An 861,643-nucleotide genomic window follows, 5' to 3' on the forward strand; every position below is an offset into this window, starting at 1 on the left:
GGACCTGTAGTAATTATACCGGGACTTTTCTTTAAAATTACAACAGTAATTACTTTAGTGGTAGGTACAATGCTGCTAATGTGGTTAGGCGAACAGATTACGCAGCGCGGTATAGGTAATGGTACTTCTTTAATTATATTTATAGGTATAATTTCCGGTGTGCCTAGTGCTATAATTAGTATGTTTGAACTATCAAGAAAAGGTGCACTATCGCCTTTAGTTGCAATTGCTGTTTGTGTGGGAGTAGTTGTATTAATATCTATAATAATTTTCTTTGAGAAAGCACAAAGAAAATTATTAGTTCAGTATCCTAAAAGGCAAGTAGGAAATAAAATTTACGGCGGTGATTCAACATATATGCCACTTAAGTTAAATACTTCTGGGGTAATTCCTCCAATATTTGCTAGTTCAATTTTGTTATTTCCGGCTACATTAGCTAATTTTTCAAGTAGTAATTCTGAAATAATGAATATGCTTACTTATTATTTGGGTCATGGAAAGCCTATATATATATTACTATATGTAGCATTGATAATGTTTTTTAGCTTTTTTTATACTGCAATAGTATTTAATTCTGAAGAAACTGCTAATAATTTAAGAAAATACGGTGCCTATATTCCTGGTAAGAGACCAGGAAAAAATACATCTGAATATTTTGATTATATACTTACTAGGCTTACTGTTGTAGGTGGTATATATTTAAGTGTTATATGTATAATACCTGAATTATTAATGAATAAATATGTTATTTCTCTTTCTCTAGGTGGTACAAGTTTTTTAATTGTAGTAAATGTAGTACTTGATACGTTGACTCAAATTCAAACTTACTTATTTAGTAGTAAATATGAAAGTTTAATGAAAAAAGTAAAATTAAAAAATTAAAAATGAGTTAGAAGTGATAATAATTTTTTTAGGTCCTCCCGGTGCTGGAAAAGGAACTCAAGGAAAAAAAATAGCTGAAAAAATTTATTTACCACATATAGCAATTGGCGATATATTTAGAGCAATTATCAAAAGTAAAGATGCTAAGGTAATTAATAGTTATGTTGAGCAAGGAAAGCTTATTCCTGATGAAATAGTTAATCATATAATTAAAAACTTTTTATCATCTTCTGATTATAAAAAAGGTTATATATTAGATGGATATCCGCGTAATTTAGAACAAGCTAAGTTTTTTGAATCATTTGTTACAGAAAAAATAAAAGTAATATATTTAAATGTTTCAGATGAATTACTAATTAAAAGAATTTTAGGCAGATATAGTTGTAAAAATTGCGGAAAAATATATAATGATTATTTTCTAAAGCCTAAAATTGATAAAATATGTGATGTTTGTAAATCAAGCGTATTTGAATATAGAAAAGATGATAATGAAGAAGTAATAAAAGAAAGAATTAATATATTTAAAACAGAAACTTATCCATTAATACAGCATTATAAAAACAATGATGATTTTTATATGATTGATGGAAATAAAAGTGAACAGCAAATAGAAGATCATATAGAGAAAGTACTAAAAATAAATTGACTTTAGTAAAGATTTTTATATTATTTTCTAGTTACCAGTAAAATTTTGGAGAATATTTGTGGCAAGAATTGCGAGTGTTAACATTCCCGATAATAAACGTTTAGTAGTAAGCTTGACTTATATTTATGGTCTTGGGACTACTATGGCAAAAACAATTTGTAAAAAAGCAAAAATATTAGAAGATAAGAAAGTTAAAGATCTTACTGATCAAGAACTAATAAGCTTACGTAATATTATCGAGAATGAATATAAAGTTGAAGGTGATTTAAGAAGAGAAGTAACGCTTAATATTAAAAAGAAGAAAGATATTAGAAGTTATCAAGGGCTTAGACATATACGTAAGCTACCTGTAAGAGGTCAGAATACTCATTCTAATGCTAGAACTAGAAAAGGTAAAGCTGTTGCAATAGCCGGAAAGAAAAAAGCTGTAAAATAATAGTTAAAGTAGAGTATAAACATAATGAATCAGACGGTTAAAGCTAAAAAAAAGAAAAAAACTATTACACTAGGTGTGGTACATATTAGAGCATCGTTTAATAATACTATTGTAACATTTACTGATGTTCAGGGTAATGCGATATCTTCTGCATCAGCTGGAGCTAATGGGTTTAAAGGAGCAAAAAAAGCTACCCCTTATGCAGCTCAGATAACAATTGATAAGGCAGCTGAAAAAGCAAAAGAATACGGTCTGAAAACTATTTCTATTAGAATTGGAGGACCTGGTGCTCAGCGTGAATCTGCAATGAGAGCTTTATTTGGGCAGAATTTTGTAGTTACATCAATTTTAGATGTATCTTCAATTGCTCATAATGGAGTAAAAGCACCGAAAAGAAGAAGAGTATAAGAAGCATAGGTATTAAATGTTATCGTTAAGTAAAAACTGGAACGCTTTAATAAAAACAGATAAAGTATCTTATGAAAGCTTCCCTGAGACTAATAATAAATCTAAGATTATAGTTGAGCCTTTAGAAAGAGGATTTGGTTTGACTTTAGGTAATGCTATGAGAAGAGTTTTACTTTCTTCTCTACAAGGAGCAGCAGTCACCTCTATAAAAATTCCTGGAATAGAGCATGAATTTTCTTCTATATCAGGTGTAAAAGAGGATATCTCAGAGATAATTCTGAATGTTAAAGGCATAGAAATCAAAATGCACGTTGCAGAAAAGCGTGTTATAAGATTAAAAGCAACAGGACCTGGAGTTGTGACAGCTGGTATGATTGAAGCTGGACATGATGTAGAAATATTAAATCCTGATCATGTAATTTGTAATTTAGCTAAGAATAAACAATTTGAAATGGAATTAACTTGCAAAATTGGCAAGGGATATACACTTAGTACAAATAATAATGAAGATAATAATTTACCAATTGGTGAAATAGCTATAGATGCTTTATTTAATCCTGTAAAAAGCGTTACTTACAAAGTAGAAAATACAAGAATAGGACAGGTCACTGACTATGATAAGTTAATTATGTTTGTTGAAACTAATGGTGACATATTGCCTGAAATGGCAGTAGGCTTAGCTGCCCGTATTTTGCAAGAACAGCTTCAATTATTTATTTCTTTCGAAGAACAAGAAGAAGATAAACAAGTTAAGACAGATGCATTACCATTTTCTCCTTATTTACTTAAACGAGTTGATGAATTGGAATTATCAGTTAGATCAGCAAACTGTTTAAAAAATGATAATATAATTTATATAGGTGATTTAGTAAAAAGAACTGAAGCTGATATGCTAAGAACTCCAAATTTTGGTAGGAAGTCACTAAATGAGATTAAGGAAATACTTGCAAAATTTGGTTTAAGGTTTGGTATGGATGTACCAGATTGGCCACCAGAAAATATACATGAATTATCTAAACGTTACGAAGATTCTTATAATTAAGGACAATAAAGATGCGACATAAAATTAAAGGTAGAAAATTAAATGTAACAAGTAGCCATAGGAAAGCAATGCTTGCTAATATGGCAGTATCACTTGTTACTCATGAACAAATAAAAACTACTTTGCCAAAAGCTAAAGAATTAAGACCTTATATTGAAGTTTTAGTTACTAAAGCTAAGGATAATAACTTAGCAGCAAGAAGAAATATTCTATCAAAAATAAAAGATAAAAAAGCAATTGAGAAGCTTATAAATGTTTTAGGCGCTAGATACAAAGATAGACCAGGTGGATATACTAGAATAGTAAAAGCTGGGTTTCGCTATGGTGATTTAGCTCCAATCGCATATATTGAATTTGTAGATAGAGATATTAATGCTAAAGGAAATATACCTCAAGATAATAGCAAAGAAGATATTAAAAGTAATAAAGGGACTAAATAATGGCTAATCATTCTTCAGCAAAGAAAGCTGCAAGACAAACAGTAAAAAAAACCTTAGTTAATAAAAAAAGAGCTAGTGCAATAAAAACTTTTGTGAAAAAAGTTTTACATGAAATTAATCAAGGTAATAAAGAAGAAGCTAATTCAGCTTTAGTAATTGCACAATCTAAGATAATGCAAGGTGTGAAAAAAAATATAATTAAGTTAAATACTGCATCAAGAAAAATCAGTAAATTATCGAAAAAAATAAAAACCATGAATTAAATTTAAATCATAAAAACAATTATATTATTTTTTAATTCTAGTTTTTAATAAATTTATTCTTCATTGTATTTTATCTAATTAACTTTAAGTTAATAATATAGGGCGATTAGCTCAGTTGGTAGAGCATCTCGCTTACACCGAGAGGGTCGGCAGTTCGAGTCTGTCATCGCCCACCATATTATAATCAGCTTTCTAACACCTCCTTACCTTATATATATTTTTTATATGCTGGGTATATGCTGGCTTCCCCTCAATAAAATGGAGGAACTATAATAAAATAGTTGCTCTTTTCTCTTTGTCAGCGTCTTCTAATGATACAATTTTTTACGATATAGTAGGGAATTTTATACCACCTGAATGGAAAATTTAACTGCAAATAACGGAAAAGTTTTAAGTAAACCCGCAAAACAAATTTTATCACTTGTGGTTTCACGAATACCTTATATAGAAGATAAAGCTGAAAAAATAAATATTAATGGCATAAGCTTATCAAATGAATTGCAAGAAACTTACTCTTACTTTGAGAAACTTCTTGGGCATCGTCAAGTTAAGTAACATAGTGTCAAAAAGAGTAATATTTTTAGATTTCAGGCAGCAAGAAGTCTTTGAGTAGCTTCATCCCAAATGGATTTAGCGGATGCAAATTCAATTCTTTGGTCAGGTGCTGTTTTAGTATATCTTCCAACATTTACGGCAAATATATTTCTAACTTTTCCCATCAGTGATAATGTACATTGTGCTGCATTAGGATGCTTAAATTTAATCAATATCTTCTCTTTTCGCCTAGTTGGTTGATGTGCATTCTCAACGCGATTATTTAATCTCTTATTAGTTCGATGTTTAGTCCTAGGACACATAAGCTTAATCGGTTTAATGTAACTCTTGAGCTTATCAGTAACAATTACTCTTGGAGCTGGGTAATTGCCCAATAATCTTAATAAAAAGCGAATAGCTGATTTCTTGTTGCGTCGCTTCTGTAGCAATACTTCTAATTCATGTCCCTCAGAGTCAACAGCCCTCCATAGTATGAATACTTCACCTTTAATCTTAATGTTCATTTTATCTAAATGCCATTTATCAGTTGGCTTCCGCTCTCTCCTTCTGATAACATCTTGAAAATAAACTGCAAATTTGTTGTACCAAAATCTTACTGTCTCATGACTCAAAATAATACCTCGATATGCCATCTGTTCTTGAACATCTCGGTAGCTACTATTAAAACGATGATATAACCATACAGCATGGCTAATGATGCTTGCTGGAAAACGATGTCTCTTCGGAGCTTGAGTAATACGCATAATGGTGAAATTTAGAGATAAATGGTTACTGCTATTCTATAAATTATTCCATGCATTTGCTCAATACTTAATTTACATCTCTCTTAACTTGATGGTATGGACGCCAATGATAAGAAAGAACTTATCAACGGTTTTAAGTGATATTAAGATATCAAAGAACCAAAACCTAAGATAGGTTTGTAATTTTTAATAATTTTATAAAGGAGTCCATACCATGAGTAATTATAAAGTAATAGGAATTGATTTAGCAAAAAGAAAGTTGCATTTTGCAGCAATAAATTTAGACAATAAAGTTGTATTAAAAAAAGCAATGGATCGAAGAAGCTTTTTTGAAAATTTATCAACAATGTTTCCAGAGTCAGAAACCTTTGTATTTGAAGCTTGTGGTGGAGCTCATTATATGGCTCAAAGGCTTGAATCAATAGGACATAAAGCCATCTTGCTTAAACCTAAAGATGTGAAAGCATATGCAAAAACTCGACAAAAAAATGACATTAATGATTCAATTGCAATTTGCAAAGCATCATGTGATCCCGATTTAATACACGTCAAAGCTAAAACAATAGAAGAGCAAGAAATATCTTACCTGCATAAAGCAAGACAAAATATAATACAACAAAGGATTCAGTACAGCAACTCTCTGATGACTTCATTATTTGAATTTGGCTATTTGGTAACATGCGGAAAATCTACATTTGCAAAATCTTGTCAAAATTTTGTAAATTTTGCCCTAGAAGAAGGATTTATTAACAACACTATTGCTGAACAAATGTTGCTGGATTGTAAAGAAATTGAACAATTGATGATTCGTGAACAAAGCTTAGATAAAGAATTAGCAGCAAAGAATCGGAGTTCCAAGAAGGCAAAAATTTTAGAAACTATTCCAGGAATTGGTACAATTAACGCAAGTATTTTAAGCATCAAACCGGTTGAAGCATACGATTCTGCTAAGGATTTTGCTGCTTCACTTGGAATTGTCCCGAAACAAAATAGCACTGGAGGTAAGATTATTCTAGGAAGAATAACCAAGCAAGGTGATAGATATGCAAGAACAATGCTAATACAGGCTGGTAGGTCTTTATTGATGAGAAGCTATAAAACTAATCAGACATCAGGAGCGTTATCAGAATTTATTGAAAGATTAAAAGAAAAAGGGAAATCGTTCAATGTAATTGCAGTAGCTACAGCTAATAAATTGGCTAGAATCGCTTATGCCTGTCTGGTAAAGAACAGAAATTACCAATTGGTATAATAGTACTTAAGATTTAGGATAAATTATAAACTATATAATTTTTAAACTAGATAGGGGTAAAGAAATAAAAACAAAGTAGAATAATAAAACGGCGGGTTAAAGAGATAATACATAATCATTCTGGATGAAATCCGAGCTAACGTCATGGTACCTAGATACCGCTAACTTGAGTGAATCTCTCTAGGATCTTAGGCAGAATGCAGAAACCATTATGGCACTTTGATGCCGAATATATGACTGCTTCATTTATCATTAACTGTTTTTTATTTTTAGTACTTGTTTTTAACCAGGCGTCCATATATGACGGTGCCGTCCCATCAAATATTATTGGGGCAATAATATCTTTGGCAGACACCCCAGCAATCATACTAATCAGTGATTTATGTTGATAGACCCTTTCACCATAACATCTTTGACCGATAATGCTCCACCCGTGTTCTCTACAGCTATTATCTTCTATCCCAGATTCATCGATAAATACTAAATCTTGTTTGTCTATAGTTTTTAGTTTCAATATAAACTCATTCCTTAGACCAACATCTCTTTTGGGATGAAGAAAAGTTTTTTTTATAACTATAACCTAATTTATTAAGCAATCTTGATATCGTACTTGCAGATACTTTTTGACTCCAGTTGTTAGCTAGTTCCATGGTGGTTTTATCAAAATTTAATTCTATAAATTTTTTAAATCCCTCTATGTCTCTTATTATTCTACGATGTCCTGTATGATAACCACTTTTTGCTTTGATATCGCCGGTTTGTTTCTTTAATTTTTTCCATTCTATTATAGTCTTCCTACTAATAGAGTATATCTCAGAAGTCTCTTTTATTGTTTTACCATCTGTTAAACTTTTTATTACTCGTATTCTTAAATCGTATGAATATGCCTTTGCCATAAGTTTTTCATTTAGTATAATCTAACTCATACTCTAAGTCACTATCTTATCGCATTAAGCTATACTATAAAAGAACTTAGAGACGAAGGTAGAAGATGAATAGAAAACCTACCTACTTAGGTAAAATATTGTTGCGTGGATCAGTTCTTGTCATCCCGCGACTTGATCGCGGGATCCAGTTCAACATACCAAATTTATTGATATGTTTAGTTTATTTTCTAGATTCCTGCTTTCGCAGGAATGACATAAAATGCCTTTCTTGATCCACGCAAGTAAGCCTCACTCAGGAATGACATACTGGGTATTTTTCAAGCCATACAGCAACACTAAATTGATGACGACTTTCGATCCACACAATAACATCATAATGCTGTTCCGCTATTAAACATTTCAAACAAAAGTTGCTAATCTAAATAAAACCTATTACATTAAAGATATAATGTTATATGGAGTTAATTTATGACAGATCCTTATGTTGAATATGCGATAGCTATCTTACCAAGCTCTGAAGTAGCACAACAATTTATAGATATAAATACAAAACTTGCTAAACAACTAGTACCGCAAGGTCTTGAGCATCAACATAATAAATGCCATGTTACATTGTACCATGGTGTATATAACTTTCTGGATTTACCAAAAATATCTGCTAAACTAGCAGATATAGCTTATAACACAAAAAATATCACAATGATACTCCTCGCAGCAGAGCTACGAGGTATCTATCCAAAAAGTTTTAACTGTTTTTGTTGAAATGCTTTATAAGAAGGTTTGCCTGAACCTTGATTTTTTACATAATTACGTAATTTCCGCTCATCACCATGTTTACATACTGTGCTCATAAAATATCCTTTACTCCAAAACTCACTTCCCCATAATTTTTCTTTAAGATTTGGATATTTCTTAAACATTTCCTTAGATGTAATACTTTTTATGATTTGAGTTATTTTTGTTGGGCTATACATTAGTATTGACTGTAGTAAAAAATGTACATGATCTTTATCTACTCCTATTTCCAAAAATCTAATTTCATAACGAGCCTCTATGTCCTCACAAATTTTACATAAATAATCGTCTAGTTCCTCATTGAATATTACTCTTCTATACTTTGCCGGTGTTACTAAATGATATATTAGTACTGTGACATTATCACTTTTATGTATATAACTGCTTTCTTCCATGCATCTAGTATATCACGAAGCAGACCTTCGGGGAATTAAACCCTAAGAGATTAAATTTTAAAAATGAAATAGTAGTTACCGGACCTGATAGATGGATTGATATAAATATTAAGCGTTTGATGAAAATGATAAGGTTAAGAAAGATTATGAAGCAATATGTGATTTGCATAATAAAGTAGTTGATACATTTAATGAATATCACAAGCGTCCCCTTGAAAGAGCAAGCAATACTCTCGAAACACTTAAGCCCAAAATTGAAGCACAAGACGAAAATGCTTTAAAAATAGCTCAGCAAATTGAAAAATATGGCGTTTCAGGTGTTAAAGAATTATATAACCCACATACTACAATATGGTATCAATGACCTACAGATTCTGCACTTAATGATGCTGCGAATAGCGTAAAAGGTGAGGCTAGTGATTTTTCTTGTGATGCATCAGCTTTAGTTTTAGGAGAACTAGGATTTAATGGAAATATAGAAAATCCTTATGCTGTTTTTCCTTTAGGTCAAGATTTTAATATAGAACAAGCGATAGAACTTGCTGCAAAAACTAATCTTGACTGGTAGCATTCATAAATTTTCTTAAAAGATTATGGAAATTTCTAAATCTTCTATTATACTTAAATCATAATAATATAAATAAACGATTATCATGGCTTTAATAAGCATAAAAGCACCAGAAAATATAATATTAAAACCGCGTATTACAGTTTTTGGTGTTGGGGGTGCAGGTAGTAATGCAGTAAATAATATGATTGGTGCTAACCTGCAAGGAGCTAATTTTGTAGTAGCTAACACTGATGCACAATCATTAGAATATTCTCGCTGTGAAAACAAAATACAGCTGGGCGTCTCCACAACTAGAGGTCTTGGTGCTGGAGCTGCCCCTGAAGTTGGAGCGGCAGCTGCCCAAGAATCAGAAAATGAAATTCGCAATTATCTAGAAAATAGTAATATGGTGTTTATTACGGCAGGCATGGGCGGCGGTACTGGTACTGGCTCTGCACCAGTTATTGCACGAATTACTAAGGAACTTGGAATTCTAACAGTTGGAGTAGTAACTAAGCCTTTTCATTTTGAGGGCGGACATCGTATGAAAACTGCCGATAAAGGAATTATAGATTTACAACAATTTGTTGACACTTTAATCGTGATACCAAATCAAAACTTATTTCGTATTGCTAACGAGCAAACTACTTTTGCTGATGCTTTTAAAATGGCAGATGATGTACTGCATGCAGGCGTTAGAGGCGTCACGGATTTAATGATTATGCCAGGTCTTATCAATCTTGACTTTGCTGATATCAAAGCTGTTATGAGCGAAATGGGCAAAGCTATGATGGGTACAGGCGAGGCTAGCGGTGAGGATAGAGCTACTAAAGCAGCAGAATCTGCAATCTCTAATCCGTTACTTGATCATAGCTCAATGTGTGGTGCTAGGGGTGTATTAATTAATATTACCGGCGGTCCAGATATGACTTTATTTGAAGTCGATAACGCTGCTAATAGAATTAGAGAAGAAGTAAATAATAAAGATGCTAATATTATTTTTGGTTCAACATTTAATCCTGAACTAAAAGGGATTATTAGAGTATCAGTTGTTGCAACAGGTATTGATGCAGATAAAATACCGCTTTATAAACCTGTTAATTCTAGTGCTATCGATTTATCTACCAAAGAAGATGAGGATACAAAACTTAGAGCTCAATCTATTCAAGGAGATCAACCTGTTCATATTGAAGAAATTCCTAATTTTAACAGCTATAGTAACGACGAAGCAGAAATTGCTGACTCTCTAGACCAAGCCCCTAATCCAATCAACGACGATATGGAACCAAAGGTAAGTCTTACTAATGATGCTGGAGAAACTCCCAAATCATCTTTCTTTGTAAGAATGTGGGGGTCTCTGCGAACACAAAATAATAATCAAATCCCAGAACGAAAAAATGTTGTAGTTAGTATGCCCGATGAAGATACTAAAGAATCTGACATTCACGATATACCAGCTTTTTTAAGAAAAAAACGGGATTAATATAAAACTTTTACTAAAATGAAAGACAAATCTAACCTTACATTAATTTCATTATTTGCGGGTGCAGGGGGAATGGATATTGGTTTTAAAAAAGCTGGTTTTAAAACTATTTGGGCAAATGAATATGATAAAACTATTACCCCATCTTATCGAAGCTATTTTCCTGATACTAAAATTGATGAGCGTTCTATTTTAAACGTACCAAACGAAGATATACCTCAAAAAATAACAGGTATTATTGGCGGACCTCCTTGTCAATCATGGTCAGAAGCAGGAGCAAAACGTGGATTAGAAGACCCAAGAGGTCTTATATTTCATGAACAAATTAGGATAATTCGTTATGTAAAACCAAAATTTTTTGTAGCAGAAAATGTTCATGGTATAATTCATTCCAGAAATATAAAATCTTTTATGAATATAATAGATATGTTCAAGCAAGAAGGATATGAAGTAAGCTGGAAGTTATTAAAAGCAAGCGATTATGGAGTCCCGCAAGATCGTGAACGGGTTTTTATTATTGGTTATCATCAATCGTTAAACAAAAAATTTCAATTTCCTGAACCTTTAAAAACTAAAGTTAATTTAAATCAAGCTATAGGTGATTTAGCTAATTTAGAAATCGGAACAACTAATTCAATAAATAACCATGAATTTTTAGATACAGGTTATTCTCCTATTTTTATGTCAAGAAACCGAGTTAGAAGCTGGGAAGAGCAATCTTTTACAATTCTAGCTACTTATAGACATATTCCTTTTCACCCGCAAGCTCCCAAAATGATTAAAATTGCTGGTCAGGAAAAACGGAAATTTGTTAAAGGACAAGAACATACATATAGACGATTAACCATACGTGAGTGTGCAAGAATTCAAACATTTCCTGATGGTTATAAAATGATAGGTAATGCTGTCCCTGTAGAGCTTGCCTACCATATAGCTAAAACAATTAAAAAAGACTTAGCTATTATTGAACTTTGAGTTGTATTTTTATATTATATCTATACAATATATTTATAAAAATAGCATGCACTCTAATGTCAAAACCAATAATGGACAAGCCTTTGAATGGGCAATAATATTAGAAATATCAAAATTAACAGGATTTACAATTAAAAATGATAATGCTGCAAACCTTGCTCAAAAAGCTTACAATTTAATTAGCACTAAAAAACAACTAGAATTTGCTAAAGCAGCCAAAATATCTATTGACCATATTATAAGAAAAGAAATCAAATCACTAAGAATTGAACAAGGCGGAACAGTTGAATTTAACAATAGTTCTGCAGGAAGAAAAGGTGATGTTAGAGATATCTTGATTAAAGGTCAAAATATTACCATAGGCATATCTTGTAAAACAAATCATCAAGCATTAAAACACTCTAGACTTTCAGATTCAATTGACTTTGTAAAAAAATGGGGACTTGATGATAATGGTTGTAGTAGTGAATATTGGAGTATTATAAAACCATTATTTCAAGAATTAAGACAAACTAGAACTCATTCTAAAAAAACTGCATTATGGGAAAATTTATCAAATAAAGCTAACAAACGCGAGTTTCGAATTAATATAGCATAGGATTTAGCATATCAAGAGAGATGTAATAGAAGGTTTATTATCAGACATTTGATAATTTATCAGTGCTGCAACCATATGCACAAAGGCATTTGTAACTGATCTATGCCTTGAATGCTCAAACTTCCCCAATAGTTTAATTTTACTAAACACAGATTCTATTAATGCTCTTTTAAGCAATAATATTTTATCCAACATAGACATAAGTTTATTTTTCATATTTTTCTTTACCCTAGTTACCATAAAAATTCCTTGCTCTAAAAGTTGTTGAAATAATTGTTGTGAAATATAACCACGATCTCCGAATACTTTACCAAAAAGATTTTTGATCATCAGTTCCAGCTGTTTTCTATCATCCTTATTGCCAGGGCTAAAAGATGCTTTAACTATACCACCGGCTCTATTAATTATTAGATGTAGTTTAAGTCCATAGAACCAACCTTTTGTTGTCTTACTGCGTGCTGCTATGCCGGCGAACACTTTATTCATTGAAATACGGTATCTCTTACATACCTCTATACTACTTGAATCTACAAAAGAAAGGCCATCACACTGATCCAAAATAGAATTGAATATCAGTACTAATAGTGGTAAATGTGGACCTATTATTTTTATAAATTGACTATAGCTTACTAATTGAAAATCTCTTTGATGATAAATCCATATTTGCTTCAGATAATAATTCTTAAAACAATCATAAGATGACTGCCAGTAGCCTATTATAATTGTTATTACCTCACTTCTGTTAAGTCGACTTTTAGGACCAGATTTGTTGTTATGGTTAGTAATTGAATTTGTATGCTTGTCTAATTCTTGAAAAAAATCATCGACGTAACAAAATATTTCTGTAAAATCCATTATCATAGGTTATTGCTCTTAAAGTTTTTTCAATAACCTATAAACTTTTTTCTTATACTATAAATACCATATTTTAATTAGCAATTTGTATTTTGTACTCACTTTATAACAAAAACAGTATTATCAATATCCCCGTAACCCACTGTTTATCAGCTATACAGCGACTTTTTGAATACGAAACTCGCGTTAACAAATACTACTGGCCTATACTTAATGCTTGGTCTGATGAAATTACTACAGGAGTTTCGCACTTAGAGCCTGTCTTGAAAGTGTATTGAGAACAAAAACAATACACTAATTCATAGCAAGCAGTTTACAATTTGTATAAAAAAGCAGTAATTTTGCTAAAAATTGTAAATTTTTTGATACATCAAACAGTGCTAAAGTAATATGTTGCAGTACTATTTAATGAGCATATTCGTCTTTCAAGATAGGCTCTTAGCAAAGAATATGGTAATCTAGAGAAAAATAGTTTTAGATAAAAATGACAAGATCAAAATGTAGCAAAGATTTATATCAATCGTTTTTACAAGCAAGTAGTGTAAGATATACTGGCAAAGCATTATCTGAAGTAAGCCCAGTAGATCTATCGCACGATAGTGCAAGTCGATGGTTAAAGAGTAAAGATTTTCGCCCTAGCGAAATCTATAGCAAAGTGTCAAAATATCTTGATCTAGAGGAGCCTTGTTTATTAGTAGGAGATGACACCTTATTGTCAAAGCAATACAGTAAGAGGATCGAGCTTGTAAAGTATCAATATTCTGGGGCTGTACATGATGTTATACCTGGTATAGGAATGGTAAACTTACTGCATTACAATACTCAAATTGATCAATCTACTCCTGTAGATTATAGAATATATGATAAAGAAACTGATGGCAAAACAAAGAACGAGCATTTTTGTGATATGCTTACTTTAGCTAAAGAAAGAGGTATCAATCCTGATGCCATAGTCATGGATGCTTGGTATAGTGGTTTGGATAATTTAAAACATATACGTAATTTAGGTTGGATATGGGTTACTAACCTAAGAAGAAATAGAAAAGTTAATCGTAATGTTAGCTTGGACACTTTGGAGATTCCCGATGAAGGGCTAAAAATTCATCTACGTGGATACGGTTGGGTAACGGTATTTAAGTTTGTGGCAAAAAATGGTCGCATTGATTACATAACAACTAATTTAGAAAACCCTACACGTGAGCAAATAGAGAAAATTGTTAAGGCACGTTGGTCTATAGAAGTTTATCATCGAGAATTAAAACAAACTTGTGGTATTGAAAGCTGTCAGGCACGCACGGGTCGAGCTCAAAGAAATCATATTTGCCTTGCTGTATTGGCATGGCTTGATATGAACAAAAGGAGGATAAATGAAAAAATTACTTTATATCAACAAACTTGGGAAGTTATAAAAACATCAATTCAGAATAACATTAGATGGCTTCTAACTGATATGCAATTTTCCTAAGTGCGAAACTCCTGTACTAAACTTTGCTCTATTAACGAGGAAAAAACTAATAATGTCTGCAAAGCCCTAGTTGTCATTGCTAAAGTAAAAGGGACCAGTAAATTGCACGAAAAAGGGACCAGAGAATTTGGTGTAACCTAATAAGGTTATAATGTGCAATATTCACTAGATAATTAATTAAAATAAATATCTAGTGATACAATGATAAGAATAAATATGTACACAACAATTATCACCCTTTATAAGCAAGGCAATAGTCAAAGAAATATTGCCAAACTAACGAGAATAGACCGTAAAACAGTAAGAAAAATAGTAAACCGTTATGTAGAGTCTGGTACAGAATCTCCTGCACCCTATGAACGATCTTCAGCACTGGATTCTTGGCACGAACAAATAATTGAGTTATTAGAAAAGAATCTAAGTTACATAAGAATTTTTGAAGAGTTAAAAATTCAAGGTTATACAAAAAGTTATGGTTCGCTAACCCGTTATATCAAAAAATATAAGATACAAAATAACAGTTGCATTCGTTTTCATACTTTAGCAGGAGAGGAAGCACAAGTAGATTTTGGTGACATAGGCTTACAGTATAATTCTAAGGGGCGTAGAGTTAAAGCATATGTATTTAATATGCGTTTAAGTTATAGTCGCCTTGATTATTATGAAGTAGTGTTTGATCAAAGTTGTCAAACATGGATACAATGTCATATCAATGCATTTAATTATTTTGCTGGCAGTCCAAAAGTAATAAAACTTGATAATCTTAAAGCTGGAGTGGTAGATAGCAATTTCTATGAGCCCGTATATCAGAAGGAATACAAACGTTTAGCTGATCATTATGGAATTTTACTTTCTCCTTGTCGTGTATATCAACCTCAAGAAAAAGGCAAAGTAGAATCAGGAATAAAGTATGTCAAAAATAATTTTTTTGCTGGACGTAAATTTCATAGATATGAAGAATTAACACATGATCTTGCTAACTGGTTAAATAAAGCAAATAACCGAATACATGGTACTACTAAAAAAATTCCTCAGGAACTATTTGAGCAAGAAGAAAGTAATAATTTAATGCCTTTACCATTAGAAACGTTTGATTTGTCATCGTGGCATAATCGAAAAGTAGCAAAAGATTGTCATATCACCATAGATAATAATTATTATTCCGTACCGGCAAAATATATATACAGTGAGGTACTGGTACAATTATCACCAAAACTTGTTCAAATATTTTCTATCCAAAATGATTTAATAGCAAGGCACGTTAGAACAGATGGCAAAGGAATATTTACCACTAATCCGTCTCATTATGCCAAATATAAACGTCTATGCCCAGGTTTTATAGAATATAGTGAACATTATCAACAACAAATGCAGCAGATAGGAAATAATTGCAGTTTATTATTAGAGTTATTACAACAAACACGAGTAAATGATTGGCAACGTTGTGCTAGAGGTATTATTTCTTTACGTAAGGTTTACAATGATGAGTTAATAGATAAAGCTTGTCATAGAGCATTACATTACGGTATAAGTTCTTACTCTAAAATTAAAAATATCTTAAATAGTAATGCAGTAAACTTACCATTGCCAGAGTTTGGAGGTCAGAATGCAGAACTTGCTTAATGACCTACGTAGTTTTAGATTATCAGGTATAGTCAATAGCTTAAATGAAAGGATTATTTATGCTCAAAATAATAAACTAGGATTTAAAGAATTTCTCTCACTATTATGTGAAGATGAAAAATCTCACCGTAAGGATAATAATTACCGTCGTCGTAAAAGTGCTGCTAAATTACCAGTCACTAAAAATTTAGAAGACTTTGATTTTCAGTTCCAACCAAGTATTGATGCCAAAGTAATAAGTGATTTATCTACTTGTGATTATATTAATACTAAGGGCAATGTCATATTCATAGGTAATTCTGGAACTGGCAAAACTCATCTTGCTATTGGATTAGCATTAAAAGCTTTAACACGAGAATACTCTGTATATTTTACTACGGTATCGGATATGCTTTATAATTTACATATTGCAAGAGCAGATAATAGCTATCACAAAAAAGTTAAATTACTCTTATCATTTGACTTATTAATTCTTGATGAGTTAGGTTTTAAGCAATTACCAAAACATTCAGTAGATGATTTTTTTAATATTATTGCTAAACGATATGAAAATAAATCTACCATTATTACCACAAACAAGGATTTTGAAAGATGGAATGAAATATTTGCTGATGAGTTATTAACTCATGCAATTATTGATCGAGTAGTACATCATGCACATATACTAAACATCACAGGTAAAAGTTATCGTATTAATAACTATAAATTTGGAGGTCATTTGACATAAAAATTTTTACATATAGTGGTCCCTTTTTCGTGCAATTTACTGGTCCCTTTTTATTTGACAATGACAATATAGTCATCTAAAAGCCCTAACTTTATTTGGTAGACCGTTTTACCTATTTTATTTGCAGTTCTTTTGAGAAAAGCCCAAACTAGAAATGCACAACTAATGTGATTATGTTGGATACGCTGTTTTCTGCATTGGTAACGTTCTATACCAGTCAGTTGCTTAATTTTTCTATGCATGCTCTCAATTACCCATCGCAAGCCAAACTCATCTTGTGCAGCTTTAGAAGATTTTTGAGTTTTGTTATTGGTAACAACATAATCAACTCTGTTGGTAGAAACAGTAAATTTAAACAAATTAACATGCTTATTTTTGGCAAATCCTTTTATATGAATCTCCATTCCATTCTTAATTTCTTCATCTGAAAACGTCAACTTGCTAACAGCTTTATAAGGCTCGTAATCACACGTTTTACTAACATTTCTATTGGCTTTAATAGGGGCATAATAATATTTGCCCAAGGAGTCAACATGTTGCATAATTTTGTGTGTAGCATACCATGTGTCAAAAAGTACAGTTTGAAAAGGAATCTTTTTACTATAAACAGCATTATTGAACATCTTTAGTAGGTGATCTAGTTTCGTCGCTCCATCATGATCAGGTGAAAAAATGCGATAATCTATTACCCAAAACTTATCAATATCGGGGTTATAATATACAAGACTCACTACTCCTATACCGGTAGTAACTCCACCTGTAGCTCCACTATACTGCGATCTAGCAACCTCTATTTTCTTTGTGTTCCTTTTGTTTAACACCGTATCATCAAATATTGTATATCCGTTAGATGAAAAGATAACATCATTCTTAATGTGTTCCCATAACAAAGAAGGAGTATATTTTTCATTTTCTAACGCGAGTTTCGAATTAATATAGCATAGGATTTAGCATATCAAGAGAGATGTAATAGAAGGTTTATTATCAGACATTTGATAATTTATCAGTGCTGCAACCATATGCACAAAGGCATTTGTAACTGATCTATGCCTTGAATGCTCAAACTTCCCCAATAGTTTAATTTTACTAAACACAGATTCTATTAATGCTCTTTTAAGCAATAATATTTTATCCAACATAGACATAAGTTTATTTTTCATATTTTTCTTTACCCTAGTTACCATAAAAATTCCTTGCTCTAAAAGTTGTTGAAATAATTGTTGTGAAATATAACCACGATCTCCGAATACTTTACCAAAAAGATTTTTGATCATCAGTTCCAGCTGTTTTCTATCATCCTTATTGCCAGGGCTAAAAGATGCTTTAACTATACCACCGGCTCTATTAATTATTAGATGTAGTTTAAGTCCATAGAACCAACCTTTTGTTGTCTTACTGCGTGCTGCTATGCCGGCGAACACTTTATTCATTGAAATACGGTATCTCTTACATACCTCTATACTACTTGAATCTACAAAAGAAAGGCCATCACACTGATCCAAAATAGAATTGAATATCAGTACTAATAGTGGTAAATGTGGACCTATTATTTTTATAAATTGACTATAGCTTACTAATTGAAAATCTCTTTGATGATAAATCCATATTTGCTTCAGATAATAATTCTTAAAACAATCATAAGATGACTGCCAGTAGCCTATTATAATTGTTATTACCTCACTTCTGTTAAGTCGACTTTTAGGACCAGATTTGTTGTTATGGTTAGTAATTGAATTTGTATGCTTGTCTAATTCTTGAAAAAAATCATCGACGTAACAAAATATTTCTGTAAAATCCATTATCATAGGTTATTGCTCTTAAAGTTTTTTCAATAACCTATAAACTTTTTTCTTATACTATAAATACCATATTTTAATTAGCAATTTGTATTTTGTACTCACTTTATAACAAAAACAGTATTATCAATATCCCCGTAACCCACTGTTTATCAGCTATACAGCGACTTTTTGAATACGAAACTCGCGTTAAATACATATGCTTTAACTCTACGCCCCTTAGAATTATACTGTAAGCCTATGTCACCAAAATCTACTTGTGCTTCCTCTCCTGCTAAAGTATGAAAACGAATGCAACTGTTATTTTGTATCTTATATTTTTTGATATAACGGGTTAGCGAACCATAACTTTTTGTATAACCTTGAATTTTTAACTCTTCAAAAATTCTTATGTAACTTAGATTCTTTTCTAATAACTCAATTATTTGTTCGTGCCAAGAATCCAGTGCTGAAGATCGTTCATAGGGTGCAGGAGATTCTGTACCAGACTCTACATAACGGTTTACTATTTTTCTTACTGTTTTACGGTCTATTCTCGTTAGTTTGGCAATATTTCTTTGACTATTGCCTTGCTTATAAAGGGTGATAATTGTTGTGTACATATTTATTCTTATCATTGTATCACTAGATATTTATTTTAATTAATTATCTAGTGAATATTGCACATTATAACCTTATTAGGTTACACCAAATTCTCTGGTCCCTTTTTCGTGCAATTTACTGGTCCCTTTTACTTTAGCAATGACATGATGAGTTAGGTTTTAAGCAATTACCAAAACATTCAGTAGATGATTTTTTTAATATTATTGCTAAACGATATGAAAATAAATCTACCATTATTACCACAAACAAGGATTTTGAAAGATGGAATGAAATATTTGCTGATGAGTTATTAACTCATGCAATTATTGATCGAGTAGTACATCATGCACATATACTAAACATCACAGGTAAAAGTTATCGTATTAATAACTATAAATTTGGAGGTCATTTGACATAAAAATTTTTACATATAGTGGTCCCTTTTTCGTGCAATTTACTGGTCCCTTTTTATTTGACAATGACATAGATAAAGAACATGTACATTTTTTACTACAGTCAATACTAATGTATAGCCCAACAAAAATAACTCAAATCATAAAAAGTATTACATCTAAGGAAATGTTTAAGAAATATCCAAATCTTAAAGAAAAATTATGGGGAAGTGAGTTTTGGAGTAAAGGATATTTTATGAGCACAGTAGGTAAACATGGTGATGAGCGGAAATTACGTAATTATGTAAAAAATCAAGGTTCAGGCAAACCTTCTTATAAAGCATTTCAACAAAAACAGTTAAAACTTTTTGGATAGATACCTCGTAGCTCTGCTGCGAGGAGTATCATTTTATATCTCTTATATTATGTTTACGTGACCGTCCTATCTTGCAAGGACCAACAAATGGAGCTAAATGTATCCTTTCTTCTTCCACTATATCACTGGGATACATATTCCTACTTTATTATTTTTTGACAATATAAATTATTTCTTATATCTTTTCAAGACAGGCTCTTAGAGCTTTAAAAGAGAAGCTTCTATACATAATTTACCTTAATTAATTTATAGCGGGCGTACTATAAAGTAATAAAGGTAAATTATCAATATAAAATATTAACTAAATATTAATGAATTAACTATCAGTTTACTTTCTTAATTTTTAGTTGTAGTTTGTGGTTTTCTAGCTCGATTTCACTAATATGATCAGGGGTGAAATCTTTAGCAAATTCACCTAAGGTTTGTTCCTTAATAAACTCACCATAAATATCAATTATTTTTGGTAAATCTATATCAATTAAAATCCTGTCTGTTATGGCAAAATCGGCATTTTTCCGAGCTTGTTGTATGAAGCGCACAATGTCACGAGCTATTCCTTCGTCTATTAACTCAGGGGTTAGCTCGAGATCAAGTATCAATAAACTGCTATTATGGGCAAAGCTGCTAGCACCTTTAATATGTGAATGAGACTCTAATATAAGCTTGTATTCATCGCTATTTAAGGTCTCATTACAAATCTTTAAACCGCTGTTTGTTGTTTCCCATTCGTTCTTTTTAGAAGCAGCTATTATATCTTTCATTTTAGTCGGAAGACGCTTGCCAAGTAACGGGAAATTAATCGATAGTTTTTTGCTTGCATAATTCTCTAAATCATCACGATAAATTACTGATTTAACATTGATCTCATCTTTAATCAAATCTTCAAAATCTTTTAGTTTATCATTATTTTTGCTGATAATAGTTATACTGCTAAGCGGTTGTCTTACACGTGCGTTTTCGCTACTTCTGATAAATAGGCTGTTACTACAAATATCTAGCACAGTATCCATAGTATCCACTAGCTCACTATTTATTTTAAACTCTGAAAGATCAGGATAGTTGCATAGATGGACAGAAATAGAGCCGTCATTGCGAGCCACTGAAAGTGGCGTGGCAATCTCGTGAGAATGTCCTGAGCTTGCTTCGTCAAAACTTAAGTCTTTCCTCGCAATGACGTCTGGTTGTTTATGACGCAATCCCAAATATATCGCTTCCGAAATAAGCGGCACTAGAGACGACATAGAGGTAGCCATAGTCTCTAAGCAGGTATATAGAGTATTGTAAGCATTTTGCTTATCTGTATCTTTTTCGCTTTTCCAAAATCTAGCTCTGCTTCGTCTAATATACCAGTTATTTAGTACTTCAAAAAAATCTGAAACTGCATGATAAGCTGATTGAGTATCAAAATTGTCTAAACTCTCTTTAATCTTCTCTACCGCTATTTTGAGCTTAGATAATATATAACTGTCTAAAACGTTTTCAGATGTAAAATTAAGTTCGCCTTTAATATGGTCGGCATTAGCATACATAGTAAAGAAATGGTAAGCGTTCCAGATAGGTTTGATAAATAAACGAAGCGTATCAAATACCATTTTGCCGTCTTTATCAATCAGTAACTCTTGCCCTTTAACTACATTTGAAGAAAGCATTGTTACCCTTAAAGCGTCAGAGCCGTATTTGTCGAATAGTTCTAACGGATCAGCATAATTATTTAGACGTTTTGATAATTTTTGACCGGTGGCATCCAAGATTACCCCGTGGCATATACAATTTAAAAACGGTGGACGATCGAATAGGGCAGTAGATAATACCATTAAAGTATAGAACCAACCACGTGTTTGTGCTGAATATTCAACTATGAAATCTGCCGGAAAATGATCCTCAAACCACTGCTTATTTTCAAAAGGGTAGTATGCTTGTCCGTACGGCATTGAGCCGCTTTCAAACCAACAGTCAAATACGTCTTCTATTCTACGCATTGTTGATTTACCAGTTGGATCGTCGGGATTTGGTCTTGTAAGTTCATCAATAAAAGGACGATGTAAATCAGTAATCTTAACACCGAAATCTTTTTCTAGCTCTTCTATAGAGCCGTAAACATCTATGCGTGGATATTTCGGATCGTCAGACTTCCATACCGGCAAAGGTGTTCCCCAGAATCTATTGCGGCTTATTGACCAATCCCTAGCATTCTCAAGCCATTTACCAAATAAATTGTCCTTAATGTGGAAAGGTATCCAATTAATTTGCTGATTCAGCTCTACCATTCTATCTTTAAACTCGGCAACTTTTACATACCATGACGGAACAGCTTTATATATAAGCGGGGTATCCGTACGCCAACAGTGCGGATAATTATGGATATACTGCTCAGTTTTTAGCCAATTGCCTTGCTCTTTCAGCTTGATTATTATTTTGTCGTTTGCATCAAATACTTGTAAACCTTCTAAATCAGGGATTTCTTTGGTAAACTTACCGCTATTATCCACAGGGCAAACAAGTTTTATGCCTTCCCGCTCACAAAGTATTTGGTCATCTTCACCAAAGCCAGGAGCCATATGTACCAACCCTGTGCCATCACCCTCAACAACAAAATCGCCGGCAAATATCTTAAAGCTATTCGGATGATCTTTGAAATAGTCAAATAACGGCTTATAGCTTAATCCTTGAAGTTCTGAGCCTTTGATTATCGTAAATTGCTCATCGCCTTTTAACTCTAATTCTTTTGCATATTTAGAAACTGAAGAGGCAGCTATGATATAGCAAATATCATCTTTAGGAACTAATGCATAATCAATATCGCTACCGACTGCTAAGGCTAGATTTGACGGCAATGTCCATGGCGTTGTCGTCCAAGCCAGGATTCGGTATTCTTCCCCTTTTATCATTCCTGCGAAAGCAGGAATCTCGTCCAGTACAAAACTAACTGTTACTGCTTTATCCGCTCGCTCTCTATATGAATTATCAAGTCTCGTTTCAAAATTAGAAAGTGGAGTTTCGCATGCCCAAGAATAAGGCATTACCCGCATAGATTCATACAATAATCCTTTATTATATAACTCTTTAAATGCCCAAAGCACTGATTCCATAAAATTCTTATCCATCGTTTTATAAGAATTCTTAAAGTCTACCCATCTTGCTTGGCATGTTACGTATTGCTCCCACTCGCCGGCATATTTCATTACCGAATCTCTGCAATGAGCGTTAAACTTCTCTATTCCGAAATTAGTAATAGCAAGACGCCCTGAAATACCGAGTTCTTTTTCAGATTGCATTTCAGCGGGTAGTCCGTGACAATCCCAGCCAAAACGGCGTTCTACTTTCTTGCCTCTAACTGTTTGATATCTGGCATATACGTCTTTAATAAAGCCAGTAAGTAAATGCCCATAATGAGGTAACCCATTGGCAAAAGGCGGACCATCATAAAAGATAAACTTAGCATCTCCAGTACGATTATCAATAGATTTCTGGAATATATTATTATCTTGCCAAAATTTTAATATTTCTTTCTCTATGACTGCAAAATCAGCATTTGAGCTAACTTCTGGGTAATATTTAGTGTTTGTCATTATTTTGTAAATTATTTATTATAATAGTTTGGTTTATAATAATAGATAATAGCGGAGAGATAAATAGCTAACTATGACAAATAGCGAAAAAATTTATGTAGGACTTTGTATATTATTTTCTACTCTTATAATACTTGGTAACTTAATGTATCAAAAATTTGTTATGTTACAAATACCATTTCATAAGTTTGAGTTATCTGCAGGAGCAATATTATACCCTTTAACATTTTTAATTACTGATATAATTACTGAGCTATACGGAAAAGAAAAAGCTAATTTTTGCATCAGATTAGCAATATATATGAATATTTTAGTTACTATAATTATTATATTTATAAGTTACTTGCCGGCTACTGAATGGTCAAAAATCAATGATGAGACATTTAATAAAGTATTTAGTTATTATAGTGTAGCATTCCTTGCCTCTATTATCGCATGCTATATTGCTCAGGCAATTGATGTTAATTTATATTTATGGATACGCAAATCAACCAACGGGAAATATTTGTGGTTAAGGAGCAATGTTAGTACTTGTATCTCATTATTTATTGATACTACTATTGTGATTAGTTTTATGGCAGCCTTTAGTATTTTTCCTGTTGAACAAATATGGAAATTGATAATTAATAGCTATAGTTGGAAGTTATTTTTTACCATTTGCTGCACACCATTGTTTTACTTGAGCCTTTTTTGTATAAGGTATTTTATTAAATTTGAAGAGGTTAAAGATTTGGGAAGTATTTTTAATACAAAAGCTTCTTTTGAGGAAATAAGAGATAAAGCATGGATGGAAAGTATTTGCACTAGCGAAAGAAATATTTGTCATTCTCGCGAAAGCGGGAATCCAGGAAAAAAAGCATAAATACAGCAAGTTTTTAAAATTAAAAGCTCGCTTTGTCTCGCTTTATGCTGGATCCCCGCTTTCGCGGGGATGACATTGTACTTGTTTTTCGAGCCATGCAACAAAGTCTTATGTAGGTAGACATAGAGTCGTATTAGTATAACACATTTTACCCCTCCAAACGATAAAATCTACTAGATTTATATAACTTAATCGCATTAAAAAGTAAAATCTTTGTGACGCCAGCTATTGGTATAGCAAAAAATATTCCAATAAAGCCAAATAGACTACCGCAAGCAAAAATTGAGAATATAATCCAAAGCGGGTGCAGCCCTATTTTATCACCAATAATTTTAGGTGTTAGAATATATGACTCACAAATATTTCCGATCAAATAGACCACTATTATATAAAACAGTTTTGTGGTTGCACCAAAAGTTAAATATCCGACAGTTAGAGTTAGAAGAAAAGAGATAAAAGTGCCGATAAAAGGAATGATAACTAAAAAACCTGTTAGGATTCCAAGTAAAAGAGCAAGATCAATACCTATTACAGTAAATGAGATACTATAATAGATAGATAACATTAAGCAGATATTTAGCTGACCTCTTATATAAGCAGCAAGCAGGCTATTAATAGAGGATAATATTCCAAGGATTTTGTGCCTGCTTTTTAGCGGTAGTAATGATTTCATATTTTCGATAATTTTCGTCCAATCACGTAAGAAATAGAATAATATTATAGGGATAAGTAAAAATAAGACAAATATATTAATTGTAATGAGAGTATAGTGCCAAAAATTATTCGCAAGACTACCAAGTATAGTGAATATGCTATTTATGAAATTACTTAAAGAATCCTTTATCTTATCAGCGATATTAGGCTCTACTGCATAAATTTTTGTCATTATAGGCGGTAATATCTCTGCTTGAAAATAATCCTTATATTTAGGGATATTATTCACTAAGGTAGAGACCTGCCCGTAAATTACTGGTACTAAAAGAGTAAGTGCAGTAAAAAATATACTTAAAAATATCAAATAAACTACAATAGATGAAATTTTATTTGATAATTTAAATTTTGATGCAACAAATTCTATAGCAGGTTGAAGTAAATAAGAAATTATAAAAGCAATAAAAAATGGTCTTATTGCCTCTGAAATTAGCATAAAACCACTTATAAAAATTCCTATAAAAAGAAGCCAAAATATAGCGGTTTTATTCATATATATTTACTTTTTTGTTACTTGAACAGTTGCAGGACGAAGTAATCTATCTTTAATTTTATAGCCAACTTGCATTATATTAATAACGCTATTAGGTTCATGATCGGGATGCTCTATTTGAGAAATTGCATTATGCAAATTATAATCAAATGCTGATCCTATTTCCGGCTTTATTTCTTCTATATGATGTTTATGAAATACTTTATCTAGCTCATCTTTAGTCATCTGAACACCAGCAATAATATTTGTTACTTCTACTGAAGCGTCTAGTGGTTTATGCTCTAACGCTCTAGATAGATTATCGCTAACGTTTAGAAGCTCTTTAGCAAATGTAGTAATTGCATAATCTCTTTCATCATCACGTGCTTTTTCTAACCGCTTTCTCGTATTATCTATTTCAGCACTTGCTCTAATTAGCTTATCTTTCAGCTCCTCTATTTGGGCTTTTAAGTCTGCTATTTCTAAATTAGTATCAGTATTTTGTGTTTCTTCGATAATATCATTTATTTCTTCTTCGTTATTTTCTATATTATTGTCCGTCATCGTATAACTATTATTGATTTACTTATAGTATAAGATATAATAAAAAATCTAAAATTTTCAATGGGGTATACTTGTTTTATTTAAAATCTTTTCCAAATAAAACTTCGTCTACCTATTCTTCATCTATTAGAGGTATAAATTTACATTATGAGGCAGTCAGGCAGAAAAAGCAATCAATTACGTCCTATTTCATTAGAATTATCTCCTCTTATTAACGCAGAAGGATCATGTCTTATTAAAATAGGCAACACTCATGTTATGTGTAGTGCAAGTTATGATACGACAGTGCCGCCATTTTTACGTAACCAGAACAGAGGATGGATTACCGCAGAGTATAGCATGCTCCCGGGTTCTACATCTCAGCGTAATAAAAGGGAAGCGGTGCAAGGTAAACAGTCAGGCAGAACGCAAGAGATACAGCGTTTAATAGGCAGAACGATGCGTTCGATAATTGACTTACAAAAACTTGGTGAGCGACAAATTACTATAGATTGTGATGTGATTAATGCCGATGGCGGTACTAGGACTGCCGCCATAACAGGGAGTTATGTAGCTTTGCATTTAGCTATTAGATCATTAATGAAGAAAAGAATTTTAAAAATAAACCCGTTAATTAACCAAGTTGCTGCCATTTCTTGCGGTATATATAAAGGTCAGCCTATATTAGATTTGGATTATTTAGAAGATAGTGACGCTGAAGTAGACAGTAATTTTGTATTTGCAGGTAATGGAAACCTAATTGAGATTCAAGGAACGGCAGAAAAAAAACCTTTTTCTGAAGAGCAATTTTTAGAAATGTTAAAACTTGCAAAAGCAGGTGCTTCAGAATTGTTTAAGCTACAAAATCAAGTATTACTTAATTTACAATGACTAAAATAAGACTTGATGAATTTTTACTGCAAAAAGGTTTTGCTCCAAGTATCCAAATAGCACAAAGTCTAATTATGCAGGGTAAAGTGCATAGTAAACATGAGCAATTAACCAAAGCCGGAACACAAGTTAATGTAAATGACACTGACATTAAGGTAAAACTGCCAAAACATAATTATGTTTCAAGAGGAGCATTGAAGCTAATTGGTGCTTTAGATCATTTTAAAATTAACCCGAGCGGTATGGTTTGCATTGATCTTGGAAGCAGTACTGGTGGTTTTACGGAAGTTTTATTAGAGCGGGAAGCAAAGTTAGTTTTTGCGGTAGATGTTGGTTATGGTGAGCTGCATCATAGATTGCGTGATAACCCACAAATTATAGTGCTTGAAAAGACTAATGCACGATATTTAACCGATAAACAAATAACTACTCAGCCTGATTTAATAGTTTGTGATGCAAGCTTTATTAGCTTAACTACTATTTTGCCAGCTTCATTTACCTTAGCTAAGAAAGATTGTTTGCTTATAGCTCTAATCAAGCCACAATTTGAAGTCGAAAAGCATGAGGTAGAGGAGGGGGGAATTATTAAAAATCCGTTACTCCATCAAAAAGTGTGCGATAAAATTAAAACTTGGCTTGAGGAAGAGCATCATTTTGAGATATTCGGTATTATAGAAAGCCCAATACTCGGAGCTAAAGGAAATAAAGAGTTTTTAATAGTAGGTCAGAGAAAAAAGACACTTTAAATGTAATAGTTGAGATTTTATCTTACATTTAGTAAAATAAATTAATTATTTAAAGAACTGTATGAAACTGGTGGTGAAGAAGCGTTGTATGAGATTAGCCGGAAGAAGCCAATAATAGCGAATAGAGTTGATCCAGCGATAGAGAAGGCAGTAATGGATATGGCAATAGAATATCCAGCATATGGACAGATTCGAGTATCAAATGAGCTTAAGAAGAGCGGTATACTTGTATCACCTGGAGGAGTGAGATCAATTTGGTTACGTAATGATTTAAACAATATCAATAAAAGGCTTAAAGCATTAGAAGCAAGGATGGCTCAGGATGGTATTGTACTTACTGAATCTCAGTTACAAGTACTAGAGAAACGACGTAGCGAAAAAGAAGCCCATGGCGAGATTGAGACACAGCATTCAGGTTATCTAGGATGCCAAGATACATATTATGTAGGAAATTTTAAGGGTATAGGTAAGGTTTATTCTCAGGTATTTATTGATAGCTATAGCAGAGTAGCTGATGCTAAACTATATACTGATAAAACAGCTTTAACTGCTGCTGATATGCTTAATGACCGCGTGTTACCATGGTATGAAACTCAAGGCATACCAATACTTCGTATTCTGACAGATTGTGGGTCAGAATATAAGGGAAATATAGAGCATCATGCTTTTGAATTATTTCTAAGTATCGAAGGTATAGAACATACTATTACTAAAGCATATTCTCCTCAAACAAATGGTATGTGTGAACGTTTTAATAAAACTATGAAACAAGAATTCTTTGATACAGCTATGCGGAAAAAGATCTACACTGATCTTGATGATTTACAATTAGATCTTGATATTTGGTTAGAGCATTTCAATAATGAGCGACCACATTCAGGAAAATATTGTTATGGTAAAACGCCTATGCAAACTTTTAAGGATAGTAAGAAATTAGCTATTGAAAAGAACAATGAAATCTTATATCTTGAATACTCATCTGACAGTCATAATTTATCAGATATTCAGATATAATTTTTATAGTGCCTGTAAGATCAAATCTTGACTTCTACAATTTTAAAGGTTTTATATTCATATAATGAAACAGATGAAATAAATATTTCAGAAATTATACAATCAGCTTTAGATAATGATCATAAATTCAATGAAGAGGTAGCAAAAATTGTTAGCTTACATGTAGGGCGTAATATTCCTGCACATCTATATCCCCCTGTTGCTGAAAAGCTTATATCAAATGTAGAAAATGGTAATGAGTTAGTAAAAGAAATATTAAATGAAGTAGGAGCGTATTTTGTAAAAACTGAAGAAAAGTAATATAAAGAGTTAAAAGAATATAAAATAGAAAGTTTTGAAGAGCATAAAATAAAGATAGAAATGAAAAATGCTGATGGAAATACAGCAAAAATAAAATTTTATAGACAGAATGAACAAGAAGTAACACCTCATAAACATGGACAAATTATTACTATTAAAGTAGGAAGCAAATATAGTGAATTTACAGTTATGAAAACTGGTCATGATGATGAGGGGCATTATTATGAATGTTTAATCTCTTAGGGTTTAATTCCCCGAAGGTCTGCTTCGTGATATACTAGATGCATGGAAGAAAGCAGTTATATACATAAAAGTGATAATGTCACAGTACTAATATATCATTTAGTAACACCGGCAAAGTATAGAAGAGTAATATTCAATGAGGAACTAGACGATTATTTATGTAAAATTTGTGAGGACATAGAAGCTCGTTATGAAATTAGATTTTTGGAAATAGGAGTAGATAAAGAACATGTACATTTTTTACTACAGTCAATACCAATGTATAGCCCAACAAAAATAACTCAAATCATAAAAAGTATTACATCTAAGGAAATGTTTAAGAAATATCCAAATCTTAAAGAAAAATTATGGGGAAGTGAGTTTTGGAGTAAAGGATATTTTATGAGCACAGTATGTAAACATGGTGATGAGCGGAAATTACGTAATTATGTAAAAAATCAAGGTTCAGGCAAACCTTCTTATAAAGCATTTCAACAAAAACAGTTAAAACTTTTTGGATAGATACCTCGTAGCTCTGCTGCGAGGAGTATCATTAAAGAAAAACCCTAATGGGACTGTAACAAATTATTTATTTAATAATGAAAATCAGCTAGTAAAAGTGCAGCCCTCATATATTGAGTCAGATATAGAAACCACAAAAGATCTTGTTCTTATTAGTGGTGGATCAGGAGAAAGCCATTCTATCTCTATAATAAATGAGATAATAAGTAAAAAGGATATTCCGTTCCAACAATACATCCATGTTATTCATTCTACTAAAAATGAAAATAGTGATACATTTCAATTAGATGAAGTAATCAATATTGCAAAGTCACATAATATTAACGTTTCTTATCATAAACATTATACTCATCATAGCGGTAGAATGACTAAAAAATCTTTAAGCGATATTTTAGAAAATCACGATAGCCATTATGAAGTTTGCACTTCTAGCTCTTTTAGTACTGCTATACAGCAGACATTAAAGGGATGGGGCGTTGAAGATTTTGATATTCATATAGAGGGGTTTGGTTCGATACCAGAAGCTTTTGATTCAGCATTAATAGGTGTTTGTCCGTTTCATTAGAACATATAGTTCTTTTTATTGTCAAATAAATATTGCCAATATATATTTACTAGTGTATCCTGCCCTTATAAGGGAAACAAATATAAAAATAAATGAAGGTGGGTTATCCCACCTTTTTTGTTACAAATTTACAAATGCAAATTATTGAACAACAAATAACAGATCTGATAGAAGAAACCTTAAGTGATATGGGGTTTGAGTTAGTGCTTGTGCGTGTTAAAGGTCTAAGCTCTAAAGTAGTTGAGATATTGATAGACAAGCTTGATGATCAAAAAGTAACAGTAGAAGATTGCACTAAAGCAAGCAATACTATTTCGGCTATTTTAGATGTTGAAGATTTGATAGAAGAAGCATATTATTTAGAAGTTTCGTCAAGTGGTGTTGAACGTCCATTGGTAAAATTTGAAAATTATAAAAGATTTGCAGGACGAGAAGTTAAAATTAAGCTTAAAGAATTATTAAATGGTAGAAGCCGTTATCAAGGTACGATAATTGAGGCTAAAGACGATAAAGTATATTTAAAATGGGAAAACCAAGAAGTAATAATTAATTACGATTTAATTAAAAGTGCTAACCTAGTTTTAACGGAAGAAATGTTTAAAAAATTATTAGGTTCTGAGAATAAAAGTAATACAAGGTAATATAATATATGTCTAATATAGGTAACATAGAAATTTTACAAATTATAGATTCTGTAGCTCGTGAGAAAGGGATATCAAAAGAAGTTTTGATATCAACTGTAGAACAAGCAGTGCAAGTAGTAGGGCGAAAAAAATACGGCAATGAATATAATATCAAAGCACAAACAAATAGAAAGACAGGTGAAATAAATCTTTTAAGAGTGTTTAAAGTAGTAGAAAATGTAGAAGATTATTTAACACAAATTTCAATTACCGAAGCTTTGCAAAAAGATCCTGAAGCTAAAATTGATGGTGAAATATATGAATATTTGCCTTCAATTGATCATGCAAGAGTAGCAGCTCAAGCCGCAAAGCAAGTCATAACACAACGCGTTATAGAAGCAGAGCGTGAAAAACAATATCATGATTTCAAAGATAGAAAAGGTGAAGTTATAAATGGTGTTGTCAAAAGAATAGAATATGGTGATATAATAGTTGATCTTAATCGTGCTGAGGCAATAATAAAGAGAGAACAACAGATTAAAGGTGAAAATTTTAAAGTTGGTGATCGTGTTAAAGCATATGTGCAAGATGTAAGGCACGAAACAAAAGGTCCGCAAATATTTTTGTCTAGGGCAGATGATAGGATGCTTGCTAAACTATTTGAGTTAGAAGTAACAGAAATTTATGAGGGAATGATCGAAATAAAAGCAGTAGCACGCGATGCTGGTTCAAAAGCTAAAATAGCTGTATTTGCTTCAGAAAATGGTATAGATCCGATAGGTTCATGTGTTGGTATTAGAGGCAATAGAGTAAAAGCTATAACAAATGAGCTAAATGGAGAAAAAATTGATATAATATTGTGGAATAGGGATGTTGCACAGTTTATAATTAATGCTCTTGCACCTGCTGAAATTTTAAAAATTCTTATTGATGAAGATAAAAGAAAAGTAGAGGTAGTAGTTTCGCAGGAGAATCAAAGCCTTGCAATAGGCAGAAGAGGACAAAATGTGAGACTTGCTGCTAAGCTCACAGGATGGAACATCGATATAATGACTGAAGAGCAAGAATCAAAACGAAGAAATGAAGAGTTTGTAACTTCTACAGAATTATTTATGGAAGCTTTAGACGTTGAAGAAGTAATCGGGCAGCTTTTATCAGTTAGTGGATTTAATACAGTAGAGCAAATTACAAATAGCGATATTAATGCTTTAATGAATATTGAAGGTTTTGAAGAAGAACTAGCTGTAGAGATTAGAAATAGAGCTATTAATTATGTTAATCTTAAAAATGAAAAGATTGTTAAAGAACTTGAAGAGCTTGGAGTTGAACAGGAATTAATAGATATATTAGAAATACATCCTGAATTAATATTAAAATTTGCTGAATATGGTATTAAGACTATAGAAGATTTAGGTGAAATGAGCGCAAATGAATTTAAAAATCTAGCTCCAAATTCTAATATAACAGATGAAAATATTAAATTATTAATTAAGACTGCTAAACAACATAGCGAGCTAAAAGAAGAATAGTGTCATCTCGTGGCGGCATTGCCTGTGTGGATCATTTTTCCCTGTCACCCCGCGTGGCTTGTACCTGCGGAGCCCAGCTAAAAAATACCAATATTATTAGTATTTTTTATTGTTTTTCTGGATGCCGTGGACAAGCCACGGCATGACATCGAGAGTGCTTTTCGATCCATACAACAAAGCCAGCGTGTCCACAGGGTGACACCGGTACTAAACACAAAGGTTTAAATATGACGGATAACCAGGAAAACAAACCCAAAAAGTTGACACTTACCAATACGAAATTGTCGCTTAACAAGTATTTTGACTCTCTTGCGAGTACTCAAAATTTTGTCAATGCTAAGTCGAAAACATTAGTAGAGGTTAGAAAAAGCTCTAGTGGTTCTACTACTACCCTTTCATTAAATAAAGAGAAAGGTAGTTTAGAAACTGGTTCAAGTAGTGGTAGTGAAGAATTTAACAGACGCTTATCTATTCTAAAAAAAGCTGCAGAACAATCAAAATTAAATGATAATTCACAAATAAGTACTTTAAGTAAACTTGCAAGTATTAATCAATCTATTGCTTCACAAGAAGATCCTGTAGAAGTTGAGCAAGAAGAAAGCAGCGATACTAACAAAGTTAAAGAAGAGCTAAAAATAGAAGAAGTAAAAGATACTGAAGAGTCTGCACTTCAAACTCCTAAAAAGAAAGAAGATATTTTTGTAAAATCTCCGTTAGTAGGAACTAGAACACGTTACGGTATAGAATCAGAAAAAACTGTAGATAAAGTAACCGAAAATAAGGTGATTGCACCAAAGCCTAAAGTTGAAGAATCAAGAAAGTTTAAAAAGACTGACCTCTTCAATATGGTTGGTGACGATGAAAACGACAATAGAAATAGAACTAGAACTAGAAGTCTTGCTTCTATAAAAAGAGCAAGAGAGAAAGAAAAGCGTAAATCATTAGTACAAGCCCCTGAAAAAGTATATAGAGAAATAACGCTACCTGAAGTTATTGGAGTTGGTGATTTTGCAAACGCAATGTCTGAGCGTGTAGCTGATGTTATTAAAGAGTTAATGAAACTTGGCATTCTTGCTAATGCTAGCCAAACAATTGATGCTGATACTGCAGAATTAGTAGCTACACATTTAGGACACACTGTCAAAAGAGTTCAAGAATCGGACGTTGAAAATATCTTAATTACCAATGATAAAGAAGAAGATTTAAGATCACGTGCACCAGTTGTTACAGTTATGGGACATGTTGATCACGGAAAAACTTCTCTACTTGATGCTTTGAAATCTACAGATGTAGCATCCGGTGAGACAGGAGGAATTACCCAGCATATTGGGGCTTATAGAGTAACGCTTGCTGATGGTAGAGCTATTACATTTATTGATACTCCTGGTCATGAAGCGTTCTCAGAAATGCGTTCAAGAGGGGCGGGTGTCACTGATATAGTTATCATAGTAGTTGCCGCAGATGATGGAATTAAGCCGCAAACTGTTGAAGCGATTAACCATGCAAAAGCAGCAAATGTTCCGATAATAGTTGCCATTAATAAGATTGATAAGCCTGATATTGATATTGAGCGTGTAAAAAACGAACTCTATATGTATGAAATTATCGGCGAGGAAGCTGGGGGTGATGTTATGGTTATTCCAATCTCGGCACTTAAAAAAATTAATCTAGACAAGCTTGAAGAAGCAATTTTATTGATTGCAGAAATGCAAAATTTAAAAGCTAGCCCGTTCGGATCAGCTAGTGGTGTCGTAATCGAATCAAAAATTGAAAAAGGAAGAGGTGCGTTAACAACCATACTAGTTCAGCGTGGTACTTTAAAAAGCGGTGATATTATAATAGCTGGAACTGCGTATGGTAAAGTCAAAAAAATGACTAACGATAAAGGAGTAGAGGTTTTAGAGGCTACCCCATCCGTTCCGATAGAAATTCAGGGCTTGAGTCATGTTCCTCATGCCGGTGATACGTTTAACGTAGTACAAACTGAAAAGCAAGCAAAAGACATAGCAGAATATAGAGAGCGAGTTGCTAAAGAAAAGAAAATATCTATAGCACCACGTTCAAGTTTAGAAGATTTATTCTTAAAAGCTTCTGGCAGTAGTAAAATTAAAGAGTTACCTTTAATTATTAAAGGTGATGTTCACGGGTCAGTTGAAGCTATTGCGGGTAGTTTATTAAAGTTACCAAATGATGAAGTTAAGCTACGCATTCTTCACAGTGGTGTAGGTCCTATAACAGAATCAGATGTATCACTTGCTCATGCCTCTTCAGCTATTATTGTTGGTTTTAATGTTAGAGCAGGTGCAAATGCAAAAACTGCTTCAGAGAAAGAAAAAGTTGAAATTAGATATTATAGCATAATATACGATCTATTAGATGACGTGAAAGCAATTATGAGCGGAATGCTTGATCCAATTATCAGAGAACAATATATTGGATCAGTAGAAATTAGACAGATATTTAACATTACTAAAATTGGTAAAATTGCTGGTTCTTATGTTACTAGAGGTATTATTAAGAAAGGAGCAGGGGTACGCTTATTACGTGATAATATAGTAATTCATGAGGGCAAGCTGAAAACTTTAAAACGCTTTAAAGAAGAAGTTAAAGAAGTTAGAGAAGGCTATGAGTGTGGTATCGCATTTGAGAATTACGAAGATATTAGAGAAAGTGATACAGTCGAGGTATTTGAGCTTATTCAAGAGAAAAAACAGTTATAGCTTAGTTCCTGTCACTGCAAGAAGAAACTGTAAGTTTCGATGAAGCAATCTAGTAAAATGCATAGCATTTTTTATTATTTTCTTAGGTTGCAGCTTTGCTTCATTCCTCGCAATGACGACTTTTGAGTCACTTAACAACAAGGTCATGTAAGATAACATATAATATATGACTATGGAACTTACCGGAAATGAGTTAATTAAGTCCAAGCTTATAGATACTCCTGAGCGTTCAGGAGTTTATCGTATGTTTGACGTTAATAAGCAGATTATCTATGTTGGTAAAGCCAAGAACCTTAAAAAACGTCTTACTAATTACATTAAAATAGATTTAGATACTAAAACGCTTCGGATGGTTGCAAATACTTGCTTTTTAGAGTATAGCATTACTAATTCTGAAGTCGAAGCACTGCTTTTAGAAGCTCAGCTAATCAAAAAATTTCAGCCAAAGTTTAATATTCTTCTTAAAGATGACAAATCTTTTCCTTTCATCAAATTACGTTTAGATCATGATTTCCCTCAACTACTAAAGTATCGTGGCAGAGCCTTAGATGATGGAAAGTTTTTTGGTCCGTTTGCTTCAGCAAGCCAAGTTAATACTACCTTGTCAGAACTACAGAAAATCTTTAAACTGCGTTCTTGTACAGATAATTACTTCAATTCACGTGCTCGTCCTTGCCTGCAATATGAAATCAAACGTTGTTATGCTCCATGCGTTGGTAAGATCAATAAAAAAGATTATGCGGAACTAGTAGGGCAGGTGAAAGATTTTTTACAAGGACGCAGTAAAGAACTTCAAGAAAATCTATCGAAGAAAATGGAAGAATTAAGCGAACAGATGCGTTTTGAAGAAGCGGCAGAAATCAGAGATCGTATTAAGGCATTAAGTTACGTGCAGCTTAAAGCCGGTATTACCGACATCATTAAAGATGCAGATATAATTGCTATTGTAGAAAAGAATGGACATTATTGTGTAGAAGTATTTTTATATCGAATAGGACAAGCTTGTGGTAATATTCCGTATTTTCCTACTTCTACAGAAAATAGTACTAAAGAAGAAGTATTAAAGCATTTTTTATCACAATTTTACCAAAAACAACAAGTACCTCCGGAAATTATTATCAATCATGAAATTGATGACAAAGAGAATATCATAGAAGCGATTAGGAACATTAATAACTTTGCTAAGCTTAGCATTACAATTCCTGCTAGCGGTGGTAAGCTTAAGCTAGTTCAAAATGCTGAAGAAAATGCCTTATTTTCGCTTGAGCAATATTTGAAAAAATTTGCAAAAAATCAAGAAATTATGTTTGAGGTTAAAGAGTTATTTAACCTTACTGAAATTCCTGAACGAATTGAAGTGTATGACAATAGTCATATTCAAGGCAAGTTTGCCGTCGGGGTTATGATAGTTGCTGGTAAATCTGGCTTTGATAAAAAAGAATATCGGGTTTTTAATGTAAGTGTAAGTCATTCCAGTTCTCTACAATGTCATTCCAGCAACGACATAAGAAATGATGCTGTAGGTGATGATTATGAAATGCTACGTCAAGTTCTTACCAGAAGGCTTACACGATTAAAACAAGAACCACATAGGTTGCCAAGTCTAATGATTATAGATGGCGGTAAGGGGCATTTAGGTATTGTTAAAGAAGTGATGAATAAGCTTCAAATAGATATTCCGTTTGTTTGTATGTCAAAAGGACCTGATAGAAACGCTGGTCTTGAGCAGTTTCATATGGTAGGTAGAGAAGTATTTACGTTAAACAAAAATTTACCGCTCATGAAATACTTACAAATTCTGCGTGATGAAGCTCATAATTTTGCAATAAAGAATCATAGACTTAGTAGATCACGAGCTATAAAAGTCTCAAGTCTTGATGAAATAGAGGGAATAGGGGATACACGTAAAAAAGCATTACTACATTATTTCGGTTCATATAAAGCGGTATCAGATGCGAGTGCAGATGAACTTTCTAAAGTAAAAGGCATTAGTAAATCACTTGCGAAAATGATCTTTAATGCCTTGCATAAAAGCTAAATTATTAAGCTTTGTCTGTAGGATTATTAGTAGTAGTGTTATTAGACTCACCTAACAATTTTTTTGCCCAAGCTTGTGCATCATCATTATTAGTATATTCAGCAATATCATGATAATTATCATATTCCTCAGCAAAAGCAAGTTCTTCAGGTGATAAAAATTCGTTATCTGTATCGTTTGGTTTCTTTGGCATATTATTTTACCTACCTAGTTGATTATGTTGTACCATTTTAACATTTTTATTACTATTTGTCAATCCACCAGAAGTTAATTTAGTTTCTAGTTTTTCTTTAATTATTTGAGCTAAATCAAGAACTTTTTTATAGCTTACTGTTAGATCTAAATTATTATCATTAAATTTATAAGTAGGAGTTTTTTGAGAATAACCTTCGTTATATAATTCCTGTGGGTTTTGTGCTTTAGGATTTAAGTTTTCTTTGCGTAAAAATTCATCTAACCTAGTTTTATCGTGTACCACTACTTTTTTTTCTTTAAGATTACCTTGTTCTATTAATATTGGTTTTTTACCTCTTTCCACATCATTGTCTACTATTTTATATTCAATATTTTTTCCAATATTCTAAGAGCCTGTCTTGAAATTAAGGTTTAGTCAATTTTTTAAGCATAAGTGTAATCATATTGATATAAATAATCAAAACTTACGCTATGAGTGGAAGAGTGATAAATTATTGTAAGAATAATTAAACATGTCAAAGAGGAACAGATTGCAAGCAATACCAATTAATAGAACAGATTACTGTCAATTTTTAACAATTAGCCAAAAGAATTATAGTTTAACCTACTACGCTGAACATGCCAAGAAATGTAGCCATGATGTTATTAATAGATTTTTAGAAAATGAAAAATATACTCCTTCTTTATTATGGGAACACATTAAGAATGATGTTATCTTTTCATCTAACGGATATACAATATTTGATGATACGGTGTTAAACAAAAGGAACACAAAGAAAATAGAGGTTGCTAGATCACAGTATAGTGGAGCTACAGGTGGAGTTACTACCGGTATAGGAGTAGTGAGTCTTGTATATTATAACCCCGATATTGATAAGTTTTGGGTAATAGATTATCGCATTTTTTCACCTGATCATGATGGAGCGACGAAACTAGATCACCTACTAAAGATGTTCAATAATGCTGTTTATAGTAAAAAGATTCCTTTTCAAACTGTACTTTTTGACACATGGTATGCTACACACAAAATTATGCAACATGTTGACTCCTTGGGCAAATATTATTATGCCCCTATTAAAGCCAATAGAAATGTTAGTAAAACGTGTGATTACGAGCCTTATAAAGCTGTTAGCAAGTTGACGTTTTCAGATGAAGAAATTAAGAATGGAATGGAGATTCATATAAAAGGATTTGCCAAAAATAAGCATGTTAATTTGTTTAACATTTACTGTTTCTACCAACAGAGTTGATTATGTTGTTACCAATAACAAAACTCAAAAATCTTCTAAAGCTGCACAAGATGAGTTTGGCTTGCGATGGGTAATTGAGAGCATGCATAGAGAAATTAAGCAACTGACTGGTATAGAACGTTGCCAATGCAGAAAACAGCGTATCCAACGTAATCACATTAGTTGTGCATTTCTAGTTTGGGCTTTTCTCAAAAGAACTGCAAATAAAATAGGTAAAACGGTCTACCAAATAAAGTTAGGGCTTTTAGATGACTATATGCAACAACAGCTTCGTTCTCCATCTTTACGATATTTAGAACCAAACATAGCATAAGTTTTGTATTTTTTCTAAATATTGTTCTGGTGTTTTTGAACTAGAACTTTCAGGTAATTTGGAATAATTTGTTTTTATAGTTTCATATAAATTTTTTGCGTCTAGTTCTTCTTTATTTAATATTGTTGTATCTGTATTACTAATAGCTTTAGATTCTAAAGTTTTAGTTTTAGCCTCTGAGCTTAGAGTTACCGCATTTACTTTTTCTTTAAATTCCTTGCTGCTACTGTAATCTAACACATAAGAATATAGTTTTTCAAAAGTAGGCTTTAGATCTGCTTCTTTTTCTATCTGCAAATTAGTATTTATAATAGCAAGAGAGGCATATTTAGCCATACGCGTTGCTGGTAAGCTAGCTACGATTGTTAAATCAGTTGTACCTGTTAGTATTATATGTTCAGCAGTTGTTCTAGGATGGTTTTCTGAATTTTTAATAATGGTGGGGATTTCTGTATCCGTTCTTGTATTATTTAAATCTCGAGCTTTACTGAGTGTATCAACTCCAGTAACTTCCCAGGCTTCATTTGGTTTATCTTTCATAATGGGGTCGTTGAAAGATAATTTTTGATAGTAAAATAAGAGGAAAGGAGGTAATAAATATTTTAAAAAAGAAATTCTGTTTAATATAGAGATAAATGTTATTCAATAGTGTAGTAATTTAATAGAGATTTGTTTACAGAGTTAGAATTTTTATTAATAAATTTCTTTAAGCCATTAAAGTTGTTAAAACCACTAATCGTTTTAAATTAAAACATATGGCATTCATAAATTCGGAGAATTGATTTTTGGCAATTCCTATATATCTAACCCGCTTATTATCTTTTGAAAATACCATCTCGAAAGGTGCTCTGATTTTCGTATAATATTTATCAAGGTCAAAATTCTTATCTTTCATATTATTTTTCTTTATTGCACAAAGATGGACTCCCTTTTTAGCTGCTGCATTCTTGGTAGAGATTGTACAATAACCTTTATCAACATATGTAGCACCAGAACTTGGCATAACATGCTTAAAACCTTTTCTATCGGTAACATTTGCAGGGGTAACTGCAACCTTATTGATCATGCCTGATTGAATATCAACACTCACATGTTTTTTATAACCATACCAAAATTTATTCCCTCCCTTACAGCCAATTTTGGCTTGTTTATCCTTTGCAACCTTAGGCAAAGTCTCATTATTCAATTTATCATATTTTTGTGCTCTTAGTTTATCACGTTCCTCCCAGAGATTAGCTTTTGAGATTAAATGAGAAGCATCTACAAAGGTAAATACTTCACCCATATAGCCTTGTACTCGTAGTTGATCGCGGAATTTTGTAAATATTTTTGATAGTAAATTAGTACCTATTTTTTTACGTATTTTACTAAATACACTATAATCAGGTGTCTTTTCTGTAAGAGCAAAATTACAAAACCATTTCGCCGCTGTGCTATCAGCTAAATAACGTTCTAATTCCCGATCAGATAAGTCTTCCATAAATTGTAGCAGCAAACATTTAAACAGCCTCTCTATACCATATCCTTTATAATTAGCTTCGCATTCTAATGCTAATAACTCAGCTTCAACTGCTTTGAATTTGAATAAACTTTTGAATTTACGATATTGATGATCCGCATTTACTAACTCATCTAAACTTACCATTAGCATTTGATACTCTGACATATAAACATATTTTTTATTTTTTTATTATACCTGCTACCCTCTCATCTCGCAACAGTCCCATAATATTAATCTCTTAGGGTTTAATTCCCCGAAGGTCTGCTTCGTGATATACTAGATGCATGGAAGAAAGCAGTTATATACATAAAAGTCATAATGTCATAGTACTAATATATCATTTAGTAACACCGGCAAAGTATAGAAGAGTAATATTCAATGAGGAACTAGACGATTATTTATGTAAAATTTGTGAGGACATAGAAGCTCGTTATGAAATTAGATTTTTGGAAATAGGAGTAGATAAAGAACATGTACATTTTTTACTACAGTCAATACCAATGTATAGCCCAACAAAAATAACTCAAATCATAAAAAGTATTACATCTAAGGAAATGTTTAAGAAATATCCAAATCTTAAAGAAAAATTATGGGGAAGTGAGTTTTGGAGTAAAGGATATTTTATGAGCACAGTATGTAAACATGGTGATGAGCGGAAATTACGTAATTATGTAAAAAATCAAGGTTCAGGCAAACCTTCTTATAAAGCATTTCAACAAAAACAGTTAAAACTTTTTGGATAGATACCTCGTAGCTCTGCTGCGAGGAGTATCATTTTTTTTTAAATGAAATTTTATATTAACGCGAATAGTGAATTAATAAGAATAAAATAGAGGAGAAGAAAAGGTAGACAGGATAAGTGTTCATAGGCTATTTTCTGGATTTGAAAAATAAAGAGAATAACCTATGAAAACTGATTTTACCGCATTATTTTGTTTTGTCGATGATTTGTTTAAAGACTTTGATAGAAATACTCTAGTAATTAATAGTAGTAAAACTAAACCTGGTCCAAAAAGTTCTTTAACTAAAAGTGAAGTTTTAACCATATTAATAGGCTATTATCAATCATCGTCAGACTGCTTTAAAAACTATTATAAACACATAATTTTACCTATGCATTCTAAAGATTTTAAATTAGTTTGTTATGAACATTTTAATAAATTGATAGGAGAATATCTACCTCATTTAACAATTTTACTAAATCATTTATTTGATAAATGTAATGGTACTTCATTTGTAGATTCAACATCAATTAGCGTTTGTAAAAATTATCGAATTTATTCACATAAGGTTTTTAATGGCTTAGCTGCTCGAGGAAAAACAACAAAAGGATGGTTTTATGGATTGAAATTACATTTAATCATAAACCCAAAAGGTGGTTTAGTAAAGGCATCTTTTAGCTCAGGCAATAAAGATGATCGTAAACATTTTTCTTCTATGGTTAAAGATATTTTTGGTAAGGTGGTTGGTGATCGTGGTTATATAAGTAAAGGGTCATTTAATGATTTATTTGATAAAAATATTCAGCTTATTACACGAATTAAGAAAGGCATGAAAAATATTTTAATGCCTCTGAGTGATAAAGTACTTCTGCTAAAACGAGCTTTGGTCGAAACTGTTATCAGCAAAATAAAATTGTTAAATAAATTTGAGCATTCAAGGCATAGATCAGTTAAAAATGCCTTCTCTCACATGATCGCTTCTCTTATCAATTACCAGTTGCTTCCTATCAAACCTTCTATAGACTCTTTCCTTAATTTTTGATTCATTTTAATTCGCTATTCGCGTTATATTAGAATTACTTATCACCTTATCAGAATGAATTAATAACTGAATTTAAATTTTAATAGAAAATACAGTATATTTTTGCAATTTATATAATTATTGTTAAGTTTTGAAATATTTTTGTGTATTTTACCAATATTTAAATAATATAGTTGATTATTAATTAAAAAATTGATATTATATTAAATAATTAACTTTTTATTAAATAGTAGAAAAGGGGATATGATTATATTTAATTTTAAGGATAAATTTAGTTATTCTTATTTGCTGGAAGTTTTAAAAGAAAATGATCCTAATATAGTTGGTTTAGATATTAGGGGTAATTTTACGTCTAAGCAATTTATAGAATTATTTGAAGCATTAAAGGAAAATAGCACAGTTAAAAAATTGATTCTTAGGGGGAAAGCTTATAAATGTGATTTACATGATAAAAATATATATTTAGGTTTAAGCAGTTTTTTATAAAATAATAAAACTATTGAAGAGCTTACCTTATATCATACTGATATTCAAGATAATGGTATTAAATCTATAGCTAATGCTTTAGAAGAAAATAATAGCTTAAAATATTTTAAAATATGTGGGCATAGTCTAAAAGCAACAGGTGAAATAGCTTTATTTAATGGGACATGAAAGTATAATTATGTATAGCTCCAACCAATAAGGTTGATACATGAAATTGTCATCCCGCGACTTAATCGCGGGATCCAGTTAAAAATACTAATAAAATTAGTATTTTTTATTATTTTCTGGATACCGTGGTCAAGCCACGGTATGTGTAGAAGTCAAGATTTGATCTTACAGGCACTATAAAAATTATATCTGAATATCTGATAAATTATGACTGTCAGATGAGTATTCAAGATATAAGATTTCATTGTTCTTTTCAATAGCTAATTTCTTACTATCCTTAAAAGTTTGCATAGGCGTTTTACCATAACAATATTTTCCTGAATGTGGTCGCTCATTATTGAAATGCTCTAACCAAATATCAAGATCTAATTGTAAATCATCAAGATCAGTGTAGATCTTTTTCCGCATAGCTGTATCAAAGAATTCTTGTTTCATAGTTTTATTAAAACGTTCACACATACCATTTGTTTGAGGAGAATATGCTTTAGTAATAGTATGTTCTATACCTTCGATACTTAGAAATAATTCAAAAGCATGATGCTCTATATTTCCCTTATATTCTGACCCACAATCTGTCAGAATACGAAGTATTGGTATGCCTTGAGTTTCATACCATGGTAACACGCGGTCATTAAGCATATCAGCAGCAGTTAAAGCTGTTTTATCAGTATATAGTTTAGCATCAGCTACTCTGCTATAGCTATCAATAAATACCTGAGAATAAACCTTACCTATACCCTTAAAATTTCCTACATAATATGTATCTTGGCATCCTAGATAACCTGAATGCTGTGTCTCAATCTCGCCATGGGCTTCTTTTTCGCTACGTCGTTTCTCTAGTACTTGTAACTGAGATTCAGTAAGTACAATACCATCCTGAGCCATCCTTGCTTCTAATGCTTTAAGCCTTTTATTGATATTGTTTAAATCATTACGTAACCAAATTGATCTCACTCCTCCAGGTGATACAAGTATACCGCTCTTCTTAAGCTCATTTGATACTCGAATCTGTCCATATGCTGGATATTCTATTGCCATATCCATTACTGCCTTCTCTATCTCTGGATCAACTCTATTCGCTATTATTGGCTTCTTCCGGCTAATCTCATACAACGCTTCTTCACCACCAGTTTCATACAGTTCTTTAAATAATTAATTTATTTTACTAAATGTAAGATAAAATCTCAACTATTACACGTATGACACCGAGGGCGTTTTTTGATCCACGCGGGCAATGTCTTCCCGCGTAGGCGGGAATCCAGTATAAAGCGAGATAACCTAAACTTTTAATCTCTTAGGGTTTAATTCCCCGAAGGTCTGCTTCGTGATATACTAGATGCATGGAAGAAAGCAGTTATATACATAAAAGTGATAATGTCACAGTACTAATATATCATTTAGTAACACCGGCAAAGTATAGAAGAGTAATATTCAAAGAGGAACTAGACGATTATTTATGTAAAATTTGTGAGGACATAGAAGCTCGTTATGAAATTAGATTTTTGGAAATAGGAGTAGATAAAGAACATGTACATTTTTTACTACAGTCAATACCAATGTATAGCCCAACAAAAATAACTCAAATCATAAAAAGTATTACATCTAAGGAAATGTTTAAGAAATATCCAAATCTTAAAGAAAAATTATGGGGAAGTGAGTTTTGGAGTAAAGGATATTTTATGAGCACAGTAGGTAAACATGGTGATGAGCGGAAATTACGTAATTATGTAAAAAATCAAGGTTCAGGCAAACCTTCTTATAAAGCATTTCAACAAAAACAGTTAAAACTTTTTGGATAGATACCTCGTAGCTCTGCTGCGAGGAGTATCATTTTTTAAAAATTTGCTACTTTTATGTTTATTTTTCTGGATTCCTGCTTTCGCAGGAATGACATCGGAACTACGCAACAATGCCTATGCAGGAATGACATCCAGGACGTTTTTCGATCCACACAGGCAATCCCATCATATTAGTTAAATCCTAACTAATATATGTCTTTTCTTACCAGCAGAGAGTTTAATAACATTATTCTCAAGTAAGAAAGTAGTATTAATTACCATATTTTCGTCTTCTACAAGCTCATCATTCACCTTAGCACCTTTTCCCCTAATAAGCTTGCGTGCTTCTGATTTAGAAGTAGCAAGACCTGTTTCATGAAATAGTTCGAATGCAGTAATACCCGCTTGTAATATTTCCGGCTCTAAAACTATAGTAGTCAAGTTCTCATCAATTTGTCCGTGCTCAAATATTTTTACCGCAGTTTCTAAAGAAATCTTAGCCTCTTGTTCTCCATGGCATAGTTTAGTCAATTCATAAGCAAGCTGCTTCTTAGCTGCATTAATATCTTCAGCTGCTAAATTTTCAAATGCTGTAAGCTCTTCACTTGCTAGCTCGCTATATAATTTAGCAAATCTAATCACGTCAGCATCTTCACAGTTACGCCAATATTGGTAATAATCATATGAGCTTAGCAGATCTTCGTTAAGCCATACAGCACCTGCAGCCGTCTTACCCATTTTAGCACCTGAAGCGGTTGTAAGTAAAGGCGTTGTCATGCCAAATACTTCGCTGCCACTTATTTTGCGAGTTAAATCAGCCCCCATTACGATATTACCCCATTGGTCACTACCACCAAGTTGCAAACTACAATTATAATGTTTGCTTAAATAGTAAAAATCATAGGCTTGCAGCAACATATAGTTAAACTCCAAAAAGCTTAAATGTTGCTCTCGCTCTAGCCTTAACTTTACTGAATCCATAGTTAGCATACGGTTGACAGAAAAATGACTACCGAAATCTCTTAGGAAATCTAGATAATGAAGGGAGTCCAACCACTCCGCATTATTAAGCATTATAGCATCACTTTCACCATCACCAAATCTAATAAATTTTGACAAGGATTTTTTGATCCCTTCAGCATTTTTTGTTATATCTTCTTTAGTTATAGTTTTACGTGCTTCATCTTTGCCTGAAGGATCACCGATTTTACTTGTACCGCCACCGATAATCACTATTGGCTTATGTCCATGCTTTTGCAATAATCGCAGTATCATTATTTGCATTAAACTACCGATATGCAAAGACGTTGCTGTACAGTCAAAACCGATATAAGCAGCGATCTTATTTTCTTTCGTTATACTAGTTAATCGCTCTAAATCGGTACATTGATGAAAATACCCTTTGTTTATAAATTCTTCTATAAAAGTCATATTATGTATTAGTTTTTTTAAATTATAGTTTGTTATGTAATGATGTCAATCCGAGTACTTTTTGTCATGTCCGCTTTTGTGGGAATGACATTGCATGTTTTTTTCAGGAGTTTCGCACTTAGAGCCTGTCTTGAAAGTGTATTGAGAACAAAAACAATACACTAATTCATAGCAAGCAGTTTACAATTTGTATAAAAAAGCAGTAATTTTGCTAAAAATTGTAAATTTTTTGATACATCAAACAGTGCTAAAGTAATATGTTGCAGTACTATTTAATGAGCATATTCGTCTTTCAAGATAGGCTCTTAGCAAAGAATATGGTAATCTAGAGAAAAATAGTTTTAGATAAAAATGACAAGATCAAAATGTAGCAAAGATTTATATCAATCGTTTTTACAAGCAAGTAGTGTAAGATATACTGGCAAAGCATTATCTGAAGTAAGCCCAGTAGATCTATCGCACGATAGTGCAAGTCGATGGTTAAAGAGTAAAGATTTTCGCCCTAGCGAAATCTATAGCAAAGTGTCAAAATATCTTGATCTAGAGGAGCCTTGTTTATTAGTAGGAGATGACACCTTATTGTCAAAGCAATACAGTAAGAGGATCGAGCTTGTAAAGTATCAATATTCTGGGGCTGTACATGATGTTATACCTGGTATAGGAATGGTAAACTTACTGCATTACAATACTCAAATTGATCAATCTACTCCTGTAGATTATAGAATATATGATAAAGAAACTGATGGCAAAACAAAGAACGAGCATTTTTGTGATATGCTTACTTTAGCTAAAGAAAGAGGTATCAATCCTGATGCCATAGTCATGGATGCTTGGTATAGTGGTTTGGATAATTTAAAACATATACGTAATTTAGGTTGGATATGGGTTACTAACCTAAGAAGAAATAGAAAAGTTAATCGTAATGTTAGCTTGGACACTTTGGAGATTCCCGATGAAGGGCTAAAAATTCATCTACGTGGATACGGTTGGGTAACGGTATTTAAGTTTGTGGCAAAAAATGGTCGCATTGATTACATAACAACTAATTTAGAAAACCCTACACGTGAGCAAATAGAGAAAATTGTTAAGGCACGTTGGTCTATAGAAGTTTATCATCGAGAATTAAAACAAACTTGTGGTATTGAAAGCTGTCAGGCACGCACGGGTCGAGCTCAAAGAAATCATATTTGCCTTGCTGTATTGGCATGGCTTGATATGAACAAAAGGAGGATAAATGAAAAAATTACTTTATATCAACAAACTTGGGAAGTTATAAAAACATCAATTCAGAATAACATTAGATGGCTTCTAACTGATATGCAATTTTCCTAAGTGCGAAACTCCTGTTTTTTACTCCACGCAACAAAGTCTATGTGGGAATAGCATAGAACTCATAAGACAGAACTTTCACAAAAATAACATCCTACAATATAAGCTATTTTTGCTATATTGTTAAGTAAATTGTCAATATTCAAGAGTGTCATTTAGGTAATAATTTTATATTTATAATATATTTTAACCTAAATTAATTTTAATTAACTTGTTAGTATTTTTAAACAATGATTTAATTAAATAAACTTAATAAGGAATTTTGATATGTCAAAAGATAATTATGGAAAAGGAAAGGCAAATACGCTTACTAAGGAGCAAAAAGAAAAAATTATTTTAGAAAGATTAGATTATGTTGAAAAAGATATAAAAAATTTAGAAAATTTTGCAGCAGGTCAATTTGTAAATAAAGTTAAAGCTAGTAAAAAACCAATTGATGTAAAGGATGCAGAATTTCAAAAGGAATTAAATGCGACAATAGAAACGGAAAAGAATCAAGAAAGTAAAACTGGAGGGGTAAATGCGGTAATAAGCCTTAAAGCAACCCTAACAGATTTGAGGGAGTATTTAGTAGAAAAAAAGGTTCTTCCAGAGGTTTCTGATGGAAAAGATTTTGAAGAATTTCCTGCAATAAAAGAAAGAATAAGTAATTATGGTAAAGAATTTCGAGAAAAGTTTTCAACTAATGAAAAAGTGAATACAGCAGTAAAAAATCGTGTTGAATATGAAATTACAAATTAATCTTTGGATTTTAAAGAATTAAAAAATGATCAATATATACCATTGGATAAAGAAGCCAATAAAATGCTTATTAATCAAATATTTAATCTCTTAGGGTTTAATTCCCCGAAGGTCTGCTTCGTGATATACTAGATGCATGGAAGAAAGCAGTTATATACATAAAAGTGATAATGTCACAGTACTAATATATCATTTAGTAACACCGGCAAAGTATAGAAGAGTAATATTCAATGAGGAACTAGACGATTATTTATGTAAAATTTGTGAGGACATAGAGGCTCGTTATGAAATTAGATTTTTGGAAATAGGAGTAGATAAAGAACATGTACATTTTTTACTACAGTCAATACCAATGTATAGCCCAACAAAAATAACTCAAATCATAAAAAGTATTACATCTAAGGAAATGTTTAAGAAATATCCAAATCTTAAAGAAAAATTATGGGGAAGTGAGTTTTGGAGTAAAGGATATTTTATGAGCACAGTAGGTAAACATGGTGATGAGCGGAAATTACGTAATTATGTAAAAAATCAAGGTTCAGGCAAACCTTCTTATAAAGCATTTCAACAAAAACAGTTAAAACTTTTTGGATAGATACCTCGTAGCTCTGCTGCGAGGAGTATCATTTAATGCTACAGAACATTTTGCAAAAGCTGGTCAAGCTGCAGCAAATTGTGGTATGTACACTGGTTTAACAGCTACTTATGGTGCTGGAGCAATATTTCAAGCTGTAACTGGTTTTGGTGCTTATGATCAATTTGCTGGTAAAGTAATGGGTGGTTACTCCGTTAATTTTGCTTTGCCAAAATTTGTAAGCGGTTTAGTAGCAAGTACTGCTAGTGCAATTTATTATCATCCTACTGCTGTTATGGCAGTTTTTGTTGGAGCAACACTTTTCGCTGCACCAGAAAATACAATAGAATGTGCAAAAAATGCATTCTGTACAGGAGTAGAGGGAGTTAAATTTGTAGGGCACAATTTAGCAGGTATAGGATACGGAGCAGCAGGACTATGTAATCTTGTTTATGAAAACTTACCAAGCCATAGCGAAGTATCTAATATAGCATCTGTATTAGAAGACAGTGCACTAGAATTAGTTGGTAATGGTATGCTTGCACTTGAGTATAACGTATAATACAATATAGTAATCTTATAATCGTTCATAAGCTAAGCGATTACAAGAATTCATTCTAGCATGAAGCTTGCTAGAATGGATTAACTCTATCATGTTATCAACTACCTTTCAATTTCTTGGTCACTTCAACTATTCTTTTTCCAAATAAATTAGCAGTAAGTAAATCACCTTTTGTAGGAGCAATATCGGGAGCGGATTTATGATTTGATTGGGTCATAAGACCGGACCAGCTACCTAAGCGGTTAGTTTTATCGTGGTCAGGCATTTCGTGATCGGCAAAATTTGGAGCTTTTTCAGCTTGTCCAACCCAAATCATACCATGTTGCATGCTTAAGTGAAATAGTTGTTGTATACTGCAAAGCTTATCGCCTGAATAAGAAGCAGAATTAGTAAATCCTGCAGCTATTTTATCTCTCCATTTTTTTGATCATTCCATTTTATTGAAGTAGAATCCATAAATGTTTTGAATGGTCCTGCTAAACTTCCCATATAAGTTGGAGCCCCCAAAATAATAGCATCTGCATTGTCCAATAAACTCCAATCTACATTATCCGGTTTATCTTTATTTATTTGAATTAAAAAGGTTTCTGCCCCTGCTTCCTTTGCACTTTTATTTATTTCTTCGGCTACTTTAACAGTATGACCATATCCACTATAATATACGATAGCTACTTTAACCATTATTTTATCCTTATAAATTTACCACAAATTCAGCTTCAGTTTTAGATTTTATTTCTTCAACAGTAACGTCGTCAGGTTTTTTAGAGAGCATCATTTTATCTTTATCGATATCAAAAATTCCAAGGTCGGTAATTACTCTATTAACTACTCTAGCACCTGTTAACGGAAAATTACATTCTTTTAATAATTTAGCACCGCCATCTTTGGCATTATGTTCCATTATAACAACTACTCGTTTGGTGTTAGCAACCAAATCCAAAGCCCCGCCCATACCTTTAACCATTTTACCCGGAATAGTCCAGTTAGCAAGGTCGCCTTTTTCTGAAACTTGCATAGCTCCTAAAATAGTCAGATCAACATGTCCTCCTCTAATCATCCCAAACGAAAAGCTACTGTCAAAATAACTACTTTCAGGCAAAACTGTTATAGTTTGCTTGCCGGCATTAATTAAGTCAGGATCTTCATCACCTACATAAGGAAAAGGTCCCATCCCAAGCATACCGTTTTCGCTGTGAAGCGTTATAGTTACGCCTTTAGGGATATAGTTTGCCACGTTAGTTGGCATACCTATACCAAGATTAACATATAATCCGTCTGTGAGTTCAAGCTCTGCTGTTATTTGATAAATTTGTTCTTTGCTCCAAGCCATTTATTTTGCTCTTGTTGTTAGTTGCTCAATGCGTTTTTCGTACTTTTTGCCGACGATCAGCCTCTGTACGAAGATATTAGGAGTGTGGATATGGTCGGGATTAAGCTCGCCAACTTCAACTATTTCTTCTACTTCGCAAACAGTGACTTTTGCCGCACCTGCCATTACTGCGTTAAAATTTCTTGCAGTTTTATTATAAATAACATTACCGCTTTTATCAGCTTTAAAACCTTTTATGATAGCAAGATCAGCGTGCAGAGCCGTCTCCATTATATATTTTTTGCCGTTAAATTCTTTAGTTTCTTTACTCTCTTCTACAATCGTTCCTATGCCGGTTTTAGTATAGAAAGCAGGAATCCCAGCACTAGCAGCTCTTATTCGTTCAGCAAGAGTTCCTTGTGGGTTTAATTCAAGCTCTAATACTTTGTAGAAGTCAAGATTTGATCTTACAGGCACTATAAAAATTATATCTGAATATCTGATAAATTATGACTGTCAGATGAGTATTCAAGATATAAGATTTCATTGTTCTTTTCAATAGCTAATTTCTTACTATCCTTAAAAGTTTGCATAGGCGTTTTACCATAACAATATTTTCCTGAATGTGGTCGCTCATTATTGAAATGCTCTAACCAAATATCAAGATCTAATTGTAAATCATCAAGATCAGTGTAGATCTTTTTCCGCATAGCTGTATCAAAGAATTCTTGTTTCATAGTTTTATTAAAACGTTCACACATACCATTTGTTTGAGGAGAATATGCTTTAGTAATAGTATGTTCTATACCTTCGATACTTAGAAATAATTCAAAAGCATGATGCTCTATATTTCCCTTATATTCTGACCCACAATCTGTCAGAATACGAAGTATTGGTATGCCTTGAGTTTCATACCATGGTAACACGCGGTCATTAAGCATATCAGCAGCAGTTAAAGCTGTTTTATCAGTATATAGTTTAGCATCAGCTACTCTGCTATAGCTATCAATAAATACCTGAGAATAAACCTTACCTATACCCTTAAAATTTCCTACATAATATGTATCTTGGCATCCTAGATAACCTGAATGCTGTGTCTCAATCTCGCCATGGGCTTCTTTTTCGCTACGTCGTTTCTCTAGTACTTGTAACTGAGATTCAGTAAGTACAATACCATCCTGAGCCATCCTTGCTTCTAATGCTTTAAGCCTTTTATTGATATTGTTTAAATCATTACGTAACCAAATTGATCTCACTCCTCCAGGTGATACAAGTATACCGCTCTTCTTAAGCTCATTTGATACTCGAATCTGTCCATATGCTGGATATTCTATTGCCATATCCATTACTGCCTTCTCTATCTCTGGATCAACTCTATTCGCTATTATTGGCTTCTTCCGGCTAATCTCATACAACGCTTCTTCACCACCAGTTTCATACAGTTCTTTAAATCTGTAATAACTATCTCTGCTATAGCCCATCGCTTTACATGCTGATGATATGCTACCAAGACTCTTAGCGAGTTCTAGTAATCCTAATTTTGGCTTTATTATTTTTTGATTTAAGTTCATTTCTTATCTCCATTTAATAATTAATTTATTTTACTAAATGTAAGATAAAATCTCAACTATTATATCTTATGCTTATTTAGCAGGAGTTTCGCACTTAGGAAAATTGCATATCAGTTAGAAGCCATCTAATGTTATTCTGAATTGATGTTTTTATAACTTCCCAAGTTTGTTGATATAAAGTAATTTTTTCATTTATCCTCCTTTTGTTCATATCAAGCCATGCCAATACAGCAAGGCAAATATGATTTCTTTGAGCTCGACCCGTGCGTGCCTGACAGCTTTCAATACCACAAGTTTGTTTTAATTCTCGATGATAAACTTCTATAGACCAACGTGCCTTAACAATTTTCTCTATTTGCTCACGTGTAGGGTTTTCTAAATTAGTTGTTATGTAATCAATGCGACCATTTTTTGCCACAAACTTAAATACCGTTACCCAACCGTATCCACGTAGATGAATTTTTAGCCCTTCATCGGGAATCTCCAAAGTGTCCAAGCTAACATTACGATTAACTTTTCTATTTCTTCTTAGGTTAGTAACCCATATCCAACCTAAATTACGTATATGTTTTAAATTATCCAAACCACTATACCAAGCATCCATGACTATGGCATCAGGATTGATACCTCTTTCTTTAGCTAAAGTAAGCATATCACAAAAATGCTCGTTCTTTGTTTTGCCATCAGTTTCTTTATCATATATTCTATAATCTACAGGAGTAGATTGATCAATTTGAGTATTGTAATGCAGTAAGTTTACCATTCCTATACCAGGTATAACATCATGTACAGCCCCAGAATATTGATACTTTACAAGCTCGATCCTCTTACTGTATTGCTTTGACAATAAGGTGTCATCTCCTACTAATAAACAAGGCTCCTCTAGATCAAGATATTTTGACACTTTGCTATAGATTTCGCTAGGGCGAAAATCTTTACTCTTTAACCATCGACTTGCACTATCGTGCGATAGATCTACTGGGCTTACTTCAGATAATGCTTTGCCAGTATATCTTACACTACTTGCTTGTAAAAACGATTGATATAAATCTTTGCTACATTTTGATCTTGTCATTTTTATCTAAAACTATTTTTCTCTAGATTACCATATTCTTTGCTAAGAGCCTATCTTGAAAGACGAATATGCTCATTAAATAGTACTGCAACATATTACTTTAGCACTGTTTGATGTATCAAAAAATTTACAATTTTTAGCAAAATTACTGCTTTTTTATACAAATTGTAAACTGCTTGCTATGAATTAGTGTATTGTTTTTGTTCTCAATACACTTTCAAGACAGGCTCTAAGTGCGAAACTCCTGTTTAGATTTAATAGATCCATTTTTATTCTATTCTGCTTATTCATTTGTAATGAATACTAACCTTGATAATATTCCGATGACTAATTTAGGAAGAGTGAAATATTTACCAGCTACCAGAGCTATACTTGCTCCATATGGTTTAGAGCGTGGTTTAGTTAATGGGGTCGTTGAAAGATAATTTTTGATAGTAAAATAAGAGGAAAGGAGGTAATAAATATTTTAAAAAAGAAATTCTGTTTAATATAGAGATAAATGTTATTCAATAGTGTAGTAATTTAATAGAGATTTGTTTACAGAGTTAGAATTTTTATTAATAAATTTCTTTAAGCCATTAAAGTTGTTAAAACCACTAATCGTTTTAAATTAAAACATATGGCATTCATAAATTCGGAGAATTGATTTTTGGCAATTCCTATATATCTAACCCGCTTATTATCTTTTGAAAATACCATCTCGAAAGGTGCTCTGATTTTCGTATAATATTTATCAAGGTCAAAATTCTTATCTTTCATATTATTTTTCTTTATTGCACAAAGATGGACTCCCTTTTTAGCTGCTGCATTCTTGGTAGAGATTGTACAATAACCTTTATCAACATATGTAGCACCAGAACTTGGCATAACATGCTTAAAACCTTTGCTATCGGTAACATTTGCAGGGGTAACTGCAACCTTATTGATCATGCCTGATTGAATATCAACACTCACATGTTTTTTATAACCATACCAAAATTTATTCCCTCCCTTACAGCCAATTTTGGCTTGTTTATCCTTTGCAACCTTAGGCAAAGTCTCATTATTCAATTTATCATATTTTTGTGCTCTTAGTTTATCACGTTCCTCCCAGAGATTAGCTTTTGAGATTAAATGAGAAGCATCTACAAAGGTAAATACTTCACCCATATAGCCTTGTACTCGTAGTTGATCGCGGAATTTTGTAAATATTTTTGATAGTAAATTAGTACCTATTTTTTTACGTATTTTACTAAATACACTATAATCAGGTGTCTTTTCTGTAAGAGCAAAATTACAAAACCATTTCGCCGCTGTGCTATCAGCTAAATAACGTTCTAATTCCCGATCAGATAAGTCTTCCATAAATTGTAGCAGCAAACATTTAAACAGCCTCTCTATACCATATCCTTTATAATTAGCTTCGCATTCTAATGCTAATAACTCAGCTTCAACTGCTTTGAATTTGAATAAACTTTTGAATTTACGATATTGATGATCCGCATTTACTAACTCATCTAAACTTACCATTAGCATTTGATACTCTGACATATAAACATATTTTTTATTTTTTTATTATACCTGCTACCCTCTCATCTCGCAACAGTCCCTTAATCATTTCGTCATTGATGATAAATATATCCAACTTAATATTAACTATGGGAAAAATCAAAAATTCAAGTCTTATGGCGTTGTAATTAAGGCAAATAACTTAGCAAAGTTTGATTTTATTTCTTTAGGTTTAGAAGCTGCTTATTGGAATCAGCCTAAAATGTTAACTGCTACTCCTTTAAAAGAAAAATGTAAAAAAGGTGGTTTTGGAGCTGTTAATTTTGAACTTAGCTTAAATGATACATTTAAAATAGTTGGTTCAGGCGGTTATAAAACAGCAGGATTTATAGAGGGTATGCCTTTAAAATCTTCAGCTATAGTTAGAGCAGGTCTAAAACTAGATTTATAAGCCTTAACATAACGAGTATACTCCTCCATCAACTCTTCATTTATACTAGGTATACCAGAGATAAAAAGTGATTTTCATCTCTGGTATAAATTAAATAATTATTTTTTATTATTCTCAAATGTATACTTGTTTTATTTGAAAAATTGGCTATGTTGTCTTTGTAACCCTCAGATGCTCACGTACTAAATGTACGCTCCGCTCCTCGTCTTACAGACTACATGCTCTTTTTCAAATAAAACTTCGTCTACCAACTTTTCATTTATTAGATGTATATGTATAATCATAATATTAAATAATGATATATAATTATATATGCTAACCGTTTTAGAGAAATTTCTATTTTCTCCTATCAAAGCTTTTATTAATATTCGTGAAGATACTACAGCTGCACTTAAAAGGCTTAGTATTAGTAATATTCGTGATTTGCTATTTTATTCCCCTGTTTCTTATCAAACAAAAACATTATCGCCTAATTTAACAGAGGTTAGAGAGGGTGATTTAATTCAATCAGAAGTAATAATTGAAAGTGTTAATATACCTAATAAAAGCCATCAACCTCTAAGAATTACAGCAAGTAATGATACAGGTTCATTGCTATTAGTATTTTTTCATAAACCACCGCCATTTATTTTTAATAAACTAAAAGTTGGAACTAAGCATATTATTAGCGGTAAAGTACAGTTTTTTGATCATCACATACAAATTTCTCATCCTGAGTTTATTGTTAATCCCAAACTTACAAACGAACTAGAGCCTATTTATTCTTTGACATATTTAATTAGTAACAAACAGTTATATTCATATATTATAAAAGCAATAGATATGTTTGAAGAGAAATGTAAGAGTGTGCAGGATAAAGAGGTAAGGGAATATTTAGAGGAGGTGCTAGAGAGTTTGAAAGTGTTGCATGTAAGCGATGGTGTCATACCGTTACTTGACCACGGTATCCAGAAAAGTATTAAAAATGACTGGATCCCGCGATCAAGTCGCGGGATGACAATTAAAGAACAAGATATTCCTTTAAAACATCTTGCAGCCAAAGAGCTCGTTGCTAATCAAATATCTCTTTTTAAGGCACGTACGCAAATAGCAGAAAAGCATGGTAATATTTACCCTAAAGCAGAGCAACTTCAGACTAATATACTAAATAGCCTTGGGTTTGAGTTAACTTCTTATCAGCAGCAAGTAATAGAAGAGATAGAAAGAGATCAGGCTAGCAGTATTGAGATGATGAGATTACTGCAAGGTGATGTTGGATCAGGTAAAACTTTAGTAGCACTGCTTACCATGGTAAATGTAGCAGCTTCAGAATTTCAGGCAACCTTAATGGCTCCGACTGATCTACTTGCCAATCAGCATTATGAGTTTTTTGTTAGAGCTTTGAAAAATACCGATATAAAAATTGGATTACTTACCGGTAAAATACTCGGCTCGGCTAGAAAAAATATTATGATGCAGCTTGGAAATGGTGAAATTGATATATTAATTGGCACTCACGCTTTATTTCAAGAAAAAGTAAATTTCAAGAAGCTCGGTTATATAGTGATAGATGAGCAACATAGATTTGGTGTACAACAAAGACTTGATCTAATAAGTAAAGGCATAAACCCCGATGTTTTAGTTATGACCGCAACACCAATTCCAAGAAGCCTTGCCCTCACTATTTTTGGGGATATGACTATATCTAAACTTCAAGGAAAGCCAAAAAATCGTTTGCCTATTGCTACAAACACTATATCTATTAATAAAATTGAACATATTATAGAAGCGATAAATAAGAAGCTTATTGCAGGCGAGCGAATATATTGGATATGTCCATTGATAGAGCAGTACGATAAAGAAAAAACAGAAGAAGATAGCCTATTAATGGATGTAATGAATCGTTTTAATTCGATTGAGAATATTTATAAGGGGTGTACTGGTATTATTCATGGTAAGATGAAAAATGAGCAAAAAGATGCTGTAATGAAGCAATTTAAGGGTGGAGAAATTAAGATATTAGTTGCAACAACTGTTATTGAGGTTGGGATAGACGTGCCAGAAGCAACTTTAATAATTATTGAAAATGCTGAAAGGTTTGGGCTTGCTCAGCTCCATCAGCTGAGAGGTAGAGTAGGGAGGGGCAGTTTACAATCATATTGTATATTGCTTTATAATCCTAAAAGACTTGGTAAAGTTGGGCGTGGTAGATTTGAGATAATGAAACAAACTAATGACGGATTTTATATTGCCGAGCAGGACTTAAAACTTCGTGGTAGTGGCGAAATTTTAGGCGTAAAGCAAAGCGGTGAGATGGATTTTTTCTTCGCTGATTTAGCAAGGGATTATGACCTGTTACTTAAAGCTAATAAGTTTGCTGAAATAGGAACAAAAGGTGATGCAGAGTTTATTAATTTCCAAATTAAACTATTTGCAAAATCGCAGATTAGTGAGCTGGTGTAAATATATTATTTGCTTTTTTTCTTTATTGTTGGTAATATGCGGTTTGTTGTCATCCTGTGATTTATTCACGGGATCTAGTTAAAAATATCAATATTATTGATATTTTTAGTTATTTTTCTGGATACCGTGGACAAGCAACTAGATGACACTGAATATCGGCTGGGTAGCAAAGTGGTAATGCCGTGGACTGCAAATCCTCTATTCGTCGGTTCGATTCCGACCCTAGCCTCCATCTAAAATTAAAAATTTTATGGAATTTATTTCACAATTCCTAGAAATGTTACTCGCTGAGCGAGCATTATCAAAAAATTCCATACTTAGTTATAAGCGTGATTTATTAGATTTTCGTAATTACCTTGCCAAGCAAAAGCTATCAGAATTAAATATTACTGCTGAAAATATTAGAAATTGGATTGAGTATCTAGCAGAAAATGGTTTGCAAGCTCGTTCTATTAACAGAAAAATATCAACTATAAAAAGTTATTATGAATTTTTAATTAGTGAAAACCATACTAACTTAAATCCTTTACTAAATATAGATTTACTAAAATATCAGAATAAACTTCCTGAAATATTATCCATAGATGATATTAAGTCATTGCTTGAATATTGCTCGCAAGATATTTCACCTGAAAGTATTCGGCTTAATGCAATGATTCATCTGCTTTATGCTAGCGGTCTTAGAGTGTCAGAGCTAGTTAGTCTCAAGCTTAGTGATATTCTAACTAATAAAATGTCAAGAGAAGTGAAAAAAATATTTTCTGTGCTTGGTAAAGGTAATAAAGAAAGAATTATAGTAATAAATGAGCAGGCTGTTAATAGTCTTGTTAAGTATTTAGCTGTTAGAGATAATTTTGTAAATAAAACAAAACCAAAAAATTTGATTTATTTATTTCCCTCTTCAGCTATTGCGGGTTATATGACTAGACAAAATTTTGCTATTCTCTTAAAATCAGCTGCTCTTTATGCAGGACTTAATCCTGAGAATATTTCCCCACATGTATTGCGTCATAGCTTTGCAAGTCATTTACTTGAGGGTGGAGCAGATTTAAGAGTGATCCAAGAGCTGTTAGGTCATGCTGATATCTCTACTACTCAAATATATACCCATCTTCAAACCAACCATCTTAAAAAAGCATTGTTACATCATCCCCTCAGTAAAAATTAAAATATTTTAACTTTTATACAAAATCATTATAATAAGAGTTTTGGGTCATGATGAGAATAATAATATGACTTATGAGCTACTATTATGAAGTTTCAATCACATAGTTGATAAAAATTTATAGTAATTAGTTTATTACATATTTAATATAATTGTGTCATTAAGTTATTACCATATATGCTAAAAGAATCAAAATTTTATTACAAATAAAAATCTAGCAGATTTAGTTATTGAAGAGTTAGAAAATAAGGATTTTGATTTAAAAGTTTTAGAAAAAATACAGCAAGCTTTAGTACTGCAAGTAAGCAAAAGCAAAGAGAAGCTTTTATATCTATTATAGATACAAATCTTAAAAATGAGCAGTTACATAAATTAAATAGGGCAGTAATGGAACATGCAGGCGAGCTAATGCCAACTAATGATCCAAATTTTGTTTGTCGTACTACTGATAATAAAATTTGGGGAGAATTATTATTGGAAGCAAAACGTCATGGTATGAAAGCCGAACTTAACTCTAAGTCAGAATTACAGTCTCTTAATGTCAAAAATATACCGCAAGAAATATTAAACCATTATTTCATTCTCAAACAAAAATTTTATCCTCAAAGAGATTCTAAAGATTCAATAGATAATAGAATTGCTCAAAGTATTAATTTTCTGCTATATGCTCCCCTTTTTCGAGGAACAAAAGAATACGAAAAGTTATCTGATATGGATAAACTGATTGCAGAAGGTGACATACGGAGCCCTAACGGTGGATATGTTCAAAATTTGGTAGAGAAAAAAATAGATCATATGTAGAAAAGCATGCTAATACGCAAGAAAGATATGAAAATAAAAAAAATGAAGAAAAAGAAGCTGAAATATCTTCAATAATTGAAACATCAATAAAAAAGTTAGAACAAAACAAAAAAATAGCTATTGAAGGTCAGCAACGAGAGAAAATTAAGAGACATATATCTAGATTTTTAGAAGAATTTTCAATTGAAGTACTAACTTCTAACAAAAAAAAGTTAGTAGATATAATCCATCAAGACCTTTATCAAAAACGATCTGTATGGTCAAAAATAGTTAATTATATCGGTATAAAATATTATAAAATTTCAAAAGAAAAGTAAGCGTCTTGTAAAGGCGGTCTAGTAAATAGTGAGCAATACATATTATTCTATAGTGGCATAAGCAAAGGATAATATAGTATGAAGAATATCAAAATCCCCACTATTACAGAAAAACAAAAGAACCAAATCATTAGTGAATCATATAAAACAGGATGTATTATATCCCAACTTGCAAAATCTTATGGAATATCTGTTAAAACATTATACAGTTGGCGTAGTAGACAGAAGAGTGACAAGATCCAAAAGGAAGTATCTAATAATTCAAATAATCAATTTGTTGAATTATCAGTACACCACAATGAGCATATAATATTAAATAAAGCAGAATTAGTATTTAATAATTTTTCTTTGTTACTTGAAGGCAACATTAAAAGTACAAAACTTCTGGAGATAATCAAAATACTGGAGCTACAATGTTAAATTTGTCTTCAGAAAGTAGGATATATCTTTGCACTGGTTGTACGGATATGCGTAAGGGTATTAACGGTTTATCAATATTGGCACAATCGATATTATTACATCAGTTTCATAAGAGTATTTTATTTGTTTTTAGGGGTAAACAAGCAGACAAGATAAAAATATTATGGTGGGATGGTCAAGGTTTTTGTTTGTATTATAAATGTCTTGATAGTGGTAAGTTTACATGGCCTAAGGTTGATGAGAAGCAATCTATTAGCATTACCAAGGCACAATTATCAATGTTAATAGAAGGTATAGATTGGCGTAATCCAAGATGGTCTAATAGACCTGAATATATTGGATAAATTCGCTTTAGTTTTAGCAATGTAGTTTTAATTTCAAATATATACTTGATAATTTAGTCTATAAAGTTTTACTATAACAATTAGTCATTTTTATAGTGTTTCAGTAAGAAGTAGCTGGAGTTGCTATTTATAAAAAATGGCTTCTGTAAAGGTTGGTACTTGATTTGAGATACTGGGATAGCATTTGTGATTAATAAAAATTTACTATCAGAAATAGAAGGGTTGCATCAAAGTGTTGCAACATTAAATCTTGATATAGAATCATTGGTCATTAAAAATAAATTTCTTAATGCAGAAAATAGGTCATTAACTGAAGAAAATAATAGTTTAAAGGAACAATTGGCGTTATTAAAATCTAAACGATATGGTAAATCATCAGAAAAGTTAGAGCGACAAATACAGAATATTGAGCTGAGAATAGAGGAAAATGAGCTTATTTCATGTTTTAAAAGTAAGATCGATCATATTGCATTAAATCATGATCAAGTTGCTGTAGATAATCATAATAGTCATCAACAACCAAAACGTCAAAAGTTACCAGAGCATTTACCAAGAGAAGATATATTATTAGAAGTTGATAATCAATGTACTTCTTGTGGTGGAACAAAATTTCGTAAAATAAGTGATGATATTTCAGAAACATTAGAATATGTTCCGTCATCATTTAAGGTTATGCGGCATATAAGACCACGCTGTGTTTGTACTAATTGTGAACTAATAGTACAAGCTTATCGTCCATCCAAAGCTATTGATAAAGGTAAGGCTGGTGCTGGATTACTAGCACATATATTAATTCAGAAATATTGCAATCATTTACCACTATATCGTCAGTCACAAATGTATCAAAGAGAAGGTATAAACCTATCTAGAACCACTATGGCAAGTTGGGCTGGTCAATGTGCTAAACTACTAGAGCCAGTAGCAGTAGCAATTCAACAATTTATATTTTCTGGTCAGCAAATACATGGTGATGATACGCCAGTAAAAGTATTAGCTCCTGGCGTTGGCAAAACAAAAATTGGTAGAATATGGACCTATGTATTAGATGGTAGAGGTTATGGTAGCGAAGCTCCTATTGCAGTGTGTTATTTTTATAGTCCTGATCGGAAAGGAGTAAGGCCCCTAGATCATCTTAAGAATTTTACAGGCACTTTGCATGCTGATGCTTACTCTGGTTACAACCAATTATATATTAATGATGAGCAATCAAGCAATAAAATAGAAGAGGCAGCATGTTGGGCTCATATGCGTCGTAAATTTTATGAAATAACAGTCGCAAATGATAAAGCAAATATAGCGATTGCCATATTGGAGAAGATTGCTGAAATTTATAAGATTGAAAATCGAATTAGAGGTCTAGATCCTGATGTAAGAGTTAAGGAGCGACAGCAAGAATCTAGGCCACTGACTGAGAAATTATTTATAGGCTTCAGGAAAGCATATGAGCAACTGCCCAAAAAAAGCAGTACAGCAAAAGCTATTTTTTATGCTTTGAACAATCAGAAAGCTTTAATGAAATTTTTAGATAATGGCCAGATTGAAATTGATAACAATGCTGCAGAACGTGCTATGCGTTCAATCGCGATAGGACGAAAAAACTGGTTGTTTGCTGGCTCAGATAATGGGGGACATACTGCCGCTATTATCTATTCGATTATTGAAACCGCTAAATTAAATAATATCAATCCTTGGAAATATTTACAAAAAGTACTTGAGATCATTCAGGATTATAATTCTAAGAAAATAGTAGATTTATTACCATGGAATCTTAAACTGGAATAGTCACATTTTGTCTAGACCGCCTTTACAAGACGCTTACAAAGAAAACCTTAAAAATATAAAAGAAATAATAGGTAGTAAATTTGTTATTTTACTACGAAGCCAGAAGTACGAAAACAGTTAGAACAGCTTTCAAAAGAGCTACATAAATCAGGTGCAGTAATATCTTCAGTGGATAAAGATAAGCAGAAAAATCTAGAAGAATTAAAGGAAAATTTTAAAGAATTGAAAAAATTAAAAAAACCAGTATTGCCGTCGAAAGTTAAACAAACTAAATCTAAACCAGATCCTAATCTGCCTAGAATTTAGAATTTTTAAAAGAGGATATGTTCTAAGCCATAAATAAAAAAATTTATGCTACACTAGAAAGACGTGAGCAAGACTTAAAAATGTGAGGAAACCTAAAGCATCGGTTAGGGTGGTTAGGAAGACGCCAGAGCCGGCAGCTGGGTCAATATCGAAATAGTGCAGTAATATAGGAATAGCAGAACCAAATAACCCTGCTACCAGAAAGTTTAAGATTACAGCAATAGCGAAAATTACGCTAAGATTAAGATCCATCAACATCACAAAACTAAGTCCTGCACCGATAATTGCTAACACAAAGCCGTTAAAACCCGATACGGCTATTTCTTTCAAGATTATTTTACTTACGTTACTATAATGAATATCTTTATTGGCAAGTGCTCTAACTGTAACTGTCATAACTTGTGTACCTGCGTTGCCGCCCATAGACGCTACTATAGGCATAGTAGCAGCAAGTGTTACAAGCTTTGCAATAGTATCGTTAAAATGATTAATAATAAGTGATGTCAAGCAGGCGGTAATTAGATTAACAAACAGCCAAGGAAAACGATGTTTTACAGTATAAAAGAAATTAAAAAAGGTATCTTGTGTATGCACACCGCTTAGCGATAATATATCCTTTTCGGCTTGTTCTTCAATAATATAAATTATATTATCAATAGATACGCTACCAATTAATTTACCATTTTTATTGACCACCGGTACTATAGTTAAAGCATATTGTTTAAAAATAAAACTGAGTTCATTTAAATCGGTGAAACTATCAGCCAGTTTAAAATCTTTACTCATTAAATTTTTTACTAACTCATTTTTTTCATGCTTAATTAAAGTACTAAGAGAGATGATACCGATAGGGCGTAGTTTATTGTCTGTAATAATAGCAGCGTGGAAGTCATTTTTGACAGTTTTTATAAAATTTAATGACTCTTTAACGGTCCAATTTTCTTGAAGATTAACAAAGTCTCGCTCTATTACCCTTCCTACTGTATTTTCTGGATATGTACACCCAATAGTAATTTGATGTTTTTTTTCTTTAGAAAGATTGCTTAATATTAAATCTTTAATATCATCATCTAAATCAATTACAACTTCAATAGCATCTTCTATATCTAACTTATCAATTAATTCTGCTGATTTTTTTATACCAAGAGTTTCTATTATTAAAGGTTTGCTGTAAGCATTTAATGAAACCAAAGTTTCAGGTTTAATTTTGTCTTGTAGTAGGGGAATAATTATTTTATAGGTTTTAGGACTTAAATTATCTAAGAAATCAGCTAAATCAGCATAATGAAGTTCTGCAAGCCTACTAGCTGCAGCACTATAATTATGATCTTCTAATAAATCATTAATTTGATCAAAAATTTCAGCAAATTGATCATGATGATCAGGTAATATGCTTTTGAACATACTGAAATTAGGCATAATCCCTTACCTATAGTCAATTGATTTGAAATTTGTGCTTCGTTGTTCGTCGTCTCGCCTATTATTATAGGCGTCGCTCCTTACGCCTGTCACAAAATTTAACTGAATTGACTATACATAGTCTGGCTTGCAGACCTATTTAGTTATAATTAATTTATTGGTTAACTAGGCTTGACGTAGAATGGTGTACGATTTGTTAATCAGCATAAATTACAGTACACAAATAAGCAATAGTTTTTTAACTATATTCAATAATATATAAAAATTATATCTGAATATCTGATAAATTATGACTGTCAGATAAGTATTCAAGATATAAGATTTCATTGTTCTTTTCAATAGCTAATTTCTTACTATCCTTAAAAGTTTGCATAGGCGTTTTACCATAACAATATTTTCCTGAATGTGGTCGCTCATTATTGAAATGCTCTAACCAAATATCAAGATCTAATTGTAAATCATCAAGATCAGTGTAGATCTTTTTCCACATAGCTGTATCAAAGAATTCTTGTTTCATGGTTTTATTAAAACGTTCACACATACCATTTGTTTGAGGAGAATATGCTTTAGTAATAGTATGTTCTATACCTTCGATACTTAGAAATAATTCAAAAGCATGATGCTCTATATTTCCCTTATATTCTGACCCGCGATCTGTCAGAATACGAAGTATTGGTATGCCTTGAGTTTCATACCATGGTAACACGCGGTCATTAAGCATATCAGCAGCAGTTAAAGCTGTTTTATCAATATATAGTTTAGCATCAGCTACTCTGCTATAGCTATCAATAAATACCTGAGAATAAACCTTACCTATACCCTTAAAATTTCCTACATAATATGTATCTTGGCATCCTAGATAACCTGGATGCTGTGTCTCAATCTCGCCATGGGCTTCTTTTTCGCTACGTCGTTTCTCTAGTACTTGTAACTGAGATTCAGTAAGTACAATATAGCTTAATGCGATAAGGTAGTGACTTTTTTAAGAGCATAGTAAACCGCATCAAAAAAGTGCTCAAAATTAGAAACAGTTTTTCTTATTTCGTTCTTGATTTTAAACCAGTAATGCTCAATAGGATTTAAATCTTACTATTACCCACAATTATAAAATGCTGCTAGAGTATTCACTGATCATTTTAAATAAGAAGGATAGGCGATATGCAAGATATAGTAACATACGGGATAAATATATCAAGCACTGGTTGGTTAGAGAATGAGCTCAGGCATGTTGACTTTAAAGATAAAAGACTTATAAATCGGCTTATTAAAACCAGTAACTTACTTGATAGCAAAGCATCCGGCACAATAAATCAAAGTTGCAGATCCTGGAAAGATGCGAAGGGAGCTTACAGACTATTTAGCAATGATAAGTTTGATATAGATGAAGTCTATTCTTCGCATCATGTGGAAACACAAAATAGAATCCAAGGCAAAAATTTAGTGTTTGCAATTCAGGATACAACTTACCTGGATTATGACACTCATATTAAGACAAAAGGGCTAGGCAGTATCTCCAAAGCTTATACAAAGCACAAACAGGGTCTTATTATGCATAGTACTATTATAGTGACGCCAGGAGGTCTGCCTTTAGGCCTTACCTCTCAGCAATGTTGGGCACGTATCGCAAGGGAAGAGGATCAGAAGGAAAAAGCAAGGCGTAAGTATATCACTCACATCAAAGATAAAGAAAGCTATAAATGGATTAACGCGTTTGAGGAAACAATTGCCAATATTCCTGAAAATACTAGAGTTATTACGGTTGGAGATAGAGAAGCAGATATCTTTGATTTGTTATGGAAAATTGAAGAATCAGCTGCAGAATTTGTAATTCGCAACAGACAGGATAGGAAATTTATTTGCCCGGAAAATGGTAAAACAAAAATACAAACGAAAATAAGTAAGCTACAGTCCAAGAAAGAGATTAGACTGAAAATCCCAGGCAATGGACTTCATAAAGCAAGAAAAGCAAATGTTGAAATTAAATACACATATGGGCACATACCAATTAGGTCTGTATCTTTATATGGCCCTGAAAATACTGCAGGAGTTTCGCACTTAGAGCCTGTCTTGAAAGTGTATTGAGAACAAAAACAATACACTAATTCATAGCAAGCAGTTTACAATTTGTATAAAAAAGCAGTAATTTTGCTAAAAATTGTAAATTTTTTGATACATCAAACAGTGCTAAAGTAATATGTTGCAGTACTATTTAATGAGCATATTCGTCTTTCAAGATAGGCTCTTAGCAAAGAATATGGTAATCTAGAGAAAAATAGTTTTAGATAAAAATGACAAGATCAAAATGTAGCAAAGATTTATATCAATCGTTTTTACAAGCAAGTAGTGTAAGATATACTGGCAAAGCATTATCTGAAGTAAGCCCAGTAGATCTATCGCACGATAGTGCAAGTCGATGGTTAAAGAGTAAAGATTTTCGCCCTAGCGAAATCTATAGCAAAGTGTCAAAATATCTTGATCTAGAGGAGCCTTGTTTATTAGTAGGAGATGACACCTTATTGTCAAAGCAATACAGTAAGAGGATCGAGCTTGTAAAGTATCAATATTCTGGGGCTGTACATGATGTTATACCTGGTATAGGAATGGTAAACTTACTGCATTACAATACTCAAATTGATCAATCTACTCCTGTAGATTATAGAATATATGATAAAGAAACTGATGGCAAAACAAAGAACGAGCATTTTTGTGATATGCTTACTTTAGCTAAAGAAAGAGGTATCAATCCTGATGCCATAGTCATGGATGCTTGGTATAGTGGTTTGGATAATTTAAAACATATACGTAATTTAGGTTGGATATGGGTTACTAACCTAAGAAGAAATAGAAAAGTTAATCGTAATGTTAGCTTGGACACTTTGGAGATTCCCGATGAAGGGCTAAAAATTCATCTACGTGGATACGGTTGGGTAACGGTATTTAAGTTTGTGGCAAAAAATGGTCGCATTGATTACATAACAACTAATTTAGAAAACCCTACACGTGAGCAAATAGAGAAAATTGTTAAGGCACGTTGGTCTATAGAAGTTTATCATCGAGAATTAAAACAAACTTGTGGTATTGAAAGCTGTCAGGCACGCACGGGTCGAGCTCAAAGAAATCATATTTGCCTTGCTGTATTGGCATGGCTTGATATGAACAAAAGGAGGATAAATGAAAAAATTACTTTATATCAACAAACTTGGGAAGTTATAAAAACATCAATTCAGAATAACATTAGATGGCTTCTAACTGATATGCAATTTTCCTAAGTGCGAAACTCCTGTACTGATCACAAAATCAGTGACAAATTAGCTGTTTATGTTGTAAGCGCTAAAGAAATTAATGCCCCTGTTGGAGTAGAGGCAATCGATTGGACTATACTGACCAACATCCCCGTGAGTAGCTTTGAAGATGCTGTTGAGCGTATAACTTGGTATAAGCTAAGATGGAAAATAGAAGAATATTTTAGAGTTCTGAAATCAGGATGCAAGATAGAAGCCTCTCGCTTATCTGCCGAAACAAAGCTACAAAAATTAATTGCCATAAAAAGCCTCATTGCTTTTAAAATTTTATATTTATCAAAAATAGCCTCAACTTGTCCTGAAGAGAGCTGCGATAGCATACTTACCACCCAAGAATGGAAAACGCTTTATATGCGCGTGCACAGAACAAATAATACTCCTGGCAAGCCTCCAAATATAAAAGAAGCTATTATTTTGCTTGGTAAATTAGGAGGCTTTATGGCAAGAAAGAGTGATGGGTTGCCCGGAGCAATGTCTTTATGGCGGGGATATGAAATCCTTCAAGAGAGCGTAATGATGCTATCAATTGTTAGTGGTAAAATTTGTGGGTAATAGTAAGGATTTAAATCAGGAGAGTAAGTTGGTAAAAATAAAATACTGCAACCAAAAGATTCAATTAACGTTTTCACTTTTGTACTTTTATGAAAATTAATATTATCCATTACTACTATCTGACCAGGCTTTAACTCTTTGATCAATATCTCTTGTACATAAGTTTCAAAAATGTCCTTATTACATGTCCCATCAAATATTATTGGGGCAATAATATCTTTGGCAGACACCCCAGCAATCATACTAATCAGTGATTTATGTTGATAGACCCTTTCACCATAACATCTTTGACCGATAATGCTCCACCCGTGTTCTCTACAGCTATTATCTTCTATCCCAGATTCATCGATAAATACTAAATCTTGTTTGTCTATAGTTTTTAGTTTCAATATAAACTCATTCCTTAGACCAACATCTCTTTTGGGATGAAGAAAAGTTTTTTTTATAACTATAACCTAATTTATTAAGCAATCTTGATATCGTACTTGCAGATACTTTTTGACTCCAGTTGTTAGCTAGTTCCATGGTGGTTTTATCAAAATTTAATTCTATAAATTTTTTAAATCCCTCTATGTCTCTTATTATTCTACGATGTCCTGTATGATAACCACTTTTTGCTTTGATATCGCCGGTTTGTTTCTTTAATTTTTTCCATTCTATTATAGTCTTCCTACTAATAGAGTATATCTCAGAAGTCTCTTTTATTGTTTTACCATCTGTTAAACTTTTTATTACTCATATTCTTAAATCGTATGAATATGCCTTTGCCATAAGTTTTTCATTTAGTATAATCTAACTCATACTCTAAGTCACTATCTTATCGCATTAAGCTATACCTTTTAAGACCTCTAGGAGCTTTAATATTTGGATATATAGGAGATCATCTGGGGCAAAAAATAGTAGTGATATTAACCACTATTTTAATGGCTGTAACTTGTGTAATTATAGGAAGTATTCCAACATATGCACAGATAGGAATAACAGCATCTTGGGTTCTTACTATTTGTCGTGTAGTTCAAGGAATGTCGGCTACTGCAGAATCTAGAGGGGCTGAATTATATTTGACTGAAAGCTCAGCTCCACCTATTCGGTATCCATTAGTAGCCTTAATAACTGTTTTTTCTGCAGTTGGTACTACAGTAGCACTCGGTATTGCAGCAATTTTTACCAATCAAAATATTTATTAAAATGAATCAAGTTGGCGTATAGCTTTTTTTGTAGGAGCAGGTATTGCATTTGTTGGTACTATAGCACGAACCAGCTTAAAAGGGACTGTTGCGAGATGAGAGGGTAGCAGGTATAATAAAAAAATAAAAAATATGTTTATATGTCAGAGTATCAAATGCTAATGGTAAGTTTAGATGAGTTAGTAAATGCGGATCATCAATATCGTAAATTCAAAAGTTTATTCAAATTCAAAGCAGTTGAAGCTGAGTTATTAGCATTAGAATGCGAAGCTAATTATAAAGGATATGGTATAGAGAGGCTGTTTAAATGTTTGCTGCTACAATTTATGGAAGACTTATCTGATCGGGAATTAGAACGTTATTTAGCTGATAGCACAGCGGCGAAATGGTTTTGTAATTTTGCTCTTACAGAAAAGACACCTGATTATAGTGTATTTAGTAAAATACGTAAAAAAATAGGTACTAATTTACTATCAAAAATATTTACAAAATTCCGCGATCAACTACGAGTACAAGGCTATATGGGTGAAGTATTTACCTTTGTAGATGCTTCTCATTTAATCTCAAAAGCTAATCTCTGGGAGGAACGTGATAAACTAAGAGCACAAAAATATGATAATTTGTAGATGCTTCACCCATATAGCCTTGTACTCGTAGTTGATCGCGGAATTTTGTAAATATTTTTGATAGTAAATTAGTACCTATTTTTTTACGTATTTTACTAAATACACTATAATCAGGTGTCTTTTCTGTAAGAGCAAAATTACAAAACCATTTCGCCGCTGTGCTATCAGCTAAATAACGTTCTAATTCCCGATCAGATAAGTCTTCCATAAATTGTAGCAGCAAACATTTAAACAGCCTCTCTATACCATATCCTTTATAATTAGCTTCGCATTCTAATGCTAATAACTCAGCTTCAACTGCTTTGAATTTGAATAAACTTTTGAATTTACGATATTGATGATCCGCATTTACTAACTCATCTAAACTTACCATTAGCATTTGATACTCTGACATATAAACATATTTTTTATTTTTTTATTATACCTGCTACCCTCTCATCTCGCAACAGTCCCATAATATTTGATGATACGGTGTTAAACAAAAGGAACACAAAGAAAATAGAGGTTGCTAGATCGCAGTATAGTGGAGCTACAGGTGGAGTTACTACCGGTATAGGAGTAGTGAGTCTTGTATATTATAACCCCGATATTGATAAGTTTTGGGTAATAGATTATCGCATTTTTTCACCTGATCATGATGGAGCGACGAAACTAGATCACCTACTAAAGATGTTCAATAATGCTGTTTATAGTAAAAAGATTCCTTTTCAAACTGTACTTTTTGACACATGGTATGCTACACACAAAATTATGCAACATGTTGACTCCTTGGGCAAATATTATTATGCCCCTATTAAAGCCAATAGAAATGTTAGTAAAACGTGTGATTACGAGCCTTATAAAGCTGTTAGCAAGTTGACGTTTTCAGATGAAGAAATTAAGAATGGAATGGAGATTCATATAAAAGGATTTGCCAAAAATAAGCATGTTAATTTGTTTAAATTTACTGTTTCTACCAACAGAGTTGATTATGTTGTTACCAATAACAAAACTCAAAAATCTTCTAAAGCTGCACAAGATGAGTTTGGCTTGCGATGGGTAATTGAGAGCATGCATAGAAAAATTAAGCAACTGACTGGTATAGAACGTTGCCAATGCAGAAAACAGCGTATCCAACGTAATCACATTAGTTGTGCATTTCTAGTTTGGGCTTTTCTCAAAAGAACTGCAAATAAAATAGGTAAAACGGTCTACCAAATAAAGTTAGGGCTTTTAGATGACTATATGCAACAACAGCTTCGTTCTCCATCTTTACGATATTTAGAACCAAACATAGCGTAAGTTTTGAGAGTATATCTCAGAAGTCTCTTTTATTGTTTTACCATCTGTTAAACTTTTTATTACTCGTATTCTTAAATCGTATGAATATGCCTTTGCCATAAGTTTTTCATTTAGTATAATCTAACTCATACTCTAAGTCACTATCTTATCGCATTAAGCTATACCATCCTGAGCCATCCTTGCTTCTAATGCTTTAAGCCTTTTATTGATATTGTTTAAATCATTACGTAACCAAATTGATCTCACTCCTCCAGGTGATACAAGTATACCGCTCTTCTTAAGCTCATTTGATACTCGAATCTGTCCATATGCTGGATATTCTATTGCCATATCCATTACTGCCTTCTCTATCTCTGGATCAACTCTATTCGCTATTATTGGCTTCTTCCGGCTAATCTCATACAACGCTTCTTCACCACCAGTTTCATACAGTTCTTTAAATCTGTAATAACTATCTCTACTATATCACATCGCTTTACATGCTGATGATATGCTACCAAGACTCTTAGCGAGTTCTAGTAATCCTAATTTTGGCTTTATTATTTTTTGATTTAAGTTCATTTCTTATCTCCATTTAATAATTAATTTATTTTACTAAATGTAAGATAAAATCTCAACTATTACACGTATGACACCGAGGGCGTTTTTTGATCCACGCGGGCAATGTCTTCCCGCGTAGGCGGGAATCCAGTATAAAGCGAGATAACCTAAACTTTTAATCTCTTAGGGTTTAATTCCCCGAAGGTCTGCTTCGTGATATACTAGATGCATGGAAGAAAGCAGTTATATACATAAAAGTGATAATGTCACAGTACTAATATATCATTTAGTAACACCGGCAAAGTATAGAAGAGTAATATTCAATGAGGAACTAGACGATTATTTATGTAAAATTTGTGAGGACATAGAAGCTCGTTATGAAATTAGATTTTTGGAAATAGGAGTAGATAAAGAACATGTACATTTTTTACTACAGTCAATACTAATGTATAGCCCAACAAAAATAACTCAAATCATAAAAAGTATTACATCTAAGGAAATGTTTAAGAAATATCCAAATCTTAAAGAAAAATTATGGGGAAGTGAGTTTTGGAGTAAAGGATATTTTATGAGCACAGTAGGTAAACATGGTGATGAGCGGAAATTACGTAATTATGTAAAAAATCAAGGTTCAGGCAAACCTTCTTATAAAGCATTTCAACAAAAACAGTTAAAACTTTTTGGATAGATACCTCGTAGCTCTGCTGCGAGGAGTATCATTTTTAAAAACAGAAGTAACCTTTGTGAATTTAATTGGTAACGAAGAAAGTCTGACTCCTCTTAATATAGAATAGAAAGTTTTTCTATATATTAAACATAGAAGTATAGAGTATAAAAGGATGGTGCGGTCGAGAAGACTTGAACTTCCAATCTTTTTACAGAACAGCACCCTCAATGCTGCGCGTCTACCAATTTCGCCACGACCGCTTAAGGCTTCTTGTATAGCAGATTATTAGTATAACATCAATAGAGTTCTTTTTTATCATTCTTAGCTAAAAATATAATAGTTGAGATTTTATCTTACATTTAGTAAAATAAATTAATCTCTTAGGGTTTAATTCCCCGAAGGTCTGCTTCGTGATATACTAGATGCATGGAAGAAAGCAGTTATATACATAAAAGTCATAATGTCACAGTACTAATATATCATTTAGTAACACCGGCAAAGTATAGAAGAGTAATATTCAATGAGGAACTAGACGATTATTTATGTAAAATTTGTGAGGACATAGAAGCTCGTTATGAAATTAGATTTTTGGAAATAGGAGTAGATAAAGAACATGTACATTTTTTACTACAGTCAATACCAATGTATAGCCCAACAAAAATAACTCAAATCATAAAAAGTATTACATCTAAGGAAATGTTTAAGAAATATCCAAATCTTAAAGAAAAATTATGGGGAAGTGAGTTTTGGAGTAAAGGATATTTTATGAGCACAGTAGGTAAACATGGTGATGAGCGGAAATTACGTAATTATGTAAAAAATCAAGGTTCAGGCAAACCTTCTTATAAAGCATTTCAACAAAAACAGTTAAAACTTTTTGGATAGATACCTCGTAGCTCTGCTGCGAGGAGTATCATTAACATCATGGCTACATTTCTTGGCATGTTCAGCGTAGTAGGTTAAACTATAATTCTTTTGGCTAATTGTTAAAAATTGACAGTAATCTGTTCTATTAATTGGTATTGCTTGCAATCTGTTCCTCTTTGACATGTTTAATTATTCTTACAATAATTTATCACTCTTCCACTCATAGCGTAAGTTTTGCTAGAACTCGCTAAGAGTCTTGGTAGCATATCATCAGCATGTAAAGCGATGGGCTATAGCAGAGATAGTTATTACAGATTTAAAGAACTGTATGAAACTGGTGGTGAAGAAGCGTTGTATGAGATTAGCCGGAAGAAGCCAATAATAGCGAATAGAGTTGATCCAGCGATAGAGAAGGCAGTAATGGATATGGCAATAGAATATCCAGCATATGGACAGATTCGAGTATCAAATGAGCTTAAGAAGAGCGGTATACTTGTATCACCTGGAGGAGTGAGATCAATTTGGTTACGTAATGATTTAAACAATATCAATAAAAGGCTTAAAGCATTAGAAGCAAGGATGGCTCAGGATGGTATTGTACTTACTGAATCTCAGTTACAAGTACTAGAGAAACGACGTAGCGAAAAAGAAGCCCATGGCGAGATTGAGACACAGCATTCAGGTTATCTAGGATGCCAAGATACATATTATGTAGGAAATTTTAAGGGTATAGGTAAGGTTTATTCTCAGGTATTTATTGATAGCTATAGCAGAGTAGCTGATGCTAAACTATATACTGATAAAACAGCTTTAACTGCTGCTGATATGCTTAATGACCGCGTGTTACCATGGTATGAAACTCAAGGCATACCAATACTTCGTATTCTGACAGATTGTGGGTCAGAATATAAGGGAAATATAGAGCATCATGCTTTTGAATTATTTCTAAGTATCGAAGGTATAGAACATACTATTACTAAAGCATATTCTCCTCAAACAAATGGTATGTGTGAACGTTTTAATAAAACTATGAAACAAGAATTCTTTGATACAGCTATGCGGAAAAAGATCTACACTGATCTTGATGATTTACAATTAGATCTTGATATTTGGTTAGAGCATTTCAATAATGAGCGACCACATTCAGGAAAATATTGTTATGGTAAAACGCCTATGCAAACTTTTAAGGATAGTAAGAAATTAGCTATTGAAAAGAACAATGAAATCTTATATCTTGAATACTCATCTGACAGTCATAATTTATCAGATATTCAGATATAATTTTTATAGTGCCTGTAAGATCAAATCTTGACTTCTACAAATAATAAGGCTTCATCCTACCGAACTAGAAGCAAATAGTATGTCATTCCCGCTTAAGGCTTGCCCTGCGTGGATCATTTTCCCCTGTCATCCCGTGATTTATTCACGGGATCCAGTTAAAAATACTAATAAAATTAGTATTTTTTATTATTTTCTGGATCTAGTTCCCAAGCCACGGTATGACATCAATCACGTTTTTTTATCCACACGGGGCAAGCCTCGTGCAGGAATGACATATGGTTATTAGGATGAAAAAGCAGATTTAAACTAACTATCAAAAAACTCAGATTCAACTATATCCGTTTCACCACCTAAAGAGGTTTGATTTTCTTCAAATGTATTAATTTCCTCAAGAGAAGAGAATTTTAATCTCTTAGGGTTTAATTCCCCGAAGGTCTGCTTCGTGATATACTAGATGCATGGAAGAAAGCAGTTATATACATAAAAGTGATAATGTCACAGTACTAATATATCATTTAGTAACACCGGCAAAGTATAGAAGAGTAATATTCAAAGAGGAACTAGACGATTATTTATGTAAAATTTGTGAGGACATAGAAGCTCGTTATGAAATTAGATTTTTGGAAATAGGAGTAGATAATGTCATTGCTAAAGTAAAAGGGACCAGTAAATTGCACGAAAAAGGGACCAGAGAATTTGGTGTAACCTAATAAGGTTATAATGTGCAATATTCACTAGATAATTAATTAAAATAAATATCTAGTGATACAATGATAAGAATAAATATGTACACAACAATTATCACCCTTTATAAGCAAGGCAATAGTCAAAGAAATATTGCCAAACTAACGAGAATAGACCGTAAAACAGTAAGAAAAATAGTAAACCGTTATGTAGAGTCTGGTACAGAATCTCCTGCACCCTATGAACGATCTTCAGCACTGGATTCTTGGCACGAACAAATAATTGAGTTATTAGAAAAGAATCTAAGTTACATAAGAATTTTTGAAGAGTTAAAAATTCAAGGTTATACAAAAAGTTATGGTTCGCTAACCCGTTATATCAAAAAATATAAGATACAAAATAACAGTTGCATTCGTTTTCATACTTTAGCAGGAGAGGAAGCACAAGTAGATTTTGGTGACATAGGCTTACAGTATAATTCTAAGGGGCGTAGAGTTAAAGCATATGTATTTAATATGCGTTTAAGTTATAGTCGCCTTGATTATTATGAAGTAGTGTTTGATCAAAGTTGTCAAACATGGATACAATGTCATATCAATGCATTTAATTATTTTGCTGGCAGTCCAAAAGTAATAAAACTTGATAATCTTAAAGCTGGAGTGGTAGATAGCAATTTCTATGAGCCCGTATATCAGAAGGAATACAAACGTTTAGCTGATCATTATGGAATTTTACTTTCTCCTTGTCGTGTATATCAACCTCAAGAAAAAGGCAAAGTAGAATCAGGAATAAAGTATGTCAAAAATAATTTTTTTGCTGGACGTAAATTTCATAGATATGAAGAATTAACACATGATCTTGCTAACTGGTTAAATAAAGCAAATAACCGAATACATGGTACTACTAAAAAAATTCCTCAGGAACTATTTGAGCAAGAAGAAAGTAATAATTTAATGCCTTTACCATTAGAAACGTTTGATTTGTCATCGTGGCATAATCGAAAAGTAGCAAAAGATTGTCATATCACCATAGATAATAATTATTATTCCGTACCGGCAAAATATATATACAGTGAGGTACTGGTACAATTATCACCAAAACTTGTTCAAATATTTTCTATCCAAAATGATTTAATAGCAAGGCACGTTAGAACAGATGGCAAAGGAATATTTACCACTAATCCGTCTCATTATGCCAAATATAAACGTCTATGCCCAGGTTTTATAGAATATAGTGAACATTATCAACAACAAATGCAGCAGATAGGAAATAATTGCAGTTTATTATTAGAGTTATTACAACAAACACGAGTAAATGATTGGCAACGTTGTGCTAGAGGTATTATTTCTTTACGTAAGGTTTACAATGATGAGTTAATAGATAAAGCTTGTCATAGAGCATTACATTACGGTATAAGTTCTTACTCTAAAATTAAAAATATCTTAAATAGTAATGCAGTAAACTTACCATTGCCAGAGTTTGGAGGTCAGAATGCAGAACTTGCTTAATGACCTACGTAGTTTTAGATTATCAGGTATAGTCAATAGCTTAAATGAAAGGATTATTTATGCTCAAAATAATAAACTAGGATTTAAAGAATTTCTCTCACTATTATGTGAAGATGAAAAATCTCACCGTAAGGATAATAATTACCGTCGTCGTAAAAGTGCTGCTAAATTACCAGTCACTAAAAATTTAGAAGACTTTGATTTTCAGTTCCAACCAAGTATTGATGCCAAAGTAATAAGTGATTTATCTACTTGTGATTATATTAATACTAAGGGCAATGTCATATTCATAGGTAATTCTGGAACTGGCAAAACTCATCTTGCTATTGGATTAGCATTAAAAGCTTTAACACGAGAATACTCTGTATATTTTACTACGGTATCGGATATGCTTTATAATTTACATATTGCAAGAGCAGATAATAGCTATCACAAAAAAGTTAAATTACTCTTATCATTTGACTTATTAATTCTTGATGAGTTAGGTTTTAAGCAATTACCAAAACATTCAGTAGATGATTTTTTTAATATTATTGCTAAACGATATGAAAATAAATCTACCATTATTACCACAAACAAGGATTTTGAAAGATGGAATGAAATATTTGCTGATGAGTTATTAACTCATGCAATTATTGATCGAGTAGTACATCATGCACATATACTAAACATCACAGGTAAAAGTTATCGTATTAATAACTATAAATTTGGAGGTCATTTGACATAAAAATTTTTACATATAGTGGTCCCTTTTTCGTGCAATTTACTGGTCCCTTTTTATTTGACAATGACACCAATAACAAAACTCAAAAATCTTCTAAAGCTGCACAAGATGAGTTTGGCTTGCGATGGGTAATTGAGAGCATGCATAGAAAAATTAAGCAACTGACTGGTATAGAACGTTGCCAATGCAGAAAACAGCGTATCCAACGTAATCACATTAGTTGTGCATTTCTAGTTTGGGCTTTTCTCAAAAGAACTGCAAATAAAATAGGTAAAACGGTCTACCAAATAAAGTTAGGGCTTTTAGATGACTATATGCAACAACAGCTTCGTTCTCCATCTTTACGATATTTAGAACCAAACATAGCGTAAGTTTTGAAAGTATATCACGAAGCAGAGCTTCGGGGAATTAAACCCTAAGAGATTAAATCATTAAATTGAACCGACTATAGTATACTCGTTTTATTTGAAAAATTGGCTATGTCGTCTTTGTAAATCCTTTCGATGCTCACGTACCTTTATACGCTCCGCTCCTCGGCTTACAGACTCCATGCTCTTTTCCAAATAAAACTTCGTCTACCAAACTTTTCATTTATTAGCAGTATATCCTGAATTGAGCAGATAGCTAGTTGTTCGTAAGCGTCTTGTAAAGGCGGTCTAGACAAAATGTGACTATTCCAGTTTAAGATTCCATGGTAATAAATCTACTATTTTCTTAGAATTATAATCCTGAATGATCTCAAGTACTTTTTGTAAATATTTCCAAGGATTGATATTATTTAATTTAGCGGTTTCAATAATCGAATAGATAATAGCGGCAGTATGTCCCCCATTATCTGAGCCAGCAAACAACCAGTTTTTTCGTCCTATCGCGATTGAACGCATAGCACGTTCTGCAGCATTGTTATCAATTTCAATCTGGCCATTATCTAAAAATTTCATTAAAGCTTTCTGATTGTTCAAAGCATAAAAAATAGCTTTTGCTGTACTGCTTTTTTTGGGCAGTTGCTCATATGCTTTCCTGAAGCCTATAAATAATTTCTCAGTCAGTGGCCTAGATTCTTGCTGTCGCTCCTTAACTCTTACATCAGGATCTAGACCTCTAATTCGATTTTCAATCTTATAAATTTCAGCAATCTTCTCCAATATGGCAATCGCTATATTTGCTTTATCATTTGCGACTGTTATTTCATAAAATTTACGACGCATATGAGCCCAACATGCTGCCTCTTCTATTTTATTGCTTGATTGCTCATCATTAATATATAATTGGTTGTAACCAGAGTAAGCATCAGCATGCAAAGTGCCTGTAAAATTCTTAAGATGATCTAGGGGCCTTACTCCTTTCCGATCAGGACTATAAAAATAACACACTGCAATAGGAGCTTCGCTACCATAACCTCTACCATCTAATACATAGGTCCATATTCTACCAATTTTTGTTTTGCCAACGCCAGGAGCTAATACTTTTACTGGCGTATCATCACCATGTATTTGCTGACCAGAAAATATAAATTGTTGAATTGCTACTGCTACTGGCTCTAGTAGTTTAGCACATTGACCAGCCCAACTTGCCATAGTGGTTCTAGATAGGTTTATACCTTCTCTTTGATACATTTGTGACTGACGATATAGTGGTAAATGATTGCAATATTTCTGAATTAATATATGTGCTAGTAATCCAGCACCAGCCTTACCTTTATCAATAGCTTTGGATGGACGATAAGCTTGTACTATTAGTTCACAATTAGTACAAACACAGCGTGGTCTTATATGCCGCATAACCTTAAATGATGACGGAACATATTCTAATGTTTCTGAAATATCATCACTTATTTTACGAAATTTTGTTCCACCACAAGAAGTACATTGATTATCAACTTCTAATAATATATCTTCTCTTGGTAAATGCTCTGGTAACTTTTGACGTTTTGGTTGTTGATGACTATTATGATTATCTACAGCAACTTGATCATGATTTAATGCAATATGATCGATCTTACTTTTAAAACATGAAATAAGCTCATTTTCCTCTATTCTCAGCTCAATATTCTGTATTTGTCGCTCTAACTTTTCTGATGATTTACCATATCGTTTAGATTTTAATAACGCCAATTGTTCCTTTAAACTATTATTTTCTTCAGTTAATGACCTATTTTCTGCATTAAGAAATTTATTTTTAATGACCAATGATTCTATATCAAGATTTAATGTTGCAACACTTTGATGCAACCCTTCTATTTCTGATAGTAAATTTTTATTAATCACAAATGCTATCCCAGTATCTCAAATCAAGTACCAACCTTTACAGAAGCCATTTTTTATAAATAGCAACTCCAGCTACTTCTTACTGAAACACTATAAAAATGACTAATTGTTATAGTAAAACTTTATAGACTAAATTATCAAGTATATATTTGAAATTAAAACTACATTGCTAAAACTAAAGCGAATTTATCCAATATATTCAGGTCTATTAGACCATCTTGGATTACGCCAATCTATACCTTCTATTAACATTGATAATTGTGCCTTGGTAATGCTAATAGATTGCTTCTCATCAACCTTAGGCCATGTAAACTTACCACTATCAAGACATTTATAATACAAACAAAAACCTTGACCATCCCACCATAATATTTTTATCTTGTCTGCTTGTTTACCCCTAAAAACAAATAAAATACTCTTATGAAACTGATGTAATAATATCGATTGTGCCAATATTGATAAACCGTTAATACCCTTACGCATATCCGTACAACCAGTGCAAAGATATATCCTACTTTCTGAAGACAAATTTAACATTGTAGCTCCAGTATTTTGATTATCTCCAGAAGTTTTGTACTTTTAATGTTGCCTTCAAGTAACAAAGAAAAATTATTAAATACTAATTCTGCTTTATTTAATATTATATGCTCATTGTGGTGTACTGATAATTCAACAAATTGATTATTTGAATTATTAGATACTTCCTTTTGGATCTTGTCACTCTTCTGTCTACTACGCCAACTGTATAATGTTTTAACAGATATTCCATAAGATTTTGCAAGTTGGGATATAATACATCCTGTTTTATATGATTCACTAATGATTTGGTTCTTTTGTTTTTCTGTAATAGTGGGGATTTTGATATTCTTCATACTATATTATCCTTTGCTTATGCCACTATAGAATAATATGTATTGCTCACTATTTACTAGACCGCCTTTACAAGACGCTTACAGTTGTTCGTCAGTTTGCCTATTAGTTATAAGCGTTTGTCTTGATGCCTGTTGCCAAATCCAATTGAGTTTAATTATGTAGGATTGTTAATAATTCGTCTTGTGTTTACGGTGCCAATGTGGGGATTTGAACCCCAGACCTACGCATTACGAATGCGCTGCTCTACCAGCTGAGCTACATCGGCAAAAATTTAAAATAAGAAAATTATTTTGAAAGTATCATTATGGAAGTACTAGGCTCTGTAAAGGAAAATTAATTTAATTTTTTGGTATTACTAACTAATTATAGATATCGTCATAAGCTATACGACTGCAAGAAGCACGGCAATCCAGGAAAAATAATAAAAATACTATGTATTTTACTAGATTGCTTCATCAAAACTTATAGTTTTTCCTTGCAATGACGATATCTATAATTAGTTAGTAATACCAATTTTTCTTCACGAAACTAACAATGCGTCCTTAATATAGTTTTAGCATGGCATTATTGTGGTTCGTTTTCATAGCTGTACTATACCGTGGCAGCATGTTGTATGGTTTCGATGTCATTCCCGCATAAGGTTTGTCTGCGTAGATCAAAAAACGTGGTCGTGTCATCTAGTTGCTTGGGAACTAAATCCAGAAAAACAACTAAAAATCTCAACCACTACCGGCTGAGAGCCGGTAGGTTGATGATAGGCACTAGAAGTGCCGTAGAGTTTAAGCTAAAGCTTATTCCAATCTAATGTTAGAAATAGAAGTTGGTTTATGAGCTTCTGTATGGTTATTTATATACTCATTAATTACTTCATCTGTGATATGACCACTTGTTGTACTAAAATAACCTCTTCCCCAAAAATGCTTCCCCCAATATCTCTTTTTTAATTCTGGGAATTCTTGTTGTATTCTACGTGAAGTTCTACCTTTTGCTCTTTGTACAAATTCACTTACTGCTATATTAGGAGGTATCGATACTAAAATATGTACATGATCAGATGATATCACCCCATTTACTATCCTAATATTCATTTCCTCTGAAACTTGAGCTATGATTTCCCTAATCCTTTCTTTGATAACTTGGGTTAATACTTTATAACGGTATTTTGTTATCCATACTATGTGATACCTGTGATAATATACCGTATGTTTCCCTTTTTCATATTCTGTCATAGTCATCCTATAAAATAAGTCCTACTTACTTATTTTATATAAGACGACTATGACTTATTCAAACTAAAGTTTCTCCACCTGAAGGTGGAGGTTTGAACCATCAGCTGGATAATCAATATTATTGATATTTTTCACTGAATTCCGTAAATAAATCACGGTAGGCATTGCCTGCGTGGATCGAAAAATGTCCTATATGTCATTCTTAGCTAAAAGCAGGAATCTAGCATAAAGCAAGATAACCTACGCTTTTAATTTTAAAAATTTGCTGCTTTTATGTTTTTTTTCCTGGATTCCTGCGATCAACGGAAGGCATTGTTGCGTGGATCGAAAAACACCCTCGGTGTCATACCGCGGCTTGTCCACGGTATCCAGAAAATAATAAAAAATACTAATTTTATTAGTATTTTTAACTGGATCCCGTGAATAAATCACGGGATGACAGGGGAGAATGATCCATGCGGGCAATGCTCCCGCGGGAATGACATATAAGGTCACCTACACCCGAAAAAAATATAACATTTTTTTAAAGCTCTCCGGTACTATTGGTCAAGCAACTAGATGACCAAAGGAAAAGCTGCTTCACGCAAACACAACGACCATTTTAGAATGACATTTCACACTTTTTTCAAGCTATGCAATAAAGCCTAAAGCAAATTAGATTATAATACCACTAAAGATGTGTAGAAAATCTTAAATGGAAATGCTGCGTATCGTCGTATTTCTTCTTCTTAACCGCAAAACCCCAGTCCATTCTAATTGGTACAAAGCGTGTTACCCAAATAAACCCGAAACCAACTGAAGCTCTAAGTGATTTATCATTATAGATACCATTTGGGCTTTGATATTTCGCTTTATTTAATCCTACTCCCCATAAGCTTCCTAAATCCATAAATACCGCACCAGTTAAATTAAATTCTTCAGGTACTGGAGTTGGAAAGTTAAGTTCAGTAGAAAATGTATAATATCTTTTACCGCCTAAACCTTCATTAGTAACTTTTTCACGTGGTCCAACACCACCACTAGCAAAACCTCTTAAGCTATAATCACCTAAATTAAAGCGATCTGAAATTCTAATAACTCGTCCGCCAAGTGCTGCAATATCACCTCCAGAAGCAGATAGTTTTAAAGTAAGCTTATTTTGTATGAAAGATTTATAATATTTACCATCAACTTCATGTTTCAGATATTTATTATCACCTCCAATACCCGCATATTCTTGACTAACGCTTACTAAATAACCATTCTTCGCAATAATTTTACTATCTCTTTGATCATAAGCAATGGTGTGACCAATAGCAGAAGTAATAAACTTACCCATTTGTTCCTGTAAAAATATCGAGCTTGATGGAGATGGAGCACTCAAGGTATCACGTTTAATTAAATAATCTATTTCGTGACTTAAATCTTCCTTGATTTCATAACCTAAGGAAGTTTTACCACCTACAGAATGTTGTCTATATTTTTGATCTGTGTTAGAAAGTACACTCTGACCACGACCACTTTTATTGATAAAACCACTTACTCCTAAAGATAAATCACGATCTAAGAAATGTGGATCTGTAATACCACCATAATAGCTGGCAGTATTTTTACTCACTTGCACACCAGCATTAAGTATTTTACCTGTACCTACTAAGTTACGCTCTAAGAAAGAGAAGCGACCAAATACACCGCCTGTGGTGTTATATCCTAAATCAAAACCAACAGAAGAAGTAGATTTTTCATCAACCTCAACATTTAAGTCATATTTATCTTTAGTTTTCGCTTGAGCAAAAGTAATTCCTATCTTCTCAAAATAATCTAAATTTCTAAGATTACGTTCTCCTTTTTCAATATAAGAGCGGTTAAGTATGTCATCTTCTTCAGACTTAAACTCTCTTCTTATGACATGATCTTCAGTTTTAAGATTATTAATAATATTAATTTTATTGATATAAATCTTATCGGCTTTCTCTATAATAAATTTAATATTAATAGTACGATCAGGATTTTTTACAATATCAGGATAAACATTTACCGCTGGATAGCCTGCTGCTGTAAAATATTCTCCAATTTTATCAGCAATATTTTTAACTGTTTTCATATTGAAAACACTGCCTTGCTTAATATTGACAATCTTATTAACAGGAGTTATATCGATATTGGTTAATTTGTTCTCTATAGTAACATAACCAAAATTATATTTTTCTCCCTCTTCAAGAGAATATGTAAGAACGAAATATTCTTTAGTATTATTTAATTCAGCCGATACTGAAATTACTCTAAAATCTGCAAAACCCACTGATTGATAGAATTCTTTTAATAATTCTTTATCATATTCAATACAATCAGGTTCATAAGTATCATTACTATCTAAGAAACGAAACCAACGAGATTCTTTAGTTAAAACAATCGATTTAAGCTCTGAATCGCTATAATTCTCATTACCACTAAAATAAATATATTTAATACCGGTTTTTGGTCCTTCTGCGATATCAAAAATAACCTTAACTCTATAATTTTCTAAATCTTCAATTTTAGGCGTTACTATAGTAGCAAAACGCCCGCTACGTTTATAAATTTCTGATATTTTTTTTACATCTAATTCAATTTTAGCTTGGCTTAAAGACTCACCTGCAATTGTATAAATCTCTTTAGATAGCATATTAGCTTTTATTTTAGAGTTACCTCTAAACACTACGCTACTTATAAATGGAGTTTCAGTAACGCTAACAATTAAATTACCATCACTTGACATATTCATTTTGATGTTTCTAAAAAGTGAAGTAGCATATAAACGCTTTATTGCTTCGTCTTCTTTTACACTATTATAACTTTCTCCCGCTTTTAGCTTTAAATAGCTCTCAATAGTAGAGCGTTCAATTCTATGATTACCTTCTATAGTTATTTTACGAATAACTGAGTCTGCTAGGGAAATGTTATAATAAAAAATTGTTACTGTTAAAATTGCTAATTTAATAATTGACCTGATTATCACCTAAAACCTTCTTATAAGATTATTTAAAATTTTTACGTTAAACGTACACTATAGTAAATTATATTATCTAGAGCAAGTAAATCTACCCACTTAAGAGAATAAATTTTTTATATCGTTAGAAAAAGAAATTACAGTTAGAAAAATTATTATCATTATTCCTATTTGTAATAAAATATTTCTAGCTTTGATATTCGGTAATTTACCCGTCACGGCTTCATATAATATGAATACTAAATGACCACCATCAAGTACTGGTATAGGTAGTAGGTTAAGTAGTCCTAAATTTACTGAAAGCATTGCTATAAATAGTAAATACATCTCTATACTATGTTCTAAAGTTCTCCCTGATTCTTTTGCAATAGCTACCGGACCTCCTATTTCGCTTACTGATCGCTTTCCTACAATCATTTGTGATGCTGCTTTTAAAGTTACAGCCGATATATCTATAGTATCAGACATAGCCTCTGATAAGCTCGATAATATACCTACTTTAGTATGAACTGGTTCATTTTTAGCCATAATACCAATACGCAGTATTTTTCTAGCTTTTTCTACCACTACTTCTTTAGGCATTATACTAACAGTAAATTCTTCACCTTTTCGCTCTATTAATAAAGTAGAAGAATTTAAACCGCCAATTAGTATTTCTTTTTGTACATCACTAAAATCTTTAACTAATTTATTATTAACTTTAATAATCCTATCACCCTCTCGTAAATTAGCTTTTTCTGCTGGTGATTCAGCTATTACCTCTCCTATTACAGGCTGAATTTCTACTTTACCAAGGCAAAAATAAAATCCGGCAAATATTATTATGGCAAGTAAATAATTAATTAAAGGTCCTGCTGCAACTATTAAAAAACGCTCAAAACAGGATTTAGCATAAAACGTTACTTTTTCATTTATTTCTTGCATTTTATCCATAATGTTTCGATCATAACCATAAATCTTAACATATCCCCCAAGGGGCAATAAACAAATTTTCCACCTAACCCCTTTTGAGTCTGTAATACCGATTAAATCTTTGCCGAAGCCTATCGAAAATTCTTCGATTTTTACATTAAAGAATCTTGCAACTGCATAATGCCCTAGCTCGTGGATAAGCACCAAGATACTAATTGTTATAATAAATCCGACTATAGATAACATAATTTTTTATTAATGATACTCCTCGCAGCAGAGCTACGAGGTATCTATCCAAAAAGGTTTAACTGTTTTTGTTGAAATGCTTTATAAGAAGGTTTGCCTGAACCTTGATTTTTTACATAATTACGTAATTTCCGCTCATCACCATGTTTACCTACTGTGCTCATAAAATATCCTTTACTCCAAAACTCACTTCCCCATAATTTTTCTTTAAGATTTGGATATTTCTTAAACATTTCCTTAGATGTAATACTTTTTATGATTTGAGTTATTTTTGTTGGGCTATACATTAGTATTGACTGTAGTAAAAAATGTACATGTTCTTTATCTACTCCTATTTCCAAAAATCTAATTTCATAACGAGCTTCTATGTCCTCACAAATTTTACATAAATAATCGTCTAGTTCCTCTTTGAATATTACTCTTCTATACTTTGCCGGTGTTACTAAATGATATATTAGTACTGTGACATTATCACTTTTATGTATATAACTGCTTTCTTCCATGCATCTAGTATATCACGAAGCAGACCTTCAGGGAATTAAACCCTAAGAGATTAAACGAGTATACAAATAAGTAGTTTTAAAGTATAGTATACTAAATTTAAAACTTTATTTCTTTTTATGAGTTCAAATAAAATCAATAAGAAGTCGATTGCACGTATTGCAGCAATACAAGCTATATATCAACATATGTTACGGAACAATGACAATATAGATGATATAATAGAAAATGTACTTTCTTTTTATCGCAACGATACTTCTATGACTGATTCACCAGTAAAAATATCACTAACTATAAGTCATTTTAAAATGTTGGTAAAGTTGGTATTTGAAAATATTGATAAAATAGATGAAATTATAAGTAATCATCTGGTAAATGATAAAAACCAAAATCATATACCTATTTTGCTACAAGCTTTATTACGCAGTGGTATATGTGAATTATTATTTTTTCCAGATATACCTGCTAAAGTAGTAATTAATGAATACACAGATATAGCAAATGATATGCTAAATGATCACGAAATAGGCTTTGTTAATTCTGTATTAGATAAAATAGCACACGAAAATAAAAGATTTTATGACAAATAATTTAAGCGGCTATAGGAATAAGTTTGTTAGAGTTAAAACTTCTAAAAAACGTACTGTTTCTTCTAGTAACTGGCTAAAGCGTCAGCTAAATGATCCTTATGTTGCAAAAGCACGTATTGAAGGCTTTAGATCAAGAGCTGCATATAAACTTCTTGAAATTCATGAAAAATTTAAAATTTTTACCCCAAATATGAAAGTAGTAGATTTAGGAGCAGCCCCAGGAGGATGGAGTCAAGTAGCTTCTAAACTTATTAAAGCCACTGATGGTAATTTAAAAAATAAAATAATTTCAGTTGATTTACTTAAAATTGAGCCAATTCCTGGAGTAGAGTCTTTTCAAAAAGATTTCTTTGAAAAAGATACTGAAGAATTGATTATACAAGCTTTAAAAGGCAAAGCTGATATAGTACTGAGTGACATGGCATCAAATACTATAGGTCATAAAGCTACCGATCATATAAGAACTTTACTTTTATGCGAGCAAGCTTTTGAGTTTGCTTTAAAAGTCTTAAACCCTTCCGGTCATTTTATTGCCAAAATCTTTCGTGGCGGAGCTGAAAATGAGCTTTTAAATAAAGTTAAACGTGAATTTTCTACCGTCAAACATTTCAAACCATCATCTAGTCGCAAAGAATCAACAGAAATTTACTTAGTTGCTTTAAATAAGAAATAAATTATTAACAATATTTAACTTAATAATTGACATTTATTTACTTATACTTTATGGTAGTTTTTACTCAAACTTTGAGAATCATGAAATATGGTAATTTAACTTAACAATGGAGAGAGTTAATGTTTTCTAAAATGTTTAATCTCTTAGGGTTTAATCTCTTAGGGTTTAATTCCCCGAAGGTCTGCTTCGTGATATACTAGATGCATGGAAGAAAGCAGTTATATACATAAAAGTCATAATGTCATAGTACTAATATATCATTTAGTAACACCGGCAAAGTATAGAAGAGTAATATTCAATGAGGAACTAGACGATTATTTATGTAAAATTTGTGAGGACATAGAAGCTCGTTATGAAATTAGATTTTTGGAAATAGGAGTAGATAAAGAACATGTACATTTTTTACTACAGTCAATACCAATGTATAGCCCAACAAAAATAACTCAAATCATAAAAAGTATTACATCTAAGGAAATGTTTAAGAAATATCCAAATCTTAAAGAAAAATTATGGGGAAGTGAGTTTTGGAGTAAAGGATATTTTATGAGCACAGTAGGTAAACATGGTGATGAGCGGAAATTACGTAATTATGTAAAAAATCAAGGTTCAGGCAAACCTTCTTATAAAGCATTTCAACAAAAACAGTTAAAACTTTTTGGATAGATACCTCGTAGCTCTGCTGCGAAGAGTATCATTTATTTTGCTAGTAGCAGTGAAACACACCTTTATAATACTCAAGAATCAGCTATAAATTGTGGTCAGCATTTTGCTGAAGCAGCAGGTTATGCCGTAAAAACTTTACCACAAATTCTTTTAGGCCTTATTACTTTTAAAGAAATATCTGGGTCAGTAATGACAGGATATGCTTTTGGGTTTGCTTTACCAGAATTTGCAAAGGTAATAACGCGAGTTTCGAATTAATATAGCATAGGATTTAGCATATCAAGAGAGATGTAATAGAAGGTTTATTATCAGACATTTGATAATTTATCAGTGCTGCAACCATATGCACAAAGGCATTTGTAACTGATCTATGCCTTGAATGCTCAAACTTCCCCAATAGTTTAATTTTACTAAACACAGATTCTATTAATGCTCTTTTAAGCAATAATATTTTATCCAACATAGACATAAGTTTATTTTTCATATTTTTCTTTACCCTAGTTACCATAAAAATTCCTTGCTCTAAAAGTTGTTGAAATAATTGTTGTGAAATATAACCACGATCTCCGAATACTTTACCAAAAAGATTTTTGATCATCAGTTCCAGCTGTTTTCTATCATCCTTATTGCCAGGGCTAAAAGATGCTTTAACTATACCACCGGCTCTATTAATTATTAGATGTAGTTTAAGTCCATAGAACCAACCTTTTGTTGTCTTACTGCGTGCTGCTATGCCGGCGAACACTTTATTCATTGAAATACGGTATCTCTTACATACCTCTATACTACTTGAATCTACAAAAGAAAGGCCATCACACTGATCCAAAATAGAATTGAATATCAGTACTAATAGTGGTAAATGTGGACCTATTATTTTTATAAATTGACTATAGCTTACTAATTGAAAATCTCTTTGATGATAAATCCATATTTACTTCAGATAATAATTCTTAAAACAATCATAAGATGACTGCCAGTAGCCTATTATAATTGTTATTACCTCACTTCTGTTAAGTCGACTTTTAGGACCAGATTTGTTGTTATGGTTAGTAATTGAATTTGTATGCTTGTCTAATTCTTGAAAAAAATCATCGACGTAACAAAATATTTCTGTAAAATCCATTATCATAGGTTATTGCTCTTAAAGTTTTTTCAATAACCTATAAACTTTTTTCTTATACTATAAATACCATATTTTAATTAGCAATTTGTATTTTGTACTCACTTTATAACAAAAACAGTATTATCAATATCCCCGTAACCCACTGTTTATCAGCTATACAGCGACTTTTTGAATACGAAACTCGCGTGTAATAGTAAAAAGCCTTGCTAGTACAATATTTTTCCATCCTACAGCTAGTATGGTGTGTACTGTAGCGGTTACAGTAGCTGCTAATTCGGAAAATGTAGTAGAGTGCATAAAAAATACTGCTCATGCATTATATGATGCAGGATCTACAGTTTATGAAGGTGCTTTATGTGCAGTAAACGGAGCAGCTGCAGCTGCAACTTTTGTTTATGTAGAAGTCAAGATTTGATCTTACAGGCACTATAAAAATTATATCTGAATATCTGATAAATTATGACTGTCAGATGAGTATTCAAGATATAAGATTTCATTGTTCTTTTCAATAGCTAATTTCTTACTATCCTTAAAAGTTTGCATAGGCGTTTTACCATAACAATATTTTCCTGAATGTGGTCGCTCATTATTGAAATGCTCTAACCAAATATCAAGATCTAATTGTAAATCATCAAGATCAGTGTAGATCTTTTTCCGCATAGCTGTATCAAAGAATTCTTGTTTCATAGTTTTATTAAAACGTTCACACATACCATTTGTTTGAGGAGAATATGCTTTAGTAATAGTATGTTCTATACCTTCGATACTTAGAAATAATTCAAAAGCATGATGCTCTATATTTCCCTTATATTCTGACCCACAATCTGTCAGAATACGAAGTATTGGTATGCCTTGAGTTTCATACCATGGTAACACGCGGTCATTAAGCATATCAGCAGCAGTTAAAGCTGTTTTATCAGTATATAGTTTAGCATCAGCTACTCTGCTATAGCTATCAATAAATACCTGAGAATAAACCTTACCTATACCCTTAAAATTTCCTACATAATATGTATCTTGGCATCCTAGATAACCTGAATGCTGTGTCTCAATCTCGCCATGGGCTTCTTTTTCGCTACGTCGTTTCTCTAGTACTTGTAACTGAGATTCAGTAAGTACAATACCATCCTGAGCCATCCTTGCTTCTAATGCTTTAAGCCTTTTATTGATATTGTTTAAATCATTACGTAACCAAATTGATCTCACTCCTCCAGGTGATACAAGTATACCGCTCTTCTTAAGCTCATTTGATACTCGAATCTGTCCATATGCTGGATATTCTATTGCCATATCCATTACTGCCTTCTCTATCGCTGGATCAACTCTATTCGCTATTATTGGCTTCTTCCGGCTAATCTCATACAACGCTTCTTCACCACCAGTTTCATACAGTTCTTTAAATCTGTAATAACTATCTCTGCTATAGCCCATCGCTTTACATGCTGATGATATGCTACCAAGACTCTTAGCGAGTTCTAGTAATCCCAATTTTGGCTTTATTATTTTTTGATTTAAGTTCATTTCTTATCTCCATTTAAATGATACTCCTCGCAGCAGAGCTACGAGGTATCTATCCAAAAAGTTTTAACTGTTTTTGTTGAAATGCTTTATAAGAAGGTTTGCCTGAACCTTGATTTTTTACATAATTACGTAATTTCCGCTCATCACCATGTTTACATACTGTGCTCATAAAATATCCTTTACTCCAAAACTCACTTCCCCATAATTTTTCTTTAAGATTTGGATATTTCTTAAACATTTCCTTAGATGTAATACTTTTTATGATTTGAGTTATTTTTGTTCGGCTATACATTAGTATTGACTGTAGTAAAAAATGTACATGTTCTTTATCTACTCCTATTTCCAAAAATCTAATTTCATAACGAGCTTCTATGTCCTCACAAATTTTACATAAATAATCGTCTAGTTCCTCATTGAATATTACTCTTCTATACTTTGCCGGTGTTACTAAATGATATATTAGTACTGTGACATTATCACTTTTATGTATATAACTGCTTTCTTCCATGCATCTAGTATATCACGAAGCAGACCTTCGGGGAATTAAACCCTAAGAGATTAATTTATTTTACTAAATGTAAGATAAAATCTCAACTATTACAGAGTTATCAGGAAATGCTATAGAAGCTGTATTATAAGTTTTCTATCAATTAAGTAAGGTAAAATTAAAGTTTCTTTACCTTACTTAATAATTCCTCTCACCCTTTCTTCAAAAGCTGTAATCATTTTTTCGGTTACTTTAATAAAATAGCTACCAACTAATTTCTCAAGCATTCTAGACTTCATTTCGAAATTAATAAAAAATTTTAGCTCAGTCCCTATAGGATGAGAAGTAAATTGCCAAGTACTTTTTAAATACTTAAAAGGACCCGAAATAGCCAACGTATTAATCAAATATTCTTTATCATCTATTATTTTATTAGTAACATGAGAACGATAACTTTCTGAAAAACCTTTCAGCTGAATCACAAGATCCGCAATGACTTCCTCGCTATTTTCTGAAATCACTCTGCTAGCTACACACCAAGGTAGAAATTTAGGATAAGATTTTATATCCCAAACTAAATTAAATAATTCTTGAGGTTTATAAGGTAAGATTTTTGTTTGTTCGAATGATGGCATTATAAAGTTCTTTTCTTTTAAAATAACAATTTTATACCACTTTTAAAAGAAAAGAGTAAAAGGAAATGATGACATAAATTTTAGAAAAAAATATTAATTGACTAATATTTTTTTCTTGGTGGGATATATACAGTTTCATCATCTTCTGCATGTGAAATTTTTTCCAAAAGACCAATAAAACGTCCCTTATTAGGCACTAGTTTTACTATTGCCCAACCTTCTTCTATTGCTTGTTTTATTCGCTCTATATCAGCTTTGTGTTCTGAAAAAGATATAAATTTTTGTGTCTGATTTTCCATCTTGATCAATTAATATGTTAATAAAAATTAATAGTATAATAAATTTTTCTTAATAAATCAAATTAATTTTATTATTAGTTTGATTATAAATGAAATAAGAGCATGTTATTATGATTTAGTCAAGATAATCTAGTTGAAAATTAAAAGTTGCAGCATTAATTTTGTATTGTAATCAAATTTTATTGACTTTTAATCGAAAAAATCCTAAATATTTACATCTAAAATTAGAATTAGCAAAGATTATAAAAAAATATATATTACTGACTATTATACTCTTAATTAGTAAGAATATATTCGCAAGGGAACAAATATCTAATCTTGTTACACCTGTTAGCTATTTTATAAATCATACATCACAAGTAAAAAAGATTAAAAGTAACTTAATCAAATAACCAAAGTTTTTCAAAAGAATTTTTAAATTGTATCACCTCGGATAAGGCTCATTTAGATGATGATATTTATAATATTTCCAAATTTGCTTTAATCACTAATATTGAACCAAATGAAGATAACCCCACATTTGAAATATATTATGTTATAGCTGAGAAATATTAAAAATTAATGGATATACTAATAATTAAAGAATCTATTGACCAAGTTGCTAATAACTATATAAGTTCTGTACTTTCAAGCGTGGTAAAGTCACGCATTTTTAGGAACACTAAAACAATATTAGGTAATATGGATATAATTACAAAAAACGCAGAAAAGTATATGACGAAATTTTATTTTTATTACATTAATATCATAATAGTAGTAAAATAAAGCATGTAATTAAACTTTTTATATAACTTTACATTTAAAAGTTGACTTTTAGTAGAAAAACTATAAAATTTTTCCCTAAAATAGATGCACTGTTGTATGATTTTGGTTTTTCCTTTATCATTAAAGGATTTGGACGGCTTTGTTAAAAAATATCTATATCATTTTTAACTAGATTTTATTGCATGAATCATTAGAGAAATGCGTCATACCATGACAATATTGCGTTATGATACCCAATCATCATGGGCTTGGCGAACAAAATGAGTCAATCCAGTCAAATATAATGTCATCTAATTGCTTGAGCAACCTTGTTGCATGATTCTAAAAAAGTTTTTATACATTCTTAGCAACGACGGAAAACAATTAAATAACATCTAGTATGCTTTTCTATCCACATAACAACAATGCACTAAAATAGATAAAGGTATTTAGTGAAACATACTATTATTAAGATAGTTTCTTGTATTATAGCATTTTGATTTTTCTTATTTTTAATATTTCAACCTATTATTGTTTAATATATTATCAGAAAAAAGAATATAAAGTGTTACTCAAAGCTTATGCAAGTAGTATATCAAGTTTACTTACACAAGACCTAGAAAATGCTCTTAATAGCTCTATACCAAATAAAGAATTCTTCCTATTTAAAGGTTTTGAAGTTATTCCCAAATCCAAGACTACTGTAAATTTAATCTCTTAGGGTTTAATTCCCCGAAGGTCTGCTTCGTGATATACTAGATGCATGGAAGAAAGCAGTTATATACATAAAAGTGATAATGTCACAGTACTAATATATCATTTAGTAACACCGGCAAAGTATAGAAGAGTAATATTCAATGAGGAACTAGACGATTATTTATGTAAAATTTGTGAGGACATAGAAGCTCGTTATGAAATTAGATTTTTGGAAATAGGAGTAGATAAAGAACATGTACATTTTTTACTACAGTCAATACTAATGTATAGCCCAACAAAAATAACTCAAATCATAAAAAGTATTACATCTAAGGAAATGTTTAAGAAATATCCAAATCTTAAAGAAAAATTATGGGGAAGTGAGTTTTGGAGTAAAGGATATTTTATGAGCACAGTAGGTAAACATGGTGATGAGCGGAAATTACGTAATTATGTAAAAAATCAAGGTTCAGGCAAACCTTCTTATAAAGCATTTCAACAAAAACAGTTAAACCTTTTTGGATAGATACCTCGTAGCTCTGCTGCGAGGAGTATCATTTTATTTTACTAAATGTAAGATAAAATCTCAACTATTACATCTAACTTCCATAAAACATTTCCAACCTTATCTACCGATTTTTGATCAAATCCAACGCCATTGCCTATAAATTCATCACCTAATGACGACTTAGTTATTTCGGCGTAGCTTGTATTAATTTTATCATTGAATGGGATAGTATCATTTTTGGTAGTAATCTTTAGCTATATCTAATCTTTTGTTATAAGAATTTTTTTTGATCATTTAATGCTAAAGATTTATCAAAAGTATTATGTAAAGTATAAATCACATCTTCTTCAGTGAAAGTAAAAGCTCTATTAGCAGGTATAATAGTATTTTTTGACATTTTTAGCTCCTTAACAATTCATTAATACTAACTTTAGCTCTCGTATTTTTATCAACCTGTTTTACGATTACAGCACAATAAAGCCCTGGTTTACCTGCTTCCTTATTAGGTAATACCCCTGGCACTACTACAGAGTAAGCTGGTACTCTGCCGTATATAATCTCACCGCTATCTCTGTAAACTATTTTTGTAGAAGCTCCAATAAAGACGCCCATGCTAATTACTGCTCCTTCTTCTACTATAATCCCTTCAGCGATTTCTGATCTTGCCCCAATAAAACAATTATCTTCGATAATAACAGGTTTTGCCTGCAAAGGTTCTAATACTCCGCCGATTCCAGTACCACCTGAAATATGGCAATTTTTACCGATTTGAGCACATGAACCAATAGTAGCCCATGTATCAATCATTGTTCCCTCATCTATATAAGCACCTATATTGATAAAAGACGGCATAATAACGACATTTTTAGCAATATATGTGCCGGTTCTAACAAATGATCCCGGGACTTTGCGTATGCCAGCCTCTTTAAATTGGTGAGGCTCGGCATCGAAAGCAAATTTAGGAGCAACTTTATCATACCAACTATTATAATTATTATTATAAAGCTGTGATTCGGTCGTCATAAAATATAAAAGGATTGCTTTTTTGACCCACTCATTGACTTGCCAGTCATTATCAGTTCTTTCACAAACACGAATAGTACCTTTATTTAGGCTTTCTATGACATCGTGCAATATTTTTTTTAATGCTGAAAGTTTTGCAGAATTTTGTAATAGCTTGTCCTTTATTTGCCAAGCTTCTTCAATTTCTTTGATGTGTGGGAACATAATTTTTAACTGTTATATTGCTAAAAATCATAAATAACTTTATCATGAAGTCAAATATAAAAAAACTTACTATGTATATTAGTTGTCCCAATTGTCAAACAAAATTTATTGTCTCAAATAATCAAATAGGTGTTAACGGACGACGAGTTAAATGCTCTAAATGTAGGCATATCTGGTATCAAAAATTAGATTATAATACCAGTAAATTAAGTGATTTTGATGAAGATAAATTTGAAGCCGTAAAAACACCTGTTAAAAATGGATATGGTAATCAATTTTCTGCAAACGTACCAGTGATTTTACCATATACTCCACCTAAGCAAAAATATAATGTCTTTCCATTATTATGGACTAGCTTTATAATTTTTTGTTTAGCTATATTACTGCTAGATAGTTTTAAATTCTTAAGCAAATATGATCAGCTAAAAATAGAGGAAATTAAATTAGGAAGTTCGCATCGTGAAGGGGTTGTTAAAATGTTTTACAAATTGTCTAATAACTCTGATTATTTAATCTCTAATCCTCTAATTAAGGTTAAGGCAATAGATGGTAATAATAGAGCTCTAGATGAATATGTATCTATTACAAAGCTCAAAGCAAAAATCCCTCCAAAACAAGATACCTATGTAGAAATGGAGATCAAAGGGCTTCCTGTTACTACAAAATATATTGATGTTACAATAGGAAATAGGATTGCTTTTTTATTGGAGTAGTATAGTTCCTATGTAATTTCTGCAATAACCACGGATGCTTATTTAAAGCTTAGTGTCATTCCCACCCAGATAGGAATGATATTTAACTAACCGTATTTGAGCAAGGGCTGCTACGGCGGCTGTTTCAGCCCGTAAAATATTTTTTCCTAAACTTATAGAATGTGTGTTGTTATATGAGGCAAGTAAAGCAATCTCGTCATTGGTAAATCCGCCTTCTGGTCCAATCACAATAGAAATATCAGTAATATCTTTGTTAAGTTTTAATATAGAATTTTCTTCTTTCTCATGTTCGTTTGCATATAGCACAAAATTATTAGTTTTTTTTAGATAATCCTGTATAGAAATAGCAGGCTCTATTACCGGAGAACTTAACCGCTCAGATTGTTCTGTTGCTTCAATAACGCATTTTGTCAAACGCTCAATATTTACTGATCTAAATTGGGATCTTTCAGTAATTAAAGGAACAATTTTAGTTACACCAAGCTGCGTAGCCATATTTACCGCAAGCATTAATTTATCTTGTTTTATTATAGCAATAGCAAGCGTTAATGAAGATTCAGCACAAGCTTTCCTTAAACATTCTTGAATGATGATAGTAAGGTTATTTCTATCTAACGCGAGTTTCGAATTAATATAGCATAGGATTTAGCATATCAAGAGAGATGTAATAGAAGGTTTATTATCAGACATTTGATAATTTATCAGTGCTGCAACCATATGCACAAAGGCATTTGTAACTGATCTATGCCTTGAATGCTCAAACTTCCCCAATAGTTTAATTTTACTAAACACAGATTCTATTAATGCTCTTTTAAGCAATAATATTTTATCCAACATAGACATAAGTTTATTTTTCATATTTTTCTTTACCCTAGTTACCATAAAAATTCCTTGCTCTAAAAGTTGTTGAAATAATTGTTGTGAAATATAACCACGATCTCCGAATACTTTACCAAAAAGATTTTTGATCATCAGTTCCAGCTGTTTTCTATCATCCTTATTGCCAGGGCTAAAAGATGCTTTAACTATACCACCGGCTCTATTAATTATTAGATGTAGTTTAAGTCCATAGAACCAACCTTTTGTTGTCTTACTGCGTGCTGCTATGCCGGCGAACACTTTATTCATTGAAATACGGTATCTCTTACATACCTCTATACTACTTGAATCTACAAAAGAAAGGCCATCACACTGATCCAAAATAGAATTAAATATCAGTACTAATAGTGGTAAATGTGGACCTATTATTTTTATAAATTGACTATAGCTTACTAATTGAAAATCTCTTTGATGATAAATCCATATTTGCTTCAGATAATAATTCTTAAAACAATCATAAGATGACTGCCAGTAGCCTATTATAATTGTTATTACCTCACTTCTGTTAAGTCGACTTTTAGGACCAGATTTGTTGTTATGGTTAGTAATTGAATTTGTATGCTTGTCTAATTCTTGAAAAAAATCATCGACGTAACAAAATATTTCTGTAAAATCCATTATCATAGGTTATTGCTCTTAAAGTTTTTTCAATAACCTATAAACTTTTTTCTTATACTATAAATACCATATTTTAATTAGCAATTTGTATTTTGTACTCACTTTATAACAAAAACAGTATTATCAATATCCCCGTAACCCACTGTTTATCAGCTATACAGCGACTTTTTGAATACGAAACTCGCGTGTTCTAGTTTCGTAATCTGTGCAAGGAATTCTCCATCCGTGCCGTTAAAAATTCGAAATTGATCATTTACCTTAAGACGTAATACAGTTTTAATATAATGGGTGTGATCACTTCCTAATTCTACCTTGATATTTTCAGCTAGATGGTTATTAATATAGATACGATTAAATTTCATAAATAATGTCATGGATAATAAAAAAGATAATATATTAGAAGAAGAAAATTTGCCAAAGGAAAAAGAAATGCCAAAAGAAATCGGTGGGGCTAAAGGTCTAGAGCCAACAAGATATGGTGACTGGCAACATAAAGAAAAAGTAACAGATTTTTAATTATATACTCGATGAACTTGAAAAATTGGCTACGTCGCCTTATAAGTTCTGCGGTGCTTACGTATTAAGTGCTCCGCTCCTCGACTTATAGACTCCTTGCTCTTTTTCAAGTTGATCTTCGTATATCAACTTTTGAAGTGTTTATTTATCCGTGGTATACTCTTCTGCTTTGAAGTATTGGCTATAATCATCATTATGTGGCGGCATTGTCCGCGTGGTAATCCAGAAAAATAATAAAAAATGCTATAAGTTAGCGTTTTTTATACTTCCTTGCTTTGTTAATTACTTCGTAATTTCCTCGCAATGATGACTCTTGATCCACGGAATAATGCCGCTATGGGGAAGATTATCAGCGAAAGAGTCAAATAAAACGAATGTATATTTTAGTCTCTTCTATTACCTAAAAATCTCATTAGATATAAGAAAAGATTTATGAAGTCTAGATATAATGTGAAAGCTGCCATAATAGAAAGCTTTTGTCCTGTTTCATCATTTCCTGCCATGTAATACATAGATTTAATTTTTTGAGTATCCCAAGCAATTAAACCCATAAATACAACTATTCCTATAAGAGAAGTAGCAAAAGAAAGACCAGAGCTTTTTAAGAACATATTAACTAGTGAGGCGATTATAATACCTATAAGACCCATTGCACAAAATGACCCCATAGAAGTTAAGTCTCTATTTGTGCTATAACCATATAGGCTCATTGCTCCAAAAACAGAAGCACAAATAAAGAAAGTACGAGCTATTGATTCGCCGGTATAGACAAGAGCTAAATATGCAAGAGACATACCTGTTAAAGCGGCATAAACCCAAAATAATATTTGTGCTGTTTGTAAATTCATACGCCCAAATCCCATAAAGAAATATAAAGCGATGCCAAGAGGTGCAAACATTATAAGCGTTCCAAAACCTGTTTGGAACATTAAATTATATAAGGGCTCAACTGATATAGTTGTTACTGCGGCTAAGCCGGTTAGTAGTAATGCTAAAGCCATATAATTATATACTTTAAGCATATATTTTCTAAGACCTTCATCAAAAGTTTTGTTTTTAGATGATGAAGCTGTCAAAGTTTTTGTATAATCGATCATAAGAAACCTTAAGATTATGTTTATATAATATAAATATAGTCCTTTAAACGGGCTTTTTCAAGTGATAATTAATTAAATTTTTGTAAAAATCGACCATAGAATATAACCCAGCTTGTTTATCTTGTAACCAGATTGCCGCTCTTATTGCCCCATCTGCAAAAGAATTTTTATTAAGAGCTTCATGCTTTAAAGTAATAGTTTCATCATCGCCTAGAAAAAATATTTCATGAGTGCCGTGTACATTACCACCACGAAGCGAAGAAATACCGATTTCATTATTTCTTCTTGTTTTATTACCTCGGTTAAATTTTACATCTAGTTCTTTTTCAGCTGTAATCATTTCAGCAAGCATAATAGCAGTACCTGAGGGGGAATCTTTTTTAGCACGATGATGAGCTTCTAAAATCTCAATATCGTAATCATCCAATATTTTTGTTGCTTCTTTTGCTAAATAACCAAGTAAATTAGCACCTATACTCATATTTGCAGAATATAAAATAGATAAGGTTTTTGCTGCTTTTTCTAAAAGTTTCAAGTGGGAGGAAGTAAGACCGGTAGTTCCAATTACTAATTTGGTATCATATTTTAAAGCACCATCAACCAATTTTTCTAATATTTCAGGAGTAGAAAAATCAATAACTATATCAGAATTTTTACACAAATCATTTAGCTCGTGTAAATCATGGGTGCTATTAAATTTTGCTGAGATTTTACAATCTTTAAAATTCGCCATTCTTTCTAAGATAGTTCTGCCCATTTTACCGGTAGCACCGCTAAGTCCTATATTTATCATGTTAATTTTATTCTAAATTTGTATAAGATTTATGATGATATATTAGAGGTTTTAAATCGTTTTTAATAGCAGTATTTATTACTTCCCCAACAAAAATTATATGATCACCACCATCATAGGTGGCATGTTTTAGGCATTCTATATGACAAACAGCTCCATTTATCAAAGGACAAGAAGTAGCAGAACCAAGCTCATAAGAAATATATGTAAATTTATCAGTATGCGACCTAGCAAAATGTTCTGAAATATCAACTTGATTGTCTGCTAAAATACTAATGGCAAATTTACTACTTTTTTCAAAACTTTTTATGCTGAAAGAATTTTTATTAAGACAAAATAATATTAATGGTGGTTTTAAAGATACGGAAGTAAAAGAACTAGCAGTAAAGCCAAAAAATTTATTGTTTAAATTAGTAGTTATGATTGTCACTCCGGCAGGAAAACAGCTCATAGCATCTTTAAATTGATTTTCTGTTACCGTCCCAGCCATTTTTTCATAATTTTATTGATAGTGCCATCTTTTTTTAATGAATCTATTGTTTCATTAATTTCTTTAATTAATCCTGAGTTTTTAGACAAACCTAGAGCAAATTCTGAAGAAAATTCTTCTAAAGTATAGCTTGCTAAATTTGGATTTGCTTCTTGCAACTTTTTATTTTGAAACTCTTCAGAAATAATAACATCTACGACTTTAGCTTTTAATTCTTCAACTAACATTAAACTATTTGCTAAGGAATGAACTTTAATATTCATTGTTTTAGAAAGCTCTTCAGCTTTTTTTTCTAATACACTACCTAATTGTACACCGATTATTTTATTATCTAGATCAGCAATACTTTGTACATTGTCCTCTAACCTGTATAATACAGCAAATTTTGCTGTAGCATAATTATCGGAAAAACTAATATATTCTGCACGTTCTGGTGTTACTGAAAGTTCTGCAACTGCAATATCGATATTTTCGCTTACCAAAGCTGCAAGTAAGCCATTAAAGTCAAAGTTCTTTATGATGACTTTTTTATTTAAACACTCGCCTATTGCGTTGATAATATCTATATCAATCCCAACAATTTCACCATTTTGAATAAATTCATAGGGTGGGTTATCTGCTGAAGTTCCAACAATCAAAGTTGCTTCTTGCTCTTTTTTTTCACAAGAAATTAATAATAAAGATAATAAAAGTACTTTAAGAAACTTCATAAAAAGTAATATTTTAAATTTGAATGGTTTTTATTGTATGTCATCCCAAGGGCAAGCCACGAGATGACATCTTTCGATCTGTACATATCCTTGCAATGATGCTAACCAAGCTTCTCTTTCAAAAGCTGATTTACAAGTCCAGGGTTTGCCTTGCCACCAGTTTTCTTCATCACCTGACCAACGAAAAAGCCAAATAATTTATCTTTACCATTTCTATATCCTTCAACCGAATCAGGATTTTCGCTTATTACTTCATCAATTACAGTATTTAGTACATTAGAGTCTGAAACTTGTACTAGCCCTTGCTCTTCTACAATTTTATCAGCTGCTTTACCGGTTTCAAACATAATTTCAAAAACAGTCTTAGCAATTTTACCGGATATGGTATTATCTTCTATCAACTTGATTAATTTCGCAAAATCGTTAGGCGTAATTTTACACTCGCTTATTTCGGCTGAGGCTTTATTAAGTTGTCCAAATAATTCATTAATTAACCAATTGGCAAGCAATTTAGGATCGCATTCATTTGCTGCTTCTTCAAAATATTTAGCAGCCGACTCATCAGCTACGATTACTTCAGCATCATATTTGCTTAAACCGAATTTGGTTATATATTTATCTATCTTCTCATCCGGTAGCTCAGGTAAACTTTCTTTTAATTCATTTATTAGCTCATCAGAAAGAATAACCGGTAATAAATCCGGATCAGGGAAATAGCGATAATCAGCTGCTTCTTCTTTCGAACGCATAGTTCTTGTTTCACCGCTATCAGCATTAAATAAACGTGTTTCCTGAATTACAGATTCACCATTTTCAATCAAATCTACTTGCCTTTTAGCTTCAAACTCTATAGCTCTGACAATATTACGAATTGAGTTAATATTCTTAATTTCGCATCTTGTCCCGAGTGGTTCACCTGCACGCCTTACTGACACATTAGCATCACAACGCATCGAACCTTTTTCCATATCCCCATCACAGCTACCAACATAACGAAGCAAGCTTCTTAGCTTCTTAACAAATTCTGCTGCTTCATCGGGTGAAGATATATCAGGTTCAGTTACGATTTCCATAAGCCCAATACCTGCACGGTTTAAATCTATAAAGCTATAATGCGGTGATTGATCATGCATAGACTTACCAGCATCTTGCTCTAGATGCAGGCGATTAATACGGATAGTTTTCAGCTCACCAGTACTTGTTTGTATTTCCATAGTACCATCCTGCACTATCGGATAGTAAAATTGAGAGATTTGGTAACCTTGCGGCAGATCGGCATAAAAATAATTCTTACGATCAAATACCGAATATTTATTTACCTTTGCTTTAAGCCCAAGACCTGTTTTAATTGCTTGATGAACACAATACTCATTAAGCACTGGTAGCATACCTGGCATTGACGCATCAACATAGGATACTTGTGAATTTGGGCTTGCTGCAAATGTTGTACTGCTGCCTGAAAAAAGCTTAGATTTTGAGGAAATTTGAGCATGAATTTCAAACCCAATTACATACTCCCATTTTCCACTATTACCTTCAATATATGCCATAACTAAAACCCTACCGGCTCAAATTTGATATGTTTAACACCTGTTTCTATGGCAGATGCTACTCTTAAAACATTATATTCATCTAATTGCTTACCTATAACTTGCATACCAAGTGGTAGTCCTATATTTGATAAGCCTGCTGGTACTGAAACACAAGGCAGCCCTGCTAAACTTGCAGGAATAGTAAATAAATCATTTAAATACATAATAGTTGGGTCATTTTGCTTTTCACCGATTCTAAATGCTTCTGTTGGAGCAGATGGTAATAAAATAGCATCTACTTTTGCAAAAGCATTATTAAAATCATCAGCAACAAGCCTACGCACTTTTTGTGCTTTTAAATAATATGCATCCATAAAGCTAGAAGAAAGTACATATGTCCCGATCATGATACGACGTTTTACTTCATCACCAAATCCGGAAGATCTTGTTATTTCATACATCTCATCTAGGCTCATATTTTCTTTCTCTACTCTAAGCCCATATCTTACGCCGTCATATCTAGATAAGTTTGAAGAAGCTTCAGCGGGTGCTATAACATAATAAACAGCCACACCATATTTAGCATGTGGTAGAGAAATATCAACTATCTCAGCACCAGCATTCTTAAGTAGCTCTATAGTAGAGTGCCACATTTTCATAATATCAGGTTCGATAATTCCGCCTTCTCCAAGGCTTAAAGGTACACCTATTTTCATGCCTTTTATAGAACTGCCGACAGCTGGTTGTAGCTGCGGTACTTCCGCCTTAATAGAAGTAGAATCTCTTTCATCAAAACCCATCATCGCTTCAAGCATAATAGTGCTATCTAAAACGCTTCGGGTAAATATACCAGCTTGATCAAGAGAACTTGCAAACGATACCATACCGTATCTTGAGCAGCATCCATATGTAGGCTTGAATCCAACCAAACCGGTAAAGCTTGCCGGTTGACGTACCGAACCACCTGTATCACTACCAAGAGCAGCAGTAGCCATAAAGCCGCTTACTGCGGCAGCTGATCCGCCCGAGGAACCGCCTGGAACTAAATCAGCATTATCGTCGCTTGCTTTCCATGGGCTAATTACATTACCAAAACAGCTAGTAATATTTGCTGATCCCATAGCAAACTCGTCCATATTGGTTTTACCGAGCATTACCCCGCCTTTATTAAAAATATTCTGCGTAACACCTGATTCGTAATTAGGAATGAACTCTCTTAATATATTAGAACAAGCGGTTGTTCTAATCCCTTTTGTGCAAAAAAGATCTTTAGCAGCAAAAGGTATCCCCTCAAGAGTTCTTGACTGATTTTTGGCATAATTTTGATCAGCTGCCTCTGCTTGCTTTAAAGCTAAATCAAAAGTCTCAGTAACATAAGCATTTAGGTTTTTATGTTTTTCTATTTGCTTAATATGAGCATTAACTAATTCTTTACTTGTAAATTCTTTATTCTTTAAGCCTTTTAGGCTATCTGCTACACTTAACTTATTTAATTCCGTCATATTATTCAACAACCTTTGGAGTAATAAAATATTTCACTTCTTTAGCAAGCTGCCAGCTAGCACCTTGAACATTATCAAATAATTCATTTGAATGGTCTTTGCTTGTAACTTCATCAGGTCGCATTCTTGCTTGCATGTCACAAACAGAAGTTAAAGGCTTAACATCGGTGCAATCTACTTCATTTAAAATATCAATCATATCCATTATAGAGCTAAGCCTGCTAGAGAATTCCTCTACCTTATCTTCTTCAAATTTAAGCCTTGTAAGCTTTGCTATTTTTTTTACTTCTTCTCTTATAATCATAATTTATTTTGTTTTCTTTATTCGGTTGTTTCATTGATACCAAATCGTCATTGCGAGGAGATTCGCAGAAGAAGGCGGAGGCAATCTCAGGAGTTTGCTTTATGAGATTGCCACGCTCCTTGCAGTCGCGTAGCTTATGACAATTGAATTATCACACAGTCATTATTTCTTGCTCTTTCTGCTTTATCGCCAAATCAACTTTGCTGCTATATTCGTCAGTTAGTTTTTGCACCTGTTCTGCTAAACTATGATGTTCATCTTTTGCTATGATATTATCCTTTTCCATTTTTTTGAGCTCTTCATTTCCATCTCTTCTAATATTACGTAATGAAATTTTAGTATCTTCACCATATTTATGAGCAAGTTTTGCAAGCGCTTTACGTCTTTCTTCTGTTAAAGCAGGTATAGGTAGCCTAATTAATTGCCCATCTGATGATGGAGTTAAACCAAGATTTGCTACTGTGATTGCTTTTTCTACTGATGATACCATAGATTTATCCCAAACCTGCACATTAATTGTTTGCGCATCTGGAGCTGTTAGAGAAGCAACTTGTGAAAGTGGCATTCTATCACCATAAGCTTCTACAGTTACGCTATCAAGTAAATTAACTGAGGCTCTGCCGGTACGAAGCCCTTTAAGCTCATGATCTAAAACCTTTAAAGCCTTATCCATCTTATCTTGTAAATTTTTTTTAAGAGTTACTTTATCCATAATTTTTCATCCATATGTTTTAATATAATGTGAAGTATTTTAAGAATTAGATTTTATTTTGAGGGGTGACTACTCGCAGCCTATACTAATAGGTGAGGATACGAATCCCCGATAAAATGAAAAAATAATTTTTAAAAGATAAACATTATCCCTCTATTAATGTATATTCACCTTGCCCTTGAACTACTTTGGCAATATTACCTTTTTCTTTTATTGAAAATACCTTTATCGGTAAGTTATTTTCTCTAGCAACTGCTATGGCTGCTATGTCCATAACTTGCAGGTTGTTAGTTATAACATCTTTATAGTTAATAGTGAAATATTTTTTAGCATTCGGATTTTTTTTCGGATCAGAATCATATACACCATCAACTTGCGTTGCTTTTAGCAAAACATCACAATTCATTTCTATTGCACGTAGTACTGCTGCACTATCGGTTGTACAAAATGGATTACCAGTACCACCAGCAAAAATTACTACTCGTTTTTTTTCCATATGTCTCTTAGCTCTGCGGCGAATATAAGGTTCACATATGCTCATCATAGGAATAGCCGATAAAACTCTTGTATAGATGTTTAGGCTTTCCATAACATTTTGCAGTGTTAAAGCATTAATAACAGTTGCAAGCATACCTATATAATCTGCTGATGCTCTATCCATACCAACCAATGCTGCATTAATTCCACGATAAATATTTCCGCCGCCAACTACGATGGCAACTTCTACACCTAAATCAATAAGCTCTTTAATATCTCCGGCAATCTTTTTTATTGTATCATAATCATGACCAAATTGCTTATCGCCCATTAAAGCTTCACCTGAAACTTTCAACAAAACCCGTTTATATTTTAAATTTGATGTCATATCCTCAAAATTCTTTTAATCATTTTACCATTATGTAAATCATCAATTGATGATTTATCGAGTGCATGAACTAATAACATATTATTATTTATATCTAACGTCACTGTACCAGGAGTTAAAATAATTGAGTTGCCATATATTATTTCACCTATATCTTCTAATCCTTCTGCGTCAACCCATTCAAAAACCGGTTCTATAACTATATTCCTTTGCCAAATTATTTTAATAACTGAAAAAGCTGACTTACATATTTCCCAAAATAACCAAGTAAAATATAATATAATTGAAATTTTAGTGGGCATTGGTGTTTCCTGATAGCTTGATATTTGAAGTAAAAGGAATTAGCAACATTATAAGTATAAATAATAACGCTATCATATTAAATATATTATTTATTGCAATTACAAATGCATCCGTATTTATTTTATTAGCCAATAATAAATATGAGGCTTTTTCTGGATTAAATACTTTTCCGCTTAATAATGCGTTGTATGAATCTAATTGCTCCATTGCAATTATAGAAGTGGAGGGGATGTTTTCCGATAGATATTGCATAAAAATTTTAGTATCATTAGTTAGTATAGTACTAATTACTGCTAGTCCTACTGCTCCTCCAAGGTTACGAGTGAGGTTATAAAGACCGCTTGCATTCCCTACTTTATCCCTTGGCATATTGCCAAGAGCTATGTTATTCGTTGGTATAAAACAAAACATCAAAGAAAGCCCTCTAACGAATTGTGGTAATATAAATTCGGCAAATTTAGAATCAGGTGTCAGAAAGCTATTTAGGTGACATCCAAGGGCAAAACCTCCAAGCCCTATAATCAGCATTAGCCGTAAATCTACGCCCGCTCCTAGCATTCTTCCAGCTAGTGGTGCTGATAAAAATTGTGCTATTCCCGTTACCATCATAGTAGCACCAATTTGCAGAGTATCATAACCTGCTATGGTAAATAAGAATAATGGTAATATATATACTGCTCCATATAATCCTATACCCATAACAAAAGAATAGAGACAGCCAAACGTAAAATCTTTATAGAGAAATGTTTTTAAATCTAAAATTGGGTTTATAAAAGTTAGTTCTCTGATTATTAATAAAATAAAGCCTAAGGCTACAGCAATACTTAAAAATAATATTAAATTATCCTCAAGCCAGCCTTTTTTATTACCTTCCTCTAAAACGTATTGTAGTAAACCAAGAGTCAAAGCCATAATAGCTATGCCAAGGAAATCAAAATTTTTCAGTAAATTGTAATTTGGTTTGTCAAAATGACCATATAAAAAAACTACGCTACATACAAAAATACCAGATATAACATTCAGCAAAAACATAAAATGCCATGATAAAATTTCTGTAATATACCCTCCAAGTGTTGGACCTAAAGTTGGTGCAACAGTTACAACAAGCCCAATTAATATAGTAATTTTAGGACGTTGTGATGGCGGAAAAATTATAAAAACAGTGCTAAAAACTGTTGGTATCATAGCACCGCCAAAAAATCCTTGTAACGCTCTAAAGATAATCATTGATTCAATATTCGTTGCAAGTGAGCATAATACGCTCATAATCGTAAACCCAAGAGCTGCAACAAAGTAAGAGATTCTAGTGGAAAGTAATCTTGCTAAGAATCCCGTAATCGGAATTATGATAACCTCAGCTATTAAATAAGAGGTTTGAACCCAAGAAAGTTCATCACTTGAAGCGGCAAGTCCTGCTGCTATTACGGATAATGAGCTTGCAACAATTTGGATATCAAGCACTGACATAAACATACCGACAACCATACCAAAAAAAGCAAATAATTGTTGCTTAGAAAGAGGAGGGGTAACCTGAGAATTATCGTTTGACATAATTAAATAATATAGTTTAACTAAATTATATTATTAATTATCATTAACGTATAGGGAATTTTCAAAAATTTACTTTAAAAAATGATACTCCTCGCAGCAGAGCTACGAGGTATCTATCCAAAAAGGTTTAACTGTTTTTGTTGAAATGCTTTATAAGAAGGTTTGCCTGAACCTTGATTTTTTACATAATTACGTAATTTCCGCTCATCACCATGTTTACCTACTGTGCTCATAAAATATCCTTTACTCCAAAACTCACTTCCCCATAATTTTTCTTTAAGATTTGGATATTTCTTAAACATTTCCTTAGATGTAATACTTTTTATGATTTGAGTTATTTTTGTTGGGCTATACATTAGTATTGACTGTAGTAAAAAATGTACATGTTCTTTATCTACTCCTATTTCCAAAAATCTAATTTCATAACGAGCTTCTATGTCCTCACAAATTTTACATAAATAATCGTCTAGTTCCTCTTTGAATATTACTCTTCTATACTTTGCCGGTGTTACTAAATGATATATTAGTACTGTGACATTATCACTTTTATGTATCAAAACTTACGCTATGAGTGGAAGAGTGATAAATTATTGTAAGAATAATTAAACATGTTAAAGAGGAACAGATTGCAAGCAATACCAATTAATAGAACAGATTACTGTCAATTTTTAACAATTAGCCAAAAGAATTATAGTTTAACCTACTACGCTGAACATGCCAAGAAATGTAGCCATGATGTTATTAATAGATTTTTAGAAAATGAAAAATATACTCCTTCTTTGTTATGGGAACACATTAAGAATGATGTTATCTTTTCATCTAACGGATATACAATATTTGATGATACGGTGTTAAACAAAAGGAACACAAAGAAAATAGAGGTTGCTAGATCGCAGTATAGTGGAGCTACAGGTGGAGTTACTACCGGTATAGGAGTAGTGAGTCTTGTATATTATAACCCCGATATTGATAAGTTTTGGGTAATAGATTATCGCATTTTTTCACCTGATCATGATGGAGCGACGAAACTAGATCACCTACTAAAGATGTTCAATAATGCTGTTTATAGTAAAAAGATTCCTTTTCAAACTGTACTTTTTGACACATGGTATGCTACACACAAAATTATGCAACATGTTGACTCCTTGGGCAAATATTATTATGCCCCTATTAAAGCCAATAGAAATGTTAGTAAAACGTGTGATTACGAGCCTTATAAAGCTGTTAGCAAGTTGATGTTTTTAGATGAAGAAATTAAGAATGGAATGGAGATTCATATAAAAGGATTTGCCAAAAATAAGCATGTTAATTTGTTTAAATTTACTGTTTCTACCAACAGAGTTGATTATGTTGTTACCAATAACAAAACTCAAAAATCTTCTAAAGCTGCACAAGATGAGTTTGGCTTGCGATGGGTAATTGAGAGCATGCATAGAAAAATTAAGCAACTGACTGGTATAGAACGTTACCAATGCAGAAAACAGCGTATCCAACGTAATCACATTAGTTGTGCATTTCTAGTTTGGGCTTTTCTCAAAAGAACTGCAAATAAAATAGGTAAAACGGTCTACCAAATAAAGTTAGGGCTTTTAGATGACTATATGCAACAACAGCTTCGTTCTCCATCTTTACGATATTTAGAACCAAACATAGCGTAAGTTTTGACATTTTAATCTTGATTTATTTCCATCTATATATAAAATTAATTCTCGAAGTAGTATTTGGTGCATTGTTTTCCAAAAAATCCACCTTATACTACTTTATTACCGTTTAAATCAACCTTTCTTCAACATCTCTACAAAATTGTAGGGTACTATGGTATCGAAGGTATAGAACATACTATTACTAAAGCATATTCTCCTCAAACAAATGGTATGTGTGAACGTTTTAATAAAACTATGAAACAAGAATTCTTTGATACAGCTATGCGGAAAAAGATCTACACTGATCTTGATGATTTACAATTAGATCTTGATATTTGGTTAGAGCATTTCAATAATGAGCGACCACATTCAGGAAAATATTATTATGGTAAAACGCCTATGCAAACTTTTAAGGATAGTAAGAAATTAGCTATTGAAAAGAACAATGAAATCTTATATCTTGAATACTCATCTGACAGTCATAATTTATCAGATATTCAGATATAATTTTTATAGTGTCTGTAAGATCAAATCTTGACTTCTATAGCAATATTAATCTAGGGACTATATAGCTATGCAACATTAGCCCTTTATTGGTCAGATAAATATTTTCCTTTAATCTAATTAAATCTAATTCTTGATAATGGTTAAGGCTGCTAATATCTAAAATATTTTCTAATTTTGCATCTATTTTCTGCTCCAATGCAGAAATATTTATGCCATCTTTAAGGCGTAAACCCATCATCAAAATTTCTTCAATAATTTCTTGCTTAGTTAGCTTAACATTGGTTTGAACACCATTATTCTTATTATTAACTGCTTCTAACCATTTTTCCGGCTTATGCCACATCATAATTGCGGATACTGAACTAGGATTTTCAATTATTCTACTGTGAGCACCAGGACCTATACCTAAATAATCATTATAGTTCCAATAGGTTAAATTATGTACGCATTCCTGTCCTTTTTTAGCATAATTAGATATCTCATATCTAAAATATTTTTGAGACTCTAGATAATCATTCGTCCACTCATACATTTCAGCAGCCATATCAGAATTTGGAAGAATTAAATTACCATCATGAAATAATTTATAAAACGGCGTACCTTTTTCAATAGTAAGCTGATAAAGAGAAATATGCCCTGTAACAAGCTCCATTGCTTGCTTTAGCTCTTGCTGCCAATCTTTTAGTTCCTGACCACTTCGAGCATATATTAGATCAAACGAAACTCTAGGAAAAATTTTATTAGCGGATTCAATCGTTTTAATAGCCTGCAAGGAATCATGAGTTCTGCCAAGCTTTTTTAAGTCATGCTCTCTTAAAGATTGCATACCAATCGAAACACGATTAATACCTGCCAACTTAAATGCCTTGAATTTCTCTGTCCCAAATGAAGTTGGGTTAGCCTCTAGTGTTATTTCTGTTCGCTTATCTATTCTTGCAAGCCCACTAATTTTATTTATTATCCCCTCAACAATTTTGGGGTTCATCAAAGAGGGAGTACCGCCACCAAAAAAAATAGATCTTACATATTTATTTTGAATAATATCTTTAAAATATTCTATTTCTTTCTCATAAGATTTAAGCCAATTATCATCATCTATACTATTCGCTATATGGGAATTAAAATCACAATAAGGACATTTAGACAAACAAAAAGGCCAATGAATATATATGCTTAAATCATTCGCCTTAACTTCTTTCATAAATATAACTTATTTTAACTACTTAATTTCTGCTTTTGATAATTTAGTAATTTTTATAACAGACTCTAAAGAAAACCCTTCTTTCATCATTTCCTTTGCCATAGTAATTTTTTCTTCTTGTATTTTAATATTAACTAGCTTTACTGCCATAGTACCCTACAATTTTTGTAATGGGGCGTTGAGAGTGTGAAAAAGCTCTTTTTTTGGAGGTAGTAATAAGGTATCTATGAGTTGAGTTATAGCTATTATAGATTGATAGAAGGCATTTTTAATATAATCAAAGCCATAAGTAAATAATGAAAATAGTTGTTTTTCAATGGTTTTATAGCTTTTTATACGAATTGGATTTAGTGCATTTTGTATTAATCCATTCTTGATTATTAAGGCTGAATTGATAGCAGCTACCACTAATAATTTCTCAAATCTGTCCAAATTTACTAAATGACTTTTTTCAATATCAAAACCACCACTTTTAAGATGCTTAAACAACCGTTCGATTGACCATCGATATCTATATAAAGCGAAAATATCAACTTCAATCTCAATGGATGATACCAACACCATTAGTTCACTTTTATCGTTTTTATATGCAGCAAAATTAACTTTTTTATCCCACAATACACCGCTACAAACCTTATATTCTAAAGCTTTAAGATCATTAAATATTTTTACAATGCTTAGAGTTTTTAAACTTTTTTCAAGGCGAATTTTGTTATCTCTTTTTAAGGGAATAGCAAATTTTATGTGATTATTTATCAGAAAATTTAACCATTCTTTATTCATAAATTCCCGATCAGCAAGCAAATACTTTATTTTTTCAACACCCAAATTTTTAATAAATTTCTGTAAAAATTCTTCCATCAATTCTCCAGAACATACCCCACCATGCGGTAAAGATTTCCAGTACACTGGCACTGATATTTTACCAATTATAATTACTAAAAATAAAATATTAATATCTGATTTCCCAAATTTCCAGTTTGTTCGATCTATTACTACAACATAATTTTCTATACAAAAAAAGCTTAATATCAATGATGCAACTTTCATATAATCAAAAGTAAATTCTTTCAAAAAACAATAAATCCTATGGGTTTTTGATGATATTTTAGCATCACCTACAATACCAAGGGCTAAACCTTTTTGATAAATAGAACTTCCAGTCATTAGACTGATTATCATTCCAGACAAACATTTTAATCTTGATTTATTTCCATCTATATATAAAATTAATTCTCGAAGTAGTATTCGGTGCATTGTTTTCCAAAAAATCCACCTTATACTACTTTATTACCCTTTAAATCAACCTTTCTTCAACATCTCTACAAAATTGTAGGGTACTATGGACGGTCACGTAAACATAATATAAGAGATATAATTAATGGCATTCGTTACGTAATTAGGAGTGGTTGTCAGTGGGGATTATTACCTAAAGATTTTCTCCCATGGCAAACAGTATATGACTATTATTTACGTTGGCGTAAGAATGGTAGATGGCAAGAAATACATGATAGATTAGTCCAAAAAGTAAGGGAGAAAGAAAGTAAGAAATCCACTCCTACTGTAGGGATTATAGATAGTCAGTCTGTTAAGACTACCCAAAAAGGGGAGCTAGAGGATATGATGCAGGCAAGAAGATTAAGGGTAGGAAACGCCATATAGTTACAGATACACTTGGTTTAGTATTATCATGTGAAGTACATTCAGCAGGTATACAAGACAGAGATGGTACTAAAAATGTAATAATCAAGGCAAAAGCAAAATATCCTAGTATTATCAAATTTTTTGCAGATAGTGGTTATGCTGGAGCATTACAAATTTGGTGTTTTTTAACTGTAAGAGCATTACTGACAATTTCTCGTAAAATTGTTGATCAAGTGGGGTTTAAAGTGATTCCCAAGCGTTGGATAGTTGAACGTACTTTTGGCTGGCTCAATAATTTTCGTCGTATGAGTAAAGACTATGAGCATAACTATAAAACTTCTGAACATATTATTTATATCAATATGATTACACTTATGCTTAAAAAATTGACTAAACCTTAATTTCAAGACAGACTCTAAAAACATCTCGTTTATTATGCGCTGCTTCTTCATACAAAACCCTTAATAATTAGTAACTAATTTAATTATATAATATATAGGCTAATTAATAAAGAGAAAATTGCAGAAGTTTTTTAATGGGGAGTTTGTAAGTAGTATTAGAGCAACAGTGGATATAGGTGATTGAGACGTGGCGGGGATGGAGCATGTGGCAACTTCCCGTTTGTGAGGATGAGCAAAGGCTACTGTGTCATCCTGTAATGGCATTGTTGCGTGGATCGAAAAACGCCCTAAGGTAGTCATACCGTGGCTTGGGAACTAGATCCAGAAAATAATTAAAAATACTAATTTTATTAGTATTTTTAACTGGATCCCGTGAATAAATCACGGGATGACAGGGGAGAATGATCCACGCAAGCAAGCCTCACGCAGGAATGACAGGGGTGGAAATGATTCATGCAATAATCCCAAAACGTCATTGCGAGGAAATTATGAAATAATTGTACGTACGCAATCTCAGAAATGTTGTATTACTTCCTGAGATTGCCACGCTGCACTCGCAATGACGTCTAAAAAGACACCGAGTATATAAAAAAAAGAGCCTTTAGAAAACTAAAGACTCTTTTCTTGGATTTAGGTAGTTTGAAGATGTAAAAAATTACATATCAAATCTTAGACCAGCCATTAAGTTACTACCTCTATAGCGTGTTCCACCAAATCTTGCTGAATCACTACCTTTAGTAATAGTTTTAGTTTTTGTCTTACCGTAATCTCTCCAGCTATAAACTAGTTCAGCTTTTACACCTTGAGCAACTTCAAATGAAGTACCTAAAGATAATTGATAAGCAAAATTTGTTTTATTTTTAACATTTACCTTACCACTGCCAATAGTAGCATCAGCATATGTATATGAAATTTTTTCTTTCACCATTGCAGCACCGATACCAGCACCAGCAAAAACTTTAAACATATTTAAATCAACTACGTCAACATAACCATTTAATAAGAAGCTTACAATATTAGGTCTATGTTTTACTGAAACTCTATTACCAGCTTTATCATTTGCTGATTTTTTTAAATGATTACTTGTTACTAAACCAACTGTAAAATCAGTCCTTAGATTATCCATAATATAGTAACCTGCTCCGATTTCGCCAGTAAAGCCTGTGTTAGACTTCATTTTTATTCCTGTAAACTTATCTTTTTGGCTATCAAAAATCACAGCACCAGCATCTACTTTTAAGTACCATAGATTTTCCATAGCTGATGCTGGCATTGATGAATTCATAGCTGATGCTGGCATTGATGAATTCATAGCTGAATCAGTCATAGGAGCATTCATTACAACTCCTTTGCAAGGATCAGTAGCAGCAAATATTGCAGCTGAAGATAAAATAGCTGCACTTGCAGCTGTTATTAAAAGTAATTTTTTCATATTATTAATATTCCTTAAATTATTTACTAGTTATTAAAATTAAGATTTAGATAAGATTATTACCTAATCTAATGAAAAATAGTTTCAAGTAATAGAAAATATATTTTTACCACTTGAAACTATTAAATATTGCTTATTATTTAATTATATATTAAATCTTAAACCTGAGGTTATGTTATGGCTTTGATAACGTGTTCCTTTAGCTTGCACATTTTGACCTGCTAAGTTTTTTACAGTTCCGCCTTTTGTCTTACCATCACTTATCCAGCTATAAGCTAACTCTGCTTTAACTCCATCAGAAATTTGTGAAGAAGCACCTAAAGTTAGTTTGTAAGCAAGGTTAGTTGTGTTTTTGCTTGAATAAGAAGTAGAAACACTATTAATTCCAGAATATGAAACTTTTTCTTTCAGCATTGAAGCACCGATACCGGCACCAGCAAAAACATCAAACATTTCAAAGTTAGATAAATCTACGTAACCATTAATAAGTAAACGTGTGATATTAGGCTTATGGCTTGCTGAAATATTAGCTCCATTAACATTGCCAGACTTCTTTAATTTACCACTAAATGTAGCACCTAAAGTTAAGTCAGCTCTGAAGTTTTCTGCAACATAGTTACCAACACCAATATCACCAGTAAAAGCAGTATTAGATTTTAATTTAAGACCAGTTCGGCTGTCCTTTTCTTTATTGAACATTGCCGCACCAGCATCTACTCTTAAATACCAGCTATCATTCCCACAATCAGCGAATGAAAGGGCTGAAGATAAAACTGTTGCACTTGTAGCAGCTATTAAAAGTAATTTTTTCATTTTTAGTACCTCAATAATTTGAATTAATTAATAAAAAGCTATCTTTAGGGCTAGTATAACATACTATTATTAATAGTGCTAGATTAATATATAAAATTAATAGATTAAAGCAATAAGTTTAGATAAGTTTGTGACAAAATAGACACAAATAGATAATTAGCTCTTTTATACAGCAATATATTTATTAAATTTATCTTTTTCATCTTTGAATTTATTGGCATCAGGCAAGGCGGGTTTTTTCTTAGTAATAACTGGCCATTTTTCATGTTCTATAAAATGTTTTGCTCGCTCTACCCACTCAATTAATTCTGGTGTTTCAGGCTTTATTGCATCTATTGGGCAGTCAGGCACGCATACCCCGCAATCTATACATTCATCTGGATTGATAACTAGCATGAACTCACCCTCATAAAAACAATCTACCGGACATACTTCAACACAATCAGTATATTTACATTTCACGCATTCATCAGTTACAACGTAGGTCATTTTTTTATTTACTTTTAATTTTGTTGATTAATATAGAGGTTCTTAAAAATAATATTAACAAAAAATATAATATAAAACTTACAAACATTATCATTAAAGGTTTTAGCATTGATGAGTGGATGGTTGGTGATCCTAATCTTAAAACGCTGGCTGGTTGGTGCAGGCTATACCAAAGATTTACCGAAAATTTTATTATTGGTATGTTAATAAGTCCAATAAGGGCAATAATAGAAGCAGGATTTTGAGCTTTTCTTATATCTTCTGCACTGTTAACTATTATAATGTAGCTTAAATATAGTAGAAATAATATTAACATTGAAGTAAGCCGAGCATCCCATACCCACCATACTCCCCATATAGGTTTGCCCCATATGCTGCCTGTTACTAAGCTAATTAAGGTGAAAGTAGCACCAATATAGCTAGCAGCTACCGCAAGCAAATATGACATAGTAGTTTTCCATACCAAATAGCTAAAGCTACACGCTGCCATAAAAACATAAATAGCGAGTGCCATCCAAGAAGCAGGTACATGAACATACATAATACGTACGAATTCGCCTTGTTGATAATCAGGTGGGGAGGTTAGTAGCCCTAAATAAAGCCCAATAGCCGACATTAGAAAAGTCAATATTGTCAATATAGGAATTGTTATTTTTGACAATTTATCAAAATAATGAGGATTTAATAATTTAAACATAATACATTTCTGCTAAAAAGTAATTATACAGAATATAGCAGAGATTAAAAAAAGGAGGAGTAAAATTCTTAAATTGAAATCAGCGTTTTAATTCATTATTATATTATCATTTATCTTTAATTCTCATACAAAATGACCAAGAAAAATACTTTACTGCTTATAGACGGATACGGATTTGTTTTTAGAGCTTATCATGCACAACAGCCTTTAACGTCTCCAAAAGGTGAGCCTGTAGGGGCTCTTTACGGCTTTACCTCAATGCTGCTAAAGCTGCTTAACGATTTTAAGCCGAAACATGCAGCAGTAGTATTTGACAGTGGTGGTAAAAATTTCCGTCATGAAATTTATCCTGAATATAAAGCTAATCGCCCACCACCGCCTGAGGATTTGATTGCACAATTACCATTAGTGCGTGATGTTGCAAGAAATTTAAACTTCCCAATTTTAGAAAAAAATGGCTTTGAAGCTGATGATATCATAGCAACTTTTGCAGCTAAAACAGCTTCATTTGGGGAAGAAGTAGTAGTTATATCTTCTGATAAAGACTTGTTGCAGCTAATGAATGACAGCGTAAAAATATATGACCCTTTAAAAGCTAAATATATTACTGAAGATAATGTTGTTGAAAAATTTGGTGTCACTTCTGATAAATTACGTGAGGTGATGGCTTTAATTGGTGATAAGTCCGATAACATTCCAGGTGTGCCGTCAATAGGACCGAAAACAGCGAGTAATCTTATCACGCAATTTGGTACAGTTGATAATATTTTTAATTCCCTAGAGCAAGTTTCAAGCATAAAACAACGTGACACATTACAAAACTCAAAGGAGGCTGCTCTGATTTCATGGCAACTAATCGGGCTTGATTATAATGTTGATCTAGATTTTAACTTAAATGCTCTAGAATGGTCGCCACCTGATCATCATAAATTAACAGAGTTTTTACACGAATATGGCTTTAAATCCTTATATAAAAGAGCAGAGAATTTATTTAATATTAAAATTAGTGAACATAAAGAAGTAATAGAAGAAAAAGATTTAGAGATAAAAGAGATTGGTAATAAAGCTGAGCTGGAAGCTTTCGCTGAAAAGGCTGAAAAAGCAGGAATATTCGGAATATATTTGTTGCAAAATAAAGGAGCTAATATTGCATTTATTTTATCCTTAAAAAATCAAGCTTATATTATTAAAGTCTCAAATGAAAGTAATGATCTTTTTTCTTATAATTCTAAGGCTGATAATGAATGGTTTATAGATATTATTTTTAGTTTGCTGACTGACCAGTCAATAAAAAAAATCACCTACTCACTAAAACCTCTGCTGAAATTTTATGCTAGTAGGGCACAGCAAATTACAGCAATCGAGGATTTAGAGCTAATGAATTATGCACTATCCGCAGGTCTTCCACAGAAAAATCTATTTGAAGCTGTAGAAAAAGAAGCCTCGATAGAAGAATCAGCAAAAATAGTAACGGATTTTGCTAATCTTTACGAGCAGAGTATCATAGAACTTAAGAATAACAAGGCTTTTAGAATTTATAAAGAAATCGATTTACCTGTGTGCTTTGTAATAGATAAAATGGAAAAAGCCGGCATAAAAGTAGATGCAAATTATTTAAATCAGTTATCTAGCGAATTTGGAGCTGAAATCTTAAAGCTTGAAGAAGAAATTTTTGCTTTAAGTGGTACGAAGTTCAATATTGGTTCACCAAAACAACTAGGAGAAATTTTATTTGAGAAAATGCGATTACCATTCGGTAAAACTTCTGCTAAAGCAAATTCCTATTCAACCGGTGCTGAGATACTTGAAAAGCTTAGCGAGCAAGGTTATCCCATTGCTGATTTATTGCTAAGATGGCGTCAACTTACTAAGCTAAAAAATACTTATACCGATAGTTTGCCAAAGCAAATAGATAATATAACCCGCAGAATTCATACGACTTTTTTGCAAACTTCCACTACCACAGGCAGGCTTAGCTCACAAGAGCCTAATGTGCAAAACGTGCCTATTAGATCAGGGGAAGGGAATAAAATTAGACAAGCTTTTGTTGCAGAGCAAGGCTATAAATTAATATCGGCGGATTACTCGCAAATAGAGCTTAGAATATTAAGCCATATCGCAGATATAAAGGCTTTAAAACAAGCATTTATTAATAAAGACGATATACATACCCAAACTGCTTGTCAAATCTTCAATTTACAAAAGGACGAATTAGCTAGCGAACATAGACGTAAAGCAAAAGCTATAAATTTTGGTATTATTTACGGAATAAGTGCTTTTGGGCTTGCAAAGCAGCTAAATGTTAGTAATACCGAAGCTGCCGAATATATCAAAAAATATTTTGCTGAATATAAGGGCGTGCAGGAATATATGGAAGCGACTAAAAGCTTTGCTCAAGCAAATGGATATGTTACTGATTTTTTTGGACGTAAATGTTTTGTGCCACTAATTAATGATAAAAGACTTAAGCAATTTGCCGAGCGTGCCGCTATTAATGCCCCGATTCAAGGAACTAATGCCGATATAATCAAAATAGCGATGACCCTACTTGATAGAGAAATAGAGAGGCATAAACTTAAAACTAGATTGGTTCTGCAAATTCATGATGAGCTATTATTTGAAGCACCAATAGATGAAGTAGAAACAATAATGCCGATCATCAAGCAAATTATGGAAAATTCTACCAATATGGATGTACCAATTATTACCGAGATTAGAGCTGGTAATAATTGGATGGAAATACATTAGGTATAATTTTTTTCTTTGAAAAATTGTATAAATACGCCCTATCTAAGTAATTGTGTGTGTGCCGTAGCAAAGCTATAGAAGAGATGGTGGTAGGTCCACCGAGATCGGTTATCGAGAGTTGGTCTCAAACTACCTTAAGCGGCTGTGGTTAAGAGCGATGGTCGTGAGCATTAAGGAAAATCAAAAAAAACTTTTTGGTGAAGTAAGGATTAGAGAGATGAATGAGAGTGAACTACTATAAGCGTCGTAAATGATAATAGTATCAAAACCTAGGGCTACACATTCTCTAGGGATAAGCTTATCGGCTACTCGGATGTTGGGTAAGCGGTACTCGGTGTATAGGTGGCATGAATCTAATCTAGGCTCTTTTATGGAACTGCGGGAACCAGTCGTACTGATGTAAAAGTAGAATATCAAGCAGGGTGACTGCAAGATAAAGAATACTAAAGCAGTGCACTGGGGCGGATCACTTTGTAGTAGTATTGAAGTTGTTGTAATGACGATGGAGCGAAGGAAGTGAATTAAACTGTCTAACTAATATTCAACTTTTTTTTAAAGGGATGAGATAGAGGTAATGACGAAACCATTTAAGATTTCGAAACTGTTAGTGTTGCAAGCATACAAGCTTATAAAAGCAAATGCTGGAGCTGCAGGAGTTGATCAACAAACGATAAAAGATTTTGAAGAAAACTTGAAAAAGAATTTATACAAGATCTGGAATCGTATGTCTTCAGGAAGTTATATGCCACAGCCTGTTAAAGCTGTAGCCATACCTAAGAGAAATAGAGATCAACGAATTTTAGGAGTGCCTACAGTAGAAGATAGAATAGCTCAGATGGTAGTAAAGTTAGAACTTGAACCAAAAATTGAACCTCACTTTTTAAAGGATTCATATGGATATCGTCCAAATAAATCAGCCTTAGAAGCTATAGAGGTAACAAGGCAGAGATGCTGGAAAAATAATTGGGTACTGGAGTTTGACATCAAGGGATTATTCGACAATATACAGCATGCACTTATCATGAGCGCATTGAAGAAACACAATAATAATAAATGGATAGAATTATACATAGGAAGATGGTTAAAAGCAGCAATGCAAAAATCAGATAGGAAAATAGTTACTAAGAGTTGTGGTGTACCTCAAGGAGGAGTAATTAGTCCAATGCTAAGTAATTTGTTCATGCATTATGCATTTGATAAATGGATGGAAAGAAATTATCCAAAAGTTGAATGGTGTCGATATGCAGATGATGGTCTTGTTCACTGTAAAACAGAAAATCAAGCGAAAGAAATATTATCTAAGCTAGTTGAAAGATTTATAGAGTGTGGCATTGAAATGAATTTAGAGAAGACAAAGATAATCTACTGTAAGGATAATAGACGGAAGGATAATTATCCAAGCATATCTTTTGACTTTCTTGGATACACTTTCAGACCTAGAACAGTAAAGAATAGTAAAGAGAATAGGATTTTTACTGGATTTAATCCAGCAATTAGCAAACAGTCTTGTAAAGAAATACGCCAAAAGATAAGAACCTACCAAATATATAAAAGAAGTGGATCAAGCTTAGAAGATATTGCTAGGGTATGTAACCCTAAACTAGTAGGTTGGATTAACTATTATGGTAAGTATGGTATATCAGAATTGGCATGGGTTTTACAACATTTTACTAAGATCTTAGTAAAATGGGCAATGAGAAAATATAAACGGTATACGAGGCATAAAATTAAAGCAATAAAGTATATCCAAAATATTGCGTTGCATAACCCAAATTTATTTGCACATTGGAAAATAGGGATAACAAGAGTGGTTGTTTAATGGAAGCCGTATAAGCTGAGAGGTTTACGTACGGTTTTGAGAGAGGCTAGGGGGAAGAAAATTCTACTGGCCTACTCACCAAATTCTAAAATAGGCATTAGAGTTCTTTCGAAACTAATTATTTAAAACTAAAATTATACTAGCAACTATAGCCCAAAAACAAATCTTTTTGTCTATGTTACTCAGATTTTTAGCTCATATTGTGATCTTAAATCTTAGTTTCGAAAGAGGTCTAATGTATGGTTTTGTTTAATTTTTAACTTTTGTTCCTCCTCATATTTTTGTTTATATTCTGGATTTAGCAACATATTTTTCTCATGATCAAACTCCTCGCGTGATTTCATATGCATTTGTTGCCGATCTAGACCATCTAGCTTAATTTCAGCAAGATTATTTTCATCAGTTTTTGGTTTGATCTCTATATCACGGCTTAAGTTCTTAATTTCCCAAATATTCCTCTTGGCATTTTTCCATGAAACAATCTCAGTTCCATCTTTAGAATATACAGATGCTTTAATATCTCTTGTGCCTATTTTCTTTAGTTTAATCTCTTAGGGTTTAATTCCCCGAAGGTCTGCTTCGTGATATACTAGATGCATGGAAGAAAGCAGTTATATACATAAAAGTGATAATGTCACAGTACTAATATATCATTTAGTAACACCGGCAAAGTATAGAAGAGTAATATTCAATGAGGAACTAGACGATTATTTATGTAAAATTTGTGAGGACATAGAAGCTCGTTATGAAATTAGATTTTTGGAAATAGGAGTAGATAAAGAACATGTACATTTTTTACTACAGTCAATACTAATGTATAGCCCAACAAAAATAACTCAAATCATAAAAAGTATTACATCTAAGGAAATGTTTAAGAAATATCCAAATCTTAAAGAAAAATTATGGGGAAGTGAGTTTTGGAGTAAAGGATATTTTATGAGCACAGTATGTAAACATGGTGATGAGCGGAAATTACGTAATTATGTAAAAAATCAAGGTTCAGGCAAACCTTCTTATTGTCATTGTCAAATAAAAAGGGACCAGTAAATTGCACGAAAAAGGGACCACTATATGTAAAAATTTTTATGTCAAATGACCTCCAAATTTATAGTTATTAATACGATAACTTTTACCTGTGATGTTTAGTATATGTGCATGATGTACTACTCGATCAATAATTGCATGAGTTAATAACTCATCAGCAAATATTTCATTCCATCTTTCAAAATCCTTGTTTGTGGTAATAATGGTAGATTTATTTTCATATCGTTTAGCAATAATATTAAAAAAATCATCTACTGAATGTTTTGGTAATTGCTTAAAACCTAACTCATCAAGAATTAATAAGTCAAATGATAAGAGTAATTTAACTTTTTTGTGATAGCTATTATCTGCTCTTGCAATATGTAAATTATAAAGCATATCCGATACCGTAGTAAAATATACAGAGTATTCTCGTGTTAAAGCTTTTAATGCTAATCCAATAGCAAGATGAGTTTTGCCAGTTCCAGAATTACCTATGAATATGACATTGCCCTTAGTATTAATATAATCACAAGTAGATAAATCACTTATTACTTTGGCATCAATACTTGGTTGGAACTGAAAATCAAAGTCTTCTAAATTTTTAGTGACTGGTAATTTAGCAGCACTTTTACGACGACGGTAATTATTATCCTTACGGTGAGATTTTTCATCTTCACATAATAGTGAGAGAAATTCTTTAAATCCTAGTTTATTATTTTGAGCATAAATAATCCTTTCATTTAAGCTATTGACTATACCTGATAATCTAAAACTACGTAGGTCATTAAGCAAGTTCTGCATTCTGACCTCCAAACTCTGGCAATGGTAAGTTTACTGCATTACTATTTAAGATATTTTTAATTTTAGAGTAAGAACTTATACCGTAATGTAATGCTCTATGACAAGCTTTATCTATTAACTCATCATTGTAAACCTTACGTAAAGAAATAATACCTCTAGCACAACGTTGCCAATCATTTACTCGTGTTTGTTGTAATAACTCTAATAATAAACTGCAATTATTTCCTATCTGCTGCATTTGTTGTTGATAATGTTCACTATATTCTATAAAACCTGGGCATAGACGTTTATATTTGGCATAATGAGACGGATTAGTGGTAAATATTCCTTTGCCATCTGTTCTAACGTGCCTTGCTATTAAATCATTTTGGATAGAAAATATTTGAACAAGTTTTGGTGATAATTGTACCAGTACCTCACTGTATATATATTTTGCCGGTACGGAATAATAATTATTATCTATGGTGATATGACAATCTTTTGCTACTTTTCGATTATGCCACGATGACAAATCAAACGTTTCTAATGGTAAAGGCATTAAATTATTACTTTCTTCTTGCTCAAATAGTTCCTGAGGAATTTTTTTAGTAGTACCATGTATTCGGTTATTTGCTTTATTTAACCAGTTAGCAAGATCATGTGTTAATTCTTCATATCTATGAAATTTACGTCCAGCAAAAAAATTATTTTTGACATACTTTATTCCTGATTCTACTTTGCCTTTTTCTTGAGGTTGATATACACGACAAGGAGAAAGTAAAATTCCATAATGATCAGCTAAACGTTTGTATTCCTTCTGATATACGGGCTCATAGAAATTGCTATCTACCACTCCAGCTTTAAGATTATCAAGTTTTATTACTTTTGGACTGCCAGCAAAATAATTAAATGCATTGATATGACATTGTATCCATGTTTGACAACTTTGATCAAACACTACTTCATAATAATCAAGGCGACTATAACTTAAACGCATATTAAATACATATGCTTTAACTCTACGCCCCTTAGAATTATACTGTAAGCCTATGTCACCAAAATCTACTTGTGCTTCCTCTCCTGCTAAAGTATGAAAACGAATGCAACTGTTATTTTGTATCTTATATTTTTTGATATAACGGGTTAGCGAACCATAACTTTTTGTATAACCTTGAATTTTTAACCGCATAGCGAAAATCTAGGGAGCTTGCTCCCTAGATGGATAGCGTTATAATATAAGCGTTGGCATATTATAATTTAGTAGAATGGAATTGAGGCGTAATAGTCATCATGTTTTTAGAATAATGTATCACTTTGTGTGGATACCAAAATATCGTCATAAAGTGTTTATTGAACCTTATAGAGAAAGCTTAAGGTTAATAATAAAGAAGATTGGTTACGATTATAATATAGAAATAGTGGAGTTAGAGATACCTACTGATCATATTCATATGGTAGTAAAATCTGAGCCAAAAGTTTCTCCGTCGTATATTATGCAAATAATAAAAAGCATATCTGCAAGAAATTTTTTCAAGCTTTATCCAAAAATAAAGCGTAAATATTTTTGGGGTGGTAAACTTTGGACGCAAAGTTTTTTTGTAGAAACTGTAGGTAACGTTAATGATGAGGTAATTCGTGAATATGTACGAAATCAAATAAACGCAATGGATAAAATTGAAAAAGAAACAAAGCAGTTTAACCTGTTTTGAAACTCGGTCGCTTGCGGCCGAGTTCTTCATCTCTTCAAAAATTCTTATGTAACTTAGATTCTTTTCTAATAACTCAATTATTTGTTCGTGCCAAGAATCCAGTGCTGAAGATCGTTCATAGGGTGCAGGAGATTCTGTACCAGACTCTACATAACGGTTTACTATTTTTCTTACTGTTTTACGGTCTATTCTCGTTAGTTTGGCAATATTTCTTTGACTATTGCCTTGCTTATAAAGGGTGATAATTGTTGTGTACATATTTATTCTTATCATTGTATCACTAGATATTTATTTTAATTAATTATCTAGTGAATATTGCACATTATAACCTTATTAGGTTACACCAAATTCTCTGGTCCCTTTTTCGTGCAATTTACTGGTCCCTTTTACTTTAGCAATGACACTTATAAAGCATTTCAACAAAAACAGTTAAAACTTTTTGGATAGATACCTCGTAGCTCTGCTGCGAGGAGTATCATTGCCTGCACCTATTTACTACTCTCATCTTCTCATGGAAAGACAAGCATATTTAGATACAAAATATTTGATTAATCCTACTGGTAGATTTGTGATAGGTGGTCCTGCGGCAGATTGCGGCTTAACAGGTAGAAAAATTATCGTTGATACTTATGGTGGCTTGGCAAGGCATGGAGGGGGTTGTTTTTCTGGTAAAGATCCAACTAAAATAGACAGATCAGCAGCATATATGGCTCGTTATATTGCTAAAATATAGTAGGGGCAGGTTTGGCTAAACGCTGTGAAATACAAATATCTTATGCAATAGGTGTTGCAGCACCCGTTTCAGTTTACGTTGAAACTTTCGGTACTAGTAAATTAAGCAATGAGGATGTTACTAAATTAGTAATAAAACATTTTGATATGCGTCCTGGTAAAATTATTAAACATCTTAAATTACGCACTCCATGTTATCAAAAAACAGCTGCTTATGGTCATTTCGGTCGTAAAGATAAAGATTTTACTTGGGAAGAGTTAAATAAAGTAGAAATATTGCGTGATTGAAGAATGACCTAAGGATATTTATCCCGTGGATTTATCCGGTGTTGTCGCATTGCTCATAGGTCATTCCTGCGAAAGCATGGGTATCTTTGAAAAGTAGTATTACATATTCCTTTCCAAAGAAATTTTAAAATTAAGTTTTTAACACTAAAAGCTCGCTTTATACTGGATCTATAGCCAAGTCAAGGCATGACACCGAACGCTTTTTTTGAGCTGTTCAATAATGCCAAAGGACACTACCCATGTTTAATTTTAGCTTGTGCGGCGGCGATTCGTGCGATTGGAATACGATAAGGGGAGCAGGAAACATAATCCAAATTCATTCTATGGAAAAATTCTATAGAGGTAGGATGTCCCGCATGCTCGCCGCAAGCACCTAACTTTAAGCTAGGGTTGCTGCTTTTTCCTCGCTTTATGGCAATCTCAATTAATTCTCCTACTCCCTCTTCGTCTAGTGTGGTAAACGGATCAGACTCAAAGATTCTTTCCTCTAAATAATAAGGTAAGAAAGAGGCTATATCATCCCTTGAAATTCCATATGTAGTTTGGGTTAAATCATTAGTACCGAAACTAAAATAATCAACTTCCTCAGCTATTTTTTTACTGTTAAGTGCCGCTCTTGGTAACTCAATCATGGTACCTAAACTAAAAGAGAATTTATGCTCATAACGCTCTTCTAATTCATGAATCATTTCATAAATATCACCTTTAAGCTTCTTGATTTCATTAACGTTACTAATTAAAGGAATCATTAATTCTAATTTACACTCAATATGTTCTTCTTTATGTAGCTCATAAATAGCTGTAAAGATTGCTTCAACTTGCATCTGATAAATTTCTGGTGAGCAAATACCAAGTCTACAACCGCGATGACCAAGCATAGGGTTTACTTCGTGCATAGCGTGCAAACGTTGATTAATCATCGATAGTGGTAGGTTTAAATTACTTGCTAGATTTTTCTTATCTTCCTCAGTTGTCGGCAAAAACTCATGCAATGGCGGATCAAGTAATCTAATATTTACCGGTTTATCGCCCATTACTCTAAATAAAGCCTTAAAATCTTGTGTTTGAAGAGGTAGTAATTTCTGCACTGCAAGCTTTCTTCTATCTATATCAGGGGCAATAATCATTTCCCGTACTTGAGGAATTTTGTTTTTATCAAAGAACATATGTTCACTACGACATAAACCTATGCCTGTAGCACCAAATTTTACTGATACTAAAGCATCACTTACGGTTTCGGCATTGGTACGAATTTTTAGTTTACTTGCCTCATCTGCCCATTCAAAAATTAATTTTGATTCTTCGCTAAAAGTAGGTTGAATTAGTGGCATTGTTCCTAAGAAAACTTTCCCTGTACCGCCATCAATTGTGATAATGTCGCCTTGTTTAAGTACCAGTTCCCCAGCTGTTAATGTTTGTTTTTTCTCATCTATTACTAAATTATTAGTTCCGCAAACGCAGGGCTTGCCCATACCTCTTGCTACGACCGCAGCATGTGAAGTCATACCACCTCGTATTGTTAAAATACCTGAGGAAACATGCATGCCGTTAATATCTTCAGGGCTAGTATCGTGCCTTACTAAAATCACCTTATGGTGATGTGATAATTTTTCAGCATCGTAAGGTGAAAATACGATAATACCAGTTGCCGCTCCTGGAGAGGCAGGTAATCCATCCGCAATAGATGTAAGACCTTTGCTATAATCTATACGAGTGTGCAATAATTGGTTTAACGACTCAGGATCGATTCGCATTAAAGCCTGTTCTTTAGAGATCAGCTTTTCTTCCACCATTTGTACAGCAATTTTTATAGCAGCAATAGCAGTTCTTTTAGCTGTACGAGTTTGTAAGATATAAAGTTTGCTATTTTCTATAGTAAACTCTATATCTTGCATATCTAGGTAATGCTTCTCTAACGTTTCAGAAATTTTTGACAATTCATCAAAGACTTTCGGCATTGTTGCTTTCATAGAATTTGAGTCATCAGAAATAATAGGCAAAGGTGTTCTAGTGCCTGATACTATATCTTCCCCTTGAGCATTTATCAAAAATTCGCCAAAAAGCTTTTTTTCACCTGTAGAGGGTGATCTAGTAAAAAAAACTCCTGTTGCTGAAGTTTTGCTTAAATTACCAAAAACCATAGATTGTATATTGATAGCAGTGCCAAAGCTATCGGAAATATTATTGATTTTTCTATATATAACTGCTCTGTTACTCATCCAAGAATTAAGTACCGCTTTAATTGCCGATTCTAACTGTTCGTAAGGATCGGTTATTAACTTTTCTGCATATTTTACATGTAATTTTTTAAAGTCTTCAATAATCTTTTCTAATAATTCCGGTGTAATATCACTATCTCTATAAATATCAGCTTGAATTTTATGTCTTTCATAAATTTGTTCAAATAAATCACTTGGTATGGATAAAACAGTTGCTCCATACATTTCTAAAAATCTTTTATAGCTATCAAGAGCAAATCTTTTGTTCTTACAAACTTCACCAAGAGCCGTACAAACTTCATCATTCATCCCAAGATTAAGTATAGTATCCATCATACCAGGCATTGAAACAATAGAACCCGATCTTACTGATAATAATAAAGGATTTTTGGTGTTTCCAAAAATTTTGCCAGTGGTGACTTCAAGTTTTTCTACAGCTGTTCTTAACTCATTTCTAAAATTTTTAGGAAAGCTATTATCATGAGTATAAAAATAGTTACAAAGTTCAGTAGTGATAGTAAAGCCGTCAGGTATAGGTAATTTTAAGTTAGACATTTCAGCAAGCCCAGCCCCTTTATTACCAAGGATATCTTTCATACTAGCGTTTCCATCGCTACCGTTACTACCAAAATAGTAAATTAATTTTTTCATGTGTATATAAAATTTGCTAATAATTATTGATGGTATTTGGCACTTAAACCCTATTTATACATTATGCTAATAATAGTGGCAACGTTAAATTATTGTTAATAGTAAATATTGACTAATTTGTAAAAATTTAGCATAATCTAAATAGGTTGTGTAGTTGCGTGATTTTTAAAAAATTACGAGGAAAGTCCGGACTCTATAGAGGTATGGTGCCGGGTAACGCCCGGCGGAGTAATATTACTTTAGGGAAGGTGCCGCAGAAAATAAACCGCCGTAATATATTCTATATTGCGGTAAGGGTGAAAAGGTGTGGTAAGAGCACACCGGTAAATTGGTAACAAGTTACGCATGGTAAACCCCACCAAGAGCAAAATCAAATAGGCGTTACAGAGCTTTTATAAGCTCCCGGGTATCTCTAACCGGTTTGTAATGCGGGTAGATTGCTTGAGGTAAACGATAACGTTTATCCTAGATAAATAACTACAACGAGCTATTTATAGTTCGTACAGAATCCGGCTTATAGACCTTTATTATAATTTTCTTTCAAAAGTAGTATGAAGTACTGCTTTTGAAAGAAAAGAAGTATATGTGTTAAACTTTTAATGAAGAAATTATATTATTATCCTATTTGTCCCATCTCAAGGCAAGCTCGTGTCTTTTTAAAAGAATTAGATATACAATTTACCACAATTAAAGAAGATTATTGGCAGTTTAATAAAGAATTCCTAAAAATAAACCCTGCCGGAACATTACCTGTTTTAGAAGAGCAATATGGCTTATCTGTAGTTGGTATTTATCCTATTGTAGAATATCTTCATAGCAAATATCCAAATTTTAGTTTTTTAGATGAGGATGTAGATGTTTGTTGTGAAATTAGAAGATTATTCTTTTGGTTTAATGATAAATTTTATCGTGAAGTTACTAAAATTATTATCGATGAAAAAGTTATAAGATCAATCGCTAAAATGAGCAGTCCAAGGACTGAATTTTTACGTGCTGCAAAAAATAACCTAAATTATCACCTAGAATATATGACTAGTTTACTTGAGAAAAGAAGTTATATAGTTTCAGACTCCCTAACTATTGCCGATATTGCAGCAGCTTGTCATTTATCCGTACTTGATTATTTCAGTGAAATTTATTGGGATAAATGGACTGTTATTAAGCATTGGTACTCACTGATTAAATCAAGACCCGCTTTTAGATTATTATTGCAAGATAGAATCCCAGGCTTTACTCCACCAAGCTATTATACAGATTTAGATTTTTAAAAGCTCATACCAGCTATAAAAATACAGTAAAGATATCAAAAAACTAATTAAAGTTATTAGAACTTTATAAATATTATAATCTAATTTATCTTTGATGAATACCAGGATCTGTTTCTCTTTTAATTTTTAAACTCTCAACAAAAGAAGTAGGTTTTTTATCTACAGTATTCTCGTTATTTTGCGTATTTTTTACTTTTTCTCCTGTATTTTGTGCTTGTTGAGTTACTTCATTACTATGTGATTTAGGAAATTTTTGTGCATAAGTTGTAGGGTTCTCTAGTGCTTCGGTCCAAGCTCCTGATTCTTTCCATTTAGGATTTGGATGTTCAATAGAGGAAATTAAAGCTAATTTTTCTTTTCTGACATCTAAATACTTACTAAAATCACCTAATTCTTGATCTTCAAAATTTAAATTTGTAAATTTAGGATCAACATTTTGCATTTCTAAATTACTAATTGCTTCATTAATAGCTTGTTTTTGAACTGGTATAGTATCAAATATTTCTTTAGTTGCTTTTTGTGCTCTTGTTAAATCAAAAGGTAAATATTGGGCATAATGGGGTCGTTGAAAGATAATTTTTGATAGTAAAATAACGCGAGTTTCGTATTCAAAAAGTCGCTGTATAGCTGATAAACAGTGGGTTACGGGGATATTGATAATACTGTTTTTGTTATAAAGTGAGTACAAAATACAAATTGCTAATTAAAATATGGTATTTATAGTATAAGAAAAAAGTTTATAGGTTATTGAAAAAACTTTAAGAGCAATAACCTATGATAATGGATTTTACAGAAATATTTTGTTACGTCGATGATTTTTTTCAAGAATTAGACAAGCATACAAATTCAATTACTAACCATAACAACAAATCTGGTCCTAAAAGTCGACTTAACAGAAGTGAGGTAATAACAATTATAATAGGCTACTGGCAGTCATCTTATGATTGTTTTAAGAATTATTATCTGAAGCAAATATGGATTTATCATCAAAGAGATTTTCAATTAGTAAGCTATAGTCAATTTATAAAAATAATAGGTCCACATTTACCACTATTAGTACTGATATTCAATTCTATTTTGGATCAGTGTGATGGCCTTTCTTTTGTAGATTCAAGTAGTATAGAGGTATGTAAGAGATACCGTATTTCAATGAATAAAGTGTTCGCCGGCATAGCAGCACGCAGTAAGACAACAAAAGGTTGGTTCTATGGACTTAAACTACATCTAATAATTAATAGAGCCGGTGGTATAGTTAAAGCATCTTTTAGCCCTGGCAATAAGGATGATAGAAAACAGCTGGAACTGATGATCAAAAATCTTTTTGGTAAAGTATTCGGAGATCGTGGTTATATTTCACAACAATTATTTCAACAACTTTTAGAGCAAGGAATTTTTATGGTAACTAGGGTAAAGAAAAATATGAAAAATAAACTTATGTCTATGTTGGATAAAATATTATTGCTTAAAAGAGCATTAATAGAATCTGTGTTTAGTAAAATTAAACTATTGGGGAAGTTTGAGCATTCAAGGCATAGATCAGTTACAAATGCCTTTGTGCATATGGTTGCAGCACTGATAAATTATCAAATGTCTGATAATAAACCTTCTATTACATCTCTCTTGATATGCTAAATCCTATGCTATATTAATTCGAAACTCGCGTTAATGTATAGCCCAACAAAAATAACTCAAATCATAAAAAGTATTACATCTAAGGAAATGTTTAAGAAATATCCAAATCTTAAAGAAAAATTATGGGGAAGTGAGTTTTGGAGTAAAGGATATTTTATGAGCACAGTTTCTTATAAAGCATTTCAACAAAAACAGTTAAAACTTTTTGGATAGATACCTCGTAGCTCTGCTGCGAGGAGTATCATTTTATACGAGATAACCTATTCAAGACTTTTTGAGTACGAAGTAATAAGGTAATTATGTGTTTTATAATGTCTGTAAATGTAATGCGTATAAATTGCTACACTCAATTATTAAGATGCTCGAACTTTTCTTCTTTCAGGATTTTATAAACAGCAGCACGGCTTATTTTCATTTCTTTAGCTAATGCTACACCTTTAATTCCATCTGCATTTAATTGTAACAATTTATCTCGATCTATACTACGATTGCGACCAAACTTAATACCTTTATTTTTTGCTTCTAACCGACCTTCATTAGTTCTTTCAAGTATCCTGACTCTCTCGGCTTCTGCTATTGCACTAAGGATTGTAATAACCATTTTGCCCGTGCTGCCTTCTGTACTAATTCCATCATCAAGAAAACGCATAGCTACACCTATTTTAGTAAACTGTTTAATTAAGCAAATCATGTCGGCAGTATCTCTTCCTAAACGATCTAACTTGGTAACCAATATTACATCTCCTTCTTCTACTTTATGTAATAAATTATTTAATCCCGCTCTATCTAAATTACTACCTGTAGCTTTGTCATAGAATATTCGTGATTCTTTTACTCCGGCATCTTTTAAACATTTTATCTGTGTGTTTAAAAGTTGCTGATTTGTTGATACCCTAGCATAACCAAATAATCTCATACTGCTTCTAATATATTGTACATTATATCGATTAGTAGACAATAATGTCTACTAATCGTGTTTTTACGATTTAGTATACAGTTCACTTAATTCCATTGATACTCCACAACCTCAATTCCCTACTCACTCAGTTTGTAAAATCTAATTAACGCTGTTCCAAAAACGAACGTTTTTGGAATATACTAACGTTTTTTACTTACCTAGTAAAGGTGTCGTATCATCATTACTCAAGTAACTTAGATCCAAAATAGACTCAGTCCAAATATCATCATTGCTATGAAATAACTGATTTTGAAATAAATCTATCTCTTTTGTTGGCATGTTATCCTTATAAGCTCCTATCTCCTTAAAATGATTATATATATCATCACTACTTAATGCTCGCACCTCTTTGCCAGCAATATAGGCTGTTTTAAAGATTTCCTTGGTTATCTTCTTAACTAAGTGCTGCTCTTCAAGTTGCGTCTTACTATAATGTATTCCCCCATTTACCCAAAAGTTTCTAATATATTCAATAAATGATACATTGTCGCATATATAATTCTTAACGCTGCTAAACCAACTCTCCTCTTCTTTTTGGATCAAAGCATTATCTTCTTTCCACTGCTCTAATATATTATTTGTTATATCACGTAGCTCTGCTTCATTGGTATTATCAAGTCCTTGTAATATCTTCTTTGAAATACCTTGATCCATCTTTTTTAAAAGAATAAGTGGTATATTGACCATTTCCTTAACTGCCACTACTTCAAAATTTGTGAATATTTTAATTACATTCAATACAGCAACTAATGGTATTGCCATGATCTTTAATACCGCACTTAAAGCACTATATCTATATTCATGCGAAGTTAAACTGTAGATATCGCTATATTTCTTATGCTCTCCTATACTAAAACTATTTAACGTCTTTAGATTTAAGCCGATTTTATTTTCTATGTACTTGTTTGTATTATTACTATAATCTGTCATTGTTTTTATTATTGGTATAATATAACAATAAAACTTATAATGCAAAGTGTAAGAAGCATTAAGCCTCTACACCTATATCGATATGATGTGATAATTCTGATCCTCTACCATCACATGCTACTTCAGCAGTATATTCTTGGGTAGCATTTAATGATACTTCAGATCCAAACTCATCTTGGTTAGTAAACATATTGCTAAAAACCTGCAAAAACTTATTCTGAAATATATTCATCTCTTCTATTTGAGTATCCTTAAATTCACCGTCAGCAATTACAGGCAGTAGCTTAGATAAAGCTATAACTTGATCATTATTAAGGTTGTGTAAAAATGCTTCTACCATTTCACTTTCTTTGGAACTTAAGCTTGCAAGTGCCCTTTCGATAGTAGCTACCTGCTGCTCATTTAAATTGGCTCCTAATTTTTGTACTAATTCTTCGGATATTATTACTTTGTCTATTGTTTTATCTGCAACGAACATATCATCTATAGTAGCTGCAGTATCAGCATCACCCTCCATATTTTGTTCGTGATTATAATGATAGAGTAAATTATCACATAACTTCTGTAATTGCTGATCATGCTCCTTTATATACTGACGACCTACTTCTTCTAAAGCAGCTATATTTTTTACTTTTGCATTATCTAAACTTGATGTTTCTTTAGTAATTGGAAGCTTTACCTCTATAAACTCATCTGTACCCGGTAAATCACTCCTGACCGCAGAGTTTACATTTTCTTCGCTTGCGTGCATTAATCTATCTATTAGCTTGCCCTTAGACATCCACCCTATTGCTCCATCATCATGCGTACTCTCAAATAACTTCGATAGCCCATCATATATTAGTAATGCTGGACTTGCATACTTTATATACTTCCAAATACCATTACTGGTTGGTTTATCACTTACAGGTATTGCTTCATGAAAATTCAGGGCATCATCAAAATCTAGTGAACACACCATCGTTTTATCTAATATTTCTTTTTTCTGCTCACGATTATTATTGCCTTTTAATATCTTTAATGCCTCATATGCTGGACGGTTAGCAGCTAACCCTCCATCTGCATAGGCATATAATGCTTCTTTTGATACAGATGTACCTGTAATAGCACTCGCATTTGTTACTGCCTTAAAATAAGTAGGGGCTGCTGTAGTTGCAAGCAGCACATCCTTAAGGCTTGGATCACTATGCCCGCTTGTCCCAAATAGATTATGGCTATCAAAGACTTCTACTTCCCGACCATCTGTATTTAAATTTGTCACCGGTATCATTAAGCGTGATGTTGCCTCACTTAAACGCATACCTCCTAAATGTTCATCTAATATTTTCTCTAATGGCTTTTGACTGTATTTATGTGTAAATACTTGCTTCACTCCGCTTAATAACTCATCTGGAAATATTTGCGGGGCTGCTTCCTTAAATATCTCTAAAGCCTCTTTGGCACTATATTTTGGTATACTACTTCCTGATTCTTTGGGAATGGTTAGCAATCCTGCAATAAGTCCGCCAACACTAGTGCCTGTTATTATTGGAAATAACTCCGTTATAGACTTACCCGTACGCTCCTCTATCTCAGCGAGCACCACTAGCTCTGCTATTCCTTTTACTCCGCCTCCTGATAAGGATAATACGCGATTACTCTTCACAATATCAGTTTCTATATTTGATGTTACATTTTGTTCTTTATGGCTCATTTTCTCGCTCCTATCTTTTTTGATAATTTTAATTGATATTTATATAATGTTTTTTAAAAATTACTAGCAAAACTTACGCTATGAGTGGAAGAGTGATAAATTATTGTAAGAATAATTAAACATGTCAAAGAGGAACAGATTGCAAGCAATACCAATTAATAGAACAGATTACTGTCAATTTTTAACAATTAGCCAAAAGAATTATAGTTTAACCTACTACGCTGAACATGCCAAGAAATGTAGCCATGATGTTATTAATAGATTTTTAGAAAATGAAAAATATACTCCTTCTTTGTTATGGGAACACATTAAGAATGATGTTATCTTTTCATCTAACGGATATACAATATTTGATGATACGGTGTTAAACAAAAGGAACACAAAGAAAATAGAGGTTGCTAGATCGCAGTATAGTGGAGCTACAGGTGGAGTTACTACCGGTATAGGAGTAGTGAGTCTTGTATATTATAACCCCGATATTGATAAGTTTTGGGTAATAGATTATCGCATTTTTTCACCTGATCATGATGGAGCGACGAAACTAGATCACCTACTAAAGATGTTCAATAATGCTGTTTATAGTAAAAAGATTCCTTTTCAAACTGTACTTTTTGACACATGGTATGCTACACACAAAATTATGCAACATGTTGACTCCTTGGGCAAATATTATTATGCCCCTATTAAAGCCAATAGAAATGTTAGTAAAACGTGTGATTACGAGCCTTATAAAGCTGTTAGCAAGTTGACGTTTTCAGATGAAGAAATTAAGAATGGAATGGAGATTCATATAAAAGGATTTGCCAAAAATAAGCATGTTAATTTGTTTAAATTTACTGTTTCTACCAACAGAGTTGATTATGTTGTTACCAATAACAAAACTCAAAAATCTTCTAAAGCTGCACAAGATGAGTTTGGCTTGCGATGGGTAATTGAGAGCATGCATAGAAAAATTAAGCAACTGACTGGTATAGAACGTTGCCAATGCAGAAAACAGCGTATCCAACGTAATCACATTAGTTGTGCATTTCTAGTTTGGGCTTTTCTCAAAAGAACTGCAAATAAAATAGGTAAAACGGTCTACCAAATAAAGTTAGGGCTTTTAGATGACTATATGCAACAACAGCTTCGTTCTCCATCTTTACGATATTTAGAACCAAACATAGCGTAAGTTTTGCTAGTAAGTCATTATTAATAGCTAAATTAATGATACTCCTCGCAGCAGAGCTACGAGGAGTATCATTAATGAGTTGTGCCACTCTTTAAATCTTGTTCAGATAGCTGAAAATTATTTTGATATCGTACAATCCTCTAGGTCTATCAGCAGTATAGGTGCTAAAATTCCTAATAGGTCCAATACTAAAGATCGTGCAAGGAGCGGCAAAGTTGAGAAGTTTAAACAGGAAAATTTTTTATATTTTCTTCATATATTTTTTGAGCTTCCGATAACGATAATTTTGAATAAATCTCTAGAGACTTGCGGGTTTCATTACCAGAGTATGGTTGAATAAGTGCGTCGTCTACTCCTCTTTTTTTAAGCCAAGTAAACAAAAAATGACGTAATTTGTGTGGAGAAATGTTTTGCTGCCTACTAATTATATTCTGATCAATGATTTATCAAAATATGATTTTATAACTTAATTCAATATAGATCAAAAGCTATACCATCTAAGGCATCGGTGGTAAATATGATTAGTATTTACCAAAAACTTTCTGAAAGCGGTATAACACTATTGTATTTTCCCGTTTTGGTGCAATAAAAAGTTCCTATAATTCCCAGTCTCGGTACATTTTTAACCAAAACTGCAAAAAATCTGAAAACTTTTATAACACAATTACCCTAACTATGAAAGCTATTTCTTAACTCGGTACTTTCTTTAACTTTGCCGCTCTTTGCACGATCTTTAGTATTGGGTCTATGTATCTATAATGTCATATTTGGAATTGCTGTCTTTTTGACGTAATTTACTGCTCCCTTTTAGTTTAGCAATGACACTAGTAAAGGCGGTCTAGTAAAAAGCTAGCAATATATATTACTTCTATAGTGACAATAATAAAAGAATAATATAGTATGAAAAATATCAAAGGCTCAACTATAACATCAATCAATAATTTAATAAGGATTATGGAAGAGATAAAAGACTGGGAGAAAGATTTTGAGATGTGTATTTATGCTAAGAAATTACTAGGTAAAGTAATATATTTAAATAGCATAGTAAAAGTATCACCGGTTGATGTGCTAGAAGTAAAGAAAGCGATATACTACGCCAGGAAATATCATGGAAGTCAAATGCGTCGATCAGGAGAGCCATATTACTCTCATCCGATAGAGGTAGCATATATGGTATCAGATTATTTATTTAGAACAGATATTTTAGTGACCGCAATACTACACGATACATTAGAAGATACAGAACTAACCAAGGATCAGATAACACAAAAATTTGGGTGGAAAGTAACCAATCAAGTAATGGATTTAACAAGGATTAAAGAGGACGGCATAAAGATTAGTGCTGCTGAAACAGTAGAGATCTTATATAAAGAAAAGAAACATGATGTACTGTTAATAAAACTCTTTGATAGGCTGCATAATATGCAGACAATAGGGGCTAAATCTCCTGAGAAAATTAGTAACACTGTAGAAGAAACTATGCATTATTTTTTAGTGTTATCTAAATACTTAGAATTATTAGATATAGAAATTAATCTTTTAGAATTATGTGCTACTACTCTTACAGTACCGAATTATTATTTAGATCATTATCACTTATTTTCTTTGGATAATTACCAACTTCCTTTTCAAGTTTTTCAAAATGATATAGACCAAAAGTATATCCTACAATTAAAGGAATTAGTATAATCAATAATCCGTAGTGTCCAAAAATATGTACAAAATATGTGATCCCAAAAGATGTTACAATGTACATGAGAGCATGTGCTATTGCATATGTTACATTTACATAAGTAAAACGTTTAAAAATGGGAAAATGTTTAAAAAATATTGGCATAGCTGGTGTTTGTGCGAGTCCGCATGTTATAGGTACTAATTGTATTAATAATAAATGTAAAGGTGATGTTATATTATCTAATAAGTAAGGACAAAATATCATTATAAATGTAAATATTAATAATTTAACTTTTAATATTATTAATGGATATATCTTATAACTAAGATATATCATTATACAGTAGATTACTAATCCGATTGTTGAAACTATAAAATTTTGATGTATTACTTGTGCTGCAGTATAATGGAAAGAGTTTTTTAGAATATTTCCACAATGGATATAAGTAAAATATAAAGAGACTGGTCCTCCACATAATGTGAAAAAATTTGCAATTATTGTTTTCTTACTTACATTTTCTTGCATAATAGGATTAATCTTTTGAGCTTTTAATTTAGTTGCATCTAAGATATTTGTGATTCGTCGTTTTGCATTAACAAATTCTGCTGTTTCGCGAAGAGATGTTCTTGCTAAAAAGCCGATAACTGCTACAACTGCACCAATCCAAAAAGCGATCCGCCAATTAAAACCTTGTGAAGTTACTAGAGAAGCTACAGCTAAAGCAAAAGTACCACCTAAAGCAGATAAACAACCTGTTAATGTAACAGCGGCATATTGTATTGGAGGTTTTGTGATTTCAGTAATATAAATTCCAGCTCCAATTCTTTCTCCCATTGATGAGATACCTTGTATCATGCGGCATACTGTCATAATGACAACAGCCTTCATTCCAATTTGGTCGTAAGTTGGTAAATTAGCCATAACAATACAAGAAATAGCCATCATAAATGTAGTAATAATAACAGTTACTTTTCTACCTATGGTATCACCTATATAGCCAAAAATTAATGCTCCAAAAGGTCTTAAGGCATAAGTGGAGCAAAAAGCAGCAGCAGACAAAAATGCTGCTACATTTGGATCAGATTTTGGAAAGAATAATTCATTAAGAAGTACTGCCATGTGCACATAGAGCATAAGGTCAAAGTACTCTAAGAAAGTACCAATTGAAAGTAATCCTACTGCCTCTTTTTGTTGTTTTGTTAGAGAAGCAAATGTCCCTTCACCATGTCTAATATATTCTGGCATATATGATTTTATTTGATTAATTATCTATCTAACTGTAATAGTAATAGTAGTTACTTAATTTGTCTATTTTTTTTTGCAAGAGGATTTATAGAGGGGCTCAGATAGCAATAGATTTATTCTTTTGTGTTGCTCAAGGGTATCAGAAAGTTTGTTTTATAGCGACTAGAAGTCGCATATCAAGCTAAAGCTTATTCAAGCCGTATGTGAGAGAGATCATGTCTGGTTCATGTACCTCAATATGTCTTTAATCTCTTAGGGTTTAATTCCCCGAAGGTCTGCTTCGTGATATACTAGATGCATGGAAGAAAGCAGTTATATACATAAAAGTCATAATGTCACAGTACTAATATATCATTTAGTAACACCGGCAAAGTATAGAAGAGTAATATTCAAAGAGGAACTAGACGATTATTTATGTAAAATTTGTGAGGACATAGAAGCTCGTTATGAAATTAGATTTTTGGAAATAGGAGTAGATAAAGAACATGTACATTTTTTACTACAGTCAATACTAATGTATAGCCCAACAAAAATAACTCAAATCATAAAAAGTATTACATCTAAGGAAATGTTTAAGAAATATCCAAATCTTAAAGAAAAATTATGGGGAAGTGAGTTTTGGAGTAAAAGGGTATTAGGAAGAATCGTGCGTAAATACACGCTAAGAAACGCGAGTGTCGTATTAAGATGCCTAATTATGGTTAATTAACTTGAAAAATCCTTGTTACTCCAATCTTTTAAGCACTTTGATAAGTTTCACACCTCAATACTTGAACATAAAAAATGCAATTTATGATTTTTAGCTAATTTTATAACAAAAATAGTATTATCAATATCCCTGTATCCTAGTATTTATCAGCTATTCCGCTCCTTTGTGAATACGAAATTCGCGTTAAGAAATTAGCTGCTATTTGATTAAACTTTTATCCAGTATATATTCTCCGTATAAAATAACGCGAGTTTCGTATTAAGATGCCTAAATTATAGTTAAGGAATTTGCCACAATCCTGATTTTTTAAGGCTTTTGGGAGATTGGATAAGTTTCATACTGTAATAATTGGAGTCAAAAAAGACAAATTGCTGAAAATTTATGCATTTTAAGCCCATTTTATAACAAAAACAGTATTATCAATATCCACCGTAACCCAGTATTTATCAGCTATACAGCGACTTTATGAATACGAAACTCGCGTAAAATAATATTATCCCAGCCAATTGGACTAATGTAAGGTAACATTGCTAAATGTCTATCATCCAATTCATTACTATATCTTTTGATAAGCTGCGTAATCTCTTTTGCTTGCCAGTAAATAATGCAAGTGATGATGAGGGTTAAGCAGCTACAAGTATTGCGTTGTGCATGTAAATCGTTAGCACTAATACGTCCCCGCTTACCATAGGCCACCTCTCGTGCAAGTTGATGTAACTGTTCTCCTTTTAAGAGACCTCGCCGTCTGTTTTGGCGTAGTAGTGGATCGGACATATAAGTTAAAATATTCTCTGTTTTAAAAATACGCCCTAATTCACGGTTTGCACGGTAAAAGTGGTTCTTAGGACTAAAGCCAGTTAAGCGTTTTAGTGCTGTAGAGGCAGTGGTGTGTCCACTTGCCAAGGATGCATAAAAATGTCCTATTTTGTCCCATTGATCTTCAATCCAATCCATATGAATTAATTGATCTTTACCTGCGATTAAAGAAACTAAGTTGCTGTAATTTTTGGTGTCATCTATTCGGTAAAGCCGTTGATGCTGTACACCACGTATACGTGGTGACAATTTTTTGCCTATCATAGCAAATGCAGCATAGTTAATTTCGGTATAGCCATGAGAATCCACATAATGCTCTTCAATGACTAAATCACTTTCATTATACAATATGCCATCCATCACATAAGGTGAATCTCTATCTGTACACTCAATCGGCAGACTAAAATATGGTGCATAATTATCAGCGACAAAAGTATAAAACTCTAGAGCAAAATCACAGAATTTTGTGCTATAAGTCTGTTGTAACGTACGTCGTGAATAAGAATAGCGTTGAGCATCACTGCTAGATGTTTTACCATCACCCCATTGCTTACTAATATCAAGGTTAGTAATCGCGTTTACAATCATGGCAAGCACAGAACGCTGGTTTTCTTCGCTAAGCTGCCAATCAGTAATATGTCTAATCTGATCGTATGTTATACCTTCCGTTAATCTTGCCATAGTGTATGGACCAATAAAACAGCCATGTGCCATAATGCTAACTAGAATCGTGCAAACATCATCAACCTGACGATGTACTTGCTGGTGCGGAAGCATGAATCCCTGTGTGAAACCTAAATCATTATCTACTTCAATTAGTAACTGTGGTAGCTTGATGGAACGCATATGTTTCTTAAGCCAAGTTTGTAAGGTATTCAGCGATTCTTTTTCCTCAGGTAAGTTTTCTTCAGCTTGATCAATGGATAATGCCCACTTACCATTTTTTACTTTAGCATAGGTGTTATACGGCTCAGTGGTTAAAAATGTATCAAAAGCCTTATTTAACCGCTCTGTTAAGTACACTTTAACATTCTGGGGATTTACTGGTAATCCTGCTCTCTTAAAAAAAGCTATCCGTTCTTTCTGCCACTCTGTATATGGCATAAAAAAATTATCAAAATTACCAAAGCGTTTACTATCTTTGACCGTCAGGTTACCTATTTTCATTTCATCACGGATACTGGTCAATAAAGCAGATTCCCATGCAGGTTTATCCAATATACCTTGCGACTTTACCAATGATCTTAATTTTTTAGGAATAAAATCAATTGGGGCATCGTCTGGCAATTTACGTTTTTGTTGTTGATTCAGCTCATGCAGCAGTTCAATAGCTTTAAGTAAATTTGTCGCTCGTTCTCCTTTAGCTTCAAATTTTAAATGCGCAATTAATGCAGGTGAGAATTGACGCAAATAACTAAATCGTTCCACTACCAAGTGAAAGAGATGACTGAATTTACCTTTGAGCCAATCTTGAGAGTATAAGAGGTGTTGTTCCAAGGTTTTACGATTTACCTTATTAAAGATAGCTGTTCGTAATTTAGTATCTTCAATATCGCTATCCAATACAAGCTCTGCAATAGTGTTAAGAAAAATCTGACCCTGCTTAAAATGCTTGCGCTGTTTTCTTAGTGCCTCATTCATTTGCATATCTGCACGATTATACACTTTGAGCATTAATTTATGGTGCATATCGATAATATAGTCAATCGTATCTAAATTCAGCTGTTTTAAAAAGCAAATCAGTGCAGTATAACGATGTGAGGCTTGCAAATCTCTTAAACGTTTAGCTGAACAACGTAGCACATATTTAGTGAGGCTACGTTGGTAGTTGTTATTCAGCCAGTCGGTATCTAGCTTAGCGATATCAATAGCATGTATTAATTCCAATTTTTGAGTTAATGCTATAAGTGCTTTTGGAGAAGGCTTTGCAGGTGGCTGCTTTAACTGCTGTAAAGGAGATATGCGGGATTCATCCGCTTTCAGTAACTCATCTAAGTTCTTAGATTGTGCTTCAGTGAGATTTATCAGTATTTTATCATAAATAAACTGTCGTGCTTTTTGCCTTTGTATGATAATTAACCGTTCTAACGTATCACGTGCAGGTTGTAAAATATATTGTTCTTTTAAAAACTGCTCCGTCTTGATCAATAAAATACTGACATGATCTGTACGCTGTGCTTCAATGAATAAAAATTTACTGACTTGATAAATAGCAGACTTATCAAAACTACTTAGCTTTAAATAATTACGAATTTGTTGTTGATGTTCTGAAACTGTTTGCTGTCGTTTTTGATAGGCATTGATTAGTTCTTTTTTGATACCAAGCTGTAAAATAGCAAATGTGATTATCTGTGACTGAATTTCTACTAAAGATTGATTAGGAAAATAATTAAAGACCTTAACAAACATGAGTTGATAAGCAAAACCTAGACGGTTATGCTGACCACGGCATTTTTGAATCAGACTTCTATCTTGCTCTGATAACGTGGCAAGCTGAATAATAACTGATTCTGGTAATGCTTTAACAATTTCTTGATTGTTCAATTTTTACTTCCTAAACAATTTTTTTTAAATCGCTCAAAAAACGAGCGTTTTTTAAGTAGTGGCAGAGAACTGGTTTTAAGCACCTCATACCCACTTAAAAACTCATTGAAAAAATAACGCTAAGTTTGATATTATGCCAGTAAGTTTTTAAGCAAACAAATAAAATAATATTTTACTATGCTAATTGGCTATATGCGTATCTCTAAAAATGATGGTTCACAAATTTTTGATTTACAACGAGATGCACTTATTGATGCAGGTGTCAGTAAGGAACGTCTCTATCAAGACATTGCTTCGGGTAAAAAAGAAGCAAGATTAGGTTTACAAGCTTGTCTCAAAGCTTTGCAACCAGGTAATATTCTAGTCGTATGGAAACTTGATCGTTTAGGTCGTGATTTAAAACATTTGATTACTATTATACGCGAGTTTCGTATTCAAAAAGTCGCTGTATAGCTGATAAACAGTGGGTTACGGGGATATTGATAATACTGTTTTTGTTATAAAGTGAGTACAAAATACAAATTGCTAATTAAAATATGGTATTTATAGTATAAGAAAAAAGTTTATAGGTTATTGAAAAAACTTTAAGAGCAATAACCTATGATAATGGATTTTACAGAAATATTTTGTTACGTCGATGATTTTTTTCAAGAATTAGACAAGCATACAAATTCAATTACTAACCATAACAACAAATCTGGTCCTAAAAGTCGACTTAACAGAAGTGAGGTAATAACAATTATAATAGGCTACTGGCAGTCATCTTATGATTGTTTTAAGAATTATTATCTGAAGCAAATATGGATTTATCATCAAAGAGATTTTCAATTAGTAAGCTATAGTCAATTTATAAAAATAATAGGTCCACATTTACCACTATTAGTACTGATATTCAATTCTATTTTGGATCAGTGTGATGGCCTTTCTTTTGTAGATTCAAGTAGTATAGAGGTATGTAAGAGATACCGTATTTCAATGAATAAAGTGTTCGCCGGCATAGCAGCACGCAGTAAGACAACAAAAGGTTGGTTCTATGGACTTAAACTACATCTAATAATTAATAGAGCCGGTGGTATAGTTAAAGCATCTTTTAGCCCTGGCAATAAGGATGATAGAAAACAGCTGGAACTGATGATCAAAAATCTTTTTGGTAAAGTATTCGGAGATCGTGGTTATATTTCACAACAATTATTTCAACAACTTTTAGAGCAAGGAATTTTTATGGTAACTAGGGTAAAGAAAAATATGAAAAATAAACTTATGTCTATGTTGGATAAAATATTATTGCTTAAAAGAGCATTAATAGAATCTGTGTTTAGTAAAATTAAACTATTGGGGAAGTTTGAGCATTCAAGGCATAGATCAGTTACAAATGCCTTTGTGCATATGGTTGCAGCACTGATAAATTATCAAATGTCTGATAATAAACCTTCTATTACATCTCTCTTGATATGCTAAATCCTATGCTATATTAATTCGAAACTCGCGTTATTATAGACGAATTACGTCAGCGTCATATTGGCTTTAAAGTTTTAGCAGGACATGGTACTCAAATTGATACTACCTCTGCTAATGGTAGATTAATATTTGGATTATTTGCAACACTTGCTGAATATGAACGAGAATTAATTATCGAGCGAACTCATGCTGGATTAAAAGCAGCACGTGCTAGAGGTCGTTTAGGAGGACGCCCTCGTAAAATGACTGCTTCTACTTTACGTATTGCATCAGCCGCCATGGCAGATCCAAGTACTATAGCCTGTGAAATAGCTAAGCAACTTAATATAACCACTGCAACACTCTATACTTATGTAAATAGTGATGGCTCATTAAAAGAGCCAGGAAAAAAGCTGTTACCTTTCACATCTTGATTTCTTAAACTTATCCCTTAGCGTGTATTTACGCACGATTCTTCCTAATACCCTTAAAGGATATTTTATGAGCACAGTATGTAAACATGGTGATGAGCAGAAATTACGTAATTATGTAAAAAATCAAGGTTCAGGCAAACCTTCTTATAAAGCATTTCAACAAAAACAGTTAAACCTTTTTGGATAGATACCTCGTAGCTCTGCTGCGAGGAGTATCATTTGAAAAAATTAATCTCCTAAACGAGGTTTCTTATGTATTATCAACACATAATTCTATCAATGATCTTACTAAAAAACTCCAAAACCATTCTATAACCTACGGGCTGATTTAGCAGCACCATGGAGAATTTCGGTTATAGCTTCTTTAACCAACTTGTCTAAACTTCTATAATACAATCTTGGCCTATCATATTGATCTCATTATGTGCTTCTTCATATATATTTTCTTCATTTTCTTCAATATGTGTTAATACGATTCCATTATCTCTAATCTTTGGAGCCAATATTTCACAAGTTCTAGCAATACACTTACCGCCCATAATTAGCCACTTAGTAATCGAGAAACAATATTTATTAATAAAATATAAAGCTACTACCCCGAGTCCTATGTTACCTACTGCAAGAGGGTAAGAACTAATTTCAAGACCGGCAATTAATTTATTTGTAGAAGGTATATCACCAATTGGTGCAGAAATTGGAAGTATTTCTTCAACTTTTTGTTCAGAATCTGCAATTCTTACCTCATAAAAATTGTCCATAATTTGCTTATATGTGTAATCATCTTTGGCTTCATTGTATTGCTTATTGATGTTACGTTTTGTCCTATCATGTTTTACAATATTTTCAGAGTAATTACTCTCGGCCTTTAAATTATCATAAATATGCTCTATATATGAGATAGTAATATTTAGCAGGGTATAGACATCATTCAACTCTATGTCCTTATTTTTTATTTGACTTTGGAGACTCTTTATCTTTTGTTCATATGCATCTATATTTTGATGTACATTTTCTAGTGACTCATTCATTAACGAAGTGTGGTTTTCATAGCGCTGTACATAATCGGTATAGTTTGCTCTTTGTGTATCAAAATACTTGTATGCATCTTTACTATTCGTAATAATACTACTATTATTTTTTAATTTTTCGAGCACATTGGTTAGGACATCTACAGAGTGATTAGCCTTTTGGAGATGATTAGTAGTCTCATTTAGCTTTACTTCTAATTCTTTTTCAGACTTTTTAATATTAGTAAGATATGAGATTAAGTAATTAAGCTGATTTTCCAATAAATTGATATTATTTTTTAAATTAACTACCTTCTTGCTAAGAGTATCTCTACTCTGTATTGCTTTATCTAGTTCCAACTTTAAATAATTATTTTCCTGCTTAAGAAATATATTTTGTTGTTCAAGAGCTCTATTCTGAATTTGAAGTAATGATGTTGTGTTTGATATGTTTATTTCGAGTGTTATACTGTTAAAGTTTGGTATACAGAAAGTTTTAGACATCATATTTAAAGTAACTTCCATATGATATGATGTAAGTGCATTATGAATACTAACACAATTATCTGGTGTTGAAAGAGATTCATGATGACAAATCATGTCGTATAGTATTTTGAGGCGACTACGTGACCAGTTACCTATATCCTTTATCTTAATCGTGCATAATATGTGTGTATTAAGATTAAATGTTTCATATTCAGTATATGTATTATTATAAAGCTTAAGCACATCGGTGGTATTTTTTTCACTTGATCGATATATGATAAATTGCGGCAATATACCTGAAGTAATATTTGAATAGGTTGCTACAGAACAATGTTTGTTTATGAGAGAATACAGATTAGTATTGTAATTAATTAGCGAGCCTGTATAATACTTCATTTGGAAATATATATCAGAATCACATGTATGTATCAAATCAGAAAGTTTAGGTGAGTAAATGGCTCTATTTAATAAAATAAGAAAGAAGTTAGACATATAAATTATCTAGAATTATTTTGAAATTTTGTGTTGGTTTTAATATAAAATTTAAGTTTTTATTCACATATTTCTTAACTTTGTAGTGCTAAAAATTTTACCTGATTGTCAGTTAAATTTTGACTGTCAGATATATAATCAAGATACAAAATTTCATTATTTTTTCAACAGCTAACTTTTTACTATCCATAAAAGTCTGGATAGGAGTTTTACCATAGCAATATTTACCGGAATGCGGTCTTTCATTATTGTAATGTTCTAACCAAATATCAAGATCTAGTTGTAGATCGTCAAGATCAGTATAAATCTTTTTACGCATAGCCGTATCAAAGAATTCTTGTTTCATAGTTTTATTAAAACGTTCACACATACCATTTGTTTGAGGAGAATATGCTTTAGTAGTGGTATGTTCTATACCTTCGATACTTAGAAATAATTCAAAAGCATGATGCTCTATATTTCCTTTATATTCTGACCCACGATCTGTAAGAACACGAAGTATTGGTATCCCTTGAGTTTCATACCATGGCAACACGCGGTCATTAAGCATGTCAGCAGCGGTAAGGGCTGTTTTATCAGTATATAATTTAGCATCTGCGACCCTAGTATAGCTATCAATAAATACCTGAGAATATACCTTTCCTATGCCTTTAAAATTACCAACATAATATGTATCTTGACATCCTAGATAACCTGGATGCTGTGTATCAATCTCACCATGGGCTTCTTGCTCGCTACGCCGTTTCTCTAGTACTTGTAACTGAGTTTCAGTAAGAACAATACCATCTTGAGCAATCTTTGCTTCTAATGCTTTAAGTGTAATAGTTGAGATTTAATTTTACATTTAGTAAAATAAGATAATATTAAATGGAGGATTAGGGATGAATCTAAATCAAAAAATAATAAAGCCAAAAATCGGTTTACTAGAACTAGCTAAGAGCCTTGGTAGCATATCATCAGCATGTAAAGCTATGGGGTTACAGTAGAGACAGTTATTATAGGTTTAAAGAGCTGAATGAAACTGGAGGAGAAGAAGCATTATATGAGATTAGCCGGAAGAAGCCAATTATAGCAAATAGAGTTGAACCGGCTGTAGAGAGAGCAGTACTAAGATATGGCAATAGAATACCCTGCTTATGGACAGATTCGAGTATCAAATGAGCTTAAAAAGACTGGTATCCTTGTATCTCCTGGAGGCGTTAGGTCTATTTGGCTACGTAATGATTTGAATAATATCAATAAAAGACTTAAAGCATTAGAAGCAAGGATGGCTCAAGATGGTATTGTCCTTACCGAATCTCAGTTACAAGTACTAGAGAAACGGCGTAGCGAGCAAGAAGCCCATGGTGAGATTGATACACAGCATCCAGGTTATCTAGGATGTCAAGATACATATTATGTTGGTAATTTTAAAGGCATAGGAAAGGTATATTCTCAGGTATTTATTGATAGCTATACTAGGGTCGCAGATGCTAAATTATATACTGATAAAACAGCCCTTACCGCTGCTGACATGCTTAATGACCGCGTGTTGCCATGGTATGAAACTCAAGGGATACCAATACTTCGTGTTCTTACAGATCGTGGGTCAGAATATAAAGGAAATATAGAGCATCATGCTTTTGAATTATTTCTAAGTATCGAAGGTATAGAACATACCACTACTAAAGCATATTCTCCTCAAACAAATGGTATGTGTGAACGTTTTAATAAAACTATGAAACAAGAATTCTTTGATACGGCTATGCGTAAAAAGATTTATACTGATCTTGACGATCTACAACTAGATCTTGATATTTGGTTAGAACATTACAATAATGAAAGACCGCATTCCGGTAAATATTGCTATGGTAAAACTCCTATCCAGACTTTTATGGATAGTAAAAAGTTAGCTGTTGAAAAAATAATGAAATTTTGTATCTTGATTATATATCTGACAGTCAAAATTTAACTGACAATCAGGTAAAATTTATAGTGTCTGTAAGATTAAATCTTGACTTCTACATAGATTTTATCAAAAATTTTCATCTAGTAACAGTCCCATTATAGTAGTGCTCCCATGTGTGAACATCCCTAATAATGCAAGAAAAATATTAGCCACAAACTTTAGTTTCATTATAGTCATTGCTAGATTGAACAACTAGATTATCCACCCTAAAAACATTGGTATTATTAACTCCTATTTCCTTAACTTATAGATTTTTATCATGCAATATCCAAGTAAAATGTAAAATACAACTTGAAATGTGAGATGTTATGCATATAATGCCCCTTTAATTAGTTTAATATATTAAAATCCATGCATAACTTTTTTCTTATTTTATTAAATAGCACATTTACTTCTTTTCAAGAAACTAAAGACAGAATATTTAAATGCAATTCTGGCATATACTCGGACATAAAAAATTATAAGGAGTTTATTGATGGTCCTACTACACGTCTGTATTCTTTTATAGAAAAATATTGTTCTATAACAAAATACTCAAGCATTAATTCAAATATACTGCCTAAATCTGTAATCATCTCATCAAATGAAAATGATATAATGAATGTGATTACACAGTACAATAATACATATCTTGAATATGAAGAAATAGCTTCTGATAATACAGAAGATCTACTATGCCCTATTAACAGTGAAAACTGGTCTGATTGGATATTAACATATTTTAACGAAATATATGCAAAGATTTGTACATATAATAATCATCAATGTATCGCACAACATAATACAGAGATGTTAAACCACACGAAATATACTTTGCACAAAATAAATAATGTTTGGTGTGCCCCTACTACTAACCCTAGTAGCAATGATTATTTTAACCATAATATCACAAATACTACTAATGATGATTCACATTTTAACACACATGACTCCTCAAGTTCTCTTATTTATTGGATACAAATAATTGTAATAGGAGCGGGAATATTTACACTCGGATGTTATACTAAGAAAATAATAGATTATATACAAAAGCAATATTGTACACCAAATACTCACGAGCCATGTGTACAGATAGTAAACACTCCTGAAGAAGCAATACAAATGTATCAAAGGGAACACAGTGTGGAACCATTATATCAGAATGTAAACACTATAGGAAATATAGAGGAAAATATTGCATTTTAATGTAAAGAAAAACATTTATGTACTCTTTGTAATAAGAGGAATTGGAATTTTTTGTAATGATTTTATAAATATTACAGAGCTGAAAGAAGGGAGCAATAATTAACACGAGTTTCATATTCACAAAGGTGCTGAATAGCTGATCAAGACTGAGTTACGGGGATATTGATAATACTGTTTTTGTTATAAAATGAGCTTTAAATGCATAAATTTTTAGCAATTTGTCTTTTTGGACTCCAATTATTACAGTATGAAACTTATCCAATCTCCCAAAAGCCTTAAATAATAAGGATTGTGGCAAATTCCTTAACTATAATTTAGGCATCTTAATACGAAACTTGCGTTAATTACATAATATACGTATGATCATCAAAGATTTCATTCAAGCATTGATTATCAAGGACCTATGAATATTAATACTATTAACTAAACAAAGAAAAATAATGAAATCCAAATTTTTTAAACATCTAAAATGTATATCACCAGAAGACGATTCAGAGTCACAAGAAACCATACAGCAAATAGAATCATCTCAAGACAAAATACAGCCACCAAATATAACATTTAGATTTTCAAAATTTGATCTTGTAAGTCTTGAATTAGCTCAAGAAAAAAAACATAAGTTGTCACAAGATACCTGTGTACTTCATAATCTTCACCTTACACCCGATATATTGCAAAAGCAACGGAGCAATTTAAAAAAGACAGATATTATTACAAAGAATAGTGTTGAGGGATATTTATTAAATAATAACAATATAGAATGTGATGAATTAATAAAGTCTCCTCAAGTGGTAGTCACAAAAGAGACTAATATATCCGAGATACCTATTTCTGAAGCGTTACCAAAATCTAATAGAGATACTGATAATGCTTTGTGGCAAGAGGTTGATTCCATCCTTGCACCTTGCTATCAATTCTTAAATAATGATGAGAACACAAATTTGATGGGCTTAGATAGCACTGAATGATACTCCTCGCAGCAGAGCTACGAGGTATCTATCCAAAAAGGTTTAACTGTTTTTGTTGAAATGCTTTATAAGAAGGTTTGCCTGAACCTTGATTTTTTACATAATTACGTAATTTCCGCTCATCACCATGTTTACCTACTGTGCTCATAAAATATCCTTTACTCCAAAACTCACTTCCCCATAATTTTTCTTTAAGATTTGGATATTTCTTAAACATTTCCTTAGATGTAATACTTTTTATGATTTGAGTTATTTTTGTTGGGCTATACATTAGTATTGACTGTAGTAAAAAATGTACATGTTCTTTATCTACTCCTATTTCCAAAAATCTAATTTCATAACGAGCTTCTATGTCCTCACAAATTTTACATAAATAATCGTCTAGTTCCTCTTTGAATATTACTCTTCTATACTTTGCCGGTGTTACTAAATGATATATTAGTACTGTGACATTATCACTTTTATGTATATAACTGCTTTCTTCCATGCATCTAGTATATCACGAAGCAGACCTTCGGGGAATTAAACCCTAAGAGATTAATAATATTTAAATTTTATGGTTGACCATACGCTTTATATAAATTACAATAGATAGGCAGTGAAGTAATTGTCATTGTCAAATAAAAAGGGACCAGTAAATTGCACGAAAAAGGGACCACTATATGTAAAAATTTTTATGTCAAATGACCTCCAAATTTATAGTTATTAATACGATAACTTTTACCTGTGATGTTTAGTATATGTGCATGATGTACTACTCGATCAATAATTGCATGAGTTAATAACTCATCAGCAAATATTTCATTCCATCTTTCAAAATCCTTGTTTGTGGTAATAATGGTAGATTTATTTTCATATCGTTTAGCAATAATATTAAAAAAATCATCTACTGAATGTTTTGGTAATTGCTTAAAACCTAACTCATCAAGAATTAATAAGTCAAATGATAAGAGTAATTTAACTTTTTTGTGATAGCTATTATCTGCTCTTGCAATATGTAAATTATAAAGCATATCCGATACCGTAGTAAAATATACAGAGTATTCTCGTGTTAAAGCTTTTAATGCTAATCCAATAGCAAGATGAGTTTTGCCAGTTCCAGAATTACCTATGAATATGACATTGCCCTTAGTATTAATATAATCACAAGTAGATAAATCACTTATTACTTTGGCATCAATACTTGGTTGGAACTGAAAATCAAAGTCTTCTAAATTTTTAGTGACTGGTAATTTAGCAGCACTTTTACGACGACGGTAATTATTATCCTTACGGTGAGATTTTTCATCTTCACATAATAGTGAGAGAAATTCTTTAAATCCTAGTTTATTATTTTGAGCATAAATAATCCTTTCATTTAAGCTATTGACTATACCTGATAATCTAAAACTACGTAGGTCATTAAGCAAGTTCTGCATTCTGACCTCCAAACTCTGGCAATGGTAAGTTTACTGCATTACTATTTAAGATATTTTTAATTTTAGAGTAAGAACTTATACCGTAATGTAATGCTCTATGACAAGCTTTATCTATTAACTCATCATTGTAAACCTTACGTAAAGAAATAATACCTCTAGCACAACGTTGCCAATCATTTACTCGTGTTTGTTGTAATAACTCTAATAATAAACTGCAATTATTTCCTATCTGCTGCATTTGTTGTTGATAATGTTCACTATATTCTATAAAACCTGGGCATAGACGTTTATATTTGGCATAATGAGACGGATTAGTGGTAAATATTCCTTTGCCATCTGTTCTAACGTGCCTTGCTATTAAATCATTTTGGATAGAAAATATTTGAACAAGTTTTGGTGATAATTGTACCAGTACCTCACTGTATATATATTTTGCCGGTACGGAATAATAATTATTATCTATGGTGATATGACAATCTTTTGCTACTTTTCGATTATGCCACGATGACAAATCAAACGTTTCTAATGGTAAAGGCATTAAATTATTACTTTCTTCTTGCTCAAATAGTTCCTGAGGAATTTTTTTAGTAGTACCATGTATTCGGTTATTTGCTTTATTTAACCAGTTAGCAAGATCATGTGTTAATTCTTCATATCTATGAAATTTACGTCCAGCAAAAAAATTATTTTTGACATACTTTATTCCTGATTCTACTTTGCCTTTTTCTTGAGGTTGATATACACGACAAGGAGAAAGTAAAATTCCATAATGATCAGCTAAACGTTTGTATTCCTTCTGATATACGGGCTCATAGAAATTGCTATCTACCACTCCAGCTTTAAGATTATCAAGTTTTATTACTTTTGGACTGCCAGCAAAATAATTAAATGCATTGATATGACATTGTATCCATGTTTGACAACTTTGATCAAACACTACTTCATAATAATCAAGGCGACTATAACTTAAACGCATATTAAATACATATGCTTTAACTCTACGCCCCTTAGAATTATACTGTAAGCCTATGTCACCAAAATCTACTTGTGCTTCCTCTCCTGCTAAAGTATGAAAACGAATGCAACTGTTATTTTGTATCTTATATTTTTTGATATAACGGGTTAGCGAACCATAACTTTTTGTATAACCTTGAATTTTTAACTCTTCAAAAATTCTTATGTAACTTAGATTCTTTTCTAATAACTCAATTATTTGTTCGTGCCAAGAATCCAGTGCTGAAGATCGTTCATAGGGTGCAGGAGATTCTGTACCAGACTCTACATAACGGTTTACTATTTTTCTTACTGTTTTACGGTCTATTCTCGTTAGTTTGGCAATATTTCTTTGACTATTGCCTTGCTTATAAAGGGTGATAATTGTTGTGTACATATTTATTCTTATCATTGTATCACTAGATATTTATTTTAATTAATTATCTAGTGAATATTGCACATTATAACCTTATTAGGTTACACCAAATTCTCTGGTCCCTTTTTCGTGCAATTTACTGGTCCCTTTTACTTTAGCAATGACAGTAATGCTCTAAAGACCCTTAAACAGTTTTGTAATTTTTTAACATTTTATTTAAATTTCTATATGAGTTTAAAGACACTGCTAATAATTATATTGTGACTAAAATTTGTTATGAATAATTTTTTCCTTGTCTCTTTGAATAGAACATTCTTGCCTTCTGCCCCTACTAAGGACAGAATATTTCGATGTACGCCTGACATATACTCAGACATACAATCTAATAAAAGAGATTTGGCTAGGGATCATAGCCCTATACATTACTTCATAGAAAAATCTTGTTCTTTAGTCACTTATTTCAACATTATTTCAGATAAATTGTTCTACGCTAGTATCTTTCGATCAAATACAAAGAACACAATTAATGTGATTTTGCATTACAATGGTACATATCCTGAATATCAAAAAATAAATCTTAATAATACAGAAGATGCATTATGTGCTATTAATGGTAGCTGGGCAACCTGGCTATCAAATAGCTTACAAAAAATATATACAATGATTTGTAATCCAGAAATTCCCAAAAATCCTTGTATAAATAATTATAATCCACTTGTATCAAACAAAACTATATTGATTTTCAAACCTCTTGAGTAAATATGTTCTTTAACTACCACCACGCTTTATGCTAACACTGATTAGAGGGAAGAGGTAACGAGTATGATCACTACTATATCACCAATATCATCAAGTGATAATACATACGCATATTATAAACAAAAAATTGATGACATTGGGAATAAAACTGTCGAGATCCACGTAATGATATCATCACTTCGTAATAACACGCTATTCCTGAGAAAAGAAAATATTAATTTAAAATCTGAACTACAGAAGGTAATGCAGCAAAGAGATGATCTTAACAAGAAGATAGTTCACTTAGAGGCTGATAAACAGATATTGGAATATGAGATTGGAAAATTAACGACCAATCTTACTAAAGTTCAAGATTCTGAAAAAGCATTGCAAGTCAAACTAGATAATACTACTAATGAACTCAATGCAGCTAATCATTCTCTAAATATTATGTTAGATGTGCTCGAAAAAATACAAAAGCGTATTACTATTATTAGTGATATTCCAAGTGCATCTAAATATTTTATGGAAAAAAAAGCAAACTATACAGATTATGTCAACAACTATGCCAATGACCAAAATGCATTAAATGTCTTCATTACAAATATAAATAATAATATAAAGAAATCTAAAGACAAAATAGATGTTCTAGAAAGTAAATTAAATAACAAAAACATAGAGTTAAATGAGACTCGTAAAGCTCTAAATAAGGTTCATCTACATAAAAGAACGTAAAGTACCATAGGAATTTTTTATAATCAGTATTCGAGTTAACCTTTCAGTTATTATACGCCCCGCGTTTTTATGATAGATTCAAGCGACCATTTTCGGGGATAAAATACCAATAGAATCTTTACGCTTTTCTTCGGAGAAATCATATTCACCAAGCATATTGATATGTGCCCATGTCATAATAGAATAGTTAGAGATAATGCTCAGTAACTGCTCTTTTTCATCATCATCGGTGATTTGTTTTAATTTGTGGGTAAGGTAAAGATAATTCCAACAAATAATACAATTTTTGATTAGTCGATTACAGCTTTCTGCAATTTCCTGCTCTTCTTTCTCAGCCTGCATAAGTTCACGTGGGCTACCAACGGCTACAGCACGGGTAAAACGATTAGCCAACTCTACTTTGTTTAACTGTTTTTCAATAGCCTGCCGTAATTTTACTTCATCTAGATAACGAAGAATAAACAGTGATTTCATAATTTGTCCAAAAGCTTTTATTGTTTGGTATAAAGTATGTTGCTTTGAATAGGAGTTAAGTCGCTGGAATATATCAGATGCGGTATTCTCCTTTAGCTTAATGGTCGTGACTAAACGCAAAAGATCATCCCAATTCTGGTAAAGCAGTTTTTCATTAACATAGTGGTTCGGTATAATTTTCCAATTTTTTCTCTTTTCTTTGCTGTGATGTTTAAATATGTAGAGCTGTTTATTCTGCAATCCTTTTAGCCGTGGGGCAAAGGAAAATCCCAACATATGGGTTAGACCAAAAATAGCCTCACTATAACCATGAGTATCTGTGGAATGCATATCACTTTTGACTACATCATTATGCATAAGACCATCAATAACGTAGGTACTCTCACGATCAGAGGCGCTAATTATATTGGAGTGCCAAAGGAAATGTCGTTCATCAATGAAAGTGTAAGCACTTATTCCTTGCCCTTGCCCAAAATATTTGAATGAGCGACTAGCTAATAAAGACTCAGTGCGTATTTCAAACTTCTGGCCATCACTGGCGGTATGCAGATTATTTGCACTGTTACGGTAAATATTTGGTAATTCCATTTTATCCATCACTATTAATACCCTGTCATTAGCTTCACGGATATTTTCTAATGAAAAACGCCAATTTACAGTATGATCCAGTTCATTCTCACTAACGTGTGAAGATATTCTAGCCATTTTTCGTACACCGATTCCGCAGCCAAGCCCGATGATACCAGCCAGTAAGGCAGGGCGTGAGGTAATCTTTGATGTGTTAGTTTGTTGCCAATGCTCGAAGGCTGATAGTGTATTGGAATGATGATGTACGGTTTCCAATATTTCAGCCAGTGAGATATAATACCGTTTAGGAAACCATGCTTGCAATGGATCAGTATCTTGTTTATCCAGTGGTGGAGTTTTTATACGGAACGACTTGTCTGCCTTAAAGCTGAGATATTCGTTTTCTAGGACTCTAGCGTTAGTTAACTTATATTGATCATATAATGTTTGGTCTAGTTGTTGTAATATGATTTTAGAATCAAGAAAATTTAACATTTCAGCACGCTCCAGAAGGTGATATTTTTCTTGTTCCCAGCGTTTTTTGCTGATCATATACTCGTCCAACGGTCGGTATTTATAGGAATACACTAGATTTAGCTTACCGGATTTGATAGCAGCTGCCACATGCTGAAATAGGAAGACCTTATATAATGAGATACGAAATGTTCCATTTTCTCTGTAGAGTGCTGCGTATTCTTGCTTGCCCAAAAATGCTGCAGGAGCTTGAGCAGTAATATGACCGTCCCTGTCACGAAAATGGTCAATTGCTTCTATTAAAGGCGATTTTTGTTGTTCAGCTTGAAGTTCCACAGCCTTTAACACTGGACTTAGGCGGTTTTGCAGATGCAATGATTTATTTTCCTGAAGATCATATAAAGCTAAGTCATCAGATAACTCTAAAAACCCTTCACGAATGTTTTTGATATTATGAGGTGTCTCGTGATTCAGTGCTTTTTTGATGCGATATACTTTTTCACAGTCTGGAAGAATATTATGGGACTGTTGCGAGATGAGAGGGTAGCAGGTATAATAAAAAAATAAAAAATATGTTTATATGTCAGAGTATCAAATGCTAATGGTAAGTTTAGATGAGTTAGTAAATGCGGATCATCAATATCGTAAATTCAAAAGTTTATTCAAATTCAAAGCAGTTGAAGCTGAGTTATTAGCATTAGAATGCGAAGCTAATTATAAAGGATATGGTATAGAGAGGCTGTTTAAATGTTTGCTGCTACAATTTATGGAAGACTTATCTGATCGGGAATTAGAACGTTATTTAGCTGATAGCACAGCGGCGAAATGGTTTTGTAATTTTGCTCTTACAGAAAAGACACCTGATTATAGTGTATTTAGTAAAATACGTAAAAAAATAGGTACTAATTTACTATCAAAAATATTTACAAAATTCCGCGATCAACTACGAGTACAAGGCTATATGGGTGAAGTATTTACCTTTGTAGATGCTTCTCATTTAATCTCAAAAGCTAATCTCTGGGAGGAACGTGATAAACTAAGAGCACAAAAATATGATAAATTGAATAATGAGACTTTGCCTAAGGTTGCAAAGGATAAACAAGCCAAAATTGGCTGTAAGGGAGGGAATAAATTTTGGTATGGTTATAAAAAACATGTGAGTGTTGATATTCAATCAGGCATGATCAATAAGGTTGCAGTTACCCCTGCAAATGTTACCGATAGAAAAGGTTTTAAGCATGTTATGCCAAGTTCTGGTGCTACATATGTTGATAAAGGTTATTGTACAATCTCTACCAAGAATGCAGCAGCTAAAAAGGGAGTCCATCTTTGTGCAATAAAGAAAAATAATATGAAAGATAAGAATTTTGACCTTGATAAATATTATACGAAAATCAGAGCACCTTTCGAGATGGTATTTTCAAAAGATAATAAGCGGGTTAGATATATAGGAATTGCCAAAAATCAATTCTCCGAATTTATGAATGCCATATGTTTTAATTTAAAACGATTAGTGGTTTTAACAACTTTAATGGCTTAAAGAAATTTATTAATAAAAATTCTAACTCTGTAAACAAATCTCTATTAAATTACTACACTATTGAATAACATTTATCTCTATATTAAACAGAATTTCTTTTTTAAAATATTTATTACCTCCTTTCCTCTTATTTTACTATCAAAAATTATCTTTCAACGACCCCATTATCATTTGCAATAGAACGAATTTCCTGCATTACGCTAAATACACCAGTCTCCAGCTCGTGTATTAGTACCTGCAATTGCTTCTGTTGTATCACCTGTTGCTCTAGTACATTTTCTTTATACTCATTGGCAATCGTAGTTTGGAACGCGGTCATAACATTCAGGAAAATATCAACCAAATTATCCTGCATACGGTAATACTGATGAGCGACAAACGCTGCAGCATGAATATAGCGATCTGTTTGAGAACGTTGCTGTATCTGGAATATCTGTGACCTCATTACACTGCCAGCATAATAGCGAATTCCCATTTGTCCTAATTTAAGCGTATCTAGGGTATCAGACAATTTTCCGTGCAACTCTGCAATAACGTGAAAATCTGCTACACATTCTCGAACTTTAGCAGGTTTTATAGATTGTGACAGTCTTTTCAGTAGTGTCAGTCGGTAGCTTTGTTTATCTTGATCACGCGTAAATAAAGAATCTAGAAGTATTGATGTCTCAGGAGTGAGCTGATTATTCATTCGTAATACTAGAGCTTGCTTATGGGATTGTAGCGATTGACGTATCAATGCACATACCGTTCCTGATTCTGGGAGTGTAATATGTTTTTGGATTAAGAGGTCGCTGCATCTATCAAAGATCAACCTTGGTTTCAAATAGTAAGATGACATCGACTCAATCTCATGCTTAATCATAGTTTTGGCAGTTTTATTAAATGTTTGAAATCCATAATGCTCAGCTACAATCTGCTGATGTCGCATTCTGCTTACCTTTTTGTAATCATATGCAATAAACTTCGAGGCAGGACAGCTTAGTATATTGGCTACGACCACAATATCCCTTTTATGAAAATCCTGCGGTAAAAAGAATCGTTTTGCTGCTCTAAAATATCCACATAACAATAAAAAACCTATCTGATTGGTTGGATTTCTTAAGCTACGCGCTATATCTAGTAGTTTTTTTGGGAAATCAAAAAACTGTTTGCGTTGTATGTGATCAAATAATGGGGGTTTATTAAATTTCTTTTGCTCTTGCGTGGTCAATATTTGCATTCTTGGCATAAGTTATACTCCTCTATAAAAATAATTATATCTGTCCAAAACCGTTCGTTTCCGGACATATCTTATTCTTATGTCCAAAAATTATATTGACACACTTTAGAACATATATAATATTTAGGACAGCCTTTTTAATACAATTGATATCTAATAATGCCTCGTATCTTCGTTTATGCTCGTGTCTCTAAAATTGGACAGACTCCAGAAAACCAAACAAAAGAAATTGAAGCAGCGGGTTTCAATATTGAACCTCACAGAGTGATTACTGAAAAAGTGTCTGGATCAGTGCCGATTAGCAGACGTAAAGGATTTGCCAGACTACTGGATAAAATGGAAAAAAACGATGTGCTAGTTGTTACCAAGTTAGATCGATTAGGACGTGATGCTATTGATGTAAGTACTACTGTTGTAAAATTAGAAGCAATGGGGATCAGAGTTCATTGTTTGGCACTTGGAGGTGTAGACCTTACTAGCTCAGCAGGAAAAATGACTATGGGCGTAATTAATATCATTGCTCAATTTGAGCGTGATTTATTAATTGAACGTACACAGTCTGGTCTTGCCAGAGCTAAATCAAACGGTAAAACTCTTGGACGCCCGAAAGTTTTATCAGAAGCACAAAGAAAAGAGGCTATAGAGCAATTACAGGATGGTAAAGCCGTTGCGGCTATTGCAAAGTATTTTAATACAAGCAGGCAAACTATCATGCGTGTTAGGGATATTACAAATTACTAATATTCCTATGGTACTTCTCGTACCTTTATGTAAATGAACCCTATTTTCTTTTATATAACCTTTGGGAAATTTGGTGAGTAGGCCAGTAGAATTTTCTTCCCCCTAGCCTCTCTCAAAACCGTACGTAAACCTCTCAGCTTATACGGCTTCCATTAAACAACCACTCTTGTTATCCCTATTTTCCAATGTGCAAATAAATTTGGGTTATGCAACGCAATATTTTGGATATACTTTATTGCTTTAATTTTATGCCTCGTATACCGTTTATATTTTCTCATTGCCCATTTTACTAAGATCTTAGTAAAATGTTGTAAAACCCATGCCAATTCTGATATACCATACTTACCATAATAGTTAATCCAACCTACTAGTTTAGGGTTACATACCCTAGCAATATCTTCTAAGCTTGATCCACTTCTTTTATATATTTGGTAGGTTCTTATCTTTTGGCGTATTTCTTTACAAGACTGTTTGCTAATTGCTGGATTAAATCCAGTAAAAATCCTATTCTCTTTACTATTCTTTACTGTTCTAGGTCTGAAAGTGTATCCAAGAAAGTCAAAAGATATGCTTGGATAATTATCCTTCCGTCTATTATCCTTACAGTAGATTATCTTTGTCTTCTCTAAATTCATTTCAATGCCACACTCTATAAATCTTTCAACTAGCTTAGATAATATTTCTTTCGCTTGATTTTCTGTTTTACAGTGAACAAGACCATCATCTGCATATCGACACCATTCAACTTTTGGATAATTTCTTTCCATCCATTTATCAAATGCATAATGCATGAACAAATTACTTAGCATTGGACTAATTACTCCTCCTTGAGGTACACCACAACTCTTAGTAACTATTTTCCTATCTGATTTTTGCATTGCTGCTTTTAACCATCTTCCTATGTATAATTCTATCCATTTATTATTATTGTGTTTCTTCAATGCGCTCATGATAAGTGCATGCTGTATATTGTCGAATAATCCCTTGATGTCAAACTCCAGTACCCAATTATTTTTCCAGCATCTCTGCCTTGTTACCTCTATAGCTTCTAAGGCTGATTTATTTGGACGATATCCATATGAATCCTTTAAAAAGTGAGGTTCAATTTTTGGTTCAAGTTCTAACTTTACTACCATCTGAGCTATTCTATCTTCTACTGTAGGCACTCCTAAAATTCGTTGATCTCTATTTCTCTTAGGTATGGCTACAGCTTTAACAGGCTGTGGCATATAACTTCCTGAAGACATACGATTCCAGATCTTGTATAAATTCTTTTTCAAGTTTTCTTCAAAATCTTTTATCGTTTGTTGATCAACTCCTGCAGCTCCAGCATTTGCTTTTATAAGCTTGTATGCTTGCAACACTAACAGTTTCGAAATCTTAAATGGTTTCGTCATTACCTCTATCTCATCCCTTTAAAAAAAAGTTGAATATTAGTTAGACAGTTTAATTCACTTCCTTCGCTCCATCGTCATTACAACAACTTCAATACTACTACAAAGTGATCCGCCCCAGTGCACTGCTTTAGTATTCTTTATCTTGCAGTCACCCTGCTTGATATTCTACTTTTACATCAGTACGACTGGTTCCCGCAGTTCCATAAAAGAGCCTAGATTAGATTCATGCCACCTATACACCGAGTACCGCTTACCCAACATCCGAGTAGCCGATAAGCTTATCCCTAGAGAATGTGTAGCCCTAGGTTTTGATACTATTATCATTTACGACGCTTATAGTAGTTCACTCTCATTCATCTCTCTAATCCTTACTTCACCAAAAAGTTTTTTTTGATTTTCCTTAATGCTCACGACCATCGCTCTTAACCACAGCCGCTTAAGGTAGTTTGAGACCAACTCTCGATAACCGATCTCGGTGGACCTACCACCATCTCTTCTATAGCTTTGCTACGGCACACACACACTTATTTGTACAGAGCCATATTTTACCTGTTCATACCCGTAGATTTTTGATTAGATGCTGATTTAATATTTTGTGCATGCGAAGTTGTACGAGCAATACGAATATTTGATGCAATTAATTTTATTATCGGTTTTTCCTTTTTTATATTTTGTCCTTCCTCAGTTTGAAAAAATTGTTTCTTATAATCTTTATTTGGATATTCAAAAAATTCTTTTGGTGTTAAATATTTTAATTTTTTCTCTTTCTCATCAAATTTAATAAGACCACGTCCATCTGCGTAATCTTCTATTTTTTTTGTTGATTCACCAGGATCCCAACGTAAAGAACAAAACTTACGCTATGTTTGGTTCTAAATATCGTAAAGATGGAGAACGAAGCTGTTGTTGCATATAGTCATCTAAAAGCCCTAACTTTATTTGGTAGACCGTTTTACCTATTTTATTTGCAGTTCTTTTGAGAAAAGCCCAAACTAGAAATGCACAACTAATGTGATTACGTTGGATACGCTGTTTTCTGCATTGGCAACGTTCTATACCAGTCAGTTGCTTAATTTTTCTATGCATGCTCTCAATTACCCATCGCAAGCCAAACTCATCTTGTGCAGCTTTAGAAGATTTTTGAGTTTTGTTATTGGTAACAACATAATCAACTCTGTTGGTAGAAACAGTAAATTTAAACAAATTAACATGCTTATTTTTGGCAAATCCTTTTATATGAATCTCCATTCCATTCTTAATTTCTTCATCTGAAAACGTCAACTTGCTAACAGCTTTATAAGGCTCGTAATCACACGTTTTACTAACATTTCTATTGGCTTTAATAGGGGCATAATAATATTTGCCCAAGGAGTCAACATGTTGCATAATTTTGTGTGTAGCATACCATGTGTCAAAAAGTACAGTTTGAAAAGGAATCTTTTTACTATAAACAGCATTATTGAACATCTTTAGTAGGTGATCTAGTTTCGTCGCTCCATCATGATCAGGTGAAAAAATGCGATAATCTATTACCCAAAACTTATCAATATCGGGGTTATAATATACAAGACTCACTACTCCTATACCGGTAGTAACTCCACCTGTAGCTCCACTATACTGCGATCTAGCAACCTCTATTTTCTTTGTGTTCCTTTTGTTTAACACCGTATCATCAAATATTGTATATCCGTTAGATGAAAAGATAACATCATTCTTAATGTGTTCCCATAACAAAGAAGGAGTATATTTTTCATTTTCTAAAAATCTATTAATAACATCATGGCTACATTTCTTGGCATGTTCAGCGTAGTAGGTTAAACTATAATTCTTTTGGCTAATTGTTAAAAATTGACAGTAATCTGTTCTATTAATTGGTATTGCTTGCAATCTGTTCCTCTTTGACATGTTTAATTATTCTTACAATAATTTATCACTCTTCCACTCATAGCGTAAGTTTTGAATAGGTAAAACGGTCTACCAAATAAAGTTAGGGCTTTTAGATGACTATATGCAACAACAGCTTCGTTCTCCATCTTTACGATATTTAGAACCAAACATAGCGTAAGTTTTGAGAATCATAAATCGCTCCATCCACTGTTGTTGCTCCACTGCCTAAAATACTTGCTGTTTCCCCAAGTTCTTTTATATTGTTTAACTTGCGTATTGATAATATCCTTGCCACAGTAGAATCAGTAAAAATTTTACCACGCATATTATCTGGTCCAGTTAAAAATCTTAACCTATGTATTTCACCAGAATTTAAATCATGTTCTAAATAGTAAGATGCATTACGCTTAAATTTATCAAGCTGATTTAGGTCAGCTCCTTTATCTTGCAATAATTTAATAGTCTCTACTATTTCCTGATTTTTAGGCGATGAAACTAATCCTAGCTGCATTGTTAATACAGTTAATGCTGTAAAACCATACTGATCCGTGCCATTAGGATCAGCCCCCTCATTTAATAACTTTTGTACTAATCCATATTGTTCATGTTTTGCTGCTAAAGTTAGTGAAGTATTTATATAACAATCTGTTCTAACTGAATTTTTAGTTGGATCATCATATCTATAATTAATAAAATCTAGAAATTCTTTATCATCAAGCTTTTTACGTGCATCATCAATTAGCAATTCAGCTATTTTATCTTTCTTTGCCGCTATAGCGATAAGTAAACAATTATTGTCAGGAGGATCTTGAAAATCAGAGCTTGTATTATTAAAGTCAGAGTAAATTTCTTTATAACATTCTCCGTGTTTATCTTCTGACAAAACTTTTTTTATTTCTTCAATTCCTGATGGATCATTAGATGAGAGGCTAACTTGTTCTCTAAGCTTAGACATATGGGTATTCCTTTTTATTAATCCTAACTGTCAAGTTAGCTAATAAATAAATTTTGTCAATTTAAATGAAAGAATATTAACTAAATAGTTATATTATATGGCTTATATTTTAATTACTGATTTAGCAATATATTTTATAATTCATATATTTTTTGAAATCTAATTTTTGAGCTAAGTTAGTTGACATAGGGGAAGTTTGGATAACTGCTTTATCAACATTCATATCTTTTAATATCTTGAACCTAGAGCTGTCTATTTGCTGAATAATAAAAATGCAATGCATTTTATTGGATTGCTTCGTTAATTATTTCATAATTTCCTCGCAATGACGGGTTAACCGTTTCTATTAGCATTATCTAACATAATCCTCTTAAATTTTCTTTGCTATAAATATACTAAACGGTGATATTATTTTCTCATTTATCCAATTATATCCATCTTGATCATTCCCTAAAGGCTTATTGATCTAACATAACGCGAATAGTGAATTAATAAGAATAAAATAGAGGAGAAGAAAAGGTAGACAGGATAAGTGTTCATAGGCTATTTTCTGGATTTGAAAAATAAAGAGAATAACCTATGAAAACTGATTTTACCGCATTATTTTGTTTTGTCGATGATTTGTTTAAAGACTTTGATAGAAATACTCTAGTAATTAATAGTAGTAAAACTAAACCTGGTCCAAAAAGTTCTTTAACTAAAAGTGAAGTTTTAACCATATTAATAGGCTATTATCAATCATCGTCAGACTGCTTTAAAAACTATTATAAACACATAATTTTACCTATGCATTCTAAAGATTTTAAATTAGTTTGTTATGAACATTTTAATAAATTGATAGGAGAATATCTACCTCATTTAACAATTTTACTAAATCATTTATTTGATAAATGTAATGGTACTTCATTTGTAGATTCAACATCAATTAGCGTTTGTAAAAATTATCGAATTTATTCACATAAGGTTTTTAATGGCTTAGCTGCTCGAGGAAAAACAACAAAAGGATGGTTTTATGGATTGAAATTACATTTAATCATAAACCCAAAAGGTGGTTTAGTAAAGGCATCTTTTAGCTCAGGCAATAAAGATGATCGTAAACATTTTTCTTCTATGGTTAAAGATATTTTTGGTAAGGTGGTTGGTGATCGTGGTTATATAAGTAAAGGGTCATTTAATGATTTATTTGATAAAAATATTCAGCTTATTACACGAATTAAGAAAGGCATGAAAAATATTTTAATGCCTCTGAGTGATAAAGTACTTCTGCTAAAACGAGCTTTGGTCGAAACTGTTATCAGCAAAATAAAATTGTTAAATAAATTTGAGCATTCAAGGCATAGATCAGTTAAAAATGCCTTCTCTCACATGATCGCTTCTCTTATCAATTACCAGTTGCTTCCTATCAAACCTTCTATAGACTCTTTCCTTAATTTTTGATTCATTTTAATTCGCTATTCGCGTTAACATAGATTTATAATCTTCCTCGCTCCAAAAATAATTGTAAATACTTAAATTTATATTTTTAAAAAGTATTTTAACTTTACAGCCTCTAGTAAGATTTTGATTTTCAGGAAATTCGGTATTTTCCGATAGCCAATCTCTATTATAAGTATTCTCATTACAGACTAACATAATAAAAATGCCATTACTTTTTAGAACTCTTGCAATTTCTTTAGCAATCTTTGCTAGCTCCTCTTTGCTTGCTACCTCCATCATAACCCAACTAGAAAACACTAAATCAAATGTATTATCTTCCGCCAGAATATTACCGCTTTTTATTAGATTATATGTTCCTGCAGGGTCATTAGAGCTTGCTATTTTTATCATCTCTTCATTAATATCGACTCCGTTAACGTTTAACCCCAGGGATTTCAAAAAGATGGTAGACTTACCAGCTCCGCAGCCGTAATCTAATACTTTATTACCTGTAATATGATTTTTGATTATGTTTGGAATATCACGAAATGCTAAATATCCTGTTCCAGTTAGGTCTAATTTAGAGTAAGCTTGAGCATATAAAGTGGCTTGATGCCGATAGTCTATAAGAGGCATATAATACATTATTAATAAGTTTAACGTATTATATATTGTAGTTCGGCATTATCAAGTATTTCTATTTTTGGTTATCGAGTTAATAGCTATAGTTATATGCAAGCCTACCGTATAACCTTTAAAGTTTAAGTATGTAGGTAATTGATATTTTTTTTCTTAGAGAAATCAAGGAGGGTGAACTAATTTTTAAAACGTAATATTGTTTATTTGCTGTTTGCGTTTTTGCTAATTCTTCTATTTTAAAGGAGTGTATTACATTAATGTCTTGGTCATTTATGACTATTTGTTCATTGGGATAAGTTATATAGTAATATGAGCTCCTATATTGCACTTTTCACTGAAATAATCAGGCTTTTGTAGATATACCTCGTATAAATGAAGAGTTGGTAGACGAAGTTTAATTTGGAAAAGAGCAAGACGACTGTAAGCCGAGGAGCGGAACGTACAAAAGTACATGAGCATCTGAAGTCTTACAAAGCCGACGTAGCCAATTTTTCAAATTAAACGAGTATACTCATCTTCGGCAATTAGAGGATATAATTTATGAATAAAATCATCGCTGATTTTTAAATAAGCATAACTTTCATTTTGTAAAACTATCCCTTCATTTTTTAAACTTTTCGCAGCTTTTATCAATTCTGGATTATCTATTTTTTGAAAATTCAGCTCATTTTTATGCATATATTATTCTAATCAATGAAGAGTTATATAGGAGTTATTGGCATGGCTCAGGAAACGTCCTCGATGTCACCCCATGGCTTGGAAACTAGATCCAGAAAAACAAAAAATACTAATTTTATTAGTATTTTTAACTGGACACCATGAACAAGTTACGGGGTGACAGGGGTAAAATAGAGCCATGCAACAATACCAATTTTTCCCCGCAATGACGTTTAAGCTATAAGGTTTAAGCGTACTTCCTCATTCAGCTCTTGAGCAAAAGGGAGCTCTAAACCAAGTTTTGCAAATATCTGCACTAAAGCGGTAGATAAAGCATTTATCATTTCATCTGTATGTGCAGGAGTTGGGATAATTCTTAGGCGTTCAGTTCCTCGAGGAACAGTAGGGAAATTGATATGTTGAACGTAAATACCATACTCATTAAGCAGCATGTTAGAAGCTTTGGCAGCCTTGATAGGATCACCGATAATTATTGGCACTATATGGCTTTCATTTTTTAAATAAGGAATGTTAAAGCGATCAAAAGAGCTTTTAAGTTTGCTAACCACTTGCTGGTGTGTTTTTCGTTCTTGATTAGATTCTTTTAAATGCCTAATACTATGCGTTGCAGCGGTAGAAATTACTGGCGGCAATGAGGTAGTAAAAATAAAGCCTGACGCCGTTAATCTAATGGCATCAATTAGGCTATGGTTTGCGGTTATATAACCACCAATAGTGCCGTATGCTTTGGCAAGTGTTCCTTGGATAATATCGATTTCATCGCTACAATCGAGAAGCTCAGCAATACCTGAACCAGTTTTGCCATATAAACCTACTGTATGAACTTCATCAATAAAGGTTAAAGCGTTATATTTTTTAGCTAAATTAATTATATCTTTAACAGGAGAAAAGAAGCCATCCATAGAATAAGCAGACTCAAAAACAATAATTTTCGGTCTATTAATGTCAACTGATTGTAGTAATTCTTCTAAATGCTTAACGTCTAAATGCCTATATATATGCTTCTCGGCTTTAGAGCCAGTAATGCCGGCAATGATCGAGGCATGATTTAGCTCATCGGAAAAAAAGACAAGATCAGGCATAATTTTAGCAAGTGTTGCAAGAGTTGTGTCATTAGCGACAAAGCCGGAAGTAAAAACTAAGGCGGCTTCTTTGTTATGTAAACTTGCTAGCTCCTGTTCGAGCTCAAGGATAGCGGTATTATTACCGCCGATATTCCTAGTACCGCCTGAGCCAACGCCGTATTTCAGCACGGCATCTAAAGCAGCCTGCACTACTTTTGGATGTTTACTCATACCCAAATAGTCGTTGATACACCACATAACTATTTGCTTATCTTCGCACATAGCAAAAGGAAAATTATTGGCTTGCCTTTTTAAGGCTTTAAACTCTCGATATCTTCCTTCGTTTTTAATTTTATCTATATGATTGCTAAATATAGTATCGTAATAAGACATTTTTTCTGTCATTCCCGTAAAGGCGGGAATCCATTTTATTAATTATAAACTCTACAATTGGACATTTTTAATGCTCTTCTGGATTCCCGCTTTCGTAGGAATGACAGAGAACAGCCTTATTCTATATTAAAACTAAATAATTTAAAAGCTATAATATAGCTTTTTGTACAATATCGTTGAGTCTTTTTGAAAAAGCACCTGTATCTGCTACCGGTTCACCCTCTAAAATACAAGCTTGATCGAATATTAACTTAACTAGCTCCTCGTTATTTTTATTATCCGCTTTTAAGTCATTAAAAATTTTTTCTATGATCTTATTTTTAGGGTTTAGCTCTAAATTTTTAGCGGAGGCACTCGCTATTTGCTTCTGCTCGATCAAAAATCGTTCCATACGAATATCCATAGCGGCTTCACTAACGGCAAGACAAGCAGGGCTAGAAGTCAACTTTTTAGATATCTTAACATCTTTAACTAAAATCCCTAAAACATCTTTAAAATAATCAGTCAATGATTTATATTCATCATCGGATTTTTTATCATCCTTATTTTTTTCTTCTGACGATGAAGTAGCTTGGTCTACATCAATATCGCTTCTTGTAGCTGATTTAATCGCATGTCCTTTATACTCGCTATTAACATTTACCCAAAAATCATCAACAGTATCAGTAAATAATAACACATCGATATTTTTACTTAATAACCCCTCTATTTGCGGGCTTGAAAGCAGCTTATCAGGATTATCACCGCTTAAATAATATATAGTATTCTGCCCATCTTTAAAGCCTTTTATATATTCATCAAGGCTAATCATTTTATTATGCAAAGCACTTCTAAATATACATACTTCTAACAATTTTTCATGATCGGTGGTAGCTTCACATAACCCTTCTTTTAAAGCACCGCCGAAATTAGCCCAAAAATTATTATATTCATCCATAGCCTCTTCTTTCTTTTTTTTAAGTTCGCCTAGGACTCTTTTAGTGATAGCATTCTTGATTTTCTCAAGTACATTATTATGTTGCAACGATTCACGGCTAATATTTAGCGGTAAATCCTCTGAATCAACCACGCCTCGTAAAAATCTTAGATATGACGGGATTAAATCAATATTCTCATCAGAAATAAATACTCTTTTGATGTATAATTTTACTCGTCTTTTACGATCAGGATGAAATAAATCATATGTTTTACTTGATGGAATGAATAATAGATTTGTAAATTCTATAGCTCCCTCATTTTTGTTATGCATCGTAATCCAAGGATCATCCACAGCATAAGATAAGCTTTTATAAAATTCTTTATATTGTTCTTCGGTGATTTCGGATTTTGATCTTGTCCATAAAGCTGATGCGGAATTTAACTGTATTTCGTTATTATCCCCTTCATCAAAGAAATATATTGGCACGGCTATATGATCGGAATAGCTTTTAACTATATGCTTTAATCTGAAATGATCCAGGAAACTATCCTCTTCCTTTTTAATGTGCAAAGCAATTTCTGTGCCTCTGCTAAATTCTCTGTCAGAGTCTGATACAATATATTCGCCTTCTCCTTGCGATTCCCAAACATATACTTTATCTTCACCGGCTTTCCTTGAAGTTACAGTAACTTTATCGGCTACCATAAAGCTTGAATAAAAACCAACTCCAAACTGACCGATTAGCATATTATCTTTTTTAGAATCACCTGAAAGATTTTTAAGGAAATTTGCTGTACCTGATCTTGCAATAGTGCCTAGATTCTCAATTAAATCCTCTTTATTCATACCAATGCCGTTATCATGGATGATAACCTGACCATTATTTTTATCGACTTTAATAGTAATTTTAAAGCTAGAATCACCGACTACTAATTCAGCTTCACTTTGAGATAGATGACGCAGCTTATCGCAAGCATCAGAAGCGTTAGAAATTAACTCCCGCATAAAAATCTCTTTATTACTATAAAGAGAGTGAATCATTAAGTTTAAAATCTTACCAACTTCGGCATCAAATTTCTTTTTTTCTTGTGTCATACTAAACCTTTAAAATTCATGTTTTTAGTTTTGTTACATGAACAACGTCATTGCGAATGAACGTAAGTGAACGTTGCAATCTCATAAAAATATCCTGAGATTGCCGCACCCTTAGCTATGCATCTCCTCACAATGACGGGAAAATTACAACAAAACTTTATTCACTTAATATAAGCATTTAAAATCAAATTTAAATACTTCTCATCAATATTTTTTATTAAAATTGCCTTTAAGTTGTTAGTATGTCCTTTGGTAATCTCTAAATTAACTCGTAATAACTGCCACTCTTTTGCTAAAAAATTTATAATCTCCTCATTAGCTTTGCCTTGTTCTGGTAATGCTTTAACAGATAATTTTAGGTGAGGTGTATCGTTAATTATAATGAATTCTTTAATGTCGTTACTTTTAGCAGCAGCCTTAACTTTTATATTTAAAAATGCTGTTTTTAATAAAGGATTATAGGTAAAAAAATACATGGTAAATAATGTAATAGTTGAAAATTATAAAATTTAATTTATAATTCCTTGTGAAAATTCAACTTAATCTATTTATGAGTTCTATAAATAAATATCAAGCACTTATCACTAAATTAGAAGAAAACGATCCTAATCTTATACATCTTAACTTTGAAGACATAGATTTAACAATATTGCAGCTAGAAGAAATAGCAAGCAAAATCCAAAATAATGACTTTATCGGTAATGTAAGCTGGGGGGAAGTGCCTAATTCTTCCGGTGATTTTATACAAAAAATTGAAAGTAAATCATTTTAAATAATCAAAATTACAAGCACCACCCTAACGATTTTATACATGGGTTACTTAGCTCTCATGCTTATATAGATTCTAAAATACACGAAAAAGTAGCTTTTGAAAAAGTAAAATATAACCAATCTTTAGAAGACTGGAAGACATTTAAAGTATTTAATGAGCCTGAAATAGGCAGATATTATTCAGTAGCATATATAAACGAAAAAACAAAACAGCTAGTACTTGCTTATCGAGGCATCACATTTGAGAAATTAGATTTACTAAAAACTAATTCATCGCTTAAGACTCATTTTAAAAGTGTTTTAGGCGGGCAGATAGTAACACAGCAAGCAGCTTCATATCAGGCTACATATGAAATCACCGAATATGCTAAAAATCACGGTTATAGTTTATCTTTTACCGGTTATTCATTAGGGGCATGGTTTGCAGAATTAAGTCAAAACTTACGCTATGTTTGGTTCTAAATATCGTAAAGATGGAGAACGAAGCTGTTGTTGCATATAGTCATCTAAAAGCCCTAACTTTATTTGGTAGACCGTTTTACCTATTTTATTTGCAGTTCTTTTGAGAAAAGCCCAAACTAGAAATGCACAACTAATGTGATTACGTTGGATACGCTGTTTTCTGCATTGGCAACGTTCTATACCAGTCAGTTGCTTAATTTCTCTATGCATGCTCTCAATTACCCATCGCAAGCCAAACTCATCTTGTGCAGCTTTAGAAGATTTTTGAGTTTTGTTATTGGTAACAACATAATCAACTCTGTTGGTAGAAACAGTAAATGTTAAACAAATTAACATGCTTATTTTTGGCAAATCCTTTTATATGAATCTCCATTCCATTCTTAATTTCTTCATCTGAAAACGTCAACTTGCTAACAGCTTTATAAGGCTCGTAATCACACGTTTTACTAACATTTCTATTGGCTTTAATAGGGGCATAATAATATTTGCCCAAGGAGTCAACATGTTGCATAATTTTGTGTGTAGCATACCATGTGTCAAAAAGTACAGTTTGAAAAGGAATCTTTTTACTATAAACAGCATTATTGAACATCTTTAGTAGGTGATCTAGTTTCGTCGCTCCATCATGATCAGGTGAAAAAATGCGATAATCTATTACCCAAAACTTATCAATATCGGGGTTATAATATACAAGACTCACTACTCCTATACCGGTAGTAACTCCACCTGTAGCTCCACTATACTGCGATCTAGCAACCTCTATTTTCTTTGTGTTCCTTTTGTTTAACACCGTATCATCAAATATTGTATATCCGTTAGATGAAAAGATAACATCATTCTTAATGTGTTCCCATAATAAAGAAGGAGTATATTTTTCATTTTCTAAAAATCTATTAATAACATCATGGCTACATTTCTTGGCATGTTCAGCGTAGTAGGTTAAACTATAATTCTTTTGGCTAATTGTTAAAAATTGACAGTAATCTGTTCTATTAATTGGTATTGCTTGCAATCTGTTCCTCTTTGACATGTTTAATTATTCTTACAATAATTTATCACTCTTCCACTCATAGCGTAAGTTTTGTAGGTAAACATGGTGATGAGCGGAAATTACGTAATTATGTAAAAAATCAAGGTTCAGGCAAACCTTCTTATAAAGCATTTCAACAAAAACAGTTAAAACTTTTTGGATAGATACCTCGTAGCTCTGCTGCGAGGAGTATCATTTAAGCATTTTTCTCTTTCTAGTCGTATTTGTTATTACTAAAATAATAAAATACGAAAAAAATTTAAATATAATTCAGCAGATATTTATGTCCATCTTGCTCAATTACTTAATACTAATGCAAGAGTAGAGTAGGGGGGTTACCTCACAGCTGTCGAAAGTAGAAGAGAAGAAATAAGTATGTAAAAAAGTATTAGGAAGAGGTAAACAGGTAACTAAAAAATTAAAAAGGTTACCCTGAATGGAAATAAAAGAAATAATGAACTTAATTAGTGATAAGAGGCTGATAGAAGTAGGGGAAAAATATACCGTAGATAAAGCCAATCATAAAATAACGGGAGCATTTATTTTAAAAAGTTTTGTTAGGTCATCACTACTTGGTAGACCGATTAGCTTAAGGACATTAGAGGAAATAGTACCGGCAACTTTAGAGTTAAGTAGTCTTCTTAAAACAAAAAAGGTTGGTAAAAATAAAATAGACCATAGTTCTATTGGTAAAAGATTAAAAACAATAAAGACAGAATATTTCAAAGCAATTTATGATGAACTAGTAGAAAAGTATAATAGCCATTTTAATAAGATAGAAAGAAAACAATTACACATATTTGATTCAACAACTATTAATCTTTCCGGCAGAGTAATTAAAGATGGATTAAAAATAGGAGGAAAAAAGAATGATAGTCAAGTAAAGCTTAGTGTAGGTTTAGAGGGACAAATACCATCTAATATAAGATTTTGCAATGATAAATCTGAAGCAAGTGATGATGTAGCATTAGTTAAAGCTATAAATGAATCTAAGCTAGATAAGGAAGATATATTAATATTTGATAGGGGAATTTGTAAAACAACTACCTATGAAGATTTCAGTAACAAAGAAATAAAATTTGTTACTAGAGTACAAACTAACAGACGCTATAGAGTTATTAAAAAGTTAGAGATCAAGCAGAATCAAAACAATCATAGTAACTTACAAATACAAAGTGATGAGATTATTAATTTATACAGTGCTAACAAAATAATCAAATGTAATTTAAGATTAATAAAAACCATTGATTATAAGAACAAAGAAATATGGTTTTTAGCAAATTTATCGGATAGTTCTGCTGAAGAGATAGCAGAGATATATAAGAAAAGATGGGATATAGAAGTATTTTTTAAATTCATAAAACAGCATTTACAGTTTAAACATTTTATCAGTCATTCTCAAAATGGCATGATAGTATATTTATATAGCATATTAATAGCTGCAATTCTATTTACCATATTTAAAAATATAAATAAATTAAAGGGTTTTAAGATTCCATTATTACGATTTTGCTTATTACTAGAGAAGGAAATAATTCGTGATATTGTAATATTGTCTGGGGGCAATATTGATCTTATAAAGTTTAGATTATAACTATATCTACTTTCGACAGCTGTGGGGGTTACCTACCATACAAACATTGATAGAATAGAAGAAAATAAGGATTTATTGATATCGGTTATCAATTCTTATGAAATTACCGAATTATCTATAGAGAAAATAAAAAAACTAAAAGTAGAAATAGAAGCTTAAGTCGCTCTAATCGTGTAACTACTTTTCATTAACTCTTTTTTTAACTATATTATAATTCTTCATTAGATAATTAAATTCTGCACCATAAATAAATATCATATTGATAATATAGAAAAATATCAATGTAACTATTATACTACCAAGAGATCCATACATTAAATTTAGCTGGTTATAGTAAACTATATAAGTTGAAAGTAAGTAACCGCTTATTACCCATAATATTACTGTTAATAAAGCTCCTGGAAATACATCTATGAAGTTTAGTTTTACATTAGGTAATATATAGTATAAAGAGGAGGCTCCTAAAAATAATAAAACTAAGATTAAAACATATCTTATAAAATTTAAAATATTTTTATATTGTTCTATAGCTTCTAATAATACTGGAATTTTTGTGAAAACTATTGGAATAAATACTAGAAGAAACATGGTGAAAGTAATTAAAATACTAATTACAAGGAATTGTAAAATACTAAGTAATCGTCTTCTTATATAAGGGGGAGGGGACTTAATCTCATATACACGATTTAGAATGGTTCTTAAGCATTCTACAAAGGAAGAGGCTGTCCAAACACTACCTACGACGGCAAGATTCATTAAACTTTGTGGCGGTACACTTAACAATTCTTTTATTCTTTTTTCAATTGATTCTGTTGCCCGCTCTGGCATACTTTCTAGAAAAATTTGTATAAAATTTTGTCCAAGTTCTGAAGCTCCTAAAAAGCTTGTTAAAGCTAGTAAAAATACTAAAAAAGGAAAAATAGATAAAAGTACCATAAATGACATATATCCGGAATGTTCGACTCCGTCATGCTCTATTGTTTTAAATAACGCAACATAAAGACAATTAAATATTTTTTTCATTAAATCAATTTCCAAAAATTAGTTAAAATATTACTTGTATAAAGAAATATTTGAAATATTGCAAAGGAAATTAAATTTATTATTGCATTTATTTTATATTTTTCTATAATACGCCATAACTTTATTTTTTTATTAAGTTACAATCTTATAAAGATTTAAATCTAAAAAAACACATTTTATTTTATATATAATACTTCTATTACAATATTTCAATAATATTAAAGTTTAGAATTAATTATTATTTACTAAATAATTACAAAAAACCTAAAAAATGTTATTTTTTAGTTGTATATGATATTGAAATGTGTTATTATTTCCACTAATAATTGTATAAGTTTAATATTATATAATTATTAATAACTATAGTATAGTAGTTATTGGAATAATTATAAATATATAAAACAACCAAGGAGAAGAAAATGGCTAGAAAAAATGACATAATACAAAAAATCGATAGTTTTATAGGAAAGAAAATCTATTCTTTAAGGCTAGCAAAAGGATTATCTCGTCAACAACTTGCAGAGGTAATTGACGTTACCCATCAGCAATTACAAAAATACGAAAGAGCAATTAATAGAATTTCTGTAGGAAGACTTGTATTAATTGCTGAAGCATTAGATAGAAATATTGATTATTTCTTCGAAGGATTAGAAGAGGCAAATAAGCCACAACCTGTGCATACTCAACATCAACGTATGTGTATTGAAGTTTCAAGAAATTTTATGAAAATTCAAAGTACAGATGAGCAACAGGCTGTTAATAATCTAGTAAAATGTTTAGCTGGAAAAGATAAATTAAAAACCACTACCGCTACTAATAATAATAACGCATAAAAAATAAAAAAAGGATAAGAGTTTTAAAACTTAATGCATTCGTAGCTCAGCTGGATAGAGTATTGCCCTCCGAAGGCAAAGGTCGTTGGTTCAAATCCAATCGAATGCACCAAATTAAAACAGCTAGAATTATACTTTAAATTCAGGAAAAAATTGAAGTAATAATAAAGAATTAGCTAAAGTTTCTATTTTCCATAATATAGATTATAGAACAATTAAATTTTATTCTCAAAGTGTTATTTTATTTAATTATCTTACTTCTATCTTTAACTTAGAAGTAGCTCGTTGGCTGGGACGGGAGGATTCGAACCTCCGGATGACGATACCAAAAACCGTTGCCTTACCACTTGGCGACGTCCCAATGTATGAATTTGCTGTATTGATGTCATTCTTGCGAAAGCGGGAATCCTGCTATTTTACTTGATCCCGCGGACAAGCCACGGGATGACACCAATGTTTAAGTTGACGCCCATGCATATTAAACAATTAAACAATATGTGACACATTTTATAGACTTTATACCAATAAATAGCAGAAACGTCAATTACAATAATGCCTATAAAAATAAATTTATTTCATTATTATTAAGTAGCTTAACATCAATTAGTTCTTTAGCGTAAGGCACTAAACTTAGAGTTTCAAATTCCAGCCAGCCATTATTTTCTTTTACATATATTAAATTTTCAATCCTAATACCATATTCCCCAGGAATATAAAACCCTGGTTCGTTATCGTTTTATTACGGAGATTTATACTTTGCGGTCCTTCATGAACGCTTAAGAAGCTTTCAACACCATGTGCCATGAGGATAATCTAGCGAATCTTGCCATAAACATAGCTAGAGCAATATGCCCTTTAAGCACCTGTGTATAACGCTTTTTCTGCTCATCAGTAGCCGATGCCTATCGTAATTGTTCTTGTTATATCAGAAGTAGCACCCTTATATTGACCGCCTGAATCGATAAGTAATATCCCCTGCCCCTCAATCTTCTTAGCGGTTTTAGCATCAGACCTATAATGAATGATTGCACTATTTTCCCTAAAGCCACAAATAGCCGGAAAGCTATCTGAAACATAACACTCCTGTTTAGCTCTATATTCGGTAAGTTTTAGACCAAGGTTATATTCATTTAATATTTTGTCATTGCGAGCAGTCGTAGACTGCGGGGCAATCTCCTCATATTTTCCTGAGATTGCTTCGTCAACGCTTTGCATCTTCTCGCAATGACGAGTACTTTCCTCCAAATCAGCAAAAAATTCACATAAAGCTACTGCATCTTTGATATGAAAATTTATTGCATGCTTAATTTCTATTTCGTTTTTACAAGCTTTAAGCATTAAACACGGATCTTTAGTTTTATGGACTTTTTTACCCTCTATCAAATCCATTATATGAATAGATGCTATGCTATCATCGATAAAAATATTATCCTGGTCCCTTAAGATGTTCTCAAATTCTTCTTCAGGTAAAATCATTATTTCAGGACGCTCTTTAATAATTTCAGCGTTAATTCTTGTAGGGTCAATAAACAAATATAACTTTTCAGGATTGATTATCACTTTAGCGAACATTAAAGGCGTATAAGCAACATCACTAGCCCGCATATTTAATAACCAACATATAGAAGAGCTATCTAAGATAATTAAAGAATATTTTTCGGTGTCCATTTTTCTGGATTTAGTTTCCACAAACTACGGAATGACATGTTACGGCATTTATCAATCTTCTCTATATGTGAGACACCTGCAAACTGGATATCATGTAAGTAAACTTGAGAATTTGGTTCAAATGGTTGATCTTGCCAAATTTTATCAATTAGATTACCATTAACTTTTTGTAATGTTAGGTTTAAATTTGCTATAGTGGGATAAGTAAATAATTCCGTATCATACCCTGCTCTACTTAAATAACTTTCCCAAGCAAATTTAGATACATCTTTTAAGTCAAAAATCTTAAAAAGCTGCGGGGCAAGTTCTTTACGTGCTTGTTCTAAATATCGACCATCAGTAAAGAATAGCACTATATCTTTGCATATGACAGCTATACCATTCGAGCCAGTAAAACCTGTAATATACTCAAGTCTCTTAGCATATTCAGGTACGTACTCGCTCATATATTTATCATTAGACGGAACTATATATCCATCTATGCCTTGCTCTTCAAATAAACATCTTAGCGAATTAATACGTTCTTTTACCATAAACTTTTTTTATTGCCCACCATCATTGCCAACTGTGTAAGCATACTGTATTTGATAGAATATTAAAACTAATAAATAAGAAAGTAATAAGATAAGTAGTAGAGAAATATGGAAGCGGGGCGTGGATCAGTTCCCCCTGTCATGCTGTGGCGGCATTGTTGTGTAGATCAAAAAATGCCCTAAGGTAGTCATACCGTGGCTTGCTAACTAACGCGAGTTTCGAATTAATATAGCATAGGATTTAGCATATCAAGAGAGATGTAATAGAAGGTTTATTATCAGACATTTGATAATTTATCAGTGCTGCAACCATATGCACAAAGGCATTTGTAACTGATCTATGCCTTGAATGCTCAAACTTCCCCAATAGTTTAATTTTACTAAACACAGATTCTATTAATGCTCTTTTAAGCAATAATATTTTATCCAACATAGACATAAGTTTATTTTTCATATTTTTCTTTACCCTAGTTACCATAAAAATTCCTTGCTCTAAAAGTTGTTGAAATAATTGTTGTGAAATATAACCACGATCTCCGAATACTTTACCAAAAAGATTTTTGATCATCAGTTCCAGCTGTTTTCTATCATCCTTATTGCCAGGGCTAAAAGATGCTTTAACTATACCACCGGCTCTATTAAGGGACTGTTGCGAGATGAGAGGGTAGCAGGTATAATAAAAAAATAAAAAATATGTTTATATGTCAGAGTATCAAATGCTAATGGTAAGTTTAGATGAGTTAGTAAATGCGGATCATCAATATCGTAAATTCAAAAGTTTATTCAAATTCAAAGCAGTTGAAGCTGAGTTATTAGCATTAGAATGCGAAGCTAATTATAAAGGATATGGTATAGAGAGGCTGTTTAAATGTTTGCTGCTACAATTTATGGAAGACTTATCTGATCGGGAATTAGAACGTTATTTAGCTGATAGCACAGCGGCGAAATGGTTTTGTAATTTTGCTCTTACAGAAAAGACACCTGATTATAGTGTATTTAGTAAAATACGTAAAAAAAATAGGTACTAATTTACTATCAAAAATATTTACAAAATTCCGCGATCAACTACGAGTACAAGGCTATATGGGTGAAGTATTTACCTTTGTAGATGCTTCTCATTTAATCTCAAAAGCTAATCTCTGGGAGGAACGTGATAAACTAAGAGCACAAAAATATGATAAATTGAATAATGAGACTTTGCCTAAGGTTGCAAAGGATAAACAAGCCAAAATTGGCTGTAAGGGAGGGAATAAATTTTGGTATGGTTATAAAAAACATGTGAGTGTTGATATTCAATCAGGCATGATCAATAAGGTTGCAGTTACCCCTGCAAATGTTACCGATAGCAAAGGTTTTAAGCATGTTATGCCAAGTTCTGGTGCTACATATGTTGATAAAGGTTATTGTACAATCTCTACCAAGAATGCAGCAGCTAAAAAGGGAGTCCATCTTTGTGCAATAAAGAAAAATAATATGAAAGATAAGAATTTTGACCTTGATAAATATTATACGAAAATCAGAGCACCTTTCGAGATGGTATTTTCAAAAGATAATAAGCGGGTTAGATATATAGGAATTGCCAAAAATCAATTCTCCGAATTTATGAATGCCATATGTTTTAATTTAAAACGATTAGTGGTTTTAACAACTTTAATGGCTTAAAGAAATTTATTAATAAAAATTCTAACTCTGTAAACAAATCTCTATTAAATTACTACACTATTGAATAACATTTATCTCTATATTAAACAGAATTTCTTTTTTAAAATATTTATTACCTCCTTTCCTCTTATTTTACTATCAAAAATTATCTTTCAACGACCCCATTAATTATTAGATGTAGTTTAAGTCCATAGAACCAACCTTTTGTTGTCTTACTGCGTGCTGCTATGCCGGCGAACACTTTATTCATTGAAATACGGTATCTCTTACATACCTCTATACTACTTGAATCTACAAAAGAAAGGCCATCACACTGATCCAAAATAGAATTGAATATCAGTACTAATAGTGGTAAATGTGGACCTATTATTTTTATAAATTGACTATAGCTTACTAATTGAAAATCTCTTTGATGATAAATCCATATTTGCTTCAGATAATAATTCTTAAAACAATCATAAGATGACTGCCAGTAGCCTATTATAATTGTTATTACCTCACTTCTGTTAAGTCGACTTTTAGGACCAGATTTGTTGTTATACGCGAGTTTCGTATTCAAAAAGTCGCTGTATAGCTGATAAACAGTGGGTTACGGGGATATTGATAATACTGTTTTTGTTATAAAGTGAGTACAAAATACAAATTGCTAATTAAAATATGGTATTTATAGTATAAGAAAAAAGTTTATAGGTTATTGAAAAAACTTTAAGAGCAATAACCTATGATAATGGATTTTACAGAAATATTTTGTTACGTCGATGATTTTTTTCAAGAATTAGACAAGCATACAAATTCAATTACTAACCATAACAACAAATCTGGTCCTAAAAGTCGACTTAACAGAAGTGAGGTAATAACAATTATAATAGGCTACTGGCAGTCATCTTATGATTGTTTTAAGAATTATTATCTGAAGCAAATATGGATTTATCATCAAAGAGATTTTCAATTAGTAAGCTATAGTCAATTTATAAAAATAATAGGTCCACATTTACCACTATTAGTACTGATATTCAATTCTATTTTGGATCAGTGTGATGGCCTTTCTTTTGTAGATTCAAGTAGTATAGAGGTATGTAAGAGATACCGTATTTCAATGAATAAAGTGTTCGCCGGCATAGCAGCACGCAGTAAGACAACAAAAGGTTGGTTCTATGGACTTAAACTACATCTAATAATTAATAGAGCCGGTGGTATAGTTAAAGCATCTTTTAGCCCTGGCAATAAGGATGATAGAAAACAGCTGGAACTGATGATCAAAAATCTTTTTGGTAAAGTATTCGGAGATCGTGGTTATATTTCACAACAATTATTTCAACAACTTTTAGAGCAAGGAATTTTTATGGTAACTAGGGTAAAGAAAAATATGAAAAATAAACTTATGTCTATGTTGGATAAAATATTATTGCTTAAAAGAGCATTAATAGAATCTGTGTTTAGTAAAATTAAACTATTGGGGAAGTTTGAGCATTCAAGGCATAGATCAGTTACAAATGCCTTTGTGCATATGGTTGCAGCACTGATAAATTATCAAATGTCTGATAATAAACCTTCTATTACATCTCTCTTGATATGCTAAATCCTATGCTATATTAATTCGAAACTCGCGTTTGTTATGGTTAGTAATTGAATTTGTATGCTTGTCTAATTCTTGAAAAAAATCATCGACGTAACAAAATATTTCTGTAAAATCCATTATCATAGGTTATTGCTCTTAAAGTTTTTTCAATAACCTATAAACTTTTTTCTTATACTATAAATACCATATTTTAATTAGCAATTTGTATTTTGTACTCACTTTATAACAAAAACAGTATTATCAATATCCCCGTAACCCACTGTTTATCAGCTATACAGCGACTTTTTGAATACGAAACTCGCGTTAACTAGATCCAGAAAATAATAAAAAATACTAATATTATTAGTATTTTTAACTGGATCCCGTGAATAAATCACGGGATGACAGAGACGAAACTGATTCACGTGGGCAATGCCATTACGGGGTGATAAAGGAAAAATTGAGAATTAAGCCGTAGCAGTCAAAGACCGCTTGGCAATAGATAGGATTGGATTAGAAATTTACTCGTACTTTTAAACTACCTGAATGTGCTTCATACTTCTTAGCAAAAGTAGCAGTATAATTAACGCCATATTCCATCATATTGTGTTTTAATGAAATACCAACACCTAAATTATAATCTACTTTATTACTTTTAAAGTTAATTGTTGGTAAAGTCTCATCTATACCTTGCAACTGAGCATTAACACTAGGAGTTTTATTTTTCAGAGAATAATTAACAAAGCTATATAATTCAGGTGTTATAGTTAACTTACCTTGATTTATATTCTTAAATGCTCTAACTCCTAATGTGCTGCTTAACTTATTGTAATGTTTCTTCGCAACATTTAAATTTTGAAAATTAGTCCCAGTTTCTTTATATCCAGAATCTTTAATTAAAGAACCTGTCATACCTAAACTTGGCGTAATATAGATGTCATTACTTGTATGATAATTATATCCTAAAGACACGCTACCGCTATATAAATGTGATTTATATTTGCTTGATGCTACTTCATTACCATTACGTACATTTTTACCTCTTATAACACTTTCTGCATAAGATATAGTACCATCTACAAACCAATTATAATTTGGTATATTATATGAACCATATAATGAGAACATATTAGTTCTAACTTTGTCTAAATTACCTGAATTTTGATTTTGCGGCTTTATGCTTGTGTAAGCGTTAGTATACGCTAAACCAAGAAGTAGATTATCGCTTACTAAGGTATCAACACCTATAGTATTACTATGTCCTTTTGTTTTATATCCACTAAAATATTCTGCTTCCTTATTATTTGCCTTATCTTTGCTGTGGCTAATTGATGCCCTAGCCCATACACCATGTTGCCATGTATCACCAGCAACATCATCATCACCTGCTGCTACTATTAAAGGTCCATTACTTAACCTGCTATGTATCGCACTCATTGCAGAATTATGAGTATCTGTTAATGCATGTCTTAATGCTGCACGTATAATTTCGCTATTTCGCTCTTTTGGGCGATCGATTAACTTAGAAAAAGCTTCTTTTAATTGTTGCTCCTCAAATTCATCAAGACTATCACCAAATTTTTCTGCTTCACTACCTGGTAATGCTTTTCTTAATTGCTCGGCAAATTTTTTATCTTTATCCGAATTAAAAACGTATTCTTCATTTTCATCTTCAAAATACTCTCTATTTTCTTGAGTAGCATGCTCTCTATTCTCTTGAGTAACGATACCTGCGTGTTTGTTACGAAGTGCTTGAGCATCTTTTATATTAGAAAGTAATGCTCTTGCTGATTCTAATGTCAACTCATCACCATTCATCTCTGCTAAAACTACAAGATCTTCAGCAGTAAATGCTCCACAAGAAGTACCATCACTTTGTTGACGTATTTGTAAGTCATGTATTGGTATATCACCCAATTCACCCCTTATTAGTTCTATTATTTTACTTAGTAAAGGTGTAGGATTATATGGATTACCTGTAGGATCGTTGTGATATAACTTAGCATTTCCTGATTTATCTCTACGTATTACTGCCGCAGTCCAATGTCCATCCTCACCCTTATTTCCATAAAAATTAGGTATTAGCAATTTTACATTCTGAATTGGAGTACCTAGATTTACTATCTCTTCAACATCATTAATAAAAAGCTGAGCCATAGTATTTATACCATCCTTATCAGTGTTTAATGGAATTGGTTGTACGAAATATATATTTGGATTATTGCCCATATGATTCTCTACCACATTACGAATATCATCACCAGTATATGATTGATTAGGATCAACTACATTGGTAGATAAAGGTCCAGAAAATGACATGCTACTAGTTAGTAACATTAAAGCAAGAGTACAGCGATTTAACTTATTAAACATATTAATTTCCCCAATAATTGATTTATTTTTAGTTTGATGCGTATCATATACATATTTCATTTTTTCGTCAATCAAAATTATTAATATGTTAATAATGTAAGATTTGACTATTGAAGAAAAAAGAAAGTTTTTAAATTTTGTATTTAAATACCTAAACTTGAGGGGATATAATCTTTATTATAACTTGACCTTTTCGTTTGATAAGCTACAAAAAATAGCCGATTGTACGGAATGGCTCCCCGGGCCGGACTCGAACCAGCGACCGAACGGTTAACAGCCGTTTGCTCTACCACTGAGCTACCGAGGAACATTAGAAGCATCTGAAAAATTCAGATAATTCCTTATAACAAATCTTTTTGTTAACGTCTAGCCTTTTCTTTCAATAAAATAAAAAAAGTTATAAAAATACGGCTAGACATATTTTAATTTAACCTAACTATGGTTTTGCTCATTTTTACTTTTGCATAATTTTTTTAGCTTTAGAAGCATCTTTCGGATGAGCAGTTTTCGATTTTGGAGCTTGCTTAGCTTTCTCTACCGCTTTTAACTTTGTTGGCTTTAAAACTTCTTTTTTTAAATGCTTAATTGCTTTTAAATCTTCTTCATTTAAATCTAATAAATTTGGTTTTTCTTTAGGTTTAGCTTTTTCTTTAGCTGGTGCTTTAACTTTTTTTGTCTCAACTTCTTTTGAAAAATCTATTAAATCTTTTTCACTATTAACTTCTTCATTTAAGCTTTTTATTGTTTTTATTAAGTGTTTTTTTGCACTAGGTCTAATCCCTAGAGTTTCTAGAATTTTGCTTAAAGTAGAACTAACTTTGTCTCGTAATTTAAATTTTTTTCCTCCTATTTTTCCTTCTTCACCTTTAAGAATTTTTTCAAAGTAATTAGGTTGTTCTTTCATTAATGATTTTAATTCTTGCTCTTTTATTTCAAAATAAGGATAAGTATATTTTTTAGAAATTACATTGGTTAATTTTATTTCAAGACCATACTCTTTTAAAGATTTTTGTCTTTTTAGCATCACATCTAATAAGCTATCTTTAACCTGCTGCGGGGTTATTTTTTCAGATTTTTTAAATAGTCCTGGCATAGCCTGCTTAGCAAAATCTGCTATTGCTTCATCGCTATAATATTTAGTTAGCTCATCAAAACTTTCATTAATAGTTTTGGCTAAATTGATTTTGGAAGCCGCAATTAAACTATCACCAAGTTCAGGACTTCTTCTTAATTTAGATGGAAATTCTCTAAAGTGATTAGTAGGACCAAAGCCAGGCAAATGCCTCATTCTTGAATGAGAATAAATTTGATTTGTTAATTTATCAAAACTACCAGCAAAATCAATTCTTACTAATTTAGGTAAAATTTTTGGATTTTTCTCATCTCTAATAACTCCTATATTTCCGACATGTATATCAAAATCACCAATTAACAAACTTGTCGGCATGATATTTTCAAAATTTTGATATTTAACTTCTTTAAAAGCATTTTCTAAAGTTCTAAATAGTTTATTTCGAGCTCCCATAAATAGTGGTCTGCCCCCATCTTTTCTAAACCAAGAACTTGGTTTAGTTTCAGCAGACATATGTTTATCCATATCCACATACATATCACTACTGTAATTCTTAAAGAATTCAGATCTAACATATATTTGCGAATCACTATTTTTAGATTTGCTAAAACCATCTGGAGCAATTAAACTAACTTCAGCACCATTACCAGGGCTTATTGCTGCAAAAAATTTAGACCCTAAAAATTCAGCTATATTTTTTGATGATGAAGCTTCTTGTTTTATCATTGCAGTAATGTTACCATCCGCACTTTGATATACTCCACCGTACTCTCCTGCTTCATTAGCCCCACCACTTTTAGGCTTTAAAAATTTCCAATCTTTAAAAGCTGATTTTTTATCTAAACTTAATTCAGGCTCTAAAGTTTCAACTCTATTTTTTAGTAATGGTTTATTGTTTGTAGCCATTTTTACCTCTCTAAAAATAATTTATTTTTTAAATATACCACAGATACTTCAAAAGTTGGTAAGTCAAATAAGCGGTGAGTCTGCGGAACGTAGATAAACTACGTGAGCAAAGACGAATCCCACAATTTGGCTAGCCAAATCTTGAAGTATCAAAGGTATAGTTCAGCCGCTTCAAGAGCTGCATAAGTAAATATACCGCTTGCCCCTGCTCTCTTAAAACTAATTAGTGATTCAAATAAACTTTTTTCCCACTCTAAAACTCCGGCATTTGCTGCAAGTTTTAGCATGGCATATTCTCCACTAACTTGATATGCAAAAATTTTAGTGTTAAAGTTATTAGCCGCTTCACGAATAACATCCAAAAACGGCATCCCAGGTTTAACCATAACCATATCTGCTCCCTCTGCTATATCATGTTCGATCTCAAGCATTGCCTCTTTGATATTACGCACATCCATTTGATAGCTTGACTTATCTAAATAAGTTTTTTTATTACTTTTAACTGCATCACGAAACGGACCGTAAAAACTAGAGGCATATTTAGCGGCATAAGCAAGTATTCCTACATTAGTAAAATGCTCTTTATCAAGGTATTCTCTTATAGCCATAATCCTGCCGTCCATCATGTCAGAAGGAGCGACAATATCAACACCAGCTTTTGCAAGAGTTAAAGCTTGGTTGCATAAGGCTTTTACTGATCTATCATTATCCACTTCACCGTTATGTATTACACCGTCATGTCCGTGCGTAGTATAAGGATCAAGTGCTATATCACATATTATACCTATATCAATATCGGCATTTTTAATATTTCTTATAGTACGACACATTAAATTATCTAAATTATAAGCTTCATCACCATTCTCGCTTTTTAAACTTTGATCAATACATGGAAATAAAGCAATAGCTTTAATACCGAGATCAACTGCTTTTCTTGCCGTTTCTATTGCCTGATCTATAGACAAGCGATATATATCTGGTAAAGTTTTAATTTCTTGCCTTTGATTATGTCCTTCCACAACAAATAGCGGTAATACCAAATCCTCTACTCTAAGGGTAGTTTCAGCAACTAAATCACGAAGCCAAGCAGCTTTTCTGTTTCTTCTAGGTCTAATAAGTGGGTACATATAAATTCTCTTGATTATTCAACATTCCTATTTTATCAACTTTACATATTGATTAATATCTAATATTATTTAATTTCATTAACCTATAAACATACTATAGCATGATAAAAAAATTATAATTTTCTTAGTGGTAGTAAATATTATATTACCTGCAAATGCAAATAATATAAATAAAAAAGAAGAAAACTTATATAACTTTAAAGATTTATCAATAATAATGCCTTCTTATGATAAATACTCAGAGTTATGGAATCCAGCTTTTGAAATCTTTTTTAAATATTGGTCTAGCTTAAATAATAAATATAGCAAAACTTACGCTATGTTTGGTTCTAAATATCGTAAAGATGGAGAACGAAGCTGTTGTTGCATATAGTCATCTAAAAGCCCTAACTTTATTTGGTAGACCGTTTTACCTATTTTATTTGCAGTTCTTTTGAGAAAAGTCCAAACTAGAAATGCACAACTAATGTGATTACGTTGGATACGCTGTTTTCTGCATTGGCAACGTTCTATACCAGTCAGTTGCTTAATTTTTCTATGCATGCTCTCAATTACCCATCGCAAGCCAAACTCATCTTGTGCAGCTTTAGAAGATTTTTGAGTTTTGTTATTGGTAACAACATAATCAACTCTGTTGGTAGAAACAGTAAATTTAAACAAATTAACATGCTTATTTTTGGCAAATCCTTTTATATGAATCTCCATTCCATTCTTAATTTCTTCATCTGAAAACGTCAACTTGCTAACAGCTTTATAAGGCTCGTAATCACACGTTTTACTAACATTTCTATTGGCTTTAATAGGGGCATAATAATATTTGCCCAAGGAGTCAACATGTTGCATAATTTTGTGTGTAGCATACCATGTGTCAAAAAGTACAGTTTGAAAAGGAATCTTTTTACTATAAACACGCGAGTTTCGTATTCAAAAAGTCGCTGTATAGCTGATAAACAGTGGGTTACGGGGATATTGATAATACTGTTTTTGTTATAAAGTGAGTACAAAATACAAATTGCTAATTAAAATATGGTATTTATAGTATAAGAAAAAAGTTTATAGGTTATTGAAAAAACTTTAAGAGCAATAACCTATGATAATGGATTTTACAGAAATATTTTGTTACGTCGATGATTTTTTTCAAGAATTAGACAAGCATACAAATTCAATTACTAACCATAACAACAAATCTGGTCCTAAAAGTCAACTTAACAGAAGTGAGGTAATAACAATTATAATAGGCTACTGGCAGTCATCTTATGATTGTTTTAAGAATTATTATCTGAAGCAAATATGGATTTATCATCAAAGAGATTTTCAATTAGTAAGCTATAGTCAATTTATAAAAATAATAGGTCCACATTTACCACTATTAGTACTGATATTTAATTCTATTTTGGATCAGTGTGATGGCCTTTCTTTTGTAGATTCAAGTAGTATAGAGGTATGTAAGAGATACCGTATTTCAATGAATAAAGTGTTCGCCGGCATAGCAGCACGCAGTAAGACAACAAAAGGTTGGTTCTATGGACTTAAACTACATCTAATAATTAATAGAGCCGGTGGTATAGTTAAAGCATCTTTTAGCCCTGGCAATAAGGATGATAGAAAACAGCTGGAACTGATGATCAAAAATCTTTTTGGTAAAGTATTCGGAGATCGTGGTTATATTTCACAACAATTATTTCAACAACTTTTAGAGCAAGGAATTTTTATGGTAACTAGGGTAAAGAAAAATATGAAAAATAAACTTATGTCTATGTTGGATAAAATATTATTGCTTAAAAGAGCATTAATAGAATCTGTGTTTAGTAAAATTAAACTATTGGGGAAGTTTGAGCATTCAAGGCATAGATCAGTTACAAATGCCTTTGTGCATATGGTTGCAGCACTGATAAATTATCAAATGTCTGATAATAAACCTTCTATTACATCTCTCTTGATATGCTAAATCCTATGCTATATTAATTCGAAACTCGCGTTAAAGAAGAAGAACGAGGTGCTACCAAACCTTTAACAGCTAAATCTACAACAAAAAAACTTCTAGAAAGTAAGCTCCAACCTAAAAAAACTAAGTCTAAAAGCAAAACTAAACAAAGAGGTTAGTAAAAACTTTTTGGGTCGATATCTATTTTTATATGACAAAAGGATGGAATTTTAATCAGTTCTAACCAAAATTTTAAATATTTTTGCAAATTAAATTTTTTATCAGCAATAATAAGTATTCGAAAACGATATTTACCAGCAAGTTTTGACATTAACGAGCTTGCTGGTCCCAAAATTTTCACCTGTGCTTCTGGAGCAATTCGTACCATATTCTTAGCAACTTCTAAAATTTTATGCTCATTTGTGCCGGATAAAATTACTGATGCCATTTTCGAGAATGGCGGCATATAGGCAGCTTTTCGTACTTCTAACTCATTGACAAAGAAGTTATCTTCCCGCTCATCTTTAATATAGCTAAAAATAATATTATCAGGATAATAGCTTTGTAAATATACCATACCTTTAGAGTTTCCACGCCCTGCTCTACCACCTACTTGATGAAGCAACTGAAAAGCCCTCTCACTTGATCTAAGATCAGCATGATTACTTCCAAGATCGGCATCGACTACCCCAACTAAAGTAAGATTTGGAAAATGATAACCTTTTGTTATCATTTGTGTTCCTATTAATATATCAATTTCTAGATTTTCCATTTGATGTAGAAGCTGAGCTATCTTTTCTGGATTTTTAACATGATCCTTACTTATCACAGCAATTTTACTATTTGGAAAAAGCGTTTTTGCCTCTTCTTCTATCCGTTCTATTCCAGGACCACAAATAGCTAGCGATTCATCTTCTAAGCATTCAGGACAAGAATCAAAAATCTTACTTTGATAACCACAATGATGACATTCAAGCTTTTTAGAAGCTTTATGCACTACCATCCAACTAGAACAATATTTACAAGTAAATCTATGACCGCAAGATTTACATAGCATTAGAGGGGCATAGCCTCTTCTATTAAGGAATAAAAGCGTTTGCTCTTTGTTTTCTAGATTCTTTTTGATGGCTTTTATTAAAATATTAGACAAGTAACAATTTTTAGGTAGCTCCTCTTTTGTCATGTCAATCATTTCAATATTCGGTAAAACAGCGTTTTTATATCTACTACTTAAATTAATTAAACTATATTTTCCTATATTTGCGTTATACATTGTCTCAATAGAGGGCGTTGCCGAGCATAAAACTATTTGTGCTTTATCAAACGTACTTCTAACTATAGCAGTATCTCTTGCATTATATAACACACCATCATCTTGTTTATAAGAATCGTCATGCTCTTCATCAATAACTATTAATCCAAGGTTTTTAAAAGGCAAAAATAAGCTGCTGCGAGCTCCAATGACTATTTTAACCTTATTATCTAATATACCTCTTAAAATCATTTTCTTTTGAGCTTTTGTAACACTAGAATTCCATATTATAGGATCAAACCCAAAACGCCCCTTAAAACGATTAATAATTTGCGTGCTTAGTGCTATTTCTGGAAGCATTACAAGTGCTTGCTTACCTTTCGCTAAATATTCTGCTATGAGATGAAAATAAACTTCTGTTTTACCTGAACCAGTAACACCTTTAATAAGGGTTGGTTTATTACTATTGTTTAACATTTGTAATGCCTGTTTCTGCTCTTCTGATAAATCAGGCAACGTAAAATTATTATTTATTTTCTGTTCTTTAACTTTAATTGGCTTTTCACCTATATCTACCGGTAGTACTAATTTAGCTATACTACCAAGCTCAGCCATGTAGTAATTACTCATCCATTTAATTAAGTCTAAAACTTCTGAAGTTATAGTTAAATTTAGCGGTATTTTTTCTTTTATAGTTTTTAGCTTCTTTACTTCAGGAACATTAGCAAATTCCCACACTATGCCGGTTAATTCCTTATTTCTAAAAGGCACTATAACAAGATCACCAATATTTAAAGATAAATCTTCAGGGATTAAGTAATCTAGAGGGAATAATTTTATCGCCGGTAATAATATCTTCGCTATTTGCATATATAATTTGTTTTATATAATTTTTTTTATTATATACTAAACTAATAAATTATAAAAACATCGATGAAAAAAATTATCATAGCAATTTCTGGAGCTTCAGGGGCAATATATGGTATTCGTTTACTTGAAGTATTAAAAGAACAGAATATAGAGACTCATCTAGTTATTTCAGATGGAGCTGCTCTTACTATAAAAGCTGAAACTGAATATTCTATAGAAAAAGTAAAAGCTCTTGCAAATCATCATTATAGTAATAAAGATATAGGAGCTGCTATTGCAAGCGGTTCGTTTAAAACTTTTGGCATGATAATAGCCCCTTGTAGTATGAGAACTTTAGCTAGCATCGCTCATGCGATGGAAGATAATTTAATTACCAGAGCAGCAGGAGTAGTATTAAAGGATAAAAGAAAACTTGTTTTAATGACTCGTGAAACTCCTTTACATACAGGACATATAGAAAATATGCTGAAAGTAACAAATTATGGCGGAATTATAGCACCACCAATGCCAGCTTTTTATAGCAAACCTAAACAAATAGATGATATAGTAAACCACTCTATTTCTAGAGTTTTAGACCTTTTTGATATCGAAACTAATCTGATTAAAAGATGGAGTGGTTTGTAAATAATAAAAAATCAACTTTTTGCAGGAATGACATAGAATTCCTAATACAGGATAACAATTTCTTATAACAATTCAAATACTAAAAAAATAACAATGGCACATAATAAAGCAAATAACGATAAAAATATAGCTAACGATGAAGCAAATACTGTATTAGCAAGAGTTTTACCTTCAAATACTCAAGCAGAACAGATGCTTATTGGGGCAATTTTAACTAATAATGAATTGTTAGATTATGTATCAGAATTTTTACGCAGTGAACATTTTTTTGAACCTATTCACCAAAAAATTTATAATGTAATTGAAGTAATTACCGAGAAAGGTTTAATAGCTACCCCTATAACATTACGTAGTATGCTAGCAAATGATGAACTTTTTGCTGAAATGGAAGGAGCTGAATATTTAGCAAAACTAGTCACTATGTCAATGATGGTAATTAATCCTATCGATTATGGTAAAATAATCTATGATTTAGCGATAAAACGTTATTTGATAAATATTGGTGAAGAAGTAGTAAATGATGCTTATAATTCTTCGTTAGAGTTTGAAGCAAAAGAACAAATTGAACGAGCCGAATCTAAGCTTTATGATTTAGCTAGCGAAGGGATAAACGAAAAAAGCTTTACCAAAATTGCTATACCTATTTCAGAGTCGATTGCTAGTATAAACAGAGCAATGAAAAATAATGATCACGTGATAGGTATATCTACCGGCTTAATCGATTTAGATAATAAACTATTTGGTTTTCATAATTCTGATCTTGTAATTCTTGCAGGACGTCCTGCTATGGGTAAAACAGCATTTGCTTTAAATTTAGCCTTAAATGCTTGCAATAATATGCTTATTAAAAATAAGCGTGATAATCAAGAAGTGCAATCTGTGGGATTTTTCTCTTTAGAGATGTCCTCCGAGCAGCTTACAACACGTTTGCTTTCAATGAGTGCAGGAATTGACTCTGCTACTCTTCGTACAGGAATGATTAATGAAGCAAACTATAATCGTCTTCGCAAAGAAGCCATAGCTTTATCAGAATTATCATTTTTTATTGACGATACTCCTGCTTTAACTATTTCAGCTATAAGAACACGTGCTAGAAGAATGAAACGCAAGCATAATCTAGGTATATTATTTGTCGATTATTTACAATTAATTAGAGGTATAAGTAAATCTGATAATAGGGTTAATGAAGTTTCAGAAATCACCCAAGGTTTAAAAGCCATAGCCAAAGAATTAAATATTCCTGTCATTGCATTATCTCAGCTATCAAGAGCCGTAGAGCTTCGTGAGGATAAAAGACCTATGCTATCCGATCTTAGAGAATCAGGAAGTATTGAACAAGACGCTGATATAGTTATGTTTATTTACCGAGAAGAATATTATCTAAGCAGAAAAGAGCCCGCAGCAAGCGACCCTAAACATGCCGAAAAATATGCTGAATGGCAAGATAATATGAGTAAAGCACATAATATTACCGATATTATAATTGCAAAACATCGTAGCGGTCCTGTTGGAAATGTTCAGCTATTCTACGATAGTCAATATTCTAAATTTATTAATCTAGAAACAAAATATCCAGTGCATCCGAGATAATAGCTGCTGCACAAAACCTAGGACCATCTAGTGCCTGACCGAGCTATATATTATATGTAGCAAAAAGCAATAAGGTTTAGGCATTAAATTTACGAGCGAGGTTGCGGAGCGTATATTAAATACTTGAGCACAATCGAGACTCGCAAAATTTTATGTATCAACATAGTAAATAAAGAGCAAGTATACTTTTATAAAATACCGATAATCGTATTAGTAAGTTCATATCCTATAATAAATATTCCGATAATTACTGATACAACAATTAAATATTTCTTTTTTAGTTCAGGATAATAAAAATTTTTTATTTTTGCTTTATATAATAAGTAAGCAGGCAATAAAATTGCTATTATTACCAGTATCATACCGGCAAATCCTAAAACTGTAATAAAAGCATTAGGAATTAGTATTGTTACAATATAAGCTGGTAATATAGTAGTAGTAGAAGCTATTATATCACGAATTATTGAATTACACTGTAGGTTTGAAAAACTTACTTTTAGAGAATCACATAGACCTACACCTACACCAATTACTGAGGTAGCTATAGCCAAAGTAGAAATTATCCACACTAGCAATTGTATGGACTGCCATTTTGCTATACTGCTTAATTCTTTAACTAACTCTCCTACTTCAACATTGCCTACAACCATCTGTTGATAAAATACCGGATTTTCATGATGTATTACAGTAAGAACGCTGGATGTCCAAATTATATATACTATTGCTGGAATTAAAGTACCAAATAAGAATGCTAATTTTAATGTTTTAGCATTTTTGTTACAGTAATTAGTTAAAGTATGAAAAATTACTTGGAAACCAAAAGAAGTAAAAACTACAGGTATTATTTCACTCCATACTAATATTTCTTTATATCTTGATGAAAATAATGGTAAATTGTGCCATTTAATCATAGCAATAAGTCCTATAATTAAAATTGCTATTACTATAAGTATCCCAATAAATAACAAACGATTTATATAATCTATTAACTTTAACGGTAGCAATAATACTAAAATAGATATAACGGCATACCATGCTCCTATATAAGTTATACTTATATCTAAGGATAATAAGTTTTGTATTATTGACGAACCTCCATATATAAAAACTGCCAGTAAAGCGTATGAAAGAATTTTAAGATTCACCATACCGATAATTTCAGCAATACGTCCTGAAAAATATCTTCCAAGTCTTCCTAGTGCTAAACCTTTACCGGCTTGAAGGTTAAGTTCTAAATTAATTAAAGAAGTATAATACATTAGAAACCAAATTATAAACATTAGTATTATACTAGGTATTAAACCTATTTTTGCTAATACCATAGGCAGGGCTATCATACCACTACCTATACAAGTACCAGCAATTAATAAAATTGAACCGATAAGTTTTTCCATATTTTTAATTTTTTAAAATTAACTTTAAAAGGTTTATAATTAAGAAGAATTCTATATAGACTAGTTAAAATTTAGAAGCAATAATATTTGCAAGGATAATAATGAGAAAAATAAAAAATTTTCATGAATGGCTTCCATAGTACTAAAACAGGCGAAAACTGCGTGACAACCTCATGATGTAATACAAAAATTCCTGAGATTGCCTCGTTAATTACTACGTAAATTTCTTACAATGACGATTTATGAAGACTAACTACGTATGACCCCTTTTTTTATCACTATTTTTGGTTTAGGTTTTGCTTTTACCTTATTGTTGGAAGCAAGGGTGACTTTAGGTTTGGTAGATACTACGCTAAAGTGCTGATCTAACAACCCGATCATTTTCTGATCACGAGATGCAGCACTTCTACCACCTGTTACAACTGCAATTAATGATTTACCATTTCTTGAAGCAGTAGTAACTAAATTATATCCTGCCGGAGTATGAAAACCTGTTTTCATACCTTCAGCTCCTGCATAATTTTTAGTAATCTTATTATGACCATTTATTATATTACCACGAAATACAAAACTAGTTTTAGAAAATAACGGATAATATTTAGGAAATTTCTGTTTAATCGCTAAAGTAAGCTTAGCCATGTCTCGTGCTGTAGTCTGCTGTAACGGATCATGCCAACCTGAAGCATTTTTAAAATAAGTATTTTTCATTCCAAGCTGCTTGGCTTTAATATTCATTAAGTGAGAAAAATCTTTTTCAGAAGGTCTAATATTTTCAGCAACCGTAACAGCAGCATCATTTGCTGATTTAACAATTAGCATATTGATTGCTTCTCTAGTTGTTATAGTATCCCCAGCCTTTAAACCAATTTTACAGGGAGGCATTTTTGCTGCTTTTGCCGATACAAGAAGCTTTTTATCTAAAGATAATTTACCTAATTCAATTAACTCAAACATTATATATAAAGTCATTAACTTAGTTAAAGAGGCGGGATAAATTTGGATTTGAGAATTATGAGCGTGCAAAACTTTACCGCTTTTAGCATCAATTACTAAACTAGTTTGAACGGGAATAGGAACTTTAGGAGAATTTTTTACAGCCTTTTTTGCTTCACTTACTTGGGTAAATAAAGAAATGATAACAAAAATGTAAGGCAATAAAATTTTTCTAAACATCTTATGTAGATAAAATATTATTCAAGTTTGGTCAAGATGAAACTATAGTGTATGACACTATAATTTCATCCATGCGGAAGCAGGGATCTAGCACTTCTCATTGTCATTCCGTGGGCTTGTCCACGGGATCTTGTATCATGTTCCGTGTCCTGAGATCCCGCGATCAAGTCGCGGGATAACAAATTTTTCTTACAATGACGCCAAAACTTACTATACATTAACCTTTTTATTAAGATACATTAATATAAATAAAGCAGGCAAGGCTAAAATGATAGTGAAGATGAAAAAGCCATTCCAGCCTAACATATTTACAAGTTTACCGGCATAAATAGTGACAGTATTGTTACATAAACTGCTCGCAGAGGTAAAAAGTGCATATTGCGTTGCTGAGTATTTTTTATTACATAAATAGCTTATATATCCAACTAAAGCAGTAGTACCCATAGCAGCAGCAAAATTTTCTATAGTAATGGTAATTAATAAAGCTTCAAAAGAAGGAGGCTGACTATTGAGCCAAATAAACGCAAAATGCGTTAAACTTTGGATGATACCAGTAATAATTAAACCTTTAAAATTATTAAACCTATACATTACTATACCACCAACAAAGCCACCAACTAAGGTTGCAATTAAGCCATATAGCTTAACAATTACTGCTATTTCTGATTTACTATAACCAAGTTCTATATAAAAAGGCGATGCAATAGATAAAAGCATCGAATCACCAAGTTTAAAAAATATTACAGCAAACAAAATAGTTATAGCAAATTCTCTTTTAAAAAAATCTTTAAAAGGGCTAATTACTGTATGAATCCAAGAAGCAATAGAAATAAAACTTATTTTCTCTCTTGCTAATTCTTTTTCCTTTACTGTTATTATAAAAATCGTAGAAACAGCAAATATTATACCTATGATAAAGAAAGTTAATTGCCAGTTATCATCAGTTATTTCAGCAAAATATAAAGCCCAGCCGCCAGTAATTAGCATACCAATCCTATAACCAAATACCGCTGTTGCACTGGCTATACTTTGCTTTTCTTCTTCAAACTTATCGATACGAAGAGCATCAACAGCAATATCAAATGTACTTGATAAAAATCCTAAAGCTATAGTTAGAAAATATAAAGCAGTTAAAGAAGTGGCAGGGTTTTCTCTTCCCATAACTATTAATACCAAAGCCATCAAACTACTACATAATATAAGCCAACCTTTTCTATGTCCCCATCTACTTAAAAAAGGCACTTTAAAACTATCAATCAGCGGAGACCAAAATACTTTTAGCGAATAAGATAGTTTTGCTATTCCAAAAGTAGTAATAACTGCAATATCTATACCCGACTCTTTTAGCCAAACAGAAATAGTAGAAAAAATTATAGCCAGCGGCATCCCGCTAACTATTCCTAAGATTAATATCTCAAATAAGCGATAGTCTTTAAATATTTTTGTGATAAGCATGTTAATTTTTCCGATTATCATCCCGTGGCTTGCTCACAACACGACATTTTCCTATCCATGCAACAAAGCTTACACGAGAACAAAACTAAAATGGTTAATAAAAATTAATATTTTTAGACTACTTATTCTTTTAGTCAAGCGTTTCCCTCAGCTCTTTATTATACAAGGCATAATATTCACCTTTATTGTCAAGCAACTTCTTATGGTTTCCTTGTTCACAGACCTCGCCATTTTTCATTACGATTATGTTATCAAGGTCGGTAATACTACTTAAGCGGTGGGTAATAATTAAAGTGGTTTTTCCTTTACGTAAGTTCTTTAGCGATTTTAAAATTTTCTGCTCAGAAGATTGATCTAAGCTGCTTGTTGCTTCATCCCAAATTAAAATAGGTGCACTTTTTAAAAAAGCTCTAGCAATCGATAAACGTTGGCGCTGACCTCCAGAAAGAGTCAAGCCTTGTGTGCCTATCTGCGTATCATAACCGTTCGGTAGATGCATAATAAACTCATGAGCATCGGCATATTTTGCTGCTTCGATTACCTCTTCTCTAGTAGCTTCAGGCTGACAATATGCAATATTTTCGGCGATAGTAGTATCAAATAAGTGAGTATCTTGAGTAACTAAGGATATTTGCTTGCGAAGCGAAGTGAGCTTAATATGCTTAATATCATGATCGTTAATTATAATTTTTCCCTCTGTTGGATCATAGAAACGCACTAATAAATTACTAAGCGAGGTCTTACCACTACCGGAGCGTCCGACAAATGCAATCATTTTATTAGGTTCTAGCTTTAAATCTATATTCCTTATGGCGGTTTTACTCTCAAAACTTAAAGCTAATTTCTCAAAAGAAACTTTAGCGACAGATAAATCTATTTCTTTAGCCCCAACATAATCTTTAATTAAAGGCTCGGTATCTAAAATACTAAATACCCTTTTAGCGGCAGCAATTCCTTCTTGGAGATTAATATTTAATGACACTAAACTTTTAAATGGTCTATAAGCCGCAGCAAAAGAAGCTAAAAAAGCAAATAATGCACCCGGGGTAGTCTTTCCGTCAAGTACCAAATTACCTCCATACCATACCATACCACCAACTGCAAGACCACTTAACCCCTCCATAATCGGCGAAACTAACGCATCTAGTTTAGATGTTTTTTTATAATATTCTAAGATATTGTTAATAATTAATGCTGCTCTATTACTTTCTATTTTTTCACCGACAAAAGATTTAATAATTTTAATTGACTGAAAGGCTTCATCAAGTTTAGAGGTATAGTGCCCAAGCTCTTCTTGTGATCGTGCAAATATTCTTCTTATTTTTCTACCCATCTTTTGTACCGGATAAACAGCAAGAGGAAAAACAAGAAAAACTACGCAAGATAATAGCGGTTCTAAATTAAACATCGTTATTATTAAACATACTACAGTTAGAAAATGTTTTGCACACCCAACAAGTAAATTAGAAACAGCACCACGCATTAAAGAAATATCGTTAGTAAAGCGGGATATAAGACGTCCTGAAGATTGCTTTTGAATAAAAGAAATATCAGCAAATAATAAATGCTCATACATTTTAATCTGCAAATCGTTTAATACTCTTTGCCCAACAAATTTTATTAGATAATTCTGATAATATTCCGAAATTCCTTTAACGAAAAAAGTCACAATAAGCACTATCGGCATTATAACAAGCATTCTTCTGTCATGTATTAAAAAAATCTTATCAATAATAGGTCTGACCGCATGCACTATAATAGCAGTGCAAATTGCTGCGACAGCCATACAAAATATTGCTATATATATCTTAGTTGCATAAGGTTTAACATGATTTTTTATCAGCCTTTTAATTATATAAAAAGCTTGGTAGTCATTATCTAAATTATTGTTCATTGTCGTTAAAAATATTAAATTGGTAAAGGGGACTAGTTGGTAGTGAAATTTTTAAATGCTCAAAAGCAGCAGCTGTTATCACCCTGCCCCGTGGTGTTCTTTGTAATAGACCTATCTGTATTAGATAAGGCTCTATGGTTTCCTCAAGTGCGTCACGCTGTTCGGAAAGAGCGGCTGCTATCGTCTCAATCCCAACAGGTCCGCCATTATAATTATCTGCTATAAATTTTAGATAACGATAATCATTGCTATCAAGCCCGATAATATCAACTTCTAAGCGGTTTAAACCAAAATTAGCTATTTCTTTATCTATTTCTAACTGATTATTAACCGCTGCAAAATCTCTTATACGACGTAGCAACCTTAAGGTAATTCTTGGCGTGCCTCTACTTCTTCTGGCTATTTCTTCTGAACCTGAATCAGTCAGATCAATATCAAGCAACTTGCTTGCTCTGTTTAAAACCTTTTTCAGTTCTTCAGTATTATAAAAATTCAAACGCATAGGAATACCAAACCTATCACGCAAGGGATTACTAAGCAAACCAAGACGGGTAGTAGCACCGATTAGCGTGAATTGTGGCAGGTTTATTTTCACCGATCTTGCAGCCGGACCTTCCCCGATAATTATATCAAGCTCAAAATCTTCCATAGCAGGATATAACACCTCTTCAACTGAAGTATTTAAACGATGAATTTCGTCAATAAATAACACATCATTTTTTTCAAGATTGGTGAGAATAGCAGCTAAGTCTGCTGCTTTAAGTATAGCAGGACCGGAAGTTGATTTAAAATTACCGCCTATCTCATTAGAAATAATCTTGGCAAGTGTAGTTTTACCAAGCCCAGGCGGACCATAAAATAAAGTATGATCAAGATGCTCCCCACGAGATTTAGCTGCCCTAATAAATACGGAAAGGTTTTCCTTAATCTGTTGCTGCCCGACAAATTCTTGCAAATATGACGGTCTTAGCGGTAACTCTTGATCATTCTGATTTTTTTCGGGCGATAATATATTAGTCATTAACTTTTTTAGACGGTTTTATGGATCGGAAAATGTCATTGCGAGGAGATGCGTAGCATCGACGCGGCAATCTCATGAAGTAGTATAATATTCCTGAGATTGCTTCGTCGAAACTTGCAGTTTCTTCTCGCAATGACGATTTACATATACTAACCAATAATAGCGAAAAAACTATTTTTTGCTATACGATTTATTTAAAAATTATTATTACGATTCTTTAGTGCGGTTCTGATTAGTTCATCAATAGAAATTTCGGGGTTTTTGGTGATAATTTCTTGTACGGCGTTTTGAGCTTCAAACCTTGAAAAGCCTATATTTACCAAAGCTTTTATCACGTCATTACTTGCTACCGGCGTAATACCTTTAATGTTTAAAATGTCTTTAATAGCAGCAGATGAGCTTGATATTTTTGCCACTTTATCGCTTAATTCTCGTACTATACGCTCGGCAAGTTTTGCCCCTACTCCTGAAATCGCTTTAAAAATATTCTTATCTTCATTACTTATAGCAATTTGTATATCAGTAGGCGTAAGAGCTGACAAAATGGACAAAGCCATCCTTGTTCCTATACCATTCACAGATTGCAGCAAGTTAAAAAAACTCTTTTCTTCTAAGCTCAAAAAGCCGTATAAATTAATATGATCTTCTCTAACATGTGTTTCAATAAATAGTTTATAGGATTCCCCCTCTGAAAGTTTACTTAAAGTTTTAGCGGAAGCAAAAACCCTATACCCTACTCCGTTCACATCGATTATAACGTAATCATCATAGCTTGAGTCGACTCTACCGCTTAATTTACCAATCATATTATTTTTTCTTTTTTTTCTTACTATATATTAAAACTAATGTTGGTAAAGCAGTAATAATAGCAGCTAAAATATAATGAATAATAAGCGGTCTATCTACCATATGACACTGCCCATCATTTGGAATCGTTTGTGCCAAAATCATATAGGCAACTATTATGGGGTCGTTGAAAGATAATTTTTGATAGTAAAATAAGAGGAAAGGAGGTAATAAATATTTTAAAAAAGAAATTCTGTTTAATATAGAGATAAATGTTATTCAATAGTGTAGTAATTTAATAGAGATTTGTTTACAGAGTTAGAATTTTTATTAATAAATTTCTTTAAGCCATTAAAGTTGTTAAAACCACTAATCGTTTTAAATTAAAACATATGGCATTCATAAATTCGGAGAATTGATTTTTGGCAATTCCTATATATCTAACCCGCTTATTATCTTTTGAAAATACCATCTCGAAAGGTGCTCTGATTTTCGTATAATATTTATCAAGGTCAAAATTCTTATCTTTCATATTATTTTTCTTTATTGCACAAAGATGGACTCCCTTTTTAGCTGCTGCATTCTTGGTAGAGATTGTACAATAACCTTTATCAACATATGTAGCACCAGAACTTGGCATAACATGCTTAAAACCTTTTCTATCGGTAACATTTGCAGGGGTAACTGCAACCTTATTGATCATGCCTGATTGAATATCAACACTCACATGTTTTTTATAACCATACCAAAATTTATTCCCTCCCTTACAGCCAATTTTGGCTTGTTTATCCTTTGCAACCTTAGGCAAAGTCTCATTATTCAATTTATCATATTTTTGTGCTCTTAGTTTATCACGTTCCTCCCAGAGATTAGCTTTTGAGATTAAATGAGAAGCATCTACAAAGGTAAATACTTCACCCATATAGCCTTGTACTCGTAGTTGATCGCGGAATTTTGTAAATATTTTTGATAGTAAATTAGTACCTATTTTTTTACGTATTTTACTAAATACACTATAATCAGGTGTCTTTTCTGTAAGAGCAAAATTACAAAACCATTTCGCCGCTGTGCTATCAGCTAAATAACGTTCTAATTCCCGATCAGATAAGTCTTCCATAAATTGTAGCAGCAAACATTTAAACAGCCTCTCTATACCATATCCTTTATAATTAGCTTCGCATTCTAATGCTAATAACTCAGCTTCAACTGCTTTGAATTTGAATAAACTTTTGAATTTACGATATTGATGATCCGCATTTACTAACTCATCTAAACTTACCATTAGCATTTGATACTCTGACATATAAACATATTTTTTATTTTTTTATTATACCTGCTACCCTCTCATCTCGCAACAGTCCCATTATCGTTATTGCTATATATAGAAAAGTAAAAATGAGTATTTCATAAATTTTTTCATATTAATCCTTTATAAACGCGAGTTTCGTATTCAAAAAGTCGCTGTATAGCTGATAAACAGTGGGTTACGGGGATATTGATAATACTGTTTTTGTTATAAAGTGAGTACAAAATACAAATTGCTAATTAAAATATGGTATTTATAGTATAAGAAAAAAGTTTATAGGTTATTGAAAAAACTTTAAGAGCAATAACCTATGATAATGGATTTTACAGAAATATTTTGTTACGTCGATGATTTTTTTCAAGAATTAGACAAGCATACAAATTCAATTACTAACCATAACAACAAATCTGGTCCTAAAAGTCGACTTAACAGAAGTGAGGTAATAACAATTATAATAGGCTACTGGCAGTCATCTTATGATTGTTTTAAGAATTATTATCTGAAGCAAATATGGATTTATCATCAAAGAGATTTTCAATTAGTAAGCTATAGTCAATTTATAAAAATAATAGGTCCACATTTACCACTATTAGTACTGATATTCAATTCTATTTTGGATCAGTGTGATGGCCTTTCTTTTGTAGATTCAAGTAGTATAGAGGTATGTAAGAGATACCGTATTTCAATGAATAAAGTGTTCGCCGGCATAGCAGCACGCAGTAAGACAACAAAAGGTTGGTTCTATGGACTTAAACTACATCTAATAATTAATAGAGCCGGTGGTATAGTTAAAGCATCTTTTAGCCCTGGCAATAAGGATGATAGAAAACAGCTGGAACTGATGATCAAAAATCTTTTTGGTAAAGTATTCGGAGATCGTGGTTATATTTCACAACAATTATTTCAACAACTTTTAGAGCAAGGAATTTTTATGGTAACTAGGGTAAAGAAAAATATGAAAAATAAACTTATGTCTATGTTGGATAAAATATTATTGCTTAAAAGAGCATTAATAGAATCTGTGTTTAGTAAAATTAAACTATTGGGGAAGTTTGAGCATTCAAGGCATAGATCAGTTACAAATGCCTTTGTGCATATGGTTGCAGCACTGATAAATTATCAAATGTCTGATAATAAACCTTCTATTACATCTCTCTTGATATGCTAAATCCTATGCTATATTAATTCGAAACTCGCGTTTATAAATAATATTACACCGAGTATACCATAGATATTTTATCTACAAATTACATTGTGATAGTATCATATGATACTATCACGGTATAGAAAGAAATATATTTTATGTCCAATTCAGCTTTTTTAATTGCGTTTTTTGTATCTATAATTCGTTACTACGATTATGCGTTATTTGGTTTATCAGCACACATTTTAGCACAAAATTTTTTACCGAGAAGTACGCATGAAACGCAGCTACTTGGTTTTTTTGCCTTACTTAGTACAGCTGTTATAATCCGTCCTTTAGGCTCTATAATTTTTGGCTATATAGGGGATAGATACGGACGCACTAAATCCATCAAAATATCCATGTTTATCAGTAGCATTTCTACCTTACTAATTGCTATTACCCCTTCCTTTGATAAAATAGGTATTTTTGCTACAATTATGCTTACATTTTGCCGGATGATTTTTCTTGCAAGTTTAGCTGGTGAAGTTGATGGCATAAAAGTTTATGTAGCAGAAAAGACAAAAAATAATCGAAAGAATTCAGGGCTAGGAGTAGTTGCCAGCTGCACCCAAATAGGAGCATTACTTGCTGCTATGGCTTATTATTGTGCGACCAACCTTAATATTTATTATTTGTGGCGGATTAACTTTTTTGTAGGTGCTATATTTGGATTATTTGCAATTTTGATGAGAAGTTATTTTGAGGAAAGTAGAGAGTTTTTACATCATAAAAATAAACAATCTGATAATATTCCTATTTTTCAAATCTTAAAAAATGCTAAATTAACTTTTACTATAGCATTAATAATTAATGGGGCAATCGGCGGTATATATCATTTCTTAGTGTATTTCTTAGGTGTGTTTTTAGCAAAAATAGCCTTTATAAACCCTATAGAAACTGAGTTTATGAATATAACTCTAATTATTACTTACGGGGTAGTAGCAGTTTTTGCAGGAATACTTGCGGATAAAATAAACCCTTTAAGACAGATTATATTTGCCTTACTACTTAGTCTTATAGCTGCTTTTGCTATGCAGATTTTACTATATCAGCAAATATTTACTGTTCTATTTCCTATTATGCTAATTGGACTTGCCGCATTTTACGCTGTTCCACTGCAAATTATTGTCCAATCTTTATTTAAAACAGCTGTTAGAATGCGACTTTACAGCTTATCTCACTCCCTTGGCGGTATTATATTATCCTCAAGCACCCCTTTCTTTAGTATGTTATTATGGCAAAAATTTAAGTCATTATGGGTAACATTTAGCTTTTTTACTTTTCTACTTATAATACTGACCGGTGTGGTGTTAAAACTACTACAGAGAATTTATCTCAAGAATAATAGCTGAGATACTATCAACTATAAATATTGAGCAATTAATTAAGTAGGATTTATTTACAATCTATGTTGTCATAAAATCTATCTCACCTAATACATTCATCAATTTGCCTAATATTCCTGGCTGATAATTAGTTAGAAAACAATTACCCTGCGGATCTTCATAAAATTCAACTGCGTTATCCTGAGACTTATGCAAAGACCCCGTTGTATTTGTATTAATGATACTCCTCGCAGCAGAGCTACGAGGTATCTATCCAAAAAGTTTTAACTGTTTTTGTTGAAATGCTTTATAAGAAGGTTTGCCTGAACCTTGATTTTTTACATAATTACGTAATTTCCGCTCATCACCATGTTTACCTACTGTGCTCATAAAATATCCTTTACTCCAAAACTCACTTCCCCATAATTTTTCTTTAAGATTTGAATATTTCTTAAACATTTCCTTAGATGTAATACTTTTTATGATTTGAGTTATTTTTGTTGGGCTATACATTGGTATTGACTGTAGTAAAAAATGTACATGTTCTTTATCTACTCCTATTTCCAAAAATCTAATTTCATAACGAGCTTCTATGTCCTCACAAATTTTACATAAATAATAGCAAAACTTACGCTATGTTATCTCAAATGTAACTAAACAGCTTGACTGGAAGCTGTTTATTCATATTAGAGGATTTTAATAAAACCCCAGTATTAAACCATTTATCATAAAACATAGCGTAAGTTTTGATAGTCTAGTTCCTCATTGAATATTACTCTTCTATACTTTGCCGGTGTTACTAAATGATATATTAGTACTGTGACATTATCACTTTTATGTATATAACTGCTTTCTTCCATGCATCTAGTATATCACGAAGCAGAGCTTCGGGGAATTAAACCCTAAGAGATTAACATATGCATAATTTCCACTGGTATCTTTTCCTCCTATAATATGGCTATTTTCCATATCATATATTTTTATAGAAAAACGAAAATATGAAAAACACCTTGCAAGCATTTCTTGAATAGTAGATGCTGCTCTTAGATCAAAGCCTATATTTTCTACATTCTCTGCAATAATAGAAAAAAAAGTTCCTTGATTAGTAAATTTGAGATTTCCGCCAACAATAGCAGTTTTATCATAATTTGGATTTTTAATATTACTAACATTTAAAATATATTCAGAAAATTCTAATCCATTAGCCTTAATATTATAAACTGAATATCCATATTCTTTTGTAACTTCTATGTTTTGTATATTATCAAGGTCGTGTATCTTACTACCTTGAATTATCTTTATCCCATACTCATTTTTATTAAATAATATAAATCTTTCTTGATGAAATTTGGATAATGTTAAAAACATCTACAGTGCCCAATCAGAAGAAAAGCTAGAAAAAATCATATTGCCTAAATGGACTTGTTTATAATGTCGGAAATCAAATATAATATAAGGATCATTTGATTTAATGTTTTGTAAAGGTTTTATTACTGCTTCTAGTATAGATTTTTATCATCTTCTATATCACTATCTCTCATCAATCTAATATCAACTCTTTCTTGCTTCTCTGCTTCGCTAAGCTCTGGAAATAGCTGAAGTATTTTTTCTAGCTCTTTTGCCATATTTTTAGTAATAGGTGAATTATTAAAAATCCAGTTAAACATATTTTAAAACTTTTATTAATTACTACACGCTAAATGATTTGCCACAGCCACAACCTGCTTTTTCATTAGGGTTGGTGAAAGTGAATTGGGATTTAAATTTAGTCTCTACATAGTCCATTTCAGAACCTAGTATATACATTAATGCTTTCGGATCAACTAAGATTCGCACACCTTTTTCTTCGACTACTTCATCAAACTGATTTTTATTATCGGCATACTCAACATAGTAAGTTTGACCGGCACAACCGCCTGACTTAACGCCTACCCTAATTCCATATGTGGGTTTATTACGTTTTTCTATCAGTAATTGTACTTGTTTTGCAGCCGAATCAGTTAATGAAATAACGTTTTTCTTCATGTTTTAAGTATCTTTTTTGTTTTCTTTTTTAAGCTTATAATCAGCTATAGCTGCTTTTATTGCATCTTCGGCAAGCAATGAGCAGTGAAGTTTTACTGGAGGCAATGATAATTCTTTTGCTATTTCGGTGTTTTTAATCTCTTCAGCAACGTCTATTGATCTACCTTTTACCCATTCTGTTACTAAAGAGCTTGAGGCAATAGCCGAACCGCAACCGAATGTTTTAAATTTTGCATCCGTTATAATTCCGTTATCATCAACTTCAATTTGTAACTTCATAACGTCACCACAAGCAGGTGCACCTACTAAACCTGTACCGACATTTTTTTTCTCTTTATCAAGCGACCCAATATTACGTGGGTTCTCATAATGATCTATTACTTTTTTGCTATAAGCCATTGTTATTCCTTAATTCATGATTCTATTTTTATATAAATGCTCGCATGATTTTCAGAATTGAATTTTATTTTGATGGGTGAGTGAGCGGAGCGTACAAATAGTACGTGAGCACACGAACCCCTGATAAAATGAAAGAGCAATTCTTAAAAGCAAAAGAGCATTAGTGTGTAGCCCATTTAATTTTCTTTAGATCAATCCCCTCTTGCATCATTTCCCAAAGCGGGCTTAAGTCTCGTAGCTTATTGATTTTTGAGCATATTAACTTTACTGCATAATCTATTTCCTGCTCGGTAGTAAATCTACCTATGCCGAATCTAATCGAAGTATGGGCAAGCTCTTCATCAACTCCCATAGAACGCAATACATATGATGGTTCAAGTGAAGCTGAAGTACAAGCTGAACCAGACGAAACCGCCAAATCTTTAATGGCAAGTATAATCGATTCTCCCTCAACACCCGCAAAGCTTAAATTCAAGTTACCTTTATATCTTTGATCTTTATCACCATTTAAGTAAACTTCAGAAATTTGACTATTTATAGCATCTAAAAACTTATCAAATAAGTGATTTACATGCTTGGTATCTTTTTCCATCTCATTATATGCTATCTTAGCAACCGTACCAAGCCCTACTATTAAAGGAGTTGGCAGCGTACCGGAACGCATCCCACGCTCTTGACCACCACCATTTATTAGCGGAGTGATACGCACACGAGGCTTTTTTCTAACATATAAAGCACCTATACCTTTTGGACCATAAATTTTATGTCCTGAGATACTTGCAAGGTCGATATTACACTCATTAACATCAATTGGGATTTTACCAAACCCTTGAGCGATATCAGAATGAAAGAAAACGCCTTTCTCACGGCAAATTTTTCCAATTTCCTTTAAAGGCTGAATCACACCTATTTCGTTATTTACTGCCATAACTGATACTAACATAGTCTGATCCGTTATAGCATTTTTTAAAACCTCTAAATCGATTATTCCGTTAGGTTTGATTGGTAAGTAGGTGACTTTTATCTCTTCTTGCTCTAAATGCCTGCAAGCATCAAGGACACATTTATGTTCGCTAACTACTGTAATGATGTGGTTCTTTTTATTACCATAGAATTTTGCTATGCCTTTTATAGCAAGGTTATTAGACTCAGTCGCACCGGATGTAAAGATTATTTCCTTAGCTTTAGCCCCTATTAGCTTTGCAATATCACCTCTTGCCTCTTCTACAGCGTTTTCAGCTTCCCAACCAAAAGAATGACTGCGTGAATGAGGATTACCAAACTTGGTAGTAAAATATGGCAGCATCGCTTCCATCACACGTGGATCTAGCGGCGTCGTTGCCTGATAATCCATATATATTGGTAGGATTAAATTATTTAATTGTGTGTTCATATTGTTAGTTAATTCTTGTTTTGTAAGTGAATTTTTATTGTCATTGCGAGGAAAAACTGCAAGTTTTAACGAAGCAATCTCAGGATTTTTGTATTGCTTTATGAGATTGCCGCGTCAATGCTATGCATCTCCTCGCAATGACGCTACATAACATCATAAATGTTCACAAAAGCCCTCATAAACGCCTCTATATCATCAACCGTATTATTACAGCCTAAAGACACTCTAATAGACGATTTTACCTCCTCTTCATCTAGCCCCATATTAGTTAGCACATGCGATTTAGATATCTTACCTGATGAGCAGGCTGAGCCAGAACTAACACAAATATAACGCAAATCAAAACCAATTAATTTGGTGTGAGCATCCGTACCTGGCACAGTAAACAATGTAGTATTAGGTAATCTCTTTGCGTTTTCGCTAATAATATTTACATTAGGATATTTTCTTAATTTTTTCTCTAAAACTTCTTGTAAGCTTTTGAGTTTTACATAGTTCTCTGCTATATTTTTTTTCATTAATTCAGCTGCTAAACCAAAGCCTGCAATTGCTAAAACATTTTCAGTGCCTGAACGTACTGACTTCTCTTGCCCACCTCCTATGATTATTGGAGTAAGCGGAAAGCGAGAAGTAGAGACCAAAGCAGCTCCTCCCTGCCCGCCTCCTATTTTATGCCCTGAAATTGTAGCAAAATCTATTCCTAACTCTTTGATATTTGTTGGTATTTTACCAAAACTTTGTACTAAATCGCTATGAAATTTTGCATCATATTTTTTAGCTATCTCACTTATTTTAGCTATATCTTGTAGTACTCCGCTTTCATTATTGACCATCATTACGGACACTAACTTTTTAGAAACCGTACTTTGGGCTAATAGCTCCTCCAAATGTTCTAGATCAACTATTCCCTGCTTATCAACTTTTATTACTTTAATATTTGGAGCATGCTTTATATGGTTATAGATTGATAAATGTTCAATAGCAGAAATGAAAATATCACCGTCATAAAAATTCTTCATTATTAAGTTATTACTTTCCGTTCCGGATGAAGTAAACGTAATATCATATTCCTTAAAAGATATACCAAGAACTTTAGCTATTTGTGTGCGTGATTCCTCAATGATTTTCTTAGCAAACCTACCTGCACTATGAATAGATGAAGCATTAAGCTCCTTATCCATCAAGCTTATTACATATTTCTTAATCTCTGGTGCAATAGGAGTAGTAGAGTTATGATCTAAATATATCATATATTTAAATTCAGATTTAGAGCGTCTTTAACTGAAATATTTTCAAAATAATCGCTAATATGCTTACCAAGCCCTTTCCATAATTTATGCGAATTACATTTCATTGTGCTCGAGGCACAATTTTTTATCGATTTTTTATAACAGCCGGTCATTATGAAATTTTCATTTACAGCATCCATAATATTAGAAATTTTTATTTCTTCTAATTTACCTATTAGGATATATCCTCCATTTGGACCTCTAATAGCCTTAACTAGACTAGCTTTTTTAAGCTTAGAAAATATTTGCTCTAGATAATTAAGTGATATATTTTGTTTTAAAGAAATTTCATTCAAACTTATAGGCTCATTGTCTACATTTGAAGCCATCTCTAATATAGCCATTACGGCATATCTACCTTTTGTCGTTAGCATCATACTATCATCCACTATAAATATCCGAACTTACAATAGAATGTCCTAGTAAATTAGTCAAGTAATATATAGATATTATTACCTTTGCGTTTCCTGCTTATGTTTATGCGTAGTAGGAGTATTAGATGGAGAGCTTAATGTGTGATCGGTATTTATAATGATTTTATTACTCTTACTCAATTTTAAAGCCATATTCTTTGCTTCAACTAAAGTATTTGAATGAAAATTATTTTTAAACTCAGCTTTTAAATTACCTTTTAATTCTTCGTTAAAAATCTCTTTTGGTAGATAAACGCCGCCAGTAGCAAGACCAGCCCAAGTATATTTAGATTTATCGTTTAAAGTATTGGCAATATTGTTTGTCAGCTTTTCTTGATTTTCAGGTGTTGAAAAATGATCTATACTATGTGGGTTTTCTTTAATATGCTCGGAAATTACTTGTTTTAAGGTCTGATTAATCATATGAAAATCTTCTCCCCTATTATCACCTCTATCAAATAGCTTTTGCGAAACTTGTTCACTTAGCATATTTGCTAAGAGTCCTGCCTTTACATCTTGTTTATTTACTAAATTTTCATATAAAGGATTCAGCACTTGCATAGGAGAATTTGTATGATCTGAAACATGTCTATATTGATTCGTTTTTTGGGTAGAAACGTCCCCTACACTACTAATAGGTTTTGAACTTAATTTTTCTACAATATAATTCTCAAGTTCTGGATTTTCTTGACATAATATTTTTACTTCATTAGCAAATTCTTTTTTATTAGGTAAATTTTGCTTACTTTCCGATTTAGCTTGTAAAAATATTTTATCAACCGCTTGATCAATAAGGATGTTTTTATCTGTAATTTTATCTTCTACCGGCTGCGGTGTCCCACTAAATATATTTGTTACTGCTTGAGTTACATAATCTAGCCCTAACTTAACTCCTACTTTTGCGAATATTCTTTTATTATCATTTAAATATTGCTGAATTTCAGGATTATCTTTCGTTAATGTAATTAGCTCTTTTGCAATTCCTGTATAATCACCTTTAACAAAACTGCTAAAAACTTTTTGTAATGATTCAGCCCTATCAAGCAATAAAGGCATCACTTTGCTAAGCTTTACAACATCTTCTGCTTGTAGACCGTAATTCTCAAGTTGCTGTTTAATGACACCGCTATCTTTTGCATCTACCTCAACTACACCTTTGAATAAATTATCAAATAAGCCATCTTTACTTTGCTGCAGCAATGTATCTTTTAATTTAAACGACGGATCATTGAGAGCTAAAATTAAACTATTTGTCACGCTCATATAATCGCCTTTATTTACATCTAACATAATATCATGTGCCATTTCAGGCTTTGACATCATTTCGCCGACCATATTAAGCATTTGCTTATCAAAATAATAGTCTTTAGTCATTTTTTGCAAATCAGGATTATTTTTAATAATGCCTAAAGCTGCATTTGGTAAAAATTCTTTATTATTAGCAAAAAAATCTCTTAATTCTTTATTGTCTTTAGTCATTTTTTGCAAATCAGGATTATTTTTAATAATGCCTAAAGCTGCATTTGGTAAAAATTCTTTATTATTAGCAAAAAAATCTCTTAATTCTTTATTGTCTTTAGTCATTTCTAAAGTTTTTTCAATAGCTATCATTAATCCTTGATTTGGATCATTAAGAGTATCAAAAACTTCTTTTATTTTAGGAATTTCATTTAATAAACTAGGAACAGTACTTAAAACTTTGGGATCAATTCTATAATTTTCAAAATACTCTTTCAAGGCAGGTTTAGCCTGCTGTTTAGCATCTGCTACAAAGCTATTTAGTACTTTCTGTTTTTCAGGACTTAGGTTATTAAATTCCTTTAAAGACCTCAAATTATCTATATTTTCAGCAACTTCTTGTTTTAAAGCAGGATTTTTATCAAAGATTTTTTGCACTTCTGCATAGCTTTGGTTACTTTCCGGTTTTTGTAATATGTCATCAAAACTTTTGATATAATCGCCTGGTAATATTTCAGTTGCTCCAATTTTTATATAGCTTGCAATATCCTTTTCTTTTTCATTAAAAAACTTTTCAAAGTTTTTATCTTTGGTAAGCATATCCAAAGTATTAGAAGTTACTTTGTTCCAATTAGGTTCATCTTTTTTTACCTCTACTGCAACTTCTTTAAGCTGATCAAGCACCTCGTCATTTTTGAAACTTTCTTTTAATATATCCAAGCCTTTCTGATCTAAGAAATTACCTTCTTGAAACTCTCTAAATCCAGCTTTAGCAAGTATTTGCCCTATTTTAGGTAAATTACTAGCATTCTTTTTTAAAAACTCCCATATTGGTTTTTCCTCAAGAAGTGATTTTTGAAATTCTGGATCAAGATATGTATCAGAGGAATTAGCAAGTTTAACAAGGTTATAAGTATTTACAGGATTAGTTAAAGTAAATTTTGCTCCAAGTAAGATTGTTTTAAAACTTAACCCATTTGAAGATGACAAATCTTTAATTGCACTATTAATTAATTTATTAGCTTTAGAAGAAGACAAAGTTTTTTCTAAGCTTTTCCGTAATTTATCACTACGTTTGGATGTATCTGCTGTTGCCATATTAAATAATTTATTCTTTATTTAAAAAAATTACTAATATCTATTAAATATAGTCAATTGCACTGTAATAACAATAGAAAAGTTTACATTTAAACTTTTAATCTTTATTATGTGACATCTAAATTATTATTAAAGTAAATGATTATCATACCGATATTAAGCTTTTTTGGCTTTTCATGCTTTTTCTCAAAATATTTCAAAATAAAATTAAATCATGCGATACCTATAACAATTAGCATATTAATTACGATTTTATATTGCTGTGCTATACTAAATCTGTTAATGGCTGCTACCTATTTACTTTACTTCATCGGTATATTATTAGCATTTATAAATCGACATAGATTTTCTTACGAATCTCTTATTTTCCCTCTATACCAGAGAAGCATCTCTGCATGCTTATGATGATTTTTCCCATTGGGGAATATTTACTAAAGAACTATTATATTCAGGATTTTTTGAAAACCAAACTTCACTTACCTCTATTATTTCTACGCATGCACATTATCCAAGAGGTGCCGCTGTTTACCACTACTTTATGCTAATGCTTTCAGGTTACTCGGACGGAAATGTGCTATTTGCTCATTTCTTACTAAATTTAATGTTCTTAGCTCCTTTAGCTTCCAATAAGAAAATTTGGCAGACCGGTTTACTATTTTCTGCTATACTTTGTGCAGTAGTATTATATACGACAGGACTTCGCTCTATATATAATGATAGTACTATAGGGCTAATGTTCGGATCTATTCTTGTTATTTATATTCTTGAAGAAGATAAGAAAAAAGCTTTAAAGCTGATTATACCTATCGCTATATTACTTCCTTTATTTAGAGAAATCGGAGCGTGGCTTGCAAGTTTTGCTTCGATAATTCTTATATTGCATTATACATTTTTTGATAAAAAACCTAAAACATCACATGATTATATTACCTATGTAATTTTATTAATTCTACCAATATTATGCAATTTTATCTTAATGGATTATTTTAGGAATACTCACGATTTCTTAGATAGAAAAGAGCATAGTTTTAGTAATTTAATATATATTGTAGAAAATTTTAATGAACAGCATAAATTATTATTACTAAATTATGGTAAGTTTCTTTTAAAATTTTTAGTAAAAGAAGGAAGTTTAGTTGTATATACTATTTGTTTTATTGCCTGGTATGGAATTCGTAAATATAAACCGAAACTGTTAGCAGAATATAAATTTTTTCTAATAGCCACATTTATTTGCGGCATAATTTTTGCTTTATGGCGACTATATCTATATTTCTTTACTTTTAGCTATGAAGAAGCAATTAAAGGAGCCTCGTTACTTCGATATCTTGGTTGTTACGTTCTGGGTATAGGTATGGTTGCTGTCGCGTATGTAAAAATTAGTATTTTCTTAAATGAAAAACAGAGTAGAAAAGAATTATTTATTCTTATGTTATTATTTGCTGTTGTTTCATTTTCAGTAGTGAAAAATATTCTAAGAATCAAACACTTAAGTTTAGAACAAAAGAATTTCATAGACCAAACAATAAATATTAAAAAATTGCTAGAGCAGGGAAATGAAGTCACATTTAATTTTAGTAATAAAAAAGATAATTTACAATGTCATATATTGAATTATAATTTAGCACCATATTTAAATAAAAAACATCTACAAGAATGCCTAAAAACTCCTAAAAAAGCAATTATAGATATGGAAAGAGCAAATACATACATACCTTTTTTATAAATATCCTCTGTGATATCAATGAAGACTTCAAACCACACAATAAAATTATCTTGACTCATGACTAACATAAAATACAACTTAGCAGCTGCCTATAAAATAATGGCATATTTGTCGATGGATGACCACACTTACACCCATTTATCAACAAGACCGAAAAATGCTGATTTTTATTATATTTATCCTTTTGGGCTTAGGTTTGAAGAAGTAACAGAGCATAATCTTTTAAAAGTTAGTTTAGATGGGAAAATTCTAGAGGGAGAGGAATATCAATATAATAAGACTGGCTACTTTATTCATGGAAGCATTTATCAAGCACGCCCTGATATTTCAGCTATTTTCCATTACCATACTCCAGCAAGTATTGCAGTCTCTGCTTTGAAATGCGGGTTATTGCCAATCAGCCAATGGGCATTACATTTTTACAACAGAATTTCTTACCATGAATATAATTCTTTAATATTAGACGCCGATAAACAAAGCGGCAGGCTAGTTAATGATCTCAAACAAAATTATGTGATGCTACTTCGCAACCATGGTGTTATTACTTGCGGGAAAACAATACATGAAGCTATGTTTTTTGCTTATCATTTAGAGCAAGCTTGCAAAACACAATGTTTACTAAATTTAGCTAACAAACAAGAACTTATAATACCCTCCGAAGAAACATGTGAACAAACTGTAAAAGATTTATTATCATTTGAAGAAGATTTAGGCAAACGTGACTGGGATGCTTGGTTAAGAGTTATAAAAAAATAAATGTTGGAAATAATAGCATTAGCATGTTATAATTTACAACATGATAAATAGACATATAACATCGTTTGTAAAGCAATCTTTAAAAGATTTTTCTGCCGTTCTTATCATTGGAGCTAGGCAAGTTGGTAAGTCTACATTAGTAAAGCAGTTGTGTGATGAGGGAATTTTTAAATCCTATATCACTTTAGATGATATTTCGCAATTAGAAGCAGCAACCGCAGACCCTCACGGATTTATAAAAAACGTAAGCTATCCTCTTGCTATTGATGAAATTCAAAGAGCTCCCGATCTTTTAAAAGCTATAAAAAAATCAATAGATGAAGATAAGAAACCAGGGCGTTTTCTTTTAACCGGATCAGCTAATATTTTTTCTTACCCCGGAATATCTGAAAGCCTAGCGGGACGCATTGATGTAATACATCTTGAGGGGTTAAGTTTAGGAGAAATTTTAAATCAAAATAACCCCTCTTCTTTTATATCAGATATTTTTTCCGGCAGAACTATCCCTGAATTAAAGGATAAATGGACTGAAGAGCTAAAACATAAACCGGAAATAAATACTCAATTTCTCAATGAATATATTTTTTATGGTGGATTTCCAGAAATCGCACTAAAAAAGCAAGAAAGATTTCGTGAACGTTGGTTCTCTTCTTATCAATCAGCTTATATTGAACGAGATGTACGAAATATAAATAAATTTTTGGATGTCGTTTCTTTTGCTAGGCTTTTTCGTCTGATTGGTTTACAAAGCAGTAATTTATTAAATCAAAAGAATTTAGGTAATGAAATAGGATTAGACCAGAGAACAATATCAAGATATTTAGAGATTTTAGAAACAACTTTTCAGATAAATCAGTTAACACCTTGGTTTAGTAATACCCGTAAAAGATTAATTAAAACTTCCAAATTTTATATGAATGATTCAGGTTATGCATCATATTTACAGGGTATAACAACTCCTGATCTATTACCAAAAAGTCCTTATTATGGAGGAATATTTGAAACATGGTTATGGGCAGAATTAAGGAAGTTATTAACTTTAACTACAGGAATAGAACAAACGTTTTATCGCACACATTTAGGAAAAGAAGTTGATTTTCTTTTACATAAAGGTGATATATTTTGTGGGTTAGAGTGTAAAAGTACGGAAACTATTCAAAGTCAAAATTTTGCGGGGCTAAAAGATTTGTCCGAAGCATTAGCATCACAAATTATACGTGGCATTATACTTTACAATGGTAACAAAATAATTAGTTTTTCTGACAAATTTCTTGCTGTACCTTTAAGATGTATAATTTAAATATGTAACATTTTGTAACATAATATACCTTGCACCATTCAGCATTAAATATTAATATTTTAAGTATATGTTATTAGTATTTTAAATGCAGCAAGTTACATTATCAAAGCCCGTAAGCTGTTACGGAATAGGTGTTCATTCTGGGAAACGTACTCAGTTAACTATTGAACCTACTGAAGAAAATACCGGTATTATTTTCGTAAGAACGGATATATCTTCAGAAAATAATTATATTGAAGCAAAATATTTTAACGTTTCTGATACTTTACTTTCTACTACTATAAGCAATAGCAACAAAATACAAGTCTCAACAATTGAACATATAATGGCTGCATTATGGGGATGCGGAATTGATAATGCTATTATCAAAATAGATGGTCCTGAAGTTCCTATAATGGATGGAAGTAGTAAGCCTTTCGTCTTTATGATTGAATGTGCTGGGAAAAAACTACAAAATGCTCCTAAAAAATATTTAAAAATTTTAAAAGAAGTAACAGCTGCTCATAAAGATTGCGAATTGATATGTAGACCTTCTGATCACATGAAAATAGATTTAACTATTGATTTTAATAGTAAAGCTATAGGAAGACAAAGCTTAGTCTTTTCAAAACAAGAATCTTTTAATGATAATATTGCCGATGCTCGTACTTTCGGCTTTACGAAAGATGTCGATTATTTACAAAGTAAAGGACTTGCTCTAGGTGCTTCATTTGAGAACGCAATAGGAATAGACGATCAAGATAAAGTCTTAAATCCTGATGGATTACGTTATCAAGATGAATTTGTGCGTCATAAATTATTAGACCTATTTGGCGATCTATATACTTCTGGTAATAACATTATAAGCTCAATCAATGGCTATAAAACTAGTCATGCTCTTAATAACGAGTTATTACAACGAATATTTAGCGATAGTACTTCTCATAAGTTTGTTAATGCCAGCGAGCTATAGTAGATCTTCTTCTTTTATTCATAACATTTGCTAAGTTGCTATATTCTTGAGCCTTATTAGGTTTTTCATAAAACGGATTCATTACTCTACCAATATCTTTGACATAACTTTCTTTTTCAATATTTAATGATATTTTATTTTTGTTACAAAAATCATTGAACCCATTATTTCTTATTTCATAAATAAAATTATTTCTTATCTCCTGAAATTTCTCTCTCTTATCATGATCTTTCATTTTCCAATAATTCTTATCGGTAATTAACTTTTTTAACGCTGCTGTTTGCAGAATTTGTTCTTTAGTATATTTTTCCAACTGATCTAAATTTTTATAATCTGGAGTGTCGTGCTTTTTACATTCTTCATTTATATTTAACTTAAATATTGTTCTTATTCTATTTTTTTCTTTTTCACTAAGCCCTCCAGTAATTAACGAAATAGAAGTTAATATGCCATAACCTGTAGCTCTTAAAACTCCAAGTACATTTCCGCTTGCTCCTTGAACAATAGCAGTAGATATAGCAGAAGTTATACCAGCTACATTATTCGTAAGTACTATACCAACACTTTTAAGATTTCTGCTAGTTACTTTGTACTTATCACTATTTAAATCTTTTTCTTTCTTAGGTGGTGTAAATAATTCACTTTTTAGAATATCGTTTAAACTAGGTTCTAATGATAATATATAATCTTGCTGGACTTTAGCATTTCTATTTTGTACTAATAAATTATTTTCTTTATGAAGTTTACGTAAATTGCGTATTTTAATAGTTTCATTTATAGCCTGAATTCCTACACTAACCGCAGTTATAGTAGCTACTACTATAACTATAGGCGATACAGGTGTAAAAAGCCCTGAAATCGCAATTGCTACCCCTGTTAATGAAATAGCATAATTTAAAGAATTACTAAGTAATATTTTACCGGTTTTGCTTTCTGTAAAACGATTCCAATTATTATTAATTTTATCTAATATTATTCGAAATCTTGATTTTTTTAAATCGACCATTTATTTTTTTATTTTATTTGTTTAATTAACTTTTCTTATAATCCAAATTATAGTATAAATTCTAATAAAAAACAAAAGTAAATGTCTGGAAAAGAATTAAATAAAATTGTTGCAGCTATATTGTTTGCAAGCTTAATTGCTATGATGGTTGGGTTTATTGCAAATATATTATATAAACCAGTTTTAGAACCAAAACATCGAGGTTATAGTATTGCAGTGCAGGAAGTTTCAGAAACCCCTACTACGCAAGCACAAACTCCAATCAATATACCGGAATTGATGAAAACTGCAAATGCTGATAATGGTCGTGAAATAGCTAAAAAATGTTTAATGTGCCATTCTCTTGATAAAGATGGTCCAAATAAGATAGGACCTCATCTATGGGATGTAGCAGGTCGTCCTAAAGCAAGTATATCCGATTATAAATATTCCCCTGCTCTATCAGATCTTGTAGGTAGTTGGGATGATGATAGTTTGTTTGCTTTCTTGCATAAACCAAGTAGCTATGCTCCTGGTACTAAAATGTCTTTTGCCGGTATATCAAAACCGCAAGACATCGCAGATGTTATATTATTTTTAAAAACTTATGTTCATGATAAATGAGTACTTAACTGAAATTTGGTTAATAATCGGAGTAATTTGTATAATTGCAGAATTTTTTGCAGTTCCAAATATTGGTTTCTTATTTTTTGGATTTGGAGCATTGTCAAATGCTCTTATAATATATCATTACCCTTTAATTAACTTAACAAATCAAATAACGCTTTTTGGTTTATTATCTCTCATATGGTTTTGTATATTATATTATCCTCTCAAAAAATACGTATATAGCAAAACTACTTCTAATGAAAACTATTCCGATATGATAGGTAAAGAAGCTGAAGTTTATAGCGAGTTAATTTCTGAAGAAAACCTTGGACAAGTAAAATGGTCAGGGGTCATTATGAATGCTTACCTTATACCAAACGAGAAAGCTAAAGCTGGTGATAAAGTCTTTATTACCAAGGTTAAAGGTAATATATTAATCTGCTCTAAGAGCCTGTCTTGAAAAGATATAAGAAATAATTTATATTGTCAAAAAATAATAAAGTAGGAATATGTATCCCAGTGATATAGTGGAAGAAGAAAGGATACATTTAGCTCCATTTGTTGGTCCTTGCAAGATAGGACGGTCACGTAAACATAATATAAGAGATATTAATGATACTCCTCGCAGCAGAGCTACGAGGTATCTATCCAAAAAGTTTTAACTGTTTTTGTTGAAATGCTTTATAAGAAGGTTTGCCTGAACCTTGATTTTTTACATAATTACGTAATTTCCGCTCATCACCATGTTTACATACTGTGCTCATAAAATATCCTTTACTCCAAAACTCACTTCCCCATAATTTTTCTTTAAGATTTGGATATTTCTTAAACATTTCCTTAGATGTAATACTTTTTATGATTTGAGTTATTTTTGTTGGGCTATACATTGGTATTGACTGTAGTAAAAAATGTACATGTTCTTTATCTACTCCTATTTCCAAAAATCTAATTTCATAACGAGCCTCTATGTCCTCACAAATTTTACATAAATAATCGTCTAGTTCCTCATTGAATATTACTCTTCTATACTTTGCCGGTGTTACTAAATGATATATTAGTACTGTGACATTATCACTTTTATGTATATAACTGCTTTCTTCCATGCATCTAGTATATCACGAAGCAGACCTTCGGGGAATTAAACCCTAAGAGATTAATATCTGATTTCCCAAATTTCCAGTTTGTTCGATCTATTGCTACAACATAATTTTCTATACAAAAAAAGCTTAATATCAATGATGCAACTTTCATATAATCAAAAGTAAATTCTTTCAAAAAACGATAAATCCTATGGGTTTTTGATGATATTTTAGCATCACCTACAATACCAAGGGCTAAACCTTTTTGATAAATAGAACTTCCAGTCATTAGACTGATTATCATTCCAGACAAACATTTTAATCTTGATTTATTTCCATCTATATATAAAATTAATTCTCGAAGTAGTATTTGGTGCATTGTTTTCCAAAAAATCCACCTTATACTACTTTATTACCCTTTAAATCAACCTTTCTTCAATATCTCTACAAAATTGTAGGGTACTATGGTCAAAATATTCAAGAAATGTGCCAATTGATAGTAAGCCTATGGCTTCTTTTTGATTACGTGTTAAGCTTTTTTGCTCTTTTACATAGCCCAGCGTAATTTCTTTACAAAAAATTAAATTGTAAAGAACTTATACCTTTCTATAAAAAAGTCAATAGGAAATTTTACCTTAGGTTAAAAAAATAGAGAAGTAAAGTGCAAGCTTAAGACACTTTGAATAGCTCATATTCGTTATACTATCTAACTTGATTAAAATATCTTAGGAACACAGTTTGTGATACAAGACCCCGTGGCAAGCTACGGAATGACACCGTCCAATACTATTAATGACAATAAAAAACTGGATTCTGTCGTTACTGGGAATGACATCGAAGCCATACGACAATTGACATGTTCCTCAAAAGCTATTTTCTACTTTTATACCATAAGAAATATAAAGGAATGCCGGCTATAGTAAAAGCACTTGCTATGATTAATGTTTTAATAGGCGTTTCATAAATAACCCAAGCACAAAAAATAATTGATATTATGGCAATCAGTAAATAATAATAAGAAAAATTTTTCTTTGAACTAAGAATTACTTTTAAAAAAGCCAAGCTACAAATCAAATAAACAAATAAAAATGCTATTGCCGAAAAATCTATTATTTTGGTGATCTGCTCAGCAAAGTTATCATTCGCCGTAAATACTAATAAAGGTACGATGCCAAGACAACTTACAATAATCCCCCATACCGGTGCATTATTACTATTTTTCTTAGCAAAAAATTTCGGCAATAAACCATCTTCAGCGAGTCCTAAAGCAATCTGTCCGCTAGTTAGTACCCAAGCGTTAAGCGTGCCGATGCAAATAATGGAAGCAATAACGGAAATCACACTAGACCATTTACCACCAAATAATAAAGCTGCGGCATCAGTATAAGGAGCTTTGGAAATAATAAGATCAGATGCAGGAATTAAGCCCATTATACCGATACTATTAATAAGATATAATACGGCAACGCAGAAAGTTCCAAGCATTATAGCCCTTGGGATAGTTTTAGAAGGATTTTTTACCGAGCCTGCCGTAGTTGTTGCACACTCTACTCCGATAAACCCCCAGAAAGTAAGCAGTGCTACCCTACCCATAATGGTTGGAACGCTTAAATTCTCTACTTCCTCAGCAATAGCTATATTATCTATATTAAAGTGCGATAATGCACATAATCCTACTATTAATAAAGGTACGAATTTTAATAATGTTAAATAAAACTCTGCTTTGCCTGCCACTTCAGGACCTTTTAAATTTAAGATCATAATGGCAGCTAGTAATATTATTTGTAATATTAAGTCTAATATTGCTTGTGATTTGAAGAAAGGAGTCAGGTAACCTATAGCAGAAATTACGACTATACTAGTGCTGATGAACGAGATAACCCAATAAGTCCAACCAACAAAAAAGGCGGCTTTTTTACCAAAGCTTTCACGAATATAAACATGCGGACCGCCTGTCTTAGGAAATTTTGCACATAGATATGAAAATACGAGTGCGATGCTCATAGCACCAAATAGCGACAACACCCAACCCCATATACTATATATACTGTAAGGTGCTAAACTCAAAGGAAGTATAAAAACACTAGTACCGATTTGGCTACCGGTAACTAATGCAAAAACTGCCCAAAAACCTAATTTTTGTGACATATTATGAAGATATTAAAAAAAGAAAATTATACCTATAAAAACGATTTTATGCAACTTATTTAAATAATTGGCATAATATATTCAATAACTGTAATTTAAAATTGAGTATATATATGCTGAGGGATGTTATACATATAGAAGGTCAAAATATGGTTATAACTAAAGATTACACCAACAAGAAGTTATTATTTTATCCTTATAGTGAGGCAAAGTGGTCTGAGCATAATATAAAATTGGCTAATAAAACCGATGAATTTATAACTATTTTATACAATGAAGCATGGTATATTTTTGAATCTGGTCCTCATCCTAATTTTTATGAGCTAGAATCTGAATTATTAGGAGATGAAATAATTGAGAGATGAAGCTACTACCAACTAAAAGACAGTAGCAGCTTGTATTTTTTATATTTGATCTGTAGGAAATTCAGAAGCTACGCCTATTACAGACATATCAGTTATCTCTTGATCTATTATAGGAACATCACATTTTTTGAAAGTGAATTCATTATTGGATTTCTCTATAGAATAATTCCCTTGCAAGAAATTATCTATATTATCAACAAAGAACTTTTGTTGATTGAGCCCCATGTTAAGAAACTCATTTAAAGAAACTAATTTTTTGATTAATATGCTTTCTATAAATGATACTCCTTCTTTGTTATGGGAACACATTAAGAATGATGTTATCTTTTCATCTAACGGATATACAATATTTGATGATACGGTGTTAAACAAAAGGAACACAAAGAAAATAGAGGTTGCTAGATCGCAGTATAGTGGAGCTACAGGTGGAGTTACTACCGGTATAGGAGTAGTGAGTCTTGTATATTATAACCCCGATATTGATAAGTTTTGGGTAATAGATTATCGCATTTTTTCACCTGATCATGATGGAGCGACGAAACTAGATCACCTACTAAAGATGTTCAATAATGCTGTTTATAGTAAAAAGATTCCTTTTCAAACTGTACTTTTTGACACATGGTATGCTACACACAAAATTATGCAACATGTTGACTCCTTGGGCAAATATTATTATGCCCCTATTAAAGCCAATAGAAATGTTAGTAAAACGTGTGATTACGAGCCTTATAAAGCTGTTAGCAAGTTGACGTTTTCAGATGAAGAAATTAAGAATGGAATGGAGATTCATATAAAAGGATTTGCCAAAAATAAGCATGTTAATTTGTTTAAATTTACTGTTTCTACCAACAGAGTTGATTATGTTGTTACCAATAACAAAACTCAAAAATCTTCTAAAGCTGCACAAGATGAGTTTGGCTTGCGATGGGTAATTGAGAGCATGCATAGAAAAATTAAGCAACTGACTGGTATAGAACGTTGCCAATGCAGAAAACAGCGTATCCAACGTAATCACATTAGTTGTGCATTTCTAGTTTGGGCTTTTCTCAAAAGAACTGCAAATAAAATAGGTAAAACGGTCTACCAAATAAAGTTAGGGCTTTTAGATGACTATATGCAACAACAGCTTCATTCTCCATCTTTACGATATTTAGAACCAAACATAGCGTAAGTTTTGCTATAATTCCAATAGCTTTAATCAAATATATTAATTACTTACTTGAACAATATTTTAGCTATAAGTTCTATTTAAGCTGGTTTTTTATAGTGTCATTGTCAAATAAAAAGGGACCAGTAAATTGCACGAAAAAGGGACCACTATATGTAAAAATTTTTATGTCAAATGACCTCCAAATTTATAGTTATTAATACGATAACTTTTACCTGTGATGTTTAGTATATGTGCATGATGTACTACTCGATCAATAATTGCATGAGTTAATAACTCATCAGCAAATATTTCATTCCATCTTTCAAAATCCTTGTTTGTGGTAATAATGGTAGATTTATTTTCATATCGTTTAGCAATAATATTAAAAAAATCATCTACTGAATGTTTTGGTAATTGCTTAAAACCTAACTCATCAAGAATTAATAAGTCAAATGATAAGAGTAATTTAACTTTTTTGTGATAGCTATTATCTGCTCTTGCAATATGTAAATTATAAAGCATATCCGATACCGTAGTAAAATATACAGAGTATTCTCGTGTTAAAGCTTTTAATGCTAATCCAATAGCAAGATGAGTTTTGCCAGTTCCAGAATTACCTATGAATATGACATTGCCCTTAGTATTAATATAATCACAAGTAGATAAATCACTTATTACTTTGGCATCAATACTTGGTTGGAACTGAAAATCAAAGTCTTCTAAATTTTTAGTGACTGGTAATTTAGCAGCACTTTTACGACGACGGTAATTATTATCCTTACGGTGAGATTTTTCATCTTCACATAATAGTGAGAGAAATTCTTTAAATCCTAGTTTATTATTTTGAGCATAAATAATCCTTTCATTTAAGCTATTGACTATACCTGATAATCTAAAACTACGTAGGTCATTAAGCAAGTTCTGCATTCTGACCTCCAAACTCTGGCAATGGTAAGTTTACTGCATTACTATTTAAGATATTTTTAATTTTAGAGTAAGAACTTATACCGTAATGTAATGCTCTATGACAAGCTTTATCTATTAACTCATCATTGTAAACCTTACGTAAAGAAATAATACCTCTAGCACAACGTTGCCAATCATTTACTCGTGTTTGTTGTAATAACTCTAATAATAAACTGCAATTATTTCCTATCTGCTGCATTTGTTGTTGATAATGTTCACTATATTCTATAAAACCTGGGCATAGACGTTTATATTTGGCATAATGAGACGGATTAGTGGTAAATATTCCTTTGCCATCTGTTCTAACGTGCCTTGCTATTAAATCATTTTGGATAGAAAATATTTGAACAAGTTTTGGTGATAATTGTACCAGTACCTCACTGTATATATATTTTGCCGGTACGGAATAATAATTATTATCTATGGTGATATGACAATCTTTTGCTACTTTTCGATTATGCCACGATGACAAATCAAACGTTTCTAATGGTAAAGGCATTAAATTATTACTTTCTTCTTGCTCAAATAGTTCCTGAGGAATTTTTTTAGTAGTACCATGTATTCGGTTATTTGCTTTATTTAACCAGTTAGCAAGATCATGTGTTAATTCTTCATATCTATGAAATTTACGTCCAGCAAAAAAATTATTTTTGACATACTTTATTCCTGATTCTACTTTGCCTTTTTCTTGAGGTTGATATACACGACAAGGAGAAAGTAAAATTCCATAATGATCAGCTAAACGTTTGTATTCCTTCTGATATACGGGCTCATAGAAATTGCTATCTACCACTCCAGCTTTAAGATTATCAAGTTTTATTACTTTTGGACTGCCAGCAAAATAATTAAATGCATTGATATGACATTGTATCCATGTTTGACAACTTTGATCAAACACTACTTCATAATAATCAAGGCGACTATAACTTAAACGCATATTAAATACATATGCTTTAACTCTACGCCCCTTAGAATTATACTGTAAGCCTATGTCACCAAAATCTACTTGTGCTTCCTCTCCTGCTAAAGTATGAAAACGAATGCAACTGTTATTTTGTATCTTATATTTTTTGATATAACGGGTTAGCGAACCATAACTTTTTGTATAACCTTGAATTTTTAACTCTTCAAAAATTCTTATGTAACTTAGATTCTTTTCTAATAACTCAATTATTTGTTCGTGCCAAGAATCCAGTGCTGAAGATCGTTCATAGGGTGCAGGAGATTCTGTACCAGACTCTACATAACGGTTTACTATTTTTCTTACTGTTTTACGGTCTATTCTCGTTAGTTTGGCAATATTTCTTTGACTATTGCCTTGCTTATAAAGGGTGATAATTGTTGTGTACATATTTATTCTTATCATTGTATCACTAGATATTTATTTTAATTAATTATCTAGTGAATATTGCACATTATAACCTTATTAGGTTACACCAAATTCTCTGGTCCCTTTTTCGTGCAATTTACTGGTCCCTTTTACTTTAGCAATGACATTGGTAACAACATAATCAACTCTGTTGGTAGAAACAGTAAATTTAAACAAATTAACATGCTTATTTTTGGCAAATCCTTTTATATGAATCTCCATTCCATTCTTAATTTCTTCATCTGAAAACGTCAACTTGCTAACAGCTTTATAAGGCTCGTAATCACACGTTTTACTAACATTTCTATTGGCTTTAATAGGGGCATAATAATATTTGCCCAAGGAGTCAACATGTTGCATAATTTTGTGTGTAGCATACCATGTGTCAAAAAGTACAGTTTGAAAAGGAATCTTTTTACTATAAACAGCATTATTGAACATCTTTAGTAGGTGATCTAGTTTCGTCGCTCCATCATGATCAGGTGAAAAAATGCGATAATCTATTACCCAAAACTTATCAATATCGGGGTTATAATATACAAGACTCACTACTCCTATACCGGTAGTAACTCCACCTGTAGCTCCACTATACTGCGATCTAGCAACCTCTATTTTCTTTGTGTTCCTTTTGTTTAACACCGTATCATCAAATATTGTATATCCGTTAGATGAAAAGATAACATCATTCTTAATGTGTTCCCATAACAAAGAAGGAGTATATTTTTCATTTTCTAAAAATCTATTAATAACATCATGGCTACATTTCTTGGCATGTTCAGCGTAGTAGGTTAAACTATAATTCTTTTGGCTAATTGTTAAAAATTGACAGTAATCTGTTCTATTAATTGGTATTGCTTGCAATCTGTTCCTCTTTGACATGTTTAATTATTCTTACAATAATTTATCACTCTTCCACTCATAGCGTAAGTTTTGATACATAAAAGTGATAATGTCACAGTACTAATATATCATTTAGTAACACCGGCAAAGTATAGAAGAGTAATATTCAATGAGGAACTAGACGATTATTTATGTAAAATTTGTGAGGACATAGAGGCTCGTTATGAAATTAGATTTTTGGAAATAGGAGTAGATAAAGATCATGTACATTTTTTACTACAGTCAATACCAATGTATAGCCCAACAAAAATAACTCAAATCATAAAAAGTATTACATCTAAGGAAATGTTTAAGAAATATCCAAATCTTAAAGAAAAATTATGGGGAAGTGAGTTTTGGAGTAAAGGATATTTTATGAGCACAGTAGGTAAACATGGTGATGAGCGGAAATTACGTAATTATGTAAAAAATCAAGGTTCAGGCAAACCTTCTTATAAAGCATTTCAACAAAAACAGTTAAAACTTTTTGGATAGATACCTCGTAGCTCTGCTGCGAAGAGTATCATTTTTATGACCATAAACTTTTCATTTTATCAAAAAAGCTGCCATCATTTTCTTTTTCATTTACAGATTCTTTTCTTAACTCTTCTAATAATTCTTTTTGTCTTTTTGATAAATTTTTAGGCACTTCAACATGCACATGTGCAAGCATATCGCCTCTAATAGTTGATCTTATTTTAGACATACCTTTGCCGCGTAATCTTAGCTGATCACCGTTTTGTGTGCCTGCCGGAATGGTTAAATTAACTTTGCCGCCTTCAATTACCGGTACCGCTACTTCGCCTCCAAGGGCTGCATTTACAAAACTAATAGGTAATTTGCAATGTAAATTTGCTCCATCTACCTTATAAATATCATGAGGTTTTATTGCAATATCAACATATAAATCGCCATTATTGCCGCCTCTAATACCTGCTTCACCTTCGCCTGGATGTCTTATTCGAGTGCCATTTTTAACACCTGCGGGAATATTCACCGATAAATTTCGCTGCTTATGGTAACGCCCTAAGCCATGACATTTTTTACAAGGGTTCTTGATGATTTGACCATTACCTTGGCACTTATGACAAGTTTGTTCAATCATAAAAAAGCCTTGCTGAACTCTAGTTGCACCTACGCCACCGCAAGCATCGCAAGTAGTTGCAGTTTCACCTTTTTCAGAACCACTACCATGACAAGTATCGCATTTTACTTCACTGGAAAAACTGATATTCTTCTCTATGCCGTGAAACGCTTCTTCTAAATTAATCGTAAGATTATATTTTAAATCAGAGCCTCTAACCTTGCTTGAGGTAGGTTTTCTTCTACCGCCTCCCATAAAGTCGCTAAAGAAATCACCGAATATATCGTTGATATCAGCACCGAAAGGATGACCGCCTTGACTGCTAGCTCCGCCTCTTGCTTGTTGATTTTGGAAAGCATCATGTCCAAATCGGTCATAAGCGGCTCTTTTCTGCTCGTCTTTTAAAACTTCATAAGCAGCATTTATTTCTTTGAATTTTTTCTCAGCGTTTGTATCTCCAGCTGCTGCATTGTCAGGGTGATATTGTTTAGCTAGCTTATGATAGGCTTTTTTAATATCAGCACTACTTGCTGTTTTGCTAACTCCAAGGATTTGATAATAATCTTGTGACATGAAATTATATTATATGGTTGTTTTGGGCTATATATAACTAATAAAACGTCATTGTGAGGAAATTACAAAGTAATTGTACGTACGCAATCTCAGGATGTTTAATGAGATTGCAACAAAGCTACGCTCCTCGCAATGACGTTTTACTTTACTTCTTCTCTACATCTTCAAAGTCTGCGTCTACTACTTTTTCGTTGCTAGTAGTATTTTCTTCAGAAGCACTATCTGCAGCACCAGCATCGCTTTGTGCTTTATACATTGCTTCGCCAATTTTCATACTAGCAGCGGTTAAGCTTTCTGTTTTTTCTTTAATTAATGCAGCATCTTCTGAATCTAAAACAGCTTTTAAAGCAGATAAGGCTTTTTCTACCCCTCCTTTATCTTCAGACGATAATTTATCACTATAATCTGTTAAGGTTTTTTCAGTAGAATAAACTAAGCTATTAGCAGCATTTTGGGCTTCAATAAGCTCTTTACGTTTTTTATCCTCATCAGCGTTTTTCTCAGCATCTTTAACCATTTGCTCTATTTCAGCATCGTTAAGACCGCCGGAAGCCTGTATTGTTACTCTCTGCTCTTTACCGCTAGCCTTATCTTTAGCCGAAACATGCACTATGCCGTTTGCATCAATGTCAAAAGTCACTTCTATTTGCGGCACGCCACGTGGAGCAGGAGGGATTCCTTCTAAATTAAACTGCCCAAGCATCTTATTATCTTTTGCCATTTCACGCTCACCTTGGAATACCCTAATAGTTACTGCGTGCTGATTATCATCGGCAGTAGAAAATACTTGGCTTTTCTTACTTGGAATTGTGGTATTACGATCAATTAATCTTGTAAATACGCCGCCTAGGGTTTCGATACCAAGAGATAGAGGTGTAACGTCTAGTAATAATATATCAGTTACTTCTTTATTTAATACACCGCCTTGAATAGCTGCACCAAGAGCTACAACCTCATCAGGATTCACGCCTTTATGTGGTGCACGCCCGAAGAATTTTTCCACCGCTTCTTGTACTTTTGGCATTCTTGTCATACCGCCAACTAGCACTACTTCCTGAATATCAGAAGCTTTTAAGCCTGCATCCTTTAAAGCTTTACGGCAAGGTTCTATGGTTTTCTCAATTAAATCATCTACTAATTTTTCAAGTTCTGCTCTAGTAAATTTAATATTTAAATGTTTTGGACCGCTATTATCAGCTGTTATATAAGGCAAATTAATATCAGTGGTTAATGCAGATGATAATTCTTTCTTAGCTTTCTCGGCTGCTTCTTTTAAACGCTGAAGTGCCAGCGGGTCGTTACGTAAATCAATGCCGCTTTCTTTTTTGAAAGTATTTATTAAATGCTCTAATATTCTTGTATCAAAATCTTCACCACCAAGGAATGTATCGCCGTTAGTTGATTTTACTTCAAAAACACCATCACCAATCTCAAGAATTGAAACGTCGAATGTTCCGCCGCCAAGGTCATAAACTGCAATAGTTTTGCTTGCTGATTTATCAAAACCATAAGCAAGAGCTGCTGCAGTTGGTTCGTTGATTATTCGAAGAACCTCAAGCCCTGCGATTTTACCAGCATCTTTTGTTGCTTGACGTTGTGCATCATTAAAATAAGCAGGCACAGTAATAACAGCTTGTGTTACTTTTTCACCTAAATAATTTTCAGCTGACTCTTTCATTTTTTGTAAGATAAAAGCACTAATTTGGCTAGGTGAATGTTTTTTTCCTTCAACTTCAACCCATGCATCACCGTTATCAGCTTTAACTATATTATACGGCACTATTTCTTGATCTTTTTTAACCATCGGATCGGTAAAATTTCTACCGATTAATCTCTTTACTGTATACACAGTATTACGTGGATTAGTTACAGCCTGTCTTTTAGCGGACTGACCAACTAATTTTTCACCATTTGCAAAAGCTATAATCGATGGCGTAGTTCGCTCACCTTCAGAGTTTTCTATTACTTTTGGCTCCTTACCTTCCATCACTGCAATGCAAGAGTTGGTGGTTCCAAGATCTATACCTATTACTTTTCCCATAAATCCTCTATTAATTTTTTATTTTGTTTATTGCTTTTTATTTGATATAGTGCTGATCTAATGATTTTACAAGAGGTGGGAATGAAAAAATTATTAATTTTACCAAAAATTTTATTTATCGTTAATCTATTTTTATTAAATAATATAGTTTTAGCATCGCCGGAAATAAGTAGTAGCATATTTGAAAAAGCTAAGAAAGCGATTGTAACGATTGATACTAGGATTGCCGTATCAGCTTATGAAGATACAAATAGCTGGACAGGAACCGGATTTATTAATGATAAGAAAAATGGTTATATAGTTACTAATACTCACGTTATTGGGCTTAGCTCAATCGGTACTTATTTTGTTACCTTTTATAATGGTGAGCAAGCTGAAGCAAAATTAATATATTATGATATTTGGCAAGATTATGCCGTTTTAAAGGTAGTAAGTAACGATATACCTGACTCCGCAATGGAAATACCATTTTCTAGCGAGTCCCCAAAATTAAACCAGAAAGTTTTTGTAGTCGGTAATACCGAGGCACAAGGCTTTTCTTTCCATACTGGATATTTGTCTGATCTATATAATATTGATGGTATGATGCCGCGAGGTACTTATATAATTAATTTAAATGTTACCGGTGGTGCTAGTGGTTCACCAGTGCTTAATGATAAGATTGAGGCTATAGGCGTATTATATGGCGGTGGTAAGACCCACTCTTTAGCGTTGCACGGCGATTATGTAATCCGCACTTTAGAAAGCTTGAAAAATAATAAAGAGCCAACAAGGCAACATATAGGAATAATAAGTGATTTATATTCTTTAAATAAAGCTGTTAGACATAATAATTTCCCCAAGGAGGAAATGGATAAATATATAAAGAAATTTCCTGATAGCAGAAATAGAGTTATAAGCATTAAGACAGTTTTAGCCGGTTCACCTGCCGAAAAAGTCTTAAAAGCCGGTGATATTATTTGGGCTATTAATGATAAAGAGCTAGGCGGTAATTTAGCAATGCTCGATAGAGAAATGGATAATTCTAAAAACGCTGTTACGAAACTTACTATATTCCGTGATGGAAAAAAGCTTGAGCAAACAGTAAATTTATATAACGTCAATAATAATAAAATCAGTAGAATGATAAATTTTGGCGGTGCTATATTTTTTGAAGTAGATGATTATTTTAGTAACAAATCAGGTATTCCGCTTAAATCTCTAGCCATAGCTTCCGTTCAGTCCGGTAGCAGCTTTAGTTCTATCCCAACATTTTTTACTAAAGATTATAAAAATGTTTATAGACTGCAAATTTTTGAGATAAAAGATTTAAAGCTAAATAATCTTGATGATTTAATAAAGCTGATGCCGAATATTACTAAAGATAAGTTCATAACCATCAGGTTTAAAAATTATCAACCATATTATGCTCATTTTGGCTATAATGAAATTATTTCGTCTCATGATGAAATGAGAGCGGATATAACGCTAGATTCCATAGATACTAAGCCTTATATACTTAAATATAATAATGTTTCTCACGAATGGGATGCAGAAAATATAAAGCTTCAGTAACTAATTCAGTTGTGATAAATTAACAATCGTTAATCAATTAAATAATATCAAATTCAACTCTGTTTATTGTGTTGTTTTTCCTAAGTTTATAAACTTTAAATTATCAAGAATTTAATTTTTATCAATTTAGGAGAAATAATGACCGAAGAAATACCCATCTTAAACTTACCCCCCAATAGTAATGTGAAGGATATCTATAATTTAATTACACCTGCAATGGAAGAAGCAATCATAGATTCTTTAATATCACAAAAAAATTTGAGCCATTAGATTTAACATTTTTTAAAACGATAAATTCTAAAAGCCCCAATATGTTGAAACATTATGTTAATGATTATAATGAAGAATTCGTTAAAAATATTTTTCGTCAGGCAAAAGAAAATAATGAAAAAGAATTAGTAGAAAATATGGTGAAAATAAACCCTGGATTGGCAAATGATACTCCTCGCAGCAGAGCTACGAGGTATCTATCCAAAAAGTTTTAACTGTTTTTGTTGAAATGCTTTATAAGAAGGTTTGCCTAAACCTTGATTTTTTACATAATTACGTAATTTCCGCTCATCACCATGTTTACCTACTGTGCTCATAAAATATCCTTTACTCCAAAACTCACTTCCCCATAATTTTTCTTTAAGATTTGGATATTTCTTAAACATTTCCTTAGATGTAATACTTTTTATGATTTGAGTTATTTTTGTTGGGCTATACATTAACGCGAGTTTCGAATTAATATAGCATAGGATTTAGCATATCAAGAGAGATGTAATAGAAGGTTTATTATCAGACATTTGATAATTTATCAGTGCTGCAACCATATGCACAAAGGCATTTGTAACTGATCTATGCCTTGAATGCTCAAACTTCCCCAATAGTTTAATTTTACTAAACACAGATTCTATTAATGCTCTTTTAAGCAATAATATTTTATCCAACATAGACATAAGTTTATTTTTCATATTTTTCTTTACCCTAGTTACCATAAAAATTCCTTGCTCTAAAAGTTGTTGAAATAATTGTTGTGAAATATAACCACGATCTCCGAATACTTTACCAAAAAGATTTTTGATCATCAGTTCCAGCTGTTTTCTATCATCCTTATTGCCAGGGCTAAAAGATGCTTTAACTATACCACCGGCTCTATTAATTATTAGATGTAGTTTAAGTCCATAGAACCAACCTTTTGTTGTCTTACTGCGTGCTGCTATGCCGGCGAACACTTTATTCATTGAAATACGGTATCTCTTACATACCTCTATACTACTTGAATCTACAAAAGAAAGGCCATCACACTGATCCAAAATAGAATTGAATATCAGTACTAATAGTGGTAAATGTGGACCTATTATTTTTATAAATTGACTATAGCTTACTAATTGAAAATCTCTTTGATGATAAATCCATATTTGCTTCAGATAATAATTCTTAAAACAATCATAAGATGACTGCCAGTAGCCTATTATAATTGTTATTACCTCACTTCTGTTAAGTCGACTTTTAGGACCAGATTTGTTGTTATGGTTAGTAATTGAATTTGTATGCTTGTCTAATTCTTGAAAAAAATCATCGACGTAACAAAATATTTCTGTAAAATCCATTATCATAGGTTATTGCTCTTAAAGTTTTTTCAATAACCTATAAACTTTTTTCTTATACTATAAATACCATATTTTAATTAGCAATTTGTATTTTGTACTCACTTTATAACAAAAACAGTATTATCAATATCCCCGTAACCCACTGTTTATCAGCTATACAGCGACTTTTTGAATACGAAACTCGCGTTATAAACAGCATTATTGAACATCTTTAGTAGGTGATCTAGTTTCGTCGCTCCATCATGATCAGGTGAAAAAATGCGATAATCTATTACCCAAAACTTATCAATATCGGGGTTATAATATACAAGACTCACTACTCCTATACCGGTAGTAACTCCACCTGTAGCTCCACTATACTGCGATCTAGCAACCTCTATTTTCTTTGTGTTCTTTTTGTTTAACACCGTATCATCAAATATTGTATATCCGTTAGATGAAAAGATAACATCATTCTTAATGTGTTCCCATAACAAAGAAGGAGTATATTTTTCATTTTCTAAAAATCTATTAATCTCTTAGGGTTTAATTCCCCGAAGGTCTGCTTCGTGATATACTAGATGCATGGAAGAAAGCAGTTATATACATAAAAGTGATAATGTCACAGTACTAATATATCATTTAGTAACACCGGCAAAGTATAGAAGAGTAATATTCAATGAGGAACTAGACGATTATTTATGTAAAATTTGTGAGGACATAGAAGCTCGTTATGAAATTAGATTTTTGGAAATAGGAGTAGATAAAGAACATGTACATTTTTTACTACAGTCAATACCAATGTATAGCCCAACAAAAATAACTCAAATCATAAAAAGTATTACATCTAAGGAAATGTTTAAGAAATATCCAAATCTTAAAGAAAAATTATGGGGAAGTGAGTTTTGGAGTAAAGGATATTTTATGAGCACAGTATGTAAACATGGTGATGAGCGGAAATTACGTAATTATGTAAAAAATCAAGGTTTAGGCAAACCTTCTTATAAAGCATTTCAACAAAAACAGTTAAAACTTTTTGGATAGATACCTCGTAGCTCTGCTGCGAGGAGTATCATTTATTTTTATATATTTCTTGCACTTTTGGATTTAGGTCATTTTCTAAAGCTTTAGATATTATATCTACTCCAACTGTAGATAACTCTCTCATAAATTTAGGACTTATGCCATCCAGTATAGCTTAATGCGATAAGATAGTGACTTAGAGTATGAGTTAGATTATACTAAATGAAAAACTTATGGCAAAGGCATATTCATACGATTTAAGAATATGAGTAATAAAAAGTTTAACAGATGGTAAAACAATAAAAGAGACTTCTGAGATATACTCTATTAGTAGGAAGACTATAATAGAATGGAAAAAATTAAAGAAACAAACCGGCGATATCAAAGCAAAAAGTGGTTATCATACAGGACATCGTAGAATAATAAGAGACATAGAGGGATTTAAAAAATTTATAGAATTAAATTTTGATAAAACCACCATGGAACTAGCTAACAACTGGAGTCAAAAAGTATCTGCAAGTACGATATCAAGATTGCTTAATAAATTAGGTTATAGTTATAAAAAAAACTTTTCTTCATCCCAAAAGAGATGTTGGTCTAAGGAATGAGTTTATATTGAAACTAAAAACTATAGACAAACAAGATTTAGTATTTATCGATGAATCTGGGATAGAAGATAATAGCTGTAGAGAACACGGGTGGAGCATTATCGGTCAAAGATGTTATGGTGAAAGGGTCTATCAACATAAATCACTGATTAGTATGATTGCTGGGGTGTCTGCCAAAGATATTATTGCCCCAATAATATTTGATGGGACATGTAATAAGGACATTTTTGAAACTTATGTACAAGAGATATTGATCAAAGAGTTAAAGCCTGGTCAGATAGTAGTAATGGATAATATTAATTTTCATAAAAGTACAAAAGTGAAAACGTTAATTGAATCTTTTGGTTGCAGTATTTTATTTTTACCAACTTACTCTCCTGATTTAAATCCTTACTATTACCCACAAATTTTACCACTAACAATTGATAGCATCATTACGCTCTCTTGAAGGATTTCATATCCCCGCCATAAAGACATTGCTCCGGGCAACCCATCACTCTTTCTTGCCATAAAGCCTCCTAATTTACCAAGCAAAATAATAGCTTCTTTTATATTTGGAGGCTTGCCAGGAGTATTATTTGTTCTGTGCACGCGCATATAAAGCGTTTTCCATTCTTGGGTGGTAAGTATGCTATCGCAGCTCTCTTCAGGACAAGTTGAGGCTATTTTTGATAAATATAAAATTTTAAAAGCAATGAGGCTTTTTATGGCAATTAATTTTTGTAGCTTTGTTTCGGCAGATAAGCGAGAGGCTTCTATCTTGCATCCTGATTTCAGAACTCTAAAATATTCTTCTATTTTCCATCTTAGCTTATACCAAGTTATACGCTCAACAGCATCTTCAAAGCTACTCACGGGGATGTTGGTCAGTATAGTCCAATCGATTGCCTCTACTCCAACAGGGGCATTAATTTCTTTAGCGCTTACAACATAAACAGCTAATTTGTCACTGATTTTGTGATCAGTATTTTCAGGGCCATATAAAGATACAGACCTAATTGGTATGTGCCCATATGTGTATTTAATTTCAACATTTGCTTTTCTTGCTTTATGAAGTCCATTGCCTGGGATTTTCAGTCTAATCTCTTTCTTGGACTGTAGCTTACTTATTTTCGTTTGTATTTTTGTTTTACCATTTTCCGGGCAAATAAATTTCCTATCCTGTCTGTTGCGAATTACAAATTCTGCAGCTGATTCTTCAATTTTCCATAACAAATCAAAGATATCTGCTTCTCTATCTCCAACCGTAATAACTCTAGTATTTTCAGGAATATTGGCAATTGTTTCCTCAAACGCGTTAATCCATTTATAGCTTTCTTTATCTTTGATGTGAGTGATATACTTACGCCTTGCTTTTTCCTTCTGATCCTCTTCCCTTGCGATACGTGCCCAACATTGCTGAGAGGTAAGGCCTAAAGGCAGACCTCCTGGCGTCACTATAATAGTACTATGCATAATAAGACCCTGTTTGTGCTTTGTATAAGCTTTGGAGATACTGCCTAGCCCTTTTGTCTTAATATGAGTGTCATAATCCAGGTAAGTTGTATCCTGAATTGCAAACACTAAATTTTTGCCTTGGATTCTATTTTGTGTTTCCACATGATGCGAAGAATAGACTTCATCTATATCAAACTTATCATTGCTAAATAGTCTGTAAGCTCCCTTCGCATCTTTCCAGGATCTGCAACTTTGATTTATTGTGCCGGATGCTTTGCTATCAAGTAAGTTACTGGTTTTAATAAGCCGATTTATAAGTCTTTTATCTTTAAAGTCAACATGCCTGAGCTCATTCTCTAACCAACCAGTGCTTGATATATTTATCCCGTATGTTACTATATCTTGCATATCGCCTATCCTTCTTATTTAAAATGATCAGTGAATACTCTAGCAGCATTTTATAATTGTGGGTAATAGTAAGATTTAAATCCTATTGAGCATTACTGGTTTAAAATCAAGAACGAAATAAGAAAAACTGTTTCTAATTTTGAGCACTTTTTTGATGCGGTTTACTATGCTCTTAAAAAAGTCACTACCTTATCGCATTAAGCTATACATTTATTTTTTCTGTTTCGGAAGTTTGAAAATTCTTAGTAATTTTACCAAGTCGTTTATTTAAAATAGGCGTAAGAACATAGGGAATAATAGTAGATTACAAAATAGCTTCTTTAGAATTATTTGATATTGTTTCTGAATGTAAAATATTAGCACATTTTTTTACAAGCGATTCTGCATCTTGTACCATTTTGCTACCCGCTTCAATAGAACTGGCACTATCAGCAGCATTCTTGGCAGCTTTTAAGTTGTTAAATTCTGTTATAAGATCAGGCAAAACTTGAGCAGCTTCCCACGTGAATTGTAAAGCACTAGCACCATCGCTAACCGCCTGAGTAACTGTTTGCATTATACCTAAATTACCTTTATTAAGGTCTAAATATTGTTTATTTAATTCATCATATGTTTTATTACCGGTTTCGATTCCAAGAGCTGCCCAACCTGCTTCTAAATAAGTAAGATTCTTATATTCTTCATCAAGCTGCTGTTTTATTTTATCAATGGATTCCTGATCCTGGCTCTTAGACATATTAAAACCTTTATATAATTTAGTTAATATTAGTTTACTATAATTATCTAAAGGTTTACAAAATTTTACTTTTTAATTTCTATTAATCTTTAAGGGTATGGTTATATTACAATAGTTTTTTATTATAATTTTTCCATTTTATCATATAATTCTTCTAGATAATGCTTTATTAATCTTAGCAGTTTTGCTTCAGGGCTTAAGTTTTTGACAGCCCATTTTTTAATCCAAGGTTCAGCAAGTTGCCACATATTAACATTCTCATCTAATTGTCTGCCTATACCTTCGACCATTATTAAAGTTTTTTGCAATAGTAATAAATTCGGCTGCACTTCCATACCAAAATCCTCAGTAATTTTAAATAGATGAGCAAGTAACTTACCAACGGAAATATTTTTAGTAGGTGCACCCACGACCGGTTCGGTAACAGCTCTACAACTTTGGGCAAATAAATCTAAATTGGTATCTGTGGGGACGTAATCGGCTCTTAAATGTACTTTAGCAACTAATTTATAATTGCGATTTAAAAAGCCGAATAAGCTTTCGGCAACAGCTAAGCGATCTTTTTCCTTAAGTCTGCCCATAATACCAAAATCAAGCAAAATTAGCTTACCTTGCTTATCTACCAGGATATTTCCTGGGTGTAAATCAGCATGGAAAAAGCCGTCTCTATAAGCTTGGTTAAAGAACATTACGGCAAAGTCTTGAGCTATTTTTGCTGGCTCTAAACCCATTTCTTTCAATATCGAAGTATCATATATAGAAGTGCCATCTAACCACTGTGTAGTTAGTATATTTTCTGATGTTAAATCCCAATATATTTTAGGAATTATTACGTTATGATCTTTACGCATATTATCAGCAAGCTCTGAAGCAGCAGCAGCCTCGAGGCGTAAATCAAGCTCAAATTTCATAGTTTCATGAAATTTATCAACTACTTTAATCGGTTTTAGCCTTTTGGCTTTAGAGAATTTTGAGGCAATCTTTGCAAGGAAATATAATAGCTTAATATCCCTGTTATATTTTTTATGAATATCAGGACGCAATATTTTAACTGCTACATACTCACCTGTTGCAAGTTGTGCCTTATGTACCTGCGAGATTGACGCAGCAGCTATGGGTGTGTCGTTGAAGTGTAAGAAAGGGATAGCGTCATTGCGAGCAGTCGTAGACTGCGTGGCAATCTTTTGTTTACTTGCTGAGATTGCTTCGTCGACATAAATGTCTTCTCGCAATGACGTTACTATCCCTCTTGCCACCTTACTATCAAATGGTGGTAATTTATCCTGCAACAATCTTAAGTAATATGCTATTTGCGTTCCTACTAAATCGGCTCTAGTGGAAAGCGTCTGCCCGAATTTTATATAAATCGGTCCAAGGCTATTTAAAGAGTCTATTAAACGTTTGCCGTAATCTTCTTTTGATTTTTTTAATAATGAGAATGGAGCAAAAAATAATGCTAATACATAACCAATAAATTTAAAATTGCTTGGAATTTTCACATCGTGTGTATTAGTCAAAATTTGCTTTTTGCTAATGATATAGAAAATACGTAGTAAATTAAAAAAATTACAAATCATAACTTATATGCACTGTGGATAGCAACAATGCCTCCACTTAAATTTTTGTAATTAACCTCTTCAAAGCCTGCTTCTTTAATCATTATTCTAAACTCATCTTGTGATGGGAATAAGTCTATACTCTCAACTAAATAATCATAAGCTTCTTTGTTACCAGTAATTACTTGACCGATTTTAGGAATAACATTAAATGAATAAAATTTGTAGAAATCGTGTAACAAACTTTCTTTTACTTTAGAAAATTCAAGGCAGACAAACTTACCCATCGGTTTTAAAACCCTATAAGCTTCTTTTAGAGCTTTATTAATATCAGGAACGTTTCGAATCCCAAATGCAATGGTATAATAGTCAAAGCTATTATCAGGAAATGGCAATTCTTCGGCACTTGCTACAGTAAATTTAAGGTTCTGAAATAGGTTTAGATCAATTGATTTTTTCTTAGCCTGCCTTAGCATCTCTTCATTAATATCACTTAAAGTTAAAGAGATATTATTACCTCGGTCTTTCGATTTTTTAGCAAGCTTTAAAGCAATATCGCCGCTACCGCTAGCGACATCTAACACATTAGAGTTAAGATTAGGAATTTGTCTAATAAACTGATCTTTCCATAAGCGATGCATTCCAAAGCTCATAAGGTCATTCATTAAGTCATATTTATCAGCAACGTTAGAAAAAACGCTATTTACAAGCGATTGTTTTTCGTTTGCTTCTATTTTCTTAAATCCAAAATTTGTTTGGTTCATGATTATACTCGTTTTATTTGAAAAATTGGCTCTAGTCAATTGATCCTCATCTTGTGCTTCATTGTTCGTCGACTCGCTTATTATTATAAGCTTCGCTCCTTACGCCTGTCACAAAATGAGGCTGAATTGACTAATATGCTGTCTTTTGCTGATAATACGCTGCGGTTATCAGCTTCAAGCCGCCTTGCTCTTTTCCAAATAAAACTTCGTCTATCCAACTCTTTATTTATTAGTAATATATATGTTATTTTCAAGTTCATCGAGTATCCATTCATCCCGTAATTTAGCTTGATATTCTAAACTATCTAATTTCATATCTTTCCATATACCAAAAGCAGATTCAAAACCTTTTCTGCTTTCGGTATCATCAGTAGAATAAGTAGTTTCCATATGTATAATTTATAATTATCTGATATAGTATAAACATAAAATTATTAAAATAATAGTAAAAATGCCGGAACTTCCAGAAGTAGAAACTTTAAAAAACTCCCTAGAAAGTAAATTAATAGGGCTTGTTATAAAGAAAGTGGAGTTTAAAAGAGATAACTTGCGTTATAAATTATCTGCTGATTTAGCTGACCAAATCACAAATACAAATATAGTAAATGTAAGGCGTCGTGCTAAATATTTAATAATCGACTTTGATAATAATCATTCTTTGATAATTCATTTAGGTATGAGCGGTAGGTTTACTTTGCAACAAAATAATTATGAAGTCAAAAAACATGATCATGTAGTTTTGAACTTAAGTAATAATGAAAAACTGATTTTTAACGATACTAGAAGATTTGGGATGATTTATAGCTTGCATACTGAGCTTTTGGAAAAAGATTTTTTTGTTAATCTAGCATTAGAGCCTTTATCTGATTCATTTGAGCTTCAATATTTAAAGAGTAAGCTGGTGAATAAAAAAGTACCAATAAAAAATTTACTCATGGATAATAGAATTGTCGTTGGGGTTGGCAATATTTATGCTTCTGAAAGTCTTCATTTAGCTAAAATTCATCCTGATAAATTAGGTAAAGATTTAAATGATAATGAGATAAAGAATTTAATCGCAGCAGTTAAGAATGTTCTATCTAAAGCTATAATTGCTGGCGGAACTACTCTTAAAGATTTTGTTAATGGTGATAATAAACCAGGTTATTTTACTCAACAACTTATGGTTTATGCAAGAGGGGGGCAAGAGTGCCTAGGCTGCTCTAGTAGCATAATTAAGACAAAACACTCAGGAAGAAGCACTTTTTATTGCAAAATCTGTCAAAAAACTTGACTTATTATTCAAAACTTACGCTATGTTTGGTTCTAAATAACGCGAGTTTCGAATTAATATAGCATAGGATTTAGCATATCAAGAGAGATGTAATAGAAGGTTTATTATCAGACATTTGATAATTTATCAGTGCTGCAACCATATGCACAAAGGCATTTGTAACTGATCTATGCCTTGAATGCTCAAACTTCCCCAATAGTTTAATTTTACTAAACACAGATTCTATTAATGCTCTTTTAAGCAATAATATTTTATCCAACATAGACATAAGTTTATTTTTCATATTTTTCTTTACCCTAGTTACCATAAAAATTCCTTGCTCTAAAAGTTGTTGAAATAATTGTTGTGAAATATAACCACGATCTCCGAATACTTTACCAAAAAGATTTTTGATCATCAGTTCCAGCTGTTTTCTATCATCCTTATTGCCAGGGCTAAAAGATGCTTTAACTATACCACCGGCTCTATTAATTATTAGATGTAGTTTAAGTCCATAGAACCAACCTTTTGTTGTCTTACTGCGTGCTGCTATGCCGGCGAACACTTTATTCATTGAAATACGGTATCTCTTACATACCTCTATACTACTTGAATCTACAAAAGAAAGGCCATCACACTGATCCAAAATAGAATTAAATATCAGTACTAATAGTGGTAAATGTGGACCTATTATTTTTATAAATTGACTATAGCTTACTAATTGAAAATCTCTTTGATGATAAATCCATATTTGCTTCAGATAATAATTCTTAAAACAATCATAAGATGACTGCCAGTAGCCTATTATAATTGTTATTACCTCACTTCTGTTAAGTCGACTTTTAGGACCAGATTTGTTGTTATGGTTAGTAATTGAATTTGTATGCTTGTCTAATTCTTGAAAAAAATCATCGACGTAACAAAATATTTCTGTAAAATCCATTATCATAGGTTATTGCTCTTAAAGTTTTTTCAATAACCTATAAACTTTTTTCTTATACTATAAATACCATATTTTAATTAGCAATTTGTATTTTGTACTCACTTTATAACAAAAACAGTATTATCAATATCCCCGTAACCCACTGTTTATCAGCTATACAGCGACTTTTTGAATACGAAACTCGCGTTAATTATGTAAAAAATCAAGGTTCAGGCAAACCTTCTTATAAAGCATTTCAACAAAAACAGTTAAAACTTTTTGGATAGATACCTCGTAGCTCTGCTGCAAGGAGTATCATTCACTAGAATTTAGGTAATTTGTAAATTTAGAAAATAATGTTTTGAAGTTATTAGTAGTAACATTTGCTACTTCTTTGGAGGTGATATTTTTAAGTTCGGCGACTTTCTCGGCAACATATCTAACAAAAGCCAGTTCGTTTTGTTTGCCACGCATAGGGGTAGGGGCTAGATAAGGTGCATCGGTTTCAATCAGTAACCTGTCAAGTGGCACATATTTGACTATTTCCTGTAAATCTGTTGCACTTTTAAAAGTTATAATACCTGACATTGAAATATATAAACCGATATCTAGCATTTTTTCCGCTAGCTTTTTTGAGGAAGTAAAGCAATGTATTAACCCAGGAAATTTATTATTACGCATTTCCGAGGTTAAAATATCTATAGTGTCATTGTCTGCTTCTCTTGTATGAACAATAAGCGGTAACTTTGTTGTAGCAGCGGCTTCTATATGATGTAATAAGGAATCTTTTTGTAGTTTTTTATCATAAGGCTCGTGATAGTAATCAAGTCCAGTTTCACCTATTCCAATGATTTTGGGGTGATTAGTAAGTTCTATAATTGTGGCAGCGTCATTGCGAGGAAAGGCGAAGCCTTGACGTGGCAATCTCATTACAAAACTTACGCTATGAGTGGAAGAGTGATAAATTATTGTAAGAATAATTAAACATGTCAAAGAGGAACAGATTGCAAGCAATACCAATTAATAGAACAGATTACTGTCAATTTTTAACAATTAGCCAAAAGAATTATAGTTTAACCTACTACGCTGAACATGCCAAGAAATGTAGCCATGATGTTATTAATAGATTTTTAGAAAATGAAAAATATACTCCTTCTTTGTTATGGGAACACATTAAGAATGATGTTATCTTTTCATCTAACGGATATACAATATTTGATGATACGGTGTTAAACAAAAGGAACACAAAGAAAATAGAGGTTGCTAGATCGCAGTATAGTGGAGCTACAGGTGGAGTTACTACCGGTATAGGAGTAGTGAGTCTTGTATATTATAACCCCGATATTGATAAGTTTTGGGTAATAGATTATCGCATTTTTTCACCTGATCATGATGGAGCGACGAAACTAGATCACCTACTAAAGATGTTCAATAATGCTGTTTATAGTAAAAAGATTCCTTTTCAAACTGTACTTTTTGACACATGGTATGCTACACACAAAATTATGCAACATGTTGACTCCTTGGGCAAATATTATTATGCCCCTATTAAAGCCAATAGAAATGTTAGTAAAACGTGTGATTACGAGCCTTATAAAGCTGTTAGCAAGTTGACGTTTTCAGATGAAGAAATTAAGAATGGAATGGAGATTCATATAAAAGGATTTGCCAAAAATAAGCATGTTAATTTGTTTAAATTTACTGTTTCTACCAACAGAGTTGATTATGTTGTTACCAATAACAAAACTCAAAAATCTTCTAAAGCTGCACAAGATGAGTTTGGCTTGCGATGGGTAATTGAGAGCATGCATAGAAAAATTAAGCAACTGACTGGTATAGAACGTTGCCAATGCAGAAAACAGCGTATCCAACGTAATCACATTAGTTGTGCATTTCTAGTTTGGGCTTTTCTCAAAAGAACTGCAAATAAAATAGGTAAAACGGTCTACCAAATAAAGTTAGGGCTTTTAGATGACTATATGCAACAACAGCTTCGTTCTCCATCTTTACGATATTTAGAACCAAACATAGCGTAAGTTTTGATTAAAATTTCCTGAGATTGCTTCAGCACTTGTAGTGCTTCGCAATGACTATTCACCTCACAAGGATGTACACCGACAGATGCAAAAACATTTTCATATTTTTCAGCTATTTCTAAAATAACCGGTAAGTCATCAAGTTTAGTGCAAATAGTTTGTAGGTACTGCACATTATTTTCTATAGCTTGTTTGATTATGTTGTCTATTTCTACATCTTTTAGTAAATTAAGGTGGCAATGTGAATCTATTAGCATATGTGTTTTTAATAAGTGAAAGATAGGTATATGTCATTCCCGCGTAGGTATTGTTGCGTGGATCACCTCCAAACTTGTCACCACGGGAGGCATTGTTGCGTGATTCCGATGTCATTCTTAGCTAAAAGCAGGAATCTAGTATAAAGCAAAATAACCTACGTTTTTAATTTTAAAAATTTGCTGTATTTATGCTTTTTTTCCTGGATTCCTGCTTTTAGCTAAGAATGACATATAGGACATTTTCCGATCCACGCAAGCAAGCCTTACGCGAGGATGACATCGATGATTTTTGGAAATACTATAACCGGTTCTAAAATATTGCTATCTGGTGTCAAAGCAAACTTAACTGATAAATGCTTAAATAAACGCTCTTCCTTGTTTACCCCTAGCTGATCAAGCATTTTACTGGCGGAGCTTGGCATAAAAGGTTGAAGCATTATAGCGATATAACGCAGAGTTTCTAGCAGAGCATATAATACCTCTAGCATTTTCTCGGGATCGGTTTTTTTCAAATTCCAAGGAGCTTCGCTATCAATATAAATATTTGCTTCTTCGGCTAAATTAATAATATTATCAAGAATCTTGTTAATTTCGGGTTTTTCCATCAATAAAATATTTTGCTCAGCAAATTTAATCGCTGTTTTTAAGAGTGGTAATTCGTACATTTTATTGATTGCATCTTGCATGATTGCCGGTACTTTGCCATCATTATTTTTATAAACAAAAGAAGTAGTACGTTGCAATAAATTACCAATCTTATTCGATAGTTCGCTATTAATACGGGTAATTAAATTACTGCGAGAAAAATTACCATCCGCTCCAAATGTTACCTCACGCATTAAAAAATATCTAACCTGATCAATGCCAAATTCTTCTATCAGCTTAATCGGATCAATAGTATTTCCAAGTGATTTAGAAATTTTTTGCCCCTCATTAGTCCACCAACCATGTGCCATAATCGTTTTAGGCAGCGAAATTTCAGCAGCCATTAAGAAAGCTGGCCAATAAACTGCATGGAAACGTAGAATATCTTTGCCGACTACCTGTAAATTTGCTGGCCAAAACTTGCCATAATTGCTATTTTGATCAGGATAGCCAAGGGCTGAGATATAATTAGCAAGTGCATCAAGCCAAACATAAATCACATGCTTATCGTCATTTGGGACTTTGATACCCCAGTTAAAAGTGGTGCGTGACACTGATAAATCTTTTAGACCTGACTTAACAAAGCTAATGACCTCGTTACGTCTTGATATAGGTCTGATAAAATCAGGGTTTGCTTCGTAAAACTCAAGCAATTTATCTTGCCATTTTGAGAGGTTAAAGAAATAGCTAGGCTCTTTAACCCATTCTACAGGTGCACCGGTTGGTGCTAATTTATCTGGTGTTAGCTCGGATTCATCATAAAAAGCTTCATCACGTACAGCATACCATCCCTCATAAAAACCCTCATAAATAGAGCCGTTATCTAGTAATTTTTGCCAAAATATAGCTACTGCTTCTTTATGTCTTTCTTCTGTTGTTCTGATAAAATCATCATTTGAAATATGCATAGCAGTCATAAGATGACGGAAGCTTTGGGACGTCTGATCAGTAAATTTTTGCGGATCGATATTTTTATTGATAGCCGCTTTTTCTACTTTCTGCCCATGTTCATCAGTACCTGTTAAAAACATGACTTCATGACCTCTAAGACGCATAAAGCGAGCGATTACGTCACTTGCAACGCTAGTATAAGCATGCCCAATATGCGGGACATCATTAACATAATATATGGGAGTGGTAATATAGTAGGTATTATTCATATTAAATTTAAGTGTTTTTTTATTAATTCGTGTACTTGTTCAGGATCAAGATCAGAAGCCTTAATTGTTACTATCCTCTCAGGAAATTTTTTACTTAACTCCTTGAAGCAATCATAAATTTTATTGTAAAAATCTAGCCCCCTTACGTCAAATTTATTGCTCATATTCCGTGAATTTAACCGCTCAATTGCAATAGAAGATTCTACATCAATAAAAAAGGTAATGTCTGGCATAAGAGGCGGCATTAAATCTTTGTGCAGATTATATACGAGTTCTATACCGTTTTCTAGCTCTAATCCTTGATAGCAGGCTGTTGAGTCAATAAACCGGTCGCATATTACTATATTTCCTGCCTGCAAAGCAGGTATAATTTTTTTTACCATATGGTCATAACGTGCTGCCATAGCTTGCAAAAGTTCAGACATCGGCAGTAAATCGGTATGTACTAGGATCTCACGCATCTTTTCTGCTACGTTAGTTCCACCAACTTCACGGGTCAGAATTACGGGAATATTTTGAGATTTTAGATATTCGTATAATATTTGGCATTGGGTGGATTTGCCAATTCCTTCCCCCCCTTCAAAAGTGATAAATGTTCCTTGTTTCAATTTGCTCATTAATTGCAATTATTTTTAACTATAACTTTCTAATAATATCTTTTAAAAAAATATTTACAAGGATTGTATATCGCTAATAAATGAAGAGTAGATAGAATAGATCTCTTCGGAAGCTTTGTTTCTAGAGGTAGTTTATATATCGAGTATCTGCTTTTTTCAAGGTAGAAAAATTACACTCCTAAAGTTTTTTTGTCTTTAGTTTGCTCTTGCTCTACAGATTGAGTATGGGATTTGGCACGAGGGATTGCCAGATCAACTATATGTTCATAACGTGCTCCATTTTCAAGTAAAACACGACCGCATTTATTCACTAAAGTTATATCGTCTTTAGTAAATTTATTGAGAATAGTCTCTGTAATATCATAAAGAAATTTCCAAGATAATTCTATTCGTTCTTGTAAGGTGAGTTTTTTATTATCCTGATTTTTGTTATTAAGAGCAAAAGTTTCCTCAGAATTATTTTCTCCAGAAGCCGTAATATTTTTTTTACGTGCTGCTGTTTTATATATTAAGTATAGTACTAATACTACTAAACATCCTATAGCAATTAAAATATGAGTATTAAGCACTTTTTGACCTGCCTTGTGTTTGATTTAAGTTTTGTGATTTGGAAAGCACTGTAACTATTGCCTTACCTACTTTAACTAACTCTGCTACCTCAGGAGCTAATTTAGCTATTGCTAAAATCGGCTTAGGTATTAGGTTAGTTGTTATTATCCCGCTTATAACGCTTTCTAATTTTTGTCCCCCTGGTATTAGTCCTGCTATTTTTTCACATCTCTTGCAATTTTGGTAGCTGCTTCTGCTGCTTTAAATAAAGAAGTTATTTTATCAGCAAAAGAAGTTTCAGGATTTGCTGCTTTTAGTAATTCTGTTTTTGTGCTATTCAATCTATCATTAATAGTATTTTTGATAGAATGTAGTTTGTCAGTTTTCATCTCTTCAGGAGGTGCTTTTTCAATTTTGGTATGGCTTTGTTAGCTTCTATCACATAATCTAACGAGGATTGATTATTAGGGTTTTTTGCTACCTCAGTAATTTTCTTAATAGGTTCGTTGGATATTTCTGAAATTTCGGCAACTTGTTCAGCTTTTTTATAAACATCCTTAAGGTTTTTATTATCCTTTATTTCTTGCCTCATATTTTTAATATCGTTATGCCATTTTGTTATTTTTGGCAATAGTTTTTCATGATCGATAAGATTATTGACTTTTTCAAGTATACCGCTTGCTTTTATAAATGTTGAAAGAATAGGTAGTTGAGTTGCAATTACAGCAACTAATATATTCTCCAACGATGTTATAATTTTCTTAGAAGCACCAGGATAAACTTCATCTAATTCTTTTTGAAATTCTAGAATCTGCTTTAAAACACTTAAGCATTTTTCTACGATAATTCCATCAAATAAAAATATATCTTTTGTCTTTAGCTGGTCTTGATAAGTTTTATCTAAAGCTTTTGATAATTCACTAAGAGATGTTTTTACTGTTTTGTCAAAAAGTTTTTCTATCTTCTCCAAATCTAAATTTTCAGTTTGTGCTAATTCTTTTAAGGAGCTTTTTAAAATAATAAGAATATTAGCTTCTAAGTCTTTTGTATTAGTTTTTAAAGAACCAGAAAAACTATTTAGTCTTTTTAAAAGGTTTAATAACTCTGTTTCTTGTTCTTTACTTAAACCAACAAACTGAGAAAAATCTATTAGAGTTTTAGGCATATATGTTATTTATTATCAATTGTTAATTAATTGTAACGCTTTGTGTAGAAAAATGAAATATAAAATAGTTATCATTGCCCTTAGGATTAATTTTTGTTATATTACGTGCTAACATTGTTACATAATGTTATATTATCTAACTCAAGAATAGCTATATTCTTGAAAGATTAAACTAATCTTACTACCATATTACCAACTCATTTAAAAAATTTATGCGTAAGTTAACTATATTTATTTTCTCATTATTACTAACTTCTCCTGCTATTGCAATAGATTTGCAAGAAGCTTTAACAGAAGGGTACAAAAATAACAATGATTTGAAGACTGCAAGAGTTAAATTTGTTAATGCTATTGAGCAATTTCCCCAAGCTTTTTCAGGATTTATGCCTAGTGCGAGTTTGCAAGTTAACAGGCAAAACAACAAGACTAAATATACTAATAAAAGATTTGCTCAATTAGCTGGTAACCCACCGGAAATAGACAATAATCAAGGAACATTAACAATTCAACAATCTTTATTTAATGGTGGTTCAGATGTTGCTGCTCTTAAATCTGCACAAGCAGCTTTTAGAGCATCACGTGGTCAATATTATTCTAGTGAGCAAAAAGTGTTATTAGACTTAATCACTGCTTATCTTGATTATTTTGAAAGTAAAGAGAAATATGATATTTCAGAAAGTAGAGTTCGTACTAATATTCAACAAGTAAATACTGTAGAAGAAAAATTAAGGCTTGGTGAAGCAACAGAAATAGATATAGCAACTGCAAGAGCAGGGCTTGCAGCAGCAGAGACGAATAAGCTAACCGCTTATGCTGATTTCCAAGCAAAAAAAGCAAATTTTATTAGAGTATTCGGTATAGAACCTACTGACATAGCTATGCCTATTTTACCTCAAGGATTACCAAATTCATTAGATGAACTAACAAAAAGAGCTGTTAATTTAAATCCTGATATTGATTCGGCAAGACATAGTGTAACTTCTGCAAAAGCACAAGAGTTAGTAGAAAAAGGAAAATTATTGCCGCAAGTAAATGTGCAGTTACAATCCGGTAGAACTAACTATAATCCACAAAATTTAGAAACTCCGCAGATAAATACCAAAAATGTTACTACTATCTTATCTGTTAATGTTCCTATTTATCCAAATGGAGGAGCTCAATATTCAAAAATTAGATCGGCTAAAAATCAAACAAGAAGTAGTGCAATACAGCTTGATGGTGCAATAAGACAAGTACAGGCTTATGTTATAAGTATATGGGAGGGTTTTGAAGCAGCAAAATCTCGTATTATTGCAGCAGATCAAGGAGTAGCGGCAGCTCAGATATCTTATGATGGTACAGTACAAGAGGAAATAGTAGGTTCTAAAACAATGTTAGACGTTTTAAGTGCTGAAGAAAAGCTCTATGATGCAAAAATAACACGTGTTGATGCTTATAAAGCTTCTATACTTAGTGCATATCAGATGAAATCATTAACTGGTGAGTTAACTGCTCAAAGTTTAAAACTTAAAGTAAAATATTTTAGTCCTGAAGAGGAATTTAAGACTATTAAAAAGAAAATGTTTATAGGTTTCTAAGTGGGTAAGGAAAGCAAGAAAAGCCAGGATATGTCGATAGAAGACATTCTAAAATCTGTTAAAGGAGTAATTAACGAGCGTAAAAATTTAAGCAATGAAGACGAAGATATACTTGAGTTAACAGAAATTATAGACCAAGATGAAGAAGAGCTAATATCGACTAAGTCTGCCGAAAAAGTAAATGATATTTTAAAAAATTTTACCTCAACTATTAAAGATAAAAATTTAGATAATAATGTTTCATCTAAAAATGCTCTTGAAGAATTAGTAATCGAAATGTTAAAGCCGGAGCTTAAAACATGGCTTGATAAAAACCTACCTTCGCTTGTAAAAGAATTAGTAGAGAGTGAAATAAAAAAATTAGTGCAGAATAGTAGGAAGTAGAGAGTGTTGGGTTAAGTGTCATTGCGAGGAGAAACATAGTTTCGACGCGGCAATCTTGTTAAACATCTTGAGATTGTTTCGTGTCAAAACTTACAGTTTTTCCTCGCAATGACGGGAAAATTGATCCACGCAAGGTCAAAGCTGCTACAAGATGATAAACTCAAATAACTATTTAATAGGGAAATATATGTTAAATAAATTATGCAGGATATTATTTTTTATAAGTCTATCCCTAGTCACGTTGCAAAGCTATGCTGCTGCACCACCGCCATTACCTATGCCATCACAAAATTCTGATATAAAAAGCAAAGATGAGCAGTCTACTTCTGACTCTGGATCATCTATGTCTTTTTTCGACAAGATTAAACAGTTTTTCCATAAATCACCAAAAAAAGCTCCATTGTCTAAACCGGAAGCACAACAAGATAAGTCACAAGAACCTAACAAAAATGACATCTCATTACCTAGTGCAAGCAATCAGAGCCATCAAGCTAATACGAATTTAGCTTCTCATGATGATACGAAAGATGTGGCATCTTCTAACGAGAAAGAAGCATCTGAGCCTTTTATAGACATGGGTAGTACAACATTATCTAGTGCAAGTAATCAGAGCCATCAAGCTAATACGAATTTAGCTTCTCATGATGATACGAAAGATGCAGTATCTTCTAGCGAGAAAGAAGCATCTGAACCTTTTATAGATATGGGTAGTGCAACATTACCTAGTGCAAGCAATCAGAACCATCAAACTAATACGAATTTAGCTTCACATAGTGATACGAATAGTGAAAAAGAAGCATCTGAGCCTTTTATAGATATGGGTAGTGCAACATTACCTAGTGCAAGCAATCAGAGCCATCAAGCTAATACGAATTTAGCTTCTCATGATGATACGAAAGATGTGGCATCTTCTAATAACAAAGAAGCAAATAGTACGCCTTTGCCTAATGCTGCAAATAATGAAGAAACACAGCCGGAGCTTAAAGTGGCTGGATCTCTTATATCTAATCCACCTCTTCGTCCAGGTAGTTATGTAGTACCACCTGCACCACGTACACAAGTATATCAACCTATTAGTCTACCGCCTACGCATCAATATATAAAGCTTACTCCTCCGCCAGAGGCGAATGAACAGCAGGATAATGTAACTGCACCGCCCCCTCCTCAAGTGGTAGCTCCTACACCAACAGTAATGCCAGCTACTCCTGTTCCTGTAGTTAATCAGCCTACGCCTACAGCAAATGATATAGTAACACCGCCAGTAACGACTCCTGCACCTGTACCGGCAACACCATCTACGCCTAATACGCCTGTACCTACAGTTAATCAACCGACAGCACCAACTGCACCTAGTAATACGCCTATACCGGCGGTACAGCCTGTAGTTCCGCCTGCAACAATACCAAATACAACCGATTCTTCACCCAAAACTGATAATTCGAAAGAAACATTTACTGCCGATGTAAATTCGCCAAAAAAGCAAGATTGGAATACTCCATTAAAGCCTGTTGAAGTGTTATCGGCAAATCAAAATCAAGGTCCTAATAATACTACTAACAATTCGCCTCCAGCTAATCAAAAGCAAATACAACAACAAAATACAAGTACTCCCGTAAGTTCTTCAAATGTAGTTGTTAAGAAGCAAGATAATATCGTTAATACAGAGCTAACGGAATCAGCAACGAAATTTGCTAAAGATGAAAGCCAAATGTTATTATTGCCTAATGATGATATTGTACTTGGTAAGTTAACCGAGCAGGCTACTTTAGATCAGATGGATATATATTCATATATTAAGCTATTCCAGAAAAAAGAAGAATGGATAGCAAATGCAGATAGAAGAAAGGCTGTAGAAAGTTTGGTTAAATATGACAACGACCTAAATAAGAAAAAAGATATTACCGCTACCTTATCTTATTGTAGTGCGATAGATAATTCTTTTAGAGCTATCGACAAAAATAACCTCTCAAAATTACGTGTTTTACTTGACGTTTACCCTATACTTCAAGAAAAAAATAATAAAGGTGATACATTACTTACCGCTGCCGTTTATAAGGATAACTACTATTTAGCAAAGTTTTTAGTAATACGCGGTATCGAAATTTCTACTTTAAACTCTGAATGTCAGTATCCTTTAGATATCGCCCTAGCACGTGGAAACACTAATATAGCTTGTATGCTGACTAAAGCTAAGGGTTACTAATTCTCGTCTTACATTATTATTAATTATATATTTTCTTCAAACCATAATTGCTTTTCTATACTAAATAGTTTAATTTAAAGAAGTATAAAAAATTCTTTTTTAATCGTAATTCTAACTTATGAGCGATCTATTTAGCTTCAACAAAGAAAAAAAATCTAAGATAGTTAACAATACATATAGTGCAAAAGATATTGAAGTATTAGAGGGGCTTGAACCTGTCCGTAAAAGACCTGGTATGTATATTGGTGGTACAGACTTAAATGCTATGCATCATTTAGTCTCTGAAGTACTTGATAATTCTATGGATGAGGCTGTCGCTGGTTTTGCAAGTATTATCACAATAAAAATGCATCAGGATCACAGTATAACCATATCGGATAATGGTCGTGGAATTCCTATTGATAATCATCCAAAATTCCCTAACAAATCAGCATTAGAAGTTATTTTAACTACGCTTCACTCTGGCGGTAAATTTTCAAGTAATGTTTATCAAACTGCTGGGGGATTGCATGGGGTTGGGGTATCAGTAGTTAACGCCTTAGCAGAGCATCTAGAAATTAAGGTATATAAGCAGGGGAAATTATATAAGCAAAGCTATGCAAAAGGTGAAAAATTAACTGAATTAATATGTGAAGAAGCACCTAAAAGGCTAAAAGGTACATCAATAAATTTCATCCCTGATCCAGAAATTTTTGGCGAAAAGCTACATTTTAATCCTAAAAAAGTTTATGAGCTGGCAAGATCGAAAGCTTATTTGTATCGAGGTGTTACTATAGAATGGGAGTGTGAAATTGAAGTATCTAGCGATGTACCTAAGAAAGCATTAATAAACTTCCCAAATGGTCTAAAAGATTATTTAAGCTCAAAGATAACCCCAGATGATTTAATTACACCGGAAATCTTTTCTGGGAATGTTGAATCGGAACAAGATGGCATAAAGCTTGAATGGGCAATTTGTTGGCAAAATAATGATAACTCAGCATTTATTCAATCTTATTGTAATACAGTCCCAACGCCTCTAGGTGGAACGCATGAACAAGGTCTTAAGTCTGCTTTACTACGTGGACTTAAAGCATATGGTGAAATGGTTGGGAATAAAAAAACTGCTAATTTAACTATTGAAGATATTTTAGAAACTGCAAGTGTTGTACTATCTATTTTTATAGCTGAGCCTACTTTTCAAGGACAAACTAAAGAAAAATTAGTATCTCAAGGTGTAAGCAAACCTACTGAAAATATTATAAAAGATCATTTTGACCATTTTCTTAGTAGTGACAAAACTATAGCTAATAACTTGCTTGAGCATTTCATAGCTATTGCTGAGTTTAGAGTAAATAGGAAAAATGAAAAAACTATTTCTCGTAAAAATGCTACGCAAAAATTACGTTTGCCTGGTAAGCTTGCTGACTGCACGAGAACTTCACCAGAAGGTACAGAATTGTTTATCGTAGAAGGTGATTCGGCAGGTGGTTCGGCTAAACAAGCACGTAATAGAGAAACGCAAGCAGTATTGCCGTTATGGGGAAAAGTTTTAAATGTCGCAAGCTCTACGCTTGAAAAGATAGTTAATAATCAAGTTATACAAGATTTAGAAATAGCTCTTGCTTGCGGTAGTTTGAAGAATTATAAAAAAGAAAACTTGCGTTATGAGAAAATAATTATTATGACTGACGCCGACGTTGATGGTGCTCACATAGCTTCATTATTAATGACTTTCTTCTTTTTAAGAATGCCAAAATTAGTAGAAGATGGACATTTATATTTAGCAAAACCACCACTTTATCGCTTAACGCAGTCTAATAAAACTTATTATGCAAATGATGAAGAGGAAAAAGCCAAGCTAACAGATAAATTATCCAAGAGTAGTAAAGCTAAGATTGAAGTTGGTAGATTTAAAGGACTCGGTGAAATGATGCCTATGCAGTTAAAAGAAACTACCATGCATCCAGAAAAAAGATCACTTCTAAAAGTTACTTTAGAAGATTTTCAGAATGTTGATAAAATAGTAGATGATTTAATGGGTAAAAAGCCGGAAAAAAGATTTCAATTTATTTATGAACAGGCTTTAGTTAAAATGGATAAGATTATTAACGAGCTGGATATTTAAAATAAGCATCATTGCGAGGAGCGAAACGACAAACCAATCTCACGAAGCAGCAGTAAAAGTTCCCTAAGATTGTTTTGTCGATGCGTCGCATCCCTTTGCAATGACGGGATGACACTAAAAACTAATAAACACATACGGAGTATTATGTATTTACGTTTAATTATAGCATTATTTTTTACTATAAATTTTGTTTCTGTATTTGCCGCTACTAAAGAAGAAACAAAAGAGCCTGAAAATAAAATAACAAACGAAGAAGCTTATAAGCAATTTCAAGAAGTATTTGAGCGTATTGAAAAGGATTATGTACAAATTCCTAACAAACAAAAAATGATAGATGAAGCAATTAACGGCATGTTAAATTCGCTTGATCCTCACTCAAGTTATTATACTGATGCAGATTTAGAAGATATCTTTACTTTTACTAAAGGTGAGTTTGGCGGAATCGGTGTTGAAATAATGTATGATAGCGGGGCCATAAAAATAATATCGCCTATTGATGATTTACCTGCTTTTAAAGCAGGTCTAAAAGGAGGGGATTACATAGTTGGAGTAAATGACGAGTTGGTATCTACACTTGGTCCTAACAAAGCTGTAAAGGAAATGCGGGGGACGCCTGGCACTAAAGTAAAATTATTAGTAATAAAAGAGGAAGAGTCAAAGCCGCAAGAAATAGAACTAGTTCGTGAGACAGTAAAAATAAAACCAATAAAAGCTCATTTAGAAAAAGGTAATATTGCGTATATACGTATAATTACTTTTAATGAATCAACAATTTCTGAATTAAAAACAGCAATAAAAAAATTAAAAACCGATAGTAAAGATGATATTAAAGGTATTATTCTTGATTTACGTAATAACGCAGGTGGTATTCTTGATCAAGCAATTGCTGTTAGTGATTATTTTATTGATTCTGGTATAATAGTAAGTACAAAAGGTAGAACTGCAACAAGTGAAAGTGAGACTAAAGCAAACAAGTTTTCACTAAAAGCTCCAAAAGTTCCTATGATAATTTTGATAAACGGTAATTCTGCTTCAGCATCGGAAATAGTAGCAGGAGCGTTGCAAGATCATAAAAGGGCGATAATACTTGGAACTAAATCTTTTGGTAAAGGTTCAGTGCAATCTTTAACTCAAATTAATCAAAGAGCCGCTGTAAAACTTACTATCGCTAGATATTATACACCAAGTGGTCGTTCTATCCAAGCGGAAGGTATAGAGCCTGATATTATAATTGAGCCGGCGAAAGTAGAATATCCAGAGGTTAAAAAAATAGATAAACGTTTTTCTGAAAGTTCTTTAAAAAATTATTTAAAGAATGATGTCGAAAAAGATAATTCATCTAAAAATAAAGATAGTAAAAAAGAAACAAAAGAGAAAAATAACAAACAAGAAGATAACGAATTATCTGAATTATACAAAAAAGATTACCAATTTGCTCGTGCTTATGATGTAATTACAGGGTTGATTATTAATAAGAATTTAGAGACAAAAGGTGAAGTTAAATAAGGGATACTTAAACCGCCATTGCAAGGAGCAAAGCGACGTGACAATCTTATGAAATAGTACAGGATTTTTGAGGTTGCTGCATCGATTCTATGAATATCCTCGCAATGAAGTGAGATATTACACTACTACAAAATGAAGAGTTGAGTAGATGAAGTTTTTTCGGAAAAGAGTAGGAGTTTTGAAGCTTTTAACCGCAGCGTATTTAACATAGGTGAGGATTAAAAGCAAAAAACAACGACGCCAATTTTTCAAATAAAACGAGTATACAGAAAAATAAGGTGATAATGAACCATAATAAATATATAGTCAGATTATCATTTGTTGTATTATTTCTTAATATTGTCATAAATATGATGTTCTATCGTTATTTTATGATAAAAGAGATGGTAGTAAAACAGGTAGCTTTACAAAATACTAAAATTGCTTGTCTTTATACTCATAATATTTGGAATCCTCATGAAAATGTAATCAATAAATTACATAAATTTGGCTATTTAAAATTATTACAAGATCAAGAATTTATTAATTTTGTTACTATTACTGCTGATTGGTTTACTAATCTTGATATTAACATATCTCTATATGATCTTAACGGTAATAAATTTATTACCAGTAATATGCTAAATATGTATAGTGTGGATAATTATCCAGATGACAGTTTAGTTAAAATATTCACCGCAAAAATTGATAAATATTTTTTTAGATCTTTTTCTGCAAAAGCACCTTTGTTAGGTGCTCTTGAAGGTATTACAAGTCATATATTATTTCCTAAAGTTATAATTCAGAATGAAAATGATTTAACAGAAAAAAAAGCCTCTTTTATTACTAGCTATATACCTATTATAGGTAGTGATTTAAATAATTTTCCAGTAGATGCAATACTTGAGATTAATACTGATATTACTAATCAATGGCAAAATATAATATCTCTTGAGCAAAAAGTTTTCATAACTTTTATTATTATTTTTATAATATTTTGTACTATAATTGTTAGTAATACTAATTATGCTAGGCATATTATCGAAGAGCAGTTAGTAACAAATAGAAATTTAAAAGCTGAAATAATAAAGGTAGAAAAGACTAGTTCCTCAAATACAAAATTCTTTGCCAATATTAGTCATGAGTTACGAACTCCTCTTAACGCTATAATAGGCTTTTCTGAAATTTTAATGTCAGAAAAAGATCCGGAAAAAAGTAGAAATTACATTAAAGATATTAATGATGCCGGTAAGCATCTACTTAGCATGATTAACGATATTTTGGATCTTTCTAAAGCTTCTGCCGATAAGCTAAAAGTAGATAGTATTGATCTCGATTTAAATAAATTAGTTAGCTCATCACTTATACTTGTTAAGCCTCGTGCTGATCAAGCTGGAGTAGAATTAGTTAATAAGTCACCGAAAGAGCATATTGTTATAAAGGCAGATCCAAAGAGACTTAAGCAAGTATTTTTAAATCTTTTATCAAATGCTGTAAAATTTATAAACGCCGGTGGGAGCGTTACTATTACAATAGAAAAAGATGAGCTAGCTAAATTAGTATATATAAAAGTTATAGATACTGGTATTGGTATTGAAGAAAAAGATATCCCAAAAACTTTGTCAACATTTGGGCAGATTGATAGTGAACTTAGCCGCAAATATGAAGGTACGGGGCTTGGGCTGCCGCTTACCAAAAAGTTAGTTGAGCTTATGAATGGTAAATTTGATCTGCAAAGTAAAATAAATGAAGGAACTACTATTACCCTGACTTTTGCTTATGACGGCAGCATCCAAATATAAAATATATCGCAGATATTTCAAGATTTGATAAGCCAAATTTCGGGATTCGCCTGTGCTCACGTACTATTGTATGCCTAGCTGCCTCACCACTTATTTGATTTTCAACTCTTGAAGTATCTGCGGTATATGATAGTTTATTATAAGATTTTTAAAAATATGTGGAATGTTGGAAAATTTTCAGTATTATAAGAAACATTATTGTAAAAATAAAAAAATAATATGAAGCTAGTTATTTTAATATTTACTCTTTTATTTTCATTATTAACGTTTGTAGAAAGTGGCACTATAAAGGGACAACCTTTAAAATATGCAGCAAGTAATGATTTTGAAAGTAGATTAGATGAGCAAGAGCAAGAAATTAGAAGATTAATTGGTAAAATTGAAGTTTTACAGCATAAAGTTGATATATTAAGTAAAAATTCTAATATTCCACAACTAAGCGAAAATGCTGAAGCCTCAGAAACAGAACATCAAAATATTCCTGATGTCTTTGACGTAAGCCTGCTTAAAGATATGCCTAATGATGTAGAGGAAGTAAAAATTGCTCCTGCACCTAATAAAGATGTTGCACCTGATAAACAAGCTTATGATTTAGCTCTTGCTTCTTACAAAGATAATAAGATTTATGATGCTAAAAATAAATTCAAAAACTTTATTCAAAAATATCCTAAAAGTGCAATGATTAGTAATGCTTATTTTTGGTATGGAGAATGCTTTTTTAAACAAAAAGATTATAACAATGCTGCTGTTAATTATTTAAAAGGTTATAAAGAGTCGCCAAAAGGAGCAAAATCCTCTGATGGTCTATTAAAGCTAGCACTTTCACTTGGTGAATTAAAGAAGACTACAGAAGCTTGCAATATGCTTGATAAGCTGAATAAGGAATTTCCAAGTAATAGAACAGCTGCATCTAAAAAAATGGCAGAAGATGCTAAGCTTAAATTTGGCTGTAAAAATAAATCAAATTAAATAATATGACCGATATTTTAGACGAAGTATTAAATGATCAAAACGAAGAAAAAAGGCTAATTTTTTTTAAAAGACTTTTACCTATAGTAATAATTATTGCCTTAATAGCTATTACTATAATGGTCATTAATAATAACAATAAAAATAAGCAAATTGAAAATAACCAAAAAAATGGTGATATTTTTGTTAAAGCAGTTAGTTTAGAAGCTGTGCAAGGTAATAAGGAGCTTGCTATTAGTACCTTAGAAAATTTAGTTAGCATTAGTGATACTAAGATAAAAGAGATTGCTTTACTGGAGCAAGTTGCTATAAAACTTTCAGGGCAACAAAATTCAGAGGTCAAAGATTTACTCAGTAAGATTATTGAAAATAAGGAATATTCAGAAATCGTTACTTCATATGCTCGTATTGCATGGTGTAGTCTTGTTATTGATGATGAAAAGCTAGATATTGCTGACAAAGAAAAATTAGTGAAATATTTAAATTATTTTGATAATGAAAATAAGTCTTTTTGGGCTACAGCAAATATTATGAAAGCTATTTGGGATATTAAGAGCAATATGTTGGCAGAAGCAGAAAAGAATTTAACAATTTTAGTAGCATCAAACAGCACTTCAGATTTAATAAAAGATCAGGCAAAAGCTTTGCTTGCAGGCTTAGATAGAGCTAAATAATAGAATTAAAGGAGAAATATGATCAAAAAAATAGTAAGTTTATTATTACCGCTCATTATTTTGAGTGCATGTAATGCACTTGGTCCAAAAAGAGTAAAAAATATAGTTGAATTAACTCCTAAATTATCTCTGCAATCTAATGAACCAATATATTTAGGAAACAGTGCAAACATATATGTATTTAATCCAAATATGTTAAAAAACAGACAATATAATTTTGTTAAAAATAAAACTATTACAGAGCCTGTTTTTGTAGGTGATATGATTTATGCATTAGATATTAGGTCAAATGTTTCAGCATTCTCTATAGAGAAAAATAAAATTATTTGGTCTTATAATTTAAGTCGAAATAAAAAAGATAATTATATTGGTGGTGGCATTCTACATTTTAACGATAAGTTATATGTAACATATGGCTCAAGAGTATTAGTAGTACTGGATGCAAAAACAGGTTATGAAATAATTAGAAAGCAGCTTCCTGATATTATCAGAACAAAACCGGTTATGCTAAATGATAGCACGGTTTTAGTCCAAACAATCAGCAATCAAACAACTGCTTTAAACGCTGAAACTTTAAAAAATATTTGGGAGCATGAAAGTTTAGCTGAAGTTCTATCAGCAAGCTATTTCATGACACCGATAGTACATAAAGATAGTGTAATAATAACTTATAATTCTGGACAAATACTTGCATTAAATACAAAAAATGGTGAAGTAAAATGGAATTTTGAATTTGCAAGTTTCGATCATGTAGCTATACCAAATTTTGAAGAAGCTAGTATTTTATGTGCTCCTATTTATGACAATAATAATTTATATATAGCAACAGGGCTTGGTAAGCTTATAAAATTAAATCTCGATACAGGAGCAGCTATTTGGCAAGTAAATGCTGAGGATATCCAATCAACATCCTTAATTGGTAATAGTTTATTTGTCACAAATAATGCAAGGCAGGTAGCTTCTTTTAATCCTGAAACAGGCTTAGTAAAATTTGTAGCTGATTTAAATGATGGAAAAGATTCCAAAAAACTAAAAGCTGCTACTTTCTTAGTACCTTTTATAGCAGAGAATAACGGCAGCCGCAGCTTAGATATTATTTCTATGAGTGGTGTTTTGTATAGCTTTGATTTAGATAATAATGATCACTTAAGTGCAGTGCCAAATATTACTAAAATCATTAATAATATCCATTATTATGGTTTAACTGTTAATAAAAAATTATATTTTTCTACTGATAGAAAAATAATATTCGGAAGTAAATAGTACTAAATATAACTTGACAAACTACTGGTATTAATGCTATTAAATATGGCTTTAGATCTTTATTCAAAAATTTTAATTAAAAAGATATTGTTGTGAAAACTTATTCTGCAAAACCATCGGAAATTGAAAAAAAATGGTGGGTTATAGACGCAAAAAATGTTGTACTTGGGAGACTCGCAAGTAGAGTTGCTAATATGCTTCGTGGTAAACATAAACCTAGTTTTACTCCTCATATGGATTGTGGTGATAATATAATCATAATCAATGCAGAGCATGTAACATTAACCGGTAAAAAAGCAAATCCTAAAGACGGAAAGATATATTATAGACATACCGGATTTCCAGGCGGTATTAAGGATACTACTGCAGGTAAAATCTTAAGTGGTAAACACCCAGAGCGAGTCATTAAAATGGCAGTTAAAAGAATGATTACAAGAAATGCTTTAGGTGCTAAGCAAATGAGCAATCTATATATTTATGCAAATAGTGAACATCCGCACGCAGGGCAGCAGCCTGTAGTTTATGATTTTGCAAGCCAAAATCCAAAAAATAAGAAGTAATCAACTATGACAACGTTAAAGATTAAAACAGACAAAGTAGAAAAGTCGCTAAATAAGGAAGCTTTAATTGCTGACAAACAAACAGTCAAAACTCCTAAAGAGAAAATGGATAATTCAGGTAGATTCTATGCTACTGGTAAAAGAAAAAACGCTATAGCACGAGTTTGGCTTAAACCAGGAAAAGGGCAAGTAATTGTTAATAAAAAAAGTTTAGATCAATATTTTGCTTCTGAAACGCAAGTCAAAACTATATTGCAACCTTTTACTTTAACGAAAACTAATAATCAGTATGATATAGTTTGTACAGTTAGAGGCGGTGGTATTTCAGGACAGAAAGGTGCTATATTGCATGGTATATCTAAAGCACTAGCACAGTCAGCTCCAGACTTTCATGCTGTTTTACGTAAAGGTGGCTTCTTAACACGTGATTCTAGAGTAGTAGAGCGTAAGAAATACGGGCAACATAAAGCACGTAAGAAAACACAGTTCTCTAAACGTTAATTTGTTATTTGATTGTCATTCCCGCGTAAGCGGGAATCCAGTATTTGTCATACTAGCTAACTTAATTGCGGTATCTTAGGACGCAGTTTATAATATAAGATCTCGCAAGTGCGAGCAACTAGGGGTAGTATATAGTTGACTAGATTCCTGCTTACGCAGGCATGACATGTAGGGCATTCTCTGGACCATACAATGTACAAGCTAACTAGACGATACCGAACAAGCTTTCCGATCAACTCAAAATAGTAAAACATTACGCTTACAACAAAATTCACAAAAAAACACATCCTTGGCGGGGTAGCTCAGTTGGTTAGAGCGACGGAATCATAATCCGTGTGTCGGGGGTTCAAATCCCTCCCTCGCTACCATTTATTCTTTTTCTAACAAAAATTCCATTATTCTTGTAGAACGGTTCTTATAAGCAGCAAGCAAAGGTATAATTCCGTTATGATCTACTACATTAGGATCAGCATTGTTTTTTAATAAATGCAACACTATTCTTTCAGAATTTTTAGAACAAGCTATAACTAATGGTGTCAGTTTATCTTTATTCACAGTATTAGGATTTGCTCCTTTGGTAAGTAATGCGTCTACTAAGTCTAAAGAGTTATTAAAGCATGCCTCCATTAAGGGCGTACGATTAGAGTTATCTGAGATGTTAGGATTAACTCCTTTCTCTAATAATAAATTGGCTATTTCTGGAAAATTTTTATCACATGCGATATATAAAAGAGAACAGCCATTCTTATCGTAAGCGTCTTGTAAAGGCGGTCTAGACAAAATGTGACTATTCCAGTTTAAGATTCCATGGTAATAAATCTACTATTTTCTTAGAATTATAATCCTGAATGATCTCAAGTACTTTTTGTAAATATTTCCAAGGATTGATATTATTTAATTTAGCGGTTTCAATAATCGAATAGATAATAGCGGCAGTATGTCCCCCATTATCTGAGCCAGCAAACAACCAGTTTTTTCGTCCTATCGCGATTGAACGCATAGCACGTTCTGCAGCATTGTTATCAATTTCAATCTGGCCATTATCTAAAAATTTCATTAAAGCTTTCTGATTGTTCAAAGCATAAAAAATAGCTTTTGCTGTACTGCTTTTTTTGGGCAGTTGCTCATATGCTTTCCTGAAGCCTATAAATAATTTCTCAGTCAGTGGCCTAGATTCTTGCTGTCGCTCCTTAACTCTTACATCAGGATCTAGACCTCTAATTCGATTTTCAATCTTATAAATTTCAGCAATCTTCTCCAATATGGCAATCGCTATATTTGCTTTATCATTTGCGACTGTTATTTCATAAAATTTACGACGCATATGAGCCCAACATGCTGCCTCTTCTATTTTATTGCTTGATTGCTCATCATTAATATATAATTGGTTGTAACCAGAGTAAGCATCAGCATGCAAAGTGCCTGTAAAATTCTTAAGATGATCTAGGGGCCTTACTCCTTTCCGATCAGGACTATAAAAATAACACACTGCAATAGGAGCTTCGCTACCATAACCTCTACCATCTAATACATAGGTCCATATTCTACCAATTTTTGTTTTGCCAACGCCAGGAGCTAATACTTTTACTGGCGTATCATCACCATGTATTTGCTGACCAGAAAATATAAATTGTTGAATTGCTACTGCTACTGGCTCTAGTAGTTTAGCACATTGACCAGCCCAACTTGCCATAGTGGTTCTAGATAGGTTTATACCTTCTCTTTGATACATTTGTGACTGACGATATAGTGGTAAATGATTGCAATATTTCTGAATTAATATATGTGCTAGTAATCCAGCACCAGCCTTACCTTTATCAATAGCTTTGGATGGACGATAAGCTTGTACTATTAGTTCACAATTAGTACAAACACAGCGTGGTCTTATATGCCGCATAACCTTAAATGATGACGGAACATATTCTAATGTTTCTGAAATATCATCACTTATTTTACGAAATTTTGTTCCACCACAAGAAGTACATTGATTATCAACTTCTAATAATATATCTTCTCTTGGTAAATGCTCTGGTAACTTTTGACGTTTTGGTTGTTGATGACTATTATGATTATCTACAGCAACTTGATCATGATTTAATGCAATATGATCGATCTTACTTTTAAAACATGAAATAAGCTCATTTTCCTCTATTCTCAGCTCAATATTCTGTATTTGTCGCTCTAACTTTTCTGATGATTTACCATATCGTTTAGATTTTAATAACGCCAATTGTTCCTTTAAACTATTATTTTCTTCAGTTAATGACCTATTTTCTGCATTAAGAAATTTATTTTTAATGACCAATGATTCTATATCAAGATTTAATGTTGCAACACTTTGATGCAACCCTTCTATTTCTGATAGTAAATTTTTATTAATCACAAATGCTATCCCAGTATCTCAAATCAAGTACCAACCTTTACAGAAGCCATTTTTTATAAATAGCAACTCCAGCTACTTCTTACTGAAACACTATAAAAATGACTAATTGTTATAGTAAAACTTTATAGACTAAATTATCAAGTATATATTTGAAATTAAAACTACATTGCTAAAACTAAAGCGAATTTATCCAATATATTCAGGTCTATTAGACCATCTTGGATTACGCCAATCTATACCTTCTATTAACATTGATAATTGTGCCTTGGTAATGCTAATAGATTGCTTCTCATCAACCTTAGGCCATGTAAACTTACCACTATCAAGACATTTATAATACAAACAAAAACCTTGACCATCCCACCATAATATTTTTATCTTGTCTGCTTGTTTACCCCTAAAAACAAATAAAATACTCTTATGAAACTGATGTAATAATATCGATTGTGCCAATATTGATAAACCGTTAATACCCTTACGCATATCCGTACAACCAGTGCAAAGATATATCCTACTTTCTGAAGACAAATTTAACATTGTAGCTCCAGTATTTTGATTATCTCCAGAAGTTTTGTACTTTTAATGTTGCCTTCAAGTAACAAAGAAAAATTATTAAATACTAATTCTGCTTTATTTAATATTATATGCTCATTGTGGTGTACTGATAATTCAACAAATTGATTATTTGAATTATTAGATACTTCCTTTTGGATCTTGTCACTCTTCTGTCTACTACGCCAACTGTATAATGTTTTAACAGATATTCCATAAGATTTTGCAAGTTGGGATATAATACATCCTGTTTTATATGATTCACTAATGATTTGGTTCTTTTGTTTTTCTGTAATAGTGGGGATTTTGATATTCTTCATACTATATTATCCTTTGCTTATGCCACTATAGAATAATATGTATTGCTCACTATTTACTAGACCGCCTTTACAAGACGCTTACTTCTTATCAACTTCATTAGGATTTGCTCCTTTTAGCAAGTAAAGCTTCAGTTATTTCTAATTTATTATTATGAACGGCAACATATAAAGGCGTAATATTTAAAATACGCGAGTTTCGAATTAATATAGCATAGGATTTAGCATATCAAGAGAGATGTAATAGAAGGTTTATTATCAGACATTTGATAATTTATCAGTGCTGCAACCATATGCACAAAGGCATTTGTAACTGATCTATGCCTTGAATGCTCAAACTTCCCCAATAGTTTAATTTTACTAAACACAGATTCTATTAATGCTCTTTTAAGCAATAATATTTTATCCAACATAGACATAAGTTTATTTTTCATATTTTTCTTTACCCTAGTTACCATAAAAATTCCTTGCTCTAAAAGTTGTTGAAATAATTGTTGTGAAATATAACCACGATCTCCGAATACTTTACCAAAAAGATTTTTGATCATCAGTTCCAGCTGTTTTCTATCATCCTTATTGCCAGGGCTAAAAGATGCTTTAACTATACCACCGGCTCTATTAATTATTAGATGTAGTTTAAGTCCATAGAACCAACCTTTTGTTGTCTTACTGCGTGCTGCTATGCCGGCGAACACTTTATTCATTGAAATACGGTATCTCTTACATACCTCTATACTACTTGAATCTACAAAAGAAAGGCCATCACACTGATCCAAAATAGAATTGAATATCAGTACTAATAGTGGTAAATGTGGACCTATTATTTTTATAAATTGACTATAGTGTCATTGCTAAAGTAAAAGGGACCAGTAAATTGCACGAAAAAGGGACCAGAGAATTTGGTGTAACCTAATAAGGTTATAATGTGCAATATTCACTAGATAATTAATTAAAATAAATATCTAGTGATACAATGATAAGAATAAATATGTACACAACAATTATCACCCTTTATAAGCAAGGCAATAGTCAAAGAAATATTGCCAAACTAACGAGAATAGACCGTAAAACAGTAAGAAAAATAGTAAACCGTTATGTAGAGTCTGGTACAGAATCTCCTGCACCCTATGAACGATCTTCAGCACTGGATTCTTGGCACGAACAAATAATTGAGTTATTAGAAAAGAATCTAAGTTACATAAGAATTTTTGAAGAGTTAAAAATTCAAGGTTATACAAAAAGTTATGGTTCGCTAACCCGTTATATCAAAAAATATAAGATACAAAATAACAGTTGCATTCGTTTTCATACTTTAGCAGGAGAGGAAGCACAAGTAGATTTTGGTGACATAGGCTTACAGTATAATTCTAAGGGGCGTAGAGTTAAAGCATATGTATTTAATATGCGTTTAAGTTATAGTCGCCTTGATTATTATGAAGTAGTGTTTGATCAAAGTTGTCAAACATGGATACAATGTCATATCAATGCATTTAATTATTTTGCTGGCAGTCCAAAAGTAATAAAACTTGATAATCTTAAAGCTGGAGTGGTAGATAGCAATTTCTATGAGCCCGTATATCAGAAGGAATACAAACGTTTAGCTGATCATTATGGAATTTTACTTTCTCCTTGTCGTGTATATCAACCTCAAGAAAAAGGCAAAGTAGAATCAGGAATAAAGTATGTCAAAAATAATTTTTTTGCTGGACGTAAATTTCATAGATATGAAGAATTAACACATGATCTTGCTAACTGGTTAAATAAAGCAAATAACCGAATACATGGTACTACTAAAAAAATTCCTCAGGAACTATTTGAGCAAGAAGAAAGTAATAATTTAATGCCTTTACCATTAGAAACGTTTGATTTGTCATCGTGGCATAATCGAAAAGTAGCAAAAGATTGTCATATCACCATAGATAATAATTATTATTCCGTACCGGCAAAATATATATACAGTGAGGTACTGGTACAATTATCACCAAAACTTGTTCAAATATTTTCTATCCAAAATGATTTAATAGCAAGGCACGTTAGAACAGATGGCAAAGGAATATTTACCACTAATCCGTCTCATTATGCCAAATATAAACGTCTATGCCCAGGTTTTATAGAATATAGTGAACATTATCAACAACAAATGCAGCAGATAGGAAATAATTGCAGTTTATTATTAGAGTTATTACAACAAACACGAGTAAATGATTGGCAACGTTGTGCTAGAGGTATTATTTCTTTACGTAAGGTTTACAATGATGAGTTAATAGATAAAGCTTGTCATAGAGCATTACATTACGGTATAAGTTCTTACTCTAAAATTAAAAATATCTTAAATAGTAATGCAGTAAACTTACCATTGCCAGAGTTTGGAGGTCAGAATGCAGAACTTGCTTAATGACCTACGTAGTTTTAGATTATCAGGTATAGTCAATAGCTTAAATGAAAGGATTATTTATGCTCAAAATAATAAACTAGGATTTAAAGAATTTCTCTCACTATTATGTGAAGATGAAAAATCTCACCGTAAGGATAATAATTACCGTCGTCGTAAAAGTGCTGCTAAATTACCAGTCACTAAAAATTTAGAAGACTTTGATTTTCAGTTCCAACCAAGTATTGATGCCAAAGTAATAAGTGATTTATCTACTTGTGATTATATTAATACTAAGGGCAATGTCATATTCATAGGTAATTCTGGAACTGGCAAAACTCATCTTGCTATTGGATTAGCATTAAAAGCTTTAACACGAGAATACTCTGTATATTTTACTACGGTATCGGATATGCTTTATAATTTACATATTGCAAGAGCAGATAATAGCTATCACAAAAAAGTTAAATTACTCTTATCATTTGACTTATTAATTCTTGATGAGTTAGGTTTTAAGCAATTACCAAAACATTCAGTAGATGATTTTTTTAATATTATTGCTAAACGATATGAAAATAAATCTACCATTATTACCACAAACAAGGATTTTGAAAGATGGAATGAAATATTTGCTGATGAGTTATTAACTCATGCAATTATTGATCGAGTAGTACATCATGCACATATACTAAACATCACAGGTAAAAGTTATCGTATTAATAACTATAAATTTGGAGGTCATTTGACATAAAAATTTTTACATATAGTGGTCCCTTTTTCGTGCAATTTACTGGTCCCTTTTTATTTGACAATGACACTTTAACCCGCCGTTTTATTATTCTACTTTGTTTTTATTTCTTTACCCCTATCTAGTTTAAAAATTATATAGTTTATAATTTATCCTAAATCTTAAGTACTATTATACCAATTGGTAATTTCTGTTCTTTACCAGACAGGCATAAGCGATTCTAGCCAATTTATTAGCTGTAGCTACTGCAATTACATTGAACGATTTCCCTTTTTCTTTTAATCTTTCAATAAATTCTGATAACGCTCCTGATGTCTGATTAGTTTTATAGCTTCTCATCAATAAAGACCTACCAGCCTGTATTAGCATTGTTCTTGCATATCTATCACCTTGCTTGGTTATTCTTCCTAGAATAATCTTACCTCCAGTGCTATTTTGTTTCGGGACAATTCCAAGTGAAGCAGCAAAATCCTTAGCAGAATCGTATGCTTCAACCGGTTTGATGCTTAAAATACTTGCGTTAATTGTACCAATTCCTGGAATAGTTTCTAAAATTTTTGCCTTCTTGGAACTCCGATTCTTTGCTGCTAATTCTTTATCTAAGCTTTGTTCACGAATCATCAATTGTTCAATTTCTTTACAATCCAGCAACATTTGTTCAGCAATAGTGTTGTTAATAAATCCTTCTTCTAGGGCAAAATTTACAAAATTTTGACAAGATTTTGCAAATGTAGATTTTCCGCATGTTACCAAATAGCCAAATTCAAATAATGAAGTCATCAGAGAGTTGCTGTACTGAATCCTTTGTTGTATTATATTTTGTCTTGCTTTATGCAGGTAAGATATTTCTTGCTCTTCTATTGTTTTAGCTTTGACGTGTATTAAATCGGGATCACATGATGCTTTGCAAATTGCAATTGAATCATTAATGTCATTTTTTTGTCGAGTTTTTGCATATGCTTTCACATCTTTAGGTTTAAGCAAGATGGCTTTATGTCCTATTGATTCAAGCCTTTGAGCCATATAATGAGCTCCACCACAAGCTTCAAATACAAAGGTTTCTGACTCTGGAAACATTGTTGATAAATTTTCAAAAAAGCTTCTTCGATCCATTGCTTTTTTTAATACAACTTTATTGTCTAAATTTATTGCTGCAAAATGCAACTTTCTTTTTGCTAAATCAATTCCTATTACTTTATAATTACTCATGGTATGGACTCCTTTATAAAATTATTAAAAATTACAAACCTATCTTAGGTTTTGGTTCTTTGATATCTTAATATCACTTAAAACCGTTGATAAGTTCTTTCTTATCATTGGCGTCCATACCATCAAGTTAAGTAACATAGTGTCAAAAAGAGTAATATTTTTAGATTTCAGGCAGCAAGAAGTCTTTGAGTAGCTTCATCCCAAATGGATTTAGCGGATGCAAATTCAATTCTTTGGTCAGGTGCTGTTTTAGTATATCTTCCAACATTTACGGCAAATATATTTCTAACTTTTCCCATCAGTGATAATGTACATTGTGCTGCATTAGGATGCTTAAATTTAATCAATATCTTCTCTTTTCGCCTAGTTGGTTGATGTGCATTCTCAACGCGATTATTTAATCTCTTATTAGTTCGATGTTTAGTCCTAGGACACATAAGCTTAATCGGTTTAATGTAACTCTTGAGCTTATCAGTAACAATTACTCTTGGAGCTGGGTAATTGCCCAATAATCTTAATAAAAAGCGAATAGCTGATTTCTTGTTGCGTCGCTTCTGTAGCAATACTTCTAATTCATGTCCCTCAGAGTCAACAGCCCTCCATAGTATGAATACTTCACCTTTAATCTTAATGTTCATTTTATCTAAATGCCATTTATCAGTTGGCTTCCGCTCTCTCCTTCTGATAACATCTTGAAAATAAACTGCAAATTTATTGCACCAAAATCTTACTGTCTCATGACTCAAAATAATACCTCGATATGCCATCTGTTCTTGAACATCTCGGTAGCTACTATTAAAACGATGATATAACCATACTGCATGGCTAATGATGCTTGCTGGAAAACGATGTCTCTTCGGAGCTTGAGTAATACGCATAATGGTGAAATTTAGAGATAAATGGTTACTGCTATTCTATAAATTATTCCATGCATTTGCTCTATACTTAATTTACATCTCTCTTAACTTGACGGTGCCGTTTAAAAATATAGCAAAATATATAAATGAGGATATAGAAAAATTAAACAAATTTAGAATTACTTTTAGTGAAGAAGATGCAAAAGCTTATTTACTTGGTATCGCACATTATATTATTTGCTCATTTAATGAATTAAATAAACAAATTAGCAAAGAAAAAATTCAAATAGAAGATTTATTTAAATATTTTGGTTTAATAACAGCAAAACTTACGCTATGTTTGGTTCTAAATATCGTAAAGATGGAGAACGAAGCTGTTGTTGCATATAGTCATCTAAAAGCCCTAACTTTATTTGGTAGACCGTTTTACCTATTTTATTTGCAGTTCTTTTGAGAAAAGCCCAAACTAGAAATGCACAACTAATGTGATTACGTTGGATACGCTGTTTTCTGCATTGGCAACGTTCTATACCAGTCAGTTGCTTAATTTTTCTATGCATGCTCTCAATTACCCATCGCAAGCCAAACTCATCTTGTGCAGCTTTAGAAGATTTTTGAGTTTTGTTATTGGTAACAACATAATCAACTCTGTTGGTAGAAACAGTAAATTTAAACAAATTAACATGCTTATTTTTGGCAAATCCTTTTATATGAATCTCCATTCCATTCTTAATTTCTTCATCTGAAAACGTCAACTTGCTAACAGCTTTATAAGGCTCGTAATCACACGTTTTACTAACATTTCTATTGGCTTTAATAGGGGCATAATAATATTTGCCCAAGGAGTCAACATGTTGCATAATTTTGTGTGTAGCATACCATGTGTCAAAAAGTACAGTTTGAAAAGGAATCTTTTTACTATAAACAGCATTATTGAACATCTTTAGTAGGTGATCTAGTTTCGTCGCTCCATCATGATCAGGTGAAAAAATGCGATAATCTATTACCCAAAACTTATCAATATCGGGGTTATAATATACAAGACTCACTACTCCTATACCGGTAGTAACTCCACCTGTAGCTCCACTATACTGCGATCTAGCAACCTCTATTTTCTTTGTGTTCCTTTTGTTTAACACCGTATCATCAAATATTGTATATCCGTTAGATGAAATGGTATTGCTTGCAATCTGTTCCTCTTTGACATGTTTAATTATTCTTACAATAATTTATCACTCTTCCACTCATAGCGTAAGTTTTGACAGATTACATTAATGATCCAATTCTTGACAAGTGGACCCTTGTACATACAGCTGCTTAAAATGGAAATACAATAATATTACCAGAATTAGTTAAACGTAAGGCAGATATAGATAAAGCCGAAAATAATGGTCTTAGTCCATTACACCTTGCTGCTCAAAATGGGCATATAGAAATAGTACAAAAATTGCCTGAATACGGAGCAGACGTAAATAAAATTACACACGGTGGATTTACATCTATATATCTTGCTACTCAAAATGGGCATACAGAAATAGTACAAAAATTGCTTGAACATGGAGCAAACGTAAATAAAGCTGCAAATAATGGAGCTAGTCCACTACACCTTGCTGCTCTAAATGAGCATATAGAAATAGTACAAATACTTTTCGATAGCATGAAAGATGGGAAGCTAAAAAAAGAGCAATTAGCCCAATCTTTAGTATTAGCTAAAAAAGAAAATCATACTAAAAACGTGAAGTTCTTAGAGGATTGTATCTCTGGTAAATATGAGGCAGAGAAAATAGGACAAAATTTAAAAAACACAATGATTTCTAATAATGATAACTTAACATTAATAAAACAAAAAGGGAGCGGAATCGGACGCTAAAATATACAACACTAATAAATGAAAACCAAAAACTTCTTGATTAGAATTTGGATGAAGTAAAAGAATATTATAGCAGCACAGCAAATCATGATACTTATTTGCATAGAATATGGAAGCTGCTTTGCTATATTTGAGGTTTCATTAGAAGAAGGTTTGTAAATAAATCCTAATATTTTGATAAGATATAAACTTGAGAATATACTACTAATTATTATAACAGCCATCACAACAAACTGATTCTGCTCGGCTGCTGCAAGTAAAATTGAGAATTTACTTATGAAGCCGCTTAAAATTGGAATACCAATCAACGATAATGATGATATTAGTATTATAAAAGAAATCAGCGGGAATTCTTTTGAAGTACCTGTTAAATCTTGCACTTGATTGGCTTTCTTTAGGCTATAAATACTTCCCATACTATAAAATAAACAGATCTTTGTAAAAGAATGCGATACTAAATGCAGAGTTGCAGCAGCTAAGGACTTAGGCGTTAGCATAAAAGCACTAAGCAATGCTATGCCTAATTGATTCATGGTGGAATAGGCAAGTATTTTCTTGATATTATCCGTTCCGAAAACTTTAAATGAGCTATAAAAAATGCTGACTATCGGAATAAAAATCAGCCAGTTAAAAGGTCCAAATATTTTTTGCAAATAAGACAAGCCAAATATATATACTAAAATTTTGTAAATACAAAATAAGCCGGTTTTTACTACTATCACTGCATGCAGTAAACTACTAACGGGATAATGTGCAACCATTGCTGCCGGAAGCCATGAATGTACTGGAAAAATCGCTGTCTTTGCAATACCAAAGATAAACATTAGCAATAAAAGAATAGACTGATTTTTAGAAAAATGCTCTAGCATTAGCCCTTTAGTTCCGAAATCCCCATTACCGATTTTAGCATAAATAATTATAATAGCCGGCAAAAATAACATGATTCCGGTAATCATCAAAATTTTTAAATATTTATATAATCCCGTAAGTACTATATTATTTTTAGTATGCCCTATTAAAAAAGCCGTAGAAATAGTTAAAAGCTCATAGCAAATAAACATGGTAAATAAATTGCTAGATAAAGCAATTAAAACACCAATAAGAATAGTTAAATTGAAGAAGAATAAAAACCTTGAAGAGTTTTCTATATTATTAATAGCAAGATATTTCGGAGTATAAAGCAGAGAACAAATCCATAAAAAGCTGATTAAACTTAAGAAAATAAGCCCTAAAGGTTCGAGATGAAAGCCTATAAAATAGTTACCGAAAATATGAAACTTAAACCCTGCCCTTACGCCTTTTAGAAACACCCAATCAATAATCAGAACATTACTAAAGAAAAAAACCCCGATAGCAATAAGTAAAAAGTTACGTGTAAAACTATCTTTTTTAGTCACAAACGGACTAGTTAAATTCAGCATACCAACTAGTAAAGTTGATAGAATCAAAAGATTCGGAGTGGTAAATTGTGCTAGCATATTATTATGCTTTTATTAGTTATCAAAGTCATTGTATTTGTTTTCTCTTTTTATTTCTATAACTTAACCATTTCTCTAATTCAGAAGCTGGTAGATTTAAGTCTTTAGCAAGTTTTCAAAGTCTGATAGCTGCTGCTTCACAGTACTTTAATATTTTTAGTTGGATTCTTGCTTTTGTAAGAATAAAATTTTTATCATTTTATAGTGATAGAATAATGATCCTACCGAACTTAGTAAAATTATTATAAAATCTAATAATAGATTTTGGTTTAAAAATAATTCTAGAATACTTACCTTAACAAAAAATAACGGGCTGATTGGCAAGCCGCTGCTACAAATTACAGCTATTATTACCAGAATTTGATTTGGTTTTTTCTGATATGCTTCTTTATAAGCAGCAATAAGAAAAAGAGCTATTTTATTTATACTATCTACAATCAATAAGCATGGTAAAATTTTCATACCGCTATCGGTAACATACAATAAAAATACATAACCTATTTGAGTAATACACGAATATACTATAATTTTTTTAAAACTCCCAGCTCTATAAGCAAAATACGGAGCTATGATAAGAGTAGCTAAAGCAATAGGTCTTATAAAACTGTTCATTGCTACTTTAATCGTTTCATAGCTTATAACAAGATAGGTAAATTTATATATTATATATATGCCTATTATGGTCGAAATTCCTGCCAAATATACTAAAATCACCGAAGCAGTGGTGCTATAAGCTCTCATCATCCAAAAATGCATAGGAAAAAAGGCAGTTTTTAAAATAATCCCTATTAAGAAAAACCCTATAGATAAAGTTACTATATTCGAATTAGAATATTTTTGTAAAAATCCGGCTACATCTAGCATATTTAAACTACCGGTAATACTTAGTAGAAACCCTATAGCTATAAGAATTAATGTTGCACCTATGCTACCCATTATTAAATAATCAAGAGCACCAACTAAAGCCTTTAGCTTACCACCGCTAGCTATCAAAACATAGCTGCTAAGTGCTGAAATCTCTATAAATACATATAAATTAAAAAAATCATTAGTACTAACCATTCCTAAATAACCCATATGAGCAAACAGCAATATAGCATAAAATAAAGCTCTTCTATTACTGTTAATATATTTTAGGACAGTTTGGTTAGTGATGTTGTAGCAAAAAATTAGAAAAAATAATAAAACCAAATTAAGGTAAATAATAATACCTTGATTTAAGGAGGTTAAATAATACTCAATTCCGATAGACGAAGCCCACCCTCCCATCACGTAAGAAATTTCGGTATTTTTTACAATAGAATACCCGTAAATGCTAATTACAAAACTTGCTAAAATAGAGCAGATAGTAATGATTCGAGTTAATAAAATAAAACGAAAAAATATAGTCGCAAGTAACGCACCTGCAAATGGGAATAAAATCTGTAAGATTGGGAAATGGTTTGCTAGGATCATAGTTATTTATTCAAATCGGTGTCATCCCGTGGCTTGTCCACGGGATGACAGAAGTAACAAGCCTTATACAAAAGAATAACATACTAGAAATATATCTATTTATCAAAACTAATTTCGTTTTCTGATATTGTACCAAAATGTTTATAAATTTGATGTATGAAACTTAAAGCTACGCTAAGTGTTGCAAAACCTACTACTATAGCTGTTAGCATCAATACGTGAGGCAATGGGCTGCTGTAGGTAGTTACGCCTTCTTGCATAATAGGTACAATACCTGTTTTAACTTTACCCAAAGCTAAATAAAAAACTAATACTGAACCTTGAAAAACCCCAAGACCTATAACCTTATGAATATAATTATGGCTTGTAAGCATTATAAATAAACCCGAAGTCAGCAATATCAAAGCAAAAAAATATATTAAGTGGGACATATGTATATAGTTAAGTGAAGAATAATACGAAGATCAACTTGGAAAAGAGCAAGGAGACTGTAAGCCGAGGTGCAGAGCGTATACTTAATACGTGAGCAGCCGAGGACTTACAAAGACGACGCAGCCAATTTTTCAAGTTCATCGAGTATCAGTATGCTCTAAAAGATTCATTGAATATACAAGTAATCTTTTTACCTTTACGTACAGCAAGCTTTGGGAATACTTGTTCAAGAATAACTAAATTAGGATTATCTGGAACGAGGCGATAATTTACTAGAGACTCACGCAATGAATCATCTACAGCAAAAATACCAGGAATTTCAGAATTTTTATCTCTAAATTGTAGATAAGTGAATTCGCCATCGTCAAAAATTTTGATAGGAGCTATTTCTTCACTACCACTAATATAATAGTTGAAGTTATATTTTTCTGGATGATTAAGATCAGGGCTTGCTGAAGAGGCAATATAAGTTTGCATGTGACCACCAGCATTATCATTATCATCATCAGGATAGAGGAATTTTACGTTAAAAACCATTTCTGGATCACGCATATCAAGAGTCTCAGCAGCGTATAGTTCAAAGAAATATGTTCGTTTATTAGTAATTAAGGTCATATTAGTAGTAGCATCCTGCTCCATAGGTTTAATAAAAATCCTATGACCCGCAGGTACTATTTGCCATGAGGTAGTATCGCCCATAGAAATACTTACTATTTCTTCGTCTCTTGCAAGCTCTATACTTGCTTGATAGCCGTAATATCCTATAAATTTGAAAACATCATCAGGGTTATAAACCATAACTCTTAAACGGGAATCTTGTCCTAAAGGTCTTGATTCTCTAATAGCAAATATATTTAATGTAAAAAATATTATTGTAAAAAATATTATTAATCGCTTCATATTATTTCTGGTTTTTATCTTTTAATAATTTTAGCTTATAACTGGTAACAGTAAAGTTAAATGGAGCATTAGGCGGAAGATTTGCACCGATAGAATCCATTATATAACCTATTTTTGCTTCCCATAACATATTTTCTAAAACTTCCCCTACACTATTTTTAGCTAATGACTCAAAAGTAACAACTACTTCATTATTATTTATATTTTGAATTGATGTTATATTAATTGAACGCCTATATAATTTTTGATATCGCATAACCGGTGATAGTGGGTTATCAATATTCATAAAATTAGCAAATTGCATATAAACAATACTTGTAGAACTATTTTTAATAAAGACAAATTGTTGTTTTAATAAATCATAATTATATTCTTCTCGCTGTAGCACATAATTTTTGAGCATAATATTAGCAACAGAACCATAAGGATCGCGTAATGCAGATTCTTTAGTGTTAGTAATAGTAGCTTGTTTCTCGGTACTAGATTTTATCAAGTAACTTATTTTTTCTTTTATAGGTAATAATACATCAATATTTATACAAATTATAGTAAGTAATAACGTAAATGTTGCACATGCTAAAAGTAGAATGGATCTACTACTTAACGGCACTACATATTTAAAGCTGTACCATTTTCTTGCATCATTAAAATATTCGCCGGATTTAACATATTCTTGTACGGCACTAAGTACTGGATCCATAATTATTTAGTAATTGATGAGTATTTTTATTTCCATAACCTTAGCATAATTATTTTAATATAATTATCATTTGTTAATTTAGTATTATTTAAGTTATAAAATAACTTTATATTGTTGCTACAATACCAAAATACTACTTGATTTTAAAGTTAAAATAAATAATTTATAAATTTAAATTATACAACAATAGTTATTAATGGTAATAATATTGTATCAATATTATTGTTATATAGCACTGTTTACAATCTTTTTAATATTTTTTTACACTTAAAATAAATTTTTGTAAAAAATACTTGTGAACAATTATATACTAAGCTAATTTAAACAAGTAATAAAATAAACCACTATTATATATTTAAGATGTTAAAATTATTCAAGTTTGGGGTATTATTAATTATGCTTTCACAATTATTATCATGTACACCCTCAGCACCTTACGAAATTAAAAGCCCGTGTGTTGCAGCTGAAATTAATGATGAAGCAGAGTTAAGTATGAATCCTTGTGTAAGAAGACCGGTTAATTCTATAATAGATATAGCATAAATATATCAATGACACTTATTTCGCTAGTAACCGTTTAATATAACAATAGAGGTATGTTAGATAATATATTCGGCTTCTTTAAATCAAGTGATAAAGCACAAAATGATGCAAAGAGCGAGCAAAACCAAGCAAATCCGCTAAAGATAACTCAAAATTGGTATGAAGAACGTGCTGATAAGCTAATTGTTCAACGTAACTTATTAATAATATTACTGATAATATTATCAATTTTTATGGTAATATCTACTTTAGTAATAGCTTTTGTAGTAAAATCTAAACAGTTTGATCCTTTTGTCATCCAACTTGATGATACTACTGGTCGTGTATCAGTAGTAGAGCCTATTTCATCACCAGTGCTTACTGCAGATGAGTCACTTACAAGATATTTTATAAAAAAATATATAAATGCAAGAGAAACATATAATTTTGTTGATTTTACTACCTTGGCACGTACTACTATAAGATTACTTTCAACGAGTAATGTTTTTTATGGTTATCTTGGATATATAAGAGATAAGAACAATGATCCAAGTTTAAAGTATCAGGAAAACAATACGACTTATTTAGTAGTAAAGTCGTGGTCAAAAATTGCCTCGGACAAATATATAGTTAGATTTTCCGTAAATGAAGCAACAGGAAATCAAACAGTTTATAATAAAATAGCAGTAGTAAGTTATGCTTACGTACCAATGCAATTAACAGATTCAGAACTTGATATAAATCCTGTAGGATTTCAAGTTAACGGATATAGGGTAGACGATGATAATAGTTAGATTTTGTTTTTTAATTTTTATATACTTAAGTGGCTTAGTAGCTAATGCTGACTGTCCACTTTTAGAAAATGATCCATGTAACAATATCAGCAATAATTATTTGGATGATTTATCTATAACTAGGGATAATAGGATACAAACATATATATATAACCCTAATGAAGTTTATTTATTAACGCTGCATTTTGGTTTTCAAGCACATATAGAATTTGCTAAAAATGAAGAAGTTCAAAATATCATTCTTGGAGATGCTTATGCGTGGAAACTAACTCCTATTGGTAATCGTTTATTTATAAAACCTCTTGAGAAATATATTCGTACCAACATGACTATCATAACTAACAAAAGAACATATGAATTTGATATTTCTTCTGTTGAGTTGATGGAAGGACATGAGAAAGAGTTAGTATATGTAATTAAATTTGACTATTCTAAGAATAGAACAAATAGTAATTACATGGCAAGGTACTAGTTTGTCATCCCGCAGCTTGACTGCGGGATCTCAGGACACAGCTTGTGATAAAAGATCCCGTGGTCAAGCCACGGGATGACAATAAATAACTATAATATAATTTAAATATGGTCGAAGAGCAAAACAATAATAGTTCTTTATCAGGAGCAGATACACCTGAAGTTCAAAAAGAATTATCAAAAGTTTCAGTGAGTTTTAATAAAAGTATCGCTATCGTAGTTGTAATTTGCGGTATTCTTATATATATTTTTTATTCTCTTTTCTTTGCTCCTAAAAAAGAAGAAATTCAAAATACTAATATACCTAGCAATATTGTTAAACCTGTTGAAGATAATTCAGATAACGTACCTGGAATACCTAAATTACCGGAGCCACCAAAGCTTGAAACACCAACTGCTCCACCTGCTCCTCCTGCTCCTCCTATAGTGGAAGTACCGCCAGTTTTACCCCCAACTACACCAGTAGAAGCGGATAAGTCAAAAACACTTCCAGCTCCTCCTATTTCATTACCTTCAACAAACGGACCTTTAGTTGAAAGTGACGAAGAAAAGAAACGTAAACAGGCAAAAAGGACGTCATCTATTGTACTAGTTAGCGGTGTAGAACCTAAGAAAACAGCAGAACAAGTTGCTGCGGATGCAGTATTTAAAGATCGTGGTGACATGTCTTTAATCTTAGGACGCGGTAAATTAATTGAGGCAGTACTTGAAACAGCCATAAATAGCGATCTTGGTGGCGAAATAAGAGCCATTATTAGCAGAGATGTATATTCTGAAAAAGATAAAATAATATTAATACCAAAAGGATCAAAAGTGTTTGGTAAATATGCAACTTCAACTTCAGCAGATAGCTACGGTAGAGTTTCTGTAATATGGGATAGAATAGACTTAACTAATGGCTATACTATAGCATTTGATTCCCCTGCAGTCGATAACTTAGGAAGACCTGGGGTACAAGGAAGGGTAGATAATAAATATAAGGAACAGTTTGCTAACTCAGTTTTACAGTCTGCTTTCAATATAGGAATTGCTAAAGTTCTTGATAAATTAGTATCTCCGCCTATAAACTCACAAGCTGCTGCTACTAATAGTGCTATTGCTACTCAGTTATTAAATACTGCTCAAACAATTTCCCAAAATACTAGTTTGGATCCAAATACAAGAATAGTTACAATTTGTACAAATGTTTTAGCTGCCATTACTGATAAAACATCTACTGCTTATACTACAATGACACAAGCCTGTACAACCACCCAAGATGCTTCTTCGGCAAATACCCCTGAACAAAGGCTAGCTACATTAGTACAAGCGGTTAATACAGCTGCTTCAAGCTTGCTTACTAGTACTTCTATAGCATCAAATCCAACTCAAGCACAGCAAGCTTCTACACAAGCGTTTACGGATATTACTAATACTGTACAAAATATGATAACTCAGCAGCAATTTAAACCTACTACAACGATTAATCAAGGTACTCCGATTAAAATATACGTTAATAAGGATTATAAATTCCCTGTTACTGTTTTAACAAAATCAAAGGTAGTAAAATGAGTGATGCATTTGCTGCCTTAGAGACTTTTTTATTACCGTTTAAAGAACTATTTGCTGAAGATGGTATTAACGAGATTATGGTTAATAAACCTGGGGAAGCATGGGTTGAGAAGAAAGGTGATATATATTCTAAACAATTACCAGAGCTTGACGCGGAACATTTACTTTCGCTTGGACGTTTAGTTGCTCAATCTACTGAACAAATGATCTCAGAAGAAAAGCCTTTACTTTCAGCAACACTTCCAAATGGTTATCGTATTCAAATAGTATTCCCTCCTGCTTGCGAAATAGGACAAATCATTTATTCTATAAGAAAGCCGAGCGGCATGAATCTGACTCTAGACGAATACGCTAAAATGGGAGCTTTTGATGAAACTGCAACAGAAAGTTTAATAGATCAAGATGAAATAATTCTAAACGGATATTTAGCTGAAAAAAAGATAAAAGAATTCATCAAACATGCAGTTATTTCAAAGAAAAATATTATAATTAGCGGCGGTACTTCAACAGGTAAAACTACTTTTACTAATGCAGCACTTACTGAAATACCTCAATTGGAAAGATTAATTACAGTAGAAGATGCCCGTGAGGTTGTATTATCTAGTCACCCTAATAGAGTTCATTTGCTTGCTTCTAAAGGCGGACAAGGACGAGCAAACGTTACTACTCAAGATTTAATAGAAGCGTGTTTGCGTTTAAGACCTGATAGAATTATAGTTGGTGAGCTTCGAGGTAAAGAAGCTTTTAGTTTCCTGCGAGCTATTAATACTGGTCACCCAGGTTCTATATCAACACTTCATGCTGATAGTCCTGCTATGGCAATTGAACAACTAAAATTGATGGTAATGCAAGCTGATCTTGGTATGCCACCTGAAGAAGTAAAAAAATATATTTTAACAGTTGTAGATATTGTAGTACAATTAAAACGTGGCAGTGGCGGTAAAAGATACGTATCGGAAGTATATTATAAAAAGAATAAAAACGCCACAGGAATGGTATAGACTATAGTGTCATTGCGAGGAGATATAACATCGATGCGGCAATCTCATAAAACAGTACAATACTCCTGAGATTGCCACGCTCCTTTTAGTCGCTCGCAATGACATAAAAATAAAATCAAGGATTACTAAATGGAATGGCATAACATACTCAAAGTCACTAGAAATATATTCGGTCATGCTATAATTCATCCGGTTGTTATTTTTAGTACCTTATGGATAAGTGGTGCATTTGTTGCAATCTTTACCAATGAAATCGGTGCTCTTGGAGTAGATGTAACTGCTATAAATATCGCTTATAAATGGGCTTATTGGCTTGTTAGCGTTTGGGGACAATTAAAAATCTCTGATTATAACTATTTAAAATTAAAGCTACTTGCTTCACTTCTTGGTCCTGCTTTCGTCGTTATAATATTTTACATTAAAAACTTTGAGAGAATCAAATCGCTACAATTTTTTGAGCAACCTGAAAAAGTATATGGTGATGCTAGATGGGCAAGCCCTGCAGATGTTGAATCGGCTGGTCTTAGAGCTAAAAAAGGTATGCTAATCGGGGTTGATAGTGGTGGTTATTTTGTTGCTGATGGATTCCAGCACGCCTTATTATTTGCTCCTACCGGTTCTGGTAAAGGTGTAGGTTTCGTTATACCTAACTTATTGTTTTGGAATGATTCAGTAGTTGTTCATGATATAAAACTTGAAAACCATGGCTTAACGAGCGGTTGGCGTGAGAAACAAGGTCAGAAAGTCTTTGTATGGGAACCATCTAACCCAGATGGTATTACTCACTGCTATAATCCGATTGACTGGGTTAGTACTAAGCCTGGACAAATGGTTGATGACGTACAAAAAATTTCAAACCTTATCATGGCTGAAAAGGATTTTTGGAATAACGAAGCACGAAGCTTGTTCTTGGGCGTAACCTTATATTTAATAGCTGATCCTGTTAAAACCAAATCCTTTGGTGAAGTAGTGCGTACCATGAGAAGTGACGATGTAGTCTATAATCTAGCGGTCGTGCTTGATACTTTAGGCGGGATAATCCACCCTGTAGCATATATGAATATTGCAGCTTTCCTACAAAAAGCTGATAAAGAACGCTCCGGCGTTATATCTACCATGAACTCTTCACTTGAGTTATGGGCAAACCCATTAATTGACTCTGCTACTGCTTCTTCTGACTTTAACGTGCAAGAATTCAAGAAAATAAAAACAACTGTATATGTGGGTCTTACTCCTGATAACATACAACGTTTGCAGAAATTAATGCAAGTATTTTATCAGCAAGCTACAGAATTTTTAAGCCGAAAAATGCCTGATTTAAAAGAAGAACCTTATGGCGTGATGTTCTTACTTGATGAGTTCCCAACACTTGGTAAGATGGATACATTCAAAGCAGGTATTGCTTATTTCAGGGGTTATAGAGTTCGTTTATTCTTAATTATTCAAGATACACAGCAGCTAAAAGGAACATATGAAGATGCTGGTATGAACTCTTTCTTGTCTAACTCAACATATCGTATTACCTTTGCTGCTAACAACTATGAAACTGCAAATTTAATATCACAATTAGTTGGTAATAAAACTGTAGAACAAAGATCATTCAGTAAGCCTATATTTTTTGATCTTAATATTTCTACTAGAACACAAAATGTTTCTCAAGTTCAAAGGGCTTTACTTTTACCTCAAGAAGTAATACAGTTACCAAGAGACGAGCAGATTGTTTTAATAGAGTCTTTTCCTCCGATAAAATCTCGTAAGATTAAATATTTTGAGGATAAGTTTTTTACTAGTAGATTATTACCGCCGACTTTTGTACCTACTCAAGTACCTTTTGATCCGCGAGCAAATAATAACGAAACTTCTAATGAGACAGAAGAGGTTGCTGTTGCTCCAGAAAACAGTGAGTAATATATACCCAAATGATTTGAGTATAATTTTCTACTCTTAAAAGAAAAGAAGTATATACTAAGATGCGTTCAGCTATTATTGATATCGGTTCAAATGCTTTAAGAGCTGTAGTTTATGAAACCGATGAGCTTGGAGCTCCTGAAATTTTTAATTATAAATTTAAAAATTATCTAACTAATCTACTTAATTTAGACAATTTAGACATAAAACATCAAACATATTTATCTCTACAATATCTTATTCATATCTTCAATAAGCTTTCCGTTACTAATATTAGATGTGTTGCAACTGCTATACTCAGAGGTCACCCTAAAGCAGAAGAATTTACAGCAATAATTAAAAAGAAGTTTAATATTGAAGTTGAAATTATCTCAGGTGAACGTGAAGCTTATTTAACTGCCGCTGGGTTAATTTCTGGAATTAGCGATGCTTCAGGTATTGTAGCTGATCTTGGGGGCGGCAGTTTAGAGATTGCACAAATTGCGGATAAAAAAGTTGGTAAGTTAAAATCGCTACCGCTTGGCACACGGATTATTGCTAATAATAATTTTGATAATCTTGGGCTTATTACTGAATTAATTGAAAAGGAATTTGGTCTTAAGCATTATCCTAATTTATATTTAATCGGTGGTGCATTACGTTTAATGAGCCGCATATATATGGAGTCTATTAATTACCCTCTTAAAAATTTACATAATTTTGAAATAAGCCGTGTAGAATTTGAGTTATATTTGGAAAAATTATCACAAATCGATAAGTTAAAGCTTAGCTATTATGAACAAAAAGCGATTAATTATAACGCTGTTTTAGTAATAAAAGCGATGATTAAAGTATTTTCTCCAGAAAAAATTATCATTTCAAATTATGGCTTAAAAGAAGGTGTAAGATTTGATTCACTACCAGATAATGAAAGAAACAAAGATATTATTTATGAGAGAGTCAAAAGATTAGTAAAATTTGATAGGAATATATGTAAAATCGATCAATATATTGAAGCTGTAAAATATCTTCTAATCAATCCAGATAATACAACTCTAATAACTGTGGAATTAGCTATAATGCTTGCCCAGTATAATAAAAATATCGATAAAACACTTAGAGCTAATTTCGTTTCAGAATTTATTCTATCTTCAGATATTCCCTTTAGTCATAGACAAAGGCTTATGCTAGGTATTGCACTGACTGTTACTTATACTGCTAAAACTGATATGAACATTAATAAGATAGCTAAAAAAATGATCAGTAAAAGCGATTATTATAACAGCCATATTATTGGTTATTATATAAAGATTGCTAGAGAAATCGATGGTCCAGAATTTCAAGAACCCTCTTTCTTCATTAAGCTAAAAGATGACGAATTTTTACAAATTAATACTTCTATCCTCCCTAAACAAGTCTTCGAAAAAGTCCATGAACGCTTAAAAGATATCAGAAGTGCTAGAAAGAATATCAATCACTTTCATCTGAGAGATGAAAGTTTGTTTTATAGCGACTAGAAGTCGCATATCAAGCTAAAGCTTATTCAAGCCGTATGTGAGAGAAATCATGTCTGGTTCATGTACCTCAATATGTCTTTAATCATATAATCGGTACATTACCACTATTAGATCTACAGTCACTGCGTGCACAAACAATTTCTACCACACTGTGTGATAAAGACGATAGTAAACTGTTAGGTGATTTCCTGAAGTGTTGAACTCATGGTGCTTATGATGCAATGCATCATGGCGCACATGGCAAGCTAAAGCTTTTCCATCTGGAAGATGGAGGTTTTAACCACCAAAGGGACTATAAATCAGAGCTTTAGTGATTAGTATACTCATACCGACACAGAATGATATAATATAATTTACATAAATTACATAAAATAGTATAATACATAAAGTATGATAATTTTATTAGGTTATAGATATGGCACAAATAGTTAAAGCAACAGAAGCCGTTCGTTCATTTTCCGATATTATTAACCGTGTTTATTATAAAGGCGAAAGCTTTGATATTCAAAAAGATAATAATATCGTTGCACAAATTACACCTGTCGAAAATAAATCTTCTGTGAAAGTAAAAAATTTAGATGAACTTTTTAAAAATGGTCCACATCTCGACCCTGAGGATGCTGAACAATTTATGAAAGATGTTGATGATGTAAGACGTAGTACTAGAATAAACATTGAGGAGTTGTATCGTAAATGGGTTAATTGTTGATGCCTCTATAATTATAGCTTTAGAAAGAGGAAAAATTAGTACTAAAGCATGGTCAAATTATGATCAAGCTTATATTAACCCTATTGTGTTAACTGAACTATTAATAGGAATAGATAGAGTTAAAGATGAAAATAAGCGTGGACAATGTTTAACTTTTATAGAATATGTAAAAAGCTTATTCACTCTACTACCTTTCGGTATTGAAGAAGCATATGTATATGCAAAAATTATAGATAATTTATATAAAGAACTCATAACTATTGGTGTTCACGATTTATTAATTGCAGCGACAGCAATAACTTATAATTATCCAATACTAACTTTAAATACAAAAGACTTTACTGGACTAGAAGTATTAACAGTTCCACTTAAAGATTAAAATGTTTCAAAACACTAAACTATCATTTTTTCTTGCTAATTTTGAGCTAGTATTCGACTTTAGCACACAAAACCAATTAATAGCGGTAGCATTTTTGCTAATTACCTCTATTGCAAATTTATATGCGATTTCTCAAAATAGAAAACTTGAAAGCTTAGTCGGTAGTTTATATTGCCTTTCATCTCTCATTTGTTTATTTTCAGGCGATTTTCTCTCTATGATAATTTCGTTGGAATTTATGACAATTTTTGCCTGCATAATTATCTTTATAGGAAGCCATAGCGTAAAACATACTCGGCAATATTTCCTAACCCACTTATTTAGCAGCGGATTAATTCTAGTCGGAATAAGCTTATTAATAGACAAAACAGCAAATACAGCTTTTATTCCACTAACAACAGCGATATATAATTTTGAATTACCGACAATATTAATACTTGCGGGCTGCTTAATTAATGCTTCAACTATTTTCTTCAACGGATGGGTAGTTAATTGTTATCCTAAAGCCTCAAGTAGTGGGATGATTTATTTACTTAGCTTCACTACTAAAATTGCATTAATCATCATATTTAAACTATTTAGCGGTCTTGAGGTGCTTAAATTTTTTGGCTTAGCTATGATAATCTATGGTTTAACATTTGCTTTAATAGAAAAAAATCTTAGAAAGATAATATGCTACCTTACTGTTTCACAGCTTGGTTTTATTTTAGCAACCATAGGAATAAACTCCTCTAGAATCTTATATCTTATTCCGATTTTCATATTTATGCATATATTATATAACGGAATATTCGCCTTATATTTTGCTATTATAGAAGATTCAAACGATATTAAAAATTACCAAGACCTAAAAACTGCCAGATATGATCCTATTTTATCAATCGGATTTATACTTACCATATTAGTATATAGCTCTATATTTCCAATTAATTCTTCTTATATTAAATTAGAACTAGTAAATGCTTTAAACGAAAATTACATTATGATTTTCTTTAAGGTAGCAACCTGTACTATATTATTTAGCTTGGTTTTTGAGATGTTGTTGACAGTGGCACGTCATTGCGAGCGACTAAAAGGAGTGCGGCAATCTCATTTCATTATCCCGAGATTGCTTCGTCAAAACTTGCAGTTTCTCCTCGCAATGACGCCGGTTCATTTATTATACCTCTCTTCTTGCCTTATAACTCTAGCAGTATGTGCATTTTATCCTGTTCAAATTTCTGATGTAAATAACAATCAATTAACCACCTTAATTGCATTGTTCTTAGCTTTACTATTTCGCTCATCACCACGTATTTTAACAAAAAATATTAACCTTGATCTATACCGCTATATACAAAAAATTATTTACTTCTGTATTACTAAATATAAAGAAATAAAACCTAATGAAATAGACGAAGATGAATATTTTAATTATAAAGCTTTTTGGCGAGATGCTTTAAGCAAAATATATGCTTGGCATAATGGGCAAACTGCTATATTTATTATAATACTGATGTTAATTAGCCTGATTTTAATAATATAGTATAGCGGCATTGTTGCGTGGATCGAAAAACGCCCTAAGGTAGTCATACCGTGGCTTGGGAACTAGATCCAGAAAATAATAAAAAATACTAATTTTATTAACGCGAGTTTCGTATTCAAAAAGTCGCTGTATAGCTGATAAACAGTGGGTTACGGGGATATTGATAATACTGTTTTTGTTATAAAGTGAGTACAAAATACAAATTGCTAATTAAAATATGGTATTTATAGTATAAGAAAAAAGTTTATAGGTTATTGAAAAAACTTTAAGAGCAATAACCTATGATAATGGATTTTACAGAAATATTTTGTTACGTCGATGATTTTTTTCAAGAATTAGACAAGCATACAAATTCAATTACTAACCATAACAACAAATCTGGTCCTAAAAGTCGACTTAACAGAAGTGAGGTAATAACAATTATAATAGGCTACTGGCAGTCATCTTATGATTGTTTTAAGAATTATTATCTGAAGCAAATATGGATTTATCATCAAAGAGATTTTCAATTAGTAAGCTATAGTCAATTTATAAAAATAATAGGTCCACATTTACCACTATTAGTACTGATATTCAATTCTATTTTGGATCAGTGTGATGGCCTTTCTTTTGTAGATTCAAGTAGTATAGAGGTATGTAAGAGATACCGTATTTCAATGAATAAAGTGTTCGCCGGCATAGCAGCACGCAGTAAGACAACAAAAGGTTGGTTCTATGGACTTAAACTACATCTAATAATTAATAGAGCCGGTGGTATAGTTAAAGCATCTTTTAGCCCTGGCAATAAGGATGATAGAAAACAGCTGGAACTGATGATCAAAAATCTTTTTGGTAAAGTATTCGGAGATCGTGGTTATATTTCACAACAATTATTTCAACAACTTTTAGAGCAAGGAATTTTTATGGTAACTAGGGTAAAGAAAAATATGAAAAATAAACTTATGTCTATGTTGGATAAAATATTATTGCTTAAAAGAGCATTAATAGAATCTGTGTTTAGTAAAATTAAACTATTGGGGAAGTTTGAGCATTCAAGGCATAGATCAGTTACAAATGCCTTTGTGCATATGGTTGCAGCACTGATAAATTATCAAATGTCTGATAATAAACCTTCTATTACATCTCTCTTGATATGCTAAATCCTATGCTATATTAATTCGAAACTCGCGTTTTATTAGTATTTTTAACTGGATCCCGTGAATAAATCACGGGATGACAGGGAAGAATGATCCTCGCAACAATGTCTCCCGTGGCTTGACTAAAAACCCTATAACACTTATAAAAATATGAAACCACCAATTGCCGACAAACAAAACTATAATAATGATTATTACCACTGGCTGCGTGATCCCAAATGGTCAGATGTACAAGATAATAAAATCCTAGATCATTTAAAAGCTGAAAATAAATATACTGAGCATTTTTTTGCCGATTTACAAAATGATAAGGAAAAGATTTTTGAAGAATTAAAAGGACGCATTAAGCTAGATGATACATCCACATACACTAAGAAAAAGGATTATTACTATTACCATAGAGTAGAAGCAGAAAAAAACTATCCGATATATTGCCGAAAATATCAAAATATTGATGCTCCTGAAGAGATAATACTAGATGTTAACTTTTTAAATACCGGCTTTACTGATGTTAGTGAAGTTGCTATGTCGCCGGATCAAAATTTAATGGCTTATAGTGTAGATTTCACCGGTAACGAAAAATATGACATTAAAATATATGATTTCAAAGAACAAAAATATTTAGCGGATACAGTAAAAGATGTTGCTCCTACTATAATCTGGCATGAGAAATTAAACGGTTTTTTCTATATTACTATCAATGAGAATCAACGCTGGGATAAAGTAATGTTTCATCGTTTAGGTGAGGATGCAACAAACGACAAGCTCATATTTGAAGTAAAGAATTCCGCTCATTTTGTTAGCGGTGAGAAATCGACAAGCCGAGAATATTTATTTATTAATTCAGGTGATTACAATGGAAATGAAATTTATGCAATTTCTATGCATGATGAGAGTTTTACGCCAAAACTGGTACGACCTCTTGAGAGTCGTATATTTTATGATGTAGCTCATCATGGGAATTATTTTTATATCAAAACTAATTATAAAGCTAAAAATTTCCGCATAGTCAAAGTTCCGGTCGATAACTTTCAAAATGATGATTGGCATAATGATTATATTAAAGAAGAACAAGATAAATATTTGAAAGATTTTGATATAACAGAGAATTATCTTATTTTAAATAATCGTAATAATGGCTTACCGCTTGTCAAAATAAAAAGATTTAGTGACTCTCTAGAAAAAATCGTTTCATTTCCTGATGAAAGCTTCCAAGCAAACGGCTATTCTACTAATTTCGATGAAGACGATCTACGCTTAAACTACTCTTCTCTTGCAAGACCGAGCACCACTTACAGCTATGATTTTGATAGCGATAAGCTAACAATATTAAAAGAGCAGGAAATACCATCCGGCTTTAATCCTGATGAGTATAAAGTAGAACGAATATTTGCAGATAATAATGGTATTAAGGTCCCCATCACCCTCTTTTATAAAAAATCTCTATTCAAAAAAGATGGCTCAAATCCTTTATTTTTAATGGGTTACGGGGCTTATGGTATCGCAATGCCGGTTAACTTTAGAAATATGGCAGTAACACTTAGTGATCGTGGTTTTGTTTACGCAGTTGCTCATATTAGAGGCGGTGATGACCTTGGGCATGATTGGTATAAGGCTGCTAAATTCTTAAATAAAAAAAGAACTTTCGAAGATTTTATAGCTTGTTCAGAAACTCTAATTCAAGAAAAATATACAAGTAACAATAATATAGTAATAATAGGCGGTAGTGCTGGCGGTATGTTAATTGGCTATGTTCTTAATGAAAGACCTGAACTATACAAAGTAGCCATCGCTCATGTACCATTTGTAGACGTTCTAAACACCATGCTTGATGAGACTCTGCCACTAACTCTTTTAGAATATAATGAATGGGGTAATCCAAAGGAAAAGGAATATTTTGACTATATCAAATCTTATTCACCTTATGATAATGTAAAACCGCAAAGCTACCCTGCTCTGTTCGTTACTTGTGGCATATCAGACCCACGTGTAGGATATTGGGAACCAGCAAAATGGGTAGCAAAATTACGTGAGTACAAAACTGATAATAACTTATTGTTGTTAAAAACAAATATGGATACGGGGCATAAAGGTTCTGCTGGTCGTTTCGACTATCTTAAAGAAATAGCTGAAGAGCTAGTATTTATTTTTAAGATGTTTGATGTAAGGGTTTAGTGAAAAAACGTCATTGCGAACGAATGAAATGAGCGTGGCAATCTTGTAAAGCATCCTGAGATTGCTTCGTCGAAACTTTCAGTTTCTTCTCGCAATGACAAGAAAGTTGATCCACACCACCACGGCAGGTCACTATTGAGATTAAATTAAAAATGATGCATGAAAATTATTTTGAACAAATAAAAAGGCTTCCCCTTACTTTAATTCTACTTATTAGCCTAATTTGCTCCATTGGGTTTATTGTTCTTTATTCTGCTGCAAATAGCAATCTGCAACCTTGGGCACTTAAACAAATTGTGAATTTTTGTATATTCATGCCTATAGCTATAATCATTGCTCTAATTGATTTACGGATTATCTTTAGATTATCTTATATTTTCTATTTTTGTGTACTTGCTTTATTGATTGCCGTAGAACTTTTTGGCTCAACTGCAATGGGTGGAAAAAGATGGATAGATATTGGGATAGTAAAATTGCAGCCTTCCGAACCGATAAAAATTGCTATAGTATTGATGTTAGCACGATATTTTCACTCACTAACAGTTGATGATCTTGGTAAACTTCATAAAGTAATTATACCAATTATAGGAGTTCTAGTTCCAGCCTTTTTAATAATTAGAGAACCGGATCTTGGTACAGGCATGATTACCTTAATCGTCTCTAGTATTATATTTTTTGCGGTAGGTTTTAGAATAAAATATTTTGTAATAATTGGAATTACAGCCCTTGTTAGTTTACCTATTGCTTGGAACATGTTGTATGATTACCAAAAAAAACGTGTGATGGTTTTTTTAGATCCTGAACGTGATCCGCTAGGTGCTAGTTACAACATCATACAATCTAAAATCGCTATAGGCTCAGGGGGGTTCTTTGGTCTTGGGTTAAATCAAGGCAGTCAAAGTCATTTAGATTTCTTGCCCGAACACCAAACCGATTTTATTTTTGCTACTTTCGCTGAAGAATTCGGCTTTTTAGGCGGTATGTTTTTGCTTGTGTTATATTTCACACTTATAACTCTTTCCTTATTAATTGGCGTTAACTGCCGTACTGTTTTTAGCAAATTAATGGTCATAGGTATAACCGCTACACTATTTAGTCACGTATTTATCAATATGGCTATGGTTATGGGGTTAGTACCTGTAGTAGGTGTGCCACTACCATTTATTTCTTATGGTGGTACGATGATGGCATCAATGTTAATGGGCTTTGGGCTGGTTATGAACGCTCAGGTAAATGGGCATACTAATTTAACAAATATATAATGGGGTCGTTGAAAGATAATTTTTGATAGTAAAATAAGAGGAAAGGAGGTAATAAATATTTTAAAAAAGAAATTCTGTTTAATATAGAGATAAATGTTATTCAATAGTGTAGTAATTTAATAGAGATTTGTTTACAGAGTTAGAATTTTTATTAATAAATTTCTTTAAGCCATTAAAGTTGTTAAAACCACTAATCGTTTTAAATTAAAACATATGGCATTCATAAATTCGGAGAATTGATTTTTGGCAATTCCTATATATCTAACCCGCTTATTATCTTTTGAAAATACCATCTCGAAAGGTGCTCTGATTTTCGTATAATATTTATCAAGGTCAAAATTCTTATCTTTCATATTATTTTTCTTTATTGCACAAAGATGGACTCCCTTTTTAGCTGCTGCATTCTTGGTAGAGATTGTACAATAACCTTTATCAACATATGTAGCACCAGAACTTGGCATAACATGCTTAAAACCTTTGCTATCGGTAACATTTGCAGGGGTAACTGCAACCTTATTGATCATGCCTGATTGAATATCAACACTCACATGTTTTTTATAACCATACCAAAATTTATTCCCTCCCTTACAGCCAATTTTGGCTTGTTTATCCTTTGCAACCTTAGGCAAAGTCTCATTATTCAATTTATCATATTTTTGTGCTCTTAGTTTATCACGTTCCTCCCAGAGATTAGCTTTTGAGATTAAATGAGAAGCATCTACAAAGGTAAATACTTCACCCATATAGCCTTGTACTCGTAGTTGATCGCGGAATTTTGTAAATATTTTTGATAGTAAATTAGTACCTATTTTTTTACGTATTTTACTAAATACACTATAATCAGGTGTCTTTTCTGTAAGAGCAAAATTACAAAACCATTTCGCCGCTGTGCTATCAGCTAAATAACGTTCTAATTCCCGATCAGATAAGTCTTCCATAAATTGTAGCAGCAAACATTTAAACAGCCTCTCTATACCATATCCTTTATAATTAGCTTCGCATTCTAATGCTAATAACTCAGCTTCAACTGCTTTGAATTTGAATAAACTTTTGAATTTACGATATTGATGATCCGCATTTACTAACTCATCTAAACTTACCATTAGCATTTGATACTCTGACATATAAACATATTTTTTATTTTTTTATTATACCTGCTACCCTCTCATCTCGCAACAGTCCCATAAATCACTTATTACTTTGGCATCAACACTTGGTTGGAAATTAAACTCAACCACTACCGGCTGAGAGCCGGTAGGTTGATGATAGGCACTAGAAGTGCCGTAGAGTTTAAGCTAAAGCTTATTCCAATCTAATGTTAGAAATAGAAGTTGGTTTATGAGCTTCTGTATGGTTATTTATATACTCATTAATTACTTCATCTGTGATATGACCACTTGTTGTACTAAAATAACCTCTTCCCCAAAAATGCTTCCCCCAATATCTCTTTTTTAATTCTGGGAATTCTTGTTGTATTCTACGTGAAGTTCTACCTTTTGCTCTTTGTACAAATTCACTTACTGCTATATTAGGAGGTATCGATACTAAAATATGTACATGATCAGATGATATCACCCCATTTACTATCCTAATATTCATTTCCTCTGAAACTTGAGCTATGATTTCCCTAATCCTTTCTTTGATAACTTGGGTTAATACTTTATAACGGTATTTTGTTATCCATACTATGTGATACCTGTGATAATATACCGTATGTTTCCCTTTTTCATATTCTGTCATAGTCATCCTATAAAATAAGTCCTACTTACTTATTTTATATAAGACGACTATGACTTATTCAAACTAAAGTTTCTCCACCTGAAGGTGGAGGTTTGAACCATCAGCTGGATAATCAAAGTCTTCTAAATTTTTAGTTACCGGTAATTTAGCAGCACTTTTACGGCGACGGTAATTATTATCCTTACGGTTAGATTTTTCATCTTCACATAATAGTGAGAGAAATTCTTTAAATCCTAGTTTATTATTTTGAGCATAAATAATCCTTTCATTTAAACTATTGACTATACCTGATAATCTAAAACTTCGTAGGTCATTAAATAAGTTCTGCATTATTACCTCCAAACTCTGGTAATGGTAAGTTTACTGCATTACTATTTAAAATATTCTTAATTTTAGAGTAAGAACTTATACCATAATGTAGTGCTCTATGACAGGCTTTATCTATTAAGTCATCATTGTAAACCTTACGTAAAGAAATGATGCCTCTGGCACAACGTTGCCAATCATTCACTCTTGTTTGTTGTAATGATTCTAATAATAAACTGCAATTATTCCCTATCTGCTGCATTTGTTGTTGATAATGTTCACTATATTCTATAAAACCTGGGCATAGACGTTTGTGTTTGGCATAATGAGACGGATTAGTGGTAAATATCCCCTTGCCCTCTGTTCTAACATGTCTTGCTATTAAATTATTTTGTATAGAAAATATTTGAACAAGTTTTGGGGACAATTGTACCATTACATCACTGTATATATATTTTGCTGGTACAGAGTAATAATTATTATCTATGGTAATATGACAATCTTTTGCTACTTTTCGATTATGCCAAGATGACAAATCAAAAGTTTCTAATGGTAAAGGAATTAAACTACTTCTTTCCTCTTGCTCAAACAGTTCTCTAGGTATTCTCTTAGTAGTACCATGTATTCGGCTATTGACCTTATTTAACCAATTTGCAAGACCATTTGTTAATTCTTCATATCTATCAAATTTACGACCAGCAAAAAAATTATTTTTAACGTATTTTATTCCCGACTCAACTTTGCCTTTTTCTTGCGGTTGATAAACTCGACAAGGAGAAAGTAAAATTCCATAATGATCGGCTAAGCACTTATATTCCTTCTGATATACTGGCTCATAAAAATTGGCATCTACCACTCCAGCTTTAAGATTATCAAGTTTTATTACTTTTGGACTACCAGCAAAATAATTAAATGCATTGATATGACATTGAATCCATGTTTGACAACTTTGATCAAACACTACTTCATAATAATCAAGGCGACTATAACTTAAACGCATATTAAATACATATGCTTTAACTCTACGCCCCTTAGAATTATACTGTAAGCCTATGTCACCAAAATCTACTTATGCTTCCTCTCCTGCTAAAGTATGAAAACGAATGCAACTGTTATCCTTAATTTTATATTTTTTGATATAACGGGTCAAAGAAGTATAACTGCTTGTATAACCTTGATTTTTTAACTCCTCAAAAATTCTTATGTAACTTAGATTTTTTTCTAATAACTCAATTATTTTTTCGTGCCAAAAATCCAAAACTGAAGATCGTTCATAGATTGCTGGGGATTCTGTACCAGCCTCTACATAGCGGTTTATTATTTTTCGTACTGTTTTGCGGTCTGTTCTTGTTAGTTTGGCAATATTCCTTTGACTATTGCCTTGTTTATAAAGGGTGATAATTGTTGTATACATATTTATTCTTATCATTGTATCACTAGATATTTACTTGCTTAATTATCTAGTGAATATTGCACATTAACCTTATTAGGTCACACCAACTTCTCTGGTCCCTTTTTCGTGCAATTTACTGGTCCCTTTTATTTTAGCAATGACAAACAAAGAGTCTACAGAAGAGGATTTTGTATTATTTTCACCTATATTCCTTAAGAAAGATGCATTATTTTTTGAACTGTTGCTATTATACAACGCAAAATTAAATAATTCATGCACTAAATCAGGATATAACAAGGTATAATAATTATTAGGGGTAGTTAAGGAATTAATACTGTCGTAACTAGTGGCAGTTTCGCCTTGTTGATAGGTTAATTGCTGTACGTATGAGAAATTATTTTGCAAATTAAAACATGACAAAAAAGAACGATCGTATTTACCGCTAGTATTCATAAAAAACATAACTATTTAATCCAAAAGTGCAATCATTTAGAATAAATAAGCTATAAAAAAAAACGTTATCAAATTTCATACCTAGAAATATTCTAACAAAACACCATGAGCAGATTTCTGCATTAATAACATTGATCTGTTTATATAATATTAAAAAACAAACGCAAATATCATAATTACATCATATTAGTATTATAATTATATCATATCAATATAAATATGACATTTTTTTAAAAAAATTGTTTTTTGTGAAATGATATTTAAATGTAGTAAAAATGATACAGTTATGGACTGTAATAGTTGAGATTTTATCTTACATTTAGTAAAATAAATTAATCTCTTAGGGTTTAATTCCCCGAAGGTCTGCTTCGTGATATACTAGATGCATGGAAGAAAGCAGTTATATACATAAAAGTCATAATGTCACAGTACTAATATATCATTTAGTAACACCGGCAAAGTATAGAAGAGTAATATTCAAAGAGGAACTAGACGATTATTTATGTAAAATTTGTGAGGACATAGAAGCTCGTTATGAAATTAGATTTTTGGAAATAGGAGTAGATAAAGAACATGTACATTTTTTACTACAGTCAATACTAATGTATAGCCCAACAAAAATAACTCAAATCATAAAAAGTATTACATCTAAGGAAATGTTTAAGAAATATCCAAATCTTAAAGAAAAATTATGGGGAAGTGAGTTTTGGAGTAAAGGATATTTTATGAGCACAGTAGGTAAACATGGTGATGAGCGGAAATTACGTAATTATGTAAAAAATCAAGGTTCAGGCAAACCTTCTTATAAAGCATTTCAACAAAAACAGTTAAAACTTTTTGGATAGATACCTCGTAGCTCTGCTGCGAGGAGTATCATTAGATTTTCCACCAGATGCAATATTTGATGTTATTGTTTTTTATGGTAGCATTTCTTGCTTCACCTCCTGCACATAATACCTATTAATGCCTTACACTGCCTGTAGTAACTCAATATTCTGCTTCGTATCATCTACTATTAAAATATTTGCTGTCATTTACTCTCGCTCCTAATTTAGGAATATTATATTTTTACACAAAAACGTAAATATTTTATATATTTTAAGTCAAGTGTTCTTGATGCTACAATCTCTTGACTTTAGAATTCCTCTACTATCCCTTCAAGTTCTCTTTCATCTTTCAAAGCTTCTTGCCTGCAACTAATGCACGGAACAAGAATATCTGCATCTTGATATCTTTGAGTCATCTCATATTGCATCTCCGTATCCTGATCTTGCATGTTACTTTGTAGTAACTGGTAATCTGATATGATTTTTTCACCTAATTCTTGATTGTTTAAACTTTGTAGTAACTCTAGGTACTGATCAACGCCATCCTCTAACTCCAATAGCGAATTAGTATGAATTATGCCTGCCAGATATTTTTTAACATTTAAGAGGACTTGCTCCCTGTTCTGATCTGTCATGAAATGAACATCACTAGATACGTCAACCTGATTACTGCTATCTGAGCGTACTTTACTTAATTCATCATTGTACAATACTAGTGCTTGATTCTGATCCGTATATTTCTGATCTGTATTTGTCGCTCCTATATCTGATATGTCTATATCTTTTTCAAAACTCTCACTCGCTGAAGCTAAAGCGTGATCTATAGGTTTTTTAGTTAATGCAGATTGTGGTTCTATAGATTCTGCATCCTCATATTCTTCACAATCTTCAAACGCGTCCTCAAAACCTTCATCAATCAAATCTATCATTTGATCAATTACTTGATCCTCTTGGCTTGATATATATGGATCTTGGAAATCATCATTGTGTTGATCTATTGGTAATTGCGTTTTTTGTGGTTGATCATCGTTTTCAAATGCACTTTGATCTATGAAATGATGTCTGATATCTTCAATACTTAAATAATTAGCTTTTTTACCTAAACTATATCCAAGCTTAAATATTTCATTAGTGATTATCTTGATTAATTGTTGCTCCTTGATTTGTTCCTCCGAATATTCTATACCTCCCTTAACCCAAAAATTCTTAAGCTGCCCTAGATACGGTATATTATTGTACATTGCATTTTTGATCTTGGTAAAATATGACTCTTCTTGCGTTGGTACTAAATTAGGATTTGCTTCCCATTGTTCTAATATATTGTGGCATAACGCTGTTAATTCTTGTTTATCGATTCCTTCAACCGCATATAATATCTTTTTAGATATTCCTTGATCCATCTTATCTTTTAGGATTTTTGGCACGTTAATTACATTATTAATAGATATCATGCCTCCAGAGAAAAGCTTAACTACTCCAGATATCACTACTAAAGGTAAGGATAGCACATTTAAACTATGCCCTAAAATGCTGTATCTGGTAGAATGTGTTGTTAAATTATAGATTTCATGTGGTCTGTGTAACTCTTTATGCGATATATTATTCAGAGTTTCAAATGTTGTGTTTATTCTGTTTTCTATAAATAATGTGCTGTATAAATTCATATTTTACCTATTAACTTCTTAATTTTTTCTGATATTTCAGATATTTTTTGTTGTTTAGCCAATAACCTTGCTTGTAGTTTGTAAAACTCCTCTAATGCTCCAGCACTTTTCAATATCATCATTATTGCCGCTCTTCTATCGTCTGCATTTCTAATTGTGGTATCTAGGTCTTCTATCCTGTTGCGGAGTGATACTGTCTCTGCTTTTAAGAAGCGTTCTCTGTCTTTTACTATTTTTTTGTGGAATGTTCTTACTTCTTGAAGGGTTTTCTTTACATTTGCACTAAAATTTACTCCTAATTGTTCGTATAGATGATCTAATTCAGTGTCAGCTGGAGGTTTTTTGTATTCTACTGACTGCATATTGCTGGAGCATTGCTTTTTTGTTTATTGCTCCATGCATGATACGTGTGCATTCGTCCGCTTCTTCTTGAAGTTCCTTGTACTGATTGTGCACTTTGAACTTAGATAGTTCATTTTGATCCCTTTCTATTTCAAGCTCTAATGCTTCTTTCCTTGCCTTTAGCACTTCTACATTAGAGCTAATATTAGAATGAGTATTAATTGTATCATTTGTTCCTAGCATAGCTTCTTCCTCATGAGTAAATTGTTTTCAATATCTATTAGTCCAAAACAAAACAGCAAATCTAAACCAAGAATAAATCTTTCATATGTTGCAATACTTGGTATATCTTTCGCTTCCTGCCAAAGTTTTGCTATATCCAACTGCTTACCTAAAATCTCAAGTAGGTCTATGCCTACTTGTAGTAAAGTATCTTCTTCCTCAATGAATTTTGTTGGTAATATCATTGCTCAGATACCTCACATGTTTGAATTGAATTTCTTAATATTTCGTTAATTGCACAAATAGCTCGTATGAAATTATCTTTTGCCTTAGTTAAATTTGCTAAATCTATCTTAACATATATTTCATCCTCATTTCTCCTTATGTCTAATTTTTGTAATATTTATGCTAATGATACTCCTCGCAGCAGAGCTACGAGGTATCTATCCAAAAAGTTTTAACTGTTTTTGTTGAAATGCTTTATAAGAAGGTTTGCCTGAACCTTGATTTTTTACATAATTACGTAATTTCCGCTCATCACCATGTTTACCTACTGTGCTCATAAAATATCCTTTACTCCAAAACTCACTTCCCCATAATTTTTCTTTAAGATTTGGATATTTCTTAAACATTTCCTTAGATGTAATACTTTTTATGATTTGAGTTATTTTTGTTGGGCTATACATTGGTATTGACTGTAGTAAAAAATGTACATGTTCTTTATCTACTCCTATTTCCAAAAATCTAATTTCATAACGAGCTTCTATGTCCTCACAAATTTTACATAAATAATCGTCTAGTTCCTCTTTGAATATTACTCTTCTATACTTTGCCGGTGTTACTAAATGATATATTAGTACTGTGACATTATCACTTTTATGTATATAACTGCTTTCTTCCATGCATCTAGTATATCACGAAGCAGACCTTCGGGGAATTAAACCCTAAGAGATTAAAAAATGAGCCGTAGCCGCATTCCAATTTGGCATAGGCATTGACCATTTTTTGGTCATGTAATCAATTGCTAAATATAAGCTTTTAAAAACAGCATTATCATTTGGAAAAACCCGTTTATTTTTTGTAACTTTTCGAAGTTGACTATTAACGGATTCCACAGCATTAGTTGTATAAATTATTTTCCTTATTTCTTCTGGATATCCTAAGAAAATCATTAAATTATTCCAGTGAACGTACCAAGATTTAGCAATTTGAGGATATTGTTTATTCCATTTAGATTCAAAAGCCTCTAAAGCGGAAAGTGCTTCTTTTTCTGTGCTAGCTGTATAAATAGGTTTTAAATCACCAGCAAGCTCTTTCCGGTCCTTGTATGATACATATCTTAAACTATTTCTAATTTGATGTACAATACATAATTGATGCTTCGTCTTTGGAAAAACAGCACCTATAGCTTCAGACATACCATTAAGGTTATTGCTACATGCTATCAGTATGTCTTGCATACCTCTATTTTTCATCTCAGTAAAATTACCAAGCCAAAATTTAGCTCCTTCATTCTCGCTGATCCACAATCCTAAAATATCTTTCCGTCCTTCTAAATCAACGCCTAAGGCAACATATACTGATTTATTGATAATACGTTTATCTTGACGCACTTTTACTATTAAACAATCAAAAAATACTATAGCATATACTGGATCTAATGGACGGCTCTGCCATAGCTTAACATCCTCTATTATATCATCTGTGATCCCGCTCAATAATACTCCTCGCAGCAGAGCTACGAGGTATCTATCCAAAAAGTTTTAACTGTTTTTGTTGAAATGCTTTATAAGAAGGTTTGCCTGAACCTTGATTTTTTACATAATTACGTAATTTCCGCTCATCACCATGTTTACCTACTGTGCTCATAAAATATCCTTTACTCCAAAACTCACTTCCCCATAATTTTTCTTTAAGATTTGGATATTTCTTAAACATTTCCTTAGATGTAATACTTTTTATGATTTGAGTTATTTTTGTTGGGCTATACATTAGTATTGACTGTAGTAAAAAATGTACATGATCTTTATCTACTCCTATTTCCAAAAATCTAATTTCATAACGAGCCTCTATGTCCTCACAAATTTTACATAAATAATCGTCTAGTTCCTCTTTGAATATTACTCTTCTATACTTTGCCGGTGTTACTAAATGATATATTAGTACTGTGACATTATGACTTTTATGTATATAACTGCTTTCTTCCATGCATCTAGTATATCACGAAGCAGACCTTCGGGGAATTAAACCCTAAGAGATTAAAAGATACTGTATAAATAGTATATAATTCAACTCTGTTTACTATAATATCAGAATGGTCAATATCATTCACTCTAATCCACCTTAAGTATTCATTTTTAAAACTTCTTTGGAGAGTAGTATATTTCTAATTTTATAAGAATGGCATATATTCTTACCGAAAGCAGGATAAGTCCTATAAAAAACCAGCTTAAATAGAACTTATAGCTAAAATATTGTTCAAGTAAGTAATTAATATATTTGATTAAAGCTATTGGAATTATAGACAAAACTTACGCTATGTTTGGTTCTAAATATCGTAAAGATGGAGAACGAAGCTGTTGTTGCATATAGTCATCTAAAAGCCCTAACTTTATTTGGTAGACCGTTTTACCTATTTTATTTGCAGTTCTTTTGAGAAAAGCCCAAACTAGAAATGCACAACTAATGTGATTACGTTGGATACGCTGTTTTCTGCATTGGCAACGTTCTATACCAGTCAGTTGCTTAATTTTTCTATGCATGCTCTCAATTACCCATCGCAAGCCAAACTCATCTTGTGCAGCTTTAGAAGATTTTTGAGTTTTGTTATTGGTAACAACATAATCAACTCTGTTGGTAGAAACAGTAAATGTTAAACAAATTAACATGCTTATTTTTGGCAAATCCTTTTATATGAATCTCCATTCCATTCTTAATTTCTTCATCTGAAAACGTCAACTTGCTAACAGCTTTATAAGGCTCGTAATCACACGTTTTACTAACATTTCTATTGGCTTTAATAGGGGCATAATAATATTTGCCCAAGGAGTCAACATGTTGCATAATTTTGTGTGTAGCATACCATGTGTCAAAAAGTACAGTTTGAAAAGGAATCTTTTTACTATAAACAGCATTATTGAACATCTTTAGTAGGTGATCTAGTTTCGTCGCTCCATCATGATCAGGTGAAAAAATGCGATAATCTATTACCCAAAACTTATCAATATCGGGGTTATAATATACAAGACTCACTACTCCTATACCGGTAGTAACTCCACCTGTAGCTCCACTATACTGCGATCTAGCAACCTCTATTTTCTTTGTGTTCCTTTTGTTTAACACCGTATCATCAAATATTGTATATCCGTTAGATGAAAAGATAACATCATTCTTAATGTGTTCCCATAACAAAGAAGGAGTATATTTTTCATTTTCTAAAAATCTATTAATCTCTTAGGGTTTAATTCCCCGAAGGTCTGCTTCGTGATATACTAGATGCATGGAAGAAAGCAGTTATATACATAAAAGTGATAATGTCACAGTACTAATATATCATTTAGTAACACCGGCAAAGTATAGAAGAGTAATATTCAAAGAGGAACTAGACGATTATTTATGTAAAATTTGTGAGGACATAGAAGCTCGTTATGAAATTAGATTTTTGGAAATAGGAGTAGATAAAGAACATGTACATTTTTTACTACAGTCAATACCAATGTATAGCCCAACAAAAATAACTCAAATCATAAAAAGTATTACATCTAAGGAAATGTTTAAGAAATATCCAAATCTTAAAGAAAAATTATGGGGAAGTGAGTTTTGGAGTAAAGGATATTTTATGAGCACAGTAGGTAAACATGGTGATGAGCGGAAATTACGTAATTATGTAAAAAATCAAGGTTCAGGCAAACCTTCTTATAAAGCATTTCAACAAAAACAGTTAAAACTTTTTGGATAGATACCTCGTAGCTCTGCTGCGAGGAGTATCATTCTTAATGTTCATTTTATCTAAATGCCATTTATCAGTTGGCTTCCGCTCCCTCTTTCTGATAACATCTTGAAAATAAACTGCAAATTTGTTGTACCAAAATCTTACTGTCTCATGACTCAAAATAATACCTCGATATGCCATCTGTTCTTGAACATCTCGGTAGCTACTATTAGAACGATGATATAACCATACTGCATGGCTAATGATGCTTGCTGGAAAACGATGTCTCTTCGGAGCTTGAGTAATACGCATAATGGTGAAATTTAGAGATAAATGGTTACTGCTATTCTATAAATTATTCCATGCATTTGCTCAATACTTAATTTACATCTCTCTTAACTTGATGGTATGGACGCCAATGATAAGAAAGAACTTATCAACGGTTTTAAGTGATATTAAGATATCAAAGAACCAAAACCTAAGATAGGTTTGTAATTTTTAATAATTTTATAAAGGAGTCCATACCATGAGTAATTATAAAGGGGTCGTTGAAAGATAATTTTTGATAGTAAAATAAGAGGAAAGGAGGTAATAAATATTTTAAAAAAGAAATTCTGTTTAATATAGAGATAAATGTTATTCAATAGTGTAGTAATTTAATAGAGATTTGTTTACAGAGTTAGAATTTTTATTAATAAATTTCTTTAAGCCATTAAAGTTGTTAAAACCACTAATCGTTTTAAATTAAAACATATGGCATTCATAAATTCGGAGAATTGATTTTTGGCAATTCCTATATATCTAACCCGCTTATTATCTTTTGAAAATACCATCTCGAAAGGTGCTCTGATTTTCGTATAATATTTATCAAGGTCAAAATTCTTATCTTTCATATTATTTTTCTTTATTGCACAAAGATGGACTCCCTTTTTAGCTGCTGCATTCTTGGTAGAGATTGTACAATAACCTTTATCAACATATGTAGCACCAGAACTTGGCATAACATGCTTAAAACCTTTGCTATCGGTAACATTTGCAGGGGTAACTGCAACCTTATTGATCATGCCTGATTGAATATCAACACTCACATGTTTTTTATAACCATACCAAAATTTATTCCCTCCCTTACAGCCAATTTTGGCTTGTTTATCCTTTGCAACCTTAGGCAAAGTCTCATTATTCAATTTATCATATTTTTGTGCTCTTAGTTTATCACGTTCCTCCCAGAGATTAGCTTTTGAGATTAAATGAGAAGCATCTACAAAGGTAAATACTTCACCCATATAGCCTTGTACTCGTAGTTGATCGCGGAATTTTGTAAATATTTTTGATAGTAAATTAGTACCTATTTTTTTACGTATTTTACTAAATACACTATAATCAGGTGTCTTTTCTGTAAGAGCAAAATTACAAAACCATTTCGCCGCTGTGCTATCAGCTAAATAACGTTCTAATTCCCGATCAGATAAGTCTTCCATAAATTGTAGCAGCAAACATTTAAACAGCCTCTCTATACCATATCCTTTATAATTAGCTTCGCATTCTAATGCTAATAACTCAGCTTCAACTGCTTTGAATTTGAATAAACTTTTGAATTTACGATATTGATGATCCGCATTTACTAACTCATCTAAACTTACCATTAGCATTTGATACTCTGACATATAAACATATTTTTTATTTTTTTATTATACCTGCTACCCTCTCATCTCGCAACAGTCCCATAAAGTAATAGGAATTGATTTAGCAAAAAGAAAGTTGCATTTTGCAGCAATAAATTTAGACAATAAAGTTGTATTAAAAAAAGCAATGGATCGAAGAAGCTTTTTTGAAAATTTATCAACAATGTTTCCAGAGTCAGAAACCTTTGTATTTGAAGCTTGTGGTGGAGCTCATTATATGGCTCAAAGGCTTGAATCAATAGGACATAAAGCCATCTTGCTTAAACCTAAAGATGTGAAAGCATATGCAAAAACTCGACAAAAAAATGACATTAATGATTCAATTGCAATTTGCAAAGCATCATGTGATCCCGATTTAATACACGTCAAAGCTAAAACAATAGAAGAGCAAGAAATATCTTACCTGCATAAAGCAAGACAAAATATAATACAACAAAGGATTCAGTACAGCAACTCTCTGATGACTTCATTATTTGAATTTGGCTATTTGGTAACATGCGGAAAATCTACATTTGCAAAATCTTGTCAAAATTTTGTAAATTTTGCCCTAGAAGAAGGATTTATTAACAACACTATTGCTGAACAAATGTTGCTGGATTGTAAAGAAATTGAACAATTGATGATTCGTGAACAAAGCTTAGATAAAGAATTAGCAGCAAAGAATCGGAGTTCCAAGAAGGCAAAAATTTTAGAAACTATTCCAGGAATTGGTACAATTAACGCAAGTATTTTAAGCATCAAACCGGTTGAAGCATACGATTCTGCTAAGGATTTTGCTGCTTCACTTGGAATTGTCCCGAAACAAAATAGCACTGGAGGTAAGATTATTCTAGGAAGAATAACCAAGCAAGGTGATAGATATGCAAGAACAATGCTAATACAGGCTGGTAGGTCTTTATTGATGAGAAGCTATAAAACTAATCAGACATCAGGAGCGTTATCAGAATTTATTGAAAGATTAAAAGAAAAAGGGAAATCGTTCAATGTAATTGCAGTAGCTACAGCTAATAAATTGGCTAGAATCGCTTATGCCTGTCTGGTAAAGAACAGAAATTACCAATTGGTATAATAGTACTTAAGATTTAGGATAAATTATAAACTATATAATTTTTAAACTAGATAGGGGTAAAGAACTCAACCACTACCGGCTGAGAGCCGGTAGGTTGATGATAGGCACTAGAAGTGCCGTAGAGTTTAAGCTAAAGCTTATTCCAATCTAATGTTAGAAATAGAAGTTGGTTTATGAGCTTCTGTATGGTTATTTATATACTCATTAATTACTTCATCTGTGATATGACCACTTGTTGTACTAAAATAACCTCTTCCCCAAAAATGCTTCCCCCAATATCTCTTTTTTAATTCTGGGAATTCTTGTTGTATTCTACGTGAAGTTCTACCTTTTGCTCTTTGTACAAATTCACTTACTGCTATATTAGGAGGTATCGATACTAAAATATGTACATGATCAGATGATATCACCCCATTTACTATCCTAATATTCATTTCCTCTGAAACTTGAGCTATGATTTCCCTAATCCTTTCTTTGATAACTTGGGTTAATACTTTATAACGGTATTTTGTTATCCATACTATGTGATACCTGTGATAATATACCGTATGTTTCCCTTTTTCATATTCTGTCATAGTCATCCTATAAAATAAGTCCTACTTACTTATTTTATATAAGACGACTATGACTTATTCAAACTAAAGTTTCTCCACCTGAAGGTGGAGGTTTGAACCATCAGCTGGATAATAAAAACAAAGTAGAATAATAAAACGGCGGGTTAAAGAGATAATACATAATCATTCTGGATGAAATCCGAGCTAACGTCATGGTACCTAGATACCGCTAACTTGAGTGAATCTCTCTAGGATCTTAGGCAGAATGCAGAAACCATTATGGCACTTTGATGCCGAATATATGACTGCTTCATTTATCATTAACTGTTTTTTATTTTTAGTACTTGTTTTTAACCAGGCGTCCATATATGACGATGCCCTCATAAATCTTAATTTTTAGTCTAGACAAATTGGGCCACCTCAGAAGGTCTCAGCGTTTTAACTTAGATGGTACGAAGACTAGCTTAGTTACTAAAGAAGAAGTGCCGCCAAAAACTAACAAATTCTCTAAACATCACAAATCTTAAAATATTTATTAATCTAGTTGATAAAATCAAAAAAAGTTATATAAAGAAGACTTAGCAAGAATTGCTAACCATGTTTTATGGTTAATGCGTTATATTGGAGAATATAAATTTATAAGCACCAATATATACAAATCACGAAAATAACTTTTTAATAAAACTCAAGAGATAAAAATGAACAATGAACTTTTTGCCCTATCTTTAAAAACCTTTGACACTATTTGGGGCGATACAAAAACATGTGATAATAGCGATAATACATTTGAGATTGTAAGACTTGGTAATACTATGCGTAATAGGATATATCGTCTTATGAATAAGAAACTGATTTCTCGTAATTGTTTCTCTGATAACGATTGCTCACTCAATGAAGAAGCAGGATGTAATATTTTTGACTTTGTAAACAAAAATAGTAACTCTTTAAACCTAAAAGCATATGTTGAATACGTAAATAATACCATATTTAGAGTCGTAAACTCATTCGATAATACAAGAATCTTTGGTCCAGAATATAAAATATTTAGTCCCGACAACACTCCATTATTGTATGAACATCAGTGTATTACAAATGAGTCAATACTGATTAAGAATGTGCATAAGATGGTGCTAGCAGGTCAAGATGTGTCTATGCAGACACCAAAAACGGGAAAATGTGGTATATTCCGTATAGAATATATGTCTGATAAATTAAAACAAATGGTACAAGAAGTAATACCAGATGTAGTTAACAACACCACTTCATCTATACTAGACTTTTTCTCTACAACTGAAACCACACAGACAAGTCTCAACCATACTACTAATTATGGAATGATAGATTATAATAGTACCAATAGTACTGATATTACTAGCTATGATGCACAGAATACACATGATAATACTATGTTAGTAAATGGGTTAATTTTAGCATCAGCAGTAACATTTACCGCATCAATGACATATTTAGTAACTCATATGTATAATAAATACTGTAAAGCACCCATAGCACAACCGGAAACTAATATTAGTGATCCTACTCTAATGGAGATTAATCGCAAAACAGTTAAAATATATCACAGTGATAGTTCTTCAGAGGGCAAAGATTATGCAATCATAGATATTTCTAGTAGGAAGGCTAAATATACAAAATCTACATATGATTCTTCAAATCCTTCTAGCTCACATTCTGACGATCATGAAAGAATGGAGTTAATGAGTTCAACTGATGACTCTATACACGATAACATTAATATAAATGCCTATAGCCTTGCTAGCTCCTCAGCAAATAAAACAGATTATGTGCAAATGTCTAGTAAGAAAGAAACAAATACGAAATCTACAAATGATACTTCACATCCTTCTACTTCTGACTCTTACATCTATGAAACAATTAATAACATCACCGACCAAGGATATATAACTGATAGCTATACACAAGATAAAGTTAATTTAAAAACCTATAGCCGTGTTGCATTAAATCAGGAAGGAAATCAACACATTAGAATACAATTGAATTCTCAACCTTACATCAACAAAGGGAATGAAAGCCCAATCTATGATAATTGTGGGTCAGAATATGATTATCCTCCTCTACACCCAAGACCTGTAACTGTCATTGAAAATAAAAACTTTCATGTTCCAATAGAACAATATCATGATGATCTTACCCTGTTAGGATTAAGTGAATTCCCATGCTAATTGTTCTTGCAGTAATAACGCATTTTATATAGAATCTGAAAACGCTATACAGTTATTGAGCCAAAATCAATTGAACAACTGCAATAAAATTTGGATATTCTGCTCAACTTATATTTGAAAAGGAGCTTTGCTCCTTTTTATCTTATTTTATATCAAAAATTCTCAGACTCTATAATATGCAACCAAAGCGCTCATACAATAATTCTGTCTTTATCGCTGAAAATACAGATTCAAAAACAGACAGCATAGCTCCATACAATTATAAAAAACGACGTGAGGAATTAAATGCAGTTGAGGTGGTCCAATTTGTCTAGACTAAAAATTAAGATTTATGAGATATAGCTTAATGCGATAAGATAGTGACTTAGAGTATGAGTTAGATTATACTAAATGAAAAACTTATGGCAAAGGCATATTCATACGATTTAAGAATACGAGTAATAAAAAGTTTAACAGATGGTAAAACAATAAAAGAGACTTCTGAGATATACTCTATTAGTAGGAAGACTATAATAGAATGGAAAAAATTAAAGAAACAAACCGGCGATAAATGATACTCCTCGCAGCAGAGCTACGAGGTATCTATCCAAAAAGTTTTAACTGTTTTTGTTGAAATGCTTTATAAGAAGGTTTGCCTGAACCTTGATTTTTTACATAATTACGTAATTTCCGCTCATCACCATGTTTACCTACTGTGCTCATAAAATATCCTTTACTCCAAAACTCACTTCCCCATAATTTTTCTTTAAGATTTGGATATTTCTTAAACATTTCCTTAGATGTAATACTTTTTATGATTTGAGTTATTTTTGTTGGGCTATACATTGGTATTGACTGTAGTAAAAAATGTACATGTTCTTTATCTACTCCTATTTCCAAAAATCTAATTTCATAACGAGCTTCTATGTCCTCACAAATTTTACATAAATAATCGTCTAGTTCCTCTTTGAATATTACTCTTCTATACTTTGCCGGTGTTACTAAATGATATATTAGTACTGTGACATTATCACTTTTATGTATATAACTGCTTTCTTCCATGCATCTAGTATATCACGAAGCAGACCTTCGGGGAATTAAACCCTAAGAGATTAATAGATTTTTAGAAAATGAAAAATATACTCCTTCTTTGTTATGGGAACACATTAAGAATGATGTTATCTTTTCATCTAACGGATATACAATATTTGATGATACGGTGTTAAACAAAAGGAACACAAAGAAAATAGAGGTTGCTAGATCGCAGTATAGTGGAGCTACAGGTGGAGTTACTACCGGTATAGGAGTAGTGAGTCTTGTATATTATAACCCCGATATTGATAAGTTTTGGGTAATAGATTATCGCATTTTTTCACCTGATCATGATGGAGCGACGAAACTAGATCACCTACTAAAGATGTTCAATAATGCTGTTTATAGTAAAAAGATTCCTTTTCAAACTGTACTTTTTGACACATGGTATGCTACACACAAAATTATGCAACATGTTGACTCCTTGGGCAAATATTATTATGCCCCTATTAAAGCCAATAGAAATGTTAGTAAAACGTGTGATTACGAGCCTTATAAAGCTGTTAGCAAGTTGACGTTTTCAGATGAAGAAATTAAGAATGGAATGGAGATTCATATAAAAGGATTTGCCAAAAATAAGCATGTTAATTTGTTTAAATTTACTGTTTCTACCAACAGAGTTGATTATGTTGTTACCAATAACAAAACTCAAAAATCTTCTAAAGCTGCACAAGATGAGTTTGGCTTGCGATGGGTAATTGAGAGCATGCATAGAAAAATTAAGCAACTGACTGGTATAGAACGTTGCCAATGCAGAAAACAGCGTATCCAACGTAATCACATTAGTTGTGCATTTCTAGTTTGGGCTTTTCTCAAAAGAACTGCAAATAAAATAGGTAAAACGGTCTACCAAATAAAGTTAGGGCTTTTAGATGACTATATGCAACAACAGCTTCGTTCTCCATCTTTACGATATTTAGAACCAAACATAGCGTAAGTTTTGCTAAAATCATAAGTGCCTAACATATTGACATGTTTTCATGTTAAAATTGGACCATTAATTATATTTTCCATAAGCTCAGATCTATTATTATCAGAACTCATGATCAATTTTGTTAATTTTACATAATTCCATAATACTATTATATTCTGTAATATTATTTGGCATATAGCAGCTTTCTCTTGTTCATCTCTATCTATTTGTACTAATTCTTGATTAGCAAATGATATTGCTCCTTGAAATTTATTAGACAATTCGCTTTTATTAAGTTGTTTTTCTATTTGCTGACGTAATTTAACATTATCAATGATGTCTAAAATAAAACATGTCTTAATAATCCTGCCAAATTCCTTTAAAGCAGAATATAACTTATGTTGCTTATCATATGAAGCTAGCCTTTTCATTATAGTTGAAGCTTTTTCTTCTCTAAGTAATATAGTTGCTATCAATCTAAGTATAGTATCCCAATATTGTTTTATATATTTTTCATTAACATAACGATCTGGTGATATTTTATATTCAGGATTTTGTTTATCAAAAGATGTTAATAGTTGCTTTCCTAAGTTCTTAATCCTAGGTCCATAGGATATTTTCATTAAATGCGATATACCAAATACTAGTTCTGTATATCCTTCAGTATCCGTAGAATGTATATCACTTTTTATATTACCATTATGTTGCAAACCATCTATGATATAGGCAGCATGTTTTTTTCATATTAGTTGCTAAATATTCTAAGATTTTAATTTGTCCGTAATGTGCTGCTATTGAAAACACAGTATCTAGATTCTCATCATGAAAGTTTAGAGCTATACCTTGTGATACGAGGTCTAGGACATTGTAAAAATCGCCTTGCTTAATTGATGCTATTAGTCTCTGTTCTTTTGTTAGATTTGTCATTTTAAACCTCATTGTAGATGATTTGCTATTTGACTTAATTGTTTTTCTAAATTAATGACTTGTGCATCATATTTTTCTACTCGTGTAGTCTGAATATCAATTGCATGATCATTTTCTTTTTGTATATCTTATATGTAGCTGGGGTTCTTTGTACTCTAATAAAGGCAATTATAAGGTGATTCATTCAACTACCCAGCATGAAATAGATATGCACATTAAACGTATAGCTAGAATAAGGAACTCAACCACTACCGGCTGAGAGCCGGTAGGTTGATGATAGGCACTAGAAGTGCCGTAGAGTTTAAGCTAAAGCTTATTCCAATCTAATGTTAGAAATAGAAGTTGGTTTATGAGCTTCTGTATGGTTATTTATATACTCATTAATTACTTCATCTGTGATATGACCACTTGTTGTACTAAAATAACCTCTTCCCCAAAAATGCTTCCCCCAATATCTCTTTTTTAATTCTGGGAATTCTTGTTGTATTCTACGTGAAGTTCTACCTTTTGCTCTTTGTACAAATTCACTTACTGCTATATTAGGAGGTATCGATACTAAAATATGTACATGATCAGATGATATCACCCCATTTACTATCCTAATATTCATTTCCTCTGAAACTTGAGCTATGATTTCCCTAATCCTTTCTTTGATAACTTGGGTTAATACTTTATAACGGTATTTTGTTATCCATACTATGTGATACCTGTGATAATATACCGTATGTTTCCCTTTTTCATATTCTGTCATAGTCATCCTATAAAATAAGTCCTACTTACTTATTTTATATAAGACGACTATGACTTATTCAAACTAAAGTTTCTCCACCTGAAGGTGGAGGTTTGAACCATCAGCTGGATAATCAAGCGGTTATATATTTTTTGCATAACTAACCAACAAGGATCAAACATGAACACAATAGAAAACTCTGAAAAACCAAAGCTAAAGCTTAATTTAGCAGCAAAACCACTAATACTAAATACTAATGCGAGTTTTCTCGCCACAGGTCCTACTCTTAAAAAAGTTGTAGTCTTTGAAAAACCTAAAAATGGCGTCAAAGATGCAAGTAATTCACCTGCAACATCTGACAAAGCAAATGTTTCTACAACTGCTACTAAAACTAATAGTCAGGCAGTCAAGAAGAGTAAAAAGCAAGAGGCTACTACAAATAACAAACAGGTAGAAAGTAACAAAAAAGCAGTAAATCAAAAGGTAGTAGTAAATCCTGAAGAAGTACTAAAAGCAAAAATCAAAAGACGTAAAAAGGAATATTTTAGCATTCTATCTAAATTAAAGGCTGATTTTCCAACCACGTTCTCAGAAGAAGTTAAGCCTCTTGCTATAGGTATTGATCTTGAACTAAAGAAAATATTAAATGGTGAGTTTGCAAATGCTCAATTAAGTAGATTTTTCCATAGATATTGTGGTAGTTTCAAGTATAAAGAAAAACTGGTAGAAGGAGCACAGAGATTTCATCTTGATGGCTCGCCAGCAACACTTGTGACTAAAAAAGAAGTGCCAGTGATGGTAAACAAACCAAGATTTAACAAGAAATCTCGTAATGTTTCTTATACTACTTCAAATGTTAGCAACGAAATAGAACCAACGCAATGAATGAAAAAGATATTAGTGGTAACAAGGAAGCAGATTTAAATACAAATAGCGACACTTCTGGGCGTCCAAGACATGATGAGCTATTTAAAAAGGTCATGAGTGAGCCTGTAGCTGCTCGTGAGTTTTTAGAGCATTATTTGCCTGTGTCATTTAAGAACAAGATTAATATAAATAGTGTAAAAATAGAGAAAGAAAGCTTTGTTACTGAGGATTTAAGAAAAAGACTCAGTGATGTTGTTTACTCTGTTTCTGTAAAAAAGAGTAATATTAAAGATAGTACTACTGATAATGTAGATAACGACAAAGCTTACGTATACGTTCTAATCGAGCACCAGTCTAGTAGTGATTACTGGATGGCTTTCAGACTTTGGCAGTATATGCTTTTATTATGTGAAAGACATAAAGATGCAAATAAGAGTAATAACAAACAGGACAAAGGTAAACTTCCCCTAATATGTCCTATAGTAGTATATGCAAATGATAAACCTTATAATGCTCCAAGGAGCTTCTGGGAGTTATTCGAAGATAGCAAGATTGCTAAAGAGATGATGGGTGATGAGTATTTACTTGTTGATTTACAAAAACAAAGTGATGATGAGATAGAGCAAAAGAAGCATCTTGGTATGATGGAGTATATGCTCAAACATATCAAAGCTCGTGACATCTTAAATCTATGGCAAAGTCTACTTGAGAAGTTTGAAAGTAGTATTGAAATAGATAAGGAAAATGGCTACATTTACATTAAGTGGTTATTGTGGTATAGTGATACTAAGGTATCTGAAGATAAACAAGTAGAGCTTGCGAGTATCATAGCAAAACATCTAAATAAAGCGGATCAAGAGGGACTTATGAGAACTATCGCTGATAAATATATTGATGAAGGCGTGCAAAAAGGAATGGTCCAAGGCATGCAGATCGGTAGAAATGAGGGCATGCAGATTGGTAGAAATGAGGGAAAATATGAAGTAGCTAAAAATATGTATAATGCTGGCTCTGATATCGCTTTTATCTCTAAAGTTACAGGGCTTTCTATCTCTGAGCTTAACAAACTTCTTAAACCTCAATCCTAACCATTCTTTTTGGAAAGTAGTAACATCTACTACTTTTATCTATATTTCTTCTAATATTCTGTACATTATATCGATTAGTAGACATTATTGTCTACTAATCGATATAATGTACAATTTTACGGCTCTATATATCTTCTGTGCTTTTAGAATAGATTTTGACCAAAAACAATATTTAAGATAGAGTTAAATCAAATCCACTAATTTTCTTCAGGTTCTCTTCAAATGAAATCACAGTATCAAAATTACCAAAAACATCTAAACGGAAACTACAGTAATCAAGACGCTACTATGATGCAAACGCAAGCAGTACCATTAACGGAAGAGGACTTAAATCAAGGAAGTAAGATTTGTTACAAAAAAAGAAGAGAAGAATTAAACCAAAGAGTTAAGAGCGTATTAGAGAAAAAGAAGCAAGTAGTAAGTACCAAAAACTAAAAAAAGAATTAATCAAAGATACAGATGAAAGTAGTTGACTATACTACTTTCCAAAAAGAATAAGTTAGGATTGGAGTCTTCCCAAATAACTGTGTAAATTTTTTCAAAGACCTAGATTCTTCCTTCAAATTTGATTAAAAAATGTGCCATAGCTGCGTTCCAATTTGGGACAGGCATGGACCATTTTTTGGTCATATAATCAATTGCTAAATATAAGCTTCTAAAAACAGCATTATCATTTGGAAAAACTCTCTTATTTTTAGTAACCTTACGTAATTGACTATTGACAGATTCCACAGCATTAGTTGTATAAATTATTTTCCTAATTTCTTCAGGATAGCCTAAAAAATCATTAAATTATCCAATGGGCATACCAGGATTTAGCAATTTGAGGGTATTGTTTATAGTCCCTTTGGTGGTTAAAACCTCCATCTTCCAGATGGAAAAGCTTTAGCTTGCCATGTGCGGCATGATGCGTTAGCATCATAAGCACCATGACTCAATACAGCAACAAATCACACACAGTTTACTATCATCGCTATCATATAGTGTGGATTACAAAATATCGATACAAGGTGTTAACCTATGATATCAAAAAGCGAGTGAGAGAAATTATTGCAGTAGTTGCAGAAGAGCTCAATATTAAAATAGAAAATGGAGTAATATCAAGCGATCATATACATATATTTACCAATATACCACCTCATATTAAAGTGAATGAATTTGTGCAAAAAGCTAAAGGAAGATCGTCAAAAAAGATATAGCTTAATGCGATAAGATAGTGACTTAGAGTATGAGTTAGATTATACTAAATGAAAAACTTATGGCAAAGGCATATTCATACGATTTAAGAATACGAGTAATAAAAAGTTTAACAGATGGTAAAACAATAAAAGAGACTTCTGAGATATACTCTATTAGTAGGAAGACTATAATAGAATGGAAAAAATTAAAGAAACAAACCGGCGATATCAAAGCAAAAAGTGGTTATCATACAGGACATCGTAGAATAATAAGAGACATAGAGGGATTTAAAAAATTTATAGAATTAAATTTTGATAAAACCACCATGGAACTAGCTAACAACTGGAGTCAAAAAGTATCTGCAAGTACGATATCAAGATTGCTTAATAAAGCACTTTCATCTGAGAGATGAAAGTTTGTTTTATAGCGACTAGAAGTCGCATATCAAGCTAAAGCTTATTCAAGCCGTATGTGAGAGAAATCATGTCTGGTTCATGTGCCTCAATATGTCTTTAATCATATAATCGGTACATTACCACTATTAGATCTACAGTCACTGCGTGCACAAACAATTTCTACCACACTGTGTGATAAAGACGATAGTAAACTGTTAGGTGATTTCCTGAAGTGTTGAACTCATGGTGCTTATGATGCAATGCATCATGGCGCACATGGCAAGCTAAAGCTTTTCCATCTGGAAGATGGAGGTTTTAACCACCAAAGGGACTATAAAGTTGATATATCTGTATCATTATTGATCAATAAATCTATGGCTTGATTCATTGCTTCATTTTGTTCTTGAGTCATATTAATTTCTCCTTAAGTTATAATTTTCTTTATATAACCTTTGAGAAATTTGGTGAGTAGGCCAGTAGAATTTTCTTCCCCCTAGCCTCTCTCAAAACCGTACGTAAACCTCTCAGCTTATACGGCTTCCATTAAACAACCACTCTTGTTATCCCTATTTTGGGTTCATTTACATAAAGGTACGAGAAGTACCATAGGAATATTAGTAATTTGTAATATCCCTAACACGCATGATAGTTTGCCTGCTTGTATTAAAATACTTTGCAATAGCCGCAACGGCTTTACCATCCTGTAATTGCTCTATAGCCTCTTTTCTTTGTGCTTCTGATAAAACTTTCGGGCGTCCAAGAGTTTTACCGTTTGATTTAGCTCTGGCAAGACCAGACTGTGTACGTTCAATTAATAAATCACGCTCAAATTGAGCAATGATATTAATTACGCCCATAGTCATTTTTCCTGCTGAGCTAGTAAGGTCTACACCTCCAAGTGCCAAACAATGAACTCTGATCCCCATTGCTTCTAATTTTACAACAGTAGTACTTACATCAATAGCATCACGTCCTAATCGATCTAACTTGGTAACAACTAGCACATCGTTTTTTTCCATTTTATCCAGTAGTCTGGCAAATCCTTTACGTCTGCTAATCGGCACTGATCCAGACACTTTTTCAGTAATCACTCTGTGAGGTTCAATATTGAAACCCGCTGCTTCAATTTCTTTTGTTTGGTTTTCTGGAGTCTGTCCAATTTTAGAGACACGAGCATAAACGAAGATACGAGGCATTATTAGATATCAATTGTATTAAAAAGGCTGTCCTAAATATTATATATGTTCTAAAGTGTGTCAATATAATTTTTGGACATAAGAATAAGATATGTCCGGAAACGAACGGTTTTGGACAGATATAATTATTTTTATAGAGGAGTATAACTTATGCCAAGAATGCAAATATTGACCACGCAAGAGCAAAAGAAATTTAATAAACCCCCATTATTTGATCACATACAACGCAAACAGTTTTTTGATTTCCCAAAAAAACTACTAGATATAGCGCGTAGCTTAAGAAATCCAACCAATCAGATAGGTTTTTTATTGTTATGTGGATATTTTAGAGCAGCAAAACGATTCTTTTTACCGCAGGATTTTCATAAAAGGGATATTGTGGTCGTAGCCAATATACTAAGCTGTCCTGCCTCGAAGTTTATTGCATATGATTACAAAAAGGTAAGCAGAATGCGACATCAGCAGATTGTAGCTGAGCATTATGGATTTCAAACATTTAATAAAACTGCCAAAACTATGATTAAGCATGAGATTGAGTCGATGTCATCTTACTATTTGAAACCAAGGTTGATCTTTGATAGATGCAGCGACCTCTTAATCCAAAAACATATTACACTCCCAGAATCAGGAACGGTATGTGCATTGATACGTCAATCGCTACAATCCCATAAGCAAGCTCTAGTATTACGAATGAATAATCAGCTCACTCCTGAGACATCAATACTTCTAGATTCTTTATTTACGCGTGATCAAGATAAACAAAGCTACCGACTGACACTACTGAAAAGACTGTCACAATCTATAAAACCTGCTAAAGTTCGAGAATGTGTAGCAGATTTTCACGTTATTGCAGAGTTGCACGGAAAATTGTCTGATACCCTAGATACGCTTAAATTAGGACAAATGGGAATTCGCTATTATGCTGGCAGTGTAATGAGGTCACAGATATTCCAGATACAGCAACGTTCTCAAACAGATCGCTATATTCATGCTGCAGCGTTTGTCGCTCATCAGTATTACCGTATGCAGGATAATTTGGTTGATATTTTCCTGAATGTTATGACCGCGTTCCAAACTACGATTGCCAATGAGTATAAAGAAAATGTACTAGAGCAACAGGTGATACAACAGAAGCAATTGCAGGTACTAATACACGAGCTGGAGACTGGTGTATTTAGCGTAATGCAGGAAATTCGTTCTATTGCAAATGATAATGGGGTCGTTGAAAGATAATTTTTGATAGTAAAATAAGAGGAAAGGAGGTAATAAATATTTTAAAAAAGAAATTCTGTTTAATATAGAGATAAATGTTATTCAATAGTGTAGTAATTTAATAGAGATTTGTTTACAGAGTTAGAATTTTTATTAATAAATTTCTTTAAGCCATTAAAGTTGTTAAAACCACTAATCGTTTTAAATTAAAACATATGGCATTCATAAATTCGGAGAATTGATTTTTGGCAATTCCTATATATCTAACCCGCTTATTATCTTTTGAAAATACCATCTCGAAAGGTGCTCTGATTTTCGTATAATATTTATCAAGGTCAAAATTCTTATCTTTCATATTATTTTTCTTTATTGCACAAAGATGGACTCCCTTTTTAGCTGCTGCATTCTTGGTAGAGATTGTACAATAACCTTTATCAACATATGTAGCACCAGAACTTGGCATAACATGCTTAAAACCTTTGCTATCGGTAACATTTGCAGGGGTAACTGCAACCTTATTGATCATGCCTGATTGAATATCAACACTCACATGTTTTTTATAACCATACCAAAATTTATTCCCTCCCTTACAGCCAATTTTGGCTTGTTTATCCTTTGCAACCTTAGGCAAAGTCTCATTATTCAATTTATCATATTTTTGTGCTCTTAGTTTATCACGTTCCTCCCAGAGATTAGCTTTTGAGATTAAATGAGAAGCATCTACAAAGGTAAATACTTCACCCATATAGCCTTGTACTCGTAGTTGATCGCGGAATTTTGTAAATATTTTTGATAGTAAATTAGTACCTATTTTTTTACGTATTTTACTAAATACACTATAATCAGGTGTCTTTTCTGTAAGAGCAAAATTACAAAACCATTTCGCCGCTGTGCTATCAGCTAAATAACGTTCTAATTCCCGATCAGATAAGTCTTCCATAAATTGTAGCAGCAAACATTTAAACAGCCTCTCTATACCATATCCTTTATAATTAGCTTCGCATTCTAATGCTAATAACTCAGCTTCAACTGCTTTGAATTTGAATAAACTTTTGAATTTACGATATTGATGATCCGCATTTACTAACTCATCTAAACTTACCATTAGCATTTGATACTCTGACATATAAACATATTTTTTATTTTTTTATTATACCTGCTACCCTCTCATCTCGCAACAGTCCCATAATATTCTTCCAGACTGTGAAAAAGTATATCGCATCAAAAAAGCACTGAATCACGAGACACCTCATAATATCAAAAACATTCGTGAAGGGTTTTTAGAGTTATCTGATGACTTAGCTTTATATGATCTTCAGGAAAATAAATCATTGCATCTGCAAAACCGCCTAAGTCCAGTGTTAAAGGCTGTGGAACTTCAAGCTGAACAACAAAAATCGCCTTTAATAGAAGCAATTGACCATTTTCGTGACAGGGACGGTCATATTACTGCTCAAGCTCCTGCAGCATTTTTGGGCAAGCAAGAATACGCAGCACTCTACAGAGAAAATGGAACATTTCGTATCTCATTATATAAGGTCTTCCTATTTCAGCATGTGGCAGCTGCTATCAAATCCGGTAAGCTAAATCTAGTGTATTCCTATAAATACCGACCGTTGGACGAGTATATGATCAGCAAAAAACGCTGGGAACAAGAAAAATATCACCTTCTGGAGCGTGCTGAAATGTTAAATTTTCTTGATTCTAAAATCATATTACAACAACTAGACCAAACATTATATGATCAATATAAGTTAACTAACGCTAGAGTCCTAGAAAACGAATATCTCAGCTTTAAGGCAGACAAGTCGTTCCGTATAAAAACTCCACCACTGGATAAACAAGATACTGATCCATTGCAAGCATGGTTTCCTAAACGGTATTATATCTCACTGGCTGAAATATTGGAAACCGTACATCATCATTCCAATACACTATCAGCCTTCGAGCATTGGCAACAAACTAACACATCAAAGATTACCTCACGCCCTGCCTTACTGGCTGGTATCATCGGGCTTGGCTGCGGAATCGGTGTACGAAAAATGGCTAGAATATCTTCACACGTTAGTGAGAATGAACTGGATCATACTGTAAATTGGCGTTTTTCATTAGAAAATATCCGTGAAGCTAATGACAGGGTATTAATAGTGATGGATAAAATGGAATTACCAAATATTTACCGTAACAGTGCAAATAATCTGCATACCGCCAGTGATGGCCAGAAGTTTGAAATACGCACTGAGTCTTTATTAGCTAGTCGCTCATTCAAATATTTTGGGCAAGGGCAAGGAATAAGTGCTTACACTTTCATTGATGAACGACATTTCCTTTGGCACTCCAATATAATTAGCGCCTCTGATCGTGAGAGTACCTACGTTATTGATGGTCTTATGCATAATGATGTAGTCAAAAGTGATATGCATTCCACAGATACTCATGGTTATAGTGAGGCTATTTTTGGTCTAACCCATATGTTGGGATTTTCCTTTGCCCCACGGCTAAAAGGATTGCAGAATAAACAGCTCTACATATTTAAACATCACAGCAAAGAAAAGAGAAAAAATTGGAAAATTATACCGAACCACTATGTTAATGAAAAACTGCTTTACCAGAATTGGGATGATCTTTTGCGTTTAGTCACGACCATTAAGCTAAAGGAGAATACCGCATCTGATATATTCCAGCGACTTAACTCCTATTCAAAGCAACATACTTTATACCAAACAATAAAAGCTTTTGGACAAATTATGAAATCACTGTTTATTCTTCGTTATCTAGATGAAGTAAAATTACGGCAGGCTATTGAAAAACAGTTAAACAAAGTAGAGTTGGCTAATCGTTTTACCCGTGCTGTAGCCGTTGGTAGCCCACGTGAACTTATGCAGGCTGAGAAAGAAGAGCAGGAAATTGCAGAAAGCTGTAATCGACTAATCAAAAATTGTATTATTTGTTGGAATTATCTTTACCTTACCCACAAATTAAAACAAATCACCGATGATGATGAAAAAGAGCAGTTACTGAGCATTATCTCTAACTATTCTATTATGACATGGGCACATATCAATATGCTTGGTGAATATGATTTCTCCGAAGAAAAGCGTAAAGATTCTATTGGTATTTTATCCCCGAAAATGGTCGCTTGAATCTATCATAAAAACGCGGGGCGTATAATAACTGAAAGGTTAACTCGAATACTGATTATAAAAAATTCCTATGGTACTTTACGTTCTTTTATGTAGATGAACCTAAAATATAACAAAAAGAGAAATTACAATGACAGAGAAACAAAATGCTGCAATGGATCAAGCGATAGATTTATTGATCAATAATGATACAGATGTATCAACTTTATTTGCGTAGGATGGTTTATTAAAAGAACTGACCAAGCGTCTTGTAGAGAGAGCTTTACAGTCTGAGATGAATAATCATTTAGGATATATAGCAAGTATAATCAAAGTGCTGCCCAGAATTCACGTAATGGTTATAATACAAAGAATCTAATTACTGTCATTGCTAAAGTAAAAGGGACCAGTAAATTGCACGAAAAAGGGACCAGAGAATTTGGTGTAACCTAATAAGGTTATAATGTGCAATATTCACTAGATAATTAATTAAAATAAATATCTAGTGATACAATGATAAGAATAAATATGTACACAACAATTATCACCCTTTATAAGCAAGGCAATAGTCAAAGAAATATTGCCAAACTAACGAGAATAGACCGTAAAACAGTAAGAAAAATAGTAAACCGTTATGTAGAGTCTGGTACAGAATCTCCGGCACCCTATGAACGATCTTCAGCACTGGATTCTTGGCACGAACAAATAATTGAGTTATTAGAAAAGAATTTAAGTTACATAAGAATTTTTGAAGAGTTAAAAATTCAAGGTTATACAAATAGTTATGGGGCACTAACCCGTTATATTAAAAAATATAAGATTCAGAATAACAGTTGCATTAGGTTCCATACTTTAGCAGGAGAGGAAGCACAAGTAGATTTTGGAGACATAGGCTTACAGTATAATTCTAAGGGGCGTAGAGTTAAAGCATATGTGTTTAATATGCGTTTAAGTTATAGTCGCCTTGATTATTATGAAGTAGTGTTTGATCAAAGTTGTCAAACATGGATACAATGTCATATCAATGCATTTAATTATTTTGCTGGCAGTCCAAAAGTAATAAAACTTGATAATCTTAAAGCTGGAGTGGTAGATAGCAATTTCTATGAGCCCGTATATCAGAAGGAATACAAACGTTTAGCTGATCATTATGGGATTTTACTTTCGCCTTGTCGTGTATATCAACCTCAAGAAAAAGGCAAAGTAGAATCAGGCATAAAGTATGTCAAAAATAATTTTTTTGCTGGACGTAAATTTCATAGATATGAAGAATTAACACATGATCTTGCTAACTGGTTAAATAAAGCAAATAACCGAATACACGGTACTACTAAAAAAATTCCTCAGGAACTATTTGAGCAAGAAGAAAGTAATAATTTAATGCCTTTACCATTAGAAACGTTTGATTTGTCATCGTGGCATAATCGAAAAGTAGCAAAAGATTGTCATATCACCATAGATAATAATTATTATTCCGTACCGGCAAAATATATATACAGTGAGGTACTGGTACAATTATCACCAAAACTTGTTCAAATATTTTCTATCCAAAATGATTTAATAGCAAGGCACGTTAGAACAGATGGCAAAGGAATATTTACCACTAATCCGTCTCATTATGCCAAATATAAACGTCTATGCCCAGGTTTTATAGAATATAGTGAACATTATCAACAACAAATGCAGCAGATAGGAAATAATTGCAGTTTATTATTAGAGTTATTACAACAAACACGAGTAAATGATTGGCAACGTTGTGCTAGAGGTATTATTTCTTTACGTAAGGTTTACAATGATGAGTTAATAGATAAAGCTTGTCATAGAGCATTACATTACGGTATAAGTTCTTACTCTAAAATTAAAAATATCTTAAATAGTAATGCAGTAAACTTACCATTGCCAGAGTTTGGAGGTCAGAATGCAGAACTTGCTTAATGACCTACGTAGTTTTAGATTATCAGGTATAGTCAATAGCTTAAATGAAAGGATTATTTATGCTCAAAATAATAAACTAGGATTTAAAGAATTTCTCTCACTATTATGTGAAGATGAAAAATCTCACCGTAAGGATAATAATTACCGTCGTCGTAAAAGTGCTGCTAAATTACCAGTCACTAAAAATTTAGAAGACTTTGATTTTCAGTTCCAACCAAGTATTGATGCCAAAGTAATAAGTGATTTATCTACTTGTGATTATATTAATACTAAGGGCAATGTCATATTCATAGGTAATTCTGGAACTGGCAAAACTCATCTTGCTATTGGATTAGCATTAAAAGCTTTAACACGAGAATACTCTGTATATTTTACTACGGTATCGGATATGCTTTATAATTTACATATTGCAAGAGCAGATAATAGCTATCACAAAAAAGTTAAATTACTCTTATCATTTGACTTATTAATTCTTGATGAGTTAGGTTTTAAGCAATTACCAAAACATTCAGTAGATGATTTTTTTAATATTATTGCTAAACGATATGAAAATAAATCTACCATTATTACCACAAACAAGGATTTTGAAAGATGGAATGAAATATTTGCTGATGAGTTATTAACTCATGCAATTATTGATCGAGTAGTACATCATGCACATATACTAAACATCACAGGTAAAAGTTATCGTATTAATAACTATAAATTTGGAGGTCATTTGACATAAAAATTTTTACATATAGTGGTCCCTTTTTCGTGCAATTTACTGGTCCCTTTTTATTTGACAATGACATTACAAAGAATGGTGCTGTTGAGATTGAGGTACCAAGAGATAGAAATAGTAGCTTTGAACCATCATTGGTAGCAAAGCGTCAAAGAAGACTTGATGGTTTTGATGATAAAGTACTATCTTTGTATGCTAAAGGTATGAGTTTATCAGATATAAAATTACAGCTTCAGGAGTTATATGGAGCTGATGTAAGCGAGAGTTTAATCTCTTAGGGTTTAATTCCCCGAAGGTCTGCTTCGTGATATACTAGATGCATGGAAGAAAGCAGTTATATACATAAAAGTGATAATGTCACAGTACTAATATATCATTTAGTAACACCGGCAAAGTATAGAAGAGTAATATTCAAAGAGGAACTAGACGATTATTTATGTAAAATTTGTGAGGACATAGAAGCTCGTTATGAAATTAGATTTTTGGAAATAGGAGTAGATAAAGAACATGTACATTTTTTACTACAGTCAATACTAATGTATAGCCCAACAAAAATAACTCAAATCATAAAAAGTATTACATCTAAGGAAATGTTTAAGAAATATCCAAATCTTAAAGAAAAATTATGGGGAAGTGAGTTTTGGAGTAAAGGATATTTTATGAGCACAGTAGGTAAACATGGTGATGAGCGGAAATTACGTAATTATGTAAAAAATCAAGGTTCAGGCAAACCTTCTTATAAAGCATTTCAACAAAAACAGTTAAAACTTTTTGGATAGATACCTCGTAGCTCTGCTGCGAGGAGTATCATTTAGCGGGATCACAGATGATATAATAGAGGATGTTAAGCTATGGCAGAGCCGTCCATTAGATCCAGTATATGCTATAGTATTTTTTGATTGTTTAATAGTAAAAGTGCGTCAAGAAAACGTATTATCAATAAATCAGTATATGTTGCCTTAGGCGTTGATTTAGAAGGACGGAAAGATATTTTAGGATTGTGGATCAGCGAGAATGAAGGAGCTAAATTTTGGCTTGGTAATTTTACTGAGATGAAAAATAGAGGTATGCAAGACATACTGATAGCATGTAGCGATAACCTTAATGGTATGTCTGAAGCTATAGGTGCTGTTTTTCCAAAGACGGAGCATCAATTTGATAATGCTGTTTTTAAAAGCTTATATTTTTAGCAATTGATTACATGACTAAAAAATGGTCAATGCCTATGCCAAATTGGAATGCGGCTATGGCTCATTTTTTAATAAAATTTGAAGATAGAATCTAGTCCTTTGAAAAAGTTTGCACACTTAATTGGGAAGACTCTAAAATATTTTGTAGTATCGGACTCGTCATTGCGAGAAAAAACCATAAGTTTCGATGAAGCAATCTTAGGAGTTTTATATTGCTTCATGAGATTGCCGCATCTGTTATTAAAATAACCTCCTCGCAATGACGAAATATCTCTAAATAATAGTTTTCAGCTTCTCTATTGTCTTAGGATCTTTAGCAAGTTCTAAGAATATTTCCCGTTCATATTCCATTAATTCTTCTTCATTTGTTTCGTTCTGCTTATCTAAAATATTCTGGAACTTAGTAAGTACTTTGTTTTGCAGATCATCATATCTTGAGGTATCTATTTCTTTCGCTAGGTCTATTTTTGGTAAAATAATCTTACTTGGAATTGGAACTATTTTGTTTGGTAATTTTAGTTCTAACGCCTCATCTAAAATATAATGCTTATTCATATTTATAGAAATATTTTCTATACTATAATCTGTTTTAAAATAATCTGCTGAACTTGATTTATTTTGCTCTAAAATATTCCTAATATTTCTAATTAATTTAGCTCTATCACCTTTACTTCTTACAAACATTTCAGTAATTCCGCCCCATCCTGGAACTAAACCAACGCCAAGCTCTACAAGTCCAGCATTTAAATCTACATTTGCAACAATATGGCTTGAATGCAGCAATATCTCACATCCACCGCCAAGTGCTACGCCTTTCGCAGCACTAATAATATGAGCCGCAGAATATTTTAAATGCAACATAGTTTGCTGCCCTACTTTTAGTAAATTCTCTAAATCATGGAAATTTTCATCTTCAATATACGAAAGTAGCAGCTTTAAATCTGCCCCAGCTGAGAAATTATTACTTTGCGGATAGATATATAGATGCTTCCCCTGCTCTTCTGCTTTTGTTGCTGATTCTTGGAGTAAATAAAACACGTCATGATTTAGACAATTCATTTTCGTAGTAATAACAAAAACTAGATTGTCTTGATAGTCTATTAACTTTGCTGAATCATTTTCTAAAACTATTTTACTTTCCTTTAATATATCTTTATAGGCATGAAATTTCTGTTTATCGATTTTTTTATATTCTTTATTTGCTAGATATGGTGGAATTGAATTTGCATTTTTAACTACTAAATCCCAACCATTTTTAGCTTGTGAAGTCAGCAATTCAAATGGTCCATATTTCCAGCTATAACCAAGTTTCATAGCAGCATCAATATCATAAATATTATCGGTAACAGACGGCACTAAGTTTGCTAAATAAGCATAAAATTCTGTAATGATTTCATTAAAGAACTTGCCATAAACCGAATTACTAGCAAGCAGCTCATCAAGATTATTAAATGAAATATCAGCTTTTCCAACAGGTTTATAAGATAAGTCATTAATATTTATAACTTCCTTAGTTTTCTTACAATTTGCTACTGATAAACGATAAAAACCACCACCCCCTTTACGCCCTATTAATTTCTGGTCAATCATTTTATCAAGTACAGGAGTATTTACATATATTTTGTGATAGGCATCATCGCTAGGCAGGCTAGCCAGTAACGAGCTAGAAATTAGCTTCATCACATCATGACCAATTAGGTCATATAACCCAAAAATCCCAGTACTTGGCAACCCTAAACATGAAGTAAAAATCTTATCTATAGTCACAAAATCAAGTTTCTCAACTATTGCTTTTCTAGCTACTAGCTCAAGTAAAAAACACCCTACTCTATTTGCAATAAAGCCTGGAGTATCATTACATTTTACTATAGTCTTACCAAGCGTTCTTATTAAAAACTCTGATACACGATCTATTATTTCAGGTTTTACTACTGGATCGATGATTAGCTCAAGCAACTCCATATATCTTGGCGGGTTAAAGAAATGCGTAATAACAAATCGAGACTTTATATTTTCGGGTAAATTTTCTTTAAGCCTTTTAAGCGGCAAGGTAGAAGTATTAGAGGCTATAATTGCATCTTCTTTAAGATAAGGAATAATTTTGTTATATAATTGGTGTTTGATTTCTAGCTTTTCAACGATAACTTCAATTACTAGATCACATTCTTTAATTAGAGCTAAATCATGCTCTAAATTACCGATACTAATTAAATTTGCTTTATCAGGAAAAGTTAGCGGAGGTGGTTTTTGTTTATGCAAATTCTCTACAGCATTTTTTATTATATTATTTGGGTCACTAGAATTTTTATCAACAATATCAAGCAAGACGACTTGATGAGATGAATTAGCAATCAAGGCAGCAATCCCTGACCCCATCACCCCTGAGCCAATAACACAAACCTTTTTTATTTCATTTTGCATAAACTACTCCTGTTATTTAATGAAGAATTTATTAATAGACGAAGTTCATCGAGTATATTATGTCATAGCCACAGACACTACTTTAACCTCTTTTGCTCCTGCTGCTCGCAATATTTTACTACATTCATTTATAGTAACACCGGTAGTGATTACATCATCAATTAATAAGATTTTTTTACCTAAAATATTATATTTTGTATTAAATTTGATACTACCGCTTATATTGTTTTTACGTTGTCTTTTTGATAAAAAAGTTTGTGCTTTTGTCCATTTTGACTTAATCTCTTAGGGTTTAATTCCCCGAAGCTCTGCTTTGTGATATACTAGATGCATGGAAGAAAGCAGTTATATACATAAAAGTCATAATGTCACAGTACTAATATATCATTTAGTAACACCGGCAAAGTATAGAAGAGTAATATTCAATGAGGAACTAGACGATTATTTATGTAAAATTTGTGAGGACATAGAGGCTCGTTATGAAATTAGATTTTTGGAAATAGGAGTAGATAAAGAACATGTACATTTTACTACAGTCAATACCAATGTATAGCCCAACAAAAATAACTCAAATCATAAAAAGTATTACATCTAAGGAAATGTTTAAGAAATATCCAAATCTTAAAGAAAAATTATGGGGAAGTGAGTTTTGGAGTAAAGGATATTTTATGAGCACAGTAGGTAAACATGGTGATGAGCGGAAATTACGTAATTATGTAAAAAATCAAGGTTCAGGCAAACCTTCTTATAAAGCATTTCAACAAAAACAGTTAAAACTTTTTGGATAGATACCTCGTAGCTCTGCTGCGAGGAGTATCATTTCAATATATCGGCTTTTACTGTAAGATTCATAATTTTTGCTATTTCTTCCGCAAGTATTTGAGGCGGGTTATACATCCGCAATAACCTTTTAAACCTATTCATCGGTACAGCTATGATTAAATCAACATCCTTTATATCTTCTAAATATCTATTACATAAAAGCTTTGCAAAAGTTTTAGCAAATATCGTTTTATCCTGATATTTAAATTGATGAACTACTTTTTTACTATATTCATTAAACTTAAATAGACTACGCGCGAGATTATAATTAGGTTTTTTGCTATAACAACTTCCGCAAATCACGTTATCTAAAATCTTTACGCTAAATCTCTGACCGCATATATTGCAATAAGGCTTTGCTATAAACTCCAATTTCTGCCAATAATCCCCACAAAATTCACCGCTACTATTTGATATTTCTAAGCAGCTTAAACACCTTTGTGGTAAAACATCGTCTATCAAATAATTATAAGCCTTTACTAACAATTAACACCCCACTGAAGATTCGTGATGTTTAGAAGTATTTTGCGTTGGTTGTGGCGATGTTATACTATAACCACTAATTTTCCCATGCGTCAGATTCTCTTGCATATTATGAACTTGCTGCTGTGCTTGCTCTTGTGCTTTACTTATTTCAGGTTTTTTATTAGCAACATTTGGAGTTACAGGAGTTTGTGTTTGTTTATTTTCTTTGCTAAATGCTTCTTTTACTTCCCCAAATTGTGCTTCAACAAAATAACTAGCTCCGGCTTTTACTGCTGACTTAACTTTTTGAAAGCCAGTTTTCTCAGGAGGTTCTTTAAATCCATCTCTTTCTCCTACTTCTTTTTGTTTTGTGGCAAATGCTGCTTCGAGCTGTATCTGGTTTAACTTATCTATATTAGGTGTATCTAAAAATTCTTTTAATGTTTGATTATTTATTCGCTCTTGTCTTTCTAATTCTTTTAATTCTTTTTCATTTTCATAATTTCCAGAAGATAGTTTTAAATTATTTATTTTATTTTTTTTATCGTTTCCCCTCTCCATAGAGTATGAGTTAGATTATACTAAATGAAAAACTTATGGCAAAGGCATATTCATACGATTTAAGAATATGAGTAATAAAAAGTTTAACAGATGGTAAAACAATAAAAGAGACTTCTGAGATATACTCTATTAGTAGGAAGACTATAATAGAATGGAAAAAATTAAAGAAACAAACCGGCGATATCAAAGCAAAAAGTGGTTATCATACAGGACATCGTAGAATAATAAGAGACATAGAGGGATTTAAAAAATTTATAGAATTAAATTTTGATAAAACCACCATGGAACTAGCTAACAACTGGAGTCAAAAAGTATCTGCAAGTACGATATCAAGATTGCTTAATAAATTAGGTTATAGTTATAAAAAAAACTTTTCTTCATCCCAAAAGAGATGTTGGTCTAAGGAATGAGTTTATATTGAAACTAAAAACTATAGACAAACAAGATTTAGTATTTATCGATGAATCTGGGATAGAAGATAATAGCTGTAGAGAACACGGGTGGAGCATTATCGGTCAAAGATGTTATGGTGAAAGGGTCTATCAACATAAATCACAGATTAGTATGATTGCTGGGGTGTCTGCCAAAGATATTATTGCCCCAATAATATTTGATGGGACATGTAATAAGGACATTTTTGAAACTTATGTACAAGAGATATTGATCAAAGAGTTAAAGCCTGGTCAGATAGTAGTAATGGATAATATTAATTTTCATAAAAGTACAAAAGTGAAAACGTTAATTGAATCTTTTGGTTGCAGTATTTTATTTTTACCAACTTACTCTCCTGATTTAAATCCTTACTATTACCCACAAATTTTACCACTAACAATTGATAGCATCATTACGCTCTCTTGAAGGATTTCATATCCCCGCCATAAAGACATTGCTCCGGGCAACCCATCACTCTTTCTTGCCATAAAGCCTCCTAATTTACCAAGCAAAATAATAGCTTCTTTTATATTTGGAGGCTTGCCAGGAGTATTATTTGTTCTGTGCACGCGCATATAAAGCGTTTTCCATTCTTGGGTGGTAAGTATGCTATCGCAGCTCTCTTCAGGACAAGTTGAGGCTATTTTTGATAAATATAAAATTTTAAAAGCAATGAGGCTTTTTATGGCAATTAATTTTTGTAGCTTTGTTTCGGCAGATAAGCGAGAGGCTTCTATCTTGCATCCTGATTTCAGAACTCTAAAATATTCTTCTATTTTCCATCTTAGCTTATACCAAGTTATACGCTCAACAGCATCTTCAAAGCTACTCACGGGGATGTTGGTCAGTATAGTCCAATCGATTGCCTCTACTCCAACAGGGGCATTAATTTCTTTAGCGCTTACAACATAAACAGCTAATTTGTCACTGATTTTGTGATCAGTATTTTCAGGGCCATATAAAGATACAGACCTAATTGGTATGTGCCCATATGTGTATTTAATTTCAACATTTGCTTTTCTTGCTTTATGAAGTCCATTGCCTGGGATTTTCAGTCTAATCTCTTTCTTGGACTGTAGCTTACTTATTTTCGTTTGTATTTTTGTTTTACCATTTTCCGGGCAAATAAATTTCCTATCCTGTCTGTTGCGAATTACAAATTCTGCAGCTGATTCTTCAATTTTCCATAACAAATCAAAGATATCTGCTTCTCTATCTCCAACCGTAATAACTCTAGTATTTTCAGGAATATTGGCAATTGTTTCCTCAAACGCGTTAATCCATTTATAGCTTTCTTTATCTTTGATGTGAGTGATATACTTACGCCTTGCTTTTTCCTTCTGATCCTCTTCCCTTGCGATACGTGCCCAACATTGCTGAGAGGTAAGGCCTAAAGGCAGACCTCCTGGCGTCACTATAATAGTACTATGCATAATAAGACCCTGTTTGTGCTTTGTATAAGCTTTGGAGATACTGCCTAGCCCTTTTGTCTTAATATGAGTGTCATAATCCAGGTAAGTTGTATCCTGAATTGCAAACACTAAATTTTTGCCTTGGATTCTATTTTGTGTTTCCACATGATGCGAAGAATAGACTTCATCTATATCAAACTTATCATTGCTAAATAGTCTGTAAGCTCCCTTCGCATCTTTCCAGGATCTGCAACTTTGATTTATTGTGCCGGATGCTTTGCTATCAAGTAAGTTACTGGTTTTAATAAGCCGATTTATAAGTCTTTTATCTTTAAAGTCAACATGCCTGAGCTCATTCTCTAACCAACCAGTGCTTGATATATTTATCCCGTATGTTACTATATCTTGCATATCGCCTATCCTTCTTATTTAAAATGATCAGTGAATACTCTAGCAGCATTTTATAATTGTGGGTAATAGTAAGATTTAAATCCTATTGAGCATTACTGGTTTAAAATCAAGAACGAAATAAGAAAAACTGTTTCTAATTTTGAGCACTTTTTTGATGCGGTTTACTATGCTCTTAAAAAAGTCACTACCTTATCGCATTAAGCTATACCACCAATACTTCCGGTAGCTATCCCATCAGCAAATAAAGATGCTGCTTCTAAAGTAGTATCCCGCACTGATTTTACAAATTGTTTAGCCCACCCACCTTCAAAAGTTTTATCAGGCGAAGGTTCAGGCGGATTTTTATAAATATCTGGTATTTTAGTATCTAAAAACTTTTGTAAATTCGGAGCATCTTTAGCTATATTTTCTTTAGCTTCTAATACCTTATTAAGTTGCTGTGCTTTAGCTCCTTTAATACTTTCTAAAGCCGCTTTCTCTCTATCTAATTTTTTGTCTTCTCTTACTTCCAATGTTTCTTTCGTAACGTTATATGCCACAGCAGTTAGAGAAAGTGCTGCAATACCGACACCTATAGGCGTTGGATTTAGTACTACCGAACTGATAGCACCACCCACTTTAAGCATTCTTTTAGTACCTTTGCCTGATATTACCTTATACGTCTTATCTAAACCATCCGGTATCGTATTACCGCCAGGCACACTAGTTCTAATTTTATTAAGAGCCTTATCATATAAGCCAGGACTATGCTGCCCCTCTTCCTTAATTTTTCCACCTTTCCGAGCTTTATCAAGTGGATCAGCTGCTTTTGAAACAGCTGTTGCTACTTTAGACCCGACTTTAGCTACTCCTTCTACTATATGCTCAACACCGCCGACAATATCATGTGCAGCAATCTTACCTACTCCTTTAACTACCCCTGCAGTTACATGATATCCTGCCTCAGCGGTAGCTCCGGCAAGTGCAGTAGCTGCAGCTCCGGCTCGTGCCATCCTGGTGCCTTTTAAGCTTAGGATCATCCTTTAATATTTTTCTTGTTTTTTTTCTTCTTGGGGAGTTGAGGGGACTGGTTGTTCTTGCTCCTGCATAGGTTCAGGATTTTTTATATTAACTCCTTCAGGCGTATTTATAGAGGGTTTAAGCTTATTACTTTCTTCGGCGTTTTTTACCCCCTCTTCAGGCGTATTAATTGACGACTTCAAACTTTCCTTACTCATAAATTTACATCCTTATCCTTAAGAATTAAAACAACAAAAAATGATACTCCTCGCAGCAGAGCTACGAGGTATCTATCCAAAAAGTTTTAACTGTTTTTGTTGAAATGCTTTATAAGAAGGTTTGCCTGAACCTTGATTTTTTACATAATTACGTAATTTCCGCTCATCATCATGTTTACCTACTGTGCTCATAAAATATCCTTTACTCCAAAACTCACTTCCCCATAATTTTTCTTTAAGATTTGGATATTTCTTAAACATTTCCTTAGATGTAATACTTTTTATGATTTGAGTTATTTTTGTTGGGCTATACATTGATACATTGGTATTGACTGTAGTAAAAAATGTACATGTTCTTTATCTACTCCTATTTCCAAAAATCTAATTTCATAACGAGCTTCTATGTCCTCACAAATTTTACATAAATAATCGTCTAGTTCCTCTTTGAATATTACTCTTCTATACTTTGCCGGTGTTACTAAATGATATATTAGTACTGTGACATTATCACTTTTATGTATATAACTGCTTTCTTCCATGCATCTAGTATATCACGAAGCAGACCTTCGGGGAATTAAACCCTAAGAGATTAAACCCTAAGAGATTAAAAAATATATATCTAATAAATAAAGAGTTGAGTATACGAAGATCAACTTCAAAAAGAGCAAGGAGTCTAAAGCCCTCGGAGCGGAGCGTACAAATAGTACGTGAGCACCATAGATCTTATAAGACGACGTAGCCAATTTTTCAAGTTCTATCTACGTATACTCTACCTTTTACCCATTGCGTAGCTAGTAATCAGATTTTTAATGGGCTTAAAATTATTTATTGCTTTAAACCCTATTTGTCTTAAATGCTTTAAACTTTTTGAATGATTTGAGAAAATATTATTAAGCTCATCAGTTAACTTATACATAATAAAATTATCTGTTTGTCGTGATTTTTGGTATTCTGATAGCGGTAAATTATTATTTATCACCCTAATTAGGGCTTCAATATCTTTTATACCTTGATTAAGTCCTTGACCGGCTAACGGATGTACCACATGAGCACTATCGGCAATAAGTACTATTTTATTATGAAAATATCTATTTGCTATACGAGCTTTAAGAGGAAAACCTTTTATTTCACTATCGATAGTAATTTTTACAAGTGAATTACCAGCATTTCTTTGCGTTAAGAATCTAACCTCTTCAATAGGCAACTGCATAATTAAAGCAGCCTGCTCAGAAGAAGTTGACCATATTACCGAAGAACTATGTTGATCTTTCATTGGCAATAATGCAAAAGGTCCTAAAGGCAGAAAATGCTCCATAGCACAATTCTCATGCGGTTTTTCATGCTTAATATTAAATACTAAAGCTGTTTGATATGGCTTTTCTATTTCATTCGCAAAATAATGTGACCTAACTTTTGAATTGCTACCGTCACATATAATTAGTAAATTACATTTAACGTGGGTTTCGTTATTAAACTTAATAATAGAATATTCGTCATGACTTATAACTTCTTGATATTCTTTATTATCAATTAATGTTATCAGCGGATTATCAATTACTTTTGATAGTAATATTTTTTTAAAATCATTATTTTGAACTACATATCCTAAGGAGCTATCATTCCGTAGCTCTAACATTTCAGGAGCTTTATTGTCAACTACATAAACATCTTTCATGCTGCTTGCAAATTCTTCCAGCTCCTGCCATATATCGATGGAAAATAAAAAATCTTTGGAAGCTGGAGTTAAGGCAGTTGTTCTAATATCATTAAAAAAGCTATGGCTTTTAACAGATTTACTTTCAAATATAGTAGTTTCTATACCATTTTTTGCAAAAGCAAGAGCAGTTAGCATACCACTCAAACCGCACCCCAAAATCACTTTATCAATCTGCCTTGTTTTTACTTGATTCATATACAAAATATTTTAAATAACCGTTTGTTGCTATAAAGCTTAATAAAAAATAAATAATCGCTATATCTAAATATGAGCTATTGCCTAGATACAACCCCAAGCAACAAATAAATAAACTCACTACACTAGTTAAACTGTTTAGAATTAATAGCTTAGTAAAAATATCCGTTTTTCTAATAAATAGATAGGTTATTAAAGAAATAAATAAAGAAATGATAATTAGAAAGATATTAATCATAATTAATTTACGTTGTATTTAAAGAATGCTTAATAAGATTGCCACGTCGATGCTTTGCATATCCTTGCAGTGACAAATCGAAACCTATATAAAAATGATACTCCTCGCAGCAGAGCTACGAGGTATCTATCCAAAAAGTTTTAACTGTTTTTGTTGAAATGCTTTATAAGAAGGTTTGCCTGAACCTTGATTTTTTACATAATTACGTAATTTCCGCTCATCACCATGTTTACCTACTGTGCTCATAAAATATCCTTTACTCCAAAACTCACTTCCCCATAATTTTTCTTTAAGATTTGGATATTTCTTAAACATTTCCTTAGATGTAATACTTTTTATGATTTGAGTTATTTTTGTTGGGCTATACATTAGTATTGACTGTAGTAAAAAATGTACATGTTCTTTATCTACTCCTATTTCCAAAAATCTAATTTCATAACGAGCTTCTATGTCCTCACAAATTTTACATAAATAATCGTCTAGTTCCTCTTTGAATATTACTCTTCTATACTTTGCCGGTGTTACTAAATGATATATTAGTACTGTGACATTATCACTTTTATGTATATAACTGCTTTCTTCCATGCATCTAGTATATCACGAAGCAGACCTTCGGGGAATTAAACCCTAAGAGATTAATAATCCACTATAATATTACAAACTGCAAATAAATTTAATTAAAAATACTTAAATAATTTTAATATATGTAACTGTTTAACTTAATATTAAGCTGTTTTAGATAAAGAATTTAGAAAAGTTTGAAGTCTTATAGGATGTTGGCGAGAGTGACGGGACTCGAACCCGCGACCTTCTGCGTGACAGGCAGACGCTCTAACCAACTGAGCTACACCCCCTTTTAAGGGATAACAAATTATATATAACAATTCTTTCAATCGTGCAAGGATAAAATAGCTTATTTTCATTTTTTTTCAGCATATATACAGTATATGAAATATTTGAATAGCTTATAAAAGAATAAAAAGCTTTAGAAATAGAGCAAAAGTAAGAAAACTCAAACCCTCGACTTTCTGTGTGACAGATAGATGTTCTAGCTAATTGAGCTATATAAGTCAGTATTTATAATAAAATCTAAAATAATCATCAGTAATCTTTTTTCTATCCTTAGTTGAATTCCTAAAAATCATTATACTTTTTTAAGATTTTCTTAATAAGGGCAGTATATAAGCTGGTTGCTCATATTAAGGAATCTTATTTTATTAATCAATAATTATGAGAATAATATGACAAAACCATCCGTTATTAAATTAGCTACCCCTTTTGAACGCTTAAAATTTCATAATCCCTTACCTGATATTGCCCTTAGGCTTGCTGTTATTATGCAAGCAATAATTGATTCAACTAATACTTCTCAAAAAAAAAGAGGCTAAAAAAGCAGAAGATGCACTAAAAAATGGATTTTTATGCAAAACTTACGCTATGAGTGGAAGAGTGATAAATTATTGTAAGAATAATTAAACATGTCAAAGAGGAACAGATTGCAAGCAATACCAATTAATAGAACAGATTACTGTCAATTTTTAACAATTAGCCAAAAGAATTATAGTTTAACCTACTACGCTGAACATGCCAAGAAATGTAGCCATGATGTTATTAATAGATTTTTAGAAAATGAAAAATATACTCCTTCTTTGTTATGGGAACACATTAAGAATGATGTTATCTTTTCATCTAACGGATATACAATATTTGATGATACGGTGTTAAACAAAAGGAACACAAAGAAAATAGAGGTTGCTAGATCGCAGTATAGTGGAGCTACAGGTGGAGTTACTACCGGTATAGGAGTAGTGAGTCTTGTATATTATAACCCCGATATTGATAAGTTTTGGGTAATAGATTATCGCATTTTTTCACCTGATCATGATGGAGCGACGAAACTAGATCACCTACTAAAGATGTTCAATAATGCTGTTTATAGTAAAAAACGCGAGTTTCGTATTCAAAAAGTCGCTGTATAGCTGATAAACAGTGGGTTACGGGGATATTGATAATACTGTTTTTGTTATAAAGTGAGTACAAAATACAAATTGCTAATTAAAATATGGTATTTATAGTATAAGAAAAAAGTTTATAGGTTATTGAAAAAACTTTAAGAGCAATAACCTATGATAATGGATTTTACAGAAATATTTTGTTACGTCGATGATTTTTTTCAAGAATTAGACAAGCATACAAATTCAATTACTAACCATAACAACAAATCTGGTCCTAAAAGTCGACTTAACAGAAGTGAGGTAATAACAATTATAATAGGCTACTGGCAGTCATCTTATGATTGTTTTAAGAATTATTATCTGAAGCAAATATGGATTTATCATCAAAGAGATTTTCAATTAGTAAGCTATAGTCAATTTATAAAAATAATAGGTCCACATTTACCACTATTAGTACTGATATTCAATTCTATTTTGGATCAGTGTGATGGCCTTTCTTTTGTAGATTCAAGTAGTATAGAGGTATGTAAGAGATACCGTATTTCAATGAATAAAGTGTTCGCCGGCATAGCAGCACGCAGTAAGACAACAAAAGGTTGGTTCTATGGACTTAAACTACATCTAATAATTAATAGAGCCGGTGGTATAGTTAAAGCATCTTTTAGCCCTGGCAATAAGGATGATAGAAAACAGCTGGAACTGATGATCAAAAATCTTTTTGGTAAAGTATTCGGAGATCGTGGTTATATTTCACAACAATTATTTCAACAACTTTTAGAGCAAGGAATTTTTATGGTAACTAGGGTAAAGAAAAATATGAAAAATAAACTTATGTCTATGTTGGATAAAATATTATTGCTTAAAAGAGCATTAATAGAATCTGTGTTTAGTAAAATTAAACTATTGGGGAAGTTTGAGCATTCAAGGCATAGATCAGTTACAAATGCCTTTGTGCATATGGTTGCAGCACTGATAAATTATCAAATGTCTGATAATAAACCTTCTATTACATCTCTCTTGATATGCTAAATCCTATGCTATATTAATTCGAAACTCGCGTTAAAAAGATTCCTTTTCAAACTGTACTTTTTGACACATGGTATGCTACACACAAAATTATGCAACATGTTGACTCCTTGGGCAAATATTATTATGCCCCTATTAAAGCCAATAGAAATGTTAGTAAAACGTGTGATTACGAGCCTTATAAAGCTGTTAGCAAGTTGACGTTTTCAGATGAAGAAATTAAGAATGGAATGGAGATTCATATAAAAGGATTTGCCAAAAATAAGCATGTTAATTTGTTTAAATTTACTGTTTCTACCAACAGAGTTGATTATGTTGTTACCAATAACAAAACTCAAAAATCTTCTAAAGCTGCACAAGATGAGTTTGGCTTGCGATGGGTAATTGAGAGCATGCATAGAAAAATTAAGCAACTGACTGGTATAGAACGTTGCCAATGCAGAAAACAGCGTATCCAACGTAATCACATTAGTTGTGCATTTCTAGTTTGGGCTTTTCTCAAAAGAACTGCAAATAAAATAGGTAAAACGGTCTACCAAATAAAGTTAGGGCTTTTAGATGACTATATGCAACAACAGCTTCGTTCTCCATCTTTACGATATTTAGAACCAAACATAGCATAAGTTTTGTATGGATAACGAAGATTTTATGACTATATGTTCTGAAGCAGGGATAGAGCCCTCTTTAGTAAAAAAATTACTAAGGACTTAATTAGACTACAACAAAATAAATCAGTTACCCATGAAAGAGATTTATTTTGTAATAAAAACTTGAAATTACGCTAAATATAAATTAATTGTATAGATGTTACCTAGTAACATCTATACACACTATAACTACTATTTACGTTATAGTTCCAATTTCAAGCTATAAGGTTATTTATGATTATTTCAGTTTCAGGACAACATATTTCTATTGGTAATAATTTACAAGAATATTCAAAAGAAAGAGTTAACCAAGTTCTAACAAAATATTTTTCCGATATAATAAGTGCAGATATACATTATTCAAAAGAAGGAATAAATTTTAAATGCGATATTATAGCAAAATATGGTTCAGGTAAGCATAATATCGTTAAGAGTAACGAAAGCTGTAATGATATATATGTAGCATTTGACAAAGCTATGGCAAAACTTGAAAAGCAGCTTAGAAAATATAAATCAAAACTAAAAAATCATCACGCAGGTAAAGTAAAAATATCTGAAATTGATTCTGAGGGCACTAAATATATTATTAGCTCTCAAAACCAAGAGAATACTAATGATGCAAATGATACTAACTATCCAATAATTATAGCTGAAAAGCCTGTAGAAATATTAAAGCTGTCTGTAAAAGACGCAGTAATGAAAATGGATTTAGAAAATTTACCAGCAGTAGTATTCAAGAACGTTAATAATAATCGTATAAATATAGTGTATTATCGTAAAGATGGTAATATTTCTTGGGTAGATTATAATTAATGATTATTATCCCCTATAAAGGAATTAAACCTAACAATGATACTCCTCGCAGCAGAGCTACGAGGTATCTATCCAAAAAGTTTTAACTGTTTTTGTTGAAATGCTTTATAAGAAGGTTTGCCTGAACCTTGATTTTTTACATAATTACGTAATTTCCGCTCATCACCATGTTTACCTACTGTGCTCATAAAATATCCTTTACTCCAAAACTCACTTCCCCATAATTTTTCTTTAAGATTTGGATATTTCTTAAACATTTCCTTAGATGTAATACTTTTTATGATTTGAGTTATTTTTGTTGGGCTATACATTGGTATTGACTGTAGTAAAAAATGTACATGTTCTTTATCTACTCCTATTTCCAAAAATCTAATTTCATAACGAGCTTCTATGTCCTCACAAATTTTACATAAATAATCGTCTAGTTCCTCTTTGAATATTACTCTTCTATACTTTGCCGGTGTTACTAAATGATATATTAGTACTGTGACATTATCACTTTTATGTATATAACTGCTTTCTTCCATGCATCTAGTATATCACGAAGCAGACCTTCGGGGAATTAAACCCTAAGAGATTAATCTATTAATGATGTACTACGCTTCCCATAATTTCCTCTTATATTTTAGGACTTAAACTTGCTTTAAGCATATTTTCTAACTTTATTTTATCAGTTTACTCTACTTTAGTCGTAGAGTAACTTAAAGTACTTTTTATATATTTAATACCATTATTAGAATCAGCAATTATCTAAAAAACTCTGGCTTAAATAGTTTAAAACTTTCTTGAGCTGACGTTGGTAATGGTGTTAAATTATATTGTGGATCAAAAGCATTTCCATAAATCTTTTCTGTTTTTTTAATTGAATTTGGAAATTTTAAAGATAATAATATAGACTTTAAAATAGTAAAAATTGCTATGTAAGGGTCGGTTTCAGGAGAAGATAAGCGATGCTCTAAACGTTTAGGGGCAACATTTGGAGTTCGAATAGCTACAGTTCTGTTATTTCCTCCATAAGATACATGAGTCGGTGCCATAAAATCTTTGTCAAGGCGTAAATAATCAATACTACTCGGCATAAAAGCAAGTAAAGTATCTAGCATATAATGGCATAGACCTTGTGCTGCTAAAACTATATATTCCCCAGATTCTATATCAAAACTTATATGGAAATGCATACTATTTCCATAATCATTTAAAAAAGGTTTAGGGGAAAAATCTATATAACCATTTAAATACTCTGCTATCTTTGTTAAAGTATTTTTAATCTTGATTATCTTCTTTGCATAATTTATTAAATCATGAGATGGAGGAAGAACTATTTCGAATTGATTATCACCCTTTTCTTTTTTTATTTTTGAAATTTTAATCTTTGTTAGATATTTTCTTGCAAGTATTTCAAATTTAGATATATCAATATTAGGGCTTAAGTAAAACTCTACCTCTACCCCAATAATAGGTATTAAATTATAATCTTTATGAAATTGGAAAATAATTTTTTCTAGCTGTTTCTTTTTTTGTAGGTTATTAGATAAGGTATTAATAAAATTATTATAGGATATTTGCATGGAAGCACTAATAAGCGGACTAGTATATTATAAAATTTTTGATGGAACATTCAAGGGTTCTAGTCATAGATATGTAAAAAAAAATAATTCTACAGATGAAATAGAAATAATAAGAAACAAAAAAGCTATAACTGATTATTTTAAAGCAGAAAATATCCTAATTTTAAATCAAGTTCATGGCACGGATATTATTGATGCAGATGATAATTCTATTATCACACCTGAAGCTGATGGCAGTATTACTACTAGAAAAAATTTGGTTCTAGCAGTGCAAACTGCAGATTGTGTACCAGTGTTACTTGCAAGCGGTGATGGTAAAATAATTGGAGCAGCACATACAGGATGGAAAGGTGCTATAAACGGTATTATCCATAACATAGTTAATAAGATGATAGAAAAAGGTACAGAAAATTTAACTGCAATGATAGGTCCTGCTATAGCTCAAGAATCATATGAAGTTGATGCAGAATATTATAAAGCTTTTTTAGATCAAGATCTTAATAATAAGCAATTCTTCATAAACTCAAAAAAAGAAAATCATTATATGTTTGATTTGCCAGGATTCGTAGAATTACAGCTTAAACAAGTAGGAGTTAAAGATATTAAAAAAATTGCAGAAGATACTTATGCAAACCCAGCAAAATATCCCAGCAAAAGACGTTCTTATCACTTGCAAGAACCCTATAATCAAAATATATTATCAACCATTATTATTAAATGATCGAATATTATGAACCACGAAAAATCTTACTATCAAATAGTTTACGCTCCAAACAATATCTTTAAGAAGCAAGGAGAATATATAGAAGTTGTTGATGATAATATTCGCACTATTGTAGACAAAATGCTTAATACTATGCAGATAGAAAGAGCTGTAGGGCTTGGTGCTAATATGGTAGGTATATTAAAACGTATAGCAGTAGTTGATTTGCATGAGAATAACAAATCAGCACCTATTATTTTTATTAATCCGGAAATAACTTATTTCTCAAATGACAAACAAACATTTGTGGAAAGATCTTTATCATTTCCAGGAATAAAAGCACCTGTTACCAGATCAAAAGCAATAAAAATAAATTACCTTGATTATCACGGTAATAAACAAGAGCTAGAAGCACAGGATTTTTTAGCAACAGTAATCCAGCATGAAGTAGATTATTTAAATGGCAAAGTTTTTTTAGATCACCTATCTAAGCTAAAACGTGACACTTTGCTTAAAAAAATGCTGAAGCATATAAAAATGCATCCTCCTCATGTTCATGGAAGTAGCTGTAGACATTAAGATTATTTAAACATTGATAATGTATTATAGCTTTATTACAATAAAGTTAATAAATCTTAATAGTTTAATATGTTAGTTAATAGTCAACCAGTAATAAGGATACACAAAAATATTATAGCATTAGATATTTATTCTAATTAGGTTTTAGATTTAGAATTTTAATGGAAGAATATGTATGAAAAAGAAGCTGAAAAATATATTTAAAATTAATAAAAAGGAAAAAATTAAAGATAATATTCATACTGAAACAATAATAAATCTTCCGGAAGATAATACGACTAAAGCTAAAAATAAGAAAGAAAAAACTTATGATTATGAAAAGTTAAAACAAAAGCTTTTTAAAATATCAGAGAAAGCTTTACAAAAAAATAATGACATAGATAAAATATTCAAAGCTTTAGTAGAAGATAAAAAACTAAAAGTTGGGTATAAAGGTATTAAATTTATATTTAAAAATCCAAAATTAGCTATTTCAACGTTGAAAACAATACCTAATTTAGAGCCTGTCTTGAAAAGATATAAGAAATAATTTATATTGTCAAAAAATAATAAAGTAGGAATATGTATCCCAGTGATATAGTGGAAGAAGAAAGGATACATTTAGCTCCATTTGTTGGTCCTTGCAAGATAGGACGGTCACGTAAACATAATATAAGAGATATAATTAATGGCATTCGTTACGTAATTAGGAGTGGTTGTCAGTGGGGATTATTACCTAAAGATTTTCTCCCATGGCAAACAGTATATGACTATTATTTACGTTGGCGTAAGAATGGTAGATGGCAAGAAATACATGATAGATTAGTCCAAAAAGTAAGGGAGAAAGAAAGTAAGAAATCCACTCCTACTGTAGGGATTATAGATAGTCAGTCTGTTAAGACTACCCAAAAAGGGGAGCTAGAGGATATGATGCAGGCAAGAAGATTAAGGGTAGGAAACGCCATATAGTTACAGATACACTTGGTTTAGTATTATCATGTGAAGTACATTCAGCAGGTATACAAGACAGAGATGGTACTAAAAATGTAATAATCAAGGCAAAAGCAAAATATCCTAGTATTATCAAATTTTTTGCAGATAGTGGTTATGCTGGAGCATTACAAATTTGGTGTTTTTTAACTGTAAGAGCATTACTGACAATTTCTCGTAAAATTGTTGATCAAGTGGGGTTTAAAGTGATTCCCAAGCGTTGGATAGTTGAACGTACTTTTGGCTGGCTCAATAATTTTCGTCGTATGAGTAAAGACTATGAGCATAACTATAAAACTTCTGAACATATTATTTATATCAATATGATTACACTTATGCTTAAAAAATTGACTAAACCTTAATTTCAAGACAGACTCTTAGTAAATGATATAAAAAAATAGAAGAAATATTTGTAAACAAAGATAAGGAAAACAAATTAGAAAATCAAAGTTTTCTACTAAAATTGATAGAAGATCCTGATAGTGTAGCATTTTTAGAAAAGAATAAAGAAATAATTAAAACAACAATTTCTAAAATTTTACCCAATGCCTTGAACTTTGCTCTTAAAAATGATGAAAAAGCTATTCAAGCATTCCTCCCTCTTATTCATCAAATATCAGATAAATGTTTTGATGATCCTAAAAATTTTATGACTATTGCTAATTAAGCTGTAAAATCTACTCTAAAGATGGCTTCAAAAAATGATATTCAAAAATTATTTAATGAAGTAAATATTACTCCAATATTAAAAGATATAGGGATATTTTTAAGCCACAATGATAAGGTAGGCAATTTTTTATCTAAAATTATAATAAAAAATATTGAATCGAATGATAAGATAAAGAAAGAATTTTTAAAGGGTATTAATAATTTAGATATATTACAAGATGCTATACCTATTAGCTCAAAACTTATGGGTAAAACCTTAGAAAATGAAACCGATACAAATAAATTATATGAGGCATTAAAACCTGTTATATTTAGTGATTTTAAAGAAAAAGTAGCTTCAGTATCTAATATAGAACAAGTCATAGTACCCTACAATTTTGTAGAGATGTTGAAGAAAGGTTGATTTAAAGGGTAATAAAGTAGTATAAGGTGGATTTTTTGGAAAACAATGCACCGAATACTACTTCGAGAATTAATTTTATATATAGATGGAAATAAATCAAGATTAAAATGTTTGTCTGGAATGATAATCAGTCTAATGACTGGAAGTTCTATTTATCAAAAAGGTTTAGCCCTTGGTATTGTAGGTGATGCTAAAATATCATCAAAACCCATAGGATTTATTGTTTTTTGAAAGAATTTACTTTTGATTATATGAAAGTTGCATCATTGATATTAAGCTTTTTTTGTATAGAAAATTATGTTGTAGCAATAGATCGAACAAACTGGAAATTTGGGAAATCAGATATTAATATTTTATTTTTAGTAATTATAATTGGTAAAATATCAGTGCCAGTGTACTGGAAATCTTTACCGCATGGTGGGGTATGTTCTGGAGAATTGATGGAAGAATTTTTACAGAAATTTATTAAAAATTTGGGTGTTGAAAAAATAAAGTATTTGCTTGCTGATCGGGAATTTATGAATAAAGAATGGTTAAATTTTCTGATAAATAATCACATAAAATTTGCTATTCCCTTAAAAAGAGATAACAAAATTCGCCTTGAAAAAAGTTTAAAAACTCTAAGCATTGTAAAAATATTTAATGATCTTAAAGCTTTAGAATATAAGGTTTGTAGCGGTGTATTGTGGGATAAAAAAGTTAATTTTGCTGCATATAAAAACGATAAAAGTGAACTAATGGTGTTGGTATCATCCATTGAGATTGAAGTTGATATTTTCGCTTTATATAGATATCGATGGTCAATCGAACGGTTGTTTAAGCATCTTAAAAGTGGTGGTTTTGATATTGAAAAAAGTCATTTAGTAAATTTGGACAGATTTGAGAAATTATTAGTGGTAGCTGCTATCAATTCAGCCTTAATAATCAAGAATGGATTAATACAAAATGCACTAAATCCAATTCGTATAAAAAGCTATAAAACCATTGAAAAACAACTATTTTCATTATTTACTTATGGCTTTGATTATATTAAAAATGCCTTCTATCAATCTATAATAGCTATAACTCAACTCATAGATACCTTATTACTACCTCCAAAAAAAGAGCTTTTTCACACTCTCAACGCCCCATTACAAAAATTGTAGGGTACTATGCAGACTGACTATCTATAATCCCTACAGTAGGAGTGGATTTCTTACTTTCTTTCTCCCTTACTTTTTGGACTAATCTATCATGTATTTCTTGCCATCTACCATTCTTACGCCAACGTAAATAATAGTCATATACTGTTTGCCATGGGGGAAAATCTTTAGGTAATAATCCCCACTGACAACCACTCCTAATTACGTAACGAATGCCATTAATTATATCTCTTATATTATGTTTACGTGACCGTCCTATCTTGCAAGGACCAACAAATGGAGCTAAATGTATCCTTTCTTCTTCCACTATATCACTGGGATACATATTCCTACTTTATTATTTTTTAACAATATAAATTATTTCTTATATCTTTTCAAGACAGGCTCTGAGCAACGTTCTTTTAGAGCTTTATAGTATTCACACAGGATTATTACATAAAGCTAATAATTATGAACAAGATTCAAAAGCACAACTAAAATTATCTGTTGTAGACACTTTGATAGGTGATATTAATAACTTCCTTGATAATCACCCTGAATAATAAACTGTTATAATGTTTTAAGTACTTAGGTTCTTATATCTTTAAAGTGTGATAGGATGGAAGATTATAAAGTTATATTAGGAGTATAACTCTCATGATTTTTAGAATAGTTCGAAAATTACAGAAAAAAGGAATTTATTAAACCTAGCATCTCTAACCTAACGTTAAAACCTGAAAAGCTTGATTTTAAGTTATGTTTGATGTTTTTGTAAAAATACCAAAAAGTAATGAATGGTGGGTTTGAGAAGACTTGAACTTCCGACCTCACGCTTATCAGGCGTGTGCTCTAACCAGCTGAGCTACAAACCCATAGTTAACTGATGCTTATAGGTTTATCATCACACCTGTCAGCAAACAAGGCTGAATTAACTATAGAACACGAAGTTAGGGTAAGAAATTATTTTAACTCCGTAAAATGGTTAAATAATGTGGTGAGCTCGCCGGGATTCGAACCCGGGACCCTTTGATTAAAAGTCAAATGCTCTACCAACTGAGCTACGAGCTCTTAAATATACTTATATACTCGTTTTATTTGAAAAATTGGCTACGTCGTTCTATAAGTACTGCGGTACTCACGTATTAAGTATACGCTTCGTTCCTCGTCTTATGAACTCCTCGCTCTTTTCCAAATAAAACTTCGTCTATATTACTTTTTAAATTTATACGTTAAAGTTTTATACTTGGTATAATAAATAATATTTAAAATTATGTTTTACTTTATCGCTGAAAAAGGCTAATCTGTCAACAATTATTTTCGGATTTAATTTAAATAAGGTAAATGCATGCATCATCAAGACGTGGCTGTAATTATTCCCTCACGGCTTAGTTCAACTAGACTTACACGTAAACCTCTACAGCTAATCGGCTCATCTACTTTAATCGAACGTGTATTTAAACAAGTAAATCAAACTAATCTTAAGCATATTTATGTTGCGACTGATTCACAGGAAATAGCAAGAGTAATTGAAAAGTTAGGAGGAAAGGTTATATTTACTGATAGTAATATTCCAACCGGTACTGATCGTGCTTATGAAGCTTTTAAGTTAATTCCAAATAATCAAAATATTAATTATATAGTTAATGTGCAAGGTGATATGCCTTTCATTGAACCGGAATCAATTTTAAAGGTAATAGACTATTTAAAAAATAGCCATTATGATATTGTAACTCCTGTGGTAAAAGTGGAGAAAGATTCCGTGGAAGCTGCAAGTAATGTTACTGTAGCTATTGACTCTCAAGGAAAAGCCATATATTTTTCACGCAGTCTTATTCCAAATGGTGCAGAAGAATTTTTATATCATGTGGGAATGTACGGTTTTCGTAAAAATGCTTTAGAAAGATTCGTTGCTCTTGAACCAACATTTTTAGAGAAAACAGAACATTTAGAGCAGTTACGACTTCTTGAAAATGGCATGACGATCGGCACATGCTTAGTTAATAACGTTCCCATTTCGGTAGATACACCTGAAGATTTAAGTAAAGCAGTAAAATTTTATGAAAAGAGTAAATTAGTTTAAAGAATGGTGCGTTTTATCTTTATTACAGGCGGAGTAGTTTCATCTTTAGGTAAAGGTCTAACTGCCGCCTCTCTTGCGATGCTTTTGCAAGCAAAAGGTTTTAAAGTTTGTTTACGAAAATTAGATCCCTATTTAAATGTTGACCCGGGAACAATGAATCCTCATCAACATGGTGAAGTATACGTTACCGATGACGGGGCTGAAACCGATCTTGACCTTGGGCATTATGAGCGTTTTACAGGAGTTCCTGCTTGTAAGTTTGATAATATTACGACAGGAGCTGTATATTCAAAACTACTTAAAGAGGAAAGATTAGGAAATTATACCGGTCTTACTGTACAGGTTATTCCGCATGTTACAAATATAATAAAAGATTTTATACTTTCTAACACTAAAGGTTTTGATTTTGTACTTTGCGAAATAGGCGGCACAGTAGGAGATATTGAAGGGTTGCCTTTTTTTGAAGCTATAAGACAAATTGGGAATGAGTTAAAAAGCAAACAATGTTTATTTATTCATTTAACTTTACTACCATATGTCAAAACTGCTCGTGAGCTAAAAACTAAACCTACTCAACATTCTGTAAAAGAACTTCGTACTATCGGCATTTCACCAAATATTTTAGTATGCCGAGCAGAACGTAAAATTGCTAAAAGCGAAATAGAAAAAATAGCTTTATTTTGTAATATAGATCCTGAGTATGTTATTCCGGCAATAGATCAGAAAAATATATATTTGGTACCTCTTGCTTACCATAATTATGGACTTGACAATAAAGTATTAGAATTTTTTAATCTTACTATTGCACCTTCTAAATTAGATAGATGGCATGATATAATTGAAAGATTAAAAGAATCTCATTTAAAGGTACGAATCGCTATTATAGCTAAATATCATAAATTAAAAGATGCTTATAAATCGGTAATCGAAGCTCTTGACCATGCAGGTATGTATCATAAATACAAAATTGATTTAGTATGGATAAATGCAGAAAATGTAACCAGTAAAAATATTTCTAAAAAATTATTAGGCGTTGACGGGATATTAGTACCAGGCGGATTTGGTGAGCGAGCCACAGAAGGAAAAATTCTAGCAGTAAATTATGCTCGGACAAACAATATACCTTTTTTTGGTATATGTCTTGGAATGCAACTTGCTACTATTGAAATAGCTCGTAATTTGGTTGGTATTGAAGATGCTGTAACAGAAGAGTTTAAAACAGCTGGTACAAAAATTATTGAAAAAATAAGCAAACATGATGAGGATTTTAATCCGTTAGATATCACAATAGAAAACGTAAAAAAGACTATGCGTCTTGGTTCTTATACATGTAATTTAGTATCGGATAGTATTACTGCTAATGCATATGGAGAACTTAAAATAAGTGAACGACATCGTCATAGATACAAATTCAACAATGATTTTCAAGATATTTTTGAAAAAAATGGCGTAAAGTTTAGCGGATTTTCAGAAGATAAAAAGATTGTGGAAGCAATTGAATTACCAAAACTACAATGGTTTGTAGGAGTACAATTTCATCCAGAATTCAAGTCAAAACCTTTTGAAGCTCATCCCCTATTCATTAAATTTGTTGAAGCTGCAATTAAATATACTAAAAATAATTAACAATATACTATGACCTTGTTTAAAAAACTTGACATAATTTTTATTATAGTCTAGGTTGCATTAGAGTTCTTTAACATTCTATAAAATAATCTCATAGGTAAATTAATGGACGCCGTGAATTCTAACTTCACCTTTTGGAATAAAGCAAGAAATAGTAAATTTAGGCATATAGTATGGCCGATTAGATCATATGAATTAACCAAATTCATACCTATGGCTTTGTTAATGTTTTTTATCTTACTTAATCAAAACCTAGTTCGCAGTATTAAGGATAGTTTTGTTGTTACTTTAATTAGTACGGAGGTACTTAGTTTTATCAAGCTTTGGGGTGAAATGCCAATGGGTGTTTTATTCGTTATTCTCTATTCTAAACTCTGTAATATAATGACTACGGAACAGGTTTTTAGAATAATTACCGGTACTTTTTTGCTTTTTTTCGCTATTTTCGGTTTTATTCTATTTCCATATAGAGAATTTTTTCATCCTGATCCTGAATTAGTCAAACATTACATAACATTACTTCCGCATTTAAAATGGTTTATAATTATTTGGGGACAATGGAGCTTAGTATTATTCTATATTATAGGTGAGTTATGGCCTGTAATAGTTTTTACTCTCTTATATTGGCAGCTAGCAAATAAAATTACTAAGGTCGAAGAAGCTCCTAGGTTTTACTCATTTTTTACTTTATTTGGACAAACCAATCTACTAATTTCCGGAACTATAATTATCTATTTTGCTAAAAGTGAACATTTCCTATTGCCGTTATTTTCACATTTAAGCGACACCAATGAAATTCTTTTAAAATCATTTGTTAGCGTTATTTTAGTCTCAGGATTAATTTGTTTAGCTCTGCATAAATTTATCGATAAAAAAATTGTAGAATCAGACAAAAATATTAAATTTAAAAATCAAAGAACAGATATATTAAAATTAAGCTTAGTTGAAAGTACAAAAATAATATTAACTTCTAAATATCTTGGTTTTATTTGTATTCTTTTAATCTCTTACTCGATGAGTATTAGCTTAATTGAAGGATTATGGATGTCCAAAGTAAAACAACTATATCCTGATACAAAAGATTTTATTTCATATCACGGTAAGGTATTTTTTGGGACTGGGGTACTTACTTTAATTAGTGCATTTTTAGGAAGCAGTCTAATTAGATTATGCGGTTGGTTCTGGGGAGCAATTATTACCCCTATTATGATGTTTGGAGCAGGTGTAATGTTTTTCTCTTTTACAGTTTTCGAAAATCACTTAAAAAATATCATAGATACACTTGGTTATAGCTCGCCACTAGTTGTTATAGTTTTTATTGGCGGTTTATGGCACGTGCTTTCTAAATCTGTAAAATACTCACTTTTTGATGCTACTAAAGAAATGGTATATATTCCGCTGGATAGCGAAATGAAAACCAAAGGTAAGGCCGCAGTCGATGTTATGGGAACTAAAATCGGTAAATCGATAGGTGCTATTATTCAATTCATATCCTTTAGTATCTTTCCAAATGCTATCCATAACGATATAGCTGGTTTATTAATGTTTAGCTTTATTATTGTATGCCTCTTATGGCTATATGGCGTAAAAGTTCTAGCAGAATACTATAATAAATTGGTAAAACATTAAAAATATTGTCATTCTGTTGCAGCTTTATCTGCATGGATTGAAAGTACTATCAGTATCATCCCGTGGCGGCAATGCTTGCGTGGATCAAAAAACATCTTCGATGTCGTCTAGTTGCTTGCTAACTAAATCCAGAAAGCAAAAAAATATCCATATCATTAAGATCTAAATATTTACTTTTACCTAAAAATGATACTCCTCGCAGCAGAGCTACGAGGTATCTATCCAAAAAGTTTTAACTGTTTTTGTTGAAATGCTTTATAAGAAGGTTTGCCTGAACCTTGATTTTTTACATAATTACGTAATTTCCGCTCATCACCATGTTTACCTACTGTGCTCATAAAATATCCTTTACTCCAAAACTCACTTCCCCATAATTTTTCTTTAAGATTTGGATATTTCTTAAACATTTCCTTAGATGTAATACTTTTTATGATTTGAGTTATTTTTGTTGGGCTATACATTGGTATTGACTGTAGTAAAAAATGTACATGTTCTTTATCTACTCCTATTTCCAAAAATCTAATTTCATAACGAGCTTCTATGTCCTCACAAATTTTACATAAATAATCGTCTAGTTCCTCTTTGAATATTACTCTTCTATACTTTGCCGGTGTTACTAAATGATATATTAGTACTGTGACATTATCACTTTTATGTATATAACTGCTTTCTTCCATGCATCTAGTATATCACGAAGCAGACCTTCGGGGAATTAAACCCTAAGAGATTAAATTGATAATAAATAAACATAGTACCCTACAATTTTGTAGAGATGTTGAAGAAAGGTTGATTTAAAGGGTAATAAAGTAGTATAAGGTGGATTTTTTGGAAAACAATGCACCGAATACTACTTCGAGAATTAATTTTATATATAGATGGAAATAAATCAAGATTAAAATGTTTGTCTGGAATGATAATCAGTCTAATGACTGGAAGTTCTATTTATCAAAAAGGTTTAGCCCTTGGTATTGTAGGTGATGCTAAAATATCATCAAAAACCCATAGGATTTATTGTTTTTTGAAAGAATTTACTTTTGATTATATGAAAGTTGCATCATTGATATTAAGCTTTTTTTGTATAGAAAATTATGTTGTAGCAATAGATCGAACAAACTGGAAATTTGGGAAATCAGATATTAATATTTTATTTTTAGTAATTATAATTGGTAAAATATCAGTGCCAGTGTACTGGAAATCTTTACCGCATGGTGGGGTATGTTCTGGAGAATTGATGGAAGAATTTTTACAGAAATTTATTAAAAATTTGGGTGTTGAAAAAATAAAGTATTTGCTTGCTGATCGGGAATTTATGAATAAAGAATGGTTAAATTTTCTGATAAATAATCACATAAAATTTGCTATTCCCTTAAAAAGAGATAACAAAATTCGCCTTGAAAAAAGTTTAAAAACTCTAAGCATTGTAAAAATATTTAATGATCTTAAAGCTTTAGAATATAAGGTTTGTAGCGGTGTATTGTGGGATAAAAAAGTTAATTTTGCTGCATATAAAAACGATAAAAGTGAACTAATGGTGTTGGTATCATCCATTGAGATTGAAGTTGATATTTTCGCTTTATATAGATATCGATGGTCAATCGAACGGTTGTTTAAGCATCTTAAAAGTGGTGGTTTTGATTATCCAGCTGATGGTTCAAACCTCCACCTTCAGGTGGAGAAACTTTAGTTTGAATAAGTCATAGTCGTCTTATATAAAATAAGTAAGTAGGACTTATTTTATAACGCGAGTTTCGTATTCAAAAAGTCGCTGTATAGCTGATAAACAGTGGGTTACGGGGATATTGATAATACTGTTTTTGTTATAAAGTGAGTACAAAATACAAATTGCTAATTAAAATATGGTATTTATAGTATAAGAAAAAAGTTTATAGGTTATTGAAAAAACTTTAAGAGCAATAACCTATGATAATGGATTTTACAGAAATATTTTGTTACGTCGATGATTTTTTTCAAGAATTAGACAAGCATACAAATTCAATTACTAACCATAACAACAAATCTGGTCCTAAAAGTCGACTTAACAGAAGTGAGGTAATAACAATTATAATAGGCTACTGGCAGTCATCTTATGATTGTTTTAAGAATTATTATCTGAAGCAAATATGGATTTATCATCAAAGAGATTTTCAATTAGTAAGCTATAGTCAATTTATAAAAATAATAGGTCCACATTTACCACTATTAGTACTGATATTCAATTCTATTTTGGATCAGTGTGATGGCCTTTCTTTTGTAGATTCAAGTAGTATAGAGGTATGTAAGAGATACCGTATTTCAATGAATAAAGTGTTCGCCGGCATAGCAGCACGCAGTAAGACAACAAAAGGTTGGTTCTATGGACTTAAACTACATCTAATAATTAATAGAGCCGGTGGTATAGTTAAAGCATCTTTTAGCCCTGGCAATAAGGATGATAGAAAACAGCTGGAACTGATGATCAAAAATCTTTTTGGTAAAGTATTCGGAGATCGTGGTTATATTTCACAACAATTATTTCAACAACTTTTAGAGCAAGGAATTTTTATGGTAACTAGGGTAAAGAAAAATATGAAAAATAAACTTATGTCTATGTTGGATAAAATATTATTGCTTAAAAGAGCATTAATAGAATCTGTGTTTAGTAAAATTAAACTATTGGGGAAGTTTGAGCATTCAAGGCATAGATCAGTTACAAATGCCTTTGTGCATATGGTTGCAGCACTGATAAATTATCAAATGTCTGATAATAAACCTTCTATTACATCTCTCTTGATATGCTAAATCCTATGCTATATTAATTCGAAACTCGCGTTTTATAGGATGACTATGACAGAATATGAAAAAGGGAAACATACGGTATATTATCACAGGTATCACATAGTATGGATAACAAAATACCGTTATAAAGTATTAACCCAAGTTATCAAAGAAAGGATTAGGGAAATCATAGCTCAAGTTTCAGAGGAAATGAATATTAGGATAGTAAATGGGGTGATATCATCTGATCATGTACATATTTTAGTATCGATACCTCCTAATATAGCAGTAAGTGAATTTGTACAAAGAGCAAAAGGTAGAACTTCACGTAGAATACAACAAGAATTCCCAGAATTAAAAAAGAGATATTGGGGGAAGCATTTTTGGGGAAGAGGTTATTTTAGTACAACAAGTGGTCTCACAGATGAAGTAATTAATGAGTATATAAATAACCATACAGAAGCTCATAAACCAACTTCTATTTCTAACATTAGATTGGAATAAGCTTTAGCTTAAACTCTACGGCACTTCTAGTGCCTATCATCAACCTACCGGCTCTCAGCCGGTAGTGGTTGAGATTGAAAAAAGTCATTTAGTAAATTTGGACAGATTTGAGAAATTATTAGTGGTAGCTGCTATCAATTCAGCCTTAATAATCAAGAATGGATTAATACAAAATGCACTAAATCCAATTCGTATAAAAAGCTATAAAACCATTGAAAAACAACTATTTTCATTATTTACTTATTATGGCTTTGATTATATTAAAAATGCCTTCTATCAATCTATAATAGCTATAACTCAACTCATAGATACCTTATTACTACCTCCAAAAAAAGAGCTTTTTCACACTCTCAACGCCCCATTACAAAAATTGTAGGGTACTATGATAAATAAACTACAAATCATTGGAAATTGATTATCGTAAACAGCCTAAACTTGCTTTACTTGCCATTCTTAGCTTTTATTCATGCTATTATTAAACTTAATTCTTATTGACTTATATTATGAATGTTAGCAATTATGAAATAATTTTCTCAACAACTACAAACGCTACACAAATAGGGTAATCATCAGAAAGGGAAAGGCGGATATTAAAAGGAAGAAGTTTTTGAGTATAATCTGAGTCTAGCTTTACTATCGGTTTGCCTAATTCATCATTAAATACAGTGATATCTTTAAAATTAATACCGCGACCTATACCAACGCCAAAAGCTTTACTAATTGCTTCTTTAGCAGCAAAACGCTTTGCCAAAAAAGTAGCGTGACTTTCTTTCTTTAGCAAAGCAAATTTTTTTAATTCTTCGGTATTTAAAATTCTTTTAGGAAAAATTTTCGGATATAACTTTATTATCTTTTCAATTCTAGGAATCTGTACTATATCCGTACCAACACCTATAATCATTTATTTATCTTCAAAGTCTTCACCAGTTTCTTCAGTAAAAATTTGATCATCTAAATCAGAATAATCTTCTCCAATGTAAACTTCTGGTAAATATTCAAATTTTTCTTCTAAATCTTCTGACTCATCTTGTTCAACAGTAGGTTCTATTCTACTTCTTGTACGTAGGCTATTAATAAAATCTTGTTCTAACTGAGCTACTGATACTTTTCCGGAAGCAATTCTGCGTAATGCAATAACTGGAGGTTTGTCACGCTTTTCTTTTTTGCTTTGATTAGTTTCTACTTTATAATTTAATAACTTAGCATATCTAGTTGCATAAATAACTAGCTGAAACCTATCAGGTATAACTTTACTACAATCTTCTGTTGTAATTCTTGCCATTATTTTCTCCGTTAAAATAATAAATTTTTTGCGTCATCTCATGGGATTAGTCGTGTCATTCCTACGGAAGCAGAAATCTAGCAATAAAAAAATTTAATATACTAGATTTTTGCTTTTTATAGATCCCTACTTTTAGCGAGGATGACATAACATATTATACTCTTTTTATATCTGCACCGCAATTATTTAATTTCTTCTCTAAATTCTGAAAACCACGATCTAAATGATATATACGATGTAATACTGTTTCACTATTATTACTTAAGCCTGCTAAAATTAAAGATACTGAAGCTCTAAGGTCACTTGCCATAACTTCTGCACCTTTTAAGCTTTTAACGCCTTGTACTATTGCTTGATTACCTCGCACTGTTATATCCGCACCCATTCTACACAATTCAGGTACATGCATAAAACGATTCTCAAAAATATTTTCGGTAATTATTGAAGAACCTTGGCTAATAGTCATAAGACTCATAAATTGTGCTTGTAAATCGGTAGCAAAGCCCGGATATGGGTTAGTTTCTAAATTTACAGCATTTAACTTATCTGCATAAGTTACCTGTACTCCATTATCTATAGGCATAACTATTATACCTGTTTCAATGAGCTTTAAAGCAATATTTTCTATGATATGATAATCAATGCCGTTAAGTTTTATATCACCTTTAGTAATAGCTGCGGCAAACATATAAGTTCCTGCCTCTATACGATCAGGTAATACCTTATAACTTGCTTCATGCAAAGAATCTTTACCATTTATCCTTATTTCGCTAGTACCAATTCCTGAAATGTCTGCCCCCATCTTATTAAGACAGGTACATAAGTCAACTATTTCAGGTTCTCTAGCACAGTTAAATAATAATGTTTCGCCATCTGCTAGAACGGCTGCAAGTACGGCATTAATAGTAGCTCCGACTGAAATTTTATCAAAAATGAAATGTGCACCTTTTAAACGCCCCATAGTTGAAGCGTTAATATAACCGTCTTCAATTGTAATTTCAGCTCCTATAGCTCTCAAAACTGCAATATGAAGATCTACTTGTCTTGCTCCAATCGCACAACCACCTGGCAGAGAGACCTTTGCTTTACCATAACGGCTAAGCAGAGGACCAAGCACCCAAATAGATGCTCTCATCTTACGAACTATCTCATAATCTGCCGTTAAATTATTGATATTTGAGGTATTAATTACTAATTCAAACTCATTTTCATGTTCTATTATTTCGATATCTGCTCCATGACTTTTTAGCAATTCTTTCATAGTACTAACATCCGTTAATTTCGGAACATTAGTAATATGTAGTTTATCGGTCAGTATAGAAGCTGCCATAATAGGAAGCACTGCGTTTTTAGCACCGCTAATATTGATAATACCTTTAAGAGGTTTACCGCCGTGAATAATTAATTTTTGCATAAATGTTTTGTAAAAGTATTAATTTATGTCATCCCGTGGTGGCATTGTTGCATGGATCGAAAAACTCCCTAAGGTAGTCATACCGTGGCTTGGGAACTAGATCCAGAAAATAATAAAAAATACTAATTTTATTAGTATTTTTAACTGGATCCCGTGAATAAATCACGGGATGATAGAAGAGAATGATCCACGCAACAATGCCTCCCGTGGTCAAGCCACGGGATGACAGGGGGAATGTATTATACGTCCAGGTTCACAACGTTTAATGCATTAGACTGTATGAACTGCCTACGAGGCTCGACTACATCACCCATTAGAGTGGAGAATATCCCTTCAGCTTCGTCAACTTCTGCTACTCTTACCTGCATTAAAGTTCTTTTTTTAGGGTCAAGGGTGGTATCCCATAACTGATCTGAGTTCATCTCACCAAGTCCTTTAAAGCGTTGAACGCTGATGCCTTTTTTTCCGCAGTCTATAATAGTATTTAGCAATATGCTAGGAGTTAAAATATCAAATTCTTGGTTTTTTACTATAAGCTTTAATTGCTTATTAAATGTATCAAAAATTGTTAAAGTGAGTTTTGATATATTTATAAACTCAAATGATTCTAACTGCTCTCTTAGCAATATTTTACGTTCTTTTAAGCCTCTACTAAACCGGAAAAATTCTATTTTATTTTCATGTTTTAAAACTTCCCAATCTGTTTTATCAGGTGATTGCTCCAAACTATTTAACGCATTTAAAGCTTTTATAAGTCTTGAATCGCTTTCATTATTAAATATTTTATTATTAAGTAGATCGTTAATTGCCAAAATTTCAGTGATAGAGCGGTTAAATTTTTTGCTAGCATGATCAAGTAAACTATTGAACTTTATCACTTTACTCATTAGTTCTTCTAGATTTTCGTTTGCCAGCTGCTCTTTATTATCTAAAGTTAAAGTAGCATCACTAATTGCTGATTTTACTAAGTAATCTTGCAGTGCTTGCTCATTTTTTAAGTAAAGCTCACTTGCTCCTTTCTTCACCTTATAAAGAGGTGGCTGTGCTATATATAAATATCCTTTATTTATCAGCTCCGGCATATGGCGGTAAAAGAAAGTAAGCAATAAAGTTCTAATATGCGATCCATCAACGTCAGCATCGGTCATGATAATAACTTTATGATATCTTAGTTTTTCAAGTGAGAATTCTCGGTTATCAACACCTGTTCCAAGAGCTGTAATTAACGTACCAATTTGATCAGAACCAAGCATTTTATCAAACCTTGCACGCTCAACATTTAGGATTTTACCACGTAGAGGCAATATAGCTTGAATTTTGCTATCCCTACCCTGCTTTGCTGTACCGCCCGCTGAATCTCCCTCTACTATAAATAACTCAGAAACTGCCGGATCTTTGGCATGACAATCTGCAAGCTTACCTGGTAAGTTCGATACTTCTAATACTGATTTTCTTCTAGTTAATTCTCTTGCTTTTCTAGCAGCCTCACGAGCGTTAGCTGCTTCCATGATCTTATTGATAATCAGTTTTGCATCAGCCGGATGTTCTTCAAACCATTCAAGAACTTTCGTATAAACAGCATTTTCAACAATCGGTCTTACTTCAGAACTTACTAGTTTATCTTTAGTTTGTGAGGAAAATTTAGGGTCAGGAACTTTAACAGAAAGTACGCAGCATAGCCCTTCCCTAGTATCTTCACCACTAAAAGCATTCTTCGCTTTTTTGTTAAGTCCAGTATTTTCAAGATAAGCGGTAATAACGCGTGTTATTCCTGATTTAAACGCACTAAGGTGAGTTCCGCCATCACGTTGTCTAATATTATTGGTAAAGCACAGTATATTTTCATGATAAGAGTCATTCCAATGCATAGCAAGCTCAAGGCTTATACCGGATTCAGTATTATCTGCATTAACTACGATACATGAATGAACAGCATGTTTTGCACGATCTAAATATTTTACATAAGCTTCAATTCCGCCTGTATAATAAAATTCTACTTCTTTTACCTCTTCAAATCTATTATCTGTTAGTAAAATCTTTACTCCGGAATTTAGGAAAGCAAGCTCACGAAGACGATGTTCTATTATATTAAAATCAAATTCTATATTAGTAAAAGTCTCTACTGATGGGAAGAAAGTAACTTCCGTACCTTTTTTGTCTACATTTTCTTTAACAACTGCAAGCGGTGTTTCCGTTATCCCGTTATTAAATCTAATAAGATGTTCCGTATTATTACGCCAAATACGTAGCTCAAGCCAATCAGAAAGAGCATTTACGACTGATACACCAACACCATGCAGACCACCAGAAACCTTATATGAATTCTGATCAAACTTACCACCGGCATGTAGCTGCGTCATAATTACTTCAGCTGCTGATATACCCTCTTCCTCATGAATCTCAACAGGTATACCTCGCCCATTATCAGATACAGTTACCGAGCCGTTTTTATTTAATACAACTCTTACTAAATCACAATAACCAGCTAGTGCTTCATCGATAGCATTATCGACTACCTCATAAATCATGTGATGTAAACCAGATCCATCACCGACATCACCAATATACATCCCTGGTCTTTTTCTTACAGCTTCAAGACCCTTTAAAACTTTAATAGAATCAGCACCATATGATGATTCATTCAACTTTTCTTCAAATTCCGACATAATATTTTTTACTTGTTGCTAGAAACAATAAAAATAACTATAACGGAACTTATTAGATTCGTCTATATCTTTTCAATAGTATTAGAGATAACAATGGATAAATTAAAGTTAAAAAATATTTTCGATGTGATGAATGATTATGACATATTTTTGTTTGATCTTTGGGGCGTAGTAGTTGAAGGTGGGCATACCTACCCTAATGTTGTACAGAATATTAATAAAATCATTGAACAGAAAAAAGTATATTTTGTTACCAATGCTCCAAGAAATACTTTTTCTCTGCATCAGACACTTAAATCTTGGGGGTTAAATGCTGAACCAGAAATGATTATTAGTTCTGGTGAAGTAGCAGTACAAATGATTTTAGAAAGTAAAGAACGTTTTGGTATCGAAAAACCGGTAATATATCATTTAGGTCATTTAGAAAATGATATCATAAACGGCATACAATGCCCTATCACTGATGATATTCAAAAAGCTAATATTCTCCTGATGACAATTTATAGAGATGAAAGTGAAAATTTAGACTTAAACGAATTTGATGAGTTACTTAAAATTGTTGTAGAACGTAAGATAGTTAATATTTGTGCTAATCCTGATCTTGGGATAAATCAACACGGAGTTTATAGATATTGCAGTGGTTATTATGCTCAGAAAATAAAACAGCTAGGCGGTAAAGTAATCTATAGTGGTAAACCTTACGAAGAAATATATAGCAAAGTTTTGCAAGAGTGTCATAATGTCTCTAAAAATCGGATGTTAATGATTGGCGATACTTTCTATACTGATATACTTGCAGCGAATTGGCTTGGCATAGATTCAGGGTTAGTATTAACAGGAAATTCTAGAGATTATCACCTTGAGTTTAATAATCTCGACGACAAGCTATTTAATTTAAGAAAAGTTGCTGAAAAACAATCGGTTATGCCAAGTTTTGTAGTAAATTTATCTTAGGTTAGTTGTCATATCGAGGCTACCTGATATGTCATTCCGTTGATCACAGGAATCCATGATAAAGCAAGAGAAATCGAGCTTTCAGTACTAAAAATTTAGTATATTTTACCATTTAATTTATAGATTCCTGCTTTTAGCTGTAGAAGTCAAGATTTGATCTTACAGGCACTATAAAAATTATATCTGAATATCTGATAAATTATGACTGTCAGATGAGTATTCAAGATATAAGATTTCATTGTTCTTTTCAATAGCTAATTTCTTACTATCCTTAAAAGTTTGCATAGGCGTTTTACCATAACAATATTTTCCTGAATGTGGTCGCTCATTATAGCTGTATCAAAGAATTCTTGTTTCATAGTGTCATTGTCAAATAAAAAGGGACCAGTAAATTGCACGAAAAAGGGACCACTATATGTAAAAATTTTTATGTCAAATGACCTCCAAATTTATAGTTATTAATACGATAACTTTTACCTGTGATGTTTAGTATATGTGCATGATGTACTACTCGATCAATAATTGCATGAGTTAATAACTCATCAGCAAATATTTCATTCCATCTTTCAAAATCCTTGTTTGTGGTAATAATGGTAGATTTATTTTCATATCGTTTAGCAATAATATTAAAAAAATCATCTACTGAATGTTTTGGTAATTGCTTAAAACCTAACTCATCAAGAATTAATAAGTCAAATGATAAGAGTAATTTAACTTTTTTGTGATAGCTATTATCTGCTCTTGCAATATGTAAATTATAAAGCATATCCGATACCGTAGTAAAATATACAGAGTATTCTCGTGTTAAAGCTTTTAATGCTAATCCAATAGCAAGATGAGTTTTGCCAGTTCCAGAATTACCTATGAATATGACATTGCCCTTAGTATTAATATAATCACAAGTAGATAAATCACTTATTACTTTGGCATCAATACTTGGTTGGAACTGAAAATCAAAGTCTTCTAAATTTTTAGTGACTGGTAATTTAGCAGCACTTTTACGACGACGGTAATTATTATCCTTACGGTGAGATTTTTCATCTTCACATAATAGTGAGAGAAATTCTTTAAATCCTAGTTTATTATTTTGAGCATAAATAATCCTTTCATTTAAGCTATTGACTATACCTGATAATCTAAAACTACGTAGGTCATTAAGCAAGTTCTGCATTCTGACCTCCAAACTCTGGCAATGGTAAGTTTACTGCATTACTATTTAAGATATTTTTAATTTTAGAGTAAGAACTTATACCGTAATGTAATGCTCTATGACAAGCTTTATCTATTAACTCATCATTGTAAACCTTACGTAAAGAAATAATACCTCTAGCACAACGTTGCCAATCATTTACTCGTGTTTGTTGTAATAACTCTAATAATAAACTGCAATTATTTCCTATCTGCTGCATTTGTTGTTGATAATGTTCACTATATTCTATAAAACCTGGGCATAGACGTTTATATTTGGCATAATGAGACGGATTAGTGGTAAATATTCCTTTGCCATCTGTTCTAACGTGCCTTGCTATTAAATCATTTTGGATAGAAAATATTTGAACAAGTTTTGGTGATAATTGTACCAGTACCTCACTGTATATATATTTTGCCGGTACGGAATAATAATTATTATCTATGGTGATATGACAATCTTTTGCTACTTTTCGATTATGCCACGATGACAAATCAAACGTTTCTAATGGTAAAGGCATTAAATTATTACTTTCTTCTTGCTCAAATAGTTCCTGAGGAATTTTTTTAGTAGTACCATGTATTCGGTTATTTGCTTTATTTAACCAGTTAGCAAGATCATGTGTTAATTCTTCATATCTATGAAATTTACGTCCAGCAAAAAAATTATTTTTGACATACTTTATTCCTGATTCTACTTTGCCTTTTTCTTGAGGTTGATATACACGACAAGGAGAAAGTAAAATTCCATAATGATCAGCTAAACGTTTGTATTCCTTCTGATATACGGGCTCATAGAAATTGCTATCTACCACTCCAGCTTTAAGATTATCAAGTTTTATTACTTTTGGACTGCCAGCAAAATAATTAAATGCATTGATATGACATTGTATCCATGTTTGACAACTTTGATCAAACACTACTTCATAATAATCAAGGCGACTATAACTTAAACGCATATTAAATACATATGCTTTAACTCTACGCCCCTTAGAATTATACTGTAAGCCTATGTCACCAAAATCTACTTGTGCTTCCTCTCCTGCTAAAGTATGAAAACGAATGCAACTGTTATTTTGTATCTTATATTTTTTGATATAACGGGTTAGCGAACCATAACTTTTTGTATAACCTTGAATTTTTAACTCTTCAAAAATTCTTATGTAACTTAGATTCTTTTCTAATAACTCAATTATTTGTTCGTGCCAAGAATCCAGTGCTGAAGATCGTTCATAGGGTGCAGGAGATTCTGTACCAGACTCTACATAACGGTTTACTATTTTTCTTACTGTTTTACGGTCTATTCTCGTTAGTTTGGCAATATTTCTTTGACTATTGCCTTGCTTATAAAGGGTGATAATTGTTGTGTACATATTTATTCTTATCATTGTATCACTAGATATTTATTTTAATTAATTATCTAGTGAATATTGCACATTATAACCTTATTAGGTTACACCAAATTCTCTGGTCCCTTTTTCGTGCAATTTACTGGTCCCTTTTACTTTAGCAATGACATTTATAGGACTTATCCTGCTTTCGGTAAGGATATATGCCATTCTTATAAAATTAGAAATATACTACTCTCCAAAGAAGTTTTAAAAATGAATACTTAAGGTGGATTAGAGTGAATGATATTGACCATTCTGATATTATAGTAAACAGAGTTGAATTATATACTATTTATACAGTATCTTTTAATCTCTTAGGGTTTAATTCCCCGAAGGTCTGCTTCGTGATATACTAGATGCATGGAAGAAAGCAGTTATATACATAAAAGTCATAATGTCACAGTACTAATATATCATTTAGTAACACCGGCAAAGTATAGAAGAGTAATATTCAATGAGGAACTAGACGATTATTTATGTAAAATTTGTGAGGACATAGAAGCTCGTTATGAAATTAGATTTTTGGAAATAGGAGTAGATAAAGATCATGTACATTTTTTACTACAGTCAATACCAATGTATCAATGTATAGCCCAACAAAAATAACTCAAATCATAAAAAGTATTACATCTAAGGAAATGTTTAAGAAATATCCAAATCTTAAAGAAAAATTATGGGGAAGTGAGTTTTGGAGTAAAGGATATTTTATGAGCACAGTAGGTAAACATGATGATGAGCGGAAATTACGTAATTATGTAAAAAATCAAGGTTCAGGCAAACCTTCTTATAAAGCATTTCAACAAAAACAGTTAAAACTTTTTGGATAGATACCTCGTAGCTCTGCTGCGAGGAGTATCATTTTTTTAAAAACATATCTCATAACGTAAATGGGTTAGTATTAGCGGTATTCGCTATATCCTTAAAAAAATAAAATATTTCCTATAAATGGCACATAATTCAACTCCGTTTACTATAAATCAAAATAGTTATAATCAATGCAACATTGGCATTGGATATGACCATAATATATGTCATTCCCTTGAAAGTTTTCTCACATAGATTAGTTTTATAACATCATTGTGAAGATGAGTGAGACCTATTATGTCATATAGCGTTAATCAATAAGGTTGATACATGAAATTTTGCGAGTCTCGATTGTGCTCACGTATTTTTATACGTTCTGCAATCTCGCTCGTAAATTTAATGCCTAAACCTTATTGCTTTTTGCTATACCATAACGAGTATTGTTGCAATGGTTCCACAAACACCTTCAATGTTATACTGTGGTGGCATTGTTTGCGTGGATGCCAAGTCGTCATTACGAGGAAATTATAAAGTAATTTACGAAGCAAGGAAGTATAAAACATGCTAACTTATAGCATTTTTATTACTTATTTCTGGATTGCCACGCTGCTCCTTGCAGTCGCACGTAATGACAGGAAACTGATCCACGCAGACAACGCCACCATGGGGTGACCTAGATGACAAAGACCTATAGGTTATACCTTAACAGGCATGACTACAAATATATCCTTAGGGCTTTCAGGGAATTTAATATGTACTGGTGCTGAAATACCTGAGAAATATAGCTCTACTAAATCTGATTTTATAGCTTTTAGAACGTCTTCTAAATATTGCGGGTTGAAGCCTATATCTAGAGTAGCTTCACCGTTATACTCATAAAAATTTTCTGTCTCTTTTGAAGAGTTAATAACTTCTTTTGCATTTCCTCGTGCTTCCCCTATTGCACTTATTTCTAAAGCCTCAACGGATAAAGATAATTTTACGGCTCTAAACTTTTCAACTGTTATTATTGCTATTCGCTCGATAGTATCGGCAAATATTTTGCGGTTAATTACTAGTTTTGAGTTGTTATTTTCTGGGATAAAGCTACTATAATCAGGAAAAGTACCATCAATTAGTTTTGATAGCATAATAACATTTTCATTGCATATAAACTTAATCTTATTACTGCTTAAAAGTATTTCTATATCCGCATTTGCATTTTTAGAATCTTTTACTATCTTTAAAATCTCTTCGGCACTTTTTTGCGGTAATATAACACCGAAATCCTCTATTTTTTCAGCTAACGCTACAGATGAAATAGAAAGTCTATGCCCATCAGTACTTGCAGAATAAAACTCGCCATCTTTTACATGTAAATAAATACCGTTTAGATTATAACGAGTCTCATCTAAAGAAACTGAAAATTTTGTTGATTCAATTATTTTAGCAAACTCGGCACAAGAAATTTTAAAGCTAGCTTCTGGATTAATGTTATCCATCACAGGAAAAGACTCTACCGGTAGAGTAAATAAATTAAAGCGACAATTTTTTCCTGTTATTTCAAGCCCAGTAGTACCTAAATCAGTTAAAGTAAGCTCTGAATCAGGAATTTTTCTAACTATATCATTTAAAGTTTTAGTAGATACTGTAAGCTCACCCTCACTTACTACCTGCACTCCTATCTTTTGGCTCAAATATAAATCCATATTAGTAGAGCTAAGCTCTAACTGCCCATCCTTTGCAGATAATTTTATATTTGCAAGCTCGGATATTACATTACGTTTTTCAACAACAGAACTTGCAAAACCAAGTGCTTGAACTAATGTTTTTGTCTCAACTATTACCTTTAACATATTGTTATTCTCTTAATGTTCCTTGAAATTTCTGCTCAATACTGGCAATTAAATCTTTGCTGAATGAATTTAAATCATCTTCATTTAAAGTGCGATCATCAGCTTGAAGCCCTACTCTAATTGCAATAGACTTTTTACCTGAAGGTAATTTATCACCGCTATAAATATCAAATAATATAACTGATTTGACAAGCTTTTTGTTAAAATTATTTATGTATGATATTATTTCACCAACTGGTTGATCATGAGTTATAATAAATGCGTAATCTCTAAAATTAGCTTGGTAATCAGATATTATAAACTCGTCTCTCTTGCCAAATTTAGCTTTAGGTGCAGGTAAATTTGTTATATTTAGCTCAAACGCAAATACTTCCTCTTTAATATCATAATGCTTTAATATTTTAGGATGTACCTGCCCAAAGTGACCTAATAAATTTTTCCCCAAGGCTAAATTTACCGATCTAGTCGGATGATAATATAAAGGTGTATCCTGATTTGACACAATACACTTTTCTATAGATAAACCAGCATAATAAAAAACAGTTTCTAGATTACTTTTAAGGTCAAAAATATCATAGCTACGCCCCATCGAATGAGGGTTTTTATTATTATATGAACCGGTTAAAATTGCTGTTAAATAAGTTGCTTCTGTATTTAAATTTAGAAAATTTGGACCGACTTCAAAAAAAGCCATATCTTTTATTGAGCGTGCAAGATTTTTTCTAACTATAGAAAGTAATTTTGGCACTATAGTAGGACGCATATAATCATCATCAATGCTTATAGGATTCAGCAAAAATAGCTCATCTTTTAGCTCAGTAAATAATTTAGCGTCCTTGCTGTTCATAAATGAGTTGGTAACTACCTCATCATAACCTTTACTCGCAAGTATCCTTTTAAAACTTGAAATTTTTTTATGATCTCTTAAGTGACTATTGTCCTGCTCTAATTCCGGTAGTTTTATGCTCTCTATCTTATCATAACCATAAATACGGGTTATTTCTTCTACAATATCCTCTAGAATATTTATATCATGACGCCAAGATGGAGGTATTATTTTTATAACATCTTCTTTAATATTAGTAGCAAAGCCAAGTTTATTTAATATAGCTTCTATCTCTTTGATATTTAACCCTTTTATATAACTTGCTTCTAAAGGTAATTTGGGCGTCAATCCGGTACTCGCATCCTCACGTACTTCTTTGTACGCTGCGGTGCGAGGTGAAGTGTTTCCTACAAATTCTCCTTTATTAGCTTCGTTATGTAGTAAAAGGGTTAACTTAATCCCAGTAATTTTTTCTAGATAATCTGCTGGAAAATCCAACGTTTTTTTTGCGGGTTCTTTTTCACCATCTATTACCGGTTCAGATACTTCACAACCATCACATATCGATAAAATAAGGTCAGTTGCTATATTTAAAGCTTTTTCTGTAAAGTTTCTATCAATATTACGCTCAAAGCGATATCTGGAATCAGTATCGATTTGTAGTCGCCTACCGCTTGCTGCAACCATTTTAGCATTAAAACAAGCAGCTTCTAGCAATATATTTGTTGTGTTGCTATCACAGCTACTACTAATCCCGCCAATAATACCAGCTAAAGCTTGCACTCCATTTTCATCTTTTACGACTAAATCAGTTTCACTAAGTAGATATTTTTTGTCATTTAGAGCGTGGAATTCCCTGTTGTCATACCGTGGCTTGACCACGGTATCTTTGGAGTTTTCTTGGGTCCCGCGGTCAAGCCGCGGGATGACATCTGCTTCCTCATGACGATCTACAACAATCTCCCCCCTTATTTTATCAGCATCGTAAGCATGCATAGGCTGACCAAAACTATAGGAAATATAATTTGTCACATCAACTAGGCTTGATATAGGCTTTACACCAATATTTTTAAGCAATCTTTGAAGCCAGTCAGGACTTGGTTTATTCTTTAGATTTCTTATTTCTCTGAACGTAAATAACGGGCAAGATTCTTTATCTTTTATATTTAGCCTTATTTTAGAAGTAAATGTACTTTCTACCTTTGGAATTTCTAGCTTTTTAAGCGTTCCGATTCCTTTTGCCGCTAAATCTCTTGCAATGCCGTAAACCCCTAACGCATCACCACGATTAGGGGTAACATTAATTATAAATACTGGATCATCCAAGCCGTGATATTTGGTAAAAGGTTCACCGATTACAGCATCTTTAGGTAATTCTATGATCCCTTCGGATTCGGAAGCTAAAAATAACTCTTCTTCAGAGCAGAGCATGCCACAACTTTTTTCCCCTCTAATGTTAGATTCCTTAATCTTAAACTTGCCGTTGGGAATTTCTACACCGATATTAGCAAGCACTACTTTTATGCCGGCTCTTGCATTGCTTGCACCGCAAACTATTTGCAGCATACCACTTTTAGTTTCAACATCACAAAGTTGTAACTTATCAGCTGACGTATGGGGTTTAGTGTTTGCAATATATGCTACTTCAAATTTTTGTAAATATGCTGCTTTGTCTATTACTTCCTCTACTTCAAGTCCTATGGCGGTTAAGTTTTTAGCAATTTCAGCAACCGAGGCTGATGTATCTAAAAATTGTTTTAACCATGATAGTGTAAATTTCATTTCGTAAGCCCTCCTGCTAAATTTGGTATATCAAAAGCAGGAAAACTATAATGTTTGAGCCAACGCATATCTCCTTCAAAAAATTGTCTTAAATCTTTAATATTATATTTCAGCATTGCAAAACGCTCTACTCCAAGTCCTAAAGCAAAGCCTTGGTACTGGCTACTATCAATGCCTACATTTTTAAGCACGTTTGGGTGAACCATACCGCAACCTAAAACCTCAAGCCATCTATCATTTTTACTCATTCTAATATCAACTTCGGCTGAAGGTTCAGTAAAAGGGAAAAAGCTAGGTCTAAAACGCAACTCAATATTTGAATTTTCAAAAAAGCATCTTATAAATTCTGTGATAACATATTTTAAATGCCCCATATTGATATCTTTATCAATAACAAGCCCTTCTATTTGATGAAACATCGGCGTATGAGTCATATCCGAGTCCGATCTATAAGTTCTACCCGGAGCTATAAATCTAAAAGGTGGGTTACCATTTTTCATTGCTCTGATCTGTACTGTAGAGGTATGAGTACGAAGTAACATAGGCTTATTGTTTTCCTGACCTTTTAAATAAAAAGTATCATGCATTTGCCTTGCGGGATGATCATCTTCGAAATTAAGAGCAGTAAAATTATGAAAATCATTTTCAATGCTTGGACCATCTTCTATCGAAAAACCAAATTTAGCAAATACTTGGATTAATTCTTCCATACATTGCGTTATTGGATGAATTGAGCCTTGCTTATATTTACGAGCAGGTAAGCTTAAATCAATTTTATCGGCAGCAAGCTTTAAATTTAATTCCTGCTCCTCTAGAACCTCTTCTTTAGTTTTTATTATATTCTGCAATTCTTCTTTTAACTTATTGATTTTTAAACCAAATTCTTTACGTTCCTGTTCACTTAAAGACCCTAATTTTTTAAGCTCGTTAGTAACTATGCCGTTTTTACCCAAAAACTCTACTTTATATTCTTGTAAAACTTTTAGATTTTGCACGAGTAGAATTTTCTCTTCTGCTAGTCTTAATATTGTTTCTATATTATCCATGATTTTTTTTATTTTGTTATAATAAAACGTCATTGCAAGGAGCGTAGCAACGTGGCAATCTAGTCAAACATCCTGAGATTGCCAAGCAGTCTTCGACTGCTCGCAATGACGTTAATGCTCACTTTTAAACTAACACACATTTCATACACCCATCTTCCATCCCTACCAACTTCGCTTTAAATACCTGCCCTATTTCTAGCGGTTCGTTTAGCTTTACCGGTATAAAATTCTCAGTGTGGGCGATATTATTATTTTCTACTAGTAGCTCTACTTTCTGCCCTATATGCTTCTTGAAAAATTCAGCTAATTGCTTCTGCCCTTCTTGTCTTAAAATTTCGGCTCTTTCTTTTCTAATAGCTTTAGGTATTTGCGGCATACGTGCTGCGGGCGTTCCTTCTCGCTCCGAATACGGAAAAACATGCAAATATTGCAATGATGCCTCTTCTATTAATTTCCTAGTATTCTCAAACATTTCAGGTGTTTCCGTCGGAAAGCCCGCTATAATGTCAGCCCCAAATGATACTTCAGATCTGATTGCTCGCAGCTTATTGCAAAACTCAATTACTTCCGCTCTATTATGCCGTCTTTTCATCCGCTTTAATATCATATCGTCGCCTGCTTGTAAACTAATATGGAAATGCGGCATTATTCTTTGATTATAAGCTATAAGCTCAAAAAGCTCATCATCTATTTCGGCAACATCTATTGAAGATAGACGAAGCCTTTTTAAGTCAGGCACTAAATTCAAAACCCTTTTTATCATCTGAGCAAAGGTTGGGCTTCCGGGCAAATCACCACCATAAGCCGTAACGTCAACACCGGTAAAAACAACTTCTTTAAAGCCCTTTAATACTAGATGCTTCATCTGCTCGGCTATAGCTCCGATTGCTGTTGATCTGCTTCTCCCCCTACCGTAAGGAATCATACAAAAAGTACAATTATGATTACAACCATTTTGCACCTGAATAAAAGCACGAGACTTGCCGTCAAAACTACTAATTAGATGATTTGCTGTCTCTTTCACCGACATTATATCGTTAACGACTATTTTTTCATCATTAATTTGATAATGATTAGGCAACAGTTTCTCTTCATTACCTATAACCTTATCAACTTCTGGCATATCGCCGTATATTTTTGGATTAGTTTGAGCACTACAACCCGTAACGATAATTTTTAAATTGGGATTATTTTTTTTAGCGGCACGAATGGCTTGACGCACTTGTTTTTCAGCAGATTTAGTTACTGCACAAGTATTAAATACTGTAACATTATCAAGTCCTGAAGCTGCAAGATTTTTTCTTATTATCTCACTTTCATAGATATTAAGACGGCAACCAAATGTTACTATTTCTTGCTTCAGATTACTCACGATAATATACTCCTTGAGCTACCATCGTAGCCGGTCCTTGCATTATTATATTACCATTTTCCTCTTTCATAATAAGGCTGCCATATTTATACACCACCTCACATGGCGAGTGAATAAAACCGAGCTTTAAACCGGCAGCGAAGCTACCGCAAGCGCCACTACCACAAGCAAGGGTTAGTCCTGCTCCACGTTCCCAAACTGATAAATAAATCTTATTGTCTCTAACTTCAGCAAAATTAACGTTAACACCATCAGCAAATAGTTCTTTATCTTGTAACTTTTCACCGACAATTTTTTGATCTTGCAGCTCTAGCTTACTAAAAATAACCAAATGCGGATTACCGACATCAACACAAACTGTTTCTTTCAAATCAATCATATAACGCTCGGCAAACTCCCAAATCTTATCACGATTTGGCATCCAAGATTCATTAAAGCTAACACTACCCACATTAACACTAATATTATTTTTATCTATAACATGACATAATAATTTCTTACTACCTACTACTACAGTAATATCTTTTTTACCTGTATTAAGATAGATCAATTTTGCCAAACACCTCGTAGCATTACCGCATAATTTAGCACTAGAACCATCAATATTATAGATAATCATTTCGTAAGAATCATTTTGTTCTTCGTAAATAATAAATTGATCGCATCCAATACCTAAATGACATTCTGCCATACTCTTTGCTATTTGTGATAAATCATGTGTATTTGCTAAATCTTGCTTATTAACAATAACGAAATCATTACCAAGACCATGCATTTTTACGAAGTTAATCTTACTGCTCATAGTATAATTATAATATTTAAGATTGTATTATAGCAAATTTCTTAGAATTTGCTATAATGAAAGTTAGTTATTATATATAAAAATAGATTTTCTATGCTACTTTCACGTTTCTTAGATCCTAAGAATAACTACGCCTTTTTAAAAATTTTCGGCACTGAAAAGAATAAGGATATACTCATCCATTTTCTTAATGATATTTTAGGTTACACAGGAGAAGAACAAATCAAAGAAGTTACTTTTCTAAAAACCAATCAAGACCCTGATATTGCAGTCTACCGACAATCTATTGTTGATGTATTATGTAAAGATAAGAACGGCACACAATTTATTGTAGAAATGCAGGTAAGTAAGCACCCAGGTTTTGAAAAAAGAGCCCAACTTTATGCAGCTAAAGCTTATTCAAGACAAATACTTAAAGAAGATGAAAATCATAAAAAAATGGAAGTATATGCTAAGCTAAGAGGTGTAATATTTTTAGCTATTGCTGATTTTATTTTATTTCCAAATAAAAAAGACTGGAGATCAAACCATAGGCTGCTTGATACAAAAACTTATGAGAATGATTTACAAGATTTTTACTTTATTTTCATAGAACTAGAAAAGTTTAATAAAGAGCTGGATCAATTAGAGAATCTTCAAGAAAAATGGGCATATTTCTTTAAACATGCACATGAGAGTAGTTTAGAAGAGATGGAGCATTTAATAGGTCACGATCCTATTATTAAGAAAGCTTTTTATGCATTAGATCAAGCTAGTTGGTCGGAAGAAGATCTCAATACTTATGAAAAAATGGTAAAAACTGAGATGGATAATTTAGCTGTAGAAGAGCAAAAACTTATGGATGCTGAAGCTAGAGGTGAGGCTAAAGGTGAAGCTAAATTAAAAGAATCAAAAATTATTCTAGCTAAAAAAATGCTGGCTAAAAATAAATCTTTAGATGAAATTATTGACTTTACCGACTTAACTAAAGAAGAAATTGAGAAATTAAAGTAAAAATGAAGATACTAAATATTATGCTAAGCCGTGATCTTGGTGGTATACAACAAGCTTTTTTAGACTATAACACAGCTCTTGAAATGCAAAATATTGAGGTAATAAATGTTATCTCCTACAAGGCAAAAATAAACTCGTTTATATCTAGCAATTTTAAGATCCCTAACTTGTTATCTTTTGACTTAATTTCAGTTCTTGTTCTGAAATATATAATCTATAAAACTAAGCCTGATATTATTATAGCTCATGGCAATAGAGCAATAAATTTTAGTAAACTTGCTAAAACATCTAATATTAGATTAATTGGAATTGCTCATAACTATAGTCTAAAGGGATTGCGTAAATGTGATTTTGTTATTGCTTTAACGCATCATATGAAAGAACATTTATTAAAAAATAATTTTTCCAAATCCAAAATATTTATCCTGCCAAATATGATAAATATCACCAAAACATTTATTTCAAATAAAGCATATAAAAAACCGATTGTAATTGGTGTATTAGCAAGATTTGTAGCTAAAAAAGGTATTGATGTTTTTATTAATGCAGTAAAAATTTTACAGGATAAAAATTATGAAATTCAAGTAGTTATAGGTGGTAATGGAGAGGAACAGGATAATCTAATTTCTTTAGTAAATAAGCTTAATTTACAAAACAAAATATCATTTACAGGATGGGTTAGTAACAAAGATAAATTCTTTGAGCAAATCGATATTTTTTGTCTTCCATCGTTACATGAACCGTTTGGGATCATATTACTTGAAGCAATGGAAAACAGCTTACCTATAGTTAGTACAGATACTGAGGGTCCTAGTGAAATCCTAAAACATATGCAAGACGGACTAATTTGCAAAGCCGGATTATCAAAAGATTTAGCCGAAAAAATTGCATACCTAATAGACAATCCACAAAAAGCAAAAGAACTTTCTCAAAAAGCTTATCTAAAACTAACTCAAACCTATAATATTAAAGTTATTTCAGACAAGTTAGTAACATTATTACATGGTTTAAAAATAGTTAGTTGAAAAAAGATTGCAGTATATTGACATAATAGTTTAAAGAATCTTAATTAAAATTAAGTAATATTAATTTATCTTAATTTTAATGAATATACTCGATGAACTTCAAAAATTAGCTACGTCGTTCTACAAGAATGTTATAGTTCTATCACTTCTAATACTATGCAGCTGTAAAGCAATACATGATCCCCTGCCTAACCTGCCATTACCTAATAGTTGGAATAATTATTCATTAGCATCTCAAAATAACCAGATTTCTAAATGGTGGTTACAATTTAACGATCCGGTACTTAATAACTTAATTGAGGAATCTTTAGCTAATAACTCTAATATTGAGCTTGCAATGAGCAATGTAGCGATAGCAACAGCTCAATATAACCTTGTTAATTCTTACAAAACTTACGCTATGAGTGGAAGAGTGATAAATTATTGTAAGAATAATTAAACATGTCAAAGAGGAACAGATTGCAAGCAATACCAATTAATAGAACAGATTACTGTCAATTTTTAACAATTAGCCAAAAGAATTATAGTTTAACCTACTACGCTGAACATGCCAAGAAATGTAGCCATGATGTTATTAATAGATTTTTAGAAAATGAAAAATATACTCCTTCTTTGTTATGGGAACACATTAAGAATGATGTTATCTTTTCATCTAACGGATATACAATATTTGATGATACGGTGTTAAACAAAAGGAACACAAAGAAAATAGAGGTTGCTAGATCGCAGTATAGTGGAGCTACAGGTGGAGTTACTACCGGTATAGGAGTAGTGAGTCTTGTATATTATAACCCCGATATTGATAAGTTTTGGGTAATAGATTATCGCATTTTTTCATCTGATCATGATGGAGCGACGAAACTAGATCACCTACTAAAGATGTTCAATAATGCTGTTTAACGCGAGTTTCGTATTCATAAAGTCGCTGTATAGCTGATAAATACTGGGTTACGGTGGATATTGATAATACTGTTTTTGTTATAAAATGGGCTTAAAATGCATAAATTTTCAGCAATTTGTCTTTTTTGACTCCAATTATTACAGTATGAAACTTATCCAATCTCCCAAAAGCCTTAAAAAATCAGGATTGTGGCAAATTCCTTAACTATAATTTAGGCATCTTAATACGAAACTCGCGTTGTTTATAGTAAAAAGATTCCTTTTCAAACTGTACTTTTTGACACATGGTATGCTACACACAAAATTATGCAACATGTTGACTCCTTGGGCAAATATTATTATGCCCCTATTAAAGCCAATAGAAATGTTAGTAAAACGTGTGATTACGAGCCTTATAAAGTTGTTAGCAAGTTGACGTTTTCAGATGAAGAAATTAAGAATGGAATGGAGATTCATATAAAAGGATTTGCCAAAAATAAGCATGTTAATTTGTTTAAATTTACTGTTTCTACCAACAGAGTTGATTATGTTGTTACCAATAAGGGACTGTTGCGAGATGAGAGGGTAGCAGGTATAATAAAAAAATAAAAAATATGTTTATATGTCAGAGTATCAAATGCTAATGGTAAGTTTAGATGAGTTAGTAAATGCGGATCATCAATATCGTAAATTCAAAAGTTTATTCAAATTCAAAGCAGTTGAAGCTGAGTTATTAGCATTAGAATGCGAAGCTAATTATAAAGGATATGGTATAGAGAGGCTGTTTAAATGTTTGCTGCTACAATTTATGGAAGACTTATCTGATCGGGAATTAGAACGTTATTTAGCTGATAGCACAGCGGCGAAATGGTTTTGTAATTTTGCTCTTACAGAAAAGACACCTGATTATAGTGTATTTAGTAAAATACGTAAAAAAATAGGTACTAATTTACTATCAAAAATATTTACAAAATTCCGCGATCAACTACGAGTACAAGGCTATATGGGTGAAGTATTTACCTTTGTAGATGCTTCTCATTTAATCTCAAAAGCTAATCTCTGGGAGGAACGTGATAAACTAAGAGCACAAAAATATGATAAATTGAATAATGAGACTTTGCCTAAGGTTGCAAAGGATAAACAAGCCAAAATTGGCTGTAAGGGAGGGAATAAATTTTGGTATGGTTATAAAAAACATGTGAGTGTTGATATTCAATCAGGCATGATCAATAAGGTTGCAGTTACCCCTGCAAATGTTACCGATAGCAAAGGTTTTAAGCATGTTATGCCAAGTTCTGGTGCTACATATGTTGATAAAGGTTATTGTACAATCTCTACCAAGAATGCAGCAGCTAAAAAGGGAGTCCATCTTTGTGCAATAAAGAAAAATAATATGAAAGATAAGAATTTTGACCTTGATAAATATTATACGAAAATCAGAGCACCTTTCGAGATGGTATTTTCAAAAGATAATAAGCGGGTTAGATATATAGGAATTGCCAAAAATCAATTCTCCGAATTTATGAATGCCATATGTTTTAATTTAAAACGATTAGTGGTTTTAACAACTTTAATGGCTTAAAGAAATTTATTAATAAAAATTCTAACTCTGTAAACAAATCTCTATTAAATTACTACACTATTGAATAACATTTATCTCTATATTAAACAGAATTTCTTTTTTAAAATATTTATTACCTCCTTTCCTCTTATTTTACTATCAAAAATTATCTTTCAACGACCCCAATAACAAAACTCAAAAATCTTCTAAAGCTGCACAAGATGAGTTTGGCTTGCGATGGGTAATTGAGAGCATGCATAGAGAAATTAAGCAACTGACTGGTATAGAACGTTGCCAATGCAGAAAACAGCGTATCCAACGTAATCACATTAGTTGTGCATTTCTAGTTTGGGCTTTTCTCAAAAGAACTGCAAATAAAATAGGTAAAACGGTCTACCAAATAAAGTTAGGGCTTTTAGATGACTATATGCAACAACAGCTTCGTTCTCCATCTTTACGATATTTAGAGGGGTCGTTGAAAGATAATTTTTGATAGTAAAATAAGAGGAAAGGAGGTAATAAATATTTTAAAAAAGAAATTCTGTTTAATATAGAGATAAATGTTATTCAATAGTGTAGTAATTTAATAGAGATTTGTTTACAGAGTTAGAATTTTTATTAATAAATTTCTTTAAGCCATTAAAGTTGTTAAAACCACTAATCGTTTTAAATTAAAACATATGGCATTCATAAATTCGGAGAATTGATTTTTGGCAATTCCTATATATCTAACCCGCTTATTATCTTTTGAAAATACCATCTCGAAAGGTGCTCTGATTTTCGTATAATATTTATCAAGGTCAAAATTCTTATCTTTCATATTATTTTTCTTTATTGCACAAAGATGGACTCCCTTTTTAGCTGCTGCATTCTTGGTAGAGATTGTACAATAACCTTTATCAACATATGTAGCACCAGAACTTGGCATAACATGCTTAAAACCTTTGCTATCGGTAACATTTGCAGGGGTAACTGCAACCTTATTGATCATGCCTGATTGAATATCAACACTCACATGTTTTTTATAACCATACCAAAATTTATTCCCTCCCTTACAGCCAATTTTGGCTTGTTTATCCTTTGCAACCTTAGGCAAAGTCTCATTATTCAATTTATCATATTTTTGTGCTCTTAGTTTATCACGTTCCTCCCAGAGATTAGCTTTTGAGATTAAATGAGAAGCATCTACAAAGGTAAATACTTCACCCATATAGCCTTGTACTCGTAGTTGATCGCGGAATTTTGTAAATATTTTTGATAGTAAATTAGTACCTATTTTTTTACGTATTTTACTAAATACACTATAATCAGGTGTCTTTTCTGTAAGAGCAAAATTACAAAACCATTTCGCCGCTGTGCTATCAGCTAAATAACGTTCTAATTCCCGATCAGATAAGTCTTCCATAAATTGTAGCAGCAAACATTTAAACAGCCTCTCTATACCATATCCTTTATAATTAGCTTCGCATTCTAATGCTAATAACTCAGCTTCAACTGCTTTGAATTTGAATAAACTTTTGAATTTACGATATTGATGATCCGCATTTACTAACTCATCTAAACTTACCATTAGCATTTGATACTCTGACATATAAACATATTTTTTATTTTTTTATTATACCTGCTACCCTCTCATCTCGCAACAGTCCCTTAGAACCAAACATAGCGTAAGTTTTGCAAATATCACAGCCGCAAACTTTAGTGCAAATTGATAGGTACAAAGCAGCAAAGCTAGGGATATCGATTGAGCAAATACAAAATGTTTTATATGCCGCTTATGGGGCTGAGCAGATTTCAACTTTATATACTCCTACTGCTCAATATGATATTATTTTAGAGTTAGATCCTAAATATCAAACTGATTCATCAATGTTATCCTTAGTTAATATTAATTCTGCAAATAACACTTTAGTACCTTTAACTACTCTTGCGAAAATTGTTAATAGTGTTGGTCCTTTAAGTATTTCACATTTTGGTCAATTACCTTCAGTTACAGTATCGTTTAATCTGCAAGATGGTTATTCTATCAGTGATGCCGTTCCAAAAGTTAATGAGGCAATAAGAGAGCTACAAATGCCGGCGCAACGATCACGGGAAGCTTTCAAGGAACAGCACAAGCGTTTCAATCCTCTTTCTCTGACCTTGGACTATTACTAGGTCTTGCTGTTATAGTTATCTATATCATTCTCGGCATGCTTTATGAAAGCTTTGTACATCCAGTAACGATTCTTTCAGGACTACCTACTGCCGTGTTTGGTGCATTGCTTACCTTATTAATATTTAATAGTGAGCTGGATATGTACGGCTTTGTCGGGCTTATTATGTTAATCGGTATCGTTAAGAAAAATGCTATTATGATTATCGACTTTGCCTTAGAACTTGAACGTACTAGCAATAAAAGTTCCAAAGATGCGATTTTAGAAGCTTGCACTATAAGATTTAAACCTATTATGATGACTACCTTAGCGGCATTAATGGGTGCTATGCCCATAGCTCTTGGGATTGGTAGCACAGGAGCAGAAAGAAGATCACTAGGACTTGCAGTTGTGGGCGGGCTTCTTACTTCACAACTACTAACTCTCTACATAACTCCTATTATTTTTCTATATCTAGAAGCAGCTAAAAGAAAACTACAATCAGTGTCATCCCATAGATAAGTCGGCTTTGATGAACACCTTATGCTATTATCCCATGGCTTGATCGCGGAATCTAGTTAAAAATACTTGACTTTATACGTCAATGACGTAATAATATTGCCATGGAATATATAGAATCACCATTATTTAGTAAGCTCTTAAATTCATATTTTACAGATGAAGAATATACAAGTTTTCAATGGCATTTAGCTATGCATCCTAAATCAGGAGACGTTATTCAAGGAAGTGGCGGACTTAGAAAAATTAGGTGGACAGCTAAAGGTAAAGGCAAACGTAGTGGAGTTAGAATTATTTACTATTATAAAGATAAAGAAGATCAAATTTGACTACTAACCATTTATGCTAAAAATGAAGCTACAAATATCCCAACGTCAATTTTAAAGAAAATTATGGAGGAACTAGGATTATGAAAGCAAAAAAAAATGCTAATGGTAGAGATATCGGTGCAGAAATTCTACAATCTATTAAAGATATTAAAGCAGGAAAAGGGCTAACTCAAAAAATAGAAACCAAAACTGATATAATAGATATTAGGAAGCATTTACATCTTTCTCAAGTAGATTTTGCAGCTTTAATGCATATTAATGTTAGAACATTGCAAGAATGGGAACAAGGAAGACGCAGACCTAGAGGTCCTGCGATATCTTTACTTAAAATAGCTTCCAAACATCCTGAAATTTTTATTGATTCTAAATTATAATCTCACCAGAACCTAGCTAACTTAAATTCAGGATCTAGTATAAAGATAGATAAAATTACTATTATCTTTTTTTCAAAAAACCTTTTTTCTTGAACGTATTTATAATATATTAGACATGTATTTCAAATGTATGAGGACATAATGAAAAAAAATCCAAAAATCTCATTAATAGGAAGCGGTAATATAGGTGGAACGCTTGCTCATTTAATCAGTCTTAAAAATTTAGGTGATATAGTATTATTTGATGTGGCTGAAGGAATTCCGCAAGGCAAAGCTCTAGATATAATGCAAGCAAATACCTTAGCAGGTTCTGATATCAAAATTAAAGGCACAAATGACTATAAAGATATCGAAGGGTCAGACGCAATAATTATTACTGCCGGTTTGCCTAGAAAACCTGGCATGAGTAGAGACGATTTAATTAGCGTCAATACCGGTATTATGAAAAGCGTTGCAGAAAATGTTAAAAAATACGCTCCTAATGCTTTTGTAATAGTAATTACTAATCCGTTGGATGTCATGGTTTACGTGATGTTGAAAGAAAGCGGTTTGCCACATAATAAAGTTATTGGTATGGCTGGCGTACTTGATTCCTCAAGATTTAACCTTTTTCTTGCTGAGGAGTTTAAAGTGTCAACTAATAGCGTTAGCAGTATAGTTCTTGGCGGTCATGGTGATGCTATGGTACCGCTTGCTAGATACTCTACTGTCAAAGGTGTGCCTATACCTGATCTAATAAAAATGGGGTTATCAACCAACGAGCGTATCGAAAAAATAATTGATCGCACTAGAAATGGCGGTGGCGAAATCGTGGCATTACTTAAAACAGGATCAGCTTATTATGCCCCTGCTGCTTCTGCTGTAGAAATGCTTGAATCTTATTTACAAGATAAACGACAAATTCTAACCTGTGCTGCTTACTTGCAAGGTGAATATGGCGTAAAAAATTTATATGCTGGTGTACCGATTATTATAGGCAAAAACGGCATAGAGAAAGTAATCGAGCTACAACTAACTGCTGATGAGCAAGCTTTATTTGATAAGTCAATAGACGGAGTTAGAAAGTTGATTGAAGCGGTAAAGTAATTTAATTCTTAAATGATACTCCTCGCAGCAGAGCTACGAGGTATCTATCCAAAAAGTTTTAACTGTTTTTGTTGAAATGCTTTATAAGAAGGTTTGCCTGAACCTTGATTTTTTACATAATTACGTAATTTCCGCTCATCACCATGTTTACCTACTGTGCTCATAAAATATCCTTTACTCCAAAACTCACTTCCCCATAATTTTTCTTTAAGATTTGGATATTTCTTAAACATTTCCTTAGATGTAATACTTTTTATGATTTGAGTTATTTTTGTTGGGCTATACATTGGTATTGACTGTAGTAAAAAATGTACATGTTCTTTATCTACTCCTATTTCCAAAAATCTAATTTCATAACGAGCTTCTATGTCCTCACAAATTTTACATAAATAATCGTCTAGTTCCTCTTTGAATATTACTCTTCTATACTTTGCCGGTGTTACTAAATGATATATTAGTACTGTGACATTATCACTTTTATGTATATAACTGCTTTCTTCCATGCATCTAGTATATCACGAAGCAGACCTTCGGGGAATTAAACCCTAAGAGATTAAACTTTTTCCTCTTTTATAATCGCCTCTCTGTCATCCCGTGGCGGCATTGCCCGCGTGGATCAGTTTTGTCGTCTGAGCTAAGGAAATTACAAAGTAATTGTACGTACGCAATCTAGTTAAAAAATGCTAATTTATAGCATTTTTATTATTTTTTCTGGATTGCCACGCTCATTTCATTCGCGTAGCTCAGACGATTTGGTATCCACGCAATAATGCTGCCACGTTATGACACTTTACCTATCAATCCTTGCTATACAAATTCTTTCAGTGATTTCTTTTAACTTTTCTATTCGCCCAATAAGATAAAGTAGTTGTTCTTTCGTAATCTTATAATTTTTATCATACCTTGCATCAACATAAGCTTTTTGTAGAAGCGTAAAACATTCTTTCTGCTCAGAAGTTACTATAGGAAAAACTTGTAATAATTCATTGTCGTAATTTTCTGCCATACTACCTAACTTTTGTAAATTATGTAACTTAAGTTTATAATTAGAGAAAACTAGTAAGATAGTACTATACAAGCTTTCGGTAGCTTGATGCAGTAAAAAGGCTGATAAAGCATTTTCAGAATCTTTTAAATAATTTATTGCTCCTTTTAAAAATCCTTTGCCTCTTCTAAACCATTGTTCAAAATAATCTTGAGCAATTTCTTTCATTTCACTCCAAGGTAAATCTTTAGCTTCGCTTAAAACATACTCACCACTATCATATAAAAGTATTCCTTCTTTTTTGATATCAGTATAAAAATAACGCCTTTTTTCTAGCTGTCTATTTATTTCTTCTATTGATTCAAGAATTATAGATATCTCTGAATCGTATGGGATAATTTGTTTAGGGTTTATTACTCCCATCTTTACTAATCTTTTATATATACTATCTTCTAAGTTCAAAGTAGCATGACCTTTATACTTACCTTTTTTTAAAATAATCAGAATATCAGTATCGCTATGATAGCCGTTAATTAAATCACGTATCCAGTCGCCTCTAGCAAAAGAACCATATAAGATAATCATAGCAATTTTATCTTTTGCAAGCTCTAAAATTTGCTGTACTATAAAATCAAGCCTAACCTTGATTTTTTGAGAGCGTTCAGGTAATTCAGTTTTTATTTAGATATTTGTATTTTTTAATGATCCACGCAGGCAATGCCGACTTAATCGATTTTCCAAGCCTTACACAGGAACAACATTCTCCAGCCAATATTTGCTACATGCAAGGAAATTAGGATTAGCAAAGTTTTCTTTACCATAGGTAATTTCTTTGCCATCTAAATCTAAAATATTACCGCCACCAGCTTTAATTAAGGCATGACCTGCTGCTATATCCCATTCCATAGTTTGACCGAATTTAGGACAAATATCCACACTACCCTCAGCAATTAAACATAATTTAATTGAACTACCTATTGCATCTATTTTATTAAAGGAATATTTACTTAAGAATTCTTTAGTTGCTTTGTTTGAATGATAAAAGCCTATGACAGCGTTTAACTCTTTTTGTTTATGAATGATAGGAATTTCCTTGGAATGCTGCTCGATTTTTAACTGACCTTTTTCATCAGTATAATATAATTTATCTGTCTCAGGTTGATATATCAAGCCAATAGTCGGTACACCATTTTTAATTAGACCTATATTTATAGTATAAGTACTTTTGCCGTTTACATAACTTCTTGTTCCATCAATTGGATCAATTAACCAAAAAGTGTTACTGTTAAGTATTGGCAGTGGCTGTTCTTCACATACTATATCTATTTCTGGAGTTAATGCTTGCAGATTTTGATAGATTATTTTACTGATTTCTTTATCTGCATTGGTAACTACCGAGCCATCTGACTTAGTATCAATTAATATTCCTGATTTTTTTATATCTAAAGCAATTTTACCGGTATCGATAATTAAATCTTTTAAAGTATTTATTAAATTATTATTCATACTATTTATTTAACATTTTTGCAGCTACATCATCCTCTAGCCACTGTCCTGTATTTAGAAGAGTAGATTGCTGCAACTTGGCAACTTCTAAATCGGGTGATTCTTGTAATTGTTGCCATCCCAAATACTCAATTCCATAATACTCTATATCAACATTTCTTAAAAAAGAATTCATATCTTTCAAATCTTGTTTATTATTTGCAAATACTATGATTTTGCTAGGTTCTTTTGGTATAATTTTTAAAAATTCAATAAGTGACTTTACTTTATTAGTACTTCCGGTAAATATTATTCCTAAATAAAAAATAGGTGCATTTGCATCAGTTGGATCAAATCTAAATACATCTTTATCATTGACTTTACCAGTAAAATTAATACCTAATCCGTAAAGTACGGTATACAACCATACTTCATAATTTTCAATCAAATTACATGGGGTAGTTATTTCTTGAAGCCCTAAAACTGTTGCACCTTGCTTTTTCATTTGATTAATAAAATCCACCCAACCTTTTTCTACAAGCATCATTTGGCGTTGTTGCATTAATTGTGCTATAGAATTATTTACTGATGAATCATTTACCGCAAGACTATATAAGTTTTTGGTAAAATTTACATAAGGATTATTATTATAGCGAAAAAATTTTGATTTGGGCGTTATAATAGTATTATCTATATTTATTAAAACAAGGCTATCTTGGTCTATTTTGGGTAACAAATCTTTCATTGTTACAGAATTTACGGAATAAGTAGGAATTATTTCACCATAGCTTGAAATTGGCACAATTAAATAAAGTAATAAATGGAATAAAATTTTATTTACTTTGATCATAAGGGTTCTTACTTTTTACATTATTAGTTTTCAAAGGGGGGTTATTTCTTTTTATATTATTCACTTGATTAGTTAAGTCATTAATAATTACATTATAGTTTGCATTATTATCCCTACTATCTTGATTATTATAATAATATCCAATAAATAAAACAGAAGAGCTATAATTAGCTAACTGTGTTTCCATTGAACTTAATAGCTCAGTGCTACCGCTAATCATTATAAGTACTTTAGGCATAAAATTCATTTGAACAAAAAAATTAATCATAAGTTCAGCACCTGATATATTATTGCTAGTCAATATGCCCTTATAAAATACCGGATAAGTATTGGAAAAATTTTTTAAATTGTTAAAAATAATATAATTATTTTTAGGAAAACTATTTGAGAAATCGATATTAAAATTCTTTTTTAAATAATCAGCAATCCATATTTCAAACTTAGGTATATTATTAAAATTACCTGTAAACTCTCCATTTAGGGCTATTATAGGAATATTTTTATTGCTAATGTTACTTACAAAATTTGGAAAGCTAGAATCTAATAATTCCTTTTTATATTTATCATTTGTTAAAATTAATTGGTCGATATAAATACTTTTAGGGTTTTTATTCATCTTTTGTAAAGTGGGAGCTAATTTAGAATAAGCATCTTTATCGATTTGCTCACCTAAAGATAATAACGGCTTAAATAACACCTTATCCAAGTCTATTACTACTAGTAAATCCTGCGGCAAATAATTTTTATTATAATTTTCTTCAAAATCTTGTTTTATTTTATCTAAATTATTTACTTCTATATTTTCTGCTTTAACTATAGATGTGAAAAGTAGTAATAAGATAAATATATATTTTTTAAGCATTAATATACTCCAATATAATACATTGTCACCCCGTGGCGGCTTTGCCTGCGTGGATCGGAAAACGCCCTAAGGTAGTCATGCCGTGGCTTGACCACGGCATCCAGAAAATAATAAAAAATACTAATAAAATTAGTATTTTAACTGGATCTCGTGAATGAATCAAAGATGACACTAAACCGAAAAGCATATCTTAGTGTTAACATAATATCATGCTAATATCAATCCATATTAAACTATAATATGGTAAATATGTTTGGAAGTTTTTTTAGCTCGTTTGGAGGTACTATCGGAAATGCATTCGGAGGTGGTATATTTTCAAGCATAGGAAGATTTGCTGGTAAAATGCTTGGTGAGTATTTAGATCAACTAAACCATGAACCAGAAGAATATGATTATATTAAAAACTTCAAAGAAAGCTTTAAATATGTTACAGCAAGTTATGGTGAGCCTATCCCTTTGGTTTTTGGCACTACAAAAGTTAGCGGAAAAATAATCTGGGCAGATAAAATCAAAGAAATCGCAAATAGCACTCGTCATAAAGAATATTTTCCTTATTTTCATAACGTAAAATCTACCACAACTTCTACGGAATATAGTTATTTCTTTTCTTTTGCCGTTAGTATTTGTGAGGGTGAGATCACGGAAATTAAAAGGGTATGGGCAAATGATGAAATTATAAAATAAGGTAAATATAAGTTTAGATTATATAAAGGATCAGAAGAACAATTACCCGATCCCTTGATTGAAAAATGCTTAGGTAAAAATAAAACTCCTGCTTTTAGATCTCTTAGCTATGCAGTATTTGAAGAATTACCTTTAGAAGATTTTGATAATATTATTCCGAATTTCTCATTTGAAGTAACTAGGAAGCCTAATATTCATCTACCAAACAATTATGCAAAAGTCGAAAATTTAATTAGCAGTATTAGCATGATTCCAGGGTCTGGGGAATTTGTCTATGATACAGAAATTCAGTATAAAACTCAGGAAAGTTTTTTTGGTGGTGTTATTAATCATGAGGCTATTAACTCACATAATCATTATAACATTGCCGATAGCGTATATAGCCTTAATCAACTACAAACCACCTGCCCTAACATAAAATGGGTAGCACCAGTGTAGTTTCTTGGTTTGGCAATAATCTTGATATAAAGGGACTGTTGCGAGATGAGAGGGTAGCAGGTATAATAAAAAAATAAAAAATATGTTTATATGTCAGAGTATCAAATGCTAATGGTAAGTTTAGATGAGTTAGTAAATGCGGATCATCAATATCGTAAATTCAAAAGTTTATTCAAATTCAAAGCAGTTGAAGCTGAGTTATTAGCATTAGAATGCGAAGCTAATTATAAAGGATATGGTATAGAGAGGCTGTTTAAATGTTTGCTGCTACAATTTATGGAAGACTTATCTGATCGGGAATTAGAACGTTATTTAGCTGATAGCACAGCGGCGAAATGGTTTTGTAATTTTGCTCTTACAGAAAAGACACCTGATTATAGTGTATTTAGTAAAATACGTAAAAAAATAGGTACTAATTTACTATCAAAAATATTTACAAAATTCCGCGATCAACTACGAGTACAAGGCTATATGGGTGAAGTATTTACCTTTGTAGATGCTTCTCATTTAATCTCAAAAGCTAATCTCTGGGAGGAACGTGATAAACTAAGAGCACAAAAATATGATAAATTGAATAATGAGACTTTGCCTAAGGTTGCAAAGGATAAACAAGCCAAAATTGGCTGTAAGGGAGGGAATAAATTTTGGTATGGTTATAAAAAACATGTGAGTGTTGATATTCAATCAGGCATGATCAATAAGGTTGCAGTTACCCCTGCAAATGTTACCGATAGCAAAGGTTTTAAGCATGTTATGCCAAGTTCTGGTGCTACATATGTTGATAAAGGTTATTGTACAATCTCTACCAAGAATGCAGCAGCTAAAAAGGGAGTCCATCTTTGTGCAATAAAGAAAAATAATATGAAAGATAAGAATTTTGACCTTGATAAATATTATACGAAAATCAGAGCACCTTTCGAGATGGTATTTTCAAAAGATAATAAGCGGGTTAGATATATAGGAATTGCCAAAAATCAATTCTCCGAATTTATGAATGCCATATGTTTTAATTTAAAACGATTAGTGGTTTTAACAACTTTAATGGCTTAAAGAAATTTATTAATAAAAATTCTAACTCTGTAAACAAATCTCTATTAAATTACTACACTATTGAATAACATTTATCTCTATATTAAACAGAATTTCTTTTTTAAAATATTTATTACCTCCTTTCCTCTTATTTTACTATCAAAAATTATCTTTCAACGACCCCATAAACTATTGTAGTATAAAACCTGCTGTAGAATTTAACGACCCCCTAACCCCATACTCATCTACTTGGCAAGTTAGTCATTATAATAGAGAAAATGCTAAAATTATATCTAAGGATGAATATGAAAGCCCTAACTATGGTGGTAGTGTTAATGACGCTAGCTTAGTGCGTTACCTCAAAGAGCTGAAAAAACGTAATTTAAAAATTATGTTGTATCCGATGTTTTTTATGGATTTACCCGGTAAGCCTTGGCGTGGACATGTTAGCGGCTCTACGGACGCAGTAAGTAATTTTTTTCATAAAACTGATGGTTATAATAACTTTATTCTTCATTATGCTCGTTTAGTGAGAGATTATGTAACGCGAGTTTCGAATTAATATAGCATAGGATTTAGCATATCAAGAGAGATGTAATAGAAGGTTTATTATCAGACATTTGATAATTTATCAGTGCTGCAACCATATGCACAAAGGCATTTGTAACTGATCTATGCCTTGAATGCTCAAACTTCCCCAATAGTTTAATTTTACTAAACACAGATTCTATTAATGCTCTTTTAAGCAATAATATTTTATCCAACATAGACATAAGTTTATTTTTCATATTTTTCTTTACCCTAGTTACCATAAAAATTCCTTGCTCTAAAAGTTGTTGAAATAATTGTTGTGAAATATAACCACGATCTCCGAATACTTTACCAAAAAGATTTTTGATCATCAGTTCCAGCTGTTTTCTATCATCCTTATTGCCAGGGCTAAAAGATGCTTTAACTATACCACCGGCTCTATTAATTATTAGATGTAGTTTAAGTCCATAGAACCAACCTTTTGTTGTCTTACTGCGTGCTGCTATGCCGGCGAACACTTTATTCATTGAAATACGGTATCTCTTACATACCTCTATACTACTTGAATCTACAAAAGAAAGGCCATCACACTGATCCAAAATAGAATTGAATATCAGTACTAATAGTGGTAAATGTGGACCTATTATTTTTATAAATTGACTATAGCTTACTAATTGAAAATCTCTTTGATGATAAATCCATATTTGCTTCAGATAATAATTCTTAAAACAATCATAAGATGACTGCCAGTAGCCTATTATAATTGTTATTACCTCACTTCTGTTAAGTCGACTTTTAGGACCAGATTTGTTGTTATGGTTAGTAATTGAATTTGTATGCTTGTCTAATTCTTGAAAAAAATCATCGACGTAACAAAATATTTCTGTAAAATCCATTATCATAGGTTATTGCTCTTAAAGTTTTTTCAATAACCTATAAACTTTTTTCTTATACTATAAATACCATATTTTAATTAGCAATTTGTATTTTGTACTCACTTTATAACAAAAACAGTATTATCAATATCCCCGTAACCCACTGTTTATCAGCTATACAGCGACTTTTTGAATACGAAACTCGCGTTATGTAGATGCCTTTATAATCGGCTCGGAACTAATTGGCATCACTTCTATAAGAGACTCAGCAAATAACTTTCCAGCAGTTAATGAACTGTACAATCTTGCTCGTTTAGTAAAAGAAATAGTAGGCAATAATGTACAAGTTACTTATGCAGCCGATTGGTCGGAATATCACCATACTAGCGGTGGGTGGTACAATCTAGACCCACTATTTGCCTCTTCTTACATTGATTTCGTCGGGATAGACGCTTATTTCCCTTTAACTAGTTCCTTTAAGCTCTAGAATTACAAAAGAGGATATTATTAAAGGTTGCCATAGCGGTGAGGGGTATGATTACTATTTAGATGGCAGCGGTAATAAACAAGCTTTATCGGCTGCATATGCTTGGAAGAATGTAGAATATTGGTGGGAAAATCATCACTATAACCCTGATGGGAATAAAACAGTATGGCAACCAAAAATGAAAAAAATTTGGAAAAACTTACGCTATGTTTGGTTCTAAATATCGTAAAGATGGAGAACGAAGCTGTTGTTGCATATAGTCATCTAAAAGCCCTAACTTTATTTGGTAGACCGTTTTACCTATTTTATTTGCAGTTCTTTTGAGAAAAGCCCAAACTAGAAATGCACAACTAATGTGATTACGTTGGATACGCTGTTTTCTGCATTGGCAACGTTCTATACCAGTCAGTTGCTTAATTTTTCTATGCATGCTCTCAATTACCCATCGCAAGCCAAACTCATCTTGTGCAGCTTTAGAAGATTTTTGAGTTTTGTTATTGGTAACAACATAATCAACTCTGTTGGTAGAAACAGTAAATTTAAACAAATTAACATGCTTATTTTTGGCAAATCCTTTTATATGAATCTCCATTCCATTCTTAATTTCTTCATCTGAAAACGTCAACTTGCTAACAGCTTTATAAGGCTCGTAATCACACGTTTTACTAACATTTCTATTGGCTTTAATAGGGGCATAATAATATTTGCCCAAGGAGTCAACATGTTGCATAATTTTGTGTGTAGCATACCATGTGTCAAAAAGTACAGTTTGAAAAGGAATCTTTTTACTATAAACAGCATTATTGAACATCTTTAGTAGGTGATCTAGTTTCGTCGCTCCATCATGATCAGGTGAAAAAATGCGATAATCTATTACCCAAAACTTATCAATATCGGGGTTATAATATACAAGACTCACTACTCCTATACCGGTAGTAACTCCACCTGTAGCTCCACTATACTGCGATCTAGCAACCTCTATTTTCTTTGTGTTCCTTTTGTTTAACACCGTATCATCAAATATTGTATATCCGTTAGATGAAAAGATAACATCATTCTTAATGTGTTCCCATAACAAAGAAGGAGTATATTTTTCATTTTCTAAAAATCTATTAATAACATCATGGCTACATTTCTTGGCATGTTCAGCGTAGTAGGTTAAACTATAATTCTTTTGGCTAATTGTTAAAAATTGACAGTAATCTGTTCTAATGATACTCCTCGCAGCAGAGCTACGAGGTATCTATCCAAAAAGTTTTAACTGTTTTTGTTGAAATGCTTTATAAGAAGGTTTGCCTGAACCTTGATTTTTTACATAATTACGTAATTTCCGCTCATCACCATGTTTACATACTGTGCTCATAAAATATCCTTTACTCCAAAACTCACTTCCCCATAATTTTTCTTTAAGATTTGGATATTTCTTAACGCGAGTTTCGAATTAATATAGCATAGGATTTAGCATATCAAGAGAGATGTAATAGAAGGTTTATTATCAGACATTTGATAATTTATCAGTGCTGCAACCATATGCACAAAGGCATTTGTAACTGATCTATGCCTTGAATGCTCAAACTTCCCCAATAGTTTAATTTTACTAAACACAGATTCTATTAATGCTCTTTTAAGCAATAATATTTTATCCAACATAGACATAAGTTTATTTTTCATATTTTTCTTTACCCTAGTTACCATAAAAATTCCTTGCTCTAAAAGTTGTTGAAATAATTGTTGTGAAATATAACCACGATCTCCGAATACTTTACCAAAAAGATTTTTGATCATCAGTTCCAGCTGTTTTCTATCATCCTTATTGCCAGGGCTAAAAGATGCTTTAACTATACCACCGGCTCTATTAATTATTAGATGTAGTTTAAGTCCATAGAACCAACCTTTTGTTGTCTTACTGCGTGCTGCTATGCCGGCGAACACTTTATTCATTGAAATACGGTATCTCTTACATACCTCTATACTACTTGAATCTACAAAAGAAAGGCCATCACACTGATCCAAAATAGAATTGAATATCAGTACTAATAGTGGTAAATGTGGACCTATTATTTTTATAAATTGACTATAGCTTACTAATTGAAAATCTCTTTGATGATAAATCCATATTTGCTTCAGATAATAATTCTTAAAACAATCATAAGATGACTGCCAGTAGCCTATTATAATTGTTATTACCTCACTTCTGTTAAGTCGACTTTTAGGACCAGATTTGTTGTTATGGTTAGTAATTGAATTTGTATGCTTGTCTAATTCTTGAAAAAAATCATCGACGTAACAAAATATTTCTGTAAAATCCATTATCATAGGTTATTGCTCTTAAAGTTTTTTCAATAACCTATAAACTTTTTTCTTATACTATAAATACCATATTTTAATTAGCAATTTGTATTTTGTACTCACTTTATAACAAAAACAGTATTATCAATATCCCCGTAACCCACTGTTTATCAGCTATACAGCGACTTTTTGAATACGAAACTCGCGTTTAGTAATACCGGCAAAGTATAGAAGAGTAATATTCAATGAGGAACTAGACGATTATTTATGTAAAATTTGTGAGGACATAGAAGCTCGTTATGAAATTAGATTTTTGGAAATAGGAGTAGATAAAGAACATGTACATTTTTTACTACAGTCAATACCAATGTATAGCCCAACAAAAATAACTCAAATCATAAAAAGTATTACATCTAAGGAAATGTTTAAGAAATATCCAAATCTTAAAGAAAAATTATGGGGAAGTGAGTTTTGGAGTAAAGGATATTTTATGAGCACAGTAGGTAAACATGGTGATGAGCGGAAATTACGTAATTATGTAAAAAATCAAGGTTCAGACAAACCTTCTTATAAAGCATTTCAACAAAAACAGTTAAAACTTTTTGGATAGATACCTCGTAGCTCTGCTGCGAGGAGTATCATTTAAAAAAGATATAGAATCTTGTTACAATGACTAAAGACAGTATTACCCGCACTTTTCATGACGGGTAACACTTTAGTAATTATTTTCCTTTTTCTACACCTGGTTTACAGAGTAGTTTACCTAAGCATAAAAATGAATATATTCCACAAAAACCAATAATTATATAAAGTAACTTAACAACAATTGGAAAAGAACCGAATAAAAGTGTTACTAAGTTAAAATTGAATAATCCAATTAGTCCCCAATTTATAGCACCTATAGAGGCACCGTCAAGTTAAGAGAGATGTAAATTAAGTATTGAGCAAATGCATGGAATAATTTATAGAATAGCAGTAACCATTTATCTCTAAATTTCACCATTATGCGTATTACTCAAGCTCCGAAGAGACATCGTTTTCCAGCAAGCATCATTAGCCATGCAGTATGGTTATATCATCGTTTTAATAGTAGCTACCGAGATGTTCAAGAACAGATGGCATATCGAGGTATTATTTTGAGTCATGAGACAGTAAGATTTTGGTGCAATAAATTTGCAGTTTATTTTCAAGATGTTATCAGAAGGAGAGAGCGGAAGCCAACTGATAAATGGCATTAAGATAAAATGAACATTAAGAATGATACTCCTCGCAGCAGAGCTACGAGGTATAGCTTAATGCGATAAGATAGTGACTTAGAGTATGAGTTAGATTATACTAAATGAAAAACTTATGGCAAAGGCATATTCATACGATTTAAGAATACGAGTAATAAAAAGTTTAACAGATGGTAAAACAATAAAAGAGACTTCTGAGATATACTCTATTAGTAGGAAGACTATAATAGAATGGAAAAAATTAAAGAAACAAACCGGCGATATCAAAGCAAAGAGTGGTTATCATACAGGACATCGTAGAATAATAAACGCGAGTTTCGAATTAATATAGCATAGGATTTAGCATATCAAGAGAGATGTAATAGAAGGTTTATTATCAGACATTTGATAATTTATCAGTGCTGCAACCATATGCACAAAGGCATTTGTAACTGATCTATGCCTTGAATGCTCAAACTTCCCCAATAGTTTAATTTTACTAAACACAGATTCTATTAATGCTCTTTTAAGCAATAATATTTTATCCAACATAGACATAAGTTTATTTTTCATATTTTTCTTTACCCTAGTTACCATAAAAATTCCTTGCTCTAAAAGTTGTTGAAATAATTGTTGTGAAATATAACCACGATCTCCGAATACTTTACCAAAAAGATTTTTGATCATCAGTTCCAGCTGTTTTCTATCATCCTTATTGCCAGGGCTAAAAGATGCTTTAACTATACCACCGGCTCTATTAATTATTAGATGTAGTTTAAGTCCATAGAACCAACCTTTTGTTGTCTTACTGCGTGCTGCTATGCCGGCGAACACTTTATTCATTGAAATACGGTATCTCTTACATACCTTATACTACTTGAATCTACAAAAGAAAGGCCATCACACTGATCCAAAATAGAATTAAATATCAGTACTAATAGTGGTAAATGTGGACCTATTATTTTTATAAATTGACTATAGCTTACTAATTGAAAATCTCTTTGATGATAAATCCATATTTGCTTCAGATAATAATTCTTAAAACAATCATAAGATGACTGCCAGTAGCCTATTATAATTGTTATTACCTCACTTCTGTTAAGTCGACTTTTAGGACCAGATTTGTTGTTATGGTTAGTAATTGAATTTGTATGCTTGTCTAATTCTTGAAAAAAATCATCGACGTAACAAAATATTTCTGTAAAATCCATTATCATAGGTTATTGCTCTTAAAGTTTTTTCAATAACCTATAAACTTTTTTCTTATACTATAAATACCATATTTTAATTAGCAATTTGTATTTTGTACTCACTTTATAACAAAAACAGTATTATCAATATCCCCGTAACCCACTGTTTATCAGCTATACAGCGACTTTTTGAATACGAAACTCGCGTTTCTTAAACATTTCCTTAGATGTAATACTTTTTATGATTTGAGTTATTTTTGTTGGGCTATACATTGGTATTGACTGTAGTAAAAAATGTACATGTTCTTTATCTACTCCTATTTCCAAAAATCTAATTTCATAACGAGCTTCTATGTCCTCACAAATTTTACATAAATAATCGTCTAGTTCCTCATTGAATATTACTCTTCTATACTTTGCCGGTGTTACTAAATGATATATTAGTACTGTGACATTATCACTTTTATGTATATAACTGCTTTCTTCCATGCATCTAGTATACGCGAGTTTCGAATTAATATAGCATAGGATTTAGCATATCAAGAGAGATGTAATAGAAGGTTTATTATCAGACATTTGATAATTTATCAGTGCTGCAACCATATGCACAAAGGCATTTGTAACTGATCTATGCCTTGAATGCTCAAACTTCCCCAATAGTTTAATTTTACTAAACACAGATTCTATTAATGCTCTTTTAAGCAATAATATTTTATCCAACATAGACATAAGTTTATTTTTCATATTTTTCTTTACCCTAGTTACCATAAAAATTCCTTGCTCTAAAAGTTGTTGAAATAATTGTTGTGAAATATAACCACGATCTCCGAATACTTTACCAAAAAGATTTTTGATCATCAGTTCCAGCTGTTTTCTATCATCCTTATTGCCAGGGCTAAAAGATGCTTTAACTATACCACCGGCTCTATTAATTATTAGATGTAGTTTAAGTCCATAGAACCAACCTTTTGTTGTCTTACTGCGTGCTGCTATGCCGGCGAACACTTTATTCATTGAAATACGGTATCTCTTACATACCTCTATACTACTTGAATCTACAAAAGAAAGGCCATCACACTGATCCAAAATAGAATTAAATATCAGTACTAATAGTGGTAAATGTGGACCTATTATTTTTATAAATTGACTATAGCTTACTAATTGAAAATCTCTTTGATGATAAATCCATATTTGCTTCAGATAATAATTCTTAAAACAATCATAAGATGACTGCCAGTAGCCTATTATAATTGTTATTACCTCACTTCTGTTAAGTCGACTTTTAGGACCAGATTTGTTGTTATGGTTAGTAATTGAATTTGTATGCTTGTCTAATTCTTGAAAAAAATCATCGACGTAACAAAATATTTCTGTAAAATCCATTATCATAGGTTATTGCTCTTAAAGTTTTTTCAATAACCTATAAACTTTTTTCTTATACTATAAATACCATATTTTAATTAGCAATTTGTATTTTGTACTCACTTTATAACAAAAACAGTATTATCAATATCCCCGTAACCCACTGTTTATCAGCTATACAGCGACTTTTTGAATACGAAACTCGCGTTAGTATATCACGAAGCAGACCTTCGGGGAATTAAACCCTAAGAGATTAATTGGTATTGCTTGCAATCTGTTCCTCTTTGACATGTTTAATTATTCTTACAATAATTTATCACTCTTCCACTCATAGCGTAAGTTTTGCAATATTTGATGATACGGTGTTAAACAAAAGGAACACAAAGAAAATAGAGGTTGCTAGATCGCAGTATAGTGGAGCTACAGGTGGAGTTACTACCGGTATAGGAGTAGTGAGTCTTGTATATTATAACCCCGATATTGATAAGTTTTGGGTAATAGATTATCGCATTTTTTCACCTGATCATGATGGAGCGACGAAACTAGATCACCTACTAAAGATGTTCAATAATGCTGTTTATAGTAAAAAGATTCCTTTTCAAACTGTACTTTTTGACACATGGTATGCTACACACAAAATTATGCAACATGTTGACTCCTTGGGCAAATATTATTATGCCCCTATTAAAGCCAATAGAAATGTTAGTAAAACGTGTGATTACGAGCCTTATAAAGCTGTTAGCAAGTTGACGTTTTCAGATGAAGAAATTAAGAATGGAATGGAGATTCATATAAAAGGATTTGCCAAAAATAAGCATGTTAATTTGTTTAAATTTACTGTTTCTACCAACAGAGTTGATTATGTTGTTACCAATAACAAAACTCAAAAATCTTCTAAAGCTGCACAAGATGAGTTTGGCTTGCGATGGGTAATTGAGAGCATGCATAGAAAAATTAAGCAACTGACTGGTATAGAACGTTGCCAATGCAGAAAACAGCGTATCCAACGTAATCACATTAGTTGTGCATTTCTAGTTTGGGCTTTTCTCAAAAGAACTGCAAATAAAATAGGTAAAACGGTCTACCAAATAAAGTTAGGGCTTTTAGATGACTATATGCAACAACAGCTTCGTTCTCCATCTTTACGATATTTAGAACCAAACATAGCGTAAGTTTTGATAGCTTAATTAATACTGTGTCGTATCGTTTTTGTTTAACTAATATATTCAGGCTTTCTTCAGCACTAATTTTTCCATAAGGTTTAACTCTGGTTAAGCCCTCTACATGCTTTGCAACTTCTTCCCCAAAGATTTCAGTAATCATTTTTTCAGTAAGTTCTGTATCTTCAATAGTATCATGAAGCAGTGCTGCTTGCATCATTGCAGATGTGTAAAGCTTTGGTATTTCTATGGCTGTAAACTCTACCACCATAATTGCCTCTTCAATTGGATGAGAATAGTACGGATCGCCTGATTTACGCATTTGGATACCATGGTATTTACGGGCGTAATATATTCCTTTTTTGATTTCTTCTAAATTTATTGGATTTACCACTTTAGTATTTAAATAGTGAAGTTTATCGAGAAGTTTTTTAGCATAAATGCATTCTTCAAACCTTTCTTTCCAAGAGCTTAAATCTTCCATAAAAGTTTATTTTTAGTTAGTTGAAACAATTTTTGTAGCAGCTTATATTCAAAGTTAAAAGTTATAATAATAAATATTTTTTAAACTTTATGTTGCAAAATTCAGTCATAACTTACTTATAGAAAAGAATTAAAAAAATACACTTCACTTAAAACTAATATAACAAAACTTGACAAAAGCCTTGCTTGAGTCTAATTTATATCATGGGAAATTCATATTACGTATCCAGAAAAATAATAAAAAATGCTATACATTTTACTGGATTGCTTTGTCGAAACTTTCAGTTTCTTCTTGCAATGACGGGAAAAAGCAATCCATGTGAGCAACGCATTACGTACCATTATCCTTATTAATCAAGACCATTAGCTACTTAAATTTTTTTATATAAGTAACCATAACATTAGACATAAAACAATCTATTTTATTAGAAGAATTAAGCCAAATAGCAATAGAGCTTAATAAACCTAAGAGCTTATTTAAATTCTTTAACAAAAATAACCTTAAAAGCGGAATTTATTTGTTTGGTCCGGTTGGCACAGGTAAAACTATGCTAATGAATTCTTTTTTCGAAAAGCTTAACGTGCCAAAAATAATTATTCATTATCAAAATTTTATGCAGGATATTCATAAAACAATGCATAAATTACAACTGGAAAATCAAAAAGATATCGTACCCAAAATTGCTAAAGATTATGCTAAAAAAACTAGAGTACTTGGGATAGATGAATTTGAGATTAAAGACATCACCGATGCAATGATAATCGGTAGATTATTTGATGAGCTAATAAAGCAAAATGTTTTTATTTTTATAACTTCTAACTCGCAGCCTAATAATTTATACAAAGATGGACTGCAAAGAAATTCATTTTTGCCGTTTATCGATAAAATAAATAACGAATTTTATGTTAAATATCTTGATAATAATCATGATTACAGATTTGATAAAGCTTTGAATGTCAAAGGCGATAGGATCATTTATCCCCTAACATCTAAAAATCAAGATAAGTTCCAAAAAATTATTGCAGATATTAGTGATAATAATTTCATTCCGCAAACTATTGAAGTTTTAGGGAGAGAAATATCCTTTCAAAAAGTTCATAAAAGAATATTAATCACTGATTTTAATGAACTATTTACAAGAAATCTTAGCTATATTGATTACGTCAATATTTGCCAGAAATTTAATATTATTATTGTGCAGAATATCCAAATTATAGCACCTGATAATACTAATTTAGCAGTTAGGTTTATCAACTTTATTGATAATGCCTATTTTTATAAAATTCTACTCTTTATGAGTTTAGAAGATAACCCCAATAAAATATATCAGGGATCAGCTAGAGCTGAAGAATTCAAACGTACTATCTCAAGGCTAAACGAAATGAATAGCGAGGCTTACTTATTAAACAACGATTTTAGAAACTGATTTAAAGTGTAATAATTTTTTCCTGTCGACTTGCTAATTTTAAGGCTTTATCAAGAGTTGCTAGAGGTAAATCATAACGTAATGCTAACTCCAAATAACTAGCATCATAAATAGTTAAGCAATGTCGCTCTGCTAAATCCATTGTTTCAGACCAAATATGTTCTAAACTTGTTCGATCAACTTTAATACCTATCTCTTTTAATAAATAAATTGCACTTTGACGTTGAGATACATCAATACGCCTCTTCTTTCTGCATATAGTAAGGAATTACTTATTTCGAGTCCCCAAATAATCGGTACAATAGCACCTTCAGTTGTCGCTTTATCCAATAATTTATATTGCTTTGTCTCATTAGGCATGAACCACGAAAGAGTTACGGAAGCATCCAAAACAAACGAAGCCATGCTATTTTCTACCTATCTTTCTATAAAAATTCCATTCTTCAAACTCTGAAGGCTGTAAATTAATCTCTTGAGCAAGTTTTTTAATTCTATTAGCAGCTATAATTGCAGCTTCTACGTCATGTGTAGCATTTACCGGAACAATCTTTGCAGTAATTTTTCCTCTTTTAACGCGAGTTTCGTATTCATAAAGTCGCTGTATAGCTGATAAATACTGGGTTACGGTGGATATTGATAATACTGTTTTTGTTATAAAATGGGCTTAAAATGCATAAATTTTCAGCAATTTGTCTTTTTTGACTCCAATTATTACAGTATGAAACTTATCCAATCTCCCAAAAGCCTTAAAAAATCAGGATTGTGGCAAATTCCTTAACTATAATTTAGGCATCTTAATACGAAACTCGCGTTCTTTTAGTAATTAAAACCTCTTCACCTTTAATCTCTTAGGGTTTAATTCCCCGAAGGTCTGCTTCGTGATATACTAGATGCATGGAAGAAAGCAGTTATATACATAAAAGTGATAATGTCACAGTACTAATATATCATTTAGTAACACCGGCAAAGTATAGAAGAGTAATATTCAATGAGGAACTAGACGATTATTTATGTAAAATTTGTGAGGACATAGAGGCTCGTTATGAAATTAGATTTTTGGAAATAGGAGTAGATAAAGATCATGTACATTTTTTACTACAGTCAATACTAATGTATAGCCCAACAAAAATAACTCAAATCATAAAAAGTATTACATCTAAGGAAATGTTTAAGAAATATCCAAATCTTAAAGAAAAATTATGGGGAAGTGAGTTTTGGAGTAAAGGATATTTTATGAGCACAGTAGGTAAACATGGTGATGAGCGGAAATTACGTAATTATGTAAAAAATCAAGGTTCAGGCAAACCTTCTTATAAAGCATTTCAACAAAAACAGTTAAAACTTTTTGGATAGATACCTCGTAGCTCTGCTGCGAGGAGTATCATTTTTTCTTCATTGATTATTTTTCTACTAGAAGCATATTTACGTGAAATATATATTTTGTCATAAGTTTTTATATTATCCTTATTATTTTCAAGAAAAATATTCCTTAAATCTTTTTTTAACCAAAAAGGTAAAGCTGTACCTTTTACAGGAATAAACGGTACAGATGGTACAATTAAGTTAGAAGCTTGAATTATACAATCACTATTTACTACTAAAAACTTATCTTCACTTATATTTAAATAATTTAATATCACTTCTAGTGATTTAATTTGCCACTGATATTTTAAATTATTAACATAAATACGATCATACTCAAAGTTTGATTCTTTTAATATAATTAATCTAGGTAAAACTTGCAGTAGCCAATGATACCAATTTTCAGAGCCAGAAGATGAAATTACTGCTAGCTTTCCTTTAAAATATAATGGATTTTCTTCGTTAATATCTCGTTTCTTATTTACTAAACGATGTTGATCACCTGTGCTTGTTTGAGTATCTTGCAGAAGATAACCTTCTTCAGTTAAAATTCCACCTTCATTAATTACTACGCCGTTTGGTAACTCTAAAATAAACTGACTAGTATTCTTTTCTTCGAGTGATTTTTTGATTTTTATATTAGAAGATTCTAATGATTCGACTGCAATGAATTGATGGTTATTATTTATTGCATAAATATTGCTAGCATAGAAAAAATAAAAAACTATGGGTATAAAATATTTTGTAAAATTTAACATTTTTGTTATTGTACTTTATTAATGACAGGGGGTTTAATTCCTATTAAAAATTCTTCAGTGTTCAAGACTTTTTTACCCTCTTGTTGAAGTTTTTTTATCATTAATATTCCTTTCCCGCAAGCTATTTCTAAATTTTTGTTAATAATTGTTCCAGGAATAAAATTATGATATTCATTTGAATATTCTGCCTCAAGAATTTTGATCATTTTATCATTATATTTGAAATATACTCCTGGCCATGGATTCATCCCCCTGACTTTGCAATTAATAGCATAGGCAGAATCTTGCCAATTAACTTTACCCTCTTCTTTATTTAATTTACGAGCGTAAGTAACACCCTCATTAGACTGAGGTTTCGGCACCATCTTATCGATATTTGCAAGCGTTTTAATTAAGAGTTCTGCACCCAAATTAGCACATTTATCATGAAGCTCTTGCAGCGTGATTTTCTCAGGTAAGTCAAAATCCTCTTTCATCAATATATCACCCGTATCAAGCCCTGCATCCATCTGTATAATACATACGCTGCTTGTTTTATCACCCTCTATAATAGTACGCTGCAAAGGAGCCGCTCCTCTATGACGAGGTAAATCAGACGGATGAATATTAAGGCAACCATATTTCTTAGCATCTAAAATATTTTGCGGTATAATAAAACCATATGCAATAACAACTATTATATCAGCATCAATACTATTAATTAGATTTGTAGCTTCTTCATTTCGAAGCGTTGCAGGAGTGTATACAGGAATTTGAGCTTCATCAGCTAATTGATGTATGGGAGATTTAGTTTCACTAAGCCCCCTACCCTTAGCTTTAGGTGATTGCGTAAAAACAGCTGTTACTTGATGATTAGAATCTATAAGTTTCGTAAGAGCAGGGACGGCAAACTCTGGTGTCCCCATAAAAATCAGACGTTTTGCATAACTTGCTTTTAAAGGTAATTTGGGTGTCAATCCGGTACTCGCATCCTCACGTACTAAAGTGTACGCTGCGGTGCTGCGTGCCGTGTTTCCTGCAAATTCCTCTTTATTAGCTGCGTTATTCAAGGAGTCTATTATCTTCACACTATATTTTTTTTGAGTTTCTTAAGCTTACGAAGAGCTATATCGCGTTTCATGCTACTTAAATAATCGATCATTAGCTTTCCTTCTAAATGATCATACTCATGTTGAATTACTCTTGCAAGCCAATCATTAGCTTCAAGCTCTTGCAGCTTATTATGATAATCTAAATATCTGATTTTTATAGACTCTGATCTTGCTATCTCATAACGTTGCTGCGGTACTGAAATACATCCTTCGTTAGCTATAACAAGCTCTTCTGATTTTTCTATTATTTCAGGATTTACTATAAATAACGGATAGAAATCTTTTGGTCTCTTAATCGGATCATGATCTTTTATATCAATTACCATGATACGTTTTAGCACTCCAACCTGTACGGCAGCAAGCCCTCCACCATCTTCGTTATACATAGTTTCAACCATATCATCCATGAATTTTCGAATGTGGTCGTTGACCTCTGGAACGGCTTGAGATTTTTGTTTTAACCTTTCATCAGGTGCTGTAACGATAGGCAGTATTGACATATTTTTGAGTTTTTTCTTTTTAACTATTATACCATAAAACCCCTAAAATGTAAAGAATGCAAACTAACATAAGCTTTGTAATGTATTTAAGTATAGTATACTAACAAAACTTACGCTATGAGTGGAAGAGTGATAAATTATTGTAAGAATAATTAAACATGTCAAAGAGGAACAGATTGCAAGCAATACCAATTAATAGAACAGATTACTGTCAATTTTTAACAATTAGCCAAAAGAATTATAGTTTAACCTACTACGCTGAACATGCCAAGAAATGTAGCCATGATGTTATTAATAGATTTTTAGAAAATGAAAAATATACTCCTTCTTTGTTATGGGAACACATTAAGAATGATGTTATCTTTTCATCTAACGGATATACAATATTTGATGATACGGTGTTAAACAAAAGGAACACAAAGAAAATAGAGGTTGCTAGATCGCAGTATAGTGGAGCTACAGGTGGAGTTACTACCGGTATAGGAGTAGTGAGTCTTGTATATTATAACCCCGATATTGATAAGTTTTGGGTAATAGATTATCGCATTTTTTCACCTGATCATGATGGAGCGACGAAACTAGATCACCTACTAAAGATGTTCAATAATGCTGTTTATAGTAAAAAGATTCCTTTTCAAACTGTACTTTTTGACACATGGTATGCTACACACAAAATTATGCAACATGTTGACTCCTTGGGCAAATATTATTATGCCCCTATTAAAGCCAATAGAAATGTTAGTAAAACGTGTGATTACGAGCCTTATAAAGCTGTTAGCAAGTTGACGTTTTCAGATGAAGAAATTAAGAATGGAATGGAGATTCATATAAAAGGATTTGCCAAAAATAAGCATGTTAATTTGTTTAAATTTACTGTTTCTACCAACAGAGTTGATTATGTTGTTACCAATAACAAAACTCAAAAATCTTCTAAAGCTGCACAAGATGAGTTTGGCTTGCGATGGGTAATTGAGAGCATGCATAGAAAAATTAAGCAACTGACTGGTATAGAACGTTGCCAATGCAGAAAACAGCGTATCCAACGTAATCACATTAGTTGTGCATTTCTAGTTTGGGCTTTTCTCAAAAGAACTGCAAATAAAATAGGTAAAACGGTCTACCAAATAAAGTTAGGGCTTTTAGATGACTATATGCAACAACAGCTTCGTTCTCCATCTTTACGATATTTAGAACCAAACATAGCGTAAGTTTTGCTTAAATGATTTGGAGAATTGGAATGTAAAACAAGGGACGAGCACGCACATCCTGTACTCAATAGATGAGCATGCGAGTTCTCTGAAGTTTTGCAGAGCCAATTCTTCAAAGCAGAAGAGTATATAGTTGCATAATAAACTCACTTGCCTACAATAATTTATTAAGTTAATAATATTTATTAAAAAATAATGGCAAATATCAGATAACATGTTAAATAAATAAGCTTACATGACAACTAAAGAGGAATACACTAATGCATTGGCGTGATATTGAAGAAATTGCCGAACATCTTGAAGATAATTACAGCGATGACTATAGCTCAAATATGAAACTAGCCGTACTAAAAGAAATGGTTACATCTTTAACAGATTTTGAAGATCATGAAGTAGAGGTTAAAGGGGAAACGCTGGAAGAAATTCTAGAAAAATGGAGAGAAATAAGGGAAGAGATGGAAGAAAACGAGTAATAATTATAGAATTTTTCAGGCAGTTTATAAATTAACTTTATAAAAATATATTACAAATAATAATAATACAGCAACTGCCTGAAAAAAAACTCTCATAGTCATAAGCTTTGAGCTAAATTTTCTATCAAATTTTCCACCAATAGCCATCGATACTACTCCTACAATCAAAACTAAGCCGGTTAAACAAAGAGCTATTAACAACCACATCATAATTTATATCTTATTTACTTATAGGAATTTATACTTTACCACTTTTCAAGCAACCAGTCTATCTATATTGAGCTGGAAATTATAAATTTTATGTTGTTTCTCTAAAAGGAAATTCTATCCATACTCCATCATCAAACTCATCTTCATCATCTTCATCGTCATATTCTTTAACTAACCTTGCATCTAAAGGAATCTCACCTATTAATTTCTGTATTTGATTTATTTGCTCAGAAATATTTTGTAGATTCATATCTATTTTTCTTCCATAATCTAATATTCTTGTTTCTATGCTATTCATAAAATATTCTCCTGATTTTATTTGGTACCCTGGGTTAAGAACTTAAATTAACCCAAGGCATAAATTGTTAAGAATATTGTTCAAATAAAAGCTATAAGATATGTGAGTAAAATCTGAATTGTTTTGAAACTAGATATCTCTATACCTAAGGTATATCTAGGTATATTCTTGCTTTCTTTAAAGCATTTTAGTATGCTCGTAACAATATTATGATTTATATTAAACCAATAAATATATCTATTTTAATAAGTGAAATATTTACTGGTTTTTTTATAGTGAATGATATATTAGTACTGTGACATTATCACTTTTATGTATATAACTGCTTTCTTCCATGCATCTAGTATATCACGAAGCAGAGCTTCGGGGAATTAAACCCTAAGAGATTAATTATTAAATGGAGATAAGAAATGAACTTAAATCAAAAAATAATAAAGCCAAAATTAGGATTACTAGAACTCGCTAAGAGTCTTGGTAGCATATCATCAGCATGTAAAGCGATGGGCTATAGCAGAGATAGTTATTACAGACAAAACTTACGCTATGTTTGGTTCTAAATATCGTAAAGATGGAGAACGAAGCTGTTGTTGCATATAGTCATCTAAAAGCCCTAACTTTATTTGGTAGACCGTTTTACCTATTTTATTTGCAGTTCTTTTGAGAAAAGCCCAAACTAGAAATGCACAACTAATGTGATTACGTTGGATACGCTGTTTTCTGCATTGGTAACGTTCTATACCAGTCAGTTGCTTAATTTTTCTATGCATGCTCTCAATTACCCATCGCAAGCCAAACTCATCTTGTGCAGCTTTAGAAGATTTTTGAGTTTTGTTATTGGTAACAACATAATCAACTCTGTTGGTAGAAACAGTAAATTTAAACAAATTAACATGCTTATTTTTGGCAAATCCTTTTATATGAATCTCCATTCCATTCTTAATTTCTTCATCTGAAAACGTCAACTTGCTAACAGCTTTATAAGGCTCGTAATCACACGTTTTACTAACATTTCTATTGGCTTTAATAGGGGCATAATAATATTTGCCCAAGGAGTCAACATGTTGCATAATTTTGTGTGTAGCATACCATGTGTCAAAAAGTACAGTTTGAAAAGGAATCTTTTTAACGCGAGTTTCGAATTAATATAGCATAGGATTTAGCATATCAAGAGAGATGTAATAGAAGGTTTATTATCAGACATTTGATAATTTATCAGTGCTGCAACCATATGCACAAAGGCATTTGTAACTGATCTATGCCTTGAATGCTCAAACTTCCCCAATAGTTTAATTTTACTAAACACAGATTCTATTAATGCTCTTTTAAGCAATAATATTTTATCCAACATAGACATAAGTTTATTTTTCATATTTTTCTTTACCCTAGTTACCATAAAAATTCCTTGCTCTAAAAGTTGTTGAAATAATTGTTGTGAAATATAACCACGATCTCCGAATACTTTACCAAAAAGATTTTTGATCATCAGTTCCAGCTGTTTTCTATCATCCTTATTGCCAGGGCTAAAAGATGCTTTAACTATACCACCGGCTCTATTAATTATTAGATGTAGTTTAAGTCCATAGAACCAACCTTTTGTTGTCTTACTGCGTGCTGCTATGCCGGCGAACACTTTATTCATTGAAATACGGTATCTCTTACATACCTCTATACTACTTGAATCTACAAAAGAAAGGCCATCACACTGATCCAAAATAGAATTGAATATCAGTACTAATAGTGGTAAATGTGGACCTATTATTTTTATAAATTGACTATAGCTTACTAATTGAAAATCTCTTTGATGATAAATCCATATTTGCTTCAGATAATAATTCTTAAAACAATCATAAGATGACTGCCAGTAGCCTATTATAATTGTTATTACCTCACTTCTGTTAAGTCGACTTTTAGGACCAGATTTGTTGTTATGGTTAGTAATTGAATTTGTATGCTTGTCTAATTCTTGAAAAAAATCATCGACGTAACAAAATATTTCTGTAAAATCCATTATCATAGGTTATTGCTCTTAAAGTTTTTTCAATAACCTATAAACTTTTTTCTTATACTATAAATACCATATTTTAATTAGCAATTTGTATTTTGTACTCACTTTATAACAAAAACAGTATTATCAATATCCCCGTAACCCACTGTTTATCAGCTATACAGCGACTTTTTGAATACGAAACTCGCGTTTTTTACTATAAACAGCATTATTGAACATCTTTAGTAGGTGATCTAGTTTCGTCGCTCCATCATGATCAGGTGAAAAAATGCGATAATCTATTACCCAAAACTTATCAATATCGGGGTTATAATATACAAGACTCACTACTCCTATACCGGTAGTAACTCCACCTGTAGCTCCACTATACTGCGATCTAGCAACCTCTATTTTCTTTGTGTTCCTTTTGTTTAACACCGTATCATCAAATATTGTATATCCGTTAGATGAAAAGATAACATCATTCTTAATGTGTTCCCATAACAAAGAAGGAGTATATTTTTCATTTTCTAAAAATCTATTAATAACATCATGGCTACATTTCTTGGCATGTTCAGCGTAGTAGGTTAAACTATAATTCTTTTGGCTAATTGTTAAAAATTGACAGTAATCTGTTCTATTAATTGGTATTGCTTGCAATCTGTTCCTCTTTGACATGTTTAATTATTCTTACAATAATTTATCACTCTTCCACTCATAGCGTAAGTTTTGCAGATTTAAAGAACTGTATGAAACTGGTGGTGAAGAAGCGTTGTATGAGATTAGCCGGAAGAAGCCAATAATAGCGAATAGAGTTGATCCAGCGATAGAGAAGGCAGTAATGGATATGGCAATAGAATATCCAGCATATGGACAGATTCGAGTATCAAATGAGCTTAAGAAGAGCGGTATACTTGTATCACCTGGAGGAGTGAGATCAATTTGGTTACGTAATGATTTAAACAATATCAATAAAAGGCTTAAAGCATTAGAAGCAAGGATGGCTCAGGATGGTATTGTACTTACTGAATCTCAGTTACAAGTACTAGAGAAACGACGTAGCGAAAAAGAAGCCCATGGCGAGATTGAGACACAGCATTCAGGTTATCTAGGATGCCAAGATACATATTATGTAGGAAATTTTAAGGGTATAGGTAAGGTTTATTCTCAGGTATTTATTGATAGCTATAGCAGAGTAGCTGATGCTAAACTATATACTGATAAAACAGCTTTAACTGCTGCTGATATGCTTAATGACCGCGTGTTACCATGGTATGAAACTCAAGGCATACCAATACTTCGTATTCTGACAGATCGCGGGTCAGAATATAAGGGAAATATAGAGCATCATGCTTTTGAATTATTTCTAAGTATCGAAGGTATAGAACATACTATTACTAAAGCATATTCTCCTCAAACAAATGGTATGTGTGAACGTTTTAATAAAACTATGAAACAAGAATTCTTTGATACAGCTATGCGGAAAAAGATCTACACTGATCTTGATGATTTACAATTAGATCTTGATATTTGGTTAGAGCATTTCAATAATGAGCGACCACATTCAGGAAAATATTGTTATGGTAAAACGCCTATGCAAACTTTTAAGGATAGTAAGAAATTAGCTATTGAAAAGAACAATGAAATCTTATATCTTGAATACTCATCTGACAGTCATAATTTATCAGATATTCAGATATAATTTTTATAGTGCCTGTAAGATCAAATCTTGACTTCTACACTCTTTGACATGTTTAATTATTCTTACAATAATTTATCACTCTTCCACTCATAGCGTAAGTTTTGTTAGATTATTTAGCTATTTTCATTTATTATTTATAATTTTGACGTTATTTATAACAATTAAAACAATATGTCACGCAGTTTATCTATTATTTGGTTATTTGGACTTATTAGCGGCTTTAACATAATGATTACCGGTAATACATTAAATTATTGGCTTGCTAAAGAAAATATAGCTTTGCAAACGATAGGTTTACTATCACTTATAACTTTGCCCTACTCTATCAATTTTTTATTTGCTCCAATATTCGATAGTTTAAGGATTAAATATTTAGACAAAATTTTTGGTCATAGGTTATCTTGGATTTGCTTAACTTCCATAGTACTAGTATTTTTTGTATATATTTTAAGCTTTTTAAATCCTTTTGATAATTTATTATTATTTGCCTCTATCTCATTGATTATTTCATTTTTTAGCTCTATGCAAGATACTATATTAAGTGCTTTTAGGACAGAAATAGTTAATAAAGAATCTCTTGGTTTTGCTTCAGGAATATATATATTCGGTTATCGATTCGGTATGCTAATTGCAAATTCAGGAGCTATATATTTATCCATCTATTTAACTTTCAACGAAATATATAAAATTTTTGCAATCTTAATATTTGTTTATCTTATTTTACTTATAGTTGGTGTAAAATATTGTAGATTTGATCAAAATAACGATATAGAGCAAACCACAGATAATAACAACGGTACTTTTGCTTTTATAAGGAACATTCTAAAGCCAATAGGATCTATTTCTTTTATTATATTAGTCTTCCTAGTATTATATAGATTACCTGATAATTTTATTAACGTCATGATCAACCCGTTTTTACTTCATTTAGAGTATGATGCTTTTGAAATAGGAAGTGTCGGAAAGTTTTGGGGAGTTATGGGTGCTATCGTTGGCGGATTACTCGGTGGTTTTATTATGAAGAAAAAGAATATATTAGATAGCATACTACTATTTGGTATTATTCATGCTTTAGCTCATATATTATTTATTATTCTTAAAATATACGGAAAGAATTCCACCCTATTATTTATTACAATAGGAGCGGAAAGTATTACGGGTGGTATGACGATGACCGCTTATATAGCTTTTATTTCATCATTATGTCAAGGCAAGTTTCGTGCTACACAATATTCATTCTTTTCATCAATGATGGGTATTTCTAGATCAATTTTTCCAATAATTTCAGGTTATATAGTAGTAAATTTTGGCTGGCAAAATTTCTTTTTATTTACTACTATTATAACTATTCCATCTTTAATAATATTATTAAAAATAAAAACTAAATTACAACAATGAATGATATTTTAACTATTTTCTTACATGCAATAATTTTACTTTCATCTTCGATTATACAAAGTATTTTTATATTAAATCAAAGTGCAAAATATTGTAGCTTTAAAAAAGCTTTACCTAGTATGATCGCTGGTTGTATAAGTTATAGCATTATTATATACATAATTATCTTTAATACTGAGTTCTTGTTTATTTATATGCTATGGTTCATAGCAATACCTATTTTTGTAGTTGGGTTTATTTTTTTCATGTATATGCGCTATAATACCTGGTATCAATCATACTTTAATTCGACAAACATCCCTAAATCGATTTCTATTCAAAAACTATTTTTAGAACCTATATATATATATATATATTAGTATTATCAATATTTAATCCTTTTATTTTAGATATGCTAAATACAGTTCTTTATAAATATCGAGATTATAATACTACAAAACTTACGCTATGTTTGGTTCTAAATATCGTAAAGATGGAGAACGAAGCTGTTGTTGCATATAGTCATCTAAAAGCCCTAACTTTATTTGGTAGACCGTTTTACCTATTTTATTTGCAGTTCTTTTGAGAAAAGCCCAAACTAGAAATGCACAACTAATGTGATTACGTTGGATACGCTGTTTTCTGCATTGGCAACGTTCTATACCAGTCAGTTGCTTAATTTTTCTATGCATGCTCTCAATTACCCATCGCAAGCCAAACTCATCTTGTGCAGCTTTAGAAGATTTTTGAGTTTTGTTATTGGTAACAACATAATCAACTCTGTTGGTAGAAACAGTAAATTTAAACAAATTAACATGCTTATTTTTGGCAAATCCTTTTATATGAATCTCCATTCCATTCTTAATTTCTTCATCTGAAAACGTCAACTTGCTAACAGCTTTATAAGGCTCGTAATCACACGTTTTACTAACATTTCTATTGGCTTTAATAGGGGCATAATAATATTTGCCCAAGGAGTCAACATGTTGCATAATTTTGTGTGTAGCATACCATGTGTCAAAAAGTACAGTTTGAAAAGGAATCTTTTTACTATAAACAGCATTATTGAACATCTTTAGTAGGTGATCTAGTTTCGTCGCTCCATCATGATCAGGTGAAAAAATGCGATAATCTATTACCCAAAACTTATCAATATCGGGGTTATAATATACAAGACTCACTACTCCTATACCGGTAGTAACTCCACCTGTAGCTCCACTATACTGCGATCTAGCAACCTCTATTTTCTTTGTGTTCCTTTTGTTTAACACCGTATCATCAAATATTGTATATCCGTTAGATGAAAAGATAACATCATTCTTAATGTGTTCCCATAACAAAGAAGGAGTATATTTTTCATTTTCTAAAAATCTATTAATAACATCATGGCTACATTTCTTGGCATGTTCAGCGTAGTAGGTTAAACTATAATTCTTTTGGCTAATTGTTAAAAATTGACAGTAATCTGTTCTATTAATTGGTATTGCTTGCAATCTGTTCCTCTTTGACATGTTTAATTATTCTTACAATAATTTATCACTCTTCCACTCATAGCGTAAGTTTTGGTAGTAATTTAGCTGCAAATGAAAATATCAACGTTGATGGATTATTAAATTTTAATATAGCCTAAAACGAAATAAGCAAATTAATTATTATGCGATCAGTTTTGTTATAAATAAATTACTATAGAAGACATAGTAGATTAATATGTACAAAGGTTTTAATATCGCATAATAATACTTATACGATCAGAAAATTGTAAGATAATTCCAGAAAAATACATGTAAAATTGCCAAAAAACTCCCTCTAATGTCGGATTTGACCTCTACTTGTCATTCTACCCTATGTTTGATATAATTCCTATAAAGGGGTCGTTGAAAGATAATTTTTGATAGTAAAATAAGAGGAAAGGAGGTAATAAATATTTTAAAAAAGAAATTCTGTTTAATATAGAGATAAATGTTATTCAATAGTGTAGTAATTTAATAGAGATTTGTTTACAGAGTTAGAATTTTTATTAATAAATTTCTTTAAGCCATTAAAGTTGTTAAAACCACTAATCGTTTTAAATTAAAACATATGGCATTCATAAATTCGGAGAATTGATTTTTGGCAATTCCTATATATCTAACCCGCTTATTATCTTTTGAAAATACCATCTCGAAAGGTGCTCTGATTTTCGTATAATATTTATCAAGGTCAAAATTCTTATCTTTCATATTATTTTTCTTTATTGCACAAAGATGGACTCCCTTTTTAGCTGCTGCATTCTTGGTAGAGATTGTACAATAACCTTTATCAACATATGTAGCACCAGAACTTGGCATAACATGCTTAAAACCTTTGCTATCGGTAACATTTGCAGGGGTAACTGCAACCTTATTGATCATGCCTGATTGAATATCAACACTCACATGTTTTTTATAACCATACCAAAATTTATTCCCTCCCTTACAGCCAATTTTGGCTTGTTTATCCTTTGCAACCTTAGGCAAAGTCTCATTATTCAATTTATCATATTTTTGTGCTCTTAGTTTATCACGTTCCTCCCAGAGATTAGCTTTTGAGATTAAATGAGAAGCATCTACAAAGGTAAATACTTCACCCATATAGCCTTGTACTCGTAGTTGATCGCGGAATTTTGTAAATATTTTTGATAGTAAATTAGTACCTATTTTTTTACGTATTTTACTAAATACACTATAATCAGGTGTCTTTTCTGTAAGAGCAAAATTACAAAACCATTTCGCCGCTGTGCTATCAGCTAAATAACGTTCTAATTCCCGATCAGATAAGTCTTCCATAAATTGTAGCAGCAAACATTTAAACAGCCTCTCTATACCATATCCTTTATAATTAGCTTCGCATTCTAATGCTAATAACTCAGCTTCAACTGCTTTGAATTTGAATAAACTTTTGAATTTACGATATTGATGATCCGCATTTACTAACTCATCTAAACTTACCATTAGCATTTGATACTCTGACATATAAACATATTTTTTATTTTTTTATTATACCTGCTACCCTCTCATCTCGCAACAGTCCCATAAATTAAAGGATATTAATCTCTTAGGGTTTAATTCCCCGAAGCTCTGCTTCGTGATATACTAGATGCATGGAAGAAAGCAGTTATATACATAAAAGTGATAATGTCACAGTACTAATATATCATTTAGTAACACCGGCAAAGTATAGAAGAGTAATATTCAATGAGGAACTAGACGATTATTTATGTAAAATTTGTGAGGACATAGAGGCTCGTTATGAAATTAGATTTTTGGAAATAGGAGTAGATAAAGAACATGTACATTTTTTACTACAGTCAATACCAATGTATAGCCCAACAAAAATAACTCAAATCATAAAAAGTATTACATCTAAGGAAATGTTTAAGAAATATCCAAATCTTAAAGAAAAATTATGGGGAAGTGAGTTTTGGAGTAAAGGATATTTTATGAGCACAGTATGTAAACATGGTGATGAGCGGAAATTACGTAATTATGTAAAAAATCAAGGTTCAGGCAAACCTTCTTATAAAGCATTTCAACAAAAACAGTTAAAACTTTTTGGATAGATACCTCGTAGCTCTGCTGCGAGGAGTATCATTAGGGTAGGAGCTATAACAATTTGGGGAATAGCACTACTAATATTTACCGCAAACAATAATTACTATAAAATCTTGGATAAATTGGTTAAGTTAAAATGAACGAAATATTAAATGCATCTTTTCATGCAATACTCTTAGCACTTGGCTTAATCGTACCTTTAGGAGTACAGAATATTTTTATATTTAATCAAGGAGCTACACAACCAAAATTTCAAAAGGTTCTACCTAGTATAGTATCTGCTTCTATATGTGATACTATTCTTATTTGCTCTGCCGTTTTTGGTTTATCTTTGATAATTTTTGAAATCCCCACCTTAAAACTTACTATACTCATTTTAGGATTTATTTTTTTATTATATATGGGATATAATACTTGGAATCAGCCGCCTCTTGATCTTACTAATAACTCGAACGCACTTTCAGCTAAAAAACAGATTCTATTTGCTATATCAGTATCGATATTAAATCCACATGCAATTATGGATACAATAGTAGTAATAGGTACAAGTGCCCTAAAATATCAGGGACTTACAAAAACTATATTTACTTTAACTTGTGTGTTTGTATCTTGGATATGGTTTTTCTCTTTGGGTCTTGCTGGTTATAATGTAAGAAAGCTGAATAAAAGTAGCACGATTTTAGCTATAGTTAATAAAATAGCAGCTATTATAATTTGGGCAGTAGCTCTTTATATAGGAATACAAATATTATATGAAGTCGATTTTATTAACTAGAAGCTGGGAAGCTAATTTAGAAACTACTCAGGAAATAGATAATCATGTCTTAAATTTTCATTATATTAACTGCCCTATAATTAAGTATAAAACTCTAGATTTTGATATTAATATTTGGGGGGGTTACTCAAATATAATAATAACTAGTAAATACGCCGCTGCAATTATTGCTGAATATAAATTAAATCATAACATTTGGGTGGTAGGAGATAAATCAAAACAATTACTAGAAAACAAAAGTTTAAAAATAGCTTATACTGCTAAAAATGTAGATGATTTAATTCAGCATTTTCCAAGTGATTTATACAAACAAACTATATATCTATCTTCAAACGAAATTACTAAAGATTTGCCTGATAAGATAAAACGTTATATTATTTATAACGTAGAATATTTAAATGAGCTTCCGTTATCTGTTGTAAAAGAACTTAAGAACTCTGTTGACTTTGTAATGCTTTACTCTCAAAATAGTGCTAAGACTTTACTAAAGTTGTTAAATGAAAATAATTTATTAGAATACTTACAAAATAGTTTAGTCATAGCTATAAGTTTAAAAGTTGCAAATATAGTTAGACCTTTTTTTAAAAATGTGGTTTATTGTGATGACCAAAATCCTAACGATTTAATCAAATTATTATTTGAAAATGCAAAAATTCAATAGTTTATTTAAAAGCAGAAATATCTTTTTTATAACAATAGTAATATTTACTTTATCCTCTTTCACACTTTATAATAATAGGAGCGATATTTTAAAATTATTTAAAAGCGAAAATAAAAACTTAAGTCAGACTCTTGAAACCCCAGATGAGATTGAAACAAATATTAAAGAAACAAAAGAAGAAGCACCTTTATTATCTGCTAAGACACTTTTAAAATACGTAGACTCCTTAAAATTTCCTGAGGCTCCTACTGCTACATTAGAACAAAAACCTGATCATCAACCTAAAATATATTCACCTGATTACATTCATTATCTGCTAAATGTAAATCTATTAACATATAATTTTTTACAAGATCAGGAATATAGTAAAGAGTTAATAGTGTTAAAATCTCTGCCGCTACCTCAGGATATAAAAAATATTTTAACAAACTTAGAAGAATATAATAATAATTACCTTATTTCTAAATTTGAAAAAGTGGAGGTGATTTTTCCATTGAATCATAAATGGCTTGAAAAATTTATTAAAATTGAGAAAAGACCTTCTAATATAATTAGAAAAGAACAAGATAAATTATTGATCCTAGAAAAATTAAAATATCTAATTAATTTTCTTTATTCAGAAAAGTTTATGCAGGAGTTTATAAATAAAGATGTTTAGATTATTATTAATATGTGCTGCTCTTTTTCTTCTTTATTTTGGCTTTACCTTAACGCAAAGCTTTGATTCAAAGGTTTTCATTAATTTATATAATTATAATATTGAAACCACTTTTTTCTTTAGTCTAATAAGTTTAATTTTATTAATAGTCCTTGGTTTTATCATAATAAGATTTTTGATATTAATTATCGATTTACCAATTAAGATACATAGTGTTTTTAGTAATCGTAAAATCAATAATGATAGATATTCATTAGTTCTAGCCTTTGCAAAATATATTACCGGTAATAAAACTAAAGCAGGCTCTATTGCTCGAAAAAATTCATCTTGTGAAAACTTAAAAGAATTTCATAACTTAATTTTAGCTGAAACAGAAGAGGACATAGATAAGAAAATTGCTTATTTACAAAATCTTTCTAAATCGAAAGAATTTGCTTTTTATAGCAATAAAAACCTTGCTAAACTTTTTTATGACAAGGCACTTTATCAGGACGCAGAAAATTATGCCGTTAAAGCCTATAATATAAATGAATATGATACAGATAATTTGGTTACTTTAGCTTATTGTTATGGGCAGCTTGCTTTATGGTCTAAATTTACTTTTATCACAAACAAGATTGCCAAACTCCATAAACCTATACCTATTTCAGACACTTTAAAAATTGCTGATTATTATTTATTAGCAAATGATGCGGAATGTTTAGAATCGGCTATAAATACCAATTTTATAAATATCCCATTACTAGAGCTTTATTTGAATTCAAATAATAATCTGAATGATAAGAAAAAGATCAAAATATTGAAAGATGCTTTTCAAATTGTGCCGTCTCTAGAAATAGTAAAGCTCTTTAAAAAATTCACTAGCCTATCAGATGAACAAGTTTATGAAGAATTAACAAAAGATATAGATGCCAAAAAAGATTAGATATTAATTTTAGCATTAAAATCTTATTTAGAGTTGTAGAAACATCATTGCGGGAAAGATGCGGGCTTTGTTATGTAGATCGTTTTCCCTTGTCACCCCGTGGCGGCATTGCCCGCGTGGATCGAAAAACGCCCTAAGGTAGTCATACCGTGGCTTGGGAACTAGATCCAGAAAATAATAAAAAATACTAATTTTATTAGTATTTTTAACTGGTTCTAGTTCATAAATCACGGGATGACAGGGGAGAATGATCCACGTAGGCAATGCCTACCGAGAGCGTTTTTCTATCCATACGGGGCAAGCCTCACGCAAGAATGACATAGTTGGTAACAATTACCTCAATTCGGCTTTCTTAAGCTCCTCCAAGTTACACGATCCTGTACACATCATAGTAATTTTAAGCTGCTCTATTATTAGTTGTATCTCTTCAGATACTAGATTTTCTGAAAGATCAGCTGCTTTTAAAAATGGACCAGCAAGACCAAAAATATCCGCTCCCATGCGAATAGCTTTAGCTCCATCAATACCTGATTTTAAGCCACCACTTGCAATAATGGAAATATCCTTTGAAGCTTCCCTTACCATTTTAATAGAATCCAGCGTCGGAATTCCCCAATCGATAAAACTACTAGCTATACGATTTTGTAATGAATTTGTAGCACGATAAGCTTCCACCTGACTCCAAGATGTTCCACCACTGCCTGCAACATCAAGAGTTTTGACTCCTATATCTATAAACTGTTTGGCTGTTTTTTTAGACAAACCAAATCCTACTTCCTTGATAATTACAGGGACAGAAAGATAATTTACGACTTCTTTTATTTTAGGTAAAAGATTTTCCCAATTTTTATCACCTTCCGGCTGCGTTAATTCTTGTAATATGTTCAAATGTAAAATTAAAGCATCAGCTTTAACGCTATCTACTAAATACTGACATTGTTTTGGTGTTACACCATAATTGAGCTGCACCGCACCAATATTAGCAAGCAATACTATATCAGGGGCATTATTACGCACTGTAAATGTATCTAAAGTACTTGGTTCTGAAAGCATAGTACGCATAGAACCAAGTCCCATAGCAATACCTGCTTTTTGAGCAGCAGCAGCTAATCTTTGATTAATATCTCTTGCTCTAGGCGTTCCGCCCGTCATGCTAGAAATTAGGATAGGTGCTTGTAAGGTTTTATTTAAGAAAGTGGTAGTTGTATCTATACTACTATAATTGATTTCTGGTAAGGCATTATGCACAAACTGAACCGACTCAAATCCGCTACTTAAGCCAGATTCAACATTTTTGGTAAGATTAATTTCGATATGGTCTTGTTTTCTTTTTATGTCTAACATGCATTATGTCATTATCTAATAAATAGAAGAGTATACCGCAAATACTTCAAAAGTTGGTAAGTCAAATAAGCGGTGAGTCTGCGGAATGTAGATAAACTACGTGAGCAAAGACGAAGCACGAAATTTAGCTTATACGAAGATCAACTTCAAAAAGAGCAAGGAGTTTATAAGACGAGGAGCGGAGCGTATACTTAATACGTGAGCACCGCAGTACTTATAGAACGACGTAGCCAATTTTTGAAGTTCTATCTGAGTATTTACCAAATCTTGAAGTATTAAAGGTATATACTACTTCTTATCCATATCAGCGAATACTTCTTCCCACGAGCCAGTAGTTGCTGCTTTTGAATATTCGGTTGCTCTATTTTCAAAGAAATTTGTATGCTCAACACCGTTTAGCATTTCATCAAGCCATGGTAGAGGGTTATTTTTTACCATGTAAATATCTTTCAACCCTAGCTGAAACAAACGCCTGTCTGCGATATATCTAATATATAATCTTACCTCATCAGCCGTTAGCCCTTCAATTCCCCCTACTTCAAAAGCAAGAGCAATAAACGCATCTTCAAAATGTACAATAGTTGTACAAGCTTTATAGATACGACTACGTAAATTTTCTGTCCAGACTTCAGGATTTTCTCTAACGAAAGTTTTAAAGAGCGTAATAATAGAATTAGTATGCAGCGTTTCATCACGCACTGACCAAGCAATAATCTGCCCCATACCTTTCATTTTATTAAAACGTGGAAAATTAAGCATAATAGCAAAAGATGCAAATAGCTGTAATCCTTCGGTGAAAGCTCCAAATACTGCGAGCGTAGTTGCTATATCCTCGTTAGTAGCAACCCCAAATTGCTGCATATAATCATATTTATCTTTCATTTCCTTATATTTAAGAAACGCAGAATATTCTACTTCCATCATCCCTACAGTATCAAGCAAATGCGAGTATGCTGCAATATGTACTGTTTCCATATTAGAAAAAGCAGATAACATCATCATTACTTCAGTGGGTTTAAATACTCGTGAATAATGCTTCATGTAGCAATTATTTACTTCAATATCAGCTTGTGTAAAAAAGCGAAATATTTGCGTTAATAAATGCTTCTCACCTGGGGTTAAATTATATTTCCAATCTTTAACATCATCAGCAAGCGGCACTTCTTCCGGTAGCCAATGAATTTTTTGTTGAGTATGCCAAGCTTCATATGCCCAAGGATATGAAAATGGCTTATAAATTGGACTTGCATCAAGTAATGACATATGCTTTCTTTTTATTTATTTTTTAATTTTTCTATTTCTTCTGTAGGTAACCCACTTATTCCCGTACCTTCTTCGCTTTGATCAGCAAACATAACTTGTAAATTCATCTATTGGATCTAAATATTTTTGCATAACATTATTATTACTGGCAAGCTAAGCATTCTTCATACTTATTAGCTTCGGCTAGTTCGTCATTTTGTTTTTCTAAATCTTTAAAATCTCCCTTTAATACATCATGCGAAACTTTATCAGCTCGTTGAATTGATGTTGATCTACAATAATATAAACTTTTCACTCCTTTTTTCCAAGCTCTAAAATGAATATCATTTAGATATTTTTTGCTAACATTACCAGGTAAAAAGACATTTAAAGATTGTGCCTGAGTAATATAAGGCGTGCGGTCGCTTGCTAGCTCTATCAGCCAATTTTGATCAATTTCATAGGCAGTTTTAAAGACTTGCTTTTCTTCTTCAGTTAAGAATGTTAGATGCTGCACTGATCCTTCGTGAGTACTAATTGAAGACCAAACCTGATCATTATTAAATCCTTTTTCCTCTAATAGCTTTTCTAAATGCTTATTACGTACATTAAAAGAACCAGTTAGGGTTTTCTGTACAAAGCTATTAGCGGCAAATGGCTCTATTCCTGGTGATGCATTTCCTGCTATTACTGAAATTGAAGCAGTAGGAGCTATTGCTGTTTTGTTACTAAAACGCTCATTGCTCCCTGCATCCAATGCATCAGGACACGCCCCTTTCTCTTTACCGATTTTAACAGATGCTTCTTCTACTTCCTTAGATACATATTCAAATATTTTTTTATTCCAAACTTTTGCCATAACCGACTCTATCGGTACTTTTTTCATTTGCAGGAACGAGTGAAACCCCATAACACCAAGACCAACGCTTCGCTCACGAAAAGCTGAGTATTTAGCTCTTGCCATAGTATCAGGTGCTTTATTGATGAAATCTTCTAAAACGTTATCAAGAAATAGCATAATAGTTGGTATGAATTCTTTATCATCTTTCCATTCTTCATAATATTCTAAATTTAAAGAAGAAAGACAACAAACGGCAGTTCTTGATTTGCCTAAATGATCGATACCGGTTGGCAATGTAATTTCACTGCATAGATTGGACATCTTAACATGTAAACCTAACTTTTTATGATGCTTAGGTATTGATTTATTAACACTATCAATAAATAAGAGATAAGGCTCGCCGGTTTCTATTCTGGTGGTAAGTAACTTTACCCATAAATCTCTTGCTCTAACTTTAGTTACAACTTTTTTGGTAGCAGGACTAATAAGCTCGAAGTCTGTATTATTTTCAACGGCTTGCATAAATTTATCGGTTATAGCAATACCGTGGTGAATATTAAGAGATTTTCGGTTAACATCGCCCCCTGTCGGGCGTCTTATGTCAATAAATTCTTCGATTTCAGGATGATCAATAGGTAAATATACTGCTGATGAGCCTCGTCTAATCGAGCCTTGAGAAATAGCAAGGGTCATAGAATCCATCACCTTAATAAAAGGTATAATGCCTGATGAATGTCCCTTATTATGAATTGCTTCATTAATAGACCTAACATTACCCCAATAACTACCTATCCCACCACCGCGTGAGGCAAGCCAAACATTTTCCGTCCACAAATTTACTATGTCATTTAAACTATCATCGGTCTCATTTAAGAAACAAGAAATAGGTAGCCCCCTATCAGTGCCACCATTACTTAAGATCGGTGTTGCAGGCATAAACCACATTTTGCTCATATACTCATATAGCTTCTGAGCATGCTCTTTATTTTCAGCATAATAACTAGAAACACGAGCAAATAAATCTTGAAAATCTTCACCTTTCATAAGATATCGATCTCGTAAAATTGCTTTACCAAAAGGCGTAAGTAAATCGTTATAATTATTATTGATATTTATTTGAAATTTGTTTTTTTTTGCTGTGCTCATTATAAGTACTAATGGGGTTGGTAGAAGCTAATCAAGTATAAAACTTTTTCTTAAGTAGACACTATAATAAGAGTTTATTCAACATAAATATTTATAATTATTTTAGATTTACCCCTTGACAGTTGATAGTTCAAAGCAAACTCAAGCGAGTATTAAATTTTCTTAAATTTTATAAATTATGTGGGATAGTTGCATTATTGTAATGATAGTATTTTGAGAAATAAGTTTTAACTTGTCCAATCCAGCTCTACATAATTCAGTTTAGAAGACTCTCCAATTTGATTAGTAGGATTTGTACAAAACTTACGCTATGTTTGGTTCTAAATATCGTAAAGATGGAGAACGAAGCTGTTGTTGCATATAGTCATCTAAAAGCCCTAACTTTATTTGGTAGACCGTTTTACCTATTTTATTTGCAGTTCTTTTGAGAAAAGCCCAAACTAGAAATGCACAACTAATGTGATTACGTTGGATACGCTGTTTTCTGCATTGGCAACGTTCTATACCAGTCAGTTGCTTAATTTTTCTATGCATGCTCTCAATTACCCATCGCAAGCCAAACTCATCTTGTGCAGCTTTAGAAGATTTTTGAGTTTTGTTATTGGTAACAACATAATCAACTCTGTTGGTAGAAACAGTAAATTTAAACAAATTAACATGCTTATTTTTGGCAAATCCTTTTATATGAATCTCCATTCCATTCTTAATTTCTTCATCTGAAAACGTCAACTTGCTAACAGCTTTATAAGGCTCGTAATCACACGTTTTACTAACATTTCTATTGGCTTTAATAGGGGCATAATAATATTTGCCCAAGGAGTCAACATGTTGCATAATTTTGTGTGTAGCATACCATGTGTCAAAAAGTACAGTTTGAAAAGGAATCTTTTTACTATAAACAGCATTATTGAACATCTTTAGTAGGTGATCTAGTTTCGTCGCTCCATCATGATCAGGTGAAAAAATGCGATAATCTATTACCCAAAACTTATCAATATCGGGGTTATAATATACAAGACTCACTACTCCTATACCGGTAGTAACTCCACCTGTAGCTCCACTATACTGCGATCTAGCAACCTCTATTTTCTTTGTGTTCCTTTTGTTTAACACCGTATCATCAAATATTGTATATCCGTTAGATGAAAAGATAACATCATTCTTAATGTGTTCCCATAACAAAGAAGGAGTATATTTTTCATTTTCTAAAAATCTATTAATAACATCATGGCTACATTTCTTGGCATGTTCAGCGTAGTAGGTTAAACTATAATTCTTTTGGCTAATTGTTAAAAATTGACAGTAATCTGTTCTATTAATTGGTATTGCTTGCAATCTGTTCCTCTTTGACATGTTTAATTATTCTTACAATAATTTATCACTCTTCCACTCATAGCGTAAGTTTTGTGTATTATTTACACTTAAATTTTTAGAAGAACGATCGTAATAATCTAACGTGTCTTCATCGTTATAACGAGGTTGTAATTGTTCATTTTTGGTGAATTTTAAAGGATCAAACATTTCTATATATTTTAATACGTATTCTAAATATTCTTTTTTTTCTTTATCTAAAGTAACATTATTTTCATTTGAGTAATTATATAGCTTTTGTAAAAAAGTATAATATTTATCGCCTTTAAATAATCCATAATGAGCAAGGAACAGCATATTAATATCTTTAACCTTTCCTGTTATTAATATTTTTTCAAAAAGCTCTAAATTATAAGTATGAAGAGCTACACATATAATATTGTTATGCGTTATTTTACTTTTTATTATTTTAATTTTTTCGGAGAAAGTATATTTAGACCACTTCACAATTTGTATACTCAGGTAGAATTTCAAAAATTGGCTACGTCGCCTTTGTAAGCCCTTAGCTGCTCACGTATTAAGTAACTGCTGCCGCTCCACGGCTTACAGCCTCTTTGCTCTTTTTGAAATTGACCTTCGTCTACCAGCTTTTCGTTCACTTGCAGCAACCTTATTCTTTGAGGAAATTTTTAGGCTTTCTATAATAAATTGTATTATAAAATTTATCACTTTCTGGGAATTTTCGAGTACGGATAGAAAAGTTACCGAAATTTCTGATTTCAATACGGTTCTGTTCTTTTAGAGAATTGCTTAAATAATCAAGGATTAAATTCACAGAATCACTTACATCTTCTTTAGAAAGATAATCCAGCTGCTTATGTATTTTATTTACCAAATCAATTTTAGTAGCCATAATTAGAAATTGCCTTAATTCCATTAAAACTATTTTTGAAAAAACTAGGGACTAAACTGTCGAAATCTTCAAGCATCATTTCCACTAATTTAGGTTTTGGTTTTAGCTGATAGTCTTTAATTTTTAATTTAGCATCGATTTTTTTCTCATCTTGCAACCATTTTAAGGCTGTATCCTCATTACCTATACTGTCTACCAACTTTAGTTTTACAGCTTGACGTCCTGAATATATTCTGCCATCAGCAAGTTTTTTGACTTCATCTATAGGAATTTTACGTCTTTCAGCAACAAGTTCAATAAAAAAATTGTAAGTATCTTCTATATTTTCCATAACCGCTACTCGCACATTTTCAGTTAGTTTTTCAGTAGGGTTTGGGGCAGCTTTAAGCTCACCTGATTTAAAATTAAGAAAAGTAATGCCAAGCTTTTGTGCAAGGTCAGTTATCTCAGTAGTCTGTAATATTACCCCAATTGAACCAGTTATAGTTCCATTATGGCTAATGATATAATCACCAGCAAGAGAGATTAAATAACCACCACTTGCTGCCATTGTTCCCATAACTATAACTACTGGCTTTTTTTCTGATATTTTAAGTAGAATATTATAAATTTTTTCTGAACCTACTACTGTACCACCTGGGGAATTTACATTAACTATTAAGGCTTTAATATGAGAATCATCAACAATTTTCTTAAGCTTTTTATCACGCTTCTCATCTTCAAGTATTATGTCGTCAATTAATACCGAAGCTATATAATCATCATTATTATTGGCTAAAACTTCCGTTGGAACAAAATCTTTACAAATTAAGAAGAATGAAACACCAATTAAAATAATTGCTATTAACTTCCAAACTAATAAACGAGATTTTATTTGTTTTCTTTCAATTAAATAATCAGGTGTTATATTCATTTTGCAATATATTTTTTAGTTTTCGTCATTGCGAGGAGAGGTTGGTTCGTGGATCAATTTTTCCGTCATTACGAGAAGAAACTGAAAGTTTCGACGAAGCAATCCCAGGATGTTTTACTAGATTGCCACGTCGTTTCACTCCTCGCAATGACATACATACCCTATTTACGTTCTGCTGGGCTTTTCATCATCTCAAAGAACTCATTATTAGTTTTAGTATGTTCTAACTTTTTAAGCAAGAATTCTATTGCTTCACTGCTACCCATTGGGTCGATGATGCGGCGAAGAACCCACATTTTATTTAGTACTATTTTATCAACTAATAAATCTTCTTTTCTAGTTCCTGATCTAGTTATATCAATAGCTGGGTAAATACGTTTATCAGCAATCTTACGATCTAACACTATCTCAGAGTTACCTGTACCTTTAAACTCTTCGAAAATCACTTCATCCATACGTGAACCTGTTTCAATTAGAGCCGTACCGATTATAGTAAGTGAACCACCATTCTCAATATTTCTTGCAGCACCAAAAAATCTTTTCGGACGCTGAAGTGCGTTAGCATCAACACCACCAGTTAATACCTTACCAGATGATGGAACTACAGTATTATAAGCACGAGCAAGACGTGTTATTGCATCAACTAAAATTACTACATCTTTCTTATGTTCTACTAAACGCTTTGCTTTCTCAATCACCATTTCCGCAAGCTGTACGTGCCTACTTGCTGGCTCATCGAAAGTAGAGCTAACAACCTCACCACGCACGGAACGTTGCATATCGGTCACTTCTTCCGGTCTTTCATCTATTAACAGCACTATTAAAAATACTTCTGGATTATTGGTGGTAATAGCATGGGCGATATTTTGTAATAACACAGTTTTACCGGTACGAGGAGGTGCAACTATTAAAGCACGCTGACCTTTACCCATTGGAGCGACTAGTTCAATAACACGTGCACTAAAATCTTTGCTGTTATCTTCAAGCTCTAAGCCCAATTTTTCATCAGGATATAAAGGGGTTAAATTATCAAAATTGACACGGTGATAAGCTTTAGAAGGATCTTCAAAATTTACTTTATTTACCTTAAGTAGAGCAAAATAACGCTCTCCCTCTTTTGGAGCTCTTATTCGCCCTTCCACAGTATCACCAGTACGAAGACCAAAGCGACGAATCTGACTTGGAGAAATATAAATATCATCAGGTCCTGCTAAATAGTTTACTTCAGGAGAACGCAAAAAGCCAAACCCGTCAGGCAAAACTTCAAGTACTCCCTCGCCTACTATTGAACCACCCTGTTCTACAGATTTCTTTAAAATTGCAAAAACTAATTCTTGTTTACGCAAAGAACTAACATTTTCAATTTTTAGCTCTTCTGCCTGAGCTTGTAATTCTTCAGGCAATTTACGTTTTAATTCTTTTAAATTAATTATATTGCCGTTTTCTGCATAATGATTATTAAATTCAGGATTATTTAGTTGTTCTGGGGATTCTTTATTAGTTATACTCATTATTTTTATTATAATAGATTATAGTTGATATGAATGAAAAATTTAATTCCTTAAATGTAGAGGAGATATTACGTTGTTTTAAATTAGGAATCAAACTAGATTTTTAGATTTATTCTTGTGGCTTGAAGAATTAATTTTATTTGTTAGCTTTATAAAGCTTTAATATATGTAAAAGGATATTAACAATCTAAAAGCATATTGTCAAGTATATAGATGAAATTATAGAAACATATCAAAGATTATATCTATTAACTAACATCTTATCATCTCTATATCTATTATCAAATTTGGGAATAAATTTTGTTCATAAAATGACAACTCTTTTATTTCTCTTTCCGTGTATAGCTTAATGCGATAAGGTAATGACTTTTTTAAGAGCATAGTAAACCGCATCAAAAAAGTGCTCAAAATTAGAAACAGTTTTTCTTATTTCGTTCTTGATTTTAAACCAGTAATGCTCAATAGGATTTAAATCTTACTATTACCCACAATTATAAAATGCTGCTAGAGTATTCACTGATCATTTTAAATAAGAAGGATAGGCGATATGCAAGATATAGTAACATACGGGATAAATATATCAAGCACTGGTTGGTTAGAGAATGAGCTCAGGCATGTTGACTTTAAAGATAAAAGACTTATAAATCGGCTTATTAAAACCAGTAACTTACTTGATAGCAAAGCATCCGGCACAATAAATCAAAGTTGCAGATCCTGGAAAGATGCGAAGGGAGCTTACAGACTATTTAGCAATGATAAGTTTGATATAGATGAAGTCTATTCTTCGCATCATGTGGAAACACAAAATAGAATCCAAGGCAAAAATTTAGTGTTTGCAATTCAGGATACAACTTACCTGGATTATGACACTCATATTAAGACAAAAGGGCTAGGCAGTATCTCCAAAGCTTATACAAAGCACAAACAGGGTCTTATTATGCATAGTACTATTATAGTGACGCCAGGAGGTCTGCCTTTAGGCCTTACCTCTCAGCAATGTTGGGCACGTATCGCAAGGGAAGAGGATCAGAAGGAAAAAGCAAGGCGTAAGTATATCACTCACATCAAAGATAAAGAAAGCTATAAATGGATTAACGCGTTTGAGGAAACAATTGCCAATATTCCTGAAAATACTAGAGTTATTACGGTTGGAGATAGAGAAGCAGATATCTTTGATTTGTTATGGAAAATTGAAGAATCAGCTGCAGAATTTGTAATTCGCAACAGACAGGATAGGAAATTTATTTGCCCGGAAAATGGTAAAACAAAAATACAAACGAAAATAAGTAAGCTACAGTCCAAGAAAGAGATTAGACTGAAAATCCCAGGCAATGGACTTCATAAAGCAAGAAAAGCAAATGTTGAAATTAAATACACATATGGGCACATACCAATTAGGTCTGTATCTTTATATGGCCCTGAAAATACTGATCACAAAATCAGTGACAAATTAGCTGTTTATGTTGTAAGCGCTAAAGAAATTAATGCCCCTGTTGGAGTAGAGGCAATCGATTGGACTATACTGACCAACATCCCCGTGAGTAGCTTTGAAGATGCTGTTGAGCGTATAACTTGGTATAAGCTAAGATGGAAAATAGAAGAATATTTTAGAGTTCTGAAATCAGGATGCAAGATAGAAGCCTCTCGCTTATCTGCCGAAACAAAGCTACAAAAATTAATTGCCATAAAAAGCCTCATTGCTTTTAAAATTTTATATTTATCAAAAATAGCCTCAACTTGTCCTGAAGAGAGCTGCGATAGCATACTTACCACCCAAGAATGGAAAACGCTTTATATGCGCGTGCACAGAACAAATAATACTCCTGGCAAGCCTCCAAATATAAAAGAAGCTATTATTTTGCTTGGTAAATTAGGAGGCTTTATGGCAAGAAAGAGTGATGGGTTGCCCGGAGCAATGTCTTTATGGCGGGGATATGAAATCCTTCAAGAGAGCGTAATGATGCTATCAATTGTTAGTGGTAAAATTTGTGGGTAATAGTAAGGATTTAAATCAGGAGAGTAAGTTGGTAAAAATAAAATACTGCAACCAAAAGATTCAATTAACGTTTTCACTTTTGTACTTTTATGAAAATTAATATTATCCATTACTACTATCTGACCAGGCTTTAACTCTTTGATCAATATCTCTTGTACATAAGTTTCAAAAATGTCCTTATTACATGTCCCATCAAATATTATTGGGGCAATAATATCTTTGGCAGACACCCCAGCAATCATACTAATCAGTGATTTATGTTGATAGACCCTTTCACCATAACATCTTTGACCGATAATGCTCCACCCGTGTTCTCTACAGCTATTATCTTCTATCCCAGATTCATCGATAAATACTAAATCTTGTTTGTCTATAGTTTTTAGTTTCAATATAAACTCATTCCTTAGACCAACATCTCTTTTGGGATGAAGAAAAGTTTTTTTTATAACTATAACCTAATTTATTAAGCAATCTTGATATCGTACTTGCAGATACTTTTTGACTCCAGTTGTTAGCTAGTTCCATGGTGGTTTTATCAAAATTTAATTCTATAAATTTTTTAAATCCCTCTATGTCTCTTATTATTCTACGATGTCCTGTATGATAACCACTTTTTGCTTTGATATCGCCGGTTTGTTTCTTTAATTTTTTCCATTCTATTATAGTCTTCCTACTAATAGAGTATATCTCAGAAGTCTCTTTTATTGTTTTACCATCTGTTAAACTTTTTATTACTCGTATTCTTAAATCGTATGAATATGCCTTTGCCATAAGTTTTTCATTTAGTATAATCTAACTCATACTCTAAGTCACTATCTTATCGCATTAAGCTATAAGTCTTGTCTCTAGAAGATTCTAGCTCATAACTTGATAATATATTATGCCACATCTCAAGATCTTTAATATTAAGAGTTGCATGTTTGTATTTTAAACATATTCCTGTTATATTTTTTATCTTTTCTTTACTTTCTCTCAGTTTTTTATAGAGATTTTTAAGATAATTCACATATAGATTAGAAGCATCCAAGCCATTTGATCCTATAAATGTTACATCCGCCCCATGCTCTTTTAGAAAATATGCAATTTTTAAACTCCCATTTTTAACGGCTATCGTAAAAGGTTGATATTCCTGCCCTAAAATGATACTCCTCGCAGCAGAGCTACGAGGTATCTATCCAAAAAGTTTTAACTGTTTTTGTTGAAATGCTTTATAAGAAGGTTTGCCTGAACCTTGATTTTTTACATAATTACGTAATTTCCGCTCATCATCATGTTTACCTACTGTGCTCATAAAATATCCTTTACTCCAAAACTCACTTCCCCATAATTTTTCTTTAAGATTTGGATATTTCTTAAACATTTCCTTAGATGTAATACTTTTTATGATTTGAGTTATTTTTGTTGGGCTATACATTGATACATTGGTATTGACTGTAGTAAAAAATGTACATGATCTTTATCTACTCCTATTTCCAAAAATCTAATTTCATAACGAGCTTCTATGTCCTCACAAATTTTACATAAATAATCGTCTAGTTCCTCTTTGAATATTACTCTTCTATACTTTGCCGGTGTTACTAAATGATATATTAGTACTGTGACATTATCACTTTTATGTATATAACTGCTTTCTTCCATGCATCTAGTATATCACGAAGCAGACCTTCGGGGAATTAAACCCTAAGAGATTAATTTTTACTCCATATATAAGTATTAAACCATCTATTAAATCTAAACGCTCATTTAATACTGAGAAATATAAAGCATCCCGACCAAAATCGTCTTTAATATGAAGCTCTTCTTTACTAAGATAATTTATAAGTATTTTTACTGTCTTAAAATCCTTGTTTTTAAATACCGCAAATATAGGTCTACAACCATCATGATTTTCAATATTCGGTTTAAAGCCATAACGCAATAGCTATTAACCATTTTGTTATTTTTATTTATGGTTGCAGTTAATATAATAGGATTACCGGCGATCTCAAAACCAAGAGGATGGAGTTCTAAAGGTCCACAAAGATTTGCTTGAAAATTTTGTAGTTGTTTGTCTTGCTGAAACTTTAGAATATAACGCTCCGCTTGCTCAATATCATTATTTTTGACAGCATCACATAAAGCTATTTCTTCTGGAGTTTCAGCAATGTAGTATTTTTTAGTAAGAGATAGAGGCATAATAATTTTGTGAAAACATTATGATATGGTAAAATGTCATTCTTATAAAAATAAGAACGACATTTTATTTTTAAGAATCTTTACTATCTCTAATTTCTTTGACTATGCTTAATAATTGAGGAAAATCTACTGATCCTGGGATTAACCTAGCATTAATTACATATGCAGGCACACCCTGAATTTTAAGATTTCTAGCTATCTGCATATTTTGAGCGATTAAATCTCTTACATCAGAACTATCAGCTATCTCTTCAACTTCCGTAATATTTAAGTCATTTTTGGCTAATAATTCTTCAACAGTTTCTTTAGAAAAATTTCTTATCTTCATTAATTCACTATGAACAGCTTTAAATTTGCTAGGATTAATTTTATAAACTGCTAAAGCTATTTTTGCTAAATAATCAGAGGCATCACCAAGTATAGGTAATGGTCTTAACAAAATTTTCACCTCTGGATCATTTTGTAATAACTCATTTAAAGAAACATCACCTTTTTTACAGTAGGAACAAGAATAATCATAAAAAGCAACTATAGTTATATCACCTTCTTTATTACCTATAACAGGAAAATTTTGGCTATTCTCGATATCTAATTTGTTATCCTTAATATAGCTATTAATTTTGGTTTCACTTTCTTGTACTTTACGCTTTTGTAGATTTTCTATTGATTGTATTATTATTTCAGGAGTACTAAGTAAATATTCTTCGATAATCTTCTTAACTCTTTCTTCTTCGCATTGTTGAGGCTCTTCATTTTGTTTAACTTCTATGGAAACAGGTTTTGTAGAAGAAGTTTTTATAGTCTTAAAAATAAATAAAACTCCTATAATTACTACAAATATAACTAATATCTTTCCAATAATATGCTGCATAAATAACCTTTAAAATTAATTTTATTTTGTTTCGGGCTAAGATACGTCATTGCGAGGAGATGCAACTCCTACTGTGTCATCCCATGGCTTGACCGCGGAATCCAGAAAAACAATAAAAATATTACATATTTTTTCCTGAACCCCGTGAATAAATTACGGGGTGACAACCATACCCCACTCTTTACTTCTGTCTGATCAATCTACTTTGATCCCTCTTCCAATCTTTTTCTTTAATCGTTTCTCTCTTGTCATGTAATTTTTTACCTTTAGCAATGCCAAGCTCAATTTTTATCTTGTTTTTTTTGTTAAAATACATAGACAAGGCAACTAGAGTATAACCTTTTATTTTAGTTCTACCGATAATTTTATTTATTTCTTTCTTATGCAATAATAATTTACGCGGTCTTCTGGTAGAGTGATTGAATCTATTTGCTTTTTCATATTCTGCAATATGACAATTGTACAAAAATACCTCATTTCCCGTATCAGCTGCATGGCTCTCTTCTATAGATGCTTTACCTTGACGAAGCGATTGAACTTCACTGCCCTTTAATACAATACCCGCCTCCAGCCTTTCTTCAATAAAATAATTAAATAGAGCTTTTTTATTTTGTACAATAACTTTCTTATATTCACTCATAACTTTATAGATAATGATGTTATAATTTCTTCAATTTGTTTTTTGGTTGTATTTGTTGCTTCAGTTAAAGGCAAACGAATTTCGTTTGTGCAGAATCCTAAATAATGCATAGCATACTTAACTGGAATCGGGTTTGATTCTACGAATAATGCTTTATATAAAGGTAATAATTTTTGATGAATATCTAAAGCTCCTTTAACATCATTGTTATACCATTTCTCTTGAAGCTCTTTGCATAATTTAGGTGCAACGTTAGAAGCTACGGACACACACCCTACTCCGCCTTGAGCATTAAAAGCAAGACTTAAATCATCATTACCGCATAATAGATTAAATCCTTTTTTAACTATAGATTTAATTCTAAGCGGTCTTTCTAAATTTATTCCTGCATCTTTTAAAGCTAAAACACGAGGCAATCTAGACAGTTTGAATATTACTTCATCAGTAAAATCGATTCCAGTTCTACCCGGAACTGAATATAGCATAATCGGTAAATTACTAGCTTCATGTATTGCTTCAAAGTGTTTATAGATTCCGTCTTGAGTAGGCTTCAAATATGACGGCGGACTAACCATAAAACCGTCAACCCCAATATTTGTAGAGGCTGCTGCAAGCTCTACCGCATATGCAGTATTATTTGAAGAACATCCACTAATTACAGGAATACGCTTATTTACTATATCCTTAGCTGTTTGCAATAATAATTTATATTCTTCAAAACTTAAACTACTTCCCTCGCCGGTTGTGCCGGCTAATATTATTCCATCAACCTTTCCGTCAATTTGGCGGTTAATAATTTTTTCAAGCGATTCTAAATCCAGTTTATTATTTTTAAACGGCGTTATTATTGCCGTAATCAAACCTTTAAATATGTTATTCATTGCTTTTCATTTTTATGTTGTTGTTTCGTCATTGCAAGCCTATTTTGTCATACCGTGGCTTGTCCACGGGATCCAGTTAAAAATATGTTAGTGTTTTTTTATTGTTTTTCTGGATACCGTGGACTATCTCACAAGATTGCCGCACAAGTGATTCTCCTTTCAATGACGTTTTTATCCCCTTACAATTCTATCATATTCCTCTTTTAACATATCAACAATTTTATGATCATTAAAAGTAACTTTCTTTCCGTCGAGATCTATAGAATTAATATTCTGAACCTCAATTGCCGTACCGGTAGCAAAACAGCTAGTAAAATCTTCTATTTGCTCTAGCTTTATACGCTCTTCTCTTACTTCTAACCCTAAATTTTTTGCAATTTCAATAATAGTTCGTCTTGTTATGCCATCTAAAAATCTATCGGCAATTGGAGTATATAGCACATTATCTTTAACAAAGAAAATATTTGTTGTAGTGCATTCCGCAATATATCCCTCATAATCAAGTAATAATGCATCATCATAACCAAGAGCTTTAGCTTCTTTTTTACTGGTTATCGCCATATTATAATAAGCAGCGGATTTAGATTGTACCGGCATCATATTAGGTGCAGCCTTACGCCATTTGCTTACATGCAAATTAAATCCCGCAGTAAATGCTCGTGGCATAGAAGAAACAACCGCAATCAGAACATTAGTTGATAATTTAGGATTAATAATATTTAAAGATTCACTCCCGCACCAAACAAGCGGTCTTATATATGCATCCTGAATATTGTTTTTTTCTATTAATAATTTGTGGGCTTTTACAATTTCTTCTACACTGTAAGGTACTTTCAACCCTAAAACTTCTGCTGATTTAATTAATCTTTCAGTATGTTCTTTAAGTTTAAAAACTTTACCATTATAAGCCCGCTCACCCTCAAATACCGATCCTGAGTAATGTAAACTATGAGTTAAAGCATGTACTGTAGCAAGTTCATAAGGAACTAACTCACCATTAATCCAAATATACCAAAGATTATTTTCTGAATTTTTTGTCATTGTTATTAATTGTTATTTGTACTAGAGTAATTATGTCATTGCGAACGACTGCAAGGAGTGTGGCAATCTCATAAAGCAAACTCCTAAGTTTGCTTCGTCGCTATGCACCTCGCAATGACGAAAAAATTTTTAAAAATTACATCATATTTATATGCAAGAATATAAGGCACATATCCTAATTGTTGATGATGATACCAGAATATTAGCACTTTTAAAGCAGTTTTTAAATAAAAATGAGTTTTTAGTATCAACTGCCGTCTCAGCTATAGAGGTAAAAGATTTGTTGAAGACTTCTAATTACGATTTGATTATTTTAGACGTCATGTTACCAAGTATTACAGGACTTGATTTTGCTACTACCATTAGGGATGCTGGCAATAATATACCGATAGTAATGTTAACTGCTTTATCGGAAGCCGATGACCGCGTTAAAGGTCTTGAAGCTGGTGCATCAGATTATGTTATCAAACCTTTTGAACCACGAGAATTATTATTGCGTATAAATAACTTGATCAATAATTATAATAGTCCTAAAAAGGAAAAAAATATAACTAAATTTGGCAATAATTTTTATAATTATAATACTAAAGAATTTACTAAAAATGATCAGATAATTCCGCTTAGCTCTACTGAGCAGAAGTTACTTGAAATATTTATAGAACGTCTTGGCACTTCTATTAGCCGCTTTGAGCTTTCAAAAATTATGGGAGGTCTTAGTGAACGCTCTATCGATGTACAAATTACAAGAATAAGGAATAAGCTGGAAGATAATCCTAAAGAACCAAAATATTTAAAAACCGTGCGTAACGAGGGATATGCACTTTATATCTAAAATATTACCTAGGACTTTGTTCCTAAGATTTATGCTTATCATAATTATGCCGATTCTGATAGGACAGCTAGTTGCTATATTTTTGTTTTATGATCGTCATTGGTATAATGTTTCATATTATACTAGCACCATTATTATCAATGAAATAGAATCTTTAATTAAAGAGCATAAAAACAATCCCAAAGAAATAACACATTTATCAGAAAATTACCTCAATTTATCTTATCAATTTGAGCCTAATAAGAAACTATTAGCAAAACAGCCTAAGTTAAACGAACCCTTAACTATATTTAAAAATATTTTAAATACAAAAATTCATGAGAAAAATATAATTAACTTAACTAAGGAAAATAGAATTCAAGTATTATTAGAACTAAATAATGAGATATTAAATATTTCTTTTCCAGCCAAACTTTTACTTAACCCAACAGTATATATTTTTGTTCTGTGGATTATATTTTTAACTATCATATTACTTTCCATCTCTATTATTTTCTCTAAGAATCAAATTAAATCAATACTTGCTCTTGCAGATAGTATGGACGAATTCGGTCGAGGTATCTTAAAAAGTAAGAATTTTAAGCCTACAGGTGCTTTAGAAATAAGAAAAGCAGGGCTTGCTTTTTTAAAGATGAAATCTCGTATAGAAAAGCAAATCACCAAACGAACTACTATGCTTGCCATGATTTCTCATGATTTAAGAACTCCTTTAACACGTATGAAATTACAACTTGAATTAATGGACGAAAATGAAGAAACTGACGGATTAAAGCAAGATATATTAACCATGCAGCAAATGATAAATTCCTATTTAGATTTTGCCAGAGGTGAAAGTGCAGAACAGTTTGAAGAAGTTTTTATTTTATCTTGGATTAAATCTTTTTTAAATAAATGGTCACATATAGATATTGAGTTTATAAATCCTAGTAAATTAGATGGAGTGAAACTTCGAATTAAACCACATTCTTTCGAAAGAGCCTTGTCTAATTTAATCAGTAACGCTATAAAATATGGTACTAAAGTTAGAATTTCGTTAAATGCTAATTCATCTAACTTATTGATAATAATTGAAGATAATGGCAGGGGCATAGATGATGCAGAAAAACCTTTAGTATTAAAACCATTTTATAGATCAGATAAAGCAAGACAGTTAGATAATTCAAGTAATGTAGGACTTGGACTTGCCATTACTCGTGAGATAATAAAAAATCATAATGGATTTCTTTACCTAGAGGATAGCAAGGATTTAGGTGGGCTGTCGGTTAGAATAGAACTTCCTGTGTATACTAAGATAGAACTTTAAAAATTGGTATAGTCGTCATTGCGAGGAGTGTAGCGACAAAGCAATCTTAAAAAGTCTGACGAGATTGCCACGCCACTTTCAAAGGCTCGCAATGACATTAAAAAGAACCAAAAATATATATTTAATAATGACTAACATAAAACATTTAGCAATAATAATGGATGGTAATGCACGCTGGGCAGCTACGCATGACTTACCTAAATCTGAGGGACATAGAGCCGGAGCTGATAAAGTTCATGAATTATTACCGGAATTTATTAACCTTAAAATACCATATGTTACGCTATATACTTTCTCTTCTGAAAATTGGCAACGCTCAACTACAGAAATATCTTTTTTAATGAAGTTATTAAATATTTATTTAAAAAAAGAGCTAGATAATTTACATAGAAATGGCATTAAAATAAAAGTAATAGGTAGGCTTAATTTATTAAGCGACTCATTGCAAAAACAAATAAATAATGCTATAGAATTAACGAAAGATAATAACAAATTAACTCTTTGTATAGCTTTTAGCTATGGTAGCCGTCAAGAAATCACAGATGCTTGCACTAAAATTATTGCAAGTGGTAAAACAGAAATTCTTGAGAGCGATATACAGAATGCGTTATATGATCCAGAAATGCCGGATGTAGATTTATTAATAAGACCTGGCGGTGTTTTCCGGATTAGTAATTTCTTGCTTTGGCAAGCAGCTTATGCTGAGCTATATTTTTCTCAAAAATATTGGCCTGATTTTAATAAAGAAGACATAATAAACGCTATAGATGATTATTCAAAAAGGAAAAGAACGTTTGGCAAAAGATAAACAAAAATCAAATTTATATTTAAGAGTACTGTCCGGTATAGTATTAGTACCATCATTTGTGGTAGCTATATTATGGCTTAAACCTTTATTCTATATTTTAATGGTATTAGTGGCTATAGGAATGCTTAGCGAATGGTATGACATGACCTATTCTTCTACTATATATCTAATAATAGGGTTAATTATTATCCCAATTCCCATAAGCTTATTAATATTCTTAAGTAGCAATCCTATAAATAACTGGCTTATTATGCTTTATTTTTGCATAATTTGGTCGGTAGATACATTTGCGATGATTGGCGGCAAAGCTTTTGGCGGTACAAAGCTTGCTCCAAAAATTAGCCCTAAAAAAACTTGGAGCGGCTTAATTACAGGAATATTATCGGCAGGCTTAGTTACAATCTTAATTAGTTTTATACCAGGTTTTTATATTGAAAATTACTATTTCTCAAATAGGATTTATTTGTTTATAATTAGTTGCACGCTAGCTTTAATAGCTCAGCTAAGTGATTTATTTATTTCATATTTTAAACGAAAGTTTAATATTAAAGATAGCGGCAATATTATACCAGGTCATGGAGGAGTATTGGATAGATTTGACAGTATAATTTTAACTGCTCCAGTAATATTTTCTATAAATGGATTATATTTATGAGTATTTTTAATTCAATACTTTCAAATAATCATACAAAAAAAATAATTTTAAATATCTTTCTAGCATTGCTGCTAGGATATTTTGTTTTTCACTGCATTTACGGCAATAAAGGAGTTATTGCCTATTTAAAAGTAAATAGAAAGCTTGAAAAAGCCTATGATGAACTGAAATTATTGCGAGCTGAGCGAGTAGAACTTGAACATAACGTTAAACTACTTAGAACCGAATCGTTAGACAAAGATATGCTAGATGAGCAAGCACGCAAAGTTTTAGGTATAGCAGCTCCAAACGAACAAGTATTTAATACCAATAGCAAACCATAGGCTTATCACAGAACTTAAAATTTAACCAAAGAATATATTATGACTATTACACTTTACCAAAACGATTTACCTGATGATTTTGATTTAGAAGGCGATTTAGCGATAGATACCGAAACGATGGGGTTAAATTTATATAGAGATAAACTTTGTCTGCTACAATTTAGTAACGGAAATGGTGATGCTCACCTTGTGCATTTTCTAGATCAAAACTATAATGCTCCTAACCTAAAAAATTTATTAAGTGATAAAGAACGTTGCAAGATATTTCATTTCGCAAGGTTTGATTTAGCAGCGATAAAAAAATATTTGGGAGTTGATTTAGAGAATATCTTTTGTACTAAAATATCTTCAAAGCTAGTTAGAACTTATACTGAAAGCCATGGGCTTAAGGATATATGTAGAGAATTGTTAGGAGTAAATATTTCCAAACAACAACAATCTTCTTATTGGGGTGCTGATAATTTATCTTCCGGCCAACAAGAATATGCTGCTAAAGATGTGCTTTATTTGCATAAGTTAAGAGAGCATTTAATAGCAATGTTAATTAAAGAAAATAGATTTGAACTTGCTCAAGACATCTTTAAATTTCTACCGATCAGAGCCAATTTAGATTTAGTCGGCTGGGATGAAGTTGATATTTTTACGCATTGAATTTTTTAATGCTATAAAACGTTATTGTGAAGAGAAACTGGTCTTGTTGCATAGCTCCCGATGTCATCCCTGCATGAGGATTGCCTGCGTGAATTGAGAGTCGTCAAGAGCTATGCGATTACAAGGAGCGTGGCAATGACGAGAAAATAATCCACGCGGGCAATGCCTATGCGGGGATGACATTGTACATGTTTTTTGAGCCATGTAACAACGCCGGAGAAACTGTAAGTTTTGTACGTGTGCAATCTCAGGAGTTTGCTTTATGAGATTTCTACACTCTACTTAAGTTTTAAGCTCACTTACAATGACATTAAACTTATACATAACCAAGATCAACGCCGGTAAGTGGCAGGTAAGTATCAGTATCTTCGTTATATTGATATGTTTTACCATTATGCTCTACGAATTCATTATTTAATTTATTACTATCGGGCGGATAAATTTCATCAAGATCATATGTTTTTTTCTTTCACCTTTACAATATTCCCGAATTTTAAAGATATCACATATGGAAAATAGTACACCACAAACCATTACTACCATTTGTATACCAAATGATGCTAATCCAGAAGTAGTAGCTAGGTCACTATTTGGCATAACAAGCCTATCAGGATTATTTTCATCTATCCATCCACTACTTATTCCCGCACCTTGTACTACTATTGCTGAATTTGGAAATAAATCACTTCTTAAATTACTACTAGAACAAGCACTTGTCGTATTAAAGCCTCTAAGAACAGCAGTGCTACCCTCTTTTATTACATTGCCAACAACATTATATGACGTCCCCCAGAAATTTACTGTTCCATTTGAAAATATTTCAAAAGGTCCATCAAATACAAAGCTTATTCTACTACTGTCTTTTATTACTTCATCAATACTATGTTTACTATCATCCGGACAAGATCTTAATAATTTGCTTCCCCAATTAACAACATTATAAGCTACACCTTGGGTACATTTGCCAAACTCTATCAACATATTTGTAGTTTGAGTGGTCATTAAACTAGGATAAGGTAAAGCAGCTATTAATTTTCCTCCAATAGTATGTACCGGAGGCAGTGGATCGTGAGGACCGGTTCTTAAATCTTTAGGAAGAGTAGCTATACATTTAAAATCGGACATAATTAACCTATTTATTTACATTGAATTATTTATTCAAAAAATATTAATATCTGTTAATCAATTAGTTAATAATTATTAATGAGTTTTTTATTTTTATGTTGTGATAAATAAGATATATTAATAATTTATTTTAATTCAGAAATCTTATAATGCCTAAAATACCTATCGATAATATTATCGTATTCTTATATCTAATATCAATTTTAGCCGTAGGTATTTATTACCGAGCTAAAAATAGTAGCTTTAAAAACTATGCAAATGTAGAGAGTAAGGTTCAGAATAGCAAATTACTGTTAATAGCTACCATATTTGCAAGTTCTGTAGGAGGAGCTACTACTTTCGGTATTACAGAAAAAGCTTTTTTAGGACATGCATATTATGCTTACGCTTTAATACTTACTATCCCGATAGATATCATAATCGCTATTTATATAGTACCGCTAATTGCAAAGCATCATGGAGCAGAAAGCATAGGCGATATAATGAGTATATACTACGGCAATATAGGTCGCTTCATTGGCGGGATTAGTTCCGTAATTGTATCGGTTGGATTTTTAGCAGCTCAAATAAGTGTCAGCGGTTATATTTTTCAGTATATTCTAGAGATAAACTATATAGAAGGAGTAATATTAAGCTATAGTATAGTACTTATTTATACAACAATCGGTGGTTTACAATCTATTGTTTTTACCAATATATTGCAATTTTTTGCTATGATAATTGCGATACCTGTTGTTACTTTTACAGGATTAAATAAAGTTGGTTCTATAAGTTTTATAGGTGATTTGATTGTTGAAACTAATCAATCTAACTTATTTTCTTATATAATCGCTGCTGCTTTAAGCTTTAGTATGATGAATCTATATCCTACTTTTATTCAAAGAGCTTTGATTAATAAAAACCCTACTCAAACAACTAAAGCAATATATACAAAATCGGTTATATATTTATTCTTTTTAATTTGCGTTACTTTAAATGGTTTAATTGCTTATAAACTTTATCCAGAGCAACCATCAAGCTTAGTATTACCCTATCTAATCAATCAAATAATTCCGCCTTTAATTCAAGGTATAGTGATAAGTGGGCTACTTGCTGCTGTTATGTCTACCGCGGATTCTGACTTAAATGTTACTTCTATAGCTATTGTTAAAGATATAATTAACCCGATTCTAAAGGTAAAAAACGGGCAAAAACTATTATTAATTGCACGAATTATTAATGTAGTAATAGGAAGCCTTGCTATAATTGCTGCTCTAAAATTTAGCAACGTAATAGATTTAGTAGTATTCTTTACCGGCTTTTGGGGACCTGTAATATTAGTACCGCTAGTAACAATGCTTTTTAGCATTAGAGTACCAACACAAATAATGGTTTTATCATCACTAAGTGGAGCAGCAACTTTTCTACTTTGGGAATATTACTCTCTATCACTACAATATTTTAACCTCAGGGGAGTATTTATAGGAACAATAATAAGCTGTCTGATATTTATGCTAGCTATAGTGAAAATAAAAGTAATTAAAAAGCAAAATAAGTTTTAAAGTTAAATAGTATAAATTAATAAAAATTTTTCATTTTAAGGAAGGTTATATGACTAAAAAGCAAGTAGGAATTACAAAACCAATAATGGTGGTCCAAGATTTAATAAACAATTTAGTTCTAGAACTACAACCCAAGCTTAATTTTGTTAACAAGCTTTATGGTAAAATTAGAGAACAGCTAAAAAATGGACAGCTTAATAATATAGATGATATTAGAAAAGCAGCAGATCAATTAGAAGATAAGAATCTTATAAAAGAAAAAGATCTAAATGCTATGTATAATAGAATTATAGATCATTCAAAACTTATTTCAATACAAAATGATAATATATCTCAAAATCTTACAGGAAAATCAGAAGAAACAATAAAATTAGAAAAAACCTTAAGCTGTGATGGAAAATTTTCAGTAAACGTAAATCAAAAACAACTTAGTCATGCTGGAACGTTTTCTATCTTATCTGTGCTGCCATTTGTTAAAGAGGATGAAAATTTGTTGTTATCATATTTTGAACATACAACAGAAATAATTGCAACTATGAAACTAGTAAATGCTCGTATAGTATCACAAATAAATAACCCTAAAGCAGTTGAAAGTGTAACAACTTTTGGTACAACAAGCTTTTTAGCTATGGCAACAACGCACACAATAGACAATACTGAAAATATTTGTTTATTTTCAGATCCTGTAACTACAGCTAGTGTATTAAAAAATGATCCCAGTTTACAATCATAATTGAACGAAGAAGAAATCAATCACTTTCATCTGAGAGATGAAAGTTTGTTTTATAGCGACTAGAAGTCGCATATCAAGCTAAAGCTTATTCAAGCCGTATGTGAGAGAAATCATGTCTGGTTCATGTGCCTCAATATGTCTTTAATCATATAATCGGTACATTACCACTATTAGATCTACAGTCACTGCGTGCACAAACAATTTCTACCACACTGTGTGATAAAGACGATAGTAAACTGTTAGGTGATTTCCTGAAGTGTTGAACTCATGGTGCTTATGATGCAATGCATCATGGCGCACATGGCAAGCTAAAGCTTTTCCATCTGGAAGATGGAGGTTTTAACCACCAAAGGGACTATAAAAATATTATTAAATTAACATTAGTTGAAAGTGAAGCTAAAAAAGTTCCTAATATTGAAAGAGGTAAGCAAATATTTCAAGAAATTATCAAAAGTAAAATGCAAAGCTCTTCTCCTGATGATCAAGAATGGTATAACGAATATTTAGCTGCATTAGACATCTCTAGTGACATGTCACACTTAAATCAAAATCCAATAGAAATAGTTAACCACCCTGCATTGCAAATGCAGGGCTTAAGATTACGGCATCAATGCCTTAGCTATAGCTAGTTTTCAACTTGAAAGTTTCCAAACTTATCATCTCTCGATTCATGTTTATCAATATAATCCTTGATCATTTGGTCAGTCACATTGCCTGTGGTTCTGACAAAATATCCAACAGCCCATAAGTGTTTACCCCAATACTGTTTCCGTAATTCTGGAAATTCCTGCTGAATCTTCCTTGAACTCTTTCCTTTTAGATACTGTACCACCTTACTAATACTTTGATAAGGTGGCACAGATACATAGATATGTACGTGATTTGAAGCTATCTTCCCTCTTAATATCTCTACTCCATTATCCTTACATATCTCTTGGGTTAGGTCCTTGACTCTCCTACCAATATCACCAACCAATATATTATATCGATATTTAGTCACCCATACTATATGATAAGTGCAATCGTAAACTGTGTGGCTTATCTTCTTGTAATACTGCATCTCTACATTCTATATGTTAAAACGACGCACTGCAAGTGCGGGGTTTTTCTCCCAAATTTGGGACAATAAAAAAAGTAATATATTCTGCCGATCTTTTACATAAAAACGGGGTAGAAACAAAAAATCTTTTAGTAAATCTTAAGAATACTCTTGAGCTTATAAGTACCGATTTGGAAAACACAAATCACTTAAATGATAATCAAATTAATGTACTACCTACAGAAGAGATTAATATAGATATAAAAGATAATATACCTACCTCTAATCAAGAACCTGAGATAGTAGAGTTATCTGGTGCTAATTATGATGCAAGTTAAAAAAGATACCAATTCGGCTCTGTTCTAAAATTTGTGTGTGTGCCGTAGCAAAGCTATAGAAGAGATGGTGGTAGGTCCACCGAGATCGGTTATCGAGAGTTGGTCTCAAACTACCTTAAGCGGCTGTGGTTAAGAGCGATGGTCGTGAGCATTAAGGAAAATCAAAAAAAACTTTTTGGTGAAGTAAGGATTAGAGAGATGAATGAGAGTGAACTACTATAAGCGTCGTAAATGATAATAGTATCAAAACCTAGGGCTACACATTCTCTAGGGATAAGCTTATCGGCTACTCGGATGTTGGGTAAGCGGTACTCGGTGTATAGGTGGCATGAATCTAATCTAGGCTCTTTTATGGAACTGCGGGAACCAGTCGTACTGATGTAAAAGTAGAATATCAAGCAGGGTGACTGCAAGATAAAGAATACTAAAGCAGTGCACTGGGGCGGATCACTTTGTAGTAGTATTGAAGTTGTTGTAATGACGATGGAGCGAAGGAAGTGAATTACACTGTCTAACTAATATTCAACTTTTTTTTAAAGGGATGAGATAGAGGTAATGACGAAACCATTTAAGATTTCGAAACTGTTAGTGTTGCAAGCATACAAGCTTATAAAAGCAAATGCTGGAGCTGCAGGAGTTGATCAACAAACGATAAAAGATTTTGAAGAAAACTTGAAAAAGAATTTATACAAGATCTGGAATCGTATGTCTGCAGGAAGTTATATGCCACAGCCTGTTAAAGCTGTAGCCATACCTAAGAGAAATGGAGATCAACGAATTTTAGGAGTGCCTACAGTAGAAGATAGAATAGCTCAGATGGTAGTAAAGTTAGAACTTGAACCAAAAATTGAACCTCACTTTTTAAAGGATTCATATGGATATCGTCCAAATAAATCAGCCTTAGAAGCTATAGAGGTAACAAGGCAGAGATGCTGGAAAAATAATTGGGTACTGGAGTTTGACATCAAGGGATTATTCGACAATATACAGCATGCACTTATCATGAGCGCATTGAAGAAACACAATAATAATAAATGGATAGAATTATACATAGGAAGATGGTTAAAAGCAGCAATGCAAAAATCAGATAGGAAAATAGTTACTAAGAGTTGTGGTGTACCTCAAGGAGGAGTAATTAGTCCAATGCTAAGTAATTTGTTCATGCATTATGCATTTGATAAATGGATGGAAAGAAATTATCCAAAAGTTGAATGGTGTCGATATGCAGATGATGGTCTTGTTCACTGTAAAACAGAAAATCAAGCGAAAGAAATATTATCTAAGCTAGTTGAAAGATTTATAGAGTGTGGCATTGAAATGAATTTAGAGAAGACAAAGATAATCTACTGTAAGGATAATAGACGGAAGGATAATTATCCAAGCATATCTTTTGACTTTCTTGGATACACTTTCAGACCTAGAACAGTAAAGAATAGTAAAGAGAATAGGATTTTTACTGGATTTAATCCAGCAATTAGCAAACAGTCTTGTAAAGAAATACGCCAAAAGATAAGAACCTACCAAATATATAAAAGAAGTGGATCAAGCTTAGAAGATATTGCTAGGGTATGTAACCCTAAACTAGTAGGTTGGATTAACTATTATGGTAAGTATGGTATATCAGAATTGGCATGGGTTTTACAACATTTTACTAAGATCTTAGTAAAATGGGCAATGAGAAAATATAAACGGTATACGAGGCATAAAATTAAAGCAATAAAGTATATCCAAAATATTGCGTTGCATAACCCAAATTTATTTGCACATTGGAAAATAGGGATAACAAGAGTGGTTGTTTAATGGAAGCCGTATAAGCTGAGAGGTTTACGTACGGTTTTGAGAGAGGCTAGGGGGAAGAAAATTCTACTGGCCTACTCACCAAATTCTAGAATATCCTATTAAATTCTTTGGTCAAATTTTATTAAAAAATGAGTCATATCTTCTCCCCAATTTTGGATTGGCATGCTCCATTTTCTCGTAATATAGTTAATTGTCAAGTAAAGAGTCTTAAAAACAGAATCATCATTTGGAAAAACTCGTTTATTATGAAGATATTGCCTCACTCATGCCGGTAAGGTTATCACTACAAGCAATTAAAATATTTTTAAGTCCCCTATTCTTCATGTAAGTAAAAATTAGCAAGCCAGAACTTTGCCCCCTCCTTCTCGCTAATCCATAACCCTAAAATATCTTTTTTCTCTTGTAAATCAATACCTAATGCAACATATACGGACTTATTAATTATTCGCTTATCTTATCTAACCTTAACTATTAACTCATCAAAATATACTATAGCATAAACTCATTCTAAAGGATGATTCTGCCAACTCCTTACCTTATCTGTATTTTTATCTAATGATACTCCTCGCAGCAGAGCTACGAGGTATCTATCCAAAAAGTTTTAACTGCAAAACTTACGCTATGAGTGGAAGAGTGATAAATTATTGTAAGAATAATTAAACATGTCAAAGAGGAACAGATTGCAAGCAATACCAATTAATAGAACAGATTACTGTCAATTTTTAACAATTAGCCAAAAGAATTATAGTTTAACCTACTACGCTGAACATGCCAAGAAATGTAGCCATGATGTTATTAATAGATTTTTAGAAAATGAAAAATATACTCCTTCTTTGTTATGGGAACACATTAAGAATGATGTTATCTTTTCATCTAACGGATATACAATATTTGATGATACGGTGTTAAACAAAAGGAACACAAAGAAAATAGAGGTTGCTAGATCGCAGTATAGTGGAGCTACAGGTGGAGTTACTACCGGTATAGGAGTAGTGAGTCTTGTATATTATAACCCCGATATTGATAAGTTTTGGGTAATAGATTATCGCATTTTTTCACCTGATCATGATGGAGCGACGAAACTAGATCACCTACTAAAGATGTTCAATAATGCTGTTTATAGTAAAAAGATTCCTTTTCAAACTGTACTTTTTGACACATGGTATGCTACACACAAAATTATGCAACATGTTGACTCCTTGGGCAAATATTATTATGCCCCTATTAAAGCCAATAGAAATGTTAGTAAAACGTGTGATTACGAGCCTTATAAAGCTGTTAGCAAGTTGACGTTTTCAGATGAAGAAATTAAGAATGGAATGGAGATTCATATAAAAGGATTTGCCAAAAATAAGCATGTTAATTTGTTTAAATTTACTGTTTCTACCAACAGAGTTGATTATGTTGTTACCAATAACAAAACTCAAAAATCTTCTAAAGCTGCACAAGATGAGTTTGGCTTGCGATGGGTAATTGAGAGCATGCATAGAAAAATTAAGCAACTGACTGGTATAGAACGTTACCAATGCAGAAAACAGCGTATCCAACGTAATCACATTAGTTGTGCATTTCTAGTTTGGGCTTTTCTCAAAAGAACTGCAAATAAAATAGGTAAAACGGTCTACCAAATAAAGTTAGGGCTTTTAGATGACTATATGCAACAACAGCTTCGTTCTCCATCTTTACGATATTTAGAACCAAACATAGCGTAAGTTTTGACTGTTTTTGTTGAAATGCTTTATAAGAAGGTTTGCCTGAACCTTGATTTTTTACATAATTACGTAATTTCCGCTCATCACCATGTTTACATACTGTGCTCATAAAATATCCTTTACTCCAAAACTCACTTCCCCATAATTTTTCTTTAAGATCTGGATATTTCTTAAACATTTCCTTAGATGTAATACTTTTTATGATTTGAGTTATTTTTGTTGGGCTATACATTAGTATTGACTGTAGTAAAAAATGTACATGTTCTTTATCTACTCCTATTTCCAAAAATCTAATTTCATAACGAGCTTCTATGTCCTCACAAATTTTACATAAATAATCGTCTAGTTCCTCTTTGAATATTACTCTTCTATACTTTGCCGGTGTTACTAAATGATATATTAGTACTGTGACATTATCACTTTTATGTATATAACTGCTTTCTTCCATGCATCTAGTATATCACGAAGCAGACCTTCGGGGAATTAAACCCTAAGAGATTAATACAAAACCAGTTGATACTGCATACATGCTTCCTACTACACCTGATAAAAATCCTCCAAGGCTGCCTAGTTCTTCTCTTTGGAAATTAGTTGGAATAATATATTTAGAGAGATATAAGCATATACTGCAAAACCCCATTAAAATAATGTTGATTATAAGAAATAAGACAATATTAGGAATGTCATAAATAAAATCAATTATCTGGTCAGGCATAGAATAATATTTATGTTTGTATCATTTTAAATAGTTAGCTGCTATACAATGTCATTCCCGCAAAAGCGGGAATCCAGCATAAAGCGAGATAACATCGAGCTTTTATTTTAAAAAATTTACTGTATTTAGACCTCCACTTCCTCCAAGGTTATTGTAGAGTCTGCAAGCTTAGAAATTTTCTCAATTTTTAAACGGGCTTCTTTGAGTTTCTTTTCACAGTGATTTTTAAGCAAAATACCACGCTCAAAACTATTCACTGCTGCTTCTAAAGTCTCTTGCCCGTTATCTATTTTTTTTACAATTTCTTCAAGTTCGCTTAAAGCTTCTTCAAAGCTAATATTTTCGTCTAAATTTTTATTAGTAGTCATGTGTTTTTATTTTTAATGGTTAACTAAATCAGTTGCCTCTGTAGTTGTTGGTGATATTAGCAATTTTTTTAATTCACTACTATCAAAGGTCTTTTTAGGAGCAAACATACTTCCTTGTACTTTCAAACTAAGATTGTTTAAAACACTCTTATCTGCATTAGAATTAGTGTTTTTTGTATCAGATTTAACAAGGCTAGACGGAATATAAAAAGATAGCATATTTGACGAATCCATATCAAAATTATATATATTAACTGCGAAAGATGCGGCTCCTGTACTATATTGTGTAACAAAATTTATATCTTTTAAAAGAGCAATACCTTTTTGTAAGTCAATATTACCACTTATACCCGTAATTCTTTGTTGTCCTGTCGTTATTGCACTATTTATATCTTTATCGAGATTCAATGCATTATAATCAAGATTGTTAATTTTTTGTATAAAAGAATCAATGTTAAAGTTATTAACGGTGATGATATTTATAGCAAATTGTGATTTACTAGTAAGATTGTATAATTGATTTTGCAGTGTATTACCTTTAGTAGAAAAACTACCACTGATACTTATCTCACCTTCTGAAGTAGCAAATATTTTAGGTAAAAGTGCTGAAGCTTTATCTAAATCTATTGTGTTTAATGCATATACAAAATTAAGAGAGTAAGGATTTAGCAAAATATTACCACTACCTTGCAATTTACCACCTAATAAGTCTGCTTCAATATTATTGAATTGTAGTAAATTACTATTATTTACTGCATAGAATTTAACATTTTTTAATACTAAATCATTTTGCGACAAGCTAGATAGATTACCATATATTTGTAGCGTAACTTTATCCAAACTATAATCATTTACTAATTTATTTCTTAAATCAAGTAGCTTTGCAGGTGATAATAAATCAGTACTTACACTACCATCTTTAATTTCTACAGTTAAAGATGGTAATACGCTAGAAGCATCCAAATTCCAACTAGTTGATAAGTAACTATTATTTGTTTTAAAATCTAGATTACTAATTTTTACATTAGCTGGTGAAATTTTAGCAAGTAGATTCATCTTATCAAAGGTTTGATCATTATATTTAACACCATCTACTAAAATATCTAAATTAATTATATAAGGATTCGTTCTAATCGGGATAAACTTACTTGGATAATCTAGACTCTTCATATCCTTAGTCAATCCTTGTACAAATTCGATAAAAGGTGAAATTACTGGATAACTATTTTTTGTTAAATCTAAGGAAGATATACTAAGTGTAGCATTTAAATGAGGGGTTTGAGCAATAAATTTACCAGAAAAATTCCCTGATAAATTTAAATTATCCGTCTTTAGTAATAAATCTTTAAAAAATAAATCTATTAAGGTTAGTTTTAACTCAGACGATAGAGTAAATGGTATAGCATCTTTAACTGTGATATCAGCAAATCCTAATATATTTAGCAACGAATTAAAATCATTATGCTTTAAATATATTTGTCCATCAAACATACTTCTAATAGAATTTTGCGTTACATTCCCTAGAAGCTTAAACTCACCACCTGGTTTAATACTTCCTAAGCATTCATCTATTTTTAAAGTGCCTTTTGATAAGCTAGAAGTAAATGTTACTTTCTCTAATGCAGTATTATTACTTAAAATTACTTCATCAATTACAATATTGATTTTAAGCAACTTATCCGCAAAAATAAATCTAATATTCGATGGAGCAGTATCAAATGTTACCGGAGTATTTGAAGAGACTATTGAATTTAAATCTATTTTAGAAAAATTTAAATTAACAGTACCAGTAGTAGTATTATTTTTAGCAATACTACTAGCACCACCTCCTGTAATAAATGGTGATTCCACAACTATATCTTTTAACTCTACTGCATCTTCTGAATTTAAAATATTAAACTTAACATTTACTGCACTTGTTTGATTCAGCTTATTTAAAATATGGCTTAAATCCGGTAGTATATTATACATTGCTAATGCTAGATTTTTGATATTATATTCACCATTACCACCATCAAGCTTAGAATCCTTATAAACTTGTGATAATTTAAAATTATAATCTTTATTATCAATATCAAAGCTAAAATTTACTACATTCTCACTCTTATTAATTGAGCCTAAAATTGTCCCTAATTCATTACTTGTAGTTTTAAATATATAATTAGATGATAAATGTTCCTTTTTTAATGAACAATTAGAAAAATTTAAAATGGAATAATCTTGTTTATTAATAATATTGAGGTTAGTAACATTAAGATTTATATTTTGCAGTTTATATTTAAAAAACTTATCTATCAGCTCTTCATTATTATAAATATTAAGCATCTTAGAATCTGTATAAATCTTAGCATCTAATATTTCTAACTTACTAATTTGAGGGCTAAATTTTATAAGCGACCAGAATGAGAAATAGACTTTAACTTCTTCTAAATCTAATTTTCCTTCTTCCTTTATCGATTCAATAGCTAAATAAGGTATTGGGAATTTATTTATCTTTATTTTTCCGATATTCTCATTGGCAATTCCTAAGCGGCTAGTGAAATTACTTGCAACAGAATTATAATTAACTAGAGACAATGCACCAAAAAAAAGAAATAGTAATAGTAATAAGGAGCAAGAAATTATTATGCTAGCAATTATTTTTTTTATCATATCTATAAAAAAGTTTTTAATTATATTATTATATATAACTATCAAAATTTAAAGGTAAATTAATGGATTCCTTAAAAAATTTAATTTTAGTCGGTGTAATAAAATCATGCCATGGGATAAAAGGACATGTAATTTTAAGATCTTTTACTGATCCTGCTATAAAAATAACTGAAAAAGAATTAGTAAACGAATCAGGCGAAAAAGTAAATATTAATCTAATTAAACAAAATTCTAAAGGTAAATTAATTTGCCAATTTAATAATATATCTACTCGCAATGAAGCAGAAAATTTAAAAGGCTATAAATTATTTTGTTTACGTTCAAGTTTACCAAAACTAGAAGAAGATGAATTTTATATAACTGATTTAAATAATTTATCAATATTAGATAATAACCATACTGAAATTGGCAAAATTAAACATATCCTAAATTTTGGTGCTGGTGATATAGTAGAAGTAGAATTTTTAGATAAAACAACCGAATTATTACCTTTTAATAAAGATTTCTTCCCCACTATAACGAAAGATTATGCCATTTTAAATTATAAGAGGGATGAATCATAAGGTCATTGCGAGCTGACTTTGCGGCATGTATCGAAAAGCACCATCAGTGTCATCCCGTGGCTTGTCCACGGGATGACACCGAGGTTGTTTTCTATCCACACAACAACTCTAAAAATTTATATCATGGAAATGATTGTCCTTTTTTATTATTAGGAGCTTTGACATTCAATACTGTAGGATTTTCTAACTGTATAGCACTTCTTGCATCCGTCAATTTTGCCATAATTGCTACATTATCTTTAATATTAACTTTATCTTTTCCTACAACCATTTTAGCTCTTTCAATATCTGGTTCATCTTTACTTATAGGTTTTAATTCAGACTTTCCTAATAAAGTTCTTACATCTTCTGTTTTATCTTGAGATTGCCCTGAAACAGCTGCCCCTCTTTTTTCCACCTGTTCTTGTAATAAATTATCTATAGCTTTTAAACGAGCATCTTTAGATAAATCTTTATTATCAATTAAATTAGCCTGTATGAAATCTAACTGATCTTTAGTAGAAGATTTTTCATTAAACTTTTCAGTTAAATCCTTAGCTTGCTTTTCCGATTCAGCTTTCTTTTCTTCATTAGTTTTAAGATTTCCGCGTTCATCAAGGAGGTTACGAAGATTATTAACTTTTTTACTTATAAATTGAGATATATCATTTAACCTACTTGAAGTTTCTTGTACAACTTTTTCTTGTTCAGATACTATAGGTTTTTCTGTTTGTTCTTTTGACTGTTTTGATGTATCATCAACAGATCCTTTTTCAAATCCAGGCTTAGCAGCTTCATTAAGATTTCCCAAAGCTTCCATTGTTTCTCTTGCAGCTTTAATTAAATTTTCTTTTGTTTGATCTATCGGCGGCTTATCTTGTTCTAGATTTTGTTCTTTTAACCCTTGAGTTAAATTCTGGGGTTCTCTTTCTAATATTGCTTCTTTTATTGCTGAGTTGGCTATGTTTTCAAGAGTAGATTTTTCTTCAGGTACAGCATTAGCTTTAATGCTTTTGACAACGCCTTGAGTTATTTCAGATGCTACCTCAGGACCTTGATTTCCTACACCCTTATGAATTCCATCTATCAAACCTTTAGTCATTAATTCCTTATCTTTTAGCTCAGTTGTGCTTTTTACAATTCCATCTTCTGCATACGAAGCAATGGTAGCTTTGTCTGGTACAGACATGGTTTTATGACTAGCGATGGCCTCACCTACAACCTCAATAATACCCACTTTATCCTTAATGTCTAAAGGACTTTGAGCAACTTCTTTTGTAATACCTTGAACTATCTCACCTTTTACTTCTGCTTTAGCTGGACCATCTAGGACATCTGTGGTGATAGTTTTTATTGCATCCGTCTTTTTTACAGCGTCAGATAAAGGATCATATAAAATACCTTGTACTTTCTTTATTGTTTCTTCTGCTGCTTGCTTCTCTTTAATTTTATCTAAATTTTGCTGTATTAATTGCTGCTGCTCTGGGCTTAGAATTCCTGCTTCCCTAACCTTATCTAGTAGTACATCGCCTATTAATTGGCTTTTCTCTTGAAGTGGATGCTTTGAAGCTTCTATCCTATTGCTTACTATTTCAACTACTTCTCCTTTTTCACCTTTGTTAAGCTTACTGTCTATTACAGCATCAGTTATGCCATCAATAGCCTGCCATCTTACATCTGGCTCACTAAGCTCTAAAGCAGAGTCAGTTATCTTTCCTGCTAATTGTTTTTTAGAAGCTAAACCTAAATCATCTGTATTTAGAATAGCAGTCATCATATCTTTTAGCAGCATTCCTTTTTGTGGTCCTGATAAGCCATTATCCTCTTTATTTATAGCCTCTAATATAGCACCTATACCCTCTACCCTTACCTCTTCAGGAAGCTCTTTATTGCCTAATACATTTTCAGCTAAAGTATTAATTCCTGCTTGTTTTTGGTCAACGTTTGCTTCTTTCTCTCCTAAGATTTTCTCTGCTACCTCACCGATTAAACCAGCTGGCTCATTTTCATTTTTTAAATCTTTATTTAACTGATCTAATAAGTTCTGCATAGCTTGCGATAAGCCTGCTGCTGCATCAACTATACTTTGTGGTTGTGGCTGTGGCTGTGAAACCTCAGCTTGTTGTGGTTGTGGCATTTGTGAAACCACAGGCTTTTGCCCTGAACTAAAAGGTGTTATAGGAGGCACTTGATTAAAAGCTATCCCCGATTGAGGTTCAGGTATCTCTGTATTTTTAGTTTCAATAGGTTTTTCGTTTGCTGGATCTATTTGCTGTGAAGATATTGACTTTTCACCTCCTTGAACTCTATAAATATCTTGGTCTATAGTTTGTGAGACATCAACACCCTGCCCTTTGTTTATTGTAACCTCTTTCATCATGGCTTCATATTTGCCTCGTGTTACAGGCAGCGTATAAATTTCTCCACCATGCTCTATATAACCTACTGCATTTTCATCTTTTCCCATAAATTTTATAGGTTGCGGTGAGCTTATTTCTTTGAATTTAGGAGTACCATCAGGATGCGGATCTGCTTCATAATGTGCAGTAAAACGTAGTGCACTATTAGATTTACCTTCTTTATTTTGTGCAACAAGCGATAAATGCATTGTGCCACTTTTACCTTCAAGGTTTATAGGAAAGTCTACTGTTCTATAAGAATTAACTGTAACTGGAGTACCATCTTGCTTATAGACAGTCATCGGAGCAGTTTTATGAGTTTTTTCGGCTAATGTACAAATTTCTTCACCAGCACCATTTTTAATTACAGTTGATCTAAGATCCCCTGCACTTACTTGATTTTCCCACTGCATTGACCTAAATCCGCCAACATACTTATTGGCATATTCTTGTCTAATGTTTTCATACTGCCCTTTAAATTGCTCGTCAGATAAAGCTTTATCATATAAGCCTTGTCTTTCCCCTGCATTAAGGTTTGTTAAAAATTGTCTGAATTTTTCTTTATCTTGTGCTTCTTCTAAGTAAGCAGGGTCATTATTAAGATACTTTCTTAATAACTCTTCTTGTTCTTCTTTAATTTTATTTTCACGATAAACTTCTGCACTATGTGATGCATGAACGTTTTTATAGCCTGCTAATTCTATATTTTCTAATCCTTTTTTAAGCTCAGGATTTTCTAAAGTTTTATCGTATAATTCTCTTTTATTTGGATCTTCATTTAAAGTTTTTAAAAAATCTCTAAATTTTTCGTCATTTTCAAAATTAGGTTTTAGTTCAGGATTTTCTGCATTTTCTTTTAGTAATTGATTTCTTATTAAATCACGCTGCTTTTCCAGAATTTCTTTTCGAATAGCTTCAGTTATTGGATCTACAAAGCCATCTCCTGATATACCTCCTGCTAGAGCACTAGCTGAAAGCGAGGATAATGAAGTGGCAGTAGCAGGTGTAGCATCAACACCACTAGTGAAAAGACTATCTCCCTCAGACTCAAACAACTCTTGCTCTTGTCTTGTTTGTTCTTGCTTTTCTGCTTCAGTGAACTTTTTATTCGCTACTGGATCAAACTCTTTTATAACTTCCTCTAAATTAGGATCATTATCTTTACTCATAAAACCTCCACGCTATATTTTAAATTACATTAATTCTAATAATAGTTTGTTAGCAATAGCAAGAAAAAAATTGTTTTTTATTGAGAAAGTTTAACAGATTTTTTATATTCTTTGTTTAATTCTTTTACTGCCCAAAACCATATTAAACAGGTGATTATAAATATAAACATTAAACATACGGAAATAGATTGATAACTTGCAGAAGGCAAAATAATAAAAACCAAGGATTGTAAGAATGCACTTCCTGATTTTCCAAGTTTTGTACCAAGCACATCAGCAGCAGCTTTTCCTTTTATTTTTATTTCCTTATCTAACGGCACATAAGCCATCTCTTTTGTTGAATCAAATAAGGTATATTTACTTGATTTACTAAGCACATTTTGAATAGCACCAATAGTTATGGCAATTAAAGCTGGATCGGTAAGAATAAAGCTTGCTACTATTAAACCAGCAGAGCTTTCAAAATTATTAACAGTAAAAAATAATATACCTGTAGTAAAAACTATTATAGGAGTAATAATAGCTGCCGTAAACCAACCGAGTTTTCTAACTATATTTGAGCCAAGTACAACAAAAAGAATGGTAGACACTCCCGTATAACTTAAATAATTACCGATAAATGCAGCATATTCAGTCGGGGTTTTGTATATTTTAGTGGCTGCTGCTTTCCAAGGACCTTCCACTAAATTTATAGCAATACCATAACAAATAAGTAAAGTTGCAATTAATCTAATATGTGTTGAAGAAAGGATCATCTGAAAGCTTTCGGCAATTGTCATGGTTTTTTTCTTTGCCTTAAAACGCAACAATGCCATATGCTCTTTGTCTAGCACTTTATGATTTAGTAGCCAAAACGTTTTAATACCTACTATTCCTAGAATTAATACTATGGTTAATATAATCTGCACGGAAAGAGTATGAAAAGATGCCTGTAGTGAAAATTTAGCGGCTACATACTCATTAATGTGACTTAAATTTTCTAAAAACTGTCCTGCTAAATAAATCCCTGTTTGGCTAAGTAATCCAAATAAAGGATAAAACCTTTTCGATTCTTCAACAGTAGTTATATTATTTACAAACTGCCAAAAAAGCAGTGCAAAAGCTACATTTGGCCATAATTCAGCTATTATATAAAATAGAGAAAAACTCCATTTCGACAAAAGCAAAATAAACCATTTTAAATTAGGCAGACTTGCAATTAAATTTTGAGCAGTAACTGGACTTAAATGTAATATCTCATGATTTGGGAAAATAACATAAGCAAAAAGGGCAAAAAATGCTAAAAATATTGAAATAATCAGATAAAATATATTTTCTGCTTTCATTCTATTGACAAGCTTCATATAAATAGCCGTCATTAAAAAAGCACAAGGCATAACTCCCCAAAACTTTAGAAAGGAAATTGTTTCTGCTCCAATCATCGTAGTAACTATACTATCTTTTAAAGCTCTGATTAAATTTTGAATAAATAAAATACAAAACATTAGTAAAGTAATGAATAAAAATTTAGAAAGCTCTTGGCGCTTTATTGGCCAAATATAGTCTGAAAATTTATTTATTAACTTGTTGATTTTATGGGGGGAATTATCTAAATTATGATTTGTAGAAGAATGGTTTAAATTATTTTGGTTAATTGTCATTGATTTTGGTCTAACCTAATTGGCTAGAATTGTATATTAGAGATTTTTTAAACACACGTCAAGTATATACTTGATCAACTTGAAAATTAGCTATGTCGTCTTAATAAGTTCTGCGGTGCTCACGTATTAAGTAACTGCTGCCGCTCCGAGGGTTTTAGACTCCCTGCCTTTTTCTAAGTTGATTCTCTTTTTTATCAATTCTTCATTTCAAAAAAATAATGTATGAATAGTTACTGGTTAAATGTTTATAAACCTAAAGGGATAAGCTCGGCTAAACTTGTTAGCATAATAAAAAAAGTACTTGGTAAAGTTAAGATAGGACATAGCGGCACTTTAGACGTTGAAGCTGAAGGAGTACTGCCTCTTGCTATAGGTGAAGCTACAAAATTAGTGCAAATGTTAATTGACGCTAAAAAAACCTATATTTTTACTGTAAAATTTGGCAAACAAACCGATAGTGGTGACTATGCCGGTAAAGTAATAGCTACAACAGATTATATACCATCGAAAGAAAGTGCCTATGCTATATGCTCTAAATTTATTGGTATTATAACACAAATCCCCCCTGCTTTCTCTGCTCTTAAAGTTAATGGAGTACGAGCGTACAAATTAGCACGAGATGGTAAAGAAGTAGAGCTAAAACCACGTAATATAACAATTTATGATCTAAAATGTCTTAATTACGACGAAAAAAATACTACCGCTACTTACTATGCTGAATGCTCAAAAGGTACTTATATAAGGACTTTAGCAGAAGATTTGGCATTGTCCTTGCAAAGTTTAGGATTTGTGATAGAATTACGCCGTACTCAAGTTGGGATATTTAAAGAAGAAAATTCTATCCGAATTGATTCTCCTACTGAGATTACCAAAACTTCCCTAGAGGAAAAAAATATAAAGATAGAAGCAATACTGGACGACATCCTGGTTCTTGATGCTAACGACGAGCAAGCACAAAAAATTAAATATGGTCAAAAATGCCTATTTGATTATGATAAAAACGCAGATTTTATATGGGTTCGCTATAAGGGCGTTCTGCTTGCAATTGGTAGTATAAGCAAGAATTGCTTTAATTCTTTACGAGTATTTAATTTAACGCAATAACTAAGGAGAAATGATCGATGTCGATTACACAAGAACGTAAACAAGAATTAATTAAAAATTATGCTATAAATGATAATGATACAGGCTCAAGTGCAGTACAATGTGCTATTTTAACTGAGCGGATCAACAACTTAACTGAGCATTTCAAATCTAACCATAAAGATCATACCTCAAGAAGAGGATTATTAATCTTAGTCGGACGCCGCCGTAGATTACTTAATTATATAAAGAAAAAAAATGTGAGCGAGTATTTAGATTTAATAAGTAAGCTCGGTATTAGAAAGATAAAATAATTACATAATCGTTATTGCGAAGAGCAATTGCTATGTGAATTTATGTCATCTATGCATGGATACCAAATCGTCATTGCGAGCGAATGAAATGAGCGTGGCAATCTCATGAAAAAGCACAAGATCCCTAAGATTGCCGCGTCGAAACTTACAGTTTCTCCTCGCAATGACGCAAAACACTAAAATAAAAATTAAGAGATATATATAGATGTTTAATGAAATAATTAAAACAGTTGAATGGGGCGGGAAGACTCTTGAACTTAGTACCGGCAAGATAGCTCGCCAAGCTGATGGAGCAGTTACTGTTAAAATGGGTAACTCTGTCTTACTATGTACAGCAGTCACTGCTGCCAAAGCAAAAGAAGGTATTGGCTTCTTTCCTCTAACAATTAATTATAGAGAAATGGCATATGCTGCTGGTAAAATACCAGGTGGCTTTTTTAAGCGTGAGGGCAAAGCATCAGATCGAGAGGTTTTAGTATCACGTTTGATAGATAGACCGATCAGACCATTGTTCCACCCTGCTTTTGTTAATGAAACATTTGTTACCTGTACTGTTCTTTCATATGACCCTGAAACACCAGTTGACATACTTGCTATTATTGGTGCTTCTGCTGCACTTAGCCTTTCACCTGCACCTTATCTAGAAATAGTTGCTGCAAGTAAAGTAGGATTAATAAACGGGGAATTTGTTTTAAACCCAACACTTGACTTATTAAAGACAAGCCAGCTTGATTTAGTTGTTGCAGGAACAAACGACTCTGTAATGATGGTTGAATCAGAAGCACATTTACTTTCTGAGGAACAAATGCTTGCTGCTGTAAAATTTGGCTTTGACAGTTTCCAACCGGTAGTAAATATTATTAAAGAACTTGTGGCTGAAGCTAAAAAACCAAAGCTTGAAATGCAAGATTTATACCCTGCTGAATTAAAGAATGAAATCAAAAAACTATTTGCAAAAGAAATTGAGCAGACTTTTGCGATTAAGTCTAAGCAAGAACGTAGTACTAATTTAGAGCTAATACCTGAAAAAGTACTTAAGCATTTCGCAGATGATATAGAAAGTAAGAAATATAATAATTACCAAATCGAATCAGCTTTAAAATCTGTTGAATCCGATATATTACGTGGTAACATTTTACAAAAAAATAGACGTATCGATGGACGTACTACAACGGATATAAGACAAATTACTTGTGAAGTTGGATTATTGCCTTGTGCTCACGGCTCAGCTTTATTTACTAGAGGCGAAACACAGAGCTTAGTAAGTAGTACTTTTGGAACTAGCTTAGATGAACAAATAATCGATAGCCTTGAGGGTGAATATAAAGAACACTTTATGCTTAATTATATCTTCCCGCCTTACTCTGTTAATGAAGCAATGCCAATGAAAGCTCCAGGAAGACGTGAAGTTGGACATGGTAAACTCGCTTGGCGTGCAGTAAATCCAGTATTACCTACTAAAACACAGTTCCCTTATTCTATTAGAGTAGTTGCAGAAACTACCGAATCTAATGGATCTTCTTCAATGGCAACAGTTTGCGGTAGCTCACTTGCTTTAATGTATGCTGGTGTTCCAATAAAAGCACCAGTAGCAGGTATTGCTATGGGACTTGTTAAGGAAAAAGAAAAATTTGCAGTATTATCTGATATTCTTAGCGATGAAGATTATTTCGGCGATATGGACTTTAAGGTGGCAGGTACTAGCGAAGGTATCACAGCTTTACAAATGGATATTAAAATATCTGGTGTAAATTTCGATATAATGCAAATAGCTTTAGAGCAAGCACGAGCAGGACGTTTGCATATACTTGAACAAATGAATAAAGTTATTAGTAAACCAAATAATGAGATGAGCAAAAACGCTCCATCTACTACTACTTTAAAAGTTGATAAGGATAAGATCAGAGATATTATCGGTCCTGGTGGTAAAGTAATAAAGGAAATTTGTGAAACTAGCGGTGCTAAAATTGATATAAGCGATGATGGCACAGTTTCTATTTATGCTTCAGATAAAGATAAGCTAAAAGTTGCTTTGGACAAAGTTAAAGCTATTGCTATTGAGCCTGAAATAGGTGAAGTATTTAACGGCACCGTGATGAAAATATTAGATTCTGGTGCTTTTGTTAATTATTTAGGCAATAAAGATGGTTTTGTTCATATTAGCGAAATTGCCGAAGAAAGAATCGAATCAGTCGGCAGCGTTTTAAAGCAAGGTGATATAGTAAAAGTTAAGCTTATCGGGTTCGATAATAAAGGTAAAGCAAAACTAACTATTAAGAATGCTGATAAAGATAAATCTTCAGCAAGTCCAAAACCAAAAAACAATCCTAAAGAACACCAAGAACCTGAAAAACGGGAGAATGGTAAAAAAAGAGCTTGGAACGAAGACAATAATGCTGAAACAACTGAAGTAGTTACAGAACGTAAATATTTTACCTAGTAATATTGTCATCCAATGGTGGCATTATTGCATGGATCGAAAAGCATCTTTGGTTGTCATGCCGTGGCTTGACCACGGCATCCAGAAAATAATAAAAAATACTAATTTTATTAGTATTTTTAACTGGATTCCGTAAATAAATCATGGATGACAGGGAAAAATGATCCATGCAAGCAAACCTTACTCAGAAATGACATAGAAAGACAGTAATAAAACAAAAAGCACTGATTTAGAATTAAGTTTTTTACAATGAACCCTATAAACAATTACGAAAATATTGCTAAAAGAGTAATTTCTAGTGAAGCTAGTGCTTTAAAAAAGCTATCTGAACATATTCCTGAAGACTTCAACCAAATTGTAGAATTGTTACTATCTTTTAAAGGACGGGTAGTTTTAACTGGTATAGGTAAAAGTGGTTATATTGCAAAGAAAATAGCCTCAAGCTTTTCTTCAACTGGTATGCCAGCTTTTTATATACATCCAGCGGAAGCAAGCCATGGGGATCTTGGGATGATTACTAAAGATGATTTAGTAATTATGCTTTCTAATTCTGGCGAAACTAAGGAATTATTTAACATCATTAAATATTGCAAAAATTTTTCTGTAAAAATTGTTGCAATGACAATGAATAAAATTTCTACTTTAGCTACAAATAGTGATTTCTTACTTATAGTGCCTGAATATTCAGAAGCTTCAATAATTGGTGCTCCTACAGTTTCATCTTTAATAATGTTATCACTTGGCGATGCATTAATGACTGTTATACATGAAGTAAAAGGTTTTACCAAGGATGATTTCAAGTCATATCATCCTGGCGGTAGCATAGGGGCTAATTTGACAGAGATTAAACATTTAATGCGTAGCGGTGATCAAATACCTTTAGTGCATGAAGATACACCTTTTGCTGAAACTATAATTGTTATGAATAAAAAACGTTTAGGTTGTACCTTAGTAATAGATAAAGCTGAGAATTTAGTAGGGGTTATAACAGATGGTGATTTACGTCGTCACATTAACGATGAAATTCACCTAAAAATAGCCTCAGATATTATGACTAAAAACCCTGTATATATCTCATCTGAAATATTTGCAAAAGAAGTTTTAGACTTAATGAAAGCTAAAAATATTACTAATTTACCTATTGTTGACAATAATATCATTATAGGCATTACTCATATACATGATTTATTGCGAGCAGGAGTCAATTAGTATATGCCCTCTTCTTATAAAAGGCGAAAAAAATTTTGGAAATTTGCTTATTTCCTAATTATACTTGGAATTTTATATGCAGGATATATATTAGTTAAAAGTAGTCACCCTACTGAAGAAAATGATACTAATATTGTAGAAAAAGCTTCAGAAAAAAACCTTGATTTAAAATATAATATTATATTAAAAGATTCAGTTTTTGAGGGAGTAGATAAGAATTTAAATAGCTATCTAGTCAAAGCTGAGCAGGCTATAAAAGATTCAGATAACAAATATAAATTAGATACAATAAACGGCACATATAACGTAAATCAAAACCAATCAGTTACTGTTTATGCAAAAGAGGGGTTTTTAAACGAAGAATCGCATATATTAGATTTAAAAAATGATGTAAAATTTTATTTTGAAGATATGATATTTGACACTAATGATGCAAGAATTGATTTAATAAATAAAAGCATAATTAGCAACTCTTCTGCTACATTATTTCATAAAAGCTCTACTATTACTTCAGATAGTTTTAACACGCAAGACGACAATAATATTATAATTTTTAAAGGCAATGTCTACACAACTATTGATCTATCGGATTATTAAACTTGTAATATTCTTTACTATTAGTATCTCAACATATGCTGATGATAAAGAAGTTTCAAACTTACATATTACATCTGATACTTTAACCATTAATAGAGTTAAACAAAAGGCAGAATATCTTGGGAATGTCGTTGTTTATTTTGATAATGCGATACTTAGAACAGAAGAATTATATATTTTTTATAAAGCTGTAGATAATAAACAAACCATTGATTATATAGTTGTTCCAACTAAATTGAGTGTTGAGAAAAAAATAAATAACGAGTTATTATTAGCTGATTCAGGAAAATATTTTTTAGATAATAAACAACTTATTTTACTTGGTAATGTTGTATTAGAACGTAATAATAATATTTTAAAAACTAATAAACTTATTTATTATGTGGATATTATTAATAAAAATAATAAGAAAATAAATTAAATGGACAGTTTACAAGTTAAAAATATATCAAAATCCTATAAAAAGAGAACCATATTAAGCGATATATCTCTTAATGTAAAACAAGGCGAAATAGTTGGGTTATTTGGTCCAAACGGAGCTGGTAAAACAACTTGTTTTAACATCATTATTGGCTTAATGAAAGCAGATTCTGGACAGTTATTGCTAAATGATATTAATATAACTAATTTACCAATTTATTTAAGAGCAAGACTTGGTATTGGTTACCTTCTTCAAGAACCTTCAATTTTTCGAGGCTTATCGGTTGAAGATAATATTAAAGCTATAATTGAAATATCTGAAAATGATAAAGAAGTAATTGAGCAAAAAACGCATAATTTACTAGAAAAATTTTCTATAATACATTTAAAAGATCTATCAGCTGCTAGCTTATCAGGGGGCGAAAGACGCAGGCTTGAGATTGCAAGATCGCTTGCAATAGAGCCAAAATTTATCATGCTTGATGAACCGCTTGCTGGTATTGATCCCCTAGCTATTTCCGATATCAAAAATCTAATTACTTACCTACGTGAATTCAATATAGGTATTCTAATTACTGATCATAACGTGCGTGATACTTTAGACATAGTCGACCGAGCATATGTCATTTTTGAAGGGAAAGTACTGCTAGAAGGGAGTAGTAAAGAAATAGCAAGTAGCAAGAAAGTTAAAGAGGTTTATCTGGGAGAAAGCTTTAGCTTATAATATACTCGATTGTCATCGATCCCACTATAAGCACACGGGATGACAGCTAAGAATCCAGATTCCCGCTTTCGTGGGAATGACATCGAGGACGTTTCCCGAACTGTATGTAACAAAGGCAAATTCTATGGAAATCAACAAAGACATTTTTAGGGCATATGACATAAGAGGTAATATCCTTACCGATTTAACAGTAGAGGTAGCCTATAAGGTTGGTTTTTGCTTTGCAAAGATGACCATAAAAGATGGCAATAATAAGATCTGCGTCGGTATGGATGGTCGCCTTAGCTCCCCTGCTCTTTACAAACTCTTAGAAATAGGATTGGTTAATGGAGGAGCTGAGGTTATAAATATTGGTGTTGTCCCAAGTCCAGTTCTATATTTCGCTGATAAAAAATCTACACCAGCTGGTAGTATTATGGTTACTGGTTCACATAACCCTCGTGATGATAACGGCTTTAAAATAATACAGCATGGCAAATCTTTTTTTGGTTCTCAAATACAGGATTTATTAACAGAGATTTTAAATACTGATTGGAGTAATAATCCCCCTGAAATCAATCTTGTAAACAAGAATAAAATCAATATTAGTGACAGATATATAAAAAATATTCTAGAAGCAGTAAATATTAACCTCAACCTAAAAGTAGCTTGGGATCCTGGTAATGGAGCAACGGGAAATATTGTTGAGGAGTTAAAAAATCATTTAAATAATGAAAACATTATCATTAATAGCAAGATAGACGGGAATTTCCCAAGTCATCACCCTGACCCTACTAAGGCTGATAATTTACAAGAATTAATTAAACTAGTTAAAGAACAAAATTGCGATCTTGGTATAGCTTTTGACGGTGATGGCGATAGAATTGGCATTGTAAGCTCAAGCGGTAAGATGTTATTTGGTGATCAAATTTTATGCATTTTTGCTGAGGATATTCTAAAAGAAAACCCGAATGCTACTATAATACTTGATGTAAAAGCTAGCCAGCTTATAGCCGATAGAATCAAATCATATGGCGGACAACCTATAATATGGCGAACTGGTCATCCATTTATTAAAAGTAAAATGGCTGAATCAAAAGCTTTACTAGCCGGTGAGATGAGCGGGCATATATTCTTTGCCGATAAATATTTTGGTTTTGATGATGCAATCTATGCGGCATTAAGGTTTTTAGATTTATTAACTAGATCAAATAAAACTTTAGATGAAATAATATATGAGCTACCAAAAAGCTATAGCACACCGGAAATTAAAATTTTTGTTCCTTCTGAATTAAAATTACAAATTATTGAAGAAATTAAAGAAAAATTACTAAAAAATAAAATAGAGTTTAATGATATTGATGGGGTGCGAGTAAATACGGAAGTTGGGTGGTGGTTATTGCGTAGCTCTAATACTGAATCTGCTATTATTGCAAGAGCTGAGTCAAGTAATGCGAAAAAATTAGAAGAACTAAAAACAATGATTAATCAATTATTAAGCAAGTATGGACTTACTATTTAAGTGCAAAAGAAAGATATAATTATATTATGTGGTCCTACTGCTAGCGGCAAATCTTACCTAGGTCATGCATTTGCTAAAGCTTGCGACGGGGAAATAATAAATATCGACTCAATGCAGGTTTATAAAGAAATTCCAATTATTACCGCCTCCCCTCCGGAAAACTATAAAAGCGAAATTCCTTATCATTTATATAACTTCTTGCCTATTACTGAAGATTTTTCTGTAGTAAAATATCTAAAACTTGCTTCAGAAAAAATAAATCAGATAGCCGCTAGTGAAAAGCTTCCTATATTAGTAGGTGGTACAGGATTATATATTAATTCTTTAGTTTTTGGATATAATAATATTCCTGATATATCTGACGATTTAAGACAGCAGGTAAGAAAGCTGCATAACGAAATAGGCAATATAGAACTACATAATAGACTTACAAAGCTTGATACTATTGCTTCCTCTAGAATTAATCAATCAGACACTCAAAGGCTAATTAGAGCTTATGAAGTAGTGCTGCAAACCGGTAAATCTATTTTCTTTTTTCAAACTTTACCAAAAGAACAAATCTTATCTGAATTTAATTTTAAAATTATCTTCTTAAATCCTGAGAGAAAATTCTTATATAAAACAATTGATGAACGTTTAGCTAATATATTTAAAGATGGGGCAATAGATGAGGTTGCTTTAATCAAAAAACAATTTAATTCTGAAAACTATCTAAACTTAAAAGCTGTAGGCATAAAAGAAATTTTGGCTTATCTAGAAAATAAACTAACTTTAAATGAGGCTCTAACCTTAGCTCAAACACGAACACGCAGGTATGCTAAAAGACAAATCACTTGGTTTAAGCATCAGATAAAAGAAAAAATAACTTTAGATTATTCTAACGAAGAAGAGTTTCTACAAATAACTCGAAAACTTTCTATTCTTATGGATTTGCCAAACAGCAATAAATAATAGACCAGTGGTAAATATTTGAAGTATTTGCAATGTTATGCCTAATACTGGTATAAAAGGAACAGCTGGTTGCAGTAATATCGGCACTCCACTTGAAAACATTACTAATCTTGTAGCATCTTGTACTGAAACACTATTAAATAATAATTTTAATGCAACACATACTAATAATATTATAATACTTCTTTCCAAAAAGAATGTTACGAACCAAAATAATATAATAGATGGCATACCAAGATAAATAAATAAATTTGGTAAATACATTAGGTTATCGGCGAAATATTTTTTTATTATTTGAGGGGTTAAAGTCATTTGATTTTGATCAAATAAACTTGAGTAATTAATGGTACGAGGGAAGCTTTTGTTAGTATTATCTATTGCAAAATTTATTGTAAGTTTATCTGCTTCAATTACGAAAGGTATCTTGCTTTTTTCTCTAATTGAAACTTGATTTGTTGTATCAATAACAGCTACTTTATCGTTATTCTTATTATATAAATAAATAGGTTCTTCATCTTTTACAGAAATTCGTGAATTAGCATATTGCATTTCCGGTAATTGATTGATGATATATTCAATATTATCGGTAGTTTTTGTCTGTTTTGTTCCGTTAAAGCTATCTTTCAAGGTTATTAAATAATTTAATATAAAGATACAATAAATTATTGCCGGAATAAAAGACACAATAAATAAATATCTTATTCCGTAACCATGATATTTTTGATATATGTCTTTATAGAACTCTATAGAGCTAATTGATAGACGTAACTGGCGGAGTAATGTATTTAGTCCTCCTAATATATATGATAATAAATACATTATTTTATTAAACTTTTATACATAAACAGCAGTAATATAGCGTATAATTATAGAAAATTGCAAATTTTTAGTGCATTAAAGTCTAATTTATATATAAGTTTATTGATAAAAAATTATTTATTTACTAATATTTATATTTCGATAACAACATTAATTTTATATGCTACTTCCTGAAATAACTCTAACTTTAACAGCACTTTTAAGCCAATTCTTTGCCGTAATACTGCAAGGTAAAAATAGAATTGTTGCTAATATAACTATTTTACTTACCATATTAACAATTTTCATTATTTTAAAATATTCTTACTCTGAAAGCGTATTATACCTAGATTATGTAATGTTTACTACCAATGCAAATATTGCTAATTATAAGGCTATCATATTGATATTTACTATAATATCTATGATAATTTATTGCGATTATTCGGTGCGTAGCGGTGAACCACTAAAATTTGAATTTATTACTTTGATATTATTATCTACAGTTGGGATTTTTGTGGCAATTTCAGCACAGAATTTTTTATTACTCTTTTGTGCCATGAAACTTACTGCCTTAACTTCCTATATACTTGCTGGGTTTAAATTAAGTGAGATTAAATCATCAGAGGGAGCATTAAAATATTTTATATTAGGTAGTTTAGTTAGCTGCTTATCATTATTTGGTATTTCTTTTATATATGGATTTGGCGGAAGCTTACAATTTTCAGATATATTTTATAAGCTAAATGATAGCTCTTCGGTAAATTTAGGTTTAGTAATTGGTGTAGTATTATTTTTAAGCAGCATTTTCTTTAAGCTTTCAAGTGCACCTCTGCATTTTTGGGCACCAGATGTATATGAGGGATCGCCTATTACTTCGGTTACTTATTTTACAGCGGCTTCAAAAATCGGAGCTATTGCTATTTTATTAAATATCGAAAATTTAATTATCAAAAACTATCACCCTATTAGCTATAATCTGATAAAAATAATTGCTTTATTATCCATGATATTTGGTGCTCTTGGTGCTATTCGTCAAACTTCTTTAAAAAGATTAATGGCATATAGTACTATTCTAAATATTGGTTATGTATTAATCGGCGTATTGTTGCGTACTGAAGACGGCAATAAAGCTGCTATGCTCTATATGTTAATATATGCAGCAGCAAGTATAGGGTTCTTTACTTGCCTAATTATGTTACTCGGAAAACAGACAGACAAAGCCAATTTTGAAAGTATTCAGGGAATTGCAGAAAATCATAAAGCTATAGCTGCTGCAATTTGTATAATTATGTTTTCTATGATAGGTATCCCACCGCTTGCTGGCTTTCTTGGAAAATATTATCTCTTTTATCAAGCAATTACCCAAGAAGAGTTTTTACTTGCTTATTTCGGTATCTTTACTAGTGTCATTGCGGCTTTTTACTATCTTAAAATAATTAAAACGATGTATTTTGCTGAAAAACCTAATCCAACAAAAATACCTATTTCCTACGGACTATTATTAATTAATTTTGTAATAATAGGTTTTTTACTTTTCGGATCTTTTATTATTTCGTCTTAGGTTTAAATGAATTTAGGTAGATATAAGCTATTTGTTTTTGATGAATTAGATAGCACAAACCTTGAAGCCGTTAGAATGGCTAAAAATAAACCTGATAGAGATTATATCATACTTGCTAAATCTCAAACTAAAGGACGTGGTAGAAGTGGTAAAAACTGGCAATCTACTTCTGGAAATTTACATACTAGTTTACTAATTAAGCCTAATAAAGACCTTGAATTACTACCGCAATTGTCTTTCGTTACAGCCCTAGCGGTTTATGATAGTGTGGTACATGTCATACCGTGGCTTGACCACGGTATCCAAAAAATAAACGGGATTCCTCTACAAGCACACGAGATGACGCCCCTAGTTCTTAAAAAAATCCAATTAAAATGGCCAAATGATGTTCTAGTAGGGGATAAAAAAATATCCGGTATACTTCTTGAATCAGTTAAAGTAGAAGATGTTTATTATCTTATTATCGGTGTTGGTATTAACATAACTTATCACCCAATAAATATCGACCAGCCTACTACCTCCTTAGTCAAGGAAAACTTCCCTATTATAACTCCTCAAGCTTTACTTGAAATATTAATAGAAAATTTTGAAAAATATTATCAAATTTGGGAGAAAGAAAGCTTTTCATTTATTAGAGAAACATGGCTGAAACATGCTTATAAGTTACATGAAAATATTACTGTTAAATATCAAAACGATATTATTACAGGCACTTTTCAAGGTATTGATTCCATAGGTAGAATAATATTGCAACTACCTTCCAAAAAAATACTCTCTATTTCTACTGCTGAACTTTCCTTTTAGCAAAAAAATTACTAAATTTAAATTATAAATTTAATTATTATTAATTATTTTTCCGTCATTGCGAGAAGAAAATGTAAGTTTCGACGAAGCAATCTCATTTACTTCTCGTAAAGCATTGCCTACATGGATTAGTTATGTTATTCCCGCGTAGGCGGGAAGACATTGCGGACGTTTTTCGATCCACGTGAGTAATATAACAAAAAGCGATGAAGTTCAGACATTAAATTTGCGAGCAAGATTGCGGAGCGTATATTAAATACGTGAGCACAATCGAGACCTGCAAAATTCGCTTGTATCAAGCTTTCTGAATTATGCTGTATACCGCAAATACTTCAAGATTTGGTAAGTCAAATAAGCGGTGAGTATGCGGAACGTAGATAAACTACGTGAGCAAAGACGAATCCCGAAATTTGGCTTACCAAATCTTGAAGTATTAAAGGTATACCTCCTCGCAATGACAATAAAAGCTTAAGCCCCTTAATTAAAAAGTAATAACATATGCCTCAAAATAATAATCCTAACCCTATTTCTCAAGAGTTCATGAACAAGGCTAATGAGCAATTTAATCTCTTAGGGTTTAATTCCCCGAAGGTCTGCTTCGTGATATACTAGATGCATGGAAGAAAGCAGTTATATACATAAAAGTGATAATGTCACAGTACTAATATATCATTTAGTAACACCGGCAAAGTATAGAAGAGTAATATTCAAAGAGGAACTAGACGATTATTTATGTAAAATTTGTGAGGACATAGAAGCTCGTTATGAAATTAGATTTTTGGAAATAGGAGTAGATAAAGAACATGTACATTTTTTACTACAGTCAATACCAATGTATAGCCCAACAAAAATAACTCAAATCATAAAAAGTATTACATCTAAGGAAATGTTTAAGAAATATCCAAATCTTAAAGAAAAATTATGGGGAAGTGAGTTTTGGAGTAAAGGATATTTTATGAGCACAGTAGGTAAACATGGTGATGAGCGGAAATTACGTAATTATGTAAAAAATCAAGGTTCAGGCAAACCTTCTTATAAAGCATTTCAACAAAAACAGTTAAAACTTTTTGGATAGATACCTCGTAGCTCTGCTGCGAGGAGTATCATTAAAATAAAAGAACTGAAACTTAGCAAAAATCCCAGTGTTAATAATATTAAAGAACTAATAGTCATGGTGGAGCACGCAGAAAAATACTTTAAATACGCTTTATTCACAGGCTGTAATAATGCGACTTATGCGTTAACCCAATTATATGATTTTATATTTACAAAATATCTTGACTCTCAGAATCAAGATTTACAAAAGAAGATATTACGTGATGATTTAGTTTTATTAGGGCAGAAATTTGAAGTTATCGAATGTAAGCAAATGAATTTAATATTTAATCCACCTAAGACAAGCGAAAGCGAAATAAATATTTTCTACGATGCTATTTGCAGAACACGAGAATATTTTAGTAATCAGGAGTTTCGCACTTAGGAAAATTGCATATCAGTTAGAAGCCATCTAATGTTATTCTGAATTGATGTTTTTATAACTTCCCAAGTTTGTTGATATAAAGTAATTTTTTCATTTATCCTCCTTTTGTTCATATCAAGCCATGCCAATACAGCAAGGCAAATATGATTTCTTTGAGCTCGACCCGTGCGTGCCTGACAGCTTTCAATACCACAAGTTTGTTTTAATTCTCGATGATAAACTTCTATAGACCAACGTGCCTTAACAATTTTCTCTATTTGCTCACGTGTAGGGTTTTCTAAATTAGTTGTTATGTAATCAATGCGACCATTTTTTGCCACAAACTTAAATACCGTTACCCAACCGTATCCACGTAGATGAATTTTTAGCCCTTCATCGGGAATCTCCAAAGTGTCCAAGCTAACATTACGATTAACTTTTCTATTTCTTCTTAGGTTAGTAACCCATATCCAACCTAAATTACGTATATGTTTTAAATTATCCAAACCACTATACCAAGCATCCATGACTATGGCATCAGGATTGATACCTCTTTCTTTAGCTAAAGTAAGCATATCACAAAAATGCTCGTTCTTTGTTTTGCCATCAGTTTCTTTATCATATATTCTATAATCTACAGGAGTAGATTGATCAATTTGAGTATTGTAATGCAGTAAGTTTACCATTCCTATACCAGGTATAACATCATGTACAGCCCCAGAATATTGATACTTTACAAGCTCGATCCTCTTACTGTATTGCTTTGACAATAAGGTGTCATCTCCTACTAATAAACAAGGCTCCTCTAGATCAAGATATTTTGACACTTTGCTATAGATTTCGCTAGGGCGAAAATCTTTACTCTTTAACCATCGACTTGCACTATCGTGCGATAGATCTACTGGGCTTACTTCAGATAATGCTTTGCCAGTATATCTTACACTACTTGCTTGTAAAAACGATTGATATAAATCTTTGCTACATTTTGATCTTGTCATTTTTATCTAAAACTATTTTTCTCTAGATTACCATATTCTTTGCTAAGAGCCTATCTTGAAAGACGAATATGCTCATTAAATAGTACTGCAACATATTACTTTAGCACTGTTTGATGTATCAAAAAATTTACAATTTTTAGCAAAATTACTGCTTTTTTATACAAATTGTAAACTGCTTGCTATGAATTAGTGTATTGTTTTTGTTCTCAATACACTTTCAAGACAGGCTCTAAGTGCGAAACTCCTGGTAATAAAAAATTAGTTGATAATCCTGAAACAAATGATACTCCTCGCAGCAGAGCTACGAGGTATCTATCCAAAAAGTTTTAACTGTTTTTGTTGAAATGCTTTATAAGAAGGTTTGCCTGAACCTTGATTTTTTACATAATTACGTAATTTCCGCTCATCACCATGTTTACATACTGTGCTCATAAAATATCCTTTACTCCAAAACTCACTTCCCCATAATTTTTCTTTAAGATTTGGATATTTCTTAAACATTTCCTTAGATGTAATACTTTTTATGATTTGAGTTATTTTTGTTGGGCTATACATTGGTATTGACTGTAGTAAAAAATGTACATGTTCTTTATCTACTCCTATTTCCAAAAATCTAATTTCATAACGAGCCTCTATGTCCTCACAAATTTTACATAAATAATCGTCTAGTTCCTCATTGAATATTACTCTTCTATACTTTGCCGGTGTTACTAAATGATATATTAGTACTGTGACATTATCACTTTTATGTATATAACTGCTTTCTTCCATGCATCTAGTATATCACGAAGCAGACCTTCGGGGAATTAAACCCTAAGAGATTAACTCCAAAATATTTATTTGATAAAGGTATTAGATATTACAATGAATTTTTAGATATGAAACCTAAAAACGATAATGCAATAATTGAAAGTCAACAAGTCTACGCAAATGCTATGTTATATTTACAAGGTGCTATGTTTTTGGGTAGTAGTGATGCTTCTATTTTTTTAATTAAAATTTATAATGAATCTGAAATTAATAATAAACAAGTAAGTAACCTAATAAAAACTATAGATGGTATAGAAAATTTTTCATATTACTATAAAAGAACAAAATCTACAAATTTAAATGATTTTGGTATTACTGATCTTGCTGAACTTAATAGTATGGCTTTACTACCACTTTCATACATGGGTAGTATAAAAATAGATTGGAATGATGCTGTAATTTCTAAATCTTCAATTCTTGATATTTTAGAAGAATTTGTAAACGATTTTAATTCTTCTTTACCATTTGAATACGACCTAATTACTAGAGAAAATATTGGTGCGTTTATAGAAAGCATAAATGAAAAAATTATAGACACTTTTGTATTGTGTAAGATACCAGAAAAAAATGGTATAGTAAATTACTCCCCAATTTAAATTTTAAAGAGAAACCTATAGAAAATACGAAAGGCATCACAGCAAATGAGATTAAAAAACCAAATGAAGCACCTAAATTACCCCAAAAATTACACTTTGAGGATTACACTAATAATAAAATAGGAGATTACGAATCACGCTCAATGGAATCAAAAAGTGACTCTAGTGAACTTTTAGACCTAATAGGAGGATGTCCTATATCTTAAAAAGGAATGAAAACGATGAAAGAAAAATTACCTTATCTTTATGAAGTAATAAATAAGGCATTAAGTGATTATGAAGAATATATTGAAAAACCTCTTAGAATATCAAAGGATTTAGAAATAACACAAAATAATGAAACAGTTTTAATTGAACTATATAAAAGATTAAAAGAAATATTCATTTATGGCGAAACAAAAGCAGCTTGGTATCTAGCTCAATTCTATTACAATGGTTGGTTTGTTAGCAACGGAAGTAAAATGATACAGAGCAACGGATAAAAATTGATACAGTATTAAAGTAATATCTTCTGAATAAGGAGGTAATGAATAATGATAATACTGGAGCAAATAATGGAAATAAAAATATTGAATAAACATGGTAAAAGCTTAAGAAGTATAGCAAGAGAAGTAGGTGTATCAGTAAATACAGTACGTAAATATTTAAAATGTGATGGTAACCCTAAATATAAGGATAGGCCAAAGTTGGTAACAAAGCTTGCCCCATATAAAGACTACTTGAGTGACAGAATAAAATCAGCCCATCCTGTACTTCTACCTTGTACTGTACTGTTTCAAGAGATAAAGGAGTTGGGTTACACAGGCGGGATGACCCAACTCAGGGATTATTTAAGGAGTATAAAGCCTGCAGCTAAACAGGAGGATATGATAAGATTTGAGACTGCTTCTGGCAAACAGATGCAAGTTGACTGGATTGAATTTCGTAAGGGGAAAAGTCCTCTATCAGCTTTTGTGGCTACATTAGGATTTAGTCGAGCAAGCTATGTAGAATTTGTTACTAATGAGAAGCTTGTAACATTAATAGAATGCCATAAGCGGGCATTTGAATATTTTGGCGGAGTGCCAGAAGAAGTACTGTATGACAACATGAAGACAGTAATACTGGATAGGGATACATATGGTCCTGGCATACACCGCTTTAATAAAGGTATGCTGGATTTTGCCAAACATTACAGTTTCCGATTAAAAGTGTGTAGGCCTTATAGAGCAAAAACTAAGGGCAAGGTTGAGCGATTTAACAGATATATAAGAGAAAGCTTTTATAATCCATTAGCAACAAAATTAAAAACTGCAGAGTTAGTGTTGGATGTGGATACTGCAAATTCAGAGGTGCTAAAATGGTTGCGTGATACTGCGAATCGGCGTGTACATGGAACAACAGGCGAAATACCTGCAGAAAGATTAAAGTTTGAAAGGAGCAATCTTCAGCCACTACCATTGGATTATAGTGGTAGTCATCCTGCAGCACTAGAGATTATGGAAGATAAAAGGGAACAATTTTCTACAGTTTCCTTACAACATTCCCTCTGCATATACCAAAGTATACTGGAGGCATTATGAACCTGCAGCACCAACGTATAGAAGAGCTGTGCCGCTCTTTAAACCTTATTCAGATAGCTGAAAATTATTTTGATATTGCACAATCCTCTAGTAAAGAAGACTCAAGTTATACGAATTTCCTTGAGTCAATATTAAAAACAGAGCTGTTGGCACGACAGAATAGAAGTAAATCAATACTCACCAGAATGGCAGGTTTTCCTGCTATTAAAACGCTGGATAATTTTGATTATGATTTTGCTACAGGAATAAAACGCAAGATTCTGGAAGGTCTAAGGTCTCTGTCTTTTGTAGAAAGACAGGAAAATATTATTCTGCTTGGTCCTTCTGGAGTAGGAAAAACCCATATAGCTATTGCTCTTGGTTATGCAGCTACACAATGTGGAATCAAGACTAAATTTATAACAGCTGCAGATTTGATGCTTGTACTGAATGCCGGGCTAAACCAGGGAAACCTGGACTCCATATTCAAAAGAGTCATACTACCATATAAATTACTTATAATAGATGAATTTGGATATCTGCCGTTAAAACAGGAACAAGCTAATCTATTATTTCAGGTTATAGCAAAGCGTTATGAGAAGGGTAGCATAATTCTTACAAGTAATCTTCCATTTGGACAATGGCATAATAGTCTTGCTCAGGATAGTGCTCTTACAGCTGCTATCTTAGATCGTCTGCTTCATCACTCCACTATACTCAATATTAAAGGTGATAGTTTCAGACTTAAGGATAAAAAGAAAGCTGGTCTTGTGCCAATAGAAATTACTAATAAACAGGAGGATAATTTTATGACTTAAATATCAGATAATTTTTTTATGATACTGTATCAATTTTCAGCCGTTGCATATTAAAAATCTGTATCATTTTTCGACCGCTGTTGACAGGTTGTCTGAAAAAGATCGCGAGATGGGAAATTTTATCATTGCAATAGGAATAAAGCTTGATTCGGTAAAATGTTTAAATAATGGATATGAAGGTGATCTACAAAAAGATTTGAACAATCTAGCTAATAAAATGTGCTAAAACCATTAAAAATATTAAAAGACAATATCAAATAGATATGGATAGTATTATTACTGACGAAATAAGGAAAAATGCCGAACTTAATTTTAAAAAAAATTTAGAAAATTCTGAATTAAAAAATATATTTGAACCAAAATTTTTTCCTAATTCTTTAGACATGTTACAAGAAGCATTAAAATATTATTTTGAAAATATAAAATTACCTCTTACTCAATCAAAAGATTGTACATTAACAATAACACAAGATAATAAATATATTATATCCAAAATATATGTAAAATTAAAAGAAGCTTTAGTTTGTGGTCAAGAAAATGCCGCTTGGTACTTAGCTCAGTTTTATTATAATGGCTGGTTGGTTGAAAAAAATATTATTTATGGAGATTTTATACTTGCGATAGGAAAGCATTTTGAAGCTAAAAAAAGCTCTAATAGCAATTATAAAGGTGAAGATATTTTAGCAGATTACTTACAAAAATTAGTTACAGCTTGTGCTACTTCTATTTCCAATAACAAGTATGTATACCGAGCAGGTATTAATGATACAATGAAGCACAATGCAGAATGTGCCATTAATATACATTTAAACAATACTGATTTAAAAGACATATTTAATAGCTTAGAATCAACTATTATTCCCACAATTTCAGCTCCTTTACCTAGTACCACACACCAACCATCTAATGCAGTAAGGCGAGCTACTCAAAGTGATATCAAAGATTTCAAAAATAAAAAACCTACTAATATAAAAAAACAAAAAGTACAATAGATTATAATGTTAATTTTGAAAAAGATGAAGAAACAAATTCAGTATTAACAAGCAACAAACCTACCACTAATATACACGAAACAAAAAGTAAATTAAATTATAACTCCACTACTGCTAAAAACGTTGAGGAAACAACTTTAGTATTAAGAGGCAATAATTATTATTATCAACCACCTATTAATACACAAGATGAACCACAAAACCTTATAAATCATAATAATAAGGGCGAAAACAAAGATGATGATGAAACTTCAATATTAGGTCATAAACAAGGATGCAGTTGTCTAATAATGTAATAAATTTGATTTAAGGTATATTTTGAAAACGACTCAAATAAATAACAATAAAATTTTTTATCTGTTACCTGAAAATCAGTTGCTTACAGAAGGTTTACTACAAGTTGAGTTATTATCTAATTTTGAGATGATTTAGGATTCTTATGCTGAAAAAGCGATAAATCTACTATTTGAGTCAGCAGTTGAAAATTTAACATGTGCTATGCTACTTGGTGAAGAAAAAGCAATATTACCACTTGCCCAGCTTTATCATTAGGGCACTATTTATGGCATTTTGCCAGATTTAGTTTTCAGCGACTATATTATTTTGCTAGGGCGAAAACTCGAATATGAAATATGCAATGACATTCCTTTGCAAATTATCGTTAATACTAATTATTTTGATAAACAGTTAAAAGAGTTAGACATTATTATTAATTCTAATACCTTATTTTATTATTATAACTTTAAATGTATAGGGGAAGATATTAAAAAAAATCATTAGAGACTGCAACAAACAATTCGATAAGGAATGGTATTTTTGTAAATTTGAGTATTCAGATTTAACCTTATCATCGTTTGAGATATTAAATGAAGAACAGAATTTAGTAACTGTAACAGGTAAAAACACTGTGAGTGATAATAAATGTTTAATGTCTTGATTGGGTTCTCTTGCTCTTGCATGGCTTGATTTTTCTGTCATTGCGAGAAAGTTATGTAATAACCAACGAAGCAATCTTAGGAGTTTTACTTCATGAGATTGCCACGCCACTTTCAGTGGCTCGCAATGACATACATTTAATACAAAAACAACTTCTTCTGACTCTTCGATTCTTCGTTTACATTATTATTATTATTTTGTGGATAACCATGATCTAATGTTTTCAAATAATCACCAATTGCTTTAGAAAACTCCTCCATTTTATAACGGAAGAAATGATCAGCACCGCTAATAATTTTACATCCAACCTTAATATGAGCTTGTTGTTTAGATAACTTACTTGCTAAATCTTTTACCGCTTCAGCTGAGACTATACTATCACTATCACCTTGTAGTACAAATCCTGGAATAGGACAAGGCGAAAGGAATGAAAAATCATATTTATTTACTGGAGGCGAAATAGCAATAAAGTTATTTATTTCAGGGCGTCTCATCACAAGCTGCATAGCTATCAATGCACCGAATGAAAACCCTAATACTAAATTAGACTGAGCGTTTGGATTATTTTGCTGTAACCAATCAAGAGCTGTTCCGGCATCTATAACCTCACCTACTCCATTATTAAAGTTACCCTCCGAATGCCCTACTCCTCTAAAGTTAATACGTAAAACTGTATATCCATGCTCAGATAAAACTTTATAGGCGTTATACACTACTGTATTGTTCATATCACCGCCATGCAAAGGATGGGGATGAAGAACCAATGCAACTGGAGCATTATATGCTTCTGCTTTTACATATATTCCTTCAATTCGCCCCTCAGGACCATTAAAATAAATTCGCGACATAATTATTTGTAATATTTAATTTGTTTTTGTTAATAAACTTTGCGTCATTGCGAACGGAAACTTTATCACCCTGTCATCCTGTGGCTTGACCACAGGATGACAACATTCTTTTATTCACATAGGCAATGCCTCCCACAGCTGTCGAAAGTAGATATAGTTATAATCTAAACTTTATAAGATCAATATTGCCCCCAGACAATATTACAATATCACGAATTATTTCCTTCTCTAGTAATAAGCAAAATCGTAATAATGGAATCTTAAAACCCTTTAATTTATTTATATTTTTAAATATGGTAAATAGAATTGCAGCTATTAATATGCTATATAAATATACTATCATGCCATTTTGAGAATGACTGATAAAATGTTTAAACTGTAAATGCTGTTTTATGAATTTAAAAAATACTTCTATATCCCATCTTTTCTTATATATCTCTGCTATCTCTTCAGCAGAACTATCCGATAAATTTGCTAAAAACCATATTTCTTTGTTCTTATAATCAATGGTTTTTATTAATCTTAAATTACATTTGATTATTTTGTTAGCACTGTATAAATTAATAATCTCATCACTTTGTATTTGTAAGTTACTATGATTGTTTTGATTCTGCTTGATCTCTAACTTTTTAATAACTCTATAGCGTCTGTTAGTTTGTACTCTAGTAACAAATTTTATTTCTTTGTTACTGAAATCTTCATAGGTAGTTGTTTTACAAATTCCCCTATCAAATATTAATATATCTTCCTTATCTAGCTTAGATTCATTTATAGCTTTAACTAATGCTACATCATCACTTGCTTCAGATTTATCATTGCAAAATCTTATATTAGATGGTATTTGTCCCTCTAAACCTACACTAAGCTTTACTTGACTATCATTCTTTTTTCCTCCTATTTTTAATCCATCTTTAATTACTCTGCCGGAAAGATTAATAGTTGTTGAATCAAATATGTGTAATTGTTTTCTTTCTATCTTATTAAAATGGCTATTATACTTTTCTACTAGTTCATCATAAATTGCTTTGAAATATTCTGTCTTTATTGTTTTTAATCTTTTACCAATAGAACTATGGTCTATTTTATTTTTACCAACCTTTTTTGTTTTAAGAAGACTACTTAACTCTAAAGTTGCCGGTACTATTTCCTCTAATGTCCTTAAGCTAATCGGTCTACCAAGTAGTGATGACCTAACAAAACTTTTTAAAATAAATGCTCCCGTTATTTTATGATTGGCTTTATCTACGGTATATTTTTCCCCTACTTCTATCAGCCTCTTATCACTAATTAAGTTCATTATTTCTTTTATTTCCATTCAGGGTAACCTTTTTAATTTTTTAGTTACCTGTTTACCTCTTCCTAATACTTTTTTACATACTTATTTCTTCTCTTCTACTTTCGACAGCTGTGCAATGCCTCCTCGCAATAACAACTCATCAAGAAAACACAGCCCTCTCGACCGCCTCAGCGTTATGCTGCACTAGATCTTTCGCTATTTCTTTGGTAATCATCTTTTTTAGACCATTTTTAAGCTCGTGACGAACGCAACCAAGCATTTGCGGTTCAGCAACTATAATTAGCTCTTTATACTTACCTTGGTCATGACCTGCTGCTTTTTCTAAATGTTTTATAACGCTTTTTGCTGCTTCTTTATGCTCTATATCTTTTAAAGAAGTATGAGGCTCGAACAATGAAGCAGGTGTAGATTTATTTTGGTATAAACTCTGTCTTTTTTCTCTATGGTGGTGATGCTCTTCCAAATCTAAAGGTAACTTTAAAGGCTTATTATTAGTAATTTTAACTCCTTGAGCATCGTAAAGCATCATTTGCTTGCTATCGATAACTGCAATTAATTTTAATGCTGTTGTATTATTCATAATACCTCCATAAGAATAGTTGGTAATTGTATGATAATACTAATTATTTCTTAAACCAAGACTAATTTAATACAAATAGCAAATTATTAGCATAATCCATTGCTTAACTATAAAAATTTATTTTCAAATCAAGCGTAGGAGTGCTCCAATGTTATTGAGTAAGTACTAATTTAATAATTTTTGCTTTTCACTATTAATTATCTCTTCAATCTTATCATTAAGAATACGTACATCAGTTTGTTCTACTTCTTCTTTTTCTATTACTCCAATAATTTTTACCTTTATAGTTCCTGGCTGTTTAAACCAAAAACCTCTAGGCCAAAATAAGCCGGCATTATGTGCCATCATTACTATTGGCACTTTAGTAATAGAAGCAAGCTTTACAGCACTTGGCTTAAATTTTACTGTTCTATCAGGTGGAACTTTTGTTGATTCAGGAAATATTATTAACCATAAACCTTCCTTGATTTTTTCCTCACCCTCTCTTAAAATTTGAGCAACTGAACTATTAGTACCACGATTTACTGCAATCGGTTTAACCATACGAAGCCCCCAACCAAGTAGCGGTATATTAAATAGCTCACGTTTTAATACCCATGAATGTTTAGGGATAATAAGCTGCATAAACATCTGATCCCAAAAGGATTGATGGTTAGAAACAACTATTGAAATGGTCTTAGGCAATTTCTCAATCCCCTCTACTTCATATTTTAAACCACAACAAATTTTTGCAAGCCACACAAAAGCATAAGAAAAGATAACAGCAATCCTATATCTTATTTGATAGTTGACATTGAAAAACGTTACGGGTATGTAACATATAAGAAAAAAGATAAAAGTAAATAACGATAATAATCCGTAAAATGATAAAATTCTTAAACGCCAAAGCATATAGTAAAAATTAAATATTAATTTGGTATATCGCAAATACTTCAAAAGTTGGTAAGCCAAATTTCGGGATTCGTCTTTGCTCACGTAGTTTATCTATGTTCCGCAGACTCACCGCTTATTTGACTTACCAACTTTTGAAGTATTTGCGGTATATATATAACATATATTTGTTAATGAATACAATAATAAAGGTATACAATGAAAAAAACTGTTCTTTCAGGTGTGCAAGCTACTGGTTCTTTGCATCTTGGTAACTATTTAGGTTCGATTCGAAACTGGGTTAAAATGCAGGAAGAATATAATTGTTTTTTCTTTTTGGCTGATCTGCATTCTATCACTGTTGATATAGCACCTAGTGAACTTAAAAGATCAGTTATCGAAACTTTAGCGATTTATTTAGCAGCTGGGCTTGATCCTAATAAAGTCACAATTTTTGCTCAGAGTATGGTAAAAGAGCATACCGAACTCGCTTGGTTGCTGAATTGCGTGACACCGCTCGGCTGGTTAAAACGCATGACACAGTTTAAAGATAAGGCTGGAAAGGATCAAGAAAAAGCCTGCCTTGGGCTTTTTTCCTATCCAGTACTTATGGCTGCTGATATACTGATATATAAAGCTGATATAGTGCCGGTCGGTGAAGACCAAAAACAACATTTGGAGCTAACTAGAGATATCGCCGGCGTAATTAATAGGAAATTTAATAAGGAAATTTTAAAAGTACCGGATGTTTTAATTGGTGGCTCAGGAACAAGAATTATGAGTCTTAGAGATGGCAGAAAAAAAATGAGCAAATCCGATTCCTCGGATTTTTCTCGTATTAATTTAAGAGATGATAATGATCTTATTCATCAAAAAATTAAAAAAGCCAAAACAGATCATTTAAGCTTTGTTAGTTATGATAAAGAAGCAAGACCAGAGATTAGTAATTTACTAGATATTTACACAAGCTTATCAGAAAAAAAACTTGAGAATATAATTCAGAACTATGAAAATCAAGGCTTTACAAAATTTAAAGAAGATTTAGCAGAAATTATTATTACTAACCTGCAACCTATGCGTGATAAATATTTAGAGTTAATGAATGATCAAGAATATTTACTCAAAATACTTCAACAAGGTGCAGAAAAAGCAAGAATTAGAGCATCTAAAACTGTAAACGAGCTGAAAGAACAATTTGGATTTGTGATATAAAGAGTGATATGTTAGGTGTTATTACCGCTGATGTCATATAGCTCTGATGTTATTCCCACGTAAGGCTTGCTTGCGTGGATACTAAGTCGTCTGAGCTACACGAATGAAATGAGCGTGGCAATCCAGAAAAAATAATAAAAATGCTATAAGCTAGCATTTTTATACTGGATTGTGTACGTACAATTACTTCGTAATTTCCTTAGCTCAGACGGAAAAAACTAATCCACGCGGGTAATGCTACCACAGGTTGACAGGGACAAAACTAAATCCTACAACACCACCAATAATTATAAGACCTTGTCACTAATTCTCCAAATTAAACGAACATAGGAAAGATTTTTTACGATTTCTCTTGAATTATTCTGTATTTTTTGCTATGAATCTTCTTGGATAGGTGGTCGAGCGGTTTAAGGCACTAGTCTTGAAAACTAGCGTACGGGCAACCGTACCGTGGGTTCGAATCCCACCCTATCCGCCAGCCAGCTCTAAAAAACTCTTTATTCCTTATAGCTTAGCTGTCGAAAAAGTAAAAATATCGTTATAATATATTTTCTCAAAAAATCCCCTATTTATAAAATAATATTTTTTGGTAAATATTTAGAATATCTTTCTAAATGATCTTCCTATTTATTAGATTTATCTATATAAGCTTTATTACTAATTAAACCCATACCGTAAGTTTTACAATATTCAAGCATTTCTATTGAGTCGGGATGCTCCGCTCCAAAATCTATAATTTGTGGTTTAGCAAAAAATTTATAGTTAAGCGTATCTTTTCTTTTACACGCAACCTTTGCTCCTTTAAGATTTACTTCGCTTACTTGTGCTACATTCTTATAATTTCTTCTATAAACATTAAAATATATACCTCGTGCATCCATATAGCTATCTAAAGCTTCCTCAGGCTTACCATCCGCAAATAATATATCCCCTCTTATTATACATGTAACAGCTATTGTAGGGTTGAATACATCAGGCATTCTTCTACTCATAAAGCTTTTATCATTATTCTTAAAAATCTCTATTGCTTTATCTGCATATTCTAAAGCTTTATCTTTTTCACCTAAACCGAATAATGCTATTGCTTTTTGAGTAAATATTCTACCAAATATTATATTAGTTTCTTTTTTTTACACGCTTTTGCATGTTATATACTTGCTCTACTTGATTAAGAGCTTCTTGATATTGCCCAAGTTTATTTAATATTTCAGCTTTTATTAAATAATCTACTGTTAAAAATACTGAATTTGGATCCAACCCACCAGAAATAGCAGCTTGAATAGATTGATTAATTTGTTCTAACGCTTCATTATATTTTCCTTCTATAAAAAATAATTTTGTTTCAGCAATATATAGCATTGATTTATCAGCATTATCAATTACTTTATTATCTAACTGCTGTTTTAAAATTTGTATATTTTCTTGAGCTTCCTGCACATTTCCTATTGTAAGATATATGTAGAAGTCAAGATTTGATCTTACAGACACTATAAAAATTATATCTGAATATCTGATAAATTATGACTGTCAGATAAGTATTCAAGATATAAGATTTCATTGTTCTTTTCAATAGCTAATTTCTTACTATCCTTAAAAGTTTGCATAGGCGTTTTACCATAACAATATTTTCCTGAATGTGGTCGCTCATTATTGAAATGCTCTAACCAAATATCAAGATCTAATTGTAAATCATCAAGATCAGTGTAGATCTTTTTCCGCATAGCTGTATCAAAGAATTCTTGTTTCATAGTTTTATTAAAACGTTCACACATACCATTTGTTTGAGGAGAATATGCTTTAGTAATAGTATGTTCTATACCTTCGATACTTAGAAATAATTCAAAAGCATGATGCTCTATATTTCCCTTATATTCTGACCCACAATCTGTCAGAATACGAAGTATTGGTATGCCTTGAGTTTCATACCATGGTAACACGCGGTCATTAAGCATATCAGCAGCAGTTAAAGCTGTTTTATCAGTATATAGTTTAGCATCAGCTACTCTGCTATAGCTATCAATAAATACCTGAGAATAAACCTTACCTATACCCTTAAAATTTCCTACATAATATGTATCTTGGCATCCTACAAAACTTACGCTATGTTTGGTTCTAAATATCGTAAAGATGGAGAACGAAGCTGTTGTTGCATATAGTCATCTAAAAGCCCTAACTTTATTTGGTAGACCGTTTTACCTATTTTATTTGCAGTTCTTTTGAGAAAAGCCCAAACTAGAAATGCACAACTAATGTGATTACGTTGGATACGCTGTTTTCTGCATTGGCAACGTTCTATACCAGTCAGTTGCTTAATTTTTCTATGCATGCTCTCAATTACCCATCGCAAGCCAAACTCATCTTGTGCAGCTTTAGAAGATTTTTGAGTTTTGTTATTGGTAACAACATAATCAACTCTGTTGGTAGAAACAGTAAATTTAAACAAATTAACATGCTTATTTTTGGCAAATCCTTTTATATGAATCTCCATTCCATTCTTAATTTCTTCATCTGAAAACGTCAACTTGCTAACAGCTTTATAAGGCTCGTAATCACACGTTTTACTAACATTTCTATTGGCTTTAATAGGGGCATAATAATATTTGCCCAAGGAGTCAACATGTTGCATAATTTTGTGTGTAGCATACCATGTGTCAAAAAGTACAGTTTGAAAAGGAATCTTTTTACTATAAACAGCATTATTGAACATCTTTAGTAGGTGATCTAGTTTCGTCGCTCCATCATGATCAGATGAAAAAATGCGATAATCTATTACCCAAAACTTATCAATATCGGGGTTATAATATACAAGACTCACTACTCCTATACCGGTAGTAACTCCACCTGTAGCTCCACTATACTGCGATCTAGCAACCTCTATTTTCTTTGTGTTCCTTTTGTTTAACACCGTATCATCAAATATTGTATATCCGTTAGATGAAAAGATAACATCATTCTTAATGTGTTCCCATAACAAAGAAGGAGTATATTTTTCATTTTCTAAAAATCTATTAATAACATCATGGCTACATTTCTTGGCATGTTCAGCGTAGTAGGTTAAACTATAATTCTTTTGGCTAATTGTTAAAAATTGACAGTAATCTGTTCTATTAATTGGTATTGCTTGCAATCTGTTCCTCTTTGACATGTTTAATTATTCTTACAATAATTTATCACTCTTCCACTCATAGCGTAAGTTTTGACTAGATAACCTGGATGCTGTGTCTCAATCTCGCCATGGGCTTCTTTTTCGCTACGTCGTTTCTCTAGTACTTGTAACTGAGATTCAGTAAGTACAATACCATCCTGAGCCATCCTTGCTTCTAATGCTTTAAGCCTTTTATTGATATTGTTTAAATCATTACGTAACCAAATTGATCTCACTCCTCCAGGTGATACAAGTATACCGCTCTTCTTAAGCTCATTTGATACTCGAATCTGTCCATATGCTGGATATTCTATTGCCATATCCATTACTGCCTTCTCTATCGCTGGATCAACTCTATTCGCTATTATTGGCTTCTTCCGGCTAATCTCATACAACGCTTCTTCACCACCAGTTTCATACAGTTCTTTAAATCTGTAATAACTATCTCTACTATATCACATCGCTTTACATGCTGATGATATGCTACCAAGACTCTTAGCGAGTTCTAGTAATCCTAATTTTGGCTTTATTATTTTTTGATTTAAGTTCATTTCTTATCTCCATTTAATAATTAATTTATTTTACTAAATGTAAGATAAAATCTCAACTATTACAAATTATATCAATATGATTACACTTATGCTTAAAAAATTGACTAAACCTTAATTTCAAGACAGGCTCTAAGTAACCCCTTAGAAAAACTTTGGTTATTGAGTAATGCTATTTTATTTAGGAGCTGCCTTGTAGATGGTTTTAATTGTTCTGTTACAAGCGAGAGATTAAAGCTTATTTTATCATCAGATTCTTGTATTTTATTTTTATATTCTTCTTTATCTAACCCCGGCACATTATTTAATATTTGAGCACCTTGTACTATTAATACCGGATAACCTTTAAACTCTTGCACTAAAAATTCTACTAAATTATTATCTTTATCTAATAAAATAATATTTGCAAGTTCAATAGTTTCGTGTTTTTTAAATGGTATAGCCTTTACTATATAAAGCATTATATCGCTATCTTGCGAACAAAATATGATATTACCATTATGCTCCCAATTAATCTCTTAGGGTTTAATTCCCCGAAGGTCTGCTTCGTGATATACTAGATGCATGGAAGAAAGCAGTTATATACATAAAAGTGATAATGTCACAGTACTAATATATCATTTAGTAACACCGGCAAAGTATAGAAGAGTAATATTCAATGAGGAACTAGACGATTATTTATGTAAAATTTGTGAGGACATAGAAGCTCGTTATGAAATTAGATTTTTGGAAATAGGAGTAGATAAAGAACATGTACATTTTTTACTACAGTCAATACCAATGTATAGCCCAACAAAAATAACTCAAATCATAAAAAGTATTACATCTAAGGAAATGTTTAAGAAATATCCAAATCTTAAAGAAAAATTATGGGGAAGTGAGTTTTGGAGTAAAGGATATTTTATGAGCACAGTATGTAAACATGGTGATGAGCGGAAATTACGTAATTATGTAAAAAATCAAGGTTCAGGCAAACCTTCTTATAAAGCATTTCAACAAAAACAGTTAAAACTTTTTGGATAGATACCTCGTAGCTCTGCTGCGAGGAGTATCATTTTATTTTACTAAATGTAAGATAAAATCTCAACTATTACATAAAAACTAATCTAGAAAAATACAGATAAACAAGTATCGTAGGCATTAGCGGCATGGGAAAAACTCAGCTAGCTAGAATGCAAAACTTACGCTATGTTATCTCAAATGTAACTAAACAGCTTGACTGGAAGCTGTTTATTCATATTAGAGGATTTTAATAAAACCCCAGTATTAAACCATTTATCATAAAACATAGCGTAAGTTTTGAATGTATACCTATGCAAATAAAAATGATTATAATTTAACGCGAGTTTCGTATTCATAAAGTCGCTGTATAGCTGATAAATACTGGGTTACGGTGGATATTGATAATACTGTTTTTGTTATAAAATGGGCTTAAAATGCATAAATTTTCAGCAATTTGTCTTTTTTGACTCCAATTATTACAGTATGAAACTTATCCAATCTCCCAAAAGCCTTAAAAAATCAGGATTGTGGCAAATTCCTTAACTATAATTTAGGCATCTTAATACGAAACTCGCGTAATTTAATTTGGTTTATTGATTCCAATTTAAATATTAGTGACGAGTTATTAAAGTTAGCAAAAGCCATTAATAAAGCTGAAGGGAAAATTTTAATAGCAGAAGAAGCAGCTAATGTAAAAAAAGAGTTAATGGAGTATTTAGGACAGAATGATAAATGGTTGTTAGTATTTGATAATTTAAAAGTAGGTGAGAATAAAAAAATACAGGATTTTAATGATACTCCTCGCAGCAGAGCTACGAGGTATCTATCCAAAAAGGTTTAACTGTTTTTGTTGAAATGCTTTATAAGAAGGTTTGCCTGAACCTTGATTTTTTACATAATTACGTAATTTCCGCTCATCACCATGTTTACCTACTGTGCTCATAAAATATCCTTTACTCCAAAACTCACTTCCCCATAATTTTTCTTTAAGATTTGGATATTTCTTAAACATTTCCTTAGATGTAATACTTTTTATGATTTGAGTTATTTTTGTTGGGCTATACATTAGTATTGACTGTAGTAAAAAATGTACATGTTCTTTATCTACTCCTATTTCCAAAAATCTAATTTCATAACGAGCTTCTATGTCCTCACAAATTTTACATAAATAATCGTCTAGTTCCTCTTTGAATATTACTCTTCTATACTTTGGCTGTCATTGCTAAAGTAAAAGGGACCAGTAAATTGCACGAAAAAGGGACCAGAGAATTTGGTGTAACCTAATAAGGTTATAATGTGCAATATTCACTAGATAATTAATTAAAATAAATATCTAGTGATACAATGATAAGAATAAATATGTACACAACAATTATCACCCTTTATAAGCAAGGCAATAGTCAAAGAAATATTGCCAAACTAACGAGAATAGACCGTAAAACAGTAAGAAAAATAGTAAACCGTTATGTAGAGTCTGGTACAGAATCTCCTGCACCCTATGAACGATCTTCAGCACTGGATTCTTGGCACGAACAAATAATTGAGTTATTAGAAAAGAATCTAAGTTACATAAGAATTTTTGAAGAGTTAAAAATTCAAGGTTATACAAAAAGTTATGGTTCGCTAACCCGTTATATCAAAAAATATAAGATACAAAATAACAGTTGCATTCGTTTTCATACTTTAGCAGGAGAGGAAGCACAAGTAGATTTTGGTGACATAGGCTTACAGTATAATTCTAAGGGGCGTAGAGTTAAAGCATATGTATTTAATATGCGTTTAAGTTATAGTCGCCTTGATTATTATGAAGTAGTGTTTGATCAAAGTTGTCAAACATGGATACAATGTCATATCAATGCATTTAATTATTTTGCTGGCAGTCCAAAAGTAATAAAACTTGATAATCTTAAAGCTGGAGTGGTAGATAGCAATTTCTATGAGCCCGTATATCAGAAGGAATACAAACGTTTAGCTGATCATTATGGAATTTTACTTTCTCCTTGTCGTGTATATCAACCTCAAGAAAAAGGCAAAGTAGAATCAGGAATAAAGTATGTCAAAAATAATTTTTTTGCTGGACGTAAATTTCATAGATATGAAGAATTAACACATGATCTTGCTAACTGGTTAAATAAAGCAAATAACCGAATACATGGTACTACTAAAAAAATTCCTCAGGAACTATTTGAGCAAGAAGAAAGTAATAATTTAATGCCTTTACCATTAGAAACGTTTGATTTGTCATCGTGGCATAATCGAAAAGTAGCAAAAGATTGTCATATCACCATAGATAATAATTATTATTCCGTACCGGCAAAATATATATACAGTGAGGTACTGGTACAATTATCACCAAAACTTGTTCAAATATTTTCTATCCAAAATGATTTAATAGCAAGGCACGTTAGAACAGATGGCAAAGGAATATTTACCACTAATCCGTCTCATTATGCCAAATATAAACGTCTATGCCCAGGTTTTATAGAATATAGTGAACATTATCAACAACAAATGCAGCAGATAGGAAATAATTGCAGTTTATTATTAGAGTTATTACAACAAACACGAGTAAATGATTGGCAACGTTGTGCTAGAGGTATTATTTCTTTACGTAAGGTTTACAATGATGAGTTAATAGATAAAGCTTGTCATAGAGCATTACATTACGGTATAAGTTCTTACTCTAAAATTAAAAATATCTTAAATAGTAATGCAGTAAACTTACCATTGCCAGAGTTTGGAGGTCAGAATGCAGAACTTGCTTAATGACCTACGTAGTTTTAGATTATCAGGTATAGTCAATAGCTTAAATGAAAGGATTATTTATGCTCAAAATAATAAACTAGGATTTAAAGAATTTCTCTCACTATTATGTGAAGATGAAAAATCTCACCGTAAGGATAATAATTACCGTCGTCGTAAAAGTGCTGCTAAATTACCAGTCACTAAAAATTTAGAAGACTTTGATTTTCAGTTCCAACCAAGTATTGATGCCAAAGTAATAAGTGATTTATCTACTTGTGATTATATTAATACTAAGGGCAATGTCATATTCATAGGTAATTCTGGAACTGGCAAAACTCATCTTGCTATTGGATTAGCATTAAAAGCTTTAACACGAGAATACTCTGTATATTTTACTACGGTATCGGATATGCTTTATAATTTACATATTGCAAGAGCAGATAATAGCTATCACAAAAAAGTTAAATTACTCTTATCATTTGACTTATTAATTCTTGATGAGTTAGGTTTTAAGCAATTACCAAAACATTCAGTAGATGATTTTTTTAATATTATTGCTAAACGATATGAAAATAAATCTACCATTATTACCACAAACAAGGATTTTGAAAGATGGAATGAAATATTTGCTGATGAGTTATTAACTCATGCAATTATTGATCGAGTAGTACATCATGCACATATACTAAACATCACAGGTAAAAGTTATCGTATTAATAACTATAAATTTGGAGGTCATTTGACATAAAAATTTTTACATATAGTGGTCCCTTTTTCGTGCAATTTACTGGTCCCTTTTTATTTGACAATGACACTTTGCCGGTGTTACTAAATGATATATTAGTACTGTGACATTATCACTTTTATGTATATAACTGCTTTCTTCCATGCATCTAGTATATCACGAAGCAGACCTTCGGGGAATTAAACCCTAAGAGATTAATAGTATAAATAGTGTTATTAATTTACTTAATGATCAAAAAGAAGAAGTGGAAAAGCTTATATTATATCATATTTTAAATATAGAAAGTTATAAAGAAATATATAATTTACTTATTACTATCCCGGGTATTGGCTCGATTATAGCAATAACCTTAATTACAGAGTTGCCAGAGCTTGGTAATTTAAATTGTAAACAAATTGCTTCTTTAGTAGGAGTAGCACCTCACTGTAAGGAAAGCGGTAAAACAAGATTTAAAGCAAAAACTAAAGGTGGTAGGAAAACGGTACGGGCGGCATTATATATGGTTGCTGTTACATCTGTAAGATGTAATCCCGCAGTTAAACCTTTTTATAAAAGACTTGTAGAAAAGGGAAAAGCTAAAAAATTAGCTCTTACTGCAGTAATGAGAAAAATAGTAATAATTGTCAATAACATTGTTAAAAACAAACGACCTTGGCAAAACCAATATAAAATATTCTCTTGACTTCTCGAACACAATCATCTATGTGTTCTAAAGCTCTATCCTAAAATTTATATATATTTTAGGATAAGCTCTTTAATTAATTATACCTCTTCTGTTGCCTCTAGAATTTCTTCTTCAATCTCACTATCCTCTTCTTCATTATCATCAGAACTTTCGGCAATTAGAGATACTGATACGACTTTTTCCCCGTCATCTAACCTAAATAAAGTAACACCGCTAGTGTTACGCCCTGTAATACGTACTGTTTCAAGTTTACAGCGGATTAATTTACCGCTATTAGTGATAAGCATTAACTCGTCATCCATTTTAACAGGCATAACACCAACTACTAAACCGGTTTTGTCATTAATATCCATATTGATAATACCACTACCACCACGGTCAGTAATCCTATATCCATAAGCTGAGCTTCTTTTACCAAAGCCATTTTCGGTTACTGTTAAAATAAACTCTTCGGAATTTGCCATCTCTAAAACAGATTCAGCAGTTAAATCTACGCCTAACTCTTCAGAATTAAACTCCTCGCCTTTAGCAATCTTGAGTCTCTTTTCCCATGATACCGATAAATAAGCGTCTCGCTCTTCACGGGTAGCTTTAATACCTCTTAAGACAGTCATGGAAATCACCGAATCGTCTTGTGCAAGTCTCATACCACGTACCCCATCGGAAGTACGGCTCTTAATCACACGCAGCGACTCAACAGGGAATCTTAAAGCTTTACCAGATTTAGTTGCTAGTAAAATATGCTCGTCTTCTTTACAAGGTTTTACATCAATTAACTTATCATCTTCATCAAGCCTAATTGCTATCTTACCATTTGACTGAATCTTTTTGAAATCTAATAAATCGCTTCTTCTAATATTACCTTTAGCAGTTGCGAACATGATATTTAGATTATCCCATTCATCTTGGTTTTCAGGTAACGGCATGATATTGGTTATATACTCATCACCTTTAAGCGGTAATATATTAACCATCGGTCTACCTTTTCCTTGCGGATTACTTAGCGGCAATTTATATAGTTTTAAGCTATAAACCTGCCCAATATTTGAGAAAAATAACATTGGAGTATGAGTGCTACCAACAAAAACTTGCGTGGTAATATCCTCATCACGCATTGAAAGCCCTGACCTACCCTTACCGCCTCGTTTTTGAGCTCTATAACTACTTAGAGGCACACGCTTTATATAACCACCAAGCGTTACAGTTACTACCATTTCTTCACGCTGGATTAAATCTTCGATATCTTGATCAAACTCCCCAAATTCAATCGAGGTAAGACGAGGGGTTGCAAATTCTTCTTTAACTTTAATTAGCTCTTCTTTTAAAATTTCAAGTAATCGCTCACGTGAACCTAAAATATTTAAATACTCCGTAATCTCAGTGGCAAGGCTCTTTAAATCTTCTTCTAACTTATTCTTTTCCATGGCGGTTAAGCGTTGCAATCTCATCTCTAAAATTGCTTTTGCTTGGGCTTCGGTAAAGCTACATTTGCCCTCTTCATTCAACATTGCCTTATCATCAACTAACTTCACAAGCAGCAAAATATTTAACGCATCCCACTCGCGTGCCATTAATTCTTGTTTAGCAGCATTTGGATCACTTGCAGCTTTTATAATACGGATTATTTCGTCAATATTGCTAACGGCAATAGTTAAACCTAATAAAAGATGAGCCTTATCTCTTGCTTTATTAAGTAAATATATAGTGCGGTTAGTGATAACTACTTCCCTGAAGCTAACGAAAGCGGTTATTACTTCTTTCAGATTCATTACCTTAGGCAAGCCATCTTTTAGGGCTAGCATAATTACACCAAAGCTAGTTTGAAGCTGCGTACAAGCATATATCTGGTTTAATACAACTTCAGCGACAATATCTTTCTTTAGCTCAATATAAATTCTTATGCCGTTTTTATTCGACTCATCACGTAAATCGCTTATACCCTCAATACGCTTTTCCTTAACCATTTCAGCAATCTTTTCAACAAGCCTTGCTTTATTTACCATATAAGGTATTTCGGTAATTATGATTGCCTGACGCCCGTTGCCTAAATTCTCGATTTCAGCACGCCCTCTTATAGCGATGCTCCCCCTACCTGTTAAATATGCTGATTTAATACCATTAGCACCTAAAATGATGCCGCTTGTAGGGAAATCAGGACCTTTAACAATTTCTAACAGATCTAAAATTTCTATATCGTTATTATCTACATATAAACAACAAGCATCAATAACCTCGCCAAGATTATGAGGCGGAATATTAGTTGCCATACCAACCGCAATACCACCACTTCCATTTACTAGTAAGTTCGGGAACATAGAAGGTAGCACTGAAGGCTCTTCCTCAGAACCATCATAGTTTGGGTTGAAGCTGACAGTTTCTTTATCAATATCCTCAATCAGTTTATGGGCTACTTTAGCCATACGTGATTCGGTATACCTCATTGCCGCCGCAGCATCACCATCCAATGAGCCAAAATTACCCTGTCCATCAACAAGCGGTAAACGCAACGAAAAATCTTGAGCCATACGCACTAACGAATCGTAAATAGCACTATCACCGTGTGGATGGTATTTACCCATCACATCACCAACTATTCTAGCGGATTTTCTGTAAGCTCTGTTTGCGTGGTTGCCAGCTTCATGCATTGAGTAGATGATACGACGATGTACCGGCTTTAAACCATCTCGGACATCCGGTATTGCCCTACTTACTATGACGCTCATAGCATAGTCAAGATAAGATACTTTCATCTCATCTTCGATATTTACCGGTACTAAATTAGAAGAATTGTTATCAGTCACGATTATATAGCCTTAAATTTAATTATTATATTGATTATAGAGATATAATTTATTTCTTTCAAGGATTGCTTTACATGGTTTTAATGTATAGTGAGTATAGTTTATTCTTTTTGACTGCAAATTATAAGATTTTTTATCATCTAAAATATCCCCTTATTTTTCCTCCCTATTTTTCCCCATAATTTTTAATCTTATCCATTTTATGAATGTTACATATTTTACATTTTGAAGTTACAGAAAAAGCCTTCCAAGAGATGCTAGTATTAACCTTATTGATTGAAGCTGTATCTTACAACTACAACCAAAGTACACAGGTGCTATTAGCAAAGCTAAGCTAAGAGATATGATTTATATCTTTAAACGAATTTTGTAAAGATAGTTCAATTATTTTTCTAATTTAACTATCAAAATTACTTCAATTAATATTTAAAAAGAGAGTTAAATCAATATGAAAGATAAACTAATACAACTTTGCGATCCGGCAAAATTTGAATATTTGATGGCATCGTCAAGTTAAGTAACATAGTGTCAAAAAGAGTAATATTTTTAGATTTCAGGCAGCAAGAAGTCTTTGAGTAGCTTCATCCCAAATGGATTTAGCGGATGCAAATTCAATTCTTTGGTCAGGTGCTGTTTTAGTATATCTTCCAACATTTACGGCAAATATATTTCTAACTTTTCCCATCAGTGATAATGTACATTGTGCTGCATTAGGATGCTTAAATTTAATCAATATCTTCTCTTTTCGCCTAGTTGGTTGATGTGCATTCTCAACGCGATTATTTAATCTCTTATTAGTTCGATGTTTAGTCCTAGGACACATAAGCTTAATCGGTTTAATGTAACTCTTGAGCTTATCAGTAACAATTACTCTTGGAGCTGGGTAATTGCCCAATAATCTTAATAAAAAGCGAATAGCTGATTTCTTGTTGCGTCGCTTCTGTAGCAATACTTCTAATTCATGTCCCTCAGAGTCAACAGCCCTCCATAGTATGAATACTTCACCTTTAATCTTAATGTTCATTTTATCTAAATGCCATTTATCAGTTGGCTTCCGCTCCCTCCTTCTGATAACATCTTGAAAATAAACTGCAAATTTATTGCACCAAAATCTTACTGTCTCATGACTCAAAATAATACCTCAATATGCCATCTGTTCTTGAACATCTCGGTAGCTACTATTAGAACGATGATATAACCATACTGCATGGCTAATGATGCTTGCTGGAAAACGATGTCTCTTCGGAGCTTGAGTAATACGCATAATGGTGAAATTTAGAGATAAATGGTTACTGCTATTCTATAAATTATTCCATGCATTTGCTCAATACTTAATTTACATCTCTCTTAACTTGATGGTATGGACGCCAATGATAAGAAAGAACTTATCAACGGTTTTAAGTGATATTAAGATATCAAAGAACCAAAACCTAAGATAGGTTTGTAATTTTTAATAATTTTATAAAGGAGTCCATACCATGAGTAATTATAAAGTAATAGGAATTGATTTAGCAAAAAGAAAGTTGCATTTTGCAGCAATAAATTTAGACAATAAAGTTGTATTAAAAAAAGCAATGGATCGAAGAAGCTTTTTTGAAAATTTATCAACAATGTTTCCAGAGTCAGAAACCTTTGTATTTGAAGCTTGTGGTGGAGCTCATTATATGGCTCAAAGGCTTGAATCAATAGGACATAAAGCCATCTTGCTTAAACCTAAAGATGTGAAAGCATATGCAAAAACTCGACAAAAAAATGACATTAATGATTCAATTGCAATTTGCAAAGCATCATGTGATCCCGATTTAATACACGTCAAAGCTAAAACAATAGAAGAGCAAGAAATATCTTACCTGCATAAAGCAAGACAAAATATAATACAACAAAGGATTCAGTACAGCAACTCTCTGATGACTTCATTATTTGAATTTGGCTATTTGGTAACATGCGGAAAATCTACATTTGCAAAATCTTGTCAAAATTTTGTAAATTTTGCCCTAGAAGAAGGATTTATTAACAACACTATTGCTGAACAAATGTTGCTGGATTGTAAAGAAATTGAACAATTGATGATTCGTGAACAAAGCTTAGATAAAGAATTAGCAGCAAAGAATCGGAGTTCCAAGAAGGCAAAAATTTTAGAAACTATTCCAGGAATTGGTACAATTAACGCAAGTATTTTAAGCATCAAACCGGTTGAAGCATACGATTCTGCTAAGGATTTTGCTGCTTCACTTGGAATTGTCCCGAAACAAAATAGCACTGGAGGTAAGATTATTCTAGGAAGAATAACCAAGCAAGGTGATAGATATGCAAGAACAATGCTAATACAGGCTGGTAGGTCTTTATTGATGAGAAGCTATAAAACTAATCAGACATCAGGAGCGTTATCAGAATTTATTGAAAGATTAAAAGAAAAAGGGAAATCGTTCAATGTAATTGCAGTAGCTACAGCTAATAAATTGGCTAGAATCGCTTATGCCTGTCTGGTAAAGAACAGAAATTACCAATTGGTATAATAGTACTTAAGATTTAGGATAAATTATAAACTATATAATTTTTAAACTAGATAGGGGTAAAGAAATAAAAACAAAGTAGAATAATAAAACGGCGGGTTAAAGAGATAATACATAATCATTCTGGATGAAATCCGAGCTAACGTCATGGTACCTAGATACCGCTAACTTGAGTGAATCTCTCTAGGATCTTAGGCAGAATGCAGAAACCATTATGGCACTTTGATGCCGAATATATGACTGCTTCATTTATCATTAACTGTTTTTTATTTTTAGTACTTGTTTTTAACCAGGCGTCCATATATGACGGTGCCAGAGAAAGTGCTTCTAATTTACTAAACCCAACATTTAGTATGCGTGAAGATTTTCAAGCAGCGGGAATTAGGATTAGTGCCTTTAACAGACAAGAAGATAAAGAAAGCACTTCTCTTTTACTACCAACGTTAGAAGAAAGTAATACGTCTACAGAATTGCATTATGACATACCTACATCTAATAGACCTGTTACTGGTATTTATGAAGAAATTGGTCAAAAAATTGAAACTTCTAATATACCAGATGCAGCTCGGGAAGTTTGCAATAGGCTTAATGATTTAGTGGATGAGCTTGAACTTACAAATATAGTAATTTCATCTAATGATCATACAGTTCCAAATAATGAATCGGCTTTATTAGGTTATGATAGTACCGTTATTGAAATGGTATAAAATCGTTTTTGTCTAATTTATAGATGAATATTTTTAGCGTCATTAATTTAACTTAGTGACGCTAAAATAGTTTAAAAATATAATATGGGGTCGTTGAAAGATAATTTTTGATAGTAAAATAAGAGGAAAGGAGGTAATAAATATTTTAAAAAAGAAATTCTGTTTAATATAGAGATAAATGTTATTCAATAGTGTAGTAATTTAATAGAGATTTGTTTACAGAGTTAGAATTTTTATTAATAAATTTCTTTAAGCCATTAAAGTTGATGAAGAACTCGGCCGCAAGCGACCGAGTTTCAAAACAGGTTAAACTGCTTTGTTTCTTTTTCAATTTTATCCATTGCGTTTATTTGATTTCGTACATATTCACGAATTACCTCATCATTAACGTTACCTACAGTTTCTACAAAAAAACTTTGCGTCCAAAGTTTACCACCCCAAAAATATTTACGCTTTATTTTTGGATAAAGCTTGAAAAAATTTCTTGCAGATATGCTTTTTATTATTTGCATAATATACGACGGAGAAACTTTTGGCTCAGATTTTACTACCATATGAATATGATCAGTAGGTATCTCTAACTCCACTATTTCTATATTATAATCGTAACCAATCTTCTTTATTATTAACCTTAAGCTTTCTCTATAAGGTTCAATAAACACTTTATGACGATATTTTGGTATCCACACAAAGTGATACATTATTCTAAAAACATGATGACTATTACGCCTCAATTCCATTCTACTAAATTATAATATGCCAACGCTTATATTATAACGCTATCCATCTAGGGAGCAAGCTCCCTAGATTTTCGCTATGCGGTTAAAACCACTAATCGTTTTAAATTAAAACATATGGCATTCATAAATTCGGAGAATTGATTTTTGGCAATTCCTATATATCTAACCCGCTTATTATCTTTTGAAAATACCATCTCGAAAGGTGCTCTGATTTTCGTATAATATTTATCAAGGTCAAAATTCTTATCTTTCATATTATTTTTCTTTATTGCACAAAGATGGACTCCCTTTTTAGCTGCTGCATTCTTGGTAGAGATTGTACAATAACCTTTATCAACATATGTAGCACCAGAACTTGGCATAACATGCTTAAAACCTTTGCTATCGGTAACATTTGCAGGGGTAACTGCAACCTTATTGATCATGCCTGATTGAATATCAACACTCACATGTTTTTTATAACCATACCAAAATTTATTCCCTCCCTTACAGCCAATTTTGGCTTGTTTATCCTTTGCAACCTTAGGCAAAGTCTCATTATTCAATTTATCATATTTTTGTGCTCTTAGTTTATCACGTTCCTCCCAGAGATTAGCTTTTGAGATTAAATGAGAAGCATCTACAAAGGTAAATACTTCACCCATATAGCCTTGTACTCGTAGTTGATCGCGGAATTTTGTAAATATTTTTGATAGTAAATTAGTACCTATTTTTTTACGTATTTTACTAAATACACTATAATCAGGTGTCTTTTCTGTAAGAGCAAAATTACAAAACCATTTCGCCGCTGTGCTATCAGCTAAATAACGTTCTAATTCCCGATCAGATAAGTCTTCCATAAATTGTAGCAGCAAACATTTAAACAGCCTCTCTATACCATATCCTTTATAATTAGCTTCGCATTCTAATGCTAATAACTCAGCTTCAACTGCTTTGAATTTGAATAAACTTTTGAATTTACGATATTGATGATCCGCATTTACTAACTCATCTAAACTTACCATTAGCATTTGATACTCTGACATATAAACATATTTTTTATTTTTTTATTATACCTGCTACCCTCTCATCTCGCAACAGTCCCAATATTTCTATTGACTTTTATACTAACAAAACTTCCACTATGAGTGGAAGAGTGATAAATTATTGTAAGAATAATTAAACATGTCAAAGAGGAACAGATTGCAAGCAATACCAATTAATAGAACAGATTACTGTCAATTTTTAACAATTAGCCAAAAGAATTATAGTTTAACCTACTACGCTAAACATGCCAAGAAATGTAGCCATGATGTTATTAATAGATTTTTAGAAAATGAAAAATATACTCCTTCTTTGTTATGGGAACACATTAAGAATGATGTTATCTTTTCATCTAACGGATATACAATATTTGATGATACGGTGTTAAACAAAAGGAACACAAAGAAAATAGAGGTTGCTAGATCGCAGTATAGTGGAGCTACAGGTGGAGTTACTACCGGTATAGGAGTAGTGAGTCTTGTATATTATAACCCCGATATTGATAAGTTTTGGGTAATAGATTATCGCATTTTTTCACCTGATCATGATGGAGCGACGAAACTAGATCACCTACTAAAGATGTTCAATAATGCTGTTTATAGTAAAAAGATTCCTTTTCAAACTGTACTTTTTGACACATGGTATGCTACACACAAAATTATGCAACATGTTGACTCCTTGGGCAAATATTATTATGCCCCTATTAAAGCCAATAGAAATGTTAGTAAAACGTGTGATTACGAGCCTTATAAAGCTGTTAGCAAGTTGACGTTTTCAGATGAAGAAATTAAGAATGGAATGGAGATTCATATAAAAGGATTTGCCAAAAATAAGCATGTTAATTTGTTTAAATTTACTGTTTCTACCAACAGAGTTGATTATGTTGTTACCAATAACAAAACTCAAAAATCTTCTAAAGCTGCACAAGATGAGTTTGGCTTGCGATGGGTAATTGAGAGCATGCATAGAGAAATTAAGCAACTGACTGGTATAGAACGTTGCCAATGCAGAAAACAGCGTATCCAACGTAATCACATTAGTTGTGCATTTCTAGTTTGGGCTTTTCTCAAAAGAACTGCAAATAAAATAGGTAAAACGGTCTACCAAATAAAGTTAGGGCTTTTAGATGACTATATGCAACAACAGCTTCGTTCTCCATCTTTACGATATTTAGAACCAAACATAGCGTAAGTTTTGCCCTTTCACCATAACATCTTTGACCGATAATGCTCCACCCGTGTTCTCTACAGCTATTATCTTCTATCCCAGATTCATCGATAAATACTAAATCTTGTTTGTCTATAGTTTTTAGTTTCAATATCAATCACTTTCATCTGAGAGATGAAAGTTTGTCTATAGCGACTAGAAGTCGCATATCAAGCTAAAGCTTATTCAAGCCGTATGTGAGAGAAATCATGTCTGGTTCATGTACCTCAATATGTCTTTAATCATATAATCGGTACATTACCACTATTAGATCTACAGTCACTGCGTGCACAAACAATTTCTACCACACTGTGTGATAAAGACGATAGTAAACTGTTAGGTGATTTCCTGAAGTGTTGAACTCATGGTGCTTATGATGCAATGCATCATGGCGCACATGGCAAGCTAAAGCTTTTCCATCTGGAAGATGGAGGTTTTAACCACCAAAGGGACTATAAACTCATTCCTTAGACCAACATCTCTTTTGGGATGAAGAAAAGTTTTTTTATAACTATAACCTAATTTATTAAGCAATCTTGATATCGTACTTGCAGATACTTTTTGACTCCAGTTGTTAGCTAGTTCCATGGTGGTTTTATCAAAATTTAATTCTATAAATTTTTTAAATCCCTCTATGTCTCTTATTATTCTACGATGTCCTGTATGATAACCACTTTTTGCTTTGATATCGCCGGTTTGTTTCTTTAATTTTTTCCATTCTATTATAGTCTTCCTACTAATAGAGTATATCTCAGAAGTCTCTTTTATTGTTTTACCATCTGTTAAACTTTTTATTACTCGTATTCTTAAATCGTATGAATATGCCTTTGCCATAAGTTTTTCATTTAGTATAATCTAACTCATACTCTAAGTCACTATCTTATCGCATTAAGCTATATACATTGGTATTGACTGTAGTAAAAAATGTACATGTTCTTTATCTACTCCTATTTCCAAAAATCTAATTTCATAACGAGCTTCTATGTCCTCACAAATTTTACATAAATAATCGTCTAGTTCCTCATTGAATATTACTCTTCTATACTTTGCCGGTGTTACTAAATGATATATTAGTACTGTGACATTATCACTTTTATGTATATAACTGCTTTCTTCCATGCATCTAGTATATCACGAAGCAGACCTTCGGGGAATTAAACCCTAAGAGATTAAAAATAAATATCTAATAATTTTGTATCATGCGGTCACATTTTTAACATTTTTTGTTATGTCTATTGGTGGAGGAAGTGTAGAAAATGACGCATATAAGCGATATGAACAGTTTGTTTTGTTAGAGCAGAATAAGCAATTAGAAGATGCTAAAAAAATCCTGATCAATTTGATTCAATGTTTCAAATTGATCTTATGCAGTTCAAAGATTCAGTTGAATTTAAAAAATATCTACTAGATATAGATAATTCCGTAGATAAAAGTGAAGCTATGATGGTAGGATGGATTTTCGCATTTTTATATGAAATTTCTAAAATTTTTGCTTTCTTATTTGTTTTGATTCGCCAGAAAATTATACGAATTAAACAAATTTTTAAGTAGATATGTTAGGTGGCACGGTTAAATATTCTTCTTTCCATAACTCATTATAAAGGATAGGATCAATATTGCCGCCTGATATTAGTACAAGCAGTTTTTTAGGAGTTGTTTGTGTTTTTAACCAGTTTACTACCGAAATCATATTTATACTACTTGATGGTTCGCATATTACTTTCAGCAAATGAGTAAGCCAAGCCGTCCAATAATATATCTCGTATTCTTCAGCTAAATAGAAATGATCGAGCTTTTTTAAATATTCAAAAGTACGTGCCGAAACACTAAGAGTTTTAAGACCATCAGCGATGGTATTAGGCGAATCCTTAAACCTAAATATTTCATTATTTTTAACAGATAAATAAGCATCATTAGCCGATAGCGGTTCTGAGCCTATCAATAAACTTGTCGGTGATATTAGTTCCTTGGCAAGGTAAGATCCTGAAATTAATCCACCACCGCCGCAAGAGGCAAAAATAGCATCAGGGCTAAATCCTAATTGCTGTAATGCTTCATAGCATAGAGTACCTGCTCCTGCTATTGTAGAATCGCTATCTGATGGGTGCATATAATAAAAGTCTTGCATTTCATCTAGCTTTGCTTTTTTTTCTGCCTCTTGCCGAGTATCGGTATATATAACTTCCCCACCATAATGAATTACTGCTTGTTGCTTTACATGAGAAGTATTTAATGGCAAATAAATTCTTGCTTTAATACCAAGCAACTTACCTGCATAAGCAAGCCCGATTCCATGATTACCTGTGCTATAGCCAACTATTTTTTCAGGTAGTTTTCCTTGTTCTTTTAATTCTAATAAATGATTTAATACACCTCTAACTTTAAATGCTCCGGTTTTTTGCAGTGATTCAACCTTTAAAAAAACCTCATGTCCCAGCATTTCGTTTAAGCTTTCAGAATGAACCATTGGAGTTAAATGCAGATATTGTTTAATCCTATTATGTGCAGTTGCTACATTTTTGGGATTTTGAAGTAATAAATTCATAAATAATAATTAATAATGGTAGCTTGAAATCGTCTTAATACTATATTATATAGTTAATAACCGTCAAATTTCAAAGGTTTTAATTGATGAATAAAAAATCACTGCCATTAATGGCACTGCGAGATATAGTAGTATTTCCTGGTGTAATTGCTCCTGTATTTGTAGGCAGGCAAAAATCCCTGCATGCTCTCTCTAATACTACACTTTCTGAAGAAGATAATAGCAAGTACATTTTAGTAACATTACAGAAAAAATTTGATCAAGAAAATCCAAATAAAAACGAGCTTTACGATGTTGGCATACTTGCTAAGGTTATTCAGATAGTAAAATTACCTAACACTACTGCAAAAATATTAGTAGAAGCAATAGCAAGAGTAAAGATAAGCAATATTAAAGGTGATGAAGCATTTGAAGCAAATTATGAAATTATTCCTGATGAAGAGATATTTGATGCTAATAATATGCGGTCATTAGTTGATAATGCTGTGCAGTTATTTGCTAAATATGCAGGTAATGATAAAAAAATCAATGCAGAAATTATTGAAACTATAAATAAAGAAATAAGTGAGACTACTAATATTATAAATATTTTAGCTTCACATTTGATTACCTCGCTTGAAGAAAAACAACGCTTACTTGAGGAAACAAGTCCTTTTAAGCGTATTAGTACAATCATTAACATTCTTACATCCAATATAGTTAATTCAGAAACCGAACAAGCTTTGCAGCAAAGGGTGAAGAAGCAAATAGAAAAGACCCAGCGTGATTATTATTTACATGAGCAGATGAAAGCAATTCAGAAAGAACTTGATGAAGATAAATCAGATCTTGCTGAATTTGACAAAAAAATTAAAGCTGCAAAACTATCGAAAGAAGCTAGAGAAAAAGCCGAAGCTGAGCTTAAAAAACTCCGCACTATGAACCAGATGTCAGCAGAATCCGGAGTAACACGTAATTATCTTGAGACGTTGCTTAGTTTGCCTTGGGGTAAATATGATAATAGTAAAATCGATATTAACCAAGCTGAGAAAATTCTAAATCGTGATCATTTTGGCTTAGAAAAAGTTAAAGAGCGAATAATAGAATATTTAGCAGTATTACAGCGTTCCAATAAAATTAGAGGTCCTATATTATGTTTAATCGGTCCTCCTGGCGTTGGTAAAACATCTTTAATAAAATCTATTGCCGAGGGAATGGGTAGAAAGTATACCAAATTTGCCCTAGGTGGTGTTCGAGATGAGGCTGAAATTAGAGGGCATAGAAAAACTTATCTTGGCTCAATGCCTGGTAAAATCCTTACTCAGCTTAAGAAAGTTAAAACAAGTAACCCTGTTATGTTACTTGATGAAATAGATAAAATGGGTTCAGATTTTAGAGGTGATCCTGCATCGGCATTGCTTGAGGTGTTAGATCCTGAACAGAATAGCCATTTTGTCGATCACTATCTAGAAGTAGAATATGATTTATCAGATGTAATATTTATAGCAACTGCTAACTCTATTGATAATCTACCTCGACCATTGTTTGATAGGATGGAAATTATAAATATTTCTGGTTATGTAGAAGAAGAAAAAATCCAAATAGCCAAGGAGTACTTAGTTCCCAAGCAATTCAAAATGCACAAAATCAAAAAAGATGAAATTAGCATATTCGATGATGCTATTTTAGATTTAATTAGATATTATACTAAAGAGTCAGGTGTAAGGTCATTAGAGCGTGAAATAGGAGCATTAACCAGAAAGGCTTTAAAGCAAATTTTGGCCGATAAAAAAGTTAAGCATATTTCTGTAGATAGCAATAATTTAGAAGAGTTTTTAGGGGCTAGAAAATATAATTTTGGTCTTGCAGAAAAAAACGATCAAATAGGTAGCACTACAGGGCTTGCTTATACGGAGGTAGGAGGAGAGCTTTTAACTATTGAAGCTTTATCATTCCCAGGAAAAGGTGAAATCAAAACTACCGGAAAACTTGGCGATGTAATGAAAGAATCAGCAATGGCTGCATATAGTTGCTTTAGAAGAAGAGCGGCTGATTTTGGCTTAAAATATGAAGATTATAAAGATTTTGATATTCATATCCATGTTCCTGCTGGTGCTATTCCAAAAGATGGACCTTCTGCTGGTTGTGCTTTGTTTACCACCATTGTTTCGTTGATGACTAAAATACCGGTACGCCGCACTGTCGCTATGACTGGTGAGGTAACTTTACGAGGGAATGTATTGCCGATTGGAGGTCTTAAAGAAAAGCTGCTAGCCGCAAGTAGGGGAGGGATTAAAACCGTATTAATTCCGGAAGAAAACGTCAAGGATTTAAAAGACATACCACCAAATATAAAAAGTAGTCTAGAAATTATCCCTGTCTCAAATATTGATCAGGTACTAGAGCATGCTTTAACAAAAAAAAACCTAGTAAACGCAAATAGCGGGTTATGCAATAATTCGCTATCCGCATTACTATAATTTTTGAGCTTCTAATAATAAAAATATATTAGATTTTTTATTATATCTAGCTCTCTATTTGTAAAAGCTTGTAGACTAATTTCATCTAAAAATAAATTATGTTTTCTAATATTATTAAAACCCACTTGTTTCAAATGATACTCCTCGCAGCAGAGCTACGAGGTATCTATCCAAAAAGTTTTAACTGTTTTTGTTGAAATGCTTTATAAGAAGGTTTGCCTGAACCTTGATTTTTTATATAATTACGTAATTTCCGCTCATCACCATGTTTACCTACTGTGCTCATAAAATATCCTTTACTCCAAAACTCACTTCCCCATAATTTTTCTTTAAGATTTGGATATTTCTTAAACATTTCCTTAGATGTAATACTTTTTATGATTTGAGTTATTTTTGTTGGGCTATACATTAGTATTGACTGTAGTAAAAAATGTACATGTTCTTTATCTACTCCTATTTCCAAAAATCTAATTTCATAACGAGCTTCTATGTCCTCACAAATTTTACATAAATAATCGTCTAGTTCCTCTTTGAATATTACTCTTCTATACTTTGCCGGTGTTACTAAATGATATATTAGTACTGTGACATTATCACTTTTATGTATATAACTGCTTTCTTCCATGCATCTAGTATATCACGAAGCAGACCTTCGGGGAATTAAACCCTAAGAGATTAATTGTTTTATGGTTTCAAAATTTCTTTGATAGGAGGTTACGATGCAATTTTTTGTAATTTCTATTTGTATTGAGGAACCATCGCTATACTTATTATTGCTAACTAAAGTTTTTACAGGAAGCTTCAATATATCAAAGACTTCTGGGTAAAATGAAGCACTTAAAATATCTAAAGTACATATTATAATTCTTCCTTGTTGCTTTAGACATTTATAACAATTATCAATAAATATTTTTAGCTTATCGAGAGTTTCCACGTATAATATTACAAATACAGTATAAACAATATCATATTTATTTTCTCCTATAATTAAAGGAGCGGTGGTGTCAGAAAAATCTATGATAAAATATTCTATATTATCGTTGTTGATAGTATTTTTACATAATTGTATTTGATGCTTGGAAATATCACACCCTACTAATTTTGAAGGATTATCTTTTAAAAGGATTTTTAAATATCTACCAAATCCACAACCTACATCTAATACGGTTTTGTTTTTTATATTTCCTATAAGATTTATAATATGAGGATTGATAATATAATTGTTATTCCTAAACTTAGCAGTTTTTTTAAGATTCATTAATCTCTTAGGGTTTAATTCCCCTAAGGTCTGCTTCGTGATATACTAGATGCATGGAAGAAAGCAGTTATATACATAAAAGTGATAATGTCACAGTACTAATATATCATTTAGTAACACCGGCAAAGTATAGAAGAGTAATATTCAAAGAGGAACTAGACGATTATTTATGTAAAATTTGTGAGGACATAGAAGCTCGTTATGAAATTAGATTTTTGGAAATAGGAGTAGATAAAGAACATGTACATTTTTTACTACAGTCAATACCAATGTATAGCCCAACAAAAATAACTCAAATCATAAAAAGTATTACATCTAAGGAAATGTTTAAGAAATATCCAAATCTTAAAGAAAAATTATGGGGAAGTGAGTTTTGGAGTAAAGGATATTTTATGAGCACAGTAGGTAAACATGGTGATGAGCGGAAATTACGTAATTATATAAAAAATCAAGGTTCAGGCAAACCTTCTTATAAAGCATTTCAACAAAAACAGTTAAAACTTTTTGGATAGATACCTCGTAGCTCTGCTGCGAGGAGTATCATTAAAATGTCTTATTGTTAATATGATTAAAAATGTATAGATTGATATTAAAAATAACTCTTAATTCGATTGTAAAAAATTGAACATAGATATACTTTTTTGATTAGGAAAGTTGTTTATCTTATAACTTATAAAGTATAATTTTCATCTTTTACAAGCAATAAATTTTAATTAATTATTATTCTATCATGAATTCCAATTATACTAGTTTACAAAGCAATAATTTAACCTTAGCTTGGCTTAAGCTTGGTATAATATCGTTAGGTTTTGCTGGTTTATATTCGATTGTTTTGGTAGTTCTTCGTACACCGCAACTTGCTAGCTTTTCCCCAAATCCTCATATTTTCAAATCTGCGTTAATTATCCATGTTGATTTATCGGTATTAATTTGGCTACTATCTATTACGGCTAGTGTTTGGGGTAGCGAATCGTCATTGCGAGGAGCAAAGCGACGTGGCAATCTTGTAAAACATCCTGAGATTGCCACGCTCCTTTTAGTCGCTCGCAATGACACGTTCCACCTCTACCCTAAACTCACTTTCTTTGCTACCATCCTTATAGCCATTTCCCCTATAGCTGGACATAATCCGGTTATGAATAATTATGGGGTCGTTGAAAGATAATTTTTGATAGTAAAATAAGAGGAAAGGAGGTAATAAATATTTTAAAAAAGAAATTCTGTTTAATATAGAGATAAATGTTATTCAATAGTGTAGTAATTTAATAGAGATTTGTTTACAGAGTTAGAATTTTTATTAATAAATTTCTTTAAGCCATTAAAGTTGTTAAAACCACTAATCGTTTTAAATTAAAACATATGGCATTCATAAATTCGGAGAATTGATTTTTGGCAATTCCTATATATCTAACCCGCTTATTATCTTTTGAAAATACCATCTCGAAAGGTGCTCTGATTTTCGTATAATATTTATCAAGGTCAAAATTCTTATCTTTCATATTATTTTTCTTTATTGCACAAAGATGGACTCCCTTTTTAGCTGCTGCATTCTTGGTAGAGATTGTACAATAACCTTTATCAACATATGTAGCACCAGAACTTGGCATAACATGCTTAAAACCTTTTCTATCGGTAACATTTGCAGGGGTAACTGCAACCTTATTGATCATGCCTGATTGAATATCAACACTCACATGTTTTTTATAACCATACCAAAATTTATTCCCTCCCTTACAGCCAATTTTGGCTTGTTTATCCTTTGCAACCTTAGGCAAAGTCTCATTATTCAATTTATCATATTTTTGTGCTCTTAGTTTATCACGTTCCTCCCAGAGATTAGCTTTTGAGATTAAATGAGAAGCATCTACAAAGGTAAATACTTCACCCATATAGCCTTGTACTCGTAGTTGATCGCGGAATTTTGTAAATATTTTTGATAGTAAATTAGTACCTATTTTTTTACGTATTTTACTAAATACACTATAATCAGGTGTCTTTTCTGTAAGAGCAAAATTACAAAACCATTTCGCCGCTGTGCTATCAGCTAAATAACGTTCTAATTCCCGATCAGATAAGTCTTCCATAAATTGTAGCAGCAAACATTTAAACAGCCTCTCTATACCATATCCTTTATAATTAGCTTCGCATTCTAATGCTAATAACTCAGCTTCAACTGCTTTGAATTTGAATAAACTTTTGAATTTACGATATTGATGATCCGCATTTACTAACTCATCTAAACTTACCATTAGCATTTGATACTCTGACATATAAACATATTTTTTATTTTTTTATTATACCTGCTACCCTCTCATCTCGCAACAGTCCCATTATATACCGATGCTTGAGAATATAATATTTGTCTTAGGTCTTAGCTTATTCGGTATTACTTTGCTATTATACGCTTTAAATATTCTATATTTATTTGATTGGGCAAATTGGAGTGGTTTAGTTAATTTTACTATTCTATCGACTATAATAATGTTCATATTAACTTGGGTTTGTTTTTGGTGTTCTTATAATGATTTACAAAATGTTATCCAAATCATACCTATTGAGATAGAATTTTATTATGAATTACTTTTTTGGAGTGGCGGTCATTTATTGCAATTTATTTATACTCAAATAGCAATGTTTATCTGGATTATGTTATTTGAAAAGCTAATAGGCAAAGAATCAAAATTCCAAAAATTCTATCTGTTTTTGCTGTATTTAAATTTTGTTTTCAGCACTCTTATTATCTGGGGGCATATCTCTTACGATATTATTGATGGTAACTTTAAAGAATTTTATACAAACTATATGAAATATCTAGGCGGCATAGCACCTGGATTATGTGTGGGTGGTATAGTAGTTGAATCGTTATGTCACTGTAGCGTCATTGCGAGCGACTATAAGGAGCGTGGCAATCTCAGAATGTTTGCTGAGATTGCTTCGTCAATTGCTATGCAATTTCCTCGCAATGACAATATCATCAAATCCACCCTCCTCTGCTCTATTAGTCTATTCCTACTCGGCGGTTTGATAGCCATGAATATATCAGGCATAAATGTAGTGATCCCTGCACATTATCATGGTTCTATCGTAGGAATAAGTATTGCTTGTATGGGGTATTGTTATCAATCTGTCATCTTGCGACTTGATCGCGGTATCTTAGAACACAATCTGCGGTACAAGATCCCGCGGTCAAGCCGCGGGATGACATTAATAACCGCACACGGGGTGACAATGACAACCACACTCTACCTCCTAACATTCGGGCAGATTTTGCATATATTAGGGCTTGCTTTTGCTGGCGGTTACGGCGTTATGCGTAAAGACCCCAATACTGTAATGCCGCTATCTGCTAAGCTATTAATGGGTATGATGGGCGGCGGCGGGCTTATTGCTATAGTAGGTGGCTTGATGTTTGTTTATATTTGTGGTAAAACAATCTTTTTGAAAAATAAACAAAATTATGACGATTAAAAAACCGACAAAAGAAGAAGCAAAAGAGGCAGTAAGAACATTACTAAGATTTATCGGTGAGGATCCCAATCGTGAAGGATTATTTAAAACTCCGGATAGAGTAATCAAAAGTTATGAAGAAATATTTTCAGGATATAGCAAAAATATTGAGGAAATATTAGAAACAAAATTTAGTGATACCGGTAATTTTCAAGATTTTATCTCATTAGAGGGTATAAAATTTACCTCTTTTTGTGAACATCATATGTTACCTTTTAGCGGTACAGTACATATAGCTTATATTCCGGATAATTGTATTGTTGGTATAAGTAAGCTTGCACGAATAGTAAACGCTTTTGCTAAGAGATTACAAATTCAAGAAAAAATGACAGTACAAATAGCTGAAAGCGTGCAGGAAAATTTAAAAACACTTGGTGTTGCAGTTAAAATATCAGCTTTACATAGCTGTATGTCAATGCGTGGTGTAATGCAAGATAACAGCATCATGAACACTATGCACTATACAGGAATATTTGCCGAACAGCAAAAATATCGTCATGAATTCTTAAACCTTACTTCGAAAAAATAATATGTTACTATCCAAATATTTCCTACCTGTTTTAAAAGAAGACCCAAGTGAAGCCCAAATAACTTCTCATAAGCTAATGCTTAGAAGTGGAATGATTAGGCAACAAGCTGCTGGTATTTATAGCTGGTTACCACTCGGCTTAAAAGTGCTTAAAAATATTGAGAATATTGTACGCTTAAATATGGATAAAGCAGATTGCCTAGAAGTCCTAATGCCTTGCATTCAACCGGCTCATTTATGGGTAGAATCCGGACGCTTTGATAATTACGGCAAAGAAATGCTAAAATTTCAGGATCGTCACGATAATACTTTGTTATTTGGTCCAACTAACGAAGATATGGTTACGGATATTTTCCGTAATAATATTAAATCATATAAGGATTTGCCAAAAAATCTTTACCATATTCAATGGAAGTTTCGTGATGAAATTAGACCACGCTTCGGTGTTATGAGAGGTCGAGAATTTCTCATGAAAGATGCCTATTCTTTTGATATCGATGAAGAAAGTGCGGTTAAGACCTATAACCAAATGTATAAAGCTTATATTAACTCTTTCAGAGATTTAGGTGTATTTGCTATTCCAGTTATTGCTGATAATGGTCCGATAGGCGGAAATTTAAGCCATGAGTTTCATATTATTGCCGAAACCGGTGAAAGCACTATTTATTATGACAAAAGATTTAAAACTTTAAGGGATAATACTGATATTGATATTGAAGAAATAAAAAGCTGGTATGCAGCTGCTGAAGAGAAGCACGATGCAAGTAAATTATCTTCTGATGAAGAAATAACTAGCAGCAAAGGTATAGAAGTTGGGCATATTTTCTATATTGGCACAAAATATTCTGTTAATATGAATGCTCTTATTAATGATGAGCATGGCAAATTAACACCTGTAGAGATGAGTTCATACGGCATAGGTATCTCAAGGCTAGTTGCAGCTATCATAGAAGCAAATAGCGATGCAAAAGGTATTATATGGCCTATCGCTGTTGCACCTTTTAAAATTTCATTAATCAACTTAAATATCCATGATAGCAAATGTATAGAACTTGCAGAAAGAATATATAATGAGCTACTTGCTCAAAATATTGACGTGTTATACGATGATACTGACGCAAGAGCTGGTAGTAAGTTTGCAACACATGATCTTATCGGCTCACCTTACCAAATAATAATTGGTCCTAAAAAAGCTGCAAATAATATTGTCGAACTTAAAAACCGCAAAAGCGGCGAAATAGAAGATATAGATTTAGATAAAAGAGCTTTAAATTCATATTTAACTTTTTTTAACACTTAACTAACATTCTTTATTGACTTTTATGTAAAACAAGTATAGCTTTTGTAGGAAAATTATGCTAGGTTACGCAAAAGAACAAACAACTTTAACCAGAGAGCAAAAGAAGCTGCTGGTATTTTATCTACTACCACCTTTTTAGAATATTTTGACTTAATGTTATATGTTCATTTGGCAGTATTATTAAATGAACTATTTTTCCCTAAATATGAGCCTAGCGTTACTTCTCTTCTCTCTGCTTTTACCTTTTGCTCTACTTTTATATTCAGACCATTAGGAGCATATATCTTCGGAAGAATTGGTGATAAATTAGGTAGGAAGTCCACAGTTATTATGACAACTACCTTAATGGCTTTATCATGTGTAGTGATGGCTAACGCTCCTACCTACGAGCAAATAGGTTATTTTGCTGCTGTGTTAATCACAGTTTGCCGTGCAGTTCAAGGTATGGAATCCTTAGGTGAAATAGTAGGTGCAGAGTTATATTTAACTGAAATTACAAAGCCACCTGTTCAATATCCTTTAGTTTCTTTTATTGCTGTAGCATCAGTAATCGGAACCACAGCAGCACTTGCTGTAGCTTCTTTAGTTACTACACATGGATTAAATTGGCGTATTGCTTTTTGGATAGGTGCAGCTATCGCAGTCATAGGTGGTTATGCTAGAACCAAGCTTAGAGAAACACCCGACTTTGTAAATGCAAGTGCTAGACTTTTACGAAGATATGAAAAGATCAATTTAGACACAAAAGAACTAAAACATGATGAAATTTTTAATCAAAAACCTAGTAGAAAGACAACAATATATTTCTTTATAATGAGTTGTGCTTGGTCTATATGTTTCTATTACACTTATATTACCTGCGGTGAAGTATTAAAGAATTCATTTGGATATAGTGCTTCTCAGGTAATTCGTCATAATTTTATTATCTCAATGTTTCATTTGGCTACTTTATCTTTAATATGTTTCTTAAGTTATAAAATATATCCTTTAAAAATTCTTAGAGTAAAATTAGTATTATTATTTATATTTATTTTATCTTCCCCATATCTTTTAGGAAATATAACCACACCTATACAACTTCTTTTAATTCAAATATGCATAATATCATGCTCTTTTGATACTGTTCCCGCTGTTTCTATATTCTTTAGACATTTTCCAGTTTTTAAACGTTTTACCTATAGCAGCATGATATATGCTATTTCTAGAGCTTTAATGTATGTAATTACTTCATTTGGAATTATATATCTAACTAAATATTTTGGTCAGTATGGGTTATTTATTGTTATGGTACCATTACTTGTGACTTGTATGTTTGGTCTTAATCATTTTCAGGAATTGGAAAAGAAAGCTGGTTATTTATAAATTATGATTTTCATCATAAAGTTTACTATCATTTAGAAATTTATAACATATGTTACTAAACTTTTCTTCAATCTCGTAACATTCTAAATGTATAGCAGAAACTAAAAATTTTCTTAGCGTTTCGTTAATTATCTTATAGGCTTTTTCAGGGGTCTTAGATTCTAAGGTTTGTATATTATGAATACGATCAAATAGTTTTATAAGTACAGTATCATATCTTTTTTGTTTAATTAGTAAATTAAGACTTTCTTCGGCACTTATTTTTCCACTAGGTTTAACTCTGGTTAGACCTTCTACATGCTTTGCAACTTCTGCACCAAAAATCTCAGAGTCTGTCTTGAAATTAAGGTTTAGTCAATTTTTTAAGCATAAGTGTAATCATATTGATATAAATAATATGTTCAGAAGTTTTATAGTTATGCTCATAGTCTTTACTCATACGACGAAAATTATTGAGCCAGCCAAAAGTACGTTCAACTATCCAACGCTTGGGAATCACTTTAAACCCCACTTGATCAACAATTTTACGAGAAATTGTCAGTAATGCTCTTACAGTTAAAAAACACCAAATTTGTAATGCTCCAGCATAACCACTATCTGCAAAAAATTTGATAATACTAGGATATTTTGCTTTTGCCTTGATTATTACATTTTTAGTACCATCTCTGTCTTGTATACCTGCTGAATGTACTTCACATGATAATACTAAACCAAGTGTATCTGTAACTATATGGCGTTTCCTACCCTTAATCTTCTTGCCTGCATCATATCCTCTAGCTCCCCTTTTTGGGTAGTCTTAACAGACTGACTATCTATAATCCCTACAGTAGGAGTGGATTTCTTACTTTCTTTCTCCCTTACTTTTTGGACTAATCTATCATGTATTTCTTGCCATCTACCATTCTTACGCCAACGTAAATAATAGTCATATACTGTTTGCCATGGGAGAAAATCTTTAGGTAATAATCCCCACTGACAACCACTCCTAATTACGTAACGAATGCCATTAATTATATCTCTTATATTATGTTTACGTGACCGTCCTATCTTGCAAGGACCAACAAATGGAGCTAAATGTATCCTTTCTTCTTCCACTATATCACTGGGATACATATTCCTACTTTATTATTTTTTGACAATATAAATTATCAAAACTTACGCTATGTTATCTCAAATGTAACTAAACAGCTTGACTGGAAGCTGTTTATTCATATTAGAGGATTTTAATAAAACCCCAGTATTAAACCATTTATCATAAAACATAGCGTAAGTTTTGTTATTTCTTATGTCTTTTCAAGACAGACTCTAAGTAATTATTTCTTCAGTAAGTTCCGTATCTTCAATAGTATCATGAAGCAATGCTGCTTGTAACATGATAGCGTTGTAAAGCTTTGGAGCATTATACGCTACAAACTCTGCAAGCATTATAGTTACCTCAATAGGGTGGGAATAGTACGGATCACCTGATTGACGCATTTGAAGACCATGATATTTACGAGCGTAATAAATACCTTTTTTAATTTCATCAATATCTATAGGGTTTTTTACTTTGGCGTTTAAATCCTCAATTTTATCAAGAAGTTTTTTAGCATATTCACAAACTTCATATTTTTCTTTCCAGCTGTTTAAATCTTCCATAAAAATTATTTACATATTAATATTAATTGTTCCAAAAATAAATTCACATTTTCTAGGTTAGCAAATAGTCCTCTGCTTTATACCATTCTTACATTTACGGAATAAGCTATACTTAAAACCCTAATATAATAAGCTATTTAAAGGTTCGACTTGGAAACATTTTTTAAATTTAATATAAAAGCGTTTTTCACACCCACTTATTCCTTGATCTGGTAGGGTTTTCTTGTTCCAATTCAAAAATAGTCCTCTATGGCAAGCCCTAGAGGACTCGAACCTAAAGTTTGTTAATAGAATTAAGGACTGTCTCTAAGATCATACTAGCTGCTACTGCATCATCATTATTATTACGTTCTTTTCGTTTAATACCAAATGATTTTAGAAAATTGTTTGCGGCTTTTGTAGTGAGTCGTTCGTCTTGTAGATATATAGGTAAATTTATAGATTTTGTCAATTCTTCAGCAAATTTTATCACTATAGCTGTTTGCTCCGTCTGTATTCCGCTCATGTCAATTGGCAAGCCTATTACAATACCACAAGCTTTATATTGTTCAATTTTCTCAAGTAAAGAAGCTATGATTGCTTTTTTATTTGCTTCAGTGATAATATTCAATGGCATGGCTATATTGCGTTCTTGATTAGATATAGCAATGCCTATTTTTTTGCTGCCGTAATCAATAGAGATAAGAGGTGCATTTGGTAATAAAAGCCGATAAAATTCTTGAAGATTATTTATGATCATGATAGGTTGTGTACAAAATTTATATAATTATTTTATTATATGCTAAAAAATATTCAAAAACATTTAGATATCAAATTAATTAAATTATCGGCAATTTTAGCCTTTATTTACTGCTTATTATTCAATAGCGCAATATTAATTTATAAATTTGATTATTATAAAGCAACAATCTTTAGAGGAATATTAGAACTATCAAAAGATTTTTGCTATATTTATATATTTTCTTTTATAGCATTTTTTGGTCTTAGCGTACATAGATTAGCGTTAAAATTTGGTTCATGCTTTTTATTTATCACTTCTGCAATAGCTAGCTATTATATTTATTTCTTTAAGGTAACTCCTACTAAACAAGTAATTGGTAGTTTTTTTTCAACAGATTTAAACGAAGTTTATGAACTTATAAGTATTAAATTAATAATATGGATAATTTTTAGCTTATTTGCTTGTCTTTATACTCTCAAATCTTTTGCCACTTCTGATACTAAATCTTTCATCACAAAACTATTATCAGCAGCTTGCTTACTTATCTTTTTATATAATGTTATTACTCCATCCTTTAAAATATTAAAAAACTACTTTCCTGTTCAATATTTACATAATACTTATCTTAATTTTGCTGGAAACCTAGGAGGTAAAAATCATGCTCAAATAGACATTAGTAAGCAGTATAATTTCGTGGATAATTCCGATGCAGATATTATTGGCGTTTTAGTTATAGGAGAATCAGCAAGATTTGATCGTTTCGGTATTAATGGTTATATGCGTGATACAACACCCCGATTAAAAAATATTAAAAATCTTACTTCCTTTAAAGCTAAATCCGCATCAAACTTAACTTATATTTCCGTACCGTCTCTGCTTTCCCGTTATCCGGCAAATCAAATTGAAAATAATAAATTTGAAAATAGTTTTTTAGCAGTTTTAACTAGTTTAGGATTTAATACTACTTGGATCGGTACACAAACTTTAATGAGAAATTTTGCAAATTTTGACTTAGGCACTATTTATAATGACGTTAATTTTACCATAGTACCTGGGGGCTCTGCTTTATTTTCCCTAAATGATCATGATGGAAAAATGCTTCCTTTTGTACAAGAAATAATTTCAAATTCAAATAAACAATTTATAGTAGTTCATACATCCGGTAGCCATTGGAATTACACCGCAAGATACCCTAAAGAATTTGAGCAATTTACTCCTATTTGCAGTGGTAAAATTAAGTCTGATGCAAGTAACTGCGAGCAGCTAGCACTTGTTAATAGCTACGATAATTCTATTTTATACACCGATTTTTTTTGTCTAATTTAATAGATTTGCTAAAAGATAAAAATGCATTTCTATTATATGTCTCTGATCATGGCGAATCATTAGGGGAAAACGGCTATTATGGTCATGGCGGACCACTAATTGCAGAACAAACAACCGTACCCTTTCTAGTCTGGATGTCAGATGAATTCAAGCAAAAACATCCTGAATCAGTAGCATCAATTAAAAATTATGCCAATAATGAAATTAGCCACGATTACGTTTTCCACTCTATACTTGATTGTTTAAATATAGATTCTGATGTTATTGACAAGGATTTAAGTTTATGTAAATCTAGCTAACTCTTTAAAAATTAATTCCAAGCTCGTCAGTTAAAATACTCATCAACTCTAGTCCGGTTTTATTCTTCCATTTCCCTTGCTCATAGAAAAAATGGTAAGGTCCGCTAACAGGAGATGATAACCAAATTTCCTTAGCTGCACTTTGTTTATTTATTACATATGTGCCGTCAGCTGTATCGATATTTAATATATCACTTTGTAGGTCTACATCTATGTCTTGATTTTGTTCTTCAATCCTATCTGCTATATGTGCAATTACTGTCTCAGCTATTTTACTAAATTCACTATTATTCATAATTTTCTTTTGGTTTTTCAGGGTCAATTATAGGGGGTTTTACTAAACTCTTCCTATACATCTCAACAAATCTATTATGATCATTAAGGTTATTAGAAAAATTATGCCCACCTTTTCCATCAACTACAAAAAATAATGCATCTGTTTTAGCAGGTTTTACCACTGCTTCTAGAGATTTTAATGAGGGACAGGAAATTGGTCCTGGCGGCAAACCTTTAATATAATAAGTATTATATGGCAATTCTTGCAATAAATCTTTTTTAGTTAAAGCTCTTGCTAGCTTAAACTTCCCTTCCGTTAAAGCATATATAGTAGTAGGATCAGCTTGCAGCTTCATATTCTTTTTTAAACGATTAATGAACACTGCGGCAATGATAGGTTTTTCTGCATCAGAACCCGCTTCTTTTTCTACTATAGACGCAAGCGTTAATATATCAAGTCTAGTTTTTAATGGAGAATCAGGTGAAAGATTTAACATCACTTTATCTAAGTTATTAGACATTAGATTTCTCATTTGGTCTATTATTCGTTCTTTTTGATCTCCGTATGAAAAGAAATAGGTTGATGGCATTAGATATCCTTCAGGTATTATTCCTTTTATTTCCCCCATTAAACGTTTTTCTTCATTAATTTTTTTTACAACTTCCTGAACTACAGTACCCTCAGGCACTATTATTTTATGTATTACAGACTTGCCGCTTGCTAAAACTCTTAAAGTTTGCAACGGCGATATATTATGCGTGAAAATATACTCTCCACTTTTAAGAGGATTTTTTATGGAGTAAATTTTAGCAATTATTTTAAAAACTTCCGGATATTTTATTACTTTATTAGAGTAAAGTTTTGTAACTATTTGGTTTATAGATAATTTAGGCTCGATAATTATTGTCTTAGTTTGAGCTAAATTACCCGGTACAAAAATATAAAATACACCAAAATTTAATATGGTAATAAATGTAATTAAAGATAGTATGGCTAAAAAAATTTGATTTTTAATATATTTTTTAACATTTTTTATAAAACTTAGAAAATAATAATGTTACCATGAAATATGGTTTTTCTTGACATTCAAAATAACATGTAGTAGAAATAACTTAAAGTTTGGTTAAGATCATATATTTGCTAAAAATTATATGCTTCTTATAAAAGAGATCAAGAGTTTTAAAAATTTAGCACTGAAATATTTGGATTATATTAAAAGATTATAGTAGATATCACTCTATTTTAGAAATTATGAACCTCCAAATTTGATGTATCAACTTTATTGCTTTTTGCTATATATACTGATCTTAATAAGAGGCATTATATAATATGACACAAGATCAAGACAACGATCCAAAAAATAACGAAAGCGATAAGCTAAAATCTTTGCATAATAAATTAGGAAGCATTTCAGGTTTCTTAATGACAATGCGTTCTGACACTATTGAAGAACAAAAGAAAATTTCGCATGATTTAAAAGCTTTAATGAAACAGATTCAGGAGTTTCGCACTTAGGAAAATTGCATATCAGTTAGAAGCCATCTAATGTTATTCTGAATTGATGTTTTTATAACTTCCCAAGTTTGTTGATATAAAGTAATTTTTTCATTTATCCTCCTTTTGTTCATATCAAGCCATGCCAATACAGCAAGGCAAATATGATTTCTTTGAGCTCGACCCGTGCGTGCCTGACAGCTTTCAATACCACAAGTTTGTTTTAATTCTCGATGATAAACTTCTATAGACCAACGTGCCTTAACAATTTTCTCTATTTGCTCACGTGTAGGGTTTTCTAAATTAGTTGTTATGTAATCAATGCGACCATTTTTTGCCACAAACTTAAATACCGTTACCCAACCGTATCCACGTAGATGAATTTTTAGCCCTTCATCGGGAATCTCCAAAGTGTCCAAGCTAACATTACGATTAACTTTTCTATTTCTTCTTAGGTTAGTAACCCATATCCAACCTAAATTACGTATATGTTTTAAATTATCCAAACCACTATACCAAGCATCCATGACTATGGCATCAGGATTGATACCTCTTTCTTTAGCTAAAGTAAGCATATCACAAAAATGCTCGTTCTTTGTTTTGCCATCAGTTTCTTTATCATATATTCTATAATCTACAGGAGTAGATTGATCAATTTGAGTATTGTAATGCAGTAAGTTTACCATTCCTATACCAGGTATAACATCATGTACAGCCCCAGAATATTGATACTTTACAAGCTCGATCCTCTTACTGTATTGCTTTGACAATAAGGTGTCATCTCCTACTAATAAACAAGGCTCCTCTAGATCAAGATATTTTGACACTTTGCTATAGATTTCGCTAGGGCGAAAATCTTTACTCTTTAACCATCGACTTGCACTATCGTGCGATAGATCTACTGGGCTTACTTCAGATAATGCTTTGCCAGTATATCTTACACTACTTGCTTGTAAAAACGATTGATATAAATCTTTGCTACATTTTGATCTTGTCATTTTTATCTAAAACTATTTTTCTCTAGATTACCATATTCTTTGCTAAGAGCCTATCTTGAAAGACGAATATGCTCATTAAATAGTACTGCAACATATTACTTTAGCACTGTTTGATGTATCAAAAAATTTACAATTTTTAGCAAAATTACTGCTTTTTTATACAAATTGTAAACTGCTTGCTATGAATTAGTGTATTGTTTTTGTTCTCAATACACTTTCAAGACAGGCTCTAAGTGCGAAACTCCTGAGATTAATACTATGCAAAAAAGTATAGAAATATATTTTATTGTTATATTAGTATTAATGTTTTTTATGACACAAAAAATGCTTTGGAGCGGTTCAAGCAAAAACCTTTCTCTTTTAACAAAATTATTTTAAGAATTCTTGTCTAATAATTTTTGTAGCTAAATAAGATGGATATATGTTTGATTTAAACCCTAACTCTTGTAAAATCTTGTGACTTTCCATTATTTGCTTATCAACTTCCTGAGAAGTTAACAATAACTCTTTTAATTTACCACTAATAAGATTAGCTTCACAATTAAATTGAATAAATTCCGGAATTATTTCTCTATTCCCTATTATATTAATCAAAGTAACATATTTGATTTTTATTAATAACCTAATAATAATAAAACTAAAAACATTAACTTTGTACGCTACAATCATAGGAGTAACGGAAGCTGCTATCTCTAAAGTATTAGTACCTGATTTGGCTAATGCTAAGTCAGAGACAGCATAGCTTTTTAATCTTTCATATGAGAATATATAATCAAACCTAACCTTTTCTAAAAAAGGCTTTATTATTCTTTCATGATCAGGATTTGCAAGCGGAAATATCACCATAAGGTTTTTATGGTTATCATAAACTTTTTCAATAGCAGGGATAAAAATTGGTAGATGCCTTAAGATTTCCACTTTTCTACTTCCAAGAGTAACGCATAAAACTTTTGTATCCTCATCTATTTCAAGCTCTTGTCGCAAAGCTGCCTTATCACTATAAAACTCCTGCTCCATTATTGGGTGACCTATATACCTACAATCAAGCCCAACTTTAGTAAAATATGGTGGCTCAAAAGGTAGTAGAGCAAATAAACAATTATAGATTTTTGCATATTTTGCTGCCCTGCCCTCTTTATAAGCCCAAACTGATGGTGCAACAATATGAATCATCTTAAGTGCTGGCAAACGCTCTCTTACCTTAGCTGCCACGCGGTAAGTAAAACCAGGCGAGTCAATAGTAATTAATATATTAGGTTTATTATTTATTATATCTTCAACTGTTTTATTAATTAATTTTTTTATCTTGAAAATATGCGGTATTACTTCAAAGAAACCCATAAAATTTATTTCAGATATCGGAAACAAGGTTTCAAAATTGCCAGCTTCTTCCATATTTCGTCCTCCTATTCCAATAATCTTTAATTCTTGATCATTTTTTAGATTCTGAATTATACGACCACCGATAAAATCTCCCGATGCCTCACCTGCTATGAAGTAAATTTTTTTCATTTTATTTAAAAGTTCTAAATTATTTCTTAAGTTTCTCAATCTCTGTTTTAGCTTTTCAATTTCCTCTATAAATGATACTCCTCGCAGCAGAGCTGCGAGGTATCTATCCAAAAAGTTTTAACTGTTTTTGTTGAAATGCTTTATAAGAAGGTTTGTCTGAACCTTGATTTTTTACATAATTACGTAATTTCCGCTCATCACCATGTTTACATACTGTGCTCATAAAATATCCTTTACTCCAAAACTCACTTCCCCATAATTTTTCTTTAAGATTTGGATATTTCTTAAACATTTCCTTAGATGTAATACTTTTTATGATTTGAGTTATTTTTGTTGGGCTATACATTGGTATTGACTGTAGTAAAAAATGTACATGTTCTTTATCTACTCCTATTTCCAAAAATCTAATTTCATAACGAGCTTCTATGTCCTCACAAATTTTACATAAATAATCGTCTAGTTCCTCATTGAATATTACTCTTCTATACTTTGCCGGTGTTACTAAATGATATATTAGTACTGTGACATTATCACTTTTATGTATATAACTGCTTTCTTCCATGCATCTAGTATATCACGAAGCAGAGCTTCGGGGAATTAAACCCTAAGAGATTAAATATTCCGCTATTTCAGCTTCCGGTAGAATATTCATAGAAGTAAGTATTGCACAAGCAATTGCAAGGTCGAAATGGCTACCTTCTTTTACTAAATCTGCTGAAGCTAAATTTATTAAGATTTTTTTGGTGGGTAATGCAAGCCCTATAGAAGATAAAGCTGCTTTAACTCGCTCTTTTGACTCAGCAATAGTTTTGTCAGCAAGCCCTACTATGGTAAAGGCAGGTATACCTGGAGATATTTGTACCTGCACATCAACATCAGTGATATCAATCCCGTTGAATGTAAGACTTGCTATATGAATTATCATTTTTTATGAGAACTACTTTTAATTGGAAAAGTATACTACAGAACAAACTTTGTTAAGTCAGGATTAGTTAGTATTTTTGACAATTGATTTTCTACAAATTTATCATCTATAGATATTTTTTCACCTTGCATTTCACTAGCTCTAAAGCTTATATCTTCAAGTAAATTTTCAAGTATAGTATGCAATCTTCTTGCTCCTATATCCTCGATTTCTAAATTAACTGTAGTAGCGTAATCTGCAATTTTCTCTATAGCGGAATTCGTAAATTCAAGTTCTACCTTTTCAGTACCTATTAAAGCCGAATATTGCTTTATTAAACTAGTTTCAGGCTCAAGTAATATCTTGATCATATCTTCTTTAGTTAATGAATTCAGCTCTACCCTAATAGGTAATCTTCCTTGCAATTCAGGTAATAAATCTGATGGTTTTGCAATGTGAAAAGCTCCTGAAGCAATAAATAATATGTGATCGGTTTTAACAGGACCATATTTTGTGTTAACTGTTGTTCCCTCAATCAAAGGTAGTAAATCCCTCTGCACGCCCTCTCTACTTATTTCAGAATTTTTTGCTCCAGAATTAGCTACTGAGGCAATCTTATCAATTTCATCAATGAATACTATCCCATCATTTTCAACTAGATTAATTGCCTGCTGGATAATTTTTTCCTGATCGATTAATTTTTCAGACTCTTCTGATAAAATTATACTCATCGCTTCTTTAACTAACATTTTTTTTGTCTTAGTTTTAGTCGTCCCAAAAGCTCTTCCTATCATATCACCAAGATTAAGCACTCCCATAGATGCTCCAGGCATGCCAGGTATTTCAAAGCTACCTCCGCCTACAGGTGCTGTATCAGCTACATTAATTTCGATTTCTGTATCATCAAGCTCGCCACTTAAGATTTTTTCTTGAAACTTTTCTCTCGTCTCGTTACTTGAAGTCTTACCTACTAGACTATCTAGTACTCTCTCGATTGCTTTCTCACGTGCATTAATATCTACTTCTGTTTTAGCTATCGTTTTTTGAGTATTAACAGCTATTTCTACTAAATCACGAATTATTGATTCTACATCACGCCCTACATAGCCAACTTCGGTAAATTTTGTTGCTTCTATTTTATAAAAAGGAGAATTAGTAAGTTTAGCAAGTCTTCTTGCAATTTCTGTTTTACCGACTCCTGTTGAACCTATCATTAAGATATTTTTTGGTACTATTTCATTACGTAAGTTTCCCTCTACTCTTTTACGACGACCACGATTTCTAAGAGCAATAGCAACGGCTTTTTTAGCCTTCTCTTGACCTACGATAAATCTGTTAAGCTCGTTAACTATTTGGGATGGGGTAAGCCCCATAGGGTCTTTTTTATTATTAGTAGTTTTAGTAGATTTCATACAACTTTTTCCGTTATAATATTATGGTTAGAAAATACACAAAGATCTGCTGCTATATTCATAGATTTTAAAGCAATTTCTTCAGCAGTTAGAGGATTATCGTAAGACATTAAAGCACGTGCTGCCGATAAGGCAAACAGACCACCTGAGCCTATTGCGGCAACATTATTTTCTGGTTCAACAACATCACCGTTACCAGTTAAAATTAATATATGATTACGATCAGCAACAATCATCATTGCTTCTAAACGACGTAAATATTTGTCGCTACGCCAATCTTTTGCAAGCTCAACTGCACTTCTAAGCAAATTATGCTTATGTTGCTCTATTTTTACTTCTAGCTTTTCAAATAAAGCAAGCCCGTCAGCAGTAGAACCAGCAAAACCTGCAATAATTTTATTATTTGCTATAGTTCGTAATTTTCGAGCAGTAGATTTTAATACTGTATTGCCGTGTGAAACTTGTCCATCTGCTGCTATAATTATTTCTTCGTTCTTTTTTAAACAAAGTATTGTAGTGCCATGTAAGGCTAAATTATCTGACATAATGTAAAATTTATTGATATTAATTTGCTGATTAAGTAATATATTCATTATTACTTAGACTAGTATACGAAGATCAACTTGGAAAAGAGCAAGGAGTTTATAAGTCAAGGAGCGGAGCATATACTTAATACGTGAGCACCGCAGATCTTATTGAGACGACGTAGCCAATTTTTCAAGTTCATCGAGTACAGTTATAATTATTCATTTTCCTGTGAATTTTCAAGATTTAAATAATGAATATATACGCAATATACATTAACCTTACACAAAAAAATAATAATTTTATTGTCATTAAAGAAAGTTTTTCATGGACAGCAGCTCTTTTAAGTGTATTCTGGGCACTATACCATAAAATGTGGTTACCTGTTATTATAGCTATAGCAATAAACATAGTAGCAATGACAATTAACATATTGGAGTTAACGCTTGCATTAAAGCTAATTGTTATGTTAATATTTGGTTTTTTTGCTGCTGATATTAGAGAAAATCATTTAAAAAGAAATGATTATACGCTTAAAGATATAGTAATTGCTGGTTCACAAGTAGAAGCTGAATTAAAATTTTTGGAGCGTAATAGTTATGTACAATAAAGAAAATATTTTTGCAAAGATTATCAATAAAAATTTACCGGCAGAAGTAATTTATGAAGACGAGCAGGTTTTAGCATTTAAAGATATAGCACCTGTCGCACCAGTACATATTATTGTTATACCTAAAAATGAATATATTGATTACGCCGATTTTATTTCTAAAGCTTCAGTGGAAGAAATAAAGCATTTTTTTGCTAAGATTTCTGATATAGCAAATAAAGCAGGTCTAGATAAAGATGGGTATCGCTTAATCACTAATAAAGGCGAGAAGTCCGGACAAACTATTTTTCATTTCCATTTTCATATTATTGGCGGTGAAAAACTTATTGGATTAATTAAGTAAAAATGACTAAGAAATATAATATTGCTGTTATCGGTGCTACTGGAAATGTCGGTCGTGAAACCTTAAATATTTTAGCAGAACGTAATTTTCCTATTAGTAAAATCTATGCTGTTGCCTCAAATAATTCTATTGGAAAAAAAGTTAGTTTTGGCGAACAAGTATTACAAACAAGCAGCTTAGATGATTTAGATTTTGAAGAAATAGATATTGCACTTTTTTCAGCAGGTTCAGAAGTATCAAAAAAATTTATACCAAGTGCTATAGCTAAAAATTGTGTTGTTATCGATAAATCTTCTTTTTTTAGGTTAAGCGAAGATATTCCTTTAATTGTACCTGAGGCTAATTTATCAACACTTAAAGACTTTGCTGTTAAAAATATTATATCGAATCCCAACTGCATTGCAATTCCTCTTGCAGTCGTACTTAAACCATTAGATAATGAAATAAGGATAAAAAGAGTTGTAATATCTACTTATCAATCAGTATCCGGAGCAGGTAAAGCAGGAATGGATGAACTTTACGATCAAACAAAATCTAAATATATCTATGAAGAGAAGGACCCCAATATATTTCCAAAACAAATTGCATTCAATCTATTTCCTCACATAGGCGATTTAAATAAAGATGGTTATACAAGCGAAGAGTCAAAAATTGCTTTAGAACTACAAAAAATCATTGGTGATCATCTTAAAGTTAGCGTAACTTCTGTACGAGTACCTGTATTTGTTGGTCATTCTATATCCGTTAATATAGAATTTAGTAGTAAAGTGGATGCTAAAGAAGTTGAGGAAATACTAGAAGATGCAGACGGGGTTATTACAATTTCACAAACTAAAGATGCTGCTTATATTTCACCTATTGAAGTAGTGGGCGAAGACGCTGTATATGTCTCACGTATTAGAGATGATGCGAGTAAAGAAAATGCCATAAATTTATGGATTACATGTGATAATTTACGTAAAGGAGCTGCTTTAAATAGCGTTCAAATTGCTGAAGAATTAATTAAATTATTTATAAAATAATTAATATGGATAATAAAAACACTGCCTTAAATAAAAAAAATCCTTTGATGATAGCACTTGGAGAGTGCCGAACAGCTTTCTGGATAGTTTTTTGGTTTGCCTTTGTAATTAATTTACTAATGCTAATTACCCCCCTTTATTCTTTGCAAGTTTTAGATAGAGTACTTGGTAGTGGTAATTTATACACCTTATTATATCTGTCGATAATAATTGCTTACATTTACTTTGTTTACGGCTTACTGCAAATTGCTCGTTCTTTTACTCTTATAAAAGTGGGGGAATGGCTTGATAGAACAGTAGCACCGGTGATTTTTGCTTCCTCGATTTCAGCAGCAGCAACACGTGCAAATATGGGATCTAGCCAGCTATTACGTGATTTTCAATCCGTTAAAACATTTCTAACAAGTACCGGAATTAATACCTTATTTGATGCACCTTGGAGTTTGATCTATATTGCTGTTATTTTCTCGATTCATCCATATATCGGTTTTATTACGGTCTTTGGTGCAATTGTGATAGTTTCAACTGCTTTTTTTAATGCGGCGGCTACTAACAAAACCTTAGGTGAAGCTACAGAATTCTCAATTAAAGGTATGACGCAAGCCGACATTGCTAATAGAAATGCCGAAGTAGTCGAAGCAATGGGGATGATGAAAAATGTCACAAAAAACTGGCATAAATTTAACTTAGCAGCACTTGATAAGCAATCAACTGCTAGCTATCGTAATGGCATTATTTCTAACTTTTCAAGATTTATCCGTAACATAATGCAAATGGCAGTTACTGGCGTTGGTGCTTATCTTGTTGTAGAAACTCATGGTGCGTCAATGACTCCTGGTAATATGATTATGAGCTCTATTATAGTTGGTAGAGCACTTGCTCCTTTTGATAATGCTATTGAGTTATGGAAAAGCATGAGCGGAGCTATTAAATCATTCAAAAATATTAACAACCTATTTAATACTTATGCTTCTCGTGACGAAGCAATGCCGATTCCAAATGTTGAGGGGCATTTAACTGTAGAAAATATTTATTATGCTCACCCTATTCCAAAATATATGCCACAACCACCTACACCAAAATATATTTTAAAAGGTGTAAGTTTTGCGGTACAACCAGGTGAAATTTTAGCAATTATTGGACCATCAGCAACCGGAAAGTCAACTTTAGCTAAAATCATAGTTGGTGTATGGCGAGAATCCTCAGGCTCAGTACGTTTAGATGAGGCTGAAATTTATCGTTGGAATAGAGAAGATTTTGGCAGACATGTCGGTTATTTGCCTCAAGGAATAGAGCTTTTCAGTGGTAGCATCAAGCAAAATATTGCTAGAATGGAAGAAAATGCTAATCCACAAAAAGTTATCGAAGCAGCTAAGCTAGCCGGTGCTCATGAAATGATATTAAGATTTCCTGACGGTTATGATTCAGATATAGGTCCTGCTGGCTCTAATTTATCAGGCGGACAAAGACAACGTATAGGACTTGCTAGAGCGTTTTATGGTGATCCAAAACTAGTAATTTTAGATGAGCCTAATGCTAATTTAGATGAAGCAGGAGAAGTAGCACTTGCGAGTGCTTTAAAGCAAGCAAAACTAAAAGGAATATCAGTCGTTGTAATTTCACATAGACCTTCTGTATTATCAGTTGTTGATAAAATATTAATATTACAGGATGGAGCTGTTGCAGTTCATGGAACACCAGATGAAATTCAAAACTACTTTAAAACTTTAAAAGGCGGCACAATTCATATTAATAATAAATAGTGCAAAATCGTCGTGAGCTACACGACTAAAAGGAGCGTATAGTGAAAATTAAAGTATGGCTCTGATGTCATTCCCGCATAGTCGGGAATCTCTAGCATAAAGCAAGATAAAATCGAGTTTTAGTTTTAAAAATTTATTGTATTTATGATATTTTTTCTGGATTCCCGCCTATGCGGGCAATGCCCTAAGCTCTTCACAATGACAAAAAATAATAATGATTGAATATTATGCAGGACTTAAAAAACAATAAACCTCAAATTACGCCGGAACAGTTAAAGCAATTACTGTCCTTGAGAGAAAATTCACTAAGCCTTAAAGGTCAAAGCTCTAAACGTAAAGCTTTAATCAATGGGGCGCTAAAAAAGACCTCACACGCAATAGAATTTTTACTTTTAAAGCTTGATAGGTTTGTTAATTTTGTCACCAAAAAAGCCGATAAAGATCGTAATGATGTTGCACAAACAGCAAGATCACCTATCCTTTTTGGTATTTATGTTATTATTTTCTTAGTATTAATCGGTGGTGTTTGGATGGCTGTCGCACCACTTGATAGTGGAGCTGTTGCAGTTGGAATATTAATGCCAAGCACAAATAAGAAGACAATTCAACATCATGAGGGCGGAATAATCAAAGCTATTTACGTGAAACAAGGCGATAAAGTTAAAGCAGGTGATAAGCTAATAGAACTTGAAGAAACCAGAATAAAAAGTGACCATGAGAGCACTTTAAGTCAATATCGCACTGCTTTAGCTACTGAAAATCGTTTAATTGCTGAGCGTGATAATTTAGAACAAATAGAATTTTCTGATTTTTTAATGCAAGATATTAATTTACCGGAAGTCGCTAAAATAATGCACACCCAGGAAAATTTATTTAGATCAAGAAAAGAAGTATTTAATTCAGAAAAAGATGCATTGCAACAACGTATTTCTCAACTTGAAAAGAGAGTTGAAGGCTTAGAAGCAAAAAAAGTTGCTGCAACTAAAACAGCCGAGGTTTATCAAGATCGCTTAAAAGCTTTAAAAACTTTAAAAGAAAAGGGTTTTGTACAGAAAGCTGCTTTATTAGAACAAGAAGCAAAAGTTGCTAGTGCAAAAAGTGACGTTGCGACGACTGACACGGAAATAGCAGGAACGCACCATTCTATTACTGAAGCTCAAATTAGTATTATAACTCAACAAAATAAATATACTGAAAGAACTTTAACCGAACTTCGTGAAGCCCAAGTACAGGCAGCAAGCTTAAGAGAAAAATATAACTCTTTAACTGATTCACTTAATCGGATAGTAATTAAATCGCCTGTTGATGGTATAATTAATAATCTAAAACATCATACAATTGGTGGTTATATAGGTCATGGACAGACTATTATGGAAATTTCACCTACTAACGATCCATTAATTATAGAAGCAAAAGTATCACAAAAAAATATAGATTCAGTACATGAAGGACTGGTTGCAAAAATACGCTTTAGTGCTTTTAAATCACGTACTACCCCAACATTTACCGGTAAAGTAGTCAGTATATCACCGGATATTGTTCAAGATGAAAGACAACATCCTGGTCAGCAAGATAACTACTATATTGCTAGAGTAGAGATTGATATGGATGAATTTAACAGAATTGCTAAAATAAAAAATTTGGAATTACATCCAGGTATGCAAGCCGAAGTACAGATCGTTACTGGAACTAGAACATTGCTTAGATATCTCCTTGATCCTGTAATTGACACAGCATTTAAGGCATTCAGAGAGAAGTAATTTAATTTCAACGTTATTGCGGAAAAAAACTGGTGGTATTGCATGGTTCGAAAAATGTCCTGTATGTCATTCCTAGCTAAAAGCAGGAATCCAGAAAAAAAGCATAAATACAGCAAATTTTTAAAATTAAAAGCGTAGGTTATCTTGCTTTATGCTGGATTCCTGCGATCAACGGAATAACATCAGAACCACGCAACAATACCTAAACAGGAATGACATAATATATTTTTCAACTCATATAACAACGCTATGTTCTCCTGCTTAAAATAAAAATATGATATTATCTTACATCGGTATATTATTAGTAATTATTGGGCTGTTTTCCATATTTTCAGGTATTATCGGTTTTTTTCGTTTTCCTGATTTTTATACAAAACTACACGCCGCAAGTGTTATTGAAAGCTTTGGAGTACCAATTTGCTTAATAGGTTTTGCATGCTTTACAGGAAACTTTTTTAATTGCCTTAAGCTGCTTCTAGCTGCTCTATTAATTTTCTTATTAAATCCGGTAGCAACTCACGCTCTTGGTAAAGGATCACTACTTTCAATGCTATCCTTGCGAAAGCAGGAATTTAGGAAAAAGTAAAACAATGTTTATGCATTTAAATTTTGATCTAAGCAATTACTTACTTAATCTTATTGTTTTTTTACTTGTTATCATTTCGATTAAAATCATTTTAGCTAAAGATTTATTGGAAGCAGTAATGCCTAGCTCAGCATTTAGCTTATTAATTGGTGTATCTTATTTACTTATGGATGCACCAGATGTTGCGATGACTGAAGCAGCCCTTGGAGCGTGCCTATCAACCTGCGTATATTTAAATTTATTACGCAAATTACCCTCTAACTTACAAATAATCCAAAGAACTAGAATTATTCCAGCAAGCTTTGTATGTTTATTATTTGTAGTAACTCTTACTTACATGGGGATTGAACTAACAAATTATGGTGATGAACATGCCCTACTTCACACACATCTAACTAAATATTATGTAGAAAACACTAGTAAGGATATTGGAATACCATCTTTTGTAGCAGCTATTTTAGCTAGTTATCGTGGGTATGATACCTTAGGCGAAACTAGCGTAATTTTAATTGCTGGAATTTCTGTGTTATTAGTATTTTCATCGAAAAAAAAAGAAGATGCTATAGAACATAATATACAACACAAGATCCCGTGGCGGGCTCACGGGATGACAGTTTTACTTAAAGAATACAAAATAATAAAAAACATCTCTATTTTTATAGTACCTTATATAATTTTATATAGCTTGTATATTCAGCTTAATGGGGAAGCATCACCTGGTGGCGGATTTCAAGCGGGCGTTATATTTGCCTCTTCTCTTATTGCTTATGATTTAGTATATGGTAGTCAAAAGTTAAATCGATATTTTTCAGTAAATACATTAATAACCATTGCTGCTTTAGGTGTTATGATATACGGATTTACTGGTGTAATATCACTATTTTTTAATGACAATTACTTAAACTATTATTCTCTAGCAAACTTTATTAACGATAGGCTAACTGCTCAACATATAGGAATATTTGCTGTAGAGATAGGCATAGGTTTAACAGTTTCTGCTATTATGTACTCAATTTACAACTCATTTAACAATTGTGAATAGCTTGTTTTTACTAATCAAACGTGAATTTATCGTGCAGAATCGTATTAATAATATGATTAAATATCTGATGATATTTTTTCTATTTTGTATTATTAGCACTACTTTAATCAACAGCCATGAAGATATCAAGAAATTTGGCTTAATTTTTTCTGTAATTTGTTTGTTAATTTCATTGATTGGTTTTTCTTCTATTATATTTAAGTCAGATTTAGAAGATGGAAGCTTAGAATTAATGTTATCTGTAGTTAATCCAACTAAAATAGTACTGGCTAAATTTTTTGCGATATTTATAAGTAGTACGATAGGGATAATTTTAACATTACCTATTATTTATGTTTTTTTCAGCCAAACCTTACTAGAAATAATATTTTTCTTTATCAGCGTCTGGCTTGTATTAATTTTATCAAGTAGCTTAGTAGTGTTATCGGGTAGTATGCAAAGCTATTTTAGGGTTAATGCTAATTTTATCGGCATATTTATTATGCCTTTGCTAATTCCCAGTATTATAATGACAGGGTTAGTGCTACAAGATAATAATTTACAATTAATTTTCATTATGACAGGTATTAATTTATTAATCTTACCTATTTCATTTGTCTTAAGTTCATATTTAATCAGAAATATTTACAGCATAATATGATTATTTTCTTTATTTTTAATAGTATAATAGTATAAGATAAGATAATAAATTTTTTTGAGAAAATAATATGTGGCAAGCTTTACGAAGGTTAGTTGCAGCTAACCCTATGGGCGTTTTTTTATGGGGCATTATTACTAAATGGTATATAATGATAGCTGTTGCATCATTAATAGTATTATTTTATGTAGTAAAAGGGCTTGAGAAAATCGGCTTTATAGACTATTTTGGCAGAACAACAGTTGAGATATTAGACACTAGTAAAGCTATTGCTCAAAATTGTACTGTAAAACTTGGTCCTGACTGGGATCATTTAGTTAACTTTTGGAATTGCTTAGGTGATCCAGGAAAATATGAGGTTAAAGAAGGTACAGGAGAAAAAGAATTACAGCAAGGTGTAGAAAAGCTTATTAAAAAGCCTGAAGATGGTGGCGAAGGTGATGGCACTGTTCCCGAACCGCATACTCCAATAGTAAATCCTTATGACAACAGTAATAATATGAATACAAACTAAATATGTCAGATACTGAAGATACTACTAACAATACAAAACAAACCTCTCGTCGTGATTTTATGGTCCTAACGGCTAGTAGCGTTGCAGCGGTTGGAGCTGCATGTACGCTTTGGTCTCTTATTGATTCTCTAAACCCTTCAGCCGATGTTCTTGCTTTATCATCAATCGAAGTTGATCTATCAAATATTGCGATAGGTCAAACAGTTACAGTTAAATGGCAAGGAAAGCCGGTATTCATTACCAATCGCACTCCGGATAAAATTGCTGAAGCAAGGGCTGTAAAAATGTCAGAGCTAATCGACCCTGAAGAAGATCAAGCACGTGTAAAAGCTGGGCACGATAATTGGTTAGTAACAATTGGTATCTGCACGCATTTAGGTTGCGTACCCCTTGCAAATCAAGGTGATTATGATGGCTGGTTCTGCCCGTGCCATGGTTCACAATATGATTCATCAGGTAGAGTAAGAAGAGGTCCTGCACCTTTAAATTTAGCAGTACCGCCCTACACTTTTATTAGCGACAAAAAAATTAGAATCGGGTAATTATCTATGAGCGACAACATTACCCCAAAAACTGGAAAGACTAATGCTATTATAGAGTGGATAGACTACCGTCTTCCGGTCTTCTCTTTTCTAAAGCATTTTAGCCATTATCAAACTCCAAAAAACCTTAGCTATTTATGGAATTTAGGCTCTATTGCCGGTATTGCGTTAGTAATTCAAATAATTACTGGTATTATACTTGCAATGCATTATACGCCGCACGTTGATCATGCTTTTGATAGCGTTGAAAAAATCATGCGTAACGTTAATTATGGCTGGTTACTGCGTTATACTCATGCTGTTGGTGCCTCAATGTTTTTTGCAGCCGTATATTTACACATAGCAAGAGGACTATATTATGGCTCGTACAAAGCACCGAGGGAATTACTGTGGCATATCGGTATAATCATTTTCCTAACTATGATGGCAACGGCTTTTATGGGTTACGTACTACCTTGGGGACAAATGAGCTACTGGGGTGCAACAGTTATTACTAATCTATTCTCAGCTATTCCGCTTGTAGGCAAGTCTATAGTTACATGGTTATGGGGTGGTTTTTCGGTAGATAACCCAACGTTAAACAGATTCTTTTCACTACATTATTTATTGCCGTTTATTATCGTTGCTCTTGTGATGCTTCATTTAGTAGCATTGCATCAACATGGTTCAAATAATCCGAAAGGTATTGATGTTAAAGGTCCTAAAGATACGATTCCATTTCATCCTTATTATACGATTAAGGATTTTGTTGGTTTCGGAGTTTATTTCATAATATTTGCCTATTTTATTTTTTATGAGCCGAATTATTTAGGTCATCCGGACAATTACATTCCTGCAAATCCATTAGTTACACCTGCTCATATTGTTCCTGAATGGTATTTTCTACCATTTTATGCAATATTACGTGCTGTGCCGTCCAAGCTTGGTGGTGTACTACTAATGTTTGGAAGCATATTCGTGTTGTTTTTATTACCTTGGCTAGATACTTCAAAGGTAAGAAGTGCCAACTATAGACCAATATATCGCATTGCTTTTTGGATATTTATGGCAGATTGCTTATTGCTCGGTTATCTAGGCGGACAGCCGGCAGAAGAGCCTTATATTACTATAAGTAGATTTGCTGCATGCTATTACTTCTTCCATTTTTTAGTAGCCTTGCCATTAATAGGTAAATACGAAAAGCCACTACCACTACCGGAGGAGTTTTAGAATCGTTATTGAAATATCAATCACTTTCATCTGAGAGATGAAAGTTTGTTTTATAGCGACTAGAAGTCGCATATCAAGCTAAAGCTTATTCAAGCCGTATGTGAGAGAAATCATGTCTGGTTCATGTACCTCAATATGTCTTTAATCATATAATCGGTACATTACCACTATTAGATCTACAGTCACTGCGTGCACAAACAATTTCTACCACACTGTGTGATAAAGACGATAGTAAACTGTTAGGTGATTTCCTGAAGTGTTGAACTCATGGTGCTTATGATGCAATGCATCATGGCGCACATGGCAAGCTAAAGCTTTTCCATCTGGAAGATGGAGGTTTTAACCACCAAAGGGACTATAAAAGTCATTGCGAGCCACTGAAAGTGGCGTGGCAATCTCAGAAAGTATAGCTCATGACGTTTTTGTATTATACAAATTTGTGAAACAACCAGCTGTATATATAACTACTAATAAAAAAATGATATACTTTATACCGGTGTAACCTCTAATCTTATAAAAAGAATATACCAACATAAAAACGAAAACATTAAAGGTTTTAGTAAAAACATAATTGTAAAATATTAATATTTTATGAGCTTCATCAAACTATGGATTCAGCAATAAATAAAGAAAAACAAATTAAGGCTGGTTCAAGAAATAAAAAGATTAAATTAATAGAACAAATAAATACAAACTGGGATGATTTATATAATGAAATTATTCTATAAATAAAAATATTGTTGGAATAAAAGATAAAACCTTGATACAACAATCTCATAAAACAATAATAAACTCCTGAGATTGCTTCGTCAAAATTTTCAATTTTTCCTCGCAATGACGGTCAAAAAAACACTATGAAAACTAAATTATTTATCTCTATAATCATACTATTAATTTCTGCTTTAAGTCTAGCCAATGAGGAAGTGTTACATCCCAAAAAGATGAAATGGCACTTTGAAGGATTGCGTGGTAGTGTTGATCGTGAAGCCGCACAAAGAGGGTTTCAGGTTTATAAAGAAGTATGTAGCGTCTGCCATAGCTTAAGCAATCTATATTATCGTAATCTTAAGGATATCGGCTTTTCTGAAGAAGAGATCAAAGAAATTGCTAAAAATTATACAGTAAAAGATGGTCCGAATGATGATGGTGAGATGTTTGACCGCCCTGCTATTCCCTCTGATCGTTTTGTATCGCCTTATCCAAACGAACAAGCAGCAAGAGCAGCTAATAACGGTGCTCATCCGCCCGATTTATCATTGATAATAAAAGCTCGTCATGATGGAGCTAATTATGTATATTCGCTACTTACCGGTTATGCTGAGCCGCCTATAGGTTTCAAGCTAATGAATGGTGCTCACTATAATCCGTATTTTCCAGGCGGGCAGATAGCAATGCCTCCACCTCTAATGAATGGACAGGTGACTTATATGGATGGCACTAACGCAACTATTGAACAGATGAGTCATGATGTCGCAGTATTTTTACAATGGGCAGCTGAACCGGAAATGGAACACCGTAAATCTATGGGACTTAAAGTTATGATGTTTTTAGTAGCGTTTACTATCTTTTTCTATATTGCCAAAAACCGCATCTGGTCGAATTTAAAATAGTGGATAATGTTACCCATACCTGAATAAAATATAACATTTTTTAAAAATGTCCGGTACTATTGTTACAAAGACGACATAGCCAATTTTTCAAATTGATACTATCGTCTATCAACTCTTCATTTATTAGCAGTATATATACCGCAAATACTTCAAAAGTTGGTAAGTCAAATAAGCGGTGAGTCTGCGGAACGTAGATAAACTAAGTGAGCAAAGACGAATCTCACAATTTGGCTTACCAAATCTTGAAGTATTAAAGGTATATAACTATCTTCCTCTATCTTGATCTTTATTCACCTTTACAGATTTAGACAAAGTAGTACGAAGTTGATTAATATTTTTTGTTGCAATTACTGCTTTACCAAAAGTATCTTTCATATGTGCTACTTTTTCTTTGATAAAACTTTTCTTTTTACTATTGCTCTGCTCTTCATTTTTAGAAGTAATAGGAGGTGTAGATTTGGTAATAGCACTTTCAGATGGTTTATTTTCTTGATATTTTTCACCAATATTATTAGCAATCTTTTTAACATTTTCGGTGGAAATATGATAAGAGGATTTGCCAGGCAAAGCAAGTGCAGCTTTTGAAAGCATAGTCTGCTTTTCTTTCAAGTCTTTAGTTATATTATTTATTATTTCTTCTTTATTTTCTGCTAATTTCGAAGCAGAAATATTTTGTAAAGACTCAGAAAGTGCTCCAGTAATCTTAGTTTTATGTTCTTCGTCTAGTTTAAAATTTTCATTTTCTAGATTTTTTAATGTAGCATCAACTATATTATTTGTTAAAAGTTTAGAAAATGGTTTGCTGATTTTAGAGATTTTTTCTTGAGCTTCTTTATCAGTAAGTTTTGTTTCATTAATTCCCATCTCTTTATCAGTTTTATGTTGAGGCGGGGCAGGAGTTTTATCGTTTAATTTATTTAACGCGAGTTTCGAATTAATATAGCATAGGATTTAGCATATCAAGAGAGATGTAATAGAAGGTTTATTATCAGACATTTGATAATTTATCAGTGCTGCAACCATATGCACAAAGGCATTTGTAACTGATCTATGCCTTGAATGCTCAAACTTCCCCAATAGTTTAATTTTACTAAACACAGATTCTATTAATGCTCTTTTAAGCAATAATATTTTATCCAACATAGACATAAGTTTATTTTTCATATTTTTCTTTACCCTAGTTACCATAAAAATTCCTTGCTCTAAAAGTTGTTGAAATAATTGTTGTGAAATATAACCACGATCTCCGAATACTTTACCAAAAAGATTTTTGATCATCAGTTCCAGCTGTTTTCTATCATCCTTATTGCCAGGGCTAAAAGATGCTTTAACTATACCACCGGCTCTATTAATTATTAGATGTAGTTTAAGTCCATAGAACCAACCTTTTGTTGTCTTACTGCGTGCTGCTATGCCGGCGAACACTTTATTCATTGAAATACGGTATCTCTTACATACCTCTATACTACTTGAATCTACAAAAGAAAGGCCATCACACTGATCCAAAATAGAATTGAATATCAGTACTAATAGTGGTAAATGTGGACCTATTATTTTTATAAATTGACTATAGCTTACTAATTGAAAATCTCTTTGATGATAAATCCATATTTGCTTCAGATAATAATTCTTAAAACAATCATAAGATGACTGCCAGTAGCCTATTATAATTGTTATTACCTCACTTCTGTTAAGTCGACTTTTAGGACCAGATTTGTTGTTATGGTTAGTAATTGAATTTGTATGCTTGTCTAATTCTTGAAAAAAATCATCGACGTAACAAAATATTTCTGTAAAATCCATTATCATAGGTTATTGCTCTTAAAGTTTTTTCAATAACGGGTTCATTTACATAAAGGTACGAGAAGTACCATAGGAATATTAGTAATTTGTAATATCCCTAACACGCATGATAGTTTGCCTGCTTGTATTAAAATACTTTGCAATAGCCGCAACGGCTTTACCATCCTGTAATTGCTCTATAGCCTCTTTTCTTTGTGCTTCTGATAAAACTTTCGGGCGTCCAAGAGTTTTACCGTTTGATTTAGCTCTGGCAAGACCAGACTGTGTACGTTCAATTAATAAATCACGCTCAAATTGAGCAATGATATTAATTACGCCCATAGTCATTTTTCCTGCTGAGCTAGTAAGGTCTACACCTCCAAGTGCCAAACAATGAACTCTGATCCCCATTGCTTCTAATTTTACAACAGTAGTACTTACATCAATAGCATCACGTCCTAATCGATCTAACTTGGTAACAACTAGCACATCGTTTTTTTCCATTTTATCCAGTAGTCTGGCAAATCCTTTACGTCTGCTAATCGGCACTGATCCAGACACTTTTTCAGTAATCACTCTGTGAGGTTCAATATTGAAACCCGCTGCTTCAATTTCTTTTGTTTGGTTTTCTGGAGTCTGTCCAATTTTAGAGACACGAGCATAAACGAAGATACGAGGCATTATTAGATATCAATTGTATTAAAAAGGCTGTCCTAAATATTATATATGTTCTAAAGTGTGTCAATATAATTTTTGGACATAAGAATAAGATATGTCCGGAAACGAACGGTTTTGGACAGATATAATTATTTTTATAGAGGAGTATAACTTATGCCAAGAATGCAAATATTGACCACGCAAGAGCAAAAGAAATTTAATAAACCCCCATTATTTGATCACATACAACGCAAACAGTTTTTTGATTTCCCAAAAAAACTACTAGATATAGCGCGTAGCTTAAGAAATCCAACCAATCAGATAGGTTTTTTATTGTTATGTGGATATTTTAGAGCAGCAAAACGATTCTTTTTACCGCAGGATTTTCATAAAAGGGATATTGTGGTCGTAGCCAATATACTAAGCTGTCCTGCCTCGAAGTTTATTGCATATGATTACAAAAAGGTAAGCAGAATGCGACATCAGCAGATTGTAGCTGAGCATTATGGATTTCAAACATTTAATAAAACTGCCAAAACTATGATTAAGCATGAGATTGAGTCGATGTCATCTTACTATTTGAAACCAAGGTTGATCTTTGATAGATGCAGCGACCTCTTAATCCAAAAACATATTACACTCCCAGAATCAGGAACGGTATGTGCATTGATACGTCAATCGCTACAATCCCATAAGCAAGCTCTAGTATTACGAATGAATAATCAGCTCACTCCTGAGACATCAATACTTCTAGATTCTTTATTTACGCGTGATCAAGATAAACAAAGCTACCGACTGACACTACTGAAAAGACTGTCACAATCTATAAAACCTGCTAAAGTTCGAGAATGTGTAGCAGATTTTCACGTTATTGCAGAGTTGCACGGAAAATTGTCTGATACCCTAGATACGCTTAAATTAGGACAAATGGGAATTCGCTATTATGCTGGCAGTGTAATGAGGTCACAGATATTCCAGATACAGCAACGTTCTCAAACAGATCGCTATATTCATGCTGCAGCGTTTGTCGCTCATCAGTATTACCGTATGCAGGATAATTTGGTTGATATTTTCCTGAATGTTATGACCGCGTTCCAAACTACGATTGCCAATGAGTATAAAGAAAATGTACTAGAGCAACAGGTGATACAACAGAAGCAATTGCAGGTACTAATACACGAGCTGGAGACTGGTGTATTTAGCGTAATGCAGGAAATTCGTTCTATTGCAAATGATAATATTCTTCCAGACTGTGAAAAAGTATATCGCATCAAAAAAGCACTGAATCACGAGACACCTCATAATATCAAAAACATTCGTGAAGGGTTTTTAGAGTTATCTGATGACTTAGCTTTATATGATCTTCAGGAAAATAAATCATTGCATCTGCAAAACCGCCTAAGTCCAGTGTTAAAGGCTGTGGAACTTCAAGCTGAACAACAAAAATCGCCTTTAATAGAAGCAATTGACCATTTTCGTGACAGGGACGGTCATATTACTGCTCAAGCTCCTGCAGCATTTTTGGGCAAGCAAGAATACGCAGCACTCTACAGAGAAAATAGAACATTTCGTATCTCATTATATAAGGTCTTCCTATTTCAGCATGTGGCAGCTGCTATCAAATCCGGTAAGCTAAATCTAGTGTATTCCTATAAATACCGACCGTTGGACGAGTATATGATCAGCAAAAAACGCTGGGAACAAGAAAAATATCACCTTCTGGAGCGTGCTGAAATGTTAAATTTTCTTGATTCTAAAATCATATTACAACAACTAGACCAAACATTATATGATCAATATAAGTTAACTAACGCTAGAGTCCTAGAAAACGAATATCTCAGCTTTAAGGCAGACAAGTCGTTCCGTATAAAAACTCCACCACTGGATAAACAAGATACTGATCCATTGCAAGCATGGTTTCCTAAACGGTATTATATCTCACTGGCTGAAATATTGGAAACCGTACATCATCATTCCAATACACTATCAGCCTTCGAGCATTGGCAACAAACTAACACATCAAAGATTACCTCACGCCCTGCCTTACTGGCTGGTATCATCGGGCTTGGCTGCGGAATCGGTGTACGAAAAATGGCTAGAATATCTTCACACGTTAGTGAGAATGAACTGGATCATACTGTAAATTGGCGTAATATATCATTTAGTAACACCGGCAAAGTATAGAAGAGTAATATTCAATGAGGAACTAGACGATTATTTATGTAAAATTTGTGAGGACATAGAGGCTCGTTATGAAATTAGATTTTTGGAAATAGGAGTAGATAAAGAACATGTACATTTTTTACTACAGTCAATACCAATGTATAGCCCAACAAAAATAACTCAAATCATAAAAAGTATTACATCTAAGGAAATGTTTAAGAAATATCCAAATCTTAAAGAAAAATTATGGGGAAGTGAGTTTTGGAGTAAAGGATATTTTATGAGCACAGTATGTAAACATGGTGATGAGCGGAAATTACGTAATTATGTAAAAAATCAAGGTTCAGGCAAACCTTCTTATAAAGCATTTCAACAAAAACAGTTAAAACTTTTTGGATAGATACCTCGTAGCTCTGCTGCGAGGAGTATCATTGACTGCCCGGTACTATTTATTCACATGATCCAGTTAAAAATAATAATAAAATTAGTATTTTTTATTATTTTTTCTGGATTGCCACGCTAATTTCATTTGCCAAGCTTATGCTGATTTGGTATCCATGCGGGCAATGTCGCTACGGTATGACGCACAGAGGATATTTTTCGATCTATACAACAACCTCACTTAAATTGCAAAGATATGAAAACAGTAGGTAGACGAAGTTTAATTTGAAAAAGAGCTAGGAATCCGTAAGACAAAGAACGGCGGTAGTTACTTAATGTAGTTCGTACCGCAGTGCTTGTAGTTTTTTTAAGTTAAATGAGCATGATAATGATACTCCTCGCAGCAGAGCTACGAGGTATCTATCCAAAAAGTTTTAACTGTTTTTGTTGAAATGCTTTATAAGAAGGTTTGCCTGAACCTTGATTTTTTACATAATTACGTAATTTCCGCTCATCACCATGTTTACATACTGTGCTCATAAAATATCCTTTACTCCAAAACTCACTTCCCCATAATTTTTCTTTAAGATTTGGATATTTCTTAAACATTTCCTTAGATGTAATACTTTTTATGATTTGAGTTATTTTTGTTGGGCTATACATTGGTATTGACTGTAGTAAAAAATGTACATGTTCTTTATCTACTCCTATTTCCAAAAATCTAATTTCATAACGAGCTTCTATGTCCTCACAAATTTTACATAAATAATCGTCTAGTTCCTCATTGAATATTACTCTTCTATACTTTGCCGGTGTTACTAAATGATATATTAGTACTGTGACATTATCACTTTTATGTATATAACTGCTTTCTTCCATGCATCTAGTATATCACGAAGCAGACCTTCGGGGAATTAAACCCTAAGAGATTAACGAGAATATAGCTCGACTACTAAGTGAACTTCAGGAGTGAAAGGATATCTAACGTCGGAAATTGTTGGGACTCTTAGATATTTACCACTTAGCGAATCTACATCAAATGATACATAATCAGGTGTTGTTTGACCTTGCTTTGAAACTGATTCTTGAATGATGCCCATTTGTCTTGAAGCTTCTTTGATCTCTATAACATCACCTTCTTTGAGACGCATACTTGCTATATCAGCTTTCTTACCATTTACTTTGATATGACCATGTGATATTAATTGTCTAGAAGAGAAAATAGTTGGTGCAATATTCATTCTGTAAACTATAGAATCAAGTCTACTTTCAAGTAATCCAATGAAGTTTTCACCAGTATTACCTTTCATTTTTTGAGCAAATCCAAAGATATTTCTAAATTGCTTTTCAGTGATACGACCGTAATGGCATTTTATTCTTTGTTTAGCTTTTAAATGTAACCCATAATCAGAGGTTTTAACCATGGTATTGCGTCCATGTTGACCTGGGCGATAATTTCGGGTATTAAATGCATCTTTATCATCACCCCATAAGCTAACACCAAGTCTTCTACTAGCTTTATATTTAGAACGTACGATTTTTGTCACTGAAAATATCCTTAACTTTTAAATTATAATTACAAAAAAATATATACATTTCTTGCATTAAAGTCAATCGTTGATTTTTACCTTAAAACTTTTTATATTTAGTAAAAAAACTTTTATATGAACTCTTTAACAAAATCAATAGATTTAGATAAAGTTAATTACCATCAAAGTACAGTTAAAGACTATATTTTACTAATGAAACCACGCGTAATGTCGTTGGTTGTCTTTACTGGCTTTTCTGGAATGTGGCTTGCTCCTAATTCACTGCATCCTTTCATTAATATAATTGCTTTAATCTGTATAGCCATAGGTGCGGGTAGTGCTGGAGCAATTAATATGTGGTATGATAGGGATATTGATGCCTTAATGAAACGTACACAAAAAAGACCCATAATAAGAGGTGCTATAGAAGCTGATGAAGCATTATCATTCGGATTGATAATGGCATTCTTTTCAGTGTTTTTTATGGCATTATGTGTAAATTTCCTGTCAGCATTATTATTATTATTTACTATTTTTTATTATATTTGTATCTATACTATGTGGTTAAAGCGTAGTTCTATACAAAATATTGTTATTGGTGGAGCAGCTGGAGCTCTTCCCCCTGTAATAGGTTATGCTTCTGTAAGTGGCAGCGTGTCTTTGGATTCTTTTATATTGTTCCTAATTATCTTTATTTGGACACCGCCTCATTCTTGGGCTTTGGCTTTATTTTGTAACGATGATTATAAAAACTGTAGAGTGCCTATGATGCCTGCAATAAAAGGAGCTTTATATACTAAAAAGCAAATTCTAATTTATAGCATAATTTTATTTTTGGTCTCTCTTATGCCTTTTTTTATAGGTACGAGTAATGTTATATATTTATTAACTGCTGTACTACTTGGTTTAGGGTTTTTATATTATTCTATATCATTATTTTATGATAAGGCTGATAATAGGCAGGCAAAACGATTTTTTGCTTATTCGATATTTTATTTATTCCTCATATTTCTACTTTTAGATTTTTGCCAACTATAATTATATTTTATAATTAAACAGGAAAATATTATGACTCAAATTACTAAATTATTTGAAAAATGTTTAAATCTTCATAAAAATTATAAATATGTGGAAGAGAAAGAAAATTTAAAAAAATTTGCTGAATTTAGTTTGGATGAAGTTCTAAGCTTTATTCAAGCATATAAAAAGACTGAAAATTATAGTGATAAAAAAGCTGAAGTTTTTCATAGCTTAAGTTCTAATCTAATGGAAAGTCAACAAGATAATTCAGTTAAAGCATTAGAAAAAGCTATTGAACTAGATCCAAATAGAGCATTTTATTATGAAGAATATTTCAACATATTTTAAAAATCAAGCCAAAAGAATCTATTATTTTTATCAAAAATGCTATTCAAATGATACTCCTCGCAGCAGAGCTACGAGGTATCTATCCAAAAAGGTTTAACTGTTTTTGTTGAAATGCTTTATAAGAAGGTTTGCCTGAACCTTGATTTTTTACATAATTACGTAATTTCCGCTCATCACCATGTTTACCTACTGTGCTCATAAAATATCCTTTACTCCAAAACTCACTTCCCCATAATTTTTCTTTAAGATTTGGATATTTCTTAAACATTTCCTTAGATGTAATACTTTTTATGATTTGAGTTATTTTTGTTGGGCTATACATTGGTATTGACTGTAGTAAAAAATGTACATGTTCTTTATCTACTCCTATTTCCAAAAATCTAATTTCATAACGAGCTTCTATGTCCTCACAAATTTTACATAAATAATCGTCTAGTTCCTCATTGAATATTACTCTTCTATACTTTGCCGGTGTTACTAAATGATATATTAGTACTGTGACATTATCACTTTTATGTATATAACTGCTTTCTTCCATGCATCTAGTATATCACGAAGCAGACCTTCGGGGAATTAAACCCTAAGAGATTAATTCTGCAACCATTCCTACAGAACGCTTAACAGCCTTTTTTAAAACTAAAGAGGGGCAGTATGGTGAGTATGATAAATTTATAGGGGTGACTGTACCGACTTTACGTAAAATAGCTAAAATTTATTATAATTTAAGTAAAGATGATTTAGGCGGGATTATTAAATCAAGATTTAATGAAGAGAGGTTTTTAGCTTTGGTTATCCTTATCAATCAATATCAAAAAGCTTCTGATAACGATAAGAAAATTTTTTATCAATTTTATATAGACAATATAAAATATGTCAATAATTGGAACTTGGTTGATGCTTCAGCTCATCATATTATCGGAGCTTATTTATGGGATAAGGATAAGGAATATCTTTATAAATTAGCAAGATCTAAAAATCTTTGGGAAAGAAGAATAGCAATGGTTGCAACTTGGTATTTTATTCGCAAAAATGAACTCGATTTAACTTTTAAAATAGCCCAATTATTGTTAAATGATAAACATGATTTAATTCATAAAGCGGTAGGGTGGATGCTACGTGAAGCAGGAAAAAGGGACGAAAAGCAATTAATAGAGTTTTTAAATCGACATATATCACAAATGCCTAGAACCATGTTGCGTTATGCAATTGAAAGATTTTCTGAAGAAACACGTAAGCATTATAAATGAAAAACTTTGTCGCTATTTTTCAAATAAAACAAGTATAACCTTAAAAAACTAGATTTATAGAAAATTTATGCTAGTATTTTATAAAACTATTAAAAGGTATTAATTATGATAAAAACTTTATTGGCTGGTTTCATAGCTTTTGCTAGTATAACAAGCTATGCTAGCCCTAATACTCAGCCAACCCAAAATACTAATCCTACAGATTTATCTACTACTTTATCTAAGTTAAATGCAGCAGGAGCTGTACAATTTGCACAACCTTGGGTAAGACCTACTACAAATGTCGATAATGCACTAAGCAATTCTGCTATGTATTTTACATTAGCAAATACTAGACCGGCTAGCTATAATATAGTTAATATATCTTCAGATCAAATAGGTAGAATAGAGATGCACCAAACAGTTACTGACAGTAATGGTGTTAGCCAAATGGCGAAAGTAGATTATCCGTTTTTAATTTCTGGTAACCTTAAAGTTGGTTTTGTACCAGGAGGTATGCATATAATGCTTTATGATATAAGAAAAGATCTAAACGTAGGTGATACAGTTGATATAACTTTTTTCTTTGATGATAATAGTGTAAAAACTGTTACTGCTAAAGTAGCAAATGATAACCCTTATCCTCAACAGTAAAAGAAAATTTTAATAGCCTGTTCTTGCGAGGAGAATTACAAAAGCTTTCTCGCAATGACGAGTCTTTTAACTATTCTTATGCATATAACTATTGCATAATTGTATTATTTCTTCTTTATATCTTGGTTTTTGTAAATGTCTACTTTTTAGGCTTAAATTTTTAAAATCTTGTTCAGTTAAAGGTAGATATTTACATAGCTTCATTAAATCTTCATCTGAAATAAAATGTTTTCGTGGGATATTTATAGTTTGGGCTTTTTCTTCACGATAAGCTGCAAGCATTTGTATTTTAGTATTAAAATCTTTAATTTCAATTCTAAATTTTACTTTTTTCCAAGCATCCTCGGGCTTTATCTCATAGTTTTTAATATTAAATAAAAACTGGAGCATGTACTGATATTGATTCGTTAAATTATTATCCAAAATTATCTTATTTAGTTGTTTATATATTTTGTCCAAATATTCAACATCTAAAAATGCATAATTTAGCATATCTTCAGTAATAGGGCGTTTTAACCAGTTAGATTTTTGATGAGTTTTATCAATATTAATTTTAAAGAGTTTATAACAAAGATCATCATAGCTTAGTTGACTACCAAGACCACAAACATTTGCAGCAACTTGTACATCAAAAATATTGGAAGGCAGAGTTTTAAATAGATTATGAAAAATTTCGAAATCTTCACGAGGTGCGTGAAATATTTTAATAATATTACTATCTATAAGCAGCTTGTTAAAGGCGTTTAAATCTAGATTATTTATCGCATCAATTATTATACTGCAATCTTCTGCTTTTACTTGTATTATACTGAGTTTGGAGTAATAGGTATAACGACGTTCAAATTCTGTATCTATACTCAACCATTTTTTGGTGGATAATTCCTTACAAAACTCTTCTAATATTTTTTGACTATTAATAATTTGCATAAATGAAGCTATTTACAAAGCTCCAATAATTTTTAGAAAAAGATTGGTATGAGATAAAGATAATACTACTTCAAGACCGATTAATATAATAATAATCCACTCAAGTTTAGTAGAATGTTTATAATTAAGATCATTTGAAAGAATATCAAGTAACTCATGAATCATATTAAGGCGATGATTCATTATATTTTGTCTTATTTCTATGTCCTGAAATTCTGCCGTCATAAGATATAGAGGCTCATAGCTAGGACGACGCCAAAAAAACTCAGGCGTATCGAATATATCACTATGTAAACTGATTGAATAGCGTTCACTAAATAATATTCCTATTTGTTGTAATATCTCTTTTTTAGACAGAGAGACACTACCTGTTCTAGCTAGCTCTTGTTGTATAGGAGTGGTTTGAGATATCAAATTACTCACAGACTGCTCAAGAACGCTAAGTTTAACAGATTGAGCAAGTGCATGAGAAATAGACAGTTTAACAAAAACCGATTTATCAGCTAAAATTATTTTGTTTTTTTCTTCGTCAATAAAAGTTTTTTCGTGTTCTTCACTATATTCAAAATAAATATAATCGGATACAGGTTCGGCAAGTTTGTTTATTGTTACTGAATCAATATCATTTAAAATTACTTTTTCCTGAATTTCGTCACCACCCCAAATAGTTACACAACCAAAAGGGAAGAAAAATATATCTATATAATCAGAATCTTTATTTACTTCTTTCCGGATGTATAAAACATCATCAAAATGCTGAGGTTCAAGCCCTATCTTTTTTAAATTAGTAACTAGATCACTCATCTTATATTCAGAAGAAACACAGTAAGATGAACATCTCATAATTATTTAAGTTTAATTTACACAAATTTAAAGTATAGTGGTGTGAAGCATAGAAAGTCAATAATATTATATACTCGTTTAATTTGAAAAATTGGCTACGTCGTCTTAACAAGTACTCCGGTACTCACGTATTTAAGTATACGCTCCGTTCCTCGTCTTGTAGACTTCTTACTCTTTTCCAAATTAAACTTCGTCTATCTATTTTTTTATTTGTTGGGAGTAAATTTAATGTACGAAATATTAAACAATAGGAAGATTATTAAAATAGTAGGTTTGGATTCGGTAAAATTCTTACAAAACCTTACAACTAATGATATCAATAAGAGTAATTACTGTTATACTTATTTACTTAATAATCAAGGTAGATATTTATTTGATTTCTTTGTATACATACATAACCTTAAAGAAATTTATATCGATATTGATGAGAAAAGTAAAACTGCCTTAATAGATCACTTAAATTTTTATAAGCTCCGCTCTAAAATAGAAATAATAGATTGTAAAGATGAGTATAAAATTGCTTATTCTCATCAAGAATTAAATATGGATTCATTAGTCACAGCTCGTGATCCTCGATACCATTTACTTGGGTTTCGCTCAATAATACTAAGCCACTCATATGATTCCTACATAGGCGGGAATCTAAGTGAAAAATTATATTTAGATGATAAATATAATTTTGCCATAGTAGACGGAGTAGATGATTTGGCTTCAGGTGAGTCAATTCCGGTTATCTATGGTGCTGAAGAATTGAACGCTATTAGTTATGATAAAGGTTGTTATGTAGGTCAAGAAGTTATATTAAGAACTAAATATCAAGGTGTTATAAGAAGAAAGATATATAAAATTATAACTGAGAAAGAACTATCATCTTTAGTTAAAAATGAGGAAATAACTACGACCAAGAACAAAATTGGTATATTATGTTCCAGCTATCAAAATAAAGCTATCGCCTTAATTAGAGAAGAGAAGTATTTGGCTAATAAGGAAGAAGATATTACTGTGGGTGGGATTAGAGTAGATTTATCTCTTGCTCCTTGGTATATGTAAGTAAAACTTCAAAAATTGGTTACGTCGTCTTATAAAATCTGCGGCACTCACGTACTAAGTGTTACGCTCCGTTCCGAAAGTTTCAGACTTCTTACTCTTTTTGAAGTTGAGTCGAAGTATATATATTATTTATTTAAGGTATAATAATAAAAAATCAAAATATATGAATCTAAATTCTCCAAAAATATCAATAGTTTTACCAGTTTATAATAGGGAAGAATTATTACCGAAATCTATTGAAAGCTGCCTTAATCAAACATTTAAAGATTTTGAACTTATTATAATCGATGACTGCTCTAAAGATAAAAGTTTTGAAATAGCAAAAGAATATGCAAAGCAGGATCAGCGTATCAAAGTAATAAGAAATGAGCCTAATAGAAGATTGCCAGCTAGTCTTAATATTGCTTTCAAAGAGGCTAGGGGACAATATTTTACTTGGACTTCCGATGATAATTTTTTGCATGAAAATGCTTTAGAAAAAATGAATGATGTTTTAGATAATTCACCGGATATAGGTCTTGTTTATACCGATTATACTCTAATTGATGAGCAGGGCAAAATAGGTGCAAGGCTCTATCAAGAATCTCCGGAATTTTTGCCTATTCGTGATTGTGTTGGAGCATGCTTTTTATACAGAGCAGATGTAGCAAAGAAAGTAGGCGGATATAATGAAAACATGCATTTAGTTGATGATTATGAATATTGGCTTCGGTTTGGGCTTGTTACGAAATTTGCTCATGTACCAGAGTCGTTATATTTTTATATGGTGCATAATCAGAGCCTAACAACTGAACGTAAAGCAGAAGCCCAAAAAGCTAAAAGAGTTTTAAAAGAATTATTTAAGAATAAATATGTTATTCCTGATGAGATTAAGCCCATAGATGATTTATATAGCTGGTTTATTGAGGATAAAAATTTAAATTCTTATCTTAAATTATTAAAAATAATAATTTGTAATCCTATCATTACCCTTTCTTATATTCTAAAAAACCTTAAAAGAATTAGATAAATTTTTATTGATAAAAGCAGAAATGAAGATATTATTTAAGGACTTAGTGTCACCCCGTAGTGATGTTGTTGCATGGCTAAAAAAAAGCGTTCTATGTCATTCCCGCCTACGCGGGAATGACAATTAGAGTCGTGCAACAATATTGATCAAGCCATGGTATCACACATATTAAACAATATATTATATGCCAAATCACGATTTCCTACATTCATTAAACGAGCAGCAACAAAAAGCAGTTCTTCATACCGAAGGACCGCTTCTTTTGCTTGCAGGGGCAGGAACAGGTAAGACGAAAGTGCTAACCTCAAGAATTGCGAATATTATTCATCAAAATTTAGCATCCCCGCAGAATATTTTAGCTGTTACTTTCACGAATAAAGCAGCAAAAGAGATGCAGGAAAGAGTCCATAATTTGGTTAGCTCTTACGGTCTTAACATTGGTACTTTCCACTCAATGGCAGCAAGGATATTGCGTGATCAAATAGAGCATTTAAATCTCGGTTTGAATAGTAGATTCACTATTATTAATCAAGATGATCAACTAAGATTGATTAAGGATATAGTAAAGCTCAAAAATATTGATACTAAAAAATATGCTCCTAAATTAATACATATCGTAATCTCACGTTGGAAAGATCAAGGTTTATTGCCAAATAAGCTATCAAATTCTGATACTAATTTACCGCTGCAACGTGTAGCAAAACTTGTTTATGAGGAATATCAGCAAAATTTACTTATCTCCAACGTAGTAGATTTTGGGGATTTACTGCTTTATAACAATGAACTTTTCATTAAAAATCCTGAGATATTAAAATATTACCAAGAAAAATATCGTTATATTTTAATTGATGAGTATCAAGATACTAATGTCGTGCAATATTTGTGGGCAAGAATGCTTGCAAGCTTAAGTAAAAATATCTGCTGTGTTGGTGATGATGATCAGTCCATTTATGGTTGGCGTGGTGCGGAAGTAGGCAATATATTACGTTTTGAAAAGGATTTTTTAAACGCCACAATTATTAAGTTAGAGCAGAATTATAGATCAACTCTTCCAATTCTTGCGGCTGCTTCAAATGTTATCAATAACAATAAAAATCGTCATGGCAAAACCTTATGGACTGATAAGGAAAGCGGCGAAAAGATCAAAATTATATCTTGTTGGAACGATAAAGAAGAAGCAAGATATATTGCCTCCGAAATAGCTAGGTTAGTGCGAGAGGGAAGATATAGTGCAGGAAATATTGCTATATTAGTGCGAGCAGGATTTCAAACTAGAAGTTTTGAAGAAGCCTTTATAAATAGTGCTATGCCTTATAAGATTATCGGAGGTCTTAGATTCTATGAACGTATGGAAATAAGAGACGTGCTTGCTTATGTTCGTATTGCTTTAAACCAAAATGATAATTTAGCATTAGAGCGTATTATTAACGTACCGAAAAGAGCAATAGGGGCAGTGACGTTAAATAAAATTAAAGTATATGCTATAGAAAAAAATATCTCTAATTTTGCTGCTATTAAAGAAATGCTAGAGGATGGTGAGATAAAAACAAAATCCTATGAAACTTTGAAAGATTTAGTTACTAAAATCAGTAATTGGCACGAAAGATTTAGCTTTGATGCTCCAATTAATGTTGTTAAAGCAATACTCGATGATTCCGGATATTTAGAAATGCTTCAGGAAGAGAAAACTGAAGAAGCTTTAGGCAGAATCGAGAATATCAACGAGATGCTAAGAGCTATTGCTGAGTTCAACGATATTCACGATTTTATCGAGCATGCAAGCCTAGTTATAGAGAATGAAGTTTTAGAAACCAATTATGGTGGTTCTGTAACAATAATGACACTACACGGTGCTAAAGGTCTTGAGTTTGACGTAGTATTCTTGCCAGGTTGGGAAGAGGGGGTGTTTCCGTCTCAAAGATCTTTAGATGAAGAGGGTGAAAAAGGTTTGGAAGAAGAACGTCGCATTGCTTATGTCGGTATTACTAGAGCTAAAAAAGAGCTTTACATTACCCATGCTGAAAGCCGCAAAATATTCTACGAAATAGTCAGATCATACCCATCAAGGTTCTTAGCTGAAATCCCAGAGGAAATTATTATCCGCACATCTTCTATGAAAAAATATGATTCTTTTTATAAATTTTAACTAATTTTTTTTTCTAGAATTTAAAATTAATTTGGCATTTTTTTAAATATTTATTATTATTTAAAATAACTTAAAAAAGGAATAATATGATGGTGCTAGGCAAAGCGGGTAAATTACAGTTGGTGAAAATCCAACCTACGTAAAGTTTAGCCAACAGCGTAGAACCAAATTTCACATATATGGAGGTAACGAATTATGTGAAGCTGAGAGGAGGGATGTAGTGGGTTGTAACGCAAGTGAAGGATATAAGCTCCGAAATATACGATATCGTAGAGGTTGACATGCTTCATTTCATGGAAAACAGGATGTGTAGTTGCGGTAAGGCAAGCAACTATCGCTCTACCGGAGTCGCAGGCCATGACACGCTACAAGATGGAATTTACCTGAACCTAGGAGATCCATTGTATTCTTACGCAAGTTAGTACTTTAAAACAAGCTGTTAAGAGCAAGAATTAAAGGATGATACAATGGAAGTCGGACTGACTCATAGTACTCTGAGCATGGGAAAGCCATGTACATGGGGAAGGGGTCAGCAATATAGCGTTAGTATAAGTACGCTTAATTCACTAATACACGGAGGTTAGAGAGTAGAATGGAAAGTAAACTTAAACTTATATCTGCTAAAGCTAAGGAAGATAAGAAGCTAAAATTTACAGCACTTGTGCATCATGTAAATAAGGAGAATCTTATTAAATGTTACAAAGAGCTGAAAAAGAACAGAGCTTGTGGCATAGATGAAGTAACGGTTGAAGAATATGGCAAGAATCTAGAGGAGAATGTAGAAAACCTTGTGCAGAGACTAAAAGATAGAAGCTACAGAGCTAGTGCAGTTAGAATGGTATATATACCTAAAATTAACAGCAGAGAAAAGCGAGGGCTTGGTATTTCAACAGTTGAAGATAAAATAGTGCAATTAGCAGTGAAGAAATTGTTAGAAGCAATATATGAACAAGATTTTCTAAAATGCTCTTATGGATTTCGTCCTAACTTAAGCTGTCATTCAGTAATAAAAGCCTTAAATGAAGTAGTGATGAAAAAGCCAATCAACTATGTTGTAGAAGTTGATATTAGAAAATTTTTCGATAACATAAATCATTATTGGTTGCAAAGGTGTTTAGAAGAAAGAATATTAGACAAGAATTTTATGTGGCTAATAAGAAGGCTTTTAAAAGCTGGAGCAACTAAGGATGGTGTTGTTAGTAGCAGTGATCAAGGTACACCGCAAGGCTCAGTAGCAAGTCCAATACTTGCAAATATTTACTTACATTATGTCTTAGATCTATGGTTTGAGAAAGTCTTTAAGTCAAAAGCTAAAGGCTATGTAGAGTTAATAAGATACTGTGATGATTTTGTGGTGTGTAGTGAAAGTGCTAAAGATGCAGAAGAATTTTTAAACTTACTACAAGATAGGATAAAAGCTTTTGGATTAAGCATATCAGAAGAGAAAACAAGGAAGGTTAAGTTTGGTAGACGCCCTTGGCAACTAGCAAGTAAAAGGAAAGAGAAAGTGGAGACATTTAACTTTCTTGGTTTTACTCACTATTGTGGAAAAAGTAGGCAAGGATACTTTGTAATGGGTCATAAGACAATGAAGAGTAGTTTTGCAAGAAAACTAAAAGAAACTCAAGAATGGTTAAAGTCAATAAGATCTCAAATAGCTTTGAAAGAATGGTGGCCAACACTAAAATCAAAACTAACAGGACATTATAATTATTATGGTATTAGCGGTAATTTTCAATCGATCTCTAAGTTTTACTATAGAACTGTACAAATGGTACATAAGTGGATAAACCGAAGAGGTAGTAGAAAAGTAAGCTATAAATGGTTTAATAACTATTTGCAGTGGAATCCGCTACCAATGCCAAAAATAAAGTTTTCTTTATATGGTACTACTTCAAAGCAGAATAGCTATATTGAAGAGCCGTGTGTGGGAAAACCACAAGCACGGTTGTGTGAGGGCTATCATAGCAATGAAACTTTATTAATTAAAGGATGGTAAGAGCTATGATTTCTACTCGGCCAGATAATTTAAAAGTTGATGACAGAGCTCAGCAACTGAAAGACATAATGGATATTCAAGAAAAGGATTTAAATATTGATGATCAAGCTCAGCAATTATCAAAGAAAGATGTAGCTGATGAAAAAATTAATGAGATTGAAGAAGAAAAAAATTTAAAAATTGATAATAAGAACCAGCAATCATCAAATAGAAATATAGTAAATAATAAAATTAACGATATTACAGGAGTAATTAGAAAGTTTGATCAATATCAGTCATTAGTACCTAAAGATCTTTCTTTTTTTGATCAACCGCTTCAATATGTACAAAATTTTGGTGGAGCGTTAGATTTAGGTTATGATCTTATAAGATCCTATCTTAAAGAAGAGAAAATTCAAGATTTTGTTGATAGCATAAATGAAAATGCAAAACAAAATGCTGCAATAACTACAAAGCAAAATAGAGATAAGATTAAACTTTATGCTGCAAAAATTGAAGGTAACTTAAAAGGATTTAGGGTAAGTTTAGATTTAGAATCAATGAAACCTGTACTAAATGAATTTGATAATCAAGATATAAATACCTTAGCAAATGCAATTAATGAATCATTAGTTGAAGTGAGTAATAATAAGATTCCTACAGAGATATATACTGAAAAATTACTAGAAGCAGTTATAAAAAAATTACCTAATTCTTTATCGCAGCAAAAATTGCAACAATGTAAGGAATTTATTCTCAGTGGGAAAAAAAATAAAAAAACATACACAGAATCGGAAATGGATAGAACAGAAATTTCTAAAGCAGCAGAAGATTCAGTAAATCAATTGACAGAAAGGTTAGATAAAAACACTCGAGAAAGTAAAATATTAGAGCCTGTAATAAAACCCTTTTCCCCTTTATATGAAAGTACAAATGAAAAACTTATTGAAAAAACAGGAACAATTTTAAAGAATTTAGATTCTGCTTATTTAACTGACAACAATTCTAGAATAGTATCAGAGTTAAAAGAAATTAATGACAGAGGCACTTCTTTATGGGAAAAGTTTAAATCAATTTTTACAGGTAAAGATTATTTAGGGGAAAGATTAGAACAATCAGTAAGTAAATATACAGCGTTAAGTGATGAATATGTAAAAAAGGAAATTGATAATAAAATCTTTTCAAATGCTTTAACAAAGGAACAAATTGCTGCCGGCTTAACAAAATTAATGAATAAAACTATTGAGCCGAAAGAAGTTAATAATCCTAATCTTAATTTAGTTGAAATAAGAAAAGCAAATCCTGAAATATTTGATAAATTATTATTTGCCAAACAATCTCAAACATCTTCAAAAGGCAAGCCAGATATTCACCAAGAAAATCAAAAAGTAAGAACACGAGGACCTGGTTTTTAATTAGCTTTCTTTCCAAACTATTAAGATTTCTAAAAGTATCTTAAAATTGGATATATATTAGAGATTTTCATAGAATCTATCCTAGTTATTTTACACTGTTAATTTTTTAAATATTTCTATCAAAAGATAAAAAAGTTGCAAATTATGAAATTTTAATATTTAATATATCAAATGTTTTAATAATAGGTAACATATGGCTATAAAGTTACAGGAAGCACAATATGAGATTAGAAGTAATGATAAAGAAAATGATTTAATACAATTATTAAGAAACGACCTAAAAGAAACAAAAAACTATTTAGTACAAGCGTTAATTAACGAGGGATTTAAAAAGAAAGAAATTAATGTAAATGATCCTGATGTAAAAAAAACAATTGAAAATCTAATATATTCTGACCCTGATGACCCTAAAAATATATCTTCTAAGCCTAATGCGAAAAATGATGTTAAAAGTATTATTGCAACTATAAAAAATAACAACAAGCAAATAACAAAATGGGAGAAAGAAGGTTATAATCCTCAAGCTTTTAAAGAAATTAAGGAAGAAATGGAAAAGCTTCCTAAACAGTTAGAAGCAGAATTATCAAGTCAAAAAAATATAGATAATCTTGTAAATGAACGTGTAAAAAACCGTATATTTATGTATGCTAATTTTGCTAAAGAAAATCAGCCAATATTCAAAGATGAAAAAGACGCTCTTATAAATAAAATAAATAAGTATGTAGAAATATCGCAAGATACAGTTTCGGCTTTACTAAAAAATGAAAAGTTATTAGATCCATTAGTGCAGCAAATTACTAGAAATGCCAGCGATTTTTTTGGTAAAGATGGAGCTAATGTTAAAGGTGTATGTGTTCTAGATGAGAAAAAGTTGACTGATGAAAATATACTGAATTTTACTTATGAAACTAACCAGGCTATTAAGTCATTTGAAGCAGTACAAAAAGGGATTAGTAACTTAGATGTTGCAAAAAATAAGCAGATTACAGAAACATTATTATCTAAACTAGATACAGATTATACAACTAAATATAATAACACAATAATCAATGAGTTACAGGCAGTTAGTAATAAAGGTACTTCTTTTTTAGAAAAAATACAAGCAGTTTTTTCAGGAAAAGATTATTTGGGAGAAAAATTAGAAAATGTTTTAGATACTCATATTAAGGCAAATAACAAGCATATAGATAATAAAATTACTACTCTTTCAAAAGGTTTAAAAAATAATGAATTTGTTACGGGTTTAAAGCATTTTGTAGATGAAAATACAAAAAAAATATCAGACAACTCTAAACTTCGAAACGTAAACCTCAATGAAATACATAATAATAAAGCTGCTTTAGTAGAGCTTAGAAAAATTAATCCGCACAGATTTGATCAAACAGTATTTGAAGACTCAAAACGGCTTGCTTTAAAGTCTAAATCTTAAAATATCAAAATTGATTTACCTACAGCTACGCCTAATCTTTCTAATAAAAAAAGTCAAAATATAGTTAGATAAATATTATTATTGCTAAGCCTTTAGGCATATTTGATGGTAATAATGTTGGTTGTGAATGTTTTATAGTAAAGTGTTCCTTTTTAATATTTTGTCCTATTTTTTTGCAGATTTAAATGCTATTTTATACTTTATTAGATCTATTGCGGTATTAATAACTAATTTCAGTACATCTTTATCTGCTAATAACTTTAATACGCCTATAGTAGTTTTAAGATATTTTTTATCTTTATAATCTTTAGCTATAGTGGTAAGTTTGGGTAATTTCTGAGCTATTTGCTCAATAACTTTTTCTCCTTTAACATGGAATTTATTACCTGAAAAAGTATTGTGTAAATAATTATCTATTATTGTACCCAATTCCTTAGAGCCTGTCTTGAAAAGATATAAGAAATAATTTATATTGTCAAAAAATAATAAAGTAGGAATATGTATCCCAGTGATATAGTGGAAGAAGAAAGGATACATTTAGCTCCATTTGTTGGTCCTTGCAAGATAGGACGGTCACGTAAACATAATATAAGAGATATAATTAATGGCATTCGTTACGTAATTAGGAGTGGTTGTCAGTGGGGATTATTACCTAAAGATTTTCTCCCATGGCAAACAGTATATGACTATTATTTACGTTGGCGTAAGAATGGTAGATGGCAAGAAATACATGATAGATTAGTCCAAAAAGTAAGGGAGAAAGAAAGTAAGAAATCCACTCCTACTGTAGGGATTATAGATAGTCAGTCTGTTAAGACTACCCAAAAAGGGGAGCTAGAGGATATGATGCAGGCAAGAAGATTAAGGGTAGGAAACGCCATATAGTTACAGATACACTTGGTTTAGTATTATCATGTGAAGTACATTCAGCAGGTATACAAGACAGAGATGGTACTAAAAATGTAATAATCAAGGCAAAAGCAAAATATCCTAGTATTATCAAATTTTTTGCAGATAGTGGTTATGCTGGAGCATTACAAATTTGGTGTTTTTTAACTGTAAGAGCATTACTGACAATTTCTCGTAAAATTGTTGATCAAGTGGGGTTTAAAGTGATTCCCAAGCGTTGGATAGTTGAACGTACTTTTGGCTGGCTCAATAATTTTCGTCGTATGAGTAAAGACTATGAGCATAACTATAAAACTTCTGAACATATTATTTATATCAATATGATTACACTTATGCTTAAAAAATTGACTAAACCTTAATCTCTTAGGGTTTAATTCCCCGAAGGTCTGCTTCGTGATATACTAGATGCATGGAAGAAAGCAGTTATATACATAAAAGTGATAATGTCACAGTACTAATATATCATTTAGTAACACCGGCAAAGTATAGAAGAGTAATATTCAAAGAGGAACTAGACGATTATTTATGTAAAATTTGTGAGGACATAGAAGCTCGTTATGAAATTAGATTTTTGGAAATAGGAGTAGATAAAGATCATGTACATTTTTTACTACAGTCAATACTAATGTATAGCCCAACAAAAATAACTCAAATCATAAAAAGTATTACATCTAAGGAAATGTTTAAGAAATATCCAAATCTTAAAGAAAAATTATGGGGAAGTGAGTTTTGGAGTAAAGGATATTTTATGAGCACAGTATGTAAACATGGTGATGAGCGGAAATTACGTAATTATGTAAAAAATCAAGGTTCAGGCAAACCTTCTTATAAAGCATTTCAACAAAAACAGTTAAAACTTTTTGGATAGATACCTCGTAGCTCTGCTGCGAGGAGTATCATTTTCCAAAAATGAAAAATGAGGAATTAGCTAAACCTAATAATTACGGGAATACCCCTTTATATTTAGCTCTCAATAAAAAATTAGGACCAGTTTGTGAAGCACTTGTTTTAAGAATGTCTGATAAAGATATCAGTATTATTGAAACATATGTTGAACTAGATAATACAGAACAAAAGGAAACATATTTTACTTTAGCTGCCGCTAGAGGCTTTAAAAAAGTTTGTGAAAATCTTGCTCCAAGAATGTCTAAAGAAGCAATTAATGTTATAACTGCAAAAAAATACACAGCTTTAACATTAGCTGCCGCTAAAGGTTGGGGAGAGATTTGTATAGAGCTTATTCCAAAAATGGATTTTGAAGTTATAAATACTATAACTGGAACAAATAATACAGCTTTAACTTTAGCAGCTGATAAAAATTTGCCTCAAGTTTGTATAAAACTTATTCCTATAATGTCCGATGAAGTTATTAATGTCACTGAAAATAGACACAAGGATTCTGCATTAAGAAAAGCTATATGGAATTATTTAGATGTAGTTTGTCAAATGCTTATCCCAGTAACATCTAAAGAAAATATTAACTATATTGATAATAGTGATAGAACGTTTTTAATTTTAGCTGCACAAAAAGGTATGAGAGTAGTTTGTGAAATGCTGATTTCTAGAATGATTAGAAGATAAGTCATTAGATATTCTTAACCATGTTGTTAGTAAAGGTGAACTTGAAGGCGAGTCTGCACTAAGCCTAGCTATGGGGCGAAATCTTGAGACAGTTTGTCAAATGCTTATTCCAATGGCACCTAAAGAAAATATTAGCTATATTGATAATGATGACAGGACACTTTTAATTTTAGCTATACAAAAAGGTATGAAGCTAGTCTGTGAAATGTTGATTTCTAGAATGATTGAAGATAAGTCATTAGATATTCTTAACCATGTTATTAGTAAAGGTAAGCTTAAAGGTGAATCTGCACTAAGCCTAGCTAAAAAACAAGAAGGCTTTGAAGATATATGTAAATCATTACAAACGCAACAAGATGCATATGAAGATGAAGAAAAATTTGAAGAACCTCTACCAAAAAAAACGATTCTGGAAGATATTAATGAATTATCAATCAAAATGAAAGATAGTGCTAATATTAATAAAAATATAGTAGAATATAGTATTGATAATAAAATAAAAAAATTAAGTGAAGATTCTGATTTATCAAAAATACATAAAGATATACAAGATATTATAGATTATAATAACAATTCTAAAGAAAAATTATTGGCTTTAAAAGATCATCTTAATCAAATAATTGATGCTCAAACTATAAATACCGAGCAACAAATTAGTCTTGAAGCATTAGGCGATGTATCTGTAGAGTTCAGTAATTTTAGGGGAGTTTAATATTAAAGTATATTTCTGCTTCGAGATATTGCTGCGTGGATCAATTCAATCTTGTCATCCCGCAACTTGATTGCGAGATTCAGTTAAAAATACTACCAAAACTTACGCTATGAGTGGAAGAGTGATAAATTATTGTAAGAATAATTAAACATGTCAAAGAGGAACAGATTGCAAGCAATACCAATTAATAGAACAGATTACTGTCAATTTTTAACAATTAGCCAAAAGAATTATAGTTTAACCTACTACGCTGAACATGCCAAGAAATGTAGCCATGATGTTATTAATAGATTTTTAGAAAATGAAAAATATACTCCTTCTTTGTTATGGGAACACATTAAGAATGATGTTATCTTTTCATCTAACGGATATACAATATTTGATGATACGGTGTTAAACTGTCAACAGCGGTCGAAAAATGATACAGATTTTTAATATGCAACGGCTGAAAATTGATACAGTATCATAAAAAAATTATCTGATATTTAAGTCATAAAATTATCCTCCTGTTTATTAGTAATTTCTATTGGCACAAGACCAGCTTTCTTTTTATCCTTAAGTCTGAAACTATCACCTTTAATATTGAGTATAGTGGAGTGATGAAGCAGACGATCTAAGATAGCAGCTGTAAGAGCACTATCCTGAGCAAGACTATTATGCCATTGTCCAAATGGAAGATTACTTGTAAGAATTATGCTACCCTTCTCATAACGCTTTGCTATAACCTGAAATAATAGATTAGCTTGTTCCTGTTTTAACGGCAGATATCCAAATTCATCTATTATAAGTAATTTATATGGTAGTATGACTCTTTTGAATATGGAGTCCAGGTTTCCCTGGTTTAGCCCGGCATTCAGTACAAGCATCAAATCTGCAGCTGTTATAAATTTAGTCTTGATTCCACATTGTGTAGCTGCATAACCAAGAGCAATAGCTATATGGGTTTTTCCTACTCCAGAAGGACCAAGCAGAATAATATTTTCCTGTCTTTCTACAAAAGACAGAGACCTTAGACCTTCCAGAATCTTGCGTTTTATTCCTGTAGCAAAATCATAATCAAAATTATCCAGCGTTTTAATAGCAGGAAAACCTGCCATTCTGGTGAGTATTGATTTACTTCTATTCTGTCGTGCCAACAGCTCTGTTTTTAATATTGACTCAAGGAAATTCGTATAACTTGAGTCTTCTTTACTAGAGGATTGTGCAATATCAAAATAATTTTCAGCTATCTGAATAAGGTTTAAAGAGCGGCACAGCTCTTCTATACGTTGGTGCTGCAGGTTCATAATGCCTCCAGTATACTTTGGTATATGCAGAGGGAATGTTGTAAGGAAACTGTAGAAAATTGTTCCCTTTTATCTTCCATAATCTCTAGTGCTGCAGGATGACTACCACTATAATCCAATGGTAGTGGCTGAAGATTGCTCCTTTCAAACTTTAATCTTTCTGCAGGTATTTCGCCTGTTGTTCCATGTACACGCCGATTCGCAGTATCACGCAACCATTTTAGCACCTCTGAATTTGCAGTATCCACATCCAACACTAACTCTGCAGTTTTTAATTTTGTTGCTAATGGATTATAAAAGCTTTCTCTTATATATCTGTTAAATCGCTCAACCTTGCCCTTAGTTTTTGCTCTATAAGGCCTACACACTTTTAATCGGAAACTGTAATGTTTGGCAAAATCCAGCATACCTTTATTAAAGCGGTGTATGCCAGGACCATATGTATCCCTATCCAGTATTACTGTCTTCATGTTGTCATACAGTACTTCTTCTGGCACTCCGCCAAAATATTCAAATGCCCGCTTATGGCATTCTATTAATGTTACAAGCTTCTCATTAGTAACAAATTCTACATAGCTTGCTCGACTAAATCCTAATGTAGCCACAAAAGCTGATAGAGGACTTTTCCCCTTACGAAATTCAATCCAGTCAACTTGCATCTGTTTGCCAGAAGCAGTCTCAAATCTTATCATATCCTCCTGTTTAGCTGCAGGCTTTATACTCCTTAAATAATCCCTGAGTTGGGTCATCCCGCCTGTGTAACCCAACTCCTTTATCTCTTGAAACAGTACAGTACAAGGTAGAAGTACAGGATGGGCTGATTTTATTCTGTCACTCAAGTAGTCTTTATATGGGGCAAGCTTTGTTACCAACTTTGGCCTATCCTTATATTTAGGGTTACCATCACATTTTAAATATTTACGTACTGTATTTACTGATACACCTACTTCTCTTGCTATACTTCTTAAGCTTTTACCATGTTTATTCAATATTTTTATTTCCATTATTTGCTCCAGTATTATCATTATTCATTACCTCCTTATTCAGAAGATATTACTTTAATACTGTATCAATTTTCAGCCGTTGCATATTAAAAATCTGTATCATTTTTCGACCGCTGTTGACACTATCTGCTGCATTTGTTGTTGATAATGTTCACTATATTCTATAAAACCTGGGCATAGACGTTTATATTTGGCATAATGAGACGGATTAGTGGTAAATATTCCTTTGCCATCTGTTCTAACGTGCCTTGCTATTAAATCATTTTGGATAGAAAATATTTGAACAAGTTTTGGTGATAATTGTACCAGTACCTCACTGTATATATATTTTGCCGGTACGGAATAATAATTATTATCTATGGTGATATGACAATCTTTTGCTACTTTTCGATTATGCCACGATGACAAATCAAACGTTTCTAATGGTAAAGGCATTAAATTATTACTTTCTTCTTGCTCAAATAGTTCCTGAGGAATTTTTTTAGTAGTACCATGTATTCGGTTATTTGCTTTATTTAACCAGTTAGCAAGATCATGTGTTAATTCTTCATATCTATGAAATTTACGTCCAGCAAAAAAATTATTTTTGACATACTTTATTCCTGATTCTACTTTGCCTTTTTCTTGAGGTTGATATACACGACAAGGAGAAAGTAAAATTCCATAATGATCAGCTAAACGTTTGTATTCCTTCTGATATACGGGCTCATAGAAATTGCTATCTACCACTCCAGCTTTAAGATTATCAAGTTTTATTACTTTTGGACTGCCAGCAAAATAATTAAATGCATTGATATGACATTGTATCCATGTTTGACAACTTTGATCAAACACTACTTCATAATAATCAAGGCGACTATAACTTAAACGCATATTAAATACATATGCTTTAACTCTACGCCCCTTAGAATTATACTGTAAGCCTATGTCACCAAAATCTACTTGTGCTTCCTCTCCTGCTAAAGTATGAAAACGAATGCAACTGTTATTTTGTATCTTATATTTTTTGATATAACGGGTTAGCGAACCATAACTTTTTGTATAACCTTGAATTTTTAACTCTTCAAAAATTCTTATGTAACTTAGATTCTTTTCTAATAACTCAATTATTTGTTCGTGCCAAGAATCCAGTGCTGAAGATCGTTCATAGGGTGCAGGAGATTCTGTACCAGACTCTACATAACGGTTTACTATTTTTCTTACTGTTTTACGGTCTATTCTCGTTAGTTTGGCAATATTTCTTTGACTATTGCCTTGCTTATAAAGGGTGATAATTGTTGTGTACATATTTATTCTTATCATTGTATCACTAGATATTTATTTTAATTAATTATCTAGTGAATATTGCACATTATAACCTTATTAGGTTACACCAAATTCTCTGGTCCCTTTTTCGTGCAATTTACTGGTCCCTTTTACTTTAGCAATGACATAATAAAGAAGATTGGTTACGATTATAATATAGAAATAGTGGAGTTAGAGATACCTACTGATCATATTCATATGGTAGTAAAATCTGAGCCAAAAGTTTCTCCGTCGTATATTATGCAAATAATAAAAAGCATATCTGCAAGAAATTTTTTCAAGCTTTATCCAAAAATAAAGCGTAAATATTTTTGGGGTGGTAAACTTTGGACGCAAAGTTTTTTTGTAGAAACTGTAGGTAACGTTAATGATGAGGTAATTCGTGAATATGTACGAAATCAAATAAACGCAATGGATAAAATTGAAAAAGAAACAAAGCAGTTTAACCTGTTTTGAAACTCGGTCGCTTGCGGCCGAGTTCTTCATACCTTAAAATCAAATAAAATTAATATTTTTTAATACATCAGTAGTATGAATATTAACGTAACTTAAGAGATGATAATCCAATAAGGACAAATATGAGAGAGATAATCCAAAATCTTATTACGACTTTCGATTCTGCCCAGCCACTTTTTTCAAAGTGATGATGCAGCGGTGCCATCTTAAATATTCGCTTGCCTTTAGTGGCTTTAAAGTAATATACTTGCATAATCACCGATATTGTTTCGATGACAAATAATCCACCGACAATACCTAAAACTATTTCGTGTTTAGTAATAACGCTGATAATTCCAAGTACACCACCAAGGCTTAAGCTGCCGGTATCGCCCATAAAAACCTCTGCTGGTTGTGCATTAAACCATAAGAATCCAAGGCAGCTACCTACTATACTCGCACAAAAAATCGTTAACTCTCCGGTATTAGGTATATAATCTAATTGTAAATAATTTGAGTAAATTAAGTTTCCAACTAAGTAACTTATTAAAGCAAAGGAGCCGGCAGTTAAAGCAATAGGAACTGTTGCAAGCCCATCAAGTCCGTCTGTGAGGTTAACAGCATTAGAAGCACCGACTATAACGAATATAGCAAAGAATATATATAAATAACCAAGGTCCATACTTAAACTTTTAAAAAATGGTACGTTAAGTATGTGACTAGGGTTATCAATTGTATATTCTAGTAAAATACATACTATTAAGCTAATAATACCTTGAAGTAAAAGTTTACTTTTTCCCTTTACGCCATAATGATTATTTTTAGTTACTTTTGCATAATCATCAAGAAAACCTATAATACCGAAGCTAACAAAACCAAATAAGGTAATCCAAATATATTTATTGGTTAAATCAGCAAGCAATAAGGTAGAAAAACAGCTGGATAATATAATCATAATACCACCCATAGTAGGAGTCCCAGCTTTTGCTTGATGTGATTCAGGACCATCTAAACGTATCGGTTGACCATATTTTTGAAGAGCTTGTAAAAACTTTATTAATCTTGGACCGATAAGAAAACTAAGGCTAAGAGTAACTAGAACGGCAAGTCCACTACGAAAAGTTATATAATGAAATAAGTTAGCTATATGTGAATTATGAATGTAAGGTAATAAGAGGTTGTATAACATATTTTAGTTTAAATTTAAAAGTATAAGTTAGTTTAATTTACTATAGTGTAATAATCAATAATCTTGTCAAGTTTTATTCCTCTAGAACCTTTTATTAAAATAAGTTCATCGTTTTTGAATAAATCATTTGTAGATGTAATTAATTCATCAACATTTTTGAAATATGCTTTAGCTATTTTTTCAGGTAATAAATCATGAATATATTTGGTGTTTGTACCTACTAAAAAAACCTTAGAACAGCCTGAGTCTAATATATAAGGTACTAGCTCTTTATGTAACCTTTCTGAATTCTGACCAAGCTCCAACATCTCACCTATTATAGTGGTCTTATTTTTGCTAGGCATTTGTTCTAAATATTTTAATGCAGCTTTCATTGATGCAGAGCTTGCATTATAGTAATCACAAATAATGCGACTATTTCCTATGCTAATAATTACGCCTCTACCTTTTGTTAAACGAATATCGGCTAAGTAGCTAGCAGCTTTATTTAAATCTTGATTAAGCAAAAAGATGATCAATAATATACCGGCATAATTCTCAGCAAAGTGCTTAGGTATAAAAGGTACAGTAGTCTCTATAATTGCGTCATATATCTTGTATTTTAAATGAACCTGCTCACCAGAAACCCTATATAAAATTAACTCAGCTGAAGATGATTTACCAAAATTGTGTATATTATCAATAGATAGCTTTTTTAATGTAGATAAGATTTTATCATAACAATTAGTATCTGAATTAATAACAGCAATTCCATCTTTGTCAAAGCTCTCAAAAATTTCGCATTTAGCTCTAGCTATCTCTTCAAGAGAGTTAAAGAACTCCAAATGTGCTTCTGAAATATTGGTGATCACAGCTATATTTGGCTTTAATATTTGAACTAGCTCCCTTATTTCATTTTTATGGTTCATGCCAAGTTCAAAGATAGCAAATTCTGTATCATCAGGCATTGAAGCAAGATTAATAAGTAATCCTAAATGATTATTGAAATTACCTCGGCTAGCAAAAGTTAATGCATCATGCTCTAATAAAGTTTTTAAAGCCTCCTTGGTAGAAGTCTTACCAACACTACCAGTTATAGCAATAAATTTGGCGTTTGAATTTTTTCTTTTATATAAAGCCAGCTGTTCCAGGGCTTTCAGGCAATCATCTACTAAGATAATCTTGCTTGGGTCAGATATATCTACTTGCTTACTAACAATTACTGCGGATGCTCCTTGATTAATTGTATCCTGAATATAATCATGACCATCTCTATTACCTTGAAGTGCTATAAATAAATCACCTTTTTTAACATCTTTAGAGTTAAATTGTATTTCGTTAGTGATGATAGATTGCGGTACTGACACCCTTAAGGCATCGCTTAAAGTTTTAGAATTCCAAATCATAAGTTTTTGTTGTTATTTGTCAAGCCACGGGATGACAGTATTTTCGTATATTTCACAGCCACCTCAGCATCATCAAAGTCTATCTTCTTATCACCTATAATTTGATAGTTTTCATGACCTTTGCCTGCGATTAGTAAAATATCATTTTCTTTTAAATTATTTATCCCATATTTAATAGCTTTTTTTCTGTCAGCTATTTCTATGTAATTTGTTGTTGCTATCCCGCTAATAATTTCTTGCCTGATAGCTTTCGGGTCTTCATGGCGTGGGTTATCGTCCGTCACAATAACATTATCTGCTATTGAGGCTGCTATTTTTCCCATAAGCTTTCTTTTGGTATTATCACGATTACCGCCACAGCCAAAAATTACACTTAATTTACTACCTTGAACTTTAATATTTTTTAACTCAGTTAAAGCTTTTTCAAGAGCATCGGGAGTGTGGGCATAATCAATGAATATATTAGCATCTTTTATTCGATCCATTCGTCCTTTTACGGCTTTAACTTTAGTCAAAGCACTTATAACTTTACTAAAATCAAAATTAGTATAATAAGCACTAAGTCCAGCTATTAATAAATTACTAGCCTGAAAGCTACCTATTATAGCTGTATTTAAAGCATAGTTTGACTCCTTATAATCAAAGAAAATAATTTGATTATATAAAGAATGGGCAATTTTAGTAATTTTTATGTTATCTTTCTTAGAAGCTTTTCCCCCAACACATAAATATTTTATCTTATGCTTATCTAAATAGTCTTTAATAAAGTCTATCTCTTTTATATCAGAATTTAATATCGCAATACCATCTCCTGATAAATGATCAGTAAATAACTTTAATTTAGCAAGCAAATAATTTTCTTTGGTGTGATGATAGTCAAGGTGATCTTGGCTAAAGCTAGTGAAACATGCAATATTTACTTTTAAGTCACCAAGTCTTTGCTGATCTAAGCCGTGACTTGAGGCTTCAAATGCTAAATAGTTTATACCATTTTCAGCTAGTTTATGAGCGATTTTTCTAAAGCTTAAATAGTCAGGTGTAGTTAGTCCGCCTATGGGCTCATTAAAATTATCAATGCCAAAAACTTCCACGCCTATTGTACCTATTGATGCTGATTTCTGCCCAAGTAACGAATATATTTGAGCTATATATGATACTACCGAGCTTTTGCCGTTAGTGCCAGTTACGGCTATCATAGTTTTAGGTTTTTTAGGATAAAAAATTTCTATAGCTTCGTATAAAGCTGCTTGAGCATCTTTTACATAAATTATTTTATCTGTAGCGATAGTTTTTTTATCGTCAGTAATTACTAACGCTGCCCCTTTATCTAAAGCCTCTGCAATAAAAGCATTCCCATTTTTAATAGCAAAAAAGGCATCGTTTTTTTTAAGATTTTTAGAATTAGCTGACAAGCCAGTTAAGTTAGATTTCCCAAATAATAGTTTATAGTTCATAAATGAATGCGTTGAGCTAAATATTAGCCTTATTATATAACACTTAAAAAAATATGCTGTATTTTTTTGATTTGTTTTTAAAAAAATAATTTATTTAAACTCATTTCTAATAACATTTATTAATGATTATGTAAATAATACTTTAAAATTTATTGACAATTACCTTATGTTAATTTATATAACCATATTTCATGGTACTAAGCTTATAGTAATCAGCTTAGTTATCATGAATTTAATTAATATAAAAAAAGAGTTAACTAATGAATTTTAAATGCCTTGTTCCTTTATTTTCCAAAACAATTTTAACAAAAATCAATGATTTAATAGTGGGGACACATAGTTTAGCAAATGAAACTTTTTCATCTTTTTATAATTCTGAGCATCAAGATGGGATAATTATGAAAACTACTAAATGCGTTATAGATTATACTTATAAATTTTTAAATAATCATCCTTCAGTTAAACCTTGTGAAAATCCTGCTACAATTATAGGTATGGTTGATAAAAATTTATTATTGGAGCCTAAAGAAATTGTAAACGATACTACAAATATTTTTGGTAAAGAATATGATATTGCCACCGGCGGCGAATCATATAATACATTAACTTTAAATGATGTAGCCGAGTTTTTAGGTCTTGAAGATTGTTCTGCTACATCGGTAACAAACGCTCTACAGCAATGGGCTATTTCTCAAATTCCTAATAATACTCAATTATCCCCCAACGCTTCTCAAGATAATAATACTAATTGGTTTACACAAGAAATAGATATTTTAGGTGCTAAAGTACCTATTTGGAGTATTTTAACAGCTGTCGTAACAACAGTGGGATTAGTCGGTGCAGGTATAGGATACGGTATAGGAAAATGTACGCAAAAAAGTAATACTACAATAGATAATGGTTTAGAATTACAGTCTATGCTGGTACAACCAAGCCTAGAATTGCCATATCCATTTTCATACAATAATAAAGTAGATAGTTCATCATCAGCTGGTTCAAATTCTAACAAAGTAATACCTTCAGTGTTTAACCTATCAAATAATAGTCATTATTCTGTGCCGCAAGACAACGCACAAGAAGACCATGTTTATGCTGAGGTTAGTAAAATAAATAATGAAAATCAAAATATACCATTATTAGCTGAAAGTGCGGTTTTGAATATAGAAAATCAATAAGTACTCTAAATTTATTAAAGATAGAAGGCAGTTTTTTGTCTTCTATCTTTCAAGTTATAGAAAACAGTTTAAACCTCCGATAAATTCCATAGTAATTGATTCGCCTCAGCAATTATATTCTTACCTACTAACTTCTTGATAAATACTAATTTATTATCAGGTTTAATTTTTGCATTAGCTGTATAGGTGCTGACAAATTTTAAAATTTTATCAGCCATATCAGCGTTTTTATAAAATTTAATTACAAAACCGTTATCGCCTGAGTCTAGATTTTCAATGTTCAACTTAAAGCATAATAATTTTATTTTGACAATATCAAGTAAATTATTAAATTCAGTTGGCAGGCTGCCAAATCTGTCAATCATTTCATCTTTAAATTTCTCTACTTCTAGATCATCGTTTAGATTACCTATTCTTCTATATAAACCAAGCTTTAGAACTGAATCTGATACATAATTATCAGGGATAAAGACCGATAAACCTAAATTAATAGTCGGAATGAAAGGCTGCTCACCACTTATCGGCTCATCTTTAAAAATAGCTATCTGCTCTTCCAGCATTTCTTGATAAAGCTCTGTTCCGACTTCTCTAATTTGCCCTGATTGCTCTTCACCTATTAAATTACCGAAACCCCGTAAATCCATATCATGGCTTGCGATAGTAAAGCCTGAACCGAGAGCGCAGCTATTCTGGATTATCTCTAAACGCCTTAAGCTATGTGGCGTCATTTTCTTGTGACTTGGCAGGGTCAAGTAGGCATAACCTCGCATCTTACCTCGCCCAATTCTGCCTCGTAACTGATATAATTGACTAAGCCCCAGCATATCGGCTTTATGGATAATCATAGTATTAGCGTCTTGTATATCAATTCCTGACTCTATTATAGTTGTTGAGATTAATATATCGAATTTGCCGGCATAAAACTCGCTCATAATCTCATCAATTTTATTCGGTGACATTTTACCATGTGCGACTTTATAACTTAATTCAGGGACGATTTGCTTTAATTGCTTTTCAATATCTTCTATATCGTTAATTCTTGGAACGACAAAAAAGCTTTTACCGCCCCTAAAATGCTCACGCAGTAATGCATCCCTAATAATAACAGGATCAAACGGCATAACAGAGGTACGAACTTCCAACCTGTTTAGCGGAGGTGTTGCGATAATGCTTAGCTCTTTTAAACCAGTCATCGACATTTGTAAAGTACGAGGTATTGGAGTTGCAGACATTGCAAGCACATGGGTAGAAGATTTTAGCGATTTAAGGAATTCCTTTTGACCGACGCCAAAATGCTGTTCTTCATCTATTATTAATAGCTTAAGATTACAAAACTTAGTGACTTTATGCAGTAAAGAATGCGTACCTATTATTATATTTATCTTACCGCTCTTAAGTTCTGATCTTACAGTCTTTGCCTCTTTGGGGCTAACAACGCTAGATAATTGCTTGATATTTAAGCCAAAATCTTTAAATCTTTCCGTAAACCTTGCAAAATGTTGGCTGCATAGGATAGTAGTTGGCACGACAACCGCCACTTGTGGTAAATTCTCGTTTAAGGATTTAGCAACCATAAAAGCTGCACGCATTGCTACTTCTGTTTTACCAAAGCCAACATCACCGCATATTAACCTGTCCATTAACATGCCGGTATTTAAATCTTCTCTAATCTCATTTATTGCGTTTAATTGATCTTCAGTCTCAGTAAAAGGAAATTTAGCACAAAATTTATCATATTCTTCAAGGTCAAATTCAATAGCAGCAGTGGTATTAAGCTTTCTTTTGGCAGCTATTTGCATTAAGTGCAAAGCAATTTCCTTAATACGCTTTTTAAGCTTAGCCTTATTTTTTTGCCATGAGACACTCCCGAGCTTATCAATCTGTGCCACATCACTGCCATATTTCTTTATTACCTCAATATTTTCAACTGGTATATATAGCTTATCATTACCGGCATATAGAATTTTTAAGAAATCATGAAGCTTGCCTTTAATCTCTAAAGCTTCAAGCTTTAAGAATTGTCCTATACCATGATCCTTATGTACTATCAGTTCCCCTTCAGCTAAATGATCAAGCTCAAGTAAAATATTTTTGAGCTTTTTGTTAGTATTTGTGACGATTACTTTTTCTTCTAACAACTCACTAGCTGCAATAAATAAATATTCAGGAGTAGAAAAGCTTTGATTTAAAGGTAATATGGCAATATTTATTGCACCAAGTTTTGCCTCTTCCAAGTACTCTATTTCATTATAACTATATTCATAATTTTCGATTATACTTTTAACTCTTTCAAAGCTACTTAAAACGTTTGAGCATATAATAATTTTCTTACGAGAATTAGCTTTAATAACTTCAAACAGCTTATCAAAAATAGTTTTCTTTTCTACAAAGCTTGCAGCTGCTATATTTTCAACTATGCTAGCCTGCTCAGAATTTTCATAACTAATTAGGATATTATTTTCCTGCTCAAGTAATTCTATAGTTTCAAGAGAAGTAAAATATAGTGCAGAAGGCTGAAGAGTAGGGTAAAAACTGTTAAATTTAAGTTTATTGGCGTCTAGCCTTGCTTTATAAAAATCGTTATAGCTATGCTCGAATTCTAAAATAGCTTGCTTTGTTAGATTATCAAAGATAATGACTGGATTGTTAAGATAATCTGTTAGATCCGAATAGTTATCATAAAATAGAGGTAGTAACTGCTCATATCCTGAAAATTTTCTTCCGCCGGTTATTGCTTCATATAAAGGATTATCGGTATGGTTAACTCCAAAATTACGCAAGTAATTATCTTTAAAATTACTGATTGTTTCAGGATTTAAAACTATTTCATTTGCCGGACTAATAATTAGTTCATTAAATGATTTAGTTGAGATTTGTGTATCAATATCAAATTGTTTAATTGATTCGATATGATCCCAGCTAAAATTAATTCTATAGCCTTTAGATTCAGGTAGTATTAAGTCAACAATTTCGCCCCTAACTGCAAATTCTCCAACATCAACGCTACTTGCATTTCTTGTAAAGCTACTTTCTACCAAAAACTTACTAAGCTCATTTGCACTTAGCTTCATTTTAGGAAATAGTTTTAGATAATATTTAGCAAAGAAATCTCTAGGCGGTAATTTATTCAATAAGTTCGTTGCGTGAGTAATGACTAATTTATTTCCTTTATTGGTCGTAAGTTTGGTTAATGTTTCGGCTCGCTTAGATAGAATATTGCAATTTGGTGACGTATGGTCATAAGGAATTGTATCATAGCTCGGAAAATAATATATATTTTCGCTTGGTAAAAAAAATAAAGCTTGCTTGTATAATTGCAACGCCTCCTCTTCATTGCTTGTAACTAATATAAAATCTTGCTTAGAATTCTTTATAAAGCTATCAATTGTGAAGAAAGATTTAGCAGTAGATGGAAATTTTTGTTGTAACATGTATGATGGGAAATTATATTTTTATTATTTTGCGTAATTGCTCCATTATTTCGGCATCTAAATTAGAAGGAACGGAAGATTTATTAGTAATCCAATTATATAGATCATTGTCATTTTGATCAAGTATTAAAGCATAGCTTAAAAGTTTTTCTTCCGCCATGAAAGATAGATAAAGATTAGCAAAATTGCCTAATATATAATCCATTTCTTTGCAACCGCGATTTTTACTACGATAAAAAAGTTTCTTTTGTAAAGAGTTTTTATTTAATTTATTCATGCTATAAAATCTTGCAAAATTTTTTTATAATAATATTATTAAAACTATCAGAGACCAAGAATATTTTAAAAATATTTAAGGTTTTGCGAAAGCTATACTATCTAATAAATTCATCTTCGCATGAATAAAATCCAATAGTTTAAACATTTTTATTATATATAACAGCAATACAAGTAATAGGCAAAGTATGTTAGTTCAAAATATTTGTTCTAAAGAAGCTTATAATATGCTGATTTCGAATAATAATACCTTTCTTGTTGATGTTAGAACAGAAGAAGAATGGAAATATGTGGGTGTTCCAAGTTTGGATAATAAAGAAATAATCTTTTTAAGCTGGCAGCTATCGCCTTTTATGGAGCTGAATAGAGATTTTGAAGATAGATTTTTATCTATTATTGATGATAAAATATCTAACATTATATTTTTTTTATGCAGATCAGGGCATAGATCATTAATGGCAGCAAATTTTATGACTAATATAGGTTATAAAAATTGTTATAATATTATTGATGGTTTCGAAGGAAATCTTCAAAATAAAGGCTGGAAACAAAATAACTTACCGTGGCAGTTTTAAGTGAATACTAATCAAATAATTTTAACAAATCAAAACGATAATAGTGTAAATGTCTGGAGTAATGTAACCCAAGACCTTTATAATTATTACGGTGAGGCTTTATATAATAGCTGGTTTAGTAAGGTCAATTTTATAGAATCTTCACTAAATACTGTTATTCTTTGTGCTCCTACCAATTTTATTAGAGATTGGATAAAATCTAAATATTCTGTCGTTATATTGCAATTATTTCAGCATTATAATAATGCTATAAAAACAGTAGAAATAATTACTAAAGAATTGCCAGCATCTAATCAAGCAACTCTTGAGTTGCCTACTAAAACTTTTGCCGATATTGGTAGTAGCGAGCTTAATTCAGAAAATATTTTCTCAACGCTTGATATACGTTTTACTTTCGATAATTTTGTTGTTGGTGCTCCGAATGAGCTTGCTTATGCTGCTGCAAGAGCAGTAGCCGAGTCTTCAAGTGCAGTTTCCGAATCTAACCCTCTTTTCCTATATGGCGGGGTAGGGCTAGGTAAAACGCATTTAATGCATGCAATTGGTTGGTACATAAAACAGAATAATCCAAGCCGTAAGGTTATATACATGTCGGCAGAAAAATTTATGTACCAATTTGTTAAGGCTTTGCGTAACAAAGAAGTGATGTCTTTTAAAGAGAAGTTTCGCTCAGTTGATGTATTAATGATTGATGATATTCAGTTTATTTGTGGTAAAGATAGTACGCAGGAAGAGTTCTTCCATACGTTCAATACGCTGATTGATAATAACCGTCAGATGGTTATTTCTTGCGACAGGTCGCCCTCCGATTTAGATGATATTGAAGACCGAATTAAATCTCGTTTAGGGTGGGGTTTAGTGGCAGATGTTCATAGCACTACTTATGAGTTGCGCCTTGGTATTTTAGAGTCTAAAATTGAGCAGATGAACGTTAAAGTTCCAAAAGATGTAATTGATTTTTTAGCTTCTAAGATTGTTTCGAATGTAAGAGAGCTTGAGGGAGCGTTGAATAAGGTTATTGCCCACTCTAACTTTACTGCAAAAGAAATAACACTCGAAAATACACAAAATATTTTAAGAGATTTGCTGCGTTCTAATGAAAGAATAATTACAGTTGAAGATATCCAGAAAAAAATAGCTAATCGTTACAATATTAAATTATCTGATATGTCCTCACCTCGTAGAATGCGTACCATTGCAAGACCACGTCAGATAGCTATGTATTTAAGCAAAATCCTAACCCCTAAAAGTCTAGTCGATATCGGTAAAAAATTCGGTAAAAAAGACCACACAACAGTTATGCATGCCATCAAAAAAGTAGAGGAGCTACTAGAAAGCGATTTAGAATTACGTGAAGAAATTAATCTTATGATGAAAATATTGCAGAATTAGCCTATACTCGTTTTATTTGAAAAATTGGCTATGTCGTATTTGTAAATCCTCAGATGCTCACGTACTATTGTACGCTCCGCTCTTCTTCTTACAAACTCCACGCTCTTTTCCAAATTAAACTTCGTCTACCAATTATTCATTTACTTAAAAATGTTGTTAAAAAGAAAGAATTCTATCTATTTATTCTGTGCATGGATTAGTAGAGAAAATTCTTGAAGTTAGTAAAGAACCGTTAGAAGAATGCATTGCTCATGAAGAATTTTGGAAAAAATAAAATCTTTGCAGAAATCTCTGGGAAATACGATATTAAAAGAACCATAGAGAATTATGGTTATGGAGAAGGGTGTGCATATTTTTTAGAAATTAATTCTAACGAATTATTATATAAAGAAGAGCTAATTTTTAATTATTATGGTTGTAAATAAACAAATATTTGCAGTTAAAGAATATAAATATATTTTGGAAAATAATAGCATCATCAAATATTTTACTACTCCAGATAATAGCTTGTTTTATCAGTTAGATTTTATTAATTACACAACAGCTATAGGTAAGCATTTGTGCGGTAAAGATCACTATAATGCTACCTATATATTTCTAAATCCTGATTCCTTTATTCTTAATTATCAAGTCCTAGGACCAGAAAAAAATTATAATATTAATAGTAGTTTTACAAGGATATAGAACTGCTATCTTCTCCCATTATCTTATAATATTCTTTTATTACATCATCTAAACTTGAATCATAAGTTTCTTCATTATAAGTTTTTAAAAGTTTGTTATTAATATTTTCAGTACTAACTGGTTTTCTTTTAACAGGAGGTATTGAAAATTTTAATTTATCTCCGGATTGAGAAAATATAGAATTAGAGTTATTTATTTTGGCTGTAATATCTTTTAATACTTCTTTGTTTTTAAGTTCTTCTACTGTTTTTACATTTGTGATATATTCAGGTGCATCAATATTATTACCATTCTTTTATCTTCGTGCATAAAATTTGTAAAATCTCAGGGATAATTTTCTTGATATCCTTTTTTAAATCTGCTTGTACTTTAACCAAAAAAGAATCAAGTTTAGGTAATATTTTTTGAAATTCAAAGAATGTATTTTCTATCAAGTTCTTAACTTTCTTTGAAAATATGGTTTTTTTAATAGTGCTTCTTTAAATAATAGTAAATATTGTTCTGGTCGACTGCCAAAATGAGGAATTAAATTATACAAAACTTACGCTATGAGTGGAAGAGTGATAAATTATTGTAAGAATAATTAAACATGTCAAAGAGGAACAGATTGCAAGCAATACCAATTAATAGAACAGATTACTGTCAATTTTTAACAATTAGCCAAAAGAATTATAGTTTAACCTACTACGCTGAACATGCCAAGAAATGTAGCCATGATGTTATTAATAGATTTTTAGAAAATGAAAAATATACTCCTTCTTTGTTATGGGAACACATTAAGAATGATGTTATCTTTTCATCTAACGGATATACAATATTTGATGATACGGTGTTAAACAAAAGGAACACAAAGAAAATAGAGGTTGCTAGATCGCAGTATAGTGGAGCTACAGGTGGAGTTACTACCGGTATAGGAGTAGTGAGTCTTGTATATTATAACCCCGATATTGATAAGTTTTGGGTAATAGATTATCGCATTTTTTCACCTGATCATGATGGAGCGACGAAACTAGATCACCTACTAAAGATGTTCAATAATGCTGTTTATAGTAAAAAGATTCCTTTTCAAACTGTACTTTTTGACACATGGTATGCTACACACAAAATTATGCAACATGTTGACTCCTTGGGCAAATATTATTATGCCCCTATTAAAGCCAATAGAAATGTTAGTAAAACGTGTGATTACGAGCCTTATAAAGCTGTTAGCAAGTTGATGTTTTTAGATGAAGAAATTAAGAATGGAATGGAGATTCATATAAAAGGATTTGCCAAAAATAAGCATGTTAATTTGTTTAAATTTACTGTTTCTACCAACAGAGTTGATTATGTTGTTACCAATAACAAAACTCAAAAATCTTCTAAAGCTGCACAAGATGAGTTTGGCTTGCGATGGGTAATTGAGAGCATGCATAGAAAAATTAAGCAACTGACTGGTATAGAACGTTGCCAATGCAGAAAACAGCGTATCCAACGTAATCACATTAGTTGTGCATTTCTAGTTTGGGCTTTTCTCAAAAGAACTGCAAATAAAATAGGTAAAACGGTCTACCAAATAAAGTTAGGGCTTTTAGATGACTATATGCAACAACAGCTTCGTTCTCCATCTTTACGATATTTAGAACCAAACATAGCGTAAGTTTTGTATGTTCAATATAAATCATTAAAAAGCTCTGCTCTATTAGTTCAATATTTAGATATATTATGGACTATTGACGATCAAACCATCTTTGCAGGTATTATTAGCTTTTATTTTGGTCAACGTACTTTCAACAAGCTTTGGAAATATAAGACTTGAATTTTAATAAAATGAATTTATATATTTAGAATAATAAATATATAAGAGGGCTAGTATCATGAAAATTAAAGCTTACATCCCAGCTATAGCAGCTGTTATTTTATCTAGTAGTGCTACATTAGCAAATCAAAATCAAGAACATAACTCTAATCATACAACTTCCTTACATCAAGCAATAGAATTACTAGACAATCAGATTACAAATATTGATAATCTATTTAAAAATAAGTTACCTTTTTATGAATCTAGTAGTATTAAGAGTAAATTTATTACTAAAGACACACAATATATTATTATTATGGAAGTACCAGGCTTTGATAAAGATCATATCAAAATTAAAATAAATAGTAATAAATTGTTTGTTAAAGGAAACATTGAAGATGAAAATAAAGCCAATGATTCAAATAATTATATGAATAAGAATTTTAATTATATAATATCTTTATATGAGGATGTAGATCAAAAAAATATTTCTTCAAGTCTAAAAAACGGTATACTTACTATTACCTTGCCACGCATAGAGGTTAAAGAGCAGGACGCAAAAGAAATACCGATTAATTAAATATAGCTTTAAGAAAGGTTAAATCATATGAATAAAACTTTGAAATACTCACTTATTATATTTATCAGTATAATATTATTGTTAATTATTATTCCTTTCTTTATTCCTTTGAACAATTATAAAGGGATAATAATAAGTAAAGTCAAAGAAACGATAAATAGAGATTTAACTATTAATGGCGATATAAAATTATCTTTATTGCCAAATCCTGCAATATCCTTACCAGAAGTTAAGCTATCCTCAATAGATAAAACAAAAGATCCTTATTTAGTATCTGTTGAAAACGCTAAAGCTTCACTTAAGCTTCTACCACTTTTTAGAGGAGCAATTGAAGTAGCATCTGTAGAGTTACAAAAGCCAGTGATAAATCTTGAAGTTTTAAATAATGGACAAAAAAATTGGGAGTTTTCCACGCCTAAAAATAAAGCTGAAATAAATCAAGATACTCCTATACCTACAGTTTCTAATGCCAAAACCGAGCTAGAACTTCCTATTCTTATCAATCATTTTAAAATTTCAGATGGTAAAATTATATATAGAGAGAATGGTAATGAAAAAATATTTAACAATATTAATTTAGATACTAAAATTAAAAGCATCAAAGGTCCAATAGATTTTACTTTAGCGTTAGAGGCTCTAGAGCAAAAAATTTATGTAGATGGTAATATTGAAGAAATTGGAAAAGTAATTCCATTAACTGCAAATATCAATATTGCGGACGAAAAAATTAAAATTGAGGGAAAAATCGATAGTGAAAATAATTCTTTTATAGGTCTTGCGAATATTAAGGGTAATACTAAAACTTTAGGGCTGCCAAATGATTTACAAAATGATTATGAGTTAACAGCATCCATAATTGCGGATAGCAAAAATCTAAATTTAAAAGATGCAAGGCTCAACTATACTAATATAGAATTACTGGTAAACGCAAATTATGATATAGAACATAGTAGTTTAAAGGCAAATATTATTGCAAATCCGGGTAATATCGTTGGTGATATTAACTCTAATTTAGATAAGACAAATATTTTCAATGGTAATATTAAAATAGTAGTAGATAATCTAAAACCTTTACTTAATGCTTTAAAAATAAAAACTGATAAATTACCTCCTATTATTAACCAAAAAATTTCTCTTATTTCCAATGTAGTTTATAATTCACAAGCTTTAATTTTACATAATATCAATTTAATTTCTGGAAATAGTAATTTATCTGGTGATGTAACGCTGAAGAATCTAAAACAAGACATATCTGCTATTCATAATTTAAAAATTAATAATTTTGAGTCATTTATGGCTTTGCTTGGTGTTAATAATCTAAATCGTGTTGGAACATTACAGTTAAATGGAGAAGTACAAAAAACCAAGGATATATTACATATAAATGATAAAATATCAGCTTTTAATACTAATATAGCAATTAAAGGCGATGTTAATTTAGCTTCTCAAAAAACTAATTTTAACCTTAATATATACAGCCCATTAATTAGCCTAGAAAAAATTACCTCAGGCAGTCCTACTCCTACCTCTAGTTCTAATCCTGCTGCAACTAATATAGGTCAGGCGTCTGCTCCTAAAAGTAGCACCCCTTGGTCAAATAATCCTATAGATTTAGCTTTTTTAGATAAAATTGAGGGACAGCTATCCGCAAATATAGATAAACTAACCAATGATTCATTGGTAATAAATAATTTTAAAGCAAAATTAGCTATTACCGGAGGTAAGTTAAATATTACTTCAGTTAGTGCAAATATTTATGGTGGTGATCTTAACGCAACTGGTTATGTAAGCTCAGGAAAAGATCAAAATGCAGCGATTAAAATTGATTTAAAAAATGCTTATGTTAAAAGCTTAACTCCGCAAAGTGGTAAAATAAAAATAACCGATGGACGATTAAATTTTACCACCGAACTTAATTCTACTGGTAATAGTGTTTACACATATGTTAATAATTTAAATGGACAATTTAACGTAAATAGTAGTAATGGAAAAATTAGCGGATTTGATTTAAACCGCATTGTGGATGTAATAAATAATGCTAAAAATACTGAAGGAGTGCTACGCCTTATGAATGGCTCTTTTAGTGGCGGTACTACATCCTTTTCTAATTTAGTAGCAACCGGTAATATAGAGCGTGGCACAGTACTACTAACTGAATGTCATTTAGATGCTAGCCCTGCTAAAGCCAATGCTCATGGTCAAATCAACCTACCACAATATATGATGGATGTTGGTGCAAGTGTCACTATAAATAATTTTCCTCCTCTAGGGGTTAAATTTTATGGTTCTATAAATAATCCACAACATAAATTAGATATAGAAGCTCTTCAAACATATTTAATAAAAAATGTATTTAGCAGCGTCATCAAAGATCTAAAAAGCGGTGAAAAGAAACCTGAAAATATTATAAAAGATGCTTTGGGTTTAAGAAACAAAAAGGAAGATAGTAGTAATAACGAGCAAAATAATACAGAGCAACCGCAAAACCAACCTACCGATCCTGTTAATAAACTGCTGCAAAAAGGATTAAAGAAACTGTTTTGATTTGTAGTATTTATTATACAGTTATGTTATAAACTTAAAAGATAAGTATAATTATTTATAATTATGAATAACAAACAAATAAACAAAACCATTAGTTGTTTTGATGTAGCTAATTATTTCTTAGTTCTAGTAGATAGAGAAGCAGGAGATACTATAACTCAGTTAAAACTTCAAAAGCTAATATATTTTGCTCAAGGTATTCATCTCGCTTTATTTAATCTCTTAGGGTTTAATTCCCCGAAGGTCTGCTTCGTGATATACTAGATGCATGGAAGAAAGCAGTTATATACATAAAAGTGATAATGTCACAGTACTAATATATCATTTAGTAACACCGGCAAAGTATAGAAGAGTAATATTCAATGAGGAACTAGACGATTATTTATGTAAAATTTGTGAGGACATAGAGGCTCGTTATGAAATTAGATTTTTGGAAATAGGAGTAGATAAAGAACATGTACATTTTTTACTACAGTCAATACCAATGTATAGCCCAACAAAAATAACTCAAATCATAAAAAGTATTACATCTAAGGAAATGTTTAAGAAATATCCAAATCTTAAAGAAAAATTATGGGGAAGTGAGTTTTGGAGTAAAGGATATTTTATGAGCACAGTATGTAAACATGGTGATGAGCGGAAATTACGTAATTATGTAAAAAATCAAGGTTCAGGCAAACCTTCTTATAAAGCATTTCAACAAAAACAGTTAAAACTTTTTGGATAGATACCTCGTAGCTCTGCTGCGAGGAGTATCATTTTAGAATATCTCTAATTTGTTGTAAATTTTCTTTCATGTTCAATAAGCCATTTTTTACGATGTAGTCCTGAAGCATATCCGCCAAGCTCGCCATTATTATTAATGATACGGTGACACGGAATAATTATGGCAAATCTATTTGCTCCATTAGCATTTGCAACAGCTCTATAGGCAGTTTCTTTGCCTACTGCTTTAGCTTGAGTAAAGTAACTTCTTGTTTCACCATAGGGTACGTTCATTAACTTTTCCCATACTAACTTTTGAAACTCACTTCCTACAAGACACAACGTAGTATTAAATTTGTGCAAAGTACCATCAAAATATAATTTAAGTTCTTTTTCAACTGATAAAATAGGTTTAGTACTACCTGAAGCAATATCTGACTTTGCTGCTACTTTAAGCTTTTTAATTTTACGTTCTAAACCTTTACTTTCAGCAAAATCAAGCAAATAAAGCTTTTCTTCATCACTAATAGCAAGCATTGAACCAAGAGGAGTATCAATAAAAGTGGATTTTAAACTCATTTTTTTACCTAAAATTTTTTTAGTATTATATAGCTTAATGCGATAAGGTAGTGACTTTTTTAAGAGCATAGTAAACCGCATCAAAAAAGTGCTCAAAATTAGAAACAGTTTTTCTTATTTCGTTCTTGATTTTAAACCAGTAATGCTCAATAGGATTTAAATCTTACTATTACCCACAAATTTTACCACTAACAATTGATAGCATCATTACGCTCTCTTGAAGGATTTCATATCCCCGCCATAAAGACATTGCTCCGGGCAACCCATCACTCTTTCTTGCCATAAAGCCTCCTAATTTACCAAGCAAAATAATAGCTTCTTTTATATTTGGAGGCTTGCCAGGAGTATTATTTGTTCTGTGCACGCGCATATAAAGCGTTTTCCATTCTTGGGTGGTAAGTATGCTATCGCAGCTCTCTTCAGGACAAGTTGAGGCTATTTTTGATAAATATAAAATTTTAAAAGCAATGAGGCTTTTTATGGCAATTAATTTTTGTAGCTTTGTTTCGGCAGATAAGCGAGAGGCTTCTATCTTGCATCCTGATTTCAGAACTCTAAAATATTCTTCTATTTTCCATCTTAGCTTATACCAAGTTATACGCTCAACAGCATCTTCAAAGCTACTCACGGGGATGTTGGTCAGTATAGTCCAATCGATTGCCTCTACTCCAACAGGGGCATTAATTTCTTTAGCGCTTACAACATAAACAGCTAATTTGTCACTGATTTTGTGATCAGTATTTTCAGGGCCATATAAAGATACAGACCTAATTGGTATGTGCCCATATGTGTATTTAATTTCAACATTTGCTTTTCTTGCTTTATGAAGTCCATTGCCTGGGATTTTCAGTCTAATCTCTTTCTTGGACTGTAGCTTACTTATTTTCGTTTGTATTTTTGTTTTACCATTTTCCGGGCAAATAAATTTCCTATCCTGTCTGTTGCGAATTACAAATTCTGCAGCTGATTCTTCAATTTTCCATAACAAATCAAAGATATCTGCTTCTCTATCTCCAACCGTAATAACTCTAGTATTTTCAGGAATATTGGCAATTGTTTCCTCAAACGCGTTAATCCATTTATAGCTTTCTTTATCTTTGATGTGAGTGATATACTTACGCCTTGCTTTTTCCTTCTGATCCTCTTCCCTTGCGATACGTGCCCAACATTGCTGAGAGGTAAGGCCTAAAGGCAGACCTCCTGGCGTCACTATAATAGTACTATGCATAATAAGACCCTGTTTGTGCTTTGTATAAGCTTTGGAGATACTGCCTAGCCCTTTTGTCTTAATATGAGTGTCATAATCCAGGTAAGTTGTATCCTGAATTGCAAACACTAAATTTTTGCCTTGGATTCTATTTTGTGTTTCCACATGATGCGAAGAATAGACTTCATCTATATCAAACTTATCATTGCTAAATAGTCTGTAAGCTCCCTTCGCATCTTTCCAGGATCTGCAACTTTGATTTATTGTGCCGGATGCTTTGCTATCAAGTAAGTTACTGGTTTTAATAAGCCGATTTATAAGTCTTTTATCTTTAAAGTCAACATGCCTGAGCTCATTCTCTAACCAACCAGTGCTTGATATATTTATCCCGTATGTTACTATATCTTGCATATCGCCTATCCTTCTTATTTAAAATGATCAGTGAATACTCTAGCAGCATTTTATAATTGTGGGTAATAGTAAGGATTTAAATCAGGAGAGTAAGTTGGTAAAAATAAAATACTGCAACCAAAAGATTCAATTAACGTTTTCACTTTTGTACTTTTATGAAAATTAATATTATCCATTACTACTATCTGACCAGGCTTTAACTCTTTGATCAATATCTCTTGTACATAAGTTTCAAAAATGTCCTTATTACATGTCCCATCAAATATTATTGGGGCAATAATATCTTTGGCAGACACCCCAGCAATCATACTAATCTGTGATTTATGTTGATAGACCCTTTCACCATAACATCTTTGACCGATAATGCTCCACCCGTGTTCTCTACAGCTATTATCTTCTATCCCAGATTCATCGATAAATACTAAATCTTGTTTGTCTATAGTTTTTAGTTTCAATATAAACTCATTCCTTAGACCAACATCTCTTTTGGGATGAAGAAAAGTTTTTTTTATAACTATAACCTAATTTATTAAGCAATCTTGATATCGTACTTGCAGATACTTTTTGACTCCAGTTGTTAGCTAGTTCCATGGTGGTTTTATCAAAATTTAATTCTATAAATTTTTTAAATCCCTCTATGTCTCTTATTATTCTACGATGTCCTGTATGATAACCACTTTTTGCTTTGATATCGCCGGTTTGTTTCTTTAATTTTTTCCATTCTATTATAGTCTTCCTACTAATAGAGTATATCTCAGAAGTCTCTTTTATTGTTTTACCATCTGTTAAACTTTTTATTACTCATATTCTTAAATCGTATGAATATGCCTTTGCCATAAGTTTTTCATTTAGTATAATCTAACTCATACTCTAAGTCACTATCTTATCGCATTAAGCTATATATTGATTTTTTTTATTTAACAATTTTATTTTTTTAAACCAATAATTTCAAGTAATTAAAACAGATAGAACAGAATTTAGTGAGTAAAGTAGGGAGATAAGTATTTAAGCTAAGTGACGTCATTGTGAAGAAAAGCCGACATTGTTTTTCTGGATTCCTGCTTTTAGCTAAGAATGACATTAAGGGTATTTTTCGATCCACGCAAGAATAACATTATGCCACAATAACAGCGACAATCACCCCTCTACAATGCTTGCAAGTCTAGTGAATAAAGCTTCAATCATGTCCCAGCCTTTTTTTTGAATATTAAGCAGTAAAAGATCATTAACATTTAACTGTTTCAATAAATCTACTCCCATTTGTTCATGCTCAGGGTCAAGATGCATGTGGGTTTTAAAGTGCTTTTCTGCTTTTTTACAGCTTAAAAATACCGAGCCTAACTTCTCATAAAATATAGTAGCACACGATTCTATTATCATATGCACAAGCACTGCCCGCTCACTATCCCCAAGTGTCATCATTTTCAAAGTAAACCAAGAACCAAGTGCCTCAAAGATAGGGTCTTCCACTTCTGTATTATTTTTTCTATCTTTTGTAAGTTCTATATTATGACCGAATTCATCAAGTAAATGTTCCCAAGCAAGTTTTGTAAATTCTTTATGTTCTGAAAATACTAATCTTGCAAGTACCATTTTTTGGAATTCGTTTGACCAGATTTAGAAGTAATCAAGAAATTTATTTTTTTGTGCGTCACTTTCTAATTTAATTTTAAATAACTTATTTTGTTTAAATCTTTCTTTATATTTTTCATTATCTAAGATTAAACGATCTATTACATTCATCGTTATTAATATTAATTAGTTGCTCAAATATACTAATATCAATAAAAAATAAATACCACCAAAATTGTTGATTTTTATCTACCAATTTTTAAAACCATATGTGTAACTATAGACAAATATAAATTGCAAAATAATAATTTGTGCACAATATATATATATGACATTTCTGCTAACCCATTTTAAATTTATAAATAGTCTTTTTGAATAGTTGCCTATGATCATTAATATATATGTAACTGTTAATAAGATAATATCTAATATTAAATCAAAATTTGAGAAATTAAGATCGCTAAAAGAAGTAGTAAGCACGAATAGAACTGAATTTACCAAAGTAATGAGAATTGTTACAAAACAACAAAGTTTTAGGTTTTTGGGTTCATGTCTTGCAATAAATCCAAGTATCATAATTGCAATTACAACCGTACCATAATCAATGATAGCCCAGCTTATATACCATAATATTACCATTATAATAACATGACAGTAACCGCTATAGAAAAAACGAGTTAATGACTTATGAAAATAATAAATATAGCACTGCCCCAAATAAATAGAGATTAAAATATTTGTAGTGATAAACTGCTTGAATAATATTGTAGTGTAAATTTGTAGTAAAACACCCCATATTAATATTCGTAGTTTTGGCTTATCATGAAAATTATAGCCAGCAAAAAAACAAAAAACCGGCATAGCAGTACGACCGATTATTCGTAAAACAATAAGATCAGGATATAGATACAAACCTATATGATCGATGATCATGGCTATGATTGCTAAGGTCTTTAGCAAATCTTGATAATTAGATTTATTTTTACTACTTTCTAACATGCTTAACTACTTTTAATAAATAAGCTACACCAAAAAAGACTATAATGCCAATTGAAATAGTACCTCCTAATGCACAAATTCTAATTAGTAAATATTTTGAATAAAAATATTCCACACAATAGTGTTTTATTGATCCAATAATAATAGACATAATTAGGCAACATACTAAAACTTTACCACAAAAAGATTTTATATCTTGCTCTATATGTAGCATATTCTGCTTTTTAGTATAGCTGTATAATAAACCTAAATTATACCAAGCTGCAATAGAAGTACCAACCGCAATACCGATATGTTTTAAAGAATCCATTAATAATAAATTCATACTTGTATTAATTATTATTGAAAATAGAGTTATTTTCAAAGGTGTTTTAGTATCACTATTAGCATAAAAAATGGGGGTTAGAATTTTTGCCAAAATAAAAGCAGGCAGCCCTAAAGCAAAAGCAGAAATAGCCTCAGCCGTATTTGTAGTGTCAAAAGAAGTAAAAACGCCTCTTTCGTAAATCACGTTAATGATAGGATGCGATAAAATTATAATTCCAAAAGTTGCAGGAAGCGACAAAAATAGCCCCATTCTAATTGCATTATTCTGTACTTTCGTTGCAGCTACTATATCATTTGATTTATATATTTTTGATAATTCAGGTAATAAAATAGTTGAAAAGCTAGTGCCTATTATTGATAGAGGAAATTGATATATTCGGTCAGCATATGATAATATGGATATAGCTCCCTCAATAAAGCTAGCAATAGATTGAGAGATAAAAAGGTTTAATTGCTGTACGCCTGAGCTAATGGTCGCCGGTCCCATATTAATTAAAAGCTTTTTTACATCCGGATCATTTGGCTTAAAAATAAATGGAAAACTTAAATCCGCTCTTTTAACGCAAACAAACATAAAAGAGACTTGTAATATTCCGGCAATTATTAAAGATAAGCTAATTGAAATGGTAGACTCTGTATAATTATCTAACATTAAAGTACATAGTATTACACATACGCTTAAGATAACAGGTGAAAAAGCAAAAGCAGCAAAGCGTTTTACTGAGTTTAAAATTCCACCTAATAAAGCTGTGAGTGATACAAATATTAAGTAAGGTATAGTGATTCGGCATAGAAATACTGTGAGCTCAAACTTCTCTTTTTTACCGTGAAAACCAGGAGCTATAAATAGCATTAATTGCGGCATAAATATTTGCATCAATACTATTATAACTATTAATGAGAGTAGTAAAAGTGTAAAGACCTCACCAGAAAATCTGCCAGCTGCTTTCTTAGAAATCAGCATTTTTTCGTTATAAATAGGGATAAAGACGTTCGATAATGCTCCCTCGGCAAAAATTCTTCTAAATAGATTTGGTAGTTTAAAAGCAACATTAATACTATCGCCCATAGTTGTGGAGCCGAATAATGATGCAATAAATTGTTCACGCACAAGCCCAAATATGCGAGAAATTAATGTGAAAAATGCTACTACAATCCCTGATCTGAATAATGTCACTGGTTTATAATTTTATTGTTTTCATAAGCACGTCATTGCGAGGATATGTATTTTTGGTGGTTCCGATGTCATTCCGTTGATCGCAGGAATCCAGCATAAAGCTAGGTAACCTAAGCTTTTAATTTTAAAAATTTGCTGTATTTATGCTTTTCTTCCTGGATTCCTGCGATCAACGGAATGACATCGGAACCACGCAACAATGCCGCCACGAGATGACACCCATGCACTTGGCAGGAATGACATAAAACTAACCTTTAATCCTATCTATCCCCTCATTAATCAAGCTATCAGCTTTGGCTTTATTTTCCCAGCCGGTAACTTTAACCCATTTACCTTTTTCTAGATCTTTATAATGCTCAAAAAAATGAACTATACGTTTTTTAAGCATCTCACATACATCATATAAGTCTTTGATATGATTAAAGGTAATATCAAGCTTAGAGGTTGGTACTGCAATAATTTTCTCATCAAATCCGGATTCATCTTCCATCATGAGCACTCCAACAGCTCGGCACTTAATTACTGAACCAGGCACTACTGGATGATGCGATACAACAAGCACATCTACCGGATCGTCATCATTAGAAAGAGTATGCGGAATAAAGCCGTAATTACATGGATAACTCATCGTGGTTTGCATGAAACGATCAACAAAAACCGCTCCCGATTCTTTATCGAATTCATACTTAATCGGACCACTATTCATCGGTATTTCAATGATTACATTTATTTCGTTATTATTTGCTTTTGCTTTAATTTTATCTATAAGCATTTTTTGTTATAATTGTTTTATGTTATTTAATAGCTCATTTGTCATTCCCTCAAAAGCTGGAATCCAGTCAATTATATTGTCATCCCGTGACTTGATCACGGGATCTTGTGCCATAGAATGTGTCCTGAGATACCGCGGTCAAGCTGCAGTATGACAGATTTTTTCTAGATTCCCGCTTCTGCGGGAATGACAGTATTCGGAGGTCGATAATTCTCGTCATGCTTTGCTAGCAACTCCCTTGCTATAAACTTGTCGTCTGATAGTTTACCAATAGCAATGATTCCTTGCCCCTCTCTAAACAAAGCAGGTAACACCCCTTGATATAATATTTCTAAATCTTTAATATTATCCGTAATAACAAAGCTTATTTTATTAGCCGCAATTTTATTTATTGAATCTACTTTAACTAGCCCGCCAACTCTTAGCTCTTTCCCCTGCTCTACTTCATTAATCTTTGATGGCTGCACGAAAAATACTATACTTTTTTCTAAATTATAAAGTATTATACTAACTCCGATTACTGCTGAACAAAAACAAATAATGATAGTTATTAACCTATTTTTTGCTCCTTTTTGCATCAATATTTTTTTTCTCTTTCTTATAACTTGTAAAGCTACTAACTAACAATACTCCCAAACTTAAAAAGGTAAATATATATGCTACCAGTAAATAATTATTCATCAGTTACTTTTTAAAAATTCCATAATTTCTTTAGGAGCAGAGTCTAAATAAAAATGCTTTAAATATTTTCCATTTTTATCCATTAGATAAGTAAAAGAAGAATGATCTAACATATAATCTTGGTTATTATCACTTTCACTAGCAACCTTAGCATAATAAACCTTAAACTTATCTGCTACTTCCCTTATTTGCTTCTCATTACCTGTAAGTCCAATAAATTTAGGATGAAAATGTTTTAAATATTCCTTTAATACTGCTGGAGTATCACGGCTTGGATCAATAGTAATAAAAACCGGTACTATATCTATCTTATTTTCGCTTAAAATTTCCACTGCTTTTGTTATTTTATTTAAAGAAGTTGGGCATATATCAGGACAGCTAGTAAATCCAAAATATATAAGGCTTAATTTATCCTTTAATTCATCACTGTTAAATAGTTCACCATTTTGATCTATTAATTCAAAGTCACCACCGATTTCTGCATTATCTTCATAAATATTTACCTGACCGGCAAGAGGTTTATCAGGAGTCTTTAAAGATAATAATAAATATAATGCTCCAACGCCTATTAATAGACTAACTCCAATAATAATTTTTATAACATTTGATTGCATTTTTTATATCCTTAAATCTTATACAAGACCTAGTTTTTTAGGTTTAAAATATTTTACCCAAATATCTATTAGTAATTTAGTAATAATAATTGCTGAAAACATCGATGATATAATCCCGATTGTTAATGCCACAGCAAATCCTTTTATTGCTCCAACTCCAAATATATAAAGCAGAAAAGCAACAATCAAAGTAGTAAGATTAGAATCTAAAATAGTAGCAAAAGCTGACTCAAACCCAGTTTTAATAGCATAAAGATTTGAAGTTCCTTTATTCAGCTCTTCCTTTATTCGCTCGTAAATCAATACATTAGCATCAACAGCCATACCCATAGTAAGTATTATTCCAGCAATCCCTGGCAGAGTTAAGGTAGCTTGGAAAAGCGACAATAATGCTAAAACATATAGCATAGCAAGGCTTAAAGCTATATTTGCAAATAAACCAAGTAAGCCATAAGACCATACCATAAATATACAAACTGCTGCAAAACCAATTATCCCTGCTTTTTTTCCTGATTCTATAGAATCAGCCCCAAGATTTGGTCCTATACTTCTTTCTTCGATAATCTTAAGCGGTGCAGGCAGCGAGCCAGCACGAAGCAATAATGCAAGTTCATTTGCCGATTCAACAGTAAAATCACCTGAAATTATACCACTACCGCCCATAATTGGTTGATTTATTGTCGGAGCACTAAGTAACTTATTATCTAAAACTATAGCAAGGTTCTTTCCCACATTATTTTTGGTAATTTCACCAAATAATTTACTACCAAAACTATTAAAGGAAAATGATACAACTGCTTGTGAATTCTGATCAAAAGATGCGGCGGCAGTTGTTAATGAATCGCCACCTAAAATAGCTTTTTTCTTTACAACTAAATAACCAATTCTATCTCCTTGAACAAGCATTGAACCCATAGGCATATGCCCTTTTACCGCTTCTTCAACATTGGCATTTTCATCAACTAAATGAAAAGTTAGCTTAGCAGTTTTACCTAAAATATTTTTTAAATAAGTTGGATTTTCTTCCCCTGGAACTTGTAATAATATATGCCTATCACCTTGTTTTTGCAGTATAGGCTCTTTAGTACCGGTACTATCAACCCGCATTCTGACAATCTCAATAGATTGATCGACTACTTTATTAAGTAGCTCACTTAATCTAGATTCACTATAGGAAAGCTTTATTCTATTGTCATTCGCTTCAACATTAATCTCAGGATCAATTTTGCTAATTATTCTTTTTAACGGCTTTAATTCTTCCTGCGATCTCAGCTCTAGTTGAATATTATTTTGCTTAACTAACAGGTTTTTATAACCGATTTTATCCTCACGAAAGCTTTTACGTAAAGTATCGGCTAAATTTTCCATAGTGTCATTAAGATAAGTATCGAAATCAACATCAAGTAATAAATGTGCTCCGCCCCTAAGGTCAAGTCCTAAATTTACTGAATCATGAGGCAGATATTTGGACTTTACCTGTGTAAAATTTGGTAAAGCACAAATAACTGCAAAAATCGTACATATAATTGAAAGGAAAATTTTCCACTTAGGAAGATTTTGCACCACTTACCTTCTTATCTTTTTTGTTATTTTTATTATCTTCCTTTTTAACTGCTACATCTTTGAAACGGCTAGTTATATCAACAATAGCACTTTTTAAAACTTTAATACGCATATCTTTTGCTATCTCAACTTCAATGTTAGGTTCGCTTTCGCTAACTTTAGTAACGATCCCGTAAATACCACTATTTGTTAGAACTTCTTCACCCTTTTTAACTTCACTTACTAGCTTTTCTCTCTCTTTACGACGTTTTTCTTGCGGACGTAATAGTAAGAAATAAAAAACAGCAAAAATTAAAACCATCGGTATTAAGCTTGTTAACCCCGATTGTAAAGAATTTGTAGTCTCTACAGGTACAACTTCAGTTTCTTGTATTTCTATTGTATCATTATTATTTGCAGTACTGTCCTGCCCGTTTGTCGACATAAATTATTTCCTTTAAGTTTTTTATAAAAAATTCAATAAAATAAAAATAGCTGTCTGCTAGCTTTAATGCAAGGGTAAAATAAAAATATAGAAAAAAAAGAGAGATTATTAATTGCTTTATCACTTATAGAGAATAAAGAATAAGTGATTTTATTAGAAAATCTCAAATTTATGGCATCGTTTTTGAATTATTTGGGGGTTTTAGGACTTCTTTATAGACTTCAAGATTCTTTCGGAGCATTAAATCAAGGGAGAAGTCATTAATTACAGTATGTCTTGCGGCGGTTTGAATTTTCTTGGCTTCTTCAGTATTTAAAATAGATAAGCAGTGATCAATTTTTTGAGCTAAATCTTCAGCATCATTCGGCTTTACGTGAAAACCTGTTACATTATCGTTTATTGTTTCGGTAGCTCCACCAATATTAGTGGCAATAACAAGCTTTTCCATAGCCTGCCCTTCAATAATAGTACGCCCAAAGGCTTCAGGCTCAATCGAAGCAGAAACAATAATATTAGAAATACCATATAGATTTATGATATCAGAATCATTACCAAAAATTTGAATTTTATTTTGAAGTTTTAAATTTGCGATAAGCTCTTTTACTCTATTAGTAAAACTAGGATGTCTTGATAAATCACCGATCATTAAACAATAAAAATTTCTGTGTTTTAATTTGCTTAATGCTTCTACTAAAACAAGATGCCCTTTCCAATTGGTCATTCTAGAGGGCATTGATATTATCGGTACATTATCTGGAGCATCATATTTATCACGACATTTTTTAAGCCTTTCTGGCGTTAAATTTGCTGGATCAAAATAATCACAATTTACACCCCGCTCAATTACTACTATTTTATTTTCATCAACATTATAATTTTTAAGTAAATGTTGCTTCACAAAATTGGAGACGGCAATAACTTTCTCTCCCTTTAACATTATACTATTATAATATTTCTTTAAATCATTAGGAGCGTTATAAATACCATGAAAAGTTGTTAAAAACTTAGTATTCGTCCATTTTGCTGCTAAATATGAACTCCATGCCGGAGCTCTTGACCTTGTATGGACTATATCAACTTTATATTTTTTGATTATTTCAGCTATTAACCTAGCATTACTTAGAATTACAAAAGGGTTTTTACTACTACTATTCATTTGAATATGTAGTATATCCTCATTATCTAACTCTTTAACTAAAGTACCACCAGCTGAAATTATAATTGGAGTATGACCAAGAACTTTAAGATATTTTGCAACTTCTATAGTCCCTCTTTCAACTCCTCCCGAAACTAGAGCAGGAACTACTTGCAAAATAGTATATTTATTATATCGTTTACTTGAATTTAATGAAGGCATTATAATTTCATCTGTTTAAATAATTATTTAAAATGCACAAGCTTTATACTAGAACACAAGACAAATTTGTTGTCTATAATAATTATAGAATTGTTAATACAAATATTCCACCTGTAATTTTTTTACACGGCTTAATGTCAGGTATGCATTCATCTAAAGCTCTCTATTTAATAGATTATTGTAAAAAAAACAATTATAATTTTACTATTTTTGATAATTTTGGTCACGGTCATGCTACAGGACAATTTACAGATCAAACTATTAGTAGTTGGTTAGAAGGAGTAGCTCTAGTTTTAGATGAATTAATTGATGATCAAGCCATAATAGTCGGCTCAAGCATGGGAGGATGGCTTGCACTTCTTGCAGCTTTAAAGTTTCCAAATAAAGTTAAAGGACTTATCTGTTTAGCCCCCGCAGCTGATTTTACAGAAGATATTTGGTACAATCTATCGCCGGAAGATCAATCTAGAATGCAAAAAGAAAGTGTGTTAGAAATATCAGGTAGAAGTTGTGAATATAGATACCCTATTAGCTATAAATTAATCGAAGATGCAAAAAAGCATTTACTATTGACAAAGAACGAAATTGATATAAATATTCCGGTGCATTTAATCCATGGTATGTTAGATGAAGATGTGCCTTATGAAATTTCTCTTAAACTATTAGAAAAAATAACAAGCAAACAAATGGTACTGAAATTAATTAAAGATGGAAGACATAACCTATCTAGAGAAGAGGACTTAAAGGTTATGACAAATTCTTTAGAGGAAATAATAAATATTATAAAAAACGAAAAATATGTTTAGCAAAATAAATAAAATCCATGATTTTAAAGAAGTTATAGAAGCAATAGAAAAAGCTGATGAAACTTATCTAGTGCTTTTTGATGTTGATGAGGTAATAGTGATGGATTCAGATGAATCTAGATTAACGCATGATTACCGTAAAGTATTAGTAAATGATATCGAAAAAAGACTCACGATAGAGCAATGTAAATTATTGATGAGTGTAGTTTTAAAAGACCGCAAAGCTAGGTTTGTGAATAATGATATTTTAACCATATTTGCTTTACTTAAAGAAAAAAATATTCCAGCAATGGGACTTACAAAACTTCCTACTGGTAAATTTGGTATAATTGAGGATATGATAAAATGGAGAGGACAAGAATTAACTTTATTGAAAGTGAATCTTCAAGAATTATCACCTTTAAATGATGAGATCATAATAAAAGATTTTAATGCTGGTTATGGTGATCCTATTTTAAAAGATGGAATAATTTATACCGCAGAATATGATAAGGGAGCGGTGCTTGAATATGTGTTGCAAAAAACAAATTATTCTCCAAAATCAATAATATTCATAGATGATATAGAAGAAAATTTATTATCATTACAAGAGATATGTAGTAAACTAAAAATTAATTACCAAGGATTTGAGTTTATGGGCTCCGCAATCGTCCCTGAACCTGATCTTAATGAACAACTAGAAAAAATTAGATTTGAGGTTCTAGAAAAAGAATTAAAATGGTTAACAGATGAGGAGCTAAAAAAGCTAAAAAAATAATTTATGTCTACAAAATTTATCGGTTTTTTTATCTTGTTGATTTCACTTTCTACTATTGCAAGTAAAAAAATAGAAGAAAAAATAACAGGTGTAAAAGTTGCTAAAGCCCATATAGCAGAACTTTATGAAGTTTTTAATATCGTAGGGCGATGCCAAAACAATAATAGCCGTGACTATTATGCTAATGCTGCTGGTACTGTTGAGAAGGTTTCAGCTATGCAAGGACAAATAGTAAAAAAAGGTGATATATTATTAGTTATAGATAAAGATGTAGCGGAAACTACTAAATCAAAAGCTGCAGCTTTACTAAATACTAAACAAGACGAATATGACAGAAAAAATGCTTTACTTGCAAAAAAATATGTAAGTAGTCAAGAATATGAGAAATCGAAAAGTGATCTTGAAGAGGCTAAATTTAATTATACGATGGCTCTTAAAACCTATAATGACATGATAATTACCGCACCTTTTAATGGTAAAATAGGTGTGATAAAGCCTATGGTTGGTGGTGAAGTAATAATAGGTGACTATCTTTTTAGTATTACAGGAGCTGATAAATCACAAAGTGTTTTTATTGAATTACCAGAATCTTTAAGCGGCAAGGTCTTTGCCGGTACAAAAGCAATAGTTAATGGCAAAATCCATAGTGAGGTTTTTGCTATCTCACACTATTTATTAAATAACGGTTCTATAACTGCTAAAATTGCCTTACCAAATAATACAAATATCTTACATAATAGCTACGTAGATGTTAAGTTGATAATCAACCCACATGAAAATTTAGCTGTACCAGAAAAATCTATACAACGTAATAATCAAGGCAATTTTGTCTATAAAATAGATGGTGATACAGCAAAACAACTATATGTAAAAACTGGTTTACGAACCAACGGCTTAATCGAAATTACTTCTGATAACATCAAAGACAGCGATATAATCGTTACAGACGGCATGCCTCAAATAAGCGATGGTGCAAAAGTAAAAATACTGGGAGAATAAGTTAAAATCTTCTATGTTTCTTAAACCATCTTTTTATTTTAGATATAGTTGCACGCATTCCATTATATTTTATAGAATAAATAGCTAACCTGAGTAAACTTGGTATATTAGAAAAACCTAGTTCTATTCTTTTCATACCAATAGAGCCGTTCTTTGTAACATCCATATCTTCTTTTAATAATTTTAATTTTGTTATAGCTTTTGATAATAAACCAACAGTTAGGGAACTATATTTGTTTAAATAATGATGACTAATAATATAAGATGCTGTGTTTATTAAACTTTCTGCATGTTTTCTAGGATTTGACAAAGTATTAGTACTAGTTATTCTTACTTGTGACAATTCTTTATCAATACCACCTATCAGATTCTTACTTGCAATAGAAATCCATACACAAAAATCTTCACCATTTCTAATATTTTCAGGAAATAAATTTTGTTTAAATACAGAAGTTTTAGCCATAACTGTCGGTACTGCTATTGGACAGTAATTAATAATTTGGGGAAAGCATTGTCCAGAAAAAGTACCTGAATCATCAGAAGAAAGATATTTTCCTTGCCCATCTACTTTTTGATAAGAAGTATGAGAAAATGATAAATCATTTTCTGCCATATACCTTAATTGAGTTTCTATTTTGTCTGGCATAAATAAATCATCAGAATCAAGAAAAACAATATATTCGCCGGTAGCTTTTTCAATTCCAAAATTACGAGCTGAACTAACACCCTTATTTTCCCTACGAAAATATTTTATTCTCTTATCTTTTTTACATGTTTCAGTTAATTTTGATATATCATCAGTTGATCCATCATCTATTACTAAAACTTCAAAATTTTGATGAGTTTGAATAAGTACGCTTTCTATAGCCTCTATAGTCCAATTTATCCTATTATATAGAGGAATGATCACAGTAACTTTTGTATTATTTAAATATTTATTTGCCATCTCTAAGGCTAATTGTCCTGATTTTCTATAGGAGGTATAACCTTTCAAAAAAGCTACAAAATCAAATAAAAATACCGTTATAGAACCGCCGCCCATTTCTAGCATTTCTTCTTCTGTTAACTCTTTTAAAAATCTTGACCACAATTCTTCACATTCTTCTAAACTTTTAGGAACAACACGACTACTTTGTGTTGAATGTTGACGGCATTTTACAAGAATTTGAGAATCGAAATGAATTTTTGCTACCCGAAAAATCTTAAAAAACAAATCATAATCTTGAGTATGCTTTAGAGATTCATTAAATAATCCAACTTTTTGAAAATATATAGCTGGTATTAATAAAGTGCAACCATATGCTAACCCACGTAAAAGAGCAAATAATGGTATATCTAATTTTTCTTTTGGATATTTATCATTAGGTTTTATAAAACGTAAAGAACGGGATTTTTCATCAATTAACTCATAACCGCCATAAATTATAGTATCTTTGTTATCTAATTTATTTAATATATTAATTTGATGTTCAATTTTACTAGGATAATATAGATCATCATGACTAAGCCATGAAAAATATTCCCCTTTCATATTTTTTATGCCAACATTTAAAGCTGAACCACATCCACCATTCTCTTTGGAAAAATAACGTATTTGATCGCCGTATGATAAAGCGATTTCTTCCGTTTTCCTATTATCTTTTGAGCCGTCATTAACAACTATAACTTCGATATTTTTATATGTTTGAGCTAAAGCACTATCTATTGATTCTTTTAAATAGTTAGCACCGTTATATACAGGGATAATAATCGAAACTAGTGGGGAATATATATTTTGTCTCATCCGACTAATTTTTGAGAATGAGGAATTAGTCTAATTGACATGCTAACCAGTAAACTAAATATGAAAGTAGCAATACTCAAAATCAAACCATCAACTACTGGATAAATCATTATATCATTACTAAAGAAATTTGATGTTAAATATTGTAGTCTATCTAATATCCACACATGCACAAAGAAAATAAGAAAACAGTTTTCAGAAATGCATTTTAATAATTTATTATATTGAGCAGGTATATTAATATTTTGCAATGCTAAAAACATCCCTACAGATGCTATAACAACATTCGGAGATAAATACCAATAAGCTGTTTCATCAGCATTAACAGAATCTATATTTAAAATCCAGGTTATAACAAACGTAACACTACTTACTAGCAAGGATAAAATTAACCAATAATATCTAGGAAGCTTTAACCCAATATTTTTTCTTATTAAATAAGCTCCTAAAACAGCATAACCAGAATAACTAAGAAAATTACTAATTACCATCCAATTTATTATTGAAAATACATAATAGTAATTAATAGAATTAATTGCGAACCATAATATTAGAAAATAACAAGCAAATTTTGTATTTTTAAGCATTTCATTAACAATTAACGAAAGAATTGGAAATAGTAAATAAACTCCTAGCATGTAATAAACAAAAACTAGATGATACATTGCAGGTTCACGAAAGATACTTTCTAATACGGAAAAAATATTAAATGTTTCGTTATTATTATATAAAATCCAATATTTATATAGGATGCTCCAAAATATTAAGGGAATTAATAACCTTTTTATTTTAGACCATAGTTTTTCTATCAGAATATTACCTTTAAGTGCTAAAAAACCCGAAATTATTATAAATAAAGGAACAGCTACCCTACAAAACGAATCTATAAGATTAGATAAAATAAAACTTTTAGAAAAAGGGATAGATGAATATTTGTAGAATAATGGAGATATAGAATGAAGTAATATCACCATAATAATAGCTAGAGTTTTTACTAAATCTACCCAAACAATACGGTTATTATTTATTTTCATTGTCATTTACTACCATTTATATTTAAAAATTTTAAAAAATTTTCTTTTATATTCTCTAATGTAAAATCTTGCAAGAAACAATTATGTCCATTTTGAGCAAATATACTATAAGATTCCTTATCTGATATTGCTTTTTCTAAAACATTTATTATCTCGTTCGTATCTAGCGAACCGCATATATACCCTGCATTATGTTTAATTATATATTTGCTAGGAGACGCATATGGAGGAGCATGACAAAAAACTGGTCTACCTGAGGCAAAATAAGTTACTAATTTTGAAGGAAAACTTGTACTAGATTCTTTGTAAAATTCTTTTGAAAACCAATATGGCATATAGAGGAGATCTGACTCTGCAAGTAATTTTATAGCTTCTTCTTGTGAACGCCATCCTAAATATTCAAAATTAGTGGGTGACTGTACAAACGCTTGAAAACCCCCTCCCATTATCCTAAGTTTAATATTTTTTCCTGCAATTCTCCAATTAGTTTGATTTAGGGCATTAATAAGGCTTAGCCATTCATTTTGTGCATATAATTGCCCTGCTATACTAATTATAAATTCATTATCATTCCTATAAGAAGTAGCAGGCAGACTTGCCAATTCCTTTGGTAACCCAGCAATTACCGGTATAGTTGGTATATTATATTTAGCTTCATATTCTTCAGACATAGCCCAAGAAGCAGTAGCACAACAAGTACTATATTTCAGTACTTCATCGAATTCTTTTAAAAGTCTTTTTTGAGTAAGCTTATCAGTTTTACAAGCACGAAGCCACCATTCAAAAGAATCCCATACTTGAGCAAATAATGATACTGATAATTTTTTAGCCAAAGGTCGTGCTAACCTAACTATGGTTTGACCTTGCAATACAACCCATATAGTGTCAACTTTATGCTCTTTAGCAAACTTAATAATTTTAGGAAGTAAATAATATCTCACTTTTATAGCATTAAATAACTCTAGGCTATAAGTAATTAGTCCTCCTGATTTCATCCTTTCAATAGGTTTGAATAATTTTAAATGAGGAATTTTTTCTAATTCTGGTGGTATTTTAAATTCTAAAACCGGATACGAAACCGTACACATAACGATTTGATCTAGAGATAGAAATCTTACTAAAGGTTTTAATACCAATCCTGCAGTATAATTTTCACAAGGAGGGATATCGGTTAAAAGTAAAATTTTCATTTGTTTAAAACTTCCTTATAAATATTTATTAAATTTTTTACATGCATATTTTGATCATAATGTAGTTCAGCTGCCTTTCTTCCTTTACTACCTCGTTCTAAACGCTCCTTAGGATCATCAACTAAATGCTTTATAGCCTTTGATAAAGCATTACTATCACGCATAGGAACAGAAATACCGATATTAGGTGCAAAAGTTACTTCAGGTAATGATGTTTCATCAAAAACTATTACTGGCTTACCACATGCCATTGCTTCTATTGCCATAACACCGAACGCTTCTGCAATAGAAGGCATTAAGAAAATATCGGACGCAGCTAAAACATCTCGGAGTAACACATCATCATTAGTCCAGCCATGTTCTATTATTTCAAATCTTCCTCTAAATCGTTCTAATAAATTATGTCTGCCAACTGTTAATAAGCATATAGGTTTTGTGGTCTCCAGCCTTTCTAATGCATCCATAATATATCGATAACCCTTAAAAGGATTATCCTCCGAACGGAAACAGATCACTATTTTGTCATCACTAATATTAAAAAGTTCTCTTGCTTTTTTGGTATGATCAGGAGAGAAAAACTTTAAATCTAAACCAAAAGGTATATGATGAACCTTAACTTCTCTATTAAATAAAGGTGAAGTACTAACCATATTCTTCATCCATTTTGATGCTACAATTAAATTAAAATTAGATTTCTCATATATTTTGCGTTTGTGATCAAATAAAAATTTACTATTATCTACTATCATTGGAAATGGAGTTTTAAGGTCAGGACAAACACCGCAATTTTTTTCCCATCCGCTACAACCCATTGGATAAACACAACGTCCAGTCATTGCCCAAGGATCATGCAATGTCCAAACTGTTGGTTTCAACCCAGTTATTTCAGGTAAATGATTTATACTAAAAAACCGAGAATGAATAATATGAAGATGAATAAGATCGGCTTCTTGAAACTCTGGCATTTTCATCATCTGCAAAGCGTTACGATATAAAATTGATTGCAAAGATAAAATTCTTTCTGTTACATACAAAAAATTATTTATTATATGATCTTTTACGCTAAAAGATAGGATTTCAGGATTATTAGTGTCTCTTTTCCAAATCAGATGTTTAGAATCTATACCATATTCTTTTAAAAGAGGCGTAATAGCAAGCCCATGAAAACGGCTTCCCGGAGATTCGTAACCATTTACTTGTAGTATTTTCATTTTAAACTTGCTTCAAAAGAGTACACTAACCCTGCCATACAACTCTCACAAGGAAGAATATCGGTTAAAAGTAAAATTTTCATTTATTTAGAACTTCCCTATAAATATCTACTAAGTTCTTTACATGCATATCTTGATCATAGTGTAATTCAGCTGCCTTTCTTCCCTTATTACCCCGTTCTAGACGCTCCTTAGGATCATCAACTAAACGCTTTATCGCATTTGATAAAGCATTACTATCACGCATAGGAACAGAAATACCAATATCAGGTGCAAAAGTTACCTCAGGTAATGATGTTCCATCAAAAACTATTACTGGCTTACCACATGCTAATGCTTCTATTGCCATAACACCGAACGCTTCGGCAACAGAAGGCATTAAGAAAATATCGGACGCAGCTAAAACATCTCGGAGTAACACATCATCATTAGTCCAGCCATGTTCTATTATTTCAAATCTTCCCCTAAATTGCTCTAATAAATTATGTCTACCAACTGTTAATAAGCATATAGGTTTTGTGGTTTCTAGCCTCTCTAATGCCTCCATAATGTATTGGTAACCTTTAAAGGTGGTATCCTCCGAACGAAAACAGATCACTATTTTTTCATCGCTAATATTAAAACGTTCTCTTGCTTTTTTAGTATGATCAGAAGAGAAAAATTTTAAATCTAAACCGAAAGGTAGATGATGAACCTTAACTTCTTTATCAAATAAAGGTGAAGTATCAACCATATTTTGCATCCATTTTGATGCTACAATTAAGTTGAAGTCAGATTTTTTATAAACTCTACGTTTGTAATCAAATAAAAACTTACTATTATCTTTTCTCATTGCAAATGGAGTGTTAAGATCAGGACAAACACCACAATTTTTTTCCCATCCACTACAACCCATTGGATAAATACAGCGTCCAGTCATTGCCCAAGGATCATGCAAAGTCCAAACTGTTGGCTTTAAACTAGTTATTTTAGGCAAATGCCTCATACTAAAAAAACCAGAATGAATAATATGAAGATGAATAAGGTCGACTTCTTGAAACTCCGGCATTTTTATCATCTGCAAAGCGTTACGATATAAAACTGACTGTAAAGATAAAATATTTTCTACCCCCTGTAAAAAATGATTTATTTTACGATCTTTTTCGCTAAAAGTTAATACTTCAGGATTGTTAGTATCTTTTTGCCAAATTAGATGTTTTGATTCTATGCCATATTCTTTTAAAAGAGGCGTAATAGCGAGCCCATGAAAGCGGCTTCCTGGAGATTCATAACCATTTACTTGTAATATTTTCATTTCAAAATTATTTCAGATTAATAATATTTCCTTGTAAGATTTTTATCTTTATTAGTAAAATCATGCTTTTTCCATAAAGCTCTATGCGGCTCTTTTATAATATCATTAGCTTCATCATGCGGAGCTTTAGTATTAGTAATATAGTATAATAGATTTATGATATTCACCTTCAGGAAAATTTAATGGATCAGGAATAAGTTTCGGAATTTTAAAAAGCCCTACAAGTGCATAAAGCATATCCGATGAATTAAATAAACGTATTGTATCAACAATGCCATCTGGTATATCAAATTCAGATTTCCAAGTTGATCTTTTTTTAATTTCTATATCTTTATCATTTGCTATGTCCCATTGCTTTTCTTTAGGATTTGGAAAATCATCTAAACAACTTTTAGCGAGCTCTAAAGATAAGAAATTATCAATTACTAAATGTTTAAAGGGCGATAAAAAATACTCTTTTTCTTTTGCTGCATTTATTATTTTCTTTATGCTTTCTTCTGCAAAATTTTTCATTTGCTGCTGTAAAAATCTTTTGGTATTCATAACCCTCCTACTAAATTTAAAGTCTTCCTAGTCCTTCTAAAAAACATTTTTTAAATATGTATTTATCAGTATTTGGAGCTTCTAGGTAATTATAAATAAAACAATCTAATAACTTAAAATCGTGTTCTTTAAATTCTGAACCATCTTTTATCCCGCTTTGAATAAGATCTTTTAATTTATTTTGACGTTCTATTGGGGGACCAACATCACTAAAATTAGAAACATTTACTAATTTATTTATAGTATATTTTAAAGATACTATACTTAAAACTACAGTAACAATATAGAACCAAATTAAATTTTTAAACTTCACATTTAAATTATAAAAGGAATTTTTAATAAAACTTATTATTACAAAACAAAATATAATAGTATAACTATTTAAATATCTTGAATAACAAGCTGCCATTTCTGCTTCTTGTTTTACAAAATGAGTTAAATATAATTCTACTCTAAAAATGAAATATAAAATAAAACCTACAAGCGAAATAAGCAATGTTTTTACAAAATTTTGTAATTGCTCCCTCGAGTTTTGCCAAATAAAAATTATAGCTACAATAGTTAAAGTATAAATATATAGCATTTCTTTTATATATATAAGGCAAAATACTTTTCAACATTAATTTTACAGTAGCTAATTGCTCAGAATTAATTAGTAAAAGATTAATGATAGAAACAAAAGGAAGTTGTTTATATGAAGAACATTTAAAATCGTATGTGCTTGCTCTACATAGTTCATCTACATAATTACACCATATGAATTTACTTATAACAGGTGGTAATAATAAAATTATTATTGCATATAAATATATATTGCTTGTTAATAATCAGGTCAACAGTAATCATGAAAATTAATACATAAGAAAACCAGTAACCAGCTTCTTTTATATTAGGCAAAATAAATAATGATGGTGCGATTAAACTTAATAAAGTATTGTTATATTTTTTGGACTGAATATAAATAGCGATAACTGCACCAAATATACATCCTACTGTAGTATCGGGATAAATTGAGTTAAACCTAACTATATTATTTAGCATCGGAAATAAAAGTAACATTAAGCATAAAACTATACTTAAAAATGGTCTCTTTTCTACAAATACTACTGTACAGAAAATAAAACAGAGAAAACCATTGGCAAAAATATTAAAACTTTCTTTAAAGCCTAAAATTTTACTCATACTATACTGAAAAATAGCTACTAGTTTCACATATGTATTGAATTGTGCTGCAACAGCTGATTCATTTTCAGGCAATCTAAAACCATGGTAAATATTTATTTCTTTCAAAAAAAGTCCCCAGTGAGAATATTCATCCCAAAAATAATAACTAGGATAGTCCTTCACACATAGAAAATATATAATCATTGCTGTGATAAAAATTATTACGTCAACTCCAAATAAATCACTTATATTTTTTATATTATTTTGCTTTAAAAAATCAAAAAGACTATATAAAAATAATCCTATGCCTAGAGCAAATGAAGCATAAATAATTGGATCTAAAATATATAAAATAGATGCTATAAAATATATTGATAAGATAAATGATGTAGAAAATATTAAAGCATGTGAAAACTCTATCTTAAATAATCTTCTAAAAAAGAAGCTATATCCTAAAAAAATGCTAAATAATAATGGAAGACTGATCATGTTTTAATTATGATTATATTATATATTTCTTGATCATTTAAACCATACTGTGCGGTTAATGTAATCTACATAACTTAAAACTATACGCAATATTTTTTTCGATACAAGCCCTGCTTCATTATAATCCGGCACTATTGCTTGTGTACGTTTGTTGTTATCATGTTCTCTAGTAATAGTTTCTACCGCTTGCAATACCCTCTCAGCTTTAAAACCGGACATAATTAACGTGCCAGCATCCATACCTTCAGGACGCTCATGAGCATTTCTAATATTTAAGGCAGGTAAATTAAGTATTGATGCTTCTTCAGTGATAGTACCGCTATCGGATAAAATACAAAACGCATTCATTTGTAATTTTACGTAATCGGTAAAACCAAACGCCGGCAGGAATCTTATTTTATCTCCTAGCTCTTTAAATCCTTCTAAATCTTCAAGCCTTTTTTTAGTTCTCGGATGCGTAGAAAAGATTATCGGAAAATTATACTCTTTAATAAGAGTTTGTAAACTATTCAATAATTCTTTTAAATTATTTTTGACATCTACATTTTCTTCACGATGTGAGCTAATTAAAAAATATTGTTTTGATGTGAGTGATAATTTATCTAAAATATCTGATTTTAATATTTTAGGCATGAAGCGTTCAAGTACTTCCGGCATATGTGAACCTGATTTAAAGGTAAGTTCAGCCGGCAATCCTTCAGCAATTAAATAGCGTCTTGCATGCTCGGTTAATGTAATATTAACGTCACTAGTATGATCGATTATTTTGCGATTAATTTCCTCAGGTACACGCTGATCAAAGCAACGATTTCCTGCTTCCATATGAAAAATGGGAATCTTACGACGTTTAGCAGCAATTACAGAAAGGCAGGAATTAGTATCACCATAAAATAGCACCGCATCAGGCTTTTCTTTTTCAAGAACTTCGTCTACTTTTTCAATAACAAGCCCGATAGATTTTGCTGTATTATCTGCTACAACTTCTAAAAAATAATCAGGTTTTCTGATTCCCATATCATCAAAAAAAACCTGATTTAATTCGTATGCATAATTTTGACCGGTATGAACTAGAATATGTTTGGTATATTTATCAAACTCAGAAATCACACAATACAGCTTAATAAGCTCTGGGCGAGTACCGACAATAGTCATTACCTTAAGCATTTTTTAGCTCCTCTTGTACATAATCAAGATTTAGTAATAACTCTTTAACTTCCTCTAGATTTAAACGCTTTGTATTATGTGAGGTATAATCCTCTAGAAGTGCTACTTTCTTTTCACCTTCAACAAAGTATTTTGCATAATTAAGATCACGTCCATCCATAGGAATGCGGTAATAATTGCCTAAATCTTCAGCTTTAGCCATTTCTTCTGAAGATACTAACGATTCATAATGTTTTTCACCATGACGTGTACCAATAAAACGTATTTTGTTTTTACTGTTAAATATTCCTTGTAATGCCTTAGCTAACATCTCAATAGTACTAGATGGAGATTTTTGTACGAAAATATCACCTTGGTGACCATGCTCAAATGCATATAAAACTAAATCTACAGAATCTACAAGTGACATTAAAAAACGCGTCATTGAAGGCTCTGTAATAGTTAAATCCTTATTTTGCTTAATTTGATTAATAAATAAAGGAATTACCGACCCTCTTGATGCCATAACGTTACCGTATCTAGTAACACAAAATACTGTCTTATCTTTTACATTCATACGTGCTTTTGCTATTGCTAACTTTTCCATTAATGCTTTAGACAATCCCATCGCATTAATTGGATACACAGCTTTATCAGTACTAAGTACTATAACTTTTGCAACTTTATTAATTATTGCTGCCCTTAAAACATTTTCAGCACCTAAAATATTGGTATTTATTGCTTCCATAGGATAAAATTCACAGGTTGGAACTTGCTTTAAAGCAGCAGCATGAAATGCGTAATCTACACCTTTCATTGCGTCATCAATGCTGTGATAATTACGCACATCCCCGATATAGAATTTAATTTTTAAATTATTCAAAGCAATACGCATATCTTCTTGCTTTTTTTCATCTCTACTAAAAATTCTGATTTCTTTGATATCTTTAATAATATCATTTTTAAGAAAACGAGAAAGTACTGCATTACCAAATGAACCGGTACCTCCGGTAATCAACAAAGTTTTATCTACAAACATTATCTATAAATACCTATTTTATTAATTTTTAAGAATAATGTCATACCGCAACTTGATTGCGGTCTCAGGACATAACCTGTGACACAAAACCCCGTGGTCAAGCCATGGGATGACACACATCACCCAAAATCATACATACGCTTCACAAGTTCCCTCCACTCAGGCGGGTTATAACCTGTTATCCCATTAAAACGTGCACTATCTAGTGAGCGGTCTATTATTAACTCATCTGATGGAATAATATCAATTTTTTTATTATATATTTCTGCTATTAGCTTTAGCAATTCTAGCTTATTAATCGGTTTTGATGCAACATGATAAAGACCATGCAGTTCTTTATTAGGTAGCACAAAATCCTTTATTATTCTTGCAAGCTCTACAGTCGGAAAACCTGAATATATAGCTTTTTCAAAACCTTTTACTGACCTTTCTGAACTTAAAAACCAGTTAGTCAAGCTTCTATTTCCTGAAAGTTCATGACCTATAATCGAAGTACGAAGCGTAATAGCATGTGGATAATCTACCTCACCAAGAAATTTAGAACGACCATATAAATCATAACAATCCGGAAAATCACTTTCCTTGTAATTGCCTTTTTTTCCTGAAAATACACAATCAGTACTAATATGGATTAACCTGCTACCAACAAGTTCACATAAACCAGCAAGCCTATGTGGCAGTAAGCTATTAATCGGTAATGCTTTTAAAGGATCATTTGCATCAGCGAGCTGCTTTACCAGTCCTATACAATTTATTACTACATTAGGCTTTACTTTATTCAATACTTCAACTAACGAATCGTGATTCTCAACATCTACATTTGGAACTATTTTATTTGCTAAATTTTTAGAAAAATAAGAACGAGCTGAGCTGCTCCGGCTTGTCGCATAAACATCAAGATCTTTATCAGTGCTCAAAAACCTAAACATACTATTACCAAGCATGCCGGTTGCACCTAAAATCAATATTTTCATAATAAAGTTACTTTGTTTTATGGCATCGTTTTTACTATAAATAATGTATTATTACAATAGGTTTTATAGGGTATTTATGTTATTTCTGTTTTCTCAAAAATCTATTACTATCCTATATATATTAAGAACAGGTCAACCTTTTTACTATCTCTTCTCTATCAATTAAGGGCAACACCTTAGCAATCTCGGGTCCGGATTCCTTACCTGTTAGAGCAAGACGTAGCGGCAAAAATAATTCTTTACCTTTTTTACCCGTATTATCCGCTATTTTCTTTGTCCAAATACTCCAAATTTCAGTTGTTATTTTCCCTGCCGGTAATAATTTTGCAGCTTGTTTTAGGTATTCTTTATCTAAATTCAAATCTTTTATGTTTGGAGTTTTATGACAAATCTCCCACCAATCTTTTGCATCAAATAATTTTTTTAAATTAGACCTTACTGACAGCCAAAAATTTTCATCAATATAATCTGCTTCTATTTCTTTAAGGCGATCTTTTATCTCAGAAAATTCTAGACTTATCAATAATTTATGATTTAATCTTTCTAAATCTTCCGGCTGATAAATAGTTGGGCTTTTAGAAAAACTACCTATTTCAAAATGTTTCACTAACTCATCCATCTTTTTATAAGGGATAATTTGTGCTGATGATCCAAGCAAACTAAAGAAGCTAGCAATTGCCATTGCTTCTAATCCCACTTCTTCTCTTAAGGTTGCAATCTCAAACCCCCCTACTCTTTTTGAAATTTTTTCATCCTTATTAATGATTAAGCTTAAATGCCCAAAAGTTGGCGGAGATTTATCTAAAGCTTCAAACATCTGAATTTGAATAGCAGTATTACTAACATGATCTTCACCTCTAATAATATGAGTGATCTCATAATCAATATCGTCAATAACCGAGCATAACATATAAGTCATACTTCCATCTGCTCTTATTACTATCGGGTCACTCAAAGCCTTACCCTCATACTTAACTTCGCCTTTGATCATATCATGCCAAGTAATCGGTTCATGATTTACTAAAAACCTATAATGCGGCTTTCGTCCTTGTTCTATATATTTTTGTATCTGATCTTCTGTTAGATTCAGGGCTGATCGATCATAAATAGGAGGCAATCCTTTAGAAAGCTGAAATTTACGTTTTAATTCAAGCTCTTCGGGCGTTTCATAGCAGGCATATAATCTTTTTTTATCCAATAATAGTTTTTTGATCTCGTCATATCTATTTAAACGACTTAATTGATTAAATGTTTGATCCCAATTAAGGTTTAAAAACTTTAGATCTTTTTCGATAGCGTCTTTGTATTCTTGTTTGCTACGCTCTAAATCCGTATCGTCAAATCTTAAAATAAACTGCCCATCATACTTCTTCGCATATAGCCAATTAAGTAGTGCTGCTCTTATATTACCAACATGTAACATGCCTGTCGGTGATGGAGCAAATCGTGTTATAACTTTTGTCATTTTTACTTATTTTTTGTCTTTTTAACTTTTATCTTCTTATCGACAAGATTAGTTACCTCATCCATATTCAAAGGATTTGGTTGTTTAGCAGCAATTGCACTTAGTTTTTCTTCAATTAACTTCATTGCATCATCTAAGCTTAAATTTAAGAAATCATATTTTTTAGGTATTGAAATAAACTTGCCCATATATTTTATATATGGACCGAATTTACCATATCCAACTAAAATTTCTTCACCACTATCTTTATGCATACCTATTTTAAGCGGTAAACTCAAAAGCTTTAACGCTGTATCGATAGTAATTTCATTCTGGTTTATAACAAGGGGCAACGGGACACGTTTTGGTTTTGTTTTACTATCTATTTGCTCACCATATTGGATATAAGGTCCATAAGGTCCTTTTTTCAAATATATCTCTATTCCCTCTTTATCCTTGCCTAAAACTTTATTTTCATTAACAATATCTTTAGCCTCTCCATCAGTTTCATTATTATCATTACCACTAACAATAGATTTTCTAAAATTACATTCAGGGTAATTGCTGCATGCTAAAAATGCTCCAAATTTACCAAGCTTTAAACTTAGCTCACCAGTTTTGCATGATGGGCAAACTTTAGAGTCTTTATTTTCTCCGAATATATGATAATCAAGAGCTTGCTGCACATAGCTAATAATTTCTGTAATGTTTTGTTTACTTACAGATTCTATATTGTGGTTAAAGCCATTCCAAAAATTACCTAAAGCGGATTTCCATTCAAGCTTGCCAGCAGCTATTTCATCTAGCTCATTTTCAAGTCCTGCTGTAAAATCATATTCAACATATTTTTTGAAAAAACCAACTAAAAATACTGTTACTAGACGCCCTAGTTCTTCAGGCATAAAACGCTTTTTCTCTAACGTCACATATTTACGATCTTGTAAAACTGACAGAATAGTAGCATAAGTTGATGGACGACCAATTCCAAGCTCTTCAAGCTTTTTCACTAAGCTGGCTTCTGAATATCGTGGCGGTGGTTCAGTGAAATGCTGATTTGGAATGATCTCTTTAGTTTTTAAATGTTCTTGTTCTTTTAAAGGCGGCAGCATCTTATTTTCTTCTTCAGCCTCATCGTCTATACTTTCACGATAGACTTTATAAAACCCATCAAAAGCTATAGCCATCCCGTTCGCTCTTGCTAAATATTCCTTATTTTCTGAAACTAAAGTTGCATTTACTAGATCCATTATGACATTTTCAATTTGGCAGGCTATAGTCCTTTTCCAAATTAATTCATAAAGCTTATAATAATCTTTCTCTAGCTTTTCCTTTAAATCATTAGGGGTATAGTTAATATTTGTCGGTCTTATAGCTTCGTGAGCTTCTTGAGCGTTTTTTACTTTCGATTTATAAATGCGGGGACTGCTTGGTAGGTATTTATCACCGTAATCTTTATTTATTAATTTACGTATTGCATCTACCGCATCATTTGATAAGGTAACGCCGTCAGTTCTCATATAAGTAATAAGTCCGATAGTTTCCTTACCGATATCTACACCCTCATACAATTTTTGAGCTATTTGCATGGTTTTTTTAGCACTAAAACCTAATTTTCGTGCAGCTTCTTGTTGAAGAGATGAAGTAATGAAAGGAGGCTGCGGCTGACGTTTTTGCTGCTTCTTTTCTATCTTATCAACATGAAAATTCTGAGATTTAAGCTTTTCAGTTAAATCTTTTGCTTCTTTATCATTAGTAATCGAAAACTTTTCTAGCTTCTGATCGTTTACGTGAGTTAGTTTAGCAGTAAATAGCTCTTTGTTACTATTTAGCATTTTAAGGCTAATATCCCAATATTCTTCTGACTTAAATCGCTCTATCTCATCTTCACGCTCGCATATTAAACGTAATGCTACAGACTGTACACGCCCCGCTGATTTACACCCAGGAAGCTTACGCCATAAAAGCGGTGACAATGTAAAACCGACTAAATAGTCTAAAGCTCTTCGTGCTTGTTGAGCATTTACTAAATTATTGTCAAGTTTTCTAGGATTTTCTATAGCATGAGTAATTGCTTTTTTGGTAATTTCGTTAAACGCTACTCGCTTAAAAAAATCGTCAGATTTGACTTTATTTTTTTCTTTAATTACCTCTGCAATATGCCACGAGATGGACTCACCCTCACGATCTGGATCGGTTGCAAGATATACTGACTCAGCTTTTTTTGCATCTTTAATTATTGCATCCACATATTTACCTGCTTTCTCTGAAATATCATATTTCATTGAAAAATTTTCATCAGGTATTACAGAACCTTTTTTAGATGGAAGATCTCTAATATGACCAAATGAGGCAATAACTTTAAATTCATCACCTAAATATTTATTTATTGTTTTTGCCTTTGCTGGCGATTCTACTATTACTAATTTCATCAATTATTATTATTTATTATATACTTATCTAATTTGTATAATTTTATTATAAAAACAACTATTTTTACTTATCAGCGTTATAAATTAACGATATTTTATTGCTGGGGTGTCGCATTGCTTTACCAGCAAGCTCTAATTCTAATATTATTGTATATATAATAGGCAATGGTAATTCCGTCATTTTTTGTAAATAATCAAAATCTATAGGTACTGCAGATAATAATTCTATAACAACAGCACGCTCTTTTTCTGATGGTTCTTTTATCTGCATTGTATTTAGTGGTTTAAAATTAGCATCTAACTCAGCAAAATCTTTAAATAAGCTTTCATCTTTCTTGATAAATTCTTTATATTGCGGCAAATTAGCTACAATATCATTAACCGATTCTACTAAATGTGCACCTTGTCTAATAAGTTTATTTGTATAGCTTAATGCGATAAGGTAGTGACTTTTTTAAGAGCATAGTAAACCGCATCAAAAAAGTGCTCAAAATTAGAAACAGTTTTTCTTATTTCGTTCTTGATTTTAAACCAGTAATGCTCAATAGGATTTAAATCTTACTATTACCCACAAATTTTACCACTAACAATTGATAGCATCATTACGCTCTCTTGAAGGATTTCATATCCCCGCCATAAAGACATTGCTCCGGGCAACCCATCACTCTTTCTTGCCATAAAGCCTCCTAATTTACCAAGCAAAATAATAGCTTCTTTTATATTTGGAGGCTTGCCAGGAGTATTATTTGTTCTGTGCACGCGCATATAAAGCGTTTTCCATTCTTGGGTGGTAAGTATGCTATCGCAGCTCTCTTCAGGACAAGTTGAGGCTATTTTTGATAAATATAAAATTTTAAAAGCAATGAGGCTTTTTATGGCAATTAATTTTTGTAGCTTTGTTTCGGCAGATAAGCGAGAGGCTTCTATCTTGCATCCTGATTTCAGAACTCTAAAATATTCTTCTATTTTCCATCTTAGCTTATACCAAGTTATACGCTCAACAGCATCTTCAAAGCTACTCACGGGGATGTTGGTCAGTATAGTCCAATCGATTGCCTCTACTCCAACAGGGGCATTAATTTCTTTAGCGCTTACAACATAAACAGCTAATTTGTCACTGATTTTGTGATCAGTATTTTCAGGGCCATATAAAGATACAGACCTAATTGGTATGTGCCCATATGTGTATTTAATTTCAACATTTGCTTTTCTTGCTTTATGAAGTCCATTGCCTGGGATTTTCAGTCTAATCTCTTTCTTGGACTGTAGCTTACTTATTTTCGTTTGTATTTTTGTTTTACCATTTTCCGGGCAAATAAATTTCCTATCCTGTCTGTTGCGAATTACAAATTCTGCAGCTGATTCTTCAATTTTCCATAACAAATCAAAGATATCTGCTTCTCTATCTCCAACCGTAATAACTCTAGTATTTTCAGGAATATTGGCAATTGTTTCCTCAAACGCGTTAATCCATTTATAGCTTTCTTTATCTTTGATGTGAGTGATATACTTACGCCTTGCTTTTTCCTTCTGATCCTCTTCCCTTGCGATACGTGCCCAACATTGCTGAGAGGTAAGGCCTAAAGGCAGACCTCCTGGCGTCACTATAATAGTACTATGCATAATAAGACCCTGTTTGTGCTTTGTATAAGCTTTGGAGATACTGCCTAGCCCTTTTGTCTTAATATGAGTGTCATAATCCAGGTAAGTTGTATCCTGAATTGCAAACACTAAATTTTTGCCTTGGATTCTATTTTGTGTTTCCACATGATGCGAAGAATAGACTTCATCTATATCAAACTTATCATTGCTAAATAGTCTGTAAGCTCCCTTCGCATCTTTCCAGGATCTGCAACTTTGATTTATTGTGCCGGATGCTTTGCTATCAAGTAAGTTACTGGTTTTAATAAGCCGATTTATAAGTCTTTTATCTTTAAAGTCAACATGCCTGAGCTCATTCTCTAACCAACCAGTGCTTGATATATTTATCCCGTATGTTACTATATCTTGCATATCGCCTATCCTTCTTATTTAAAATGATCAGTGAATACTCTAGCAGCATTTTATAATTGTGGGTAATAGTAAGGATTTAAATCAGGAGAGTAAGTTGGTAAAAATAAAATACTGCAACCAAAAGATTCAATTAACGTTTTCACTTTTGTACTTTTATGAAAATTAATATTATCCATTACTACTATCTGACCAGGCTTTAACTCTTTGATCAATATCTCTTGTACATAAGTTTCAAAAATGTCCTTATTACATGTCCCATCAAATATTATTGGGGCAATAATATCTTTGGCAGACACCCCAGCAATCATACTAATCTGTGATTTATGTTGATAGACCCTTTCACCATAACATCTTTGACCGATAATGCTCCACCCGTGTTCTCTACAGCTATTATCTTCTATCCCAGATTCATCGATAAATACTAAATCTTGTTTGTCTATAGTTTTTAGTTTCAATATAAACTCATTCCTTAGACCAACATCTCTTTTGGGATGAAGAAAAGTTTTTTTTATAACTATAACCTAATTTATTAAGCAATCTTGATATCGTACTTGCAGATACTTTTTGACTCCAGTTGTTAGCTAGTTCCATGGTGGTTTTATCAAAATTTAATTCTATAAATTTTTTAAATCCCTCTATGTCTCTTATTATTCTACGATGTCCTGTATGATAACCACTTTTTGCTTTGATATCGCCGGTTTGTTTCTTTAATTTTTTCCATTCTATTATAGTCTTCCTACTAATAGAGTATATCTCAGAAGTCTCTTTTATTGTTTTACCATCTGTTAAACTTTTTATTACTCATATTCTTAAATCGTATGAATATGCCTTTGCCATAAGTTTTTCATTTAGTATAATCTAACTCATACTCTAAGTCACTATCTTATCGCATTAAGCTATACCTTGACATCTTTGATCTAAAGGAAAACCTGGAACGGCAAAAATTTCTCTATTTTGCTCAAGAGCAAATCTTGCTGTAATTAAAGAGCCAGATTTTAGGCTCGCTTCTATTACTACTGTAGCAAGAGCAAGACCAGATATTATTCTATTACGTTGCGGGAAATGCTTACCAAGTGGCGTAGATCCTACAGGTAATTCAGCTATTATAAACCCCTTTTCTGCCAAATTTTCAAATAATTTTTTGTTTTCTGGTGGATATATATGATCAATACCGCCAGCAATAACTCCAATAGTTTTAGAAGTTGCTGCTTGATGCACACTGCTATCTATTCCTCTTGCTAAGCCTGAAACAGTTACATACCCCTCTTCTGCTAACTCGGCAGCAATTTTATGAGAAAAGCTTCTCCCATTTGCTGAGGCGTTTCTAGCTCCAACTATCGCAATACATTTATGATGATTTAGTAAATCTATATTACCTTTATAGCTTAATACTGGCGGGGGATCATAAATTTCAAATAATAATCGTGAATATTCTAGAGATTTATATGTGATAAGTTTAGCATTATTTTTTTAAGCAGTTCTAATTCTTTCTCAGCATCACTTTTACTAAAAATCTTAATCGGCTTTGATTTTCCACCCCTTAGTGAAAAATCCCCAATATTTTCTATGCTAGTTGCTGCATCACCAAATAACTTTATTAAGCTATAGAAAGTTTTAGGTCCTACATTTTCACTTCTAATAAGCCGCAAAATATTAATTGTTTCAAGATCACACGATATTTTAGAAGTAGGAGCAGAAAATAGTTCTTTTAGCATTAGGTAAAGTACTTGATGAACGTCATTGCGAGCGACTAAAAGGAGCATGGCAATCTCAGGATGTTTTATGAGATTGTAACAAAGCTTCGCTCCTCGCAATGACGGGAATAATTACTATACTATAATTTCTCTGCATGTGAGCTTAAGTAATGTGCTATACCATCATGCGATGGCGTAATAGCTTCTTCACCTTTATGCCAACCTGCCGGGCAAACTTCACCATGTTTTTGATTATGAGCTAATGCATCAATTACTTTCAGCGTATAATTAATATCACGACCTATAGGCAAATCATTAACTAACATATGACGCACTACAAAATCTTCATCTATTAAAAAAGTACCACGTAATGAAATACCGCCATCATTAAGCACGTTATACATTGAAGAAATTTCTTTTTTAAGATCAGAAACCATTGGGAATTGAACCTGTCCAAGTCCACCTTTACTATGAGGAGTATTTTTCCAAGCTAAATGGCTAAAATGTGAATCAACACTAACTGACACTACTTTAGTATTTCTTTCAGTAAACTCACCAAGTTTATTATGAAATGCTATAATTTCCGATGGACATACAAAAGTAAAATCCAAAGGATAGAAGAACAATATAATTTTATGTCCTTTAGCATAACGACTAAGAGTAAATTCACCTTCTACATTATTATTAGGCATAATTGCTGTAGCTGTAAAATCTGGGGCAGGTTTGCCAACAAATACTTTCATATCTTCACAAACATTCTCATTTTTTAGCATATTCTTACCTTTTTAGTTAACAACCTGATTATGATATATAAAACTAATTATTATTACAACAATAAATCTTCACAAAATATTACTTACTTTCTTTCTTATCTGAAAAAGTTTTTAATTGATTAAATATACTTAGGGTTTGAGTGATAAAACTACTTGGCTCTGAAAGATTTGCAGGTAAAATCACTGTATTAGTATCTTTAGCTAAATTACCGAATGCGTTAATATACTGCTCGGCTATTTTAAGAGATACCGCCTCGCTACCGCCAGTTTTTTGCATTGCTGATGCTATAGTCTCAATACTTTTAGCTGTAGCGGTTGCAACTAGACCAATCGCCTCCGACTCACCTTTTGCTCTATTAACTTGATCAGTATAAGAAGCTTCTGAATTTAGAACAATCTGTGCTTTTTCTCCTTCCGCATGGTTAATCTTTGCTTGTCTATTACCCTCAGACTCTAAGATTTGTGCACGTTTTTGACGCTCTGCCGCTACTTGTAACTCCATAGCTTTAAGGATAGATTGCGGTGGCTGAATATCTTTGATCTCATAACGCATACATTGTATGCCCCAGTTTATCGCTGCTTGGTTAATGGCTGCAACAATAGCAACGTTTAAAGTTTCACGTTCTTCAAAAGTTCTATCTAACGGTAATTTACCAATTTCCGAACGCATAGTAGTTTGTGCAAGCTGAGTTATAGCGTAATACGGATTATTGACACCGTAAGAAGCTGCCATTGGATCAATGATTTTAACATATAAAACACCATCAATAGATAATGTTACGTTATCGTTTGAAATAGCAGTTTGTGCAGTAACATCTATTGCTTCTTCTTTTAAAGTATGTTTATAAGCTACTCTTTGAATTACTGGAATTAAGAGATTCAAACCAGGTTGCAACACCTTATCGAACTTCCCTAATTTCTCTACTACCCAAGCTTGTTGCTGAGGCACAACTTTAACCATTTGTATTATAACCAAGATAGCTATGATACTAAAAATTAATAATGCATATTCCATATTAACACCTTTTTTATTTTCGTTTTTATCTTATATTGAAATTTTGGAAATTACTAGAGATATTATTGTAGGTTGGGAGTTAGGTGTCATTGCGAGGAGGCGAAGCCGACGTTGCAATCTCAGGAGTCTAAATTTTATGAGATTGCCAAGCTCACTTTGTTCGCTCGCAATTACACAATCTAATAAGACCTATCTAAAATAAACCTAATAATAGAAAATAAATATTCTTTATAAATATTTTGAACTGGGATTTTGTTAAGAACGCTAATAGCTTCATTTTCTAAGCTATTCAGATGATTTATAATATCCTTACTAATTTTATGCTTTACCATCAAATCACATACTTTTACAAATTCTTCTTTAGTACGATTATCTGACTTTATCATATTTTTAAGATGGGCTTTATCGTCTTTCTCTAATTTGTCATATAAGAAGATTAACGGTAATGTAACTTTCCCTTCTAAAAAATCATCACCGATATTTTTCCCTACCTGCTTATCATTGCCAAGATAATCAAGCAGATCATCTATAACCTGAAATATAGTGCCAAGTAATCTTCCAAACTCTTCTATATCTTTAGAAATATCATCACTCTGATTTGCTATGATAGCTCCAACAGAACAAGAGGCACCAAATAATTCAGCAGTTTTAGACTTAACTATTTGCTGATATTCTTCTATATTTATAAGACGACGCTCGTTTAGCTTAACTAGCTGCACTACCTCACCTTCTGAAATTATTGCTGAAGCTTTTGCTAAAACATTCATGGCTTTAATAGAGTCAGAAGATACCATTAATTTAAATGATTGACTAAAAAGAAAATCACCGACTAAAATACTTGTTTTACTTCCCCAAATAACATTAGCAGTTGGCTTAAATCTTCGAAGCGTACTGTCATCTACTACATCGTCATGAAGTAGTGTTGCTGTATGAATAAATTCCACGGCACTAGCAAGCTTTATATGACTATCGCCATTATAATCAAACATTTTAGCAGTTATAATAGTTAATAGCGGACGAATTCGTTTGCCACCTGCTTCCAGTAAATATTTACCAACTTTCTCTATTAACTCTTCATCACTTTTTAAACAGCTAATAATCAAGTTATTTAACTGGGTTACTTCATCTTTTAAATCCTGCTGTATTTTTACTATAATATCCATTATTTTGTAATCTCTTGCCACATAGTTTCATTAATATCTTGAAACCCTGGTAGCATACATTTTTCTAGTATTTTTTGATGTTCTTTAAAATCCGGTATTAGTTCCATGATTTTTTCTTTTAAATTATCACCTGTTTTAACTTCTTTTACTGCTGCTTGGTATAAAGACAAATAATATAAAGGTAGAATTTTATTTATATCATCTATAGTACCTATTTTAGTTTTATTTAAATCTGATAAATCAAAATTATATTCAAAACTAACATCAGTTAAGTTAGAAGAATTTGGATGATCGGAAATAGTTTTAAAGAAAGATATAAAAGCATTTTTATAGATTTCTTTACTTTCTTCCGAAAGATTTTTATTTATATAAGAGCTTAGCACCTCCATTATTTTAGGATAATTATTGGCTATGATATCACCCTTACTATAAGAATCTTTAAATACACTTACTAATGTTTCGTTTGTTATATTAAATCCTGTTCTATTTGAATACAAACTTAGAGCATTTATTTGAGCTCTAGTTAACTTATTTAACTCAGTAAATAAACTAGCATTTAATTTAAAATCATATTCTCGGTTTTCCAAAATACTAAAATCAAACTCCTGATTACTATCTAAAACATAGCTTAGTTTAGAGTTTAAACTTTTATATGACTCATTATCTGAAAGTGTAAGCAAATAGTTTTGCCTGTCATAATATTTTCTTATGAAACTCAAGAAGCTTGTTATAGAGTCTTGCTTTAGCTTAAATTTTGAATCTATCAAAAGATTAACGTTATTATTACCTAAACCATCTAACTTACCTTTATACAGTAAATTAATATTATTTTCAAAACTATTACTATTTATTTGTGCATTAGTAATTTCAATTGTTAAATCTTTAGCAAAGTCTTTAAAATTTGGGTTACCCGCAGTAATTAAAAAATTAGCTGAAAATTTAAAGTTATTATGCCATGCTAATCTATATAATAACAGCCCTGCCGGAATTATTCTATCTTCAAGATCACTATGTATTATTTCTGTATCATAATTAATTTCTAATTTTTGTGGTATATTATCAAGAAAATCCTGTTTACTTGTATAGTATTTACTCTTATCAAATTCTAAATTAAATAGAGTATGATCTTCTTCATATAGCTTTTTATTATCTACCAAATCAAAAATTTCTGCTTTATTTAAAGTAAATTTAACATCTTCTATAAAATTTATTATTTCAAAAAAATCCTTTTTCTCTTTTACAATTTTAAATAATCCAAGACTTAAAGGCATTTTTGCGGATAATATACAATTATCATTATAAAATTTTACTCCAAAGCCTCTCTCAATTGGTTTAAATCTGCCAACTGCCTCTCCTGAAAAATCTACAAATATTTGCTGCTTTAATAAATCATAACCAATATTTATAGGTGAATTAAATTCGATTTTTCTATTAACGCTTTCTTCTTGCCAATTAATAATTGAAATACCAAATTTAAAAGGAAAACCATACGGCTTAGCTTTAGAAAATTTAACAAAATATTGCTGAGAATCATCGATATTAAGATAAGTATCAGAATATTTTTGATTTATAGAATTTGATAAGGAAAATAGGATTGCAAACCATAATATGCCATAAGTTAATACCGCAAGAATAGATACAAAAAATATTATTTTTAAAGTTTTTTTCATTTCTTTAAATTAAAGAAATATTTAATTTCATTCCTAGAGCAATCGCAGCACGATCAAGGGTATCAAGAGTAACATTAGGATTGTTAGGGTTTAGAAGTCTATTTACGGCTGATCTACTAGTTTCCATTTTTTCAGCCATTTCTGTTTTTGTTATATGTTTTTGTTCCATAATTTGCTTTATTTGTTCAGCAAGAATACGCTTATGGGCTACTGCTGTAACTTCTTCTAATATTCCTATTTCATTAAGAAAATTATCAAAATTAGAACCAATATACTTTTGATTAAGTTTATTCACAATTCTACCTCTTTTTTTCTTTTAAATGCTAAATCTAACTCTTTATTAGGAGTTTTTTGAGATTTTTTTATAATCCATGTAACAGAATCATTTCACTATCTACTATACAAAAAAATACTCTTCCTATTTTACCATCTGTTAAATTTGATCTTACTTCATACATTCCTTTACCTAAAGATTTACATAGGCATTCCAACTGGCCAAGAGTATTCTATAGTTTTAATATCTGTACCAATAGTTTTACAATCTTTAGGTTCTAACTCAAGCAACCACTCACGTACTGGTTCTTTTTCACTGATAGATCGATAAAATTTTACATTAAGAGTTTTTGATATATTAAACATTATATTAATGTACTATAATTGGTACAATTTGGCAATTAAAAGTTTTTTTATATAATAATTATTATTGTCATCCCGCGACTTGATCGCGGGATTCAGTTAAAAATACGCTAGTATTTTTTATTGTTTTTCTGGATCCCGTGGACAAGCCACGGGATGACATCGAAGCCCCCTCATAGGACGGCATTATTAATATTTTATTTACACAACTCAGTATATTCTTTATTCAACTTTACAACATCCCAAATCCATAAGCTAATCATAACTATAAAAATTACTAATAGATATATTATTATAGAGTCAAAAGTAGCAGTAGGAATAATTATAAATATTAAGGACTGAATAAATGCACCGAGTGATTTACCAAATTTTGTACCTATTACCTCCACGGCAGCTTTACCCTTAGTTCTAAGTTCAAGCGATAACGGAATATACGCCATTTCTTTTGTTGAATCAAAAAGCGAGTATTTAGATGATTTACTCAGGATATTTTGAATTGCTCCAACAATTATTGCTGCATATAAAAGGTTAAAATTACCAAAACATGATCCTATTTCTTCGATAAAGATTATGAAAATAAAAAACATTAATCCGGTTATAGATAACATAATAGGTGTTAATAATGCAGAAACAAACCAACCGAGCCTTCTAAGAATATTGCTTCCTATGATCATGAAAGTGACGCATGATACACCCATCAAAATATTAAATCTGCCCATAAAATGAACATAATCTATAGTATTTGGATATAGTTCTTTTACTTTTACTTTCCAAGGTCCTTCTACAATATTAATCAATAACCCGTAGCAGATTATTAATAATGCGATACGACCTATATATTTCGAGTTAATTACCAACTTAATACTTTCCAAAACTGAAAGTTTAGTTTTTGTTTTAGTCTTAACTTTCTTTGAATCTAAAACATTTATAGAATCAGTCAAAATAGATTTATTTATTATTCTAAATAGCAGCATAGAAATAACACCCGCTGCAACAATTATTGACATAATAGGTTGTAGCATCTCTGTTGTTTGAGAGGTTAAATTAACTGATGCATCAAAAGAATTAGGTAATAATTCAGGGTCAATTATTTTGTTACCTGAAAAAAATACTAAAACGCTACCTGCAAGTATTAGTCCCATATTACCAACCATCCCAAGGACTGGATAAAATCTTTTTGCTTTATTAGTATCAAAAATATGGTTAGCAAACTGCCAAAACATTAAGTTTATAACTACAGCACTCCATAACTCTGCAAAGATATACATAAGTCCATAGCTCCATTTACTGGCTATTTTAATAAACCATTTGAAGTTAGGGTAAGATGTTATTAAGTTATTTATTATTTCATTATTAGGGTGATAAGCTTCCTGATTTGGATAAATAATATATGCAAAAAATAAGAAAAATAATAAAAAGCTACCAACTATAATATAAAAAACATATTCAAAATTGAATTTATTACTGAGCTTAACGTAAAGTATTGTAAAGATCACACATGCGGGTAATACTAGCCATAATTTTAAAAAGCTAATAATCTCTGCCCCCATAGAGGGTACTACTAAGCTATCTTTTATAGAACGCAATGCTCCGAAATTGAAAAGGATACATAGCATCATTAATGCCATAGGTATGAAAAGCTTTAATTCCTTTCTTTCTATTGGCCAAATTATTTCCTTAACTTTCTCAAAAAAGGTTTTGGGCGGCAACATTTATATTGTAACCTTGCATAAAAATTAAATTAAATTCCATGAATCTTTTTAAATATTCATAGAATCTAGACTTTTAAATCTCTTACTCATTAAAGTCAATTAAAATCTTCATTACCCCAAGGAGTAAACTCTCTATATCGCCAATAATATTTTTTAATCTCTTGATACTTTTCTATAATATCTATAATATCTTTTGTCCATTTTATTTCATTATTATTCCATGGTTTTTTTTTACCAGCATAATGTATAATAAAATATGAAAAATAAGTATCTCTATCTATAAAGTAGGTATAAAAATTCCATCTCATAGATAATGGATATATGTAATCATGAAAAGCAATATTTAATAAGTCTTGATCAGGATAAGCAAAACTACATTTTGAATTATGTATTGCATCTAAAATCATATTCTTTGCTTGCTTTTCACGCATATTTTGTAGATTTAGAAATACTATACCACTATTTTTATAAAAATAATTTATTTTCCTATTACACTCTTCTTCTACTTTTAAAGTACAATAAGTAAGAGCTGTATCCATACAGCCAGCAACTATATAGTTTGACATATCTAACTTTTTGAAAGAATTTAAATCACGCAACACAATAATATCTGCATCAAGATATAATACAGAGTCTAAGTTTGGAAAGACTTCATCAAAATATAACCTATACATTACCAAAGGAGGCCACATATCTAAAAATTCTATTTTTTCATTAACTAAATTTAAGTCTAATACAATTTCAGGAAAAGGAATAAAATCTATAGAATAGTCCCTTATATGTTTCATAGAAGCTAATTTTTTCATTGATTCTTCTGTAAGCGAATCTTTTGGATTCATCACAATATGAAATTTATAAAAACTATCTAAATCACTATTTATTAAACTTGAAGCGATAACTGTCGCAGCGTGCCGAGCAAACTTATCATTAATAATCAATGCTATATCTAATACATTATCTTGTTTTATGCCAGTTAACTTAATTACATTTTGCATTTCCTCTATGGCAAGCTTATAATCAAGCTTTATATCCTGCTCATTAAGTGAGGGTCTACCAAGTAGGTGAATCATGCTAAGCCTATACAAACATCTTGCTGTAAGCTCAGCTATATTAAGAGAAATTAGACTTTTTAGAGCAGGAATTTCATCTTTTGTATAACCACTAAAATATTTTATTAAGTCAGAATCATTTTTTATATTCAAATGTTCTTTTACTTCTTTTTCATAACCTGAAATTATTAATTTTGCTAAATTAATCGCAGCATTTTTAGTATATAAAGTATCAAGCCCATAACTACCATTCTTAATTGCTTTATATTTCTCTACTAAAGTAGCATCCTCACCCGAATATAGCCGTAGCAAACAATCATAACCTTTTGCAACTTCTAAACGCACCTTTCCGTCTTCTATTTTGAAAGTACAAATTTTTTCTAATTTTACCTTATCTTTAAAGCTTAGCGGCTTATCTTCTAGCTTCTCAAGTGCTGAATCAAAACTGAATAGATCTTCACGCATAACACTATAAAACTTTTGATAGCTGTAGGTAGAGATATCCCTAATACAATAATTTTCTGAATGCATTTTATGATTACTCGTGAAAAATCCTATAACAACTATAAACATTATTAAAATTAGAAGAAGTAACAGAGGAATTTTAATGGTAGCAAAAATATTTTTTTTAGACCTTTTTTTGAACATTTAAATTTATAACTAATTAGTTTAAAAGAATTTATCAATTAATAATAAAACCCGCAATAATTATATTAGCAAAACTTACGCTATGTTTGGTTCTAAATATCGTAAAGATGGAGAACGAAGCTGTTGTTGCATATAGTCATCTAAAAGCCCTAACTTTATTTGGTAGACCGTTTTACCTATTTTATTTGCAGTTCTTTTGAGAAAAGCCCAAACTAGAAATGCACAACTAATGTGATTACGTTGGATACGCTGTTTTCTGCATTGGCAACGTTCTATACCAGTCAGTTGCTTAATTTTTCTATGCATGCTCTCAATTACCCATCGCAAGCCAAACTCATCTTGTGCAGCTTTAGAAGATTTTTGAGTTTTGTTATTGGTAACAACATAATCAACTCTGTTGGTAGAAACAGTAAATTTAAACAAATTAACATGCTTATTTTTGGCAAATCCTTTTATATGAATCTCCATTCCATTCTTAATTTCTTCATCTGAAAACGTCAACTTGCTAACAGCTTTATAAGGCTCGTAATCACACGTTTTACTAACATTTCTATTGGCTTTAATAGGGGCATAATAATATTTGCCCAAGGAGTCAACATGTTGCATAATTTTGTGTGTAGCATACCATGTGTCAAAAAGTACAGTTTGAAAAGGAATCTTTTTACTATAAACAGCATTATTGAACATCTTTAGTAGGTGATCTAGTTTCGTCGCTCCATCATGATCAGGTGAAAAAATGCGATAATCTATTACCCAAAACTTATCAATATCGGGGTTATAATATACAAGACTCACTACTCCTATACCGGTAGTAACTCCACCTGTAGCTCCACTATACTGCGATCTAGCAACCTCTATTTTCTTTGTGTTCCTTTTGTTTAACACCGTATCATCAAATATTGTATATCCGTTAGATGAAAAGATAACATCATTCTTAATGTGTTCCCATAACAAAGAAGGAGTATATTTTTCATTTTCTAAAAATCTATTAATAACATCATGGCTACATTTCTTGGCATGTTCAGCGTAGTAGGTTAAACTATAATTCTTTTGGCTAATTGTTAAAAATTGACAGTAATCTGTTCTATTAATTGGTATTGCTTGCAATCTGTTCCTCTTTGACATGTTTAATTATTCTTACAATAATTTATCACTCTTCCACTCATAGCGTAAGTTTTGCCAGTAATAAACAATGCCTACGCGGGAATGACATTAAGGGTGTTTTTCGATCCATGCGGGCAATACCCCACAGCTGTCGAAAGTAGAAGAGAAGAAATAAGTATGTAAAAAAGTATTAGGAAGAGGTAAACAGGTAACTAAAAAATTAAAAAGGTTACCCTGAATGGAAATAAAAGAAATAATGAACTTAATTAGTGATAAGAGGCTGATAGAAGTAGGGGAAAAATATACCGTAGATAAAGCCAATCATAAAATAACGGGAGCATTTATTTTAAAAAGTTTTGTTAGGTCATCACTACTTGGTAGACCGATTAGCTTAAGGACATTAGAGGAAATAGTACCGGCAACTTTAGAGTTAAGTAGTCTTCTTAAAACAAAAAAGGTTGGTAAAAATAAAATAGACCATAGTTCTATTGGTAAAAGATTAAAAACAATAAAGACAGAATATTTCAAAGCAATTTATGATGAACTAGTAGAAAAGTATAATAGCCATTTTAATAAGATAGAAAGAAAACAATTACACATATTTGATTCAACAACTATTAATCTTTCCGGCAGAGTAATTAAAGATGGATTAAAAATAGGAGGAAAAAAGAATGATAGTCAAGTAAAGCTTAGTGTAGGTTTAGAGGGACAAATACCATCTAATATAACGCGAGTTTCGTATTCAAAAAGTCGCTGTATAGCTGATAAACAGTGGGTTACGGGGATATTGATAATACTGTTTTTGTTATAAAGTGAGTACAAAATACAAATTGCTAATTAAAATATGGTATTTATAGTATAAGAAAAAAGTTTATAGGTTATTGAAAAAACTTTAAGAGCAATAACCTATGATAATGGATTTTACAGAAATATTTTGTTACGTCGATGATTTTTTTCAAGAATTAGACAAGCATACAAATTCAATTACTAACCATAACAACAAATCTGGTCCTAAAAGTCGACTTAACAGAAGTGAGGTAATAACAATTATAATAGGCTACTGGCAGTCATCTTATGATTGTTTTAAGAATTATTATCTGAAGCAAATATGGATTTATCATCAAAGAGATTTTCAATTAGTAAGCTATAGTCAATTTATAAAAATAATAGGTCCACATTTACCACTATTAGTACTGATATTCAATTCTATTTTGGATCAGTGTGATGGCCTTTCTTTTGTAGATTCAAGTAGTATAGAGGTATGTAAGAGATACCGTATTTCAATGAATAAAGTGTTCGCCGGCATAGCAGCACGCAGTAAGACAACAAAAGGTTGGTTCTATGGACTTAAACTACATCTAATAATTAATATAGCCGGTGGTATAGTTAAAGCATCTTTTAGCCCTGGCAATAAGGATGATAGAAAACAGCTGGAACTGATGATCAAAAATCTTTTTGGTAAAGTATTCGGAGATCGTGGTTATATTTCACAACAATTATTTCAACAACTTTTAGAGCAAGGAATTTTTATGGTAACTAGGGTAAAGAAAAATATGAAAAATAAACTTATGTCTATGTTGGATAAAATATTATTGCTTAAAAGAGCATTAATAGAATCTGTGTTTAGTAAAATTAAACTATTGGGGAAGTTTGAGCATTCAAGGCATAGATCAGTTACAAATGCCTTTGTGCATATGGTTGCAGCACTGATAAATTATCAAATGTCTGATAATAAACCTTCTATTACATCTCTCTTGATATGCTAAATCCTATGCTATATTAATTCGAAACTCGCGTTAATATAAGATTTTGCAATGATAAATCTGAAGCAAGTGATGATGTAGCATTAGTTAAAGCTATAAATGAATCTAAGCTAGATAAGGAAGATATATTAATATTTGATAGGGGAATTTGTAAAACAACTACCTATGAAGATTTCAGTAACAAAGAAATAAAATTTGTTACTAGAGTACAAACTAACAGACGCTATAGAGTTATTAAAAAGTTAGAGATCAAGCAGAATCAAAACAATCATAGTAACTTACAAATACAAAGTGATGAGATTATTAATTTATACAGTGCTAACAAAATAATCAAATGTAATTTAAGATTAATAAAAACCATTGATTATAAGAACAAAGAAATATGGTTTTTAGCAAATTTATCGGATAGTTCTGCTGAAGAGATAGCAGAGATATATAAGAAAAGATGGGATATAGAAGTATTTTTTAAATTCATAAAACAGCATTTACAGTTTAAACATTTTATCAGTCATTCTCAAAATGGCATGATAGTATATTTATATAGCATATTAATAGCTGCAATTCTATTTACCATATTTAAAAATATAAATAAATTAAAGGGTTTTAAGATTCCATTATTACGATTTTGCTTATTACTAGAGAAGGAAATAATTCGTGATATTGTAATATTGTCTGGGGGCAATATTGATCTTATAAAGTTTAGATTATAACTATATCTACTTTCGACAGCTGTGGGCAATACCCCCCTTGCAATGACGATAACAAAAACTTACTCCAACACCTCCCCTATTTGCTCTATTGGCTCTAAGCCGTACAGTGATATCATGCGTTCAAGTACTCTTCCGGCAGTAGGTGCAGCAGTCCAACCAGCTGTTGCAAAGCCAAATGTTTCTTTAGTCGGTTTTGGCTCATCAATCATAATATAGATAACATATTCAGGCTTTGAGGCTGGTAGTAATCCCAAAAATGAAGTAGTACGGCTATTTTTAAGATATTTCTTTTTACCAGCATTGCTTGATAATTTTTCAGCAGTACCGGTTTTTCCACCAATCAAATATCCTTTTACCTCTGCCCTTTTACCTGTCCCATCTTTTACCACAGTTCTAAATAACTGCCTCATTTGCTTTGAAGTATTTTCGCTAAATACTCTTGTCCCTTCAACCTTTTCATCATTTCTTTTTAACAAAGTAAGATCATATAAAATACCACCATTTACAACAGGTAGCATTGCCCTGACAAAATGTAAAGGACTAATTGAAATGCCATAACCATAAGACATAGTAGCACTAGTTAGTTCGTTCCATCTTTTTTCTGAAGGGAAAAGAGGAGTACCACGTTCCGGTAATTCTATTTGCACTTGATCTAGCAAACCTAATTTCTTTAAATATTTCCTAAAATTATTTTTACCTATTTCAAGCATAATCTGACTTACACCAATATTTGAAGAATACAGAAAAATATCCGGTACACTATGCCACCCTTGCTTTGGAGTATAATCCTTAATCTGAAAACCGCCGACTTTCATATAGCTTATATCATAAGCATCATTCATATTTATCGCACCAGTATCAAAACCGACCGCCATAGTCAAAGACTTAAACACCGAACCTATTTCATAAATTCCAAGGCTTGCCATATTAAAAAGCTGCTGAGGCTTTGCAATGCTTGGATAATGAGGATCAAAATCCGGCTTACTAACTAACGCTAGAATCTCACCATTATTAGGATTTGCAATAATACCCACCGCTCCTATAGCACTAAATTGCTTTAAAGTCTTGTCGATTTCTTCGCTTAAGATACTTTGCAACCTAATATCAATCGATAATTTAAGTGGCTCTTTCTGTTTTCCTGGCTTGTTTAAATCAAGATCGGAATTAGTTAAATATTTATCATAAGCAAGTTCGAGTCCACTAAGCCCCCCCATATCCCTACCAACATAACCCACGATATGAGATGATAAATTAGAAAATGTATAAATACGCTTTTGTTCTTCTTCAAAATCAAAACCCAGCAAACCAAGACTCATTATTCTCTCTTGCTGACTAGGCAATAAATCTCTTTTAACCCATACAAAACTTTTATTGGATTTAAGATCAGCAAGTAGCTTAGCCTTGTAGATATCAGGCAGAATGTCAGCTATTTTTTTTACGGAAGTTTCGGGATCAATTACCATTTGCGGATTGGCGAATAATGACGCAGATGGTAAGTTTACAGCAAGCAAATTATCGTTACGATCGACTATTTCTTTTCTAAACTGGCTATTCTTTTTTAGAGCGTGGAGATTTTTATCATAAACATTAGTAGCAACTATTACGAGCCTGTAAGATAAAGTACAGAAAAGAAAAGAAAAAGCACCAATAACTATAAATAATCGGATTCTTGTATTTTTACTACAAACATTCCAGAATATTAAACTCTTAATATCAGGTTTCCACTTTTCTAAAATCTGTTTCATATTAATTTGTTTTGTTTCAAGCAGATTAATGTCATTCCCGCGTAGGCGGGAATCCAGCATAAAGTGAGATAAATCAAACTTTTAGTATTAAAAACTTACTGTATTTAAGATTTTTTCTGGATTCCCGCCTACGCGGGAATGACATATGACACTTACTTCTCTCTACTTGAAACTGTCTGTATATATTTATTATTTGTAATTTTTTTATGTCTCCACTTACTATTGCTTTTAAAAATATTAATATCATGATCAAATTTAATATTTGAGGCAGTAATCGGTGATAACGGATCTCTTACCATTTGACAAGGTTTTACCGTTTGTAATTGTAAATAAGCAGTTGCAAGATTTTTTAACCTTGCTGGCGAGATGAGATAAGCTTTTTCTGCTTTCAAAATATGAATATTATTATTTTCGCTATTTATTTGTTTTAAAACACTACTTAATTGGTAATCAAGAGTTGAGACTCGTTCCTTAATAGTAAACAAGCTGCAAACTACTACAATTATCACTGGCAATACTAAATAATGAAATTTCTTAATACTCATAATTATATTTTCTTTGCTGCTCTTAGCTTTGCTGATCTTGCCCTTACATTTAAAGATATCTCTTTATCTGATGGTATTTCTGCTTTATTAGTAATAATTTTAAGCCATTTATCTGGGTTCAATATAACATCCTCTTTAGCATATTTTGACCTTGCTACCGGCTTTTCTGAATTTTCTTTAAAAAAATTCTTAACTATTCTGTCTTCTAACGAATGAAACGAAACAACAACTAAACGACCATCTTTTTTTAGTATATTTTTTACATTCGCTAAGAACTGCTCAAGCTCTCCAAGTTCGTTATTTATGTAAATCCTGATGGCTTGAAAAGACTTAGTTGCAGGATCAATTTTACCTTTTCTAAAACCTATACAGCTACGCACTATATCAGCTAATTTTCCAGTACTATCAATTCTTGTTGTTTTTCTTGCTTCTACAATTTTCTTAGCAATTCTTCTAGAAAAAGTCTCATCGCCATATTTATAAATTATATCTGCAATCTCTTTCTCTTCTGCGGTATTTATAAATTCTTCAGCACTAAGCCCCTGCCCGCTCATACGCATATCTAAAGGTCCTTCATGTAAAAACGAAAATCCACGATCTGGCATATCAAGTTGCATAGAAGAAACGCCTAAATCAAGCACTATGCCATCAAATTTTTTTGATTCAAGCTTTGCAAAACAATTACCAAAATTTGTTTCTACAAAATCAAATCTATCTTTATAATTATGTTTTATCTCTTCTGCTTTCTTAATGACATTTGGGTCACGATCCAAAGCTGTAACATAACAGTCACAATTTTCTAATATTGCTTTACTATATCCACCCGCTCCAAACGTACAATCTAAATAGGATTCACCAGCTTTTGGTGCTAAAAACCTTAGCATCTCGTTTAACATTACGGGTATATGAGGCTGTTGCATCAATTCGTATTCCTTAAAGTTAAACGTTTCTCATGAGCAAGTTTTTGAGCAGAAGCTAAATAATCTTTGAAATTCTGTGGTTGCCAAATCTCAAAAATTACTCCTTTACCTACAAAACATACTTGTTCTTCAATCCCCGCATGCTGCATTAAAGATGCAGGCAATATCACTCTACCCTCTCCATCAAATGAAAGCTGTACAGCTTCACCAAATATTATAGTTTCAAAAGCGTCTCGCTCTTCAGAGTACGGATCAAGCGACTCAATCATCTGTCTTAGCTTCTCAATATGCGAGATACCACAAGCTTCTATACAATTATTTCTGATAGATGGATAAGCAATTATCCCATTAAATGCTTCTTTCCCTAATACCGCTCGGTAATTTGCCGGCACTGATACCCTACCCTTTTTATCAATATTATTATTGATAAATTTCGATAAAAATATATTCATTGGTATTATTTGGGTTATCTTGGGATTTAATGGTAAATTATAGGATATTATTGGAATTAACCTAAGTCAAGGGATTTTAATTAATTGACTTGAAATATAAAATAAATTAAATAAAAATAATTAAGAAATATTAATAGTTTTTAAAGTGAGAATATAATCAAAACTTACGCTATGAGTGGAAGAGTGATAAATTATTGTAAGAATAATTAAACATGTCAAAGAGGAACAGATTGCAAGCAATACCAATTAATAGAACAGATTACTGTCAATTTTTAACAATTAGCCAAAAGAATTATAGTTTAACCTACTACGCTGAACATGCCAAGAAATGTAGCCATGATGTTATTAATAGATTTTTAGAAAATGAAAAATATACTCCTTCTTTGTTATGGGAACACATTAAGAATGATGTTATCTTTTCATCTAACGGATATACAATATTTGATGATACGGTGTTAAACAAAAGGAACACAAAGAAAATAGAGGTTGCTAGATCGCAGTATAGTGGAGCTACAGGTGGAGTTACTACCGGTATAGGAGTAGTGAGTCTTGTATATTATAACCCCGATATTGATAAGTTTTGGGTAATAGATTATCGCATTTTTTCACCTGATCATGATGGAGCGACGAAACTAGATCACCTACTAAAGATGTTCAATAATGCTGTTTATAGTAAAAAGATTCCTTTTCAAACTGTACTTTTTGACACATGGTATGCTACACACAAAATTATGCAACATGTTGACTCCTTGGGCAAATATTATTATGCCCCTATTAAAGCCAATAGAAATGTTAGTAAAACGTGTGATTACGAGCCTTATAAAGCTGTTAGCAAGTTGACGTTTTCAGATGAAGAAATTAAGAATGGAATGGAGATTCATATAAAAGGATTTGCCAAAAATAAGCATGTTAATTTGTTTAAATTTACTGTTTCTACCAACAGAGTTGATTATGTTGTTACCAATAACAAAACTCAAAAATCTTCTAAAGCTGCACAAGATGAGTTTGGCTTGCGATGGGTAATTGAGAGCATGCATAGAAAAATTAAGCAACTGACTGGTATAGAACGTTGCCAATGCAGAAAACAGCGTATCCAACGTAATCACATTAGTTGTGCATTTCTAGTTTGGGCTTTTCTCAAAAGAACTGCAAATAAAATAGGTAAAACGGTCTACCAAATAAAGTTAGGGCTTTTAGATGACTATATGCAACAACAGCTTCGTTCTCCATCTTTACGATATTTAGAACCAAACATAGCGTAAGTTTTGTAATTAAAAAAACAATTTTTATTTTCTTGAAATTTTAGGTTATTTAATATATTAGCTTTTGGTTAATAATTAGTTATAGGCATTTTATGTTTGGCGATTCTTTATTTACTGAAAACTATGAAAATAATGATGATAAAATTATTGATCTTAACAAGATTTAAACTTTAACCGATCCTATAAAACCAAATATTTTATCATCAGATTTAGAAGATAAACTTGCAGAGTTAGGTTTAGTTGGCGAAACTATAGTGTCATTGTCAAATAAAAAGGGACCAGTAAATTGCACGAAAAAGGGACCACTATATGTAAAAATTTTTATGTCAAATGACCTCCAAATTTATAGTTATTAATACGATAACTTTTACCTGTGATGTTTAGTATATGTGCATGATGTACTACTCGATCAATAATTGCATGAGTTAATAACTCATCAGCAAATATTTCATTCCATCTTTCAAAATCCTTGTTTGTGGTAATAATGGTAGATTTATTTTCATATCGTTTAGCAATAATATTAAAAAAATCATCTACTGAATGTTTTGGTAATTGCTTAAAACCTAACTCATCAAGAATTAATAAGTCAAATGATAAGAGTAATTTAACTTTTTTGTGATAGCTATTATCTGCTCTTGCAATATGTAAATTATAAAGCATATCCGATACCGTAGTAAAATATACAGAGTATTCTCGTGTTAAAGCTTTTAATGCTAATCCAATAGCAAGATGAGTTTTGCCAGTTCCAGAATTACCTATGAATATGACATTGCCCTTAGTATTAATATAATCACAAGTAGATAAATCACTTATTACTTTGGCATCAATACTTGGTTGGAACTGAAAATCAAAGTCTTCTAAATTTTTAGTGACTGGTAATTTAGCAGCACTTTTACGACGACGGTAATTATTATCCTTACGGTGAGATTTTTCATCTTCACATAATAGTGAGAGAAATTCTTTAAATCCTAGTTTATTATTTTGAGCATAAATAATCCTTTCATTTAAGCTATTGACTATACCTGATAATCTAAAACTACGTAGGTCATTAAGCAAGTTCTGCATTCTGACCTCCAAACTCTGGCAATGGTAAGTTTACTGCATTACTATTTAAGATATTTTTAATTTTAGAGTAAGAACTTATACCGTAATGTAATGCTCTATGACAAGCTTTATCTATTAACTCATCATTGTAAACCTTACGTAAAGAAATAATACCTCTAGCACAACGTTGCCAATCATTTACTCGTGTTTGTTGTAATAACTCTAATAATAAACTGCAATTATTTCCTATCTGCTGCATTTGTTGTTGATAATGTTCACTATATTCTATAAAACCTGGGCATAGACGTTTATATTTGGCATAATGAGACGGATTAGTGGTAAATATTCCTTTGCCATCTGTTCTAACGTGCCTTGCTATTAAATCATTTTGGATAGAAAATATTTGAACAAGTTTTGGTGATAATTGTACCAGTACCTCACTGTATATATATTTTGCCGGTACGGAATAATAATTATTATCTATGGTGATATGACAATCTTTTGCTACTTTTCGATTATGCCACGATGACAAATCAAACGTTTCTAATGGTAAAGGCATTAAATTATTACTTTCTTCTTGCTCAAATAGTTCCTGAGGAATTTTTTTAGTAGTACCATGTATTCGGTTATTTGCTTTATTTAACCAGTTAGCAAGATCATGTGTTAATTCTTCATATCTATGAAATTTACGTCCAGCAAAAAAATTATTTTTGACATACTTTATTCCTGATTCTACTTTGCCTTTTTCTTGAGGTTGATATACACGACAAGGAGAAAGTAAAATTCCATAATGATCAGCTAAACGTTTGTATTCCTTCTGATATACGGGCTCATAGAAATTGCTATCTACCACTCCAGCTTTAAGATTATCAAGTTTTATTACTTTTGGACTGCCAGCAAAATAATTAAATGCATTGATATGACATTGTATCCATGTTTGACAACTTTGATCAAACACTACTTCATAATAATCAAGGCGACTATAACTTAAACGCATATTAAATACATATGCTTTAACTCTACGCCCCTTAGAATTATACTGTAAGCCTATGTCACCAAAATCTACTTGTGCTTCCTCTCCTGCTAAAGTATGAAAACGAATGCAACTGTTATTTTGTATCTTATATTTTTTGATATAACGGGTTAGCGAACCATAACTTTTTGTATAACCTTGAATTTTTAACTCTTCAAAAATTCTTATGTAACTTAGATTCTTTTCTAATAACTCAATTATTTGTTCGTGCCAAGAATCCAGTGCTGAAGATCGTTCATAGGGTGCAGGAGATTCTGTACCAGACTCTACATAACGGTTTACTATTTTTCTTACTGTTTTACGGTCTATTCTCGTTAGTTTGGCAATATTTCTTTGACTATTGCCTTGCTTATAAAGGGTGATAATTGTTGTGTACATATTTATTCTTATCATTGTATCACTAGATATTTATTTTAATTAATTATCTAGTGAATATTGCACATTATAACCTTATTAGGTTACACCAAATTCTCTGGTCCCTTTTTCGTGCAATTTACTGGTCCCTTTTACTTTAGCAATGACAACTATAGTAATTTAAATTAAAAATTTGGGTGTTGAAAAAATAAAGTATTTGCTTGCTGATCGGGAATTTATGAATAAAGAATGGTTAAATTTTCTGATAAATAATCACATAAAATTTGCTATTCCCTTAAAAAGAGATAACAAAATTCGCCTTGAAAAAAGTTTAAAAACTCTAAGCATTGTAAAAATATTTAATGATCTTAAAGCTTTAGAATATAAGGTTTGTAGCGGTGTATTGTGGGATAAAAAAGTTAATTTTGCTGCATATAAAAACGATAAAAGTGAACTAATGGTGTTGGTATCATCCATTGAGATTGAAGTTGATATTTTCGCTTTATATAACGCGAGTTTCGAATTAATATAGCATAGGATTTAGCATATCAAGAGAGATGTAATAGAAGGTTTATTATCAGACATTTGATAATTTATCAGTGCTGCAACCATATGCACAAAGGCATTTGTAACTGATCTATGCCTTGAATGCTCAAACTTCCCCAATAGTTTAATTTTACTAAACACAGATTCTATTAATGCTCTTTTAAGCAATAATATTTTATCCAACATAGACATAAGTTTATTTTTCATATTTTTCTTTACCCTAGTTACCATAAAAATTCCTTGCTCTAAAAGTTGTTGAAATAATTGTTGTGAAATATAACCACGATCTCCGAATACTTTACCAAAAAGATTTTTGATCATCAGTTCCAGCTGTTTTCTATCATCCTTATTGCCAGGGCTAAAAGATGCTTTAACTATACCACCGGCTCTATTAATTATTAGATGTAGTTTAAGTCCATAGAACCAACCTTTTGTTGTCTTACTGCGTGCTGCTATGCCGGCGAACACTTTATTCATTGAAATACGGTATCTCTTACATACCTCTATACTACTTGAATCTACAAAAGAAAGGCCATCACACTGATCCAAAATAGAATTGAATATCAGTACTAATAGTGGTAAATGTGGACCTATTATTTTTATAAATTGACTATAGCTTACTAATTGAAAATCTCTTTGATGATAAATCCATATTTGCTTCAGATAATAATTCTTAAAACAATCATAAGATGACTGCCAGTAGCCTATTATAATTGTTATTACCTCACTTCTGTTAAGTCGACTTTTAGGACCAGATTTGTTGTTATGGTTAGTAATTGAATTTGTATGCTTGTCTAATTCTTGAAAAAAATCATCGACGTAACAAAATATTTCTGTAAAATCCATTATCATAGGTTATTGCTCTTAAAGTTTTTTCAATAACCTATAAACTTTTTTCTTATACTATAAATACCATATTTTAATTAGCAATTTGTATTTTGTACTCACTTTATAACAAAAACAGTATTATCAATATCCCCGTAACCCACTGTTTATCAGCTATACAGCGACTTTTTGAATACGAAACTCGCGTTTTATAGATATCGATGGTCAATCGAACGGTTGTTTAAGCATCTTAAAAGTGGTGGTTTTGATATTGAAAAAAGTCATTTAGTAAATTTGGACAGATTTGAGAAATTATTAGTGGTAGCTGCTATCAATTCAGCCTTAATAATCAAGAATGGATTAATACAAAATGCACTAAATCCAATTCGTATAAAAAGCTATAAAACCATTGAAAAACAACTATTTTCATTATTTACTTATGGCTTTGATTATATTAAAAATGCCTTCTATCAATCTATAATAGCTATAACTCAACTCATAGATACCTTATTACTACCTCCAAAAAAAGAGCTTTTTCACACTCTCAACGCCCCATTACAAAAATTGTAGGGTACTATTAAGAAAAACTGTTTCTAATTTTGAGCACTTTTTTGATGCGGTTTACTATGCTCTTAAAAAAGTCACTACCTTATCGCATTAAGCTATAGCATAATAATTAATATTCCAATATATCCAAAATATGACCATACGGACCAAGTACATTGTATTGCGAAATATGAAAAGAAAGTTTTTAAATTTGTTTTTTGTTTTATAATATCATTATTATTAATTTGCTTTAAATCTAAACCGGTTTTTTCTAAGCTTACAAAACTTACGCTATGTTTGGTTCTAAATATCGTAAAGATGGAGAACGAAGCTGTTGTTGCATATAGTCATCTAAAAGCCCTAACTTTATTTGGTAGACCGTTTTACCTATTTTATTTGCAGTTCTTTTGAGAAAAGCCCAAACTAGAAATGCACAACTAATGTGATTACGTTGGATACGCTGTTTTCTGCATTGGTAACGTTCTATACCAGTCAGTTGCTTAATTTTTCTATGCATGCTCTCAATTACCCATCGCAAGCCAAACTCATCTTGTGCAGCTTTAGAAGATTTTTGAGTTTTGTTATTGGTAACAACATAATCAACTCTGTTGGTAGAAACAGTAAATTTAAACAAATTAACATGCTTATTTTTGGCAAATCCTTTTATATGAATCTCCATTCCATTCTTAATTTCTTCATCTAAAAACATCAACTTGCTAACAGCTTTATAAGGCTCGTAATCACACGTTTTACTAACATTTCTATTGGCTTTAATAGGGGCATAATAATATTTGCCCAAGGAGTCAACATGTTGCATAATTTTGTGTGTAGCATACCATGTGTCAAAAAGTACAGTTTGAAAAGGAATCTTTTTACTATAAACAGCATTATTGAACATCTTTAGTAGGTGATCTAGTTTCGTCGCTCCATCATGATCAGGTGAAAAAATGCGATAATCTATTACCCAAAACTTATCAATATCGGGGTTATAATATACAAGACTCACTACTCCTATACCGGTAGTAACTCCACCTGTAGCTCCACTATACTGCGATCTAGCAACCTCTATTTTCTTTGTGTTCCTTTTGTTTAACACCGTATCATCAAATATTGTATATCCGTTAGATGAAAAGATAACATCATTCTTAATGTGTTCCCATAACAAAGAAGGAGTATATTTTTCATTTTCTAAAAATCTATTAATAACATCATGGCTACATTTCTTGGCATGTTCAGCGTAGTAGGTTAAACTATAATTCTTTTGGCTAATTGTTAAAAATTGACAGTAATCTGTTCTATTAATTGGTATTGCTTGCAATCTGTTCCTCTTTGACATGTTTAATTATTCTTACAATAATTTATCACTCTTCCACTCATAGCGTAAGTTTTGCCTGATTACCAGCATTATCATATGCTGTTGCTATAAGCTGGTTTAAATCTTGCCCATTAAATATATCTTTCCGAAAGTTTGTTTGTGTCTCTTCAAAGCAATATGCGGCTGTTTCATAATATTGCTTTTTTTGAACTGGCTCTCTTTCTTTTTTAGCTAGCTCATTATAAACCAAACCCGACTTATAGTCACAATAGTAGCAACTCCAAGTGCAACTAATACCCCTAGAGTACCAAAGAGGGTAATTAACGCTACAGCAGGATACTGCACTGGAGGCTTTACCATCTCTGTAATATAAAGTTCAGCCCCTGTAACTTCCGTAGCAGAAGATATACCTTGCAACCCTCTAAGAAGCGTAATAAACACTGTTGCAGTAAAACCTATTTCCTCATAAGAAGGTAGGATAACCATACCTATACAAGTACATGCCATCATTATGGTTGTAATTATAATTGTCGGTTTACGTCCGATATTATCCCCAATCCAGCCGAATAATAAAGCTCCAAACGGTCTAAATACAAATGTTGAACAATAAGCAAAAGCGGATAATACTTTTACTGAATAAGGATTATTAGGAGAGAACAATATTGTATTAAGTAGCACAGCCATATGAACATATAGCATCAAATCAAAATATTCTAAGAAAGTTCCTATGGATAGTAAACTTATTGCTTGTTTTTGATTTTTAGTTAAAGTTCTTTGTTCTTTTTGATATCCCAACATAACTTCCTTATAAAAAATAAACTGCAAAAAGGGTTATATTTTTTATATGCAAGTCAACAAAAAAGTTAAAGAATTAATAAGAAATATTTACAAAGCTTAAAGCTTCTTTAACTAATGGAATAGTTATTTTTCTCTTAGAAGTTAGTGCAAAGTTATTGATATACTCCAATTTTTCTAAAATTTTGTTATATTCTCTAGGCAAATTCACTAATAAAAAATCTATTACTATTTGTGATATTGTCACAGAAGATATAGCAAAATGTTTAAATATTAAAATTTTAATTAATTCATCATCAGGAGGATAAAGTATAACGTTTAATACAGAATTAATACGTGATGATAGATCAGGTAAAATAAAGTTTTTGCCTTTATTATTAGATGTAAGTAAAAGATATTTTTGTTTTTCGTTAATAAGGTTAAATAGATGAAGCAATGCCGTTTCCTGCCAATTTTCTATATCCTCAATAATGAAAGCATTATGATTTGCTAAAATTTTGTCATCAAAAAAAATATCTTTAATGATGTAAGCATTGCTTAAATTTTGCCATATTTTGGTTAGATAAGTTTTACCTGAAGAGGCAGGACCTTTTATTAGTAAAGTAAATTTATAAGGATTAACTCCAAAACTATTTTGCCAGTTTTGTACAGCATTATAAGCTAGAGCATTAGACTCAGAAACAATAAATTCCTCAGGGTGATACTTTGAAGAATTATTAAAAGGAAATATATATTGCATTTATTGAATTGAATAATTGCTCTTAATTTATAAATGATACTCCTCGCAGCAGAGCTACGAGGTATCTATCCAAAAAGTTTTAACTGTTTTTGTTGAAATGCTTTATAAGAAGGTTTGCCTGAACCTTGATTTTTTACATAATTACGTAATTTCTGCTCATCACCATGTTTACATACTGTGCTCATAAAATATCCTTTACTCCAAAACTCACTTCCCCATAATTTTTCTTTAAGATTTGGATATTTCTTAAACATTTCCTTAGATGTAATACTTTTTATGATTTGAGTTATTTTTGTTGGGCTATACATTGGTATTGACTGTAGTAAAAAATGTACATGTTCTTTATCTACTCCTATTTCCAAAAATCTAATTTCATAACGAGCTTCTATGTCCTCACAAATTTTACATAAATAATCGTCTAGTTCCTCTTTGAATATTACTCTTCTATACTTTGCCGGTGTTACTAAATGATATATTAGTACTGTGACATTATCACTTTTATGTATATAACTGCTTTCTTCCATGCATCTAGTATATCACGAAGCAGACCTTCGGGGAATTAAACCCTAAGAGATTAATTGCTAATTGATACTCTCCTTCAACTAATCCTTGTTTTGCTGCTAATTCAAAATAATAATTTGATTTTTCATGAGTATGCTCTACGTCTAATCCTACAAGATGCATGTAACCCATATATAAATAACCTAAAGGCTCTCTTTCTTTTCCAGCAGCATCAAATAGTTCATATGCTTTTTTATAATCTTTGGAAACTTCAAACCCATGAAAATATTTTTTACCCAGAATTAAATTATTATTTTCTTGATTATTTTTTGCAATAACAGGTAAGGAAATTATACTTATAATAGTTAAAAAATTATTATTTTTATCTTCATATCATTAATCCTCTAAAGATATTTTTCATTTTCTTCCTTAACGAGTGCTATCAACTGCTCAACCGATAATACTTCCTGCTCGGTAGCTCCAAGTTTTCGAATAGTTACTTGTTTATTCTCTTTTTCTTGTTTTCCGATTACTGCAATCATCGGTACTTTTTGGTTAGAAAACTCACGGATTTTATAATTAATTTTATCCGGTGATATATTAATATCGACTCGCACTCCACTTTCAATTAAAGCTTTCTGCACCTCTAAAGCATAATCGTTTAAATCGCTTGTAATGGTAGCAATTGCAACCTGCACAGGAGCAAGCCACAAAGGAAAACGTCCTGCATATTCTTCGATTAATATCCCAATAAAACGTTCAAGCGAGCCAAGTATTGCTCTATGTAACATTACAGGTCTTTTTTTCTCACCGCTTGCTGCAACATAGCTAGCATCTAAACGCTCAGGCAAAACAAAATCCATTTGCAGAGTTCCGCATTGCCATTGACGCCCTATTGCATCTGTTAACACAAATTCAAGCTTAGGACCATAAAATGCCCCCTCACCCGGGTTTAATGTATAGCTATAACCTGCTTTCTCTACTGCCTCTTTTAAAGCATTTTCAGCCTTATCCCAACTCTCATCGCTACCAGCTCTAACGTCAGGACGATCAGAGAATTTTACCTTTATATCAGTAAAACCGAAATCCTTATAAACCTCTGTTAGTAATTTACAAAAGCTAACTGTTTCCTCGGTAATTTGTTCCTCAGCACAAAATATATGTGCATCATCTTGCACTAAACTCCGTACTCTCATCAAACCATGTAAAGCACCGGATGCCTCATTACGATGGCACAAGCCGAACTCAGACATACGAAGCGGCAAATCACGATAACTTTTGATACCTTGCTTGAAAATCTGTACGTGACAAGGGCAGTTCATCGGCTTTAAAGCAAGCGTCTTGTCGTCCGTTTCTAAAGCGAACATATCATCACGGAACTTTTCCCAATGTCCAGAAAGCTCCCAAAGACTTTTATCAACTAAAACAGGAGTCTTAACTTCAATATAACCATTTTTACGAATCTTTCTTCTGATATATTGCTCAATAGTATTATATATACTCCAACCCTTATCATGCCAAAATACCATTCCTTGAGCTTCTTCCTGAAAATGGAACAAATCAAGTTCTTTTCCTAATTTTCTATGGTCACGCTTTTCAGCTTCTTCAAGCATGAATAAATAGCTATCTAGCTGCTCTTTAGTAGCCCAAGCCGTACCATATATACGCTGCAATACTTCATTTCGGCTATCACCACGCCAATAAGCTCCCGCAACTTTCATTAGTTTGAAATGTTTAACAAAGCCGGTAGATGGAGCGTGCGGACCTCGGCATAAATCAATAAAATTACCTTGCCTATATAAGCTTATAGGCTCATTTGACGGAATTGAGGCGGTAATTTCAGCTTTATAATGCTCACCTATCAATTTAAAAAATTCTACAGCCTTTTCTCTATCCCATAACTCTCTTGTTACTTTTTCATTTTTTTTAGCAAGCTCATGCATTTTAGCTTCTATAACTGCTAAATCATCAGTGGTAAAAGGTTTACTTCTTGCAAAATCATAATAATAACCATTCTCGATAGCAGGACCGATTGTTACTTGCGTTTCAGGGAATAACTCCTTTACTGCTTCCGCTGTTAAATGTGCAGCATCGTGCCTTATAACTTCAAGACATTCAGGATCTTTAGCAGTTAAAATACGTAAGCGGCAATCATTATCGATTTGAGTACTTAAATCCTTAAGATCGCCATTTACTTCAGCAATCATTGCTGCTTTAGCAAGCGATGTTGAAATAGACTCAGCTATCTCAAACGCTGTAATATTTTTTTCAAACTGCTTTGCACTCCCATCAGGGAAAGAAATATTTATCATTTTTTATTCTAACTTATTTTTCTTTTAAACGATCAGCTATTAATTTATATGATTCATAAGCTTTAGCTGGGTCTTTTTCTAGCAATTCAAATCCTAGTCTTTCATTACTATTAATATGCCATAATTTACAAGCATCAGGACTAATTTCATCAGTTAACATTACCAAAGATTCCTCACCGGTAAATACTCGCCCGAATTCAAGGCTACATTCAACAAGCCGAATACCAATGCCGATGAACAAACCGCTTAGAAAATCATATATACGCAAAGCTTGCTTCTTAACTGTATTAATTTCATCTTTAGTTAACCAACCAAAATTTAATATTTGATGTTCATTAACTATCGGATATTTAAATTCACGACTTTTTACTTTAAAGTCAATTATTGGCTTATCAAATACAAAGCCTTCATCCATACCAAATTCTTTTACAAACCTACCGCACGCAACAGAAGATACGACTACTTGCAGAGGAAACATCTCAACATATTGAATTAACTGCTCTCTCATATTTAGCTTTTCAATAAAATGATTTTCAATACCAATCATTTCAAGCTTATTCATTACAAAAGAAGATATATTATTATTAAGCACTCCTTTGCCTGATACATCAATAATTTCACCATTTTCTAAAGTAGCTTTATCAGAAAAAGCCATTACAAGCAAAAACTCTTCTTCAGAAGTATATAGGGTTTTACTTGAACCTTCATATAGTTTTTTTTTCATATATTATTTTTTAAAATTTATTTAGCGTCATTGCGAGGAAAAACTACAAGTTTTGATAAAACAATCTAGTTAAAAATTGCTATAAATTAGCATTTTTTATTATTTTTCTGGATCTAGTTCCCAAGCCACGGTATGACTAAAGGCTTCTGAATCCCCGCCTATGCTAAGAATGACATTGTGGATATTTTTCGAACCATACAACAAAACCCCTTTGTACAATAATATATAAAAGAAGTCTAAGACTTTTTTAGCAACTTAATTGCTTTCGAAAAGTCCAATATATACTCTTCTTGTTTTTCTAAATCTTTGATTTTGAGATTTTTACTTGCTTGTTCTTCGTCACCGATAAAGACAATAAATTTGGCATTATCATTTAAGGCTCTTTGCATTCTTTTTGCCATTTTACCGCTTATTTCTATCAATGCAGGTATATTATGTAAACGTAATTGATCGGCTATTTTTAAAGAATACGAAATATTATTCTCGCCTATTGGCAATACAAATATTGGAGTTACCGAGTTTATATTATATTCCCGCATCAAGGCTATTCTCTCAATTCCTGCTGCAAAACCTATTGCCGGTACTTCATCGTTATTACCCATAATGCGGCTAAGCCCATCATAACGCCCGCCGGCAAGAATAGTGGATTGGCTTCCTAGCTTTGTAGTTGTGAATTCAAAAGCAGTATGGCAATAATAATCAAGCCCCCTAACTAGGCGTGCATTTATGGCGTATTTCACGCCTAAAATATCAAGATATTTTAATAACTCTTCAAAATATTCTTTTGACTCATCAGTATAATACTCTGATAAAACAGGGGCGTTAGCTACTATTTTTTGATCGATTTCACTTTTAGAATCAAGAATCCGCATCGGGTTTTTAGTTAGCCTTATTTTGCTATCTTCTGATAACTCATCCTTAAAGTTGTTTAGATATTCTACTAATTTTTGCTGATAAGTAGTGCGGGACTGACTGCAACCAAGAGAGTTTAACTCTAAAGTAGTATCGGCTAAAACCTCTAAACTTTCAAGTATATCTGCCGCTAGCTTTAAAGTTTCAGCATCAGAAATAGCCCCTTTAGCTCCTAAATATTCATAATTTAGCTGGTGAAATTGTCTTTGACGCCCTGCTTGCGGTCTATCATAACGAAAAACAGGACCAGTAGAAAATAATTTGAGGGGTAGTTTATGTTGTAAGCCGTTTGAGATAAAAGCTCTTACAACCCCTGCTGTAAATTCAGGACGTAAAGCTACAGATTCATTGCTTTTGTCTAAAAAGCTGTAGATTTCTTTGCTAATTACGTCAGAGCTTTCACCCATCGAGCGGTTGAAAACTTTGGTATATTCGAGTATTGGCACACTCATTTGCTTGTAGCCGTATAATGCTCCAACCTCTTTTGCTTTATTGATTATATAATCATGAACTTTATAATCATCCGGCAAAAGATCTTTCATTCCTCGAAGTGGCTGGAGTTTTTCGGTCATTTTGATTTATTTAATGCTATTTAATTAAATTAATTATATTATATAGCGAAAAGTATTAGGATATAGACTTTAAATTTTAGAGCGAGCTTGCGGAGCGTACATTTAGTACGAGAGCATAAGCGAGTCTCTTAAAATTTGATGTATATATCCTAATAATTGAAGCTATATTTCTTTCTTCATAAAAAATGATCTGACTATATATAAAGCAAATATCGTAACAACCCAAATTAATAAAGCACGTCCTGCTGTAAGTAAATTAAACTCACCATCATACATTTGAATGAACAATAAATAAAAGCATACTATTAAAATAAACGGAGCAATAATATATACTAAAGGACATTTAAATGGTCTTTGAGCATTAGGCAACCTTGTTCTAAATAATAATACTATTATTGCAACTGTTATATAATCAATAATTGCTCCCATTGAAGTTAATTGAGTTAATAACTCTGTCGAACAAAATCCTCCAAGAATAGCAGCTAAAGATGCAAATATTATAATTGTAATATATGGGCTATCATATTTAGGATGCAATTTTGCAAAACTTTTCGGTAGTAATCCGTCACGTGCAATAGCATAAAAAATACGAGAAGTACCATAAATATTCATCATCAGCACCGTCATCATACCGCATACAGCACCAGTTGCAACTATAGCTGAACCGATCTTACTGTTATTGATAGTTAAAGCATAAGCAAGCGGTTGATCGTTGTTTAACTGATCAAAAGGTGCAATACCGGTAACAAGCCCTGCCATTGCAACATACACTATAGTAGTTAGAACAAGCGAGCCGATAATACCAATCATTATATCACGCTTTGGGTTTTTACACTCTTCAGCAGCAGTTGCAATTGTTCCAAATCCTGTAAAGGCTAAGAATAAAATAGATGCACCGACTAAGACGTTACTAAAACCGAACGGCATAAAATTGCTCCAGTTAGTTGCATCAAAATGTGGAGCAGCAGCAACTATAAAGACGAATATCGCAGCCATTTTAACAAATACTAAAATAGCATTTAATTTTTTACTGTCTTTAGTACCTAAAAATAAAATAAACCCAATAAATACCGAAATTAAGAATGCAGGTAAATTTACTATACCGCCATTTGTCGGCACTGTGGTTAAAACTTTTGGCAAGTGGATTCCGCCGGCTTCTAATATCCCTTGTACGTAACCAGACCAACCGGCTGCAACTATTCCAGCAGCAACACCTAGCTCTAATATTATAACACTGCCTATCATCCAAGCAAATACCTCACCGAATGCAACATAAGAATAAGTATAAATACTTCCGGATGTTGGAAGCATTGCCGCAAGTTCAGTGTATACAAGAGCTACAAAAATACAGGTAATACCTGCAATCGCATAAGATACCATAACAGCCGGACCGGAAAATTTAGCAGCAATTATTCCGGTAACAACAAATACACCTGTACCGATCATTGCACCGAGTCCAAGTAGTATTAAGTCAAATGCTCCAAGAGTCTTACTAAGACCACTCGAGCTACCTATTTCTTTGACTGATTCAAAGCTTTTTTTTCTTAAAAAACTCATTTATTTCTCCTGTTTTTAGTGAGCTTATTTTTTATGAATTATGTATCATACTTAATGTCACCCCGTAGACAAGCCACGGGATGACAATTTATATCCCTAGTAATCCAGCCGCCGCCAAGTACTCTCGTGCCGTCATAAATAACACATGCTTGCCCAGGGGCAACGGCTTTTTCCTCGGATAGAAACTTTACTTTCATTCTATCACCCTCAAGCTTACTTATTTCAGCTAAACGAGGGGGTCTTGTTGAGCGGACTTTTACACTTACTTCCAGCTTCTCGCCATCCTTTAGACTATGGGCTAGCCAATTCAAGTCTTTAATTACAAATTCCTGCACATTTAACGCAGATTCTGGACCTACATATACTATATTACTACTAGGATCAATTTTTATCACATATAAGGGCTCGTGGTAAGATATTCCAAGACCACGACGTTGTCCTATAGTATAGTTAATTATGCCGCTGTGAGTTCCTAACTCAAAACCATTTATATGCAGAATTTTACCGCTTTCGCTGCTATTCGGACGTATTTTATTTATTACGTTCTTATAATTTCCATCAGGTACAAAGCAAATATCTTGACTGTCAGGCTTATCTGCCACCTCAAGCCCAAATTTACTAGCAAGTTTTCTTGTTTCATCTTTAGTAAGGTCTCCAAGCGGGAAATCTAAATATTCAAGCTGCTCTTTGGTAGTTGCAAATAAAAAATAACTTTGATCTTTTAAAGGGTCAAGTCCAATATGAAGTTCTGGACCATTATCACCATTTATTTTTCGTACGTAATGACCTGTAACAAGTTTATCAGCTCCAAGTTCTTTAGCAGTTTTGATTAGGTCTCTAAATTTTACTGATTTGTTGCATTGTACGCATGGCAGTGGCGTCTCACCTCTCAAATAGCTATCAACAAAATTATCTATTACCGATTCTTTAAATTTACTTTCATAATCAAGCACATAATGAGGTATGCCAAGCTTATTTGCTACCATTTTAGCATCATAAATATCTTGACCTGCACAGCAAGCATTTTTCTTAGCCGTAGCCATACCATGATCATATAATTGCAGGGTAATACCTATTACTTTATAGCCTTGCTCGCACAACACTCCAGCAACCACTGAACTATCAACGCCTCCGGACATCGCAACGACTAAAGTAGATTGTCTATCGTTTGAGTTAATCATAAAAACTTCTAAACAAACAGCAAATTATACTCGATTTACGATAAATTACAACCAATTATTTATAAAAAATTTTAAATTTTAATGTTACTTTTTTTCTGCTATTATTATACATGACTGAATAAATACTAATGTGCAGATGTTTAAAAAATATTTTAAAAGAATTAAAAGAAGTTATTTTGGTTTCTTAAAAGGAACAGTTAGAATAAATGATGATATAGTAAATTGTTCTTTCGAATCTGATTGGAAAATAAGCAATGATTAGCATAAAAACTAGAAAACCATTATACTAAACTTTAATTCAAATTAAAAGCTAATAATATGTCGTTGCAATATAAAAAACCCCTTAAAACTTTATGTAAAACAGTTGCTATATTAATATTTATTTATTTGGTGCTGGTTATTTTAGAATATGCCCATCAAGGTTTTATAAATGATTTATCGATGCAGAAAGTAGATCTATCAATTCAAAATTCTATAAAAGAACCTATTTATTTAGTTTCTTATGCTGATGGTACAGAACATATTTATCGTAATCAGAATGCAACAAGTCATTATGCTATTAATAAGGGCATAGATTTTATATTTAATTATAAGAAAAAACATATTGATGAGACATTTATAGAAAAACATCAAGAAATTTTTAGTGAAAAAGCAGGGGCAGGTTTATGGTTATGGAAGCCTTATATCATACTTGAAACAATGAAAAATGCTCCGGAGGGAGCTATTATAGTATATTTGGATTCAGCTTTTGTTATTAAACAACATATTAGCAATCTGACTAATCTGTTAGGTACTAATGATGTATTACTAGTGCATGATCGTGATCGTAAGAATGGCAGTTTTGTAAAAGGTGAAAGTTTTGCTTTGATGAATTGCCTTACTGAAGAATGTAGAAATGATGATCATATTTGGAGTGCGGTTATTGTAGTGCGGAATACTGAGCTTGCTCGCTCTTTTATTGGAAAATGGCTAAAAAGTTGTGAGGATATTAGAGTCCTTTCAGGTAAAGATTATAATATTCATCCTAATTATGATGAATATAAATGGCATCACTCAGATCAGTCAGTACTTAGCCTTGCATATCACCAAAATCCGCAATCGGTTAAAGTAATAGAATATGAAGAGACTACGCCATTTTTAAGTTGGTTTCATCGTAAAAACTCAAATAGTTCGCCATTAAAAGCCTGGTATAGTATATATGGTATAGATCCAATAATTAACTTTAATACTAATGGTAAAGCATTACCGTCTACTGCTCTTGTAAATACTTCACCAATAGTTAAATTACGTAAATGGATTATTGAAAACTTTTATTAACGAATCAATCTAATATTAGCATTTTTAATTTTTAATTCTGCCCATATTTTATCAGTAGTATATATAGCAATGTTATGGTATATACCGGTAGCAATGCAAGCTCTATCACCTAAAGATAAACCATATTGCTTAGTATAACTCATTAATTTATCCGCTTCTACTGCAATCTCTTTTGAAAAAGGAATAATCGACGGAATGATATTTATAACTTTTCTCTTTTTTTAAAAGTGCAACTACTGCGGAAGTATCAAGTAAAATATGTTCTGATTTTAACAATATTTTATTCTTTTGCTGCATCTTCTTTTCTCATAAGTTTTAATTCTTTGTTTAAGTCAACATGTTTATATTTATCTAATATATTTCGTGCTTTTTCTATATTTGAATAAAAAGTTGATACTATTAATAAATTTTATATTTCGATAGTTTCTCATTTTTTCACATCACGTACTTTGAAAAAGCTATAAGATAAAGTAAGTACTTTTACATCTCTCATTTCAGGATCGTTTTCGAAATCCTTATCTATATAAAACGTGACTGGCATTAAAACTTTTTCACCGGCTTTTAATAATTGTTCTTCGAAACAAAAACAATGAATTTTTACAAAATATTTTCCTGCTTTATTAGGAGTAACATTATAAATTGAAGTTCCTATAATATCGTTATTACTTAAATTTTCTGTTTCATAAAAAACTAAGGTGTTTTGTCCTGGAACAATCTGGACTCGCTGCTGTCTTGGAATAAAACGCCAAGGGAGATTTTTATCGACATTAGCATCAAACTCAATAATTATAGGTCTGGTTCCTTTGACTTTAGAGTAAATAGTTGCTGTTTCTCTGTTAGTAGTACCGCCATATCCCGTAACTTTACAAAATAAGTTATAAAGCGGTACGGCAGCAAAGCTAAGTAGTACCATACTAACTATTAGTCCTAACAAGGAAAACGCTAAGCTTTTATTAGATTTTTTAGACATTATTTGATTTTATTTAAAAATACTCTAGAAATAGTTTATTTTAGAACATATATATGATATTATAAATAAAAAAATATGCGAGGTTAATAATGACCAATATTAGTAATGCATTAGCAATCTCTAGTGAATCAGGCTTTTACAGCTACTTACAGAAAATTAACAAAATCCCTTCGCTAACACAAGAAGAAGAATTTTTACTGGCTAAATCTTATTTAGAGCAGAATGATCTGCAAGCTGCACATAAGCTAGTAACTAGCCATCTTAAGTTAGTTGCAAAAATTGCAACTGGTTATAGAACTTACGGTCTTCCTGTTACTGAACTAGTATCAGAAGGTAATATAGGGCTAATGCAAGCAGTGAAAAAATTTAACCCTGAACTTGGTTTTCGTTTATCAACATATGCTATGTGGTGGATTAAAGCCGCTATCCAAGAATATATATTAAAATCTTGGTCATTAGTAAAGATGGGTACGACTGCTGCACAGAAAAAATTATTTTTCAGCCTTAGTAAAATTAAAAATAAAATCACTAATTTATATTCAAGAGCTATTACAAGTGATGATTTTGTTCAAATCGCTGATGAGCTAGGCGTTTCAGTTAGCGAAGTTTCTGATATGAATATAAGACTTTCTGGTTCTGATTTATCGTTAAATAATACTATAAATAATGACAATGCAAGCTCAGGCGAATTGATAGAACTATTGCCTGAAACACGTCCAAGCCCTGAAACTATAGCCATTAACAAAGAAGATATGACTCATAAGAGAGCTTTATTGTCTAGTGCTATGAAAGTTTTAAACGCCAGAGAATTACGTATTTTAACAGAACGTAAATTACAAGATACCCCTAAAACCCTAGATGTTTTGAGTAGTGAATATAATATTTCTAAAGAACGTATTAGACAAATAGAAAACACCGCTTTTGAAAAGATAAAGAAATTTATTTTGAGTAGTGATGCTATTAAAGCTAACTAGATTTTTAATAGGAAAACATAATGGAAGCATTAATTTCAGAAGAAGATTATCGTAATATGGAAGAAACTTTGTACTTACTATTCTATTCCAAATATGCATAAGTCTATAGTTGAAGGGCGAAAAGAACCAATAGAAAAGTGTAGCGATAAACTAGATTGGTAATTTTTTATAAATGTATATAATTCGTTACACTAAACAAGCACAGAAAGATGCTAAAAAAATAGCACGAGCTGGTTTAAATATGTTCGTCATCGCGAGGAAATTACGCCAGTAATTAACAAAGCAAGGAAGTATAAAAAATGCTAATTTTTAGCATTTTTTTTTATTATTTTTCTGTTTCTACACTCCTTTTTGCTCACAATGACATTATTATGAAACAACCAGTAGTATACATTATTACTAACAAAAGAAATGGTACTTTGGTATGTTGGAGTAACTTCTAATCTTACTAAACGTATATATGAGCATAAAAATGAACTTTTAAAAGGATTCTCTAAAAAGTATGATTGTAAAATGCTGGTGTTTTAGTTACATGACACTATGATATCAGCAATCACAAGGGAAAAGCAAATATACTACTAATAAATGAAGAATTGGATAGACGAAGTTTTATTTGGAAAAGAGCAAGGAGTTCATAAGACGAGGAGCGGAGCGTATACTTAATACGTGAGCACCACAGTACTTATGGACGACGTAGCCAATTTTTCAAATAAAACAAGTATAAAAGGCGGTTCAAGAAAAAGAAAGTTGGAACTTATTGAAGAAATAAATCAAGAATGGATAGATTTATATGAAAAGATTATTTATACTTCTTTGCTTCGTCAATTACTGACGTAATTTCCTCACAATGATGGTGTAAGTATTATGACTAAAATCTCAGCTTTTATCATTACTAAAAATGAAGCTGCAAGGATAGAGCGGGCTATAAATAGCGTAAAAAATATTGCTGATGAGGTAATAGTAGTAGATAGTGAAAGTACTGATGAGACTGTAGCAATCGCTGAAAATTTAGGAGCTAAGGTAGTAGTCAAGCCATGGCTTGGTTATGTAGGGCAGAAATCTTTTGCTGAAACTATATGTAAAAATGATTGGATTCTTAATATTGATGCTGATGAAGAACTTTCTAAAGAGCTGCAAGACGAAATAGAATATATTTTTGCCTCTCAAAATCAAGATCGTTATTTGGCTTATCAAATAAAGCTTTTAATAATGCATCGTAATGATATACGCCCTAGAATTTTTGCTCCTTATAATAAATGCACCAGATTGTATAATAAAAATTTTGCTAGTTTTGCAAATACTATGAATAGTACCACTCATGATTCGGTAGTATTTAACAAGGATGTTGATTTTGCAAATAAAATCTATACATTAAATGAAGCTGCTTATCACTATTCAGGTACTTCAATTGAGCAGTTAGTAGCTAAAGCAAATTTTTATTCCGGTGAGCAAGCAAAGGATTTGATTAAACAAGGTAAAAACCCATCAAATATTCGGATAGCAACCGAAATGATATGGTGGTTTTTCAAAGCATTTTTTATTAGAAGATATTTTGTATTTGGCTTTGATGGTTTTGTAGATTCAATGATTTTTGCTTTTGCAAGATTTTTGCGACTTGCGAAGTTGAGAGAGTCAAAAAATGTCATTGCGAGGAGCAAAGCGACAAAGCAATCTCGTTAATCATCCCGAGATTGTGCACGTACAAAACTTGCAGTTTCTCCTCACAATGACGATTTGGAAAATAAAAAAGTAATTATGAAAGAAAATTTTAACGTTAGTAAATTAAAAAACGGCTTAACGATTTTAACATATAATATGCCTTATGTTAATTCGGTAGCAATAAATTTGATAGCCAAAGTTGGTAGCCGTTATGAAAATCTAGAAGAAGAAGGAATATCTCATTTTCTTGAACATATGGCTTTTAAAGGCACTAAAACCAGAACAGCAAAACAAATAGCTGAAGAGTTTGACTCTATAGGGGGGCATTTTAATGCTTATACTGGTCATGAAAAGACAGTATATTATTCAAGAGTGTTATATGAAAATTGTAATAAAGCATTAGCAATAATTGCTGACATAGTGCAAAATTGTGCTTTTGCTGAAGAAGAAATAGCAAAAGAGTATCAGGTAATTTTGCAAGAAATAGCACATGCTCAAGATAATCCTGATGATTTAGTATATGAGAAGTTTTATAATAGTGTGTTTAAAGACCAACCACTTGGTAAACCGATACTTGGAACAAGCAAAACGCTTGAGACTTTTAATAGGGATCATTTCTTAAACTTTACAGGTAAGCATTATAATGCTGAGAATTTTTATTTATCGATTGCAGGTAATGTTGATCACGATAAAATAGTAAAAGAAGCTGAGAAGTTATTTTCTTCTTTAAAACAAGGAGAGAAAAGTAATTTTTCGCCTGCAAAATATATAGGTGGTCATAGCTTTATAAATAAAGATTTAGAGCAAACCACTTTAATAGTAGGTTTTGAAGGAACATCTTACATTGATTTAGCAAAGCTTTACCAAACACAGCTACTTGCTATAATATTTGGTGGTGGGATGTCTTCAAGATTATTCCAGCATATTCGTGAAAAATTAGGGCTTGCATATGCAGTAGGTAGTTATAATAGTCCATATTTTGATAGCGGAGTATTTACTATTTATGCGAGTACCGCACATGACAAATTAGAGCTATTAGCCGCAGAGCTGAAGAACGAAATAAAGAGAATGACAGAGCAGGTAAAGCAAGAAGAGATAGAAAGAGCTAGAACCCAAATCCGTAGTAATTTACAAATGGCTCAGGAAAAAGTAGCCTATAAATCGGAAGAAATAGGCAAAAATTATGCTGTTTTCGGTAAATATATTTCACCTGAAGAGATAATGGAAATTATTATGAATATAAAAGCCGAAGATATTATACAAACAGCAGACCGAATATTTAGTACTAACTCTACATCTGCTATTATTGGTCCTAATAGCCTAAGCGGGTTTTAGTGATTTTGTTACGTAGATACCAAATTAAAACTGATCTATACGGAGCAAGCCTTAAGTAAGAATGACACCAATAGATCATCAATCCACATTACAAAATTCTAATTGATGACCAAGAATAAATTTTTTTACTTCCTCATGATTACCATATTCATCAAAAATTAAATGATACTCCTCGCAGCAGAGCTACGAGGTATCTATCCAAAAAGTTTTAACTGTTTTTGTTGAAATGCTTTATAAGAAGGTTTGCCTGAACCTTGATTTTTTACATAATTACGTAATTTCCGCTCATCACCATGTTTACATACTGTGCTCATAAAATATCCTTTACTCCAAAACTCACTTCCCCATAATTTTTCTTTAAGATTTGGATATTTCTTAAACATTTCCTTAGATGTAATACTTTTTATGATTTGAGTTATTTTTGTTGGGCTATACATTGGTATTGACTGTAGTAAAAAATGTACATGTTCTTTATCTACTCCTATTTCCAAAAATCTAATTTCATAACGAGCTTCTATGTCCTCACAAATTTTACATAAATAATCGTCTAGTTCCTCTTTGAATATTACTCTTCTATACTTTGCCGGTGTTACTAAATGATATATTAGTACTGTGACATTATCACTTTTATGTATATAACTGCTTTCTTCCATGCATCTAGTATATCACGAAGCAGACCTTCGGGGAATTAAACCCTAAGAGATTAATTGCTGTATTAGAAATTGTTTAACTTCTATAGCTTTTTTATTATCAAAACTTACGCTATGTTTGGTTCTAAATATCGTAAAGATGGAGAACGAAGCTGTTGTTGCATATAGTCATCTAAAAGCCCTAACTTTATTTGGTAGACCGTTTTACCTATTTTATTTGCAGTTCTTTTGAGAAAAGCCCAAACTAGAAATGCACAACTAATGTGATTACGTTGGATACGCTGTTTTCTGCATTGGTAACGTTCTATACCAGTCAGTTGCTTAATTTTTCTATGCATGCTCTCAATTACCCATCGCAAGCCAAACTCATCTTGTGCAGCTTTAGAAGATTTTTGAGTTTTGTTATTGGTAACAACATAATCAACTCTGTTGGTAGAAACAGTAAATTTAAACAAATTAACATGCTTATTTTTGGCAAATCCTTTTATATGAATCTCCATTCCATTCTTAATTTCTTCATCTGAAAACGTCAACTTGCTAACAGCTTTATAAGGCTCGTAATCACACGTTTTACTAACATTTCTATTGGCTTTAATAGGGGCATAATAATATTTGCCCAAGGAGTCAACATGTTGCATAATTTTGTGTGTAGCATACCATGTGTCAAAAAGTACAGTTTGAAAAGGAATCTTTTTACTATAAACAGCATTATTGAACATCTTTAGTAGGTGATCTAGTTTCGTCGCTCCATCATGATCAGGTGAAAAAATGCGATAATCTATTACCCAAAACTTATCAATATCGGGGTTATAATATACAAGACTCACTACTCCTATACCGGTAGTAACTCCACCTGTAGCTCCACTATACTGCGATCTAGCAACCTCTATTTTCTTTGTGTTCCTTTTGTTTAACACCGTATCATCAAATATTGTATATCCGTTAGATGAAAAGATAACATCATTCTTAATGTGTTCCCATAACAAAGAAGGAGTATATTTTTCATTTTCTAAAAATCTATTAATAACATCATGGCTACATTTCTTGGCATGTTCAGCGTAGTAGGTTAAACTATAATTCTTTTGGCTAATTGTTAAAAATTGACAGTAATCTGTTCTATTAATTGGTATTGCTTGCAATCTGTTCCTCTTTGACATGTTTAATTATTCTTACAATAATTTATCACTCTTCCACTCATAGCGTAAGTTTTGTTATCTAGCTGTTTAAATAAACATGCTATTGTTTCTATAGCCGCACTTACAAGTGGTATAGATGAAAATTTCTCACTTATTTCATTTATTTCTTTTGGACTAAACTTCAGAAAATCTTTTCTAAACTTTTTTATATTATTTTGTGAAAGTACATTTTTAGTATTACAAATCTCTTTAATATCAAATAAAAATTCATTACCCATAAATTTAGGCTATTAAGCCTTTCACTTGTGAATTCCATAATTTTTGGTAAAGCTTACTATTTTTTAGCAGCTCTGCGTGGCTACCATCTTCAGTAATACTACCTTTATCAAAAACTAAAATCCTATCCATATTAAGCAGAGTTGATAACCTATGAGCGATAACTATCACAGTTTTATTTTGCATTAAATATTCCATTGATTCTTGGATTAAGCTTTCTGTTTCGCTATCTAGGCTACTTGTTGCTTCATCAAGAATTAGGATAGGTGCGTTTTTTAAAATAGCTCTTGCTATAATAATTCTCTGACGCTGACCACCCGAAAGATTATTTCCTCGCTCACCACACATAGTATCGTACTCTTCTGGCAACTTACTGATCACATCATGTATGTGGGCAGCTTTTGCTGCTTCAATTACTTCTTCAAGTGACGCTTCTTTACGACCATATCTAATATTTTCCAAAATGGTACGATGGAAAAGTATCGGCTCTTGTGGGATAAGGCTAATAGCTTTTCTTAAAGAATCTTGCGTCACATTTTTAATATTTTGACCATCAATTAAAATCATTCCTTCTTCTATATCATGTAATCTAGTAATTAAGCTGATAAATGTAGTTTTACCTGAGCCAGAAAAACCAACTAATCCTACTTTTTGCTTACTTGGAATTAATACTGATTTATTATGAAACAAATTATTATTGTGATGATAATTAAAGGTAACATTTCTAAATTCAATGATGCCGTCTTTTATATCTAAAGGAGATGCATTTTCTATGTCAGTTATAATATGCGGTCCCATCAACGATAGACCTTGGTTAAAAGCTCCTACTTGCTCAAACATATCACCGATTTCTTGGGTTAAATCCCAAATATTATCCGATACGTTTATGCATAATGTTAATACTAGCACACAATCACCTATGGTTATAGCTAGCTCGCTACGTAGGGTTGACAGGTAATAAATCATGACAAAAATCATTATAGAGCAAGAAGTGCCAAGAGCGTAACGTAGTTTGAACATAAAAAATTGCATAGTTTGCTCATCAGCTACAGCATTCTCTACCCTTGTTTCTAAATGTTGACGCTCGAATTTATGAGAGGTAAACATCCTGACCGCATTAATATTGCTAATTGCATCAACAATACTACCAGCAACAAGCGATTGGCTTCGTGCATAATTTAGCGAATATCTATTAATGTTACCTGAAAATAAAACGCTAAGCCCTAAGAAAACTGTAATCCATATAATAAATATGGTGGCAAAAATATAATGTACTGAATATAAAGCAACTAATGCAAAAGCAATAATTGCTAGTTTACGGAGAATTTTTTCACCAAATATTGAAATGATCATTTCAAATGATCTAGCAGTTTCGGTAATTCTATTGCTAATATGCCCTGCTAGATTGTCTTGAAAGAATTTATGGCTGTGATATTGAGTATAATTATAAAGTTCGTTTAATATTTTTCCTTTAATAACAGGCATGGTTTTTAGATATAAATAATCGTATGAGCGGTAAGCGATATTAATCCCCTCCCACCAAAGAGCATAAAACACTGCCCAATAAATCATTGAAGATAAAAGATTATGTGCATTATCGTCACTGAATGACTCAATTAAATCGATAATCTTTTGCAGTAATATACTATCAACTGCCGGAATCATACCAAATATGATACAACTAGCAGTTAATAAGAGAATTTTAACTTTATCGAATTTTAAAAAATAAATACCTAAACTAAGCGTCGATTTGGATAAAGTAGGATATTTTATCACTATAATGTTACCTCATATTTTAAAAAATCAGTGTATTTAACTTAATTTTTTTGTAAAAATATACCTAAAACTATTAAATATATTGAAAAGTCTTGCTTCTTGCTTTAAATAGTGTTACAAAAATCAGAAAATAAACTCAAAATCATTAGAAATGCAGGAGAAAGAATTATCTAATAATTTTTTAGAAGAACAAGAAGACATGAAAGATGATAATTCTCCATTCTTCGATGTAAAATATATTTGCCAAGCAAGTCTGTTAATTACTGATTCTATCTGTAAAGGATATGATGTTACGCAATTGCCAAACGGTGATGTTAATGTTACAGAAGTAAGAATAGTAAATGTTCATTATAATTGGAACTCCGAAAAAGGAAAATTTGTTAAAACTAATCAGATAGAATTTGATAATAGCAAAGGCGGATAATTAAATCAAATACAGAAGTTTTTAATTATGGTTTTGTAATATATGGAATTTGATCAAGTATTATTATCAAGAATTCAGTTTGCTTTTACCATAAGCTTTCATATCATATTTCCGGCATTTACTATAGGTCTTGCAAGCTTTTTGGCAGTCATTGAAGGTTTATGGTTAAAAACAGGAAAAACTGTTTATCAGGAAATATATAAATTCTGGGTAAAGATTTTTGCAGTTACTTTCGGTATGGGGGTAGTTTCTGGCGTTGTAATGTCGTATCAATTTGGTACTAATTGGTCGAATTTTTCTTATAAGGTAGGCAACGTACTTGGTCCATTACTCGGCTTTGAAGTTTTTACCGCTTTCTTTTTAGAATCCTCGTTTCTTGGCATCATGTTATTTGGCTTTAATAAAGTCAGCAAAAAAGTACATTTTATTTCTACTTTAATAGTTGCTATCGGTACTGTTATCTCAGCTTTTTGGATACTTTCAGCTATTAGCTGGATGCACACACCTACCGGCTTTGAAATTAAGAGTGACGGGCTTTTTTATCCTTTAAATTGGCTTGAAATTATCTTTAATCCCTCTTTCCCGTATCGTTTTTTTCACATGCTTACGGCAGCTTATCTAACCACTTCGTTTGTTATTGGCGGCGTAGGGAGCTTTTATTTGTTAAATAACCGATATAAAGAACATGCTAAAATTATGTTTTTTATGGCAGTATTAATGGCATTATTTGTTGCTCCTGTTCAAGTATTTATTGGGGATCAGCATGGCTTAAATACTCTTAAATATCAGCCTGTTAAAGTTTCAGCTATGGAAGGAATTTGGGATACAGAAAAAGGAGCAGCTTTAAATATTATTGGCTTTCCGGATAAAGAAGAGGAAAAAACAAAATATGCTGTGCAAATACCATATGCTAGTAGCTTAATCTTAACTCATAGTTTGAACGGTGAAATAAAGGGACTAAAAGAGTGGTCAAAAGATGAACGTCCACCGGTTGCTACAGTATTTTATAGCTTCCGTATTATGGTTGGGATTGGTTTCTTAATGGTATTTACAGGAATCGCTGGATTATATCTTTATTTAAAGAAAAGATTATATAATGCTAAATGGTTTCAATATTGGTATATGTTAATGTCACCATCAGGCTTTATTGCAGTACTAGCCGGTTGGTTTGTTACTGAAGTAGGCAGACAACCTTATATTGTCTATAATATTCTAAGAACTGCCGATATGGCATCGCCGGTGCTAGGCAAATATGTATTTATTTCCTTAATGGCTTTTGTAGTAGTATATGCTATTGTTTTTGGTGCAGGAATGTATTACATATTACGCCTAATCAAACAAGGAATAAAAGTTATAGATAATTCAGAAACATATGGAAAACTTGGTTTAAATAATCCGTTCTAAATTTCTGGTCTAAAACAATCTTCATAAATGATTTGTTCTTTATTAGAACTTTTTTATTTGTTGGACTCCTCTATTTTTCTTTTCAGTTTTTCTATTTCTTCTGTTGAAAGTTTAGTATACTTAATTATTTTTTCTATAGGTTCATTATATATTAGCATTTCTTTTGCTATCTCAGCAGCTTTTTTCATTTCTGCTTTTTTTAAGGTATTAGCCTTGATCATAAGCCACTTTAAGCGATCTTCATAAGTGTTTCGCTCTTCCTCCTCGTTAAAATTCATACTTTTAAATACCACTTATTTGTTGGACTCTTCTATTTCTTTTTTCAGTCAAAACTTACGCTATGTTTGGTTCTAAATATCGTAAAGATGGAGAACGAAGCTGTTGTTGCATATAGTCATCTAAAAGCCCTAACTTTATTTGGTAGACCGTTTTACCTATTTTATTTGCAGTTCTTTTGAGAAAAGCCCAAACTAGAAATGCACAACTAATGTGATTACGTTGGATACGCTGTTTTCTGCATTGGCAACGTTCTATACCAGTCAGTTGCTTAATTTTTCTATGCATGCTCTCAATTACCCATCGCAAGCCAAACTCATCTTGTGCAGCTTTAGAAGATTTTTGAGTTTTGTTATTGGTAACAACATAATCAACTCTGTTGGTAGAAACAGTAAATTTAAACAAATTAACATGCTTATTTTTGGCAAATCCTTTTATATGAATCTCCATTCCATTCTTAATTTCTTCATCTGAAAACGTCAACTTGCTAACAGCTTTATAAGGCTCGTAATCACACGTTTTACTAACATTTCTATTGGCTTTAATAGGGGCATAATAATATTTGCCCAAGGAGTCAACATGTTGCATAATTTTGTGTGTAGCATACCATGTGTCAAAAAGTACAGTTTGAAAAGGAATCTTTTTACTATAAACAGCATTATTGAACATCTTTAGTAGGTGATCTAGTTTCGTCGCTCCATCATGATCAGGTGAAAAAATGCGATAATCTATTACCCAAAACTTATCAATATCGGGGTTATAATATACAAGACTCACTACTCCTATACCGGTAGTAACTCCACCTGTAGCTCCACTATACTGCGATCTAGCAACCTCTATTTTCTTTGTGTTCCTTTTGTTTAACACCGTATCATCAAATATTGTATATCCGTTAGATGAAAAGATAACATCATTCTTAATGTGTTCCCATAACAAAGAAGGAGTATATTTTTCATTTTCTAAAAATCTATTAATAACATCATGGCTACATTTCTTGGCATGTTCAGCGTAGTAGGTTAAACTATAATTCTTTTGGCTAATTGTTAAAAATTGACAGTAATCTGTTCTATTAATTGGTATTGCTTGCAATCTGTTCCTCTTTGACATGTTTAATTATTCTTACAATAATTTATCACTCTTCCACTCATAGCGTAAGTTTTGTTACTAAAAATAAAATATTAATATCTGATTTCCCAAATTTCCAGTTTGTTCGATCTATTGCTACAACATAATTTTCTATACAAAAAAAGCTTAATATCAATGATGCAACTTTCATATAATCAAAAGTAAATTCTTTCAAAAAACGATAAATCCTATGGGTTTTTGATGATATTTTAGCATCACCTACAATACCAAGGGCTAAACCTTTTTGATAAATAGAACTTCCAGTCATTAGACTGATTATCATTCCAGACAAACATTTTAATCTTGATTTATTTCTATCTATATATAAAAATGATACTCCTCGCAGCAGAGCTACGAGGTATCTATCCAAAAAGTTTTAACTGTTTTTGTTGAAATGCTTTATAAGAAGGTTTGCCTGAACCTTGATTTTTTACATAATTACGTAATTTCCGCTCATCACCATGTTTACATACTGTGCTCATAAAATATCCTTTACTCCAAAACTCACTTCCCCATAATTTTTCTTTAAGATTTGGATATTTCTTAAACATTTCCTTAGATGTAATACTTTTTATGATTTGAGTTATTTTTGTTGGGCTATACATTGGTATTGACTGTAGTAAAAAATGTACATGTTCTTTATCTACTCCTATTTCCAAAAATCTAATTTCATAACGAGCTTCTATGTCCTCACAAATTTTACATAAATAATCGTCTAGTTCCTCATTGAATATTACTCTTCTATACTTTGCCGGTGTTACTAAATGATATATTAGTACTATGACATTATGACTTTTATGTATATAACTGCTTTCTTCCATGCATCTAGTATATCACGAAGCAGACCTTCGGGGAATTAAACCCTAAGAGATTAATTCTCGAAGTAGTATTTGGTGCATTGTTTTCCAAAAAATCCACCTTATACTACTTTATTACCCTTTAAATCAACCTTTCTTCAACATCTCTACAAAATTGTAGGGTACTATGGCTCAAGAGTTACATTAAACCGATTAAGCTTAAGTGTCCTAGGACTAAACATCGAACTAATAAGAGATTAAATAATCGCGTTGAGAATGCACATCAACCAACTAGGCGAAAAGAGAAGATATTGATTAAATTTAAGCATCCTAATGCAGCACAATGTACATTATCACTGATGGGAAAAGTTAGAAATATATTTGCCGTAAATGTTGGAAGATATACTAAAACAGCACCTGACCAAAGAATTGCATTTGCATCCGCTAAATCCATTTGGGATGAAGCTACTCAAAGACTTCTTGCTGCCTGAAATCTAAAAATATTACTCTTTTTGACACTATGTTACTTAACTTGATGGTATGGACGCCAATGATAAGAAAGAACTTATCAACGGTTTTAAGTGATATTAAGATATCAAAGAACCAAAACCTAAGATAGGTTTGTAATTTTTAATAATTTTATAAAGGAGTCCATACCATGAGTAATTATAAAGTAATAGGAATTGATTATCCAGCTGATGGTTCAAACCTCCACCTTCAGGTGGAGAAACTTTAGTTTGAATAAGTCATAGTCGTCTTATATAAAATAAGTAAGTAGGACTTATTTTATAGGATGACTATGACAGAATATGAAAAAGGGAAACATACGGTATATTATCACAGGTATCACATAGTATGGATAACAAAATACTGTTATAAAGTATTAACCCAAGTTATCAAAGAAAGGATTAGGGAAATCATAGCTCAAGTTTCAGAGGAAATGAATATTAGGATAGTAAATGGGGTGATATCATCTGATCATGTACATATTTTAGTATCGATACCTCCTAATATAGCAGTAAGTGAATTTGTACAAAGAGCAAAAGGTAGAACTTCACGTAGAATACAACAAGAATTCCCAGAATTAAAAAAGAGATATTGGGGGAAGCATTTTTGGGGAAGAGGTTATTTTAGTACAACAAGTGGTCATATCACAGATGAAGTAATTAATGAGTATATAAATAACCATACAGAAGCTCATAAACCAACTTCTATTCCTAACATTAGATTGGAATAAGCTTTAGCTTAAACTCTACGGCACTTCTAGTGCCTATCATCAACCTACCGGCTCTCAGCCGGTAGTGGTTGATTTAGCAAAAAGAAAGTTGCATTTTGCAGCAATAAATTTAGACAATAAAGTTGTATTAAAAAAAGCAATGGATCGAAGAAGCTTTTTTGAAAATTTATCAACAATGTTTCCAGAGTCAGAAACCTTTGTATTTGAAGCTTGTGGTGGAGCTCATTATATGGCTCAAAGGCTTGAATCAATAGGACATAAAGCCATCTTGCTTAAACCTAAAGATGTGAAAGCATATGCAAAAACTCGACAAAAAAATGACATTAATGATTCAATTGCAATTTGCAAAGCATCATGTGATCCCGATTTAATACACGTCAAAGCTAAAACAATAGAAGAGCAAGAAATATCTTACCTGCATAAAGCAAGACAAAATATAATACAACAAAGGATTCAGTACAGCAACTCTCTGATGACTTCATTATTTGAATTTGGCTATTTGGTAACATGCGGAAAATCTACATTTGCAAAATCTTGTCAAAATTTTGTAAATTTTGCCCTAGAAGAAGGATTTATTAACAACACTATTGCTGAACAAATGTTGCTGGATTGTAAAGAAATTGAACAATTGATGATTCGTGAACAAAGCTTAGATAAAGAATTAGCAGCAAAGAATCGGAGTTCCAAGAAGGCAAAAATTTTAGAAACTATTCCAGGAATTGGTACAATTAACGCAAGTATTTTAAGCATCAAACCGGTTGAAGCATACGATTCTGCTAAGGATTTTGCTGCTTCACTTGGAATTGTCCCGAAACAAAATAGCACTGGAGGTAAGATTATTCTAGGAAGAATAACCAAGCAAGGTGATAGATATGCAAGAACAATGCTAATACAGGCTGGTAGGTCTTTATTGATGAGAAGCTATAAAACTAATCAGACATCAGGAGCGTTATCAGAATTTATTGAAAGATTAAAAGAAAAAGGGAAATCGTTCAATGTAATTGCAGTAGCTACAGCTAATAAATTGGCTAGAATCGCTTATGCCTGTCTGGTAAAGAACAGAAATTACCAATTGGTATAATAGTACTTAAGATTTAGGATAAATTATAAACTATATAATTTTTAAACTAGATAGGGGTAAAGAAATAAAAACAAAGTAGAATAATAAAACGGCGGGTTAAAGAGATAATACATAATCATTCTGGATGAAATCCGAGCTAACGTCATGGTACCTAGATACCGCTAACTTGAGTGAATCTCTCTAGGATCTTAGGCAGAATGCAGAAACCATTATGGCACTTTGATGCCGAATATATGACTGCTTCATTTATCATTAACTGTTTTTTATTTTTAGTACTTGTTTTTAACCAGGCGTCCATATATGACGATGCCGTTAGCATTGATGACATTGTACAATGATATCACAGCATAAAAACAAAAGTCGTCTTTCCTTGCTCATCATTTTCTGCCCAGATTTTTCCGCCATGCAGCTCTATTACCTTTTTACATAAGGCAAGCCCCATTCCTCTACCGCCTGCAGGTGAGCGGGTTTTTGAGCTTACAACGAACACGCCGAATATAGTTTGTAGTTCCTCTTTTGGAACGCCTATTCCATCATCTTTAATAGTAAATAAAATATTATTTTCCTGCTTTTGTAAATCAATTTTTATTATACCATCATTACAATAGCTAATAGCGTTAATTATCAAATTATCGAATGTATGGCTAATATAATGAAGACCACATTTAAATATTATATTTTCTTCAATCTCAGATATAAATTCTAACTTCTTATTATTTAAGTATAGTTTTTTACATATTTTAATTCGCTCATGCAATAGCTCACTTAAATTTATGTTGTCTTTATTTAATTCATAACCAAGACTAGATAATTTTGAAAAATCTAAAATATTACTTATCAGACTATTTAATCTAATAGAACTTTTAGCTATTATCTCTACTGCATTACGGCGTTGATCATCGCTAAATCTATCGTAATTAGCCCATAAAGTTTCACCAAGGCTAATAATACCGGTTAACGGCGTATTTATTTCATGGTTTATATTACGTAAAAACTCATGTTTTAGATCAAGCAATTTTTCAAGCTCTTGCTCTCTAAAACTAACCATATCCCCTAAATGAGTATTTTTTAGGTTAACTAATCTTTCTTGTTCTTGCCTCGGTCTTAAGAAAACAATTAACAAACCACTAAATAAAGTAATGAAATATATCACTTTAAACTGAAAACAATCTATACTAACTAAAAGCTTCTCATCCATAAAATATTTATAAAACTCTATGCTGGCAAATACTCCAATAATAGTCATAAGCAAGGTGGTATGCCATCTAAATAATGTCGCAATTATTAGCAGGTTAATTATTGAACTCATTAATTGTAATTGATAGAAGTTGCTTGATAAAACAAGCAAACTACTAAAAAATATCAATATCCCGAAATTAGCAACAAACCAGAATAATGATATGATATATTTCTTCTGGAATTTCAAAGGCCATAACGGATAGGTGATGAGTATTGCAGAAGTTACAAGCGTGCAGTGATAAATGATATTATATATATTTAGATGGTTCATTATCCTGCTGTTAGGCGTAAGATATAAGGATGAAAAAATAGAGATTAAAATAAATATCCCAACATAGCTATAAGTGATTTCCTGGCGTGGTAATGTATTATTCCAATATATTAAAGGATTAAAATTCTTGATTAAGCGGAATAAACCCAAGAATCTTCTTCTTCGCTCTTGCTTTATCAGTCTTACGCTTAGAGGCTCTTTTAACGAACCAAAGCCGCCTGGCTGTTTTAAAATATAATGACTACCAAGGAAAAAGATTAAGTTTATGATTGCAGCCGGTAAGATCGGATAAATCCCTATAATCTGCCTTAAAGAAAATAATTGCCATGCTATGATTGTTAATAATGCTGCTACCGCACCGATAAAAAAGGTTTTAGCAGTTGATTTAAAGCCATATATTAAGAGAATCAAAGGCAAGGTAATTATAGGTAAATAGATGCTGGTAAGTAATAAAAATATATTAATTAGGTCTTTCGTATAAAGTGAGATAACGAACCCTATTAAACCTATGATGATTGCAGTTATGTAGCTATATCGCAGTGAGGTTTTTTTATAAATATCATACGTCAAGTTTACTGTCGCAACGTTAATATAAGAGTTAGTACTTGAGATTATCATTGCCATAATAACGCCGACTATTAAGCCTTTAAATCCTATGTAGCTTTTAGTAATCTGAAAAAATAATTGACTAATATCGACAGTATTTTGGGAAAACAATAATATCGCAATCCAAATGAATAAAACAGATAAACAAAGGCAAATAATCGCTGAAATAAAAAAGGTTCTTGATATCTGGTGTATGTCCTTTGCCATCAATATTCTTTGAAAAATCGAAGGACCAAGTGACGGAATGGCAAAATATATAAAGATATTTAAGGATATCCAAAATTTAGGGTTCGTATAATTAAATACCATACCTAAATCGGTAAGACGATGCTGCACATTTGAGTCGATAGAAATAGTAGGATCACTAAAAACATTCCACACTATAATCCCTATTACCGGAATAACGGCACTATAGGTAAAAAACTGTACGGCTTCGGTAAAAGTAACCGATTTAACGCCACCGAAAGCCGAATAGCTTATTACGAAAGTTGCTAAACACAAATCCACATAAAAATTTGAAATGCCAAAAAATAACTCTAGCACTAAACTAGCTATATGAAACTGAATAGCAATCCTGCCTATAGCCATTAATATGCTAACAATAGAGGTAAGATTCCAAACTTTATTGCCGTAAGCCTCTCCCATTATTTCGGCTACTGACCTACTGCCTAAAAAACGCTCGAAACGAGGAGCAAGGAAATAGGCAATTAATAACCAACTAACAACACTACCAAGTATGCTAGGAAGCAGGTAAAACAACCCGTCAGTATATATTCGTGAATTATTGATTAGGAAAGTACTAGTACCGATCCAAGTAGCAATTAAGGTTGCGACTATTGTACCGGTTGAGAAATTTCTTTTTCCGATCGCATATTCCCGAATATTTTTTATATTTTTAATATCCAAAAATCCAACGATTAAGTTAATCGCTAAAAAACTGGCAAAAATAAGAATGTCTATATTTGGCATAGAATTAAGTTAATTTTCTATGCGATAATAATCACAAAAAGTAAAACAAACAATAACTTTGTGGGCATCGTCATATATGGACGCCTGGTTAAAAACAAGTACTAAAAATAAAAAACAGTTAATGATAAATGAAGCAGTCATATATTCGGCATCAAAGTGCCATAATGGTTTCTGCATTCTGCCTAAGATCCTAGAGAGATTCACTCAAGTTAGCGGTATCTAGGTACCATGACGTTAGCTCGGATTTCATCCAGAATGATTATGTATTATCTCTTTAACCCGCCGTTTTATTATTCTACTTTGTTTTTATTTCTTTACCCCTATCTAGTTTAAAAATTATATAGTTTATAATTTATCCTAAATCTTAAGTACTATTATACCAATTGGTAATTTCTGTTCTTTACCAGACAGGCATAAGCGATTCTAGCCAATTTATTAGCTGTAGCTACTGCAATTACATTGAACGATTTCCCTTTTTCTTTTAATCTTTCAATAAATTCTGATAACGCTCCTGATGTCTGATTAGTTTTATAGCTTCTCATCAATAAAGACCTACCAGCCTGTATTAGCATTGTTCTTGCATATCTATCACCTTGCTTGGTTATTCTTCCTAGAATAATCTTACCTCCAGTGCTATTTTGTTTCGGGACAATTCCAAGTGAAGCAGCAAAATCCTTAGCAGAATCGTATGCTTCAACCGGTTTGATGCTTAAAATACTTGCGTTAATTGTACCAATTCCTGGAATAGTTTCTAAAATTTTTGCCTTCTTGGAACTCCGATTCTTTGCTGCTAATTCTTTATCTAAGCTTTGTTCACGAATCATCAATTGTTCAATTTCTTTACAATCCAGCAACATTTGTTCAGCAATAGTGTTGTTAATAAATCCTTCTTCTAGGGCAAAATTTACAAAATTTTGACAAGATTTTGCAAATGTAGATTTTCCGCATGTTACCAAATAGCCAAATTCAAATAATGAAGTCATCAGAGAGTTGCTGTACTGAATCCTTTGTTGTATTATATTTTGTCTTGCTTTATGCAGGTAAGATATTTCTTGCTCTTCTATTGTTTTAGCTTTGACGTGTATTAAATCGGGATCACATGATGCTTTGCAAATTGCAATTGAATCATTAATGTCATTTTTTTGTCGAGTTTTTGCATATGCTTTCACATCTTTAGGTTTAAGCAAGATGGCTTTATGTCCTATTGATTCAAGCCTTTGAGCCATATAATGAGCTCCACCACAAGCTTCAAATACAAAGGTTTCTGACTCTGGAAACATTGTTGATAAATTTTCAAAAAAGCTTCTTCGATCCATTGCTTTTTTTAATACAACTTTATTGTCTAAATTTATTGCTGCAAAATGCAACTTTCTTTTTGCTAAATCAATTCCTATTACTTTATAATTACTCATGGTATGGACTCCTTTATAAAATTATTAAAAATTACAAACCTATCTTAGGTTTTGGTTCTTTGATATCTTAATATCACTTAAAACCGTTGATAAGTTCTTTCTTATCATTGGCGTCCATACCATCAAGTTAAGTAACATAGTGTCAAAAAGAGTAATATTTTTAGATTTCAGGCAGCAAGAAGTCTTTGAGTAGCTTCATCCCAAATGGATTTAGCGGATGCAAATGCAATTCTTTGGTCAGGTGCTGTTTTAGTATATCTTCCAACATTTACGGCAAATATATTTCTAACTTTTCCCATCAGTGATAATGTACATTGTGCTGCATTAGGATGCTTAAATTTAATCAATATCTTCTCTTTTCGCCTAGTTGGTTGATGTGCATTCTCAACGCGATTATTTAATCTCTTATTAGTTCGATGTTTAGTCCTAGGACACTTAAGCCAAAACTTACGCTATGTTTGGTTCTAAATATCGTAAAGATGGAGAACGAAGCTGTTGTTGCATATAGTCATCTAAAAGCCCTAACTTTATTTGGTAGACCGTTTTACCTATTTTATTTGCAGTTCTTTTGAGAAAAGCCCAAACTAGAAATGCACAACTAATGTGATTACGTTGGATACGCTGTTTTCTGCATTGGCAACGTTCTATACCAGTCAGTTGCTTAATTTTTCTATGCATGCTCTCAATTACCCATCGCAAGCCAAACTCATCTTGTGCAGCTTTAGAAGATTTTTGAGTTTTGTTATTGGTAACAACATAATCAACTCTGTTGGTAGAAACAGTAAATTTAAACAAATTAACATGCTTATTTTTGGCAAATCCTTTTATATGAATCTCCATTCCATTCTTAATTTCTTCATCTGAAAACGTCAACTTGCTAACAGCTTTATAAGGCTCGTAATCACACGTTTTACTAACATTTCTATTGGCTTTAATAGGGGCATAATAATATTTGCCCAAGGAGTCAACATGTTGCATAATTTTGTGTGTAGCATACCATGTGTCAAAAAGTACAGTTTGAAAAGGAATCTTTTTACTATAAACAGCATTATTGAACATCTTTAGTAGGTGATCTAGTTTCGTCGCTCCATCATGATCAGGTGAAAAAATGCGATAATCTATTACCCAAAACTTATCAATATCGGGGTTATAATATACAAGACTCACTACTCCTATACCGGTAGTAACTCCACCTGTAGCTCCACTATACTGCGATCTAGCAACCTCTATTTTCTTTGTGTTCCTTTTGTTTAACACCGTATCATCAAATATTGTATATCCGTTAGATGAAAAGATAACATCATTCTTAATGTGTTCCCATAACAAAGAAGGAGTATATTTTTCATTTTCTAAAAATCTATTAATAACATCATGGCTACATTTCTTGGCATGTTCAGCGTAGTAGGTTAAACTATAATTCTTTTGGCTAATTGTTAAAAATTGACAGTAATCTGTTCTATTAATTGGTATTGCTTGCAATCTGTTCCTCTTTGACATGTTTAATTATTCTTACAATAATTTATCACTCTTCCACTCATAGCGTAAGTTTTGCTTAATGTTCATTTTATCTAAATGCCATTTATCAGTTGGCTTCCGCTCTCTCCTTCTGATAACATCTTGAAAATAAACTGCAAATTTATTGCATCAAAATCTTACTGTCTCATGACTCAAAATAATACCTCGATATGCCATCTGTTCTTGAACATCTCGGTAGCTACTATTAAAACGATGATATAACCATACTGCATGGCTAATGATGCTTGCTGGAAAACGATGTCTCTTCGGAGCTTGAGTAATACGCATAATGGTGAAATTTAGAGATAAATGGTTACTGCTATTCTATAAATTATTCCATGCATTTGCTCAATACTTAATTTACATCTCTCTTAACTTGATGGTATGGACGCCAATGATAAGAAAGAACTTATCAACGGTTTTAAGTGATATTAAGATATCAAAGAACCAAAACCTAAGATAGGTTTGTAATTTTTAATAATTTTATAAAGGAGTCCATACCATGAGTAATTATAAAGTAATAGGAATTGATTTAGCAAAAAGAAAGTTGCATTTTGCAGCAATAAATTTAGACAATAAAGTTGTATTAAAAAAAGCAATGGATCGAAGAAGCTTTTTTGAAAATTTATCAACAATGTTTCCAGAGTCAGAAACCTTTGTATTTGAAGCTTGTGGTGGAGCTCATTATATGGCTCAAAGGCTTGAATCAATAGGACATAAAGCCATCTTGCTTAAACCTAAAGATGTGAAAGCATATGCAAAAACTCGACAAAAAAATGACATTAATGATTCAATTGCAATTTGCAAAGCATCATGTGATCCCGATTTAATACACGTCAAAGCTAAAACAATAGAAGAGCAAGAAATATCTTACCTGCATAAAGCAAGACAAAATATAATACAACAAAGGATTCAGTACAGCAACTCTCTGATGACTTCATTATTTGAATTTGGCTATTTGGTAACATGCGGAAAATCTACATTTGCAAAATCTTGTCAAAATTTTGTAAATTTTGCCCTAGAAGAAGGATTTATTAACAACACTATTGCTGAACAAATGTTGCTGGATTGTAAAGAAATTGAACAATTGATGATTCGTGAACAAAGCTTAGATAAAGAATTAGCAGCAAAGAATCGGAGTTCCAAGAAGGCAAAAATTTTAGAAACTATTCCAGGAATTGGTACAATTAACGCAAGTATTTTAAGCATCAAACCGGTTGAAGCATACGATTCTGCTAAGGATTTTGCTGCTTCACTTGGAATTGTCCCGAAACAAAATAGCACTGGAGGTAAGATTATTCTAGGAAGAATAACCAAGCAAGGTGATAGATATGCAAGAACAATGCTAATACAGGCTGGTAGGTCTTTATTGATGAGAAGCTATAAAACTAATCAGACATCAGGAGCGTTATCAGAATTTATTGAAAGATTAAAAGAAAAAGGGAAATCGTTCAATGTAATTGCAGTAGCTACAGCTAATAAATTGGCTAGAATCGCTTATGCCTGTCTGGTAAAGAACAGAAATTACCAATTGGTATAATAGTACTTAAGATTTAGGATAAATTATAAACTATATAATTTTTAAACTAGATAGGGGTAAAGAAATAAAAACAAAGTAGAATAATAAAACGGCGGGTTAAAGAGATAATACATAATCATTCTGGATGAAATCCGAGCTAACGTCATGGTACCTAGATACCGCTAACTTGAGTGAATCTCTCTAGGATCTTAGGCAGAATGCAGAAACCATTATGGCACTTTGATGCCGAATATATGACTGCTTCATTTATCATTAACTGTTTTTTATTTTTAGTACTTGTTTTTAACCAGGCGTCCATATATGACGATGCCGTTTTATTTGATAGCTATTACCTACTACCCCAATAAATAAGCAGGAGCTTAGTAATTCATAAGCTGAATCAGGATCAAAACTACCAATGATTTTACGTTTTAACTGAGATTGCTTGCTAGTATCAGTGCTGCTTTCTATCTTATCTAGATATCGGTCTTTGGCTTTGTTTACATCGCTAGATTTAAACTGAAATGCACTATTATTAGCTTTAGTAGTTTCACGTAACTCATGAGCTAAAGCTTTAGCCATATAGTTTAGTAACACTTTCTTATGGCCAAAATGGTGATTGGAATATTCTCCTGCAAGCTTTAAGAGTAATTTATTAATAAATTCCAGATTAAATTCACGATTTGATTTTACTTGCAGTAAATCAGCATCTTCTTGGCTTAATGGATAAAAATCTGCTAATTTCTTTCTTTTGAACCAACTTTTATGATTAATAGCAGTAATTGCAGCATTATTGCTACTTGATTCTGTAGGATTATATTTTTTAGAAATGTTATCAATAACTGCTTGCAGTGCAGTATTAATCGGTGTAGCACCTGTTGTGATATTAGCACTAGATGAACTGATATTATCACCTTGTTGTTGATCATTGATTGATTTTATGACATTGCATTGTAAATTTGCTTCAGGTTTTTGTTGTTGTAACTGAGTTTGGTTATTGTAGTTAGATTCATTTTTTTTATTTTGAAAAATTGTAGATTCGCTAGATCTAGATTTATTAGATATATTTTTATTATTATCTATATATATTGTCCCATCCAAACTTTTTTGGGGTTGAGGTAAAATTTCTTTGGGTTTGACCCCAAAGTTTTTTGGAGTTGGTACAAAATTTTTTTCATTTTCAACGCGAGTTTCGAATTAATATAGCATAGGATTTAGCATATCAAGAGAGATGTAATAGAAGGTTTATTATCAGACATTTGATAATTTATCAGTGCTGCAACCATATGCACAAAGGCATTTGTAACTGATCTATGCCTTGAATGCTCAAACTTCCCCAATAGTTTAATTTTACTAAACACAGATTCTATTAATGCTCTTTTAAGCAATAATATTTTATCCAACATAGACATAAGTTTATTTTTCATATTTTTCTTTACCCTAGTTACCATAAAAATTCCTTGCTCTAAAAGTTGTTGAAATAATTGTTGTGAAATATAACCACGATCTCCGAATACTTTACCAAAAAGATTTTTGATCATCAGTTCCAGCTGTTTTCTATCATCCTTATTGCCAGGGCTAAAAGATGCTTTAACTATACCACCGGCTCTATTAATTATTAGATGTAGTTTAAGTCCATAGAACCAACCTTTTGTTGTCTTACTGCGTGCTGCTATGCCGGCGAACACTTTATTCATTGAAATACGGTATCTCTTACATACCTCTATACTACTTGAATCTACAAAAGAAAGGCCATCACACTGATCCAAAATAGAATTGAATATCAGTACTAATAGTGGTAAATGTGGACCTATTATTTTTATAAATTGACTATAGCTTACTAATTGAAAATCTCTTTGATGATAAATCCATATTTGCTTCAGATAATAATTCTTAAAACAATCATAAGATGACTGCCAGTAGCCTATTATAATTGTTATTACCTCACTTCTGTTAAGTCGACTTTTAGGACCAGATTTGTTGTTATGGTTAGTAATTGAATTTGTATGCTTGTCTAATTCTTGAAAAAAATCATCGACGTAACAAAATATTTCTGTAAAATCCATTATCATAGGTTATTGCTCTTAAAGTTTTTTCAATAACCTATAAACTTTTTTCTTATACTATAAATACCATATTTTAATTAGCAATTTGTATTTTGTACTCACTTTATAACAAAAACAGTATTATCAATATCCCCGTAACCCACTGTTTATCAGCTATACAGCGACTTTTTGAATACGAAACTCGCGTATTTTCAGGTGGTATTTTGCCAGAAGCAGGTTGAAAATTTCTAGCTAGCTTAATACAAGGAGTATTACGGCATTTAATGCCATATTTTACTACTGTTGCTTTATAAACTTCAATAAAGCCGCTCTTGTTTAACTCAATTAGACACTGTCTTACACGTTCTTGACAGACTCCCAAGTGTTGTTCAAAGAAATGATAGGTTTCCTGAAGCTCGTCGATAGAATTGTTATAATAGATTTGCATGCGGAAGACTATAAGAGATAGTAGCTGTCTTGCAGTCTTACTTAATATCTTACCATTACTCGAGACCAGATTACTCCATTCAGGAGGGATGAAATTACCGACAAAATTATAGAATATAGTGGGATTATTATCTCCATTATTAACATCTATTTTACTAGGAGTGGAAAAAGAGGAGAATATATTATGCATAATATTCCTCCTGAATATCAGTTATAGAAGAGATTTGAAAGCAATTATAGCTCTGATAACTTAATCTCAAAGGAGAATATATGGAGCATAAGAATTTTTGCTTGTATTTCAGAAAGTCTTGAAAGTCTGATTGTAAGGTGGTGGGTGATAGTGGACTCGAACCACCGACCTTTACGATGTCAACGTAATGCTCTAACCAACTGAGCTAATCACCCTTATATTTTTAAATTCTATATTTATTGTATAATATTCTGGATTTCAAGCATTATTTATATTATTTTATTATTTATTTATTTATTATGAATTTAAAATCTAAAGCTTTTGACTTTACTCAAAATTTTATTATTGCACTTGATGGTCCTGCTGCTTCCGGTAAAGGTACTATTGGGCTTATGCTTGCTGAAAAATTTTCTTTAAAATATGTTCAATCAAGTATCGTTTATAGGAAGCTTGCTTTGGATTGTATTAGTCAGAAAATAGATATCGCAGATATAAATAAAGTAATTGCTTTATCTAAAGAAATAGATATCACAGGTAAATTTGACTTAGAGGACGAAAATATAGGAGCCATTGCTTCGCAGATTGCCGTAATAGCTGAGGTAAGAGATAATCTAAATAAGCATTTAGTAAAGTTAATTAATACTACACCTCGAATTCTTATGGAGGGTAGAGATATAGGGACAATAGTTGCACCTAATGCCGATTTTAAAATATTTATAACCGCAAACCCTGAAGTTAGAGCTGAGAGACGATATAAACAGTTGCAAGCTAAAGGGAAAGCATGTATACTTGACGAGATTTTACAACAGATAATTTTGCGTGATAAAAGAGATAAAGAGCGAGAAGTAGCACCTTTATTACCGGCTTTGGATGCATTAATTATTGATACTTCCAAACTTTCACCCTTATCGGTTGTAGAACAAGTAACGCAGTTTATATTGCAAGAATAAAATAGCTTGGTGCTTATAGTTTATTTTATTTATTAACCCTTTAAAAAAGATTATCTATTAGTTCGGCACCACTAATATTTACGAGAAAAATATGACAACAAAATTAAAACAAAGATTCGTCCCACAACTTGCAGCAGTTAATCATGAATTTGAAGATGATTTTTCTAAAATGCTTGAAACTGTTGATACGAGTCATATAAAACCTGGAACAGTAGTAAAAGGTCAAGTAGTTGATATTAATGAAGTAGTGGTTGTTGACGTTGGATTAAAAAATGAAGGTAGAATACCTAAATCCGAATTTTTATTATCACCAGCACATAAATTACCTGAGATTGGTGATTTAGTTGATGTTTATATTGAAAAAACTGAAGGGCATAGCGGTAAAACCCTAAGCCGTGAGAAAGCGATAAAAGAAGAATTATGGGATCAGCTAGAACTCATGTGTAGCAAAGGTGAGTTTGTTGATGGTACAATTTTTGGTCGTGTAAAAGGTGGATTCACTGTCGATTTATCCGGTGTTGTAGCGTTTTTACCAGGAAGCCAAGTGGATGTTAGACCAATTAAAGATCCTAGCTCTATAATGAATATTAGGCAGCCGTTTAAAATCCTTAGTATGGATAAAAAGCTTGGTAATATAGTTGTTTCAAGAAGAGCTATATTAGAGGAATCACGTTCTGAAGCTAGAGACGAAATGCTATCTAAAATCAAGGAAGGAATGATCCTTGAAGGAACAGTAAAGAATATTACAGATTATGGTGCATTCATTGATCTTGGTAGTGTTGACGGCTTATTACACTTAACTGATATTTCTTGGGGTAGAGTTAACCATCCATCAGAAGTGCTAGAATTTAATCAGAAAGTTAAAGTAATGGTTATCAAGTTTAACGAAGAGACTAAAAGAATATCTCTCGGTATGAAACAACTTGATTATAACCCATGGGAAAAAATTAAAGAAGAATTCCCTGTAGGTAAAAAAATGACTGGAAAAGTCACAAATTTTGCTGATTATGGTGTGTTTATTGAATTAAAAGACGGTCTAGAAGGGCTTGTTCACTCAAGTGAAATTAGTTGGCTTAAATCTAATCAAAATCCTAGAAAGACCCTTACTATAGGTCAAGAAGTAGAATTCATGGTATTAGAAGTTGATACGGAAAAACATCGTGTTTCTTTAAGTATTAAGCAATGCCAGCAAAATCCTTTAATAAAATTTGCTGAAACTAATCCTGTTGGAACAGTGATTAAAGCTCCAATTAGAAATATTACTGATTTTGGAATCTTTGTTGCACTTAGTGATAATTTAGATGGTATGATTCATGAAGGTGATATTAGCTGGGAAGATAATGGCAATGAGTTACTTAAAACATACAAAAAAGGTGATGAAGTAGATTGCAAAGTTCTAACAATCAATATTGAAAAAGAGCAGATTAGCTTAGGTATTAAGCAATTAACTCCTAATCCATATCAAGGAATTGCTGATGAATATAAAAAAGGAACAGTAGTTAAAGCTGTTGTAACAGCAATAAAAGATGACGGATTGGAAGTATTAGTAAACGATAAAGCAGCAGGATTTGTTAAAAAATCTGATTTATCAGATGAAAAAGAAGAACAAAAATCTGAAATGTTTGCAGTAGATCAAGAAATCGAAGCAAAAGTTGTTTCTATCGAAAAGTCAACCAATAAAATCTTATTATCAATAAAAGCCCATAAAATAGCAGAGCGTCAAAAGGCTCTTAAAGAATATGGTTCTAGCGATAATACAACCAATATGGGCGACATACTTGCTAATGCTTTAGAAGATAGTAAGAAGTAGGATTGTTAGTCAACCTCCTAGGTGTAATCCCGTGGCTTATCCACGGGATGCCTTGTTGCGTAGATCATTCTTCCCCTGTCATCCCGTGATTTATTCACGGGATCCAGTTAAAAATACTAATAAAATTAGTATTTTTTACTATTTTCTGGATATCGTGGACAAGCCACGGTATGACTACCTTGGGGCGTTTTTCGATCCACGCGGGCAATGCCTCCACGGGATGACACATATCCTTCCAACAAAAAACTTTAAGGAAAAATATCCAATGTCCTACGTACCTATAGTAATTGAACAAACCTCTAGGGGTGAGCGTGCTTATGATATATATTCAAGGTTATTAAAAGAACGGATAATCTTTGTATGTGGTCCTATTGAAGATCATATGGCAAATTTAATTACGGCTCAATTATTGTTTCTTGAGGCAGAAAATCCTGAGAAAGACATATATATGTATATAAATTCTCCTGGAGGAGTCGTAACAGCTGGTCTTGCAATTTATGACACAATGCAATATATCAAGCCTAAAGTAGCTACACTTTGTATCGGTCAAGCTTGTTCTATGGGGTCATTTTTACTTTGTGGTGGTGAAAAAGGAATGAGATACAGCCTGCCGCATAGCCGTATTATGATTCACCAACCATCCGGAGGCTATAGAGGACAGGCAACAGATATAGAAATTCATGCTCAAGAAACTCTGAAAATCAAAAAGATCCTTAATAGCTTATATAGTAAACATACCGGACAAGATGTAAAGCATGTTGAGAAAAGTATGGAGCGTGATAAATTCATGTCACCTGAAGAAGCAAAAAAATTCGGCATAATCGATAAAATAATTACACATAGAGATATTAAGTTGTTAAAGGATAAGGAACAAGGTCAGTAGCAAATCGTCATTGCGAGGAGAAAATGAAAGTTTCGACGAAGCAATCTTAGGATGTTTGATGAGATTGCTGTGTCAATGCTTTGCATCCACGAATTTGTTGCGTAGATCGGTTTTCCAATTGTCATCCTCTGATTTATTCACGGACCTGCATATTATTTTTTCTGGATTGCCACGTTCATTTCATTCGCTCGCAATGACAGTATCTTAATACAACACATAAAAAACTTATAGATTTAGTATCATTATTAGAGTATAAACAATTATCTTTTTATTGGGGTCATAGCTCAGTTGGTAGAGCGTTTGAATGGCATTCAAAAGGTCGGGGGTTCAATTCCCCCTGGCTCCACCAATTATTTTCAGGTATTTCAGGCCGAGTAGAAATCATAGCTCTTACCATCCTTTAATTAATAAAGTTTCATTGCTATGATAGCCCTCACACAACCGTGCTTGTGGTTTTCCCACACACGGCTCTTCAATATAGCTATTCTGCTTTGAAGTAGTACCATATAAAGAAAACTTTATTTTTGGCATTGGTAGCGGATTCCACTGCAAATAGTTATTAAACCATTTATAGCTTACTTTTCTACTACCTCTTCGGTTTATCCACTTATGTACCATTTGTACAGTTCTATAGTAAAACTTAGAGATCGATTGAAAATTACCGCTAATACCATAATAATTATAATGTCCTGTTAGTTTTGATTTTAGTGTTGGCCACCATTCTTTCAAAGCTATTTGAGATCTTATTGACTTTAACCATTCTTGAGTTTCTTTTAGTTTTCTTGCAAAACTACTCTTCATTGTCTTATGACCCATTACAAAGTATCCTTGCCTACTTTTTCCACAATAGTGAGTAAAACCAAGAAAGTTAAATGTCTCCACTTTCTCTTTCCTTTTACTTGCTAGTTGCCAAGGGCGTCTACCAAACTTAACCTTCCTTGTTTTCTCTTCTGATATGCTTAATCCAAAAGCTTTTATCCTATCTTGTAGTAAGTTTAAAAATTCTTCTGCATCTTTAGCACTTTCACTACACACCACAAAATCATCACAGTATCTTATTAACTCTACATAGCCTTTAGCTTTTGACTTAAAGACTTTCTCAAACCATAGATCTAAGACATAATGTAAGTAAATATTTGCAAGTATTGGACTTGCTACTGAGCCTTGCGGTGTACCTTGATCACTGCTACTAACAACACCATCCTTAGTTGCTCCAGCTTTTAAAAGCCTTCTTATTAGCCACATAAAATTCTTGTCTAATATTCTTTCTTCTAAACACCTTTGCAACCAATAATGATTTATGTTATCGAAAAATTTTCTAATATCAACTTCTACAACATAGTTGATTGGCTTTTTCATCACTACTTCATTTAAGGCTTTTATTACTGAATGACAGCTTAAGTTAGGACGAAATCCATAAGAGCATTTTAGAAAATCTTGTTCATATATTGCTTCTAACAATTTCTTCACTGCTAATTGCACTATTTTATCTTCAACTGTTGAAATACCAAGCCCTCGCTTTTCTCTGCTGTTAATTTTAGGTATATATACCATTCTAACTGCACTAGCTCTGTAGCTTCTATCTTTTAGTCTCTGCACAAGGTTTTCTACATTCTCCTCTAGATTCTTGCCATATTCTTCAACCGTTACTTCATCTATGCCACAAGCTCTGTTCTTTTTCAGCTCTTTGTAACATTTAATAAGATTCTCCTTATTTACATGATGCACAAGTGCTGTAAATTTTAGCTTCTTATCTTCCTTAGCTTTAGCAGATATAAGTTTAAGTTTACTTTCCATTCTACTCTCTAACCTCCGTGTATTAGTGAATTAAGCGTACTTATACTAACGCTATATTGCTGACCCCTTCCCCATGTACATGGCTTTCCCATGCTCAGAGTACTATGAGTCAGTCCGACTTCCATTGTATCATCCTTTAATTCTTGCTCTTAACAGCTTGTTTTAAAGTACTAACTTGCGTAAGAATACAATGGATCTCCTAGGTTCAGGTAAATTCCATCTTGTAGCGTGTCATGGCCTGCGACTCCGGTAGAGCGATAGTTGCTTGCCTTACCGCAACTACACATCCTGTTTTCCATGAAATGAAGCATGTCAACCTCTACGATATCGTATATTTCGGAGCTTATATCCTTCACTTGCGTTACAACCCACTACATCCCTCCTCTCAGCTTCACATAATTCGTTACCTCCATATATGTGAAATTTGGTTCTACGCTGTTGGCTAAACTTTACGTAGGTTGGATTTTCACCAACTGTAATTTACCCGCTTTGCCTAGCACCACCATTTTTACACCTTTATAAAAATTTTATATGTTCCAAAATACTTAATTTTAATATTGAGACAGTATAAAAAAATAATCAGCTCATAAGCTATTCTTTTCCATACTTACTTAAAACATAATCAAGCAATGCCAAGCTATCGGCTTCGTTATTATCAACCGGCTTAAATCCTTTCTTTTAACAGCTTCTATTACGTCATATTTAGTAGCGTTACCTTTACCAGCGATATGTTTCTTGATAGTACCAACTTACTATTAACTAAAAGCCAATAGTCCATTTTAATTTCATTTATCTTCAACTGATGCTGGAGGGCATTTCAAGCATCAACATTGCGGCAAAAAATCAACCGCCGCCAATGAGTTACTGCGATGGGTAAAAACTAAAGGTGGTGTTACGCTGCAAGGCTTGGTGAAACGCCGTAATGTAGAGCGATTATTGTTTTTAAGTGAAACAGCATAGTACCCTACAATTTTTGTAATGGGGCGTTGAGAGTGTGAAAAAGCTCTTTTTTTGGAGGTAGTAATAAGGTATCTATGAGTTGAGTTATAGCTATTATAGATTGATAGAAGGCATTTTTAATATAATCAAAGCCATAATGTCATTGTCAAATAAAAAGGGACCAGTAAATTGCACGAAAAAGGGACCACTATATGTAAAAATTTTTATGTCAAATGACCTCCAAATTTATAGTTATTAATACGATAACTTTTACCTGTGATGTTTAGTATATGTGCATGATGTACTACTCGATCAATAATTGCATGAGTTAATAACTCATCAGCAAATATTTCATTCCATCTTTCAAAATCCTTGTTTGTGGTAATAATGGTAGATTTATTTTCATATCGTTTAGCAATAATATTAAAAAAATCATCTACTGAATGTTTTGGTAATTGCTTAAAACCTAACTCATCAAGAATTAATAAGTCAAATGATAAGAGTAATTTAACTTTTTTGTGATAGCTATTATCTGCTCTTGCAATATGTAAATTATAAAGCATATCCGATACCGTAGTAAAATATACAGAGTATTCTCGTGTTAAAGCTTTTAATGCTAATCCAATAGCAAGATGAGTTTTGCCAGTTCCAGAATTACCTATGAATATGACATTGCCCTTAGTATTAATATAATCACAAGTAGATAAATCACTTATTACTTTGGCATCAATACTTGGTTGGAACTGAAAATCAAAGTCTTCTAAATTTTTAGTGACTGGTAATTTAGCAGCACTTTTACGACGACGGTAATTATTATCCTTACGGTGAGATTTTTCATCTTCACATAATAGTGAGAGAAATTCTTTAAATCCTAGTTTATTATTTTGAGCATAAATAATCCTTTCATTTAAGCTATTGACTATACCTGATAATCTAAAACTACGTAGGTCATTAAGCAAGTTCTGCATTCTGACCTCCAAACTCTGGCAATGGTAAGTTTACTGCATTACTATTTAAGATATTTTTAATTTTAGAGTAAGAACTTATACCGTAATGTAATGCTCTATGACAAGCTTTATCTATTAACTCATCATTGTAAACCTTACGTAAAGAAATAATACCTCTAGCACAACGTTGCCAATCATTTACTCGTGTTTGTTGTAATAACTCTAATAATAAACTGCAATTATTTCCTATCTGCTGCATTTGTTGTTGATAATGTTCACTATATTCTATAAAACCTGGGCATAGACGTTTATATTTGGCATAATGAGACGGATTAGTGGTAAATATTCCTTTGCCATCTGTTCTAACGTGCCTTGCTATTAAATCATTTTGGATAGAAAATATTTGAACAAGTTTTGGTGATAATTGTACCAGTACCTCACTGTATATATATTTTGCCGGTACGGAATAATAATTATTATCTATGGTGATATGACAATCTTTTGCTACTTTTCGATTATGCCACGATGACAAATCAAACGTTTCTAATGGTAAAGGCATTAAATTATTACTTTCTTCTTGCTCAAATAGTTCCTGAGGAATTTTTTTAGTAGTACCATGTATTCGGTTATTTGCTTTATTTAACCAGTTAGCAAGATCATGTGTTAATTCTTCATATCTATGAAATTTACGTCCAGCAAAAAAATTATTTTTGACATACTTTATTCCTGATTCTACTTTGCCTTTTTCTTGAGGTTGATATACACGACAAGGAGAAAGTAAAATTCCATAATGATCAGCTAAACGTTTGTATTCCTTCTGATATACGGGCTCATAGAAATTGCTATCTACCACTCCAGCTTTAAGATTATCAAGTTTTATTACTTTTGGACTGCCAGCAAAATAATTAAATGCATTGATATGACATTGTATCCATGTTTGACAACTTTGATCAAACACTACTTCATAATAATCAAGGCGACTATAACTTAAACGCATATTAAATACATATGCTTTAACTCTACGCCCCTTAGAATTATACTGGGACTGTTGCGAGATGAGAGGGTAGCAGGTATAATAAAAAAATAAAAAATATGTTTATATGTCAGAGTATCAAATGCTAATGGTAAGTTTAGATGAGTTAGTAAATGCGGATCATCAATATCGTAAATTCAAAAGTTTATTCAAATTCAAAGCAGTTGAAGCTGAGTTATTAGCATTAGAATGCGAAGCTAATTATAAAGGATATGGTATAGAGAGGCTGTTTAAATGTTTGCTGCTACAATTTATGGAAGACTTATCTGATCGGGAATTAGAACGTTATTTAGCTGATAGCACAGCGGCGAAATGGTTTTGTAATTTTGCTCTTACAGAAAAGACACCTGATTATAGTGTATTTAGTAAAATACGTAAAAAAATAGGTACTAATTTACTATCAAAAATATTTACAAAATTCCGCGATCAACTACGAGTACAAGGCTATATGGGTGAAGTATTTACCTTTGTAGATGCTTCTCATTTAATCTCAAAAGCTAATCTCTGGGAGGAACGTGATAAACTAAGAGCACAAAAATATGATAATTTGTAGATGCTTCTCATTTAATCTCAAAAGCTAATCTCTGGGAGGAACGTGATAAACTAAGAGCACAAAAATATGATAAATTGAATAATGAGACTTTGCCTAAGGTTGCAAAGGATAAACAAGCCAAAATTGGCTGTAAGGGAGGGAATAAATTTTGGTATGGTTATAAAAAACATGTGAGTGTTGATATTCAATCAGGCATGATCAATAAGGTTGCAGTTACCCCTGCAAATGTTACCGATAGCAAAGGTTTTAAGCATGTTATGCCAAGTTCTGGTGCTACATATGTTGATAAAGGTTATTGTACAATCTCTACCAAGAATGCAGCAGCTAAAAAGGGAGTCCATCTTTGTGCAATAAAGAAAAATAATATGAAAGATAAGAATTTTGACCTTGATAAATATTATACGAAAATCAGAGCACCTTTCGAGATGGTATTTTCAAAAGATAATAAGCGGGTTAGATATATAGGAATTGCCAAAAATCAATTCTCCGAATTTATGAATGCCATATGTTTTAATTTAAAACGATTAGTGGTTTTAACAACTTTAATGGCTTAAAGAAATTTATTAATAAAAATTCTAACTCTGTAAACAAATCTCTATTAAATTACTACACTATTGAATAACATTTATCTCTATATTAAACAGAATTTCTTTTTTAAAATATTTATTACCTCCTTTCCTCTTATTTTACTATCAAAAATTATCTTTCAACGACCCCATACTGTAAGCCTATGTCACCAAAATCTACTTGTGCTTCCTCTCCTGCTAAAGTATGAAAACGAATGCAACTGTTATTTTGTATCTTATATTTTTTGATATAACGGGTTAGCGAACCATAACTTTTTGTATAACCTTGAATTTTTAACTCTTCAAAAATTCTTATGTAACTTAGATTCTTTTCTAATAACTCAATTATTTGTTCGTGCCAAGAATCCAGTGCTGAAGATCGTTCATAGGGTGCAGGAGATTCTGTACCAGACTCTACATAACGGTTTACTATTTTTCTTACTGTTTTACGGTCTATTCTCGTTAGTTTGGCAATATTTCTTTGACTATTGCCTTGCTTATAAAGGGTGATAATTGTTGTGTACATATTTATTCTTATCATTGTATCACTAGATATTTATTTTAATTAATTATCTAGTGAATATTGCACATTATAACCTTATTAGGTTACACCAAATTCTCTGGTCCCTTTTTCGTGCAATTTACTGGTCCCTTTTACTTTAGCAATGACAATAATAAGTAAATAATGAAAATAGTTGTTTTTCAATGGTTTTATAGCTTTTTATACGAATTGGATTTAGTGCATTTTGTATTAATCCATTCTTGATTATTAAGGCTGAATTGATAGCAGCTACCACTAATAATTTCTCAAATCTGTCCAAATTTACTAAATGACTTTTTTCAATATCAAAACCACCACTTTTAAGATGCTTAAACAACCGTTCGATTGACCATCGATATCTATATAAAGCGAAAATATCAACTTCAATCTCAATGGATGATACCAACACCATTAGTTCACTTTTATCGTTTTTATATGCAGCAAAATTAACTTTTTTATCCCACAATACACCGCTACAAACCTTACAAAACTTACGCTATGAGTGGAAGAGTGATAAATTATTGTAAGAATAATTAAACATGTCAAAGAGGAACAGATTGCAAGCAATACCAATTAATAGAACAGATTACTGTCAATTTTTAACAATTAGCCAAAAGAATTATAGTTTAACCTACTACGCTGAACATGCCAAGAAATGTAGCCATGATGTTATTAATAGATTTTTAGAAAATGAAAAATATACTCCTTCTTTGTTATGGGAACACATTAAGAATGATGTTATCTTTTCATCTAACGGATATACAATATTTGATGATACGGTGTTAAACAAAAGGAACACAAAGAAAATAGAGGTTGCTAGATCGCAGTATAGTGGAGCTACAGGTGGAGTTACTACCGGTATAGGAGTAGTGAGTCTTGTATATTATAACCCCGATATTGATAAGTTTTGGGTAATAGATTATCGCATTTTTTCACCTGATCATGATGGAGCGACGAAACTAGATCACCTACTAAAGATGTTCAATAATGCTGTTTATAGTAAAAAGATTCCTTTTCAAACTGTACTTTTTGACACATGGTATGCTACACACAAAATTATGCAACATGTTGACTCCTTGGGCAAATATTATTATGCCCCTATTAAAGCCAATAGAAATGTTAGTAAAACGTGTGATTACGAGCCTTATAAAGCTGTTAGCAAGTTGACGTTTTCAGATGAAGAAATTAAGAATGGAATGGAGATTCATATAAAAGGATTTGCCAAAAATAAGCATGTTAATTTGTTTAAATTTACTGTTTCTACCAACAGAGTTGATTATGTTGTTACCAATAACAAAACTCAAAAATCTTCTAAAGCTGCACAAGATGAGTTTGGCTTGCGATGGGTAATTGAGAGCATGCATAGAAAAATTAAGCAACTGACTGGTATAGAACGTTACCAATGCAGAAAACAGCGTATCCAACGTAATCACATTAGTTGTGCATTTCTAGTTTGGGCTTTTCTCAAAAGAACTGCAAATAAAATAGGTAAAACGGTCTACCAAATAAAGTTAGGGCTTTTAGATGACTATATGCAACAACAGCTTCGTTCTCCATCTTTACGATATTTAGAACCAAACATAGCGTAAGTTTTGATTATATTCTAAAGCTTTAAGATCATTAAATATTTTTACAATGCTTAGAGTTTTTAAACTTTTTTCAAGGCGAATTTTGTTATCTCTTTTTAAGGAAATAGCAAATTTTATGTGATTATTTATCAGAAAATTTAACCATTCTTTATTCATAAATTCCCGATCAGCAAGCAAATACTTTATTTTTTCAACACCCAAATTTTTAATCTCTTAGGGTTTAATCTCTTAGGGTTTAATTCCCCGAAGGTCTGCTTCGTGATATACTAGATGCATGGAAGAAAGCAGTTATATACATAAAAGTGATAATGTCACAGTACTAATATATCATTTAGTAACACCGGCAAAGTATAGAAGAGTAATATTCAATGAGGAACTAGACGATTATTTATGTAAAATTTGTGAGGACATAGAAGCTCGTTATGAAATTAGATTTTTGGAAATAGGAGTAGATAAAGAACATGTACATTTTTTACTACAGTCAATACCAATGTATAGCCCAACAAAAATAACTCAAATCATAAAAAGTATTACATCTAAGGAAATGTTTAAGAAATATCCAAATCTTAAAGAAAAATTATGGGGAAGTGAGTTTTGGAGTAAAGGATATTTTATGAGCACAGTATGTAAACATGGTGATGAGCGGAAATTACGTAATTATATAAAAAATCAAGGTTCAGGCAAACCTTCTTATAAAGCATTTCAACAAAAACAGTTAAAACTTTTTGGATAGATACCTCGTAGCTCTGCTGCGAGGAGTATCATTGCGGTGGCTGTATAACGCATTTTAGTAGCAAATAAACGTGATAATATAGGCATATAGCTAGTAAAAAACAGGGCAATAAATAATTGATAGATTATAAAAAATATCTGTAGTGACCAAAAAGTACCCTTATTAAGTAAAGTCGGTGATAAAAATAGAAATATGGTAAAAAATAATAAAGTTAACAATAAAATTTTAGATTTTGAAATATAATCTGATAACCAACCGGTGATAATTATAAAGACAAAAGAAGCAATCATGCTAATTTGTAATAGTTGAGATTTTATCTTACATTTAGTAAAATAAATTAATTATTAAATGGAGATAAGAAATGAACTTAAATCAAAAAATAATAAAGCCAAAATTAGGATTACTAGAACTCGCTAAGAGTCTTGGTAGCATATCATCAGCATGTAAAGCGATGTGATATAGTAGAGATAGTTATTACAGATTTAAAGAACTGTATGAAACTGGTGGTGAAGAAGCGTTGTATGAGATTAGCCGGAAGAAGCCAATAATAGCGAACAAAACTTACGCTATGTTTGGTTCTAAATATCGTAAAGATGGAGAACGAAGCTGTTGTTGCATATAGTCATCTAAAAGCCCTAACTTTATTTGGTAGACCGTTTTACCTATTTTATTTGCAGTTCTTTTGAGAAAAGCCCAAACTAGAAATGCACAACTAATGTGATTACGTTGGATACGCTGTTTTCTGCATTGGCAACGTTCTATACCAGTCAGTTGCTTAATTTTTCTATGCATGCTCTCAATTACCCATCGCAAGCCAAACTCATCTTGTGCAGCTTTAGAAGATTTTTGAGTTTTGTTATTGGTAACAACATAATCAACTCTGTTGGTAGAAACAGTAAATTTAAACAAATTAACATGCTTATTTTTGGCAAATCCTTTTATATGAATCTCCATTCCATTCTTAATTTCTTCATCTGAAAACGTCAACTTGCTAACAGCTTTATAAGGCTCGTAATCACACGTTTTACTAACATTTCTATTGGCTTTAATAGGGGCATAATAATATTTGCCCAAGGAGTCAACATGTTGCATAATTTTGTGTGTAGCATACCATGTGTCAAAAAGTACAGTTTGAAAAGGAATCTTTTTACTATAAACAGCATTATTGAACATCTTTAGTAGGTGATCTAGTTTCGTCGCTCCATCATGATCAGGTGAAAAAATGCGATAATCTATTACCCAAAACTTATCAATATCGGGGTTATAATATACAAGACTCACTACTCCTATACCGGTAGTAACTCCACCTGTAGCTCCACTATACTGCGATCTAGCAACCTCTATTTTCTTTGTGTTCCTTTTGTTTAACACCGTATCATCAAATATTGTATATCCGTTAGATGAAAAGATAACATCATTCTTAATGTGTTCCCATAACAAAGAAGGAGTATATTTTTCATTTTCTAAAAATCTATTAATAACATCATGGCTACATTTCTTGGCATGTTCAGCGTAGTAGGTTAAACTATAATTCTTTTGGCTAATTGTTAAAAATTGACAGTAATCTGTTCTATTAATTGGTATTGCTTGCAATCTGTTCCTCTTTGACATGTTTAATTATTCTTACAATAATTTATCACTCTTCCACTCATAGCGTAAGTTTTGCGAATAGAGTTGATCCAGCGATAGAGAAGGCAGTAATGGATATGGCAATAGAATATCCAGCATATGGACAGATTCGAGTATCAAATGAGCTTAAGAAGAGCGGTATACTTGTATCACCTGGAGGAGTGAGATCAATTTGGTTACGTAATGATTTAAACAATATCAATAAAAGGCTTAAAGCATTAGAAGCAAGGATGGCTCAGGATGGTATTGTACTTACTGAATCTCAGTTACAAGTACTAGAGAAACGACGTAGCGAAAAAGAAGCCCATGGCGAGATTGAGACACAGCATTCAGGTTATCTAGGATGCCAAGATACATATTATGTAACGCGAGTTTCGAATTAATATAGCATAGGATTTAGCATATCAAGAGAGATGTAATAGAAGGTTTATTATCAGACATTTGATAATTTATCAGTGCTGCAACCATATGCACAAAGGCATTTGTAACTGATCTATGCCTTGAATGCTCAAACTTCCCCAATAGTTTAATTTTACTAAACACAGATTCTATTAATGCTCTTTTAAGCAATAATATTTTATCCAACATAGACATAAGTTTATTTTTCATATTTTTCTTTACCCTAGTTACCATAAAAATTCCTTGCTCTAAAAGTTGTTGAAATAATTGTTGTGAAATATAACCACGATCTCCGAATACTTTACCAAAAAGATTTTTGATCATCAGTTCCAGCTGTTTTCTATCATCCTTATTGCCAGGGCTAAAAGATGCTTTAACTATACCACCGGCTCTATTAATTATTAGATGTAGTTTAAGTCCATAGAACCAACCTTTTGTTGTCTTACTGCGTGCTGCTATGCCGGCGAACACTTTATTCATTGAAATACGGTATCTCTTACATACCTCTATACTACTTGAATCTACAAAAGAAAGGCCATCACACTGATCCAAAATAGAATTGAATATCAGTACTAATAGTGGTAAATGTGGACCTATTATTTTTATAAATTGACTATAGCTTACTAATTGAAAATCTCTTTGATGATAAATCCATATTTGCTTCAGATAATAATTCTTAAAACAATCATAAGATGACTGCCAGTAGCCTATTATAATTGTTATTACCTCACTTCTGTTAAGTCGACTTTTAGGACCAGATTTGTTGTTATGGTTAGTAATTGAATTTGTATGCTTGTCTAATTCTTGAAAAAAATCATCGACGTAACAAAATATTTCTGTAAAATCCATTATCATAGGTTATTGCTCTTAAAGTTTTTTCAATAACCTATAAACTTTTTTCTTATACTATAAATACCATATTTTAATTAGCAATTTGTATTTTGTACTCACTTTATAACAAAAACAGTATTATCAATATCCCCGTAACCCACTGTTTATCAGCTATACAGCGACTTTTTGAATACGAAACTCGCGTTATGTAGGAAATTTTAAGGGTATAGGTAAGGTTTATTCTCAGGTATTTATTGATAGCTATAGCAGAGTAGCTGATGCTAAACTATATACTGATAAAACAGCTTTAACTGCTGCTGATATGCTTAATGACCGCGTGTTACCATGGTATGAAACTCAAGGCATACCAATACTTCGTATTCTGACAGATTGTGGGTCAGAATATAAGGGAAATATAGAGCATCATGCTTTTGAATTATTTCTAAGTATCGAAGGTATAGAACATACTATTACTAAAGCATATTCTCCTCAAACAAATGGTATGTGTGAACGTTTTAATAAAACTATGAAACAAGAATTCTTTGATACAGCTATGCGGAAAAAGATCTACACTGATCTTGATGATTTACAATTAGATCTTGATATTTGGTTAGAGCATTTCAATAATGAGCGACCACATTCAGGAAAATATTGTTATGGTAAAACGCCTATGCAAACTTTTAAGGATAGTAAGAAATTAGCTATTGAAAAGAACAATGAAATCTTATATCTTGAATACTCATCTGACAGTCATAATTTATCAGATATTCAGATATAATTTTTATAGTGCCTGTAAGATCAAATCTTGACTTCTACAGCTAATTGTCATACTACTGTAAATATCAGCTAACTCATAATTAAAATATTTATTGATATAAAAAGGAAAATATAAATTTATAATAACCAAACTAGCATGGAAAAATACTAATCCCAAACCTATGGCTATTGCGGATAAATTTTGTGATAATAATAATTTCAATGGTACTAATAAATTAATATCAGTTTTTTCCTTATTTTTTTCTTGTAAAAATTCAGGAGTTTCGCTTATATTTTTACGAATAAAATAAGAAATTATGGCTAATATTCCTCCTAATATAAAAGGTATTCGCCAAGCCCATTCAATAATTTCTTGATAAGTATAGAGTTTATTTAACATAGCTACCATAGCTGTAGCCATTAATGCTCCTATACTGATACTTGATAACATGACGCTACATAATCTGCCTAATTTGGTTGCTGGAGTATATTCGCTAATAATAGTGGTAGCACCTGGTAGCTCAGCCCCTAATGATATACCTTGACATAAACGACATATTAATAATCCGATAGGGGCTATAATTCCTATTTGATTATAAGTAGGTAATAAACCGATTCCCATTGTAGAAAATCCCATTGACAACATAACTAAAATAAACGTTTTTTCCGTCCATAAGTGTCAGCTATCATTCCTATAATAGTTCCTCCAAACGGTCTAATTAAATAACCTATGGAAAAAACTATAAAGGCTTGAATCATACTGCTCAAACTATCATCTACAGAAAAGAAAATATCCGATAAATATTTAGCCATCATTCCATATATAACAAAATCATAATATTCAAGCCCTGACCCCAATGAAGTAAATAAAGCTACTTTTAAAGGAGTATTACTATTATAAGATTTTTCTGAAATATTATTATTTATAATTAACATGCTTATTACTCGATTCTAATCCCTAATCTTTTAAATATTGAAATACTAAATTTAACTCTATTTTCTTCCTCTTTTTCTAATATCGGTAATAATTTTGATTCATATGGATCATTAGCATCTAATAATTTAGAAGAACATTCAAAATGCACACCCGAAAGAATAGCTATTCCTTTATTGCATTTAATTTCCACAATTGCCGGTAAATAATTATTATCTTTCTCAATATGATAATATGCTAATACATTTACATCTTTATAAGAGTCAGCATTATAAAAATACCCTCCTCCATTATAATAAAAACTTATATTAGTAAAGTCATTTTCATCAGATATATTTAATTTGAGTAGTGCAGACTTAGCCCCGCTATTTGTTTTATAATCGTATTTAGCAAGAATAGGACCAACAGATTTATCAGGAAAAAATGCTAACTCCCTTTCACCTAGAACCTCTGATTCACCATTTTTATCAAACTCAACAAAATTAGAACCATAATATGCTCCTGCACAAAATCCTAAATAACTTCCGCCACTTTTTACATATTCTTTAATAATTTTATTTCCCTCACCATTAAGTTTTTTAGTATAAGGTATATCTGCACCACCGGGCATTACTAATAAAACAGCATTTTTAATCCATTCTTTAGCTAAAATATCTTGGGCATTTATAAAATTAATTTTATATGCAGTAGCAATTTTTGTTAAGGTATCAAGAACATACTTTACGGAATTTTCACCTGCCCCCTCATCATTATATATGTATATAGTATTTGGCGTAGATTCTATATTATTTAAAACCTCTTGTTCTTGCTGCCTGGTAGCTTCTGGTTTTAACATAACTCATCATATTTTGTGTAAAATTCTGTATAATAACTCAATTTGAATAAAACTTATACTTATATATTTATGTCTCAATAAAAATTTCTTTTTACGTTAAAAATGATACTCCTCGCAGCAGAGCTACGAGGTATCTATCCAAAAAGTTTTAACTGTTTTTGTTGAAATGCTTTATAAGAAGGTTTGCCTGAACCTTGATTTTTTACATAATTACGTAATTTCCGCTCATCACCATGTTTACATACTGTGCTCATAAAATATCCTTTACTCCAAAACTCACTTCCCCATAATTTTTCTTTAAGATTTGGATATTTCTTAAACATTTCCTTAGATGTAATACTTTTTATGATTTGAGTTATTTTTGTTGGGCTATACATTAGTATTGACTGTAGTAAAAAATGTACATGTTCTTTATCTACTCCTATTTCCAAAAATCTAATTTCATAACGAGCTTCTATGTCCTCACAAATTTTACATAAATAATCGTCTAGTTCCTCATTGAATATTACTCTTCTATACTTTGCCGGTGTTACTAAATGATATATTAGTACTGTGACATTATCACTTTTATGTATATAACTGCTTTCTTCCATGCATCTAGTATATCACGAAGCAGACCTTCGGGGAATTAAACCCTAAGAGATTAAAAATGCCTTCTATCAATCTATAATAGCTATAACTCAACTCATAGATACCTTATTACTACCTCCAAAAAAAGAGCTTGTTCACACTCTCAACGCCCCATTACAAAAATTGTAGGGTACTATGCTATTAAAGCTTTCTACTATTTCCCTTTATCCCTTATTAACCCTTATATTTCTCAAAGGCACCGTCATATATGGACGCCTGGTTAAAAACAAGTACTAAAAATAAAAAACAGTTAATGATAAATGAAGCAGTCATATATTCGGCATCAAAGTGCCATAATGGTTTCTGCATTCTGCCTAAGATCCTAGAGAGATTCACTCAAGTTAGCGGTATCTAGGTACCATGACGTTAGCTCGGATTTCATCCAGAATGATTATGTATTATCTCTTTAACCCGCCGTTTTATTATTCTACTTTGTTTTTATTTCTTTACCCCTATCTAGTTTAAAAATTATATAGTTTATAATTTATCCTAAATCTTAAGTACTATTATACCAATTGGTAATTTCTGTTCTTTACCAGACAGGCATAAGCGATTCTAGCCAATTTATTAGCTGTAGCTACTGCAATTACATTGAACGATTTCCCTTTTTCTTTTAATCTTTCAATAAATTCTGATAACGCTCCTGATGTCTGATTAGTTTTATAGCTTCTCATCAATAAAGACCTACCAGCCTGTATTAGCATTGTTCTTGCATATCTATCACCTTGCTTGGTTATTCTTCCTAGAATAATCTTACCTCCAGTGCTATTTTGTTTCGGGACAATTCCAAGTGAAGCAGCAAAATCCTTAGCAGAATCGTATGCTTCAACCGGTTTGATGCTTAAAATACTTGCGTTAATTGTACCAATTCCTGGAATAGTTTCTAAAATTTTTGCCTTCTTGGAACTCCGATTCTTTGCTGCTAATTCTTTATCTAAGCTTTGTTCACGAATCATCAATTGTTCAATTTCTTTACAATCCAGCAACATTTGTTCAGCAATAGTGTTGTTAATAAATCCTTCTTCTAGGGCAAAATTTACAAAATTTTGACAAGATTTTGCAAATGTAGATTTTCCGCATGTTACCAAATAGCCAAATTCAAATAATGAAGTCATCAGAGAGTTGCTGTACTGAATCCTTTGTTGTATTATATTTTGTCTTGCTTTATGCAGGTAAGATATTTCTTGCTCTTCTATTGTTTTAGCTTTGACGTGTATTAAATCGGGATCACATGATGCTTTGCAAATTGCAATTGAATCATTAATGTCATTTTTTTGTCGAGTTTTTGCATATGCTTTCACATCTTTAGGTTTAAGCAAGATGGCTTTATGTCCTATTGATTCAAGCCTTTGAGCCATATAATGAGCTCCACCACAAGCTTCAAATACAAAGGTTTCTGACTCTGGAAACATTGTTGATAAATTTTCAAAAAAGCTTCTTCGATCCATTGCTTTTTTTAATACAACTTTATTGTCTAAATTTATTGCTGCAAAATGCAACTTTCTTTTTGCTAAATCAATTCCTATTACTTTATAATTACTCATGGTATGGACTCCTTTATAAAATTATTAAAAATTACAAACCTATCTTAGGTTTTGGTTCTTTGATATCTTAATATCACTTAAAACCGTTGATAAGTTCTTTCTTATCATTGGCGTCCATACCATCAAGTTAAGAGAGATGTAAATTAAGTATTGAGCAAATGCATGGAATAATTTATAGAATAGCAGTAACCATTTATCTCTAAATTTCACCATTATGCGTATTACTCAAGCTCCGAAGAGACATCGTTTTCCAGCAAGCATCATTAGCCATGCAGTATGGTTATATCATCGTTCTAATAGTAGCTACCGAGATGTTCAAGAACAGATGGCATATCGAGGTATTATTTTGAGTCATGAGACAGTAAGATTTTGGTACAACAAATTTGCAGTTTATTTTCAAGATGTTATCAGAAGGAGAGAGCGGAAGCCAACTGATAAATGGCATTTAGATAAAATGAACATTAAGATTAAAGGTGAAGTATTCATACTATGGAGGGCTGTTGACTCTGAGGGACATGAATTAGAAGTATTGCTACAGAAGCGACGCAACAAGAAATCAGCTATTCGCTTTTTATTAAGATTATTGGGCAATTACCCAGCTCCAAGAGTAATTGTTACTGATAAGCTCAAGAGTTACATTAAACCGATTAAGCTTATGTGTCCTAGGACTAAACATCGAACTAATAAGAGATTAAATAATCGCGTTGAGAATGCACATCAACCAACTAGGCGAAAAGAGAAGATATTGATTAAATTTAAGTATCCTAATGCAGCACAATGTACATTATCACTGATGGGAAAAGTTAGAAATATATTTGCCGTAAATGTTGGAAGATATACTAAAACAGCACCTGACCAAAGAATTGCATTTGCATCCGCTAAATCCATTTGGGATGAAGCTACTCAAAGACTTCTTGCTGCCTGAAATCTAAAAATATTACTCTTTTTGACACTATGTTACTTAACTTGACGATGCCTAATGCCATCTGAAATTATGAACCTAGAAGATCTTACCTGCTATGTAAAACTTGTGGGTAATTTCCCTATTAACGCGAGTTTCGTATTCAAAAAGTCGCTGTATAGCTGATAAACAGTGGGTTACGGGGATATTGATAATACTGTTTTTGTTATAAAGTGAGTACAAAATACAAATTGCTAATTAAAATATGGTATTTATAGTATAAGAAAAAAGTTTATAGGTTATTGAAAAAACTTTAAGAGCAATAACCTATGATAATGGATTTTACAGAAATATTTTGTTACGTCGATGATTTTTTTCAAGAATTAGACAAGCATACAAATTCAATTACTAACCATAACAACAAATCTGGTCCTAAAAGTCGACTTAACAGAAGTGAGGTAATAACAATTATAATAGGCTACTGGCAGTCATCTTATGATTGTTTTAAGAATTATTATCTGAAGCAAATATGGATTTATCATCAAAGAGATTTTCAATTAGTAAGCTATAGTCAATTTATAAAAATAATAGGTCCACATTTACCACTATTAGTACTGATATTCAATTCTATTTTGGATCAGTGTGATGGCCTTTCTTTTGTAGATTCAAGTAGTATAGAGGTATGTAAGAGATACCGTATTTCAATGAATAAAGTGTTCGCCGGCATAGCAGCACGCAGTAAGACAACAAAAGGTTGGTTCTATGGACTTAAACTACATCTAATAATTAATAGAGCCGGTGGTATAGTTAAAGCATCTTTTAGCCCTGGCAATAAGGATGATAGAAAACAGCTGGAACTGATGATCAAAAATCTTTTTGGTAAAGTATTCGGAGATCGTGGTTATATTTCACAACAATTATTTCAACAACTTTTAGAGCAAGGAATTTTTATGGTAACTAGGGTAAAGAAAAATATGAAAAATAAACTTATGTCTATGTTGGATAAAATATTATTGCTTAAAAGAGCATTAATAGAATCTGTGTTTAGTAAAATTAAACTATTGGGGAAGTTTGAGCATTCAAGGCATAGATCAGTTACAAATGCCTTTGTGCATATGGTTGCAGCACTGATAAATTATCAAATGTCTGATAATAAACCTTCTATTACATCTCTCTTGATATGCTAAATCCTATGCTATATTAATTCGAAACTCGCGTCTATTACTAAATTACAAATGAATTTACAGAGTTGATTTAAATCTAAAAACATAAAAGCCATTTTAATGGTATTTTTAAAAGATTTTAATTGTTTGATAGGGAAGATACCTTATAAAGAAAAATCCTATTATAATAACCCTTTAAATTACTAATTTAGTATTATGAGTTTTAGAGGTAAGCCGTGTATAAAAAACTTTTTTGTTATTTCAGAATTTTTTATAAATGATTTTTTAAACAGCAGAGTAAATTTTACAAGAAATATATTTACTCTAAAGAACTAATAAAAGCTTCATCAAGACCGGTTACACTAGAGATTAAAGCAATATTGTAACCTTGGGATAATAGTTTTTTTGCTATTTCTGTTTTTACTCTGATATTTTCTTCAGCTTTTCCTTCAGCTTTTCCAATTTGGATACCTTGAGCTTTACCAACTTGTAAACCTTCAAGAATACCTATTTCTTTCCCTTCTTGTTGCCAATGCTCTACTAAACTTCTCATAAGCCTTGTCCCTATTTCTGGATTTAACTTTGTTGATAATAAATTCTCTAGTTTTATTTTATCAGCTTGCTCTATCTTCGTCAATGTATAATATAATATCATTTCTAGATAATCATAGCCTATCGTTATTTTGGTTAATTCCGGTAATATATCTGATATTTCTTGCCATCTCTTTAATAATTCCCGCTCATGTATATGCTTGAGAAAAAATTCTAATATCCCTGACCATATCCTTTGTTTAAACTCTTCATCTGGTATTTCATGGACATTCACTAACTTGTAATCATTAATCCATAATTCTTTTGCTAATTTGTTATTAGCGAACAAATCCCATAAATTCCTTGAAACATTATATTTTTTCTGACTATTGTAAAATATCATCGGGTATATTAATGGTAAAGTCTTAGATTTAGGATTTTGTATTAAATATCGCTCACAAATATTAATCATATATTTAAATAGCCTAAAAGCCATGAAATGATCTGCTTTTGATTGATGTTCTACAAGCAAAAATAAATATCCGTCTTGTTTATCAAATTTGCATGAGAATAAAACATCAGAGATAGAATCTTTTAAAGAGCTTTCTACAAATGTGGTGTTTTCCATTGCTAAACTAAGAAAATCTATTAAACTTTTAATATTTGGGGGCAAATGTGCATTAAAGAATTCATGGGCAACTAGAGGATTCTCCAGTGCCTTACGAAATATCTTATCATGCTTAGCTTTCTTCTTATCCTAATCTGGATCACCCAGCAGGTTTCCTTGTTCACTCATATTGTTGACATTTTTTAACTTGATAAAATATTATTATACTACACTCTAAACTCTTATTCCTTGACTAAGCTTGTGCTCAGACACTTGCTTTACCGCACTTCTTATTTCTTTAGCTATTTCTGAGCTTGGACTTATATACTGCATTACTTGTTTATCCCTTCCTATAGCATTTAAATAATCTTCAGCAACGAGATGGCTTTTGCCTTGAAAATCATATATTACTATATCAGAAAATTTTTTATCACCAAGATTATAATTAGGATCAAATTTATTCTGCATAATTTGTAAATCCCTCGTGATCTTCTGCTTTATTGCTGCTATGCAAATCTTGTTACTATAAGCAGTACAAGAATCCATACCTTTTTCTCTGTAGAGTTGCATAGCAGTATTGATATTTTCTGCTGTGCCAAACTTGGCTAAAGCTGTTATTTGCTGTTGTTGTAAATTATTTAGTTCATTATTATCGTTATTTGCCAATTTTGAGAATAATAATTCTATAGACTTAATTTACATCTCTCTTAACTTGATGGTATGGACGCCAATGATAAGAAAGAACTTATCAACGGTTTTAAGTGATATTAAGATATCAAAGAACCAAAACCTAAGATAGGTTTGTAATTTTTAATAATTTTATAAAGGAGTCCATACCATGAGTAATTATAAAGTAATAGGAATTGATTTAGCAAAAAGAAAGTTGCATTTTGCAGCAATAAATTTAGACAATAAAGTTGTATTAAAAAAAGCAATGGATCGAAGAAGCTTTTTTGAAAATTTATCAACAATGTTTCCAGAGTCAGAAACCTTTGTATTTGAAGCTTGTGGTGGAGCTCATTATATGGCTCAAAGGCTTGAATCAATAGGACATAAAGCCATCTTGCTTAAACCTAAAGATGTGAAAGCATATGCAAAAACTCGACAAAAAAATGACATTAATGATTCAATTGCAATTTGCAAAGCATCATGTGATCCCGATTTAATACACGTCAAAGCTAAAACAATAGAAGAGCAAGAAATATCTTACCTGCATAAAGCAAGACAAAATATAATACAACAAAGGATTCAGTACAGCAACTCTCTGATGACTTCATTATTTGAATTTGGCTATTTGGTAACATGCGGAAAATCTACATTTGCAAAATCTTGTCAAAATTTTGTAAATTTTGCCCTAGAAGAAGGATTTATTAACAACACTATTGCTGAACAAATGTTGCTGGATTGTAAAGAAATTGAACAATTGATGATTCGTGAACAAAGCTTAGATAAAGAATTAGCAGCAAAGAATCGGAGTTCCAAGAAGGCAAAAATTTTAGAAACTATTCCAGGAATTGGTACAATTAACGCAAGTATTTTAAGCATCAAACCGGTTGAAGCATACGATTCTGCTAAGGATTTTGCTGCTTCACTTGGAATTGTCCCGAAACAAAATAGCACTGGAGGTAAGATTATTCTAGGAAGAATAACCAAGCAAGGTGATAGATATGCAAGAACAATGCTAATACAGGCTGGTAGGTCTTTATTGATGAGAAGCTATAAAACTAATCAGACATCAGGAGCGTTATCAGAATTTATTGAAAGATTAAAAGAAAAAGGGAAATCGTTCAATGTAATTGCAGTAGCTACAGCTAATAAATTGGCTAGAATCGCTTATGCCTGTCTGGTAAAGAACAGAAATTACCAATTGGTATAATAGTACTTAAGATTTAGGATAAATTATAAACTATATAATTTTTAAACTAGATAGGGGTAAAGAAATAAAAACAAAGTAGAATAATAAAACGGCGGGTTAAAGAGATAATACATAATCATTCTGGATGAAATCCGAGCTAACGTCATGGTACCTAGATACCGCTAACTTGAGTGAATCTCTCTAGGATCTTAGGCAGAATGCAGAAACCATTATGGCACTTTGATGCCGAATATATGACTGCTTCATTTATCATTAACTGTTTTTTATTTTTAGTACTTGTTTTTAACCAGGCGTCCATATATGACGGTGCCTGTACAAACAATAGGAGCTAAAACCCATAAAAAAGGACAGAAAACAATTTTAGAAACTTTACAGGTCTTCTTAGCTCTTGCTACTTATCTCAAAACACCAAAAGTTGCAAGACAATTACACACACATTGTATGAAGAACTCGGCCGCAAGCGACCGAGTTTCAAAACAGGTTAAACTGCTTTGTTTCTTTTTCAATTTTATCCATTGCGTTTATTTGATTTCGTACATATTCACGAATTACCTCATCATTAACGTTACCTACAGTTTCTACAAAAAAACTTTGCGTCCAAAGTTTACCACCCCAAAAATATTTACGCTTTATTTTTGGATAAAGCTTGAAAAAATTTCTTGCAGATATGCTTTTTATTATTTGCATAATATACGACGGAGAAACTTTTGGCTCAGATTTTACTACCATATGAATATGATCAGTAGGTATCTCTAACTCCACTATTTCTATATTATAATCGTAACCAATCTTCTTTATTATTAACCTTAAGCTTTCTCTATAAGGTTCAATAAACACTTTATGACGATATTTTGGTATCCACACAAAGTGATACATTATTCTAAAAACATGATGACTATTACGCCTCAATTCCATTCTACTAAATTATAATATGCCAACGCTTATATTATAACGCTATCCATCTAGGGAGCAAGCTCCCTAGATTTTCGCTATGCGGTTAAATATAACTACAAATTACAAAAGATTAAATTTATATAATAACACAGTCCCATTCTCTCCTCTTACTCCACAATAACGGTAAATTGTTATTACGCAATAAATATCTTTAATACTCTTTATTATACCTAATTGAATTTACTTAACTATAGAATGCTATTCAATTTTATTGCAGTGATGCTTTAATAGTTTTCTCTTGATTGTTAAGATAATTTAATTTATTGTTAAGATGTAATTTCTCTGCTTGTTGTTTAGCTTTACCACAATATTCCAAAGCTTTGTTGAAATCGCCTTTGCTAAAATAAACATCTGAATAAGTTATATAAAAAAGCATTTTTATCATGTCATCAGATATTTGCTCAATTAAGTTATTGTATTTATTAAACTCTATTATTACTTTATCCACGTGGTTAGTTAAAATAAGTAGTTGTCCATACAATCTAAGTGATAATAAAAAACCTCTAGTTCTATTAGCTGCCTTAAATAAAATCATTGCTTCTTGAATTGATTTAATAGTATTCTCTATTTCTAGTATATTTATATTAGTTTTATCTGTTTTTTTACTTTTCTCTAAGACAAGCTTGGCTTTATTATACACTAATCTTGCCTTCAATATTTTCATATCATTGTCTTTTTCTGAATTATTTATTTTTATATTATTGTACTCATCAAATGCTTTATTTAGTTTTTCTTCAGCCTCATGATAATTACCGATTTTATAAAAATATGCTGAATATAAGGCTAGCATTTCACATTTTAACATTTCTAAGCCGTCAATTTTCTGCAAATATGCATTAACCTGATCAAGTTTCTTTAGAAAATCTTCATACTTTTCTTGATAATAGTAGATTGTAGCAACCATCAAATCCATTGTTATAAGATTTTCATTATATTTATCCTGAAATTGAGTTTTAAAGTGCTGACTAGTTTCAATAATTTGTTGAAAAGAATTAGTTAGTTTAAATTCTTGCTCATTATCTATAAAAAATTGTAATAGGGATTCAAACCACCTTAAATTTAAGGTAGGATACATATTATTGTTTTTATTTAGTATCTGATTGGACTGATGACGTAAAACTGTTTGTACTAGACGATGGACGGAAATATTATTATCGTTATCATAATTGATCATGGAATATTTCCATAATAGAGCAATATGTTTATTTAATGTTAATTCTGGCGATGATAAATCAGGATGAGCAGTTTGCAGCCATGTAAGCAATAGTTTTCGAGAGATTTTGTCTGGTGCTAAGTAAGCACATACTATTAAAAGTTCAATAGCTATTGGTGGTTCATTGTTAATTCTAGTATCTCTAACAATTTCATCTAAGGTAATGTTCCAGGTTACTGCCACTGGGTAGATATAATTATTTGTCTCTTCTAAAAAAGAATTATCTGATAATAATTCTGATTCATACTTCTTGTAAAGGTCTAAATATTCTGGAATAGTAATATGTTTTTGCTTAATATAAACACTAGCTTGTACTAGTGCTAAGGGTAAATATCCTAAAATTTCTACTAATTCCCTTATAGCATTTTCTTCTTCTAATGCCACATTTCGCTGTATTAAAGTCTTTATTGTTTTAATAGATTCTTCTTCTGTCATGACGTCAATGGACAATATTGAAAATTTTGTTGACCAATGACGTTGACGAGTTGTTAAAATTACATGTCCCCCAGTTTCTGGTAAAAATGGTGCAATTTCACGATAGTTATTTACGTTATCATAAACTAAAAGCCATCCTGGATTATCAACTAGCCATTGTTTAACATAAGCGATAATGTTTTCTTTTGTATACATGTTTTCTGTATATCCTAATAGCTTAGCGAATTCAATATATTTATTACACAAATCATCAATGTTCTCTGCAGGAAACCAAGCTTTAAATGTATACGGATGTTTTGTGTGCGTGACATATTGCAAAGTTAATTGTGTTTTTCCAATTCCTCCAAGTCCAGTACATGCACTAATTGCCACATTACTTATTCCTTCTGGTGTATGATTCTGACGTAATTTATTGTGTAAATTATTCAATAATTTTTCTCTACCAACAAAAACGTTATCTTGTCTAGGTATATTCCAAGTAGTCAAATTCTTAGGAAATATTATTGATTCTTGTGGTTTAAGGTAAGGCATTTCTGCTTCTTGACTTTTAACCGTTGTTCTAACAGCTGGGTCAAATATTAAAAGATAAGTACTACAAATAATCAAAACCAATACACCAACTATTGGTAAATAAATATTCCTAACTTTAGCTTGAATATTTTTGTCTGTCAAATAGGCGTGAGGGGCAACTGAACTAGTCTGATTTGACATAATATTATTATATCTTTCCCTGAACTTAACAATAATATTCTCTACATTTGTATTAGAAAAAACTTTTGTGACAATTTCTAAAAAAATAAAATGATATTGTTTGGATAGAGAAAGATTAATATATTCAAAATTAGTTCGCTTAGGTAAAAATTCTAAACCTTGTTTTTCCTGTGTTGTAAGGAAAAATACTTTAGATATATCCTGATCATTAGACATAACAATAGATTGTCGTTTAGGTATATTAGTTTTATTTACAGATAAAACATAGATAGTACATTGCTTTTTATCTTCGCCATGTGTCCCCTTATGCATGAGCACTATAGGAACATTATCAGAATATTCTCGCAGTTCTATAAAAACTGTTATGCCTACAAGTTGTAAATCCCTACGTATCTTATAAATCATCCAGTTTAAATCATTGTTTCCTAGCATCTGCAAAACAATAAAAAAAGATGTATTATAAGGCTTTGTTAATATTAAAATTTCCTTTAAGTTTTTTTTAAATTCTTGTTGAATTAATAAACTTAAATAGTAACTTTGTATTAGTTTATATTTATCGGACTTTTCCATAAAGTTTATAATGCCCTCTCGAACATTTGTTCCTATTTTCCGTTTGATGTTAGAAATATGACTTTCAATAGTTCTTGTCTCAACCTGTTTATCCTCATTTGATAAAAAATTAGCTACTCCTTTTATGTTCTTCCCATGCATAATGCATGCTATTACATCTATTTCTCTTGATGTAAATCTAATATTGTTAATTACACGTAAATGTTTTGCATATATTTCTTGCGGACACATAGCCTTTATCTTCCATAAAATCTAATTTATTTAAACTATTATATATTCTATAAGGTTAAAAGACATCGTCATATATGGGGTCGTTGAAAGATAATTTTTGATAGTAAAATAAGAGGAAAGGAGGTAATAAATATTTTAAAAAAGAAATTCTGTTTAATATAGAGATAAATGTTATTCAATAGTGTAGTAATTTAATAGAGATTTGTTTACAGAGTTAGAATTTTTATTAATAAATTTCTTTAAGCCATTAAAGTTGTTAAAACCACTAATCGTTTTAAATTAAAACATATGGCATTCATAAATTCGGAGAATTGATTTTTGGCAATTCCTATATATCTAACCCGCTTATTATCTTTTGAAAATACCATCTCGAAAGGTGCTCTGATTTTCGTATAATATTTATCAAGGTCAAAATTCTTATCTTTCATATTATTTTTCTTTATTGCACAAAGATGGACTCCCTTTTTAGCTGCTGCATTCTTGGTAGAGATTGTACAATAACCTTTATCAACATATGTAGCACCAGAACTTGGCATAACATGCTTAAAACCTTTTCTATCGGTAACATTTGCAGGGGTAACTGCAACCTTATTGATCATGCCTGATTGAATATCAACACTCACATGTTTTTTATAACCATACCAAAATTTATTCCCTCCCTTACAGCCAATTTTGGCTTGTTTATCCTTTGCAACCTTAGGCAAAGTCTCATTATTCAATTTATCATATTTTTGTGCTCTTAGTTTATCACGTTCCTCCCAGAGATTAGCTTTTGAGATTAAATGAGAAGCATCTACAAAGGTAAATACTTCACCCATATAGCCTTGTACTCGTAGTTGATCGCGGAATTTTGTAAATATTTTTGATAGTAAATTAGTACCTATTTTTTTACGTATTTTACTAAATACACTATAATCAGGTGTCTTTTCTGTAAGAGCAAAATTACAAAACCATTTCGCCGCTGTGCTATCAGCTAAATAACGTTCTAATTCCCGATCAGATAAGTCTTCCATAAATTGTAGCAGCAAACATTTAAACAGCCTCTCTATACCATATCCTTTATAATTAGCTTCGCATTCTAATGCTAATAACTCAGCTTCAACTGCTTTGAATTTGAATAAACTTTTGAATTTACGATATTGATGATCCGCATTTACTAACTCATCTAAACTTACCATTAGCATTTGATACTCTGACATATAAACATATTTTTTATTTTTTTATTATACCTGCTACCCTCTCATCTCGCAACAGTCCCTATATGGATCAGTCAAAAATGCCTTCTCTCACATGATCGCTTCTCTTATCAATTACCAGTTACTACCTAACAAACCGTCTATCGACTCTTCCCTTAATTCTTGACTTATTTTAATTCGCTATTCACGTTAAATTATATAATTGTCCTAATAGGATGCATTTAAATAACAATCACTCGCTATAACCAATCCTGCCTAAGAGCCTGTCTTGAAAGTGGATTGATAACAACAATAATACACTAATTCATAACAAGCAGTTTAAAATCTATATAAAAAAACAGTAATTTTGCTAAAACTTGTAAATTTTTTAGACATAAAATAGTACTAAAGTAACATGTTGAAGTACTATGTAATTAGATAATTAGTCTTTCAAGACAGGCTCTAAGTCAGATCTCAGTTTACTGTTCTTTAAATAATTACTTACTTGATTCCAGTTAATTATTTGTTCTAACTTAAGTACGTTATCTTTACTTAATCTGTCTCCTCCAGCAACTGTAAATATATCCATTCTAATAATTCTTAATGATTATAATCTCTTCATTAATATCTACTTTCTTATTATTGACTACTTAATTCACTTATTTTTAGAGGTCTTTAATAGATAAATTTTTACATTAAATATCTATGTGTTTTTTACTTATGTATAATACTTACTGTTTTTTTAAGAGTTGTTAATAATTCTAATTTAAGTTTTAATCCCTGTTGGGTTAAATTCCCCGTGGCTTGCCTCGGGGATAGGCAAATTTAGTTCTGCGAATTTATTACATTCTGCCAGATTAGTAAGGTCAGGGAGTTAAATTGCACTTAAGTTACTGTAAAATAAACAGCTTTTTCCCTCCATAAATTTAAAAGTAAAATTCCAAGAGTTATATCTCTTTATGGAGTTTAGTGTACTAATGTGGAGTTAATAGTTAATTACAGGGATCAAAAGCTGATTATTTTATAACAAACGTATTATAATTTATTATAAATGTTAATTATGCAAGGTATAAATACTAATGATTTACATAATATCATAGCTGCTATTAGCACTAAACTATATAAGGCTAATATAGCTGCTGAAATACATTACAGATTAAAATCCCCTTGTTCTGTTTTAAAGAAGATATTAAAAAAAGCTACCACTGTGAAAGAATTGAAGGACCTAATTGCTTTTAGGATTATAGTTAATAAAAAAGAAGACTGTTATAAAGTATTAGATATTATTTACAATATTTATTCTGTTGATGTAAAGAAGTTTAAAGACTATATTACTAATCCTAAGGATAATGGCTACCGTTCCTTACATGTCATAATTAATATCTATAAACGCAATATAGAAATACAAATGCGTAGCAGAGAGATGCATAATACAGCAGAATTTGGTACAGCAAACCACGATGAATATAAAAAGACACAGGAAACAAGATTAAGAAAGTTACTCTCTAATGATAGGTTTAATACAGCTTATATTAATACTAACATCAATAATGCCTATAATATTTTGAGTCGATTTAATTGGACTATGTCACAACTCCTTGAATATGAGCAGATACTTGAGAATCTTTGTCATCATTTGGATTGCCGTAACGGAACATGCGAAAAGCGAAAAGTGGACTATCCATCGGATGGCTCTAGCCTGGGGTCGTTGAAAGATAATTTTTGATAGTAAAATAAGAGGAAAGGAGGTAATAAATATTTTAAAAAAGAAATTCTGTTTAATATAGAGATAAATGTTATTCAATAGTGTAGTAATTTAATAGAGATTTGTTTACAGAGTTAGAATTTTTATTAATAAATTTCTTTAAGCCATTAAAGTTGTTAAAACCACTAATCGTTTTAAATTAAAACATATGGCATTCATAAATTCGGAGAATTGATTTTTGGCAATTCCTATATATCTAACCCGCTTATTATCTTTTGAAAATACCATCTCGAAAGGTGCTCTGATTTTCGTATAATATTTATCAAGGTCAAAATTCTTATCTTTCATATTATTTTTCTTTATTGCACAAAGATGGACTCCCTTTTTAGCTGCTGCATTCTTGGTAGAGATTGTACAATAACCTTTATCAACATATGTAGCACCAGAACTTGGCATAACATGCTTAAAACCTTTGCTATCGGTAACATTTGCAGGGGTAACTGCAACCTTATTGATCATGCCTGATTGAATATCAACACTCACATGTTTTTTATAACCATACCAAAATTTATTCCCTCCCTTACAGCCAATTTTGGCTTGTTTATCCTTTGCAACCTTAGGCAAAGTCTCATTATTCAATTTATCATATTTTTGTGCTCTTAGTTTATCACGTTCCTCCCAGAGATTAGCTTTTGAGATTAAATGAGAAGCATCTACAAAGGTAAATACTTCACCCATATAGCCTTGTACTCGTAGTTGATCGCGGAATTTTGTAAATATTTTTGATAGTAAATTAGTACCTATTTTTTTACGTATTTTACTAAATACACTATAATCAGGTGTCTTTTCTGTAAGAGCAAAATTACAAAACCATTTCGCCGCTGTGCTATCAGCTAAATAACGTTCTAATTCCCGATCAGATAAGTCTTCCATAAATTGTAGCAGCAAACATTTAAACAGCCTCTCTATACCATATCCTTTATAATTAGCTTCGCATTCTAATGCTAATAACTCAGCTTCAACTGCTTTGAATTTGAATAAACTTTTGAATTTACGATATTGATGATCCGCATTTACTAACTCATCTAAACTTACCATTAGCATTTGATACTCTGACATATAAACATATTTTTTATTTTTTTATTATACCTGCTACCCTCTCATCTCGCAACAGTCCCATTATCTAAAGTTGAGTAAATACCCAAAAAATTTGGTACAACTAGCTGGTGTAAATTTAAAGATTTAGAGAGATAGTAGAACGGATTAGACCTGAATTTAAAAAGATTGAACTCAAGAAAAGATGTCATGGTAGAATATTACATTTACCTTTAATCTCTTAGGGTTTAATTCCCCGAAGGTCTGCTTCGTGATATACTAGATGCATGGAAGAAAGCAGTTATATACATAAAAGTCATAATGTCACAGTACTAATATATCATTTAGTAACACCGGCAAAGTATAGAAGAGTAATATTCAATGAGGAACTAGACGATTATTTATGTAAAATTTGTGAGGACATAGAAGCTCGTTATGAAATTAGATTTTTGGAAATAGGAGTAGATAAAGATCATGTACATTTTTTACTACAGTCAATACCAATGTATAGCCCAACAAAAATAACTCAAATCATAAAAAGTATTACATCTAAGGAAATGTTTAAGAAATATCCAAATCTTAAAGAAAAATTATGGGGAAGTGAGTTTTGGAGTAAAGGATATTTTATGAGCACAGTATGTAAACATGGTGATGAGCGGAAATTACGTAATTATGTAAAAAATCAAGGTTCAGGCAAACCTTCTTATAAAGCATTTCAACAAAAACAGTTAAAACTTTTTGGATAGATACCTCGTAGCTCTGCTGCGAGGAGTATCATTGGGACTGTTGAAAAAGTTTTAAATAATTTAAATACATTATAGTAAAATAAATTAAAAGTTATACTATATACGCTTATTTATCAAAACTACAGTGGTTTATACAAACAAAATGATTATAAAAATACTTTTTCAACACTTCGCTGATATTAATACACATAACACTTTATCTTCTAATGATACTCCTCGCAGCAGAGCTACGAGGTATCTATCCAAAAAGTTTTAACTGTTTTTGTTGAAATGCTTTATAAGAAGGTTTGCCTGAACCTTGATTTTTTACATAATTACGTAATTTCCGCTCATCACCATGTTTACATACTGTGCTCATAAAATATCCTTTACTCCAAAACTCACTTCCCCATAATTTTTCTTTAAGATTTGGATATTTCTTAAACATTTCCTTAGATGTAATACTTTTTATGATTTGAGTTATTTTTGTTGGGCTATACATTGGTATTGACTGTAGTAAAAAATGTACATGTTCTTTATCTACTCCTATTTCCAAAAATCTAATTTCATAACGAGCTTCTATGTCCTCACAAATTTTACATAAATAATCGTCTAGTTCCTCATTGAATATTACTCTTCTATACTTTGCCGGTGTTACTAAATGATATATTAGTACTGTGACATTATCACTTTTATGTATATAACTGCTTTCTTCCATGCATCTAGTATATCACGAAGCAGACCTTCGGGGAATTAAACCCTAAGAGATTAAATGAACAAATTAACGCGAGTTTCGAATTAATATAGCATAGGATTTAGCATATCAAGAGAGATGTAATAGAAGGTTTATTATCAGACATTTGATAATTTATCAGTGCTGCAACCATATGCACAAAGGCATTTGTAACTGATCTATGCCTTGAATGCTCAAACTTCCCCAATAGTTTAATTTTACTAAACACAGATTCTATTAATGCTCTTTTAAGCAATAATATTTTATCCAACATAGACATAAGTTTATTTTTCATATTTTTCTTTACCCTAGTTACCATAAAAATTCCTTGCTCTAAAAGTTGTTGAAATAATTGTTGTGAAATATAACCACGATCTCCGAATACTTTACCAAAAAGATTTTTGATCATCAGTTCCAGCTGTTTTCTATCATCCTTATTGCCAGGGCTAAAAGATGCTTTAACTATACCACCGGCTCTATTAATTATTAGATGTAGTTTAAGTCCATAGAACCAACCTTTTGTTGTCTTACTGCGTGCTGCTATGCCGGCGAACACTTTATTCATTGAAATACAGTATCTCTTACATACCTCTATACTACTTGAATCTACAAAAGAAAGGCCATCACACTGATCCAAAATAGAATTGAATATCAGTACTAATAGTGGTAAATGTGGACCTATTATTTTTATAAATTGACTATAGCTTACTAATTGAAAATCTCTTTGATGATAAATCCATATTTGCTTCAGATAATAATTCTTAAAACAATCATAAGATGACTGCCAGTAGCCTATTATAATTGTTATTACCTCACTTCTGTTAAGTCGACTTTTAGGACCAGATTTGTTGTTATGGTTAGTAATTGAATTTGTATGCTTGTCTAATTCTTGAAAAAAATCATCGACGTAACAAAATATTTCTGTAAAATCCATTATCATAGGTTATTGCTCTTAAAGTTTTTTCAATAACCTATAAACTTTTTTCTTATACTATAAATACCATATTTTAATTAGCAATTTGTATTTTGTACTCACTTTATAACAAAAACAGTATTATCAATATCCCCGTAACCCACTGTTTATCAGCTATACAGCGACTTTTTGAATACGAAACTCGCGTAAATTAACGGATTGAATAATATTAATGAATTAGGCAAAATAGTATTTTTGGAATAGATTAGAAAAAGAAATGGACGCAACTTATCCACCCTTTAAATTTTTATGCTGCTTGTGAATTTTGTTGCATAAAACTTTACCCTTGGTGGTTAGCAAATCGTACTACTTGCTTCCACCATTCAAATTATTCGCAATTAATAATAAATGTACTAAATATTAAATTCATTATACATATTTGTATATTTTCCTATAATATCTTTAGCTAATTCAGCTATATTAGCATTAATTTACTATCCGATGATAGATAAACTAAATATAATAATCATCTGAAAGTCAAAAAATCATGCATAAATTCTTATTAACTTTAAAATTAATGCGGGCAGATAAGCCGGTAGCTTATTTGCTGGTCTTCTTTCCTGCCTTATTTGGCTTGCTACTTGCAAATCCGTCTAAAGCAGATTTAATACATTTATTGCCATTATTTATTTTAGGTAGCATAACTACAAGAAGTAGCGGGTGTATTATCAATGATATATTTGATCGAAAATTCGATAAGCATGTTGCCAGGACTAAAAACCGCCCTATAACTAGCGGTGCTTTGTCTATAAAATATGCTATCAGCATACTCTTTATTCTTGCTTTTATCTCGCTTTTTATTTTGCTAGCTTTGATTAGGACGGCAATATATATAGGTTTTTTTGCAGTAATTATGATTAGTACATATCCGCTAATGAAACGGATCACTTACCTCCCACAAGTTTTTTTAGGCTTTACGTTTAATTTAGGAACGCTAATAGCCTATGCAGCAGTTCAGAATAAGCTTGATATAGGAGCAATTATCATGTATTTAGCCTGCTGTTTATGGACGATAGGGTATGATACTATATATGGATTTATGGATATAAATGACGATAAGAAAATAGGAGTAAAATCTTTAAGTATTTACTTAGAGAATAAAGCCTATAAATTTTGGCTTTATATATTTTATGTTGGATTTATTTTGTTATTTATCTCAGCTGCCGGCTATAATGTAGACTATCTACCTATCCTAGCTGCTTCAATCTTGTTAATATTACAAATAGCAACTTTAGAAATTCACAATCCAACTAATTGTATGACGAGATTTAAAGCAAATCATTATGCCGGATTTCTATTAAGTATAAGTCTTTATTAAATATATTACTAATTTATATATAACTATACCTATACAAATCTTACAAAATTCTATGGCACCGTCATATATGGACGCCTGGTTAAAAACAAGTACTAAAAATAAAAAACAGTTAATGATAAATGAAGCAGTCATATATTCGGCATCAAAGTGCCATAATGGTTTCTGCATTCTGCCTAAGATCCTAGAGAGATTCACTCAAGTTAGCGGTATCTAGGTACCATGACGTTAGCTCGGATTTCATCCAGAATGATTATGTATTATCTCTTTAACCCGCCGTTTTATTATTCTACTTTGTTTTTATTTCTTTACCCCTATCTAGTTTAAAAATTATATAGTTTATAATTTATCCTAAATCTTAAGTACTATTATACCAATTGGTAATTTCTGTTCTTTACCAGACAGGCATAAGCGATTCTAGCCAATTTATTAGCTGTAGCTACTGCAATTACATTGAACGATTTCCCTTTTTCTTTTAATCTTTCAATAAATTCTGATAACGCTCCTGATGTCTGATTAGTTTTATAGCTTCTCATCAATAAAGACCTACCAGCCTGTATTAGCATTGTTCTTGCATATCTATCACCTTGCTTGGTTATTCTTCCTAGAATAATCTTACCTCCAGTGCTATTTTGTTTCGGGACAATTCCAAGTGAAGCAGCAAAATCCTTAGCAGAATCGTATGCTTCAACCGGTTTGATGCTTAAAATACTTGCGTTAATTGTACCAATTCCTGGAATAGTTTCTAAAATTTTTGCCTTCTTGGAACTCCGATTCTTTGCTGCTAATTCTTTATCTAAGCTTTGTTCACGAATCATCAATTGTTCAATTTCTTTACAATCCAGCAACATTTGTTCAGCAATAGTGTTGTTAATAAATCCTTCTTCTAGGGCAAAATTTACAAAATTTTGACAAGATTTTGCAAATGTAGATTTTCCGCATGTTACCAAATAGCCAAATTCAAATAATGAAGTCATCAGAGAGTTGCTGTACTGAATCCTTTGTTGTATTATATTTTGTCTTGCTTTATGCAGGTAAGATATTTCTTGCTCTTCTATTGTTTTAGCTTTGACGTGTATTAAATCGGGATCACATGATGCTTTGCAAATTGCAATTGAATCATTAATGTCATTTTTTTGTCGAGTTTTTGCATATGCTTTCACATCTTTAGGTTTAAGCAAGATGGCTTTATGTCCTATTGATTCAAGCCTTTGAGCCATATAATGAGCTCCACCACAAGCTTCAAATACAAAGGTTTCTGACTCTGGAAACATTGTTGATAAATTTTCAAAAAAGCTTCTTCGATCCATTGCTTTTTTTAATACAACTTTATTGTCTAAATTTATTGCTGCAAAATGCAACTTTCTTTTTGCTAAATCAATTCCTATTACTTTATAATTACTCATGGTATGGACTCCTTTATAAAATTATTAAAAATTACAAACCTATCTTAGGTTTTGGTTCTTTGATATCTTAATATCACTTAAAACCGTTGATAAGTTCTTTCTTATCATTGGCGTCCATACCATCAAGTTAAGTAACATAGTGTCAAAAAGAGTAATATTTTTAGATTTCAGACAGCAAGAAGTCTTTGAGTAGCTTCATCCCAAATGGATTTAGCGGATGCAAATGCAATTCTTTGGTCAGGTGCTGTTTTAGTATACCTTCCAACATTTACGGCAAATATATTTCTAACTTTTCCCATCAGTGATAATGTACATTGTGCTGCATTAGGATGCTTAAATTTAATCAATATCTTCTCTTTTCGCCTAGTTGGTTGATGTGCATTCTCAACGCGATTATTTAATCTCTTATTAACGCGAGTTTCGAATTAATATAGCATAGGATTTAGCATATCAAGAGAGATGTAATAGAAGGTTTATTATCAGACATTTGATAATTTATCAGTGCTGCAACCATATGCACAAAGGCATTTGTAACTGATCTATGCCTTGAATGCTCAAACTTCCCCAATAGTTTAATTTTACTAAACACAGATTCTATTAATGCTCTTTTAAGCAATAATATTTTATCCAACATAGACATAAGTTTATTTTTCATATTTTTCTTTACCCTAGTTACCATAAAAATTCCTTGCTCTAAAAGTTGTTGAAATAATTGTTGTGAAATATAACCACGATCTCCGAATACTTTACCAAAAAGATTTTTGATCATCAGTTCCAGCTGTTTTCTATCATCCTTATTGCCAGGGCTAAAAGATGCTTTAACTATACCACCGGCTCTATTAATTATTAGATGTAGTTTAAGTCCATAGAACCAACCTTTTGTTGTCTTACTGCGTGCTGCTATGCCGGCGAACACTTTATTCATTGAAATACGGTATCTCTTACATACCTCTATACTACTTGAATCTACAAAAGAAAGGCCATCACACTGATCCAAAATAGAATTGAATATCAGTACTAATAGTGGTAAATGTGGACCTATTATTTTTATAAATTGACTATAGCTTACTAATTGAAAATCTCTTTGATGATAAATCCATATTTGCTTCAGATAATAATTCTTAAAACAATCATAAGATGACTGCCAGTAGCCTATTATAATTGTTATTACCTCACTTCTGTTAAGTCGACTTTTAGGACCAGATTTGTTGTTATGGTTAGTAATTGAATTTGTATGCTTGTCTAATTCTTGAAAAAAATCATCGACGTAACAAAATATTTCTGTAAAATCCATTATCATAGGTTATTGCTCTTAAAGTTTTTTCAATAACCTATAAACTTTTTTCTTATACTATAAATACCATATTTTAATTAGCAATTTGTATTTTGTACTCACTTTATAACAAAAACAGTATTATCAATATCCCCGTAACCCACTGTTTATCAGCTATACAGCGACTTTTTGAATACGAAACTCGCGTTTATTAGTTCGATGTTTAGTCCTAGGACACTTAAGCTTAATCGGTTTAATGTAACTCTTGAGCTTATCAGTAACAATTACTCTTGGAGCTGGGTAATTGCCCAATAATCTTAATAAAAAGCAAATAGCTGATTTCTTGTTGCGTCGCTTCTGTAGCAATACTTCTAATTCATGTCCCTCAGAGTCAACAGCCCTCCATAGTATGAATACTTCACCTTTAATCTTAATGTTCATTTTATCTAAATGCCATTTATCAGTTGGCTTCCGCTCTCTCCTTCTGATAACATCTTGAAAATAAACTGCAAATTTGTTGCACCAAAATCTTACTGTCTCATGACTCAAAATAATACCTCGATATGCCATCTGTTCTTGAACATCTCGGTAGCTACTATTAAAACGATGATATAACCATACTGCATGGCTAATGATGCTTGCTGGAAAACGATGTCTCTTCGGAGCTTGAGTAATACGCATAATGGTGAAATTTAGAGATAAATGGTTACTGCTATTCTATAAATTATTCCATGCATTTGCTCAATACTTAATTTACATCTCTCTTAACTTGATGGTATGGACGCCAATGATAAGAAAGAACTTATCAACGGTTTTAAGTGATATTAAGATATCAAAGAACCAAAACCTAAGATAGGTTTGTAATTTTTAATAATTTTATAAAGGAGTCCATACCATGAGTAATTATAAAGTAATAGGAATTGATTTAGCAAAAAGAAAGTTGCATTTTGCAGCAATAAATTTAGACAATAAAGTTGTATTAAAAAAAGCAATGGATCGAAGAAGCTTTTTTGAAAATTTATCAACAATGTTTCCAGAGTCAGAAACCTTTGTATTTGAAGCTTGTGGTGGAGCTCATTATATGGCTCAAAGGCTTGAATCAATAGCAGGAGTTTCGCACTTAGAGCCTGTCTTGAAAGTGTATTGAGAACAAAAACAATACACTAATTCATAGCAAGCAGTTTACAATTTGTATAAAAAAGCAGTAATTTTGCTAAAAATTGTAAATTTTTTGATACATCAAACAGTGCTAAAGTAATATGTTGCAGTACTATTTAATGAGCATATTCGTCTTTCAAGATAGGCTCTTAGCAAAGAATATGGTAATCTAGAGAAAAATAGTTTTAGATAAAAATGACAAGATCAAAATGTAGCAAAGATTTATATCAATCGTTTTTACAAGCAAGTAGTGTAAGATATACTGGCAAAGCATTATCTGAAGTAAGCCCAGTAGATCTATCGCACGATAGTGCAAGTCGATGGTTAAAGAGTAAAGATTTTCGCCCTAGCGAAATCTATAGCAAAGTGTCAAAATATCTTGATCTAGAGGAGCCTTGTTTATTAGTAGGAGATGACACCTTATTGTCAAAGCAATACAGTAAGAGGATCGAGCTTGTAAAGTATCAATATTCTGGGGCTGTACATGATGTTATACCTGGTATAGGAATGGTAAACTTACTGCATTACAATACTCAAATTGATCAATCTACTCCTGTAGATTATAGAATATATGATAAAGAAACTGATGGCAAAACAAAGAACGAGCATTTTTGTGATATGCTTACTTTAGCTAAAGAAAGAGGTATCAATCCTGATGCCATAGTCATGGATGCTTGGTATAGTGGTTTGGATAATTTAAAACATATACGTAATTTAGGTTGGATATGGGTTACTAACCTAAGAAGAAATAGAAAAGTTAATCGTAATGTTAGCTTGGACACTTTGGAGATTCCCGATGAAGGGCTAAAAATTCATCTACGTGGATACGGTTGGGTAACGGTATTTAAGTTTGTGGCAAAAAATGGTCGCATTGATTACATAACAACTAATTTAGAAAACCCTACACGTGAGCAAATAGAGAAAATTGTTAAGGCACGTTGGTCTATAGAAGTTTATCATCGAGAATTAAAACAAACTTGTGGTATTGAAAGCTGTCAGGCACGCACGGGTCGAGCTCAAAGAAATCATATTTGCCTTGCTGTATTGGCATGGCTTGATATGAACAAAAGGAGGATAAATGAAAAAATTACTTTATATCAACAAACTTGGGAAGTTATAAAAACATCAATTCAGAATAACATTAGATGGCTTCTAACTGATATGCAATTTTCCTAAGTGCGAAACTCCTGAATAGGACATAAAGCCATCTTGCTTAAACCTAAAGATGTGAAAGCATATGCAAAAACTCGACAAAAAAATGACATTAATGATTCAATTGCAATTTGCAAAGCATCATGTGATCCCGATTTAATACACGTCAAAGCTAAAACAATAGAAGAGCAAGAAATATCTTACCTGCATAAAGCAAGACAAAATATAATACAACAAAGGATTCAGTACAGCAACTCTCTGATGACTTCATTATTTGAATTTGGCTATTTGGTAACATGCGGAAAATCTACATTTGCAAAATCTTGTCAAAATTTTGTAAATTTTGCCCTAGAAGAAGGATTTATTAACAACACTATTGCTGAACAAATGTTGCTGGATTGTAAAGAAATTGAACAATTGATGATTCGTGAACAAAGCTTAGATAAAGAATTAGCAGCAAAGAATCGGAGTTCCAAGAAGGCAAAAATTTTAGAAACTATTCCAGGAATTGGTACAATTAACGCAAGTATTTTAAGCATCAAACCGGTTGAAGCATACGATTCTGCTAAGGATTTTGCTGCTTCACTTGGAATTGTCCCGAAACAAAATAGCACTGGAGGTAAGATTATTCTAGGAAGAATAACCAAGCAAGGTGATAGATATGCAAGAACAATGCTAATACAGGCTGGTAGGTCTTTATTGATGAGAAGCTATAAAACTAATCAGACATCAGGAGCGTTATCAGAATTTATTGAAAGATTAAAAGAAAAAGGGAAATCGTTCAATGTAATTGCAGTAGCTACAGCTAATAAATTGGCTAGAATCGCTTATGCCTGTCTGGTAAAGAACAGAAATTACCAATTGGTATAATAGTACTTAAGATTTAGGATAAATTATAAACTATATAATTTTTAAACTAGATAGGGGTAAAGAAATAAAAACAAAGTAGAATAATAAAACGGCGGGTTAAAGAGATAATACATAATCATTCTGGATGAAATCCGAGCTAACGTCATGGTACCTAGATACCGCTAACTTGAGTGAATCTCTCTAGGATCTTAGGCAGAATGCAGAAACCATTATGGCACTTTGATGCCGAATATATGACTGCTTCATTTATCATTAACTGTTTTTTATTTTTAGTACTTGTTTTTAACCAGGCGTCCATATATGACGATGCCTATGCAGATAAAGTGCAGATAAATCAAGCCTTTATTTTAAATATATAGCTCTTTTCTAAAATATGCTCCTGCTGATTCACCGCATTTATATCCTATATTTTCATAGAATGCATGTGTACCGTCTTTAGCTCGTCTATAACCAGAAGTAAGATCAACTATTACGGGGCTATAATTTTTTGCTATTTCTTCTAAATATTCCATAAGCTTTTTACCGATTTTTTGCTCTCGGTAATTTTCATCAATAATCAAAGCTTCAACATGAATCCTAGTTTTGTCTGAAACAAATAATATAGATTTAGACCAAGCAATAGCTCCAACAATTTTATTATCTAAACTAGCTACGGCAACACCATATCCATCAATGTTTATAAAATTACTAAAACGAGCTGTTAATTCTTCTATGCTAGATGGGTAACCGAGTTGCGACATTAAAGGTAAAATACTTGATATATCATTAATTGTTGCGGAACGAATATTTATTTCATTCATATTATATCATAATTAGTAATTTGCTATCTCTCTAAAACCTTTAGTCCCTCTTTCAAACCATGTTTTATAAATGTAATTTTAGCTTGCTTGCCAGCCGCCGTTATGAACTCTAAATAATTATCATTTAATAAAATCATTTCAATATCATCTTTTGTAATAGTAGCTATAGCTTGGCAACTATTTATCGTACAATTTATATATTTTCCTGGTGCAATATTTTCTCACCGCTATTAATAGCTGTGCCAGCAGGAATTTGAACATTTGGCGGTAGTACTTCAATTAGTTTTAATTCTTTTATGCTTTGATTATCACTGAAATAACCAATATGGTACATTGCTAATATTTCTTTCTCTTTATCTTTTTCCGTATTATTAATTTGTTGTGATAGAAAGCAAATTTGTTTTTGTTCGTTATTAAGATTGCAGTTTAAATTCCAAGCTCCATATTTTTTAGGAGCTGTTGAAGCATTAACATTTTCCACCCTAAATAATACAAAAACCCCAACTATTACAAATAAACCACTACAAACAAATATAGTTTTCTTTATATAATTCTTCATTTTATTTCTAACCTTTTTAAAATATTTTCTTTCCCTAAAATTTCAGCAATTTCAAATATGCTAGGTGAGCCGACCATACCGGTTATTAAAGCTCTCACAGGCTTCATAACTTCATTTAGCTTTAAACTATTTGCTGCTGCTATTTTCTTAAATTCATCCTGTACTGATTCTTTATCAAACCGCTCAAGTTTTTCTAAGCCTTGTACAACATTATTAATCAAATTTTTATCGCAATTTGCTATTATCTCTTTTGCCTTCGATTCATAAGCAACAGGAATATTTACTAAATAAATTTTAGCAAGCTTTGCTAAATCTAGCAGTGTTTCACTTCTAACTAATAAACCTTGCAAACCACGTCTTATATAATTTACTTCCTGCTCACTGACCTTATAATTTTTATTTAATATCTCTAAAATTTTAGTAATTAAACTATTTTCATCAAGCATTCTTAAATAATGGCTATTTAAGCTGTTCATTTTAGTAAAATCAAGCTTTGCAGGTGATTTACCAAGTGAATCTAGGTTAAACCATTTTATTGCTTGATCCAGCGAAATAATTTCATTATCTCCATGACTCCAACCAAGCCGCAACAGATAATTACATAAGCTTTCCGGCAAATATCCCATATCCTTATAAGCTTCAACACCTAAAGCCCCATGCCTCTTAGATAATTTAGCACCATCTGCTCCATGAATTAGCGGTATATGAGTCATAATTGGAACATGGTAACCAAAAGCGTTATATATAGCGATTTGCCTTGCAGCATTCGTTAAATGATCATCACCCCTAATAATGTGAGTTATACCCATATCGTGATCATCAACCACCACAGCTAGCATATAAGTAGCAGTGCCATCACTACGTAGCAATACCATATCATCAATGTGGGAATTCTCAATTACCACATCACCTTGCAAAGTATCATGAATTGTTATACTACCTGAGCTTGGAGTTTTTAAACGTATAACCGGCTTTACGTCTTTTGGATAAGTAGATGGGTCTTTATTACGCCACTCGCTGTTAAAAATAAAATGTTGTTTATTTTCTACAGCTTTTTGTCGCTGCTTTTCTACTTCTTCTTGTGGAGTAAAACAGTAATACGCCTTACCTTCTGCAAGCAACTTTAACGCTACTTGCTTGTAAAGATCATTGCGTTTAGATTGGAATACAACTTCATCATCCCAATTAAGCCCTAACCATTTCAGACCTGAAAATATAGCTTCTACTGCTGCTTCTGTTGATCTTTCTTTATCAGTATCTTCAACACGTAATAGAAATTTGCCGTTATTATGCTTAGCAAATAAATAGTTAAATAAAGCCGTTCTTGCTGAACCTATATGTAAAAACCCCGTCGGTGATGGAGCAAATCTAGTAATTACGTTGTTAGTCATTTTTTTAATATATCTATAAGTGCATAAAAGTTAGTAGAGGAAGTTTAATTTGGAAAAGAGCAAGGAATCCACAAGACGAGGAACGGAGCGTACACTTTAGTACGTGAGTACCGAAGTACTTGTAGGATGACGTAGCCAATTTTTCAAATTAAACGAGTATACACATAAAATAATTTACATCTATATCATCATCACTTAATACCCATTTGTCTTCTGCCATGTTATACACCAAACCTTTTAGCTCCTCAATTTCTACATTAGTGTCTGCGAGCATCTCATAAATTTCAGATGGTTTTAGAAACTTACTATAATCATGAGTATTTTTGGGCACCCATCCGAGTATATACTCAGCTGCTATTATCCCGAGTAAATAAGCTTTTTTGGTGCGGTTAATCGTAGAAATTATAGCCATGCCTTTTGGCTTAATACGCTTTACTAAATTAAGCATAAATTCTTGAACATTTTCCACATGCTCTATAACTTCAAGACAAATCACTACATCATATTGCTTATCGTTTTCTAATTCTTCTATAGTGCTTTTTAAATAATCTACCTTAATATTATTTTTGGTAGCGTAAGCCAAAGCAGTATAAATATTACTTTGCAAAGCATCAATAGCTGTAACGTTAAAACCTTGCATTGCAAGATTAGTAGCAATTAAACCGCCACCACAACCTACATCCAATATTTCTAGTTTAGAAATATCGTTGTAATGCGATTTTATTTTCTCTATTATATAGTTAAGACGAATAGGGTTTATGCGGTGTAAAATACCGAATTCCCCCTCTTTGTCCCACCAACTATGAGAGATTTTTTCAAATTTTTCTAATTCGTTTTTATCGATTGAAGACATAAGCTCTAATATACTTAGATGATATTAATAATACTAGCCTTAATTTTAATTAGCTGCATATTTGCTCCCATCGGCTGCATAGCATTATGGAAGAGATATGTTTACTTTGGCGATGGGCTTGCTCATAGTAGCTTTTTAGCGGTCAGCATTAGTATTATCGCTCATTTTCCGTTAATATATTCAGGACTAATTGTTGCAATTCTTTTTTCGATTTTTGTATTTATCTTCCAAAATAATTCTGAAAAAAATGCAGTTATTAATTTAATTTCTAGCACTATGCTAGCTATTGCTTTAATTATTAATTATTTTTCTTCTGCACAAAACAATATAGTAAATTTACTGTTTGGCGATATTTTATCTATAACTTTTGATGATTTAATTGTGCTAGCAATAATGTTTATAGTTATTATAGGTTTTATTATATATTTTTATAATCAAATTCTTCTTATAATTATTAACAGAGATATAGCACTAATTAAAGACGTAAAAGTTAATATTATAGAACTATTATTTTTACTTATTTTATCCGTGTCAGTATTTTCTGCAATTAAAATAGTTGGGGTGCTTATGGTGACGGCTATTTTGATTATTCCTGCTATGATTGCACGATTTATTGCGAACAGTCCTGCCTTGATGATTATAATATCGATTTTTGTTTCGCTATTTATTAATTTTTGTGCTGCTGCTTCTTCTTTCTATTTCGATCTTCCTCTAACGCCATTAGTCATAATAATTGGCTCATTGATTTATGGATTGTTGTACGTTCGTAGGGTGTAGCGTTGTTGCTTGAGTTTTATGTCATTCCTGCGAAAGCAGGAATCTAGAAATTAAATAAATACAATAACTTTTTAAAGCTAAAAGCTCTATTTATCTCGCTTTATGCTGGATCCCGCGATCAAGTCGCGGGATGACAGGTAGCATATAAACAACAAAAAAGCAAGCTATTTAGTAATAACTTGCCTTTTATTTTACCTGAAACTAATTAGAAATTTTAATCTTCGTACATTCTTTTACGAGCAAACTTTCTTTTTCTTCGTGCAGCTTCTTGTGCTTTACGAACACGCTTTACTGACTTTGGTTCGTAGTAACGCTGTTCTTTCATTTTACGAAAATAAAGCTCTCTTTGTAGCTTTTTCTTAAAATTCTTAAGCGTATTATCACAATTACCGGCGTGAACATTTACTAGTATCACTAAAATTACTCTCCTTAAAAATAAATATATTTGGTAACAAGCTATATTATCTATATAATAAGTTATAATGTCAAGGTTAAAAATATGAATATTCAAGAAGAACACTACATAAAGAAAATAAGCTTTATGCAATCATTACTAGAATTATTACCATTTAACGAATGGAATGACAAAATAATTAATGAAGCAGAAGAAAAATGCGGCTTTGCTAAGGGCTATGGCTTAATACTTTTTCCAGATGGATTAGGCGAAATAGTAAAATTTTTTGAAAGCTATCTAGACAATATTACGCTAGAGATTTTAAATAAACAGGAAGTACCAAATAAAATAAGAGAAAAAATATCCTTAGCAGTAAGGACTAGAATTAAAGCCGTGTTACCTATTATTCATAGCAAAAATGCTACATATTTTGCACTAAACCCTATTCAAGGTACAGAAGTTGCATTCCACAGCTGTGATATTATTTGGCAATATACTGGTGATAAATCGATTGATTATAATTATTATACTAAACGAGGCTTACTGCTTTCAGTTTATGTATCATCTATTCTTTTTTATATTCAAGATGAATCAGAAAATTATATCAACACCGATAAATTTATTGATAGTTCTGTAGAAAATATTGTGCAAGCTTTTACGCAAATGAAAAAATTGCTTGATCCTTCAAATATTCCAATAGTTAGGATGTTTACATAGGAGGATAATGAAAATTTGTTTTCTAATTATTATAGCTATATTACTAACAAGCTGCACTTCACCATACAAACAATTATATCAAAAAAAGCCAGGGTTTTATTCTTACATCATTGGAGATGTACAAAATAATTATATTTATAAAGAACATTACTCAAAAGTTTATGCTACACCTGCTAACTGTCAAAAAGTTGTAACTGCTCTTGTTGCATTAAAAACTCTTGATCCTTTATATAAATATAAAACAGAATTATTAGTGGCATCGTCAAGTTAAGTAACATAGTGTCAAAAAGAGTAATATTTTTAGATTTCAGGCAGCAAGAAGTCTTTGAGTAGCTTCATCCCAAATGGATTTAGCGGATGCAAATTCAATTCTTTGGTCAGGTGCTGTTTTAGTATATCTTTCAACATTTACGGCAAATATATTTCTAACTTTTCCCATCAGTGATAATGTACATTGTGCTGCATTAGGATGCTTAAATTTAATCAATATCTTCTCTTTTCGCCTAGTTGGTTGATGTGCATTCTCAACGCGATTATTTAATCTCTTATTAGTTCGATGTTTAGTCCTAGGACACATAAGCTTAATCGGTTTAATGTAACTCTTGAGCTTATCAGTAACAATTACTCTTGGAGCTGGGTAATTGCCCAATAATCTTAATAAAAAGCGAATAGCTGATTTCTTGTTGCGTCGCTTCTGTAGCAATACTTCTAATTCATGTCCCTCAGAGTCAACAGCCCTCCATAGTATGAATACTTCACCTTTAATCTTAATGGGGTCGTTGAAAGATAATTTTTGATAGTAAAATAAGAGGAAAGGAGGTAATAAATATTTTAAAAAAGAAATTCTGTTTAATATAGAGATAAATGTTATTCAATAGTGTAGTAATTTAATAGAGATTTGTTTACAGAGTTAGAATTTTTATTAATAAATTTCTTTAAGCCATTAAAGTTGTTAAAACCACTAATCGTTTTAAATTAAAACATATGGCATTCATAAATTCGGAGAATTGATTTTTGGCAATTCCTATATATCTAACCCGCTTATTATCTTTTGAAAATACCATCTCGAAAGGTGCTCTGATTTTCGTATAATATTTATCAAGGTCAAAATTCTTATCTTTCATATTATTTTTCTTTATTGCACAAAGATGGACTCCCTTTTTAGCTGCTGCATTCTTGGTAGAGATTGTACAATAACCTTTATCAACATATGTAGCACCAGAACTTGGCATAACATGCTTAAAACCTTTTCTATCGGTAACATTTGCAGGGGTAACTGCAACCTTATTGATCATGCCTGATTGAATATCAACACTCACATGTTTTTTATAACCATACCAAAATTTATTCCCTCCCTTACAGCCAATTTTGGCTTGTTTATCCTTTGCAACCTTAGGCAAAGTCTCATTATTCAATTTATCATATTTTTGTGCTCTTAGTTTATCACGTTCCTCCCAGAGATTAGCTTTTGAGATTAAATGAGAAGCATCTACAAAGGTAAATACTTCACCCATATAGCCTTGTACTCGTAGTTGATCGCGGAATTTTGTAAATATTTTTGATAGTAAATTAGTACCTATTTTTTTACGTATTTTACTAAATACACTATAATCAGGTGTCTTTTCTGTAAGAGCAAAATTACAAAACCATTTCGCCGCTGTGCTATCAGCTAAATAACGTTCTAATTCCCGATCAGATAAGTCTTCCATAAATTGTAGCAGCAAACATTTAAACAGCCTCTCTATACCATATCCTTTATAATTAGCTTCGCATTCTAATGCTAATAACTCAGCTTCAACTGCTTTGAATTTGAATAAACTTTTGAATTTACGATATTGATGATCCGCATTTACTAACTCATCTAAACTTACCATTAGCATTTGATACTCTGACATATAAACATATTTTTTATTTTTTTATTATACCTGCTACCCTCTCATCTCGCAACAGTCCCTTAATGTTCATTTTATCTAAATGCCATTTATCAGTTGGCTTCCGCTCTCTCCTTCTGATAACATCTTGAAAATAAACTGCAAATTTATTGCACCAAAATCTTACTGTCTCATGACTCAAAATAATACCTCGATATGCCATCTGTTCTTGAACATCTCGGTAGCTACTATTAAAACGATGATATAACCATACAGCATGGCTAATGATGCTTGCTGGAAAACGATGTCTCTTCGGAGCTTGAGTAATACGCATAATGGTGAAATTTAGAGATAAATGGTTACTGCTATTCTATAAATTATTCCATGCATTTGCTCAATACTTAATTTACATCTCTCTTAACTTGACGGTGCCGTGGAAAAAGAGGAGAATATATTATGCATAATATTTCTCCTTAATCTCAGTTATAGGAGAGATTTTGAAGAAATTATAGCTCTGATAATGCAATCTCAAAGGAGAATATAGGGAGCATAAGAATTTTTTGATAACAATATTAAACTGTGAAAGCCCTAGAGATAAGGTGGTGGGCGATAGGGGAGTTGAACCCCACAGCTGTCGAAAGTAGATATAGTTATAATCTAAACTTTATAAGATCAATATTGCCCCCAGACAATATTACAATATCACGAATTATTTCCTTCTCTAGTAATAAGCAAAATCGTAATAATGGAATCTTAAAACCCTTTAATTTATTTATATTTTTAAATATGGTAAATAGAATTGCAGCTATTAATATGCTATATAAATATACTATCATGCCATTTTGAGAATGACTGATAAAATGTTTAAACTGTAAATGCTGTTTTATGAATTTAAAAAATACTTCTATATCCCATCTTTTCTTATATATCTCTGCTATCTCTTCAGCAGAACTATCCGATAAATTTGCTAAAAACCATATTTCTTTGTTCTTATAATCAATGGTTTTTATTAATCTTAAATTACATTTGATTATTTTGTTAGCACTGTATAAATTAATAATCTCATCACTTTGTATTTGTAAGTTACTATGATTGTTTTGATTCTGCTTGATCTCTAACTTTTTAATAACTCTATAGCGTCTGTTAGTTTGTACTCTAGTAACAAATTTTATTTCTTTGTTACTGAAATCTTCATAGGTAGTTGTTTTACAAATTCCCCTATCAAATATTAATATATCTTCCTTATCTAGCTTAGATTCATTTATAGCTTTAACTAATGCTACATCATCACTTGCTTCAGATTTATCATTGCAAAATCTTATATTAGATGGTATTTGTCCCTCTAAACCTACACTAAGCTTTACTTGACTATCATTCTTTTTTCCTCCTATTTTTAATCCATCTTTAATTACTCTGCCGGAAAGATTAATAGTTGTTGAATCAAATATGTGTAATTGTTTTCTTTCTATCTTATTAAAATGGCTATTATACTTTTCTACTAGTTCATCATAAATTGCTTTGAAATATTCTGTCTTTATTGTTTTTAATCTTTTACCAATAGAACTATGGTCTATTTTATTTTTACCAACCTTTTTTGTTTTAAGAAGACTACTTAACTCTAAAGTTGCCGGTACTATTTCCTCTAATGTCCTTAAGCTAATCGGTCTACCAAGTAGTGATGACCTAACAAAACTTTTTAAAATAAATGCTCCCGTTATTTTATGATTGGCTTTATCTACGGTATATTTTTCCCCTACTTCTATCAGCCTCTTATCACTAATTAAGTTCATTATTTCTTTTATTTCCATTCAGGGTAACCTTTTTAATTTTTTAGTTACCTGTTTACCTCTTCCTAATACTTTTTTACATACTTATTTCTTCTCTTCTACTTTCGACAGCTGTGAGTTGAACCCCCGACCTTTACGATGTCAACCTAAAAGTCGCTTTTGCCTTATTTTTTGTTCTTTTCTCATATACTAACTTTTAGCTCATAACCCTTGTACTTATAGTACTTTCCTTGGGTACCAAAAAATTATAGGCTTAACTGTAATAGAGTTGCAATTATTTGTCAATATCTAAAAAACGCGAGTTTCGTATTCAAAAAGTCGCTGTATAGCTGATAAACAGTGGGTTACGGGGATATTGATAATACTGTTTTTGTTATAAAGTGAGTACAAAATACAAATTGCTAATTAAAATATGGTATTTATAGTATAAGAAAAAAGTTTATAGGTTATTGAAAAAACTTTAAGAGCAATAACCTATGATAATGGATTTTACAGAAATATTTTGTTACGTCGATGATTTTTTTCAAGAATTAGACAAGCATACAAATTCAATTACTAACCATAACAACAAATCTGGTCCTAAAAGTCGACTTAACAGAAGTGAGGTAATAACAATTATAATAGGCTACTGGCAGTCATCTTATGATTGTTTTAAGAATTATTATCTGAAGCAAATATGGATTTATCATCAAAGAGATTTTCAATTAGTAAGCTATAGTCAATTTATAAAAATAATAGGTCCACATTTACCACTATTAGTACTGATATTCAATTCTATTTTGGATCAGTGTGATGGCCTTTCTTTTGTAGATTCAAGTAGTATAGAGGTATGTAAGAGATACCGTATTTCAATGAATAAAGTGTTCGCCGGCATAGCAGCACGCAGTAAGACAACAAAAGGTTGGTTCTATGGACTTAAACTACATCTAATAATTAATATAGCCGGTGGTATAGTTAAAGCATCTTTTAGCCCTGGCAATAAGGATGATAGAAAACAGCTGGAACTGATGATCAAAAATCTTTTTGGTAAAGTATTCGGAGATCGTGGTTATATTTCACAACAATTATTTCAACAACTTTTAGAGCAAGGAATTTTTATGGTAACTAGGGTAAAGAAAAATATGAAAAATAAACTTATGTCTATGTTGGATAAAATATTATTGCTTAAAAGAGCATTAATAGAATCTGTGTTTAGTAAAATTAAACTATTGGGGAAGTTTGAGCATTCAAGGCATAGATCAGTTACAAATGCCTTTGTGCATATGGTTGCAGCACTGATAAATTATCAAATGTCTGATAATAAACCTTCTATTACATCTCTCTTGATATGCTAAATCCTATGCTATATTAATTCGAAACTCGCGTTAAAAAATATTACAAATTTGAAAATAACATGTGGATATGATGAGCATATAGTTAGTACAAATTCATGAGCAGTTTTATCTGGTAAATATATCTGGACCTTTTGAATTTGATAAGAGATTATAACAACTATTGGTTATTTAATTGTATATAGTTAGGATAAATCATCATTTTTTAAAGTATAATCCTATTTAACATAAGATTTGTTTTTCTGAGTAAAGCATACTACAGTTTAATTATATATAAATTAAGCTGTGGGAGGATTTATGTCAGTTAAATCACTATTGTTTACTAAAGAAGCATTACATGAAATTAAAGCTCCACAGGCAAAACGAGATGTATATAAAGATACCAAAGAAAAAGGATTATTGCTAATCGTATCATATGGTGGTAGTAAAATATTTTATTTGGGCACAGTACTTGATAAGAAATATCATAGAATTAAAATAGGTGTGTTCCCTGATCTATCAATTATTGATGCTAGAGCCAAAGCATCTGAATTAAAAGGTGAGATCGCCAAAGGATATAATCCCGTCGCAGAAAAGATTAGATTAGCTAAGGAACTGACATTTAAAGAGCTTTATGATAAATACCTTAATGAATATAGTAAAATTAATAATAAAAGATGGAAAGATTATGCTGCTTCTGTAGATAGATATGCCAAACATTTATATCCTAGGAAAATAGCTACTATTCAAAAAACAGATATTCAAGAGTTATTTAATAATTTAACTAAATTTGGTAAATATGGAGCTAATAGATTTCTTGAAGTTTTAAGTCCTGTATTTAGTAAAGCAATAGAATGGGAATTACTTACAATAAATCCAGTTATTGGCATAAAGAAGCATAAGGAACAATCCAGAGACAGGTATTTAACTAGAGAAGAAATACCACGATTTTTTACAGCAATAGCAGGCGAGCAAAACCAGGTAATGAAGGATTTTTTCTTAATAGCATTATATACATCAGTTCGTAAAGATAATTTACTTACTATGCGTTGGGAACAGATTAGTTTTGCTGATAAACAATTATATCTTCCAGATACTAAGAATGGTGATCCTCAGAGTTTACCTTTACTAGATCAAGCAGTAGAAATATTAAAAGCAAGAAAAGAGCAATCTGATAGCATTTGGGTGTTTCCAAGTGAGACCAGCAGTAGTGGTTGTCATTGCTAAAGTAAAAGGGACCAGTAAATTGCACGAAAAAGGGACCAGAGAATTTGGTGTAACCTAATAAGGTTATAATGTGCAATATTCACTAGATAATTAATTAAAATAAATATCTAGTGATACAATGATAAGAATAAATATGTACACAACAATTATCACCCTTTATAAGCAAGGCAATAGTCAAAGAAATATTGCCAAACTAACGAGAATAGACCGTAAAACAGTAAGAAAAATAGTAAACCGTTATGTAGAGTCTGGTACAGAATCTCCTGCACCCTATGAACGATCTTCAGCACTGGATTCTTGGCACGAACAAATAATTGAGTTATTAGAAAAGAATCTAAGTTACATAAGAATTTTTGAAGAGTTAAAAATTCAAGGTTATACAAAAAGTTATGGTTCGCTAACCCGTTATATCAAAAAATATAAGATACAAAATAACAGTTGCATTCGTTTTCATACTTTAGCAGGAGAGGAAGCACAAGTAGATTTTGGTGACATAGGCTTACAGTATAATTCTAAGGGGCGTAGAGTTAAAGCATATGTATTTAATATGCGTTTAAGTTATAGTCGCCTTGATTATTATGAAGTAGTGTTTGATCAAAGTTGTCAAACATGGATACAATGTCATATCAATGCATTTAATTATTTTGCTGGCAGTCCAAAAGTAATAAAACTTGATAATCTTAAAGCTGGAGTGGTAGATAGCAATTTCTATGAGCCCGTATATCAGAAGGAATACAAACGTTTAGCTGATCATTATGGAATTTTACTTTCTCCTTGTCGTGTATATCAACCTCAAGAAAAAGGCAAAGTAGAATCAGGAATAAAGTATGTCAAAAATAATTTTTTTGCTGGACGTAAATTTCATAGATATGAAGAATTAACACATGATCTTGCTAACTGGTTAAATAAAGCAAATAACCGAATACATGGTACTACTAAAAAAATTCCTCAGGAACTATTTGAGCAAGAAGAAAGTAATAATTTAATGCCTTTACCATTAGAAACGTTTGATTTGTCATCGTGGCATAATCGAAAAGTAGCAAAAGATTGTCATATCACCATAGATAATAATTATTATTCCGTACCGGCAAAATATATATACAGTGAGGTACTGGTACAATTATCACCAAAACTTGTTCAAATATTTTCTATCCAAAATGATTTAATAGCAAGGCACGTTAGAACAGATGGCAAAGGAATATTTACCACTAATCCGTCTCATTATGCCAAATATAAACGTCTATGCCCAGGTTTTATAGAATATAGTGAACATTATCAACAACAAATGCAGCAGATAGGAAATAATTGCAGTTTATTATTAGAGTTATTACAACAAACACGAGTAAATGATTGGCAACGTTGTGCTAGAGGTATTATTTCTTTACGTAAGGTTTACAATGATGAGTTAATAGATAAAGCTTGTCATAGAGCATTACATTACGGTATAAGTTCTTACTCTAAAATTAAAAATATCTTAAATAGTAATGCAGTAAACTTACCATTGCCAGAGTTTGGAGGTCAGAATGCAGAACTTGCTTAATGACCTACGTAGTTTTAGATTATCAGGTATAGTCAATAGCTTAAATGAAAGGATTATTTATGCTCAAAATAATAAACTAGGATTTAAAGAATTTCTCTCACTATTATGTGAAGATGAAAAATCTCACCGTAAGGATAATAATTACCGTCGTCGTAAAAGTGCTGCTAAATTACCAGTCACTAAAAATTTAGAAGACTTTGATTTTCAGTTCCAACCAAGTATTGATGCCAAAGTAATAAGTGATTTATCTACTTGTGATTATATTAATACTAAGGGCAATGTCATATTCATAGGTAATTCTGGAACTGGCAAAACTCATCTTGCTATTGGATTAGCATTAAAAGCTTTAACACGAGAATACTCTGTATATTTTACTACGGTATCGGATATGCTTTATAATTTACATATTGCAAGAGCAGATAATAGCTATCACAAAAAAGTTAAATTACTCTTATCATTTGACTTATTAATTCTTGATGAGTTAGGTTTTAAGCAATTACCAAAACATTCAGTAGATGATTTTTTTAATATTATTGCTAAACGATATGAAAATAAATCTACCATTATTACCACAAACAAGGATTTTGAAAGATGGAATGAAATATTTGCTGATGAGTTATTAACTCATGCAATTATTGATCGAGTAGTACATCATGCACATATACTAAACATCACAGGTAAAAGTTATCGTATTAATAACTATAAATTTGGAGGTCATTTGACATAAAAATTTTTACATATAGTGGTCCCTTTTTCGTGCAATTTACTGGTCCCTTTTTATTTGACAATGACATGGTCATTTGCAAGAACCAAAGAAAGCATGGAAGAGGATTTGTAAAAAGGCAGGAATAGAAAATTTAAGAATCCATGATTTAAGAAGAACAATACCAAGCTGGATGGCAATGACCGGAGCAAATCAATATGTAATAGGACAACTTCTAAATCATAGAGATCCAAGATCAACGGCAGTTTATGCTAGACTTGCCAATGACACTGCTCGAGAATATATGCAAAGAGCCGTAAATACTATTATAAATATAAAATCTTAAATATATATTAATTGATATATCATGTTATAATAATTCCTGTATTAAGTGAGTTCTATAAGAACAGAAAGGCTAGAAGAGGAAAGTAGTAAAGCAATTATTGCAACAAGCTTGGAAATTCCTTTTTTGCTTCTTCTATACTCTTAAGAATTATTGAGTTTTTGCAGATTTTGGGGTCGTTGAAAGATAATTTTTGATAGTAAAATAAGAGGAAAGGAGGTAATAAATATTTTAAAAAAGAAATTCTGTTTAATATAGAGATAAATGTTATTCAATAGTGTAGTAATTTAATAGAGATTTGTTTACAGAGTTAGAATTTTTATTAATAAATTTCTTTAAGCCATTAAAGTTGTTAAAACCACTAATCGTTTTAAATTAAAACATATGGCATTCATAAATTCGGAGAATTGATTTTTGGCAATTCCTATATATCTAACCCGCTTATTATCTTTTGAAAATACCATCTCGAAAGGTGCTCTGATTTTCGTATAATATTTATCAAGGTCAAAATTCTTATCTTTCATATTATTTTTCTTTATTGCACAAAGATGGACTCCCTTTTTAGCTGCTGCATTCTTGGTAGAGATTGTACAATAACCTTTATCAACATATGTAGCACCAGAACTTGGCATAACATGCTTAAAACCTTTTCTATCGGTAACATTTGCAGGGGTAACTGCAACCTTATTGATCATGCCTGATTGAATATCAACACTCACATGTTTTTTATAACCATACCAAAATTTATTCCCTCCCTTACAGCCAATTTTGGCTTGTTTATCCTTTGCAACCTTAGGCAAAGTCTCATTATTCAATTTATCATATTTTTGTGCTCTTAGTTTATCACGTTCCTCCCAGAGATTAGCTTTTGAGATTAAATGAGAAGCATCTACAAAGGTAAATACTTCACCCATATAGCCTTGTACTCGTAGTTGATCGCGGAATTTTGTAAATATTTTTGATAGTAAATTAGTACCTATTTTTTTACGTATTTTACTAAATACACTATAATCAGGTGTCTTTTCTGTAAGAGCAAAATTACAAAACCATTTCGCCGCTGTGCTATCAGCTAAATAACGTTCTAATTCCCGATCAGATAAGTCTTCCATAAATTGTAGCAGCAAACATTTAAACAGCCTCTCTATACCATATCCTTTATAATTAGCTTCGCATTCTAATGCTAATAACTCAGCTTCAACTGCTTTGAATTTGAATAAACTTTTGAATTTACGATATTGATGATCCGCATTTACTAACTCATCTAAACTTACCATTAGCATTTGATACTCTGACATATAAACATATTTTTTATTTTTTTATTATACCTGCTACCCTCTCATCTCGCAACAGTCCCACAATGGGAGTAAATGCATGACAATACTCACATCCTTGATTTACTTGCAGAATTAATCCCCAATCCTTAGCTAAAAATCTTAGTTTTTTGCTGTTTTCTTCTTCTTGCCTTACTTCATATAATTTCTTATGTAAGGAATTTACTGGTTCATCCATGTTTACTAGCTTGTAATCTAATATCGTTGCTAATTGCCACATAGTAGCAAATTTCTGTGCTTTCTCCATAATCTGCTTTTGCAGTCTTTGAGCTATGATGACATTTTCTAGCGTTGGATTATCAAGAGCTTGACGCTTAGCTCTATTAAATTCCTTCTTTAAAGCTTCTATCCTTTGATCATAAGGTCCAAGTTCTGGCTCTTGCTTTTTTTTATCTTGAGAAAATTTTAATATTTCTTGCTTGTAAACATGATCCTCGTTATACCATAAAAACCCTTGAGGTCGTTGCCAAAACTGATTATTTACATTAAACCTGATCATCTCATTTTTATTACTACTATCTAACTCTATAGTACCAGCAAATGCATGATTTGACCAATCATTGATTAATAACCATAAATTAATTACTAGTAATGTAATGGCTAGTGATGATTTAGTTATTGTGTTTACTAGCCACTTCATTATTTTAATAAGATAAATTTGAATCAGTACAATTATTATTAGACCTTTGTTGTTGCATTATAGGCATCTGATTTTTTAGTTGCTGTGGAAAACTCTTACTCATTTTACTTTTAGCATGATCAAGTAAATCACTAAATAGCTCCTCTAAATCAAACTTAGAAAAATCTATTCTTTGCAGCTCTTCTACTGTAAACCCCCTGCAATTAGCATATTGTGCTGTGCCAAAACCAATAGCTAATTGAGCTTTACCTTGCTCTTGAAATACTCTTGCAAGTTTTGAATTAAAACAACAATAAGTAGATTTTTTAGTAATACATGTCTTAAATATTTTATCTTTCTTAGCACAATATGTACCAACATAGTAGCACTGACCTTTTGCTTTTTTCAAGGCTAAGGCTTTTTCTTCTGCATTACACCTACTTAATCCTAAATCCTTGCCCCAGCCTTTAAACCCAGAACAACAATTAAGAAAATTACCAATATTTACTTTGCGGCAACTGCTGGCATGCCCTTTAAATACTGAAATCGGATTTGTTTGCATATCTTTTTTCATTTCATTTAACATCGCTAAATACCCAACATTCCCCATATCAGTATTAGGCACAATAGTTGCAGTATGACAATCCCCTCCTAAACAAAACATTTGTGATCCTGCTATAGAAGAGCTAAGCTCTTTTTTCTGGGCTATACATATGTAATCTTTGTGCAATTGCAAACAAATACTAGCAGCTTGCTTAACGCAATTGCTCCTTGCAAGTTCACAACCTTGCTTCTTTAAATGATCACACCCATATTTTGGCTCACTACTACATTGATATTTAATTTGCTCACTCCAGCATGGACGATTAACATTATATTGATTAAAAAATAATTTATTACCAGCTTCAAGACATATGCGATTTATTTCATGGCATTCATGTTCTTCAAGCAAAGCTTCTAAATATTTATTTACTATTTGGAAATATTCACCTTTTTCTCTAAATTCCTTGATTTTATCACGATATTTATAAGTAAAAACATATCTATCCCATTTTACTATATCTCTATCCCAGCCTTCAGTTAACGCTCCTTCTCCTTGAGAAGAAATGCCAATATATGTATCAATATGATCAAGAGAAACATTTAACTTACCGGCAATTGCTGCTCTTACATCAAGCATTATTGCTTGATTATTATGCATATGCATGCTGTATATTGTTTTACGCTTACCGAAATGTCTTTTCTTTTTCCAAAAGACAGGATAAAGCCAGTGACGATGGCTATTACTTATCTCAAGGCCTGAAAATGCTATTGCTTTATCCTGCCAATCTCCCCATTTATCTATTAATTCAGCATCTAGTATAAGATTCCTGATAATATCTATTTCAAATTCTGCCCCTTCACAGCAACTCTTATTAATTTTGATTTTGAATACTTTTTCACTAACATTAAGTGCAATCCCTTCTGTATGCTTTAATGGATCTGCCTCAATCTTAGCTGAATTACTAATTAAGGGATTGTCAGGATTAAGGTCATATTCTTGCATTGCATTTATTTTCTTCAGCTCACTTTGTTGCAGTAATTGCCCTTGTGCAGAGTTATTTAGCATAACACTACCTTGATTTGTTAAGTCTTGATCATTCATTTTACTTAAATTTGATATATTTACCTCTTTATCAAATATTATCTTATTGCCCATTTGATCAGGATTACCAAGCTTAATACTGTGTTCATACTGTCTGGCACTATTATAACTATCCTCCATAGTAGCAGAGTAAGAACTGATTGCATTCATCACTAAAGTAACTAACATAATAATATTAATACTTTGTCTCACATTTGTTTCTCTTGCATTATCTGCAATGCATCATTTAATCCTATATGACCTGCTAGTTTTTTAACTTTGTCTTGGTTATTATCTATCACTACTATCGGTACAGAAGTAATTTGATATTTCTCAAATAGATTTGGATCAATATCAAAACTAATACCAATTTCATCGGCTTTTGCTTTAGTCTCAACAAATGAATTATTTTTTAAACCTCGCATTACAAGTCTTACACCTTTTTGTTCTGCTTCAATATAATAACTCTTTAATGCTGAATCAGGCATTGAAAATGAAACAAAAATGTAGATTTGATTATATGTTTTAGCCTCTAATGTCTTATGATGTATGCTCTTCTGTAATAATCCTTCTTGTTGTGCCAAAGCATTTATATTACTTAAAATTAGCAAACTCATTAAAACTACTAAGTTGAAACACATATTTTTCTGTATCCCGTTATCTTGCATCATCATAACATCAAAAGAGACAGCATGATTTTTTTCTCCAAATCAAATAACCAAAATCCTCTCCTTTAACCGGGAATTCGCGTGCACCCTGCCAGGTAATTTCAGTCTCGCCAATCTTTTTACAAGAATGCACCTCTGGTATAGGATAAGTCATCTGCAGTCTATATTGGCTCTTTTTGATTATTGGCATTGGATATTTAGAACATAATCCTTCTCTTCCCATATACCCCCAGAGTAACAATTCCCTATGTAACTTAGCCATAAATTTAGCTACCAACAGTGCAGAAGATCCAACTCCGCCATTATGATAGCTAGTTGTGCCGGTAAAGGGATAAAGAGAGCTTTGACATCCCCCGCACCAAAACATCATATCATTTGAGAGGTTACCAGAACTAGAGCTAATGCAATCAGCTATGCAAGCACTTTGAGCTGTAATACTTCCAAATAATAAACTTTCAGGATTTAATTAGCAGCCTTATTATCATCTCCCCATAATGGATCAAATTCAGTTAAATATGCGATATCTACTTGTGACATCTCTAAACAGGCAAAATCAAGTAAGATCTCAAGCCAGTAAATAACCGGATATATATACCAGTGAACATGATAAAAGCTACTTCCCTCTATATCATCCTTAACACCTTTTTGCATGCTAGTACCAAGATTAATGCCCCCAAGACTTACCATGCACATAGGGGATTTAGTTACATCCACCAGTCTTACCGGCTCCCAGAATCCAATTGGAATACCAGGAACTGGCATCGGAATCGAAGGCTTAGGGCAAAAACAAACAATTTGCCTTGGGTTATTAGTATCAGCCATAGAACTTGATACAATTTTTACTCCTCCAATAGTAATTGGAAATAAACATTTCCAGCAAACATCAGTGATTGGATTTACAAACCTGCCTACGCAGCCAATTGATGCATAACTATAATTACCAAGCAAAATAATTATAATAAACATTATTAACTTCATTATTACTTGTATATTTCAGAAGTGACTAAATCTGTATTTGCTTGACAACCTACCTTTGCTTGCTCTGCTATCATATTATTTTTCTCACCTGCGATTAGATATACTACTTCTCCACTAGGCTTTACTATTGCTTGCACCCTACCTTGTAATACCTGACCTATTATCTTTTCTAAATTTTTCTTTGCTTCTGGTAATTGCCACTTCTTCATACATTACCTCCGGATTTTATCAGTTGTTGTTCACACCTTAATTTTTACTCAAATACTATAATATTTCAATTAATCTTGATTTCGCTAATTTTAAGTAATTTGCCTTCCTGACAGGCAATAGCCGGCACTGCTTTTATTTTAAAACGAGTAGTAAGCACGCCACCTTGATCAAAAAACACCGGCTTGTTTAGTTCTTGCCTCAGTTCTATAGGATTTCCTTTGGTTAGAACTAATCTTCCTATTTGTAATTTAGCCCACTTAACCTGCTGCTCATCATCTCCATCAATAAATATCAATAGCTCCCCCCAACTTACTTTTTCTAAAGGATTCACACTTGTTCCAGCTTTTACTATGATGTTTCCTGCTTGATCTTTTATATCTGTCTTTTGTATAAAGCTTGGATTATAGTACCAGCTACGGTTTTTATTTGCTTTTGCTAGAGCTAAGACAGGAGTTGGTCTAGAGATTCTTTGCTTTACTCTATTTTTAAATTCTTCCTGCATTTTCTCTAAAATGCCATTTTGTTTTGCTATTTTGAGCCTCGCCATAATTATCTCTAGTAAAGATTTTTCAATAATTGGAAATACATGACCTCTAACACCATAATCTAATATTTTACTGCTTTTACTTTTGCCAAGCTTATTAACACCATCTGCATTAACATTACTAACTTGCAATATAGCTAAAAATAAAATAAAAAAGCTGATTACAATAATTTTTAGAGCTAAATATCTTCCCATATTTTCTAATCACTTTAAACTAAGCCTCGCTCGTCCAGTATATTATTGATGGCATCTGTAACGCTCATTCCTGCAATCATTCTATCTTCTAAAGCCCTATAATCCCTAGCATTAGTAGATGTTAGCATCAGAGTAAATGGATCTAACATTAACCTTGCTACTACTCCATGAACACTTGGTCCATAAATCGCTGCTTCACTATAATGTGGTGGATTTGAATGAATTGATTGCAGTAAATTTAGCTTCCAATCCTCATCTACAAAACCTGCAAGTTTTGGGTTTCCTCTCATTGCTTTAAAGCTCTCAGGATTTTGCTTAAGAATAACTTTATGTGATGAGTTCTCAAAAGCTTTTTCAGCAGCTGATCCTTCTTCCCTGAAGTAATCAGTTAATTGCTGAGTAGCAAGGGTTATTGAGCCGTTGTATTTTCTTGCAATTCTACCTGCTTCTTCAATAAATTCTCCAGATCTCTTGCCGGATAGTAATTTCCATGCTTCATCAATCATGATTAGAAAGGGACGCTTCCTATCACCTTTAACCATTGCTTGGTTAATATGAACAATCATGATTTGTACAATTACTGCAAGTAGTGCCGGGCTACTACGAAGATGATCAGTTTCAATTACTACTATATCTGAGTTTAGTGATAATTGTGCCTTGTTACTGAAAAATTTGCCATATTGCCCATCACGGGTAAATGGAAATAGCATATTACCAAGTTCTTGCGAGTAAGACTCTTCTCTTTTAAGCAGCCAATCTGCTATGTCAGTTATCTCAGCTCGTGCTCCTTTTGCTTGCCAAACAGCTATTAAGGCTTTTTGTAGCATTGGTTGTTGCAAATCATTAGTTCCATATTGCGGAGCTGCCATGGTCGCCAGAATCGATGGAAAACTTGCTAGAAAATCTGCCTGTGCTTCAATTGAGCCTTCGCTGCCGTCTGCTGGAATTTCTGAAAATGGATTAATAGAAATAGGATTTTTTACATCAAATTCAATATAATTACCGCCCAGTAGCAAACAGGTTCTTTTAAATGATCTACCATAATCAAGAACAAATACTTTGCCGCCAGTGCCTAAGACTGATAGCATTAACTCCTGCATAAACACTGATTTACCAGATCCTGGTACTCCTGCTATACAAAGATTAAAATTTTCATTGGGAGCTGCAGATGCACTATATAAATTTGAGCCAATTAATGCTGAGCCAAAGGGCGACCTATACATAATCTGTCCTCTTCTACCAGTAAGCAGCATGCCAGGAGAGCTTAAATCCCCTTTCCATTCACCAATAATAGGCAGTAACACCTTACTTTCTGAAGCAATAGTCCTTATGCCTCTACCAAGATTTGATAATGCTACGCCAACTCCCTGAGTCTTTTTATTAAATATGTTATTGAATCTATTAAATTTACCCATTAAAGAATTAGGCGCTGCTTCAACTAACTGCATCGGTAAACTAGCAAGTACCACCGCTAAATGATCATATTTACAAGGGACAAAATACCAGCCACTTCTTCGCATATGTGAACAAAACTGTGATGCTGACCCTTTGGCTTTGTTCTTCTGATCCCACATAATGACATTTAAATGGATATTTACTACTCTATCACCATTTTGCAAGCACGCTACTGCTCCTGCTAAATCTTGTGCTTCACTAGCTAAGTTAGGAAAGAATTTCCCCATCCCAGCATTAATGTTTCTCTCTAAAGCTTCTCTTTTGGTAATAGCAGATGTTTTAGCCACTAACTGATTTGGTATAATCTGCAAACCAAAATGAATTAAAAAATTTGCTCTAATATATTCATCTCGTCTTAGCTCATTACCTAAAAACAAATCCATGGCTGATAAACGCCACTCAGAAGGTCTTTTTCCTGCCTCTAAGCTTATAAATATTTGATTATCATTAAGACTGACATAATCTTCCTTTTCATATAAAGAAAAATTACCAGGTAAAATCTGCTCAGATAATATTTCATAAGGGTTAATTTCAGGATGCTCTTCTTCTCTCCAGCCAAATATTAAACGGACAAATTTTAATAGCAATGTTGCCTCAACATTATAAGTAGTAAGACCAATTGATTTAAATGTATCTTGCAGTACTTCTCTTCTTCGTATCATCTCATTAATATCAATCGTCAGCGTCGGAATAGTTACGGAAATTAATAAAACGACATCTTTGATATTTCCCTCTTCCTTTGCTTTTGCTTGTAAAAATTTTACTCTTCTACTGCTAAGCTCAGCAAAGATGCTGCCTTTTCTATGTAATTGCCAGTTATCTAGATATTCTCTTATATGATCAGAGCCAATCATCAATATTTGAAAACTACTGCCTGCTGGTAAATTTTCATCACTTTTTAAAAATTCAGCTATCTCCCCTTGTGCTTGCAAGCTTGTTCCAACTAACGGCCAGCCAAGCAGGACAAATCCTACTGAAGCCCTATTAAAAAACAAGCTACTCTCCTCATCATATGATTCATAAACAAAATGTTTAGCTAGTCTTTCCCGAGCAAAATCTTTATCAATTCCTGATGTCATTAATTATACTCTCCAAAGCATCTAGTAGAGCATCTCGATTTAAAATTAGGCTTATCATTATTATTATTTGGATTAAACATATCAAGATCTGCCATTTTATTTACTTCATATAATGATTTACATTTTAGTCCTTGGGGCAGCGGGCAATCAAAATCATTTCTATATGGCATCAACTTACAATTAGCAACGCTAAAGCTTAACATTAATAACAAAAGCAGATTAATTATTTTATTATTCATTAAAAATTACCCGGATATTGTTGTTCTGATTGCAAATCAATATCTATCATCTCATCAGTCCCATTATCCGGAGTAAAACGTTCTTGCAATTTAGTTTTTGCCTTAGTAAAACTTGTTACTTTATTCCCAGAATAGTTTTGATAATTACTATAATTTGCTGCATTTTGCGAATAATCATTCGTCGTTGGCGGCAGTAATCTATCTACTTTTGTACTCTCTTTATTATCCCTTAAATCAAAACCTTTTCTAAATACTACATCTATTACTCTACCTGAAGCTACAACAATTACCGGACTCATGCTTTCTGCTCGTTTAATGGCAAAATCAGCAAGCTTTTCTAAAGCATTACCGGTGCCGGCATAAACACCGGCTTTTAGAGAATTCTGAGCTTTTAAGGCATTTTGCTGACTGGTAATCGGTGACACTGGAAATATACTATGGGGTCGTTGAAAGATAATTTTTGATAGTAAAATAAGAGGAAAGGAGGTAATAAATATTTTAAAAAAGAAATTCTGTTTAATATAGAGATAAATGTTATTCAATAGTGTAGTAATTTAATAGAGATTTGTTTACAGAGTTAGAATTTTTATTAATAAATTTCTTTAAGCCATTAAAGTTGTTAAAACCACTAATCGTTTTAAATTAAAACATATGGCATTCATAAATTCGGAGAATTGATTTTTGGCAATTCCTATATATCTAACCCGCTTATTATCTTTTGAAAATACCATCTCGAAAGGTGCTCTGATTTTCGTATAATATTTATCAAGGTCAAAATTCTTATCTTTCATATTATTTTTCTTTATTGCACAAAGATGGACTCCCTTTTTAGCTGCTGCATTCTTGGTAGAGATTGTACAATAACCTTTATCAACATATGTAGCACCAGAACTTGGCATAACATGCTTAAAACCTTTTCTATCGGTAACATTTGCAGGGGTAACTGCAACCTTATTGATCATGCCTGATTGAATATCAACACTCACATGTTTTTTATAACCATACCAAAATTTATTCCCTCCCTTACAGCCAATTTTGGCTTGTTTATCCTTTGCAACCTTAGGCAAAGTCTCATTATTCAATTTATCATATTTTTGTGCTCTTAGTTTATCACGTTCCTCCCAGAGATTAGCTTTTGAGATTAAATGAGAAGCATCTACAAAGGTAAATACTTCACCCATATAGCCTTGTACTCGTAGTTGATCGCGGAATTTTGTAAATATTTTTGATAGTAAATTAGTACCTATTTTTTTACGTATTTTACTAAATACACTATAATCAGGTGTCTTTTCTGTAAGAGCAAAATTACAAAACCATTTCGCCGCTGTGCTATCAGCTAAATAACGTTCTAATTCCCGATCAGATAAGTCTTCCATAAATTGTAGCAGCAAACATTTAAACAGCCTCTCTATACCATATCCTTTATAATTAGCTTCGCATTCTAATGCTAATAACTCAGCTTCAACTGCTTTGAATTTGAATAAACTTTTGAATTTACGATATTGATGATCCGCATTTACTAACTCATCTAAACTTACCATTAGCATTTGATACTCTGACATATAAACATATTTTTTATTTTTTTATTATACCTGCTACCCTCTCATCTCGCAACAGTCCCACTATTTGTTGCCTGGTTCTGGAAAAATTGTGCTATCCCGCCAAGTACACCGTTAAGCACCGCCATCCTTGCTATATCTGATGATCTATCAACAACTATCCCTTTAATTCCAGGTCTCCCATCTTCTCCTATTAACCATCCTTCTACCGGTTTTTCAATTATCTCTCCATTACTATTTAGTAAAGATACCGTCTCTAAACGGCATTTAGCCCTCTCTGATGAAATATCCCCACTACAAGAACCAATTAAAATTGCTTCTTTGATTTGCTCTGTTTTATACCCTTTAGAAAAAATAGCTGTATCAACAAGCCTTATCATTATGGGCTCAGGCGAAGCTGCATTATTAGTGCCAGTTCCAACTACTACTCCAGTAAGCAGCACCCCTCGTGCAAAGCTTCCAGTAGTAATATAATCTTTAAAATCTTTTTTGAGCTCCACATCAGCTCTTTTTACATAACCAAGTAATCTTTTTACTGGAGCGGTAGAAACAGCAGCAGTGCTTTGCTCAAGGTTATTATCTAACGCGAGTTTCGAATTAATATAGCATAGGATTTAGCATATCAAGAGAGATGTAATAGAAGGTTTATTATCAGACATTTGATAATTTATCAGTGCTGCAACCATATGCACAAAGGCATTTGTAACTGATCTATGCCTTGAATGCTCAAACTTCCCCAATAGTTTAATTTTACTAAACACAGATTCTATTAATGCTCTTTTAAGCAATAATATTTTATCCAACATAGACATAAGTTTATTTTTCATATTTTTCTTTACCCTAGTTACCATAAAAATTCCTTGCTCTAAAAGTTGTTGAAATAATTGTTGTGAAATATAACCACGATCTCCGAATACTTTACCAAAAAGATTTTTGATCATCAGTTCCAGCTGTTTTCTATCATCCTTATTGCCAGGGCTAAAAGATGCTTTAACTATACCACCGGCTCTATTAATTATTAGATGTAGTTTAAGTCCATAGAACCAACCTTTTGTTGTCTTACTGCGTGCTGCTATGCCGGCGAACACTTTATTCATTGAAATACGGTATCTCTTACATACCTCTATACTACTTGAATCTACAAAAGAAAGGCCATCACACTGATCCAAAATAGAATTGAATATCAGTACTAATAGTGGTAAATGTGGACCTATTATTTTTATAAATTGACTATAGCTTACTAATTGAAAATCTCTTTGATGATAAATCCATATTTGCTTCAGATAATAATTCTTAAAACAATCATAAGATGACTGCCAGTAGCCTATTATAATTGTTATTACCTCACTTCTGTTAAGTCGACTTTTAGGACCAGATTTGTTGTTATGGTTAGTAATTGAATTTGTATGCTTGTCTAATTCTTGAAAAAAATCATCGACGTAACAAAATATTTCTGTAAAATCCATTATCATAGGTTATTGCTCTTAAAGTTTTTTCAATAACCTATAAACTTTTTTCTTATACTATAAATACCATATTTTAATTAGCAATTTGTATTTTGTACTCACTTTATAACAAAAACAGTATTATCAATATCCCCGTAACCCACTGTTTATCAGCTATACAGCGACTTTTTGAATACGAAACTCGCGTTATCTAGTAAATCTTCTATCTTTTGATCATTATTAAAATCATTGCCATCATATAATATAGTTTCTTTAAGAGGATTCTCTAATGATTCTAACTTTTGACTAAAATCATCAATTTTACTTTTAGTTTCTAAATATTTATTCTCGATTAGCTTCTCTAAATGGTCCTGCATGTTTTTAACTTCATTTAATATTTCTGCAGTCCATTTTGCCCTTGGATCTATGGCCTTTTCTATTCCTGATATTTCCCTTGATTGTCTATCTTCTTGTAAACCTCGGGAAGCTTTTACCTCACTTTCTGAAAATCCATAAAATACCAAAACCATTATTACTCCTATGCAAGCTAAAGTAACTAATGGTCTGTTTTTAATTATCTCTATGAGTCCTGATAATCTTTTACTAAATGCAGATGGTAATGTATGATTATCTACTTTACCTTTTATTTCTTCCTGCTTATTGAAATCTTGATCCATTGCTTTTAATCAATATCTTAATTATCTAACTGATTTTCATCCCACTAGAGACCCACTCTAAATAAAACCCTAAAATAATACCAATGGCTACAATTGCTCCGGCAAGTCTTAAATTACCCCTGACTACTGCCCAGATTGATGACAAAATCGTTGCTCCTGATATCCCGATAGTTTTAAGTTTACCAGTAGAGAGCCCACCAATGCGATCTAACTGTCCTTCTAATGTTTCTCCTAAAGCAACTTCAGATAGTATTACATTTACACAAAAAATTAACAATACCGGCAATAAAGGATATATTATTCTTAAATACTGTTTATTATTTTCTTTTTCTATTACATCTTTGTTTTTTACATTCATGATGCTTATCTTCCTTATTATTAGTTAACTTTGTTACTTCTTTTTCTAAATCAAACTTAATGAGTCTAATAGGAGCTGGTTTAGTTTTAGTAAAATTCAAGATTAAATCTTGGGTCGTACCATTTTCTCCAATTAGAGTTAGGTAAAGTTTACTGTTATCTTGCTGCGGTAAAATAAATAAACAGCCTGAATCATGTACTACTACTTCTGCAGCTTCCTGCGGATGAATAAAGATATCATTAATTTTTTCTCCTTCAATATTAATCCTAGTTGGAGCGTCTTTTGCTATTTGCAGCTCTAACAAAGAATCAGCATGTAACATATAATGTGTCCCATAAGCATTACTACTAAAAATTGTAAGCATTATTCCAACGCAAACTACTAATATCTGTAACTCTGACTTCAAACTTTTCATTGCTTATTTGCCTCTTCTTCCTTAATACCTGTAAGTAATAATAAATGATTTGCTCCTCGCTTGTAGGTTAACAAATAAGTTTTATCAGCTGCTATATGCTTATTTTCGGAAAACCAATAACGAAATGTTCCGTTAATTAATACTCCATCCTCAATGACTTTTACTTTTTTAGGAAAAAATACCGATGAAATATTAGAGCCCTTAACAAAATTTAAATGTTCCTTAAAAAATTTATCCAATTGCTCTGTATTACTAGATACTACTTTCATATCAGCTATTTGTCTCTCCACCTCCTCAGACGAAGTAGTAAATAATTCTTTCATTACAAAAATTGCCCATTCTTTAAGATAGGTCTCATGATAGCTTTTGGATGATACTATCATTCTTCTATCTGGCTCTATTGCCGGAATTAATAACCATTTTTCTTCCGTGCTAACTGTTTTAATCATCCCAAGAAGACTCGTAAACGCAAGCAGCAATGTGATAAGCAATAATCTCTTATTATATTTAACTAGCTGCTGAATAGAGCTTTGCTTAAATAAATGATCCATTACTTACCTATTTTTTTACCAAGCAAATTAGGATAAGAAGTAGGAGCATATAGCCATTTCTTAGCAACTAAATAACTCTTAAGTACAAAATACTCCGATAGTTTCTTAAACTTTTTAAATATATAGCAAAGTACAATACCAGTTATAATACATATTCCCCCAAGCTTAGCATGTCCGCTATTTAGTAACACTATCCCAGGTACTATACCAAGTAAGATAACTAACCACTCATCTAAGCTTAATCCCATATATTTTAGGGGAGTAGAGAGTGACCAATATAATCTTTGATTAGCACAATTATTATTCATATTAATTAAGTGATATTTCCATTAATAGATAAGTTTTGCTAGTCATGACATTAACATCCTAATTTTTACATTGCCAGTGGAGTTTTAAGCCATAATAAAAAAAGCTGTAATTCATCTAAAACTGTGCCTATCTGGAGATGAATTCTATAGCTATATAAATGCATTTGTTGATAATTAGTAGTAAATTTGCTAGTATTAACGAAATAAATTATTGGTGAGTTGTGTATGTTTAGAAATGATGTAGAGTTAAAATTAGAATGTTTAAAACTTGCTATTGGGTCCTGCTGTAGTTATGATGCTGTGGATCTTGCAAAACAATATTATCGTTTTCTTGTAGAAAATAGTGAAAATGTGCCGGTGCAATTCCTTTTTAATAATAAAGCCAATTTAAATTAACCTTTTTTTAAGATAAGTTAGTCTCAACCACTACCGGCTGAGAGCCGGTAGGTTGATGATAGGCACTAGAAGTGCCGTAGAGTTTAAGCTAAAGCTTATTCCAATCTAATGTTAGAAATAGAAGTTGGTTTATGAGCTTCTGTATGGTTATTTATATACTCATTAATTACTTCATCTGTGATATGACCACTTGTTGTACTAAAATAACCTCTTCCCCAAAAATGCTTCCCCCAATATCTCTTTTTTAATTCTGGGAATTCTTGTTGTATTCTACGTGAAGTTCTACCTTTTGCTCTTTGTACAAATTCACTTACTGCTATATTAGGAGGTATCGATACTAAAATATGTACATGATCAGATGATATCACCCCATTTACTATCCTAATATTCATTTCCTCTGAAACTTGAGCTATGATTTCCCTAATCCTTTCTTTGATAACTTGGGTTAATACTTTATAACGGTATTTTGTTATCCATACTATGTGATACCTGTGATAATATACCGTATGTTTCCCTTTTTCATATTCTGTCATAGTCATCCTATAAAATAAGTCCTACTTACTTATTTTATATAAGACGACTATGACTTATTCAAACTAAAGTTTCTCCACCTGAAGGTGGAGGTTTGAACCATCAGCTGGATAATCAAAAATAGAGTTTTAGCTTTTTATTTGCCTAATACGTTTACTTATTTTTGGGTTAGTACATTTCCAAAATTGTAACTGCTCTAGGGTTTTATCAGACCAAATGACTTTCAATTTTTATTACCTGCTTTTTTTTCTTTTCCTTCAAAAGATATTCTGTAATATCTTCAGCAGGTACGCCACTATCATAATTCATCCACCACCCATCTTCAGCATTTTCTATTTGTGCAATATCTGCTTTAGTAGTTGATAAAAGATAATCTTTAATATCATTTATTATATTAGCTTTAAAAAATTCCTGTATCTGTTCTTTAGTAATAGTAGTATCTGTATTCTCTATAACTTCATACCAAATAGAATGTGTATGTGTTAAGTTACGTAAATAAGCAGCTGAATGTTCACCATAAAAAGAATATACTTTGTGAAGTAATTTTTTTGTTGCTAAGTCATAAATAGCAAAATCTATTTCGCCAGGCAAAGGAATTACATTATCTCTAAAGCTACCAAATATTGAGCGTAAAGCCGGTACTACCGGTCCATGTTTCCAAGCCTTAATCTCTTCTTCAAACAAAACTTTATCAAATAAAGCAAGATGAATGCCTTGAGCAAAATACATTAATTTCTGCAGCTTTAACTGGGTTATACTATCCCCTGCTTCTCTATCAACTAACACTAAAAAATAATTAGCTACATCAAAACAGCTAAGTACTTTAGCTTTTTCTTTATTCTTCATTGTTATAAAATGGGACTGTTGCGAGATGAGAGGGTAGCAGGTATAATAAAAAAATAAAAAATATGTTTATATGTCAGAGTATCAAATGCTAATGGTAAGTTTAGATGAGTTAGTAAATGCGGATCATCAATATCGTAAATTCAAAAGTTTATTCAAATTCAAAGCAGTTGAAGCTGAGTTATTAGCATTAGAATGCGAAGCTAATTATAAAGGATATGGTATAGAGAGGCTGTTTAAATGTTTGCTGCTACAATTTATGGAAGACTTATCTGATCGGGAATTAGAACGTTATTTAGCTGATAGCACAGCGGCGAAATGGTTTTGTAATTTTGCTCTTACAGAAAAGACACCTGATTATAGTGTATTTAGTAAAATACGTAAAAAAATAGGTACTAATTTACTATCAAAAATATTTACAAAATTCCGCGATCAACTACGAGTACAAGGCTATATGGGTGAAGTATTTACCTTTGTAGATGCTTCTCATTTAATCTCAAAAGCTAATCTCTGGGAGGAACGTGATAAACTAAGAGCACAAAAATATGATAATTTGTAGATGCTTCTCATTTAATCTCAAAAGCTAATCTCTGGGAGGAACGTGATAAACTAAGAGCACAAAAATATGATAAATTGAATAATGAGACTTTGCCTAAGGTTGCAAAGGATAAACAAGCCAAAATTGGCTGTAAGGGAGGGAATAAATTTTGGTATGGTTATAAAAAACATGTGAGTGTTGATATTCAATCAGGCATGATCAATAAGGTTGCAGTTACCCCTGCAAATGTTACCGATAGCAAAGGTTTTAAGCATGTTATGCCAAGTTCTGGTGCTACATATGTTGATAAAGGTTATTGTACAATCTCTACCAAGAATGCAGCAGCTAAAAAGGGAGTCCATCTTTGTGCAATAAAGAAAAATAATATGAAAGATAAGAATTTTGACCTTGATAAATATTATACGAAAATCAGAGCACCTTTCGAGATGGTATTTTCAAAAGATAATAAGCGGGTTAGATATATAGGAATTGCCAAAAATCAATTCTCCGAATTTATGAATGCCATATGTTTTAATTTAAAACGATTAGTGGTTTTAACAACTTTAATGGCTTAAAGAAATTTATTAATAAAAATTCTAACTCTGTAAACAAATCTCTATTAAATTACTACACTATTGAATAACATTTATCTCTATATTAAACAGAATTTCTTTTTTAAAATATTTATTACCTCCTTTCCTCTTATTTTACTATCAAAAATTATCTTTCAACGACCCCATTGTACTAGAATTTGCCAATAAATATAAATTTCAGCTGTTATTTGTCTCCAATGATGGAGAAAATTTTGAATATATAAAAACTACTAGGGATACTGGGTTGCTCAGTCGTCTTAATCCTACAAATCTTGTTCCGGTATTGTATTTAGTGGATAGCAGTGGTAAACAAATATATCCAGTTGCAAGAGGAATTATTAGTGAAAATAAAATTGCTAAAAATATTTTATTGATAGTTCAGCACCATAATGGACTAAAGGTTAATGATTATGATCAGTAACAATAAGTTTAGAAGAGTGATCTATATAAAGCATGTGATACATATTGTCATGATAGTTTTATTGTTACAAGCAACAACATCTTATGCTTGGGATTTACAGGATGTATTTGAAGGGATGAGTGTTAATGTAACGAAACCTGGTTCATATCAATCTCAAGCTGCCGGCTATTATGCAGCAGGAGGACTATCAATGCGGAGTAGTAAAACAGCTTTTAATCCGATCTCTATAACTCAGCCAACACTGACCATGAGCTGTAGTGGTATTGATTCTTATCTTGGTAGCTTTTCTATTATTTCAGGAGATGAGTTAGTACAGCTGATGAAAAATATAGGCTCGCAAGCAAAAGCTTATGCATTTTCATTGGGTCTTAAGACCTTTGCTCCACAAATAGAAAATGCCCTAAAAGATTTAAGAAATCTTGCTATGGAAATGAATCAATTTGCTAAGGGAGATTGTGAAATGACTAAGGCTCTTTTTGCTTCCATTTTGCCTAAAGATTCAGCAATGAGAGAATCAGTTTGTAAAGATTTACAATCCAGCTCTGGTTTGGATTATTTTGCTGCCGGCAAAAAATGTCGTAGTGATTTAGAGCAAAAGCAAGCTTTAGCCAGCATCCAAAATAAAGATCCAGAATTAATGCTGACAAATTATAATATCTTTACTAAAGCAGCAGAAAAAGCAGGCATCCCTGAAAATATGAGAAGTGCCATTATGTCAATGACAGGCACTATTATAGTTAGAGATAATAATGCAAAACTTACGCTATGTTTGGTTCTAAATATCGTAAAGATGGAGAACGAAGCTGTTGTTGCATATAGTCATCTAAAAGCCCTAACTTTATTTGGTAGACCGTTTTACCTATTTTATTTGCAGTTCTTTTGAGAAAAGCCCAAACTAGAAATGCACAACTAATGTGATTACGTTGGATACGCTGTTTTCTGCATTGGCAACGTTCTATACCAGTCAGTTGCTTAATTTTTCTATGCATGCTCTCAATTACCCATCGCAAGCCAAACTCATCTTGTGCAGCTTTAGAAGATTTTTGAGTTTTGTTATTGGTAACAACATAATCAACTCTGTTGGTAGAAACAGTAAATTTAAACAAATTAACATGCTTATTTTTGGCAAATCCTTTTATATGAATCTCCATTCCATTCTTAATTTCTTCATCTGAAAACGTCAACTTGCTAACAGCTTTATAAGGCTCGTAATCACACGTTTTACTAACATTTCTATTGGCTTTAATAGGGGCATAATAATATTTGCCCAAGGAGTCAACATGTTGCATAATTTTGTGTGTAGCATACCATGTGTCAAAAAGTACAGTTTGAAAAGGAATCTTTTTACTATAAACAGCATTATTGAACATCTTTAGTAGGTGATCTAGTTTCGTCGCTCCATCATGATCAGGTGAAAAAATGCGATAATCTATTACCCAAAACTTATCAATATCGGGGTTATAATATACAAGACTCACTACTCCTATACCGGTAGTAACTCCACCTGTAGCTCCACTATACTGCGATCTAGCAACCTCTATTTTCTTTGTGTTCCTTTTGTTTAACACCGTATCATCAAATATTGTATATCCGTTAGATGAAAAGATAACATCATTCTTAATGTGTTCCCATAACAAAGAAGGAGTATATTTTTCATTTTCTAAAAATCTATTAATAACATCATGGCTACATTTCTTGGCATGTTCAGCGTAGTAGGTTAAACTATAATTCTTTTGGCTAATTGTTAAAAATTGACAGTAATCTGTTCTATTAATTGGTATTGCTTGCAATCTGTTCCTCTTTGACATGTTTAATTATTCTTACAATAATTTATCACTCTTCCACTCATAGCGTAAGTTTTGCTTAATTTAAATTTATCTTTATAGATAAAATAGTTACTGAGGTTTTGGTATTATTCAAGGAAATACATATTACAGTATTATAAATAATTAGTTAATTATTTATAAATTTTATTGAAATATAGGGGCTTTTAGTAAGAAATTATATGATTTGAGGTATTAATGATACTCCTCGCAGCAGAGCTACGAGGTATCTATCCAAAAAGTTTTAACTGTTTTTGTTGAAATGCTTTATAAGAAGGTTTGCCTGAACCTTGATTTTTTACATAATTACGTAATTTCCGCTCATCACCATGTTTACCTACTGTGCTCATAAAATATCCTTTACTCCAAAACTCACTTCCCCATAATTTTTCTTTAAGATTTGGATATTTCTTAAACATTTCCTTAGATGTAATACTTTTTATGATTTGAGTTATTTTTGTTGGGCTATACATTAGTATTGACTGTAGTAAAAAATGTACATGTTCTTTATCTACTCCTATTTCCAAAAATCTAATTTCATAACGAGCTTCTATGTCCTCACAAATTTTACATAAATAATCGTCTAGTTCCTCTTTGAATATTACTCTTCTATACTTTGCCGGTGTTACTAAATGATATATTAGTACTGTGACATTATCACTTTTATGTATATAACTGCTTTCTTCCATGCATCTAGTATATCACGAAGCAGACCTTCGGGGAATTAAACCCTAAGAGATTAAATCGCTTTTATACCTCCAATGTGCTGCTCCGCCACTTTCTGCATGATAATGCATATTTTCATCACGTGTCTGTATTTCTATTCTATATTGATCTTCAGTTATGATAACAGTATGTAAAGATTGGTAACCATTTGATTTAGGATTAGCAATATAATTTTTTATCTTATCTTTTTCATACTCATATAAATTATGTACTATCTTTAAAGTTTTATAGCATTTTTCTTCATCTAATACTACTATCCTAATTGCGAAAATATCAGTTAATTGTTCTATTTTTATTCCCTTACGATACAACTTATATAAAATTGATACGGGATGTTTAATTCTACCTGTTATTTTAGCAGTAATATCATGTTTAGATAAATTATGACTTAAGTGTTTAATAACTTTTTGAAGCAACACTACCTCCTTAATTTATTAGCAGTAGCAAATTAATTTTTATAATTGCTATTATAAAAAAAGTTGTAGAAATCAAGATTTGAGAGGATTCCCTAGCCCGATTTCAAAATAAAATTTTCATTTATCTTATTATATTTATCTTATTATAAAGATTATAAGTTTTTGCTTAATTCAACCAATTAAAGACTAAAGGTTGGGAGGTGTATTATAATTAATTAAAAATTACTTGCAATATTAAATCTCAAGTAATTAGGCAAATAAATTTCAGCCTTAGACCAGTAACCAAAAAATTTTTATTTTTACCTCTTGAACTAATGAAAATAAAATATATATAGTATGTACATTTAAAATTTTATATAATTTGGAGGTTAGAATGTCTTTTAAACCATTATACGATAGAATTGCAATAAAGCCTATCGAACATGAAGAAAAAACTAAAGGTGGAATTATTATTCCGGATACTGCTAAAGAAAAACCAATGCAAGGTGAAGTTGTAGCAGTTGGCAAAGGCGTTCGCAATGAAAAGGGCGAAGTGCATCCTTTAGAGTTAAAAGTAGGTGATAAAGTTCTATACGGTAAATGGGCTGGTACTGAAATTAAAGTCAATGGTAAAGAGCTTATCGTAATGAAAGAAAGCGATGTATTTGGTATTATTAATTAATTATTTGTTTTAAGGAGAATTTAAATATGGCAACAAAACTTATTAAGCACGGCTCAAAAGCACGTGAGCAAATGCTAGAGGGGATCGATATTTTAGCTGATGCAGTAAAAGTTACTTTAGGTCCAAAAGGCAGAAATGTACTTATCGAGCAATCATTTGGAGCACCAAAAATTACTAAAGATGGTGTTACAGTAGCAAAATCTATTGAATTAAAAGACAAAATTAGAAATGCTGGTGCTCAGCTGTTAAAATCAGCTGCTACTAAAGCTGCTGAAGTTGCAGGCGATGGAACAACTACTGCAACTGTTCTTGCTAGAGCTCTAGCACGTGAGGGTAACAAGCTTGTTGCTGCTGGTTATAATCCAATGGATTTAAAACGTGGTATGGATTTAGCGGTAAATACAGTATTAGAAGAAGTTAAAAAAGCTAGTAAAAAAATCGATAGCCAAGAAGAAATAGCACAAGTTGGTACTATATCCTCAAATGGTGATAAAGAAATCGGTGAAAAAATTGCTAAAGCAATGGAAGAAGTTGGCAAAGAAGGCGTAATAACTGTTGAAGAAGCAAAGAATTTCAGTTTCGATGTTGAAGTAGTTAAAGGTATGATGTTTGATAGAGGTTATTTATCACCATATTTTGTAACAAATCCTGAGAAAATGGTTGCTGAACTTGAAAATCCTTACATCTTGTTATTTGAGAAAAAATTATCAAATCTACAACCAATGCTACCTATCCTTGAAGCAGTAGTGCAGTCACAACGTCCTTTATTAATTATCGCTGAAGATGTTGAAGGTGAGGCTCTTGCAACTTTAGTAGTAAATAGATTACGTGGCGGTTTAAAAGTTGCAGCTGTAAAGGCTCCAGGCTTTGGTGATAGAAGAAAAGCGATGATGGAAGATATTGCTATTTTAACTAATGGTGAGCTTATAACCGAAGATTTAGGCATGAAGCTTGAAAATGTTAGCCTTAAAAGTTTAGGTCATGCAAAAAGAGTTACTATCTCTAAAGAAAATACTGTAATCGTTGACGGCAACGGCGATAAGAAAAATATCGAAGAGAGAGTATTACAAATTAAATCACACATCGCTGAAACTACTTCTGACTATGATAAAGAAAAATTACAGGAGCGTTTAGCAAAACTTTCTGGCGGTGTTGCTGTACTTAAAGTTGGCGGTGCTACTGAAGTTGAAGTAAAAGAGCGTAAAGACCGTGTTGAAGATGCACTTGCTGCTACACGTGCTGCTGTTGAAGAAGGCGTTGTTGCTGGTGGTGGTGTGACGTTACTACATGCTTCACAAGCTTTAAAAAATCTGAAAGTAGAAAATAAAGACCAACAAGCAGGTATTGAGTTAGTAATCGAAGCTTTAAAAGATCCAATAAAGCAAATCATTGAAAATGCCGGCGAGAATGGCGGCGTAGTAGTTGGTAAATTACTAGAGCATAAAGATAAGAATTTCGGCTTTAACGCTCAAGATATGCAATATGTTGATATGATTAAAGCAGGAATTATTGATCCAGCTAAAGTAGTACGTACTGCTTTGCAAGATGCAGCTTCTGTTGCTTCATTAATTATTACTACAGAAACTTTAATTGTTGATGAGCCTGAAGATAAAGAAAACCCAATGCCAATGCGTGGCGGTATGGGTGGCATGGGCGGAATGGGAGGTATGGACTTCTAAAGCCAACCTGTTATTGCGAAGAGTCGTAGACGACAAAGCAACCTCAAGATATAGTGCTAAGTGTCATCTTGTGGTTTGACCACGGGGTTATGTCATTCCTGCGAAAGCAGGAATCCAGAAAAAAGTCTGTCATACCGCGGCTTGACCGCGGTATCTCAGGACACATTCTATGGCACAAGATCCCGTGATCAAGTCACGGGATGACAATATAATTGACTAGATTCCTGCTTTTAGCTAAGAATGACATCGGAATCACGCAACACCATCACCACGGCATAACACAGAATCCCAACATACTATATCTTTTACTCTCCTATTAAAGGGAACGCTCGCATCTGTTTCTATCATTTTATACTCGGAAGCTGCTCTATCTATAGCTTCGTAATTTCCTAAGTTTTTATAAAATATTTAATTTTTATATGAAGAACTCGGCCGCAAGCGACCGAGTTTCAAAACAGGTTAAACTGCTTTGTTTCTTTTTCAATTTTATCCATTGCGTTTATTTGATTTCGTACATATTCACGAATTACCTCATCATTAACGTTACCTACAGTTTCTACAAAAAAACTTTGCGTCCAAAGTTTACCACCCCAAAAATATTTACGCTTTATTTTTGGATAAAGCTTGAAAAAATTTCTTGCAGATATGCTTTTTATTATTTGCATAATATACGACGGAGAAACTTTTGGCTCAGATTTTACTACCATATGAATATGATCAGTAGGTATCTCTAACTCCACTATTTCTATATTATAATCGTAACCAATCTTCTTTATTATTAACCTTAAGCTTTCTCTATAAGGTTCAATAAACACTTTATGACGATATTTTGGTATCCACACAAAGTGATACATTATTCTAAAAACATGATGACTATTACGCCTCAATTCCATTCTACTAAATTATAATATGCCAACGCTTATATTATAACGCTATCCATCTAGGGAGCAAGCTCCCTAGATTTTCGCTATGCGGTTAAAAAGTTAATACTTACTTTACAATTTATTAAATTTATCCTATAATTTATACCTAATTTATATTAAGTATTTATTATGAAAAAATCCAAATCTCCTACTGAAGTAAAATTTAATCTCTTAGGGTTTAATTCCCCGAAGGTCTGCTTCGTGATATACTAGATGCATGGAAGAAAGCAGTTATATACATAAAAGTGATAATGTCACAGTACTAATATATCATTTAGTAACACCGGCAAAGTATAGAAGAGTAATATTCAAAGAGGAACTAGACGATTATTTATGTAAAATTTGTGAGGACATAGAAGCTCGTTATGAAATTAGATTTTTGGAAATAGGAGTAGATAAAGAACATGTACATTTTTTACTACAGTCAATACTAATGTATAGCCCAACAAAAATAACTCAAATCATAAAAAGTATTACATCTAAGGAAATGTTTAAGAAATATCCAAATCTTAAAGAAAAATTATGGGGAAGTGAGTTTTGGAGTAAAGGATATTTTATGAGCACAGTAGGTAAACATGGTGATGAGCGGAAATTACGTAATTATGTAAAAAATCAAGGTTCAGGCAAACCTTCTTATAAAGCATTTCAACAAAAACAGTTAAAACTTTTTGGATAGATACCTCGTAGCTCTGCTGCGAGGAGTATCATTTACCATAAAATATGATTTTTTAATAAAATTTGTTTTAGACCTCAAATATGATATATTCAATATAAAAACGATATTTATGATTCCTATTATTCCTTTTTTACAGGATTTTGCTGAATTTATTATAAGTAAATTTGGTAAAGAGAATTTGCATAAAGAACTTAAAATAATATTCCCAAATAGTCGTTTCTGCCTTGAATTAAAAGAAATTTTAACTCAGAAATATAAAGTACAAAATCTACCTGTTATTATCTCGTTTAATGCTATCATCTCAAAAAAGGATTCTTCAGAAGATTACATGTCTAAAATGGAAGAATTATTCATCCTGTCAAAAATAATTACCGAATATAAAAAATTAGATTTTACTCCTGAGGAAGCGTTAAAAGCTGCTAGAATTTTAAATAAATTATTTGCAGATTTAGAAAATAATAATATCGATATAAAACTAATTGAGACTTACAATAATTCAGAATATTGGCAAAATATTTATAAATTCTTAGAATATAGTTTTTTTAAATGGCAAGAAAACGAAAAACAAAGCAGCAATAATTATAAATTAAAATTGCTCTTGGAAGAGATAGCAAGAACCAAAAACGGCAATAAAAAGGTAATATTAGCCGGCATATTCAAACCTAATTCTTTCTTAAAAAAATATGAAGAAGAACTGCAAATAATTAAATATAATGAGATAAAACTAGCTCACAATAACATATATTATTATGAGCCTACGGATATTTATGAAGAAGCTGAGCAGATAGCTCACATATGCAAGCAGAATGCGGATAAAAAAATAGCTATTGTTATAAATAACAATAAATTGAAAAGGATATATTGTAACTATTTAGATAAATATGAGTTAGTGTTTGAAGATTTGATCGGTAATGATCTAAAACTAACAAATGTAAGTAGCTTACTAATATCTATCATCAATATATTATGTAATAATTTTGATTTAAAACTTTTATTTTTATTACTTAAAAACCCTTTAATAAACTGCACTAATGTTCAAAAACTTGAGTTATTATTATCAGGTAAAAATCGTTTTATATCTTCACCAAAATATTTACTACAGTTACAATTTGATAATGAGGATCTAAGAAGTTACTGCCATAATTTAATAGATATTTTATTTGCTACAAAACCTTATAATATCAATGATATATTAGTAGTTTCTAAAGAAATAGCTGAAAAGCTTTTACCAGAAATTTGGGAAAAAGAGGGAGGAGCTGAGCTATTAGAATTTTTAAATAATTTAATAGAGTTTAGCGGTAGTATAAACACCAGTAAAAAAGATTTTCCTAAAATTTTTACTTTATTACTTTCTAACGTTAAATATTACAAAAATGTTGAATCTAAGATAATTATTGGTTTACCTGAAGAACTTGCTTTATCTCGTTTCGATTTAGTTATATTACCACATTTTAATAGCGATAATTGGAGTACTGCTGCCACTACTCACCCTTATTTAAGCAAGGAAGCAAAGCAAATATTAGACATAGATTATGATGAAGTTAATACCCAAATATATTCAGACTATTTTGATTTGTTATTACAAAATGAAGAAGTAATCATATTAAATGCAAAAAAATATGCCGGAAAATTATCCACTCCTTGTAATTTATTTTTAAAGTTATCAAACAAAAATGTCATCCCGAATAAAAGTGTCATACCGCGACTTGATCGCGGTATCTCTGGAGTTATATTTCTGGATTCCACTACAAGCACGCAAGATGACATAGAACAGGCGGCACACAGTACTTTTTTCCCCAATATATTATCTGTAACAGATATAGAAACTTTAATCAGGAATCCATATGGTTTTTATGCTAAGAAAATTCTAAAGCTACGGACTCAAGATAAGATATGGGAAGAGCCAAAAATATCAGATTTTGGGAACTTTATTCATAAAGTTTTAGAAGAATATTCTAAGAATTATGACCAGCAAAATATGCTTGATAAACAGCAGGCTTTGCTAAATATTGGCAATAATATTTTACATAGCACTATTCTACCAACATATACAAAGAAAACTTGGCAAACAAAACTAACACTACTTAGCAAAACTTTTATTCTATTTGATATGGAACGCAGAAAAAATTGTCAAAAAATTTATTTTGAAATTAAGGGAGAGCTGAACTTAAATATAGCAGGACAGAATATAAAAATAATTGGTATAGCTGACCGAATTGAAATCAGTAAATCAAACCGCATAACTATATTAGATTATAAAACTGGTACTATCCCAACTAAAAAAGAAATAGAGCTAGGACTTTCACCTCAGCTTATTATAGAAAGTTTGATGATACTTGAAAACGGCTTTAATATTTGTCATTCTCACTCTCCTGTATGTCATTCCAGCAACGGCGGGAATCCAGTTGAAGACATCACCATTGCCTATGTAAAAATAACTAGCACCGAGCCTTATGTACAAACAACAGAAATAAGTTTAAGCATGGAAACACTAGAAAAACATAAACAAGGATTAATTAGATTGCTTGAATATTATGTTATAAACAAGTCTTTTGTTTATGATTTGGATATGTCTAAATATAATGATTATTTGCATTTGAGGGGGTGAAAGTAGTTTCTCAGTGTCATCCCGCAACTCGATCGCGGGATCCAGAAAAATAATAAAAATACTAATATTATTATTATTTTTATTTTTTAGCTGGACCCCGTGGTCAAGCAACGGAGTGACAGGGGAAATGATATACGCAACAACGCTCTGCGGGAATGACATCGAAGCCATGCAATAACACTTGCCTCTTCTTATAATGACTTTCACACTATTTAACTAGATATAAGCACCATCATGATCAGGAAATAGTGCGAGCAATACAAGATAATTACCATCTCTATATGCTGTGCCACGATATTTTTGTGAAAATCTAAATGAATATACATTATTACCTTTTGATGTTGTTTTTGAGGTAATTAATTCCCACCTTATACCCTTATCTAATTCTTCCCATTCTAATTGTTTAATTTTCTTTAAAGTAGTAAGTAAAGCACGTTGTTCTTGCTTTTCTATGCTAAATAATTGTTCTTGAAAAGCAGGATAATTCATATCTAGTAATATTTTAGTCATTTTGTACCAAATCTACTATTTCATCAAAATTTTCATGCCTTTTATTTGTTTCTACCCATTTTATAGCTCTATCAATTATCTCATTGTTATTTTTATTATAAAGCCACATTTCATTATCAGGAATAAATTTACCAGGTTTAATTATTATAGTACCATCTATTAACGTTAAAACTTGGATTTGCTTACCAGCATATTTTCCTCCAAGTGATACCTGCCCGTTAGCTCCAACTTGCTTTATTGTTTCTATTTGACTTTCTGCTATCATAATATTTCATTTACAAAATTCCTATTTTCCTATTTTAGTATATTTGTGTGTATAAAGCAATAGGAGTTATCACAAATCCATTATCAACTTAAATTTTTCGCCGTTACTTATAATTTTACTATCCGTGTTATAAATAATTGGATCATTGATTTTTTCATGACCGAATCTATCAGTTTTAAATACCGGTACTTTTAAACTATTGGCAAAATTACTCAGCACTAACATTGTGACTTTAGAATCTTTATCAAACGTACCAAATATTATAGCCTTAATATTATTAAGTAATCCGGCTTGTTTCAATTGGAGCAAAGCACGATCTAATTGATAAGGAGCTACATTTATATCTTCTAAAAAAAGAATTTTACCAGCAGTTTTTATTTGCCATTTAGTTCCTATACTAGTTAATACCATAGTTAGGTTACCGCCGGTTAGCTTGCCGCTAACAAGCTCTATTGGCTTGGCTACATCATTAAGAGATACTAATTCATTAATGGTAGCCTGTTTTACTTTACCTTGTAATATTTCAGCAAGTTTTATAAAGTTACCTTGATCTTGTTCGGGTTTCAGTAAACCGGCTGCATTAGTGCCATGTATTGTTTTCCATCCCCATTCTTGCGATAGAAAAAGATGCAAAGCTGTTATATCGCTATATCCTATAAAAAACTTTTCTTTATTTGGTTTTGGAAGTTTTAATAAATCAGGAATTAATCTTGCTGACCCGTAACCACCTCTTAAGCTCCATACTATGTTGCTAGATTCATTATATAAGGTATCTTTCAAACAATTGAACCTTATCTCATCAGTACTTGCTAAAAATGGTAAATCACCTTTACTAAGGCACTTAATCGGTATATTTAAGTTAAGAGTTTTGATATTTTTTAAATCGGCTAAAGTTTTGCTATCAGCACCTGAAGCCGGTGCAACAACATTAATTGGAATATTTTTTAAAAGATTGGGTATTGTAGCTTGCGAAAAAGCTGATAATGAAGAATATAGTAATATTAATGAAATTAAATTTTTAAGTTTCATGATATTTATTATTAGAGTTTTACTATTATGTCATCCTGTGGCGGCATTGCCTGCGTGGATCGGAAAATGTCCTGAATGTCATTCTTAGCTAAAAGCAGGAATCCAGTATAAAGCGAGATAAATCAAGCTTTTAATTTTAAAAATTTGCTGCATTTATACTTTTTTCCCTGGATTCCCGCCTACGCAAGAATGACATTAAAAGGCGAAACTTATTATAGAACAATATAGAAAATTTAATCTATTAATAAGCAAGAAACATCACCGGTAATATCTACTGCCTTACTTATTACTTCTTCAGTAGTAAGATTATTATAATCTGACCATTTTGTAGCTAAAGTATTGTCGTTAAAAGAGCCAATTTTTACAAAAGCTTCTGACATAGTTAACTCTTTTTTACTAATTTTATATGCAAGCTTTAATAATATGAGTTCTTTATCCTTAGCTGCTAACTCAATTGACTCTTTAGGAGTTTCTAATGAAGAGGAGTTCTCTGATATAATCTCTTCTTGTTCTATTTTATTATCAAAAGAACAATATGGATTTGTTACATCATATTTTGCAAATAATTCTTTTGTTGAGACATTATTCCATTTTACAGGATATTTTTCCATATCTTTAAGAGCAGTAGCAACACATCCATCGAGATTAATACCTAATTTTTTTGCTGTAGTCATATATGCTACTACACTACCAGGATTTAACTTTGAGAAATGATCTATAAATTCACTTGTTACATCACTTAGTTCATTGCTATGTTTTGTTTCTAACAAAGCTTTTAATACTAGCTTAGCTTGTTCACCCTTTTTTTGGTTATTATCACCTGAACCAGAAGTACTTACTATCCATCTATATTTAATTGGCTCTTGTTTATCAAGAGGCTTCAAAGGATGTGGCATCCCAATGTCAAAAGTTTCTTTATTTTCATTATTAATACCTAAATTGCTAAGCATCTCCTTAATATTGTGCACATTATTATCATGATCATTAGGTTTTTTTTTACCTTCTTTTTTTATTTGATTACCAAATTTTTTAAGTGCTTTTCCAAATGGCATAATTTCCTCCGTTAATTTATTATTGTGTATCTGAATAATACTGATATTTTATCATGTGTCAAAACAAATATTAATATAAATTAACTTTTTGATATATCACAAGCGTGCAAATCTTGCCTAAATTTGAATGTACTATTTTTATTTAAGATTGTACGATAAATCTGAATATTCTCAAGAACTCTTTGAACATAATCTCTTGTTTCTCGATAAGGTATAAGCTCCATCCAGTCGATAACTTTCCTCATATCCTTGATATTCCTTGGATCACCAAATCTATCTATCCACTTTAAGACATTGTGACTGCCAGCATTATAAGATGCAATCGATAAAATATAAGATCCACGATGATCACCTAGTAATTGTTTAAAGTGATGAGTACCAAGTTTAATATTATATGCAGGATTTTTAGTTAAATCTGCTACACTACATTTAACGCTTATAGATTTAGCAGTATCACAAGCGGTTTTGTCAATAAGCTGCATTAAGCCCCTAGCATTTGCACTACTTACCGCTTTATGATCAAAAACTGATTCTTGCCTAATTATTCCATAAATTAAATGAGGATCTATAGGAAGCCCTGCAAGATTATAAGGTGTTGGGAAAGCACAATTTGGAATAAAAATATTATTTTGAGCAGCAATTTTTGCAACATCAACCATATAGTTAGCATTATTAGTTGACTTAATAATATTTGCGATTACTAAAGTTTCAGCAGGATTCTTAGTCTCTTTAATAGCAGCTTTAGAATATATAACGGCTAATTTATTTTTATCATATTTAACTAATAATCTTATTGCTTTAATAATATCTTTATTCTCAATAGCTTTTCTTTCTTCATTATTAACTGCAGGTACAGGAGGCAATACTAAATTAGTCTTATTTAACTCAATACTTGCTACCTGACCATAAAAGGTAAAAGAGTATTTAGCAGCCTGTTCGTAAAATTGTTTAGCAGTTTGTTTATTGCCTTTTGCTTCGTAACTTCGTCCTAACCAATAATATCCACGTGCTAAACTAATTGGAGTTTTAACAATTTTGATAAATTTATTAAAATGTGCTAATGCCTGATCAGGCTTTTTTAAAAAGCTTAGAGACAGCCATCCAGCCATCCACTCTTGCTCTCTTATCGTTTCAGGACAGGTAGCAAAGGGCAAGGATGCTATTTTGTAGCTATTAGCAAAATCTTTATAATCGATAAACTCACGAGCATAGTAGAGCTGCAAGCGACACCATTTAGCAAAATGCTTGCGATTATTCTTTGCTTTCTTAAATAAAGTAATAATTTCGCCAGTTGGTTTTTGTTTTTTCTTAGAATCTAAGTAACGATATAACAAACCAGAAGTATAATATTTTTCAGAGACTTTTCGGAAAAGCTTTTCAGCATTTGGCGATTTATTTATAATAGCAATTTGAGCTCTAAAAGAGTTTTGATAATTACGATCTACATATTTTAGTGATTGCTCAGCTGATCTAATATCAGATTTCCAAAGATGTTCTTCTATTCGTTCTAAATGATCATTTATAGTTAAGTATTTTTTCCATCTGCTATAATATGTACTTTCTTCTTCAGGACTAAAATCAGCATATATCCAAGCATCCTTAATAATAGGTAATAATATTTTTTGATCATTAACTAAGCTACTTGCAGCTAATGCATAATATTTATAACCTTTACCAGTAAGAGGAGGATGCTTACTAAACCATTCAAAAATTGTTTTTTTATTTGTATTATTATTTAAATATTTTTCTGCTTTTTCTTCTAATAGCTTACCTTGAGACCAATTTGGATTATCACTCAAAAACTTAATTATTTGCTCAAAGCTATTATTTGGATAATCGCTATCTAAAAATCTTTGCGACAGAATAATCTTTGTTAAAGCTTTGTTATTTAACTCCCTAGATAACTGCTCTGCCTGTGACCAATTTTTTTGATCTATATATAAAAAAGCTTGCTCTATATTATTGTTAGATTCAGCAAATACTTTAAAATTTGCTGCTAATGAGAGCAAAATAATAATTGATAACTTTTTTATTATTTTCATATTTTTTAAATATATTCAGTTTTTTATCATCCCGTGATGGCATTGCCCGCGTGGATCATTTTCTCCTGTCATCCCGTGATGGCATTGTTGCGTAATTCCGATGTCATTCCTGCGTAGATGGGCATGACATTGAAGCCACAAGCAACTAGATGACCATTAAATATTTATAGTTCTTTTATCCACCCCAAGAGCTGCTTCTTTAATTGCCTCGCTCAACGTTGGGTGGGCGTGGCAAGTTCTTGCTATATCTTCTGCAGCTGCACCGAATTCCATATAAGCCGTAAGCTCGGCGATTAAAGTTCCTGCATCAGCCCCGATAATATGAGCCCCTAAAACCTTATCAGTTTTACTATCGGCAAGAATCTTCACCATCCCTTCAGTTCTACCTACTGCCCTTGCTCTACTATTAGCTAAAAATGGGAACTTACCCACTTTGTAGCTAACACCTTTTTCCTTTAATTGCTCTTCAGTTTCACCAACACTTGCTACTTCAGGAAAAGTATATATTACACTTGGAATCAGGTTATCATTTACATGACCAGCCTGCCCTGCCATAATTTCGGCAGCAGCTACTGCTTCTTCTTCAGCCTTGTGTGCAAGCATAGCACCTTTTACAACATCACCAACTGCGTAAATGTTTGGTACACTTGTTTGGAAATGCTCGTTAATCTCGATTCTACCTTGTTTATCTGTAGCAATGCCGACGGCTTCAAGACCTAAATTTTGCGTGTAGGCTTTTCTGCCGACTGACATAAGTACTACATCCGAAGTTATTACAGAGCTTTTACCCCCCTCCTCGATTGTAAGGTTAACTTTACCAGATTTTACCTCCGCAGATAATACTTTAGTGTTTAGCTTAAACTCTATTCCTTGTTTTTGCTGAAGCTTCATAAATTGGCTAGCGACTTCTTTGTCAAGCATCGGTACTATACTAGGTGCATATTCTACCACTGTTACCTTAGAACCTAGACGTCTCCAAACAGAGCCAAGTTCTAAACCGATATAGCCACCACCCACTACTATTAAATTTTCAGGCACTTTTGAAAGCTTTAAGGCACCAGTCGAGGAAACTATAAACTCTTCATCAATCTTAATATTTGGAATTTCTATAACGTACGATCCTGTAGCAATTAAAATATTTTTAGCCGAAATCTGCTCACCACCTATTTCAATAATATTATTTGATATAATTTTAGCTTCACCTTTTATTCTAGTAATTTTATTTTTAGCAAATAAACTTTCTATACCTTTTGTAAGGTCTGAAACCACTTTATCTTTATTAGCAAGCATTTTTTGTAAATCTAGTTTCACTTCCGCAGTAATACCAATATTCTCAAAATGCTTTAAAGCTTCTTCATATTTTTCAGAAGAATTAAGAAGTGCTTTAGAGGGGATGCATCCTATATTTAGACATGTACCACCAAGCGTATCATTTTTTTCAATGCACGCTACTTTCATACCAAGCTGCGCTGCTCTGATACTACCTGTATAACCGGCAGGACCGCTTCCTATTACTACTAAATCAAATTCTTGCATATTTGTTGACCTTACATTTTTTTCAAAAAATACTATATTATAACTTTTATAACAACTTTAATCTTATACTATTTTTATTAGGTGAAGCAATAAAACTAATTAAGGTAATATGATCTTCAAAGCCATTTTTATGATTTTGTAGCAAAGAATATATTTTTTTAGAAATAGAGTAATTTTGACGTAGAATTAACGAGTTTGACTCGCCTATATTTTTTATTTCTCTCATTAACCCTAATGGATTATCAAATTTCAGCTCTACATTTTCGTAATCAACAATTACTTCATTAAAGCCCGCTTGTGATAATAAGATTGGAACGTGATCGAAATGAATAAACGGTGAGATATGAGGGGAATGTTGAGAGCTACTTTCTATCTCAAGCTCTATTAAAAATTTACGCAAATTTTGAAGACTGCTACCTCCAATAAAATTACCAACAAAAACACCATCACTTTTTAGGAATTTTCTTATATTAAACAAAAAACGCTGTAAATCATTTATAGAGTGCAAACCTAAAGAATAAACTATTAAATCAAATGAACCCTCTAGAAATTCTAAATGCTCCTCATCAATACATAACTTATTATTATGCTCAAATGAATCAAGCAATAAATGCGACATATCAGTTGCAGTAATTTTAGCATCCTTATAGATAACCTTTAATAATTTAGTCAGATAACCACATTTAGCGGATATTTCTAAAATATTAGAAAAGTTTTTATTGATCATTTTTAAACGATCAATTAGATCATCTGCTGCCTGCTTTATAAATAAGCTGTTGCTAATTCCAATTACTGCATTATTGCGGTTATTTTTTAGCTTCGATCGATCAAATATAGACATTATTAATCTTAATATAATTCTTTTATTTCTGGATAAGGATAGATTTGGTGAGGATAATATTTACCATCTTTTTTGCTTTTAAAACGTGATTTTGGAAGTCTTAATTGCATATCTTTTAGAAATTTTTGCTGTCTTTTTATGTGCATATTATAGGGAAAATTTTGATCTAATTTCGTAAAATCTGGCTGAAATAAATCAGTTTGATTTTTATTATTTGGAAAAGGATTTGCTTGGTTTTCTTTTGATGGTTTTACACTATTTAGGGCTGGATCTTTAAAATAAATAGGCTCTAATAACTTTTCTTTGATACCTTCCTTAAGATATTTTTTTTTATTTTTTACTAATGAATCTTTATTTTTAAAACTTTCCATAACATATATCGAATTATTTATTACATATTTTGATTTATTATCTTCTGCTAAAGCTTTATAACTATTTAAACATAATAATGCTATCAATATAAACTTTCTAAACATTAATACCTACCTATTATATTGAGTTTAATGATACTCCTCGCAGCAGAGCTACGAGGTATCTATCCAAAAAGTTTTAACTGTTTTTGTTGAAATGCTTTATAAGAAGGTTTGCCTGAACCTTGATTTTTTACATAATTACGTAATTTCCGCTCATCACCATGTTTACCTACTGTGCTCATAAAATATCCTTTACTCCAAAACTCACTTCCCCATAATTTTTCTTTAAGATTTGGATATTTCTTAAACATTTCCTTAGATGTAATACTTTTTATGATTTGAGTTATTTTTGTTGGGCTATACATTAGTATTGACTGTAGTAAAAAATGTACATGTTCTTTATCTACTCCTATTTCCAAAAATCTAATTTCATAACGAGCTTCTATGTCCTCACAAATTTTACATAAATAATCGTCTAGTTCCTCTTTGAATATTACTCTTCTATACTTTGCCGGTGTTACTAAATGATATATTAGTACTGTGACATTATCACTTTTATGTATATAACTGCTTTCTTCCATGCATCTAGTATATCACGAAGCAGACCTTCGGGGAATTAAACCCTAAGAGATTAACCCCTAAGAGATTAATAAATACAAAATGCAAGTATTAATGAGCAATTAATTATTTATTATATGAGGGTAACACAGCGTTATTATAGTATTTTTGCTTATAATATATTTTATAATTCTCACTTCTTATACTATTAGACCACTGTTCTTGCTGTTTTTTCATATTATAATTTAAAGAGTCAGATTTATTAGTTTGAAAATTATCTTCACAAAACTTAAAGAAATTTGAAATAATTACTTCGGCTTTATTGTTTTCTTTTTCAATAAATTGCGTAGAAAAATTGCTAGGACTATTATGATCTAAATAAAATTTTCTATATCCTTCATAAATTTTATTTTCTTTTTTAACCTGTTTTTCTGAAAAAGAAAATTTTCTTTCAAATGATTTATGTATTTCGGTGCAATCACTCCAGGGCAATTTTATAGTTTCTTGCTCTATTACTATATCTTGAGTAATTTCTGTAACTTGAATATCGTTAAAATTGGCATTAATTTTTACCGCACTTATTAATATTACAAAACATATTATTGATCTAATACTCATAAATTTAGTTAATTTTAACTGGGATTGGGACCATAATACTACTTTTATATCTTTTATTACTAGTAAAAAATGGCTTTTTTTGAACTTTATGATTACTGACTACAACCTTATCCACTAAAATATCCTCACTATTACTTAAGTAATTATGCAATGATTCTTTATAAAGAGCCATATTACTTGCTATTTTTACTACATCCTGTTTATACTTAAAACCTAAAGAATGAGTAGCTGAATGATAATGTGCTATAGCTTTATGCCAGTTTTTAAGTTGATCATATTTTGAACGTAGAAATTCTGCACCATAACGAACATTATTACTTGGCTCAAATGCTTGATCAAGAGAGTTAAAAGCCCCTAGATGATGCCTTAAATTAATCTGCATACATCCAACATCGATGCTTTCACGCCCTCTTATAATCTCTTTTCTTACAAAATTTACTGCCTCTCTTTTAGTATTAAAGTAATAACCTTTACCCTCAACATTAACAGTCCAAGGCCATACTACTCTAAGGTTACGAGTTTTATGTTTTTTACCCGACTCCTTTAAAGCAATTGAATGAAGCGTGTTAGACGGGATATTAAATTTTTTTTCAAAATAAGGGAAAAGTTTAGAACATTTTAAAGACTCAGCTATTTCAAGATCAGCAATAGCTATTGATGAAAAGAAGATATAAGGAATTGCGAAGATCAATAGCTTAACAAACATTTACCCTAAATTATTTTAATTATTTTTGGATAAATTAACGTAACATAACTTTTCTAATTAAGCAAGAAAAGTCATATTAGCAAAACTTACGCTATGTTTGGTTCTAAATATCGTAAAGATGGAGAACGAAGCTGTTGTTGCATATAGTCATCTAAAAGCCCTAACTTTATTTGGTAGACCGTTTTACCTATTTTATTTGCAGTTCTTTTGAGAAAAGCCCAAACTAGAAATGCACAACTAATGTGATTACGTTGGATACGCTGTTTTCTGCATTGGTAACGTTCTATACCAGTCAGTTGCTTAATTTCTCTATGCATGCTCTCAATTACCCATCGCAAGCCAAACTCATCTTGTGCAGCTTTAGAAGATTTTTGAGTTTTGTTATTGGTAACAACATAATCAACTCTGTTGGTAGAAACAGTAAATTTAAACAAATTAACATGCTTATTTTTGGCAAATCCTTTTATATGAATCTCCATTCCATTCTTAATTTCTTCATCTGAAAACGTCAACTTGCTAACAGCTTTATAAGGCTCGTAATCACACGTTTTACTAACATTTCTATTGGCTTTAATAGGGGCATAATAATATTTGCCCAAGGAGTCAACATGTTGCATAATTTTGTGTGTAGCATACCATGTGTCAAAAAGTACAGTTTGAAAAGGAATCTTTTTACTATAAACAGCATTATTGAACATCTTTAGTAGGTGATCTAGTTTCGTCGCTCCATCATGATCAGATGAAAAAATGCGATAATCTATTACCCAAAACTTATCAATATCGGGGTTATAATATACAAGACTCACTACTCCTATACCGGTAGTAACTCCACCTGTAGCTCCACTATACTGCGATCTAGCAACCTCTATTTTCTTTGTGTTCCTTTTGTTTAACACCGTATCATCAAATATTGTATATCCGTTAGATGAAAAGATAACATCATTCTTAATGTGTTCCCATAACAAAGAAGGAGTATATTTTTCATTTTCTAAAAATCTATTAATAACATCATGGCTACATTTCTTGGCATGTTCAGCGTAGTAGGTTAAACTATAATTCTTTTGGCTAATTGATGAAGAACTCGGCCGCAAGCGACCGAGTTTCAAAACAGGTTAAACTGCTTTGTTTCTTTTTCAATTTTATCCATTGCGTTTATTTGATTTCGTACATATTCACGAATTACCTCATCATTAACGTTACCTACAGTTTCTACAAAAAAACTTTGCGTCCAAAGTTTACCACCCCAAAAATATTTACGCTTTATTTTTGGATAAAGCTTGAAAAAATTTCTTGCAGATATGCTTTTTATTATTTGCATAATATACGACGGAGAAACTTTTGGCTCAGATTTTACTACCATATGAATATGATCAGTAGGTATCTCTAACTCCACTATTTCTATATTATAATCGTAACCAATCTTCTTTATTATTAACCTTAAGCTTTCTCTATAAGGTTCAATAAACACTTTATGACGATATTTTGGTATCCACACAAAGTGATACATTATTCTAAAAACATGATGACTATTACGCCTCAATTCCATTCTACTAAATTATAATATGCCAACGCTTATATTATAACGCTATCCATCTAGGGAGCAAGCTCCCTAGATTTTCGCTATGCGGTTAAAAATTGACAGTAATCTGTTCTATTAATTGGTATTGCTTGCAATCTGTTCCTCTTTGACATGTTTAATTATTCTTACAATAATTTATCACTCTTCCACTCATAGCGTAAGTTTTGACTATATAAATTGGTAATTGACGGATTAGACAAAAAAGTTTATTATCACCTCAAGTTAAATATAGTTAGGACATGTATGAAAGTCGTTAGTTCGTTAAAATCATTGAAAAATCGTGATAAAGATTGCCAAATCGTTAAAAGAAGAGGCAAGATTTTTGTAATAAATAAAAAGAATAAAAGATTTAAAGCAAAACAAGGTTAAATATTTTTAAAGTATAGATAAAATGGCGGGACACTCAAAGTTTAAAAATATTCAACATCGTAAAGGTGCTCAAGATAAGAAAAGAGCAAAAGTTTTTACTAAATTAATCCGTGAGATAGTTACTGCCATCAAAGCTGGCTCTACAAACCCCGATAATAATCCACGCCTTAGAACTGCTTTAGCCACTGCCCGCAGCCAAAATCTTCCTAAAGAAAGAATTGATAAAGCTATTAATAGTGCTAATGATTCTTCTAATAACGAGAATTATACAGAAATTAGATATGAAGGGTATGCACCCGGCGGTATTGCTATAATAGTTGAGGCTTTAACTGATAATAAAAATCGTACTGCTGCTGAGGTACGCTCTAGCTTTACTAAATATGGCGGTAATTTAGGTGAAACTGGTAGTGTTAATTTTTTATTCAAACATTGTGGTGTCATTCAATATCCTTTAGAAATTAGCTCAGCTGAAAGTATTTTAGAAACTGCGATAGAAGCAAGAGCGGATGATATAGTCTCAGATGAGTTATTTCATACTATATACACTGATATTGAAAATTTTACTAAGGTGCTGGAATTTCTAACGGATAAATATGGTACTGCTGAAGAAGCTTATATAGGATGGATTCCTTTAAATACAATAATTATCGATGATAAAGAAAAAGCTGGAAAGCTTTTAAAGCTTGTTGATCTTTTGGAAGAAAGCGACGATGTGCAGAGAGTTTTTGGTAATTACGAATTATCAGATGAAATTTATGAAATTTTACAAGGTAGCGAATGAATAATATTCAAATAATTATTTTAGCAGCTGGCAAAGGCAGCAGAATGGAGTCTGATTTACCAAAAGTAATGCATGAAGTTGGTGGCGTTCCAATGCTTGAAACAGTATTAAAGAACTCCCTTAAAGTAACTAATGACGTTATTATAGTTTATTCAGAAGATTTAAAAAAATATTTGATACCTTATGAAAATATGTGTCGTTTTGCTCTGCAAAAAGAAACTAAAGGTACAGCTCACGCAACTCATGCAGCAATAGATTTGATTGATGAGAATAAAACAACTTTAGTGTTATACGGTGATCACCCACTTATTACTCCAGACTTAATGAATGAATTAGTAGAATACCTAAATTTTAGCAATGCTTCATTAGTAACATTATGTTTTGAGAGAGATGATCCCGCTTTTTATGGTAGAATCTCCATAGATCAAAATGGTGAATTTTTGGAAATAATTGAATATAAAAATGCTACTGAAGAACAAAAGAAAATAAAGCTTTGTAATTCCGGAATTATGGCATTTAATCCTGGAATTTTAAATAAATATCTCCCCCTATTTGCTAATGATTCTAGGGATAATAAAGAAGTTTATTTAACAGAACTGGTAAAATTGTGTAAAGATAACGGAAAAAAAGTTTCGTATTTATTATCTGATAATCATGATCTAATTGTTGGTGTTAACACTAAAAATGAGCTTCTGGAAGCTAACAATATTTTTTCAAATAATAAATTATTATAGCTCTCATAAATGGATAATAAATTAAATTTGTATTTTAGATAAGAATTGCTTTTCATCTTAAATACTCATTATTCATGGATAGATGGCCGAGCGGTTTAAGGCGCACGCCTGGAAAGCGTGTTCACGGCAACGTGTCGGGGGTTCGAATCCCCCTCTATCCGCCAGCTAAAAATTAACACATATTAAGTAGTACTTTTTTCTAAAGCTTTTATTTTCCTTTCTCTCTACCGTTATATATTCCTAAAAAAATTGATATACGAATATACAAAACTCTTCATTATTTTGAATTTCTATTCGATTATACTACCAATCAAGTGATAAATTTTAACCTACAGTAAAAATTCCTATTGACTTTTATATAAAAAGGTATAATTTCTTTACAATTTAATTTTTCGTAAAGGGTTTATGCTAGGTTGCGCAAAAGAGCAAAGAAGCTTAACAAGAGAGCAAAAGCAAGCAGTTGGATTGCTATCAATCGGTACGTTTTTAGAGTACTTTGATTTGATGTTATACGTGCATATGGCTTTACTTTTAAATACTTTATTTTTTCCAGAATATGATCCATTTACTTTTGCACTGTTATCTGCTTTTTCCTTTTGTTCTACGTATAGCTTAATGCGATAAGGTAGTGACTTTTTTAAGAGCATAGTAAACCGCATCAAAAAAGTGCTCAAAATTAGAAACAGTTTTTCTTATTTCGTTCTTGATTTTAAACCAGTAATGCTCAATAGGATTTAAATCTTACTATTACCCACAAATTTTACCACTAACAATTGATAGCATCATTACGCTCTCTTGAAGGATTTCATATCCCCGCCATAAAGACATTGCTCCGGGCAACCCATCACTCTTTCTTGCCATAAAGCCTCCTAATTTACCAAGCAAAATAATAGCTTCTTTTATATTTGGAGGCTTGCCAGGAGTATTATTTGTTCTGTGCACGCGCATATAAAGCGTTTTCCATTCTTGGGTGGTAAGTATGCTATCGCAGCTCTCTTCAGGACAAGTTGAGGCTATTTTTGATAAATATAAAATTTTAAAAGCAATGAGGCTTTTTATGGCAATTAATTTTTGTAGCTTTGTTTCGGCAGATAAGCGAGAGGCTTCTATCTTGCATCCTGATTTCAGAACTCTAAAATATTCTTCTATTTTCCATCTTAGCTTATACCAAGTTATACGCTCAACAGCATCTTCAAAGCTACTCACGGGGATGTTGGTCAGTATAGTCCAATCGATTGCCTCTACTCCAACAGGGGCATTAATTTCTTTAGCGCTTACAACATAAACAGCTAATTTGTCACTGATTTTGTGATCAGTATTTTCAGGGCCATATAAAGATACAGACCTAATTGGTATGTGCCCATATGTGTATTTAATTTCAACATTTGCTTTTCTTGCTTTATGAAGTCCATTGCCTGGGATTTTCAGTCTAATCTCTTTCTTGGACTGTAGCTTACTTATTTTCGTTTGTATTTTTGTTTTACCATTTTCCGGGCAAATAAATTTCCTATCCTGTCTGTTGCGAATTACAAATTCTGCAGCTGATTCTTCAATTTTCCATAACAAATCAAAGATATCTGCTTCTCTATCTCCAACCGTAATAACTCTAGTATTTTCAGGAATATTGGCAATTGTTTCCTCAAACGCGTTAATCCATTTATAGCTTTCTTTATCTTTGATGTGAGTGATATACTTACGCCTTGCTTTTTCCTTCTGATCCTCTTCCCTTGCGATACGTGCCCAACATTGCTGAGAGGTAAGGCCTAAAGGCAGACCTCCTGGCGTCACTATAATAGTACTATGCATAATAAGACCCTGTTTGTGCTTTGTATAAGCTTTGGAGATACTGCCTAGCCCTTTTGTCTTAATATGAGTGTCATAATCCAGGTAAGTTGTATCCTGAATTGCAAACACTAAATTTTTGCCTTGGATTCTATTTTGTGTTTCCACATGATGCGAAGAATAGACTTCATCTATATCAAACTTATCATTGCTAAATAGTCTGTAAGCTCCCTTCGCATCTTTCCAGGATCTGCAACTTTGATTTATTGTGCCGGATGCTTTGCTATCAAGTAAGTTACTGGTTTTAATAAGCCGATTTATAAGTCTTTTATCTTTAAAGTCAACATGCCTGAGCTCATTCTCTAACCAACCAGTGCTTGATATATTTATCCCGTATGTTACTATATCTTGCATATCGCCTATCCTTCTTATTTAAAATGATCAGTGAATACTCTAGCAGCATTTTATAATTGTGGGTAATAGTAAGGGTTTAAATCAGGAGAGTAAGTTGGTAAAAATAAAATACTGCAACCAAAAGATTCAATTAACGTTTTCACTTTTGTACTTTTATGAAAATTAATATTATCCATTACTACTATCTGACCAGGCTTTAACTCTTTGATCAATATCTCTTGTACATAAGTTTCAAAAATGTCCTTATTACATGTCCCATCAAATATTATTGGGGCAATAATATCTTTGGCAGACACCCCAGCAATCATACTAATCTGTGATTTATGTTGATAGACCCTTTCACCATAACATCTTTGACCGATAATGCTCCACCCGTGTTCTCTACAGCTATTATCTTCTATCCCAGATTCATCGATAAATACTAAATCTTGTTTGTCTATAGTTTTTAGTTTCAATATAAACTCATTCCTTAGACCAACATCTCTTTTGGGATGAAGAAAAGTTTTTTTTATAACTATAACCTAATTTATTAAGCAATCTTGATATCGTACTTGCAGATACTTTTTGACTCCAGTTGTTAGCTAGTTCCATGGTGGTTTTATCAAAATTTAATTCTATAAATTTTTTAAATCCCTCTATGTCTCTTATTATTCTACGATGTCCTGTATGATAACCACTTTTTGCTTTGATATCGCCGGTTTGTTTCTTTAATTTTTTCCATTCTATTATAGTCTTCCTACTAATAGAGTATATCTCAGAAGTCTCTTTTATTGTTTTACCATCTGTTAAACTTTTTATTACTCATATTCTTAAATCGTATGAATATGCCTTTGCCATAAGTTTTTCATTTAGTATAATCTAACTCATACTCTAAGTCACTATCTTATCGCATTAAGCTATACCTTTTAAGACCTCTAGGAGCTTTAATATTTGGATATATAGGAGATCATCTGGGGCAAAAAATAGTAGTGATATTAACCACTATTTTAATGGCTGTAACTTGTGTAATTATAGGAAGTATTCCAACATATGCACAGATAGGAATAACAGCATCTTGGGTTCTTACTATTTGTCGTGTAGTTCAAGGAATGTCGGCTACTGCAGAATCTAGAGGGGCTGAATTATATTTGACTGAAAGCTCAGCTCCACCTATTCGGTATCCATTAGTAGCCTTAATAACTGTTTTTTCTGCAGTTGGTACTACAGTAGCACTCGGTATTGCAGCAATTTTTACCAATCAAAATATTTATTAAAATGAATCAAGTTGGCGTATAGCTTTTTTTGTAGGAGCAGGTATTGCATTTGTTGGTACTATAGCACGAACCAGCTTAAAAGAGGCTGATGAATTTGTAAATAAAAAGCAAAACTTACGCTATGAGTGGAAGAGTGATAAATTATTGTAAGAATAATTAAACATGTCAAAGAGGAACAGATTGCAAGCAATACCAATTAATAGAACAGATTACTGTCAATTTTTAACAATTAGCCAAAAGAATTATAGTTTAACCTACTACGCTGAACATGCCAAGAAATGTAGCCATGATGTTATTAATAGATTTTTAGAAAATGAAAAATATACTCCTTCTTTGTTATGGGAACACATTAAGAATGATGTTATCTTTTCATCTAACGGATATACAATATTTGATGATACGGTGTTAAACAAAAGGAACACAAAGAAAATAGAGGTTGCTAGATCGCAGTATAGTGGAGCTACAGGTGGAGTTACTACCGGTATAGGAGTAGTGAGTCTTGTATATTATAACCCCGATATTGATAAGTTTTGGGTAATAGATTATCGCATTTTTTCACCTGATCATGATGGAGCGACGAAACTAGATCACCTACTAAAGATGTTCAATAATGCTGTTTATAGTAAAAAGATTCCTTTTCAAACTGTACTTTTTGACACATGGTATGCTACACACAAAATTATGCAACATGTTGACTCCTTGGGCAAATATTATTATGCCCCTATTAAAGCCAATAGAAATGTTAGTAAAACGTGTGATTACGAGCCTTATAAAGCTGTTAGCAAGTTGACGTTTTCAGATGAAGAAATTAAGAATGGAATGGAGATTCATATAAAAGGATTTGCCAAAAATAAGCATGTTAATTTGTTTAAATTTACTGTTTCTACCAACAGAGTTGATTATGTTGTTACCAATAACAAAACTCAAAAATCTTCTAAAGCTGCACAAGATGAGTTTGGCTTGCGATGGGTAATTGAGAGCATGCATAGAAAAATTAAGCAACTGACTGGTATAGAACGTTGCCAATGCAGAAAACAGCGTATCCAACGTAATCACATTAGTTGTGCATTTCTAGTTTGGGCTTTTCTCAAAAGAACTGCAAATAAAATAGGTAAAACGGTCTACCAAATAAAGTTAGGGCTTTTAGATGACTATATGCAACAACAGCTTCGTTCTCCATCTTTACGATATTTAGAACCAAACATAGCTTAAGTTTTGCCTACTGTGCTCATAAAATATCCTTTACTCCAAAACTCACTTCCCCATAATTTTTCTTTAAGATTTGGATATTTCTTAAACATTTCCTTAGATGTAATACTTTTTATGATTTGAGTTATTTTTGTTGGGCTATACATTGGTATTGACTGTAGTAAAAAATGTACATGTTCTTTATCTACTCCTATTTCCAAAAATCTAATTTCATAACGAGCTTCTATGTCCTCACAAATTTTACATAAATAATCGTCTAGTTCCTCTTTGAATATTACTCTTCTATACTTTGCCGGTGTTACTAAATGATATATTAGTACTGTGACATTATCACTTTTATGTATATAACTGCTTTCTTCCATGCATCTAGTATATCACGAAGCAGACCTTCGGGGAATTAAACCCTAAGAGATTAAAATAATTTGACTATTTCAGAAAAAATTCATAACATTTATTAATAAACTCAATCTAAACAATAATATAATATATGAAAACAGCCTTTATCTTTCCAGGTCAAGGGTCTCAAGCCATTGGTATGGGCAAGGATTTTTACGATAATTTTAAACCTGCAAAAGAAACTTTCCAAATAATCGATGAAGCACTAAAACGAAAGCTTACCGATATAATTTTTAACTCTACTTCGGAAGAGCTAACATTAACTACCAATGCACAGCCGGCATTAATGGCTGTATCTATGGCAATAATCAATACTATAAAAGCCGAAACTGGTAAAAATATAGCTCAGCTATGCGATTATGTTGCTGGTCACTCTTTAGGCGAATACTCCGCTTTATGTGCTGCCGAAAGTATCAGCGTTGAGACTACTGCAAAATTACTCCATACACGCAGCAGCTCCATGCAAGAAGCCTGTTCTGCTAATATCGGAGCTATGGCCGCTTGTATAGGTATATCCATTGATAAACTTGAGACAATAGTAAAAGAAAGCAAATGTGAAATAGCCAACGATAATATAGATGGACAGATTGTTATCAGCGGTAAAGCGGAGGCAATCGATCATGCTATTAGTTTAGTTAAGGAAGCAGGTTATAAAGCCATAAAGCTAAAGGTAAGTGCTCCCTTTCACTGTAGCTTAATGAAGCCGGCAGAAGAGAAGATGCAAGTAGCTCTTGATAAAGTAGCAATTAGTAAGCCGCTAGTTCCGGTGATTCAAAACTATACGGCAAAACCTGTTACCGATCCTGTAGAAATTAAGCAAAATCTCATTTCTCAAATATGCGGACGGGTTAGATGGCGTGAAACTTTAGAGCTATTTAACACACTAGATATCACCAATATAGTAGAAGTAGGAGCAGGAAATGTACTAACAAATATGCTTAGAAAAATCAACTACCCATTTAAACTTAGTAATATAAGTAACGTAGAAGAATTAAAAGATTTTTTAGTAGCTTCTAACTTATAATATTTTTTTAGGGTAGCTTAATGAGAGTAAGTTTTAGTTTTCTAAGACAACTACTAGAATTATTAACTAGCGACTGGCAGGATTATTTAAATAACGCGAGTTTCGTATTCAAAAAGTCGCTGTATAGCTGATAAACAGTGGGTTACGGGGATATTGATAATACTGTTTTTGTTATAAAGTGAGTACAAAATACAAATTGCTAATTAAAATATGGTATTTATAGTATAAGAAAAAAGTTTATAGGTTATTGAAAAAACTTTAAGAGCAATAACCTATGATAATGGATTTTACAGAAATATTTTGTTACGTCGATGATTTTTTTCAAGAATTAGACAAGCATACAAATTCAATTACTAACCATAACAACAAATCTGGTCCTAAAAGTCGACTTAACAGAAGTGAGGTAATAACAATTATAATAGGCTACTGGCAGTCATCTTATGATTGTTTTAAGAATTATTATCTGAAGCAAATATGGATTTATCATCAAAGAGATTTTCAATTAGTAAGCTATAGTCAATTTATAAAAATAATAGGTCCACATTTACCACTATTAGTACTGATATTCAATTCTATTTTGGATCAGTGTGATGGCCTTTCTTTTGTAGATTCAAGTAGTATAGAGGTATGTAAGAGATACCGTATTTCAATGAATAAAGTGTTCGCCGGCATAGCAGCACGCAGTAAGACAACAAAAGGTTGGTTCTATGGACTTAAACTACATCTAATAATTAATAGAGCCGGTGGTATAGTTAAAGCATCTTTTAGCCCTGGCAATAAGGATGATAGAAAACAGCTGGAACTGATGATCAAAAATCTTTTTGGTAAAGTATTCGGAGATCGTGGTTATATTTCACAACAATTATTTCAACAACTGTCATTGCTAAAGTAAAAGGGACCAGTAAATTGCACGAAAAAGGGACCAGAGAATTTGGTGTAACCTAATAAGGTTATAATGTGCAATATTCACTAGATAATTAATTAAAATAAATATCTAGTGATACAATGATAAGAATAAATATGTACACAACAATTATCACCCTTTATAAGCAAGGCAACAGTCAAAGAAATATTGCCAAACTAACGAGAATAGACCGTAAAACAGTAAGAAAAATAGTAAACCGTTATGTAGAGTCTGGTACAGAATCTCCGGCACCCTATGAACGATCTTCAGCACTGGATTCTTGGCACGAACAAATAATTGAGTTATTAGAAAAGAATCTAAGTTACATAAGAATTTTTGAAGAGTTAAAAATTCAAGGTTATACAAAAAGTTATGGTTCGCTAACCCGTTATATCAAAAAATATAAGATACAAAATAACAGTTGCATTCGTTTTCATACTTTAGCAGGAGAGGAAGCACAAGTAGATTTTGGTGACATAGGCTTACAGTATAATTCTAAGGGGCGTAGAGTTAAAGCATATGTATTTAATATGCGTTTAAGTTATAGTCGCCTTGATTATTATGAAGTAGTGTTTGATCAAAGTTGTCAAACATGGATACAATGTCATATCAATGCATTTAATTATTTTGCTGGCAGTCCAAAAGTAATAAAACTTGATAATCTTAAAGCTGGGGTGGTAGATAGCAATTTCTATGAGCCCGTATATCAGAAGGAATACAAACGTTTAGCTGATCATTATGGAATTTTACTTTCTCCTTGTCGAGTGTATCAACCTCAAGAAAAAGGCAAAGTAGAATCAGGAATAAAGTATGTCAAAAATAATTTTTTTGCTGGACGTAAATTTCATAGATATGAAGAATTAACACATGATCTTGCTAACTGGTTAAATAAAGCAAATAACCGAATACATGGTACTACTAAAAAAATTCCTCAGGAACTATTTGAGCAAGAAGAAAGTAATAATTTAATGCCTTTACCATTAGAAACGTTTGATTTGTCATCGTGGCATAATCGAAAAGTAGCAAAAGATTGTCATATCACCATAGATAATAATTATTATTCCGTACCGGCAAAATATATATACAGTGAGGTACTGGTACAATTATCACCAAAACTTGTTCAAATATTTTCTATCCAAAATGATTTAATAGCAAGGCACGTTAGAACAGATGGCAAAGGAATATTTACCACTAATCCGTCTCATTATGCCAAATATAAACGTCTATGCCCAGGTTTTATAGAATATGGGGTCGTTGAAAGATAATTTTTGATAGTAAAATAAGAGGAAAGGAGGTAATAAATATTTTAAAAAAGAAATTCTGTTTAATATAGAGATAAATGTTATTCAATAGTGTAGTAATTTAATAGAGATTTGTTTACAGAGTTAGAATTTTTATTAATAAATTTCTTTAAGCCATTAAAGTTGTTAAAACCACTAATCGTTTTAAATTAAAACATATGGCATTCATAAATTCGGAGAATTGATTTTTGGCAATTCCTATATATCTAACCCGCTTATTATCTTTTGAAAATACCATCTCGAAAGGTGCTCTGATTTTCGTATAATATTTATCAAGGTCAAAATTCTTATCTTTCATATTATTTTTCTTTATTGCACAAAGATGGACTCCCTTTTTAGCTGCTGCATTCTTGGTAGAGATTGTACAATAACCTTTATCAACATATGTAGCACCAGAACTTGGCATAACATGCTTAAAACCTTTGCTATCGGTAACATTTGCAGGGGTAACTGCAACCTTATTGATCATGCCTGATTGAATATCAACACTCACATGTTTTTTATAACCATACCAAAATTTATTCCCTCCCTTACAGCCAATTTTGGCTTGTTTATCCTTTGCAACCTTAGGCAAAGTCTCATTATTCAATTTATCATATTTTTGTGCTCTTAGTTTATCACGTTCCTCCCAGAGATTAGCTTTTGAGATTAAATGAGAAGCATCTACAAAGGTAAATACTTCACCCATATAGCCTTGTACTCGTAGTTGATCGCGGAATTTTGTAAATATTTTTGATAGTAAATTAGTACCTATTTTTTTACGTATTTTACTAAATACACTATAATCAGGTGTCTTTTCTGTAAGAGCAAAATTACAAAACCATTTCGCCGCTGTGCTATCAGCTAAATAACGTTCTAATTCCCGATCAGATAAGTCTTCCATAAATTGTAGCAGCAAACATTTAAACAGCCTCTCTATACCATATCCTTTATAATTAGCTTCGCATTCTAATGCTAATAACTCAGCTTCAACTGCTTTGAATTTGAATAAACTTTTGAATTTACGATATTGATGATCCGCATTTACTAACTCATCTAAACTTACCATTAGCATTTGATACTCTGACATATAAACATATTTTTTATTTTTTTATTATACCTGCTACCCTCTCATCTCGCAACAGTCCCAATATAGTGAACATTATCAACAACAAATGCAGCAGATAGGAAATAATTGCAGTTTATTATTAGAGTTATTACAACAAACACGAGTAAATGATTGGCAACGTTGTGCTAGAGGTATTATTTCTTTACGTAAGGTTTACAATGATGAGTTAATAGATAAAGCTTGTCATAGAGCATTACATTACGGTATAAGTTCTTACTCTAAAATTAAAAATATCTTAAATAGTAATGCAGTAAACTTACCATTGCCAGAGTTTGGAGGTCAGAATGCAGAACTTGCTTAATGACCTACGTAGTTTTAGATTATCAGGTATAGTCAATAGCTTAAATGAAAGGATTATTTATGCTCAAAATAATAAACTAGGATTTAAAGAATTTCTCTCACTATTATGTGAAGATGAAAAATCTCACCGTAAGGATAATAATTACCGTCGTCGTAAAAGTGCTGCTAAATTACCAGTCACTAAAAATTTAGAAGACTTTGATTTTCAGTTCCAACCAAGTATTGATGCCAAAGTAATAAGTGATTTATCTACTTGTGATTATATTAATACTAAGGGCAATGTCATATTCATAGGTAATTCTGGAACTGGCAAAACTCATCTTGCTATTGGATTAGCATTAAAAGCTTTAACACGAGAATACTCTGTATATTTTACTACGGTATCGGATATGCTTTATAATTTACATATTGCAAGAGCAGATAATAGCTATCACAAAAAAGTTAAATTACTCTTATCATTTGACTTATTAATTCTTGATGAGTTAGGTTTTAAGCAATTACCAAAACATTCAGTAGATGATTTTTTTAATATTATTGCTAAACGATATGAAAATAAATCTACCATTATTACCACAAACAAGGATTTTGAAAGATGGAATGAAATATTTGCTGATGAGTTATTAACTCATGCAATTATTGATCGAGTAGTACATCATGCACATATACTAAACATCACAGGTAAAAGTTATCGTATTAATAACTATAAATTTGGAGGTCATTTGACATAAAAATTTTTACATATAGTGGTCCCTTTTTCGTGCAATTTACTGGTCCCTTTTTATTTGACAATGACAAACAACTTTTAGAGCAAGGAATTTTTATGGTAACTAGGGTAAAGAAAAATATGAAAAATAAACTTATGTCTATGTTGGATAAAATATTATTGCTTAAAAGAGCATTAATAGAATCTGTGTTTAGTAAAATTAAACTATTGGGGAAGTTTGAGCATTCAAGGCATAGATCAGTTACAAATGCCTTTGTGCATATGGTTGCAGCACTGATAAATTATCAAATGTCTGATAATAAACCTTCTATTACATCTCTCTTGATATGCTAAATCCTATGCTATATTAATTCGAAACTCGCGTTAAATAATGAAATAAAAAAACTTAAGATATTAAGTATAACAAAGACTAATGATGGTTTTTTAAGAAGAGAATGCTTTAAAATAATTTCTGATATAAGAAATTCTATTGAAAAGTATGAAATCCATAGTATATTATTCCTTTTAATAAGGCAAAATATGCAAGTTTTTTACTTACTAATATACAACATATATTAGAATTTAGTTGTTTTAACCAAAATACGGTAAAAGCAATAAAAAATATGCTACAGAATAATTTTAAAGATATATATGATCCTACAATACATCTAGTTGCTAATTATGATGAAGAGTTTTTAGACAATAGTTGTAGAGTAACAGAGAAGATAATTAAAGGTAAAATTATTACCTTTGAAAATTTTGATATCAAATATACCAATTATACAAAAGCAGAATTAAATAATATAGATAGCATAGTAAGCTGTATTAGAAATACTAGATAGTAATTTAGTTGCTGAGATAGCAAGTATTATTAATTTCATGCATCAAATTTATTTTATAAATTATTCTATTACTGAACCTACTATACTTTTTGTAGCTGCACATTTTGACAATTTACCAAATTTCCATAAAAATTTAGATAAAATATATTTTTCGATACCATTACAAAAATATGATTCTAAATATCAGCCTAAAAATTATTATTATTTTATAAATATTGAAACAGTAGTTTGGAATAAATTCTTAATTCAATATAAAGAATTATTTCATGACCTTGACGAAGAAAATTTAGATAGATTATTTAGTATTTGCAACGCTAATGATAGCTTAGTAAAATTGTTAGTTTCTGATTCTTATCGTGTTAATTTAGAAACGCGAATAGAAATTATTAAATCTAAGATAAATGAAGATAGTAAATTTATTTATAATAAAATTAGTCGACTTTTTAACACAAATCACTGGATTAATTTTGCCGCTTTTGTGTCTAAATTTGATGTATATCCTAATTGCACTAGTAAAGATAATTTTTTTAATATAGGTAATTCTACAATATCAGAAAATTATTTTGAGCAGGAATAATCTATTTCAAAAAAAATCTCATAAATAATTATATGAATAAAAAGAACAAAAGCAGATTAATCTCTTAGGGTTTAATTCCCCGAAGGTCTGCTTCGTGATATACTAGATGCATGGAAGAAAGCAGTTATATACATAAAAGTGATAATGTCACAGTACTAATATATCATTTAGTAACACCGGCAAAGTATAGAAGAGTAATATTCAAAGAGGAACTAGACGATTATTTATGTAAAATTTGTGAGGACATAGAAGCTCGTTATGAAATTAGATTTTTGGAAATAGGAGTAGATAAAGAACATGTACATTTTTTACTACAGTCAATACTAATGTATAGCCCAACAAAAATAACTCAAATCATAAAAAGTATTACATCTAAGGAAATGTTTAAGAAATATCCAAATCTTAAAGAAAAATTATGGGGAAGTGAGTTTTGGAGTAAAGGATATTTTATGAGCACAGTAGGTAAACATGGTGATGAGCGGAAATTACGTAATTATGTAAAAAATCAAGGTTCAGGCAAACCTTCTTATAAAGCATTTCAACAAAAACAGTTAAAACTTTTTGGATAGATACCTCGTAGCTCTGCTGCGAGGAGTATCATTTTTAAATTTTGCATATATAACTTAAAAATAACTCTAGAAATTCTTTTAATTAGCTGATATAAAATAATCCTACATAAACGGAGAGATGGCCGAGTGGTCGAAGGCGGCGGTTTGCTAAACCGTTATACGGGTCATACCGTATCGAGGGTTCGAATCCCTCTCTCTCCGCCAGTCGGGACAATTAGCCATTTCTTGTAATTTATCGAACGGAAAAGCCAGAGAGTAATCAAGTTTTTCGCCTCTCAAGCTATATCACCTGATCCGGCACTTGCTAATGTTAGCTTATGCCCTATTACTCTTGCTCATCAAATAAGATTTAAGGATTGTGTTTAGAGGTTTGCCTAAAGTAGGTAAGAGTGATTTTTTGTTATCACTATTCGTATGCTTAGCTGCATATATAGGATTTCTAGTATTTAAATCAATAATCACTCAAGATTTTTTATTTTCAAACTTAGGTAGAATATAATTATTTAAATGAAAGATTGCAAAGTATAAAGCTTTTGCAAGAATTATTAAATAAAGCACTAAATAATTTATATATAACACCAAGGAGTAGCAACTTAAGATAGTTTTGCTATTGATAAAATTTATTTATTCATTCTTTTTTTACTTAAATGCATATCTAGTGCTTCACAATATTTAAACATTTCTATTGTATCAGGATGCTTGACTCCAAACTCCATAGCTTGCGGATTACCAAAAGCTTTATACATACTTATATCTTTCTTTTTACAGGCTGCTTTTGCTCCTTGAAGATTCAAATAACTTACTTGAGCAATATTTTTACTATTTTTTCTATATAAGTTAAAATATATCATTTGTGCCTTTCTATAGCTTTTTAAAGCATCTTCAAGCTTATCCATCTCGGCTAATATATCACCCTGTACCACACATGCATTAGCTATAGCAGGGTTAGTTACCATAGGCATTTGTCTTTCTGCAAAGTTCTTATCATTATTTCTAAAAATCTCTAATGCTTTATTCACATTTGACAAAATGCTGCTGCTGATGAGAAATATATCTTTTTTTCAAGACATAATATTTGAAAGGAAATATTTTCATCCTCTTTTTCAAACCTTTTAGAAAAAATTTTAGTCAAATTTTGTATATCTATCTCTTCTTTATCAAGTGGGTTATATAAAACGATAGAGCAGTGTAATTCTTCTTCTAAATATTGTTTTTTAAAGTTTATAACGTTATCATTTTTATTATTATTTTCACTTAACATTGTTTTAACTGCTTTTTGGCTAAACAAATAGTTAATTTCAGCATCGTAGGTTTTACTTAAATCCCGATCCCAGAGTTTTACCATCCACGATTTTTCAGAATTTTTTATTTCAATTTCATGATTTTTAACTGCAATATCATATTTATTTTGATATTCTCTAACAGGACATTAAAAAAGTTGATATTAAAATTACCGGTTTACGCCCTATATTATCACCTATCCAGCCAAATAATAATGCACCAAAGGTGCCTAAATACGAAAGTTGAACAATAAGCAAAAGCTGAAAGCATTTTTACAGAATAAGTATTGTCCGGAGAAAAAAATATTTTATTAAGAAGTACTGCCATATGTACATATAAATATAAATATTCTAGGAATGTACCAAAAGTTTAATGAAGTGCAAGCTTCAGACATGTATAGACCTCCCTATATACTATTATTGATTCTGTATATAGGGAGGTCCATACCATTACTTCGTAAGTTTAAGATGGGTAGATAGTTAAGATATTTCTCAACCCTCTTTAGCTGGCTGTCCAGTATGTTTTGTCATGTGGGACACTAGCAATTTCTTGTAAAGTAATCAAGTTTTCTGCTTCTTAGTCGCAGGTTTTCAAATACAAAATTTGAAATTTTTTTCTAGAATTGTCAAACCTTTAAAAATTTTATATCTGTTTATCGTTATTTCGTGATACTAAATTAAGACCAAGAAAAAAGCCTAAATTAGTTTAATCGGCACTATTACCTCTACTATTTTACAACTAACAATTAAAATTGTTGACTTGGTTTAATTATTTCTATAACTTATTTTAAATGATACTCCTCGCAGCAGAGCTACGAGGTATCTATCCAAAAAGTTTTAACTGTTTTTGTTGAAATGCTTTATAAGAAGGTTTACCTGAACCTTGATTTTTTACATAATTACGTAATTTCCGCTCATCACCATGTTTACATACTGTGCTCATAAAATATCCTTCAAAACTTACGCTATGAGTGGAAGAGTGATAAATTATTGTAAGAATAATTAAACATGTCAAAGAGGAACAGATTGCAAGCAATACCAATTAATAGAACAGATTACTGTCAATTTTTAACAATTAGCCAAAAGAATTATAGTTTAAGAAGTATTGGTATGCCTTGAGTTTCATACCATGGTAACACGCGGTCATTAAGCATATCAGCAGCAGTTAAAGCTGTTTTATCAGTATATAGTTTAGCATCAGCTACTCTGCTATAGCTATCAATAAATACCTGAGAATAAACCTTACCTATACCCTTAAAATTTCCTACATAATATGTATCTTGGCATCCTAGATAACCTGGATGCTGTGTCTCAATCTCGCCATGGGCTTCTTTTTCGCTACGTCGTTTCTCTAGTACTTGTAACTGAGATTCAGTAAGTACAATACCATCCTGAGCCATCCTTGCTTCTAATGCTTTAAGCCTTTTATTGATATTGTTTAAATCATTACGTAACCAAATTGATCTCACTCCTCCAGGTGATACAAGTATACCACTCTTCTTAAGCTCATTTGATACTCTTAGCTGACCATATGCTGGATATTCTATTGCCATATCCATTACTGCCTTCTCTATCGCTGGATCAACTCTATTGGCTATTATTGGCTTTCTTCGACTAATTTCATACAACGCTTCTTCACCACCAGTTTCATACAGTTCTTTAAATCTGTAATAACTATCTCTGCTATAGCCCATCGCTTTACATGCTGATGATATGCTACCAAGACTCTTAGCGAGTTCTAGTAATCCTAATTTTGGCTTTATTATTTTTTGATTTAAGTTCATTTCTTATCTCCATTTAATAATTAATTTATTTTACTAAATGTAAGATAAAATCTCAACTATTACACATTATAAATTTATGTAACAAAATTGTTAGAAAAGAAAGTCAATAATAGATTTAATTAAATATTCTCTCTTAGCCAATCAAAAACTTTATTAATCCAGCTGCTATTTTCATCAAGTTTCATATGTGCAAATTCTTTTTGCTGTTTTAGAGCATGAATTTTTAGCATACCTATAACTGCCGAATAAGTAGCTGGATTATAATCTTCAGTAAAGCCATCAATAAGCTCTGGTTTACCTATTCTAGTTTGCTTCTCAAAAATCTTACTTGAAAGCTCCTTTAAACCTCTAAGCTGCGATCCACCTCCAGTAATAACAGTGCGGTACACTGATATTTGTCCTTTTATTGCCTTATCATATTCAGACTTTACCATTAACAATATTTCTTCCGCTCTTGCTTTTATTACTTCAGAAAGTTTATAAACCGTTACTGCTCCTGCAGGGCTATGGTGAGCATCAACATTAAAATCCTCCATATTAATAATACTGTCTTTATCAAAAGAGGATAAAATTGCGTTACCATATAAAATCTTTAATTTTTCAGCTGTAGCAAGGTCAGTACCGAAAACTTTTGCAATATCAGAACTAATATGAAAACTACCTATATTTACGTGTCCTGTATATATCAATTTACCGGCAAAAAAAATACCAAAAGAAGTGGTTTTATCACCTATATCTACGATTAGTGAACCAAGATTTTTTTCATCATTCGTAAGACAGCTAATTGCAGAAGCATAAATGGCTAGAGTAATATTGGTAACTTCGATATGGCATTTAGCAAAACACTGCACGATGTTTGATAACATATTTGACTCGGCCGCAATAATATGTAATTCACAACCAAGCTCTCTTCCATACATACCTATAGGGTTTTCGACCCTATTATTATCAAGAATAAACTCAAGAGGAAAGTAATGTATAATTTCTTGATTCTTAAATTTAAATTCCTGTAATGCTTTTTGTAAAAGCTTTTTTATGTCTTGCTCGGTTATAGTCGCTGTACTAACTTTAATGGTATAGTTTATATAATAAGATTTAGTAGCAGCTCCTGATAGCGATAATATAACTTTTTTGATATTTTTATTACAATCTTTTTCTAACGCATAAATTGCCGGAATAATACTACTTTCAGCACTCTTTAAATCTGTTATAACCCCTGATTTTATACCTTTAGAGTGATGTAAATTTTGACTTGCTACCTTAACCTCACCTTTTTTACTAATATAGGCGGCAATGGCAGCAATTTTACTACTACCACAGTCAAGTGCTACAAAATTTGATATTTTTTCTTTCATTTTTTATGTTTGTTGTAATCCCAAAAACGTCATTGCGAGGAGCATAGCGACGAAGCAATCTAGTTAAACGTCCTTAGATTGCCACGTCGATGCATTGCATCTCCTCGCAATGACGAGTCTAATTAATACTTTTCTATATAATATTTATTTTTGTCTCTCAAATCTAATATTTTGTAATTTTGATTAAATAGTTTATTTGCTTTATTGAGTGCATCTATATATTTTAAGGCTTCTTCAAAATTCTTTGCCGGTAATTTAATATTTATCTCACCTTTAAGATTTAAATCCCATCTTCTATCTCCGCATCTAACAGCAGATAAAGTTTTATTTATTATTGCCGGATATTTTTGTAGCTCATTTACCAACTTGCTAGCATATATATTTGCTCCTTCCCCTACAACATGTAATAAATGAGGGAATGGCTCTATGTTCTTACTGATTTCATAACCCTCTTCATCAATCAAGAAGAGTTGATTATTAATCTGCCAAATGGCAATAGGTTCTCTTTCAAACAGTTTTATATATATCGTATTTGGTAATCTTCTTGAAACATATACTTCCTTAATCCATTTATTATTCTTTAAATTATTCCTAATTCCATCTAAATTAAGAGCAAAAATAGAATTACCTTTTTTAGCATTTAAAACTTTTAATATTGTAGGTTCGTCAACATTTTGTTGCCCTTCAATTATTACATTCTCAAGTTTAAAACCAAGTTCTGTAGTTATTTGATATGTATTTGTTGTTAAATAATTTTTTAACGAAGCAAAATATTTTGTGAAAGCAAACAAACATATAAAGATAATTAAAACGATTTTAAGTATTAATGTTGTTTTTTTATAGATTAATCCTAACTTTCGACGCAATGAAATGTTATTGTTTTTTTTAGCTGTATTTTTTTTATTTGAGCTTGTTTTTTTTCTCATGAGTCAAAGTTTGCAGTCTTTAAAGTTTCTTCAATTAAGTTAATAAAATTTATGCCTTGAGAAGCCGCTATTTCAGGAACTATAGATAGAGGAGTCATGCCAGGATGAGTATTTATTTCTAAGGCATATAATTTATTTGTTCCATCTTCTAAAATAAATTCAGCTCTAGCAGGACCTCTACAATTCATAGTCTTATAAATTTTCTCAGATTCTCTAAGCAATTTATCATATAACTTGCTTGGCAGCGGAGCGGGACAAAGATGCTCAGCGAATCCTTCAGTATATTTAGTTTCGTAATCATAGAAACGGTTTTTTAACAGCTTAATTTCTAAAGCTCCTAAGGCTTTGCCATTTAATATTGCTACTTGTAATTCACGCCCTTTTATATACTTTTCTATTATTACCTCATTACTATAAGGAAAATCATAATTAGCAAAGCTAAAATCATCTTCCTCAAATATTACCTCAACCCCTATGCTTGATCCTTGTGTAAGAGGCTTAATAACATATGGACGCTTCATAGGATCATCCTTAATATTATCGCTTTTATTTACAACAATACTTTCTGCCATATTAATATTATTAGTCAAAAACCAGCTTCTGGAATGTACCTTATCAAAAGCAAGGCTTGATGCTAAAACCCCGCTATGAGTATAAGGAATTCGCATAATATTAAGAAGTCCAGGCAGACAGCCATCTTCACCATATGTGCCATGCAGGCAGTTAAAAACAATATCAGGCTTTATTTCATGCAGCTTAACGGCAACATCAGCTCCCATATCTATAAAAGTAACTTTATATCCTGCTTCTAATAAAGCTTTGCCTGCCCCTTCAGCTGATATTAGCGACACTTCCCGTTCAGCAGACATACCACCAGCTACTAACGCTATGTGTTTCTTACCACTATCACTTAATATTTTAATTTCTGAGCTTCCGACCCAATGTGTTTGATATTTATGCATATTTTTATTTTTTATGTCATTGCGAGGAGCGTAGCGACAAAGCAATCTCAGGACATTCGTATGGGATTGCCACGCCACTTTCAGTGGCTCGCAATGACGAAGTTAGAATTTCCCAATCCGCTTAATTTCCCAATTCAATTTAATCCCACTATCTTCAAATACTTTCTGCTGGACGAAATTACCTAGATCCTCTAACTCCTTAGCAGTAGCATTTCCATTGTTTATCATAAAGTTACAATGAAGTTCTGAGATAGAAGCGTTGCCTATTCTATAGCCTCTAAGTCCTGCTTTGTCAATAAGCTGCCACGATTTAAATCTTTCCGGATTTGCAAAAGTACTACCGCCGGTACGCTCTTTAATTGGTTGCGTTGATGATCTTGCAGCATTTATTTCATTCATCCGCACTAATATATCTTCACTATTACCTTTAGTAACTTTAAAAACAGCTTTGAGAATAATTAAATCTTTTGGCAAATTATTACCACGATATTTAAAGCCAATTTCTTCATTTGTAAATGTTCGAAAATTTCCCGCAAAGTCAATTGTTTCAATTCTAACTAAAATATCTTTAAATTCACAGCCATAAGCTCCGGCATTCATCGCAACACCGCCGCCAATAGTGCCAGGGATGCCGACTAAAAACTCAAAGCCACTAATAGCATTTACCTGACAAAATTTAGCTAAACTAAAATTAAGGCAACTACTACCGACTATTAAATAATTATCATCCGTAAAATCGATATTACTAAAATTTTGACCAAGCTTTATCGTAACTCCCTCTATACCACCATCTCTTATGATAATATTTGAGCCAGCACCAAAAGTATTTATGGGTAATTTTTGTTTATTTTGCACTAAAAAGCTTGCTAAATCTTCGCTATCTACGGGCTTAAAAAATATTTCAGCATTACCGCCTACCTTAAACCATGTTAAATGTTTTAAGTTATAATCTTTCCTATATTCACCTTTTACTATAGGGAGATTCATGACAAATTACCAAATTTTTGTGGTAATTCATTTGCAAAATTCGAGATATTTCCTGCTCCCATCATAATAATCATATCACCAGGTGATGCTTTATTCATTATAACTTCTACACTATCATCTAATTTTGCTAAGAAATTTGCTTGATTATGATATTTGAGCTTAGTAATATTATCAATTAAACTTTGTCCACTAATACCCTCTATAGGGCTTTCACCTGACGCATATACATCTGTAATATAAAGTAAATCCGCATCATTAAAGCAACGCATAAAATCATCAAATAAATGCTGCATTCTTGAATATCTATGCGGCTGAAAAATAGCAATAACTTTACCATGCTGTTTATTTGCTATATTTTTTGCAGTAGATAATGTTGCCTTAATTTCTTCAGGATGATGAGCATAGTCGTCAATAACTGAAGCGTGATTATATTCAGCTACCTTAGTAAATCTCCTTTTCACTCCTTTAAAGTTGTTAAAGCCGTTTTTAATAGCTTTAATACCGAAATCTAATTCTACCCCTACACTAATTGCAGCAAGGCTATTTAAAATATTATGTCTTCCTGGAGTGGGAATAGTAATTTTTTCTATAATTGTAACACCGCTTACATTCGGTAAGGTGATTTTTACATCAAAGGTAGATGAGTTAATATCTGTACTAATATTAAATGCTGTAATATGAGCATCGTCAGAATCAATACCATAAGTGATAACTTTCTGCTCAGTAATATTATTTACCAACTCACGTACGGTTTTATGGTCAATACAGCAAACAGCAAAACCATAAAAAGGTAAGTTCGTAATAAAGCTTCTAAAGGCATTAATTAACGTATCAAAATCTTTGTAATAATCTAAATGTTCCGGATCAATATTGGTTATTATTGCAATGGTCGACGGAATACTGATAAAAGTTGCATCTGATTCATCTGCTTCAGCAATTAAATAATTACTTGAACCAAGATATGCATTTGTTGATCTGTTATTAATAATACCGCCATTAATGACTGTAGGATGTAAACCAGCTGCCTCAAATAAGCAAGCAACTAAAGACGTGGTAGTAGTCTTACCATGCGAACCTGATACCGCTACTGAGCATTTTAACCTCATAAGCTCAGCAAGCATTTCTGCTCGTCTGATAATTGGGATTTTACGCTCCAAAGCTTCTTTTACTTCCGGATTATTTCGATTAATTGCCGAAGAAACAACAACATATGAGACATTTGTAATATTTTGTGGTGCATGACCAACAAATATTTTAATGCCATATGCTTCTAAACGTTTGGTATTATAATTTTCTGATAAATCAGAACCTTGCACCTTATAACCAAGATTATGTAATATTTCAGCAATGCCGCTCATTCCAACGCCGCCAATACCAATAAAATGTATAGTTTCTAAAGTTTGATTAGTTTTTTTTAATTCAAGTAACAGCATTTAAGTTAATTTTTAAAATTGAGTTGTGCATATATGGTTTTAGGGATTTTGTCAAGTACTATACTTTTTATGTCATTCCCGCAAAAGCGGGAATCCAGCATAAAGCGAGAGAAATCGAGCTTTTAATTTTAAAAACTTGCTGCTTTTATGTTTATTTTCCTGGATTCCCGCTTTTGCGGGAATGACATAAAAGACGGCTCTACCCTACTCCGCCCTATCAAATTTTGCTTCGGAGTAGTAATTGCCTTGCAAGCCGCCTACTTTTAGATCTATTAAAAACTTAGCTATTTCACCGTTTTCGACAAATTCAGCTACTGTTTCAATATTTAAATCTTCCGAGATTTTAATTAATCTTTCAACAAAATATCTACTTTGTACATCGCTTGTAATACTACGGACATATTTACCATCAATTTTTATAATATCTATAGGCAAACTTTGAAGTTGTTTAAAGGAAGTAAATCCTGAGCCGAAATCATCTAAAGCAAATTTACAACCAAACTTACGTAACTTATTGATAAATATGTTTATTTTATCATAATTCTCGTTAAAAGAAGTCTCGGTAATTTCGATAATTAAACGATCTCGAACATCATAAGTTCTTAATAAATTTTCTGCTATTTCCCATAAAGCTTCATCAGTTGTGCCAATATTCGAAATATTAACAGATAGCATTAAATTAGGATTGTTTGCAAGCTCATGAACACTCATTTCTAAAACAATCTGATCAATTACAAAAATTAATCCTTTATTTTCAGCAATAGGAATTATAGGACCAACAGAAATATAAGCACCATTCTCATCTGGTATGCGAAGCAAACATTCATAATAATGTACTTTCAAAGTCTTACGATCAATTATAGGCTGATAGGAAAAACGTATAGTTTTTTTAGCTAAAGCTTGCCTAAGCAAATTGAGCTGTAAATTAAACTTTTTTATATTCTCTAAATCATGGTCATCACGATTATATTCACGATAATAATAATTATTATTATTTTGTGAAAGTAACATGTTTAGTATTTTTTCAATCTCTTCTGCATTAGTACTTACTTTGGGAAACTCGGTGCTTGCAATATAACAATTTATATAAATTTCTGGTCGCTCCTCATTTATATAAAGTTGAGAAGATAAATATAACTTTCTGGCAAAACTTTTAATTAGATCAGAATCGGTAATATCTAATACAAATAATATGATATCCTTTTCTGTTTTCCTAAACTTTAAAGGAATATTTAGTTCCTTGCTTACATTTTCAATAATTCTTTCTAAATCCTGAATTATGAAATTTTTATTTGGTTCTATAAATGCAAATTCATCATAATTCAATAATTTACAAGCAAAACATACTCCTTTTTCTATTTTATCCATTTCAGCTTGTAAAACTTTATATTCCGTGATTAATTCTGACATTGCCATTTTGATAAAAAAATTATATATTCTAACAAATACTAAGATATTTTTTCTATAAATAAAATAAAAATATGAGCAGAATAGACAGGATAACTAAAAGCTTAAGTGTGTTAAAACCACATTTTTGTGAAATAATAGACGAAAGTCATAAACATGCTAGTCATTATGACGGGATTCAAAGCCATATTAAAATAAAAATTTCGGCAGAAGTTTTACAAGGCAAAAGCCTAATCGTCAACCATCGTACTATTAATAGACTACTTGCTGATGAATTTCAAAATGGCTTACATGCTTTATCACTTGAGGTATTTTAAAATGAAAACAAATGATTTATTAAAAGTAGCCACAGGAGCTAGCAGCGTCCTCCATAAAGCAATAAATAATATAAAAGATAAAAGTTGCGACGTGATTGAGGACAAAATACTTAAAGGTAATTATGTTACCAGGGAGGAATTTGAAAAATTACAAACCCTAGTAATAAAATTAAAGAAAGAAATAGCAGAGATGAAAGACAAATAATGCTTTTCCAATCATTGGAGTCTGAATTATAACACAGCCATTTTTTAAATATTATTGATTATCCAGCTGATGGTTCAAACCTCCACCTTCAGGTGGAGAAACTTTAGTTTGAATAAGTCATAGTCGTCTTATATAAAATAAGTAAGTAGGACTTATTTTATAGGATGACTATGACAGAATATGAAAAAGGGAAACATACGGTATATTATCACAGGTATCACATAGTATGGATAACAAAATACCGTTATAAAGTATTAACCCAAGTTATCAAAGAAAGGATTAGGGAAATCATAGCTCAAGTTTCAGAGGAAATGAATATTAGGATAGTAAATGGGGTGATATCATCTGATCATGTACATATTTTAGTATCGATACCTTCTAATATAGCAGTAAGTGAATTTGTACAAAGAGCAAAAGGTAGAACTTCACGTAGAATACAACAAGAATTCCCAGAATTAAAAAAGAGATATTGGGGGAAGCATTTTTGGGGAAGAGGTTATTTTAGTACAACAAGTGGTCATATCACAGATGAAGTAATTAATGAGTATATAAATAACCATACAGAAGCTCATAAACCAACTTCTATTTCTAACATTAGATTGGAATAAGCTTTAGCTTAAACTCTACGGCACTTCTAGTGCCTATCATCAACCTACCGGCTCTCAGCCGGTAGTGGTTGAGTTTGGCTTTTAGTTTTTCAATTTCTTCTTTTGGTAATCCGGTTGATGTAGATATAACTTGTATGTCTACACCTGCAATCAATAAATTTTTTGCTATTTCTATATTTCTTTCAGCTTTACCTTTTTCAAAATGTTCTTCTAAGGTAATCTCTTCAGTTTGCTCAGCGAGTTTAGTTCTAATATATAAATCATAACCTTCATGAGTCATATTATGCATTTCAATAACATGATAAGCTTCTTTGACTTTATCGCTAGTGATATCTTCGGGTATATCTTTTTCCTCTACTGCACATTTAAATAAATGTAACCACTCATCTGCGACTGTTTCTAATTTTTCCTTATTAAATTTTCCAAGTTCAATAAATACATATGATAAGTCGTATAAATATTGTTTTTTGCTACTTGCCTCTATTGTTTTGTGATAACTAATATATGGTACTTCCTCATTAAATAGCTTATCTTTAATTAAAGATATAATAACTACTGGTAATAAATTCTTGTAAAGTAGACCTTTTTTAAGTTGACTAACATAAGCATGAGCAGAATAATATTGAGCTCGTTTTAAATAATCTGACTCATTCTTCTTTTGCATCTCGATTATATACCAGTTACCGGTTTCATCTTTTACTTTTAGATCAAATATAACTCTTTTTCCTAAATTTATTAAAGGTAGCTGCTCTATCGGAATATATTCAATTTCTTTTATTCTATACCCTTCAGGTAAATCAAGTATACTATTGATAAACTCTTTTAAGCGTTCTATATCGCTAAAAATTTTTTTAAACAAACTATCATTTGTTGGGTCTAAATATCTTTGCATATAAATATAAACTACTTATAGTTGTATTTTGTTTTGCCTTATAGCATAAAAATTCAACTTAGACAACACTTTCCCTAAAAAATCATATCTTTTGATCAGTTCTGATAGATACGATTACTGACATGCCTGGGATAAGATTGGCAACAGGTGCATCAAAATCTATTAAAACAGGTACACGCTGCACTATTTTAGTAAAATTACCGGTGGCATTATCGGGTGGGATTAAGGTAAATTTAGAACCGGTAGCAGGAGAAATATTGCGGATTTTTCCATAAAATGTTTTTTTAGGAATAGCATCAAATTGGATTTTCACTTTCATGCCTGACTGAAATTTCTTAATTTGTGTTTCCTTAAAATTAGCCTGAATGTACATTGAATTATCTTGTACTATGGAAAATAAGGCTCTACCAGGCGTTATATAATTTCCTACTTCTAAGCTACTATTACCAAATACACCAGATACCGCAGCAATAAGCTTAGTGTTCTGCAAACTCCGTAAGGTAATTTTTTTATTCGCCTCTAATTCTTTCAGTTTTTCTTGTTCTGCAGCTTTTTCAAGCCCAAGGAGCTGTAAGTTTTGCCTTGAGATATCTATATCTAGCTGAGCTTGTTTGTAATCGGTTTTTGCTTTTTGATAAGCATTTTTAGAATCATCTAATGCTTTAATACTGGCAAACTTTGCCTTATTTAACTCTTGTACTCTAGTAAAATCAGTTGAAACAATATTAAAACTTGTGGTGGCAAGTTTTAGTTTTTCATTTGATTGCTCTAAGTTAACCTGCCCTATTGATATTTTTTGATCAATAATCTCTATATTTTTTTCTGAAGCTCCGATAGATGCCTCAAGTGCTGCAAGCTTGGCTTTATAGTCCCTATCATCGATTTCACCGATTAGATCACCTTTAGTAACTTTTGTGTTATTAGTCACTAATAAACTAGTTAAAACTCCATTAATTTCAGCACTAACATCTGAAATATCAGCATCAATATAAGCATTATCTGTTGATTCTGTATTTACCCAAACATAAATTTTATAACCTGAATAAATTATTACTATAAGGGCTATAATGATGATATATTTAGCAAATGGGTGATTTTTAAATTTCTGAATATTTTGTTTTAATACATCAAGCATAATTAATTGTTATTAAATTTATGTTTTAAGAAATAACAAAACGGGATAGAAAGAATATATATAACTGCAATAAATGGCAGTGCATACCATGGATATATTATAAGATTTATAATAACAACAGCAAATAAAATCATTGCAAGCGATAAATATTCAGGCTTAATACTTAAATTTTTTGTCGAAATCGTAGGGAGTCTGCTAGCAAGCAGAAAAGCTATAATAGCTAAATAGATGTTAATTGTTATAGTATGAATACGAACATTTATATTTAATAATGTACCGATTTCAAAATCTATCATTACAGGAACTAAGGCAAGTAAAGCACCACAAGGGGCAGGCACACCTGTAAAGAAATGCTCAGGTTTTTTATCTTGTTTTGGCTGATAAATACCTACATTAAACCTAGCAAGACGCAGAGCCATACATACTATGAATAGTAACATCACTGCTGAAGAAAATACTTTATATTCATATTGCTGAAAAGACCATAAATATATCAAATAAGCAGGTGCTATACCAAAATTAGCAAAATCACATAACGAATCAAGTTCTGCACCAAAAGGGCTAGTAGCATTTAGCATCCTTGCAATTCTTCCATCAATGCCATCAATAATTGCTGCTACTATAATGCAATATACCGCAATTTCCCATTTACTATCTAATGCAAATTTTACTGAACTCATCCCCGTTACTAAGCCAAGCAGAGTCACAAAATTTGGTATTAATTTTATTATAGGTACAGGTTTAGATATTATAGTTTTACGAATTTTTAACAATGCGGATACTCAAGAATATGGTTTTATTATATTATAATGTCATTGCGAGCGAGCGTAGCGAGTGCGGCAATCTCAAGAGTTATACATTGCTTCATTAGATTGCCACGTGTGGCTTTGCCACTCCTCGCAATGACGGTTATTTCTACTTTCTTTCAAACTGTAATTCAGCTGTCTTTTTGCGTCCGAAATCTGCAATAATAGTTTCACCACCAATAGCAGTTTGCCCTTTACTTACTAATAAAGCTGTTTTTAAAGGTAGATACACATCAACTCTACTACCGAAACGAATTATACCATATCGCTCGCCTGCTTTAACTTCATTACTTTCTTCTAAATCACAAACTATACGTCTTGCTATTAATCCTGCAATTTGAACAAAAGCAATTTTCTGCCCCTGCTCTGTTTCCATTAATACAGATTGACGTTCGTTATAAACACTTGCTTTATCAAGAGAAGCATTAAAGAACTTTCCAGGATTATAATGTAATGCTAAAATTTTACCATTTGCCGGAATTCTATTCACATGCACGTTAAAGATATTTAGGAAAATACTAACTCTAATCATTTCAACATCACCAAGCCCTAACTCTGTTGGCGGTAAAGCTTCTTTAATTTCTTGAATTACTCCATCTGCAGGGCTTATTACCAAATCATTACCTATCGGTACGAAACGATCGGGATTACGGAAAAAATAAATACACCAAGCAGTAGCAATAAATCCCATACAACCAAGCTTCTCGTTAAAAGAAGCAAGTAAGAAGCTTACTAATGCAAAACTAGCAATAAATATGTAACCTTCGCGGTGAATAATTTTAAATAAGTCGTTATATTGTTTCATTTTAATCTCTATAGTTATTATATTTTTTTTGATGTTGATAGCGTACGTGGATCGGTTTTTCGTCATTGCGGGGAAATTACAAAGTAATTGTACCTACGCAAATGCTAATTCATAGCATTTTTTATTATTTTCTAGATGCCGTGATCAAGCCACGGCATAACACCGAAAGTAGTTTTCGATTCACACAACAACGCCACCACAGGATGATGCATTCATAAGCTGATAATTTATGCTTGTTCTGCTTTATTATCTTCATCATCATTTTCATCTTCATCATTACTTGTAGTTTGAGATTCTTGGGCAGTACCAAGAGCATAAACACACAAATCTTCAAACGATACATTATTTTTTTTCGAAAGATCATATAACTGTTTTACTGCGTCCATAACAGCATCAGGAATAGTACCGCCTCGCTCATCTGATAACCATTTTGCTTGGAACTGCAATGGGTGATGTCCATCTTGTGGGGTACCTACATAAATAGCAAAATCAGCCTCTTGTCTTCCAAAGTTAGCTTTAATGTTGAATTTTTTCATAATACGATTACAGACATAAATGATACTCCTCGCAGCAGAGCTACGAGGTATCTATCCAAAAAGTTTTAACTGTTTTTGTTGAAATGCTTTATAAGAAGGTTTGCCTGAACCTTGATTTTTTACATAATTACGTAATTTCCGCTCATCACCATGTTTACATACTGTGCTCATAAAATATCCTTTACTCCAAAACTCACTTCCCCATAATTTTTCTTTAAGATTTGGATATTTCTTAAACATTTCCTTAGATGTAATACTTTTTATGATTTGAGTTATTTTTGTTGGGCTATACATTGGTATTGACTGTAGTAAAAAATGTACATGTTCTTTATCTACTCCTATTTCCAAAAATCTAATTTCATAACGAGCTTCTATGTCCTCACAAATTTTACATAAATAATCGTCTAGTTCCTCTTTGAATATTACTCTTCTATACTTTGCCGGTGTTACTAAATGATATATTAGTACTGTGACATTATCACTTTTATGTATATAACTGCTTTCTTCCATGCATCTAGTATATCACGAAGCAGACCTTCGGGGAATTAAACCCTAAGAGATTAACATGCTTAATTATTATATCTTAATGCTAAAAATGCAAATTTAAAATAATGTTTTGCTTAAGATTTTTTTAATTCTCTAGTAATGTAACGATTTGAGTATATAAATTTATCACTAGAATCTACAACTATGCCACCTGCTTCTTTAATAAAAAGATCAAAAGAATAATATAATGTAAAATTTAATAATGGTAAATATATTAAATCCGCCTTGCCTGATGCTAAAAGCATTGCTGCATAACAGGGAGAACCAAAAGTTCTACTGTTATTAGTTTCTTGAAAGTTATTGTTTTTTAAATCTTCAATAATTGTTAGACAATTTTCCAAATTAGCGTTATCAAAAACTCTTAACCTTAAACCTTTATGATTAGAACCTAAATCATTTTTTTCTACCCAAGCCCCTCTACCCTTTTCAGCATAATAAATCTCATTAAGAATTGGAAAATATATAATAGTAGAAACAGGTGTTAGACCATCTTGATTTTGCTTCAGACAAGTTATTGATACAGCAAAAAAAGGAAGACTTCTAGCAAAATTATTTGGACTATCTATAGGATTTACTAAAAAAACAGTTTCATAATTATTGTTGGGATCAAATGGATCTTCAGGAAAAAATAAATATTTCGTATGTTTTTGTAATTCCTCACATAACAAAGTTTTTAGTCTTAAATAAGATCGCTTACAAAATTCTTCATTTCTAATAGGATTTTTCTGAAGCATTTCAAGCTCTAAAAAATCTCTATGCACAAACTTAACTGCTTTACGCAGTGAATTGATTAATAAATTAGTTATAGGCTGCATTTAGTTTTTAGCCCTTTCAACATAGGTTAAATCTTCAGTCTTAACAACAATTTTTTCACCTATTGCTAGATATTGAGGTACTTTTACCTTAACACCATTTGCAAGGGTAGCTGGTTTGTATGAAGCGGTAGCAGTTGCTCCTTTTATTACCGGATCAGTTTCAATAATTTCTAGTATAACTGTTGCAGGGAGCTCAATACTTAAAGGTTTTTCACTATAAAACTCAACTTTAACAATCATATTTTCAGTTAAAAAAGGTAACTTTTCATCTAAAATTTCTTTGCTTACACTTATCTGCTCAAAGGTCTGATTATCCATCAATACTATATTATTATCTTCAAAATATAAAAATTGATAGTCTTTTTGTTCAAGTTCAGCTTTTTCTAAGTGATCTGAAGAACTAAATCTTTCGTTACGCTTTGTGCCAGTTTTTAGATTTTTCATCTCAACTTGTACATAAGCACCGCCCTTTCCAGGCTGAGTATGCTCAGGTTGTTTGCTTACGACCCATAAATAGTTTTTATAAACTAATATATTACCTGTTCTAATTGAATTTGCTGAAATTTTCATATATTATTACACTTAAACCTACTTTAAAAAAATATAAATATACAAATTATTTCCTTTAAAAACAAGAATTTAATCTTATGAGTGCAAACATATTAATAGTAGACGATATAGAAACGAATATTAAATTACTAGAAGCAAAGCTTTTAAATGAGTATTATACTGTTTTTAAAGCAAATAGCGGCAAAGAGGCTTTAGATATTCTAAAAAAAGAGAAAGTTGATATAGTACTTCTTGATGTTATGATGCCTGAGATGGATGGATTTGAAGTATGCAAAAAAATTAAATCTGATCCTGAAACTACCCATATTCCTGTAGTAATGGTAACTGCTCTTTCTGATGTGGATGATCGTGTCAAAGGGTTAGAGGCTGGTGCAGATGAGTTTTTGACAAAGCCAATTAATGATAATGCTCTTTTTATAAGAATTAAATCATTATCAAGAATGAAGAGCTTAATTGATGAGTTAAAAGTTCGTAATAGTACTAATGCATTACTTGGTGGTGTTAATATTGAAATACATGATAATTTTGCAGATAAAAAAATATTGCTAATTAACGATGACGTAGTACAAGCTAAGAACATAAAACAAATGTTGCTTAAAATTACATCGAACGTAAAAGTAATAAGTAATTCCGAAGAAACAGATACTATAAATGAATATAAACCTGATCTAATAGTAATTAGTAGTACCCTTGAAAATGAAGATCCTTTAAGAGTAGGAGCTATTTTAAGAGGCAAACCGGAAATAAGAGGAGTAATATTAATTTTACAAATTTATGAAGATGAAAATGGAAACGAAAATCAAATGCAATTAGTTATGAAAGGATTTGAACTTGGCATTAATGATTATTTTGTTTATCCTATTGATGAAAGTGAGCTAGCTGCAAGAATTAAAACCCAATTAAGACGTAAGCAATATCAAGATAATTTACGTAATGATTTAGAACAAAGCGTAAATTTAGCAGCTAAAGACGGATTAACAGGTTTATTTAATCGCCGTTATTTTGATGTACACATTAAGCAGATGGTCGAAAAGGCTAATAAAGAGGACATAAAATTATATTTGCTTATGTGCGATATCGATAATTTTAAGCATGTAAATGATACTTATGGACACCAAGCAGGAGATAAAGTTTTAATAACCACTTCTCGTATTTTAAAAAATACCTTTAGAGTAACTGATTTAATAGCAAGATTTGGTGGTGAAGAATTTACTATACTTTTAAATGATATAAATATTGACCAAGCAATATATACAGCAGAGCGAGTTAGAGTTAAAATAGAAAGCATGAACTTTCAAATAGACGAACAAGAAGAACCTTTAAAAAAGACTGTATCTATAGGGGTCACAGAATATAAAAAAGGTGAATCAATTGAAGATTTTATTGAACGCTCGGACAAAGCTATGTATGAAGCTAAAACAACTGGTAAAAATAAAGTTGTAAAACTATAATTATGAATAAAACTTATAAAAAACATCTTGCTTTACCTTATAGACCAGGCGTTGGTATGATGATATTAAACGCCGATAATAAAATATTTGTTGGTAAGCGAATAGATACTAAAATCTCTGCATGGCAAATGCCTCAAGGTGGAATAGTACCTGGCGAAACTCCAAGTATTGCAGCTATGCGTGAAATGCTAGAAGAAATAGGAAGTAGCAAGGGCTATATAATTGCTGAAAGTAAATGCTGGTATAGTTACGATGTACCAAGTTTTTTAATTCCTAAATTATGGAATGGTAATTTTCGTGGGCAAAAACAACGTTGGTTCTTAATTAGATTCACCGGCACTAATGAAGATATTAACATAAATACTCTTAACCCAGAATTTGACGAGTGGCGTTGGGCATCACTTGACGAATTACTATCAATCATTATTCCATTCAAACGTAAGCTCTACCAAGCGGTAGTTAAAGAATTCGAGTCATTGATTCAGTAGTCTGCACTATGTAGAAGTTAAGATTTGATCTTACAGACACTATAAAAATTATATCTGAATATCTGATAAATTATGACTGTCAGATAAGTATTCAAGATATAAGATTTCATTGTTCTTTTCAATAGCTAATTTCTTACTATCCTTAAAAGTTTGCATAGGCGTTTTACCATAACAATATTTTCCTGAATGTGGTCGCTCATTATTGAAATGCTCTAACCAAATATCAAGATCTAATTGTAAATCATCAAGATCAGTGTAGATCTTTTTCCGCATAGCTGTATCAAAGAATTCTTGTTTCATAGTTTTATTAAAACGTTCACACATACCATTTGTTTGAGGAGAATATGCTTTAGTAATAGTATGTTCTATACCTTCGATACTTAGAAATAATTCAAAAGCATGATGCTCTATATTTCCCTTATATTCTGACCCACAATCTGTCAGAATACGAAGTATTGGTATGCCTTGAGTTTCATACCATGGTAACACGCGGTCATTAAGCATATCAGCAGCAGTTAAAGCTGTTTTATCAGTATATAGTTTAGCATCAGCTACTCTGCTATAGCTATCAATAAATACCTGAGAATAAACCTTACCTATACCCTTAAAATTTCCTACATAATATGTATCTTGGCATCCTAGATAACCTGAATGCTGTGTCTCAATCTCGCCATGGGCTTCTTTTTCGCTACGTCGTTTCTCTAGTACTTGTAACTGAGATTCAGTAAGTACAATACCATCCTGAGCCATCCTTGCTTCTAATGCTTTAAGCCTTTTATTGATATTGTTTAAATCATTACGTAACCAAATTGATCTCACTCCTCCAGGTGATACAAGTATACCGCTCTTCTTAAGCTCATTTGATACTCGAATCTGTCCATATGCTGGATATTCTATCCATATCCATTACTGCTTTCTCTATCGCTGGATCAACTCTATTCGCTATTATTGGCTTCTTCCGGCTAATCTCATACAACGCTTCTTCACCACCAGTTTCATACAGTTCTTTAAATCTGTAATAACTATCTCTGCTATAGCCCATCGCTTTACATGCTGATGATATGCTACCAAGACTCTTAGCGAGTTCTAGTAATCCTAATTTTGGCTTTATTATTTTTTGATTTAAGTTCATTTCTTATCTCCATTTAATCTCTTAGGGTTTAATTCCCCGAAGCTCTGCTTCGTGATATACTAGATGCATGGAAGAAAGCAGTTATATACATAAAAGTGATAATGTCACAGTACTAATATATCATTTAGTAACACCGGCAAAGTATAGAAGAGTAATATTCAATGAGGAACTAGACTATCAAAACTTACGCTATGTTTTATGATAAATGGTTTAATACTGGGGTTTTATTAAAATCCTCTAATATGAATAAACAGCTTCCAGTCAAGCTGTTTAGTTACATTTGAGATAACATAGCGTAAGTTTTGTCATTATTTTGCAATGTCATGGTTGCTACTTTATTGTTTTTATTAATATCTATTTTTACCGGCATAATAGTAAAATTAGCAGCAGAGGATAGATTTGAAAATAATATCAGTAAAAAAATCACCAAATTAAAATATTTTTTTAACATATGACCTTATAATTATTAAGTTTAGATATTTATGGAACTGTTATGCTTACTCCGATTTGATCGGTATAAGCATCTGCTGGTGCTGTTGTTTGACCTGAGGGTATACGACCATAAACAGTATAGGTTTGAGCAAGCCCTGTACCTGTTCCTTGCGGTGAATCATTGTTATTTGCATTATTTCCCCAATTAATAGTTCTAGCAGAATCAGAATAAATAAAATAATTAAGGGTACTACTAGTAACAGTCCCTTGCATTTTACGAGCAGTAGTAGAAGTACCATGCTGACCTTGATCTAATTTTACATGATAAGATGTGCCAGTAGTACAAATTACACTAATAGTACTTGTTTTATCACTATTAGACTGAGAGGTGTAGGGGTCAAAATTTAAGGGGGTTGCTGTAACTGTACATGACGGCAAAACTGTTGCAGTAACTGCAAAATTTGTTGTAGCAGTAGCGAAAATTTTACTACTATTTAGTATTAAAATACCAATAGCAATAATATTAAGTAAGATCTTAAGGTTATTCCTCATAAATATCCTAAATTTTAATTAAAAAATAATTAATTTCTATTATTTATTTTTTACAAATCTTAACAATTTTACAAGAATAGTTTAAAAAATAGTTATATTTTAAATAAAATTTATGATATTTTTCCCACAGAGTTTTTAAAGTCATAAACTTGTTTTATTTTATATCTATTCTATTATTAATTAAAAAAATAATATTATTATTGTACTATTAGTAGAAAATGTATATAGTGCGTTTTATATTAATAGTGCATCAATAATTAAGTGTCTACAAAGCCTAAACACGACGAAATTATCCGAAGTGCGTTTGAAAATCCTTTAGTTTCTAAAGAGTTTTTTGAGATGCATTTACCATCTCATATACAAAACTTGCTTTCTTTCGAAACTCTTAAAATGTAAAAAGACAGTTTTGTAGACAAAGAACTTAAGAAATCGATAGTAGATATTTTATTTTCTGCTAAATTCGGAGATAACAAAGGTTACTTGTTTCTGTTGCTCGAACATCAAAGCATATCTAAATATAATATGGCTTTGCGGTTATTTAAATATATGTTTAAAATTGCTGAATACCACAAGAAAGCAACAAAAAGCAAAAAGTTTCCTTTCATATATCCTTTGATATTTTATAACGGTGTACAAAAATATAATACTCCACGAAATCTATGGGAACTATTTGAAAATAGTGAACTTGTAAAAGCTACATGGAGCGGTGATTATCAATTAATCAATGTTCATGATATTCCGGACGAAAAATTGAAAGAAAAAGCATGGTCAGGAATGTTACAGTTTTTTATGAAGCATATTCACGAACGTGATCTGTTAAAAAGGTGGGAAAAGGTATCTGATCTTTTACCTAAATTTGCTAAAGTTAATATTGGTATTGATCACATAGAACTAATTTTATGCTACACTTTGACCAAGATTAAGCAAAAGTGATATAATAGAAGTAGAAAAACTACTTAAATCAAAATTAAATCCTAAAAAAAGAGAGAACATTATGAAAAGTATAGCTCAGCATTGGATACAACAAGGTAGAGAAGAAGAAAAAGCTATTATGACAGAGAAAATGCTAAAAGAAGGTATACCATTAGAGTCTGTTATAAAAATTACAGAATTATTTAAAGAAGATTTAGAAAAATAAATATTATGAAAAGTATAGCTCACCTTTGGATGCAACAAGGTAGAGAAGAGGAAAAAGCTATTATGGCAAAAAAAATGCTAGAAAAGAATAAACCTTTAGATGAAATAATATATTTCACAGATTTAGCCAAAGAAGAAGTTGAAAAGTTAAAGTAATAATATTTAAAATTGAAAAAACTATAAGGATATAGCATATCATTTTAAAGAGCGTAATAATATCTATGGACCTATAAAAGATTTTCTGAATTTTATAACAGATATTAATGGGTTAGCTATTAAAGATATTTCTTCAGAGATTGCGGCTAAAAGCATTTCTCTTATTCAGGAGTTTCGCACTTAGAGCCTGTCTTGAAAGTGTATTGAGAACAAAAACAATACACTAATTCATAGCAAGCAGTTTACAATTTGTATAAAAAAGCAGTAATTTTGCTAAAAATTGTAAATTTTTTGATACATCAAACAGTGCTAAAGTAATATGTTGCAGTACTATTTAATGAGCATATTCGTCTTTCAAGATAGGCTCTTAGCAAAGAATATGGTAATCTAGAGAAAAATAGTTTTAGATAAAAATGACAAGATCAAAATGTAGCAAAGATTTATATCAATCGTTTTTACAAGCAAGTAGTGTAAGATATACTGGCAAAGCATTATCTGAAGTAAGCCCAGTAGATCTATCGCACGATAGTGCAAGTCGATGGTTAAAGAGTAAAGATTTTCGCCCTAGCGAAATCTATAGCAAAGTGTCAAAATATCTTGATCTAGAGGAGCCTTGTTTATTAGTAGGAGATGACACCTTATTGTCAAAGCAATACAGTAAGAGGATCGAGCTTGTAAAGTATCAATATTCTGGGGCTGTACATGATGTTATACCTGGTATAGGAATGGTAAACTTACTGCATTACAATACTCAAATTGATCAATCTACTCCTGTAGATTATAGAATATATGATAAAGAAACTGATGGCAAAACAAAGAACGAGCATTTTTGTGATATGCTTACTTTAGCTAAAGAAAGAGGTATCAATCCTGATGCCATAGTCATGGATGCTTGGTATAGTGGTTTGGATAATTTAAAACATATACGTAATTTAGGTTGGATATGGGTTACTAACCTAAGAAGAAATAGAAAAGTTAATCGTAATGTTAGCTTGGACACTTTGGAGATTCCCGATGAAGGGCTAAAAATTCATCTACGTGGATACGGTTGGGTAACGGTATTTAAGTTTGTGGCAAAAAATGGTCGCATTGATTACATAACAACTAATTTAGAAAACCCTACACGTGAGCAAATAGAGAAAATTGTTAAGGCACGTTGGTCTATAGAAGTTTATCATCGAGAATTAAAACAAACTTGTGGTATTGAAAGCTGTCAGGCACGCACGGGTCGAGCTCAAAGAAATCATATTTGCCTTGCTGTATTGGCATGGCTTGATATGAACAAAAGGAGGATAAATGAAAAAATTACTTTATATCAACAAACTTGGGAAGTTATAAAAACATCAATTCAGAATAACATTAGATGGCTTCTAACTGATATGCAATTTTCCTAAGTGCGAAACTCCTGTTATTGATGATTTTCATGGCAATCCAGCCGATAAAATCGTTTTGTAGCAAGGGCAAAAAGTCTTGAGGCTACATTACTTACTAGAGATCAAAAAACTCTTACTTAGGCTAAATTAAGGTATATTAAATCAATATCTATTTAAACATTATAATTAATAATAATTGATTATTTCCCCAATATTCAATAAAATCCTGTTTTAAAATCAAATATAGAAAACAATGCATAATACCGATGTTTTAATAATAGGGGCTGGTCCTGTCGGATTATTTGCCATTTTTCAAGCAGGAATGCTAGGAATGAAGTGCCACGTAATAGATGCACAAGAGGTTATAGGAGGACAATGTATTACCCTGTACCCTGAAAAACCTATTTACGATATACCAGCATACCCTAAAATTGCCGCAGCCGAGCTAATAAAACAGCTAGAATTGCAAGTAGCTCCGTTTAATCCGGTTTATCACTTAAATCAACAAGCGGTAGAACTAAAAAAAGAAGGTGAATTTTTTGAAGTAAAAACCTCAAAAGATATTGTTATTAAAAGCAAAGTAATTATTATTGCGGCAGGAGCTGGCTCATTTGGTCCCAACAAACCTCCCCTTACAAATATCGAAGAATTTGAGAATGAATCAGTTTTTTACTTTATTAATAACCGAAGTAAATTTACAGGTAAAAATATAGTTATAGCAGGTGGTGGTGATTCGGCGGTTGATTGGGCTATTTCTCTTTCTGAGATTGCTAATAAAATATATTTAGTTCATAGACGTGATAAATTTAGAGCAGCAAATGAAAGTTTAAGACAATTAAAAGATATAGCAAAAAGTAGGAAAATTGAGTTAGTTACCGGTTATCAATTAGATTCATTAGAGGGAAATAATGGCGAACTTCAAGCTGTTATAGTTAGAGACTTACAAAATAATACACGTAAATTAGATGCTAATATATTATTGCCATTTTTTGGTTTGAAGCAGGAATTAGGTAATTTAATAAATTGGGGACTTGATATAAAGCTTCACCACATCGAAGTCGATCCTGTGCATTACCAAACTAATATTTCAGGTATATATGCTATTGGTGATGTCGCTTATTATGATGGTAAGCTTAAACTAATTCTTACTGGTTTTGCCGAAGCAGCAAGCAGTCTCCACCATGCTTATGGTAAAGTATTTGATGGCAAGGCTCTACATTTTGAGTACTCAACTACTAAATTCGGAGAAGCAAATAAGAGTGAATAACGTAATTGATAGCAAAGCTTTAGCAAATGAAATATTGAGTGAATTAAAGCATGAAGTTCAAAGGCTTAAGGATAAAACAGGAGAATCACCAAAACTAGCAATAGTCTTAGTTGGTGACAATCCTGCAAGTATTATTTATGTCAAAAATAAAATAAAACATGCTAATAAAATAGGTATTGATACTTTATTATTAAATCTTCCTATTATTATAAAAACAGAAGATTTAATAGCAAAAATCAATGAATTAAATCTTGATCAACATATTTCAGGAATTATAGTTCAACTTCCTTTACCAGAATCTATAGACAAAAATAAAATCTTGTCTGCCATCTCACCTTATAAAGATGTTGATGGTTTTCATCCTTTAAATGTTGGTTACTTACATAGCGGAATTGATAGCGGTTTTGTACCCTGCACTGCCCTTGGTTGCCTTGAGGTAATTAAGAAATATGAGCCAAATTTAAGCGGTAAAAATGCTGTAATTATTGGACGCTCAAATATCGTCGGCAAACCTTTGAGTGCATTACTTCTAAAAGAAGATTGCAGTGTAACTATTTGCCACTCTAAATCACAGAATTTAAGCTCCATTACCACTAAAGCCGATATCGTTGTTGCAGCTATCGGCTCACCTCTAAAACTGACTTCTAAATATTTTAAGCCAGATGCGATAGTAATTGACGTAGGGATTAATAGGATCGGCGGTAATAAAATTATTGGCGACGTCGATTTTGAAAATGTTAAATCTAAAGTTAAATATATTACCCCCGTTCCAGGTGGCATCGGACCTATGACTATTGCTTTTTTACTTAAAAATACAGTACAGGCATTTAAGATGTATAACTAAGAATATTGCTGGGGGGCTCTATGTTATTTCCACTTAAGGCTTGCCCCACGTGGATCAAAAAACGCTCTTGGTGTCATTCTAGTTGCTTGACCACAGCATCCAGAAAAACAATAAAAAATACTAATTATATTAGCAAAACTTACGCTATGTTTGGTTCTAAATATCGTAAAGATGGAGAACGAAGCTGTTGTTGCATATAGTCATCTAAAAGCCCTAACTTTATTTGGTAGACCGTTTTACCTATTTTATTTGCAGTTCTTTTGAGAAAAGCCCAAACTAGAAATGCACAACTAATGTGATTACGTTGGATACGCTGTTTTCTGCATTGGCAACGTTCTATACCAGTCAGTTGCTTAATTTTTCTATGCATGCTCTCAATTACCCATCGCAAGCCAAACTCATCTTGTGCAGCTTTAGAAGATTTTTGAGTTTTGTTATTGGTAACAACATAATCAACTCTGTTGGTAGAAACAGTAAATTTAAACAAATTAACATGCTTATTTTTGGCAAATCCTTTTATATGAATCTCCATTCCATTCTTAATTTCTTCATCTGAAAACGTCAACTTGCTAACAGCTTTATAGGGACTGTTGCGAGATGAGAGGGTAGCAGGTATAATAAAAAAATAAAAAATATGTTTATATGTCAGAGTATCAAATGCTAATGGTAAGTTTAGATGAGTTAGTAAATGCGGATCATCAATATCGTAAATTCAAAAGTTTATTCAAATTCAAAGCAGTTGAAGCTGAGTTATTAGCATTAGAATGCGAAGCTAATTATAAAGGATATGGTATAGAGAGGCTGTTTAAATGTTTGCTGCTACAATTTATGGAAGACTTATCTGATCGGGAATTAGAACGTTATTTAGCTGATAGCACAGCGGCGAAATGGTTTTGTAATTTTGCTCTTACAGAAAAGACACCTGATTATAGTGTATTTAGTAAAATACGTAAAAAAATAGGTACTAATTTACTATCAAAAATATTTACAAAATTCCGCGATCAACTACGAGTACAAGGCTATATGGGTGAAGTATTTACCTTTGTAGATGCTTCTCATTTAATCTCAAAAGCTAATCTCTGGGAGGAACGTGATAAACTAAGAGCACAAAAATATGATAAATTGAATAATGAGACTTTGCCTAAGGTTGCAAAGGATAAACAAGCCAAAATTGGCTGTAAGGGAGGGAATAAATTTTGGTATGGTTATAAAAAACATGTGAGTGTTGATATTCAATCAGGCATGATCAATAAGGTTGCAGTTACCCCTGCAAATGTTACCGATAGCAAAGGTTTTAAGCATGTTATGCCAAGTTCTGGTGCTACATATGTTGATAAAGGTTATTGTACAATCTCTACCAAGAATGCAGCAGCTAAAAAGGGAGTCCATCTTTGTGCAATAAAGAAAAATAATATGAAAGATAAGAATTTTGACCTTGATAAATATTATACGAAAATCAGAGCACCTTTCGAGATGGTATTTTCAAAAGATAATAAGCGGGTTAGATATATAGGAATTGCCAAAAATCAATTCTCCGAATTTATGAATGCCATATGTTTTAATTTAAAACGATTAGTGGTTTTAACAACTTTAATGGCTTAAAGAAATTTATTAATAAAAATTCTAACTCTGTAAACAAATCTCTATTAAATTACTACACTATTGAATAACATTTATCTCTATATTAAACAGAATTTCTTTTTTAAAATATTTATTACCTCCTTTCCTCTTATTTTACTATCAAAAATTATCTTTCAACGACCCCTTATAAGGCTCGTAATCACACGTTTTACTAACATTTCTATTGGCTTTAATAGGGGCATAATAATATTTGCCCAAGGAGTCAACATGTTGCATAATTTTGTGTGTAGCATACCATGTGTCAAAAAGTACAGTTTGAAAAGGAATCTTTTTACTATAAACAGCATTATTGAACATCTTTAGTAGGTGATCTAGTTTCGTCGCTCCATTGTCATTGCTAAAGTAAAAGGGACCAGTAAATTGCACGAAAAAGGGACCAGAGAATTTGGTGTAACCTAATAAACGCGAGTTTCGTATTAAGATGCCTAAATTATAGTTAAGGAATTTGCCACAATCCTGATTTTTTAAGGCTTTTGGGAGATTGGATAAGTTTCATACTGTAATAATTGGAGTCAAAAAAGACAAATTGCTGAAAATTTATGCATTTTAAGCCCATTTTATAACAAAAACAGTATTATCAATATCCACCGTAACCCAGTATTTATCAGCTATACAGCGACTTTATGAATACGAAACTCGCGTTAATAAGGTTATAATGTGCAATATTCACTAGATAATTAATTAAAATAAATATCTAGTGATACAATGATAAGAATAAATATGTACACAACAATTATCACCCTTTATAAGCAAGGCAATAGTCAAAGAAATATTGCCAAACTAACGAGAATAGACCGTAAAACAGTAAGAAAAATAGTAAACCGTTATGTAGAGTCTGGTACAGAATCTCCTGCACCCTATGAACGATCTTCAGCACTGGATTCTTGGCACGAACAAATAATTGAGTTATTAGAAAAGAATCTAAGTTACATAAGAATTTTTGAAGAGTTAAAAATTCAAGGTTATACAAAAAGTTATGGTTCGCTAACCCGTTATATCAAAAAATATAAGATACAAAATAACAGTTGCATTCGTTTTCATACTTTAGCAGGAGAGGAAGCACAAGTAGATTTTGGTGACATAGGCTTACAGTATAATTCTAAGGGGCGTAGAGTTAAAGCATATGTATTTAATATGCGTTTAAGTTATAGTCGCCTTGATTATTATGAAGTAGTGTTTGATCAAAGTTGTCAAACATGGATACAATGTCATATCAATGCATTTAATTATTTTGCTGGCAGTCCAAAAGTAATAAAACTTGATAATCTTAAAGCTGGAGTGGTAGATAGCAATTTCTATGAGCCCGTATATCAGAAGGAATACAAACGTTTAGCTGATCATTATGGAATTTTACTTTCTCCTTGTCGTGTATATCAACCTCAAGAAAAAGGCAAAGTAGAATCAGGAATAAAGTATGTCAAAAATAATTTTTTTGCTGGACGTAAATTTCATAGATATGAAGAATTAACACATGATCTTGCTAACTGGTTAAATAAAGCAAATAACCGAATACATGGTACTACTAAAAAAATTCCTCAGGAACTATTTGAGCAAGAAGAAAGTAATAATTTAATGCCTTTACCATTAGAAACGTTTGATTTGTCATCGTGGCATAATCGAAAAGTAGCAAAAGATTGTCATATCACCATAGATAATAATTATTATTCCGTACCGGCAAAATATATATACAGTGAGGTACTGGTACAATTATCACCAAAACTTGTTCAAATATTTTCTATCCAAAATGATTTAATAGCAAGGCACGTTAGAACAGATGGCAAAGGAATATTTACCACTAATCCGTCTCATTATGCCAAATATAAACGTCTATGCCCAGGTTTTATAGAATATAGTGAACATTATCAACAACAAATGCAGCAGATAGGAAATAATTGCAGTTTATTATTAGAGTTATTACAACAAACACGAGTAAATGATTGGCAACGTTGTGCTAGAGGTATTATTTCTTTACGTAAGGTTTACAATGATGAGTTAATAGATAAAGCTTGTCATAGAGCATTACATTACGGTATAAGTTCTTACTCTAAAATTAAAAATATCTTAAATAGTAATGCAGTAAACTTACCATTGCCAGAGTTTGGAGGTCAGAATGCAGAACTTGCTTAATGACCTACGTAGTTTTAGATTATCAGGTATAGTCAATAGCTTAAATGAAAGGATTATTTATGCTCAAAATAATAAACTAGGATTTAAAGAATTTCTCTCACTATTATGTGAAGATGAAAAATCTCACCGTAAGGATAATAATTACCGTCGTCGTAAAAGTGCTGCTAAATTACCAGTCACTAAAAATTTAGAAGACTTTGATTTTCAGTTCCAACCAAGTATTGATGCCAAAGTAATAAGTGATTTATCTACTTGTGATTATATTAATACTAAGGGCAATGTCATATTCATAGGTAATTCTGGAACTGGCAAAACTCATCTTGCTATTGGATTAGCATTAAAAGCTTTAACACGAGAATACTCTGTATATTTTACTACGGTATCGGATATGCTTTATAATTTACATATTGCAAGAGCAGATAATAGCTATCACAAAAAAGTTAAATTACTCTTATCATTTGACTTATTAATTCTTGATGAGTTAGGTTTTAAGCAATTACCAAAACATTCAGTAGATGATTTTTTTAATATTATTGCTAAACGATATGAAAATAAATCTACCATTATTACCACAAACAAGGATTTTGAAAGATGGAATGAAATATTTGCTGATGAGTTATTAACTCATGCAATTATTGATCGAGTAGTACATCATGCACATATACTAAACATCACAGGTAAAAGTTATCGTATTAATAACTATAAATTTGGAGGTCATTTGACATAAAAATTTTTACATATAGTGGTCCCTTTTTCGTGCAATTTACTGGTCCCTTTTTATTTGACAATGACAATTATTAACCTTAAGCTTTCTCTATAAGGTTCAATAAACACTTTATGACGATATTTTGGTATCCACACAAAGTGATACATTATTCTAAAAACATGATGACTATTACGCCTCAATTCCATTCTACTAAATTATAATATGCCAACGCTTATATTATAACGCTATCCATCTAGGGAGCAAGCTCCCTAGATTTTCGCTATGCGGTTAAACTCATTATAATTCATCATTAAATTATAATGGGTTTATATGGCAAAGATAACTGATCTTGATCATCACTTAAATCAAGAAAAAGAAGCATTAAATAAAGTACTAAGTAACCTAAATGAGCTGTGCGAACATAATCAAAAATTACAAGGCTTCATTGAAATACAGAAAGAAGTTAAAGAATTAGAAAAAGAGCATAATAGATCATTATCTTGGTTTAAAAAACTTATAAATACAGCTTCTAATATAAAATATGCTTTTGTAAAAAGTGAGGAAAGATTAGCTAAAGATGCCATAGAACAGAATAATAAATTATTAAAGCGTATAGATAATACTATATTATTTATAGCCGATAAATCCGGTCCTTTAAAACAGGAACTACAAAAAGAACTCAGAAAGAATTTTGAGGATTTAGCAAAAAAAGACTTATCTAAAGATCAACGTGAAAGGCTTAGCAATTTATTCAATAATGAATATGCTGCTAACCCACAAAAATTTGCTCAATTACCTATGTCTAAACCTCTGTATTTCCCAAATGCAGAAGAATTAGAAAATCAGCATAACGATTTAAAGGTCATTCAGCAAAATGTCCTAAATTTATTAACTGAAAATTCTAATATTGAAGAGCTCAAAAAAATACAAAAACAAGTTGCTGAAATTAGAGAGGAAGTACCTTACACATTTTTTGAAAAATTAAACAATAGCTGGCAAAAAATCAAAAATATTTTTGTTAATAATAGTGAGCAAGTTTTAGCAAAAAATAAAGAAAACAATACTAAAACTATTATAAATGTAGAAGAAAAATTACATAAAGCTAATAATAAATTTGAGAAATTAATTAGCAATAAAAAGCAAAATATTGAAAATATAATTTCAAATTTACCTGATAATAAAAGATTAGAAGCGATAAAAGAAAAGCTTCAAAAGCATATAAACGTAAAAGTCTGTCATTGTCAAATAAAAAGGGACCAGTAAATTGCACGAAAAAGGGACCACTATATGTAAAAATTTTTATGTCAAATGACCTCCAAATTTATAGTTATTAATACGATAACTTTTACCTGTGATGTTTAGTATATGTGCATGATGTACTACTCGATCAATAATTGCATGAGTTAATAACTCATCAGCAAATATTTCATTCCATCTTTCAAAATCCTTGTTTGTGGTAATAATGGTAGATTTATTTTCATATCGTTTAGCAATAATATTAAAAAAATCATCTACTGAATGTTTTGGTAATTGCTTAAAACCTAACTCATCAAGAATTAATAAGTCAAATGATAAGAGTAATTTAACTTTTTTGTGATAGCTATTATCTGCTCTTGCAATATGTAAATTATAAAGCATATCCGATACCGTAGTAAAATATACAGAGTATTCTCGTGTTAAAGCTTTTAATGCTAGCCCAATGGCAAGATGAGTTTTTCCAGTTCCTGAATCACCTATGAATATTACATTTCCCTTAGTATTAATATAATCACAAGTAGATAAATCACTTATTACTTTGGCATCAATACTTGGTTGGAACTGAAAATCAAAGTCTTCTAAATTTTTAGTGACTGGTAATTTAGCAGCACTTTTACGACGACGGTAATTATTATCCTTACGGTGAGATTTTTCATCTTCACATAATAGTGAGAGAAATTCTTTAAATCCTAGTTTATTATTTTGAGCATAAATAATCCTTTCATTTAAGCTATTGACTATACCTGATAATCTAAAACTACGTAGGTCATTAAGCAAGTTCTGCATTCTGACCTCCAAACTCTGGCAATGGTAAGTTTACTGCATTACTATTTAAGATATTTTTAATTTTAGAGTAAGAACTTATACCGTAATGTAATGCTCTATGACAAGCTTTATCTATTAACTCATCATTGTAAACCTTACGTAAAGAAATAATACCTCTAGCACAACGTTGCCAATCATTTACTCGTGTTTGTTGTAATAACTCTAATAATAAACTGCAATTATTTCCTATCTGCTGCATTTGTTGTTGATAATGTTCACTATATTCTATAAAACCTGGGCATAGACGTTTATATTTGGCATAATGAGACGGATTAGTGGTAAATATTCCTTTGCCATCTGTTCTAACGTGCCTTGCTATTAAATCATTTTGGATAGAAAATATTTGAACAAGTTTTGGTGATAATTGTACCAGTACCTCACTGTATATATATTTTGCCGGTACGGAATAATAATTATTATCTATGGTGATATGACAATCTTTTGCTACTTTTCGATTATGCCACGATGACAAATCAAACGTTTCTAATGGTAAAGGCATTAAATTATTACTTTCTTCTTGCTCAAATAGTTCCTGAGGAATTTTTTTAGTAGTACCATGTATTCGGTTATTTGCTTTATTTAACCAGTTAGCAAGATCATGTGTTAATTCTTCATATCTATGAAATTTACGTCCAGCAAAAAAATTATTTTTGACATACTTTATTCCTGATTCTACTTTGCCTTTTTCTTGAGGTTGATATACACGACAAGGAGAAAGTAAAATTCCATAATGATCAGCTAAACGTTTGTATTCCTTCTGATATACGGGCTCATAGAAATTGCTATCTACCACTCCAGCTTTAAGATTATCAAGTTTTATTACTTTTGGACTGCCAGCAAAATAATTAAATGCATTGATATGACATTGTATCCATGTTTGACAACTTTGATCAAACACTACTTCATAATAATCAAGGCGACTATAACTTAAACGCATATTAAATACATATGCTTTAACTCTACGCCCCTTAGAATTATACTGTAAGCCTATGTCACCAAAATCTACTTGTGCTTCCTCTCCTGCTAAAGTATGAAAACGAATGCAACTGTTATTTTGTATCTTATATTTTTTGATATAACGGGTTAGCGAACCATAACTTTTTGTATAACCTTGAATTTTTAACTCTTCAAAAATTCTTATGTAACTTAGATTCTTTTCTAATAACTCAATTATTTGTTCGTGCCAAGAATCCAGTGCTGAAGATCGTTCATAGGGTGCAGGAGATTCTGTACCAGACTCTACATAACGGTTTACTATTTTTCTTACTGTTTTACGGTCTATTCTCGTTAGTTTGGCAATATTTCTTTGACTATTGCCTTGCTTATAAAGGGTGATAATTGTTGTGTACATATTTATTCTTATCATTGTATCACTAGATATTTATTTTAATTAATTATCTAGTGAATATTGCACATTATAACCTTATTAGGTTACACCAAATTCTCTGGTCCCTTTTTCGTGCAATTTACTGGTCCCTTTTACTTTAGCAATGACAGATCCAAATAACATAACTGAACAAACAACCTCTTCCCAATCACAATCTGCTAAAACTCAACCAACTGCTGTTGGTTTGCCTAATAATCATATACCTACCTCACCTGTAAATATAGTACCTCCCATAACTGAAGAAAAACCTTTTACACCGCCTCCTCCACCTATGCCAGAAACAGAAGTTACTGAGCATAAAAATGTAGAAACTACTGCATTTAATGTACCACCACCTCCTCCACCGCCTATGCCTAAAGATGATGTTCCTTCACCACCCCCGCCTCCTGTTGGTGATAATATTGCTACATTAACATCTCAAAAGGCTAAAGAAACTAACCAGCCTCGCCCAGCAGTAGATACTACAGATTTAATGAAACAAATACAGGGAGGATTTAACCTTAAAAAAATTGAATATGATGAAAATGGTAAACCTATACCTAAGCTTAACACAACCATACCTGAAAATAAAGATGGTAATAAAGAAATATCTGATCTTATGAAAGCTACTCTAGATAAAATAAAATCAGCAACAGCATCTAGCGATAGCGAAAGAAGTAATAGTGATAGCGGAACTGATTCAGGATGGGCTAGCGATGTTAGTACTAGAAGTAAAAAAGTTTTAACTAGAAGAGAACGAAACGCTAAACAATCTCAACAAAGGTAGAGCGTTAAAAAACAGATTTATCTAGATGTAGAAGTCAAGATTTGATCTTACAGACACTATAAAAATTATATCTGAATATCTGATAAATTATGACTGTCAGATAAGTATTCAAGATATAAGATTTCATTGTTCTTTTCAATAGCTAATTTCTTACTATCCTTAAAAGTTTGCATAGGCGTTTTACCATAACAATATTTTCCTGAATGTGGTCGCTCATTATTGAAATGCTCTAACCAAATATCAAGATCTAATTGTAAATCATCAAGATCAGTGTAGATCTTTTTCTGCATAGCTGTATCAAAGAATTCTTGTTTCATAGTTTTAATGATACTCCTCGCAGCAGAGCTACGAGGTATCTATCCAAAAAGTTTTAACTGTTTTTGTTGAAATGCTTTATAAGAAGGTTTGCCTGAACCTTGATTTTTTACATAATTACGTAATTTCCGCTCATCACCATGTTTACCTACTGTGCTCATAAAATATCCTTTACTCCAAAACTCACTTCCCCATAATTTTTCTTTAAGATTTGGATATTTCTTAAACATTTCCTTAGATGTAATACTTTTTATGATTTGAGTTATTTTTGTTGGGCTATACATTGGTATTGACTGTAGTAAAAAATGTACATGTTCTTTATCTACTCCTATTTCCAAAAATCTAATTTCATAACGAGCTTCTATGTCCTCACAAATTTTACATAAATAATCGTCTAGTTCCTCTTTGAATATTACTCTTCTATACTTTGCCGGTGTTACTAAATGATATATTAGTACTGTGACATTATCACTTTTATGTATATAACTGCTTTCTTCCATGCATCTAGTATATCACGAAGCAGACCTTCGGGGAATTAAACCCTAAGAGATTAAAACGTTCACACATACCATTTGTTTGAGGAGAATATGCTTTAGTAATAGTATGTTCTATACCTTCGATACTTAGAAATAATTCAAAAGCATGATGCTCTATATTTCCCTTATATTCTGACCCACAATCTGTCAGAATACGAAGTATTGGTATGCCTTGAGTTTCATACCATGGTAACACGCGGTCATTAAGCATATCAGCAGCAGTTAAAGCTGTTTTATCAGTATATAGTTTAGCATCAGCTACTCTGCTATAGCTATCAATAAATACCTGAGAATAAACCTTACCTATACCCTTAAAATTTCCTACATAATATGTATCTTGGCATCCTAGATAACCTGAATGCTGTGTCTCAATCTCGCCATGGGCTTCTTTTTCGCTACGTCGTTTCTCTAGTACTTGTAACTGAGATTCAGTAAGTACAATACCATCCTGAGCCATCCTTGCTTCTAATGCTTTAAGCCTTTTATTGATATTGTTTAAATCATTACGTAACCAAATTGATCTCACTCCTCCAGGTGATACAAGTATACCGCTCTTCTTAAGCTCATTTGATACTCGAATCTGTCCATATGCTGGATATTCTATTGCCATATCCATTACTGCCTTCTCTATCGCTGGATCAACTCTATTCGCTATTATTGGCTTCTTCCGGCTAATCTCATACAACGCTTCTTCACCACCAGTTTCATACAGTTCTTTAAATCTGTAATAACTATCTCTGCTATAGCCCATCGCTTTACATGCTGATGATATGCTACCAAGACTCTTAGCGAGTTCTAGTAATCCTAATTTTGGCTTTATTATTTTTTGATTTAAGTTCATTTCTTATCTCCATTTAATAATTAATTTATTTTACTAAATGTAAGATAAAATCTCAACTATTACAACTAAAGAATAATTTTCTAGCTTATTCTTTAGTTTTCTTTGTATTTAAAATAAATCAGAATGAGTTCCTGTCCGGTAAAAAATAATAGAATCTTCATCAATTTTATAAATTAATAACCAATCAGGCTCTATATGACATTCTCATTTTAAGTAATAATCACCAGTAAGTTTATGAGGTTTAAATTTTGATGGTAAAGGAATATTATTTACAAGCATAGATACTAATGCATGTATTTTCTTTATATTTTTTCCTCTTTTTACTAATTGCTTTAAGTCGCGTTCAAAAACTATAGTAGAACGAACTTGCCTCATTTTGCCATATCATCTAAAAATTTTTTAAACTCTTCTAAAGTAAAAGTTGTACCCTCGCCATTATCTGTTTCTTCAAAAGCTTTCAAAGTCTCCTTATTTGGAACCTTAACATGCGGTTTGAAAGGTAGCCCGCCGCTATTTATACACTGATTTAAGAATATTCTCATGGCTTCCGACATAGTCATACCCATTTGCTTAAATATTTGCTCAGCTTCTATTTTTGTGTCTTCTGCAATGCGTAATCTTAGAGCCTGTCTTGAAAAGATATAAGAAATAATTTATATTGTCAAAAAATAATAAAGTAGGAATATGTATCCCAGTGATATAGTGGAAGAAGAAAGGATACATTTAGCTCCATTTGTTGGTCCTTGCAAGATAGGACGGTCACGTAAACATAATATAAGAGATATAATTAATGGCATTCGTTACGTAATTAGGAGTGGTTGTCAGTGGGGATTATTACCTAAAGATTTTCTCCCATGGCAAACAGTATATGACTATTATTTACGTTGGCGTAAGAATGGTAGATGGCAAGAAATACATGATAGATTAGTCCAAAAAGTAAGGGAGAAAGAAAGTAAGAAATCCACTCCTACTGTAGGGATTATAGATAGTCAGTCTGCATAGTACCCTACAATTTTTGTAATGGGGCGTTGAGAGTGTGAAAAAGCTCTTTTTTTGGAGGTAGTAATAAGGTATCTATGAGTTGAGTTATAGCTATTATAGATTGATAGAAGGCATTTTTAATATAATCAAAGCCATAATAAGTAAATAATGAAAATAGTTGTTTTTCAATGGTTTTATAGCTTTTTATACGAATTGGATTTAGTGCATTTTGTATTAATCCATTCTTGATTATTAAGGCTGAATTGATAGCAGCTACCACTAATAATTTCTCAAATCTGTCCAAATTTACTAAATGACTTTTTTCAATATCAAAACCACCACTTTTAAGATGCTTAAACAACCGTTCGATTGACCATCGATATCTATATAAAGCGAAAATATCAACTTCAATCTCAATGGATGATACCAACACCATTAGTTCACTTTTATCGTTTTTATATGCAGCAAAATTAACTTTTTTATCCCACAATACACCGCTACAAACCTTATATTCTAAAGCTTTAAGATCATTAAATATTTTTACAATGCTTAGAGTTTTTAAACTTTTTTCAAGGCGAATTTTGTTATCTCTTTTTAAGGGAATAGCAAATTTTATGTGATTATTTATCAGAAAATTTAACCATTCTTTATTCATAAATTCCCGATCAGCAAGCAAATACTTTATTTTTTCAACACCCAAATTTTTAATAAATTTCTGTAAAAATTCTTCCATCAATTCTCCAGAACATACCCCACCATGCGGTAAAGATTTCCAGTACACTGGCACTGATATTTTACCAATTATAATTACTAAAAATAAAATATTAATATCTGATTTCCCAAATTTCCAGTTTGTTCGATCTATTGCTACAACATAATTTTCTATACAAAAAAAGCTTAATATCAATGATGCAACTTTCATATAATCAAAAGTAAATTCTTTCAAAAAACAATAAATCCTATGGGTTTTTGATGATATTTTAGCATCACCTACAATACCAAGGGCTAAACCTTTTTGATAAATAGAACTTCCAGTCATTAGACTGATTATCATTCCAGACAAACATTTTAATCTTGATTTATTTCCATCTATATATAAAATTAATTCTCGAAGTAGTATTCGGTGCATTGTTTTCCAAAAAATCCACCTTATACTACTTTATTACCCTTTAAATCAACCTTTCTTCAATATCTCTACAAAATTGTAGGGTACTATAAGATTTTGTATACATACTTGAGATTTTTTATTATCATACAAATAAAATGTACCGTTTAACTCATGTTGCGTATAGTTATAAGCTGCTTCATTATTTTGTAATGCAGTTACGACATTATCTTTTATTTCAAAAATTCCCTTAAACTCTTTTTCTACATATTGTATGCCCAATTGGCATGTATTACCTAATGATTCAAAAAATTTTCGAGCTTGTGTAACACATGATTTAGGAGTAATATAACTATCATTAGATATAACATATTCTTCACTTCCTAGAAAAAAATTGGTAAAATTACCGAACATATTAGGATTTTCTTTAACCCTAGAAATAGGTTGAAGACTTAATTGAAATTGTTTAGGCATAACACTCTCCATATATTATAGTTGATTATGAAAAGGTATAATATAAATATTTTTAGCGGTTAATAATTGTTATTATTTAATAAAATTGCTTTTTAATTGATATAATAGCTCTAAAGCTTCTTTAGGCGATAATTTATCAGGGTCGATGGTTTTAAATTTTTCCTCCAATTTACTGTTTTGTAGTTTAGGGGACTCAATAGCGAATAGACTCAAATTATTTGACTCCGTCGATAAAATATTCTTTCCTTTACCTGCGGCATTTTTCTCAAATTTAAGCAGAATCTGCTCTGCTCTATTGATAACGCTTGCAGGCAGCCCCGCTAAAGCTGCAACATGAATGCCATATGATCTATCGGCTGCACCTGCTATAATATTATGTAAAAACAAAATATCTTTGCCTGATTTCTCAATAGCAATAATATAATTTTGCATAGCCGGCAGAAAATTATCCATAATAGTTAGCTCATGGTAATGGGTTGCAAATAAACACCGACATTTCAGCTTATCATGGATGTATTCAAGCACTGACCAAGCGATAGATACGCCATCATAAGTAGAAGTTCCACGCCCTACCTCATCTAATATAATCAACGAGTTTTTAGTAGATTGTGCAAGGATCGCTGACGTCTCTAACATCTCTGCCATAAAAGTCGATTGTCCTTTAATCAAATCATCAGCTGCTCCGATTCTGCTAAATATCTTATCCACCATCCCTATTCTAGCACTTTTAGCAGGCACAAATGAACCTATTTGAGCAATGATTGCGATAATGGCATTTTGCCTTAGGAAAGTACTTTTACCTGCCATATTAGGACCGGTAATTAGCCAAATACGTTCCGCTTCCGATAAATGACAATCATTATGCACAAAGCTTTTTCTCTCTCTATTCAAAGCCTCTTCGACTACCGGATGTCGCCCTTTAACGATGTCAAAGCTTAAATCATCCGTAAACTCAGGTCTGACATAATCATTTTCGCTTGCAATATAAGCAAAGTTACAAAACACATCAATACCGCTTAAGGAGCTAGCAAGAATCCGTAAATAATCGGATTGCTTCGTTACTCGCTTGCATATATCTTCGTATAACTCTTTTTCCAAACTTACTACTAAGGTTTTAGCATTAACTAGATCGCTTTCAAGTTTTTGCAACTCAATTGTAGTATAACGCACGCTATTAACAGTAGTTTGACGATGAATAAATTTGGGATCATTAATCTTATTAGCATTTTTAGCGGTGATATCGATAAACAGCCCTATCACATTATTATGAGATATTTTTAAACTATCTATACTTGTTTCTCTTTTATATTGATCTTTTAGTTTCTCAATATGTAGTTTACCATTATTAATTAAATCATGTAGCTGCAATACTTTTGGGTGGTATGAATGCTTTATAACACCGCCATCATTTAAATTATTCGGTGCATCTTCACATATGCTTTCCTCAATTAAATTATACAACTCATCATTTCTTATTAACGGTTTAACAATTTTTTCAATAAAGCTTGGTAGCTCAAAACCATAATTATCAAATAATATTTCTTTAATAGAGTTAGCCGCCTCTAACGTATATTTAATACTAAGCAAATCACGCCCCGAACCTCTATTCATAGTAATACGGGTTAAACAACGCTCTATATCGCTGGTTTTCTTAAGTAGCTCACGGACTTTTGCAGTTATATCTAGATTAGAATGAAAAAAATCGGTTATATTTAAACGCTGATTTATTTTATGAATGTCAGTTAACGGGCTTGATAGGAAATTATATAACAATCTACCGCCTTGTTTAGTAACAGTGTGGTTAAGGGTACTTAGCAAGCTTCCTTTATTCCCTCCACACGAATTTGTGACTATCTCAAGATTACGTCTTGTTGAAAAATCAATTGTCATATAACTATGAAAATCGATAATTTTTGGCTTTGGTAAATTTGGGATATTTTCTTTTTGCGTTAGGGTAAGATATTCCAAAATACTACCTATTGCACAAATTTGGCTGCTAGATATTTCCCCTACCCCTTTAATATCTCTCATCTTATAAAAATCTAGAATAATTTTTTCACATTTATTAGCAGCAAAAAAACTATCAACCTGATAAGTAATACGGAAATTTAGTTGCTTAGAAATATTACTCGCAAGATCAGAAGATCTTAAATGCTCACTAAGTAGAATTTCACGAGGCTTAAGGCGGGCAAGTTCATTAAGAATTTCAAGCTCAGGAACGTTAACTACAAAAATTGTGGAAGTAGAAAGATCAGCATAGCAAAGTGCTGCCATATCTTTGTTTTTCGGCACAACAAGACTTGCTAGATAATTCGGTTCAGCCGTAGTAATCAAATTTTCTTCAATCACTGTGCCAGGCGTTATAATACGAGTAACATTTCTATTAACTACCGCCTTATAACCGCCTCTATTTTTTGCTTCTTCAGGAGTTTCGAGTTGATCGCAAATAGCGACCTTATAATTTTCTTCGATTAATTTAGTTAGGTAATTTTCAAGAGCATGGTAAGGTACGCCGCACATCGGCACTTCTTCATCGCCGTTCTTACCCCTCTTAGTTAAAGCAATACCGAGTACGCCGCTAGCAAGCACGGCATCCTCATAAAACATTTCATAAAAGTCACCCATTCTAAAAAGCAATAAGCAATCTAGGTGAGCAAATTTAATATCTAAATATTGCTGCATCATTTTAGTAGCAGCATCATACCCATATTTATCCTTAAACTCTTTAAAATCCATACCAAGTAAAATTATTTATATACTGTTTTATGACTATATAAGAATGTGCTAATTAATTAAATATATATTTTTCATTATCAGATTTTTAGATAATCATTGCTGTGTTTCTCAACATATTCTTTATATTTACCTTTAAAATCGATAATATTTCTTTTATGAGAAAGAGCGATAATTCTAGTTGCTAGGCTTGCAAAATCACGATCGTGAGTAACTAATATTACTGTACCCTCAAACTCAACCACTACCGGCTGAGAGCCGGTAGGTTGATGATAGGCACTAGAAGTGCCGTAGAGTTTAAGCTAAAGCTTATTCCAATCTAATGTTAGAAATAGAAGTTGGTTTATGAGCTTCTGTATGGTTATTTATATACTCATTAATTACTTCATCTGTGATATGACCACTTGTTGTACTAAAATAACCTCTTCCCCAAAAATGCTTCCCCCAATATCTCTTTTTTAATTCTGGGAATTCTTGTTGTATTCTACGTGAAGTTCTACCTTTTGCTCTTTGTACAAATTCACTTACTGCTATATTAGGAGGTATCGATACTAAAATATGTACATGATCAGATGATATCACCCCATTTACTATCCTAATATTCATTTCCTCTGAAACTTGAGCTATGATTTCCCTAATCCTTTCTTTGATAACTTGGGTTAATACTTTATAACGGTATTTTGTTATCCATACTATGTGATACCTGTGATAATATACCGTATGTTTCCCTTTTTCATATTCTGTCATAGTCATCCTATAAAATAAGTCCTACTTACTTATTTTATATAAGACGACTATGACTTATTCAAACTAAAGTTTCTCCACCTGAAGGTGGAGGTTTGAACCATCAGCTGGATAATCAACTAAGGCTTTTTTAAGTGCTTCTCGTGATTCTAAATCAAGATGATTTGTTGGCTCGTCAAGAACTAAAATATTGCTTTTTTCTAGTATCATTTTAGCAAGTAATAATCTTGCTCCCTCACCACCGCTTAAATTTAAGATATTTTTATTTACTTCATCGCTACGAAATAGTACCTGCCCCAATATATTTCTTATGGTGTTCTCTGTTTCCTTTTCAGCATAATTTTTAAGCCAGTCAAGAAGGCACCGTCAAGTTAAGAGAGATGTAAAAATGATACTCCTCGCAGCAGAGCTACGAGGTATCTATCCAAAAAGTTTTAACTGTTTTTGTTGAAATGCTTTATAAGAAGGTTTGCCTGAACCTTGATTTTTTATATAATTACGTAATTTCCGCTCATCACCATGTTTACCTACTGTGCTCATAAAATATCCTTTACTCCAAAACTCACTTCCCCATAATTTTTCTTTAAGATTTGGATATTTCTTAAACATTTCCTTAGATGTAATACTTTTTATGATTTGAGTTATTTTTGTTGGGCTATACATTGGTATTGACTGTAGTAAAAAATGTACATGTTCTTTATCTACTCCTATTTCCAAAAATCTAATTTCATAACGAGCTTCTATGTCCTCACAAATTTTACATAAATAATCGTCTAGTTCCTCTTTGAATATTACTCTTCTATACTTTGCCGGTGTTACTAAATGATATATTAGTACTGTGACATTATCACTTTTATGTATATAACTGCTTTCTTCCATGCATCTAGTATATCACGAAGCAGACCTTCGGGGAATTAAACCCTAAGAGATTAATTTGATGATTAATGGTTAATGATGTATTTGTAAATCTATGAATAATAGGTATATTATTCTTCCAGAAAATAATAATCAAATAAATCAAACGGCATCGTCATATATGGACGCCTGGTTAAAAACAAGTACTAAAAATAAAAAACAGTTAATGATAAATGAAGCAGTCATATATTCGGCATCAAAGTGCCATAATGGTTTCTGCATTCTGCCTAAGATCCTAGAGAGATTCACTCAAGTTAGCGGTATCTAGGTACCATGACGTTAGCTCGGATTTCATCCAGAATGATTATGTATTATCTCTTTAACCCGCCGTTTTATTATTCTACTTTGTTTTTATTTCTTTACCCCTATCTAGTTTAAAAATTATATAGTTTATAATTTATCCTAAATCTTAAGTACTATTATACCAATTGGTAATTTCTGTTCTTTACCAGACAGGCATAAGCGATTCTAGCCAATTTATTAGCTGTAGCTACTGCAATTACATTGAACGATTTCCCTTTTTCTTTTAATCTTTCAATAAATTCTGATAACGCTCCTGATGTCTGATTAGTTTTATAGCTTCTCATCAATAAAGACCTACCAGCCTGTATTAGCATTGTTCTTGCATATCTATCACCTTGCTTGGTTATTCTTCCTAGAATAATCTTACCTCCAGTGCTATTTTGTTTCGGGACAATTCCAAGTGAAGCAGCAAAATCCTTAGCAGAATCGTATGCTTCAACCGGTTTGATGCTTAAAATACTTGCGTTAATTGTACCAATTCCTGGAATAGTTTCTAAAATTTTTGCCTTCTTGGAACTCCGATTCTTTGCTGCTAATTCTTTATCTAAGCTTTGTTCACGAATCATCAATTGTTCAATTTCTTTACAATCCAGCAACATTTGTTCAGCAATAGTGTTGTTAATAAATCCTTCTTCTAGGGCAAAATTTACAAAATTTTGACAAGATTTTGCAAATGTAGATTTTCCGCATGTTACCAAATAGCCAAATTCAAATAATGAAGTCATCAGAGAGTTGCTGTACTGAATCCTTTGTTGTATTATATTTTGTCTTGCTTTATGCAGGTAAGATATTTCTTGCTCTTCTATTGTTTTAGCTTTGACGTGTATTAAATCGGGATCACATGATGCTTTGCAAATTGCAATTGAATCATTAATGTCATTTTTTTGTCGAGTTTTTGCATATGCTTTCACATCTTTAGGTTTAAGCAAGATGGCTTTATGTCCTATTGATTCAAGCCTTTGAGCCATATAATGAGCTCCACCACAAGCTTCAAATACAAAGGTTTCTGACTCTGGAAACATTGTTGATAAATTTTCAAAAAAGCTTCTTCGATCCATTGCTTTTTTTAATACAACTTTATTGTCTAAATTTATTGCTGCAAAATGCAACTTTCTTTTTGCTAAATCAATTCCTATTACTTTATAATTACTCATGGTATGGACTCCTTTATAAAATTATTAAAAATTACAAACCTATCTTAGGTTTTGGTTCTTTGATATCTTAATATCACTTAAAACCGTTGATAAGTTCTTTCTTATCATTGGCGTCCATACCATCAAGTTAAGTAACATAGTGTCAAAAAGAGTAATATTTTTAGATTTCAGACAGCAAGAAGTCTTTGAGTAGCTTCATCCCAAATGGATTTAGCGGATGCAAATGCAATTCTTTGGTCAGGTGCTGTTTTAGTATACCTTCCAACATTTACGGCAAATATATTTCTAACTTTTCCCATCAGTGATAATGTACATTGTGCTGCATTAGGATGCTTAAATTTACTCAACCACTACCGGCTGAGAGCCGGTAGGTTGATGATAGGCACTAGAAGTGCCGTAGAGTTTAAGCTAAAGCTTATTCCAATCTAATGTTAGAAATAGAAGTTGGTTTATGAGCTTCTGTATGGTTATTTATATACTCATTAATTACTTCATCTGTGATATGACCACTTGTTGTACTAAAATAACCTCTTCCCCAAAAATGCTTCCCCCAATATCTCTTTTTTAATTCTGGGAATTCTTGTTGTATTCTACGTGAAGTTCTACCTTTTGCTCTTTGTACAAATTCACTTACTGCTATATTAGGAGGTATCGATACTAAAATATGTACATGATCAGATGATATCACCCCATTTACTATCCTAATATTCATTTCCTCTGAAACTTGAGCTATGATTTCCCTAATCCTTTCTTTGATAACTTGGGTTAATACTTTATAACGGTATTTTGTTATCCATACTATGTGATACCTGTGATAATATACCGTATGTTTCCCTTTTTCATATTCTGTCATAGTCATCCTATAAAATAAGTCCTACTTACTTATTTTATATAAGACGACTATGACTTATTCAAACTAAAGTTTCTCCACCTGAAGGTGGAGGTTTGAACCATCAGCTGGATAATCAATATCTTCTCTTTTCGCCTAGTTGGTTGATGTGCATTCTCAACGCGATTATTTAATCTCTTATTAGTTCGATGTTTAGTCCTAGGACACATAAGCTTAATCGGTTTAATGTAACTCTTGAGCTTATCAGTAACAATTACTCTTGGAGCTGGGTAATTGCCCAATAATCTTAATAAAAAGCGAATAGCTGATTTCTTGTTGCGTCGCTTCTGTAGCAATACTTCTAATTCATGTCCCTCAGAGTCAACAGCCCTCCATAGTATGAATACTTCACCTTTAATCTTAATGTTCATTTTATCTAAATGCCATTTATCAGTTGGCTTCCGCTCCCTCCTTCTGATAACATCTTGAAAATAAACTGCAAATTTGTTGTACCAAAATCTTACTGTCTCATGACTCAAAATAATACCTCGATATGCCATCTGTTCTTGAACATCTCGGTAGCTACTATTAGAACGATGATATAACCATACTGCATGGCTAATGATGCTTGCTGGAAAACGATGTCTCTTCGGAGCTTGAGTAATACGCATAATGGTGAAATTTAGAGATAAATGGTTACTGCTATTCTATAAATTATTCCATGCATTTGCTCAATACTTAATTTACATCTCTCTTAACTTGATGGTATGGACGCCAATGATAAGAAAGAACTTATCAACGGTTTTAAGTGATATTAAGATATCAAAGAACCAAAACCTAAGATAGGTTTGTAATTTTTAATAATTTTATAAAGGAGTCCATACCATGAGTAATTATAAAGTAATAGGAATTGATTTAGCAAAAAGAAAGTTGCATTTTGCAGCAATAAATTTAGACAATAAAGTTGTATTAAAAAAAGCAATGGATCGAAGAAGCTTTTTTGAAAATTTATCAACAATGTTTCCAGAGTCAGAAACCTTTGTATTTGAAGCTTGTGGTGGAGCTCATTATATGGCTCAAAGGCTTGAATCAATAGGACATAAAGCCATCTTGCTTAAACCTAAAGATGTGAAAGCATATGCAAAAACTCGACAAAAAAATGACATTAATGATTCAATTGCAATTTGCAAAGCATCATGTGATCCCGATTTAATACACGTCAAAGCTAAAACAATAGAAGAGCAAGAAATATCTTACCTGCATAAAGCAAGACAAAATATAATACAACAAAGGATTCAGTACAGCAACTCTCTGATGACTTCATTATTTGAATTTGGCTATTTGGTAACATGCGGAAAATCTACATTTGCAAAATCTTGTCAAAATTTTGTAAATTTTGCCCTAGAAGAAGGATTTATTAACAACACTATTGCTGAACAAATGTTGCTGGATTGTAAAGAAATTGAACAATTGATGATTCGTGAACAAAGCTTAGATAAAGAATTAGCAGCAAAGAATCGGAGTTCCAAGAAGGCAAAAATTTTAGAAACTATTCCAGGAATTGGTACAATTAACGCAAGTATTTTAAGCATCAAACCGGTTGAAGCATACGATTCTGCTAAGGATTTTGCTGCTTCACTTGGAATTGTCCCGAAACAAAATAGCACTGGAGGTAAGATTATTCTAGGAAGAATAACCAAGCAAGGTGATAGATATGCAAGAACAATGCTAATACAGGCTGGTAGGTCTTTATTGATGAGAAGCTATAAAACTAATCAGACATCAGGAGCGTTATCAGAATTTATTGAAAGATTAAAAGAAAAAGGGAAATCGTTCAATGTAATTGCAGTAGCTACAGCTAATAAATTGGCTAGAATCGCTTATGCCTGTCTGGTAAAGAACAGAAATTACCAATTGGTATAATAGTAACGCGAGTTTCGTATTCAAAAAGTCGCTGTATAGCTGATAAACAGTGGGTTACGGGGATATTGATAATACTGTTTTTGTTATAAAGTGAGTACAAAATACAAATTGCTAATTAAAATATGGTATTTATAGTATAAGAAAAAAGTTTATAGGTTATTGAAAAAACTTTAAGAGCAATAACCTATGATAATGGATTTTACAGAAATATTTTGTTACGTCGATGATTTTTTTCAAGAATTAGACAAGCATACAAATTCAATTACTAACCATAACAACAAATCTGGTCCTAAAAGTCGACTTAACAGAAGTGAGGTAATAACAATTATAATAGGCTACTGGCAGTCATCTTATGATTGTTTTAAGAATTATTATCTGAAGCAAATATGGATTTATCATCAAAGAGATTTTCAATTAGTAAGCTATAGTCAATTTATAAAAATAATAGGTCCACATTTACCACTATTAGTACTGATATTCAATTCTATTTTGGATCAGTGTGATGGCCTTTCTTTTGTAGATTCAAGTAGTATAGAGGTATGTAAGAGATACCGTATTTCAATGAATAAAGTGTTCGCCGGCATAGCAGCACGCAGTAAGACAACAAAAGGTTGGTTCTATGGACTTAAACTACATCTAATAATTAATAGAGCCGGTGGTATAGTTAAAGCATCTTTTAGCCCTGGCAATAAGGATGATAGAAAACAGCTGGAACTGATGATCAAAAATCTTTTTGGTAAAGTATTCGGAGATCGTGGTTATATTTCACAACAATTATTTCAACAACTTTTAGAGCAAGGAATTTTTATGGTAACTAGGGTAAAGAAAAATATGAAAAATAAACTTATGTCTATGTTGGATAAAATATTATTGCTTAAAAGAGCATTAATAGAATCTGTGTTTAGTAAAATTAAACTATTGGGGAAGTTTGAGCATTCAAGGCATAGATCAGTTACAAATGCCTTTGTGCATATGGTTGCAGCACTGATAAATTATCAAATGTCTGATAATAAACCTTCTATTACATCTCTCTTGATATGCTAAATCCTATGCTATATTAATTCGAAACTCGCGTAATAGTACTTAAGATTTAGGATAAATTATAAACTATATAATTTTTAAACTAGATAGGGGTAAAGAAATAAAAACAAAGTAGAATAATAAAACGGCGGGTTAAAGAGATAATACATAATCATTCTGGATGAAATCCGAGCTAACGTCATGGTACCTAGATACCGCTAACTTGAGTGAATCTCTCTAGGATCTTAGGCAGAATGCAGAAACCATTATGGCACTTTGATGCCGAATATATGACTGCTTCATTTATCATTAACTGTTTTTTATTTTTAGTACTTGTTTTTAACCAGGCGTCCATATATGACGATGCCGAACTAAGTAATAATACATTTGATGAAATACATATATATACTGTTGATAATAGTGAATATAAGCTTACAGGAGCTATACATTATTCATCATAATAGATGTTCAAATAAACTACAAAACTAAATCTAAACTAAGGTAAGAAGTAATTACTTTTAGTATTTGCTAACCTGATGCTAAAACCTCAAAACCTTGATTATACCTTGCGTCCCTCGTTCGACACGTTCGTACGAATAGCAAAAACTGAAGAGTGGCGCACCCGAGAGGAGTCGAACCCCTAACCTTATGATCCGTAGTCATATACTCTATCCAATTGAGCTACGGGTGCTAAATCTTAGAGTAGCATATATAAAAGCTTATAGTTTGTCAAGAAACATAGATTTTCCAAATAAAACTTCGTTTACTTACTCTTCATTCATTAAAGGTAATTAAAAAACAATAAAATATAAAAATAATCACAAATGATACTCCTCGCAGCAGAGCTACGAGGTATCTATCCAAAAAGTTTTAACTGTTTTTGTTGAAATGCTTTATAAGAAGGTTTGCCTGAACCTTGATTTTTTATATAATTACGTAATTTCCGCTCATCACCATGTTTACATACTGTGCTCATAAAATATCCTTTACTCCAAAACTCACTTCCCCATAATTTTTCTTTAAGATTTGGATATTTCTTAAACATTTCCTTAGATGTAATACTTTTTATGATTTGAGTTATTTTTGTTGGGCTATACATTGGTATTGACTGTAGTAAAAAATGTACATGTTCTTTATCTACTCCTATTTCCAAAAATCTAATTTCATAACGAGCTTCTATGTCCTCACAAATTTTACATAAATAATCGTCTAGTTCCTCTTTGAATATTACTCTTCTATACTTTGCCGGTGTTACTAAATGATATATTAGTACTGTGACATTATCACTTTTATGTATATAACTGCTTTCTTCCATGCATCTAGTATATCACGAAGCAGACCTTCGGGGAATTAAACCCTAAGAGATTAATAGATTTTTAGAAAATGAAAAATATACTCCTTCTTTGTTATGGGAACACATTAAGAATGATGTTATCTTTTCATCTAACGGATATACAATATTTGATGATACGGTGTTAAACAAAAGGAACACAAAGAAAATAGAGGTTGCTAGATCGCAGTATAGTGGAGCTACAGGTGGAGTTACTACCGGTATAGGAGTAGTGAGTCTTGTATATTATAACCCCGATATTGATAAGTTTTGGGTAATAGATTATCGCATTTTTTCACCTGATCATGATGGAGCGACGAAACTAGATCACCTACTAAAGATGTTCAATAATGCTGTTTATAGTAAAAAGATTCCTTTTCAAACTGTACTTTTTGACACATGGTATGCTACACACAAAATTATGCAACATGTTGACTCCTTGGGCAAATATTATTATGCCCCTATTAAAGCCAATAGAAATGTTAGTAAAACGTGTGATTACGAGCCTTATAAAGCTGTTAGCAAGTTGACGTTTTCAGATGAAGAAATTAAGAATGGAATGGAGATTCATATAAAAGGATTTGCCAAAAATAAGCATGTTAATTTGTTTAAATTTACTGTTTCTACCAACAGAGTTGATTATGTTGTTACCAATAACAAAACTCAAAAATCTTCTAAAGCTGCACAAGATGAGTTTGGCTTGCGATGGGTAATTGAGAGCATGCATAGAAAAATTAAGCAACTGACTGGTATAGAACGTTACCAATGCAGAAAACAGCGTATCCAACGTAATCACATTAGTTGTGCATTTCTAGTTTGGGCTTTTCTCAAAAGAACTGCAAATAAAATAGGTAAAACGGTCTACCAAATAAAGTTAGGGCTTTTAGATGACTATATGCAACAACAGCTTCGTTCTCCATCTTTACGATATTTAGAACCAAACATAGCGTAAGTTTTGTCTATAAATTGATATCTATATATTACTAATATCATTATATTTATAATTTTTCAATTAAAAGTTAAATAAAATCCTCTTAAAACTTAATCTCTTAGGGTTTAATTCCCCGAAGGTCTGCTTCGTGATATACTAGATGCATGGAAGAAAGCAGTTATATACATAAAAGTGATAATGTCACAGTACTAATATATCATTTAGTAACACCGGCAAAGTATAGAAGAGTAATATTCAAAGAGGAACTAGACGATTATTTATGTAAAATTTGTGAGGACATAGAGGCTCGTTATGAAATTAGATTTTTGGAAATAGGAGTAGATAAAGAACATGTACATTTTTTACTACAGTCAATACCAATGTATAGCCCAACAAAAATAACTCAAATCATAAAAAGTATTACATCTAAGGAAATGTTTAAGAAATATCCAAATCTTAAAGAAAAATTATGGGGAAGTGAGTTTTGGAGTAAAGGATATTTTATGAGCACAGTAGGTAAACATGGTGATGAGCGGAAATTACGTAATTATGTAAAAAATCAAGGTTCAGGCAAACCTTCTTATAAAGCATTTCAACAAAAACAGTTAAAACTTTTTGGATAGATACCTCGTAGCTCTGCTGCGAGGAGTATCATTAAAAATCTTTACAAAATTTAGTGAAAAAAGATAAAATCTAATATATTATAAATAATTATATCTTTAGCTCATTACATGGTAATTTTTAGTATAGTTTTTTTTAAAACCGTTTCAGTGTTATTAAGTGTAGTAATCGGATTTTTAGCAGGTAAGTACTCAAATGTTGAAAGAGATAGTATCTCTTCTTTATTATTCTATTTTATATCGCCTATAGTATTCTTTACTATTCCTGCTAGTACAACTTTGACATTTTCAGCATTAAGTGTTACGGTTGTAACCTTTGTAATTGCGACATTGTTGTCATTATTTTCTTACTATTTTTTCGGTAAATTTTGGCAGGACCACACACGTAATATTATAGCTTTGTCTGCTGGTACAGCAAATGGTGGATATTTTATGTTGCCTATAGCTGCTGCACTTTTTGATGATTATACGCTAAGTATTTACATGATGGCAGTGATAGGCGTTAATATTTATGAGTGCTCGGTAGGCTTTTATATTTGTATGCGAAGCTTTGCAAACACTACTGATAGTATATTGAAAGTAGTAAAATTGCCAATTTTGAATGCATTTTTCCTAGGTTGTTTATTTAGTTTTTGCGGTTTTACTTTACCTGATTTCTTAGATGATTTTATATATAATATGAAAGGTTCTTTTTCTATACTAGGTATGATTATGGTAGGTCTTGCTCTTTCATCACTTCAAAAATTTGAAGTGGATATAAAATTTACTCTGGCTACTTTTGCTGCTAAATTCTTATTTTATCCCTTAGGAGTGGGGCTATTTATCATGTTTGATCATTTTGTAACAAAATGGTATAATAATGATTATTATAATGCATTAAAGTTACTTTCTACAGCACCCTTAGCTGCAAATACTATAGTTATAGCAAATTTACAAAAAATTTATCCTGAAAAGGTCGCTGCTACTGTGTTTTTATCACTACTTTTTGTAGTAGTATATATGCCAACAATGGTCAGTATATTTTTAAGTGATTTAAATTAATCGATTCATATGAAAATTAGCTCAATTAAAATTGGTCCATATATTAACTTTCTTCCTCTTCAATATATACCAGAACATAAAATTTCTTATGTAGAATTTGGTGATCCTCAAAATAAAAATGTAATAATATGTGCTCATGGCTTAACAAGAAATGCTCATGATTTTGAAAAATAGCTAAAGAATTAAGTAAGGATTATAGAGTAATTTCTCTAAGCTATCCTGGACGTGGTGATAGTGAAAATTTTAAAAAAACCAGCCATTATAACTATACTACTTACATTAAAGATACATTATTATTTTTAAATAAGTTAAAGATAAAAAAACCTATTTGGCTAGGTACTTCAATGGGCGGAATTATAGGTATGGTTCTTGCCAGTAAATTTAAAAATATTTTTAAAGGTTTAATATTAAACTATATAGGAGCGTTTATCGATGCTGCTCCTTTAGTCAAAATTGCAGCTTCTGCTAAAAAAACTGTCATATTAGAGGATTTGAGAGTGCAAAAGAGCATTTAAAGCTTATTTATGGTCAGTCGGGAATTAAAGATGAAGAAGATTGGGATTATTTAACAAAACATAGTGTTATTTCTACATTTGGCGGAAAATATAAAATGAATTATGATCCTGCTATAACAAAAGGTATAAAAAATGTCAAAAGTCAGAAAGATGTAGATTTATGGTCTATATGGAATAAAATAAAATGTAAAATATTACTGATTCATGGCATTAAATCTCAAGTTCTAACAAAATCTACTGTAGAAAAAATGCAAAAAACAAAAGATTTTGATCTTTACGAAATTAAATATGCAGGTCAACTCCCTCCTTGACAAATTCCAATGAAATTGAACATATAAAATCTTGGTTAGAAAAATTATAAAAAGAAGATAAATTAAATTATGAAAATTACTACTAAAGTACTAATAATTGGTTCAGGTCCTGCCGGGTTAAGTGCTGCTATTTATGCAGCAAGGGCGTCTTTAAATCCGATATTAATTAATGGTATTCAGCCTGGCGGTCAGCTTACCATTACCACCGATGTTGAGAACTATCCAGGATTTGCAGAAAGCGTACAAGGACCTTGGCTAATGGAACAGATGCGTATGCAAGCTGAAAATGTTGGTACTAAAATTGTTAACGATTATGTTGAGAAAGTGGATTTGTCACGAAGACCTTTTAAAGTGTCTACAGGATCTAGGACAGAGTACGAAGCTGAAAGCATAATTATTTGTACTGGTGCGGAAGCAAGGTGGCTCGGCATCCCTACAGAGCAAGAATTTATGGGATTTGGGGTGTCAGCTTGTGCTACTTGCGATGGTTTCTTTTTCAAGAATCAGGAAGTAGTAGTAGTTGGTGGCGGTAATAGTGCTGTTGAAGAGGCTTTGTATTTAACCAATCATGCAAGTAAGGTTACTATAGTACATAGAAGAGATAGTTTTAGAGCCGAAAAAATATTACAAGAGCGTCTGTTTAAAAACCCTAAAATATCTGTGATTTGGGATCATGTAGTGGATGAGATAGTTGGTAATAATAAGCCAAAATCCGTTACAGGGGTTAAAATTCAAAATGTTCATACTAAGGAGGCGAGCTTAGTAGAGTGTAGCGGCGTATTTGTAGCTATCGGGCATAAACCAAATACCGCTTTATTTGCAGAGCAAGTTACAATGGATAGTGATAATTATATTATTACTACTCCAGGAAGCACTAAAACCAATATAGAGGGGGTATTTGCTGCTGGTGATGTTCAAGATAAAATCTATAGACAAGCTATAACCGCAGCAGGTACCGGCTGTATGGCTGCCCTTGAAGCAGAGAAATTTTTGAATAAGTGATGTTCTTGTGGCTTGTCCAATAATAGTACCGGACAGTTTAAAAAAATGTTATATTTTATTCAGGTATAGGTAACTTTATATGTCATTCCCGCATAAGGCTTGCCCGCATGGATTGATTTTTACGTCATTGCCACGCAAGCGATGCTCGCTCGCAATGACGTAAAAGCAATTTATGCAACCTGCTTATGTAAGCAATAGTATAATAAAAAGTTAAAATTTTTCAGCCCAATCGTTAAGCATATCACCGGCTAATTCACGATTTAGATTTTCAATCTCATTTATCAATACATTTACAGCATATTTAATAATATTAGGTGAAATTAGATATTCATTTATTTTTTGTATAGTTTCACTATTTACTAATTTTGGTCTAGTTTCTAGAAAGTTTTTAAGATTATCTAACTCACTTAAATGTTTAGAAAAAGATTTTGAATTTTCAGGTGTTATTGAGGCACCGTCATATATGGCTGCTGTTACATCTGTAAGATGTAATCCCGCAGTTAAACCTTTTTATAAAAGACTTGTAGAAAAGGGAAAAGCTAAAAAATTAGCTCTTACTGCAGTAATGAGAAAAATAGTAATAATTGTCAATAACATTGTTAAAAACAAACGACCTTGGCAAAACCAATATAAAATATTCTCTTGACTTCTCGAACACAATCATCAGGGAGTTAGAAGAACCGTCACAGAACAGTTATAACAGCCTTTAGGTTTAAAACCTTGTACATAGCTACTATCTCCTCAACCATGACAAAGTTGAGGAGCATTTTTAAATGGATGATGCTAACCATCTGTGATCAAGGGCTTCTATACCCTAGGATAGCATTGCTGCTATCCTTGCAAAGGATTTTAGCTAACTTTTCTAAAATGTCAACTATATTTTCTATTAATAATAGAAAATATAAATTATTTTTTAATTAGCTATTTATTTGCAAACAAAAAGTATATTTTTGATAAATGAAGAGTTGATAGACGAGGTTTAATTACTCGTCTCTTACTACTAAGACTGATATACTAGAGTGACGAACGATTTTAGAGGCATTAGGACCAAGCATATAATCTCTCAGCTGCGGTCTAACTGCTGAGATTATTATTAAATCAGCTTTGATATCATTGGAACGCTTAATTATTTCATCATAAGCAGCACCGCTACCTATGTAATAATCGGCTTCAATCTCATCAGGTACATATTGTTTTATAAGCTCTTTTACCTGAGTTTGATATTTTGCTTTTTTTTCTGCAATCCAATTTTAGGTAAATAATCTTCGACCATTTTCATACCAAAATCAGAAATCACATATAAGAAATGCAGCTTTGCTTGAGAAGTCGTTGCAAACATTAAAGCTTTAGAAAGAAGAGCTTTCATAGACTTTTTATCTGCTAAGTCTATAGGTATAAGTATATTTTTAAACATAGTATTTCTATATAATACTCTAATAAATAGTTATTCTCTATTTCTGACCGAATCATGTTTTGGTAAAACAAAGTTTTGAGTATCGGCAAAATAGTTAATGTTAATATTGTTCAATAAATAATTAGAAAGTTTAAAATTTGCAACATTTCTATGAAAAGCACCAATAAATTTATCTAACATATTAGAATCTATATCATCTCTAGTCACTAAAATTGCTGATACTTTTACAGTTGTTTGATCATCTGTAATACCTGGATATAAGCCTTTATGAAGCTCTGCTTTGCGAAAAGCTCTGTTTTGTTGTATTAACTCGGCTATTTTATCATTTTCAATTGAAATAAAATCGATTTCACATCTATTAGCAATTAAATTCACTAAAGGGTTTGGATGTCCAACCATCATGATTATAGCATCTATTTCTTTTTGACGGAATTTATCGATAGAATCTTCGTAATTAATATCAGTGTTTATTGGTTCTTTAGCAAATTTATATAGAGAACACATCGCATCATAAGTAATATTGCTGCTAGAATATTCTGGACCACTAGTTATTCTTTTCCCATCAATATCAGCAAAAAACTTTATCTTATCCTCATCTTTTACGACAACTGTAAAAAATTCATCATGTAAGTTTAACACCTGACGTAGATTTTGCATTTTTTCTTTATCGCTATAATAACCTATTCCGTCATATGCTTCTACTGCAATATTCGCCTGCACTATGGCTAAATCGATTTTACCTTGTTGCAATAATTTTAAATTTTCAATACTACCATTTGTTGCAACAACTTCGCATACTATATTTTCGTTATTTTTTTCATCTCCTATAATTGTTTTGCATAAATCAAGACCTATAGAATAATAACCTTGCAAAATAGAGCCAGTACCAATCTTAAAGACTTTTTGCTTTTGATCGGCATAAATATTATTACATATAAGAATTATACTAAAAACAAAGCTATATAATACTAATTTAAGGTTATTCATATAATTAATTCGCATGATTTTCAGGCTGCTGTTTTTCTTTACTATCGCCAAGTTTTAACTCAAGTAAATTAATAGAGCCGATATTTATTCCTTTTTCAGAAAATTCAACATCAAACTTAGCTTTTTCTATATTATTATAATCAGGATTTGAGCCATCTGATTCTTTAACTACAGCTTCATCTGAAGCATTATTAACTGCTTTAGCAATAACTGTTTTAATAAACTTTTTAGAAAACATAATATTATTAGGTAATAACTTATCAATAATAGGGTGATAATTTTCAAGCTCAAATGATAACTTACCTTGTGGTAATTTGTTAGCAAAAAACTGTAAAGCACCATTTAGATTGATTTTAGAGTTATGATCACAACTAAAGATAAATTTCTCTACATTAAAATTTTGTAAAATAGCAGAATTTTCACCATCAGGAGCGAATTTTAATAAAGCAACAATATCTAAATTAGCATTTTTAAAATTAGCTATGTTCTTTTCAGAGTCATAATTCATATTTAAAATCAATGAAATATCTTCACTATCTGTCATATTTTTCTTAGAAATAAAGAAAGCTAAGTCATTAATTTTGAAAATCTCTTCATCATCTTTAAATATTAATAATGATTTATTATTAAGCTGAATCGATTTTATTACTTCTTTTAAATCATCATCTTTAGATATTTTATATAAAGGTTTATTAAATTTCCCTATTCCTTTTATATCTTCTTCACTACGCATATCATAAGTGAATGTTTTTTCCCCATAATTATCTACTTCTTTAATAAATGGCCCAAAATTTAAAGTAGCTTTCTTAGTACTAAATTTAATACTTAAAACAATATTTTCGCTTGAAAGCTCTTTAGAATTTACATGATCTATTAATTTTACTTTTGGATCTGTTATAGTAATTTTCCAGTGAAACGGATATCCTAAAAATTTAACTGTATTATAAGATATTTTAAGATTATCAGATTCAGAGTTTTTAATTAAATTTATTACATTATTTTTTAAAGTATAAGCGGCAGCAAACCATACTATAGTAAAGGCTAAGAAAACAAAAATAAGTATTTTACGTATCACTTTTTTAATCCATTATTTTATGTTACGAGTAGCGGAAGGGAGACGTACTTTTATACCGTCTAGTTTTTCGGTTAAAATAATCTGACACCCTAATCTAGAAGTATCTGTAAGACCAAAGGCTAAGTCAAGCATATCTTCTTCTTCGTCCTTAGGTTTTTCTAATTTGTTGTAAAATTCTTCCTCTAAAATAACATGGCAAGTAGCACAGGCAAGAGAACCTTCACAAGCACCCTCAAGATCTATACTATTACTATGAGCAACTTCTAAAATAGAAAGTCCCAGCGGTGCTTCTATTATTTTCTCTTCCCCATTATTTATAATAAATGTAACTTTTACTGTTTTCGACATTATCCTGTTTCTTCCTTAGATTTTTCATATAACTTATCTTATAAAGAGGAATTTGCAGGAAACACGGAACGCAGCACCGCAGCGTACATAAACGTACGTGAGATGCGAGTACCGGATTGACGTACAAATTACCTTTAGAAGTAAGTTATTTGATCTGATTGATATTTTTACCTTTTAACAAATTACTAATTACTACATTAATCTTTGTATTTAAAGATTTTTTTGTTTTAGATTTAAAATCTTTAACAGCGTTATTAATTAAAGCACGATCTCGTGCATCTATTGCATGCTTTATATTATTTAATAAATTACTGATTATATGCTTTTCATTTTCTGATAGTAAATCTACTAATTCTTTAATAGCATGCTCTATATTAAAAATCAAAGATTCAGCTTCAATAACTGTTTCTTGTAATAATCTTGCAGCATGATCTAGTTTAGCATTTTTATAAGCACTTTCTAAAATCTTATCAACTTCACTTGTATCAATCCCGTAATCCGGCTTCACTTCTATAATATGTGAGGTATTACTTATTTTTTCGTAAGCAGAAACAGACAATATACCGTCAGCATCAATAGCAAAAGTAACTTCCGCTCTAATACTCCCTGCTTTCATAGGAGGAAGTCCCTTTAGCTCAAACCTAGCCAAAGTGCAGCAATCTGTTACCATTTCACGTTCACCTTGTAATATATGAAATTGTATGCCGGTTTGATTATCAGTATAAGTTGTAAATTCTTTTACCACAGAAATAGGGATCGGAGTATTTCGCATGATAATTTTTTCAACAATGCCACCATACAATTCCATACCTAAAGATAAAGGTACTACATCAATCAATAATGAATCGATGTTCGGTGTTGTTAGATTCTCTGCTTGCAGTGCAGCCCCGTATACAATAGCTTTATCAGGATCAATATCTGAGAGAATATTTACTTTAAAAGCTTTATACAATTCATCCTTAATTAACGGAATACGAGTTACGCCACCAACCAAAATAATGCCATCTATGTTCGGATTTTCTGCTATTTCCAAACATTCTTTGGCTATATTGATAGTACGACCTATTATAGGGGTAATTAACTGTTCAAATGTTTGTTTATCAAACGATATGTTATTGAACTCAAAACTATCTTGTTTCGATAATGCTTCTTTTGCTTTTTTAGCGATCTGCAAAGTATCTAAATTATCAGGTAAATTAAATTTATTACAAAAATAATCAACAATGATTTTATCTATATCATCGCCGCCAAGCATATTATCACCACTTGTTGCTATAACCTGAAAAACTCCCTCTGTAATATTTAGAATTGATACGTCAAAAGTACCGCCGCCTAAATCATATACAAGATAACAACCTGTTTGGTTTTTATTTAATCCGTAAGCATATGCAGCTGAAGTAGGCTCTGCAATCAACCTTAGAACTTCTAAACCTGCAAGCTTTGCGGCAAACATCACTTGCCCTCTTGCAGCATCATTAAAGTGAGCAGGAACAGTAATAACAGCTTGAGTTACTTCAGTTGCAAGCTCTTTTTCTGCTTGCTGTTTTAAATATATGAAAACTTCTGCCGCAACCTCAGCAATCCGCATTTGATTATTGGCAAAATTTAATTTAACTTCTTGACCTTGCAGATCTATATAATCTTTAACTAAAGAAAAAAGAGCAGGAGTATTTAGAATTTCATTTAATGTTTTGCCGAATAACCTTTTAATTGAGCGTAAACCTTTATTACTACCTACTATAATATTGTTATTCGTAAATTCTATAGTAGTTGGGATTAATTCTTTATTATCTTCAGTTTGTATAATTTTAACTTCTCTACCAACTGAAATAGCTATTAGCGAGTTAGTAGTGCCAAAATCTATACCCACAGCTATTTTAGCTTCTTGTTTAGATTCTGCTTGCCCTGGTTCTCTAATTTCTATTATTTGCATAATTTCATTTTTTCCTGAAGCTTACTCAGCAATGTATGAATATATTTAAGTTTACTAGTTTTGATAGTCGCATCTGATAAATCTTGCTTTTTAAAGGACTCGGCTAGAAAATTTATTTCAGCTTTTTCCATTAACTCATATTTGCTTTTTATTTCTTCCAAACTTTTATATGAGTTAGTATTTTCTATAAGCTCCATTTCATCCCAAAACATACTTAACTCAAAAGCTGAAAGCTTGCTGCGTACTTTCTCATCATTTAAGTTTACGCCATACAAAAGCAGCATATATTCAGCACGCTTTAAACTATCTTTAAGTGTAGAATAAGCTTTATTTAGGTTTGATGCTATAATAAGATTTTGCTCTTTTTCTTGCAAATTTTTGGCTTTATCAGGATGATATTTTATCTGCATGGCAAAATATTGCTTTTCTAATATCTTCAAATCAATATTATAAATTTGCTCTAACCCTAATAATTCAAAATAATTTTGCACTTTTACTTTTTTGTAATTCTAAACTGCTTTATCATACATTAAAAATATAAAATATACAATTATGGAAATAGATATATTACATTTTGAAAAAAATCCAAATTTCATTCTAGCCGGCATAGATGAAGCTGGCAGAGGACCATTAGCCGGACCAGTAGTAGCTGCCGCTGTTATAATTGATCAAGACAATATTATAGCTGGTATTAAGGATTCTAAAAAGCTTTCTAAAAAGAAAAGAGAATTATTATATGAGCAGATAACTGCTAATTACACTTGGGCAATTGGTATTATTTCACACACTGAGATCGATGAGATTAACATATTAGAAGCCACGAAAAAAGCTTGCATACTTGCTACAGAAAACCTTAGCACTAAGCCGGAAATAGTTTTAGTTGATGGTAATATGAAATTTTGTGATAAAAGATTTATCAGCATCATAAATGGGGATAATTTATCACTATCGATTGCCGCAGCTTCTATTGTAGCAAAAGTTACTAGAGACCGATTAATGCTAGAGTTAAGTAATGAATTCCCGCAATTTTTATGGCATAAAAATTCAGGTTACGGCACAAAAGATCATATACAAGCCATAAACGAATATGGCTTATCCCCATATCATCGTCTAAGTTTTACCAAAGCTTTATATAAATAAAAGTTTATTTTATATTACTGATATTAAACTTTAAGCTTAGATAAATATAGACATCACATACAAATTAGAATAAAATACGCTGCAAAATAAAACTACTAGATTTTGTGGTCAAAAAAATTAAAGCATGATTCCTTAGTAAAAATTATAATGACCGATAAAATAGCGGCACAAGAATTTTTAGAATATTATTTACCTGAGGATTTTAAAAAACTAATGGATTTATCAAAAATAACTGTAGAACAAGAAAGCTATATTGAAGAGTCTCTAAGTAAAAAATATAGTGATATAGTGTATGGAATTGACCTTCATCTACCAACTTTTCATTTAAGTTATTTGATAAATATTTATCACCGCAACACAAGGATAACATTATGAAAACTATAGCAGATACGTATATAGCAAAACTTACGCTATGAGTGGAAGAGTGATAAATTATTGTAAGAATAATTAAACATGTCAAAGAGGAACAGATTGCAAGCAATACCAATTAATAGAACAGATTACTGTCAATTTTTAACAATTAGCCAAAAGAATTATAGTTTAACCTACTACGCTGAACATGCCAAGAAATGTAGCCATGATGTTATTAATAGATTTTTAGAAAATGAAAAATATACTCCTTCTTTGTTATGGGAACACATTAAGAATGATGTTATCTTTTCATCTAACGGATATACAATATTTGATGATACGGTGTTAAACAAAAGGAACACAAAGAAAATAGAGGTTGCTAGATCGCAGTATAGTGGAGCTACAGGTGGAGTTACTACCGGTATAGGAGTAGTGAGTCTTGTATATTATAACCCCGATATTGATAAGTTTTGGGTAATAGATTATCGCATTTTTTCACCTGATCATGATGGAGCGACGAAACTAGATCACCTACTAAAGATGTTCAATAATGCTGTTTATAGTAAAAAGATTCCTTTTCAAACTGTACTTTTTGACACATGGTATGCTACACACAAAATTATGCAACATGTTGACTCCTTGGGCAAATATTATTATGCCCCTATTAAAGCCAATAGAAATGTTAGTAAAACGTGTGATTACGAGCCTTATAAAGCTGTTAGCAAGTTGACGTTTTCAGATGAAGAAATTAAGAATGGAATGGAGATTCATATAAAAGGATTTGCCAAAAATAAGCATGTTAATTTGTTTAAATTTACTGTTTCTACCAACAGAGTTGATTATGTTGTTACCAATAACAAAACTCAAAAATCTTCTAAAGCTGCACAAGATGAGTTTGGCTTGCGATGGGTAATTGAGAGCATGCATAGAAAAATTAAGCAACTGACTGGTATAGAACGTTGCCAATGCAGAAAACAGCGTATCCAACGTAATCACATTAGTTGTGCATTTCTAGTTTGGGCTTTTCTCAAAAGAACTGCAAATAAAATAGGTAAAACGGTCTACCAAATAAAGTTAGGGCTTTTAGATGACTATATGCAACAACAGCTTCGTTCTCCATCTTTACGATATTTAGAACCAAACATAGCGTAAGTTTTGATAGATGAGGGAAAACGAGAAGGTGAGTATAATAAAGCGATGCTGATAGCAAAAAAGATGTTCTTTCAAGGGTTTAAGGTTTCCGTTATTGCTGAGCTTACCGGTCTTAATGAATCTCTTATTCGCTCAATTGCAAAAAAGTAAATGATACTCCTCGCAGCAGAGCTACGAGGTATCTATCCAAAAAGTTTTAACTGTTTTTGTTGAAATGCTTTATAAGAAGGTTTGCCTGAACCTTGATTTTTTACATAATTACGTAATTTCCGCTCATCACCATGTTTACATACTGTGCTCATAAAATATCCTTTACTCCAAAACTCACTTCCCCATAATTTTTCTTTAAGATTTGGATATTTCTTAAACATTTCCTTAGATGTAATACTTTTTATGATTTGAGTTATTTTTGTTGGGCTATACATTGGTATTGACTGTAGTAAAAAATGTACATGTTCTTTATCTACTCCTATTTCCAAAAATCTAATTTCATAACGAGCTTCTATGTCCTCACAAATTTTACATAAATAATCGTCTAGTTCCTCTTTGAATATTACTCTTCTATACTTTGCCGGTGTTACTAAATGATATATTAGTACTGTGACATTATCACTTTTATGTATATAACTGCTTTCTTCCATGCATCTAGTATATCATGAAGCAGAGCTTCGGGGAATTAAACCCTAAGAGATTAATAGTGAAGTAATTTACTGGTGAGTAGGCCAGTAGAATTTTCTTCCCCCTAGCCTCTCTCAAAACCGTACGTAAACCTCTCAGCTTATACGGCTTCCATTAAACAACCACTCTTGTTATCCCTATTTTCCAATGTGCAAATAAATTTGGGTTATGCAACGCAATATTTTGGATATACTTTATTGCTTTAATTTTATGCCTCGTATACCGTTTATATTTTCTCATTGCCCATTTTACTAAGATCTTAGTAAAATGTTGTAAAACCCATGCCAATTCTGATATACCATACTTACCATAATAGTTAATCCAACCTACTAGTTTAGGGTTACATACCCTAGCAATATCTTCTAAGCTTGATCCACTTCTTTTATATATTTGGTAGGTTCTTATCTTTTGGCGTATTTCTTTACAAGACTGTTTGCTAATTGCTGGATTAAATCCAGTAAAAATCCTATTCTCTTTACTATTCTTTACTGTTCTAGGTCTGAAAGTGTATCCAAGAAAGTCAAAAGATATGCTTGGATAATTATCCTTCCGTCTATTATCCTTACAGTAGATTATCTTTGTCTTCTCTAAATTCATTTCAATGCCACACTCTATAAATCTTTCAACTAGCTTAGATAATATTTCTTTCGCTTGATTTTCTGTTTTACAGTGAACAAGACCATCATCTGCATATCGACACCATTCAACTTTTGGATAATTTCTTTCCATCCATTTATCAAATGCATAATGCATGAACAAATTACTTAGCATTGGACTAATTACTCCTCCTTGAGGTACACCACAACTCTTAGTAACTATTTTCCTATCTGATTTTTGCATTGCTGCTTTTAACCATCTTCCTATGTATAATTCTATCCATTTATTATTATTGTGTTTCTTCAATGCGCTCATGATAAGTGCATGCTGTATATTGTCGAATAATCCCTTGATGTCAAACTCCAGTACCCAATTATTTTTCCAGCATCTCTGCCTTGTTACCTCTATAGCTTCTAAGGCTGATTTATTTGGACGATATCCATATGAATCCTTTAAAAAGTGAGGTTCAATTTTTGGTTCAAGTTCTAACTTTACTACCATCTGAGCTATTCTATCTTCTACTGTAGGCACTCCTAAAATTCGTTGATCTCTATTTCTCTTAGGTATGGCTACAGCTTTAACAGGCTGTGGCATATAACTTCCTGAAGACATACGATTCCAGATCTTGTATAAATTCTTTTTCAAGTTTTCTTCAAAATCTTTTATCGTTTGTTGATCAACTCCTGCAGCTCCAGCATTTGCTTTTATAAGCTTGTATGCTTGCAACACTAACAGTTTCGAAATCTTAAATGGTTTCGTCATTACCTCTATCTCATCCCTTTAAAAAAAAGTTGAATATTAGTTAGACAGTTTAATTCACTTCCTTCGCTCCATCGTCATTACAACAACTTCAATACTACTACAAAGTGATCCGCCCCAGTGCACTGCTTTAGTATTCTTTATCTTGCAGTCACCCTGCTTGATATTCTACTTTTACATCAGTACGACTGGTTCCCGCAGTTCCATAAAAGAGCCTAGATTAGATTCATGCCACCTATACACCGAGTACCGCTTACCCAACATCCGAGTAGCCGATAAGCTTATCCCTAGAGAATGTGTAGCCCTAGGTTTTGATACTATTATCATTTACGACGCTTATAGTAGTTCACTCTCATTCATCTCTCTAATCCTTACTTCACCAAAAAGTTTTTTTTTGATTTTCCTTAATGCTCACGACCATCGCTCTTAACCACAGCCGCTTAAGGTAGTTTGAGACCAACTCTCGATAACCGATCTCGGTGGACCTACCACCATCTCTTCTATAGCTTTGCTACGGCACACACACAATTTTTAAAACTTTATATCTTTCTCAAAAAAAAGCAACGCGTTATTGTCATAATTAAATATACTCTTTATAATGCTGTTATTCAAACTAGTAAAAACATTTATGAAAGAATTCCCGAAGAATTATAATTTTATCGAAAGCGAAAAGAAATGGCAAAAGATTTGGCAAGAAAAGCAAATTTATGCTTACGATGAGAATATCGCTAAAGACGAAACATTTGTCGTAGATACGCCTCCACCAACTGTTTCAGGGCAGCTTCATATCGGGCATGTTTACAGCTATACGCAGACCGATTTTATAGTACGTTTTCAGCGTATGATGGGAAAAAACATTTTCTATCCTATGGGCTTTGACGATAATGGACTACCAACAGAACGACTTGTTGAAAAGCAAAGACAAGTTAAAGCATCTAATATGGGCAGAGAAGAATTTATTAATATTTGTAATGAGGTAGTAGCAAGCGAAGAAGAAAAATTCAGAAGCTTGTTTAATCATATAGCTTTATCGGTAGATTGGAGTTTAGAATATCAAACAATCAGCCCCTTATCTCATAAAATCTCACAAATGTCTTTTCTTGATTTAGTAAAAAAAGGTGAGGTTTATCGTAATAATCAGCCAATTTTGTGGGATCCAGTAGATGGCACAGCCCTTGCTCAAGCTGATATTGAGGATAAGGAAAAAGCCTCATTCATGAACTATATTACATTTAAAACTGAAGCAAATGATGAATTTACCATCGCAACTACACGACCTGAACTATTACCTGCTTGCGTTGCTGTATTCTATCACCCAGACGATAAACGTTATCAACATTTAGCAGGAAAGTTTGCCGTCACTCCGCTGTTTAATATTAAAGTTCCGCTTTTAGCTGACCCGTTAGTGCAGCAAGATAAAGGCACAGGTCTTGTTATGTGTTGCACATTTGGTGATCAAACAGATATTATTTGGTGGAAAACGCATAATCTGCCTTTGAATACTATTATTACCAAAAAAGGTACGATAGATTTCCCTCATGAAATTGGGATAGATGGCTTAAAAATAAAAGAAGCTCGAGCAAAAATAATAGATATTTTAAAAGAGCAAGAATTGCTTGTTAAGCAAGAAGAGATTACCCAAACTGTTAAATGTGCTGAGCGTTCAGGTGCACCTCTTGAGGTACTAACTGTGCCACAATGGTTTGTTAAAACTATATCGCATAAAGATGAGCTATTAAAAAGAGCAAACGAACTAAATTGGCATCCTAAAAATATGAAGATTCGTTTAGACAACTGGATTAATGCCATATCTTGGGACTGGTGTATAAGCAGGCAGCGTTATTTTGGCGTGCCGTTTCCTGTTTGGTATTCTAAAAGAATTGGCGAAGAGGGTAAAATTTTATATGCCGATATCTCGCAGTTACCTGTTGATCCTTTAAAAGACTTGCCTGCTGGCTATAGCAAAGATGAAGTAGAGCCCGACTTAGACGTTATGGATACTTGGGCAACTAGCTCTGTTTCGCCGCAACTTTCAACATGGGGTATTTCTGATGAATTCGCTATTAATAAGAATAGGCATGATAAATTGTTCCCAATGGATTTAAGACCTCAAGCACATGAGATTATTAGAACTTGGGCATTCTATACTATCTTAAAAGCTCATTTACATCAAAATACTCTACCATGGAAAAATATCATGGTTAGTGGTTGGTGTTTGGCTGAAGATCGTAGCAAAATGTCTAAATCTAAAGGAAATGTATTAGTACCGGAAAAATTGCTAGAGCAATATGGTTCTGATGTTATACGCTATTGGTCAGCTAATTCGAGGTTAGGAGCTGATACTGCCTATTCAGAAGACGTAATGAAAAATGGTAAAAGGCTTGTTAATAAGCTATGGAATGCTGCTAAATTTGTATCGCAGCATTTTGATAAATTATCTGCTGAAGATAAAAAAGCAAATTTTATAGATGTAAAAGAAAAAATTACTCATAAATTTGATCAGTGGATAATTAATAAATTAGTAGAGCTAGTAAATAATGCAACCAACGAGTTGCAAAATTATGAATATGCTAATGCTATGCATTTAACGGAAAAATTTTTCTGGTCAGTATTTTGTGATAATTATTTAGAGATAAGTAAAACACGAGCTTATGATGAGGAAAATAAAAACCCTAACGGACAATATAGTAGCATATTAACGCTTTATCACGTTATGAAAACTTTACTTAAACTATTTGCACCATTTATGCCACATATTACTGAGGAGTTATATCAAATATTATATAGTGATAATTCTATTCACATTAAAGGTAATTGGATTAATTATGGTAATTTAAACTATAAAATAGATGCAAAACAAGCTGAAAGATTGCTTGAAATTTTAGATCATGTTAGAAAATTTAAAGCTGAAAAAAATCTATCCATAAAAGCAGAAATACAATTGCTTGAAGTTAGCGGCATTGAATTATCCGATGAATTGACATCAGATTTAAAAAATGTTACATCAGCAAAAGAAGTAAAATTCAAACCAACAAATGATGAAATTAAAGTCAATATTCTTACCTAAAAATATTTTAGGCTCTATTCTCTTGCTTCTTGCCGGTATGTTTTTTTATACTCACGTGCTTGAACATGATTGGCGATATAAAACGCTTACCGATGAAGAGATAAAAAAATATAGGATTAGTGAGAATACGGCTCTCTCACTCTATCAAATAATGAAGGATACTCATGAGTTGTTAACTAAGCACAATATTAATTATTGGATAGACAGTGGAACTCTACTTGGGGCAGTTCGTCATCAAGGTATAATACCTTATGATGATGATCTTGATATTGGCATAATACAGGAAGATGAGATAAGGCTACAGCAAATATTTCCAGAGTTTCAAAAATTAGGTTATTCTATTTCTCATGATCTAGCTTATAAAATATGTCAAAAAGGCTGCATCGATATTTTTACTTTTCAAAAAGAACAAAATAAATTTATTCATGCTAACTTAAAAACACGCACTCAATATCCTAATGATTTTTTTTATGATTATGAGTTGTTGCCCTTAAAAAAATATAAATTTGGTAATATAGAAGTTTTTGGTCCTTATAACCCAAAGGAAAATTTAAATAGACAATATCCTGAATGGGACAAATATGCGGTGATACATCATCCGCACAATTTTCATTTGTTTTTTCTATCAAATATCGAGAAAAAAACTAAATTCATATTAACACCGGAATTGTTAAAACCGGCTAAAGCACTTAAGCCCTTAAAAAATAGAGTAGATTAATGTTATTAAATGATACACATAAACTAGAATTATTAGAAATAGTAGAAAATAACTCAGCAGATATAGCATCACTGCTAGATTATCTAGAAAATAATTTAGATATTCTTCCCACTGATCTAGAAGGTGAAGATCAAGAAACTTTAAAATTCTTTATAATAAAAAGCTTTAACAATGAAATTTCTAATTTTCAATCAGAAAAAAAACTTGAGAGTGTTAATGAATTACTAGAGGAACTAGAAGAAGGATGGGATGCTTGTTTTAATGAAAACGTAGAATATAGAATGTATAAATTAACAATTAATGGTCAAACTTATTATGAAGAATTAGACTTTAGTGGAGGTGAAGAAGAAATGAATTGCGATTCTAATTATGATAAAATTTCATCAGAGTATTTAGCTGAACCTAAGCCTATTAAAGAATTACCAGAAATTAGGTTTAATTTAGCTGAAATATTAACCTTGGGACAAAAATTACTTTGGAACAACTAAATATTTTATTAAATATATCAGCATCTCAAGCTAACTTTCCTATTTTAAACCAATATAGTAAAACTTTAGCTATGAAAGTCTTTTCTATAAGTGATAAAAATATTTTCAATATTAGTTTACAATCTAATGATGCTAATTTTGCTAATGCAATAATATATTTAACTGATAAATTTGATCAAAGAGGAAAGGCTGATTATAACCAAGGTCTAACTTTGTGTATTAATAACCAAGAAATTACCTCTCAAGACATATTACCAATTGATGAGTCTTTACTTTTAGGTTTGCCTAATATTTCAACATAGGTAAATTAATTAAGAATATCATATTATTATCACTACCCAATAAAAACTTAAATAATTAATCCTAAAATTAATGTTGCTGAAAGATTTTTAATGCTAGACTCAACATATTAATTATTATTAAATTCAAGGATAAATTATGATTAACTATGATTTAAATACTAATTATACATACTATATGCTAGAGGGGTTAAGAGCACAAATAGCCCCTATGCATTTAGGCATAAAGATTTTGAAAGAAGCATATGAGCGTGAATCATTAGAGAATAATGGTTTTGCTAGAATCATGCATTCTTACTTAACGCTTTGCGAGCGTATGACTAGAAAATATGAAAAGCCAGAATTTAATATCCTTGAAACTACTATTGATAACAAAACCTGCAAGATCAATGAAAAAGTTATATTGAAGAAGCCTTTTTGTGAGTTACGTCATTTTGAAAAATTAGACTTTAAAAATACACTACCTAAATTATTAATAGTAGCACCTATGGCGGGTCACCATGCTACGTTACTTCGCTCAACTGTGCAGGAATTATTACCATATACGGATGTTTATATTACCGACTGGACGGAAGCAAGCTATGTACCGCTTGAAGCAGGTTCTTTTGACATGGATGATTACATTGATTACGTAATGGAGTTTATTAATTTTCTAGGGTCAAATGTTCATACTATGGCTGTTTGTCAACCGACTGTACCTTTGCTTGCTGCTATTAGTTTGATGTCAAAAGATAATAACCCAAACGTTCCAAGCTCAATGATTTTAATGGGCGGTCCTATTGATGCTAGAAAAAATCCTACCGCAGTAAATGAATTTGCTTTAAGCAAAAGTTTGGAGTGGTTTTGCAAAATGGTTACGATGCAAGTGCCACCTAATTATCCTGGTCATGGTAGAAAAGTATATCCAGGATTTTTACAATTAGCTGGTTTTGTAAGTCTAAATCTATTCCGTCATATAGATTCTCATTTAGAATTATGGCAAAATTTATTAAATTGCGATTATCAAAAAGCTGATCATACTATTAAATTTTATGATGAATATTTAGCCGCTATGGATATGCCGGCAGAATTTTACCTACAAACTATTGATGAAGTATTCCAACAATTTTCACTAGCAAGAGGCAAGTTAGTTTCAGAAGAGCGTCCTATTGATCTAAAAAATATTACTAAATGTGCATTACTTGGTATAGAGGGAGAACTTGACGATATTGCAGCAGTTGGTCAAACCAAAGCTGCTTTAAAGCTTTGTGCCAATATTCCTGAATCAATGAAGAAATATCATTTACAAAAAGGTGCAGGACATTATGGCGTGTTTAGCGGAAGCAAGTTTAAACAGTTTATAGTACCTATTATTAAAAGCTTCATATACGATTTTGATAAAGCTAATTTTAAACAAACTAAAACCAAAATGGTTTAACAAAACTTTAATAATAAAAAAATAATTATCTATAGTAAACGGAGTTGAATTATGTGCCATTTATAGGAAATATTTTATTTTTTTAAGGATATAGCGAATACCGCTAATGCTAACCCATTTACGGTATGAGATATGTTTTAAAAAAATTAAAAGATAATGTATAAATAGTATATAATTCAACTCCGTTTACTATATCATTAGTTTGGTCTTCCCATCTCAATAATAGTTGAATCTTTAAAATCAGTATTTATTAAAAAAGGTGCAGTAATATAAGCTTGTATTCTATTATTAGCTACTTCTTGTGCTATAAGATCATCAATTGGCTCGCTAAAACTTTTACTATATTTAAGAAGCTTTATAGCAGCTTTTAAATTTATCAAATAAGCTGTAGCAGTATAAAAATATCTTTGGCTACCAACTTTTTTAAGATAAGGATTATTATAAATTTTATAGAATTTTTGCCTTGGTAGATGCATCAAAAATAAATAAACTAAATCCCAATCATTAGGTAAATATTTGATTATGGTTGAGAATTCCTTATAAAGATTTTCTTCTAATATAGCATCGTCTTCTAAAATTAAGGCATATGAAATATTTTCTTTGACCATTTTAAGCCAAATTTCTCTATGGCTACAATAACATCCAAATTCACCCGCTGTTAAAACCCGATTCAGCACCTTACTATTTGCATAATAATTTATATTCTCTGATGGACAAACAATAGCATAATTATTATCTAATGATAAAAGAGAAGGATTATTCTTTAGATCCAAACCGGTAAACTTTTCTCCTTTCTCATTTGCTATAGATAATTCATAACCGTTTACTGCTCTAAATCTTTCATAAGGTAAATTAATATGAGTTAACCACCCTGCATTGCAAATGCAGGGCTTAAGATTACGGCATCAATGCCTTAGCTATAGCTAGTTTTCAACTTGAAAGTTTCCAAACTTATCATCTCTCGATTCATGTTTATCAATATAATCCTTGATCATTTGGTCAGTCACATTGCCTGTGGTTCTGACAAAATATCCAACAGCCCATAAGTGTTTACCCCAATACTGTTTCCGTAATTCTGGAAATTCCTGCTGAATCTTCCTTGAACTCTTTCCTTTTAGATACTGTACCACCTTACTAATACTTTGATAAGGTGGCACAGATACATAGATATGTACGTGATTTGAAGCTATCTATGATAAGTGCAATCGTAAACTGTGTGGCTTATCTTCTTGTAATACTGCATCTCTACATTCTATATGTTAAAACGACGCACTGCAAGTGCGGGGTTTTTCTCCCAAATTTGGGACAATAAATTGTTTATTTATATTATTATATCTATTAGTACTATGATCTAGATTGATTACAAAAATTTTAACATCTTTTTCGCTAATCGGGGTGGTTTTTAACTGATAAGTAATATAGAATAAAGAAATTTCATTTGATCCAAATTTACAAAATATTAATAGACAGCTGATTATAATAAATAATATAAAAAAATATTTTTTTATGTAATAAATTTTATTTTTCATTTAATAAAGGTAAAAGTTTTTCTTTTAATTTCTCTTTTATTATAGGGTAATTATTTAGAGAATTGGATACAATTGAGTTATTATATATTTCACAATACTTTTTTGTCATCTTGATCAACAGAAATAATTATATAGATCTTATTCTAAATCAAAATCTTTAGCGAATATTACTGCCTTAGGCTTTAACTCTTTATATAGCTTTCATATGTCTTTTTTTATTGCAAGATCATAATTTTTATAATCTATAATAATTTTCTTAACATTTGAATTATCGATTTACTCCTCTATTTGTTGTGTTGGTGGATTTTCTGCTTCTACCTCAATAATTTCAGATTTGGAAGAAACAATTTGGTAGCGTTCAAGACTTGCAGGTAGCGCCTTATTTCCTGAATCAATACCGAGTTTTTGGATATTCTTAACTCTTGACATAAAATTACGATTAAAAGAAGCCGCAAACTTATCATAATTAGTAACCATATTATGCAGATTATTGCCAATTTTTTGAGAATAATCTGCTATAGTACCAATAGAGCTTAATAATTTTCTTACTTCTTCAATAATTACTTTATAATTTTCTGAACGTCTATGATCAGTAATTTGAAATTTTGCGAATGAAAGCATATTCATAAGCCCACTAGGACCTACTGGGAAAATACTACAGCCCCAAGCTTTTTGTAGAAAATTAGGATCAGCTGCAATAACTTTTTCAACGGCTTGTTCAGTGGGTAAAAACATCAAAGTAATGACATTGTTATAATTCTGTTCTTTTTTATTTAAGTCAGCTAAAATATTTTCAGCATAATCTTTATTGGCTAACGACTTTAAGTGATAATTCATGGTTTTGCTAAGATTTCCGCTATTATCCTGCTCATCAACTAAAAATTTGGAAGCTTTTGAATCAATCACCATCAAATTACCGGAAGGTAGAAAAATAAGTGCATCAGGTCTTAATTTAGTGCTATCTGAGGTAGTTAAACCATATTGCATGATGAAATCTAAATTAGAACGTAATCCTGATGATTTTAAGATATTTTCAAGAGTAATCTCAGCAAGTAGCCCTGCCCCAATAGGCGAAAGTAACGACTGTTTGATTAAGTCCACTGTGCTTTTAGACTGCTCAATATCTTTATTAAGTGCTCCTACCATAGTAATTAAACGCTCAAACTCGCTATTAAATTTTCCTGAAGCAGTAGCAATGTTTTTCTCAGCTAGCTCTCTTGCTGCTGTATTTTCCATTTTATGTATTTCAATTAGCTGCTTAGATAAATCTTTACCCAAATCAAATAAAGCAGCTTTAGCCGAAGAAAAAGATTCACTACGTATTTTTTCGGAATCTTTAATAGATTGTTCTTGATACTCTACTCTGCACTTTAGTTGTTCAATTTTTTGTAAGTAAGCTATTTTTTCTTGATTAAGCAGCTGATTATGATTAGAGAGTTCTAAGTTCTGATCTGTTAAGAATTGTAGCTGAGTTTTTAAAGTTTTGATCCTTATACAAAACCAAATATTTAAGCTTACTAAGATGAGTAAAACTATTGAGGCACTTAGTAATAAATAAGGCATATGGAAAATATTGTTTAGTATAGATGTTATCCCGTGGCAGCATTGTTGCGTGGTTCCGATGTCATTCCTGAGAAAGCAGGAATCCAGTAATTACTAAATAAAAATTTAGTTATTTTTATAATCAAAAATTCTATTTATTCAAATTTTTTCTGGATTTCCGCCTGTGCGGGAATGACATACAAAACATTTTTCGAGCCATGCAACAAAACACTAGGCTCCTTGCAATGACTTACACCAACCTTAAGCCGGTATATCTTCAACAGCTGATTGCTTTTTACTTGATTTTGCTGCTGGAGTAATAATAGAAGTAATTATTGGCTCTATTAGCCCCTTAACTACATCTTCCGTGATAGTAACACGTTGTTTCTTTAACTCAGCGACTTTATACATACTATCAAGTAAAAGATGCTCAATTATCGAACGAAGTCCTCTTGCTCCAGTTTTTTTAGCTAAAGCTTTTTCAGCAATAGCTTCTAATGCAGAATCCTCAACTATTAACTCAGCTTCATCAAGCTCAAATTGTTTTCTAAACTGTTTTATTATAGCATTTTTTGGCTTAGTTAAAATTGTAACTAAAGCTTCCTTATCTAAATCATCTAAGGTTGTAACGATTGGTAATCTTCCAATAAATTCAGGAATTAAGCCAAATTTTGTTAGATCCTCAATCTCTAAAGATTTAAGAATTTCTCTGTTGATTTTTTCTTTGTCAATATTTACATTTGCTGCAAAACCTATAGAACTATTATTTGTTCTAGAAGTTATGATGCTATCAATTCCCATAAAAGCACCACCGCAGATAAACAAAATATTTGAGGTATCGAACTGCACGAAATCTTGCTGTGGATGTTTTCGACCACCTTGCGGAGGAACGGAAGCAACTGTTCCTTCCATAATTTTAAGCAGTGCTTGTTGTACGCCCTCCCCTGATACATCTCTAGTAATTGAAGGGTTTCCGGACTTTCTAGCAATCTTATCAACTTCATCGATATAAATTATTCCTTTTTGAGCTTTTGCGACATTAAACTCGGCGGCTTGAAGTAATCTAAGCAGAATATTCTCAACATCTTCACCAACATAACCAGCTTCCGTTAAAGAGGTAGCATCAGCCATAGTAAAAGGTACATCTAAAATTTTAGCAAGTGTTTGAGCAAGCAAAGTTTTACCTGAACCGGTAGGACCAATTAACAAAATATTGGATTTATTAAGTTCAACATCATTATTGCCTGATTGGACATATTCGAGCCTTTTATAATGATTATATACCGCTACTGCTAAGACTTTTTTAGCTTGATCTTGACCAACTACATAATCATTTAAAACTGAACATATTTTTTGCGGAGTCGGAATGGTGGAAGTAATTTGCTTTAATGCAATTTTACTTTCTTCTTCCATTATATCCATGCATAAATTTATACATTCATCGCAAATAAATACTGCGGGACCTGCTATTAATTTTTTCACCTCATGCTGCTTTTTACTGCAAAATGAACAAATTAATTCTTTTTTATTAGCTTCTACTACCATCAATTTTTCTTTTTTAATATTATATTTAATTGTATGAATCAGTTTTTCGTCATTGCAAGAAGAAACTGAAAGTTTCGACGAAGCAATCTCAGGAGTTTGCTTTATGAGATTGCCACGTAGGCAAAGCCTGCTCGCAATGACAGACTTTTCTTATAAAACTCGTGCATACATATAGTAATCTTTATGCTCATTTGCAACTACTTCATATTTCTTACGTATTCCCTCACGTGCAAATCCGCATCTCTCAAGTAAATTAATTGAACGAATATTATCAGTAATTACTGTTGCTTGAATTCTAATGATTCCCATATGATCGGCAATCTTTAAAATATTTTTTATAGATTTTAACATTATGCCCTGCCCCCAAAAGCTATAATCCAAATCATAACTGATTTCTGCCTTGTGATGCTCTAGATTTATTATATTAAAACCGGCAGTGCCAATAAGTTTATTATCGGTTTTAAGTGCAATACCCCAATAAAAACTTCTGTGGTTCTTATATAAACTAGACCAATAACGAATTTCTTCCTTAGCTTCCTCTAAAGTTTTTGGTCTATTACTATCGGTTATATAAATAGCCATTTCAGGCTTATTCATATAATTAAAATAATCTTCCACATCTGCGTCCGTTAGCTCTCTTAATATTATATCATTTAAATCGAGCGTAGGAAAGGGGGAGTATAAATATTTTCTATCAATCATACATGTATACTCGCTGAATTTGAAAAATTGGCGGCGGCGTCTTTGTAAATCCTCGGATGCTCACGTATTAAGTGTATACGCTCCACTCCTCGTCTTACAGTCTCCTTGCTCTTTTCCAAATTGAGCTTCGTCTACCAACTATTTGTTTATTAAAATAATATATAATTAATTGGGTCTTGTACATTATTCTTTTTAAAAGCATCAAGCCTTATCGTACAAGCAAGGCAAGTGCCGCAAGATAAATCATCTTCGCTAGGATCATAACATGATATAGTATTTTTATAGTCTACTCCAAGCTCAAGCCCTGTTCTAATTATCTGATCTTTGGTCATATCAATCAAAGGAGTATGAATAGTAACTCCGCCTATATTAGTTGCTAGATTTGCCATTGCTTCAAAAGATTTTATGTATTCAGGGCGGCAATCAGGATAATTTGCTGAATCGCTAGTATGTACCCCTATGAAAATATCCTTAGCACTTATTACTTCAGCAAACCCTAATGCATAACTTAAAAAGATCGTATTACGAGCAGGTACATAGGTAACAGGTACATCTTCAGGTAGCTCTTTCGCATCATGATAATGAGGAACTTTTATATTATCATCGGTAAGAGCAGAACCACCAAAAGCTCGTAGGTCTATATTAATAATTTTATGCTGCTTGACGTTATATTCTTTTACTAGCTCTTTAACTTTTCTTAATTCAGCATTGTTACGCTGCCCGTAATTAAAGCTTATAGCATGAATCTCATAACCTTGCTTTTTCATTATTGCAAGAACAGTAGCAGAATCCGCCCCACCACTAACTAAAATAACTGCTTTTTTCATTTCTATATTCATTTCTTTATTAAGAATAATTATAATACAATTATATAAAATATATACAGAAATTTTTATGACCACAAAAATATTTATTAAAGAAAAAACTATCAATAGTAAAGATTTGAGTGCTTTAAGCAAAGATATAGACAACGCTAAAAAAGGTACAAATTAATACAACAATTATCAGGTAAAAGCACCTCAAATATGTCTACTGATGAAATAATGAAATTAACACGAGGTAAGGTATAAATATTCTTGACTAAATAATGATAATAATTTAAAGTCACGCTGTTACTTTGATAACTCATGGCGGGTGTAGCTCAGTTGGTTAGAGCATCAGGTTGTGGTTCTGAGGGTCGCGGGTTCGATTCCCGTCACTCGCCCCATTTTTTAGTTTTGTTAACGTCACGTCATTGCGAGGAGCAAAGCGACTTGGCAATCTAATACAAACATCCTGAGATTGCCACGCTCATTTCATTCGCTCGCAATGACGTTTTTTTTTCATATGAACATCAACCTTTTATATAGATTAGCTAAAAACTTAAGATTCTATAAAAAAGATTTGATCATTGTTATAATCTCTCTTCTTAGCGTATCACTTTCATTATTACTAATCGGTAATGTTTTCAGAAATTTAGTTGATCAGGGTTTGGTTTTGGATCATCCTTTGGCAGTTAATAAATCCATATTATATATCTGCCTGCTTATTATTATCTTAAGTATTGCTAGTTTTTTCCGCTCGTATTTTATCAATAATGTTGCTGAGAAAGTCTCAAGTCAAATAAGAAAGGAAGCATATAGCAATCTAATTAATTACGAAATTACTGAATTTGAAGAGCTAAAAATCGGCGATATAATCTCACGTCTTACGAGTGATATAGATCAAATATCTAAGCTCATTGTTAATTTCCTATCCTTTTTTATTCGCAATTCGGTGATGCTAATCGGCAGTATTATTCTGATGTTTTTTGAAAGCTTTAAGTTGGCATCGATAGTAATTATCACCATTCCTTTGCTGCTAATTCCCATAATCAAATTTGGTAAACACGTTAAAGCTTTATCCAAAAAAACCTTAGAATCTCAATCACTTTTAGCATCTGATATTAACGAAAGCTTTAGTAACATCAAAACCATTCATGCTTTTGGCGGTCAAATCGCTAAAATTACCGAATTTAATAATTTACTGCAAAATTATCTAAGTTATTCCGCAGCACGTTTAAAAATTCGTGCTTTATTCTTTGCGTTCTCAATGGTCCTTATATTTCTTGGGATTACACTGGTTATTTGGATTGGAGCTTTGGATATAGTAAAAGGGAATTTATCCTCTGGTCAAATTATATCATTTATTTATTATGCAATTATTGCCGGTTTTAGTAGTGGCGGTATTTTTGAGTTATTAAGCGAGATGCACTTGCCACTTGCTGCTTTAGAGCGAATAGTTACTATTATTGATAAATCACCTATAGTCCATAATAATTATTCAGATTTAAAGCCGACTAATTCTATATCGTTAGAGTTTAAAAACGTAAATTTTTCCTACCCATCAAGACCTAATTTAAAAATTATCAATAATATATCTTTTAAAATAGATGCTAGTAGTTTTATTGGAATTGTCGGCAGATCAGGTTCAGGCAAAAGTACTTTGATGCAGTTATTATTACGCTTTTATATCCAGGAAAGCGGTACAATCCTGATCAGCAACCAAGATATATCTCTTTTAAATCCTAACGGAATCCGTAAGCTAATTGCTTATGTTCCGCAGGAAGCTAGTATTTTTTCTGGTACTATTAAATCAAATATTATGTTTGGTAATGACGCTAGTGAAGAGGATACAGCAGAAATAATAAAAATTACCGGTATAGCTGATTTTGCTGATAAAATTCCTGATGGGATTAATGCCAAAATAGGCGAAAAAGGCGTAAGATTGTCAGGTGGGCAGAAGCAAAGAATAGCCTTAGCAAGGGCTTTACTACGCAAACCGCAAATTCTACTTCTCGATGAAGCAATGAATGCTTTAGATAGTCAAAGCGAGCAGAAACTATTAAACTCTATTAGGGATATAATGCAAGGGAAAATCATCATATCAATCGCCCATCGCATTAGTAGCATAGAATCAGCCGATAATATTTTGATAATAGATAAAGGAGCGGTAGAAGCCGAAGGAACGCACGCTCATTTACTTAAAACCTCCGACCTCTATCGCACTATTTGTAAGGAAGTAGATTAATGGTTATATTTCATTGTTTGTTTATTGACTTTCAAGATAATATAGGTTATTTCTGATTCTTGTAATATTGATTTCTATAACTTTATAAATATAGCTCTTTATATGTCTAAACTAAAAATCTCACTAATATTTGCTTTTGTAATTATTATAAATACTGCTGTTAATGCTAATAGTAGCATTAACAATGAAATCTATAAATCTCAAGATCACAAACAAGAAAAACAAGCTGATCTACTTAATAAAATAAAAGTCAGTGCTTCTAGATATTTATCATATAGGGATATTTCGGCTCAATTAAATTAGGAAAA

Annotated in this window: 847 protein-coding genes, 18 tRNA genes, 1 other RNA gene and 131 pseudogenes (1 of these 997 cut by a window edge); 452 read left to right on the forward strand and 545 right to left on the reverse strand. The window is 31.8% G+C overall.

Going from position 1 to position 861,643, the window contains the following annotated elements:
• From secY to ACOAL3_RS01720, 9 genes are all read left to right on the forward strand, one after another.
• On the forward strand, positions 1 to 882 hold the 3' portion of the coding sequence (gene secY, locus ACOAL3_RS01680; RefSeq protein ID WP_419235214.1) for a preprotein translocase subunit SecY. The gene continues 420 nt to the left of window position 1, outside the view; the window shows 882 of its 1,302 coding nt (coding positions 421-1,302); the start codon falls outside the window, past its left edge; the stop codon is at positions 880 to 882.
• Positions 883 to 895: 13 nt separating this feature from the next.
• Positions 896 to 1,528, forward strand: coding sequence for an adenylate kinase (locus ACOAL3_RS01685; RefSeq protein WP_395476532.1), 633 nt, complete (start codon positions 896 to 898; stop codon positions 1,526 to 1,528).
• 58 nt (positions 1,529 to 1,586) lie between these two features.
• Positions 1,587 to 1,964: a 30S ribosomal protein S13 gene (rpsM, locus tag ACOAL3_RS01690; RefSeq protein WP_011477699.1), complete on the forward strand. Its 378-nt coding sequence runs from the start codon at positions 1,587 to 1,589 to the stop codon at positions 1,962 to 1,964.
• A 24-nt stretch (positions 1,965 to 1,988) separates the two neighbouring features.
• Complete coding sequence (rpsK, locus tag ACOAL3_RS01695) at positions 1,989 to 2,372, forward strand: 30S ribosomal protein S11 (protein WP_011477698.1); 384 nt, start codon at positions 1,989 to 1,991, stop codon at positions 2,370 to 2,372.
• A gap of 16 nt (positions 2,373 to 2,388) precedes the next feature.
• Entirely contained in the window at positions 2,389 to 3,414 is a 1,026-nt protein-coding gene (locus ACOAL3_RS01700; RefSeq protein ID WP_395476531.1) for a DNA-directed RNA polymerase subunit alpha, read from the forward strand.
• Between the two features lie 11 nt (positions 3,415 to 3,425).
• Entirely contained in the window at positions 3,426 to 3,854 is a 429-nt protein-coding gene (rplQ, locus tag ACOAL3_RS01705) for a 50S ribosomal protein L17 (protein ID WP_395476530.1), read from the forward strand.
• Complete coding sequence (rpsT, locus tag ACOAL3_RS01710) at positions 3,854 to 4,117, forward strand: 30S ribosomal protein S20 (RefSeq protein ID WP_016948257.1); 264 nt, start codon at positions 3,854 to 3,856, stop codon at positions 4,115 to 4,117. Before rplQ ends, rpsT begins: the two co-directional genes overlap by 1 nt.
• A 100-nt stretch (positions 4,118 to 4,217) precedes the next feature.
• Positions 4,218 to 4,293 (forward strand) — tRNA-Val (locus ACOAL3_RS01715).
• Positions 4,294 to 4,474: 181 nt separating this feature from the next.
• Positions 4,475 to 4,672, forward strand: a complete 198-nt coding sequence (locus ACOAL3_RS01720; RefSeq protein WP_419235215.1) for a hypothetical protein — start codon at positions 4,475 to 4,477, stop codon at positions 4,670 to 4,672.
• A gap of 32 nt (positions 4,673 to 4,704) precedes the next feature.
• On the opposite strand, the gene ACOAL3_RS01725 is transcribed toward ACOAL3_RS01720, so the two are convergent.
• Positions 4,705 to 5,415, reverse strand: a complete 711-nt coding sequence (locus ACOAL3_RS01725; protein WP_419234763.1) for an IS6 family transposase — start codon at positions 5,413 to 5,415, stop codon at positions 4,705 to 4,707.
• Between the two features lie 214 nt (positions 5,416 to 5,629).
• On the opposite strand from ACOAL3_RS01725, the gene ACOAL3_RS01730 reads away from it, so the two are divergent.
• On the forward strand, positions 5,630 to 6,667 hold the full coding sequence (locus ACOAL3_RS01730) for an IS110 family RNA-guided transposase (RefSeq protein WP_419234517.1): 1,038 nt from the start codon (positions 5,630 to 5,632) through the stop codon (positions 6,665 to 6,667).
• Between the two features lie 151 nt (positions 6,668 to 6,818).
• Here the strand turns inward: ACOAL3_RS01730 and ACOAL3_RS01735 are convergent, their stop codons facing one another.
• Together ACOAL3_RS01735 and ACOAL3_RS01740 are read right to left on the reverse strand one after the other, a co-directional pair.
• Positions 6,819 to 7,181, reverse strand: a complete 363-nt coding sequence (locus tag ACOAL3_RS01735; RefSeq protein WP_419235216.1) for a transposase — start codon at positions 7,179 to 7,181, stop codon at positions 6,819 to 6,821.
• 7 nt (positions 7,182 to 7,188) lie between these two features.
• Positions 7,189 to 7,563 carry a helix-turn-helix domain-containing protein gene (locus tag ACOAL3_RS01740; protein WP_395476636.1) on the reverse strand — a complete coding sequence of 125 codons (375 nt, stop codon included), beginning with the start codon at positions 7,561 to 7,563 and terminating at the stop codon, positions 7,189 to 7,191.
• Positions 7,564 to 8,022: 459 nt separating this feature from the next.
• On the opposite strand from ACOAL3_RS01740, the gene ACOAL3_RS01745 reads away from it, so the two are divergent.
• On the forward strand, positions 8,023 to 8,316 hold the full coding sequence (locus tag ACOAL3_RS01745) for a hypothetical protein (RefSeq protein ID WP_419235217.1): 294 nt from the start codon (positions 8,023 to 8,025) through the stop codon (positions 8,314 to 8,316).
• Here the strand turns inward: ACOAL3_RS01745 and tnpA (ACOAL3_RS01750) are convergent.
• Positions 8,286 to 8,744: an IS200/IS605 family transposase gene (gene tnpA, locus ACOAL3_RS01750; RefSeq protein WP_419235140.1), complete on the reverse strand. Its 459-nt coding sequence runs from the start codon at positions 8,742 to 8,744 to the stop codon at positions 8,286 to 8,288. The two genes, ACOAL3_RS01745 and tnpA (ACOAL3_RS01750), sit on opposite strands and share 31 nt — an antisense overlap.
• Before the next feature lie 163 nt (positions 8,745 to 8,907).
• Here tnpA (ACOAL3_RS01750) and ACOAL3_RS01755 point away from each other — a divergent pair, with 163 nt between their 5' ends.
• From ACOAL3_RS01755 to ACOAL3_RS01770, 4 genes are all read left to right on the forward strand, one after another.
• Positions 8,908 to 9,108: a hypothetical protein gene (locus tag ACOAL3_RS01755; protein WP_419235218.1), complete on the forward strand. Its 201-nt coding sequence runs from the start codon at positions 8,908 to 8,910 to the stop codon at positions 9,106 to 9,108.
• A gap of 289 nt (positions 9,109 to 9,397) precedes the next feature.
• Positions 9,398 to 10,777 carry a cell division protein FtsZ gene (gene ftsZ / locus ACOAL3_RS01760; protein WP_419235219.1) on the forward strand — a complete coding sequence of 460 codons (1,380 nt, stop codon included), beginning with the start codon at positions 9,398 to 9,400 and terminating at the stop codon, positions 10,775 to 10,777.
• Positions 10,778 to 10,795: 18 nt separating this feature from the next.
• A complete protein-coding gene (locus tag ACOAL3_RS01765; protein ID WP_419235220.1) occupies positions 10,796 to 11,752 on the forward strand; it encodes a DNA cytosine methyltransferase in 957 nt (318 codons plus the stop codon).
• Positions 11,753 to 11,798: 46 nt separating this feature from the next.
• The gene (locus ACOAL3_RS01770) at positions 11,799 to 12,350 is read left to right on the forward strand and encodes a HaeIII family restriction endonuclease (RefSeq protein WP_419235221.1); all 552 of its coding nucleotides are present in this window, start codon (positions 11,799 to 11,801) and stop codon (positions 12,348 to 12,350) included.
• 3 nt (positions 12,351 to 12,353) lie between these two features.
• Here ACOAL3_RS01770 and ACOAL3_RS01775 read toward each other — a convergent pair whose 3' ends face one another.
• Entirely contained in the window at positions 12,354 to 13,211 is an 858-nt protein-coding gene (locus tag ACOAL3_RS01775) for an IS982 family transposase (protein ID WP_419234519.1), read from the reverse strand.
• Between the two features lie 478 nt (positions 13,212 to 13,689).
• Between ACOAL3_RS01775 and ACOAL3_RS01780 the strand changes: the two genes are divergently transcribed.
• From ACOAL3_RS01780 to istB (ACOAL3_RS01790), 3 genes are all read left to right on the forward strand, one after another.
• Positions 13,690 to 14,670, forward strand: a complete 981-nt coding sequence (locus tag ACOAL3_RS01780) for an IS701 family transposase (protein ID WP_419234551.1) — start codon at positions 13,690 to 13,692, stop codon at positions 14,668 to 14,670.
• Between the two features lie 216 nt (positions 14,671 to 14,886).
• Complete coding sequence (gene istA, locus ACOAL3_RS01785; RefSeq protein WP_419234561.1) at positions 14,887 to 16,293, forward strand: IS21 family transposase; 1,407 nt, start codon at positions 14,887 to 14,889, stop codon at positions 16,291 to 16,293.
• Positions 16,277 to 17,020, forward strand: coding sequence for an IS21-like element helper ATPase IstB (istB, locus tag ACOAL3_RS01790; protein ID WP_419234522.1), 744 nt, complete (start codon positions 16,277 to 16,279; stop codon positions 17,018 to 17,020). The genes istA (ACOAL3_RS01785) and istB (ACOAL3_RS01790) overlap by 17 nt, the downstream gene beginning before the upstream one ends.
• 50 nt (positions 17,021 to 17,070) lie before the next feature.
• Here the strand turns inward: istB (ACOAL3_RS01790) and ACOAL3_RS01795 are convergent.
• From ACOAL3_RS01795 to ACOAL3_RS01805, 3 genes and pseudogenes are all read right to left on the reverse strand, one after another.
• Positions 17,071 to 17,937 (reverse strand): annotated as a pseudogene (locus tag ACOAL3_RS01795) (IS701 family transposase); the annotation flags it as partial.
• Positions 17,938 to 17,967: 30 nt separating this feature from the next.
• Complete coding sequence (locus ACOAL3_RS01800; RefSeq protein WP_419234519.1) at positions 17,968 to 18,825, reverse strand: IS982 family transposase; 858 nt, start codon at positions 18,823 to 18,825, stop codon at positions 17,968 to 17,970.
• Between the two features lie 143 nt (positions 18,826 to 18,968).
• Positions 18,969 to 19,418: a helix-turn-helix domain-containing protein gene (locus ACOAL3_RS01805; protein WP_419235223.1), complete on the reverse strand. Its 450-nt coding sequence runs from the start codon at positions 19,416 to 19,418 to the stop codon at positions 18,969 to 18,971.
• Positions 19,419 to 19,621: 203 nt separating this feature from the next.
• On the opposite strand from ACOAL3_RS01805, the gene ACOAL3_RS01810 reads away from it, so the two are divergent.
• Positions 19,622 to 19,816 carry an ATP-binding protein gene (locus tag ACOAL3_RS01810; protein ID WP_419235672.1) on the forward strand — a complete coding sequence of 65 codons (195 nt, stop codon included), beginning with the start codon at positions 19,622 to 19,624 and terminating at the stop codon, positions 19,814 to 19,816.
• Between the two features lie 29 nt (positions 19,817 to 19,845).
• Positions 19,846 to 20,166 carry an IS200/IS605 family transposase gene (gene tnpA / locus ACOAL3_RS01815; RefSeq protein ID WP_419235224.1) on the forward strand — a complete coding sequence of 107 codons (321 nt, stop codon included), beginning with the start codon at positions 19,846 to 19,848 and terminating at the stop codon, positions 20,164 to 20,166.
• Between the two features lie 323 nt (positions 20,167 to 20,489).
• Here the strand turns inward: tnpA (ACOAL3_RS01815) and ileS are convergent, their stop codons facing one another.
• Positions 20,490 to 23,735: an isoleucine--tRNA ligase gene (gene ileS, locus ACOAL3_RS01820; RefSeq protein ID WP_419235225.1), complete on the reverse strand. Its 3,246-nt coding sequence runs from the start codon at positions 23,733 to 23,735 to the stop codon at positions 20,490 to 20,492.
• A gap of 73 nt (positions 23,736 to 23,808) precedes the next feature.
• Between ileS and ACOAL3_RS01825 the strand changes: the two are divergent.
• A pseudogene (locus ACOAL3_RS01825) lies at positions 23,809 to 24,453 on the forward strand (queuosine precursor transporter); the annotation flags it as partial.
• A gap of 292 nt (positions 24,454 to 24,745) precedes the next feature.
• On the opposite strand, the gene ACOAL3_RS01830 reads toward ACOAL3_RS01825, so the two are convergent.
• Together ACOAL3_RS01830 and grpE are read right to left on the reverse strand one after the other, a co-directional pair.
• Positions 24,746 to 25,801 carry an AI-2E family transporter gene (locus ACOAL3_RS01830; RefSeq protein ID WP_419235226.1) on the reverse strand — a complete coding sequence of 352 codons (1,056 nt, stop codon included), beginning with the start codon at positions 25,799 to 25,801 and terminating at the stop codon, positions 24,746 to 24,748.
• Positions 25,802 to 25,807: 6 nt separating this feature from the next.
• A complete protein-coding gene (grpE, locus tag ACOAL3_RS01835; protein WP_419235227.1) occupies positions 25,808 to 26,344 on the reverse strand; it encodes a nucleotide exchange factor GrpE in 537 nt (178 codons plus the stop codon).
• A gap of 147 nt (positions 26,345 to 26,491) precedes the next feature.
• On the opposite strand from grpE, the gene rph reads away from it, so the two are divergent.
• The 11 genes and pseudogenes from rph (at position 26,492) to uvrC (ending at position 37,493) form a co-directional block, all read left to right on the forward strand.
• On the forward strand, positions 26,492 to 27,214 hold the full coding sequence (rph, locus tag ACOAL3_RS01840; protein WP_419235228.1) for a ribonuclease PH: 723 nt from the start codon (positions 26,492 to 26,494) through the stop codon (positions 27,212 to 27,214).
• Positions 27,211 to 27,960, forward strand: a complete 750-nt coding sequence (locus tag ACOAL3_RS01845; RefSeq protein ID WP_419235229.1) for a TlyA family RNA methyltransferase — start codon at positions 27,211 to 27,213, stop codon at positions 27,958 to 27,960. The genes rph and ACOAL3_RS01845 overlap by 4 nt, the downstream gene beginning before the upstream one ends.
• 48 nt (positions 27,961 to 28,008) lie before the next feature.
• Positions 28,009 to 28,974: pseudogene (locus ACOAL3_RS01850) on the forward strand (IS481 family transposase); the annotation flags it as partial.
• 27 nt (positions 28,975 to 29,001) lie between these two features.
• Complete coding sequence (locus ACOAL3_RS01855; RefSeq protein WP_419235230.1) at positions 29,002 to 29,274, forward strand: globin family protein; 273 nt, start codon at positions 29,002 to 29,004, stop codon at positions 29,272 to 29,274.
• 60 nt (positions 29,275 to 29,334) lie between these two features.
• The gene (locus ACOAL3_RS01860) at positions 29,335 to 29,517 is read left to right on the forward strand and encodes a hypothetical protein (protein ID WP_419235231.1); all 183 of its coding nucleotides are present in this window, start codon (positions 29,335 to 29,337) and stop codon (positions 29,515 to 29,517) included.
• Positions 29,518 to 29,559: 42 nt separating this feature from the next.
• On the forward strand, positions 29,560 to 30,018 hold the full coding sequence (gene tnpA / locus ACOAL3_RS01865) for an IS200/IS605 family transposase (protein WP_419234544.1): 459 nt from the start codon (positions 29,560 to 29,562) through the stop codon (positions 30,016 to 30,018).
• Positions 30,011 to 30,583 carry a ferredoxin reductase domain-containing protein gene (locus ACOAL3_RS01870; protein ID WP_419235232.1) on the forward strand — a complete coding sequence of 191 codons (573 nt, stop codon included), beginning with the start codon at positions 30,011 to 30,013 and terminating at the stop codon, positions 30,581 to 30,583. The genes tnpA (ACOAL3_RS01865) and ACOAL3_RS01870 overlap by 8 nt, the downstream gene beginning before the upstream one ends.
• A 134-nt stretch (positions 30,584 to 30,717) precedes the next feature.
• On the forward strand, positions 30,718 to 31,224 hold the full coding sequence (gene rimP, locus ACOAL3_RS01875) for a ribosome maturation factor RimP (RefSeq protein ID WP_419235233.1): 507 nt from the start codon (positions 30,718 to 30,720) through the stop codon (positions 31,222 to 31,224).
• A gap of 8 nt (positions 31,225 to 31,232) precedes the next feature.
• Positions 31,233 to 32,735, forward strand: a complete 1,503-nt coding sequence (nusA, locus tag ACOAL3_RS01880) for a transcription termination factor NusA (RefSeq protein ID WP_419235234.1) — start codon at positions 31,233 to 31,235, stop codon at positions 32,733 to 32,735.
• A 227-nt stretch (positions 32,736 to 32,962) separates the two neighbouring features.
• On the forward strand, positions 32,963 to 35,455 hold the full coding sequence (gene infB, locus ACOAL3_RS01885) for a translation initiation factor IF-2 (protein ID WP_419235235.1): 2,493 nt from the start codon (positions 32,963 to 32,965) through the stop codon (positions 35,453 to 35,455).
• Between the two features lie 166 nt (positions 35,456 to 35,621).
• Positions 35,622 to 37,493 (forward strand): excinuclease ABC subunit UvrC, encoded by a 1,872-nt coding sequence (gene uvrC, locus ACOAL3_RS01890; protein ID WP_419235236.1) that lies wholly within the window; start codon positions 35,622 to 35,624, stop codon positions 37,491 to 37,493.
• A gap of 4 nt (positions 37,494 to 37,497) precedes the next feature.
• Here the strand turns inward: uvrC and ACOAL3_RS01895 are convergent, their stop codons facing one another.
• The gene (locus tag ACOAL3_RS01895; protein ID WP_419235237.1) at positions 37,498 to 37,686 is read right to left on the reverse strand and encodes a hypothetical protein; all 189 of its coding nucleotides are present in this window, start codon (positions 37,684 to 37,686) and stop codon (positions 37,498 to 37,500) included.
• A gap of 6 nt (positions 37,687 to 37,692) precedes the next feature.
• Positions 37,693 to 38,031 (reverse strand): hypothetical protein, encoded by a 339-nt coding sequence (locus ACOAL3_RS01900; protein WP_419235238.1) that lies wholly within the window; start codon positions 38,029 to 38,031, stop codon positions 37,693 to 37,695.
• Between the two features lie 187 nt (positions 38,032 to 38,218).
• On the opposite strand from ACOAL3_RS01900, the pseudogene ACOAL3_RS01905 reads away from it, so the two are divergent.
• Positions 38,219 to 39,251: pseudogene (locus tag ACOAL3_RS01905) on the forward strand (IS701 family transposase).
• On the opposite strand, the gene ACOAL3_RS01915 reads toward ACOAL3_RS01905, so the two are convergent.
• Positions 39,231 to 39,791 carry a hypothetical protein gene (locus ACOAL3_RS01915; protein WP_419235239.1) on the reverse strand — a complete coding sequence of 187 codons (561 nt, stop codon included), beginning with the start codon at positions 39,789 to 39,791 and terminating at the stop codon, positions 39,231 to 39,233. The pseudogene ACOAL3_RS01905 and the gene ACOAL3_RS01915 overlap by 21 nt on opposite strands.
• 166 nt (positions 39,792 to 39,957) lie before the next feature.
• The gene (locus ACOAL3_RS01920) at positions 39,958 to 40,917 is read right to left on the reverse strand and encodes a transposase (RefSeq protein WP_419234540.1); all 960 of its coding nucleotides are present in this window, start codon (positions 40,915 to 40,917) and stop codon (positions 39,958 to 39,960) included.
• A gap of 119 nt (positions 40,918 to 41,036) precedes the next feature.
• Here ACOAL3_RS01920 and tnpA (ACOAL3_RS01925) point away from each other — a divergent pair, with 119 nt between their 5' ends.
• The 3 genes from tnpA (ACOAL3_RS01925) (at position 41,037) to ACOAL3_RS01935 (ending at position 43,002) form a co-directional block, all read left to right on the forward strand.
• The gene (tnpA, locus tag ACOAL3_RS01925) at positions 41,037 to 41,495 is read left to right on the forward strand and encodes an IS200/IS605 family transposase (RefSeq protein WP_419234511.1); all 459 of its coding nucleotides are present in this window, start codon (positions 41,037 to 41,039) and stop codon (positions 41,493 to 41,495) included.
• Between the two features lie 163 nt (positions 41,496 to 41,658).
• Positions 41,659 to 42,516 carry an IS982 family transposase gene (locus tag ACOAL3_RS01930; RefSeq protein ID WP_419235103.1) on the forward strand — a complete coding sequence of 286 codons (858 nt, stop codon included), beginning with the start codon at positions 41,659 to 41,661 and terminating at the stop codon, positions 42,514 to 42,516.
• A 243-nt stretch (positions 42,517 to 42,759) separates the two neighbouring features.
• On the forward strand, positions 42,760 to 43,002 hold the full coding sequence (locus ACOAL3_RS01935; RefSeq protein WP_395476300.1) for a hypothetical protein: 243 nt from the start codon (positions 42,760 to 42,762) through the stop codon (positions 43,000 to 43,002).
• Between the two features lie 351 nt (positions 43,003 to 43,353).
• Here the strand turns inward: ACOAL3_RS01935 and ACOAL3_RS01940 are convergent.
• Positions 43,354 to 44,319, reverse strand: a pseudogene (locus ACOAL3_RS01940) (IS481 family transposase); the annotation flags it as partial.
• Positions 44,320 to 44,510: 191 nt separating this feature from the next.
• Between ACOAL3_RS01940 and tnpA (ACOAL3_RS01945) the strand changes: the two are divergent.
• Positions 44,511 to 44,969, forward strand: a complete 459-nt coding sequence (gene tnpA / locus ACOAL3_RS01945; protein ID WP_419234618.1) for an IS200/IS605 family transposase — start codon at positions 44,511 to 44,513, stop codon at positions 44,967 to 44,969.
• 174 nt (positions 44,970 to 45,143) lie between these two features.
• Here the strand turns inward: tnpA (ACOAL3_RS01945) and tyrS are convergent, their stop codons facing one another.
• Complete coding sequence (tyrS, locus tag ACOAL3_RS01950) at positions 45,144 to 46,379, reverse strand: tyrosine--tRNA ligase (protein ID WP_419235240.1); 1,236 nt, start codon at positions 46,377 to 46,379, stop codon at positions 45,144 to 45,146.
• A 351-nt stretch (positions 46,380 to 46,730) separates the two neighbouring features.
• On the opposite strand from tyrS, the gene ACOAL3_RS01955 reads away from it, so the two are divergent.
• From ACOAL3_RS01955 to ACOAL3_RS01970, 4 genes are all read left to right on the forward strand, one after another.
• Positions 46,731 to 47,711 carry an IS701 family transposase gene (locus tag ACOAL3_RS01955; protein ID WP_419234551.1) on the forward strand — a complete coding sequence of 327 codons (981 nt, stop codon included), beginning with the start codon at positions 46,731 to 46,733 and terminating at the stop codon, positions 47,709 to 47,711.
• A 264-nt stretch (positions 47,712 to 47,975) separates the two neighbouring features.
• On the forward strand, positions 47,976 to 48,449 hold the full coding sequence (locus ACOAL3_RS01960) for a hypothetical protein (RefSeq protein WP_419235241.1): 474 nt from the start codon (positions 47,976 to 47,978) through the stop codon (positions 48,447 to 48,449).
• A gap of 136 nt (positions 48,450 to 48,585) precedes the next feature.
• Positions 48,586 to 49,044 (forward strand): IS200/IS605 family transposase, encoded by a 459-nt coding sequence (gene tnpA, locus ACOAL3_RS01965; protein ID WP_419235156.1) that lies wholly within the window; start codon positions 48,586 to 48,588, stop codon positions 49,042 to 49,044.
• Positions 49,037 to 49,585: a hypothetical protein gene (locus ACOAL3_RS01970; protein WP_419235242.1), complete on the forward strand. Its 549-nt coding sequence runs from the start codon at positions 49,037 to 49,039 to the stop codon at positions 49,583 to 49,585. Before tnpA (ACOAL3_RS01965) ends, ACOAL3_RS01970 begins: the two co-directional genes overlap by 8 nt.
• Before the next feature lie 97 nt (positions 49,586 to 49,682).
• Here ACOAL3_RS01970 and ACOAL3_RS01975 read toward each other — a convergent pair whose 3' ends face one another.
• The 6 genes and pseudogenes from ACOAL3_RS01975 to ACOAL3_RS02000 all read right to left on the reverse strand — a co-directional run bounded on the left by ACOAL3_RS01975 (position 49,683) and on the right by ACOAL3_RS02000 (position 53,540).
• Positions 49,683 to 49,901 (reverse strand): transcriptional regulator, encoded by a 219-nt coding sequence (locus tag ACOAL3_RS01975; RefSeq protein WP_395477658.1) that lies wholly within the window; start codon positions 49,899 to 49,901, stop codon positions 49,683 to 49,685.
• Positions 49,902 to 49,987: 86 nt separating this feature from the next.
• The gene (locus ACOAL3_RS01980) at positions 49,988 to 50,266 is read right to left on the reverse strand and encodes a flavodoxin family protein (protein ID WP_419235243.1); all 279 of its coding nucleotides are present in this window, start codon (positions 50,264 to 50,266) and stop codon (positions 49,988 to 49,990) included.
• Positions 50,267 to 50,276: 10 nt separating this feature from the next.
• On the reverse strand, positions 50,277 to 50,915 hold the full coding sequence (locus tag ACOAL3_RS01985) for a 3-oxoacid CoA-transferase subunit B (protein ID WP_419235244.1): 639 nt from the start codon (positions 50,913 to 50,915) through the stop codon (positions 50,277 to 50,279).
• Positions 50,916 to 51,341 (reverse strand): annotated as a pseudogene (locus ACOAL3_RS01990) (CoA transferase subunit A); the annotation flags it as partial.
• Positions 51,342 to 51,379: 38 nt separating this feature from the next.
• Positions 51,380 to 52,465 carry an IS481 family transposase gene (locus tag ACOAL3_RS01995; RefSeq protein WP_419235245.1) on the reverse strand — a complete coding sequence of 362 codons (1,086 nt, stop codon included), beginning with the start codon at positions 52,463 to 52,465 and terminating at the stop codon, positions 51,380 to 51,382.
• 94 nt (positions 52,466 to 52,559) lie between these two features.
• The gene (locus tag ACOAL3_RS02000) at positions 52,560 to 53,540 is read right to left on the reverse strand and encodes an IS701 family transposase (protein ID WP_419234551.1); all 981 of its coding nucleotides are present in this window, start codon (positions 53,538 to 53,540) and stop codon (positions 52,560 to 52,562) included.
• Between the two features lie 296 nt (positions 53,541 to 53,836).
• On the opposite strand from ACOAL3_RS02000, the gene ACOAL3_RS02005 reads away from it, so the two are divergent.
• On the forward strand, positions 53,837 to 53,965 hold the full coding sequence (locus ACOAL3_RS02005; protein WP_419235246.1) for a hypothetical protein: 129 nt from the start codon (positions 53,837 to 53,839) through the stop codon (positions 53,963 to 53,965).
• A gap of 145 nt (positions 53,966 to 54,110) precedes the next feature.
• Here the strand turns inward: ACOAL3_RS02005 and ACOAL3_RS02010 are convergent, their stop codons facing one another.
• A complete protein-coding gene (locus ACOAL3_RS02010; protein WP_419234543.1) occupies positions 54,111 to 55,070 on the reverse strand; it encodes a transposase in 960 nt (319 codons plus the stop codon).
• Between the two features lie 220 nt (positions 55,071 to 55,290).
• Here ACOAL3_RS02010 and ACOAL3_RS02015 point away from each other — a divergent pair, with 220 nt between their 5' ends.
• From ACOAL3_RS02015 to ACOAL3_RS02060, 10 genes and pseudogenes are all read left to right on the forward strand, one after another.
• On the forward strand, positions 55,291 to 55,479 hold the full coding sequence (locus tag ACOAL3_RS02015) for a hypothetical protein (RefSeq protein WP_041804889.1): 189 nt from the start codon (positions 55,291 to 55,293) through the stop codon (positions 55,477 to 55,479).
• Positions 55,480 to 55,791: 312 nt separating this feature from the next.
• A pseudogene (locus ACOAL3_RS02020) lies at positions 55,792 to 56,391 on the forward strand (ATP-dependent DNA helicase RecG); the annotation flags it as partial.
• A 111-nt stretch (positions 56,392 to 56,502) separates the two neighbouring features.
• Positions 56,503 to 57,921: pseudogene (locus tag ACOAL3_RS02025) on the forward strand (ATP-dependent DNA helicase RecG); the annotation flags it as partial.
• 157 nt (positions 57,922 to 58,078) lie between these two features.
• Positions 58,079 to 58,153, forward strand: a tRNA-Cys gene (locus ACOAL3_RS02030).
• 18 nt (positions 58,154 to 58,171) lie between these two features.
• Positions 58,172 to 59,089, forward strand: a complete 918-nt coding sequence (locus tag ACOAL3_RS02035) for a site-specific tyrosine recombinase XerD (protein ID WP_395476291.1) — start codon at positions 58,172 to 58,174, stop codon at positions 59,087 to 59,089.
• A 196-nt stretch (positions 59,090 to 59,285) separates the two neighbouring features.
• Positions 59,286 to 60,198 (forward strand): annotated as a pseudogene (locus ACOAL3_RS02040) (DUF5410 family protein); the annotation flags it as partial.
• An 84-nt stretch (positions 60,199 to 60,282) separates the two neighbouring features.
• On the forward strand, positions 60,283 to 60,624 hold the full coding sequence (locus ACOAL3_RS02045; RefSeq protein WP_419235247.1) for a transposase: 342 nt from the start codon (positions 60,283 to 60,285) through the stop codon (positions 60,622 to 60,624).
• Entirely contained in the window at positions 60,618 to 60,968 is a 351-nt protein-coding gene (gene tnpB / locus ACOAL3_RS02050) for an IS66 family insertion sequence element accessory protein TnpB (protein WP_419235248.1), read from the forward strand. Before ACOAL3_RS02045 ends, tnpB (ACOAL3_RS02050) begins: the two co-directional genes overlap by 7 nt.
• Positions 60,969 to 61,154: 186 nt before the next feature.
• Entirely contained in the window at positions 61,155 to 62,750 is a 1,596-nt protein-coding gene (gene tnpC, locus ACOAL3_RS02055; protein WP_419235249.1) for an IS66 family transposase, read from the forward strand.
• Between the two features lie 168 nt (positions 62,751 to 62,918).
• Positions 62,919 to 63,056 (forward strand): hypothetical protein, encoded by a 138-nt coding sequence (locus ACOAL3_RS02060; protein ID WP_419235250.1) that lies wholly within the window; start codon positions 62,919 to 62,921, stop codon positions 63,054 to 63,056.
• Positions 63,057 to 63,104: 48 nt separating this feature from the next.
• On the opposite strand, the gene mgtE is transcribed toward ACOAL3_RS02060, so the two are convergent.
• Together mgtE and ACOAL3_RS02070 are read right to left on the reverse strand one after the other, a co-directional pair.
• A complete protein-coding gene (mgtE, locus tag ACOAL3_RS02065; RefSeq protein ID WP_419235251.1) occupies positions 63,105 to 64,475 on the reverse strand; it encodes a magnesium transporter in 1,371 nt (456 codons plus the stop codon).
• A 265-nt stretch (positions 64,476 to 64,740) separates the two neighbouring features.
• Positions 64,741 to 65,427, reverse strand: a pseudogene (locus tag ACOAL3_RS02070) (integrase core domain-containing protein); the annotation flags it as partial.
• 206 nt (positions 65,428 to 65,633) lie between these two features.
• Here ACOAL3_RS02070 and ACOAL3_RS02075 point away from each other — a divergent pair.
• The 3 genes from ACOAL3_RS02075 to ACOAL3_RS02085 all read left to right on the forward strand — a co-directional run bounded on the left by ACOAL3_RS02075 (position 65,634) and on the right by ACOAL3_RS02085 (position 68,329).
• Positions 65,634 to 66,557 carry an IS4 family transposase gene (locus tag ACOAL3_RS02075; protein WP_419235252.1) on the forward strand — a complete coding sequence of 308 codons (924 nt, stop codon included), beginning with the start codon at positions 65,634 to 65,636 and terminating at the stop codon, positions 66,555 to 66,557.
• 206 nt (positions 66,558 to 66,763) lie between these two features.
• Positions 66,764 to 67,744, forward strand: coding sequence for an IS701 family transposase (locus ACOAL3_RS02080; RefSeq protein WP_419234551.1), 981 nt, complete (start codon positions 66,764 to 66,766; stop codon positions 67,742 to 67,744).
• Positions 67,745 to 68,329, forward strand: a complete 585-nt coding sequence (locus ACOAL3_RS02085; RefSeq protein WP_419235253.1) for an IS4 family transposase — start codon at positions 67,745 to 67,747, stop codon at positions 68,327 to 68,329.
• On the opposite strand, the gene ACOAL3_RS02090 is transcribed toward ACOAL3_RS02085, so the two are convergent.
• Both ACOAL3_RS02090 and ACOAL3_RS02095 read right to left on the reverse strand, forming a co-directional pair.
• Positions 68,278 to 68,718 carry an IS630 family transposase gene (locus ACOAL3_RS02090; protein ID WP_419234784.1) on the reverse strand — a complete coding sequence of 147 codons (441 nt, stop codon included), beginning with the start codon at positions 68,716 to 68,718 and terminating at the stop codon, positions 68,278 to 68,280. The two genes, ACOAL3_RS02085 and ACOAL3_RS02090, sit on opposite strands and share 52 nt — an antisense overlap.
• Before the next feature lie 7 nt (positions 68,719 to 68,725).
• Entirely contained in the window at positions 68,726 to 69,061 is a 336-nt protein-coding gene (locus ACOAL3_RS02095; RefSeq protein ID WP_419235606.1) for a helix-turn-helix domain-containing protein, read from the reverse strand.
• A 101-nt stretch (positions 69,062 to 69,162) separates the two neighbouring features.
• Between ACOAL3_RS02095 and ACOAL3_RS02100 the strand changes: the two are divergent.
• Together ACOAL3_RS02100 and ACOAL3_RS02105 are read left to right on the forward strand one after the other, a co-directional pair.
• Positions 69,163 to 69,597, forward strand: a pseudogene (locus ACOAL3_RS02100) (MFS transporter); the annotation flags it as partial.
• A 59-nt stretch (positions 69,598 to 69,656) separates the two neighbouring features.
• Positions 69,657 to 70,142: a transposase gene (locus ACOAL3_RS02105; RefSeq protein ID WP_419234524.1), complete on the forward strand. Its 486-nt coding sequence runs from the start codon at positions 69,657 to 69,659 to the stop codon at positions 70,140 to 70,142.
• On the opposite strand, the gene ACOAL3_RS02110 is transcribed toward ACOAL3_RS02105, so the two are convergent.
• Complete coding sequence (locus ACOAL3_RS02110) at positions 70,087 to 70,536, reverse strand: transposase (RefSeq protein WP_419235254.1); 450 nt, start codon at positions 70,534 to 70,536, stop codon at positions 70,087 to 70,089. The genes ACOAL3_RS02105 and ACOAL3_RS02110 overlap by 56 nt on opposite strands.
• A gap of 44 nt (positions 70,537 to 70,580) precedes the next feature.
• Here ACOAL3_RS02110 and ACOAL3_RS02115 point away from each other — a divergent pair.
• A pseudogene (locus tag ACOAL3_RS02115) lies at positions 70,581 to 71,423 on the forward strand (IS701 family transposase); the annotation flags it as partial.
• On the opposite strand, the gene ACOAL3_RS02120 reads toward ACOAL3_RS02115, so the two are convergent.
• Both ACOAL3_RS02120 and ACOAL3_RS02125 read right to left on the reverse strand, forming a co-directional pair.
• Positions 71,403 to 71,522, reverse strand: a complete 120-nt coding sequence (locus ACOAL3_RS02120) for an IS630 transposase-related protein (protein WP_419235256.1) — start codon at positions 71,520 to 71,522, stop codon at positions 71,403 to 71,405. The pseudogene ACOAL3_RS02115 and the gene ACOAL3_RS02120 sit on opposite strands and share 21 nt — an antisense overlap.
• A 60-nt stretch (positions 71,523 to 71,582) precedes the next feature.
• A pseudogene (locus ACOAL3_RS02125) lies at positions 71,583 to 71,984 on the reverse strand (helix-turn-helix domain-containing protein); the annotation flags it as partial.
• Between the two features lie 208 nt (positions 71,985 to 72,192).
• Here ACOAL3_RS02125 and tnpA (ACOAL3_RS02130) point away from each other — a divergent pair.
• Positions 72,193 to 72,651 carry an IS200/IS605 family transposase gene (tnpA, locus tag ACOAL3_RS02130; RefSeq protein WP_419234838.1) on the forward strand — a complete coding sequence of 153 codons (459 nt, stop codon included), beginning with the start codon at positions 72,193 to 72,195 and terminating at the stop codon, positions 72,649 to 72,651.
• Between the two features lie 152 nt (positions 72,652 to 72,803).
• On the opposite strand, the gene ACOAL3_RS02135 is transcribed toward tnpA (ACOAL3_RS02130), so the two are convergent.
• Positions 72,804 to 72,890, reverse strand: a tRNA-Leu gene (locus tag ACOAL3_RS02135).
• 166 nt (positions 72,891 to 73,056) lie between these two features.
• Here ACOAL3_RS02135 and tnpA (ACOAL3_RS02140) point away from each other — a divergent pair.
• Positions 73,057 to 73,515: an IS200/IS605 family transposase gene (gene tnpA / locus ACOAL3_RS02140; protein WP_419235257.1), complete on the forward strand. Its 459-nt coding sequence runs from the start codon at positions 73,057 to 73,059 to the stop codon at positions 73,513 to 73,515.
• A 33-nt stretch (positions 73,516 to 73,548) separates the two neighbouring features.
• On the opposite strand, the pseudogene ACOAL3_RS10895 reads toward tnpA (ACOAL3_RS02140), so the two are convergent.
• A pseudogene (locus tag ACOAL3_RS10895) lies at positions 73,549 to 73,662 on the reverse strand (IS701 family transposase); the annotation flags it as partial.
• A 69-nt stretch (positions 73,663 to 73,731) separates the two neighbouring features.
• On the opposite strand from ACOAL3_RS10895, the gene ACOAL3_RS02150 reads away from it, so the two are divergent.
• The 5 genes and pseudogenes from ACOAL3_RS02150 to ACOAL3_RS10900 form a co-directional block, all read left to right on the forward strand.
• Positions 73,732 to 74,778: an IS481 family transposase gene (locus tag ACOAL3_RS02150; RefSeq protein WP_419235258.1), complete on the forward strand. Its 1,047-nt coding sequence runs from the start codon at positions 73,732 to 73,734 to the stop codon at positions 74,776 to 74,778.
• A gap of 458 nt (positions 74,779 to 75,236) precedes the next feature.
• Positions 75,237 to 75,416: pseudogene (locus ACOAL3_RS02155) on the forward strand (transposase); the annotation flags it as partial.
• Between the two features lie 147 nt (positions 75,417 to 75,563).
• A complete protein-coding gene (gene istA / locus ACOAL3_RS02160; RefSeq protein ID WP_419234561.1) occupies positions 75,564 to 76,970 on the forward strand; it encodes an IS21 family transposase in 1,407 nt (468 codons plus the stop codon).
• The gene (istB, locus tag ACOAL3_RS02165) at positions 76,954 to 77,697 is read left to right on the forward strand and encodes an IS21-like element helper ATPase IstB (protein ID WP_419234522.1); all 744 of its coding nucleotides are present in this window, start codon (positions 76,954 to 76,956) and stop codon (positions 77,695 to 77,697) included. Before istA (ACOAL3_RS02160) ends, istB (ACOAL3_RS02165) begins: the two co-directional genes overlap by 17 nt.
• Positions 77,698 to 77,819: 122 nt before the next feature.
• A pseudogene (locus tag ACOAL3_RS10900) lies at positions 77,820 to 78,065 on the forward strand (IS701 family transposase); the annotation flags it as partial.
• A gap of 74 nt (positions 78,066 to 78,139) precedes the next feature.
• Here the strand turns inward: ACOAL3_RS10900 and ACOAL3_RS02175 are convergent.
• From ACOAL3_RS02175 to tnpA (ACOAL3_RS02215), 9 genes and pseudogenes are all read right to left on the reverse strand, one after another.
• A pseudogene (locus ACOAL3_RS02175) lies at positions 78,140 to 78,257 on the reverse strand (palindromic element RPE5 domain-containing protein).
• 108 nt (positions 78,258 to 78,365) lie between these two features.
• Positions 78,366 to 79,961, reverse strand: coding sequence for an IS66 family transposase (tnpC, locus tag ACOAL3_RS02180; protein ID WP_419235249.1), 1,596 nt, complete (start codon positions 79,959 to 79,961; stop codon positions 78,366 to 78,368).
• A gap of 186 nt (positions 79,962 to 80,147) precedes the next feature.
• Positions 80,148 to 80,498 carry an IS66 family insertion sequence element accessory protein TnpB gene (tnpB, locus tag ACOAL3_RS02185; protein ID WP_419235248.1) on the reverse strand — a complete coding sequence of 117 codons (351 nt, stop codon included), beginning with the start codon at positions 80,496 to 80,498 and terminating at the stop codon, positions 80,148 to 80,150.
• Positions 80,492 to 80,833 carry a transposase gene (locus ACOAL3_RS02190; RefSeq protein ID WP_419235247.1) on the reverse strand — a complete coding sequence of 114 codons (342 nt, stop codon included), beginning with the start codon at positions 80,831 to 80,833 and terminating at the stop codon, positions 80,492 to 80,494. The genes tnpB (ACOAL3_RS02185) and ACOAL3_RS02190 overlap by 7 nt, the downstream gene beginning before the upstream one ends.
• A 193-nt stretch (positions 80,834 to 81,026) precedes the next feature.
• Positions 81,027 to 81,099, reverse strand: a tRNA-Thr gene (locus ACOAL3_RS02195).
• A 526-nt stretch (positions 81,100 to 81,625) separates the two neighbouring features.
• Complete coding sequence (gene tnpA / locus ACOAL3_RS02200) at positions 81,626 to 82,063, reverse strand: IS200/IS605 family transposase (protein ID WP_419235588.1); 438 nt, start codon at positions 82,061 to 82,063, stop codon at positions 81,626 to 81,628.
• Positions 82,064 to 82,733: 670 nt separating this feature from the next.
• On the reverse strand, positions 82,734 to 85,040 hold the full coding sequence (gene bamA / locus ACOAL3_RS02205; RefSeq protein WP_419235259.1) for an outer membrane protein assembly factor BamA: 2,307 nt from the start codon (positions 85,038 to 85,040) through the stop codon (positions 82,734 to 82,736).
• Between the two features lie 90 nt (positions 85,041 to 85,130).
• Positions 85,131 to 86,189: an RIP metalloprotease RseP gene (gene rseP / locus ACOAL3_RS02210; protein ID WP_419235260.1), complete on the reverse strand. Its 1,059-nt coding sequence runs from the start codon at positions 86,187 to 86,189 to the stop codon at positions 85,131 to 85,133.
• A 44-nt stretch (positions 86,190 to 86,233) separates the two neighbouring features.
• Complete coding sequence (gene tnpA / locus ACOAL3_RS02215; RefSeq protein ID WP_419234857.1) at positions 86,234 to 86,692, reverse strand: IS200/IS605 family transposase; 459 nt, start codon at positions 86,690 to 86,692, stop codon at positions 86,234 to 86,236.
• Positions 86,693 to 86,809: 117 nt separating this feature from the next.
• Between tnpA (ACOAL3_RS02215) and nusB the strand changes: the two genes are divergently transcribed.
• The 3 genes from nusB (at position 86,810) to tnpA (ACOAL3_RS02230) (ending at position 88,616) form a co-directional block, all read left to right on the forward strand.
• Positions 86,810 to 87,280, forward strand: a complete 471-nt coding sequence (nusB, locus tag ACOAL3_RS02220) for a transcription antitermination factor NusB (protein WP_395476589.1) — start codon at positions 86,810 to 86,812, stop codon at positions 87,278 to 87,280.
• Positions 87,270 to 87,953: an RlmE family RNA methyltransferase gene (locus ACOAL3_RS02225; RefSeq protein WP_419235261.1), complete on the forward strand. Its 684-nt coding sequence runs from the start codon at positions 87,270 to 87,272 to the stop codon at positions 87,951 to 87,953. The genes nusB and ACOAL3_RS02225 overlap by 11 nt, the downstream gene beginning before the upstream one ends.
• Before the next feature lie 204 nt (positions 87,954 to 88,157).
• Complete coding sequence (gene tnpA / locus ACOAL3_RS02230) at positions 88,158 to 88,616, forward strand: IS200/IS605 family transposase (protein WP_419235262.1); 459 nt, start codon at positions 88,158 to 88,160, stop codon at positions 88,614 to 88,616.
• Between the two features lie 271 nt (positions 88,617 to 88,887).
• Here the strand turns inward: tnpA (ACOAL3_RS02230) and ACOAL3_RS02235 are convergent.
• Positions 88,888 to 89,745, reverse strand: a pseudogene (locus tag ACOAL3_RS02235) (IS982 family transposase).
• A 232-nt stretch (positions 89,746 to 89,977) separates the two neighbouring features.
• Here ACOAL3_RS02235 and ACOAL3_RS02240 point away from each other — a divergent pair.
• Positions 89,978 to 90,154, forward strand: a complete 177-nt coding sequence (locus ACOAL3_RS02240) for a hypothetical protein (protein WP_419235263.1) — start codon at positions 89,978 to 89,980, stop codon at positions 90,152 to 90,154.
• 20 nt (positions 90,155 to 90,174) lie between these two features.
• Here ACOAL3_RS02240 and ACOAL3_RS02245 read toward each other — a convergent pair whose 3' ends face one another.
• From ACOAL3_RS02245 to ACOAL3_RS02260, 4 genes are all read right to left on the reverse strand, one after another.
• On the reverse strand, positions 90,175 to 91,260 hold the full coding sequence (locus tag ACOAL3_RS02245) for an IS481 family transposase (RefSeq protein WP_419234789.1): 1,086 nt from the start codon (positions 91,258 to 91,260) through the stop codon (positions 90,175 to 90,177).
• A 49-nt stretch (positions 91,261 to 91,309) separates the two neighbouring features.
• A complete protein-coding gene (gene tnpA, locus ACOAL3_RS02250) occupies positions 91,310 to 91,768 on the reverse strand; it encodes an IS200/IS605 family transposase (protein ID WP_419235264.1) in 459 nt (152 codons plus the stop codon).
• Positions 91,769 to 91,941: 173 nt separating this feature from the next.
• Positions 91,942 to 92,382, reverse strand: a complete 441-nt coding sequence (locus tag ACOAL3_RS02255; RefSeq protein ID WP_419235265.1) for a type II toxin-antitoxin system RatA family toxin — start codon at positions 92,380 to 92,382, stop codon at positions 91,942 to 91,944.
• 101 nt (positions 92,383 to 92,483) lie between these two features.
• Entirely contained in the window at positions 92,484 to 92,681 is a 198-nt protein-coding gene (locus tag ACOAL3_RS02260; RefSeq protein ID WP_419235266.1) for a DUF2674 domain-containing protein, read from the reverse strand.
• A 1,507-nt stretch (positions 92,682 to 94,188) separates the two neighbouring features.
• Between ACOAL3_RS02260 and tnpA (ACOAL3_RS02265) the strand changes: the two genes are divergently transcribed.
• Positions 94,189 to 94,647, forward strand: a complete 459-nt coding sequence (tnpA, locus tag ACOAL3_RS02265; protein WP_419235267.1) for an IS200/IS605 family transposase — start codon at positions 94,189 to 94,191, stop codon at positions 94,645 to 94,647.
• Between the two features lie 253 nt (positions 94,648 to 94,900).
• On the opposite strand, the gene ACOAL3_RS02270 is transcribed toward tnpA (ACOAL3_RS02265), so the two are convergent.
• Positions 94,901 to 95,026, reverse strand: a complete 126-nt coding sequence (locus ACOAL3_RS02270) for a hypothetical protein (RefSeq protein ID WP_419235268.1) — start codon at positions 95,024 to 95,026, stop codon at positions 94,901 to 94,903.
• Positions 95,027 to 95,028: 2 nt separating this feature from the next.
• Positions 95,029 to 95,856: a 2,3,4,5-tetrahydropyridine-2,6-dicarboxylate N-succinyltransferase gene (gene dapD, locus ACOAL3_RS02275; RefSeq protein WP_419235269.1), complete on the reverse strand. Its 828-nt coding sequence runs from the start codon at positions 95,854 to 95,856 to the stop codon at positions 95,029 to 95,031.
• A 71-nt stretch (positions 95,857 to 95,927) separates the two neighbouring features.
• On the opposite strand from dapD, the gene ACOAL3_RS02280 reads away from it, so the two are divergent.
• Positions 95,928 to 96,569, forward strand: a complete 642-nt coding sequence (locus ACOAL3_RS02280; RefSeq protein WP_419235673.1) for an MJ0042-type zinc finger domain-containing protein — start codon at positions 95,928 to 95,930, stop codon at positions 96,567 to 96,569.
• Positions 96,570 to 96,611: 42 nt separating this feature from the next.
• On the opposite strand, the pseudogene ACOAL3_RS02285 reads toward ACOAL3_RS02280, so the two are convergent.
• From ACOAL3_RS02285 to ACOAL3_RS02295, 3 genes and pseudogenes are all read right to left on the reverse strand, one after another.
• Positions 96,612 to 97,184 (reverse strand): annotated as a pseudogene (locus ACOAL3_RS02285) (16S rRNA (uracil(1498)-N(3))-methyltransferase); the annotation flags it as partial.
• Positions 97,185 to 97,214: 30 nt separating this feature from the next.
• Positions 97,215 to 98,072: an IS982 family transposase gene (locus tag ACOAL3_RS02290; protein ID WP_419234519.1), complete on the reverse strand. Its 858-nt coding sequence runs from the start codon at positions 98,070 to 98,072 to the stop codon at positions 97,215 to 97,217.
• 185 nt (positions 98,073 to 98,257) lie between these two features.
• Positions 98,258 to 98,428: pseudogene (locus tag ACOAL3_RS02295) on the reverse strand (RNA methyltransferase PUA domain-containing protein); the annotation flags it as partial.
• 28 nt (positions 98,429 to 98,456) lie between these two features.
• Here ACOAL3_RS02295 and ACOAL3_RS02300 point away from each other — a divergent pair.
• A pseudogene (locus ACOAL3_RS02300) lies at positions 98,457 to 98,582 on the forward strand (DUF1674 domain-containing protein); the annotation flags it as partial.
• 383 nt (positions 98,583 to 98,965) lie between these two features.
• Here ACOAL3_RS02300 and ACOAL3_RS02305 read toward each other — a convergent pair.
• The 12 genes from ACOAL3_RS02305 to tnpA (ACOAL3_RS02360) form a co-directional block, all read right to left on the reverse strand.
• Positions 98,966 to 99,679: a Bax inhibitor-1/YccA family protein gene (locus ACOAL3_RS02305; protein ID WP_419235270.1), complete on the reverse strand. Its 714-nt coding sequence runs from the start codon at positions 99,677 to 99,679 to the stop codon at positions 98,966 to 98,968.
• 43 nt (positions 99,680 to 99,722) lie between these two features.
• Positions 99,723 to 100,472 (reverse strand): 4-hydroxy-tetrahydrodipicolinate reductase, encoded by a 750-nt coding sequence (gene dapB, locus ACOAL3_RS02310; protein ID WP_419235271.1) that lies wholly within the window; start codon positions 100,470 to 100,472, stop codon positions 99,723 to 99,725.
• 7 nt (positions 100,473 to 100,479) lie between these two features.
• Complete coding sequence (locus tag ACOAL3_RS02315) at positions 100,480 to 100,962, reverse strand: flavin reductase family protein (RefSeq protein ID WP_419235272.1); 483 nt, start codon at positions 100,960 to 100,962, stop codon at positions 100,480 to 100,482.
• A complete protein-coding gene (locus ACOAL3_RS02320; RefSeq protein ID WP_419235273.1) occupies positions 100,947 to 101,672 on the reverse strand; it encodes an ABC transporter substrate-binding protein in 726 nt (241 codons plus the stop codon). The genes ACOAL3_RS02315 and ACOAL3_RS02320 overlap by 16 nt, the downstream gene beginning before the upstream one ends.
• A gap of 101 nt (positions 101,673 to 101,773) precedes the next feature.
• A complete protein-coding gene (gene gatB / locus ACOAL3_RS02325) occupies positions 101,774 to 103,222 on the reverse strand; it encodes an Asp-tRNA(Asn)/Glu-tRNA(Gln) amidotransferase subunit GatB (protein ID WP_419235274.1) in 1,449 nt (482 codons plus the stop codon).
• Between the two features lie 2 nt (positions 103,223 to 103,224).
• Positions 103,225 to 104,706, reverse strand: coding sequence for an Asp-tRNA(Asn)/Glu-tRNA(Gln) amidotransferase subunit GatA (gene gatA, locus ACOAL3_RS02330; RefSeq protein WP_419235275.1), 1,482 nt, complete (start codon positions 104,704 to 104,706; stop codon positions 103,225 to 103,227).
• A gap of 1 nt (position 104,707) precedes the next feature.
• Positions 104,708 to 105,010, reverse strand: coding sequence for an Asp-tRNA(Asn)/Glu-tRNA(Gln) amidotransferase subunit GatC (gatC, locus tag ACOAL3_RS02335; RefSeq protein WP_419235276.1), 303 nt, complete (start codon positions 105,008 to 105,010; stop codon positions 104,708 to 104,710).
• Between the two features lie 151 nt (positions 105,011 to 105,161).
• A complete protein-coding gene (gene frr / locus ACOAL3_RS02340; protein ID WP_419235277.1) occupies positions 105,162 to 105,722 on the reverse strand; it encodes a ribosome recycling factor in 561 nt (186 codons plus the stop codon).
• A gap of 145 nt (positions 105,723 to 105,867) precedes the next feature.
• Positions 105,868 to 106,587: a UMP kinase gene (gene pyrH / locus ACOAL3_RS02345; protein WP_419235278.1), complete on the reverse strand. Its 720-nt coding sequence runs from the start codon at positions 106,585 to 106,587 to the stop codon at positions 105,868 to 105,870.
• Positions 106,584 to 106,889 carry a Na+/H+ antiporter subunit E gene (locus tag ACOAL3_RS02350; protein WP_395476581.1) on the reverse strand — a complete coding sequence of 102 codons (306 nt, stop codon included), beginning with the start codon at positions 106,887 to 106,889 and terminating at the stop codon, positions 106,584 to 106,586. The genes pyrH and ACOAL3_RS02350 overlap by 4 nt, the downstream gene beginning before the upstream one ends.
• Positions 106,879 to 108,441, reverse strand: a complete 1,563-nt coding sequence (locus ACOAL3_RS02355) for a DHA2 family efflux MFS transporter permease subunit (RefSeq protein WP_419235279.1) — start codon at positions 108,439 to 108,441, stop codon at positions 106,879 to 106,881. The genes ACOAL3_RS02350 and ACOAL3_RS02355 overlap by 11 nt, the downstream gene beginning before the upstream one ends.
• 113 nt (positions 108,442 to 108,554) lie before the next feature.
• Positions 108,555 to 108,998: an IS200/IS605 family transposase gene (gene tnpA / locus ACOAL3_RS02360; protein ID WP_419235280.1), complete on the reverse strand. Its 444-nt coding sequence runs from the start codon at positions 108,996 to 108,998 to the stop codon at positions 108,555 to 108,557.
• 69 nt (positions 108,999 to 109,067) lie between these two features.
• Between tnpA (ACOAL3_RS02360) and ACOAL3_RS02365 the strand changes: the two genes are divergently transcribed.
• Positions 109,068 to 110,099 carry an IS701 family transposase gene (locus ACOAL3_RS02365; RefSeq protein ID WP_473198146.1) on the forward strand — a complete coding sequence of 344 codons (1,032 nt, stop codon included), beginning with the start codon at positions 109,068 to 109,070 and terminating at the stop codon, positions 110,097 to 110,099.
• A 159-nt stretch (positions 110,100 to 110,258) separates the two neighbouring features.
• Positions 110,259 to 110,591: pseudogene (locus ACOAL3_RS02370) on the forward strand (integrase core domain-containing protein); the annotation flags it as partial.
• A 34-nt stretch (positions 110,592 to 110,625) separates the two neighbouring features.
• Here ACOAL3_RS02370 and hemW read toward each other — a convergent pair.
• Genes hemW through ACOAL3_RS02385 form a run of 3 tightly spaced genes read right to left on the reverse strand, consistent with a single transcriptional unit; the run spans position 110,626 to position 112,959 of the window.
• Positions 110,626 to 111,792 (reverse strand): radical SAM family heme chaperone HemW, encoded by a 1,167-nt coding sequence (gene hemW, locus ACOAL3_RS02375; protein ID WP_419235282.1) that lies wholly within the window; start codon positions 111,790 to 111,792, stop codon positions 110,626 to 110,628.
• Between the two features lie 18 nt (positions 111,793 to 111,810).
• Entirely contained in the window at positions 111,811 to 111,942 is a 132-nt protein-coding gene (locus ACOAL3_RS02380) for an Rpn/YhgA-type helix-turn-helix domain-containing protein (protein ID WP_419235283.1), read from the reverse strand.
• A 6-nt stretch (positions 111,943 to 111,948) separates the two neighbouring features.
• Positions 111,949 to 112,959, reverse strand: coding sequence for an IS4 family transposase (locus ACOAL3_RS02385; protein ID WP_419235284.1), 1,011 nt, complete (start codon positions 112,957 to 112,959; stop codon positions 111,949 to 111,951).
• Positions 112,960 to 113,043: 84 nt separating this feature from the next.
• Here ACOAL3_RS02385 and ACOAL3_RS02390 point away from each other — a divergent pair, with 84 nt between their 5' ends.
• Together ACOAL3_RS02390 and ACOAL3_RS02395 are read left to right on the forward strand one after the other, a co-directional pair.
• Positions 113,044 to 113,454 carry a transposase gene (locus tag ACOAL3_RS02390; protein ID WP_419235285.1) on the forward strand — a complete coding sequence of 137 codons (411 nt, stop codon included), beginning with the start codon at positions 113,044 to 113,046 and terminating at the stop codon, positions 113,452 to 113,454.
• Positions 113,451 to 113,837: a transposase gene (locus tag ACOAL3_RS02395; protein ID WP_395477655.1), complete on the forward strand. Its 387-nt coding sequence runs from the start codon at positions 113,451 to 113,453 to the stop codon at positions 113,835 to 113,837. Before ACOAL3_RS02390 ends, ACOAL3_RS02395 begins: the two co-directional genes overlap by 4 nt.
• A gap of 655 nt (positions 113,838 to 114,492) precedes the next feature.
• Here ACOAL3_RS02395 and ACOAL3_RS02400 read toward each other — a convergent pair.
• The 4 genes from ACOAL3_RS02400 to ACOAL3_RS02415 all read right to left on the reverse strand — a co-directional run bounded on the left by ACOAL3_RS02400 (position 114,493) and on the right by ACOAL3_RS02415 (position 117,268).
• The gene (locus ACOAL3_RS02400) at positions 114,493 to 115,269 is read right to left on the reverse strand and encodes an outer membrane protein (RefSeq protein WP_419235286.1); all 777 of its coding nucleotides are present in this window, start codon (positions 115,267 to 115,269) and stop codon (positions 114,493 to 114,495) included.
• Between the two features lie 144 nt (positions 115,270 to 115,413).
• Complete coding sequence (gene adr / locus ACOAL3_RS02405) at positions 115,414 to 116,082, reverse strand: adhesin Adr (RefSeq protein ID WP_419235287.1); 669 nt, start codon at positions 116,080 to 116,082, stop codon at positions 115,414 to 115,416.
• Positions 116,083 to 116,247: 165 nt separating this feature from the next.
• The gene (gene fdxA / locus ACOAL3_RS02410; RefSeq protein WP_419235288.1) at positions 116,248 to 116,571 is read right to left on the reverse strand and encodes a ferredoxin FdxA; all 324 of its coding nucleotides are present in this window, start codon (positions 116,569 to 116,571) and stop codon (positions 116,248 to 116,250) included.
• 4 nt (positions 116,572 to 116,575) lie between these two features.
• Positions 116,576 to 117,268 (reverse strand): heme ABC transporter permease, encoded by a 693-nt coding sequence (locus tag ACOAL3_RS02415; protein WP_395476702.1) that lies wholly within the window; start codon positions 117,266 to 117,268, stop codon positions 116,576 to 116,578.
• Between the two features lie 132 nt (positions 117,269 to 117,400).
• Between ACOAL3_RS02415 and polA the strand changes: the two genes are divergently transcribed.
• The 3 genes from polA to tnpA (ACOAL3_RS02430) all read left to right on the forward strand — a co-directional run bounded on the left by polA (position 117,401) and on the right by tnpA (ACOAL3_RS02430) (position 122,882).
• Positions 117,401 to 120,016 (forward strand): DNA polymerase I, encoded by a 2,616-nt coding sequence (gene polA / locus ACOAL3_RS02420; protein ID WP_419235289.1) that lies wholly within the window; start codon positions 117,401 to 117,403, stop codon positions 120,014 to 120,016.
• A gap of 574 nt (positions 120,017 to 120,590) precedes the next feature.
• Complete coding sequence (ltrA, locus tag ACOAL3_RS02425) at positions 120,591 to 121,835, forward strand: group II intron reverse transcriptase/maturase (RefSeq protein WP_419234633.1); 1,245 nt, start codon at positions 120,591 to 120,593, stop codon at positions 121,833 to 121,835.
• A gap of 597 nt (positions 121,836 to 122,432) precedes the next feature.
• On the forward strand, positions 122,433 to 122,882 hold the full coding sequence (gene tnpA / locus ACOAL3_RS02430; RefSeq protein WP_419235290.1) for an IS200/IS605 family transposase: 450 nt from the start codon (positions 122,433 to 122,435) through the stop codon (positions 122,880 to 122,882).
• A 36-nt stretch (positions 122,883 to 122,918) separates the two neighbouring features.
• Here the strand turns inward: tnpA (ACOAL3_RS02430) and istB (ACOAL3_RS02435) are convergent, their stop codons facing one another.
• Both istB (ACOAL3_RS02435) and istA (ACOAL3_RS02440) read right to left on the reverse strand, forming a co-directional pair.
• On the reverse strand, positions 122,919 to 123,662 hold the full coding sequence (gene istB / locus ACOAL3_RS02435; protein WP_419234522.1) for an IS21-like element helper ATPase IstB: 744 nt from the start codon (positions 123,660 to 123,662) through the stop codon (positions 122,919 to 122,921).
• A complete protein-coding gene (istA, locus tag ACOAL3_RS02440; protein ID WP_419235291.1) occupies positions 123,646 to 124,830 on the reverse strand; it encodes an IS21 family transposase in 1,185 nt (394 codons plus the stop codon). Before istA (ACOAL3_RS02440) ends, istB (ACOAL3_RS02435) begins: the two co-directional genes overlap by 17 nt.
• Positions 124,831 to 124,945: 115 nt before the next feature.
• Between istA (ACOAL3_RS02440) and tnpA (ACOAL3_RS02445) the strand changes: the two genes are divergently transcribed.
• Positions 124,946 to 125,350, forward strand: a complete 405-nt coding sequence (tnpA, locus tag ACOAL3_RS02445) for an IS200/IS605 family transposase (protein WP_419234538.1) — start codon at positions 124,946 to 124,948, stop codon at positions 125,348 to 125,350.
• Positions 125,351 to 125,533: 183 nt separating this feature from the next.
• On the opposite strand, the pseudogene ACOAL3_RS02450 reads toward tnpA (ACOAL3_RS02445), so the two are convergent.
• Positions 125,534 to 125,623: pseudogene (locus ACOAL3_RS02450) on the reverse strand (hypothetical protein); the annotation flags it as partial.
• Positions 125,624 to 125,828: 205 nt separating this feature from the next.
• On the opposite strand from ACOAL3_RS02450, the pseudogene ACOAL3_RS02455 reads away from it, so the two are divergent.
• Positions 125,829 to 126,370, forward strand: a pseudogene (locus ACOAL3_RS02455) (methionine adenosyltransferase domain-containing protein); the annotation flags it as partial.
• Positions 126,371 to 126,603: 233 nt separating this feature from the next.
• Here ACOAL3_RS02455 and ppdK read toward each other — a convergent pair.
• The gene (ppdK, locus tag ACOAL3_RS02460) at positions 126,604 to 129,240 is read right to left on the reverse strand and encodes a pyruvate, phosphate dikinase (RefSeq protein WP_419235292.1); all 2,637 of its coding nucleotides are present in this window, start codon (positions 129,238 to 129,240) and stop codon (positions 126,604 to 126,606) included.
• Positions 129,241 to 129,378: 138 nt separating this feature from the next.
• Between ppdK and rnpB the strand changes: the two genes are divergently transcribed.
• Together rnpB and ACOAL3_RS02470 are read left to right on the forward strand one after the other, a co-directional pair.
• Positions 129,379 to 129,771, forward strand: an RNA gene (gene rnpB / locus ACOAL3_RS02465) — RNase P RNA component class A.
• A 68-nt stretch (positions 129,772 to 129,839) separates the two neighbouring features.
• A complete protein-coding gene (locus tag ACOAL3_RS02470; RefSeq protein ID WP_419235293.1) occupies positions 129,840 to 130,508 on the forward strand; it encodes a glutathione S-transferase family protein in 669 nt (222 codons plus the stop codon).
• A gap of 85 nt (positions 130,509 to 130,593) precedes the next feature.
• On the opposite strand, the gene ACOAL3_RS02475 is transcribed toward ACOAL3_RS02470, so the two are convergent.
• Positions 130,594 to 131,196 (reverse strand): hypothetical protein, encoded by a 603-nt coding sequence (locus ACOAL3_RS02475; protein WP_419235294.1) that lies wholly within the window; start codon positions 131,194 to 131,196, stop codon positions 130,594 to 130,596.
• A gap of 86 nt (positions 131,197 to 131,282) precedes the next feature.
• On the opposite strand from ACOAL3_RS02475, the gene ACOAL3_RS02480 reads away from it, so the two are divergent.
• Together ACOAL3_RS02480 and ACOAL3_RS02485 are read left to right on the forward strand one after the other, a co-directional pair.
• Positions 131,283 to 132,140, forward strand: a complete 858-nt coding sequence (locus ACOAL3_RS02480; RefSeq protein ID WP_419234519.1) for an IS982 family transposase — start codon at positions 131,283 to 131,285, stop codon at positions 132,138 to 132,140.
• 33 nt (positions 132,141 to 132,173) lie between these two features.
• Entirely contained in the window at positions 132,174 to 132,353 is a 180-nt protein-coding gene (locus tag ACOAL3_RS02485) for a transposase (RefSeq protein WP_419234706.1), read from the forward strand.
• Between the two features lie 133 nt (positions 132,354 to 132,486).
• Here the strand turns inward: ACOAL3_RS02485 and ACOAL3_RS02490 are convergent, their stop codons facing one another.
• The 3 genes from ACOAL3_RS02490 to ACOAL3_RS02500 form a co-directional block, all read right to left on the reverse strand.
• The gene (locus tag ACOAL3_RS02490; protein ID WP_419234707.1) at positions 132,487 to 133,056 is read right to left on the reverse strand and encodes a recombinase family protein; all 570 of its coding nucleotides are present in this window, start codon (positions 133,054 to 133,056) and stop codon (positions 132,487 to 132,489) included.
• Between the two features lie 192 nt (positions 133,057 to 133,248).
• Entirely contained in the window at positions 133,249 to 134,028 is a 780-nt protein-coding gene (locus ACOAL3_RS02495) for a hypothetical protein (protein WP_419234708.1), read from the reverse strand.
• Between the two features lie 58 nt (positions 134,029 to 134,086).
• The gene (locus ACOAL3_RS02500; RefSeq protein WP_419234709.1) at positions 134,087 to 135,721 is read right to left on the reverse strand and encodes a patatin-like phospholipase family protein; all 1,635 of its coding nucleotides are present in this window, start codon (positions 135,719 to 135,721) and stop codon (positions 134,087 to 134,089) included.
• A gap of 139 nt (positions 135,722 to 135,860) precedes the next feature.
• Here ACOAL3_RS02500 and ACOAL3_RS02505 point away from each other — a divergent pair, with 139 nt between their 5' ends.
• Positions 135,861 to 136,892 carry an IS701 family transposase gene (locus ACOAL3_RS02505; RefSeq protein WP_473198140.1) on the forward strand — a complete coding sequence of 344 codons (1,032 nt, stop codon included), beginning with the start codon at positions 135,861 to 135,863 and terminating at the stop codon, positions 136,890 to 136,892.
• Positions 136,893 to 137,846: 954 nt separating this feature from the next.
• Complete coding sequence (locus ACOAL3_RS02510) at positions 137,847 to 138,581, forward strand: HD domain-containing protein (RefSeq protein ID WP_419234710.1); 735 nt, start codon at positions 137,847 to 137,849, stop codon at positions 138,579 to 138,581.
• On the opposite strand, the pseudogene ACOAL3_RS02515 reads toward ACOAL3_RS02510, so the two are convergent.
• Positions 138,499 to 139,812 (reverse strand): annotated as a pseudogene (locus ACOAL3_RS02515) (MFS transporter); the annotation flags it as partial. The gene ACOAL3_RS02510 and the pseudogene ACOAL3_RS02515 sit on opposite strands and share 83 nt — an antisense overlap.
• A 298-nt stretch (positions 139,813 to 140,110) precedes the next feature.
• Here ACOAL3_RS02515 and tnpA (ACOAL3_RS02520) point away from each other — a divergent pair.
• On the forward strand, positions 140,111 to 140,521 hold the full coding sequence (tnpA, locus tag ACOAL3_RS02520; protein ID WP_419234711.1) for an IS200/IS605 family transposase: 411 nt from the start codon (positions 140,111 to 140,113) through the stop codon (positions 140,519 to 140,521).
• A gap of 450 nt (positions 140,522 to 140,971) precedes the next feature.
• On the opposite strand, the gene ACOAL3_RS02525 is transcribed toward tnpA (ACOAL3_RS02520), so the two are convergent.
• Positions 140,972 to 143,881 carry a Tn3 family transposase gene (locus ACOAL3_RS02525; RefSeq protein ID WP_419235295.1) on the reverse strand — a complete coding sequence of 970 codons (2,910 nt, stop codon included), beginning with the start codon at positions 143,879 to 143,881 and terminating at the stop codon, positions 140,972 to 140,974.
• Positions 143,882 to 144,073: 192 nt separating this feature from the next.
• On the opposite strand from ACOAL3_RS02525, the gene ACOAL3_RS02530 reads away from it, so the two are divergent.
• From ACOAL3_RS02530 to ACOAL3_RS02550, 5 genes and pseudogenes are all read left to right on the forward strand, one after another.
• Entirely contained in the window at positions 144,074 to 144,334 is a 261-nt protein-coding gene (locus tag ACOAL3_RS02530) for a recombinase family protein (RefSeq protein ID WP_473198139.1), read from the forward strand.
• 147 nt (positions 144,335 to 144,481) lie between these two features.
• Positions 144,482 to 145,339: an IS982 family transposase gene (locus ACOAL3_RS02535; protein ID WP_419234519.1), complete on the forward strand. Its 858-nt coding sequence runs from the start codon at positions 144,482 to 144,484 to the stop codon at positions 145,337 to 145,339.
• A 59-nt stretch (positions 145,340 to 145,398) separates the two neighbouring features.
• Positions 145,399 to 145,500, forward strand: a pseudogene (locus ACOAL3_RS02540) (hypothetical protein); the annotation flags it as partial.
• Between the two features lie 81 nt (positions 145,501 to 145,581).
• Positions 145,582 to 145,752, forward strand: a complete 171-nt coding sequence (locus ACOAL3_RS02545) for a hypothetical protein (RefSeq protein WP_419235296.1) — start codon at positions 145,582 to 145,584, stop codon at positions 145,750 to 145,752.
• A 22-nt stretch (positions 145,753 to 145,774) separates the two neighbouring features.
• Positions 145,775 to 145,939: a hypothetical protein gene (locus ACOAL3_RS02550; protein ID WP_419235297.1), complete on the forward strand. Its 165-nt coding sequence runs from the start codon at positions 145,775 to 145,777 to the stop codon at positions 145,937 to 145,939.
• 190 nt (positions 145,940 to 146,129) lie between these two features.
• On the opposite strand, the gene ACOAL3_RS02555 is transcribed toward ACOAL3_RS02550, so the two are convergent.
• Together ACOAL3_RS02555 and ACOAL3_RS02560 are read right to left on the reverse strand one after the other, a co-directional pair.
• Complete coding sequence (locus ACOAL3_RS02555; protein ID WP_419235298.1) at positions 146,130 to 147,737, reverse strand: GumC domain-containing protein; 1,608 nt, start codon at positions 147,735 to 147,737, stop codon at positions 146,130 to 146,132.
• A gap of 74 nt (positions 147,738 to 147,811) precedes the next feature.
• Positions 147,812 to 148,554: pseudogene (locus ACOAL3_RS02560) on the reverse strand (integrase core domain-containing protein); the annotation flags it as partial.
• A 64-nt stretch (positions 148,555 to 148,618) separates the two neighbouring features.
• Here ACOAL3_RS02560 and ACOAL3_RS02565 point away from each other — a divergent pair.
• The 3 genes and pseudogenes from ACOAL3_RS02565 to ACOAL3_RS02575 all read left to right on the forward strand — a co-directional run bounded on the left by ACOAL3_RS02565 (position 148,619) and on the right by ACOAL3_RS02575 (position 151,838).
• A pseudogene (locus tag ACOAL3_RS02565) lies at positions 148,619 to 149,688 on the forward strand (IS481 family transposase).
• A gap of 594 nt (positions 149,689 to 150,282) precedes the next feature.
• Complete coding sequence (locus tag ACOAL3_RS02570) at positions 150,283 to 150,870, forward strand: hypothetical protein (protein ID WP_419235299.1); 588 nt, start codon at positions 150,283 to 150,285, stop codon at positions 150,868 to 150,870.
• 440 nt (positions 150,871 to 151,310) lie between these two features.
• Entirely contained in the window at positions 151,311 to 151,838 is a 528-nt protein-coding gene (locus ACOAL3_RS02575; protein WP_419235300.1) for a hypothetical protein, read from the forward strand.
• Positions 151,839 to 151,866: 28 nt separating this feature from the next.
• Here ACOAL3_RS02575 and tnpA (ACOAL3_RS02580) read toward each other — a convergent pair whose 3' ends face one another.
• The 3 genes from tnpA (ACOAL3_RS02580) to istA (ACOAL3_RS02590) form a co-directional block, all read right to left on the reverse strand.
• Positions 151,867 to 152,325: an IS200/IS605 family transposase gene (tnpA, locus tag ACOAL3_RS02580; RefSeq protein WP_419234857.1), complete on the reverse strand. Its 459-nt coding sequence runs from the start codon at positions 152,323 to 152,325 to the stop codon at positions 151,867 to 151,869.
• A 187-nt stretch (positions 152,326 to 152,512) separates the two neighbouring features.
• Positions 152,513 to 153,256 (reverse strand): IS21-like element helper ATPase IstB, encoded by a 744-nt coding sequence (gene istB, locus ACOAL3_RS02585; RefSeq protein ID WP_419234522.1) that lies wholly within the window; start codon positions 153,254 to 153,256, stop codon positions 152,513 to 152,515.
• Positions 153,240 to 154,646: an IS21 family transposase gene (gene istA, locus ACOAL3_RS02590; protein ID WP_419234561.1), complete on the reverse strand. Its 1,407-nt coding sequence runs from the start codon at positions 154,644 to 154,646 to the stop codon at positions 153,240 to 153,242. Before istA (ACOAL3_RS02590) ends, istB (ACOAL3_RS02585) begins: the two co-directional genes overlap by 17 nt.
• A 375-nt stretch (positions 154,647 to 155,021) precedes the next feature.
• On the opposite strand from istA (ACOAL3_RS02590), the gene ACOAL3_RS02595 reads away from it, so the two are divergent.
• Entirely contained in the window at positions 155,022 to 155,384 is a 363-nt protein-coding gene (locus ACOAL3_RS02595; RefSeq protein ID WP_419235301.1) for a hypothetical protein, read from the forward strand.
• Positions 155,385 to 155,447: 63 nt separating this feature from the next.
• Positions 155,448 to 156,098 (forward strand): hypothetical protein, encoded by a 651-nt coding sequence (locus ACOAL3_RS02600; protein ID WP_419235302.1) that lies wholly within the window; start codon positions 155,448 to 155,450, stop codon positions 156,096 to 156,098.
• Positions 156,099 to 156,176: 78 nt separating this feature from the next.
• Here ACOAL3_RS02600 and ACOAL3_RS02605 read toward each other — a convergent pair whose 3' ends face one another.
• The gene (locus ACOAL3_RS02605) at positions 156,177 to 157,988 is read right to left on the reverse strand and encodes a Tn3 family transposase (RefSeq protein WP_419235303.1); all 1,812 of its coding nucleotides are present in this window, start codon (positions 157,986 to 157,988) and stop codon (positions 156,177 to 156,179) included.
• A gap of 205 nt (positions 157,989 to 158,193) precedes the next feature.
• Here ACOAL3_RS02605 and ACOAL3_RS02610 point away from each other — a divergent pair, with 205 nt between their 5' ends.
• Positions 158,194 to 159,153 (forward strand): transposase, encoded by a 960-nt coding sequence (locus ACOAL3_RS02610; RefSeq protein ID WP_419234540.1) that lies wholly within the window; start codon positions 158,194 to 158,196, stop codon positions 159,151 to 159,153.
• A 145-nt stretch (positions 159,154 to 159,298) separates the two neighbouring features.
• Here ACOAL3_RS02610 and ACOAL3_RS02615 read toward each other — a convergent pair whose 3' ends face one another.
• The gene (locus ACOAL3_RS02615; protein WP_419235304.1) at positions 159,299 to 160,381 is read right to left on the reverse strand and encodes a DUF4158 domain-containing protein; all 1,083 of its coding nucleotides are present in this window, start codon (positions 160,379 to 160,381) and stop codon (positions 159,299 to 159,301) included.
• Positions 160,382 to 160,531: 150 nt separating this feature from the next.
• On the opposite strand from ACOAL3_RS02615, the gene ACOAL3_RS02620 reads away from it, so the two are divergent.
• On the forward strand, positions 160,532 to 161,113 hold the full coding sequence (locus tag ACOAL3_RS02620; RefSeq protein ID WP_419235305.1) for a recombinase family protein: 582 nt from the start codon (positions 160,532 to 160,534) through the stop codon (positions 161,111 to 161,113).
• Between the two features lie 152 nt (positions 161,114 to 161,265).
• Here ACOAL3_RS02620 and ltrA (ACOAL3_RS02625) read toward each other — a convergent pair whose 3' ends face one another.
• From ltrA (ACOAL3_RS02625) to ACOAL3_RS02635, 3 genes are all read right to left on the reverse strand, one after another.
• A complete protein-coding gene (ltrA, locus tag ACOAL3_RS02625) occupies positions 161,266 to 162,510 on the reverse strand; it encodes a group II intron reverse transcriptase/maturase (RefSeq protein ID WP_419234633.1) in 1,245 nt (414 codons plus the stop codon).
• Between the two features lie 855 nt (positions 162,511 to 163,365).
• Positions 163,366 to 164,415 (reverse strand): IS701 family transposase, encoded by a 1,050-nt coding sequence (locus tag ACOAL3_RS02630; RefSeq protein WP_419234509.1) that lies wholly within the window; start codon positions 164,413 to 164,415, stop codon positions 163,366 to 163,368.
• Between the two features lie 139 nt (positions 164,416 to 164,554).
• Entirely contained in the window at positions 164,555 to 165,352 is a 798-nt protein-coding gene (locus ACOAL3_RS02635) for an ankyrin repeat domain-containing protein (RefSeq protein ID WP_419235306.1), read from the reverse strand.
• A gap of 579 nt (positions 165,353 to 165,931) precedes the next feature.
• On the opposite strand from ACOAL3_RS02635, the gene ACOAL3_RS02640 reads away from it, so the two are divergent.
• Positions 165,932 to 166,789, forward strand: a complete 858-nt coding sequence (locus ACOAL3_RS02640; protein WP_419235103.1) for an IS982 family transposase — start codon at positions 165,932 to 165,934, stop codon at positions 166,787 to 166,789.
• A 6-nt stretch (positions 166,790 to 166,795) separates the two neighbouring features.
• Here the strand turns inward: ACOAL3_RS02640 and ACOAL3_RS02645 are convergent, their stop codons facing one another.
• The 5 genes from ACOAL3_RS02645 to ACOAL3_RS02665 form a co-directional block, all read right to left on the reverse strand.
• Complete coding sequence (locus tag ACOAL3_RS02645) at positions 166,796 to 167,404, reverse strand: class I SAM-dependent methyltransferase (protein ID WP_419235307.1); 609 nt, start codon at positions 167,402 to 167,404, stop codon at positions 166,796 to 166,798.
• Between the two features lie 495 nt (positions 167,405 to 167,899).
• Positions 167,900 to 168,085: a hypothetical protein gene (locus tag ACOAL3_RS02650; protein ID WP_419235308.1), complete on the reverse strand. Its 186-nt coding sequence runs from the start codon at positions 168,083 to 168,085 to the stop codon at positions 167,900 to 167,902.
• 212 nt (positions 168,086 to 168,297) lie between these two features.
• Positions 168,298 to 169,542: a 5-aminolevulinate synthase gene (gene hemA / locus ACOAL3_RS02655; RefSeq protein WP_419235582.1), complete on the reverse strand. Its 1,245-nt coding sequence runs from the start codon at positions 169,540 to 169,542 to the stop codon at positions 168,298 to 168,300.
• Positions 169,543 to 169,690: 148 nt separating this feature from the next.
• Positions 169,691 to 171,556: a molecular chaperone HtpG gene (gene htpG, locus ACOAL3_RS02660; RefSeq protein ID WP_419235309.1), complete on the reverse strand. Its 1,866-nt coding sequence runs from the start codon at positions 171,554 to 171,556 to the stop codon at positions 169,691 to 169,693.
• Positions 171,557 to 171,717: 161 nt separating this feature from the next.
• Positions 171,718 to 172,032: an A1G_07140 family DUF167 domain protein gene (locus tag ACOAL3_RS02665; RefSeq protein ID WP_419235310.1), complete on the reverse strand. Its 315-nt coding sequence runs from the start codon at positions 172,030 to 172,032 to the stop codon at positions 171,718 to 171,720.
• Between the two features lie 50 nt (positions 172,033 to 172,082).
• Here ACOAL3_RS02665 and ACOAL3_RS02670 point away from each other — a divergent pair, with 50 nt between their 5' ends.
• Complete coding sequence (locus ACOAL3_RS02670) at positions 172,083 to 172,328, forward strand: hypothetical protein (RefSeq protein ID WP_419235311.1); 246 nt, start codon at positions 172,083 to 172,085, stop codon at positions 172,326 to 172,328.
• Positions 172,329 to 172,768: 440 nt separating this feature from the next.
• Here ACOAL3_RS02670 and ACOAL3_RS02680 read toward each other — a convergent pair.
• Positions 172,769 to 173,801, reverse strand: a pseudogene (locus tag ACOAL3_RS02680) (IS701 family transposase).
• Between the two features lie 11 nt (positions 173,802 to 173,812).
• On the opposite strand from ACOAL3_RS02680, the gene ACOAL3_RS02685 reads away from it, so the two are divergent.
• The 3 genes from ACOAL3_RS02685 to ACOAL3_RS02695 all read left to right on the forward strand — a co-directional run bounded on the left by ACOAL3_RS02685 (position 173,813) and on the right by ACOAL3_RS02695 (position 175,572).
• On the forward strand, positions 173,813 to 173,983 hold the full coding sequence (locus tag ACOAL3_RS02685) for a hypothetical protein (RefSeq protein WP_419235312.1): 171 nt from the start codon (positions 173,813 to 173,815) through the stop codon (positions 173,981 to 173,983).
• 290 nt (positions 173,984 to 174,273) lie between these two features.
• A complete protein-coding gene (locus tag ACOAL3_RS02690; protein ID WP_419234559.1) occupies positions 174,274 to 175,413 on the forward strand; it encodes an IS4 family transposase in 1,140 nt (379 codons plus the stop codon).
• A 21-nt stretch (positions 175,414 to 175,434) separates the two neighbouring features.
• Positions 175,435 to 175,572: a hypothetical protein gene (locus ACOAL3_RS02695; protein WP_419235313.1), complete on the forward strand. Its 138-nt coding sequence runs from the start codon at positions 175,435 to 175,437 to the stop codon at positions 175,570 to 175,572.
• 18 nt (positions 175,573 to 175,590) lie between these two features.
• On the opposite strand, the gene ACOAL3_RS02700 is transcribed toward ACOAL3_RS02695, so the two are convergent.
• Positions 175,591 to 176,436: a YihY/virulence factor BrkB family protein gene (locus ACOAL3_RS02700; protein ID WP_395477579.1), complete on the reverse strand. Its 846-nt coding sequence runs from the start codon at positions 176,434 to 176,436 to the stop codon at positions 175,591 to 175,593.
• A 419-nt stretch (positions 176,437 to 176,855) separates the two neighbouring features.
• On the opposite strand from ACOAL3_RS02700, the gene ACOAL3_RS02705 reads away from it, so the two are divergent.
• Positions 176,856 to 177,269: a helix-turn-helix domain-containing protein gene (locus ACOAL3_RS02705; protein WP_011477345.1), complete on the forward strand. Its 414-nt coding sequence runs from the start codon at positions 176,856 to 176,858 to the stop codon at positions 177,267 to 177,269.
• Positions 177,270 to 177,304: 35 nt separating this feature from the next.
• A tRNA-Arg gene (locus ACOAL3_RS02710) sits at positions 177,305 to 177,381 on the forward strand.
• Between the two features lie 174 nt (positions 177,382 to 177,555).
• Here ACOAL3_RS02710 and ACOAL3_RS02715 read toward each other — a convergent pair.
• The 3 genes and pseudogenes from ACOAL3_RS02715 to ACOAL3_RS02725 form a co-directional block, all read right to left on the reverse strand.
• Positions 177,556 to 177,630 (reverse strand) — tRNA-Gln (locus ACOAL3_RS02715).
• A 207-nt stretch (positions 177,631 to 177,837) separates the two neighbouring features.
• Positions 177,838 to 179,470: pseudogene (locus tag ACOAL3_RS02720) on the reverse strand (aminopeptidase P family N-terminal domain-containing protein); the annotation flags it as partial.
• Between the two features lie 241 nt (positions 179,471 to 179,711).
• Positions 179,712 to 180,113 (reverse strand): annotated as a pseudogene (locus tag ACOAL3_RS02725) (transposase); the annotation flags it as partial.
• A 58-nt stretch (positions 180,114 to 180,171) separates the two neighbouring features.
• Here ACOAL3_RS02725 and ACOAL3_RS02730 point away from each other — a divergent pair.
• Positions 180,172 to 180,498 (forward strand): transposase, encoded by a 327-nt coding sequence (locus ACOAL3_RS02730; RefSeq protein WP_419235314.1) that lies wholly within the window; start codon positions 180,172 to 180,174, stop codon positions 180,496 to 180,498.
• Positions 180,461 to 181,132: a transposase gene (locus ACOAL3_RS02735; protein ID WP_419235315.1), complete on the forward strand. Its 672-nt coding sequence runs from the start codon at positions 180,461 to 180,463 to the stop codon at positions 181,130 to 181,132. Before ACOAL3_RS02730 ends, ACOAL3_RS02735 begins: the two co-directional genes overlap by 38 nt.
• Positions 181,133 to 181,277: 145 nt before the next feature.
• Here ACOAL3_RS02735 and ACOAL3_RS02740 read toward each other — a convergent pair whose 3' ends face one another.
• Positions 181,278 to 181,691 carry a transposase gene (locus ACOAL3_RS02740; protein ID WP_419235316.1) on the reverse strand — a complete coding sequence of 138 codons (414 nt, stop codon included), beginning with the start codon at positions 181,689 to 181,691 and terminating at the stop codon, positions 181,278 to 181,280.
• A gap of 162 nt (positions 181,692 to 181,853) precedes the next feature.
• Here ACOAL3_RS02740 and ACOAL3_RS02745 point away from each other — a divergent pair, with 162 nt between their 5' ends.
• The gene (locus ACOAL3_RS02745) at positions 181,854 to 182,711 is read left to right on the forward strand and encodes an IS982 family transposase (protein ID WP_419234519.1); all 858 of its coding nucleotides are present in this window, start codon (positions 181,854 to 181,856) and stop codon (positions 182,709 to 182,711) included.
• Positions 182,712 to 183,203: 492 nt separating this feature from the next.
• On the opposite strand, the gene ACOAL3_RS02750 is transcribed toward ACOAL3_RS02745, so the two are convergent.
• From ACOAL3_RS02750 to ACOAL3_RS02770, 5 genes and pseudogenes are all read right to left on the reverse strand, one after another.
• Positions 183,204 to 185,138 (reverse strand): autotransporter outer membrane beta-barrel domain-containing protein, encoded by a 1,935-nt coding sequence (locus tag ACOAL3_RS02750; RefSeq protein ID WP_419235317.1) that lies wholly within the window; start codon positions 185,136 to 185,138, stop codon positions 183,204 to 183,206.
• Between the two features lie 157 nt (positions 185,139 to 185,295).
• Positions 185,296 to 185,370 (reverse strand) — tRNA-Asn (locus tag ACOAL3_RS02755).
• A gap of 147 nt (positions 185,371 to 185,517) precedes the next feature.
• Positions 185,518 to 187,041, reverse strand: coding sequence for a hypothetical protein (locus ACOAL3_RS02760; RefSeq protein ID WP_419235318.1), 1,524 nt, complete (start codon positions 187,039 to 187,041; stop codon positions 185,518 to 185,520).
• A 149-nt stretch (positions 187,042 to 187,190) separates the two neighbouring features.
• Positions 187,191 to 188,168, reverse strand: a complete 978-nt coding sequence (hemB, locus tag ACOAL3_RS02765) for a porphobilinogen synthase (protein ID WP_395477584.1) — start codon at positions 188,166 to 188,168, stop codon at positions 187,191 to 187,193.
• 312 nt (positions 188,169 to 188,480) lie between these two features.
• Positions 188,481 to 189,086 (reverse strand): annotated as a pseudogene (locus tag ACOAL3_RS02770) (transposase); the annotation flags it as partial.
• 172 nt (positions 189,087 to 189,258) lie between these two features.
• Between ACOAL3_RS02770 and ACOAL3_RS02775 the strand changes: the two are divergent.
• On the forward strand, positions 189,259 to 190,116 hold the full coding sequence (locus ACOAL3_RS02775; protein WP_419235320.1) for an IS982 family transposase: 858 nt from the start codon (positions 189,259 to 189,261) through the stop codon (positions 190,114 to 190,116).
• A gap of 151 nt (positions 190,117 to 190,267) precedes the next feature.
• On the opposite strand, the gene ACOAL3_RS02780 is transcribed toward ACOAL3_RS02775, so the two are convergent.
• A complete protein-coding gene (locus ACOAL3_RS02780) occupies positions 190,268 to 192,214 on the reverse strand; it encodes a primosomal protein N' (RefSeq protein WP_419235321.1) in 1,947 nt (648 codons plus the stop codon).
• 63 nt (positions 192,215 to 192,277) lie between these two features.
• On the opposite strand from ACOAL3_RS02780, the gene ACOAL3_RS02785 reads away from it, so the two are divergent.
• Together ACOAL3_RS02785 and ACOAL3_RS02790 are read left to right on the forward strand one after the other, a co-directional pair.
• Entirely contained in the window at positions 192,278 to 192,838 is a 561-nt protein-coding gene (locus tag ACOAL3_RS02785; RefSeq protein WP_419235322.1) for a UbiX family flavin prenyltransferase, read from the forward strand.
• A gap of 93 nt (positions 192,839 to 192,931) precedes the next feature.
• Positions 192,932 to 194,428 (forward strand): replicative DNA helicase, encoded by a 1,497-nt coding sequence (locus tag ACOAL3_RS02790; RefSeq protein WP_419235323.1) that lies wholly within the window; start codon positions 192,932 to 192,934, stop codon positions 194,426 to 194,428.
• A 287-nt stretch (positions 194,429 to 194,715) separates the two neighbouring features.
• Here ACOAL3_RS02790 and ACOAL3_RS02795 read toward each other — a convergent pair.
• The 8 genes and pseudogenes from ACOAL3_RS02795 to ACOAL3_RS02830 all read right to left on the reverse strand — a co-directional run.
• Positions 194,716 to 195,822, reverse strand: a pseudogene (locus tag ACOAL3_RS02795) (amino acid permease); the annotation flags it as partial.
• A 249-nt stretch (positions 195,823 to 196,071) separates the two neighbouring features.
• Entirely contained in the window at positions 196,072 to 196,995 is a 924-nt protein-coding gene (locus ACOAL3_RS02800) for a D-alanyl-D-alanine carboxypeptidase family protein (protein ID WP_419235324.1), read from the reverse strand.
• A gap of 210 nt (positions 196,996 to 197,205) precedes the next feature.
• Positions 197,206 to 198,450, reverse strand: a complete 1,245-nt coding sequence (locus ACOAL3_RS02805; protein WP_419235325.1) for an AmpG family muropeptide MFS transporter — start codon at positions 198,448 to 198,450, stop codon at positions 197,206 to 197,208.
• A 130-nt stretch (positions 198,451 to 198,580) separates the two neighbouring features.
• Complete coding sequence (locus tag ACOAL3_RS02810) at positions 198,581 to 200,344, reverse strand: ABC transporter ATP-binding protein (protein ID WP_419235326.1); 1,764 nt, start codon at positions 200,342 to 200,344, stop codon at positions 198,581 to 198,583.
• Positions 200,334 to 201,365 carry a Holliday junction branch migration DNA helicase RuvB gene (ruvB, locus tag ACOAL3_RS02815; RefSeq protein WP_395477592.1) on the reverse strand — a complete coding sequence of 344 codons (1,032 nt, stop codon included), beginning with the start codon at positions 201,363 to 201,365 and terminating at the stop codon, positions 200,334 to 200,336. Before ruvB ends, ACOAL3_RS02810 begins: the two co-directional genes overlap by 11 nt.
• Positions 201,366 to 201,559: 194 nt before the next feature.
• Positions 201,560 to 202,171, reverse strand: coding sequence for a Holliday junction branch migration protein RuvA (gene ruvA / locus ACOAL3_RS02820; RefSeq protein WP_419235327.1), 612 nt, complete (start codon positions 202,169 to 202,171; stop codon positions 201,560 to 201,562).
• Between the two features lies 1 nt (position 202,172).
• A complete protein-coding gene (locus ACOAL3_RS02825) occupies positions 202,173 to 202,403 on the reverse strand; it encodes a Holliday junction ATP-dependent DNA helicase RuvA (RefSeq protein ID WP_419235583.1) in 231 nt (76 codons plus the stop codon).
• A gap of 91 nt (positions 202,404 to 202,494) precedes the next feature.
• Positions 202,495 to 203,454, reverse strand: a complete 960-nt coding sequence (locus tag ACOAL3_RS02830; RefSeq protein WP_419234540.1) for a transposase — start codon at positions 203,452 to 203,454, stop codon at positions 202,495 to 202,497.
• Positions 203,455 to 203,767: 313 nt separating this feature from the next.
• Here ACOAL3_RS02830 and ACOAL3_RS02835 point away from each other — a divergent pair, with 313 nt between their 5' ends.
• Together ACOAL3_RS02835 and ACOAL3_RS02840 are read left to right on the forward strand one after the other, a co-directional pair.
• The gene (locus ACOAL3_RS02835) at positions 203,768 to 204,625 is read left to right on the forward strand and encodes an IS982 family transposase (RefSeq protein ID WP_419234519.1); all 858 of its coding nucleotides are present in this window, start codon (positions 203,768 to 203,770) and stop codon (positions 204,623 to 204,625) included.
• A gap of 134 nt (positions 204,626 to 204,759) precedes the next feature.
• A complete protein-coding gene (locus ACOAL3_RS02840; protein ID WP_419235328.1) occupies positions 204,760 to 205,995 on the forward strand; it encodes an MFS transporter in 1,236 nt (411 codons plus the stop codon).
• Positions 205,996 to 206,238: 243 nt separating this feature from the next.
• Here the strand turns inward: ACOAL3_RS02840 and tnpA (ACOAL3_RS02845) are convergent, their stop codons facing one another.
• The 10 genes from tnpA (ACOAL3_RS02845) to ACOAL3_RS02890 form a co-directional block, all read right to left on the reverse strand.
• Positions 206,239 to 206,535 carry an IS200/IS605 family transposase gene (tnpA, locus tag ACOAL3_RS02845; RefSeq protein WP_419235329.1) on the reverse strand — a complete coding sequence of 99 codons (297 nt, stop codon included), beginning with the start codon at positions 206,533 to 206,535 and terminating at the stop codon, positions 206,239 to 206,241.
• Positions 206,536 to 206,693: 158 nt separating this feature from the next.
• Positions 206,694 to 206,828 (reverse strand): hypothetical protein, encoded by a 135-nt coding sequence (locus tag ACOAL3_RS02850; RefSeq protein ID WP_419235330.1) that lies wholly within the window; start codon positions 206,826 to 206,828, stop codon positions 206,694 to 206,696.
• 4 nt (positions 206,829 to 206,832) lie between these two features.
• Complete coding sequence (locus tag ACOAL3_RS02855; protein WP_419235331.1) at positions 206,833 to 207,336, reverse strand: hypothetical protein; 504 nt, start codon at positions 207,334 to 207,336, stop codon at positions 206,833 to 206,835.
• Positions 207,337 to 207,467: 131 nt separating this feature from the next.
• Entirely contained in the window at positions 207,468 to 207,635 is a 168-nt protein-coding gene (locus ACOAL3_RS02860) for a hypothetical protein (protein WP_395477597.1), read from the reverse strand.
• A 22-nt stretch (positions 207,636 to 207,657) separates the two neighbouring features.
• Positions 207,658 to 207,993, reverse strand: a complete 336-nt coding sequence (locus ACOAL3_RS02865; RefSeq protein WP_419235332.1) for an iron-sulfur cluster assembly accessory protein — start codon at positions 207,991 to 207,993, stop codon at positions 207,658 to 207,660.
• 3 nt (positions 207,994 to 207,996) lie between these two features.
• Positions 207,997 to 208,392 (reverse strand): Fe-S cluster assembly scaffold IscU, encoded by a 396-nt coding sequence (gene iscU / locus ACOAL3_RS02870; protein ID WP_395477599.1) that lies wholly within the window; start codon positions 208,390 to 208,392, stop codon positions 207,997 to 207,999.
• Between the two features lie 160 nt (positions 208,393 to 208,552).
• On the reverse strand, positions 208,553 to 209,785 hold the full coding sequence (locus ACOAL3_RS02875; RefSeq protein ID WP_419235333.1) for an IscS subfamily cysteine desulfurase: 1,233 nt from the start codon (positions 209,783 to 209,785) through the stop codon (positions 208,553 to 208,555).
• 143 nt (positions 209,786 to 209,928) lie between these two features.
• Entirely contained in the window at positions 209,929 to 211,035 is a 1,107-nt protein-coding gene (locus ACOAL3_RS02880; RefSeq protein ID WP_419235334.1) for a cysteine desulfurase family protein, read from the reverse strand.
• A complete protein-coding gene (locus tag ACOAL3_RS02885; RefSeq protein ID WP_419235335.1) occupies positions 211,032 to 211,451 on the reverse strand; it encodes an Rrf2 family transcriptional regulator in 420 nt (139 codons plus the stop codon). The genes ACOAL3_RS02880 and ACOAL3_RS02885 overlap by 4 nt, the downstream gene beginning before the upstream one ends.
• Positions 211,452 to 211,526: 75 nt before the next feature.
• Positions 211,527 to 214,043 (reverse strand): hypothetical protein, encoded by a 2,517-nt coding sequence (locus tag ACOAL3_RS02890; protein ID WP_419235336.1) that lies wholly within the window; start codon positions 214,041 to 214,043, stop codon positions 211,527 to 211,529.
• Positions 214,044 to 214,181: 138 nt separating this feature from the next.
• On the opposite strand from ACOAL3_RS02890, the pseudogene ACOAL3_RS02895 reads away from it, so the two are divergent.
• The 4 genes and pseudogenes from ACOAL3_RS02895 (at position 214,182) to lpxC (ending at position 218,777) form a co-directional block, all read left to right on the forward strand.
• Positions 214,182 to 215,769, forward strand: a pseudogene (locus ACOAL3_RS02895) (hypothetical protein).
• 57 nt (positions 215,770 to 215,826) lie between these two features.
• Positions 215,827 to 216,525, forward strand: a complete 699-nt coding sequence (locus tag ACOAL3_RS02900; protein WP_419235337.1) for a class II aldolase/adducin family protein — start codon at positions 215,827 to 215,829, stop codon at positions 216,523 to 216,525.
• Positions 216,526 to 216,565: 40 nt separating this feature from the next.
• A complete protein-coding gene (locus ACOAL3_RS02905) occupies positions 216,566 to 217,825 on the forward strand; it encodes an ATP-binding protein (protein WP_419235338.1) in 1,260 nt (419 codons plus the stop codon).
• Between the two features lie 85 nt (positions 217,826 to 217,910).
• Positions 217,911 to 218,777: a UDP-3-O-acyl-N-acetylglucosamine deacetylase gene (lpxC, locus tag ACOAL3_RS02910; protein ID WP_419235339.1), complete on the forward strand. Its 867-nt coding sequence runs from the start codon at positions 217,911 to 217,913 to the stop codon at positions 218,775 to 218,777.
• Here the strand turns inward: lpxC and ACOAL3_RS02915 are convergent.
• Positions 218,758 to 219,783: a hypothetical protein gene (locus tag ACOAL3_RS02915; RefSeq protein WP_419235340.1), complete on the reverse strand. Its 1,026-nt coding sequence runs from the start codon at positions 219,781 to 219,783 to the stop codon at positions 218,758 to 218,760. The genes lpxC and ACOAL3_RS02915 overlap by 20 nt on opposite strands.
• 81 nt (positions 219,784 to 219,864) lie before the next feature.
• On the opposite strand from ACOAL3_RS02915, the gene ACOAL3_RS02920 reads away from it, so the two are divergent.
• The 3 genes from ACOAL3_RS02920 to ACOAL3_RS02930 are packed head-to-tail and all read left to right on the forward strand — an operon-like array spanning position 219,865 to position 221,033.
• Positions 219,865 to 220,386 carry a c-type cytochrome gene (locus tag ACOAL3_RS02920; protein ID WP_419235341.1) on the forward strand — a complete coding sequence of 174 codons (522 nt, stop codon included), beginning with the start codon at positions 219,865 to 219,867 and terminating at the stop codon, positions 220,384 to 220,386.
• A complete protein-coding gene (locus ACOAL3_RS02925) occupies positions 220,370 to 220,831 on the forward strand; it encodes an NfeD family protein (RefSeq protein WP_395477610.1) in 462 nt (153 codons plus the stop codon). The genes ACOAL3_RS02920 and ACOAL3_RS02925 overlap by 17 nt, the downstream gene beginning before the upstream one ends.
• A 49-nt stretch (positions 220,832 to 220,880) precedes the next feature.
• Complete coding sequence (locus tag ACOAL3_RS02930) at positions 220,881 to 221,033, forward strand: hypothetical protein (protein WP_419235342.1); 153 nt, start codon at positions 220,881 to 220,883, stop codon at positions 221,031 to 221,033.
• Here ACOAL3_RS02930 and tnpA (ACOAL3_RS02935) read toward each other — a convergent pair.
• From tnpA (ACOAL3_RS02935) to ACOAL3_RS02950, 4 genes and pseudogenes are all read right to left on the reverse strand, one after another.
• Positions 221,016 to 221,474, reverse strand: a complete 459-nt coding sequence (tnpA, locus tag ACOAL3_RS02935) for an IS200/IS605 family transposase (protein WP_419234544.1) — start codon at positions 221,472 to 221,474, stop codon at positions 221,016 to 221,018. The two genes, ACOAL3_RS02930 and tnpA (ACOAL3_RS02935), sit on opposite strands and share 18 nt — an antisense overlap.
• Positions 221,475 to 221,478: 4 nt before the next feature.
• Complete coding sequence (locus ACOAL3_RS02940; RefSeq protein WP_419235343.1) at positions 221,479 to 221,739, reverse strand: hypothetical protein; 261 nt, start codon at positions 221,737 to 221,739, stop codon at positions 221,479 to 221,481.
• Positions 221,740 to 221,917: 178 nt separating this feature from the next.
• A pseudogene (locus ACOAL3_RS02945) lies at positions 221,918 to 222,010 on the reverse strand (MFS transporter); the annotation flags it as partial.
• Between the two features lie 310 nt (positions 222,011 to 222,320).
• The gene (locus ACOAL3_RS02950) at positions 222,321 to 223,598 is read right to left on the reverse strand and encodes an APC family permease (protein ID WP_419235344.1); all 1,278 of its coding nucleotides are present in this window, start codon (positions 223,596 to 223,598) and stop codon (positions 222,321 to 222,323) included.
• A gap of 149 nt (positions 223,599 to 223,747) precedes the next feature.
• On the opposite strand from ACOAL3_RS02950, the gene ACOAL3_RS02955 reads away from it, so the two are divergent.
• A complete protein-coding gene (locus ACOAL3_RS02955; RefSeq protein WP_395477562.1) occupies positions 223,748 to 223,963 on the forward strand; it encodes a hypothetical protein in 216 nt (71 codons plus the stop codon).
• Between the two features lie 39 nt (positions 223,964 to 224,002).
• On the opposite strand, the gene ACOAL3_RS02960 is transcribed toward ACOAL3_RS02955, so the two are convergent.
• Positions 224,003 to 224,188 carry a hypothetical protein gene (locus ACOAL3_RS02960; RefSeq protein ID WP_395477561.1) on the reverse strand — a complete coding sequence of 62 codons (186 nt, stop codon included), beginning with the start codon at positions 224,186 to 224,188 and terminating at the stop codon, positions 224,003 to 224,005.
• Positions 224,189 to 224,246: 58 nt separating this feature from the next.
• On the opposite strand from ACOAL3_RS02960, the pseudogene ACOAL3_RS02965 reads away from it, so the two are divergent.
• Positions 224,247 to 225,134 (forward strand): annotated as a pseudogene (locus ACOAL3_RS02965) (IS701 family transposase); the annotation flags it as partial.
• A 162-nt stretch (positions 225,135 to 225,296) separates the two neighbouring features.
• Here the strand turns inward: ACOAL3_RS02965 and istB (ACOAL3_RS02970) are convergent.
• From istB (ACOAL3_RS02970) to ACOAL3_RS02980, 3 genes and pseudogenes are all read right to left on the reverse strand, one after another.
• Positions 225,297 to 226,040 (reverse strand): IS21-like element helper ATPase IstB, encoded by a 744-nt coding sequence (istB, locus tag ACOAL3_RS02970; RefSeq protein ID WP_419234522.1) that lies wholly within the window; start codon positions 226,038 to 226,040, stop codon positions 225,297 to 225,299.
• Positions 226,024 to 227,430 carry an IS21 family transposase gene (gene istA, locus ACOAL3_RS02975; RefSeq protein WP_419234561.1) on the reverse strand — a complete coding sequence of 469 codons (1,407 nt, stop codon included), beginning with the start codon at positions 227,428 to 227,430 and terminating at the stop codon, positions 226,024 to 226,026. Before istA (ACOAL3_RS02975) ends, istB (ACOAL3_RS02970) begins: the two co-directional genes overlap by 17 nt.
• Before the next feature lie 144 nt (positions 227,431 to 227,574).
• Positions 227,575 to 228,309: pseudogene (locus ACOAL3_RS02980) on the reverse strand (transposase family protein); the annotation flags it as partial.
• A gap of 69 nt (positions 228,310 to 228,378) precedes the next feature.
• On the opposite strand from ACOAL3_RS02980, the gene tnpA (ACOAL3_RS02985) reads away from it, so the two are divergent.
• Positions 228,379 to 228,822 (forward strand): IS200/IS605 family transposase, encoded by a 444-nt coding sequence (tnpA, locus tag ACOAL3_RS02985; RefSeq protein ID WP_419235346.1) that lies wholly within the window; start codon positions 228,379 to 228,381, stop codon positions 228,820 to 228,822.
• A 34-nt stretch (positions 228,823 to 228,856) separates the two neighbouring features.
• Here the strand turns inward: tnpA (ACOAL3_RS02985) and dnaJ are convergent, their stop codons facing one another.
• Complete coding sequence (dnaJ, locus tag ACOAL3_RS02990; protein WP_419235347.1) at positions 228,857 to 229,984, reverse strand: molecular chaperone DnaJ; 1,128 nt, start codon at positions 229,982 to 229,984, stop codon at positions 228,857 to 228,859.
• Positions 229,985 to 230,129: 145 nt separating this feature from the next.
• Entirely contained in the window at positions 230,130 to 232,025 is a 1,896-nt protein-coding gene (gene dnaK / locus ACOAL3_RS02995; protein ID WP_419235348.1) for a molecular chaperone DnaK, read from the reverse strand.
• A gap of 60 nt (positions 232,026 to 232,085) precedes the next feature.
• Between dnaK and ACOAL3_RS03000 the strand changes: the two genes are divergently transcribed.
• The 3 genes from ACOAL3_RS03000 to ACOAL3_RS03010 all read left to right on the forward strand — a co-directional run bounded on the left by ACOAL3_RS03000 (position 232,086) and on the right by ACOAL3_RS03010 (position 234,064).
• A complete protein-coding gene (locus tag ACOAL3_RS03000; RefSeq protein ID WP_419235349.1) occupies positions 232,086 to 233,579 on the forward strand; it encodes a S1C family serine protease in 1,494 nt (497 codons plus the stop codon).
• Between the two features lie 138 nt (positions 233,580 to 233,717).
• Positions 233,718 to 233,849 (forward strand): hypothetical protein, encoded by a 132-nt coding sequence (locus ACOAL3_RS03005; RefSeq protein WP_419235350.1) that lies wholly within the window; start codon positions 233,718 to 233,720, stop codon positions 233,847 to 233,849.
• 41 nt (positions 233,850 to 233,890) lie between these two features.
• Entirely contained in the window at positions 233,891 to 234,064 is a 174-nt protein-coding gene (locus tag ACOAL3_RS03010) for a hypothetical protein (RefSeq protein WP_419235351.1), read from the forward strand.
• On the opposite strand, the gene tnpA (ACOAL3_RS03015) is transcribed toward ACOAL3_RS03010, so the two are convergent.
• The 3 genes and pseudogenes from tnpA (ACOAL3_RS03015) to ACOAL3_RS03025 all read right to left on the reverse strand — a co-directional run.
• Positions 234,047 to 234,289, reverse strand: coding sequence for an IS200/IS605 family transposase (gene tnpA / locus ACOAL3_RS03015; protein WP_419235352.1), 243 nt, complete (start codon positions 234,287 to 234,289; stop codon positions 234,047 to 234,049). The genes ACOAL3_RS03010 and tnpA (ACOAL3_RS03015) overlap by 18 nt on opposite strands.
• Before the next feature lie 33 nt (positions 234,290 to 234,322).
• Positions 234,323 to 235,180, reverse strand: coding sequence for an IS982 family transposase (locus tag ACOAL3_RS03020; protein WP_419234519.1), 858 nt, complete (start codon positions 235,178 to 235,180; stop codon positions 234,323 to 234,325).
• Between the two features lie 149 nt (positions 235,181 to 235,329).
• A pseudogene (locus ACOAL3_RS03025) lies at positions 235,330 to 235,689 on the reverse strand (IS701 family transposase); the annotation flags it as partial.
• Positions 235,690 to 235,738: 49 nt separating this feature from the next.
• Between ACOAL3_RS03025 and tnpA (ACOAL3_RS03030) the strand changes: the two are divergent.
• The 3 genes from tnpA (ACOAL3_RS03030) (at position 235,739) to ACOAL3_RS03040 (ending at position 237,232) form a co-directional block, all read left to right on the forward strand.
• On the forward strand, positions 235,739 to 236,197 hold the full coding sequence (gene tnpA / locus ACOAL3_RS03030) for an IS200/IS605 family transposase (protein ID WP_419235354.1): 459 nt from the start codon (positions 235,739 to 235,741) through the stop codon (positions 236,195 to 236,197).
• Positions 236,198 to 236,502: 305 nt separating this feature from the next.
• Positions 236,503 to 236,784: a COG3415 family protein gene (locus ACOAL3_RS03035; protein ID WP_419235585.1), complete on the forward strand. Its 282-nt coding sequence runs from the start codon at positions 236,503 to 236,505 to the stop codon at positions 236,782 to 236,784.
• Positions 236,785 to 236,791: 7 nt separating this feature from the next.
• Positions 236,792 to 237,232 (forward strand): IS630 family transposase, encoded by a 441-nt coding sequence (locus ACOAL3_RS03040; RefSeq protein WP_419234784.1) that lies wholly within the window; start codon positions 236,792 to 236,794, stop codon positions 237,230 to 237,232.
• Here the strand turns inward: ACOAL3_RS03040 and ACOAL3_RS03045 are convergent.
• The 5 genes from ACOAL3_RS03045 to ACOAL3_RS03065 form a co-directional block, all read right to left on the reverse strand.
• Positions 237,181 to 238,629 carry an IS4 family transposase gene (locus ACOAL3_RS03045; protein ID WP_419234585.1) on the reverse strand — a complete coding sequence of 483 codons (1,449 nt, stop codon included), beginning with the start codon at positions 238,627 to 238,629 and terminating at the stop codon, positions 237,181 to 237,183. The genes ACOAL3_RS03040 and ACOAL3_RS03045 overlap by 52 nt on opposite strands.
• Before the next feature lie 304 nt (positions 238,630 to 238,933).
• The gene (locus ACOAL3_RS03050; protein ID WP_419235355.1) at positions 238,934 to 239,365 is read right to left on the reverse strand and encodes a hypothetical protein; all 432 of its coding nucleotides are present in this window, start codon (positions 239,363 to 239,365) and stop codon (positions 238,934 to 238,936) included.
• A gap of 122 nt (positions 239,366 to 239,487) precedes the next feature.
• The gene (gene ubiB, locus ACOAL3_RS03055) at positions 239,488 to 240,942 is read right to left on the reverse strand and encodes a 2-polyprenylphenol 6-hydroxylase (RefSeq protein ID WP_419235356.1); all 1,455 of its coding nucleotides are present in this window, start codon (positions 240,940 to 240,942) and stop codon (positions 239,488 to 239,490) included.
• Complete coding sequence (gene ubiE / locus ACOAL3_RS03060) at positions 240,939 to 241,685, reverse strand: bifunctional demethylmenaquinone methyltransferase/2-methoxy-6-polyprenyl-1,4-benzoquinol methylase UbiE (RefSeq protein WP_395477136.1); 747 nt, start codon at positions 241,683 to 241,685, stop codon at positions 240,939 to 240,941. Before ubiE ends, ubiB begins: the two co-directional genes overlap by 4 nt.
• Before the next feature lie 222 nt (positions 241,686 to 241,907).
• On the reverse strand, positions 241,908 to 242,075 hold the full coding sequence (locus ACOAL3_RS03065) for a hypothetical protein (protein WP_419235357.1): 168 nt from the start codon (positions 242,073 to 242,075) through the stop codon (positions 241,908 to 241,910).
• 61 nt (positions 242,076 to 242,136) lie between these two features.
• Here ACOAL3_RS03065 and mutM point away from each other — a divergent pair, with 61 nt between their 5' ends.
• The gene (mutM, locus tag ACOAL3_RS03070) at positions 242,137 to 242,958 is read left to right on the forward strand and encodes a bifunctional DNA-formamidopyrimidine glycosylase/DNA-(apurinic or apyrimidinic site) lyase (protein WP_419235358.1); all 822 of its coding nucleotides are present in this window, start codon (positions 242,137 to 242,139) and stop codon (positions 242,956 to 242,958) included.
• A 70-nt stretch (positions 242,959 to 243,028) separates the two neighbouring features.
• Here the strand turns inward: mutM and ACOAL3_RS03075 are convergent, their stop codons facing one another.
• Positions 243,029 to 243,886, reverse strand: coding sequence for an IS982 family transposase (locus ACOAL3_RS03075; protein WP_419234519.1), 858 nt, complete (start codon positions 243,884 to 243,886; stop codon positions 243,029 to 243,031).
• Between the two features lie 86 nt (positions 243,887 to 243,972).
• Between ACOAL3_RS03075 and ACOAL3_RS03080 the strand changes: the two genes are divergently transcribed.
• Positions 243,973 to 244,146, forward strand: a complete 174-nt coding sequence (locus tag ACOAL3_RS03080) for a hypothetical protein (RefSeq protein WP_419234679.1) — start codon at positions 243,973 to 243,975, stop codon at positions 244,144 to 244,146.
• A 28-nt stretch (positions 244,147 to 244,174) separates the two neighbouring features.
• On the opposite strand, the pseudogene ACOAL3_RS03085 reads toward ACOAL3_RS03080, so the two are convergent.
• A pseudogene (locus tag ACOAL3_RS03085) lies at positions 244,175 to 244,786 on the reverse strand (TatD family hydrolase); the annotation flags it as partial.
• Positions 244,787 to 244,863: 77 nt separating this feature from the next.
• On the opposite strand from ACOAL3_RS03085, the gene ACOAL3_RS03090 reads away from it, so the two are divergent.
• Positions 244,864 to 245,895: an IS701 family transposase gene (locus ACOAL3_RS03090; RefSeq protein WP_473198140.1), complete on the forward strand. Its 1,032-nt coding sequence runs from the start codon at positions 244,864 to 244,866 to the stop codon at positions 245,893 to 245,895.
• Between the two features lie 14 nt (positions 245,896 to 245,909).
• Here the strand turns inward: ACOAL3_RS03090 and ACOAL3_RS03095 are convergent.
• The 6 genes and pseudogenes from ACOAL3_RS03095 to ACOAL3_RS03120 all read right to left on the reverse strand — a co-directional run.
• A pseudogene (locus tag ACOAL3_RS03095) lies at positions 245,910 to 246,152 on the reverse strand (TatD family hydrolase); the annotation flags it as partial.
• 263 nt (positions 246,153 to 246,415) lie between these two features.
• Positions 246,416 to 247,957: a methionine--tRNA ligase gene (metG, locus tag ACOAL3_RS03100; protein WP_419235359.1), complete on the reverse strand. Its 1,542-nt coding sequence runs from the start codon at positions 247,955 to 247,957 to the stop codon at positions 246,416 to 246,418.
• Complete coding sequence (gene tmk / locus ACOAL3_RS03105) at positions 247,954 to 248,574, reverse strand: dTMP kinase (RefSeq protein WP_419235360.1); 621 nt, start codon at positions 248,572 to 248,574, stop codon at positions 247,954 to 247,956. The genes metG and tmk overlap by 4 nt, the downstream gene beginning before the upstream one ends.
• A gap of 170 nt (positions 248,575 to 248,744) precedes the next feature.
• The gene (locus ACOAL3_RS03110) at positions 248,745 to 249,143 is read right to left on the reverse strand and encodes a DUF2660 domain-containing protein (protein ID WP_419235361.1); all 399 of its coding nucleotides are present in this window, start codon (positions 249,141 to 249,143) and stop codon (positions 248,745 to 248,747) included.
• Between the two features lie 195 nt (positions 249,144 to 249,338).
• Positions 249,339 to 249,512, reverse strand: a complete 174-nt coding sequence (locus tag ACOAL3_RS03115) for a hypothetical protein (protein ID WP_419235362.1) — start codon at positions 249,510 to 249,512, stop codon at positions 249,339 to 249,341.
• Positions 249,509 to 250,288 (reverse strand): hypothetical protein, encoded by a 780-nt coding sequence (locus ACOAL3_RS03120; RefSeq protein ID WP_419235363.1) that lies wholly within the window; start codon positions 250,286 to 250,288, stop codon positions 249,509 to 249,511. Before ACOAL3_RS03120 ends, ACOAL3_RS03115 begins: the two co-directional genes overlap by 4 nt.
• A gap of 212 nt (positions 250,289 to 250,500) precedes the next feature.
• Between ACOAL3_RS03120 and ACOAL3_RS03125 the strand changes: the two genes are divergently transcribed.
• The 6 genes from ACOAL3_RS03125 to ACOAL3_RS03150 all read left to right on the forward strand — a co-directional run bounded on the left by ACOAL3_RS03125 (position 250,501) and on the right by ACOAL3_RS03150 (position 259,846).
• Positions 250,501 to 251,865 carry a TolC family protein gene (locus ACOAL3_RS03125; RefSeq protein ID WP_419235364.1) on the forward strand — a complete coding sequence of 455 codons (1,365 nt, stop codon included), beginning with the start codon at positions 250,501 to 250,503 and terminating at the stop codon, positions 251,863 to 251,865.
• Positions 251,866 to 252,249 (forward strand): DUF2497 domain-containing protein, encoded by a 384-nt coding sequence (locus ACOAL3_RS03130; RefSeq protein ID WP_395477153.1) that lies wholly within the window; start codon positions 251,866 to 251,868, stop codon positions 252,247 to 252,249. It abuts the gene before it with no gap.
• Between the two features lie 187 nt (positions 252,250 to 252,436).
• The gene (locus ACOAL3_RS03135; protein WP_419235365.1) at positions 252,437 to 254,452 is read left to right on the forward strand and encodes an ankyrin repeat domain-containing protein; all 2,016 of its coding nucleotides are present in this window, start codon (positions 252,437 to 252,439) and stop codon (positions 254,450 to 254,452) included.
• 118 nt (positions 254,453 to 254,570) lie between these two features.
• Positions 254,571 to 256,559, forward strand: coding sequence for a DNA topoisomerase IV subunit B (gene parE, locus ACOAL3_RS03140; RefSeq protein WP_419235366.1), 1,989 nt, complete (start codon positions 254,571 to 254,573; stop codon positions 256,557 to 256,559).
• Between the two features lie 144 nt (positions 256,560 to 256,703).
• Entirely contained in the window at positions 256,704 to 258,065 is a 1,362-nt protein-coding gene (locus ACOAL3_RS03145; RefSeq protein WP_395477156.1) for a S41 family peptidase, read from the forward strand.
• Between the two features lie 284 nt (positions 258,066 to 258,349).
• Positions 258,350 to 259,846: a sensor histidine kinase gene (locus ACOAL3_RS03150; protein WP_419235367.1), complete on the forward strand. Its 1,497-nt coding sequence runs from the start codon at positions 258,350 to 258,352 to the stop codon at positions 259,844 to 259,846.
• Positions 259,847 to 259,850: 4 nt separating this feature from the next.
• Here the strand turns inward: ACOAL3_RS03150 and ACOAL3_RS03155 are convergent.
• Positions 259,851 to 259,973: pseudogene (locus ACOAL3_RS03155) on the reverse strand (palindromic element RPE5 domain-containing protein); the annotation flags it as partial.
• Positions 259,974 to 260,065: 92 nt separating this feature from the next.
• On the opposite strand from ACOAL3_RS03155, the gene ybgF reads away from it, so the two are divergent.
• From ybgF to ACOAL3_RS03185, 6 genes are all read left to right on the forward strand, one after another.
• Positions 260,066 to 260,815, forward strand: coding sequence for a tol-pal system protein YbgF (ybgF, locus tag ACOAL3_RS03160; RefSeq protein ID WP_419235368.1), 750 nt, complete (start codon positions 260,066 to 260,068; stop codon positions 260,813 to 260,815).
• A gap of 5 nt (positions 260,816 to 260,820) precedes the next feature.
• Positions 260,821 to 261,489, forward strand: coding sequence for a DUF2659 family protein (locus tag ACOAL3_RS03165; protein WP_419235369.1), 669 nt, complete (start codon positions 260,821 to 260,823; stop codon positions 261,487 to 261,489).
• Positions 261,490 to 261,507: 18 nt separating this feature from the next.
• Positions 261,508 to 262,752, forward strand: a complete 1,245-nt coding sequence (locus tag ACOAL3_RS03170) for an outer membrane protein assembly factor BamB family protein (RefSeq protein ID WP_419235370.1) — start codon at positions 261,508 to 261,510, stop codon at positions 262,750 to 262,752.
• A 92-nt stretch (positions 262,753 to 262,844) separates the two neighbouring features.
• Entirely contained in the window at positions 262,845 to 263,312 is a 468-nt protein-coding gene (gene rplM, locus ACOAL3_RS03175; RefSeq protein ID WP_011476918.1) for a 50S ribosomal protein L13, read from the forward strand.
• A 6-nt stretch (positions 263,313 to 263,318) separates the two neighbouring features.
• The gene (gene rpsI, locus ACOAL3_RS03180; protein ID WP_341792160.1) at positions 263,319 to 263,813 is read left to right on the forward strand and encodes a 30S ribosomal protein S9; all 495 of its coding nucleotides are present in this window, start codon (positions 263,319 to 263,321) and stop codon (positions 263,811 to 263,813) included.
• Between the two features lie 291 nt (positions 263,814 to 264,104).
• A tRNA-Met gene (locus ACOAL3_RS03185) sits at positions 264,105 to 264,181 on the forward strand.
• Position 264,182: 1 nt separating this feature from the next.
• On the opposite strand, the gene ACOAL3_RS03190 is transcribed toward ACOAL3_RS03185, so the two are convergent.
• The 5 genes and pseudogenes from ACOAL3_RS03190 to ACOAL3_RS03210 all read right to left on the reverse strand — a co-directional run.
• Positions 264,183 to 264,593, reverse strand: coding sequence for an ankyrin repeat domain-containing protein (locus ACOAL3_RS03190; protein WP_419235371.1), 411 nt, complete (start codon positions 264,591 to 264,593; stop codon positions 264,183 to 264,185).
• A 7-nt stretch (positions 264,594 to 264,600) separates the two neighbouring features.
• Positions 264,601 to 266,196, reverse strand: a complete 1,596-nt coding sequence (tnpC, locus tag ACOAL3_RS03195; protein WP_419235249.1) for an IS66 family transposase — start codon at positions 266,194 to 266,196, stop codon at positions 264,601 to 264,603.
• Between the two features lie 186 nt (positions 266,197 to 266,382).
• Positions 266,383 to 266,733, reverse strand: coding sequence for an IS66 family insertion sequence element accessory protein TnpB (gene tnpB, locus ACOAL3_RS03200; RefSeq protein ID WP_419235248.1), 351 nt, complete (start codon positions 266,731 to 266,733; stop codon positions 266,383 to 266,385).
• Positions 266,727 to 267,068, reverse strand: coding sequence for a transposase (locus tag ACOAL3_RS03205; protein ID WP_419235247.1), 342 nt, complete (start codon positions 267,066 to 267,068; stop codon positions 266,727 to 266,729). Before ACOAL3_RS03205 ends, tnpB (ACOAL3_RS03200) begins: the two co-directional genes overlap by 7 nt.
• Positions 267,069 to 267,286: 218 nt before the next feature.
• A pseudogene (locus ACOAL3_RS03210) lies at positions 267,287 to 267,907 on the reverse strand (IS982 family transposase); the annotation flags it as partial.
• A gap of 146 nt (positions 267,908 to 268,053) precedes the next feature.
• On the opposite strand from ACOAL3_RS03210, the gene istA (ACOAL3_RS03215) reads away from it, so the two are divergent.
• Both istA (ACOAL3_RS03215) and istB (ACOAL3_RS03220) read left to right on the forward strand, forming a co-directional pair.
• Positions 268,054 to 269,460, forward strand: a complete 1,407-nt coding sequence (gene istA, locus ACOAL3_RS03215) for an IS21 family transposase (RefSeq protein WP_419234561.1) — start codon at positions 268,054 to 268,056, stop codon at positions 269,458 to 269,460.
• On the forward strand, positions 269,444 to 270,187 hold the full coding sequence (istB, locus tag ACOAL3_RS03220) for an IS21-like element helper ATPase IstB (protein ID WP_419234522.1): 744 nt from the start codon (positions 269,444 to 269,446) through the stop codon (positions 270,185 to 270,187). Before istA (ACOAL3_RS03215) ends, istB (ACOAL3_RS03220) begins: the two co-directional genes overlap by 17 nt.
• A gap of 168 nt (positions 270,188 to 270,355) precedes the next feature.
• On the opposite strand, the gene ACOAL3_RS03225 is transcribed toward istB (ACOAL3_RS03220), so the two are convergent.
• The 3 genes and pseudogenes from ACOAL3_RS03225 to ACOAL3_RS03235 all read right to left on the reverse strand — a co-directional run.
• A complete protein-coding gene (locus ACOAL3_RS03225) occupies positions 270,356 to 271,393 on the reverse strand; it encodes an IS110 family RNA-guided transposase (protein ID WP_419234517.1) in 1,038 nt (345 codons plus the stop codon).
• A 167-nt stretch (positions 271,394 to 271,560) separates the two neighbouring features.
• The gene (locus tag ACOAL3_RS03230; protein ID WP_419235372.1) at positions 271,561 to 272,271 is read right to left on the reverse strand and encodes an IS6 family transposase; all 711 of its coding nucleotides are present in this window, start codon (positions 272,269 to 272,271) and stop codon (positions 271,561 to 271,563) included.
• A gap of 308 nt (positions 272,272 to 272,579) precedes the next feature.
• Positions 272,580 to 273,422, reverse strand: a pseudogene (locus tag ACOAL3_RS03235) (IS701 family transposase); the annotation flags it as partial.
• A 164-nt stretch (positions 273,423 to 273,586) separates the two neighbouring features.
• Between ACOAL3_RS03235 and ACOAL3_RS03240 the strand changes: the two are divergent.
• Positions 273,587 to 273,688 (forward strand): annotated as a pseudogene (locus tag ACOAL3_RS03240) (ankyrin repeat domain-containing protein); the annotation flags it as partial.
• A 9-nt stretch (positions 273,689 to 273,697) separates the two neighbouring features.
• Positions 273,698 to 274,120, forward strand: a complete 423-nt coding sequence (locus ACOAL3_RS03245; protein ID WP_419235373.1) for an ankyrin repeat domain-containing protein — start codon at positions 273,698 to 273,700, stop codon at positions 274,118 to 274,120.
• 11 nt (positions 274,121 to 274,131) lie between these two features.
• Here ACOAL3_RS03245 and ACOAL3_RS03250 read toward each other — a convergent pair whose 3' ends face one another.
• The 3 genes from ACOAL3_RS03250 to ACOAL3_RS03260 all read right to left on the reverse strand — a co-directional run bounded on the left by ACOAL3_RS03250 (position 274,132) and on the right by ACOAL3_RS03260 (position 277,484).
• Positions 274,132 to 275,598 (reverse strand): proton-conducting transporter transmembrane domain-containing protein, encoded by a 1,467-nt coding sequence (locus tag ACOAL3_RS03250; protein WP_419235374.1) that lies wholly within the window; start codon positions 275,596 to 275,598, stop codon positions 274,132 to 274,134.
• A gap of 156 nt (positions 275,599 to 275,754) precedes the next feature.
• Positions 275,755 to 277,053 (reverse strand): proton-conducting transporter transmembrane domain-containing protein, encoded by a 1,299-nt coding sequence (locus ACOAL3_RS03255; protein WP_419235375.1) that lies wholly within the window; start codon positions 277,051 to 277,053, stop codon positions 275,755 to 275,757.
• A gap of 95 nt (positions 277,054 to 277,148) precedes the next feature.
• Positions 277,149 to 277,484 (reverse strand): Na+/H+ antiporter subunit C, encoded by a 336-nt coding sequence (locus tag ACOAL3_RS03260; RefSeq protein WP_395476513.1) that lies wholly within the window; start codon positions 277,482 to 277,484, stop codon positions 277,149 to 277,151.
• A gap of 38 nt (positions 277,485 to 277,522) precedes the next feature.
• Between ACOAL3_RS03260 and ACOAL3_RS03265 the strand changes: the two are divergent.
• Positions 277,523 to 277,646, forward strand: a pseudogene (locus ACOAL3_RS03265) (palindromic element RPE5 domain-containing protein).
• Here the strand turns inward: ACOAL3_RS03265 and virB9 are convergent.
• Complete coding sequence (gene virB9 / locus ACOAL3_RS03270) at positions 277,633 to 278,385, reverse strand: P-type conjugative transfer protein VirB9 (protein ID WP_419235376.1); 753 nt, start codon at positions 278,383 to 278,385, stop codon at positions 277,633 to 277,635. The pseudogene ACOAL3_RS03265 and the gene virB9 sit on opposite strands and share 14 nt — an antisense overlap.
• 1 nt (position 278,386) lies before the next feature.
• Positions 278,387 to 279,085 (reverse strand): VirB8 family type IV secretion system protein, encoded by a 699-nt coding sequence (locus ACOAL3_RS03275; protein ID WP_419235377.1) that lies wholly within the window; start codon positions 279,083 to 279,085, stop codon positions 278,387 to 278,389.
• Positions 279,086 to 279,445: 360 nt separating this feature from the next.
• Between ACOAL3_RS03275 and ACOAL3_RS03280 the strand changes: the two genes are divergently transcribed.
• From ACOAL3_RS03280 to rodA, 13 genes are all read left to right on the forward strand, one after another.
• On the forward strand, positions 279,446 to 279,628 hold the full coding sequence (locus ACOAL3_RS03280; protein ID WP_016948043.1) for a DUF2706 domain-containing protein: 183 nt from the start codon (positions 279,446 to 279,448) through the stop codon (positions 279,626 to 279,628).
• Positions 279,629 to 279,681: 53 nt separating this feature from the next.
• Positions 279,682 to 280,401, forward strand: coding sequence for a VirB8 family type IV secretion system protein (locus ACOAL3_RS03285; protein ID WP_395476516.1), 720 nt, complete (start codon positions 279,682 to 279,684; stop codon positions 280,399 to 280,401).
• Entirely contained in the window at positions 280,388 to 280,873 is a 486-nt protein-coding gene (locus tag ACOAL3_RS03290) for a TrbG/VirB9 family P-type conjugative transfer protein (protein WP_395476517.1), read from the forward strand. Before ACOAL3_RS03285 ends, ACOAL3_RS03290 begins: the two co-directional genes overlap by 14 nt.
• A 107-nt stretch (positions 280,874 to 280,980) precedes the next feature.
• Positions 280,981 to 282,423, forward strand: coding sequence for a TraB/TrbI/VirB10 family type IV secretion system protein (locus tag ACOAL3_RS03295; protein ID WP_419235378.1), 1,443 nt, complete (start codon positions 280,981 to 280,983; stop codon positions 282,421 to 282,423).
• On the forward strand, positions 282,420 to 283,424 hold the full coding sequence (gene virB11 / locus ACOAL3_RS03300; RefSeq protein WP_395476519.1) for a P-type DNA transfer ATPase VirB11: 1,005 nt from the start codon (positions 282,420 to 282,422) through the stop codon (positions 283,422 to 283,424). Before ACOAL3_RS03295 ends, virB11 begins: the two co-directional genes overlap by 4 nt.
• 129 nt (positions 283,425 to 283,553) lie before the next feature.
• On the forward strand, positions 283,554 to 285,332 hold the full coding sequence (locus ACOAL3_RS03305) for a type IV secretory system conjugative DNA transfer family protein (RefSeq protein ID WP_419235379.1): 1,779 nt from the start codon (positions 283,554 to 283,556) through the stop codon (positions 285,330 to 285,332).
• Positions 285,333 to 285,394: 62 nt separating this feature from the next.
• Positions 285,395 to 286,828 carry a Ppx/GppA phosphatase family protein gene (locus tag ACOAL3_RS03310; protein WP_419235380.1) on the forward strand — a complete coding sequence of 478 codons (1,434 nt, stop codon included), beginning with the start codon at positions 285,395 to 285,397 and terminating at the stop codon, positions 286,826 to 286,828.
• A gap of 415 nt (positions 286,829 to 287,243) precedes the next feature.
• The gene (vapB, locus tag ACOAL3_RS03315) at positions 287,244 to 287,537 is read left to right on the forward strand and encodes a type II toxin-antitoxin system antitoxin VapB (RefSeq protein ID WP_419235381.1); all 294 of its coding nucleotides are present in this window, start codon (positions 287,244 to 287,246) and stop codon (positions 287,535 to 287,537) included.
• Positions 287,515 to 287,916 carry a ribonuclease VapC gene (gene vapC / locus ACOAL3_RS03320; RefSeq protein WP_419235586.1) on the forward strand — a complete coding sequence of 134 codons (402 nt, stop codon included), beginning with the start codon at positions 287,515 to 287,517 and terminating at the stop codon, positions 287,914 to 287,916. The genes vapB and vapC overlap by 23 nt, the downstream gene beginning before the upstream one ends.
• A gap of 1 nt (position 287,917) precedes the next feature.
• On the forward strand, positions 287,918 to 289,441 hold the full coding sequence (locus ACOAL3_RS03325; RefSeq protein WP_395476523.1) for a proton-conducting transporter transmembrane domain-containing protein: 1,524 nt from the start codon (positions 287,918 to 287,920) through the stop codon (positions 289,439 to 289,441).
• Positions 289,442 to 289,722: 281 nt separating this feature from the next.
• Positions 289,723 to 290,580: an IS982 family transposase gene (locus ACOAL3_RS03330; protein WP_419234519.1), complete on the forward strand. Its 858-nt coding sequence runs from the start codon at positions 289,723 to 289,725 to the stop codon at positions 290,578 to 290,580.
• Positions 290,581 to 290,727: 147 nt separating this feature from the next.
• Entirely contained in the window at positions 290,728 to 292,752 is a 2,025-nt protein-coding gene (locus ACOAL3_RS03335) for a S9 family peptidase (protein WP_419235382.1), read from the forward strand.
• A 155-nt stretch (positions 292,753 to 292,907) separates the two neighbouring features.
• A complete protein-coding gene (gene rodA, locus ACOAL3_RS03340; RefSeq protein ID WP_419235587.1) occupies positions 292,908 to 294,014 on the forward strand; it encodes a rod shape-determining protein RodA in 1,107 nt (368 codons plus the stop codon).
• Between the two features lie 164 nt (positions 294,015 to 294,178).
• On the opposite strand, the gene ACOAL3_RS03345 is transcribed toward rodA, so the two are convergent.
• The 6 genes from ACOAL3_RS03345 to ACOAL3_RS03370 all read right to left on the reverse strand — a co-directional run bounded on the left by ACOAL3_RS03345 (position 294,179) and on the right by ACOAL3_RS03370 (position 297,915).
• Complete coding sequence (locus ACOAL3_RS03345; RefSeq protein ID WP_419234543.1) at positions 294,179 to 295,138, reverse strand: transposase; 960 nt, start codon at positions 295,136 to 295,138, stop codon at positions 294,179 to 294,181.
• 178 nt (positions 295,139 to 295,316) lie between these two features.
• On the reverse strand, positions 295,317 to 295,754 hold the full coding sequence (gene tnpA / locus ACOAL3_RS03350) for an IS200/IS605 family transposase (protein ID WP_419235588.1): 438 nt from the start codon (positions 295,752 to 295,754) through the stop codon (positions 295,317 to 295,319).
• 63 nt (positions 295,755 to 295,817) lie between these two features.
• Positions 295,818 to 296,084, reverse strand: coding sequence for an ATP-binding protein (locus ACOAL3_RS03355; RefSeq protein ID WP_419235383.1), 267 nt, complete (start codon positions 296,082 to 296,084; stop codon positions 295,818 to 295,820).
• On the reverse strand, positions 296,068 to 297,114 hold the full coding sequence (gene istA, locus ACOAL3_RS03360) for an IS21 family transposase (RefSeq protein ID WP_419235589.1): 1,047 nt from the start codon (positions 297,112 to 297,114) through the stop codon (positions 296,068 to 296,070). Before istA (ACOAL3_RS03360) ends, ACOAL3_RS03355 begins: the two co-directional genes overlap by 17 nt.
• Before the next feature lie 15 nt (positions 297,115 to 297,129).
• Positions 297,130 to 297,474: a helix-turn-helix domain-containing protein gene (locus ACOAL3_RS03365; RefSeq protein ID WP_419235384.1), complete on the reverse strand. Its 345-nt coding sequence runs from the start codon at positions 297,472 to 297,474 to the stop codon at positions 297,130 to 297,132.
• Between the two features lie 72 nt (positions 297,475 to 297,546).
• On the reverse strand, positions 297,547 to 297,915 hold the full coding sequence (locus tag ACOAL3_RS03370) for a hypothetical protein (RefSeq protein ID WP_419235385.1): 369 nt from the start codon (positions 297,913 to 297,915) through the stop codon (positions 297,547 to 297,549).
• A gap of 377 nt (positions 297,916 to 298,292) precedes the next feature.
• Here ACOAL3_RS03370 and tnpA (ACOAL3_RS03375) point away from each other — a divergent pair, with 377 nt between their 5' ends.
• On the forward strand, positions 298,293 to 298,751 hold the full coding sequence (tnpA, locus tag ACOAL3_RS03375) for an IS200/IS605 family transposase (protein WP_419235386.1): 459 nt from the start codon (positions 298,293 to 298,295) through the stop codon (positions 298,749 to 298,751).
• 290 nt (positions 298,752 to 299,041) lie between these two features.
• On the opposite strand, the gene ACOAL3_RS03380 is transcribed toward tnpA (ACOAL3_RS03375), so the two are convergent.
• The 9 genes and pseudogenes from ACOAL3_RS03380 to ACOAL3_RS03420 all read right to left on the reverse strand — a co-directional run bounded on the left by ACOAL3_RS03380 (position 299,042) and on the right by ACOAL3_RS03420 (position 304,372).
• Positions 299,042 to 300,397 (reverse strand): hypothetical protein, encoded by a 1,356-nt coding sequence (locus ACOAL3_RS03380; RefSeq protein WP_419235387.1) that lies wholly within the window; start codon positions 300,395 to 300,397, stop codon positions 299,042 to 299,044.
• Positions 300,394 to 300,759, reverse strand: coding sequence for a hypothetical protein (locus tag ACOAL3_RS03385; protein ID WP_419235388.1), 366 nt, complete (start codon positions 300,757 to 300,759; stop codon positions 300,394 to 300,396). Before ACOAL3_RS03385 ends, ACOAL3_RS03380 begins: the two co-directional genes overlap by 4 nt.
• Complete coding sequence (locus ACOAL3_RS03390; RefSeq protein WP_419235389.1) at positions 300,725 to 300,982, reverse strand: hypothetical protein; 258 nt, start codon at positions 300,980 to 300,982, stop codon at positions 300,725 to 300,727. Before ACOAL3_RS03390 ends, ACOAL3_RS03385 begins: the two co-directional genes overlap by 35 nt.
• The gene (locus tag ACOAL3_RS03395) at positions 300,976 to 301,206 is read right to left on the reverse strand and encodes an ABC-three component system middle component 6 (RefSeq protein WP_395476629.1); all 231 of its coding nucleotides are present in this window, start codon (positions 301,204 to 301,206) and stop codon (positions 300,976 to 300,978) included. Before ACOAL3_RS03395 ends, ACOAL3_RS03390 begins: the two co-directional genes overlap by 7 nt.
• A gap of 198 nt (positions 301,207 to 301,404) precedes the next feature.
• A complete protein-coding gene (tnpA, locus tag ACOAL3_RS03400) occupies positions 301,405 to 301,863 on the reverse strand; it encodes an IS200/IS605 family transposase (RefSeq protein ID WP_419234618.1) in 459 nt (152 codons plus the stop codon).
• A gap of 42 nt (positions 301,864 to 301,905) precedes the next feature.
• Positions 301,906 to 302,682, reverse strand: a pseudogene (locus tag ACOAL3_RS03405) (IS256 family transposase); the annotation flags it as partial.
• A gap of 28 nt (positions 302,683 to 302,710) precedes the next feature.
• Positions 302,711 to 303,169: an IS200/IS605 family transposase gene (gene tnpA / locus ACOAL3_RS03410; protein ID WP_419235390.1), complete on the reverse strand. Its 459-nt coding sequence runs from the start codon at positions 303,167 to 303,169 to the stop codon at positions 302,711 to 302,713.
• A gap of 323 nt (positions 303,170 to 303,492) precedes the next feature.
• Positions 303,493 to 303,738, reverse strand: a pseudogene (locus tag ACOAL3_RS10905) (IS701 family transposase); the annotation flags it as partial.
• Positions 303,739 to 303,805: 67 nt separating this feature from the next.
• Complete coding sequence (locus ACOAL3_RS03420; RefSeq protein WP_419234758.1) at positions 303,806 to 304,372, reverse strand: hypothetical protein; 567 nt, start codon at positions 304,370 to 304,372, stop codon at positions 303,806 to 303,808.
• Between the two features lie 88 nt (positions 304,373 to 304,460).
• On the opposite strand from ACOAL3_RS03420, the gene tnpA (ACOAL3_RS03425) reads away from it, so the two are divergent.
• Positions 304,461 to 304,919, forward strand: coding sequence for an IS200/IS605 family transposase (tnpA, locus tag ACOAL3_RS03425; RefSeq protein ID WP_419234618.1), 459 nt, complete (start codon positions 304,461 to 304,463; stop codon positions 304,917 to 304,919).
• Here the strand turns inward: tnpA (ACOAL3_RS03425) and ACOAL3_RS03430 are convergent.
• A complete protein-coding gene (locus tag ACOAL3_RS03430) occupies positions 304,902 to 305,204 on the reverse strand; it encodes a hypothetical protein (protein ID WP_419235391.1) in 303 nt (100 codons plus the stop codon). The genes tnpA (ACOAL3_RS03425) and ACOAL3_RS03430 overlap by 18 nt on opposite strands.
• Before the next feature lie 392 nt (positions 305,205 to 305,596).
• Complete coding sequence (locus tag ACOAL3_RS03435) at positions 305,597 to 306,556, reverse strand: transposase (RefSeq protein ID WP_419234543.1); 960 nt, start codon at positions 306,554 to 306,556, stop codon at positions 305,597 to 305,599.
• 94 nt (positions 306,557 to 306,650) lie between these two features.
• Between ACOAL3_RS03435 and ACOAL3_RS03440 the strand changes: the two genes are divergently transcribed.
• On the forward strand, positions 306,651 to 307,643 hold the full coding sequence (locus tag ACOAL3_RS03440; RefSeq protein ID WP_419234513.1) for an IS110 family RNA-guided transposase: 993 nt from the start codon (positions 306,651 to 306,653) through the stop codon (positions 307,641 to 307,643).
• 137 nt (positions 307,644 to 307,780) lie between these two features.
• Here ACOAL3_RS03440 and tnpA (ACOAL3_RS03445) read toward each other — a convergent pair whose 3' ends face one another.
• A complete protein-coding gene (tnpA, locus tag ACOAL3_RS03445; protein WP_419235588.1) occupies positions 307,781 to 308,218 on the reverse strand; it encodes an IS200/IS605 family transposase in 438 nt (145 codons plus the stop codon).
• Positions 308,219 to 308,462: 244 nt separating this feature from the next.
• Here tnpA (ACOAL3_RS03445) and ACOAL3_RS03450 point away from each other — a divergent pair, with 244 nt between their 5' ends.
• From ACOAL3_RS03450 to ACOAL3_RS03460, 3 genes are all read left to right on the forward strand, one after another.
• Positions 308,463 to 308,597, forward strand: a complete 135-nt coding sequence (locus ACOAL3_RS03450; RefSeq protein WP_419235392.1) for a hypothetical protein — start codon at positions 308,463 to 308,465, stop codon at positions 308,595 to 308,597.
• 298 nt (positions 308,598 to 308,895) lie between these two features.
• Entirely contained in the window at positions 308,896 to 310,398 is a 1,503-nt protein-coding gene (locus ACOAL3_RS03455; protein WP_419235393.1) for a hypothetical protein, read from the forward strand.
• Between the two features lie 401 nt (positions 310,399 to 310,799).
• Positions 310,800 to 310,952, forward strand: a complete 153-nt coding sequence (locus ACOAL3_RS03460) for an IS630 transposase-related protein (protein WP_419235394.1) — start codon at positions 310,800 to 310,802, stop codon at positions 310,950 to 310,952.
• Positions 310,953 to 310,980: 28 nt separating this feature from the next.
• Here the strand turns inward: ACOAL3_RS03460 and tnpA (ACOAL3_RS03465) are convergent, their stop codons facing one another.
• The gene (tnpA, locus tag ACOAL3_RS03465; protein WP_419234618.1) at positions 310,981 to 311,439 is read right to left on the reverse strand and encodes an IS200/IS605 family transposase; all 459 of its coding nucleotides are present in this window, start codon (positions 311,437 to 311,439) and stop codon (positions 310,981 to 310,983) included.
• Between the two features lie 49 nt (positions 311,440 to 311,488).
• Here tnpA (ACOAL3_RS03465) and ACOAL3_RS03470 point away from each other — a divergent pair.
• A pseudogene (locus ACOAL3_RS03470) lies at positions 311,489 to 312,406 on the forward strand (IS701 family transposase); the annotation flags it as partial.
• Positions 312,407 to 312,447: 41 nt separating this feature from the next.
• On the opposite strand, the gene ACOAL3_RS03475 reads toward ACOAL3_RS03470, so the two are convergent.
• From ACOAL3_RS03475 to tnpA (ACOAL3_RS03485), 3 genes are all read right to left on the reverse strand, one after another.
• Positions 312,448 to 313,092: a Tn3 family transposase gene (locus ACOAL3_RS03475; RefSeq protein ID WP_419235396.1), complete on the reverse strand. Its 645-nt coding sequence runs from the start codon at positions 313,090 to 313,092 to the stop codon at positions 312,448 to 312,450.
• Positions 313,082 to 313,309 (reverse strand): hypothetical protein, encoded by a 228-nt coding sequence (locus ACOAL3_RS03480; protein WP_419235397.1) that lies wholly within the window; start codon positions 313,307 to 313,309, stop codon positions 313,082 to 313,084. The genes ACOAL3_RS03475 and ACOAL3_RS03480 overlap by 11 nt, the downstream gene beginning before the upstream one ends.
• A 313-nt stretch (positions 313,310 to 313,622) precedes the next feature.
• Positions 313,623 to 314,060, reverse strand: coding sequence for an IS200/IS605 family transposase (gene tnpA, locus ACOAL3_RS03485; protein WP_419235588.1), 438 nt, complete (start codon positions 314,058 to 314,060; stop codon positions 313,623 to 313,625).
• Positions 314,061 to 314,219: 159 nt separating this feature from the next.
• Here tnpA (ACOAL3_RS03485) and ACOAL3_RS03490 point away from each other — a divergent pair, with 159 nt between their 5' ends.
• From ACOAL3_RS03490 to ACOAL3_RS03500, 3 genes are all read left to right on the forward strand, one after another.
• Entirely contained in the window at positions 314,220 to 314,924 is a 705-nt protein-coding gene (locus ACOAL3_RS03490; RefSeq protein WP_419235398.1) for a ProQ/FINO family protein, read from the forward strand.
• A complete protein-coding gene (locus ACOAL3_RS03495; protein WP_419235399.1) occupies positions 314,921 to 315,994 on the forward strand; it encodes an Rpn family recombination-promoting nuclease/putative transposase in 1,074 nt (357 codons plus the stop codon). The genes ACOAL3_RS03490 and ACOAL3_RS03495 overlap by 4 nt, the downstream gene beginning before the upstream one ends.
• 222 nt (positions 315,995 to 316,216) lie before the next feature.
• Entirely contained in the window at positions 316,217 to 316,429 is a 213-nt protein-coding gene (locus ACOAL3_RS03500; RefSeq protein ID WP_419235400.1) for a hypothetical protein, read from the forward strand.
• Between the two features lie 111 nt (positions 316,430 to 316,540).
• Here the strand turns inward: ACOAL3_RS03500 and ACOAL3_RS03505 are convergent.
• Positions 316,541 to 316,832, reverse strand: a pseudogene (locus ACOAL3_RS03505) (transposase); the annotation flags it as partial.
• A 91-nt stretch (positions 316,833 to 316,923) separates the two neighbouring features.
• On the opposite strand from ACOAL3_RS03505, the pseudogene tnpA (ACOAL3_RS03510) reads away from it, so the two are divergent.
• Positions 316,924 to 317,190, forward strand: a pseudogene (tnpA, locus tag ACOAL3_RS03510) (IS200/IS605 family transposase); the annotation flags it as partial.
• 62 nt (positions 317,191 to 317,252) lie between these two features.
• The gene (locus tag ACOAL3_RS03515; RefSeq protein ID WP_419235401.1) at positions 317,253 to 317,585 is read left to right on the forward strand and encodes an IS630 transposase-related protein; all 333 of its coding nucleotides are present in this window, start codon (positions 317,253 to 317,255) and stop codon (positions 317,583 to 317,585) included.
• A 597-nt stretch (positions 317,586 to 318,182) separates the two neighbouring features.
• On the opposite strand, the gene ACOAL3_RS03520 is transcribed toward ACOAL3_RS03515, so the two are convergent.
• On the reverse strand, positions 318,183 to 318,764 hold the full coding sequence (locus ACOAL3_RS03520) for a recombinase family protein (protein ID WP_419235305.1): 582 nt from the start codon (positions 318,762 to 318,764) through the stop codon (positions 318,183 to 318,185).
• 150 nt (positions 318,765 to 318,914) lie between these two features.
• Here ACOAL3_RS03520 and ACOAL3_RS03525 point away from each other — a divergent pair, with 150 nt between their 5' ends.
• Positions 318,915 to 319,997, forward strand: coding sequence for a DUF4158 domain-containing protein (locus tag ACOAL3_RS03525; protein WP_419235304.1), 1,083 nt, complete (start codon positions 318,915 to 318,917; stop codon positions 319,995 to 319,997).
• A 145-nt stretch (positions 319,998 to 320,142) separates the two neighbouring features.
• Here ACOAL3_RS03525 and ACOAL3_RS03530 read toward each other — a convergent pair whose 3' ends face one another.
• Positions 320,143 to 321,102 (reverse strand): transposase, encoded by a 960-nt coding sequence (locus ACOAL3_RS03530; RefSeq protein WP_419234543.1) that lies wholly within the window; start codon positions 321,100 to 321,102, stop codon positions 320,143 to 320,145.
• Positions 321,103 to 321,307: 205 nt separating this feature from the next.
• Here ACOAL3_RS03530 and ACOAL3_RS03535 point away from each other — a divergent pair, with 205 nt between their 5' ends.
• From ACOAL3_RS03535 to ACOAL3_RS03565, 7 genes and pseudogenes are all read left to right on the forward strand, one after another.
• Positions 321,308 to 323,119, forward strand: a complete 1,812-nt coding sequence (locus tag ACOAL3_RS03535; RefSeq protein ID WP_419235303.1) for a Tn3 family transposase — start codon at positions 321,308 to 321,310, stop codon at positions 323,117 to 323,119.
• A 130-nt stretch (positions 323,120 to 323,249) separates the two neighbouring features.
• Positions 323,250 to 323,482: pseudogene (locus ACOAL3_RS03540) on the forward strand (transposase); the annotation flags it as partial.
• A gap of 144 nt (positions 323,483 to 323,626) precedes the next feature.
• Positions 323,627 to 325,033 (forward strand): IS21 family transposase, encoded by a 1,407-nt coding sequence (gene istA / locus ACOAL3_RS03545; protein ID WP_419235402.1) that lies wholly within the window; start codon positions 323,627 to 323,629, stop codon positions 325,031 to 325,033.
• Positions 325,017 to 325,760 (forward strand): IS21-like element helper ATPase IstB, encoded by a 744-nt coding sequence (istB, locus tag ACOAL3_RS03550; RefSeq protein WP_419234522.1) that lies wholly within the window; start codon positions 325,017 to 325,019, stop codon positions 325,758 to 325,760. The genes istA (ACOAL3_RS03545) and istB (ACOAL3_RS03550) overlap by 17 nt, the downstream gene beginning before the upstream one ends.
• 77 nt (positions 325,761 to 325,837) lie before the next feature.
• Positions 325,838 to 326,032: pseudogene (locus tag ACOAL3_RS03555) on the forward strand (transposase); the annotation flags it as partial.
• A 45-nt stretch (positions 326,033 to 326,077) separates the two neighbouring features.
• A complete protein-coding gene (gene tnpA / locus ACOAL3_RS03560; RefSeq protein ID WP_419234569.1) occupies positions 326,078 to 326,536 on the forward strand; it encodes an IS200/IS605 family transposase in 459 nt (152 codons plus the stop codon).
• A 64-nt stretch (positions 326,537 to 326,600) separates the two neighbouring features.
• A pseudogene (locus ACOAL3_RS03565) lies at positions 326,601 to 327,042 on the forward strand (transposase); the annotation flags it as partial.
• 178 nt (positions 327,043 to 327,220) lie between these two features.
• On the opposite strand, the gene ACOAL3_RS03570 reads toward ACOAL3_RS03565, so the two are convergent.
• Positions 327,221 to 329,368: a 3-hydroxyacyl-CoA dehydrogenase/enoyl-CoA hydratase family protein gene (locus tag ACOAL3_RS03570; RefSeq protein WP_419235403.1), complete on the reverse strand. Its 2,148-nt coding sequence runs from the start codon at positions 329,366 to 329,368 to the stop codon at positions 327,221 to 327,223.
• A gap of 57 nt (positions 329,369 to 329,425) precedes the next feature.
• Positions 329,426 to 329,647 (reverse strand): annotated as a pseudogene (locus ACOAL3_RS03575) (ComF family protein); the annotation flags it as partial.
• Positions 329,648 to 329,699: 52 nt separating this feature from the next.
• On the opposite strand from ACOAL3_RS03575, the pseudogene tnpA (ACOAL3_RS03580) reads away from it, so the two are divergent.
• Positions 329,700 to 330,156, forward strand: a pseudogene (gene tnpA, locus ACOAL3_RS03580) (IS200/IS605 family transposase).
• 28 nt (positions 330,157 to 330,184) lie between these two features.
• Here tnpA (ACOAL3_RS03580) and ACOAL3_RS03585 read toward each other — a convergent pair.
• Together ACOAL3_RS03585 and ACOAL3_RS03590 are read right to left on the reverse strand one after the other, a co-directional pair.
• Positions 330,185 to 330,652 carry a ComF family protein gene (locus ACOAL3_RS03585; protein ID WP_419235404.1) on the reverse strand — a complete coding sequence of 156 codons (468 nt, stop codon included), beginning with the start codon at positions 330,650 to 330,652 and terminating at the stop codon, positions 330,185 to 330,187.
• Positions 330,653 to 330,676: 24 nt separating this feature from the next.
• Entirely contained in the window at positions 330,677 to 331,216 is a 540-nt protein-coding gene (locus tag ACOAL3_RS03590) for a hypothetical protein (RefSeq protein ID WP_419235405.1), read from the reverse strand.
• A 128-nt stretch (positions 331,217 to 331,344) separates the two neighbouring features.
• Between ACOAL3_RS03590 and ACOAL3_RS03595 the strand changes: the two genes are divergently transcribed.
• Complete coding sequence (locus tag ACOAL3_RS03595) at positions 331,345 to 331,626, forward strand: COG3415 family protein (protein ID WP_419235585.1); 282 nt, start codon at positions 331,345 to 331,347, stop codon at positions 331,624 to 331,626.
• A 7-nt stretch (positions 331,627 to 331,633) separates the two neighbouring features.
• Positions 331,634 to 332,074 (forward strand): IS630 family transposase, encoded by a 441-nt coding sequence (locus ACOAL3_RS03600; protein ID WP_419235406.1) that lies wholly within the window; start codon positions 331,634 to 331,636, stop codon positions 332,072 to 332,074.
• On the opposite strand, the gene ACOAL3_RS03605 is transcribed toward ACOAL3_RS03600, so the two are convergent.
• From ACOAL3_RS03605 to ACOAL3_RS03640, 8 genes and pseudogenes are all read right to left on the reverse strand, one after another.
• A complete protein-coding gene (locus tag ACOAL3_RS03605) occupies positions 332,023 to 333,471 on the reverse strand; it encodes an IS4 family transposase (protein ID WP_419234585.1) in 1,449 nt (482 codons plus the stop codon). The two genes, ACOAL3_RS03600 and ACOAL3_RS03605, sit on opposite strands and share 52 nt — an antisense overlap.
• A 197-nt stretch (positions 333,472 to 333,668) precedes the next feature.
• Positions 333,669 to 334,490 (reverse strand): hypothetical protein, encoded by an 822-nt coding sequence (locus ACOAL3_RS03610; protein WP_419235407.1) that lies wholly within the window; start codon positions 334,488 to 334,490, stop codon positions 333,669 to 333,671.
• Between the two features lie 3 nt (positions 334,491 to 334,493).
• Entirely contained in the window at positions 334,494 to 334,688 is a 195-nt protein-coding gene (locus tag ACOAL3_RS03615; protein WP_419235408.1) for a 2-octaprenyl-6-methoxyphenyl hydroxylase, read from the reverse strand.
• Between the two features lie 72 nt (positions 334,689 to 334,760).
• Positions 334,761 to 335,227, reverse strand: a pseudogene (tnpA, locus tag ACOAL3_RS03620) (IS200/IS605 family transposase).
• 230 nt (positions 335,228 to 335,457) lie between these two features.
• Positions 335,458 to 336,600, reverse strand: a complete 1,143-nt coding sequence (gene ubiH / locus ACOAL3_RS03625; protein ID WP_419235409.1) for a 2-octaprenyl-6-methoxyphenyl hydroxylase — start codon at positions 336,598 to 336,600, stop codon at positions 335,458 to 335,460.
• The gene (locus ACOAL3_RS03630; protein WP_011477293.1) at positions 336,572 to 336,838 is read right to left on the reverse strand and encodes a monovalent cation/H+ antiporter complex subunit F; all 267 of its coding nucleotides are present in this window, start codon (positions 336,836 to 336,838) and stop codon (positions 336,572 to 336,574) included. The genes ubiH and ACOAL3_RS03630 overlap by 29 nt, the downstream gene beginning before the upstream one ends.
• A 126-nt stretch (positions 336,839 to 336,964) precedes the next feature.
• Positions 336,965 to 337,423, reverse strand: a complete 459-nt coding sequence (gene tnpA, locus ACOAL3_RS03635; RefSeq protein WP_419234569.1) for an IS200/IS605 family transposase — start codon at positions 337,421 to 337,423, stop codon at positions 336,965 to 336,967.
• A gap of 192 nt (positions 337,424 to 337,615) precedes the next feature.
• Positions 337,616 to 337,692, reverse strand: a tRNA-Asp gene (locus tag ACOAL3_RS03640).
• Positions 337,693 to 338,079: 387 nt separating this feature from the next.
• On the opposite strand from ACOAL3_RS03640, the gene ACOAL3_RS03645 reads away from it, so the two are divergent.
• The 5 genes and pseudogenes from ACOAL3_RS03645 (at position 338,080) to hpf (ending at position 341,279) form a co-directional block, all read left to right on the forward strand.
• On the forward strand, positions 338,080 to 338,226 hold the full coding sequence (locus ACOAL3_RS03645; RefSeq protein ID WP_419235679.1) for a hypothetical protein: 147 nt from the start codon (positions 338,080 to 338,082) through the stop codon (positions 338,224 to 338,226).
• 108 nt (positions 338,227 to 338,334) lie between these two features.
• Positions 338,335 to 338,796 (forward strand): annotated as a pseudogene (locus ACOAL3_RS03650) (IS701 family transposase); the annotation flags it as partial.
• Positions 338,797 to 338,964: 168 nt separating this feature from the next.
• Positions 338,965 to 339,822, forward strand: a complete 858-nt coding sequence (locus ACOAL3_RS03655) for an IS982 family transposase (RefSeq protein ID WP_419234519.1) — start codon at positions 338,965 to 338,967, stop codon at positions 339,820 to 339,822.
• Positions 339,823 to 339,854: 32 nt separating this feature from the next.
• A pseudogene (locus tag ACOAL3_RS03660) lies at positions 339,855 to 340,442 on the forward strand (transposase); the annotation flags it as partial.
• Positions 340,443 to 340,700: 258 nt separating this feature from the next.
• Complete coding sequence (gene hpf / locus ACOAL3_RS03665; protein ID WP_419235411.1) at positions 340,701 to 341,279, forward strand: ribosome hibernation-promoting factor, HPF/YfiA family; 579 nt, start codon at positions 340,701 to 340,703, stop codon at positions 341,277 to 341,279.
• A gap of 68 nt (positions 341,280 to 341,347) precedes the next feature.
• Here the strand turns inward: hpf and tnpA (ACOAL3_RS03670) are convergent, their stop codons facing one another.
• Together tnpA (ACOAL3_RS03670) and ACOAL3_RS03675 are read right to left on the reverse strand one after the other, a co-directional pair.
• A complete protein-coding gene (gene tnpA, locus ACOAL3_RS03670) occupies positions 341,348 to 341,806 on the reverse strand; it encodes an IS200/IS605 family transposase (RefSeq protein ID WP_419234618.1) in 459 nt (152 codons plus the stop codon).
• Between the two features lie 219 nt (positions 341,807 to 342,025).
• Complete coding sequence (locus ACOAL3_RS03675) at positions 342,026 to 342,847, reverse strand: type I glutamate--ammonia ligase (RefSeq protein ID WP_419235412.1); 822 nt, start codon at positions 342,845 to 342,847, stop codon at positions 342,026 to 342,028.
• On the opposite strand from ACOAL3_RS03675, the gene pgeF reads away from it, so the two are divergent.
• The 8 genes from pgeF to ACOAL3_RS03715 all read left to right on the forward strand — a co-directional run bounded on the left by pgeF (position 342,846) and on the right by ACOAL3_RS03715 (position 347,315).
• Complete coding sequence (pgeF, locus tag ACOAL3_RS03680) at positions 342,846 to 343,568, forward strand: peptidoglycan editing factor PgeF (protein ID WP_419235413.1); 723 nt, start codon at positions 342,846 to 342,848, stop codon at positions 343,566 to 343,568. The genes ACOAL3_RS03675 and pgeF overlap by 2 nt on opposite strands.
• A 9-nt stretch (positions 343,569 to 343,577) precedes the next feature.
• Complete coding sequence (gene def / locus ACOAL3_RS03685) at positions 343,578 to 344,129, forward strand: peptide deformylase (protein WP_419235414.1); 552 nt, start codon at positions 343,578 to 343,580, stop codon at positions 344,127 to 344,129.
• Positions 344,130 to 344,304: 175 nt separating this feature from the next.
• Positions 344,305 to 344,658, forward strand: coding sequence for a hypothetical protein (locus tag ACOAL3_RS03690; RefSeq protein WP_419235415.1), 354 nt, complete (start codon positions 344,305 to 344,307; stop codon positions 344,656 to 344,658).
• A gap of 32 nt (positions 344,659 to 344,690) precedes the next feature.
• A complete protein-coding gene (locus ACOAL3_RS03695) occupies positions 344,691 to 345,077 on the forward strand; it encodes a transposase (protein ID WP_419235416.1) in 387 nt (128 codons plus the stop codon).
• The gene (locus tag ACOAL3_RS03700) at positions 345,074 to 345,460 is read left to right on the forward strand and encodes a transposase (RefSeq protein ID WP_395477655.1); all 387 of its coding nucleotides are present in this window, start codon (positions 345,074 to 345,076) and stop codon (positions 345,458 to 345,460) included. The genes ACOAL3_RS03695 and ACOAL3_RS03700 overlap by 4 nt, the downstream gene beginning before the upstream one ends.
• 101 nt (positions 345,461 to 345,561) lie before the next feature.
• Positions 345,562 to 345,765 carry a hypothetical protein gene (locus ACOAL3_RS03705; RefSeq protein WP_395476276.1) on the forward strand — a complete coding sequence of 68 codons (204 nt, stop codon included), beginning with the start codon at positions 345,562 to 345,564 and terminating at the stop codon, positions 345,763 to 345,765.
• A gap of 21 nt (positions 345,766 to 345,786) precedes the next feature.
• Positions 345,787 to 346,170: a hypothetical protein gene (locus tag ACOAL3_RS03710; RefSeq protein ID WP_419235417.1), complete on the forward strand. Its 384-nt coding sequence runs from the start codon at positions 345,787 to 345,789 to the stop codon at positions 346,168 to 346,170.
• A gap of 227 nt (positions 346,171 to 346,397) precedes the next feature.
• The gene (locus tag ACOAL3_RS03715; protein WP_419235418.1) at positions 346,398 to 347,315 is read left to right on the forward strand and encodes a transposase; all 918 of its coding nucleotides are present in this window, start codon (positions 346,398 to 346,400) and stop codon (positions 347,313 to 347,315) included.
• A gap of 4 nt (positions 347,316 to 347,319) precedes the next feature.
• Here ACOAL3_RS03715 and ACOAL3_RS03720 read toward each other — a convergent pair whose 3' ends face one another.
• The 3 genes from ACOAL3_RS03720 to ACOAL3_RS03730 form a co-directional block, all read right to left on the reverse strand.
• Complete coding sequence (locus ACOAL3_RS03720; protein ID WP_419235419.1) at positions 347,320 to 347,637, reverse strand: transposase; 318 nt, start codon at positions 347,635 to 347,637, stop codon at positions 347,320 to 347,322.
• Positions 347,638 to 348,086: 449 nt separating this feature from the next.
• Positions 348,087 to 348,163: transfer RNA gene (locus ACOAL3_RS03725), tRNA-Ile, on the reverse strand.
• Positions 348,164 to 348,283: 120 nt separating this feature from the next.
• Positions 348,284 to 348,359, reverse strand: a tRNA-Lys gene (locus ACOAL3_RS03730).
• A 277-nt stretch (positions 348,360 to 348,636) separates the two neighbouring features.
• Between ACOAL3_RS03730 and ACOAL3_RS03735 the strand changes: the two genes are divergently transcribed.
• The 3 genes from ACOAL3_RS03735 to tlc2 all read left to right on the forward strand — a co-directional run bounded on the left by ACOAL3_RS03735 (position 348,637) and on the right by tlc2 (position 352,626).
• Complete coding sequence (locus ACOAL3_RS03735) at positions 348,637 to 349,371, forward strand: 3-deoxy-manno-octulosonate cytidylyltransferase (RefSeq protein ID WP_419235420.1); 735 nt, start codon at positions 348,637 to 348,639, stop codon at positions 349,369 to 349,371.
• 3 nt (positions 349,372 to 349,374) lie between these two features.
• Positions 349,375 to 350,997, forward strand: coding sequence for a CTP synthase (locus tag ACOAL3_RS03740; protein WP_395476279.1), 1,623 nt, complete (start codon positions 349,375 to 349,377; stop codon positions 350,995 to 350,997).
• Positions 350,998 to 351,102: 105 nt separating this feature from the next.
• Positions 351,103 to 352,626, forward strand: a complete 1,524-nt coding sequence (tlc2, locus tag ACOAL3_RS03745; RefSeq protein WP_419235421.1) for a nucleotide exchange transporter Tlc2 — start codon at positions 351,103 to 351,105, stop codon at positions 352,624 to 352,626.
• Positions 352,627 to 352,844: 218 nt separating this feature from the next.
• On the opposite strand, the gene tnpA (ACOAL3_RS03750) is transcribed toward tlc2, so the two are convergent.
• A complete protein-coding gene (gene tnpA, locus ACOAL3_RS03750; protein ID WP_419234618.1) occupies positions 352,845 to 353,303 on the reverse strand; it encodes an IS200/IS605 family transposase in 459 nt (152 codons plus the stop codon).
• 248 nt (positions 353,304 to 353,551) lie between these two features.
• Between tnpA (ACOAL3_RS03750) and ACOAL3_RS03755 the strand changes: the two genes are divergently transcribed.
• From ACOAL3_RS03755 to ACOAL3_RS03770, 4 genes are all read left to right on the forward strand, one after another.
• Positions 353,552 to 354,310, forward strand: coding sequence for a transposase (locus tag ACOAL3_RS03755; protein ID WP_419235422.1), 759 nt, complete (start codon positions 353,552 to 353,554; stop codon positions 354,308 to 354,310).
• Between the two features lie 236 nt (positions 354,311 to 354,546).
• Complete coding sequence (locus tag ACOAL3_RS03760) at positions 354,547 to 355,404, forward strand: IS982 family transposase (protein WP_419234519.1); 858 nt, start codon at positions 354,547 to 354,549, stop codon at positions 355,402 to 355,404.
• Positions 355,405 to 355,449: 45 nt separating this feature from the next.
• Positions 355,450 to 355,884, forward strand: a complete 435-nt coding sequence (gene tnpA, locus ACOAL3_RS03765; RefSeq protein ID WP_419235590.1) for an IS200/IS605 family transposase — start codon at positions 355,450 to 355,452, stop codon at positions 355,882 to 355,884.
• A gap of 64 nt (positions 355,885 to 355,948) precedes the next feature.
• On the forward strand, positions 355,949 to 356,260 hold the full coding sequence (locus ACOAL3_RS03770) for a hypothetical protein (RefSeq protein ID WP_419235423.1): 312 nt from the start codon (positions 355,949 to 355,951) through the stop codon (positions 356,258 to 356,260).
• A gap of 141 nt (positions 356,261 to 356,401) precedes the next feature.
• Here ACOAL3_RS03770 and acpS read toward each other — a convergent pair whose 3' ends face one another.
• The 4 genes from acpS to gyrB form a co-directional block, all read right to left on the reverse strand.
• Entirely contained in the window at positions 356,402 to 356,785 is a 384-nt protein-coding gene (gene acpS / locus ACOAL3_RS03775) for a holo-ACP synthase (protein WP_395476282.1), read from the reverse strand.
• Positions 356,786 to 357,166 carry a DNA-directed RNA polymerase subunit omega gene (rpoZ, locus tag ACOAL3_RS03780; RefSeq protein ID WP_395476283.1) on the reverse strand — a complete coding sequence of 127 codons (381 nt, stop codon included), beginning with the start codon at positions 357,164 to 357,166 and terminating at the stop codon, positions 356,786 to 356,788.
• A gap of 154 nt (positions 357,167 to 357,320) precedes the next feature.
• Complete coding sequence (gene murA, locus ACOAL3_RS03785) at positions 357,321 to 358,580, reverse strand: UDP-N-acetylglucosamine 1-carboxyvinyltransferase (protein WP_419235424.1); 1,260 nt, start codon at positions 358,578 to 358,580, stop codon at positions 357,321 to 357,323.
• Between the two features lie 239 nt (positions 358,581 to 358,819).
• Complete coding sequence (gyrB, locus tag ACOAL3_RS03790; protein ID WP_419235425.1) at positions 358,820 to 361,246, reverse strand: DNA topoisomerase (ATP-hydrolyzing) subunit B; 2,427 nt, start codon at positions 361,244 to 361,246, stop codon at positions 358,820 to 358,822.
• 93 nt (positions 361,247 to 361,339) lie between these two features.
• Between gyrB and ACOAL3_RS03795 the strand changes: the two genes are divergently transcribed.
• Positions 361,340 to 362,200 (forward strand): TIGR01459 family HAD-type hydrolase, encoded by an 861-nt coding sequence (locus ACOAL3_RS03795; RefSeq protein ID WP_419235426.1) that lies wholly within the window; start codon positions 361,340 to 361,342, stop codon positions 362,198 to 362,200.
• A gap of 177 nt (positions 362,201 to 362,377) precedes the next feature.
• Here the strand turns inward: ACOAL3_RS03795 and ACOAL3_RS03800 are convergent.
• The 3 genes and pseudogenes from ACOAL3_RS03800 to istA (ACOAL3_RS03810) all read right to left on the reverse strand — a co-directional run.
• Positions 362,378 to 362,539: pseudogene (locus ACOAL3_RS03800) on the reverse strand (IS481 family transposase); the annotation flags it as partial.
• Between the two features lie 88 nt (positions 362,540 to 362,627).
• The gene (gene istB, locus ACOAL3_RS03805; RefSeq protein WP_419234522.1) at positions 362,628 to 363,371 is read right to left on the reverse strand and encodes an IS21-like element helper ATPase IstB; all 744 of its coding nucleotides are present in this window, start codon (positions 363,369 to 363,371) and stop codon (positions 362,628 to 362,630) included.
• The gene (gene istA / locus ACOAL3_RS03810; protein WP_419234561.1) at positions 363,355 to 364,761 is read right to left on the reverse strand and encodes an IS21 family transposase; all 1,407 of its coding nucleotides are present in this window, start codon (positions 364,759 to 364,761) and stop codon (positions 363,355 to 363,357) included. Before istA (ACOAL3_RS03810) ends, istB (ACOAL3_RS03805) begins: the two co-directional genes overlap by 17 nt.
• Positions 364,762 to 365,139: 378 nt before the next feature.
• Here istA (ACOAL3_RS03810) and tnpA (ACOAL3_RS03815) point away from each other — a divergent pair.
• Positions 365,140 to 365,606 (forward strand): annotated as a pseudogene (tnpA, locus tag ACOAL3_RS03815) (IS200/IS605 family transposase).
• A 672-nt stretch (positions 365,607 to 366,278) separates the two neighbouring features.
• Here tnpA (ACOAL3_RS03815) and dnaN read toward each other — a convergent pair.
• The 5 genes from dnaN to dapF form a co-directional block, all read right to left on the reverse strand.
• Positions 366,279 to 367,418, reverse strand: a complete 1,140-nt coding sequence (gene dnaN / locus ACOAL3_RS03820; RefSeq protein ID WP_419235427.1) for a DNA polymerase III subunit beta — start codon at positions 367,416 to 367,418, stop codon at positions 366,279 to 366,281.
• 4 nt (positions 367,419 to 367,422) lie between these two features.
• A complete protein-coding gene (pheT, locus tag ACOAL3_RS03825; RefSeq protein ID WP_419235428.1) occupies positions 367,423 to 370,026 on the reverse strand; it encodes a phenylalanine--tRNA ligase subunit beta in 2,604 nt (867 codons plus the stop codon).
• The gene (gene pheS, locus ACOAL3_RS03830; protein WP_419235429.1) at positions 370,023 to 371,072 is read right to left on the reverse strand and encodes a phenylalanine--tRNA ligase subunit alpha; all 1,050 of its coding nucleotides are present in this window, start codon (positions 371,070 to 371,072) and stop codon (positions 370,023 to 370,025) included. The genes pheT and pheS overlap by 4 nt, the downstream gene beginning before the upstream one ends.
• Positions 371,073 to 371,196: 124 nt before the next feature.
• Entirely contained in the window at positions 371,197 to 372,447 is a 1,251-nt protein-coding gene (mtaB, locus tag ACOAL3_RS03835; RefSeq protein ID WP_419235591.1) for a tRNA (N(6)-L-threonylcarbamoyladenosine(37)-C(2))-methylthiotransferase MtaB, read from the reverse strand.
• A complete protein-coding gene (gene dapF / locus ACOAL3_RS03840) occupies positions 372,437 to 373,246 on the reverse strand; it encodes a diaminopimelate epimerase (RefSeq protein WP_419235430.1) in 810 nt (269 codons plus the stop codon). The genes mtaB and dapF overlap by 11 nt, the downstream gene beginning before the upstream one ends.
• A 93-nt stretch (positions 373,247 to 373,339) precedes the next feature.
• On the opposite strand from dapF, the gene ACOAL3_RS03845 reads away from it, so the two are divergent.
• The 6 genes and pseudogenes from ACOAL3_RS03845 to ACOAL3_RS10910 all read left to right on the forward strand — a co-directional run.
• Positions 373,340 to 374,239 (forward strand): Rpn family recombination-promoting nuclease/putative transposase, encoded by a 900-nt coding sequence (locus ACOAL3_RS03845; RefSeq protein ID WP_419235431.1) that lies wholly within the window; start codon positions 373,340 to 373,342, stop codon positions 374,237 to 374,239.
• A gap of 2 nt (positions 374,240 to 374,241) precedes the next feature.
• Complete coding sequence (locus tag ACOAL3_RS03850; RefSeq protein ID WP_419235432.1) at positions 374,242 to 375,264, forward strand: glycosyltransferase family 4 protein; 1,023 nt, start codon at positions 374,242 to 374,244, stop codon at positions 375,262 to 375,264.
• Between the two features lie 459 nt (positions 375,265 to 375,723).
• Positions 375,724 to 376,161: pseudogene (locus tag ACOAL3_RS03855) on the forward strand (IS701 family transposase); the annotation flags it as partial.
• A gap of 243 nt (positions 376,162 to 376,404) precedes the next feature.
• Positions 376,405 to 376,704, forward strand: a pseudogene (locus tag ACOAL3_RS03860) (IS701 family transposase); the annotation flags it as partial.
• Positions 376,705 to 376,765: 61 nt separating this feature from the next.
• Positions 376,766 to 377,725 (forward strand): transposase, encoded by a 960-nt coding sequence (locus tag ACOAL3_RS03865; protein WP_419234543.1) that lies wholly within the window; start codon positions 376,766 to 376,768, stop codon positions 377,723 to 377,725.
• A gap of 217 nt (positions 377,726 to 377,942) precedes the next feature.
• Positions 377,943 to 378,197: pseudogene (locus ACOAL3_RS10910) on the forward strand (IS701 family transposase); the annotation flags it as partial.
• A gap of 138 nt (positions 378,198 to 378,335) precedes the next feature.
• On the opposite strand, the gene ACOAL3_RS03875 reads toward ACOAL3_RS10910, so the two are convergent.
• Positions 378,336 to 379,295, reverse strand: coding sequence for a transposase (locus ACOAL3_RS03875; protein WP_419234543.1), 960 nt, complete (start codon positions 379,293 to 379,295; stop codon positions 378,336 to 378,338).
• A 110-nt stretch (positions 379,296 to 379,405) separates the two neighbouring features.
• Here ACOAL3_RS03875 and ACOAL3_RS03880 point away from each other — a divergent pair.
• The 4 genes and pseudogenes from ACOAL3_RS03880 to mdh all read left to right on the forward strand — a co-directional run bounded on the left by ACOAL3_RS03880 (position 379,406) and on the right by mdh (position 382,147).
• Positions 379,406 to 380,361: pseudogene (locus ACOAL3_RS03880) on the forward strand (efflux RND transporter permease subunit).
• A gap of 101 nt (positions 380,362 to 380,462) precedes the next feature.
• Positions 380,463 to 380,687, forward strand: coding sequence for a transcriptional regulator (locus ACOAL3_RS03885; RefSeq protein WP_419235435.1), 225 nt, complete (start codon positions 380,463 to 380,465; stop codon positions 380,685 to 380,687).
• Positions 380,688 to 380,767: 80 nt separating this feature from the next.
• Positions 380,768 to 381,061 (forward strand): helix-turn-helix domain-containing protein, encoded by a 294-nt coding sequence (locus tag ACOAL3_RS03890; protein WP_011477314.1) that lies wholly within the window; start codon positions 380,768 to 380,770, stop codon positions 381,059 to 381,061.
• Between the two features lie 141 nt (positions 381,062 to 381,202).
• The gene (gene mdh, locus ACOAL3_RS03895) at positions 381,203 to 382,147 is read left to right on the forward strand and encodes a malate dehydrogenase (protein ID WP_419235436.1); all 945 of its coding nucleotides are present in this window, start codon (positions 381,203 to 381,205) and stop codon (positions 382,145 to 382,147) included.
• Positions 382,148 to 382,191: 44 nt separating this feature from the next.
• On the opposite strand, the gene tnpA (ACOAL3_RS03900) is transcribed toward mdh, so the two are convergent.
• The 5 genes from tnpA (ACOAL3_RS03900) to ACOAL3_RS03920 all read right to left on the reverse strand — a co-directional run bounded on the left by tnpA (ACOAL3_RS03900) (position 382,192) and on the right by ACOAL3_RS03920 (position 386,329).
• Positions 382,192 to 382,650, reverse strand: coding sequence for an IS200/IS605 family transposase (gene tnpA / locus ACOAL3_RS03900; RefSeq protein WP_419234618.1), 459 nt, complete (start codon positions 382,648 to 382,650; stop codon positions 382,192 to 382,194).
• 287 nt (positions 382,651 to 382,937) lie between these two features.
• Complete coding sequence (locus ACOAL3_RS03905; protein ID WP_419235437.1) at positions 382,938 to 383,717, reverse strand: HEPN domain-containing protein; 780 nt, start codon at positions 383,715 to 383,717, stop codon at positions 382,938 to 382,940.
• A gap of 159 nt (positions 383,718 to 383,876) precedes the next feature.
• Entirely contained in the window at positions 383,877 to 384,638 is a 762-nt protein-coding gene (locus ACOAL3_RS03910) for a 3'(2'),5'-bisphosphate nucleotidase CysQ family protein (protein WP_419235438.1), read from the reverse strand.
• Position 384,639: 1 nt separating this feature from the next.
• Complete coding sequence (locus ACOAL3_RS03915; protein WP_395476249.1) at positions 384,640 to 385,467, reverse strand: DUF2608 domain-containing protein; 828 nt, start codon at positions 385,465 to 385,467, stop codon at positions 384,640 to 384,642.
• Positions 385,451 to 386,329, reverse strand: coding sequence for a DUF2608 domain-containing protein (locus ACOAL3_RS03920; protein WP_419235439.1), 879 nt, complete (start codon positions 386,327 to 386,329; stop codon positions 385,451 to 385,453). The genes ACOAL3_RS03915 and ACOAL3_RS03920 overlap by 17 nt, the downstream gene beginning before the upstream one ends.
• Before the next feature lie 249 nt (positions 386,330 to 386,578).
• Here ACOAL3_RS03920 and ACOAL3_RS03925 point away from each other — a divergent pair.
• The 3 genes and pseudogenes from ACOAL3_RS03925 to ACOAL3_RS03935 all read left to right on the forward strand — a co-directional run.
• Positions 386,579 to 386,824 (forward strand): annotated as a pseudogene (locus ACOAL3_RS03925) (hypothetical protein); the annotation flags it as partial.
• Positions 386,825 to 387,067: 243 nt separating this feature from the next.
• Positions 387,068 to 387,451 (forward strand): hypothetical protein, encoded by a 384-nt coding sequence (locus ACOAL3_RS03930; RefSeq protein ID WP_419235440.1) that lies wholly within the window; start codon positions 387,068 to 387,070, stop codon positions 387,449 to 387,451.
• Between the two features lie 90 nt (positions 387,452 to 387,541).
• The gene (locus ACOAL3_RS03935) at positions 387,542 to 388,501 is read left to right on the forward strand and encodes a transposase (RefSeq protein WP_419234543.1); all 960 of its coding nucleotides are present in this window, start codon (positions 387,542 to 387,544) and stop codon (positions 388,499 to 388,501) included.
• 554 nt (positions 388,502 to 389,055) lie between these two features.
• Here the strand turns inward: ACOAL3_RS03935 and ACOAL3_RS03940 are convergent.
• The gene (locus tag ACOAL3_RS03940; RefSeq protein ID WP_419234519.1) at positions 389,056 to 389,913 is read right to left on the reverse strand and encodes an IS982 family transposase; all 858 of its coding nucleotides are present in this window, start codon (positions 389,911 to 389,913) and stop codon (positions 389,056 to 389,058) included.
• 229 nt (positions 389,914 to 390,142) lie between these two features.
• Here ACOAL3_RS03940 and ACOAL3_RS03945 point away from each other — a divergent pair, with 229 nt between their 5' ends.
• Entirely contained in the window at positions 390,143 to 390,373 is a 231-nt protein-coding gene (locus ACOAL3_RS03945; protein WP_419235592.1) for a baseplate megatron protein TIM-barrel domain-containing protein, read from the forward strand.
• A 199-nt stretch (positions 390,374 to 390,572) separates the two neighbouring features.
• Here the strand turns inward: ACOAL3_RS03945 and ACOAL3_RS03950 are convergent, their stop codons facing one another.
• The 3 genes and pseudogenes from ACOAL3_RS03950 to ACOAL3_RS03960 form a co-directional block, all read right to left on the reverse strand.
• Positions 390,573 to 391,589: an IS701 family transposase gene (locus tag ACOAL3_RS03950; protein WP_473198141.1), complete on the reverse strand. Its 1,017-nt coding sequence runs from the start codon at positions 391,587 to 391,589 to the stop codon at positions 390,573 to 390,575.
• 27 nt (positions 391,590 to 391,616) lie between these two features.
• A pseudogene (locus ACOAL3_RS03955) lies at positions 391,617 to 391,742 on the reverse strand (IS200/IS605 family transposase); the annotation flags it as partial.
• A gap of 89 nt (positions 391,743 to 391,831) precedes the next feature.
• Complete coding sequence (locus ACOAL3_RS03960; RefSeq protein WP_419234519.1) at positions 391,832 to 392,689, reverse strand: IS982 family transposase; 858 nt, start codon at positions 392,687 to 392,689, stop codon at positions 391,832 to 391,834.
• A gap of 166 nt (positions 392,690 to 392,855) precedes the next feature.
• On the opposite strand from ACOAL3_RS03960, the gene tnpA (ACOAL3_RS03965) reads away from it, so the two are divergent.
• On the forward strand, positions 392,856 to 393,272 hold the full coding sequence (gene tnpA / locus ACOAL3_RS03965) for an IS200/IS605 family transposase (RefSeq protein ID WP_419235593.1): 417 nt from the start codon (positions 392,856 to 392,858) through the stop codon (positions 393,270 to 393,272).
• Positions 393,273 to 393,384: 112 nt separating this feature from the next.
• On the opposite strand, the gene ACOAL3_RS03970 is transcribed toward tnpA (ACOAL3_RS03965), so the two are convergent.
• On the reverse strand, positions 393,385 to 393,564 hold the full coding sequence (locus tag ACOAL3_RS03970) for a DUF378 domain-containing protein (RefSeq protein WP_419235594.1): 180 nt from the start codon (positions 393,562 to 393,564) through the stop codon (positions 393,385 to 393,387).
• A 102-nt stretch (positions 393,565 to 393,666) separates the two neighbouring features.
• Between ACOAL3_RS03970 and ACOAL3_RS03975 the strand changes: the two genes are divergently transcribed.
• Both ACOAL3_RS03975 and ACOAL3_RS03980 read left to right on the forward strand, forming a co-directional pair.
• Positions 393,667 to 393,900: a hypothetical protein gene (locus tag ACOAL3_RS03975; RefSeq protein ID WP_419235165.1), complete on the forward strand. Its 234-nt coding sequence runs from the start codon at positions 393,667 to 393,669 to the stop codon at positions 393,898 to 393,900.
• A gap of 112 nt (positions 393,901 to 394,012) precedes the next feature.
• Positions 394,013 to 394,228 (forward strand): IS630 transposase-related protein, encoded by a 216-nt coding sequence (locus tag ACOAL3_RS03980; protein WP_419235164.1) that lies wholly within the window; start codon positions 394,013 to 394,015, stop codon positions 394,226 to 394,228.
• An 8-nt stretch (positions 394,229 to 394,236) separates the two neighbouring features.
• Here ACOAL3_RS03980 and ACOAL3_RS03985 read toward each other — a convergent pair.
• The 3 genes and pseudogenes from ACOAL3_RS03985 to ACOAL3_RS03995 form a co-directional block, all read right to left on the reverse strand.
• A pseudogene (locus ACOAL3_RS03985) lies at positions 394,237 to 395,093 on the reverse strand (IS982 family transposase).
• A 183-nt stretch (positions 395,094 to 395,276) separates the two neighbouring features.
• Positions 395,277 to 395,555, reverse strand: a pseudogene (tnpA, locus tag ACOAL3_RS03990) (IS200/IS605 family transposase); the annotation flags it as partial.
• A gap of 42 nt (positions 395,556 to 395,597) precedes the next feature.
• On the reverse strand, positions 395,598 to 396,455 hold the full coding sequence (locus tag ACOAL3_RS03995; protein WP_419234519.1) for an IS982 family transposase: 858 nt from the start codon (positions 396,453 to 396,455) through the stop codon (positions 395,598 to 395,600).
• Positions 396,456 to 396,790: 335 nt separating this feature from the next.
• Between ACOAL3_RS03995 and ACOAL3_RS10915 the strand changes: the two are divergent.
• A pseudogene (locus tag ACOAL3_RS10915) lies at positions 396,791 to 397,507 on the forward strand (transposase); the annotation flags it as partial.
• On the opposite strand, the gene ACOAL3_RS04005 reads toward ACOAL3_RS10915, so the two are convergent.
• Positions 397,476 to 398,072 (reverse strand): HD domain-containing protein, encoded by a 597-nt coding sequence (locus ACOAL3_RS04005; RefSeq protein ID WP_419235441.1) that lies wholly within the window; start codon positions 398,070 to 398,072, stop codon positions 397,476 to 397,478. The pseudogene ACOAL3_RS10915 and the gene ACOAL3_RS04005 overlap by 32 nt on opposite strands.
• 394 nt (positions 398,073 to 398,466) lie before the next feature.
• On the opposite strand from ACOAL3_RS04005, the gene zapE reads away from it, so the two are divergent.
• Positions 398,467 to 399,498, forward strand: coding sequence for a cell division protein ZapE (gene zapE / locus ACOAL3_RS04010; RefSeq protein ID WP_419235595.1), 1,032 nt, complete (start codon positions 398,467 to 398,469; stop codon positions 399,496 to 399,498).
• Between the two features lies 1 nt (position 399,499).
• Here zapE and ACOAL3_RS04015 read toward each other — a convergent pair whose 3' ends face one another.
• Positions 399,500 to 399,757, reverse strand: a complete 258-nt coding sequence (locus tag ACOAL3_RS04015) for a type II toxin-antitoxin system VapC family toxin (RefSeq protein ID WP_419235596.1) — start codon at positions 399,755 to 399,757, stop codon at positions 399,500 to 399,502.
• A gap of 635 nt (positions 399,758 to 400,392) precedes the next feature.
• Between ACOAL3_RS04015 and tnpA (ACOAL3_RS04020) the strand changes: the two genes are divergently transcribed.
• On the forward strand, positions 400,393 to 400,851 hold the full coding sequence (gene tnpA, locus ACOAL3_RS04020; protein WP_419235145.1) for an IS200/IS605 family transposase: 459 nt from the start codon (positions 400,393 to 400,395) through the stop codon (positions 400,849 to 400,851).
• Between the two features lie 26 nt (positions 400,852 to 400,877).
• Here the strand turns inward: tnpA (ACOAL3_RS04020) and ACOAL3_RS04025 are convergent.
• From ACOAL3_RS04025 to def (ACOAL3_RS04035), 3 genes and pseudogenes are all read right to left on the reverse strand, one after another.
• A pseudogene (locus ACOAL3_RS04025) lies at positions 400,878 to 401,243 on the reverse strand (glycosyltransferase 61 family protein); the annotation flags it as partial.
• A gap of 380 nt (positions 401,244 to 401,623) precedes the next feature.
• Positions 401,624 to 402,523: a methionyl-tRNA formyltransferase gene (gene fmt, locus ACOAL3_RS04030; protein WP_419235597.1), complete on the reverse strand. Its 900-nt coding sequence runs from the start codon at positions 402,521 to 402,523 to the stop codon at positions 401,624 to 401,626.
• A gap of 158 nt (positions 402,524 to 402,681) precedes the next feature.
• Entirely contained in the window at positions 402,682 to 403,209 is a 528-nt protein-coding gene (def, locus tag ACOAL3_RS04035; protein ID WP_419235442.1) for a peptide deformylase, read from the reverse strand.
• A gap of 176 nt (positions 403,210 to 403,385) precedes the next feature.
• On the opposite strand from def (ACOAL3_RS04035), the gene ACOAL3_RS04040 reads away from it, so the two are divergent.
• On the forward strand, positions 403,386 to 404,417 hold the full coding sequence (locus ACOAL3_RS04040) for an IS701 family transposase (RefSeq protein WP_473198140.1): 1,032 nt from the start codon (positions 403,386 to 403,388) through the stop codon (positions 404,415 to 404,417).
• 260 nt (positions 404,418 to 404,677) lie between these two features.
• Entirely contained in the window at positions 404,678 to 404,890 is a 213-nt protein-coding gene (gene iscX / locus ACOAL3_RS04045; protein ID WP_419235443.1) for a Fe-S cluster assembly protein IscX, read from the forward strand.
• A 24-nt stretch (positions 404,891 to 404,914) separates the two neighbouring features.
• Here iscX and ACOAL3_RS04050 read toward each other — a convergent pair whose 3' ends face one another.
• Together ACOAL3_RS04050 and ACOAL3_RS04055 are read right to left on the reverse strand one after the other, a co-directional pair.
• Positions 404,915 to 405,100, reverse strand: a complete 186-nt coding sequence (locus tag ACOAL3_RS04050; RefSeq protein ID WP_395476376.1) for a twin transmembrane helix small protein — start codon at positions 405,098 to 405,100, stop codon at positions 404,915 to 404,917.
• Positions 405,101 to 405,188: 88 nt separating this feature from the next.
• Positions 405,189 to 405,398 carry a hypothetical protein gene (locus ACOAL3_RS04055; RefSeq protein WP_419235444.1) on the reverse strand — a complete coding sequence of 70 codons (210 nt, stop codon included), beginning with the start codon at positions 405,396 to 405,398 and terminating at the stop codon, positions 405,189 to 405,191.
• A 410-nt stretch (positions 405,399 to 405,808) separates the two neighbouring features.
• On the opposite strand from ACOAL3_RS04055, the pseudogene ACOAL3_RS04060 reads away from it, so the two are divergent.
• Positions 405,809 to 405,928: pseudogene (locus ACOAL3_RS04060) on the forward strand (IS481 family transposase); the annotation flags it as partial.
• 6 nt (positions 405,929 to 405,934) lie between these two features.
• Here ACOAL3_RS04060 and ACOAL3_RS04065 read toward each other — a convergent pair.
• From ACOAL3_RS04065 to ACOAL3_RS04075, 3 genes and pseudogenes are all read right to left on the reverse strand, one after another.
• Positions 405,935 to 406,522: pseudogene (locus ACOAL3_RS04065) on the reverse strand (transposase); the annotation flags it as partial.
• A gap of 32 nt (positions 406,523 to 406,554) precedes the next feature.
• Positions 406,555 to 407,412, reverse strand: a complete 858-nt coding sequence (locus tag ACOAL3_RS04070) for an IS982 family transposase (RefSeq protein WP_419234519.1) — start codon at positions 407,410 to 407,412, stop codon at positions 406,555 to 406,557.
• A 168-nt stretch (positions 407,413 to 407,580) separates the two neighbouring features.
• Positions 407,581 to 408,042: pseudogene (locus ACOAL3_RS04075) on the reverse strand (IS701 family transposase); the annotation flags it as partial.
• A 67-nt stretch (positions 408,043 to 408,109) separates the two neighbouring features.
• On the opposite strand from ACOAL3_RS04075, the pseudogene ACOAL3_RS04080 reads away from it, so the two are divergent.
• Together ACOAL3_RS04080 and ACOAL3_RS04085 are read left to right on the forward strand one after the other, a co-directional pair.
• Positions 408,110 to 409,084, forward strand: a pseudogene (locus ACOAL3_RS04080) (IS481 family transposase); the annotation flags it as partial.
• A gap of 171 nt (positions 409,085 to 409,255) precedes the next feature.
• Positions 409,256 to 410,482 (forward strand): AmpG family muropeptide MFS transporter, encoded by a 1,227-nt coding sequence (locus ACOAL3_RS04085; protein WP_419235446.1) that lies wholly within the window; start codon positions 409,256 to 409,258, stop codon positions 410,480 to 410,482.
• 440 nt (positions 410,483 to 410,922) lie between these two features.
• Here ACOAL3_RS04085 and ACOAL3_RS04090 read toward each other — a convergent pair whose 3' ends face one another.
• Positions 410,923 to 411,954 (reverse strand): IS701 family transposase, encoded by a 1,032-nt coding sequence (locus ACOAL3_RS04090; RefSeq protein WP_473198140.1) that lies wholly within the window; start codon positions 411,952 to 411,954, stop codon positions 410,923 to 410,925.
• A 537-nt stretch (positions 411,955 to 412,491) separates the two neighbouring features.
• On the reverse strand, positions 412,492 to 413,451 hold the full coding sequence (locus ACOAL3_RS04095) for a transposase (RefSeq protein WP_419234543.1): 960 nt from the start codon (positions 413,449 to 413,451) through the stop codon (positions 412,492 to 412,494).
• A 128-nt stretch (positions 413,452 to 413,579) separates the two neighbouring features.
• Here ACOAL3_RS04095 and tnpA (ACOAL3_RS04100) point away from each other — a divergent pair, with 128 nt between their 5' ends.
• The 5 genes from tnpA (ACOAL3_RS04100) to ACOAL3_RS04120 all read left to right on the forward strand — a co-directional run bounded on the left by tnpA (ACOAL3_RS04100) (position 413,580) and on the right by ACOAL3_RS04120 (position 417,049).
• Entirely contained in the window at positions 413,580 to 414,038 is a 459-nt protein-coding gene (gene tnpA, locus ACOAL3_RS04100; protein WP_419234544.1) for an IS200/IS605 family transposase, read from the forward strand.
• A 128-nt stretch (positions 414,039 to 414,166) separates the two neighbouring features.
• On the forward strand, positions 414,167 to 414,805 hold the full coding sequence (locus tag ACOAL3_RS04105) for a LysE/ArgO family amino acid transporter (protein WP_419235447.1): 639 nt from the start codon (positions 414,167 to 414,169) through the stop codon (positions 414,803 to 414,805).
• Complete coding sequence (locus ACOAL3_RS04110; RefSeq protein WP_419235448.1) at positions 414,783 to 415,466, forward strand: uroporphyrinogen-III synthase; 684 nt, start codon at positions 414,783 to 414,785, stop codon at positions 415,464 to 415,466. Before ACOAL3_RS04105 ends, ACOAL3_RS04110 begins: the two co-directional genes overlap by 23 nt.
• Positions 415,450 to 416,124, forward strand: a complete 675-nt coding sequence (locus ACOAL3_RS04115) for a hypothetical protein (protein WP_419235598.1) — start codon at positions 415,450 to 415,452, stop codon at positions 416,122 to 416,124. The genes ACOAL3_RS04110 and ACOAL3_RS04115 overlap by 17 nt, the downstream gene beginning before the upstream one ends.
• Positions 416,117 to 417,049, forward strand: coding sequence for a tetratricopeptide repeat protein (locus tag ACOAL3_RS04120; RefSeq protein ID WP_419235449.1), 933 nt, complete (start codon positions 416,117 to 416,119; stop codon positions 417,047 to 417,049). The genes ACOAL3_RS04115 and ACOAL3_RS04120 overlap by 8 nt, the downstream gene beginning before the upstream one ends.
• Positions 417,050 to 417,382: 333 nt before the next feature.
• On the opposite strand, the gene fni is transcribed toward ACOAL3_RS04120, so the two are convergent.
• The 8 genes from fni to rho all read right to left on the reverse strand — a co-directional run bounded on the left by fni (position 417,383) and on the right by rho (position 426,270).
• The gene (gene fni, locus ACOAL3_RS04125; RefSeq protein WP_419235450.1) at positions 417,383 to 418,393 is read right to left on the reverse strand and encodes a type 2 isopentenyl-diphosphate Delta-isomerase; all 1,011 of its coding nucleotides are present in this window, start codon (positions 418,391 to 418,393) and stop codon (positions 417,383 to 417,385) included.
• Positions 418,394 to 418,681: 288 nt separating this feature from the next.
• Positions 418,682 to 419,656: a ribonucleotide-diphosphate reductase subunit beta gene (locus ACOAL3_RS04130; protein ID WP_419235451.1), complete on the reverse strand. Its 975-nt coding sequence runs from the start codon at positions 419,654 to 419,656 to the stop codon at positions 418,682 to 418,684.
• Between the two features lie 142 nt (positions 419,657 to 419,798).
• The gene (locus tag ACOAL3_RS04135; RefSeq protein WP_419235452.1) at positions 419,799 to 421,622 is read right to left on the reverse strand and encodes a ribonucleoside-diphosphate reductase subunit alpha; all 1,824 of its coding nucleotides are present in this window, start codon (positions 421,620 to 421,622) and stop codon (positions 419,799 to 419,801) included.
• Between the two features lie 303 nt (positions 421,623 to 421,925).
• On the reverse strand, positions 421,926 to 422,957 hold the full coding sequence (locus tag ACOAL3_RS04140) for an IS701 family transposase (protein WP_473198140.1): 1,032 nt from the start codon (positions 422,955 to 422,957) through the stop codon (positions 421,926 to 421,928).
• Between the two features lie 30 nt (positions 422,958 to 422,987).
• Positions 422,988 to 423,440 carry a hypothetical protein gene (locus ACOAL3_RS04145; RefSeq protein ID WP_419235453.1) on the reverse strand — a complete coding sequence of 151 codons (453 nt, stop codon included), beginning with the start codon at positions 423,438 to 423,440 and terminating at the stop codon, positions 422,988 to 422,990.
• Between the two features lie 163 nt (positions 423,441 to 423,603).
• Positions 423,604 to 423,846, reverse strand: a complete 243-nt coding sequence (locus tag ACOAL3_RS04150; RefSeq protein ID WP_395477492.1) for an HU family DNA-binding protein — start codon at positions 423,844 to 423,846, stop codon at positions 423,604 to 423,606.
• Positions 423,836 to 424,759 (reverse strand): signal peptide peptidase SppA, encoded by a 924-nt coding sequence (gene sppA, locus ACOAL3_RS04155; protein ID WP_395477491.1) that lies wholly within the window; start codon positions 424,757 to 424,759, stop codon positions 423,836 to 423,838. Before sppA ends, ACOAL3_RS04150 begins: the two co-directional genes overlap by 11 nt.
• 161 nt (positions 424,760 to 424,920) lie before the next feature.
• Complete coding sequence (rho, locus tag ACOAL3_RS04160; protein WP_419235454.1) at positions 424,921 to 426,270, reverse strand: transcription termination factor Rho; 1,350 nt, start codon at positions 426,268 to 426,270, stop codon at positions 424,921 to 424,923.
• A gap of 547 nt (positions 426,271 to 426,817) precedes the next feature.
• Between rho and ACOAL3_RS04165 the strand changes: the two genes are divergently transcribed.
• Positions 426,818 to 428,266 carry an IS4 family transposase gene (locus ACOAL3_RS04165; RefSeq protein ID WP_419234585.1) on the forward strand — a complete coding sequence of 483 codons (1,449 nt, stop codon included), beginning with the start codon at positions 426,818 to 426,820 and terminating at the stop codon, positions 428,264 to 428,266.
• On the opposite strand, the gene ACOAL3_RS04170 is transcribed toward ACOAL3_RS04165, so the two are convergent.
• From ACOAL3_RS04170 to ACOAL3_RS04210, 9 genes and pseudogenes are all read right to left on the reverse strand, one after another.
• The gene (locus tag ACOAL3_RS04170) at positions 428,215 to 428,655 is read right to left on the reverse strand and encodes an IS630 family transposase (RefSeq protein ID WP_419234784.1); all 441 of its coding nucleotides are present in this window, start codon (positions 428,653 to 428,655) and stop codon (positions 428,215 to 428,217) included. The genes ACOAL3_RS04165 and ACOAL3_RS04170 overlap by 52 nt on opposite strands.
• 7 nt (positions 428,656 to 428,662) lie before the next feature.
• Positions 428,663 to 429,037 carry a helix-turn-helix domain-containing protein gene (locus ACOAL3_RS04175; protein ID WP_395476636.1) on the reverse strand — a complete coding sequence of 125 codons (375 nt, stop codon included), beginning with the start codon at positions 429,035 to 429,037 and terminating at the stop codon, positions 428,663 to 428,665.
• A 400-nt stretch (positions 429,038 to 429,437) separates the two neighbouring features.
• Positions 429,438 to 429,904: pseudogene (gene tnpA / locus ACOAL3_RS04180) on the reverse strand (IS200/IS605 family transposase).
• A 4-nt stretch (positions 429,905 to 429,908) separates the two neighbouring features.
• Positions 429,909 to 430,184, reverse strand: a complete 276-nt coding sequence (locus ACOAL3_RS04185; protein ID WP_419235455.1) for a hypothetical protein — start codon at positions 430,182 to 430,184, stop codon at positions 429,909 to 429,911.
• The gene (locus tag ACOAL3_RS04190) at positions 430,094 to 430,441 is read right to left on the reverse strand and encodes a hypothetical protein (RefSeq protein ID WP_419235680.1); all 348 of its coding nucleotides are present in this window, start codon (positions 430,439 to 430,441) and stop codon (positions 430,094 to 430,096) included. Before ACOAL3_RS04190 ends, ACOAL3_RS04185 begins: the two co-directional genes overlap by 91 nt.
• A 70-nt stretch (positions 430,442 to 430,511) precedes the next feature.
• The gene (locus tag ACOAL3_RS04195) at positions 430,512 to 431,312 is read right to left on the reverse strand and encodes a DsbA family protein (protein WP_419235456.1); all 801 of its coding nucleotides are present in this window, start codon (positions 431,310 to 431,312) and stop codon (positions 430,512 to 430,514) included.
• A gap of 181 nt (positions 431,313 to 431,493) precedes the next feature.
• Positions 431,494 to 431,952 carry an SsrA-binding protein SmpB gene (gene smpB / locus ACOAL3_RS04200; protein WP_419235457.1) on the reverse strand — a complete coding sequence of 153 codons (459 nt, stop codon included), beginning with the start codon at positions 431,950 to 431,952 and terminating at the stop codon, positions 431,494 to 431,496.
• Positions 431,949 to 432,833 (reverse strand): 4-hydroxy-tetrahydrodipicolinate synthase, encoded by an 885-nt coding sequence (gene dapA, locus ACOAL3_RS04205; protein ID WP_419235458.1) that lies wholly within the window; start codon positions 432,831 to 432,833, stop codon positions 431,949 to 431,951. Before dapA ends, smpB begins: the two co-directional genes overlap by 4 nt.
• Positions 432,834 to 433,004: 171 nt before the next feature.
• Positions 433,005 to 433,874, reverse strand: coding sequence for a branched-chain amino acid transaminase (locus ACOAL3_RS04210; protein ID WP_419235459.1), 870 nt, complete (start codon positions 433,872 to 433,874; stop codon positions 433,005 to 433,007).
• Positions 433,875 to 434,025: 151 nt separating this feature from the next.
• On the opposite strand from ACOAL3_RS04210, the gene ACOAL3_RS04215 reads away from it, so the two are divergent.
• The 6 genes from ACOAL3_RS04215 to ACOAL3_RS04240 all read left to right on the forward strand — a co-directional run bounded on the left by ACOAL3_RS04215 (position 434,026) and on the right by ACOAL3_RS04240 (position 438,446).
• Entirely contained in the window at positions 434,026 to 434,706 is a 681-nt protein-coding gene (locus tag ACOAL3_RS04215) for a response regulator transcription factor (protein ID WP_419235460.1), read from the forward strand.
• Complete coding sequence (locus ACOAL3_RS04220; protein WP_395477484.1) at positions 434,690 to 436,009, forward strand: ATP-binding protein; 1,320 nt, start codon at positions 434,690 to 434,692, stop codon at positions 436,007 to 436,009. Before ACOAL3_RS04215 ends, ACOAL3_RS04220 begins: the two co-directional genes overlap by 17 nt.
• Before the next feature lie 127 nt (positions 436,010 to 436,136).
• On the forward strand, positions 436,137 to 436,817 hold the full coding sequence (uppS, locus tag ACOAL3_RS04225; RefSeq protein ID WP_341788107.1) for a polyprenyl diphosphate synthase: 681 nt from the start codon (positions 436,137 to 436,139) through the stop codon (positions 436,815 to 436,817).
• Positions 436,777 to 437,472 carry a phosphatidate cytidylyltransferase gene (locus ACOAL3_RS04230; RefSeq protein ID WP_395477483.1) on the forward strand — a complete coding sequence of 232 codons (696 nt, stop codon included), beginning with the start codon at positions 436,777 to 436,779 and terminating at the stop codon, positions 437,470 to 437,472. Before uppS ends, ACOAL3_RS04230 begins: the two co-directional genes overlap by 41 nt.
• Positions 437,469 to 437,795, forward strand: coding sequence for an FtsB family cell division protein (locus ACOAL3_RS04235; RefSeq protein WP_395477482.1), 327 nt, complete (start codon positions 437,469 to 437,471; stop codon positions 437,793 to 437,795). Before ACOAL3_RS04230 ends, ACOAL3_RS04235 begins: the two co-directional genes overlap by 4 nt.
• Positions 437,796 to 437,834: 39 nt before the next feature.
• On the forward strand, positions 437,835 to 438,446 hold the full coding sequence (locus ACOAL3_RS04240; protein ID WP_419235461.1) for a ribonuclease D: 612 nt from the start codon (positions 437,835 to 437,837) through the stop codon (positions 438,444 to 438,446).
• Between the two features lie 414 nt (positions 438,447 to 438,860).
• Here ACOAL3_RS04240 and ACOAL3_RS04245 read toward each other — a convergent pair whose 3' ends face one another.
• On the reverse strand, positions 438,861 to 439,571 hold the full coding sequence (locus ACOAL3_RS04245) for a hypothetical protein (RefSeq protein ID WP_419235462.1): 711 nt from the start codon (positions 439,569 to 439,571) through the stop codon (positions 438,861 to 438,863).
• Positions 439,572 to 439,720: 149 nt separating this feature from the next.
• Between ACOAL3_RS04245 and ACOAL3_RS04250 the strand changes: the two genes are divergently transcribed.
• The 3 genes from ACOAL3_RS04250 to ACOAL3_RS04260 all read left to right on the forward strand — a co-directional run bounded on the left by ACOAL3_RS04250 (position 439,721) and on the right by ACOAL3_RS04260 (position 442,474).
• Positions 439,721 to 441,112 (forward strand): sodium:solute symporter family protein, encoded by a 1,392-nt coding sequence (locus ACOAL3_RS04250; protein ID WP_419235463.1) that lies wholly within the window; start codon positions 439,721 to 439,723, stop codon positions 441,110 to 441,112.
• A 49-nt stretch (positions 441,113 to 441,161) separates the two neighbouring features.
• Positions 441,162 to 441,845 carry a hypothetical protein gene (locus ACOAL3_RS04255; RefSeq protein ID WP_419235464.1) on the forward strand — a complete coding sequence of 228 codons (684 nt, stop codon included), beginning with the start codon at positions 441,162 to 441,164 and terminating at the stop codon, positions 441,843 to 441,845.
• 284 nt (positions 441,846 to 442,129) lie between these two features.
• Positions 442,130 to 442,474: a hypothetical protein gene (locus ACOAL3_RS04260; RefSeq protein ID WP_419235465.1), complete on the forward strand. Its 345-nt coding sequence runs from the start codon at positions 442,130 to 442,132 to the stop codon at positions 442,472 to 442,474.
• Here the strand turns inward: ACOAL3_RS04260 and tnpA (ACOAL3_RS04265) are convergent.
• Positions 442,471 to 442,905 (reverse strand): IS200/IS605 family transposase, encoded by a 435-nt coding sequence (tnpA, locus tag ACOAL3_RS04265; protein WP_341794258.1) that lies wholly within the window; start codon positions 442,903 to 442,905, stop codon positions 442,471 to 442,473. The two genes, ACOAL3_RS04260 and tnpA (ACOAL3_RS04265), sit on opposite strands and share 4 nt — an antisense overlap.
• Before the next feature lie 35 nt (positions 442,906 to 442,940).
• Between tnpA (ACOAL3_RS04265) and ACOAL3_RS04270 the strand changes: the two genes are divergently transcribed.
• The gene (locus ACOAL3_RS04270; RefSeq protein ID WP_419235466.1) at positions 442,941 to 443,222 is read left to right on the forward strand and encodes a hypothetical protein; all 282 of its coding nucleotides are present in this window, start codon (positions 442,941 to 442,943) and stop codon (positions 443,220 to 443,222) included.
• Positions 443,223 to 443,777: 555 nt separating this feature from the next.
• The gene (ltrA, locus tag ACOAL3_RS04275) at positions 443,778 to 445,022 is read left to right on the forward strand and encodes a group II intron reverse transcriptase/maturase (RefSeq protein WP_419235467.1); all 1,245 of its coding nucleotides are present in this window, start codon (positions 443,778 to 443,780) and stop codon (positions 445,020 to 445,022) included.
• Positions 445,023 to 445,120: 98 nt separating this feature from the next.
• Here ltrA (ACOAL3_RS04275) and ACOAL3_RS04280 read toward each other — a convergent pair.
• A pseudogene (locus ACOAL3_RS04280) lies at positions 445,121 to 445,575 on the reverse strand (transposase); the annotation flags it as partial.
• A 127-nt stretch (positions 445,576 to 445,702) separates the two neighbouring features.
• On the opposite strand from ACOAL3_RS04280, the gene ACOAL3_RS04285 reads away from it, so the two are divergent.
• Positions 445,703 to 446,734, forward strand: coding sequence for an IS701 family transposase (locus ACOAL3_RS04285; RefSeq protein WP_473198142.1), 1,032 nt, complete (start codon positions 445,703 to 445,705; stop codon positions 446,732 to 446,734).
• A 43-nt stretch (positions 446,735 to 446,777) separates the two neighbouring features.
• On the opposite strand, the pseudogene tnpA (ACOAL3_RS04290) reads toward ACOAL3_RS04285, so the two are convergent.
• The 4 genes and pseudogenes from tnpA (ACOAL3_RS04290) to ACOAL3_RS04305 form a co-directional block, all read right to left on the reverse strand.
• Positions 446,778 to 447,182 (reverse strand): annotated as a pseudogene (gene tnpA, locus ACOAL3_RS04290) (IS200/IS605 family transposase); the annotation flags it as partial.
• 48 nt (positions 447,183 to 447,230) lie between these two features.
• Positions 447,231 to 447,449 (reverse strand): annotated as a pseudogene (locus ACOAL3_RS04295) (bestrophin-like domain); the annotation flags it as partial.
• Between the two features lie 125 nt (positions 447,450 to 447,574).
• Complete coding sequence (locus ACOAL3_RS04300; protein WP_395477456.1) at positions 447,575 to 447,817, reverse strand: exodeoxyribonuclease VII small subunit; 243 nt, start codon at positions 447,815 to 447,817, stop codon at positions 447,575 to 447,577.
• Positions 447,818 to 447,829: 12 nt separating this feature from the next.
• Positions 447,830 to 450,469, reverse strand: a complete 2,640-nt coding sequence (locus ACOAL3_RS04305) for an AsmA-like C-terminal region-containing protein (RefSeq protein ID WP_419235468.1) — start codon at positions 450,467 to 450,469, stop codon at positions 447,830 to 447,832.
• Positions 450,470 to 450,531: 62 nt separating this feature from the next.
• On the opposite strand from ACOAL3_RS04305, the gene rimM reads away from it, so the two are divergent.
• The gene (rimM, locus tag ACOAL3_RS04310; RefSeq protein WP_419235469.1) at positions 450,532 to 451,032 is read left to right on the forward strand and encodes a ribosome maturation factor RimM; all 501 of its coding nucleotides are present in this window, start codon (positions 450,532 to 450,534) and stop codon (positions 451,030 to 451,032) included.
• Positions 451,033 to 451,153: 121 nt separating this feature from the next.
• Here the strand turns inward: rimM and ACOAL3_RS04315 are convergent, their stop codons facing one another.
• Positions 451,154 to 454,579: a Sca4 family spreading effector gene (locus ACOAL3_RS04315; RefSeq protein ID WP_419235470.1), complete on the reverse strand. Its 3,426-nt coding sequence runs from the start codon at positions 454,577 to 454,579 to the stop codon at positions 451,154 to 451,156.
• Positions 454,580 to 454,656: 77 nt separating this feature from the next.
• The gene (gene tlc4 / locus ACOAL3_RS04320; RefSeq protein WP_419235471.1) at positions 454,657 to 456,219 is read right to left on the reverse strand and encodes an NTP/NDP exchange transporter Tlc4; all 1,563 of its coding nucleotides are present in this window, start codon (positions 456,217 to 456,219) and stop codon (positions 454,657 to 454,659) included.
• A 222-nt stretch (positions 456,220 to 456,441) separates the two neighbouring features.
• On the opposite strand from tlc4, the gene truB reads away from it, so the two are divergent.
• The 9 genes from truB (at position 456,442) to miaA (ending at position 465,458) form a co-directional block, all read left to right on the forward strand.
• Positions 456,442 to 457,323 (forward strand): tRNA pseudouridine(55) synthase TruB, encoded by an 882-nt coding sequence (truB, locus tag ACOAL3_RS04325; RefSeq protein WP_395477451.1) that lies wholly within the window; start codon positions 456,442 to 456,444, stop codon positions 457,321 to 457,323.
• Between the two features lie 17 nt (positions 457,324 to 457,340).
• Positions 457,341 to 457,616, forward strand: a complete 276-nt coding sequence (gene rpsO / locus ACOAL3_RS04330) for a 30S ribosomal protein S15 (RefSeq protein ID WP_011477440.1) — start codon at positions 457,341 to 457,343, stop codon at positions 457,614 to 457,616.
• 205 nt (positions 457,617 to 457,821) lie between these two features.
• Positions 457,822 to 460,056, forward strand: a complete 2,235-nt coding sequence (gene pnp / locus ACOAL3_RS04335; protein ID WP_419235472.1) for a polyribonucleotide nucleotidyltransferase — start codon at positions 457,822 to 457,824, stop codon at positions 460,054 to 460,056.
• A gap of 249 nt (positions 460,057 to 460,305) precedes the next feature.
• The gene (locus ACOAL3_RS04340) at positions 460,306 to 461,265 is read left to right on the forward strand and encodes a KpsF/GutQ family sugar-phosphate isomerase (protein WP_395477448.1); all 960 of its coding nucleotides are present in this window, start codon (positions 460,306 to 460,308) and stop codon (positions 461,263 to 461,265) included.
• A 3-nt stretch (positions 461,266 to 461,268) separates the two neighbouring features.
• Positions 461,269 to 461,862 carry an LPS export ABC transporter periplasmic protein LptC gene (gene lptC, locus ACOAL3_RS04345; protein WP_395477447.1) on the forward strand — a complete coding sequence of 198 codons (594 nt, stop codon included), beginning with the start codon at positions 461,269 to 461,271 and terminating at the stop codon, positions 461,860 to 461,862.
• On the forward strand, positions 461,828 to 462,283 hold the full coding sequence (locus tag ACOAL3_RS04350; RefSeq protein ID WP_395477446.1) for an LptA/OstA family protein: 456 nt from the start codon (positions 461,828 to 461,830) through the stop codon (positions 462,281 to 462,283). Before lptC ends, ACOAL3_RS04350 begins: the two co-directional genes overlap by 35 nt.
• Complete coding sequence (gene lptB, locus ACOAL3_RS04355) at positions 462,284 to 463,006, forward strand: LPS export ABC transporter ATP-binding protein (RefSeq protein WP_419235473.1); 723 nt, start codon at positions 462,284 to 462,286, stop codon at positions 463,004 to 463,006.
• 124 nt (positions 463,007 to 463,130) lie between these two features.
• On the forward strand, positions 463,131 to 464,507 hold the full coding sequence (locus tag ACOAL3_RS04360) for a phosphomannomutase/phosphoglucomutase (protein ID WP_419235474.1): 1,377 nt from the start codon (positions 463,131 to 463,133) through the stop codon (positions 464,505 to 464,507).
• Positions 464,508 to 465,458 (forward strand): tRNA (adenosine(37)-N6)-dimethylallyltransferase MiaA, encoded by a 951-nt coding sequence (gene miaA, locus ACOAL3_RS04365; protein ID WP_419235475.1) that lies wholly within the window; start codon positions 464,508 to 464,510, stop codon positions 465,456 to 465,458.
• On the opposite strand, the gene ACOAL3_RS04370 is transcribed toward miaA, so the two are convergent.
• Positions 465,402 to 466,277, reverse strand: a complete 876-nt coding sequence (locus tag ACOAL3_RS04370; protein ID WP_419235476.1) for a DUF1189 family protein — start codon at positions 466,275 to 466,277, stop codon at positions 465,402 to 465,404. The genes miaA and ACOAL3_RS04370 overlap by 57 nt on opposite strands.
• Positions 466,278 to 466,437: 160 nt before the next feature.
• Between ACOAL3_RS04370 and nuoN the strand changes: the two genes are divergently transcribed.
• The 5 genes and pseudogenes from nuoN (at position 466,438) to ACOAL3_RS04395 (ending at position 470,104) form a co-directional block, all read left to right on the forward strand.
• On the forward strand, positions 466,438 to 467,820 hold the full coding sequence (gene nuoN / locus ACOAL3_RS04375) for an NADH-quinone oxidoreductase subunit NuoN (protein ID WP_395477441.1): 1,383 nt from the start codon (positions 466,438 to 466,440) through the stop codon (positions 467,818 to 467,820).
• Positions 467,821 to 467,826: 6 nt separating this feature from the next.
• Positions 467,827 to 468,624 (forward strand): biotin--[acetyl-CoA-carboxylase] ligase, encoded by a 798-nt coding sequence (locus tag ACOAL3_RS04380; protein ID WP_395477440.1) that lies wholly within the window; start codon positions 467,827 to 467,829, stop codon positions 468,622 to 468,624.
• Positions 468,625 to 468,935: 311 nt separating this feature from the next.
• Positions 468,936 to 469,081, forward strand: a pseudogene (locus ACOAL3_RS04385) (palindromic element RPE5 domain-containing protein); the annotation flags it as partial.
• A gap of 159 nt (positions 469,082 to 469,240) precedes the next feature.
• Complete coding sequence (gene tnpA, locus ACOAL3_RS04390) at positions 469,241 to 469,699, forward strand: IS200/IS605 family transposase (RefSeq protein WP_419234618.1); 459 nt, start codon at positions 469,241 to 469,243, stop codon at positions 469,697 to 469,699.
• Between the two features lie 96 nt (positions 469,700 to 469,795).
• Positions 469,796 to 470,104, forward strand: a complete 309-nt coding sequence (locus ACOAL3_RS04395; protein WP_419235477.1) for a hypothetical protein — start codon at positions 469,796 to 469,798, stop codon at positions 470,102 to 470,104.
• On the opposite strand, the gene ACOAL3_RS04400 is transcribed toward ACOAL3_RS04395, so the two are convergent.
• Together ACOAL3_RS04400 and tnpA (ACOAL3_RS04405) are read right to left on the reverse strand one after the other, a co-directional pair.
• Positions 470,101 to 471,081 carry an IS701 family transposase gene (locus tag ACOAL3_RS04400; protein ID WP_419234551.1) on the reverse strand — a complete coding sequence of 327 codons (981 nt, stop codon included), beginning with the start codon at positions 471,079 to 471,081 and terminating at the stop codon, positions 470,101 to 470,103. The two genes, ACOAL3_RS04395 and ACOAL3_RS04400, sit on opposite strands and share 4 nt — an antisense overlap.
• Positions 471,082 to 471,393: 312 nt before the next feature.
• A complete protein-coding gene (gene tnpA / locus ACOAL3_RS04405) occupies positions 471,394 to 471,852 on the reverse strand; it encodes an IS200/IS605 family transposase (protein WP_419234544.1) in 459 nt (152 codons plus the stop codon).
• Between the two features lie 107 nt (positions 471,853 to 471,959).
• On the opposite strand from tnpA (ACOAL3_RS04405), the gene ACOAL3_RS04410 reads away from it, so the two are divergent.
• The 5 genes from ACOAL3_RS04410 to ACOAL3_RS04430 all read left to right on the forward strand — a co-directional run bounded on the left by ACOAL3_RS04410 (position 471,960) and on the right by ACOAL3_RS04430 (position 475,838).
• Positions 471,960 to 472,487 carry a hypothetical protein gene (locus ACOAL3_RS04410; RefSeq protein ID WP_419235478.1) on the forward strand — a complete coding sequence of 176 codons (528 nt, stop codon included), beginning with the start codon at positions 471,960 to 471,962 and terminating at the stop codon, positions 472,485 to 472,487.
• A 221-nt stretch (positions 472,488 to 472,708) separates the two neighbouring features.
• Positions 472,709 to 472,969 (forward strand): hypothetical protein, encoded by a 261-nt coding sequence (locus ACOAL3_RS04415; protein WP_419235479.1) that lies wholly within the window; start codon positions 472,709 to 472,711, stop codon positions 472,967 to 472,969.
• Between the two features lie 51 nt (positions 472,970 to 473,020).
• Positions 473,021 to 474,049 carry an IS21 family transposase gene (istA, locus tag ACOAL3_RS04420; RefSeq protein WP_419235480.1) on the forward strand — a complete coding sequence of 343 codons (1,029 nt, stop codon included), beginning with the start codon at positions 473,021 to 473,023 and terminating at the stop codon, positions 474,047 to 474,049.
• Positions 474,046 to 474,846 carry an IS21-like element helper ATPase IstB gene (gene istB, locus ACOAL3_RS04425; RefSeq protein ID WP_419235481.1) on the forward strand — a complete coding sequence of 267 codons (801 nt, stop codon included), beginning with the start codon at positions 474,046 to 474,048 and terminating at the stop codon, positions 474,844 to 474,846. Before istA (ACOAL3_RS04420) ends, istB (ACOAL3_RS04425) begins: the two co-directional genes overlap by 4 nt.
• A gap of 263 nt (positions 474,847 to 475,109) precedes the next feature.
• Positions 475,110 to 475,838, forward strand: a complete 729-nt coding sequence (locus ACOAL3_RS04430; RefSeq protein ID WP_419235482.1) for a hypothetical protein — start codon at positions 475,110 to 475,112, stop codon at positions 475,836 to 475,838.
• A 1,073-nt stretch (positions 475,839 to 476,911) separates the two neighbouring features.
• On the opposite strand, the gene ACOAL3_RS04435 is transcribed toward ACOAL3_RS04430, so the two are convergent.
• The 4 genes from ACOAL3_RS04435 to ACOAL3_RS04450 all read right to left on the reverse strand — a co-directional run bounded on the left by ACOAL3_RS04435 (position 476,912) and on the right by ACOAL3_RS04450 (position 480,390).
• Complete coding sequence (locus ACOAL3_RS04435; RefSeq protein ID WP_419235483.1) at positions 476,912 to 477,622, reverse strand: alpha/beta hydrolase; 711 nt, start codon at positions 477,620 to 477,622, stop codon at positions 476,912 to 476,914.
• A gap of 157 nt (positions 477,623 to 477,779) precedes the next feature.
• Positions 477,780 to 478,919 carry an IS4 family transposase gene (locus ACOAL3_RS04440; protein ID WP_419234559.1) on the reverse strand — a complete coding sequence of 380 codons (1,140 nt, stop codon included), beginning with the start codon at positions 478,917 to 478,919 and terminating at the stop codon, positions 477,780 to 477,782.
• 139 nt (positions 478,920 to 479,058) lie between these two features.
• The gene (locus ACOAL3_RS04445; protein ID WP_419235484.1) at positions 479,059 to 479,499 is read right to left on the reverse strand and encodes a host attachment protein; all 441 of its coding nucleotides are present in this window, start codon (positions 479,497 to 479,499) and stop codon (positions 479,059 to 479,061) included.
• A 165-nt stretch (positions 479,500 to 479,664) separates the two neighbouring features.
• The gene (locus ACOAL3_RS04450; protein WP_395477636.1) at positions 479,665 to 480,390 is read right to left on the reverse strand and encodes a lysophospholipid acyltransferase family protein; all 726 of its coding nucleotides are present in this window, start codon (positions 480,388 to 480,390) and stop codon (positions 479,665 to 479,667) included.
• A 198-nt stretch (positions 480,391 to 480,588) separates the two neighbouring features.
• On the opposite strand from ACOAL3_RS04450, the gene trpS reads away from it, so the two are divergent.
• Together trpS and ACOAL3_RS04460 are read left to right on the forward strand one after the other, a co-directional pair.
• The gene (gene trpS / locus ACOAL3_RS04455) at positions 480,589 to 481,581 is read left to right on the forward strand and encodes a tryptophan--tRNA ligase (protein ID WP_419235485.1); all 993 of its coding nucleotides are present in this window, start codon (positions 480,589 to 480,591) and stop codon (positions 481,579 to 481,581) included.
• A gap of 388 nt (positions 481,582 to 481,969) precedes the next feature.
• A tRNA-Ser gene (locus ACOAL3_RS04460) sits at positions 481,970 to 482,059 on the forward strand.
• A gap of 145 nt (positions 482,060 to 482,204) precedes the next feature.
• Here the strand turns inward: ACOAL3_RS04460 and ACOAL3_RS04465 are convergent.
• The 6 genes and pseudogenes from ACOAL3_RS04465 to ACOAL3_RS04490 all read right to left on the reverse strand — a co-directional run bounded on the left by ACOAL3_RS04465 (position 482,205) and on the right by ACOAL3_RS04490 (position 485,735).
• The gene (locus tag ACOAL3_RS04465) at positions 482,205 to 482,561 is read right to left on the reverse strand and encodes a hypothetical protein (RefSeq protein WP_419235486.1); all 357 of its coding nucleotides are present in this window, start codon (positions 482,559 to 482,561) and stop codon (positions 482,205 to 482,207) included.
• Positions 482,562 to 482,697: 136 nt separating this feature from the next.
• Positions 482,698 to 483,018, reverse strand: coding sequence for a hypothetical protein (locus tag ACOAL3_RS04470; protein WP_419235487.1), 321 nt, complete (start codon positions 483,016 to 483,018; stop codon positions 482,698 to 482,700).
• Positions 483,019 to 483,077: 59 nt separating this feature from the next.
• Positions 483,078 to 483,671, reverse strand: a pseudogene (locus ACOAL3_RS04475) (integrase core domain-containing protein); the annotation flags it as partial.
• A 5-nt stretch (positions 483,672 to 483,676) separates the two neighbouring features.
• Entirely contained in the window at positions 483,677 to 484,708 is a 1,032-nt protein-coding gene (locus ACOAL3_RS04480; protein ID WP_473198143.1) for an IS701 family transposase, read from the reverse strand.
• 74 nt (positions 484,709 to 484,782) lie between these two features.
• Positions 484,783 to 485,277 (reverse strand): annotated as a pseudogene (locus ACOAL3_RS04485) (helix-turn-helix domain-containing protein); the annotation flags it as partial.
• A 104-nt stretch (positions 485,278 to 485,381) separates the two neighbouring features.
• Entirely contained in the window at positions 485,382 to 485,735 is a 354-nt protein-coding gene (locus tag ACOAL3_RS04490) for a hypothetical protein (protein ID WP_419235488.1), read from the reverse strand.
• Between the two features lie 103 nt (positions 485,736 to 485,838).
• Between ACOAL3_RS04490 and tnpA (ACOAL3_RS04495) the strand changes: the two genes are divergently transcribed.
• Positions 485,839 to 486,297 (forward strand): IS200/IS605 family transposase, encoded by a 459-nt coding sequence (gene tnpA, locus ACOAL3_RS04495; RefSeq protein ID WP_419234544.1) that lies wholly within the window; start codon positions 485,839 to 485,841, stop codon positions 486,295 to 486,297.
• Between the two features lie 802 nt (positions 486,298 to 487,099).
• On the opposite strand, the gene tnpA (ACOAL3_RS04500) is transcribed toward tnpA (ACOAL3_RS04495), so the two are convergent.
• Positions 487,100 to 487,471: an IS200/IS605 family transposase gene (tnpA, locus tag ACOAL3_RS04500; protein ID WP_419235599.1), complete on the reverse strand. Its 372-nt coding sequence runs from the start codon at positions 487,469 to 487,471 to the stop codon at positions 487,100 to 487,102.
• 164 nt (positions 487,472 to 487,635) lie between these two features.
• Between tnpA (ACOAL3_RS04500) and istA (ACOAL3_RS04505) the strand changes: the two genes are divergently transcribed.
• The 3 genes from istA (ACOAL3_RS04505) to ACOAL3_RS04515 all read left to right on the forward strand — a co-directional run bounded on the left by istA (ACOAL3_RS04505) (position 487,636) and on the right by ACOAL3_RS04515 (position 490,448).
• On the forward strand, positions 487,636 to 489,042 hold the full coding sequence (istA, locus tag ACOAL3_RS04505; protein WP_419234561.1) for an IS21 family transposase: 1,407 nt from the start codon (positions 487,636 to 487,638) through the stop codon (positions 489,040 to 489,042).
• Positions 489,026 to 489,769: an IS21-like element helper ATPase IstB gene (istB, locus tag ACOAL3_RS04510; protein WP_419234522.1), complete on the forward strand. Its 744-nt coding sequence runs from the start codon at positions 489,026 to 489,028 to the stop codon at positions 489,767 to 489,769. Before istA (ACOAL3_RS04505) ends, istB (ACOAL3_RS04510) begins: the two co-directional genes overlap by 17 nt.
• 241 nt (positions 489,770 to 490,010) lie before the next feature.
• Positions 490,011 to 490,448, forward strand: coding sequence for a transposase (locus ACOAL3_RS04515; protein ID WP_419235489.1), 438 nt, complete (start codon positions 490,011 to 490,013; stop codon positions 490,446 to 490,448).
• 80 nt (positions 490,449 to 490,528) lie between these two features.
• On the opposite strand, the gene gyrA is transcribed toward ACOAL3_RS04515, so the two are convergent.
• The 3 genes from gyrA to ACOAL3_RS04530 all read right to left on the reverse strand — a co-directional run bounded on the left by gyrA (position 490,529) and on the right by ACOAL3_RS04530 (position 494,516).
• The gene (gyrA, locus tag ACOAL3_RS04520) at positions 490,529 to 493,252 is read right to left on the reverse strand and encodes a DNA topoisomerase (ATP-hydrolyzing) subunit A (protein ID WP_419235490.1); all 2,724 of its coding nucleotides are present in this window, start codon (positions 493,250 to 493,252) and stop codon (positions 490,529 to 490,531) included.
• 553 nt (positions 493,253 to 493,805) lie between these two features.
• A complete protein-coding gene (locus ACOAL3_RS04525; protein ID WP_419235491.1) occupies positions 493,806 to 494,384 on the reverse strand; it encodes an IS6 family transposase in 579 nt (192 codons plus the stop codon).
• A gap of 9 nt (positions 494,385 to 494,393) precedes the next feature.
• A complete protein-coding gene (locus ACOAL3_RS04530) occupies positions 494,394 to 494,516 on the reverse strand; it encodes a hypothetical protein (RefSeq protein ID WP_419234670.1) in 123 nt (40 codons plus the stop codon).
• 214 nt (positions 494,517 to 494,730) lie between these two features.
• Between ACOAL3_RS04530 and ACOAL3_RS04535 the strand changes: the two genes are divergently transcribed.
• Both ACOAL3_RS04535 and ACOAL3_RS04540 read left to right on the forward strand, forming a co-directional pair.
• Entirely contained in the window at positions 494,731 to 495,768 is a 1,038-nt protein-coding gene (locus ACOAL3_RS04535; RefSeq protein ID WP_419234517.1) for an IS110 family RNA-guided transposase, read from the forward strand.
• Between the two features lie 197 nt (positions 495,769 to 495,965).
• Entirely contained in the window at positions 495,966 to 496,472 is a 507-nt protein-coding gene (locus ACOAL3_RS04540) for a hypothetical protein (RefSeq protein ID WP_419235492.1), read from the forward strand.
• Between the two features lie 296 nt (positions 496,473 to 496,768).
• Here ACOAL3_RS04540 and tnpA (ACOAL3_RS04545) read toward each other — a convergent pair whose 3' ends face one another.
• Together tnpA (ACOAL3_RS04545) and ACOAL3_RS04550 are read right to left on the reverse strand one after the other, a co-directional pair.
• Entirely contained in the window at positions 496,769 to 497,173 is a 405-nt protein-coding gene (gene tnpA / locus ACOAL3_RS04545; RefSeq protein ID WP_419234538.1) for an IS200/IS605 family transposase, read from the reverse strand.
• Between the two features lie 113 nt (positions 497,174 to 497,286).
• Entirely contained in the window at positions 497,287 to 498,237 is a 951-nt protein-coding gene (locus tag ACOAL3_RS04550) for a transposase (RefSeq protein WP_419235493.1), read from the reverse strand.
• 157 nt (positions 498,238 to 498,394) lie between these two features.
• On the opposite strand from ACOAL3_RS04550, the gene ACOAL3_RS04555 reads away from it, so the two are divergent.
• Positions 498,395 to 499,426: an IS701 family transposase gene (locus ACOAL3_RS04555; protein WP_473198144.1), complete on the forward strand. Its 1,032-nt coding sequence runs from the start codon at positions 498,395 to 498,397 to the stop codon at positions 499,424 to 499,426.
• A 3-nt stretch (positions 499,427 to 499,429) separates the two neighbouring features.
• On the opposite strand, the pseudogene ACOAL3_RS04560 reads toward ACOAL3_RS04555, so the two are convergent.
• The 4 genes and pseudogenes from ACOAL3_RS04560 to ACOAL3_RS04575 form a co-directional block, all read right to left on the reverse strand.
• Positions 499,430 to 499,556 (reverse strand): annotated as a pseudogene (locus tag ACOAL3_RS04560) (IS630 family transposase); the annotation flags it as partial.
• A 290-nt stretch (positions 499,557 to 499,846) separates the two neighbouring features.
• Positions 499,847 to 500,275 (reverse strand): helix-turn-helix domain-containing protein, encoded by a 429-nt coding sequence (locus tag ACOAL3_RS04565; protein WP_419235495.1) that lies wholly within the window; start codon positions 500,273 to 500,275, stop codon positions 499,847 to 499,849.
• Between the two features lie 63 nt (positions 500,276 to 500,338).
• Positions 500,339 to 500,560: pseudogene (locus tag ACOAL3_RS04570) on the reverse strand (transposase); the annotation flags it as partial.
• A gap of 424 nt (positions 500,561 to 500,984) precedes the next feature.
• The gene (locus tag ACOAL3_RS04575) at positions 500,985 to 501,986 is read right to left on the reverse strand and encodes a serine/threonine dehydratase (RefSeq protein ID WP_419235496.1); all 1,002 of its coding nucleotides are present in this window, start codon (positions 501,984 to 501,986) and stop codon (positions 500,985 to 500,987) included.
• A gap of 86 nt (positions 501,987 to 502,072) precedes the next feature.
• Here ACOAL3_RS04575 and lon point away from each other — a divergent pair, with 86 nt between their 5' ends.
• Complete coding sequence (gene lon / locus ACOAL3_RS04580) at positions 502,073 to 504,445, forward strand: endopeptidase La (protein WP_419235497.1); 2,373 nt, start codon at positions 502,073 to 502,075, stop codon at positions 504,443 to 504,445.
• Between the two features lie 166 nt (positions 504,446 to 504,611).
• On the opposite strand, the gene tnpA (ACOAL3_RS04585) is transcribed toward lon, so the two are convergent.
• Together tnpA (ACOAL3_RS04585) and ACOAL3_RS04590 are read right to left on the reverse strand one after the other, a co-directional pair.
• Positions 504,612 to 505,070: an IS200/IS605 family transposase gene (gene tnpA / locus ACOAL3_RS04585; protein WP_419235498.1), complete on the reverse strand. Its 459-nt coding sequence runs from the start codon at positions 505,068 to 505,070 to the stop codon at positions 504,612 to 504,614.
• 42 nt (positions 505,071 to 505,112) lie between these two features.
• Entirely contained in the window at positions 505,113 to 505,703 is a 591-nt protein-coding gene (locus ACOAL3_RS04590) for a class I SAM-dependent methyltransferase (protein WP_419235499.1), read from the reverse strand.
• A 53-nt stretch (positions 505,704 to 505,756) separates the two neighbouring features.
• Here ACOAL3_RS04590 and tnpA (ACOAL3_RS04595) point away from each other — a divergent pair, with 53 nt between their 5' ends.
• Both tnpA (ACOAL3_RS04595) and ACOAL3_RS04600 read left to right on the forward strand, forming a co-directional pair.
• A complete protein-coding gene (tnpA, locus tag ACOAL3_RS04595) occupies positions 505,757 to 506,215 on the forward strand; it encodes an IS200/IS605 family transposase (RefSeq protein WP_419234624.1) in 459 nt (152 codons plus the stop codon).
• 218 nt (positions 506,216 to 506,433) lie between these two features.
• Positions 506,434 to 506,850 (forward strand): annotated as a pseudogene (locus ACOAL3_RS04600) (hypothetical protein); the annotation flags it as partial.
• Positions 506,851 to 507,013: 163 nt separating this feature from the next.
• Here the strand turns inward: ACOAL3_RS04600 and ACOAL3_RS04605 are convergent.
• Entirely contained in the window at positions 507,014 to 507,973 is a 960-nt protein-coding gene (locus tag ACOAL3_RS04605) for a transposase (protein ID WP_419234540.1), read from the reverse strand.
• A gap of 55 nt (positions 507,974 to 508,028) precedes the next feature.
• On the opposite strand from ACOAL3_RS04605, the pseudogene ACOAL3_RS04610 reads away from it, so the two are divergent.
• The 4 genes and pseudogenes from ACOAL3_RS04610 to ACOAL3_RS04625 all read left to right on the forward strand — a co-directional run.
• Positions 508,029 to 509,171 (forward strand): annotated as a pseudogene (locus tag ACOAL3_RS04610) (hypothetical protein); the annotation flags it as partial.
• Positions 509,161 to 509,739 carry a GTP cyclohydrolase I FolE gene (gene folE / locus ACOAL3_RS04615; RefSeq protein ID WP_395476429.1) on the forward strand — a complete coding sequence of 193 codons (579 nt, stop codon included), beginning with the start codon at positions 509,161 to 509,163 and terminating at the stop codon, positions 509,737 to 509,739. The pseudogene ACOAL3_RS04610 and the gene folE, both read left to right, overlap by 11 nt.
• A 1-nt stretch (position 509,740) precedes the next feature.
• Positions 509,741 to 511,039 carry a proline--tRNA ligase gene (gene proS, locus ACOAL3_RS04620; protein WP_419235500.1) on the forward strand — a complete coding sequence of 433 codons (1,299 nt, stop codon included), beginning with the start codon at positions 509,741 to 509,743 and terminating at the stop codon, positions 511,037 to 511,039.
• A gap of 55 nt (positions 511,040 to 511,094) precedes the next feature.
• Positions 511,095 to 512,401, forward strand: a pseudogene (locus tag ACOAL3_RS04625) (MFS transporter).
• 343 nt (positions 512,402 to 512,744) lie between these two features.
• Here ACOAL3_RS04625 and ACOAL3_RS04630 read toward each other — a convergent pair.
• From ACOAL3_RS04630 to ruvX, 4 genes and pseudogenes are all read right to left on the reverse strand, one after another.
• Complete coding sequence (locus tag ACOAL3_RS04630; RefSeq protein WP_395477632.1) at positions 512,745 to 513,152, reverse strand: transposase; 408 nt, start codon at positions 513,150 to 513,152, stop codon at positions 512,745 to 512,747.
• Positions 513,128 to 513,514 (reverse strand): transposase, encoded by a 387-nt coding sequence (locus ACOAL3_RS04635; protein ID WP_419235416.1) that lies wholly within the window; start codon positions 513,512 to 513,514, stop codon positions 513,128 to 513,130. Before ACOAL3_RS04635 ends, ACOAL3_RS04630 begins: the two co-directional genes overlap by 25 nt.
• 195 nt (positions 513,515 to 513,709) lie before the next feature.
• Positions 513,710 to 514,039: pseudogene (locus ACOAL3_RS04640) on the reverse strand (HD domain-containing protein); the annotation flags it as partial.
• A 274-nt stretch (positions 514,040 to 514,313) separates the two neighbouring features.
• Positions 514,314 to 514,778, reverse strand: a complete 465-nt coding sequence (gene ruvX / locus ACOAL3_RS04645; RefSeq protein WP_395476431.1) for a Holliday junction resolvase RuvX — start codon at positions 514,776 to 514,778, stop codon at positions 514,314 to 514,316.
• A 39-nt stretch (positions 514,779 to 514,817) separates the two neighbouring features.
• On the opposite strand from ruvX, the pseudogene ACOAL3_RS04650 reads away from it, so the two are divergent.
• Positions 514,818 to 516,385, forward strand: a pseudogene (locus ACOAL3_RS04650) (phosphoethanolamine transferase).
• A gap of 4 nt (positions 516,386 to 516,389) precedes the next feature.
• Here ACOAL3_RS04650 and cyaY read toward each other — a convergent pair.
• Together cyaY and mltG are read right to left on the reverse strand one after the other, a co-directional pair.
• Positions 516,390 to 516,680, reverse strand: coding sequence for an iron donor protein CyaY (gene cyaY, locus ACOAL3_RS04655; protein ID WP_395476432.1), 291 nt, complete (start codon positions 516,678 to 516,680; stop codon positions 516,390 to 516,392).
• Positions 516,673 to 517,677 (reverse strand): endolytic transglycosylase MltG, encoded by a 1,005-nt coding sequence (gene mltG / locus ACOAL3_RS04660; protein WP_419235600.1) that lies wholly within the window; start codon positions 517,675 to 517,677, stop codon positions 516,673 to 516,675. Before mltG ends, cyaY begins: the two co-directional genes overlap by 8 nt.
• 314 nt (positions 517,678 to 517,991) lie before the next feature.
• Here mltG and ACOAL3_RS04665 point away from each other — a divergent pair, with 314 nt between their 5' ends.
• Positions 517,992 to 518,177: a hypothetical protein gene (locus tag ACOAL3_RS04665; RefSeq protein ID WP_419235501.1), complete on the forward strand. Its 186-nt coding sequence runs from the start codon at positions 517,992 to 517,994 to the stop codon at positions 518,175 to 518,177.
• Here the strand turns inward: ACOAL3_RS04665 and ACOAL3_RS04670 are convergent.
• The 6 genes from ACOAL3_RS04670 to hslV all read right to left on the reverse strand — a co-directional run bounded on the left by ACOAL3_RS04670 (position 518,174) and on the right by hslV (position 523,527).
• Positions 518,174 to 519,154: an IS701 family transposase gene (locus tag ACOAL3_RS04670; RefSeq protein WP_419234551.1), complete on the reverse strand. Its 981-nt coding sequence runs from the start codon at positions 519,152 to 519,154 to the stop codon at positions 518,174 to 518,176. The two genes, ACOAL3_RS04665 and ACOAL3_RS04670, sit on opposite strands and share 4 nt — an antisense overlap.
• 369 nt (positions 519,155 to 519,523) lie before the next feature.
• Positions 519,524 to 520,666: a lipid-A-disaccharide synthase gene (gene lpxB / locus ACOAL3_RS04675; RefSeq protein WP_419235601.1), complete on the reverse strand. Its 1,143-nt coding sequence runs from the start codon at positions 520,664 to 520,666 to the stop codon at positions 519,524 to 519,526.
• Positions 520,667 to 520,769: 103 nt separating this feature from the next.
• On the reverse strand, positions 520,770 to 521,228 hold the full coding sequence (tnpA, locus tag ACOAL3_RS04680; protein ID WP_419235502.1) for an IS200/IS605 family transposase: 459 nt from the start codon (positions 521,226 to 521,228) through the stop codon (positions 520,770 to 520,772).
• Between the two features lie 42 nt (positions 521,229 to 521,270).
• The gene (locus ACOAL3_RS04685; protein WP_419235503.1) at positions 521,271 to 521,591 is read right to left on the reverse strand and encodes a magnesium chelatase domain-containing protein; all 321 of its coding nucleotides are present in this window, start codon (positions 521,589 to 521,591) and stop codon (positions 521,271 to 521,273) included.
• A 35-nt stretch (positions 521,592 to 521,626) separates the two neighbouring features.
• Entirely contained in the window at positions 521,627 to 522,982 is a 1,356-nt protein-coding gene (gene hslU / locus ACOAL3_RS04690; protein WP_419235504.1) for an ATP-dependent protease ATPase subunit HslU, read from the reverse strand.
• Positions 522,979 to 523,527 (reverse strand): ATP-dependent protease subunit HslV, encoded by a 549-nt coding sequence (hslV, locus tag ACOAL3_RS04695; RefSeq protein WP_011477485.1) that lies wholly within the window; start codon positions 523,525 to 523,527, stop codon positions 522,979 to 522,981. The genes hslU and hslV overlap by 4 nt, the downstream gene beginning before the upstream one ends.
• Before the next feature lie 233 nt (positions 523,528 to 523,760).
• Between hslV and ACOAL3_RS04700 the strand changes: the two genes are divergently transcribed.
• From ACOAL3_RS04700 to ACOAL3_RS04765, 14 genes are all read left to right on the forward strand, one after another.
• A complete protein-coding gene (locus ACOAL3_RS04700; RefSeq protein ID WP_419235505.1) occupies positions 523,761 to 524,117 on the forward strand; it encodes a DUF2628 domain-containing protein in 357 nt (118 codons plus the stop codon).
• On the forward strand, positions 524,107 to 524,460 hold the full coding sequence (locus tag ACOAL3_RS04705) for an HIT domain-containing protein (protein ID WP_012152003.1): 354 nt from the start codon (positions 524,107 to 524,109) through the stop codon (positions 524,458 to 524,460). Before ACOAL3_RS04700 ends, ACOAL3_RS04705 begins: the two co-directional genes overlap by 11 nt.
• A 2-nt stretch (positions 524,461 to 524,462) precedes the next feature.
• Positions 524,463 to 525,482 (forward strand): aspartate-semialdehyde dehydrogenase, encoded by a 1,020-nt coding sequence (gene asd, locus ACOAL3_RS04710; protein WP_395476440.1) that lies wholly within the window; start codon positions 524,463 to 524,465, stop codon positions 525,480 to 525,482.
• Positions 525,483 to 525,487: 5 nt separating this feature from the next.
• Positions 525,488 to 527,245: a type I secretion system permease/ATPase gene (locus ACOAL3_RS04715; RefSeq protein ID WP_419235506.1), complete on the forward strand. Its 1,758-nt coding sequence runs from the start codon at positions 525,488 to 525,490 to the stop codon at positions 527,243 to 527,245.
• Between the two features lie 227 nt (positions 527,246 to 527,472).
• On the forward strand, positions 527,473 to 529,005 hold the full coding sequence (locus ACOAL3_RS04720; RefSeq protein ID WP_395476442.1) for an HlyD family type I secretion periplasmic adaptor subunit: 1,533 nt from the start codon (positions 527,473 to 527,475) through the stop codon (positions 529,003 to 529,005).
• A gap of 274 nt (positions 529,006 to 529,279) precedes the next feature.
• The gene (locus ACOAL3_RS04725; RefSeq protein ID WP_419235507.1) at positions 529,280 to 529,591 is read left to right on the forward strand and encodes a Na+/H+ antiporter subunit G; all 312 of its coding nucleotides are present in this window, start codon (positions 529,280 to 529,282) and stop codon (positions 529,589 to 529,591) included.
• A 4-nt stretch (positions 529,592 to 529,595) separates the two neighbouring features.
• Entirely contained in the window at positions 529,596 to 530,633 is a 1,038-nt protein-coding gene (locus ACOAL3_RS04730; protein WP_419235508.1) for a DUF4040 domain-containing protein, read from the forward strand.
• Positions 530,626 to 531,273: a heme exporter protein CcmB gene (locus ACOAL3_RS04735; protein ID WP_395476447.1), complete on the forward strand. Its 648-nt coding sequence runs from the start codon at positions 530,626 to 530,628 to the stop codon at positions 531,271 to 531,273. Before ACOAL3_RS04730 ends, ACOAL3_RS04735 begins: the two co-directional genes overlap by 8 nt.
• 67 nt (positions 531,274 to 531,340) lie before the next feature.
• On the forward strand, positions 531,341 to 531,784 hold the full coding sequence (locus ACOAL3_RS04740) for a DUF2670 domain-containing protein (protein WP_419235509.1): 444 nt from the start codon (positions 531,341 to 531,343) through the stop codon (positions 531,782 to 531,784).
• 2 nt (positions 531,785 to 531,786) lie between these two features.
• Positions 531,787 to 532,326: a ubiquinol-cytochrome c reductase iron-sulfur subunit gene (gene petA, locus ACOAL3_RS04745; protein ID WP_395476449.1), complete on the forward strand. Its 540-nt coding sequence runs from the start codon at positions 531,787 to 531,789 to the stop codon at positions 532,324 to 532,326.
• A 6-nt stretch (positions 532,327 to 532,332) separates the two neighbouring features.
• Entirely contained in the window at positions 532,333 to 533,535 is a 1,203-nt protein-coding gene (locus tag ACOAL3_RS04750; RefSeq protein ID WP_395476450.1) for a cytochrome b, read from the forward strand.
• A gap of 513 nt (positions 533,536 to 534,048) precedes the next feature.
• A complete protein-coding gene (locus tag ACOAL3_RS04755; protein WP_419235602.1) occupies positions 534,049 to 534,120 on the forward strand; it encodes a hypothetical protein in 72 nt (23 codons plus the stop codon).
• A 23-nt stretch (positions 534,121 to 534,143) separates the two neighbouring features.
• Positions 534,144 to 534,263 (forward strand): GIY-YIG nuclease family protein, encoded by a 120-nt coding sequence (locus ACOAL3_RS04760; protein ID WP_419235510.1) that lies wholly within the window; start codon positions 534,144 to 534,146, stop codon positions 534,261 to 534,263.
• A gap of 126 nt (positions 534,264 to 534,389) precedes the next feature.
• On the forward strand, positions 534,390 to 535,145 hold the full coding sequence (locus tag ACOAL3_RS04765; RefSeq protein WP_419235511.1) for a cytochrome c1: 756 nt from the start codon (positions 534,390 to 534,392) through the stop codon (positions 535,143 to 535,145).
• Between the two features lie 264 nt (positions 535,146 to 535,409).
• Here ACOAL3_RS04765 and ACOAL3_RS04770 read toward each other — a convergent pair whose 3' ends face one another.
• The 3 genes from ACOAL3_RS04770 to ACOAL3_RS04780 all read right to left on the reverse strand — a co-directional run bounded on the left by ACOAL3_RS04770 (position 535,410) and on the right by ACOAL3_RS04780 (position 537,608).
• Positions 535,410 to 536,009, reverse strand: coding sequence for a hypothetical protein (locus tag ACOAL3_RS04770; protein WP_419235512.1), 600 nt, complete (start codon positions 536,007 to 536,009; stop codon positions 535,410 to 535,412).
• 87 nt (positions 536,010 to 536,096) lie between these two features.
• The gene (locus ACOAL3_RS04775; protein ID WP_419234519.1) at positions 536,097 to 536,954 is read right to left on the reverse strand and encodes an IS982 family transposase; all 858 of its coding nucleotides are present in this window, start codon (positions 536,952 to 536,954) and stop codon (positions 536,097 to 536,099) included.
• A 72-nt stretch (positions 536,955 to 537,026) separates the two neighbouring features.
• Complete coding sequence (locus tag ACOAL3_RS04780; protein WP_419235305.1) at positions 537,027 to 537,608, reverse strand: recombinase family protein; 582 nt, start codon at positions 537,606 to 537,608, stop codon at positions 537,027 to 537,029.
• A gap of 150 nt (positions 537,609 to 537,758) precedes the next feature.
• On the opposite strand from ACOAL3_RS04780, the gene ACOAL3_RS04785 reads away from it, so the two are divergent.
• Together ACOAL3_RS04785 and tnpA (ACOAL3_RS04790) are read left to right on the forward strand one after the other, a co-directional pair.
• The gene (locus tag ACOAL3_RS04785) at positions 537,759 to 539,768 is read left to right on the forward strand and encodes a DUF4158 domain-containing protein (protein WP_419235513.1); all 2,010 of its coding nucleotides are present in this window, start codon (positions 537,759 to 537,761) and stop codon (positions 539,766 to 539,768) included.
• Positions 539,728 to 540,147, forward strand: a complete 420-nt coding sequence (gene tnpA, locus ACOAL3_RS04790) for an IS200/IS605 family transposase (protein ID WP_419235603.1) — start codon at positions 539,728 to 539,730, stop codon at positions 540,145 to 540,147. The genes ACOAL3_RS04785 and tnpA (ACOAL3_RS04790) overlap by 41 nt, the downstream gene beginning before the upstream one ends.
• A gap of 401 nt (positions 540,148 to 540,548) precedes the next feature.
• On the opposite strand, the gene tnpA (ACOAL3_RS04795) is transcribed toward tnpA (ACOAL3_RS04790), so the two are convergent.
• Positions 540,549 to 541,007 (reverse strand): IS200/IS605 family transposase, encoded by a 459-nt coding sequence (tnpA, locus tag ACOAL3_RS04795; RefSeq protein ID WP_419234544.1) that lies wholly within the window; start codon positions 541,005 to 541,007, stop codon positions 540,549 to 540,551.
• 50 nt (positions 541,008 to 541,057) lie between these two features.
• Positions 541,058 to 541,675: a 30S ribosomal protein S4 gene (gene rpsD, locus ACOAL3_RS04800; RefSeq protein WP_419235514.1), complete on the reverse strand. Its 618-nt coding sequence runs from the start codon at positions 541,673 to 541,675 to the stop codon at positions 541,058 to 541,060.
• Positions 541,676 to 541,792: 117 nt separating this feature from the next.
• On the opposite strand from rpsD, the gene cyoE reads away from it, so the two are divergent.
• Positions 541,793 to 542,695, forward strand: coding sequence for a heme o synthase (gene cyoE / locus ACOAL3_RS04805; protein ID WP_395476461.1), 903 nt, complete (start codon positions 541,793 to 541,795; stop codon positions 542,693 to 542,695).
• Between the two features lie 90 nt (positions 542,696 to 542,785).
• Positions 542,786 to 543,025 carry a hypothetical protein gene (locus ACOAL3_RS04810; protein ID WP_419235515.1) on the forward strand — a complete coding sequence of 80 codons (240 nt, stop codon included), beginning with the start codon at positions 542,786 to 542,788 and terminating at the stop codon, positions 543,023 to 543,025.
• A 79-nt stretch (positions 543,026 to 543,104) separates the two neighbouring features.
• On the opposite strand, the gene tnpA (ACOAL3_RS04815) is transcribed toward ACOAL3_RS04810, so the two are convergent.
• Entirely contained in the window at positions 543,105 to 543,563 is a 459-nt protein-coding gene (gene tnpA / locus ACOAL3_RS04815) for an IS200/IS605 family transposase (RefSeq protein ID WP_419235198.1), read from the reverse strand.
• A gap of 64 nt (positions 543,564 to 543,627) precedes the next feature.
• Between tnpA (ACOAL3_RS04815) and ACOAL3_RS04820 the strand changes: the two genes are divergently transcribed.
• Together ACOAL3_RS04820 and ACOAL3_RS04825 are read left to right on the forward strand one after the other, a co-directional pair.
• The gene (locus ACOAL3_RS04820; protein ID WP_419235604.1) at positions 543,628 to 544,272 is read left to right on the forward strand and encodes a DNA alkylation repair protein; all 645 of its coding nucleotides are present in this window, start codon (positions 543,628 to 543,630) and stop codon (positions 544,270 to 544,272) included.
• 105 nt (positions 544,273 to 544,377) lie between these two features.
• A complete protein-coding gene (locus ACOAL3_RS04825; protein ID WP_395477539.1) occupies positions 544,378 to 544,905 on the forward strand; it encodes a copper chaperone PCu(A)C in 528 nt (175 codons plus the stop codon).
• A gap of 66 nt (positions 544,906 to 544,971) precedes the next feature.
• Here the strand turns inward: ACOAL3_RS04825 and ACOAL3_RS04830 are convergent, their stop codons facing one another.
• Both ACOAL3_RS04830 and ACOAL3_RS04835 read right to left on the reverse strand, forming a co-directional pair.
• Entirely contained in the window at positions 544,972 to 545,832 is an 861-nt protein-coding gene (locus ACOAL3_RS04830) for a ribonuclease D (RefSeq protein ID WP_419235516.1), read from the reverse strand.
• A gap of 12 nt (positions 545,833 to 545,844) precedes the next feature.
• On the reverse strand, positions 545,845 to 546,636 hold the full coding sequence (locus ACOAL3_RS04835; RefSeq protein WP_419235605.1) for an RMD1 family protein: 792 nt from the start codon (positions 546,634 to 546,636) through the stop codon (positions 545,845 to 545,847).
• Between the two features lie 267 nt (positions 546,637 to 546,903).
• On the opposite strand from ACOAL3_RS04835, the gene ygfZ reads away from it, so the two are divergent.
• The 6 genes from ygfZ (at position 546,904) to ACOAL3_RS04865 (ending at position 555,702) form a co-directional block, all read left to right on the forward strand.
• The gene (ygfZ, locus tag ACOAL3_RS04840; RefSeq protein WP_419235517.1) at positions 546,904 to 547,725 is read left to right on the forward strand and encodes a CAF17-like 4Fe-4S cluster assembly/insertion protein YgfZ; all 822 of its coding nucleotides are present in this window, start codon (positions 546,904 to 546,906) and stop codon (positions 547,723 to 547,725) included.
• 163 nt (positions 547,726 to 547,888) lie between these two features.
• Entirely contained in the window at positions 547,889 to 548,734 is an 846-nt protein-coding gene (locus tag ACOAL3_RS04845) for a glycosyltransferase (protein ID WP_419235518.1), read from the forward strand.
• 184 nt (positions 548,735 to 548,918) lie between these two features.
• Complete coding sequence (gene pcrA / locus ACOAL3_RS04850) at positions 548,919 to 550,880, forward strand: DNA helicase PcrA (RefSeq protein WP_419235519.1); 1,962 nt, start codon at positions 548,919 to 548,921, stop codon at positions 550,878 to 550,880.
• 592 nt (positions 550,881 to 551,472) lie between these two features.
• Entirely contained in the window at positions 551,473 to 552,879 is a 1,407-nt protein-coding gene (gene ltrA, locus ACOAL3_RS04855; protein WP_419234521.1) for a group II intron reverse transcriptase/maturase, read from the forward strand.
• A 5-nt stretch (positions 552,880 to 552,884) separates the two neighbouring features.
• Positions 552,885 to 554,273, forward strand: coding sequence for a hypothetical protein (locus tag ACOAL3_RS04860; RefSeq protein WP_419235520.1), 1,389 nt, complete (start codon positions 552,885 to 552,887; stop codon positions 554,271 to 554,273).
• Between the two features lie 193 nt (positions 554,274 to 554,466).
• On the forward strand, positions 554,467 to 555,702 hold the full coding sequence (locus ACOAL3_RS04865) for a hypothetical protein (protein WP_419235521.1): 1,236 nt from the start codon (positions 554,467 to 554,469) through the stop codon (positions 555,700 to 555,702).
• A 165-nt stretch (positions 555,703 to 555,867) separates the two neighbouring features.
• Here the strand turns inward: ACOAL3_RS04865 and ACOAL3_RS04870 are convergent, their stop codons facing one another.
• On the reverse strand, positions 555,868 to 556,131 hold the full coding sequence (locus tag ACOAL3_RS04870; RefSeq protein ID WP_419235522.1) for a hypothetical protein: 264 nt from the start codon (positions 556,129 to 556,131) through the stop codon (positions 555,868 to 555,870).
• Between the two features lie 69 nt (positions 556,132 to 556,200).
• On the opposite strand from ACOAL3_RS04870, the gene ACOAL3_RS04875 reads away from it, so the two are divergent.
• The 6 genes and pseudogenes from ACOAL3_RS04875 to ACOAL3_RS04900 form a co-directional block, all read left to right on the forward strand.
• Complete coding sequence (locus ACOAL3_RS04875) at positions 556,201 to 556,587, forward strand: transposase (protein WP_419235416.1); 387 nt, start codon at positions 556,201 to 556,203, stop codon at positions 556,585 to 556,587.
• Positions 556,584 to 556,970: a transposase gene (locus ACOAL3_RS04880; RefSeq protein ID WP_395477655.1), complete on the forward strand. Its 387-nt coding sequence runs from the start codon at positions 556,584 to 556,586 to the stop codon at positions 556,968 to 556,970. Before ACOAL3_RS04875 ends, ACOAL3_RS04880 begins: the two co-directional genes overlap by 4 nt.
• Positions 556,971 to 557,020: 50 nt before the next feature.
• Positions 557,021 to 557,479 carry an IS200/IS605 family transposase gene (tnpA, locus tag ACOAL3_RS04885; protein ID WP_419234744.1) on the forward strand — a complete coding sequence of 153 codons (459 nt, stop codon included), beginning with the start codon at positions 557,021 to 557,023 and terminating at the stop codon, positions 557,477 to 557,479.
• A gap of 41 nt (positions 557,480 to 557,520) precedes the next feature.
• Complete coding sequence (locus ACOAL3_RS04890; RefSeq protein WP_419235523.1) at positions 557,521 to 558,192, forward strand: ankyrin repeat domain-containing protein; 672 nt, start codon at positions 557,521 to 557,523, stop codon at positions 558,190 to 558,192.
• Between the two features lie 70 nt (positions 558,193 to 558,262).
• A complete protein-coding gene (locus ACOAL3_RS04895; RefSeq protein ID WP_419235524.1) occupies positions 558,263 to 558,904 on the forward strand; it encodes a hypothetical protein in 642 nt (213 codons plus the stop codon).
• 168 nt (positions 558,905 to 559,072) lie between these two features.
• Positions 559,073 to 559,321 (forward strand): annotated as a pseudogene (locus ACOAL3_RS04900) (IS701 family transposase); the annotation flags it as partial.
• 68 nt (positions 559,322 to 559,389) lie between these two features.
• Here the strand turns inward: ACOAL3_RS04900 and istB (ACOAL3_RS04905) are convergent.
• The 3 genes from istB (ACOAL3_RS04905) to istA (ACOAL3_RS04915) all read right to left on the reverse strand — a co-directional run bounded on the left by istB (ACOAL3_RS04905) (position 559,390) and on the right by istA (ACOAL3_RS04915) (position 562,481).
• The gene (istB, locus tag ACOAL3_RS04905; RefSeq protein ID WP_419235481.1) at positions 559,390 to 560,190 is read right to left on the reverse strand and encodes an IS21-like element helper ATPase IstB; all 801 of its coding nucleotides are present in this window, start codon (positions 560,188 to 560,190) and stop codon (positions 559,390 to 559,392) included.
• Positions 560,187 to 561,215, reverse strand: coding sequence for an IS21 family transposase (gene istA / locus ACOAL3_RS04910; protein WP_419235480.1), 1,029 nt, complete (start codon positions 561,213 to 561,215; stop codon positions 560,187 to 560,189). Before istA (ACOAL3_RS04910) ends, istB (ACOAL3_RS04905) begins: the two co-directional genes overlap by 4 nt.
• Positions 561,216 to 561,293: 78 nt before the next feature.
• On the reverse strand, positions 561,294 to 562,481 hold the full coding sequence (istA, locus tag ACOAL3_RS04915) for an IS21 family transposase (RefSeq protein ID WP_419235526.1): 1,188 nt from the start codon (positions 562,479 to 562,481) through the stop codon (positions 561,294 to 561,296).
• Positions 562,482 to 562,589: 108 nt separating this feature from the next.
• Here istA (ACOAL3_RS04915) and tnpA (ACOAL3_RS04920) point away from each other — a divergent pair, with 108 nt between their 5' ends.
• Positions 562,590 to 562,955 (forward strand): IS200/IS605 family transposase, encoded by a 366-nt coding sequence (gene tnpA / locus ACOAL3_RS04920; protein WP_419235527.1) that lies wholly within the window; start codon positions 562,590 to 562,592, stop codon positions 562,953 to 562,955.
• An 82-nt stretch (positions 562,956 to 563,037) separates the two neighbouring features.
• Here the strand turns inward: tnpA (ACOAL3_RS04920) and mraY are convergent, their stop codons facing one another.
• The 3 genes and pseudogenes from mraY to ACOAL3_RS04935 form a co-directional block, all read right to left on the reverse strand.
• The gene (gene mraY, locus ACOAL3_RS04925; protein WP_395476474.1) at positions 563,038 to 564,123 is read right to left on the reverse strand and encodes a phospho-N-acetylmuramoyl-pentapeptide-transferase; all 1,086 of its coding nucleotides are present in this window, start codon (positions 564,121 to 564,123) and stop codon (positions 563,038 to 563,040) included.
• 32 nt (positions 564,124 to 564,155) lie between these two features.
• Positions 564,156 to 565,508 carry a UDP-N-acetylmuramoyl-tripeptide--D-alanyl-D-alanine ligase gene (locus ACOAL3_RS04930; protein ID WP_419235528.1) on the reverse strand — a complete coding sequence of 451 codons (1,353 nt, stop codon included), beginning with the start codon at positions 565,506 to 565,508 and terminating at the stop codon, positions 564,156 to 564,158.
• 19 nt (positions 565,509 to 565,527) lie between these two features.
• Positions 565,528 to 566,962: pseudogene (locus ACOAL3_RS04935) on the reverse strand (UDP-N-acetylmuramoyl-L-alanyl-D-glutamate--2,6-diaminopimelate ligase).
• Between the two features lie 260 nt (positions 566,963 to 567,222).
• On the opposite strand from ACOAL3_RS04935, the gene ACOAL3_RS04940 reads away from it, so the two are divergent.
• Positions 567,223 to 568,137, forward strand: a complete 915-nt coding sequence (locus ACOAL3_RS04940) for a hypothetical protein (protein WP_419235529.1) — start codon at positions 567,223 to 567,225, stop codon at positions 568,135 to 568,137.
• Between the two features lie 68 nt (positions 568,138 to 568,205).
• Here the strand turns inward: ACOAL3_RS04940 and mfd are convergent, their stop codons facing one another.
• Positions 568,206 to 571,568: a transcription-repair coupling factor gene (gene mfd, locus ACOAL3_RS04945; protein ID WP_419235530.1), complete on the reverse strand. Its 3,363-nt coding sequence runs from the start codon at positions 571,566 to 571,568 to the stop codon at positions 568,206 to 568,208.
• Between the two features lie 13 nt (positions 571,569 to 571,581).
• The gene (locus tag ACOAL3_RS04950) at positions 571,582 to 571,845 is read right to left on the reverse strand and encodes a succinate dehydrogenase assembly factor 2 (protein ID WP_419235531.1); all 264 of its coding nucleotides are present in this window, start codon (positions 571,843 to 571,845) and stop codon (positions 571,582 to 571,584) included.
• Between the two features lie 187 nt (positions 571,846 to 572,032).
• Here ACOAL3_RS04950 and ACOAL3_RS04955 point away from each other — a divergent pair, with 187 nt between their 5' ends.
• From ACOAL3_RS04955 to ACOAL3_RS04970, 4 genes are all read left to right on the forward strand, one after another.
• Positions 572,033 to 572,419 carry a rhodanese-like domain-containing protein gene (locus ACOAL3_RS04955; RefSeq protein WP_419235532.1) on the forward strand — a complete coding sequence of 129 codons (387 nt, stop codon included), beginning with the start codon at positions 572,033 to 572,035 and terminating at the stop codon, positions 572,417 to 572,419.
• Positions 572,420 to 573,811 (forward strand): chromosomal replication initiator protein DnaA, encoded by a 1,392-nt coding sequence (gene dnaA / locus ACOAL3_RS04960; protein WP_419235533.1) that lies wholly within the window; start codon positions 572,420 to 572,422, stop codon positions 573,809 to 573,811.
• A gap of 251 nt (positions 573,812 to 574,062) precedes the next feature.
• Positions 574,063 to 574,236, forward strand: a complete 174-nt coding sequence (locus ACOAL3_RS04965; RefSeq protein ID WP_419235534.1) for a hypothetical protein — start codon at positions 574,063 to 574,065, stop codon at positions 574,234 to 574,236.
• On the forward strand, positions 574,223 to 574,495 hold the full coding sequence (locus ACOAL3_RS04970) for a DUF6314 family protein (RefSeq protein ID WP_419235535.1): 273 nt from the start codon (positions 574,223 to 574,225) through the stop codon (positions 574,493 to 574,495). The genes ACOAL3_RS04965 and ACOAL3_RS04970 overlap by 14 nt, the downstream gene beginning before the upstream one ends.
• A gap of 284 nt (positions 574,496 to 574,779) precedes the next feature.
• Here ACOAL3_RS04970 and ACOAL3_RS04975 read toward each other — a convergent pair whose 3' ends face one another.
• Complete coding sequence (locus ACOAL3_RS04975) at positions 574,780 to 574,929, reverse strand: hypothetical protein (protein ID WP_419235536.1); 150 nt, start codon at positions 574,927 to 574,929, stop codon at positions 574,780 to 574,782.
• 173 nt (positions 574,930 to 575,102) lie between these two features.
• Here ACOAL3_RS04975 and ACOAL3_RS04980 point away from each other — a divergent pair, with 173 nt between their 5' ends.
• The 4 genes from ACOAL3_RS04980 (at position 575,103) to tnpA (ACOAL3_RS04995) (ending at position 580,126) form a co-directional block, all read left to right on the forward strand.
• Positions 575,103 to 576,134, forward strand: coding sequence for an IS701 family transposase (locus ACOAL3_RS04980; protein WP_473198145.1), 1,032 nt, complete (start codon positions 575,103 to 575,105; stop codon positions 576,132 to 576,134).
• 217 nt (positions 576,135 to 576,351) lie between these two features.
• Complete coding sequence (locus tag ACOAL3_RS04985) at positions 576,352 to 576,855, forward strand: Hsp20/alpha crystallin family protein (RefSeq protein ID WP_419235537.1); 504 nt, start codon at positions 576,352 to 576,354, stop codon at positions 576,853 to 576,855.
• Positions 576,856 to 576,882: 27 nt separating this feature from the next.
• Positions 576,883 to 579,399 carry an AsmA family protein gene (locus ACOAL3_RS04990; protein WP_419235538.1) on the forward strand — a complete coding sequence of 839 codons (2,517 nt, stop codon included), beginning with the start codon at positions 576,883 to 576,885 and terminating at the stop codon, positions 579,397 to 579,399.
• A 268-nt stretch (positions 579,400 to 579,667) separates the two neighbouring features.
• On the forward strand, positions 579,668 to 580,126 hold the full coding sequence (tnpA, locus tag ACOAL3_RS04995) for an IS200/IS605 family transposase (RefSeq protein WP_419234544.1): 459 nt from the start codon (positions 579,668 to 579,670) through the stop codon (positions 580,124 to 580,126).
• Between the two features lie 44 nt (positions 580,127 to 580,170).
• Here tnpA (ACOAL3_RS04995) and ACOAL3_RS05000 read toward each other — a convergent pair whose 3' ends face one another.
• From ACOAL3_RS05000 to ACOAL3_RS05060, 13 genes and pseudogenes are all read right to left on the reverse strand, one after another.
• Positions 580,171 to 580,683, reverse strand: a complete 513-nt coding sequence (locus ACOAL3_RS05000) for a methylated-DNA--[protein]-cysteine S-methyltransferase (RefSeq protein WP_395477537.1) — start codon at positions 580,681 to 580,683, stop codon at positions 580,171 to 580,173.
• Positions 580,684 to 580,852: 169 nt separating this feature from the next.
• Complete coding sequence (locus ACOAL3_RS05005; protein WP_419234585.1) at positions 580,853 to 582,301, reverse strand: IS4 family transposase; 1,449 nt, start codon at positions 582,299 to 582,301, stop codon at positions 580,853 to 580,855.
• Between the two features lie 50 nt (positions 582,302 to 582,351).
• Positions 582,352 to 582,756, reverse strand: a complete 405-nt coding sequence (locus ACOAL3_RS05010) for an IS630 family transposase (RefSeq protein ID WP_419234586.1) — start codon at positions 582,754 to 582,756, stop codon at positions 582,352 to 582,354.
• Positions 582,757 to 582,763: 7 nt separating this feature from the next.
• A complete protein-coding gene (locus tag ACOAL3_RS05015) occupies positions 582,764 to 583,099 on the reverse strand; it encodes a helix-turn-helix domain-containing protein (RefSeq protein WP_419235606.1) in 336 nt (111 codons plus the stop codon).
• A gap of 339 nt (positions 583,100 to 583,438) precedes the next feature.
• Positions 583,439 to 584,044 (reverse strand): annotated as a pseudogene (locus ACOAL3_RS05020) (hypothetical protein).
• Positions 584,045 to 584,122: 78 nt separating this feature from the next.
• Positions 584,123 to 584,872 carry a TraX family protein gene (locus ACOAL3_RS05025; protein WP_419235539.1) on the reverse strand — a complete coding sequence of 250 codons (750 nt, stop codon included), beginning with the start codon at positions 584,870 to 584,872 and terminating at the stop codon, positions 584,123 to 584,125.
• On the reverse strand, positions 584,859 to 586,376 hold the full coding sequence (murJ, locus tag ACOAL3_RS05030; RefSeq protein ID WP_419235540.1) for a murein biosynthesis integral membrane protein MurJ: 1,518 nt from the start codon (positions 586,374 to 586,376) through the stop codon (positions 584,859 to 584,861). The genes ACOAL3_RS05025 and murJ overlap by 14 nt, the downstream gene beginning before the upstream one ends.
• Before the next feature lie 247 nt (positions 586,377 to 586,623).
• The gene (gene ppa / locus ACOAL3_RS05035; protein ID WP_419235541.1) at positions 586,624 to 587,148 is read right to left on the reverse strand and encodes an inorganic diphosphatase; all 525 of its coding nucleotides are present in this window, start codon (positions 587,146 to 587,148) and stop codon (positions 586,624 to 586,626) included.
• Positions 587,149 to 587,312: 164 nt separating this feature from the next.
• Complete coding sequence (gene ccmE / locus ACOAL3_RS05040) at positions 587,313 to 587,726, reverse strand: cytochrome c maturation protein CcmE (RefSeq protein ID WP_395477644.1); 414 nt, start codon at positions 587,724 to 587,726, stop codon at positions 587,313 to 587,315.
• 102 nt (positions 587,727 to 587,828) lie between these two features.
• Positions 587,829 to 588,443: an SCO family protein gene (locus tag ACOAL3_RS05045; RefSeq protein WP_419235542.1), complete on the reverse strand. Its 615-nt coding sequence runs from the start codon at positions 588,441 to 588,443 to the stop codon at positions 587,829 to 587,831.
• A gap of 18 nt (positions 588,444 to 588,461) precedes the next feature.
• Positions 588,462 to 590,006 (reverse strand): protein translocase subunit SecD, encoded by a 1,545-nt coding sequence (gene secD, locus ACOAL3_RS05050; protein WP_419235607.1) that lies wholly within the window; start codon positions 590,004 to 590,006, stop codon positions 588,462 to 588,464.
• Positions 589,990 to 590,430: a preprotein translocase subunit YajC gene (gene yajC, locus ACOAL3_RS05055; protein WP_419235543.1), complete on the reverse strand. Its 441-nt coding sequence runs from the start codon at positions 590,428 to 590,430 to the stop codon at positions 589,990 to 589,992. The genes secD and yajC overlap by 17 nt, the downstream gene beginning before the upstream one ends.
• Positions 590,431 to 590,599: 169 nt before the next feature.
• Positions 590,600 to 591,787 (reverse strand): glycosyltransferase family 4 protein, encoded by a 1,188-nt coding sequence (locus ACOAL3_RS05060; protein WP_419235544.1) that lies wholly within the window; start codon positions 591,785 to 591,787, stop codon positions 590,600 to 590,602.
• 32 nt (positions 591,788 to 591,819) lie between these two features.
• On the opposite strand from ACOAL3_RS05060, the gene ACOAL3_RS05065 reads away from it, so the two are divergent.
• From ACOAL3_RS05065 to ACOAL3_RS05075, 3 genes are read left to right on the forward strand one after another with little or no spacing between them, the layout of a single operon-like run.
• Positions 591,820 to 592,593: an alpha/beta hydrolase gene (locus ACOAL3_RS05065; protein ID WP_419235545.1), complete on the forward strand. Its 774-nt coding sequence runs from the start codon at positions 591,820 to 591,822 to the stop codon at positions 592,591 to 592,593.
• Complete coding sequence (locus ACOAL3_RS05070) at positions 592,586 to 593,350, forward strand: DUF2608 domain-containing protein (RefSeq protein WP_395477527.1); 765 nt, start codon at positions 592,586 to 592,588, stop codon at positions 593,348 to 593,350. The genes ACOAL3_RS05065 and ACOAL3_RS05070 overlap by 8 nt, the downstream gene beginning before the upstream one ends.
• A 3-nt stretch (positions 593,351 to 593,353) precedes the next feature.
• The gene (locus ACOAL3_RS05075; protein WP_419235546.1) at positions 593,354 to 594,349 is read left to right on the forward strand and encodes an efflux RND transporter periplasmic adaptor subunit; all 996 of its coding nucleotides are present in this window, start codon (positions 593,354 to 593,356) and stop codon (positions 594,347 to 594,349) included.
• A gap of 1 nt (position 594,350) precedes the next feature.
• On the opposite strand, the gene ACOAL3_RS05080 is transcribed toward ACOAL3_RS05075, so the two are convergent.
• The 28 genes from ACOAL3_RS05080 to ACOAL3_RS05215 all read right to left on the reverse strand — a co-directional run bounded on the left by ACOAL3_RS05080 (position 594,351) and on the right by ACOAL3_RS05215 (position 623,566).
• The gene (locus ACOAL3_RS05080; protein WP_419235547.1) at positions 594,351 to 596,132 is read right to left on the reverse strand and encodes a glycosyltransferase family 2 protein; all 1,782 of its coding nucleotides are present in this window, start codon (positions 596,130 to 596,132) and stop codon (positions 594,351 to 594,353) included.
• On the reverse strand, positions 596,129 to 597,172 hold the full coding sequence (locus ACOAL3_RS05085; protein WP_419235548.1) for an acyltransferase: 1,044 nt from the start codon (positions 597,170 to 597,172) through the stop codon (positions 596,129 to 596,131). The genes ACOAL3_RS05080 and ACOAL3_RS05085 overlap by 4 nt, the downstream gene beginning before the upstream one ends.
• Positions 597,169 to 598,356: a glycosyltransferase gene (locus tag ACOAL3_RS05090; protein ID WP_419235549.1), complete on the reverse strand. Its 1,188-nt coding sequence runs from the start codon at positions 598,354 to 598,356 to the stop codon at positions 597,169 to 597,171. The genes ACOAL3_RS05085 and ACOAL3_RS05090 overlap by 4 nt, the downstream gene beginning before the upstream one ends.
• On the reverse strand, positions 598,353 to 599,567 hold the full coding sequence (locus tag ACOAL3_RS05095) for a glycosyltransferase family 4 protein (protein WP_419235550.1): 1,215 nt from the start codon (positions 599,565 to 599,567) through the stop codon (positions 598,353 to 598,355). The genes ACOAL3_RS05090 and ACOAL3_RS05095 overlap by 4 nt, the downstream gene beginning before the upstream one ends.
• A 79-nt stretch (positions 599,568 to 599,646) precedes the next feature.
• Positions 599,647 to 600,861 carry a glycosyltransferase family 4 protein gene (locus ACOAL3_RS05100; RefSeq protein ID WP_419235551.1) on the reverse strand — a complete coding sequence of 405 codons (1,215 nt, stop codon included), beginning with the start codon at positions 600,859 to 600,861 and terminating at the stop codon, positions 599,647 to 599,649.
• Between the two features lie 132 nt (positions 600,862 to 600,993).
• The gene (locus ACOAL3_RS05105; RefSeq protein ID WP_395477520.1) at positions 600,994 to 601,404 is read right to left on the reverse strand and encodes a hypothetical protein; all 411 of its coding nucleotides are present in this window, start codon (positions 601,402 to 601,404) and stop codon (positions 600,994 to 600,996) included.
• A 16-nt stretch (positions 601,405 to 601,420) separates the two neighbouring features.
• On the reverse strand, positions 601,421 to 601,987 hold the full coding sequence (locus ACOAL3_RS05110) for a hypothetical protein (protein WP_419235552.1): 567 nt from the start codon (positions 601,985 to 601,987) through the stop codon (positions 601,421 to 601,423).
• Between the two features lie 179 nt (positions 601,988 to 602,166).
• Positions 602,167 to 603,057 (reverse strand): hypothetical protein, encoded by an 891-nt coding sequence (locus ACOAL3_RS05115; protein ID WP_419235553.1) that lies wholly within the window; start codon positions 603,055 to 603,057, stop codon positions 602,167 to 602,169.
• Between the two features lie 33 nt (positions 603,058 to 603,090).
• A complete protein-coding gene (gene wecB, locus ACOAL3_RS05120) occupies positions 603,091 to 604,221 on the reverse strand; it encodes a non-hydrolyzing UDP-N-acetylglucosamine 2-epimerase (protein ID WP_419235554.1) in 1,131 nt (376 codons plus the stop codon).
• On the reverse strand, positions 604,214 to 605,239 hold the full coding sequence (locus ACOAL3_RS05125) for a polysaccharide biosynthesis protein (protein ID WP_419235555.1): 1,026 nt from the start codon (positions 605,237 to 605,239) through the stop codon (positions 604,214 to 604,216). Before ACOAL3_RS05125 ends, wecB begins: the two co-directional genes overlap by 8 nt.
• A 119-nt stretch (positions 605,240 to 605,358) precedes the next feature.
• Positions 605,359 to 606,213, reverse strand: coding sequence for a dTDP-4-dehydrorhamnose reductase family protein (locus ACOAL3_RS05130; protein WP_395477515.1), 855 nt, complete (start codon positions 606,211 to 606,213; stop codon positions 605,359 to 605,361).
• Positions 606,214 to 606,334: 121 nt separating this feature from the next.
• On the reverse strand, positions 606,335 to 607,678 hold the full coding sequence (gltX, locus tag ACOAL3_RS05135) for a glutamate--tRNA ligase (protein WP_395477514.1): 1,344 nt from the start codon (positions 607,676 to 607,678) through the stop codon (positions 606,335 to 606,337).
• A gap of 2 nt (positions 607,679 to 607,680) precedes the next feature.
• Complete coding sequence (gene topA / locus ACOAL3_RS05140; RefSeq protein ID WP_419235556.1) at positions 607,681 to 610,086, reverse strand: type I DNA topoisomerase; 2,406 nt, start codon at positions 610,084 to 610,086, stop codon at positions 607,681 to 607,683.
• 64 nt (positions 610,087 to 610,150) lie between these two features.
• Positions 610,151 to 610,447 (reverse strand): DprA-like winged helix domain-containing protein, encoded by a 297-nt coding sequence (locus ACOAL3_RS05145; protein ID WP_395477512.1) that lies wholly within the window; start codon positions 610,445 to 610,447, stop codon positions 610,151 to 610,153.
• Positions 610,448 to 610,650: 203 nt separating this feature from the next.
• Positions 610,651 to 612,099: an IS4 family transposase gene (locus ACOAL3_RS05150; protein WP_419234585.1), complete on the reverse strand. Its 1,449-nt coding sequence runs from the start codon at positions 612,097 to 612,099 to the stop codon at positions 610,651 to 610,653.
• A 50-nt stretch (positions 612,100 to 612,149) separates the two neighbouring features.
• The gene (locus ACOAL3_RS05155; protein WP_419234586.1) at positions 612,150 to 612,554 is read right to left on the reverse strand and encodes an IS630 family transposase; all 405 of its coding nucleotides are present in this window, start codon (positions 612,552 to 612,554) and stop codon (positions 612,150 to 612,152) included.
• Between the two features lie 7 nt (positions 612,555 to 612,561).
• Positions 612,562 to 612,897: a helix-turn-helix domain-containing protein gene (locus ACOAL3_RS05160; RefSeq protein ID WP_419235606.1), complete on the reverse strand. Its 336-nt coding sequence runs from the start codon at positions 612,895 to 612,897 to the stop codon at positions 612,562 to 612,564.
• 93 nt (positions 612,898 to 612,990) lie between these two features.
• Entirely contained in the window at positions 612,991 to 613,551 is a 561-nt protein-coding gene (dprA, locus tag ACOAL3_RS05165) for a DNA-processing protein DprA (RefSeq protein ID WP_419235608.1), read from the reverse strand.
• Positions 613,533 to 613,814 (reverse strand): DNA processing protein DprA, encoded by a 282-nt coding sequence (locus tag ACOAL3_RS05170; RefSeq protein WP_419235557.1) that lies wholly within the window; start codon positions 613,812 to 613,814, stop codon positions 613,533 to 613,535. Before ACOAL3_RS05170 ends, dprA begins: the two co-directional genes overlap by 19 nt.
• A gap of 119 nt (positions 613,815 to 613,933) precedes the next feature.
• Positions 613,934 to 614,536 (reverse strand): peroxiredoxin, encoded by a 603-nt coding sequence (locus ACOAL3_RS05175; RefSeq protein ID WP_395477643.1) that lies wholly within the window; start codon positions 614,534 to 614,536, stop codon positions 613,934 to 613,936.
• A 109-nt stretch (positions 614,537 to 614,645) separates the two neighbouring features.
• Complete coding sequence (locus tag ACOAL3_RS05180; RefSeq protein WP_419235558.1) at positions 614,646 to 615,581, reverse strand: SPFH domain-containing protein; 936 nt, start codon at positions 615,579 to 615,581, stop codon at positions 614,646 to 614,648.
• Positions 615,582 to 615,760: 179 nt separating this feature from the next.
• On the reverse strand, positions 615,761 to 616,744 hold the full coding sequence (locus ACOAL3_RS05185; RefSeq protein ID WP_419235559.1) for a polyprenyl synthetase family protein: 984 nt from the start codon (positions 616,742 to 616,744) through the stop codon (positions 615,761 to 615,763).
• Positions 616,744 to 618,414, reverse strand: coding sequence for a hypothetical protein (locus ACOAL3_RS05190; protein ID WP_419235560.1), 1,671 nt, complete (start codon positions 618,412 to 618,414; stop codon positions 616,744 to 616,746). Before ACOAL3_RS05190 ends, ACOAL3_RS05185 begins: the two co-directional genes overlap by 1 nt.
• Before the next feature lie 4 nt (positions 618,415 to 618,418).
• Positions 618,419 to 618,709 carry a helix-turn-helix domain-containing protein gene (locus tag ACOAL3_RS05195; RefSeq protein ID WP_012151945.1) on the reverse strand — a complete coding sequence of 97 codons (291 nt, stop codon included), beginning with the start codon at positions 618,707 to 618,709 and terminating at the stop codon, positions 618,419 to 618,421.
• 179 nt (positions 618,710 to 618,888) lie between these two features.
• Positions 618,889 to 619,053 carry a hypothetical protein gene (locus tag ACOAL3_RS05200; protein WP_419235561.1) on the reverse strand — a complete coding sequence of 55 codons (165 nt, stop codon included), beginning with the start codon at positions 619,051 to 619,053 and terminating at the stop codon, positions 618,889 to 618,891.
• Positions 619,054 to 619,247: 194 nt separating this feature from the next.
• On the reverse strand, positions 619,248 to 620,762 hold the full coding sequence (gene tlc3, locus ACOAL3_RS05205) for a nucleotide exchange transporter Tlc3 (protein ID WP_419235562.1): 1,515 nt from the start codon (positions 620,760 to 620,762) through the stop codon (positions 619,248 to 619,250).
• Positions 620,763 to 620,857: 95 nt separating this feature from the next.
• Complete coding sequence (locus tag ACOAL3_RS05210; RefSeq protein WP_419235563.1) at positions 620,858 to 622,459, reverse strand: glycosyltransferase family 8 protein; 1,602 nt, start codon at positions 622,457 to 622,459, stop codon at positions 620,858 to 620,860.
• A gap of 75 nt (positions 622,460 to 622,534) precedes the next feature.
• The gene (locus tag ACOAL3_RS05215) at positions 622,535 to 623,566 is read right to left on the reverse strand and encodes an IS701 family transposase (RefSeq protein WP_473198140.1); all 1,032 of its coding nucleotides are present in this window, start codon (positions 623,564 to 623,566) and stop codon (positions 622,535 to 622,537) included.
• 253 nt (positions 623,567 to 623,819) lie between these two features.
• Between ACOAL3_RS05215 and ACOAL3_RS05220 the strand changes: the two genes are divergently transcribed.
• From ACOAL3_RS05220 to ACOAL3_RS05230, 3 genes are all read left to right on the forward strand, one after another.
• Positions 623,820 to 624,374, forward strand: coding sequence for a hypothetical protein (locus ACOAL3_RS05220; protein WP_419235564.1), 555 nt, complete (start codon positions 623,820 to 623,822; stop codon positions 624,372 to 624,374).
• Positions 624,375 to 624,471: 97 nt separating this feature from the next.
• Complete coding sequence (locus ACOAL3_RS05225; RefSeq protein WP_419234560.1) at positions 624,472 to 625,329, forward strand: IS982 family transposase; 858 nt, start codon at positions 624,472 to 624,474, stop codon at positions 625,327 to 625,329.
• A 128-nt stretch (positions 625,330 to 625,457) separates the two neighbouring features.
• Positions 625,458 to 626,036, forward strand: coding sequence for a transposase (locus tag ACOAL3_RS05230; protein ID WP_419235609.1), 579 nt, complete (start codon positions 625,458 to 625,460; stop codon positions 626,034 to 626,036).
• Positions 626,037 to 626,095: 59 nt separating this feature from the next.
• Here the strand turns inward: ACOAL3_RS05230 and ACOAL3_RS05235 are convergent, their stop codons facing one another.
• From ACOAL3_RS05235 to mraZ, 4 genes are all read right to left on the reverse strand, one after another.
• A complete protein-coding gene (locus tag ACOAL3_RS05235) occupies positions 626,096 to 627,781 on the reverse strand; it encodes a peptidoglycan D,D-transpeptidase FtsI family protein (RefSeq protein ID WP_419235565.1) in 1,686 nt (561 codons plus the stop codon).
• A 152-nt stretch (positions 627,782 to 627,933) separates the two neighbouring features.
• Positions 627,934 to 628,326 (reverse strand): cell division protein FtsL, encoded by a 393-nt coding sequence (gene ftsL, locus ACOAL3_RS05240; RefSeq protein ID WP_395476393.1) that lies wholly within the window; start codon positions 628,324 to 628,326, stop codon positions 627,934 to 627,936.
• Positions 628,327 to 628,328: 2 nt separating this feature from the next.
• The gene (gene rsmH, locus ACOAL3_RS05245) at positions 628,329 to 629,246 is read right to left on the reverse strand and encodes a 16S rRNA (cytosine(1402)-N(4))-methyltransferase RsmH (RefSeq protein ID WP_419235610.1); all 918 of its coding nucleotides are present in this window, start codon (positions 629,244 to 629,246) and stop codon (positions 628,329 to 628,331) included.
• Entirely contained in the window at positions 629,246 to 629,698 is a 453-nt protein-coding gene (gene mraZ, locus ACOAL3_RS05250) for a division/cell wall cluster transcriptional repressor MraZ (RefSeq protein ID WP_395476394.1), read from the reverse strand. The genes rsmH and mraZ overlap by 1 nt, the downstream gene beginning before the upstream one ends.
• A 230-nt stretch (positions 629,699 to 629,928) precedes the next feature.
• Between mraZ and ACOAL3_RS05255 the strand changes: the two genes are divergently transcribed.
• Complete coding sequence (locus ACOAL3_RS05255) at positions 629,929 to 630,960, forward strand: IS701 family transposase (RefSeq protein WP_473198140.1); 1,032 nt, start codon at positions 629,929 to 629,931, stop codon at positions 630,958 to 630,960.
• A 321-nt stretch (positions 630,961 to 631,281) separates the two neighbouring features.
• Here ACOAL3_RS05255 and istB (ACOAL3_RS05260) read toward each other — a convergent pair whose 3' ends face one another.
• Positions 631,282 to 632,025: an IS21-like element helper ATPase IstB gene (gene istB / locus ACOAL3_RS05260; protein WP_419234522.1), complete on the reverse strand. Its 744-nt coding sequence runs from the start codon at positions 632,023 to 632,025 to the stop codon at positions 631,282 to 631,284.
• Entirely contained in the window at positions 632,009 to 633,415 is a 1,407-nt protein-coding gene (istA, locus tag ACOAL3_RS05265; RefSeq protein ID WP_419234561.1) for an IS21 family transposase, read from the reverse strand. The genes istB (ACOAL3_RS05260) and istA (ACOAL3_RS05265) overlap by 17 nt, the downstream gene beginning before the upstream one ends.
• A gap of 169 nt (positions 633,416 to 633,584) precedes the next feature.
• Here istA (ACOAL3_RS05265) and ACOAL3_RS05270 point away from each other — a divergent pair, with 169 nt between their 5' ends.
• Positions 633,585 to 633,923, forward strand: a complete 339-nt coding sequence (locus ACOAL3_RS05270; protein ID WP_419235566.1) for a hypothetical protein — start codon at positions 633,585 to 633,587, stop codon at positions 633,921 to 633,923.
• 8 nt (positions 633,924 to 633,931) lie between these two features.
• Here the strand turns inward: ACOAL3_RS05270 and ACOAL3_RS05275 are convergent, their stop codons facing one another.
• Entirely contained in the window at positions 633,932 to 634,789 is an 858-nt protein-coding gene (locus ACOAL3_RS05275; RefSeq protein ID WP_419234519.1) for an IS982 family transposase, read from the reverse strand.
• A gap of 210 nt (positions 634,790 to 634,999) precedes the next feature.
• On the opposite strand from ACOAL3_RS05275, the gene ACOAL3_RS05280 reads away from it, so the two are divergent.
• The gene (locus tag ACOAL3_RS05280; RefSeq protein ID WP_419235567.1) at positions 635,000 to 635,332 is read left to right on the forward strand and encodes a hypothetical protein; all 333 of its coding nucleotides are present in this window, start codon (positions 635,000 to 635,002) and stop codon (positions 635,330 to 635,332) included.
• A gap of 262 nt (positions 635,333 to 635,594) precedes the next feature.
• Here the strand turns inward: ACOAL3_RS05280 and ACOAL3_RS05285 are convergent, their stop codons facing one another.
• The 10 genes from ACOAL3_RS05285 to mnmA all read right to left on the reverse strand — a co-directional run bounded on the left by ACOAL3_RS05285 (position 635,595) and on the right by mnmA (position 645,916).
• The gene (locus tag ACOAL3_RS05285) at positions 635,595 to 636,626 is read right to left on the reverse strand and encodes an IS701 family transposase (protein WP_473198146.1); all 1,032 of its coding nucleotides are present in this window, start codon (positions 636,624 to 636,626) and stop codon (positions 635,595 to 635,597) included.
• Between the two features lie 228 nt (positions 636,627 to 636,854).
• Positions 636,855 to 637,421 carry an MFS transporter gene (locus ACOAL3_RS05290; RefSeq protein WP_419235569.1) on the reverse strand — a complete coding sequence of 189 codons (567 nt, stop codon included), beginning with the start codon at positions 637,419 to 637,421 and terminating at the stop codon, positions 636,855 to 636,857.
• A gap of 73 nt (positions 637,422 to 637,494) precedes the next feature.
• A complete protein-coding gene (locus ACOAL3_RS05295; RefSeq protein WP_419235570.1) occupies positions 637,495 to 638,157 on the reverse strand; it encodes an HdaA/DnaA family protein in 663 nt (220 codons plus the stop codon).
• Between the two features lie 65 nt (positions 638,158 to 638,222).
• A complete protein-coding gene (gene tnpA, locus ACOAL3_RS05300; RefSeq protein ID WP_419235571.1) occupies positions 638,223 to 638,681 on the reverse strand; it encodes an IS200/IS605 family transposase in 459 nt (152 codons plus the stop codon).
• Positions 638,682 to 638,685: 4 nt separating this feature from the next.
• Complete coding sequence (locus tag ACOAL3_RS05305) at positions 638,686 to 639,021, reverse strand: tetratricopeptide repeat protein (RefSeq protein WP_419235611.1); 336 nt, start codon at positions 639,019 to 639,021, stop codon at positions 638,686 to 638,688.
• A 41-nt stretch (positions 639,022 to 639,062) separates the two neighbouring features.
• The gene (gene thrS, locus ACOAL3_RS05310) at positions 639,063 to 640,970 is read right to left on the reverse strand and encodes a threonine--tRNA ligase (RefSeq protein ID WP_419235572.1); all 1,908 of its coding nucleotides are present in this window, start codon (positions 640,968 to 640,970) and stop codon (positions 639,063 to 639,065) included.
• A 13-nt stretch (positions 640,971 to 640,983) separates the two neighbouring features.
• On the reverse strand, positions 640,984 to 641,694 hold the full coding sequence (locus ACOAL3_RS05315) for a phosphoribosylaminoimidazolesuccinocarboxamide synthase (protein WP_419235573.1): 711 nt from the start codon (positions 641,692 to 641,694) through the stop codon (positions 640,984 to 640,986).
• A 236-nt stretch (positions 641,695 to 641,930) separates the two neighbouring features.
• Positions 641,931 to 643,178 (reverse strand): histidine--tRNA ligase, encoded by a 1,248-nt coding sequence (gene hisS, locus ACOAL3_RS05320; protein ID WP_419235574.1) that lies wholly within the window; start codon positions 643,176 to 643,178, stop codon positions 641,931 to 641,933.
• 162 nt (positions 643,179 to 643,340) lie between these two features.
• Positions 643,341 to 644,735: an amino acid permease gene (locus ACOAL3_RS05325; RefSeq protein WP_419235575.1), complete on the reverse strand. Its 1,395-nt coding sequence runs from the start codon at positions 644,733 to 644,735 to the stop codon at positions 643,341 to 643,343.
• 38 nt (positions 644,736 to 644,773) lie between these two features.
• Positions 644,774 to 645,916 carry a tRNA 2-thiouridine(34) synthase MnmA gene (mnmA, locus tag ACOAL3_RS05330; protein WP_419235576.1) on the reverse strand — a complete coding sequence of 381 codons (1,143 nt, stop codon included), beginning with the start codon at positions 645,914 to 645,916 and terminating at the stop codon, positions 644,774 to 644,776.
• 318 nt (positions 645,917 to 646,234) lie between these two features.
• Between mnmA and ACOAL3_RS05335 the strand changes: the two genes are divergently transcribed.
• The gene (locus ACOAL3_RS05335) at positions 646,235 to 647,233 is read left to right on the forward strand and encodes a hypothetical protein (protein WP_419235577.1); all 999 of its coding nucleotides are present in this window, start codon (positions 646,235 to 646,237) and stop codon (positions 647,231 to 647,233) included.
• Here the strand turns inward: ACOAL3_RS05335 and ACOAL3_RS05340 are convergent.
• Positions 647,230 to 647,376, reverse strand: a complete 147-nt coding sequence (locus ACOAL3_RS05340) for a PIN domain-containing protein (protein ID WP_395476404.1) — start codon at positions 647,374 to 647,376, stop codon at positions 647,230 to 647,232. The genes ACOAL3_RS05335 and ACOAL3_RS05340 overlap by 4 nt on opposite strands.
• Before the next feature lie 284 nt (positions 647,377 to 647,660).
• A complete protein-coding gene (locus ACOAL3_RS05345) occupies positions 647,661 to 648,203 on the reverse strand; it encodes a cytochrome c oxidase assembly protein (protein ID WP_419235578.1) in 543 nt (180 codons plus the stop codon).
• A gap of 89 nt (positions 648,204 to 648,292) precedes the next feature.
• On the opposite strand from ACOAL3_RS05345, the gene rpoH reads away from it, so the two are divergent.
• The 6 genes and pseudogenes from rpoH (at position 648,293) to ACOAL3_RS05375 (ending at position 652,171) form a co-directional block, all read left to right on the forward strand.
• Positions 648,293 to 649,177 carry an RNA polymerase sigma factor RpoH gene (gene rpoH / locus ACOAL3_RS05350; protein WP_419235579.1) on the forward strand — a complete coding sequence of 295 codons (885 nt, stop codon included), beginning with the start codon at positions 648,293 to 648,295 and terminating at the stop codon, positions 649,175 to 649,177.
• Between the two features lie 29 nt (positions 649,178 to 649,206).
• Positions 649,207 to 649,339 (forward strand): annotated as a pseudogene (locus ACOAL3_RS05355) (prevent-host-death family protein); the annotation flags it as partial.
• A 249-nt stretch (positions 649,340 to 649,588) separates the two neighbouring features.
• Entirely contained in the window at positions 649,589 to 649,705 is a 117-nt protein-coding gene (locus ACOAL3_RS05360) for a GIY-YIG nuclease family protein (RefSeq protein WP_395476408.1), read from the forward strand.
• 156 nt (positions 649,706 to 649,861) lie between these two features.
• Positions 649,862 to 650,014, forward strand: coding sequence for a GIY-YIG nuclease family protein (locus tag ACOAL3_RS05365; RefSeq protein ID WP_419235580.1), 153 nt, complete (start codon positions 649,862 to 649,864; stop codon positions 650,012 to 650,014).
• 27 nt (positions 650,015 to 650,041) lie between these two features.
• Positions 650,042 to 650,857, forward strand: coding sequence for a glycosyltransferase family 2 protein (locus tag ACOAL3_RS05370; protein WP_395476410.1), 816 nt, complete (start codon positions 650,042 to 650,044; stop codon positions 650,855 to 650,857).
• 75 nt (positions 650,858 to 650,932) lie between these two features.
• Complete coding sequence (locus ACOAL3_RS05375; RefSeq protein WP_419235581.1) at positions 650,933 to 652,171, forward strand: M16 family metallopeptidase; 1,239 nt, start codon at positions 650,933 to 650,935, stop codon at positions 652,169 to 652,171.
• A 194-nt stretch (positions 652,172 to 652,365) separates the two neighbouring features.
• Here ACOAL3_RS05375 and tnpA (ACOAL3_RS05380) read toward each other — a convergent pair whose 3' ends face one another.
• The 4 genes from tnpA (ACOAL3_RS05380) to ACOAL3_RS05395 form a co-directional block, all read right to left on the reverse strand.
• Positions 652,366 to 652,824 carry an IS200/IS605 family transposase gene (gene tnpA / locus ACOAL3_RS05380; protein ID WP_419234605.1) on the reverse strand — a complete coding sequence of 153 codons (459 nt, stop codon included), beginning with the start codon at positions 652,822 to 652,824 and terminating at the stop codon, positions 652,366 to 652,368.
• Between the two features lie 104 nt (positions 652,825 to 652,928).
• Positions 652,929 to 653,960 (reverse strand): IS701 family transposase, encoded by a 1,032-nt coding sequence (locus ACOAL3_RS05385; RefSeq protein ID WP_473198142.1) that lies wholly within the window; start codon positions 653,958 to 653,960, stop codon positions 652,929 to 652,931.
• A 20-nt stretch (positions 653,961 to 653,980) separates the two neighbouring features.
• Positions 653,981 to 654,235, reverse strand: a complete 255-nt coding sequence (locus ACOAL3_RS05390; protein ID WP_419234504.1) for a hypothetical protein — start codon at positions 654,233 to 654,235, stop codon at positions 653,981 to 653,983.
• A 4-nt stretch (positions 654,236 to 654,239) separates the two neighbouring features.
• A complete protein-coding gene (locus tag ACOAL3_RS05395) occupies positions 654,240 to 656,009 on the reverse strand; it encodes an ABC transporter ATP-binding protein (protein ID WP_419234505.1) in 1,770 nt (589 codons plus the stop codon).
• A gap of 151 nt (positions 656,010 to 656,160) precedes the next feature.
• On the opposite strand from ACOAL3_RS05395, the gene ACOAL3_RS05400 reads away from it, so the two are divergent.
• Entirely contained in the window at positions 656,161 to 656,433 is a 273-nt protein-coding gene (locus ACOAL3_RS05400; protein WP_419234506.1) for a DUF2671 domain-containing protein, read from the forward strand.
• A 42-nt stretch (positions 656,434 to 656,475) separates the two neighbouring features.
• Positions 656,476 to 657,837: a cytochrome ubiquinol oxidase subunit I gene (locus ACOAL3_RS05405; RefSeq protein ID WP_419234507.1), complete on the forward strand. Its 1,362-nt coding sequence runs from the start codon at positions 656,476 to 656,478 to the stop codon at positions 657,835 to 657,837.
• Between the two features lie 53 nt (positions 657,838 to 657,890).
• On the opposite strand, the gene ACOAL3_RS05410 is transcribed toward ACOAL3_RS05405, so the two are convergent.
• The 4 genes from ACOAL3_RS05410 to tnpA (ACOAL3_RS05425) all read right to left on the reverse strand — a co-directional run bounded on the left by ACOAL3_RS05410 (position 657,891) and on the right by tnpA (ACOAL3_RS05425) (position 660,059).
• Complete coding sequence (locus ACOAL3_RS05410; RefSeq protein WP_419234508.1) at positions 657,891 to 658,115, reverse strand: hypothetical protein; 225 nt, start codon at positions 658,113 to 658,115, stop codon at positions 657,891 to 657,893.
• A gap of 55 nt (positions 658,116 to 658,170) precedes the next feature.
• Positions 658,171 to 659,202, reverse strand: a complete 1,032-nt coding sequence (locus ACOAL3_RS05415; protein WP_473198140.1) for an IS701 family transposase — start codon at positions 659,200 to 659,202, stop codon at positions 658,171 to 658,173.
• Positions 659,203 to 659,257: 55 nt separating this feature from the next.
• Complete coding sequence (locus ACOAL3_RS05420; RefSeq protein WP_419234510.1) at positions 659,258 to 659,506, reverse strand: hypothetical protein; 249 nt, start codon at positions 659,504 to 659,506, stop codon at positions 659,258 to 659,260.
• A 94-nt stretch (positions 659,507 to 659,600) separates the two neighbouring features.
• Positions 659,601 to 660,059 (reverse strand): IS200/IS605 family transposase, encoded by a 459-nt coding sequence (tnpA, locus tag ACOAL3_RS05425; protein ID WP_419234511.1) that lies wholly within the window; start codon positions 660,057 to 660,059, stop codon positions 659,601 to 659,603.
• 287 nt (positions 660,060 to 660,346) lie between these two features.
• Between tnpA (ACOAL3_RS05425) and ACOAL3_RS05430 the strand changes: the two genes are divergently transcribed.
• The 4 genes from ACOAL3_RS05430 (at position 660,347) to ACOAL3_RS05445 (ending at position 662,691) form a co-directional block, all read left to right on the forward strand.
• Positions 660,347 to 660,526 (forward strand): transposase, encoded by a 180-nt coding sequence (locus tag ACOAL3_RS05430; protein ID WP_419234512.1) that lies wholly within the window; start codon positions 660,347 to 660,349, stop codon positions 660,524 to 660,526.
• 308 nt (positions 660,527 to 660,834) lie between these two features.
• On the forward strand, positions 660,835 to 661,272 hold the full coding sequence (gene tnpA / locus ACOAL3_RS05435) for an IS200/IS605 family transposase (RefSeq protein ID WP_419235612.1): 438 nt from the start codon (positions 660,835 to 660,837) through the stop codon (positions 661,270 to 661,272).
• 88 nt (positions 661,273 to 661,360) lie between these two features.
• Positions 661,361 to 662,353 (forward strand): IS110 family RNA-guided transposase, encoded by a 993-nt coding sequence (locus tag ACOAL3_RS05440; protein ID WP_419234513.1) that lies wholly within the window; start codon positions 661,361 to 661,363, stop codon positions 662,351 to 662,353.
• Between the two features lie 197 nt (positions 662,354 to 662,550).
• Positions 662,551 to 662,691: a hypothetical protein gene (locus tag ACOAL3_RS05445; RefSeq protein WP_419234514.1), complete on the forward strand. Its 141-nt coding sequence runs from the start codon at positions 662,551 to 662,553 to the stop codon at positions 662,689 to 662,691.
• 2 nt (positions 662,692 to 662,693) lie between these two features.
• Here ACOAL3_RS05445 and ACOAL3_RS05450 read toward each other — a convergent pair whose 3' ends face one another.
• From ACOAL3_RS05450 to ACOAL3_RS05475, 6 genes are all read right to left on the reverse strand, one after another.
• Positions 662,694 to 665,438, reverse strand: a complete 2,745-nt coding sequence (locus ACOAL3_RS05450; protein WP_419234515.1) for a sodium:solute symporter family transporter — start codon at positions 665,436 to 665,438, stop codon at positions 662,694 to 662,696.
• Positions 665,439 to 665,447: 9 nt separating this feature from the next.
• On the reverse strand, positions 665,448 to 665,615 hold the full coding sequence (locus ACOAL3_RS05455) for a hypothetical protein (RefSeq protein ID WP_419234516.1): 168 nt from the start codon (positions 665,613 to 665,615) through the stop codon (positions 665,448 to 665,450).
• Positions 665,616 to 665,812: 197 nt separating this feature from the next.
• Positions 665,813 to 666,850, reverse strand: coding sequence for an IS110 family RNA-guided transposase (locus ACOAL3_RS05460; RefSeq protein WP_419234517.1), 1,038 nt, complete (start codon positions 666,848 to 666,850; stop codon positions 665,813 to 665,815).
• 167 nt (positions 666,851 to 667,017) lie between these two features.
• The gene (locus ACOAL3_RS05465; protein WP_419234512.1) at positions 667,018 to 667,197 is read right to left on the reverse strand and encodes a transposase; all 180 of its coding nucleotides are present in this window, start codon (positions 667,195 to 667,197) and stop codon (positions 667,018 to 667,020) included.
• Between the two features lie 100 nt (positions 667,198 to 667,297).
• Positions 667,298 to 668,329, reverse strand: a complete 1,032-nt coding sequence (locus tag ACOAL3_RS05470; RefSeq protein WP_473198140.1) for an IS701 family transposase — start codon at positions 668,327 to 668,329, stop codon at positions 667,298 to 667,300.
• Positions 668,330 to 668,494: 165 nt separating this feature from the next.
• A complete protein-coding gene (locus tag ACOAL3_RS05475) occupies positions 668,495 to 668,653 on the reverse strand; it encodes a hypothetical protein (RefSeq protein WP_419234518.1) in 159 nt (52 codons plus the stop codon).
• A gap of 214 nt (positions 668,654 to 668,867) precedes the next feature.
• On the opposite strand from ACOAL3_RS05475, the gene ACOAL3_RS05480 reads away from it, so the two are divergent.
• Complete coding sequence (locus tag ACOAL3_RS05480; protein ID WP_419234517.1) at positions 668,868 to 669,905, forward strand: IS110 family RNA-guided transposase; 1,038 nt, start codon at positions 668,868 to 668,870, stop codon at positions 669,903 to 669,905.
• Between the two features lie 297 nt (positions 669,906 to 670,202).
• On the opposite strand, the pseudogene ACOAL3_RS05485 reads toward ACOAL3_RS05480, so the two are convergent.
• The 4 genes and pseudogenes from ACOAL3_RS05485 to ACOAL3_RS05500 all read right to left on the reverse strand — a co-directional run.
• A pseudogene (locus tag ACOAL3_RS05485) lies at positions 670,203 to 671,066 on the reverse strand (hypothetical protein); the annotation flags it as partial.
• Positions 671,067 to 671,098: 32 nt separating this feature from the next.
• Positions 671,099 to 671,956 carry an IS982 family transposase gene (locus ACOAL3_RS05490; RefSeq protein ID WP_419234519.1) on the reverse strand — a complete coding sequence of 286 codons (858 nt, stop codon included), beginning with the start codon at positions 671,954 to 671,956 and terminating at the stop codon, positions 671,099 to 671,101.
• Positions 671,957 to 672,131: 175 nt separating this feature from the next.
• A pseudogene (locus tag ACOAL3_RS05495) lies at positions 672,132 to 672,566 on the reverse strand (hypothetical protein); the annotation flags it as partial.
• 138 nt (positions 672,567 to 672,704) lie between these two features.
• Positions 672,705 to 672,781, reverse strand: a tRNA-Val gene (locus ACOAL3_RS05500).
• A gap of 81 nt (positions 672,782 to 672,862) precedes the next feature.
• On the opposite strand from ACOAL3_RS05500, the gene cmk reads away from it, so the two are divergent.
• The 4 genes from cmk to ACOAL3_RS05520 all read left to right on the forward strand — a co-directional run bounded on the left by cmk (position 672,863) and on the right by ACOAL3_RS05520 (position 676,558).
• Positions 672,863 to 673,516: a (d)CMP kinase gene (gene cmk / locus ACOAL3_RS05505; protein ID WP_395477629.1), complete on the forward strand. Its 654-nt coding sequence runs from the start codon at positions 672,863 to 672,865 to the stop codon at positions 673,514 to 673,516.
• Between the two features lie 91 nt (positions 673,517 to 673,607).
• Positions 673,608 to 675,326, forward strand: coding sequence for a 30S ribosomal protein S1 (locus ACOAL3_RS05510; protein WP_419234520.1), 1,719 nt, complete (start codon positions 673,608 to 673,610; stop codon positions 675,324 to 675,326).
• Positions 675,327 to 675,591: 265 nt separating this feature from the next.
• Positions 675,592 to 676,209 (forward strand): ATP-dependent Clp endopeptidase proteolytic subunit ClpP, encoded by a 618-nt coding sequence (gene clpP / locus ACOAL3_RS05515; RefSeq protein WP_419235613.1) that lies wholly within the window; start codon positions 675,592 to 675,594, stop codon positions 676,207 to 676,209.
• 273 nt (positions 676,210 to 676,482) lie between these two features.
• Positions 676,483 to 676,558, forward strand: a tRNA-Ala gene (locus ACOAL3_RS05520).
• A 41-nt stretch (positions 676,559 to 676,599) separates the two neighbouring features.
• Here ACOAL3_RS05520 and ltrA (ACOAL3_RS05525) read toward each other — a convergent pair.
• Positions 676,600 to 678,006, reverse strand: a complete 1,407-nt coding sequence (ltrA, locus tag ACOAL3_RS05525; RefSeq protein WP_419234521.1) for a group II intron reverse transcriptase/maturase — start codon at positions 678,004 to 678,006, stop codon at positions 676,600 to 676,602.
• Between the two features lie 591 nt (positions 678,007 to 678,597).
• A pseudogene (locus ACOAL3_RS05530) lies at positions 678,598 to 678,755 on the reverse strand (Holliday junction resolvase); the annotation flags it as partial.
• Between the two features lie 115 nt (positions 678,756 to 678,870).
• On the opposite strand from ACOAL3_RS05530, the gene ACOAL3_RS05535 reads away from it, so the two are divergent.
• Positions 678,871 to 678,966, forward strand: a complete 96-nt coding sequence (locus tag ACOAL3_RS05535) for a hypothetical protein (protein ID WP_419235614.1) — start codon at positions 678,871 to 678,873, stop codon at positions 678,964 to 678,966.
• Between the two features lie 203 nt (positions 678,967 to 679,169).
• Here the strand turns inward: ACOAL3_RS05535 and istB (ACOAL3_RS05540) are convergent, their stop codons facing one another.
• Positions 679,170 to 679,913, reverse strand: a complete 744-nt coding sequence (gene istB, locus ACOAL3_RS05540) for an IS21-like element helper ATPase IstB (protein WP_419234522.1) — start codon at positions 679,911 to 679,913, stop codon at positions 679,170 to 679,172.
• Positions 679,897 to 680,889: an IS21 family transposase gene (istA, locus tag ACOAL3_RS05545; RefSeq protein WP_419234523.1), complete on the reverse strand. Its 993-nt coding sequence runs from the start codon at positions 680,887 to 680,889 to the stop codon at positions 679,897 to 679,899. Before istA (ACOAL3_RS05545) ends, istB (ACOAL3_RS05540) begins: the two co-directional genes overlap by 17 nt.
• Positions 680,890 to 680,992: 103 nt before the next feature.
• Between istA (ACOAL3_RS05545) and ACOAL3_RS05550 the strand changes: the two genes are divergently transcribed.
• Both ACOAL3_RS05550 and ACOAL3_RS05555 read left to right on the forward strand, forming a co-directional pair.
• A complete protein-coding gene (locus ACOAL3_RS05550) occupies positions 680,993 to 681,478 on the forward strand; it encodes a transposase (protein ID WP_419234524.1) in 486 nt (161 codons plus the stop codon).
• A gap of 74 nt (positions 681,479 to 681,552) precedes the next feature.
• Complete coding sequence (locus tag ACOAL3_RS05555; protein WP_419234525.1) at positions 681,553 to 682,032, forward strand: transposase; 480 nt, start codon at positions 681,553 to 681,555, stop codon at positions 682,030 to 682,032.
• A 145-nt stretch (positions 682,033 to 682,177) separates the two neighbouring features.
• Here the strand turns inward: ACOAL3_RS05555 and ACOAL3_RS05560 are convergent, their stop codons facing one another.
• Positions 682,178 to 682,570, reverse strand: coding sequence for a helix-turn-helix domain-containing protein (locus ACOAL3_RS05560; protein WP_419234526.1), 393 nt, complete (start codon positions 682,568 to 682,570; stop codon positions 682,178 to 682,180).
• 133 nt (positions 682,571 to 682,703) lie between these two features.
• Positions 682,704 to 683,051: a transposase gene (locus ACOAL3_RS05565; RefSeq protein WP_419234527.1), complete on the reverse strand. Its 348-nt coding sequence runs from the start codon at positions 683,049 to 683,051 to the stop codon at positions 682,704 to 682,706.
• A gap of 91 nt (positions 683,052 to 683,142) precedes the next feature.
• On the opposite strand from ACOAL3_RS05565, the gene ACOAL3_RS05570 reads away from it, so the two are divergent.
• Positions 683,143 to 684,174, forward strand: a complete 1,032-nt coding sequence (locus tag ACOAL3_RS05570; protein ID WP_473198142.1) for an IS701 family transposase — start codon at positions 683,143 to 683,145, stop codon at positions 684,172 to 684,174.
• Here the strand turns inward: ACOAL3_RS05570 and ACOAL3_RS05575 are convergent.
• Positions 684,154 to 684,375, reverse strand: a complete 222-nt coding sequence (locus ACOAL3_RS05575; protein WP_419234529.1) for a hypothetical protein — start codon at positions 684,373 to 684,375, stop codon at positions 684,154 to 684,156. The genes ACOAL3_RS05570 and ACOAL3_RS05575 overlap by 21 nt on opposite strands.
• Before the next feature lie 73 nt (positions 684,376 to 684,448).
• Between ACOAL3_RS05575 and tnpA (ACOAL3_RS05580) the strand changes: the two genes are divergently transcribed.
• Positions 684,449 to 684,907: an IS200/IS605 family transposase gene (tnpA, locus tag ACOAL3_RS05580; protein ID WP_419234530.1), complete on the forward strand. Its 459-nt coding sequence runs from the start codon at positions 684,449 to 684,451 to the stop codon at positions 684,905 to 684,907.
• 361 nt (positions 684,908 to 685,268) lie between these two features.
• A pseudogene (locus tag ACOAL3_RS05585) lies at positions 685,269 to 685,466 on the forward strand (helix-turn-helix domain-containing protein); the annotation flags it as partial.
• A gap of 2 nt (positions 685,467 to 685,468) precedes the next feature.
• On the opposite strand, the gene ACOAL3_RS05590 reads toward ACOAL3_RS05585, so the two are convergent.
• A complete protein-coding gene (locus tag ACOAL3_RS05590; protein ID WP_473198140.1) occupies positions 685,469 to 686,500 on the reverse strand; it encodes an IS701 family transposase in 1,032 nt (343 codons plus the stop codon).
• A 68-nt stretch (positions 686,501 to 686,568) separates the two neighbouring features.
• On the opposite strand from ACOAL3_RS05590, the pseudogene ACOAL3_RS05595 reads away from it, so the two are divergent.
• A pseudogene (locus ACOAL3_RS05595) lies at positions 686,569 to 686,901 on the forward strand (IS481 family transposase); the annotation flags it as partial.
• A 31-nt stretch (positions 686,902 to 686,932) separates the two neighbouring features.
• On the opposite strand, the gene ACOAL3_RS05600 reads toward ACOAL3_RS05595, so the two are convergent.
• Entirely contained in the window at positions 686,933 to 687,790 is an 858-nt protein-coding gene (locus tag ACOAL3_RS05600) for an IS982 family transposase (protein ID WP_419234519.1), read from the reverse strand.
• Positions 687,791 to 687,959: 169 nt separating this feature from the next.
• Between ACOAL3_RS05600 and ACOAL3_RS05605 the strand changes: the two are divergent.
• A pseudogene (locus ACOAL3_RS05605) lies at positions 687,960 to 688,544 on the forward strand (integrase core domain-containing protein); the annotation flags it as partial.
• A 3-nt stretch (positions 688,545 to 688,547) separates the two neighbouring features.
• On the opposite strand, the gene ACOAL3_RS05610 reads toward ACOAL3_RS05605, so the two are convergent.
• The 6 genes from ACOAL3_RS05610 to ACOAL3_RS05635 form a co-directional block, all read right to left on the reverse strand.
• Positions 688,548 to 689,144: an MFS transporter gene (locus tag ACOAL3_RS05610; RefSeq protein WP_419234531.1), complete on the reverse strand. Its 597-nt coding sequence runs from the start codon at positions 689,142 to 689,144 to the stop codon at positions 688,548 to 688,550.
• A gap of 26 nt (positions 689,145 to 689,170) precedes the next feature.
• On the reverse strand, positions 689,171 to 689,458 hold the full coding sequence (locus tag ACOAL3_RS05615; RefSeq protein ID WP_419234532.1) for an MFS transporter: 288 nt from the start codon (positions 689,456 to 689,458) through the stop codon (positions 689,171 to 689,173).
• A 5-nt stretch (positions 689,459 to 689,463) separates the two neighbouring features.
• A complete protein-coding gene (locus ACOAL3_RS05620; protein ID WP_419234533.1) occupies positions 689,464 to 690,291 on the reverse strand; it encodes a BPL-N domain-containing protein in 828 nt (275 codons plus the stop codon).
• Between the two features lie 134 nt (positions 690,292 to 690,425).
• Entirely contained in the window at positions 690,426 to 690,884 is a 459-nt protein-coding gene (gene tnpA, locus ACOAL3_RS05625; protein WP_419234534.1) for an IS200/IS605 family transposase, read from the reverse strand.
• Positions 690,885 to 691,095: 211 nt separating this feature from the next.
• A complete protein-coding gene (locus ACOAL3_RS05630; RefSeq protein WP_419234535.1) occupies positions 691,096 to 691,230 on the reverse strand; it encodes a hypothetical protein in 135 nt (44 codons plus the stop codon).
• Positions 691,231 to 691,427: 197 nt separating this feature from the next.
• On the reverse strand, positions 691,428 to 692,465 hold the full coding sequence (locus tag ACOAL3_RS05635) for an IS110 family RNA-guided transposase (RefSeq protein ID WP_419234517.1): 1,038 nt from the start codon (positions 692,463 to 692,465) through the stop codon (positions 691,428 to 691,430).
• 214 nt (positions 692,466 to 692,679) lie between these two features.
• Between ACOAL3_RS05635 and ACOAL3_RS05640 the strand changes: the two genes are divergently transcribed.
• Together ACOAL3_RS05640 and ACOAL3_RS05645 are read left to right on the forward strand one after the other, a co-directional pair.
• A complete protein-coding gene (locus ACOAL3_RS05640) occupies positions 692,680 to 693,390 on the forward strand; it encodes an IS6 family transposase (RefSeq protein ID WP_419234536.1) in 711 nt (236 codons plus the stop codon).
• A gap of 305 nt (positions 693,391 to 693,695) precedes the next feature.
• Positions 693,696 to 694,553: an IS982 family transposase gene (locus tag ACOAL3_RS05645; protein ID WP_419234519.1), complete on the forward strand. Its 858-nt coding sequence runs from the start codon at positions 693,696 to 693,698 to the stop codon at positions 694,551 to 694,553.
• Between the two features lie 295 nt (positions 694,554 to 694,848).
• Here ACOAL3_RS05645 and ACOAL3_RS05650 read toward each other — a convergent pair.
• Positions 694,849 to 695,856 (reverse strand): annotated as a pseudogene (locus tag ACOAL3_RS05650) (Rpn family recombination-promoting nuclease/putative transposase).
• A gap of 45 nt (positions 695,857 to 695,901) precedes the next feature.
• A pseudogene (locus ACOAL3_RS05655) lies at positions 695,902 to 696,360 on the reverse strand (AAA family ATPase); the annotation flags it as partial.
• A gap of 145 nt (positions 696,361 to 696,505) precedes the next feature.
• On the opposite strand from ACOAL3_RS05655, the gene ACOAL3_RS05660 reads away from it, so the two are divergent.
• A complete protein-coding gene (locus ACOAL3_RS05660; protein ID WP_419234517.1) occupies positions 696,506 to 697,543 on the forward strand; it encodes an IS110 family RNA-guided transposase in 1,038 nt (345 codons plus the stop codon).
• Between the two features lie 197 nt (positions 697,544 to 697,740).
• The gene (locus ACOAL3_RS05665) at positions 697,741 to 697,875 is read left to right on the forward strand and encodes a hypothetical protein (protein WP_419234537.1); all 135 of its coding nucleotides are present in this window, start codon (positions 697,741 to 697,743) and stop codon (positions 697,873 to 697,875) included.
• Between the two features lie 139 nt (positions 697,876 to 698,014).
• Here ACOAL3_RS05665 and tnpA (ACOAL3_RS05670) read toward each other — a convergent pair whose 3' ends face one another.
• The 3 genes from tnpA (ACOAL3_RS05670) to ACOAL3_RS05680 form a co-directional block, all read right to left on the reverse strand.
• Positions 698,015 to 698,419, reverse strand: a complete 405-nt coding sequence (gene tnpA / locus ACOAL3_RS05670; protein WP_419234538.1) for an IS200/IS605 family transposase — start codon at positions 698,417 to 698,419, stop codon at positions 698,015 to 698,017.
• A gap of 286 nt (positions 698,420 to 698,705) precedes the next feature.
• Positions 698,706 to 701,657, reverse strand: coding sequence for a DUF7779 domain-containing protein (locus ACOAL3_RS05675; protein WP_419234539.1), 2,952 nt, complete (start codon positions 701,655 to 701,657; stop codon positions 698,706 to 698,708).
• Between the two features lie 239 nt (positions 701,658 to 701,896).
• Positions 701,897 to 702,856 (reverse strand): transposase, encoded by a 960-nt coding sequence (locus tag ACOAL3_RS05680; RefSeq protein WP_419234540.1) that lies wholly within the window; start codon positions 702,854 to 702,856, stop codon positions 701,897 to 701,899.
• A gap of 61 nt (positions 702,857 to 702,917) precedes the next feature.
• Here ACOAL3_RS05680 and ACOAL3_RS05685 point away from each other — a divergent pair.
• A pseudogene (locus ACOAL3_RS05685) lies at positions 702,918 to 703,019 on the forward strand (IS982 family transposase); the annotation flags it as partial.
• Between the two features lie 255 nt (positions 703,020 to 703,274).
• Here ACOAL3_RS05685 and ACOAL3_RS05690 read toward each other — a convergent pair.
• Positions 703,275 to 703,421 (reverse strand): hypothetical protein, encoded by a 147-nt coding sequence (locus ACOAL3_RS05690; RefSeq protein WP_419234541.1) that lies wholly within the window; start codon positions 703,419 to 703,421, stop codon positions 703,275 to 703,277.
• Positions 703,422 to 703,883: 462 nt separating this feature from the next.
• On the opposite strand from ACOAL3_RS05690, the gene ACOAL3_RS05695 reads away from it, so the two are divergent.
• Positions 703,884 to 704,558, forward strand: a complete 675-nt coding sequence (locus ACOAL3_RS05695; RefSeq protein ID WP_419234542.1) for a RelA/SpoT-related domain-containing protein — start codon at positions 703,884 to 703,886, stop codon at positions 704,556 to 704,558.
• A 138-nt stretch (positions 704,559 to 704,696) separates the two neighbouring features.
• Here ACOAL3_RS05695 and ACOAL3_RS05700 read toward each other — a convergent pair whose 3' ends face one another.
• The gene (locus tag ACOAL3_RS05700; RefSeq protein WP_419234543.1) at positions 704,697 to 705,656 is read right to left on the reverse strand and encodes a transposase; all 960 of its coding nucleotides are present in this window, start codon (positions 705,654 to 705,656) and stop codon (positions 704,697 to 704,699) included.
• Between the two features lie 263 nt (positions 705,657 to 705,919).
• Between ACOAL3_RS05700 and tnpA (ACOAL3_RS05705) the strand changes: the two genes are divergently transcribed.
• Positions 705,920 to 706,378, forward strand: a complete 459-nt coding sequence (tnpA, locus tag ACOAL3_RS05705; RefSeq protein WP_395477538.1) for an IS200/IS605 family transposase — start codon at positions 705,920 to 705,922, stop codon at positions 706,376 to 706,378.
• Positions 706,379 to 706,616: 238 nt separating this feature from the next.
• On the opposite strand, the gene tnpA (ACOAL3_RS05710) is transcribed toward tnpA (ACOAL3_RS05705), so the two are convergent.
• Both tnpA (ACOAL3_RS05710) and ACOAL3_RS05715 read right to left on the reverse strand, forming a co-directional pair.
• Positions 706,617 to 707,075 carry an IS200/IS605 family transposase gene (tnpA, locus tag ACOAL3_RS05710; RefSeq protein WP_419234544.1) on the reverse strand — a complete coding sequence of 153 codons (459 nt, stop codon included), beginning with the start codon at positions 707,073 to 707,075 and terminating at the stop codon, positions 706,617 to 706,619.
• Between the two features lie 97 nt (positions 707,076 to 707,172).
• Complete coding sequence (locus ACOAL3_RS05715) at positions 707,173 to 708,030, reverse strand: IS982 family transposase (RefSeq protein ID WP_419234545.1); 858 nt, start codon at positions 708,028 to 708,030, stop codon at positions 707,173 to 707,175.
• A 520-nt stretch (positions 708,031 to 708,550) separates the two neighbouring features.
• Between ACOAL3_RS05715 and ubiA the strand changes: the two genes are divergently transcribed.
• Positions 708,551 to 709,381: a 4-hydroxybenzoate octaprenyltransferase gene (ubiA, locus tag ACOAL3_RS05720; RefSeq protein ID WP_419234546.1), complete on the forward strand. Its 831-nt coding sequence runs from the start codon at positions 708,551 to 708,553 to the stop codon at positions 709,379 to 709,381.
• Here the strand turns inward: ubiA and ACOAL3_RS05725 are convergent.
• From ACOAL3_RS05725 to ACOAL3_RS05745, 5 genes are all read right to left on the reverse strand, one after another.
• On the reverse strand, positions 709,361 to 709,549 hold the full coding sequence (locus tag ACOAL3_RS05725; RefSeq protein ID WP_419234547.1) for a hypothetical protein: 189 nt from the start codon (positions 709,547 to 709,549) through the stop codon (positions 709,361 to 709,363). The two genes, ubiA and ACOAL3_RS05725, sit on opposite strands and share 21 nt — an antisense overlap.
• Positions 709,550 to 709,746: 197 nt before the next feature.
• Positions 709,747 to 710,784 (reverse strand): IS110 family RNA-guided transposase, encoded by a 1,038-nt coding sequence (locus tag ACOAL3_RS05730; RefSeq protein WP_419234517.1) that lies wholly within the window; start codon positions 710,782 to 710,784, stop codon positions 709,747 to 709,749.
• Positions 710,785 to 710,951: 167 nt separating this feature from the next.
• Positions 710,952 to 711,131 (reverse strand): transposase, encoded by a 180-nt coding sequence (locus tag ACOAL3_RS05735; RefSeq protein ID WP_419234548.1) that lies wholly within the window; start codon positions 711,129 to 711,131, stop codon positions 710,952 to 710,954.
• A gap of 95 nt (positions 711,132 to 711,226) precedes the next feature.
• The gene (locus ACOAL3_RS05740) at positions 711,227 to 712,084 is read right to left on the reverse strand and encodes an IS982 family transposase (protein ID WP_419234519.1); all 858 of its coding nucleotides are present in this window, start codon (positions 712,082 to 712,084) and stop codon (positions 711,227 to 711,229) included.
• Positions 712,085 to 712,231: 147 nt separating this feature from the next.
• Positions 712,232 to 712,738, reverse strand: coding sequence for an IS6 family transposase (locus tag ACOAL3_RS05745; protein ID WP_419234549.1), 507 nt, complete (start codon positions 712,736 to 712,738; stop codon positions 712,232 to 712,234).
• 214 nt (positions 712,739 to 712,952) lie between these two features.
• Between ACOAL3_RS05745 and ACOAL3_RS05750 the strand changes: the two genes are divergently transcribed.
• The 4 genes from ACOAL3_RS05750 (at position 712,953) to ACOAL3_RS05765 (ending at position 715,596) form a co-directional block, all read left to right on the forward strand.
• Complete coding sequence (locus ACOAL3_RS05750; RefSeq protein ID WP_419234550.1) at positions 712,953 to 713,204, forward strand: hypothetical protein; 252 nt, start codon at positions 712,953 to 712,955, stop codon at positions 713,202 to 713,204.
• Positions 713,205 to 713,410: 206 nt separating this feature from the next.
• Positions 713,411 to 714,391: an IS701 family transposase gene (locus ACOAL3_RS05755; RefSeq protein WP_419234551.1), complete on the forward strand. Its 981-nt coding sequence runs from the start codon at positions 713,411 to 713,413 to the stop codon at positions 714,389 to 714,391.
• Between the two features lie 33 nt (positions 714,392 to 714,424).
• Positions 714,425 to 715,237, forward strand: coding sequence for an IS110 family RNA-guided transposase (locus ACOAL3_RS05760; protein ID WP_419234552.1), 813 nt, complete (start codon positions 714,425 to 714,427; stop codon positions 715,235 to 715,237).
• A 197-nt stretch (positions 715,238 to 715,434) separates the two neighbouring features.
• Positions 715,435 to 715,596: a hypothetical protein gene (locus ACOAL3_RS05765; protein ID WP_419234553.1), complete on the forward strand. Its 162-nt coding sequence runs from the start codon at positions 715,435 to 715,437 to the stop codon at positions 715,594 to 715,596.
• On the opposite strand, the gene ACOAL3_RS05770 is transcribed toward ACOAL3_RS05765, so the two are convergent.
• From ACOAL3_RS05770 to ubiG, 4 genes and pseudogenes are all read right to left on the reverse strand, one after another.
• Positions 715,585 to 716,037: a GNAT family N-acetyltransferase gene (locus tag ACOAL3_RS05770; RefSeq protein WP_395477346.1), complete on the reverse strand. Its 453-nt coding sequence runs from the start codon at positions 716,035 to 716,037 to the stop codon at positions 715,585 to 715,587. The two genes, ACOAL3_RS05765 and ACOAL3_RS05770, sit on opposite strands and share 12 nt — an antisense overlap.
• Before the next feature lie 23 nt (positions 716,038 to 716,060).
• Positions 716,061 to 716,596: pseudogene (locus ACOAL3_RS05775) on the reverse strand (invasion associated locus B family protein).
• Positions 716,593 to 717,987 (reverse strand): glutamate--tRNA ligase, encoded by a 1,395-nt coding sequence (gltX, locus tag ACOAL3_RS05780; RefSeq protein ID WP_419234554.1) that lies wholly within the window; start codon positions 717,985 to 717,987, stop codon positions 716,593 to 716,595. The pseudogene ACOAL3_RS05775 and the gene gltX (ACOAL3_RS05780) overlap by 4 nt, the downstream one beginning before the upstream one ends.
• A gap of 148 nt (positions 717,988 to 718,135) precedes the next feature.
• Positions 718,136 to 718,840 (reverse strand): bifunctional 2-polyprenyl-6-hydroxyphenol methylase/3-demethylubiquinol 3-O-methyltransferase UbiG, encoded by a 705-nt coding sequence (ubiG, locus tag ACOAL3_RS05785; protein ID WP_419234555.1) that lies wholly within the window; start codon positions 718,838 to 718,840, stop codon positions 718,136 to 718,138.
• Positions 718,841 to 718,858: 18 nt separating this feature from the next.
• Here ubiG and ACOAL3_RS05790 point away from each other — a divergent pair, with 18 nt between their 5' ends.
• On the forward strand, positions 718,859 to 719,617 hold the full coding sequence (locus tag ACOAL3_RS05790) for a metal ABC transporter permease (protein WP_395477349.1): 759 nt from the start codon (positions 718,859 to 718,861) through the stop codon (positions 719,615 to 719,617).
• A 214-nt stretch (positions 719,618 to 719,831) separates the two neighbouring features.
• Here ACOAL3_RS05790 and rpsU read toward each other — a convergent pair whose 3' ends face one another.
• Positions 719,832 to 720,032 carry a 30S ribosomal protein S21 gene (rpsU, locus tag ACOAL3_RS05795; RefSeq protein WP_011477128.1) on the reverse strand — a complete coding sequence of 67 codons (201 nt, stop codon included), beginning with the start codon at positions 720,030 to 720,032 and terminating at the stop codon, positions 719,832 to 719,834.
• Between the two features lie 84 nt (positions 720,033 to 720,116).
• On the opposite strand from rpsU, the gene ACOAL3_RS05800 reads away from it, so the two are divergent.
• Positions 720,117 to 720,728 (forward strand): COQ9 family protein, encoded by a 612-nt coding sequence (locus ACOAL3_RS05800; RefSeq protein ID WP_419234556.1) that lies wholly within the window; start codon positions 720,117 to 720,119, stop codon positions 720,726 to 720,728.
• Between the two features lie 7 nt (positions 720,729 to 720,735).
• Positions 720,736 to 720,999, forward strand: a complete 264-nt coding sequence (locus tag ACOAL3_RS05805; protein ID WP_419234557.1) for a D-alanyl-D-alanine carboxypeptidase — start codon at positions 720,736 to 720,738, stop codon at positions 720,997 to 720,999.
• Between the two features lie 36 nt (positions 721,000 to 721,035).
• Here the strand turns inward: ACOAL3_RS05805 and ACOAL3_RS05810 are convergent, their stop codons facing one another.
• From ACOAL3_RS05810 to ACOAL3_RS05825, 4 genes are all read right to left on the reverse strand, one after another.
• Positions 721,036 to 721,599: a DDE-type integrase/transposase/recombinase gene (locus tag ACOAL3_RS05810; protein ID WP_419235615.1), complete on the reverse strand. Its 564-nt coding sequence runs from the start codon at positions 721,597 to 721,599 to the stop codon at positions 721,036 to 721,038.
• Positions 721,600 to 721,663: 64 nt separating this feature from the next.
• The gene (locus ACOAL3_RS05815) at positions 721,664 to 722,623 is read right to left on the reverse strand and encodes a transposase (RefSeq protein ID WP_419234540.1); all 960 of its coding nucleotides are present in this window, start codon (positions 722,621 to 722,623) and stop codon (positions 721,664 to 721,666) included.
• A 13-nt stretch (positions 722,624 to 722,636) separates the two neighbouring features.
• Positions 722,637 to 722,933, reverse strand: a complete 297-nt coding sequence (locus tag ACOAL3_RS05820) for a hypothetical protein (protein ID WP_419234558.1) — start codon at positions 722,931 to 722,933, stop codon at positions 722,637 to 722,639.
• 316 nt (positions 722,934 to 723,249) lie between these two features.
• Positions 723,250 to 724,389, reverse strand: coding sequence for an IS4 family transposase (locus tag ACOAL3_RS05825; RefSeq protein ID WP_419234559.1), 1,140 nt, complete (start codon positions 724,387 to 724,389; stop codon positions 723,250 to 723,252).
• A 473-nt stretch (positions 724,390 to 724,862) separates the two neighbouring features.
• Between ACOAL3_RS05825 and ACOAL3_RS05830 the strand changes: the two genes are divergently transcribed.
• From ACOAL3_RS05830 to ACOAL3_RS05850, 5 genes and pseudogenes are all read left to right on the forward strand, one after another.
• Positions 724,863 to 725,720 (forward strand): IS982 family transposase, encoded by an 858-nt coding sequence (locus ACOAL3_RS05830; protein ID WP_419234560.1) that lies wholly within the window; start codon positions 724,863 to 724,865, stop codon positions 725,718 to 725,720.
• A 294-nt stretch (positions 725,721 to 726,014) separates the two neighbouring features.
• A pseudogene (locus tag ACOAL3_RS05835) lies at positions 726,015 to 726,911 on the forward strand (tyrosine-type recombinase/integrase); the annotation flags it as partial.
• Positions 726,912 to 727,056: 145 nt separating this feature from the next.
• Entirely contained in the window at positions 727,057 to 728,463 is a 1,407-nt protein-coding gene (gene istA, locus ACOAL3_RS05840; RefSeq protein ID WP_419234561.1) for an IS21 family transposase, read from the forward strand.
• On the forward strand, positions 728,447 to 729,190 hold the full coding sequence (gene istB / locus ACOAL3_RS05845; protein ID WP_419234522.1) for an IS21-like element helper ATPase IstB: 744 nt from the start codon (positions 728,447 to 728,449) through the stop codon (positions 729,188 to 729,190). The genes istA (ACOAL3_RS05840) and istB (ACOAL3_RS05845) overlap by 17 nt, the downstream gene beginning before the upstream one ends.
• Positions 729,191 to 729,257: 67 nt before the next feature.
• Positions 729,258 to 729,512, forward strand: a pseudogene (locus tag ACOAL3_RS05850) (tyrosine-type recombinase/integrase); the annotation flags it as partial.
• A 332-nt stretch (positions 729,513 to 729,844) separates the two neighbouring features.
• Here the strand turns inward: ACOAL3_RS05850 and ACOAL3_RS05855 are convergent.
• From ACOAL3_RS05855 to ACOAL3_RS05945, 19 genes and pseudogenes are all read right to left on the reverse strand, one after another.
• Positions 729,845 to 730,804, reverse strand: coding sequence for a transposase (locus tag ACOAL3_RS05855; RefSeq protein WP_419234540.1), 960 nt, complete (start codon positions 730,802 to 730,804; stop codon positions 729,845 to 729,847).
• A gap of 40 nt (positions 730,805 to 730,844) precedes the next feature.
• Positions 730,845 to 731,483 (reverse strand): annotated as a pseudogene (gene traF / locus ACOAL3_RS05860) (conjugal transfer protein TraF); the annotation flags it as partial.
• Between the two features lies 1 nt (position 731,484).
• Positions 731,485 to 733,272 (reverse strand): conjugal transfer protein TraN, encoded by a 1,788-nt coding sequence (gene traN, locus ACOAL3_RS05865; RefSeq protein WP_419235616.1) that lies wholly within the window; start codon positions 733,270 to 733,272, stop codon positions 731,485 to 731,487.
• 20 nt (positions 733,273 to 733,292) lie between these two features.
• Positions 733,293 to 733,724: a type-F conjugative transfer system pilin assembly protein TrbC gene (gene trbC, locus ACOAL3_RS05870; RefSeq protein ID WP_419235617.1), complete on the reverse strand. Its 432-nt coding sequence runs from the start codon at positions 733,722 to 733,724 to the stop codon at positions 733,293 to 733,295.
• A gap of 37 nt (positions 733,725 to 733,761) precedes the next feature.
• A pseudogene (gene traU, locus ACOAL3_RS05875) lies at positions 733,762 to 734,729 on the reverse strand (conjugal transfer pilus assembly protein TraU).
• Between the two features lie 2 nt (positions 734,730 to 734,731).
• On the reverse strand, positions 734,732 to 734,938 hold the full coding sequence (locus tag ACOAL3_RS05880) for a type II toxin-antitoxin system Phd/YefM family antitoxin (protein WP_419234562.1): 207 nt from the start codon (positions 734,936 to 734,938) through the stop codon (positions 734,732 to 734,734).
• A gap of 65 nt (positions 734,939 to 735,003) precedes the next feature.
• Entirely contained in the window at positions 735,004 to 735,678 is a 675-nt protein-coding gene (gene traW, locus ACOAL3_RS05885; RefSeq protein WP_419234563.1) for a type-F conjugative transfer system protein TraW, read from the reverse strand.
• 14 nt (positions 735,679 to 735,692) lie between these two features.
• Complete coding sequence (locus ACOAL3_RS05890; RefSeq protein WP_419234564.1) at positions 735,693 to 738,212, reverse strand: TraC family protein; 2,520 nt, start codon at positions 738,210 to 738,212, stop codon at positions 735,693 to 735,695.
• A gap of 238 nt (positions 738,213 to 738,450) precedes the next feature.
• Positions 738,451 to 738,900: pseudogene (locus tag ACOAL3_RS05895) on the reverse strand (TrbI/VirB10 family protein); the annotation flags it as partial.
• Positions 738,901 to 739,053: 153 nt separating this feature from the next.
• On the reverse strand, positions 739,054 to 740,013 hold the full coding sequence (locus ACOAL3_RS05900; protein ID WP_419234540.1) for a transposase: 960 nt from the start codon (positions 740,011 to 740,013) through the stop codon (positions 739,054 to 739,056).
• A gap of 62 nt (positions 740,014 to 740,075) precedes the next feature.
• Positions 740,076 to 740,594, reverse strand: a pseudogene (locus tag ACOAL3_RS05905) (TraB/VirB10 family protein); the annotation flags it as partial.
• A 30-nt stretch (positions 740,595 to 740,624) separates the two neighbouring features.
• Positions 740,625 to 741,482 carry an IS982 family transposase gene (locus ACOAL3_RS05910; RefSeq protein ID WP_419234519.1) on the reverse strand — a complete coding sequence of 286 codons (858 nt, stop codon included), beginning with the start codon at positions 741,480 to 741,482 and terminating at the stop codon, positions 740,625 to 740,627.
• 179 nt (positions 741,483 to 741,661) lie between these two features.
• Positions 741,662 to 742,132 (reverse strand): annotated as a pseudogene (locus ACOAL3_RS05915) (TraB/VirB10 family protein); the annotation flags it as partial.
• A 25-nt stretch (positions 742,133 to 742,157) separates the two neighbouring features.
• Positions 742,158 to 742,490 (reverse strand): hypothetical protein, encoded by a 333-nt coding sequence (locus ACOAL3_RS05920; protein WP_045805770.1) that lies wholly within the window; start codon positions 742,488 to 742,490, stop codon positions 742,158 to 742,160.
• Positions 742,450 to 742,905, reverse strand: a complete 456-nt coding sequence (locus ACOAL3_RS05925) for a hypothetical protein (protein WP_419234565.1) — start codon at positions 742,903 to 742,905, stop codon at positions 742,450 to 742,452. Before ACOAL3_RS05925 ends, ACOAL3_RS05920 begins: the two co-directional genes overlap by 41 nt.
• Positions 742,902 to 743,456 (reverse strand): TraE/TraK family type IV conjugative transfer system protein, encoded by a 555-nt coding sequence (locus ACOAL3_RS05930; RefSeq protein WP_419234566.1) that lies wholly within the window; start codon positions 743,454 to 743,456, stop codon positions 742,902 to 742,904. The genes ACOAL3_RS05925 and ACOAL3_RS05930 overlap by 4 nt, the downstream gene beginning before the upstream one ends.
• A complete protein-coding gene (locus ACOAL3_RS05935; RefSeq protein WP_419234567.1) occupies positions 743,456 to 743,764 on the reverse strand; it encodes a hypothetical protein in 309 nt (102 codons plus the stop codon). Before ACOAL3_RS05935 ends, ACOAL3_RS05930 begins: the two co-directional genes overlap by 1 nt.
• Before the next feature lie 491 nt (positions 743,765 to 744,255).
• Positions 744,256 to 744,693, reverse strand: coding sequence for an IS200/IS605 family transposase (gene tnpA / locus ACOAL3_RS05940; RefSeq protein ID WP_419235588.1), 438 nt, complete (start codon positions 744,691 to 744,693; stop codon positions 744,256 to 744,258).
• Positions 744,694 to 744,898: 205 nt separating this feature from the next.
• Positions 744,899 to 745,537 carry a Panacea domain-containing protein gene (locus tag ACOAL3_RS05945; protein ID WP_419234568.1) on the reverse strand — a complete coding sequence of 213 codons (639 nt, stop codon included), beginning with the start codon at positions 745,535 to 745,537 and terminating at the stop codon, positions 744,899 to 744,901.
• 70 nt (positions 745,538 to 745,607) lie between these two features.
• On the opposite strand from ACOAL3_RS05945, the gene ACOAL3_RS05950 reads away from it, so the two are divergent.
• The 4 genes and pseudogenes from ACOAL3_RS05950 to ACOAL3_RS05965 all read left to right on the forward strand — a co-directional run.
• Positions 745,608 to 746,093 (forward strand): transposase, encoded by a 486-nt coding sequence (locus ACOAL3_RS05950; protein ID WP_419234524.1) that lies wholly within the window; start codon positions 745,608 to 745,610, stop codon positions 746,091 to 746,093.
• A 74-nt stretch (positions 746,094 to 746,167) separates the two neighbouring features.
• The gene (locus tag ACOAL3_RS05955; protein ID WP_419234525.1) at positions 746,168 to 746,647 is read left to right on the forward strand and encodes a transposase; all 480 of its coding nucleotides are present in this window, start codon (positions 746,168 to 746,170) and stop codon (positions 746,645 to 746,647) included.
• A 160-nt stretch (positions 746,648 to 746,807) separates the two neighbouring features.
• Positions 746,808 to 747,086, forward strand: a pseudogene (gene traF / locus ACOAL3_RS05960) (conjugal transfer protein TraF); the annotation flags it as partial.
• Positions 747,076 to 747,837, forward strand: a pseudogene (locus ACOAL3_RS05965) (conjugal transfer protein TraH); the annotation flags it as partial. The pseudogenes traF (ACOAL3_RS05960) and ACOAL3_RS05965, both read left to right, overlap by 11 nt.
• Positions 747,838 to 747,844: 7 nt before the next feature.
• Here ACOAL3_RS05965 and ACOAL3_RS05970 read toward each other — a convergent pair.
• From ACOAL3_RS05970 to ACOAL3_RS05980, 3 genes are all read right to left on the reverse strand, one after another.
• Positions 747,845 to 748,876 (reverse strand): IS701 family transposase, encoded by a 1,032-nt coding sequence (locus ACOAL3_RS05970; protein WP_473198140.1) that lies wholly within the window; start codon positions 748,874 to 748,876, stop codon positions 747,845 to 747,847.
• 263 nt (positions 748,877 to 749,139) lie between these two features.
• Complete coding sequence (gene tnpA, locus ACOAL3_RS05975; protein ID WP_419234569.1) at positions 749,140 to 749,598, reverse strand: IS200/IS605 family transposase; 459 nt, start codon at positions 749,596 to 749,598, stop codon at positions 749,140 to 749,142.
• 42 nt (positions 749,599 to 749,640) lie between these two features.
• Positions 749,641 to 750,051 carry a RelA/SpoT-related domain-containing protein gene (locus ACOAL3_RS05980; RefSeq protein ID WP_419234570.1) on the reverse strand — a complete coding sequence of 137 codons (411 nt, stop codon included), beginning with the start codon at positions 750,049 to 750,051 and terminating at the stop codon, positions 749,641 to 749,643.
• Between the two features lie 373 nt (positions 750,052 to 750,424).
• On the opposite strand from ACOAL3_RS05980, the gene ACOAL3_RS05985 reads away from it, so the two are divergent.
• A complete protein-coding gene (locus tag ACOAL3_RS05985; protein WP_395476330.1) occupies positions 750,425 to 750,712 on the forward strand; it encodes a co-chaperone GroES in 288 nt (95 codons plus the stop codon).
• Positions 750,713 to 750,738: 26 nt separating this feature from the next.
• Complete coding sequence (gene groL, locus ACOAL3_RS05990) at positions 750,739 to 752,391, forward strand: chaperonin GroEL (RefSeq protein WP_419234571.1); 1,653 nt, start codon at positions 750,739 to 750,741, stop codon at positions 752,389 to 752,391.
• Between the two features lie 449 nt (positions 752,392 to 752,840).
• Here groL and tnpA (ACOAL3_RS05995) read toward each other — a convergent pair whose 3' ends face one another.
• Positions 752,841 to 753,245, reverse strand: a complete 405-nt coding sequence (gene tnpA / locus ACOAL3_RS05995; RefSeq protein ID WP_419234538.1) for an IS200/IS605 family transposase — start codon at positions 753,243 to 753,245, stop codon at positions 752,841 to 752,843.
• A gap of 286 nt (positions 753,246 to 753,531) precedes the next feature.
• Here tnpA (ACOAL3_RS05995) and tnpA (ACOAL3_RS06000) point away from each other — a divergent pair, with 286 nt between their 5' ends.
• Together tnpA (ACOAL3_RS06000) and ACOAL3_RS06005 are read left to right on the forward strand one after the other, a co-directional pair.
• Positions 753,532 to 753,990 (forward strand): IS200/IS605 family transposase, encoded by a 459-nt coding sequence (gene tnpA / locus ACOAL3_RS06000; protein WP_419234569.1) that lies wholly within the window; start codon positions 753,532 to 753,534, stop codon positions 753,988 to 753,990.
• 109 nt (positions 753,991 to 754,099) lie between these two features.
• Positions 754,100 to 756,598 (forward strand): PD-(D/E)XK nuclease family protein, encoded by a 2,499-nt coding sequence (locus ACOAL3_RS06005; RefSeq protein ID WP_419234572.1) that lies wholly within the window; start codon positions 754,100 to 754,102, stop codon positions 756,596 to 756,598.
• 216 nt (positions 756,599 to 756,814) lie between these two features.
• Here ACOAL3_RS06005 and ACOAL3_RS06010 read toward each other — a convergent pair whose 3' ends face one another.
• The 13 genes from ACOAL3_RS06010 to tnpA (ACOAL3_RS06070) all read right to left on the reverse strand — a co-directional run bounded on the left by ACOAL3_RS06010 (position 756,815) and on the right by tnpA (ACOAL3_RS06070) (position 767,675).
• The gene (locus tag ACOAL3_RS06010; RefSeq protein ID WP_419234573.1) at positions 756,815 to 757,108 is read right to left on the reverse strand and encodes a hypothetical protein; all 294 of its coding nucleotides are present in this window, start codon (positions 757,106 to 757,108) and stop codon (positions 756,815 to 756,817) included.
• Positions 757,101 to 757,373: a hypothetical protein gene (locus ACOAL3_RS06015; protein WP_419234574.1), complete on the reverse strand. Its 273-nt coding sequence runs from the start codon at positions 757,371 to 757,373 to the stop codon at positions 757,101 to 757,103. The genes ACOAL3_RS06010 and ACOAL3_RS06015 overlap by 8 nt, the downstream gene beginning before the upstream one ends.
• A 69-nt stretch (positions 757,374 to 757,442) precedes the next feature.
• The gene (locus ACOAL3_RS06020; protein WP_419234575.1) at positions 757,443 to 758,402 is read right to left on the reverse strand and encodes an LD-carboxypeptidase; all 960 of its coding nucleotides are present in this window, start codon (positions 758,400 to 758,402) and stop codon (positions 757,443 to 757,445) included.
• A 233-nt stretch (positions 758,403 to 758,635) separates the two neighbouring features.
• The gene (locus tag ACOAL3_RS06025) at positions 758,636 to 759,454 is read right to left on the reverse strand and encodes a hypothetical protein (protein WP_419234576.1); all 819 of its coding nucleotides are present in this window, start codon (positions 759,452 to 759,454) and stop codon (positions 758,636 to 758,638) included.
• An 80-nt stretch (positions 759,455 to 759,534) separates the two neighbouring features.
• Positions 759,535 to 761,496 (reverse strand): lytic transglycosylase domain-containing protein, encoded by a 1,962-nt coding sequence (locus tag ACOAL3_RS06030; protein ID WP_395476351.1) that lies wholly within the window; start codon positions 761,494 to 761,496, stop codon positions 759,535 to 759,537.
• A gap of 156 nt (positions 761,497 to 761,652) precedes the next feature.
• Positions 761,653 to 763,032 (reverse strand): dihydrolipoyl dehydrogenase, encoded by a 1,380-nt coding sequence (gene lpdA / locus ACOAL3_RS06035; RefSeq protein WP_419234577.1) that lies wholly within the window; start codon positions 763,030 to 763,032, stop codon positions 761,653 to 761,655.
• A gap of 46 nt (positions 763,033 to 763,078) precedes the next feature.
• Positions 763,079 to 763,873 carry a methyltransferase domain-containing protein gene (locus ACOAL3_RS06040; protein ID WP_419234578.1) on the reverse strand — a complete coding sequence of 265 codons (795 nt, stop codon included), beginning with the start codon at positions 763,871 to 763,873 and terminating at the stop codon, positions 763,079 to 763,081.
• 8 nt (positions 763,874 to 763,881) lie between these two features.
• Positions 763,882 to 764,244, reverse strand: coding sequence for a hypothetical protein (locus ACOAL3_RS06045; protein WP_419234579.1), 363 nt, complete (start codon positions 764,242 to 764,244; stop codon positions 763,882 to 763,884).
• Positions 764,245 to 764,408: 164 nt separating this feature from the next.
• Positions 764,409 to 764,867: an IS200/IS605 family transposase gene (tnpA, locus tag ACOAL3_RS06050; protein WP_419234569.1), complete on the reverse strand. Its 459-nt coding sequence runs from the start codon at positions 764,865 to 764,867 to the stop codon at positions 764,409 to 764,411.
• Between the two features lie 103 nt (positions 764,868 to 764,970).
• The gene (locus ACOAL3_RS06055) at positions 764,971 to 765,462 is read right to left on the reverse strand and encodes a DUF2532 domain-containing protein (RefSeq protein WP_395476355.1); all 492 of its coding nucleotides are present in this window, start codon (positions 765,460 to 765,462) and stop codon (positions 764,971 to 764,973) included.
• 4 nt (positions 765,463 to 765,466) lie between these two features.
• The gene (locus tag ACOAL3_RS06060; protein WP_419234580.1) at positions 765,467 to 766,168 is read right to left on the reverse strand and encodes a lytic transglycosylase domain-containing protein; all 702 of its coding nucleotides are present in this window, start codon (positions 766,166 to 766,168) and stop codon (positions 765,467 to 765,469) included.
• Between the two features lie 86 nt (positions 766,169 to 766,254).
• Positions 766,255 to 767,259 carry an IS701 family transposase gene (locus ACOAL3_RS06065; RefSeq protein WP_419234581.1) on the reverse strand — a complete coding sequence of 335 codons (1,005 nt, stop codon included), beginning with the start codon at positions 767,257 to 767,259 and terminating at the stop codon, positions 766,255 to 766,257.
• 11 nt (positions 767,260 to 767,270) lie between these two features.
• Positions 767,271 to 767,675 (reverse strand): IS200/IS605 family transposase, encoded by a 405-nt coding sequence (gene tnpA / locus ACOAL3_RS06070; protein WP_419234538.1) that lies wholly within the window; start codon positions 767,673 to 767,675, stop codon positions 767,271 to 767,273.
• A 315-nt stretch (positions 767,676 to 767,990) separates the two neighbouring features.
• On the opposite strand from tnpA (ACOAL3_RS06070), the gene ykgO reads away from it, so the two are divergent.
• From ykgO to ACOAL3_RS06095, 5 genes and pseudogenes are all read left to right on the forward strand, one after another.
• On the forward strand, positions 767,991 to 768,116 hold the full coding sequence (gene ykgO / locus ACOAL3_RS06075; RefSeq protein WP_419234582.1) for a type B 50S ribosomal protein L36: 126 nt from the start codon (positions 767,991 to 767,993) through the stop codon (positions 768,114 to 768,116).
• A 22-nt stretch (positions 768,117 to 768,138) separates the two neighbouring features.
• On the forward strand, positions 768,139 to 768,897 hold the full coding sequence (locus ACOAL3_RS06080; protein WP_419234583.1) for a YebC/PmpR family DNA-binding transcriptional regulator: 759 nt from the start codon (positions 768,139 to 768,141) through the stop codon (positions 768,895 to 768,897).
• Complete coding sequence (locus ACOAL3_RS06085) at positions 768,894 to 769,631, forward strand: sugar phosphate nucleotidyltransferase (RefSeq protein ID WP_419234584.1); 738 nt, start codon at positions 768,894 to 768,896, stop codon at positions 769,629 to 769,631. The genes ACOAL3_RS06080 and ACOAL3_RS06085 overlap by 4 nt, the downstream gene beginning before the upstream one ends.
• 76 nt (positions 769,632 to 769,707) lie before the next feature.
• Positions 769,708 to 769,795, forward strand: a tRNA-Ser gene (locus tag ACOAL3_RS06090).
• Positions 769,796 to 770,036: 241 nt separating this feature from the next.
• A pseudogene (locus ACOAL3_RS06095) lies at positions 770,037 to 770,246 on the forward strand (MFS transporter); the annotation flags it as partial.
• 132 nt (positions 770,247 to 770,378) lie between these two features.
• On the opposite strand, the gene ACOAL3_RS06100 reads toward ACOAL3_RS06095, so the two are convergent.
• Genes ACOAL3_RS06100 through ACOAL3_RS06110 form a run of 3 tightly spaced genes read right to left on the reverse strand, consistent with a single transcriptional unit; the run spans position 770,379 to position 772,625 of the window.
• The gene (locus ACOAL3_RS06100; RefSeq protein ID WP_419234585.1) at positions 770,379 to 771,827 is read right to left on the reverse strand and encodes an IS4 family transposase; all 1,449 of its coding nucleotides are present in this window, start codon (positions 771,825 to 771,827) and stop codon (positions 770,379 to 770,381) included.
• A gap of 50 nt (positions 771,828 to 771,877) precedes the next feature.
• Positions 771,878 to 772,282, reverse strand: coding sequence for an IS630 family transposase (locus ACOAL3_RS06105; RefSeq protein WP_419234586.1), 405 nt, complete (start codon positions 772,280 to 772,282; stop codon positions 771,878 to 771,880).
• Between the two features lie 7 nt (positions 772,283 to 772,289).
• Positions 772,290 to 772,625, reverse strand: coding sequence for a helix-turn-helix domain-containing protein (locus ACOAL3_RS06110; RefSeq protein ID WP_419235606.1), 336 nt, complete (start codon positions 772,623 to 772,625; stop codon positions 772,290 to 772,292).
• 101 nt (positions 772,626 to 772,726) lie between these two features.
• Here ACOAL3_RS06110 and ACOAL3_RS06115 point away from each other — a divergent pair.
• A pseudogene (locus ACOAL3_RS06115) lies at positions 772,727 to 773,227 on the forward strand (MFS transporter); the annotation flags it as partial.
• A 33-nt stretch (positions 773,228 to 773,260) separates the two neighbouring features.
• Entirely contained in the window at positions 773,261 to 774,292 is a 1,032-nt protein-coding gene (locus tag ACOAL3_RS06120; protein WP_473198140.1) for an IS701 family transposase, read from the forward strand.
• A gap of 2 nt (positions 774,293 to 774,294) precedes the next feature.
• On the opposite strand, the pseudogene tnpA (ACOAL3_RS06125) reads toward ACOAL3_RS06120, so the two are convergent.
• Positions 774,295 to 774,651: pseudogene (tnpA, locus tag ACOAL3_RS06125) on the reverse strand (IS200/IS605 family transposase); the annotation flags it as partial.
• Between the two features lie 125 nt (positions 774,652 to 774,776).
• Between tnpA (ACOAL3_RS06125) and fabD the strand changes: the two are divergent.
• The 3 genes from fabD to istA (ACOAL3_RS06140) all read left to right on the forward strand — a co-directional run bounded on the left by fabD (position 774,777) and on the right by istA (ACOAL3_RS06140) (position 777,878).
• On the forward strand, positions 774,777 to 775,709 hold the full coding sequence (gene fabD, locus ACOAL3_RS06130) for an ACP S-malonyltransferase (protein WP_419234587.1): 933 nt from the start codon (positions 774,777 to 774,779) through the stop codon (positions 775,707 to 775,709).
• 280 nt (positions 775,710 to 775,989) lie between these two features.
• The gene (locus ACOAL3_RS06135) at positions 775,990 to 776,601 is read left to right on the forward strand and encodes an IS982 family transposase (protein ID WP_419234588.1); all 612 of its coding nucleotides are present in this window, start codon (positions 775,990 to 775,992) and stop codon (positions 776,599 to 776,601) included.
• Between the two features lie 128 nt (positions 776,602 to 776,729).
• Positions 776,730 to 777,878 (forward strand): IS21 family transposase, encoded by a 1,149-nt coding sequence (istA, locus tag ACOAL3_RS06140; RefSeq protein WP_419234589.1) that lies wholly within the window; start codon positions 776,730 to 776,732, stop codon positions 777,876 to 777,878.
• A gap of 145 nt (positions 777,879 to 778,023) precedes the next feature.
• Here istA (ACOAL3_RS06140) and ACOAL3_RS06145 read toward each other — a convergent pair whose 3' ends face one another.
• Positions 778,024 to 778,983, reverse strand: coding sequence for a transposase (locus ACOAL3_RS06145; RefSeq protein ID WP_419234543.1), 960 nt, complete (start codon positions 778,981 to 778,983; stop codon positions 778,024 to 778,026).
• Positions 778,984 to 779,068: 85 nt separating this feature from the next.
• Between ACOAL3_RS06145 and ACOAL3_RS06150 the strand changes: the two genes are divergently transcribed.
• The 7 genes and pseudogenes from ACOAL3_RS06150 to ACOAL3_RS06180 all read left to right on the forward strand — a co-directional run bounded on the left by ACOAL3_RS06150 (position 779,069) and on the right by ACOAL3_RS06180 (position 782,217).
• The gene (locus ACOAL3_RS06150) at positions 779,069 to 779,323 is read left to right on the forward strand and encodes a hypothetical protein (RefSeq protein WP_419234590.1); all 255 of its coding nucleotides are present in this window, start codon (positions 779,069 to 779,071) and stop codon (positions 779,321 to 779,323) included.
• Positions 779,307 to 780,050 (forward strand): IS21-like element helper ATPase IstB, encoded by a 744-nt coding sequence (istB, locus tag ACOAL3_RS06155; protein ID WP_419234522.1) that lies wholly within the window; start codon positions 779,307 to 779,309, stop codon positions 780,048 to 780,050. Before ACOAL3_RS06150 ends, istB (ACOAL3_RS06155) begins: the two co-directional genes overlap by 17 nt.
• 65 nt (positions 780,051 to 780,115) lie before the next feature.
• Positions 780,116 to 780,379, forward strand: a pseudogene (locus ACOAL3_RS06160) (transposase); the annotation flags it as partial.
• Positions 780,380 to 780,648: 269 nt separating this feature from the next.
• Entirely contained in the window at positions 780,649 to 780,867 is a 219-nt protein-coding gene (locus ACOAL3_RS06165; protein WP_419234591.1) for a hypothetical protein, read from the forward strand.
• Positions 780,868 to 780,904: 37 nt separating this feature from the next.
• The gene (locus ACOAL3_RS06170) at positions 780,905 to 781,444 is read left to right on the forward strand and encodes a hypothetical protein (RefSeq protein ID WP_419234592.1); all 540 of its coding nucleotides are present in this window, start codon (positions 780,905 to 780,907) and stop codon (positions 781,442 to 781,444) included.
• 110 nt (positions 781,445 to 781,554) lie between these two features.
• Positions 781,555 to 782,013: an IS200/IS605 family transposase gene (gene tnpA / locus ACOAL3_RS06175; protein ID WP_419234569.1), complete on the forward strand. Its 459-nt coding sequence runs from the start codon at positions 781,555 to 781,557 to the stop codon at positions 782,011 to 782,013.
• Between the two features lie 112 nt (positions 782,014 to 782,125).
• Positions 782,126 to 782,217 (forward strand) — tRNA-Ser (locus tag ACOAL3_RS06180).
• A gap of 416 nt (positions 782,218 to 782,633) precedes the next feature.
• Here the strand turns inward: ACOAL3_RS06180 and ACOAL3_RS06185 are convergent.
• The 10 genes and pseudogenes from ACOAL3_RS06185 to ACOAL3_RS06230 all read right to left on the reverse strand — a co-directional run bounded on the left by ACOAL3_RS06185 (position 782,634) and on the right by ACOAL3_RS06230 (position 792,156).
• Positions 782,634 to 783,041 carry a hypothetical protein gene (locus ACOAL3_RS06185; protein WP_419234593.1) on the reverse strand — a complete coding sequence of 136 codons (408 nt, stop codon included), beginning with the start codon at positions 783,039 to 783,041 and terminating at the stop codon, positions 782,634 to 782,636.
• Positions 783,029 to 783,358, reverse strand: coding sequence for a hypothetical protein (locus ACOAL3_RS06190; protein ID WP_419234594.1), 330 nt, complete (start codon positions 783,356 to 783,358; stop codon positions 783,029 to 783,031). Before ACOAL3_RS06190 ends, ACOAL3_RS06185 begins: the two co-directional genes overlap by 13 nt.
• Before the next feature lie 758 nt (positions 783,359 to 784,116).
• Positions 784,117 to 784,308, reverse strand: coding sequence for a hypothetical protein (locus ACOAL3_RS06195; RefSeq protein ID WP_419234595.1), 192 nt, complete (start codon positions 784,306 to 784,308; stop codon positions 784,117 to 784,119).
• Between the two features lie 85 nt (positions 784,309 to 784,393).
• Positions 784,394 to 785,077: pseudogene (locus tag ACOAL3_RS06200) on the reverse strand (helix-turn-helix domain-containing protein); the annotation flags it as partial.
• 119 nt (positions 785,078 to 785,196) lie between these two features.
• Positions 785,197 to 786,432 (reverse strand): cell division protein FtsA, encoded by a 1,236-nt coding sequence (ftsA, locus tag ACOAL3_RS06205; protein ID WP_419234596.1) that lies wholly within the window; start codon positions 786,430 to 786,432, stop codon positions 785,197 to 785,199.
• A gap of 122 nt (positions 786,433 to 786,554) precedes the next feature.
• On the reverse strand, positions 786,555 to 787,358 hold the full coding sequence (locus ACOAL3_RS06210; RefSeq protein ID WP_419234597.1) for a cell division protein FtsQ/DivIB: 804 nt from the start codon (positions 787,356 to 787,358) through the stop codon (positions 786,555 to 786,557).
• On the reverse strand, positions 787,355 to 788,320 hold the full coding sequence (locus ACOAL3_RS06215) for a D-alanine--D-alanine ligase (RefSeq protein WP_419234598.1): 966 nt from the start codon (positions 788,318 to 788,320) through the stop codon (positions 787,355 to 787,357). Before ACOAL3_RS06215 ends, ACOAL3_RS06210 begins: the two co-directional genes overlap by 4 nt.
• 102 nt (positions 788,321 to 788,422) lie before the next feature.
• The gene (murB, locus tag ACOAL3_RS06220) at positions 788,423 to 789,307 is read right to left on the reverse strand and encodes a UDP-N-acetylmuramate dehydrogenase (RefSeq protein ID WP_419234599.1); all 885 of its coding nucleotides are present in this window, start codon (positions 789,305 to 789,307) and stop codon (positions 788,423 to 788,425) included.
• Positions 789,304 to 790,740, reverse strand: coding sequence for a UDP-N-acetylmuramate--L-alanine ligase (gene murC, locus ACOAL3_RS06225; RefSeq protein WP_419234600.1), 1,437 nt, complete (start codon positions 790,738 to 790,740; stop codon positions 789,304 to 789,306). The genes murB and murC overlap by 4 nt, the downstream gene beginning before the upstream one ends.
• Before the next feature lie 204 nt (positions 790,741 to 790,944).
• Positions 790,945 to 792,156 carry an EAL domain-containing protein gene (locus ACOAL3_RS06230; protein WP_419234601.1) on the reverse strand — a complete coding sequence of 404 codons (1,212 nt, stop codon included), beginning with the start codon at positions 792,154 to 792,156 and terminating at the stop codon, positions 790,945 to 790,947.
• A gap of 65 nt (positions 792,157 to 792,221) precedes the next feature.
• Here ACOAL3_RS06230 and ACOAL3_RS06235 point away from each other — a divergent pair, with 65 nt between their 5' ends.
• The 3 genes from ACOAL3_RS06235 to tnpA (ACOAL3_RS06245) all read left to right on the forward strand — a co-directional run bounded on the left by ACOAL3_RS06235 (position 792,222) and on the right by tnpA (ACOAL3_RS06245) (position 793,277).
• Positions 792,222 to 792,464, forward strand: a complete 243-nt coding sequence (locus ACOAL3_RS06235; RefSeq protein WP_395477616.1) for a BolA family protein — start codon at positions 792,222 to 792,224, stop codon at positions 792,462 to 792,464.
• A gap of 1 nt (position 792,465) precedes the next feature.
• Positions 792,466 to 792,669 (forward strand): hypothetical protein, encoded by a 204-nt coding sequence (locus ACOAL3_RS06240; RefSeq protein WP_419234602.1) that lies wholly within the window; start codon positions 792,466 to 792,468, stop codon positions 792,667 to 792,669.
• A 170-nt stretch (positions 792,670 to 792,839) separates the two neighbouring features.
• Positions 792,840 to 793,277, forward strand: a complete 438-nt coding sequence (tnpA, locus tag ACOAL3_RS06245) for an IS200/IS605 family transposase (RefSeq protein ID WP_419235618.1) — start codon at positions 792,840 to 792,842, stop codon at positions 793,275 to 793,277.
• Here tnpA (ACOAL3_RS06245) and ACOAL3_RS06250 read toward each other — a convergent pair.
• From ACOAL3_RS06250 to efp, 8 genes are all read right to left on the reverse strand, one after another.
• On the reverse strand, positions 793,264 to 794,169 hold the full coding sequence (locus ACOAL3_RS06250) for an Rpn family recombination-promoting nuclease/putative transposase (protein WP_419234603.1): 906 nt from the start codon (positions 794,167 to 794,169) through the stop codon (positions 793,264 to 793,266). The genes tnpA (ACOAL3_RS06245) and ACOAL3_RS06250 overlap by 14 nt on opposite strands.
• Positions 794,170 to 794,251: 82 nt before the next feature.
• On the reverse strand, positions 794,252 to 795,304 hold the full coding sequence (locus tag ACOAL3_RS06255; protein ID WP_395477621.1) for an HlyD family secretion protein: 1,053 nt from the start codon (positions 795,302 to 795,304) through the stop codon (positions 794,252 to 794,254).
• Between the two features lie 2 nt (positions 795,305 to 795,306).
• Positions 795,307 to 796,077, reverse strand: a complete 771-nt coding sequence (gene pssA, locus ACOAL3_RS06260; RefSeq protein WP_011477629.1) for a CDP-diacylglycerol--serine O-phosphatidyltransferase — start codon at positions 796,075 to 796,077, stop codon at positions 795,307 to 795,309.
• 142 nt (positions 796,078 to 796,219) lie between these two features.
• Complete coding sequence (locus tag ACOAL3_RS06265) at positions 796,220 to 796,915, reverse strand: phosphatidylserine decarboxylase (protein WP_395476220.1); 696 nt, start codon at positions 796,913 to 796,915, stop codon at positions 796,220 to 796,222.
• 227 nt (positions 796,916 to 797,142) lie between these two features.
• A complete protein-coding gene (locus tag ACOAL3_RS06270) occupies positions 797,143 to 797,451 on the reverse strand; it encodes a DUF2610 domain-containing protein (protein WP_419234604.1) in 309 nt (102 codons plus the stop codon).
• A gap of 51 nt (positions 797,452 to 797,502) precedes the next feature.
• Positions 797,503 to 797,961, reverse strand: coding sequence for an IS200/IS605 family transposase (gene tnpA, locus ACOAL3_RS06275; RefSeq protein WP_419234605.1), 459 nt, complete (start codon positions 797,959 to 797,961; stop codon positions 797,503 to 797,505).
• 110 nt (positions 797,962 to 798,071) lie between these two features.
• On the reverse strand, positions 798,072 to 798,812 hold the full coding sequence (locus tag ACOAL3_RS06280) for an inositol monophosphatase family protein (protein ID WP_419234606.1): 741 nt from the start codon (positions 798,810 to 798,812) through the stop codon (positions 798,072 to 798,074).
• Positions 798,813 to 799,382 (reverse strand): elongation factor P, encoded by a 570-nt coding sequence (gene efp / locus ACOAL3_RS06285; protein WP_395476223.1) that lies wholly within the window; start codon positions 799,380 to 799,382, stop codon positions 798,813 to 798,815.
• Between the two features lie 77 nt (positions 799,383 to 799,459).
• Between efp and ACOAL3_RS06290 the strand changes: the two genes are divergently transcribed.
• Entirely contained in the window at positions 799,460 to 800,833 is a 1,374-nt protein-coding gene (locus ACOAL3_RS06290; protein ID WP_395476224.1) for a PleD family two-component system response regulator, read from the forward strand.
• A 2-nt stretch (positions 800,834 to 800,835) separates the two neighbouring features.
• Entirely contained in the window at positions 800,836 to 801,321 is a 486-nt protein-coding gene (locus ACOAL3_RS06295) for an RNA pyrophosphohydrolase (protein ID WP_395476225.1), read from the forward strand.
• Between the two features lie 48 nt (positions 801,322 to 801,369).
• Here ACOAL3_RS06295 and ACOAL3_RS06300 read toward each other — a convergent pair.
• A pseudogene (locus tag ACOAL3_RS06300) lies at positions 801,370 to 802,453 on the reverse strand (IS481 family transposase).
• 67 nt (positions 802,454 to 802,520) lie between these two features.
• On the opposite strand from ACOAL3_RS06300, the pseudogene ACOAL3_RS06305 reads away from it, so the two are divergent.
• A pseudogene (locus ACOAL3_RS06305) lies at positions 802,521 to 802,628 on the forward strand (IS200/IS605 family transposase); the annotation flags it as partial.
• A gap of 99 nt (positions 802,629 to 802,727) precedes the next feature.
• Here ACOAL3_RS06305 and ACOAL3_RS06310 read toward each other — a convergent pair.
• Positions 802,728 to 802,904: a fimbrial biogenesis chaperone gene (locus tag ACOAL3_RS06310; RefSeq protein WP_419234607.1), complete on the reverse strand. Its 177-nt coding sequence runs from the start codon at positions 802,902 to 802,904 to the stop codon at positions 802,728 to 802,730.
• 29 nt (positions 802,905 to 802,933) lie between these two features.
• Positions 802,934 to 803,437 carry a Csu type fimbrial protein gene (locus ACOAL3_RS06315; RefSeq protein ID WP_419234608.1) on the reverse strand — a complete coding sequence of 168 codons (504 nt, stop codon included), beginning with the start codon at positions 803,435 to 803,437 and terminating at the stop codon, positions 802,934 to 802,936.
• Between the two features lie 261 nt (positions 803,438 to 803,698).
• Between ACOAL3_RS06315 and ACOAL3_RS06320 the strand changes: the two are divergent.
• The 6 genes and pseudogenes from ACOAL3_RS06320 (at position 803,699) to folD (ending at position 808,214) form a co-directional block, all read left to right on the forward strand.
• Positions 803,699 to 804,370, forward strand: a pseudogene (locus ACOAL3_RS06320) (Rpn family recombination-promoting nuclease/putative transposase).
• Positions 804,371 to 804,431: 61 nt separating this feature from the next.
• A complete protein-coding gene (locus ACOAL3_RS06325; protein ID WP_419234609.1) occupies positions 804,432 to 804,575 on the forward strand; it encodes a hypothetical protein in 144 nt (47 codons plus the stop codon).
• A gap of 5 nt (positions 804,576 to 804,580) precedes the next feature.
• A complete protein-coding gene (locus tag ACOAL3_RS06330; RefSeq protein ID WP_419234610.1) occupies positions 804,581 to 804,730 on the forward strand; it encodes a hypothetical protein in 150 nt (49 codons plus the stop codon).
• Positions 804,731 to 805,143: 413 nt separating this feature from the next.
• Positions 805,144 to 806,124: an IS701 family transposase gene (locus ACOAL3_RS06335; RefSeq protein WP_419234551.1), complete on the forward strand. Its 981-nt coding sequence runs from the start codon at positions 805,144 to 805,146 to the stop codon at positions 806,122 to 806,124.
• A gap of 232 nt (positions 806,125 to 806,356) precedes the next feature.
• Entirely contained in the window at positions 806,357 to 807,370 is a 1,014-nt protein-coding gene (locus ACOAL3_RS06340; protein WP_419234611.1) for an NAD(P)/FAD-dependent oxidoreductase, read from the forward strand.
• A complete protein-coding gene (gene folD, locus ACOAL3_RS06345) occupies positions 807,363 to 808,214 on the forward strand; it encodes a bifunctional methylenetetrahydrofolate dehydrogenase/methenyltetrahydrofolate cyclohydrolase FolD (RefSeq protein WP_419234612.1) in 852 nt (283 codons plus the stop codon). Before ACOAL3_RS06340 ends, folD begins: the two co-directional genes overlap by 8 nt.
• A 139-nt stretch (positions 808,215 to 808,353) precedes the next feature.
• On the opposite strand, the pseudogene ACOAL3_RS06350 reads toward folD, so the two are convergent.
• Positions 808,354 to 808,806, reverse strand: a pseudogene (locus ACOAL3_RS06350) (transposase); the annotation flags it as partial.
• 50 nt (positions 808,807 to 808,856) lie between these two features.
• Here ACOAL3_RS06350 and ACOAL3_RS06355 point away from each other — a divergent pair.
• Positions 808,857 to 809,816 (forward strand): transposase, encoded by a 960-nt coding sequence (locus tag ACOAL3_RS06355; protein ID WP_419234543.1) that lies wholly within the window; start codon positions 808,857 to 808,859, stop codon positions 809,814 to 809,816.
• Positions 809,817 to 809,957: 141 nt separating this feature from the next.
• On the opposite strand, the pseudogene ACOAL3_RS06360 reads toward ACOAL3_RS06355, so the two are convergent.
• A pseudogene (locus ACOAL3_RS06360) lies at positions 809,958 to 810,185 on the reverse strand (IS701 family transposase); the annotation flags it as partial.
• A gap of 390 nt (positions 810,186 to 810,575) precedes the next feature.
• Between ACOAL3_RS06360 and istA (ACOAL3_RS06365) the strand changes: the two are divergent.
• Both istA (ACOAL3_RS06365) and istB (ACOAL3_RS06370) read left to right on the forward strand, forming a co-directional pair.
• A complete protein-coding gene (gene istA / locus ACOAL3_RS06365) occupies positions 810,576 to 811,982 on the forward strand; it encodes an IS21 family transposase (RefSeq protein ID WP_419234561.1) in 1,407 nt (468 codons plus the stop codon).
• On the forward strand, positions 811,966 to 812,709 hold the full coding sequence (gene istB, locus ACOAL3_RS06370; protein WP_419234522.1) for an IS21-like element helper ATPase IstB: 744 nt from the start codon (positions 811,966 to 811,968) through the stop codon (positions 812,707 to 812,709). The genes istA (ACOAL3_RS06365) and istB (ACOAL3_RS06370) overlap by 17 nt, the downstream gene beginning before the upstream one ends.
• A gap of 50 nt (positions 812,710 to 812,759) precedes the next feature.
• Here the strand turns inward: istB (ACOAL3_RS06370) and ACOAL3_RS06375 are convergent, their stop codons facing one another.
• The gene (locus tag ACOAL3_RS06375; protein ID WP_419234615.1) at positions 812,760 to 812,855 is read right to left on the reverse strand and encodes a transposase; all 96 of its coding nucleotides are present in this window, start codon (positions 812,853 to 812,855) and stop codon (positions 812,760 to 812,762) included.
• Positions 812,856 to 813,018: 163 nt separating this feature from the next.
• Between ACOAL3_RS06375 and ACOAL3_RS06380 the strand changes: the two are divergent.
• Positions 813,019 to 813,918: pseudogene (locus ACOAL3_RS06380) on the forward strand (Arp2/3 complex-activating protein rickA); the annotation flags it as partial.
• 69 nt (positions 813,919 to 813,987) lie between these two features.
• On the opposite strand, the gene istB (ACOAL3_RS06385) reads toward ACOAL3_RS06380, so the two are convergent.
• Both istB (ACOAL3_RS06385) and istA (ACOAL3_RS06390) read right to left on the reverse strand, forming a co-directional pair.
• Positions 813,988 to 814,731 (reverse strand): IS21-like element helper ATPase IstB, encoded by a 744-nt coding sequence (gene istB, locus ACOAL3_RS06385; protein WP_419234616.1) that lies wholly within the window; start codon positions 814,729 to 814,731, stop codon positions 813,988 to 813,990.
• A complete protein-coding gene (gene istA, locus ACOAL3_RS06390; protein ID WP_419234561.1) occupies positions 814,715 to 816,121 on the reverse strand; it encodes an IS21 family transposase in 1,407 nt (468 codons plus the stop codon). The genes istB (ACOAL3_RS06385) and istA (ACOAL3_RS06390) overlap by 17 nt, the downstream gene beginning before the upstream one ends.
• 139 nt (positions 816,122 to 816,260) lie before the next feature.
• On the opposite strand from istA (ACOAL3_RS06390), the gene ACOAL3_RS06395 reads away from it, so the two are divergent.
• The gene (locus tag ACOAL3_RS06395; protein ID WP_419234617.1) at positions 816,261 to 816,923 is read left to right on the forward strand and encodes a hypothetical protein; all 663 of its coding nucleotides are present in this window, start codon (positions 816,261 to 816,263) and stop codon (positions 816,921 to 816,923) included.
• 65 nt (positions 816,924 to 816,988) lie between these two features.
• Here the strand turns inward: ACOAL3_RS06395 and ACOAL3_RS06400 are convergent.
• The 6 genes and pseudogenes from ACOAL3_RS06400 to ACOAL3_RS06425 form a co-directional block, all read right to left on the reverse strand.
• Positions 816,989 to 817,246: pseudogene (locus ACOAL3_RS06400) on the reverse strand (integrase core domain-containing protein); the annotation flags it as partial.
• Between the two features lie 33 nt (positions 817,247 to 817,279).
• Positions 817,280 to 817,738 (reverse strand): IS200/IS605 family transposase, encoded by a 459-nt coding sequence (gene tnpA / locus ACOAL3_RS06405; protein ID WP_419234618.1) that lies wholly within the window; start codon positions 817,736 to 817,738, stop codon positions 817,280 to 817,282.
• Between the two features lie 49 nt (positions 817,739 to 817,787).
• A pseudogene (locus ACOAL3_RS06410) lies at positions 817,788 to 818,615 on the reverse strand (helix-turn-helix domain-containing protein); the annotation flags it as partial.
• 108 nt (positions 818,616 to 818,723) lie between these two features.
• On the reverse strand, positions 818,724 to 818,810 hold the full coding sequence (locus tag ACOAL3_RS06415; RefSeq protein ID WP_395477677.1) for a type II toxin-antitoxin system mRNA interferase toxin, RelE/StbE family: 87 nt from the start codon (positions 818,808 to 818,810) through the stop codon (positions 818,724 to 818,726).
• Positions 818,787 to 818,990, reverse strand: a pseudogene (locus ACOAL3_RS06420) (type II toxin-antitoxin system YafQ family toxin); the annotation flags it as partial. The gene ACOAL3_RS06415 and the pseudogene ACOAL3_RS06420, both read right to left, overlap by 24 nt.
• Positions 818,987 to 819,268 carry a type II toxin-antitoxin system RelB/DinJ family antitoxin gene (locus tag ACOAL3_RS06425; RefSeq protein WP_419235619.1) on the reverse strand — a complete coding sequence of 94 codons (282 nt, stop codon included), beginning with the start codon at positions 819,266 to 819,268 and terminating at the stop codon, positions 818,987 to 818,989. The gene ACOAL3_RS06425 and the pseudogene ACOAL3_RS06420, both read right to left, overlap by 4 nt.
• A 31-nt stretch (positions 819,269 to 819,299) precedes the next feature.
• Here ACOAL3_RS06425 and ACOAL3_RS06430 point away from each other — a divergent pair, with 31 nt between their 5' ends.
• A complete protein-coding gene (locus ACOAL3_RS06430; protein WP_419234619.1) occupies positions 819,300 to 819,617 on the forward strand; it encodes a transposase in 318 nt (105 codons plus the stop codon).
• 4 nt (positions 819,618 to 819,621) lie between these two features.
• On the opposite strand, the gene ACOAL3_RS06435 is transcribed toward ACOAL3_RS06430, so the two are convergent.
• From ACOAL3_RS06435 to ACOAL3_RS06480, 10 genes are all read right to left on the reverse strand, one after another.
• Complete coding sequence (locus tag ACOAL3_RS06435; RefSeq protein ID WP_419234620.1) at positions 819,622 to 820,635, reverse strand: IS4 family transposase; 1,014 nt, start codon at positions 820,633 to 820,635, stop codon at positions 819,622 to 819,624.
• A gap of 135 nt (positions 820,636 to 820,770) precedes the next feature.
• Complete coding sequence (locus ACOAL3_RS06440; RefSeq protein ID WP_419234621.1) at positions 820,771 to 821,175, reverse strand: hypothetical protein; 405 nt, start codon at positions 821,173 to 821,175, stop codon at positions 820,771 to 820,773.
• Positions 821,176 to 821,247: 72 nt separating this feature from the next.
• Entirely contained in the window at positions 821,248 to 823,911 is a 2,664-nt protein-coding gene (gene mutS, locus ACOAL3_RS06445; RefSeq protein ID WP_419234622.1) for a DNA mismatch repair protein MutS, read from the reverse strand.
• 306 nt (positions 823,912 to 824,217) lie between these two features.
• Positions 824,218 to 824,655: an IS200/IS605 family transposase gene (gene tnpA / locus ACOAL3_RS06450; protein WP_419235588.1), complete on the reverse strand. Its 438-nt coding sequence runs from the start codon at positions 824,653 to 824,655 to the stop codon at positions 824,218 to 824,220.
• Positions 824,656 to 824,718: 63 nt separating this feature from the next.
• On the reverse strand, positions 824,719 to 824,952 hold the full coding sequence (locus tag ACOAL3_RS06455) for an ATP-binding cassette domain-containing protein (protein WP_419234623.1): 234 nt from the start codon (positions 824,950 to 824,952) through the stop codon (positions 824,719 to 824,721).
• A gap of 120 nt (positions 824,953 to 825,072) precedes the next feature.
• Positions 825,073 to 825,531 (reverse strand): IS200/IS605 family transposase, encoded by a 459-nt coding sequence (tnpA, locus tag ACOAL3_RS06460; protein WP_419234624.1) that lies wholly within the window; start codon positions 825,529 to 825,531, stop codon positions 825,073 to 825,075.
• Between the two features lie 455 nt (positions 825,532 to 825,986).
• The gene (locus tag ACOAL3_RS06465) at positions 825,987 to 827,024 is read right to left on the reverse strand and encodes an IS110 family RNA-guided transposase (protein WP_419234517.1); all 1,038 of its coding nucleotides are present in this window, start codon (positions 827,022 to 827,024) and stop codon (positions 825,987 to 825,989) included.
• A 167-nt stretch (positions 827,025 to 827,191) separates the two neighbouring features.
• Positions 827,192 to 827,371, reverse strand: a complete 180-nt coding sequence (locus ACOAL3_RS06470; protein ID WP_419234625.1) for a transposase — start codon at positions 827,369 to 827,371, stop codon at positions 827,192 to 827,194.
• 68 nt (positions 827,372 to 827,439) lie between these two features.
• Positions 827,440 to 827,877, reverse strand: a complete 438-nt coding sequence (tnpA, locus tag ACOAL3_RS06475) for an IS200/IS605 family transposase (protein ID WP_419235588.1) — start codon at positions 827,875 to 827,877, stop codon at positions 827,440 to 827,442.
• A 47-nt stretch (positions 827,878 to 827,924) separates the two neighbouring features.
• A complete protein-coding gene (locus tag ACOAL3_RS06480; protein ID WP_419234626.1) occupies positions 827,925 to 828,524 on the reverse strand; it encodes an IS6 family transposase in 600 nt (199 codons plus the stop codon).
• 214 nt (positions 828,525 to 828,738) lie between these two features.
• Here ACOAL3_RS06480 and ACOAL3_RS06485 point away from each other — a divergent pair, with 214 nt between their 5' ends.
• The 3 genes from ACOAL3_RS06485 (at position 828,739) to ACOAL3_RS06495 (ending at position 831,257) form a co-directional block, all read left to right on the forward strand.
• Positions 828,739 to 829,776, forward strand: a complete 1,038-nt coding sequence (locus tag ACOAL3_RS06485) for an IS110 family RNA-guided transposase (protein WP_419234517.1) — start codon at positions 828,739 to 828,741, stop codon at positions 829,774 to 829,776.
• 186 nt (positions 829,777 to 829,962) lie between these two features.
• Positions 829,963 to 830,820, forward strand: coding sequence for an IS982 family transposase (locus tag ACOAL3_RS06490; protein WP_419234519.1), 858 nt, complete (start codon positions 829,963 to 829,965; stop codon positions 830,818 to 830,820).
• Between the two features lie 230 nt (positions 830,821 to 831,050).
• Positions 831,051 to 831,257: a hypothetical protein gene (locus ACOAL3_RS06495; RefSeq protein ID WP_419234627.1), complete on the forward strand. Its 207-nt coding sequence runs from the start codon at positions 831,051 to 831,053 to the stop codon at positions 831,255 to 831,257.
• Between the two features lie 153 nt (positions 831,258 to 831,410).
• On the opposite strand, the gene ACOAL3_RS06500 is transcribed toward ACOAL3_RS06495, so the two are convergent.
• Positions 831,411 to 831,487: transfer RNA gene (locus ACOAL3_RS06500), tRNA-Arg, on the reverse strand.
• 165 nt (positions 831,488 to 831,652) lie between these two features.
• Positions 831,653 to 832,111, reverse strand: coding sequence for an IS200/IS605 family transposase (gene tnpA / locus ACOAL3_RS06505; protein ID WP_419234628.1), 459 nt, complete (start codon positions 832,109 to 832,111; stop codon positions 831,653 to 831,655).
• A 49-nt stretch (positions 832,112 to 832,160) separates the two neighbouring features.
• Between tnpA (ACOAL3_RS06505) and ACOAL3_RS06510 the strand changes: the two are divergent.
• From ACOAL3_RS06510 to ACOAL3_RS06535, 6 genes and pseudogenes are all read left to right on the forward strand, one after another.
• A pseudogene (locus tag ACOAL3_RS06510) lies at positions 832,161 to 833,078 on the forward strand (IS701 family transposase); the annotation flags it as partial.
• Positions 833,079 to 833,221: 143 nt separating this feature from the next.
• Positions 833,222 to 833,680 (forward strand): IS200/IS605 family transposase, encoded by a 459-nt coding sequence (gene tnpA / locus ACOAL3_RS06515; protein ID WP_419234618.1) that lies wholly within the window; start codon positions 833,222 to 833,224, stop codon positions 833,678 to 833,680.
• A 108-nt stretch (positions 833,681 to 833,788) separates the two neighbouring features.
• Entirely contained in the window at positions 833,789 to 834,718 is a 930-nt protein-coding gene (locus ACOAL3_RS06520; protein WP_395477290.1) for an AEC family transporter, read from the forward strand.
• Between the two features lie 9 nt (positions 834,719 to 834,727).
• A pseudogene (locus tag ACOAL3_RS06525) lies at positions 834,728 to 835,594 on the forward strand (alpha/beta fold hydrolase).
• Positions 835,595 to 835,613: 19 nt separating this feature from the next.
• Entirely contained in the window at positions 835,614 to 836,546 is a 933-nt protein-coding gene (gene trxB / locus ACOAL3_RS06530) for a thioredoxin-disulfide reductase (RefSeq protein ID WP_395477289.1), read from the forward strand.
• A 463-nt stretch (positions 836,547 to 837,009) separates the two neighbouring features.
• Positions 837,010 to 837,192, forward strand: coding sequence for a hypothetical protein (locus ACOAL3_RS06535; protein WP_395476963.1), 183 nt, complete (start codon positions 837,010 to 837,012; stop codon positions 837,190 to 837,192).
• A 337-nt stretch (positions 837,193 to 837,529) separates the two neighbouring features.
• Here the strand turns inward: ACOAL3_RS06535 and ACOAL3_RS06540 are convergent.
• The 4 genes and pseudogenes from ACOAL3_RS06540 to ACOAL3_RS06555 all read right to left on the reverse strand — a co-directional run bounded on the left by ACOAL3_RS06540 (position 837,530) and on the right by ACOAL3_RS06555 (position 840,370).
• Positions 837,530 to 837,960: pseudogene (locus ACOAL3_RS06540) on the reverse strand (universal stress protein).
• A 30-nt stretch (positions 837,961 to 837,990) separates the two neighbouring features.
• Complete coding sequence (locus ACOAL3_RS06545) at positions 837,991 to 838,947, reverse strand: TAXI family TRAP transporter solute-binding subunit (RefSeq protein ID WP_395477424.1); 957 nt, start codon at positions 838,945 to 838,947, stop codon at positions 837,991 to 837,993.
• A gap of 4 nt (positions 838,948 to 838,951) precedes the next feature.
• Complete coding sequence (locus tag ACOAL3_RS06550; RefSeq protein WP_419234630.1) at positions 838,952 to 840,022, reverse strand: RP198 family tick cell line-upregulated protein; 1,071 nt, start codon at positions 840,020 to 840,022, stop codon at positions 838,952 to 838,954.
• Between the two features lie 12 nt (positions 840,023 to 840,034).
• A complete protein-coding gene (locus tag ACOAL3_RS06555) occupies positions 840,035 to 840,370 on the reverse strand; it encodes a ferredoxin family 2Fe-2S iron-sulfur cluster binding protein (protein ID WP_395477422.1) in 336 nt (111 codons plus the stop codon).
• Between the two features lie 12 nt (positions 840,371 to 840,382).
• Here ACOAL3_RS06555 and ACOAL3_RS06560 point away from each other — a divergent pair.
• A pseudogene (locus ACOAL3_RS06560) lies at positions 840,383 to 840,522 on the forward strand (palindromic element RPE1 domain-containing protein); the annotation flags it as partial.
• Here the strand turns inward: ACOAL3_RS06560 and hscA are convergent.
• Both hscA and hscB read right to left on the reverse strand, forming a co-directional pair.
• Positions 840,516 to 842,303: a Fe-S protein assembly chaperone HscA gene (gene hscA, locus ACOAL3_RS06565; RefSeq protein ID WP_419234631.1), complete on the reverse strand. Its 1,788-nt coding sequence runs from the start codon at positions 842,301 to 842,303 to the stop codon at positions 840,516 to 840,518. The pseudogene ACOAL3_RS06560 and the gene hscA sit on opposite strands and share 7 nt — an antisense overlap.
• Positions 842,294 to 842,794, reverse strand: coding sequence for a Fe-S protein assembly co-chaperone HscB (hscB, locus tag ACOAL3_RS06570; RefSeq protein ID WP_395477420.1), 501 nt, complete (start codon positions 842,792 to 842,794; stop codon positions 842,294 to 842,296). The genes hscA and hscB overlap by 10 nt, the downstream gene beginning before the upstream one ends.
• Before the next feature lie 61 nt (positions 842,795 to 842,855).
• Here hscB and ACOAL3_RS06575 point away from each other — a divergent pair, with 61 nt between their 5' ends.
• From ACOAL3_RS06575 to ACOAL3_RS06590, 4 genes and pseudogenes are all read left to right on the forward strand, one after another.
• Entirely contained in the window at positions 842,856 to 843,443 is a 588-nt protein-coding gene (locus ACOAL3_RS06575; RefSeq protein WP_395477419.1) for a ribonuclease HII, read from the forward strand.
• Between the two features lie 147 nt (positions 843,444 to 843,590).
• Positions 843,591 to 843,743, forward strand: a pseudogene (locus ACOAL3_RS06580) (Rpn family recombination-promoting nuclease/putative transposase); the annotation flags it as partial.
• A gap of 171 nt (positions 843,744 to 843,914) precedes the next feature.
• Entirely contained in the window at positions 843,915 to 844,946 is a 1,032-nt protein-coding gene (locus ACOAL3_RS06585; RefSeq protein WP_473198140.1) for an IS701 family transposase, read from the forward strand.
• A gap of 3 nt (positions 844,947 to 844,949) precedes the next feature.
• Positions 844,950 to 845,096, forward strand: coding sequence for a hypothetical protein (locus ACOAL3_RS06590; protein WP_419234632.1), 147 nt, complete (start codon positions 844,950 to 844,952; stop codon positions 845,094 to 845,096).
• A gap of 32 nt (positions 845,097 to 845,128) precedes the next feature.
• Here the strand turns inward: ACOAL3_RS06590 and tnpA (ACOAL3_RS06595) are convergent, their stop codons facing one another.
• Both tnpA (ACOAL3_RS06595) and ltrA (ACOAL3_RS06600) read right to left on the reverse strand, forming a co-directional pair.
• Positions 845,129 to 845,587: an IS200/IS605 family transposase gene (gene tnpA / locus ACOAL3_RS06595; RefSeq protein ID WP_419234605.1), complete on the reverse strand. Its 459-nt coding sequence runs from the start codon at positions 845,585 to 845,587 to the stop codon at positions 845,129 to 845,131.
• 151 nt (positions 845,588 to 845,738) lie between these two features.
• The gene (gene ltrA / locus ACOAL3_RS06600; RefSeq protein WP_419234633.1) at positions 845,739 to 846,983 is read right to left on the reverse strand and encodes a group II intron reverse transcriptase/maturase; all 1,245 of its coding nucleotides are present in this window, start codon (positions 846,981 to 846,983) and stop codon (positions 845,739 to 845,741) included.
• A 625-nt stretch (positions 846,984 to 847,608) separates the two neighbouring features.
• Between ltrA (ACOAL3_RS06600) and ACOAL3_RS06605 the strand changes: the two genes are divergently transcribed.
• The 5 genes from ACOAL3_RS06605 to phaZ all read left to right on the forward strand — a co-directional run bounded on the left by ACOAL3_RS06605 (position 847,609) and on the right by phaZ (position 852,969).
• The gene (locus ACOAL3_RS06605) at positions 847,609 to 850,047 is read left to right on the forward strand and encodes a valine--tRNA ligase (protein ID WP_419234634.1); all 2,439 of its coding nucleotides are present in this window, start codon (positions 847,609 to 847,611) and stop codon (positions 850,045 to 850,047) included.
• Positions 850,016 to 850,765, forward strand: coding sequence for a LicD family protein (locus ACOAL3_RS06610; protein WP_419234635.1), 750 nt, complete (start codon positions 850,016 to 850,018; stop codon positions 850,763 to 850,765). Before ACOAL3_RS06605 ends, ACOAL3_RS06610 begins: the two co-directional genes overlap by 32 nt.
• Entirely contained in the window at positions 850,765 to 851,253 is a 489-nt protein-coding gene (locus tag ACOAL3_RS06615) for a hypothetical protein (RefSeq protein ID WP_419234636.1), read from the forward strand. Before ACOAL3_RS06610 ends, ACOAL3_RS06615 begins: the two co-directional genes overlap by 1 nt.
• Complete coding sequence (locus ACOAL3_RS06620) at positions 851,241 to 851,555, forward strand: hypothetical protein (protein WP_395477412.1); 315 nt, start codon at positions 851,241 to 851,243, stop codon at positions 851,553 to 851,555. Before ACOAL3_RS06615 ends, ACOAL3_RS06620 begins: the two co-directional genes overlap by 13 nt.
• A 136-nt stretch (positions 851,556 to 851,691) precedes the next feature.
• A complete protein-coding gene (phaZ, locus tag ACOAL3_RS06625; RefSeq protein ID WP_419234637.1) occupies positions 851,692 to 852,969 on the forward strand; it encodes a polyhydroxyalkanoate depolymerase in 1,278 nt (425 codons plus the stop codon).
• A gap of 197 nt (positions 852,970 to 853,166) precedes the next feature.
• Here the strand turns inward: phaZ and ACOAL3_RS06630 are convergent, their stop codons facing one another.
• From ACOAL3_RS06630 to queC, 6 genes and pseudogenes are all read right to left on the reverse strand, one after another.
• The gene (locus tag ACOAL3_RS06630) at positions 853,167 to 853,853 is read right to left on the reverse strand and encodes a glycosyltransferase family 25 protein (protein WP_419235620.1); all 687 of its coding nucleotides are present in this window, start codon (positions 853,851 to 853,853) and stop codon (positions 853,167 to 853,169) included.
• A 39-nt stretch (positions 853,854 to 853,892) separates the two neighbouring features.
• Positions 853,893 to 854,212 (reverse strand): annotated as a pseudogene (tnpA, locus tag ACOAL3_RS06635) (IS200/IS605 family transposase).
• A gap of 562 nt (positions 854,213 to 854,774) precedes the next feature.
• Positions 854,775 to 856,061 carry a DNA recombination protein RmuC gene (locus ACOAL3_RS06640; RefSeq protein ID WP_419234638.1) on the reverse strand — a complete coding sequence of 429 codons (1,287 nt, stop codon included), beginning with the start codon at positions 856,059 to 856,061 and terminating at the stop codon, positions 854,775 to 854,777.
• Between the two features lie 240 nt (positions 856,062 to 856,301).
• Entirely contained in the window at positions 856,302 to 857,585 is a 1,284-nt protein-coding gene (gene clpX, locus ACOAL3_RS06645; RefSeq protein ID WP_395477408.1) for an ATP-dependent Clp protease ATP-binding subunit ClpX, read from the reverse strand.
• A 150-nt stretch (positions 857,586 to 857,735) separates the two neighbouring features.
• Positions 857,736 to 858,287, reverse strand: a complete 552-nt coding sequence (locus ACOAL3_RS06650) for a GNAT family N-acetyltransferase (RefSeq protein WP_395477407.1) — start codon at positions 858,285 to 858,287, stop codon at positions 857,736 to 857,738.
• A gap of 149 nt (positions 858,288 to 858,436) precedes the next feature.
• Positions 858,437 to 859,114: a 7-cyano-7-deazaguanine synthase QueC gene (gene queC / locus ACOAL3_RS06655; protein ID WP_395477406.1), complete on the reverse strand. Its 678-nt coding sequence runs from the start codon at positions 859,112 to 859,114 to the stop codon at positions 858,437 to 858,439.
• Positions 859,115 to 859,417: 303 nt separating this feature from the next.
• Between queC and ACOAL3_RS06660 the strand changes: the two genes are divergently transcribed.
• From ACOAL3_RS06660 to ACOAL3_RS06670, 3 genes are all read left to right on the forward strand, one after another.
• Positions 859,418 to 859,494: transfer RNA gene (locus tag ACOAL3_RS06660), tRNA-His, on the forward strand.
• Positions 859,495 to 859,613: 119 nt separating this feature from the next.
• Positions 859,614 to 861,335 carry an ABC transporter ATP-binding protein gene (locus tag ACOAL3_RS06665; RefSeq protein WP_419234639.1) on the forward strand — a complete coding sequence of 574 codons (1,722 nt, stop codon included), beginning with the start codon at positions 859,614 to 859,616 and terminating at the stop codon, positions 861,333 to 861,335.
• Positions 861,336 to 861,437: 102 nt separating this feature from the next.
• Positions 861,438 to 861,638, forward strand: a complete 201-nt coding sequence (locus tag ACOAL3_RS06670) for a hypothetical protein (RefSeq protein ID WP_419234640.1) — start codon at positions 861,438 to 861,440, stop codon at positions 861,636 to 861,638.
• Positions 861,639 to 861,643 lie beyond the last annotated feature (5 nt).

Origin of the sequence: Rickettsia endosymbiont of Nabis limbatus, assembly GCF_965196655.1 — a bacterium.
Taxonomy (GTDB): domain Bacteria; phylum Pseudomonadota; class Alphaproteobacteria; order Rickettsiales; family Rickettsiaceae; genus Rickettsia.

Bases quoted from the DNA above. Each gene is read 5' to 3' on its own strand.
- ACOAL3_RS05910 (WP_419234519.1), bottom strand. From the start codon at position 741,482: ATGATAATGGATTTTACAGAAATATTTTGTTACGTCGATGATTTTTTT.
- ACOAL3_RS02120 (WP_419235256.1), bottom strand. From the start codon at position 71,522: ATGGCAAAGGCATATTCATACGATTTAAGAATACGAGTAATAAAAAGT.
- ACOAL3_RS03355 (WP_419235383.1), bottom strand. From the start codon at position 296,084: ATGCAGAACTTATTTAATGACCTACGAAGTTTTAGATTATCAGGTATA.
- ACOAL3_RS02840 (WP_419235328.1), top strand. From the start codon at position 204,760: ATGTCCAATTCAGCTTTTTTAATTGCGTTTTTTGTATCTATAATTCGT.
- tnpA (WP_419234605.1), bottom strand. From the start codon at position 845,587: ATGGAAGAAAGCAGTTATATACATAAAAGTGATAATGTCACAGTACTA.
- murA (WP_419235424.1), bottom strand. From the start codon at position 358,580: ATGCAAAAATTAATTATTCACGGCGGTAAACCTCTTAAAGGTATTATC.
- ACOAL3_RS03260 (WP_395476513.1), bottom strand. From the start codon at position 277,484: ATGTCCCACTTAATATATTTTTTTGCTTTGATATTGCTGACTTCGGGT.
- ACOAL3_RS05615 (WP_419234532.1), bottom strand. From the start codon at position 689,458: ATGTTAATTATAAATAATAATATTTCAGAAAAATCTTATAATAGTAAT.
- ACOAL3_RS03610 (WP_419235407.1), bottom strand. From the start codon at position 334,490: ATGATCCTAAGCTTAAAAGGCACCAGGATGGCACGAGCCGGAGCTGCA.
- ACOAL3_RS06060 (WP_419234580.1), bottom strand. From the start codon at position 766,168: ATGTTTGTTAAGCTATTGATCTTCGCAATTCCTTATATCTTCTTTTCA.
- ACOAL3_RS06145 (WP_419234543.1), bottom strand. From the start codon at position 778,983: ATGTCAGAGTATCAAATGCTAATGGTAAGTTTAGATGAGTTAGTAAAT.
- ACOAL3_RS04230 (WP_395477483.1), top strand. From the start codon at position 436,777: ATGATTATTCAAAAAGGAAAAGAACGTTTGGCAAAAGATAAACAAAAA.
- ACOAL3_RS02615 (WP_419235304.1), bottom strand. From the start codon at position 160,381: ATGCCAAGAATGCAAATATTGACCACGCAAGAGCAAAAGAAATTTAAT.
- ACOAL3_RS04835 (WP_419235605.1), bottom strand. From the start codon at position 546,636: ATGAGTGATCTAGTTACTAATTTAAAAAAGATAGGGCTTGAACCTCAG.
- ACOAL3_RS05925 (WP_419234565.1), bottom strand. From the start codon at position 742,905: ATGAAAAGTTTGAAGTCAGAGTTACAGATATTAGTAGTTTGCGTTGGA.
- ACOAL3_RS03010 (WP_419235351.1), top strand. From the start codon at position 233,891: ATGTTGAAACATTATGTTAATGATTATAATGAAGAATTCGTTAAAAAT.
- ACOAL3_RS01775 (WP_419234519.1), bottom strand. From the start codon at position 13,211: ATGATAATGGATTTTACAGAAATATTTTGTTACGTCGATGATTTTTTT.
- ACOAL3_RS03605 (WP_419234585.1), bottom strand. From the start codon at position 333,471: ATGCAAGATATAGTAACATACGGGATAAATATATCAAGCACTGGTTGG.
- ACOAL3_RS01725 (WP_419234763.1), bottom strand. From the start codon at position 5,415: ATGCGTATTACTCAAGCTCCGAAGAGACATCGTTTTCCAGCAAGCATC.
- ACOAL3_RS04445 (WP_419235484.1), bottom strand. From the start codon at position 479,499: ATGAATAATACAACAGCATTAAAATTAATTGCAGTTATCGATAGCAAG.
- ACOAL3_RS05150 (WP_419234585.1), bottom strand. From the start codon at position 612,099: ATGCAAGATATAGTAACATACGGGATAAATATATCAAGCACTGGTTGG.
- thrS (WP_419235572.1), bottom strand. From the start codon at position 640,970: ATGATAAATATTTCTTTCCCTGATGGGAGTGCAAAGCAGTTTGAAAAA.
- ACOAL3_RS06670 (WP_419234640.1), top strand. From the start codon at position 861,438: ATGTCTAAACTAAAAATCTCACTAATATTTGCTTTTGTAATTATTATA.
- ACOAL3_RS04740 (WP_419235509.1), top strand. From the start codon at position 531,341: ATGTGGCAAGCTTTACGAAGGTTAGTTGCAGCTAACCCTATGGGCGTT.
- ACOAL3_RS02570 (WP_419235299.1), top strand. From the start codon at position 150,283: ATGAATGTGATTACACAGTACAATAATACATATCTTGAATATGAAGAA.
- tnpA (WP_419234618.1), bottom strand. From the start codon at position 353,303: ATGGAAGAAAGCAGTTATATACATAAAAGTGATAATGTCACAGTACTA.
- tnpA (WP_419235352.1), bottom strand. From the start codon at position 234,289: ATGTATAGCCCAACAAAAATAACTCAAATCATAAAAAGTATTACATCT.
- yajC (WP_419235543.1), bottom strand. From the start codon at position 590,430: ATGTCGACAAACGGGCAGGACAGTACTGCAAATAATAATGATACAATA.
- rpoZ (WP_395476283.1), bottom strand. From the start codon at position 357,166: ATGGCAAGAATTACAACAGAAGATTGTAGTAAAGTTATACCTGATAGG.
- ACOAL3_RS03590 (WP_419235405.1), bottom strand. From the start codon at position 331,216: ATGGAGAGGGGAAACGATAAAAAAAATAAAATAAATAATTTAAAACTA.
- ACOAL3_RS03345 (WP_419234543.1), bottom strand. From the start codon at position 295,138: ATGTCAGAGTATCAAATGCTAATGGTAAGTTTAGATGAGTTAGTAAAT.
- ACOAL3_RS05110 (WP_419235552.1), bottom strand. From the start codon at position 601,987: ATGCTATATATTTATACTTTAACTATTGTAGCTATAATTTTTATTTGG.
- ACOAL3_RS05890 (WP_419234564.1), bottom strand. From the start codon at position 738,212: ATGACATCAGGAATTGATAAAGATTTTGCTCGGGAAAGACTAGCTAAA.
- ACOAL3_RS02790 (WP_419235323.1), top strand. From the start codon at position 192,932: ATGGCACATAATAAAGCAAATAACGATAAAAATATAGCTAACGATGAA.
- ACOAL3_RS04965 (WP_419235534.1), top strand. From the start codon at position 574,063: ATGAAGAATTTTGGAAAAAATAAAATCTTTGCAGAAATCTCTGGGAAA.
- ACOAL3_RS04115 (WP_419235598.1), top strand. From the start codon at position 415,450: ATGCAAAAATTCAATAGTTTATTTAAAAGCAGAAATATCTTTTTTATA.
- istB (WP_419234522.1), top strand. From the start codon at position 325,017: ATGCAGAACTTGCTTAATGACCTACGTAGTTTTAGATTATCAGGTATA.
- ACOAL3_RS02620 (WP_419235305.1), top strand. From the start codon at position 160,532: ATGCCTCGTATCTTCGTTTATGCTCGTGTCTCTAAAATTGGACAGACT.
- ACOAL3_RS04435 (WP_419235483.1), bottom strand. From the start codon at position 477,622: ATGTCGCGAATTTATTTTAATGGTCCTGAGGGGCGAATTGAAGGAATA.
- ACOAL3_RS03500 (WP_419235400.1), top strand. From the start codon at position 316,217: ATGAAATCACAGTATCAAAATTACCAAAAACATCTAAACGGAAACTAC.
- ACOAL3_RS01830 (WP_419235226.1), bottom strand. From the start codon at position 25,801: ATGAATAAAACCGCTATATTTTGGCTTCTTTTTATAGGAATTTTTATA.
- ACOAL3_RS05290 (WP_419235569.1), bottom strand. From the start codon at position 637,421: ATGTTGGGATATCAAAAAGAACAAAGAACTTTAACTAAAAATCAAAAA.
- ACOAL3_RS05560 (WP_419234526.1), bottom strand. From the start codon at position 682,570: ATGTACACAACAATTATCACCCTTTATAAGCAAGGCAATAGTCAAAGA.
- ACOAL3_RS02190 (WP_419235247.1), bottom strand. From the start codon at position 80,833: ATGAAGAATATCAAAATCCCCACTATTACAGAAAAACAAAAGAACCAA.
- ACOAL3_RS04700 (WP_419235505.1), top strand. From the start codon at position 523,761: ATGAATATATACGCAATATACATTAACCTTACACAAAAAAATAATAAT.
- ACOAL3_RS03430 (WP_419235391.1), bottom strand. From the start codon at position 305,204: ATGCGTATTACTCAAGCTCCGAAGAGACATCGTTTTCCAGCAAGCATC.
- ACOAL3_RS02890 (WP_419235336.1), bottom strand. From the start codon at position 214,043: ATGGCAACAGCAGATACATCCAAACGTAGTGATAAATTACGGAAAAGC.
- ACOAL3_RS04245 (WP_419235462.1), bottom strand. From the start codon at position 439,571: ATGTCCGATTTTAAATGTATAGCTACTCTTCCTAAAGATTTAAGAACC.
- ccmE (WP_395477644.1), bottom strand. From the start codon at position 587,726: ATGCAAAAAGGAGCAAAAAATAGGTTAATAACTATCATTATTTGTTTT.
- ACOAL3_RS03710 (WP_419235417.1), top strand. From the start codon at position 345,787: ATGGCTTCAAAAAATGATATTCAAAAATTATTTAATGAAGTAAATATT.
- petA (WP_395476449.1), top strand. From the start codon at position 531,787: ATGTCAGATACTGAAGATACTACTAACAATACAAAACAAACCTCTCGT.
- trxB (WP_395477289.1), top strand. From the start codon at position 835,614: ATGAAAATTACTACTAAAGTACTAATAATTGGTTCAGGTCCTGCCGGG.
- istA (WP_419234561.1), top strand. From the start codon at position 14,887: ATGTACACAACAATTATCACCCTTTATAAGCAAGGCAATAGTCAAAGA.
- iscX (WP_419235443.1), top strand. From the start codon at position 404,678: ATGCATTGGCGTGATATTGAAGAAATTGCCGAACATCTTGAAGATAAT.
- ftsA (WP_419234596.1), bottom strand. From the start codon at position 786,432: ATGAAAGAAAAAATATCAAATTTTGTAGCACTTGACTGTGGTAGTAGT.
- ACOAL3_RS05220 (WP_419235564.1), top strand. From the start codon at position 623,820: ATGAACTTAATTAGTGATAAGAGGCTGATAGAAGTAGGGGAAAAATAT.
- ACOAL3_RS04540 (WP_419235492.1), top strand. From the start codon at position 495,966: ATGCAGAAACCATTATGGCACTTTGATGCCGAATATATGACTGCTTCA.
- ACOAL3_RS03275 (WP_419235377.1), bottom strand. From the start codon at position 279,085: ATGGATCCAGTACTTAGTGCCGTACAAGAATATGTTAAATCCGGCGAA.
- ACOAL3_RS02640 (WP_419235103.1), top strand. From the start codon at position 165,932: ATGAAAACTGATTTTACCGCATTATTTTGTTTTGTCGATGATTTGTTT.
- ACOAL3_RS05830 (WP_419234560.1), top strand. From the start codon at position 724,863: ATGATAATGGATTTTACAGAAATATTTTGTTACGTCGATGATTTTTTT.
- ACOAL3_RS03935 (WP_419234543.1), top strand. From the start codon at position 387,542: ATGTCAGAGTATCAAATGCTAATGGTAAGTTTAGATGAGTTAGTAAAT.
- ACOAL3_RS03890 (WP_011477314.1), top strand. From the start codon at position 380,768: ATGAAAGCAAAAAAAAATGCTAATGGTAGAGATATCGGTGCAGAAATT.
- ACOAL3_RS02885 (WP_419235335.1), bottom strand. From the start codon at position 211,451: ATGATGCTAACGACAAAAGGTAGATATGCCGTAATGGCTATATTAGAG.
- rodA (WP_419235587.1), top strand. From the start codon at position 292,908: ATGCATGAAAATTATTTTGAACAAATAAAAAGGCTTCCCCTTACTTTA.
- ACOAL3_RS02875 (WP_419235333.1), bottom strand. From the start codon at position 209,785: ATGAACACACAATTAAATAATTTAATCCTACCAATATATATGGATTAT.
- ACOAL3_RS04775 (WP_419234519.1), bottom strand. From the start codon at position 536,954: ATGATAATGGATTTTACAGAAATATTTTGTTACGTCGATGATTTTTTT.
- ACOAL3_RS03570 (WP_419235403.1), bottom strand. From the start codon at position 329,368: ATGCAAAATGAAATAAAAAAGGTTTGTGTTATTGGCTCAGGGGTGATG.
- ACOAL3_RS03230 (WP_419235372.1), bottom strand. From the start codon at position 272,271: ATGCGTATTACTCAAGCTCCGAAGAGACATCGTTTTCCAGCAAGCATC.
- ACOAL3_RS05410 (WP_419234508.1), bottom strand. From the start codon at position 658,115: ATGAATTTTAACGAGGAGGAAGAGCGAAACACTTATGAAGATCGCTTA.
- ACOAL3_RS06615 (WP_419234636.1), top strand. From the start codon at position 850,765: ATGTTATTAAATGATACACATAAACTAGAATTATTAGAAATAGTAGAA.
- ACOAL3_RS04550 (WP_419235493.1), bottom strand. From the start codon at position 498,237: ATGTCAGAGTATCAAATGCTAATGGTAAGTTTAGATGAGTTAGTAAAT.
- ACOAL3_RS04150 (WP_395477492.1), bottom strand. From the start codon at position 423,846: ATGGCTACTAAAATTGATTTGGTAAATAAAATACATAAGCAGCTGGAT.
- tnpA (WP_419235498.1), bottom strand. From the start codon at position 505,070: ATGGAAGAAAGCAGTTATATACATAAAAGTGATAATGTCACAGTACTA.
- ACOAL3_RS06280 (WP_419234606.1), bottom strand. From the start codon at position 798,812: ATGCAGCCTATAACTAATTTATTAATCAATTCACTGCGTAAAGCAGTT.
- ACOAL3_RS05025 (WP_419235539.1), bottom strand. From the start codon at position 584,872: ATGTTAGAAAGTAGTAAAAATAAATCTAATTATCAAGATTTGCTAAAG.
- tnpA (WP_419234569.1), bottom strand. From the start codon at position 337,423: ATGGAAGAAAGCAGTTATATACATAAAAGTGATAATGTCACAGTACTA.
- ACOAL3_RS04395 (WP_419235477.1), top strand. From the start codon at position 469,796: ATGGTGGAGCACGCAGAAAAATACTTTAAATACGCTTTATTCACAGGC.
- ACOAL3_RS05610 (WP_419234531.1), bottom strand. From the start codon at position 689,144: ATGGGAATCGGTTTATTACCTACTTATAATCAAATAGGAATTATAGCC.
- tnpA (WP_419234544.1), bottom strand. From the start codon at position 541,007: ATGGAAGAAAGCAGTTATATACATAAAAGTGATAATGTCACAGTACTA.
- murB (WP_419234599.1), bottom strand. From the start codon at position 789,307: ATGAATCTCCCTATAGTAAAAGGTGAATATAGGAAAGATTATAACTTA.
- istB (WP_419234522.1), bottom strand. From the start codon at position 153,256: ATGCAGAACTTGCTTAATGACCTACGTAGTTTTAGATTATCAGGTATA.
- clpX (WP_395477408.1), bottom strand. From the start codon at position 857,585: ATGGTAGTAGAAGCTAATAAAAAAGAATTAATTTGTTCATTTTGCAGT.
- ACOAL3_RS04130 (WP_419235451.1), bottom strand. From the start codon at position 419,656: ATGTCATTACTTGATGCAAGTCCAATTTATAAGCCATTTTCATATCCT.
- ACOAL3_RS01995 (WP_419235245.1), bottom strand. From the start codon at position 52,465: ATGAACTTAAATCAAAAAATAATAAAGCCAAAATTAGGATTACTAGAA.
- ACOAL3_RS04720 (WP_395476442.1), top strand. From the start codon at position 527,473: ATGCAGGACTTAAAAAACAATAAACCTCAAATTACGCCGGAACAGTTA.
- ACOAL3_RS02760 (WP_419235318.1), bottom strand. From the start codon at position 187,041: ATGGCTACAAACAATAAACCATTACTAAAAAATAGAGTTGAAACTTTA.
- ppdK (WP_419235292.1), bottom strand. From the start codon at position 129,240: ATGAAAAAATTAATTTACTATTTTGGTAGTAACGGTAGCGATGGAAAC.
- ACOAL3_RS05460 (WP_419234517.1), bottom strand. From the start codon at position 666,850: ATGAGTAATTATAAAGTAATAGGAATTGATTTAGCAAAAAGAAAGTTG.
- tnpA (WP_419234569.1), top strand. From the start codon at position 326,078: ATGGAAGAAAGCAGTTATATACATAAAAGTGATAATGTCACAGTACTA.
- ACOAL3_RS03995 (WP_419234519.1), bottom strand. From the start codon at position 396,455: ATGATAATGGATTTTACAGAAATATTTTGTTACGTCGATGATTTTTTT.
- ACOAL3_RS06135 (WP_419234588.1), top strand. From the start codon at position 775,990: ATGGATTTTACAGAAATATTTTGTTACGTCGATGATTTTTTTCAAGAA.
- istB (WP_419235481.1), bottom strand. From the start codon at position 560,190: ATGAACCTGCAGCACCAACGTATAGAAGAGCTGTGCCGCTCTTTAAAC.
- tnpA (WP_419234618.1), bottom strand. From the start codon at position 817,738: ATGGAAGAAAGCAGTTATATACATAAAAGTGATAATGTCACAGTACTA.
- istB (WP_419234522.1), bottom strand. From the start codon at position 123,662: ATGCAGAACTTGCTTAATGACCTACGTAGTTTTAGATTATCAGGTATA.
- ACOAL3_RS04175 (WP_395476636.1), bottom strand. From the start codon at position 429,037: ATGGCAAAGGCATATTCATACGATTTAAGAATACGAGTAATAAAAAGT.
- tnpA (WP_419235571.1), bottom strand. From the start codon at position 638,681: ATGGAAGAAAGCAGTTATATACATAAAAGTGATAATGTCACAGTACTA.
- tnpA (WP_419234544.1), bottom strand. From the start codon at position 707,075: ATGGAAGAAAGCAGTTATATACATAAAAGTGATAATGTCACAGTACTA.
- ACOAL3_RS05820 (WP_419234558.1), bottom strand. From the start codon at position 722,933: ATGCGTATTACTCAAGCTCCGAAGAGACATCGTTTTCCAGCAAGCATC.
- ACOAL3_RS05855 (WP_419234540.1), bottom strand. From the start codon at position 730,804: ATGTCAGAGTATCAAATGCTAATGGTAAGTTTAGATGAGTTAGTAAAT.
- ykgO (WP_419234582.1), top strand. From the start codon at position 767,991: ATGAAAGTCGTTAGTTCGTTAAAATCATTGAAAAATCGTGATAAAGAT.
- tnpA (WP_419234605.1), bottom strand. From the start codon at position 797,961: ATGGAAGAAAGCAGTTATATACATAAAAGTGATAATGTCACAGTACTA.
- ACOAL3_RS02600 (WP_419235302.1), top strand. From the start codon at position 155,448: ATGATCACTACTATATCACCAATATCATCAAGTGATAATACATACGCA.
- ACOAL3_RS03335 (WP_419235382.1), top strand. From the start codon at position 290,728: ATGAAACCACCAATTGCCGACAAACAAAACTATAATAATGATTATTAC.
- metG (WP_419235359.1), bottom strand. From the start codon at position 247,957: ATGAATAATACCTACTATATTACCACTCCCATATATTATGTTAATGAT.
- adr (WP_419235287.1), bottom strand. From the start codon at position 116,082: ATGAAAAAATTACTTTTAATAGCTGCTACAAGTGCAACAGTTTTATCT.
- tnpA (WP_419235262.1), top strand. From the start codon at position 88,158: ATGGAAGAAAGCAGTTATATACATAAAAGTCATAATGTCATAGTACTA.
- ltrA (WP_419234521.1), bottom strand. From the start codon at position 678,006: ATGGAAAGTAAACTTAAACTTATATCTGCTAAAGCTAAGGAAGATAAG.
- dnaK (WP_419235348.1), bottom strand. From the start codon at position 232,025: ATGGGAAAAGTAATAGGTATAGATCTTGGAACCACCAACTCTTGCATT.
- truB (WP_395477451.1), top strand. From the start codon at position 456,442: ATGAATAGTTACTGGTTAAATGTTTATAAACCTAAAGGGATAAGCTCG.
- istA (WP_419235402.1), top strand. From the start codon at position 323,627: ATGTACACAACAATTATCACCCTTTATAAGCAAGGCAATAGTCAAAGA.
- ACOAL3_RS06045 (WP_419234579.1), bottom strand. From the start codon at position 764,244: ATGGAAAGTTTTAAAAATAAAGATTCATTAGTAAAAAATAAAAAAAAA.
- ACOAL3_RS01860 (WP_419235231.1), top strand. From the start codon at position 29,335: ATGAAAAATGCTGATGGAAATACAGCAAAAATAAAATTTTATAGACAG.
- polA (WP_419235289.1), top strand. From the start codon at position 117,401: ATGACCAAGAAAAATACTTTACTGCTTATAGACGGATACGGATTTGTT.
- ACOAL3_RS02255 (WP_419235265.1), bottom strand. From the start codon at position 92,382: ATGCCATCATTCGAACAAACAAAAATCTTACCTTATAAACCTCAAGAA.
- lptB (WP_419235473.1), top strand. From the start codon at position 462,284: ATGGACAGTTTACAAGTTAAAAATATATCAAAATCCTATAAAAAGAGA.
- asd (WP_395476440.1), top strand. From the start codon at position 524,463: ATGACTAAGAAATATAATATTGCTGTTATCGGTGCTACTGGAAATGTC.
- ACOAL3_RS05945 (WP_419234568.1), bottom strand. From the start codon at position 745,537: ATGAAGAATAAAGAAAAAGCTAAAGTACTTAGCTGTTTTGATGTAGCT.
- tnpA (WP_419234544.1), top strand. From the start codon at position 413,580: ATGGAAGAAAGCAGTTATATACATAAAAGTGATAATGTCACAGTACTA.
- ACOAL3_RS06015 (WP_419234574.1), bottom strand. From the start codon at position 757,373: ATGATAGCAGAAAGTCAAATAGAAACAATAAAGCAAGTTGGAGCTAAC.
- istA (WP_419235526.1), bottom strand. From the start codon at position 562,481: ATGTACACAACAATTATCACCCTTTATAAGCAAGGCAATAGTCAAAGA.
- ACOAL3_RS01730 (WP_419234517.1), top strand. From the start codon at position 5,630: ATGAGTAATTATAAAGTAATAGGAATTGATTTAGCAAAAAGAAAGTTG.
- ACOAL3_RS05065 (WP_419235545.1), top strand. From the start codon at position 591,820: ATGCACAAGCTTTATACTAGAACACAAGACAAATTTGTTGTCTATAAT.
- ACOAL3_RS03755 (WP_419235422.1), top strand. From the start codon at position 353,552: ATGACTGGAAGTTCTATTTATCAAAAAGGTTTAGCCCTTGGTATTGTA.
- tnpA (WP_419235290.1), top strand. From the start codon at position 122,433: ATGGAAGAAAGCAGTTATATACATAAAAGTGATAATGTCACAGTACTA.
- tnpA (WP_419234511.1), top strand. From the start codon at position 41,037: ATGGAAGAAAGCAGTTATATACATAAAAGTCATAATGTCATAGTACTA.
- tnpA (WP_419234544.1), bottom strand. From the start codon at position 471,852: ATGGAAGAAAGCAGTTATATACATAAAAGTGATAATGTCACAGTACTA.
- ACOAL3_RS03740 (WP_395476279.1), top strand. From the start codon at position 349,375: ATGGTGCGTTTTATCTTTATTACAGGCGGAGTAGTTTCATCTTTAGGT.
- ACOAL3_RS02005 (WP_419235246.1), top strand. From the start codon at position 53,837: ATGAATACTAACCTTGATAATATTCCGATGACTAATTTAGGAAGAGTG.
- dapB (WP_419235271.1), bottom strand. From the start codon at position 100,472: ATGATAAATATAGGACTTAGCGGTGCTACCGGTAAAATGGGCAGAACT.
- ACOAL3_RS02690 (WP_419234559.1), top strand. From the start codon at position 174,274: ATGAACTTAATTAGTGATAAGAGGCTGATAGAAGTAGGGGAAAAATAT.
- ACOAL3_RS06535 (WP_395476963.1), top strand. From the start codon at position 837,010: ATGGCTGCTGTTACATCTGTAAGATGTAATCCCGCAGTTAAACCTTTT.
- ACOAL3_RS05400 (WP_419234506.1), top strand. From the start codon at position 656,161: ATGCAGGAGAAAGAATTATCTAATAATTTTTTAGAAGAACAAGAAGAC.
- tnpA (WP_419234544.1), bottom strand. From the start codon at position 221,474: ATGGAAGAAAGCAGTTATATACATAAAAGTGATAATGTCACAGTACTA.
- ACOAL3_RS05095 (WP_419235550.1), bottom strand. From the start codon at position 599,567: ATGAAAATACTACAAGTAAATGGTTACGAATCTCCGGGAAGCCGTTTT.
- hemB (WP_395477584.1), bottom strand. From the start codon at position 188,168: ATGTACCCACTTATTAGACCTAGAAGAAACAGAAAAGCTGCTTGGCTT.
- tlc2 (WP_419235421.1), top strand. From the start codon at position 351,103: ATGGACGCCGTGAATTCTAACTTCACCTTTTGGAATAAAGCAAGAAAT.
- ACOAL3_RS06020 (WP_419234575.1), bottom strand. From the start codon at position 758,402: ATGAAACTTAAAAATTTAATTTCATTAATATTACTATATTCTTCATTA.
- rimM (WP_419235469.1), top strand. From the start codon at position 450,532: ATGGATTCCTTAAAAAATTTAATTTTAGTCGGTGTAATAAAATCATGC.
- istA (WP_419234561.1), top strand. From the start codon at position 75,564: ATGTACACAACAATTATCACCCTTTATAAGCAAGGCAATAGTCAAAGA.
- ACOAL3_RS02010 (WP_419234543.1), bottom strand. From the start codon at position 55,070: ATGTCAGAGTATCAAATGCTAATGGTAAGTTTAGATGAGTTAGTAAAT.
- istB (WP_419234616.1), bottom strand. From the start codon at position 814,731: ATGCAGAACTTGCTTAATGACCTACGTAGTTTTAGATTATCAGGTATA.
- ACOAL3_RS06025 (WP_419234576.1), bottom strand. From the start codon at position 759,454: ATGCCATTTGGAAAAGCACTTAAAAAATTTGGTAATCAAATAAAAAAA.
- ACOAL3_RS05295 (WP_419235570.1), bottom strand. From the start codon at position 638,157: ATGCAATATATATTTCCTTTTAATAATTCTTCAAAGTATCACCCTGAG.
- istB (WP_419234522.1), bottom strand. From the start codon at position 632,025: ATGCAGAACTTGCTTAATGACCTACGTAGTTTTAGATTATCAGGTATA.
- ACOAL3_RS05765 (WP_419234553.1), top strand. From the start codon at position 715,435: ATGCAGAAACCATTATGGCACTTTGATGCCGAATATATGACTGCTTCA.
- ftsL (WP_395476393.1), bottom strand. From the start codon at position 628,326: ATGAGTATTAAGAAATTTCATTATTTAGTATTGCCAGTGATAATTGTA.
- ACOAL3_RS06165 (WP_419234591.1), top strand. From the start codon at position 780,649: ATGCTACAGAATAATTTTAAAGATATATATGATCCTACAATACATCTA.
- ACOAL3_RS01960 (WP_419235241.1), top strand. From the start codon at position 47,976: ATGTCAAAAGATAATTATGGAAAAGGAAAGGCAAATACGCTTACTAAG.
- traW (WP_419234563.1), bottom strand. From the start codon at position 735,678: ATGGGAAGATATTTAGCTCTAAAAATTATTGTAATCAGCTTTTTTATT.
- ACOAL3_RS06170 (WP_419234592.1), top strand. From the start codon at position 780,905: ATGCATCAAATTTATTTTATAAATTATTCTATTACTGAACCTACTATA.
- tnpA (WP_419235588.1), bottom strand. From the start codon at position 314,060: ATGACAGAATATGAAAAAGGGAAACATACGGTATATTATCACAGGTAT.
- tnpA (WP_419235198.1), bottom strand. From the start codon at position 543,563: ATGGAAGAAAGCAGTTATATACATAAAAGTGATAATGTCACAGTACTA.
- ACOAL3_RS05405 (WP_419234507.1), top strand. From the start codon at position 656,476: ATGGAATTTGATCAAGTATTATTATCAAGAATTCAGTTTGCTTTTACC.
- ACOAL3_RS04490 (WP_419235488.1), bottom strand. From the start codon at position 485,735: ATGCTTTATATAGTAAAGGCTATACCATTTAAAAAACACGAAACTATT.
- ygfZ (WP_419235517.1), top strand. From the start codon at position 546,904: ATGTACGAAATATTAAACAATAGGAAGATTATTAAAATAGTAGGTTTG.
- rpsO (WP_011477440.1), top strand. From the start codon at position 457,341: ATGTCGATTACACAAGAACGTAAACAAGAATTAATTAAAAATTATGCT.
- ACOAL3_RS05745 (WP_419234549.1), bottom strand. From the start codon at position 712,738: ATGCGTATTACTCAAGCTCCGAAGAGACATCGTTTTCCAGCAAGCATC.
- ACOAL3_RS05445 (WP_419234514.1), top strand. From the start codon at position 662,551: ATGCAGAAACCATTATGGCACTTTGATGCCGAATATATGACTGCTTCA.
- ACOAL3_RS04875 (WP_419235416.1), top strand. From the start codon at position 556,201: ATGTATCCCAGTGATATAGTGGAAGAAGAAAGGATACATTTAGCTCCA.
- ACOAL3_RS05275 (WP_419234519.1), bottom strand. From the start codon at position 634,789: ATGATAATGGATTTTACAGAAATATTTTGTTACGTCGATGATTTTTTT.
- ACOAL3_RS05630 (WP_419234535.1), bottom strand. From the start codon at position 691,230: ATGCAGAAACCATTATGGCACTTTGATGCCGAATATATGACTGCTTCA.
- ACOAL3_RS02855 (WP_419235331.1), bottom strand. From the start codon at position 207,336: ATGTTTTTAACATTATCCAAATTTCATCAAGAAAGATTTATATTATTT.
- ACOAL3_RS03045 (WP_419234585.1), bottom strand. From the start codon at position 238,629: ATGCAAGATATAGTAACATACGGGATAAATATATCAAGCACTGGTTGG.
- tmk (WP_419235360.1), bottom strand. From the start codon at position 248,574: ATGAGCAAATTGAAACAAGGAACATTTATCACTTTTGAAGGGGGGGAA.
- ACOAL3_RS05510 (WP_419234520.1), top strand. From the start codon at position 673,608: ATGACAACAAAATTAAAACAAAGATTCGTCCCACAACTTGCAGCAGTT.
- parE (WP_419235366.1), top strand. From the start codon at position 254,571: ATGAGCGATCTATTTAGCTTCAACAAAGAAAAAAAATCTAAGATAGTT.
- ACOAL3_RS03075 (WP_419234519.1), bottom strand. From the start codon at position 243,886: ATGATAATGGATTTTACAGAAATATTTTGTTACGTCGATGATTTTTTT.
- ACOAL3_RS02955 (WP_395477562.1), top strand. From the start codon at position 223,748: ATGGTTATAACTAAAGATTACACCAACAAGAAGTTATTATTTTATCCT.
- ACOAL3_RS04370 (WP_419235476.1), bottom strand. From the start codon at position 466,277: ATGTATTTATTATCATATATATTAGGAGGACTAAATACATTACTCCGC.
- tnpA (WP_419235588.1), bottom strand. From the start codon at position 295,754: ATGACAGAATATGAAAAAGGGAAACATACGGTATATTATCACAGGTAT.
- istB (WP_419234522.1), top strand. From the start codon at position 811,966: ATGCAGAACTTGCTTAATGACCTACGTAGTTTTAGATTATCAGGTATA.
- ACOAL3_RS05085 (WP_419235548.1), bottom strand. From the start codon at position 597,172: ATGACAATGAAAATAAATAATAACCGTATTGTTTGGGTAGATTTAGTA.
- fabD (WP_419234587.1), top strand. From the start codon at position 774,777: ATGAAAACAGCCTTTATCTTTCCAGGTCAAGGGTCTCAAGCCATTGGT.
- ltrA (WP_419234633.1), bottom strand. From the start codon at position 846,983: ATGACGAAACCATTTAAGATTTCGAAACTGTTAGTGTTGCAAGCATAC.
- ACOAL3_RS02035 (WP_395476291.1), top strand. From the start codon at position 58,172: ATGGAATTTATTTCACAATTCCTAGAAATGTTACTCGCTGAGCGAGCA.
- ACOAL3_RS04845 (WP_419235518.1), top strand. From the start codon at position 547,889: ATGAATCTAAATTCTCCAAAAATATCAATAGTTTTACCAGTTTATAAT.
- groL (WP_419234571.1), top strand. From the start codon at position 750,739: ATGGCAACAAAACTTATTAAGCACGGCTCAAAAGCACGTGAGCAAATG.
- ACOAL3_RS06605 (WP_419234634.1), top strand. From the start codon at position 847,609: ATGAAAGAATTCCCGAAGAATTATAATTTTATCGAAAGCGAAAAGAAA.
- ACOAL3_RS03530 (WP_419234543.1), bottom strand. From the start codon at position 321,102: ATGTCAGAGTATCAAATGCTAATGGTAAGTTTAGATGAGTTAGTAAAT.
- tyrS (WP_419235240.1), bottom strand. From the start codon at position 46,379: ATGACTTTTATAGAAGAATTTATAAACAAAGGGTATTTTCATCAATGT.
- ACOAL3_RS03915 (WP_395476249.1), bottom strand. From the start codon at position 385,467: ATGATCAAAGTAAATAAAATTTTATTCCATTTATTACTTTATTTAATT.
- tnpA (WP_419234538.1), bottom strand. From the start codon at position 698,419: ATGTATCACTTTGTGTGGATACCAAAATATCGTCATAAAGTGTTTATT.
- ACOAL3_RS06085 (WP_419234584.1), top strand. From the start codon at position 768,894: ATGAATAATATTCAAATAATTATTTTAGCAGCTGGCAAAGGCAGCAGA.
- ACOAL3_RS06270 (WP_419234604.1), bottom strand. From the start codon at position 797,451: ATGAAAAAATTCAACATTAAAGCTAACTTTGGAAGACAAGAGGCTGAT.
- ACOAL3_RS04865 (WP_419235521.1), top strand. From the start codon at position 554,467: ATGGCTATAAAGTTACAGGAAGCACAATATGAGATTAGAAGTAATGAT.
- tnpA (WP_419234538.1), bottom strand. From the start codon at position 497,173: ATGTATCACTTTGTGTGGATACCAAAATATCGTCATAAAGTGTTTATT.
- ACOAL3_RS03305 (WP_419235379.1), top strand. From the start codon at position 283,554: ATGGAATGGCATAACATACTCAAAGTCACTAGAAATATATTCGGTCAT.
- ACOAL3_RS03370 (WP_419235385.1), bottom strand. From the start codon at position 297,915: ATGTTTTTTATGAATACTAGCGGTAAATACGATCGTTCTTTTTTGTCA.
- ACOAL3_RS03960 (WP_419234519.1), bottom strand. From the start codon at position 392,689: ATGATAATGGATTTTACAGAAATATTTTGTTACGTCGATGATTTTTTT.
- ACOAL3_RS03020 (WP_419234519.1), bottom strand. From the start codon at position 235,180: ATGATAATGGATTTTACAGAAATATTTTGTTACGTCGATGATTTTTTT.
- ACOAL3_RS02915 (WP_419235340.1), bottom strand. From the start codon at position 219,783: ATGGTCGATTTAAAAAAATCAAGATTTCGAATAATATTAGATAAAATT.
- tnpA (WP_419235257.1), top strand. From the start codon at position 73,057: ATGGAAGAAAGCAGTTATATACATAAAAGTCATAATGTCACAGTACTA.
- ACOAL3_RS04255 (WP_419235464.1), top strand. From the start codon at position 441,162: ATGACTAAAAAGCAAGTAGGAATTACAAAACCAATAATGGTGGTCCAA.
- istB (WP_419234522.1), top strand. From the start codon at position 16,277: ATGCAGAACTTGCTTAATGACCTACGTAGTTTTAGATTATCAGGTATA.
- mraZ (WP_395476394.1), bottom strand. From the start codon at position 629,698: ATGAATATATTTTTATCGAAATTTATCAATAATAATATTGATAAAAAG.
- tnpA (WP_419235588.1), bottom strand. From the start codon at position 744,693: ATGACAGAATATGAAAAAGGGAAACATACGGTATATTATCACAGGTAT.
- ACOAL3_RS06665 (WP_419234639.1), top strand. From the start codon at position 859,614: ATGAACATCAACCTTTTATATAGATTAGCTAAAAACTTAAGATTCTAT.
- ACOAL3_RS05345 (WP_419235578.1), bottom strand. From the start codon at position 648,203: ATGTCTAAAAAATCTAATAAAAGCTTAGCGTTTTCCTTGTTAGGACTA.
- vapB (WP_419235381.1), top strand. From the start codon at position 287,244: ATGGCACAAATAGTTAAAGCAACAGAAGCCGTTCGTTCATTTTCCGAT.
- tlc4 (WP_419235471.1), bottom strand. From the start codon at position 456,219: ATGACAATTAACCAAAATAATTTAAACCATTCTTCTACAAATCATAAT.
- tnpA (WP_419234544.1), top strand. From the start codon at position 485,839: ATGGAAGAAAGCAGTTATATACATAAAAGTGATAATGTCACAGTACTA.
- ACOAL3_RS02940 (WP_419235343.1), bottom strand. From the start codon at position 221,739: ATGACTGGAAGTTCTATTTATCAAAAAGGTTTAGCCCTTGGTATTGTA.
- nusB (WP_395476589.1), top strand. From the start codon at position 86,810: ATGAGTTCAAATAAAATCAATAAGAAGTCGATTGCACGTATTGCAGCA.
- ACOAL3_RS05730 (WP_419234517.1), bottom strand. From the start codon at position 710,784: ATGAGTAATTATAAAGTAATAGGAATTGATTTAGCAAAAAGAAAGTTG.
- ACOAL3_RS03480 (WP_419235397.1), bottom strand. From the start codon at position 313,309: ATGACAAATCTAACAAAAGAACAGAGACTAATAGCATCAATTAAGCAA.
- ACOAL3_RS02865 (WP_419235332.1), bottom strand. From the start codon at position 207,993: ATGAAGAAAAACGTTATTTCATTAACTGATTCGGCTGCAAAACAAGTA.
- ACOAL3_RS04070 (WP_419234519.1), bottom strand. From the start codon at position 407,412: ATGATAATGGATTTTACAGAAATATTTTGTTACGTCGATGATTTTTTT.
- ACOAL3_RS06355 (WP_419234543.1), top strand. From the start codon at position 808,857: ATGTCAGAGTATCAAATGCTAATGGTAAGTTTAGATGAGTTAGTAAAT.
- ACOAL3_RS04105 (WP_419235447.1), top strand. From the start codon at position 414,167: ATGAACGAAATATTAAATGCATCTTTTCATGCAATACTCTTAGCACTT.
- hemW (WP_419235282.1), bottom strand. From the start codon at position 111,792: ATGAAAGAAGTTAAGGCGAATGATTTAAGCATATATATTCATTGGCCT.
- ubiA (WP_419234546.1), top strand. From the start codon at position 708,551: ATGCATAAATTCTTATTAACTTTAAAATTAATGCGGGCAGATAAGCCG.
- tnpA (WP_419234618.1), top strand. From the start codon at position 44,511: ATGGAAGAAAGCAGTTATATACATAAAAGTGATAATGTCACAGTACTA.
- ACOAL3_RS05450 (WP_419234515.1), bottom strand. From the start codon at position 665,438: ATGCCAAATATAGACATTCTTATTTTTGCCAGTTTTTTAGCGATTAAC.
- ACOAL3_RS06290 (WP_395476224.1), top strand. From the start codon at position 799,460: ATGAGTGCAAACATATTAATAGTAGACGATATAGAAACGAATATTAAA.
- ACOAL3_RS03630 (WP_011477293.1), bottom strand. From the start codon at position 336,838: ATGATTAATATCTTTCTAATTATCATTTCTTTATTTATTTCTTTAATA.
- ACOAL3_RS02645 (WP_419235307.1), bottom strand. From the start codon at position 167,404: ATGCCTCTTATAGACTATCGGCATCAAGCCACTTTATATGCTCAAGCT.
- ACOAL3_RS05755 (WP_419234551.1), top strand. From the start codon at position 713,411: ATGACAAGATCAAAATGTAGCAAAGATTTATATCAATCGTTTTTACAA.
- ACOAL3_RS03850 (WP_419235432.1), top strand. From the start codon at position 374,242: ATGAAGATACTAAATATTATGCTAAGCCGTGATCTTGGTGGTATACAA.
- ACOAL3_RS04220 (WP_395477484.1), top strand. From the start codon at position 434,690: ATGCACTTTATATCTAAAATATTACCTAGGACTTTGTTCCTAAGATTT.
- ACOAL3_RS03065 (WP_419235357.1), bottom strand. From the start codon at position 242,075: ATGGAAACTACTTATTCTACTGATGATACCGAAAGCAGAAAAGGTTTT.
- istB (WP_419235481.1), top strand. From the start codon at position 474,046: ATGAACCTGCAGCACCAACGTATAGAAGAGCTGTGCCGCTCTTTAAAC.
- ACOAL3_RS05090 (WP_419235549.1), bottom strand. From the start codon at position 598,356: ATGAAAATTTTACTTTTAACCGATATCCCTCCTTGTGAAAATTATACT.
- cyaY (WP_395476432.1), bottom strand. From the start codon at position 516,680: ATGAATAATAGTGAATTTAGTAAAATAGCTGAGACAGTAATTGCACAT.
- ACOAL3_RS04315 (WP_419235470.1), bottom strand. From the start codon at position 454,579: ATGAGTAAAGATAATGATCCTAATTTAGAGGAAGTTATAAAAGAGTTT.
- ACOAL3_RS03435 (WP_419234543.1), bottom strand. From the start codon at position 306,556: ATGTCAGAGTATCAAATGCTAATGGTAAGTTTAGATGAGTTAGTAAAT.
- ACOAL3_RS05700 (WP_419234543.1), bottom strand. From the start codon at position 705,656: ATGTCAGAGTATCAAATGCTAATGGTAAGTTTAGATGAGTTAGTAAAT.
- ACOAL3_RS06465 (WP_419234517.1), bottom strand. From the start codon at position 827,024: ATGAGTAATTATAAAGTAATAGGAATTGATTTAGCAAAAAGAAAGTTG.
- ACOAL3_RS05045 (WP_419235542.1), bottom strand. From the start codon at position 588,443: ATGCAATCAAATGTTATAAAAATTATTATTGGAGTTAGTCTATTAATA.
- folE (WP_395476429.1), top strand. From the start codon at position 509,161: ATGACGATTAAAAAACCGACAAAAGAAGAAGCAAAAGAGGCAGTAAGA.
- istA (WP_419234561.1), bottom strand. From the start codon at position 364,761: ATGTACACAACAATTATCACCCTTTATAAGCAAGGCAATAGTCAAAGA.
- ACOAL3_RS05825 (WP_419234559.1), bottom strand. From the start codon at position 724,389: ATGAACTTAATTAGTGATAAGAGGCTGATAGAAGTAGGGGAAAAATAT.
- ACOAL3_RS06440 (WP_419234621.1), bottom strand. From the start codon at position 821,175: ATGCCTAAACAATTTCAATTAAGTCTTCAACCTATTTCTAGGGTTAAA.
- rsmH (WP_419235610.1), bottom strand. From the start codon at position 629,246: ATGCAACAGCCTCATATACCCGTAATGTTAAACGAGATGCTAAGGTTT.
- rplQ (WP_395476530.1), top strand. From the start codon at position 3,426: ATGCGACATAAAATTAAAGGTAGAAAATTAAATGTAACAAGTAGCCAT.
- tnpB (WP_419235248.1), top strand. From the start codon at position 60,618: ATGTTAAATTTGTCTTCAGAAAGTAGGATATATCTTTGCACTGGTTGT.
- ACOAL3_RS06040 (WP_419234578.1), bottom strand. From the start codon at position 763,873: ATGTCTATATTTGATCGATCGAAGCTAAAAAATAACCGCAATAATGCA.
- ACOAL3_RS05005 (WP_419234585.1), bottom strand. From the start codon at position 582,301: ATGCAAGATATAGTAACATACGGGATAAATATATCAAGCACTGGTTGG.
- ACOAL3_RS03645 (WP_419235679.1), top strand. From the start codon at position 338,080: ATGACAAAACCATCCGTTATTAAATTAGCTACCCCTTTTGAACGCTTA.
- dnaJ (WP_419235347.1), bottom strand. From the start codon at position 229,984: ATGTCACAAGATTATTATCAAATCCTTGGAGTTAGCAAAACAGCAAGT.
- pheT (WP_419235428.1), bottom strand. From the start codon at position 370,026: ATGAAATTTACACTATCATGGTTAAAACAATTTTTAGATACATCAGCC.
- ACOAL3_RS04785 (WP_419235513.1), top strand. From the start codon at position 537,759: ATGCCAAGAATGCAAATATTGACCACGCAAGAGCAAAAGAAATTTAAT.
- ACOAL3_RS06340 (WP_419234611.1), top strand. From the start codon at position 806,357: ATGCATAATACCGATGTTTTAATAATAGGGGCTGGTCCTGTCGGATTA.
- ybgF (WP_419235368.1), top strand. From the start codon at position 260,066: ATGAAGCTAGTTATTTTAATATTTACTCTTTTATTTTCATTATTAACG.
- ACOAL3_RS04195 (WP_419235456.1), bottom strand. From the start codon at position 431,312: ATGCAGCATATTATTGGAAAGATATTAGTTATATTTGTAGTAATTATA.
- istB (WP_419234522.1), top strand. From the start codon at position 269,444: ATGCAGAACTTGCTTAATGACCTACGTAGTTTTAGATTATCAGGTATA.
- ACOAL3_RS03395 (WP_395476629.1), bottom strand. From the start codon at position 301,206: ATGATATTACCAACAAAATTCATTGAGGAAGAAGATACTTTACTACAA.
- ACOAL3_RS04235 (WP_395477482.1), top strand. From the start codon at position 437,469: ATGAGTATTTTTAATTCAATACTTTCAAATAATCATACAAAAAAAATA.
- ACOAL3_RS02810 (WP_419235326.1), bottom strand. From the start codon at position 200,344: ATGAACAATAATTTAGATAATGACTACCAAGCTTTTTATATAATTAAA.
- ACOAL3_RS01845 (WP_419235229.1), top strand. From the start codon at position 27,211: ATGACTAAAATAAGACTTGATGAATTTTTACTGCAAAAAGGTTTTGCT.
- ACOAL3_RS05100 (WP_419235551.1), bottom strand. From the start codon at position 600,861: ATGAAAATATTACAAGTAAATGGTTATGAATCTCCAGGAAGCCGCTTT.
- ACOAL3_RS06055 (WP_395476355.1), bottom strand. From the start codon at position 765,462: ATGAGTATTAGATCAATAATATGTTTTGTAATATTAATAAGTGCGGTA.
- virB11 (WP_395476519.1), top strand. From the start codon at position 282,420: ATGAGTGATGCATTTGCTGCCTTAGAGACTTTTTTATTACCGTTTAAA.
- fmt (WP_419235597.1), bottom strand. From the start codon at position 402,523: ATGGGGACACCAGAGTTTGCCGTCCCTGCTCTTACGAAACTTATAGAT.
- ACOAL3_RS02630 (WP_419234509.1), bottom strand. From the start codon at position 164,415: ATGTCAAAGAGGAACAGATTGCAAGCAATACCAATTAATAGAACAGAT.
- ACOAL3_RS03760 (WP_419234519.1), top strand. From the start codon at position 354,547: ATGATAATGGATTTTACAGAAATATTTTGTTACGTCGATGATTTTTTT.
- pcrA (WP_419235519.1), top strand. From the start codon at position 548,919: ATGCCAAATCACGATTTCCTACATTCATTAAACGAGCAGCAACAAAAA.
- ACOAL3_RS05360 (WP_395476408.1), top strand. From the start codon at position 649,589: ATGGTACTTTGGTATGTTGGAGTAACTTCTAATCTTACTAAACGTATA.
- ACOAL3_RS06080 (WP_419234583.1), top strand. From the start codon at position 768,139: ATGGCGGGACACTCAAAGTTTAAAAATATTCAACATCGTAAAGGTGCT.
- hslV (WP_011477485.1), bottom strand. From the start codon at position 523,527: ATGTCAGATAATTTAGCCTTACATGGCACTACAATACTTTGTTTAAAA.
- ACOAL3_RS02045 (WP_419235247.1), top strand. From the start codon at position 60,283: ATGAAGAATATCAAAATCCCCACTATTACAGAAAAACAAAAGAACCAA.
- istB (WP_419234522.1), top strand. From the start codon at position 76,954: ATGCAGAACTTGCTTAATGACCTACGTAGTTTTAGATTATCAGGTATA.
- hemA (WP_419235582.1), bottom strand. From the start codon at position 169,542: ATGTCTTATTACGATACTATATTTAGCAATCATATAGATAAAATTAAA.
- ACOAL3_RS05175 (WP_395477643.1), bottom strand. From the start codon at position 614,536: ATGAAAGTATTTGTTGGCAAACCTGCCCCAGATTTTACAGCTACAGCA.
- ftsZ (WP_419235219.1), top strand. From the start codon at position 9,398: ATGGCTTTAATAAGCATAAAAGCACCAGAAAATATAATATTAAAACCG.
- tnpA (WP_419234534.1), bottom strand. From the start codon at position 690,884: ATGGAAGAAAGCAGTTATATACATAAAAGTGATAATGTCACAGTACTA.
- lon (WP_419235497.1), top strand. From the start codon at position 502,073: ATGAATAAAAAATCACTGCCATTAATGGCACTGCGAGATATAGTAGTA.
- ACOAL3_RS05930 (WP_419234566.1), bottom strand. From the start codon at position 743,456: ATGGATCATTTATTTAAGCAAAGCTCTATTCAGCAGCTAGTTAAATAT.
- def (WP_419235414.1), top strand. From the start codon at position 343,578: ATGAACCACGAAAAATCTTACTATCAAATAGTTTACGCTCCAAACAAT.
- tnpA (WP_419235502.1), bottom strand. From the start codon at position 521,228: ATGGAAGAAAGCAGTTATATACATAAAAGTGATAATGTCACAGTACTA.
- ACOAL3_RS05340 (WP_395476404.1), bottom strand. From the start codon at position 647,376: ATGAGTTATACTAAGCAATATGGTTTATCTTTAGGTGATAGAGCTTGC.
- ACOAL3_RS02480 (WP_419234519.1), top strand. From the start codon at position 131,283: ATGATAATGGATTTTACAGAAATATTTTGTTACGTCGATGATTTTTTT.
- tnpA (WP_419235145.1), top strand. From the start codon at position 400,393: ATGGAAGAAAGCAGTTATATACATAAAAGTGATAATGTCACAGTACTA.
- ACOAL3_RS05200 (WP_419235561.1), bottom strand. From the start codon at position 619,053: ATGTTTAATATATCAAAAACTCTTAATGTAAAATTTTATCGATCTATC.
- ACOAL3_RS03120 (WP_419235363.1), bottom strand. From the start codon at position 250,288: ATGCCTAAAACTCTAATAGATTTTTCTCAGTTTGTTGGTTTAAGTAAA.
- ACOAL3_RS03655 (WP_419234519.1), top strand. From the start codon at position 338,965: ATGATAATGGATTTTACAGAAATATTTTGTTACGTCGATGATTTTTTT.
- ACOAL3_RS05235 (WP_419235565.1), bottom strand. From the start codon at position 627,781: ATGAAACAGATTTTAGAAAAGTGGAAACCTGATATTAAGAGTTTAATA.
- istA (WP_419234561.1), top strand. From the start codon at position 487,636: ATGTACACAACAATTATCACCCTTTATAAGCAAGGCAATAGTCAAAGA.
- efp (WP_395476223.1), bottom strand. From the start codon at position 799,382: ATGAAAATTTCAGCAAATTCAATTAGAACAGGTAATATATTAGTTTAT.
- ACOAL3_RS06435 (WP_419234620.1), bottom strand. From the start codon at position 820,635: ATGACTGGAAGTTCTATTTATCAAAAAGGTTTAGCCCTTGGTATTGTA.
- ACOAL3_RS06575 (WP_395477419.1), top strand. From the start codon at position 842,856: ATGGAAATAGATATATTACATTTTGAAAAAAATCCAAATTTCATTCTA.
- dapA (WP_419235458.1), bottom strand. From the start codon at position 432,833: ATGAATAACATATTTAAAGGTTTGATTACGGCAATAATAACGCCGTTT.
- dapF (WP_419235430.1), bottom strand. From the start codon at position 373,246: ATGAGCAGTAAGATTAACTTCGTAAAAATGCATGGTCTTGGTAATGAT.
- ACOAL3_RS06230 (WP_419234601.1), bottom strand. From the start codon at position 792,156: ATGGCAATGTCAGAATTAATCACGGAATATAAAGTTTTACAAGCTGAA.
- tnpA (WP_419235140.1), bottom strand. From the start codon at position 8,744: ATGGAAGAAAGCAGTTATATACATAAAAGTGATAATGTCACAGTACTA.
- tnpA (WP_419234544.1), top strand. From the start codon at position 579,668: ATGGAAGAAAGCAGTTATATACATAAAAGTGATAATGTCACAGTACTA.
- gyrB (WP_419235425.1), bottom strand. From the start codon at position 361,246: ATGTCGGAATTTGAAGAAAAGTTGAATGAATCATCATATGGTGCTGAT.
- ACOAL3_RS02530 (WP_473198139.1), top strand. From the start codon at position 144,074: ATGCGTATCTCTAAAAATGATGGTTCACAAATTTTTGATTTACAACGA.
- rimP (WP_419235233.1), top strand. From the start codon at position 30,718: ATGCAAATTATTGAACAACAAATAACAGATCTGATAGAAGAAACCTTA.
- ACOAL3_RS04260 (WP_419235465.1), top strand. From the start codon at position 442,130: ATGCATCATGGCGCACATGGCAAGCTAAAGCTTTTCCATCTGGAAGAT.
- ACOAL3_RS02485 (WP_419234706.1), top strand. From the start codon at position 132,174: ATGTATAGCCCAACAAAAATAACTCAAATCATAAAAAGTATTACATCT.
- ACOAL3_RS06330 (WP_419234610.1), top strand. From the start codon at position 804,581: ATGAAAAGTATAGCTCACCTTTGGATGCAACAAGGTAGAGAAGAGGAA.
- ACOAL3_RS03310 (WP_419235380.1), top strand. From the start codon at position 285,395: ATGCGTTCAGCTATTATTGATATCGGTTCAAATGCTTTAAGAGCTGTA.
- ACOAL3_RS02380 (WP_419235283.1), bottom strand. From the start codon at position 111,942: ATGGCAGTAAAGCTAGTTAATATTAAAATACAAGAAGAAAAAATTACT.
- ACOAL3_RS04340 (WP_395477448.1), top strand. From the start codon at position 460,306: ATGAACCCTATAAACAATTACGAAAATATTGCTAAAAGAGTAATTTCT.
- ACOAL3_RS04305 (WP_419235468.1), bottom strand. From the start codon at position 450,469: ATGATAAAAAAAATAATTGCTAGCATAATAATTTCTTGCTCCTTATTA.
- ACOAL3_RS06150 (WP_419234590.1), top strand. From the start codon at position 779,069: ATGCAGCAGATAGGAAATAATTGCAGTTTATTATTAGAGTTATTACAA.
- ACOAL3_RS04940 (WP_419235529.1), top strand. From the start codon at position 567,223: ATGAATTTTAAATGCCTTGTTCCTTTATTTTCCAAAACAATTTTAACA.
- gatC (WP_419235276.1), bottom strand. From the start codon at position 105,010: ATGATTATAAGAGAAGAAGTAAAAAAAATAGCAAAGCTTACAAGGCTT.
- ACOAL3_RS03875 (WP_419234543.1), bottom strand. From the start codon at position 379,295: ATGTCAGAGTATCAAATGCTAATGGTAAGTTTAGATGAGTTAGTAAAT.
- ACOAL3_RS05935 (WP_419234567.1), bottom strand. From the start codon at position 743,764: ATGAATAATAATTGTGCTAATCAAAGATTATATTGGTCACTCTCTACT.
- uppS (WP_341788107.1), top strand. From the start codon at position 436,137: ATGACTAACATAAAACATTTAGCAATAATAATGGATGGTAATGCACGC.
- ACOAL3_RS02800 (WP_419235324.1), bottom strand. From the start codon at position 196,995: ATGTTTAGAAAAATTTTATTGCCTTACATTTTTGTTATCATTTCTTTA.
- ACOAL3_RS02900 (WP_419235337.1), top strand. From the start codon at position 215,827: ATGACTAACATAAAATACAACTTAGCAGCTGCCTATAAAATAATGGCA.
- mutM (WP_419235358.1), top strand. From the start codon at position 242,137: ATGCCGGAACTTCCAGAAGTAGAAACTTTAAAAAACTCCCTAGAAAGT.
- ltrA (WP_419234633.1), top strand. From the start codon at position 120,591: ATGACGAAACCATTTAAGATTTCGAAACTGTTAGTGTTGCAAGCATAC.
- tnpA (WP_419234538.1), top strand. From the start codon at position 124,946: ATGTATCACTTTGTGTGGATACCAAAATATCGTCATAAAGTGTTTATT.
- lpxC (WP_419235339.1), top strand. From the start codon at position 217,911: ATGCAGCAAGTTACATTATCAAAGCCCGTAAGCTGTTACGGAATAGGT.
- tnpA (WP_395477538.1), top strand. From the start codon at position 705,920: ATGGAAGAAAGCAGTTATATACATAAAAGTCATAATGTCACAGTACTA.
- ACOAL3_RS02350 (WP_395476581.1), bottom strand. From the start codon at position 106,889: ATGCCCACTAAAATTTCAATTATATTATATTTTACTTGGTTATTTTGG.
- ACOAL3_RS02000 (WP_419234551.1), bottom strand. From the start codon at position 53,540: ATGACAAGATCAAAATGTAGCAAAGATTTATATCAATCGTTTTTACAA.
- ACOAL3_RS06480 (WP_419234626.1), bottom strand. From the start codon at position 828,524: ATGCGTATTACTCAAGCTCCGAAGAGACATCGTTTTCCAGCAAGCATC.
- tnpA (WP_419235264.1), bottom strand. From the start codon at position 91,768: ATGGAAGAAAGCAGTTATATACATAAAAGTGATAATGTCACAGTACTA.
- ACOAL3_RS03865 (WP_419234543.1), top strand. From the start codon at position 376,766: ATGTCAGAGTATCAAATGCTAATGGTAAGTTTAGATGAGTTAGTAAAT.
- ACOAL3_RS05000 (WP_395477537.1), bottom strand. From the start codon at position 580,683: ATGAGTTTAAAATCCACTTTTATTGATACTCCTCTTGGTTCAATGCTT.
- ACOAL3_RS04830 (WP_419235516.1), bottom strand. From the start codon at position 545,832: ATGCAAATTATTAATAGTCAAAAAATATTAGAAGAGTTTTGTAAGGAA.
- ACOAL3_RS02925 (WP_395477610.1), top strand. From the start codon at position 220,370: ATGTTCATGATAAATGAGTACTTAACTGAAATTTGGTTAATAATCGGA.
- ACOAL3_RS03520 (WP_419235305.1), bottom strand. From the start codon at position 318,764: ATGCCTCGTATCTTCGTTTATGCTCGTGTCTCTAAAATTGGACAGACT.
- tnpA (WP_419234538.1), bottom strand. From the start codon at position 753,245: ATGTATCACTTTGTGTGGATACCAAAATATCGTCATAAAGTGTTTATT.
- ACOAL3_RS01770 (WP_419235221.1), top strand. From the start codon at position 11,799: ATGCACTCTAATGTCAAAACCAATAATGGACAAGCCTTTGAATGGGCA.
- ACOAL3_RS05790 (WP_395477349.1), top strand. From the start codon at position 718,859: ATGATATTAATAATACTAGCCTTAATTTTAATTAGCTGCATATTTGCT.
- ACOAL3_RS04890 (WP_419235523.1), top strand. From the start codon at position 557,521: ATGAAAAATGAGGAATTAGCTAAACCTAATAATTACGGGAATACCCCT.
- ACOAL3_RS01700 (WP_395476531.1), top strand. From the start codon at position 2,389: ATGTTATCGTTAAGTAAAAACTGGAACGCTTTAATAAAAACAGATAAA.
- ACOAL3_RS02490 (WP_419234707.1), bottom strand. From the start codon at position 133,056: ATGAGATTATTTGGTTATGCTAGGGTATCAACAAATCAGCAACTTTTA.
- uvrC (WP_419235236.1), top strand. From the start codon at position 35,622: ATGACTATGGAACTTACCGGAAATGAGTTAATTAAGTCCAAGCTTATA.
- dapD (WP_419235269.1), bottom strand. From the start codon at position 95,856: ATGTTCCCACACATCAAAGAAATTGAAGAAGCTTGGCAAATAAAGGAC.
- ACOAL3_RS04450 (WP_395477636.1), bottom strand. From the start codon at position 480,390: ATGCTTTGGCGTTTAAGAATTTTATCATTTTACGGATTATTATCGTTA.
- pnp (WP_419235472.1), top strand. From the start codon at position 457,822: ATGTTTAATGAAATAATTAAAACAGTTGAATGGGGCGGGAAGACTCTT.
- ACOAL3_RS06325 (WP_419234609.1), top strand. From the start codon at position 804,432: ATGAAAAGTATAGCTCAGCATTGGATACAACAAGGTAGAGAAGAAGAA.
- ACOAL3_RS06545 (WP_395477424.1), bottom strand. From the start codon at position 838,947: ATGAATAACCTTAAATTAGTATTATATAGCTTTGTTTTTAGTATAATT.
- ACOAL3_RS03330 (WP_419234519.1), top strand. From the start codon at position 289,723: ATGATAATGGATTTTACAGAAATATTTTGTTACGTCGATGATTTTTTT.
- ACOAL3_RS03695 (WP_419235416.1), top strand. From the start codon at position 344,691: ATGTATCCCAGTGATATAGTGGAAGAAGAAAGGATACATTTAGCTCCA.
- ACOAL3_RS01720 (WP_419235215.1), top strand. From the start codon at position 4,475: ATGGAAAATTTAACTGCAAATAACGGAAAAGTTTTAAGTAAACCCGCA.
- tnpA (WP_419235588.1), bottom strand. From the start codon at position 827,877: ATGACAGAATATGAAAAAGGGAAACATACGGTATATTATCACAGGTAT.
- ACOAL3_RS04770 (WP_419235512.1), bottom strand. From the start codon at position 536,009: ATGGGAATTAATGAAACAAAACTTACTGATAAAGAAGCTCAAGAAAAA.
- ACOAL3_RS02355 (WP_419235279.1), bottom strand. From the start codon at position 108,441: ATGTCAAACGATAATTCTCAGGTTACCCCTCCTCTTTCTAAGCAACAA.
- rho (WP_419235454.1), bottom strand. From the start codon at position 426,270: ATGAGTATAACTAATAAAGAATCCCCAGAACAACTAAATAATCCTGAA.
- ACOAL3_RS03295 (WP_419235378.1), top strand. From the start codon at position 280,981: ATGGTCGAAGAGCAAAACAATAATAGTTCTTTATCAGGAGCAGATACA.
- rpoH (WP_419235579.1), top strand. From the start codon at position 648,293: ATGACCAATATTAGTAATGCATTAGCAATCTCTAGTGAATCAGGCTTT.
- tnpA (WP_419234711.1), top strand. From the start codon at position 140,111: ATGGAAGAAAGCAGTTATATACATAAAAGTCATAATGTCACAGTACTA.
- ACOAL3_RS05370 (WP_395476410.1), top strand. From the start codon at position 650,042: ATGACTAAAATCTCAGCTTTTATCATTACTAAAAATGAAGCTGCAAGG.
- ACOAL3_RS02305 (WP_419235270.1), bottom strand. From the start codon at position 99,679: ATGATCGATTATACAAAAACTTTGACAGCTTCATCATCTAAAAACAAA.
- wecB (WP_419235554.1), bottom strand. From the start codon at position 604,221: ATGCTTAAGGTAATGACTATTGTCGGTACTCGCCCAGAGCTTATTAAG.
- tnpA (WP_419235618.1), top strand. From the start codon at position 792,840: ATGACAGAATATGAAAAAGGGAAACATACGGTATATTATCACAGGTAT.
- ACOAL3_RS02080 (WP_419234551.1), top strand. From the start codon at position 66,764: ATGACAAGATCAAAATGTAGCAAAGATTTATATCAATCGTTTTTACAA.
- ACOAL3_RS02730 (WP_419235314.1), top strand. From the start codon at position 180,172: ATGTCAGAGTATCAAATGCTAATGGTAAGTTTAGATGAGTTAGTAAAT.
- tnpA (WP_419234569.1), bottom strand. From the start codon at position 764,867: ATGGAAGAAAGCAGTTATATACATAAAAGTGATAATGTCACAGTACTA.
- ACOAL3_RS05600 (WP_419234519.1), bottom strand. From the start codon at position 687,790: ATGATAATGGATTTTACAGAAATATTTTGTTACGTCGATGATTTTTTT.
- tnpA (WP_419234605.1), bottom strand. From the start codon at position 652,824: ATGGAAGAAAGCAGTTATATACATAAAAGTGATAATGTCACAGTACTA.
- ACOAL3_RS03250 (WP_419235374.1), bottom strand. From the start codon at position 275,598: ATGCTAGCACAATTTACCACTCCGAATCTTTTGATTCTATCAACTTTA.
- ACOAL3_RS01980 (WP_419235243.1), bottom strand. From the start codon at position 50,266: ATGGTTAAAGTAGCTATCGTATATTATAGTGGATATGGTCATACTGTT.
- ACOAL3_RS04990 (WP_419235538.1), top strand. From the start codon at position 576,883: ATGAATAAAACTTTGAAATACTCACTTATTATATTTATCAGTATAATA.
- tnpA (WP_419234569.1), bottom strand. From the start codon at position 749,598: ATGGAAGAAAGCAGTTATATACATAAAAGTGATAATGTCACAGTACTA.
- murC (WP_419234600.1), bottom strand. From the start codon at position 790,740: ATGCTGTTACTTGAATTAAAAAAAACTAATCAAACTTTAGAAACTATA.
- ACOAL3_RS02860 (WP_395477597.1), bottom strand. From the start codon at position 207,635: ATGTTTAACTGGATTTTTAATAATTCACCTATTACTAAAAATATGGCA.
- ACOAL3_RS05180 (WP_419235558.1), bottom strand. From the start codon at position 615,581: ATGGAATATGCATTATTAATTTTTAGTATCATAGCTATCTTGGTTATA.
- ACOAL3_RS05335 (WP_419235577.1), top strand. From the start codon at position 646,235: ATGTCGTTGCAATATAAAAAACCCCTTAAAACTTTATGTAAAACAGTT.
- ACOAL3_RS03365 (WP_419235384.1), bottom strand. From the start codon at position 297,474: ATGTATACAACAATTATCACCCTTTATAAACAAGGCAATAGTCAAAGG.
- ACOAL3_RS03205 (WP_419235247.1), bottom strand. From the start codon at position 267,068: ATGAAGAATATCAAAATCCCCACTATTACAGAAAAACAAAAGAACCAA.
- tnpA (WP_419234618.1), bottom strand. From the start codon at position 382,650: ATGGAAGAAAGCAGTTATATACATAAAAGTGATAATGTCACAGTACTA.
- ACOAL3_RS04535 (WP_419234517.1), top strand. From the start codon at position 494,731: ATGAGTAATTATAAAGTAATAGGAATTGATTTAGCAAAAAGAAAGTTG.
- ACOAL3_RS01955 (WP_419234551.1), top strand. From the start codon at position 46,731: ATGACAAGATCAAAATGTAGCAAAGATTTATATCAATCGTTTTTACAA.
- lpdA (WP_419234577.1), bottom strand. From the start codon at position 763,032: ATGCAAGAATTTGATTTAGTAGTAATAGGAAGCGGTCCTGCCGGTTAT.
- nusA (WP_419235234.1), top strand. From the start codon at position 31,233: ATGTCTAATATAGGTAACATAGAAATTTTACAAATTATAGATTCTGTA.
- ACOAL3_RS02705 (WP_011477345.1), top strand. From the start codon at position 176,856: ATGGCTAGAAAAAATGACATAATACAAAAAATCGATAGTTTTATAGGA.
- ACOAL3_RS02105 (WP_419234524.1), top strand. From the start codon at position 69,657: ATGTCAGAGTATCAAATGCTAATGGTAAGTTTAGATGAGTTAGTAAAT.
- tnpA (WP_419234744.1), top strand. From the start codon at position 557,021: ATGGAAGAAAGCAGTTATATACATAAAAGTGATAATGTCACAGTACTA.
- ACOAL3_RS04860 (WP_419235520.1), top strand. From the start codon at position 552,885: ATGATTTCTACTCGGCCAGATAATTTAAAAGTTGATGACAGAGCTCAG.
- ACOAL3_RS01935 (WP_395476300.1), top strand. From the start codon at position 42,760: ATGATTATATTTAATTTTAAGGATAAATTTAGTTATTCTTATTTGCTG.
- ACOAL3_RS05060 (WP_419235544.1), bottom strand. From the start codon at position 591,787: ATGCCTTCATTAAATTCAAGTAAACGATATAATAAATATACTATTTTG.
- tnpA (WP_419234628.1), bottom strand. From the start codon at position 832,111: ATGGAAGAAAGCAGTTATATACATAAAAGTGATAATGTCACAGTACTA.
- sppA (WP_395477491.1), bottom strand. From the start codon at position 424,759: ATGAATATAACACCTGATTATTTAATTGAAAGAAAACAAATAAAATCT.
- ACOAL3_RS02470 (WP_419235293.1), top strand. From the start codon at position 129,840: ATGAAGAAATTATATTATTATCCTATTTGTCCCATCTCAAGGCAAGCT.
- ACOAL3_RS04240 (WP_419235461.1), top strand. From the start codon at position 437,835: ATGACTATTACACTTTACCAAAACGATTTACCTGATGATTTTGATTTA.
- ACOAL3_RS04895 (WP_419235524.1), top strand. From the start codon at position 558,263: ATGGGGCGAAATCTTGAGACAGTTTGTCAAATGCTTATTCCAATGGCA.
- def (WP_419235442.1), bottom strand. From the start codon at position 403,209: ATGTCAATACTGCCTATCGTTACAGCACCTGATGAAAGGTTAAAACAA.
- ACOAL3_RS05130 (WP_395477515.1), bottom strand. From the start codon at position 606,213: ATGAAAATATTGATTTTAGGTGCAACCGGCATGCTTGGTAATAGTATG.
- ACOAL3_RS05950 (WP_419234524.1), top strand. From the start codon at position 745,608: ATGTCAGAGTATCAAATGCTAATGGTAAGTTTAGATGAGTTAGTAAAT.
- trbC (WP_419235617.1), bottom strand. From the start codon at position 733,724: ATGTGTTTCAACTTAGTAGTTTTAATGAGTTTGCTAATTTTAAGTAAT.
- ACOAL3_RS05900 (WP_419234540.1), bottom strand. From the start codon at position 740,013: ATGTCAGAGTATCAAATGCTAATGGTAAGTTTAGATGAGTTAGTAAAT.
- ACOAL3_RS06010 (WP_419234573.1), bottom strand. From the start codon at position 757,108: ATGACTAAAATATTACTAGATATGAATTATCCTGCTTTTCAAGAACAA.
- ACOAL3_RS04360 (WP_419235474.1), top strand. From the start codon at position 463,131: ATGGAAATCAACAAAGACATTTTTAGGGCATATGACATAAGAGGTAAT.
- ACOAL3_RS03115 (WP_419235362.1), bottom strand. From the start codon at position 249,512: ATGAAAACTGACAAACTACATTCTATCAAAAATACTATTAATGATAGA.
- ACOAL3_RS03460 (WP_419235394.1), top strand. From the start codon at position 310,800: ATGGCAAAGGCATATTCATACGATTTAAGAATACGAGTAATAAAAAGT.
- ACOAL3_RS02905 (WP_419235338.1), top strand. From the start codon at position 216,566: ATGATAAATAGACATATAACATCGTTTGTAAAGCAATCTTTAAAAGAT.
- ACOAL3_RS02545 (WP_419235296.1), top strand. From the start codon at position 145,582: ATGACTGCTTCTACTTTACGTATTGCATCAGCCGCCATGGCAGATCCA.
- ACOAL3_RS06250 (WP_419234603.1), bottom strand. From the start codon at position 794,169: ATGCAAAGATATTTAGACCCAACAAATGATAGTTTGTTTAAAAAAATT.
- tnpA (WP_419235612.1), top strand. From the start codon at position 660,835: ATGACAGAATATGAAAAAGGGAAACATACGGTATATTATCACAGGTAT.
- hpf (WP_419235411.1), top strand. From the start codon at position 340,701: ATGATTATTTCAGTTTCAGGACAACATATTTCTATTGGTAATAATTTA.
- ACOAL3_RS03125 (WP_419235364.1), top strand. From the start codon at position 250,501: ATGCGTAAGTTAACTATATTTATTTTCTCATTATTACTAACTTCTCCT.
- ACOAL3_RS02260 (WP_419235266.1), bottom strand. From the start codon at position 92,681: ATGGAAAATCAGACACAAAAATTTATATCTTTTTCAGAACACAAAGCT.
- ACOAL3_RS05480 (WP_419234517.1), top strand. From the start codon at position 668,868: ATGAGTAATTATAAAGTAATAGGAATTGATTTAGCAAAAAGAAAGTTG.
- ACOAL3_RS02535 (WP_419234519.1), top strand. From the start codon at position 144,482: ATGATAATGGATTTTACAGAAATATTTTGTTACGTCGATGATTTTTTT.
- ACOAL3_RS02015 (WP_041804889.1), top strand. From the start codon at position 55,291: ATGTTAACTGCTACTCCTTTAAAAGAAAAATGTAAAAAAGGTGGTTTT.
- ACOAL3_RS05695 (WP_419234542.1), top strand. From the start codon at position 703,884: ATGTTAATTATGCAAGGTATAAATACTAATGATTTACATAATATCATA.
- tnpA (WP_419234857.1), bottom strand. From the start codon at position 86,692: ATGGAAGAAAGCAGTTATATACATAAAAGTGATAATGTCACAGTACTA.
- tnpA (WP_419235386.1), top strand. From the start codon at position 298,293: ATGGAAGAAAGCAGTTATATACATAAAAGTCATAATGTCACAGTACTA.
- ACOAL3_RS05620 (WP_419234533.1), bottom strand. From the start codon at position 690,291: ATGTTAAAACCAGAAGCTACCAGGCAGCAAGAACAAGAGGTTTTAAAT.
- ACOAL3_RS06190 (WP_419234594.1), bottom strand. From the start codon at position 783,358: ATGGTAAAACTCTGGGATCGGGATTTAAGTAAAACCTACGATGCTGAA.
- tnpA (WP_419234857.1), bottom strand. From the start codon at position 152,325: ATGGAAGAAAGCAGTTATATACATAAAAGTGATAATGTCACAGTACTA.
- ACOAL3_RS06650 (WP_395477407.1), bottom strand. From the start codon at position 858,287: ATGATTGATAGAAAATATTTATACTCCCCCTTTCCTACGCTCGATTTA.
- ACOAL3_RS04665 (WP_419235501.1), top strand. From the start codon at position 517,992: ATGACACAAGATCAAGACAACGATCCAAAAAATAACGAAAGCGATAAG.
- istB (WP_419234522.1), bottom strand. From the start codon at position 226,040: ATGCAGAACTTGCTTAATGACCTACGTAGTTTTAGATTATCAGGTATA.
- tnpA (WP_419235354.1), top strand. From the start codon at position 235,739: ATGGAAGAAAGCAGTTATATACATAAAAGTGATAATGTCACAGTACTA.
- ACOAL3_RS03455 (WP_419235393.1), top strand. From the start codon at position 308,896: ATGAACAATGAACTTTTTGCCCTATCTTTAAAAACCTTTGACACTATT.
- ACOAL3_RS02960 (WP_395477561.1), bottom strand. From the start codon at position 224,188: ATGGGGCTCAATCAACAAAAGTTCTTTGTTGATAATATAGATAATTTC.
- frr (WP_419235277.1), bottom strand. From the start codon at position 105,722: ATGGATAAAGTAACTCTTAAAAAAAATTTACAAGATAAGATGGATAAG.
- ACOAL3_RS02635 (WP_419235306.1), bottom strand. From the start codon at position 165,352: ATGTCTAAGCTTAGAGAACAAGTTAGCCTCTCATCTAATGATCCATCA.
- ACOAL3_RS04250 (WP_419235463.1), top strand. From the start codon at position 439,721: ATGCCTAAAATACCTATCGATAATATTATCGTATTCTTATATCTAATA.
- ACOAL3_RS02075 (WP_419235252.1), top strand. From the start codon at position 65,634: ATGCAAGATATAGTAACATACGGGATAAATATATCAAGCACTGGTTGG.
- ACOAL3_RS02805 (WP_419235325.1), bottom strand. From the start codon at position 198,450: ATGCTTATCACAAAAATATTTAAAGACTATCGCTTATTTGAGATATTA.
- ACOAL3_RS05750 (WP_419234550.1), top strand. From the start codon at position 712,953: ATGAGTAATTATAAAGTAATAGGAATTGATTTAGCAAAAAGAAAGTTG.
- pyrH (WP_419235278.1), bottom strand. From the start codon at position 106,587: ATGACATCAAATTTAAAATATAAACGGGTTTTGTTGAAAGTTTCAGGT.
- tnpA (WP_419235390.1), bottom strand. From the start codon at position 303,169: ATGGAAGAAAGCAGTTATATACATAAAAGTCATAATGTCACAGTACTA.
- lpxB (WP_419235601.1), bottom strand. From the start codon at position 520,666: ATGAAAAAAATTTACTTCATAGCAGGTGAGGCATCGGGAGATTTTATC.
- ACOAL3_RS06520 (WP_395477290.1), top strand. From the start codon at position 833,789: ATGGTAATTTTTAGTATAGTTTTTTTTAAAACCGTTTCAGTGTTATTA.
- ACOAL3_RS04300 (WP_395477456.1), bottom strand. From the start codon at position 447,817: ATGACTACTAATAAAAATTTAGACGAAAATATTAGCTTTGAAGAAGCT.
- ACOAL3_RS03005 (WP_419235350.1), top strand. From the start codon at position 233,718: ATGACCGAAGAAATACCCATCTTAAACTTACCCCCCAATAGTAATGTG.
- ACOAL3_RS03675 (WP_419235412.1), bottom strand. From the start codon at position 342,847: ATGCAAATATCCTATAATAATTTTATTAATACCTTATCTAATAACCTA.
- ACOAL3_RS04825 (WP_395477539.1), top strand. From the start codon at position 544,378: ATGATAAAAACTTTATTGGCTGGTTTCATAGCTTTTGCTAGTATAACA.
- gatB (WP_419235274.1), bottom strand. From the start codon at position 103,222: ATGGCATATATTGAAGGTAATAGTGGAAAATGGGAGTATGTAATTGGG.
- iscU (WP_395477599.1), bottom strand. From the start codon at position 208,392: ATGGCTTATAGCAAAAAAGTAATAGATCATTATGAGAACCCACGTAAT.
- tnpA (WP_419234569.1), top strand. From the start codon at position 753,532: ATGGAAGAAAGCAGTTATATACATAAAAGTGATAATGTCACAGTACTA.
- ACOAL3_RS03490 (WP_419235398.1), top strand. From the start codon at position 314,220: ATGAACACAATAGAAAACTCTGAAAAACCAAAGCTAAAGCTTAATTTA.
- ACOAL3_RS02610 (WP_419234540.1), top strand. From the start codon at position 158,194: ATGTCAGAGTATCAAATGCTAATGGTAAGTTTAGATGAGTTAGTAAAT.
- ppa (WP_419235541.1), bottom strand. From the start codon at position 587,148: ATGCTTATAGATAAAATTAAAGCAAAAGCAAATAATAACGAAATAAAT.
- ruvB (WP_395477592.1), bottom strand. From the start codon at position 201,365: ATGACTAATATATTATCGCCCGAAAAAAATCAGAATGATCAAGAGTTA.
- ACOAL3_RS03280 (WP_016948043.1), top strand. From the start codon at position 279,446: ATGTTAAAATTATTCAAGTTTGGGGTATTATTAATTATGCTTTCACAA.
- ltrA (WP_419235467.1), top strand. From the start codon at position 443,778: ATGACGAAACCATTTAAGATTTCGAAACTGTTAGTGTTGCAAGCATAC.
- tnpA (WP_419234618.1), bottom strand. From the start codon at position 341,806: ATGGAAGAAAGCAGTTATATACATAAAAGTGATAATGTCACAGTACTA.
- pheS (WP_419235429.1), bottom strand. From the start codon at position 371,072: ATGGATAATATAGAAACAATATTAAGACTAGCAGAAGAGAAAATTCTA.
- ACOAL3_RS02665 (WP_419235310.1), bottom strand. From the start codon at position 172,032: ATGTATTTTTTTACCTATAATCCTTTATTAAAAACAGCATTTTTAAAT.
- ACOAL3_RS04165 (WP_419234585.1), top strand. From the start codon at position 426,818: ATGCAAGATATAGTAACATACGGGATAAATATATCAAGCACTGGTTGG.
- ACOAL3_RS04730 (WP_419235508.1), top strand. From the start codon at position 529,596: ATGTTTATGCATTTAAATTTTGATCTAAGCAATTACTTACTTAATCTT.
- ACOAL3_RS03795 (WP_419235426.1), top strand. From the start codon at position 361,340: ATGGATAAATTAAAGTTAAAAAATATTTTCGATGTGATGAATGATTAT.
- ACOAL3_RS04190 (WP_419235680.1), bottom strand. From the start codon at position 430,441: ATGCCTCTATCTCTTACTAAAAAATACTACATTGCTGAAACTCCAGAA.
- ACOAL3_RS05550 (WP_419234524.1), top strand. From the start codon at position 680,993: ATGTCAGAGTATCAAATGCTAATGGTAAGTTTAGATGAGTTAGTAAAT.
- ACOAL3_RS01915 (WP_419235239.1), bottom strand. From the start codon at position 39,791: ATGAAAGATAAACCAAATGAAGCCTGGGAAGTTACTGGAGTTGATACA.
- ACOAL3_RS04050 (WP_395476376.1), bottom strand. From the start codon at position 405,100: ATGATGTGGTTGTTAATAGCTCTTTGTTTAACCGGCTTAGTTTTGATT.
- rpsT (WP_016948257.1), top strand. From the start codon at position 3,854: ATGGCTAATCATTCTTCAGCAAAGAAAGCTGCAAGACAAACAGTAAAA.
- ACOAL3_RS03385 (WP_419235388.1), bottom strand. From the start codon at position 300,759: ATGCAGTCAGTAGAATACAAAAAACCTCCAGCTGACACTGAATTAGAT.
- ACOAL3_RS02555 (WP_419235298.1), bottom strand. From the start codon at position 147,737: ATGTCTAACTTCTTTCTTATTTTATTAAATAGAGCCATTTACTCACCT.
- ACOAL3_RS04530 (WP_419234670.1), bottom strand. From the start codon at position 494,516: ATGCGTATTACTCAAGCTCCGAAGAGACATCGTTTTCCAGCAAGCATC.
- hisS (WP_419235574.1), bottom strand. From the start codon at position 643,178: ATGACCGAAAAACTCCAGCCACTTCGAGGAATGAAAGATCTTTTGCCG.
- ACOAL3_RS03845 (WP_419235431.1), top strand. From the start codon at position 373,340: ATGCTACTTTCACGTTTCTTAGATCCTAAGAATAACTACGCCTTTTTA.
- tnpA (WP_419234618.1), top strand. From the start codon at position 304,461: ATGGAAGAAAGCAGTTATATACATAAAAGTGATAATGTCACAGTACTA.
- ACOAL3_RS02500 (WP_419234709.1), bottom strand. From the start codon at position 135,721: ATGAGCCATAAAGAACAAAATGTAACATCAAATATAGAAACTGATATT.
- ACOAL3_RS05125 (WP_419235555.1), bottom strand. From the start codon at position 605,239: ATGTTTGTAGATAAAACTTTGTTGATTACCGGAGGTACCGGTTCATTT.
- ACOAL3_RS05070 (WP_395477527.1), top strand. From the start codon at position 592,586: ATGTTTAGCAAAATAAATAAAATCCATGATTTTAAAGAAGTTATAGAA.
- ACOAL3_RS04085 (WP_419235446.1), top strand. From the start codon at position 409,256: ATGTCACGCAGTTTATCTATTATTTGGTTATTTGGACTTATTAGCGGC.
- ACOAL3_RS02950 (WP_419235344.1), bottom strand. From the start codon at position 223,598: ATGTCACAAAAATTAGGTTTTTGGGCAGTTTTTGCATTAGTTACCGGT.
- ACOAL3_RS02280 (WP_419235673.1), top strand. From the start codon at position 95,928: ATGTATATTAGTTGTCCCAATTGTCAAACAAAATTTATTGTCTCAAAT.
- ACOAL3_RS06430 (WP_419234619.1), top strand. From the start codon at position 819,300: ATGTATCCCAGTGATATAGTGGAAGAAGAAAGGATACATTTAGCTCCA.
- ACOAL3_RS04415 (WP_419235479.1), top strand. From the start codon at position 472,709: ATGAAAGAAAAATTACCTTATCTTTATGAAGTAATAAATAAGGCATTA.
- proS (WP_419235500.1), top strand. From the start codon at position 509,741: ATGTTACTATCCAAATATTTCCTACCTGTTTTAAAAGAAGACCCAAGT.
- istA (WP_419234561.1), bottom strand. From the start codon at position 154,646: ATGTACACAACAATTATCACCCTTTATAAGCAAGGCAATAGTCAAAGA.
- istA (WP_419234561.1), top strand. From the start codon at position 810,576: ATGTACACAACAATTATCACCCTTTATAAGCAAGGCAATAGTCAAAGA.
- istA (WP_419234523.1), bottom strand. From the start codon at position 680,889: ATGCGTTTAAGTTATAGTCGCCTTGATTATTATGAAGTAGTGTTTGAT.
- istB (WP_419234522.1), bottom strand. From the start codon at position 363,371: ATGCAGAACTTGCTTAATGACCTACGTAGTTTTAGATTATCAGGTATA.
- ACOAL3_RS02385 (WP_419235284.1), bottom strand. From the start codon at position 112,959: ATGACTGGAAGTTCTATTTATCAAAAAGGTTTAGCCCTTGGTATTGTA.
- ACOAL3_RS02245 (WP_419234789.1), bottom strand. From the start codon at position 91,260: ATGAACTTAAATCAAAAAATAATAAAGCCAAAATTGGGATTACTAGAA.
- ACOAL3_RS01780 (WP_419234551.1), top strand. From the start codon at position 13,690: ATGACAAGATCAAAATGTAGCAAAGATTTATATCAATCGTTTTTACAA.
- ACOAL3_RS06640 (WP_419234638.1), bottom strand. From the start codon at position 856,061: ATGCCTTATTTATTACTAAGTGCCTCAATAGTTTTACTCATCTTAGTA.
- queC (WP_395477406.1), bottom strand. From the start codon at position 859,114: ATGAAAAAAGCAGTTATTTTAGTTAGTGGTGGGGCGGATTCTGCTACT.
- ACOAL3_RS04215 (WP_419235460.1), top strand. From the start codon at position 434,026: ATGCAAGAATATAAGGCACATATCCTAATTGTTGATGATGATACCAGA.
- ACOAL3_RS05880 (WP_419234562.1), bottom strand. From the start codon at position 734,938: ATGAAGAAGTGGCAATTACCAGAAGCAAAGAAAAATTTAGAAAAGATA.
- ACOAL3_RS04430 (WP_419235482.1), top strand. From the start codon at position 475,110: ATGGATAGTATTATTACTGACGAAATAAGGAAAAATGCCGAACTTAAT.
- trpS (WP_419235485.1), top strand. From the start codon at position 480,589: ATGAAAAAAACTGTTCTTTCAGGTGTGCAAGCTACTGGTTCTTTGCAT.
- ACOAL3_RS04110 (WP_419235448.1), top strand. From the start codon at position 414,783: ATGAAGTCGATTTTATTAACTAGAAGCTGGGAAGCTAATTTAGAAACT.
- ACOAL3_RS04985 (WP_419235537.1), top strand. From the start codon at position 576,352: ATGAAAATTAAAGCTTACATCCCAGCTATAGCAGCTGTTATTTTATCT.
- ACOAL3_RS06495 (WP_419234627.1), top strand. From the start codon at position 831,051: ATGCAGAAACCATTATGGCACTTTGATGCCGAATATATGACTGCTTCA.
- ubiH (WP_419235409.1), bottom strand. From the start codon at position 336,600: ATGAATCAAGTAAAAACAAGGCAGATTGATAAAGTGATTTTGGGGTGC.
- ACOAL3_RS05640 (WP_419234536.1), top strand. From the start codon at position 692,680: ATGCGTATTACTCAAGCTCCGAAGAGACATCGTTTTCCAGCAAGCATC.
- ACOAL3_RS02290 (WP_419234519.1), bottom strand. From the start codon at position 98,072: ATGATAATGGATTTTACAGAAATATTTTGTTACGTCGATGATTTTTTT.
- ACOAL3_RS01805 (WP_419235223.1), bottom strand. From the start codon at position 19,418: ATGTACACAACAATTATCACCCTTTATAAGCAAGGCAATAGTCAAAGA.
- ACOAL3_RS04750 (WP_395476450.1), top strand. From the start codon at position 532,333: ATGAGCGACAACATTACCCCAAAAACTGGAAAGACTAATGCTATTATA.
- ACOAL3_RS03170 (WP_419235370.1), top strand. From the start codon at position 261,508: ATGATCAAAAAAATAGTAAGTTTATTATTACCGCTCATTATTTTGAGT.
- ACOAL3_RS05375 (WP_419235581.1), top strand. From the start codon at position 650,933: ATGAAAGAAAATTTTAACGTTAGTAAATTAAAAAACGGCTTAACGATT.
- ACOAL3_RS04210 (WP_419235459.1), bottom strand. From the start codon at position 433,874: ATGACAAAAAATTCAGAAAATAATCTTTGGTATATTTGGATTAATGGT.
- ACOAL3_RS05800 (WP_419234556.1), top strand. From the start codon at position 720,117: ATGAATATTCAAGAAGAACACTACATAAAGAAAATAAGCTTTATGCAA.
- istA (WP_419235291.1), bottom strand. From the start codon at position 124,830: ATGCGGTTAAAAATTCAAGGTTATACAAAAAGTTATGGTTCGCTAACC.
- ACOAL3_RS01765 (WP_419235220.1), top strand. From the start codon at position 10,796: ATGAAAGACAAATCTAACCTTACATTAATTTCATTATTTGCGGGTGCA.
- topA (WP_419235556.1), bottom strand. From the start codon at position 610,086: ATGAAATTAGTAATAGTAGAATCGCCAGCAAAGGCAAAAACAATAAAT.
- ACOAL3_RS05390 (WP_419234504.1), bottom strand. From the start codon at position 654,235: ATGGGTAATGAATTTTTATTTGATATTAAAGAGATTTGTAATACTAAA.
- ACOAL3_RS06395 (WP_419234617.1), top strand. From the start codon at position 816,261: ATGACAGATCCAAATAACATAACTGAACAAACAACCTCTTCCCAATCA.
- ACOAL3_RS04605 (WP_419234540.1), bottom strand. From the start codon at position 507,973: ATGTCAGAGTATCAAATGCTAATGGTAAGTTTAGATGAGTTAGTAAAT.
- grpE (WP_419235227.1), bottom strand. From the start codon at position 26,344: ATGACGGACAATAATATAGAAAATAACGAAGAAGAAATAAATGATATT.
- ACOAL3_RS02835 (WP_419234519.1), top strand. From the start codon at position 203,768: ATGATAATGGATTTTACAGAAATATTTTGTTACGTCGATGATTTTTTT.
- ACOAL3_RS02240 (WP_419235263.1), top strand. From the start codon at position 89,978: ATGGTGTGTACTGTAGCGGTTACAGTAGCTGCTAATTCGGAAAATGTA.
- tnpA (WP_419234569.1), top strand. From the start codon at position 781,555: ATGGAAGAAAGCAGTTATATACATAAAAGTGATAATGTCACAGTACTA.
- hslU (WP_419235504.1), bottom strand. From the start codon at position 522,982: ATGAAATCTACTAAAACTACTAATAATAAAAAAGACCCTATGGGGCTT.
- ACOAL3_RS05365 (WP_419235580.1), top strand. From the start codon at position 649,862: ATGGACGACGTAGCCAATTTTTCAAATAAAACAAGTATAAAAGGCGGT.
- ACOAL3_RS04930 (WP_419235528.1), bottom strand. From the start codon at position 565,508: ATGATTTGGAATTCTAAAACTTTAAGCGATGCCTTAAGGGTGTCAGTA.
- cyoE (WP_395476461.1), top strand. From the start codon at position 541,793: ATGAACTCTTTAACAAAATCAATAGATTTAGATAAAGTTAATTACCAT.
- htpG (WP_419235309.1), bottom strand. From the start codon at position 171,556: ATGACACAAGAAAAAAAGAAATTTGATGCCGAAGTTGGTAAGATTTTA.
- ACOAL3_RS04575 (WP_419235496.1), bottom strand. From the start codon at position 501,986: ATGAATTTATTACTTCAAAATCCCAAAAATGTAGCAACTGCACATAAT.
- fni (WP_419235450.1), bottom strand. From the start codon at position 418,393: ATGTTAGACATAAAAAGAAAACAAGACCATATCGAAATTAATCTTACC.
- ACOAL3_RS05170 (WP_419235557.1), bottom strand. From the start codon at position 613,814: ATGCTAAAAGAACTATTTTCTGCTCCTACTTCTAAAATATCGTGTGAT.
- ACOAL3_RS02775 (WP_419235320.1), top strand. From the start codon at position 189,259: ATGATAATGGATTTTACAGAAATATTTTGTTACGTCGATGATTTTTTT.
- ACOAL3_RS05690 (WP_419234541.1), bottom strand. From the start codon at position 703,421: ATGGATATATTTACAGTTGCTGGAGGAGACAGATTAAGTAAAGATAAC.
- ACOAL3_RS06375 (WP_419234615.1), bottom strand. From the start codon at position 812,855: ATGTATCACTTTGTGTGGATACCAAAATATCGTCATAAAGTGTTTATT.
- ACOAL3_RS04955 (WP_419235532.1), top strand. From the start codon at position 572,033: ATGTTAGTTCAAAATATTTGTTCTAAAGAAGCTTATAATATGCTGATT.
- ACOAL3_RS02700 (WP_395477579.1), bottom strand. From the start codon at position 176,436: ATGAAAAAAATATTTAATTGTCTTTATGTTGCGTTATTTAAAACAATA.
- ACOAL3_RS06005 (WP_419234572.1), top strand. From the start codon at position 754,100: ATGATTCCTATTATTCCTTTTTTACAGGATTTTGCTGAATTTATTATA.
- ACOAL3_RS05660 (WP_419234517.1), top strand. From the start codon at position 696,506: ATGAGTAATTATAAAGTAATAGGAATTGATTTAGCAAAAAGAAAGTTG.
- istA (WP_419234561.1), bottom strand. From the start codon at position 633,415: ATGTACACAACAATTATCACCCTTTATAAGCAAGGCAATAGTCAAAGA.
- tnpA (WP_419235588.1), bottom strand. From the start codon at position 82,063: ATGACAGAATATGAAAAAGGGAAACATACGGTATATTATCACAGGTAT.
- ACOAL3_RS05920 (WP_045805770.1), bottom strand. From the start codon at position 742,490: ATGAATGTAAAAAACAAAGATGTAATAGAAAAAGAAAATAATAAACAG.
- ACOAL3_RS01800 (WP_419234519.1), bottom strand. From the start codon at position 18,825: ATGATAATGGATTTTACAGAAATATTTTGTTACGTCGATGATTTTTTT.
- ACOAL3_RS02880 (WP_419235334.1), bottom strand. From the start codon at position 211,035: ATGATATATTTAGATCATAACTCTACTACTCCTATTGCACCAGAGATT.
- lptC (WP_395477447.1), top strand. From the start codon at position 461,269: ATGCCCTCTTCTTATAAAAGGCGAAAAAAATTTTGGAAATTTGCTTAT.
- ACOAL3_RS03975 (WP_419235165.1), top strand. From the start codon at position 393,667: ATGCGTATTACTCAAGCTCCGAAGAGACATCGTTTTCCAGCAAGCATC.
- ACOAL3_RS03735 (WP_419235420.1), top strand. From the start codon at position 348,637: ATGCATCATCAAGACGTGGCTGTAATTATTCCCTCACGGCTTAGTTCA.
- ACOAL3_RS06295 (WP_395476225.1), top strand. From the start codon at position 800,836: ATGAATAAAACTTATAAAAAACATCTTGCTTTACCTTATAGACCAGGC.
- ACOAL3_RS02780 (WP_419235321.1), bottom strand. From the start codon at position 192,214: ATGCAAATAGCGAAGATATTATTACCGGCGATAAAATTATTCCCTCTA.
- ACOAL3_RS04950 (WP_419235531.1), bottom strand. From the start codon at position 571,845: ATGAATAAATTAAATAAAAACTCTTTACAAAAGAAACTTTTTTATCGT.
- ACOAL3_RS05665 (WP_419234537.1), top strand. From the start codon at position 697,741: ATGCAGAAACCATTATGGCACTTTGATGCCGAATATATGACTGCTTCA.
- ACOAL3_RS06215 (WP_419234598.1), bottom strand. From the start codon at position 788,320: ATGCATAAATATCAAACACATTGGGTCGGAAGCTCAGAAATTAAAATA.
- ACOAL3_RS02270 (WP_419235268.1), bottom strand. From the start codon at position 95,026: ATGTCAAAAAATACTATTATACCTGCTAATAGAGCTTTTACTTTCACT.
- ACOAL3_RS02415 (WP_395476702.1), bottom strand. From the start codon at position 117,268: ATGTTTAAATTATTAAATCCTCATTATTTTGATAAATTGTCAAAAATA.
- ACOAL3_RS06555 (WP_395477422.1), bottom strand. From the start codon at position 840,370: ATGTCGAAAACAGTAAAAGTTACATTTATTATAAATAATGGGGAAGAG.
- ACOAL3_RS03380 (WP_419235387.1), bottom strand. From the start codon at position 300,397: ATGAATTTATACAGCACATTATTTATAGAAAACAGAATAAACACAACA.
- ACOAL3_RS02510 (WP_419234710.1), top strand. From the start codon at position 137,847: ATGGAAGAGATAAAAGACTGGGAGAAAGATTTTGAGATGTGTATTTAT.
- ubiG (WP_419234555.1), bottom strand. From the start codon at position 718,840: ATGTCTTCAATCGATAAAAACGAATTAGAAAAATTTGAAAAAATCTCT.
- istB (WP_419234522.1), top strand. From the start codon at position 779,307: ATGCAGAACTTGCTTAATGACCTACGTAGTTTTAGATTATCAGGTATA.
- ACOAL3_RS05325 (WP_419235575.1), bottom strand. From the start codon at position 644,735: ATGAGTTTTTTAAGAAAAAAAAGCTTTGAATCAGTCAAAGAAATAGGT.
- ACOAL3_RS05105 (WP_395477520.1), bottom strand. From the start codon at position 601,404: ATGAATACCAAAAGATTTTTACAGCAGCAAATGAAAAATTTTGCAGAA.
- ACOAL3_RS06490 (WP_419234519.1), top strand. From the start codon at position 829,963: ATGATAATGGATTTTACAGAAATATTTTGTTACGTCGATGATTTTTTT.
- ACOAL3_RS03290 (WP_395476517.1), top strand. From the start codon at position 280,388: ATGATAATAGTTAGATTTTGTTTTTTAATTTTTATATACTTAAGTGGC.
- traN (WP_419235616.1), bottom strand. From the start codon at position 733,272: ATGTTAGTTACTTTAGTGATGAATGCAATCAGTTCTTACTCTGCTACT.
- dnaN (WP_419235427.1), bottom strand. From the start codon at position 367,418: ATGTTAAAGGTAATAGTTGAGACAAAAACATTAGTTCAAGCACTTGGT.
- ACOAL3_RS06335 (WP_419234551.1), top strand. From the start codon at position 805,144: ATGACAAGATCAAAATGTAGCAAAGATTTATATCAATCGTTTTTACAA.
- acpS (WP_395476282.1), bottom strand. From the start codon at position 356,785: ATGATTATAGGTGTTGGTACGGATATAGTACAGATTCCTAGAATTGAA.
- ACOAL3_RS03920 (WP_419235439.1), bottom strand. From the start codon at position 386,329: ATGCTTAAAAAATATATATTTATCTTATTACTACTTTTCACATCTATA.
- ACOAL3_RS01930 (WP_419235103.1), top strand. From the start codon at position 41,659: ATGAAAACTGATTTTACCGCATTATTTTGTTTTGTCGATGATTTGTTT.
- ACOAL3_RS02495 (WP_419234708.1), bottom strand. From the start codon at position 134,028: ATGACAGATTATAGTAATAATACAAACAAGTACATAGAAAATAAAATC.
- ACOAL3_RS03255 (WP_419235375.1), bottom strand. From the start codon at position 277,053: ATGATCCTAGCAAACCATTTCCCAATCTTACAGATTTTATTCCCATTT.
- tnpA (WP_419234624.1), bottom strand. From the start codon at position 825,531: ATGGAAGAAAGCAGTTATATACATAAAAGTGATAATGTCACAGTACTA.
- istB (WP_419234522.1), top strand. From the start codon at position 728,447: ATGCAGAACTTGCTTAATGACCTACGTAGTTTTAGATTATCAGGTATA.
- ACOAL3_RS05190 (WP_419235560.1), bottom strand. From the start codon at position 618,414: ATGAAAAAAACTTTAAAAATAATATTTTTTGTATCTATTCTTGCGGTA.
- ACOAL3_RS06310 (WP_419234607.1), bottom strand. From the start codon at position 802,904: ATGTTAAAAAAATATTTTAATTTGGTGATTTTTTTACTGATATTATTT.
- ACOAL3_RS03690 (WP_419235415.1), top strand. From the start codon at position 344,305: ATGAAAAAGAAGCTGAAAAATATATTTAAAATTAATAAAAAGGAAAAA.
- ACOAL3_RS05210 (WP_419235563.1), bottom strand. From the start codon at position 622,459: ATGTTCAAAAAAAGGTCTAAAAAAAATATTTTTGCTACCATTAAAATT.
- istB (WP_419234522.1), bottom strand. From the start codon at position 679,913: ATGCAGAACTTGCTTAATGACCTACGTAGTTTTAGATTATCAGGTATA.
- virB9 (WP_419235376.1), bottom strand. From the start codon at position 278,385: ATGAAGCGATTAATAATATTTTTTACAATAATATTTTTTACATTAAAT.
- ACOAL3_RS04715 (WP_419235506.1), top strand. From the start codon at position 525,488: ATGGATAATAAAAACACTGCCTTAAATAAAAAAAATCCTTTGATGATA.
- mnmA (WP_419235576.1), bottom strand. From the start codon at position 645,916: ATGATTAACTCAAACGATAGACAATCTACTTTAGTCGTTGCGATGTCC.
- ACOAL3_RS02575 (WP_419235300.1), top strand. From the start codon at position 151,311: ATGAAATCCAAATTTTTTAAACATCTAAAATGTATATCACCAGAAGAC.
- tlc3 (WP_419235562.1), bottom strand. From the start codon at position 620,762: ATGTTGCCGCCCAAAACCTTTTTTGAGAAAGTTAAGGAAATAATTTGG.
- ACOAL3_RS04440 (WP_419234559.1), bottom strand. From the start codon at position 478,919: ATGAACTTAATTAGTGATAAGAGGCTGATAGAAGTAGGGGAAAAATAT.
- ACOAL3_RS03145 (WP_395477156.1), top strand. From the start codon at position 256,704: ATGTATTTACGTTTAATTATAGCATTATTTTTTACTATAAATTTTGTT.
- ACOAL3_RS02315 (WP_419235272.1), bottom strand. From the start codon at position 100,962: ATGGCTGGGACGGTAACAGAAAATCAATTTAAAGATGCTATGAGCTGT.
- ACOAL3_RS03525 (WP_419235304.1), top strand. From the start codon at position 318,915: ATGCCAAGAATGCAAATATTGACCACGCAAGAGCAAAAGAAATTTAAT.
- ACOAL3_RS02745 (WP_419234519.1), top strand. From the start codon at position 181,854: ATGATAATGGATTTTACAGAAATATTTTGTTACGTCGATGATTTTTTT.
- ACOAL3_RS04670 (WP_419234551.1), bottom strand. From the start codon at position 519,154: ATGACAAGATCAAAATGTAGCAAAGATTTATATCAATCGTTTTTACAA.
- ACOAL3_RS05675 (WP_419234539.1), bottom strand. From the start codon at position 701,657: ATGTGTCCGCAAGAAATATATGCAAAACATTTACGTGTAATTAACAAT.
- smpB (WP_419235457.1), bottom strand. From the start codon at position 431,952: ATGAGTGAATATAAGAAAGTTATTGTACAAAATAAAAAAGCTCTATTT.
- infB (WP_419235235.1), top strand. From the start codon at position 32,963: ATGACGGATAACCAGGAAAACAAACCCAAAAAGTTGACACTTACCAAT.
- ACOAL3_RS04780 (WP_419235305.1), bottom strand. From the start codon at position 537,608: ATGCCTCGTATCTTCGTTTATGCTCGTGTCTCTAAAATTGGACAGACT.
- ACOAL3_RS06265 (WP_395476220.1), bottom strand. From the start codon at position 796,915: ATGAAACAATATAACGACTTATTTAAAATTATTCACCGCGAAGGTTAC.
- ACOAL3_RS04685 (WP_419235503.1), bottom strand. From the start codon at position 521,591: ATGATAATTCATATAGCAAGTCTTACATTCAACGGGATTGATATCACT.
- ACOAL3_RS01985 (WP_419235244.1), bottom strand. From the start codon at position 50,915: ATGGCTTGGAGCAAAGAACAAATTTATCAAATAACAGCAGAGCTTGAA.
- ACOAL3_RS03135 (WP_419235365.1), top strand. From the start codon at position 252,437: ATGTTAAATAAATTATGCAGGATATTATTTTTTATAAGTCTATCCCTA.
- hscA (WP_419234631.1), bottom strand. From the start codon at position 842,303: ATGCAAATAATAGAAATTAGAGAACCAGGGCAAGCAGAATCTAAACAA.
- ACOAL3_RS06240 (WP_419234602.1), top strand. From the start codon at position 792,466: ATGAAAACAAATGATTTATTAAAAGTAGCCACAGGAGCTAGCAGCGTC.
- ACOAL3_RS05455 (WP_419234516.1), bottom strand. From the start codon at position 665,615: ATGCAGAAACCATTATGGCACTTTGATGCCGAATATATGACTGCTTCA.
- tnpA (WP_419234530.1), top strand. From the start codon at position 684,449: ATGGAAGAAAGCAGTTATATACATAAAAGTGATAATGTCACAGTACTA.
- ACOAL3_RS05815 (WP_419234540.1), bottom strand. From the start codon at position 722,623: ATGTCAGAGTATCAAATGCTAATGGTAAGTTTAGATGAGTTAGTAAAT.
- istA (WP_419234561.1), top strand. From the start codon at position 727,057: ATGTACACAACAATTATCACCCTTTATAAGCAAGGCAATAGTCAAAGA.
- ACOAL3_RS05475 (WP_419234518.1), bottom strand. From the start codon at position 668,653: ATGCGTATTACTCAAGCTCCGAAGAGACATCGTTTTCCAGCAAGCATC.
- ACOAL3_RS04410 (WP_419235478.1), top strand. From the start codon at position 471,960: ATGAAACCTAAAAACGATAATGCAATAATTGAAAGTCAACAAGTCTAC.
- ACOAL3_RS05490 (WP_419234519.1), bottom strand. From the start codon at position 671,956: ATGATAATGGATTTTACAGAAATATTTTGTTACGTCGATGATTTTTTT.
- ACOAL3_RS06610 (WP_419234635.1), top strand. From the start codon at position 850,016: ATGATGAAATTAAAGTCAATATTCTTACCTAAAAATATTTTAGGCTCT.
- tnpA (WP_419234538.1), bottom strand. From the start codon at position 767,675: ATGTATCACTTTGTGTGGATACCAAAATATCGTCATAAAGTGTTTATT.
- ACOAL3_RS05680 (WP_419234540.1), bottom strand. From the start codon at position 702,856: ATGTCAGAGTATCAAATGCTAATGGTAAGTTTAGATGAGTTAGTAAAT.
- ACOAL3_RS05315 (WP_419235573.1), bottom strand. From the start codon at position 641,694: ATGAAAAAAAAACTATATGAAGGTTCAAGTAAAACCCTATATACTTCT.
- ACOAL3_RS04705 (WP_012152003.1), top strand. From the start codon at position 524,107: ATGTACAATAAAGAAAATATTTTTGCAAAGATTATCAATAAAAATTTA.
- istA (WP_419234561.1), top strand. From the start codon at position 268,054: ATGTACACAACAATTATCACCCTTTATAAGCAAGGCAATAGTCAAAGA.
- pgeF (WP_419235413.1), top strand. From the start codon at position 342,846: ATGGAAGCACTAATAAGCGGACTAGTATATTATAAAATTTTTGATGGA.
- ACOAL3_RS04465 (WP_419235486.1), bottom strand. From the start codon at position 482,561: ATGCCTGATGTATTCAACCCTACAATAGCTGTTACATGTATAATAAGA.
- tnpA (WP_419234618.1), bottom strand. From the start codon at position 301,863: ATGGAAGAAAGCAGTTATATACATAAAAGTGATAATGTCACAGTACTA.
- ACOAL3_RS05985 (WP_395476330.1), top strand. From the start codon at position 750,425: ATGTCTTTTAAACCATTATACGATAGAATTGCAATAAAGCCTATCGAA.
- ACOAL3_RS05185 (WP_419235559.1), bottom strand. From the start codon at position 616,744: ATGGATATTATAGTAAAAATACAGCAGGATTTAAAAGATGAAGTAACC.
- ACOAL3_RS06100 (WP_419234585.1), bottom strand. From the start codon at position 771,827: ATGCAAGATATAGTAACATACGGGATAAATATATCAAGCACTGGTTGG.
- ACOAL3_RS05770 (WP_395477346.1), bottom strand. From the start codon at position 716,037: ATGAATGAAATAAATATTCGTTCCGCAACAATTAATGATATATCAAGT.
- ACOAL3_RS04590 (WP_419235499.1), bottom strand. From the start codon at position 505,703: ATGAATCTTAAAAAAACTGCTAAGTTTAGGAATAACAATTATATTATC.
- ACOAL3_RS03910 (WP_419235438.1), bottom strand. From the start codon at position 384,638: ATGAATAATAATTTAATAAATACTTTAAAAGATTTAATTATCGATACC.
- ACOAL3_RS06315 (WP_419234608.1), bottom strand. From the start codon at position 803,437: ATGAGGAATAACCTTAAGATCTTACTTAATATTATTGCTATTGGTATT.
- ACOAL3_RS05080 (WP_419235547.1), bottom strand. From the start codon at position 596,132: ATGAGACAAAATATATATTCCCCACTAGTTTCGATTATTATCCCTGTA.
- mdh (WP_419235436.1), top strand. From the start codon at position 381,203: ATGAAAAAAAATCCAAAAATCTCATTAATAGGAAGCGGTAATATAGGT.
- tnpA (WP_419235156.1), top strand. From the start codon at position 48,586: ATGGAAGAAAGCAGTTATATACATAAAAGTGATAATGTCACAGTACTA.
- ACOAL3_RS05115 (WP_419235553.1), bottom strand. From the start codon at position 603,057: ATGATCAGTCTTCCATTATTATTTAGCATTTTTTTAGGATATAGCTTC.
- ACOAL3_RS05635 (WP_419234517.1), bottom strand. From the start codon at position 692,465: ATGAGTAATTATAAAGTAATAGGAATTGATTTAGCAAAAAGAAAGTTG.
- rpsK (WP_011477698.1), top strand. From the start codon at position 1,989: ATGAATCAGACGGTTAAAGCTAAAAAAAAGAAAAAAACTATTACACTA.
- istA (WP_419235480.1), bottom strand. From the start codon at position 561,215: ATGATAATACTGGAGCAAATAATGGAAATAAAAATATTGAATAAACAT.
- ACOAL3_RS03325 (WP_395476523.1), top strand. From the start codon at position 287,918: ATGTTTCAAAACACTAAACTATCATTTTTTCTTGCTAATTTTGAGCTA.
- istA (WP_419234561.1), bottom strand. From the start codon at position 227,430: ATGTACACAACAATTATCACCCTTTATAAGCAAGGCAATAGTCAAAGA.
- gatA (WP_419235275.1), bottom strand. From the start codon at position 104,706: ATGACGGAATTAAATAAGTTAAGTGTAGCAGATAGCCTAAAAGGCTTA.
- ACOAL3_RS03940 (WP_419234519.1), bottom strand. From the start codon at position 389,913: ATGATAATGGATTTTACAGAAATATTTTGTTACGTCGATGATTTTTTT.
- ACOAL3_RS04400 (WP_419234551.1), bottom strand. From the start codon at position 471,081: ATGACAAGATCAAAATGTAGCAAAGATTTATATCAATCGTTTTTACAA.
- clpP (WP_419235613.1), top strand. From the start codon at position 675,592: ATGTCCTACGTACCTATAGTAATTGAACAAACCTCTAGGGGTGAGCGT.
- tnpA (WP_419234618.1), top strand. From the start codon at position 469,241: ATGGAAGAAAGCAGTTATATACATAAAAGTGATAATGTCACAGTACTA.
- ACOAL3_RS03905 (WP_419235437.1), bottom strand. From the start codon at position 383,717: ATGATTATCTTATATGGTTCTTTTGCTAGAGGCGACTGGATACGTGAT.
- ACOAL3_RS04635 (WP_419235416.1), bottom strand. From the start codon at position 513,514: ATGTATCCCAGTGATATAGTGGAAGAAGAAAGGATACATTTAGCTCCA.
- ACOAL3_RS02110 (WP_419235254.1), bottom strand. From the start codon at position 70,536: ATGTCAGAGTATCAAATGCTAATGGTAAGTTTAGATGAGTTAGTAAAT.
- ubiB (WP_419235356.1), bottom strand. From the start codon at position 240,942: ATGATTTGTAATTTTTTTAATTTACTACGTATTTTCTATATCATTAGC.
- ACOAL3_RS04005 (WP_419235441.1), bottom strand. From the start codon at position 398,072: ATGGAAGATTTAAGCTCTTGGAAAGAAAGGTTTGAAGAATGCATTTAT.
- ACOAL3_RS01745 (WP_419235217.1), top strand. From the start codon at position 8,023: ATGACAGATCCTTATGTTGAATATGCGATAGCTATCTTACCAAGCTCT.
- istA (WP_419235480.1), top strand. From the start codon at position 473,021: ATGATAATACTGGAGCAAATAATGGAAATAAAAATATTGAATAAACAT.
- ACOAL3_RS03390 (WP_419235389.1), bottom strand. From the start codon at position 300,982: ATGCTAGGAACAAATGATACAATTAATACTCATTCTAATATTAGCTCT.
- ACOAL3_RS02320 (WP_419235273.1), bottom strand. From the start codon at position 101,672: ATGAAGTTTCTTAAAGTACTTTTATTATCTTTATTATTAATTTCTTGT.
- mutS (WP_419234622.1), bottom strand. From the start codon at position 823,911: ATGGATTTTAAAGAGTTTAAGGATAAATATGGGTATGATGCTGCTACT.
- ACOAL3_RS03225 (WP_419234517.1), bottom strand. From the start codon at position 271,393: ATGAGTAATTATAAAGTAATAGGAATTGATTTAGCAAAAAGAAAGTTG.
- ACOAL3_RS01920 (WP_419234540.1), bottom strand. From the start codon at position 40,917: ATGTCAGAGTATCAAATGCTAATGGTAAGTTTAGATGAGTTAGTAAAT.
- mgtE (WP_419235251.1), bottom strand. From the start codon at position 64,475: ATGCCTAATTTCAGTATGTTCAAAAGCATATTACCTGATCATCATGAT.
- ACOAL3_RS02850 (WP_419235330.1), bottom strand. From the start codon at position 206,828: ATGGAAGAAAGCAGTTATATACATAAAAGTGATAATGTCACAGTACTA.
- ACOAL3_RS03285 (WP_395476516.1), top strand. From the start codon at position 279,682: ATGTTAGATAATATATTCGGCTTCTTTAAATCAAGTGATAAAGCACAA.
- ACOAL3_RS04760 (WP_419235510.1), top strand. From the start codon at position 534,144: ATGGATTCAGCAATAAATAAAGAAAAACAAATTAAGGCTGGTTCAAGA.
- ACOAL3_RS05075 (WP_419235546.1), top strand. From the start codon at position 593,354: ATGTCTACAAAATTTATCGGTTTTTTTATCTTGTTGATTTCACTTTCT.
- ACOAL3_RS05225 (WP_419234560.1), top strand. From the start codon at position 624,472: ATGATAATGGATTTTACAGAAATATTTTGTTACGTCGATGATTTTTTT.
- ACOAL3_RS04055 (WP_419235444.1), bottom strand. From the start codon at position 405,398: ATGAATAGCATAGAAACAAGAATATTAGATTATGGAAGAAAAATAGAT.
- ACOAL3_RS03885 (WP_419235435.1), top strand. From the start codon at position 380,463: ATGGAATATATAGAATCACCATTATTTAGTAAGCTCTTAAATTCATAT.
- fdxA (WP_419235288.1), bottom strand. From the start codon at position 116,571: ATGACCTACGTTGTAACTGATGAATGCGTGAAATGTAAATATACTGAT.
- ACOAL3_RS06485 (WP_419234517.1), top strand. From the start codon at position 828,739: ATGAGTAATTATAAAGTAATAGGAATTGATTTAGCAAAAAGAAAGTTG.
- ACOAL3_RS04380 (WP_395477440.1), top strand. From the start codon at position 467,827: ATGAATTTAGGTAGATATAAGCTATTTGTTTTTGATGAATTAGATAGC.
- ACOAL3_RS02920 (WP_419235341.1), top strand. From the start codon at position 219,865: ATGTCTGGAAAAGAATTAAATAAAATTGTTGCAGCTATATTGTTTGCA.
- tnpA (WP_419234544.1), top strand. From the start codon at position 29,560: ATGGAAGAAAGCAGTTATATACATAAAAGTGATAATGTCACAGTACTA.
- ACOAL3_RS03615 (WP_419235408.1), bottom strand. From the start codon at position 334,688: ATGAGTAAGGAAAGTTTGAAGTCGTCAATTAATACGCCTGAAGAGGGG.
- gltX (WP_419234554.1), bottom strand. From the start codon at position 717,987: ATGACTAACAACGTAATTACTAGATTTGCTCCATCACCGACGGGGTTT.
- ACOAL3_RS01975 (WP_395477658.1), bottom strand. From the start codon at position 49,901: ATGATTTGGGTTGGACAAGCTGAAAAAGCTCCAAATTTTGCCGATCAC.
- ACOAL3_RS02650 (WP_419235308.1), bottom strand. From the start codon at position 168,085: ATGCATAAAAATGAGCTGAATTTTCAAAAAATAGATAATCCAGAATTG.
- ACOAL3_RS05420 (WP_419234510.1), bottom strand. From the start codon at position 659,506: ATGACTGGAAGTTCTATTTATCAAAAAGGTTTAGCCCTTGGTATTGTA.
- tnpA (WP_419234624.1), top strand. From the start codon at position 505,757: ATGGAAGAAAGCAGTTATATACATAAAAGTGATAATGTCACAGTACTA.
- ruvA (WP_419235327.1), bottom strand. From the start codon at position 202,171: ATGATTGGTAAATTAAGCGGTAGAGTCGACTCAAGCTATGATGATTAC.
- tnpA (WP_419234838.1), top strand. From the start codon at position 72,193: ATGGAAGAAAGCAGTTATATACATAAAAGTGATAATGTCACAGTACTA.
- ACOAL3_RS05645 (WP_419234519.1), top strand. From the start codon at position 693,696: ATGATAATGGATTTTACAGAAATATTTTGTTACGTCGATGATTTTTTT.
- gltX (WP_395477514.1), bottom strand. From the start codon at position 607,678: ATGACAAAAGTTATAACACGATTTGCTCCATCACCGACAGGCATGTTA.
- ACOAL3_RS04970 (WP_419235535.1), top strand. From the start codon at position 574,223: ATGGTTGTAAATAAACAAATATTTGCAGTTAAAGAATATAAATATATT.
- ACOAL3_RS01740 (WP_395476636.1), bottom strand. From the start codon at position 7,563: ATGGCAAAGGCATATTCATACGATTTAAGAATACGAGTAATAAAAAGT.
- rph (WP_419235228.1), top strand. From the start codon at position 26,492: ATGAGGCAGTCAGGCAGAAAAAGCAATCAATTACGTCCTATTTCATTA.
- ruvX (WP_395476431.1), bottom strand. From the start codon at position 514,778: ATGATCATAAATAATCTTCAAGAATTTTATCGGCTTTTATTACCAAAT.
- ACOAL3_RS06255 (WP_395477621.1), bottom strand. From the start codon at position 795,304: ATGCTTGATGTATTAAAACAAAATATTCAGAAATTTAAAAATCACCCA.
- tnpB (WP_419235248.1), bottom strand. From the start codon at position 80,498: ATGTTAAATTTGTCTTCAGAAAGTAGGATATATCTTTGCACTGGTTGT.
- istA (WP_419234589.1), top strand. From the start codon at position 776,730: ATGTACACAACAATTATCACCCTTTATAAGCAAGGCAACAGTCAAAGA.
- ACOAL3_RS04350 (WP_395477446.1), top strand. From the start codon at position 461,828: ATGTCTACACAACTATTGATCTATCGGATTATTAAACTTGTAATATTC.
- tnpA (WP_419235267.1), top strand. From the start codon at position 94,189: ATGGAAGAAAGCAGTTATATACATAAAAGTGATAATGTCACAGTACTA.
- ileS (WP_419235225.1), bottom strand. From the start codon at position 23,735: ATGACAAACACTAAATATTACCCAGAAGTTAGCTCAAATGCTGATTTT.
- ACOAL3_RS06210 (WP_419234597.1), bottom strand. From the start codon at position 787,358: ATGAGAAAAAAAACAAGCTCAAATAAAAAAAATACAGCTAAAAAAAAC.
- tnpA (WP_419235588.1), bottom strand. From the start codon at position 824,655: ATGACAGAATATGAAAAAGGGAAACATACGGTATATTATCACAGGTAT.
- tnpA (WP_419234511.1), bottom strand. From the start codon at position 660,059: ATGGAAGAAAGCAGTTATATACATAAAAGTCATAATGTCATAGTACTA.
- ACOAL3_RS03165 (WP_419235369.1), top strand. From the start codon at position 260,821: ATGACCGATATTTTAGACGAAGTATTAAATGATCAAAACGAAGAAAAA.
- ACOAL3_RS05805 (WP_419234557.1), top strand. From the start codon at position 720,736: ATGAAAATTTGTTTTCTAATTATTATAGCTATATTACTAACAAGCTGC.
- ubiE (WP_395477136.1), bottom strand. From the start codon at position 241,685: ATGAACCAAACAAATTTTGGATTTAAGAAAATAGAAGCAAACGAAAAA.
- ltrA (WP_419234633.1), bottom strand. From the start codon at position 162,510: ATGACGAAACCATTTAAGATTTCGAAACTGTTAGTGTTGCAAGCATAC.
- ACOAL3_RS06030 (WP_395476351.1), bottom strand. From the start codon at position 761,496: ATGAAAATAATAAAAAAGTTATCAATTATTATTTTGCTCTCATTAGCA.
- ACOAL3_RS03980 (WP_419235164.1), top strand. From the start codon at position 394,013: ATGGCAAAGGCATATTCATACGATTTAAGAATACGAGTAATAAAAAGT.
- tnpA (WP_419234618.1), bottom strand. From the start codon at position 311,439: ATGGAAGAAAGCAGTTATATACATAAAAGTGATAATGTCACAGTACTA.
- ACOAL3_RS02930 (WP_419235342.1), top strand. From the start codon at position 220,881: ATGTATCCCAGTGATATAGTGGAAGAAGAAAGGATACATTTAGCTCCA.
- ACOAL3_RS04095 (WP_419234543.1), bottom strand. From the start codon at position 413,451: ATGTCAGAGTATCAAATGCTAATGGTAAGTTTAGATGAGTTAGTAAAT.
- tnpA (WP_341794258.1), bottom strand. From the start codon at position 442,905: ATGCAGTATTACAAGAAGATAAGCCACACAGTTTACGATTGCACTTAT.
- ACOAL3_RS05715 (WP_419234545.1), bottom strand. From the start codon at position 708,030: ATGATAATGGATTTTACAGAAATATTTTGTTACGTCGATGATTTTTTT.
- ACOAL3_RS02400 (WP_419235286.1), bottom strand. From the start codon at position 115,269: ATGAAAAAATTACTTTTAATAACAGCTGCAAGTGCAGCTATTTTATCT.
- istA (WP_419234561.1), bottom strand. From the start codon at position 816,121: ATGTACACAACAATTATCACCCTTTATAAGCAAGGCAATAGTCAAAGA.
- tnpA (WP_419235588.1), bottom strand. From the start codon at position 308,218: ATGACAGAATATGAAAAAGGGAAACATACGGTATATTATCACAGGTAT.
- tnpA (WP_419235590.1), top strand. From the start codon at position 355,450: ATGACAGAATATGAAAAAGGGAAACATACGGTATATTATCACAGGTAT.
- tnpA (WP_419234618.1), top strand. From the start codon at position 833,222: ATGGAAGAAAGCAGTTATATACATAAAAGTGATAATGTCACAGTACTA.
- ACOAL3_RS03150 (WP_419235367.1), top strand. From the start codon at position 258,350: ATGAACCATAATAAATATATAGTCAGATTATCATTTGTTGTATTATTT.
- ACOAL3_RS04765 (WP_419235511.1), top strand. From the start codon at position 534,390: ATGAAAACTAAATTATTTATCTCTATAATCATACTATTAATTTCTGCT.
- rpsI (WP_341792160.1), top strand. From the start codon at position 263,319: ATGACAACGTTAAAGATTAAAACAGACAAAGTAGAAAAGTCGCTAAAT.
- ACOAL3_RS05725 (WP_419234547.1), bottom strand. From the start codon at position 709,549: ATGCAGAAACCATTATGGCACTTTGATGCCGAATATATGACTGCTTCA.
- nuoN (WP_395477441.1), top strand. From the start codon at position 466,438: ATGCTACTTCCTGAAATAACTCTAACTTTAACAGCACTTTTAAGCCAA.
- ltrA (WP_419234521.1), top strand. From the start codon at position 551,473: ATGGAAAGTAAACTTAAACTTATATCTGCTAAAGCTAAGGAAGATAAG.
- phaZ (WP_419234637.1), top strand. From the start codon at position 851,692: ATGATTAACTATGATTTAAATACTAATTATACATACTATATGCTAGAG.
- istB (WP_419234522.1), top strand. From the start codon at position 489,026: ATGCAGAACTTGCTTAATGACCTACGTAGTTTTAGATTATCAGGTATA.
- mfd (WP_419235530.1), bottom strand. From the start codon at position 571,568: ATGTTACAACAAAAATTTCCATCTACTGCTAAATCTTTCTTCACAATT.
- mraY (WP_395476474.1), bottom strand. From the start codon at position 564,123: ATGTTATACAACCTCTTATTACCTTACATTCATAATTCACATATAGCT.
- ACOAL3_RS05740 (WP_419234519.1), bottom strand. From the start codon at position 712,084: ATGATAATGGATTTTACAGAAATATTTTGTTACGTCGATGATTTTTTT.
- rseP (WP_419235260.1), bottom strand. From the start codon at position 86,189: ATGTTATCTATAGTCGGATTTATTATAACAATTAGTATCTTGGTGCTT.
- ACOAL3_RS02830 (WP_419234540.1), bottom strand. From the start codon at position 203,454: ATGTCAGAGTATCAAATGCTAATGGTAAGTTTAGATGAGTTAGTAAAT.
- ACOAL3_RS03050 (WP_419235355.1), bottom strand. From the start codon at position 239,365: ATGTCTAAGAGCCAGGATCAGGAATCCATTGATAAAATAAAACAGCAG.
- ACOAL3_RS03450 (WP_419235392.1), top strand. From the start codon at position 308,463: ATGCAGAAACCATTATGGCACTTTGATGCCGAATATATGACTGCTTCA.
- ACOAL3_RS03000 (WP_419235349.1), top strand. From the start codon at position 232,086: ATGATTTTACAAGAGGTGGGAATGAAAAAATTATTAATTTTACCAAAA.
- ACOAL3_RS01895 (WP_419235237.1), bottom strand. From the start codon at position 37,686: ATGCCAAAGAAACCAAACGATACAGATAACGAATTTTTATCACCTGAA.
- ACOAL3_RS03495 (WP_419235399.1), top strand. From the start codon at position 314,921: ATGAATGAAAAAGATATTAGTGGTAACAAGGAAGCAGATTTAAATACA.
- ACOAL3_RS02225 (WP_419235261.1), top strand. From the start codon at position 87,270: ATGACAAATAATTTAAGCGGCTATAGGAATAAGTTTGTTAGAGTTAAA.
- ACOAL3_RS03515 (WP_419235401.1), top strand. From the start codon at position 317,253: ATGGCAAAGGCATATTCATACGATTTAAGAATACGAGTAATAAAAAGT.
- ACOAL3_RS04135 (WP_419235452.1), bottom strand. From the start codon at position 421,622: ATGAGCACAGCAAAAAAAAACAAATTTCAAATAAATATCAATAATAAT.
- ACOAL3_RS02785 (WP_419235322.1), top strand. From the start codon at position 192,278: ATGAAAAAAATTATCATAGCAATTTCTGGAGCTTCAGGGGCAATATAT.
- ACOAL3_RS04725 (WP_419235507.1), top strand. From the start codon at position 529,280: ATGATATTATCTTACATCGGTATATTATTAGTAATTATTGGGCTGTTT.
- ACOAL3_RS06235 (WP_395477616.1), top strand. From the start codon at position 792,222: ATGAGCAGAATAGACAGGATAACTAAAAGCTTAAGTGTGTTAAAACCA.
- ACOAL3_RS04120 (WP_419235449.1), top strand. From the start codon at position 416,117: ATGTTTAGATTATTATTAATATGTGCTGCTCTTTTTCTTCTTTATTTT.
- ACOAL3_RS03720 (WP_419235419.1), bottom strand. From the start codon at position 347,637: ATGTATCCCAGTGATATAGTGGAAGAAGAAAGGATACATTTAGCTCCA.
- tnpB (WP_419235248.1), bottom strand. From the start codon at position 266,733: ATGTTAAATTTGTCTTCAGAAAGTAGGATATATCTTTGCACTGGTTGT.
- ACOAL3_RS04565 (WP_419235495.1), bottom strand. From the start codon at position 500,275: ATGGCAAAGGCATATTCATACGATTTAAGAATACGAGTAATAAAAAGT.